The 916,064-nt window shown below is 58.2% G+C and carries 833 protein-coding genes, 20 tRNA genes, 1 other RNA gene, 4 pseudogenes and 2 riboswitches (1 of these 860 running past the window's edge); of the genes and pseudogenes, 478 read left to right on the forward strand and 380 right to left on the reverse strand.

The window, feature by feature from the left end; genetic code table 11:
• Nucleotides 1–351, forward strand: partial view of a glutamate 5-kinase gene (gene proB, locus B195_RS03540; protein WP_003443907.1) — the 3' end only. 768 nt of this gene lie to the left of the window's left edge; only the last 351 of its 1,119 coding nucleotides appear in the window; its start codon lies beyond the left edge, outside the window; the stop codon is at nucleotides 349–351.
• Nucleotides 352–365: 14 nt separating this feature from the next.
• Nucleotides 366–827, forward strand: a complete 462-nt coding sequence (locus B195_RS03545; RefSeq protein WP_003443905.1) for a CreA family protein — start codon at nucleotides 366–368, stop codon at nucleotides 825–827.
• A 238-nt stretch (nucleotides 828–1,065) separates the two neighbouring features.
• Here B195_RS03545 and rpsT read toward each other — a convergent pair whose 3' ends face one another.
• A complete protein-coding gene (gene rpsT, locus B195_RS03550) occupies nucleotides 1,066–1,344 on the reverse strand; it encodes a 30S ribosomal protein S20 (protein WP_003443902.1) in 279 nt (92 codons plus the stop codon).
• Nucleotides 1,345–1,594: 250 nt separating this feature from the next.
• Between rpsT and murJ the strand changes: the two genes are divergently transcribed.
• The 6 genes from murJ (at nucleotide 1,595) to ispH (ending at nucleotide 8,981) form a co-directional block, all read left to right on the forward strand.
• Nucleotides 1,595–3,133, forward strand: a complete 1,539-nt coding sequence (gene murJ, locus B195_RS03555; protein ID WP_003443899.1) for a murein biosynthesis integral membrane protein MurJ — start codon at nucleotides 1,595–1,597, stop codon at nucleotides 3,131–3,133.
• Between the two features lie 118 nt (nucleotides 3,134–3,251).
• Nucleotides 3,252–4,202: a bifunctional riboflavin kinase/FAD synthetase gene (gene ribF / locus B195_RS03560; RefSeq protein ID WP_003443896.1), complete on the forward strand. Its 951-nt coding sequence runs from the start codon at nucleotides 3,252–3,254 to the stop codon at nucleotides 4,200–4,202.
• Nucleotides 4,199–7,030 (forward strand): isoleucine--tRNA ligase, encoded by a 2,832-nt coding sequence (gene ileS / locus B195_RS03565; protein ID WP_003443893.1) that lies wholly within the window; start codon nucleotides 4,199–4,201, stop codon nucleotides 7,028–7,030. Before ribF ends, ileS begins: the two co-directional genes overlap by 4 nt.
• Nucleotides 7,023–7,538, forward strand: coding sequence for a signal peptidase II (gene lspA, locus B195_RS03570; RefSeq protein WP_003443891.1), 516 nt, complete (start codon nucleotides 7,023–7,025; stop codon nucleotides 7,536–7,538). Before ileS ends, lspA begins: the two co-directional genes overlap by 8 nt.
• Nucleotides 7,531–7,968, forward strand: coding sequence for an FKBP-type peptidyl-prolyl cis-trans isomerase (gene fkpB / locus B195_RS03575; RefSeq protein WP_003443888.1), 438 nt, complete (start codon nucleotides 7,531–7,533; stop codon nucleotides 7,966–7,968). The genes lspA and fkpB overlap by 8 nt, the downstream gene beginning before the upstream one ends.
• A gap of 65 nt (nucleotides 7,969–8,033) precedes the next feature.
• Nucleotides 8,034–8,981 carry a 4-hydroxy-3-methylbut-2-enyl diphosphate reductase gene (gene ispH / locus B195_RS03580; RefSeq protein ID WP_003443885.1) on the forward strand — a complete coding sequence of 316 codons (948 nt, stop codon included), beginning with the start codon at nucleotides 8,034–8,036 and terminating at the stop codon, nucleotides 8,979–8,981.
• Here ispH and B195_RS03585 read toward each other — a convergent pair.
• Nucleotides 8,978–9,493 carry a GspH/FimT family protein gene (locus tag B195_RS03585; protein ID WP_029612193.1) on the reverse strand — a complete coding sequence of 172 codons (516 nt, stop codon included), beginning with the start codon at nucleotides 9,491–9,493 and terminating at the stop codon, nucleotides 8,978–8,980. The genes ispH and B195_RS03585 overlap by 4 nt on opposite strands.
• A 237-nt stretch (nucleotides 9,494–9,730) precedes the next feature.
• On the opposite strand from B195_RS03585, the gene pilV reads away from it, so the two are divergent.
• From pilV to thiO, 5 genes are read left to right on the forward strand one after another with little or no spacing between them, the layout of a single operon-like run.
• Nucleotides 9,731–10,204, forward strand: coding sequence for a type IV pilus modification protein PilV (pilV, locus tag B195_RS03590; protein ID WP_003443879.1), 474 nt, complete (start codon nucleotides 9,731–9,733; stop codon nucleotides 10,202–10,204).
• A complete protein-coding gene (locus B195_RS03595) occupies nucleotides 10,201–10,896 on the forward strand; it encodes a hypothetical protein (protein ID WP_003443878.1) in 696 nt (231 codons plus the stop codon). Before pilV ends, B195_RS03595 begins: the two co-directional genes overlap by 4 nt.
• Nucleotides 10,897–10,904: 8 nt before the next feature.
• The gene (locus B195_RS03600) at nucleotides 10,905–11,447 is read left to right on the forward strand and encodes a PilX N-terminal domain-containing pilus assembly protein (protein WP_003443876.1); all 543 of its coding nucleotides are present in this window, start codon (nucleotides 10,905–10,907) and stop codon (nucleotides 11,445–11,447) included.
• Between the two features lie 9 nt (nucleotides 11,448–11,456).
• The gene (locus B195_RS03605; RefSeq protein WP_003443874.1) at nucleotides 11,457–11,858 is read left to right on the forward strand and encodes a type IV pilin protein; all 402 of its coding nucleotides are present in this window, start codon (nucleotides 11,457–11,459) and stop codon (nucleotides 11,856–11,858) included.
• 32 nt (nucleotides 11,859–11,890) lie between these two features.
• Entirely contained in the window at nucleotides 11,891–13,003 is a 1,113-nt protein-coding gene (gene thiO, locus B195_RS03610) for a glycine oxidase ThiO (protein WP_003443872.1), read from the forward strand.
• Nucleotides 13,004–13,072: 69 nt separating this feature from the next.
• Here thiO and B195_RS03615 read toward each other — a convergent pair whose 3' ends face one another.
• Nucleotides 13,073–13,303 carry a PP0621 family protein gene (locus B195_RS03615; protein ID WP_003443869.1) on the reverse strand — a complete coding sequence of 77 codons (231 nt, stop codon included), beginning with the start codon at nucleotides 13,301–13,303 and terminating at the stop codon, nucleotides 13,073–13,075.
• A 118-nt stretch (nucleotides 13,304–13,421) separates the two neighbouring features.
• On the reverse strand, nucleotides 13,422–14,435 hold the full coding sequence (locus B195_RS03620; protein WP_003443867.1) for an outer membrane protein assembly factor BamD: 1,014 nt from the start codon (nucleotides 14,433–14,435) through the stop codon (nucleotides 13,422–13,424).
• Between the two features lie 148 nt (nucleotides 14,436–14,583).
• Here B195_RS03620 and rluD point away from each other — a divergent pair, with 148 nt between their 5' ends.
• From rluD to B195_RS03655, 7 genes are all read left to right on the forward strand, one after another.
• Complete coding sequence (gene rluD / locus B195_RS03625) at nucleotides 14,584–15,546, forward strand: 23S rRNA pseudouridine(1911/1915/1917) synthase RluD (protein WP_003443864.1); 963 nt, start codon at nucleotides 14,584–14,586, stop codon at nucleotides 15,544–15,546.
• Entirely contained in the window at nucleotides 15,543–16,274 is a 732-nt protein-coding gene (gene pgeF / locus B195_RS03630; RefSeq protein ID WP_003443861.1) for a peptidoglycan editing factor PgeF, read from the forward strand. The genes rluD and pgeF overlap by 4 nt, the downstream gene beginning before the upstream one ends.
• Nucleotides 16,275–16,398: 124 nt before the next feature.
• Entirely contained in the window at nucleotides 16,399–18,966 is a 2,568-nt protein-coding gene (gene clpB / locus B195_RS03635; RefSeq protein WP_003443858.1) for an ATP-dependent chaperone ClpB, read from the forward strand.
• 301 nt (nucleotides 18,967–19,267) lie between these two features.
• A tRNA-Asn gene (locus tag B195_RS03640) sits at nucleotides 19,268–19,343 on the forward strand.
• Between the two features lie 9 nt (nucleotides 19,344–19,352).
• Nucleotides 19,353–19,429: transfer RNA gene (locus B195_RS03645), tRNA-Pro, on the forward strand.
• Between the two features lie 5 nt (nucleotides 19,430–19,434).
• Nucleotides 19,435–19,510: transfer RNA gene (locus B195_RS03650), tRNA-Lys, on the forward strand.
• Between the two features lie 95 nt (nucleotides 19,511–19,605).
• Nucleotides 19,606–19,682 (forward strand) — tRNA-Pro (locus B195_RS03655).
• Nucleotides 19,683–20,003: 321 nt separating this feature from the next.
• Here the strand turns inward: B195_RS03655 and B195_RS03660 are convergent.
• From B195_RS03660 to B195_RS03675, 4 genes are all read right to left on the reverse strand, one after another.
• On the reverse strand, nucleotides 20,004–21,305 hold the full coding sequence (locus B195_RS03660; protein WP_003443854.1) for an NAD(P)/FAD-dependent oxidoreductase: 1,302 nt from the start codon (nucleotides 21,303–21,305) through the stop codon (nucleotides 20,004–20,006).
• A 63-nt stretch (nucleotides 21,306–21,368) separates the two neighbouring features.
• The gene (locus tag B195_RS03665; protein WP_003443851.1) at nucleotides 21,369–21,542 is read right to left on the reverse strand and encodes a DUF3094 family protein; all 174 of its coding nucleotides are present in this window, start codon (nucleotides 21,540–21,542) and stop codon (nucleotides 21,369–21,371) included.
• 55 nt (nucleotides 21,543–21,597) lie between these two features.
• Complete coding sequence (locus tag B195_RS03670; RefSeq protein ID WP_003443848.1) at nucleotides 21,598–22,125, reverse strand: MOSC domain-containing protein; 528 nt, start codon at nucleotides 22,123–22,125, stop codon at nucleotides 21,598–21,600.
• On the reverse strand, nucleotides 22,122–22,751 hold the full coding sequence (locus B195_RS03675) for a DUF1780 domain-containing protein (RefSeq protein WP_003443844.1): 630 nt from the start codon (nucleotides 22,749–22,751) through the stop codon (nucleotides 22,122–22,124). Before B195_RS03675 ends, B195_RS03670 begins: the two co-directional genes overlap by 4 nt.
• 125 nt (nucleotides 22,752–22,876) lie before the next feature.
• Between B195_RS03675 and B195_RS03680 the strand changes: the two genes are divergently transcribed.
• Entirely contained in the window at nucleotides 22,877–23,563 is a 687-nt protein-coding gene (locus B195_RS03680) for an energy-coupling factor ABC transporter permease (RefSeq protein ID WP_003443841.1), read from the forward strand.
• A 74-nt stretch (nucleotides 23,564–23,637) separates the two neighbouring features.
• Here the strand turns inward: B195_RS03680 and yacG are convergent, their stop codons facing one another.
• The 4 genes from yacG to B195_RS03700 are packed head-to-tail and all read right to left on the reverse strand — an operon-like array spanning nucleotide 23,638 to nucleotide 26,543.
• On the reverse strand, nucleotides 23,638–23,841 hold the full coding sequence (gene yacG, locus B195_RS03685) for a DNA gyrase inhibitor YacG (RefSeq protein WP_003443840.1): 204 nt from the start codon (nucleotides 23,839–23,841) through the stop codon (nucleotides 23,638–23,640).
• The gene (gene coaE, locus B195_RS03690) at nucleotides 23,838–24,461 is read right to left on the reverse strand and encodes a dephospho-CoA kinase (RefSeq protein WP_003443839.1); all 624 of its coding nucleotides are present in this window, start codon (nucleotides 24,459–24,461) and stop codon (nucleotides 23,838–23,840) included. The genes yacG and coaE overlap by 4 nt, the downstream gene beginning before the upstream one ends.
• A 13-nt stretch (nucleotides 24,462–24,474) precedes the next feature.
• A complete protein-coding gene (locus B195_RS03695) occupies nucleotides 24,475–25,323 on the reverse strand; it encodes an A24 family peptidase (protein WP_003443838.1) in 849 nt (282 codons plus the stop codon).
• A gap of 2 nt (nucleotides 25,324–25,325) precedes the next feature.
• Nucleotides 25,326–26,543, reverse strand: coding sequence for a type II secretion system F family protein (locus B195_RS03700; RefSeq protein WP_003443837.1), 1,218 nt, complete (start codon nucleotides 26,541–26,543; stop codon nucleotides 25,326–25,328).
• A 221-nt stretch (nucleotides 26,544–26,764) separates the two neighbouring features.
• Between B195_RS03700 and B195_RS03705 the strand changes: the two genes are divergently transcribed.
• From B195_RS03705 to B195_RS03715, 3 genes are all read left to right on the forward strand, one after another.
• Complete coding sequence (locus tag B195_RS03705) at nucleotides 26,765–27,166, forward strand: prepilin-type N-terminal cleavage/methylation domain-containing protein (RefSeq protein ID WP_003443834.1); 402 nt, start codon at nucleotides 26,765–26,767, stop codon at nucleotides 27,164–27,166.
• Nucleotides 27,167–27,408: 242 nt separating this feature from the next.
• Entirely contained in the window at nucleotides 27,409–28,905 is a 1,497-nt protein-coding gene (locus tag B195_RS03710; protein ID WP_003443832.1) for a DNA-3-methyladenine glycosylase 2, read from the forward strand.
• Nucleotides 28,902–29,399 (forward strand): methylated-DNA--[protein]-cysteine S-methyltransferase, encoded by a 498-nt coding sequence (locus B195_RS03715; RefSeq protein WP_003443830.1) that lies wholly within the window; start codon nucleotides 28,902–28,904, stop codon nucleotides 29,397–29,399. The genes B195_RS03710 and B195_RS03715 overlap by 4 nt, the downstream gene beginning before the upstream one ends.
• 108 nt (nucleotides 29,400–29,507) lie before the next feature.
• Here the strand turns inward: B195_RS03715 and nadC are convergent, their stop codons facing one another.
• Nucleotides 29,508–30,356, reverse strand: coding sequence for a carboxylating nicotinate-nucleotide diphosphorylase (gene nadC / locus B195_RS03720; RefSeq protein ID WP_003443828.1), 849 nt, complete (start codon nucleotides 30,354–30,356; stop codon nucleotides 29,508–29,510).
• A gap of 234 nt (nucleotides 30,357–30,590) precedes the next feature.
• Between nadC and B195_RS03725 the strand changes: the two genes are divergently transcribed.
• From B195_RS03725 to ampE, 3 genes are all read left to right on the forward strand, one after another.
• Nucleotides 30,591–32,093 carry a DUF1631 family protein gene (locus B195_RS03725; RefSeq protein WP_003443826.1) on the forward strand — a complete coding sequence of 501 codons (1,503 nt, stop codon included), beginning with the start codon at nucleotides 30,591–30,593 and terminating at the stop codon, nucleotides 32,091–32,093.
• Between the two features lie 83 nt (nucleotides 32,094–32,176).
• Complete coding sequence (ampD, locus tag B195_RS03730; protein WP_003443825.1) at nucleotides 32,177–32,740, forward strand: 1,6-anhydro-N-acetylmuramyl-L-alanine amidase AmpD; 564 nt, start codon at nucleotides 32,177–32,179, stop codon at nucleotides 32,738–32,740.
• Complete coding sequence (ampE, locus tag B195_RS03735) at nucleotides 32,737–33,573, forward strand: regulatory signaling modulator protein AmpE (RefSeq protein WP_003443823.1); 837 nt, start codon at nucleotides 32,737–32,739, stop codon at nucleotides 33,571–33,573. Before ampD ends, ampE begins: the two co-directional genes overlap by 4 nt.
• Nucleotides 33,574–33,607: 34 nt before the next feature.
• Here ampE and B195_RS03740 read toward each other — a convergent pair whose 3' ends face one another.
• Together B195_RS03740 and cra are read right to left on the reverse strand one after the other, a co-directional pair.
• The gene (locus tag B195_RS03740; protein ID WP_003443820.1) at nucleotides 33,608–34,396 is read right to left on the reverse strand and encodes a TatD family hydrolase; all 789 of its coding nucleotides are present in this window, start codon (nucleotides 34,394–34,396) and stop codon (nucleotides 33,608–33,610) included.
• 2 nt (nucleotides 34,397–34,398) lie between these two features.
• Nucleotides 34,399–35,394, reverse strand: a complete 996-nt coding sequence (gene cra / locus B195_RS03745) for a catabolite repressor/activator (RefSeq protein ID WP_003443818.1) — start codon at nucleotides 35,392–35,394, stop codon at nucleotides 34,399–34,401.
• A gap of 340 nt (nucleotides 35,395–35,734) precedes the next feature.
• On the opposite strand from cra, the gene ptsP reads away from it, so the two are divergent.
• From ptsP to B195_RS03760, 3 genes are read left to right on the forward strand one after another with little or no spacing between them, the layout of a single operon-like run.
• The gene (gene ptsP / locus B195_RS03750; RefSeq protein WP_003443816.1) at nucleotides 35,735–38,596 is read left to right on the forward strand and encodes a phosphoenolpyruvate--protein phosphotransferase; all 2,862 of its coding nucleotides are present in this window, start codon (nucleotides 35,735–35,737) and stop codon (nucleotides 38,594–38,596) included.
• A complete protein-coding gene (gene pfkB / locus B195_RS03755; RefSeq protein ID WP_003443814.1) occupies nucleotides 38,596–39,537 on the forward strand; it encodes a 1-phosphofructokinase in 942 nt (313 codons plus the stop codon). The genes ptsP and pfkB overlap by 1 nt, the downstream gene beginning before the upstream one ends.
• Nucleotides 39,538–39,548: 11 nt before the next feature.
• Nucleotides 39,549–41,285: a PTS fructose-like transporter subunit IIB gene (locus B195_RS03760; RefSeq protein WP_003443812.1), complete on the forward strand. Its 1,737-nt coding sequence runs from the start codon at nucleotides 39,549–39,551 to the stop codon at nucleotides 41,283–41,285.
• Nucleotides 41,286–41,362: 77 nt separating this feature from the next.
• On the opposite strand, the gene B195_RS03765 is transcribed toward B195_RS03760, so the two are convergent.
• Nucleotides 41,363–43,897, reverse strand: a complete 2,535-nt coding sequence (locus tag B195_RS03765; RefSeq protein WP_003443810.1) for a sulfite reductase flavoprotein subunit alpha — start codon at nucleotides 43,895–43,897, stop codon at nucleotides 41,363–41,365.
• A 231-nt stretch (nucleotides 43,898–44,128) separates the two neighbouring features.
• Nucleotides 44,129–46,432, reverse strand: coding sequence for a TonB-dependent siderophore receptor (locus B195_RS03770; RefSeq protein WP_003443808.1), 2,304 nt, complete (start codon nucleotides 46,430–46,432; stop codon nucleotides 44,129–44,131).
• A 217-nt stretch (nucleotides 46,433–46,649) separates the two neighbouring features.
• On the opposite strand from B195_RS03770, the gene B195_RS03775 reads away from it, so the two are divergent.
• Both B195_RS03775 and B195_RS03780 read left to right on the forward strand, forming a co-directional pair.
• Nucleotides 46,650–47,330: a Fe2+-dependent dioxygenase gene (locus B195_RS03775; protein ID WP_003443806.1), complete on the forward strand. Its 681-nt coding sequence runs from the start codon at nucleotides 46,650–46,652 to the stop codon at nucleotides 47,328–47,330.
• Between the two features lie 2 nt (nucleotides 47,331–47,332).
• A complete protein-coding gene (locus tag B195_RS03780; protein ID WP_003443804.1) occupies nucleotides 47,333–48,082 on the forward strand; it encodes a tetratricopeptide repeat protein in 750 nt (249 codons plus the stop codon).
• Between the two features lie 74 nt (nucleotides 48,083–48,156).
• Here the strand turns inward: B195_RS03780 and B195_RS03785 are convergent, their stop codons facing one another.
• From B195_RS03785 to B195_RS03805, 5 genes are all read right to left on the reverse strand, one after another.
• Nucleotides 48,157–49,320 carry a type III PLP-dependent enzyme gene (locus B195_RS03785; RefSeq protein ID WP_003443803.1) on the reverse strand — a complete coding sequence of 388 codons (1,164 nt, stop codon included), beginning with the start codon at nucleotides 49,318–49,320 and terminating at the stop codon, nucleotides 48,157–48,159.
• A 446-nt stretch (nucleotides 49,321–49,766) separates the two neighbouring features.
• A complete protein-coding gene (locus tag B195_RS03790; protein WP_003443800.1) occupies nucleotides 49,767–50,924 on the reverse strand; it encodes a betaine/proline/choline family ABC transporter ATP-binding protein in 1,158 nt (385 codons plus the stop codon).
• On the reverse strand, nucleotides 50,921–51,574 hold the full coding sequence (locus B195_RS03795) for an ABC transporter permease (protein ID WP_003443798.1): 654 nt from the start codon (nucleotides 51,572–51,574) through the stop codon (nucleotides 50,921–50,923). The genes B195_RS03790 and B195_RS03795 overlap by 4 nt, the downstream gene beginning before the upstream one ends.
• Before the next feature lie 15 nt (nucleotides 51,575–51,589).
• Nucleotides 51,590–52,492: a glycine betaine ABC transporter substrate-binding protein gene (locus tag B195_RS03800; protein ID WP_003443797.1), complete on the reverse strand. Its 903-nt coding sequence runs from the start codon at nucleotides 52,490–52,492 to the stop codon at nucleotides 51,590–51,592.
• Between the two features lie 25 nt (nucleotides 52,493–52,517).
• Nucleotides 52,518–53,234, reverse strand: a complete 717-nt coding sequence (locus B195_RS03805) for an ABC transporter permease (protein WP_029612199.1) — start codon at nucleotides 53,232–53,234, stop codon at nucleotides 52,518–52,520.
• A gap of 342 nt (nucleotides 53,235–53,576) precedes the next feature.
• On the opposite strand from B195_RS03805, the gene B195_RS03810 reads away from it, so the two are divergent.
• Both B195_RS03810 and B195_RS03815 read left to right on the forward strand, forming a co-directional pair.
• Entirely contained in the window at nucleotides 53,577–55,160 is a 1,584-nt protein-coding gene (locus B195_RS03810) for a peptide chain release factor 3 (RefSeq protein ID WP_003443795.1), read from the forward strand.
• Between the two features lie 210 nt (nucleotides 55,161–55,370).
• A complete protein-coding gene (locus B195_RS03815) occupies nucleotides 55,371–55,667 on the forward strand; it encodes a hypothetical protein (protein ID WP_003443794.1) in 297 nt (98 codons plus the stop codon).
• 206 nt (nucleotides 55,668–55,873) lie between these two features.
• Here B195_RS03815 and B195_RS03820 read toward each other — a convergent pair whose 3' ends face one another.
• The 9 genes from B195_RS03820 to B195_RS03860 all read right to left on the reverse strand — a co-directional run bounded on the left by B195_RS03820 (nucleotide 55,874) and on the right by B195_RS03860 (nucleotide 67,702).
• Nucleotides 55,874–56,848 carry a peptide ABC transporter ATP-binding protein gene (locus B195_RS03820; protein WP_003443793.1) on the reverse strand — a complete coding sequence of 325 codons (975 nt, stop codon included), beginning with the start codon at nucleotides 56,846–56,848 and terminating at the stop codon, nucleotides 55,874–55,876.
• Nucleotides 56,848–57,816: an ABC transporter ATP-binding protein gene (locus B195_RS03825; RefSeq protein WP_003443792.1), complete on the reverse strand. Its 969-nt coding sequence runs from the start codon at nucleotides 57,814–57,816 to the stop codon at nucleotides 56,848–56,850. Before B195_RS03825 ends, B195_RS03820 begins: the two co-directional genes overlap by 1 nt.
• Before the next feature lie 10 nt (nucleotides 57,817–57,826).
• Nucleotides 57,827–58,738 carry an ABC transporter permease subunit gene (locus tag B195_RS03830; protein WP_003443791.1) on the reverse strand — a complete coding sequence of 304 codons (912 nt, stop codon included), beginning with the start codon at nucleotides 58,736–58,738 and terminating at the stop codon, nucleotides 57,827–57,829.
• A gap of 10 nt (nucleotides 58,739–58,748) precedes the next feature.
• Complete coding sequence (locus tag B195_RS03835) at nucleotides 58,749–59,759, reverse strand: ABC transporter permease subunit (RefSeq protein WP_003443789.1); 1,011 nt, start codon at nucleotides 59,757–59,759, stop codon at nucleotides 58,749–58,751.
• A gap of 76 nt (nucleotides 59,760–59,835) precedes the next feature.
• Nucleotides 59,836–61,431, reverse strand: a complete 1,596-nt coding sequence (locus tag B195_RS03840; protein WP_003443787.1) for an ABC transporter substrate-binding protein — start codon at nucleotides 61,429–61,431, stop codon at nucleotides 59,836–59,838.
• Nucleotides 61,432–61,517: 86 nt separating this feature from the next.
• Nucleotides 61,518–62,885 carry an OprD family porin gene (locus B195_RS03845; protein WP_003443785.1) on the reverse strand — a complete coding sequence of 456 codons (1,368 nt, stop codon included), beginning with the start codon at nucleotides 62,883–62,885 and terminating at the stop codon, nucleotides 61,518–61,520.
• A gap of 164 nt (nucleotides 62,886–63,049) precedes the next feature.
• A complete protein-coding gene (locus tag B195_RS03850) occupies nucleotides 63,050–64,648 on the reverse strand; it encodes an ABC transporter substrate-binding protein (RefSeq protein ID WP_003443782.1) in 1,599 nt (532 codons plus the stop codon).
• 295 nt (nucleotides 64,649–64,943) lie between these two features.
• Complete coding sequence (locus B195_RS03855; protein WP_003443773.1) at nucleotides 64,944–66,569, reverse strand: ABC transporter substrate-binding protein; 1,626 nt, start codon at nucleotides 66,567–66,569, stop codon at nucleotides 64,944–64,946.
• 416 nt (nucleotides 66,570–66,985) lie between these two features.
• The gene (locus B195_RS03860; RefSeq protein WP_003443772.1) at nucleotides 66,986–67,702 is read right to left on the reverse strand and encodes an SIMPL domain-containing protein; all 717 of its coding nucleotides are present in this window, start codon (nucleotides 67,700–67,702) and stop codon (nucleotides 66,986–66,988) included.
• Between the two features lie 312 nt (nucleotides 67,703–68,014).
• Here B195_RS03860 and B195_RS03865 point away from each other — a divergent pair, with 312 nt between their 5' ends.
• The 5 genes from B195_RS03865 (at nucleotide 68,015) to B195_RS03885 (ending at nucleotide 72,604) form a co-directional block, all read left to right on the forward strand.
• Nucleotides 68,015–69,277, forward strand: a complete 1,263-nt coding sequence (locus tag B195_RS03865) for an ATP-binding protein (RefSeq protein WP_003443771.1) — start codon at nucleotides 68,015–68,017, stop codon at nucleotides 69,275–69,277.
• Nucleotides 69,270–69,830 (forward strand): response regulator transcription factor, encoded by a 561-nt coding sequence (locus B195_RS03870; protein ID WP_003443770.1) that lies wholly within the window; start codon nucleotides 69,270–69,272, stop codon nucleotides 69,828–69,830. The genes B195_RS03865 and B195_RS03870 overlap by 8 nt, the downstream gene beginning before the upstream one ends.
• Nucleotides 69,831–69,970: 140 nt before the next feature.
• Nucleotides 69,971–71,686 carry an ABC transporter ATP-binding protein/permease gene (locus B195_RS03875; protein ID WP_003443768.1) on the forward strand — a complete coding sequence of 572 codons (1,716 nt, stop codon included), beginning with the start codon at nucleotides 69,971–69,973 and terminating at the stop codon, nucleotides 71,684–71,686.
• 84 nt (nucleotides 71,687–71,770) lie between these two features.
• Nucleotides 71,771–72,265, forward strand: coding sequence for a hypothetical protein (locus tag B195_RS03880; RefSeq protein WP_003443766.1), 495 nt, complete (start codon nucleotides 71,771–71,773; stop codon nucleotides 72,263–72,265).
• A gap of 51 nt (nucleotides 72,266–72,316) precedes the next feature.
• The gene (locus B195_RS03885) at nucleotides 72,317–72,604 is read left to right on the forward strand and encodes a PA4642 family protein (protein ID WP_003443763.1); all 288 of its coding nucleotides are present in this window, start codon (nucleotides 72,317–72,319) and stop codon (nucleotides 72,602–72,604) included.
• A gap of 110 nt (nucleotides 72,605–72,714) precedes the next feature.
• Here B195_RS03885 and mqo read toward each other — a convergent pair whose 3' ends face one another.
• Together mqo and B195_RS03895 are read right to left on the reverse strand one after the other, a co-directional pair.
• A complete protein-coding gene (mqo, locus tag B195_RS03890) occupies nucleotides 72,715–74,217 on the reverse strand; it encodes a malate dehydrogenase (quinone) (protein WP_003443760.1) in 1,503 nt (500 codons plus the stop codon).
• A gap of 736 nt (nucleotides 74,218–74,953) precedes the next feature.
• Nucleotides 74,954–75,187, reverse strand: a complete 234-nt coding sequence (locus B195_RS03895) for a hypothetical protein (RefSeq protein ID WP_003443757.1) — start codon at nucleotides 75,185–75,187, stop codon at nucleotides 74,954–74,956.
• A 159-nt stretch (nucleotides 75,188–75,346) separates the two neighbouring features.
• Here B195_RS03895 and B195_RS03900 point away from each other — a divergent pair, with 159 nt between their 5' ends.
• The gene (locus B195_RS03900; RefSeq protein ID WP_003443754.1) at nucleotides 75,347–75,931 is read left to right on the forward strand and encodes a YajG family lipoprotein; all 585 of its coding nucleotides are present in this window, start codon (nucleotides 75,347–75,349) and stop codon (nucleotides 75,929–75,931) included.
• A gap of 59 nt (nucleotides 75,932–75,990) precedes the next feature.
• On the opposite strand, the gene B195_RS03905 is transcribed toward B195_RS03900, so the two are convergent.
• Nucleotides 75,991–76,197: a hypothetical protein gene (locus B195_RS03905; protein ID WP_003443751.1), complete on the reverse strand. Its 207-nt coding sequence runs from the start codon at nucleotides 76,195–76,197 to the stop codon at nucleotides 75,991–75,993.
• A 137-nt stretch (nucleotides 76,198–76,334) separates the two neighbouring features.
• Nucleotides 76,335–77,498 carry a 1-acyl-sn-glycerol-3-phosphate acyltransferase gene (locus B195_RS03910; RefSeq protein ID WP_029612200.1) on the reverse strand — a complete coding sequence of 388 codons (1,164 nt, stop codon included), beginning with the start codon at nucleotides 77,496–77,498 and terminating at the stop codon, nucleotides 76,335–76,337.
• 107 nt (nucleotides 77,499–77,605) lie between these two features.
• On the opposite strand from B195_RS03910, the gene B195_RS03915 reads away from it, so the two are divergent.
• The 4 genes from B195_RS03915 to B195_RS03930 are packed head-to-tail and all read left to right on the forward strand — an operon-like array spanning nucleotide 77,606 to nucleotide 79,582.
• Entirely contained in the window at nucleotides 77,606–77,788 is a 183-nt protein-coding gene (locus B195_RS03915; RefSeq protein ID WP_003443745.1) for a CPXCG motif-containing cysteine-rich protein, read from the forward strand.
• A gap of 5 nt (nucleotides 77,789–77,793) precedes the next feature.
• Complete coding sequence (locus tag B195_RS03920) at nucleotides 77,794–78,054, forward strand: putative signal transducing protein (RefSeq protein WP_003443742.1); 261 nt, start codon at nucleotides 77,794–77,796, stop codon at nucleotides 78,052–78,054.
• Nucleotides 78,055–78,099: 45 nt separating this feature from the next.
• Nucleotides 78,100–78,726 carry an SOS response-associated peptidase gene (locus tag B195_RS03925; protein WP_003443741.1) on the forward strand — a complete coding sequence of 209 codons (627 nt, stop codon included), beginning with the start codon at nucleotides 78,100–78,102 and terminating at the stop codon, nucleotides 78,724–78,726.
• Between the two features lie 34 nt (nucleotides 78,727–78,760).
• Entirely contained in the window at nucleotides 78,761–79,582 is an 822-nt protein-coding gene (locus tag B195_RS03930; protein WP_003443739.1) for a M48 family metallopeptidase, read from the forward strand.
• Nucleotides 79,583–79,709: 127 nt separating this feature from the next.
• On the opposite strand, the gene B195_RS03935 is transcribed toward B195_RS03930, so the two are convergent.
• The 3 genes from B195_RS03935 to B195_RS03945 form a co-directional block, all read right to left on the reverse strand.
• Nucleotides 79,710–80,294 (reverse strand): TMEM165/GDT1 family protein, encoded by a 585-nt coding sequence (locus tag B195_RS03935; RefSeq protein WP_003443736.1) that lies wholly within the window; start codon nucleotides 80,292–80,294, stop codon nucleotides 79,710–79,712.
• A 92-nt stretch (nucleotides 80,295–80,386) separates the two neighbouring features.
• Nucleotides 80,387–80,506: riboswitch (yybP-ykoY riboswitch) on the reverse strand.
• 50 nt (nucleotides 80,507–80,556) lie between these two features.
• Nucleotides 80,557–81,555: a class I SAM-dependent methyltransferase gene (locus B195_RS03940; RefSeq protein ID WP_003443734.1), complete on the reverse strand. Its 999-nt coding sequence runs from the start codon at nucleotides 81,553–81,555 to the stop codon at nucleotides 80,557–80,559.
• Between the two features lie 30 nt (nucleotides 81,556–81,585).
• Nucleotides 81,586–82,551: a 2-hydroxyacid dehydrogenase gene (locus B195_RS03945; RefSeq protein WP_003443731.1), complete on the reverse strand. Its 966-nt coding sequence runs from the start codon at nucleotides 82,549–82,551 to the stop codon at nucleotides 81,586–81,588.
• 80 nt (nucleotides 82,552–82,631) lie between these two features.
• Between B195_RS03945 and B195_RS03950 the strand changes: the two genes are divergently transcribed.
• From B195_RS03950 to B195_RS03990, 9 genes are all read left to right on the forward strand, one after another.
• Nucleotides 82,632–83,261 carry a LysE family translocator gene (locus tag B195_RS03950; RefSeq protein WP_003443728.1) on the forward strand — a complete coding sequence of 210 codons (630 nt, stop codon included), beginning with the start codon at nucleotides 82,632–82,634 and terminating at the stop codon, nucleotides 83,259–83,261.
• A gap of 179 nt (nucleotides 83,262–83,440) precedes the next feature.
• On the forward strand, nucleotides 83,441–85,201 hold the full coding sequence (locus B195_RS03955; RefSeq protein WP_003443726.1) for a DUF1302 domain-containing protein: 1,761 nt from the start codon (nucleotides 83,441–83,443) through the stop codon (nucleotides 85,199–85,201).
• Between the two features lie 185 nt (nucleotides 85,202–85,386).
• Nucleotides 85,387–86,166 carry an ABC transporter substrate-binding protein gene (locus B195_RS03960; RefSeq protein WP_003443724.1) on the forward strand — a complete coding sequence of 260 codons (780 nt, stop codon included), beginning with the start codon at nucleotides 85,387–85,389 and terminating at the stop codon, nucleotides 86,164–86,166.
• Between the two features lie 90 nt (nucleotides 86,167–86,256).
• Entirely contained in the window at nucleotides 86,257–86,946 is a 690-nt protein-coding gene (locus B195_RS03965) for an ABC transporter permease (protein ID WP_003443721.1), read from the forward strand.
• 13 nt (nucleotides 86,947–86,959) lie between these two features.
• Entirely contained in the window at nucleotides 86,960–87,658 is a 699-nt protein-coding gene (locus B195_RS03970; protein ID WP_003443719.1) for an ABC transporter permease, read from the forward strand.
• A gap of 10 nt (nucleotides 87,659–87,668) precedes the next feature.
• A complete protein-coding gene (locus tag B195_RS03975) occupies nucleotides 87,669–88,781 on the forward strand; it encodes a succinylglutamate desuccinylase/aspartoacylase family protein (RefSeq protein WP_003443717.1) in 1,113 nt (370 codons plus the stop codon).
• A gap of 17 nt (nucleotides 88,782–88,798) precedes the next feature.
• Nucleotides 88,799–89,563, forward strand: coding sequence for an ABC transporter ATP-binding protein (locus tag B195_RS03980; RefSeq protein WP_003443714.1), 765 nt, complete (start codon nucleotides 88,799–88,801; stop codon nucleotides 89,561–89,563).
• A 113-nt stretch (nucleotides 89,564–89,676) separates the two neighbouring features.
• Nucleotides 89,677–90,585: a MurR/RpiR family transcriptional regulator gene (locus B195_RS03985; protein ID WP_003443711.1), complete on the forward strand. Its 909-nt coding sequence runs from the start codon at nucleotides 89,677–89,679 to the stop codon at nucleotides 90,583–90,585.
• Nucleotides 90,586–90,764: 179 nt separating this feature from the next.
• Nucleotides 90,765–91,481, forward strand: a complete 717-nt coding sequence (locus B195_RS03990) for an OmpA family protein (protein ID WP_003443708.1) — start codon at nucleotides 90,765–90,767, stop codon at nucleotides 91,479–91,481.
• Between the two features lie 104 nt (nucleotides 91,482–91,585).
• Here the strand turns inward: B195_RS03990 and B195_RS03995 are convergent, their stop codons facing one another.
• Complete coding sequence (locus B195_RS03995) at nucleotides 91,586–92,020, reverse strand: YhcB family protein (protein ID WP_003443705.1); 435 nt, start codon at nucleotides 92,018–92,020, stop codon at nucleotides 91,586–91,588.
• A 139-nt stretch (nucleotides 92,021–92,159) separates the two neighbouring features.
• Between B195_RS03995 and B195_RS04000 the strand changes: the two genes are divergently transcribed.
• The 3 genes from B195_RS04000 to zapE all read left to right on the forward strand — a co-directional run bounded on the left by B195_RS04000 (nucleotide 92,160) and on the right by zapE (nucleotide 95,360).
• Nucleotides 92,160–92,795: an alpha/beta hydrolase gene (locus B195_RS04000; protein ID WP_003443703.1), complete on the forward strand. Its 636-nt coding sequence runs from the start codon at nucleotides 92,160–92,162 to the stop codon at nucleotides 92,793–92,795.
• Between the two features lie 24 nt (nucleotides 92,796–92,819).
• Nucleotides 92,820–94,175, forward strand: a complete 1,356-nt coding sequence (locus B195_RS04005; RefSeq protein WP_003443699.1) for a tryptophan--tRNA ligase — start codon at nucleotides 92,820–92,822, stop codon at nucleotides 94,173–94,175.
• A 90-nt stretch (nucleotides 94,176–94,265) separates the two neighbouring features.
• Nucleotides 94,266–95,360, forward strand: coding sequence for a cell division protein ZapE (gene zapE, locus B195_RS04010; RefSeq protein WP_003443696.1), 1,095 nt, complete (start codon nucleotides 94,266–94,268; stop codon nucleotides 95,358–95,360).
• 100 nt (nucleotides 95,361–95,460) lie between these two features.
• On the opposite strand, the gene B195_RS04015 is transcribed toward zapE, so the two are convergent.
• Nucleotides 95,461–96,381 carry a GlxA family transcriptional regulator gene (locus B195_RS04015; protein WP_177412996.1) on the reverse strand — a complete coding sequence of 307 codons (921 nt, stop codon included), beginning with the start codon at nucleotides 96,379–96,381 and terminating at the stop codon, nucleotides 95,461–95,463.
• A gap of 207 nt (nucleotides 96,382–96,588) precedes the next feature.
• Complete coding sequence (locus tag B195_RS04020; RefSeq protein WP_003443685.1) at nucleotides 96,589–97,629, reverse strand: NADP(H)-dependent aldo-keto reductase; 1,041 nt, start codon at nucleotides 97,627–97,629, stop codon at nucleotides 96,589–96,591.
• 246 nt (nucleotides 97,630–97,875) lie between these two features.
• Between B195_RS04020 and rplM the strand changes: the two genes are divergently transcribed.
• The 7 genes from rplM (at nucleotide 97,876) to B195_RS04055 (ending at nucleotide 102,789) form a co-directional block, all read left to right on the forward strand.
• Nucleotides 97,876–98,304 (forward strand): 50S ribosomal protein L13, encoded by a 429-nt coding sequence (gene rplM, locus B195_RS04025; protein ID WP_003443674.1) that lies wholly within the window; start codon nucleotides 97,876–97,878, stop codon nucleotides 98,302–98,304.
• Nucleotides 98,305–98,318: 14 nt separating this feature from the next.
• Complete coding sequence (rpsI, locus tag B195_RS04030; RefSeq protein WP_003216038.1) at nucleotides 98,319–98,711, forward strand: 30S ribosomal protein S9; 393 nt, start codon at nucleotides 98,319–98,321, stop codon at nucleotides 98,709–98,711.
• A 253-nt stretch (nucleotides 98,712–98,964) separates the two neighbouring features.
• Nucleotides 98,965–99,564: a ubiquinol-cytochrome c reductase iron-sulfur subunit gene (gene petA / locus B195_RS04035; protein ID WP_003443673.1), complete on the forward strand. Its 600-nt coding sequence runs from the start codon at nucleotides 98,965–98,967 to the stop codon at nucleotides 99,562–99,564.
• The gene (locus B195_RS04040) at nucleotides 99,564–100,775 is read left to right on the forward strand and encodes a cytochrome bc complex cytochrome b subunit (protein WP_003443672.1); all 1,212 of its coding nucleotides are present in this window, start codon (nucleotides 99,564–99,566) and stop codon (nucleotides 100,773–100,775) included. The genes petA and B195_RS04040 overlap by 1 nt, the downstream gene beginning before the upstream one ends.
• On the forward strand, nucleotides 100,775–101,554 hold the full coding sequence (locus B195_RS04045) for a cytochrome c1 (RefSeq protein WP_003443669.1): 780 nt from the start codon (nucleotides 100,775–100,777) through the stop codon (nucleotides 101,552–101,554). Before B195_RS04040 ends, B195_RS04045 begins: the two co-directional genes overlap by 1 nt.
• Before the next feature lie 186 nt (nucleotides 101,555–101,740).
• A complete protein-coding gene (locus tag B195_RS04050; protein ID WP_003443665.1) occupies nucleotides 101,741–102,358 on the forward strand; it encodes a glutathione S-transferase N-terminal domain-containing protein in 618 nt (205 codons plus the stop codon).
• 17 nt (nucleotides 102,359–102,375) lie between these two features.
• The gene (locus B195_RS04055; RefSeq protein WP_003443662.1) at nucleotides 102,376–102,789 is read left to right on the forward strand and encodes a ClpXP protease specificity-enhancing factor; all 414 of its coding nucleotides are present in this window, start codon (nucleotides 102,376–102,378) and stop codon (nucleotides 102,787–102,789) included.
• 60 nt (nucleotides 102,790–102,849) lie between these two features.
• Here the strand turns inward: B195_RS04055 and B195_RS04060 are convergent, their stop codons facing one another.
• The 4 genes from B195_RS04060 to B195_RS04075 all read right to left on the reverse strand — a co-directional run bounded on the left by B195_RS04060 (nucleotide 102,850) and on the right by B195_RS04075 (nucleotide 106,273).
• Nucleotides 102,850–103,431, reverse strand: coding sequence for a BON domain-containing protein (locus tag B195_RS04060; RefSeq protein ID WP_003443659.1), 582 nt, complete (start codon nucleotides 103,429–103,431; stop codon nucleotides 102,850–102,852).
• Nucleotides 103,428–104,021, reverse strand: coding sequence for a phosphoheptose isomerase (locus B195_RS04065; protein WP_029612203.1), 594 nt, complete (start codon nucleotides 104,019–104,021; stop codon nucleotides 103,428–103,430). Before B195_RS04065 ends, B195_RS04060 begins: the two co-directional genes overlap by 4 nt.
• 138 nt (nucleotides 104,022–104,159) lie before the next feature.
• On the reverse strand, nucleotides 104,160–104,522 hold the full coding sequence (locus B195_RS04070; protein ID WP_003443657.1) for a YraN family protein: 363 nt from the start codon (nucleotides 104,520–104,522) through the stop codon (nucleotides 104,160–104,162).
• A complete protein-coding gene (locus B195_RS04075; protein ID WP_003443655.1) occupies nucleotides 104,522–106,273 on the reverse strand; it encodes a penicillin-binding protein activator in 1,752 nt (583 codons plus the stop codon). The genes B195_RS04070 and B195_RS04075 overlap by 1 nt, the downstream gene beginning before the upstream one ends.
• 234 nt (nucleotides 106,274–106,507) lie before the next feature.
• Between B195_RS04075 and rsmI the strand changes: the two genes are divergently transcribed.
• The 18 genes from rsmI to lpxC all read left to right on the forward strand — a co-directional run bounded on the left by rsmI (nucleotide 106,508) and on the right by lpxC (nucleotide 126,031).
• Entirely contained in the window at nucleotides 106,508–107,362 is an 855-nt protein-coding gene (rsmI, locus tag B195_RS04080) for a 16S rRNA (cytidine(1402)-2'-O)-methyltransferase (protein ID WP_003443648.1), read from the forward strand.
• Nucleotides 107,363–107,503: 141 nt separating this feature from the next.
• Nucleotides 107,504–107,857: RNase P RNA component class A (gene rnpB / locus B195_RS04085), an RNA gene on the forward strand.
• Nucleotides 107,858–108,212: 355 nt separating this feature from the next.
• Nucleotides 108,213–108,668 (forward strand): division/cell wall cluster transcriptional repressor MraZ, encoded by a 456-nt coding sequence (gene mraZ / locus B195_RS04090; protein ID WP_003443645.1) that lies wholly within the window; start codon nucleotides 108,213–108,215, stop codon nucleotides 108,666–108,668.
• Entirely contained in the window at nucleotides 108,665–109,612 is a 948-nt protein-coding gene (gene rsmH / locus B195_RS04095; RefSeq protein WP_003443642.1) for a 16S rRNA (cytosine(1402)-N(4))-methyltransferase RsmH, read from the forward strand. Before mraZ ends, rsmH begins: the two co-directional genes overlap by 4 nt.
• Nucleotides 109,609–109,902, forward strand: coding sequence for a cell division protein FtsL (gene ftsL, locus B195_RS04100; protein WP_003443637.1), 294 nt, complete (start codon nucleotides 109,609–109,611; stop codon nucleotides 109,900–109,902). The genes rsmH and ftsL overlap by 4 nt, the downstream gene beginning before the upstream one ends.
• On the forward strand, nucleotides 109,899–111,641 hold the full coding sequence (locus tag B195_RS04105; RefSeq protein WP_003443632.1) for a penicillin-binding protein 2: 1,743 nt from the start codon (nucleotides 109,899–109,901) through the stop codon (nucleotides 111,639–111,641). The genes ftsL and B195_RS04105 overlap by 4 nt, the downstream gene beginning before the upstream one ends.
• Nucleotides 111,641–113,104 carry a UDP-N-acetylmuramoyl-L-alanyl-D-glutamate--2,6-diaminopimelate ligase gene (locus B195_RS04110; RefSeq protein ID WP_003443629.1) on the forward strand — a complete coding sequence of 488 codons (1,464 nt, stop codon included), beginning with the start codon at nucleotides 111,641–111,643 and terminating at the stop codon, nucleotides 113,102–113,104. The genes B195_RS04105 and B195_RS04110 overlap by 1 nt, the downstream gene beginning before the upstream one ends.
• Entirely contained in the window at nucleotides 113,097–114,464 is a 1,368-nt protein-coding gene (murF, locus tag B195_RS04115) for a UDP-N-acetylmuramoyl-tripeptide--D-alanyl-D-alanine ligase (RefSeq protein WP_003443626.1), read from the forward strand. Before B195_RS04110 ends, murF begins: the two co-directional genes overlap by 8 nt.
• Nucleotides 114,464–115,546 (forward strand): phospho-N-acetylmuramoyl-pentapeptide-transferase, encoded by a 1,083-nt coding sequence (mraY, locus tag B195_RS04120; protein WP_003443623.1) that lies wholly within the window; start codon nucleotides 114,464–114,466, stop codon nucleotides 115,544–115,546. Before murF ends, mraY begins: the two co-directional genes overlap by 1 nt.
• A 5-nt stretch (nucleotides 115,547–115,551) precedes the next feature.
• Entirely contained in the window at nucleotides 115,552–116,898 is a 1,347-nt protein-coding gene (gene murD, locus B195_RS04125; protein ID WP_003443619.1) for a UDP-N-acetylmuramoyl-L-alanine--D-glutamate ligase, read from the forward strand.
• The gene (ftsW, locus tag B195_RS04130; RefSeq protein ID WP_003443615.1) at nucleotides 116,895–118,109 is read left to right on the forward strand and encodes a putative lipid II flippase FtsW; all 1,215 of its coding nucleotides are present in this window, start codon (nucleotides 116,895–116,897) and stop codon (nucleotides 118,107–118,109) included. The genes murD and ftsW overlap by 4 nt, the downstream gene beginning before the upstream one ends.
• Nucleotides 118,099–119,169, forward strand: a complete 1,071-nt coding sequence (murG, locus tag B195_RS04135; protein WP_003443612.1) for an undecaprenyldiphospho-muramoylpentapeptide beta-N-acetylglucosaminyltransferase — start codon at nucleotides 118,099–118,101, stop codon at nucleotides 119,167–119,169. Before ftsW ends, murG begins: the two co-directional genes overlap by 11 nt.
• Entirely contained in the window at nucleotides 119,162–120,622 is a 1,461-nt protein-coding gene (gene murC / locus B195_RS04140) for a UDP-N-acetylmuramate--L-alanine ligase (protein WP_003443610.1), read from the forward strand. Before murG ends, murC begins: the two co-directional genes overlap by 8 nt.
• Nucleotides 120,619–121,575 (forward strand): D-alanine--D-alanine ligase, encoded by a 957-nt coding sequence (locus tag B195_RS04145; protein ID WP_003443607.1) that lies wholly within the window; start codon nucleotides 120,619–120,621, stop codon nucleotides 121,573–121,575. The genes murC and B195_RS04145 overlap by 4 nt, the downstream gene beginning before the upstream one ends.
• Nucleotides 121,576–121,579: 4 nt before the next feature.
• Nucleotides 121,580–122,446, forward strand: coding sequence for a cell division protein FtsQ/DivIB (locus B195_RS04150; RefSeq protein ID WP_037001571.1), 867 nt, complete (start codon nucleotides 121,580–121,582; stop codon nucleotides 122,444–122,446).
• Nucleotides 122,447–122,461: 15 nt separating this feature from the next.
• Entirely contained in the window at nucleotides 122,462–123,721 is a 1,260-nt protein-coding gene (gene ftsA / locus B195_RS04155) for a cell division protein FtsA (protein ID WP_003443600.1), read from the forward strand.
• Nucleotides 123,722–123,792: 71 nt separating this feature from the next.
• Entirely contained in the window at nucleotides 123,793–125,007 is a 1,215-nt protein-coding gene (ftsZ, locus tag B195_RS04160) for a cell division protein FtsZ (RefSeq protein ID WP_003443576.1), read from the forward strand.
• A 112-nt stretch (nucleotides 125,008–125,119) separates the two neighbouring features.
• Entirely contained in the window at nucleotides 125,120–126,031 is a 912-nt protein-coding gene (gene lpxC / locus B195_RS04165; RefSeq protein WP_003443572.1) for a UDP-3-O-acyl-N-acetylglucosamine deacetylase, read from the forward strand.
• 167 nt (nucleotides 126,032–126,198) lie between these two features.
• Here lpxC and B195_RS04170 read toward each other — a convergent pair whose 3' ends face one another.
• The 7 genes from B195_RS04170 to B195_RS04200 all read right to left on the reverse strand — a co-directional run bounded on the left by B195_RS04170 (nucleotide 126,199) and on the right by B195_RS04200 (nucleotide 136,412).
• Nucleotides 126,199–127,803, reverse strand: coding sequence for a sensor domain-containing diguanylate cyclase (locus B195_RS04170; protein WP_003443569.1), 1,605 nt, complete (start codon nucleotides 127,801–127,803; stop codon nucleotides 126,199–126,201).
• A 3-nt stretch (nucleotides 127,804–127,806) separates the two neighbouring features.
• Nucleotides 127,807–129,126: an OprD family porin gene (locus B195_RS04175; protein ID WP_003443567.1), complete on the reverse strand. Its 1,320-nt coding sequence runs from the start codon at nucleotides 129,124–129,126 to the stop codon at nucleotides 127,807–127,809.
• Between the two features lie 192 nt (nucleotides 129,127–129,318).
• Nucleotides 129,319–129,543, reverse strand: coding sequence for a hypothetical protein (locus tag B195_RS04180; RefSeq protein WP_083912791.1), 225 nt, complete (start codon nucleotides 129,541–129,543; stop codon nucleotides 129,319–129,321).
• A gap of 567 nt (nucleotides 129,544–130,110) precedes the next feature.
• On the reverse strand, nucleotides 130,111–131,490 hold the full coding sequence (locus B195_RS04185; protein WP_003443565.1) for a heavy metal sensor histidine kinase: 1,380 nt from the start codon (nucleotides 131,488–131,490) through the stop codon (nucleotides 130,111–130,113).
• A complete protein-coding gene (locus B195_RS04190; protein ID WP_003443564.1) occupies nucleotides 131,483–132,157 on the reverse strand; it encodes a heavy metal response regulator transcription factor in 675 nt (224 codons plus the stop codon). Before B195_RS04190 ends, B195_RS04185 begins: the two co-directional genes overlap by 8 nt.
• A gap of 8 nt (nucleotides 132,158–132,165) precedes the next feature.
• Nucleotides 132,166–135,261 carry a multidrug efflux RND transporter permease subunit gene (locus tag B195_RS04195; RefSeq protein ID WP_003443563.1) on the reverse strand — a complete coding sequence of 1,032 codons (3,096 nt, stop codon included), beginning with the start codon at nucleotides 135,259–135,261 and terminating at the stop codon, nucleotides 132,166–132,168.
• Entirely contained in the window at nucleotides 135,258–136,412 is a 1,155-nt protein-coding gene (locus B195_RS04200) for an efflux RND transporter periplasmic adaptor subunit (protein WP_003443562.1), read from the reverse strand. Before B195_RS04200 ends, B195_RS04195 begins: the two co-directional genes overlap by 4 nt.
• Nucleotides 136,413–136,607: 195 nt before the next feature.
• Here B195_RS04200 and B195_RS04205 point away from each other — a divergent pair, with 195 nt between their 5' ends.
• Nucleotides 136,608–136,949 (forward strand): hypothetical protein, encoded by a 342-nt coding sequence (locus B195_RS04205; RefSeq protein WP_003443561.1) that lies wholly within the window; start codon nucleotides 136,608–136,610, stop codon nucleotides 136,947–136,949.
• An 85-nt stretch (nucleotides 136,950–137,034) separates the two neighbouring features.
• Nucleotides 137,035–137,280 carry a hypothetical protein gene (locus B195_RS04210; RefSeq protein ID WP_029612219.1) on the forward strand — a complete coding sequence of 82 codons (246 nt, stop codon included), beginning with the start codon at nucleotides 137,035–137,037 and terminating at the stop codon, nucleotides 137,278–137,280.
• A gap of 9 nt (nucleotides 137,281–137,289) precedes the next feature.
• Here the strand turns inward: B195_RS04210 and B195_RS04215 are convergent, their stop codons facing one another.
• The 3 genes from B195_RS04215 to norR all read right to left on the reverse strand — a co-directional run bounded on the left by B195_RS04215 (nucleotide 137,290) and on the right by norR (nucleotide 140,306).
• On the reverse strand, nucleotides 137,290–137,763 hold the full coding sequence (locus B195_RS04215) for a GNAT family N-acetyltransferase (RefSeq protein WP_003443557.1): 474 nt from the start codon (nucleotides 137,761–137,763) through the stop codon (nucleotides 137,290–137,292).
• Between the two features lie 5 nt (nucleotides 137,764–137,768).
• Nucleotides 137,769–138,668, reverse strand: a complete 900-nt coding sequence (locus B195_RS04220) for a chemotaxis protein CheV (RefSeq protein ID WP_003443555.1) — start codon at nucleotides 138,666–138,668, stop codon at nucleotides 137,769–137,771.
• Between the two features lie 93 nt (nucleotides 138,669–138,761).
• Entirely contained in the window at nucleotides 138,762–140,306 is a 1,545-nt protein-coding gene (gene norR, locus B195_RS04225) for a nitric oxide reductase transcriptional regulator NorR (protein WP_003443553.1), read from the reverse strand.
• 152 nt (nucleotides 140,307–140,458) lie between these two features.
• On the opposite strand from norR, the gene hmpA reads away from it, so the two are divergent.
• The 7 genes from hmpA (at nucleotide 140,459) to cyoE (ending at nucleotide 147,956) form a co-directional block, all read left to right on the forward strand.
• Nucleotides 140,459–141,631, forward strand: a complete 1,173-nt coding sequence (gene hmpA / locus B195_RS04230; protein ID WP_003443551.1) for an NO-inducible flavohemoprotein — start codon at nucleotides 140,459–140,461, stop codon at nucleotides 141,629–141,631.
• A gap of 197 nt (nucleotides 141,632–141,828) precedes the next feature.
• The gene (locus B195_RS04235; protein WP_003443547.1) at nucleotides 141,829–142,338 is read left to right on the forward strand and encodes a disulfide bond formation protein B; all 510 of its coding nucleotides are present in this window, start codon (nucleotides 141,829–141,831) and stop codon (nucleotides 142,336–142,338) included.
• Between the two features lie 799 nt (nucleotides 142,339–143,137).
• On the forward strand, nucleotides 143,138–144,076 hold the full coding sequence (gene cyoA / locus B195_RS04245; protein WP_003443541.1) for a ubiquinol oxidase subunit II: 939 nt from the start codon (nucleotides 143,138–143,140) through the stop codon (nucleotides 144,074–144,076).
• A 3-nt stretch (nucleotides 144,077–144,079) separates the two neighbouring features.
• Nucleotides 144,080–146,104: a cytochrome o ubiquinol oxidase subunit I gene (gene cyoB, locus B195_RS04250; protein ID WP_003443538.1), complete on the forward strand. Its 2,025-nt coding sequence runs from the start codon at nucleotides 144,080–144,082 to the stop codon at nucleotides 146,102–146,104.
• Between the two features lie 3 nt (nucleotides 146,105–146,107).
• A complete protein-coding gene (locus tag B195_RS04255; protein ID WP_003443536.1) occupies nucleotides 146,108–146,731 on the forward strand; it encodes a cytochrome o ubiquinol oxidase subunit III in 624 nt (207 codons plus the stop codon).
• Nucleotides 146,731–147,057, forward strand: a complete 327-nt coding sequence (gene cyoD / locus B195_RS04260; protein WP_003443534.1) for a cytochrome o ubiquinol oxidase subunit IV — start codon at nucleotides 146,731–146,733, stop codon at nucleotides 147,055–147,057. Before B195_RS04255 ends, cyoD begins: the two co-directional genes overlap by 1 nt.
• Nucleotides 147,058–147,068: 11 nt before the next feature.
• Nucleotides 147,069–147,956: a heme o synthase gene (gene cyoE / locus B195_RS04265; RefSeq protein ID WP_003443531.1), complete on the forward strand. Its 888-nt coding sequence runs from the start codon at nucleotides 147,069–147,071 to the stop codon at nucleotides 147,954–147,956.
• 71 nt (nucleotides 147,957–148,027) lie between these two features.
• Here cyoE and B195_RS04270 read toward each other — a convergent pair whose 3' ends face one another.
• From B195_RS04270 to B195_RS04285, 4 genes are all read right to left on the reverse strand, one after another.
• A complete protein-coding gene (locus tag B195_RS04270) occupies nucleotides 148,028–149,341 on the reverse strand; it encodes an MFS transporter (protein ID WP_232286831.1) in 1,314 nt (437 codons plus the stop codon).
• A gap of 36 nt (nucleotides 149,342–149,377) precedes the next feature.
• Nucleotides 149,378–150,838, reverse strand: coding sequence for an amidase (locus B195_RS04275; protein WP_003443524.1), 1,461 nt, complete (start codon nucleotides 150,836–150,838; stop codon nucleotides 149,378–149,380).
• A gap of 78 nt (nucleotides 150,839–150,916) precedes the next feature.
• Nucleotides 150,917–152,212 (reverse strand): carbohydrate porin, encoded by a 1,296-nt coding sequence (locus B195_RS04280; protein WP_003443522.1) that lies wholly within the window; start codon nucleotides 152,210–152,212, stop codon nucleotides 150,917–150,919.
• Between the two features lie 274 nt (nucleotides 152,213–152,486).
• Nucleotides 152,487–153,998, reverse strand: a complete 1,512-nt coding sequence (locus tag B195_RS04285; protein WP_003443518.1) for a PLP-dependent aminotransferase family protein — start codon at nucleotides 153,996–153,998, stop codon at nucleotides 152,487–152,489.
• A 295-nt stretch (nucleotides 153,999–154,293) separates the two neighbouring features.
• Between B195_RS04285 and B195_RS04290 the strand changes: the two genes are divergently transcribed.
• Nucleotides 154,294–154,989 carry a CerR family C-terminal domain-containing protein gene (locus B195_RS04290; protein ID WP_003443517.1) on the forward strand — a complete coding sequence of 232 codons (696 nt, stop codon included), beginning with the start codon at nucleotides 154,294–154,296 and terminating at the stop codon, nucleotides 154,987–154,989.
• Nucleotides 154,990–155,125: 136 nt separating this feature from the next.
• Here the strand turns inward: B195_RS04290 and B195_RS04295 are convergent, their stop codons facing one another.
• The 3 genes from B195_RS04295 to tauA all read right to left on the reverse strand — a co-directional run bounded on the left by B195_RS04295 (nucleotide 155,126) and on the right by tauA (nucleotide 157,907).
• On the reverse strand, nucleotides 155,126–155,995 hold the full coding sequence (locus B195_RS04295; RefSeq protein ID WP_003443516.1) for an ABC transporter permease subunit: 870 nt from the start codon (nucleotides 155,993–155,995) through the stop codon (nucleotides 155,126–155,128).
• Entirely contained in the window at nucleotides 155,995–156,831 is an 837-nt protein-coding gene (locus B195_RS04300) for a taurine ABC transporter ATP-binding protein (protein WP_003443515.1), read from the reverse strand. Before B195_RS04300 ends, B195_RS04295 begins: the two co-directional genes overlap by 1 nt.
• 71 nt (nucleotides 156,832–156,902) lie before the next feature.
• On the reverse strand, nucleotides 156,903–157,907 hold the full coding sequence (tauA, locus tag B195_RS04305) for a taurine ABC transporter substrate-binding protein (protein WP_003443514.1): 1,005 nt from the start codon (nucleotides 157,905–157,907) through the stop codon (nucleotides 156,903–156,905).
• Nucleotides 157,908–158,090: 183 nt separating this feature from the next.
• On the opposite strand from tauA, the gene B195_RS04310 reads away from it, so the two are divergent.
• The gene (locus tag B195_RS04310) at nucleotides 158,091–159,590 is read left to right on the forward strand and encodes a PLP-dependent aminotransferase family protein (RefSeq protein WP_003443513.1); all 1,500 of its coding nucleotides are present in this window, start codon (nucleotides 158,091–158,093) and stop codon (nucleotides 159,588–159,590) included.
• Nucleotides 159,591–159,872: 282 nt separating this feature from the next.
• Here the strand turns inward: B195_RS04310 and B195_RS04315 are convergent, their stop codons facing one another.
• Nucleotides 159,873–161,183, reverse strand: coding sequence for an aminotransferase class III-fold pyridoxal phosphate-dependent enzyme (locus tag B195_RS04315; RefSeq protein ID WP_003443488.1), 1,311 nt, complete (start codon nucleotides 161,181–161,183; stop codon nucleotides 159,873–159,875).
• A gap of 191 nt (nucleotides 161,184–161,374) precedes the next feature.
• Here B195_RS04315 and B195_RS04320 point away from each other — a divergent pair, with 191 nt between their 5' ends.
• From B195_RS04320 to B195_RS22965, 3 genes are all read left to right on the forward strand, one after another.
• Nucleotides 161,375–162,112 carry a sulfite exporter TauE/SafE family protein gene (locus tag B195_RS04320; RefSeq protein WP_003443487.1) on the forward strand — a complete coding sequence of 246 codons (738 nt, stop codon included), beginning with the start codon at nucleotides 161,375–161,377 and terminating at the stop codon, nucleotides 162,110–162,112.
• 20 nt (nucleotides 162,113–162,132) lie between these two features.
• Nucleotides 162,133–162,900 carry an SDR family oxidoreductase gene (locus B195_RS04325; protein WP_003443486.1) on the forward strand — a complete coding sequence of 256 codons (768 nt, stop codon included), beginning with the start codon at nucleotides 162,133–162,135 and terminating at the stop codon, nucleotides 162,898–162,900.
• Nucleotides 162,901–163,225: 325 nt separating this feature from the next.
• The gene (locus tag B195_RS22965; RefSeq protein WP_177412964.1) at nucleotides 163,226–164,209 is read left to right on the forward strand and encodes a hypothetical protein; all 984 of its coding nucleotides are present in this window, start codon (nucleotides 163,226–163,228) and stop codon (nucleotides 164,207–164,209) included.
• A gap of 126 nt (nucleotides 164,210–164,335) precedes the next feature.
• On the opposite strand, the gene B195_RS04335 is transcribed toward B195_RS22965, so the two are convergent.
• From B195_RS04335 to B195_RS04360, 5 genes are all read right to left on the reverse strand, one after another.
• The gene (locus tag B195_RS04335) at nucleotides 164,336–166,273 is read right to left on the reverse strand and encodes an autotransporter domain-containing protein (protein ID WP_003443484.1); all 1,938 of its coding nucleotides are present in this window, start codon (nucleotides 166,271–166,273) and stop codon (nucleotides 164,336–164,338) included.
• A 1,113-nt stretch (nucleotides 166,274–167,386) separates the two neighbouring features.
• Nucleotides 167,387–169,813 carry a TonB-dependent receptor gene (locus B195_RS04345; protein WP_003443482.1) on the reverse strand — a complete coding sequence of 809 codons (2,427 nt, stop codon included), beginning with the start codon at nucleotides 169,811–169,813 and terminating at the stop codon, nucleotides 167,387–167,389.
• A 102-nt stretch (nucleotides 169,814–169,915) separates the two neighbouring features.
• Complete coding sequence (locus B195_RS04350) at nucleotides 169,916–170,884, reverse strand: FecR domain-containing protein (protein WP_003443481.1); 969 nt, start codon at nucleotides 170,882–170,884, stop codon at nucleotides 169,916–169,918.
• Entirely contained in the window at nucleotides 170,881–171,387 is a 507-nt protein-coding gene (locus tag B195_RS04355) for a sigma-70 family RNA polymerase sigma factor (protein ID WP_003443479.1), read from the reverse strand. The genes B195_RS04350 and B195_RS04355 overlap by 4 nt, the downstream gene beginning before the upstream one ends.
• Nucleotides 171,388–172,281: 894 nt before the next feature.
• Entirely contained in the window at nucleotides 172,282–173,169 is an 888-nt protein-coding gene (locus B195_RS04360) for an SDR family oxidoreductase (RefSeq protein WP_003443476.1), read from the reverse strand.
• 116 nt (nucleotides 173,170–173,285) lie between these two features.
• Between B195_RS04360 and B195_RS04365 the strand changes: the two genes are divergently transcribed.
• Nucleotides 173,286–174,203 carry a LysR family transcriptional regulator gene (locus B195_RS04365; protein ID WP_003443475.1) on the forward strand — a complete coding sequence of 306 codons (918 nt, stop codon included), beginning with the start codon at nucleotides 173,286–173,288 and terminating at the stop codon, nucleotides 174,201–174,203.
• Between the two features lie 26 nt (nucleotides 174,204–174,229).
• Here the strand turns inward: B195_RS04365 and B195_RS04370 are convergent, their stop codons facing one another.
• The gene (locus B195_RS04370; protein WP_029612224.1) at nucleotides 174,230–174,682 is read right to left on the reverse strand and encodes an Lrp/AsnC family transcriptional regulator; all 453 of its coding nucleotides are present in this window, start codon (nucleotides 174,680–174,682) and stop codon (nucleotides 174,230–174,232) included.
• Nucleotides 174,683–174,827: 145 nt separating this feature from the next.
• On the opposite strand from B195_RS04370, the gene B195_RS04375 reads away from it, so the two are divergent.
• Nucleotides 174,828–175,445, forward strand: coding sequence for a LysE family translocator (locus B195_RS04375; RefSeq protein WP_003443470.1), 618 nt, complete (start codon nucleotides 174,828–174,830; stop codon nucleotides 175,443–175,445).
• A 53-nt stretch (nucleotides 175,446–175,498) separates the two neighbouring features.
• Nucleotides 175,499–175,885, forward strand: a complete 387-nt coding sequence (locus tag B195_RS04380; RefSeq protein WP_003443457.1) for a cytochrome c family protein — start codon at nucleotides 175,499–175,501, stop codon at nucleotides 175,883–175,885.
• Here the strand turns inward: B195_RS04380 and B195_RS04385 are convergent, their stop codons facing one another.
• Together B195_RS04385 and B195_RS04390 are read right to left on the reverse strand one after the other, a co-directional pair.
• Nucleotides 175,886–176,215: a hypothetical protein gene (locus B195_RS04385; protein ID WP_003443445.1), complete on the reverse strand. Its 330-nt coding sequence runs from the start codon at nucleotides 176,213–176,215 to the stop codon at nucleotides 175,886–175,888. It abuts the gene before it with no gap.
• 99 nt (nucleotides 176,216–176,314) lie between these two features.
• Complete coding sequence (locus B195_RS04390; protein WP_003443444.1) at nucleotides 176,315–177,220, reverse strand: LysR family transcriptional regulator; 906 nt, start codon at nucleotides 177,218–177,220, stop codon at nucleotides 176,315–176,317.
• 114 nt (nucleotides 177,221–177,334) lie between these two features.
• Here B195_RS04390 and argC point away from each other — a divergent pair, with 114 nt between their 5' ends.
• Nucleotides 177,335–178,264: an N-acetyl-gamma-glutamyl-phosphate reductase gene (argC, locus tag B195_RS04395; RefSeq protein WP_003443443.1), complete on the forward strand. Its 930-nt coding sequence runs from the start codon at nucleotides 177,335–177,337 to the stop codon at nucleotides 178,262–178,264.
• A 55-nt stretch (nucleotides 178,265–178,319) separates the two neighbouring features.
• Here the strand turns inward: argC and B195_RS04400 are convergent, their stop codons facing one another.
• Nucleotides 178,320–178,763 (reverse strand): type VI secretion system amidase immunity protein Tai4, encoded by a 444-nt coding sequence (locus tag B195_RS04400; RefSeq protein ID WP_003443442.1) that lies wholly within the window; start codon nucleotides 178,761–178,763, stop codon nucleotides 178,320–178,322.
• Nucleotides 178,760–179,260: a type VI secretion system amidase effector protein Tae4 gene (locus B195_RS04405; protein ID WP_003443441.1), complete on the reverse strand. Its 501-nt coding sequence runs from the start codon at nucleotides 179,258–179,260 to the stop codon at nucleotides 178,760–178,762. Before B195_RS04405 ends, B195_RS04400 begins: the two co-directional genes overlap by 4 nt.
• Before the next feature lie 810 nt (nucleotides 179,261–180,070).
• Between B195_RS04405 and B195_RS04410 the strand changes: the two genes are divergently transcribed.
• The 5 genes from B195_RS04410 to B195_RS04430 all read left to right on the forward strand — a co-directional run bounded on the left by B195_RS04410 (nucleotide 180,071) and on the right by B195_RS04430 (nucleotide 186,156).
• The gene (locus B195_RS04410; protein WP_003443440.1) at nucleotides 180,071–181,081 is read left to right on the forward strand and encodes a zinc-binding alcohol dehydrogenase family protein; all 1,011 of its coding nucleotides are present in this window, start codon (nucleotides 180,071–180,073) and stop codon (nucleotides 181,079–181,081) included.
• A gap of 3 nt (nucleotides 181,082–181,084) precedes the next feature.
• Nucleotides 181,085–182,224: a D-mannonate oxidoreductase gene (locus B195_RS04415; protein WP_003443438.1), complete on the forward strand. Its 1,140-nt coding sequence runs from the start codon at nucleotides 181,085–181,087 to the stop codon at nucleotides 182,222–182,224.
• 30 nt (nucleotides 182,225–182,254) lie between these two features.
• A complete protein-coding gene (locus tag B195_RS04420; RefSeq protein ID WP_003443437.1) occupies nucleotides 182,255–183,784 on the forward strand; it encodes a UxaA family hydrolase in 1,530 nt (509 codons plus the stop codon).
• A 1-nt stretch (nucleotide 183,785) separates the two neighbouring features.
• Nucleotides 183,786–184,745, forward strand: coding sequence for a sugar kinase (locus B195_RS04425; protein WP_003443426.1), 960 nt, complete (start codon nucleotides 183,786–183,788; stop codon nucleotides 184,743–184,745).
• A 70-nt stretch (nucleotides 184,746–184,815) separates the two neighbouring features.
• Nucleotides 184,816–186,156: an MFS transporter gene (locus B195_RS04430; protein WP_003443425.1), complete on the forward strand. Its 1,341-nt coding sequence runs from the start codon at nucleotides 184,816–184,818 to the stop codon at nucleotides 186,154–186,156.
• On the opposite strand, the gene B195_RS04435 is transcribed toward B195_RS04430, so the two are convergent.
• Complete coding sequence (locus tag B195_RS04435; protein ID WP_003443411.1) at nucleotides 186,143–187,099, reverse strand: LysR family transcriptional regulator; 957 nt, start codon at nucleotides 187,097–187,099, stop codon at nucleotides 186,143–186,145. The two genes, B195_RS04430 and B195_RS04435, sit on opposite strands and share 14 nt — an antisense overlap.
• 152 nt (nucleotides 187,100–187,251) lie before the next feature.
• Here B195_RS04435 and B195_RS04440 point away from each other — a divergent pair, with 152 nt between their 5' ends.
• Together B195_RS04440 and B195_RS04445 are read left to right on the forward strand one after the other, a co-directional pair.
• Nucleotides 187,252–188,565 carry an L-fuconate dehydratase gene (locus tag B195_RS04440; RefSeq protein ID WP_003443409.1) on the forward strand — a complete coding sequence of 438 codons (1,314 nt, stop codon included), beginning with the start codon at nucleotides 187,252–187,254 and terminating at the stop codon, nucleotides 188,563–188,565.
• Nucleotides 188,566–188,673: 108 nt separating this feature from the next.
• The gene (locus B195_RS04445) at nucleotides 188,674–189,375 is read left to right on the forward strand and encodes a FadR/GntR family transcriptional regulator (protein WP_003443407.1); all 702 of its coding nucleotides are present in this window, start codon (nucleotides 188,674–188,676) and stop codon (nucleotides 189,373–189,375) included.
• A gap of 66 nt (nucleotides 189,376–189,441) precedes the next feature.
• Here B195_RS04445 and B195_RS04450 read toward each other — a convergent pair whose 3' ends face one another.
• From B195_RS04450 to B195_RS04475, 6 genes are all read right to left on the reverse strand, one after another.
• A complete protein-coding gene (locus B195_RS04450; protein ID WP_003443405.1) occupies nucleotides 189,442–189,888 on the reverse strand; it encodes a hypothetical protein in 447 nt (148 codons plus the stop codon).
• Nucleotides 189,889–190,229: 341 nt separating this feature from the next.
• Entirely contained in the window at nucleotides 190,230–191,270 is a 1,041-nt protein-coding gene (locus B195_RS04455) for a fimbrial protein (RefSeq protein WP_003443404.1), read from the reverse strand.
• A gap of 11 nt (nucleotides 191,271–191,281) precedes the next feature.
• Complete coding sequence (locus tag B195_RS04460) at nucleotides 191,282–193,819, reverse strand: fimbria/pilus outer membrane usher protein (protein WP_238143952.1); 2,538 nt, start codon at nucleotides 193,817–193,819, stop codon at nucleotides 191,282–191,284.
• A gap of 104 nt (nucleotides 193,820–193,923) precedes the next feature.
• Nucleotides 193,924–194,607: a molecular chaperone gene (locus tag B195_RS04465; protein ID WP_003443402.1), complete on the reverse strand. Its 684-nt coding sequence runs from the start codon at nucleotides 194,605–194,607 to the stop codon at nucleotides 193,924–193,926.
• Between the two features lie 59 nt (nucleotides 194,608–194,666).
• Nucleotides 194,667–195,194: a fimbrial protein gene (locus B195_RS04470; protein WP_003443401.1), complete on the reverse strand. Its 528-nt coding sequence runs from the start codon at nucleotides 195,192–195,194 to the stop codon at nucleotides 194,667–194,669.
• A 1,180-nt stretch (nucleotides 195,195–196,374) separates the two neighbouring features.
• Nucleotides 196,375–196,459, reverse strand: a tRNA-Leu gene (locus B195_RS04475).
• 106 nt (nucleotides 196,460–196,565) lie between these two features.
• On the opposite strand from B195_RS04475, the gene queA reads away from it, so the two are divergent.
• The 6 genes from queA (at nucleotide 196,566) to B195_RS04505 (ending at nucleotide 202,645) form a co-directional block, all read left to right on the forward strand.
• Entirely contained in the window at nucleotides 196,566–197,627 is a 1,062-nt protein-coding gene (queA, locus tag B195_RS04480) for a tRNA preQ1(34) S-adenosylmethionine ribosyltransferase-isomerase QueA (protein WP_003443400.1), read from the forward strand.
• Between the two features lie 11 nt (nucleotides 197,628–197,638).
• A complete protein-coding gene (gene tgt, locus B195_RS04485; RefSeq protein ID WP_003443399.1) occupies nucleotides 197,639–198,754 on the forward strand; it encodes a tRNA guanosine(34) transglycosylase Tgt in 1,116 nt (371 codons plus the stop codon).
• A 42-nt stretch (nucleotides 198,755–198,796) separates the two neighbouring features.
• Complete coding sequence (gene yajC / locus B195_RS04490) at nucleotides 198,797–199,135, forward strand: preprotein translocase subunit YajC (RefSeq protein WP_003443398.1); 339 nt, start codon at nucleotides 198,797–198,799, stop codon at nucleotides 199,133–199,135.
• 67 nt (nucleotides 199,136–199,202) lie between these two features.
• Nucleotides 199,203–201,071, forward strand: coding sequence for a protein translocase subunit SecD (gene secD, locus B195_RS04495; RefSeq protein ID WP_003443396.1), 1,869 nt, complete (start codon nucleotides 199,203–199,205; stop codon nucleotides 201,069–201,071).
• A 9-nt stretch (nucleotides 201,072–201,080) separates the two neighbouring features.
• Nucleotides 201,081–201,995, forward strand: coding sequence for a protein translocase subunit SecF (secF, locus tag B195_RS04500; RefSeq protein ID WP_003443393.1), 915 nt, complete (start codon nucleotides 201,081–201,083; stop codon nucleotides 201,993–201,995).
• A gap of 122 nt (nucleotides 201,996–202,117) precedes the next feature.
• Nucleotides 202,118–202,645: a glycine zipper 2TM domain-containing protein gene (locus tag B195_RS04505; RefSeq protein WP_003443390.1), complete on the forward strand. Its 528-nt coding sequence runs from the start codon at nucleotides 202,118–202,120 to the stop codon at nucleotides 202,643–202,645.
• 172 nt (nucleotides 202,646–202,817) lie between these two features.
• Here B195_RS04505 and suhB read toward each other — a convergent pair whose 3' ends face one another.
• The gene (gene suhB / locus B195_RS04510; protein WP_003443386.1) at nucleotides 202,818–203,633 is read right to left on the reverse strand and encodes an inositol-phosphate phosphatase; all 816 of its coding nucleotides are present in this window, start codon (nucleotides 203,631–203,633) and stop codon (nucleotides 202,818–202,820) included.
• Between the two features lie 143 nt (nucleotides 203,634–203,776).
• On the opposite strand from suhB, the gene trmJ reads away from it, so the two are divergent.
• The 21 genes from trmJ to B195_RS04615 all read left to right on the forward strand — a co-directional run bounded on the left by trmJ (nucleotide 203,777) and on the right by B195_RS04615 (nucleotide 222,533).
• On the forward strand, nucleotides 203,777–204,547 hold the full coding sequence (gene trmJ, locus B195_RS04515; protein WP_003443383.1) for a tRNA (cytosine(32)/uridine(32)-2'-O)-methyltransferase TrmJ: 771 nt from the start codon (nucleotides 203,777–203,779) through the stop codon (nucleotides 204,545–204,547).
• A 2-nt stretch (nucleotides 204,548–204,549) separates the two neighbouring features.
• Nucleotides 204,550–205,326 (forward strand): serine O-acetyltransferase, encoded by a 777-nt coding sequence (cysE, locus tag B195_RS04520; RefSeq protein ID WP_003443380.1) that lies wholly within the window; start codon nucleotides 204,550–204,552, stop codon nucleotides 205,324–205,326.
• A gap of 243 nt (nucleotides 205,327–205,569) precedes the next feature.
• Nucleotides 205,570–206,061, forward strand: a complete 492-nt coding sequence (gene iscR / locus B195_RS04525) for a Fe-S cluster assembly transcriptional regulator IscR (RefSeq protein WP_003443378.1) — start codon at nucleotides 205,570–205,572, stop codon at nucleotides 206,059–206,061.
• A gap of 49 nt (nucleotides 206,062–206,110) precedes the next feature.
• The gene (locus B195_RS04530) at nucleotides 206,111–207,325 is read left to right on the forward strand and encodes an IscS subfamily cysteine desulfurase (RefSeq protein WP_003443375.1); all 1,215 of its coding nucleotides are present in this window, start codon (nucleotides 206,111–206,113) and stop codon (nucleotides 207,323–207,325) included.
• A 95-nt stretch (nucleotides 207,326–207,420) separates the two neighbouring features.
• Nucleotides 207,421–207,807: a Fe-S cluster assembly scaffold IscU gene (gene iscU / locus B195_RS04535; protein ID WP_003443374.1), complete on the forward strand. Its 387-nt coding sequence runs from the start codon at nucleotides 207,421–207,423 to the stop codon at nucleotides 207,805–207,807.
• A gap of 67 nt (nucleotides 207,808–207,874) precedes the next feature.
• Nucleotides 207,875–208,198 carry an iron-sulfur cluster assembly protein IscA gene (gene iscA, locus B195_RS04540; RefSeq protein WP_003443371.1) on the forward strand — a complete coding sequence of 108 codons (324 nt, stop codon included), beginning with the start codon at nucleotides 207,875–207,877 and terminating at the stop codon, nucleotides 208,196–208,198.
• Between the two features lie 8 nt (nucleotides 208,199–208,206).
• Nucleotides 208,207–208,728 carry a co-chaperone HscB gene (gene hscB, locus B195_RS04545; RefSeq protein WP_003443369.1) on the forward strand — a complete coding sequence of 174 codons (522 nt, stop codon included), beginning with the start codon at nucleotides 208,207–208,209 and terminating at the stop codon, nucleotides 208,726–208,728.
• A 51-nt stretch (nucleotides 208,729–208,779) separates the two neighbouring features.
• Nucleotides 208,780–210,642, forward strand: a complete 1,863-nt coding sequence (gene hscA, locus B195_RS04550) for a Fe-S protein assembly chaperone HscA (protein WP_003443367.1) — start codon at nucleotides 208,780–208,782, stop codon at nucleotides 210,640–210,642.
• A gap of 3 nt (nucleotides 210,643–210,645) precedes the next feature.
• A complete protein-coding gene (fdx, locus tag B195_RS04555) occupies nucleotides 210,646–210,987 on the forward strand; it encodes an ISC system 2Fe-2S type ferredoxin (RefSeq protein ID WP_003443365.1) in 342 nt (113 codons plus the stop codon).
• 12 nt (nucleotides 210,988–210,999) lie between these two features.
• A complete protein-coding gene (iscX, locus tag B195_RS04560) occupies nucleotides 211,000–211,200 on the forward strand; it encodes a Fe-S cluster assembly protein IscX (protein ID WP_003443363.1) in 201 nt (66 codons plus the stop codon).
• A 94-nt stretch (nucleotides 211,201–211,294) separates the two neighbouring features.
• Complete coding sequence (gene ndk, locus B195_RS04565) at nucleotides 211,295–211,720, forward strand: nucleoside-diphosphate kinase (protein ID WP_003443361.1); 426 nt, start codon at nucleotides 211,295–211,297, stop codon at nucleotides 211,718–211,720.
• 28 nt (nucleotides 211,721–211,748) lie between these two features.
• Nucleotides 211,749–212,897, forward strand: a complete 1,149-nt coding sequence (gene rlmN / locus B195_RS04570; protein ID WP_003443359.1) for a 23S rRNA (adenine(2503)-C(2))-methyltransferase RlmN — start codon at nucleotides 211,749–211,751, stop codon at nucleotides 212,895–212,897.
• A 12-nt stretch (nucleotides 212,898–212,909) separates the two neighbouring features.
• Nucleotides 212,910–213,668 carry a type IV pilus biogenesis/stability protein PilW gene (gene pilW / locus B195_RS04575; protein WP_003443357.1) on the forward strand — a complete coding sequence of 253 codons (759 nt, stop codon included), beginning with the start codon at nucleotides 212,910–212,912 and terminating at the stop codon, nucleotides 213,666–213,668.
• Nucleotides 213,668–214,624 (forward strand): RodZ family helix-turn-helix domain-containing protein, encoded by a 957-nt coding sequence (locus tag B195_RS04580; protein ID WP_003443354.1) that lies wholly within the window; start codon nucleotides 213,668–213,670, stop codon nucleotides 214,622–214,624. The genes pilW and B195_RS04580 overlap by 1 nt, the downstream gene beginning before the upstream one ends.
• Before the next feature lie 3 nt (nucleotides 214,625–214,627).
• The gene (gene ispG / locus B195_RS04585; RefSeq protein ID WP_003443351.1) at nucleotides 214,628–215,737 is read left to right on the forward strand and encodes a flavodoxin-dependent (E)-4-hydroxy-3-methylbut-2-enyl-diphosphate synthase; all 1,110 of its coding nucleotides are present in this window, start codon (nucleotides 214,628–214,630) and stop codon (nucleotides 215,735–215,737) included.
• A 22-nt stretch (nucleotides 215,738–215,759) separates the two neighbouring features.
• Nucleotides 215,760–217,049, forward strand: coding sequence for a histidine--tRNA ligase (gene hisS / locus B195_RS04590; RefSeq protein ID WP_003443349.1), 1,290 nt, complete (start codon nucleotides 215,760–215,762; stop codon nucleotides 217,047–217,049).
• A 40-nt stretch (nucleotides 217,050–217,089) separates the two neighbouring features.
• The gene (locus B195_RS04595) at nucleotides 217,090–217,731 is read left to right on the forward strand and encodes a tetratricopeptide repeat protein (protein WP_003443347.1); all 642 of its coding nucleotides are present in this window, start codon (nucleotides 217,090–217,092) and stop codon (nucleotides 217,729–217,731) included.
• Nucleotides 217,724–218,875, forward strand: coding sequence for an outer membrane protein assembly factor BamB (gene bamB, locus B195_RS04600; protein WP_029612229.1), 1,152 nt, complete (start codon nucleotides 217,724–217,726; stop codon nucleotides 218,873–218,875). The genes B195_RS04595 and bamB overlap by 8 nt, the downstream gene beginning before the upstream one ends.
• A 138-nt stretch (nucleotides 218,876–219,013) precedes the next feature.
• Entirely contained in the window at nucleotides 219,014–220,483 is a 1,470-nt protein-coding gene (der, locus tag B195_RS04605; protein WP_003443342.1) for a ribosome biogenesis GTPase Der, read from the forward strand.
• Nucleotides 220,484–220,605: 122 nt separating this feature from the next.
• Nucleotides 220,606–221,754: a pyridoxal phosphate-dependent aminotransferase gene (locus B195_RS04610; RefSeq protein ID WP_003443340.1), complete on the forward strand. Its 1,149-nt coding sequence runs from the start codon at nucleotides 220,606–220,608 to the stop codon at nucleotides 221,752–221,754.
• On the forward strand, nucleotides 221,742–222,533 hold the full coding sequence (locus B195_RS04615; RefSeq protein WP_003443339.1) for an amidohydrolase: 792 nt from the start codon (nucleotides 221,742–221,744) through the stop codon (nucleotides 222,531–222,533). Before B195_RS04610 ends, B195_RS04615 begins: the two co-directional genes overlap by 13 nt.
• A gap of 126 nt (nucleotides 222,534–222,659) precedes the next feature.
• Here B195_RS04615 and leuA read toward each other — a convergent pair whose 3' ends face one another.
• From leuA to xseA, 3 genes are all read right to left on the reverse strand, one after another.
• On the reverse strand, nucleotides 222,660–224,339 hold the full coding sequence (gene leuA, locus B195_RS04620) for a 2-isopropylmalate synthase (RefSeq protein WP_003443338.1): 1,680 nt from the start codon (nucleotides 224,337–224,339) through the stop codon (nucleotides 222,660–222,662).
• A gap of 345 nt (nucleotides 224,340–224,684) precedes the next feature.
• Nucleotides 224,685–225,509 (reverse strand): peptidoglycan DD-metalloendopeptidase family protein, encoded by an 825-nt coding sequence (locus B195_RS04630; RefSeq protein ID WP_003443337.1) that lies wholly within the window; start codon nucleotides 225,507–225,509, stop codon nucleotides 224,685–224,687.
• A 3-nt stretch (nucleotides 225,510–225,512) separates the two neighbouring features.
• Entirely contained in the window at nucleotides 225,513–226,892 is a 1,380-nt protein-coding gene (gene xseA / locus B195_RS04635) for an exodeoxyribonuclease VII large subunit (protein ID WP_003443336.1), read from the reverse strand.
• 79 nt (nucleotides 226,893–226,971) lie between these two features.
• Between xseA and B195_RS04640 the strand changes: the two genes are divergently transcribed.
• The 5 genes from B195_RS04640 to B195_RS04660 all read left to right on the forward strand — a co-directional run bounded on the left by B195_RS04640 (nucleotide 226,972) and on the right by B195_RS04660 (nucleotide 233,360).
• Nucleotides 226,972–227,718: a sulfite exporter TauE/SafE family protein gene (locus B195_RS04640; protein ID WP_003443335.1), complete on the forward strand. Its 747-nt coding sequence runs from the start codon at nucleotides 226,972–226,974 to the stop codon at nucleotides 227,716–227,718.
• Between the two features lie 177 nt (nucleotides 227,719–227,895).
• Complete coding sequence (locus B195_RS04645) at nucleotides 227,896–228,444, forward strand: hypothetical protein (protein ID WP_003443334.1); 549 nt, start codon at nucleotides 227,896–227,898, stop codon at nucleotides 228,442–228,444.
• Between the two features lie 240 nt (nucleotides 228,445–228,684).
• The gene (gene guaB, locus B195_RS04650) at nucleotides 228,685–230,154 is read left to right on the forward strand and encodes an IMP dehydrogenase (RefSeq protein WP_003443333.1); all 1,470 of its coding nucleotides are present in this window, start codon (nucleotides 228,685–228,687) and stop codon (nucleotides 230,152–230,154) included.
• A gap of 103 nt (nucleotides 230,155–230,257) precedes the next feature.
• Nucleotides 230,258–231,835 carry a glutamine-hydrolyzing GMP synthase gene (guaA, locus tag B195_RS04655; RefSeq protein ID WP_003443331.1) on the forward strand — a complete coding sequence of 526 codons (1,578 nt, stop codon included), beginning with the start codon at nucleotides 230,258–230,260 and terminating at the stop codon, nucleotides 231,833–231,835.
• A 307-nt stretch (nucleotides 231,836–232,142) separates the two neighbouring features.
• Nucleotides 232,143–233,360 (forward strand): site-specific integrase, encoded by a 1,218-nt coding sequence (locus B195_RS04660; RefSeq protein WP_003443327.1) that lies wholly within the window; start codon nucleotides 232,143–232,145, stop codon nucleotides 233,358–233,360.
• A gap of 23 nt (nucleotides 233,361–233,383) precedes the next feature.
• On the opposite strand, the gene B195_RS04665 is transcribed toward B195_RS04660, so the two are convergent.
• Nucleotides 233,384–234,214, reverse strand: coding sequence for a helix-turn-helix domain-containing protein (locus tag B195_RS04665; protein WP_003443326.1), 831 nt, complete (start codon nucleotides 234,212–234,214; stop codon nucleotides 233,384–233,386).
• A gap of 109 nt (nucleotides 234,215–234,323) precedes the next feature.
• On the opposite strand from B195_RS04665, the gene B195_RS04670 reads away from it, so the two are divergent.
• On the forward strand, nucleotides 234,324–234,551 hold the full coding sequence (locus tag B195_RS04670; protein WP_003443325.1) for an AlpA family transcriptional regulator: 228 nt from the start codon (nucleotides 234,324–234,326) through the stop codon (nucleotides 234,549–234,551).
• 108 nt (nucleotides 234,552–234,659) lie between these two features.
• On the forward strand, nucleotides 234,660–235,772 hold the full coding sequence (locus B195_RS04675) for a replication initiator protein A (RefSeq protein ID WP_003443324.1): 1,113 nt from the start codon (nucleotides 234,660–234,662) through the stop codon (nucleotides 235,770–235,772).
• A gap of 964 nt (nucleotides 235,773–236,736) precedes the next feature.
• Here the strand turns inward: B195_RS04675 and trbL are convergent.
• The 3 genes from trbL to B195_RS23210 form a co-directional block, all read right to left on the reverse strand.
• Nucleotides 236,737–238,410, reverse strand: a complete 1,674-nt coding sequence (gene trbL / locus B195_RS04685) for a P-type conjugative transfer protein TrbL (RefSeq protein WP_003443313.1) — start codon at nucleotides 238,408–238,410, stop codon at nucleotides 236,737–236,739.
• A 195-nt stretch (nucleotides 238,411–238,605) separates the two neighbouring features.
• Nucleotides 238,606–239,346: a P-type conjugative transfer protein TrbJ gene (gene trbJ, locus B195_RS04695; RefSeq protein ID WP_003443308.1), complete on the reverse strand. Its 741-nt coding sequence runs from the start codon at nucleotides 239,344–239,346 to the stop codon at nucleotides 238,606–238,608.
• Complete coding sequence (locus B195_RS23210; protein WP_003443306.1) at nucleotides 239,343–239,576, reverse strand: TraK family protein; 234 nt, start codon at nucleotides 239,574–239,576, stop codon at nucleotides 239,343–239,345. The genes trbJ and B195_RS23210 overlap by 4 nt, the downstream gene beginning before the upstream one ends.
• Before the next feature lie 373 nt (nucleotides 239,577–239,949).
• On the opposite strand from B195_RS23210, the gene B195_RS04705 reads away from it, so the two are divergent.
• Together B195_RS04705 and B195_RS04710 are read left to right on the forward strand one after the other, a co-directional pair.
• Complete coding sequence (locus B195_RS04705) at nucleotides 239,950–240,324, forward strand: hypothetical protein (protein ID WP_003443304.1); 375 nt, start codon at nucleotides 239,950–239,952, stop codon at nucleotides 240,322–240,324.
• Nucleotides 240,325–240,425: 101 nt separating this feature from the next.
• A pseudogene (locus tag B195_RS04710) lies at nucleotides 240,426–241,022 on the forward strand (damage-inducible protein); the annotation flags it as partial.
• Nucleotides 241,023–241,371: 349 nt separating this feature from the next.
• Here the strand turns inward: B195_RS04710 and B195_RS04715 are convergent.
• Nucleotides 241,372–242,247, reverse strand: a complete 876-nt coding sequence (locus tag B195_RS04715) for a LysR family transcriptional regulator (protein ID WP_003443297.1) — start codon at nucleotides 242,245–242,247, stop codon at nucleotides 241,372–241,374.
• Between the two features lie 132 nt (nucleotides 242,248–242,379).
• Here B195_RS04715 and lldD point away from each other — a divergent pair, with 132 nt between their 5' ends.
• The 4 genes from lldD (at nucleotide 242,380) to tadA (ending at nucleotide 246,994) form a co-directional block, all read left to right on the forward strand.
• Nucleotides 242,380–243,519 carry an FMN-dependent L-lactate dehydrogenase LldD gene (gene lldD / locus B195_RS04720; protein ID WP_003443295.1) on the forward strand — a complete coding sequence of 380 codons (1,140 nt, stop codon included), beginning with the start codon at nucleotides 242,380–242,382 and terminating at the stop codon, nucleotides 243,517–243,519.
• A gap of 13 nt (nucleotides 243,520–243,532) precedes the next feature.
• Nucleotides 243,533–244,561 (forward strand): FUSC family protein, encoded by a 1,029-nt coding sequence (locus B195_RS04725; RefSeq protein ID WP_003443292.1) that lies wholly within the window; start codon nucleotides 243,533–243,535, stop codon nucleotides 244,559–244,561.
• A gap of 568 nt (nucleotides 244,562–245,129) precedes the next feature.
• Nucleotides 245,130–246,506 carry a multicopper oxidase family protein gene (locus B195_RS04735; protein ID WP_003443290.1) on the forward strand — a complete coding sequence of 459 codons (1,377 nt, stop codon included), beginning with the start codon at nucleotides 245,130–245,132 and terminating at the stop codon, nucleotides 246,504–246,506.
• A complete protein-coding gene (gene tadA, locus B195_RS04740; RefSeq protein WP_003443288.1) occupies nucleotides 246,506–246,994 on the forward strand; it encodes a tRNA adenosine(34) deaminase TadA in 489 nt (162 codons plus the stop codon). Before B195_RS04735 ends, tadA begins: the two co-directional genes overlap by 1 nt.
• A gap of 233 nt (nucleotides 246,995–247,227) precedes the next feature.
• Here tadA and cmoB read toward each other — a convergent pair whose 3' ends face one another.
• The 8 genes from cmoB to B195_RS04785 all read right to left on the reverse strand — a co-directional run bounded on the left by cmoB (nucleotide 247,228) and on the right by B195_RS04785 (nucleotide 260,126).
• Complete coding sequence (gene cmoB, locus B195_RS04745; protein WP_003443286.1) at nucleotides 247,228–248,184, reverse strand: tRNA 5-methoxyuridine(34)/uridine 5-oxyacetic acid(34) synthase CmoB; 957 nt, start codon at nucleotides 248,182–248,184, stop codon at nucleotides 247,228–247,230.
• Entirely contained in the window at nucleotides 248,181–248,924 is a 744-nt protein-coding gene (gene cmoA, locus B195_RS04750; RefSeq protein ID WP_003443285.1) for a carboxy-S-adenosyl-L-methionine synthase CmoA, read from the reverse strand. Before cmoA ends, cmoB begins: the two co-directional genes overlap by 4 nt.
• Before the next feature lie 113 nt (nucleotides 248,925–249,037).
• Nucleotides 249,038–249,679: a lysoplasmalogenase gene (locus B195_RS04755; protein WP_003443283.1), complete on the reverse strand. Its 642-nt coding sequence runs from the start codon at nucleotides 249,677–249,679 to the stop codon at nucleotides 249,038–249,040.
• 1 nt (nucleotide 249,680) lies between these two features.
• Entirely contained in the window at nucleotides 249,681–250,073 is a 393-nt protein-coding gene (locus tag B195_RS04760; RefSeq protein ID WP_003443281.1) for a protease inhibitor I42 family protein, read from the reverse strand.
• 235 nt (nucleotides 250,074–250,308) lie between these two features.
• Nucleotides 250,309–252,738: an endopeptidase La gene (gene lon, locus B195_RS04765; RefSeq protein WP_003443279.1), complete on the reverse strand. Its 2,430-nt coding sequence runs from the start codon at nucleotides 252,736–252,738 to the stop codon at nucleotides 250,309–250,311.
• Nucleotides 252,739–252,937: 199 nt separating this feature from the next.
• Complete coding sequence (locus tag B195_RS04770; protein ID WP_003443277.1) at nucleotides 252,938–255,355, reverse strand: glucose/quinate/shikimate family membrane-bound PQQ-dependent dehydrogenase; 2,418 nt, start codon at nucleotides 255,353–255,355, stop codon at nucleotides 252,938–252,940.
• A gap of 130 nt (nucleotides 255,356–255,485) precedes the next feature.
• Nucleotides 255,486–256,868 carry a carbohydrate porin gene (locus tag B195_RS04775; protein ID WP_167542001.1) on the reverse strand — a complete coding sequence of 461 codons (1,383 nt, stop codon included), beginning with the start codon at nucleotides 256,866–256,868 and terminating at the stop codon, nucleotides 255,486–255,488.
• 1,215 nt (nucleotides 256,869–258,083) lie between these two features.
• Entirely contained in the window at nucleotides 258,084–260,126 is a 2,043-nt protein-coding gene (locus B195_RS04785) for a TonB-dependent receptor (protein WP_003443275.1), read from the reverse strand.
• Nucleotides 260,127–260,347: 221 nt separating this feature from the next.
• On the opposite strand from B195_RS04785, the gene B195_RS04790 reads away from it, so the two are divergent.
• Nucleotides 260,348–260,578: a VF530 family DNA-binding protein gene (locus B195_RS04790; RefSeq protein ID WP_003443274.1), complete on the forward strand. Its 231-nt coding sequence runs from the start codon at nucleotides 260,348–260,350 to the stop codon at nucleotides 260,576–260,578.
• Between the two features lie 22 nt (nucleotides 260,579–260,600).
• The gene (locus B195_RS04795; protein ID WP_003443272.1) at nucleotides 260,601–261,254 is read left to right on the forward strand and encodes a Pr6Pr family membrane protein; all 654 of its coding nucleotides are present in this window, start codon (nucleotides 260,601–260,603) and stop codon (nucleotides 261,252–261,254) included.
• 50 nt (nucleotides 261,255–261,304) lie between these two features.
• Here the strand turns inward: B195_RS04795 and B195_RS04800 are convergent, their stop codons facing one another.
• From B195_RS04800 to B195_RS04810, 3 genes are all read right to left on the reverse strand, one after another.
• Nucleotides 261,305–262,087: a siderophore-interacting protein gene (locus tag B195_RS04800; protein ID WP_003443268.1), complete on the reverse strand. Its 783-nt coding sequence runs from the start codon at nucleotides 262,085–262,087 to the stop codon at nucleotides 261,305–261,307.
• Entirely contained in the window at nucleotides 262,084–262,653 is a 570-nt protein-coding gene (locus tag B195_RS04805; protein WP_003443267.1) for a PadR family transcriptional regulator, read from the reverse strand. The genes B195_RS04800 and B195_RS04805 overlap by 4 nt, the downstream gene beginning before the upstream one ends.
• Nucleotides 262,654–262,859: 206 nt before the next feature.
• Nucleotides 262,860–265,964 (reverse strand): transglycosylase domain-containing protein, encoded by a 3,105-nt coding sequence (locus B195_RS04810; RefSeq protein ID WP_037001601.1) that lies wholly within the window; start codon nucleotides 265,962–265,964, stop codon nucleotides 262,860–262,862.
• A 369-nt stretch (nucleotides 265,965–266,333) separates the two neighbouring features.
• Between B195_RS04810 and B195_RS04815 the strand changes: the two genes are divergently transcribed.
• Nucleotides 266,334–267,749, forward strand: a complete 1,416-nt coding sequence (locus tag B195_RS04815) for an amino acid permease (protein WP_003443263.1) — start codon at nucleotides 266,334–266,336, stop codon at nucleotides 267,747–267,749.
• 177 nt (nucleotides 267,750–267,926) lie between these two features.
• On the opposite strand, the gene B195_RS04820 is transcribed toward B195_RS04815, so the two are convergent.
• The 3 genes from B195_RS04820 to B195_RS04830 all read right to left on the reverse strand — a co-directional run bounded on the left by B195_RS04820 (nucleotide 267,927) and on the right by B195_RS04830 (nucleotide 271,107).
• On the reverse strand, nucleotides 267,927–269,036 hold the full coding sequence (locus B195_RS04820) for an OpgC family protein (RefSeq protein ID WP_003443261.1): 1,110 nt from the start codon (nucleotides 269,034–269,036) through the stop codon (nucleotides 267,927–267,929).
• A gap of 151 nt (nucleotides 269,037–269,187) precedes the next feature.
• Nucleotides 269,188–269,472 carry a putative quinol monooxygenase gene (locus B195_RS04825; RefSeq protein WP_003443259.1) on the reverse strand — a complete coding sequence of 95 codons (285 nt, stop codon included), beginning with the start codon at nucleotides 269,470–269,472 and terminating at the stop codon, nucleotides 269,188–269,190.
• A 15-nt stretch (nucleotides 269,473–269,487) separates the two neighbouring features.
• Complete coding sequence (locus B195_RS04830; RefSeq protein ID WP_003443257.1) at nucleotides 269,488–271,107, reverse strand: FMN-binding glutamate synthase family protein; 1,620 nt, start codon at nucleotides 271,105–271,107, stop codon at nucleotides 269,488–269,490.
• Between the two features lie 270 nt (nucleotides 271,108–271,377).
• Here B195_RS04830 and B195_RS04835 point away from each other — a divergent pair, with 270 nt between their 5' ends.
• Genes B195_RS04835 through B195_RS04845 form a run of 3 tightly spaced genes read left to right on the forward strand, consistent with a single transcriptional unit; the run spans nucleotide 271,378 to nucleotide 272,991 of the window.
• Complete coding sequence (locus B195_RS04835) at nucleotides 271,378–271,818, forward strand: NUDIX domain-containing protein (RefSeq protein WP_003443255.1); 441 nt, start codon at nucleotides 271,378–271,380, stop codon at nucleotides 271,816–271,818.
• Between the two features lie 24 nt (nucleotides 271,819–271,842).
• Nucleotides 271,843–272,481 (forward strand): LysE family translocator, encoded by a 639-nt coding sequence (locus B195_RS04840; protein WP_003443253.1) that lies wholly within the window; start codon nucleotides 271,843–271,845, stop codon nucleotides 272,479–272,481.
• 12 nt (nucleotides 272,482–272,493) lie between these two features.
• Complete coding sequence (locus B195_RS04845) at nucleotides 272,494–272,991, forward strand: GNAT family N-acetyltransferase (protein ID WP_037001562.1); 498 nt, start codon at nucleotides 272,494–272,496, stop codon at nucleotides 272,989–272,991.
• A gap of 48 nt (nucleotides 272,992–273,039) precedes the next feature.
• Here the strand turns inward: B195_RS04845 and metR are convergent, their stop codons facing one another.
• The gene (gene metR, locus B195_RS04850; RefSeq protein WP_003443249.1) at nucleotides 273,040–273,957 is read right to left on the reverse strand and encodes a transcriptional regulator MetR; all 918 of its coding nucleotides are present in this window, start codon (nucleotides 273,955–273,957) and stop codon (nucleotides 273,040–273,042) included.
• Between the two features lie 107 nt (nucleotides 273,958–274,064).
• Here metR and metE point away from each other — a divergent pair, with 107 nt between their 5' ends.
• Nucleotides 274,065–276,374 (forward strand): 5-methyltetrahydropteroyltriglutamate--homocysteine S-methyltransferase, encoded by a 2,310-nt coding sequence (gene metE, locus B195_RS04855; protein WP_003443246.1) that lies wholly within the window; start codon nucleotides 274,065–274,067, stop codon nucleotides 276,372–276,374.
• Nucleotides 276,375–276,464: 90 nt separating this feature from the next.
• Here the strand turns inward: metE and B195_RS04860 are convergent, their stop codons facing one another.
• From B195_RS04860 to B195_RS04885, 6 genes are read right to left on the reverse strand one after another with little or no spacing between them, the layout of a single operon-like run.
• A complete protein-coding gene (locus tag B195_RS04860) occupies nucleotides 276,465–277,856 on the reverse strand; it encodes a sigma-54 dependent transcriptional regulator (protein WP_003443244.1) in 1,392 nt (463 codons plus the stop codon).
• Nucleotides 277,853–279,616, reverse strand: coding sequence for a HAMP domain-containing sensor histidine kinase (locus B195_RS04865; protein WP_003443243.1), 1,764 nt, complete (start codon nucleotides 279,614–279,616; stop codon nucleotides 277,853–277,855). Before B195_RS04865 ends, B195_RS04860 begins: the two co-directional genes overlap by 4 nt.
• Nucleotides 279,616–280,740 carry a GNAT family N-acetyltransferase gene (locus B195_RS04870; RefSeq protein ID WP_003443241.1) on the reverse strand — a complete coding sequence of 375 codons (1,125 nt, stop codon included), beginning with the start codon at nucleotides 280,738–280,740 and terminating at the stop codon, nucleotides 279,616–279,618. Before B195_RS04870 ends, B195_RS04865 begins: the two co-directional genes overlap by 1 nt.
• Before the next feature lie 13 nt (nucleotides 280,741–280,753).
• A complete protein-coding gene (locus B195_RS04875) occupies nucleotides 280,754–281,620 on the reverse strand; it encodes a carboxylesterase (RefSeq protein ID WP_003443237.1) in 867 nt (288 codons plus the stop codon).
• Nucleotides 281,617–283,011, reverse strand: a complete 1,395-nt coding sequence (locus B195_RS04880; protein WP_003443236.1) for an aspartate aminotransferase family protein — start codon at nucleotides 283,009–283,011, stop codon at nucleotides 281,617–281,619. The genes B195_RS04875 and B195_RS04880 overlap by 4 nt, the downstream gene beginning before the upstream one ends.
• Complete coding sequence (locus B195_RS04885; protein ID WP_003443234.1) at nucleotides 283,004–283,699, reverse strand: MtnX-like HAD-IB family phosphatase; 696 nt, start codon at nucleotides 283,697–283,699, stop codon at nucleotides 283,004–283,006. The genes B195_RS04880 and B195_RS04885 overlap by 8 nt, the downstream gene beginning before the upstream one ends.
• A gap of 226 nt (nucleotides 283,700–283,925) precedes the next feature.
• On the opposite strand from B195_RS04885, the gene B195_RS04890 reads away from it, so the two are divergent.
• Complete coding sequence (locus B195_RS04890) at nucleotides 283,926–284,690, forward strand: MipA/OmpV family protein (RefSeq protein WP_003443232.1); 765 nt, start codon at nucleotides 283,926–283,928, stop codon at nucleotides 284,688–284,690.
• Between the two features lie 63 nt (nucleotides 284,691–284,753).
• Here the strand turns inward: B195_RS04890 and B195_RS04895 are convergent, their stop codons facing one another.
• The 14 genes from B195_RS04895 to B195_RS04960 all read right to left on the reverse strand — a co-directional run bounded on the left by B195_RS04895 (nucleotide 284,754) and on the right by B195_RS04960 (nucleotide 299,120).
• Nucleotides 284,754–285,173, reverse strand: a complete 420-nt coding sequence (locus B195_RS04895) for an EamA family transporter (protein ID WP_003443230.1) — start codon at nucleotides 285,171–285,173, stop codon at nucleotides 284,754–284,756.
• A 10-nt stretch (nucleotides 285,174–285,183) separates the two neighbouring features.
• A complete protein-coding gene (locus B195_RS04900) occupies nucleotides 285,184–285,558 on the reverse strand; it encodes a hypothetical protein (RefSeq protein WP_003443228.1) in 375 nt (124 codons plus the stop codon).
• Entirely contained in the window at nucleotides 285,555–286,475 is a 921-nt protein-coding gene (locus B195_RS04905; protein WP_003443225.1) for a hypothetical protein, read from the reverse strand. Before B195_RS04905 ends, B195_RS04900 begins: the two co-directional genes overlap by 4 nt.
• A 188-nt stretch (nucleotides 286,476–286,663) precedes the next feature.
• Entirely contained in the window at nucleotides 286,664–286,990 is a 327-nt protein-coding gene (locus B195_RS04910; protein WP_177412970.1) for a GlpM family protein, read from the reverse strand.
• A gap of 8 nt (nucleotides 286,991–286,998) precedes the next feature.
• Nucleotides 286,999–288,324 (reverse strand): sigma-54 dependent transcriptional regulator, encoded by a 1,326-nt coding sequence (locus B195_RS04915; RefSeq protein WP_003443222.1) that lies wholly within the window; start codon nucleotides 288,322–288,324, stop codon nucleotides 286,999–287,001.
• A complete protein-coding gene (locus tag B195_RS04920) occupies nucleotides 288,321–290,225 on the reverse strand; it encodes an ATP-binding protein (RefSeq protein WP_003443220.1) in 1,905 nt (634 codons plus the stop codon). The genes B195_RS04915 and B195_RS04920 overlap by 4 nt, the downstream gene beginning before the upstream one ends.
• Before the next feature lie 129 nt (nucleotides 290,226–290,354).
• On the reverse strand, nucleotides 290,355–291,089 hold the full coding sequence (locus tag B195_RS04925; RefSeq protein ID WP_003443218.1) for an amino acid ABC transporter ATP-binding protein: 735 nt from the start codon (nucleotides 291,087–291,089) through the stop codon (nucleotides 290,355–290,357).
• Entirely contained in the window at nucleotides 291,086–291,760 is a 675-nt protein-coding gene (locus B195_RS04930; protein ID WP_003443216.1) for an amino acid ABC transporter permease, read from the reverse strand. The genes B195_RS04925 and B195_RS04930 overlap by 4 nt, the downstream gene beginning before the upstream one ends.
• Nucleotides 291,760–292,506, reverse strand: coding sequence for an amino acid ABC transporter permease (locus B195_RS04935; protein WP_003443214.1), 747 nt, complete (start codon nucleotides 292,504–292,506; stop codon nucleotides 291,760–291,762). Before B195_RS04935 ends, B195_RS04930 begins: the two co-directional genes overlap by 1 nt.
• A 202-nt stretch (nucleotides 292,507–292,708) precedes the next feature.
• Nucleotides 292,709–293,629 carry a glutamate/aspartate ABC transporter substrate-binding protein gene (locus B195_RS04940; RefSeq protein ID WP_003443212.1) on the reverse strand — a complete coding sequence of 307 codons (921 nt, stop codon included), beginning with the start codon at nucleotides 293,627–293,629 and terminating at the stop codon, nucleotides 292,709–292,711.
• A 359-nt stretch (nucleotides 293,630–293,988) separates the two neighbouring features.
• Nucleotides 293,989–295,527: a glycerol-3-phosphate dehydrogenase gene (gene glpD / locus B195_RS04945; protein WP_003443204.1), complete on the reverse strand. Its 1,539-nt coding sequence runs from the start codon at nucleotides 295,525–295,527 to the stop codon at nucleotides 293,989–293,991.
• 255 nt (nucleotides 295,528–295,782) lie between these two features.
• Nucleotides 295,783–296,538, reverse strand: coding sequence for a DeoR family transcriptional regulator (locus B195_RS04950; protein WP_003443202.1), 756 nt, complete (start codon nucleotides 296,536–296,538; stop codon nucleotides 295,783–295,785).
• 136 nt (nucleotides 296,539–296,674) lie between these two features.
• The gene (glpK, locus tag B195_RS04955; RefSeq protein WP_003443190.1) at nucleotides 296,675–298,180 is read right to left on the reverse strand and encodes a glycerol kinase GlpK; all 1,506 of its coding nucleotides are present in this window, start codon (nucleotides 298,178–298,180) and stop codon (nucleotides 296,675–296,677) included.
• 88 nt (nucleotides 298,181–298,268) lie between these two features.
• Nucleotides 298,269–299,120, reverse strand: a complete 852-nt coding sequence (locus tag B195_RS04960; protein WP_003443188.1) for an MIP/aquaporin family protein — start codon at nucleotides 299,118–299,120, stop codon at nucleotides 298,269–298,271.
• A gap of 381 nt (nucleotides 299,121–299,501) precedes the next feature.
• Between B195_RS04960 and ybaK the strand changes: the two genes are divergently transcribed.
• Complete coding sequence (ybaK, locus tag B195_RS04965; protein ID WP_003443187.1) at nucleotides 299,502–299,972, forward strand: Cys-tRNA(Pro) deacylase; 471 nt, start codon at nucleotides 299,502–299,504, stop codon at nucleotides 299,970–299,972.
• 111 nt (nucleotides 299,973–300,083) lie between these two features.
• On the opposite strand, the gene B195_RS04970 is transcribed toward ybaK, so the two are convergent.
• Together B195_RS04970 and argF are read right to left on the reverse strand one after the other, a co-directional pair.
• Nucleotides 300,084–301,193: an ABC transporter ATP-binding protein gene (locus B195_RS04970; protein ID WP_003443186.1), complete on the reverse strand. Its 1,110-nt coding sequence runs from the start codon at nucleotides 301,191–301,193 to the stop codon at nucleotides 300,084–300,086.
• The gene (argF, locus tag B195_RS04975; RefSeq protein ID WP_003443185.1) at nucleotides 301,190–302,110 is read right to left on the reverse strand and encodes an ornithine carbamoyltransferase; all 921 of its coding nucleotides are present in this window, start codon (nucleotides 302,108–302,110) and stop codon (nucleotides 301,190–301,192) included. The genes B195_RS04970 and argF overlap by 4 nt, the downstream gene beginning before the upstream one ends.
• Before the next feature lie 409 nt (nucleotides 302,111–302,519).
• Between argF and grxD the strand changes: the two genes are divergently transcribed.
• On the forward strand, nucleotides 302,520–302,861 hold the full coding sequence (gene grxD, locus B195_RS04980) for a Grx4 family monothiol glutaredoxin (protein WP_003443184.1): 342 nt from the start codon (nucleotides 302,520–302,522) through the stop codon (nucleotides 302,859–302,861).
• A gap of 101 nt (nucleotides 302,862–302,962) precedes the next feature.
• Here the strand turns inward: grxD and bfr are convergent, their stop codons facing one another.
• On the reverse strand, nucleotides 302,963–303,433 hold the full coding sequence (gene bfr / locus B195_RS04985; protein WP_003443183.1) for a bacterioferritin: 471 nt from the start codon (nucleotides 303,431–303,433) through the stop codon (nucleotides 302,963–302,965).
• A 198-nt stretch (nucleotides 303,434–303,631) separates the two neighbouring features.
• Nucleotides 303,632–303,850 carry a bacterioferritin-associated ferredoxin gene (locus B195_RS04990; RefSeq protein WP_003443182.1) on the reverse strand — a complete coding sequence of 73 codons (219 nt, stop codon included), beginning with the start codon at nucleotides 303,848–303,850 and terminating at the stop codon, nucleotides 303,632–303,634.
• Between the two features lie 283 nt (nucleotides 303,851–304,133).
• On the opposite strand from B195_RS04990, the gene B195_RS04995 reads away from it, so the two are divergent.
• Entirely contained in the window at nucleotides 304,134–304,736 is a 603-nt protein-coding gene (locus B195_RS04995; RefSeq protein WP_003443181.1) for a peroxiredoxin, read from the forward strand.
• A 77-nt stretch (nucleotides 304,737–304,813) separates the two neighbouring features.
• Here the strand turns inward: B195_RS04995 and rnt are convergent, their stop codons facing one another.
• Nucleotides 304,814–305,488 carry a ribonuclease T gene (gene rnt / locus B195_RS05000; RefSeq protein ID WP_003443180.1) on the reverse strand — a complete coding sequence of 225 codons (675 nt, stop codon included), beginning with the start codon at nucleotides 305,486–305,488 and terminating at the stop codon, nucleotides 304,814–304,816.
• A complete protein-coding gene (gene pyrC, locus B195_RS05005) occupies nucleotides 305,485–306,531 on the reverse strand; it encodes a dihydroorotase (protein ID WP_003443179.1) in 1,047 nt (348 codons plus the stop codon). The genes rnt and pyrC overlap by 4 nt, the downstream gene beginning before the upstream one ends.
• A gap of 155 nt (nucleotides 306,532–306,686) precedes the next feature.
• Between pyrC and B195_RS05010 the strand changes: the two genes are divergently transcribed.
• The 3 genes from B195_RS05010 to B195_RS05020 all read left to right on the forward strand — a co-directional run bounded on the left by B195_RS05010 (nucleotide 306,687) and on the right by B195_RS05020 (nucleotide 310,112).
• A complete protein-coding gene (locus B195_RS05010; RefSeq protein WP_037001597.1) occupies nucleotides 306,687–307,592 on the forward strand; it encodes an OmpA family protein in 906 nt (301 codons plus the stop codon).
• Nucleotides 307,593–307,720: 128 nt separating this feature from the next.
• Nucleotides 307,721–308,938 (forward strand): argininosuccinate synthase, encoded by a 1,218-nt coding sequence (locus B195_RS05015; RefSeq protein WP_003443176.1) that lies wholly within the window; start codon nucleotides 307,721–307,723, stop codon nucleotides 308,936–308,938.
• A 547-nt stretch (nucleotides 308,939–309,485) separates the two neighbouring features.
• Nucleotides 309,486–310,112 (forward strand): response regulator transcription factor, encoded by a 627-nt coding sequence (locus tag B195_RS05020; protein ID WP_003443174.1) that lies wholly within the window; start codon nucleotides 309,486–309,488, stop codon nucleotides 310,110–310,112.
• A gap of 85 nt (nucleotides 310,113–310,197) precedes the next feature.
• On the opposite strand, the gene B195_RS05025 is transcribed toward B195_RS05020, so the two are convergent.
• The 4 genes and pseudogenes from B195_RS05025 to metG all read right to left on the reverse strand — a co-directional run bounded on the left by B195_RS05025 (nucleotide 310,198) and on the right by metG (nucleotide 314,394).
• On the reverse strand, nucleotides 310,198–310,380 hold the full coding sequence (locus B195_RS05025) for a PA3496 family putative envelope integrity protein (protein ID WP_003443171.1): 183 nt from the start codon (nucleotides 310,378–310,380) through the stop codon (nucleotides 310,198–310,200).
• A gap of 106 nt (nucleotides 310,381–310,486) precedes the next feature.
• A complete protein-coding gene (gene nth / locus B195_RS05030; protein ID WP_003443169.1) occupies nucleotides 310,487–311,125 on the reverse strand; it encodes an endonuclease III in 639 nt (212 codons plus the stop codon).
• Nucleotides 311,126–311,176: 51 nt separating this feature from the next.
• Nucleotides 311,177–312,187, reverse strand: a pseudogene (gene rsxB, locus B195_RS05035) (electron transport complex subunit RsxB); the annotation flags it as partial.
• Nucleotides 312,188–312,342: 155 nt separating this feature from the next.
• The gene (metG, locus tag B195_RS05040; RefSeq protein ID WP_003443166.1) at nucleotides 312,343–314,394 is read right to left on the reverse strand and encodes a methionine--tRNA ligase; all 2,052 of its coding nucleotides are present in this window, start codon (nucleotides 314,392–314,394) and stop codon (nucleotides 312,343–312,345) included.
• A 148-nt stretch (nucleotides 314,395–314,542) separates the two neighbouring features.
• Between metG and apbC the strand changes: the two genes are divergently transcribed.
• Nucleotides 314,543–315,637: an iron-sulfur cluster carrier protein ApbC gene (gene apbC / locus B195_RS05045; RefSeq protein ID WP_003443165.1), complete on the forward strand. Its 1,095-nt coding sequence runs from the start codon at nucleotides 314,543–314,545 to the stop codon at nucleotides 315,635–315,637.
• Between the two features lie 211 nt (nucleotides 315,638–315,848).
• Here the strand turns inward: apbC and B195_RS05050 are convergent, their stop codons facing one another.
• On the reverse strand, nucleotides 315,849–316,058 hold the full coding sequence (locus B195_RS05050; RefSeq protein WP_002554837.1) for a cold-shock protein: 210 nt from the start codon (nucleotides 316,056–316,058) through the stop codon (nucleotides 315,849–315,851).
• Between the two features lie 353 nt (nucleotides 316,059–316,411).
• Here B195_RS05050 and dcd point away from each other — a divergent pair, with 353 nt between their 5' ends.
• Both dcd and B195_RS05060 read left to right on the forward strand, forming a co-directional pair.
• Nucleotides 316,412–316,978, forward strand: coding sequence for a dCTP deaminase (gene dcd, locus B195_RS05055; protein WP_003443164.1), 567 nt, complete (start codon nucleotides 316,412–316,414; stop codon nucleotides 316,976–316,978).
• Between the two features lie 94 nt (nucleotides 316,979–317,072).
• The gene (locus tag B195_RS05060) at nucleotides 317,073–317,273 is read left to right on the forward strand and encodes a hypothetical protein (protein WP_003443163.1); all 201 of its coding nucleotides are present in this window, start codon (nucleotides 317,073–317,075) and stop codon (nucleotides 317,271–317,273) included.
• Nucleotides 317,274–317,372: 99 nt separating this feature from the next.
• On the opposite strand, the gene B195_RS05065 is transcribed toward B195_RS05060, so the two are convergent.
• The 10 genes from B195_RS05065 to B195_RS05110 form a co-directional block, all read right to left on the reverse strand.
• Nucleotides 317,373–318,137: an ABC transporter ATP-binding protein gene (locus B195_RS05065; protein ID WP_003443162.1), complete on the reverse strand. Its 765-nt coding sequence runs from the start codon at nucleotides 318,135–318,137 to the stop codon at nucleotides 317,373–317,375.
• A 7-nt stretch (nucleotides 318,138–318,144) separates the two neighbouring features.
• Nucleotides 318,145–319,266, reverse strand: a complete 1,122-nt coding sequence (locus B195_RS05070; protein WP_003443161.1) for a succinylglutamate desuccinylase/aspartoacylase family protein — start codon at nucleotides 319,264–319,266, stop codon at nucleotides 318,145–318,147.
• A 9-nt stretch (nucleotides 319,267–319,275) separates the two neighbouring features.
• The gene (locus B195_RS05075; protein ID WP_003443160.1) at nucleotides 319,276–319,986 is read right to left on the reverse strand and encodes an ABC transporter permease; all 711 of its coding nucleotides are present in this window, start codon (nucleotides 319,984–319,986) and stop codon (nucleotides 319,276–319,278) included.
• Nucleotides 319,983–320,711: an ABC transporter permease gene (locus B195_RS05080; protein WP_003443159.1), complete on the reverse strand. Its 729-nt coding sequence runs from the start codon at nucleotides 320,709–320,711 to the stop codon at nucleotides 319,983–319,985. Before B195_RS05080 ends, B195_RS05075 begins: the two co-directional genes overlap by 4 nt.
• A 57-nt stretch (nucleotides 320,712–320,768) precedes the next feature.
• Nucleotides 320,769–321,551 (reverse strand): transporter substrate-binding domain-containing protein, encoded by a 783-nt coding sequence (locus B195_RS05085; protein ID WP_003443157.1) that lies wholly within the window; start codon nucleotides 321,549–321,551, stop codon nucleotides 320,769–320,771.
• 299 nt (nucleotides 321,552–321,850) lie between these two features.
• The gene (locus B195_RS05090; protein ID WP_003443156.1) at nucleotides 321,851–324,313 is read right to left on the reverse strand and encodes a penicillin acylase family protein; all 2,463 of its coding nucleotides are present in this window, start codon (nucleotides 324,311–324,313) and stop codon (nucleotides 321,851–321,853) included.
• 230 nt (nucleotides 324,314–324,543) lie between these two features.
• Complete coding sequence (locus B195_RS05095; RefSeq protein ID WP_003443155.1) at nucleotides 324,544–324,759, reverse strand: SEC-C metal-binding domain-containing protein; 216 nt, start codon at nucleotides 324,757–324,759, stop codon at nucleotides 324,544–324,546.
• Between the two features lie 7 nt (nucleotides 324,760–324,766).
• Entirely contained in the window at nucleotides 324,767–325,252 is a 486-nt protein-coding gene (locus tag B195_RS05100) for an LEA type 2 family protein (RefSeq protein ID WP_029612260.1), read from the reverse strand.
• A 20-nt stretch (nucleotides 325,253–325,272) separates the two neighbouring features.
• Complete coding sequence (locus B195_RS05105) at nucleotides 325,273–325,749, reverse strand: YchJ family protein (RefSeq protein WP_003443153.1); 477 nt, start codon at nucleotides 325,747–325,749, stop codon at nucleotides 325,273–325,275.
• A gap of 4 nt (nucleotides 325,750–325,753) precedes the next feature.
• A complete protein-coding gene (locus tag B195_RS05110) occupies nucleotides 325,754–326,251 on the reverse strand; it encodes a DUF6231 family protein (protein ID WP_003443152.1) in 498 nt (165 codons plus the stop codon).
• Between the two features lie 154 nt (nucleotides 326,252–326,405).
• On the opposite strand from B195_RS05110, the gene B195_RS05115 reads away from it, so the two are divergent.
• The 3 genes from B195_RS05115 to B195_RS05125 all read left to right on the forward strand — a co-directional run bounded on the left by B195_RS05115 (nucleotide 326,406) and on the right by B195_RS05125 (nucleotide 328,305).
• A complete protein-coding gene (locus B195_RS05115; protein ID WP_003443151.1) occupies nucleotides 326,406–327,098 on the forward strand; it encodes an OmpA family protein in 693 nt (230 codons plus the stop codon).
• 177 nt (nucleotides 327,099–327,275) lie between these two features.
• Nucleotides 327,276–327,554: a DUF1145 domain-containing protein gene (locus B195_RS05120; protein WP_029612262.1), complete on the forward strand. Its 279-nt coding sequence runs from the start codon at nucleotides 327,276–327,278 to the stop codon at nucleotides 327,552–327,554.
• Nucleotides 327,547–328,305: a hypothetical protein gene (locus B195_RS05125; protein ID WP_003443149.1), complete on the forward strand. Its 759-nt coding sequence runs from the start codon at nucleotides 327,547–327,549 to the stop codon at nucleotides 328,303–328,305. Before B195_RS05120 ends, B195_RS05125 begins: the two co-directional genes overlap by 8 nt.
• Before the next feature lie 64 nt (nucleotides 328,306–328,369).
• Here the strand turns inward: B195_RS05125 and B195_RS05130 are convergent, their stop codons facing one another.
• Complete coding sequence (locus B195_RS05130; RefSeq protein ID WP_003443148.1) at nucleotides 328,370–328,834, reverse strand: CopD family protein; 465 nt, start codon at nucleotides 328,832–328,834, stop codon at nucleotides 328,370–328,372.
• Between the two features lie 98 nt (nucleotides 328,835–328,932).
• Between B195_RS05130 and dinG the strand changes: the two genes are divergently transcribed.
• The 6 genes from dinG (at nucleotide 328,933) to B195_RS05160 (ending at nucleotide 337,583) form a co-directional block, all read left to right on the forward strand.
• Nucleotides 328,933–331,077: an ATP-dependent DNA helicase DinG gene (gene dinG / locus B195_RS05135; protein ID WP_003443147.1), complete on the forward strand. Its 2,145-nt coding sequence runs from the start codon at nucleotides 328,933–328,935 to the stop codon at nucleotides 331,075–331,077.
• A gap of 93 nt (nucleotides 331,078–331,170) precedes the next feature.
• Nucleotides 331,171–333,522, forward strand: coding sequence for a beta-galactosidase (locus B195_RS05140; protein WP_003443146.1), 2,352 nt, complete (start codon nucleotides 331,171–331,173; stop codon nucleotides 333,520–333,522).
• 352 nt (nucleotides 333,523–333,874) lie between these two features.
• Nucleotides 333,875–335,020, forward strand: coding sequence for an EstA family serine hydrolase (locus tag B195_RS05145; protein ID WP_003443145.1), 1,146 nt, complete (start codon nucleotides 333,875–333,877; stop codon nucleotides 335,018–335,020).
• Nucleotides 335,021–335,129: 109 nt separating this feature from the next.
• Complete coding sequence (locus tag B195_RS05150; RefSeq protein ID WP_003443144.1) at nucleotides 335,130–336,260, forward strand: OmpA family protein; 1,131 nt, start codon at nucleotides 335,130–335,132, stop codon at nucleotides 336,258–336,260.
• Nucleotides 336,261–336,283: 23 nt separating this feature from the next.
• Entirely contained in the window at nucleotides 336,284–336,931 is a 648-nt protein-coding gene (gene pdxH, locus B195_RS05155) for a pyridoxamine 5'-phosphate oxidase (protein WP_003443143.1), read from the forward strand.
• Between the two features lie 187 nt (nucleotides 336,932–337,118).
• A complete protein-coding gene (locus B195_RS05160) occupies nucleotides 337,119–337,583 on the forward strand; it encodes a glycine zipper 2TM domain-containing protein (protein WP_003443142.1) in 465 nt (154 codons plus the stop codon).
• Between the two features lie 100 nt (nucleotides 337,584–337,683).
• Here the strand turns inward: B195_RS05160 and nhaA are convergent, their stop codons facing one another.
• From nhaA to B195_RS05180, 4 genes are all read right to left on the reverse strand, one after another.
• Nucleotides 337,684–338,865, reverse strand: coding sequence for a Na+/H+ antiporter NhaA (nhaA, locus tag B195_RS05165; RefSeq protein ID WP_003443141.1), 1,182 nt, complete (start codon nucleotides 338,863–338,865; stop codon nucleotides 337,684–337,686).
• A 263-nt stretch (nucleotides 338,866–339,128) separates the two neighbouring features.
• Nucleotides 339,129–340,739 (reverse strand): NAD(P)/FAD-dependent oxidoreductase, encoded by a 1,611-nt coding sequence (locus tag B195_RS05170; protein ID WP_003443140.1) that lies wholly within the window; start codon nucleotides 340,737–340,739, stop codon nucleotides 339,129–339,131.
• Between the two features lie 100 nt (nucleotides 340,740–340,839).
• Nucleotides 340,840–341,511: a COG3650 family protein gene (locus B195_RS05175; RefSeq protein WP_003443139.1), complete on the reverse strand. Its 672-nt coding sequence runs from the start codon at nucleotides 341,509–341,511 to the stop codon at nucleotides 340,840–340,842.
• Nucleotides 341,512–341,663: 152 nt separating this feature from the next.
• The gene (locus B195_RS05180) at nucleotides 341,664–342,263 is read right to left on the reverse strand and encodes a short chain dehydrogenase (RefSeq protein WP_003443138.1); all 600 of its coding nucleotides are present in this window, start codon (nucleotides 342,261–342,263) and stop codon (nucleotides 341,664–341,666) included.
• 105 nt (nucleotides 342,264–342,368) lie between these two features.
• Here B195_RS05180 and B195_RS05185 point away from each other — a divergent pair, with 105 nt between their 5' ends.
• A complete protein-coding gene (locus tag B195_RS05185; RefSeq protein WP_003443137.1) occupies nucleotides 342,369–343,283 on the forward strand; it encodes a LysR family transcriptional regulator in 915 nt (304 codons plus the stop codon).
• On the opposite strand, the gene B195_RS05190 is transcribed toward B195_RS05185, so the two are convergent.
• The 9 genes from B195_RS05190 to B195_RS05230 all read right to left on the reverse strand — a co-directional run bounded on the left by B195_RS05190 (nucleotide 343,274) and on the right by B195_RS05230 (nucleotide 350,965).
• Nucleotides 343,274–343,777: a DoxX family protein gene (locus B195_RS05190; protein ID WP_003443136.1), complete on the reverse strand. Its 504-nt coding sequence runs from the start codon at nucleotides 343,775–343,777 to the stop codon at nucleotides 343,274–343,276. The two genes, B195_RS05185 and B195_RS05190, sit on opposite strands and share 10 nt — an antisense overlap.
• Entirely contained in the window at nucleotides 343,774–344,547 is a 774-nt protein-coding gene (locus tag B195_RS05195) for a DNA-binding domain-containing protein (protein WP_003443135.1), read from the reverse strand. Before B195_RS05195 ends, B195_RS05190 begins: the two co-directional genes overlap by 4 nt.
• The gene (locus B195_RS05200) at nucleotides 344,544–345,422 is read right to left on the reverse strand and encodes a DUF692 domain-containing protein (protein WP_003443134.1); all 879 of its coding nucleotides are present in this window, start codon (nucleotides 345,420–345,422) and stop codon (nucleotides 344,544–344,546) included. Before B195_RS05200 ends, B195_RS05195 begins: the two co-directional genes overlap by 4 nt.
• A 22-nt stretch (nucleotides 345,423–345,444) precedes the next feature.
• Nucleotides 345,445–345,747, reverse strand: coding sequence for a DUF2282 domain-containing protein (locus B195_RS05205; RefSeq protein WP_003443123.1), 303 nt, complete (start codon nucleotides 345,745–345,747; stop codon nucleotides 345,445–345,447).
• Between the two features lie 186 nt (nucleotides 345,748–345,933).
• Entirely contained in the window at nucleotides 345,934–346,635 is a 702-nt protein-coding gene (locus tag B195_RS05210) for an ABC transporter ATP-binding protein (RefSeq protein WP_003443115.1), read from the reverse strand.
• Complete coding sequence (gene livG, locus B195_RS05215) at nucleotides 346,636–347,403, reverse strand: high-affinity branched-chain amino acid ABC transporter ATP-binding protein LivG (RefSeq protein WP_003443113.1); 768 nt, start codon at nucleotides 347,401–347,403, stop codon at nucleotides 346,636–346,638. It lies immediately after the preceding gene.
• On the reverse strand, nucleotides 347,400–348,656 hold the full coding sequence (locus B195_RS05220; protein WP_003443111.1) for a high-affinity branched-chain amino acid ABC transporter permease LivM: 1,257 nt from the start codon (nucleotides 348,654–348,656) through the stop codon (nucleotides 347,400–347,402). The genes livG and B195_RS05220 overlap by 4 nt, the downstream gene beginning before the upstream one ends.
• Nucleotides 348,653–349,576 (reverse strand): high-affinity branched-chain amino acid ABC transporter permease LivH, encoded by a 924-nt coding sequence (livH, locus tag B195_RS05225; RefSeq protein WP_003443109.1) that lies wholly within the window; start codon nucleotides 349,574–349,576, stop codon nucleotides 348,653–348,655. Before livH ends, B195_RS05220 begins: the two co-directional genes overlap by 4 nt.
• Nucleotides 349,577–349,825: 249 nt before the next feature.
• On the reverse strand, nucleotides 349,826–350,965 hold the full coding sequence (locus B195_RS05230) for a branched-chain amino acid ABC transporter substrate-binding protein (RefSeq protein ID WP_269465423.1): 1,140 nt from the start codon (nucleotides 350,963–350,965) through the stop codon (nucleotides 349,826–349,828).
• A gap of 355 nt (nucleotides 350,966–351,320) precedes the next feature.
• Here B195_RS05230 and B195_RS05235 point away from each other — a divergent pair, with 355 nt between their 5' ends.
• Nucleotides 351,321–351,626 (forward strand): DUF2288 domain-containing protein, encoded by a 306-nt coding sequence (locus B195_RS05235; protein WP_003443105.1) that lies wholly within the window; start codon nucleotides 351,321–351,323, stop codon nucleotides 351,624–351,626.
• Between the two features lie 155 nt (nucleotides 351,627–351,781).
• On the opposite strand, the gene B195_RS05240 is transcribed toward B195_RS05235, so the two are convergent.
• Both B195_RS05240 and rapA read right to left on the reverse strand, forming a co-directional pair.
• Complete coding sequence (locus B195_RS05240; RefSeq protein WP_003443103.1) at nucleotides 351,782–353,986, reverse strand: bifunctional diguanylate cyclase/phosphodiesterase; 2,205 nt, start codon at nucleotides 353,984–353,986, stop codon at nucleotides 351,782–351,784.
• 275 nt (nucleotides 353,987–354,261) lie between these two features.
• Nucleotides 354,262–357,108, reverse strand: a complete 2,847-nt coding sequence (rapA, locus tag B195_RS05245) for an RNA polymerase-associated protein RapA (protein ID WP_003443101.1) — start codon at nucleotides 357,106–357,108, stop codon at nucleotides 354,262–354,264.
• A 161-nt stretch (nucleotides 357,109–357,269) separates the two neighbouring features.
• Between rapA and B195_RS05250 the strand changes: the two genes are divergently transcribed.
• From B195_RS05250 to ccoM, 3 genes are all read left to right on the forward strand, one after another.
• Nucleotides 357,270–357,587, forward strand: a complete 318-nt coding sequence (locus B195_RS05250; protein ID WP_003443100.1) for a hypothetical protein — start codon at nucleotides 357,270–357,272, stop codon at nucleotides 357,585–357,587.
• A 112-nt stretch (nucleotides 357,588–357,699) separates the two neighbouring features.
• Nucleotides 357,700–357,861 (forward strand): hypothetical protein, encoded by a 162-nt coding sequence (locus B195_RS22970; protein ID WP_003443098.1) that lies wholly within the window; start codon nucleotides 357,700–357,702, stop codon nucleotides 357,859–357,861.
• A 142-nt stretch (nucleotides 357,862–358,003) separates the two neighbouring features.
• A complete protein-coding gene (gene ccoM / locus B195_RS23185; RefSeq protein ID WP_003443097.1) occupies nucleotides 358,004–358,114 on the forward strand; it encodes a cytochrome c oxidase subunit CcoM in 111 nt (36 codons plus the stop codon).
• 144 nt (nucleotides 358,115–358,258) lie between these two features.
• On the opposite strand, the gene B195_RS05255 is transcribed toward ccoM, so the two are convergent.
• Entirely contained in the window at nucleotides 358,259–359,731 is a 1,473-nt protein-coding gene (locus B195_RS05255) for an inorganic phosphate transporter (protein WP_003443096.1), read from the reverse strand.
• A gap of 352 nt (nucleotides 359,732–360,083) precedes the next feature.
• Nucleotides 360,084–360,284: a hypothetical protein gene (locus tag B195_RS05260; protein WP_003443094.1), complete on the reverse strand. Its 201-nt coding sequence runs from the start codon at nucleotides 360,282–360,284 to the stop codon at nucleotides 360,084–360,086.
• Nucleotides 360,285–361,056: 772 nt separating this feature from the next.
• Between B195_RS05260 and pcaR the strand changes: the two genes are divergently transcribed.
• From pcaR to pcaC, 7 genes are all read left to right on the forward strand, one after another.
• The gene (gene pcaR / locus B195_RS05265; protein WP_003443092.1) at nucleotides 361,057–361,899 is read left to right on the forward strand and encodes a pca regulon transcriptional regulator PcaR; all 843 of its coding nucleotides are present in this window, start codon (nucleotides 361,057–361,059) and stop codon (nucleotides 361,897–361,899) included.
• Between the two features lie 300 nt (nucleotides 361,900–362,199).
• Nucleotides 362,200–363,546 carry an MFS transporter gene (locus B195_RS05270; RefSeq protein WP_003443090.1) on the forward strand — a complete coding sequence of 449 codons (1,347 nt, stop codon included), beginning with the start codon at nucleotides 362,200–362,202 and terminating at the stop codon, nucleotides 363,544–363,546.
• 227 nt (nucleotides 363,547–363,773) lie between these two features.
• Entirely contained in the window at nucleotides 363,774–364,979 is a 1,206-nt protein-coding gene (pcaF, locus tag B195_RS05275; RefSeq protein ID WP_191985176.1) for a 3-oxoadipyl-CoA thiolase, read from the forward strand.
• A gap of 118 nt (nucleotides 364,980–365,097) precedes the next feature.
• A complete protein-coding gene (locus B195_RS05280) occupies nucleotides 365,098–366,390 on the forward strand; it encodes an MFS family transporter (RefSeq protein ID WP_003443087.1) in 1,293 nt (430 codons plus the stop codon).
• 47 nt (nucleotides 366,391–366,437) lie between these two features.
• Entirely contained in the window at nucleotides 366,438–367,802 is a 1,365-nt protein-coding gene (locus tag B195_RS05285; RefSeq protein ID WP_003443083.1) for a 3-carboxy-cis,cis-muconate cycloisomerase, read from the forward strand.
• Between the two features lie 12 nt (nucleotides 367,803–367,814).
• Nucleotides 367,815–368,600 (forward strand): 3-oxoadipate enol-lactonase, encoded by a 786-nt coding sequence (gene pcaD / locus B195_RS05290; protein WP_003443079.1) that lies wholly within the window; start codon nucleotides 367,815–367,817, stop codon nucleotides 368,598–368,600.
• Nucleotides 368,601–368,611: 11 nt separating this feature from the next.
• Entirely contained in the window at nucleotides 368,612–369,004 is a 393-nt protein-coding gene (gene pcaC / locus B195_RS05295) for a 4-carboxymuconolactone decarboxylase (protein WP_003443064.1), read from the forward strand.
• A 142-nt stretch (nucleotides 369,005–369,146) separates the two neighbouring features.
• On the opposite strand, the gene adeC is transcribed toward pcaC, so the two are convergent.
• The 3 genes from adeC to B195_RS05310 are packed head-to-tail and all read right to left on the reverse strand — an operon-like array spanning nucleotide 369,147 to nucleotide 374,905.
• Nucleotides 369,147–370,598, reverse strand: coding sequence for an AdeC/AdeK/OprM family multidrug efflux complex outer membrane factor (gene adeC / locus B195_RS05300; protein ID WP_003443061.1), 1,452 nt, complete (start codon nucleotides 370,596–370,598; stop codon nucleotides 369,147–369,149).
• Nucleotides 370,595–373,750: an efflux RND transporter permease subunit gene (locus B195_RS05305; protein WP_003443058.1), complete on the reverse strand. Its 3,156-nt coding sequence runs from the start codon at nucleotides 373,748–373,750 to the stop codon at nucleotides 370,595–370,597. Before B195_RS05305 ends, adeC begins: the two co-directional genes overlap by 4 nt.
• Nucleotides 373,751–373,753: 3 nt before the next feature.
• Entirely contained in the window at nucleotides 373,754–374,905 is a 1,152-nt protein-coding gene (locus B195_RS05310) for an efflux RND transporter periplasmic adaptor subunit (protein ID WP_003443055.1), read from the reverse strand.
• Nucleotides 374,906–375,170: 265 nt separating this feature from the next.
• Between B195_RS05310 and B195_RS05315 the strand changes: the two genes are divergently transcribed.
• The 3 genes from B195_RS05315 (at nucleotide 375,171) to B195_RS05325 (ending at nucleotide 377,551) form a co-directional block, all read left to right on the forward strand.
• Nucleotides 375,171–375,842, forward strand: a complete 672-nt coding sequence (locus B195_RS05315) for a TetR family transcriptional regulator (protein ID WP_003443052.1) — start codon at nucleotides 375,171–375,173, stop codon at nucleotides 375,840–375,842.
• A 378-nt stretch (nucleotides 375,843–376,220) separates the two neighbouring features.
• Nucleotides 376,221–376,919: a CoA transferase subunit A gene (locus tag B195_RS05320; protein WP_003443050.1), complete on the forward strand. Its 699-nt coding sequence runs from the start codon at nucleotides 376,221–376,223 to the stop codon at nucleotides 376,917–376,919.
• Between the two features lie 2 nt (nucleotides 376,920–376,921).
• Nucleotides 376,922–377,551, forward strand: coding sequence for a CoA transferase subunit B (locus tag B195_RS05325; RefSeq protein WP_003443048.1), 630 nt, complete (start codon nucleotides 376,922–376,924; stop codon nucleotides 377,549–377,551).
• 196 nt (nucleotides 377,552–377,747) lie between these two features.
• Here the strand turns inward: B195_RS05325 and fdxA are convergent, their stop codons facing one another.
• Nucleotides 377,748–378,071: a ferredoxin FdxA gene (gene fdxA / locus B195_RS05330; RefSeq protein WP_003443045.1), complete on the reverse strand. Its 324-nt coding sequence runs from the start codon at nucleotides 378,069–378,071 to the stop codon at nucleotides 377,748–377,750.
• 142 nt (nucleotides 378,072–378,213) lie between these two features.
• On the reverse strand, nucleotides 378,214–380,793 hold the full coding sequence (mutS, locus tag B195_RS05335; protein WP_003443042.1) for a DNA mismatch repair protein MutS: 2,580 nt from the start codon (nucleotides 380,791–380,793) through the stop codon (nucleotides 378,214–378,216).
• A gap of 178 nt (nucleotides 380,794–380,971) precedes the next feature.
• Between mutS and B195_RS05340 the strand changes: the two genes are divergently transcribed.
• The 5 genes from B195_RS05340 (at nucleotide 380,972) to recX (ending at nucleotide 384,582) form a co-directional block, all read left to right on the forward strand.
• The gene (locus B195_RS05340) at nucleotides 380,972–381,700 is read left to right on the forward strand and encodes an XRE family transcriptional regulator (protein ID WP_083912790.1); all 729 of its coding nucleotides are present in this window, start codon (nucleotides 380,972–380,974) and stop codon (nucleotides 381,698–381,700) included.
• A 264-nt stretch (nucleotides 381,701–381,964) separates the two neighbouring features.
• Nucleotides 381,965–382,306, forward strand: a complete 342-nt coding sequence (locus tag B195_RS05345) for a phage holin family protein (protein WP_003443035.1) — start codon at nucleotides 381,965–381,967, stop codon at nucleotides 382,304–382,306.
• A 109-nt stretch (nucleotides 382,307–382,415) separates the two neighbouring features.
• On the forward strand, nucleotides 382,416–382,916 hold the full coding sequence (locus B195_RS05350) for a CinA family protein (protein WP_003443032.1): 501 nt from the start codon (nucleotides 382,416–382,418) through the stop codon (nucleotides 382,914–382,916).
• 83 nt (nucleotides 382,917–382,999) lie between these two features.
• Nucleotides 383,000–384,106, forward strand: coding sequence for a recombinase RecA (recA, locus tag B195_RS05355; RefSeq protein ID WP_003443029.1), 1,107 nt, complete (start codon nucleotides 383,000–383,002; stop codon nucleotides 384,104–384,106).
• A gap of 8 nt (nucleotides 384,107–384,114) precedes the next feature.
• Nucleotides 384,115–384,582 (forward strand): recombination regulator RecX, encoded by a 468-nt coding sequence (gene recX / locus B195_RS05360; protein WP_003443026.1) that lies wholly within the window; start codon nucleotides 384,115–384,117, stop codon nucleotides 384,580–384,582.
• Between the two features lie 192 nt (nucleotides 384,583–384,774).
• On the opposite strand, the gene B195_RS05365 is transcribed toward recX, so the two are convergent.
• Nucleotides 384,775–385,887: a TIGR00730 family Rossman fold protein gene (locus B195_RS05365; RefSeq protein WP_003443023.1), complete on the reverse strand. Its 1,113-nt coding sequence runs from the start codon at nucleotides 385,885–385,887 to the stop codon at nucleotides 384,775–384,777.
• A 222-nt stretch (nucleotides 385,888–386,109) separates the two neighbouring features.
• Nucleotides 386,110–386,520 (reverse strand): PA3611 family quorum-sensing-regulated virulence factor, encoded by a 411-nt coding sequence (locus tag B195_RS05370; protein WP_003443021.1) that lies wholly within the window; start codon nucleotides 386,518–386,520, stop codon nucleotides 386,110–386,112.
• 229 nt (nucleotides 386,521–386,749) lie between these two features.
• Between B195_RS05370 and B195_RS05375 the strand changes: the two genes are divergently transcribed.
• From B195_RS05375 to B195_RS05385, 3 genes are all read left to right on the forward strand, one after another.
• Nucleotides 386,750–387,502, forward strand: a complete 753-nt coding sequence (locus B195_RS05375) for a tRNA-uridine aminocarboxypropyltransferase (RefSeq protein WP_029612271.1) — start codon at nucleotides 386,750–386,752, stop codon at nucleotides 387,500–387,502.
• A gap of 296 nt (nucleotides 387,503–387,798) precedes the next feature.
• The gene (erdR, locus tag B195_RS05380; RefSeq protein ID WP_003443017.1) at nucleotides 387,799–388,449 is read left to right on the forward strand and encodes a response regulator transcription factor ErdR; all 651 of its coding nucleotides are present in this window, start codon (nucleotides 387,799–387,801) and stop codon (nucleotides 388,447–388,449) included.
• 76 nt (nucleotides 388,450–388,525) lie between these two features.
• Entirely contained in the window at nucleotides 388,526–388,888 is a 363-nt protein-coding gene (locus B195_RS05385; protein WP_003443016.1) for a diacylglycerol kinase, read from the forward strand.
• Here the strand turns inward: B195_RS05385 and B195_RS05390 are convergent.
• Entirely contained in the window at nucleotides 388,885–389,811 is a 927-nt protein-coding gene (locus tag B195_RS05390; protein WP_003443015.1) for a LysR family transcriptional regulator, read from the reverse strand. The two genes, B195_RS05385 and B195_RS05390, sit on opposite strands and share 4 nt — an antisense overlap.
• Nucleotides 389,812–389,928: 117 nt before the next feature.
• Here B195_RS05390 and fpr point away from each other — a divergent pair, with 117 nt between their 5' ends.
• The gene (gene fpr, locus B195_RS05395) at nucleotides 389,929–390,708 is read left to right on the forward strand and encodes a ferredoxin-NADP reductase (RefSeq protein WP_003443014.1); all 780 of its coding nucleotides are present in this window, start codon (nucleotides 389,929–389,931) and stop codon (nucleotides 390,706–390,708) included.
• Between the two features lie 59 nt (nucleotides 390,709–390,767).
• On the opposite strand, the gene tsaA is transcribed toward fpr, so the two are convergent.
• The 5 genes from tsaA to rimO form a co-directional block, all read right to left on the reverse strand.
• On the reverse strand, nucleotides 390,768–391,463 hold the full coding sequence (tsaA, locus tag B195_RS05400) for a tRNA (N6-threonylcarbamoyladenosine(37)-N6)-methyltransferase TrmO (RefSeq protein WP_003443013.1): 696 nt from the start codon (nucleotides 391,461–391,463) through the stop codon (nucleotides 390,768–390,770).
• Between the two features lie 126 nt (nucleotides 391,464–391,589).
• Complete coding sequence (locus B195_RS05405; RefSeq protein WP_003443012.1) at nucleotides 391,590–392,051, reverse strand: DUF1456 family protein; 462 nt, start codon at nucleotides 392,049–392,051, stop codon at nucleotides 391,590–391,592.
• A 76-nt stretch (nucleotides 392,052–392,127) separates the two neighbouring features.
• Nucleotides 392,128–392,838 carry an rRNA pseudouridine synthase gene (locus B195_RS05410; RefSeq protein WP_003443011.1) on the reverse strand — a complete coding sequence of 237 codons (711 nt, stop codon included), beginning with the start codon at nucleotides 392,836–392,838 and terminating at the stop codon, nucleotides 392,128–392,130.
• Nucleotides 392,839–392,909: 71 nt separating this feature from the next.
• Nucleotides 392,910–393,374, reverse strand: a complete 465-nt coding sequence (locus B195_RS05415; RefSeq protein WP_003443010.1) for a GNAT family N-acetyltransferase — start codon at nucleotides 393,372–393,374, stop codon at nucleotides 392,910–392,912.
• Between the two features lie 98 nt (nucleotides 393,375–393,472).
• On the reverse strand, nucleotides 393,473–394,810 hold the full coding sequence (gene rimO, locus B195_RS05420) for a 30S ribosomal protein S12 methylthiotransferase RimO (protein ID WP_003443009.1): 1,338 nt from the start codon (nucleotides 394,808–394,810) through the stop codon (nucleotides 393,473–393,475).
• 291 nt (nucleotides 394,811–395,101) lie between these two features.
• Here rimO and B195_RS05425 point away from each other — a divergent pair, with 291 nt between their 5' ends.
• Complete coding sequence (locus tag B195_RS05425; protein WP_003443008.1) at nucleotides 395,102–397,003, forward strand: potassium transporter Kup; 1,902 nt, start codon at nucleotides 395,102–395,104, stop codon at nucleotides 397,001–397,003.
• An 82-nt stretch (nucleotides 397,004–397,085) separates the two neighbouring features.
• Here B195_RS05425 and B195_RS05430 read toward each other — a convergent pair whose 3' ends face one another.
• The 5 genes from B195_RS05430 to B195_RS05450 form a co-directional block, all read right to left on the reverse strand.
• Nucleotides 397,086–398,366, reverse strand: a complete 1,281-nt coding sequence (locus B195_RS05430; protein WP_003443006.1) for a virulence factor family protein — start codon at nucleotides 398,364–398,366, stop codon at nucleotides 397,086–397,088.
• A complete protein-coding gene (mprF, locus tag B195_RS05435) occupies nucleotides 398,366–401,008 on the reverse strand; it encodes a bifunctional lysylphosphatidylglycerol flippase/synthetase MprF (protein WP_003443005.1) in 2,643 nt (880 codons plus the stop codon). Before mprF ends, B195_RS05430 begins: the two co-directional genes overlap by 1 nt.
• Before the next feature lie 260 nt (nucleotides 401,009–401,268).
• A tRNA-Met gene (locus B195_RS05440) sits at nucleotides 401,269–401,345 on the reverse strand.
• Between the two features lie 160 nt (nucleotides 401,346–401,505).
• Nucleotides 401,506–401,582, reverse strand: a tRNA-Met gene (locus tag B195_RS05445).
• A gap of 261 nt (nucleotides 401,583–401,843) precedes the next feature.
• Nucleotides 401,844–401,920: transfer RNA gene (locus B195_RS05450), tRNA-Met, on the reverse strand.
• A 288-nt stretch (nucleotides 401,921–402,208) separates the two neighbouring features.
• On the opposite strand from B195_RS05450, the gene dinB reads away from it, so the two are divergent.
• Entirely contained in the window at nucleotides 402,209–403,270 is a 1,062-nt protein-coding gene (gene dinB / locus B195_RS05455) for a DNA polymerase IV (RefSeq protein WP_003443002.1), read from the forward strand.
• Here dinB and B195_RS05460 read toward each other — a convergent pair.
• The 4 genes from B195_RS05460 to B195_RS05475 all read right to left on the reverse strand — a co-directional run bounded on the left by B195_RS05460 (nucleotide 403,267) and on the right by B195_RS05475 (nucleotide 407,996).
• Complete coding sequence (locus tag B195_RS05460) at nucleotides 403,267–404,220, reverse strand: hypothetical protein (RefSeq protein WP_003442999.1); 954 nt, start codon at nucleotides 404,218–404,220, stop codon at nucleotides 403,267–403,269. The two genes, dinB and B195_RS05460, sit on opposite strands and share 4 nt — an antisense overlap.
• A 17-nt stretch (nucleotides 404,221–404,237) precedes the next feature.
• The gene (locus tag B195_RS05465) at nucleotides 404,238–405,953 is read right to left on the reverse strand and encodes a proline--tRNA ligase (protein WP_003442995.1); all 1,716 of its coding nucleotides are present in this window, start codon (nucleotides 405,951–405,953) and stop codon (nucleotides 404,238–404,240) included.
• Between the two features lie 102 nt (nucleotides 405,954–406,055).
• On the reverse strand, nucleotides 406,056–407,600 hold the full coding sequence (locus B195_RS05470) for an AmpG family muropeptide MFS transporter (protein ID WP_003442994.1): 1,545 nt from the start codon (nucleotides 407,598–407,600) through the stop codon (nucleotides 406,056–406,058).
• A gap of 42 nt (nucleotides 407,601–407,642) precedes the next feature.
• Nucleotides 407,643–407,996 (reverse strand): MGMT family protein, encoded by a 354-nt coding sequence (locus B195_RS05475; protein WP_003442993.1) that lies wholly within the window; start codon nucleotides 407,994–407,996, stop codon nucleotides 407,643–407,645.
• Between the two features lie 166 nt (nucleotides 407,997–408,162).
• Here B195_RS05475 and B195_RS05480 point away from each other — a divergent pair, with 166 nt between their 5' ends.
• Nucleotides 408,163–409,176, forward strand: coding sequence for a DUF481 domain-containing protein (locus tag B195_RS05480; protein WP_003442992.1), 1,014 nt, complete (start codon nucleotides 408,163–408,165; stop codon nucleotides 409,174–409,176).
• A gap of 111 nt (nucleotides 409,177–409,287) precedes the next feature.
• On the opposite strand, the gene B195_RS05485 is transcribed toward B195_RS05480, so the two are convergent.
• Nucleotides 409,288–410,046 carry an SDR family oxidoreductase gene (locus tag B195_RS05485; protein ID WP_003442989.1) on the reverse strand — a complete coding sequence of 253 codons (759 nt, stop codon included), beginning with the start codon at nucleotides 410,044–410,046 and terminating at the stop codon, nucleotides 409,288–409,290.
• Between the two features lie 100 nt (nucleotides 410,047–410,146).
• On the opposite strand from B195_RS05485, the gene B195_RS05490 reads away from it, so the two are divergent.
• The 4 genes from B195_RS05490 (at nucleotide 410,147) to groL (ending at nucleotide 413,646) form a co-directional block, all read left to right on the forward strand.
• Entirely contained in the window at nucleotides 410,147–410,872 is a 726-nt protein-coding gene (locus tag B195_RS05490; protein ID WP_003442987.1) for a HugZ family protein, read from the forward strand.
• Between the two features lie 71 nt (nucleotides 410,873–410,943).
• Nucleotides 410,944–411,417 (forward strand): FxsA family protein, encoded by a 474-nt coding sequence (locus tag B195_RS05495; RefSeq protein ID WP_003442984.1) that lies wholly within the window; start codon nucleotides 410,944–410,946, stop codon nucleotides 411,415–411,417.
• A 242-nt stretch (nucleotides 411,418–411,659) separates the two neighbouring features.
• A complete protein-coding gene (locus B195_RS05500; protein ID WP_003442977.1) occupies nucleotides 411,660–411,953 on the forward strand; it encodes a co-chaperone GroES in 294 nt (97 codons plus the stop codon).
• Nucleotides 411,954–412,002: 49 nt separating this feature from the next.
• Nucleotides 412,003–413,646, forward strand: a complete 1,644-nt coding sequence (gene groL / locus B195_RS05505; RefSeq protein WP_003442974.1) for a chaperonin GroEL — start codon at nucleotides 412,003–412,005, stop codon at nucleotides 413,644–413,646.
• Between the two features lie 123 nt (nucleotides 413,647–413,769).
• Here groL and B195_RS05510 read toward each other — a convergent pair whose 3' ends face one another.
• Nucleotides 413,770–415,719, reverse strand: a complete 1,950-nt coding sequence (locus tag B195_RS05510; protein ID WP_003442971.1) for an LTA synthase family protein — start codon at nucleotides 415,717–415,719, stop codon at nucleotides 413,770–413,772.
• A gap of 203 nt (nucleotides 415,720–415,922) precedes the next feature.
• On the opposite strand from B195_RS05510, the gene colR reads away from it, so the two are divergent.
• From colR to B195_RS05535, 5 genes are all read left to right on the forward strand, one after another.
• Nucleotides 415,923–416,606: a two-component system response regulator ColR gene (gene colR, locus B195_RS05515; RefSeq protein WP_003442961.1), complete on the forward strand. Its 684-nt coding sequence runs from the start codon at nucleotides 415,923–415,925 to the stop codon at nucleotides 416,604–416,606.
• The gene (locus B195_RS05520) at nucleotides 416,596–417,876 is read left to right on the forward strand and encodes a HAMP domain-containing sensor histidine kinase (RefSeq protein WP_003442958.1); all 1,281 of its coding nucleotides are present in this window, start codon (nucleotides 416,596–416,598) and stop codon (nucleotides 417,874–417,876) included. The genes colR and B195_RS05520 overlap by 11 nt, the downstream gene beginning before the upstream one ends.
• A gap of 200 nt (nucleotides 417,877–418,076) precedes the next feature.
• Nucleotides 418,077–418,757 carry a class I SAM-dependent methyltransferase gene (locus B195_RS05525; protein WP_003442955.1) on the forward strand — a complete coding sequence of 227 codons (681 nt, stop codon included), beginning with the start codon at nucleotides 418,077–418,079 and terminating at the stop codon, nucleotides 418,755–418,757.
• A 3-nt stretch (nucleotides 418,758–418,760) separates the two neighbouring features.
• Nucleotides 418,761–419,477, forward strand: a complete 717-nt coding sequence (locus B195_RS05530) for a lipopolysaccharide kinase InaA family protein (protein ID WP_003442953.1) — start codon at nucleotides 418,761–418,763, stop codon at nucleotides 419,475–419,477.
• Nucleotides 419,477–419,704 (forward strand): hypothetical protein, encoded by a 228-nt coding sequence (locus tag B195_RS05535; protein ID WP_003442952.1) that lies wholly within the window; start codon nucleotides 419,477–419,479, stop codon nucleotides 419,702–419,704. The genes B195_RS05530 and B195_RS05535 overlap by 1 nt, the downstream gene beginning before the upstream one ends.
• Nucleotides 419,705–419,756: 52 nt before the next feature.
• Here the strand turns inward: B195_RS05535 and B195_RS05540 are convergent, their stop codons facing one another.
• From B195_RS05540 to B195_RS05575, 8 genes are all read right to left on the reverse strand, one after another.
• Nucleotides 419,757–420,854, reverse strand: coding sequence for a DUF1513 domain-containing protein (locus B195_RS05540; RefSeq protein ID WP_003442951.1), 1,098 nt, complete (start codon nucleotides 420,852–420,854; stop codon nucleotides 419,757–419,759).
• Between the two features lie 14 nt (nucleotides 420,855–420,868).
• Complete coding sequence (locus B195_RS05545; protein WP_003442948.1) at nucleotides 420,869–421,933, reverse strand: imelysin family protein; 1,065 nt, start codon at nucleotides 421,931–421,933, stop codon at nucleotides 420,869–420,871.
• A 26-nt stretch (nucleotides 421,934–421,959) separates the two neighbouring features.
• Nucleotides 421,960–423,375, reverse strand: coding sequence for a di-heme oxidoredictase family protein (locus B195_RS05550; RefSeq protein WP_003442938.1), 1,416 nt, complete (start codon nucleotides 423,373–423,375; stop codon nucleotides 421,960–421,962).
• 301 nt (nucleotides 423,376–423,676) lie between these two features.
• Nucleotides 423,677–425,023 (reverse strand): imelysin family protein, encoded by a 1,347-nt coding sequence (locus tag B195_RS05555; RefSeq protein ID WP_003442937.1) that lies wholly within the window; start codon nucleotides 425,021–425,023, stop codon nucleotides 423,677–423,679.
• A gap of 145 nt (nucleotides 425,024–425,168) precedes the next feature.
• On the reverse strand, nucleotides 425,169–427,235 hold the full coding sequence (locus B195_RS05560) for a bifunctional diguanylate cyclase/phosphodiesterase (protein ID WP_003442936.1): 2,067 nt from the start codon (nucleotides 427,233–427,235) through the stop codon (nucleotides 425,169–425,171).
• A gap of 232 nt (nucleotides 427,236–427,467) precedes the next feature.
• Nucleotides 427,468–428,064: a superoxide dismutase gene (locus B195_RS05565; protein ID WP_003442934.1), complete on the reverse strand. Its 597-nt coding sequence runs from the start codon at nucleotides 428,062–428,064 to the stop codon at nucleotides 427,468–427,470.
• A 186-nt stretch (nucleotides 428,065–428,250) separates the two neighbouring features.
• The gene (locus tag B195_RS05570; protein WP_003442932.1) at nucleotides 428,251–428,853 is read right to left on the reverse strand and encodes a LysE/ArgO family amino acid transporter; all 603 of its coding nucleotides are present in this window, start codon (nucleotides 428,851–428,853) and stop codon (nucleotides 428,251–428,253) included.
• A 5-nt stretch (nucleotides 428,854–428,858) separates the two neighbouring features.
• Nucleotides 428,859–429,260 carry an ACT domain-containing protein gene (locus B195_RS05575; protein ID WP_003442927.1) on the reverse strand — a complete coding sequence of 134 codons (402 nt, stop codon included), beginning with the start codon at nucleotides 429,258–429,260 and terminating at the stop codon, nucleotides 428,859–428,861.
• 99 nt (nucleotides 429,261–429,359) lie between these two features.
• On the opposite strand from B195_RS05575, the gene B195_RS05580 reads away from it, so the two are divergent.
• The 3 genes from B195_RS05580 to B195_RS05590 all read left to right on the forward strand — a co-directional run bounded on the left by B195_RS05580 (nucleotide 429,360) and on the right by B195_RS05590 (nucleotide 432,187).
• The gene (locus tag B195_RS05580; protein WP_003442925.1) at nucleotides 429,360–430,253 is read left to right on the forward strand and encodes a LysR family transcriptional regulator ArgP; all 894 of its coding nucleotides are present in this window, start codon (nucleotides 429,360–429,362) and stop codon (nucleotides 430,251–430,253) included.
• Between the two features lie 52 nt (nucleotides 430,254–430,305).
• A complete protein-coding gene (locus tag B195_RS05585) occupies nucleotides 430,306–431,304 on the forward strand; it encodes an NAD(P)-dependent oxidoreductase (RefSeq protein WP_003442923.1) in 999 nt (332 codons plus the stop codon).
• A gap of 61 nt (nucleotides 431,305–431,365) precedes the next feature.
• Nucleotides 431,366–432,187, forward strand: coding sequence for a hypothetical protein (locus tag B195_RS05590; protein WP_003442921.1), 822 nt, complete (start codon nucleotides 431,366–431,368; stop codon nucleotides 432,185–432,187).
• Between the two features lie 81 nt (nucleotides 432,188–432,268).
• Here the strand turns inward: B195_RS05590 and B195_RS05595 are convergent, their stop codons facing one another.
• Nucleotides 432,269–433,786 (reverse strand): MDR family MFS transporter, encoded by a 1,518-nt coding sequence (locus tag B195_RS05595; protein WP_003442909.1) that lies wholly within the window; start codon nucleotides 433,784–433,786, stop codon nucleotides 432,269–432,271.
• Nucleotides 433,787–433,846: 60 nt separating this feature from the next.
• On the reverse strand, nucleotides 433,847–435,031 hold the full coding sequence (pobA, locus tag B195_RS05600; protein ID WP_003442898.1) for a 4-hydroxybenzoate 3-monooxygenase: 1,185 nt from the start codon (nucleotides 435,029–435,031) through the stop codon (nucleotides 433,847–433,849).
• Between the two features lie 174 nt (nucleotides 435,032–435,205).
• On the opposite strand from pobA, the gene B195_RS05605 reads away from it, so the two are divergent.
• A complete protein-coding gene (locus tag B195_RS05605) occupies nucleotides 435,206–436,099 on the forward strand; it encodes a helix-turn-helix domain-containing protein (RefSeq protein WP_003442896.1) in 894 nt (297 codons plus the stop codon).
• A gap of 324 nt (nucleotides 436,100–436,423) precedes the next feature.
• Here the strand turns inward: B195_RS05605 and B195_RS05610 are convergent, their stop codons facing one another.
• Entirely contained in the window at nucleotides 436,424–437,323 is a 900-nt protein-coding gene (locus tag B195_RS05610) for a LysR family transcriptional regulator (RefSeq protein WP_003442894.1), read from the reverse strand.
• A gap of 113 nt (nucleotides 437,324–437,436) precedes the next feature.
• Between B195_RS05610 and B195_RS05615 the strand changes: the two genes are divergently transcribed.
• Nucleotides 437,437–438,321: an MBL fold metallo-hydrolase gene (locus B195_RS05615; RefSeq protein ID WP_003442889.1), complete on the forward strand. Its 885-nt coding sequence runs from the start codon at nucleotides 437,437–437,439 to the stop codon at nucleotides 438,319–438,321.
• A 43-nt stretch (nucleotides 438,322–438,364) separates the two neighbouring features.
• Nucleotides 438,365–438,979, forward strand: a complete 615-nt coding sequence (locus tag B195_RS05620; protein ID WP_003442887.1) for an NAD(P)-dependent oxidoreductase — start codon at nucleotides 438,365–438,367, stop codon at nucleotides 438,977–438,979.
• Between the two features lie 62 nt (nucleotides 438,980–439,041).
• Here the strand turns inward: B195_RS05620 and B195_RS05625 are convergent, their stop codons facing one another.
• A complete protein-coding gene (locus B195_RS05625; protein ID WP_003442884.1) occupies nucleotides 439,042–439,926 on the reverse strand; it encodes a LysR substrate-binding domain-containing protein in 885 nt (294 codons plus the stop codon).
• A 111-nt stretch (nucleotides 439,927–440,037) separates the two neighbouring features.
• Between B195_RS05625 and B195_RS05630 the strand changes: the two genes are divergently transcribed.
• On the forward strand, nucleotides 440,038–441,669 hold the full coding sequence (locus B195_RS05630) for a 5-guanidino-2-oxopentanoate decarboxylase (RefSeq protein ID WP_003442882.1): 1,632 nt from the start codon (nucleotides 440,038–440,040) through the stop codon (nucleotides 441,667–441,669).
• On the opposite strand, the gene B195_RS05635 is transcribed toward B195_RS05630, so the two are convergent.
• Nucleotides 441,664–442,593, reverse strand: a complete 930-nt coding sequence (locus B195_RS05635) for an AraC family transcriptional regulator (protein ID WP_003442880.1) — start codon at nucleotides 442,591–442,593, stop codon at nucleotides 441,664–441,666. The two genes, B195_RS05630 and B195_RS05635, sit on opposite strands and share 6 nt — an antisense overlap.
• A 318-nt stretch (nucleotides 442,594–442,911) precedes the next feature.
• Here B195_RS05635 and B195_RS05640 point away from each other — a divergent pair, with 318 nt between their 5' ends.
• Nucleotides 442,912–443,226 (forward strand): putative quinol monooxygenase, encoded by a 315-nt coding sequence (locus B195_RS05640; protein WP_003442878.1) that lies wholly within the window; start codon nucleotides 442,912–442,914, stop codon nucleotides 443,224–443,226.
• Between the two features lie 32 nt (nucleotides 443,227–443,258).
• On the forward strand, nucleotides 443,259–443,492 hold the full coding sequence (locus B195_RS05645; protein WP_003442877.1) for a hypothetical protein: 234 nt from the start codon (nucleotides 443,259–443,261) through the stop codon (nucleotides 443,490–443,492).
• 3 nt (nucleotides 443,493–443,495) lie between these two features.
• Here the strand turns inward: B195_RS05645 and B195_RS05650 are convergent, their stop codons facing one another.
• Both B195_RS05650 and B195_RS05655 read right to left on the reverse strand, forming a co-directional pair.
• Nucleotides 443,496–444,116: a flavin reductase family protein gene (locus B195_RS05650; protein WP_003442875.1), complete on the reverse strand. Its 621-nt coding sequence runs from the start codon at nucleotides 444,114–444,116 to the stop codon at nucleotides 443,496–443,498.
• Nucleotides 444,117–444,337: 221 nt separating this feature from the next.
• Nucleotides 444,338–444,595, reverse strand: coding sequence for a hypothetical protein (locus B195_RS05655; RefSeq protein ID WP_003442858.1), 258 nt, complete (start codon nucleotides 444,593–444,595; stop codon nucleotides 444,338–444,340).
• Between the two features lie 392 nt (nucleotides 444,596–444,987).
• On the opposite strand from B195_RS05655, the gene B195_RS05665 reads away from it, so the two are divergent.
• A complete protein-coding gene (locus B195_RS05665; protein WP_003442855.1) occupies nucleotides 444,988–445,743 on the forward strand; it encodes a hypothetical protein in 756 nt (251 codons plus the stop codon).
• Nucleotides 445,744–445,813: 70 nt separating this feature from the next.
• Here the strand turns inward: B195_RS05665 and B195_RS05670 are convergent, their stop codons facing one another.
• The 4 genes from B195_RS05670 to B195_RS05685 all read right to left on the reverse strand — a co-directional run bounded on the left by B195_RS05670 (nucleotide 445,814) and on the right by B195_RS05685 (nucleotide 451,178).
• Nucleotides 445,814–447,133 (reverse strand): MFS transporter, encoded by a 1,320-nt coding sequence (locus B195_RS05670; RefSeq protein ID WP_003442854.1) that lies wholly within the window; start codon nucleotides 447,131–447,133, stop codon nucleotides 445,814–445,816.
• Between the two features lie 212 nt (nucleotides 447,134–447,345).
• Nucleotides 447,346–448,680, reverse strand: a complete 1,335-nt coding sequence (locus B195_RS05675) for a sigma-54 dependent transcriptional regulator (protein WP_003442853.1) — start codon at nucleotides 448,678–448,680, stop codon at nucleotides 447,346–447,348.
• A gap of 3 nt (nucleotides 448,681–448,683) precedes the next feature.
• A complete protein-coding gene (locus tag B195_RS05680; RefSeq protein ID WP_003442852.1) occupies nucleotides 448,684–450,438 on the reverse strand; it encodes an ATP-binding protein in 1,755 nt (584 codons plus the stop codon).
• On the reverse strand, nucleotides 450,429–451,178 hold the full coding sequence (locus B195_RS05685; RefSeq protein ID WP_003442849.1) for a 4'-phosphopantetheinyl transferase: 750 nt from the start codon (nucleotides 451,176–451,178) through the stop codon (nucleotides 450,429–450,431). Before B195_RS05685 ends, B195_RS05680 begins: the two co-directional genes overlap by 10 nt.
• A 135-nt stretch (nucleotides 451,179–451,313) precedes the next feature.
• Between B195_RS05685 and B195_RS05690 the strand changes: the two genes are divergently transcribed.
• The 3 genes from B195_RS05690 to B195_RS05700 all read left to right on the forward strand — a co-directional run bounded on the left by B195_RS05690 (nucleotide 451,314) and on the right by B195_RS05700 (nucleotide 454,978).
• On the forward strand, nucleotides 451,314–451,991 hold the full coding sequence (locus B195_RS05690; RefSeq protein ID WP_003442848.1) for a response regulator: 678 nt from the start codon (nucleotides 451,314–451,316) through the stop codon (nucleotides 451,989–451,991).
• Nucleotides 451,988–453,334 (forward strand): ATP-binding protein, encoded by a 1,347-nt coding sequence (locus B195_RS05695; protein ID WP_003442847.1) that lies wholly within the window; start codon nucleotides 451,988–451,990, stop codon nucleotides 453,332–453,334. The genes B195_RS05690 and B195_RS05695 overlap by 4 nt, the downstream gene beginning before the upstream one ends.
• Nucleotides 453,335–453,643: 309 nt before the next feature.
• Nucleotides 453,644–454,978, forward strand: a complete 1,335-nt coding sequence (locus B195_RS05700; protein WP_003442846.1) for a dicarboxylate/amino acid:cation symporter — start codon at nucleotides 453,644–453,646, stop codon at nucleotides 454,976–454,978.
• 49 nt (nucleotides 454,979–455,027) lie between these two features.
• Here B195_RS05700 and B195_RS05705 read toward each other — a convergent pair whose 3' ends face one another.
• Both B195_RS05705 and B195_RS05710 read right to left on the reverse strand, forming a co-directional pair.
• Complete coding sequence (locus B195_RS05705; RefSeq protein WP_003442845.1) at nucleotides 455,028–455,522, reverse strand: SprT family zinc-dependent metalloprotease; 495 nt, start codon at nucleotides 455,520–455,522, stop codon at nucleotides 455,028–455,030.
• A 155-nt stretch (nucleotides 455,523–455,677) separates the two neighbouring features.
• Complete coding sequence (locus tag B195_RS05710) at nucleotides 455,678–456,280, reverse strand: Yip1 family protein (RefSeq protein ID WP_003442844.1); 603 nt, start codon at nucleotides 456,278–456,280, stop codon at nucleotides 455,678–455,680.
• Between the two features lie 268 nt (nucleotides 456,281–456,548).
• Here B195_RS05710 and ttcA point away from each other — a divergent pair, with 268 nt between their 5' ends.
• Both ttcA and B195_RS05720 read left to right on the forward strand, forming a co-directional pair.
• Nucleotides 456,549–457,373 carry a tRNA 2-thiocytidine(32) synthetase TtcA gene (gene ttcA / locus B195_RS05715; RefSeq protein ID WP_003442843.1) on the forward strand — a complete coding sequence of 275 codons (825 nt, stop codon included), beginning with the start codon at nucleotides 456,549–456,551 and terminating at the stop codon, nucleotides 457,371–457,373.
• A gap of 24 nt (nucleotides 457,374–457,397) precedes the next feature.
• Nucleotides 457,398–458,069 carry a DNA-3-methyladenine glycosylase I gene (locus tag B195_RS05720; RefSeq protein WP_003442842.1) on the forward strand — a complete coding sequence of 224 codons (672 nt, stop codon included), beginning with the start codon at nucleotides 457,398–457,400 and terminating at the stop codon, nucleotides 458,067–458,069.
• A gap of 229 nt (nucleotides 458,070–458,298) precedes the next feature.
• On the opposite strand, the gene B195_RS05730 is transcribed toward B195_RS05720, so the two are convergent.
• Genes B195_RS05730 through arsC form a run of 3 tightly spaced genes read right to left on the reverse strand, consistent with a single transcriptional unit; the run spans nucleotide 458,299 to nucleotide 459,660 of the window.
• The gene (locus tag B195_RS05730; protein WP_003442841.1) at nucleotides 458,299–458,712 is read right to left on the reverse strand and encodes a DUF2069 domain-containing protein; all 414 of its coding nucleotides are present in this window, start codon (nucleotides 458,710–458,712) and stop codon (nucleotides 458,299–458,301) included.
• Nucleotides 458,705–459,310, reverse strand: a complete 606-nt coding sequence (wrbA, locus tag B195_RS05735; protein ID WP_003442838.1) for an NAD(P)H:quinone oxidoreductase — start codon at nucleotides 459,308–459,310, stop codon at nucleotides 458,705–458,707. The genes B195_RS05730 and wrbA overlap by 8 nt, the downstream gene beginning before the upstream one ends.
• The gene (gene arsC / locus B195_RS05740) at nucleotides 459,307–459,660 is read right to left on the reverse strand and encodes an arsenate reductase (glutaredoxin) (RefSeq protein ID WP_003442835.1); all 354 of its coding nucleotides are present in this window, start codon (nucleotides 459,658–459,660) and stop codon (nucleotides 459,307–459,309) included. Before arsC ends, wrbA begins: the two co-directional genes overlap by 4 nt.
• A 126-nt stretch (nucleotides 459,661–459,786) precedes the next feature.
• Here arsC and B195_RS05745 point away from each other — a divergent pair, with 126 nt between their 5' ends.
• Nucleotides 459,787–460,251, forward strand: a complete 465-nt coding sequence (locus B195_RS05745; RefSeq protein ID WP_003442832.1) for a TlpA disulfide reductase family protein — start codon at nucleotides 459,787–459,789, stop codon at nucleotides 460,249–460,251.
• 87 nt (nucleotides 460,252–460,338) lie between these two features.
• Here the strand turns inward: B195_RS05745 and B195_RS05750 are convergent, their stop codons facing one another.
• The 4 genes from B195_RS05750 to B195_RS05765 are packed head-to-tail and all read right to left on the reverse strand — an operon-like array spanning nucleotide 460,339 to nucleotide 465,027.
• Complete coding sequence (locus tag B195_RS05750) at nucleotides 460,339–460,743, reverse strand: META domain-containing protein (RefSeq protein ID WP_003442829.1); 405 nt, start codon at nucleotides 460,741–460,743, stop codon at nucleotides 460,339–460,341.
• A complete protein-coding gene (locus tag B195_RS05755; RefSeq protein ID WP_003442826.1) occupies nucleotides 460,740–461,177 on the reverse strand; it encodes a hypothetical protein in 438 nt (145 codons plus the stop codon). The genes B195_RS05750 and B195_RS05755 overlap by 4 nt, the downstream gene beginning before the upstream one ends.
• Nucleotides 461,178–461,227: 50 nt before the next feature.
• Complete coding sequence (locus B195_RS05760; RefSeq protein WP_003442823.1) at nucleotides 461,228–462,217, reverse strand: 2-hydroxyacid dehydrogenase; 990 nt, start codon at nucleotides 462,215–462,217, stop codon at nucleotides 461,228–461,230.
• A gap of 44 nt (nucleotides 462,218–462,261) precedes the next feature.
• Nucleotides 462,262–465,027, reverse strand: coding sequence for a response regulator (locus B195_RS05765; RefSeq protein WP_003442820.1), 2,766 nt, complete (start codon nucleotides 465,025–465,027; stop codon nucleotides 462,262–462,264).
• Between the two features lie 200 nt (nucleotides 465,028–465,227).
• Between B195_RS05765 and B195_RS05770 the strand changes: the two genes are divergently transcribed.
• From B195_RS05770 to B195_RS05800, 7 genes are all read left to right on the forward strand, one after another.
• Nucleotides 465,228–465,956 carry a response regulator transcription factor gene (locus tag B195_RS05770; RefSeq protein ID WP_010655749.1) on the forward strand — a complete coding sequence of 243 codons (729 nt, stop codon included), beginning with the start codon at nucleotides 465,228–465,230 and terminating at the stop codon, nucleotides 465,954–465,956.
• Complete coding sequence (locus tag B195_RS05775; RefSeq protein WP_003442814.1) at nucleotides 465,946–467,310, forward strand: cell wall metabolism sensor histidine kinase WalK; 1,365 nt, start codon at nucleotides 465,946–465,948, stop codon at nucleotides 467,308–467,310. The genes B195_RS05770 and B195_RS05775 overlap by 11 nt, the downstream gene beginning before the upstream one ends.
• Before the next feature lie 200 nt (nucleotides 467,311–467,510).
• Nucleotides 467,511–468,413, forward strand: a complete 903-nt coding sequence (gene cysM, locus B195_RS05780) for a cysteine synthase CysM (protein ID WP_029612294.1) — start codon at nucleotides 467,511–467,513, stop codon at nucleotides 468,411–468,413.
• Nucleotides 468,413–469,765 (forward strand): 23S rRNA (uracil(1939)-C(5))-methyltransferase RlmD, encoded by a 1,353-nt coding sequence (gene rlmD, locus B195_RS05785; protein WP_003442808.1) that lies wholly within the window; start codon nucleotides 468,413–468,415, stop codon nucleotides 469,763–469,765. Before cysM ends, rlmD begins: the two co-directional genes overlap by 1 nt.
• A 119-nt stretch (nucleotides 469,766–469,884) precedes the next feature.
• Nucleotides 469,885–472,137, forward strand: a complete 2,253-nt coding sequence (relA, locus tag B195_RS05790) for a GTP diphosphokinase (protein ID WP_003442805.1) — start codon at nucleotides 469,885–469,887, stop codon at nucleotides 472,135–472,137.
• 95 nt (nucleotides 472,138–472,232) lie between these two features.
• Nucleotides 472,233–473,066, forward strand: a complete 834-nt coding sequence (gene mazG, locus B195_RS05795) for a nucleoside triphosphate pyrophosphohydrolase (RefSeq protein WP_003442803.1) — start codon at nucleotides 472,233–472,235, stop codon at nucleotides 473,064–473,066.
• 22 nt (nucleotides 473,067–473,088) lie between these two features.
• Entirely contained in the window at nucleotides 473,089–473,634 is a 546-nt protein-coding gene (locus B195_RS05800; protein WP_003442800.1) for a DUF2058 domain-containing protein, read from the forward strand.
• A 102-nt stretch (nucleotides 473,635–473,736) separates the two neighbouring features.
• Here B195_RS05800 and B195_RS05805 read toward each other — a convergent pair whose 3' ends face one another.
• From B195_RS05805 to purM, 4 genes are all read right to left on the reverse strand, one after another.
• Nucleotides 473,737–473,919: a hypothetical protein gene (locus B195_RS05805; protein ID WP_003442797.1), complete on the reverse strand. Its 183-nt coding sequence runs from the start codon at nucleotides 473,917–473,919 to the stop codon at nucleotides 473,737–473,739.
• A gap of 332 nt (nucleotides 473,920–474,251) precedes the next feature.
• On the reverse strand, nucleotides 474,252–474,965 hold the full coding sequence (locus tag B195_RS05810) for a DUF3108 domain-containing protein (protein ID WP_003442792.1): 714 nt from the start codon (nucleotides 474,963–474,965) through the stop codon (nucleotides 474,252–474,254).
• An 8-nt stretch (nucleotides 474,966–474,973) separates the two neighbouring features.
• Nucleotides 474,974–475,624 (reverse strand): phosphoribosylglycinamide formyltransferase, encoded by a 651-nt coding sequence (gene purN, locus B195_RS05815; RefSeq protein ID WP_003442790.1) that lies wholly within the window; start codon nucleotides 475,622–475,624, stop codon nucleotides 474,974–474,976.
• Nucleotides 475,624–476,682 carry a phosphoribosylformylglycinamidine cyclo-ligase gene (gene purM / locus B195_RS05820; RefSeq protein ID WP_003442788.1) on the reverse strand — a complete coding sequence of 353 codons (1,059 nt, stop codon included), beginning with the start codon at nucleotides 476,680–476,682 and terminating at the stop codon, nucleotides 475,624–475,626. The genes purN and purM overlap by 1 nt, the downstream gene beginning before the upstream one ends.
• A 378-nt stretch (nucleotides 476,683–477,060) precedes the next feature.
• Between purM and B195_RS05825 the strand changes: the two genes are divergently transcribed.
• The 5 genes from B195_RS05825 to B195_RS05845 all read left to right on the forward strand — a co-directional run bounded on the left by B195_RS05825 (nucleotide 477,061) and on the right by B195_RS05845 (nucleotide 481,650).
• Nucleotides 477,061–478,068, forward strand: a complete 1,008-nt coding sequence (locus B195_RS05825; RefSeq protein ID WP_003442786.1) for a DUF2066 domain-containing protein — start codon at nucleotides 477,061–477,063, stop codon at nucleotides 478,066–478,068.
• 33 nt (nucleotides 478,069–478,101) lie between these two features.
• A complete protein-coding gene (locus B195_RS05830; protein ID WP_003442784.1) occupies nucleotides 478,102–479,175 on the forward strand; it encodes an AI-2E family transporter in 1,074 nt (357 codons plus the stop codon).
• A gap of 227 nt (nucleotides 479,176–479,402) precedes the next feature.
• Entirely contained in the window at nucleotides 479,403–480,107 is a 705-nt protein-coding gene (hda, locus tag B195_RS05835) for a DnaA regulatory inactivator Hda (RefSeq protein WP_003442781.1), read from the forward strand.
• Between the two features lie 235 nt (nucleotides 480,108–480,342).
• Nucleotides 480,343–480,966: a C40 family peptidase gene (locus B195_RS05840; protein WP_003442779.1), complete on the forward strand. Its 624-nt coding sequence runs from the start codon at nucleotides 480,343–480,345 to the stop codon at nucleotides 480,964–480,966.
• A 144-nt stretch (nucleotides 480,967–481,110) separates the two neighbouring features.
• Complete coding sequence (locus B195_RS05845; protein ID WP_003442777.1) at nucleotides 481,111–481,650, forward strand: C40 family peptidase; 540 nt, start codon at nucleotides 481,111–481,113, stop codon at nucleotides 481,648–481,650.
• Between the two features lie 51 nt (nucleotides 481,651–481,701).
• On the opposite strand, the gene B195_RS05850 is transcribed toward B195_RS05845, so the two are convergent.
• Nucleotides 481,702–483,009, reverse strand: a complete 1,308-nt coding sequence (locus B195_RS05850) for a sorbosone dehydrogenase family protein (protein WP_037001549.1) — start codon at nucleotides 483,007–483,009, stop codon at nucleotides 481,702–481,704.
• A 109-nt stretch (nucleotides 483,010–483,118) separates the two neighbouring features.
• Nucleotides 483,119–483,362, forward strand: a riboswitch (cobalamin riboswitch).
• A 79-nt stretch (nucleotides 483,363–483,441) separates the two neighbouring features.
• Here B195_RS05850 and cobO point away from each other — a divergent pair.
• The 14 genes from cobO (at nucleotide 483,442) to B195_RS05915 (ending at nucleotide 494,840) form a co-directional block, all read left to right on the forward strand.
• Complete coding sequence (gene cobO / locus B195_RS05855) at nucleotides 483,442–484,053, forward strand: cob(I)yrinic acid a,c-diamide adenosyltransferase (protein WP_003442773.1); 612 nt, start codon at nucleotides 483,442–483,444, stop codon at nucleotides 484,051–484,053.
• Between the two features lie 10 nt (nucleotides 484,054–484,063).
• Nucleotides 484,064–485,377: a cobyrinate a,c-diamide synthase gene (locus B195_RS05860; protein WP_010655756.1), complete on the forward strand. Its 1,314-nt coding sequence runs from the start codon at nucleotides 484,064–484,066 to the stop codon at nucleotides 485,375–485,377.
• Nucleotides 485,374–486,024: a 5,6-dimethylbenzimidazole synthase gene (gene bluB / locus B195_RS05865; RefSeq protein WP_003442766.1), complete on the forward strand. Its 651-nt coding sequence runs from the start codon at nucleotides 485,374–485,376 to the stop codon at nucleotides 486,022–486,024. Before B195_RS05860 ends, bluB begins: the two co-directional genes overlap by 4 nt.
• Nucleotides 486,021–486,929, forward strand: a complete 909-nt coding sequence (gene cbiB / locus B195_RS05870) for an adenosylcobinamide-phosphate synthase CbiB (protein ID WP_003442764.1) — start codon at nucleotides 486,021–486,023, stop codon at nucleotides 486,927–486,929. The genes bluB and cbiB overlap by 4 nt, the downstream gene beginning before the upstream one ends.
• Nucleotides 486,922–487,914, forward strand: coding sequence for a threonine-phosphate decarboxylase CobD (gene cobD, locus B195_RS05875; protein WP_003442763.1), 993 nt, complete (start codon nucleotides 486,922–486,924; stop codon nucleotides 487,912–487,914). Before cbiB ends, cobD begins: the two co-directional genes overlap by 8 nt.
• On the forward strand, nucleotides 487,911–489,362 hold the full coding sequence (locus B195_RS05880) for a cobyric acid synthase (protein WP_003442761.1): 1,452 nt from the start codon (nucleotides 487,911–487,913) through the stop codon (nucleotides 489,360–489,362). The genes cobD and B195_RS05880 overlap by 4 nt, the downstream gene beginning before the upstream one ends.
• Before the next feature lie 76 nt (nucleotides 489,363–489,438).
• Nucleotides 489,439–489,960 (forward strand): bifunctional adenosylcobinamide kinase/adenosylcobinamide-phosphate guanylyltransferase, encoded by a 522-nt coding sequence (gene cobU / locus B195_RS05885; RefSeq protein WP_003442759.1) that lies wholly within the window; start codon nucleotides 489,439–489,441, stop codon nucleotides 489,958–489,960.
• Nucleotides 489,957–491,012, forward strand: coding sequence for a nicotinate-nucleotide--dimethylbenzimidazole phosphoribosyltransferase (gene cobT / locus B195_RS05890; protein WP_003442757.1), 1,056 nt, complete (start codon nucleotides 489,957–489,959; stop codon nucleotides 491,010–491,012). Before cobU ends, cobT begins: the two co-directional genes overlap by 4 nt.
• On the forward strand, nucleotides 491,009–491,584 hold the full coding sequence (gene cobC / locus B195_RS05895; protein WP_003442755.1) for an alpha-ribazole phosphatase family protein: 576 nt from the start codon (nucleotides 491,009–491,011) through the stop codon (nucleotides 491,582–491,584). Before cobT ends, cobC begins: the two co-directional genes overlap by 4 nt.
• A 2-nt stretch (nucleotides 491,585–491,586) precedes the next feature.
• Nucleotides 491,587–492,324, forward strand: coding sequence for an adenosylcobinamide-GDP ribazoletransferase (locus tag B195_RS05900; protein ID WP_003442754.1), 738 nt, complete (start codon nucleotides 491,587–491,589; stop codon nucleotides 492,322–492,324).
• A 115-nt stretch (nucleotides 492,325–492,439) separates the two neighbouring features.
• Nucleotides 492,440–492,853, forward strand: coding sequence for a MarR family winged helix-turn-helix transcriptional regulator (locus tag B195_RS05905; protein ID WP_003442752.1), 414 nt, complete (start codon nucleotides 492,440–492,442; stop codon nucleotides 492,851–492,853).
• Nucleotides 492,854–492,905: 52 nt separating this feature from the next.
• Nucleotides 492,906–494,114, forward strand: coding sequence for an MFS transporter (locus B195_RS05910; protein WP_003442750.1), 1,209 nt, complete (start codon nucleotides 492,906–492,908; stop codon nucleotides 494,112–494,114).
• On the forward strand, nucleotides 494,111–494,233 hold the full coding sequence (locus B195_RS23160) for a hypothetical protein (RefSeq protein ID WP_003442738.1): 123 nt from the start codon (nucleotides 494,111–494,113) through the stop codon (nucleotides 494,231–494,233). The genes B195_RS05910 and B195_RS23160 overlap by 4 nt, the downstream gene beginning before the upstream one ends.
• 55 nt (nucleotides 494,234–494,288) lie before the next feature.
• On the forward strand, nucleotides 494,289–494,840 hold the full coding sequence (locus tag B195_RS05915) for a glutathione peroxidase (protein WP_003442723.1): 552 nt from the start codon (nucleotides 494,289–494,291) through the stop codon (nucleotides 494,838–494,840).
• Nucleotides 494,841–494,925: 85 nt separating this feature from the next.
• Here the strand turns inward: B195_RS05915 and B195_RS05920 are convergent, their stop codons facing one another.
• The 3 genes from B195_RS05920 to B195_RS05930 form a co-directional block, all read right to left on the reverse strand.
• On the reverse strand, nucleotides 494,926–496,194 hold the full coding sequence (locus B195_RS05920; RefSeq protein WP_003442715.1) for an OmpP1/FadL family transporter: 1,269 nt from the start codon (nucleotides 496,192–496,194) through the stop codon (nucleotides 494,926–494,928).
• A 146-nt stretch (nucleotides 496,195–496,340) separates the two neighbouring features.
• Nucleotides 496,341–496,820, reverse strand: a complete 480-nt coding sequence (locus tag B195_RS05925; protein ID WP_003442713.1) for a hypothetical protein — start codon at nucleotides 496,818–496,820, stop codon at nucleotides 496,341–496,343.
• Between the two features lie 266 nt (nucleotides 496,821–497,086).
• The gene (locus tag B195_RS05930) at nucleotides 497,087–497,311 is read right to left on the reverse strand and encodes a hypothetical protein (RefSeq protein ID WP_003442709.1); all 225 of its coding nucleotides are present in this window, start codon (nucleotides 497,309–497,311) and stop codon (nucleotides 497,087–497,089) included.
• Between the two features lie 971 nt (nucleotides 497,312–498,282).
• On the opposite strand from B195_RS05930, the gene B195_RS05935 reads away from it, so the two are divergent.
• Together B195_RS05935 and rmuC are read left to right on the forward strand one after the other, a co-directional pair.
• Nucleotides 498,283–498,606, forward strand: coding sequence for a hypothetical protein (locus B195_RS05935; protein WP_037001545.1), 324 nt, complete (start codon nucleotides 498,283–498,285; stop codon nucleotides 498,604–498,606).
• Between the two features lie 173 nt (nucleotides 498,607–498,779).
• The gene (gene rmuC, locus B195_RS05940) at nucleotides 498,780–500,144 is read left to right on the forward strand and encodes a DNA recombination protein RmuC (protein WP_177412972.1); all 1,365 of its coding nucleotides are present in this window, start codon (nucleotides 498,780–498,782) and stop codon (nucleotides 500,142–500,144) included.
• Between the two features lie 98 nt (nucleotides 500,145–500,242).
• On the opposite strand, the gene B195_RS05945 is transcribed toward rmuC, so the two are convergent.
• A complete protein-coding gene (locus tag B195_RS05945) occupies nucleotides 500,243–503,713 on the reverse strand; it encodes a PAS domain-containing hybrid sensor histidine kinase/response regulator (RefSeq protein WP_003442704.1) in 3,471 nt (1,156 codons plus the stop codon).
• Nucleotides 503,714–503,951: 238 nt separating this feature from the next.
• Between B195_RS05945 and B195_RS05950 the strand changes: the two genes are divergently transcribed.
• Nucleotides 503,952–505,103, forward strand: coding sequence for a TDT family transporter (locus tag B195_RS05950; RefSeq protein ID WP_003442701.1), 1,152 nt, complete (start codon nucleotides 503,952–503,954; stop codon nucleotides 505,101–505,103).
• A 133-nt stretch (nucleotides 505,104–505,236) separates the two neighbouring features.
• Nucleotides 505,237–507,111, forward strand: coding sequence for an MFS transporter (locus B195_RS05955; RefSeq protein ID WP_003442698.1), 1,875 nt, complete (start codon nucleotides 505,237–505,239; stop codon nucleotides 507,109–507,111).
• Between the two features lie 71 nt (nucleotides 507,112–507,182).
• On the opposite strand, the gene sugE is transcribed toward B195_RS05955, so the two are convergent.
• The 3 genes from sugE to rdgC all read right to left on the reverse strand — a co-directional run bounded on the left by sugE (nucleotide 507,183) and on the right by rdgC (nucleotide 509,574).
• Nucleotides 507,183–507,497 carry a quaternary ammonium compound efflux SMR transporter SugE gene (gene sugE, locus B195_RS05960; RefSeq protein WP_003442696.1) on the reverse strand — a complete coding sequence of 105 codons (315 nt, stop codon included), beginning with the start codon at nucleotides 507,495–507,497 and terminating at the stop codon, nucleotides 507,183–507,185.
• Between the two features lie 118 nt (nucleotides 507,498–507,615).
• The gene (locus B195_RS05965) at nucleotides 507,616–508,581 is read right to left on the reverse strand and encodes a bile acid:sodium symporter family protein (RefSeq protein ID WP_003442694.1); all 966 of its coding nucleotides are present in this window, start codon (nucleotides 508,579–508,581) and stop codon (nucleotides 507,616–507,618) included.
• Between the two features lie 72 nt (nucleotides 508,582–508,653).
• Complete coding sequence (gene rdgC / locus B195_RS05970; RefSeq protein ID WP_003442690.1) at nucleotides 508,654–509,574, reverse strand: recombination-associated protein RdgC; 921 nt, start codon at nucleotides 509,572–509,574, stop codon at nucleotides 508,654–508,656.
• Between the two features lie 160 nt (nucleotides 509,575–509,734).
• On the opposite strand from rdgC, the gene B195_RS05975 reads away from it, so the two are divergent.
• The 4 genes from B195_RS05975 (at nucleotide 509,735) to B195_RS05990 (ending at nucleotide 510,298) form a co-directional block, all read left to right on the forward strand.
• A tRNA-Val gene (locus tag B195_RS05975) sits at nucleotides 509,735–509,810 on the forward strand.
• 19 nt (nucleotides 509,811–509,829) lie between these two features.
• Nucleotides 509,830–509,906, forward strand: a tRNA-Asp gene (locus B195_RS05980).
• Between the two features lie 220 nt (nucleotides 509,907–510,126).
• Nucleotides 510,127–510,202 (forward strand) — tRNA-Val (locus B195_RS05985).
• A gap of 19 nt (nucleotides 510,203–510,221) precedes the next feature.
• Nucleotides 510,222–510,298 (forward strand) — tRNA-Asp (locus B195_RS05990).
• 196 nt (nucleotides 510,299–510,494) lie between these two features.
• On the opposite strand, the gene B195_RS05995 is transcribed toward B195_RS05990, so the two are convergent.
• From B195_RS05995 to B195_RS06030, 8 genes are all read right to left on the reverse strand, one after another.
• Complete coding sequence (locus B195_RS05995; protein WP_003442687.1) at nucleotides 510,495–512,933, reverse strand: TonB-dependent siderophore receptor; 2,439 nt, start codon at nucleotides 512,931–512,933, stop codon at nucleotides 510,495–510,497.
• A gap of 76 nt (nucleotides 512,934–513,009) precedes the next feature.
• Nucleotides 513,010–513,996 carry a FecR family protein gene (locus tag B195_RS06000; protein ID WP_003442684.1) on the reverse strand — a complete coding sequence of 329 codons (987 nt, stop codon included), beginning with the start codon at nucleotides 513,994–513,996 and terminating at the stop codon, nucleotides 513,010–513,012.
• A 7-nt stretch (nucleotides 513,997–514,003) separates the two neighbouring features.
• Nucleotides 514,004–514,522, reverse strand: a complete 519-nt coding sequence (locus B195_RS06005) for a sigma-70 family RNA polymerase sigma factor (RefSeq protein WP_003442682.1) — start codon at nucleotides 514,520–514,522, stop codon at nucleotides 514,004–514,006.
• Between the two features lie 144 nt (nucleotides 514,523–514,666).
• Nucleotides 514,667–515,401: a phosphoadenylyl-sulfate reductase gene (locus B195_RS06010; protein WP_003442671.1), complete on the reverse strand. Its 735-nt coding sequence runs from the start codon at nucleotides 515,399–515,401 to the stop codon at nucleotides 514,667–514,669.
• Nucleotides 515,402–515,469: 68 nt separating this feature from the next.
• Nucleotides 515,470–516,813: an aminodeoxychorismate synthase component I gene (gene pabB, locus B195_RS06015; RefSeq protein WP_003442667.1), complete on the reverse strand. Its 1,344-nt coding sequence runs from the start codon at nucleotides 516,811–516,813 to the stop codon at nucleotides 515,470–515,472.
• Between the two features lie 204 nt (nucleotides 516,814–517,017).
• Nucleotides 517,018–518,001 (reverse strand): alpha-L-glutamate ligase-like protein, encoded by a 984-nt coding sequence (locus B195_RS06020; protein WP_003442658.1) that lies wholly within the window; start codon nucleotides 517,999–518,001, stop codon nucleotides 517,018–517,020.
• Nucleotides 518,001–519,533 (reverse strand): inactive transglutaminase family protein, encoded by a 1,533-nt coding sequence (locus B195_RS06025; protein ID WP_003442656.1) that lies wholly within the window; start codon nucleotides 519,531–519,533, stop codon nucleotides 518,001–518,003. Before B195_RS06025 ends, B195_RS06020 begins: the two co-directional genes overlap by 1 nt.
• Nucleotides 519,534–519,538: 5 nt before the next feature.
• Nucleotides 519,539–520,075: an ATP-dependent zinc protease gene (locus B195_RS06030; protein WP_003442655.1), complete on the reverse strand. Its 537-nt coding sequence runs from the start codon at nucleotides 520,073–520,075 to the stop codon at nucleotides 519,539–519,541.
• A 279-nt stretch (nucleotides 520,076–520,354) separates the two neighbouring features.
• On the opposite strand from B195_RS06030, the gene B195_RS06035 reads away from it, so the two are divergent.
• From B195_RS06035 to prpF, 5 genes are all read left to right on the forward strand, one after another.
• Entirely contained in the window at nucleotides 520,355–521,077 is a 723-nt protein-coding gene (locus tag B195_RS06035) for a GntR family transcriptional regulator (protein WP_003442652.1), read from the forward strand.
• Nucleotides 521,074–521,961 (forward strand): methylisocitrate lyase, encoded by an 888-nt coding sequence (gene prpB / locus B195_RS06040; protein WP_003442649.1) that lies wholly within the window; start codon nucleotides 521,074–521,076, stop codon nucleotides 521,959–521,961. The genes B195_RS06035 and prpB overlap by 4 nt, the downstream gene beginning before the upstream one ends.
• Before the next feature lie 101 nt (nucleotides 521,962–522,062).
• Nucleotides 522,063–523,190, forward strand: coding sequence for a 2-methylcitrate synthase (prpC, locus tag B195_RS06045; RefSeq protein ID WP_003442646.1), 1,128 nt, complete (start codon nucleotides 522,063–522,065; stop codon nucleotides 523,188–523,190).
• A 134-nt stretch (nucleotides 523,191–523,324) separates the two neighbouring features.
• The gene (gene acnD / locus B195_RS06050; RefSeq protein ID WP_003442643.1) at nucleotides 523,325–525,916 is read left to right on the forward strand and encodes a Fe/S-dependent 2-methylisocitrate dehydratase AcnD; all 2,592 of its coding nucleotides are present in this window, start codon (nucleotides 523,325–523,327) and stop codon (nucleotides 525,914–525,916) included.
• Nucleotides 525,917–525,963: 47 nt separating this feature from the next.
• Nucleotides 525,964–527,154, forward strand: coding sequence for a 2-methylaconitate cis-trans isomerase PrpF (prpF, locus tag B195_RS06055; protein ID WP_003442640.1), 1,191 nt, complete (start codon nucleotides 525,964–525,966; stop codon nucleotides 527,152–527,154).
• A gap of 253 nt (nucleotides 527,155–527,407) precedes the next feature.
• Here the strand turns inward: prpF and pyk are convergent, their stop codons facing one another.
• Nucleotides 527,408–528,859 carry a pyruvate kinase gene (gene pyk / locus B195_RS06060; protein WP_003442637.1) on the reverse strand — a complete coding sequence of 484 codons (1,452 nt, stop codon included), beginning with the start codon at nucleotides 528,857–528,859 and terminating at the stop codon, nucleotides 527,408–527,410.
• A gap of 153 nt (nucleotides 528,860–529,012) precedes the next feature.
• On the opposite strand from pyk, the gene B195_RS06065 reads away from it, so the two are divergent.
• From B195_RS06065 to sbcB, 3 genes are all read left to right on the forward strand, one after another.
• The gene (locus tag B195_RS06065) at nucleotides 529,013–529,393 is read left to right on the forward strand and encodes a tol-pal system YbgF family protein (RefSeq protein WP_003442634.1); all 381 of its coding nucleotides are present in this window, start codon (nucleotides 529,013–529,015) and stop codon (nucleotides 529,391–529,393) included.
• A 176-nt stretch (nucleotides 529,394–529,569) separates the two neighbouring features.
• On the forward strand, nucleotides 529,570–529,929 hold the full coding sequence (locus B195_RS06070; RefSeq protein WP_003442630.1) for a PilZ domain-containing protein: 360 nt from the start codon (nucleotides 529,570–529,572) through the stop codon (nucleotides 529,927–529,929).
• A 61-nt stretch (nucleotides 529,930–529,990) separates the two neighbouring features.
• Complete coding sequence (sbcB, locus tag B195_RS06075; protein ID WP_003442627.1) at nucleotides 529,991–531,436, forward strand: exodeoxyribonuclease I; 1,446 nt, start codon at nucleotides 529,991–529,993, stop codon at nucleotides 531,434–531,436.
• An 80-nt stretch (nucleotides 531,437–531,516) separates the two neighbouring features.
• On the opposite strand, the gene mvaT is transcribed toward sbcB, so the two are convergent.
• Nucleotides 531,517–531,894, reverse strand: coding sequence for a histone-like nucleoid-structuring protein MvaT (gene mvaT, locus B195_RS06080; protein ID WP_003442624.1), 378 nt, complete (start codon nucleotides 531,892–531,894; stop codon nucleotides 531,517–531,519).
• 348 nt (nucleotides 531,895–532,242) lie between these two features.
• Here mvaT and purU point away from each other — a divergent pair, with 348 nt between their 5' ends.
• Both purU and B195_RS06090 read left to right on the forward strand, forming a co-directional pair.
• Nucleotides 532,243–533,091: a formyltetrahydrofolate deformylase gene (gene purU, locus B195_RS06085; protein ID WP_003442621.1), complete on the forward strand. Its 849-nt coding sequence runs from the start codon at nucleotides 532,243–532,245 to the stop codon at nucleotides 533,089–533,091.
• 115 nt (nucleotides 533,092–533,206) lie between these two features.
• Nucleotides 533,207–533,404 (forward strand): hypothetical protein, encoded by a 198-nt coding sequence (locus tag B195_RS06090; protein WP_003442618.1) that lies wholly within the window; start codon nucleotides 533,207–533,209, stop codon nucleotides 533,402–533,404.
• Nucleotides 533,405–533,411: 7 nt separating this feature from the next.
• Here B195_RS06090 and B195_RS06095 read toward each other — a convergent pair whose 3' ends face one another.
• The 4 genes and pseudogenes from B195_RS06095 to B195_RS23220 form a co-directional block, all read right to left on the reverse strand.
• A complete protein-coding gene (locus B195_RS06095) occupies nucleotides 533,412–534,179 on the reverse strand; it encodes a DUF2334 domain-containing protein (protein WP_003442615.1) in 768 nt (255 codons plus the stop codon).
• Complete coding sequence (locus tag B195_RS06100) at nucleotides 534,172–535,284, reverse strand: glycosyltransferase family 1 protein (RefSeq protein WP_003442612.1); 1,113 nt, start codon at nucleotides 535,282–535,284, stop codon at nucleotides 534,172–534,174. The genes B195_RS06095 and B195_RS06100 overlap by 8 nt, the downstream gene beginning before the upstream one ends.
• A 130-nt stretch (nucleotides 535,285–535,414) precedes the next feature.
• Nucleotides 535,415–536,254, reverse strand: a complete 840-nt coding sequence (locus B195_RS23215; protein ID WP_369826387.1) for a methyl-accepting chemotaxis protein — start codon at nucleotides 536,252–536,254, stop codon at nucleotides 535,415–535,417.
• Nucleotides 536,255–536,272: 18 nt separating this feature from the next.
• A pseudogene (locus B195_RS23220) lies at nucleotides 536,273–537,304 on the reverse strand (cache domain-containing protein); the annotation flags it as partial.
• A gap of 196 nt (nucleotides 537,305–537,500) precedes the next feature.
• On the opposite strand from B195_RS23220, the gene B195_RS06110 reads away from it, so the two are divergent.
• On the forward strand, nucleotides 537,501–538,973 hold the full coding sequence (locus B195_RS06110) for a helicase HerA-like domain-containing protein (RefSeq protein ID WP_003442606.1): 1,473 nt from the start codon (nucleotides 537,501–537,503) through the stop codon (nucleotides 538,971–538,973).
• Between the two features lie 96 nt (nucleotides 538,974–539,069).
• Here the strand turns inward: B195_RS06110 and B195_RS06115 are convergent, their stop codons facing one another.
• Nucleotides 539,070–539,528, reverse strand: coding sequence for a DUF721 domain-containing protein (locus tag B195_RS06115; protein WP_003442603.1), 459 nt, complete (start codon nucleotides 539,526–539,528; stop codon nucleotides 539,070–539,072).
• Nucleotides 539,529–539,836: 308 nt separating this feature from the next.
• Here B195_RS06115 and secA point away from each other — a divergent pair, with 308 nt between their 5' ends.
• The 4 genes from secA to B195_RS06135 all read left to right on the forward strand — a co-directional run bounded on the left by secA (nucleotide 539,837) and on the right by B195_RS06135 (nucleotide 545,547).
• Nucleotides 539,837–542,590, forward strand: coding sequence for a preprotein translocase subunit SecA (secA, locus tag B195_RS06120; RefSeq protein WP_003442600.1), 2,754 nt, complete (start codon nucleotides 539,837–539,839; stop codon nucleotides 542,588–542,590).
• A gap of 116 nt (nucleotides 542,591–542,706) precedes the next feature.
• Complete coding sequence (gene argJ / locus B195_RS06125) at nucleotides 542,707–543,924, forward strand: bifunctional glutamate N-acetyltransferase/amino-acid acetyltransferase ArgJ (protein WP_003442593.1); 1,218 nt, start codon at nucleotides 542,707–542,709, stop codon at nucleotides 543,922–543,924.
• Between the two features lie 49 nt (nucleotides 543,925–543,973).
• Nucleotides 543,974–544,606, forward strand: coding sequence for a glutathione S-transferase (locus B195_RS06130; RefSeq protein WP_003442582.1), 633 nt, complete (start codon nucleotides 543,974–543,976; stop codon nucleotides 544,604–544,606).
• Nucleotides 544,603–545,547: a Nudix family hydrolase gene (locus tag B195_RS06135; RefSeq protein ID WP_003442581.1), complete on the forward strand. Its 945-nt coding sequence runs from the start codon at nucleotides 544,603–544,605 to the stop codon at nucleotides 545,545–545,547. Before B195_RS06130 ends, B195_RS06135 begins: the two co-directional genes overlap by 4 nt.
• 115 nt (nucleotides 545,548–545,662) lie before the next feature.
• Here B195_RS06135 and B195_RS06140 read toward each other — a convergent pair whose 3' ends face one another.
• Nucleotides 545,663–546,418, reverse strand: a complete 756-nt coding sequence (locus B195_RS06140) for a hypothetical protein (RefSeq protein WP_178092365.1) — start codon at nucleotides 546,416–546,418, stop codon at nucleotides 545,663–545,665.
• A 307-nt stretch (nucleotides 546,419–546,725) separates the two neighbouring features.
• Here B195_RS06140 and B195_RS06145 point away from each other — a divergent pair.
• The 12 genes from B195_RS06145 (at nucleotide 546,726) to B195_RS06200 (ending at nucleotide 552,809) form a co-directional block, all read left to right on the forward strand.
• A tRNA-Glu gene (locus B195_RS06145) sits at nucleotides 546,726–546,801 on the forward strand.
• Nucleotides 546,802–546,803: 2 nt separating this feature from the next.
• Nucleotides 546,804–546,879 (forward strand) — tRNA-Gly (locus B195_RS06150).
• A gap of 103 nt (nucleotides 546,880–546,982) precedes the next feature.
• A tRNA-Glu gene (locus B195_RS06155) sits at nucleotides 546,983–547,058 on the forward strand.
• 5 nt (nucleotides 547,059–547,063) lie between these two features.
• A tRNA-Gly gene (locus B195_RS06160) sits at nucleotides 547,064–547,139 on the forward strand.
• A gap of 173 nt (nucleotides 547,140–547,312) precedes the next feature.
• A tRNA-Glu gene (locus B195_RS06165) sits at nucleotides 547,313–547,388 on the forward strand.
• 5 nt (nucleotides 547,389–547,393) lie between these two features.
• A tRNA-Gly gene (locus B195_RS06170) sits at nucleotides 547,394–547,469 on the forward strand.
• A 188-nt stretch (nucleotides 547,470–547,657) separates the two neighbouring features.
• Nucleotides 547,658–548,599, forward strand: coding sequence for a fatty acid desaturase (locus B195_RS06175; RefSeq protein WP_003442579.1), 942 nt, complete (start codon nucleotides 547,658–547,660; stop codon nucleotides 548,597–548,599).
• Nucleotides 548,600–548,617: 18 nt separating this feature from the next.
• Nucleotides 548,618–549,409 (forward strand): phosphate/phosphite/phosphonate ABC transporter substrate-binding protein, encoded by a 792-nt coding sequence (locus tag B195_RS06180; RefSeq protein WP_003442577.1) that lies wholly within the window; start codon nucleotides 548,618–548,620, stop codon nucleotides 549,407–549,409.
• Nucleotides 549,410–549,533: 124 nt separating this feature from the next.
• On the forward strand, nucleotides 549,534–550,082 hold the full coding sequence (locus B195_RS06185) for a sigma-70 family RNA polymerase sigma factor (RefSeq protein ID WP_003442573.1): 549 nt from the start codon (nucleotides 549,534–549,536) through the stop codon (nucleotides 550,080–550,082).
• Complete coding sequence (locus B195_RS06190) at nucleotides 550,079–551,101, forward strand: ABC transporter substrate-binding protein (RefSeq protein ID WP_003442572.1); 1,023 nt, start codon at nucleotides 550,079–550,081, stop codon at nucleotides 551,099–551,101. The genes B195_RS06185 and B195_RS06190 overlap by 4 nt, the downstream gene beginning before the upstream one ends.
• Before the next feature lie 26 nt (nucleotides 551,102–551,127).
• Nucleotides 551,128–551,979 (forward strand): proline/glycine betaine ABC transporter permease, encoded by an 852-nt coding sequence (locus tag B195_RS06195; RefSeq protein WP_003442571.1) that lies wholly within the window; start codon nucleotides 551,128–551,130, stop codon nucleotides 551,977–551,979.
• Nucleotides 551,976–552,809, forward strand: coding sequence for a glycine betaine/L-proline ABC transporter ATP-binding protein (locus B195_RS06200; protein WP_003442570.1), 834 nt, complete (start codon nucleotides 551,976–551,978; stop codon nucleotides 552,807–552,809). The genes B195_RS06195 and B195_RS06200 overlap by 4 nt, the downstream gene beginning before the upstream one ends.
• On the opposite strand, the gene B195_RS06205 is transcribed toward B195_RS06200, so the two are convergent.
• Nucleotides 552,802–553,428, reverse strand: coding sequence for a hypothetical protein (locus B195_RS06205; protein WP_003442569.1), 627 nt, complete (start codon nucleotides 553,426–553,428; stop codon nucleotides 552,802–552,804). The two genes, B195_RS06200 and B195_RS06205, sit on opposite strands and share 8 nt — an antisense overlap.
• Nucleotides 553,429–553,515: 87 nt before the next feature.
• Here B195_RS06205 and B195_RS06210 point away from each other — a divergent pair, with 87 nt between their 5' ends.
• The gene (locus B195_RS06210; protein WP_003442568.1) at nucleotides 553,516–554,442 is read left to right on the forward strand and encodes a LysR family transcriptional regulator; all 927 of its coding nucleotides are present in this window, start codon (nucleotides 553,516–553,518) and stop codon (nucleotides 554,440–554,442) included.
• Nucleotides 554,443–554,533: 91 nt separating this feature from the next.
• Here the strand turns inward: B195_RS06210 and B195_RS06215 are convergent, their stop codons facing one another.
• Nucleotides 554,534–554,950 (reverse strand): PA2817 family protein, encoded by a 417-nt coding sequence (locus B195_RS06215; protein ID WP_003442567.1) that lies wholly within the window; start codon nucleotides 554,948–554,950, stop codon nucleotides 554,534–554,536.
• Nucleotides 554,951–555,012: 62 nt separating this feature from the next.
• The gene (locus B195_RS06220; RefSeq protein ID WP_003442566.1) at nucleotides 555,013–557,460 is read right to left on the reverse strand and encodes an acyl-CoA dehydrogenase; all 2,448 of its coding nucleotides are present in this window, start codon (nucleotides 557,458–557,460) and stop codon (nucleotides 555,013–555,015) included.
• 149 nt (nucleotides 557,461–557,609) lie between these two features.
• Between B195_RS06220 and B195_RS06225 the strand changes: the two genes are divergently transcribed.
• From B195_RS06225 to B195_RS06235, 3 genes are all read left to right on the forward strand, one after another.
• Entirely contained in the window at nucleotides 557,610–558,233 is a 624-nt protein-coding gene (locus B195_RS06225) for a glutathione S-transferase family protein (protein WP_003442564.1), read from the forward strand.
• Between the two features lie 146 nt (nucleotides 558,234–558,379).
• Entirely contained in the window at nucleotides 558,380–559,312 is a 933-nt protein-coding gene (locus B195_RS06230; protein WP_003442562.1) for an ABC transporter ATP-binding protein, read from the forward strand.
• Complete coding sequence (locus B195_RS06235; protein ID WP_003442560.1) at nucleotides 559,309–560,088, forward strand: ABC transporter permease; 780 nt, start codon at nucleotides 559,309–559,311, stop codon at nucleotides 560,086–560,088. Before B195_RS06230 ends, B195_RS06235 begins: the two co-directional genes overlap by 4 nt.
• A 218-nt stretch (nucleotides 560,089–560,306) precedes the next feature.
• Here B195_RS06235 and B195_RS06240 read toward each other — a convergent pair whose 3' ends face one another.
• Nucleotides 560,307–560,822 (reverse strand): DUF2062 domain-containing protein, encoded by a 516-nt coding sequence (locus B195_RS06240; protein ID WP_003442559.1) that lies wholly within the window; start codon nucleotides 560,820–560,822, stop codon nucleotides 560,307–560,309.
• A gap of 133 nt (nucleotides 560,823–560,955) precedes the next feature.
• Here B195_RS06240 and B195_RS06245 point away from each other — a divergent pair, with 133 nt between their 5' ends.
• The 9 genes from B195_RS06245 to B195_RS06285 all read left to right on the forward strand — a co-directional run bounded on the left by B195_RS06245 (nucleotide 560,956) and on the right by B195_RS06285 (nucleotide 568,451).
• Nucleotides 560,956–563,172 (forward strand): DNA internalization-related competence protein ComEC/Rec2, encoded by a 2,217-nt coding sequence (locus B195_RS06245; protein ID WP_191985165.1) that lies wholly within the window; start codon nucleotides 560,956–560,958, stop codon nucleotides 563,170–563,172.
• 118 nt (nucleotides 563,173–563,290) lie between these two features.
• Complete coding sequence (locus tag B195_RS06250) at nucleotides 563,291–563,926, forward strand: MotA/TolQ/ExbB proton channel family protein (protein ID WP_003442555.1); 636 nt, start codon at nucleotides 563,291–563,293, stop codon at nucleotides 563,924–563,926.
• A complete protein-coding gene (locus B195_RS06255) occupies nucleotides 563,923–564,351 on the forward strand; it encodes a biopolymer transporter ExbD (RefSeq protein WP_003442553.1) in 429 nt (142 codons plus the stop codon). The genes B195_RS06250 and B195_RS06255 overlap by 4 nt, the downstream gene beginning before the upstream one ends.
• Nucleotides 564,351–565,361: a tetraacyldisaccharide 4'-kinase gene (lpxK, locus tag B195_RS06260; RefSeq protein ID WP_003442551.1), complete on the forward strand. Its 1,011-nt coding sequence runs from the start codon at nucleotides 564,351–564,353 to the stop codon at nucleotides 565,359–565,361. Before B195_RS06255 ends, lpxK begins: the two co-directional genes overlap by 1 nt.
• 26 nt (nucleotides 565,362–565,387) lie before the next feature.
• Nucleotides 565,388–565,573, forward strand: coding sequence for a Trm112 family protein (locus tag B195_RS06265; protein WP_003442540.1), 186 nt, complete (start codon nucleotides 565,388–565,390; stop codon nucleotides 565,571–565,573).
• Nucleotides 565,570–566,334 (forward strand): 3-deoxy-manno-octulosonate cytidylyltransferase, encoded by a 765-nt coding sequence (gene kdsB, locus B195_RS06270; RefSeq protein ID WP_003442538.1) that lies wholly within the window; start codon nucleotides 565,570–565,572, stop codon nucleotides 566,332–566,334. The genes B195_RS06265 and kdsB overlap by 4 nt, the downstream gene beginning before the upstream one ends.
• Nucleotides 566,334–566,798 (forward strand): low molecular weight protein-tyrosine-phosphatase, encoded by a 465-nt coding sequence (locus B195_RS06275; RefSeq protein ID WP_003442536.1) that lies wholly within the window; start codon nucleotides 566,334–566,336, stop codon nucleotides 566,796–566,798. The genes kdsB and B195_RS06275 overlap by 1 nt, the downstream gene beginning before the upstream one ends.
• Nucleotides 566,795–567,814, forward strand: coding sequence for a UDP-N-acetylmuramate dehydrogenase (gene murB / locus B195_RS06280; RefSeq protein ID WP_003442534.1), 1,020 nt, complete (start codon nucleotides 566,795–566,797; stop codon nucleotides 567,812–567,814). The genes B195_RS06275 and murB overlap by 4 nt, the downstream gene beginning before the upstream one ends.
• Before the next feature lie 25 nt (nucleotides 567,815–567,839).
• Entirely contained in the window at nucleotides 567,840–568,451 is a 612-nt protein-coding gene (locus B195_RS06285) for a hypothetical protein (RefSeq protein WP_029612302.1), read from the forward strand.
• Nucleotides 568,452–568,572: 121 nt separating this feature from the next.
• Here the strand turns inward: B195_RS06285 and rne are convergent, their stop codons facing one another.
• Complete coding sequence (rne, locus tag B195_RS06290; RefSeq protein ID WP_003442530.1) at nucleotides 568,573–571,791, reverse strand: ribonuclease E; 3,219 nt, start codon at nucleotides 571,789–571,791, stop codon at nucleotides 568,573–568,575.
• A 707-nt stretch (nucleotides 571,792–572,498) separates the two neighbouring features.
• Between rne and rluC the strand changes: the two genes are divergently transcribed.
• Genes rluC through B195_RS06310 form a run of 3 tightly spaced genes read left to right on the forward strand, consistent with a single transcriptional unit; the run spans nucleotide 572,499 to nucleotide 575,117 of the window.
• Nucleotides 572,499–573,458: a 23S rRNA pseudouridine(955/2504/2580) synthase RluC gene (rluC, locus tag B195_RS06300; RefSeq protein ID WP_003442528.1), complete on the forward strand. Its 960-nt coding sequence runs from the start codon at nucleotides 572,499–572,501 to the stop codon at nucleotides 573,456–573,458.
• The gene (locus B195_RS06305) at nucleotides 573,448–574,110 is read left to right on the forward strand and encodes an HAD-IA family hydrolase (protein WP_003442527.1); all 663 of its coding nucleotides are present in this window, start codon (nucleotides 573,448–573,450) and stop codon (nucleotides 574,108–574,110) included. The genes rluC and B195_RS06305 overlap by 11 nt, the downstream gene beginning before the upstream one ends.
• Nucleotides 574,111–574,130: 20 nt before the next feature.
• Complete coding sequence (locus B195_RS06310; RefSeq protein WP_003442525.1) at nucleotides 574,131–575,117, forward strand: S49 family peptidase; 987 nt, start codon at nucleotides 574,131–574,133, stop codon at nucleotides 575,115–575,117.
• Between the two features lie 49 nt (nucleotides 575,118–575,166).
• Here B195_RS06310 and B195_RS06315 read toward each other — a convergent pair whose 3' ends face one another.
• Nucleotides 575,167–575,745, reverse strand: a complete 579-nt coding sequence (locus B195_RS06315; protein WP_003442523.1) for a nucleoside triphosphate pyrophosphatase — start codon at nucleotides 575,743–575,745, stop codon at nucleotides 575,167–575,169.
• A gap of 105 nt (nucleotides 575,746–575,850) precedes the next feature.
• On the opposite strand from B195_RS06315, the gene B195_RS06320 reads away from it, so the two are divergent.
• The 25 genes from B195_RS06320 to B195_RS06440 all read left to right on the forward strand — a co-directional run bounded on the left by B195_RS06320 (nucleotide 575,851) and on the right by B195_RS06440 (nucleotide 599,049).
• A complete protein-coding gene (locus B195_RS06320) occupies nucleotides 575,851–576,378 on the forward strand; it encodes a YceD family protein (RefSeq protein WP_003442521.1) in 528 nt (175 codons plus the stop codon).
• 13 nt (nucleotides 576,379–576,391) lie between these two features.
• The gene (rpmF, locus tag B195_RS06325) at nucleotides 576,392–576,574 is read left to right on the forward strand and encodes a 50S ribosomal protein L32 (protein ID WP_003442519.1); all 183 of its coding nucleotides are present in this window, start codon (nucleotides 576,392–576,394) and stop codon (nucleotides 576,572–576,574) included.
• Nucleotides 576,575–576,578: 4 nt separating this feature from the next.
• Nucleotides 576,579–577,589 carry a phosphate acyltransferase PlsX gene (gene plsX / locus B195_RS06330; protein WP_037001539.1) on the forward strand — a complete coding sequence of 337 codons (1,011 nt, stop codon included), beginning with the start codon at nucleotides 576,579–576,581 and terminating at the stop codon, nucleotides 577,587–577,589.
• Nucleotides 577,590–577,715: 126 nt separating this feature from the next.
• Nucleotides 577,716–578,654 carry an ACP S-malonyltransferase gene (fabD, locus tag B195_RS06335; protein WP_083912789.1) on the forward strand — a complete coding sequence of 313 codons (939 nt, stop codon included), beginning with the start codon at nucleotides 577,716–577,718 and terminating at the stop codon, nucleotides 578,652–578,654.
• A gap of 16 nt (nucleotides 578,655–578,670) precedes the next feature.
• Nucleotides 578,671–579,414 carry a 3-oxoacyl-ACP reductase FabG gene (gene fabG, locus B195_RS06340; RefSeq protein WP_003442513.1) on the forward strand — a complete coding sequence of 248 codons (744 nt, stop codon included), beginning with the start codon at nucleotides 578,671–578,673 and terminating at the stop codon, nucleotides 579,412–579,414.
• Nucleotides 579,415–579,605: 191 nt separating this feature from the next.
• Nucleotides 579,606–579,842: an acyl carrier protein gene (acpP, locus tag B195_RS06345; RefSeq protein WP_003442511.1), complete on the forward strand. Its 237-nt coding sequence runs from the start codon at nucleotides 579,606–579,608 to the stop codon at nucleotides 579,840–579,842.
• Between the two features lie 111 nt (nucleotides 579,843–579,953).
• Complete coding sequence (fabF, locus tag B195_RS06350) at nucleotides 579,954–581,198, forward strand: beta-ketoacyl-ACP synthase II (protein WP_010655791.1); 1,245 nt, start codon at nucleotides 579,954–579,956, stop codon at nucleotides 581,196–581,198.
• On the forward strand, nucleotides 581,198–582,016 hold the full coding sequence (gene pabC / locus B195_RS06355) for an aminodeoxychorismate lyase (protein WP_003442484.1): 819 nt from the start codon (nucleotides 581,198–581,200) through the stop codon (nucleotides 582,014–582,016). Before fabF ends, pabC begins: the two co-directional genes overlap by 1 nt.
• A gap of 3 nt (nucleotides 582,017–582,019) precedes the next feature.
• Nucleotides 582,020–583,105, forward strand: a complete 1,086-nt coding sequence (gene mltG, locus B195_RS06360) for an endolytic transglycosylase MltG (protein WP_003442481.1) — start codon at nucleotides 582,020–582,022, stop codon at nucleotides 583,103–583,105.
• Between the two features lie 22 nt (nucleotides 583,106–583,127).
• Nucleotides 583,128–583,760 carry a dTMP kinase gene (gene tmk / locus B195_RS06365; RefSeq protein ID WP_003442480.1) on the forward strand — a complete coding sequence of 211 codons (633 nt, stop codon included), beginning with the start codon at nucleotides 583,128–583,130 and terminating at the stop codon, nucleotides 583,758–583,760.
• Nucleotides 583,753–584,739 carry a DNA polymerase III subunit delta' gene (locus tag B195_RS06370; RefSeq protein WP_003442478.1) on the forward strand — a complete coding sequence of 329 codons (987 nt, stop codon included), beginning with the start codon at nucleotides 583,753–583,755 and terminating at the stop codon, nucleotides 584,737–584,739. The genes tmk and B195_RS06370 overlap by 8 nt, the downstream gene beginning before the upstream one ends.
• Nucleotides 584,740–584,771: 32 nt before the next feature.
• Nucleotides 584,772–585,557, forward strand: coding sequence for a TatD family hydrolase (locus B195_RS06375; RefSeq protein WP_003442476.1), 786 nt, complete (start codon nucleotides 584,772–584,774; stop codon nucleotides 585,555–585,557).
• A 356-nt stretch (nucleotides 585,558–585,913) separates the two neighbouring features.
• Entirely contained in the window at nucleotides 585,914–586,555 is a 642-nt protein-coding gene (locus B195_RS06380; protein ID WP_003442473.1) for a TetR/AcrR family transcriptional regulator, read from the forward strand.
• Between the two features lie 95 nt (nucleotides 586,556–586,650).
• Entirely contained in the window at nucleotides 586,651–587,619 is a 969-nt protein-coding gene (locus tag B195_RS06385) for a GTP 3',8-cyclase MoaA (RefSeq protein WP_003442470.1), read from the forward strand.
• A gap of 297 nt (nucleotides 587,620–587,916) precedes the next feature.
• Nucleotides 587,917–588,735: an SDR family oxidoreductase gene (locus tag B195_RS06390; protein ID WP_003442468.1), complete on the forward strand. Its 819-nt coding sequence runs from the start codon at nucleotides 587,917–587,919 to the stop codon at nucleotides 588,733–588,735.
• A 60-nt stretch (nucleotides 588,736–588,795) separates the two neighbouring features.
• Nucleotides 588,796–589,800 carry a substrate-binding domain-containing protein gene (locus B195_RS06395; RefSeq protein ID WP_003442463.1) on the forward strand — a complete coding sequence of 335 codons (1,005 nt, stop codon included), beginning with the start codon at nucleotides 588,796–588,798 and terminating at the stop codon, nucleotides 589,798–589,800.
• Nucleotides 589,801–589,812: 12 nt separating this feature from the next.
• The gene (araG, locus tag B195_RS06400; protein ID WP_003442459.1) at nucleotides 589,813–591,345 is read left to right on the forward strand and encodes an L-arabinose ABC transporter ATP-binding protein AraG; all 1,533 of its coding nucleotides are present in this window, start codon (nucleotides 589,813–589,815) and stop codon (nucleotides 591,343–591,345) included.
• A gap of 25 nt (nucleotides 591,346–591,370) precedes the next feature.
• Nucleotides 591,371–592,339, forward strand: coding sequence for an L-arabinose ABC transporter permease AraH (araH, locus tag B195_RS06405; RefSeq protein ID WP_003442455.1), 969 nt, complete (start codon nucleotides 591,371–591,373; stop codon nucleotides 592,337–592,339).
• Between the two features lie 113 nt (nucleotides 592,340–592,452).
• Nucleotides 592,453–593,058 (forward strand): DUF4823 domain-containing protein, encoded by a 606-nt coding sequence (locus tag B195_RS06410; protein ID WP_003442451.1) that lies wholly within the window; start codon nucleotides 592,453–592,455, stop codon nucleotides 593,056–593,058.
• A 15-nt stretch (nucleotides 593,059–593,073) separates the two neighbouring features.
• Entirely contained in the window at nucleotides 593,074–593,640 is a 567-nt protein-coding gene (locus tag B195_RS06415; RefSeq protein ID WP_003442449.1) for a DUF1285 domain-containing protein, read from the forward strand.
• Between the two features lie 245 nt (nucleotides 593,641–593,885).
• Entirely contained in the window at nucleotides 593,886–594,875 is a 990-nt protein-coding gene (locus B195_RS06420; protein ID WP_003442448.1) for a 2-dehydro-3-deoxygalactonokinase, read from the forward strand.
• A 1-nt stretch (nucleotide 594,876) separates the two neighbouring features.
• Nucleotides 594,877–595,506 carry a 2-dehydro-3-deoxy-6-phosphogalactonate aldolase gene (locus B195_RS06425; RefSeq protein ID WP_003442445.1) on the forward strand — a complete coding sequence of 210 codons (630 nt, stop codon included), beginning with the start codon at nucleotides 594,877–594,879 and terminating at the stop codon, nucleotides 595,504–595,506.
• A gap of 38 nt (nucleotides 595,507–595,544) precedes the next feature.
• On the forward strand, nucleotides 595,545–596,693 hold the full coding sequence (gene dgoD / locus B195_RS06430; RefSeq protein ID WP_003442443.1) for a galactonate dehydratase: 1,149 nt from the start codon (nucleotides 595,545–595,547) through the stop codon (nucleotides 596,691–596,693).
• A 156-nt stretch (nucleotides 596,694–596,849) separates the two neighbouring features.
• On the forward strand, nucleotides 596,850–598,160 hold the full coding sequence (locus B195_RS06435; protein ID WP_003442438.1) for an MFS transporter: 1,311 nt from the start codon (nucleotides 596,850–596,852) through the stop codon (nucleotides 598,158–598,160).
• Nucleotides 598,161–598,257: 97 nt separating this feature from the next.
• Nucleotides 598,258–599,049, forward strand: a complete 792-nt coding sequence (locus B195_RS06440; protein ID WP_003442435.1) for an IclR family transcriptional regulator — start codon at nucleotides 598,258–598,260, stop codon at nucleotides 599,047–599,049.
• A gap of 70 nt (nucleotides 599,050–599,119) precedes the next feature.
• Here B195_RS06440 and calA read toward each other — a convergent pair whose 3' ends face one another.
• The gene (calA, locus tag B195_RS06445) at nucleotides 599,120–600,172 is read right to left on the reverse strand and encodes a vanillin reductase (RefSeq protein ID WP_003442432.1); all 1,053 of its coding nucleotides are present in this window, start codon (nucleotides 600,170–600,172) and stop codon (nucleotides 599,120–599,122) included.
• Nucleotides 600,173–600,351: 179 nt separating this feature from the next.
• Here calA and B195_RS06450 point away from each other — a divergent pair, with 179 nt between their 5' ends.
• Nucleotides 600,352–601,245: an AraC family transcriptional regulator gene (locus B195_RS06450; protein ID WP_003442430.1), complete on the forward strand. Its 894-nt coding sequence runs from the start codon at nucleotides 600,352–600,354 to the stop codon at nucleotides 601,243–601,245.
• A 595-nt stretch (nucleotides 601,246–601,840) separates the two neighbouring features.
• Here the strand turns inward: B195_RS06450 and B195_RS06455 are convergent.
• On the reverse strand, nucleotides 601,841–603,505 hold the full coding sequence (locus B195_RS06455) for an electron transfer flavoprotein-ubiquinone oxidoreductase (RefSeq protein WP_003442427.1): 1,665 nt from the start codon (nucleotides 603,503–603,505) through the stop codon (nucleotides 601,841–601,843).
• Between the two features lie 617 nt (nucleotides 603,506–604,122).
• Here B195_RS06455 and B195_RS06460 point away from each other — a divergent pair.
• The 10 genes from B195_RS06460 to B195_RS06505 all read left to right on the forward strand — a co-directional run bounded on the left by B195_RS06460 (nucleotide 604,123) and on the right by B195_RS06505 (nucleotide 611,916).
• Complete coding sequence (locus B195_RS06460; protein WP_060781735.1) at nucleotides 604,123–604,872, forward strand: electron transfer flavoprotein subunit beta/FixA family protein; 750 nt, start codon at nucleotides 604,123–604,125, stop codon at nucleotides 604,870–604,872.
• A 2-nt stretch (nucleotides 604,873–604,874) separates the two neighbouring features.
• On the forward strand, nucleotides 604,875–605,804 hold the full coding sequence (locus tag B195_RS06465; protein ID WP_003446494.1) for an electron transfer flavoprotein subunit alpha/FixB family protein: 930 nt from the start codon (nucleotides 604,875–604,877) through the stop codon (nucleotides 605,802–605,804).
• A 138-nt stretch (nucleotides 605,805–605,942) separates the two neighbouring features.
• Entirely contained in the window at nucleotides 605,943–606,761 is an 819-nt protein-coding gene (locus B195_RS06470) for an ABC transporter substrate-binding protein (protein ID WP_003446496.1), read from the forward strand.
• Between the two features lie 9 nt (nucleotides 606,762–606,770).
• Nucleotides 606,771–607,127 carry a DUF4398 domain-containing protein gene (locus tag B195_RS06475; RefSeq protein WP_003446498.1) on the forward strand — a complete coding sequence of 119 codons (357 nt, stop codon included), beginning with the start codon at nucleotides 606,771–606,773 and terminating at the stop codon, nucleotides 607,125–607,127.
• Nucleotides 607,124–607,939: an OmpA family protein gene (locus tag B195_RS06480; RefSeq protein WP_003446500.1), complete on the forward strand. Its 816-nt coding sequence runs from the start codon at nucleotides 607,124–607,126 to the stop codon at nucleotides 607,937–607,939. The genes B195_RS06475 and B195_RS06480 overlap by 4 nt, the downstream gene beginning before the upstream one ends.
• Before the next feature lie 281 nt (nucleotides 607,940–608,220).
• On the forward strand, nucleotides 608,221–609,660 hold the full coding sequence (locus B195_RS06485; RefSeq protein ID WP_003446502.1) for a PLP-dependent aminotransferase family protein: 1,440 nt from the start codon (nucleotides 608,221–608,223) through the stop codon (nucleotides 609,658–609,660).
• 102 nt (nucleotides 609,661–609,762) lie between these two features.
• Nucleotides 609,763–610,233, forward strand: a complete 471-nt coding sequence (locus B195_RS06490; protein ID WP_304528845.1) for a translation initiation factor 2 — start codon at nucleotides 609,763–609,765, stop codon at nucleotides 610,231–610,233.
• Between the two features lie 157 nt (nucleotides 610,234–610,390).
• The gene (locus B195_RS06495; protein ID WP_003446506.1) at nucleotides 610,391–610,645 is read left to right on the forward strand and encodes a YkgJ family cysteine cluster protein; all 255 of its coding nucleotides are present in this window, start codon (nucleotides 610,391–610,393) and stop codon (nucleotides 610,643–610,645) included.
• A gap of 47 nt (nucleotides 610,646–610,692) precedes the next feature.
• Nucleotides 610,693–611,298, forward strand: a complete 606-nt coding sequence (locus B195_RS06500; RefSeq protein ID WP_003446508.1) for an START domain-containing protein — start codon at nucleotides 610,693–610,695, stop codon at nucleotides 611,296–611,298.
• Nucleotides 611,299–611,574: 276 nt separating this feature from the next.
• Nucleotides 611,575–611,916 carry a ribonuclease E inhibitor RraB gene (locus tag B195_RS06505; protein WP_003446510.1) on the forward strand — a complete coding sequence of 114 codons (342 nt, stop codon included), beginning with the start codon at nucleotides 611,575–611,577 and terminating at the stop codon, nucleotides 611,914–611,916.
• A 71-nt stretch (nucleotides 611,917–611,987) separates the two neighbouring features.
• Here the strand turns inward: B195_RS06505 and B195_RS06510 are convergent, their stop codons facing one another.
• Complete coding sequence (locus B195_RS06510; RefSeq protein ID WP_003446512.1) at nucleotides 611,988–612,800, reverse strand: cytochrome c; 813 nt, start codon at nucleotides 612,798–612,800, stop codon at nucleotides 611,988–611,990.
• Between the two features lie 583 nt (nucleotides 612,801–613,383).
• Between B195_RS06510 and B195_RS06515 the strand changes: the two genes are divergently transcribed.
• The gene (locus tag B195_RS06515; RefSeq protein ID WP_003446514.1) at nucleotides 613,384–614,109 is read left to right on the forward strand and encodes an amidotransferase; all 726 of its coding nucleotides are present in this window, start codon (nucleotides 613,384–613,386) and stop codon (nucleotides 614,107–614,109) included.
• Between the two features lie 46 nt (nucleotides 614,110–614,155).
• Here B195_RS06515 and B195_RS06520 read toward each other — a convergent pair whose 3' ends face one another.
• From B195_RS06520 to B195_RS06530, 3 genes are all read right to left on the reverse strand, one after another.
• Nucleotides 614,156–615,127: a magnesium and cobalt transport protein CorA gene (locus B195_RS06520; protein WP_003446522.1), complete on the reverse strand. Its 972-nt coding sequence runs from the start codon at nucleotides 615,125–615,127 to the stop codon at nucleotides 614,156–614,158.
• A gap of 83 nt (nucleotides 615,128–615,210) precedes the next feature.
• Complete coding sequence (locus B195_RS06525; RefSeq protein WP_003446523.1) at nucleotides 615,211–615,993, reverse strand: 1-acyl-sn-glycerol-3-phosphate acyltransferase; 783 nt, start codon at nucleotides 615,991–615,993, stop codon at nucleotides 615,211–615,213.
• 207 nt (nucleotides 615,994–616,200) lie between these two features.
• Entirely contained in the window at nucleotides 616,201–616,890 is a 690-nt protein-coding gene (locus B195_RS06530) for a crotonase/enoyl-CoA hydratase family protein (RefSeq protein WP_003446524.1), read from the reverse strand.
• A 307-nt stretch (nucleotides 616,891–617,197) separates the two neighbouring features.
• Between B195_RS06530 and B195_RS06535 the strand changes: the two genes are divergently transcribed.
• Nucleotides 617,198–617,287: transfer RNA gene (locus B195_RS06535), tRNA-Ser, on the forward strand.
• Nucleotides 617,288–618,121: 834 nt separating this feature from the next.
• Nucleotides 618,122–619,057 (forward strand): site-specific DNA-methyltransferase, encoded by a 936-nt coding sequence (locus B195_RS06540; protein WP_003446526.1) that lies wholly within the window; start codon nucleotides 618,122–618,124, stop codon nucleotides 619,055–619,057.
• On the opposite strand, the gene B195_RS06545 is transcribed toward B195_RS06540, so the two are convergent.
• From B195_RS06545 to B195_RS06555, 4 genes are all read right to left on the reverse strand, one after another.
• On the reverse strand, nucleotides 619,054–619,284 hold the full coding sequence (locus B195_RS06545; protein ID WP_003446528.1) for a helix-turn-helix domain-containing protein: 231 nt from the start codon (nucleotides 619,282–619,284) through the stop codon (nucleotides 619,054–619,056). The genes B195_RS06540 and B195_RS06545 overlap by 4 nt on opposite strands.
• The gene (locus tag B195_RS22835; RefSeq protein ID WP_148666167.1) at nucleotides 619,274–620,293 is read right to left on the reverse strand and encodes a HindIII family type II restriction endonuclease; all 1,020 of its coding nucleotides are present in this window, start codon (nucleotides 620,291–620,293) and stop codon (nucleotides 619,274–619,276) included. The genes B195_RS06545 and B195_RS22835 overlap by 11 nt, the downstream gene beginning before the upstream one ends.
• A gap of 414 nt (nucleotides 620,294–620,707) precedes the next feature.
• Nucleotides 620,708–621,721, reverse strand: coding sequence for a replication initiation protein (locus B195_RS06550; protein WP_083912806.1), 1,014 nt, complete (start codon nucleotides 621,719–621,721; stop codon nucleotides 620,708–620,710).
• Nucleotides 621,722–622,048: 327 nt separating this feature from the next.
• Nucleotides 622,049–622,372, reverse strand: a complete 324-nt coding sequence (locus tag B195_RS06555) for a helix-turn-helix domain-containing protein (protein WP_037001920.1) — start codon at nucleotides 622,370–622,372, stop codon at nucleotides 622,049–622,051.
• A 164-nt stretch (nucleotides 622,373–622,536) separates the two neighbouring features.
• Between B195_RS06555 and B195_RS06560 the strand changes: the two genes are divergently transcribed.
• The 3 genes from B195_RS06560 to B195_RS06570 are packed head-to-tail and all read left to right on the forward strand — an operon-like array spanning nucleotide 622,537 to nucleotide 623,860.
• Nucleotides 622,537–622,839 carry a hypothetical protein gene (locus B195_RS06560; protein ID WP_003446535.1) on the forward strand — a complete coding sequence of 101 codons (303 nt, stop codon included), beginning with the start codon at nucleotides 622,537–622,539 and terminating at the stop codon, nucleotides 622,837–622,839.
• A 56-nt stretch (nucleotides 622,840–622,895) separates the two neighbouring features.
• Nucleotides 622,896–623,438: a hypothetical protein gene (locus B195_RS06565; protein WP_003446536.1), complete on the forward strand. Its 543-nt coding sequence runs from the start codon at nucleotides 622,896–622,898 to the stop codon at nucleotides 623,436–623,438.
• Nucleotides 623,435–623,860 carry a hypothetical protein gene (locus B195_RS06570; protein ID WP_003446537.1) on the forward strand — a complete coding sequence of 142 codons (426 nt, stop codon included), beginning with the start codon at nucleotides 623,435–623,437 and terminating at the stop codon, nucleotides 623,858–623,860. Before B195_RS06565 ends, B195_RS06570 begins: the two co-directional genes overlap by 4 nt.
• 160 nt (nucleotides 623,861–624,020) lie before the next feature.
• Here B195_RS06570 and B195_RS06575 read toward each other — a convergent pair whose 3' ends face one another.
• From B195_RS06575 to B195_RS06590, 4 genes are all read right to left on the reverse strand, one after another.
• Nucleotides 624,021–624,482, reverse strand: a complete 462-nt coding sequence (locus tag B195_RS06575; RefSeq protein ID WP_003446538.1) for a hypothetical protein — start codon at nucleotides 624,480–624,482, stop codon at nucleotides 624,021–624,023.
• Nucleotides 624,479–625,741, reverse strand: coding sequence for a hypothetical protein (locus B195_RS06580; RefSeq protein ID WP_003446539.1), 1,263 nt, complete (start codon nucleotides 625,739–625,741; stop codon nucleotides 624,479–624,481). Before B195_RS06580 ends, B195_RS06575 begins: the two co-directional genes overlap by 4 nt.
• A 285-nt stretch (nucleotides 625,742–626,026) precedes the next feature.
• Nucleotides 626,027–627,580 carry a DUF6538 domain-containing protein gene (locus B195_RS06585; RefSeq protein ID WP_003446540.1) on the reverse strand — a complete coding sequence of 518 codons (1,554 nt, stop codon included), beginning with the start codon at nucleotides 627,578–627,580 and terminating at the stop codon, nucleotides 626,027–626,029.
• Nucleotides 627,581–627,967: 387 nt separating this feature from the next.
• On the reverse strand, nucleotides 627,968–628,678 hold the full coding sequence (locus B195_RS06590) for a CatB-related O-acetyltransferase (RefSeq protein WP_158525117.1): 711 nt from the start codon (nucleotides 628,676–628,678) through the stop codon (nucleotides 627,968–627,970).
• Between the two features lie 296 nt (nucleotides 628,679–628,974).
• On the opposite strand from B195_RS06590, the gene B195_RS06595 reads away from it, so the two are divergent.
• Nucleotides 628,975–629,493: a DUF4142 domain-containing protein gene (locus B195_RS06595; RefSeq protein WP_003446544.1), complete on the forward strand. Its 519-nt coding sequence runs from the start codon at nucleotides 628,975–628,977 to the stop codon at nucleotides 629,491–629,493.
• Between the two features lie 140 nt (nucleotides 629,494–629,633).
• Here the strand turns inward: B195_RS06595 and B195_RS06600 are convergent, their stop codons facing one another.
• The 4 genes from B195_RS06600 to B195_RS06615 form a co-directional block, all read right to left on the reverse strand.
• Nucleotides 629,634–629,945, reverse strand: coding sequence for a hypothetical protein (locus B195_RS06600; protein ID WP_003446546.1), 312 nt, complete (start codon nucleotides 629,943–629,945; stop codon nucleotides 629,634–629,636).
• A 116-nt stretch (nucleotides 629,946–630,061) separates the two neighbouring features.
• Nucleotides 630,062–630,358 (reverse strand): DUF6388 family protein, encoded by a 297-nt coding sequence (locus B195_RS06605; RefSeq protein ID WP_003446549.1) that lies wholly within the window; start codon nucleotides 630,356–630,358, stop codon nucleotides 630,062–630,064.
• Between the two features lie 104 nt (nucleotides 630,359–630,462).
• Nucleotides 630,463–631,665: an MFS transporter gene (locus B195_RS06610; protein ID WP_003446551.1), complete on the reverse strand. Its 1,203-nt coding sequence runs from the start codon at nucleotides 631,663–631,665 to the stop codon at nucleotides 630,463–630,465.
• Between the two features lie 277 nt (nucleotides 631,666–631,942).
• Complete coding sequence (locus B195_RS06615; RefSeq protein WP_003446552.1) at nucleotides 631,943–632,263, reverse strand: YqjD family protein; 321 nt, start codon at nucleotides 632,261–632,263, stop codon at nucleotides 631,943–631,945.
• Between the two features lie 178 nt (nucleotides 632,264–632,441).
• Here B195_RS06615 and B195_RS06620 point away from each other — a divergent pair, with 178 nt between their 5' ends.
• Nucleotides 632,442–632,693, forward strand: coding sequence for a hypothetical protein (locus B195_RS06620; protein WP_003446553.1), 252 nt, complete (start codon nucleotides 632,442–632,444; stop codon nucleotides 632,691–632,693).
• 105 nt (nucleotides 632,694–632,798) lie between these two features.
• Here the strand turns inward: B195_RS06620 and B195_RS06625 are convergent, their stop codons facing one another.
• On the reverse strand, nucleotides 632,799–633,281 hold the full coding sequence (locus tag B195_RS06625) for a hypothetical protein (RefSeq protein WP_003446554.1): 483 nt from the start codon (nucleotides 633,279–633,281) through the stop codon (nucleotides 632,799–632,801).
• Between the two features lie 136 nt (nucleotides 633,282–633,417).
• Between B195_RS06625 and earP the strand changes: the two genes are divergently transcribed.
• From earP to B195_RS06640, 3 genes are all read left to right on the forward strand, one after another.
• Nucleotides 633,418–634,551, forward strand: coding sequence for an elongation factor P maturation arginine rhamnosyltransferase EarP (gene earP, locus B195_RS06630; protein ID WP_003446555.1), 1,134 nt, complete (start codon nucleotides 633,418–633,420; stop codon nucleotides 634,549–634,551).
• A gap of 49 nt (nucleotides 634,552–634,600) precedes the next feature.
• Entirely contained in the window at nucleotides 634,601–635,173 is a 573-nt protein-coding gene (locus B195_RS06635) for an elongation factor P (protein ID WP_003446557.1), read from the forward strand.
• A 134-nt stretch (nucleotides 635,174–635,307) separates the two neighbouring features.
• Nucleotides 635,308–636,060, forward strand: coding sequence for a sulfite exporter TauE/SafE family protein (locus tag B195_RS06640; protein ID WP_003446559.1), 753 nt, complete (start codon nucleotides 635,308–635,310; stop codon nucleotides 636,058–636,060).
• On the opposite strand, the gene B195_RS06645 is transcribed toward B195_RS06640, so the two are convergent.
• The gene (locus tag B195_RS06645) at nucleotides 636,050–636,907 is read right to left on the reverse strand and encodes a LysR substrate-binding domain-containing protein (RefSeq protein ID WP_003446564.1); all 858 of its coding nucleotides are present in this window, start codon (nucleotides 636,905–636,907) and stop codon (nucleotides 636,050–636,052) included. The two genes, B195_RS06640 and B195_RS06645, sit on opposite strands and share 11 nt — an antisense overlap.
• 96 nt (nucleotides 636,908–637,003) lie before the next feature.
• On the opposite strand from B195_RS06645, the gene B195_RS06650 reads away from it, so the two are divergent.
• A complete protein-coding gene (locus B195_RS06650; protein WP_003446567.1) occupies nucleotides 637,004–637,225 on the forward strand; it encodes a DUF1127 domain-containing protein in 222 nt (73 codons plus the stop codon).
• Nucleotides 637,226–637,301: 76 nt separating this feature from the next.
• Here B195_RS06650 and B195_RS06655 read toward each other — a convergent pair whose 3' ends face one another.
• The gene (locus B195_RS06655; protein WP_003446569.1) at nucleotides 637,302–638,648 is read right to left on the reverse strand and encodes a class II 3-deoxy-7-phosphoheptulonate synthase; all 1,347 of its coding nucleotides are present in this window, start codon (nucleotides 638,646–638,648) and stop codon (nucleotides 637,302–637,304) included.
• Nucleotides 638,649–638,808: 160 nt separating this feature from the next.
• Here B195_RS06655 and B195_RS06660 point away from each other — a divergent pair, with 160 nt between their 5' ends.
• Both B195_RS06660 and B195_RS06665 read left to right on the forward strand, forming a co-directional pair.
• Nucleotides 638,809–639,564 carry a spermidine synthase gene (locus B195_RS06660; RefSeq protein WP_003446571.1) on the forward strand — a complete coding sequence of 252 codons (756 nt, stop codon included), beginning with the start codon at nucleotides 638,809–638,811 and terminating at the stop codon, nucleotides 639,562–639,564.
• A 370-nt stretch (nucleotides 639,565–639,934) separates the two neighbouring features.
• On the forward strand, nucleotides 639,935–641,608 hold the full coding sequence (locus tag B195_RS06665) for a DEAD/DEAH box helicase (RefSeq protein WP_003446572.1): 1,674 nt from the start codon (nucleotides 639,935–639,937) through the stop codon (nucleotides 641,606–641,608).
• A 115-nt stretch (nucleotides 641,609–641,723) separates the two neighbouring features.
• Here B195_RS06665 and B195_RS06670 read toward each other — a convergent pair whose 3' ends face one another.
• A complete protein-coding gene (locus B195_RS06670) occupies nucleotides 641,724–642,491 on the reverse strand; it encodes a class III extradiol ring-cleavage dioxygenase (protein ID WP_003446573.1) in 768 nt (255 codons plus the stop codon).
• A gap of 100 nt (nucleotides 642,492–642,591) precedes the next feature.
• Here B195_RS06670 and B195_RS06675 point away from each other — a divergent pair, with 100 nt between their 5' ends.
• Entirely contained in the window at nucleotides 642,592–643,251 is a 660-nt protein-coding gene (locus B195_RS06675) for a thiopurine S-methyltransferase (RefSeq protein WP_003446574.1), read from the forward strand.
• Between the two features lie 55 nt (nucleotides 643,252–643,306).
• Here the strand turns inward: B195_RS06675 and htpX are convergent, their stop codons facing one another.
• Nucleotides 643,307–644,194: a protease HtpX gene (htpX, locus tag B195_RS06680; protein WP_003446575.1), complete on the reverse strand. Its 888-nt coding sequence runs from the start codon at nucleotides 644,192–644,194 to the stop codon at nucleotides 643,307–643,309.
• A gap of 315 nt (nucleotides 644,195–644,509) precedes the next feature.
• On the reverse strand, nucleotides 644,510–645,721 hold the full coding sequence (locus B195_RS06685; protein ID WP_003446576.1) for a pyridoxal phosphate-dependent aminotransferase: 1,212 nt from the start codon (nucleotides 645,719–645,721) through the stop codon (nucleotides 644,510–644,512).
• A 210-nt stretch (nucleotides 645,722–645,931) separates the two neighbouring features.
• Between B195_RS06685 and msrB the strand changes: the two genes are divergently transcribed.
• Both msrB and B195_RS06695 read left to right on the forward strand, forming a co-directional pair.
• Nucleotides 645,932–646,327 (forward strand): peptide-methionine (R)-S-oxide reductase MsrB, encoded by a 396-nt coding sequence (gene msrB, locus B195_RS06690; protein WP_003446577.1) that lies wholly within the window; start codon nucleotides 645,932–645,934, stop codon nucleotides 646,325–646,327.
• Nucleotides 646,328–646,349: 22 nt separating this feature from the next.
• Nucleotides 646,350–646,832, forward strand: coding sequence for a glutathione peroxidase (locus tag B195_RS06695; protein ID WP_003446578.1), 483 nt, complete (start codon nucleotides 646,350–646,352; stop codon nucleotides 646,830–646,832).
• A 64-nt stretch (nucleotides 646,833–646,896) separates the two neighbouring features.
• On the opposite strand, the gene B195_RS06700 is transcribed toward B195_RS06695, so the two are convergent.
• The gene (locus B195_RS06700) at nucleotides 646,897–649,212 is read right to left on the reverse strand and encodes a response regulator (RefSeq protein WP_003446580.1); all 2,316 of its coding nucleotides are present in this window, start codon (nucleotides 649,210–649,212) and stop codon (nucleotides 646,897–646,899) included.
• A 175-nt stretch (nucleotides 649,213–649,387) separates the two neighbouring features.
• Between B195_RS06700 and B195_RS06705 the strand changes: the two genes are divergently transcribed.
• The gene (locus B195_RS06705; protein ID WP_003446582.1) at nucleotides 649,388–650,281 is read left to right on the forward strand and encodes an ATP-binding protein; all 894 of its coding nucleotides are present in this window, start codon (nucleotides 649,388–649,390) and stop codon (nucleotides 650,279–650,281) included.
• Complete coding sequence (locus B195_RS06710) at nucleotides 650,274–650,756, forward strand: GAF domain-containing protein (protein WP_003446584.1); 483 nt, start codon at nucleotides 650,274–650,276, stop codon at nucleotides 650,754–650,756. The genes B195_RS06705 and B195_RS06710 overlap by 8 nt, the downstream gene beginning before the upstream one ends.
• A gap of 172 nt (nucleotides 650,757–650,928) precedes the next feature.
• Here the strand turns inward: B195_RS06710 and B195_RS06715 are convergent, their stop codons facing one another.
• The 7 genes from B195_RS06715 to B195_RS06745 all read right to left on the reverse strand — a co-directional run bounded on the left by B195_RS06715 (nucleotide 650,929) and on the right by B195_RS06745 (nucleotide 659,949).
• Entirely contained in the window at nucleotides 650,929–654,549 is a 3,621-nt protein-coding gene (locus tag B195_RS06715) for a transporter substrate-binding domain-containing protein (protein ID WP_003446586.1), read from the reverse strand.
• 8 nt (nucleotides 654,550–654,557) lie between these two features.
• Nucleotides 654,558–655,184 (reverse strand): response regulator transcription factor, encoded by a 627-nt coding sequence (locus tag B195_RS06720; RefSeq protein ID WP_003446589.1) that lies wholly within the window; start codon nucleotides 655,182–655,184, stop codon nucleotides 654,558–654,560.
• 371 nt (nucleotides 655,185–655,555) lie between these two features.
• Nucleotides 655,556–656,887: a deoxyguanosinetriphosphate triphosphohydrolase gene (locus tag B195_RS06725; protein ID WP_003446591.1), complete on the reverse strand. Its 1,332-nt coding sequence runs from the start codon at nucleotides 656,885–656,887 to the stop codon at nucleotides 655,556–655,558.
• Between the two features lie 149 nt (nucleotides 656,888–657,036).
• Nucleotides 657,037–657,381, reverse strand: a complete 345-nt coding sequence (locus tag B195_RS06730) for a hypothetical protein (RefSeq protein WP_003446593.1) — start codon at nucleotides 657,379–657,381, stop codon at nucleotides 657,037–657,039.
• Nucleotides 657,378–657,755, reverse strand: a complete 378-nt coding sequence (locus tag B195_RS06735; RefSeq protein WP_003446595.1) for a phage holin family protein — start codon at nucleotides 657,753–657,755, stop codon at nucleotides 657,378–657,380. Before B195_RS06735 ends, B195_RS06730 begins: the two co-directional genes overlap by 4 nt.
• A 1-nt stretch (nucleotide 657,756) precedes the next feature.
• Nucleotides 657,757–658,071: a YqjD family protein gene (locus B195_RS06740; protein ID WP_003446596.1), complete on the reverse strand. Its 315-nt coding sequence runs from the start codon at nucleotides 658,069–658,071 to the stop codon at nucleotides 657,757–657,759.
• 141 nt (nucleotides 658,072–658,212) lie between these two features.
• Nucleotides 658,213–659,949, reverse strand: a complete 1,737-nt coding sequence (locus B195_RS06745) for a monovalent cation:proton antiporter-2 (CPA2) family protein (protein WP_003446598.1) — start codon at nucleotides 659,947–659,949, stop codon at nucleotides 658,213–658,215.
• A 274-nt stretch (nucleotides 659,950–660,223) separates the two neighbouring features.
• Here B195_RS06745 and B195_RS06750 point away from each other — a divergent pair, with 274 nt between their 5' ends.
• A complete protein-coding gene (locus tag B195_RS06750; RefSeq protein ID WP_003446600.1) occupies nucleotides 660,224–660,460 on the forward strand; it encodes a glutaredoxin family protein in 237 nt (78 codons plus the stop codon).
• A gap of 57 nt (nucleotides 660,461–660,517) precedes the next feature.
• Nucleotides 660,518–661,408 (forward strand): pseudouridine synthase, encoded by an 891-nt coding sequence (locus B195_RS06755; protein ID WP_003446601.1) that lies wholly within the window; start codon nucleotides 660,518–660,520, stop codon nucleotides 661,406–661,408.
• A gap of 68 nt (nucleotides 661,409–661,476) precedes the next feature.
• Here the strand turns inward: B195_RS06755 and B195_RS06760 are convergent, their stop codons facing one another.
• Both B195_RS06760 and mobA read right to left on the reverse strand, forming a co-directional pair.
• Entirely contained in the window at nucleotides 661,477–661,698 is a 222-nt protein-coding gene (locus B195_RS06760) for a YgdI/YgdR family lipoprotein (protein ID WP_003446602.1), read from the reverse strand.
• Between the two features lie 106 nt (nucleotides 661,699–661,804).
• Nucleotides 661,805–662,374, reverse strand: a complete 570-nt coding sequence (gene mobA / locus B195_RS06765) for a molybdenum cofactor guanylyltransferase MobA (RefSeq protein WP_003446603.1) — start codon at nucleotides 662,372–662,374, stop codon at nucleotides 661,805–661,807.
• Nucleotides 662,375–662,453: 79 nt separating this feature from the next.
• Here mobA and moaB point away from each other — a divergent pair, with 79 nt between their 5' ends.
• Nucleotides 662,454–662,993 (forward strand): molybdenum cofactor biosynthesis protein B, encoded by a 540-nt coding sequence (gene moaB / locus B195_RS06770; protein WP_003446604.1) that lies wholly within the window; start codon nucleotides 662,454–662,456, stop codon nucleotides 662,991–662,993.
• The gene (gene glp, locus B195_RS06775) at nucleotides 662,977–664,203 is read left to right on the forward strand and encodes a gephyrin-like molybdotransferase Glp (protein WP_003446605.1); all 1,227 of its coding nucleotides are present in this window, start codon (nucleotides 662,977–662,979) and stop codon (nucleotides 664,201–664,203) included. The genes moaB and glp overlap by 17 nt, the downstream gene beginning before the upstream one ends.
• A 91-nt stretch (nucleotides 664,204–664,294) precedes the next feature.
• Here the strand turns inward: glp and B195_RS06780 are convergent, their stop codons facing one another.
• Nucleotides 664,295–665,743: a mannose-1-phosphate guanylyltransferase/mannose-6-phosphate isomerase gene (locus B195_RS06780; RefSeq protein WP_037001917.1), complete on the reverse strand. Its 1,449-nt coding sequence runs from the start codon at nucleotides 665,741–665,743 to the stop codon at nucleotides 664,295–664,297.
• Nucleotides 665,744–665,923: 180 nt separating this feature from the next.
• On the opposite strand from B195_RS06780, the gene yegS reads away from it, so the two are divergent.
• The 3 genes from yegS (at nucleotide 665,924) to B195_RS06795 (ending at nucleotide 668,742) form a co-directional block, all read left to right on the forward strand.
• Nucleotides 665,924–666,853 carry a lipid kinase YegS gene (gene yegS, locus B195_RS06785; RefSeq protein ID WP_003446607.1) on the forward strand — a complete coding sequence of 310 codons (930 nt, stop codon included), beginning with the start codon at nucleotides 665,924–665,926 and terminating at the stop codon, nucleotides 666,851–666,853.
• A gap of 82 nt (nucleotides 666,854–666,935) precedes the next feature.
• Complete coding sequence (locus tag B195_RS06790; RefSeq protein ID WP_003446608.1) at nucleotides 666,936–667,871, forward strand: chemotaxis protein CheV; 936 nt, start codon at nucleotides 666,936–666,938, stop codon at nucleotides 667,869–667,871.
• Nucleotides 667,872–667,935: 64 nt separating this feature from the next.
• Nucleotides 667,936–668,742, forward strand: a complete 807-nt coding sequence (locus tag B195_RS06795; RefSeq protein ID WP_003446609.1) for an MOSC domain-containing protein — start codon at nucleotides 667,936–667,938, stop codon at nucleotides 668,740–668,742.
• 82 nt (nucleotides 668,743–668,824) lie between these two features.
• Here the strand turns inward: B195_RS06795 and B195_RS06800 are convergent, their stop codons facing one another.
• On the reverse strand, nucleotides 668,825–670,753 hold the full coding sequence (locus B195_RS06800) for a transglycosylase SLT domain-containing protein (RefSeq protein ID WP_003446610.1): 1,929 nt from the start codon (nucleotides 670,751–670,753) through the stop codon (nucleotides 668,825–668,827).
• Between the two features lie 214 nt (nucleotides 670,754–670,967).
• On the opposite strand from B195_RS06800, the gene B195_RS06805 reads away from it, so the two are divergent.
• The gene (locus B195_RS06805; RefSeq protein WP_003446611.1) at nucleotides 670,968–672,884 is read left to right on the forward strand and encodes an ATP-binding cassette domain-containing protein; all 1,917 of its coding nucleotides are present in this window, start codon (nucleotides 670,968–670,970) and stop codon (nucleotides 672,882–672,884) included.
• Between the two features lie 74 nt (nucleotides 672,885–672,958).
• Here the strand turns inward: B195_RS06805 and B195_RS06810 are convergent, their stop codons facing one another.
• Entirely contained in the window at nucleotides 672,959–673,411 is a 453-nt protein-coding gene (locus tag B195_RS06810) for a universal stress protein (protein ID WP_003446612.1), read from the reverse strand.
• A 106-nt stretch (nucleotides 673,412–673,517) separates the two neighbouring features.
• On the opposite strand from B195_RS06810, the gene B195_RS06815 reads away from it, so the two are divergent.
• The 7 genes from B195_RS06815 (at nucleotide 673,518) to B195_RS06850 (ending at nucleotide 681,772) form a co-directional block, all read left to right on the forward strand.
• Nucleotides 673,518–673,955 (forward strand): hypothetical protein, encoded by a 438-nt coding sequence (locus tag B195_RS06815; protein WP_003446613.1) that lies wholly within the window; start codon nucleotides 673,518–673,520, stop codon nucleotides 673,953–673,955.
• 341 nt (nucleotides 673,956–674,296) lie between these two features.
• Nucleotides 674,297–676,444 (forward strand): fatty acid oxidation complex subunit alpha FadB, encoded by a 2,148-nt coding sequence (gene fadB / locus B195_RS06825; RefSeq protein ID WP_003446614.1) that lies wholly within the window; start codon nucleotides 674,297–674,299, stop codon nucleotides 676,442–676,444.
• A gap of 27 nt (nucleotides 676,445–676,471) precedes the next feature.
• Nucleotides 676,472–677,647, forward strand: coding sequence for an acetyl-CoA C-acyltransferase FadA (gene fadA / locus B195_RS06830; RefSeq protein WP_003446615.1), 1,176 nt, complete (start codon nucleotides 676,472–676,474; stop codon nucleotides 677,645–677,647).
• A gap of 86 nt (nucleotides 677,648–677,733) precedes the next feature.
• A complete protein-coding gene (locus tag B195_RS06835; protein ID WP_003446616.1) occupies nucleotides 677,734–677,970 on the forward strand; it encodes a DUF1653 domain-containing protein in 237 nt (78 codons plus the stop codon).
• Nucleotides 677,971–678,084: 114 nt separating this feature from the next.
• The gene (topA, locus tag B195_RS06840) at nucleotides 678,085–680,712 is read left to right on the forward strand and encodes a type I DNA topoisomerase (RefSeq protein ID WP_003446618.1); all 2,628 of its coding nucleotides are present in this window, start codon (nucleotides 678,085–678,087) and stop codon (nucleotides 680,710–680,712) included.
• A gap of 186 nt (nucleotides 680,713–680,898) precedes the next feature.
• Nucleotides 680,899–681,420: a DUF6586 family protein gene (locus B195_RS06845; RefSeq protein ID WP_003446619.1), complete on the forward strand. Its 522-nt coding sequence runs from the start codon at nucleotides 680,899–680,901 to the stop codon at nucleotides 681,418–681,420.
• A gap of 118 nt (nucleotides 681,421–681,538) precedes the next feature.
• Nucleotides 681,539–681,772, forward strand: coding sequence for a hypothetical protein (locus tag B195_RS06850; protein ID WP_003446620.1), 234 nt, complete (start codon nucleotides 681,539–681,541; stop codon nucleotides 681,770–681,772).
• Nucleotides 681,773–681,847: 75 nt separating this feature from the next.
• Here the strand turns inward: B195_RS06850 and sulA are convergent, their stop codons facing one another.
• Nucleotides 681,848–682,321, reverse strand: coding sequence for an SOS-induced cell division inhibitor SulA (sulA, locus tag B195_RS06855; protein ID WP_003446622.1), 474 nt, complete (start codon nucleotides 682,319–682,321; stop codon nucleotides 681,848–681,850).
• A 10-nt stretch (nucleotides 682,322–682,331) separates the two neighbouring features.
• The gene (gene lexA, locus B195_RS06860; RefSeq protein ID WP_003446624.1) at nucleotides 682,332–682,940 is read right to left on the reverse strand and encodes a transcriptional repressor LexA; all 609 of its coding nucleotides are present in this window, start codon (nucleotides 682,938–682,940) and stop codon (nucleotides 682,332–682,334) included.
• 254 nt (nucleotides 682,941–683,194) lie between these two features.
• Here lexA and B195_RS06865 point away from each other — a divergent pair, with 254 nt between their 5' ends.
• The gene (locus B195_RS06865) at nucleotides 683,195–683,902 is read left to right on the forward strand and encodes a TetR/AcrR family transcriptional regulator (protein WP_003446626.1); all 708 of its coding nucleotides are present in this window, start codon (nucleotides 683,195–683,197) and stop codon (nucleotides 683,900–683,902) included.
• Nucleotides 683,903–684,062: 160 nt separating this feature from the next.
• Nucleotides 684,063–685,061, forward strand: coding sequence for a beta-N-acetylhexosaminidase (gene nagZ, locus B195_RS06870; protein ID WP_177412936.1), 999 nt, complete (start codon nucleotides 684,063–684,065; stop codon nucleotides 685,059–685,061).
• 62 nt (nucleotides 685,062–685,123) lie between these two features.
• Here nagZ and B195_RS06875 read toward each other — a convergent pair whose 3' ends face one another.
• Nucleotides 685,124–687,826 (reverse strand): DEAD/DEAH box helicase, encoded by a 2,703-nt coding sequence (locus B195_RS06875; RefSeq protein WP_003446629.1) that lies wholly within the window; start codon nucleotides 687,824–687,826, stop codon nucleotides 685,124–685,126.
• Nucleotides 687,827–687,837: 11 nt separating this feature from the next.
• Entirely contained in the window at nucleotides 687,838–691,287 is a 3,450-nt protein-coding gene (mfd, locus tag B195_RS06880) for a transcription-repair coupling factor (protein ID WP_003446631.1), read from the reverse strand.
• 287 nt (nucleotides 691,288–691,574) lie between these two features.
• On the opposite strand from mfd, the gene B195_RS06885 reads away from it, so the two are divergent.
• On the forward strand, nucleotides 691,575–693,038 hold the full coding sequence (locus B195_RS06885) for a glyceraldehyde-3-phosphate dehydrogenase (protein ID WP_029612746.1): 1,464 nt from the start codon (nucleotides 691,575–691,577) through the stop codon (nucleotides 693,036–693,038).
• Nucleotides 693,039–693,315: 277 nt separating this feature from the next.
• Here the strand turns inward: B195_RS06885 and B195_RS06890 are convergent, their stop codons facing one another.
• Both B195_RS06890 and B195_RS06895 read right to left on the reverse strand, forming a co-directional pair.
• Nucleotides 693,316–694,614 carry an MFS transporter gene (locus B195_RS06890; RefSeq protein ID WP_003446635.1) on the reverse strand — a complete coding sequence of 433 codons (1,299 nt, stop codon included), beginning with the start codon at nucleotides 694,612–694,614 and terminating at the stop codon, nucleotides 693,316–693,318.
• 154 nt (nucleotides 694,615–694,768) lie between these two features.
• A complete protein-coding gene (locus tag B195_RS06895) occupies nucleotides 694,769–695,332 on the reverse strand; it encodes a chalcone isomerase family protein (protein ID WP_003446638.1) in 564 nt (187 codons plus the stop codon).
• Nucleotides 695,333–695,651: 319 nt separating this feature from the next.
• Here B195_RS06895 and sthA point away from each other — a divergent pair, with 319 nt between their 5' ends.
• Nucleotides 695,652–697,046 carry a Si-specific NAD(P)(+) transhydrogenase gene (gene sthA, locus B195_RS06900; RefSeq protein ID WP_003446640.1) on the forward strand — a complete coding sequence of 465 codons (1,395 nt, stop codon included), beginning with the start codon at nucleotides 695,652–695,654 and terminating at the stop codon, nucleotides 697,044–697,046.
• Between the two features lie 42 nt (nucleotides 697,047–697,088).
• Here sthA and B195_RS06905 read toward each other — a convergent pair whose 3' ends face one another.
• Both B195_RS06905 and B195_RS06910 read right to left on the reverse strand, forming a co-directional pair.
• Nucleotides 697,089–697,811 (reverse strand): glycerophosphodiester phosphodiesterase, encoded by a 723-nt coding sequence (locus B195_RS06905; RefSeq protein ID WP_003446642.1) that lies wholly within the window; start codon nucleotides 697,809–697,811, stop codon nucleotides 697,089–697,091.
• A gap of 31 nt (nucleotides 697,812–697,842) precedes the next feature.
• Complete coding sequence (locus B195_RS06910; protein ID WP_003446645.1) at nucleotides 697,843–698,427, reverse strand: PilZ domain-containing protein; 585 nt, start codon at nucleotides 698,425–698,427, stop codon at nucleotides 697,843–697,845.
• A gap of 94 nt (nucleotides 698,428–698,521) precedes the next feature.
• Here B195_RS06910 and B195_RS06915 point away from each other — a divergent pair, with 94 nt between their 5' ends.
• The 3 genes from B195_RS06915 to B195_RS06925 are packed head-to-tail and all read left to right on the forward strand — an operon-like array spanning nucleotide 698,522 to nucleotide 701,768.
• Nucleotides 698,522–699,772 (forward strand): lipoprotein-releasing ABC transporter permease subunit, encoded by a 1,251-nt coding sequence (locus B195_RS06915; RefSeq protein ID WP_003446647.1) that lies wholly within the window; start codon nucleotides 698,522–698,524, stop codon nucleotides 699,770–699,772.
• Between the two features lie 7 nt (nucleotides 699,773–699,779).
• Nucleotides 699,780–700,463 (forward strand): lipoprotein-releasing ABC transporter ATP-binding protein LolD, encoded by a 684-nt coding sequence (gene lolD / locus B195_RS06920; protein ID WP_165439647.1) that lies wholly within the window; start codon nucleotides 699,780–699,782, stop codon nucleotides 700,461–700,463.
• A 60-nt stretch (nucleotides 700,464–700,523) separates the two neighbouring features.
• A complete protein-coding gene (locus B195_RS06925; protein WP_003446651.1) occupies nucleotides 700,524–701,768 on the forward strand; it encodes a lipoprotein-releasing ABC transporter permease subunit in 1,245 nt (414 codons plus the stop codon).
• A gap of 659 nt (nucleotides 701,769–702,427) precedes the next feature.
• Here the strand turns inward: B195_RS06925 and B195_RS06930 are convergent.
• Complete coding sequence (locus B195_RS06930; protein ID WP_037001936.1) at nucleotides 702,428–703,795, reverse strand: heavy metal sensor histidine kinase; 1,368 nt, start codon at nucleotides 703,793–703,795, stop codon at nucleotides 702,428–702,430.
• On the reverse strand, nucleotides 703,795–704,475 hold the full coding sequence (locus tag B195_RS06935; RefSeq protein WP_003446663.1) for a heavy metal response regulator transcription factor: 681 nt from the start codon (nucleotides 704,473–704,475) through the stop codon (nucleotides 703,795–703,797). The genes B195_RS06930 and B195_RS06935 overlap by 1 nt, the downstream gene beginning before the upstream one ends.
• A 149-nt stretch (nucleotides 704,476–704,624) precedes the next feature.
• Here B195_RS06935 and B195_RS06940 point away from each other — a divergent pair, with 149 nt between their 5' ends.
• Both B195_RS06940 and queF read left to right on the forward strand, forming a co-directional pair.
• Complete coding sequence (locus B195_RS06940) at nucleotides 704,625–705,137, forward strand: plastocyanin/azurin family copper-binding protein (protein ID WP_003446665.1); 513 nt, start codon at nucleotides 704,625–704,627, stop codon at nucleotides 705,135–705,137.
• Between the two features lie 81 nt (nucleotides 705,138–705,218).
• On the forward strand, nucleotides 705,219–706,049 hold the full coding sequence (queF, locus tag B195_RS06945) for an NADPH-dependent 7-cyano-7-deazaguanine reductase QueF (protein WP_003446667.1): 831 nt from the start codon (nucleotides 705,219–705,221) through the stop codon (nucleotides 706,047–706,049).
• A 77-nt stretch (nucleotides 706,050–706,126) separates the two neighbouring features.
• Here queF and B195_RS06950 read toward each other — a convergent pair whose 3' ends face one another.
• Entirely contained in the window at nucleotides 706,127–706,600 is a 474-nt protein-coding gene (locus tag B195_RS06950) for a peroxiredoxin (RefSeq protein WP_003446668.1), read from the reverse strand.
• A gap of 13 nt (nucleotides 706,601–706,613) precedes the next feature.
• A complete protein-coding gene (locus B195_RS06955) occupies nucleotides 706,614–707,174 on the reverse strand; it encodes a glycine cleavage system protein R (protein WP_003446670.1) in 561 nt (186 codons plus the stop codon).
• 326 nt (nucleotides 707,175–707,500) lie between these two features.
• Between B195_RS06955 and dapA the strand changes: the two genes are divergently transcribed.
• The 32 genes from dapA (at nucleotide 707,501) to B195_RS07115 (ending at nucleotide 748,962) form a co-directional block, all read left to right on the forward strand.
• The gene (dapA, locus tag B195_RS06960) at nucleotides 707,501–708,379 is read left to right on the forward strand and encodes a 4-hydroxy-tetrahydrodipicolinate synthase (RefSeq protein ID WP_003446672.1); all 879 of its coding nucleotides are present in this window, start codon (nucleotides 707,501–707,503) and stop codon (nucleotides 708,377–708,379) included.
• 17 nt (nucleotides 708,380–708,396) lie between these two features.
• Nucleotides 708,397–709,512: an outer membrane protein assembly factor BamC gene (gene bamC / locus B195_RS06965; protein WP_003446674.1), complete on the forward strand. Its 1,116-nt coding sequence runs from the start codon at nucleotides 708,397–708,399 to the stop codon at nucleotides 709,510–709,512.
• A 4-nt stretch (nucleotides 709,513–709,516) separates the two neighbouring features.
• The gene (locus tag B195_RS06970; protein ID WP_003446676.1) at nucleotides 709,517–710,275 is read left to right on the forward strand and encodes an MBL fold metallo-hydrolase; all 759 of its coding nucleotides are present in this window, start codon (nucleotides 709,517–709,519) and stop codon (nucleotides 710,273–710,275) included.
• Between the two features lie 28 nt (nucleotides 710,276–710,303).
• The gene (purC, locus tag B195_RS06975) at nucleotides 710,304–711,017 is read left to right on the forward strand and encodes a phosphoribosylaminoimidazolesuccinocarboxamide synthase (RefSeq protein ID WP_003446678.1); all 714 of its coding nucleotides are present in this window, start codon (nucleotides 710,304–710,306) and stop codon (nucleotides 711,015–711,017) included.
• A 683-nt stretch (nucleotides 711,018–711,700) separates the two neighbouring features.
• A complete protein-coding gene (locus tag B195_RS06980) occupies nucleotides 711,701–712,186 on the forward strand; it encodes a CS1 type fimbrial major subunit (protein ID WP_003446680.1) in 486 nt (161 codons plus the stop codon).
• Between the two features lie 154 nt (nucleotides 712,187–712,340).
• Nucleotides 712,341–714,851, forward strand: a complete 2,511-nt coding sequence (locus B195_RS06985; protein ID WP_037001925.1) for a TcfC E-set like domain-containing protein — start codon at nucleotides 712,341–712,343, stop codon at nucleotides 714,849–714,851.
• Between the two features lie 146 nt (nucleotides 714,852–714,997).
• Nucleotides 714,998–715,741 (forward strand): molecular chaperone, encoded by a 744-nt coding sequence (locus B195_RS06990; RefSeq protein WP_191985178.1) that lies wholly within the window; start codon nucleotides 714,998–715,000, stop codon nucleotides 715,739–715,741.
• The gene (locus B195_RS06995; protein ID WP_003446687.1) at nucleotides 715,738–716,949 is read left to right on the forward strand and encodes a hypothetical protein; all 1,212 of its coding nucleotides are present in this window, start codon (nucleotides 715,738–715,740) and stop codon (nucleotides 716,947–716,949) included. Before B195_RS06990 ends, B195_RS06995 begins: the two co-directional genes overlap by 4 nt.
• 196 nt (nucleotides 716,950–717,145) lie before the next feature.
• Nucleotides 717,146–717,235, forward strand: a tRNA-Ser gene (locus B195_RS07000).
• Between the two features lie 1,180 nt (nucleotides 717,236–718,415).
• Nucleotides 718,416–719,165, forward strand: coding sequence for a pilus assembly protein (locus B195_RS07005; protein ID WP_037001927.1), 750 nt, complete (start codon nucleotides 718,416–718,418; stop codon nucleotides 719,163–719,165).
• A gap of 54 nt (nucleotides 719,166–719,219) precedes the next feature.
• Complete coding sequence (locus B195_RS07010; RefSeq protein ID WP_003446692.1) at nucleotides 719,220–719,708, forward strand: CS1 type fimbrial major subunit; 489 nt, start codon at nucleotides 719,220–719,222, stop codon at nucleotides 719,706–719,708.
• 170 nt (nucleotides 719,709–719,878) lie between these two features.
• Nucleotides 719,879–722,296 carry a TcfC E-set like domain-containing protein gene (locus B195_RS07015; protein ID WP_003446693.1) on the forward strand — a complete coding sequence of 806 codons (2,418 nt, stop codon included), beginning with the start codon at nucleotides 719,879–719,881 and terminating at the stop codon, nucleotides 722,294–722,296.
• Between the two features lie 11 nt (nucleotides 722,297–722,307).
• Nucleotides 722,308–723,546, forward strand: a complete 1,239-nt coding sequence (locus B195_RS22840) for a hypothetical protein (RefSeq protein ID WP_148666168.1) — start codon at nucleotides 722,308–722,310, stop codon at nucleotides 723,544–723,546.
• A gap of 583 nt (nucleotides 723,547–724,129) precedes the next feature.
• Nucleotides 724,130–725,158, forward strand: coding sequence for a type VI secretion system protein TssA (tssA, locus tag B195_RS07025; RefSeq protein ID WP_003446698.1), 1,029 nt, complete (start codon nucleotides 724,130–724,132; stop codon nucleotides 725,156–725,158).
• Between the two features lie 29 nt (nucleotides 725,159–725,187).
• Nucleotides 725,188–725,700, forward strand: coding sequence for a type VI secretion system contractile sheath small subunit (gene tssB / locus B195_RS07030; RefSeq protein WP_003446700.1), 513 nt, complete (start codon nucleotides 725,188–725,190; stop codon nucleotides 725,698–725,700).
• A gap of 10 nt (nucleotides 725,701–725,710) precedes the next feature.
• A complete protein-coding gene (tssC, locus tag B195_RS07035; RefSeq protein ID WP_003446702.1) occupies nucleotides 725,711–727,201 on the forward strand; it encodes a type VI secretion system contractile sheath large subunit in 1,491 nt (496 codons plus the stop codon).
• Between the two features lie 81 nt (nucleotides 727,202–727,282).
• Entirely contained in the window at nucleotides 727,283–727,753 is a 471-nt protein-coding gene (locus B195_RS07040) for a type VI secretion system tube protein Hcp (protein WP_003446705.1), read from the forward strand.
• A 105-nt stretch (nucleotides 727,754–727,858) separates the two neighbouring features.
• Nucleotides 727,859–728,347 carry a type VI secretion system baseplate subunit TssE gene (tssE, locus tag B195_RS07045; protein WP_148666169.1) on the forward strand — a complete coding sequence of 163 codons (489 nt, stop codon included), beginning with the start codon at nucleotides 727,859–727,861 and terminating at the stop codon, nucleotides 728,345–728,347.
• Nucleotides 728,340–730,220 (forward strand): type VI secretion system baseplate subunit TssF, encoded by a 1,881-nt coding sequence (gene tssF / locus B195_RS07050; RefSeq protein ID WP_003446709.1) that lies wholly within the window; start codon nucleotides 728,340–728,342, stop codon nucleotides 730,218–730,220. Before tssE ends, tssF begins: the two co-directional genes overlap by 8 nt.
• Nucleotides 730,205–731,191: a type VI secretion system baseplate subunit TssG gene (tssG, locus tag B195_RS07055; RefSeq protein WP_003446711.1), complete on the forward strand. Its 987-nt coding sequence runs from the start codon at nucleotides 730,205–730,207 to the stop codon at nucleotides 731,189–731,191. Before tssF ends, tssG begins: the two co-directional genes overlap by 16 nt.
• The gene (gene tssH / locus B195_RS07060; RefSeq protein ID WP_003446713.1) at nucleotides 731,184–733,796 is read left to right on the forward strand and encodes a type VI secretion system ATPase TssH; all 2,613 of its coding nucleotides are present in this window, start codon (nucleotides 731,184–731,186) and stop codon (nucleotides 733,794–733,796) included. The genes tssG and tssH overlap by 8 nt, the downstream gene beginning before the upstream one ends.
• Before the next feature lie 172 nt (nucleotides 733,797–733,968).
• Nucleotides 733,969–734,613, forward strand: a complete 645-nt coding sequence (locus tag B195_RS07065; RefSeq protein ID WP_003446715.1) for a hypothetical protein — start codon at nucleotides 733,969–733,971, stop codon at nucleotides 734,611–734,613.
• Nucleotides 734,614–734,874: 261 nt separating this feature from the next.
• Nucleotides 734,875–735,564 (forward strand): hypothetical protein, encoded by a 690-nt coding sequence (locus tag B195_RS07070; RefSeq protein ID WP_178092368.1) that lies wholly within the window; start codon nucleotides 734,875–734,877, stop codon nucleotides 735,562–735,564.
• A 352-nt stretch (nucleotides 735,565–735,916) separates the two neighbouring features.
• Nucleotides 735,917–736,288, forward strand: a complete 372-nt coding sequence (locus tag B195_RS07075) for a DUF4280 domain-containing protein (RefSeq protein ID WP_003446719.1) — start codon at nucleotides 735,917–735,919, stop codon at nucleotides 736,286–736,288.
• A gap of 14 nt (nucleotides 736,289–736,302) precedes the next feature.
• Nucleotides 736,303–738,387, forward strand: a complete 2,085-nt coding sequence (locus B195_RS07080; protein WP_003446721.1) for a type VI secretion system Vgr family protein — start codon at nucleotides 736,303–736,305, stop codon at nucleotides 738,385–738,387.
• The gene (gene tssJ, locus B195_RS07085; protein WP_003446723.1) at nucleotides 738,374–738,910 is read left to right on the forward strand and encodes a type VI secretion system lipoprotein TssJ; all 537 of its coding nucleotides are present in this window, start codon (nucleotides 738,374–738,376) and stop codon (nucleotides 738,908–738,910) included. The genes B195_RS07080 and tssJ overlap by 14 nt, the downstream gene beginning before the upstream one ends.
• A complete protein-coding gene (gene tssK / locus B195_RS07090; RefSeq protein WP_003446725.1) occupies nucleotides 738,897–740,237 on the forward strand; it encodes a type VI secretion system baseplate subunit TssK in 1,341 nt (446 codons plus the stop codon). Before tssJ ends, tssK begins: the two co-directional genes overlap by 14 nt.
• The gene (gene icmH / locus B195_RS07095) at nucleotides 740,234–741,439 is read left to right on the forward strand and encodes a type IVB secretion system protein IcmH/DotU (RefSeq protein WP_003446727.1); all 1,206 of its coding nucleotides are present in this window, start codon (nucleotides 740,234–740,236) and stop codon (nucleotides 741,437–741,439) included. The genes tssK and icmH overlap by 4 nt, the downstream gene beginning before the upstream one ends.
• Before the next feature lie 45 nt (nucleotides 741,440–741,484).
• Nucleotides 741,485–744,754, forward strand: coding sequence for a type VI secretion system membrane subunit TssM (gene tssM, locus B195_RS07100; protein ID WP_003446729.1), 3,270 nt, complete (start codon nucleotides 741,485–741,487; stop codon nucleotides 744,752–744,754).
• Between the two features lie 456 nt (nucleotides 744,755–745,210).
• On the forward strand, nucleotides 745,211–745,882 hold the full coding sequence (locus B195_RS07105) for a response regulator transcription factor (RefSeq protein ID WP_328823148.1): 672 nt from the start codon (nucleotides 745,211–745,213) through the stop codon (nucleotides 745,880–745,882).
• 218 nt (nucleotides 745,883–746,100) lie between these two features.
• Nucleotides 746,101–746,316 (forward strand): hypothetical protein, encoded by a 216-nt coding sequence (locus B195_RS07110; RefSeq protein WP_003446734.1) that lies wholly within the window; start codon nucleotides 746,101–746,103, stop codon nucleotides 746,314–746,316.
• Between the two features lie 405 nt (nucleotides 746,317–746,721).
• Nucleotides 746,722–748,962 carry a transporter substrate-binding domain-containing protein gene (locus tag B195_RS07115; protein ID WP_238143953.1) on the forward strand — a complete coding sequence of 747 codons (2,241 nt, stop codon included), beginning with the start codon at nucleotides 746,722–746,724 and terminating at the stop codon, nucleotides 748,960–748,962.
• Between the two features lie 50 nt (nucleotides 748,963–749,012).
• Here the strand turns inward: B195_RS07115 and B195_RS07120 are convergent, their stop codons facing one another.
• A complete protein-coding gene (locus B195_RS07120) occupies nucleotides 749,013–751,388 on the reverse strand; it encodes a transporter substrate-binding domain-containing protein (RefSeq protein WP_003446738.1) in 2,376 nt (791 codons plus the stop codon).
• 1 nt (nucleotide 751,389) lies between these two features.
• The gene (locus tag B195_RS07125; protein WP_003446740.1) at nucleotides 751,390–752,085 is read right to left on the reverse strand and encodes a response regulator transcription factor; all 696 of its coding nucleotides are present in this window, start codon (nucleotides 752,083–752,085) and stop codon (nucleotides 751,390–751,392) included.
• A gap of 521 nt (nucleotides 752,086–752,606) precedes the next feature.
• On the opposite strand from B195_RS07125, the gene B195_RS07135 reads away from it, so the two are divergent.
• A complete protein-coding gene (locus tag B195_RS07135) occupies nucleotides 752,607–753,302 on the forward strand; it encodes a response regulator transcription factor (RefSeq protein WP_003446742.1) in 696 nt (231 codons plus the stop codon).
• A gap of 42 nt (nucleotides 753,303–753,344) precedes the next feature.
• On the opposite strand, the gene map is transcribed toward B195_RS07135, so the two are convergent.
• Both map and B195_RS07145 read right to left on the reverse strand, forming a co-directional pair.
• Complete coding sequence (gene map, locus B195_RS07140; RefSeq protein ID WP_003446743.1) at nucleotides 753,345–754,133, reverse strand: type I methionyl aminopeptidase; 789 nt, start codon at nucleotides 754,131–754,133, stop codon at nucleotides 753,345–753,347.
• Nucleotides 754,130–754,372 carry a ParD-like family protein gene (locus tag B195_RS07145; protein WP_003446744.1) on the reverse strand — a complete coding sequence of 81 codons (243 nt, stop codon included), beginning with the start codon at nucleotides 754,370–754,372 and terminating at the stop codon, nucleotides 754,130–754,132. Before B195_RS07145 ends, map begins: the two co-directional genes overlap by 4 nt.
• Before the next feature lie 230 nt (nucleotides 754,373–754,602).
• On the opposite strand from B195_RS07145, the gene B195_RS07150 reads away from it, so the two are divergent.
• The 3 genes from B195_RS07150 to B195_RS07160 are packed head-to-tail and all read left to right on the forward strand — an operon-like array spanning nucleotide 754,603 to nucleotide 758,204.
• A complete protein-coding gene (locus B195_RS07150) occupies nucleotides 754,603–755,139 on the forward strand; it encodes a sugar dehydrogenase complex small subunit (RefSeq protein WP_191985166.1) in 537 nt (178 codons plus the stop codon).
• A gap of 14 nt (nucleotides 755,140–755,153) precedes the next feature.
• Nucleotides 755,154–756,743 carry a GMC family oxidoreductase gene (locus tag B195_RS07155; RefSeq protein WP_003446746.1) on the forward strand — a complete coding sequence of 530 codons (1,590 nt, stop codon included), beginning with the start codon at nucleotides 755,154–755,156 and terminating at the stop codon, nucleotides 756,741–756,743.
• A 3-nt stretch (nucleotides 756,744–756,746) separates the two neighbouring features.
• Nucleotides 756,747–758,204: a cytochrome c gene (locus B195_RS07160; RefSeq protein ID WP_003446748.1), complete on the forward strand. Its 1,458-nt coding sequence runs from the start codon at nucleotides 756,747–756,749 to the stop codon at nucleotides 758,202–758,204.
• A gap of 419 nt (nucleotides 758,205–758,623) precedes the next feature.
• Here B195_RS07160 and poxB read toward each other — a convergent pair whose 3' ends face one another.
• Nucleotides 758,624–760,345 (reverse strand): ubiquinone-dependent pyruvate dehydrogenase, encoded by a 1,722-nt coding sequence (gene poxB, locus B195_RS07165; RefSeq protein ID WP_003446750.1) that lies wholly within the window; start codon nucleotides 760,343–760,345, stop codon nucleotides 758,624–758,626.
• 194 nt (nucleotides 760,346–760,539) lie between these two features.
• On the opposite strand from poxB, the gene B195_RS07170 reads away from it, so the two are divergent.
• From B195_RS07170 to B195_RS07180, 3 genes are all read left to right on the forward strand, one after another.
• Entirely contained in the window at nucleotides 760,540–761,727 is a 1,188-nt protein-coding gene (locus B195_RS07170) for a low temperature requirement protein A (RefSeq protein WP_003446752.1), read from the forward strand.
• A gap of 348 nt (nucleotides 761,728–762,075) precedes the next feature.
• Nucleotides 762,076–763,455 (forward strand): glutamine synthetase family protein, encoded by a 1,380-nt coding sequence (locus B195_RS07175; protein ID WP_003446754.1) that lies wholly within the window; start codon nucleotides 762,076–762,078, stop codon nucleotides 763,453–763,455.
• 143 nt (nucleotides 763,456–763,598) lie between these two features.
• Nucleotides 763,599–764,246 carry a class I SAM-dependent methyltransferase gene (locus tag B195_RS07180; protein WP_003446756.1) on the forward strand — a complete coding sequence of 216 codons (648 nt, stop codon included), beginning with the start codon at nucleotides 763,599–763,601 and terminating at the stop codon, nucleotides 764,244–764,246.
• Here the strand turns inward: B195_RS07180 and ampC are convergent.
• Complete coding sequence (gene ampC / locus B195_RS07185) at nucleotides 764,243–765,403, reverse strand: class C beta-lactamase (RefSeq protein ID WP_003446758.1); 1,161 nt, start codon at nucleotides 765,401–765,403, stop codon at nucleotides 764,243–764,245. The two genes, B195_RS07180 and ampC, sit on opposite strands and share 4 nt — an antisense overlap.
• A gap of 223 nt (nucleotides 765,404–765,626) precedes the next feature.
• On the opposite strand from ampC, the gene rnd reads away from it, so the two are divergent.
• The 3 genes from rnd to B195_RS07200 all read left to right on the forward strand — a co-directional run bounded on the left by rnd (nucleotide 765,627) and on the right by B195_RS07200 (nucleotide 768,102).
• Complete coding sequence (gene rnd / locus B195_RS07190) at nucleotides 765,627–766,760, forward strand: ribonuclease D (RefSeq protein WP_003446760.1); 1,134 nt, start codon at nucleotides 765,627–765,629, stop codon at nucleotides 766,758–766,760.
• Nucleotides 766,757–767,050 carry a YcgL domain-containing protein gene (locus tag B195_RS07195; RefSeq protein ID WP_003446762.1) on the forward strand — a complete coding sequence of 98 codons (294 nt, stop codon included), beginning with the start codon at nucleotides 766,757–766,759 and terminating at the stop codon, nucleotides 767,048–767,050. The genes rnd and B195_RS07195 overlap by 4 nt, the downstream gene beginning before the upstream one ends.
• A gap of 119 nt (nucleotides 767,051–767,169) precedes the next feature.
• Nucleotides 767,170–768,102 (forward strand): D-2-hydroxyacid dehydrogenase, encoded by a 933-nt coding sequence (locus tag B195_RS07200; protein ID WP_003446764.1) that lies wholly within the window; start codon nucleotides 767,170–767,172, stop codon nucleotides 768,100–768,102.
• Between the two features lie 113 nt (nucleotides 768,103–768,215).
• Here B195_RS07200 and B195_RS07205 read toward each other — a convergent pair whose 3' ends face one another.
• Nucleotides 768,216–768,809 (reverse strand): nitroreductase family protein, encoded by a 594-nt coding sequence (locus tag B195_RS07205; RefSeq protein WP_003446766.1) that lies wholly within the window; start codon nucleotides 768,807–768,809, stop codon nucleotides 768,216–768,218.
• A gap of 155 nt (nucleotides 768,810–768,964) precedes the next feature.
• Between B195_RS07205 and B195_RS07210 the strand changes: the two genes are divergently transcribed.
• From B195_RS07210 to B195_RS07245, 8 genes are all read left to right on the forward strand, one after another.
• The gene (locus B195_RS07210) at nucleotides 768,965–769,414 is read left to right on the forward strand and encodes a YcgN family cysteine cluster protein (protein WP_003446767.1); all 450 of its coding nucleotides are present in this window, start codon (nucleotides 768,965–768,967) and stop codon (nucleotides 769,412–769,414) included.
• 27 nt (nucleotides 769,415–769,441) lie between these two features.
• Entirely contained in the window at nucleotides 769,442–770,671 is a 1,230-nt protein-coding gene (locus tag B195_RS07215; RefSeq protein ID WP_003446768.1) for a hypothetical protein, read from the forward strand.
• Between the two features lie 194 nt (nucleotides 770,672–770,865).
• Complete coding sequence (gene kdpF / locus B195_RS07220) at nucleotides 770,866–770,955, forward strand: K(+)-transporting ATPase subunit F (RefSeq protein ID WP_003446770.1); 90 nt, start codon at nucleotides 770,866–770,868, stop codon at nucleotides 770,953–770,955.
• An 8-nt stretch (nucleotides 770,956–770,963) separates the two neighbouring features.
• Nucleotides 770,964–772,658, forward strand: coding sequence for a potassium-transporting ATPase subunit KdpA (gene kdpA, locus B195_RS07225; protein WP_003446772.1), 1,695 nt, complete (start codon nucleotides 770,964–770,966; stop codon nucleotides 772,656–772,658).
• 10 nt (nucleotides 772,659–772,668) lie between these two features.
• On the forward strand, nucleotides 772,669–774,741 hold the full coding sequence (gene kdpB, locus B195_RS07230) for a potassium-transporting ATPase subunit KdpB (protein ID WP_037001931.1): 2,073 nt from the start codon (nucleotides 772,669–772,671) through the stop codon (nucleotides 774,739–774,741).
• Between the two features lie 21 nt (nucleotides 774,742–774,762).
• The gene (gene kdpC, locus B195_RS07235; RefSeq protein WP_003446776.1) at nucleotides 774,763–775,314 is read left to right on the forward strand and encodes a potassium-transporting ATPase subunit KdpC; all 552 of its coding nucleotides are present in this window, start codon (nucleotides 774,763–774,765) and stop codon (nucleotides 775,312–775,314) included.
• 75 nt (nucleotides 775,315–775,389) lie between these two features.
• A complete protein-coding gene (locus B195_RS07240) occupies nucleotides 775,390–778,056 on the forward strand; it encodes a sensor histidine kinase KdpD (protein ID WP_003446778.1) in 2,667 nt (888 codons plus the stop codon).
• A 36-nt stretch (nucleotides 778,057–778,092) separates the two neighbouring features.
• Nucleotides 778,093–778,785, forward strand: coding sequence for a response regulator (locus B195_RS07245; protein ID WP_003446780.1), 693 nt, complete (start codon nucleotides 778,093–778,095; stop codon nucleotides 778,783–778,785).
• Here B195_RS07245 and B195_RS07250 read toward each other — a convergent pair whose 3' ends face one another.
• On the reverse strand, nucleotides 778,786–779,814 hold the full coding sequence (locus B195_RS07250) for a patatin-like phospholipase family protein (RefSeq protein ID WP_003446782.1): 1,029 nt from the start codon (nucleotides 779,812–779,814) through the stop codon (nucleotides 778,786–778,788).
• 248 nt (nucleotides 779,815–780,062) lie between these two features.
• Between B195_RS07250 and B195_RS07255 the strand changes: the two genes are divergently transcribed.
• From B195_RS07255 to B195_RS07265, 3 genes are all read left to right on the forward strand, one after another.
• Nucleotides 780,063–780,344, forward strand: a complete 282-nt coding sequence (locus B195_RS07255) for a hypothetical protein (protein WP_003446784.1) — start codon at nucleotides 780,063–780,065, stop codon at nucleotides 780,342–780,344.
• A gap of 28 nt (nucleotides 780,345–780,372) precedes the next feature.
• Complete coding sequence (locus B195_RS07260) at nucleotides 780,373–781,137, forward strand: CHAD domain-containing protein (protein ID WP_003446785.1); 765 nt, start codon at nucleotides 780,373–780,375, stop codon at nucleotides 781,135–781,137.
• 92 nt (nucleotides 781,138–781,229) lie between these two features.
• Nucleotides 781,230–782,027, forward strand: coding sequence for an acyl-CoA thioesterase II (locus tag B195_RS07265; RefSeq protein WP_003446786.1), 798 nt, complete (start codon nucleotides 781,230–781,232; stop codon nucleotides 782,025–782,027).
• Here the strand turns inward: B195_RS07265 and B195_RS07270 are convergent, their stop codons facing one another.
• From B195_RS07270 to B195_RS07280, 3 genes are all read right to left on the reverse strand, one after another.
• Nucleotides 782,028–782,294 (reverse strand): hypothetical protein, encoded by a 267-nt coding sequence (locus B195_RS07270; RefSeq protein WP_003446787.1) that lies wholly within the window; start codon nucleotides 782,292–782,294, stop codon nucleotides 782,028–782,030.
• 118 nt (nucleotides 782,295–782,412) lie between these two features.
• Nucleotides 782,413–783,894, reverse strand: a complete 1,482-nt coding sequence (locus B195_RS07275; protein ID WP_003446788.1) for a methyl-accepting chemotaxis protein — start codon at nucleotides 783,892–783,894, stop codon at nucleotides 782,413–782,415.
• Between the two features lie 161 nt (nucleotides 783,895–784,055).
• Nucleotides 784,056–784,856, reverse strand: a complete 801-nt coding sequence (locus B195_RS07280; protein WP_003446789.1) for a TatD family hydrolase — start codon at nucleotides 784,854–784,856, stop codon at nucleotides 784,056–784,058.
• A 236-nt stretch (nucleotides 784,857–785,092) separates the two neighbouring features.
• On the opposite strand from B195_RS07280, the gene B195_RS07285 reads away from it, so the two are divergent.
• From B195_RS07285 to B195_RS07295, 3 genes are all read left to right on the forward strand, one after another.
• Entirely contained in the window at nucleotides 785,093–786,511 is a 1,419-nt protein-coding gene (locus B195_RS07285; RefSeq protein WP_037001933.1) for a transglycosylase SLT domain-containing protein, read from the forward strand.
• 103 nt (nucleotides 786,512–786,614) lie between these two features.
• Entirely contained in the window at nucleotides 786,615–787,049 is a 435-nt protein-coding gene (locus tag B195_RS07290; protein ID WP_003446793.1) for a DoxX family protein, read from the forward strand.
• Between the two features lie 380 nt (nucleotides 787,050–787,429).
• Nucleotides 787,430–787,738: a hypothetical protein gene (locus B195_RS07295; protein ID WP_003446797.1), complete on the forward strand. Its 309-nt coding sequence runs from the start codon at nucleotides 787,430–787,432 to the stop codon at nucleotides 787,736–787,738.
• 2 nt (nucleotides 787,739–787,740) lie between these two features.
• Here the strand turns inward: B195_RS07295 and greB are convergent, their stop codons facing one another.
• From greB to B195_RS07310, 3 genes are read right to left on the reverse strand one after another with little or no spacing between them, the layout of a single operon-like run.
• Complete coding sequence (gene greB / locus B195_RS07300) at nucleotides 787,741–788,238, reverse strand: transcription elongation factor GreB (RefSeq protein WP_003446799.1); 498 nt, start codon at nucleotides 788,236–788,238, stop codon at nucleotides 787,741–787,743.
• A 34-nt stretch (nucleotides 788,239–788,272) separates the two neighbouring features.
• Nucleotides 788,273–790,777, reverse strand: a complete 2,505-nt coding sequence (locus B195_RS07305) for an ABC transporter permease (protein WP_003446801.1) — start codon at nucleotides 790,775–790,777, stop codon at nucleotides 788,273–788,275.
• On the reverse strand, nucleotides 790,777–791,460 hold the full coding sequence (locus tag B195_RS07310) for an ABC transporter ATP-binding protein (protein ID WP_003446806.1): 684 nt from the start codon (nucleotides 791,458–791,460) through the stop codon (nucleotides 790,777–790,779). The genes B195_RS07305 and B195_RS07310 overlap by 1 nt, the downstream gene beginning before the upstream one ends.
• Nucleotides 791,461–791,470: 10 nt before the next feature.
• Here B195_RS07310 and B195_RS07315 point away from each other — a divergent pair, with 10 nt between their 5' ends.
• A complete protein-coding gene (locus B195_RS07315; protein ID WP_003446808.1) occupies nucleotides 791,471–792,076 on the forward strand; it encodes an arylesterase in 606 nt (201 codons plus the stop codon).
• 134 nt (nucleotides 792,077–792,210) lie between these two features.
• Here B195_RS07315 and hxsC read toward each other — a convergent pair whose 3' ends face one another.
• From hxsC to hxsA2, 4 genes are read right to left on the reverse strand one after another with little or no spacing between them, the layout of a single operon-like run.
• A complete protein-coding gene (gene hxsC / locus B195_RS07320; protein ID WP_003446810.1) occupies nucleotides 792,211–793,374 on the reverse strand; it encodes a His-Xaa-Ser system radical SAM maturase HxsC in 1,164 nt (387 codons plus the stop codon).
• The gene (gene hxsB, locus B195_RS07325) at nucleotides 793,368–794,825 is read right to left on the reverse strand and encodes a His-Xaa-Ser system radical SAM maturase HxsB (protein ID WP_003446812.1); all 1,458 of its coding nucleotides are present in this window, start codon (nucleotides 794,823–794,825) and stop codon (nucleotides 793,368–793,370) included. The genes hxsC and hxsB overlap by 7 nt, the downstream gene beginning before the upstream one ends.
• A complete protein-coding gene (locus tag B195_RS07330; protein ID WP_003446814.1) occupies nucleotides 794,818–795,120 on the reverse strand; it encodes a hypothetical protein in 303 nt (100 codons plus the stop codon). The genes hxsB and B195_RS07330 overlap by 8 nt, the downstream gene beginning before the upstream one ends.
• A complete protein-coding gene (gene hxsA2 / locus B195_RS23225; RefSeq protein ID WP_003446816.1) occupies nucleotides 795,120–795,404 on the reverse strand; it encodes a His-Xaa-Ser repeat protein HxsA2 in 285 nt (94 codons plus the stop codon). Before hxsA2 ends, B195_RS07330 begins: the two co-directional genes overlap by 1 nt.
• A 656-nt stretch (nucleotides 795,405–796,060) precedes the next feature.
• Between hxsA2 and B195_RS07340 the strand changes: the two are divergent.
• The 3 genes and pseudogenes from B195_RS07340 to B195_RS07350 all read left to right on the forward strand — a co-directional run.
• A pseudogene (locus tag B195_RS07340) lies at nucleotides 796,061–796,168 on the forward strand (arylesterase); the annotation flags it as partial.
• Between the two features lie 58 nt (nucleotides 796,169–796,226).
• Nucleotides 796,227–796,520 carry a hypothetical protein gene (locus B195_RS07345; RefSeq protein ID WP_003446817.1) on the forward strand — a complete coding sequence of 98 codons (294 nt, stop codon included), beginning with the start codon at nucleotides 796,227–796,229 and terminating at the stop codon, nucleotides 796,518–796,520.
• 96 nt (nucleotides 796,521–796,616) lie between these two features.
• Nucleotides 796,617–797,645 (forward strand): L,D-transpeptidase family protein, encoded by a 1,029-nt coding sequence (locus tag B195_RS07350; RefSeq protein ID WP_003446819.1) that lies wholly within the window; start codon nucleotides 796,617–796,619, stop codon nucleotides 797,643–797,645.
• Between the two features lie 122 nt (nucleotides 797,646–797,767).
• Here B195_RS07350 and oprI read toward each other — a convergent pair whose 3' ends face one another.
• Entirely contained in the window at nucleotides 797,768–798,019 is a 252-nt protein-coding gene (gene oprI, locus B195_RS07355) for an outer membrane lipoprotei OprI (RefSeq protein ID WP_003172710.1), read from the reverse strand.
• Between the two features lie 406 nt (nucleotides 798,020–798,425).
• Here oprI and B195_RS07360 point away from each other — a divergent pair, with 406 nt between their 5' ends.
• Entirely contained in the window at nucleotides 798,426–798,707 is a 282-nt protein-coding gene (locus B195_RS07360) for a GNAT family N-acetyltransferase (protein ID WP_003446831.1), read from the forward strand.
• Between the two features lie 83 nt (nucleotides 798,708–798,790).
• Here the strand turns inward: B195_RS07360 and B195_RS07365 are convergent, their stop codons facing one another.
• The 3 genes from B195_RS07365 to B195_RS07375 all read right to left on the reverse strand — a co-directional run bounded on the left by B195_RS07365 (nucleotide 798,791) and on the right by B195_RS07375 (nucleotide 801,731).
• The gene (locus tag B195_RS07365; RefSeq protein ID WP_003446832.1) at nucleotides 798,791–799,900 is read right to left on the reverse strand and encodes a DUF2817 domain-containing protein; all 1,110 of its coding nucleotides are present in this window, start codon (nucleotides 799,898–799,900) and stop codon (nucleotides 798,791–798,793) included.
• A 176-nt stretch (nucleotides 799,901–800,076) separates the two neighbouring features.
• A complete protein-coding gene (locus B195_RS07370; RefSeq protein WP_003446834.1) occupies nucleotides 800,077–801,153 on the reverse strand; it encodes a 3-deoxy-7-phosphoheptulonate synthase in 1,077 nt (358 codons plus the stop codon).
• A gap of 131 nt (nucleotides 801,154–801,284) precedes the next feature.
• Nucleotides 801,285–801,731: a PilZ domain-containing protein gene (locus B195_RS07375; RefSeq protein WP_029612824.1), complete on the reverse strand. Its 447-nt coding sequence runs from the start codon at nucleotides 801,729–801,731 to the stop codon at nucleotides 801,285–801,287.
• Between B195_RS07375 and B195_RS07380 the strand changes: the two genes are divergently transcribed.
• The 4 genes from B195_RS07380 to cysB all read left to right on the forward strand — a co-directional run bounded on the left by B195_RS07380 (nucleotide 801,730) and on the right by cysB (nucleotide 804,754).
• Nucleotides 801,730–802,116: a co-chaperone YbbN gene (locus B195_RS07380; RefSeq protein ID WP_003446838.1), complete on the forward strand. Its 387-nt coding sequence runs from the start codon at nucleotides 801,730–801,732 to the stop codon at nucleotides 802,114–802,116. The genes B195_RS07375 and B195_RS07380 overlap by 2 nt on opposite strands.
• A gap of 38 nt (nucleotides 802,117–802,154) precedes the next feature.
• The gene (locus B195_RS07385) at nucleotides 802,155–803,072 is read left to right on the forward strand and encodes a 5'-nucleotidase (RefSeq protein WP_003446840.1); all 918 of its coding nucleotides are present in this window, start codon (nucleotides 802,155–802,157) and stop codon (nucleotides 803,070–803,072) included.
• Between the two features lie 95 nt (nucleotides 803,073–803,167).
• Complete coding sequence (locus tag B195_RS07390) at nucleotides 803,168–803,668, forward strand: universal stress protein (RefSeq protein WP_003446842.1); 501 nt, start codon at nucleotides 803,168–803,170, stop codon at nucleotides 803,666–803,668.
• Between the two features lie 111 nt (nucleotides 803,669–803,779).
• Complete coding sequence (cysB, locus tag B195_RS07395; protein ID WP_003446844.1) at nucleotides 803,780–804,754, forward strand: HTH-type transcriptional regulator CysB; 975 nt, start codon at nucleotides 803,780–803,782, stop codon at nucleotides 804,752–804,754.
• 48 nt (nucleotides 804,755–804,802) lie between these two features.
• Here cysB and B195_RS07400 read toward each other — a convergent pair whose 3' ends face one another.
• Nucleotides 804,803–805,939: a catalase family protein gene (locus B195_RS07400; protein WP_003446846.1), complete on the reverse strand. Its 1,137-nt coding sequence runs from the start codon at nucleotides 805,937–805,939 to the stop codon at nucleotides 804,803–804,805.
• Between the two features lie 43 nt (nucleotides 805,940–805,982).
• The gene (locus B195_RS07405) at nucleotides 805,983–807,797 is read right to left on the reverse strand and encodes a di-heme-cytochrome C peroxidase (protein WP_003446847.1); all 1,815 of its coding nucleotides are present in this window, start codon (nucleotides 807,795–807,797) and stop codon (nucleotides 805,983–805,985) included.
• Between the two features lie 278 nt (nucleotides 807,798–808,075).
• Between B195_RS07405 and B195_RS07410 the strand changes: the two genes are divergently transcribed.
• The 4 genes from B195_RS07410 to B195_RS07425 all read left to right on the forward strand — a co-directional run bounded on the left by B195_RS07410 (nucleotide 808,076) and on the right by B195_RS07425 (nucleotide 810,382).
• On the forward strand, nucleotides 808,076–808,795 hold the full coding sequence (locus tag B195_RS07410; RefSeq protein WP_010656991.1) for an FKBP-type peptidyl-prolyl cis-trans isomerase: 720 nt from the start codon (nucleotides 808,076–808,078) through the stop codon (nucleotides 808,793–808,795).
• A 415-nt stretch (nucleotides 808,796–809,210) separates the two neighbouring features.
• Nucleotides 809,211–809,570: a helix-turn-helix transcriptional regulator gene (locus B195_RS07415; protein WP_003446850.1), complete on the forward strand. Its 360-nt coding sequence runs from the start codon at nucleotides 809,211–809,213 to the stop codon at nucleotides 809,568–809,570.
• Nucleotides 809,567–809,935 carry a hypothetical protein gene (locus tag B195_RS07420; protein WP_003446852.1) on the forward strand — a complete coding sequence of 123 codons (369 nt, stop codon included), beginning with the start codon at nucleotides 809,567–809,569 and terminating at the stop codon, nucleotides 809,933–809,935. Before B195_RS07415 ends, B195_RS07420 begins: the two co-directional genes overlap by 4 nt.
• Complete coding sequence (locus tag B195_RS07425) at nucleotides 809,936–810,382, forward strand: tetratricopeptide repeat protein (RefSeq protein WP_003446854.1); 447 nt, start codon at nucleotides 809,936–809,938, stop codon at nucleotides 810,380–810,382.
• Between the two features lie 107 nt (nucleotides 810,383–810,489).
• On the opposite strand, the gene B195_RS07430 is transcribed toward B195_RS07425, so the two are convergent.
• The gene (locus B195_RS07430) at nucleotides 810,490–812,571 is read right to left on the reverse strand and encodes a carboxy terminal-processing peptidase (protein WP_191985167.1); all 2,082 of its coding nucleotides are present in this window, start codon (nucleotides 812,569–812,571) and stop codon (nucleotides 810,490–810,492) included.
• Between the two features lie 139 nt (nucleotides 812,572–812,710).
• Between B195_RS07430 and B195_RS07435 the strand changes: the two genes are divergently transcribed.
• Complete coding sequence (locus B195_RS07435) at nucleotides 812,711–813,673, forward strand: NAD(P)H-quinone oxidoreductase (RefSeq protein WP_003446858.1); 963 nt, start codon at nucleotides 812,711–812,713, stop codon at nucleotides 813,671–813,673.
• An 85-nt stretch (nucleotides 813,674–813,758) separates the two neighbouring features.
• Here the strand turns inward: B195_RS07435 and B195_RS07440 are convergent, their stop codons facing one another.
• The 6 genes from B195_RS07440 to B195_RS07465 all read right to left on the reverse strand — a co-directional run bounded on the left by B195_RS07440 (nucleotide 813,759) and on the right by B195_RS07465 (nucleotide 819,047).
• Nucleotides 813,759–814,412, reverse strand: coding sequence for an HAD family phosphatase (locus tag B195_RS07440; RefSeq protein ID WP_003446860.1), 654 nt, complete (start codon nucleotides 814,410–814,412; stop codon nucleotides 813,759–813,761).
• A 34-nt stretch (nucleotides 814,413–814,446) separates the two neighbouring features.
• The gene (locus B195_RS07445; protein ID WP_003446861.1) at nucleotides 814,447–815,436 is read right to left on the reverse strand and encodes an ABC transporter ATP-binding protein; all 990 of its coding nucleotides are present in this window, start codon (nucleotides 815,434–815,436) and stop codon (nucleotides 814,447–814,449) included.
• Nucleotides 815,433–816,233, reverse strand: a complete 801-nt coding sequence (locus B195_RS07450) for an ABC transporter permease (RefSeq protein ID WP_003446863.1) — start codon at nucleotides 816,231–816,233, stop codon at nucleotides 815,433–815,435. Before B195_RS07450 ends, B195_RS07445 begins: the two co-directional genes overlap by 4 nt.
• Complete coding sequence (locus B195_RS07455) at nucleotides 816,220–817,056, reverse strand: ABC transporter permease subunit (protein WP_003446872.1); 837 nt, start codon at nucleotides 817,054–817,056, stop codon at nucleotides 816,220–816,222. The genes B195_RS07450 and B195_RS07455 overlap by 14 nt, the downstream gene beginning before the upstream one ends.
• Complete coding sequence (locus B195_RS07460) at nucleotides 817,053–817,868, reverse strand: alkaline phosphatase family protein (RefSeq protein ID WP_003446873.1); 816 nt, start codon at nucleotides 817,866–817,868, stop codon at nucleotides 817,053–817,055. The genes B195_RS07455 and B195_RS07460 overlap by 4 nt, the downstream gene beginning before the upstream one ends.
• Nucleotides 817,869–817,979: 111 nt before the next feature.
• A complete protein-coding gene (locus B195_RS07465) occupies nucleotides 817,980–819,047 on the reverse strand; it encodes an ABC transporter substrate-binding protein (protein WP_003446874.1) in 1,068 nt (355 codons plus the stop codon).
• Nucleotides 819,048–819,382: 335 nt separating this feature from the next.
• On the opposite strand from B195_RS07465, the gene B195_RS07470 reads away from it, so the two are divergent.
• Entirely contained in the window at nucleotides 819,383–820,102 is a 720-nt protein-coding gene (locus tag B195_RS07470) for a UTRA domain-containing protein (protein ID WP_003446875.1), read from the forward strand.
• A gap of 756 nt (nucleotides 820,103–820,858) precedes the next feature.
• Here B195_RS07470 and B195_RS07475 read toward each other — a convergent pair.
• From B195_RS07475 to minC, 7 genes are all read right to left on the reverse strand, one after another.
• Nucleotides 820,859–823,018 (reverse strand): mechanosensitive ion channel family protein, encoded by a 2,160-nt coding sequence (locus B195_RS07475; RefSeq protein WP_003446876.1) that lies wholly within the window; start codon nucleotides 823,016–823,018, stop codon nucleotides 820,859–820,861.
• A gap of 99 nt (nucleotides 823,019–823,117) precedes the next feature.
• A complete protein-coding gene (locus B195_RS07480; RefSeq protein ID WP_003446877.1) occupies nucleotides 823,118–823,309 on the reverse strand; it encodes a hypothetical protein in 192 nt (63 codons plus the stop codon).
• Between the two features lie 238 nt (nucleotides 823,310–823,547).
• The gene (locus B195_RS07485) at nucleotides 823,548–824,837 is read right to left on the reverse strand and encodes a M18 family aminopeptidase (protein ID WP_003446878.1); all 1,290 of its coding nucleotides are present in this window, start codon (nucleotides 824,835–824,837) and stop codon (nucleotides 823,548–823,550) included.
• 231 nt (nucleotides 824,838–825,068) lie between these two features.
• On the reverse strand, nucleotides 825,069–825,704 hold the full coding sequence (locus B195_RS07490; RefSeq protein ID WP_003446879.1) for an RluA family pseudouridine synthase: 636 nt from the start codon (nucleotides 825,702–825,704) through the stop codon (nucleotides 825,069–825,071).
• Between the two features lie 90 nt (nucleotides 825,705–825,794).
• Nucleotides 825,795–826,049, reverse strand: coding sequence for a cell division topological specificity factor MinE (gene minE, locus B195_RS07495; RefSeq protein ID WP_003446880.1), 255 nt, complete (start codon nucleotides 826,047–826,049; stop codon nucleotides 825,795–825,797).
• A gap of 3 nt (nucleotides 826,050–826,052) precedes the next feature.
• Nucleotides 826,053–826,865, reverse strand: coding sequence for a septum site-determining protein MinD (gene minD / locus B195_RS07500; RefSeq protein ID WP_003446882.1), 813 nt, complete (start codon nucleotides 826,863–826,865; stop codon nucleotides 826,053–826,055).
• 200 nt (nucleotides 826,866–827,065) lie between these two features.
• A complete protein-coding gene (gene minC / locus B195_RS07505; RefSeq protein WP_003446883.1) occupies nucleotides 827,066–827,803 on the reverse strand; it encodes a septum site-determining protein MinC in 738 nt (245 codons plus the stop codon).
• Nucleotides 827,804–827,922: 119 nt separating this feature from the next.
• Between minC and B195_RS07510 the strand changes: the two genes are divergently transcribed.
• Both B195_RS07510 and B195_RS07515 read left to right on the forward strand, forming a co-directional pair.
• Complete coding sequence (locus tag B195_RS07510; protein WP_003446885.1) at nucleotides 827,923–828,855, forward strand: lipid A biosynthesis lauroyl acyltransferase; 933 nt, start codon at nucleotides 827,923–827,925, stop codon at nucleotides 828,853–828,855.
• Nucleotides 828,856–828,882: 27 nt separating this feature from the next.
• Entirely contained in the window at nucleotides 828,883–830,028 is a 1,146-nt protein-coding gene (locus B195_RS07515) for a patatin-like phospholipase family protein (RefSeq protein WP_003446887.1), read from the forward strand.
• Nucleotides 830,029–830,071: 43 nt separating this feature from the next.
• Here the strand turns inward: B195_RS07515 and B195_RS07520 are convergent, their stop codons facing one another.
• Together B195_RS07520 and B195_RS07525 are read right to left on the reverse strand one after the other, a co-directional pair.
• Nucleotides 830,072–830,860 (reverse strand): VacJ family lipoprotein, encoded by a 789-nt coding sequence (locus B195_RS07520; protein ID WP_003446888.1) that lies wholly within the window; start codon nucleotides 830,858–830,860, stop codon nucleotides 830,072–830,074.
• Nucleotides 830,853–832,151 carry a hypothetical protein gene (locus B195_RS07525; protein WP_003446890.1) on the reverse strand — a complete coding sequence of 433 codons (1,299 nt, stop codon included), beginning with the start codon at nucleotides 832,149–832,151 and terminating at the stop codon, nucleotides 830,853–830,855. Before B195_RS07525 ends, B195_RS07520 begins: the two co-directional genes overlap by 8 nt.
• Nucleotides 832,152–832,381: 230 nt before the next feature.
• Between B195_RS07525 and B195_RS07530 the strand changes: the two genes are divergently transcribed.
• Nucleotides 832,382–832,741 (forward strand): hypothetical protein, encoded by a 360-nt coding sequence (locus B195_RS07530; protein WP_003446892.1) that lies wholly within the window; start codon nucleotides 832,382–832,384, stop codon nucleotides 832,739–832,741.
• A gap of 67 nt (nucleotides 832,742–832,808) precedes the next feature.
• On the opposite strand, the gene B195_RS07535 is transcribed toward B195_RS07530, so the two are convergent.
• On the reverse strand, nucleotides 832,809–834,356 hold the full coding sequence (locus B195_RS07535; RefSeq protein WP_037001947.1) for a beta-1,6-glucan synthase: 1,548 nt from the start codon (nucleotides 834,354–834,356) through the stop codon (nucleotides 832,809–832,811).
• Between the two features lie 293 nt (nucleotides 834,357–834,649).
• Between B195_RS07535 and B195_RS07540 the strand changes: the two genes are divergently transcribed.
• From B195_RS07540 to B195_RS07550, 3 genes are all read left to right on the forward strand, one after another.
• A complete protein-coding gene (locus B195_RS07540; protein ID WP_003446895.1) occupies nucleotides 834,650–835,504 on the forward strand; it encodes a glycine betaine ABC transporter substrate-binding protein in 855 nt (284 codons plus the stop codon).
• A gap of 223 nt (nucleotides 835,505–835,727) precedes the next feature.
• Entirely contained in the window at nucleotides 835,728–836,039 is a 312-nt protein-coding gene (locus tag B195_RS07545) for a DUF485 domain-containing protein (protein ID WP_003446897.1), read from the forward strand.
• Nucleotides 836,036–837,694: a cation acetate symporter gene (locus tag B195_RS07550; protein WP_003446898.1), complete on the forward strand. Its 1,659-nt coding sequence runs from the start codon at nucleotides 836,036–836,038 to the stop codon at nucleotides 837,692–837,694. Before B195_RS07545 ends, B195_RS07550 begins: the two co-directional genes overlap by 4 nt.
• 237 nt (nucleotides 837,695–837,931) lie before the next feature.
• Here B195_RS07550 and gltA read toward each other — a convergent pair whose 3' ends face one another.
• Entirely contained in the window at nucleotides 837,932–839,221 is a 1,290-nt protein-coding gene (gene gltA, locus B195_RS07555; RefSeq protein ID WP_003446901.1) for a citrate synthase, read from the reverse strand.
• 350 nt (nucleotides 839,222–839,571) lie between these two features.
• Between gltA and sdhC the strand changes: the two genes are divergently transcribed.
• The 10 genes from sdhC to brnQ all read left to right on the forward strand — a co-directional run bounded on the left by sdhC (nucleotide 839,572) and on the right by brnQ (nucleotide 852,719).
• Nucleotides 839,572–839,958 (forward strand): succinate dehydrogenase, cytochrome b556 subunit, encoded by a 387-nt coding sequence (gene sdhC, locus B195_RS07560; protein ID WP_085985560.1) that lies wholly within the window; start codon nucleotides 839,572–839,574, stop codon nucleotides 839,956–839,958.
• Nucleotides 839,952–840,320 (forward strand): succinate dehydrogenase, hydrophobic membrane anchor protein, encoded by a 369-nt coding sequence (sdhD, locus tag B195_RS07565; RefSeq protein WP_003446906.1) that lies wholly within the window; start codon nucleotides 839,952–839,954, stop codon nucleotides 840,318–840,320. Before sdhC ends, sdhD begins: the two co-directional genes overlap by 7 nt.
• Before the next feature lie 3 nt (nucleotides 840,321–840,323).
• Nucleotides 840,324–842,099, forward strand: coding sequence for a succinate dehydrogenase flavoprotein subunit (gene sdhA / locus B195_RS07570; RefSeq protein WP_003446909.1), 1,776 nt, complete (start codon nucleotides 840,324–840,326; stop codon nucleotides 842,097–842,099).
• An 11-nt stretch (nucleotides 842,100–842,110) separates the two neighbouring features.
• A complete protein-coding gene (locus B195_RS07575; RefSeq protein WP_003446911.1) occupies nucleotides 842,111–842,815 on the forward strand; it encodes a succinate dehydrogenase iron-sulfur subunit in 705 nt (234 codons plus the stop codon).
• A 260-nt stretch (nucleotides 842,816–843,075) separates the two neighbouring features.
• Nucleotides 843,076–845,907: a 2-oxoglutarate dehydrogenase E1 component gene (locus B195_RS07580; protein WP_003446913.1), complete on the forward strand. Its 2,832-nt coding sequence runs from the start codon at nucleotides 843,076–843,078 to the stop codon at nucleotides 845,905–845,907.
• A gap of 40 nt (nucleotides 845,908–845,947) precedes the next feature.
• The gene (odhB, locus tag B195_RS07585) at nucleotides 845,948–847,165 is read left to right on the forward strand and encodes a 2-oxoglutarate dehydrogenase complex dihydrolipoyllysine-residue succinyltransferase (RefSeq protein ID WP_003446915.1); all 1,218 of its coding nucleotides are present in this window, start codon (nucleotides 845,948–845,950) and stop codon (nucleotides 847,163–847,165) included.
• A gap of 103 nt (nucleotides 847,166–847,268) precedes the next feature.
• Entirely contained in the window at nucleotides 847,269–848,705 is a 1,437-nt protein-coding gene (lpdA, locus tag B195_RS07590) for a dihydrolipoyl dehydrogenase (RefSeq protein ID WP_003446917.1), read from the forward strand.
• Nucleotides 848,706–848,931: 226 nt separating this feature from the next.
• The gene (gene sucC / locus B195_RS07595) at nucleotides 848,932–850,098 is read left to right on the forward strand and encodes an ADP-forming succinate--CoA ligase subunit beta (RefSeq protein WP_003446919.1); all 1,167 of its coding nucleotides are present in this window, start codon (nucleotides 848,932–848,934) and stop codon (nucleotides 850,096–850,098) included.
• Complete coding sequence (sucD, locus tag B195_RS07600) at nucleotides 850,098–850,979, forward strand: succinate--CoA ligase subunit alpha (RefSeq protein WP_003446921.1); 882 nt, start codon at nucleotides 850,098–850,100, stop codon at nucleotides 850,977–850,979. Before sucC ends, sucD begins: the two co-directional genes overlap by 1 nt.
• Before the next feature lie 426 nt (nucleotides 850,980–851,405).
• Nucleotides 851,406–852,719, forward strand: coding sequence for a branched-chain amino acid transport system II carrier protein (gene brnQ, locus B195_RS07605; RefSeq protein WP_003446924.1), 1,314 nt, complete (start codon nucleotides 851,406–851,408; stop codon nucleotides 852,717–852,719).
• Nucleotides 852,720–852,903: 184 nt separating this feature from the next.
• On the opposite strand, the gene B195_RS07610 is transcribed toward brnQ, so the two are convergent.
• The gene (locus B195_RS07610; protein ID WP_003446926.1) at nucleotides 852,904–853,164 is read right to left on the reverse strand and encodes a hypothetical protein; all 261 of its coding nucleotides are present in this window, start codon (nucleotides 853,162–853,164) and stop codon (nucleotides 852,904–852,906) included.
• A gap of 234 nt (nucleotides 853,165–853,398) precedes the next feature.
• Here B195_RS07610 and htpG point away from each other — a divergent pair, with 234 nt between their 5' ends.
• A complete protein-coding gene (htpG, locus tag B195_RS07615; RefSeq protein ID WP_003446928.1) occupies nucleotides 853,399–855,303 on the forward strand; it encodes a molecular chaperone HtpG in 1,905 nt (634 codons plus the stop codon).
• Nucleotides 855,304–855,362: 59 nt separating this feature from the next.
• The gene (locus B195_RS07620) at nucleotides 855,363–856,091 is read left to right on the forward strand and encodes a dienelactone hydrolase family protein (protein ID WP_003446930.1); all 729 of its coding nucleotides are present in this window, start codon (nucleotides 855,363–855,365) and stop codon (nucleotides 856,089–856,091) included.
• A 1,148-nt stretch (nucleotides 856,092–857,239) separates the two neighbouring features.
• Here B195_RS07620 and yegQ read toward each other — a convergent pair.
• From yegQ to B195_RS07670, 9 genes are all read right to left on the reverse strand, one after another.
• Nucleotides 857,240–858,580: a tRNA 5-hydroxyuridine modification protein YegQ gene (yegQ, locus tag B195_RS07630; protein ID WP_003446937.1), complete on the reverse strand. Its 1,341-nt coding sequence runs from the start codon at nucleotides 858,578–858,580 to the stop codon at nucleotides 857,240–857,242.
• Nucleotides 858,581–858,645: 65 nt separating this feature from the next.
• Entirely contained in the window at nucleotides 858,646–859,527 is an 882-nt protein-coding gene (locus tag B195_RS07635; protein ID WP_003446939.1) for an aldose 1-epimerase, read from the reverse strand.
• Between the two features lie 22 nt (nucleotides 859,528–859,549).
• Nucleotides 859,550–860,461 carry a DMT family transporter gene (locus tag B195_RS07640; RefSeq protein ID WP_003446941.1) on the reverse strand — a complete coding sequence of 304 codons (912 nt, stop codon included), beginning with the start codon at nucleotides 860,459–860,461 and terminating at the stop codon, nucleotides 859,550–859,552.
• A gap of 96 nt (nucleotides 860,462–860,557) precedes the next feature.
• The gene (locus tag B195_RS07645; protein ID WP_003446942.1) at nucleotides 860,558–861,838 is read right to left on the reverse strand and encodes a TRAP transporter large permease; all 1,281 of its coding nucleotides are present in this window, start codon (nucleotides 861,836–861,838) and stop codon (nucleotides 860,558–860,560) included.
• On the reverse strand, nucleotides 861,839–862,366 hold the full coding sequence (locus tag B195_RS07650; protein ID WP_003446944.1) for a TRAP transporter small permease: 528 nt from the start codon (nucleotides 862,364–862,366) through the stop codon (nucleotides 861,839–861,841).
• 61 nt (nucleotides 862,367–862,427) lie between these two features.
• The gene (locus tag B195_RS07655) at nucleotides 862,428–863,411 is read right to left on the reverse strand and encodes a TRAP transporter substrate-binding protein (protein ID WP_003446953.1); all 984 of its coding nucleotides are present in this window, start codon (nucleotides 863,409–863,411) and stop codon (nucleotides 862,428–862,430) included.
• A gap of 62 nt (nucleotides 863,412–863,473) precedes the next feature.
• Nucleotides 863,474–864,361, reverse strand: coding sequence for an SMP-30/gluconolactonase/LRE family protein (locus tag B195_RS07660; protein ID WP_003446954.1), 888 nt, complete (start codon nucleotides 864,359–864,361; stop codon nucleotides 863,474–863,476).
• 41 nt (nucleotides 864,362–864,402) lie between these two features.
• Nucleotides 864,403–865,230, reverse strand: coding sequence for an NAD(P)-dependent oxidoreductase (locus B195_RS07665; protein WP_003446957.1), 828 nt, complete (start codon nucleotides 865,228–865,230; stop codon nucleotides 864,403–864,405).
• 497 nt (nucleotides 865,231–865,727) lie between these two features.
• Nucleotides 865,728–866,981 carry an OprD family porin gene (locus tag B195_RS07670; RefSeq protein WP_003446958.1) on the reverse strand — a complete coding sequence of 418 codons (1,254 nt, stop codon included), beginning with the start codon at nucleotides 866,979–866,981 and terminating at the stop codon, nucleotides 865,728–865,730.
• An 818-nt stretch (nucleotides 866,982–867,799) separates the two neighbouring features.
• Here B195_RS07670 and B195_RS07675 point away from each other — a divergent pair.
• Nucleotides 867,800–868,882, forward strand: a complete 1,083-nt coding sequence (locus tag B195_RS07675; protein WP_003446960.1) for an AI-2E family transporter — start codon at nucleotides 867,800–867,802, stop codon at nucleotides 868,880–868,882.
• On the opposite strand, the gene B195_RS07680 is transcribed toward B195_RS07675, so the two are convergent.
• The 24 genes from B195_RS07680 to B195_RS07795 all read right to left on the reverse strand — a co-directional run bounded on the left by B195_RS07680 (nucleotide 868,879) and on the right by B195_RS07795 (nucleotide 898,119).
• Complete coding sequence (locus B195_RS07680) at nucleotides 868,879–870,996, reverse strand: TonB-dependent receptor domain-containing protein (RefSeq protein ID WP_003446962.1); 2,118 nt, start codon at nucleotides 870,994–870,996, stop codon at nucleotides 868,879–868,881. The two genes, B195_RS07675 and B195_RS07680, sit on opposite strands and share 4 nt — an antisense overlap.
• 445 nt (nucleotides 870,997–871,441) lie before the next feature.
• Nucleotides 871,442–872,911, reverse strand: coding sequence for an NADH-quinone oxidoreductase subunit NuoN (gene nuoN / locus B195_RS07685; protein WP_003446964.1), 1,470 nt, complete (start codon nucleotides 872,909–872,911; stop codon nucleotides 871,442–871,444).
• 7 nt (nucleotides 872,912–872,918) lie between these two features.
• On the reverse strand, nucleotides 872,919–874,451 hold the full coding sequence (gene nuoM / locus B195_RS07690) for an NADH-quinone oxidoreductase subunit M (RefSeq protein WP_003446966.1): 1,533 nt from the start codon (nucleotides 874,449–874,451) through the stop codon (nucleotides 872,919–872,921).
• A 38-nt stretch (nucleotides 874,452–874,489) separates the two neighbouring features.
• Nucleotides 874,490–876,343: an NADH-quinone oxidoreductase subunit L gene (gene nuoL / locus B195_RS07695; RefSeq protein ID WP_003446968.1), complete on the reverse strand. Its 1,854-nt coding sequence runs from the start codon at nucleotides 876,341–876,343 to the stop codon at nucleotides 874,490–874,492.
• Nucleotides 876,340–876,648 carry an NADH-quinone oxidoreductase subunit NuoK gene (gene nuoK / locus B195_RS07700; RefSeq protein ID WP_003446970.1) on the reverse strand — a complete coding sequence of 103 codons (309 nt, stop codon included), beginning with the start codon at nucleotides 876,646–876,648 and terminating at the stop codon, nucleotides 876,340–876,342. Before nuoK ends, nuoL begins: the two co-directional genes overlap by 4 nt.
• Before the next feature lies 1 nt (nucleotide 876,649).
• A complete protein-coding gene (nuoJ, locus tag B195_RS07705; RefSeq protein WP_003446971.1) occupies nucleotides 876,650–877,153 on the reverse strand; it encodes an NADH-quinone oxidoreductase subunit J in 504 nt (167 codons plus the stop codon).
• Nucleotides 877,154–877,162: 9 nt separating this feature from the next.
• Nucleotides 877,163–877,711 carry an NADH-quinone oxidoreductase subunit NuoI gene (nuoI, locus tag B195_RS07710; protein ID WP_003446975.1) on the reverse strand — a complete coding sequence of 183 codons (549 nt, stop codon included), beginning with the start codon at nucleotides 877,709–877,711 and terminating at the stop codon, nucleotides 877,163–877,165.
• 12 nt (nucleotides 877,712–877,723) lie between these two features.
• Nucleotides 877,724–878,731 (reverse strand): NADH-quinone oxidoreductase subunit NuoH, encoded by a 1,008-nt coding sequence (nuoH, locus tag B195_RS07715; protein ID WP_003446978.1) that lies wholly within the window; start codon nucleotides 878,729–878,731, stop codon nucleotides 877,724–877,726.
• Nucleotides 878,728–881,442: an NADH-quinone oxidoreductase subunit NuoG gene (gene nuoG, locus B195_RS07720; RefSeq protein ID WP_003446979.1), complete on the reverse strand. Its 2,715-nt coding sequence runs from the start codon at nucleotides 881,440–881,442 to the stop codon at nucleotides 878,728–878,730. Before nuoG ends, nuoH begins: the two co-directional genes overlap by 4 nt.
• A gap of 132 nt (nucleotides 881,443–881,574) precedes the next feature.
• Complete coding sequence (nuoF, locus tag B195_RS07725) at nucleotides 881,575–882,930, reverse strand: NADH-quinone oxidoreductase subunit NuoF (protein WP_003446981.1); 1,356 nt, start codon at nucleotides 882,928–882,930, stop codon at nucleotides 881,575–881,577.
• A complete protein-coding gene (nuoE, locus tag B195_RS07730; protein ID WP_003446983.1) occupies nucleotides 882,927–883,424 on the reverse strand; it encodes an NADH-quinone oxidoreductase subunit NuoE in 498 nt (165 codons plus the stop codon). Before nuoE ends, nuoF begins: the two co-directional genes overlap by 4 nt.
• Before the next feature lie 2 nt (nucleotides 883,425–883,426).
• Nucleotides 883,427–885,211 (reverse strand): NADH-quinone oxidoreductase subunit C/D, encoded by a 1,785-nt coding sequence (nuoC, locus tag B195_RS07735; protein WP_003446985.1) that lies wholly within the window; start codon nucleotides 885,209–885,211, stop codon nucleotides 883,427–883,429.
• Nucleotides 885,212–885,284: 73 nt separating this feature from the next.
• Nucleotides 885,285–885,959, reverse strand: coding sequence for an NADH-quinone oxidoreductase subunit B family protein (locus tag B195_RS07740; RefSeq protein ID WP_003446989.1), 675 nt, complete (start codon nucleotides 885,957–885,959; stop codon nucleotides 885,285–885,287).
• Nucleotides 885,960–885,969: 10 nt separating this feature from the next.
• Nucleotides 885,970–886,383: an NADH-quinone oxidoreductase subunit A gene (locus tag B195_RS07745; RefSeq protein WP_003446990.1), complete on the reverse strand. Its 414-nt coding sequence runs from the start codon at nucleotides 886,381–886,383 to the stop codon at nucleotides 885,970–885,972.
• 629 nt (nucleotides 886,384–887,012) lie between these two features.
• Nucleotides 887,013–888,338, reverse strand: coding sequence for an isocitrate lyase (gene aceA, locus B195_RS07750; protein WP_003446991.1), 1,326 nt, complete (start codon nucleotides 888,336–888,338; stop codon nucleotides 887,013–887,015).
• A gap of 240 nt (nucleotides 888,339–888,578) precedes the next feature.
• Nucleotides 888,579–889,307, reverse strand: coding sequence for a secretin N-terminal domain-containing protein (locus tag B195_RS07755; RefSeq protein ID WP_003446993.1), 729 nt, complete (start codon nucleotides 889,305–889,307; stop codon nucleotides 888,579–888,581).
• A gap of 195 nt (nucleotides 889,308–889,502) precedes the next feature.
• Entirely contained in the window at nucleotides 889,503–889,925 is a 423-nt protein-coding gene (locus B195_RS07760) for a GNAT family N-acetyltransferase (RefSeq protein ID WP_003447004.1), read from the reverse strand.
• On the reverse strand, nucleotides 889,918–891,084 hold the full coding sequence (locus tag B195_RS07765) for a cupin domain-containing protein (protein ID WP_003447014.1): 1,167 nt from the start codon (nucleotides 891,082–891,084) through the stop codon (nucleotides 889,918–889,920). The genes B195_RS07760 and B195_RS07765 overlap by 8 nt, the downstream gene beginning before the upstream one ends.
• Before the next feature lie 83 nt (nucleotides 891,085–891,167).
• A complete protein-coding gene (purB, locus tag B195_RS07770; protein WP_003447016.1) occupies nucleotides 891,168–892,538 on the reverse strand; it encodes an adenylosuccinate lyase in 1,371 nt (456 codons plus the stop codon).
• A gap of 128 nt (nucleotides 892,539–892,666) precedes the next feature.
• Nucleotides 892,667–893,290, reverse strand: a complete 624-nt coding sequence (hflD, locus tag B195_RS07775) for a high frequency lysogenization protein HflD (RefSeq protein ID WP_003447017.1) — start codon at nucleotides 893,288–893,290, stop codon at nucleotides 892,667–892,669.
• A complete protein-coding gene (gene mnmA, locus B195_RS07780) occupies nucleotides 893,287–894,420 on the reverse strand; it encodes a tRNA 2-thiouridine(34) synthase MnmA (protein WP_003447019.1) in 1,134 nt (377 codons plus the stop codon). Before mnmA ends, hflD begins: the two co-directional genes overlap by 4 nt.
• 59 nt (nucleotides 894,421–894,479) lie before the next feature.
• Nucleotides 894,480–894,926: an NUDIX hydrolase gene (locus B195_RS07785; protein WP_003447021.1), complete on the reverse strand. Its 447-nt coding sequence runs from the start codon at nucleotides 894,924–894,926 to the stop codon at nucleotides 894,480–894,482.
• A gap of 195 nt (nucleotides 894,927–895,121) precedes the next feature.
• Nucleotides 895,122–897,344 carry an NADP-dependent isocitrate dehydrogenase gene (locus B195_RS07790; RefSeq protein WP_003447023.1) on the reverse strand — a complete coding sequence of 741 codons (2,223 nt, stop codon included), beginning with the start codon at nucleotides 897,342–897,344 and terminating at the stop codon, nucleotides 895,122–895,124.
• A 496-nt stretch (nucleotides 897,345–897,840) separates the two neighbouring features.
• A complete protein-coding gene (locus tag B195_RS07795) occupies nucleotides 897,841–898,119 on the reverse strand; it encodes a cold shock domain-containing protein (protein WP_003447025.1) in 279 nt (92 codons plus the stop codon).
• A gap of 225 nt (nucleotides 898,120–898,344) precedes the next feature.
• On the opposite strand from B195_RS07795, the gene clpS reads away from it, so the two are divergent.
• Both clpS and clpA read left to right on the forward strand, forming a co-directional pair.
• A complete protein-coding gene (clpS, locus tag B195_RS07800; RefSeq protein WP_003447027.1) occupies nucleotides 898,345–898,707 on the forward strand; it encodes an ATP-dependent Clp protease adapter ClpS in 363 nt (120 codons plus the stop codon).
• A gap of 29 nt (nucleotides 898,708–898,736) precedes the next feature.
• Entirely contained in the window at nucleotides 898,737–901,007 is a 2,271-nt protein-coding gene (gene clpA, locus B195_RS07805; RefSeq protein WP_003447030.1) for an ATP-dependent Clp protease ATP-binding subunit ClpA, read from the forward strand.
• 158 nt (nucleotides 901,008–901,165) lie between these two features.
• On the opposite strand, the gene infA is transcribed toward clpA, so the two are convergent.
• From infA to aat, 3 genes are all read right to left on the reverse strand, one after another.
• Nucleotides 901,166–901,384, reverse strand: coding sequence for a translation initiation factor IF-1 (gene infA, locus B195_RS07810; protein ID WP_002553999.1), 219 nt, complete (start codon nucleotides 901,382–901,384; stop codon nucleotides 901,166–901,168).
• 98 nt (nucleotides 901,385–901,482) lie between these two features.
• Nucleotides 901,483–902,190, reverse strand: a complete 708-nt coding sequence (locus B195_RS07815) for an arginyltransferase (protein ID WP_003447032.1) — start codon at nucleotides 902,188–902,190, stop codon at nucleotides 901,483–901,485.
• A gap of 96 nt (nucleotides 902,191–902,286) precedes the next feature.
• Nucleotides 902,287–902,973 carry a leucyl/phenylalanyl-tRNA--protein transferase gene (gene aat / locus B195_RS07820; protein WP_003447034.1) on the reverse strand — a complete coding sequence of 229 codons (687 nt, stop codon included), beginning with the start codon at nucleotides 902,971–902,973 and terminating at the stop codon, nucleotides 902,287–902,289.
• 372 nt (nucleotides 902,974–903,345) lie between these two features.
• Here aat and B195_RS07825 point away from each other — a divergent pair, with 372 nt between their 5' ends.
• From B195_RS07825 to cysG, 6 genes are read left to right on the forward strand one after another with little or no spacing between them, the layout of a single operon-like run.
• Nucleotides 903,346–905,793 (forward strand): DNA translocase FtsK, encoded by a 2,448-nt coding sequence (locus B195_RS07825; RefSeq protein ID WP_177412945.1) that lies wholly within the window; start codon nucleotides 903,346–903,348, stop codon nucleotides 905,791–905,793.
• A 51-nt stretch (nucleotides 905,794–905,844) separates the two neighbouring features.
• Nucleotides 905,845–906,468, forward strand: a complete 624-nt coding sequence (lolA, locus tag B195_RS07830) for an outer membrane lipoprotein chaperone LolA (protein ID WP_003447038.1) — start codon at nucleotides 905,845–905,847, stop codon at nucleotides 906,466–906,468.
• 30 nt (nucleotides 906,469–906,498) lie between these two features.
• Complete coding sequence (locus tag B195_RS07835; protein WP_003447040.1) at nucleotides 906,499–907,824, forward strand: replication-associated recombination protein A; 1,326 nt, start codon at nucleotides 906,499–906,501, stop codon at nucleotides 907,822–907,824.
• On the forward strand, nucleotides 907,821–908,195 hold the full coding sequence (gene crcB, locus B195_RS07840; protein WP_003447042.1) for a fluoride efflux transporter CrcB: 375 nt from the start codon (nucleotides 907,821–907,823) through the stop codon (nucleotides 908,193–908,195). The genes B195_RS07835 and crcB overlap by 4 nt, the downstream gene beginning before the upstream one ends.
• 16 nt (nucleotides 908,196–908,211) lie before the next feature.
• Nucleotides 908,212–909,492, forward strand: coding sequence for a serine--tRNA ligase (gene serS / locus B195_RS07845; RefSeq protein ID WP_003447044.1), 1,281 nt, complete (start codon nucleotides 908,212–908,214; stop codon nucleotides 909,490–909,492).
• Nucleotides 909,493–910,887 carry a siroheme synthase CysG gene (gene cysG / locus B195_RS07850; protein WP_003447046.1) on the forward strand — a complete coding sequence of 465 codons (1,395 nt, stop codon included), beginning with the start codon at nucleotides 909,493–909,495 and terminating at the stop codon, nucleotides 910,885–910,887. It begins immediately after the preceding gene.
• A gap of 207 nt (nucleotides 910,888–911,094) precedes the next feature.
• On the opposite strand, the gene B195_RS07855 is transcribed toward cysG, so the two are convergent.
• The 3 genes from B195_RS07855 to B195_RS07865 form a co-directional block, all read right to left on the reverse strand.
• Nucleotides 911,095–912,282, reverse strand: coding sequence for an osmoprotectant NAGGN system M42 family peptidase (locus B195_RS07855; protein ID WP_003447048.1), 1,188 nt, complete (start codon nucleotides 912,280–912,282; stop codon nucleotides 911,095–911,097).
• Nucleotides 912,283–912,355: 73 nt separating this feature from the next.
• Nucleotides 912,356–914,101: an N-acetylglutaminylglutamine synthetase gene (gene ngg, locus B195_RS07860; protein ID WP_003447050.1), complete on the reverse strand. Its 1,746-nt coding sequence runs from the start codon at nucleotides 914,099–914,101 to the stop codon at nucleotides 912,356–912,358.
• A gap of 3 nt (nucleotides 914,102–914,104) precedes the next feature.
• Nucleotides 914,105–915,877 (reverse strand): N-acetylglutaminylglutamine amidotransferase, encoded by a 1,773-nt coding sequence (locus B195_RS07865; RefSeq protein WP_003447052.1) that lies wholly within the window; start codon nucleotides 915,875–915,877, stop codon nucleotides 914,105–914,107.
• Nucleotides 915,878–916,064: the final 187 nt, after the last annotated feature.

A 916,064-nucleotide genomic window follows, 5' to 3' on the forward strand; every position in this document is an offset into this window, starting at 1 on the left:
ACATTGCTGTCTCCAGAGCGCGGCATGCTGGCTGCGCGCAAGCAGTGGCTGGCCGGGCATCTGCAGACCCGTGGCACGCTGGTGCTGGATGATGGCGCTGTGTCTGCGTTGTCCCAGGGTAATAAAAGCTTGCTCCCTGTGGGTGTCAAAGCGGTGCAGGGCGGCTTCCGTCGCGGCGAAATGGTGGTGTGCGTGGCGGCGGACGGTCGAGAGATTGCCCGTGGTCTGGCCAACTACAGTGCGGGCGAAGCGCAGAAAATAATCGGACAGTCGTCAGATGCGATTGTCGGTTTGTTGGGGTATATGGCGGAACCTGAACTGGTTCATCGCGATAATCTGATCCTGGTCTGATTTTGAGGTGTGGCATGCGCTTGATTAGCGGTTTGTTGGGGTTGATGTTGGCGATGCCGTTGCTGGCTTCTGCCGAAGAAATCGGCACGGTGTCGACGGTGTTCAAGTTTGTCGGGCCCAATGACCGGATTGTGGTCGAGGCTTTCGATGATCCCAAGGTTGACGGGGTTACCTGCTATCTGTCGCGTGCCAAGACCGGCGGCATGAAGGGCGGGCTGGGGCTGGCCGAGGATCGTGCCGAGGCCTCCATTGCGTGTCGTCAGACGGGCGCTATCAGCTTCAAGGGTGACTTGAAGGATGGCGAGGAGGTATTCAAGGAGCGTACATCGCTGGTGTTCAAGACCATGCAGGTGGTGCGATTCCTCGACAAAAAGCGCAATACACTGGTTTACCTGGTGTATAGCGACCGCCTGATCGAAGGCAGTCCGCAGAATGCGGTGACGGCGATCCCGATTTTGCCGTGGCCGCACGAGTAACGGCTCTTGATAAAAAAAGCTGCGACGGGGTAAAGCCTTTCGCGGCTTTTTTTGTGCCTGCGCAATGCTGGGGCTGTGGTGGTTCTGTAGGTGCTGACGAACGCAGCAGCCGTATATCTTGCGGGCGCTGTGCGCTCGATCGCAGTCTCGCGCAGATCCTGTAGGCCGGGTCGCTCTGGCATAAAACGCAGGCAATAAAAAACCGACCCGGAGGTCGGTTTTTTAAAAAGCTTATCGCTTAAGCGGCTGTCGCAAGGTTCAGTGCCTTGACGTGGCCATTCAGGCGGCTCTTATGGCGAGCAGCTTTGTTCTTGTGGATGATGCCTTTATCGGCCATACGGTCGATAACAGGGACAGCCAGAACATAAGCAGCTTGCGCTTTAGCAGCGTCTTTTGCGTCGATGGCCTTAACTACATTCTTGATGTAGGTACGAACCATGGAACGCAGGCTGGCGTTGTGGCTGCGACGCTTCTCAGCCTGTTTTGCACGTTTTTTGGCGGAAGGTGTGTTGGCCACCGTCGAGCTCCTCGAAAGACTTTTGGGAAATAACAAACAAAATAGGCCGCGAATCATGCCGATGACGACAACTCTTGTCAAGGGCGATTGATACGATCCGCTGAGTGGTGGATCGAGGGAGACGGGAGATTTATTTCCGGCGCTTGACCTGTAAACTCGCGAGCTTGGCTCTGTGCTGTTGCGGCGCGCAGTATCGCATAAGTGGGCGCTTTGTTCGCCTGCTCTTTCTCTATAGGCAAAAACTCTTTCAATGAATTTGCTCAAATCGTTAGCGGCCGTCAGCTCTATCACAATGATTTCAAGGGTTCTGGGCTTTGTTCGTGACACCATTATTGCGCGCACCTTTGGTGCCGGAATGGCCACGGATGCGTTCTTTATTGCCTTCAAATTGCCCAATCTGCTGCGCAGGATCTTCGCCGAGGGGGCTTTTTCCCAAGCCTTTGTGCCGATTCTGGCCGAATACAAAAGTCAGCAAGGCGAGGAGGCGACACGCACATTTGTTGCTTACGTGGCCGGACTGCTGACATTGGTGCTGGCGATCGTGACCATTTTGGGGATGATCGCCGCGCCTTGGGTGATCTGGGCTACGGCGCCGGGTTTTGCCACCACCCCGGAAAAGTTCGAGCTCACTTCCGATATGTTGCGGGTTACGTTCCCTTATATATTGCTGATCTCGTTGTCATCGCTGGCAGGGGCGATCCTCAACACCTGGAACCGGTTTTCGGTGCCGGCCTTCGTGCCGACTTTGCTTAACGTCAGCATGATTATTTTTGCCCTGTTTCTGACGCCATACTTCGATCCGCCGGTCATGGCCCTGGGGTGGGCGGTACTGGTCGGCGGTTTAGCCCAGCTGTTATTTCAGCTACCGCACCTGAAAAAAATCGGCATGCTGGTGCTTCCGCGGCTCAACCTGCGGGATACCGGGGTGTGGAGGGTCATGAAGCAGATGCTGCCGGCCATTCTGGGAGTCTCGGTCAGTCAGATTTCGCTGATTATCAACACGATTTTTGCCTCCTTTCTGGTCGCCGGATCGGTGTCCTGGATGTATTACGCAGACCGTTTGATGGAGTTGCCGTCTGGCGTACTGGGTGTGGCGTTGGGTACGATTCTGTTGCCGACGCTGTCAAAAACCTACGCCAACAAGGATCGCCATGAGTATTCGCGAATCCTCGATTGGGGGCTGCGCCTGTGCTTTGTGCTGGTATTGCCGTGTTCTCTGGCGCTGGCCATCCTCGCAGAGCCGTTGACCGTGTCGCTGTTTCAATACGGCCAGTTCACTGCGCTGGACTCGGCCATGACCCAGCGTGCCCTGATTGCCTACTCGTTCGGATTGCTCGGGATTATTTTGATCAAAGTCCTGGCGCCGGGGTTCTACGCCCAGCAGAACATACGCACGCCGGTAAAAATCGCAGTATTCACTCTGGTCATCACGCAATTGCTCAATCTGGTATTTATCGTGCCGTTGCAGCATGCAGGCCTGGCGCTGGCGATCAGTGTCGGTGCCTGTATCAATGCCGGCTTGCTGTTTTGGCAGATACGCAAACAGAAGTTGTTTGTCGCTCAGCCGGGCTGGGGCAAATACCTGTTCAAGCTGGTGCTGGCCGTGGCCGTGATGTGCGCTGTTCTGTTGGGGCTGATGCAACTGATGCCGGCCTGGGACCAGGGCCATATGCTGGAGCGCTTCATGCGTTTGGGCGGGTTGGTGGTTGCGGGTGTACTGGTTTATTTCGGCATGTTATTGCTGCTGGGCTTGCGTTTGAAAGATTTCGCCCGCAAGTCTCTTGTGTGAGGTAATTGCAGGTCAGACGTCTATTTTGTCGATTTGACCTGATTTGCCTTGCGCTGTTGCCTGTCGTACAGGGCTGGGTGTGGTTATAATCGGCCACTTTATGAGCAAGAAGCGCGTTATGCAGCTGGTTCGAGGCCTTCACAATCTGCGGCCCCAACATCGGGGCTGTGTCGCCACTATTGGCAACTTTGACGGTGTACACCGTGGTCACCAGGCTATCCTGGAGCGGCTGCGTGAACGTGCACTGGAGTTGGGCGTGCCCAGCTGCGTGGTGATTTTTGAGCCGCAGCCGCGCGAATTTTTTGCCCCTGAGACCGCTCCGGCGCGTCTGGCCCGGCTGCGCGACAAGCTGCAGCTATTGGCTGACGCCGGGGTAGATCGGGTGCTGTGCCTGGCGTTCAATCAACGTCTGTGCGAACTCAGTGCTGCCGAGTTCGTCGACACGATTCTTGTCGACGGTCTGGGTGTACAGCACCTGGAGGTCGGTGACGACTTCCGTTTTGGCTGTGACCGGGTCGGCGACTTTGATTTCCTGCAACAAGCGGGTGTCATGCAAAACTTTACCGTCGAAGCGGCGCAAACCGTTGAACTTGATGGTGTACGTATCAGCAGCACCAAGGTGCGTGATGCCCTGGCCGGTGCTGACTTCGGTCTCGCAGAGCGCTTGCTGGGCCGTCCGTTTCAAATTGCTGGCAGGGTATTGCACGGGCAGAAGCTGGCGCGCCAGCTGGGTACGCCGACTGCCAATATCCAGCTCAAGCGTCGTCGGGTTCCGTTGACCGGGGTTTATCTGGTGAGCGTTGAAGTCGACGGGAAAACCTGGCCGGGCGTCGCCAATATTGGCGTCAGGCCAACCGTTGCAGGGGATGGCAGCGCCCATCTTGAAGTACATCTGTTGGATTACGCCGGCGACTTGTATGGTCGGCGTTTGACCGTGGCATTCCACCACAAGCTGCGTGATGAGCAGCGTTTCGCCTCCCTTGAGGCGCTCAAGACGGCGATCAATGCGGACGTCGCCGCCGCCCGAGCCTATTGGCTGGGTCAACCGCTTAAAAAGAGCCTGAAATGACCGACTACAAAGCCACGCTAAACCTTCCGGACACAGCCTTCCCAATGAAGGCCGGCCTGCCACAGCGCGAACCGCAAATTTTGCAGCGCTGGGACAGCATTGGCCTGTACGGGAAGTTGCGCGAGATTGGCAAGGATCGTCCGAAGTTCGTACTTCACGACGGTCCTCCGTACGCCAACGGCACGATTCACATCGGTCATGCGCTGAACAAGATTCTGAAGGACATGATCATCCGCTCGAAAACCCTGTCGGGTTTCGATGCGCCGTACGTGCCGGGCTGGGACTGTCACGGACTGCCGATCGAGCACAAGGTGGAAGTGACCCACGGTAAAAACCTGAGCCCGGATAAAACCCGCGAGCTTTGCCGTGCCTATGCCACCGAGCAGATCGAAGGCCAGAAGTCCGAATTCATCCGTCTGGGTGTGCTGGGTGATTTTGCCAACCCGTACAAAACCATGGACTTCAAAAACGAAGCCGGTGAAATCCGTGCTTTGGCCGAAATCGTCAAAGGCGGTTTCGTGTTTAAAGGCCTCAAGCCTGTGAACTGGTGTTTCGACTGTGGTTCGGCCCTGGCTGAAGCGGAAGTCGAGTACCAGGACAAAAAATCCGCGGCCATCGATGTTGCATTCCCGATTGCCGACGAAGCCAGGCTGGCCGAGGCCTTTGGTCTGGCGACATTGAGCAAGCCGACATCGATCGTGATCTGGACCACCACTCCGTGGACCATCCCGGCCAACCAGGCGCTTAACGTGCACCCCGAGTTCACCTATGCGCTGGTCGACGTGGGCGACCGGTTACTGGTACTGGCTGAAGAGCTGGTCGAGTCGAGCCTGGCCCGCTACAACCTGCAAGGTTCGGTCATCGCCACCACCACCGGTACTGCGCTTGAACTGATCAACTTCCGTCACCCGTTCTACGACCGTCTGTCGCCAGTCTATCTGGCCGAGTACGTTGAGCTGGGCGCAGGCACCGGCGTGGTTCACTCCGCCCCGGCTTACGGCGTAGACGACTTCGTGACCTGCAAAGCCTATGGCATGGTCAACGATGAGATTATCAACCCGGTTCAAAGCAACGGCGTTTACGTACCGTCGCTGGAATTCTTTGGTGGCCAGTTCATCTGGAAGGCCAACCAGAACATCATCGACAAGCTGATCGAAGTCGGTTCGCTGATGTTCACTGAAACCATCAGCCACAGCTACATGCACTGCTGGCGCCACAAAACGCCGCTGATCTACCGCGCAACCGCGCAGTGGTTTATCGGTATGGACAAGGAGCCGGTTGTCGGCGACACCTTGCGCACCCGTGCGATCAAGGCCATCGAAGACACCCAGTTCGTTCCGGCCTGGGGCCAGGCCCGCCTGCATTCGATGATCGCCAACCGTCCGGACTGGTGCATCTCGCGTCAGCGCAACTGGGGCGTGCCGATACCGTTCTTCCTGAACAAGGAAAGCGGCGAGCTGCACCCGCGTACCGTCGAAATGATGGAAGAAGTGGCCAAGCGCGTCGAAGTCGAAGGCATTGAAGCCTGGTTCAAGATGGATGCTGCCGAGCTGCTGGGCGACGAAGCGCCGCTGTACGACAAGATCAGCGACACTCTGGACGTCTGGTTCGATTCGGGCACCACGCACTGGCATGTTCTGCGCGGCTCGCACCCTATGGGCCACGAGACAGGTCCGCGTGCCGACCTCTATCTTGAAGGTTCCGATCAGCATCGTGGCTGGTTCCACTCGTCGCTGCTGACCGGTTGCGCCATCGACAACCACGCGCCGTACCGCGAACTGCTGACCCACGGTTTCACCGTGGATGAGGCCGGGCGCAAAATGTCCAAGTCCCTGGGCAACGTGATTGCACCGCAAAAGGTCAACGACACCCTGGGTGCAGACATCATGCGTCTGTGGGTTGCTTCGACTGACTACTCGGGGGAAATCGCGGTTTCTGACCAGATCCTGCAGCGCAGTGCGGACGCCTACCGGCGTATCCGCAACACCGCTCGCTTCCTGCTCTCGAACCTGAGCGGCTTCAACCCGGCTACCGATATCCTGCCGGCCGAAGAAATGCTGGCCCTGGACCGTTGGGCGGTTGACCGCGCACTGCTGCTGCAGCGCGAGCTGGAGCTGCATTACGGCGAATACCGTTTCTGGAACGTGTACTCCAAGGTGCACAACTTCTGCGTGCAAGAGCTGGGCGGCTTCTACCTCGACATCATCAAGGACCGTCAGTACACCACTGGCGCCAACAGCAAGGCCCGTCGTTCGTGCCAGACCGCGCTGTTCCATATCAGCGAAGCGCTGGTGCGCTGGATCGCGCCGATCCTGTCGTTCACTGCTGACGAGCTGTGGCAATACCTGCCGGGCGAGCGCAACGAATCGGTGATGCTCAATACCTGGTACGAAGGCCTGAGCGAGATGCCGGAAGGCACCGAGATGGATCGCGCCTACTGGGAGCGAATCATGGCGGTCAAGGTTGCAGTCAACAAAGAAATGGAAAACCTGCGCGCGGCCAAGGCCATTGGCGGCAACCTGCAGGCGGAAGTTACCCTGTTTGCCGAAGATGATCTGGCTGCAGACCTGTCCATGTTGAGCAACGAACTGCGTTTCGTACTGATCACCTCTACCGCCAGCGTTGCGCCGTTTGTCCAGGCACCGGCGGATGCAGTAGTCACCGAAGTCGCGGGCCTCAAGCTCAAAGTGGTCAAGTCGGCACACGCCAAGTGCGCCCGTTGCTGGCATTGCCGCGAAGACGTCGGTGTGAATCCGGAGCATCCGGAAATCTGCGGTCGTTGTGTCGACAACATCAGCGGCGCCGGCGAGGTACGTCACTATGCCTAATACCAGCAATGCCGGGCGCTTCGGGCGCCTGGGCTGGCTCTGGTTGACGTTGCTGGTCCTGGTCATTGACCAGGCCAGCAAGACCTACTTCGATGGCGCCCTGCAGATGTATCAGCGAATCGTGGTGATCCCCGATTTCTTCAGCTGGACCCTGGCCTATAACTCGGGTGCTGCCTTCAGCTTTCTGGCTGACAGCTCCGGCTGGCAGCGTTGGCTGTTTGCCCTGATTGCCGTGGTCGTCAGTGGGGTCCTGCTGGTGTGGCTCAAGCGTCTTGGACGTAACGACACCTGGCTGGCCATCGGGCTTGCACTGATCCTGGGCGGTGCGCTGGGCAACCTGTATGACCGCATCGCCTACGGGCATGTGATCGATTTCATTCTGGTGCATTGGGAACATCGACTGTTCCCTGCGTTCAATGTCGCAGACAGTGCGATTTGTGTCGGAGCAGTAATGCTGGCACTGGATATGTTCAAAAGTAAGAAGTCCGGAGAGTCAGCTCATGACTGAGCAACGTATTGGCCAGAACACAGAAGTCACCCTGCATTTCGCTTTGCGTCTTGAAAATGGCGACACCGTCGACAGCACGTTCGACAAGTCGCCTGCCACTTTCAAGGTCGGTGATGGCAGCCTGTTGCCAGGTTTTGAAGCCGCTCTGTTCGGCTTCAAGGCCGGTGACAAACGCACTCTGGAGATCCTTCCGGAAAACGCCTTTGGCCAGCCAAACCCGCAAAATGTGCAGATAATTCCACGTTCGCAGTTCAAGGACATGGAGTTGTCGGAAGGCTTGCTGGTGATCTTCAACGACGCGGCCAACACCGAGCTTCCGGGTGTGGTCAAAGTTTTTGACGATGAGCAAGTGACTATCGATTTCAACCACCCGTTGTCAGGCAAGACCCTGACGTTCGACGTGGAAATCAAAGACGTAAAAGCGCTGTAATTCAGTGCCCGGCGCAAGCCGGGCCTGATTGGCATTATTTTTCTGCGCGTCCCACGAGGCCCAGCATGCATATCAAACTCGCCAACCCCCGTGGCTTCTGCGCCGGGGTGGACCGGGCGATTGAAATCGTCAATCGCGCTCTGGAAGTATTCGGTCCGCCTATCTATGTTCGCCACGAAGTGGTGCACAACAAATTTGTCGTCGAAGACCTGCGCTCCCGTGGCGCAATCTTTGTTGAAGAGCTGGACCAGGTGCCGGACGATGTAATCCTCATTTTCAGTGCCCACGGTGTTTCCCAGGCTGTGCGTACCGAGGCTGCAGGCCGTGGCCTTAAAGTGTTCGATGCCACCTGTCCGCTGGTTACCAAGGTGCATATCGAAGTAGCCCGCTACAGCCGTGACGGCCGCGAATGCATTCTGATCGGCCATGCCGGTCACCCGGAAGTCGAAGGCACCATGGGTCAGTACGATGCCAGGAATGGCGGCGCCATTTACCTGGTCGAAGATGAAAAAGATGTCGCCAACCTGAATGTGATCAACCCGGAAAAACTGGCGTTTGTTACTCAGACCACCTTGTCGATGGACGATACCAGCCGGGTGATCGACGCTCTTCGCGCGCGTTTTCCGGCAATTGGCGGTCCGCGCAAGAATGACATCTGCTACGCCACGCAAAACCGCCAGGACGCCGTCAAGCAACTGGCTGACGAGTGTGATGTGGTGTTGGTGGTGGGCAGCCCCAACAGCTCCAACTCCAACCGTCTGCGTGAGTTGGCCGAGCGCATGGCAACCCCGGCGTACCTGATTGATGGTGCCGAAGACCTGCAGCAAAGCTGGTTTGAAGGGGTCGAGTCGATTGGTATCACGGCGGGTGCTTCGGCGCCTGAAGTGCTGGTACGCGGCGTGATACGCCAATTGCATGCCTGGGGCGCAACGGGCGCTGATGAATTGGCCGGTCGCGAAGAGAACATTACATTCTCCATGCCTAAAGAGCTGCGCGTTCGCTCGCTGCTTTAAGCGCATAAATCTTGCGCCGCCTGATTGCGGCGCAAGCTGATACGCCCACTTTTTGCCAGTACCACTTGATAGTGACTCAGGGCTGTCTGTGCCTGGCAAACATGCAACGTCCCGGCCTGAAACGCTCCGCCGATCAGCAAAGGTTCACCCAGCGGGTTGAACCGGACGTAGCTCTTAACGGGCGTATTACCGGCAATCGGTACCTGAAAGCTGCCTTGCCTCTCGGCCAGCACCGGATTGTCCGGATCGAGATGGCCCTGGCCGCTCAGATCCAGAATGGTCTTCCAGCCTCGGCTCCAGTCTTGTTCCTGTGCCTGTACGATCACGTATTGATGGCGTACCAGCGCCTCGGTGCGGGCATTACGCAGGCTGCCGGCCAGTTGCTCCGCCATGCCCAGGCGCCGTTGCTGTTCTATAAGTGTGTTGTAGACCGGGCTCGCGAACTGGACGGTCAGCGCAACGATCAACAGCGTGAATGACAGTTGGATCAGGCTCATGCCTCGTTGCTTCATGATGTCCTCCGTGACCATGCGCAATCCTTGCGCCCTTTGATGTATAGATCAGAAAAAAGACGACCTGGCCGGGCAACGGTTTCATCATGTTTAAGCTGTATTGCCTGTCCCGTGGCGTACTTGATCAGACGAACTGTCCTCGCGCGTCTTAGGCGCACTCCTACATGTAGAACCATCTCGCCAGACTAGGCTCTGGTTATGGCGACGCAGGACGTGGCGCCAGGAAAATGCTCAGGGATGGCACACATGTTTCGATCTGAAAAAAACCGTCAAACCGGAATGACCCTGATCGAGGTTCTGGTCGCGACGTTGATTTTATCCGGGGGCCTGCTGGGGGGCGCCGTGGCTCAGCTCAATGCCCTCAAACACACTGACAGCGCAATGATGAGCACCCAGGCCAATTTTATTGCCTACGACATGCTCGATCGGATTCGTGCCAACGCTGGCGCGGACTACAGTTTTTCAGGGGCGGACCTGCAGCAGGGGGTTGCCGGCCCGGGGAGCGTGCTGGGGCAGGATCTGAATGATTTCAAACGCAATATTCTTCAGTTCGGCGGTGCAAGTGCCAAGGGAGCCATCGCGCTCAGTGGTCAGCAGGTGACCATCACCCTGGAGTGGGATGACTCGCGCGCCAGCAATAGCCCCGGTTCGCTTCGAACCTTTACGCTGACCAGTCGAGTGGCAGCAGATGCCATTGAGCGTGCGTCGTGAGGCGTCCTGAAGCGGGGTTTGGCCTGATTGAGCTGATGCTGTCGCTGGGGTTGGGTTTGCTGGTGGTGCTGGGGCTGACCGAAGTTTTTTTAAGCGCGCGCGAAACCTACGCCAGCCAGCGATCATCCGCGTCGCTACAAGAAGACGCGCGCTACGTGCTGAGCAAAATCGCTCAGGAAGTTCGTATGGTCGGCATGTTCGGTTGTCTGTCGACTGATCGCATCATTGATGCACCTTCCGCTTTTCAGAGACCTATCTCCTGGCAGGGGCCGAAGGGATCCAGGTCGTTACATATGATCAGCGCTGACATAGGCCTTCAGGGAGCAAAGCCCGACTGGACCGTCATATCCGACTGTACGACGTTCGCGCAGGCATACAGCGGGGCGCGACTGTCTCTGGCACCCGGTGAAATAGCCTTTGCCCTGCGTGAGCTGCATTACCGTTTTGAAAACGGGCAATTGAAGTCCGGGGCCAATAATGCCGTGTTGCTGGACAATGTGGCGGCGTTTGACGTGAGCTTTGGGGTGGCCGATTCCTCGAGCACGCAGTCAGTTTTGCGCTATGAAGACAGTCCTGCCGATGTGGCCGGTATCCGCAGCGTGCGTATCGCCCTGGTCTTGCGAGATCCCGGGGGGCGGGTAAAAGATCAGGGCTATAACGTGCTGGTGGCTCTACGTAATCGACTGGCGTAGGGCGCGTCATGTGTTTTTCTTCGAGCACGCAACGCGGCGTGGCGCTATTGGCCAGTATGGTTTTCTTGCTGTTACTCACTCTGCTTGGCCTGACCGCCATGGAGACTGCAGTGCAGCAGGAGAAAATGACCGGCAGCGTCCAGCATGCCAATCATTCATTTCAGGCTGCCGAAACTGCACTGCGCAGCGGTGAGTCCTGGGTGGCTCTGCAGTGGTCCGCAATCGCGGTCTGCAGCTCACCTGCAAGATGCGCCCCGCCAGCAGAGGTGCGCACTCAGCTATCACCCGGAATACACCCGGTATCCGCAGTTCACTGGATAGGAGCTGCGGATGGGCTCTACGGTCTCCAGAACCTTGGTTTGAGCATTGCCCCGGCAGATTTTCCTGCGACCACTTTGACCCGTTTGTACCGCGTCACGGGCATTGGCCTGTACGGGCAGTCACGTACCGTCCTGGAGAGTGTTTATGCGCATTATCAGGACGAGGATGCCGAAGAGGGTGGGGCAGGCTCCCGGCAATTGAGCAGGATCATGTGGCGGCAAATCCAGTAGGAGGGCGTGATGCGCAGGCATGGGGCAGGCTTTACCCTGATCGAACTCGTTATCGTGGTGGCAATCGTCGGTTTTCTTGGGGCAGTGGTTTATCCGGTTTACAGCGGCTCGGTCCAGCGTGCCTACCGCGCTCAAATAGTGGTCTTGTTGTCGGAGCAATCCCAAAGTCTGGAGCGTTTTTATACGAAAAAAGGTTTATACAGTGGGGCGGAAAATCTTGGTTCGGGCAACGAGCACTATCTGATTACCCACGACCTCGCTGATCATGCCTTCTTGCTGACGGCTACCCGCAGAGCGGGCTCGTCCATGGCGGACGATGCGTGTGGGAATTTCACCTTGGCCCATACCGGTTTGACCGCAATTACCCAGGCCGCTCCGGACCTGACAGTGCAGCAGTGTTGGGGGCGCTAACAATTTATTTTCATTTTGGGCTGAGTTGATTGATGGCTAAGCAACAACGCGTAGTGATTGTAGGGGGCGGCGTTATCGGGCTGCTGACAGCGTTCAATCTGGCAGCCGAAGTCGGGCAGGTAACGCTTCTTGACCAGAGTGCTGTCGGGCAGGAGTCCTCCTGGGCCGGTGGCGGGATCGTTTCTCCGCTTTATCCCTGGCGCTACAACCCGGCTGTTACAGCCCTGGCTCACTGGTCGCAGGACTTTTATCCACAGTTGGCAGAACGTTTGTTTGCCGCTACAGGTGTAGATCCTGAAGTTCACACCACCGGTTTGTACTGGCTTGACCTTGAAGACGAGGCGCAAGCCCTGGTGTGGGCCAAGCGTGAAGGCCGGCCCTTGAGTACGGTCGAAATCTCTGCGGTTGAAGGGGCTGTACCGGTATTGGGGGGCGGTTATTCAAGGGCCATTTACATGGCCGAAGTGGCCAATGTGCGTAATCCGCGGCTGGTTAAATCACTGAAGGCCGCGTTGCAAGCCATGCCCAATGTCACCATCCATGAGCAGTGCGAGGTTCTGGGATTTATCCGTGAGGGCGAGAATGTCTGCGGCGTGAGCACGGCTCAGGGGGACATTCGCGGCGATGAGGTGGTGCTGGCGGCAGGTGCCTGGAGCGGTGAACTGCTCAGTAGTCTGGGCCTTGAATTGCCGGTAGTGCCTGTCAAAGGGCAGATGATTCTTTACAAGTGCGCACCTGACTTCTTGTCCTGCATGGTGCTGGCCAAAGGACGCTACGCGATTCCGCGGCGTGACGGGCATGTCTTGATTGGTAGCACCCTCGAGCACGAAGGTTTCGATAAAACCCCGACCCGAACAGCCCTGGAAAGCCTGCAGGCGTCTGCGATCGAGCTGATTCCGGCTCTGGCCGGTGTGCAGCCGGTGGGGCATTGGGCGGGATTACGGCCGGGCTCGCCTGAGGGAATTCCATATATTGGCCGGGTCGCAGGTGTTGGCGGGTTGTGGCTGAACTGCGGGCACTATCGCAATGGGCTGGTACTGGCTCCGGCGTCCTGTCAGTTGTTCGCCGACTTGCTTCTGGGGCGTGAACCGATCATCGATCCGGCGCCCTATGCACCGCAAGGACGCATCCAGAATATTGCTTGAAGCCTGTGGGAGCCCGCAATTGGCGGCTATTGCCGGCAAGCCGGCTCCCGCAAGTCCGGGGTGCTGGCTTTAATCCCGGGGCTTTGGTCCTTGTTCCAGATGGTTTTGCGTGCAATACCACTCTTGCTGCTGGTGCAGGGCGCGATCGCGGGGCAGGTGAACTCCGCAGTGGGCGCAACGAACCATGGGTTGAGCACCCGGGTCGACCGGGTTCTTAGTGGTTGCCAGCCCGGCTTTGTACTTGCGCCAAAACCACACGCCAGCAGCAATCAAAGCAGCCCAGATCAGTAAACGAAGCATGGTTATTCGCTATTCGAGAAAAGATGCGCCAGTTTAGCCAAGCTATTGGCAGGCGCACAGGACCAAATCGAACATAAAAAAAGAGCCCCGCAGGGCTCTTTTTACATGGGCTGGACGATTAGTCGAACAGACCCAGGGTCATGTAGCTGAACCAGGAGCGGCTTGGACCTTCCGGCTCAGGCTCCGGAATGACATTGCCGTCAGCATCTTTAGGCTTCAGATCAGACGGGATCGCGTCTTTGGCATCCTGATACTGCTTCTTGATGTCCAGGTTGGCACGGGTTTCACCCGGTGGCAGCGGTGTGCTGGATTCGATCAGGCCCAGTGTGGCCTTGCTCAACCAGGAGCGGTTATCCGAGTCGGAAACCTGTGGCACAAACTGACCGTCAACCAGGCTTGGGTGGTTCGGGTAGTTGTCTTTCAGTACTTCGAGGCTGGTGTTGGCCAGTTGATCGAGGTGCATGCGCTGATAGGACTCAACCATCACCGCAAGCCCGTCGCCGACTGCAGGGGTTTCCTGGAAGTTTTCGACCACATAGCGACCACGGTTGGCAGCAGCTACATAGGCTTGGCGGGTCAGGTAGTAGTCGGCTACGTGGATTTCATACGCAGCCAGCAAGTTACGCAGATAGATCATGCGTTGCTTGGCGTCGGGAGCGTAGCGGCTATTCGGGAAGCGGCTGGTGAGCTGGGCAAACTCGTTGTAGGAGTCGCGTGCAGCTCCAGGGTCGCGCTTGGTCATGTCCAGCGGCAGAAAGCGGGCCAGCAGGCCTACGTCCTGGTCAAACGAAGTCAAACCTTTGAGGTAATAGGCGTAATCAACGTTTGGATGCTGTGGGTGCAGGCGAATGAATCGCTCGGCAGCGGACTTGGCAGCTTCCGGTTCGGAGTTCTTGTAGTAGGCGTAGATCAGTTCGAGCTGGGCCTGATCGGCATAGCGTCCGAACGGATAGCGCGACTCTAAAGCCTTCAGCTTGGCGGTAGCACTGGTATAGCTGTGGTTATCCAGGTCGGCCTGCGCCTGCTGGTACAGCTCGACTTCGCTCAGGTTGTCGTCCACGACTTCTTTTGTCGACGAGCAGGCGGCGGTCAGTGCGAGGATGGCGATCAGCAGCAGGTGTCTCACTTGCATGGCGGCTTGCGTCCCTATGACGGCCGCTGTCTTGGGCGGGTCCGTCCTGTTATGATGAGCGCCCCGTGAAAAGCCTCGGGGCAAAAGACGCCGTATTTAACCACAAGCGCGCAGCCGAAACCAAAGGCTTGGCGCGGTCCTGATGAGCATGTCCGAGAAAATTCAACTTCGCGAAGAGGTGCCGTCCGAACTGGGTGGCCAACGCCTCGATCAAGTCGCCGCACAATTATTCGCTGAGCACTCGCGCTCGCGCCTTTCCGCCTGGATCAAAGACGGCCGCCTCACTGTGGACGGAGCGGTCATCCGCCCCCGTGACATCGTGCATGGTGGCGCCATCCTGGAGTTGACTGCCGAGCAGGAAGCCCAGGGTGAGTGGGTCGCCCAAGACATTCCTCTGGATATCGTTTACGAAGACGATGACATCCTGGTTATCAACAAGCCTGCCGGCTTGGTGGTACACCCGGCTGCCGGGCATGCCGACGGTACTTTGCTCAATGCGTTGCTGCATCACGTACCGGACATTATTAATGTGCCGCGTGCGGGGATCGTGCACCGTCTGGACAAAGACACCACCGGTCTGATGGTGGTCGCCAAGACCATCCAGGCGCAGACGCAACTGGTTACACAGTTGCAGAGCCGCAGTGTCAGCCGAATCTATGAGTGCATTGTCATTGGTGTCGTTACTGCCGGGGGCAAGATCGATGCGCCCATCGGCCGTCACGGCCAGCAACGCCAGCGTATGGCGGTAATGGAAGGCGGCAAGCAGGCGGTGAGTCATTACCGTGTGCTTGAGCGTTTCCGTTCCCACACCCATGTGCGGGTCAAGCTGGAAACCGGTCGTACGCACCAGATTCGTGTGCATATGTCCCACATCAACTTCCCGTTGGTCGGAGACCCTGCCTATGGCGGTCGCTTCCGTATCCCGCCGGCAGCCAGTGTGACGATGGTCGAATCCCTGAAAAACTTCCCGCGTCAGGCTCTGCACGCGCGCTTCCTTGAGTTGGATCATCCGACGACCGGTAAGCGCATGAGCTGGGAATCGCCACTTCCGGACGATTTTGTCTGGCTGTTGACGTTGCTCAAGCAAGACCGAGAGGCATTTGTCGGGTGAATACCTTCCTGATTCCTGACTGGCCAGCGCCGGCAGGCATCAGGGCCTGTGTGACCACCCGTGCGGGCGGCGTCAGTCTGGCGCCGTTCGACAGCTTCAACCTGGGCGACCATGTCGACGACGATCCCGTAGCCGTTGCACATAACCGCCAGCGCCTGACCCATGTTTTCGACGTACAGCCCGCTTGGCTCAGCCAGGTTCACGGGGTTGTGGTCGTGCCTGCCAATCCTGAACGTATCGTCGAAGCGGACGGCAGCTGGACAGCCACGCCCGGTATTGCCTGTACGGCGATGACGGCAGATTGCTTGCCCGTGCTGTTCTGCGATCGCGCCGGAACCCGGGTTGCTGCCGCCCACGCCGGTTGGCGCGGGCTGGCAGCAGGCGTACTTGAAGCAGCAGCCCTGAGTCTCAATGTTGAGCCCCGGGAGATTCTGGTATGGCTGGGCCCGGCGATTGGCCCCAAGGCATTTGAAGTCGGTGCCGAGGTGCGGGAAGTCTTTATAAATGACCTGCCCGATGCTGATGCCGCCTTTGTGCCCAGCATCAATCAAGGTCGTTTTATGGCCGATATCTATGAGCTGGCGCGCCTGCGTCTGGCTCGCATTGGGATTGGCGCGGTCTACGGCGGTGGTTTTTGCACCGTGAGCGACCCGCGTTTTTATTCCTACCGGCGCAGTCCTCGTACTGGCCGTTTCGCATCTCTGGTCTGGATCGAAAAGACCGCCTAGCTGATCTACGTCACTTCCTTCAGGCTTGAAACTCCCGGAATTGCCCGCATCTACTATGGTATCTGGCAGGTTTCTTCATTCAGGAGTTTCCATCCCTCCGGCCTGCTCATAAGGAAGGTGACGAATGCGTATAGATAGATTAACCAGCAAGTTGCAATTGGCCTTGTCCGATGCTCAGTCATTGGCTGTAGGCCTTGACCATCCGGCCATTGAGCCGGCGCACTTGATGCAGGCATTGCTGGATCAGCAGGGCGGTTCGATCAAGCCGCTGCTGATGCAAGTCGGTTTTGATGTAAACAGCCTGCGTAAAGAGCTGACCAAAGAGCTCGATCAGTTGCCAAAAATCCAGAATCCTACTGGCGACGTGAATATGTCGCAGGATCTGGCTCGTCTGCTGAATCAGGCAGACCGTCTGGCCCAGCAAAAAGGCGACCAGTTCATCACCAGTGAAATGGTGTTGCTGGCGGCCATGGACGACAACAGCAAACTGAGCAAGTTGTTGCTGGGGCAGGGCGTGAGCAAGAAAGCTCTGGAAAACGCCATCAACAACTTGCGCGGCGGTGAAGCGGTCAACGACCCGAACGTCGAAGAGTCGCGTCAGGCGCTGGATAAATACACCATCGACCTGACCAAGCGTGCCGAAGAAGGCAAGCTCGATCCGGTGATCGGTCGTGACGATGAAATTCGCCGTACCATTCAGGTGTTGCAGCGCCGGACTAAAAACAATCCGGTCCTGATCGGTGAGCCTGGCGTGGGTAAAACTGCCATTGCCGAAGGCTTGGCGCAGCGGATCATCAATGGCGAAGTGCCTGATGGTCTCAAGGGCAAGCGCCTGCTGTCGCTGGACATCGGTGCATTGATTGCCGGTGCCAAGTTTCGCGGTGAGTTTGAAGAGCGTCTGAAAGCGCTGCTTAACGAACTGTCGAAGCAGGAAGGGCAGATCATCCTGTTTATCGACGAGCTGCACGTGATGGTCGGTGCCGGTAAGGGCGAAGGCGCAATGGATGCGGGCAACATGCTCAAGCCTGCGCTGGCCCGGGGCGAGTTGCATTGCGTGGGTGCGACCACGCTCAACGAATACCGCCAATATATCGAGAAGGACGCAGCTCTTGAGCGCCGCTTCCAGAAAGTGCTGGTTGAAGAGCCGAGTGAAGAAGACACCATCGCAATTTTGCGGGGTCTGAAAGAGCGCTATGAAGTTCACCACAAGGTGGCTATCACCGACGGTGCAATCATTGCCGCGGCCAAACTCAGCCATCGCTATATCACTGATCGCCAATTGCCGGACAAGGCGATTGACCTGATCGACGAGGCTGCCAGCCGTATCCGCATGGAGATCGACTCCAAGCCGGAAGTGCTGGACCGTCTGGAGCGTCGCTTGATTCAACTGAAAGTTGAAGCTCAGGCGCTGAAGAAAGAAGAGGATGAGGCGGCGAAAAAACGTCTCGAGAAATTGCAGGAAGAAATCGAGCGCCTTGAGCGCGAGTATTCCGACCTGGAAGAAATCTGGACCTCGGAAAAAGCCGAAGTGCAGGGTTCTGCCCAGATCCAGCAAAAGATCGAGCAAGCGCGTCAGGAACTCGAAGTGGCGCGTCGCAGCGGCAACCTCAACCGCATGGCCGAGTTGCAGTACGGGGTTATTCCCGATCTGGAGCGCAGCCTGCAGATGGTCGACGAGCACAGCAGCAAAACTGAGAATCAGTTGTTGCGCAGCAAAGTGACCGAAGAGGAGATCGCCGAGGTCGTGTCGAAGTGGACCGGTATTCCGGTATCCAAGATGCTCGAAGGTGAGCGCGACAAGCTGATGAAGATGGAAAGCTTGCTGCATGAGCGTGTAATTGGCCAGGACGAGGCTGTTGTGGCCGTGTCCAACGCGGTTCGCCGTTCCCGTGCCGGCTTGAGCGACCCGAACCGTCCAAGCGGCTCGTTCATGTTCCTGGGCCCGACCGGTGTGGGTAAAACCGAGTTGTGCAAGGCGCTGGCAGAGTTCCTCTTTGATACTGAAGAGGCGATGGTGCGGATCGACATGTCCGAGTTCATGGAGAAACATTCCGTGGCTCGATTGATTGGCGCGCCACCAGGCTATGTGGGCTACGAAGAAGGCGGATACTTGACCGAGGCTGTACGGCGCAAGCCTTACTCGGTAATCCTGCTGGATGAAGTCGAGAAGGCCCACCCGGATGTGTTCAACGTGCTGTTGCAAGTGCTTGAAGACGGTCGCCTGACTGACAGCCACGGTCGTACAGTGGACTTCCGCAACACGGTGATCGTGATGACCTCCAACCTGGGCTCTGCACAGATCCAGGAGCTGGTGGGTGATCGCGAAGCACAACGGGCTGCGGTAATGGATGCGGTGAGTACCCACTTCCGTCCGGAGTTTGTGAACCGGATCGACGAAGTGGTGATCTTCGAGCCTCTGGCCCGTGATCAGATCGCCGGCATTGCCGAGATCCAGTTGAGCCGTCTGCGCAGTCGTCTGGCAGAACGCGATCTGAGCCTGGAGCTGGACAAGGATGCTCTGGAAAAACTGATCGCAGTAGGTTACGACCCGGTATATGGCGCACGGCCACTGAAACGTGCGATCCAGCGCTGGATCGAAAACCCGCTGGCACAACTGATTCTTTCGGGTCAGTTCATGCCTGGCACCACTGTGACAGCGAGCGTAAAAGACGACGAAATCGTCTTCGCGTAAGCTCCGGCGCCAGTGTTTTAAGGAAGGCCTCGCATTGCGAGGCCTTTTTTTACTTAGGGTGTTGATCTGTAAGGAAAACGCTTGTAAGATGCGCCCCGCAGTAAGTCACCCGCAACGGCAACTTGGCCCAAACCAAGAAGCCCGCTAGAAGAGCTAAATCATTGTCTTCTAACGAAAAATAAGGGTTGACAAGGGTTTGAAAGGTTGTAGAATGGCCCGCCTCAGAGACGCCAACGTAGAGATACGCTGAAGTCAACGAGGGTTGCAAAGAGTCACAATGTTGTAGATTGAAATATGTAGTTCCGCGATAGCTCAGTTGGTAGAGCAAATGACTGTTAATCATTGGGTCCCTGGTTCGAGTCCAGGTCGTGGAGCCATTTTCAAGCCGGGGTATAGCGCAGTCCGGTAGCGCGCCTGCTTTGGGAGCAGGATGTCAGGAGTTCGAATCCCCTTACCCCGACCATTTTTGGGTCGTTAGCTCAGTTGGTAGAGCAGTTGGCTTTTAACCAATTGGTCGTAGGTTCGAATCCCACACGACCCACCATTTTTGGCTTCAGTTAGTTCTGGAGCTAGATCTTAAGATCAGAGGCCAAAAGCACTGATCGCAGAAGGCGCCTCTAGAAGGTGCCTTTTTTTTACCGGGGTATAGCGCAGTCCGGTAGCGCGCCTGCTTTGGGAGCAGGATGTCAGGAGTTCGAATCCCCTTACCCCGACCATTTTCAGCCCAGCAGTAGCGGGTGCGAAAATAAGGCACTGATGACATTCTCATCAGCGGCCAATAAAAAAAGCGACCTTCGGGTCGCTTTTTTTATGCCTGCGAAAAACTGGACGGGTTGGCATGGGGCTTTGTGGGAGCTGACTTGCCAGCGATGAAGACACCTGGTCAGGCCGGCTCCCACATATTCGGCGTGCAACAAGCCGGCGCAGTTTGTGGTGCGTAATTATGCTCTCTGAGCATCAGCCGCCCCTGTAGGAGCGAGCTTGCTCGCGAGCTGTTCGAAAATGCCCCGAGCAAGCGCCTGCAGGTTTAGTGGTGATCAGTGCAGTTTCAGTCGTGGCTCTGTACCGCGTCCGATCCTGCTGCCGAGCATCAGCATCAAGGTGCGGAACGTTCCGTACAGCGCCATTTGGTGCATGCGGTACAGCGAGATGTAAAACATCCGGGCCAGCCAGCCTTCCAGCATGACGCTTCCCATCAGGCTACCCATCAAGTTACCCACAGCCGAGAAGCTCGACAGTGAAATGAGCGAGCCGTAATCACGGTAGTGGTAATCAGGCAGTTGCGACTTGCCTTCAATCCGCAGTTTCAGCGACTTGGCCAGCAGCGAGGCTTGCTGGTGGGCAGCCTGGGCGCGAGGTGGGACCATCTTGTCGGTACCCGGCTGCGGGCAGGCAGCACAATCGCCAAAGGCAAAAATGTTGTCGTCGCGGGTGGTTTGCAGCGTAGGGCGAACCACCAGCTGGTTGATGCGATTGGTTTCCAGCCCTGCAATTTCTTGAAGAAACCCCGGTGCGCGGATCCCTGCCGCCCAAACCTTCAGGCTCGCAGGAATGACCTGACCGTCCTTGGTGATCAAGCTGTCAGCAGTCACTTCGCTCACCGCTGAGTTGGTCAGAACGGTGACCCCGAGCTTCTCCAGGGTTTTATGCACAGGGCCGCCAATGCGTTCCGGCAGCGCGGGCAAAACCCGTGGCCCGGCTTCAATCAGGGTGATGTGCATGTTTTCCGGCTTGATGCGGTCCAGGCCATATGCGGCCAGTTCATGTGCCGCGTTATGCAGTTCGGCGGCCAGCTCGACACCGGTCGCGCCGGCGCCGACGATGGCCACACTGATCTGCTCGACCACATCGGTTTGCCCGGCATGGGCGCGCAGATAATGGTTAAGCAATTGCTGATGAAAACGCTCGGCTTGCTTGCGGGTATCCAGAAACAGGCAATGCTCAGCCGCGCCCTTGGTCCCGAAGTCGTTGGTGGTGCTGCCCACCGCAATCACCAGCGTGTCGTAGCCCAGCTCGCGGGCGGGCACCAGTTCCTGACCATTTTCGTCGAGAGTTGCCGACAATGAGATCTTTTTCTGCTCACGATCCAGCCCGCTCATACGGCCCAGCTGAAATTCGAAATGGTTCCATTTGGCCTGGGCGACGTAGTTGAGCTCGTCTTCGGAGGAGTTCAGCGACCCTGCCGCAACTTCATGCAGCAGCGGTTTCCAGATGTGGGTCAGGTTGGCATCGACCAGCATCACGCTGGCTTTGCCGCGTTTGCCCAGGGTCTTGCCCAGGCGGGTAGCCAGCTCCAGACCGCCGGCACCGCCGCCGACGATAACAATACGATGGTTCATAGGTATCACTCACAAGGCTTGAAAAATTCTGTGTTGCAACGATCCGGGCGAGCGCAATGCAGCTCATAGCGCCAGATAACTCAGGAGGCGGCTCAAAAAGCCCATGCCAATGACCACGATCACCACCACACCAAGGAGCAGCAAGGGCCTGAAAGGCCGGCGCTCAACCTGGTTTTGTGGCAGTTGCAGGTACTCTTCGACATGCTTTTGATCATCTGGGTTCAGGCGGCTGGACATAATTGTGGCCTCGTCAGATAGACGTTGCGGGAGGTGTAAAAGCTACAGCGGTGATTCAACCGGGATTAAAAGGAGCATAGCCGCTGGGCTGCAATGGCTCGACCCGCAGTTCGTCGTCTAGACGAATGATCCCGCTTTCGATTACCCGGGCCGTGATTCCGCCATGGCCACGCACTGCCTGGAAAGTGCCAGGGCCCAGCCGCTGCTCCAGTCGGGCACAGGGCTGGCACCAGCCGGTGGTCTCAAAAATGGCCTGGCCAATCCTGAAGCGCCTGCCTTTAAGGCTGAACAGATTGATCCCGCTGATCACCAGATTGCGTCGCAAATCCGGGGCCAACAGCGGCTGATCTTGCGGGCGCCCCATCAGCGAGTTGATAACGGCCAGATGCTCCCATTGAATCAACGTCACTTGCCGGGCATTGCGGGGCCCCGGGCGCGCATGATCGCCAGTCAGCCCGGCTTCGCGGCGGGCTTCCACGGCGTCGAGTTCCAGCATGTCTGCACGGGACTCGGGGCGTACGCCGATCCAGCGCACGCGGCCGGTTTGCGGTACCTCGGCAAGCAGTTCCTGCAGCGGGCTCACAGGCTGATCCCGACATCGAAAATAATGCTGCGCCCCAGGTTATTGCGCAAAAAGTCCGGCGCATCCGGTTGCGCGAACAACACCCGGGCAAAGGTAGGGCCCACCAGTGACAGCGAGCGCCAACCCATGCGCAAATATTCGGTAGGGGGCGGGAAGTGGCTGTTAAGGTCCAGAACTTCGCGCTTGAGGCTGGAGAAGGCAATGATGTCCAATTGACTTAAATCGATATCGCGTTCGCGGTAGTTGGTGGCTTTTTTGTGCAGGGTAGGGCCCAGTCGTTGCAGTAGCTTGCTCGCCGGAATTCGTTTGGGTCGTGCCTCGCGACGTACCAGCTGGCTCAGCGAATAGGCGCTGCGGCGGCGCTGGAGCTCTTCACGCCATTCATCATTCAAGCGTCGACCTTCATCAAGTACAAAGAACACTTCAAAGCGGGCCTCGCCAAACAATACATCCGGAGGTTCCTGGCTGGCCTGGGTGAAGTCTTCGGAGTGATACGGAATATTCAGGCCCTGGAGCAGGCGCTGGCAGACCCAACGCTCACGCTCCCACTTGCGGGCATTGGATAAAAAGGCATTGGCCTGTTCGGCCTGAATGGTGAGCAGGCGCAGATAATCAGAGTCGTCCATGGACGCAGCTTAGCCTTGAAACAGGTGTTCCTGAAAGTCTGCGGTGTAGACTCGTGTGCATCACCAACAGGGGCATCAAACACGGAGGGTTGAGCGGTGTGCTTTAACAGGATGAGGACGCGAACATGATCAGTGCCGCAGTGTTGTCCACTGAAACGATGTTGACCGGCTGGATGCTCTATGTGCCCGTGGTGGTCTGGGCGATCTGGCGAGCGCCGTGGGTTGAGCTGTTTGCCGACCCGCGCCGCCAGCACTTGCTGTTCGGGACTGTATTCGGACTGTTCTTGCTGTGGCTGGTGCGACGTGATTTCGATACGGGTGTGTCGTATCACTTTATTGGCCTGACAGTGGTCACGTTACTGCTCGACTGGCCGCTGGCCGTTATCGGTGCGCTTATGGCGCAAGGAGGGCTGGTGCTGCTGGGGCGACAGGACCTGGCCGCGATGGGCGTCAATGGCATGCTGCTGATTGTGTTGCCCATTGCAGTGACGGAATGTTGCGCGCGACTGGTTGAGCGTGCGCAACCGCGTAATCCCTTCGTGTATATCTTTTGCTCAGGCTTCTTTGCGGCGGCGCTGGCGGCGTTGTTGTGTTTGCTGGCAGTGCTTGGCGTGTTGTGGCTGGACGGGATCTTCGTCATGGCGCAGTGGCTGGAAGACTTTATTGGCTATCTGTGGCTGATCATCTTTCCGGAAGCGTTCATCAACGGGATGCTGGTCACTGCACTGGTAGTGTTTTGTCCTGAATGGCTCGAGACCTTCAACCGTACCCGTTACCTGGCCGCCCCCTGGAAGGATGAAGACCCCAGGTGACGGTCAGGCGCTGGCCTGCCAGCGATACAAAGGGCGCTGTAATCGCTGACGAGCCGGCTGGCGCAGGGGGGATTTTAATGCAGGCGGTCTGGCAAGTCCTCGGAAAACAGGTCGTCTTCTGCATCCGGGCTTACCGGGATTTTGTGTTCTTCGCTGGCCCAGGCGCCCAAATCGATCAGTTTGCAGCGGTCCGAGCAGAATGGCCGGAACGCGTTGGTGGTTTTCCATTCCACGGCGGTGCCACAAGTCGGGCAGTCTACGGTCATAGGTTTGGTCATGGTTGGCCTCCACGCAAAGTTAAGTAAAAGTGATGCAGGCGCTCGACTTCAGTCTGGAGCGTCTTCAGGTCGCTATCGTTGACCAGGATGTCATCAGCGTGACTCAGGCGTTCTTCGCGGCTGGCTTGAGCCTTCAGAATGGCCTGTACTTGCTGTTCGCTGGTGTTGTCGCGCAATAACGTGCGCTCAATCTGCAAGGCTTGCGGGGCGTCGATCACCAGTACGCGCTGGGTGGTTGCGTACTGCCCGGACTCTATCAGCAGTGGCGAAACCAGAATGGCGTAGGGCGATTTTGCCTGGGCCAGGTTGAGCGCGATTTCTTCCCGAATCAATGGGTGCAGCAGGGCTTCGAGCCAGCGCCGAAGTTCAGGGTCGCTAAAGATCAGGCTGCGCAAGGCGCTGCGATCGAGCTGTCCATCGGCCTGCAGCACGGCATCGCCAAAGTGTTCGGCGATTTTCGCCAGCGCCGGGCGCCCGGGCTCTACCACCCAGCGTGCCGCATGGTCGGCGTCCACCACATGAACACCCAGGGCGGCGAAGTGCTCGGCAGCGGCGCTTTTACCACTGCCAATGCCGCCGGTCAGGCCGAGGATCCAGGGTCTGGAAGATGAGGTATTCATTTCAAACCGAAAGCTACCAATAGAAGGCGGTTATTTGACCACCCCAGAGCAATCCAATCCAGCCGGCAATTGCCAGATAGGGTGCAAAGGGAATCGGGGTGGAGGTTTTGGCCCGGCGTAATGCCAGCAGGCTCAGGCCTGCGATCGCACCCATCAGTGACGAGAGCACAATGGTCAAGGGTAATACTGCAATGCCGCCCCAGGCTCCGAGCATCGCCAGCAGCTTGAAATCACCATAGCCCATGCCGTCCTTGCCGGTGGCCAGCTTGAAGATCCAGAAGATCGACCACAGGCTTGCATAGCCCAGCGCTGCGCCCCATACCGCTTGTGACAGGCTGGTAAAAGTATCGAAGCTGTTGAGCAGCAAGCCCATCCAGAGCAGGGGCAGCACCAGAACATCGGGCACGATCTGGTGCTCGGCATCGATCAGGCAAATAGCCAGCAGCCCCCAGGTCAGCACCAGCATCCAGCCCGCCTGCAGGCTCAGGCCGAAATGCCAGGCTATAAACGCCGACAATAATCCGCAAGCCAGTTCGGTCAGGGGGTAGCGCGGGCTGATAACGGTCCTGCACCGGGAGCACTTGCCACCCAGTAGCAGGTAGCTGAGCAGCGGAATCTTTTCCCACAGGCGCAACGGGTGCTGGCATTGCGGGCAGTGGGAGCGGGGCAGCATCAAGTTATACACAGGCACTTTTTCGGCTGCGGGCAACTCCAGCAATTCCCTGGCCTGTGCTCGCCAGTCCTGCTCGAGCATCCTGGGCAAGCGCCAGGCCAGGACATTGATAAAGCTGCCCACCAACAAGCCGAGGATCAGGGCGCAGACGATAAAAGCGTCGGGGTGGCGGGTGAAAAATTCAATCATGCTCAAATCACTTGGCCCAATTTGAAAATCGGTAAATACATGGCGATCACCAGTCCGCCAACCATGACGCCGAGTACCACCATGATTGCCGGCTCCATCAATGCTGTCAGGTTATCGACCAGAGTGTCGACCTGGCTCTCATAATAGGTGGCTACGTGGTTGAGCATCTCGTCCAGTGTGCCGGACTCTTCGCCAATTGCTGTCATCTGGATCACCATGCCCGGGAATACTCCGACATCGCCCATGGCAACATGGATCTGACTGCCTGTTGCCACCCGCTGCCTGAGTTGCAGTACCGCGTCTTTGAACAGGCTGTTGCCCGTGGCTCCGGCGACTGCGTGCAGCGCTTCAAGCAATGGAACTCCGGCGGCAACGGTGGTGGACAGCGTGCGGGCAAAACGGGCGATGGCCGAAAAATGCAGCAGGTTGCCCAGCACCGGGAGTTTCAACAGCCAGCGATCAAGGCGCTGACGCAACGCCGCGCAGTGTTTGTAGCGATAGCCCAGAGCCGCACACCCCAGGCCGGCCCCGGCGAGCAGCCACAGGCCGAACTGTTGCAGCGCCTGGGAGACAGCGATTACCCAGAGCGTGAAGAGTGGCAGTTGGGCGTCAAAAGAGTCGAACACGCGCTGGAACTGCGGCACCACTTCAATCAATAAAATTGCGCAGACCCCTGATGCCACCACCAGCACGGCTATGGGGTAGGTCATGGCCTTTTTGATTTTGTTTTTCAGAGTTTCGGTTTTTTCCTTGTACGTCGCGATCCGCTCCAGCAACACATCCAGTGCCCCGGCCTGCTCGCCAGCCTCGATCAGATTGCAGAACAATGCATCGAACTGTGCCGGCCTTTTTCGCAACGCACTTGCCAGGCTGATACCTGCATTGATGTCCTGCTGCAGATCATTCACCAGCTTGCCCATGGCCTGATGTTCCAGGCCGTTGGCAATTACCTCCAGCGCTTGCAGCAGCGGGATGCCGGCTCTGATCAGCGTGGCCAACTGGCGAGTGAAAAGTGTGATCTGTACGGCTTTGACGGGTTTGCCTGCGGGGGTGTCGCGGTCTGTATGCCGGCGAATTTTACTAACGGTAATACCTTGTCGGCGTAACCGGGCCCGGATCATTGCCTGGCTGTGGCCAGTGCTTTCACCACTGGCCGGAGCGCCTTGGCGATCAGTGCCTTGCCACCGATAAACACTGGTTTTATCTGCCTGTGCTGGCATTTTTTCCATCCCTGAATAGTTGATTGCTTTGTTGTGCTCCTGGCCTCAAAGGCTAGATGGCCCAAAGTCGGGACGGCCATTGGAGCGTTTCCACAGATGTCAGCCATGTAGTTGTGGAGCAACCGCCCGCTAACCTTGATAGCCTGTGCGCACTTTTTGGGCGGCTCAGTACTGCTTTGGCGTTTGGCCACAGGGCCGCGTCCCACTTTTGGAGATTTCATGTGAAACAACAAAAAGGCTTCACCCTGATCGAGTTGATGATTGTGGTTGCGATCATTGGCCTGATCGCCTCTTTTGCATTGCCGGCTTACAACGAACACACCATGAAGGCCCGTTTTGCCGAGGTGAACTCAATCAGCAACAGCTACAAGACCGCCGTCGCCCTGTGTTACAGCGAGAGTAATGATTTGACTGTCTGCGATGCGGGCAGCCACGGCATTCCAGGCCCGGCCGCAGCCACTGACAACCTGGCAGCGGGCATGACAGTGGTAGATGGCGTGATCAGCATGACCGGCACCCAGGCAGCCGGTGGCTGGACCAGCGTGATGACGCCTGCCTTGAACGGCAGCACACTGGTGTGGACCCAAACCGGCACCTGTCTGCAAAGCGGTGCCTGTAAATAGTCAGGGTTCTGCAGGAGCCAGGCCGGCTCCTGCAATGTGAGATGCCGGAAAAAATGCCAGCCAGGGGCAATCTGATCAAACCCTCTGCCGGGCGCAGATGATTGCCGCTCATGCAGTACGGCCAGGGCGACGGTGCGGGCATTGGGGTGTGCAACCCCTCTCCAGAACCCGCTGATCGACGGCCGACATTGAGGTCCGAAAATGGCGAGAATCAGCCATGACCCAGTGCTATTGTGCGCTCCATGAACACACACAACAGCCTTCTTGCGCCCAGCACCGCCGCCTGCGAAATCGCCCGGTTAAGCCGTGATGCGCGTTTTGACGGGGTGTTTTTTACGGCGGTGCTCAGCACCCGGATCTACTGCCGGCCGGTATGCCCGGCGCGCCCGCCAAAGCCCGAAAACGTGGTGTATTACCCCAGCGCGGCGGCTGCTCAGGCCCAGGGTTTCAGACCCTGTTTGCGCTGTCGGCCAGAACTGGCGCCGGGCAATCTGCTGTGGCTGCATGGCGAGCATCTGGTGTCCCGTGGTTTGAAGTTGATCAATGAAGGTTTCCTGGCCGATCACTCGCTGGAGATGCTGGCCGATCGTCTGGATATCGGTGCCCGGCAATTGCGGCGCCTGTTCGTCAAGCACCTGGGCGCCCCCCCGATAGCGGTACACGCGACTCAGCGTTTGCTGTTTGCCAAGCAGCTCCTGAGCGAAACACACCTGTCGATCACCGAAGTAGCCATGGCCTCCGGCTTTGGCAGCTTGCGGCGCTTCAATGCCGCGTTTGCCGAGGCCAATCATGCGCAGCCCAGAGACTTCAGGCGCAGCCCGAAAGCCCGGGCCGACAAGGCATTGGTGCTGCGTCTGGGCTATCGCCCGCCTTACGATTTCAGCGCGTTACTGGGCTTTGTGCAGACTCGGGCCCTGCCAGGCATCGAACAGGTGGACGCCCACAGTTATCAGCGGGTATTTGGTGCCGGCGATGCCCCCGGCTGGTTGCGGGTCAGTGCCTGGCCGGGTGAGCAGCATGCGCTGCAACTTGAGCTGTTGAATGTGCCGCCGGGCCAGATGCTTGGTGTGGTCACCCGGATCCGGCGGATGTTTGATCTGGATGCCGATCCTCTGGCAATAGCTCAGACCTTGAGTAGCAGTGCGCTGCTGGCGCCGCTTGTCGAACGCTATCCGGGCCTGCGGTTGCCCGGTGGCTGGGATGGATTTGAAGTGGCGGTGCGGGCGGTACTGGGCCAGCAGGTCAGCGTGGCAGCTGCACGGACCCTGGCCAGCCGCATAGTGCACCGCTACGGCATTGCGATTGAGAGCCCGCCAGGGGCAGGGCTTGATCGTCTATTCCCGGGGCCCGAGCAACTGGCAGAGGCCGATCTGGGGCAGATGGGCATTACCCAGGCGCGGATAGACACAATCAAGGGTATCGCCCGCGCCCTGATCGAAGGCCGGGTGGATTTTGCCGTCGAGCAACCGTTGCACAGCTTTATCCAGCGCTGGGTACAGCTGCCGGGAATCGGCGAGTGGACCGCACATTACATCGCCATGCGGGTGCTCAAACACCCCGATGCATTCCCGGCGGCGGACCTGATACTGCGCCGCGAAGCCAATCCCCACGATACGCCGTTGAGTACCCGGGCCCTGCAAACCCTGGCCGAAAGCTGGCGTCCGTGGCGGGCCTATTCAGTAATGTACTTATGGCGTTCGGCCACTGACTCGGCCGCCGCCCGCAAGGAGCCAACATGACCCGGATTTACTACGATCAAATGCCGTCACCCATTGGCCCGCTGTTTCTGGTGGCCGATGACGAAGGGTTGCGCGAAGTGCGTTTTGAGCTGGATCGTCGGCCCCATACGCCACTGGCGGGCTGGGTGCATTCAGCGCCAAAACTGGCTGAAGCGCGGCGTCAGCTCGAGGAGTATTTTTCGGGTACAAGGCTGGTTTTCGATCTGTCGCTCAAGCCTGTGGGCACGGCGTTTCAACAGTCGGTTTGGGGGGCGCTGACCACCATTCCCTACGCGGCCACCACCAGCTACGGGCAGATCTCGCAACAAATTCTTCGGCCCAAGGCATCGCGGGCGGTGGGGGCGGCGAACGGGCGTAACCCGATCCCGATCATCATTCCGTGTCATCGCGTGATTGGCAGCAATGGCACGCTGACCGGCTTTGGCGGCGGCCTGGCGGCCAAGCAATGGCTACTGGAACATGAGGTGAAGTGTCAGGGCTTTGTATTGTCCTGACTGCAACCCTGAGGGAGCGAGCTTGCTCGCGATTCAGGCAACGTGCAGTTCCGGGCTGACTGCGCTGATGCCGTCGCGAGCAAGCTCGCTCCTGCAGGTGCGGGTTTTTTACAGGCTCAACCGCATCGACAGATCCACCGCTTTGACATCCTTGGTCATGGCGCCGATCGAGATGTAGTCAACGCCGGTTTCGGCGATCGGGCGCAAGGTGGCATGGTTGATGCCGCCACTGGCTTCCAGCTTGGCTTTGCCTGCATTCAGGCGCACCGCTTCACGCATGTCGTCCATGCTCAGTTCGTCGAGCATGATGATATCGGCCCCGGCTGCCAGCGCTTCCTTGAGTTCGGACAGGCTCTCGACTTCGATTTCCACCGGTTTTCCCGGAGCGATCTTGTGCGCGGCACTGATCGCCTGGGCAATGCCGCCGCAGGCCGCAATGTGGTTTTCCTTGATCAGGAATGCGTCGTACAGGCCTATGCGGTGGTTGTGGCAACCACCGCAGGTCACCGCGTATTTTTGCGCCATGCGCAGGCCCGGCAGGGTTTTGCGTGTGTCCAGCAACTTGACCCCGGTATCCGCCACTTGATCGGCCAATGACTGGGCGTGGGTGGTTACCCCCGATAACAGTTGCAGAAAATTCAGCGCGCTACGTTCACCACTGAGCAGTGAGCGGGCCGGCCCTTCGAGGTGAAACAGCACTTGATCGGGGCTCACGCGCTCGCCGTCGACCACTTGCCAGTGCACTGCAACGCGTGGATCAAGCTGGCGAAATACACAGTCGACCCAGGCCGTACCACTGATGACAGCGGCTTCGCGGGTAATGATTGAGGCAGTGGCCAGACGTTCGGCCGGGATCAGCCGTGCAGTGATGTCGCCACTGCCAATGTCCTCGGCTAACGCACGGCGTACGTTGGCTTCGATTTCGGCGGTGAGGTCGGCCAGGCATAAATTCGGCATAACGGGCTCCACAAACAAAGTGCGCCGATTATAGGGCCATGCTGGCGGTGAACCCAAGGAGCGTGCGGGGTAACTGCCGGTTCTCTGCAACTGTGCGGCTTTTGGCACTTTCGGGATTAATTTGCCGGCGCACAGACTGAAATGCAGAGTCTGCTGGCACAAGCGACAGCTTTTACAAGATAATCCGCCTTCTATTTGGCGTCATGAGTTTGACGTCCAGCGCTGGAGGCCGGGATGCACATTGACGGGAAAGCGGGGGCTGACAACAGGTCCTCAATCGAGCTGGCGATTCACTCGCCTCTCGCCCGCCTGCCTGTGATCCTGTTGCAGGTCCATGACAAGGCCGCACAGCAGCTCAAGTCCCACTTGCAAGTACTGTTCGATAACGCCGATGCAACCCTGTTCGAAATGGCCGACAAGGCCCGCAGCGACGCAGAACAGAGCCTGTTTTTTGAAGCCATGCGCGATGTACGGCTCAAGCGCAAAAACATCGAGCGCAGTTTTCTCGAGCGGTTGCTCTACGCATTTATCAAGTTGACCCAACCCGCTGTCAGTGACTCCACGCTGTTGATGGCAACCCCCGCACAGGGCGTGTTTTCGCTCTTGGGCAACGACCTTGAGCGCGCCCAGGTCATCAATGCCATGGTGGCGAAGGTGCTGGTACGCGATCAGTCGGCCCTGTGCCACTTGAGCACTCGCCTCAATACGTTGAGCCGGGTCGTGCTCAATGAGCAGAACAACCCGCTGGGGCCGGCCATGCTGTGCGAATACTTTTTGCAGGCCGAGCGTGATCAGGGCATCGAGATCAAGGTCAAGTTGATCATGCTGCAACTGTTTGAAAAGTATCTGCTCAGCCATACCGGGCAATTGTATGCCGATGCCAACCAGCTGCTGATCGCCACTGGCGCGCTGCCCGACCTGGTGTCCGCAACGTCCTGCTGCTCCGCACAACCGGCCGGGCACCCGCAGCAATCCCCTGAAACGGGTGAACATGCGGGCAACCTGGTGGAGTTGTTATTCGATTACATCCGCGGCGATCGCAACCTGTCGGCGCCGTTGCAAAACATCGTCGGCCAGTTACAGGCGCCGATGTTCAGAATTGCGCAGATGGATCAGAACTTTTTCAGCTGTGATAGCCACCCGGCGCGCCGTTTGCTCAATGCAATCGCCAGTGCTGCCATCGGTTGGGACTCCAGTGTCGATTGCCGTAGCCATCCGTTGCACCGGCAAATCAGTCACGTGGTTCAGCAACTGGCGAGTTACTCGGGGCACGATCCCGGTCTGCTCGAGTCCTGGTTGCACGACTTTTTGATGCTTACCCAGACCGAACATGACCGTGTTGAATTGCTTGAACAGCATATCCGCGACAACGAACTGGCGACACATCGCCAGCTGCAGGCAATCAGGCCGTGGCTGGTGTCGTCATTGCCTCTGCCCGTCCTCGACGAACAGGACCATTTAGGGCTGCTGCTGGTCAGCCAGTTGCGAATCGGTACCTGGATCGACCAGCAGGACGATCAGGGTTCGCACCTGCGCTGCAAGCTGATCGCGATAGTCGAACCCGAGGGCAGGTATGTTTTTGTTAATCGCAGTGGCATCAAAACCCTGGAAAAAAACCGTTCCGAATTAATTCGCCAACTGCGTTGCGGCACGATATTGCTGCTCGACGACAGCCTGCTGTTCGACCGGGCACTGGCCTCGGTGATTGAGAGCCTGGGCCAATCCGCCGCGCAGTAATACGCGGCGTTACAGATTGCTCCCCATCGGCCTGCGCATCGCGGCATACTGGGTCTTTCGTTTTTCCCGTTGAAGGAGCCTGTATGCAGCTGGACCCCGCGAGCGGTTGGTGCCAAGGCGTATGCCATTGTCCGTCACCCAACTTCAATGCGCGCCCGAACGGCGAAGTCTCCTTGCTGGTTATCCACAACATCAGCCTGCCACCGGGGCAATTCGCTACCGGCAAGGTTCAGGAATTTTTCCAGAATCGCCTGGATGTCACAGAACATCCCTACTTTGAAGGCATCAGTGAGTTACGGGTCAGCGCGCACTTTCTGATTGAACGTGACGGCAAAATCACTCAGTTTGTGTCTTGTCTGGATCGTGCCTGGCATGCAGGTGTCTCGAGCTTCGAGGGGCGTGAGACCTGCAATGACTTTTCGCTGGGGATCGAGCTTGAAGGCACCGACGACCTGCCGTTCAGCGATGCGCAGTATCAGGCGCTGATCGGGTTGACCCGGCAATTGCAAGCGGCTTTTCCCGCCATTACCCTGCACCGGATATGTGGCCACAGTGACGTGGCCCCCGGGCGCAAGACTGACCCTGGCCCGGCTTTTGACTGGACGCGCTTTCGCGGCGCGTTGCAGCACACAGGAGAGATGCAATGAGTTTTGTGGTGTTACTGCTGGCGATACTGATCGAGAAACTCTCGGGTTTGCGTCAGCGTCTTCAGTGCGATGGCGGCTGGCTGCGCGAGCTGCACAAGCTGGAGTCCAGCCCCGGGCTCGGGCGCAGGCCATGGTGGGTACTGGCGATCCTGATTCTGTTCCCGGTGGCTGTATTGGGGCTGCTGCTATGGGTGCTGGAACCTGTGGCCTATGGCTTGCTGGTGCTGCCGGTGCATTTGCTGGTGGTGATTTACAGCTTGGGGCGAGGCGACTTGCTGGCCGGGCTCGGACCGTTCCGGGATGCCTGGCGCCGTGGTGACTTGCAGGCCTGCGCCCATGTTGCCGAGCGCGATCTGGGCGAAACCGCCGACAGTGGCGAGCAATTGCTGGAAAGGGTGCAGAGCCATTTGTTATGGCAGGCGTATCAAAGTTTCTTCGCCGTGATTTTCTGGTACTTCCTGCTGGGGCCGGTCGCCGCCTTGAGCTATCGCCTGCTGGCGCTGGCTGCCGAGCATGGCAACAACCCGGAACTGGTCGAGCGTGCACAGCAGCTGCGTCACGCTTTTGACTGGTTGCCGGTTCGGTTGCTGGGGGCAAGTTTTGCACTGGTGGGCAACTTCGCGGCCGTCAGCCGGGTGATGTTGCATGAACTGCTGAGCTGGGACATCAGCGCCGAACAGTTGATCAACAAGGCTGGCTGTGCCGCCGCTGAAATCCCCGCCCCCCAGGCCGGCCCTGAAGGCGTCGCCAGCCTTGATACCCTGTGGGCGCTGCTGCTGCGGGCTGCCGTGCTGTGGTATGCAGGTTTTGCGGTATGGACATTGTTGCTCTGATGGCCATTTAAAACCCTTGCGAGCAGGCTCGCTCCTACACCGGCAGCGTCCAGCCAAACACTTCACAGGCATTGGCTGTTGAAGCCTTGGCCAGTTGCTCCGGGTGCAGGCCCATCACTTCGGCCAGTGCCCGGCAAATATCCGGCAAATGTTCGGGGCTATTGCGCTGGTTGGGGTACATGGCCGGGGCCATGTCGGGGGAGTCGGTTTCCAGCACTATTGTGTCCGGTGCCAGGTCGGCAAGCACTTTGCGCAGGCGCAATGCCTGTGGCCAGGTCGCCGCACCGCCCAGGCCCAGCTTGAACCCCAGCTTCAGGTATTCACGCGCCTCTTCCCGGCTACCCGCAAACGCATGAATGATCCCGCCGCGCTGGAGCCGGAAACGCTTGAGCGTGGCGATCACTTGCGCATGGCTGCGGCGAACGTGGAGCAGGGCCGGGAGCTGGAAGTCCGACGCCAGCTTCAGCTGCGCTTCAAACAGCTGTTGTTGAGCGTCGCGGTCAAGTTCGGGAAGGAAGAAGTCGAGGCCGATTTCGCCTACGGCGCATAGCTGCGGATGCCCGGCAAGACGGTTCAGCCATTGACCCAGTTCAGTCACATGCTCAGGTCGATGCCGGTCGAGGTACACCGGGTGCAAACCCAGGGCGGCATATAGCTGACTGTCTGTTTGCACCAGATCCCACAACCGCTGCCAGGTATTCTGCTCAACCCCCAGCACCACCATCTGCTCAACCCCCAGTGCTCTGCTGCGTGCCAGCAACGGCAGGCGGTCGGCGTCAAAGTCCGGGAAATCGAGATGGGTGTGGCTGTCGATCAGTTGCATGCTCAGGCCTGATGGATGCGCTGTTTGAACACTCGGGCAATGGCATGAATGCCGGGCTCATAGTGCTGCTCTTCAATCGCCGACAAGGCCAGGCTCAGGGCTTTTTCGGCAATCAGCCTGTGTTGCTGGCCCATGGCATTGACCGGCAATGGCAGGAAGTCCAGCAGTTGAGTGTCGCCAAAGGTGGCAAGACGCAACGGCGGACGCTGGCTCGGGTGCTCCAGCAGTGCATCAAACATCCCTTGCAGCAGAACGTATGAGGTCGTGATCAGCGCCTCGGGGAAGTGCCCCTGGCGAGCCAGCAGATCATCGATGATCCGGCGTCCGCATTCGCGGCTGAAGGCAGCACCATGCTCGATCAGGATTTCGCCTTCGAAATTTTCCAGGGCTTGCTTGAACCCCGCCGCCCGGGCCTGGCTGATACTCAGCTCGGGGCGCGCGCCGATCAATGCAATTTGCCGTGGCATCGGTTGTAGCAAACTGCGGGTCAATTGCAGACTGGCTTCGCAGTCATCGCTGATGACCGAGCAAAAGCGCGAAGGCTCCAGAGTCCGGTCAATCGCAATGATCGGCATGCCCAGGTCTTGCAGTTGACGGTAGCTGTCATCGTCCGCAGGCAAGCAACTGGCGACGAACAGGGCGTCACAGCGGCGGGCGCGAAACAGTTTGAGCAACTGGCGCTCACTGTCCGGCGCATCGTCCGAGCTGGCGATAAGCAATTGATAGCCGCGGGCCCGGGCCCCTTGTTCCAGTTGCTTGGCCAGGCGCGCATAGCTCGGGTTTTCGAGGTCCGGGAGGATAAAGCCCAGGGTGCGCGTGTGCCGGCTGCGCAGCCCTGCGGCTTGTGGGTTGGGGGTAAAACCATGCTCTTCGACCACCGCGCGGACACGCTCGACTGTGCTGCTGCTAATGCGCTGCTGTTCGGCCTTGCCATTGATGACGTAGCTGGCGGTGGTCACGGAAACACCTGCCAGTTGAGCGATATCACTGAGCTTCACGCCGGAAATTCCTTATTTTTTGTAGTACATGTCGACATTTTGGCCAATCCTAACCGATAAAGGCAGTCGATCTTCGTCTGCCTTGTCGGCATCTGGTTTTTTTGCAAGCCCGGCCGTTTTGCATTGATCAATACGACAAGTTGGGCTTCAAGCGCGGGCAATTATGCAGTAACGTGCCGGACATTCTTGATTAAACGTTTCAGCAGGCGTGTTTAATGGATCTTTACCCCGCAGAGCAATGTGCTTGCCACACATGACTCAGGCCTTCGGGGGGAGCTATCTACGCTGACTTAATTCAAAACAATACCTGGTGCCACGGAGCGCCGGAAAAGGAGAACGCATGCTCGAGCTCACCATAGAGCAGATTTCCATGGGCCAGACGGCTGTGGATAAGTCTGCGGCGCTGCATTTACTCGCCGATAAGCTGGTCGCCGATGGTTTGGTGGCCGAAGGTTATCTGAAAGGCTTGCAAGCGCGTGAGGCTCAGGGCTCGACCTTCTTGGGTCAGGGAATTGCCATTCCCCACGGCACTCCTGAAACCCGCGACCTGGTGTATGCCACGGGCGTGCGTTTATTGCAGTTTCCCGATGGAGTGGACTGGGGCGACGGTCAGATCGTGTACCTGGCGATCGGCATTGCGGCCAAGTCCGACGAGCATTTGCGCCTGCTGCAACTGCTGACCCGGGCTTTGGGTGAAACCGATCTGGGCCAGGCATTGCGTCGTGCCAGTTCCGCCGAAGCCTTGCTCAAATTGCTCCAGGGCGCGCCACAGGAACTGGCACTGGATGCGCAGATGATCGGCCTCGGTGTCTCCGCCGATGATTTCGAAGAACTGGTCTGGCGCGGTGCCCGCCTGCTGCGTCAGGCCGATTGTGTGAGCAACGGCTTTGCTGCGGTGTTGCAACAGGTGGACGCATTGCCCCTGGGCGATGGTTTGTGGTGGCTGCACAGCGAGCAAACAGTCAAGCGCCCGGGCCTGGCTTTCGTGACCCCGGACAAGCCGATGCGCTATCTGGGCCAGCCACTGAGCGGGCTGTTCTGCCTGGCAAGCCTGGGAGAAGCCCACCAGGCATTGCTTGAACGCTTGTGTGCGCTGCTGATCGAAGGTCGCGGGCATGAACTGGGACGCGCCACCAGCAGTCGCGCAGTACTTGAAGTGCTGGGCGGCGAATTACCGGCTGACTGGCCGAGTGCCCGTATCACCCTGGCCAACGCCCACGGCTTGCACGCCCGTCCGGCGAAAATACTCGCGCAACTGGCGAAGAGCTTTGATGGCGAGATCCGTGTACGAATTGTTGACGGCCAGGAGTCGGCAGTATCGGCCAAGAGCCTGAGCAAATTGCTCAGCCTGGGCGCACGTCGCGGCCAGGTGCTGGAGTTTGTCGCCGAACCCGCAATTGCCGGTGATGCATTGCCGGCGATACTGGCCGCCATTGAAGAAGGCCTGGGCGAAGAAGTCGAGCCGCTGCCGCTGCTGGCCGAGTCAGCAGCACCCGTGGCCGACATCGCCACGCTGCTCACAGCCCCGGCTGACGGCAGCGTGATCCAGGCCATCGCCGCCGCGCCCGGAATTGCCATCGGCCCGGCACACATTCAAGTGCTGCAAATTATTGATTACCCGCTGCGTGGCGAATCAGCGGCGATTGAGCGTGAACGTCTGAAAAAAGCTTTGGCCGAGGTGCGTCAGGACATTGAAGGCCTGATTCAGCGCAGCCAGTCCAAGGCCATTCGCGAGATTTTTATCACCCATCAGGAAATGCTCGATGACCCGGAGCTGACCGATGAGGTCGATACCCGGCTCAAGCAGGGCGAAAGCGCCGAGGCCGCGTGGATGTCGGTCATCGAGGCGGCTGCACGTCAGCAAGAGTCGTTGCAGGATGCATTGCTGGCCGAGCGCGCCGCGGATTTACGTGACATCGGGCGCCGTGTTCTGGCGCAGTTGTGTGGCGTGCAAACCCCGGCCGAACCTGATCAACCCTATGTGCTGGTGATGGACGAAGTGGGCCCGTCCGACGTGGCGCGTCTTGATCCGGCACGGGTTGCAGGCATTTTGACGCCCCGTGGTGGCGCCACCGCGCACAGTGCGATTGTCGCCCGGGCCTTGGGGATTCCTGCATTGGTCGGAGCTGGCGAAGCAGTATTGCTGCTGGCGCCCGGCACTCAACTATTGATTGATGGCCAGCGTGGCCGGCTGCATGTCGCACCGGATGCCGACGCCCTGCAGCGCGCCACTTCTGAGCGTGACAGCCGCGAACAGCGCTTATTGGCTGCCTCCGAGCAACGTCATGAACCGGCCGTTACTGTGGATGGGCACGGGGTCGAAGTGTTTGCCAATATCGGCGAGAGCAAGGGTGTGGCCAACGCGGTCGAGCAGGGCGCCGAAGGTATAGGCCTGCTGCGCACCGAGCTGATTTTCATGGCCCACAGCCAGGCGCCGGACGAAGCCACCCAGGAAGCCGAGTACCGTCGGGTGCTCGATGGCCTGGACGGGCGGCCTCTGGTGGTACGCACCCTGGACGTGGGCGGCGACAAGCCGCTGCCGTACTGGCCGATCGAGAAAGAGGAAAACCCGTTTCTTGGAGTACGGGGTATTCGTCTCACCTTGCAACGTCCGCACATCATGGAAAGCCAGTTGCGGGCGCTGTTGCGCTCAGCGGATAACCGCCCGCTGCGCATCATGTTCCCGATGGTTGGCAGCGTGGCCGAATGGCGCGCCGCCCGTGACATGACCGAACGTCTGCGCCTGGAAATCCCGGTGGCTGACTTACAGCTGGGGATCATGATTGAAGTGCCGTCCGCCGCCTTGCTGGCCCCGGTGCTGGCCAAGGAAGTCGATTTTTTCAGCGTCGGCACCAACGACCTGACCCAGTACACCCTGGCCATCGACCGGGGCCACCCGACCCTGTCGGCACAGGCCGACGGTTTGCATCCGGCGGTGTTGCAATTGATCGACATCACCGTGCGTGCCGCCCATGCCCATGGCAAATGGGTCGGCGTATGCGGCGAGCTGGCGGCCGATCCGCTGGCGGTGCCGGTGCTGGTTGGCCTGGGCGTGGATGAGTTGAGTGTGTCTGCGCGCAGCATTCCCGAGGTCAAGGCGCGGGTTCGCGAATTGAGCATGGAGCGTCTCAAGACCCTGGCTACCCAGGCCTTGAGCGTCGGTAGCCCGGAAGAAGTCCGGGCCTTGGTGGAGGCGCTCTGATGGCCAGAATCCTGACCGTAACCCTTAACCCGGCCCTGGACCTGACCGTGCGCCTGTCCCATCTGCAACCGGGGCAAGTCCACCGCAGCCAGGCTTTGCTGAGCCATGCCGCGGGCAAGGGGGTGAATGTCGCACAGGTGCTGGCCGATCTGGGTCACAGCGTCACCGTTAGCGGTTTTCTCGGTGAAAACAATCAAGCGCCGTTCAACGCCTTGTTTGCCAGCCGCGGTTTTGTCGACGCCTTTATCCGCGTGCCCGGTGACACCCGCAGCAACATCAAGCTGGCTGAAGACGATGGCCGCGTAACCGACCTCAACGGGCCGGGGCCACAGGTCAGTGAGCTGGCGCAACAGGCCTTGCTCGACAAGCTCGATCAGATTGCCGCCAGCCATGACGCGGTGGTGGTGGCTGGCAGCTTGCCCCAAGGCATCAGCGCGCAGTGGTTGTGTGAATTGCTGCGACGTCTGAAGTCCCTTGGCCTGAAAGTGGTGCTGGACACCAGCGGCGAAGCCTTGAAGCAAGGTTTGAGTGCGGGCCCCTGGTTGATCAAACCCAACACCGAAGAACTCAGCGCCGCGCTGGGGCACGACATTGCCAGCCTTGAGGCGCAGACCGCGGCTGCCGCGCAATTGCAGGCCCGGGGCGTTGAGCATGTGGTGATTTCCCACGGTGCTGAAGGGGTGAACTGGTTCAACCCGGCATTTGCCTTACAGGCGCGGCCGCCCAAGGTTCGCGTCGCCAGCACCGTGGGTGCCGGCGATTCACTGCTGGCGGGCATGCTGCATGGCCTGCTCAGCGGCCACACCCCCGAGCAGACCTTGCGCACTGCCACCGCCATCGGGGCGCTGGCGGTCACGCAAATCGGTTTTGGCATCAGCGATGCGGTGCACCTGGCGACGCTTGAAAGCGGTGTCAGCCTTTGCCCCCTGACACAAGAATAAGAGGACTGCACATGAAATTAGCCATTGTCACGGGCTGCCCCAACGGCATGGTCACCAGCGTGCTGTGCGCCCGATTGCTGGACGCAGCGGCGCAACGTCAGGGGTGGAGCACCAGTGTTGAAGTGCATGACCCCAAGCATCCGGAACGCCAGCTGTCCCAGGCAACCATCGATCAAGCGCAATGGGTTCTGGTGGTCAGCAGCACGCCTCTGGACATGCAACGCTTTGTTGGCAAACCCGTGTTCCAGAGCACCCCGGCCCAGGCCCTGCAGGATGTCGAAGCGATACTGCAGCGCGGCGCCCAGGAAGCCCGGGTGTATGTCGCTCCAGCAGTTACTACCGAGGCGGAGAGCCCGCAGCACGGGCCGAAAATCGTCGCCATCACCGCCTGTCCGACCGGGGTGGCGCACACCTTTATGGCCGCCGAAGCATTGCAGCAGGCGGCCAAGCGTCTGGGCTACGAGCTGCAGGTCGAAACCCAGGGCTCGGTCGGTGCGCGCAATCCGCTGAGCCCGCAGGCCATCAGAGAAGCCGATGTGGTGCTGCTGGCGGCTGATATCGAAGTGCCGACCGAGCGTTTTGCCGGCAAGAAGATTTACCGCTGCGGCACCGGCATCGCCCTCAAGCAAGCCGAAGCCACCCTGAACAAAGCCTTGAGCGAAGGCCGGGAAGAGACGGCAGCGGCTGATGGTTCAGCGCCGGCCAAGCAAGAGAAAACCGGGGTCTACAAACATCTGCTGACCGGCGTGTCGTTCATGTTGCCAATGGTGGTGGCGGGCGGCTTGCTGATTGCCCTGTCCTTCGTGTTCGGGATCACGGCCTATAAAGAGCCCGGCACGCTGGCGGCGGCACTGATGCAGATCGGTGGCGATGCGGCGTTCAAACTGATGGTGCCATTGCTGGCGGGCTATATCGCCTACTCGATTGCCGACCGCCCGGGCCTGGCGCCGGGGATGATTGGCGGGCTGCTGGCCAGTACCCTGGGTGCCGGGTTTATCGGCGGGATCATTGCCGGGTTTATCGCCGGTTACTGCGCCAAGGCGATCAATCGCTATGCGCGATTGCCGCAAAGTCTGGAAGCGCTGAAGCCGATTCTGATCATCCCGTTGTTTGCCAGCCTGTTTACCGGCCTGGTGATGATCTATGTGGTCGGCAAGCCAGTGGCCGGCATGCTCGAAGGCCTTACCCACTTCCTCGACAGCATGGGCACCACCAACGCCATTTTGTTGGGCGTTCTACTGGGCGGCATGATGTGTGTCGACTTGGGCGGGCCGATCAACAAGGCGGCCTACGCGTTTTCGGTGGGGCTGCTGGCTTCGCAGAGTTACGCGCCGATGGCCGCCACCATGGCTGCCGGCATGGTGCCGCCGATCGGCCTGGGGATTGCGACCTTTATTGCCCGGCGCAAATTTGCCCAGACCGAGCGCGAGGCGGGCAAAGCCGCGTTGGTGCTGGGACTGTGCTTTATCTCCGAAGGTGCGATTCCGTTCGCCGCCAAAGACCCGCTGCGGGTGATTCCGGCGAGCATTCTGGGGGGCGCCTTGACCGGTGCACTGTCGATGTACTTCGGCTGCAAGCTGATGGCACCGCACGGTGGCTTGTTCGTGCTGCTGATCCCGAATGCGATCAACCATGCGCTGCTGTACTTGCTGGCGATTGTCGCCGGTAGCCTGGTGACGGCAGTGGTGTATGCCGTGATCAAACGTGCGGAACCGGCGGAAATGGCGCTGGAGACTGCCAAGGCCTGAGGCCTTGACTCAAACCGCTCGCGAGCCCTTGAACCGCTCGCGGGCAAGCCCGCTCCTGCAGGGGGGCGGGCATCGGTTCAATACACATCCCGCCGATAACGCCCTTGTTCGATCAGTGCTTGCAGCGCTGGCTCGCCCAGCAGGTCGGTCAAGGCCTGATCCACACCCGCCGCCATCCCTTGCAGACTGCCGCAGATATAAATAGCGGCGCCGTCTGCCAGCCATCTGCGTATTTCATCAGCCGACTCGCGCAAGCGATCCTGTACATAAATCTTCTGTGCCTGATCCCGTGAAAACGCCAGATCCAGCCGCGCCAGATCACCACTGGCCAGCCAGCCCTGCAGTTCTTCGCGGCAGTGGAAGTCATGGGCGGCATTGCGTTCACCAAAGAACAGCCAGTTACGCTGCTGGCCCTTGGCAATGCGCGCTTTGAGCAGGCTGCGCAGCCCCGCCAGTCCGGTGCCATTGCCCAGCAAAATAAGCGGACAAGGTTCGGCGGGCAGATGGAAACCACTGTTGCGCCGTACCCTCAGGCTGATGGCAGAACCCACATTTGCGTGTTCCGTCAGCCAGCCCGAACCCAGGCCCAGGCTGCCATCGGCATGGCGCTCCTGACGCACGATCAGTTGCAGCAGGCCATCTTCGGGGATCGAGGCAATGGAGTATTCACGCATGTGCAGCGGGATCAAGGCGTCGACCAATGCCTGTGCATGCATGCCCACCAGATGCCCGCGATTGTCCGGCAGCTGACGCCCGCCCAGGGCCTGGGCCAGGGTTTCTTGCAGACCATCGAGCTGTACCGGGGTGTCTGCCGACAGACCCAGACCTTGCAGGAAATGCTCAATCGCTGCCGGGGACTGCCGTGGCATGACCTCAACCAGATCACCTGCCTGCCATGAATCGCTGGCATGGGGGGCCTTGAGCCCCAGCAGGTAAACCCCGGAGCCGCTGCTGCCAGGGTTGAGCAGTTGGCGTTGTTCAAGGGTCCAGTTGTTGTAACCCGGTGCCTGCCAGTTGGCCGCCGGCGCAGTACCGGTCAGTTGACCGAGCTGTTGCTGCCAGTGCTGCAGCGCCTCGGGGTCGCCGCTGTCGACCTGGACCGGAGTGAACAATGATTGTGCGCCACGCTCGTTCAGCCATTGCTGAACCCGGGTCGCAAAGCCGCAGAAGTGCGGGTATTGGCGATCGCCCAGGGCCAGCAACGAATACTTGAGACTGCTCAGGGCCAAAGGCTGGTTCAGGACTTTGCGTTCAAAGCCGCGGGCACTGTCGGGGGCTTCACCATCGCCAAAGGTACTGACGACAAACAGTGCATTGCTGGCCTGCTGCAAGTCCTGCTCGCTGAGCGCTGCCAGCGGTTGCACCCGCACTGCAAATCCGGCGGCCTGCAATTGTCCGGCGCTCTGCCAGGCCAGTTGTTCGGCCAGACCGCTCTGGCTGGCAAAGCCGATCAACCAGGGCGATGCATCGCTGTGCGCCGTGGACAAACCCTGGCGCGCCTGTTTGATCTGACGCTTTTTACGGCGCCGATCCAGGTACAGCAACCAGCCGGTAATAAAGAACAACGGCATGCTGAGGCTGGCGATGGTCACCAGGATGCGCCCGGGAAGGCCCCAGTAACTGCCCACGTGAAGCGCGTAAATGCTGGTCAGCAATTGCGCCTTGTAGCTTTTGTCTGCGTAGCGCTGGTGTTGTTTGATTACGCCAGTGACCGGGTCGAGCACGATCTGATTGAAGGCCCGCTCATGGGGCGAGTCGCTGCGCAGATAAAAAACCGTGGCCGGCTGCCCGGCCACCGGTGGCATCCGCACGTTGTACAGGCTCAGTTGCGGCCCTGCAGCCTGCTGGATAGTGGCCCAGATGGCATCGTAATCGGCTACAGGGGCCGGCCCCGCAGGGCCGGGCTGACCGCGACCGCCTTTGCGCTGCTGGCTGTTGGGGCTGTCCGAAAACAGTTTTTGCAGGCCTTTGTTGTACCACTCGTAGGACCACGACAAGCCGGTCAGGGCGGCCAGCAGGTAAAAAATCATGCACCAGGTACCCGCCACGGAATGCAGGTCCCAGTTGAAGCTGCGGCCTTTTTTTGCCCAGTCCAGGGTCAGCCAGGCACGCCAGTTCAGTGCCTGGCGCGGCCAGCGCAGGTAGAGGCCCGAGAGGCAGAAGAAAATCAGCATCAGGGTGCAGGCACCGGTGATCTGGCGACCGGTTTGGCCCATGGCCAGAAAGCGGTGCAGTTGCAGCATCAGATCGAAGAAGCCCTGGCCGCTGGCGTCGCCCTGATAGGTGCCGGTGTAAGGGTCGACATAGCGCAGTTGACCGCGGCGCTCCCCCGGCGGCGGGGTGAAGAAAATCCGTGCGGCACTGTCGCTGTCCACCCCGACCCAGAGCATGGACACCTGTTTGCCTTCAGTGGCCTCGACCCGGCGTACCAGTTCGGCGGGCGCCAGGGTGCCGCTGTCGAGTTTCTCGACCTTGAGCACCGAGGGGTTGAGCAAGTTCAGCAGTTCGTCCTGGAACGACACCGTCGCGCCGGTAATCCCCATGACGGCCAGGATCAGCCCTGCGGTGATCCCGAAAAACCAGTGCAGCTGAAAAAGGGTTTTCTTAAACACGACGACCGCCTTGCTCGCTCAATTGAATGCTTCACGGCGCAGTTTGCCGTGCAGGTTGTTTACACACAAAAGCCCCGACCATCGTTGGACAGGGCTTTGCGCTAAAGCTGTGGCATCTCTGTGTGGGAGGCTGGCTTGCCAGCGATTGCAGCTGCACGGTTTAACGGTAAAACCGTATCGCTTGCATCGCTGGCAAGCCAGCTCCCACCTGTGATCATTACCAGGTTGGCATCAGAAATGAACGCTGGTGGTCAACAAGGCTGTACGGCCCGCCGCCTGGTTGGCGAAGTGGGTCGAAAAGGCTTTGTCGTAGTAAGTCTTGTCGGTCAGGTTCTGTACGTTCAGTTGCAGATCAACGTTTTTGGTCAGCTTGTAGCTGGCCATTGCGTCGTAGCGGGTGTAAGCCGGAACGTAAGTCGAGTTGGCGACGTTACCGAATACTTCATCCACGTAGAATGCACCGCCGCCGATGGTCAGCTTGGGTGTGATCGCATAAGTGGTCCACAGGCTGGCGCTGTTTTTCGGGGTGTTGGGCAGCTGGTTGCCATCGGTAGCCTTGTTCAAAGGGCCGCCATCGCGCTGCTTGCCGTCCAGATAGGTGTAGCCCGCAAACACTTGCCATTGCTCGGTGATTTTACCGGAGGCAGACAGTTCGATGCCGTCGACGCGGGTTTTGCCGGCGTTCTCGTAGGTGTCAGCGTCTGTCTGGACCCGGGTGTTCTCTTTTTCGGTGCGGAAGATGGCTGCCGTCAGAGACAGGCGGTCGTTGAACACATCCCACTTGGTACCGAGTTCATAGTTGGTGGTTTCTTCCGGTTCCATGTCGCTGGCCAGAATCTTGCCGGTGCGATCCGGAGTACCGCTCAACGGGTTGGTTTCATTGCTGTCCAGCATCGAGCCCGGCGGGGTGGCCGAGGTGGCGTAAGACACGTAGACGCTGCCGTTAGGCTGGACTTTCCACACCAGGCCGAGCTGGCCGGAGAAGAAGTCACTAGTGTCAGATCCCTTGTAAGTGGTCGCTCCGGCGGCCGTGTACGATTTGTACTTGGTCTCGAAGTGGTCGTAACGCAGGCCCATGTTCAGCAGCCACTCAGGTGACAGTTCCAGCGTGTCCATCGCATAAATGGCGCGTGTGGTGTTGGCGCTGTCAGTACCGGCATAGTTGCGTGCGATCGAGCCGTTCCATGGATCATTGGCATTCGGGTTGCCCAGGGATGTGCAGTTCCAGTCGCTTGGGGCGCCGATCATGCCAGGAGTGCAGTTAGAGCCGCCAGCGGTACCCGGGGTGGTGCTGGTATTAACGGTATAGGACGACTTGCTGCTGGTCTCGCGGCTGAGTTCGATACCGGTGGAGTAGCTGTTTTTGAAGCCGGCGATATATACGTCACCAAACAGATCGGTCTGGTTGGTGGTGGTGGCGGTGTTGCTCACGCGGGTGTTGGCCCGGCGCCAGACGCTGCCGTTGTTGACGTTGCCTTTACTGTCGTCCGGCTGGGTCAGGATGTAATCCTGCAGGGTGTTGCCGTGGCGCAGGGTGTTCTTGACGTGCAGGTCTTCGCTGAAGTCGTGTTCAAACGAAAAAGTAGTGATATCGGCGCGGGTTTTGCGGAAATCACGATCTTTCAGGCCGTAGAAATTGCTGCTGTCGCCACCGTCGTTCGGCTTGTCCGGGCTGTCTGCGGTATGGGTTTTGCCCACCGAGAAACCGTAAGGAATACCCGAGTCCGGCAGGTCGTTACTTTCCATGTGGTAGTAATCGACGTTGACCCGGGTATCGGTGCCCAGGCCAAACGCCAGGGAAGGAGCAATACCCCAGCGGTCGTAATTGACATTGTCGCGACCGGCCACATTGCTTTCGTGGCTCATCAGGTTCAGACGACCGGCAACGGTATCGCTGAACTGATAGTTACCGTCCAGGGTATAGCGTTGGGTCTGATCCGAGCCCCAGGTGTAGCCGCCATCAAACGAATTACCCAGATGGGCTTTCTTGCTGACCATGTTGATGGTGCCGCCGGCTGCACCGCGACCGCCGAAGGCCGAGTTCGGGCCTTTGGCGACTTCAATCGATTCAACGGCGAAAATCTCGCGGGTCTGGGCGCCGGTATCGCGCACGCCGTCCAGATAGGTGTCGCCCTGGGCGTCAAAGCCGCGAATGAACGGCCGGTCGCCTTGCGGGTTACCGCCTTCACCTGCGCCGAAGGTAATGCCTGGAACGGTGCGCAATGCGTCTTGCAGGGAAGTTGCGGCCGTATCCTTGATCAGTTGTTGCGGGATCACGGTGATCGAGCGGGGCGTATCAATCAGGGGCGCTGTGTACTTCGGGGAGTCGGCTTTTTCAATCTGGTAGGACTGCTCGTTCTGCTCGCCTGAAACCGTGGTCGCGCCAAGGGAAATACTGTTGCCCTGTGCTTTGCTGTCCGTGCTTTCGGCAGCCTGAGCCATATGGGCTGCAGAGGTCGCGGTAATCGCGACACCGATAGCCGAAGCCAGTAAACGCGGTGAGCTGACAGGTATTTTTATAAGTTGGCGCGACATGTGAAGATCCCTTGCCCCAGAATTTGAGCCGCGAAATATAGTGCAAACAATTCCTTGTATCAATTGAGATCAATTACTATTAGCGCTAAATTTACAATCTTTACAATTTCCCTTTACGGTTTTTTCACACTCATTCGTCTCCGGTGTCCTAACAGGGTTTTACACGAACAATAAGAATCAATACCATTGCCGTCCCTTCGCTAACTGGTATCGCGCCATGCTGTTGCATATTCCCGGCTTGTTTTCCCGTGAAGAGGTGCAGCGCATTCGTGAGGCGCTGGAGCAGACCGAGTGGGCTGACGGCAAAATCACCGCCGGCTTTCAGTCCGCCAGGGCCAAGCACAACCTGCAGTTGCCTGAAGGGCACCCGTTGGCGAAGGAAATTGGCGCGGCAATGATTGACCGGCTGTGGCAAACCCCGTTGTTCATGTCGGCTGCCTTGCCGCACAAAGTCTTCCCGCCGCTGGTCAATTGCTACACCGGCGGTGGCAGTTTCGATTTTCATATCGACAACGCCGTGCGCCAGCCCAAGGGCAGTCCCGAGCGGGTGCGGACTGACTTGTCGGCCACCCTGTTTTTCAGCGACCCCGATGACTATGACGGTGGCGAGCTGGTGATTCAGGACACCTACGGTGTGCAGCAGGTCAAATTGCCTGCTGGCGACATGGTCCTGTACCCCGGTACCAGCCTGCACAAGGTCAATGCGGTCACCCGTGGCGCACGCTATGCCTCGTTCTTCTGGACCCAAAGCCTGGTGCGTGAAGACAGCCAGCGCACCTTGCTGTTTGAAATGGATAACGCCATTCAGCAGCTGACCCGCGACGTACCCGATCACCCCTCGTTGATCCGGCTCACGGGCACTTATCACAACCTGTTGCGGCGCTGGGTTGAGGTTTAGGGATGCCATTTCAACTGCGTCGTGAAGAAGTACTCGACGGCGAGCAGCTCAAAGCCATGCTCGCTGAAAACCCGGCGCGGGCAGCGCAGGCGATTTTGCTCGCGGCCCGCCAGGGCATCGTCGACGGTCAGGCCTTGCTGGGGCAGATTCTGCTGGACGGGCAGGGGATTGAGCGCGACCCGGCTCTGGCCAGACGCTGGTTTCAGATTGCCGCCAATGCTGATCACCTGATGGCGCGCAACATGTTGGGGCGCTGCTGGGAACTGGGCTGGGGCGGGCCTGTGGACTGGACCCTGGCCAGCCTGGAGTATCGCCAGGCGGCTGAAGCCGGGCTGGACTGGGCGATGTACAACTACGCCAACTTGCTGGCCACCGGGCGCGGCGTGGCTGAAGACCAGATCACGGCTCAGTTTTATTACCGTCGGGCGGCGCAGTTGGGGCACGCCAAATCCATGAACTTGCTGGGGCGTTATCTGGAGGAGGGTGTGCATTGCCCTGCCGATCAAGAGGCAGCATGCCTGTGGTACCGGCGCTCGGCTGAAGCGGGGGACTTTCGTGGGCAGTTCAGCCACGCCTCGGTGCTGGCCGAGTCGGGGGAAATCGATCAGGCGTTGATCTGGTTTGAGCGCGCGTTGGCGGGGGGCAATCTTAAATTTCTCAAGGTCGCGGCCCTGACCTTATTGAATGCCGGGCACCCGCAAATCCGGGCATTGGCCACGGCTTACCAGCAGCGGGCAGCCGAGATTCTGTAGGCGCGAGCTCGCGGCTACAGGCTGCGGGCATAAAAAAACCCATGACAGGTCATGGGTTTTTTTAGGGGCTGCGTTTACAGGTAGAAGGATTTCAGCGGCGGAAAGCCATTGAATTCAACTGCGCTGTAGCTGGTGGTGTAAGCACCGGTGGACAGCCAGTACAGGCGGTCCCCGATTGCCAGGTTCAGTGGCAGGCCGTATTTGTAGTTTTCATACATGATGTCGGCGCTGTCGCAGGTCGGGCCGGCGATGACCACTTCTTCCATCTCGCCTTTCTTCTCAGTCCAGATCGGAAACTTGATGGCTTCGTCCATGGTTTCGATCAGGCCCGAGAATTTGCCCACATCGGTGTAAACCCAGCGCTCGACAGCGGTACGGGATTTACGCGCAACCAGCACCACTTCACTGACCAGGATCCCGGCGTTGGCAATCAGCGAACGGCCAGGCTCAAGGATGATTTCCGGCAGTTCGTCACCGAAGTCTTCCTTGAGGAAACGGATGATCTCTTCAGCGTAGGTTTCCAGGCTGTTGGTGCGGGTGATGTAGTTGGCCGGGAAGCCGCCGCCCATGTTGATCAGCTTGAGAACAATGCCGTCTTCTTCCTTGAGGCGCTCGAAGATCACTTTGACCTTGGCAATCGCCGCGTCCCACACGCTGATGTCCCGTTGCTGCGAGCCCACGTGGAACGAAATGCCGTAAGGCACCAGGCCCAGGTCACGGGCAAGGATCAGCAGATCCATGGCCATATCGGTCTGGCAGCCGAATTTGCGCGACAGTGGCCAGTCAGCCGTAGTTGAGCCTTCGGTGAGGATACGCACGTAGATTTTCGAACCCGGGGCGGCCTTGGCGATGTTGCGCAGGTCAGCTTCGGAGTCGGTGGAAAACAGGCGCACGCCCTTCTCGTAGAAGTAGCGGATGTCCTTGGACTTCTTGATGGTGTTGCCGTAGCTGATGCGATCCGGGGAAACGCCCCGATCCATCACTTTGTCCAGTTCATAGATCGACGCGATGTCGAAGCTTGAGCCCTTGTCGCGCAGCAGGTCGATGATTTCGACTGCCGGGTTGGCCTTGACCGCGTAGTACACCTTGGCGAACTCGAAACCTGCGCGCAGGTCATCGTAAGCCTTGCTGATCATGGCGGTGTCGATCACCACGAACGGGGTTTCCTGGGTGTCGGCAAAAGCCTTCATTTTGTTGAAGGTTTCGCGCGCGTAATAGTCTTCGACCTGAATCGACATGAGGAGGGACTCCAAGTGGCAAACGTCATAGATAAATGGGTGCAACTGAACATCCTCCGTATCCCCACTTTGGTTCGCCTACTTCCCAAGGCATGTCCGCCGAAAGCAAAAAAGGTAAATGAACCTTGCTGTCTCGTCGTCAGTACTTGAGCCGGATGGATCGTTTCCAGCATGGATGTTCGGCGCGAACTTTAGGGCGTGATTGCCCTTTGATCAACTAAAAATGTCGCGTATTTGCACGAATTCGTCGGGGGTTCAATTTCGGCTATTTAAGTAACCGACCTTGATGACAGTGTGATGTTCCCGCAGAAGGGGATTTGAAGGGGAGCGATGAGTTGTGCCCTGCTGCGCGAGCCTGGCTTGCCAGCGATGGCATCTGCACGGTCTGTCAGTAAAACCGCGTTGTTTGCATCGCCGCCAAGCCAGGCTCCCGCAGGATCGGTTATCTAGGCAGTGGCCATATCAGCCGGTGAAACAATGCTGGTCTTGGCCCCGCGGGAGCGGCCGGAGCTCAAGTAGGCAGCGATGGATTCCTGGGTCACTTCACCGAGGAATACCCGTTCGGCATCCATTACCGGCAACCATGAGCGGTTGAACTCGTACATGCGCGACAGCAGGATGCGCAAGTGTTCGTCGGAGGCTGCAGTGGCGGTGAACTCGCGCAGGTACTGGCCGCAAGTGCCGGTCTGGCGATGCAGGTCGCGACGGCGCACATAGCCCAGGGCCTTGTTGTCGGCACAGGTGACGACGACGTAGCGACGGTCCAGCTCGTCCATCAGTTCCAGTGCTTCGGCCACCGGTGTCTCCGGGCTGACCGACGGCGCGTTGTCGGCCGCGTCTTCAGCCTTGACCAGCAACAGGCGCTTGAGGGTGCTGTCCTGACCGACAAAGTTGCTGACAAAGTCGTCGGCCGGGTGGGCGAGCAGAGTGTCCGGGTGATCCATCTGCAGCAGCTTGCCGCCGCGGAAGATGGCGATTTTGTCGCCCAGCTTGATCGCTTCGTCAATGTCGTGGCTGACCATGATCACGGTCTTGTTCAGCGCGCGCTGCATCTCGAAGAATTCGTTCTGGATCATTTCGCGGTTGATCGGGTCGACCGCGCCGAACGGCTCATCCATTAATAGCAGCGGTGCGTCGGCGGCCAGGGCGCGAATCACGCCGATGCGCTGTTGCTGGCCACCCGACAGTTCACGGGGGTAGCGGGTCAGGTACTGCTTGGGCTCGAGCTTGATCATGCTCATCAGTTCACGGGCACGGTCATGGCACTTTTGCTTGTCCCAGCCCAGCAGGCGCGGAACGATGGTGATGTTCTCCTCGATGGTCATGTTGGGGAACAGACCGATCTGCTGGATCACATAACCGATATTGCGGCGCAGGGTGACCGGGTCGAGGTCGGTGGTGTCTTCGCCGTTGATCAGGATCTTGCCGGAGGTTGGCTTGATCAGGCGGTTGATCATTTTCAGCGTGGTGCTTTTACCGCAACCCGAAGGCCCGAGGAACACGCAGATTTCGCCTTCGTTGACGGTCAGGCTTACCGAGTCCACGGCTTTTACATCTTTGCCGTTGCTTTGGAAGGTCTTGCTGAGGTTTTGAAGTTCGATCATTTGAGTAATCCTTTTGGAGTCAGCGTGCGTTGCAGCCATTGCAAAAGCAGGTCGGCGAAGATGGCCAGAAGACTGACCAGTACCGCGCCGACGATCAGCATCGACATGTCGCTACGGCTGATTGCAGCAAGAATAAGTACACCCAGACCGCCGGCACCGATGGTGGCGGCAATCGTCATTACACCAATGTTCATCACCACGGCGGTGCGCACACCGGCCAGGATCACCGGTACCGCGATCGGCAGTTCAACCATGCGCAGGCGCTGGGCGAAGGTCATGCCGATACCGCGGGCGGCTTCACGTATGCCCGGTTCCACGCCGGTCAGGGCAAGGAAGGTGTTACGCATGATCGGCAGCAATGAGTACAGGAACACTGCGGTGATGGCGGGCATCGGGCCCAGGCCCTGGCCGAACTTGGAATAGAACGGCAGCAGCAGGCCGAACAGGGCAATCGAGGGGATGGTCAGCAACACGGTGGCGCTGGCCTGCATGGGGCCGGCCAGTGACGGGAAGCGTGTCATCAGTACGCCCAGCGGTACGCCAACCACAATGGCCAGGGTCACGGCGATCCCGACCAGAGCAATGTGTTGCAGGGTCAGGTGCATGACCTGATTCCAGTCCATGTTGGAAAAGGCGTTTAGAAATTCCATGTCTTTTCCTCCGGGTCAGTTAGCTAAAAGCTGTGGGTGCTGGCGCAGGAAGTCTGCGGCCACCTTGGACGGGCTTTCGTGGTCGACGTCGACCCGGGCGTTGAGTTGGCGCATGGTTTCGTCGTCAAACAGGTCCGCCAGTGGCTTGAGCAGGTCAGCCAGATCCGGGTGCTGGTCCAGGTAGGCTTTGCGTACTACGGGAGCGGCGGTGTAATCCGGGAAGTAATGCTTGTCGTCGTCGAGCAACTTGAGGTTGAAAGCGCTCAGGCGACCGTCAGTGGTGTAGACCAGCCCTGCAAACACCTGGCCGTTTTTCAGCGAGGTATAGACCAGGCCAGCGTCCATTTGCCGGATGTTTTTGCGGGTCAGGTCCATGTCATACAGCTCGGCCATGCCGATCAACCCGTCGGAGCGATTGGCGAACTCGGTATCCAGTGAGACCAGGGCGCCTTTATTCGCCGGGTCGCGCAGGGCCTTGTTCAGATCGCTGATGCTGTTGATTTCCGGGTGTTCCTTGGCCACGTTTTCTGGCAGCGCCAGGGCATAGGTGTTGCTGAACTTGGACGGGTGCAGCCAGACCAGGCCTTTTTTACCGTCGAGCTCTTTGACCCGCTCGAAGGATTGCTCGCTGTCGAGTTTTTCGGTCACGTGGTTATAGGCCACCAGTGACACGCCGGTGTATTCCCAGATCAGGTCCAGCTGCCCGGACTCCTGGGCGCTGCGCGCCAGGCTGCTGCCCAGCCCGCCGGTTACCTGAGCGTTGTAGCCCTTGCTCTTGAGGTATTGCGAGGTGATTTCAGCGAGCAGGGTTTGCTCGGTAAAAACCCGCGCCCCAATCCGGACCAGGGGTTTTTCTGCGGCCTGGGCAATTCCTGCGAACAGCAGGATGCAGCCTAAAAACAAGCTTAATTTTTTCATGCGTATTCCTTTGCTCAGCCAGACCTTATGCAGGTCGTAGACCGCGTTCCAGCCAGCGGCGGCTGATGAAGATCACCAGGCCGTCAAGCAGCAATGCCAGCAGCGCGGTACAGGCTGCGCCGAGGATGAGTTGCGGCTGATTATTGAGGGCGATACCAGGGAAAATCAGGCTGCCCAGGCTGTTGGCGCCAATCAGGAACGCCAAAGGGGCGGTGCCGACGTTGATCGCCAGTGCGACCCTTACGCCACCCATGATGATGGGCACGGCGTTGGGCATTTCGACTCGCCACAGCACTTGGCGCGGGGTCATGCCGATGCCGACGGCGGCTTCTTTGAGTGAACCCTGAACGTTTTTCAGGCCCTCATAGGTGTTGCGCACAATGGGCAGCAACGAGGCGAGAAACAGGGCGAAGATGGCAGGGCCGCTACCGATCCCCAGAAAGCCAAGCGCAATGGCCAGTACGGCCAGCGGTGGCACGGTGTTGCCGATGTTGAAGACTTGCATGAAGCGTTCCGCACGTCCGGCCATACTTGGTCGGCTGAGGAAAATGCCCGCGGGGATCCCTACAAGGAGGGCGGCAAACATTGAAACGAGTACGAGGTACAGATGGGCTTGCAGGTAGAACAACAGATCATCTTGATAGTGTTCGATAGTGCTGATGCCGATCCAGTGGACCAACAGGGCCAGGAGTGCGAGAACAATCACACCTCCTATAAGCCCTTTTCCATAGCGATTAGCCACAGGCGGACTCCTTTTTTTTCTTGGTCGGCGAACACATTGTCGTGTGGCAATGCCATTCCTGGCTGCCGACGATGAGTTCGCGAAGAGCAACGGGTGGGGGGCGAAAAAGCGCCGCCATCACCTGTCATTAGCGCAGCCTCGTCAGGCTAACTTGCTGATATTTCAGCACCTGACGGTTTGTCGTATCAGGAGAGTGGACGCCTCCACTGCACAAAAGGTTCACATTTTTTACGGCAGATTGCCACCCTTGTCCGACGAGCCATGGCACCAACGGTGGCTGCATGGGCCTAATTTGAGCTATAATCCGCGCCCTTTTTTGAATCAATCGTCAGGCGATTTCCCATGACCAACCAGGCCGCCGAAGTCGCGAAACGCCGCACTTTCGCCATTATTTCCCACCCCGATGCGGGTAAGACCACCATCACCGAAAAGCTGTTGCTGATGGGTAAGGCGATTGCGATCGCCGGTACGGTGAAATCGCGAAAGTCCGACCGCCATGCCACCTCCGACTGGATGGAAATGGAGAAGCAACGGGGTATTTCGATTACCACGTCGGTCATGCAGTTCCCGTATCGCGACCACATGATCAACCTGCTCGACACCCCGGGCCACGAAGACTTCTCGGAAGATACTTACCGCACCCTGACCGCGGTCGACTCGGCCTTGATGGTGCTCGATGGCGGTAAAGGTGTTGAGCCCCGGACCATCGCCCTGATGGACGTTTGTCGTCTGCGGGACACGCCAATCGTCAGCTTTATCAACAAACTCGACCGCGATATCCGCGACCCGATCGAGTTGCTGGACGAGATTGAAGCTGTCCTCAAGATCAAGGCCGCGCCGATCACCTGGCCGATTGGTTGCTACCGCGATTTCAAGGGTGTTTACCACCTGGCCGATGACTACATCATTGTCTACACCGCCGGTCATGGCCATGAGCGCACTGAAACCAAAATCATCGAGAAGCTCGATTCCGATGAGGCCCGTGCGCACCTGGGTGACGAGTACCAGCGCTTTGTTGACCAGCTGGAGCTGGTCCAGGGTGCCTGCCATGAATTCAACCAGCAGGAGTTCCTCGACGGCCAGCTGACACCGGTGTTCTTCGGTACGGCACTGGGCAACTTTGGTGTCGATCACGTGCTCGACGCGGTGGTCAACTGGACTCCGGAGCCGTTGCCCCGGGTGGCCAACGAGCGCACGGTGGAGCCGACTGAAGAGAAGTTCAGTGGCTTCGTGTTCAAGATCCAGGCGAACATGGACCCCAAGCACCGTGACCGTATCGCTTTTATGCGTATCTGCTCGGGCAAATACGAAAAGGGCATGAAAATGCGCCACGTGCGCACCGGCAAAGACATCCGTATCGGCGACGCCCTGACGTTCTTCTCTTCCGAGCGTGAACAGCTGGAAGAGGCGTTTGCCGGGGACATCATCGGCTTGCACAACCACGGCACGATCCAGATCGGTGACACCTTCACCGAAGGTGAGAGCCTGAGCTTTACCGGTATTCCGCACTTCGCCCCGGAGCTGTTCCGTCGCGTCCGTCTGCGCGATCCGCTCAAATCCAAGCAGCTGCGTCAGGGTTTGCAGCAACTGGCCGAAGAGGGCGCCACCCAGGTGTTCTTCCCGGAGCGCAGCAATGACATCATTCTGGGTGCCGTTGGTGTGCTGCAGTTCGACGTGGTCGCCAGCCGCCTGAAAGGCGAATACAAGGTGGAATGCTCCTATGAGCCGATCACCGTGTACTCGGCGCGCTGGATTGATTGCGACGATAAGAAGAAGCTTGAGGAGTTCAAGATCAAGGCAGTGGAAAACCTGGCGATTGACGGCGGTGGTCACCTGACCTACCTGGCGCCGACCCGGGTTAACCTGGCGTTGATGGAAGAGCGCTGGCCAGATGTGAAATTCCGCGCCACCCGTGAGCATCACTAAGAGCTACGGGGTTCTGGTTAAAAAAGCGAAGCCTGCGGGCTTCGCTTTTTTTTGCCCGTAAATCCTCGAACCTCGGGTTACAAAAGCCCATAACAATTTCGGTCGGGTAAGTCCAAATAGATCTATTGCGGGCAAAAGCTTTTCGGGAAAAAGCGCCGCAGGCGGACTAGGTTTAAATCGTATCTTTCCTACGACAAGGTGGAGTTCGCGATGAGGCTTTTTCAACGCATGGTGTTGTTGCTCAAAGTATTGGTCTTGCTGACGGTGAGTGCTTCAGCCGCATGGGCGAGCAATCCGCTGACGCTTCCGGGAGTCGGGGCTTCGGCCACTGGTGTCGCTGGCCCCACGGTGCATGCCATCTACAAGTCTGACTCTGAACCTGGTGATCAGGGGCAGGGCGGCAGTTCGGGGGATGATGATCAAACGGACGGTGATGGCGGCGCGGATGGCGGTGGCGACAACGGCGACAACGGTGATGAAGGCGACGAGGGGGACAGCCAGTCCTGACAGTCAGAATCCGGCTTTGTCCCTGCTCCCCGGCCCGGTGACGCGGTGACATGATGTAGGAGCGAGCTTGCTCGCGAGCTTTTTATCGAGCGCTGTATTGTTGAGAGGCTCGCTCCTGCAGGGTTATGAGCTGGATGTTACATGGCCCGTGGGAGCTGGCTTGCCAGCGATAAGGGTGCCCGGCTCCCACAGGTTGTTTGTCGGTGTTAAACGCTCAAGAACTGCTCCGCGTGATGGCAGGCAACCTGGCGGTTGTCCAGCAGGCGCAGGGCCGGTTCCTCTGTACTGCACAGCTCGGTCGCATAGGGGCAGCGCTTGTGGAAGGCGCAGCCCGACGGCGGGTTCAACGGGTTGGGCAACTCGCCGACGATTTTGATTTTCGGCTTGTTCGGGTCCGGGTGGATGGTCGGTGTGGCCGACAGCAGCGCCTGGGTATAGGGGTGCAACGGGCGGGTGTAGATCTCCTCCTTGGGCCCCATTTCTACCGGGCGGCCGAGGTACATCACCAGGACCTGATCGGCGACATGCCTGACCACCGCCAGGTTGTGGGAGATGAACACGTAGGCGGTGTTGAACTCCTGCTGCAAATCCATGAACAGGTTGAGCACCTGCGCCTGAATCGATACGTCGAGGGCGGAGGTCGGTTCGTCGGCCACCAGCACCTTGGGTTGCAGCATCATGGCGCGCGCCAGGGCGATCCGCTGGCGCTGGCCACCCGAGAACATGTGCGGGTAGCGATGGTAATGCTCAGGGCGCAAACCCACTTGCTTCATCATCGCCTGCACTTTATCGCGGCGTTCGCTGGCGCTCAGGCTGGTGTTGATCAGTAACGGCTCGGCCAACTGATCACCGACCTTTTGCCGCGGGTTGAGCGAGGCGTAAGGGCTCTGGAACACCATCTGAACGTCTTTGCGCAGTTGCTTGCGTTCAGCCTTGTTGGCCCCGGCGACTTCCTGGCCGGCGATTTTCAGCGAACCTGAAGACGGCTCTTCGATCAGGGTCAGGGCGCGGGCCAGGGTGGATTTTCCGCACCCGGACTCGCCAACCACGGCGAGGGTTTTGCCTGCCTCCAGTTCAAAGGATACGCCGTTGAGGGCGCGTACCAGGGCGTGGCCCTTGAACATGCCGCGGGACACTTCGTAGTGACGGGTGAGGTCACGGGCGGTAAGAACGACAGTCATTACGCCACCTCCTGGTTCAAGGGGAAGAAGCAGCGTACCTGGCTGTGAGCTCTGGGCTCCAGCGCCGGACGTTGCTGGCGGCAGGTGTCTTGTACATAAGGGCAGCGCGGCGACAGCAGGCAGCCCTGGGGACGGTCGTAACGCCCCGGCACGATGCCGGGCAAGGTCGCCAGACGGGAAGCCCCCATGCTGTGTTCCGGGATCGCCGCCAGCAGGGCTTCGCTGTAAGGGTGAGCCGGTACGTCAAACAACCCTGGCACGCTACCGACTTCGACCGCCTGGCCGGCGTACATCACGCACACCCGTTGCGCGGTTTCGGCAACCACCGCCAGGTCGTGAGTGATCAGCACCAGGCCCATGTTTTGCTCACGTTGCAGATTGAGCAGCAAGTCCATGATCTGGGCTTGAATGGTCACGTCCAGCGCAGTGGTCGGTTCGTCGGCGATCAGCAGTTTCGGTTCGCCGGCAATCGCCATGGCGATGGCTACGCGCTGGCTCATGCCGCCCGAAAGCTGATGCGGGTAGGCTTCCATGCGGCTGGCCGCGCCGGGAATTTCGACCTTTTCCAGCAGCTCGATGGCGCGTTTGCGTGCTTCTTTCTTCGACATCTTCAGGTGCAGGCGCAGGACTTCTTCGATCTGGAAACCCACGGTGTAGCTGGGATTGAGCGCGGTCATCGGGTCCTGGAAGACCATGGCCATGTCCTTGCCGACGATTTTCCGGCGTTGACGGGCGCTGAGGGTCAGCATGTTTTTGCCGTCGAAATTCAGCGCGTCGGCAGTGACGATACCCGGATGCTCGATCAGGCCCATCAGCGCCATCATGGTCACGGATTTACCGGAACCGGATTCGCCGACAATGGCCAGAACTTCGCCTTTATCCACAGACAGGCTCAAACCGTCGACCACAGGCACAGCCTTGGCGTCGCCAAAGCGGACGTTGAGATTCTTGATTTCTAAAAGTGACATGGGAATCTCCTCAGGCGGCGTTCTTGAGTTTCGGGTCCAGCGCATCGCGCAGACCGTCGCCCATCAAGTTGATTGCCAGCACGCTGAGCAAAATGGTCAAACCGGGCAGACTGACGACCCACCAGGCGCGTTCGATGTAGTCACGGGCCGAGGCCAGCATGGTGCCCCATTCAGGGGTTGGCGGTTGTACGCCCAAACCGAGGAAGCCCAGAGCCGCAGCGTCGAGAATCGCCGAGGAGAAGCTCAGGGTGGCCTGTACGATCAGGGGAGCCATGCAGTTGGGCAGTACGGTGACGAACATCAGGCGCGGCAAGCTGGCACCGGCCAGGCGGGCAGCGGTCACGTAGTCGCGGTTCAGTTCGCCCATCACCGCAGCACGGGTCAGACGCACATAGGACGGCAATGAAACCACGGCAATTGCGATCACGGTGTTGATCAGGCCAGGGCCGAGGATGGCGACGATTGCCACCGCCAGCAGCAAGGACGGCAGGGCCAGCATGATGTCCATCAGACGCATGATGCCCGGGCCGAGGATGCGCGGGAAGAACCCGGCAAACAGGCCCAGAATCACGCCGGGGATCAGGGAAATGACCACCGAGGACAAGCCGATCAGCAGTGACAGGCGCGAACCTTCGATCAGGCGTGACAGCAGGTCGCGGCCCAGTTCGTCGGTGCCCAGCAGAAATTGCCATTGGCCGCCTTCCAGCCACACCGGCGGGGTCAGCAGGAAGTCGCGGTATTGCTCACTCGGGTTATGGGGTGCGACCCAGGGGGCAAACAGGGCGCAAAACACAATCAGGCACATGAACATCAGGCCGGCAACGGCCCCTTTGTTCCTGGAAAAGGCGTGCCAGAATTCTTTGTAAGGCGAGGGATAAAGCAGGCTTTGATCCACTTCGGTAGCGTTGGTCGATGTACTCATGGTCAGAATCTCAGCGCTGGTGGCGAATGCGTGGGTTGGCAAAGCCGTAGAGGATGTCCACTACGAAGTTGACCAGAATCACCAGGCAGGCGATTAACAGGATGCCGTTTTGCACCACGGGATAGTCCCGGGCACCAATGGCTTCGATCAGCCACTTGCCGATGCCGGGCCAGGAGAAGATGGTTTCGGTCAGGACGGCGCCGGCCAGCAGGGTGCCGACTTGCAGACCCACGACGGTCAGTACCGGGATCAGCGCATTGCGCAGGCCGTGCACGAATACGACCCGGGCAGGTGACAAGCCTTTGGCGCGGGCCGTGCGGATGTAGTCTTCGCGCAGCACTTCGAGCATGGATGAACGGGTCATCCGGGCGATCACGGCCAATGGAATGGTGCCGAGCACGATGGCCGGCAGAATCATGTGGTGCAGCGCGTCCCAGAAAGCTTCTGGCTCGTCGCTGAGCAGTGTGTCGATCAACATGAAACCGGTTCTCGGCTCAATGTCGTAAAGCAGGTCGATGCGTCCGGAAACCGGGGTCCAGCCCAGGGTTACCGAGAAGAACATGATCAGAATCAGGCCCCACCAGAAGATGGGCATCGAATATCCCGCGAGGGAGATGCCCATCACCCCGTGGTCAAATAGCGAGCCTCGTTTGAGTGCTGCAATGACCCCTGCCAGAAGCCCGAGGATGCCGGCGAACAACAGCGCGGCCATCGACAGTTCAAGGGTGGCCGGGAACAGCGCTGAAAACTCGGTCCATACGCTTTCACGGGTTCTCAGTGATTCACCCAGGTCACCGTGGGCGAGCTTGCCGATGTAGTCGAAATACTGCTCATAGAGCGGCTTGTTCAGGCCAAGCCGTTCCATGGCCTGGGCGTGCATCTCAGGGTCAACCCGACGTTCACCCATCATGACTTCGACCGGGTCGCCCGGAATCATGCGGATCAGGGCAAAAGTCAGCAAGGTAATGCCGAAGAAAGTGGGTATCAACAACCCCACTCGGCGGGCAATAAAACTAAACATCGTGTGGTGTACCTCATCAGCCGGTTAGGCAGGTCCGCCAGAGCCCGGGTGGGCAATGGCGGGTGTTTTTATTGTTCTACTTCACCCGGGTGGTGGCGAAGTTGTTGTTGGTCAGGGGGCTAAGGATGTAGCCCTCGACGTTTTTGCGCATGGCGGTAAAGAGCATTGGGTGTACTACGTTAATCCAGGGTTGATCCTGATGGAATATCACCTGTGCCTGCTCATAGAGTGCAGCGCGCTGCTCGGGTTCAGTGATGTTGCGGGCCCTGGTGATCAGTGATTCGAAGTCCTTGCTGCACCAGCGGGCGTAGTTTTCGCCGTTTTTGGCCGCCTCGCAACTGAGCAGTGGAGTCAGGAAGTTGTCCGGGTCGCCGTTATCTCCGCCCCAACCGGTGGAGACCAGATCATGCTCGCCACTTTTTGCACGCTTGAGCATTTCGCCCCATTCCATGACCCGGATGTCGAGTTTGATCCCGATCTTCTGCAGGTCGGACTGTAACAGCTGCGCTCCGAGCATCGGGTTGGGATTGGTCGGACCGCCACCATTGCGGGTGAAGAGGGTGAGTACCGTACCTTCGGGAACGCCTGCTTCCTTGAGCAGCGCCCGGGCCTTGTCCAGATCCCGGGGCGGGCTTTGCATGTCCTTGTTGAAGCCAAGCATGGTCGGCGGGTAGGGGTTGATGGCAACCAGAGCATTGCCTTCACCGTGCACGGTGTTGAGGTAGGTCTGTTTGTCGAAGGCCATGTCTATGGCTTTGCGCACCCGCACATCGCTGAGGTATTTGTGGCTGGAGTTCATGGCGATGTAACTGGTCATCAGTGCGGCCAGTTCATCCACCTTGAGGTTCGGGTCCTTGCGGATGTTTTTGACTTCATCGGGCTTGGGGTACAGCGCGATCTGGCACTCGTTGGCCTTGAGTTTCTGCAGGCGCACGTTGCTGTCGGTGGTGACGGCGAAGATCAGTACGTCGCTGGGCGGCTTGCCACGGAAGTAATCCGGGTTGGCCTTGAAGCGCACCTGTGCGTCCTTGTTGTAGCGCACAAAAATGAACGGCCCGGTGCCGATCGGCTTGCTGTTCAGCTCTGCGGTTTTACCGGCCTTGAGCAACTGGTCGGCGTACTCGGCAGAGTAGATAGAGTTGAACGGCATGGCGATGTCCCGCAGAAACGGCGACTCGGCGTGGTTGAGGGTGATCTTGACGGTCATGTCGTCAACTTTGTCGACGCTCTTGAGCAGGTCTTTAAAGCCCATGCTTTCAAAGTAGGGGTAGCCGACCAGGGAAAGTTTGTGCCACGGGTGATTCGGGTCCAGCTGGCGCTGAAAGCTCCAGAGCACATCATCGGCATTGAGGGTGCGGGTCGGTTTGAAATAGTCGGTGCTGTGGAACTTCACGCCGGGGCGCAGATAGAAGGTGTATTCGAGTCCGTCGGGGCTGATGTCCCAGCGTTCGGCCAGGGCCGGTTCTACATCGGTGGTTCCGGGGGCGAAGTCGACCAGGCGGTTGAGCACGGTTTCCGCAGAGGCGTCGGCCGTCACGGCAGTGGTGTACTGAACGATATCAAACCCTTCCGGGCTGGCTTCGGTGCAGACCACCAGGTTTTTCGCCGAAACACTGACCGCTGTACTGAGCAGTGCCACAGCAAGAGCGGTGCGTAGTGGAAGTCTTTTCATGGCAACCCTTCTCCAATCGCTTGAACCAGCTAGAGGGTTACGGCTGATGCCCGGATCAGCCGTAACCTTGTTTTTTAATCGGGTGATTAAAGGATGTTGAATGGAATGGTTGTTACCAGACGGAACTCGTTGATGTTGCCGTCAGACTGGTTTTTGCTGGCGCGGTGCGTGGTATAGGTCGCGCGGATCGCGGTGGCCTTGAGTGGTCCGCTCTGGATAGCATAAGACGTGCCAACGCTGTACTCGTAGTGGGTTTCGCCGTCCATGTTCTTGACGTCATAGGCGGTGCCCTTGTAATGGGTACCGTCAATGTCCCAGCCACGGGCGTGGTAGGCGTTGAACTTCAGGCCCGGGATGCCGTACTGCGCCATGTTGATGCTGTAGGCCAGTTGCAGCGATTTCTCGTTCGGGCCGTTGAAGTCCGAGAGCAAGGAGTTGGCCAGGTAAATGCCGTTGGTTTCGTGCAGGTAGTCGAAGTACTCGTCACCGACGATTTGCTGGAATGACAGCGACAGGGTATGAGCCTGGTGGCTCAGGGCGAAGGCCAGGCTGTAGGCGTCGTTGTTGATGTTGCCCAGGGCCTTGCTGCCGGTGTCGAGGGTCTTGTAGTAGTTGAAGTTGGTGTTCAGGCCCAGTACGGCGCTGTCACCGATATCGTGCACGGCGCCGAAGTAGTACTGGTTCCAGAAATCTTCAACGTGGGTGGCATACAGCGTGGTTTTCAGATTTTTGAACGGTTGGTAGTTAAGGCCGGCCACACTGGCGCGATCGGTTTCTACGCCGGTGGCGCCGTATTCACTGCGGAACTTGCTCAGGCTTTGCTCGGTCCGTGGCGATACACGATCGAAGGAGCCGGCGTCGAAGGACAGGTTGTTGAACTCTTCACTGTGCAATCCCACGCCCTGGAAGCTGGAAGGCAATGCGCGGTTGCCGATCACGTCGATGGTCGGGCTGCTGAAGTTCTGTCGGCCTACGGTCAGCGTGGTGTTGGAGATGCGGGCGCTGAGGTTGGCCAGGCCCAGCTTGCTCCATTGACCGACAGCATCACCATCGCTGTGGGTCAGGGTGCGGTTGTTCGGTCCGGCGATGTCCTTGGCGTCGCGGTCAAGGGCAACGGCGTTGTAAGCCGCGACCTGGGTGCTGAAACCGACGGTACCCTCAGTGAACCCCGACCGGTAGTCGATGATGGTGCCCTGTACCCAGTTGATCCGGCGCGGAGTGGTTTCCCGGGTGCCGTTGTGGTTGTAGGTAAAGCGGTCATCACGGCGTTTGAGCTCGTTGGCGTACCAGTTACGCGTGGTACCGCCCAGTGTCTGCTCTTCAACAAAACCCTTGGTTTCACTTTGCGCGCTGGCGCCGGTTTTAAGTTCAGTCGCGATGAATTCTTCAGCAACTGCCATCGAGGCAAGGCCGCTGATGGATAAAGCTAACAATGCGCTGCTTGTGACTTTCATGGTTGAGGCTCCTTGGCTTTCTTTTTTTATTGCCGTTCTTTTTTGTTTGAATCGGCTGTTGTGGAACGTTTTGAAGCATTGCAAACGTTTGCGCTGCGCACGATCGGCGACACTTCAGCGGGCCACTGGAGGTGGCCTGCCGAGGTTGTAGCGAATCGGAGCAGTTAGTCGTTGAGGCTCACGCCGGAGAAGGCGTTACGACCAAACGGGCTGACCTGGAAGCCTTCCACCTTGGCGCTGAGCGGCTGGTTGACCGTCGAGTGCGCTATCGGAGTCATCGGCACCTGTTGCTTGATCAATTGCTGGGCCTGTTTGTAGAGCACTGTGCGCTGGTCGCGATCGGTAACGATCTTGGCGTTCTTGACCAGGGTGTCGTACTCCTTGTTGCACCACATGGAGTAGTTGTTGCCGCCGATCGCATCGCAGCTGTACAGGGTGCCGAGCCAGTTGTCCGGGTCACCGTTGTCACCGGTCCAGCCAATCAGACTGATGTCATGCTCGCCATTTTTGGTGCGCTTGATGTACTCGCCCCATTCATAGCTGACGATCTTGACCTTGAGCCCGATCTTGCCCCAGTCCGACTGCAGCATTTCAGCCATGAGTTTGGCGTTCGGGTTGTACGGGCGCTGTACGGGCATGGCCCACAGGGTGATTTCGGTGCCTTCCTTGACGCCTGCGGCCTTCAGCAGCTCTTTGGCTTTTTCGGGGTTATAAGGTGCGTCGACAATGGTTTCGTCATAGGACCACTGCGTTGGCGGCATGGCGTTGACCGCTTTTTGCCCGGCGCCCTGGTAAACCGCCTTGAGGATGGCGTCCTTGTTGACCGCCATGTCCAGCGCCTGACGCACTTGCAGTTGGTCGAAGGGTTTGTGTTGCACGTTGTAGGCGATGTAGCCCAGGTTGAAGCCCGGCTTTTCGATGACTTGCAGCTTGGGGTCGGCCTTGAGGGCTGCCACGTCCGCAGGGCGCGGGCTAAGGGAAACCTGACATTCGTTTTTACGCAGTTTTTGCATGCGCGCAGACGCGTCGACGTTGATCGAGAAAATCAGGTTGTCGAGTTTGACCTGGTCCGGCTTCCAGTAATCCTTGTTGGCCGCGTAGCGAATGTTCGAGTCTTTTTGATAGCGCTGAAATACGTACGGCCCGGTGCCCACAGGTTTCTGGTTGATGTCGCTGGGCTTGCCGGTCTTGAGCAACTGGTCGGCGTATTCGGCCGACAGGATCGAGGCAAAGCTCATGGCCAGGTTCTGGATGAACGCCGCGTCCACCGAGTTGAGTTTCATGACCACGGTCATCGGGTCGGTCTTTTCGACGCTGGCGATGTTCTTGTCCAGGCTCATCCCGGTGAAATACGGGAATTCGGTCGGGTAGGCCTTACGGAAGGGATGGTCGGCGCTGAGCATGCGGTTGAAGGTGAACAGCACGTCATCGGCATTGAAATCACGGGTCGGGGTGAACCATTTGGTGGTGTGAAACTTGACCCCGTCGCGCAGATGGAAGGTGTAGGTCAGGCCGTCTTCGGAAATATCCCAGCGGGTGGCCAGCGCCGGACCGGCAGCAGTGCCGCCTTTTTCAAATTCGGCCAGGCGGTTGTAAATGGGTTCGGCCGCGTCGTTGTCGGTGGCGGTGGTGTATTGCGCAGTATCAAAACCGGCCGGGCTGCCTTCGGAGCAGAACACCAGGCTGTTGGCGGCGTTCGCGAGCGGGCTGCCGGCAAGTACGCCGGCGCTCAATAGCACAGATAAAACCAGTGGGTTGCGCATGGCGTTCCCAATCCTTTTTTTTGTTTTTGGTCCCTGAACGCGCGCCGTGGGCTGGGCTGTTCAGTGGTTCGGTAGCATCAGCCAGAGAGCCGCACCCTGCGCAATAAACTTGCTGTACCTCGACGTTAGGACGTCGGCGTGCAGCCGTAAATGCGCCAGGCCTGACAATCACGTAGGAAACGTCTCGACGTCCTATAGCCTCTGCGTCAGTACGCAGCAGCTTCAAGATGAGGGGGATTTCCGTTGTTCTGGCAGGCAAGCGAGTGCGCCATTCAGGCCGCACTCGCCAGTGCTTTTATTTGCTGATGCCTACGCCGTAGAAGGACGTCAGGCCAAGGGGGCTGATTTTGAAGTCCTGGACGGTGCTGCGCATCGGTTGATACACCGTCGAGTGGGCGATAGGTGTCATCGGAACCTGCTCTTTGAGAAGGTGCTGCGCCTGTTTGTACAGCTTGGTGCGCTCAGCCACGTCGGTGGTGGCCTTGGCAGTCTTGATCAGCTTGTCGAACTCTGGATTGCACCACTTGGAGAAGTTGTTGCCTTCAATGGCATCGCAACCGAACAGCGTACCGAGCCAGTTGTCCGGGTCACCGTTGTCGCCGCTCCAGCCAATCAGCATCGCACCGTTTTCACCGCCCTTGGAACGCTTGATGTACTCGCCCCATTCGTAGGTCATGATCTTGGCCTTGATGCCAATCTTGCTCCAGTCCGACTGCAGCATTTCAGCCATCAGCTTGGCGTTGGGGTTGTAGGGGCGTTGAACCGGCATGGCCCACAGGGTGATTTCGGTGCCCTCCTTGATGCCTGCTTCCTTGAGCAGCTCTTTGGCTTTCTCAGGGTTGTAGGGCGCGTCCTTGATCGTGTCGTCATAAGACCACTGGGTGGGCGGCATTCCGTTAACCGCCAATTGCCCCGCCCCCTGATATACCGAATCAATGATTTGCTGTTTGTTTACCGCCATGTCCAGTGCCTGTCGCACCTTGAGCAGGGCCATCGGGTTGGGTTCGTTGCTGCCCTTGATCTTGTCCATGACGTTGTAAGCGATATAGCCGACGTTGAACCCAGGCTTTTCGGGCATCTGCAGGTCTTTGTCGGCTTTAAGTGCCGCGAGGTCAGCCGGGCGCGGGTAAATGGTGACCTGGCATTCGTTCTTTTTCAGCTTCTGGATGCGCACTGACGGGTCAGTGGTGATGGCGAAGATCAGGTTGTCGATTTTGACGTCTTCAGGCTTCCAGTAATCCTTGTTGCCGGTGTAGCGGATGTTGGAGTCTTTCTGGTAGCTCTTGAATACAAAAGGCCCGGTGCCGATCGGCTTTTGATTGATATCGGAAGGCTTGCCTTCCTTGAGCAGTTTGTCGGCGTACTCGGCAGAGCCTATGGATGCAAAGTGCATCGCCATGTTCTGGATAAACGCAGCATCAACCGTGTTCAGCGTGAACTTGACGGTCTTGTCATCGATTTTTTCCACCTTGGCGATGTTTTTATCCATGCCCATGTCGGTGAAATAAGGGAATTCGGTGGGGTAGGCCTTACGGAACGGCATGTCTTTATCGAGCATGCGGTTGAAGGTGAAGAGCACGTCATCGGCGTTGAAATCGCGCGTAGGCTTGAAATAAGGGGTGGTGTGAAACTTGACCCCATCGCGCAGGTGGAAGGTGTAGGTCAGGTTGTCCGGCGAAATGTCCCAGCTGGTGGCCAGACCGGGCTCAACGTTGGTGCCTCCACGTTCGAACTGGCTCAGGCGGTTATAGATGGTTTCTGCTGATGCATCGAAGTCAGTACCAGTGGTGTACTGACCCGGGTCAAAACCGGCCGGGCTGCCTTCGGAGCAAAACACCAGATTGGTCGCCGCCTGGGCGAAAGGTGCACTGGCGAGCAGGCTGGCGCCCACTAGAAACGGAATGACCGCGTGTTTGAACATGGTGACCTCATGATTTTTGTCATTTTTGGTTTGAGGGCGACCTTGTGAGTCGACCCGGCGATACTTATGCACAGCCCATACCCAATGCAATATGCGTAGGCCAACGAACTGATAAAACGTGGAACGATCGTACAAGAATGTCGCTTATGTATAACTTCTGGCGCATTTGATCGTTTGCGTGGCGTTTTTCGACTCATTTAGTTACACGTATGCGACATTTCGGGTGCTGCTCTGCACTGGTATGGAGCGGGCTGTTACTTATCTGGATTTCAGTCGGGAAAAGATGTCAGCCAGTGCTGATTGGGGATGTAGGATTTATCCGATTGTTCATCCGAATGTTTCAGGTGCGGCTTCTGAAAACGCAAAAGCCCTTGCGGCGTGAGCACGGCAAGGGCTTTTGGTGTCGCGTCGGGGACTTATTGCATCTGGACTTCAATCACGCCATCGGCGCTCATGCTGACTTCGCTGGTGCCGGCTTCGACATCGGGAGTCGGTGCGGAGTCCATCGCCGGTGCGGCGGCTTTCATCATCATCGCGCTGCGCATGTAGGGTTGCGGATAACCGTTGGTGTTGAGGTTCAGGTTGACGATCTTGTAACCCTTGCCGCCCAGTGCGTCGGTGGCCAGTTGAGCACGGGCCTTGAATGCGTTGACGGCATCCTTGAGCAATGCGTCTTCACTGGTTTTGCGGGTGGCGTTGGCGACGGTGAACTGCATGTTGCCCATTTTCAGGGTTTGCATCAGATCGCCGGTGAGCTTGGACAGTACGGCAAAATCTGTACTCTCCAGGCGTAGCTCGGCGCGCTCGCGCCAGCCGGTGATCTTCTGGGTCTTGTTGTCATAGATGGGGTAGCTGCTGCGATTGCCCTGGCGCAGGGTCACGGCCTTGACTTGCTTGGCCTCGCCAATGGCCTTGTTCATCGCGGTGGTGATTTCTGCGGCCAGCTTGGCCGAGTCGGTGTTCTGGGCTTCGGTGTACAGGGTCACGATCATCAAGTCGCGCGGCACTTCCTGACTGGCTTCGGCACGCAAGGAAACCTGATTGTAATGAACCTCTTCAGCCAGGGCTGGCAAGCTGGCAAGTGCGCCGAGGCTCAGGGTCAAAAGGGCAGCGGTGGGCTGGAAAGTAGACATAAAGGCTCCTGGGGTGGGGAACGCAGTCCAGTCGTGCCAGCTGCGTCAGATCCTTAAGACTGTAGAGAGTGGCCATCAGTTCGCCCAGTTACATTTTCAATACATCTTCCAGCCGTATGCAGGAGCGAGCTTGCTCGCGAGTTCTTCGCTGCTGGATCCAGGCTCGCGAGCAAGCTCGCTCCTGCGGGTTGAGGGGCTGTTAGCCTGTTTTCTGACAAATACACTGTGGCCGTTTGCCGCACTTCTGTCTGTCAGGTCGCCTGCTTGGTTATACTCCCGGCGATTCGCCTGCAGCGCTCATCAGGAGAGCTCATGCTCGCCCCCGTACAGTTATTGTCAGAAACACGCCAAAACCTCTGGCGTCTTACCCTTATCCGCACTCTGGTGCTGGCCGCGCAGGCAGGTTCCGTCGGTATTGCCTACGCATTCGATCTGCTGCCGCTGCCCTGGTTCCAGCTGAGTGTGACCCTCGGGTTTTCCATGCTGTTGTGTGCGTTTACCGCTATCCGGCTGCGTACCACATGGCCGGTGACTGAACTGGAGTACGCGTTGCAACTGGCGTGCGACCTGTTTATCCACAGTGCATTGCTGTATTTCTCGGGCGGCTCGACCAATCCGTTTGTCTCGTACTATCTGGTGCCCCTGACCATTGCCGCAGTGACGCTGCCCTGGCGTTTTTCCGTGGTGCTCTCCGGCATCGCCCTGGCGCTGTACACCCTATTGATGATGCAGTCCTACCCGCTGGATGCGGGCGCCTTCTTCCGCGAAAAGCTGCAGATTTACGGCATGTGGCTGAGCTTTGCGTTATCAGCGGCAGTGATCACTTTTTTTGCCACGAAAATGGCCCATGAGCTGCGCCGTCAGGAAGAACTGCGCGCCCTGCGCCGTGAAGAAGGTTTGCGCGACCAGCAATTGCTTGCGGTCGCCACCCAGGCGGCAGGTGCGGCCCATGAGTTGGGGACGCCCTTGTCGACCATGAGCGTGCTGATCAAAGAGATGCGCCGCGATCACCTCGATCCGGAGCTGCAGGATGATCTGAGCGTGCTGCAGGACCAGGTCAAATTATGCAAAGAGACGTTGCAGCAGTTGGTACGTGCCGCCGAAGCCAATCGCCGCCTGGCCATTGAAGAGCAGGATGTTACCGACTGGCTGAACGAAGCCTTGAATCGCTGGCACTTGATGCGCCCGGAAGCGACCTATCGTTTTCAATGCCTGGGACACGCGCCGGTTCCGCGTATGGCACCGCCCCCCGATCTGACCCAGGCATTGCTCAACTTGTTGAACAATGCAGCGGATGCCTGCCCTGAAGGGCTGGAGGTTTGCCTGGACTGGGATGCCGTGGATTTGACGATCAGTATTCGCGACCACGGTCCGGGTGTACCGTTGGCCATCGCCGAGCAAATCGGCAAACCTTTTTTTACCACCAAGGGCAAAGGTTTCGGCCTGGGCCTATTCTTGAGCAAAGCCAGCGTGACACGCGCCGGCGGCTCGGTAAAACTCTACAGTCACGAGGATGGCGGCACGCTCACCGAGCTGCGCCTGCCACGTGTCGCCCGAGGAAACGAAAATGAGTGAAGAAATCCAGGTCGAAGGCGAAGAGCTGCCACATTTGCTGCTGGTGGATGACGACGCCACATTTACCCGCGTCATGGCACGGGCCATGGGCCGCCGCGGATTTCGCGTCAGCACCGCAGGGTCGGCTGAAGAAGGCCTGATCCTGGCACAGCAGGACCTGCCTGATTATGCTGCGCTGGATCTGAAAATGGAGGGTGACTCGGGGTTGGTATTGCTGCCCAAGCTGCTCGAACTTGACCCGGAAATGCGGGTGGTGATCCTCACCGGTTATTCGAGCATCGCCACTGCTGTCGAGGCGATCAAGCGCGGCGCCTGCAATTATCTGTGCAAGCCGGCCGATGCTGACGATGTGCTGGCAGCCTTGCTCTCCCAGCATGCCGACCTTGAAACCCTGGTGCCGGACAATCCGATGTCGGTTGACCGCTTGCAGTGGGAACACATCCAGCGCGTTCTGGGTGAGCATGAAGGCAATATCTCCGCTACGGCCCGCGCCCTGGGCATGCACCGCCGCACGTTGCAGCGCAAATTGCAGAAGCGTCCGGTTCGACGCTGAACCGCAGCTGTAGCCATGGTGTTGCGGCTTGCAACCAAATGGCTGCAGCCCCTAATCTGTATCGAAACGTGTCATGGCGTTACAGGCCGGTTGTCCTGACCGGCCTGCAGAGTGCTCTTTACTCCAACCGAGGCTGAACGATGAATCAGAACGCTGAGGCTTCTGTGGTGAATGATGCTGTGCGTGGAGATTTCATACCTCGGGTCTGGGGCCTCATAACACCCTACTGGCGCAGTGAAGAGCGGGCCAAGGCCTGGCTGTTGTTGATCGCGGTGATTGCCCTGTCGTTGGTCAGCGTGGGCATCTCGGTGTGGATCAACCACTGGTACAAGGACTTCTATAACGCGCTGGAGAAAAAGGACGGCGAGGCGTTCTGGAGCCTGATCGGTTACTTCGGGATCATCGCTGCGGTGGGGATTGTCGGTGCGGTGTACCGGCTGTATCTGACCCAGATGCTGACTATCCGCTGGCGACGCTGGCTGACCGAGCAGCATTTTTCACGCTGGCTCGCCCACAAAAATTATTACCAGCTGGAGCAGGGCGGTTATACCGACAACCCTGACCAACGTATCAGTGAAGACCTCAACTCGTTCACCGACAGCACCCTGACCCTGGGACTGGGCTTGATCCGCACCGTGGTCAGTCTGGTTTCGTTCTCGATTATTTTGTGGGGCGTTTCCGGCAGCATCGAAGTCTTCGGCATCACTATTCCCGGTTACATGTTCTGGTGTGCGTTGCTGTATGCCGCTGTCGGCAGTTGGCTGGCGCACTTGATCGGTCGACGTCTGATCGGTCTGAACAACCAACAGCAACGCTTTGAAGCTGACCTGCGTTTCTCGATGGTCCGGGTACGTGAAAACGCCGAAAGTATTGCTCTGTACAACGGCGAACCCAATGAACATGAGCGCCTCAGCACCCGCTTCGACAAGGTCTGGAAAAACTTCTGGACCCAGATGAAGGTGCAAAAACGCCTGACGTTCTTCACCGCGGGCTACTCGCAAATCGCCATTATTTTTCCGTTTATCGTTGCGGCACCGCGGTACTTCGCCGGCAAGATCGAGCTGGGCGAGCTGATGCAAATCAACTCGGCCTTTGGCAACGTACAAGAGAACTTCAGCTGGTTTATCGATGCCTACGTCACCCTGGCCGCATGGCGCGCCACCTGCGACCGTCTGCTGAGTTTCCGGCAGGCCATGACCGACAACGAACAGCGTCCGCCGGCGATTGACCTCGAGACCCGGGGGCATGCCTTGAAGATTGATGATCTGAGCCTGGACCTGGCCGATGGCCGGCATTTGCTGCATGAGGCCAGCCTGCAAGTGGCGCCGGGGGAACGATTGATGCTCAGTGGTCGTTCCGGCAGCGGTAAAAGTACCTTGCTGCGGGCAATGGGAGGCCTCTGGCCGCAAGGCGGCGGGGCTATTCGCCTGCCAGAGGAGCGCGGGCTGTTTTTGCCGCAGAAACCTTATTTGCCCATAGGCACTTTGCGTGACGCATTGAGTTATCCACAGACCGGCGACAGCTATCCGTCCGAGCGTTATGAGCAAGTGTTGCGTACCTGTCGCCTGGAGCATCTGATTCCCAAGCTGGATGAGCCCAACCACTGGCAGCGCCTGCTTTCCGGGGGCGAGCAACAGCGGCTGGCCTTTGCCCGTGTGCTGCTGTATCGCCCGCAGTGGCTGTATATGGACGAGTCGACCTCGGCGATGGATGAGGAAGATGAGGCCATGCTGTATCAAGCCCTGATTGATCAGTTGCCGGGGCTGAGCATTGTCAGTGTGGGGCATCGCAGTAGTCTGACGCGCTTCCATCCACGGCATGTGCGGATTCAGGACGGGCAGTTGATTGCCCGCTAGGGAGGCGGGCGGGAGGCTGCGAGGGTCTCCCGATGCCCGCAGCCCGCATGCTAGAGTGCGGCTCCCTGCGTTCTGGAGCCCGACATGAGTCTTTTACTTCGCTGTGCTGCTCTGAGCCTGATGCTGGCCAGCCTGCCTCTGGTGGCGGCACCCGCCGCTACACCGCCCCTGCATGGGCAGTTCTTGCCTGCCGATGATCTTCAGCTGCGGGCCGGACAGCCCGAGCAACAGCAGTTGATGCTGGTGACCTCGTATTCCGTGGTGCTGGGCAGTCAGCGCCAGTCCAATCAGCAGCCGATTCCCGTAACGTCTCCCTTGTCGGTGCGATTGAAGGGCAAGCCGATGAGTCAGGGGGCGACCGTGCGCCAGGTGCTGATATCGTTCGATGGCGAAAGCAAAAGCCTGAAAAAGCCTGTGTTTGACAGTAAAACCCGGACCTTGAGCCTTTCCTATCCGCAGTCCCAATACCGGGTGGTGATGGATCTGCTGCGCAACGACACGGTCTACTGTCAGTTTTTGACCTACGCCAATGGCCATGTTTGGGCCGACTTGCACACCGGCAGCGTGCGCGCGCGTTGAGCCTTGGGTAAACTGCGGGCCCCGTGAAGTATCAGCAGGCTGGAGTCGGACATGCGTAAAGATAAGAAACAGTTGATTGGTGACGAGATCGGCGATGAGCAGATCAAATTGTTCCTGGACTTCGAGCCCGTGGACGCCACTTCGCCGTCGCTGCACAAACTGATCAAAGCCTATCGTGGTCTGCGCATCGACGATTTCGAGCGTTTCCTGACCTTCTTCAAGGAAGCCGGGTATGACCTGGATGGCAAGGATGAACAGGGCCAGACGTTCGTCGAAATCATCAAGGATCAGCGCCACGCTGCCGATTACATCGAGCTCATCGACAACGCCCGCGGTTAACCAGACGCGCCGCTGACGAGGTACGAGGCGGCGACCAGGGTGCAGCATTGTCGAAGCAACAAAAAAGCCCGTCCCCCAAAAGGGGACGGGCTTTTTTTCAGGCGCAGAGGTTACGCGATGCTGGTGGTGGTCGGTTCAACCAGTTCCAGCAACTCGGAGTTGCGGGTGCTGACTTCACGGTACAGCTGAGCATCGGTTTCGAGGACCTTCTCCCGGGCCGGGAAAATTTCCTTGAGCTTGGTCGCCCATTCGCCAGCAGCCTTTTGAGGGAAGCAACGTTCGATCAGGTCGAGCATGATCGAGACAGTTACCGAAGCACCTGGAGACGCGCCCAGCAGAGCGGCCAGCGAGCCGTCCCTTGCTGCAACCAGTTCGGTGCCGAACTGCAGCACGCCACCTTTTTTCGGGTCTTTCTTGATGATCTGTACCCGTTGTCCGGCCACTTCAAGACGCCAGTCTTCGGCTTTGGCCTGCGGGTAGAAGCGACGCAGGGAGTCCAGGCGTTGTTCCATCGACTGACGCACTTCGCTGACCAGGTATTTGGTCAGGTCCATGTTGTCCCGTGCCACAGCGAGCATTGGCCCGATGTTGCCCGGACGAATCGACATCGGCAGATCAAGGAATGAACCGTGTTTGAGGAACTTGGTGGTGAAGCCGGCATAGGGTCCGAACAGCAACGATTTCTTGCCATCCACCACCCGGGTGTCCAGGTGCGGTACTGACATCGGTGGCGAGCCCACTGCCGCCTGGCTGTAAACCTTGGCCTGGTGCAGTTTGACCACTTCAGGGTTATCGCAACGCAACCACTGGCCACTTACCGGGAAGCCACCGTAGCCTTTGCTCTCTTCGATGCCTGAAGCCTGCAGCAACGGCAATGCCGCGCCACCAGCGCCCAGGAATACGAACTTGGCATCGATGTGCCGGGTAGTGCCGCTATTGGTGTCCTTGATGCTCACCGTCCAGCCGCTGCCGTTGCGCTTGAGGCCGGTGACCTTTTTGCTGTACTTGATCTGCGTGTCCGGTGCGCTGCCCAGGTGTTTGAGCAGTTGCTGGGTCAGGGCCCCGAAGTTGACGTCGGTACCCTGCATCACGCGGGTCGCCGAGATGGCCTGGTCCGCAGGGCGGCCCTGCATCATCAACGGCATCCATTCGGCCATTTTGCCTTTGTCTTCGGTGTATTCCATGTCTGAAAACGCGTGGTGCCGGCTCAGCACTTCAAAGCGTTTTTTCAGGAAGGACACGCCTTTTTCGCCTTCGACATAGCTCAGGTGAGGCACCGGGCTAATAAAGGATTTGCAGGAGCCGAAGGTCCCTTTTTGCGCCAGATAGGCCCAAAACTGCTTCGATACCTCGAACTGGGCATTGATATGCACAGCCTTTTTGATATCGATCGAACCATCTGCCGCCTGCGGCGTGTAGTTCAATTCACAAAGGCCAGCGTGACCGGTGCCTGCGTTGTTCCACGGGTTGGAACTTTCCGCGGCACCCGAGTCCATCTGCTCAACAACTTCCAGCTTGAGGCCGGGGTCGAGCTCTTTGAGCAGTACGGCGAGGGTGGCACTCATGATGCCCGCTCCAACCAGTACTACGTCGACTGCTTCGTTATGCGCCATTAACGCGTCTCCAAAATCTACGGCACCAAATTGACGGCATAGCTGCCAGGTCACCCGGGGCATGTTTGAGTCAGGGCCCCGGGTCACTCATGGCCAGGATCGCCATGTCCGATTATTCGCAATTTCTTGCAGCTTCAGCGCACGCTCAGACCAGGGCCTTCAGGGTTCATATGAACGCATTTCAGTACCCGTGAGGCAATTCGACTTAAGGTCTAGAGCGTCCGTTTGTGCAACCAAATCCGTAAGCGGACAGGCTTTCAGTCGTGTGCGCAGTAGCCCGCGACTGTCCTGCTTGGTGAGACTGTTTCAGACGCTAATGGTGCATGTTCAGACGCAAAACTTTTCATTTGCTCGCCACACTCTTGTGAAGTTGTGAAACCCGTTTTTTTTTCACGCTCTTTTGAAGACGTGAACCTCAAAAAAGGGCTGCCGCAAGCCTGGTACCTGACCCGTGAATGGCATGCCGCAAACGGCATAACGGGAAAAAAGCAGTGGCCTGGCCAATGGCAGCTCTGGCAGATCGAGTAAAGGCGGTGGTTTGCGCAGTGAACAGCAAGCTCGCCAGCTTCACATGATCTGTGTGGGCGACTCTCTGTGGGCGGTGCCGGGGAGCTAATACAAGCGCATTAGCGGTGCTGCGAGGCCCGATCAGGAGACGTCCTTATAATCGGGGGGAGATTGTAACGAAGAAACGCGGGCAATTGATCCTGTTAAATGACTTTTATTGGTTCGCCAGTCAAAGACCTAACAGCGGTAGCACCGCCGAACGCGTTGCACGCGAGGGGATACGGGCGCTGGCGGGTAGTACCTGGTGTAACCAGTTGAGGCGGATTTCTTCGATTTCGACCCAGGCATCGCCGACGGGCGGTTGTTTGCATTGCTTGAATGCCTGGCAGCGGCCTGCGCTGTCCAGTCGGGCGAAGCAGCGACGGGGGCGGGTAAAGCTGAGCAGCGACCATAGACTGTTCATGGGCGGGCACCTCGGGAGTCAGTAACGCAAACACTACCGGCATGAGGTGACAGCCCCATGTATCGGTCATGACAAGGGGGTGACAGCAAGCGGCTAGTTAGCAAGTGCAGTGCACCGCTATACTGGCGGCCTGTTTTACCCAGTCCTGGAGAGATGAGCATGTTGCAACGCCTGTTGTTCGGTTTGATTACTGTGACCAGTTTGACCCTGGTCGGCTGTGCCCACAGCCCGCAACAACTCAGCCCGCAACCCAAGCTGACCGCGCAACTGGCGCCAGTGGGACGTGGTCAACCGGTGGTGGTGCGTGTGGTGGACGGTCGTCCGGGGCCGACTCTGGGCACCCGTGGCGGCATGTATCCGGAGACCAGCGCGATCAGCGTCAGCAGCGCAGATCTGATCCCCAAGCTGCAAGCCCAGGCCGAAGCGGCTGTGCGTCTGTTGGGCTACACGCCGACGTCCAATGCGATGAATGCGCCAACCCTGACCGTGACCCTGGCCGAACTGAAATATCAGTCGCCCAAGGACACCATGTACGTGACCGAAGCGACCATCGGCGCAACCTTTCGCTCTGATGTGAAAAACGGCGGCCGTACCTATAGTGGCCGTTACGGCGCGTCGCTGGACCAGCGCTTTGGCATGGCACCGAACCAGGAAACCAACACCAAACTGGTGAGTGACGTACTGAGTGATGCCCTGACCCGAGTGTTTAAAGACCCGGCTATTGGTCGTTTGCTCGGCGAGTAATGCCAGTAAGACAAAAAGCCCGGACTCTGTGAGTTCGGGCTTTTTTATGGGCAAAGGTTTCAGGCGGCTTCGGCATACAGTTCAAGCCGGCTGACGCCGGTCAGCAGGTCCAGCTCGGGCAAGTCGGCATGGGTGTGGCCGCTGAGTGCGCAATAGACCAGCCAATGGTGATCCTGGACGTTGAATGCCAGACCTTCGATCAACGCCTGCTGTTCATCGCTGGGAGTGATGAGGTAGAGGCGGTCCTGGTTTTCTGCGTGCAGCATGACAAGCTCCGTGTCGGTGTCGAGGGGCCATAGAGTGACCTCTCTACATGACGATACGGTGACAGCTGAAATTACCCTGTGCCTGCAGGCGCGAGCTCTTGAAATCTCGCGAGCCCGCGCCTGCAGCAGAGAAGGGGTTACAGAGGCAGGCCGGCCTTGACCCGATACTGGTTACGCACCGGCATTGCATACTGCAACACCAGATACGGCCGGTGTTCGACAGGGCAGGCGTCCAGGCGGCGTTGCCATTCTTCCTGGGCCTTGGCCAGTTCTTCGGCAGGGAACACTTGCGCAGCCAGTGGAACCTGCAGTTGCGGGTCGGCATCACTCCATTGTGCGTACGCCAGGTAGTGCGCCGGGAACAGGCGATAGCCGCTCAGAATGTGCCGGTCCATTTCGCTGGCCAGCAATTTGCTGTCCTCGAATGGCTCGCTGACAGGTGTCGAAAAGTTAACGTGCACACGGCCCTTGTAGCCGGTAATGCCGTTGGCAATGCTGGTGTCGTCTTCGCCCGCAGCCTTGCTGTAAGTGCCCGTGGTGGCGCGTATGTACAGCTCGCGAGCCTTGGCCTGGTCACAGGGGTCGTATTCGTAGCTGATGGACACCGGAGTCAGGTTCAGTGACTGAATAACCTCGGCAAACGGCTCGTTTTTACGGCTCATATGGAACATTTTCAGAATCGCCGAATCAGTACGGTCATCACCGTCCTTGGCGCGGCCTTCAGCCTGTGCAATCCAGATCGACTGGCAGTCGTTGCGAATCGAATGGTTGATATAGGCCGACAGCAACTGATACGCCGCCAGCTTTTCACGGCGGCCGGTGATCGAGCGATGCACGATGAAGCTCTTGTTGAGGCGCATCAGATCGCTGACAAAGGGTTTTTGCAGCAGGTTGTCGCCAATGGCGATCCGCGGTGTTGGCAGGCCAGCGTGATAAACCGCGTAGTTGACGAAGGCCGGGTCCATCACGATATCGCGGTGGTTGGCCAGAAACAGATAGGCATTGCCGGCCTTCAACTGCTCGACGCCGGTGTAGGTTACACCGTCGGTTGCGTTTTCGATGGTGCGGTCGACATAGACTTCGACCTTGTCCTGTAAGGTGGCGACAGAAGTAACGCTGGCGAACTCTTTACGCAGACGATGCGCTATAAGGGGTTTTAACAACCAGCCGAAAGCGCCGGCCAGGCGCGGAAAGCGAAAGTGGGTCAGGATATCTAGAAACGCCTTGTCGCCGAGCAGCCGGGCCAGCACTGCTGGGACTTCTGCGTCGTCGTAAGGTCGGATGGTATCGAATTCGCCCATCATGCTCTCTTGTTGGAAACGGCTAGGGTTAGTACACAGGGCAGGACAAAAATAATAGCCCTGCAAATAGACGGCGATTATACGCACAAGTCACTCTGGAGACCGCGATGCTTGAGACTGAACACTACGATTGCCCGTATTGCGGTGAGGTGGCTGAAGCCGTGCTCGACCTCTCGGGTGGCGATCAGACCTACGTTGAAGATTGCCCCGTGTGTTGCCGGCCGATTGTGTTCCATCTTCAAACCGACGGTCAGGAGTGGATGCTTGATGTGCGTAGCGAGAACGAGTGATCACCATGCGCCGTATCTACGAGCCCCAGAATCTGATGGAAGCCGAGCTATTGCTGGGCATGCTTGCCAGTGAAGGGGTCGAGGCCCGACTGGACGGGGCTGATCTGGTCGGGGGGACCGGCGAGTTGCCGGCGCTCGGGTTGCTGGGGTTGACGGTGGCCGATGATCAGGCGCAATACGCGCGCCAGTTGATCGATGCGTACAATGCGGCGTCACCCGTGGCGGGCGATGAGCCTGAAAGCTTCCCGGATGTGCTGATCTGCTGATCAGTGAATATTTTTTGCATCTATATAGAAGAGTTGTGCTGCCCCATGTGTGGACGTTTTGCCCTGTTTCGCTGGAACCCTGCATTTGCAGCCTTGCCCGGTTTTCCGGCGGATCAGCAGGCCCAGTGGAACATTTCACCCAATGACTCGGTATTGATCCTGCGTGCCGGTGCCGAACCCGGCCAGCGTGAACTGGCGCGGGCACGCTGGGGGCTGACTCCGCCGTGGCTGACTGACCTGTCGCGCACCCCGGCCCATGCCCGGGCCGAAACCGTGGCCGAGCAACCGATGTTTCGCGATGCCCTGCGCCAGCGCCGCTGCCTGATCCCGGCCAACGGTTTTTACGAATGGCGTGGGACCACGCGTAAAAGACCCTACTGGCTGACGCCGGGTGAGGGCGCTTCGCTGTTTTTTGCCGGCATCTGGGAGGCCTATCCGGTCGAGGGGCATGTGTGGCTCAGTACTGCGGTGATTACTCAGGCCGCCGCCAGTCAGCGTCGACCGCTGATTCTGGATGAGGCCGGGCAGCAGGCCTGGCTCGACCCTGAAACCCCGCTGCAGGACCTTCAGGCATTGCTCGCCAGCCCGCAAACGCCATTGCGCGAACGGCCGCTGGCCAATCTGGTCAATGATCCAAAACTTAATGCGCCCGAGTGTCTGACACCGGGTTGAGATACGATGCGCGCCATGTTTATGGAGAGTCATGATGGGTAAGTTAGCGGTAGTGTGCGCGGTGGGCGCCGGGGTATTGCTCGCAGGTTGCCAAGCGGTGAACACCACCAGTGGCGGCGCGGTAGGGGTTGAGCGCAAGCAGTACATGTTCAGCATGCTGTCGAGTCAGCAAGTGGATCAGATGTATGCGCAGTCGTACCAGCAGACTGTCACCGAGGCCAGCAGCAAAGGCGCACTGGACAAAACCAGCGCCAACGCCAAGCGTTTGCAAGCCATTGCCAACCGCCTGGTTGCCCAGGCGCCGTTTTTTCGTCCGGATGCCGCGCAATGGAACTGGGAGGTCAATCTGATCAAGAGCGACGAGCTCAACGCCAACTGCGGCCCGGGCGGCAAGATCATTTTCTATAGCGGGATCATTGATCAGCTCAAGCTCAGCGACGACGAAATCGCCGCCATCATGGGCCATGAAATTGCCCACGCCTTGCGCGAGCACGGGCGTGAATCCATGTCCAAAGCCTATGGCATCGAGATCGCCAAACAGGGCGCGGGTGCGTTGTTGGGCCTGGGCCAGGACAGCCTGCAGCTGGCCGATACCGTGGTCAACTACAGCCTGACGCTGCCCAACAGCCGCAGCAACGAAAACGAAGCCGACCTGATCGGCCTTGAGCTGGCTGCCCGGGCGGGTTACAACCCGAATGCAGCGATTACCCTGTGGCAGAAAATGGCCGCGCAAGCGCAAGATGCGCCGCCGGAATTCATGAGCACCCACCCGGCTTCCAGCAGCCGGATTGCGGCATTGCAAGCGGCGATCCCCAAGGTGATGCCGCTGTATGAGCAAGCGCCGAAGACCCAGTAGGGTTAAGACCGCAGTGATCCCATAGCCGGCAAGCCAGCTCCCACAATTCAGACCGCCTGGTGGGAGCCTGGCTTGCCGGCGATTGCATTGGCCTGCATCGCAGAGCGCCTGCAGGGATCAGTGGCCGTTACAGCCAGCCGCTGATCACCATCGCCTTGTACACCGCCACTATGGCCAGCACGAAGAACGCGGTCGCGGCCAGTCGGCGAATCAGGGTCAATGGCAGTTTGTCGGCCGCAAAGTTACCCGCCAGCACCACCGGCACGTTGGCAATCAGCATGCCCAGGGTGGTACCGATAATCACCAGCCACAAATCCGGGTATTGCGCCGCCAGCATCACGGTCGCAACCTGGGTCTTGTCACCCATTTCAGCGATGAAGAATGTAATCAGCGTGGTGATGAAGGGGCCGTATTTGCGGGCTGTACTGGCCTCGTCGTCGTCCATTTTGTCCGGGACCAGAGTCCACAGGGCCGTGGCGGCAAAGCTCGCGGCGAGCACCCAGTGCAACATCACATCGGTGAAGAAGGTGCTGAACCAGGCGCCCACGGCACCGGCTGCCGCATGGTTGGCGAGGGTTGCCACCACGATGCCGGCGATGATCGGCCAGGGTTTGCGAAAGCGTGCGGCGAGAATCAGCGCGAGCAGTTGCGTCTTGTCACCGATTTCGGCCAAGGCAACGATTGCTGTAGGAACGAGTAAGGAATCGAGCATCATCAGGTAGTTTTCCAGGGGCGGGTCGACACGGCTATGACACGTACAGCCTTCCCGCCCCGGGTAAGGTGTTCGTGTCATAGGTCTTGTCAAACCCCGGTCCGTCTGTGCGGACACCTGGGTCGCATGCACCATGGTCTGTTGACCAAGTATGTTGACGCATGCCGGACGAGCGCGAGGCTCGTGGGAGACTACTCCCCTAGGACGGAGCGGATTCTGCCTAGGCAAATCCGATCCGGCAAGCCCTTATTGCGCTTTTCTGTCAGCGGCGTTTGGCGCTGTAAATCCGGAAACCCTGACCTTGCGCCTTGACTGTGCAGTGGCCGAACTGCTCTTCGATCAGCGGCTGGTAGCGCAGGAAGCTATTGGCTACAAGACGAAGTTCGCCACCTGTTTTCAGATGTTTGACTGCTTTTTGCAGCAAGTTTTCTGTGGCGTGGTAATCGGTATGAACCCCGACGTGAAACGGCGGATTGCTCAAAATCGAGTTCAGGCCCATGGGCGCCGCATCAATGCCATCGCCGGTAATGACCTCGGCTTCCAGACCGTTTGCGGCAAGGGTCAGACGACTGCTGGCGGTGGCAAAGGCATCGACATCGAGCAGGGTGACGTTGTTATGCGGGTAGCGGCGCTTGACCGCGGCTCCCAGCACCCCGGCACCGCAGCCGAAGTCCAGCACGTGGCCGCTGGGCAGTTTGTCCAGGTGCTCCAGCAACAGGGCGCTGCCCCGATCCAGGCGGCCATGGCTGAACACACCCGGCAGGCTGACGACTTTCAACGGGCCTTCGGCCAGCGGCAGTTCGTAATGCTGGGCGAGGTCGGCGAGCACCGGTGCGGCCGGGGCGTTGACCACAGTGACTTGCCACAGCTGGCAATGACGCGCGCTGTCGAGCTTGCGCGGCTTGCCAAACGGAACCAGTTGCTTGGATGCGCCTTCGATTCCGCCCTTCTTTTCGCCCACCAGAAATACGTCCGCACCGGGCAGGCGAGCCGCCACGGCGTTGAGCAGATAATCAGCCAGTTCCTTGGACTTGGGCAGAAACACCACGGCGGTGTCGAAGCTGCGCTCAGGCAGCTCGATGCCGAAATGCACCCGTCCTTCAAAGCGCGCATCCAGGGTGGCCTGGTCGCCGGCGTGCCAGCACCAGCCGTGGGCATTTGGCAGTTCGCCGAGCAATTCGTCAGCCGGTAAACCTACCAACAGCAACGAGCCCTGAAAGTATTCAGGCTGACGAAGCAGTACTTCACTGCGCGGATCCATAATCTGCTCCTCAAAAAGGGCCGCAGTCTATCAACTGACGACCCGCAGCGCTGTACCGTTAAAGAATGCTTCGGCGTTTTGCGTCAGTTGGCCGACGATCCGCTGGCGCGCTTCACGACTGCCCCAGGCGCTGTGCGGAGTAATGATCAGGCGCGGGATGTCATGGGCCAGCAGCGGGTTGCCGTCGCGCGGCGGTTCGACGCTCAGTACGTCGGTGGCCGCGCCGCCCAGATGGCCGCTGCGCAGCGCATTGGCCAGGGCCAGTTCATCAATCATGCCGCCGCGGGCAGTGTTGACCACAAAGGCCCCCGGCTTGAGCAGTGCCAGTTCACGGGCGCCGATAAAATTGCGAGTGTGTTCATTGAGCGGGCAGTGAAAGGTCAGGGCGTCGACCTGTGGCAGCAACTCATCCAGTGGCAGCCGGTCGGCTCGGGCCGGACGGCCGGGGATCTGGCCCAGCAAGACGCGCATGCCAAAGGCTTCGGCCAGCCGGGCCACGGCGCTGCCCAGTTCACCGTGACCGAACAGGCCCAGGGTCTTGCCTTCGAGTTCGACAATCGGGAAGTCCAGCAAGCAGAACTGCCTGGCCTGTTGCCACTGGCCCGCAGTCACGGCTTTGTTGTAGTCGACAAGGCGGGTGGCCAGTGCCAGCAACAGCCCCAGAGTGTGCTGGGCCACCGAGGGGGTGCCGTAGCCCTGGCAGTTGGCGACGGTAATGCCGCGGGCGCGTGCGGCTTCAAGGTCAACGTTATTGGTGCCGGTGGCCGCCACCAGAATCAGCTTCAGCTCGGGGCAGGCCGCGAGGGTTCGGGCATTGAGCTGGATTTTATTGCTGATGGCCACGCTGGCGCCTTGCAGACGTTCGATCAGGTTATCGGCGTCGGTGTCCGACCACAGCTGCAACTCGCTGAAACACTGGCGCAGAGGGGCAAGGTCGAGGTCGCCCAGATCCAGTGAGGTGTGATCCAGGAATACTGCGCGCTGAGTGTTCGTCATCAACTGTACCTTTTGTGCTGTCGAGTGAAGGCGTAATGTGGCGAGCCTAACAGAAGAAACAATTTGTAATGGAGCCGTGCATGTACTGGACAGAATTTTTGACCGTTGCCCTGATTCACTTGCTGGCCGTGGCCAGCCCCGGTCCCGACTTTGCTGTGGTGGTGCGTGAAAGCGTGACTCACGGCCGTCGCGCCGGGATGTTTACCGCCTTCGGCGTGGGCACGGCAATTTTCGTCCATGTCGGCTATTCGCTGCTGGGGATCGGGATCATTGTCTCGCAGTCGATTGTGTTGTTTAACGCCCTCAAATGGCTGGCAGCTGCCTACCTGCTGTACATCGGGATCAAGGCATTGCGCGCCAGGCCTGCTGATCCGGCAGCCGTGGCTGCTTCTTTGCCGGTTGGCGAGCGCACTGCGCGCGGAGCCTTCACTTCGGGCTTTGTAACCAATGGCCTGAACCCTAAAGCCACGCTGTTTTTCCTGTCGTTGTTTACCGTGGTCATCAATCCGCATACGCCATTGTCCATTCAGGCCGGGTATGGCGTGTACCTGGCGGTCGCGACGGGGCTGTGGTTTTGCATGGTTGCGATGTTGTTCAGCCATCAGCGCGTACGCACCGGCTTTGCACGCATGGGCCACTGGTTTGATCGCACCATGGGCGCGGTGCTGGTCGCCCTGGGTGTGAAGCTTGCGTTCACTGAGATGAATTGATTTTTCGTATCGCTCCATGGGCCCACCCCGGCTAGCGGGAACGCTGCAGGGGCTGGCTTGCCCGCAACGCGAGCCAGCCAGTTGGCCACAGGTTTGGCGTTGCGCCACCGGCGATCTTGTCAATTTCTGGTTTTCCTTCATCCTTGCGGCTCATTGTGCGTGCCCTCGGAGAAGTATCGATGTCCTCAGTCAACCGGTTCTGGCGCCAGGTCAAACTGCCACTGGCAGTCAGCCTTGTCTCGACGCTCGCCGGGCCCGCCTGGGGCGTGAGCTTTAACATAGGCGAGATCGAAGGCCAGATCGATTCCGAACTGTCCATTGGCGCCAGCTGGTCCACGGCCAAGGCCGATCGCAAGCTGATCGGCGCCAACAACGGCGGCAAGGGGCAATCGCAAATCTCGGATGATGGCCGTCTCAATTTCAAGCGCGGCGAAACCTTCTCCAAGATTTTTACCGGCATCCACGGGCTGGAGCTCAAGTACGGCGACAGCGGTGTGTATGTCCGGGGCAAGTATTGGTACGACTTTGAACTGCAGGATGACAGTCGTCCCTTCAAACCAGTCAGCGACAGTGGGCGCAAAGCCTCGGCCCAGTCTGCCGGAGCCCAGTGGCTGGATGCCTACGCCTATCACAACTACGCCATTGCCGATCAGCCCGGGGCCGTGCGCTTGGGCAAACAGGTGGTCAACTGGGGTGAGAGCAGCTTTATCGGTGGCGGGATCAATGCCATCAACCCGACAGATGTCGCGGCGTATCGGCGACCGGGCACTGAGTACAAAGACGGACTGGTGCCGGTCAACCTGTTCTACATTTCGCAAAACCTCACCGACAACCTCTCGGCCCAAGCCTTTTATCAACTGGACTGGGAGCAGTCAGAAACCGATAACTGCGGAACATTTTTCTCCCAGTCCGATGTAACCGCCGACGGTTGTGACGGCAATTATCGAGTGATGAGCAAGCGTTCGGCACTGAATGTGGCGGACCTTTCAGCCCTGACGTCGGCGGGTGTCGATGTGAACGGCGAGGGCGTGCTGGTGCGTCGTGGTGCTGATCGCGATGCGCGCAACAGCGGGCAGTTCGGCGTGGCCATGCACTACGTGTTTGAGCCGCTGGACACCGATTTCGGCGCCTACTTCATGAACTACCACAGCCGCGATCCGATCCTCAGCGGGCGTGCGGCATCGCAGTCGGCCTACGACTCGGCCTCGGCTGCAGGCGCTCTGGCGCCGATGATCGTCGCCGGTAACTCCAGTTACTACGTCGAGTATCCCGAGGATATCCGCCTGTACGGCCTGAGTTTCGCCACCACCTTGTCCACAGGCTCGGCATGGAAAGGTGAACTGAGTTATCGGCCCAATGCGCCGGTACAGCTCAACAGCAATGATCTGCTGTACGCCAATGTGACCCTGTTGCCGGGACTGGCCGCTGCATCGCCGCTGAGCGTTACTCCGGGTGCCGATTCCCAGGGCTATCGGCGCAAGGAGATCACTCAGTTTCAGACCTCTCTGACCCATGTCTTCGACAATGCCATGGGAGCTGACCGGCTGACCTTGATCGGTGAGGTTGGCGTGAGCCACGTGGCCGGTCTCGGCGGCAGTTTGCGCTACGGGCGTGATCCGGTATTTGGTAGCGACGGCAACGACGGCTTCACCACGGCTAATTCATGGGGCTATCGCGCACGTGCCGTGTGGGCCTACAACAACGTGTTTAACAGCCTCAACCTGAAGCCGAATCTGGCCTGGTCCCACGATGTCAGCGGCTATTCGCCGGGCCCCGACAATACCTTTGCCGAAGGGCGCAAGGCAGTGAGCATGGGCATTGATGCCGAGTACCAGAACACCTATACCAGCAGCCTTTCGTACACCAATTTCTTTGGTGGGCGTTACAGCACGGTCAGCGACCGGGACTTTATGACGCTGACGGTGGGGGTAAAGTTTTAAGCCGCAGCTCAGAGCCCGTGGAGAAGGGGGTGGCTGGCGCTTTTTGATATAAATATTTTCACTTTGTTGATTTATGAAATAATACGTGTCATCTATAGCCGCACACAGTCGACGGACTGATCCTGCGCGCCAGCTTGGATGGCAAGTGTTTCTTCACCCCCGAACGCCCTTCAGGAGTCAATAATTTGAACAAGACAGTACTTCTAGGTGCACTGGCCCTGTGCGCTTTCAGCTTTGTGGCCCGCGCCGATGACGCGCCTCTGCGTATTGGTATCGAAGCGGCCTACCCACCGTTTTCGATGAAAACCCCTGAAGGTGAGATCAGCGGTTTTGACTACGACATTGGCAACGCGCTGTGCGAGGAGATGAAAATCAAATGCACCTGGGTGGTCCAGGAGTTCGACGGCATGATTCCTTCGCTCAAAGTGCGCAAGGTTGATGCGGTGCTGTCTTCCATGTCGATTACCGAAGACCGGCTCAAGTCCGTCGATTTCAGCAAAAAGTACTACCACACCCCCGGCAAGTTCGCGATGAAGGCGGGCACTGTGATCAACGATCCGCTGGTGGATCTCAAGGGCAAACGTGTCGGGGTGCAGCGCTCTTCGACCTATGACCGCTTTGCCACCCAAAAGCTTGAGACGGCCGGGGTCGTGGTGGTGCGCTACTCGACCCAGAGTGAAGCCTTCCTCGATCTGGTCTCGGGCCGTCTGGATGCCACGCTCGCCGACATCATCTACACCGATGAAAGCTTTATCAAAACCCCGCTGGGCCAGGGATACGCCCTGGTCGGACCGGATATCAACGACCCTGCCTTCTTCGGCCGGGGCGCAGGCATCGCTGTGCGTAAAGGCGACACGGCCAACGCCGAACGCCTGAATGCCGCCATTGATGCAATCCGCGCCAACGGCAAGTACGAACAAGTGATGACCAAGTACTTCACGTACGACATCTACGGTCAAAGGTAAGTCAACCCGTATCCCTGATGCGGCTCCCCCGGAGGGAGTCGCCGGGGCTTGTCTCGCGCGTTTTTTGGCGCTCGCTTGAGGAACTTCATCATGCTCCACGGCTACGGATCGAGCATTCTCGAGGGTGCCTGGCTGACCGTAAATCTGGCTCTGACCGCCATGGCCCTGGCCATTGTCCTGGGACTGATTGGCGCGACGCTGCGCTTGTCACCGATCAAGTGGCTGGCACGGCTGGGAGAGGTCTATACCACCCTGATTCGCGGTATTCCGGATCTGGTACTGATTCTGCTGATTTTCTATGGCGGTCAGGATCTGGTGAACCGCATCGCTATGGCCCTGGGCTCCACGGACTATATCGATATCAACCCCTTTGTCGCGGGGGTCTGCACCATGGGCTTCATCTTTGGTGCCTATCTCTCGGAAACCTTTCGCGGTGCATTTATGGCCATCCCCAAAGGCCAGATCGAGGCGGGGCTGGCGTATGGCATGGGCAGCGCCCAGGTGTTCTGGCGAATTCTGGTGCCGCAGATGGTCCGTTTCGCACTGCCGGGGTTCACCAATAACTGGCTGGTGCTGACCAAGTCCACTGCGCTGATCTCGGTCATTGGCTTGCAGGACATGATGTTCAAGGCCAAAAGCGCAGCAGATGCGACCCATGAACCCTTTACGTTTTTTCTCGCCGTGGCGGGGCTGTATCTGATGCTGACCAGCGTGTCATTGCTGGTGCTGCGCTTTCTGGGACGACACTACTCGGTCGGCATAAAAGCCGCTGAGTTGTGATTGGGAGCACCTCATGATTCTTGATTACAACCTGATCTGGGAAAACCTGCCGCTGTATTTCGGTGGCGCGCTGATAACCCTCAAGGTACTGCTGATTTCCCTGTTCTTTGGCCTGGTGCTGGCGATTCCGCTGGCGCTGATGCGAGTCTCGCGATCGCCTTTGATCAACTTTCCGGCCTGGCTCTACACCTATGTCATTCGTGGCACGCCGATGCTGGTGCAGCTGTTTCTGATCTATTTCGGGCTGGCGCAGTTTGAAGCCGTGCGCCAGAGCGTGTTTTGGCCATACCTGTCCAGCGCCACCTTTTGTGCGTGCATGGCGTTTGCGATCAATACCAGTGCCTACAGCGCGGAACTGCTGGCGGGCAGTCTGAAGTCCATCCCCTATGGCGAGATCGAAGCGGCCAAAGCCATGGGCATGTCGCGAGTGACTTTGTATCGGCGGATTCTCCTGCCTTCGGCCCTGCGCCGGGTGTTGCCGCAGTACAGCAACGAAGTGCTGATGATGATGCAGACCACGAGCCTGGCGTCGATTGTCACCCTCGTCGATATCACCGGGGCCGCCCGTACGGTCAGTGCACGTTATTACCTGCCGTTTGAAGCGTTCATTACCGCGGCGGTTTTCTATCTGGTGCTGACCTTTATTTTGACCCGTCTGTTCAAGCTGGCCGAGCGCCGCTGGCTGGCGTATCTGGCACCGCGCAAATACTGAGGGGCGTGTTATGGAACACATTAAATACCTGTTGCCGTGGAGTGCCTCGGGCACTGAGCGCCACCTGTCCCTGTTTCGTTTTGGCCAGGGCACGCGCAAGGCCTACATCCAGGCCTCGCTGCACGCGGACGAGCTGCCGGGGATGCGCGTTGCGGTGGAGCTCAAGCGTCGCCTGCTGGAGCTTGAGGGGCAAGGCCGGTTGAACGGGGTGATCGAGCTGGTGCCGATGGCCAACCCCATCGGCATTGCCCAGATGTTTCAGGCGACCCACCAGGGGCGCTTTGAGTTTTCCAGCGGCAAGAATTTCAATCGCGACTTCCCAGTGCTGGCAGACGGCGTGGCTGCGCGGGTGGCCGGCCAGTTGGGTGGCGATGCCGAGGCCAACACACTGCTCATCCGCCGGGCCATGCTCGATGTGCTGAGTGAGCAGCCAGCCCCGGCCTCGGAGCTCGATGGCTTGCGTTGCCTGTTGCTGCGCCATGCCTGTGACGCCGATGTGGTACTGGATCTGCACTGTGATTTCGAGTCGATCATGCTGCTGTACGCCTTGCCGCAAAACTGGCCGCGCTTGCGCTCGCTGGCCGCGCGTTTGCGCGCCGGGGTGGCCCTGTTGGCAGAGGATGCGGGGGGCAGTGCGTTTGATGAAGCCTGTGCGCTGCCCTGGTTGCACCTGGCCGAGCGCTTTCCCGAGGCTGAGATTGCCCTGGGCTGTATCGCCACCACCATTGAACTGCGCGGCATGGCGGATACCGAGTCGGGGCCATGCGTGGAGAGTGCGGAGGCGATTCTCGGCTATCTCGCCGAGCAAGGGCTGATCAGCGGTGCATGGCCGGACGCGCCGGTTCACAGCTGTGAGGCCATGCCGTTTGCGGGTGCCCAGTACGCCTATGCACCGCATCCGGGGGTTGTGAGCTTTATCCAGCCGCTGGGGGCGCGGGTCAAGGCGGGCGATCCGCTGTTTGAAGTGATGGACCCGCTGACTGATCGCCACAGTGTGGTGCGCGCCAGTACCGACGGCATCCTCTATGCCCGTGAACGCCTGCGCTTTGCCCAGCCCGGTTTGTGGCTGGCCAAAGTTGCCGGCAATACCCTTATTCGCCAAGGTCGCTTGCTTAGCGACTGATCCCGAGAGTGGATGTCATGTACAAACTTGAAGTTCAGGATTTGCACAAAAGCTACGGCTCCCATGAAGTGCTCAAGGGCGTTTCGTTGCAGGCGAAGGCCGGGGATGTGACCAGTATCATCGGTTCCAGTGGTTCCGGGAAAAGTACGTTCTTGCGGTGCATCAACCTGCTGGAGCAACCCAGCGGCGGCAGTATCGTGCTCGACGGCGAACCGCTCAAACTGATCAGTAGCAGGCGGGGAGGGCTTGAGGCGGCAGATCCGAAACAGTTGCAGCGCATGCGGTCGCGACTGTCGATGGTGTTTCAACATTTCAATCTGTGGTCCCACATGAATGCTCTGGAAAACGTCATGGAGGCCCCGGTGCACGTGCTCGGCATGGGCAAGGGCGAAGCGCGGGACAGGGCCGAGCATTACTTGAACAAGGTAGGCGTGGCGCACCGCATGCGCGCCTGGCCGGCCCATATGTCCGGCGGTGAACAGCAGCGTGTGGCGATTGCCCGGGCCCTGGCCATGGAGCCGGAAGTGATGCTGTTCGACGAGCCGACTTCGGCCCTGGATCCTGAGTTGGTGGGGGACGTGCTCAAAGTGATGCAGGATCTGGCGCAGGAGGGGCGGACCATGGTGGTGGTCACTCACGAAATGGGCTTTGCCCGTGAGGTTTCCAACCAGCTTGTGTTCCTTCATCAGGGTGTGGTTGAAGAGCGTGGCGACCCGCGCAAGGTGCTGGCCAATCCTCAGTCTGAACGCCTGCAGCAGTTTCTTTGCGGCAGTTTGAAATAGCCGGCGACCGCTTCGGATACACTTCGGGGCGTCACAAGCCGACGCAGTGTCTACTGCACGGACCGGCTTTGGGCGCCGCCCCTTTTTTATCCACAGGGAATGTTGAGCCGGATATGCCAAGCCCATCCAAAGACACCACGATTTATGCCGCCGCGGTCATGCGCAAGCTGGCAGAGATCGTGCCTGAGTTGCAGCCTTCATTGCGCAAGGTCGCCGATTTTATCCTGCGTCATCCGCTGCGTGCCGCGACCCTGACGATTGAGGAAATGGCCCACGAGACCAGCACCTCGCCAGCGGCGGTCAATCGCCTGGCCAAAGCCCTGAATCTGGGCGGGTACAGCGGCATGAAGGCCGAGCTGGTGGCAACACTGCAACAAGTGGTGTCTCCGGTGGACAAGCTGCGTAACGAACTGGCCCATCGTCCGGACGGGGCGTTTGGCCTGCATGAACAAATTCAAAGTGCCAGCAGCAACCTGGCCACGGCCGCGACCAGCAATCATCCGGACACCTTTGAAGCCTTTGTGAATCACCTGGTCAAGGCGCGCAAGATTTACATCCTGGGCTTCGGTAACAGTGTCTATTTCGCGGGCCTGGCGGCCTCGACCCTGATTCCGTTTTGTGCCGATGCCACGGCTATCAGCATGGAAGGCGGTAACGAAAACGCCGCCTATCGACTGGCTGCGATCACTGATCAGGACGTTTTACTGGCGATCTCTCTGCCGCGGTATTCCATCGACACCCTGCAACTTTCCCGCTTCGCCAGCGAGCGCGGCGCCACGGTGCTGGCCATTACCGACTCACCTGCCTCGCCTCTGAGCAGCATTGCCCGGCATGTGCTGTTTGCCCCGGCCGACCATCCGGTGCTGACCAGCTCCAGCATCGCAGTACTTGCCTTGATCGAAGGACTGGTGGCGGGCGTCATGGCGCGGAACAAGGAGGCGGTCAAACTGGCGACAGAACTGACAGAGAGCGTCATGTCTTACCTGCATATTCCTGTGGGCAGTAAATTGACTAAAAAGTAATCAGCGATGCCGGTGTGGGCAGGGCATATCTATTTGTGGGCAGGCGATCGGACGACTATCGTTTATGGAACACGAATATTGGCGGCCTGAGGAATTTTTACCGCTGGTCGCGTTCCAACGCCCACAGAGGTCTAATGCCAACGACCTTTGCCTCCAGAAAGACTGACAGGAGCTTCACCATGTTCACCTCGCGTCGTTTGATTATTGCCGCAAGTGCTATCGCCTTGCTGGCAGGCTGCGCCTCGCCCAACCCATATGACAATCAAGGCCAGGCCTCTTCGGGCATGAGCAAAACCGCTACCTATGGTGGTCTTGGGGCGTTGGCCGGTGCCGTTGCCGGTGCTGCCATCGACCATAACAACCGTGGCAAGGGTGCATTGATCGGTGCCGCAGTGGCAGGTCTGGGGGCCGCAGGTTACGGCTACTACGCAGACAAGCAGGAAGCTGCGTTGCGCGCGAGTACGGCCAACACCGGGATTGAAGTTCAGCGTCAGGGCGACAACATCACCCTGGTGATGCCGGGCAACATTACGTTTGCCACCAGCTCGGCGAACATTGCTCCCAGCTTCTATCAGCCGTTGAACAACCTGGCGAACTCGCTGAAGCAGTTCAACAACCAGAACCTGATTCAGATCGTCGGCTATACGGACAGCACCGGGAACTACAACTACAACATGCAGTTGTCCCAGCAGCGTGCGCAAAGCGTGGCGACCTATCTGACGTCCCAGGGTGTCAGTGGTCAGTACCTGTCGGTCAGCGGTAAAGGCCCGGCCGACCCGATTGCCAGTAACGCCACGCCTGATGGCCGTGCTCAGAACCGCCGCGTGCAGATCACCCTGGCACCGATTCCGGGCGTGAACTACCAGCAGCAGGGGCAAGTTCAGCAGTACCCGTAAGACCCAGGTCTTGCAGGTGCCGCAGGCATTTGCTGGCAGCATAAAAAAAGCCCCGTGATCCTTACCGATCACGGGGCTTTTTGTTGAGCGCTTTACCGGATGAATTACTTCTTCAGGCCGTAATGCTCATCGAGCATGCCGGGGGCGTTCGGGGTTTTTGGCGCGTAGTCCAATGGTGGCTCAGTGCTGTGCGGCGGGGTGATGCGCTCGCGATGCGGTTGAGGGACATCAGAGTGCAGAGCGGCCAGCAGACGTTGGCGAGTTTGCTCGTCCAGGGCCAAACGGTTGGCGCCCTCGGCGAGGTGGTCTTGTACGTCCTGGTAGCTCTGAGTGAGTTTTTTCACCAGATTGGCGGTGCTGTTGAAGTGGGTAACCACTTCACTTTGATAACTGTCAAAACGTTTCTGAATGTCGTCCAGCTGACGCTGCGTGCTGTTAGGCGCGGCATTAGGCAGCAGACGCGCGATCAGAAAACCAATGGCGACACCTGCAACCAGGGCTAGAGTCGGCAATAACCAAATCAAGAGCGAGTGTTCCACGAGTCCTTCCTCTATAAACGGCTTTGCTTTACGTTAACGGCTCGGACCTGCGCTGTATACCGCGATGCACTCGCAAATATGCCAGACAGAATCTATCAGCTAGACGAGTCGACCCAGTTTGAGGTCACGGAGTTCCTTCTTGCTTACCCGCGAAACCCCTGTAGTAATTGATGGCCCTGTGGGCCAACTGGAAGCCTTGTACCTCGATTTGCCTGAGCCAAAAGGCCTGGCGCTACTGTGTCACCCCAACCCGGTTCAGGGTGGGACGATGATGAATAAAGTGGTTTCGACCCTGCAACGTACCGCCCGTGATGCTGGCCTGATTACATTGCGATTTAATTATCGCGGTACGGGAGCCAGCGAAGGCAGCCATGACATGGGCAGCGGCGAAGTCGACGATGCGCTGGCGGCTGCCCTCTGGTTGCGCGCCCGGCACCCGGAACTGCCGATCACCTTGCTCGGTTTTTCGTTTGGCGGTTTTGTGGCAGCCAGCCTGGGCGGTCGCCTTGAAGCCCGGGGCGAGAAACTTTCGCGCCTGTTCATGGTGGCCCCGGCGGTGATGCGTTTGCGCGCCGAAGACGATTTGCCCCAAGCCTGTGCGGTGACCGTAATTCAGCCCGAAACCGATGAAGTGATCGACCCGCAACTGGTCTATGACTGGTCAAACGCGCTGTCACGCCCCCATGAGCTGCTTAAAGTGGCAGAATGCGGGCACTTTTTTCACGGCAAGCTGCCTGAGCTCAAAGAGTTGGTAGCGCCACGCCTTTCGAATTGATTGCAGCCTGATAAGCGATTACCCATGACCACTCGTACCCGTATTCTCACCGGTATCACCACCACCGGCACGCCGCACCTGGGCAACTATGCCGGGGCTATTCGCCCTGCAATCGTGGCCAGCCTGGACAGTAATGCCGACTCGTTTTACTTCCTGGCTGACTACCATGCCCTGATCAAATGCGATGACCCGCAGCGCATTCAGCGCTCGCGTCAGGAAATCGCTGCGACCTGGCTGGCGGCAGGGCTGGATGTCGAGCGTGTGACCTTCTATCGCCAGTCAGATATCCCGGAAATCCCGGAGCTGACCTGGTTGCTGACCTGCGTAGCGTCCAAGGGCTTGCTCAACCGTGCTCACGCCTACAAGGCTTCGGTCGACAAGAACCTGGAAAACGGCGAGGACCCGGATGCGGGCATCACCATGGGGCTGTTCAGCTACCCGGTGCTGATGGCTGCAGACATCCTGATGTTCAACGCCAACAAGGTGCCGGTCGGTCGCGACCAGATCCAGCACGTTGAAATGGCCCGTGATATTGGCCAGCGCTTCAATCACCTGTTCGGCCATGGCAAAGATTTTTTCGCCATGCCGGAAGCGATAATTGAAGAAAGCGTTGCCACCTTGCCGGGTCTTGACGGGCGCAAGATGTCGAAAAGCTATGACAACACCATTCCGTTGTTCAGTAGCGCCAAAGACATGAAAAGCGCGATTTCGCGGATCGTCACCGACTCCCGTGCGCCGGGCGAAGCCAAGGATCCGGACAATTCGCACCTGTTCACTCTGTATCAAGCCTTCTCTACGCCTGAGCAGTGCGCAGAGTTCCGTGGCGAGTTGTTGCAGGGCCTGGGCTGGGGCGAAGCCAAAGAGCGTCTGTTCAAGCTGCTGGATGCCGACCTGGGCGAGTCCCGCGAGCGTTATCACGAACTGATGTCGCGCCCGTCCGATATGGAAGACATCCTTCTGGCCGGAGCCCAGAAAGCCCGCAAAACCGCGACCCCGTTTCTGGCGCAGTTGCGTGAAGCGGTTGGCCTGCGCTCGTTTGTCGGCGCTGCCCAGACGGCCACGACCAGCAAGAAGAAAGCCACCAAGGGCCCGCGCTTCGTCAGCTTCCGCGATGAAGACGGCAGCTTCCGTTTCCGCCTGCTGGCAGCCGATGGCGAGCAACTGCTGTTGTCGCGCAACTTTGCGGATGGCAAAACCGCAGGTCAGGTGAGCAAACAGCTGCAGGCGGGGGGCGTGCTTGATATTCGTCCTCAGGACCTGAGCTTCAGCGTCTGGGTGGATGACGGGTGCGTCGCCGACAGCCCGGCATTCGCCGATAGTGCGACCCGTGACGCGGCAATCGAAGCCTTGCGTGTGGCGCTGGTGCCTGCGCAGGATTAAAAAGTGCGGCGTTTCGACTCAGGGTTGATTGCCATTCCCAAGGGCCGTCGCTACAGTGGCGGCCCGTTTTTGTTGCCTTGCTAACGAATTATGACGCCTCTAGAACGATATCAAGCTGATCTGAAACGCCCGGACTTCTTCCACGATGCCGCGCAGGAAAACGCTGTGCGCCATCTGCAGCGTCTGTATGACGACCTGGTTGCCTCTTCGCAGAGCAAGCCAGGCCTGTTCGGCAAGCTGTTCGGCAAAAAAGAACAGGCTCCGGTCAAGGGGCTGTATTTCTGGGGCGGTGTGGGCCGGGGTAAAACTTACCTGGTCGATACGTTCTTTGATGCGCTGCCGTTCAAACAGAAGGTGCGTACCCACTTTCACCGTTTCATGAAGCGTGTGCATGAAGAAATGCGCACCCTCAATGGTGAAAAGAACCCGCTGACCATCATCGCCAGGCGGTTCGCCGATGAAGCGCGGGTGATCTGCTTTGACGAGTTTTTTGTATCGGACATTACCGATGCCATGATCCTCGGCACCCTGATGGAAGAGTTGTTCAAAAATGGCGTGACCCTGGTCGCGACCTCGAACATCGTGCCGGACGGTCTGTACAAGGACGGTCTGCAGCGGGCGCGCTTCCTGCCGGCGATTGCGCTGATCAAGCAGAACACCGATATCGTCAACGTCGACAGCGGCGTCGATTATCGTCTGCGCCACCTGGAGCAGGCCGAGCTTTACCATTTCCCGCTGGATGAGGCTTCCGAGAAGTGCCTGCGCGAGAGTTTTAAAGCGTTGACGCATAACTCTTCCAAGGTGATCGAGAATGACGATCTGGTGATCGAGAACCGGACCATTCGCGCGCTGCGTACCTGTGATGATGTGGCCTGGTTTGATTTCCGCGAGCTGTGCGATGGCCCGCGTAGCCAGAACGATTACATCGAACTGGGCAAGATTTTCAATGCGGTGATCATCAGCGGTGTGGAGCAGATGGACGTCAAGACTGACGACATCGCGCGACGCTTTATCAACATGGTCGATGAGTTCTATGACCGGGGCGTAAAGCTGATCATCTCGGCTGAAGTCGAGCTTAAAGATCTGTACAAGGGCGGGCGCCTGAACTTCGAGTTCCAGCGCACCCTGAGCCGCCTGCTTGAGATGCAGTCCCATGAATACCTGACGCGGGCGCACAAGCCATAGTCGAGCGCTGTATCAAAAAAGGCCTGCATTGCAGGCCTTTTTTATATCTCGCGATCCATGCAGGAGTCGGACTCGCTGCCACAGAGCGCCTGGTTGAAGGTCAGGCGGCCTGCTGGAACTGCTGGCGGTATTGATTGGGCGACAGTTCGGTGTGCTGCCTGAACAGCCGTGCAAAGAAGCTGGCGTCGTCGTAACCCACGTCGTAGCTTATGGTCTTGATGCTCTTGCGGGAGGCCGAGAGCAGGCCCTTGGCGGTCTCTATGCGCAGGCGTTGCAGGTAGTGCAAGGGTTTGTCGCCTGTTGCCATCTGAAAGCGGCGCATAAAGTTGCGGATGCTCATGCCGTGTTCACGGGCTACGTCTTCAAAGCGGAACTTGTCCGCAAAATGCTCTTCGAGCCAGTGCTGGATTTGCAGGATTATCACGTCCTGATGCAGCTTTTGCCCGCCAAAACCGATACGCCCGGGGGTGTAGTTGCGCTGCACTTCGTAGAGGATGTCGCGGGCCACGGCCTGGGCGATGTTGGCGCCGCAGAAGCGCTCGATCAGATAAATATAGAGGTCGCAGGCAGAGGTCGGGCCGCCGGTGCAGTAGAGGTTGTCGGCATCGGTCAGGTGTTTGTCCTGGTTCAGGTGCACCCGTGGGAAACGTTCGGCGAAGGTGCTGAAAAAACGCCAGTAGGTGGTGGCTTCCTTGCCGTCCAGCAGCCCGGCTTCGGCCAGCCAGAACGCGCCATTGGCTTCTGCGCAGAGAACGGCACCGCGGGCATGTTGTGCGCGTAGCCAGGGCAGGATCTGCGGGTAGCGTTGGCACAGAGTGTCAAAGTCGTCCCAGAAGGCCGGGAGGATGATGATGTCAGTGTCTTCCAGTGCGCCATCGACCGGCAGTACCACGTCGCTGAAGCTGGTGACAGGTTTGCCGTCGGGACTGACCAGTCGGGTTTCGAAGCTGGCGTTGAGGCCCTGGCCCAGTTGTTTGCCATGGCGCAGGCTGGCGAGGTGAAAGAAATCCTTGGCTTGCATCAGGGTCGAGGCAAATACCCGATCGATGGCCAAAATGCTGACGCGCCGCAGGGGCGTGGAGAGATGGTTAGACATGATTTGATTATTCTTATAGGTGAAATTGGTCAACTTACGGCTGGATCGTCTTATTTTTTATCCTGTATGTCTAGGGGGAAGGGGTAGAGGCCAATTCCGTAGCAGCCAAAGGCTGCTACGGAAGCGGGACAGCTAGGGTGCCGGGTTCGGCTGGTCCCTGTGGATGGCTTCAATGCCGGCGAGCACTTCATCCGACAGTTTCAGGTCGAAGCTGCCAATGTTGCTGGCAAGTTGCTCCATCGTCGTCGCGCCGATGATGTTGCTGGTGACGAAGGGCTGTTGCGTGACATAGGCCAGCGCCATTTGCGCCGGGTCCAGGCCGTGTTCGCGAGCCAGGGCCACGTAACGTTCGCTGGCAGCCACTGCCTGCGGGTTTGAATAGCGCGAGAAGCGGCTGTAGAGGGTCAGGCGGCCTTTTGCAGGTTGGGCGCCGCCGTTGTACTTGCCAGAGAGCATGCCGAACGCCAGGGGCGAATAGGCGAGCAGGCCGCATTGTTCGCGAATGGCAATTTCAGCCAGGCCGACTTCAAAACTGCGGTTAAGCAGGTTGTAGGGGTTCTGGATCGAAACGGCGCGCGGCCAGCCACGGCTTTCAGCCAGTTGCAGGAATTTCATGGTGGCCCAGGGTGTTTCGTTGGACAGGCCGATATGGCGAATTTTGCCGGCCCTGACTTGTTCGTCCAGGGCTTCGAGGGTTTCTTCGAGGGGGGTAAAGTCTTCATCGGCGTTGTGCTTGTAGCCCAGTTGCCCGAAAAAGTTGGTACTGCGCTCTGGCCAGTGCAGCTGGTAGAGGTCGATCCAGTCGGTTTGCAGGCGTTCAAGGCTGGCATCCAGTGCCTGGACGATATGATTGCGGTTGTGTTTGAGCTGGCCGTCGCGAATGTAGTCGATGCCATTGCCGGGGCCGGCGATCTTGCTGGCCAGGATCCAGTCGGCCCGATCACCCCGGCTTTTGAACCAGTTGCCGATGTAACGCTCGGTGCTGGCGTAGGTTTCTGCTTTGGGTGGCACCGGATACATTTCGGCGGTGTCGATGAAATTGATCCCGGCGTTTTTCGCGTAATCGATTTGTGCGAAGGCTTCATCCTGGGTGTTTTGCTCGCCCCAGGTCATGGTTCCGAGGGCAATGGCGCTGACTTGCAGATTGGTGCGGCCTAGCTGGCGATAGTCCATCAGTGACTCCTTCGGGTAAAGAATCATAAAAGCAGGTTGTATTTTTTTTCGCAATCTGGATAATTGCCGACCTCTTTCTGCGGTGGAAGTGATGCGCCGCCTGCCGAAGAATCTTGCCGTTGAACGGACGCGCTGACCCGAGCCCCCGATAGCGTCTGTATCCGGCTGCCTTTGACTTGTCAAAGTACGCACTATTCAGTAAGATCCGCCGTCTAATTTACAGGGCGGCCCCTGAGGCTATAAAGAATGAAAACTTTTACTGCTAAACCGGAAACAGTTACGCGCGACTGGTTTGTCGTCGACGCTGCTGGCCAGACACTGGGTCGTCTGGCCACCGAAATCGCGAGCCGTCTGCGTGGCAAGCACAAGCCTGAATACACTCCGCACGTTGACACCGGTGACTACATCGTTGTTATCAATGCCGAGCAGATTCGTGTCACTGGTGCTAAAACCACTGACAAAATGTACTACTCTCACTCCGGTTTCCCGGGCGGGATTAAGTCGATCAACTTCGAAAAGCTGATCGCCAAAGCTCCTGAACGCGTGATCGAGACCGCGGTTAAAGGCATGCTGCCTAAAAACCCGCTGGGTCGCGACATGTACCGTAAGCTGAAAGTATATGCGGGCGCTGCTCACCCTCATACTGCTCAGCAGCCCCAAGAACTGAAGTTTTAACGGAATAGTTCATTATGTCGGCGACTCAAAACTACGGCACTGGCCGTCGTAAAACCGCAACTGCACGCGTTTTCCTGCGTCCAGGTACCGGTAACATCTCGATCAACAACCGCACTCTGGAGAATTTCTTCGGTCGCGAAACTGCCCGCATGGTAGTTCGTCAGCCGTTGGAACTGACTGAGACTGTCGAGAAATTCGATATCTACGTCACCGTGATCGGTGGTGGTGTAAGTGGTCAGGCTGGCGCAATCCGCCACGGTATCACTCGCGCACTGATGCAGTACGACGAAACTCTGCGTGGCGCTCTGCGCAAAGCAGGCTTCGTAACTCGCGATGCTCGTGAAGTTGAACGTAAGAAAGTCGGTCTGCGTAAAGCGCGTAAGCGTCCGCAGTACTCGAAGCGTTAATTCGCAGCTTCGTTCAAAAAAGCCCAGTCTCCTTAGGAGCTGGGCTTTTTTTATGGGTGATGAATTGTTGGTGTGACAACTTGCCACATTCAGCAAATGCCTATACTACAAGGCCTGTAGCCGACCCAGAGCGGTAATTACCTTGTCAGAGTAGGGGCTTTTCATTACCATTCTGCAAAATTTTTATAAGTTCAGATTTTTACTTAGTAGATGCCTGATTTAACAGGCCACAAAGCTGATGGGAGAGGACTGAATGAGCAATGACGGCGTAAATGTCGGCCGGCGTCGCTTCCTCGTAGCAGCCACATCCGTGGTGGGTGCTGCAGGAGCGGTGGGGGCGGCGGTCCCGTTCGTGGGGTCGTGGTTTCCCAGTGCCAAGGCGAAAGCCGCAGGCGCACCGGTGAAAGTGAATATTGCAAAGATTGAGCCAGGGCAGCAGATGATTGCTGAATGGCGTGGTCAGCCAGTATTCATTGTCCGCCGCACTGAGGAGATCCTGGCAAATCTCAAGAAGATTGAAGGGCAGCTCGCTGATCCCGAATCCAATCAATCCGATCAACCTGAAAACTCAAAAAACGAGTGGCGATCCATCAAGCCAGAAGTTTTGGTGTTGATCGGAATTTGCACTCACTTGGGTTGTTCGCCGACTTTCCGCCCCGAGGTCGCTCCTGCTGACCTGGGCAAGGATTGGGTAGGGGGGTATTTCTGCCCTTGCCATGGTTCCCACTATGACCTGGCCGGCCGCGTCTACAAGTCGCAACCTGCTCCATTGAACCTGCCAGTACCGCCTTACTACTATGTTGAGGGCAGTGACAATGTGATTGTCGTTGGCCTTGAAGGGGAGAGCGCGTAATGAGCAAGTTCATGGACTGGATTGATGCCCGCTTCCCCGCGACTAAAATGTGGGAAGACCATCTCAGCAAGTACTACGCCCCGAAGAACTTCAACTTCTTCTATTTCTTCGGTTCTCTCGCATTGCTCGTTCTGGTTAATCAGATTGTCACCGGTGTGTGGCTGACGATGAGCTACACGCCGTCGGCAGAAGAAGCTTTTGCTTCTGTCGAATACATCATGCGTGACGTCGAATACGGTTCCATCCTGCGCTATCTGCACTCAACGGGTGCGTCGGCGTTCTTTGTGGTGGTCTACCTGCACATGTTCCGTGGCCTGCTCTACGGCTCCTATCAGAAGCCGCGGGAACTGGTCTGGCTGTTCGGTATGATGATCTATCTGGCCCTGATGGCAGAGGCCTTCATGGGCTATCTGTTGCCTTGGGGGCAGATGTCCTACTGGGGTGCCCAGGTGATCATCTCGCTGTTCGGTGCGATTCCGGTTATCGGTAACGACCTGACACAGTGGATTCGCGGTGACTACCTGATCTCCGGCATTACCCTGAACCGCTTCTTTGCCTTGCACGTTGTGGCCTTGCCTATCGTGATTCTGGGGCTGGTGGTGCTGCACGTTCTGGCCTTGCATGAAGTCGGCTCGAACAACCCTGACGGCGTGGACATCAAAAAGCATAAAGACGAAAACGGCGTACCGCTGGATGGCATTCCCTTCCATCCGTACTACACCGTGAAAGATATCGTCGGCGTAGTGGTGTTCCTGTTTATCTTCTGTTCGATTGTGTTCTTCTTCCCGGAAATGGGTGGCTACTTCCTGGAAAAACCGAACTTTGAACAGGCTAACGCCTTTAAAACGCCGGAGCACATTGCGCCTGTCTGGTACTTCACGCCGTTCTACGCGATCTTGCGTGCAATCCCGGACAAGTTGCTTGGCGTCATCGCCATGGGGGCTGCTATTGCCATGCTGTTCGTATTGCCATGGCTTGACCGTAGCCCGGTCAAATCCATGCGCTACAAGGGCTGGCTGAGCAAAATCTGGCTCTGGGTGTTTTGCATCTCGTTCGTGATTCTGGGCGTGCTGGGTGTATTGGCGCCGACCCCGGGTCGTACGTTGCTGTCGCAGGTCTGTACGTTCCTGTACTTCGCCTACTTCATTCTGATGCCGTTCTACACCAGGCTTGAGAAGACCAAACCGGTTCCGGAAAGGGTGACTGGCTGATGAAAAAGCTATTTGCTGTATTGATGCTTGCGGTGATGCCTGTGCTGTCCTTTGCGGCGGAGCAGGGCGTTCAGCTCGACAAGGTCGACATCGATGTTTCTGACAAGGCAGCCATGCAGGACGGCGCACGTACGTTCGCCAACTACTGCATGGGTTGTCACAGTGCCAAGTTCCAGCGTTACGAGCGTGTAGCCGATGACCTGGGGATTCCCCATGAGCTCATGCTCGAGAATCTGGTGTTCACCGGGGCCAAAATCGGCGACCACATGAACATCGGCATGCAGCCGGAAGACGCCAAGGCCTGGTTCGGTGCTGCACCGCCAGACTTGACCCTGGTGGCGCGTGTGCGTGGTACTGACTGGCTGTATAGCTACCTGCGGTCTTTCTATGAAGACCCGTCACGGCCATGGGGTGTAAACAACAAAGTCTTCCCGAATGTGGGGATGCCGAACGTTCTGGCACCGTTGCAAGGTCGTCAGGTGGTAGGCTGCAAGCAAGTTCAGATCGTCGAAGACGGCAAGAAGCAGTATGATCCGCTCACTGGCACGCCTTTGACACATGAAGCATGCGACCAGCTGACAGTTTTGCCTAAAACCGGCACGCTGACTGAAGAGCAGTTCGATGAGAAGATCAAGAACCTTGTGACCTTCCTGGCCTATTCGGCCAACCCGGTGAAGCTGGAGCATCAGCGCATCGGTACCTACGTACTGCTCTATCTGGCCTTCTTCTTCGTATTCGCTTATCTGCTCAAGCGCGAATACTGGAAAGATGTGCACTGATATCGTTACACGCATCGCTGTTAATCGTGCGCGCCCGAGGGTGTCTCTGAAAAGGTAACAGTGCAGGATGAGTGGCGGGCAAGGTCGCAAGGCCTTGCCCGCCCGGGTTCTGCGGTTGCCGGAGACGTTCCTTGGGCGCGTTCGTTTTTCCGCTCCTGATAATTTCAACAAGCGAGGAGGACCGCCATGGGCGTGACCAATCGGTTGGCCTGTTACTCCGACCCCGCCGACCACTATTCCCATCGAGTACGTATCGTGCTCGCCGAGAAAGGTGTCAGCGCCGAGATCATCAGTGTGGAGGCGGGCCGTCAGCCGCCGAAGCTGATCGAAGTGAACCCCTACGGCAGCCTGCCAACCCTGGTCGATCGTGACCTGGCGTTGTGGGAGTCGACTGTGGTGATGGAATATCTGGATGAGCGTTATCCGCATCCGCCGCTGTTGCCGGTTTATCCGGTGGCGCGGGCCAATAGCCGTCTGCTGATTCATCGCATCCAGCGCGACTGGTGTGTGCTGGTGGACCTGATTCTCGATTCGCGTACCAAGGAGTCGGCTCGGGTCCAGGCGCGTAAAGAGCTGCGTGAGAGTCTGACAGGCGTGTCTGCATTGTTTGCAGACAAACCTTTTTTCCTCAGTACAGAGCTAAGTCTGGTCGACTGCTGTCTATTGCCGATACTCTGGCGCTTGCCCATTTTGGGTATTGAATTGCCGCGGCCGGCCAAGCCGCTGCTTGACTATATGGAGCGCCAGTTTGCGCGTGAGACCTTCCGGGCAAGTTTGTCTGGTGTCGAACGCGACATGCGCTAAGGCTTTAGGAGCCCTTGATGAATTCAAGTCGACCTTATCTGGTGCGTGCGCTCTATGAGTGGATTGTTGATAACGATTGCACTCCGCACATGCTGGTTAACTCTGACTACCCGAAGGTGCAAGTGCCCCAGGGTTTTGCCAGTGACGGGCAGATTGTCCTGAATGTTTCGCCAACCGCCGTGCGTCAATTGCACATGGACAACGAAGCAGTGAGCTTTGAAGGGCGTTTTGGTGGTGTGCCGCACACGTTGTACGTGCCTATTGCGGCCATTCTGGGGGTTTACGCCCGTGAGAATGGTCAGGGTATGGTGTTTGACCTGGAAGAGCCTATGGACGGTGATGACGAGGTTGAGCCGGATGACGATGGGCCGCCGCCAGGTACTGAGCCGCCAAGACCTACGGGTCGGCCTAGCCTGAAAGTGGTCAAGTAACAAAAAAAGGCGACCTGCAAGGGTCGCCTTTTTTGTGTCCGGGCTGCAGGAGCGAGCTTGTCAGTCGATGTACTCAAACAGCTTCACGATTTTCTGTACGCCGGAAACACTTTGCACCAGATTGGTTGCGCGGGTGGCTTCCTGTTTGGTCACCAGGCCCAGCATGTAGACAATGCCGTTCTCGGTAACGATTTTGATCCGTGAGCCCGGGATCTGGCTGTCGGTCAGCATCTGGGTCTTGATCTTGGTGGTCAGCCAGGCGTCGTTGTTGCGGGCGAGGATCGAGGACGGAGCCATGACCTGCAACTCATTGTTGACCTTCTTCACCCGTTGAACCGCGGCGGCAGCCTGCTCGGCCTGGGCCTTGAGCTCGGCGCGGGGAGTCTGGCCGGCCAGCAATACGATACCGTTGTAGCTGGTGACGACGATATGCGAGCCGGTGTCCAGGTCAGGGCTGGCTTTGGCCACGTTCACGGCGACCTTGGTTTCAATCAGCGAGTCATCGATCTTGCTGCCGAAAGTGCGGGTGCCGCGATCATCTTCAATAGGCGTATCGCGGGTAGCTGTCAGCACCGAGCTGCAGCCGGCAGTCAGGCCCAGGCACAGAGTCAGTGCCACAAGGCTAAGGCGTTTAAAGGTCATTCTTCACTCCCGAACAGTTGGCTGTCGATCAGGTCGCACAAGCAGTGGATCGCCAGCAGATGGACTTCTTGAATACGTGCAGTGACATTGGACGGGACGCGAATCTCCACGTCCTCAGGCAGCAGCAGCGAGGCCATGCCGCCGCCGTCGCGGCCGGTCATGGCAACCACGATCATTTCGCGGTCGTGGGCCGCCTGGATTGCCTGGATGATGTTGGCCGAGTTGCCGCTGGTGGAAATGGCCAGCAATACATCCCCGGGCTGGCCAAGGGCGCGGATCTGCTTGGAGAAAATCTCGTTGAAGCTGTAGTCATTGGCGATCGAGGTGATCGTCGAGGTGTCGGTGGTGAGTGCAATGGCGGGCAAGCTGGGGCGCTCGCGCTCAAAGCGATTGAGCAGCTCGGATGAAAAGTGCTGGGCATCGCCTGCCGAGCCACCGTTACCGCACGAAAGCATTTTTCCTTCATTGAGCAAGGCATTGACCATCACTTGGCTGGCTTGCTCGATGTGGGGTGCAAGAACGTCCATCGCCTGCTGCTTGGTGTCGATGCTGGCCTGAAAAAGCTGGCGAATCCGGGATTGCATGTCCATCTATGTGACCTTAAGTAGGGCGGCTGGTCGAGCGTGATCCAGGTGTTCCTGGGTGACTTCCCGGCACAAGAATGTGCAGCCCGCAAAGCAAAGCAAAATCGTTTAATAAAAGGGTGCTGGAATCGGCCTGACAGCGGGTCAGCTGTCAAAGGCATTCCGTAGCCAGTTCAAGTGAGGTGTTGCGCTGTCCATTGTTACGACATCAAAGCGGCAGGGATGATTGGCCCAGCGCGACTCGCGTTGCAAAAAGTACTGAGCTGCAAGTATCAGCTTTTGCTGCTTGCGTGCGTCAATGCTGGCCAGTGCGCCACCCCATTGCGCGTGTTGCCGGTAACGAACTTCGACGAATACTACTGTATCGCCGTCAAGCATGACCAGATCCAGCTCGCCGCGCTTGCAAAGCCAGTTCTGTGCCAGCAAGCGTAAACCCTGTTGCTCAAGATGCCGCAGCGCCAGGCGCTCGGCATCCTTGCCTGTTTGCAGGCTTGAGCGGTCGGGCATCAGTTGGGAGTATCGGGCAGACGTTGAATCTGGCCGTTAACGAACTCGGCCCACGGCAGCTGACGCTCGACATGTTGTGTCGGGCTCATGCTGAGGCTGCCCGACAAGCCGTCGATCCGGCTGTCTGGCAGAGCCTTGAGCTGGCCCAGGCGCGATGCCAGGGTGTAAGCGTCAACGCCCATGGCGTACAGGCGGCCCATGCTGCTTGAAGCCTGTGGCCATTGTGCAGCCACTTGCTGGCGTAGCGGGTTGCCGGGCTCCAGCAGCCATGGGGTCTCGCAGAAGCGCACGCCATTCATGTCTTTGTACTGGTCCTGATTGCCGCTGGCACTGAAGACGTGGGACGTGGCGTAAACCGGCAGATCGCCTGCGTATTGGTAGTTCAGGGTCGGCTTGATCTGCTGGGCTTGCTGGGGCGTGGCGGCGAGGAACAGGAACTGCAGCGGCTCGGCGGCGTTTTTACGCAGTTGCACCAGATCGCCGACCTGCTGGGCCAGGGCTACGGGTTTGTCGATGTACTCGATACCCACGATGGAGCCGCCGTGGGCGACCCATTCCTGACGGAATGCATTGAGTACGCGCTCGCCCCATTCGCCTTTCGGAACCATGGCGCCGGCGTGGGTCAGGCCGTCGGCGCGTGCGCGGCGAGCCACTTCACGGGCTTCGTCTTCAGCGGCGAGGCCAAACTGAAACAGTTGGGCCGGGCCATGTGCGCTTTCGCTGTAATTGAGGGCCAGTGTAGTGATGGGCAGCTGCGGGCGAGCACTCAGCTGCTTGACCAGTGATTTCTCCAGCGGGCCGATCACCAGTTGCACGCCATCGGCTTGTGCCTTGTTGTAGAAGTCGTCCAGGGATACCAGGCGCGAGCTGTCATAAAACTGGATGCTTGGCGGGTTTTGCCCGGCCTGCTGAGCTTGATAGTGAGCAGCCATGAAGCCGTCGCGCAATGCCTTGCTCACAGAGGCCAGCTGGCCGTCCTGAGGCAGTAGCAGGGCGATTTTGGTCAAAGGCTGGCTGGCCAGCTCCTTGAGTTTGATCAGTGGAGCGGGTAGCTGGATGGCAGCGGGGTGATTCGGGTTTTGCGCACGCCATTGGTCTATGGCGTTTTGCTGGTCCTGAACGGTGCCGGCGCTCTTCACGGCCAGGGCCAGGGACATCCATCCGCCCAGAACATCGTTGCTTTGTGCCTGCAGTTGCTCCACTGGCAATGCGGCAACCAATGTCCAGATGGCGTCATTGTTGCTGTTGGCAGCATCGCCGGTCAGGATCGGGCTCATCGCTACACGTTCGCGTGCTGCGGCCAGTGTTTGCCCGTCTGCTTCAAGGGCACGGGCGTGCACGGTATGGGTGCGTACTTGCAAATCGTTCGGTAGCTCGCCGATGCGCGACACGCTTGGATGATTCAGGGCGGCCACGGCAGCCTTGGGATCATTGCGCTTCATTGCCAGTTCGGCTGTCAGCGTGCTGGCAAAGACTTGCTGTGCTGGCTTGAGCTGATCCAGCGGGACCTGGGCCAAAATCTGCGCGGCGCGCTGATCATTGTTCTGGCCCATGGCCAGATCAGCCGCGGACAGGCGCAGCAAGGCGGCCTTCTCCGGATTTTTGGTTTCGGAGGCCTGCTGCAGCAACTGCTCAAGGCTGGCATCCGGGGTTCGGGGGAGTTCGCCAAGGCTGGACGAGGGCGAGCTGGCGCAAGCCGCCAACAGGGCAGCAAGGCAGAGGGCAGTGAACAGCCGCAGGCAAGCGATCATGTAGTGTTCCTGTTACTCGAACAAAAGAGCGGGAATTGTACCCAAGCACTGGCCGGGGCGCGATGTTACAGGCGATAAAGCCTGAATTTAGATGAGTTCTGCGGGTTGTGGCGGTGAAATTTTTGCGAATAAGCACTCTGCAGTCTGACTGGAAGGTGCGTTCAGGAGGGGTCTACGCGCTACAATGGCGCCTTTAACTCTCATGAGGTGTGCGTTTTGACTGCTCCAGGTGCTATGAATTCCGTTGTCGGGTCGCTTTATGTGGTGGCGACGCCCATCGGGAACCTGGACGACATCAGTGCGCGTGCGCTCAAAGTGCTGCGTGACGTGTCGCTGATTGCGGCCGAAGACACGCGTCACTCCCTGCGTTTGATGCAGCATTTTGGCATCACCACTCCCCTGGGTGCCTGTCACGAACATAACGAACGTGATGAGGGTAGTCGCTTTATTCAGCGCTTGCTGGCTGGCGAAGATGTCGCCCTGATCTCCGATGCCGGGACGCCGTTGATCTCCGATCCGGGGTATCACCTGGTACGCCAGGCACGCGCGGCCGGGGTCAAGGTGGTGCCTGTGCCGGGTGCCTGCGCCCTGATTGCGGCGTTGTCAGCTGCGGGCTTGCCTTCCGACCGATTTATCTTCGAGGGATTTCTTCCGGCTAAGGCTGTTGGGCGCCGTACGCGCCTTGAGTTGCTGAAGGAAGAGCCGCGCACTCTGATTTTTTACGAGGCACCACATCGTATCCTTGAGTGCCTGCAAGATCTGGAGCTGGTATTTGGTCCGGACCGCCCGGCCTTGCTGGCGCGGGAACTGACCAAGACCTTCGAAACCCTCAAGGGTTTGCCATTGTCCGAGTTGCGCGCCTTTGTCGAGGGCGACAGTAACCAGCAGCGTGGCGAGTGCGTGGTGCTGGTTGCAGGGTGGACTGCGCCTGAAACAGACGAAGCAGTCAGCAGTGAAGCGATGCGCATTCTCGACTTGCTGCTAAAAGAAATGCCGCTAAAACGCGCGGCCGCACTTGCAGCTGAAATAACCGGCGAGCGAAAGAATGTGTTGTATCAAGTGGCGCTGGAAAAACAAAAAGTTGATTAAGGCCTCTGTTTAAGTAGTGGCCTTTTGCTATTTCTTTGTTGTCCGGGCTGACAGGCAAAGGCTTTGCGCAGGGTGAATGAAACTGCCATCTGGCTTTTAACGCTTGTTCTATACGCTCTGTACAGTTAATCTTCGCGCCGGAGAGTCGATTGGACAGTCGCTGCCCTCTATGAAAATTAGGGGGGGGAGGAAAGTCCGGGCTCCATAGGGCGAAGTGCCAGGTAATGCCTGGGAGGCGTGAGCCTACGGAAAGTGCCACAGAAAATAACCGCCTAAGCGCTTCGGCGCCGGTAAGGGTGAAAAGGTGCGGTAAGAGCGCACCGCACGACTGGCAACAGTTCGTGGCTAGGTAAACCCCACTTGGAGCAAGACCAAATAGGGTTCCAAGGCGTGGCCCGCGCTGGAACCGGGTAGGTTGCTAAAGATGTCCAGTGATGGCCATCGTAGACGAATGACTGTTCACGACAGAACCCGGCTTACAGATCGACTCTCCACCTTTTTTCTTCTGCTTGCGCTGCAGGCAGATTGCCACAAGAAACAAGCGCTCCATCTCCCCCGATGTATTCGCAAGAAAATCTGCCGAGTAATGCCAAAAAGTTCTTACTCTTAACAAACTACTTTAAGTTTGAAGTCCAGGGCTTTGAGTTTGTTGCACTTCGCGAGTCAAAAAATCCCTCCGGTTATTGCTGCACGTCTGTTTACCCTCCTAAATCTCAGTTATGTAAGGATTTTCCTTCGGGCCGCTCCTTGACGGTGTGGTGGGCGCATTCCTATAGTGTGCGCAAGTGGCGAAAAGTGGCATAAAGTGGGTTTTTTAGACGTAAAACGCTAATTTTGGGAGTGACGCCTCGTGTTTCGCGGAGCTAACGCAATCAGTCTCGATGCCAAGGGCCGTCTCGCAATGCCGAGCCGGTACCGTGACGAGTTGATTTCGAGAAGTTCCGGGCAACTGATCGTGACCATTGATGCGGTAGATCCCTGCTTGTGTGTGTACCCCCTCGACGAGTGGGAGCTGATTGAAACCAAGCTTCGGGCGTTGCCTTCGTTGCGTGAAGAGAACCGCCGTTTGCAACGTCTGTTGATTGGTAACGCCGTCGACCTAGAGCTCGATGGCAGTGGTCGTTTTCTGGTGCCACCGCGTTTGCGTGAATATGCCAGGTTGGATAAGCGCGCGATGTTGGTAGGCCAGTTAAACAAGTTTCAACTGTGGGACGAGGATGCCTGGGAAGCTGTTTCTGCCGCTGACCTTGCAGCCATTCAACAACCGGGCGCGATGCCTGAAGAACTGCGTGATTTAATCCTGTGACTATAGATAGCGACTTCAACCACATCACCGTACTGCTCGACGAAGCCGTAGAGGCTCTCGCCGTACGTCCTGATGGATGCTATCTGGATGGCACCTTCGGTCGCGGCGGACATAGCCGCCTGATACTCCAGAAGCTTGGCCCTGAGGGCCGTTTGCTCGGGTTTGATAAAGATCCCCAGGCGATTGCCACCGGGCAAGCGCTAGCGGCCGAAGACGGCCGCTTTGTCATTGTGCAACGCAGCTTTGCCGAGATGGGCTCCGAGATCGCCGCCCGCGGCCTGGCCGGAAAGGTCAGCGGTGTTCTCCTCGATCTGGGGGTTTCTTCGCCACAGCTCGACGATCCTGAGCGCGGCTTCAGTTTCATGAACGACGGCCCGCTGGACATGCGCATGAACCCGGATGAAGGGATCAGCGCGGCTGAGTTTGTAAACACCGCATCCCAGGACGAAATTGCCCGCGTATTCAAAGAATATGGCGAAGAGCGTTTTTCCGGGCGTATGGCCCGCGCGGTGGTTGAGCGCCGGGCAATTACCCCGTTTGAACGCACGGGCGATCTGGCTGAAGTGCTGAAAGTGGCCAACCCGGCCTGGGAAAAGGGCAAGCACCCTGCAACCCGCACCTTCCAGGGCCTGCGCATCCACGTCAATAACGAGCTGGGTGATCTCAAGGCCGGCCTCGAAGCGGCACTTGAATCCCTGGAAGTCGGCGGTCGCCTGGTGGTGATCAGCTTCCACTCCCTGGAAGACCGCATCGTCAAATTGTTCATGCGTGACCTGGTCAAAGGTGAACCCGACAACCTGCCCCGCGGCCTGCCGGTTCAGCACACCAGTTTCGATCCCATTATAAAAATCCATGGCAAGGCCCAGTTCGCATCTGAAGCGGAGCTCAAAGCCAATCCGCGCTCGCGCAGCGCTGTCATGCGCGTCGCGGAGAAGCTTCGTTGAACAAGCTCTTCGCCAAACCACTTCCCGGCGGAAGTTTTTTCATGCTGCTGCTGTTTATTGCCGTATTGGTTTCGGCAGTGGGCGTTTCCTATAGCGCCCACTGGAACCGCCAGCTGCTCAACACCCTGTACGGGGAGCTGAGTGTGCGTGACAAGGCCCAGGCCGAGTGGGGGCGTCTGATCCTCGAACAAAGCACCTGGACCGCCCATAGCCGTATCGAAACCCTGGCCAGCGAACAACTGAAAATGCGCATCCCGGGCGCAGCAGAAGTTCGGATGGTGGCGCCATGATCAAACTCGAAGGCGCACTCTATCCGTGGCGTTTTCGTGTAGTGCTGGCATTGCTGGCACTGCTGGTAGGTGCGATTGCCTGTCAAATTGTCTACCTGCAGGTGATCGACCATGACTTCCTCAAGGGGCAGGGCGATGCCCGCAGTCTGCGGCACATCCAGATCCCGGCACACCGCGGCCTGATTACTGACCGTAATGGCGAGCCGCTGGCCGTCAGTACCCCGGTGACCACGTTGTGGGCCAACGCCAAGGAAATGCAGGTGGCCAAGGATCGCTGGCCGGCCCTGGCCCACGCGCTTGGGCAAGATCCCAAGGTGCTGACGGCGCGTCTTGAACAGCAAGCCAATAAAGAATTCATCTATCTGGTCCGCGGCTTGACACCCGAGCAGGGCCAGCTGGTGCTCGACCTTAAAGTGCCGGGTGTATATGGCATCGAAGAGTTCCGTCGTTTTTACCCGGCGGGTGAAGTGACTGCGCACATGGTCGGCTTTACCGATATCGACGATAAAGGCCGCGAAGGTGTTGAGCTGGCCTATGACGAGTGGCTGGCCGGCGTGCCGGGCAAGCGACAGGTAATCAAGGATCGGCGCGGTCGTCTGATCAAAGACATTCAGGTTACAAAAAACGCCAAGGCAGGGAAGACCTTGGCGTTATCGATTGACCTGCGCCTGCAGTATCTGGCCAACCGCGAACTGCGCAATGCGCTGGTCGAAAACGGTGCCAAGGCCGGCAGCCTGGTAATTATGGATGTGAAGACCGGCGAGATTCTGGCCATGGTCAACCAGCCGACCTACAACCCGAACAACCGTCGCAACCTGCAGCCGGCGATGATGCGTAACCGCGCCATGATCGACGTGTTCGAGCCGGGCTCAACGGTAAAGCCGATTTCGATGAGTGCTGCGCTGGAAACCGGACGCTGGAAACCCACCGATAAGGTCGAGGTGTATCCGGGCACGCTGCAACTGGGCAAATACACCATTCGCGACGTATCGCGCACTGAAGGCCCGATCCTTGATCTGACGGGCATTCTGATCAACTCCAGTAACGTCGGCATGAGTAAGGTTGCCTTCGATATCGGTGGTGAAGCGATTTTCCGCCAGATGGCGAAAATGGGTCTGGGTCAGGACACGGGCCTGGGCTTCCCGGGTGAGCGCGTCGGCAACCTGCCGAACTACCGCGAGTGGCGCAAGGCTGAAACCGCGACCCTGTCTTATGGCTACGGCGTTTCGGTGACGGCGATCCAGCTGGTACACGCATTTTCGGCGCTGGCCAACAACGGCAAGCTCGCCCCGCTGACCCTGCTCAAGGCCGACAAGCCGGCGCAGGCCGCGCAAGTCATGCCCGAGCAGGTCGCCAAGACTGTTCAGGGGATGCTCCAGGAAGTTATCGAGAACCCGCGCGGCGTCTGGCGGGCCAAGGTGCCGGCCTATCACGTGGGCGGCAAGTCCGGTACTGCGCGTAAAACATCCTCGGGTGGCGTCAAGGGTTATGCCGTCAACTCGTACCGCTCCCTGTTTGCCGGGTTTGGCCCGATGAGCGATCCGCGTTACGCAATCGTTGTGGTCATCGATGAGCCAAGCAAGGCGGGCTACTTCGGTGGTCTGGTTTCGGCTCCAGTATTCAGCAAAGTAATGTCCGGCACCCTGCGCCTGATGAACGTGACGCCGGATAACTTGCCGACGGCCGCGGAGCAACAAGCAGCCGCGACCGCTGCAGCAGCCAAAGGAGGGCGCGGCTAATGTCCCTGAGCCTGAACAAGATTTTCCCTCACGCAGGTCACGATCTGTTGATCCGTGAGCTGACCCTCGACAGCCGCAATGTGCGAGCCGGGGATCTGTTCCTCGCGGTACCGGGTGGCAAGCTCGATGGTCGTGAACATATCGCTGACGCCCTGCAACGTGGCGCAGCGGCCGTGGCCTATGAAGTAGAAGGCGCGGACGTATTGCCGATCACCGCCGTACCGCTGATCCCGGTCAAGGGGCTGGCGGCGCAACTGTCGTCTATCGCCGGGCGTTTTTATGGTGACCCGAGCCATCACGTGAACCTGGTGGGCGTTACCGGTACCAACGGCAAAACCAGCGTTACCCAGCTGGTTGCGCAAGCGCTGGACCTGCTGGGGCAGCATTGCGGCATTGTTGGCACCCTGGGCACGGGCTTTTATGGCGCACTGCAAAGCGGTCGCCATACCACCCCGGACCCGATTGCCGTACAGGCCATGCTGGCTGACCTGAAGAAAGCCGGTGCCAAGGCCGTGGCGATGGAAGTGTCGTCCCACGGGCTGGATCAAGGCCGGGTCAGTGCTCTGGCGTTTGATGTTGCCGTCCTGACCAACCTGTCCCGCGACCATCTGGATTATCACGGCACCATGCAGGCGTATGCCGAGGCCAAGGCCAAGCTGTTTGCCTGGCCTGACCTGGGTTGCCGCGTGCTTAACCTTGACGATGACTTCGGTCGCCAGCTGGCGGCAGAAAAACATGATTCGCGCCTGATCAGCTACAGCCTCGAAGACAGCAGCGCCTACCTTTACTGCCGCGAAGCGACCTTCGACGACGATGGCGTGCGCGCCACACTGGTCACGCCACAGGGCGAGCACCATTTGCGCAGCAGCCTGCTGGGTCGTTTCAACCTGAGCAACGTACTGGCTGCGGTCGGCGCCTTGCTCGGCCTGGACTACGCGCTGGATGAAATCCTCGCCGTGTTGCCAAAGCTTGAAGGCCCTGTGGGGCGCATGCAGCGTCTGGGCGGCGGCACCAGGCCGCTGGTAGTCGTTGATTACGCCCACACCCCGGATGCCCTGGAAAAAGTCTTGCTGGCCCTGCGTCCTCACGCCAAAGGCCAACTGCTGTGCCTGTTCGGTTGCGGCGGCGATCGCGATCGCGGCAAGCGCCCGTTGATGGCCGAAGTGGTTGAACGCTTGGCCGACGGGGTTTTGGTTACGGACGATAACCCCCGTTCGGAAGCACCTGGACAAATTTTCGACGACATCCGCGCAGGCTTTGTTACGCCCCAGAGCGTCACCTTCGTCGCCGGTCGCGGTGAGGCCATTGCCCGATTGATTGCAGGTGCCAACGCCGAAGACGTCATTGTGCTGGCCGGTAAAGGTCACGAGGACTATCAGGAAATCAATGGCGAGCGTCATGACTTCTCTGATCTGGTGCAAGCCGAGAAAGCCCTGAATGCCTGGGAGGCCGCCCATGCTTAAGCCTCTGTTGCTGAGCGAAGTTGCCGCTGCCCTGGGTGGTCGGCTGGTCGCTGCCGACAGCCTTTTCAACGGTGTCAGCATCGACAGCCGCGGGATCACCAAGGGCCAGCTGTTTATTGCCCTGACCGGCCCGCGTTTCGATGGCCATGATTATTTGAATGAAGTGGCGGCCAAAGGTGCGGTTGCGGCACTGGTCGAACGCGAAGTGCCCGAGTCGGCATTGCCGCAGCTGGTGGTCAAGAATGCCCGGGTGGCATTGGGTCAGCTGGGTGCGCTCAATCGTGCCGGCTACCACAAGCCGGTTGCCGCGATTACCGGTTCCAGTGGCAAAACCACAGTTAAAGAAATGCTCGCCTGCATCCTGCGCACCCGTGGTCCGGTGCTGGCGACCAAAGGCAACTTGAACAATGACCTGGGCGTGCCGCTGACGTTGCTCGAACTGACCCAGGAACACACGGCGGCAGTGATTGAGCTGGGTGCTTCGCGCCTGGGTGAAATTGCTTATACCGTCGGCATGACCAAGCCCCATGTTGCCGTGCTCAACAATGCCGGAACCGCCCATGTTGGCGAATTCGGCGGGCCGGAAAAAATCGTCGAGGCCAAGGGCGAAATTCTCGAAGGGCTGGACGCTGATGGCGTCGCGGTTCTGAACCTGGATGACAAGGCTTTTGGCATCTGGCAGGCCCGGGCTGCTGGCCGCAAGGTACTCAGCTTTGCCCTGACAAACCCAGAAGCAGACTTTTACGCCAGCAATCTGGCCCGCGATGCACGGGGTTGCCCCGGGTTCGATTTGCACTGCCCGTTGGGTGTTTCCCGCGTTCAGCTCAACCTGCTGGGTACGCATAACGTCGCCAATGCCCTGGCCGCAGCAGCTGCTGCCCATGCTCTGGGCATCTCGCTGTTTGGCATAACCAGCGGCTTGCAAGCCGTGCTTGCGGTCAAAGGTCGCGCAGTGGCGCAACTGACCGCTGGCGGCCTGCGAATTATTGATGACACTTACAACGCAAACCCCACCTCAATGTGCGCTGCCGTTGATATACTCGCCGCCTTTTCCGGCCGCACCGTCCTGGTGCTCGGAGATATTGGCGAGTTAGGTGAGTGGGCGGAGCAAGGACATCGTGAAGTAGGCGCTTATGCCGCCGACAAAGTTTCAGCGCTCTATGCGGTGGGACCCATGATGGCTCATGCCGTCACTGCATTTGGACACCATGCTCGTCACTTCGCCAATCAGGCTGACCTGATCCAGGCGCTTCGTGCTGAGCACGAAACAAACACCACTATTTTGATCAAGGGCTCGCGCAGCGCAGCGATGGAAAACGTCGTTGCGGCTTTGTGCGGTTCCAGCGGGGAGAAACATTAATGCTGCTGCTTCTAGCGGAGTATCTACAACAGTTCTACAAGGGCTTCGCAGTCTTCCAGTACCTGTCCCTGCGCGGGATTCTTGGGGTGCTCACCGCGTTGACCTTGTCCCTGTGCCTGGGGCCGTGGATGATCCGCACCCTGCAAAACCGTCAGATCGGCCAGTCGGTGCGTAACGATGGTCCGCAATCGCATTTGTCCAAGTCCGGTACGCCAACCATGGGCGGCGCGCTGATCCTGTCGGCGATCACCATCAGCACCCTGCTTTGGGCTGACCTGAGCAACCGCTATGTGTGGGTCGTGATGATTGTGACTCTGCTGTTCGGTGCAATTGGCTGGGTCGATGACTACCGCAAGGTGATCGAAAAAAACTCTCGCGGTCTTCCTAGCCGCTGGAAGTATTTCTGGCAGTCGGTGTTCGGTCTGGGCGCGGCGATCTTTCTATATATGACGGCACCCAGCGCAGTCGAAACCACGCTGATTCTGCCCATACTCAAAGACGCCAGCATTCCGCTGGGTATCGGCTTTGTGGTGCTGACCTACTTCGTGATCGTAGGCTCGAGCAACGCAGTCAACCTTACTGATGGCCTGGACGGTCTGGCGATCATGCCGACCGTTATGGTTGGTGGTGCCCTGGGTATCTTCTGCTACCTGTCGGGTAACGTGAAATTTGCCGACTACCTGTTGATCCCGTATGTCCCGGGCGCAGGCGAACTGATTGTGTTCTGCGGCGCACTGATCGGTGCCGGTCTCGGATTCCTGTGGTTCAACACCTACCCCGCACAAGTCTTCATGGGCGACGTTGGCGCACTGGCGCTGGGCGCAGCCCTGGGCACCATTGCCGTGATCGTGCGTCAGGAAATCGTGCTGTTCATCATGGGCGGTGTGTTCGTGATGGAAACCCTGTCTGTGGTGATCCAGGTAGCGTCTTTCAAGTTGACCGGCAAGCGGGTGTTCCGCATGGCGCCGATCCATCACCACTTTGAACTCAAGGGCTGGCCTGAGCCACGCGTGATTGTCCGTTTCTGGATCATCACCGTGATTCTGGTACTGGTCGGCCTTGCCACGCTGAAGCTGAGGTAGAACCTGTGTCTCTGATCGCTTCTGACCACTTCCGCATCGTTGTCGGCCTCGGCAAGAGCGGCATGTCCCTGGTGCGCTTTCTGGCGCAGCAGGGCGTGTCCTTTGCTGTGGCGGATACGCGGGAAAATCCGCCGGAGCTGGCCACGCTGCGCCGTGACTACCCCCAGGTGGAGGTGCGTTGTGGCGAACTGGATGTCGAGTTCCTGTGCCGCGCCGATGAGCTCTACGTGAGCCCCGGCCTGGCATTGGCAACTCCGGCACTGCAGGCAGCGGCTGCCCGTGGCGTGAAGTTGTCCGGTGATATCGATCTGTTCGCGCGTAACGCAAAGGCACCGATCGTGGCAATCAGCGGTTCCAACGCCAAGAGCACCGTGACCACCCTGGTGGGTGAAATGGCCCTGGCTGCCGGCAAGCGTGTTGCCGTCGGCGGCAACCTGGGCACGCCGGCGCTGGATCTGCTCAGTGATGACATCGAGCTGTACGTCATGGAGCTGTCGAGCTTCCAGCTGGAAACCACCAACCAGCTGGGCGCAGAAGTGGCCACCGTGCTCAATGTCAGCGAAGACCACATGGACCGTTACAGCGGTCTGCCGGCCTACCACCTGGCCAAGCACCGGATTTTCCGCGGTGCCAGGCAGGTGGTGGTCAACCGTCAGGACGCCTTGACCCGGCCGCTGATGAGCGAAGGGCTGCCGTGCTGGACCTTCGGTTTGAGCGCGCCCGACTTCAAGGCTTTCGGCCTGCGTGAAGAAAACGGCGAAAAATATCTCGCCTTCGAATTTGAAAACCTGATGCCGGTCCGCGAGCTGAAAGTGCGCGGCGCCCACAATCAGGCCAATGCCCTGGCGGCACTGGCGCTGGGGCATGCCGTGGGCCTGCCGTTCGACGCCATGCTGAGCGGCCTGCGCAGCTTCACCGGTCTTGAACATCGCTGCCAGTGGGTACGCGAGTTTGAGGGTGTGAGCTACTACAACGACTCCAAGGCCACCAACGTGGGGGCCGCACTGGCCGCCATCGAAGGCCTGGGAGCGGACATGGACGGCAAGCTGGTACTGATCGCCGGCGGTGACGGCAAGGGTGCAGACTTCAGTGGCCTGCACGACTCCGTGGCCAGGTACTGCCGCGCAGTGGTCCTGATGGGCCGCGATGCCGGCCTGATCGCCGACGCCTTGGGCGATAGCGTGCCCCAGGTGCGCGTCAGCTCCCTGGACGAAGCCATTGCCCAAAGCCGTTCGCTGGCCCGCCCGGGTGACGCGGTATTGCTGTCGCCGGCCTGCGCCAGTTTCGACATGTTCAAAAATTACGAAGAGCGTGGCCATCTGTTTGCGCGTGCAGTGGAGGCCCAGGCATGATTTTCGGCATTCTCAAACCTTACCCTTCGCCGTTGATCACGGGCCGTGGCATTGACCTCGACTTCCCGTTTCTGGCCGGTTGCATGGCCTTGCTCGGCCTGGGCCTGGTGATGATCACCTCGGCATCGTCTGAAGTGGCCGCCCTGCAGTCGGGCAACACCCTTTATCACATGATCCGCCACCTGTTTTATATCGTGCTTGGCCTTGTTGCATGCGTGCTGACCATGATGGTGCCGATTGCCACCTGGCAGCGCCTGGGCTGGTTATTGCTGATCGGTGCGTTCGGCTTGCTGGTGATGGTGCTGCTGCCGGGCATTGGCCGTGAAGTGAACGGCTCGATGCGCTGGATCGGCTTCAGCTTCTTTAACGTACAGCCCTCGGAAATCGCCAAGGTTTTCGTGGTGATCTACCTCGCCGGTTATCTGGTCCGTCAGCAGAAGGAAGTCCGCGAAAGCTGGATGGGCTTCTTCAAGCCTTTCATCGTGTTGCTGCCGATGGCCGGTCTGTTGCTGATGGAGCCTGACTTCGGTGCCACCGTCGTAATGATGGGGGCAGCGGCAGCGATGTTGTTCCTGGGCGGTGTTGGCCTGTTCCGTTTCGCCCTGATGGTGGCGCTGGCAGTCGGTGCGGTCTTCGTGCTGGTGCAGGCGCAACCTTATCGTATGGCCCGCTTGATCACCTTTACCGACCCGTGGTCCGACCAGTTCGGCTCCGGTTATCAGCTGACCCAGGCCCTGATCGCATTCGGTCGTGGCGAGTGGTTCGGGGTCGGTCTGGGCAACAGCGTACAGAAGCAGTTCTACCTGCCGGAAGCGCACACCGACTTCGTATTCTCGGTACTGGCTGAAGAGCTGGGTGTGGTCGGCTCCTTGCTGACCGTGGCCCTGTTCGTTTTCGTCTGCGTACGCGGCATGTACATCGGCATGTGGGCCGAGCGGGCCAAACAGTATTTCGCCGCCTACATGGCGTACGGCTTGTCGTTCCTGTGGATCGGCCAGTTCCTGATCAATATCGGGGTGAACGTCGGCCTGTTGCCAACCAAGGGTCTGACCTTGCCATTCCTCAGTTATGGCGGCAGTTCCCTGGTGATTTGCTGCGTATGTATGGGTCTGCTGCTGCGAATCGAGTGGGAGAGTCGAACCCACCTGGGCAGCGAAGAGACTGATTTCAAAGAAAGTGATTTCGCAGAGGAGCCGAACAATGGGCGCTAATGTGCTGATCATGGCGGGCGGTACTGGCGGACACGTGTTCCCTGCGCTGGCCTGCGCCCGTGAGTTTGAAGCACGCGGCTACAGCGTGCACTGGCTTGGAACCCCGCGCGGGATCGAGAACGAACTGGTTGAACCTGCCGGTTTTACCCTGCACCGGATCAACGTCACCGGCCTGCGTGGCAAGAGCAAGCTGTCGCTGTTCAAGGCGCCGTTTGTATTGCTCAAGGCCATGTTTCAGGCGCGCAAAATCATTCGCCAGCTCAAGCCGGTCTGCGTGCTCGGGTTTGGTGGCTATTTGACCGGGCCTGGTGGTCTGGCAGCCAAAACCTGCGGTGTACCGGTGATCATTCACGAGCAAAACGCCGTGGCCGGTACTGCCAACCGCTTGCTGGTGCCGATGTCGAGCCGTGTGTGCGAAGCCTTCCCCGGAACCTTCGCGGTATCGGACAAGCTGCGCAGTACCGGTAACCCGGTTCGCCCTGAATTGTTCAGCCTGGCGCCACGGGCCGCACTCGAAGGCCGCAAGGCGCGCCTGCTGGTGCTGGGCGGCAGTCTGGGTGCCGAGCCGTTGAACAAGTTGTTGCCTGAAGCACTGGCCAAAGTACCGGTTGAGGTGCGTCCTGAAGTGTTTCACCAGGCCGGCAAACAGCACGACCAAATTACCGCCGAGCGCTATGGCGCGGTCGGCGTCGAGGCTCAAGTGCAGCCTTTTATCAAAGACATGGCCCAAGCCTATGGCTGGGCCGACCTGGTGGTTTGTCGCGCAGGCGCGCTGACCGTCAGTGAACTGGCTGCGGCCGGTCTGCCATCGCTGCTGGTGCCATTGCCCCACGCGATTGATGACCATCAGAGCCGTAATGCCGACTTTCTGGCTCGCGAAGGTGCTGCCTTCCTGATGCCGCAAGCGACAACTGGCGCAGCCGAACTGGCCGCACGCCTGACAGAGGTTTTGATGCAACCGGAACGACTGAACAGCATGGCGACCAATGCTCGCCGCCTGGCCAAACCTGATGCAACCCGCAACGTTGTAGATATCTGCCTGGAGGTGGCCAATGGTTGAGAATCAGAAAGCCATGCCGCAACCGGAAATGCGCCGTATTCGTCGCATCCACTTCGTCGGCATCGGCGGCGTGGGCATGTGCGGTATTGCCGAGGTGCTGCTGAACCTGGGTTATGAAGTGTCGGGTTCCGACCTGAACGCATCGCCAGTTACCGAGCGTCTTGAGTCGTTCGGTGCGCACATCTTTATCGGTCACCGCGCCGAGAACGCTGCCACTGCCGATGTATTGGTCGTGTCGAGTGCGGTCAACACCTCCAACCCTGAAGTCGCGACTGCCCTGGAACGCCGTATTCCGGTGGTGCCGCGGGCTGAAATGCTGGCCGAGCTGATGCGTTATCGCCACGGCATCGCCGTAGCCGGTACCCACGGCAAGACCACCACCACCAGCCTGCTGGCCTCGGTGTTCGCAGCCGGTGGCCTCGATCCGACGTTCGTGATCGGTGGCCGACTGAATGCAGCGGGCACCAATGCACAACTGGGCACCAGCCGTTACCTGATTGCCGAAGCTGACGAAAGCGATGCCAGCTTCCTGCACCTGCAGCCGATGGTTGCGGTGGTGACCAACATCGACGCCGACCACATGGCGACCTATGAGGGTGACTTCAACAAGCTGAAGAAAACCTTCGTCGAGTTTCTGCACAACCTGCCGTTCTACGGCCTGGCCGTGCTGTGCCTGGATGATCCGGTGGTGCGTGAAATCCTGCCCCTGGTCAAGCGTCCCACCGTCACCTACGGCTTCAGCGAAGCCGCCGATGTGCGTGCGATCAATGTTCGTCAGCAAGGCATGCAGACCTTCTTCACGGTGCTGCGCCCCGATCGCGAGCCGCTGGATGTGTCGGTGAACATGCCGGGTAACCACAACGTGCTGAACGCTCTGGCGACCATCTGCATCGCATCTGATGAAGGCATCAGCGATGAGGCCATTGTCCAGGGTCTGTCTGGCTTCGAGGGTGTAGGCCGACGCTTCCAGGTCTACGGCGAGCTGCCGGTTGAAGGCGGTCACGTGATGCTGGTTGACGATTACGGTCACCACCCGACCGAAGTTGCGGCCGTGATTAAAGCAGTGCGCGGTGGCTGGCCGGACCGTCGTCTGGTCATGGTTTACCAGCCCCATCGCTTCAGCCGTACCCGCGATCTGTACGACGATTTCGTGCAGGTGCTGGCCGACGCCAACGTACTGCTGTTGATGGAAGTCTACCCGGCCGGCGAAGAGCCGATTCCGGGCGCCGACAGCCGCCAGCTGTGCCACAGCATCCGCCAGCGTGGCCAGCTGGACCCGATCTACATCGAGCGTGGCGTTGAGCTGGCGCCGATCGTCAAGCCGCTGCTGCGTGCCGGCGACATCCTGTTGTGCCAAGGGGCGGGCGATATCGGCCGTCTGGCACCGCAACTTATTAACAGTCCACTATTCGCCGGTGCCGTTGTCGCAGCCAGCGGGGGGAAGTTGAAATGACCGCTGCCTACGCCAATCTGTTCTCCACCATTGCCCCTGCCGACTTCGGTCGCGTTGCCGTGTTGTTCGGCGGCAAAAGCGCTGAGCGCGCAGTGTCTCTGAAGTCGGGCAATGCCGTGCTTGAAGCACTGCAAAGTGCCGGCGTGAATGCCTTCGGGATCGATGTCGGCGACGATTTCATCGCCCGCATCACGCACGAAAAAATCGACCGTGCCTTCATCATTCTCCACGGTCGTGGCGGTGAAGACGGCAGCATCCAGGGCCTGCTCGAATACATGGGCATCCCTTACACCGGCAGCGGCATCCTTGCCTCGGCGCTGGCAATGGACAAATTGCGCACCAAGCAGGTGTGGCACAGCCTGGGTATTCCAACCCCGCGTCATGCCGTGCTGACCAGCGAAGCCGATTGTATTTCTGCGGCGAAGGAACTGAGCTTCCCTTTGATCGTCAAACCGGCACATGAAGGTTCAAGTATCGGTATGGCCAAAGTGAACAGCGCTGACGAGTTGATCGTTGCGTGGACAGAGGCCAGTAAGTACGACTCGCAAGTGTTGGTTGAGCAATGGATCACCGGTCCCGAGTTCACCGTCGCCACCCTGCGTGACCAAGTGCTGCCACCTATTGCACTGGGCACCCCGCATTCGTTCTACGACTACGACGCCAAGTACCTGTCCTCGGATACTCAGTATCGGATCCCGTGCGGGCTCGATAGCACCAAGGAGCAAGAACTCATGGACCTCACGGCTAAAGCCTGTGAGGCGATAGGTATCGCCGGTTGGGGCCGTCTGGACGTGATGCAGGACACCGATGGCCAGTTCTGGCTGCTCGAAGTCAACACCGCTCCGGGCATGACCGATCACAGCCTGGTGCCGATGGCGGCCCGTGCTGCCGGTCTGGATTTTCAACAGCTGGTGCTGTCGATTCTGGCAGCCAGCGTCGAGGCTCGAGGTTAAAAACATGCAAGGCGCATCGCTTCGTCATCAGCAACCCGTTCCCGGCCGCAAGCCGGTGCCTCGGGGCGCAAGCCGGATGGTGGCTAAAGAGCCGATGTCAGTGCGTCTGCCGAAAGCCAATTTTGGCTTCCTGAAAGTCTTGTTCTGGCCCGTGTTGCTGGTGGTGCTGGGGTACGGCACGTACGAAGGTGCGCAGCGCCTGATGCCGTACGCCGACCGGCCGATCACCAACATCAACGTGCAGGGTGATTTGACCTACATCAGCCAGCAGGCCGTGCAGCAGCGCATTGCCCCTTACATGGCGGCGAGCTTCTTCACCGTCGACCTGGAAGGCATGCGTACCGAGCTGGAACAGATGCCCTGGATTGCCCACGCCGAAGTCCGGCGCGTATGGCCTGACCAGGTGGTGATCCGTCTCGAAGAACAGTTGCCGGTAGCCCGCTGGGGTGATGAAGCGCTGTTGAACAACCAGGGCCAGGCATTCACCCCGCGTGAGCTGGCCAATTACGAACACTTGCCGCAGCTGTTCGGCCCACAACGGGCTCAGCAGCAAGTGATGCAGCAGTATCAGGTGTTGAGCCAGATGCTGCGTCCGATGGGCTTCTCCATTGCCCGGCTGGAATTGCGTGAACGCGGTAGCTGGTTCCTGACCACCGGAGCCGGCAGTGCAGGGCCCGGGATCGAGTTGCTGTTGGGGCGCGATCACCTGGTAGAAAAAATGCGTCGCTTCATAGCCATCTATGAAAAAACGCTGAAAGAACAGATTACAAACATAGCGCGCATCGATTTGCGTTATGCCAACGGATTGGCCGTCGGCTGGCGGGAACCTGTGGCACCGACGATAGCCCAACCCGCTGTCGCGAAGAATTAAGAAGAGGCAGGACCCATGGCAAACGTGCAAAGCGGAAAAATGATCGTCGGTCTCGATATCGGCACCTCCAAGGTGGTGGCGCTGGTGGGCGAGGTCGGGGAAGACGGCACCATCGAAATCGTCGGTATTGGCACGCATCCGTCCCGTGGCCTGAAGAAAGGCGTGGTGGTGAATATCGAGTCCACCGTGCAATCGATCCAGCGCGCCATCGAAGAAGCGCAGCTGATGGCCGGTTGCCGGATTCACTCGGCGTTTGTCGGTGTTGCCGGCAACCACATCCGCAGCCTGAACTCCCACGGCATCGTGGCAATTCGGGACCGTGAGGTCAGCTCCGCCGACCTTGAGCGCGTGCTTGACGCTGCTCAGGCCGTTGCGATTCCGGCAGACCAGCGCGTGCTGCACACTTTGCCCCAGGACTACGTGATCGATAACCAGGAAGGCGTTCGTGAGCCACTGGGGATGTCGGGCGTACGTCTGGAAGCCAAGGTGCACGTAGTAACGTGCGCAGTGAATGCAGCACAGAATATCGAGAAATGTGTGCGCCGCTGTGGCCTTGAGGTGGACGACATCATCCTCGAGCAACTGGCGTCGGCTTACTCGGTGTTGACCGATGACGAGAAAGAACTGGGTGTGTGCCTGGTCGACATCGGCGGCGGTACCACCGATATCGCGATCTTCACCGAAGGCGCCATTCGCCACACGGCGGTGATCCCGATTGCCGGTGACCAGGTGACCAACGACATCGCGATGGCGTTGCGCACACCGACCCAGTACGCCGAAGAAATCAAGATCCGTTACGCCTGCGCCCTGGCCAAACTGGCCGGCGCCGGTGAAACCATCAAAGTCCCGAGCGTAGGCGACCGTCCACCGCGCGAACTGTCCCGTCAGGCCCTGGCCGAAGTGGTCGAGCCGCGTTACGACGAGCTGTTCACCCTGATTCAGGCCGAGTTGCGTCGCAGCGGCTACGAAGACCTGATCCCGGCCGGCATCGTGCTGACCGGCGGTACTTCGAAAATGGAAGGTGCGGTCGAACTGGCCGAAGAAATCTTCCATATGCCGGTTCGTCTGGGCGTGCCGCACAGCTTCAAGGGCTTGTCCGATGTTGTGCGCAATCCGATTTACTCCACCGCTGTGGGCTTGTTGCTGTACGGGCTGCAAAAGCAGTCAGACGGCATCTCCATGTCGGGTATCAGCAACCGCGACAACTACAGCAGTGATGAACAAAAAGCCCCTGTGCTTGAGCGCCTGAAGCGCTGGGTCCAGGGCAACTTTTAAAGCTTGAGCAGTAAAAGATTCAAAGCAGTAGAAGTAGGCGAAAAAACTAGAGAAATGAAAGGAGAGGGAAAATGTTCGAACTCGTAGACAACATCCCGCAAAGCCCGGTAATCAAGGTTATCGGTGTTGGTGGTGGCGGTGGCAATGCTGTTAATCATATGGTTAAGAGCAACATCGAAGGCGTGGAATTCATCTGCGCCAACACTGACGCGCAAGCGCTGAAAAGCATCGGCGCCCGAACCATCCTGCAATTGGGCACCGGTGTGACCAAAGGCCTGGGTGCGGGTGCAAATCCTGAGGTCGGTCGTCAGGCCGCTCTGGAAGACCGAGAGCGCATCGCTGAAGTGCTGCAGGGCACCAATATGGTGTTCATCACCACGGGCATGGGCGGAGGTACCGGTACCGGTGCAGCGCCGATCATTGCCGAAGTGGCCAAGGAAATGGGGATCCTCACCGTTGCGGTGGTGACCCGTCCGTTCCCGTTTGAAGGCCGCAAGCGCATGCAGATCGCTGACGAAGGTATTCGTCTGCTGTCCGAAAGCGTTGACTCGTTGATTACGATTCCGAACGAAAAACTGCTCACCATCCTGGGCAAGGACGCCAGCTTGCTGTCGGCTTTCGCCAAGGCCGATGACGTACTGGCCGGTGCCGTTCGCGGTATCTCCGACATCATCAAGCGTCCGGGCATGATCAACGTCGACTTTGCCGACGTACGTACCGTGATGAGCGAAATGGGCATGGCGATGATGGGCACTGGCTGCGCCAGCGGTCCGAACCGTGCACGTGAAGCAACCGAAGCGGCGATCCGCAACCCGTTGCTCGAAGACGTGAACCTGGAAGGTGCACGCGGCATCCTGGTGAACATCACCGCCGGTCCTGACCTGTCCCTGGGTGAGTACTCCGACGTGGGTAGCATCATCGAAGCCTTCGCTTCCGAGCACGCCATGGTCAAGGTCGGTACCGTTATCGATCCGGACATGCGCGACGAACTGCATGTGACCGTGGTTGCGACCGGTCTGGGCGCGAAAATCGAGAAGCCGGTCAAGGTTATCGACAACAGCGTTCAAGCCTCTTACGCAGCCTCTTCGGCACACGCAGCTTCTACTCGTCAGGAAGCACGTACCGAGCGTCAGGAACAGCCAGTGGTTAACTACCGTGATCTGGACCGCCCGACCGTGATGCGTAATCAGGCCCAGCAAGGCGCGACTACCGCTGCCAAGCTCAACCCGCAAGACGATTTGGATTATCTGGATATCCCGGCTTTCCTGCGTCGACAGGCTGATTAATGAAATCAATCAGGGGGATTAAGGTGATTGGTATTCAGCAAAGGTTCGGTCTGCTATTATCGCCAGCCTTTGTTGATACCAGTTCGCAATTTGCGCTGAAGCGGCCAATGCCATGATTAAACAACGCACCCTGAAAAATATTATCCGTGCCACAGGTGTCGGCCTGCACTCCGGTGAGAAGGTCTACCTGACCCTCAAGCCTGCGCCTGTGGATACCGGCATCGTGTTTTGTCGTGCAGACCTTGACCCTGTTGTGCAGATTCCTGCCCGCGCGGAAAACGTCGGCGAGACAACGATGTCGACCACGTTGGTCAACGGCGATACCAAAGTAGACACGGTAGAGCACTTGCTCTCGGCCATGGCTGGCCTGGGGATCGATAACGCCTACGTCGAACTCTCCGCGTCTGAAGTCCCGATTATGGACGGTAGCGCCGGACCTTTCGTGTTTCTGATTCAATCTGCCGGCCTGGAAGAACAGGACGCGCCGAAGAAGTTCATCCGTATCCTGCGTGAAGTGACAGTGGAAGATGGCGACAAGCGCGCCACTTTCGTCCCTTTCGAAGGCTTCAAAGTGAGCTTTGAGATCGATTTCGATCACCCGGTTTTCCGTAACCGTACCCAAAGCGCAACCGTGGATTTTTCCAGCACTTCGTTTGTAAAAGAAGTCAGCCGCGCGCGTACTTTCGGTTTCATGAGTGACATCGAGTACCTGCGCAAGCACAACCTCGCACTCGGCGGTAGCGTTGAAAACGCGATCGTGGTCGACGCCAATGGTGTACTGAACGAAGACGGCCTTCGCTACGAAGACGAATTCGTGAAGCACAAGATTCTCGACGCTATTGGTGACCTCTACCTGCTGGGCAATAGCCTGATTGGTGAGTTCAAGGGCTTCAAGTCTGGCCATGCACTGAACAACCAGCTGCTTCGCAAGCTGATTGAACAGAAAGATGCGTGGGAAGTCGTGACCTTTGAAGACGCCAGCACAGCACCGATTTCGTACATGCGTCCGGTTGCAGCAGTTTAAGTAAAACTTCTTTCTCTAGTTTTTGAAGGCCACCCCCGGGTGGCTTTTTTTTGCCCTGAAATTGGTGGGGGCTGAACAAGTTCTGTCGGAGCGAGCTCTTGGCGGCCTGGTTGAAAAGATCGCGATCAAGCCAGTTCCTGCAAAATCTGCTGCCGCTGGGGAAGTCTTCAAGCCTCTGGCTTCGGCTGCAGCGCGTTCAATCCCGTTTCATTGATGCAAACCACCCGGTTGCGCCCGCCTTTTTTGGCCTGGTAAAGCGCCTTGTCGGCCGTGCTGATCAGGGCTTGCTGGTCATCCCCGGGTTTTGCGTAGCGGCTGCAGGCGCCCAGGCTGATGGTCAGTTTCCTGTGCTCGGCAACAGGCTCCAGCTGCTCCACTGCGCAGCGAATCTTCTCGGCCAGCAGGCGTGTACCTGTTGCCTCGGTCTCGGTCAGTATCACGGCGAACTCTTCACCGCCATAGCGGGCGGCCAGGTCGGCGGGGCGACGGGTGTGGGACTTGATCACCTGGGCAACCCGCCGTATGGCTTCATCCCCGGCTTGATGGCCGTAGCAGTCATTGAAAGCCTTGAAATTATCTATATCAATCATGACCAGGGATACAGGATTGCCCGAGCGCTGCGCCCGGCGCCATTCCAGATCCAGGGTTGTGTCCAGGGTACGGCGATTGGCCAGTCCGGTCAGGGGGTCGGTTGCAGCGAGCTCGGCCAGCACCCGCTCGGCCTTGTGCCGCAAGCGCAGCTCCCGCGTCAGCAGCCAGGTGAGCCACAGCAAGCCCAGGCAGAGCAGGAGGGTGGCACTGCCGATCAACAGGGCGGTATGCCACCAGTTGTCGAAAATACTCGAGGTGGAGATGGCGACCACCACCACCAGCGGCAACTCGCCCACCTGAGCGAAGTTGTACAGACGCTCCTGATGATAGACCCCGGACATGGCAGTAAAGCTGCCATGTCGTTCTTCCAGGAAGCGAATGAAGTTAGGGGTCCGGCTAAGGTCCTGGCCGATACTGACGCGGTTTGTCCCGGGATATTGGGTCAACAGAATTCCGTCAGCGCTGACCAGACTGATGTTGCCGGTAGGCCCTATGTCCAGACCGCGGAACATGCTCTGGAAGTAGCTCAATTTTATCTGGCCCACCGCAACCCCCCGGAAATCGCCTTCCGGGCCTGAGACTCTGCGGCTAAGAATAATATTCCAGTCATTGGCGCCCTGGCCGGCGAGAAATGGGCGGCTGATGAAGATTTTGTCGTCTGCCGCACCGAGGTGGGCCTTGAACCAAGGCTGCTGGCTGGCCTGGTCTGGCACGGGCATACCCGGTGCAGAGCTGGCAATCAGTTGGCCCGCGGCATCCAGAACGAAGAATCCGGCATTGGACGGGGCTTCATTGGCCCTGGCAAAGAGCAGCGACTGTCGGGTTGCAGAGGGAAGGGTGGAGAGCTCCCGGCTTTGCAGAAAATCGATCAGGCTGGTGAGCGCGGAGTCATAAATCGAAAAGGTGTTACGAATGTCGCGATTGATCAGTTGCACCAGGTTCAGGGCTGAACGCGTGGCATCCTGCTCGGTATTGCGATACTCCCTGACCAGCAAATAGCCAACGATGCCGAGGATGGCAACCACTGACAGCGTTGTTGCCCTGATCAGCATGCGCCGGGTAATGAAGGATGTGCGGCGGGAATGTGGAATGGCCTTGACCTCACTGATGCGTTTGGTGCCCAGACCTAAGGTTACGCCATATTGGCATAAGGCCAGCTGGGATGCTGGCCTTATGGTCATTGTTTAGAACACATCGATAGGATAGTCGATGATCACGCGGTATTCGTCTACATCGTTGTCCACCGTCCGGTAGGCATCGTTGCCGCGGTTGGTTGCCCAGCGCAGGCTAACCGCCAGATCCTTGGCCTTGCCATCCTGAACCACATACTTCAGAGCCATGTCGCGCTCCCAGTGATGGGCATTCTTGCCCTGGGGGTTGTACCAGTTACCGTAACCGATACTGTTGGTGCTCGCCTTGGTCAGGTCCAGTTCGCCGCGCGAATACGAGATGCTGGAAGTCAGACCGGCGATACCCAGACCGGCAAAGTCGTATTCATATTGCAGCTTCCAGGAGCGCTCGTTAGGCCCGTTGAAGTCCGAATATTGCTGCGAGTTGTCGAGGTAAACGCTGTCGCCCTGATTGATGTAGTCAAACGGCGTGTTGCCATTGACCTTTTGCAGCACGGTGGTGAACTTGTGGCCGGCCATGGCAAGCGCAAGGTGCAGGCTGAAGGTGTTGTTGTTGATATCCCCCAGCAGTGCTTTGCCGCTGTCGCGGGTGTGATAGTAATGCAGCCCCGGGTTCAGGCTGATGCTGTCAGACAGGGCGTAGGTGTAATCCAGATCGTAGTAGTACTGATCCCACACATCCTTGAGCTGGGCGGCATACAGGTTGCTGGTGATCTCGGGAATGGCGCTCCACGACGCGCCGGCCCAGGTCAGGTGTTTGCTGGTCTGGTCGTCAAGGTTGCCGTAGGTGGTCGTCAGGCGACGCATACCGCTCTGGTTGTAGGGTTTGTTGAAGCTGGCCTGGCCGCCCTCGAACATCCAGCCGTCGAAACTGTGGTTGGTCAGGCTGACGCCACGGAAGGTCTGGGGCAGCATGCGGGTTTCGCCGCCGGCGATGACCGGGTTGGTCAAGAACAGATCACCGGCTTTGAGCTCGGTATCAAAGGCGCGCATTTTCAGCGCTGCACCGGCTGATGAAAAGGCAGTAGGCGCTTTGCCATTGCCATCACTGACCGGCAGGATGCTGCTGCCATCGGTGCCGCCACCGCCGTCCAGTTTCAGGCCGAGCATGCCGTAGGCATCCAGGCCAAAGCCGACTACACCCTGGGTGAAGCCCGACTCAAATTTCCCCACAAAGCCCTGACCCCATTCCTTGCTGTCATCGGCATGGGGGCTACGGATATCGTGGTTCATGTAATAGTTGCGGGTATGAATCTTGAGGCTCGAGCCTTCAATAAAACCGTCTTTGGACGCTTCGTCGTCTGCGTGGGCGAAAGCGGGGATCGTTGCAGCCAGGGCAATGAATAAAGGACTGAGTTTGAGTGAATGCTTCACCGGTTTTGAGCTCCTTTTTAGTGCTGAAAATTGTTGTAATTCTCGATGAATCCGGTGCCCGGCATAGGGCGCCAAAGGAGCAGGCGCCTTAATTAAAGACCAAAAAAAAGCCGCTATGATAGCGGCTTTTGAAACAGTTAGTCACATCTGTAACGAGTGACCAACTGGGTCGGGAAGTTTTCAGGTGTCTGTTCAGCTGTCTTCAGACTCATCAGAAATGCTGTGTTTTGCCTGTGTTTGCTGGGGCTTGGCGTCGTTGTCGGGACGTGTTGCCAACTCTGTTCGAGCCTGATCAAAAGAAGCTGCGCGGGCTGCATTTTGTGCGACAAACGCGGGTGACTCTTCCGCCATGGCCATAGGCGACAACAACAAAGACGACAAAACGAAAACGCTGGCCATACCCATACTGCTGGACATTTCAAAGACCTTCTTGCTGAGCAAGTTCTGTGTGGTGTCAGCAATTTATAGCGATCCTGACCAGTGAAAAAGCCCTGTTTCATACAAGGACTTTTGCGTTTGGGGTAACAAACCCGGGGAGGTGCCGGGTAGGCACATTGAGTGTTCAGGCACTGCTGAGTCTTGTGGGAGCAAGGGGCTGCTGAGTCTTGTGAGAGCTAAGAGGCTGCTGAGTCTTGTAGGAGCTGGCTTGCCAGCGATGGGATCAAGTCAGTGACACCAATGTGCCTGTATTCAGGCACTGCTGAGTCATGTGAGAGCTAAGGGGCTGCTGAGTCTTGTAGGAGCTGGCTTGCCAGCGATGGCATCAAGTCAGTGACACCGATGTGCCTGTATCGCCAGCAAGCTGGCTCCTACAACAGGCCTCTGCTGAGTCTTGTGGGAGCTGGCTTGCCAGCGATGGGATCAAGTCAGTGACACCGAGGTGCCTGAGTCTTGTAGGAGCTGGCTTGCCAGCGATGGCATCAAGTCAGTGACACCCATGTGCCTGTATCCCCAGCAGACTGGCTCCCACAACAGGCCCGGGCCTCAAGCCGGTAAAAACAGGCCAAAGGTATTGCGCCCTTCGGCGCTGCGCACAAAGACATCCCCGCCATGCATCTGCGCAATGGCTTTGACGATGGCCAGCCCCAGACCATGATTGGCTCCGCTGTTGTGACGCGAGGCATCCACGCGATAAAAACGCTCGAACAGCCGCGGCAGGTGCTCGTCGGCAATTGGCTCGCCCGGGTTGCTGATGCCGATGGTCACGCCCCCGGCGCTTTGATCGATCTGCACCTCAATCCGTTGCCCGGCTTCGGTGTGCTGTACGGCATTGCTCAGCAAGTTGATCAACGCCCGGCGCAGGTGGGGCTTTTCGATATTGACCTGGGCATCGCCGTTGACCTGCACCTCGACCCGTGCGTCTTCAAGAATGAACTCCAGATACTCCAGGGTCGTCGCCACTTCATCCGCCAGTGAGGCACGGGTCAGCTTGCTGGCCTTGCTGCCTTGATCGGCGCTGGCCAGAAACAGCATGTCGTTGATGATGCTGCGCAAGCGCTCCAGCTCCTCCAGGTTGGACTGCAGCACCTCAAAGTAGTGTTCGGCAGAGCGCCCCCGGGTCAGCGCCACCTGAGTCTGGCCAATCAGATTGGTCAGCGGCGAACGCAGTTCATGGGCCACGTCGGCATTGAACGACTCCAGTCGCGTATAAGCCTGCTCGACCCGCTCCAGGGTTGAATTGAAAGCGCTCACCAGTTGATCCAGTTCCGGCGGCAGTGGCGACAAGTGCAAGCGCCCGGACAGGCGTGGCGGGGCCAGTTTCAGCGCTTCTTCAGAGAGCTTGATCAAGGGCTTAAGGCCGATTCTGGCCACCCAGTAACCCAGCAGTGAGGCCAGGACCACACCAATAGATGCCAGGCTGATCAACGCCACCAGCAAGTGGTGCTGGGTCTGGCGGAAGGTTTCGGTATCGATGGCGGTCAGGAAGCGCAGGGCCGGTCGTTGTTCCTTGGCCGGGATCTGGCTGATCAACACCTTGAGCGGGTAGGTCTGGCCGGGCAGATACAGGTCGCGGATCCCGGTCGGGCCCCTGGCAAACTCACGTACCGGCGCCTCGGGATTGCCGTACTCATACTCCGGGTCGCCACTGATGGCCCAAAACCGCAGGCGCTTGTCTTCTTCACTGAGCAGCTTGAGTTTGGCGCTGATCTTGGCCCAGTGCTCGGGGGTTCCATAGCGATTGATCGAGGACTCAAGCACGCTGAAGCGCGCATCCAGTTCGGCCTCGGGCAGACGGCCGATACCCTTGTCGACCTGCTGGTACAGCGCCCAGCCGATCAGCACGAACACCAGCAGCGCCACCAGGGTGAACATCGCGCTCAAGCGCAGGGCGATGGAGTTCAGGCGACCGGGCCGCTTAAACACTGCGCCGCTCCAGTACGTATCCCATGCCGCGAATGGTGTGCAGCAGCTTGTGCTCAAAGGGGCCGTCGAGCTTGGCGCGCAGGCGTTTGATCGCGACTTCGACCACGTTGGCGTCGCTGTCGAAGTTAATGTCCCAGACCATTTCGGCGATGGAGGTTTTGGACAGAATCTCCCCCTGACGCCGCGCCAGTACGCTGAGCAGCGAGAACTCCTTGGCGGTCAGGTCCAGGCGGCTGCCGGCGCGGGTAGCCTTGCGGCTGATCAAATCTATCCACAGGTCGTCGACCGTTACCTGCACCGGTTCGTGGCCGCCGCTGCGCCGGGTCAGGGCCTGCAGACGGGCTACCAGTTCCAGAAATGAAAACGGCTTGCCCAGATAATCGTCGGCGCCTTCGCGCAAGCCGCGAATCCGGTCTTCGACCCGCTCGCGGGCCGTCAGCATGATCACCGGCGTCTGCTTGCGCGCGCGCAGTGCCCGCAGCACGCCGAAGCCATCCAGGCCGGGCAGCATCACATCGAGCACGATCACGGCGTAATCGCTCTCCAGCGCCAGGTGCAAACCCTCGATCCCCTCCCGCGCAACATCCACCGTGTAGCCTTGCTCGGTCAGGCCGCGATGCAGGTAATCGGCGGTTTTTTCTTCATCTTCAATTATCAGGACTCGCATAACCCGCCTCAGTGATTCGTCGCCAGCAAGCTGACGGGTTTGGAACGCTGGAACAGTCGTTCCAGCCACAAGTATATGACCGGCGTGGTGAACAGCGTCAGCGCCTGGCTCACCAGCAACCCGCCGACCACGGCGATCCCCAGCGGCTGGCGCAGTTCGGCACCGGTGCCATAGCCGAGCATCAGCGGCAGGGCGCCGAGCAAGGCGGCGAGGGTGGTCATGATGATCGGCCGGAACCGCGTCAGGCAGGCTTCATAGATCGCCTCTTCCGGGCTTAGCCCGCGAGTGCGTTGTGCGTCGAGGGCGAAGTCGATCATCAGGATGCCGTTTTTCTTGACGATGCCGATCAGCAGTACCAGCCCGATCAGCGCCATGATCGAAAAGTCCTGGCCGCAGATCCATAGCATCACCAGCGCCCCCAGGCCTGCGGAGGGCAGGGTGGAAATGATTGTCAGCGGATGCACGAAGCTTTCGTACAGCACCCCGAGAATGATGTAGACCGCCACCAGCGCCGCCAGAATCAGCCACGGCTGGCTGGCCAGCGAGCTCTGGAAGGCTTGCGCCGCGCCCTGGAAGTTGCCGCTGATGGTGCTTGGCATGCCGATTTCATTTTTCGCCTGATTGAGCATCAGTACGGCATCGCCCAGGGCTACGCCGGGGGCAAGGTTGAATGACAGGTTGGCCGCCGGGAACATGCCGTCATGGCTGATCGACAGCGGACCACTGACTGGCGCATCGACTTTGGCCACGGCCGACAGCGGCACCATCTCGCCCGTCAGCGGCGAGCGCAGGTAGAAATAATTCAGGCTTTCGGCCTTGCCACGCTGCTGCGCGTCGACCTCCAGAATCACGTTGTACTGGTTGGTCTCGGTCTGGAACTCATTGACCTGACGCTGACCAAAGGCGTCATACAGGGCTTCGTCGACATCGGTGGCGGTCAGGCCGAAGCGGGCGGCGGCGTTCCGGTCGATGCTGATATGGGTGATGCTGCCGCCCAGTTGCAGATCGTTGGACAGGTCGCGGAATGCCGGATTGGTGCGCAGTTTTTCGGTCAGACGCTGGGTCCAGGTATTGAGCGTTGGCCCGTCATTGCTCTTGAGCACGTACTGATACTGGCTGCGGCTGGGGCCCGAGCTGAGGTTGATGTCCTGGCCGGCGCGCAGGTACAGGACGATGCCCGGGACTTTGGCCAGCTGCGGGCGAATCCGGTCGATAAATTCACTGGCCGACACATCGCGGTCGCTACGGTCCTTGAGGGCAATCCAGAAGCGACCGTTGGCGATAGTCTGGTTGCTGCCGGTCACCCCCACCGAATGGGAGAACGCCTGCACCGCCGGGTCGGCACTGATGATGTTGGCCAGTTGCAGATGTTTTTTGCGCATGTCGGCAAATGAAATATCCGACGCCGCTTCGCTGGTACCCAGCACGAAACCTGTGTCTTGCACCGGGAAGAAGCCCTTGGGGATCAGCACGTAGCCGGCAATGGCCATCGCCAGCGTCACCGCGAAAACCCCCAGCATCAGCCGTTGGTGGGCCAGTGCCCGCTTCAGGCCCTTGTCATACAGCGCCAGCAGGCGTTCACCAAAACCGGGGCGGGCATCGGCGTGGTGCACTGGCGAGCGCATGAACAGCGCCGCCAGGGTGGGCGCCAGGGTCAGGGATACCAGCACCGAAATCAAAATGGTCGAGGTCGCGGTCAGGGCGAACTCCTTGAACAGCCGACCCACCACTCCGCCCATGAACAGCAGCGGAATAAAGGCGGCCACCAGCGACAGGCTGATCGAGACCACGGTGAAGCCAATCTCGCTGGAGCCCTTGATCGCCGCATCGCGCATGCTCTGGCCCGCTTCGAGATGACGGTGGATGTTCTCCACCACCACAATCGCATCGTCGACCACAAACCCCACGGCCACCACAATCGCCACCAGCGTCAGGTTGTTGAGGCTGAAGCCGAGCACATACATCAGGGCAAAACTGGCAATCAGCGACACCCCCAGTACCGCCGAAACGATCAGGGTTGCCGACCACTGGCGCAAAAACAGCGCCATCACTGCGATCACCAGCAGCACCGCAATCAGCAGGGTAATTTCCACTTCGTGCAGCGAGGCCCGAATGGTTTTGGTCCGGTCGCTGAGGACCGTGACTTGCACCGAAGCCGGGAGCATGGCCTGCAGGGCGGGGAGGGCGGCCTGGATGCGGTCCACCGTTTCAACAATATTGGCCCCCGGCTGGCGCGAGATCACCAGGTTCAGCCCCGGCTGATGCCCAGACCATGCCTGCACGTAGTCGTTCTCGGAGCCGTTGATCACCCGCGCCACGTCGCGCAACTGCACCGGGGCGCCGTCCTTGTACGAGACGATCAGCTGGCCGTACTCGTCGGCATCGAACAACTGGTCGTTGGTCGACAGGGTGGAAATGCTCGAGGGGCCGTACAGCGCACCTTTGGCCAGGTTGAGGCTGGTTTGCTGAATCGCCAGGCGGATATCGGCCAGGGTCAGGCCGATGGCCGCCAGCTTGTCGGCTGAGGCCTGGACCCGGATCGCCGGACGTTGCTGGCCGGTGATATTGATCAGGCCTACACCGTCGATCTGGCTGATCTGGCGTGCCAGCAGGGTTTCGACGTAATCGCTGAGTTCGGTGCCGGGCATCTGCATCGAGCTGATGCTCAGAATCAATACCGGGCTGTCCGCCGGGTTGACCTTCCTCCAGGTCGGCAGAGTGGGCATGTCTTTGGGCAATTTGCCGGACGCGGTATTGATTGCCGCCTGTACCTCCTGGGCAGCGGTATCGATGCTTTTATCGAGGGTGAACTGCAAGGTCAGGGTAGTGGAGCCCAACGCGCTGCTGGAGGTCATTTGGGTCATGCCGGGGATGGCGCTGAATTGCACCTCCAGCGGTGTGGCCACCGACGATGCCATGGTGTCGGGGCTGGCGCCGGGCAGTTGCGCCGACACTTGAATGGTCGGGAACTCCGCTTCGGGCAAGGGGGCGACGGGCAGCCGCGGGAAGGCGATCAGCCCCAGCAGCACCAGGGCAAAGGTCAGCAACACCGTGGCGATCGGGTGATCGACACACCAGGCTGACAGTGAACGACCGTTATTCATGGTTGCACCGCTTGAGCGCTGGTCAGCGCTGGCTCGCTCAAGACTTCAACCCGTGATCCCGGTTTGAGACGCGACTGACCATCGCTGACCAGGGTGTCCCCCGGGTTGACGCCGCTGATGATGTTGAGTCCGCTGTCCTGATACAGCATCTGTACCGGCACGGTTTCGACCTTGTCGCCCACGATGCGATACACAAAATAATTATCCAGGCCGCGCTGCACCACCTGGGGCGGTACCACCAGTGCGTTTTGCGAAACACCGGTCTGAATCTCGACATTAACCAACTGGCCGGGCCACAGGTTGTGCTCGGGGTTGTCGAACCGGGCTTTGACCTTGATCGTACCGGTGCTGGCCGACACCTGATTGTCGATCAGGCTCAGCCGGCCTTCCCCCAGTGCCGTGCCGCTGTGGCTTGAGTCGCCAAGGAAGGCTTTGACCAGGGCCGGGTCTTTGGCGCCGAGCAACTTATGCAAAGTGGGCAGGAGCTGCTGGGGGAGTGAGAACTCCACGGCAATCGGATCGATCTGGGTGACGGAAAACAGCCCCTGGGTATCACTGACCCGCAGGAAATTGCCCGGGTCGACAGCGCGAATCCCTACTCTGCCGCTTACCGGCGAGTGAATCCGGGTGTACGACAATTGCACCTGCGCCGCTGCAATCGAAGCCTGATTACCTTGTGCGGTGGCTTTGAGCTGATTGACCAGGGCCTGTTGCTGGTCGAGGGTTTGTTTGGACACGCCGTTGTCGACACTCAGCAACTGATAGCGTTTGAGGTCGATCAGGGCGACTTGCAGCTGGGCCTGGTTTTGCCCCAATTGGGCCTTGGCCTGATCGAGGCTGGCCTGGATCGAGCGGTCATCCAGGGTTGCCAGCAGGTCACCGGCCTTGACGGTCTGGCCTTCCTTGACCAGCAGTTGGGTGAGGATGCCGTCGATTTGCGGACGAATCATCACACTGTGCAGCGACAGCACAGCGCCTATGCCGCTGACATAGTGCGGCACATCTTGCCGGGCCACCTGAACCACCCGGACCGGAACCGCCACACCGGCGGTCGATTTAACGGGGGTCGGGCGAGTCGCCCACCAGGCGCCGCAACCAATCAGGGCTACCATAAGCATGCCCAGCAGGATTTTTTTTGTTTGAGTGCGCATGCCGGGTAAACGCCGTGTACGTGGAATTAGGGGACGCTAAGGTTATAGCCGGTCAACCGGGTCAATAAAGTGACCGCAAACTGACATTACCGACAGGCAGATAAAAATAGTGTTCTGGTGGTCAAGTAAACCGCCCCGGCGTCGATAGTTCTTTAAAGGGAGCACTTACGCGTTCCCATTCAAGGGGCGGTCATTATGAAAAACCTGGCGTTGGGTTTTGCAGCTTGCTCGATTTTCCTCCTTTGTCAGCCGACTCAGGCTCAGACCCTGATCGGCAGTGGCCAGATTCAGTTCCATGGCGCTATTGTCGAGCCGGCCTACGAGCTGGGGCTGGCCAGTAATGTGGACTACGGCGAGTCCGGCCAACTGATTGAAGTCGCGCCGGGTGTGGTCATCGCCATGAATATGGCCTTGCGCAAAGGCCGTGGCAGCGAGCCTCTGTATTCCATGTCTTTCACCGAGCTGAAAAATCCGCCAAACCCCGGCGCAAACCTGTCGTCGGGGAAAAAAGGCGTGGTGACTATTTCCTACCGCTGATTGCTCCGCGGGGAAGGTCAGGCAGGTATACTGCGCGGTCTTGCGCCACCCGGCCTGATCATTTCCCCCGTATTACGGAGCTTTCATGACTACTCCTACACCAACGACCGCTCCTGATGCCGTGGGCACTGAGCAGGTTGACAGCGAAACCGGCCTCGACACCCCGAAAAAACCGGTCATTCCAGCCTTCACCTTTCCGTTCAAGCCTTCGGAGTTTGCCAAGGCCAAGGCCGAAGGTCAGGCCTACTACCAGAAAAGCGGTCTGGGCGGTCACGATAAAACCCCGGGCGCTCCACCCCACGGTACCCGTCGCACCATGGGCAAGCGCTGATTTCAGGTTCTACAGTGCCAGCCGTTGAACCTGGCGCATGCCGTGTTTGTGGTACAGGCGCAAGGCCCGCTGATTGTGCTCCATGACTTTAAGGTCAACCCAGGCTTCATTGCGTTGCCGGAACACTGCAAACACATGGCGCAATAGCGTGCCGCCCAATCCTCGGCCCTGCTGCCGGGGATGCACCACCAAATCCTTGAGGTAGGCGCTGGTCCAGGCCTGGGCAACCGCCACCACCTCGCCTTCGAGCAGCACCACAAAGCACAGTTGCGCATCGTATTCGGCGTCATGCTGCAGGCAGTCTTGCCACTCTTGCAGCGACGGGACACTGCCCTCGCCCTGCCCGTAGCCCTGTACCAGCAAGTCATGGGCGGGTTGCAGCAGCGCTTCGTTGAGCGTCACCAGAGTTACTCCCCGGGGCCACTGTACAGGCTCCGGCGGCTGGTTCAGGTCTTTGCGCAACAGCAGGCAATACTCGCTCATTGAATTCAGTAACCCTGCTCGGCAACCGTGCGCGCGGCCTTGATCAGGCACTGGGTCAGCTCCGGCGACGAGAACTTGGTCAGCACTGCGTTGGCTCCGGCCAGGCGTGCTTTTTCGCTGTTCATGGCACTGTTCAGCGAGGTGTGCAGCAGCACATAAAGATGAGCAAAGTCCGGGGTTTCGCGCACGGTGCGGGTGAAGGCATAGCCATCCATCTCGGACATTTCGATGTCTGACACCAGCACATTGATTTGCTCCGGCGTTCCCTGCAGCTCCAGAAGTCGCTCGATGGCCTCCTTGGCGCTGCGGGCCGTGTGGCAATGCAGCCCCAGGTTGCGCAAAGTAATCACCGACTGTTGCAGCGCGACCTGACTGTCATCCACCACCAGAATCCGGGCCCCGGCCAGCAGTTTGCTGTCTTCGCGGCTGAGGGCCTCGGGGAGGTCTTCGATCCGGGCGGGGGCGATGCCATGAATCACTTTTTCGATATCCAGCACCTGCACCAGCGCCCCGTCGACCTGGGTCACCCCGGTGATATAAGAGCGCTTGCCCGAACCGTAGGGTGGCGGGCGAATGTCGGTGCTCAGGCAGTGCACGATTTTGCTTACCGCCTGTACGTGAAGCCCCTGTTTGGAGCGACTGACGTCGGTGACGATCAGGCAGCCGCCGTCAGGATCAAGCAGCGGTTGTTCGCCGATGGCGCGACTGAGGTCGATCACCGCCAGGGATGCGCCGCGCAATACCGCCACCCCTTTCACGTGGGGGTGCGACTCGGGCATTTTGGTCAGCGCCGGGCAGGGAATGATTTCACTGACCTTCAGCAGATTGATTGCCATCAGCTTGCCGCTGCGCAAAGTGAACAGCAGAAGCGAAAGTGAATCTGCGCGAGCGTTGTTCGATGACATAAAAACCTTCTGGAGGGGCAGTGATACAGGGTTATCGACCTGGAACCGGAATTCTGTAATCGCCGCAGCCCCGTTCCTCGTCAGCGACTACGTTTATTTCAACCCCAGCCGCCTGGCCATCCGCCCGAGGTTGGCCCGGTCCAGCCCCAGCTCCCGGGCCGCACTGGCCCAGTTATGTTGATGGCGTTCAAGGCAGGCACTGATGAGCTGGCGCTGATAATTTTCGGTGGCCAGGCGCAAGTCACCCACGGCGTCCGGTACGGCCTCAGGCTTGGCCATTGCCGGAACAATAGTGGTTGTGGGCAACTGCAGATCGGCCGCGGTCAATGTCAGGATCCGTGGCCGCGGATGGCAGCGGCCCAAGGCCTTGAGCGCGCTGCGACCAATCAGGTGCTCCAGTTCGCGCACGTTGCCCGGCCAGTCGTAATGCAGCAGGGCGGCCTGGGCGTCCGCGCTCAGACGCAAGCTGCCAAGCCCCATACGTGAACGGTTCTGCTCCAGAAAAAAACCGCTTAACAGCAGCACATCACGGCCACGCTCACGCAGGGCGGGGACCTTGAGCGGGTAAACGCTCAGGCGATGATAAAAGTCGGCGCGGTAACGGCCGGCGCGCACTTCTTCTGCAAGATCACGGTTGGTGGCTGCGATCAGCCGCACATCAACCTGATGCTCCTGATCCGAGCCCAGGCGCTGCAACTGTCCGCTTTGCAGCACCCGCAGCAGCTTGGCCTGCACCGTCAGGGACAGCTCGCCCACCTCATCCAGAAACAGGGTGCCACCATTGGCCAGCTCGAACTTGCCCCGTCGATCATGGGTTGCGCCGGTAAAGGCACCACGCACATGGCCGAACAGCTCGCTCTCCACCAGGGTGTCGGGCAGGGCGGCGCAATTGAGGCTGATCAGCGGTTTTTCAGCCCGGGGCGAAGCGGCATGAATCGCCTGGGCCACCAGCTCCTTGCCGACCCCGGTTTCACCGGTGATCAGCACGGTCAGATCGCTGCCGCCCACCAGAGCGATTTCTTCGAGCAGGTGTTTGTGGGCTTTGCTTTGCCCTATCAGTTCTTTATTCGGGGTGCCGTGGGCCTGTCGATAGAGCTCGGCTTTTTGCTGCTCGTCTTCAACCCGTAACGCCAGACGCTCGATACGCCGGGCCACGTTGACCGTGGCGGCGGCCAGGCTGGCAAAGGCTTGCAGGTCGTCCAGATCGATGGGTTCGAAGCGCTTGGGGTCAAGTGCATCGAGGGTCAGCAACCCCCACGGCCGCTCTTCGACAAACAGCGGGCAGCCCATGCAGTCGTGCACTTCGAGGTGCTCGGCCAGTCCGTCGACCAGGCCGTCATAGGGGTCGGGCAGCTCGCAGTTGCCGGGAAAGCGCGTTGGCCCCGGACTGCTGAGCAGCGCTTCAAAGCGCGGGTGTTCACTGATTCGGAAACGTCGGCCCAGGGTGTCGAGACTCAAGCCGTCAACGGCCAGCGGCACCAGCCATTCGCCGTCCAGCCGCAACAGGGCCGCAGCGTCGCAGGGCAACACGGCGCGCAGCGCTTGCAGCAGGCGGCGAAAGCGTTCGCTGTCTGGCAGATCCCGGGACAGGTCGGCCACCAGCGGCAGCAGGGCAGTGAGTAAGGGTTTTGCAGTCATTTTGACCTCATCTAGTCGATATGACTCTAAATCAGGGTGAGTCAAAATGACAATAATGTTTTTATCTTATTGATTTTAAAGGTTTTTATACTTGGCACGAATACTGATAAGTAAAGGGTAATAGTCAAGTCTATGTACTCAGGAGTCACCCTATGCTTACTGCCCAGGACCGTGCCATCGTCAAATCCACCGTGCCATTGCTTGAAAGCGGCGGTGAGGCCTTGATCACCCACTTCTACCGCATGATGCTCGCGGAACATCCCGAAGTCCGCTCGATGTTCAATCAGGCCAACCAGGCCAGTGGTGACCAGCCGCGGGCGCTGGCCACCGGGGTTTTGATGTATGCACGGCACATCGATCAGCTAGACCAGCTGGGCGATCTGGTGGCCCGCATCATCAACAAGCATGTTGCTCTGCAAATCCTCCCCGAGCATTACCCGATCGTCGGCAGCTGCCTGCTGCGGGCAATCGAAGAAGTACTGGGCAGCGACATTGCTACTGCCCAGGTTCTGGCGGCCTGGGGCGCAGCCTACAACCAGCTGGCCGATATCCTGATCGGTGCCGAGGCTGCAATTTACGACGAAAAGGCCGCTGCGCCCGGCGGCTGGAGAGGCGGGCGTGAGTTCAAGCTGGTGTCCCGGGTTGAAGAGAGTTCGGAAATCACCTCGTTCTACTTCCGTCCGGTGGATCAACAGGCGATTCTGGATTGCGCCCCCGGCCAGTACATAGGCCTCAAGCTGATCATCGATGGTGAGGAAGTGCGTCGCAACTACTCACTGTCGGCCCTGGCCCGGGTCGGACGCTATCGCATCAGCGTCAAACGCGAGGCCGGTGGTGTGGTCTCGAACTTCCTGCATGACCGGCTGCAAGTCGGTGACACCCTGGAACTGTTCCCGCCGGCAGGCGAGTTCACCCTGACCCACAGCGAAAAACCGCTGGTATTGATCAGTGGCGGCGTGGGTATTACCCCGACCCTGCCGATGCTGGAAGCCGCGCTGGCCACCCGGCGCCCGATCCACTTTATCCACTGCGCGCGCAATGCCGATGTGCATGCATTCCGTACCTGGGTCGACGAGCTGGCAGCGCAGCACCCGCAGTTGCAGCGCTTCTACTGTTACGCCGAGCAGCATGCTGCGGCGGATCATGTCGGCCTGTTGACCGAAGACGTGCTGGCCCAGTGGTTGCCTGCCGATCGCGACGTGGATGCCTACTTCCTGGGGCCTAAAGGTTTCATGGGCGCGGTCAAACGTCAGCTCAAGGCCCTGGGCGTGCCCCAGAGCCAAAGCCGCTACGAGTTCTTTGGCCCGGCAGCTGACCTGCAATAACCCTGGAATCGCGAAAATCTGCGGGAGCGAGCATTTGCTCTTGAAACAGCTCGCTCCTGCAGGGTGGCAGGGTGGGGCGGGGGTTTAACACTGGATTAATCTGCCTGCGCCACCGTCGCCGCTCCGTTCAGATACCTCCAGGCCGCAGGTCTGGGTGTAAACTGCGGGTTTTACACACTCAGGCTAAGGGAAGCGGGATGACGGAAGACATGATGCGATTGGGCCCGGAAAAGCGCTTTCTGGTCTTGTTGGGGCTGATCTGCCTGGCACTGATCGGCGGCGCGCTGTACATGCAAATCGTGCTCGGTGAGGCCCCTTGCCCACTGTGCATCCTGCAACGCTATGCGTTGCTGCTGATCGCGATCTTTGCCTTTATTGGCGCGGCGATGCCCACCCGGCGCAGCATGACGGTGTTTGAAGTGCTGGTGGTGCTCAGTGCCATTGGCGGAATCGTCGCTGCTGCACGCCACGTCTTTATTCTGGCCAACCCGGCGGTGAGCTGCGGGCTTGATGTGCTGCAACCGATCGTCGATGGCCTGCCCCTGGCGAGCATTTTCCCGCTGGGCTTTCAGGTCGACGGGTTCTGCTCCACGCCATACCCGCCGGTGCTGGGCCTGTCCCTGGCGCAATGGGCGCTGGTGGCCTTTGTGCTGACCGCGGTTCTGGTACCCCTGGGGATTTATCGCAATCGCAACAAGGCCGTTTGAATTAAACCTGCGCCGCCCCGTACTTCGGTCTTGAAGTGCGGGGCGTTTTTTGTCGCCGCTCAAATGTCAACAGCCTGTGATGAAGCCCCGCAAACAGGGGGTGCGACACTGCGACATATTGTCACGGATAAGTGGTCGCAGCCTGTGGCCGGAACTGATTCAGCGCTGAAAAAACCCTGCGCCGGGTACAACTGGCAACCGTCGATTTTCTGAGCGCGGGGGGGCTTGAAAAGGTCCCTTGGTGGCTCCATGAAAATCGCCTGTAGCCCTTTTTATTTGGGCGTTCAGGCGGGTTGGCAGTCATGGGGGCATGCGCTAAAAAGGGGCGCGTATCGACTGCGGCAATGACGTGCTACATGCCGCCGCAAAGGAGGTTTTCCGGCTCGCAGCGTAACAATAAGTAGGGATTGTTACCGTAGCCGAGAAGAATTATTTCTGGATGAGACATGGTTTATAGGGAGCTACCTAACTACAATCGCCCGCACTGAACGTCCAGCCTGCTCGTCCCTGAGCCCAAGCGGGAAGTTGAAGGGCGACTGGGCAGTTCATGACAGGCGTCCCATGCGACTCCCAGGTACTGGCAACCCTTCTAAGTTCCGCACCAAATGGAATTGGTCTGTAACAAGGCCATTGACCACGTATCGAATAAGAAACCACTGCTAACCCGGAATTTGCCTATCTGCCTGATGGTGATAGAGCAGGGCGACATGCAATTCCGGAAAAGAGCCAACCCTTGGCAGGGCGAAGTGTTGGCGAAAAAAACCAACTGCATTGTGCAAGCTGTTTTAGAGGTCGTGAGATGACTAAAAAAAGGTACCCCAGACTCCTTGGCTTATTGCCACTTTTCGGCACGTTGCTGCTGGGAGGTTGCAATTGGACATTGCTCAATCCGGTGGGGCAGGTCGGGATCGAAGAGAAAAATCTGATCATCACCGCAACACTGCTGATGCTTCTGGTCGTGGTTCCGGTCATTGCGATGACTTTTATCTTCGCCTGGAAATACCGTGCGTCGAACACCAAGGCGACCTACGCACCAAAATGGTCTCACTCCACCAAGATCGAAGTCGTGATCTGGACTGTACCTATCCTGATCATCATCGCCCTGGGCATCCTGACCTACAAGTCGACCCACGCGCTGGATCCATATCGTCCGCTCGAATCTGACGTCAAGCCGATTACCATCGAAGTGGTGGCAATGGACTGGAAGTGGCTGTTCATCTACCCGGAACAGGGTATCGCCACTGTCAACAAGATCGTGTTCCCGGCTAACACTCCGGTTAACTTCCGCGTCACTTCCGACACGGTCATGAACTCGTTCTTCATTCCAGGCCTGGGCGGTCAGATCTACGCCATGGCCGGTATGACCACCAAGCTGCACTTGATTGCCAACCACAACGCTGAGCTGGAGGGCATTTCTGCCAACTACAGCGGCGCTGGTTTCACGGGCATGAAATTCAAAGCGATCGCGACTTCTCAGGCTGACTTTGATGCCTGGGTAAGTGAAGTCAAAGCATCACCTAAACAGCTTGAACAAGCTGAATACGAAGCTCTGTCCAAGCCAAGTCAGAACAACCCCGTTGAGCTCTACTCCTCGTTCACCCCGAACCTGTTTCAGAAAATCGTCGACAAGTACGAAGGTATGAATCCAGGCAAGCCGGTGAAACACGAGAAGAAAGAAGTGGCCGGGACCGATGGGTTGGACACGAGTTCGAATTCAGCTGCCGGGGCAGAGGAGTAAACGATGTTTGGTAAATTAAGTTGGGAAGCGGTCCCGTTCCACGAGCCGATTGTCATGGTCACTATTGCCATGATCGCGCTCGGTGGTCTGGCACTGTTTGCAGCAATCACCTATTTCAAGAAGTGGACCTACCTGTGGACCGAATGGCTAACGTCAGTCGACCACAAGAAAATCGGCGTGATGTACATCATCGTCGCCATGATCATGCTTCTGCGCGGCTTTGCCGACGCCATCATGATGCGTACCCAGCTGGCCATGGCCACCGAGGGTTCGCCTGGCTACCTGCCGCCTGAACACTATGACCAGATCTTCACCGCTCACGGTGTGATCATGATCATCTTCATGGCGATGCCATTCTTCACCGGCCTGATGAACCTTGCAGTGCCGCTGCAGATCGGCGCGCGTGACGTGGCCTATCCGTTCCTTAACTCCCTGAGCTTCTGGCTGCTGGTGTCCGGCGTTGTGCTGGTCAACCTGTCGCTGGGCGTCGGCGAGTTCGCCAAAACCGGTTGGGTTGCCTATCCGCCACTGTCGGGCCTGCAGTACAGCCCTGGCGTGGGGATGGACTACTACATCTGGGCGCTACAGCTATCGGGGCTAGGTACGACGTTAACCGGGGTTAACTTCCTGGCGACCGTGCTGAAAATGCGTGCTCCTGGCATGAAGCTGATGGACATGCCGATCTTCACCTGGACCTGCACCTGGGCCAACGTCCTGATCGTGGCTTCGTTCCCGATCCTGACCGCTACCCTGGCACTGCTGACACTTGACCGTTACATGGATTTCCACATTTTCACCAGTGAACTTGGTGGCAATCCGATGATGTACGTCAACCTGTTCTGGGCGTGGGGTCACCCTGAGGTATACATCCTCATTCTGCCGGCATTCGGGATCTTCTCTGAAGTCATCTCGACCTTCACCGGCAAGCGTCTGTTCGGTCACCACTCGATGGTCTACGCCAGCGGCGCGATCTCGATCCTGGGCTTCATGGTCTGGCTGCACCACTTCTTCACTATGGGTTCGGGGGCCAGCGTCAACGCCTTCTTCGGCCTGGCGACGATGCTGATTTCGATCCCGACGGGGGTGAAGCTATTCAACTGGCTGTTCACCATCTATCAAGGTCGTCTGCGTTTCACCAGCCAGGTTCTGTGGACCCTGGGCTTCATGGTGACCTTCGCCATCGGCGGCATGACCGGCGTACTGCTGGCCATTCCGGGTGCTGACTTCGTACTGCACAACAGCCTGTTCGTAATTGCTCACTTCCATAACGTGATCATCGGCGGCGCAGTATTCGGCTACATCGCAGGCTTCAGCTTCTACTTCCCTAAAGCGTTCGGCTTCAAGTTGAACGAATCCTGGGGCAAGGCAGCATTCTGGTTCTGGATCTCGGGCTTCTTCGTCGCGTTCATGCCGCTCTATGCACTGGGCTTCATGGGCATGACCCGTCGTCTGAACGCCAGCACCAACCCTGAGTGGGTGCCTTACCTGTACGTGGCTCTGTTCGGCGCTGTACTGATCGCTATCGGTATCGCTTGCCAGCTGATCCAGCTGTACGTCAGCGTGCGTGACCGCAAGCTGCCACAGAACGCCTGCGAACACGGCGATCCATGGAATGGCCACACCCTGGAATGGTCGACTTCGTCGCCACCTCCTTTCTACAACTTTGCTGTCGTGCCACGCGTTGACACTATCGATGCGTTCACCGAAGCCAAGGAAAACGGCACTGCTTACCAGGCTCCGGCCAAGTACTCGCCGATCCACATGCCTAACAACACTGCTACCGGTGTGTACATGGGTGCTTTGCTGACCGTGTTCGGTTTCGCAATGATCTGGCACATCTGGTGGTTGGCCATCGTTGGTCTGGTTGGCACTGTCGTGGTCTTCGTTGCCCACGCTGCCCGTGACGACCAGGGCTATATGGTGCCGGTTGAGACCATCGAGCGTATCGAGGCCGAGCAGCACAAGCGTCTGGTAGCCGCCAAAGCAATCCCGGCTACCCGTGTTGAAACCAAGTTGGAACAGGCTTAAACCATGTCGAACTTAGCGACCACTGCTGGACACGCTCATGGTCACGACCATGAGCACGAGGAACACCACGACGCGGGCGAGACCACCGTATTCGGTTTCTGGCTCTACCTGATGACCGACTGCATTTTGTTCGCGTCGATCTTCGCGGTATATGCAGTTCTGGTTAACAACGTAGCGGGTGGCCCGTCGGGCCACGACATCTTCGAGCTGCCTTACGTACTGGGTGAAACCGCCCTGTTGCTGTTCAGCTCGATCACCTACGGCTTCGCCATGCTGGCGTTGTTCAAGGGCAAGAAACAGCAGGTATTGTTCTGGCTAGCCATGACGTTCCTGCTGGGCGCCGGCTTTATCGCCATGGAAATCAACGAATTCCATCTGTTGATCTCCGAAGGCTACGGCCCTAGCCGTTCAGGCTTCCTGTCCGGGTTCTTCACCCTGGTCGGTACCCACGGTCTGCACGTGACCAGCGGTCTGATCTGGATGGCGATCATGATGTATCAGGTGCAGAAGAATGGCCTGACGTCGACCAACAAGACCCGTCTGAGCTGCCTGAGCCTGTTCTGGCACTTCCTGGACGTGGTCTGGATCTGCGTATTCACCGTTGTTTACCTGATGGGGACTTTGTAATGGCTAACGCACATTCCGACGGCGCCAACCACGGCAGCGTGAAGTCCTACGCAATTGGCTTCATCCTGTCTGTAATCCTGACTGTCATTCCGTTCGGCCTGGTGATGTACCCAAGCCTGCCGAAAATGACCACCCTGGCGATCGTGCTGTTGTTCGCCGTGGTGCAAGTAGTTGTTCACCTGGTGTACTTCCTGCACCTGGACCGCTCGGCGGCACAACGCAACAACGTCACGGCGCTGGTATTTGCCGCGATGGTTATCGTTCTGCTGGTGGGCTTGTCCCTGTGGATCATGTTCAGTATCCACACCGAAATGATGGCGAAGTGAGGTAAAACCCGATGTCCTTCAAGCACTTTATCCAAATCACCAAACCGGGGATCATTTTCGGTAACGTGCTTTCTGTGGCAGGCGGGTTTTTCCTGGCCTCGAAGGGGCATTTCGATCTTGCCCTCTTCCTGGCCGCGGTAATCGGCACCTCCCTGGTGGTTGCGTCCGGTTGCGTGTTCAACAACTGCATCGACCGCGACATCGACATCAAGATGGACCGCACCAAGAACCGGGTACTGGTACAAGGTTTGATCTCCCTCAAGGTGGCATTGATCTACGCCACCTTGCTGGGGGTTGCCGGCCTGGTACTGCTGTATCGCGTGGCCAACCCGCTGGCGGCATTGTTCGCCGCGATCGGCTTCGTGATCTACGTCGGTCTGTACAGCCTGTACTTCAAGCGCAAGTCGGTTCACGGCACGCTCATAGGCAGTCTGTCGGGTGCAATGCCGCCGGTTATCGGCTACGTCGCAGTCAGCAATAACTTCGACATGGCCGCGCTGACCTTGTTGGTGATGTTCAGCCTGTGGCAGATGCCGCATTCCTACGCCATCGCGATCTTCCGCTTCAACGATTACCTGGCCGCATCGATTCCGGTGTTGCCAGTGAAGCGCGGGATCAAGGTTGCCAAGAAGCACATCCTGCTCTACATCCTCGCGTTCCTGATCGCGACCCTGATGCTCACCCTTGGCGGTTACGCCGGCATGAGCTACATGGCCGTGGCAGCTGCGATGGGCATGTACTGGCTGTACATGGCGTGGACCGGTTACAAGGCGGTCGACGACAAGGTCTGGGCACGCAAGCTGTTCGTGTTCTCGATCTTCACCATTACCGCCCTGAGCGTCATGATGTCCCTGGACTTCAAAGTGCCTGCTGAGTTGTTACTGACTTACGCGCACTGAGTTAGCCAGATCAAAAAAGCCCCGCCTTCGAAAGAAGAGCGGGGCTTTTTTTTGCCGCCGATTCCTGTGGCTCAGGGGTTTAACCGGGTTGCCGCATTATCGGCATAAGGCCGCAGCACGCTCAGCAGCAACCCGCTGGCCAGCAGGTAGCTGCTGGCACAGATCACCAGCGACCAGCGCAGCGCATCCACCCCCAGGGCGGGCGTCAGATGGTCGCTCAGTACCCCCACCGCCAAGGGCCCGAAACCCGCACCCAGGGCCATGATCCCGAAGTTATACAGGGCAATCATGGTCGCCCGGCGCTCAGGGGCGACCAGCTGGGCGATGGCGGTGTAGCTCGGTGCCATCCACCACATGCCGAACACTGACATGCCGAACATGAAGACAGCGGCTTGCGGTACTTGCAGCGCCCCCAGCGACCAGGGATTGCCCGCCGGGTAAAGGGCAAACGCAATGGCCATAGGGCAGGCGATCAACGCCCCGACAATGGGCACACCCAGTTGCCAGCGGCTGTCATGCCGGGCCAGGCCTGCGCTCAGCCAACCGCTGGAAAGTGAACCGATAATGGCCCCCGGCCCGGCAGCGAGGCCCATGATGATCCCGGCGTCCTTGAGGCTCAGGCCGTGGCTGCGCACCAGAAAGGCAGTGCTCCAGATGCTGAAGGCGTAACTGGCAAAGGCCAGCAGGGCTCCGGCCATGGCAATCCGGACAAAGGTTGTGCACTGCCAGGCGGCTCGCATCACCTGCATCAGGCTTTCATGGGGTAAGTCGGGGCGTGACTGGCTGGCTTTTTCCCAGAGTCCGCGCAACGGCTCGGTCGCCGTAAAGCGCAGCAGCACGGCGGCAATGATCCCCGGAACGGCCATCCAGATAAACGCTTCGCGCCAGCCGTGGTAATACGCAATCCAGGCTCCCAGGCTCATGCCCAGCAGGGCGCCGATGGGAGCACCGAGCATGAACACGCTGATGGCCTTGGATCGCTGCTGCGGTGGATACAGATCCACGATCATCGACATCGACGCGGCACCGCTGCCGGACTCGCCTACAGCGACACCGATGCGGGCCAGTGCCAGGCTCAGGAAGTTCCCGGAAAACCCGCAGAGCATGGCCATGACGCTCCAGAAAGCACAGCACCAGCCAATCAGATTGCGTCGGTTGCCACGGTCGGCGTAGCGTCCCAGGGGGATCGCAAACACACAGTAGATCAACGCAAAAGCCAGGCCGGTGAGCAGACCGATCTGGGTGTCGGAAACCTGAAACTCGGCCTTGACCGGTTCAATCACCACGCCCATGACCTGGCGATCAATCAGGCTGACAGCCGAAATCAGGAACAGCACAAACAAGGTGTAATGACGGCGAAATCCGCTGACCTGGGTGTTCATCATTTCAATCCTGTGCGGCAGTGTTGATGGTTGAGGGTGTTACAGCTGCGGGCGCCGAGCGGCCCAGGGGCTGGCCAGTTCGAGTTGCCCGGCCAGTTGCAGCAACAGGTCTTCGCGGCACAGGCCAGCGGTAAACATCATGCCCACGGGCAAGCCCTCAGGGCTGGTGCCCAGCGGCACCGACATCGAAGGCTGGCCACTGACATTGGCCAGCACGGTGTAGCCGATGCTGGCGACGACACCCTGAATATAATCCCCATAGTCCTGGTCCAGGCTGGCGAGCCCCAGCTCGGGGGTGACACTGCTGGTGACCGGGCTGAGCAACAGATCGTAGTCGTTGAATACATGCTCCATGCCACTGCCGATCAGTTCAAAGGCGCGTCGCGCACGGTACAGGCTTTCAGCGCTGAGGGCGGTGGCGTCCGTCAGTAAATGACGACTGATACGCTCCAGCTCATGGGGGTGAAAGCTGCGGCCCAGCACCGCTTCGCGATCACGTACGGCGGCCAGCAGGGTTGCCGCACCGACAGTCCCGTGGGCGCTGTATAGCTGTTGTGGATCAATCGGCAGCGTCAAAGGCGTAACCCGGTGTCCGAGGCTCAACAGCAATTCAACAGTACTGTGCAGAATCGAGCGGATATCGGGGGCCAGTTCAATGCCGGTCATGGCCTGATCAACCACGCCAATGCGCAACGAACCGGGGGCTCGCCCCACGGCTTCGCTGAAACTCCCGGTCTGCGGTGCCAGCCAGTACGGGCTGCCATATTCGTGACCGTGGCTGGCATCCAGCAACAGCGCCGAATCGCGCACGCTGCGTGACACCACATGCCCGCAACTGGCACCGAACCAGCCTTCAAAGGCCTGTGGCCCCTGGGGGTTGCGGTAGCGGGTGGGCTTGAGGCCAAACACCCCGCAATAGGACGCCGGGATGCGGATCGAACCGCCGCCGTCGGTGGCGTGGGCCACCGGCACTATGCCTGCCGCCACGGCCGCTGCCGCCCCTCCCGACGAGCCACCGGCACTGTGGGCCAGGTTCCACGGGTTACGGGTCTGGCCCCACAGCGACGACTCGGTGGTGGTGCTCAGGCCAAATTCGGGGCTGGCGGTTTTGCCGAAAATCAGCATGCCTGCGTCCTGATAGCGCTGGACGATGGTGCTGTCAAAGGTGGCAGGCGGCGCGTCTGCCAGTAGCCGCGAGCCATTGCTGGTCACGGTGCCCCGCAGGTGGGTGTTCAGATCCTTGAGCAGCATCGGCACCCCGGCCAGAAGCCCCGAGCGTTCTGTACCGGTGGCACGGCGTGCCTGCAGGATCGTCGCAGCATGGTCGTCATGGCGCATGTTCACGGCGTTGATCTGCGGGTTGACTGCATCGCAGCGGGCTTGCGCCCCATGGAGCAGTGCCTGGCCCGAGAGTTCGCCGCAGCGGACCGCTTCGGCCATGGCCGTGGCGTCCAGCGACAAGTAGTCAGCGGCGGATAATTGATTCACTTCAGTGCTCATGTTTTCTGGCCTCGCGAAAGGATTTCGCCCTGCAGGTGACGGGGCGAAATCAGGCTGCTATGGGCTGCGGTCCGGGTCTTAAAACAGGAAGTTCAGCGATTCCTGCCACAACAGGGCATCGGAATGAATCGGGGTAAATACCGGGTTTTTGGTGTAGGTCAGGCCGCTGATCAAGTACACCCCGGGGATCAGCCGGGCGGCATAGGAGGCGGTCACGGCCAGGGTATAGGGTGCGCTTTCCTGGCCGTAGGCCCGGGTGGCTTTGCGTAAATCGTCGCTGTAGTAACTTTTGGTCAGGCCCACGGCGGCCATGTCGGCGGGGCGGCTGGCGAACGGGCCGATGTTGAAGGCGCTGATCTGGAATGCCTTGTTGATGGCGTTGACCGAGTCGGGGGAGTAATCGATTTTGCTGTCCAGGTACCAGCCCCGTGCATCGCCGTAGGGCTTGCTGACCTGCACCGTTTCGGCCAGATACCCCCCGTAGTTGTTGTCCGACTTCCTGGTGCTCAAAAACTCGGTGTACTCACTGCTGTTGTACATCGCTCCGGCCCGCAGCCACATGCCGTTGGTGGTCGGGGAGGCGGCCTGTTTGTAGCCGGCCTCGTTGATGAACAGGGCGCGGGCATCCTGCACGCTCAGGCGAAAGCCGCTGGGGTTGAGATCGATGTCTTTTTGAATGCCTTCGGGGCTGACGCTGCGGGTCACGGCGGTGCTGTTGTAAAAGTGCAGCGACGGGTCGCGGACGATGACGTTGAAGGTGGGCGTCGGCTCGGTGGCGGACATCCCGACCTGGAACGGCACCACACTGCTGGGCCCCAGAGCGGCGGTGGACGCACTGCCACCCAGGGCCATGCCGTAGAACAACCGCACACCGGGGATAAAGCCGTATTCCAGCTCCAGCTGGTGGTCGAAAAAGGACTGGTTGATGGCAAACACCGACATGGTTTTGACCCGCGGGTTGGCCGGGGTGTAAGTCGAGTCCACCCAGTTGCCCGACAGCGTCAGCTGGGCATCGTTGGCAAAACCGATGCGGGTCAGGTCGTAGGTCAGGTACAGATTGACCGAGGTGTTGTAGCTGGGGTTCTGGCCGTTGTACACCTGGGGTTTTCCATTGTGGCCCAGCACGTCATAGGTGTAGCCGTTGTACGAGGTGGCGGTGAAGCCGATGCCGTGCTCGGCCAGTTCCTTGCGCAGCCCCCACAGTTCGGGGTTGATGCGTGCACAAACCGGCACGTTCTTGAATGACAGTTCGGCGCGGGTCAGGGTTTTTTCGTATTGCGCGCACGCTGGCGCTGCTGGAGTGTCAGCGGCCAGCGCGTGATGAGCAAAGGCTGTCGCGGCAACGCAGACGGCTAACGAAGACTTGGAGCACATAGTGTGAGGTTCCCATCCTTAAAATGTTTTCAGGACGACGCCAGGTGTGTGGTGGTCAGCATTAGTACTGCATTTTCACAACCAGCGGATGGGGCCAACGGTGAGTATCGATGAGGCCAGCAGCCAAGGCAAAATCTGTAGTCGCTGACCAGGCACGAGCCTGCGATAAGGGCCGCAGGCCCGGCAAAATTTCAGGGTCGCTGCGTAACCCATCGCAGCCTTGTGCCTCGTCAGCGATCAGCGCTGGGGAAAGTGTTGTTGTGGTGCAAGTCCCTCAGGAGCGCACAACCCCGGGGCGCCGGGCGTGGCTGTTGATGACCTGGCCCAATAGCTGGATCCCGGGCGCAATCAACTCCTGGGCAATGGAGCCAAATCCCAGGCGAATGCTCGGCCGGGTCAGGGTGTCGGGATCAAGGCAGAACGCATTGCCCGGATCAAACAGCACGCCTTTGGCCACGCCTGCGTAGTACAGGCTCAGCAGGTCATGCCGGCCCGCCAGTTTCAGCCACAGGGTAGCGCCGCCACTGGGCATGGCGAACTCGGCGTCGGGCAATGCTTCACGCAGTGCCCGGGTTACCGCGAGGGCGCGCAGCTGCAGGTTCTCCCTGGCCTGCTGCAACAGACGGTCGTAGTGGCCTTGCTGAATAAACAGCGCTGCGGTGATCTGATTGTTGCCGGGGATTTGCCGAATCATCAGGCGTTGCAACTGACGCAACTGCTCGATGACGGGGGCGGGTGCCACGATGTAGCCGATGCCCAGCCCCGGTGACAGCAGTTTGGACAAACTGCTGAGATAGATCACCCGCTGCGCCGGGTCGATGGCCTTGAGGGCCGGCAAGGCGTGGCCGTCATATTCGGTTTCGGGGTCGTCATCGTCCTCGAACAGCACCTGGTCATGCCGTTGCGCATGTTCGAGCAGGGCCAGCCGCCGGGCCTGGCTCATGGTCACCCCGGTGGGGCACTGGTAGGCCGGCGTGCAGTACAGGTAGTCGCACTGTGCCAGGGCCGGGGAAATTTGCAGCCCCTGCTCGTCGACGGGCAAGGGCAGCACCTGGGCGCCATCGTGGGCAAAGGCATTGCGCGGATCGCGATAGCCGGGTTCTTCAACCCCGATGACGCTGCCCGGTCGGGCAAATAATCGCGCCAGCAAGTAAAAGCTCTGCTGACGGCCCAGGGTCAGCAGAACTTGATCGTGGGTCGCAGCGATTCCGCGGCGGGGCAACACGCGACGAATCAACTGGTCGATCAACTGGCTTTCACCAACGTTCTCGCCTTCTTGCCACCAGCGATCCACCGCTTTGACCTCCAGGGCCTGACGGCTGCACTGGCGCCACTGCGAGAGCGGAAACTGCTTGGGATCGAACTGGCCGTAGATGAAGGGGTAGCGCACTTCGCGCCAGATCGGCGGGCGATCTGCCCACACTATTTCAGGCCCGGCGCGGTGCATGCGGGCAGACCAGTCCGGCGGCTGCGCTATCGGGGCGGGCGAGGCCCGGGCCTGTTGCGTCGGGGTAATGGCCCCGCAAACAAAGAACCCGTCGCGGGGGCGTGAATCCACATACCCCTCGGCCACCAGTCGCTCATACACCAGCACCGCGGTGTTGCGCGAAACCCCGGTCAGCAGCGCCAGATCCCGACTCGACGGCAGGCGTGTACCGGCGGGCAAACGTCCCTCCAGCATGGCTGTGACAAAGGCGGTGCACAGTTGAACCTGCAGCGGTTCATCATGCTTGCGCACTTTGGGCAGCAACTGGCGCCACATCAAATCATGCTGGCTGGAGCGCATGGGTAACCCTGGATCATTCGGCGGAACGCCACCCTAACCCAAGACTCTTTTGCAGCGCTATGGAGTCTTTGATCAGTTGCCCGTCACTGTGCACCCGGTCCAGCTCCGCGCGGTACCGGGTACGGTTTTCAGCGGCTTGCGCGAGTGATGCCGTTGAGTTGGTCGGTCAGCCGGCTGATGTACGGTCATGGTGGCCTGAATTGTTAGCCGTTGAATAATTACTGCGATCGGTAAAGTTATTTCTATCGATATAAATTGAGGCACACTCGTCTTCTCATCGATCAAGGAGAAACCCATGAGCACCATTCACCGGCGCCGATCAGCCAGCGAAGGCGGTTACCCCTGTGGGGATGAAACCAGTGCGCGGATTATCGAAGCAGCGTTGAAGCTGTTCGGCGAGCAGGGTTACGAGGGTGCATCGACACGGGAAATTGCCGAGTTGGCAGGGGCCAATGCGCCTGCGCTCAATTACTATTTCAAAAGCAAGGAAGGGGTCTATAACGCCTGCATCGAACATATGGTCGAGCACATCTGGGACTTCCTGGCGCCGACCATCGAAGAGGCGCAGGCGCAACTGGGTGGCCGGCCCGACACTGAGCAGCTGATTGAAACCTTCTGCTCGATCCAGAGCAGAATTGCCGAGTTCATGCTGGTTTCCAACCGCACCAGCAGCTGGCGCAAGTTTTATGCGCGCGAGCAGTCCGGGTTGGGGCCGAATGCAGGTGAAGAGGTGATCAACCAGCGCATTGGCCAGCGCATTATCGGTGTGACCAGTGGCATCATCTCGCGGTTGATGGGGCCGCAGGCGAGTCAGGAGGAGTGCATCCTGCGCTCCATGACCCTGACCGGGCAGTTGCTGCCATTCCACCTGACCCGTGCCAGCTCGCTCAGGGCGCTGGACTGGGATGTGCTGACGCCGAAGCGCTACGCCCTGTTGATGAAGATAGTGCACGAGCAGACCGTGGCCCTGTTGCGCGGCCTGGCGCGATAAAACCGCTGCAAACAAACGGGCATGCCCGCGCCGTCCTCTGCAGGAGCGAGCTTTTATCGAACCGATATTGATTGGCAAAAGAATGCAGTCTTCTTGAGACGCTCGCTTGAGCAGGGTTACAGGAATGATGTTGCATTTACCCCCGGCCTTTCCACGGCACCAGTCTGCGCTCTAGCCAGCGCATCCCCAGGTCGAACAGCAGCGCCAGTACGCCGATCATCAGGATGCCCATGATCACCACGTCGGTGGCCATGAACTTGGACGCTGTGAGTACCATGAACCCCAGCCCTGCGGTGGCTGCGACCATTTCCGCCGCCACCAGGGTGGTCCAGCCAAAACCTATGGCGATGCGCATTCCGGTGAGTATTTCGGGCAACGCGGCGGGCAGGATCACGTACTTGAGCACCTGCCCCCGGCTGGCGCCCATCGAGTACGCCGCATGGATTTGCTCGATGGCCACCGACTTGACGCCGGCCCGGGCACTCAGCGCCAACGGGGCGAACATTGCGAGGTAGATCAACAGCACTTTCGAGCCTTCGCCGATGCCCATCCAGATCACCACCAGCGGCAGGTAGGCCAGCGGCGGCAAGGGTCGATAAAACTCCACCAGCGGGTCGAACACCCCGCGGGCGACCCGATTGACGCCCATCAAAATACCCACCGGAATCGCCGTCAACGCGGCCAGTGCAAAGGCGCCAAATACCCGCAAGGCACTCCAGCCTATGTGGGTCAGCAGGCTGGCATCGGCAAAACCGTCGCGACTGACATCCACGATTTGCGCCCATACCGCTTGCGGTGAGGGCAGAAACAACGGTTTGATCCAGCCGTTACGGGTGGCCAAGAACCACAGGGCGACTATCACGCAGACGGTGCCGAAGCTGAGCAGCAGACTTGAGCCGTTACCCGGGGCACCGTATTGCTCGCCCGGTCTGGCGGGAGCTGCGCGGCGCAGTTCGTTCAGGGTGCGCAGTACGGCATTGCGTTGTTTTTCATCTAGCAGGCTCATTACGCCGCCTCCTCATCACCGTGGATGATGCTCAGGATCTGCTCGCGCAGGGCAATAAAGTCAGGGCTGGATTTCACCGCGCGGGCATCCCGGCATTCGAGAAAACGCTGGCCGAAATCCACCGCGAATTCATGGGTGATACGCCCCGGACGCGGTGACATGATGATCAGGCGGGTGGCCATGAACAGCGCTTCTTCCACATCGTGGGTGATGAAAAACATCATCTTTTGCGTGCGCTGCCAGATCTCCAGAATCAGCTCCTGCAAGCGTTCCCGGGTCAGGGCATCCAGCGCCCCCAGGGGCTCGTCCAGCAACAGCATTTTCGGATCGTTGGTCAGGGCCCGGGCGATCCCGACCCTTTGCTGCATGCCGCCCGACAGTTGATACGTGGCGTGGTCGCGAAACTCCGCGAGCCCGGTCAATTGCAAAAAATGCATGGCCCGCTCATAGCGCTCGGCGCGGGCAATACCGCGCAACTTGAGGCCGAAGGCGACGTTGTCGATCACATTCAGCCACGGCAACAGCGCGTGCTTCTGGAACACCACGCCGCGCTCGGCACCGGGGCCGGTGACTTGATCGCGCAACTCGGCGCCATGGATCCGTGCCGGCACCAGGCCGTGATAATCGCCCAAAGTAATCACGCCGCTGCTGGGTTGAATAAACCCGGCCATCAAATTCAGCAGCGTGGTCTTACCGCAACCCGAGGCGCCCAGGGCGACCACAAAATCTCCGGCGGCGATGTCCAGGTTGACCCCGGACAAGGCACGCACCGGCTGACCCTTTTGCTGTCCCGGATAGAGCACCGAAACATCATGGATTTTAAGGCTGAGGCTCATGGTGGATTCCTCTTTTGTTCGCTGAGTCATGTGGGAGCCGGCAAGCGCGCTCCCACAATCGGGTGACTGGTTTATTTGATGTTTTGCACAAATGCCGGGTTGATCGCCACGCTGTAGTCGGGCAACAGCGCCGGGATCTTCTTTTGCGCCTTGAGGAAGTCCGCGGTGGCTCCCAGGGCCTTGGCGGCCCCGCCGCCCAGCCACGCGGTACCTGCCTGTTCGCTGGCCAGCGGGAACCGGTACAGCGCCAGTACCTGCGGCACTTCATCAGGTTTGGCCCCGGATTGTCTGGCCACGTTGATCACCTGCGGCGAATCGGCGGTCCAGGTTTTTGGCGCGTTGACGTAACTGGCGGTACTGTCTTGCAACACCTGGGTAAAGGCCTGCATGCCCGGGCCGTTTTCGGCAGCGAATTTTTTGTCCACCACCAGCCCGTCAAACGTGGCCTTGCCCCAGTGGGTCAACTGGCCGGACGTCAGCAGTACATGACCGCTCTGTTTGAGGCGGCCCAGTGCCGGGTCCCAGATAAACGCCGCATCGATATCCCCACGTTCCCACGCGGCCGGAATGTCCGAGGGTTGCAGGTTGATGACCTTGACCTTGCCGGTCAGGCCGAACTGCTCAAGGGCAAACAAGGCGTGAAAGTGGGTGGTCGAGACGAACGGCACCGCCAGGGTTTTGCCCGCCAGATCCTGGGGCGCGACGATGCCGCTGCCATTGCGCACCACCAGCGCCTCGGCGTCGGCGATGTTGTCGAGAATCCAGAACAGTTGCGCGTCCACGCCGCGACTCAGCGCCGCGGCAATCGGGCTGCTGCCGGCCACCCCGATCTGCACATCGCCCGAGGCCATGGCCAGCATCACGTCGCCGCCGCTGTCGAAGTTGCGCCACTTGATGTCCCAGCCGGTGGCCTTTTCGAAAGCTTGCCGGGCGATGGCGTCCTTCCATGGCGCAAACATGCTTTGCACGCCGATGGTGACGGTTTGCGCCTGGGCATTGACCGCCAGACCCAGGGTCAGGGCGGTGAGCGGCAGCAACACCGCGCGACGAATCCATTTATTCAGGGGCTTGAGCATGGTGAGGCTCCGGGAAGGGGAAGGCGTTGTTTGAGTCAGCCCGATCTTAGGCGGCGGCCCGAAGCTTGCTTTAGATCCAGTTGCTGCAACCTGTGGTGCCAGAGGTCGTTGCAGGCCTTGCGGGGCAAGGGCTGTAGCGTATCGGGTGCGTCATAAGGGTGCGCCGGGGCAGGAGCTTGAGCCATGTTGGAGCGTTATTTCCGGCCCTTTGAAACCGGGCGCGGGTTACAGGAGCAACTGCGTGAGAGTCTGGTCAGCGCGATTCTGGACGGCGCCATGCCCCCCAGTGAGCCGATGCCGTCGTCGCGCAAACTGTGTGAACTGCTCAAGGTGTCGCGCAACACCGTGGTGCTGGTCTACGAACAGTTGGTACAGGACGGTTACCTGATCCCCTCGGATCGGCGCGGCTACTTCATTAACGAGAAGTACCTGCGTCAGCAACTCAACCTCAGCCTCAAGCCGGCCACCCGCAAGATTTTCGAGCGCCCCGATCACGCGCCGGACTGGGAGGCCCGCCTGCAAAGCAGCTCGTCGCGTTTGCGGGCCATTGTCAAACCGCGCAACTGGCGCGAGTACCGTTACCCGTTTATTTATGGCCAGGTCGAGGCCGACGAACAAACGGCTGCCCGCTGGCGTGACTGTTCGCGTATCGCCAGCACCGGCGCGCATATGCGCAGCTGGGTCGATGATCAGGTGATGCTCGACGATCCATTGCTGGTGGAACAAATCATCCAGCGGGTACTGCCCAGGCGCGGCATCAGCGTCTCGGCGCAAGAAATACTGGTGACCATCGGCACCCAGAATTCGCTGTACATGCTGGGACAACTGCTTGGCCGCCCGGGGTTGGTGATGGGGCTGGAAGAGCCGGGCTATGTCGATGCACGCAATATTTTCGGCCTTAGCGGCTGTGAACTGAAACCGCTGTGCATTGACCGTCAGGGATTGGTGGTCGATGCACAGCTGGATGGCTGCGAGATGCTGTTCTGTACCCCCAGCCATCAATCGCCCACCGGGGTGACCATGCCGCTGTATCGGCGCCTGGAGCTGATGGCCTGCGCCCGGGAGCGGGACTTTTTGATCATCGAAGACGACTACGAAAGCGAGCAGAATTTTTTGGGCAGTAACCATCCGGCGCTCAAGAGTTTTGATGACAGTGGCCGGGTGATCTATCTGGGCAGCCTCACCAAAAGCCTGTTGCCGGGGCTACGTTTGGGGTTTATTGCGGCCGATGCGGAGTTGATCCATGAGCTGCGTGCGCTGCGCCGCTACATCTACCGGCATCCGCCGTCGAATAACCAGCGTGCGCTGGCGCTGTTCCTGTCCATGGGCCATTACGATGCCCATGGGCGGCGCTTGCGTGACCGGCTGGCGCGTAAATGGCGGGTAATCAGCCGGGCGATGGCCGAACACCTGCCCGAGTTCAATGCCACCGGCATGGCGGGCGGGTCATCGTTGTGGGTTCGTTGCCCGCCGGGTGTCGATGCCTGGGTCCTGCAACGGCTGGCGGCCAGGCGCGGGGTATTGATCGAGCCGGGGGATATCCACTACCTGAGCGAACATCGCCCGCGCAATTGTTTCCGGCTGGGGTTTGGCGCGATTGCCCAAGAGCTGATCGAACCCGGGATTACCGCGCTGGGCGCGGCATGGCGGGAGATGAGTAAGAGCGAGCTTGCCTCGCGATGACGGCGGCGCGGTTTTGCAGAGGCAACGAGGTGATTGCATCGCGAGCTCTTCGTTGCCGGCCTGAAAGGCTCGCGAGGCAAGCTCGCTCCTACAGGAGGGGGTTACAACTGCTCGCGGCCCAGCGTGTCTTTGAGCACCGCGAACATCGCATCCAGATCCACCCGCGGAGTTACGGCCGGCGTCATACAGCGCGCCCTAATTGTAGGAGCGAGCTTGCCTCGCGAGCTCTTCGTTGCCGGCCTGAAAGGCTCGCGAGCAAGCTCGCTCCTACAGGATTTAGGGTTACAACTGTTCGCGGCCGAGGGTGTCTTTGAGCACCGCGAACATCGCATCCAGATCCACCCGCGAGGTCACCAGCGCCGGGGCGAAGATGATTGCATCACCGGTGGTTTTGACGTGCAGGCCGGCGTCATACAGCGCACGCTGGACCCGCGCGCCCTTGGCCCCTGGGGCTTCGCCAGGGGTCAGCTGAATCCCGCTGAGCAACCCGTAACCACGCAAATCGCTGACCTGGGGCAAGCCGCGCAAAGCGCTCAATGACTCCAGGAAATAAGGCGTCAGCTGCGCGCCTTTATTGAACAAGTCCTCATCACGGTAAATATCCAGCGCCGCCAATGCCGCCGCACAGGCCACCGGGTGCCCTGAGTAGGTATAACCGTGAAACAGCTCCGGCCCGGCGCCTTTGCTGGCGTTGATCACGGTGTCGTAGACCTGCTCGTCGACCGCCACTGCGCCCATCGGGATCGCGCCGTTGGTCAAGGCCTTGGCCATGGTGATGAGGTCGGGCCTGACCTCGAAACTCTGCGCCGCAAACCCTTGCCCGGTACGGCCGAAGCCGGTGATGACTTCATCGAATACCAGCAGGATTGCGTGCTTGTCGCAAATCTCGCGCAGGCGCTTGAGGTAGCCGGCAGGCGGCACATACACGCCGATGGAACCGGCAATCGGCTCAACGAAACACGCGGCTATGCTGTCGCCGCCATGCATGGCGATGATCCGTTCCAGATCGTCTGCCAGGTCTGCACCATGCTGCGGCTCGCCCAATTGATAGCGCTGATTTTCTTGCCAGGTATGACGCATATGACTGACGTGGGGCAGCCCGCCCGCCGCGAATGCCTGACGGTTGCGCATCATCCCGGACAGCGCCACGCCACCGAAATTTACCCCGTGATATGCCCATTCGCGGGACACAAATCGCGTGCGCTGGGCCTCGCCGCGAGCACGGTGATACGCCAGGGCGATTTTCATCGCGCTGTCCACCGACTCGGAGCCGGAGTTGGTGAAAAACACTTTGTTCAGGCCTTCAGGCAGCAGTTCGCTCAAGCGTTCGGCCAGTTCAAAGGACAACGGCGAAGCGCGCTGAAAGTGCGGGGTGAAGTCCAGGGTCAGCAACTGTTTGCAAACGGCTTCGGCGATCTCGCTGCGGCCATGGCCGGCGGCACTGCAGAACAGCCCCGAGCTGCCATCGAGCAACGCGCGACCTTCGCTATTCCAGTAGTGCACACCCTCGGCGCGGACAAACAATTGCGGGGCCCGCTGGAACTCGCGGTTATCGGTAAAAGGCAGCCATTGGTGATTCAGATTCATCGTCATGCGTATCACTCCTGAGGGGCAGTCCGGGTGTTCCAGTTGCTCGCAGACTAGGCACCGCAACAGCCGGTGACTTAGATCCAGACGGGCTTTTCGATGGAGCCAGTTCTGGCACCATCGAAAGCGCCGGCTGGCTCTAAGCCTGTGGGGGCGTGCTGACTACAGTGGCGCCATCGAGCACCCCGGAGCGGCGCATGAACCCTGAAACGAGTTGGGCCTTGAGCGCTCTCTGTGTGTTGGTGGCAGCGGTGGTACGCGGGCTGACCGGCTTCGGCTTTGCCGCCATCGCGGTGGTCGGGCTGGCGATGCTTGGATCGTTGCAGCAGGCGGTGCCACTGGTGTTGTTCCTGGAGGTCGCATCCAGCTTGATGCTGTTACGCAGTGCCTGGCGCGGGGCCAATTACCCCTTGCTCAGGCGTCTATTGCTGGCGGCGGCCTGCGGTGTGCCTTGCGGGATTTTGCTGTTGACCGGCAGCGACAGCCGCGGGCTGACGCTGGGGGTTTACGGGCTGGTGGGGTTGCTGGCGGTTCTGGGGCTGGCGCGGGTTCGCCTGCCAATGGGCGAGGGGCGGGCGGGGGCCTGGCTGGTGGGTGGCAGCAGCGGCGCGTTGATTGCCGCGTTCAGCATTGGCGGCCCACTGGTGGTGGCGTGGCTCAGCCATTGCGGGCTGCGGGCACAGGTGCTGCGGGCGACGCTGATCATGTTCTTTTTCGCTGTGGATATTGCTGCACTGGTGGGGCTGGCGATGGCCTCGGCTATCCCTTCGGATACAGGCTGGCAAGCGCTGCAGATGTTGCCCGCATTACTGCTCGGGCTGTGGCTGGGCCAGCAATTGTTTTTGCGTATCGAGGCCGAACAGGCTGCCCGTTTTACTCAATGGCTATTGCTGTTACTGGCAGGCACAGGCCTGTTGGGGCGGGCGTGGTCCTGATTTTTTCCAGGGGGAAACTTATGCGATCGAGTGTTTTTATCACGGGTGCCACTTCCGGTTTTGGCGAAGCCTGCGCCAGGCGTTTTGCTGCCGCTGGCTGGGCGCTGGTGCTGACCGGGCGCCGCGCCGAGCGATTACAGGAGCTGGCGGATGAACTGGGGGCGCAGACCGAAGTCCTGGCACTGGTGCTCGATGTCCGCGATCGCGACGCCATGCAACAGGCCATCGAGCAACTGCCCCCGGCCTTCAGCACCTTGCGCGGTCTGATCAACAACGCCGGTCTGGCCTTGGGCACCACCCCGGCCCAGCAATGTTCGCTGGATGACTGGGACACCATGGTCGACACCAATATCAAGGGCCTGCTGTACAGCACGCGCTTGCTGTTGCCGCGTCTGATTGCCCACGGCGCCGGAGCGGGAGTCGTTAATCTGGGTTCGATCGCGGGTAACTGGCCATACCCCGGCAGCCATGTGTATGGCGCGAGCAAAGCCTTTGTCCGGCAGTTTTCCCTGAGCCTGCGTTGTGACCTGCAAGGCACTGGTGTGCGGGTGACCAATCTGGAGCCGGGGTTGTGCGAGAGCGAGTTTTCCCAAGTGCGCTTTGCCGGCGACCAGGCCCGGTATGACGCGTTATACACCGGCGCCCAGGCCATTCAGCCAGCAGATATTGCCGAGACGATTTTCTGGCTGCTCAACCAGCCGGCGCACATCAACATCAATAGCCTTGAACTGATGCCCGTCAGCCAGTCGTGGAGCAACTTTGCAATTGAGCGCGCTCAGGGCACGTGACGCTGGCCCCGGGGGCCATACAGCACTATGCCCAAGAGCCGTTTTGCTACCTGTCCGGCATCAGGAGTTCAACTAGGAAATATCCTAAAGACAGCCAGGAGTCCTTGCCATAGTGTGCCCGCAGGCTGGTTTCATTCAAAAAGCGGCACAGGTGGCAAACCACTCTGGAAGAGTGTTTGCAAACTTACCAGCCCGTCCCGTCAAGGAGGTACTTGCTTCAGTCAGCAGGTGCCGCTGTTGGTTTTTTTATCAATAAACAGCAAAGACATTGACGGATTAATTGCCTGTGAAGTCCTGTCTTATTCCTGGTCGTGGAGATAAAAAAATGTACGGATCCCTGGCAGAACAAGTACGTGAAACAGCGCAAACAGAACAATCAAAAGAGGACATGTTATTTGCCATTCTTGCTGGAATGACCGGTGTACATCCGGGAATGTCGGCCATAAACCTTGCACGAAGCTATATGAAAGTCTGTGCCGTCAGCGGGTTGAAGCTCAACCCTTACTTTGTCAAAGACGGCAATTCCCGACCCTCCCCTAAAACCGCAAGAATGCTTGCCAATCGCAATTTCAAGGGGTTGGGCGTTACGTCTACCAGTCTTGGACTGGCTGCATTGGCTCCTGCCATCTCGCCCGTTCCGGCTCCCTTCGCGGCCATCCGTCACGCGTCTGCAACCGCCTCGACCACCCTGCATCTACACCGGCTTTCAAGATTGCTGGCGTCCTGCCAACCATTTGCCGTTGGCGACGAACAGGTCGCCCATGCAATCAAATGGCTGCAACTGGCCATAGAAGTAAAATTGGTAAAACTGGCATTTCGGGGAACAGAAACCGCATTGTCCACCACCTCGACTCTGCTCTCGTTTACCGGCATCGGGCTGGCTGGAAAGATCCCGATGATCATGATCAGCGTGCAACTTGAACTGGCCAGACAAGGGGTCAGTAATAAATATGCCGCCCTGTGCAAGATCGCGGCAATGGAACTGCAATGGGCCGCATTTCTCGAACAAAACAACAGTAACGCCGGTCTGCCGGAATTCAATTTCAACGCATCATCCCCGGCGGCCATGATCGAAAAACTCGAGCAGAGAAAAATGCTGCTGGGTGCGGCAATAACCGGCCAGGTGCGCAGCAGTGCGCTGGACGCCCGTACCGGCAACACCGGGTTAGGACCGGCAACTCTGATCATTAAAGAAATCATGGCCAAATACACCCTGCAAGGGCAGTTCTGCTCGGGGCACGACTATATGGCCATGATCAATGAACCCGCAGGCTGGAATGCCATTGCGGCAAAGCTCATGAACATTTAAGACCGGCTATCCAGGGTGTGTATTCAATCCCCTTGAACGTGCTGGTCATGCCTTGGGTGTCAGGGGTGAAACCCGGCATAGGCCTGCAGGCGCGCAACGCGTTCCTGCAGGCAGTGCGGTGGTGAATCAGAACAGCCATTGAGCGCCGAGGGAGTAGCCGGTCTGGCTGCCCTCATCATTGCCAAGGCGGCCATTGATTTCGGCGTAAAGCCCCAGTTGCGGGGTGATCGCCAACTGGCTGCCGACCTGGGCCCGACCAAAGCTCTTGTCGACGCCGCCCAGTTTTGCCTCTCGGGCTTTTCCGTCCGCGAGGCTGGTCAACAGGATGTCGTCCAGACTTCCGTCACCCATTTCCCTGACCCAGGCAATGTCGCCGTACGGCTGCAGGCTCATGCCGGCCGGCAGGTCGAAACTGCCCCGTACACGCCAGCCGAGGCTGGCCTGCAGGGAGTCGAAACTTTGCTCCTCATAGGTAAGGGCAGTACGCAACTGCTGTTTTTCGTGAAACTTGTCGATCCGGTAATGGCTGTAATCAAGCCCGGCGAAAGGACCGCTTTTGATTGGGCCGACGTCGAAGTCATAGCCGCCGATCACCCGCGCACCGAGGCTGAGGGCATCGGTTTCACCGGTCTGCTTCTGACTCAGCAGCACCGGGCCACCGTTGGCCTGGATCAGCAGATTGCGCTTGCTGTCGAAGCTGCTCTGCCCGGCGCTCAGGTCGCCTGCCAGCCATGCTGGGCCGCCGTCATTGAGCAAGGCATAGAGCGCCGCCTGCCAGCTGTCATTGTCGAGCTTGCCGCCATGTTCCAGCTTGTCGCGGCCATTGAGGTAACTGAGGCTGGCGCCCAGGGTCAGGCTCGGGGTCAATTGATAATCTCCCAGAGCATGCAGGCCCAGTCGACGGCCTTCGTGGAAGGGGCCACTGTCTGCGGTGTACTCACCATCAATGCCTATTTCGCCATCAAAGGTGCCCGCCTCACGACTGGCCGACTGCAAGGTCAGCCAGCGCCGGTCCAGCAGGTTTACCTGAGCCTGGTGCTGACGTTGCAGGCTGTCCTGCATCGCGCGGGCGACGGCCCCGCCAGACGCCGTTGACGCCATGAGGTCGGCATTGGTCAGCTCCAGCACCAGACGGCTGAGCAGGCGCGAATAGTCGCGCAGGCGCTGCTCGATACGTTCCTGGCCAAAGGCATCGGTGAGCACGGTTTCATTGTCTTTTTGGGGATCATGCCAGGTCGCTCCGCCCGGGATTGCCGGGTTGTCGGTCTGGGTGTAGCCGTCCATGTCCCCCAGTTCCCAGTTGGTGGCTTCGACGTAGAGCACCGGAATATTCAGTTTTTCAAAGGATTCGCCATCACTGCAGCAACCGGTGCCGGCAGGATAGGCCGCGTCCAGACCGGGGTTGGTGTGCAGGTCGATATTGAGCTCTTTGGCCAGCTTGAACGCATGTTCGCGCAGTGCCGCCAGCCCCGGGTTGGTCGCACTGTTCTTGCCGGAGTGGGCATACATCATGTCGCCGGTGATCAGGCTGTCGAGGTTGATCATGGCCAGCATGTTGTTCTTCTGGCTGGTACTCAGGCTGTTCACAAAGGCCTTGGATCCTTGCAGGCCTTCTTCTTCGGCGCCAAAGCCGATCACCTGCAGCCCGTACTCCAGCGGCAGGCCATTGAGATTGCGGGCGATTTCGGTGAGCACGCTGGCGCCCGAACCGTTGTCGTCGACCCCTTGCAGGGCAGGGCGACCGAAGTAGGTATCAAAGTGGGCGCCGACCACCACGTATTGCGGCAGTGTGCCCGGGGCATAAGCCACGACGTTTTGCGAGCTGCGACTGTTGTCGGCGCCCCAGGAAAAATCCTGGCGGGAGATGCTGTAGGCGTCGCCCATCCGGCTTTGCATCCAGTCGGCCGCCCCGGCGAAATTGGCCGTGCCCCGATAGCGGCCCGGGTAGTCATGAATCAGCGTGTCGAGGGTGTCACCAGCGTATTCGCCGTAGTCATGGGCCTGGCCTGATGTTGACAGCAGGGCGCCGGCAACGCTGACAGCGAGTGCGAGAGGTTTGATCACAACGTCTTCCTTGAGTTTTTCTTTTTGGATTGAGGCAATACGTCTAGACCATTTGCATGATGTGCGCCCCTTTATCGACTTCTTGAACAATTGACGCCCAGCGTTAAGGGTTCGTCGCCAATATGTAAAAGAGAACCGGTTTTGAATTGAAACCCAGCGCTGCGGCGGGCCGCGAATGCCCCGCAAGCGGGCAGGCCCTGGTGCAAGTGCTGCGAAAAGTAGCACGTAGATATCGATGCTTATCTGAAGGAGCTGCCTTGAAGACAGCAGCGCCGCCATCGCGGGCAAGCCCGCTCCCACAGGAGGAGGGGGCAGATTGCGATGCCTTTCTGTAGGAGCTGGCTTGCCAGCGAGCTCTGGCTTGAAGACCGCGGCGCTGCCATCGCGGGCAAGCCCGCTCCCACAGGGAGATGGGCAGATTACGATGCCTTTCTGTAGGAGCTGGCTTGCCAGCGAGCACTGGCTTGAAACCAGCGGCGCTGCCATCGCTGGCAAGCCCGCTCCCACAGAAGGAGGGGGCAGATTGCGATGCTGCTTTTCTGTAGGAGCTGGCTTGCCAGCGAGCTCTGCCTTGAAGTCAGCAGCGCTGCCATCGCGGGCAAGCCCGCTCCCACAGAAGGAGGGGGCAGATTGCGATGCTGCTTTTCTGTAGGAGCTGGCTTGCCAGCGAGCTCTGCCTGAAGTCAGCGGCGCCGCCATCGCGGGCAAGCCCGCTCCCACAGAAGGAGGGGCGGGTTACTGTGCTTGTCTGTAGGAGCTGGCTTGCCAGCGAGCACTGCCTTGAAGTCAGCAGCGCTGCCATCGCGGGCAAGCCCGCTCCCACAGGGGGGTGGGCGGATTGCGATGCTTTTCTGTAGGAGCTGGCTTGCCAGCGAGCTCTGCCTGAAGTCAGCGGCGCCGCCATCGCGGGCAAGCCCGCTCCCACAGAAGGAGGGGGCGGATTGCGATGCTGCTTTTCTGTAGGAGCTGGCTTGCCAGCGAGCTCTGGCTTGAAGTCAGCGGCGCTGCCATCGCGGGCAAGCCCGCTCCCACAGTGGGAGGGGGCAGATTGCGATGCTTCTCTGTAGGAGCTGGCTTGCCAGTAATTCAGGCTGCGAGGCCTGGGATCTGCACTCAGAAATCTGCCTTGAGCGACATCACGAAGTTGCGCGGCTCGCCGTAGAAGTTGCCGAAGCCTTCGGTGCCGACGGTGGCGTAGTAGCGCTTGTCGAACAGGTTGTTGCCGTTAAGTGCCACGGACCAGGTGTCATCGATGCGGTAGCCGATGCGGCTGTTCCAGATCGCATAACCGGCCTGGCTGATGTCGATGCCGCTGATGGGCGAGACCCGGTAGTTGCTGCTCTGGGCATTGACTCCGGCGCCGACAGTGATGCGGTCCAGTGAGCCGTCCAGGGCATAGTCGGCCCACACGCGCAGCAGGTGGCGCGGCACATAGGTGTTGTAGGCCAGACCATCCTGATCGTCATTGGCATCTTCCAGAACCTTGGTCTGGGTGTAGGTGTAGCCGGCCAGCACTTGCAGGCGCTCAATGACTTCGCCACTGACTTCAGCTTCGAAACCTTGAGCCTGCACCTTGCCGGAGTTCTGTGAGCAAGTACTGTCCGGGCACAGCGGATTGTCCTGGGCCGCGTCTTTCTGAATGGTGCGGAACAGGTTGAAGGAACTGTTCAGGCGCCCGTCGAACCATTCGCCCTTGATCCCCACTTCATAGCTGGTGCCGATCAATGGCTTGAGGGTTTCGCCGTTGAGGGTTTTGTAGCCGCCCTGCGGGGTGAAGATGTCCGTGTAGCTGGCATAGGTGGTCAGGTTGTCGTTGAGGTCGAACAGTACGGCCGCGAACGGGGTGACCTGGCCGGTTTCGGTCGCTCTGGAACTGACTGGCGTGCTTTCGCCCTGGTACCAGGACTCGCTATCGCTGTCGGACTTGTACCAGCTCACGCGGCTACCCAGCACGAAGGTCAGCGGCTCGGCCAGCTTCAGGCGGGCCGTGGAGTAAAGACCGTATTGTTTGATCCTCATGTCCATCGGCCCGCCACGTGAGGCATTACTCAGGTAGTAGCTGTCATCAGGTTTGGGCAGGTGATGATCGGGGTTGAGTACATTCTGGCGCTGGGGCAGGACTGCCACGGCGTAAAAGTCATCCTTGTGCGAACGGCTGGCGTTGGCGCCGATGGTCAATTCCTGCTCCAGGCCAAGTGCGTCGAATTTGCCGTTCAGGTAAGCGTCGAAGCCATAGTCGGTCTGGTCATAGTCATAGATGCTGCCCAGCATCAGGGTTTTGGTACTGGTAGCGCCGACCGGTACCGAACCGCTGGGGAACGCGTATTCCATGTCCTGGGTGTTTTTTGAATAGACCCCCGCGACCTTCAGTGACCAGTCGTCATTGAGTTGCTGCTTGAGGTCGCCGAACCAGGTGGTGCGCTTGCTGCGCTGGTTGTTCCAGGCGGTGTTCAGGCAGGTTGAACGTTTGAGTTTCAGGTCGCTGCCATCGGCGTAGCGCGGCAGCCCGCCCCAGCAGGGGGTGGCGTCCACATCTTCATAAGCCAGGCCCACACCGAGGGTGGTATCGGGGCTCAGGTCAAAATCCAGGGCGCCATAGTAGATCTGGTCTTTGCGTGCGCCGATGTCATAGAAGTACTGCCGGGTCTGTTGGGTGAGCACCGCCCGGCCGCGCAGGGTGCCGGAATCATTTAAAGGGCCGCCGGTATCAACCTGACCCCGATAGTTGTCCCAGGTGCCTGCAGACAGTGACAGCTGGGTGTGAGGGGTGGATTCGCCGCGTTTGCGGATGAAGTTCACCGCCCCGGCCGTGCCGCCCGCGCCTTTCATCATGCCTGCGGCACCGCGCAGTACCTCGACCCGGTCGTAGATCGCCATGTCGCTGTTGAAGCTGTCGGCCTGGACGTAGCTGCTGCCGATGTCCAGCGGCACGCCGTCGTACTGGTACTGGCCGGTCATGCGAAAGCCCCGGGAGTAGAAGTACTTGCCACCCATGGGCGAGTCATAAACGGTAATGCCCGGAGTCTTTTCCATGACCTGTTCAATGGTGTTCAGGTTCTGGTCATCGAGCATTTTGCGGGTAATGACGGTAACCGATTGCGGGGTCTCTTTAAGGCTGTGTGAACCCTTGCCGATGGTCACCGCCTGTGCGGTGTAGGAGCCAGAGCCTTCGGTGGTGGCGTCGGTGCTGCGCTCGGTGATGCTGGTGACCCCCAGTTGCAATGCTTCGCCGGTTTGCGGTGCCGGTTCGACACTGAAGTTGCCTTGCCCGGTGATACGCAATTGCAAACCGCTGCCCCGCAGGGCGGCCTCCATGGCCTGTTCGGGCGACATGTGGCCGATCACCGCTGGCGCCTGTTTGCCCTGCACCAGCGCGGGTTCCAGCGACACGATCTGGCCGCTCTGACTGGCGATGGTGTTAAGGGTACTGGCCAGGTTGCCGGCCGGCAGATTGAAGCTCAGGTCTTGCGCCAGGGCAGGACTGGCCATGGTTGCCAGAGCAACGGCGAGGCAAAGGGTGTGGGGCCACGGGTTGAGCACGGCATTCTCCTGATCGTGTGAAAGTCTCAGGAGATAGGTGCGCCGAGAAAACAAAACCGGACACCGATGCGAACAATTATCAAAAAAAACTTTCCACGGCCGTTATACCGCCCCGATCAGAGTCAGCCATGGACTGTAACGATCCACACGAATTGGCAGGGTTTCAGCCAGTGCGGTGAAGGCCCGGTCGGGATCGTTGAGCGGGTACACACCCTGCACCCGCAGGCCGCGAACCTGGGGAGCAACCCGCACCAAACCACGGGTGTAAGGGCGCAGGGCCGCGACCACTTGCTCCAGAGGATCGTCCAGCACGTTCAGTTTGCCGTTAAGCCAGTCAGCGCGACGGCGCTGGTCACCCTCCACAGGGACGATTTGCCTGGCATACAGCAGGGCCGACTGACCTTCGTCCAGATTCAGGGACATGCCGTTGAACAGCTGTGCCTGCACGGCGTGTTGCAGCACCACCACCCGGCTTGCTGCAGGTTCCTGAGCCACCAGGAAGCGACTTGCCGAAGCGCGGATTTCACCTTCTGCGGTGCGTACGCAAAAGGGCCGGCCCGCATCCGCGGCCACCTCAATCACCAGCTCGCCGTGACGCAGAATCAGCAGCCGTTGCCGGTTATCGAACCTCAGGTCCACGGCACTGTTGGCGTTCAGGCGCAGGCGGCTGCCGTCAGCCAGGTTGAAGTCCTGGCGCTGACCACGGCCGGTGGACAGATCGGCCAGCAGCGAATTACCCATCGGGCTGCGCGCGCCTAGCCACAAACCGCCACCGAGCAGGCCCAGACCGGCAATAGCGCGCAGCGTGTCGCGCCGGGTTGTGTGGGGTTGCAAGAGCAACTGACGGGCTTCACCGGCTTGTCCGGGCAGCCGATCATCCAGTGAACGCAGAGGGCTGAAGGAGCCGCTGAGGCGCTGCTGCAATTTGTCCCAGGCCTGAGCATGTGCGGGGTCTTTGGCCAGCCAGGCGTTGAAGCGCTCTTGCAGCATTACGTCGGGAGTGCCGGCGCGCAGTTGCACCATCCAGTCGATGGTCTGTTCGCTCACCGGGTCCAGCCGCTGCTTGCTCACAGGCCGGCCTCGCTCAGGTAACACTGGCGCAATGCCTGTTTCATGTAGCGGCTGACCGTGCGTTCGGACAGCCCCAGTTTTTGCGCAATTGCCACGTAACTCAGGCCATCCAGCTGGCTGTAAAGAAAGGTGGCTTTGACGATCATCGGCAAACCGTCGATCGCCCTGTCGATGGCAACCAGAGCTTCGATCAACTGCAACTGTTCTTCGGGGGACGGCGCCACGGCCTCGGGCAGCAAGGCCAGGCGATCGAGATAGGCGGTTTCCAGTTTGCGCCGACGGTGGCGGTCGAAAATCAGGCGCCGGGCAATGGTGGACAGGTAGGCCCGGGGCTGCTCAATGCTGTCCGGATCTACCCGCGCCGCCAGCATCTGGCAAAAGGTATCGGCGGCGGTGTCCTCTGCGTCGGCGTGATTACGCAGGCGGCGCTGAATATGTTGCAGCAGCCAGCGATGGTGGCTGCTGAAAAAGAAGCCCAGTTTTTGGGTCGCAAGAGGGTGCACCGGTCGGGTTTCCAGATGTGAGTGCGAATAGTTCTCAATATTAGCGGCCACATGATGGCCACTGCAATCGCAGACTTCTGTCAGGCAATCCAGAAATGGGTTTGAGGGGGCGATTCAGGCTGCGATGCTTTTCTGTAGGAGCTGGCTTGCCAGCGAGCTCGGCCTTGAAGACAGCGGCGCTGCCATCGCGGGCAAGCCCGCTCCCACAGGAGGAGGGGACAGATTGCGATGCTTCTCTGTAGGAGCTGGCTTGCCAGCGAGCTCTGCCTTGAAACCAGCGGCGCTGCCATCGCGGGCAAGCCCGCTCCCACAGAAGGAGGGGGCAGATTGCGATGCTGCTTTTCTGTAGGAGCTGGCTTGCCAGCGAGCTCTGCCTGAAGCCCGCAGCGCTGCCATCGCGGGCAAGCCCGCTCCCACAGGGGGATGGGCGGATTGCGGTGCTTTTCTGTAGGAGCTGGCTTGCCAGCGAGCACTGCCTTGAAGACAGCGGCGACGCCATCGCGGGCAAGCCCGCTCCCACAAGGGGAGGGGGCAGATTGCGGTGCTTTTCTGTAGGAGCTGGCTTGCCAGCGAGCTTTGCTTTGAAACCAGCAGCGCCGCCATCGCGGGCAAGCCCGCTCCCACAGGGGGAGCGGGCAGATTGCGATGCTTTTCTGTAGGAGCTGGCTTGCCAGCGAGCTCTGGCTTGAAGTCAGCGGCGCTGCCATCGCGGGCAAGCCCGCTCCCACAGGAGGAGCGGGCAGATTGCGAGGCTTTTCTGTAGGAGCTGGCTTGCCAGCGAGCTCTGCCATGAAACCAGCAGCGCCGCCATCGCGGGCAGGCCCGCTCCCACAGGGGGGAGGGGCAGATTGCGGTGCCAGCGAGCTTCGCGCTGAATTCAGGGGGGCGAGGTGCTCAATAGGCAAAAGCGCTGCGGTGCTTTTGCACGAAATCTTCCCAGGTCACGGGCTGGCGGCCGGTGATGGCGGGGAAGTTGTCGAAGGTCTCTTCAACCCCGGGAATCTGCCGGGCCGCCATGCGCGTGAAGTTGTCGTGCACGCAGGTCATGTAGGCCATTTCGGCTCCGGCCGCGCGCATGTTTTCCAGAAATACGTCAGGTGACTTCGCGTCGTAACGGAACGGCTGGCCCAGGACTCTGGTCATGATGGCGGCGATGTCGCCGTAGGACTGCACGTCGTAGCCCAGGCGGTAGGTCTTGCCGGCATGTTTGTGCGGGTGCAGCAAGGTTTGTGCGGCGACGCGGGCGACGTCTTCGCCATCCACCCAGCTGAAACGTGCATCGCCGGTGTATTGCTCGATAACCCCCGCTTTCACTGCCTGGGTGCCGTCGTAGCTGAGCAGGTTCTGCATGAAGCATTCAGGGCGCAGGTGGGTGAACGAAAAGCCTGACCACTCGATGTAGCGCTCCACGAACTGGTGCCAGGCCCAGTGTCCGATGGTGGTGTCGTCCCGTCCGCAGGCACCCAGGTGAACGATGTGTTGCACGCCGGCTTTTTTTGCCTGGTCCACGAAGGCTTTGCTCTGGCGCAGCATGTCCACGGTGTAGCCCGTCACCAGAAACGCGCGATCGATACCTTGCAGGGCAGGGGCCAGGGTGTGTTCCTTGTCGAAATCCATAATCACCGTGCGAATGCCTTGGGCCTCGAAAGGTTTGGCCTTGGCCGGTGAACGGACGGCGGCCACCAGGGTGATGCTGTCGTCGGCCAGCAGGTTGCGCAGGGTGTCGCCGCCGATCTGGCCGGTGGCACCGGTGATCAGCACCGTTGGTTTTTGCGGGGTCATGGGAGCGCCTGTAGGTTGAGGAGTGGCATGGGCTCCAGTTTACTGGGGAAAAACGGTCTTATTTACGATACCTTTTACCGAATGACATGAATTCAGTTCACGAATACGAGGCGGGTATGTTTACTTCCGAGCGCCTGAAGGGCATCGATGTGTTTGTCTGCGTGACCGAAGCCGGCAGCTTCAAAGCTGCTGCCGAGCGCCTGAACCTGAGCCCTTCGGCCATCAGCAAAGGCATCGCCCGACTGGAGAGCCGGCTGGAGGTGCGCCTGTTCAATCGCACCACCCGGCGTTTGTCGTTGACCGATGCCGGGGCCGCGTTCTATCGGACCTGTACCGGGGTGCTGGCCGAACTGGAAGAGGCCGAGTTGTCCATGCAGGCGGAAAATACCGAGCCGCGGGGCCGGCTGCGAATTGACCTGCCGGCAGCGTTCGGGCGTCTGCAGGCGTTGCCGGTGGTGCTGAAATTTGTGCAGCAACATGCGCTGTTGCTGCCGCACATTTCGTTTTCGGACCGCTTTATCGACCCGGTTGAAGAGGGGGTTGATATCGTCGTCCGGGTCGGCGGTTCGGATGTCTGGCCCGGTGCACTGGGGCATCGTTACCTGGGACGTGAGCGGCATGTGTTCTGCGCCGCCCCGGCTTACCTGAAGATTCACGGTACGCCGGTGACGGACCGCGACCTGGAGCATCATCAGTGTGTTGCCTATGGCCGGGCCGATGGCACGGTCAGCCCCTGGAGTTTTTCCGGCAATCGGCCCGGTGAGACCGAGCGCCGGGTGATGCCGGCCAAATACATCGTCGGTGATGGCGAAGGGCAGGTCATGACGGTGCTGGCGGGTTGCGGCATTGCGCAATTACCGACCTGGCTGATCAAGCAACAGCTGGCCGACGGGTCTTTGGTGCAGGTGCTGCCGCATCTGGCCAGCGACGGCCTGGCGATCAATCTGGTGTGGCCGAAAAGCCGCCAGGCTTTGCCCAAAGTCAGCGCTTTGCTGGATGCCCTGGCGGCCGGGCTGATGCCCCTCGACCGGTAATGGCGGCAGCGACTACCGGTTTTCGGCTACAGCGGCAGCACCCTGTCGTGGATCACGCTTTTCATCACCAGGGTCGAGACCAGCCGTTGTACGTTGGGCAGCGAGGTCAGGCGCTCGTCGTACAGTTGCTGAAAGGCCTGCAGGTCTTTGGCAATCACTTGCAGCAGGTAGTCCGGATCGCCGAACAGTCTTTGCGCTTCGATAATCTGTGGAATCTGCGGCAAGGCCGCCTCGAAGTCGGCGACGGCCTGGCGGGTCACTTCGCGCAACGTCACAAACACAATCGCAGAAAAGCCCAGGCCCAGTTCTTTCGGCGCCAGCAGGGCCCGATAGCCCAAAATCACCCCCGACTCTTCCAGAGCCCGCACCCGCCGATGACAGGGCGAGAGGCTCAGCCCGACCCGGTCCGCCAGTTCGGTGAGAGAAAGACGGCCGTCCCCATGCAGCTCCGCGAGAATCTTTCGATCAATTCGATCCACCTGGAAGAACCTTCTAATCTGGTCATTAATGATTGGGATAAACGAAAGATAATCCTATCAGCAAATCTCTAATCTTCTACTGAGCGCATTCGCTTCATTCGGCGCATTGCACAATCCCCCCGGCTTCGTAGAAGGCAGACACTCCGTGACTCTCAGCATCCTGGCCGCCTTTTGGGCGGTGTCGTTCCTGTTCATCATCACCCCCGGCGCCGACTGGGCTTACGCGATTTCAGCCGGTATTCGCGGCCGTCGGGTTGCGCCTGCGGTCGCGGGCCTGCTCTCGGGCCACTTGCTGGCGACCCTGGTTGTGGCTGCAGGGGTCGGCGCGTTACTGGTCAGGAGTCCGTTGATCATGTCGCTGCTCACCCTCGGCGGGGCCCTGTATTTGCTGTGGCTGGGCATCAGCATGATTCGCCAGCCGTCCACCCCCGAGGCCGGGCAGATGCAGGTGGCGGATTCATGGTTTCGCTGGGCCTGGAAGGGCACGTGCGTCAGTGGCATGAACCCCAAGGTATTTCTGCTGTTTCTGGCCCTGTTGCCGCAATTCACCGACCCGTTATCGACGTGGCCGATCCCGGCGCAAATCATCGCCCTGGGTTCATTGCATGCGGTGAGTTGCGCAGTGGTTTATCTGCTGGTGGGGTTCAGCGCCCAGGCGGTATTGCAGACCCGGCCGGGGGCGGCGAAAAAGGTCAGCCGGGTGTCCGGGACGGTGATGATCCTTATCGCGCTGGGACTGCTGGCGGAGCAGGTTTTGCGTTGAGCCTGTAAGATTGCCGGCGAGCCCGACCCTGACCACGGAGTGTGGAACCGCCCATGAAACAAACAGCATTACTGAGCCTGGCCCTGATCCTCGCAACCGGATTCACCGGCACCGCTGTGGCGGCCGGGGATGCCGAGGCGGGAGCCAGACTGTTCAGCAAAACCTGTGGCGGCTGTCACAGCATTGGCGAAAACGCCCGGGGCGGGTTCGGGCCGCAGCTCAACGGCATAATCGGCCGGCCAGCCGGGACCACGGCGGACTACCAGTACTCCGAGGCGATGAAAAACTCGGGTGTGGTGTGGACGCGGGACAAACTGGCCGCGTACATCGAAGCCCCGAAGAAAGTGGTGAGCGGTACGCGGATGATTTTCTGGGGCATCAGTGACCCCGAGAAGATCGACAATTTGCTGGCGTACCTTGAGACCTTTCAGGGGCAGTGATCACTGAATATCTTTGAGATAGTCCCTGAGGGTCAGCAGCGGGGCGTCGAGTTGTTCCAGCGTGCGGGCGTTTTTCACATCCAGGGACAGGCGCTCGAGCTCGCGGCCCATGGGCTTGTCGGTGCCGCCCAGGGCGTTCAGGGCCAGGCCCAGGCAGGCATCGAGCTTGGCTTGAATGGCGCCGATATCGCCCTTGCGCACCAGCAGGGCAAAGACCTCGCGCTCGTAGTCCGCCATGACCAGGTCGTCACGCAATATCGGGCTTGAGCCTTCGGTCTCGTAGGCCAGTTTCAGCGCGAAAAGGGCGACTGTTTCCAGTGGCAATTCCATGAAGCGGGTTCCTGTGCTGTGGAGCGGGGCGGCGATCATCGCTGTTCTGCCGGCGAAAAAAAAGCCTTGGCCCTGCGCACCCCTGAATCGGGCAGGCCCTCAGGGTGCGCCAGCCTCGGCCGGCTGCGAGCTTAGCCCCCACAACACATCCAGCACATGTTGCGTGGCCCGCTCCACATCGCCGTCACGGTGGGCAATCCCCAGTTGGCGCCACAACAGGGGCTGTAACGGGCGCATGGCGATCCGGCTGTCAGGCAGCGGGGTGCAGGCTTCATGGGGCAACAACGTGGCCCCATAACCGGCCGCCACCAGGCTTTTGATTGCATCGTTGTAGTTCAGTTGAATACGCGCTGCGGGCTGGTGCCCATCGCTGGCGAACCACTCCGCGGTGAGGCGTGAAAGCCGGGTGGTGTTGTCATTCAGGATCAAGGGCTGCGCTGCCAGCCAGGCGGGGGTCACTACCTGCGGGCATTCCCCGCGCGCCGGCAGGAAGGCCATGACCGGGTCGCGCCGCCAGGGCTTGATCCGCAATTGTTTGACCGGGGTCTGTGGCAGCGCCACCAGGCCGATTTCCAGAGAGCCTTCGGCCAGCCTGTGCAAGGTTTCCCGGGAGGTGAGCACGGCGACCTGCACATCGATAGCGGGATGATGTTGGCTCAAGGTCTCCAGCGCTTGCGGCAGCAACTGGGCGATGGCCCCGGTGGAGGCCCCCAGCCGCACGCGTCCGGCCAGCCCCTGCACCTGTCGCTGCACGTCCTCAAGGGCCTGCTGCGCATCTGCCAGCAGACGCCGCGCGCGTTCCACCAGGGTGTCGCCAATCGCCGATGGCTGGACCCGGCCCCGGCTGCGGGATAACAGCCTGGCGCCTACTCGCGATTCCAGGTCGGCGATATGCAAACTGACCGTGGGCGGGGCCAGGTTCAGCACCCGGGCCGCCTCGGCAAACGAGCCCAGGTCGGCAATAGCCACCAGCGTGCGCAGCCGGTCCAGGCTGATTTCGCGCATGGATCATTCCTTGTTCAGAAAAACTGAAGTTAATCGTTTGGAAATTCAACTTTTCCTATCTTAGCCCCTCGCTGAAGATTGCCGCTCCTGATTTCCTGAGTTCGAGAGCATTCCATGGCAAGTCCTCTGATCTTCATCGACGGCGACCAAGGCACCACCGGGTTGCAAATTCATCAACGGCTACGGGATCGCCCCGACCTGCGTTTGATCAAGCTCGATCCCGAGCATCGCAAGGATGCCCGGCGTCGCGCCGAAATCATCAACGCCTGCGACATCGCGATTCTGTGCTTGCCCGATGACGCGGCACGGGACGCTGTAGCCAGCATCGAAAACCCTGGCGTACGGGTAATCGACGCAAGCTCGGCGCACCGTACCGATCCGCACTGGACCTATGGTTTCGCCGAGATGAACCCGCAACAGGCCCGGCGTATTGCCACGGCGCGGCGGGTCAGTAACCCGGGTTGTTATCCCACCGGGGCAATAGGGCTGCTGCGTCCGCTACTGGAGGCCGGTTTACTGCCTGGGGACTACCCGCTGACCATTAATGCCGTGTCGGGTTATTCCGGAAAGGGGCGGGCCGCAGTAGAGGAGTTTGAAGGGGAGGGTGCCATCGGAGGGGCAGCATTCCAGGTGTATGGCCTGGGGCTGGCGCACAAACATGTGGCGGAGATCCAGCAGCAAAGCGGCCTGCTGCAGCGGCCGGTATTTATCCCGGCCTATGGTGCTTTTCGCCAGGGCATCGTGCTGACCATACCTTTGCAACTGCGCTTGCTGGCGCCGGGGGTGGACGGGTTGCGGTTGCACGAATGCCTTGTGCAGCACTACGCCGCTGCGGCCCATGTTCAGGTGATGGCGCTGCAGGAGGCCAAAGCCTTGACCGGCCTTGATCCGCAGTCGCTGAACGGGACTGATGATTTGCAATTGGTGGTGTGTGAAAACCAGCAGACCGGCCAGGTACTGCTGGCTGCCGTATTCGACAACCTAGGCAAGGGGGCTGCCGGAGCGGCGGTGCAGAACCTGGATTTGATGATGGCGGGGGACTAACGGAGGTTACCTGCAACTATTTTACGAGAGCGGAATGATCAACCCGGTGTCTGGATCACAGATTATCCTTCCTGTATTTATGCCCGGGATTGATTACCAGGTCTTTCGTCTGTTCGTCCAGTTCGCTGCTGTGATAGAGGTCCAGACATTTCAGAAAGTCGAAACGTACATCCTTGATTTCCGGTTCGACTAACGGGTTGTGGTAATTGCGCGCCAAATAACTATCGACCAGGGACTTGATAGCATCTGGCGCCCTTTCCAAATCGTATTCGGTCCAGTCGCGTAATGCACTCACACTACTGCCGGCATCAATAGCAGCACTCTTGTCATTTTGGTAGGCGTTCGCGACACAGGTGGCCAGGATCATGTCTTTATAGTTCTGGGCATGGGGACGTGCCCCAGCGCCAGGAAAGCTAAACTGGCTGTTCTGTGCATGGCAAACTGACAGATAGAGGGCCAGGGCCGAAACAGTCAGGCCACCTCTCCAGATTATGTTCATGGCAAATTCCAAAAGTTAGCGCGGTCGGTGCTGTATCTCGCTTCTGGTTCATTGAAGTAACACTGGTCGTAGCAGATATTGCCATCGAATAGTGTTGCGTGGCCTTGAGCATCTGACCAGCCTGTAACTTCAAACAGGATCAGCCCCTTTCTACCGGCAAGGGATCCTCCACCAGTGGGCGGGTATTCCATGATATCAGGTTGCCCCCAACGCTCCTCGAGGAATGCAACAAGATTCCTTACCCGGAAAAAATATTGGCGATTGTCCGCTCCTGATACTGTCTGTCCTGGAGTTTTTGAAATGTTCATGCCAGATTGATTCAAAATATAACTAATTCGAACGGCACAGGTATTACTCCAGCGCTGCTGGGGTATGGGGTTGTTGATATTCTTTTCAACATATCCACCAATTATTTGTGCAACTTTTGCGCCGGAGTTGACAGGGTCGTAAATTCGCTGTGAAGCAGCCCAGGCAACAGAGAAAAAAGGTCGAGTCATTTGTTATCCTTGGTTTTTATTTGGTCAAGCCATGCGCAATGGCAATAGCTTTGTTCATTGAGGAAGAACCCTGTGTCGGCCGCTATTTATTGTTATGTAATCAGTAGATTCGGAGTCTAAATCAGCGGGATTTAACTTTATGTCGGTCCTTGTTTTCAACACTTATGGTGGCGATGTATTTAAAGTTAAAGTCCATAGCGCTACTTGGCTTTCTGTCGGGTAAAGACATCCGCTGCGAATAACTCACTCTCTGCGCAATATGTAGAACAGCATTTCCAGGTGTGAATAAGCCATACATCAGGCTGATCCTATCTTTGGCTCGCTGTCGCTTTGTGCAGGGCGAATTGTCAAGTGTGCGCAGAGTTTCAGGGGCGAGTGGGTGGGGATAAAGCGCGGGCAGCGATCCATTCATGTTGTTGCTCTAGGGGTGTCAGCAGCGCTGCACCTTGATGCCGTAACCTTCGAAAATAAATCAGAGCCCTCTGAAAAATAGTCGTCCATTAAAAATTGCCACTGCGCTCCTCCAAGCCCTGATCAAAGCCATGTTCCAAGAGCATCAAGCGCTCTCGGCGATCACTCGCACCTGATTGCAATCTGGTAAGGCCAATTCATATTTTTTATAAATTGGTCTTGCCAATGTATTTTGCCGCGTGTAGTTTTCGAGCCGTGATCATCCAGGCGGCACTCACGCTGCACACAATAAGAGGAGATCCCCATGCCCTGTCTCCATCTCCCGTTGCTGCCGTTCCCCGCCCCCTGTCTCGCCTTGCCCATACCCCGTAGCCCGCGTGCTATTGCCGGAGAATAAAAATGCTGACTGTGATTTGTAACGAGCCGCGCTCGCTCACTGCTGTCCAGAGCCCGATACCCGCCCGCCAGCCCGGCGAAACCCTGATCCGGGTCAAACGGGTGGGGGTGTGTGGCACCGACCTGCATATCTTCACCGGCAATCAGCCCTTCCTTGAATACCCGCGGGTCATGGGCCATGAGTTTTCCGGCATCGTTGAAGCCAGCGATGAAGGCAGTGGCCTGGTGGCCGGCGACGTGGTCTACGTGATGCCGTATATCTCGTGCGGCACCTGCATCGCCTGCAGCAAAGGCAAGACCAACTGCTGCACCCGGATCCAGGTACTGGGCGTGCACTGCGATGGCGCCTTTACCGAATACCTGAGCGTTGCCCATCAGTTCATCCACAAGGCTGACGGGGTGTCGCTGGATCAGGCGGCAATGATCGAGTTCCTGTCCATCGGGGCCCATGCCGTGCGTCGCTCGAACCTGCAGGCCGGGCAGCGGGTGCTGGTGGTCGGCACCGGGCCCATTGGCATGGCGGCGGCGATTTTTGCCGGGTTGCGCGGGGCCAGAGTCACGGTGCTCGACACCCGCGACGATCGTCTGGATTTTTGCCGCCAGCACCTGGGCATTCACGCCGCGGTGAAAATCGGTGAGGGCGACAAGGACGCTCTGGCCGACCTCACCGAAGGCGATTTTTATGACGTGGTATTCGACGCCACCGGTAACGCCCGGGCCATGGAGCGCGGCTTCGAATTTATCGCCCACGGCGGCACCTACGTGATGATCTCGGTGGTGCGTGACTCGATCACCTTTTCCGACCCCGAGTTCCACAAGCGCGAAGCCACCCTGATGGGCAGCCGCAACGCCACCGTCGAAGACTTCCGCTATGTCGAGCAATGCCTGCGCGACGGCTTGATTCCCGACCGGGCCCTGAACACCCATCGCATTGCACTCAGCGAGGTGGTCAATCTGTTCCCCACTTTGCTGGACCCGCAGCAAGGCGTGGTCAAAGCCATTATCGAGTGCTAGGCGATGAGCGATAACCAATTTCCGCCGATCCTGCAGTTTGGCACCAGCCGCTTTCTTCAGGCCCATGTCGATCTTTTCGTGTCCCAGGCGCTGGAGCGTGGCGCAGCCCTGGGCCGTATTGCCGTGGTGCAGACCACCGACAGCCCGGCCAGTACTGCCCGCACCGCGGCGCTGGCCAGCGGCAAGCCGTACCGGGTGCTGATCCAGGGCATCGACCGGGGTCAGGTAGTCGAACAAAACCTCCAGGCTTCGGCGATCAGCCGCGCAGTACATGCCGCCCAGCAGTGGCCGGCGCTGCGCCAGTGCTTTATCGAACAGGTCCGGGTGGTGATTTCCAATACCGGTGACCGCGGTTATCTGCTGGACCCGCGGGACACTCCCGTGCTGCTCGGCGCCCAGGCCCCGGCGCCGATCAGCTTCCCGGCCAAACTTCTGGTTTTGCTCCACGATCGCTGGCAACACAACCCGCACTCCACGCTGTCGCTGTTCCCCTGTGAACTGGTGGCGCGCAATGGCGATGTGTTGCGTGATCTGCTGGTGGGCCTGGCCCGCAGCTGGGCACTGGGCGACGCATTCGAGAGCTACCTGACGCAGAACTGCCGCTGGGCCAACTCGCTGGTGGACCGCATCGTTTCCCAGGCCCTTGAGCCGGTGGGCGCGGTGGCTGAACCCTATGCGCTGTGGGCGATCGAGCGTCAGGAGGGGCTGACGCTGCCCTGCAGCCACGAAGCCATTGTGCTGACCGATGACCTCGATCATTACGAGCGGCTAAAACTGTTCACCCTGAATCTGGGCCACAGCTATCTGGCCGAGCGCTGGCTCAGTGACGGGCGCCCCGAGCACGAGACTGTGTACCAGGCCATGCATAGCCCGGCACTGCGCGCCGATCTGGAAGCACTGTGGGCCAGCGAAGTGCTCCCGGTATTCGCCGCCCTCGGTCAGCTGGATGCCGCCCGGCGCTATGTCGACAGCGTGCGCGAGCGCTTCGCCAACCCGTTCTTGCAACATCGTCTGGCTGACATCGCCGCTAACCATAAAGACAAGAAACAGCGCCGCCTTCTGCCCCTGATCGAGCTCGCTGAGCAGGTTGCGCCAGGCCTTGAGCAACCGATATTACGGGCCGTCCTGCTCAGCCAGCACTGAGCGGCGCACCAGAACCGTTGAGGATCCACCATGAACCTTGCAAGCTCATCCTTACTTGTACTGACCCCGGGAGATGACGTCGCCGTTGCCCGCGGCGACATCGCCAAGGGCCAGGAACTGTTCGCCGACGGCCTGGGCGTGACGGCGCTGGCCGATATTGCCTCGGGGCATAAAATCGCCCTGCGCGGTGTCGCCCAGGGGCAGCCGGTGCGCAAGTACGGGCAAATCATCGGCCAGGCCAGCGCTGCCTTGCGACCTGGCGACTACGTCCATGTGCACAACCTGCAGATGCCTGCGGCCAGTTCCACCCAGGCGCTGGCCAATGTCTATCAACCCACGGTTTATCACGCCGACGAGGCCCGGTTTGCCGGCTATGTACGTGCAGATGGCCGGGTCGGCACGCGCAACTACATCGGGGTGATTTCCAGCGTCAATTGCTCGGCCACGGTGTGTAAACAGATCGCTGCGACATTCGACGCCGGGCGTCTGCGCGATTACCCCAATGTTGACGGCGTGGTCGCCTTCACCCATGGCAGCGGTTGCGGCATGGGCGCCAAGGGCGAGGGCATCGAGATCCTCCAGCGCACCCTGCGCGGCTATGCCGACCACGTCAATTTCGCCGGGGTACTGGTGATCGGCCTGGGCTGTGAAGTCAATCAACTGGCCCCGCTCATGGAGCAACTGGCCGATCGCCCGGCGTTGCTCAAGGCCAGCCTGGTGATCCAGGACGCCGGTGGCACCCGGGAAACGGTGCAGCGCGGGATAGCGCTGGTAGAGGCGATGCTCGACGGAGTCAACCGCCAGCAGCGCAGCAGCGTGTCGGCAAGACACCTCACCGTGGGCCTGCAATGCGGTGGCTCAGACGGATATTCGGGGATCAGTGCCAACCCGGCGCTGGGTGCGGCGGTCGACCTGGTGGTGGGCCATGGCGGCACCGCGATCCTCTCGGAAACCCCGGAAATTTATGGCGCCGAGCACCTGCTGACCGCCCGTGCTGCATCTGCGCAGGTTGCCGACAAGTTGATGAGCCGCATTCATTGGTGGGAAGACTATGTACGTCAGCATGACGGCGACATGAACAACAATCCGTCCCCGGGCAACAAGGCCGGGGGCATTACCACCATTCTCGAAAAGTCTCTTGGGGCGGTGGCCAAGGCCGGCGCGACGGGGCTGATGGCGGTGTATCAGTACGGCGAGGCGATTGAACAAAACGGCCTGGTGTTCATGGACACCCCGGGCTACGACCCGGTGTCGGCCACCGGTCAGGTGGCGGGCGGGGCGAACCTGATTTGCTTTACCACCGGACGCGGCTCGACTTACGGCTGCAAGCCGACACCGTCGCTGAAAATCGCCACCAATACCCGGCTGTTTCAACGCATGTCGCTGGACATGGATTTCAATGCCGGGGCGATTGTCGACGCTCAAGAGTCGGTGGCCGAGGCGGGGGCGCGTCTGTTCGAGCTGATGCTGGCAACGGCCTCTGGTCGCAAAACCTGCAGTGAAGAAAACGGGCTGGGCGACAACGAGTTTCTGCCCTGGCAAATCGGCGCGGTGATGTGACATGGGCCAACTCACCGAATCGATTGCAGTCGTTACCTGCGGCGAAGCCATGGGTCTGTTCAGCGCCCGGGATGACGGCAGCCTGCGCGAGGCCAAAGATTATGTGCGCGGCGCTGCCGGCGCCGAGTTGAATGTGGCCACCGGCCTGGCACGTCTGGGTTTTGGTGTCGGTTATATCAGCCGTCTTGGCAATGACACCCTTGGCCACTGGCTGGGCGATGTCATGGCCCGCGACGGCATTGATCACCGTTACACAGTGCTGGACCCCGCGCATCCCACCGGCCTGATGTTCAAGTCACGCCGTTCGGACGGCGGCGACCCCGACATCGAATATCACCGCAAAGGCTCGGCGGCCAGTCATCTGAGCCTGGCCGATTACCCCGGCGATTACTGCCGTGGCGCCAGGCATCTGCACATCACCGGCATCAGCCCGGCGCTGAGCGACAGCGTGCGCGAACTGATTTTTCATATGGCCGGCGATATGCGCGCGGCGGGCCGCAGTGTGTCGTTCGACCCGAATTTGCGCCCGCGGTTATGGCAATCCCAAGCCAGCATGGTGGCGTGCCTGAACGATCTGGCCGGTCTGGCTGACTGGGTCTTCCCCGGCCTGGCGGAGGGCCGGCTGCTGAGCGGCCTTGAACACCCGGCCGATATCGCCGGCTTCTACCTGGCCAAGGGCTGCTCGCTGGTGGTGCTCAAGCTGGGTGCCGAAGGTGCCTATTACGCAACCGCCAATGAGAGCGGCTACTGCCCCGGGTACCCGGTGACCCGGGTGGTGGACACCGTGGGCGCGGGTGACGGTTTCGCCGTGGGCGTGATCAGCGCCTTGCTCGAAGGTCTCGGCGTCGCCGGGGCTGTGGCCCGGGGCAATCTCATCGGCGCCCGGGTGCTGGGCTTCCCGGGTGACAGCGATGGTTTACCCACTCGCGCTGAACTCGAGAGGTTTGCAGAACAGTTCTGACACCCGCAGTAAAGATGCCTGCAGGCATCCTGGATAACACCTACTCCAACAATAAGAAGAGGTACGCTCCATGAGTTATCAAGACCTGTATGACTCGCCCGCGCTGGCGAGTGGTGTAAAGAAAGCCGCTATCCGGCTCTTGCCGTTTCTCGCACTGATGTACGCACTGGCATTTATCGACCGGGCCAACGTCGGCTTTGCCAAGATTGCCTATCAGGCCGACACCGGTATCGGCGACGCGGCCTTTGCCCTGGGGGCGGGGATCTTTTTTATCGGCTATGCGCTGTTTGAAGTGCCCAGCAACCTGATCCTGCAGCGCGTTGGCGCGCGAGTGTGGATGGCGCGAATCATGGTCACCTGGGGGCTGGTCTCGGCGTCGATGATGTTCGCCAACAGCGAAACTTCGTTCTACGTGATCCGCTTTTTGCTGGGGGTTTCTGAAGCCGGGTTCATGCCCGGGATCATCCTGTACCTGACCTACTGGTTCCCGGCCAAACAACGCTCGCGGGCCATTGGCCTGTTCTACTTCGGGGTGCCGGTAGCGATGTTGATCGGCAGTCCGCTATCGGGCTTTATCCTCGATACCCACAACCCGTTCGGTCTGGCCAACTGGCAGTGGATGTTCGTGGTTGAAGGCCTGGCCGCCTCGGTGGTCGGGGTGATTGCGTTCTTCTATCTGGCGAGCCGTCCCGGCGATGCCAAATGGCTCAGCGCCGAAGAGAAGCACGCCATGAACACCGTCATCGAAGCCGAGGAAAAGGAGAAAGGCTGCAGCAGCCACAGCTCGATTTTTGGTGTACTCAAAGACAAGCGCGTGCTGATGTTTATCGCCATCTACTTCTGCGTGCAGATCGGCAACGCCCCCCTGGCGTTCTACCTGCCGGCCAAACTGGCCTCGACCCTGGACGGTCACGTCAACACCTCGGTCGGGCTGCTACTGATGATTCCCTGGCTGTGCACCATTGTCGCCATGCGCATTGCCACGGTGTACGCCGACAAGCACAACAACCACCGGCTGGTTGCCACCTGCATGCTTGCCGTAGGCACGCTGGCCTTCGCGTCGATTTCGGTGATCAATACGCCGGTGCTGACCCTGCTGGCGTTCTGTATCGCCATTCCCGGGCTGGTGGCCAGCCAGCCGGTGTTCTGGAGTCTGCCGACCCGCCATCTGGGCGGCACCAGTGCGGCCACCGGGATCGCCTTTATCATTTCCATCGGCAATCTGGGCGGCTTTGTTTCGCCGCAGATCAAGGCCTATGCCGATAGCGTGACGGGGACCAGCAGCACCGGCTTCCAGGTGGTGGCGGCGCTGTGTTTTGTCAGCGTGTTGTTGCTGATGTTGTTGAAGCGCACCCCGTCCCGGGTAGCGACTTATCCGGCGCCGGCGGATCTGACGTCTAGTCGCTCGTAATCACGCCTTGACCTTCAAGGCCGGCCTGCACCCGCAGTTCGGCCTTGACCACCTCCATGGCCGCAGTGGGTATCCGGCCCTTGCGGCTGATCAGGCCGAATGGCATCAGGCGCGCCGAAACCGCGACCGGCAGCGCTGCCAGCACCCCCAGCTTGCTGTAGTACTCGACCAGCGACAGCGGCATCAAGGTAATCATGTCGGTCTGCTGGAGCAGCGCCACGGTCAGCATCGTCGAGGCTGTTTCGAGCTGGCTGGCGGGTGCCTGCAACTGGGCCTGGCGGAAAATCTGCTGGTAGATTTCCCGCAGCGGTGCCGGCTGCGATTGCACGATCCAGGGATAGCGGGCGAGTGTCTCCAGGTTCAGCCCGGTGCTGTGCTGCAACGGATGGCCGGTGCGCGCGACGATCTGAATCAGCTCCTCATCGAACTCCTCGAAGTTCAGTTCGTCGGTGGGCCGGCCCTGGGCGACACGGGCCACGACCAGGTCCAGCTGGTCGAGACTCAGGGCCTGCAGCAGTACGTCGCTGGTATCGATCACCACTGTGATGTTCAGCTTGGGGTGACGCCGGGTCAATTGCGCCAGGGCCCTTGGCAGCAGGTCGCCCGCCAGCGAGCCCATGGCGCCCAGGCGCAGGGTTCCGAGGTTGCCCGATTGCAGTGCGCTCATTTCTTCGTGCAGGCCGCTGAGATCGGCGAACACCAGTTGAGCATAACGAATCGCCGCCTCCCCCAGCTTGTTTGGCAGCAAGCCCTGATGGGTGCGGGTAAACAATGCCTCGCCCACCAGGTTCTCGAGTTCGTGCAGTGCCTTGGTCACCGCTGGCTGGGTCAGCGCCATGATTTGCGCGGTCTTGCGCAATGAGCCTTGTTCAGACACCACAAACAGCAACTGCAAATGGCGCATTCGCAGGCGGCTGCGCAACTGCTCGAGGGAGTTGATCATGGGGCTATTACCTGAGGTGATCGGTGTAGTCGAAACATTCAATTTCGCGTACTGGCAGCGCAGGACAGACTGCGCCCGCGGCACGAAAATAACATGAATAAGCCTGCTGCCAGCGGCAACGGCGCAGCCGGCTTCAATTTCAGGATAACCCCATGTCTACCCTCATTACCCAGGTCGCTGTACGTGACATTCGCTTCCCCACCTCCAAGAGCATGGACGGCTCGGATGCGATGAACTCGACGTCCGACTACTCCGCGACCTATGTCACGTTGCACACGGATTCGGACGATGGCCTGCAAGGCCACGGGCTGACCTTCACCATCGGTCGCGGCAACGATTTGTGCGTCGAAGCGGTCAAGGCCCTGGCCAAATTGTTTGTCACCGGCCGCACCCTGGAAAGCATCACCGACAACTTTGGCGCCTACTGGCATGAAATCGTTGCCGGTGACTGCCAGCTGCGCTGGGTCGGCCCGGAAAAGGGCGTGGTGCATCTGGCGACCGCGGCCATCATCAACGCGCTGTGGGACCTGTGGGCGAAGAAGGAGGGCAAGCCGGTCTGGAAACTGCTGGTGGACATGAGTCCCGAAGAGCTGGTGCGCTGTGTCGACTTCACCTTTATTACCGACGCGCTGACGCCCCAGGAAGCCATCGCAATGTTGCGTCGGGCGGCGCCGGGCAAGGCCGCGCGCGAACAGCAAATGCTGGATGAGGGCTACCCCGGTTACACCACCGCCGCCGGTTGGCTCGGTTACTCCGAAGAGAAAATGCGCCGCCTGGCCCGTGAAGCGGTCGAGGCCGGCTGGACGCATCTCAAGCAAAAGGTCGGGGCCGATATCGAGCAGGACATGCGCCGCGCGCAAATCCTGCGTGAAGAGCTGGGCTGGGATCGCAAGTTGATGATGGACGCCAACCAGACGTGGGACGTGGATCAGGCGGTGACCAACATGCGGCGGCTGGCCGAATTCGATCCCTGGTGGATTGAAGAACCCACCAGCCCGGACGATGTGCTTGGCCACGCAGCGATTCGCCAGCGTATCCATCCGATCGGTGTCGCCACCGGCGAGCACGCGCACAACCGGGTGATGTTCAAGCAGTTCTTCCAGGCCGCTGCCATGGATTTTTGCCAGCTCGATCCGGCGCGTCTGGGGGGCCTGAACGAAGTGCTGGCGGTGGTGCTGATGGCGGCCAAATTCGGCGTGCCGGTATGCCCCCATGGCGGCGGCGTCGGCCTGTGCCAGTACTCGCAGAACATTGTGCTGTTCGATTACATAGCGGTGTCGGCGTCCCTGGAAAAACGGGTACTGGAGTATGTCGACCACCTGCACGAAAACTTTCTCGAGCCGATCGTGATCCGCCGCGGGCGCTACATGCCGCCACAACAGCCGGGGTACAGCGTGACCATGAAGGAGTCCACGCTGGAGCACTTTGAATACCCCAATGGTCCGCAGTGGCAAGACCAGCAATAGGCTCTGTACCCAATGCCGGGAAATGACTGTCAGGCTGGCGGCGAGGTTTCTGCTGCCCGCAGCGGGCTGTGTGATAGCCTTTGGCATCATTTCCCGGACTCTGCCTCGATGGTCTCCTCGTATCCTCCTTCAGAGCGCAAGCTCTATCAGAAAATCGCCGACCGGCTGCGTGAATACATCGTCCAGGGCGACTTCAAGGTCGGCTCGCGCTTGCCTCCCGAGCGCGATCTGACCCAGTTGCTGGGGGTGTCGCGGCCGTCGCTGCGCGAGGCGCTGATTGCCCTGGAAATCGAAGGCAGTATCGAAATCAGGATGGGTTCCGGGGTCTATGTGGCTGCGCGCCTGCAAGAGGGTGGCACACGCACCGTAACCCTCGGCGAGAGCCCCAACGAGTTGATGCAGGCCCGGGCGCTGATCGAAGGCGAAGCCGTGGTGCTGGCGTGCCTGCACGGGAAAAAAAGCGATTATCGCTACCTGCAGGACTGCATCGATGCCATGCGCGCGAGCATCGAAGCCAATCGTCCGCCCCTGGCTGACGACCGCAAGTTTCACCATCGGCTGGCAAAAATGACCGGCAACTCGGCGCTGGTGCGGATCATCACCTCGCTGTTCGATGAGCGCCACAGCCCGATCTCATCGCACCTCAGCGAGCATCTGGAAAATCCTGGCACCTGGGACGCCGCGGTGATCGAACACCAGGCGATCCTGCGGGCACTGGAATGCAAAGACGTGATCGCAGCCCAGACAGCCATGCGCCAGCATCTGCTGCGCTCCGAAGCGCGCTGGCTGGTGGCGCTGGAGGCGGAGTAAGCAGGTATTTCCAGGGTTTGCCCGGTGGTTACTTGAGTCCCCCATGCTGGTTGTGAGCGTTCCTCGTTACCAGCACGGATAGGGTTGGGAACCGGACCCTGCGCCAGCATTCAGCCGATCGACCTGTCTCCAGGTATTAACCCACCATGCCAATGCCTTCAGAATGACTGAGTTCATGGACACCCTTAAAATATTGGCTTGTTCATTTATTTGATGGACTTGTCCTTTTTTAAACTTGCAGGGCAGATGTTTGATGTTGTCGGGCGGGGTGCGCAGATCAATACGAGTGACCTCGGCTTTATGTTCATTGCCATAACGGGATGTTAAAAGTGCCAGTATCACCTTGAGGTCAGACAACTGGTCGGTCCATTGCACCCAGGCTTGTTTGATTTCGCCGTTGATACTGCGGTCATGGCGGGCGGCCAGAAAAGCCAGCGATTCATAGAGGTTCTGCGGAATACTCAATTCGAGTTTGTCAGCAGGTTCAACGTTAAATGCAGGGCTGGTATTCATGGTGCTTCTTCCTCCTTGAGTGTGGGGTATATTCCTAAGGCAACATTGTTTTTATTGGCGTCGCGGGTTAGAAAAGTCCGTTGCTAAAGCCGATAAGCAGCCGTCACCAACCCTTAAACTATCGAGTTTAATGGTCGGTTTAAAATATAGTTAAATCAGTGTTATCGGTGTCGCCCATGCCCGTGCAAAGGAGGCTGATTTTAGTTCTATTTTTATAACGCTTGTCCGGTTTTAGACTTGACTACTATAACTTAAGCCAAATAGTTAATCCAAACCTATCCATTTTTCTTGAACGGGTCGAGTCACTGTAGTTACCTGTCTGAGGCGCAGGGTTCAATGGCTTATTTAAAGGTGACATCAATATTCGCAGAGGCTCGAAAGGGGCCGACTTTCGGATTGGTATTAAGCCATTTCAAGCTCGCCAGAAAGTTTTTCCTGACGCTGGAGCCATTCACCAGTCCCATTTCCACGGGGGTATTCATCGGGATGAAGGTCATCGGCGTGTCTTGTTGTGACAGTAAAATTCCGAAGCCGCTGTCGCTGGTCGGCAGAATGGTCGTGGTGTCCTGCACGGGGTAAGTCGAACTGAAACTGGCGTTCAATACCTGGCCCTGGCAGTCCTGGCCACTCTCCGGGCCCGAGGTGTCGGCAGTCACGGAAAAAGGCACCTGTTTCTCTATAAAACCGACCCGCGCATTCTGCCGCGGGATGCTGCCAAAGTTTACCGCCGAGCCATTATTGGCACTGACCGTTATTTTCGGATTGCAGGAGATGAAACGGATATTGCCCAACCCGGAAATATAAGCGTTGAAGTTACTGTCGGCGACATTATTAAGCCCGCCTACACCGTCGACCTGAAACAAGGAATAAGCACCGGTGTTGGTGATCTTGCCGCCCGCAGGCGGCGGTGCTCCCGTGGCCTTGATATAGATTGAATACGACACGGTAATACTGAGCGACTGTGCCGGGGATAAACATCGGCTGCCCTGTTTGCGGCAGCGGGTTCCGGGGCCGACATCCTGTCTCGCGGAATTGACCAGTTTGTAATCGATGCTGTTGTAGTTGACCCCGACTTCAATTGAATTATGAATATTCTTCAAATTCATTTTAGGGTCCCAATACAGATAGGCATTTTCCCCGGCGGGTTTGTTTCGGTCATCCGTACACTGGAAAGTTGAAGTGAATGTCGGGGAACGCCACAACAAGGCGCCCGCTGCTGTATTGGCAGTCGAGACCCTGATTAACTGGGCCAGCACAATATCCTGGCGAATATTACCGTTTTCTTTACATGACAAGGCATGGCTGCTCTGCGAGAACAGTCCCAACATGATCATCAATCCGGCAGCGAGCCCCGGACGGTTATGCTTCAACAAGAAAAACATGGACTTTCCTTTTATGGTGTTACGCAGACCAGCGAAAGTTCTTGATAGCCCGTGGCCTTTTCGCCCATGGGTTTCAACTCAGGCACCTGTAACGAGCAACTTTCGCTTGGGTCTTCTCCCCACTTGACCATCAACCGGTCACCTGCAGAGGCACCCGAGATGTAAATATCTCCGTTGGTGCCCACGGTGCCGCTGTTCTTGCCTGACGCGCTGAAAATACTGGCGCCCAGGGGCGGGGAGTCAGCGTCATTGATCTTGCTGTGTACCAGCAGGCTTTGGCCGGTATGTGTTTCAAACTTCACATGGGAAATGGCGCCACGTGTGGGCACTACATCTTTGGAGGCCAGGGGAATATCCAGGCCACTGCCAATGTCTTCGGTACGCAGCGCAACACGGTTGTGGCGATACGGGGTGGCAGAGGTCATGACCGCATACCCGGAGCCGTCGATCGCCACGCCGGGCTGGTTTTCCAGACGCACGCCCTTGGCATCTTCGGCTTCAATCAACACGAAGGTGTTCTGCAGCGGTTGGGTCAGCGTGATCCCTCCCGGGTGGGCGACGATGCCGCCGGACACACCCAGCGAAGTTTGCTGATATTCGTTGCTGTAGCTGTAACCCGCGTTGATCAGGCCCTTGCTCCCCTGATAGCCGATGTTGGCCGAGGACGTCTGCCCGGAATATTCGTCGTGTCCGGTCTGCACCACGTAATTGAGCCGGTTGTCGTCCAGTGCAGAACCACTCAGGCCAGTGCTGTAGGTGTTACCCGACTGCTTGCTGTGACCGACACTGAAACTGGCATTCATGTCGGACGATTCCTTGCGCAAAAAGCTGAACGGAATCGAGACGGTCAGGTTGAGGCTGCGGTCCTTGTAGCCATAGTTACTGCGGCTGTCCTGATAAAAAACCCCATAGCTGGTGTTTTTGTAGCTGCTGTTAAAGCCCGCTTGCAGGGTTCGATCCTCACCGCTGCCGCCCCAGTAAGACTGGTTGCTCAGGTTGGCATACAGGGTCGAACTGCCCCCAAGGCGCTGATTGACCGACAGTTCCACACGCTGGCGTTTATTGCCGAAGGTATCGGTGTAATAGGTGCGGCGACGGGACTCGGCCCAACCCGGAACGCCCAAGTTGTCATTGTCGTTTTCGTCGTAGTACTCGTTGCGGTAAGCCCCGTTTTCATAACGGTCGCGTTCGGCAACGGCATCAGTGAAATCGTAATAACCCGAGGTCGAGTAACGGTAGCCGGCTATGCGAAACTCAGTGCCCAGGTTGTTCAGCGACTTGGAGTACAGGAAGCGCACGCTCTGCCCCTGCTTGCTGTCACCACTGGCCAGGTCGGTATCGGAAAAAGACGCGTCGACCGACACGGCGCCCCAGTTACCCAGGTTTTTACCCAGGCCGGCGACGGCCGAGCGATAGTTCTGCGCCATCATCAGGCCGCCGTAGGGCGTGATGTCGTACGCCATCCCGGCGGACAAGGTGCCTTGTACAAAGTTGGGCTTATAGCGGGTGGTGCCATCGTGATACTTGCCCGCTGTTAGCTGATAGTCCCAGATCCCCTCACGCAACATATTGGGTACTGAAGAAAAGGGCAGGCTGAAACTGCTTCTGGAGCCATTGGCTTCAATGACCGTGACATCCAGATTGCCGCTCAAAGTGCTCGGGTAAATATCGGTCAGGGCAAAGGGCCCAGGAGGCACATTGGTGCTGTAGATGGTGTAACCGTTCTGCCGGACTTCAACCCGGGCACTGGTCAGCGCTACGCCATGTACCACCGGGGCATATCCGCGCAGGCTCTCGGGCAACATGTCATTGGCGCTGGACAGCTGCACGCCACGGAATTGAACACTGTCAAAAACGTTATTGTCGGTGTTGGTCTGACCGATCACCAGGCGGCTGCGCAAGGACACAATATCCGTTTGTGCCCAGGTCGAAATGTTATCGAAACTGGAGCCCGCACCCGATTGCTGGCTGAGCGTCGAGTTGTTGCGCAAACGCCAGTTGCCGAGATTGACCCCGCTGTTGAGGCTCAGGAACGAGTAGTCAGAGGTTTTGTCTGCCTGATTATTGCCATAGCGGTTGTGGCTGCCGTTGAAGTTGTAGTTAACAAAACCGGCATTGATGCCGCGGTCATACACCTTGGGTGAAATGGAGCCTTGTGCCCGTGGCGCCAGATACAGCTGCGGCACATCGATATCCAGGTGCTGCAGTGCCGCGTCATAGTTCAGCTTTGTGCCCGGAACTTGCTGGTTCAAGGCAAAGCAATCGCTGGCATCCTGCACTTGGCGGTCGCTGAGCTTGATGCCATAGCCCTGGTAGTCCTGTGCTGACAGGCACGGCACTATGGGCTGGTCCGGGGCCGCTTTCCTGAATTCGACATCGCGATGGTCAACACGCTGGCCATTCAAATAAATATCGAACGGATAGTGTCCGGGAAGGATGTCATCGCTGCCGGATAAAGCGCTGACCTGGGCGATAGAGTCGTTGCCACGGATAAAGGAGGTATTGAACTGTTCGGTGGCCATGGCAACAGGAGAAAGCAAAAATGGCACAATAAAAAAATAACCTGCGCTGTGACCCATATTGGTGTTGCGTGCCAGCGTGGACGTTGCTGTTTTGTTGTGTACCACTTTGTGTATCCCCTGAATAACCTGACTCAATTTAACGAGACATTTTTAATCTCGGTATGGCCACCATAATTATTGATATAGGTAAACGACAGGCCATTGGCGGACTGAGCATCGGGTGGCAGTGTTATATTCAAACTGTCGTAAGGTTTCACCATGTCGGCATTGACTTTCCAGGTCTTGTCACCCTGGTTAAGTGTCAATACACCCAGGGTCACGTGCAGGGGGCCGTTATTAGTCACGATTAACTTCTGCCCTTGATGCTGCCACTTCAAGGCTTGCGCCTCAGCCTGCAAGTTGGTTTTTAACACCTCAGGGCGATAAAACAATTTAATCCGGGTGCGAATTGCAACTTGCAGCACGTTCTCCTGTTTCGGCGCCGGCGGAATTTCCTGTACGTTGATCCAGAACAACGATTCGCGATCCTGCGGTAATCCTTCGCCTGAATAGATAAAGCGCAAAATGGCGTCTTTATCCGGGGCCAGCTTTAAAATAGGGGGTGTCACAATGATCGGTATATTCTGCGGTATGCGACTCGCATCCCCCGTATCCAGCCAGCTTTGAACCATATAGGTCGCGTCGCTGTCATTATGGATAGAGAGTGATGTCGATTGATTTTCACTGTTATAAATAACCCGCGTTGCGTCCACCTGAATGCCAGCAAACGTGTTCGCGGAACAGGCGAGCAAAGCACACAAGAGTACTTTTTTCATAAAGGTTTCAGCGCTCGGAAATAGGCCGTCCTTGGCCAGTAATGCTCCAGCGGGTTTAATTACTTGTATTCGATAGAGAAGGTAGCGGTCGAGTTCGCCTGGCCGGCAGTCACCACGTCCTGGTAGGACTTGTAGCGGGCGCGCAGGTTGAATGTGGCAGAACCCGGGTTGGCGCCGTCAGCGGCAACAGTGACCAGCGCCGGGCTGGTAACATCCTGGCTGATTGGCAGCGTGGCGCCATTGTGGTCCAGGACTTCAATACCTACACCGGCTGCACCGCCGGTAACGGCCAGCAACTCAGGGTGACCGGCTGGAGTGTTGCCATCAAAGCGCAAGGTGTAATCACCGGCTTCACACTTTTCCAGATTGATATCGAACGCTTTGGCACCGCTGGTGGAGCCTGAAGTCGGGAATGCTGTAGTCGGGTACTTGCCCAGGTAAACTTGCTTGTTTTGGTCGCGATCTGAAACTTTACAGGTGGACTGTACGATTTCACCGGTAAAGGCAACATTGCCACTTGCAGCCACTGCAGTGTAAGCAGTAACGGACAGGCTCAGTGCAGCCAGGGACACTAGAATTTTTTTCATGTTTTATTACTCATCAAATAGAGAATCAAGTAAACAGCCAGCAGAACTGCCCGGAACAAACTCGTAACTAAGCGGTGATTGAATTCACAGAAAACCAATAATCACCATGCGAGCGCGTTCAGCAATGGCAAGGGCCATTGCTTCCAGGAACTATCGATTACGCTGTGTGAGGTCGTTTAATGTCGAATAACACACTTCTGTGTGCTGATGGCATCAACATGTTTTATGACCGGGGAAGATTATTACCGGGGGCAAACTGTCGTGTCAATACAATGGCAGAGTTGCGGATTGTTTGAGGGGTTGTCGTTTTTTTGACGTTATATGTAATGCTGGATAATAATTTTTATCGGGAAGTTGTAATTAAGACTCTTTTAAATCCCACATTGCATGAGCGTGATAAACAGAAAATCGTATGCTGGATAAGGCATTAGCTGCGGTGTTGGAACGATAGTGCAATTTGCCTGCAAGGTGCCGGATCGCCAAAAAATGGGCAGCTTTGAAAATTTGTTTGAGTGATTAATCGCTTTCAGGAGCGGTAATGGACAGCAATATTTTTTTCGCGGCCCGACAATAAACCCTCCAGGCATGCAGTGCTGGATGATTAACCCTAGGTGCATTTGCGCGGATTTTCACGGGGCTTGCAGAAATACGCCAAGTGGCGCGGGATCAATCCTGGCCTGCATCGTAGAAGGTGGCGTTATCAATGCCATTCAGGGGTGAGGCTCATTGAGCCGCTGTGCATCTTCTTTTTTTCCGCAGGTACAGTCCACAAGCTTTTATCACGGTCGTCATATATTGATTCTATCCCGCTCCGATCTAACAGCATTAAGCGTGCGCAACGCCCGTGACTTGTGCGAACTGAAACGCCTCGATGCCCGGGTCCGCGGATACCTGAGTTCAGCTTCATCCCGGTGGTCAGCGATGAACAGGCAGCATAGGCCCCCGATGGTGGAGTCGATCAAAGACTCGCTACAGGGCGCAGGCGCAGAGCTCGGTGCCGCTGCACAGCAGTGTGAGTCCTGCTTGAACTTGATTGGCGGATTCAGCTGGGGATATAGGGAGGAGGGGGGTACAGCGGATAGGGGCAGGCAGGGGTAGATCGTCAGGCACAAAAAAACCGGCTCGGGGGCCGGTTTCTCTGTGCTGCAAGTCCTGTAAGAGACTTGCAGTTGCTGCTGTTTGGTGCCCCGAGGGAGACTCGAACTCCCACTTCTTGCGAAAACGGATTTTGAATCCGCCGCGTCTACCAATTCCGCCATCAGGGCTCAATGGCGGCGAAGTATAGAGATGAGGTTTAGGTCGGTCAACAACTTATTGGTCTATTTTTACTAAGTCCGTTAAACTTCCCGGCCCTGCTAGACGAAACCTATCATGCGCGTTGCTGACTTTACTTTCGAGCTCCCTGATTCACTCATCGCACGCCATCCTTTGGCGGAGCGCCGCAACAGTCGCCTGCTGACCCTGGATGGGGAGAGCGGGGCACTGGCACATCGTCAATTCACTGATTTGCTTGAGCATTTACGCCCGGGCGATCTGATGGTGTTTAACAATACCCGGGTAATTCCTGCTCGCTTGTTCGGCCAGAAGGCCTCGGGCGGCAAGCTGGAAATTCTGGTTGAACGGGTGCTCGACAGTCATCGGGTACTGGCGCATGTGCGCTCCAGCAAGTCGCCGAAACCAGGGTCGAAAATCCTGATTGATGGCGGCGGCGAAGCCGAGATGCTGGCGCGCCACGATGCGTTGTTCGAGCTGGGCTTTGCCGAGGAGGTTTTGCCTCTGCTGGACCGCGTCGGGCATATGCCGTTGCCACCTTATATCGACCGTCCGGATGAAGGTTCGGACCGCGAGCGCTATCAGACGGTGTACGCCGAGCGCCTCGGTGCGGTCGCGGCACCGACGGCGGGGCTGCACTTCGATGAGCCGTTGATGCAGGCGATTGCCGCCAAGGGCGTCGAGACTGCGTTCGTGACCCTGCACGTAGGTGCCGGTACGTTCCAGCCGGTGCGGGTCGAGCGTCTTGAAGATCACCATATGCACACTGAATGGCTGGAAGTCGGCCAGGATGTGGTGGATGCCGTGGCGGCGTGCCGTGCACGGGGCGGGCGGGTGATTGCGGTGGGTACGACCAGCGTCCGTTCGCTGGAGAGTGCTGCCCGCGATGGCGTGCTCAAGCCGTTCAGTGGCGATACCGATATCTTTATCTTCCCGGGCCGGCCGTTCCATGTGGTCGATGCCCTGGTGACCAATTTCCATTTGCCTGAATCCACGCTGCTGATGCTGGTTTCGGCGTTCGCCGGTTATCCCGAAACCATGGCGGCCTATAAGGCTGCGGTTGAGCATGGGTACCGCTTCTTTAGTTACGGTGATGCAATGTTCATCACCCGCAATCCTGCGCCGACGGCTCCTGCCCCGGCCCCTGAGGATCAAGCATGAGCAACTGTCGTATGTCTTTCGAGCTGCTTGCCACTGATGGCAAGGCTCGTCGCGGTCGTCTGACCTTTCCCCGCGGTGTGGTCGAGACCCCGGCCTTCATGCCGGTCGGTACCTACGGCACGGTCAAGGGGATGCTGCCGCGCGATATCGTCGATACCGGCGCGCAGATGATTCTGGGCAACACCTTTCACCTGTGGTTGCGTCCTGGCACTGAAGTGATCAAGAAGCACGGCGACCTGCACGATTTCATGAAGTGGCAAGGTCCGATCCTGACCGATTCGGGTGGTTTCCAGGTGTTCAGCCTGGGCGCCATGCGCAAGATCAAGGAAGAGGGCGTGACCTTTGCTTCGCCGGTTGATGGCGCCAAGGTGTTCATGGGGCCGGAAGAGTCGATGCAGGTCCAGCGCGATCTGGGCTCCGACGTGGTGATGATTTTTGACGAGTGCACGCCGTACCCGGCCGATGAAGACGTGGCGCGGGTTTCCATGGAGCTGTCGTTGCGCTGGGCCCAGCGTTCCAAGATTGCCCATGGTGACAACACGGCGGCCTTGTTCGGCATCGTTCAGGGCGGCATGCACCAGAACCTGCGCGAGCGTTCGCTCGAAGGCCTGAACAAGATCGGTTTTGATGGCCTGGCCATCGGCGGTCTGTCGGTGGGCGAGCCCAAGCACGAAATGATCAAGGTGCTGGATTACCTGCCCGGGATGATGCCTGCTGACAAACCTCGTTACCTTATGGGAGTTGGCAAGCCGGAAGATCTGGTTGAGGGTGTGCGCCGCGGTGTGGACATGTTCGATTGCGTGATGCCAACCCGCAATGCCCGCAACGGGCATCTGTTTATTGATACCGGTGTAATCAAGATCCGTAACGCGTTTCATCGCCATGATGATTCGCCGCTGGATCCGACCTGTGACTGCTATACGTGCCAGAACTTCTCCCGCGCTTATCTGCATCATCTGGACAAGTGCGGCGAAATGCTGGGGAGCATGCTCAATACCATCCATAATTTGCGGCACTATCAGGTGCTCATGGCTGGTTTGCGCGAGTCTATTCAACAGGGTACATTGGCCACCTTTGTCGACGCCTTCTATGCCAAGCGCGGGCTGCCTGTGCCGCCCTTGGACTGAGTTTCGGACCTTTAAGAAACAACATTGCAACTGGAGTGCTTAATGAGCTTTTTCATCTCTTCCGCTTTCGCGGACGCTGCTGCACCTGCCGCTGCTGGCCCTATGGGTGGCGGTTTTGAATGGATTTTCCTGGTCGGCTTCCTGGTCATCTTCTATCTGATGATCTGGCGTCCACAGGCCAAGCGCGCCAAAGAGCAGAAAGCCCTGTTGGGTAACCTGCAAAAAGGTGACGAGATCGTAACTACTGGCGGTATCGCCGGCAAAATCGTCAAAGTTTCCGATGCGTTCGTTGTGATTGAAGTGTCGGACACTGTTGAACTGAAAATTCAGAAAGGCTCTGTTGCAGCCACGTTGCCTAAAGGCACGCTGAAAGCGATCTAAAGTTTCAACTTTTAACAATCGACGGGGCGCGCAAGGCGCCCCGCGTTTTAAGCGGGCGGCGTGATTGATGCTGAACAAATACCCTCTGTGGAAATACATTCTGATCCTGGCTGTGCTGGCGATCGGTTTTATTTATTCCGCTCCCAATCTGTACCCTGATGACCCGGCAATCCAGATTTCGGGTGCGAGCACGGCTTTGCAGGTCAGCCAGGCTGATCTGGATCGTGCAAGCAAGGCACTGACCGATGCAGGCATTGAAGTCAAGGCAGCCTCTTTGGCCCAGGGCGGCAAAGGTGGTTTGCTGCGTCTGGTCAAGAAAGACGACCAGCTACCCGCCAAGGATGTGGTGCGCAAGGCTTTGGGTGACGACTATGTCGTAGCGCTCAACCTGGCACAGACCACGCCGCAATGGTTGCGTAGTCTGGGTGCTCACCCGATGAAACTGGGTCTGGACTTGTCTGGTGGTGTGCACTTCCTGCTGGAAGTGGACATGGATAAAGCCGTCGATGCACGTATGAAAGTGTACGAAGGCGATGTCAAAAGTCTGCTGCGTAAAGAGAAGGTGCGTTATCGCAGCCTGCCGCAACTCAATGGCGCCATTCAGTTGGGTTTCACTGATGAAGCGGTCCGTGAGCAAGCGCGTAGTCTGATCCGCAAGAACTTCAATGACTTTGACGTAACCACAGCCGATCTCAACGGTCAGCCGGTTCTGCGTCTGGCGATGACCCCGGCCAAGCTGGCGGAAATCCGTGAGTATTCCATCAAGCAAAACCTGACAACGGTCCGTAACCGGGTCAACGAGTTGGGTGTTGCCGAGCCTCTGGTTCAGCGTCAGGGTGCCAACCGCATCGTGGTTGAACTGCCGGGCGTGCAAGACACCGCCGAAGCCAAGCGTATTCTGGGCAAGACGGCCAACCTTGAGTTCCGTCTGGCAGCAGAGCCGGGCGCTTCCAAAGCCACTTCCGAGACGTTCGAATTCCGCGAAGGCAATCGTCCTGGCGCGCAAATCGAGCGCGGTCTGATCATCACCGGTGACCAGGTGACAGACGCTCAGGCAGGCTTTGACGAGCACGGTCGTCCACAGGTGAACATCAAGCTTGATGGTCACGGTGGCGAGCTGATGAGTCGTTCGACCCGCAGCAACGTGGGCCGCAGCATGGCGGTAATCTTCATCGAGCAGCGCCCGGTGACGACTTACACCAAGCAAGTGGTCGACGGTGTCGAGAAGGACGTGCCGACCCAGACGTTCAAGGAAGACAAGAAGATCATCAGCCTGGCGACCATCCAGTCGCCACTGGGCAGCCAGTTCCGGATTACCGGTCTGAATGGCCAGGGTGAGGCTTCCGAGCTTGCCTTGCTGTTGCGTGCCGGTGGTCTGGCAGCGCCAATGTACTTCGCTGAAGAGCGCACCATTGGTCCGAGCCTGGGTGCTGACAACATCACCAAGGGTATCGATGCATCGCTGTGGGGCATGCTGTTCGTGTCGATCTTCATCATTGCCATCTACCGTTTCTTCGGTGTGATTGCGACGGTGGCACTGGCGGGTAACATGGTCTTGCTGCTGGCTCTGATGTCGGTGCTGGGTGCAACCCTGACCCTGCCGGGGATTGCCGGTATCGTCTTGACCATGGGTATGGCGGTCGATGCCAACGTGCTGATCTTCTCGCGGATTCGTGAAGAGATCGCCAATGGCATGACGGTGCAGCGAGCGATCAATGAAGGCTTCAGTCGTGCATTTACGGCGATTGTCGACTCCAACCTGACAACTCTGCTGGTTGGCGGGATTCTCTTTGCCATGGGTACCGGGCCGGTCAAAGGCTTTGCGGTGACCATGTCCCTCGGGATCTTTACCTCGATGTTCACGGCCATTATGGTGACCCGCGCAATGGTCAACCTTGTGTACGGCGGTCGGGACTTCAAGAAGTTGTGGATTTAAGGGGCTGCCATGTTACGTACAATCAACTTCATGGGCGTTCGCAACGTTGCGTTCGGCGTCACTGTAGTACTCACCGTGCTGGCTTTGTTCAGCATGTTCCACAAGGGCATGAACTACGGCCTGGACTTCACTGGCGGTACGCTCATCGAGCTGACCTACGAGAAGCCGGCAGATCTGACCAAGGTGCGTACCGAGCTTGCCTCGGCAGGCTTCCATGACGCTGTAGTACAGAGCTTTGGTGCTACCACCGACCTGCTGGTGCGTATGCCTGGCGATGATCCGTTGCTGGGCAACAAGGTTGCAGCGGCTCTGGGGCAGGCCGATACGGCTAACCCTGCGGTCATCAAGCGCGTTGAGTTCGTGGGCCCGCAAGTGGGTGAAGAACTGCGCGACCAGGGCGGCCTCGGCATGCTGATGGCGCTGGGCGGCATCATGCTGTACCTGGCCTTCCGCTTTCAGTGGAAGTTCGCGGTGGGCGCGATCGTGTCTCTGGTTCACGACGTGATCGTGACCATGGGCGTGCTGTCGTTCTTCCAGATTACCTTCGACCTGACGGTGCTGGCGGCGGTGCTGGCCATTATTGGCTACTCGCTCAACGACACCATCGTGGTATTCGACCGGGTACGGGAGAACTTCCGGGTGCTGCGCAAGGCCAGCCTGATCGATAACATCAACATCTCGACCACGCAAACCCTGTTGCGCACCATGGCGACCTCGATCTCCACCCTGTTGGCGATCGCGGCACTGCTGATCTTCGGTGGCGATAACCTGTGGGGCTTCTCGATCGCGCTGTTCGTGGGCGTATTGGCGGGTACTTACTCGTCGATCTACATCGCCAACGTGGTGCTGATCTGGTTGAACCTGAGTGCCGAGGATTTGATTCCTCCTGTTGTGACCGACAAGGAGATCGATGACCGTCCATAACGGTTAATCATCTTCGAGTTGTTACCTAAAAAGGCGCGAGTATTGAACTCGCGCCTTTTTTTGTGCTCCAAGGCTGGGATTAGCGTGGGATTTTTCCCATCTGTGATGGTTTGGAGGTTCAAGTGAACAAGTCTTTGCTGGTAGGTGCTGTTTTAGGTGCGGTGGCTGTGACCGCCGGGGGCGCTTTTGCCACCTACACCCTGGTTAAAGGCCCTGAGTCTGCGCAGGTATTGGCTGTTCAGCCGGTCACGCAACAGATCAAGACACCGCGTGAGGTGTGCAAGGATGTGACTGTGACGCGTCAGGCGCCGGTCAAGGATCAGCATCAGATCGTCGGTAGCGTACTGGGTGCAGTCGCTGGTGGTTTGCTGGGTAATCAGGTGGGCGGTGGTAACGGCAAGAAGATCGCCACGGTGGCTGGTGCGGTCGGTGGTGGCTATGCCGGTAACAAGGTTCAGGAAGGCATGCAGAACCGCGATACCTATACCACGACGCAAACGCGCTGCAACACGGTCAACGACATCAGCGACAAGGTTGTCGGTTATGACGTGCGTTACTCGCTGGATGGCAAGGAAGGCAAGGTGCGGATGGATCATGAGCCGGGCAATGAAATTGCCGTCGACAAGCAGGGCAAGTTGATCCTGAATTAATGCCACTGTCGGGGCGGGCTGTTCAGCGGAGCATTGCGGATATCGAGTCTGCTGGTATGTAGCTCGCTCCTGCAGGTATCCGGAGTCCGGTCAAAGGTTGGCCAGGTCTTTGTTGGAATGGCAGTCAAAAAAAAGCACCCCGAAGGGTGCTTTTTTTATGCGCGGAGTTCGCTTAGCGTTTCAGCGAGGCCGGCAGGTGTGGCTGGATTGCGGTCAGTACAGCTTTGAAGCACTTTGTGTTGCCGGCAACGATGTGGCCTTTTTCAAGGAAATCGTGGCCGCCGGTGAAGTCGCTGACGAGACCGCCGGCTTCCTGGATCAGCAGGGCGCCTGCTGCCATGTCCCACTCGGACAGGCCCGACTCCCAGAATGCGTCATAACGGCCGGCTGCAACGTAAGCCAGGTCCAGGCTGGCAGCACCGGCGCGGCGGATGCCGGCAGTCTGGCCAACCAGGCTGCGGAACATGCCCAGGTAGTTATCCAGGTTGTCCATCTGGTTGTCGCGGAACGGGAAGCCGGTACCCAGCAGGGCGCCATCAAGGCTGGTGCGACCGCTGACACGCAGGCGGCGACCATTGAGCTGGGCGCCACGGCCACGGCTGGCGGTGAATTCTTCCTGGCGAACCGGGTCGAGAACCACTGCGTGCTCAAGGCGGCCACGGTATTTGCAGGCGATGCTTACGGCGAAGTGTGGAACGCCGCGCAGGAAGTTGGTGGTGCCATCCAGCGGATCGATGATCCACAGGTAGTCTTCACCTTCACCGCTGCCTGGGTGCATGCCGGTTTCTTCACCGCGGATGCCGTGTGTCGGGTAGGCCTTGCGCAAGGCGTCGATGATTTTCTGTTCAGCAGCACGATCGACTTCAGAGACGTAATCCTTGGCGTCTTTTTCGTCGACCTTGATGGTATCCAGGCGCTCGATGGAGCGGAAAATCAATTCACTGGCGCTGCGGGCGGCGCGCAGCGCGATATTCAGCATGGGCTGCATGGACGTTTCACCTAGGTCGTTAAAGAAAGCCGAATATTCTATCAGAAAAGTTCAGTAGATGAAGGTTTGCATTAGCTTTCGTAGCTTATGGCGTTTCGCTTAGGTAAGATTTGCTCCCTTTTGTTGGCCTGTGAGCGCTTCCTTTGCTGCCTAATATTCGTGTCGTTCTGGTCAATACCAGTCATCCCGGGAACATCGGCGGTGCTGCGCGTGCCATGAAAAACATGGGATTGTCGCGGCTGGTTCTGGTGGAGCCCAGGTTGTTTCCACACCATGAGGCTGATGCCCGGGCGTCGGGGGCGGGTGACATTCTTGAAAATGCACAAGTCGTTGCCACCCTGGAAGATGCCCTGGTGGGTTGTAATCTGGTGCTGGGCACCAGTGCCCGTGATCGTCGTATCCCCTGGCCGCTGCTGGACCCGCGCGAGTGCGGGCAGAAAGTGGTGGAAGAAGCGGGGCAGGGGGCTGAAATCGCCCTGGTGTTCGGTCGTGAAGATTCCGGCCTGACCAATGAAGAGCTGCAGCGTTGCCACTTTCATGTGCATATCCCTTCGGACCCCGAATTCAGCTCTCTGAATCTGGGTGCTGCCGTGCAGGTCTTGAGCTACGAGATCCGCATGTCATGGCTGGCGGCTCAGGGTCAGCCGAGCAAAATCGAAAAAGAGGAAGTGGCTTCCACTAAAAGTGGCGAGCTGGCGACCATGGATGAGCTGGAGCGCTTCTATGAGCATCTGGAGCAGACCCTGGTGGCCATCGAGTTCATGGATCCGGAAAAACCGCGTCACCTCATGGCGCGCTTGCGCCGACTGTACGGGCGCAGCTCGGTCAGTCGTGCAGAAATGAACATTTTGCGTGGCATTCTCACCGAAACCCAAAAAGCAGCTCGTGGCGAGTTGCTCAAGCGCAAGGATTAATGATGTTCGAGCGTCTGCGTGAAGATATCCAGAGTGTGTTTCATCGTGATCCTGCTGCGCGTAATGCTTTTGAGGTGTTGACCTGCTACCCGGGCATGCATGCCATCTGGATTCACCGCTTGTCCGCTTTGCTGTGGGGGGCTGGCTGGAAATGGCTGGCTCGGCTGGTGTCGAACTTCGGGCGCTGGCTGACCGGGATCGAGATTCACCCGGGGGCCAAGGTGGGGCGTCGGTTTTTCATCGACCACGGCATGGGTATCGTCATTGGTGAGACGGCTGAAATCGGCGACGACGTGACCCTTTATCAGGGTGTGACGCTGGGCGGCACGAGCTGGAACAAGGGCAAGCGCCATCCGACTCTGGAAAACGGGGTTGTGGTGGGGGCGGGGGCCAAGGTTCTTGGTCCGTTTACCGTGGGTGCCGGAGCCAAGGTTGGCTCCAATGCCGTGGTGACCAAAGAGGTGCCTGCCGGGGCGACAGTTGTCGGGATCCCGGGGCGCATCATCATCAAGAGCGACGATGAGGCACAAGCCAAGCGCAAGGCCATGGCCGAGAAGATTGGCTTTGATGCTTACGGTGTCGGCGAGGACATGCCGGATCCGGTGGCGCGGGCCATTGGTCAGTTGCTGGATCATCTGCAGGCGGTCGACGGCAAGCTTGATGGTATGTGCGGGGCGCTCAAGGATCTGGGCAGCACTTATTGCGCTCAGGACCTGCCGCAGCTGCGCGAAGAGGACTTCGCCTGCGTCAAGGACAAGGATCAAGGCAAGGCGGTCTAGGTCTTGCTTTGACCCTGGGGGAGCTGGTCTGGTGACGCTGCGCTGAGCAGTCGCCGGCCTCTGGGGGCCCTGGGGTCTTGCGCATCAGGCCTTGATGCCTCATGTGCCATTACGCCGCATACCCTGCTACAATGCGCGCGCTGTTTTGCGGGTAATCCCGACTAAAGTACTAGGTCTAATACTTGACTTAAATAGTCGGGAATAGCATACTCGCCTCCATTCCGAATTCCGTGGTACCTGTCCATGAGACTGACTACAAAAGGCCGTTACGCCGTTACTGCAATGCTTGATTTGGCGTTGCACGCACAGCACGGGCCGGTGTCCCTGGCTGATATTTCCGAACGCCAGGGCATTTCCCTATCCTACCTTGAGCAACTGTTTGCCAAGTTGCGCCGCAGCAGTCTGGTTTCCAGTGTGCGTGGCCCGGGCGGCGGCTATCAGCTGTCGCGCGACATGCAGGGTATTCAGGTAGCCCAGGTTATCGATGCAGTGAACGAGTCCGTCGATGCCACGCGTTGCCAGGGGCTTGGCGATTGCCATGCCGGCGACACGTGCCTGACCCACCATTTGTGGTGCGACCTGAGCCTGCAGATCCACGATTTTCTCAGCGGTATCAGCTTGGCTGATCTTGTCACTCGCCGTGAGGTACAAGAGGTAGCCCAGCGTCAGGATCAACGCCGCTGTAATGGCAAGGCGCCACACCTGGATAAGATCGAAGCGTCCGCCGTCGAGTGATTGCATAAAAACGACGGTGCGCCAGCCAGCCTGATTTAGGAGATAGTCCATGAAATTGCCAATTTACCTCGATTATTCAGCCACTACCCCGGTTGATCCGCGTGTTGCTCAAAAAATGAGCGACTGCCTGCTGGTTGACGGCAACTTCGGTAACCCGGCGTCGCGCTCCCACGTATTTGGCTGGAAGGCTGAAGAAGCGGTGGAGAATGGCCGTCGTCAGGTCGCCGATCTGGTTAACGCCGACCCGCGTGAAATTGTCTGGACCTCCGGTGCAACCGAGGCCAACAACCTGGCGATCAAGGGTGCTGCGCATTTCTATGCCACCAAAGGCAAGCACCTGATCACCGACAAGATTGAACACAAAGCCGTCCTCGATACCATGCGTCAGCTGGAGCGCGAAGGCTTTGAAGTGACCTATATCGAACCGGGTACCGACGGTCTGGTAACGCCGGCCATGGTTGAAGCGGCCATGCGTGATGACACCATCCTGGTTTCGATCATGCACGTTAACAACGAAATCGGCACCGTCAACGATATCGCCGCCATTGGTGAGCTGACTCGCTCGCGCGGCGTGTTGTTCCATGTCGATGCGGCCCAGTCCACCGGCAAGGTAGAAATCGACCTGGCAAAACTGAAAGTCGACATGATGTCCTTCTCGGCTCACAAGACTTACGGTCCTAAAGGTATCGGCGCACTTTATGTAAGCCGCAAGCCTCGCGTACGTATCGAAGCTGCCATGCACGGCGGCGGTCATGAGCGCGGCATGCGTTCGGGCACCCTGGCTACCCACCAAATCGTGGGCATGGGCGAAGCGTTCCAGATCGCCAAAGAAGAAATGGCCGCCGAGAACATCCGGATCAAAGCCCTGAGCGACCGTTTCTTCAAGCAGGTTGAACACCTTGAAGAGCTGTACGTCAACGGCAGCATGACCGCCCGCGTACCGCACAACCTGAACCTGAGCTTCAACTATGTTGAAGGCGAGTCGCTGATCATGGCGCTCAAGGATCTGGCCGTGTCGTCCGGTTCGGCCTGTACCTCTGCTTCCCTTGAGCCGTCCTACGTGTTGCGCGCCCTGGGCCGTAACGACGAACTGGCACACAGCTCGATCCGCTTCACCTTCGGTCGTTTCACCACTGAAGAAGAAATTGATTACGCCGCGCAGAAGGTTTGCGAGGCTGTTACCAAGCTGCGCGCACTGTCGCCGCTGTGGGACATGTACAAAGACGGCATCGACATTTCGAAAATCGAATGGGCGGCGCACTAACAATTTAAGTCGCCACAGGCAGGCGCTGTAAACGCAGCGAACAGCAGCATTGCAGCGTCTCAAGAGCGACTCTCTGATGAGTGAGGATTAGTACCATGGCTTACAGCGAAAAGGTCATCGACCACTACGAAAACCCGCGCAACGTCGGCAAGATGGACGCGGAAGACCCGGATGTCGGCACCGGCATGGTGGGTGCACCGGCGTGCGGCGACGTGATGCGTTTGCAGATCAAGGTCAACGAGCAGGGCATCATTGAAGATGCCAAGTTCAAGACCTATGGTTGCGGTTCGGCAATCGCTTCCAGCTCCCTGGCAACCGAGTGGATGAAGGGCAAGACTCTGGATGAAGCAGAGACCATCAAAAACACTCAGCTGGCTGAAGAGCTGGCCTTGCCACCGGTAAAAATTCACTGCTCGGTACTCGCAGAAGACGCCATCAAGGCAGCTGTTCGCGATTACAAGCAGAAGAAAGGTTTGATCTGATCCGTTTGCCCGCTGCCAGCAATGGCGCGGGCAGGGTGATGATACTGGCGATTCGTAAGGAGTCCTGATGGCTATCAGCATGACAGAAGCGGCGGCCCGGCATATTCGTCGTTCCCTTGACGGGCGCGGCAAGGGTGAGGGGATTCGTCTGGGTGTTCGCACTACGGGCTGTTCCGGTCTCGCCTATGTGATGGAGTTCGTTGATGAGGTCGGCAGTGAGGACCAGGTGTTTGAGAGTCATGGCGAAAAGGTGATCATCGATCCCAAGAGCCTGACCTATCTCGACGGTACCGAACTCGATTTCACCAAGGAAGGGTTGAACGAAGGCTTCAAGTTCAACAATCCCAACGTGCGCGGTGAATGTGGCTGCGGCGAAAGCTTCAACATCTGAGGCTACTCGTGGGCACTCCTTGTCATTTCGCATTATTTGAACTGCAGCCGAGCTTCACGCTGGATCTCGAGCAGTTGGCCACGCGCTACCGTGAGTTGGCGCGTGGTGTGCATCCGGATCGATTTGCTGATGCTTCCGAGCGTGAGCAACGACTGGCGCTGGAGCAATCCGCCAGCCTCAACGAGGCCTACCAGACGCTCAAAAGCCCACCCAAGCGCGCGCGATACCTGCTTGCGATGAATGGGCGTGAGATGCCGCTGGAAGTCACGGTGCATGATCCCGAGTTTCTGATGCAGCAGATGCATTGGCGCGAAGAGCTTGAAGACTTGCAGGACAGCGCCGATATGGCAGGTATTGCTGCATTCAAGCGTCGGCTCAAAGCCGCTCAGGATCAGTTGAACGACAGCTTCGCTGCTTGCTGGAATGATGCAGCGCAGCGCGAACAGGCCGAGCGCCTGATGCGCCGCATGCAGTTCCTCGACAAGCTCACTTACGAAGTGCGCCAGTTAGAAGAGCGCCTCGACGATTAACCCAGTGCCGCCACGGTTGCACGCCTGATATACAGATAAGTCCTGATTACGATGGCCCTACTGCAGATCGCCGAACCCGGCCAAAGTCCTCAACCGCACCAGCGACGTCTGGCTGTGGGGATCGACTTGGGCACTACCAATTCGCTGGTCGCTGCTTTGCGCAGCGGTCTTTCCGAGCCGCTGGCCGATGCTGACGGCAAAGTCATCCTGCCGTCTGCGGTGCGTTATCACGCCGATCGCATCGAGGTGGGCGAGTCTGCCCGTCTGGCGGCTTCCAGTGATCCTTTCAATACCGTGCTGTCGGTCAAGCGCTTGATGGGTCGTGGTCTGTCCGACGTCAAGCAATTGGGCGAGCAGCTGCCTTATCGCTTTGTGGGCGGTGAGTCGCACATGCCGTTCATTGACACCGTGCAGGGCCCGAAAAGCCCGGTAGAGGTGTCAGCCGACATTTTGAAAGTGCTGCGCGAGCGTGCTGAAAAAACCTTGGGCGGAGAATTGGTAGGGGCGGTGATCACCGTGCCGGCTTATTTCGATGACGCTCAGCGTCAGGCCACCAAGGATGCGGCGCGACTGGCCGGGCTCAATGTCTTGCGCCTGCTCAACGAGCCGACTGCTGCTGCCGTGGCGTACGGTCTTGACCAGCACGCTGAAGGCGTGGTCGCCATCTATGACCTGGGTGGCGGTACTTTCGATATCTCGATCCTGCGTTTGACCGGCGGTGTGTTTGAAGTCCTGGCCACTGGCGGCGACAGCGCCCTGGGCGGCGACGACTTTGACCATGCGATTGCCAGCTGGATTGTCGAGCAGGCAGGTTTGTCGGCGGATCTCGATCCGGGCACCCAGCGCCAATTGCTGCAAATTGCCTGCGCTGCCAAAGAAGGTCTGACCGATGCTTCGTCCGTATCTGTCGCTTATGGCGACTGGCAGGCCGAGCTGACCCGTGAAGCTTTCGATGCCCTGATCGAGCCGATGATAGCCCGCAGTCTGAAGGCTTGTCGCCGTGCTGTACGTGACTCCAATATTGAGCTTGATGAAGTTCAGGCGGTGGTGATGGTCGGTGGTTCGACCCGCGTGCCGCGTGTGCGCGAAGCGGTTGCCGAAATGTTTGGTCGTCAGCCATTGACCGATATCGACCCCGATCAGGTGGTCGCCATTGGTGCTGCGATTCAGGCCGACACCCTGGCCGGTAACAAGCGTGATGGTGGCGAACTGTTATTGCTGGACGTGATTCCGCTGTCGCTCGGTCTTGAGACCATGGGCGGCCTGATGGAGAAGGTCATTCCGCGCAACACCACAATCCCGGTGGCTCGTGCGCAAGACTTCACCACCTATAAAGACGGCCAGACGGCCATGATGATTCATGTGCTGCAGGGCGAGCGCGAGCTGATCAGTGATTGCCGCTCCCTGGCGCGTTTTGAATTGCGTGGCATTCCGCCCATGGTGGCCGGTGCCGCCAAAATCCGCGTCACCTTTCAGGTCGATGCTGATGGTTTGCTCAATGTGACGGCCCGCGAGCTGGGGTCGGGTGTCGAGGCAACCATTCAGGTCAAGCCGTCCTACGGTCTGACCGATGGTGAAATCGCCAAAATGCTCAAGGATTCGTTCCAGTACGCCAGTGACGACAAGGTCGCACGGGTGTTGCGTGAGCAGCAGGTCGATGCTCAGCGTCTGATCGAGGCGGTACAGGCGGCGCTGGATGTTGATGGCGATCGTTTGCTGGACGCCGAAGAGCGGATGGTCATCGAACTGCAAATGCAGGAACTGGCCCAATTGTTGAAAGGCACCGATGGTTATGCCATCGAGCAGCAGACCAAGCGTCTGTCGCAAGTGACCGATGCCTTCGCTGCCCGGCGCATGGACTTGACGGTTAAAGCCGCCCTGTCGGGACGCAACTTGAATGAAATCGAGGAATAACTGATGCCGCAGATCATTTTTCTGCCACACGCCGAGCATTGCCCGGACGGTATGGTTGTTGAGGCTGAGACCGGCAAAACCATTCTCGAAGTGGCCCACGACAATCACATCGAAATCGAAAGCGCTTGCGGCGGTGTTTGCGCCTGCACCACTTGTCACTGTGTGATTCGTGAAGGCTTCGACTCCCTCAATGAGGCTGACGAGCTGGAAGAAGATTACCTCGATCGGGCCTGGGGTCTGGAAGCGACCTCGCGCCTGAGCTGTCAGGCCCGGGTTGGCACTGAAGACATCACGGTCGAAATTCCGAAATACTCGCTCAACCACGCCGCCGAAGCGCCGCACTGATAAGGAATTGTCATGAGCCTTAAATGGGTTGATGTGCAGGAAATCGCGATACAACTGGCCGAAGCCCACCCGGATGTCGATCCGCTGACGGTGAATTTCGTCAAGCTGCGCAACCTGGTCATGGCGTTGCCTGAGTTCGATGACATCCCTGATCGTGGCGGCGAGAAGGTCCTCGAAGCCATTCAGGGCTTGTGGATCGAAGAAGCTGACTAAACTTGCAACGCGCGTAATTATGAAATACCCAAGAACCCGCGTATAATTCGCGGGTTTAATTTTTCGCTTAAATCACTGTTTCTGGAGTTACACCATGGCTGTTCAACGCACTTTCTCCATCATCAAGCCTGACGCTGTTGCAAAAAACGTTATCGGCGAGATCACCACCCGTTTTGAAAAAGCCGGCCTGAAGGTTGTAGCTTCCAAACTGAAGCAACTGTCCAAAGCTGAAGCTGAAGGCTTCTACGCTGAGCACAGCGCTCGTGGCTTCTTCGGCGACCTGGTTGCTTTCATGATCTCCGGTCCGGTTGTTGTTCAGGTTCTGGAAGGCGAAAACGCCATCGCTCTGAACCGCGAACTGATGGGCGCTACCAACCCTAAAGAAGCAGCTGCCGGCACTATCCGTGCTGATTTCGCTGAATCCATCGACGCTAACGCTGTTCACGGTTCCGACTCTGAAGCAGCTGCTGCTCGCGAAATCTCCTACTTTTTCGCAGCTACTGAAGTAACCACTCGCTAAGTATTGGCTCGTGAGTGAGGGTGAAGACATGATTGCAACGACTGGCAAAACAAACCTGCTGGGCCTGACTCAGCCCCAAATGGAGAAATTCTTCGACTCAATCGGGGAGAAGCGTTTCCGTGCCGGTCAGGTCATGAAGTGGATTCACCACTTTGGCGTCGATGATTTCGACGCCATGACTAACGTCAGCAAGGCCTTGCGCGACAAGCTCAAGGCCATTGCTGAGGTTCGTGGACCTGAAGTCGTCAGCGAGGACATCTCCACCGATGGCACCCGTAAATGGGTGGTTCGTGTCGAGTCCGGCAGCTGCGTCGAAACCGTTTACATTCCCCAGGGCAAACGTGGCACTTTGTGCGTTTCGTCCCAGGCAGGCTGTGCCCTGGATTGCAGTTTCTGCTCCACCGGCAAGCAAGGTTTCAATAGCAACCTCACCGCCGCCGAAGTAATCGGCCAGGTGTGGATTGCCAACAAATCCTTTGGCAGCGTCCCGGCAACCGCCGACCGTGCCATCACCAACGTGGTGATGATGGGCATGGGTGAGCCGCTGCTGAACTTTGACAACGTGATTGCCGCCATGCATCTGATGATGGATGACCTGGGCTACGGCATCTCCAAGCGCCGGGTGACACTGTCTACCTCGGGCGTGGTGCCGATGATCGATGAGCTGGCCAAGCACATCGACGTTTCCCTGGCGTTGTCGCTGCATGCACCCAACGATGCATTGCGCAGCCAGTTGGTGCCGATCAACAAAAAGTACCCGCTCAAAATGCTGCTTGAGTCCTGCCGTCGCTATATGTCGACCCTGGGCGAGAAGCGTGTCTTGACCGTTGAGTACACCATGCTCAAAGACATCAACGACCACGTCGAACATGCCGTGGAAATGATCGAGTTGCTCAAGGACACCCCTTGCAAGATCAACCTGATCCCGTTTAACCCGTTCCCGCATTCGGGCTATGAGCGTCCAAGCAATAACGCCATTCGCCGTTTCCAGGATCTGCTGCATCAAGCCGGTTATAACGTGACAGTGCGTACCACTCGCGGTGAAGACATCGACGCTGCTTGCGGCCAGTTGGTCGGTCAGGTCAATGACCGTACCCGTCGTAGCGAGCGCTGGGTTGCCGGGCACGAGCAGAGCGGCGAAGGCGATGTAACGCAAAATGCTTCGCCGGCTCCCTGAGAGAGGACATCCATGATCCTGCGCGCCGCGCTTTCTTTTGGCTTGCTCAGCTTTTTGGCTGGCTGTGTGTCATCGGGCGGCTCAAACCCGATGACCACTGACAAGGGGCGTAACGCGGCGCGCGAGGTATATGTTCAACTGGGACTGGGTTATCTTCAGCAGGGGATGACCGAGCAGGCCAGGATCCCCTTGAGTAAAGCCCTGGAACTCGACAAGACTGATCCGGACACCAATGCTGCCCTGGCATTGGTGTTTCAGTCCGAGCAGGAGTTCGAACTGGCCGGGCAGGCCTTTCGCACAGCACTGCGTGCGCGGCCGGACGATGCCCGGATCCTGAATAACTATGGCAGCCTGCTTTTCGGGCAGCAGCGTTATCAGGAGGCCCATGATCAATTCCACAAAGCCCTGGCCGACAACCTTTATCCCGAGCGTTCGCGCATCTACGAGAACCTGGGGGTCGCTTCACTCAGGCTGGGGCAACGGGATGCAGGTCGCCAGCAGCTCGAAAAAGCCTTGCGCCTGAACCGTCAACAACCCCGTGCACTGCTCGAAATGGCTGAGTTGTCTTACGAAGACAGGCATTATGTGCCCGCACGTGACTATTACGATCGTTTTAGCCTGCTTAGCGGGCAAAATGCACGTAGTCTATTGCTCGGTGCGCGACTGGCGAGTGTTTTCGACGAGCGCACCCCAACTGCCAATTATGGCCAGCAACTAAAACGACTCTATCCCGGCACGCCGGAATATCAGCAATACCTGTCGGAGCAATGATGAAAGCGGCGCAACCCGAAGTTCTAGCAGCGACTCGTGTCAATCCCGGTGAGACTCTGCGTCAGGCCCGTGAAAACAATGGATGGACGTTGGCTGAAGTCGCCTTGAAACTCAATCTCACGGCCAGTTCCCTGAGCAACCTTGAGACCGGGGCGTTCGACAAGCTGCCAGGCCATACTTTTGCGCGCGGTTACATCCGTGCCTATGCCAAATTGCTTGGCATGGATCAGACCAGCCTGGTCCATGAGTTTGATTTGTACACAGGGACTGATGCCAATGGCAGCAACGTGCACAGTCTTGGCCGGATTGAAGAGCCTGTGCGGGTTTCCCACACCATTTTGCGTATTGTCAGCCTGCTGTTGCTGATCGCCGTGATAGGTGGCGGTTTCATCTGGTGGCAGGACCAGACGTCCATGCGCGCCAAGGACCTGATCGGTCTGGCTCCGGAACATGTCGAAGTTGAAGGTGCTGACGGTACGACCCGGATTCACCCGCTCGACGAGCCGGAAGACCAGGCAGTGGCAGAAGCCAAGGTCGAAGGCGAGACGCCTGTGGCGACTGATCCTGCTGCGCAGCAGGCCGGGACAGATGCGCCGGCATTGCCGGTTACGCCTGTAACGCCTGCCGCTACGCCAGCCCCTGTTGCCCCGACCCCGGTTGTGCCGGCACCTGTTGCAGCCCCTGATGCGGCGGCGCCCGCGGCACCGGTTGCAGGCACTGGCAAGGTCAATCTGCAATACACCGCCGATTGCTGGACTCAAGTCACCGATGGCACCGGCAAAGTGCTGTTTGGTGGTCTGAAGCGCAAGGGCGAGAATCTTGAAGTGAGCGGCAAGCCTCCACTGACCCTGCGTCTGGGCTATGCCCGTGGCGCACAGGTGACCTACAACGGTCAGGCTGTGGATGTGGCTCCTTTCACCAGTGGCGAGACTGCTCGCCTGAAGTTAGGTCAATAAGTCATGCACGGCGAATCACCAATCAAACGTCGCGAATCGCGAAAAATCTGGGTTGGCTCGGTGCCAGTAGGTGGCGATGCCCCTATTGCCGTACAGAGCATGACCAACAGTGACACCAATGACGTGGCTGCGACTGTTGCCCAGATCAACCGGCTGGAAGCCGCAGGCGTCGATATCGTGCGCATTTCCGTGCCCGATATGGATGCAGCCGAAGCTTTTGGTCGCATCAAGCAACTGGTCAAGGTGCCCCTGGTTGCCGATATCCACTTCGATTACCGGATCGCCTTGCGCGTGGCCGAACTGGGTGTGGACTGCCTGCGGATCAACCCGGGCAACATCGGTCGCGAAGACCGTGTGCGTGCAGTGGTTGATGCTGCCCGTGATCGCGGTATTCCGATCCGTATCGGGGTCAACGCCGGTTCGCTGGAAAAAGACCTGCAAAAGAAATACGGCGAGCCGACGCCTGCTGCTCTGGTTGAGTCGGCACTGCGTCACGTTGAGCACCTCGAACGCCTGAATTTCAGGGACTTCAAGGTCAGCGTAAAGGCCTCGGACGTATTCATGGCGGTTGAGGCCTATCGTTTGCTGGCCAAGGAAATCGTCCAGCCACTGCATTTGGGTATCACCGAAGCCGGCGGTTTGCGTTCAGGCACAGTGAAATCTGCCGTGGGCCTAGGTATGCTGCTCGCCGAAGGGATTGGCGATACTATTCGCATCTCTCTGGCGGCAGACCCGGTCGAGGAAGTAAAAGTCGGTTACGACATCCTCAAGTCCCTGCACCTGCGCTCGCGTGGCATCAACTTTATTGCCTGTCCAAGCTGCTCGCGGCAGAACTTCGACGTGGTGAAAACCATGAACGAACTCGAAGTGCGGCTTGAAGACCTGCTGGTACCGCTGGATGTGGCGGTGATCGGTTGTGTGGTCAACGGCCCCGGCGAGGCGAAAGAAGCCCATGTGGGCTTGACCGGCGGTACACCGAACCTGATTTACATCGACGGCAAGCCGTCGCAGAAGTTGACGAATGAAAATCTGGTGGATGAGCTCGAAAGGCTGATCCGGCAGAAAGCGGCCGAAAAGGTCGAAGCTGACGCAGCAGTTATCGCGCGCGGCTAATCAAACGAATAAAGGATTTTCTGTGAGCAAGTCTTTGCAAGCCATTCGTGGCATGAACGACATCCTGCCTGAGCAGACGCCTCTATGGCGCTACTTTGAGAGCACGGTCTCGCGTTTGCTGGATAACTACGGTTACAAGCAAATCCGCATGCCTATCGTTGAATTCACCGAGCTGTTCAAGCGCTCGATCGGTGAAGTGACCGATATCGTCGAAAAAGAGATGTACACCTTCGAAGACCGCAACGGCGATTCGCTGACTTTGCGTCCCGAAGGTACGGCTGCCTGCGTACGTGCGGTGCTGGAACACGGCATTACCGGTGGTGGCCAGGTTCAAAAGCTGTGGTACATCGGCCCCATGTTCCGCCACGAGCGCCCGCAAAAAGGCCGCTATCGCCAGTTCCATCAAATCGGGGTTGAAGTATTCAACCTGGATGGTCCGGATATCGATGCCGAACTGATCGTGCTCACCTGGCGCCTGTGGGGCGAACTGGGTATCCGCGATGCGGTCACGCTTGAGCTCAACAGCCTGGGCACCAGCGAAGCCCGTGCACGTTATCGTGCCGCGCTGGTCGAATACCTGTCCTCGCGTCTGAGCGAGCTTGACGAAGACAGCCAGCGTCGCTTGAAATCCAACCCGCTGCGGGTGCTCGACAGCAAGAACGCCGATACCCAGGCGGTTCTGGTTGATGCCCCGAAGCTGGTGGATTACCTGGACGAAGAGTCCCGTGTGCACTTTGAGGGCCTCAAGGCGCGCCTGGATGCTGCCGGGATTCCTTACGTGATCAACCCCAAGCTGGTTCGCGGGCTCGATTACTACAGCAAAACCGTATTTGAGTGGGTCACTGACAAACTCGGTGCCCAGGGCACCGTGTGTGCCGGTGGTCGTTATGACGGTCTGGTCGAACAGATGGGTGGCAAGCCCACCACGGGCGTCGGTTTTGCAATGGGTATCGAGCGCTTGATCCTGCTGCTCGAAACCCTTGAGCAAGTCCCGGCAGAAATCGCACGTCAGGTTGATGTTTACCTGTGTGCTTTCGGTGAGGCTGCTGAACTGGCTGCCCTGACGTTGAGCGAAGGTGTTCGTGATCAACTGCCAAACCTGCGCTTGCAGATCAATGCCGGCGCTGGCAGCTTCAAAAGCCAGTTCAAGAAGGCCGACAAGAGCGGTGCGCTGTATGCACTGATCCTGGGTGACGACGAATTGGCCCAGCAAGTAGTAGGCGTCAAACCCCTGCGTGGCCAGGGCGAACAACAAACGATTGCCTGGGATGCTCTTGCCGAGCACTTGGCCACCTGCATCGTGCAGGGTTGAAGCTGTAAAACAGCCGAATTAGCGAATAAGGAGTGTTGGGGTGTCGAGTAACGATGATGATCAGCTGGGCGAGTTGAAAGACTGGTGGCAGCGTAACGGCAAACCCCTGGTTACTGGCGCCCTGCTGGCACTGGTGGTAGTGGCTGGCTGGCAGCTTTGGCACAAATATCAGAGCAATCAGTCGCAAGGCGCGTCGATGCTCTACCAGCAATTGCTTGAGGCCACCCTCACGCCTGACGGTCAGCCCGATGTGGCCCGTGTGGCGGATCTGGCCAGCAAGTTGAAAAACGAATACGCAGGTACGGCCTACGCACAGTTTGGCGGTCTTTTTGTGGCCAAGGTTGCAGTGGACAACGGCAAGCTTGATGACGCCGCCACCGAGCTGAAAATCATTGTCGACAAACCGGCGAATTCGACCCTGGGTGAAGTGGCGCGTCAGCGTCTGGCTCAGGTTCTGGCAGCCCAGGGCAAAGTTGACGATGCCCTGAAGTTGCTCGAAGTCGATTCCGACAAGGCATTCCTGGCCAGCCGTGAAGAGCTGAAGGGCGACTTGCTGGTTCAGCAGGGTCGCACTGACGACGCACGCAGCGCCTACGAAAAAGCCAAAGCAGCGCTCTCCGATGAAGCGGCTGTCGGTGGCTTACAAATCAAGCTCGACGACCTGGCCAAAGGAGATGCGTGAAGTGATGCGTTGGAAACATGCGGCATTGCTGGCTCTGGTCATTTTGGCCGCGGGTTGCAGCAGCAACAGCAAAAAAGAACTTCCGCCAGCCGAGCTGACTGACTTCAAAGAAGAAGTCGTTCTGCAAAAGCAGTGGGATCGCTCGATCGGTGACGGTCAGGGTAAGACCTACAACATGCTGGTTCCGGCTGTTGAAGGTAATACCATCTACGCGGCTGACGTGACCGGTGTAGTGATGTCCTTGGACCGCATGAACGGCGACGTTCAGTGGAAGAAAGACCTCGAACTGCCTGTTTCTGGCGCCGTAGGTGTTGGCTATGGCCTGGTGATGCTCGGTACCTTGCAAGGTGACGTAGTAGCCCTGGACGCCAGCACGGGTGAAGAAAAATGGCGCTCTCGTGTTAACAGCGAAGTGCTTGCTCCACCACAGACCAACGGTGACATCGTCGTGGTGCAAACCCAGGACGACCATCTGGTAGGTCTGGATGCTTCAACCGGTGACCAGCGCTGGATCTACGACAGCACGCCGGGTGTTCTGACCTTGCGTGGTACCGGTGCACCGCTGGTAACCAACCACCTGGCAATTGCCGGTCTTTCGACCGGTAAAATCGTTGCCCTTGATACTCGAAACGGCGTGCCGGTGTGGGAGCAACGTGTTGCCATCCCGCAAGGCCGTTCGGAACTCGAGCGTATCGTCGATATCGACGGTGGTCTGCTGCTGTCCGGTGGCACGCTGTATGTTGCCAGCTACCAGGGCCGCATGGCAGCACTGGAGATGGAATCCGGCCGCGTGCTCTGGCAGCGTGATGCTTCCAGTTATGCAGGTGTCGCACAAGGTTTTGGTAACGTCTACGTCAGTCTGGCGTCCGGTACTGTTGAAGCCATCGATGAACGTTCGACCACTGCACTATGGAGCAACGACGCTCTGGCCCGCCGTCAATTGTCGGCTCCGGAAGTCTTCTCCAGCTATGTGGCAGTCGGTGACATGGAAGGCTATCTGCACCTGCTAAGCCAGGTCGATGGTCGTTTCGTGGGCCGTACCCGCATAGACAGTGATGGTCTTCGGGCGCGTCCGCTGGTGGTCGGTGACATGATTTACGTGTTTGGTAACAGCGGCAAACTGGAAGCCCTGACCATTCGCTAAGGCGTCTATGCTTGAGGCTCTAGGGTCTCAGGCAGCCTTGCCCTGGCAAGGCTTGCGGCACATTTGTGCTGTTCCGAACTCTGGCCGCTGCCTTGCAGCGGCTTTTGTATTTTCTGAAATAACGAAGTGGAGAGCCGCATGGTTCCCGTAATCGCCCTGGTGGGCCGACCTAACGTCGGCAAGTCCACCTTGTTCAACCGCCTGACCAGGACTCGCGACGCCATCGTCGGCGACTTGTCCGGTCTGACCCGTGATCGCCAATACGGTGAGGCCAAGTGGCAAGGGCGTTCCTACATTCTGGTCGACACCGGCGGTATCTCCGGTGACGAGCACGGTATGGACGAAAAGATGGCCGAGCAGTCGCTGCTGGCTATCGAAGAAGCTGACGTCGTTCTGTTCCTGGTAGATGCAAAAGCGGGTTTCACAGCCGCTGACCAGATGATTGGCGAACACCTTCGCAAACGTAACAAGCGCTCGTATGTTGTCGCCAACAAGGTCGACAACATCGATCCTGAATTGGCGCGTGCAGAATTTGCCCCCTTGGGTATGGGCCATGCGATTCCGATCGCCGGTGCCCATGGTCGTGGTATCACCCAGATGCTGGAAATCGCCCTGAGCGACTTCCCGAAAGATCCGGAAGAGGAAGAAGAAGGCGAAGCCGAAGTCGTTCTTGAAGGTCAGGAAGCCAAGCGCATCCCGGGCCCGAGCGAAAAAGACGGGATCAAGATCGCCATCATCGGTCGGCCTAACGTTGGTAAATCAACGCTGGTCAACCGCATGCTGGGTGAAGACCGGGTTATCGTTTATGACGAGCCGGGCACCACGCGCGACAGTATCTACATCCCGTTCGAGCGTAACGACGAGAAGTACACGCTGATCGACACCGCGGGTGTGCGCAAGCGCGGCAAGATCCACGAAGAAGTAGAAAAATTCTCCGTGGTCAAAACCCTGCAGGCCATCAAAGACGCCAACGTGGTGATCTTTGTGATGGATGCCCGCGAAGGCGTGGTCGACCACGACCTCAACCTGTTGGGCTTTGCGCTGGAGGCCGGTCGGGCTCTGGTCATCGCGATCAACAAGTGGGACGGCATGACGCCGAGCGAGCGCGAGTTCGTCAAGGTCGAATTGACCCGTCGCCTGTTCTTTGTCGACTTCGCCGACATCCACTTCATCTCGGCGCTGCACGGCACGGGCGTAGGTAACCTGTACCAGTCGGTGCAGAACTCCTTCAAGTCAGCGGTTACCCGCTGGCCGACCAACCGTCTGACCCAGATCCTGGAAGACGCAGTTGGCGAGCACGCGCCGCCGATGGTCAACAACCGCCGCATCAAGTTGCGCTATGCCCACCTGGGTGGTGCCAACCCGCCGATTATTGTGATCCACGGTAACCAGGTCGAGAAGGTTCCAAAGTCTTACGTCCGTTATCTCGAAAACACCTACCGTCGTGTCTTGAAGCTGGTCGGTACGCCGATCCGCATCGAGTTCAAAGGTGGCGAGAACCCGTACGAAGCCAACAAGAACTCGCTGACCGACCGTCAGGTCAACAAGAAGCGCCGCATGATGTCGCACCACAAGAAAGCCGAGAAGAAGCGCAAAGACAAGCGCTGATCCGCAACCTCTTGTCGCAACGAAAAAGGGCCTTGATCGGCCCTTTTTCGTGTCTGGGGTTTGGGCTATCCTCGATGGGTCCTGTGCCGTAGTCAGAGCCGGGAACATCACAGGGAACGGCCATGATTACCAGCAAGTTGCCGAATGTCGGCACCACTATTTTCACGCGCATGTCGCAGCTCGCGACTGAAACCGGCGCGCTCAACCTGTCTCAGGGGTTTCCTGACTTCGATGGCCCGCAAGCCTTGCGCGATGCGGTGGGACATCACATCGCCAGTGGCCACAATCAATACTCGCCCATGACCGGCTTGCCTGCCTTGCGGGTGCAGGTCGCGGCGAAAATTGCCCGTAGTTACGCTGTGCAAGTCGATGCCGACAGCGAGGTAACCATCACCCCCGGTGCCACCCAGGCCATCTTCTGTGCGATTCAGGCGGTGATTCACCCCGGTGACGAGGTCATTGTGTTTGACCCGTGCTACGACAGCTACGAGCCTTCGGTCGAGCTGGCCGGTGGCCGTTGTGTGCATGTGCAACTGGGGCTGGCTGATTTCTCCATCGACTGGCAGAAGCTCGAAGACGCACTGACGCCCCGCACTCGCATGATCATCCTCAACAGCCCGCATAATCCTAGCGGCGCCCTGATCAGCCGGGCCGAGCTGGACCAGTTGGCTGCGCTGATTGCGGACCGCGATATCTACATCATCAGCGATGAGGTGTATGAGCATCTGGTGTTCGATGGCGTGCCCCATGTCAGTGTTTTGTCCCATCCCGAGCTGTACCATCGGGCCTTCGTTGTCAGTTCCTTCGGCAAGACCTATCACGTCACCGGCTGGAAAACTGGCTACGTGGTGGCGCCAGCGGCCCTGACGGCAGAGCTGCGCAAGGTCCATCAGTACGTCAGCTTCTGCGGAGTCACCCCTTTGCAGTACGCACTGGCCGACTTCATGGCGGCCCACCCCGAGCATGTTGAAGAACTGCCGGCGTTTTACCAGGCAAAGCGCGACCTGTTTTGTGATCTGTTAAGCCCGTCGCGCTTTACCTTTAAGCCGGTGGCCGGGACCTATTTCCAGTTGGTGGACTATTCCCTTATTCGTCCGGATCTCAATGACGTCGACATGGCCCTATGGCTGACCCGTGAACACGGGGTGGCGTCAATTCCGGTTTCGGTGTTCTACCAGACCCCGCCCCCAGGGCAGCGTCTGGTCCGCCTGTGTTTTGCCAAACGCGAGGAGACGCTGCGTGCAGCAGCAGAAAAACTATGCGTGATCTAAGTGGGTTACCCGATTTAACCGTTGCCCTGGTGCAGACCACATTGGCCTGGCACGATCGCGAGGCCAATTTTGCGCACTTTGACGAGTTGCTCGAACAGGCGCGGGGGGCAGACCTGGTGGTCTTGCCCGAGATGTTCACAACCGGCTTCAGCATGGAGTCCAAAACCCTGGCGGAGCCCGAGCACGGTCCCACCAGCAAGTGGTTGCAGGCCCGGGCCAAGGATCTCGATGCGGTGGTCACAGGCAGCGTGATTGTGCGGGCCGCTGACGGCAGCCATCGCAATCGGCTGTTGTGGGCACGCCCGGATGGCGAGGTGCTGCACTACGACAAGCGTCACTTGTTTCGCATGGCCGGTGAGCACGAGCACTTCACGCCGGGTGAGCGTCAGGTTCAATTCGAAGTGAAGGGCTGGCGTGTTCGCCCGCTGATTTGTTACGACCTGCGCTTTCCGGTGTGGAGTTGCGACCCCCACGATACCGATCTGCTGCTGTATACAGCCAGTTGGCCGGGTGCGCGACGGCTGCACTGGAACCGGTTACTGCCAGCGCGTGCCATCGAGAACCTGTGTTATGTGGCGGCGGTTAACCGGGTGGGGACAGACGGCAAGGGCATGGTTTATACCGGTGACAGCCATGTCTTTGACTTTCAGGGCGAGTCGCTGCTCAGTGCCGGCGAAGCGGACGGGGTATTTCAGGTATGCCTGACGGCGGGTGAGCTGGCGGCCTACCGCGAGCGCTTCCCGGCCTATCTGGATGCGGATACCTTCGACCTGCACTAAACGGCACCTGCAGGAGCGAGCTCTGCGCATGGAAAAGCTCGCGCCTGCAGAGGGTTGAACATCCGGCACAAAAAAGCCCCCAAGGTCTTTACACCTTGGGGGCTTTTGCGTTTCAGGCCGGCGGCTTTAAGCAGCCTTGGCTTCTGCTTCACTCAGCGAGCGGTTCAGGGCGCTGAACAGGGCCTTGAAGCTGGCGGTGGTGATGTTTTCATCAATGCCCACACCGTGCACGGCACGCTCACCATTGACTCGCAACTCGATATAGGCCGCTGCCTTGGCATTGGTGCCAGCGCCGATAGCGTGCTCGTTGTAGTCCATGATCTCGGCTTTCACCGGCAGCCCTGCCACCAGCGCTTCCAGCGCGCCGTTGCCTTTGCCGCTCCAGCGCAGGTTGGTCTCGCCAGCGCCCTTGGCAGAGATTTCAACTTCTACCGCGCTATGGCCGTTCTCTTCCTGCAGCTTGTGGCTGACCAGTGCGTAAGGGGTGTTGGCCTGCAGATATTCGCTGTGCAACAAGCTGTGGATCTGCTGGGCAGTCATCTCCAGACCCAGGCGGTCGGTTTCGCGCTGAACCACCTGGCTGAACTCGATCTGCATCCGGCGCGGCAAGCTGATGCCGTATTCCTGCTCCAGCAGGTAAGCAATACCGCCTTTGCCTGACTGGCTGTTAACCCGGATCACGGCTTCGTAGCTGCGGCCAATGTCAGCCGGATCGATCGGCAGGTATGGAACTTCCCACAAGGCATCCGGTTTTTGCTGAGAGAAGCCTTTGCGAATCGCATCCTGGTGCGAGCCGGAGAACGCGGTGTGCACCAGATCGCCCACATAGGGGTGACGCGGGTGGACCGGGATCTGGTTGCACTCTTCGACGACCTTGCGCACGCCATCGATGTCCGAGAAGTCCAGCCCGGGGTTCAGACCCTGGGTGTACATGTTCAGGGCCACAGTCACCAGGTCGACGTTACCGGTACGTTCGCCATTGCCGAACAGGCAGCCTTCAACCCGATCAGCCCCGGCCATCAAGCCCAGCTCGGTAGCGGCAACGCCGGTGCCGCGGTCATTGTGGGTGTGCAGGCTGATCAGCACGCTGTCACGGCGATTGATATGACGACCGAACCATTCGATCTGGTCGGCATAGATGTTCGGAGTGGCGCACTCAACGGTGGCAGGCAAGTTGAGGATCATCTTGTGCTCGGGCGTCGGGTTCCAGACCTCGATCACTGCGTCACAGACTTCCTTGGCGAACTCCAGTTCGGTGGCGCTGAAGGTTTCGGGCGAGTACTCGAACGTCCAGTGGGTTTCAGGCTGCTGAGCGGCATATTTGACGAACAGCTTGGCAGCGCTGACGGCGATCTCTTTGATGCCTTCCTTGTCCTGGTTGAACACGATGCGGCGGAATGCCGGGCAAGTCGCGTTGTACAAATGAACGATGGCCTTTTTCGCCCCGCGCAGGGATTCAAAGGTGCGGGCAATCAAGTCTTCACGGCCCTGGGTCAGCACCTGAATAGTGGTGTCGTCCGGGATGTGGCCGTCTTCGATCAAGCTGCGCACGAAGTCGAAGTCGGTCTGGGATGCGGCCGGGAACGAAGCCTCAATCTCTTTAACGCCAACACTGACCAGGGTCTTCCAGAAGCGCAGCTTCTTTACCGCATCCATCGGCTCGATCAGCGACTGGTTGCCGTCGCGCAGGTCGGAGCTGCACCAGATTGGCGCGCTGGTGATGGTTTTCGATGGCCAGGTACGGTCAGGCAAATCAATGACCGGGAAGGCGCGGTACTTGGAAGAAGGGTCTTTGAGCATGGTCATCAGGCAATCCTTATTTTGCTTGCCGACTATCAAGAGGCGGCCAGCCGAAGAAATACAAAGCACAAGGGCGAGGCACCGCGATTAGCTTTGCAGTCGTGCGCTGACGAGGCAAAGGCTGCGGTGTTGACGAAGCAGAATGAGGGTGTGAGAGGTTTTCATGACTTCAACCCTAACCATTGGGCTGGAAGATGGCAAGCGACGAAAAAACATTGAGAGAACTGCTCGAATATGGTCAATATTCGAGCATTTATTGCGGTTACTTATCGCTGTGGTAATTATTATTGCGCGGGTTGGCGGCTGTAAGGCGTCTGATGCTGCGAGCAGCCGCCTCTTGCAAGGGCCGGATCAGGGTTGGAACGCACCAATGAAAATCGCCGGATCGACCCGGGCATCGTTCAGGCTGACATTCCAGTGCATGTGCGGACCGGTAGCGCGTCCGGTCGATCCCACTTTGCCCACCACATCACCCCGTGCCAATTGCTGGCCAACCTTGGTGTCGATCTTCGACATATGGCAGAACATGCTGATAAACCCCTGGCCATGGTCAACAAAGACGGTGTTGCCGTTGAAGAAGTAATTGCCGATCAGAATCACTTTGCCAGCGGCAGGGGTCTTGATCGGGGTGCCCGCGGGCACAGCGAAGTCCAGTCCCGCATGGGGATTGCGTTCTTCGCCGTTGAAGAAGCGACGCACGCCGAACTTGCTCGACAGCGGCCCGTTGACCGGTTTGTCCAGCAACAGGTTGCTCGGCGTATTGGGGCTGAACGTGCGGTACGCCTTGAGCTGCACTGCCAGTTCGTTGTCGATACGCTTGATGTCATCCGGGTTCGGATTGACCTGGCGCTTGTTCTTCAGGGTAATGCGCTGTTCAGGGTATTTCTTGCTGCCGACCGTGAAACTCAGGTCACGTCCGGCGGAGCTGATCTGCTGGGGGCCGGGCTTTACGGTCAAGGGGATACCGACGATCGCTCGCCATGTGTCTTGCTCCTTGACCACCAGCACCGGCTTGCCTTGATAGCTGGCCTTGGGGGGCTGGGCGCCGGTGCCCAGTTCAATGACGGCAACTCCGCCCGGTACCGGCTTGTTCAGCAAGCGGGTGATGTAGCTGTCGGCTGCGTGAGCGTTACAGGTCAGACACAGCAGCAATAGTGCAGAGAGAAAACGCGGCATCGATCAATCCAGTAATGAAAGGGTGACAGGCGTGAGGTGGTTGTCCTCCACGCGTACAAGCAACTGGCCTTCGCCCAGCCTGGCCTGCAAGCGCTGGCCGGGACGGGTTTGTGTGGCGCTGCGGATGGCGTTGCCGCGTTCATCCAGCAAGATGCTGTAACCCCGGCCCAGGGTGGCCAGCGGGCTCACCACATGCAAGGTCTGGATCTGGCTTTGCAGTTGCAGGCGCCGGCTTTTGAGGCCTTCACCCATGGCCCGCTGCAAGCGCTCGGCCAGGCTGTCCAGGCGCTGGCGCAACAGGGCCAGTTGCCGGCCCGGATGCTGCGCTGCCAGCCGCGTTTCGAGCCGGATCAAGCGTTCGCGACGGGTATTGAGGCTGCGCTCAAAGGCGCGGCGCATGCGCATGTCCAGGTCATCCAGGCGCTGGGCCTGCTGGCGCAGCCGCTCGCCCGGGTGGCGCAGGCGGCGGGCCAGACCATCCAGGCGCAGGCGGTCACGCATCAAGCGGTCGCGGATACGCATCACCAGACGTCGATGCAGGCTGTCGATACGCCGTTGCAGGTCGCTGGAGTCCGGGGCCAGCAACTCCGCGGCAGCCGATGGCGTTGGCGCGCGCACGTCGGCGACAAAGTCGCTGATCGAAACATCGGTTTCGTGCCCGATCGCACTGACGATAGGGGTGACACAGGCATCCACGGCGCGGGCCACGGCTTCTTCGTTAAAACACCACAGGTCTTCCAGCGAGCCGCCGCCACGGGCCAGGATCAGCGCGTCGAACCCCCGGGCATCGGCTAACTTGAGTGCCCGGACAATTTGCGCCGTGGCTTCTCGGCCCTGTACCGCGGTGGGAATCAGGGTCAGCTCAACTTGCGGCGCGCGGCGGCGGAACACGCTGATGATGTCGCGAATCACCGCTCCGGTAGGTGAGCTGATAATTCCGATCCGTTGCGGATGAGCCGGCAAGGGCACCTTGCGCTCGGCACTGAACAGGCCTTCGGCGCCGAGTTTTTCTTTCAGTGCATCGAAGGCCAGTCGCAGCGCGCCATCGCCAGCCGGCTCAACCGTATCGAGGATCAACTGGTAATCACCGCGGCCTTCAAACAGCGAAACCTTGCCGCGCACCTTTACTGCCAGGCCATCCTTGAGTGCCTGGCGCACCCGGGCTGCGTTATTGCGAAACAGTGCACAGCGCACTTGGGCGCCGCTGTCTTTGAGGGTGAAGTAAACATGGCCGGAGGCCGGGCGGGCGAGGTTGGAGATTTCGCCCTCTACCCAGATGTTGCTGAACACGTCTTCGAGCAAGACCCGCGCCCGGCCATTGAGCTGGCTGACAGTCAGGACTTCTCGGTCGAGGTTGAGTCGTGCAAAAGGATCTTTAATCATGCGCGCCATCATAAGGGTGGATTGTTATCACTGCACCTGTCTGGTTAAAGTCGCGCCACTAAAACAAGGATGAAAAGCCATGGACTTGCCTTTTACCGGTGCCGAGTGGGTGTTGATCGAACTGGGCATTGCTCTGGCCTATATCGTGTTCGGAGTCGCGGGGTTTGGCACGGCGTTGGTGGCCGGACCGATTTTGATCCTGTGCCTGCCGTTATCGAAAATCATCCCGTTGCTGGTACTGCTGGATTTTGTCGCGGCCTTTGGCAACTGGCTGCCCGCGCGACGTGATGTAGCCCGCCCCGAATTGTTGCGATTGTTGCCGTGCATGGCGCTGGGCTGCACGGTCGGGGTAGTGTTTTTGCTCAATCTGAAGTCAGATCTGTTGTTGCTGTTGATGGGCATTTTCATTACCGCCTATGCGATTTATAGCCTGGCAGTGACGGTGCGCCCGGGTCGGGTAGCTGCAGGCTGGGCGATTCCCACCGGTATTACGGGAGGTCTGTTTGGTGCGTTGTTTGGCAGTGGCGGCTTTCTATACGCGCTGTATCTGAATGCGCGCTTGCCCAAGGATGCTGCGCGGGCAACGCAAAGTGCGTTGATCAGTTGCAGCACAATGGTGCGCCTGGGCCTGTTTGTAATTGCTGGCGTCTATGCCGATGGTGCGCTGCTGTTGCTTGCCGCTTGTCTGTTGCCGGCGATGGCGCTGGGCTTGTGGATCGGTCGCCGATTGACCCGCAAATTGTCTCGCGAAGCCTTTGTGCGGCTGGTCACATGGCTGGTACTGGCCAGCGGGATTGCGTTGATTGCGCGTTATCTGAGTGCTTGACCTGCCACGGTGAGGCATTAAGCTGCGCACCAAACGCTATCTCCTGTGGGGGCTGGCTTGCCGGCGATGCAAAAAATTGCCCGGTTTATGGCTTGAGCGCGATGGTGCCATCGCGGGCTAGCCCGGCTCCCGCAGGTTATGTGTGCTGCTTCCATCTCACGTACATGTGCCGTACCCATGAATTCGCAAAGCATCATCGTTCCCAGAATATCCACCTTGCCGGTTCACGAACCCCGGGCCCGGGCCATCGTGCGCTGGCTGGTGCGCAAGAACATCATTGAGCAAGAGCTGAGCACCTGTGGCCGCGGCGGCAGCCGTATGGCCTACGCCATCGCGCCGGGCGCCGCCAGTGTGGTGCTGCACCCTGAAGCGCTGCCGTTCGGTCAGCCGGTCAATGGTCTGGAAATCATCACCAAGCGCTGCATCTACACCCCGGCCAAGGGGTTTCTCGAAGAGGCAGGCTGTGCCGAATGCCGCAAGGAAGTCGGTGAAGCGCTGTTCGAAAGCCTGGAAGAGTGGATGCCGGGCCGAACCGACAACTTCATTTGTCCGCTGTGCGCCCATGAAGATGACATCAACGGTTTTCTGTTCCTGCAGCCGTGCGCATTCTCCAATCTGGGCTTCATTTTCAACAACTGGGCCGAGGCGGGCTTCAAACAGAGCTTCCTCGACGAATTCGCCGACTGGCTCGACCAGCCGGTGGCGTGGGTCAAGGTCGAGCTCTGAAGCTGTGGGAGCTGACTTGCCAGCGATAGCATCGCTGAGCTGGCTCTGCCCGCCGGGCCGTCTGAATCGCCGGCAAGCCGGCTCCTGCAGGAATCAAGGCCGCACTATCATCTGGAATCTGCCCTGGGAGTCAATAAATCATGGCCTTTAGCGCAAAACTCTCTAAAGGTTTCCGTTGAGAGATGAAGGTGTTTTGAGTACAATAACGCGCTTCCATTTTCCCGCTCGGGAGCCCCAGCGATGCTGCGTATCAGCCAAGAAGCACTCACATTCGATGACATCCTTCTCGTCCCCGGTTATTCCGAGGTTCTCCCGAACGAAGTCAGCCTTAAGACTCGTTTGACCCGTGGCATTGAACTGAATATTCCTCTGGTTTCCGCTGCAATGGACACCGTGACTGAAGCCCGTCTGGCAATCGCCATGGCTCAGGAAGGCGGTATCGGCATCATCCACAAGAACATGACCATCGAGCAGCAAGCTCACGAAGTGCGCAAAGTGAAGCGCTACGAAGCCGGTGTGGTTAAAGAACCCATCACTATCGAAGCCGATGCCACTGTTCGCGAACTGTTCGAACTGACCCGCCTGCACAACATCTCCGGCGTTCCTGTACTGCACAATGGCGACCTGGTCGGCATCGTGACGTCCCGTGACGTGCGTTTCGAAAACCGTCTGGAAGCCACCGTTCGTGAAGTGATGACGCCTAAAGAGCGTCTGGTCACGGTCAAGGAAGGCGCCGACAAGAACGAAGCCCGCGAGCTGTTGCACAAGCACCGCATCGAGCGCGTACTGATCGTCGACGACAAATTTGCCCTTAAAGGCATGATGACCGTCAACGACATCGAAAAAGCCAAGGCTTACCCGCTGGCCAGCAAGGACGACCAGGGTCGTCTGCGTGTAGGCGCGGCAGTGGGAACCGGCAAAGACACCGCCGACCGTGTTGCCGCCCTCGTGGCTGCAGGCGTTGACGTGGTGGTTGTCGATACCGCGCACGGCCACTCCAAAGGCGTGATCGACCGTGTTCGCTGGGTCAAGCAAACCTTTCCTGAAGTACAGGTAATTGGCGGCAACATCGCCACTGGCGCTGCTGCCCTGGCCCTGGCTGAAGCCGGTGCCGATGCGGTCAAGGTCGGTATCGGCCCTGGTTCGATCTGCACCACCCGTATCGTTGCCGGTGTCGGCGTGCCGCAAATCAGTGCCATTGCCAATGTAGCCGCAGCCCTTGAAGGCAGCGGTGTACCATTGATCGCCGACGGCGGCATCCGCTTCTCGGGTGACCTGTCCAAGGCCATCGTCGCCGGTGCATCCTGCGTGATGATGGGTTCGATGTTTGCCGGTACTGAAGAAGCACCGGGCGAAATCGAGCTGTACCAGGGCCGTTCGTACAAGGCCTACCGCGGTATGGGTTCGCTGGGTGCGATGTCGCAATCCCAGGGTTCCTCCGACCGTTACTTCCAGGACTCCTCTGCGGGTGCCGAGAAGCTGGTGCCGGAAGGCATCGAAGGTCGCGTGGCGTACAAAGGTTCTTTGACCGCAATCGTGCACCAACTGATGGGCGGTCTGCGTTCTTCGATGGGTTACACCGGCTGTGCCGACATCGAACAAATGCGCACCAAGCCCGAGTTTGTACGCATCACCGGCGCCGGTATGGCTGAATCCCACGTCCACGACGTGCAGATCACCAAGGAAGCGCCAAACTATCGCGTAAGTTGATAGTGATCGCATCCGGGTCAAAACCCGGGTGCGATACGAATTAAGTCACCGGGGCTGTTTGATTCAGCCCCGTGTCGTTTCTGAAATTAATCGAGATTTTGTCATGGCCCTCGACATTCACGCTCACCGTATCCTGATTCTGGACTTCGGTTCCCAGTACACCCAGCTGATCGCCCGTCGCGTGCGCGAAATCGGCGTTTACTGCGAACTGCACCCGTTCGACATGGATGACGCAGCGATCCGCGAATTCGCACCTAAAGGCATCATCCTTGCCGGTGGCCCGGAATCCGTGCACGAAGCCGACAGCCCGCGCGCGCCACAAGCCGTGTTTGACCTGGGCGTACCGGTTTTCGGTATCTGCTACGGCATGCAGACCATGGCCGAGCAACTGGGCGGCAAGGTTGAAGGTTCCGAGCTGCGCGAGTTCGGTTATGCCCGCGTAGACGTAGTCGGCAAAAGCCGCCTGCTCGACGGCATTGAAGACCACATCGACGCTGACGGCCTGTTCGGTCTGGATGTGTGGATGAGCCACGGTGACAAGGTCACCAGAATGCCATCCGACTTCCACATTCTGGCCAGCACCCCGAGCTGCCCGATTGCCGGCATGTTCAACGATGCCCGCGGCTACTACGGCGTGCAGTTCCACCCGGAAGTGACCCACACCAAGCAAGGCGGCCGCATCCTGTCGCGCTTTATCCTCGACATCTGCGGCTGCGAAGCCCTGTGGACGCCGTCGAAAATCGCTGAAGACGCAATCGCCAACATCCGCGCCCAGGTCGGCACTGACAACGTATTGCTCGGCCTGTCCGGCGGCGTTGACTCTTCGGTGGTGGCGGCATTGCTGCACAAGGCGATCGGCGATCAGCTGACCTGCGTATTCGTGGACAACGGCTTGCTGCGTTTGCACGAAGGTGAGCAGGTAATGGCCATGTTCGCCGAGAACATGGGCGTTAAAGTGATCCGCGCCAACGCGGCGGACCAGTTCCTGAACAACCTGGCTGGCGAAAGCGATCCGGAGAAAAAGCGCAAGATCATCGGCCGTACCTTCATCGACGTGTTCGATGCCGAATCCTGCAAGCTGGACAACATCAAGTACCTGGCCCAGGGCACCATCTACCCGGACGTGATCGAGTCGGCTGGCGCCAAAAGCGGCAAGGCTCACGTCATCAAGTCGCACCACAACGTGGGCGGCCTGCCGGACGAGATGAACCTCAAGCTGGTCGAGCCTCTGCGCGAACTGTTCAAGGACGAAGTCCGCCGTCTGGGTCTGGAACTCGGCCTGCCGTACGACATGGTCTACCGTCACCCGTTCCCGGGCCCGGGTCTGGGCGTGCGCATCCTGGGTGAAGTGAAGAAGGAATACGCCGACATTCTGCGTCGTGCTGACCACATCTTCATCGAAGAGCTGCGCAAGGCCGACTGGTATCACAAAGTCAGCCAGGCATTCGTGGTGTTCCAGCCGGTGAAATCGGTTGGCGTGGTAGGTGATGGCCGTCGTTACGCCTGGGTTGTAGCCCTGCGTGCCGTTGAAACCATCGACTTCATGACCGCGCGTTGGGCACACCTGCCTTACGAGCTGCTTGAAACCGTCAGCGGTCGAATCATCAACGAAATCGAAGGCATCTCCCGCGTTACTTACGACGTGTCGAGCAAGCCGCCGGCAACGATTGAGTGGGAATGATTGGACGTCCGGCACTGACCGGCACCAACTAGCAAGAAACACCCTGAAGCCCGCGTAATTGCGGGCTTTTGGTTTTTTGGGTCTGGCAAGTTCTGGCAGCTTTGTGCATCGCCAAGCACCGTGTTTATGTGGCATGGTACGGGGCATTGACTGAGCCAAATGCCATGCTCGGTGTTCGATACCATGTCGCCTTTGTGGGTAAGGGCATGGTATCAAGACTCATAATCCACCCGGTTTTATTGGGTTTTCTCGCGGTTTTGGGTGTGTTTCTGAGCATGGTATTTTTTGAACGGAATTCGCGAGCCTCATGCTGACCGATACCAAGCTACGTAATCTCAAACCGAAAGAAAAACTCTACAAAGTGAACGACCGTGATGGACTTTACGTAGCTGTCACGGCTGCGGGCGCAATCTCGTTTCGCTACAACTACTCCATCAATGGACGACAGGAGACGATCACGTTTGGTCGCTATGGTGTAGGTGGAATCACGCTTGCAGAAGCGCGAGAGCGGCTTGGTGAAGCCAAAAAGATGGTTGCGGCTGGCAAGTCACCTGCCAAGGAGAAAGCCCGTGACAAGGCACGTAGCAAGGGAGCAGAAACGTTTGATGCCTGGGCCGAGAAATGGCTTCGCGGGTATCAGATGGCTGACTCGACCCGTGATATGCGGCGCTCTGTTTATGAGCGTGAGCTGAAACCGAAGTTTGGTAATCAGAAGCTGGTGGAAATCAACCATGAGGACCTGCGAGCGCTGACCGATGCAATCGTGGAGCGAGGTGCTCCAGCAACGGCGGTGCACTCCCGTGAGATCGTAATGCAGGTTTTCCGATGGGCGATTGAGCGTGGCCAGAAGGTCGAGAACCCGGCCGATCTGGTACGTTCTGCGAGCATCGCTAAATTTGAGCCTCGTGACCGCGCTTTGGGTCCAGACGAAATCGCGTTGATGTACCAGTACTTGGACCGTATCGGCACCGCCTCCTCCGTGAGAGCGGCGGCTAAACTGCTGTTGCTCACCATGGTTCGAAAAAGTGAGCTGACCAACGCCACCTGGGATGAGATCAATTTTAGTGAAGCCCTGTGGACCATTCCGAAAGAGCGGATGAAGCGACGCAACCCCCATTTGGTGTTCTTGTCTCGGCAGGTGCTGGATTTCTTCATCGCGTTGAAGACGTTTGCCGGTGGTTCAGAATACGTCTTTCCTTCCCGGTACGATTCTGATCTGCCAATGAGTACCGCAACCATCAATCAGGTACTGACGCTGAGCTATCGGCTCGCGCAGAAAGAAGGGAAGCCGCTGAGTAAGTTCGGACCGCATGATTTGAGACGGACAGCTAGCACGCTGCTGCACGAGGCGGGCTACAACTCAGACTGGATTGAGAAATGTCTTGCACACGAGCAGAAGGGTGTTAGGGCTGTCTATAACAAGGCCGAGTATCGAGAGCAGCGTACTGCGATGTTACAGGACTGGGCCGATATGATTGATGAGTGGACAGCCAATCGGCCCCGTTCGGGCGACGGTTACAGATAATCAAGTTAGAGCTTCGGTCGTTTTTATCTCATTGCCTGTTTTCGCCCCCGTCGCTTGATGGCGGCAGAAACTGCTTGGCGTGATACGCCAAGTTGGCGGGCGATTTCCGCTTGATTCGTAATGCCTTGGTTTAACAAATCATCCATTGAGCTTGTTGGTGACTTGAGTGCCTGGAGCTGGTTATAGGCATTTTTCCTGACTTCTGCCCATGTCTCGATATCCCACCTAGGGAGGACGGCAGCTCCTTGGGACCAGATTTTTTCAATTAAATCCTCATACTCTAGTGTGAACCTCCGGTCGCGCTGGTAAGCGCGGCGAGCTTCATCGCTACGCCGCGGATTGTGAACTTCACAGTAGAGTTTACTCGGTCTCGCTGCGCCCTCGGGATGGGCCGGTAGGGCTGAAGGCCGCAGTAATTCGCCGTGGCGTGCCCAAGTAGAAACTAGCATTCGGCGCTCCACATGCTCACGGAATGCTGCGACCGAAAAGTCCCCGCGCAACTCCTGCATGTCGCAGTATCTCCCCAGCATGCGCGGGGGTTCGTACTTGCCGAACTCTCCCTTCAATGCTCGTTCATAGCGAGCCACCAAGGTATCGGTTTTTTTCCGGGCTTCTGTACGAATAGATTCTGTTAGCGGCACTGCTTTGATATTTCCGCGTTTTAGACGCTTGAAGACCTTTGGCGCCGCCATGCTGATCGCATATTCGGTAGATCGCCAGCATAGCTCGCAGAAGCACCACTCGTAGTGGTTGCTCAACTTCGCACGGATGCGATCAGACGATGTATCGCTTTCTCTAACCAGCACTTTCAGAAGCGGATCGTATGTGCTCGACGCTTTTTCATATTTTCCCATCGCCCGATGATAGCTCTGGATGACAACTAAATTCTAACTTTTTTGCGTCCTGATTCTGGCGTTAGAAGGCATTGTCAAGCATCTGATAACTCTGAAGGAAAGTGACCTCATGGAGAACAAGCCAAAGAGTAAGACGCTCATCAACCGCAAGAAATTGCACGCGATGATCCCGCTTGCTGAGCGCACCATCTACAACATGGAGCAGCGGGGCGAGTTCCCGCGCCGTATCGCACTAACCAGTCGGAACGTTGCGTGGGATCTGACTGAAATCGAAGAATGGATTGACGCGCGCAAATCGTCGGGCACTCACGCTATTCGCCCAGGAATGGGGGTTTAGCCGTGGCGAGTGATGTACTGGCGGTGTCCGGGAATGAACCGCTTGTGCTGAGTTTTATGCTGCCGGTTGTAGATGGATCTGAACTTGATTGCGGGATGAGCTGTTGGCATGCATCGCGTCATATGCTGGGCCAATCCCTTGACTAGCGGCGGCCATGGGCAACTTCTAGTTGGCAGTCTGTTGTCACGGATCGAAGAAAATCACGCCGCGTACCGCAAGAAGCTGGAGGCCGCAGCACTTCCGGGCGAGTCGATTAGGGAAATAGAGGAGCGACTGCGTACCGAAGAAAAAAAGAGGCCTCCACGCCAGGATCTGCCAACGCCAAGGTCGCCAGTTGCAGCTAAAAAGGCGATACCTTGCCCGCGTGAACACGAAAGGCAGGCTGATTCCGTTGTACCTTCGCGGTACGAAGTAAGCGCCCGCGATAGCCGCAGCATGATGGATGTGGCTGTGTTCCGAATATCCAAGCAGAAAAAACGGGCGGGAGAAATCAGCCGCTACAACCTTTCAGACGGTTACGTCGAGGTCACAGCTGGCCCATATGGCATGGCGTCAATTTGGGATTATGACATCGTGCTAATGCTGATTTCTTATCTAACAGAGGCTATGAATCGCTACCGAGAAGGGAAGGGTGAGAAGCCGTGTCGTGTGTTCAAATCGCACGTGTCTGACATTTTGAAATTCTGCCGGAAGGGCGACGGAAGCCGCCAATTTAAAGAAGTAGAGGGTGCTCTAGATCGCCTCAAAGGTACGACTATCAAAAGCGTGCGGGAAAGCTCCCCACGAAACGGTAAGCGCAGCATGCGGGAGGTAGAGTCCGAGGGATTGATTAGCCACTATCGCGTAATTTCGCGTACTGACACCGGCAAGGTGGCCAGTGTCGAGATTGAGGCACCTAACTGGATATATCGGGAAGTCACTTCGGGGGCAAAGCCGGACATTCTGACAGTGCACCCTGATTATTTCCTGATCGAATCGGGAATAGGGCGTTTTGTCTACCGATTGGCGCGCCGTGCCGCAGGTAAAGACGATGCAAAGTGGGCATTTAAAACTCTATATGCGCGTAGCGGCAGCACCGGGACGCTCAAAAAGTTCTCGGAGAACCTGCGCAAGGTCATCGCAACAGATGATTTACCCGAGTACGGCTTGGTGGAAGAAGTTGGCCTGAGTGGGCCGCAGCTTGTAATGATGCGTCGATCAGATAAGAAAATACTGAAATAAGGTCCCTAATAGACGGTACTCCAGAACACTAAAGGCCCGGAGATGGCCATTTTTCCGTTTGAATGTGTACTCCTGTGGATAGACCGTCTATTGGGGGCCATTCACCGTCCATTAGGGGCTGATCCACCGTCTATTAGGGGGCGCATCACCGTCTATCAGGGACTGCATATTGTTGTAAGTGATTGAAATCAATGGGTAATAAAACCGTTTTTCTTCCTAAATCTTTATTTAAATCTATTAAATCTCTTAAAGCCTATTTTGCTTTGGCAGTGTCCGTCCTCTAAGCACCTGCCCTCTCTGATATGAAAAAGCGTTCCCTACGCTCACAAACTGTTGCTTGAGATCGACTGCGGCCGTCGTAGCGCACATCCATATCATCGAACCAGATTCCGGCAGGTCTGCCACCAGACAGATCGTAGAGAGCAACGACGGACACCAAAAAGAGAGCATGTGAGCGATTTCAGGTAATTTGGCAGCCAAGCAGCCAGCACCGACTATTACGTAACACACTGGACGAGCTCTCGATCTATTCAGTGATTTCATTGGCAATGCAAGGGCGCACTTTCTGGCTCGGGCTTCGCACAAGATGGTCTAGAGAGTCTTGGTGGTGTGTAATAGACGGGAATAAAAAGCCCCGCAAAGCGGGGCATGTCATCAATGCTTGGATTCGTTGAGCCTCTGCTGTTCAGCAAGCAGGTCCAGCCGGATTTCGTCGAGGTGCTTGCGTTGACGTCTGGAACCAAAGAATGGCAACAGATGAAGATCGCCCAAGTCGGAAAATGTCTTTATCCCACAGGTACCATCCCCAGTTGCACCTCCGCGTGTAGGCGGATGTAACGTCCGTCAAGCGTATCTAGTAAAGGGCCATGCCCTTTGGCTCGCAGAAGTCGTCCAAGCGCCCAGAAACCTACACCAAGAACGAAGAAGCTACCCAGCATGAAAAAGCCAAACAGAATGTCTGCAATCATGATTGTTCACCCGGTGATTGAGTCTTAGGCGACGGAGCCGCTTCTTTGGTGCCGCTTTCAGTTTCTGCAGCTGTGGCCAAGTCAGCTCCATGTATTACGTTTGCAGGCTCCCTTCCTTCTCCGTTGTCCACGTTGTCACCACCTGAGTTAGGAACAGCTTGTGGAGTACCGGCGCCCAGCGAAATTCCTGCGGTCCCCTCCATACCGGGCACAGACATAGCGGCCATGAGTCCAACTGCTCGGGTTGCGGCTGATGCCACGTTATGGGCAGACAACCCTCCACCATTGTCTTGCGCACCTCCTGCGTACTGCTGAGAGGCTTGCAAGGTCGATTGCAAACTACTGCCGCCCTGATCCTCTTGTGGATTCGTCTGCGGCTGCGCGGCGGCTTTGCCCTTGGAATCGTCGCCGTTGCCTAGCGCAGCTTTCGCCGCCTTTTTGGCTGCCTGCTGCACGCCTTGGCTTGGCTGCGTCAGTGGGCTGCCGCCGCTAGGGCCACTAGAGGCGCTACCGCCGATTTTAGCTCCGGCTGATTTAGCGGCAGAACTACCGCCAGTGCTGGACCCGAGGCCCGAGCTAATAGCGCCAGTGCTGGCTGTGCCACCACCACCGGCAAAGCTGGAGTTGATTGCGCTGGCCAGACCTCCGGTGCCAATACCCCCGGGCGCGGCCGCTACACTTGCGCCACTACCACTACCACTCGCACCGATTGCCCTGGCCGCTGCCGGAGCTAATGCGCCTGCCGTGGCAATGGTAGCCGCCGCGGCTGCTGCACCAGCTACACCAGCCGCGGCCATGCCGCCAATCGCACCGCCGCCACCCGAAGAAACGCCGCTAATCATGCCCGCGATCAGTTCGGGAATGGTCTTGGTCAGGTAGGCGCATACCAGCGATAACCCCACCAAGGTCATCAGAGAGGCTTCGTCATTGGTATAAGCAACCTGCCACTTCTTCGCGACAGTCAGAATCAAGCCGACTATCAACGTCACCATAAATAGCTTGGCACCCACGGAAACTGCGTAGCGAATAACAGCCATCGTGTATTCCCGTGTCCACTGCGATGCGCCGAAAGCCATGAATAGAACAGAGGCGTTGATAACGACATAAGCCTCGACCAATGTCACAAAAATGAATGCCGCGATGAAAGCAAAAGCCATCAGAACGAGGATGGCAGCCAAGGCAACGACGATACTCTGCGAAGGGTTGAAAACGCTCATTCCGGTCAGGATGGCACGAGAAAACTCGACCGCCGTCGCAAACATATCTCCTGGCATTAGCTCAGGGCTTGGCAAGCCTGCTGCATGTGCCCCAGCTTGTCGGAAACTGTTCACAACCGCGCTTGCCCACTCCGTTGAGTGATCGAGCAGTATCAGGAAAAAACCGATGACCATGATGAAGCGGATTAGCTCGCCAACTAGCTCGCCGAAGTCGACTTGTTTGAATACCATCGGGAAGAATGTCCACACAAACTGGATGAGTGCCAGACTCCAAAATAGGTTCACCGCATAGCCATGAAGGCGAGGGGCCCATTCGTTAGAAGCCTCAAGAATCATGTCCAGCAAGCCCTGCATTGAGGTGTCGCTTTGGGCTAGATCGACTCCTGCAGCTGCACTCCCTGCAAGCAGCATTAGAAATAGTCCGCTGCAGCCAGCAATCATAGGTACGCGCATGTCAGTACCCCTTGGCGCCACCGCGACTGTTCGGGCGCTCATTGAATTGTTTGTCGGCGGCATGAGACTGGTTGATCTTTTCGGTAACCACTATGCGGTCATTAGAGATGGAACATATGATGCCGACCAGAGCTGCCCCTCCAAGTCCAGATGCTACACACAGCACAATAAGAAGCCATTTAGAGAACTTCATAGTCAGTACCCCTTCGCGCCGCCGCGAGTATTTGGGCGCTTGTTGAATTGCTCGGAGGCGGCGTCGCCGACCGACTGACGCGCGGTTTCTTGGGCTATGTAATTGCCCTGCAGGGTAATTTGAGTCGCCACCAAGTCGCGCAGTTTCTGAAGCTGCTGCACGTTTGAAGCGGCAATCTCGTTCCCAGCTTGGATGGCCTGCATCCGACCCGATGATGACTGCGAACGGTTCACCAGTTGTTCCAAGTGTGCATCTTCCGTCTCAAATGTGCTGGTATTCATGCCTGCTGCCTGCATAGCTCTTTTTGCGTTATCAAAGCCTTGCGCCGACCATTTTTCGTAGCGATCCGGCATTACGTCAGTCGCCTTACTGCTCGACTGGAGAAATTTCTGCAAATACGCCTCATACCCGGGAAACTGCGTATTGAATTGCGAATCGAGATTCGCCACATTGCGGCCTAATGACTGCGCCCTGTTGTAGATGCTTGTTACACGCTGCATGTCTTGGGTGATCCGGCCAAACATGCTGTTTGGCAACGGAGTCCCCTGCGTGACCATATTGTTGTATTGCTGAACTTGTGTCGAAAGCTGCTCTGCAGTGTTCAACGCCGTATTGACTGCTTCTGCGTACTCGAACATCTGTTGATAGAATGTAGAGCAGTTTGTGCAGTAGATAGCAAAGGCGTTCTGCCATGTAAAAAGCAAAGTAAAAACTGTTATTAATAATCTCCATCCATTTATCATTTTTGTCTCCAATGCGAGCCTGTCATGATAAATGAACGCGATTGCTTGCAATAGCGAGCGACGTAACGTGTGAACTGCACATATCCAAAGCTAAATCGATCAGCGTATTCGGTGTAGAGCCGAGTAAGGGGGTGGCCGAGCAGTATTTTCGTTTCTAACTCCTTCCTGATCGAGAAGAACTCAGCACGGCCAGCTCTTCTTTTGATAGGCTTTAGACTATTACTTTGCATCGACTTTCTCCGTTTGTTCCTATTGGTTTTAGCACGGATAAAAGCCTAGGGAAACATACAATAACTGCGCAGCTAAAATTAATGAAATTTAGCGTGATTGTATGCAGCTCAAGGAAGTTTAAGGCAACTCTAGGCAATTCAATGCGACTGTATGCGATTTAGCGAAATTCAAAGCGATTGATGAGTTTTTAGTTTTAAATCGCATTAAATCGCTTACAACAGTATGGCAAGATGTGTGTTGTACGGGTACGGGCAAGCCCGAACCCATCCAACACCGCCCCTTATTCGCCTGCGGCTCAACGGTATCTTGCTCTGCGAGGCCCGCCGCCGCTGCCTCGTCTAAGAGCGAAAAGCAACAACAGGAGCAGAAGCAATGACAGAGGACACCAAAGGAAAAGCCCAGCCTCGACGGCGCGGAAAGCCGATAGAGGTGTGGGTTACAGATGAGGAAAAGGCGACCATCACTGAGCGTGCCGAAGAGGCTGGTATGTCCCGCTCCGGTTACCTCCGAGCATTGGGTCTGAATACACCCATTCGCTCGGTCGTCGATCTGAAAGCGGTGGCTGATCTTTGCAGAATTAACGGCGACTTGGGGCGGGTTGCCGGTTTGTTGAAGCTGTGGCTTTTGGAGAAAAACGGGCAGGGAGCAAGCTCGGTCGAGATCGAGCGGATGATGGTCGAGTTTCGAGAGCTGCAGGCGGGTGTTCGGGAAAAGATGAGCGCTGTCGTTTTTGTTAGAAAAGCGTAGGGCTTGACGCCGAAACTCTTTGGATTGTGCAATCCAATTCAGTGCTGACAGTTGCTAGAATTGCGCATTTTTCCCGTTAGCCGCTTTGAAAGGAAATGCACATGTCGGCTCTTGCTGCGCTTTTGGATTCTTATCGTTCTGCCTCTGTCACCGAGCGCGAGAAGGGCACCTACTTTGAGGAACTGATCTGCGTTTACTTGCGCAATGAAGCGACCTACCGCGATCTGTACGATCAAGTATGGACGTATGCCGACTGGGCCAAGGAGCAGGGCTTGAGTGGTAAGGATGCATGCATTGATCTTGTGGCTCGTACCCAGGGCACCGGCGAGTATCACGCCATCCAGTGCAAGCTGTTCGCCGAGGACTACAAAGTCCAGAAGAAGGACATCGACAGTTTCTTCACCGCCTCGGGCAAAGCGCCGTTCTCGCACCGCATCATCGTTACCACCACCAACAACTGGAGCGAGCACGCCGAGGATGCCTTGCAGGGCCAACAGCCTCCGGTCAGCAAGATCGATCTGCAAGCCTTGGAAGACAGCCAGATTGACTGGGCCAAGTACCAGTCCAGCAAAGCGGTCGCACTCAAATCCAAGAAGCAACTGCGTGAGCACCAGCAGACAGCATTAAATGCTGTATCTGCGAATGCGCAAGTAGTACTGCCTCCATCACAGTCCGGTATTTTACGCACTGGAACAGGCCTCTAGTGATATCGGGGACCGAAGAGATTGAGAGGGGGTTGTGTGCTACGAAATCCTTTAATTTCTTATGGTGCTCGCTTTCACCTCCTCCGGCGATTTGACAAGCCAACTCAAGAGCGTGCGAGAAATCGGTTTCGGTCAGTTCAAGGTCTAAAGTTTTTAGGACCTTGTCCCATTGTGGAAACGTAAAAACGTGATTGAGTTCGGCTTTGACAATTACCTGCTTCTGATGGCGGGGCAGAGTAGCGAACTCTTCTTCCTTAACTAAAAACCACCCGACCCCTTCACCAGGTAGGCCGGTGTTTTTATTGACTACCAGCGCTTGGATATCCGAGCAAAAGCCATTGCACTATCTCAGCTCTTTGGCCAGATCTAACCAAGCCATTGCAGCCGGAGGCAAATGCGCACCGGCACGCCAAGCGAGTGCAATATTCCAATCCGTGTGTGGCTCTTCAAGAGGTACTAGAGCGATGCCCGCATGTTTATGTTTTTGCGCAAGCATTCGCGGTAAAAATGCCACCCCTAAACCTGCAGCTACCAGGTCGGCGATGAAATCAATCTGCCCGCTGCGGGCCGTCACCCGGGGCACAATCCCTCTTCGATCACAAGCGGCCATAATTAATGCGTTAAGCGCAAACCCCTCATCAAAGAGGATGAATGGCGAATCCGCCAGATCACTGAAGTTCATTCGCTTGCGTCGCGAAAGCGAATGGGCGCTAGGCAGCACAACCACTAAAGGCTCGTTGCGCACTTCCTGATAAGCGAAAGTTTCATCGATCGGAATCAGTAGTGCTGCCAAGTCCACCTCTCCGGCCTCCAGGCACTCACACAGTTTCTTACTACCGTGCTCTATCAGTTCTATATTCACCATCGGATAGCGGCTGCGATAAGTAGCAAACATCTCAGCGAACAATACCCCGGAGCCTACAGGCGGCAAGCCGATCCGCAGCGTACCGCCCTTCAGGTCGCGCAGTTCATTGATCTCTGCGATCAGATCGTTCCGATCTGCGAGTAATACCAGTGCGCGCCGATAGGCAATCTCACCTGCGGCCGTCAACTCGCTTTTATGGCCGATACGGTTCAGCAGTGGCGTACCTAGCTCATCCTCGAGCGTCCTGACTGCCTTGCTGACTGAGGACTGAGTCAAAGACACAACCTCCGCAGCTTGGGAGAAACCTCCCTGGCGCACCACTTCTACAAACACCCGCAGCGTTCTGAGATTCATGTGTATTCCAATAGCGACTCAATTCGAGTAGAAAAAGTTGTTTTTATCATACTCAACAATCCCTTATCGTGAAATTCACTCAGCAACGTCCTACGTCGCTGAAATTTTCTAGAGACCTAGGAGTTGTAGATAATGATTATTTCATCGGCATCCGACTATCGCGAAGCCGCGAGACGCAAATTGCCGCGATTTCTGTTCGACTACATCGACGGCGGCGCCTATGCCGAACACACAATGCGTGCCAATAGCGCTGACCTCGCCAGCATCAGCTTGCGTCAACGCATCTTGAGAAATGTTGACAGTTTGAGTCTCAAGACGACGCTCTTTGGAAAGGAACAGAGTCTGCCGATCATCCTCAGCCCCGTCGGACTGACCGGTATGTATGCCCGTCGTGGTGAAGTACAAGCGGCCAAGGCTGCGGCCACGAAAGGCATTCCCTTTTGCCTGTCCACAGTATCGGTCTGCTCGATTGAAGAGGTTAGTTCCCAGAGTTCGCAATCGATCTGGTTTCAACTCTATGTGCTCAAGGATCGCGGATTTATGCGTAATGCCCTAGAGCGTGCTCAAGCAGCCGGCGTTACCACGCTGGTGTTCACCGTAGACATGCCGACGCCAGGCGCTCGTTACCGTGATGCCCACTCGGGCATGTCTGGGCCACTCGCAGCTTCACGGCGCATCCTGCAAGCCACCACTAGGCCGGATTGGGCGTTTAATGTCGGTATCCTCGGTCGTCCGCATGATTTGGGCAACATCTCCAAGTACCTGGGCAAAGCCACCACCCTGGAAGATTATGTTGGCTGGTTAGGCAATAACTTCGACCCCTCTATCAGCTGGAAGGACCTGGAATGGATCCGCGAGTTTTGGAAGGGCCCGATGATTATCAAGGGCATCCTTGATCCACAGGACGCCAAGGACGCAGTAAGTTTCGGCGCTGATGGCATCGTGGTCTCCAACCACGGCGGTCGCCAATTGGACGGTGTGCTGTCCACCGCTAGGGCTTTGCCTCCCATCGCCGAAGTAGTGGGTGATGACCTGACGGTGCTGGTGGACTCTGGCATTCGTTCCGGGCTGGATGTTGTGCGCATGCTCGCCTTAGGCGCCAAGGCATGCCTGCTGGGGCGCTCGACGGTTTACGCTCTGGCCGCCGACGGACAGCACGGGGTAGAGAATATGCTGGATATCTTCTCGCAAGAAATGCGCGTGGCAATGACGCTCACTGGTGTTACCTCGATTGACAAGATCGATCGAACCGCATTGGTTCCAGTTGAGTAATGAAGGTTCGATCATGTCGCAATCACTGACCGTTAAGATGTTGGAAGCGGTACGCAATGTACCGATTGGCTACGTAGTGTGTGGTGGTGTTGTCTGTACTGTGCCGGCGCTCCTCGCGGCTCGCTTACACAACCCCTTGTTCTGTTGGTCAGCGATTGCCGCATTCTGGAGCTATCTGTCGATTCCGAGCGATAAGTCCCCAAAGGGTTGTATCTTCGGCCTGGTTTTCGGCATCACCGGCGCCGTGGCGTCAGGGCTAGGTGCTTGGACGATGGTATGGCCGCAACTGGCTATAGCACTGTCGGCCCTCTTTGCGTTTGCTGGCGCTTACGCCCAGGTTTGCGGCGCGCGCATTAGCATTCCCGCTTTGCTGACAGCGACGGCATTTGCGGTATCCACTGCATTCCCGGCAAAGGACTTTGCCCAGGGATTTGCTTATGCACGTTACTTTCTATATGGCAGCCTATGGGCTACAGGCTCCGCATTGCTGTTCCAATGGTGTCAGTACGACCAGCCTGATGCTGCAAAGCGGCCAGTTTTATGGTCGGCACTCAGAACAAATTTCACACCGAAATCTAACTTCTTTCTGCATGGGCTTCGCGTTGCGCTGTCGGGAGCACTGTCAGTTTGGTTGGTTCAATTGTGGTCGTTGCATTACGGATACTGGATGACCCTTACGGTGTTTCTGATCATGCAGCCCTACATGCATTCAACGTTGAGGATGTCTCTGGAGCGAGTCGGCGGCACCTTCTTAGGGGGAGCCATTGCTGCCGTTCTTGGTTACGCAATCCATGATCCGTTTTTGTTGGCTGCACTGATACTGCCTGTTTCTATTGGCACCCTGGCAGGGCGCTCTGTGAGCCACATCAGCTATTTGATGTTCCTCACTCCACATTTCATACTGGTCGCGCAGGTTGGCCAGTCAGGAGGATCGGAGCTGGATTTGGTATTTCTACGAATGCTCTACAGCACCGGTGGTGCACTTTTAGCGATCATCGCTTCGCTTGTGATTTTTCCTCGCTGGCAAACGGCTGAGCCGTAGAGGACTAGGGGAGTGTTTCCTAGACCGCCGGTTTGAAAGCCCCTTCCCGTGCAGCCAACCAGTAACACCGCGCAAAAACTCAGTAATAGGCTCCGCGTGAACATGGCGTTCTTCCTCATGGTTTGACTCGGATGTTTGTAGGCCCTGATCGTGCCGTAGTCACGTGCGCCCTATCAAAGAGCGCTATACCCCCTCTACAGGTGCTTGTCATGCGATGAGAGGCGGGAGGGCTGAGCATCTAGAGCGTCGTTCGGGAATGGTTCTTTTCATGGTATGCCTTTTGTTTTGTTTGATAGTTATCTGCTTTTAAAGGTTTTATTGCGCTTGTTGATAATAGAGTGGGAATAAGTCCGGCCGGGTAACCGGTCTGATTTGAAAAGGGCGGTCAACACTGGGTGTTGACCGCCCTTTTTTTATTTCTGTACCCCCAACCTGTCGGCGCGAGCTTTTCAACAGCTCTCTCCGACAGAAGCAGGATGCAGCCCTTACTGTTTCGCAATTGCAGGTGTATCGTATTCGCCTTTTGCGGGCTGCACGCCCGCGCCGGATACGAGAGGTAGTTGAATCAATGTCCTTTACCCGTCGACAAATACTCGGTGGTCTGGCCGGCCTGGTAGTGGTGGGTGTTGGCGCAGGAGGCGCTTCGCGTTACTGGCTGGGCAAGATGGCCGATGCCGAGGCTGGCCACGACTATGAGCTGATTGCCGCGCCGCTGGATGTGGAACTGGTGCCCGGTCATCAAACCGAAGCCTGGGCCTTCGGTCCGTCGGCGCCCGGCACCGAGCTGCGGGTGCGACAGGGGGAGTGGCTGCGGGTGCGCTTTATCAACCACCTTCCGGTAGCCACTACCATTCACTGGCACGGTATCCGACTGCCGCTGGAAATGGACGGTGTGCCTTATGTTTCGCAATTGCCGGTATTGCCCGGTGAATACTTCGACTACAAGTTCCGTGTGCCGGATGCCGGCAGTTTCTGGTACCACCCCCACGTCAACAGCAGCGAAGAACTGGGCCGTGGTCTGGTCGGGCCGCTGATTGTCGAGGAGCGCGAGCCCACCGGTTTCCAGCACGAGCGTACCCTGAGCATTAAAAACTGGCACGTGGATGAAGAGGGCGGTTTTCTGCCGTTCAGCATTACCCGTGAAGCCGCCCGTGGCGGCACCCCGGGACGCCTGTCGACGATTAATGGCAGCCACGTGCCGACCATTGATTTGCCAGCCGGACAGATCACCCGGGTGCGCATCCTCAACCTCGACAATACCCTGACCTATCGTCTGAACATCCCGGGCATCGAAGCCAGAATTTATGCCCTGGATGGCAACCCCGTCGAGCCACGGCCTTTGGGCAAGGAATACTGGCTGGGCCCCGGCATGCGTATTTGCCTGGCGATCAAGGCTCCGGCGGCAGGGCAAGAGTTGTCACTGCGAGACGGTCCCGTACGTTTGGGCACGCTGCGCTCGGTTGCCAGCAACGCTGCGGCGGTGGAATGGCCACCGGCGTTGCCCGCCAACCCGATTGCCGAGCCCGATGTGGCGAACGCTGAAAAGATCAACTTCAACTTTGAATGGGTCGGCTCGGTTTCCGAGAACCTGGGCCCTGACCAGCCGCCCAGCCTGTGGCAGATCAACGGCGTGGCCTGGGACATCAAGGACAAGACCTGCGCCGATCGGCCGATAGCCAAACTCAAGCTGGGTCAGAGCTATATCTTCGAATTGAAGAACATGACCCAGTACCAGCACCCGATCCATCTGCACGGCATGAGCTTCAAGGTGCTGGCGTCCAATCGCAAAAAAATCATTCCCTACTTCACCGATACCTACCTGCTGGGTAAAAACGAACGTGCCCGCGTGGCCCTGGTGGCGGATAATCCCGGCGTGTGGATGTTCCACTGCCATGTGATTGACCACATGGAAACCGGCCTTATGGCCGCAATTGAGGTTTCCTGATGCGACAAGGGCGTCAACCGCAAATCATCGATCGCAGCCGCGATCAGGACTACATGCGTGAAGCGCTGGCGCTGGCGGCTCAGGGCGCGGCCCTGGGCGAAGTGCCGGTGGGCGCGGTGCTGGTGCAAAACGGTGAAATTATCGGCCGCGGGTTTAACTGCCCGATCAGCGGCAGCGACCCCAGCGCCCATGCTGAGATGGTTGCCATCCGTGCAGCCGCAGCGGCGGCCAGCAACTACCGGCTGCCCGGTAGCACCCTGTACGTGACCCTGGAGCCGTGCAGCATGTGCGCGGGCCTGATCGTCCACTCCCGGGTGGCTCGGGTGGTCTACGGCGCGCTGGAGCCCAAGGCGGGAATTGTGCAAAGTCAGGGGCAGTTCTTCAGCCAGGGCTTTCTGAATCACCGGGTGCTGTTCGAAGGCGGGGTCTTGGCCGAAGAGTGCGGAGCTATCCTCAGCGAATTCTTCAAGGCCCGTCGGGCCAAATAACGCCCCTCTGCCTTTGTAGGAGCGAGCTTGCCTCGCGACAGGCTCAACGCAGATTCATGGAGGGACCGCGTAGCCTGCATCGCGAGGCAAGCTCGCTCCTACGGGGGCGTGGGCTTTGCGCTTCAGCTGCCGGGCACATGAATTAACTGTAGGAGCGAGCTTGCTCGCGAGCTGTTCGTGGTGCATCGGAAAAGCTCGCGAGGCAAGCTCGCTCCTACAGCGTCTCTGGTTTCTTATTTCCTGGCGATGATCACTGCGCGCATCGGCGCCGGCAGGCCTTCGACGGTTTTGCCGGGGTCGTTCGGGTCCAGGTAGTCGCTCAGGGACTGGAACTTCATCCACTCAGTCGCCCGTTGTTCTTCTACGGTGGTGGTGCTTACGTCCACGCAGCGTACGTCGCTGAAACCGGCACGGCGCAGCCAGCGCTCCAGCGCCGGGATCGACGGCAGGAACCACACGTTGCGCATTTGCGCATAGCGGTCTTCAGGCACCAGCACCTGATTGACGTCGCCTTCAATGACCAGGGTTTCCAGCACCAGTTCGCCACCCTTGACCAGGCAATCCTTGAGGGCCAGCAAGTGTTCGATCGGCGAGCGGCGGTGGTAAAACACGCCCATGGAAAACACGGTGTCGAAACCTTCCAGGTTCGGCGGCAGGTCTTCAAACGGGAAGGGCAGGTGCCAGGCAGCTTCTTGTTGCAGGAAGCGCTGCACGGCCTGGAACTGGCAGAAGAACAACCAGTTCGGATCAACCCCGATCACGCTATGGGCGCCGGCGCCGAGCATGCGCCACATGTAGTAACCGTTGCCGCAACCGACATCGAGGATGCGTTTGTGCTTGAGGTTGATATGCGGTGCGACCCGTGACCACTTCCAGTCCGAGTGCCATTCGGTGTCGACGTGTACGCCGAACAGGTCGAACGGTCCTTTGCGCCACGGCGACAGGCCCATCAGTGCCTGACGCATTTGCGTGCGGGTTGCATCGTCGCAGTCGGTGTCCAGGGTCAGGCCGTTGAGCAGGTCGATCTCGGTCGGCTTCACGTCGGGCAAGGCATCCAGCGCGCTTTGCCAGCGCTCCAGGTCGCCGTGGCCTTTCTCCATTTTGACATCGAGCTGCGCTTGCAGAGTGTTGGCCCATGCAGCCAGTGGAGTGCCGGCCAGACGCCGGGCGAGGGGGGAAAGATCAATCATGGCAAGGCAATCAACGAGGCAAAGTTAAGACACTGGAACCACGGCACGACTTTCGAGAACCCGGCCGCCAGCAGGCGCTCGCGGTGTTCTTCGAGGCTGTCGGGCTTCATGACGTTTTCGATGGCGCTGCGCTTTTGCGCGATTTCCAGATCGCTGTAGCCATTGGCACGCTTGAAGGCAACGTGCAAATCGGTGAGCAGGGCGTGTTCCTCGGGATCATTGAAGCGCAGCTTCTCCGAGAGGATCAGTGCGCCGCCGGGCAGCAATGACTGGCGAATCCGTGCGAGCAGGGCCAGGCGCTGTTCGGGGGCGATAAATTGCAGGGTGAAGTTCAATGCCACCACCGAGGCGGGCTTGAACTCCAGCGCCAGGATGTCGCCTTCAATCACATCAACCGGCAGCAACTCCTGGAACATCGAGTTCTGGGCGTTGAGGTATTCGCGGCAACGCTCGACCATGGCTGGCGAGTTATCCACCGCAATCACCTGGCAACCTTCACTGCGTACATGTCGGCGCAGGGCCTGGGTGACGGCACCCAACGAGCAGCCCAGGTCGTACAGGACACTGTCGGGCTGAGCGAACTGGGCAGCAAGCACACCAAGGTTTTCGACAATGGTCGGGTAGCCCGGCACCGAGCGCTTGATCATGTCCGGGAACACCCGCACCACGTCCTCGTTAAAGGCGAAGTCCGGCACCTGGGCCAGGGGCTGGGCGAAAATACGGTCAGGTTCTTTGCTCACGACGGTTCCGGCGCTGGAATATTTGAAGGGCGCGCATTTTAGCCAAGTTGGCGCCGGGATGCGCGGTCTGTCTGATAAACCGCGCATCTTCAACGCGCCGGGGCGCCAGCCTGTCAGTGATCGCGTTTGCTCTGGCTAAACGCCGAGGCGGCAATACCCCATTGCCCGAGCCAGTAAGTGAGAATGATCAGGTAGGGCGCAGCATCGAACGACAGCACAAAACGGTTGATTCCGATCATGCTGTCGGAGGCGACGAATGCCAGCGCCCCGGCCGCTGCCAGCCACGCCGAGCGCCCGGGTACGCCACTGCCCAGCCGGGCCAGCGCGCGCCAGAGCATGGCGCTGATGGTCAGGGCGTAAATGCAGACCGGGATCAACAAGTCCCCCAATCCCTTGGCTGCCATCACGCTCAGCAGACTGATGCCTGCCAGTAACGCCAATGCCAGTGCCGGCAGCGCCGGGCGGCGGCAGTCCACCAGGTAGGCCTTGAGGTAAGCCAGGTGGGCAAACAAAAACGCGCCCAGGCCATATACAAACAGGTCCACCGGCCAGGCCAGCAGTATGTCGCCGAGCAGGGAAAACATCAGGCCGATGCTGATCCAGCGCCGATAGGCACTGGGCGGTGCATCCTGCAGCCAGCCGAGCAGGGCCAGCACCGGGACGGCTTTGCTGATCAGACACAGGAGCGTGGCGTGCATGCTCAGGCCGTACAGGTACGCGCCGGCACCCATGACCGCGAGAATCAGCCATGGCATGTCAGTTCACCGTGATCTGGCAATCGAATGTTTGCGCGGGTTCGGCTTCTGGCTCCCAGGGCTGCTGAGAGGTCAGGCGCAGGCGCCCGTTGCCGGTGGCAAATGCCTGAAAGCGCCAGGTCGATTGCCCGCCGCTTCCCAGTAACTGGCCGTTGTCGGTGCTGCTGTAAACCTCAGGGCTCAGGCTGCGCAGAATGCCCCCGGCAGAGTCCTGAATCGCCCAGCGGTAACCCGTGGTGGGATTGCTTGGCAGCGACAGGGTCAAATTTTGCCCGTTGTGCAGTTGTATCGGACAGTCGCTTTGATCTTCAACGGTGAGGTTGTTCGCAGGCGGGTGCGCACAGGCTGTCAGCAGGCTGAGGCTGAGCAGTGAGAGGATACGTGCATGGGGCATTGATGGCTCCGGTCAGACGAATACAAGGGCGCAGCATAACCCATGATTCCCGTAGCTTCCTGTAGTCGCTGACGAGGCACGGGGCTTCAGTCAGGGGGGGCTTGCTGCGCCGTCTATCGCAGCCCCGTACCTCGTCAGCGACGCCACGGCGTTCGGGTGTGGTAACGACCCGATTGCCGTAGCCGCTGGCGAGTGAAATGAGCCTGCAGTAAGGGCCGGAAAATTCTCCCTTGTTTCAGAACAGTACTTTGGCCACATCGGCAAAGCGCTTGGCGAAATGCACGGTGATGCCCTCTTTCAGGTAGTCCGGCAGCTCCTCAAAGTTGCCCCGGTTAGGTTCGGGCAGAATCAACTCGTGAATTTTCTGCCTGCGTGCCGCAATCACTTTTTCACGCACGCCGCCAATCGGTAACACGTACCCGGTCAGCGTCAGCTCGCCGGTCATGGCGATGCCTTTTTTCGGTGCCTGATTGCGGGCCAGCGATAACAGGGCACTGGCCATGGTCACACCGGCACTCGGACCGTCCTTGGGCGTCGCACCTTCCGGCACGTGCAAGTGCACAAAGGCTTCATCGAAGAAGCGCGGGTCGCCGCCAAATTTCTGCAGATTGGCGCTGATGTAGCTGTAGGCAATTTCGGCCGACTCTTTCATCACATCCCCCAGCTGTCCGGTCAGCTTGAAGCCGCGATTGAGGGTGTGGATGCGGGTTGCCTCGATCGGCAGGGTGGCGCCGCCCATGCTGGTCCAGGCCAGACCGGTAATGACTCCGGTGCCGCTGATGACCTGCTCGTTACGAAACGGCGGCATACCCAGCGAAGCTTCGAGATCCCTGGGCCCGATCTTGATCACAGCCTCGGGATCATCCAGCAACTTGACCACCGCTTTGCGTACCAGCTTGCCCAGCTGTTTTTCCAGCTGGCGCACCCCGGCTTCACGGGCGTAGCCGTCGATCACGGCACGCAGGGCACTGTCGCTGATGCTCAGGCTGTTTTTTGATACCCCGGCTTTCTCCAGTTGCTTGGGCCACAGGTGGCGCTTGGCAATGGCGATCTTTTCTTCGGTGATGTAACCGGAGAGGCGAATCACTTCCATACGGTCGAGCAATGGCCCGGGGATCGAGTCCAGGGTGTTGGCGGTACACACGAACAGCACTTTGGACAGGTCCAGGCGCAGGTCCAGATAGTGGTCGAGGAAATCGACGTTTTGCTCCGGATCAAGGGTTTCGAGCAACGCCGAGGCCGGGTCGCCCTGGAAGCTCTGGCCCATCTTGTCGATCTCGTCGAGCATGATCACCGGGTTCATCACTTCGACGTCTTTCAGTGCCTGTACCAGCTTGCCCGGCTGGGCGCCGATGTAGGTGCGCCGGTGGCCCTTGATCTCGGCTTCATCGCGCATGCCGCCAACGCTGAAGCGATAGAACGGGCGCCCCAGGGATTCGGCAATGGATTTGCCGACGCTGGTTTTACCCACCCCGGGAGGGCCGACCAACAGCACGATCGAGCCGCTGACCGAGCCTTTGTAGGCACCTACGGCCAGAAACTCGAGGATACGGTTTTTAATATCATCGAGCCCGGCATGGTGGGCATCGAGCACTTTTCGCGCGTGCTTGAGGTCGAGCTTGTCCTGACCGAACACGCCCCACGGCACCGCTGTCGCCCAGTCCAGATAATTGCGGGTCACCGCGTATTCGGGCGATCCGGTTTCCAGAATCGACAGCTTGTTCATTTCTTCGTCGATGCGTTTTTGTGCCTGGGGGGGCAGGGTCTTGCCCTCAAGACGTTGCTTGAACTGCTCGATATCGGCGCTGCGATCATCCTTGGTCAGTCCCAGTTCCTGCTGGATCACCTTGAGCTGTTCCTTGAGGAAGAACTCGCGTTGATGCTCGCCGATCTTGAGATTGACCTCGGCCGAAATTTCTTTTTGCAGCCGCGCGACTTCGACTTCCTTGCGCAGCATCGGCAGGACTTTTTCCATGCGCTTGAGTATCGGTACGCAATCGAGCACTTCTTGCAGCTCGTTGCCGGTGGCCGAGGTCAATGCCGCGGCAAAGTCGGTAAGCGGCGACGGGTCATTCGGACTGAAGCGATTGAGATAGTTTTTCAGCTCTTCGCTGTACAGCGGGTTGAGCGGTAGCAACTCCTTGATCGCGTTGATCAGCGCCATGCCGTACGCCTTCACCTCGTCGGTGGGGGCGGTATTTTCTTTCGGGTATTCAACCTCCACCAGATACGGTGGACGGTGGTGCTTGAGCCACATGCTGATGCGTACGCGGGTCAGGCCCTGGGCCACGAACTGCAGTTTGCCGTTTTCGCGGCTGGCGTGATGCACCTTCACCAGCGTGCCGTATTCCGGGAGGCTGGAGGTGTCGAAGTGGCGGGGATCATCGGGAGGGGTGTCGACAAAAAACAGCGCCAGCGAATGATGCGGCGACTTGCTGACCAGCTCCAGGGTTTCGGCCCAGGGCTCTTCATTGACGATGACCGGCAACACTTGCGCCGGGAAGAACGGCCGATTGTGAATCGGGATGATGTAAACCTTGTCCGGCAGATTCTGCCCCGGCAAGGCCAGCTCAGTACCTGCAGCGTGTTCGGTTGATTCGGTCTCGGTGTGCTCTACATCGGTGTACTCAGTTGTATTGTCCGGGAATTCTTGCTGGTCGCTCATGGGGCACCTGCGCAATTGGGTATGTGTCTTAGATGGGGCGTATTGCCAGTGGTTTCAAGGTGAAGGGTTTTTCATCATCAGGGGCATGGGCCGGTGGCAGCCCCGGGCCCCGGGATTGTCATGGTTCCAGGCGGATTCGCAGGCACAAAAAAAGGCGGCCATCTCGCGATGGCCGCCTTTCCCGGAACCGGCTGTAAGCTTACTCAGACAGTTTAAACGCTACCACGTAGTCACCTTGCTTGGTGCCCAGCGAGCCGTGGCCGCCAGCGACAACGAGCACATACTGGGTGCCGTCCTTGCCGGTGTAGGTCATCGGTGTGGCTTGACCGCCAGCAGGCAGGCGACCTTCCCACAGCAGCTTGCCGTTGCTTACATCGTAAGCGCGCAAGTACTGGTCAAGGGTACCGCTGAGGAAGGCTACACCACCGGCAGTGGTGAAGGTCCCGCCCAGGCTTGGAACACCCATTGGCAGTGGCAGTGGAACCGGCGAGCTGTCACGCACGGTGCCGTTTTTGTGTTTCCAGATCAGCTGGTTGTTGGTCAGGTCGACTGCAGCCACATAACCCCAGGACGGAGCCTGGCAAGGCAAGCCCAGTGGCGACAGCAGCGGCTCGAGGATGACCCCGTACGGAGCGCCCTCGTTAGGTTGCACGCCTTCGGTTTCACTGACACGCGGACCCAGTGCAGCAATTTCTTCACGGGGGATCAGCTTGGAAGTGAACGCCATGTAGCTCGGGTTCAGGAAGGCGATCTGGCGAACCGGATCAACCGAGATGCCGCCCCAGTCAAACACGCCGAAGTTGCCTGGATACACGATGGAACCTTGCAGCGATGGCGGGGTGTACATGCCGTCATAACGCAGGGATTTGAAGTTGATCCGGCACAGCATCTGGTCGAACGGGGTAACGCCCCACATGTCGCGCTCGGTCAGATCCGGCGGGCTCAGGTTCAGGTCCGAGCGAGGCTGGGTTGGCGAGGTGTGGTCACCCTTGACCGCATCGCCAGGTGCTGGCACTTCATGGATCGGTACGATGTCTTCGCCAGTGCGACGGTCCAGCACGTAGATGCTGCCTTGCTTGGTCGAAGCCAGCAGTGCCGGTTTCACGCCATCGGCTGTTTTCATGTCCATCAGGGTCGGTTGACCACCAACGTCCATGTCCCACAGGTCATGGTGAGTGAACTGACGGGTCCAGCGAACTTTACCGGTATTGATGTCCAGAGCAGTCACGCCTGCGCTGTACTTCTCGGAGTCCTCGGTACGGTCGCCGCCATATTGGTCAGGCATCTGGTTGCCCATCGGCAGGTAAAGCATGCCGAGGTTTTCGTCCACTGCGAACATCGACCACATGTTGGGCGAGTTGCGAGTGTAGGTTTTGCCTTCGGCAATCGGCGTGGTGTCGTCCGGGTTGCCGCTGTCCCAGTTCCATACCAGTTTGCCGGTACGTACGTCGTACGCGCGGATCACGCCGGATGGCTCGTTGGTGGACAGGTTATCGGTTACGTGACCACCAATCACAACCAGGTCTTTGGTCACGGCAGGTGGCGAGGTGGAGTAGTAGCCACCCGGAGTGAAGTCACCGATGTTGTGGCGCAGGTCAACCTGGCCATGGTCACCGAAGTCTTCACACATTTTACCGGTGTCGGCATTGATGGCGATCAGACGGGTGTCGGCAGTCGGCACGAACAGACGACGCGGGCACGAGTTGCTCGCAGTAGCGGCCGCAGGCTCGGCAGGGCTTTGTTCACTGCCGGCTTTGGCGTAGGCCGCTTCGTCGTGATAGCTCACGCCACGGCAAGTCATGTGCGCCCAACCTTTGAAGTTGGCCTCGTTCATGGTGCTGATCTTCGGATCGAAGCGCCAGATTTCCTTGCCGGTATCCGGGTCAAGGGCAATCACCTGGCTGTGTGGGGTACACACGTACAGCATGCCGTTGACTTTCAGCGGAGTGTTTTCGGCAGTGGTTTCGCCGGGATCGCCAGCGCCAGGAATGTCACCGGTGCGGTATGTCCAGGCTGGAACCAGCTTGTGGGCATTCTGCGGGGTGATTTCTTTCAGCGGCGAGTAGCGGTCGCCATGGGCAGTACGACCGTAGGACTGCCAGTCACCATCGGGCATGGCCGGAGCGGTGTTGGTCATGCCAGGTACGGCATCACGGTCCAGCTGGCCTTTGATTTCACCCGGGCTGGTGAACTGGCTGGCCAGTGCAGCGGCACCGGCAAGCACTACGGCAACGCCCAGCGCGCCGGTAGCAACCGGAGCTGGCTGACCGCGCAGCAGTGGACGACGAAACCATGGCAGCAGCAACACGATGCCGATGGCAAACCACAGCGCCAGACGCGGCACTAACTGCCACCAGTCCAGACCGACTTCCATCAGCGCCCAGACGGTGCTTGCAAACAGCACCAGCGCGTACAGACCCAGCGCCGCGCGGCGCCCGGCAATCAGCAGCGCGCCGGACAAGCCAAAGCCGATACCGGCCAGCAGGTAATAACTCGACCCGCTGAGCGTCAACAGCTTGATACCCCCGACCAACATGGCCAGGCCCATTAGCAGCAGCAAGATACCGAGTAGGCTTGGTAGCAAGCGGCCTCGACTGAAAGCACCATCAGTGCTCATAGTGTGGTTCTCCGTTACGTTAGAGGTGTTCCCGCGCAGGCTGCCTTTGAAGGACGATTCGAGGCGGGGATGATTCATCGAAATAGGTTCTTTGTTGCTCGTTTCAAACACGGGACTTGCAGCTCGTTCCTCAGAACGAGCTTTGAATTTTCAAACCGCCGATCAGGGCGTCATCTACCTTGCTGACGCCGCCGGGGTGGCGGATGTACTGCAGGTTCGGTCGAACGGTCAGCCAATTGGTGACATGCACGCCGTAATAAAGCTCGGCGCTGTACTCGGTATCCTGGGGCGGCAGGTAGTCCGGGTTATCGAAATCGTAGAGGGCGCGGGCCTGATTGGTGGCCTGGGCATTTTTGCGGTAGGCCGGGTTGACATGCACCCGGGCCATGGCGAAACCGATGTCGTCTTTGGGGCGCGCATCGAACACGCCTTTGTAGATGAGACCTGCCTGAACATAGTTGTCCACGGCGTTGGTTTTCTTGTCGTGAGCGGTGGCATTGGCAAAAACACTCAACCCCCTTGACTGGTCGCTGGCGCGGGAAGTGAGCTGTTGTTGCACGCCCAGCCACATCCCGTTTTTGCTTGAACTGCTGCGATATGCTTCGCCGGTTAACGCGGCCGGTTGGCCATTTACATCTTTGTAAACATTTGTTGCCTTGGCATTACTGTAGTAGTAACCCGCCCGATATTCCCCTGGCAGGCCATTAATTTTTGGCGTCCACACCAGTTCGATCGGCAGCACCGCGCCTTGTGTACCGCTGCCGCTGAGCTTGAAGCCATTGCCGCGATCCAGGTTCGAAGGGTTCTGCTCATAGGCGCCGACCTGTGCATACAACTCGGGCGTCAGGTGGTATTTGACCCGCAGCGCCCACTGGCTGACCGGCCAGTTGTACCAGATGCTGCCGGCCCAGTTGCCGACCTGGGAGCCGCAGAAAGCCAGGTTCTGGAAGTCGCAGGGGAAGGTGTTGAAGTCTTCGCCTTGACCGAAACGACCGACCTTGATGTCGAGTTTCTGATCGAAAAATTTCTGCTGGTACCACATCTGCGTCAGGCGGGTGGTCTGGCCACGGCCCCAGACTTCCTGGGCCGAAGTGAAGCCGCCCACACGCGGATCGTTGATCCGGTCATTACTGATGTTGTTACCGCTGCGTTGGGTAATGGTCAGCTGAAATTCAGCGTCGTTCCAGCCCAGAATCTTCTGCAAGTCCAGATGCGTGCCCAGGCCGAACTGATCGCTGTAGCGCGCAGTGCGGTCATGGTCATAGCCGCCATGCAGGTTCGAACCCACTTCGCCGACATAGTCCAGGGAGAACGCATAGCCCTGTTTTTCAAGCTCGCTTCGCGTGCCGCCCCAGTCGCCGAGCATCCATTTGGAGTCGCTGTCGAAAGCCGGGGCCGCCTGCACGCTGGAGGCAAGGCCCAAAACAGCCAGGGAACCGAGCAGGCTCAGGGCCTTTTGCCCGGCAATAGGGCGTCGTGCGCCGGGTTTGCGCAAAATCTGAAATGTAGACATGGTCGAGATGTAGGTCTTTATAAATACGGCTATGGCAGTGGGTAGCGCTGTCTTTGGAGGCAGGATTAGCACTTGGAGATTTGAAGGCAGAGTGAATCGATTCAGCCTTCGATGGGGAAATGATAAAGCCCCGAAACGTTTAGAAACAGCACTTTAAGTGACATGGATCATTTCTGATTCGGTAACAGTGTGCTGCGACCGTTCGTCCCAGAGGCTTTTTGCCTCATGTTTGAGGCGGATAGCGGTATATGCGGACCAGATTTTTATTGAGAAGCGTCGAAATAATAAGGCCCCGGGCGGGGCGCAAATGGATATTTAAGGGTGGGAGCTGGCTTGGGCACTGGTGACATGGATCATTTCTGATTCAGTAACAGTGCGCTGCAATCGTTCGGCCCAGAGGCTTTTTGCCTCATGTTTGAATGTGGGAGCTGGCTTGCCAGCGATGCAGGCGACCCTGTTTCCCTGCGCAAGCGCGGTGCAGCCATCGCCGGCAAGCCGGCTCCCACAGGAGATTGGGCATTAAGTGGCATGGGTCATTTTCGGTAACAGTGCGCTGCGCCCGCTCGGCCCAGGGGCTTTTTGCCTCATGTTTGAGTGGTGGGAGCTGGCTTGCCAGCGATGCAGGCGACGCTGTTTTCCTGCGCAAGCGCAGTACAGCCATCGCCGGCAAGCCGGCTCCCACAGGAGATTGGGCATTAAGTGGCATGGATCATTTTCGGTAACAGTGCGCAGCGCCCGTTCGTACCAGGGGTTTTTGGCCTCATGTTTGAATGGTGGGAGCTGGCTTGCCAGCGATGCAGGCGACCCTGTTTGCCTGCGCAAGCGCAGTGCAGCCATCGCCGGCAAGCCGGCTCCCAAAGGATTGGGCACTAAGTGGCATGGATCATTTTCGGTATCAGTGCGCAGCGCCCGTTCGGCCCAGGGGCTTTTTGCCTCATGTTTGAATGGTGGGAGCTGGCTTGCCAGCGATGCAGGGAATGCTGTTTCCCTGCACAGGTGCAGTGCAGTCATCGCCGGCAAGCCGGCTCCCACAGGAGATTGGGCACTAAGTGGCATGGATTATTTTCGGTAACAGTGCGCTTCGCCCGTTCGGCCCAGGGGCTTTTTGCCTCATGTTTGAATGGTGGGAGCTGGCTTGCCAGCGATGCAGGTGACCCTAGTACAGCCATCGCCGGCAAGCCGGCTCCCACAAGATTGGGTACAGAGGCGAGAGCGCTAGAAGGTGGTACGCAGGCCGACCTCTATCCCTCGCCCCGGAGCAGGGGCAATATCACGCAAAATCGAGCTGGCATAACGCACTGTCTGGTTGGTTAGGTTGTCGCCTTTGACGAACGCCAGCCATTGGCTGCTGCCCACATCAAAGTGATAGCCGGCACTGGCGCCCAGGGTGGTGTAGCCGTCGGTACCGGACTCATTGGCCGGAACTCGCCCCTGATTGCTGGCATGTTCGACATCGATCCGTGCCTGCCAGCGATCCAGCTCCCACAGCAGGCCACTGCTCAGGCGCAGCGGGGCGATTCGTGGCAAGGCTTCACCGGTGTCGAGGTTGGTGGCGCGGGTGTAGTCACCCGACAGTTCAAGTGCGAACTTGCCGTAGGCACTTTCCCCGAGCGTCCAATGATCCTTGGCTTCGAAACCTGTGAAACGAGCCCGTACTCCGGAGTAGGTGTACTCCGGTATGCCGTCCGCATCGGGCTGACCTTCGTCGTTCAGGGTGCGACCTGTACCCAGCAGGCCGATGTAATTGGAGAAGTGGCTGTAAAACACGCCGAAGCTGCCTTTGTGGGTGCCGTTGTCAAAGCGCAGGGCCAGGTCGCTGGACACGGCTTTTTCTTTGGACAGACTGGCGTTGCCCACCTCATAGGTGCCGGTGGCAACGTGGGCACCGTTGGCGTAAAGCTCGTAGAAGGTCGGTGCGCGTTCGGTGTAGCCGAGGGTGGCGGCCAGCGACCAAATGGGGGTGAGGGTAAACACGGCGCCTGACGACAGGCTGGCGGCGGTGAAGCTTTTGGAACTGTCAGCGGCAGAAAAACGCTCGTTACCCTTGGCATCCGGGTCCACCACGGTATGTTCCAGGCGCCCGCCGAGGCTGAGTTTCAGCCTGTCAGTGGCCTGCAGTTCTTCGAGAATAAACAGCGCGCCGCTGTTGGTGTCGGTCTGCGGCACGAAAGCTTCCTCGCCCAGCGCCGAGAATTCGTTGCGATTGGCCTGCGCGCCGATCACCCCGTTCAACGGCCCGAGCGGCAGGTGACGGGCTTCGACCCGGGCTTCGTAGCCCTTGTTCTTGAAGGTGGTACCCACTTCACCCCCTTCGATTTCGCGATGCTCGTAATCGGTGTACCCGGCATTCAGTTTCAGGGCGCTGAACGGCCCTTGCAGGTTGCGTATTTCCGAGGCGAAAGCGTAATGGTCCTGCTTCATGCGGATGCGTACGTCCTGCTCTGCAGGCGAGCCGTAATTGGCGTCGTAAGTGCTGTAGGACAACCCGGCGTAACCGTCATCCCAGGTGTAGGAACCGCCCAAGGCACCGCCATCCTGACGGCCGTTACTGTTACCCAGGCGGCCCCTTTTATTATCGTCGTCGTCACTTTGCGGGGCGTGCCGGCTGCGGGCCTCGCCCGGAATTTTCAGGTCATTGAACTCGCGGGCGTTGGCATCCAGGTGCAAGGCGAAAGTGCCATCGCCAGCTTCCAGTTTGCCTGCACTGCTGCGGGTGGTTGCGGCGCCGCCATAACGCAGTTCACCGGCGCCATGAATTCCGTCGATGGCTTCAGTCGGGATGCGGTTGTCGAAGGTGTTGACCACGCCGCCGATGGCATTGCCGCCATAGAGTAGAGCCGCCGGGCCACGGACGATTTCGATCCGCTCAACATTGACCGGGTCCAGTGGCACCGCGTGGTCGTATGACAGCGACGAGGCATCCAGCGCGCCGACACCATTGCGCAGGATGCGGATCCGGTCGCCATCCAGTCCGCGAATGATTGGTCGGCTGGCGCCCGGGCCGAAGTAGGACGAAGACACGCCGGGCTGTTTGTTCAGGGTTTCCCCCAGGCTGCCTTGCTGTTGCAGGGTCAGGTCGTCGCCCTCCAGCACCGTGGTCGGCGAGGCCAGCTGGCTGCTGCCCAGAGGATTGCCGGTAATCACTTGGGGTTGCAGTTCGAGGGCATAGGCCGGGGAGGCGATGAGCAGTGCGGTGGCCAGCGGCGTCAGGCGCAGGCGCAGGCGTCGCAGGTTACGTGGGAAAGCAGGGGCGGACATTGCAGGTTCCTTGGCAAGGGGCAGGGGAGGACAGGGGGCGCTGAGCGCTCTTTGAGTGGCAAGTTATAGTTACAATATAACATTGCTTTAATGGTCGCCAAGCGGAACTTTCATTTGGCCGTCAGGTCACCGCTAGACTGGCTGCATAGCGAATGCTCTTCCCCCTGAGCAGGTGCTCGGCTAAGGTGCGCGACTTTCCTCTATTGCTTAAAAGGCTCGGCATGACTGAACCCAACAACAACCCATTGCACGGCGTGACGCTGGAACAGATCCTCACTGCGCTGGTGGCGCATTACGAGTGGGAAGGGCTGGCCGAGCGCATTGATATTCGCTGCTTCAAGAGCGACCCGAGCATCAAGTCGAGTCTGACCTTCTTGCGTAAAACGCCCTGGGCGCGGGAAAAGGTCGAAAAGCTGTATGTGAAATACGCCCGTACCAAACGCGAACTTTGACAGACCCATGAACGCAACCGCGATGGGATTGAGCGAAGCCCGGCAGCGCATGCTATGCAGACTGGTGGCGATACTGGGATGGATCGGGCTGGCCATTCAGCTTGATCTGGTGCTGTTTGCGCGCTGGACATCGGGAGCGAGTCTGGTGGGGGGGCTGGTGGCCTACTTCAGTTTTTTCACCATCCTCAGCAACACCCTGGCCGCGACAGTGTTGACCTTTGCCGCTGGCACGCGAAATGCCACAGGCAAGGGGTTTTTCCTGCAGCCCTGGGTCAGCAGCGGCATTGCCGTGAGCATTATCGTGGTGGGTGTGGCGTATAGCCTGCTGCTGCGCCAGCTCTGGCAACCGCAGGGCCTGCAATGGCTGGCCAATGAAGTGCTGCACGACGTAATGCCGGTGCTGTTCACGTTGTACTGGTGGTTCTGCGTACCCAAAGGGTCGCTGCGCCTGAGCCATATCGGGCTATGGGTTTTGTACCCCGCGCTGTATTTCGCCTACATCCTGTTGCGCGGTCACTTGCTGGGCACGTACCCGTATCCGTTTGTTGACGTTGAAACCCTTGGTTATGCACAGGTGTTCGTAAATGCCTGCGGGATTCTGGCGGGGTTTGTGCTGGTGGCGCTGGTTGTCGTGGGGCTGGATCGCTGGCGCGGCCGAACAACCCTGTTGTTGTAGGAGCGAGCTGATGGTGCCTGGAAGCGCTCGCTCCTGCAGGTCAGGCAGGGCTATTCTTCTGAACTGCTGTCCAGCCGCCAGTAGCCTGCAGCCTTGACGAATTCTTCATCCAGCCCGTGGCTATCCAGCAACACTCTGCGCACTTTGCGCGACAACGCTGTTTCGGTAGCGACCCAGGCATAGAGCTTGCCTTGTGGAACGCTCAGTCCTTCGACGATCTCCAGCAAGTTGTTTGAGCCGTCGCGGTGAACCCAGATCACTTCCACTGAGGCTGCGCTGTTCAAAGCCTGCTCTTCAGCGGCGTTCTCCACCTCGACCACCACCAGGGCGCGACGATTGGCGGGCAGTTCTTCCAGGCGCCTGGCAATTGCTGGCAACGCGGTTTCGTCGCCGATCAGCAAGTAGCTGTCGAACATGTCCGGTACTACCATCGAGCCCCGCGGACCCCCGATATACAACGATTGCCCCGGGCTGGCCTGAGCCGCCCAGGTGGCTGCCGGGCCGTCACCGTGCAAAACAAAATCGATGTCCAGCTCAAGTGTGTCCAGGTCATAGCGACGCGGGGTGTAGTCGCGCATCGGTGGCATGGTCTTGCTCTTCATGCCTGCACTCAATTCCAGATTTTCCAGGGTCGCCAGTTCCTCGGCGGTCTGCGGGAAAAACAGTTTGACGTGGTCGTCGCTGCCCAGGCTGATAAAGCCTGTGAGCTCAGGGCCACCCAGGGTGATGCGGCGCATGCGCGGGGTCAGGTCGACCACCCGCAGCACTTCAAGTTTACGACGTTTGATTTCGTGGGTGACCCGGTGAATGGTCCGGGTATCAGCGGTATTCATTGAGCATCCTCCTGTGCGGTAACAGGGCCGTCGACTATGGCTTTGGCAGTGTTGTTGAGCAAATCGCGGACCCGCACAATTTCTGCCGGGCTCCAGCGACCGTGATGCATTTGCAGGGCGTGGCGCAGGTTGTGCACCGCTTCGTGGATTTCTGCCGGACGATCATGGCCGCGCAGTGAGCGCTTGCTGACCTCGATGCGCATACGCACGCCATCCAGGGCAATGGCCTGATCCGTCAGGGACTGGCGACCCAGGTCGGTCACGCAATAGCGTTTTTTCCCGCCCTCAGCATCGCCCTGGATCATTTCGCTTTCTTCAAGGAAGGTCAGGGTCGGGTAGATCACACCGGGGCTGGGGCTATAGGCGCCGTCGAACATGGTTTCGATCTGGCGGATCAGGTCGTAGCCGTGGCAAGGCTGCTCGGCAATCAGGGCCAGCAGCAGCAATTTCAAATCGCCAGGTGCAAATACCCGTGGGCCGCGGCCACCGCGTTCGCGGCCTGAGCGTTTTTCGAAACTGTCCGGGCCCGCGCCATGGTCGCGGTGATGGGGATGATGTTCTCTCATTTCTCTTAGTCCTCTCTGCAAGTTAGATACAACTTAAGATATATCTTAAGAAGAGCGCAAGTGCAGTAGACGAACGGTAATGATTCTCAACACTCGCGTCCCGGTGGCGAGCCGGCTACGAATTGATGATGAACTGCAGGAGCGAGCTTTGCGCGATCTTGCAGAAGAGCTCGCGAGCAAGCTCGCTCCTACAGGAGAAGAGGGGGTCAGAGGGTTTGTGCGGGTTTCGGGATCTGGCACAGGGTGTGGGTGCCGGGTTGCAGGTAAGGGGTGAGAATGGGCGCCATGCCCTTGAGCACTTGCACCGGCAATGCCGAGGTGAACTTGAAGGCTTCGGCCGAGCGCCCGGGTACGAAGGCGGTCAAGGTGCCGAAATGATGGTCGCCGATGTAAAACACGAAAGTGGCGGTGCGGTTGATTGATTTGGAACTGAGGATTCGTCCGCCAGCCCCCATGCTTTCGATCCGGTTGTCACCGGTACCGGTTTTGCCGCCCATGGCCAGCGGGGTGCCATTGTCCAGTTTGAAGCTGCCCGATACGCGTCGCGCCGTACCTGCATCCACCACTTGGGACAGGGCATCGCGCAGTGCGCTGGCAACTTCGCTGGGCATCACCCGGACCCCTTTGTCGGGATCGTTTACCAGGCGGGTTTCGTACGGCGTATCTGCGGCGAAATGCAGGGTATCAATGCGCAACACCGGCAAACGGACGCCATCGTTAAGGATGATCCCCATCAGCTCCGAGAGCGCTGCCGGACGGTCACCGGAACTGCCCAGTGCTGTGGCGAGGGACGGTACCAGATGGTCGAACGGGTAGCCCACCTGTTGCCAGCGCTGGTGAATATCAAGGAAGGCTTCGATTTCCAGCATGGTGCGAATCCGGCTGTCCCGGGCGCTTCTGTGCTTGCTTTTAAACAGCCAGCTGTAGACTTCCTGACGCTCGAATTCACTGGCGGCTATTGCTTGCTGGAAGGTGGCCTGGGGATTGTTCAGCAGATAGCCCAGCAGCCACAGATCCAGTGGATGGACTTTGGCAATGTAGCCCTGGTCCGGCAGGTCGTAGGTGCCGGGGCCATAGCCTTGGTAAAGCCTGGCCAGACGTTCGTCGGTGATCTTGTCGCTGCTGAGGTGCGAACGTACGAACCTGTTGAACGTGGCCTGCTCAGCATGGGGGAACAGATAGCGGTGCACCGCGGACATGCGAATGGCGGTGGGGTGCATGCTGTCGAGAAAGGTCTCCAGGCGCGCCTTGGAATCCTTGCCTTTGTATTTTTTCCAGAACTTGAGCATGTAGGTCGTACCTTCGCGGTCGGCGAAGCGGCTCAGGTATTCCTGCCGGCGCGGGTTCTGGTCATCGCGAAGCAATTCGGCATTGTTGCTGGGTGCCTGGTAAGAGGTGTAGCGCACCACATCGCGCATAAGGCGCACGAACGGCAGGTTGATCGATTCCCGTATCGCGTCCCGCAGGGAGGGGCTGCGGTTGTTGTCCTGATTGCGGAAGTTGTGGAAGTGATGCATGCCGCCCCCGGTAAAGAAACCTTCCCCGGGGTTGGCTGAATACTGCCGGTCCAGAGCCGCATCGAGCATTTTGGCGAGGCTGGCGCCGGGGTTCTGGATCATGTAGGCCAGGGCCCAGCGAGTCAGAGGGTCTTGATCGGTAATCTGGATTTTTTTCAGGTCGGCGCTCGACTGGCTGGCATAACGCTCATGCAGCTCGGAAATGATTTGCAGGTAGGTGGTCATGACCCGCAGTTTGGCGGTTGAACCCAGCTCCAGCTTGCTGCCTTCATTGATATCAAAGGGTTGGTCGGTGCTGTCGGTCTGCACCCGCGCGCGCGCGCCATCGGGGGTGAGTTCAAACAGAGTGAAGCTGTAACGCACTTGCGCGGTACTGGTTGGCGTCAGCAAGCTCGGGCCCAACAGACCCAGCTTGCCGGCAAACACGGGGTCAGCCAGTTTGCGCAGGTAGTCACTGGCCTGCTGCTGCAAATCACCCTGCAAGGTGCTGGTGGCTGACAGGTCAAGGCGATCGAGATCATAGAGCGGGCGCTTGAGCAGGACCGATAGCCGACTGCGGGCGAGGCTGATGCCCTTGTTGGTTTCGACGGGTTGAATCGTCGGCGCCTGTTGCCAGTCGCGGTAGGTCACGCGGCTGGCCAGGGCGGCGGTTGTCAGTGCGGGATCGATCACATTGCTCTGCGCAAGCAATCGTATGTGGCTGTCGGTCAGTTGCGCCAGTTCATCGCGGCCCTTGGTCAAATAATGTGACGGGCGACGCTGGGCAATCATCAGCGACAGCACCTCGCGCAGCGCCAGGCCTTTATCTGCCAGGCTTTTTGGGTCAGTAGCGGGGCTGCTCAACTGTTGATTGACCTGATTGAAGTCGGCGCCGTACCACACGCGCAGACCCTCAGCCATACCATGCACTTCGCCGTGGCCGGGTACCGCGGAAAGCGGCACGCTGTTGAGGTAGTCGCGTACCACTTTCTGGCGTGCTTCCAGTGTTTGCGGACCACCCTGATAAGCCCGCACGCTGGCTGAAATCATTTGCCGCAGCTTTTCGCCACCGGACAACGTCAAACCATCCGGAGAGTGGCGGTATTTTTCGAGTTGTGTGGCCAGGGTGCTGCCCCCTGCCGACTGGCCGGGCAAGTGCAACAGTTTGGCCACTTGAGAGTATGCCGCCATGGCGAAACGCGGCCAGTCGACCGCAGGGTTGGCCATTGGCAGTTTTGGGTCCAGCAGGTCGCGGTTTTCAATAAACAGCAGGCTGTGAACCATCAGTGGCGGAATACTCGCAAAGCTGGAGTACAGATGCTGCGGGTAATCGTACTGGTACAGGGGGCTGCCGGCACAGTCGGTGATAGACAGCCCGGCCTGGATTTTTTCGGCGTAGGGCACGAAAAATCCTTTCTCGCTGTAGCTGAGGAGCTCAGGGGAGAAGCGGGTTTGCTCAGCGATTATGTAGTCACGCTTTAACAGACGCGGCAGGAAATCACCCAGGGCGCTGTAGCCCAGGCGCTGGTCGAAAGGGCCTGTTCCGGGATAGCGGATCGAGTCTGTGGGACCTGCATGCATCGAGTAGCTCAGGGACGCAGCAAAACGGCTGAACTCCCGGGCCTGGAGTTTTGAAGTGCGCACTTCGTTGGCAATGGCAAACCCGCAGACGATCAGTGTGATTAACACCAGGAGCCAGAATAAACCCCAGCCATAGCGCCCCGATTTGCCCTTTTCTGGTTGGGGCACAGGTTCCGCCATTGTCGTTGATGGCTCTGCGGTTTTATTGGAATTGGAATGCCACAGTACGCCCATAGTTTGCAGATCCAGATGCGCATATTGGCTGCGCTTGAATGAAGCGTAGACGCTGACGCAAGCAGGCGAAAAGATTTGTGCCGTGGAAGTGAACAGAATTTTGCGACCCTGGCCGTTACCCAAGTGTTAAGTGGTATTAGTCCTAAAGTGCAGGACTAGAGCCTTCAAGCAGCAAAACAGGTCTTGGAACGGGGCATGACTGTGCACCAGCCCTATGCAATACTCGCCGCCGATCTCAACAGGGCATTTCCCTTTTGGTCCATCGACCTACAAGGTCAGGGCCGATCAAGAGGCAAGCCAGGTCACTCACCCGGTTTGGTCGAGCGCTCAGTTGATGCACATCCAAAAACAATACGAGGTTGTACTTTTATGCCAGTCGGCAACCACCAGCCCCACGGTGAAACCGCACAAGGCGGTCCGCTCAAGCGCGAGCTGGGCGAACGCCACATTCGCCTGATGGCCCTTGGCGCCTGCATCGGTGTCGGCCTGTTTCTGGGCTCGGCCAAAGCAATTGAAATGGCCGGCCCGGCCATCATGCTGTCTTACATCATCGGTGGCCTGGCCATTCTGGTGATCATGCGCGCACTCGGCGAAATGGCCGTGCACAACCCGGTAGCCGGCTCGTTCAGTCGCTACGCCCAGGATTACCTGGGGCCATTGGCCGGATTTCTGACCGGCTGGAACTACTGGTTCCTGTGGCTGGTGACCTGCGTTGCCGAAATCACCGCGGTGGCGGTGTACATGGGTGTCTGGTTTCCCGATGTCCCGCGCTGGATCTGGGCGCTGGCTGCGCTGATCAGCATGGGCTCGATCAACCTGATTGCAGTCAAAGCCTTCGGCGAGTTTGAATTCTGGTTTGCTCTGATCAAGATCGTCACCATCATTGCGATGGTGATCGGCGGCATCGGCATTATCGCGTTCGGCTTTGGCAACAATGGCGTAGCGTTGGGTATTTCCAATCTCTGGACCCATGGCGGCTTCTTGCCCAATGGCATCCAGGGCGTGCTGATGTCCCTGCAAATGGTGATGTTCGCCTACCTTGGTGTGGAAATGATCGGCCTGACTGCCGGTGAAGCCAAGAACCCGCAAAAGACTATCCCGAGCGCGATCGGTTCGGTGTTCTGGCGCATTTTGCTGTTCTACGTCGGCGCGCTGTTTGTGATTCTGTCGATCTACCCGTGGAACGAAATCGGCACCTCGGGCAGCCCGTTTGTGATGACCTTCGAGCGTCTGGGTATCAAGACAGCGGCAGGCATCATCAACTTCGTGGTGATTACGGCAGCACTGTCATCGTGCAACGGCGGTATTTTCAGCACGGGCCGCATGCTCTACAGCCTCGCGCAAAACGGTCAGGCCCCGGCCAACTTCGGCACCACCTCGAAAAATGGTGTGCCGCGTCAGGCATTGCTGTTGTCGATTGCGGTGTTGCTGATGGGCGTATTGCTTAACTACCTGGCGCCCGGACAAGTGTTCGTGTGGGTGACTGCGATTGCGACCTTTGGTGCGATCTGGACCTGGCTGATGATCCTGCTGGCTCAACTGCGCTTCCGTAAAAGTCTGAGCCCTGAAGAAGCCGCCGGCCTGAAGTACCGCATGTGGCTGTACCCTTACAGTTCATACGCCGCTTTGGGATTCTTGCTGATGGTTGTAGGGCTGATGGCCTACTTCGAGGAAACCCGGATCGCCCTGTTCGTGGGCCCGGCGTTCCTGATTCTGCTGACGGTGCTGTTCTACGTGTTCAAGCTGCAGCCGACCCAGACAACATCGCCAGCGGTCCGTAGTTAACTCCCCCTGCACCGCTCATTCTGCAGTAGCGAGCTTGCTCGCGCTGCAATCACCTCGGTCAATCCGTTAAACCGAAGTGATTGCATCGCTGGCAAGCCAGCTCCCACAGTGCTGCTTATCTGCCAAGCCAGCTCCCACAGTGCTGCTTACCTGGCAAGCCAGCTCCCACAGTGCTGCTTACTTGGCAGGTCGGGCCAGGCGCTTGTTCCAGTCCAGCCATGCGGCCAGCACGGCCATGATTCCCACGCCCATCAGGGCGCTAAAAATCTGCATCACCATGACGTCCCCCCCCAGTGCATTCAGCATGTCGGCCAGCGGCGCCAGAATCACCCCCAGACAAAACACTTCCAGAGAGTAGCGACCCATGCGGCAGGTTTGCCGGGCGAACCAGTTGTTCAGCCAGCCACTGTGGGGCACCAACCTGGCAACCACGTAAGCCAGCGCCAGAAAGTGCAGCAAGCGAACCGGCGAGAGATTGGTCTTGCTGATCGGATACAGGTATTCCCCCAGCCATGGCGGCATGACTGCGTCGTGCAACTGAGGCCACTTCCATGACAACGCCAGCAGACCTGTGAGCAACAGGTACACCACAGCCGTCATAAACAGGGGTTGATGCGACAACGCTCGAGTTTCAGGCGCCTTGCCTTGTTGTCCGTGAAGCGCAGCCGCGCCCCCCAGAATGAACAGGAATTGCCAGGCCATCGGGTTAAAGAACCACACGCCGCCTTCCTGGGCCGCGAAGTTCCACACCGGTGCCAGCAAGTACAGCGCGAACGACACGGCCAACACGTATCGGGCTTTGCGCAGCAACATCGGCAGCACCAGCGGCAAGCCCAGCAACAGCACGATATACAGCGGCAGCGGGTCCATCAGGTTGGGTTTGAAACGCAGGAGCAGCTCGTCGGTCAGTGCCTGTTGCGGGTTGCTCAGGAAATACTGCAAGCCCATCTCTTGCACCAGATCCCGGGTCTCTACATGGCTGTTGGCAAAGAACACGATGCCCATCAGCACCGCGAGCAAGAAAATATGCACCACATACAGCACCCAGGCGCGGCGCAGGATTTTTACTCCGGCGATCAGCAGGCCGTCACGCTGTGCGATTTTTCCGTAGGCCAGTACCGCGGCATAACCGGCCAGGAAGACAAAGATTTCTGCGGCATCACTGAGGCCGAAATTACGCACGGTCAGTTCGGCCAACGGGTTGTGCGGGATGTGATCCCAGAAGATAAAGATCAGCGCCAGCCCGCGAAAGAAATCGATGCGGTGGTCGCGTCCGTTAATCGTCACGGTGAGTACTCAAACGAAAGGTTGAATTAAGACCGGCGCGCGTAACAGATGATGCGCGCCGTACATCGGCGGCGCGCAGGGTGCGGGTATTGGTAGCTAATTGCAAAGGTTGGATATTGCAGAATATCTCAAGGGCCACAGGTTGGTGTCGTCAAAAGGCATTCATGAACATAAACCTGCATTCCTGCGACTGGCATGCATTGATCTGCGGCACCAACCGCCTGAAATGCTCACTTTGGCAGTGAGCATTCAGAGCGGCCTGATCGGGCCATTGCTCGACAAAAATAAAATGCCCCGGATCCTGGTGATCCACATACAAGTCGTAAGCGATGCAGTCAGGCTCCAGGCGGGTTTTTTCCACCAGCTCGGCGTACCACGGGCGCACAGTTTCAAGGTGTTCGTGCTTGATGAAGTCTTCGGCAATCACTTTCAACATGTTGATCAGTCCTGGTCAGGCTGCGGCAATTTCATTGGGTTCAAAGCTGTCGGCCCGGGCCATTTGCCACATGCGCGAATAGAACTCGCCATTGATCTCGCCGGTCAGCAACTCGCCGGGTTTGAGGAACACGTGCAGTTGCGAGAACAGTTTGATTTCGGTGGCCGAGACACGGCGCACCAGGTGTTTGGCCGAGAGTTGTGCCGGGTGTTCCAGGCCTGCTGCCGCGAGCATTTCGGCCAGTGCCTTGAGGGTGTTGGTGTGGAACTGCAACACCCGCTGCGCCTTGTCCGGTACCACCAGCGCACGCTGGCGCAGAGGGTCTTGAGTGGCGACGCCGGTCGGGCATTTGTTGGTGTGGCACGATTGCGACTGAATGCAGCCGACGGCAAACATGAAGCCCCGGGCCGAGTTGGCCCAGTCGGCGCCAATGGCCAGCACGCTGGCAATGTCGAAGGCGCTGACAATCTTGCCGCTGGCTCCCAGCTTGATTTTGTCCCGCAGGTTCAAGCCCACCAAGGTGTTGTGGACGAACAGCAAGCCTTCGCGCATCGGCGCGCCGATGTGGTCGGTGAACTCCACCGGGGCGGCGCCGGTACCGCCTTCCTTGCCATCGATGACGATAAAGTCGGGGAGGATGCCGGTTTCGAGCATGGCCTTGGCAATCCCCATGAACTCCCACGGATGGCCCAGGCAGAACTTGAAGCCGACAGGCTTGCCACCGGATAGCTCACGTAACTGGGCGATGAATTGCATCAGTTCCAGTGGTGTTGAAAATGCACTGTGGCGCGAAGGCGAGATGCAATCTTCGCCCATGGGGACGCCGCGGGTTTCGGCAATTTCCGGGGTGACCTTGTGCTTGGGCAGAATACCGCCATGGCCCGGTTTGGCACCCTGGCTCATTTTGATTTCGATCATCCGTACTTGCGGGGTGCGGGCCTGTTCGGCAAAGCGCTCGGGATCGAATCGACCGTCAGAGGTACGGCAGCCGAAGTAGCCGCTGCCCAGTTCCCAGGTCAGGTCACCGCCGTTTTCACGGTGGTAGGAACTGATGCTGCCTTCGCCGGTATCGTGGGCAAAGTTACCGAGCTTGGCGCCCTGGTTCAGCGCGCGAATGGCATTGGCACTCAGCGAGCCAAAACTCATCGCCGAAATATTGAAGATGGAGGCCGAGTACGGCTGGGTGCATTGCGGGCCACCGATGATGATGCGGAAGCTGGCGGGGTCGGTGAGCGGTGCCGGGCGCATGGAGTGGCCGATAAATTCGAAGCCGGGCTGGTACACGTCAACCAGGGTGCCAAAAGGTTTGTCGGCGCTTTCGTTCTTGGCGCGGGAATAGACCAGGGAGCGTTGCGCCCGCGAGAAGGGCAGTGCGTCGCTGTCGGACTCCAGCAGGTACTGGCGGATCTCCGGGCGGATAGCCTCCACCAGATAGCGGATATTGCCCAGGATCGGATAGTTACGGCGCACCGCGTGGGGGCTTTGCAGCAGGTCGAAAATCCCCAGCACGCTCAAGATAAGGGTCACGGTGGTGAATGGCCATAACCACTCGTAGTGCATAAATGGCAGGCTGGCGAGAGTGAAAATCACGCAGAAGGCAAAAAACGCATAGCGGCTTAGCAGTGACAGGCTCATAGGGTTTCCTGTTTCAGGCTTGTCTGTTCAGGCGGGCGTCGAACAGAAAAAACGGGGCGGTAAACCCCCGGCGATACAGCTGTAGCAGTCGGCTCCCTCTCTGGACTGGAGGTTTGCTGACAAGGCATCTTACCCATTGAACGGGGCTTAGTGTCTTAAAGACGGCAAATGTCCATACAGAGGGTTCGGTTATGCGCGGCATCTGTGTCTTTGCATGGGCGCCAAGCCATGTGATCCTTCGCGCTCTTTCTACGCTGCTGGCCGATTCTTGTGACGTCTTCTGAACGCTGCACCGCAACCCCTGACATCATCCGTATTGCTGCTGCTCTGCTGATCGGTCCCGATGGCCGAACCCTGCTGGTGCGCAAGCGCGGCACCCTGGCGTTTATGCAGCCGGGTGGCAAGATCGAACCCCACGAGCAGCCGATCGCTGCCCTGGCCCGTGAACTGGAAGAAGAGCTGGCATTAAAGATTGATCCGGCCAATGCCACCTACCTGGGCCACTTTTCGGCACCGGCGGTCAATGAGCCGGGATTTGAAGTGCAGGCCGAGCTGTTTCTGCTGCATATCCAGCAGTCAGTGGCGCCCGCCGCCGAGATTGAAGAAGTGCAGTGGATCGATCCGCAGGGTGATGGCGGGCTGATATTGGCTCCCTTGACCCGAGACCTGATCCTGCCGTTTTATCGCGACACCATGCTGACCTCAGCCTGATTCCTTTTCTGACAAGGACTGACCATGATTCCTGCTCAAGACCTGCTGATTTTCGCTGCGGCGTGTTTGCTGATGGTTTTGACGCCGGGGCCAAACATGATTTACCTGATTTCGCGCTCGATCTGTCAGGGGCGAAAAGCGGGGGTGACCTCATTGGTCGGTGTGGTCGCAGGTTTTTTGGTGCACATGTTTGCCGCCGCAGCCGGGCTGACAGCGGTATTTTTAGCAGTACCAATGGCCTATGAGGTCTTGAAGTGGGCGGGGGCCCTGTATCTGCTGTGGATGGCGTGGCAGGCGCTCAAGCCGGGTGCCCGCTCGCCTTTTGAAGCGCAGGAGCTGGCGCCGGACTCATCGCCCAAACTGGTGCTGATGGGGTTTATGACCAGCGTCCTGAACCCCAAGGTCGCGGTGTTTTACCTGTCGGTGTTCCCGCAATTCATCAGCCCCGAGCATGGTTCGATGTTTACCCAGAGCCTGCTGTTGGGCCTGACCCAGATCAGCGTCAGTTTCACCGTGAACCTGTTGATTGCGCTGTTTGCTTCAGGCATTGCCTTCTGGTTTGTGCGTAATCCGCTGTGGCTGGCTGTCCAGCGTTATGTCATGGGCTTTGTACTGGCCGGTCTGGCGGTAAAATTGATGCTGGAACAACGTAAAACCCTATGATTGGGCCCCGATATGGCTATAGAACTGCTTGATCCCTCACACGCCAGTGCGTATCGCCAGTTACTGCTGGAGGCCTACGCGCTGCACCCCGAGGCTTTTGTTTCCAGCCTGTCAAACCGTGAAAAGTTGCCACTGAGTTGGTGGCAAGCACAGCTGGATGATGAATTGAGCGCGCTGTTCGGCGCCTTTGTCGATGACCGGCTGGTGGGGGTAGTGGGTCTGGCTTTCGAGCCGTGGGAAGACGCCCGGCATCAGGCCACGCTGTTTGGCTTGTACGTATCCGGGGGCTTTCGCGGGCAGGGGCTGGGCGAGCACCTGGTGCAGGCAGTGTTGTCCATGGCAGAGCAGGAGCCCGAAATAAAAGTGCTGCAACTGAGCGTGAGCGCCAACAGTCCAGCGGCGCTGGCCTTGTATCACCGCTGCGGGTTTGAACAGTCGGGGCTTGAAGATTGCGCGATCCGGGTGGGGGAGGAGTATTACGACCGGGTGCATATGCGCCGGCTGGTATAAGCGACCCGCCCCTGCAGGAGCGAGCTTGCTCCCGCAGGTTGTACAGGTTCAGCGAACGGCACTCACCCCGTCCAGGGTCGAGAAGGATGTGTCTTTGGCCGTCAGCAAAAAGTCGCGCATATAAGGGGCGTCGAGCATATCGGCACGTACCGCCGCGTAGAGCGTGGCAAACAACCCTTTCTCACCGAGGCGCTTGGCTTTCACGTAGCCGCGCGAGCTGTATTCATGCAAGGCCCAGTGCGGCATCCCGCATACACCACGGCCACTGGCTACGAGCTGCATCATCATGACGGTCAACTCGGAGGTGCGCACTTGTGCCGGTTCAACGTCTGCCGGCTCTAAAAAGCGGGTGAAAATATCGAGCCGGTCGCGCTCCACCGGGTAGGTAATCAGAGTCTCAGTGCTCAAATCTTCCGGTACGATAAACGGCTTGCTGGCCAGAGCATGCTGATTGGCAACGGCCAACATGGCTTCGTAGGTAAACAGCGGCACATACGTCAGCCCTGCAATCTCTTGCGGGTCAGAAGTAACCACCAGATCCAGATCGCCCCGGGCCAGTGCAGGCAAGGGGGCGAAGGCAAAGCCCGAAGCCAGGTCCAGTTCGACCTCGGGCCAGGCGTCGCGGAACTGATCGATGGTGGGCATCAGCCACTGGAAGCAACTGTGGCACTCAATCGCCATGTGCAAACGTCCGGCCGTACCGCCGACCAAACGGGCGATATCGCGCTCGGCGCCGCGCAGCAGCGGGAGCATGGCATCGGCCAGTTGCAGCAGGCGCAACCCGCCGCTGGTGAAACGGACCGGTTTGGTTTTGCGCACAAACAGCGGCATGCCCATGCGTTCTTCCAGCTCTTTGAACTGGTGGGACAAAGCAGATTGTGTCAGGTGCAGCCGTTCAGCCGCTTCGACCAGGCTGTCGGACTCGCGTAATGCGTGCAGGGTTTTGAGGTGACGAATTTCCAGCACGGTGACTCCATGAGTAAATTTGATGATCAACACGAAAACGTTGAGTTTGTCTCATGTTGCAGTGCGTGTCGATAATTGTGCCATTACTTACACGAAGGAATGTCGTTATGGCCCTGGCACACAATCTTGGTTTCCCGCGTATCGGTGCGGATCGTGAACTGAAAAAAGCACTCGAAGCGTACTGGAAGGGCGATATTGACCAGGCTGCCCTGCAAGCTGTGGGGCGTGAACTGCGCGCCAGCCACTGGCAACTGCAAAAAGACGCCGGGATCGACTTACTGCCGGTGGGTGACTTTGCCTGGTACGACCAGGTGCTGACCCACTCGCTGACCTTCGGTGCCATTCCCGAGCGGTTCGCCAGTACCCTGGACGCCCAGGGCCGTCCAACCCTGAATACCCTGTTCGGCATGGCCCGTGGTGCGAGCCAGAGTTGCTGCGGCGAACACGGCAAAGGCCAGTACGCTCAAGAACTGACCAAATGGTTTGATACCAACTATCACTACCTGGTGCCGGAGTTCAGTCAGGATCAGCGTTTTGAGCTGAGCTGGAATCAGCTGTTTGAAGAAACTGCCGAGGCCCTGGCCCTGGGTCACAAGGTCAAGCCGGTGATCATAGGACCGCTGACTTTCCTGTGGCTGGGCAAGACCAAGGGCAATGAGTTCAACAAACTCGATCTGCTGGAAAACCTGTTGCCGATATACGCCGCTATTCTTTCCCGTCTGGCTGAACAAGGTGTGGAATGGGTGCAGATTGACGAACCGATTCTGTCGCTTGACCTGCCCCAGGAGTGGAAAAACGCCTTTGAGCGTGCTTACCACATCCTTCAGTACTCACCTCTGAAGAAGCTGGTAGCCACTTACTTCAGCGGTCTGGAAGACAATCTGGGGCTGGCTGTCAGCCTGCCGGTGGAAGGTTTGCACGTTGACCTGGTGCGTGCCCCTGACCAGTTGCATGCCATTCTGGATCGCCTGCCGACCTATAAAGTGTTGTCGCTGGGTCTGGTGAACGGTCGCAACGTCTGGCGCTGTGATCTGGAAAACGCCCTGGCCCAATTGCAGGAAGCCGAAGAACGCTTTGGTGACAATCTGTGGGTTGCCGGCTCTTGCTCGCTGTTGCATAGCCCGGTTGATCTGGACCGCGAAACCCGGCTGGATGCCGAGCTTAAAAGCTGGCTGGCCTTTGCCCGGCAAAAGTGCGACGAAATTGCCGTACTGCGCGATGCGCTGAATATCCCCCAGGATGCCAAAGTGCAGCAGGCGCTGGCCCAAAGCCGTGCGGTGCAGGCCAGCCGCGCCAACTCGCCACGAATTCACAAGCCTGCGGTGCAAGCACGTACCGCAGCGATCACCGCTGCGGACAGCCAGCGTCAGTCACCGTTTGCCACCCGTATCCAGTTGCAGCGCGCGCGCCTGAATCTGCCGGCATTTCCTACGACCACTATTGGATCGTTTCCGCAGACAGCATCGATTCGGCTGGCGCGGCAGTCTTACAAACAGGGCAAATTGTCGGTCAGTGAGTACACCGACGCCATGCACAGCGAAATTCGCAACGCCGTACAAACCCAGGAGCGTTTGGGGCTGGACGTGTTGGTCCACGGCGAAGCCGAACGTAACGATATGGTCGAGTACTTTGCCGAACAGCTGGATGGCTACGTGTTTACGCAATATGGCTGGGTGCAGAGCTACGGTTCGCGCTGTGTGAAGCCGGCGATCATTTTCGGCGACCTGAGCCGTCTTCAAGCCATGACCGTGGACTGGATCAAATACGCTCAGGGCCTGACCGACAAGGTAATGAAGGGCATGTTGACCGGCCCGGTGACCATGCTGATGTGGTCATTCCCCCGCGAAGATGTATCGCGCAAAGTGCAGGCGCAGCAACTGGCGCTGGCGATTCGTGACGAGGTGATCGATCTGGAAAAAGCCGGGATCAAGATTGTGCAGATTGACGAAGCGGCTTTGCGTGAAGGCCTGCCGTTGCGTCGGGCGCAGTGGCAGGAATACCTGGACTGGGCAGTGGAGGCTTTTCGCCTGTGTGCTTCGGGAGTCGGGGACGAAACACAGATTCATACCCACATGTGCTACAGCGAGTTCAACGATGTGATCAAGTCGATTGCCGAGATGGACGCTGACGTCATCACCATCGAAACCTCGCGTTCGGATATGGAACTGCTGGATGCGTTTGAAGCATTCGATTACCCGAACGACATTGGCCCGGGGGTGTATGACATCCACTCGCCACGGGTTCCGGACACGGCCGAGATGGTCAAGTTGCTGAGCAAGGCGGCCCAACGTATTCCGGCTGAGCGGTTGTGGGTAAACCCCGACTGCGGCCTCAAAACCCGCGCCTGGGCCGAGACCGAAGCGGCACTGATCAACATGGTGGCGGCGGCGCGGCAGTTGCGGGCGCAGGTTGCCTGAACCCGGCGCAGCACCTGTAGGAGCGAGCTTGCTCGCGAGCATTGGAGCTTGAAAGCTCGCGAGCATTTGATGTTGAAACTGGGGTTGGCTTTATCTGATGATTTTGTCGACGTGTATATCGAGCTTTTTCAGGCGGTACCAGAAGCTGCGTTCTGATATGCCAATCAACTGCGCTGCAGCAGCCTGGACTCCGTGGGCTTGTTGCAGGGCCGCCAGGATGTAGGCTTTTTCCACTTCAGCCAGCGCCGCTTCCAGATCGGGCGGTACGCTCGGGCCCGGGCTCGGCAGGGCGCTGGTCTGGCTCGGCTGGGCACTGAACAGGTACGGCGGCAGGTCACTGTCCTGGATTGTGCTGCTGGTGGCCACAATGGTGGCGCGCTCGACGCAGTTCTGCAGTTCGCGAATGTTGCCGGGCCAGCTGTATTCGGCCATTGCCCGCAAGGCACTGGGGCTGAAACCGCTGATCCGTTTGCCAGCAGTAGCCCCCAGATTGTGGGCGAAGTGCCGCGCCAGCGCAGCGATGTCTTCAACCCGCTCGCGCAAGGCAGGCAGGGGAATCGGGAATACATTCAGGCGGTAGTACAGATCCTCGCGAAACTCTTTGTTGGCCACGGCTTCCAGCAGGTTTTTATTGGTGGCTGCAATGACCCGGACATCGACCTTGCGCTCGCGGGGATCTCCAACGGGCTCAATGACTCGCTCTTGCAGCGCGCGCAAGATCTTGGCCTGCAGGGCCAGGGGCATATCACCCACTTCATCGAGAAACAAAGTGCCTTTGTCCGCTTGCATGAAGCGCCCGACACGATCAGCGACGGCACCGGTAAAGGCGCCTTTGCGATGACCGAACATCTCGCTTTCCAGCAGCCCTTCAGGAATCGCCGCACAATTGACCGCGACAAAGGGTTTGTCGGCCCGGCTACCGTGGTTGTGGATGGCACGGGCGACCATCTCTTTGCCGGTACCGCTTTCACCGGTCAGCAGGATGGTGGCGTTGCTGTCACGCACCGAGTCGATGGCCTGCAACACCCGGCGAAAACTCGGGCTGTCACCTATCAGGCTCTCGATATGCCAGTGCTCGTCGAGTTCGGCGCGCATGCGTGCGTTATCGCGCAGGATGTCGCGAAACTGCAGGGCTTTGCTGACGGTGATGTCCAGTTCGTCGATATCGAAGGGTTTGGCAATGTAGTCGTAGGCGCCATCGCGCATCGACTGTACGGCGTTTTTCACCGTGCTGTAGGCCGTCATCACAATGACTGGCAGATGCGGATAACGCACCTTGACCTCGGCCAGTAACTGCGAGCCGTCCATGCCGGGCATGCGCCAGTCGCTGATGATCAGGTCGATGTCTTCCTGTTCCAGAATGGCCAGTGCGTGCAGGCCGTTGCCTGCGGTAAATACCTGCACCTCGTTCTGGCTCAGCGCGGAACTGAGCAGGTCGCAAAGTTTCGGCTCGTCGTCGACCACCAGGATGTTGTGACTCATGACTCATCCCCTCCGTGGGCCGGAATATACAGGTTGAAGGTGGTTCCGGCGTTTTTCTCGCTGATGCATTCAATCCGGCCGTCGTGGTTTTCCATAATGGAGAACACTTTGGGCAGACCCAGGCCCGTACCCGATGCCTTGGTGGTGACAAAAGGCGTGAAAATTCGCTCGATCATGTCAGGTTCAATACCTTGGCCGTTATCGATAATGCTGATCACGGTGTCATTGTTGGTGTCACGGGCAATGCGCAATGTCAGGTGCCCTCCGTCAGGCATTGCGTCTATGGCATTGATGATCAGGTTCAGGCAAGCCTGTTTCAGTTGCCGGGTGTCTGCATAAATGGTTGCCCCGGGGGCTTTGTCGTCTATTTCGGTTCTGATGTTGTGGCTGTCCAGCTCGGGCTTGCAGAAGCCCAGAATATCTTCGACCAGAAGTCGTGCCGGCTGAACTGAACGCACCGGTGCACTGGGTTTGGCAAAGTCCAGAAAGTCGGTAATGAGCTCGTTGATTCGAGATACCTCGCTGACCACGTACTCCAGATGGCGCTTGTCGGTTTCGTCCAGATTGGCCCGCCGGTGCAGCAGTTGGGTGGCGGTTTTGATAATGCCCAGCGGATTGCGGATTTCGTGGGCCAGGCCCATGGCGACCTCGCCCAGGGCATGCAGGCGATCACGCCGGCGCAACTGGGCCTCTAGATGATGCAACTGGGCCAGGCGTACGGTCATGTGGTTGAAGGTGCTGCTCAACTCAGCCAGTTCGTCCCGGCCAGACACCGCGACCAGTTGCGTGTAATCCCCGGCAATCACTGCCCGTACACCTTCAGACAGACCGCGCAGTGGCCGGGTCAGGCGCTCGGAAACCAGCCAGCCAACGCTTAGCGAAAGTATCGAGCCGACCAGGAAAATCAGTGCAAACAGGTTGCTCTGATTGACCAGGCCGACAAGGCTGGTATGGCGTAGCAAACCACTGTAAATCACGCCTTGCAGTTCACCGGTACCGTTGAGGATTGGCCAGTACAGTCCGCTGTAGCGAGTGGTGAATTGCTCGCTGGGCTGTTTGGTCTCGCGCAGTATTTGCTCGATGGCAGTCGGCACCTGAAGCTCACGGTCATCAAAGTGCTGACTGGAGAAAATTTCGGAATAGCCATTACCACTGGCCAGGTACAGGCGCAGGTCCAGGGAGTGGACGTCAGCGACGCTGGTCAAAAAGCTGTTGTCCATGTAAGTGGCAACCAGTAATTGATACGCCTCGCCATCCTGGGTGGTAGGAAAGGTCGAAACCACTGTGCCGGTGGGCACGCCGCCCACGTCGATGGTTTGCAGCACGGCATTGGGCGCCATGCTGATCTGGTCAACGATGGCTTCACTGGCCGTGCTGAATACCACTTTGTGGTCACTGCTGCGAATCAGCGCCACCACGTTAATGTCCATTGCACTGGCAATGTCGGCGGTCAACTTGTCGTGGCGCAGGGCTGTATGGGAGGTAGGCGGGTGGGTATAGCGCAGGAACAATTGCGCCGCGCGGGCATTGTCTTGAACGATTTCGCCGATTTCGTCTTTGACGATTTCGGTCGATTCCTGCAGCCAGACGCGCACGTTGTTGTCGAAAATATGCGACAGCGTGGTGGCGGCCAGTTCGGCGGCGATCATGGTGGGGATGACGCTGACCAGCCAGAAGGCCAGTACCAGTTTGCGCTGAACCGTCCAGCGCGAGACCTTGAACGCTGGAGCATTGCGCTTTGATTCAGAGGTGATTGGCATTAATGCTCGCTTATCGCTGCCGCAAGGGCGGGGTCATGACGGTCTGGGCGGACGAATAGTTTTACTAACTTGAGCATGTTATTGACCAACCCGTTGCGATGGCGGAAGAACAGCGTATTGCTCTGGAAGGTGCAGCCCAGGCGAACTTTGCTGGCGTATCCGGCCTGGCCACATTCGTATAGCGCAATTCTGTTACGGATGCAGTAGTCGACGTTCTCCATCCAGCTTCTGAAATACAAGCTGTACTCACGTGTCAGTTCAAGGTCGTGACCGAAAAATTTGTCCACCAGCCGATGTTCGTCGATCAGTAGCAGATTGAACGCTACCAGTTGATCATCGAGCCAATACAGCACGCAGAGCGCCCTGTCTCCCAGTTGCTGGAGGATACCCGTGAAATAAGCGGGCGGTAAGCGTTCGAATTGCAGGTCGCTGCGGCCCAGGCTGGCTTCGTACAAACGCATGATGTCGGGCAGGACATCGTCAATGCTGCTGCGCCATTCCACCCTGGGTCCGGGTGAGCGCAATTTGCGGCGCATGTCTTTGCGGGTGGATTTACCCAGGGAGCCGAGGTAGCAGTCAACCGAGCCAAAAGGTACGGGCAGCACGGCCCTGGGCAGGCTGGGCATGGACTGATAGCCCGCCGCCTTGCAGCTATGGGACCAGTCATCGTCATGGCTGGGGACGTCCTTGACCGCTATCAGGCCGATATCCAGCTGGCGGGCGTCGTGCTGCGCCAGAAGCAGCAGGCGTGCCAGCAGGGCCGGGCGCTGGTCAGGCGGAATATGGCTGGCGGTGCCCGCGTTGCATTGTTCGGTTACCGGGGAGCCGATGGCGTATAGAGGTAACTGCACCAGCCCCGGCAAAATATGGTTCAGCTTTTCGGTAAATCGTTTACCGATCCCCTGAACCGTGGTGTCGAGGCGATAAGAGGTGGTGAATGCGGTGGCGGCGGCAATCAGGGTCGAGCCTCTGTACAGCGTCAGGTAACGCCACTCGAAGCCCTCAATGCCGGCGTTTTCCACTGCCACGATGTAGTCCCAATCCTCCAGAGAATCTGGGAAGCAGTCATTCCAGGCCTCGCGTTCGATGGCCTGGATTGATGAAAAGGCTTGGGCTGTAATCATGGATCTTCCTTGGTCAGGCTTGCTGCAGGTACTCGACAGAGCCCTGGGCAACGGTGCTGTGGTGCTTGATGAAAGCGTCACTCAGTTCAATCACGCGGCGGTATTGCAGGTCGACGGTGATCATGTGGTAACAGTTATCGAGCAGCACTTTGGTCACCGGGCCGCCCAGATGGCGCTCTACGTAATCGGCATTCCAGCGGCTGGTGATGTCGTCTTCGATGGAGTGCAGTACCAGTGCCGGGGTGGTGATCGACGGCATGCGCTTTTTCACCACGGCGTTCATCCGGTGCAGCTCGCGCACGGTGATGCCTTCCATTGTCAGTAACCCGGCATTGCTGCTTTCACCGGCTTTCATCTGTCGTTCAACGATCGCTCGCAGGCGCTCGTTCTTGATCCCGTAGGGCGGTTTCTCCTCGAAACTGCACAGGTGCACGCCGAACGGAATGGCCATCAGCAAGGGTGTCAGGAACGCCAGTTTATGAATGCTCCAGCCGTCGTAGCGCAAGGTGGTGGAGTACATCAACAGGCCCGCCACTTGCCCCGGGTGTTCGGAGGCCAGGTACATCGACATCACTGCACCCATCGACAGACCGCCGACGAAAACCCGGGCATGGCGCTGGCGGACATCGACGAAGGTTTTACGCACCCCTTCGTACCAGTCTTGCCAGCCGGTGGCCTGCAGGTCGCTGTTGTCACCGCAGTGGCCGGCCAGGGTGGGTACGTACACTGTGCATGTACCGTCCTTGGCCAGCCCCTGGGCCACCCGCCGCAACTCCGTCGGGGTGCCGGTGAGGCCGTGGATCAACAGGATCCCGACCTCACCCGTGCCGAGAACGAAACCGGCGTCGCCTTCGCCCAGGTCGATCTCTGACCGCTTCACCGCTTCATGGCCCGATGCAACAGGCGGTCGAGCAGGGCGATGCCAAGGTCGATTTCGGCGTAGCTGATTTCCAGCGATGGAGCCAGGGTGATGACGTTTTTGTAGTAGCCGCCGACGTCCAGAATCAGACCCAGACGCTTGCCGTCGATTTCGATATCGCCCTTCATGCCTTCTTCAACCATGTAGTCCAGGGTTGCCTTGTCCGGGGTAAAGCCGTCCGGACCGCAGATTTCGCAGCGCAGGGCCAGGCCCAGGCCGTCGACATCGCCGATGATCGGGTAGCGTTTTTGCAGGTCCTGCAGGCCTGCCAGAAAGTATTTGCCTTTCTCCATGACCATCGCGCCGTAGTCGATTTCGCTGGTCATTTTGAACATTTCCAGACCCACCGCAGTGCCTAGCGGGTTGGAGGCGAAGGTGGAGTGGGTCGAGCCTGGCGGGAAGATTTTCGGGTTGATCAGCTCTTCACGGGCCCAGATGCCGCCCAGCGGGTTGAGGCCGTTGGTCAGCGCCTTGCCGAACACGATCACGTCGGGTTTGACGTCGAAGTGCTCGATCGACCATAGCTTGCCGGTGCGCCAGAAGCCCATCTGGATTTCATCGACCACCATCAAAATGCCGTGTTGATCCAGAACCTGCTTGAGTTCGCTGTAGAAGTTCATGGGGGGAATCACATAGCCGCCGGTGCCCTGGATCGGCTCGACGTAAAACGCGGCATATTCGCTCTGGCCGACTTTAGGGTCCCATACACCGTTGTATTCAGTTTCAAACAAACGGGCGAATTGCTGTACGCAGTGGCTGCCATATTCTTCTTTGGTCATGCCTTTTGGACCGCGGAAGTGATACGGAAACGGGATGAAATTGGCGCGCTCACCGAAGTGGCCATAGCGACGGCGGTAGCGGTAGCTGGAGGTGATCGACGAAGCACCTAGCGTACGACCGTGGTAACCGCCTTCGAAGGCAAACATCAGGCTTTTGCCGTTGGTGGCGTTACGGACCACTTTCAACGAGTCTTCGATGGACTGTGAACCGCCAACGTTGAAGTGCACGCGTCCGTCGAGACCGAACTTGTTTTTGGCGTCGACCGCGATGCGCTCCGACAACTCGATCTTGCCTTTGTGCAGGTATTGGCTGGCAATCTGCGGCAGGGTATCAATCTGTTGTTTCAGGGCGTTGTTCAAGCGCGGATTGGAGTAACCGAAGTTAACCGCCGAGTACCACATTTGCAGATCGAGATAAGCCTGGTCACTGGTGTCCCATACATAAGAGCCTTCGCAGCGGCTGAAAATGCGCGGTGGTTCGATGTAGTGGACAGTGTCGCCGTACGAGCAGTACTTGGCTTCTTTTTCCAGAAGAATCTGGTCTTCAGGTGAGGCGATCCGGATATCAGACATGATTGAAAAGCTCCTGTTGTTCACGAGAATAGTGGGGGGCGTTGGCGGCGTTGCTTGGCAATTTGGCCAGCAGGGCCGCAAGTTCAGAGAATGTGTCGAAGCGTGCGTACGGGATGCCGTTGCGCTCGCAGTGTTCAGCCAGACTGTCTTTGGCGAATACGAAGTCGGCGCTTGCGGCCACACACATGTCGGAGCGCCCGTCGCCAATCACCAGCACGCGTTTGCCGCCAGGCGTGGATTTGCATTTGCAGTTGCCTGAAGCCGCATGGCAGGCGTCGCTGGCATGGGGGAAGTCGATGCGCCAACGGTTGTGGTCGACCTGGCGCAGGCGGTTGGCGAGGATCGGCAACAGGCTCACATAGTTGCGGGCCAGGATGCGCGCGATGCCCTGTTCGATGCCGTCACTGACCACTTCGATAGAAGCACCGAGGCCGATGACGTGATCAACGAAATCCGGAAAGTCCGGGTCAATCTCAACGGTATCGAAATAGGCCAGCAGTTCGGCTGGGGAGGCTTTAACCAGCGACAGCTGGCGGCTGAGGCATTCACGCGAACCAATCTCACCTTGCACCCATTGTTCTTCGATCGCTTCCCAGCTGGGGTCGGCGAAACGTTGAAGAATGTTGTCGATGACGTCGGTGCGGGTGATGGTTCCGTCGAAATCACACACGATATGCCATTGCATCATCTGCATTGTCCTGTTGTGGAGACGCGCACTTTGCGCATGTACAGGACAGAGCACGGACTGTGCCAAGTTGCCAAAGCCCCATGGGCCGGGGCTTTGGCCGTTGCCCGCGGTGAGAATCCCCGAGCAGGCTACAATTTTTGTAGCTTGCTACAAACAACATCAGTGCTTGCGTCGAATTCTCAAAAAAGCGACTTATGCGCGCATGAATTCATATGGAACCTCTGTCATGAAAACCTGCGCTCCTGTTTTTTTGCTGCTCTCATTGTTGGGTGTCGGGGTCGTGGCGCGTGCTGCCGACGGCCCCAGTGGCGAAGTGGGGGGCGGGATTGGCTATCAGCCTTACGACCCCAGTGGCAGCCGCTATCAGACAGTACCGCTGCCGTACTTCGATGTGGACTGGGGCGATGTCAGTCTGGATACCGACAATGGCTTGACCTGGAGCAGCTTCAAAGCTGATGGCTGGAGCGCCGGGCCATTTATCAATTACTTGTCGGGGCGTAACGCCAACGGTTCGCTGCGCGGGCTGCGGGATGTTTCGGACATGGCGCAGCTGGGCGGCTTCGTGCAATACAGTCCGGCCGAGTTCTGGCGCGTGTATGCGCAACTGGGCCAGGCGGTGGGCGGTGCCGGCGGGCAGGGAGGGTTATTGGGGCAAGTGGGCGGTGAGCTGGGTTATCCGCTGGGCCTGGGAATTATCGGCAGCAGCCAGTTGGCGGTGAACTTTGCCGATGCCCGGCAAATGTCGACTTTCTTTGGTGTAAGCGCCAGTGAAGCCCTAGCTTCGGGTTTTTCTGCGTACAAGGCCGGCGGTGGTTTTCAGAACGTGACATTGACCCAGAACTTCGAGTTTGCGCTGGCACAACATTGGTCACTGGTGGCCAGTGCCAGCTGGGTTCGTCTGGTGGGTACAGCGGCAGACAGCAGCATCGTCAAGGATGTGGGCGACGTGAATCAGGGCACAGTGCAGACCGCGATCAGCTATAAATTCTAGAGTGCTGTCTGACTCTGCGGGAGCTGGATAGCCGGCTCCCGCAGTTGCTCATCAGTCGATCTTTCAGTGCTCCGGCTCGCCGTCAGCCAGCAAGGCAATCCCGCCAATGATCACCGCCACGCCCGCCCAGTGCAGCGCGCTGATGTGCTCACCCAGGCCCAGCCACGACCCCAGCAGCACCCCCACGAATACCAGCGAACTCAGCGGAAACGCCAACGACAGGCTGCTGCGGCGCAATATCAGCATCCACACGAAAAATGCGCCGATATAGCAGGCAATGGCTGCCCATACCCCGGGATTGAGCAGCATGTCGTGCAGCCATTGCAGGGTGAAATCCGTATTGCCCAACTGATCGCCGCCGACTTTGGTCGCGATTTGCCCTGCGCTTTCCAGGATGATCAGCAATGCCCACAGTACAACCGTACCCAGCCGCCCATGCAGCCATCCACTTTGTGGCGGATTCATCGGTTCAGAGTTTTGCATGATTAATCTCCTAAGCTCCGGCGATGCTGACCAGCAACACGCCGAGGGTAATCACCAGAGTGCCCATCCAGCGGCGACGGCTGACGTGTTCACCAAGAAACACCTTGCCGGCGAAGACCACGCCGCAATAGGCCAGCGCTGCGGCCGGAAACAACAAACTCAGCGGCGCCCGGGACAAGGCTTCAAGCCAGATGAAAAATTCGATCACGTAGGCAGCGATACCCGCCCACAGCATGGGAGCCTGGAACACCTGGCCCCAGAACGCGTTGAGGCGAAAGCCGCCTTCGAGTTCGGGTAACCGGTCGAGGCCGATTTTGAAACACAGTTGGCCGATCACATCGAGAACGATGGAAAACGCCACTAGCGCAATAACAGTCAAAGTCACGGAAACAGCTCCTCAAACAACGAAATCAGGGCTTTGTTGGTGGTTGAGTTGCGTAACAAATCGCTTTCGCTCCAGCGTTCTGGTGGCGGCTGATCTGACTTGGCCTCCCAGCGTTTGAACAGGTTGCTGTGTGGGGCCCTGGCGAAGTCGCCGCAGACGTCGATCCCCAGTACGCGCTTGCTGGTGGCCAGGGCGCGTATGGCGTGGAGCAGGTGGGTAAGACGCATACCGCCCTGATCCCAGTTGGTGGCGGCGTCTTCGCTGGCCAGCACGTCTTTGTCGATGCTGATCCACACCCCTGTGGTGGGCAGGTTCTTGATTAGATTGTCGATAAAGGTGGGCCAGTCCTGATCGGCCAGGTTGCGCCAGTACAGGAGATTTTCGTGTTGCTCATGGCCTGCGCCATCGCCGATGCGGCCCCAGACTTTGGTGGGCGCATGGCGCCATGGAAAGAGTTGCAGAGCCCCGCTGCGCAGGGCCCCCAGGTTGGCGCCTTTGAACTGCGGGCTTTTCAGGTCATCGCTGCAGGGGCCAAGGGTGACGATACGCTTGATATTGTGCAGTCTGAGCGCCCGGTTGATCCATGAACCGCAATGCCGGCGGGGAGCAAAGCGCACCCAGTCGGGGTGGTTGTCGAAATGGATCAGGGTGACAGGCTCGTGCAGGTCTGCCAGCAGGGCCGGGGTCAGGTGATGATAATCACCGGAGCCGACGAAGAATATTTCAGGCCTGTGGGCCGCCCGCCTGGGACGTTCCTGCAGTAATTTGGCGAAGCGCTGGTAATTGCGTTCGGTGGACCACAGGCGCAATTTCGGTCCCAGGGCCAGTAAATCCATACGGATCGCGCGACCATCGGCCAGCCGCAGCGCAATGGGCGCCTGGTGGGTCAGGCTGTGATCCAGATCGAGAATGTTCATGTGCTATGTACCCCCGTTTGTTCACCGCCGGGTCAGACCAGGCGGGCGTCAGGGGGTAAATGCAAGGGGCGGGCCAGAATTTCGGCGGGTGTGGATCTCTGCTGGAACGAGACAGCTTGCGATCCAGGCCCCCGGGTATTTCAAGTGCAGCGCGACGTTGCTACCGCCAGCAAGCTCGCTCCTAGCGATCAGTGCAAGCGCACCCAGACACTGACCAGTACGGTTGCGGCGATCAGCCAGGCCACGGCGGCCAGTGCCAAAGAGGCTTCAAGGCGCATGCGATCCACCAGTACGTAAAGTGCTGCGAGGTAGACGAAGTAGGGAATGATCGACCACATGCCGAAGACGATGGTGGTTTTCAGGTCGTCCAGTGAGCGCCCTTTGCCGACGATGTAGTGGGCAATCAGGGCAAAAGTCGGAAACAGCGGGACCAGACCTGCGATGTAGTAGTTTTTGGTTTTTGCCAGCATCGCCAGGATGATTACCACGGCGGCGCCCAGTGCAGCTTTCAGAATTAAATCCATCAGTGAGCCAGCCCGTATTTTTTGACCTTGTCGAAGAGTGTGGTTTTGGCCATGCCCAACTCCTGGCTGGCCTGGGTCAGGTTGCCGCCACTGCGTTGTAGTGCATCGCTGAGCAGATTGCGCTCGAACGCCTCCACCGCTTCCGAAAAGCCCAGGCCCTGGGCGACGTTGCTGCCCGATTTCTTGAAGGCCGGCAGGCCCAAAGCAAAACGCTCGGCCACGTTGCGCAGCTCTCGCACGTTGCCCGGCCAGTCATGGCTCATCAGGTTGGACAGGGTCTGGTTATCCAGTTCAGGCGCCGTGCGGTCGAAACGCAGAGACGATTGCTGCAGGAAGTACTCGAACAGTTGCAGGATGTCTTCGCGGCGCTCGCGCAGAGGCGGCAGCTCGAGTGTCACCACATTCAACCGGTAATAGAGGTCGCTGCGAAACTGGCTGACTTTGCTCAGCTGATCGAGGTCGGACTTGGTGGCGGCAATCACCCGGCAATCGACATCGATGCTCTGGTTGGAGCCCAGGCGCTCCAGTGAGCGCTCCTGCAGCACCCGCAGCAGTTTGATCTGCAGGTTGAGCGGCATGCTTTCTACTTCGTCGAGAAACAGGGTGCCGCCGTCGGCATGTTCGATCTTGCCGATCCGACGCTTGCCGGCACCGGTAAAGGCATTGGCTTCGTGACCGAATATCTCGCTTTCGAACAGGTTTTCCGGCAGCCCGCCGCAGTTGAGCGCGACGAATTGCCGGGGCTGGCGACGGCTGAAGTCGTGCAGGCAGCGGGCGACCAGTTCCTTGCCGGTACCGGTTTCGCCCTCAATCAGCACGTTGGCCGAGGTATCGGCGACGTTGGCGATCAATTCGCGTAATTGCTGCATGGCGGGCGAGCGGCCGATGATCCGGCCCTCAAGGGAATCACGCTCGGCCAGCTGCCGGCGCAGTGACCACACTTCCCGGGCCAGGCCGCGTTGCTCAAGAGCCCGGCGTGCGATGTCGACCAGGCGTTCAGGAGAAAAAGGTTTCTCCATGAAGTCATAGGCGCCATCGCGCATGGCGCCCACGGCCATGGAAATATCGCCATGCCCGGTAATCAGTACCACCGGCAGGCTGCGATCACGGGCCTTGAGCCGTTTCAGCAGCTCCAGACCATCGATCCCGGGCAGGCGGATGTCACTGATGACAATGCCGGGGAAGTTGTCCCCGACCATTGCCAGGGCTTGTTCAGCACTGCTCACGCCTTCGCTGCGAATATCTTCGAGCGCGAGCGCCTGCTGGCATCCGAGCAGGACATGGGGGTCGTCTTCGACAATCAGGACGGTCAGCTCGTTATTCATATCGGCTCGGCCTTAGCGGGTTGCAACAGCGGTAATAAGAGGACAAACGCAGCACCACCAGTGGCTGGGAACTCGACGCTGAGGCTGCCGCCGGCAGCGGCGGCCAGGCTGGCCGACAGGGTCAGGCCCAGGCCCAGACCCTGCTCGCCGGGTTTGGTGGTGAAGAAGGGTTCAAACAGGTGTTTTCGGCTTTCAGGGTCGATGCCGGGACCGTTGTCACGTACTCGCAGGCGGTACTTGCCGTCGCCGGGTTCGCCTTCCAGCCACAGCTTTTTGGGGGCTGCCTGGTCCTGCATGGCGTCCAGAGCGTTGCCAATCAGGTTGACGAGGATCTGTTCCAGCCGGGTCTGGTCGATCTTGAGCTGGACGTCGCTGAAATCGCGCTGCAGTTCAACTCCGGCTGCTTCCAGGCGAAGCGCGAGCAGTTGCAGGGTCGCCTCCACTGCCTTGCCCAGGCTGGCCTGGCCCTGGTCATCGCCGCGTCGGGCAAAGGAGCGCAGGTTGGCAGTGATGCGGCCCATGCGGTCCACCAGATTGTTGATGGTGTTGAGATTGTCCGCCGCTACCTTCAGGTCGCCGCGCTGGAGAAACCTTATGGTGTTGCCCGACAGTGTGCGCAAGGCGGCCAATGGCTGATTCAGTTCATGGGCAATGCTGGTGGACATTTGACCGATGGCGGCCAGTTTGCCGGCCTGGACCAGTTCATCCTGGGCCCGGCGCAGGGTGTCTTCGGCCTGACGGCGCTCGCGAATCTGGCCCTTGAGCCGTTCGTTGCTGGCACGCAGGTGGGCGGTGCGTTCCGTGATTTTGCGTTCGAGCTGGTTATTGGCTTCTTGCAGGGCTTCGCGGGCCGCAAGCCTGGTTGCTATCACTTTGCGCCGCTCATTCCAGGCAATCAGCAAGAAGGCCAGCAGGGCAAAGGCCACGGCCACCAGCATGCCCTGATTGGCAGCTTCGCGGCGCAAGTCTTGTAATGGGGTGAGCAGGGTTATTTCCCAGGGCGTGTCGTTGAGCTTGCGGGTCTGGGCCAGATAGCTGACTTCCTTTTCATCCTTGGCCAGTCCGCTACTGGCGGCAAAGGTGACGGTTTCTACGCCTTCGGCCAGATGCTCACGTTCCACAGGTTGCAGCTCATTAAGCGGCCACCAGTAATACTGCAGGCTGCGCGCCAGCTGCTCTTTGGTGTCGGCGGTCAGGGGGCGGACCGATTTCAGGCGGCGGGTCGGATCACTCGACAGAATGATGATGCCGTTTTCATCGCTCACATAGGCTTCGAGCCGGGCGCGTTGCCAGCGCTCCTCAAGGGCTTCGAGGCGTACTTTGATCACCGCAACGCCAATGATTTTGCCTTGTTCTTCCAGACCGTGGGCCAGGTAGTAGCCCGGCTCGCCGGAGGTGCTGCCAATGCCGTAAAAACGTCCCGGCTGACCGCGCACTGCGTCTTGAAAGTAGGCCCGGAAAGACAGGTCTTCGCCCAGGTAGCTGTCGGCGTCGCGCCAGTTACTGGTGGCCATTACCCGGCCCGTGGTGTCCAGTACATAAATGGCACGGCTGCGGCTGCGGCGGTTCAGGCCTTCGAGGTATTGATTGACGGTAACCCGGTTCTGCGCGGTCGGATCTGCCAGCAAATGCGAAACACTGGACTCCAGCTCCAGCAGGCTGGGCAGGTAGGTGTATTTGCCGAGCTCACTCTCGACAGTGCGTGCATGGAGTTCAAGTTGACGCTCACCGTTCTCGCTGAGACTGCGGATGCCAAAGTGTTCGCTGACGCGATAGCCCGCGTAGCCCAGCCCGATGGTTAGCAGCAGGATGAGCGGGGGTAACAGCAAATGGCGGAGCAGACGAGGTTTCACGGCAAGTGAGGGCGGGGCACCGCGATAAATAGTGGGGTCGCATTTCATCACAGATGCCTTGGGTCAACCACTGCGCAAGAGCAGCCGATTAACAGAAATCTCCTGTAGCAGCGAGCTGGTCTCGCGATCTTTTGGAAGATCGCGAGACCAGCTCGCTCCTGCAAGGAATGGTGCTGCTTAGTGCTGCAGGATTTTGGCGAGGAAGTGTTGCGCACGCTCGGAACGGGCCGTTACATCACCGAAGAACTCTTCTTTCTCACAGTCTTCGACGATTTTGCCCTGGTCCATGAAGATCACCCGGTTGGCGACCTTGCGCGCAAAGCCCATTTCATGGGTGACGCACATCATGGTCATGCCTTCGTGGGCCAGTTGCACCATCACGTCCAGTACTTCGTTAACCATTTCCGGGTCGAGGGCCGAGGTCGGTTCGTCAAACAGCATGACGATCGGGTCCATGGCCAGTGCGCGGGCAATGGCTACGCGCTGTTGCTGGCCGCCGGAGAGTTGTCCCGGGTGCTTGTGGGCATGTGCCGAGAGGCCAACGCGTTCCAGCAGTTCGAGGCCCTTTTTGGTGGCTTCTTCCTTGCTGCGCCCCAATACCTTGATCTGCGCGATCGTCAGGTTTTCGGTGATGGTCATGTGCGGGAACAGTTCGAAATGCTGGAACACCATGCCCACCCGCGAGCGCAGTTTTGGCAGATCGGTCTTCGGGTCGGCAATCGAAGTGCCATCGACCACGATGTCGCCTTTCTGGAACGGTTCCAGGGCGTTGACGCACTTGATCAGGGTCGATTTACCGGAGCCGGACGGGCCGCAGACTACAACCACTTCGCCTTTTTTGACTTCAGTACTGCAGTCGGTCAGTACCTGGAAGTCCCCGTACCACTTGTTGATGTTCTTGATCGAGATCATACGGCAAACCTTTTTTGCAGACGCTTGACCAGCAGCGAGGCGGAAAAGCTGATGATGAAATACACCAGACCGGCGAAGATCAGGAACTCATTGGAGCGGCCGATGATGTCGCCACTGGAGCGCGAGGCATTGAGGAAGTCCACAAGGCCAACCGTGTAAACCAGCGAGGTGTCCTGGAACAAAATGATGCTCTGTTGCAACAGCAGCGGGGTCATTTTGCGAAAGGCCTGGGGCAGGATGATCAGGCGCATGGCCTGGCCGTAACTCATGCCCAGCGCTTTGGCTGCGCCCATCTGGCCCTTGGGAATGGCCTGTACGCCGGCCCGCACGATTTCGCAGAAGTAGGCGGCTTCGAACATGACGAATGCCACCATGCATGATTCGAATGCACCGATCGGGGTGTCTTTGCCGGTGATCCAGCGCAGTACGAACGGGACCGCCAGGTAGAACCAGGTAATGACCAGCAGTAGCGGGATGGAGCGGAAGTAGTTCACGTAAGCGCCGGCCAGGTTGGCCAGCCACTTGCTGGACGACAAACGCATCAACGCCAGCACGGTGCCCAGGGCAATACCGCCGATAACGCCCAGGACCATGAGTTTCAAGGTCATGAGCATGCCGTTCCACAGGCCCGGCAGGGCAGGAACAATCCCGCTGAAATCGAAGAAGTCCATTATTTGCCCCCCAATGACATCAGGCCGGGCACCGCGACTTTCTTCTCGATCAGGCGCATCAGCAACATCAGGCTCATGTTCAGGGTGAAGTAAATCAGCGTGGCCAGGGTGAAGGCTTCAAACAGGTTGGCGGAAAACTCTGCCGTCTGTTTGGTTTGCGCCAGCAACTCCATCAAACCGATCAGCGATGCCACAGACGAGTTCTTGAACACGTTCAGGAATTCGGAGGTGAGCGGTGGAATGATGATTCGGTAGGCTTGTGGCAGCAGCACGTTCCAGTAGATCTGCGACAGGCTGAAGCCCATGGCGCGCGCGGCGGCTTCTTGCCCGTGGGGCAGGGCCTGAATACCGGTACGTACTTGTTCGCAGACACGGGCGGCGGTGAACAGACCCAGACACACGACAACGCTCAGGTAGGCCGAGGTGGTCGGGTTGAGGTCTTGCTTGTACCAGTCCTGCAGGTTCTGCGGCAGCAGGTCGGGTACCAGGAAGTACCAGATAAACAGCTGAACCAGCAGTGGTACGTTGCGGAAGATTTCCACGTACACCCCGGCGATGCCGGCTACCAGGCGGTTTGGCATGGTGCGCATGACGCCCAGCATCGAACCCAGTATCAGTGCAACAATCCAGGCGACAACAGCGATCGCAATGGTCCAGCCCAGACCGGAGATAAACCAGTCGAGATATGTCTCGCTGCCTATGCCGGTGGACTTGAAGAACACGCTCCAGTCCCAGTTGTAATTCATGCAGGGTCTCCCCTCAGATGGGTCTATAAAAAAGCACTTGCTTCAGGGAATCCGTTCTCACCCGACAGGGTCCGTCAGGCACACCGAGCCCGCTCGATCATCAGGGGTTCGAGTGTTCTCTAATGCAGTAAGAAGCAGTACAGCCGGTGAACAAGACTTGTGAGCGCGTTCAATCGCGCTCACAAGTCGCCACAGCCAGGGATCAGGCCGCTGGTTTTTCTTCAGGTGCCGGCTTGTCGTTCGGGTTGGCGATCAGCTCTTTGAGCTCTTTGCTCATCGGGAAGTCGAGGTTCAGACCTTTTGGCGGGATAGGGGACTGGAACCATTTGGCGTAGGATTTATTGACGTCGCCAGACTTGTAGTAAGTGATGATGGCGTCATCCACGGCTTTCTTGAAGTCAGGATCACCTTTACGCAGCATGCAGCCATAAATTTCGTACGACTGTGGCGTGCCGGTCACGGCCCAGTCTGTTGGCTTCTTGGCCTTGGCCATTTCACCGGCCAGCAGTGCGTCATCCATCATGAAGGCTACAGCGCGGCCCGACTCAAGCATGTTGAAGGCTTCGCCGTGGTCTTTTGCCGAGATCACGTTCATGCCCATCTGCTTGTCGGCGTTCATCGCCTTGAGGATGCGCTCCGAAGTCGTGCCCGCGGTGGTGACCACGTTTTTGCCTTTCAGGTCAGCGAAGTCCTTGTAAGGCGAGTCCTTTTTGGACAGCAGACGAGTACCGATTTCGAAGATGCCGACCGAAAAGTCTACTTGCTGGGCGCGTTCCGCGTTGTTGGTGGTGGAACCACACTCAACGTCAACGGTGCCGTTCTGCACCAGCGGGATGCGGGTCTGGGAAGTGACCAGGTTGTACTTGACCTTGAGGTCGGGCATGTCGAGTTGCTTTTTCAGCCCTTCGACGATTGCCAGTTGCACATCGTGGGAGTAGCCAACCGGCTTGCCGGAGCCATCAGCGATGTAAGAGAACGGGATGGAGGAGTCACGATGCCCGAGGGTGATGGTGCCGGATTCTTTGATTTTCTTCAGTGTGCCGGTCAATTCGGCTGCAAAAACTGGAGTGCTAATCAGAGCTGCAGCAATAGCTGCGCTCAAAAGTTGCGGAACGATGCGCATCGATGTTTCCTCGACATTGTTTTTTTTATTGAGCCCGTTTGCGGACCCTTTTTGTACTAGGAATAGCCCAACAGGCTTGAGCACTGTTTAAGCATTCGGCTCAGAGTGTAGAGCATGAGTCGTGCCAAACGCGTGAATAATGCTCATCTATATGATTTGTAAGGATTTTTTAATATTTCAAGAATGGCTGTCGATAGGGAATGCCCGGAAAGCCGAATCAATGTGGGGCTTGCCGTTCGGAAAACCGAATGAAACCGGGCTGTAGCAGCGAGCCTGTTCGCGATGAAGGCAATCCGGTTGTCAGAAAACCGGGGAGGGTACCTTCGCGAGCAGGCTCGTTCATGCCGCGCGTCATGCCATCAAGCGGCTGCTACCTTGCGATGCTTCAAGTCCAGTGTGGCCATGTATTGCGCCAGGTGTTCCTGCTCTTGGGCCGTGGTGAACAAGCCGAGCTTGGTCCGGCGCCACAGGATGTCCTGTGCATCCAGTGCCCATTCCTGTGTGCACAGGTAGTCGACTTCACGACTGTAGAGACCGCTGCCGATATGCTCACCCATATCGTCCAGACCTTGCGCACCGTCCAGCAGGTTCCATGAGCGGCTGCCATAGGTGATTGCCCAGCGCTTGGCAATGGCAGCATCCAGCCAGTTGTATTTGCTGGTCAGGGCAGCGCTCAGGGCTTGCGGGGTAGTCATGTTTTCGCCACCCGGCAGGGTGGCCTTGGCGGTCCAGCTTGGCTTGATCTGAGTAAAGTACGGCGTCAGTTGGGCCATGGCCGATTCAGCCAGCTTGCGGTAAGTGGTCAGCTTGCCACCAAACACCGACAGCAAAGGTGCTTCGCCCGGCACGCCGGACAGTGCCAGGGTGTAGTCACGGGTGACCGCCGACGGGTTGTCCGACTCGTCATTGCACAGCGGGCGTACGCCGGAGTAAGTGCGCAGAATGTCGGCACGGCTCACTTGCTGTTTGAAGTGGGCGTTGACCACGTTCAGCAGATAGTCGGTTTCCTGTTCGGTGATGCTGACTTTGGCCGGGTCGCCGGTGTATTCGCGGTCAGTAGTACCGATGATGGTGAACTGGTCCATGTACGGAATGGTGAACACTATCCGTTGGTCTTCGTTCTGCAGGATGAAGGCGTTGGGTGCGTCATACAGCTTCGGAACGATCAGGTGGCTGCCTTGAATCAGGCGAATGCCGTATGGCGAGTCCAGCTTGAGATCGTCTTTGATGAACTTGGCCACCCAGGGCCCGGCAGCGTTGACCAAAGCCTTGGCGCGAATCGAAAACAGGCTGCCGTCAGCGCGCTCAAGATTCAGCTCCCACAAGCCTTTGCTGCGACGAGCTCCGACGCATCGGGTCTGGGTATGTACATGCGCACCTTTTTCCCGCGCAGCCATGGCGTTGAGTACTACAAGGCGTGCGTCATCCACCCAGCAGTCCGAGTATTCGAAGCCTTTGGTGATTTCTGCTTTTAACGGGCTGTCGGTACCGAACTTGAGGCTGGTAGAACCGGCGAGCTTTTCACGCTTGCCCAGGTGGTCATACAGGAACAGACCGGCACGGATCATCCATGCCGGGCGCAAGTGCGGGCGATGGGGCAAGACAAAGCGCATGGGCTTGACGATATGCGGGGCTTTTGCCAGCAACACTTCGCGCTCGGCCAGGGCTTCGCGCACCAGGCGGAACTCGTAATGCTCCAGGTAGCGCAGGCCACCATGAATCAGCTTGCTGCTGGCGGACGAGGTGTGACTGGCCAGATCGTCTTTTTCGCAAAGGAACACAGACAAGCCTCGACCGGCAGCGTCTGCCGCGATCCCTACCCCGTTGATTCCACCGCCAATGACGGCGACATCGTAAACCTCGGCGAGGGGAGTGGCAGGCAAGGTGGTCAGGGACATATGTAGGCCTCGCGTTCTTTACGCATATTTGAATTCGAACATTAATGTTCATTTTCGAAAATGGTAGCGGATAAAGGCCGACAGAGCCAGCGCGCTTCGATTGAAAAAACTCATCGAAGGAGGGGGAAAGGAAGAATTTCGAACATTTTAGCGCGTGGGCCAGTTGCCTCGCGATTCACGCGAGGCATGCATGGGCCTGGCCGTGCTGTCATCGCGAGGCACACTCGCTCCTGCAGGAGTTTGTGCGGTGTGGTGTTAAACCACTTCCAGGCGGATTTTGTACTGGGCGAGCAGTTGCGCAAGTTCCGGGACCGGCGGCTGGTCGGTGACCAGACAATCGATCAGGCTGATAGGCCCGAGGCGGACCATCGCGTTGCGCCCGAATTTACTGGAGTCAGCGGCGAGAATGGTCTGTCGGGCATTGGCGATGATGGCCTGGGAAACACGCACTTCCTGATAATCGAAATCCAGCAGGCTGCCGTCTGAATCGATGCCGCTGATACCGACCAGTGCAAAGTCGAACTTGAACTGGTTGATAAAGTCGACGCTGGCCTGGCCCACGATGCCGCCATCGCGGCGCACGTTACCGCCGGCTATCAGGACTTCAAAATCATCCTTGGCGCTCAGGATTGAAGCGACATGCAGGTTGTTAGTGATGATTTTCAGGTGATTGTGGTTGAGCAGCGCCCGGGCAATGGATTCGGTAGTGGTACCGATATTGATGAAAATCGAGGCGTGATCGGGAATCTGGGCGGCGATGGCTTCGCCAATACGGCGTTTTTCATCGCGCATCTGGTCGGCGCGCATGGCGTAGGCGGTGTTTTCAACGCTGGAGTCATAGGCGGCGCCACCGTGATAGCGACGCAACAGGTCGGCTTCTGCCAACTGATTGATGTCGCGACGGATGGTCTGCGGTGTAACGACGAACAACTGAGCCATTTCCTCGATGCTGACATAGCCACGTTCGCGAACGAGTTCGAGGATCTGCTGTTGGCGTGGAGGCAGATTCATGGAGTTTCCTTTGGGCGGCGAAGCAAATTCGCCCATCATGCCGCAGGAAAGCGCCGCCTGCTACTCGCAGGTGCCATGAACCATAGGCGTAGCAGCGAATACCAAAGGTATCCGCTGCTCGCTTATCAGAGCGTGTTTAGTTGCTTTCTTCGTGGGGTTCCCAGTCACGAGTACGGCTCACGGCCTTTTTCCAGCCCGCGTAGAGCTTCTCTTTGCAAGCATCCTCAAGTGCAGGTTCGAACTCGCGTTCAATCACCGCCTTGCCGCGCAACTCTTCCAGGCTGCTCCAGAAGCCGCAGGCCAGACCGGCCAGGTAGGCCGCGCCCAAGGCAGTGGTTTCACGCATTTGCGGACGTTCAACCATGGTGCCGAGAATGTCTGCCTGAAATTGCATCAGGAAGTTGTTGGCGACAGCGCCGCCATCTACGCGCAAGGCCTTGAGGCGTTCGCCCGAGTCTTGCTGCATGGCATCCAGTACATCGCGTGTCTGGTAGGCAATCGACTCCAGCGCGGCACGGATGATGTGATCCACGCGGACACCACGGGTCAGACCGAACAGTGCGCCACGGGCATACGGGTCCCAGTAAGGAGCCCCCAGGCCGGTGAACGCAGGTACCAGGTACACGCCATTGCTGTCTTTGACCTTGTTGGCGAAGTATTCGGTGTCATGGGCGTCGTTGATGATTTTCAATTCATCACGCAGCCACTGCACTGTGGAGCCGCCGTTGAACACAGCGCCTTCCAGTGCGTAGGCCACTTCGCCTCGTGGGCCGCAGGCAATGGTAGTCAGCATGCCGTGAGTCGACTTGACGGCCTTGGAGCCGGTGTTCATCAACAGGAAGCAGCCAGTGCCGTAGGTGTTTTTGGCCTGGCCCGGCTCAACGCACATCTGACCGAACAGCGCGGCCTGTTGGTCTCCGGCAATACCGCCAATGGCGATGCCGCTTTTGGTGCGCCCGTAGATCTCTGAAGACGATTTCACTTCAGGCAGCATTTCGCGAGGGATATCCAGCACCTCAAGCATCCTGGCATCCCAGTCCAGGGTGTGGATGTTGAAGAGCATGGTGCGCGAAGCATTGGTGTAGTCGGTGACGTGGGTTTTGCCGCCGGTAAATTTCCAGATCAGCCAGCTGTCGATGGTGCCGAACAGCAGTTCGCCATTACGTGCGCGCTCGCGGCTGCCTTCGACGTTGTCGAGGATCCACTTCAGCTTGGTGCCGGAGAAGTACGGGTCGGTCACCAGGCCGGTGGTGTCGCTGATGTATTGCTCGTGACCGTCGCGCTTGAGCTGCTCGCAGATCTCGGTGCTGCGCCGGCACTGCCAGACAATGGCGTTGTAGATCGGACGCCCGCTGATTTTGTCCCAGACAACCGTGGTTTCCCGCTGGTTGGTGATGCCGATCGCCGCAACCTGATCATGATGCAGGCCGGCTTGAGCCAGGGCTTCGACCATGACCGCGCTTTGGGTGGCAAAAATTTCCATCGGGTCATGTTCGACCCAGCCTGGCTGCGGATAGTGCTGTTGAAACTCGCGTTGCGCGGTGCAGACCACGTTTGCGTCACGATCGAAGATGATCGCTCGCGAACTGGTGGTGCCTTGGTCCAGCGCAATGATGTAGTTCTTATTCTGAATGTCGGTCATTTGATTGCCTTGCAGAATGAAGTAATGGGTTCAGGGCGCGAGAAAGTTATGGGCAGTAGTCTCGTGCGCCCCGTTTCATAAGTCGATATCAGGAAGCCTGGGTTTTTACCTCTGCGATGGCTTGGGCGTCCGTTGCCACGGGTTCGTCAGCAGGCAAGTGGCGGGCAATCATCCCGCGATATATGGCTGCGCCGAGGCAGGCACCCACGATCGGGGCAAAGATTGGAATCAGGAAATAAGGAATGTCGCGCCCGCCAGTAAGCGAAATGTCACCCCAGCCAGCCAAGAAAGTCATCAGCTTGGGCCCGAAATCACGCGCAGGGTTCATTGCAAAACCTGTCAGCGGACCCATCGAGCTGCCGATTACCGCAATCAACAAGCCAATCAGCAACGGCGCCAATGGGCCGCGAGGCAAACCGTTCTTGTCATCGGTCAGGGCCATGATCACGCCCATGAGGATTGCGGTAATGACCATTTCGACGAGGAAAGCTTGCAAGGTCGAGAGTGCAGGGTGTGGATAGGTCGAGAACACCGAGGCCAGTTCCAGGCTTGCCTGGCTGCCGCGAACCATTTGATGGGTTTGTTCGTAATCGAAAAATAAATTGCTGTAGAGCGTGTATACCAAAGCCGCTGCGCAAAAGGCTCCCGCGACCTGGGCGATGATGTAGAAGGGAAGTTTGCGCTTGTCGAAATCGGTAAACAGACAGAGTGCGATGCTGACGGCGGGGTTCAGGTGCGCACCGGACACGCCCGCAGTCAGGTAGATCGCCATGCTTACCCCAACCCCCCAGATGATGCTGATTTCCCACAGGCCCAGGCTGGCACCGCCTACCTTGAGGGCTGCAACACAACCTGTGCCGAAGAAGATTAGCAGCGCGGTGCCGAGAAACTCGGCCATGCACTGGCCTGAAAGTGTGGGGTGCCGGGTAGCAGTCGTCATTTTAAACCTCGTTTTTGTTGTTTTTTTACGTTGTCAGTCCGGGTTGCCAATGGGGCTGTATTAAAACCGGAGCGTCTCGATCCGGGTTTTTCAGGCCTGGGTAACAGAATGGCTGAAATGCTCGGGTATATTCATATTCGAAAAAATATAGACAAGAAACACTGCTGTCAAAGGTCGAAAGTGAACGCTCAGCCACATTCTGACTTTTTACCGCAGGTTTGGTACTTATTTTTGTGTAAGCAAAGAACACAAATTGGTAGGTTCGAGTTTAACGTTTCAGCTTGATGGGGCGCTGAAAGGCCTGCTCCAGCGCCTTTTTGCCGTGCAATAGCCTAATATTCGGGCTTGGTTTACTTCGTCCGATTCCTGACTGGAGCTGTCATGACGCCTGCACTGGACCTGCTGAAAAAAGTTCGCGCCGAACACCGGGTACACAGCTACGAACACGACCCCAAGGCCGCGTCCTATGGGTTGGAGGCCGCGGAAAAGCTTGGTCTCACGCCGGCGCAGGTGTTCAAGACACTGTTGGCCAGCAGTGAAAAGGGTGAGCTGCTGGTGGCCGTTGTACCGGTCGTCGGAAGTCTCGATTTAAAAGCGCTGGCCCAGGCGGCTGCGGTCAAGAAAGTCGAAATGGCGGACCCTGCGGCAGCACAGCGTGCGACGGGGTATCTATTGGGCGGCATCAGTCCGCTGGGGCAGAAGAAACGCCTGCGCACCTTTATTGATCAAAGTGCACAGGGTTTTGCGACGATTTTTGTCAGCGCCGGTCGACGCGGACTGGAAGTGGAACTGGCGCCTGCGGTACTGGCAGAGCACACCCAGGCAATCTTTGCGCCTATGGGCCGTATCTGAGGGGGTTGCAGGAACCTGCTTGCCCCGCGAGCTCTTCGTTATTGCGTTGAAAGCTCGCTCCTGCGGGGTTTTGCAGTTCAAAAATGTGGGATCTGGTCTGGCAGCGACCGCCTAACCAGTTGTACTGAAACGTCTTACGCCAGACTCGGTGTGTTGAATTTGCGCAGCCGTGCTGCCGCTGGTCTGGAACATCACCAGATGTTCGGCTGCAACGCGAATACCGACTTCTGCTCCCGGCAAGTGATCGGCATGGCTCGGGAAAATCGACTCCAGCTGGCTGCCGGTAGGCAGTTGCAGGCGGTACAGGGTCGATGCGCCCAAAAAGGTTTTGCCGATAATTCGCGCCTTCAGCTCACTGTCCGGGGCGTAGACGATATCGTCCGGACGCAGTAGCACATCAACTGCACCTCCGGTCGGCCAGGTGTAGGCACGATTGCCTCGTAATACGCCCAGCTCGGTTTGTACCGACTCCGGGCTCAGCAACTGCCCGCGAATGAAGTAACCCTGACCTATAAAACTCGCAACAAACGGCGTCAGAGGCTCGTGGTAAAGGTTGTAGGGGGTATCCCACTGTTCAAGGCGGCCTTCCTTGAAGACGCCGACATGGTCGCTGACAGCGAAGGCTTCTTCCTGATCGTGGGTTACCAGAATTGCGCTGGTGCCACGGGCTTTCAGGATGTCGCGCACCTCATGGCTGAGCTTGCGCCGCAGTTCGCCATCGAGGTTGGAGAAGGGCTCGTCAAGCAGTAACAGCTGTGGCTCGGGGGCCAGAGCACGGGCCAGAGCGACCCGTTGCTGCTGGCCGCCGGAAAGCTCGTGGGGGAAGCGTTTGCCAAGGTTCTTGAGGTTGACCAGTTCAAGCAGCTCTTGGGTTACGCGCTCTTTGTCAGGGTGTTTGCGGATGCCGAACGCGATGTTGTCGGCCACGCTTAGATGCGGAAAAAGAGCGTAGTCCTGAAACACCATGCCGATGCGACGTTTCTCGGGTGCCAGTGTGAAACCGGCACTGGAGATGACTTCGCCGGCCAGCTGGATTTCACCCTGGTGTACGGGTTCGAAGCCGGCAATAGCGCGCAACGTAGTGGTTTTCCCGCACCCCGAGGAGCCAAGCAGGCAGCCAATGTCCCCTGCATTGAGATGCAGGTTGAGGTTTTGCACCACGCTCTGGCCCTGGTATCCACAGGCCAGGTCGCGCAGGTTGAGCAATAGCGGCTGGCTCATACGGGTTGGTACGCCGGTTGAACGAGAAATTCGAGCAGTGCTTTCTGCGCGTGCAGGCGGTTTTCGGCCTGATCCCACGCGACAGAGCGCTGGTCGTCCAGCAGGTCGAGGCTGATTTCTTCACCCCGGTGCGCAGGCAGGCAGTGCATGAACAGCACATCTTCGGCGGCAAGGTCGAGCAGGGCGCGGTTAACCTGATACGGTGCAAACAGCTTTAAACGCTTGGCCGTTTCTTCTTCCTGACCCATCGAGGTCCAGACGTCAGTACTCACCAGATGGGCGCCCGCTACAGCCTCACGGGGATCGCGGACGATGGTTACGCGATCCCCTGCCAGGGCCACGAACCCGGGGTTGGGCTCATAGCCTTCAGGGCAGGCCACACGCAGCTGGAAGTCGAACTGGATTGCCGCTTCTATATAGCTGTTGCACATGTTGTTGCCATCGCCGATCCAGGCCACGGTTTTGCCTTTGATCGAGCCGCGATGTTCCAGGTAGGTCTGCATGTCGGCCAGCAGTTGGCAGGGGTGCAGATCGTCCGAGAGGCCGTTGATGACCGGTACCCGGGAATTGGCTGCGAATTCGGTCAAGGTGCTGTGGGCAAAGGTGCGGATCATGACAGCGTCAAGCATGCGTGACATGACAATGGCGCAGTCGCCGATCGGCTCGCCACGACCCAACTGGGTATCGCGTGGGGACAGGAAGATGGCCTGACCGCCAAGTTGAATCATGCCGGCCTCAAAAGACAGTCGGGTACGGGTCGATGATTTTTCGAAAATCATTCCCAGAACGCGGTTCTTCAGGGGTTCGAAGAGTACGCCGCGCTCGCGCAGGTCCTTGAGCTCGATACCGCGACGAATCACGCTGAGTAGTTCTTCGGGCGTGCAATCCATCAGGGAGAGAAAGTGCCTTGCGCTCATCATAAACTACCTTTTTTGCAACGATCGCAGATGCTCAAAGCCGGGTTTTTCGGAAAAACGGGCGAGACCTGCGGCGAAAGCCGCACGGGGCGACGGAAATAGGGGAAGGCGCGATCTTATAAGGAAATGTCGCGTCTTGCCAATAAGGGTCGTGCGTTTAGAGGTTCGAGCGAGACTTGCGCTATATGAGCACCAGGCTTGAACCACCATTGAGTGGTTTGCCTCACCTCAGCGGCCCATTTGTACACTGCCCTCAGGCTGCTTGGCAATTGTGTGCCATGTTGGCGCTGCTCCGCAGGTGGGAATTCGGACTATTGTCTGTCGGGGAGACCGAGCGTCAGGCCCGGCTTTCCGTTACAATGCGCCACCGTGCCGACAACTGAGTCGGAAAGTTCAGCCGAGGTGCTCCATGGATATCATCGAAACTATTAAAGAACAGATTGCTAACAACACCATTCTGCTCTACATGAAAGGCTCCCCGAACGCCCCGCAGTGCGGCTTTTCGGCTAAAGCTGCGCAAGCTGTCATGGCCTGCGGTGAGAAATTCGCTTACGTGGATATCCTTCAGAATCCTGAAATTCGCGCCAACCTGCCGAAATACGCCAACTGGCCAACTTTCCCGCAGCTGTGGGTAGGTGGTGAATTGATCGGCGGTAGCGACATCATGACCGAGATGGCAGCAGACGGTTCTTTGCAGTCGACGATCAAAGCCGCTGTAGAAAAAGCCGCAGCGAGCAAGACTGAAGCGTGAAGACAATCGCCACGGTCACTTTTAGTTAAGTGACCGTGCATAAAAAGCCCCGCTCCTGATTAAACAGGGCGGGGCTTTTTTATTGAGCCGTGGCGTGTTGGTTATTCACCCATTTGCGACTGCAGGTAATTCTCAATCCCTACTTTGTCGATCAGGCCCAGCTGTGTTTCCAGCCAGTCGATATGCTCTTCTTCAGATTCAAGAATATCTTCCAGAAGTTCACGGCTGCCAAAGTCACCTACAACTTCGCAGTGTGCGATCGCGGTCTTGAGATCGGCGTGGCCGGTCCTTTCGATGCGCAGGTCGCACTCCAGCATTTCTTTTGTGTGCTCGCCGATGTGCAGCTTGCCCAGGTCTTGTACGTTTGGCAGGCCTTCAAGGAACAGGATGCGCTTGATCAGTTTGTCCGCGTGTTTCATCTCGTCGATGGACTCGTGGTACTCGTGTGCACCCAACTTCTCCAGGCCCCAATCCTGATACATGCGTGCATGCAGGAAGTATTGGTTGATAGCGACCAGTTCGTTGCCGAGAATTTTGTTGAGGTGCTGGATGACTGAAATGTCGCCTTTCATGGCTAGGGCCTGCCTTAAGTAACCGTATATAAGGCAGAGTTTGATCCGCGTACTTACGACTGTCAAACCTAAGTGTTTGAATAATAAATGAAAATTAATCGGAATAAGAATGTTTGTGTTCCGCGTCTTGGTCCTAAGCGCTTGAATTTTAGACATAAAAAAACCGGACATTAAGTCCGGCTCTTCAAAATTCTCGATTCAGGCGACTGAAAATTCCGCCGGATAACTCATCACAGACTGGCTGGCTTGCAACGAGGACAGGGTTTCACGAACCACTTGCTTGGCCAGGCAGGCACATTTGCCACATTGGCTTGCGACACCCGTCGCTTCACGCACTTCACGGTAGCTGCAGCAACCGTCGTAGATTGCGTCGCGGATTTTTCCATCGGTGACGCCAGTGCAAAGGCAAACGTACATAAATAAGAACCATCGCTGGTTGGGATTCAATGCGAAGGATCTTAATGTTAACGAGAATGATTGTCAAAGTACCTTGAGTCTCAATCAGGCCTTGGCGGTCCTGTAGTGACGAACGGTACGAGTCGAGAGTTTTTCGGGTGGTGAAAAAGGGTTAAGGCCGGTTCGGACGAGCGGTGTATGATGGACGGTCATTTTTTCCGCGAGAGCTGGTTTCAAGGCTGTTGTTTCACGATGGCAGCCTGGCCGGGTCCCGTTTTTCACGTTGCACACCAGGAGATATCCAATGAGCGTACTCGTAGGCAAACAAGCCCCTGACTTCACCGTCGCAGCCGTACTCGGCAATGGCGAAATCGTTGACAGCTTCTCGCTGTCCACTGCCATCAAAGGTAAATATGGCCTGGTGTTCTTCTACCCGCTGGACTTCACTTTCGTTTGCCCGTCCGAGCTGATTGCTCTGGATCACCGCATTCCTGAGTTCCAGGCGCGTAACGTTGAAGTGGTGGCCGTGTCCATCGACTCCCATTTCACTCACAACGCATGGCGCAACACGCCAGTGAACAATGGCGGCATCGGCCAGGTGAAATACACCATGGCAGCCGACATCAATCACGCAATCTGCAAGGCCTATGATGTTGAAACCGAAGGCGGCGTTGCTCTGCGTGGCGCATTCCTGATCGATGACAAAGGCGTTGTTCGCTCCCAGATCGTTAACGACCTGCCACTGGGCCGTAACATGGATGAGCTGCTGCGTCTGGTTGACGCTCTGCAATTCCACGAAGAGCACGGCGAAGTTTGCCCTGCCAACTGGAAGAAAGGCGACAAAGGCATGACTGCTTCGACTGCAGGCGTTGCTGCTTACCTGACCGAGAATGCTGACCAGCTGTAAGGGTCTGCTTCAGGCATAAAAAAACCGGACCCTGGGTCCGGTTTTTTTATGGGGTGAAGTAAGCCTTGACCACAGGATCAGTCGTTGAAGTCTTTCCAGCCACCCATTTGTTTCCAGCGGTTAACAATGCCGCAGAACAGCTCGGCGGTCTTTTCAGTGTCATAGCGTGCCGAGTGAGCTTCACGGCCGTCAAAGTCGATATCGGCTGTTTGACAGGCTTTGGCCAATACCGTCTGGCCGTATGCCAGGCCTGCCAGGGTGGCGGTGTCGAAGCTGGAGAACGGGTGAAACGGGTTGCGTTTCATGTCCAGACGCGCGACAGCTGCGTTGAGGAAACCCAGGTCAAAGCTGCTGTTGTGACCCACCAGAATGGCGCGTTTGCAGCCGTTGGCTTTCAGGGCTTTACGCACGCCACGGAAGATGTCGGTCAGGGCCGTTTCTTCGCTGACAGCCATGCGCAACGGGTGATCAAGCTTGATACCGGTAAATTCCAGTGCCGCAGCTTCGATGTTCGCGCCTTCAAAGGGTTCAACACGGTGGAAATAGGTGTGTTCGGGATACACAAAGCCTCTTTCATCCATGCCGATGGTGACCGCTGCAATTTCCAGCAAGGCATCAGTGGCGCTGTTGAAACCGCCGGTTTCAACATCGATTACGACCGGCAGATAGCCGCGAAAACGCTCGGCCATCGGGTGGCGTGAGCCGCCGCCATGACCGCCTTCGTGTTCGTCATCATAATGGTCGTCACTCACAGCTGTTCCTCCAGCAGGCGCCAGCGCAGTTTTTCACCGGCGCGCAGCGGAATTACGGTCAGCTCGCCGAATGGCAGACTGGTTGGGGCGGTCCACTCCTGGCGAACCAGGGTGATGTGTTCGGTACTGGTGGCCAGTCCGTAGAAACGGGGGCCGTTCAAGCTGGCAAAGGCTTCCAGTTTGTCCAGCGCGTTACGCTGTTCAAATGCTTCGGCATACATCTCGATGGCTGCGTAGGCGGTGTAGCACCCGGCACATCCGCACGCGGCTTCTTTGGCATGCTGGGCATGGGGCGCCGAGTCTGTGCCCAGGAAGAACTTCTCGCTGCCGCTCGTGGCCGCATCCAGCAGGGCTTCCTGATGGGTGTTGCGCTTGAGGATCGGCAGGCAATAGAAGTGCGGGCGAATGCCGCCAACCAGCATGTGGTTGCGGTTGTAAAGCAGGTGGTGAGCCGTAATGGTTGCGCCTACGTTAGCCGAAGCTTCATTGACGAACTGCACTGCATCTGCGGTGGTGATGTGCTCGAACACGACTTTGAGGGTCGGAAAGCGATCAACAACGCGGCGCATATGCTCGTCGATAAAGATTTTTTCGCGGTCAAACACGTCGACGTTGGCGCGGGTAACTTCGCCGTGTATCAGCAAGGGCATGCCGACTTCGGCCATGACTTCAAGGACCGGGAAGATCGCATCGATGCTGGTCACGCCAGAATCGGAGTTGGTCGTGGCGCCAGCCGGATACAGCTTGGCGGCGTGCACGAAGCCACAGGCCTTGGCCGTGCGGATGTCTTCAGGCTGGGTACGGTCAGTGAGGTAAAGCACCATCAGCGGCTCGAAACGGCTACCAGCCGGGCGAGCAGCCAAAATGCGCTGGCGGTAGGCATCTGCTTCGGCGGCATTACGCACCGGAGGTACCAGGTTTGGCATGATGATGGCGCGGCCAAAAGTGCGCGCCACATCTGCGACAGTGTGGGGCAACACAGCACCATCGCGAAGATGTATATGCCAGTCGTCGGGACGCAGCAGGGTCAGGCGGTCAGACATTGGGAATTCCAGGCGGGTCAAACTGATGCGAATGCTACCGGAAAAGACTCTCTCAGGCACTCGCTATCAAGTTTTGTCGCGGCTAACCGATATACGAAGGGTCTGCGGTAAACCGACGGACTGTTTTTTTGCAGTACAAGGCTGTGGAGGCTGCGGTGCGCCAGTGTTATTTCATTCTGCTCGGCATGTTTGCCAGCCTGCCAGCCATGGCCCTGACTTTTCAGACTCGACTGGAGAATATTGAGTGGAAGGTCGAGGGCGACAAATTTGAATGCCGGCTGATCCAGCCGATTACCGATTTCGGTTCGGGAGCCTTCGTGCGCCGGGCTGGTGAGCAGGCCGTATTTCGCCTCAATGCCTACAACTCAATGCTGGGTGAAGGTTCTGCAACCTTGCTGGCAGCCGCTGCGCCTTGGCAGCCGGGTCGGGGTGACATTGATCTGGGGCCGGTGCGCATCGGGCGCGGCCACGTACTTTTCAACAGTTCGCAGGCCCAGGCAGGGCGCTTGTTTCGTGGCCTGCTGGAAGGCCGTAGCCCCCTGGTGAGGCATTACTCGCCTGCGGGCGGTTTGTCGGAGGTTCGTTTATTGCCGGTCAAGTTTCGTCAGGCCTACGGCGATTATGAGGCCTGTACTACAAAGCTGTTGGCCAAAAACTTCGAGCAGGTGCGCCAAAGCCAGATCGGATTTCCAGACGGTGGCATCGAGCTGGACATCAAGGCCCGGACCAATTTGCAAGTCATGCTCGACTACTTAAAGGCAGACCCTACGGTCAATCACCTCATCCTTGACGGCTATTCAGACAATAGCGGCAATCGTTTGACCAATCGTGAGTTGTCGCGGCGCCGGGCCCTGGCGGTGATGAACTATTTCAAGGAAAACGGCATGCAAGAATCGCAGATGACGTTGCGCTTCCATGGCGAACAATACCCCTTGGTGCCTAATACCAGTGCCAGCAACCGCGCTAAAAACCGTCGTGTCAGCGTGCGCATGGAGCGTGTGCCCGAGCCCGGAAAAGCCGCCCCGTCAGCCAGTGTGGCGAGTTTGGGTACGCCGTCCTGAGTAGCGACGACTGGTCGCCTTGTTGAAACTTACTGTCGCTTTGTCGTCTTAACGTGTCGCGCCTCTGTAATTTCTCGCACTTGAGCGGTAGACTGTTCGGCTTTTCGAACAACCCGTGGAGTGATGGCATGGCGGACGTAAACAAGGTCGTTCTGGCTTATTCGGGCGGCCTGGACACTTCGGTGATCCTCAAGTGGCTGCAGGATACTTATAACTGTGAAGTCGTAACCTTCACCGCTGACCTGGGTCAGGGGGAAGAGGTCGAGCCTGCACGCGCCAAGGCGCAAGCCATGGGCGTCAAGGAAATCTATATTGATGACCTGCGCGAAGAGTTTGTTCGAGACTTCGTGTTCCCTATGTTCCGCGCCAACACCGTTTACGAAGGCGAGTACCTGCTGGGTACTTCCATCGCACGTCCGCTGATTGCCAAGCGCCTGATCGAAATCGCCAACGAAACCGGTGCAGATGCCATCTCCCATGGCGCGACAGGCAAGGGTAACGATCAGGTTCGTTTCGAACTGGGTGCCTACGCACTGAAGCCTGGTGTGAAGGTAATTGCGCCATGGCGTGAGTGGGATCTGCTCTCCCGTGAAAAGCTGATGGATTATGCTGAAAAGCACTCGATCCCGATCGAACGTCACGGCAAGAAAAAATCGCCGTACTCGATGGACGCCAACTTGCTGCACATCTCTTACGAGGGCGGCGTGCTGGAAGACACCTGGACCGAGCACGAAGAAGACATGTGGCGTTGGACCGTCTCCCCGGAGAAAGCGCCTGACACCCCGCAGTACCTGGAACTGACCTACCGCAACGGTGATATCGTCGCGCTGGACGGCGTTGAAATGACCCCGGCTACAGTCCTGGCGACCTTGAACCGTATCGGCGGCGAGCACGGCATTGGCCGTCTCGACATCGTTGAAAACCGTTATGTCGGCATGAAGTCCCGTGGCTGCTACGAAACTCCGGGCGGCACCATTATGCTGCGCGCTCACCGTGCCATTGAGTCGATTACTCTGGATCGTGAAGTTGCACACCTGAAAGACGAGTTGATGCCCAAGTACGCCAGCCTGATCTACACCGGCTACTGGTGGAGCCCTGAGCGCATCATGCTGCAACAAATGATTGATGCTTCCCAGGCTCACGTTAACGGTGTAGTTCGCCTCAAGCTGTACAAAGGCAACGTGATCGTTACCGGTCGCAAATCTGATGAATCGTTGTTTGATGCAAATATTGCAACATTCGAAGAAGACGGCGGCGCTTACAACCAGGCTGATGCCGCTGGATTCATCAAGTTGAACGCCTTGCGCATGCGTATTGCTGCGAATAAAGGCCGTAAACTGTTCTGATATATGCACACATGAAAAAACCCGGCCTTCAGGCCGGGTTTTTTTTGCTCTGCCTGAAGTGTCGTTGTCAACATTAGAGGTATACACACACATGTCTTTGCGGGTAAAAAACTTGCGGCATAGTTTGAATTAATCAGAAACAGATTAATGTTTTCTGATGTTATATTTTGATACGGATCAATTTGAAAAATTCAATGCCAGGGCTATTGTCGGCATGATCATGGGCTTGATTTCGGGTTGGCGCAGCGTGCGCACTTCAAGTCGCCAGGTGAATCTGATGGAACTTACTACAGTTTGTAGTAATGCCTGTGAGTCGCAATGAAGATTGAATATACAATCTGAGGTCTTTCTTGTGCGGCACACAGTGCCCACAGGTTTTGCGAGAGGGAGTAATAATCGTTTAGTGTTGTTTTTTAGGATAAATCTTTATTTCTTGTAGGATTTTTCTTTGAATGTTGGTACCTGGCAAGGAGGTATGCCCAGGCTGTTATGACTAGGTTATTGTATTGGCTCTAAAATTTAGAACGGCGAAAAATGGAATTGTCCCATGAATAAAGTAATGATCGTGGATGATCACCCGGTAGTTCGTCTTGCTGTGCGCGTGCTCATGGAGCGACATGGATACGAAGTCATAGCAGAGACGGACAATGGTGTGGATGCTTTGCAACTTGCTCGCGAGCACACACCCGATATTGTGATTCTGGATATCGGAATCCCCCGGCTTGACGGCCTTGAAGTTATAGCTCGCTTGTCAACAACTGTAATGCCTATAAAGATATTGGTGTTGACCTCGCAAGTGCCCGGTCATTTTTCCATGCGTTGCATGCAGGCGGGGGCCGCGGGTTACGTTTGCAAGCAGCAAGGTTTGACTGAGCTGTTGAGTGCGATCAAGGCAGTGCTTTCAGGGTATAGCTATTTTCCGAGCCAGGCCTTGCACTCCACGCGTTCCAATTTTGGTAGTACCAGTGAAACAGATATGATCAATCGTCTGTCGGGGCGGGAAATGATGGTGCTGCAACAACTGGCAAGGGGTAAGAGCAACAAGGAAATAGCCGACAGCATATTTTTGAGTAACAAGACCGTGAGTACTTACAAAACGCGTCTTCTATTGAAACTCAATGCCCGCTCGCTGGTTGATCTTATTGAATTGGCGCAGCGTAATGGTCTGGAATGAATAGGATGTGAGCCGTTGCTCTTCGACAGCTCCTGAAAACAAAAAGCCTCCGTTAATGGAGGCTTTTGATCTCGCGAGCTAAAAGTCAAAGATCGTAAGGATAATCTTCCAGCTCTTTTTTCAGGCGCTTTTCAGCTAAAAGCGCATCAATCGTCCGGCGTTTGGCCAAATTGGTTTTAGCTACCTCAACCACAGGTTCCACTATCTCTTCCGGATCTGAGACAGGAAAATCTTCTTCCACTTCCAGTTGTTCTTTGCCAGTGCTCATTCAGTTCACTCCAGGCTAAGACATTCAATGGCGCCCCTTATAGCGATAATCGCTGCGCGGGTAAAAAAGATTTTCTCAATCGATCAGCACATAAACGCTCTATCGCTCAATCGTCAGAGGTCTTTTGCTTGAATTCACACAGGTCTTCTATGCGGCAGCTCCCGCAGCGCGGCTTGCGCGCCTGGCAAACGTAACGACCATGCAGGATGAGCCAGTGGTGGGCGTCGAGCAGATAAGGCTTGGGTACGAATTTCATTAATTGCTTTTCAACCTCGACCACATTTTTGCCTGGTGCAATACCGGTTCGGTTACTGACCCTGAAAATATGGGTATCTACGGCCATGGTCAGCTGTCTGAAGGCGGTGTTAAGCACGACGTTTGCTGTTTTACGACCTACACCGGGAAGCGCTTCAAGCTCCTCGCGGGTTTGTGGAACCTGGCCGGCATGCCGTTCAATCAGTAAACGACAGGTTTCGATAACGTTCTTGGCCTTGCTGTTATACAGGCCGATGGTTTTGATGTACTGCGACAGCCCTTCCACTCCCAGAGCGTAGATGGCTTCTGGGGTATTTGCGACTGGAAACAATTTGGCCATTGCCTTGTTCACGCTTACGTCGGTGGCTTGCGCAGACAAGATAACGGCAATCAATAATTCGAAGGGAGACGTGTAGGCCAGTTCGGTTTTGGGCTCGGGATTGTCTTCGTGAAACCGGCGAAATATTTCAAGGCGCTTTGCGGCGTTCATGGGTAAACACAATTCCTGGAGAGCGGTCAGTTATTTCATGGCTAAATTCCATCAGGCTTTGGGTGACTCCAAAGCGCTGATTGCCAATTCTGCCTGTGTAACCGCGTCATTCAAAAGCGCCAGTTGCGCACTGGGCTGTTCTTGGGTGGTGGCTTTTTTAAGTTCTGCCCGGCGCATGGCGAGCTGGATTTTTGCACGTTTAAGTTCCGCGTTGTTTATGGCCGGTGCGCTAATTGAGGCTTCAGGGGCAGGTTCAAATTGCGCCAGTGCCTGTTCGGCGGCCTCAAATTGTTGTTGCAGGAGCACCAGCTGGGATTGCTGTTGCGCAGTAGGAGGATGACCAAAGGCTTTAAGCGATTTGTTTAACTGTGCGCGTGCCATTGCCAGTGTGACCTTGGCTTTTTTCAGCGCCATTTCGTCGGCACTGGAAGACCCGGTTGTCGGCTCTTTGAGTTGCCCGGTGCCGTCGACGGCTGACGAACGCTGGGCGCGTGCCAGGCGTTCTGCCTGTTTGTGTTGCTCCTCACGGAGCAGGCGTTCGGTACGTCGCTCAAAGCGGCTGCGTGCGTGATCGCGCTTTTGGTGACGAGCCTTGTACTGTTCGGGCTCGTGGGCAAGTCCGGCAACAATCGGGATTACATTGGCCGGCAGAGGGCGCATCTCTATGCAATCGACAGGGCAGGGCGCAACACAGAGGTCGCAACCGGTGCATTCATCAATGATTACAGTGTGCATGAGCTTGGCTGCGCCGAGGATCGCGTCGACAGGGCAGGCCTGGATGCACTTGGTACAGCCAATACACTCAGCTTCGCGAATGTAGGCTACCTGTGCCGGCGCGGTACCACGCCCGGTGTCCAGGGCCACCACGGGAATGGCAAGCAAATCAGCCAGTGCGGCGATGGTCTCGGTCCCGCCGGGCGGGCATTTATTGATGGGCTCGCCCTGGGCAATACCTTGCGCATAGGGTTTGCAGCCGGGGTGGCCGCATTTTCCGCACTGGGTTTGCGGCAATAAGGCATCAATACGTTGAATCAGGCTCATGGTGTGATCAGTCCAGCGACGGCGGGCCGCACCCGGGCGACACTCATCATGCGCAGTGAATAAGAGGGTGTGAGGCGGTTAAACGAGCGGCGCTGATTATCCGGCAAGACAAGAAGGGCGGCTAGGGATCACATCCGCTAACGGCTAGTTGGCCGTTAGCGGATGGGGAGGACATGTTACTTGATGCGCTGGCCTGGCTTGGCGCCGCTGTCCGGGCTAAGCAGGTAAATTTCTTCACCGCCGGGGCCGGCAGCCATCACCATGCCTTCAGACATCCCGAAGCGCATTTTTCGCGGTTTCAGGTTGGCAATCATCATGGTCAGGCGACCTTCAAGTTCAGCTGGGTTCGGATAAGCGCTTTTGATCCCCGAGAACACATTGCGTTGTTCGTCGCCGATATCCAGGGTCAGGCGCAGCAGTTTGTCTGCGCCTTCAACCGCTTCGGCCTTGAGGATCAGGGCTACCCGCAGATCCACCGCGGCAAAAGCATCGAAGTCGATCTCGGCTGCAAGCGGTTCTTTTACCAGTTCGCCGTTGCCTTGAGGAGCGGCTGTGCCGGTATCTGTCTGGCTGGCAACCAGGTCTTCTTTAGATGCATCACTCATGGCTTGTACTTTTACCGGATCGATGCGCGTCATCAGCGGTTTGAACGCATTGAGCTGATGGTTGGCCAGCAGGGTGCTGTGATCTGCCCAGGTCAGTGGCGCAACGTTCAGAAAGGCTTCGGCGTCAGCGGCAAGCACTGGCAGAACCGGTTTGAGGAAGATCACCAGTTGACGGAACAGGTTGATGCCCAATGCGCAGACCGCTTGAACTTCGTCCTGCTTGCCCTCCTGTTTGGCCATTGCCCATGGCGCTTTCTCGGCAATCCAGGCGTTGGCCCGATCGGCCAGGCCCATGATTTCACGCATGGCACGAGCGAAGTCGCGGGCTTCATAAGCCTCGGCGATGCTCGGTGCCGCAGTCAGGAACGCATCGGTGAGCTCGGGAGCCGCATTGCCTTCGACCATTACCCCGGCGTTACCCTTGTGAATGAAGCCTGCGCAACGGCTGGCAATGTTCACAACTTTACCCACCAGATCCGAGTTGACCTTCTGTACGAAGTCTTCCAGGTTCAGGTCAAGGTCATCGACGCCACGGCCCAGTTTGGATGCGTAGTAGTAGCGCAGGTATTCCGGCGACAGGTGATCAAGGTAAGTACGGGCCTTGATGAAGGTGCCGCGGGATTTGGACATTTTCTGACCGTTGACGGTCAGGTAGCCATGGACGTTGATCGCTGTCGGCTTGCGATAGCCAGCGCCTTCGAGCATGGCAGGCCAGAACAGGGCGTGGAAATTCACGATGTCCTTGCCGATGAAATGATAAAGCTCGGTGGTGGAGTCCTTGGCCCAGTACGCATCGAAGTCCAGTTCCGGACGGCGAGCACACAGGTTCTTGAAGCTGGCCATGTAGCCGATTGGCGCATCCAGCCAGACATAGAAGTACTTGCCCGGCTCGTCCGGAATCTCGAACCCGAAGTAGGGCGCATCACGGGAAATGTCCCACTGCTGCAGTCCTGCATCCAGCCATTCGGCGATTTTGTTTGCGACTGCATCTTGCAGTGCGCCGCTTCGGGTCCAGCTTTTGAGCATGGCGTCGAAGTCTGGCAGCTTGAAGAAGAAGTGCTGGGAGTCCTTGAGTACCGGGGTTGCCCCCGAGATCGCTGACTTTGGATTTTTCAGGTCGGTTGGTGCATAGGTCGCACCACATTTTTCGCAGTTGTCGCCGTACTGATCATCCGTGCCGCATTTAGGGCAAGTGCCCTTGATGAAGCGGTCGGCCAGGAACATTTTCTTTTCCGGGTCGAAATACTGGGTGATCGAGCGGGTGGCGATATGCCCTGCTTCGCGCAACTTGATGTAAATCGCACTCGACAGCTCACGGTTCTCTTCGGAGTGGGTCGAATGGAAGTTATCGAAATCGACGAGGAACTCGGAAAAATCGGCGCTGTGTTCAGCCTGGACGTTGGCGATCAGTTGTTCTGGCGTGATGCCTTCTTTCTCGGCGCGCAACATGATTGCCGAGCCGTGGGCGTCGTCTGCGCAGACGTAAGTGCATTGATTGCCGCGATGCTTCTGGAAGCGCACCCACATATCGGTCTGGATGTACTCAAGCATATGGCCAAGGTGAATTGAACCATTGGCATAGGGCAGGGCGCTGGTGACGAGGATCTTGCGTGGCTCGGACATGGGGCTCGGCTACTTGATGAGACGGTGGTCGGCCACTATAAAGCGCCGGGCAATTTATTTCACCCCGTCGACGTGTATCTGATCGTTTACGGTGTTTTTGTAGGTACGATAGCGGGCTGTATTACTCAGTCTTTTTCGGGAGTTGCCCATGAGCGCAGTCAATCGCGCAGCGGTGGAGGCCGTCCTTCGCCAATACACCGACCCTTATTTGAATCAGGATCCGGTCAGTGCCGGGTGCGTACGTAACATTGAAGTCCAGGGTGAGCACGTCAGCGTTCGGCTGGAGCTGGGTTATGCCGCCGGTCTGTTCAAGAGTGGCTGGGGGCAAATGTTGCAAATGGCTATCAGCAACATGGACGGGGTGTCCTCGGCCAAGGTTGAGGTCAGCTGCGTGATTGCTGCGCATAAGGCCCAGGCTCAGATCCCGGGCCTGGCCAATGTGAAAAACATTGTGGCCGTGGCTTCCGGGAAAGGTGGTGTAGGCAAGTCGACTACCGCTGCCAACCTAGCGCTGGCGCTGGCGCGTGAAGGCGCGCGGGTGGGGATTCTGGATGCGGATATCTATGGTCCGAGCCAGGGGGTGATGTTTGGTATTGCTGAAGGCACCCGTCCGAAAATTCGTGATCAGAAGTGGTTTGTGCCGATTGAGGCCCATGGTGTCGAAGTGATGTCGATGGCGTTTCTGACCGACGACAACACGCCAATGGTATGGCGCGGTCCGATGGTGTCGGGCGCATTACTGCAATTGGTTACGCAAACGGCATGGAATGATCTGGATTATCTGGTCATCGATATGCCGCCCGGCACGGGTGATATTCAGCTGACCCTGGCGCAAAAAGTCCCGGTGACCGGGTCGGTGATAGTGACGACCCCGCAGGATCTGGCGTTGCTGGATGCGCGTAAAGGTGTCGAGATGTTCCGCAAGGTGAATATCCCGGTACTGGGTGTTGTGGAAAACATGGCGGTGCACATTTGCTCGAACTGCGGTCATGCCGAGCATCTGTTCGGCGAAGGCGGTGGCGAGAAGCTGGCCACTCAGTACGGCGTTGAAGTGCTTGCGTCACTGCCGCTGTCGATGGCGATTCGTGAGCAGGCCGATAATGGCAAGCCAACTGCGATTGAAGATCCGGACAGCCCTGTTGCGTTGATCTATCAGGAACTGGCCCGGCATGTCGGGGCGCGCATAGTTATGTCTGAGGCTGCCTCGCAGGCCATGCCTACAATCACCAGCAGCGACGACTGACGGTTGGCAGCAGGGGGTGCAGTTTGGCGCAAGCGCTGAGTAACTGTGGGAGCTGGCTCGCCAGCGATTACATCTACATGGTCTGAAGTCGAACCGCATCCCCTGCATCGCTGGCAAGCCAGGGGATTACAAAGGGTTGCCGGGTGCATTTATTGCGGGCATAAAAAAACCCCGCTTTTAAGGGCGGGGTTTTTTACTGGATCAGTACAAGTTAGATAACTTGAACTTCCTCAGCTTGCATGCCTTTCTGACCGCGGGTAGCGATGAAAGAAACCTGTTGGCCTTCTTTCAGGCTTTTGAAGCCGTCGGATTGGATTGCTTTGAAGTGAACAAACAGGTCGTCACCGGATTGTGGAGTGATGAAGCCGAAGCCTTTTTCATCGTTGAACCACTTAACGGTACCAGTTTGGCGATTAGACATGGTGTAACTCCTTGAACAAAGAAAACTGCGACGCAGGAAAAGCCCTGGCCGAGACTGAGTGCAAAGAGCAGGAAAAATTCTTGGAGATGGTTGGATCGAAATTCAACATATCGTGTAGAGATTCTCAGTGACACAAGCAGCACAGTGGCGCCACCTTAACCCTTTTTGCCGAACGTGCAAAGGGTCTTTGCAAAGGTTTCTCTAAAAACGTGACTGGCGGTTGTCCGTGCAGCCTGTATTCAGGGGTTGTGCAGCTATTTTCGATATTTTTGTCCCAGACTTTTGAACCGGGCCTTGGGGGGCGGTAAGATGCCCGACAGAATTTTTCTACCTCGCTATTCAGGACTCCCGCCATGAGCATCAAACCAGACAAGTGGATTCGCCGCATGGCGCAAGAACACGGCATGATCGAACCTTTCGTCGAGCGTCAGGTGCGTGGCGAAGGCGAAAACCGCCTGATTTCCTACGGTGTGTCGAGCTACGGCTACGACGTTCGTTGCGCAAACGAATTCAAGGTGTTCACCAACATCAATTCGGCCACCGTTGATCCAAAGAACTTCGATGAAGGCAGCTTTGTCGATGTCACCAGCGATGTGTGCATCATTCCGCCGAACTCCTTTGCCCTTGCCCGTACGGTTGAATACTTCCGTATCCCGCGCAACGTGCTGACCATCTGCCTGGGTAAAAGCACCTACGCCCGTTGCGGGATCATCGTTAACGTGACGCCGCTTGAGCCGGAGTGGGAAGGCCACGTCACGCTGGAGTTCTCCAACACCACCACGCTGCCCGCCAAAATCTACGCCAACGAAGGCGTGGCGCAGATGCTGTTCTTCGAGTCGGATGAAGAGTGTGAAGTGTCGTACAAGGACCGTGGCGGCAAATATCAGGGTCAGCGCGGCGTAACCTTGCCCCGCACCTGACGAGCTGAGGGAATTCCTGGGCGAATTGATACTCTATTGAGTGTATTTCCGGTCACGCACCCAGCGGGCCGGTTTATCGCTCAGGAGTTGCCCTATGAAGATCGATCCGAGTATCCGCGCCCAGCTGGCCAGTCTTGAGCCTAACCAGGTGGGCTTGCTGGCCTGGTCGCTGCTGGCTCAGCCCCAGGTGCAGGCAGGTGGCATTCCCGGTCAGCCTGACCCTGATACCCCGCTACCGACCGAGCCGGGCGTACCTACCATTCCGGATGAGCCTCCACCCGCGCCAGTAGCCTGATCGCGCGCAGGTTACCTTGCGCCCCCGCTAGCCCTTTGCCGTGCAATGGCCAGGCGCAGAGCCTGGCTGGCAGGGCATGAATGCCAATCAAGGGATGGCCTATTTCAGATTTCCGCTGAGGAACTGACGCAAGCGCTCGCTTTTGGGATTATCCAGCACCTCCTGTGGTGTGCCCTGTTCTTCCACCAGGCCTTGATGCAAGAACATCACCTGGCTCGCCACTTTGCGTGCGAAGTTCATCTCGTGGGTCACCATGATCATGGTGCGGCCTTCCTCGGCCAGGCCCTGAATCACCCGCAAGACTTCCCCAACCAGCTCAGGATCCAGCGCCGAAGTGGGTTCGTCGAACAGCATGACTTCCGGTTCCATCGCCAGTGCCCGGGCAATAGCCACGCGCTGTTGCTGGCCGCCGGACAGAAATGCAGGGTATTGATCGGCAACACGGGCAGGCAGGCCGACCTTGTCCAGATAGCGGTGAGCCCGCTCTTCAGCGTCTTTTTTGCTGACCCCCAGCACCCGGCGCGGTGCGAGGGTGATGTTTTCCAGCACCGTCATGTGGCTCCACAGGTTGAAGTGCTGAAACACCATGGCCAGGCGGGTGCGCAAGCGTTGCAGCTGGTCATCATCGGCCACTCGCATACCTTGTTTGTCGCTGACCATACGAATCAACTGACCATCAAGGGTCATGGTTCCGTCGTTGGGGGTTTCAAGAAAGTTGATACAGCGCAAAAAGGTGCTTTTGCCGGAGCCGCTGGCCCCGATCAGGCAGATGACATCCCCGGTTTTGGCCTTGAGTGACACGCCCTTGAGCACTTCGTTGGTGCCATATTTTTTATGCAGGCCTTCGACGGTAAGTTTGAACATGCTGACCTCAAGGGGAAAGAAGATAGCCGCTGCGATAGGCTTGCTGCCCGGCAACATGGGCGATGACCATCCCGGCGGTGGCCATGCGCCGCAATGAGCGGGCATAGAGCAGGCCTGCAGTGGTGCAATAAACCGGGGTCAGCCGGTCGCTGACAGGGTCAATGACCTCGGCAATCAATTGGCCCGCCTGCAGGTAATCTCCGGGGCTGGCACAAAACACCAGAATTCCCCCGGCCGGCGTCATGACGGGTTCGACACCTGCCAGCGGGGTCGCGGGGTAGAGCAGCGGGGGAAGCACTCCGGTGGTTCCCTCGATGGCGCCAAACCCGATCAGATAATCGAGCAGGGCCTGGCAGTCCTGCTCGGCCAGGGCATGGCTGACATCGCCCTGGCCGCGCAATTCGACGGTGACGGAAACACTGCCCTGTGGCATGGCGAAGTCATGTCCAAAGCGTTGTTGTAACTGCCACCACAGCAGCGTGAAACACTCATCGAATGACAAACCGCCGGAATCGGTCGCCAGCAGGCTGGCCTGGGCGCCGAGATAGCGTGCCAGCGGCTCGACCTGTGGCCAGGCCTCGGGCGTGGTGTACAGGTGCGCCACGGCCTCGAAATCACAGTGCAGGTCCAGCACCAGATCGGCGTCGCAGGCCAGTGTCTGGAGGGTCAGCCGTTGCGACTGCAGTTGCGTTGTCGCGGTTTGTGACCCCAGGGCTTCGCGCAGGTGACGACGGATCAGTTGCCGGTTGTACAAGGGGTCCTGGTTTAACAAACCCTCAAGTTCATCACCGATCTGTGTACTTAGATCCAGAAAGTTGCGATTGAAATTTTGCCCGCTTTCCAGTTCATACCGGCCCAGCGGGATGTCCATCAAGACTTGCTCCAGTCCCGCCGGATTGGCCACTGGCACCAGCACGATTTCGCTGCGCAACCGGCCAGCACTTTCCAGGGCCGCCAGATGTTGCTTCAGGTGCCAGGCCACCAGCATGCCGGGCAACTCGTCGGCATGCAGCGAGGCCTGAATGTAGACCTTGCCCTGTGGCTTCGAGGGGCCGTAGTGGAAGCTGTGAATATGCCGTTCGGTGCCCGGGACGGGGGCCAGCAAGGGATGGGTTTGATGTCGCTGCATGGAAAAATCCTAGTGTGCAGGGCCGAGAAAGGCTAACCAGCGGCGCTCCGCCAGGCGGAATAAACCGACCAACAAAAAGGTAACGCACAAGTAGATGATGGCCGCGATCCCGAAGGACTGGAACGTCAGAAAGGTCGCCGAGTTTGCGTCCCGCGCAACTTTCAGTACATCGGGGATAGTTGCGGTAAAGGCCACGGTGGTCGAGTGCAACATCAGAATCACCTCATTGCTGTAATACGGCAATGAGCGGCGCAAGGCCGAAGGCAGAATGATGTAGGCATAGAGTTTCCAGCCGTCAAGACCATAGGCCTTGGCCGCTTCCACTTCGCCATGGGCCATGCTGCGAATGGAACCGGCAAAGATTTCCGTGGTGTAGGCACAGGTATTGAGGGCAAACGCCAGAATCGTGCAGTTCATGGCGTCCCGAAAGAATGCATTGAGTTCGGGCTGAGCACGGACTGCCTCGATGCTGTAGATCCCGGTGTAACAAATAAGCAACTGGATATACAGCGGGGTGCCACGAAACAGCCAGGTGTAGAACTGCACCGGCCAGCGCACCCAGCGTCTGGATGAAACCCGTGCCACGGACAGCGGAATAGACAGTACAAAGCCAATCACCAGGGATGCGCTCAGTAGCCACAATGTCATCGCCAGGCCGGTGATGTGGTAGCCGTCGCTGTAGAGGAACGGTCGCCAGTACTCTTGTAGTAACTCAATCATCGCACTGCCTCTCGGGCGCCCGCGCCGTAGTGGCGTTCAAGGCGGCGTAAAACAAAGTTCGAGGCGCTGGTGATCGCCAGATAAATAAGTGCGGCGATGACCAGAAACAGAAACAACTGGTAGGTACTTTTGCCCGCATCCTGAGCCGCCTTGACCAGGTCGGCCAGCCCGATGATCGACACCAGCGCAGTGGCCTTGAGCATCACCATCCAGTTGTTGCCAATGCCCGGAAGGGCGAAGCGCATCATCTGCGGGAAAACCACAAATCGGAACCGCTGGCCGCGTTTGAGGCCATAGGCGGTAGCTGCTTCGATCTGGCCGCGGGGGACGGAGAGGATCGCGCCGCGAAAGGTTTCTGTGAAATAAGCGCCGTAGATAAAACCCAGGGTTATGACACCAGCACTGAACGGATTGATTTCGATGTATTCCCAGTCCATCGCATCCGTAAAGTTGGTGAGCCAGGTTTGCAGGCTGTAAAAAATCAGCAGCATCAGTACCAGGTCAGGTACCCCGCGAATCAGGGTGGTGTAGAGCTGGGCAGGCACACGCAGCAGCCTGTGGCTGGAGAGTTTGGCGCTGGCGCCGAGCAGTCCGAGCAGTACGCTCACTGCCAGTGACAGCACTGCCAATTTGAGAGTCATCCACGTGCCTTGCAGCAGCAGCGGACCGAAACCCTGCAGGCTGAAATTCGCAAGCCCAAGGTTCTGTAAAAGGTTTTCAAACATCTGAATTGAACCTATGGCAGTCAAAAAAGCGCCCACCCAAGTGTGGGCGCCAGGGCGTTATTTGCCGCTGTACAGATTCAAATCGCCAAAGTGTTTTTTCTGGATCGTGGCGTAGCTGCCATCGTCGTGTAACGCTTTGATACCTTTGTTCAAAAGGTCTTGTAGATCTTTGTTACCTTTTTTCAGGCCGATCGCAGTTTTGGCCGGTAGCAACTCGCTGTCCACGGGCTTGCTGACTTCGTAATCAGCGCCTTGCGGGGTTTTCAAAAAGCCCAGTTCGGCTTGCAGCATGTCCTGGATCGATGCATCCAGACGGCCTGAAGTCAGGTCGGCATACACTTGATCCTGGTTGGCATAGGCCTGAGTGGTAACCCCGGCCTTGTCCAGCACTGCCTTGGCATAGGCCTCCTGGATGGTGCCTTGCTCATAACCGACCTTTTTGCCCTTCAGCGATTCAGGTGTGGCGTCCAGCCCCGCGCCCTTTTTGAACACCAGCGCGGTTGGGCCGGAGAACAGTTCGTTAGAGAAATCGATGACCTTTTCCCGGGCCGGGGTCACGGTCATGGACGAGATCACACCATCGAATTTGTTGGCTTTAAGCCCGGGAATGGTGCCGTCGAAATCGGTTTCGACCCATTTGCATTTCACTTTCAGCTCGGCGCAGATGGCATTCCCCAGATCGATATCGAAGCCCACCAGGCTGCCATCGGCGGCCTTGGATTCAAACGGTGCATATGACGGATCGACCCCGAAACGCAGCTCTTTATAGTCTTTGGCCAATGCGGTGCCTGCTGCCATGGATAAAGTCAGTGCAGAGAGGACCAGAAATGCTTTTTTCATTATTCAATCCCTAAAACCAATGGGCGCTTGTGGCGCGTGATGACTGCTACTGGAGTGCTACGTCAGGTCAGAAGTAGCAAGTTCCGAACCACAGTGGGACAGGGGGTGGATTTAAGGGTGAGGCAGGCCAGTCAAGCGACGGCCAGTGCCCGAAAAAAGCGCGTGATAAAACGTGCGCACACAAACAGTGCGCGGCCAGTTTTATCTGTGGGAGTTGGCAGGTTTGCTCCCACAGACCGGATTGTGCGGTGGCACTCAGTCTGTGGGAGCCGGCAATGGCATTAACCGCTTACAGCGTTTTATTTGCCGGGAACCAGGGTCAAGCGGGTCTTGCCGTACACCTTGTCGAAGTTCTGCGGTTGCATCGGGAAGCTGATGTACTGGCCCTTGAGCCAGGGATCGATGCCATCGGTGTAATATGGACTGGCGGGGTTGCTGGACTGTCCGGTGCTGTTTTGGCCCATCATCGGTTCAATCTGACCGAAGTCGACGATCATGCGCATGGCCGGGATCAGCGTGGTCTCGAAGCTGCTACCGCCAACGTTGTAAGCCGCGATATTCAGGGTGCTCTGGTCGCCGCCAGCCGCAACGGGGCCACGCACAGTCTGGCCATCGGCATTGCGCCACAGGTAGTAATGCAATTTTCCCCACTGCCAGGCCTTGTGATCAGCGCCCATCAAGCTGTCGCCGGCGTTGATGGCGGCTGCCAGGCTGCGGGCCAGAATGGTTGGTTTATCTTCTTTTTGCGGGGTGCGAATGTCGTCCCAGAACGGGCTGTCCTCGCGCCCAAGCAAGTGATCGGCCTGTGCCGAGTACGACAGCCCGCCGTTGGCGATAAAGGCCTTCCAGCTGGCACTGGTTTCTGGCCCGAGCTCATCCAGGAAGATCTGCCTGGTGCTTTCTTGCAAGAACAGCTCGTACAGCGCGGCATCCGCCGAGGCCGGGCCGAGTTTGCCGTCAAACGCCATTAACCGGCCAAGGGCCTCGCGGGCCTTGCCCTGATCAGCCGCAGGCAAGGCGGCGATCGCCTGCTTCAGCGGCTGCGCCATGCCGGGAGCAGTAAACATGGTTTTTAATTTGGCAGCGAACAGGGTGGTCTGGTCGTACTGCATCGCGATCATGCTGCGAGCGTCCTGTTTGCCACTGCCGGCCAGCTGCGCAAGGCGCTCGCTGCGCTCCGGGGATAACCACGAGTTGGACAGCTGCATGCCGTAGCCATAGGCAGCGGTGCGCTGGTTGGCCGTCCCCAGCCAGCCTTGTGCCGGGTCCTGATCGTAGGGATGCAGCATCGGATCGGCGTAGCCGTCCCAGTCGTAGCGGCCGTCCCAGCCCGGCGAGGGGAACAGGCCAAGGCCTTCACGGCGGTTGGGGTACAGCCCGGTCACTTGCCAGCCAATGTGGTTCGCGTCTGCGTACAACAAATTCAGCGCCACAGCGCGGATCTCGCGGCTGGCATCAGAGGCTTTCTCACTGTCCTGGGCGCGGGACAGGTCGAAAAAGGCATCAAGGGTTTTGTCGCCCTTCAAGTCGGGGGTTTGTAACGCTAGGCCCAGGCTGGCGTTTAAATCGGCCGCAGTGCTCCAGGAACTGTTGAGCAACGGTCCGTGGCGCGTTTCGTAAATGGTTTGACGAATCGGGCGCTGACCTTTGACGAAAAAGGTCTCGTTACGCACGGTTGCGGGCAGCCATTTGCCGTCAGCCAGGTAATACAGGCTGTTGCCCTGATGCTTGAGTTTTTCCAGGAATACATCCTGGTTATCACCCATGGCCATGCTCATGCCCCAGGCTACCTTGCCGTTGAACCCGGAAAACAGGGTTGGCAAGCCGGCGATGGAAGCACCTGCGGCCTGATATTTAGGTGCGCGTATTTGCACATAGCTCCAGGCCGAAGGCACACCGATGGGCTGGTGGATGTCGTTGGCCAGCAGGCTTTTGCCGCTGCGGCTGCGCTGCGGGCCAATCGCCCAGTCGCTCGACGCCGTGACTCCGGGCAGACTCAAGCGAGTGACTTGTTCAAGGGCCTGGGTCACAGCGCTTAATCCAGGCAACTGGCTGCCCGGGATCAATCCTTTGAGTTTGTCTGCTTCGCCTGTGGCCAGGGCTTCATTGGGGTAGGTCGGCGTCAGCCAGGGCAGCTTGGCGGTACCGGCTTTTTGCGCCAGGACCAACGAATTGAGCTCTTCCTGCAAATTGACCGACATGGAGAAGTTCAGCAGGCTGAAAATCAGCGCTGAATCTTCAGGCTTCCAGTACTCGATTTTATAGCCGGCTTGCGCCAGATCGGCCGGGAGCTTGTCGCGATAACGGAACAGGTAGGCGTTGACCCCGCGGGCGTACACCTCAAAGAATTTCTTTAGCCGTGGCGAAGCGCTTTTATAGAGCTCGCCAGCGTTCTTTTTCAGGTTAACGCTGCGCATCAACCGGTCGCTGTCCAGTGCATCGACGCCGTTCAACTCAGCCAGCCGGCCCTGGGCCAGCAAGCGTAAACGGACCATCTGGCTGATGCGGTCGCTGGCGTGCACGTAACCAAGGGTGAACAGGGCGTCATGAAAGCTGCTGCTTTCGATCAGCGGCATGCCCTGACTGTTACGGCGTACAGACACATTCTGCGCCAGGCCTTTAAGCGGCTGTACACCGGAGGTCGGGACCAGGCTTTCTGAGGAGTGGTTGTTTATCTGGCAACCAGTCAGGCCCAGCAGGCCGACCACTGCCGCGGCAACGCCGAACCGGGGTAAGAAATGTGTAAGGGCTGGCGAGGCCATGGCAAAGCTCCTGCGGGGGGAATGTCATCGAAAGGCGCTACGTTAGTGAGGCCGATGACGCCGCGCAAGCGCTATCTCAAAGGGTTCCAGAGGGGCTGTGTTCAGTGCGCCCGGCCAGTTTTACCTGCGGATGAAAGTTTTGCCGGGACAGGGCAACTTTGCAGGGCCACAAACAAACACGCCGCACGTGCCCAAGGCAGGTGCGGCGTGTACAAGCTGCCTGGAAACTATCAGGCGCCGTGGCACTTCTTGAATTTTTTGCTGCTGCCGCATGGGCACGGATCGTTGCGGCCAACGTCTTTCAGTTCGTTGCGCACGGGCTCTTGGGGCGCGTGGCCGCAATGAGGGCCATGTACGTGACCGTGGTCGTGGTGGTCATGGGCGTGATCATGCTGCTCATGATCGTGGTTGCAGTCCGGGCCATGAACGTGGGGTTGTTGGGTCATTACTCAATCACTCTGGAATAAAATCGGCAGGGATTATCTCGCCTTTGCGGGTCAGGTGCACGTCGTTACCGTAGAAAAGGCCGGTCTCCAATGTGCCATCCAGCCGATAGGGGATGGGTTGGTCAGGAGATTCAAGCAATTTGATCAGCGGGCGCACCTGCGGCCACAGGTTGGTGCGCACCGGCACCACGAGCACGGCGTGGCTTTTTGCCTCGACGCTGAACCACTGGCTGTACTCCCCCTCGGCCAGTTTTATGGCGTCCAGCTGAATCCTGTAGGTCAGGCCGCGTACGGTCAGCGTCGAGTCGTTGGGGTTGTCGATCCGAAAGTACAGTTTGAAGCGCTGCTCCAGCATTTTGGCCTTGACCAGCTCTACGCGCATCAGATGTACGTCCGGGTCTTTTTCACCCGAGTCAAACCAGGAGGCGCAACCCGACAGCGCCAGAATCATCATCAGGGCAATTGTTCTTGTTATTCGAGCCCGAGAATCCATTCCTTAATTCCTCTTTTGTCTCAGTTGCCCAGATAGCTGGCGCAGCACTTTTTGAACTTGAAGCCGCTGGCGCAAGGGCAGGCATCATTTCGCCCGACCTTAAGCGGCACTGTGGGATCAATGAAGTACCAGCGTCCAGCACTTTGTACAAATGATGACTGCTCGCGATGACTATGTTCGCCGTTGGCATCGTGCCAGCGTGCGGTAAAGGTCACAAAGGCATGTTCGGGTTGACCGCCGAAAACTTCGCTGCTTTCAACTTCCAGTCCCAGCCAGGTGCTTTGCGCGCTCCAGTCGCCAATGGACTGACAATCGAGGCCGGCCTGCTGTATTGGCAGCGTGGTACTGACCAGATAATCAATCAAGCCCAGGACATAGGCGCTGTAACGCGAACGCATCAGCGTTTCTGCGCTTGGGGCCGGGTGTCCGGCGTGATAGTGCCCGCAGCAGGCGTCGAGCAAGTTGCCGCTGCCACAAGGGCAAATGGATGTACTCATCGGCTTACCACCAATATTTGCCAAAATTTTCCGGATTGGCCCAGAATCTGGCATTCAGCCAGTCGGGTACTTGTTTGTACTCGCGCAAATCGTAAGTGAACAGGGTCAGTACCTGTTCATCGCGCTGAAAACGCTCACTGCTTTGCAGGGCAAGCGAAAAGAAATCGGTGTCCTTCCAGTTACAGGCACTCAGATCTGCCAGCACTGCAATGCGGCTGGCGTTCAGGTTGCGAATTCCGCCCAGTAGTTCCAGCCCTTCGCGCTTGGGCAGATGTTCCAGACAGTCGATCACCAGGGCCAGGTCAAAGCGCTGTGCGGCCAGTTCTGCCGGTAAAGCACCGGGGGCCGCGTGAGCGACAACAACTTCGGGGTGAGTCTGTGCAAAAGCTGCCAGCGCCGGAAACTGGCTGGCGCCGACCACGAGCAGGCGTTGAGGCGCAGAACGCTCAAGCAGCGCCGCCAGTGCTTGCTGGGGTGTACGGGTAGAAATACCAGACGTCATCGAAAGTCCTCAATCAGAGCCCCAAGACTAGCGTGCTGAAGCCCCGGGGCCTAGTGGGCACTTGTCCGTGCATTGCCTTTGCTGGCGCATAACCCCGGCGCGGTCTTTACTTTCGGGGCATCGGCCCAATGCCGACCCCCAGGAGAGACCCCATATGAGCATCATCAGGACAGCCGTACCTTTGATTGTTCTCACCAGTGTATTAACGGGTTGCGCCGGTTTGCAAAAAACCGACTGGCCTACCTGTGCTGCTGTAGGTGGCGTTGGCGGAGCGGCGCTGGGGGCGATAAACAGTACCGCCTGGGCGGGCGGCGGTGCGGTATTCGGTGCCGGCATGGCCGCGGCTTACTGCTGGGTGCACGGCGATGGCGACGCGGATGGCGACGGAGTTCCGGACAGCCGTGACCAATGTCCGAACACTCCGAAAGGGGTGAAGGTCGATGCCGCAGGCTGCCCGATAGTGGCGGTTGTGGTGGTTGAAGAGGTGGTGATAGTTAAAGAAGAAACCATCGTGGTACGTGATGTTCACTTCGAGTTCAATTCGGCCAGGCTGACGGCCGCCGATAAGGAAAAACTCAATGTGATTGCGACGCGGCTGAAAAAAGACGCGGCCAATGCTCAGCTTAAAGTCACAGGCTATACCGACAGCGTGGGCAAGGAAGCTTACAACCTCAAACTGTCCAAAGAGCGCGCGCACTCTGTGGTCGAGTACCTGATCAGCAGCGGTATACCACGCAGCCAGTTCGTATCCGTGGCCGGCGCCGGAGAGTCGAATCCGGTGGCCAGTAATCAAACCCCGGAGGGCCGTGCCCTGAACCGTCGTACCGAGATAAAAATCATTCGTTAAACCTGCCTCGGCGCTCTGGCGAAAGCCTCAGGCCAGAACGATATCTTCAAGGTCCGCAGGGCGCCCGGATTTGATCAGACCAATCAACCCCGGGCTGTTTTTTTGCAAGGTTCACTGGCGCCGGCCTCCTGCAAGCCGTTAATGTGCGCTCAAAGAAAAACATAAAAGGGCAGGGGTATGCAGGTACTTAGGGGGCTGGGGAAAGTGTTGATGCTGTTGTTCTGGGGGATTGCGCTGAGCAACATTTACAAGCCGCTGATCAACCCGCTCGATTTACTGATTAATCTGGCTGGCAGTCTGCTACTGCTGACCCATGTACTTGAATTGCTGTTGTTCAACAGCAGTCTGAGGGACCGTCCGCACCCTTGGCGTGATCGCCTTTACATCCTTCTGGTTGGAATCCTTCACGTGCAAACCCTTGGTACTTCTTCAAAGCGAGACGACAGCCATGCGTAAACTTTGTCTGTTGGCCGCCTTGTGCAGCCCTTTTGCCCATGCCGACGTGGTCATGGTGCAAGCCAACTCTCTGATGCGCCTGCCGGGTAACGCCAGTGTGTTGCAGCTGGAAAAACTCGAAGTGGCGGACTACGGCACGCTGCTGATTCCCGCTGGCGTCACCCGGGTCGACATCGACCAGTTGCACCTGGGGCGCGAGGCGCGCATCACCCTGGTGCCTGCCGAGCCTGGCATCGAGCTGCGGGTTGGCCGGGCCGAGTTTGACGAAGGCAGTCAAATCAATGCCCGAGGGGCTCCGGGCACCTTTGAAAAGCCTGCCCGAGCGGCACGGGATCTGAGTGTACGGATTGAATCGCTGCAAGCACCGCAATTGCTCATTGATGCCCGTGGCGGCACGGGTGCGCCGGGTTTTTCCGGGCTTGATGGTGGTAATGGCCAGGCGCCGGGTTGTACCTGGGGTGCGGCGGGTGCCGGGGCCAATGGCGACGACGGAGGTAATGGTCAGGCGGGTGCTGCGGGTGCACGGGTACGGGTTGAACTGCCGCGCGACTACCCGGCGGAGCTGATCAGCGTGCGTGTGGATGGCGGGGCAGGGGGCAAGCCGGGCGAAGCCGGGCGTGCGGGCGCTGGTGGCAAATCCAAGGGTTGCATTGTGTACCGTACCGACGGCGGAAAATCCGGTCGCCCGGGGCTGGCCGGACAACCGGGCGATGCTGGAGCCGCCGGCATGGTGACCATTGAGCGTTTGTAACGGTAATACGCCACCTTTGATCTAGAGCCCTGCCGGGAAGCCCGGCCTCCCGGCAGGGCAGCCCTTAAAACATGGGGCGGGCCGCCGCAATGGCTACCAGCACCAGCCCTACGATCAAGTTACATCCCACCAGGCGCCTGATCCGGCCCATGACCGCCGCACCTGCGGCCCACTGCTGGTCCTGCACGGCTTTGCGCAACTCCGGCAGTTGCAGAGACTGAATCCGGATAAACAGCGCCACCATCACAATGTACAAGCCCATCATTATCTGGACATAACGCGGGGCGGTTTCGAAACCGCTGAAGCGCATCTGCAGCAGCCCTACACCGCTTATCGGCAAAATCACCACCGCCAGCCATACCCAGACAAAAAACCGTTGAAACACTTCTACCCATAGTTTTAACCGCACAGGGCCTTCAAGGGCCGTCACAGCTGCCGGGCGCAGGATCATCCAGGCAAAAAACATTCCTCCCACCCAGATCAGGGCGGCCAGTAAATGCAGGCTGTAGGCGAGGCTAAAGGCGGTCATTGGGGTACTCCGTGCGGCGCAGGATGAATTAGCGGGGTATGATAGCGGCCATTCGAACCACTGAAAATTTATCCAGCGTTTCTCGCGCCCGAAGAACCATGATTAGTAACGAACTAAAATCCCAGATCCAGGGCGCTTACTCGCGTTTTCTCGAAGCCAAGAGCCTCAAACCACGCTACGGCCAGCGTTTGATGATCGCCGAAGTGGCCAAAGTGCTGGGCGATATCGATACCGATGAAGAAGGCCACCGCAGTGGCGAACCGGCTGTGGTCGCCGTCGAGGCCGGCACCGGTACCGGCAAGACTGTCGCCTATAGCCTGGCCGCCATCCCTACGGCCAAGGCCGCCGGCAAGCGTCTGGTTATCGCCACGGCGACCGTGGCCCTGCAAGAGCAGATCGTCTATAAAGACCTCCCCGACCTTATGCGTAACAGCGGGCTGAATTTCAGCTTTGCGCTGGCCAAAGGCCGCGGGCGTTATATGTGTCTGTCCAAACTCGACATGCTGCTGCAAGAAGGCCACGCGCAAACCGCGACGGCGCAGCTGTTCGAGGAAGAAGGCTTCAAGATCGAAGTGGATGAGGCCAGTCAGAAGCTGTTCACCAGCATGATCGAGAAGCTTGCCGGTAATAAATGGGACGGTGATCGCGACAGCTGGCCCCAAGCCCTGGAAGACCAGGACTGGGCGCGCCTGACCACCGACCACAGCCAGTGCACCAACCGGCATTGCCCCAACTTCGGCCAGTGCGCCTTTTACAAGGCTCGCGAAGGCATGAGCAAGGTGGACGTGATTGTCACCAACCACGACATGGTTCTGGCGGATCTTGCGCTGGGCGGCGGTGCAGTGCTGCCTGACCCCCGTGACACGCTGTACGTGTTCGACGAAGGTCACCATTTACCGGACAAGGCCATCGGCCATTTCGCCCACTACACCCGTTTGCGCTCAACGGCCGACTGGCTTGAGCAAACGGCCAAAAATCTCACCAAACTGCTTGCCCAGCATCCGCTGCCGGGTGACCTGGGGCGTTTGCTGGAGCAGGTGCCGGAGCTGGCGAAAGAGATCAAGGCCCAGCAGCAGTTCATGTTCACTGCCTGTGAGCAGGTGGCCGACTTCAAAGTGGGCGAAGAGCCTGAAGGTCGTGAGCGCCCGCGTCATCGCTTTATCGGCGGCGTGATCCCCGATCACATGCGTGAAATGGGGATCGAGCTGAAGAAAGGCTTTTCGCGTCTGACCGACCTGTTCACCCGTCTGACAGAAATTCTCAAGGACGGCATGGACGGCGAGGTCAATATTGGCATCACCAGCAACCAGGCCGAAGAATGGTATCCGCTGTTTGGCAGCCTGCTGTCCCGCGCCCAGGGCAACTGGGAGTTATGGACCGCTTTTACCACCGAAGACCCCGAGGACAACCCGCCCATGGCGCGCTGGATGACCCTGGCTGAAAGTGGTTCGCTGTTTGATATCGAGGTCAATGCCAGCCCCATCCTTGCCGCGGAAATGCTCCGTCGCAACTTGTGGAACGTGGCCTACGGAGCCCTGGTCACATCGGCCACCCTGACCGCGCTGGGCACCTTTGACCGTTTCCGCATGCGTGCCGGGCTGCCCAAAGCCGCCGTCACGGCAGTGGTGCCGAGTCCGTTTCATCATGCCGACGCCGGTGTCCTGCGGGTGCCGGACCTCAAGGCTGACCCGCGGGATGCCGTGGCCCATACCGCGGCGATCATTCGCGACTTGCCCGCTCTGGTAGAAGGCTCGCGGGGTACGCTGGTGCTGTTTTCCTCGCGCAAGCAAATGCAGGACGTGTTTGACGGTCTGGAGCGCGACTGGCGCAAGCAGGTGTTTATCCAGGGCAACCTGTCGAAACAGGAAACCCTCAACAAGCACAAGGCACGGGTGGATGGCGGGGACTCGAGCGTGCTGTTCGGCCTGGCCAGTTTTGCCGAAGGGGTCGATTTGCCCGGCGCCTATTGCGAGCACGTGGTAATCGCCAAAATTCCGTTTTCGGTGCCTGATGATCCTGTGGAAGCGGCGCTGGCCGAGTGGATCGAAGCGCGGGGCGGTAATCCGTTCATGGAGATTTCGGTGCCGGATGCTTCGCTCAAACTGGTTCAGGCCTGCGGCCGTCTGCTGCGTACCGAACAGGACCGCGGCACCATTACATTGCTCGACCGGCGGCTGGTCACCCAGCGCTATGGCAAGGCCATCCTCAACGCCTTGCCGCCTTTCCGTCGCGAAATTTCTTAAGCCCGGGCCGGCGTCTTTGCCGGCTTTGCTGTCTATGCTGTTTCTTCAACACCTCACAGGCTGTTTTCGGCCGTTTGGGAGAACCTGATCCATATGATTCGCCGTTCGCTGTCTGCTGTTTTTGCGTTGCTGGTCACGACCCCGCTATTGGCGGCACCTGCCGGTCAACAAACCTTGTTCAACTTCGTTCGTCCTGCCGATGTGGTGCAAGTGGCGACCGTGGATGCGAGCTTGCCGCAATACAACGCGGAGCAAACGGCGGAAGGTGAAGTGCTGCGCCGCGTGACCTTTAACCCGGCTGCTGCGCCAAGCCTGCGTCTCACGCCGCAAACCGGCGCATGGGACTGGTCGCAGTCGGGGATGATGACCCTGCGTATCCAGAATGCGATGAACTGGGCGCTCACCCTCGATGTGACCGTGCAAAGCAATAACGGCAAGACCCTCACCAGCCGGGTCGACTTACCTGCGGGACCGGCGCAAACCCTGTTACTGCCGTTGCAGGCTAATTCGCCGTACAGCCAGGGTATGCGCGCGGGACCGCCGATGCCGATGACTGTCGACGGGCAACGTATCTTGCTGGCCAGCACCCAAGGTGCGATTGATCTCAGCCAGGTGGTATCGGTCACCTTGTCCATCCCGCAACCCAATGCCGCGCAAAGCATTTTGCTCGAACGCTTTGGCGTGCAGGATGATGCCGGTGTGATCAAGGCCGTATACGGCTCGATCGTGGATGGCTACGGCCAGTCGACCCGGGCCAAGTGGCCGGAGCGAGTGGCCAATGATGAACAGCTCAAAGCCGCCGCTGCCAAAGAACAGCAGTTGCTCAAGGGCTGGCTGGCCAAACGGGGGGATCAGGACAAGTTTGGCGGTTCGCTCAAAGGTCCGGGGTTCAAGGCTACCGGCTTTTTTTACACCGAAAAACGCAATGGACGCTGGAATCTGGTGACCCCGCAAGGCCATCCGTTTTATTCCTTGGGCCTGAATGCCGTGACGGCCAACGATAGCCAGACCTACGTTGCCGGGCGTGAGTGGATGTTCACCGATCTGCCCGAGCAGGGGGCGCCTCTGGCCGGTTATTACGGTTCATCGAACAGCAACAACGGTAACGGTTCCGCGCAGGGGCGAGGTTACAACGTTGGCCGCTGGTACAACTTCTATGGCGCCAACCTGCAACGGATTTACGCGCAGCCTTGCGACGCCGGCAAAACAGTCCCCGGGGCCGAGCCTGTTATTCCATGTGCGCCACAAGTTATTGATGCCAAGCGCTGGCAGGAACACGCCCTGGATCGCCTGCAAGCCTGGGGCTTTAACACCATCGGCAACTGGAGCGATCCCGAACTGGGGCTCAATGATCGGGTGCCTTACACCTTGCCGCTGTCGATAGTCGGTGACTACGCCAGCATCAGCACGGGTGCCGACTGGTGGGGCGGCATGCCCGATCCGTTTGACCCGCGCTTTGCCATGGCCACCGAGCGCGCAGTGGCGATTGCTGCCCGCGACCATCGGGATGACCCATGGCTGATCGGTTATTTCGCGGACAACGAACTGGCCTGGGCCGGCCCCGGTAATGATCCGGCATCACGCTATGCACTGGCCCTGGGCACCTTGCGGCTGACCACGGACGTACCGGCCAAACGTGCATTTCTGAAGCAGTTGCGCGACAAGTACCGTAACCAGCAAGGCCTGTCCAAAGCCTGGGGTGTCGATATCCCGGCGTGGGAGCTGATGGAAGACCCGGGTTTCGAGGCGCCGCTGCCCAACGCCGAGCACCCGGAAATTGAAGCGGATTATCAGTATTTCCAAAAGGTCTTCGCCGATACCTATTTCAAGACCATTTCCGACTCGCTGAAGTGGCATGCCCCGAATCACTTGCTGCTGGGCGGCCGCTTTGCCGTGAGCACACCAGAAGCCGTGGCCTCGTGCGCCAAGTATTGCGACGTACTGAGTTTCAACTTCTATACCCTGCAGCCGCAGGACGGTTATGACTTCGCCAAACTGCGCGAACTGGACAAGCCGGTGATGATCACTGAATTCAACTTTGGCTCCCGCGACCGCGGCCCGTTCTGGGGCGGCATGACCGAAGTGGCCAGCGAAGAAGCCCGCGGTCCGGCCTATGCCAGGTTTCTCAAGCAGGCAGTGGCTGAGCCGTCGATTGTCGGCGTGCACTGGTTCCAGTACCTGGATCAGCCGGTTACCGGCCGTTTACTCGATGGCGAGAATGGTCACTTCGGCATGATCGGTATCACCGACCTGCCGTTTACCGGCTTTGTCGACAGCGTGCGTAAAACCAACCTGCTGGTCCTCGATCAACTCGGCCAAGAGGCCGCCAAGGCCCAGGTCGATGCTGACCAGGCCGCCAAAGCCCCGGTGCATACACCTCAGGATGGCAGCGCTGGAAGCTCTGGCCCGGGCCATGCCGGCGGTCATTCAGGTAAAGGTCACTGATCTGCGAAACCGGGCGGCGAGTCACTGCGTCGCTTCAGGGGGCCTGCGCCCTTCTAGATAGCATTTGAAAACCTGGAGCTTCCATTCAACTGAATGGAGGCTTCGAAATGGATGCAAAAGGGAGGTGGGCAAGTGGGGTCGAAGCCGTTCAGCGTGCACGCATGCGATTCGGGCCCGCTACGACTGTTCGGCAGGGATTTCACAAAAAATCCACTCTCACGCTGATACCTTCTGCGCCGACTGCGTAATGCACAAAAATTGTGCGTTGGTAGCGGTTTGCTCTGTTTCAAAATCTCACAGGGACTGGAACAATGCATGCCTTGTAGAGCCATGCTTGATTCAGGAGGTGCGGGTGCAGATTCAGGGTTTTCACGACCTTAAGTTCGAAGCAGTACGTGAGGCGTTTGCCGATCTGTTCAATGATCCGCAAGAACGCGGCGCGGCACTGTGCATCCGGATCGGCGGCGAAACGGTGCTCGATTTGTGGGCCGGCACCTCTGACAAGGACGCAGAGCAACCTTGGCACACCGACACCATTGCCAATCTGTTTTCCTGTACCAAGACCTTTACCGCAGTCACTGCGTTGCAGTTGGTAGAAGAGGGCAAGCTGGAGCTCGATGTGCCTGTTGCCCGGTATTGGCCTGAGTTCGCTGCTGCGGGCAAAGAGTCGATCACGTTGCGCCAGTTGCTCAGCCATCGCGCCGGCTTGCCGGCAATACGTGAATCAATGCCGGCGGCTGCCTTGTATGAATGGCAGACCATGGTAGATGCGCTGGCCGCGCAAGCGCCCTGGTGGACCCCCGGTGAAGGGCATGGTTACGCCGCAATCACTTATGGCTGGTTGGTAGGCGAGTTGATTCGTCGGGCCGACGGGCGCAGTGCGGGCCAATCGATAATGGCGCGTACCGCCAGGCCTTTGGGGCTGGATTTCCATATCGGGCTGGCGGATGAAGAGTTTTACCGGGTGGCCCATATTGCTCGCAGCAAAGGCACGATGGGCGATGCGGCAGCGCAACGCCTGTTGAAAGCGATGATGAATGAGCCGGCTTCGATCAGCACTCGGGCATTCACCAACCCGCCGTCTATCATGACCAGCACCAATAAGCCGGAATGGCGGCGGATGGAGCAGCCGGCGGCCAACGGCCACGGCAATGCCCGAAGCCTGGCCGGTTTCTACAGCGGTTTGCTGGATGGCAGTTTGCTTGAAGCCGAAATGCTCGGGCAATTGACCCGTGAGCACAGCATCGGTCCGGATAAAACCTTGCTGACGCAGACTCGCTTCGGGCTGGGCTGCATGCTGGATCAACCGGATGTAGCCAACGCTACCTTCGGCTTGGGCCCCAAGGCGTTTGGTCATCCCGGGGCAGGAGGGTCGATAGGCTTTGCCGATCCGGAGCGGGATGTGGCTTTTGGCTTTGTTACTAATACACTTGGGCCTTATGTATTGATGGACCCACGGGCGCAAAAGCTGGTTAAAGTCTTGGCGAGGTGTCTATAACCGGGTATTTGTAGGCCGTAGGTCGGAACCCTGTAGCTTTTATGCGTTTAATACGTTTTTTTATGTAGGCATAGCGCCTTTTATTCTTAATTCATTGTGTGGATATTCAATGTCATCTAATAAGACCCTCGCTCTGGCTCTTTGCCTGGCAATTACCGGTTGTGCACAAACTCCACAGAATGACGCCGCAGGTGGCCACAAATGGTGGCAGCTGGGCTCTTCCGACCAAGCGTCGACGCCTTCCGATAAAAGCGCCAGCGCACCTTCCAAGCCTGCAGACACTAAAGTAACTGCGCCGGTCGCCAAAACTGCCGCAGCGCCTGCGACTCCTGCTGTAGCCGAAGCCAAAGAAAGCGCTTTCAGCTGGTGGCCATTTGGTTCCGACTCGGCCAAAAAAGATGCCCCGGCGGAGAAAGAAAAGGTAGTGGTTGGCGCCGCAGCTCCTGCAACAACATCGACCAAGAATTGGTGGTGGCCGTTTGATAGCGCTGCCAAAGACAGCAAGCCCGCAACGGTTGGCGTGATTCCAATGCCAGATCCGAAAATCACTCAGGCCTGGCTGGACGAGTACGAGCCTCGCTTGCGTGCAGCAATCAAAGACACCAACCTGCAACTGGAGCGTCGCGAAAGCTTGCTGGTGATCGTGGCCTCGGCTGATAGCTCGTTCAAGGCTACACGCCCGGATTTGTTGATGCCGTCCATGCTTGGCCCGTTCACACGTGTGGCCAAAGTGGTTGAAGGCGATCCCAAAACTGCAGTACTGGTGCTTGGCCATGCGGACGCCACAGGCGCCATGGCAGCCAACACCCGACTGAGCCTGGATCGTGCCAAATCAGTGGCGGCTATCTTCCGCATGAGCGGCCTGCAGAGCAATCGTCTGACCCTGCGTGGCATGGGCTCGGTAATGCCTCGTGCAGCCAACGACAGTAATGAAGGTCGTGCACTGAACCGCCGGGTTGAAATCCTCATGACTCCGCAAGCGACCATGGTCGCGCTGGTCAGCAAATACAGCCAGCCTGCCTTGTCGCCATCTGATCTGGTTGCAGTGCAGCCGGCTGTTGCGCCGTCGATTGCGAAAAAAGCGGCTGCTCCTGCCAAGAAAGCGGTGGTTGCCAAAAAAGGCGCCCCGGCTAAAGCCCCGGCTAAAAAGGCAGTGAAAGCTGCTCCAGCCAAAAAGCCGGTAGTGGCTAAAGCCGACACCAGTAAAAAGGTTGCTGCTAACGATCAGGCCAAGAACTGATTGATTCAGGAAAGGATTGGCTCATGACTCAATCGCTGGCAGATATGCGCCGTGATTACACCCGTGACGGGCTGACCGAGGCTCAGGCTCCGGATGAGCCTTTCGCGCTGTTTCATCAGTGGTTCAGTGACGCGGTCAAAACCGAGCAGCCACCGGTCGAAGCCAACGCCATGACCCTGGCCACGGTCGATGCACAGGGTCGCCCGCATTGTCGGGTGCTCCTGCTTAAAGGTCTGGATGATCAGGGTTTTACCTTTTTCACCAACTACACCAGCGCCAAGGGCCAGCAATTGGCTGCATGTCCCTTTGCGGCGATGACCTTTTTCTGGCCTACCCTGGAGCGCCAGGTGCGTATCGAAGGTCAGGTGATCAAGGTGTCGGCGAAAGAGTCCGATGCCTACTATCAGGTTCGCCCGTTGGGTAGCCGGATCGGGGCCTGGGCTTCGCCACAAAGCCAGGTGATTGCGGGTCGCGAAGAGTTGATCGGGCTGCTTGAAGCCACAGAGGCGCGTTTCAGCGAGACCCAGCCGCACTGTCCTGAACACTGGGGCGGTTATCGGTTATTGCCCGAGCGCATCGAGTTCTGGCAGGGGCGTCCAAGCCGTCTGCATGACCGGCTGAACTATCGTTTTGACGGAGCTCGCTGGACCCTTGAGCGGCTGGCGCCCTGAAGTCGCTACCGGGAAGCTGCGTAATGCAAAACGGTAATTACGCGCTACCCTTACACGAGTTTTTAGAGAGTTGTCAGGCCTGACGAGACTGTACAGGCGCTGAATAAAGGCTGTTTATCTGCGCCGCGCGGTGACATGTACCCGGCTGCAGAGTTTAATGTATCCCTGATCTTTTGGAGTTGATCCTATGCGTAAGTCCGTACTGTTAGTTGCTGCTTTTTCGACCATGACAGTTTTGTTGGGCGGCTGCACCTCGAGCTTGACCGGCGACACCTACTCGCGCGATGAAGCGCGCCGCGTGCAAACTGTTCGCATGGGCACCATCGTTGCCCTGCGTCCGGTACAGATTGAAGGCACCAAAACCCCGATCGGCGCTGCAACAGGTGCTGTCATCGGCGGCGTTGGTGGCAGTGCTATCGGTGGTGGCCGTGGCAGCATCGTGACCGCCGTTATCGGTGCAGTAGCTGGTGGCCTGCTGGGCTCGGCAGCCGAGTCGGGCCTGACCAAGACCCAGGGTGTAGAAATCACCGTACGTGAAGACGACGGCAGCACCCGTGCCTACGTGCAGCAGGTTGAGCCGAACCAGGTGTTCCGTACCGGTGAGCGTGTACGCATCATGACTGTTGACGGTACCAGCCGCGTTACCCAGTAACGCCCAGGCGACACCGCTAAAAACAAAACCCCGGCCAGTGCGAACTGGCCGGGGTTTTTGTTTGTCTATGACCCTTATCCGGGAGCGGGCTCGCGCAAGGTCAGGCGACCTGTTGTTTACGGCTAAAGAACGCCGTAACCCCGTAGCCAATCAGCGCCGCCAGAATTGAGCCGGTCAGGATGCCCATGCGGTCCATTCCCACGTAATCACTGCTTCCCGCCACAAACGCCAGGGAGCCTACAAACAGGCTCATGGTGAATCCGATACCGCACAGAATCGCTACGCCAAACACCTGACCCCAGTTAGCACCGGCCGGCAGCGCTGCACAGCCGGTTTTAATCACGATCCAGGTCAAGCCAAACACGCCCAGGGTTTTACCGAGCAGCAAGCCTGTGGCGATCCCCATCGGCACGTGGTGGGTAAAGCTGTGCAGGTTGACGCCTGTCAGCGAGACGCCGGCATTGGCGAAAGCAAACAATGGCAAAATCCCGTAAGCCACCCAGGGGTGCAGCGCATGTTCGATGCCCATCAGTGGTGACGGTTCGGAGTTCCTGGTCCGCAGCGGGATGCAGAATGCCAGGGTCACACCCGCCAGCGTGGCATGCACGCCGCTTTTAAGCACGCATACCCAGAGGATCAGTCCGATGATCATGTAAGGGGCGATCTTGACCACGCCCATGCGGTTCATCGCGATCAAAAGCACCAGGCACGCCGCAGCCAGCATCAGGGATACCCCTGACAGCTCGGTGGTGTAGAACACCGCAATCACAATGATTGCGCCCAGATCATCAATGATCGCCAGGGTCATCAAGAACAGTTTGAGTGACGCCGGGACACGTTTGCCGAGCAGGGCCAGCACCCCAAGGGCGAAGGCAATATCAGTGGCCATCGGGATTGCCCAGCCGCCATGGGCGTCCGGGAAATCTTTGTTGATGTACCAGTAAATCAGTGCCGGCACTACCATGCCGCCAACTGCGGCTGCACCGGGCAATACTACCTGGGATGGTCTGGACAGTTGTCCGTCGAGCAGTTCGCGTTTGACCTCCAGGCCAATCAGCAGAAAGAACAAAGCCATCAGGCCATCGTTGATCCACAGCAGCGAGGGCTTGGCGATTTGCAAGGCACCGATCTGCACGGCCACCGGTACGTCAAGAAAGGCTGTGTAGTAGTGGGAAAGCGGTGAATTGTTGATGATCAAAGCCAGAGCCGCAGCTGCAATCAACAACAGACCGCTGGCAGCTTCCAACTGAAAGAAACGAGTGAAAGTGCTACGCAGAGGCAAGGTGGCTCTCCATCGGATAGTTATGGGGTGCGAGACCCGGACTTGTGAACCCGCTGGTTAAAACAAAAACCGGGTTGGCTTTCGTTTCAAACAACGCGTTGATCTCACTTCGACAAAGAGCCTAGCAGTTGAGTGCCCAATGGAGCCGCGTTGAGTTTGAGCAGACTGCAGGAACTGTCCTGTGGATCAAACTGTACCGCTGCCTGGAGCTGAAAAGGGCTGCGTAACAGCCCTTGTCGAAGCCTGGCGGCAGCGGTACAGGGTCAGGCTTCGATACCGAGAATATCCCGGGCAACGGCTTCGGCAATCCGGATGCCATCCACGCCCGCCGACAGAATTCCGCCGGCGTATCCTGCGCCTTCGCCAGCCGGGAACAGGCCTTTGACATTGAGACTCTGCATCGACCCGTCGCGGGTCATGCGCAATGGCGATGAGGTGCGAGTTTCGATCCCGGTCAGGATCGCGTCATGCATCGAGAAACCTTTGATCTGCTTCTCGAATGCCGGCAAGGCTTCGCGGATGGCTTCAATGGCGTAGGCCGGCAAAGCCAGTGCCAAATCACCCAGGGATACGCCCGGCTTGTAGGACGGTTCAACACTGCCCAGTGCGGTGGACGGCTTGCCCGCAATAAAGTCGCCAACCAATTGCGCCGGCGCTTCGTAGTTGCTGCCGCCCAACACATAGGCGTGGGCCTCCAGACGCTCTTGCAACTCGATACCGGCCAGAGGTCCACCCGGGTAGTCCTCGGGGGTAATGCCGACCACGATGCCTGAGTTGGCATTGCGTTCATTACGCGAGTACTGGCTCATGCCATTGGTCACGACGCGGCCGGGTTCGCTGGTGGCTGCAACCACTGTACCGCCGGGGCACATGCAGAAGCTGTAGACCGAGCGGCCGTTTTTGGCGTGGTGAACCAGCTTGTAATCAGCGGCGCCCAGCTTCGGGTGACCGGCGTACTTGCCAAGGCGCGCGCTGTCGATCAACGACTGCGGGTGCTCGATACGGAAGCCCACCGAGAACGGCTTGGCCTCCATATACACACCGCGCTCATGGAGCATGCGGAAGGTGTCTCGGGCGCTGTGGCCCAGGGCCATGATCACGTGCCGCGAGTTCAGTTGCTCGCCATCGGCCAGGACCACACCGGTCAAGTGTCCGTCATCGATCAATACGTCGGTAACGCGTTGCTGGAAGCGTACCTCGCCGCCCAGCGCCTCGATTTGCTGGCGCATGTTTTCGACTACGCCGGTCAGACGGAACGTACCGATGTGCGGTTTGCTGACATAGAGGATTTCGTCCGGCGCACCGGCTTTGACAAACTCGTGCAGCACTTTGCGACCGTGGTGTTTCGGGTCTTTGATCTGGCTGTAGAGCTTGCCGTCCGAGAAGGTCCCGGCGCCGCCTTCGCCAAACTGCACGTTCGATTCGGGGTTCAGGACGTTTTTGCGCCACAGGCCCCAAGTGTCTTTGGTGCGCTGGCGCACTTCAGTGCCGCGCTCAAGAATGATCGGCTTGAAGCCCATTTGTGCCAGCAGCAAGCCAGCGAAAATACCGCATGGGCCAAAACCCACCACAATCGGGCGTTCGCGTAAATCCTGGGGCGCGTGGCCGACAACTTTGTAGCTGACGTCCGGAGCAGGATTGACGTTGCGGTCATCCGCGAACCGCAGCAACAGCGGGGCTTCATCGCGCACGCTCAGGTCGATGGTGTAGATGAAGCACAATTCGGAGGTTTTTTTGCGCGCATCGTAGCTGCGCTTGAACAAGGTGAAATCGAGCAGGTCATCGCTGGCGATGCCCAGGCGCTGCACGATGGCAGGGCGCAGGTCTTCTTCGGGATGGTCGATCGGCAACTTGAGTTCGGTAATTCGTAACATGACAGTGTCCAATAGAGGGGCCAGGCAAACCCCGGCAGCCTTAACGCGAACCGGCGATTATAAGCTGCCTGGAGGTCAGACCGTCAGCAACATTTGTCGTTTAGTCGTTACGTGCGCCACCGAAGTAGCCACAACCACGCTGTACCTGACCGTTGACCCGCAGTTCAGCGCCCAGATGCTGAATGCTGCCGTTGACACTGTCCGTGCAGCGTTGCGGGGCGACCCAGAGTTCGATGTGTTGGTTGTTGGCTTCTGTGGACAGGGAGAAGCGACCGTCGCCGACCTGTTCCTCAACAAAAGGCAGTGCCAGTTGTGGCTGGCCTTCGCGTTTTAGCACCATGCCCTTGGCGCCTGCCTGGACTTCCCACGCCGGGCCATTGCCGTTGGCATGCACGGTGATTTGTTTGAAGTTGGGGTCTTTGCAGGCGGAACTGTTGCGCTCCAGGCGATACAGTTGTTGCAGCTGAACTTCGCCGTCAGTGCCGGGGACTTTACCGGTGACAAAGCTGCCGCGAATGTCGGCGAACAACTTGCCGGGCTTGTCAGGCATGTCCGTGGCGTCTTGCACCAGGGTGGTACTGGCACTGTCACGCACCACATAGCGCTGTTGCCCGACGCATGGCTGGAAAATTAACTGGCCATTGGCCGAAACCAGCTCACCTTGCAGACGGGTCATGCCGGCATTGCTGTCAGCGGGTTTACTGTTGAACATTTGGCAGCCCGCAAAAAGGGGCAACAGGGCGAACAAAACCAAGGAACGAGCAGCACGCATCATTGAGACTCCTGACTAGTGCTGCCACGTTACTTAGGCGCGAAGTGCTGCACAAGGGGCGATCTTTTTTTCCGCCGGGCAGGCCCTGCGCGAGCATGCCCGTTCGAGATTTTTTGATCCGCAAAGCCCGCCCCTGCAAAGGGACTGGTCGATTAGCCGACCTGATAGGTTTGCCCGGTGTGCAGGCCTTCTACGCTTTTGGCGTAGGCCAACGCCACGTCAGCTGCTGCGACCGACTTGAATCCGCGGAAGTATGCGGCATATTTGCCCATGGCTTCGGTCAGCACGGTAGGGCTCACCGAGTTCACCCGCAGGCCGCGGGGCAGTTCGATCGCCGCGGCTTTTACGAAGCCATCCAGTGCGGCGTTTACCAGGGCTGCGCTGCTGCCGGTACGAATCGGCTCACGGTTGATTACACCGCTGGTGAACGTAAACGAGGCGCCGTCGTTAGCAAATTCACGACCGATCAGCAGCAGATTGACCTGCCCCATCAGTTTGTCCTGCAAGCCCAGGGTGAAGTCTTTTTCACTCATCTCGGCCAATGGCACGAAATTGACGTTGCCTGCAGCGCACACCAGGGCGTCGAAGCGACCGGTCTTTTCAAACAGTTGCCGAATCGAAGGGCTGTTGCTGATATCAACCTGGAAATCGCCACTGCTGCGACCAATGCGCACGACTTCATGGCGGGGCGACAACTCGCGGTCAATGGCTGAACCTATGGTGCCCGTAGCGCCGATCAACAGAATCTTCATTGCCATGTTCCTTCAGTGATGGGGTGTGGGTTGAGTCTAATGCTGGTGTTTTAAGGTGATAAGCGCACTAATGGGCAACCTTTGGTTTTCATATGGAAACAATCAATGAGCGAAGTGGATGACCTGGCGGCGTTCGCGGTGTTGATCGATGCCGGCAGTTTTACCCTGGCGTCCCAGCAGCTGGGGTGCAGCAAAGGGCAGTTGTCCAAGCGCATCAGCCACCTTGAAGCGCAGTTCTCGGTGGTGTTGCTGCACCGCACTACCAGGCGCCTGAGTCTGACTGCAGCCGGCGCTGCATTGCTGCCTCAGGCTCAGGCGCTGGTAGTACAAGTGGAGCGTGCGCGTCAGGCATTGGCACGGCTAAAGGACGACATGGCAGGTCCGGTGCGTATGACTGTGCCCGTGTCACTGGGTGAAACCTTCTTTGATGCACTGCTGCTGGAGTTCTCCCGGGATTACCCGCAGGTGCAGATTGAGCTGGAGCTCAACAACAGTTATCGCGATTTGGCGCGGGACGGTTTTGATCTGGCGATCCGCTCGCAAGTGAGCAGTCACGAGCGGTTAGTGGCCAGGCCCGTGCTGACCTGGCATGAAGTCACTTGCGCCAGCCCGGCCTATCTTGAGCAACACGGCGAGCCGGATACCCCGCAACAACTGGTGGAGCATCAGTGCTTGCTGAACAGTCACTACAGTGGGCGTGAGGAGTGGCAGTACCACCAGCAGCATGAGTTGCATCGGGTTCGGGTATCGGGGGTGTTCGCCAGTAATCACTACAGTTTGCTGAAAAAAGCCGCCCTGATCGGTTCGGGAATCGCCCGTTTGCCGTCTTACATGCTCCAGGCTGAGCTGGCGGACGGACGCTTGCGCGGCTTGTTGCGTGATTATCAGACCCGCAGCAATCCCATGTATCTGGTGCATCCCTATCAGGGGGGCTTGCCCAGGCGCACCCAGGTGCTGGCGGACTACCTGACGGGCTGGTTTCAGCGTAGCGGTGAGGCATTAGCCCGGCTTCAGCCATAGCGGCGCGCAATCAGCCGGTCAATTGAACAGGCGCCCGGACCTCTTGCCATCAGGTACAACAGAATTGCGATCCAGGTGCCGTGGGTCGGGTAAGCATCAGGGTAGACGAACAACTGAATGGTCAGGGTCATGCCCAGCAGGGCCAGCGCCGAAAAGCGGGTAGCGAAACCCAGCAGGATCAACACCGGGAACAGGTGCTCACTGAGGGTCGCCGCGTATGCAGCTACATCAGGGGGCAGCAGTGGCACCTGGTAATCGGTGCTGAACAGGTAGGTGGTGGACGCGGCCAGGTGCGGTACGCCGAGCTGGAACGTACCGTTAACCAGGTCGATGGCAAAACCTTCGACTTTGGTCTGGCCTGACTTCCAGAACACGGCGGCAATGGAAAAGCGTGCGATCAAAGCGATCAAACTGTGGGGGATGCGCTGCATGAGTGCAATTGCGTACTCGATCCAACGGCGTAACAGGCAGGAGGTTGCGACAGGCGTGTTCATGGCGAAATCTCGGGAGCAGGGGACAAATCAGTGATGGCGTCATGGGTAATCAGCAGCGCCAGGGCCTGGCTCAAGTCAAAGTAAGGATCAACCTGCAGCGCATGTTCCGCGGCGGGCCCCAGGGCATGGCCGCTCTGCAGATGCCTGATAAAGGCCGTGTAACCGGGTCTGACGGCGAATACCTCGACAGATAATCCATAACGCAGCACCACGGTGCTTTGTGGCAGGCTCAGGTCAAGTCCCTGGCTTAGCTCCTCGTTTTGATGTGCGGCCCATAAATCGGCTACGGCGTAAGGCGAGTCCAGGGTTGCAACGCCGGGGTGCAGCTGCAGGTGCAACTGACCGAGACTTTCTGGCACCTTGAGCATCCGGGCCAGTACCTGCGGATCCACCGCGCAGGCGTCTGCTGCGTGATAGGCCGCTACACACAAGCGCTCAAGACGTGCGGTATCGGCCAGGTAGGGCAGGCTCCTGGCGGGCTCGAAATCGCCAATGAAGTCAGCAAAACGGACGCCATAGGTGCTCATTATCGGGCTGTCAGGCGGGCTTTTTTTAATGAATAGCCGTGCCATTTCCTGAAAAAAATACTCGCCCACCAACCTGGCCACTACGGGATAACTGAATGCCAGCGCATTGATCAACCCTCTCTGGACATTGTTGCGATACACCGCGAAACGGCTCTCGATGTGCCCGTTGCGCGATACCAAACCTCGCGGGCATGGCTGTTGGGAGTCAAGCACGGCTGCGCTGAACGCTTCTTGTAGTCTCATGTTCGCTCCCGGGTCGTTAGCAGGTAACAGTCAGCGAGTTCGGCCTGGGCGAGCAGTTCGCTGAAAACAGGCAATTGGTTGTCGCGCTCGATCAGCGTGGCCACCGGGCCAACGCATTCCAGTACCTGCTGGTACAACGCCCAGACAGCCTGGTCGACGGGGGCGCCATGGCTATCGATCAGCAAGCGCTGCCCTGACTGGTCGATATCTTCTGCAAAGCCTGCCAGATGAAGTTCGCCCACCGCGTGCAAGGGCAGTGCGTTGATATAGGCCAGGGGATCGCGGTCATGGTTGACGCAGGACACGTACACATTGTTCACGTCCAGTAACAGGCCGCAGCCGCTACGGGTGATGACTTCATGAATGAAGCTCGCTTCGTCGAAATGTGTCTGGTCGAACTCCACATAGGTCGCGGGATTTTCCAGCAGTATCTGGCGCTGCAAGGTGTTTTGAACCTGATCTATATGTGCGCAGACCCGCTGCAGGGTGCTCAGGTCATAGCGCAAAGGCAGCAAGTCGTTGAGAAAATGCGGTCCGTGGCTGGACCAGGCCAGATGTTCTGAAAACACCCGGGGCCGGTAGCGGGCAAGCAAAGTTTGTAAACGTTGCAGATGCTCGATATTGAGTGGGGTGTCGCTGCCAATCGACAGGCCGACCCCATGAATCGACAACGGGTAGCGTTCTCTGATCAGACCCAGGTAATGATGGAAGGGGCCGCCTGCCACCATGTAGTTTTCTGCATGTACTTCAAAGAACCCGACATCAGGCAGGGATTCCAGTACATCCTTGAAGTGTTCGGCCTTGAGCCCCAGGCCCGCACGCGGCGGGAGCTGGGAGATACGAGGCGCGATGAGCGAAGCAGTTGAACTGTGCATCATCAGGACCCATGGCTGGATATCAGGATTTGGCAGTGAAAGCGGCAAGTTGGCCAAAGCCGGTGGATGAGGTGTGGCTGGCCGTTTTATCGCAGGTACCTTTAGGCACGAGTTTCCAGGCATCGCCCTGGTAGTCGGTTTTGGAGGTGCCTGCGCAGGTGGTGCCCGCGCCTGCGGCACAATCGTTTTGGCCTTTCAAGGCAACCCCGAAGCACTTCTCCATATCGCCGGCCGCCTGGGCTGGCAAAGCGGCAACGGTCAAAGCAGAGCCCAGGGCAAGAGCCAGGGCTGCAGCGGAAAAAGTGCGGGTGGTTTTGTTGTTCATGGTGAGTCTCCAGGGGTGATATTTACTACGCCGGCCACTGAATGCTGCCGGCTTACCCCACTAGAGAGAGAGCAGCCCGGGATTTGTTACAGGCGACTGAAAAGAAGTTAGGGTTCCGGTCGGCGCAACCTTTTCCGGCGCCCATGAAAAACGGCCCCGAAGGGCCGTTTTGTGTCGCAGGCAGCGTCAGCCGCCCAGATAGGCATCACGCACTTTTGGATCGTTGAGCAATTGCTCTCCAGTGCCTTGCATCACCACCCGGCCGTTTTCCAGCACGTAGGCGCGGTCAGCAATTTTTAGCGCCTGGTTGGCGTTCTGTTCCACCAGAAACACCGTCACGCCCTCATCCCGCAGTTGTTCAATAATGTCGAAAATCTGCTGAATGATGATCGGAGCCAGCCCAAGTGATGGTTCGTCGAGCAACAGCAACTTGGGTTTACTCATCAGCGCCCGGCCGATCGCAAGCATTTGCTGCTCGCCACCGGACATGGTGCCGCCCCGTTGATTGAAACGCTCTTTCAGGCGCGGGAACAGGTGCAGAACCTTGTCCATTTGCTCCTGGTATTCGTGCTTCTCAGTAAAGAACCCGCCCATGGCAAGGTTCTCTTCCACGGTCAGGCGGGCAAATACCCGCCGGCCTTCCGGTACCACGGCAATGCTCTTGCGCATGATCTGCGCCGAAGTCAGCCCCACCAGCTCTTCGCCCAGATAGCGAATGCTGCCGCTTTGGGCCTGGGGCGAGCCGCACAGGGTCATCATCAAGGTCGACTTGCCAGCGCCGTTAGCGCCGATCAGGGTCACGATCTCGCCCTGACGTACCTCGACATTCACCCCGTGCAGTGCCTGGATCTTGCCGTAAAAGGTAGAGACGTTTTCAAATTGCAGCATTTACGCTTCCCCCAGATAGGCTTTGATCACTTCAGGGTTATCGCGGATCTGCTCCGGAGTCCCGTCGGCCAAAGGTGTGCCCTGATTGATCACTACGATATGGTCGGAAATGCTCATGACCAGTTTCATGTCATGTTCAATCAACAGCACCGTAGCGTTGTGCTCGTTGCGTAAAACGCTGATCAGCGCCTTGAGGTCTTCGGTTTCCTTGGGGTTGAGACCGGCTGCCGGTTCGTCGAGCATGAGGATGCGCGGGCGCGTCATCATGCAGCGAGCGATTTCCAGGCGCCGTTGCTGGCCGTAGGCCAGGGTGCCCGCCGGGCGGTTGGCGAACTCGGTCAGGTTGACCTTGTCCAGCCAGTACGCGGCGTAGTCCATGGCATCGCGCTCGCTTTTACGGAACGCCGGGGTTTTGAACAGCCCCGCGAGGAAGTTGGTGTTGAGATGGCGATGTTGAGCAATCAACAGGTTCTCAACGGCTGTCATGTCCTTGAACAGGCGCACGTTCTGGAAGGTACGCACCACGCCCTTGCGGGCAATTTCATGGCCTGCCAGGCCTTCAATGGGTTCGCCATCCAGCAGGATGCTGCCCGACGATGGCTTGTAGAAGCCGGTCAGGCAGTTGAACACCGTGGTTTTGCCGGCGCCGTTAGGGCCGATCATTGACACTACCTGTTTTTCCTTGACGGTCAGCGCGACGCCATTCACCGCCAGCAAGCCGCCAAAGCGCATGCACAGGCCACTGACTTTCAGTATCTCGCGGCTCATTTTCGCAGCTCCAGATGAGGACGTTGCATTGGCAGCAGACCTTGCGGACGCCAGATCATCATCAGCACCATCAGGGCGCCGAACAGCAGCATCCGGTACTCACTGAAATCACGCATCATTTCCGGCAGCAGGATCATCACCACGGCTGCCAGAATCACGCCCAGTTGCGAGCCCATGCCACCCAGTACCACGATGGCCAGAATGATCGCCGACTCGAGGAAGGTGAACGACTCCGGGGTCACCAGGCCCTGGCGGGCGGCAAAGAAGCTGCCGGCAAAGCCTGCAAAGGTGGCACCCAGGGTGAAGGCCGACAGCTTGATGATGGTCGGATTCAAGCCCAGTGCACGGCAGGCAATTTCGTCTTCACGCAGGGCTTCCCACGCGCGACCGATAGGCATGCGCAGCAGGCGGTTGATCACGAACAGTACGATAAGCACCAGCACCAGCGCGATCAGGTACAGGAAAATCACCTTGTTGATCGAGTTGTACGCGATGCCAAAGTATTCGTGGAACGTCTGCATGCCCTCGGCTGCGGTTCTGTCGAAGCTCAGGCCGAAGAGGGTCGGTTTCGGGATGTTGCTGATGCCGTTCGGCCCGCCGGTGATGTCCGTCAGGTTACGCAGGAACAGGCGGATGATTTCACCAAAGCCCAGGGTCACGATGGCCAGATAGTCACCGCGTAAACGCAAGACCGGGAAACCCAGCAGGAAACCAAAGGTGGCTGCCATCAAACCGGCCAGCGGCAAGCAGATCCAGAAGCTCAGGCCGAAGTAGTGCGCCAGCAATGCATAGGTGTAGGCACCCACTGCATAGAAGCCCACGTAACCCAGGTCGAGCAGTCCGGCCAGGCCGACCACGATGTTCAGGCCAAGGCCCAGCATCACGTAGATCAGGATCAGGGTGGCGATGTCCACGGCACCGCGGGAACCATAGAACGGCCAGATCAGGGCCACGATCACCAGACCCAGAATGATCCAGCGCTGGGTGCTGGGCAGGGTCAGGAAGTCAGTGGCTTTGGACGGCACTTTTGGCATGTTGGGCGAAGCCTTCCAGGCCGCGCTCAGTTGCTGGTTGAACAACACGCGCACAAACATCAGCAGCGAGCAGATCGCAATCACGCTCAGGGTAAAGGTGCTGGTGTTGTGAACTTCGATGTTGATTCCGACGATAGTCAGTTTCAGACCGAGTACCGGGTAGGCGACGGCCCATACCAGCAGGGCGCTGAAGAACGCCGATTTAAGATTCCTAGTCATACTTTTTCAATCTCCGGACGTCCCAGAATGCCGGTCGGACGGAACAGCAGTACCAATACGAGCAGGCCGAAAGCCACTACGTCTTTGTACTGGTCGCCAAAGATATCGGCACCAAAGGCTTCAGCCACACCAAGCACCAGACCACCAAGCATTGCGCCGGGGATACTGCCGATCCCGCCCAATACTGCAGCAGTGAAGGCTTTAAGCCCCACGAGGAAACCGGAGCCGGGGTTGATCACGCCGTATTGCACGCTGATCAGAACGGCGGCAACGGCTGCCAGAGCGGCGCCGATCACAAACGTCAGGGCAATCACGTTGTTGGTGTTGATGCCCAGCAGGTTGGCCATCTTCATGTCTTCGGCGCAGGCGCGGCAGGCGCGGCCAAGGCGTGAACGGGAGATGAACAGGGTCAGGCCGAGCATGGCCAGGAGGGTGACCACGAAGACTACGATTTGCATGTAGGAGACAACGACTTCGCTAGCCCCGCCCGGACCGAAGGTGAAGCCGCCGGGGATCAGGTTAGGGATCGATTTGTCTTTCGAGTCCTGGGACAACAGCACCATGTTTTGCAGGAAAATCGACATGCCGATGGCAGAAATCAAGGGGATCAGGCGGTTACTGCCACGCAGAGGACGGTAAGCCACCCGTTCAATGCTGTAGCCATAAGCACTGGTGACCACGATGCTGGCGATAAACGCCCCGGTCAGCAGTAATGGCACGCTGTCCAGACCCATCATGGTCAGGCCGGCGATGGCGATAAACGCAATGTAGGAACCAATCATGTACACCTCGCCGTGGGCGAAGTTGATCATTCCAATAATGCCGTAAACCATCGTATAGCCGATGGCGATCAGGGCATAGGTGCTGCCAACGTTGAGGCCGTTAACCAGCATTTGGAAGAAGTGATAGATGTCAGGCATTACAAAGCTCCTAAAAACCTGAGACGCATTTCACTGGTGGAGTCATTTTCCGGCCTGGGTCATGGGGGTTTTCACCCACTTTGAGCGCAGGTCTTCTGCCAGCGAACCGCTGGTGACGGTTTTAAAGATTTTCAGGTGGGCAGACTTCCGGATCACGAAAGCGCGGCCCCTTTTCTGTGAATCCAGGGTTCGTAAAACAAAACCCACTGCTCGCGCAGTGGGCTTCGTTGTCAGATCAGGAACCGGGACTTACTGAGGGCTAACCTCTGTTTTAGGTTTGCCGAAGTGCCATTCGTAGACCACGAACTTGAAGTTCTTCAGGTCGCCTTTGTCATCAAAGCTCAGGTCGCCCATCGGGGTCTTGAATGTCCCGTCATGGATGGCTTTGGCCACTTTTGCAGTGTCTTCGCTTTTGGCTTGTTCAATACCCTGGGCAATGACTTCAACTGCGGTGTAGGCAGGGAATACAAACGGACCGGTCGGGTCTTTTTTGTCTGCGACGAACTTCGCTACCAGTGCCTTGTTTTCAGGCTGTTGGTCGAATGCTTGTGGCAGGGTCACCAGCAAACCTTCGGAAGCGCCCTGGGCGATTTGCGAGATGGAGTCGTTACCCACGCCTTCCGGGCCCATGAACTTGGCGTTCAGGCCTTTTTCCTTGGCCTGGCGCAGGATCAGGCCCAGCTCAGGGTGGTAGCCGCCGTAGTAAACGAAGTCGACATTGGCTTGCTTGAGCTTGGCAATGACCGCCGCGAAGTCTTTATCGCCAGCGTTGACGCCTTCAAAGACTGCGACTTTGACGCCTTTGTTTTCCAGAGTCTGTTTGACCGCGGTGGCGATACCTTCACCGTACTGCTGCTTGTCGTGCAGCACAGCGACGACTTTCGGTTTGACGTGATCGGCGATGTAGTTACCGGCCGCAGGGCCTTGAGCGCTGTCCAGACCGATGGTGCGGAAGATGTTCTTGTAACCACGGGCGGTGATTTCCGGCGCGGTGGCGGCGGGGGTAATCATGATGATGCCTTCGTCTTCGTAGATGTCCGAAGGAGGCTGGGTGGAGCTGGAGCACAGGTGACCGACTACAAACTTGACGCCGTCGTTGACGATTTTGTTGGCTACTGCAACGGCTTGTTTTGGATCGCAGGCGTCGTCGTATTCCTTGGCTTCAAGCAGGAGCTTTTTGCCGTCGACGTCAACTCCGCCTTTGGCGTTGATGTCTGCAATAGCCTGTTTGGCGCCAGTGAACTGCATGTCGCCATACTGAGTAACAGGGCCTGTTTTAGGACCCGCAATACCGATCTTGATGGTGTCTGCTGCAAACGAATGGCTGGCAACCCCGGCCAAAACCATCGCGGCAAACAATTTGGTAATTTGCTTAGTAGCCATCTCTATTGGTGCTCCACTCTTCTGTTGTAATTTTTATAGTCCTGGAAGCCAAGGCAGCCGGACCGGGTCTTTTCTAGCGAAATTCCCGGCCAATCCCCCCTGCAACTGTACCGGTACAGTGTAGAGCGCCGGTTTAGCGCTTGAATAGCGTGTATCCGAGGGAAAAAGCAGGAAATGTCGCTTAAACGAAAGAAAGAGACAGAATGGCGGCGGAATATGCTGATGTTTTTTATCTGAATGTTGCCAGATCAGCCTTGCCGTCCTTAGCCCTTACTCTTTCTTGGCGTCTCCACCTTTATTCGGGTTTTTCTACCCGGTGAGCGGCGCTATCATTACGCCGATTTTTTACCAGGTGAAACCCATGAACCAAGAACCTAGCACCCTCTATGCCAAGCTGCTTGGCGAGACCTCAACTATTGAATGGGATGCCTTGCAGCCGTTCTTCGCCAAAGGCGATCTGTTGTGGGTTGATCCTGCACTGGACCTGATCGAAGCGGCGCAGGCCGTGACTCAGGATGATGCAGAGAAAGTGGCCGCCTGGATGGCGTCCGGAGTGCTTGGAAAGATGACCGAAGCGCAGGCGCTAGACGTTCTTGAGCGTAACCCGCAGTTGTGGGCAGTGGTGGTTTCCCCCTGGGTTATGGTCCAGGAAAGGGCAGAGAAATAATATAAAGCACCAAGTTAGAGCGTTTTTTGCCGTAGGCATTTCAGGTCGTGAGTGTGTAGGGCAGTAACTGGTTTCGCCGTAGTGGCCAGTTGCCGTAGAGAAACGCCACAGTCCCGACTGTGGCGTTTTTTTGTGCCTGCCAGATGGCTTCGGGCTTACTGGCTCGAGAGTTGAAAGGCTGTGTGCCCGGGCTCGGCCAGGGAGCGTTTATTCAGTTCATCGAGCAACTCATGCAGAGCCTCAAAAGGTACCGGGCGGCTTAGCAGAAAGCCCTGGACATAGTCGCAGCCGTATTGCCTGAGGAACTCGAATTGCTGATTGGTTTCAACGCCTTCGGTGACCACCTGCAAGTGCAGGGTGTGGGCCATGACGATAATGGCCTGGACGATTTCCATGTCCTGGCTGGAGGCCGGGATTTCCTGAATGAATGAACGGTCAATTTTTAACGTGTTCAGAGGCAGGCGCTTTAAATAGGCGAGGGAGGAATACCCGGTGCCGAAGTCATCAATCGACAGTGACACGCCGAGGGCGCGAATCTGCCGAAGCAGTTGCGAGGTGCTGTTGATATTTCCCATCAAGGCGTTTTCTGTGACTTCCAGCTCCAGTCGATGGGGGGCTATGCCGGATGTTCGCAGGGCATTTTCAATCTCGTCGGCCAGCTCTACCCGTACCAGATTCAGTGCCGAGCAATTAACCGCGACCCCCAGTTGCTGCCAGCCCATGCGTGATAGGGCAGCCAGGTCCTGACAGGCCTTGCGCAACACCCAGTGGTCCAGTTCGGCGATCAGACCGTTGGCTTCGGCAATGCTGATGAAACGGTCCGGGGCGAGCAAGCCATGCTCAGGGTGCTGCCAGCGCACCAGGGCCTCGAGTTTGGCGACACGGCCTGTCTTAAGGTCAAAGATGGGTTGGTAATGCACCAGTAATCCGCTGCCATCGATCAGTGCATTGCGCAGTTCTTCTTCTATCTGCAGTTCCAGCGACGCGCGGGCTTTCAGGTTCGAGCTGAAGAAGGTCAGGCTATTGCGACCATTGCCTTTGGACTGGTAGAGCGCCAGATCTGCGTGTTTGAGCAACTCGGTACTGGTGGTGCCGTCATCCGGAAACACACTGATGCCGATGCTGGTGGTCATCACCATGCGTCTGCCGGCCAACTCGATGGGCTCTTTGAGTTTAAGCATGATGCGCTGGGCCATGCTTTGAGCTTCATCGCGGTGGTTGAGGCTGACTAAAATGCAGAATTCATCGCCGCCAAAACGCGCGACCACATCATCATGGCTGCGGGTGGCACTTTTGATTTGGGTGGCGATGGTCTTGAGCAACTGGTCCCCGGCATCATGGCCCAGGCTGTCGTTGATGCGCTTGAAGTGATCAATGTCGAGAAACATCACCGCCAGCTTGCCGTTGTGTGCCGTGCGCTCGATCAGCTTTTCGGCAAAAATCTGGTTGAACCCGCGCCGGTTGATCAGATTGGTCAGCGGGTCGTAAAGCGCCACCTGCTGCAAGGACACGCGGGCGAGGTCAAGTTGGCTGAGCAGGGCGTTGACCCGTTTCAGGTCATGCTCTTTGTGCTGCAGTTTCTTGTCGACCAAGGCTGCGCTGATGCTGCAGCCAATCAGCAACAAGCTGATCAGGGCCACCATCAAGGCCAGTTGCCAGTGGTTGTTTTCAATGAATGCCTGACCGGTGTCGCCAGAAGGCGAGTAGGTGTGCATCGCCCACATGCCGATGAAGTGCACGCTGAGCAGGGCTGCTCCGGCAGCGAGGCTGATGGCGTATTTGAAAAGCTGATGGGGCAAACCGCTGGTGGAGAGCAGGCAAGAGGTCATCAGCAGCGCGCCATAGCTTGCTGCGACGGCCGTGAACAAGGAGAGAGCGATCAGCTGCGGTTGATAATGGGTCAGGTTGTTGGAGTGCATGGCTGACATGCCGACATAGTGCATGCAGCAAACAGCCACCCCAAAAACCAGCGCCGCCAGCTGTAGCCGGGCACGACTGGGGGCAGGGCTATTGAGGATTTGCATGGCGATGAGGGTGCCAATCCATGCAATGAACAGCGAGACGCTGGTGATGCCAAGGTCGTAGTGGGTTTCGGACCGGGATTCAAATGCCAGCATGCTGATGAAATGCATGGCCCAAATACCGCCTGCCAGGCAGCTGGCGCCAAGCCATCGCCACACGGTTTTTGCCATGGTTTTTTCGCTGTTGGTAGTACGTTCCACCATGTGCAGCACAGCTAAAGCAGCCGCACAGGCCACCAGATAGGCGAGAAATACCAGATAAGGGTTATGGCTGCTGTAAAGCAGTTGTTGCCCGTTATCCATGTGCGGACCAAAAAACTGCAAGTCCAGCCATTCCATAGCGTGCCTCGGCACTGATTGCAGATTTGCTAGTCGTCAGGCGCTAGCTCGGTCTCAAGTATAGAGGCTGGAATTTTGGCTGCAGCAATGATGGCAAGATGATGTCTATCATTATGTTATGAGAATTAGGATCGCTATTCCTCTTAGCGCTAAGGCGGCAAGGGGCAAGCCTCGCGCTGTTGATCACGAGGCTTGAAGCCTGCTGCGTGAGCAGGTTGGGCTCCTGCTCAGGGGGAATCAATAAACCCGCTTGCCTTGCGCAAGCGGGTTTTCAATCAGCCTGCGACCAATACGCGAATGGCTTCAAGACGCAGGGCGGCTTTCTCAAGCATGGCCAGGCTTTGTTCCCGTTGCTTGCGCAAGGCAACCAGTTCGCTGTCACGCACGCTCGGGTTAACCGCTTGCAATGCTGTCAGGCGTGCCAACTCTTCTTCAGTATCGGCGGCCAGGCGACGCTGTGCTTCGGCAACACGTTCTGCGTGGCGTGGCGCGATCTTGGCTTCACCGGCGTTGATCTTCGGCGTGAGGTTGTCACGCTGGGCCTGAATGAACTTGTTGGCGCTGGCACGGGGCACGCTTTCCAGTTGTTCGTTCAAGGTTTCGAAGGCCACGCGTGATGACAGGTCATTGCCGTTGGCGTCCAGCAGGCAGCGCAGAGCGGCAGGTGGCAGGTAACGGCCCAGCTGCAGCGAGCGCGGGGCAACCACTTCGCTGACGTAAATCAGTTCAAGCAGTACGGTTCCGGGCTTGAGAGCCTTGTTTTTGATCAGTGCGACAGCGGTGTTGCCCATCGAACCGGACAATACGAGGTCCATGCCGCCCTGCACCATCGGGTGTTCCCAGGTGATGAACTGCATGTCTTCGCGCGACAGGGCCTGGTTGCGGTCGTAGGTGATGGTCACGCCTTCGTCGTCGCCAAGGGGGAAGCTGGCGTCGAGCATTTTTTCGCTTGGCTTGAGGATCAGGGCGTTTTCCGAGTGGTCTTCACTGTCGATGCCAAAGGCGTTGAACAGGGTTTCCATGTAGATCGGCAGGGTGAATTGATCGTCTTGTTCAAGGATCGCTTCAACCAGCGCTTCGCCTTCGCCCGAGCCGCCGGAGTTCAACTCCAGCAGGCGGTCGCGACCGGTGTGCAGTTCTTGCTCCAGACGCTCGCGTTCGGCGCGGGCTTCGTCGATCAATGCCTGCCACTCTTCATCGTCAGCAGCTTCAAGCAACGGCAGCAGGCGCGGGCCAAACGTGTGTTGCAGTGCGTTGCCGGTAGGGCAGGTATTGAGGAAGGCGTTCAGCGCTTCGTGGTACCACTGGAACAGGCGCTGTTGCGGGCTGGTCTCAAGGTACGGCACGTGGACTTCGATAATGTGTTTCTGGCCGATCCGGTCCAGACGACCAATTCGTTGTTCCAGCAGGTCCGGGTGGGACGGCAGATCGAACAGCACCAAATGATGAGCAAACTGGAAGTTACGACCTTCACTGCCGATTTCCGAGCAGATCAGTACCTGGGCGCCGAACTCCTCGTCTGCGAAGTAGGCCGCTGCGCGGTCGCGCTCAAGAATGTTCATGCCTTCGTGGAAGACCGTTGCAGGGATGCCGGAGCGCACGCGCAGGGCGTCTTCCAGATCCATTGCGGTCTCGGCGTGGGCACAGATCACCAGCACTTTTGTGCGTTTGAGCATCTTCAGCGTGTCGGTGAGCCACTCGACCCGAGGGTCAAAGCGCCACCAGCGTTCTTCTTCACTGGCGTCCGGCTGGGACTGGAAGCTGACTTCGGGGTAGAGCTCGGCATGTTCGCCCAGCGGCAGTTCCAGGTATTCGTCCGGGCATGGCAGCGGATAAGCATGCAGCTTGCGCTCCGGGAAGCCCTGAATGGCTGCGCGGGTGTTACGGAACAGGACGCGGCCGGTGCCGTGACGGTCGAGCAGTTCGCGTACCAGACGTGCGCTGGCTTCGGCATCGCCATCGTTAACGGCGGCCAGCAAGGTATCACCCTCGGCGCCGAGGAAGCCGTGAATGGTTTTGTGGGCCTCAGGCGACAGGCGGCCTTTGTCCAGCAGCTCCTGCACGGCCTGGGCGACCGGGCGATAGTTCTCGCTCTCGGCACGGAAGGCGGCCAGATCGTGGAAGCGGTTGGGGTCGAGCAGGCGCAAGCGGGCGAAGTGGCTGTCCTGGCCCAGTTGTTCCGGGGTAGCGGTCAGCAGCAATACGCCCGGGATCACTTCTGCCAGTTGTTCAATCAAGGCGTATTCCGGGCTGACCTGGTCTTCGTGCCACACCAGGTGATGGGCCTCGTCGACCACCAGCAAATCCCAGTCCGCTGCAAACAAAGCGTCTTGAGCCTTGGGGTCGTCGACCAGCCATTCCAGTGCAACCAGCGCCAGCTGGGTATCTTCAAACGGGTTGCTGGCATCGCTTTCGATGAAGCGCTCTTCGTCAAACAGCGCGACTTCAAGGTTGAAGCGCCGGCGCATCTCCACCAGCCATTGGTGCTGCAGGTTTTCCGGCACCACGATCAGCACGCGGCTGGCGCGGCCACTGAGCAGCTGGCGGTGGATGACCAGACCGGCTTCGATGGTTTTACCCAGGCCTACTTCGTCAGCCAGCAGGACCCTTGGTGCTATCCGGTCGGCAACTTCGCGGGCGATGTGCAACTGGTGGGCAATAGGTTGTGCACGCACACCGCCCAGGCCCCACAGTGGCGACTGCAACTGGCGGCTGGTGTGTTCAAGGGTGTGATAACGCAGGGAGAACCAGGACAGCGGATCGATCTGGCCGGCGAACAAGCGGTCGCTGGCCAGACGGAACTGGATGAAGTTCGACAGTTGGGTTTCTGGCAGGGTAACAGGCTCGTTTTGCTCGTTGAGCCCGTGATAGACCATCAGCCCGTCGACATCGTCGACTTCGCGCACGGTCATCTTCCAGCCTTCGAAGTGGATGATGGTGTCACCCGGCGAGAACCGTACGCGCGTGAGCGGTGCGTTGCGCAGCGAATATTGGCGGGTTTCGCCAGTGGCCGGATAGAGCACGGTCAACAAGCGACCGTCCTGTGCCAGAACGGTGCCTAAACCTAGCTCTGCTTCGCTGTCACTAATCCAGCGTTGCCCCGGTTGATACTGCTGCGCCATGCTGCCTGACTCCCGCTTCGAAAAAGCCGAGTATATTAACGGATCAGGGGCCTCAGTCCAAAGGACTCTCATAAAAAGCTGTTCGGCTTTACTTGGGCCGGTAGCGGTTTTCGATGAGTGGCTCACGTTGATCGAGCATCAGGAATAGGAGAACAATCGCCATGTTGCCGCCCATCCTGCCTCTGAGTGTAGTCCCCGTGACGTCTCAACAAGATCCGGTGCGCCCACGGCCGGACATTCCACCGGTGGTGCCCGCCCAGGCAGCTGCGGGTGAAAGCGCGATCAACCTGAGCGATCATGACAGCGAGCAGGCCACGCTGTTGCTGCGCGAGGAGCAGCAGCGTCAACAGCAAAAGCGTCGCAGTGAAGCAGAGGAACAGGAGACTCAAAGCCCCTCTGATGCTGAAGATGCAGGGCCGCAATTGCCAGCGGTCGATGGCACACAGCGCTTGGGTTTGTGGGTTGATATAAAGGTCTGAGGCGATTTTTTCTGGTCAGGGGTGGCGCGGCGTCGCATTATTGGCCCATTGCCTGAGACCTTTGCGGTCTGCGGTGCACCGACTCAAACACTGACAGTGACCTGATTGCGCTATGAGCCAAGACAACAAGCTGGTCGACCTGGGTGCCGAACGCGCCAAACGGGTGCACGACCTTAAAGAAAAGAAGCTGAATGAAGTACGGCAAGCCTTCGAGCAAGCAATGCCGTTGGCAAAACCCGCAAAAAAGCCGAAGAAAAAACCTAAAAAGCGCTGAACAGCGGCGTTTTAGATGATCTGTGTCAAATATCCCGTCCAAGTCCCTGTCGCCGTGGATCACTATTGATCCTGGTCAAGTTCTGCGCCTGCGCGTCTGGTTAATCTAGCTGCAACACACAACAGACCCGCAGGAGGCCGTCATGTTTCTCGATAATGTGGTTATCGCTGGAGTATTTACCGTCGGCCTCATGGTCTTGTTTTTCGCGGGACTGGGCATTTTTATCTGGAAAGACTCCCGCAAGCGCAAATAGCGCAGGTCTTTTCGGGGTATGAGCACGCAAGGCATTTTGGGCGACTTCGGTCGCCTATTTTTTTGCGTGGGTTTTTTGCCCGTACCCCAGGCATAAAAAAAGGTACGACCCGTGAGGGGCGTACCTTTTTTGTTCGACGCTAAATCAGGCGAGCATTTTCGATGCCAGCCAGAACAGCCCCGCAGACAGTGCGATGGTGGCCGGTAAGGTCAGCACCCACGCCATCAGGATGGTTTTGATCGTACTGCTTTGCAGGCCGCTCTTGTTGGCGACCATGGTGCCGGCAACACCCGATGACAGGATGTGTGTCGTCGATACCGGCAGGGCGAAGACATTGGCCAGGCCAATGGCAAAGGCCGTGGTGATCTGGGCCGCCATGCCTTGTGCATAGGTCATGCCTTGCTTGCCGATCTTCTCGCCGATGGTTTTCACCACGCGCTTCCAGCCAACCATGGTGCCCAGCCCGAGAGCCAGAGCAACTGCCAGAATCACCCAGAATGGCGCGTATTCAGTGGTGGCGGTCAGATCTTTGCGCAGTTTTTCGAGGTCCGCTTTTTCACGGGCTTCAAGTGCTGGCAATTTGCTGACTTTCTTCGCGGTGTCGTCCAGGCAAAGCAGGTAGCGACGGATCTCGATACGCTTTTCAGACGGGAGCGAGTGGTAGTCTGCTACGCCTTTCAGCGAGCTCAGTAGCGCGGCGATGGTCGGCTCGGTTTGCTGCGGGTTGCAGCTGAACTGATCCGGCAAGTCGTCTTTTACGCTTTTGCCCAGTGCCAGGAACTCGCTCAGGGAGGCGTTGTTACGCTGATAGAACTGGCTCAGGTGCAGGGTTGCATCGCGAGTCCGCTCGATCTGATAGGTGGTGCTGTTGAGGTCCAGAACGAACGCACTTGGCACGATGCCGATCAGAACCAGCATGATCAGGCCGATGCCTTTCTGGCCATCGTTGGAGCCGTGAACGAAACTCACCGCCATGGCCGAGATCACCAGAACCAGACGGTTCCAGAACGGCGGATGCTTTTTGTCGTCCAGTTTGCGGCGTTGCTCCGGGGTCTTGTGCATCTTGGAGTTAGGACGCCACCACTTGAGACCAACCAGCAACAGTCCCGCAATCACGAATCCGGCCATTGGCGAGAACACCAGCGAGGCGCCAATGTCGATGGCCTTCTGCCAGTTAACACCTTCACTCACCGGAATTCCGTTGATCAGGGCATTGGCCAGGCCGACACCGAGGATAGAGCCGATCAGGGTGTGTGAACTCGACGCGGGAATCCCGAAATACCAGGTTCCCAGGTTCCAGGTGATGGCAGCGGCAAGCAGCGAGAACACCATGGCCAGGCCATGTCCGGTGTTTACATTGACCAGGAGCTCTACCGGAAGCAGGTGGACGATGGCATATGCCACACCGACCCCGCCCAGCAGAACGCCGAGAAAATTGAACACACCGGAAAAGAACACCGCCAGATGAGGCGGCATGGCTTTGGTGTAGATGACTGTTGCTACCGCATTCGCGGTGTCATGAAAGCCGTTTATGAACTCAAATGCGAGAACAAAGGCTAGGGCGAAGAAGAGGCTGATAAGAACCCAGGCGTCCAATCCGCTTAATAGATCGATCATGAAGGTTTTCTGACACGGTCATAAAGGGGTGCGGATTATGCCAGAAAACCCCGCTAATCGATGCACTAGCTGTCCGTTGGTAACATCTATAAATGAAAAAACCAGTGAGGGCTATTCCCGGCAGAGAACCTGAACTCCTCTCCAAGCCGCTGATATCAAAGGCTGTACGCGTTCTTGCGGGGCTGATACCTGCCCTTGTGAAGGCTACGACTGAAGGATGAAATTTCTTCAATCCGGCCCGTGAGAAGGGGTAGTTTCAGCCTCGGCGTCACAAACCACTGCAATGCGCGCGTGAATGGCCAGTCGTCAGGGACCTCCAGCCGCGCTCAATAGCTGCATTCAGGCCAAAGGTTCAGGGTTCCTCTGGCTTGAGCTCTTGTTCAATTTTTTGAATTTCCTGGGAGAATGCCTGATCCAGCAGGCTGGCCCGTTTGCGCCAGGGTTTGCGCTCCGGTTCTGGCTGGGCAGCGTAGATAGTCACTTCGCCACCGTAAACATCCTTGTAACGTTGCTCCTGACGCTCAAGTTCTGCGCGCAGTTCGTCTTTCGTCACAGTATTACCTAATTGAGTTGAGATTAAATCCGGTGAACCATCGTGTACGAGAGGGCGTTCGATTTAACGTGTGTGCTCGCCTTGTGCACGGCCTGTAAGCAATGACAAGGTTAAACAAGCCGTTCTTTGCACGCCGCATGTCATCAACTAAAAATGCAGATCGCCACGGTAAGTGTTCACCCTCGAGGGGGACAACATGCAGTGCACTTGAATGTTAAGCCGCGGGGCTTGTTGAATTCACTCGGCGACTTGGATCCAATAACTGAGGGTGCTTGATTCTGTGCACTCACTTACTTAGGAAGCATGCTGGCCCAAGTAATGTTGCTACTATCGCCCAATAACTTCGGGCGCGTCAACTTTCGGGTGATCGGCGAGTCACGGCACTAAAGGCTTAACTAGATATGATACGAACCTTATCTATTAGTTGAGGGGGCGGGGAGTTGGCTGCACAAGTTTCAAGTCGGCGCCCGGGTTTAATCTGTGCGCTTTATACAGACGGTTTCTATCTGTGTCGGGCGCTTGGCACATGAAATGTGAAAGGGCTGGTTTTTTAATAAAGACCGCAGGCGTTGATTAAGTGCGCTGATTGAAGATCATCGATCGGCATGTAAATGATCCCTCCATTACCCGCGCGGGCAAAGGCAGGGCAATGCCGAGTCGATTGCGATTATCGCCCGACAGTTCGATAATCGCCCTCTGTTGTGTGGGTCAAACGCGTTCTGCGGGTTGGACAGGTGGTTAATAACAATAAATTCAAGCAGGGGGATTGAAGATGAATGATGTATTGCGCAATGCCGCTACCTGTATCGCGCCTCCGATTGTGGCGTCGCCCGCCAAGCGTATCCAGGCGTTCACCGGCGATCCCGATTTTATGGCGTCATTGGCCCGGGGGCTGGCGGTGGTGCAGGCCTTTCAGGAGCGCAAGCGCCATCTGACCATTGCCCAGATCAGCCATCGCACCGAGATTCCACGGGCCGCAGTGCGCCGCTGCCTGTACACCCTGATCAAGCTCGGTTATGCCACTACTGATGGCCGTACTTATTCGTTACTGCCCAAAGTACTGACTCTCGGTCATGCCTACCTGTCATCGACACCTTTGGCGGTGTCGGCCCAGCCGTATCTGGACCGTATGAGCGAGCAGCTGCATGAGGCCTGCAACATGGCGACCCTCGAGGGTGACGACATTCTGTACATTGCCCGTTCGGCTACCACTCAGCGCCTGATTTCGGTAGATCTTTCCGTGGGCGGGCGGTTGCCGGCGTATTGCACCTCCATGGGCCGCATCCTCCTGGCGGCACTGGATGATGTGACATTGCACGAGTACCTGGCCCATGCTGAGTTTCAGGCCAAGACCAGCCGTACTCTGCATACGCCCGAAGCGTTGCTTGAGTGTTTGCAGCAGGTGCGGGAACAAGGCTGGTGTGTGGTTGATCAAGAACTGGAGCAGGGCCTGCGTTCCATTGCAGTTCCGGTATATGACGCTTCCGGGCAAGTGCTCGCAGCCTTGAACGTCAGTACCCATGCCGCAAGAGTGAGCCGTACCGAACTGGAGCAGCGCTTTCTGCCGATCATGCTGAGCTCCAGTCGCGACCTGAGTGCCCAGCTGTTCAGCTGAGGTGGGCGCACTAAGCGTTCGATAAACGCACAGTTAAGCGTTTATCGAATTGCATGCCGGCGGCGGGCTGATTATTGTCCGGGAGCGCCCTGGAATGCAGTCTGCCCAAGCATTCAACCAGGGTTCGCCCACTATAATAAAGAAGAGGCCGAACGCCATGAACACCCCCCACTTCCTGATCTGGAAGCAGTCTTCGACGGTCCTCCCAAGACCGGTTTGACATCCTCTTTTAGGTTTCTTGTGTGAGCAGCCGCTCCTTGGCAGGCTTTCGTTCACCTGCGTTTTCCCGGAATAAAAATAATGAATTCGTCTCAGTCTGCAGCAGGAAACTGCCTTGATGTGCAGTCCTTTATCAATACTCAGCCGCTCTCGCGTTACCAGTGGCGAGTAGTCATTCTGTGTTTTCTGATTGTCTTTCTGGATGGTCTGGACACCGCAGCCATGGGCTTCATCGCTCCGGCCCTGTCGCAGGACTGGGGGATAGACCGCGCCAGCCTTGGCCCGGTCATGAGCGCGGCGCTGATAGGCATGGTATTCGGAGCCTTGGGTTCGGGGCCGCTGGCTGACCGTTTCGGGCGAAAAGTGGTGCTGGTGGGGGCCGTGCTGGTGTTTGGCGGGTTTAGCCTGGCCTCGGCCTACAGCACTAATGTCGATCAACTTCTGGTCTTGCGCTTTTTAACCGGCCTGGGCCTTGGCGCCGGGATGCCGAACGCCACCACCTTGCTGTCTGAGTACACACCGGAGCGCCACAAGTCGCTGTTGGTGACCAGCATGTTCTGCGGTTTCAATCTGGGCATGGCAGGCGGAGGTTTCATCTCGGCCAAATTGATCCCGATGTACGGCTGGCACAGCCTGTTGCTGATCGGCGGGATCTTGCCGTTGCTGCTGACATTGGTTCTGGTGGTGTGGCTGCCGGAATCTGCGCGTTTTCTGGTGGTACGCAATCGAAGTATTGAGCTGATTCGTAAAACCCTGGCACCCATTGCTCCGGCCATTGTTGCCGGCGCCACCCGCTTCAGCGTGCCCGAGCAGCAGACCGTCAAGGCGCGCAATGTATTTGCCGTGATCTTCTCCGGGACCTATAGCGCCGGCACCTTGTTGCTGTGGCTCACCTACTTCATGGGGCTGGTGATTGTGTATCTGCTCACCAGCTGGCTGCCGACCCTGATGCGTGACAGCGGGGCCAGCATGGAGCAGGCCGCGTTTATTGGTGCGCTTTTCCAGTTCGGCGGAGTCTTGAGTGCCGTGGGTGTGGGATGGGCGATGGATCGATTCAATCCGCACAAGGTAATAGGTGTGTTCTACCTGCTGGCTGGGGTGTTTGCCTACGCAGTAGGGCAGAGCCTGGGCAATATCACGATCCTGGCCACTCTGGTTCTGGTGGCCGGTATGTGTGTAAACGGCGCGCAATCTGCGATGCCGTCCCTGGCGGCGCGTTTTTACCCGACCCAAGGGCGGGCCACGGGCGTTTCGTGGATGCTCGGGATTGGTCGCTTCGGCGCCATTCTGGGGGCCTGGATGGGCGCAACCCTGCTGGGCTTGGGCTGGAACTTCGAGCAAGTGCTGACGGCGCTGGTGATTCCGGCAGCTCTGGCGACCACCGCGGTACTGATCAAAGGCATGGTCAGTCACGCCGATGCAACCTGATTGCGGGTTGATTAGTCAGCAAGCTAACTATGTGTTCGATTAGCGCACACATAGTCGATTATCGGATTGTTCAGGTTGAGTCGGCGGCTTAACCTGCCAGACATCATTTCGTTGCACTACGCCGTCAAGCATGTAATTGCCGCTCACCGCGGGCCGCTCGATGTTGAACTCAGCGGCTTGCGTGACCGCGCCTACAGCGCTGGCCCGTGGCCAACACCAGGAGAAGCCTGATGCGTGAAGTTTTTATCTGTGATGCGATTCGCACCCCCATTGGCCGTTTTGGCGCAGGTCTGGCCGCAGTGCGTGCCGATGATCTGGCGGCAGTGCCGATCAAGGCGCTGATCGAGCGTAATCCCGGGGTTAACTGGAACGAAGTTGATGAAGTATTTTTCGGTTGTGCCAACCAGGCCGGCGAAGACAATCGCAACGTGGCACGCATGGCTGCTCTGCTGGCCGGGCTGCCGGAAACCATTCCGGGCGTGACCCTTAACCGGCTGTGTGCCTCGGGTATGGATGCCATTGGTACAGCCTTCCGGGCGATTGCCAGCGGCGAGATGGAGCTGGCGATTGCTGGCGGCGTCGAGTCGATGTCCCGCGCGCCCTTTGTGATGGGCAAGGCGGACGCTGCCTTCTCGCGCAACATGAAGCTCGAAGACACCACCATCGGCTGGCGTTTTATCAACCCGCTGATGAAAGCTCAGTACGGTGTCGACCCGATGCCGCAAACCGCCGATAACGTTGCCGATGACTATCACATCTCCCGCGCCGATCAGGACGCCTTCGCCCTGCGCAGCCAGCAACGCACAGCCGCAGCCCGGGCTGCCGGCTACTTTGCTGAAGAGATAGTGCCGGTGCGTGTTGCGCACAAAAAGGGTGAAACCGTCGTTGAACACGATGAGCATCCGCGCGCCGATACCACCCTTGAAACCTTGAGCAAGCTCAAGCCGGTCAATGGTCCGGACAAAACCGTGACTGCCGGCAATGCTTCAGGGGTGAACGATGGCGCCGCGGCACTGATTCTGGCCTCGGCTGATGCCGTCAAACGTCACGGCCTGACCGCCCGTGCCCGGGTACTGGGCATGGCCAGCGCCGCAGTGGCACCGCGGGTAATGGGTATCGGTCCGGTACCTGCAGTGCGCAAGCTGGTTGAACGCCTGGGCCTGGCCGTCAGCGATTTTGACGTGATTGAACTCAATGAAGCCTTCGCCAGCCAGGGCCTGGCGGTTCTGCGCGAGCTGGGGCTGGCGGACGATGCGCCACAGGTCAATCCCAATGGCGGAGCAATTGCCCTGGGCCATCCGTTGGGCATGAGCGGTGCGCGAATTGTACTGACCGCATTGCATCATCTTGAAAAAACCGGTGGCAAAAAAGGGCTTGCCACCATGTGTGTCGGTGTCGGGCAAGGTCTGGCACTGGCCATCGAGCGGGTTTGACAGTCAGGCATTGAACACAGGGCCGAACCACTGTCTCAGTCGTTCGGCTTACTTGTGGTTGCGGTGATAGTTGTTGCAAGGTATGTCTAACTGCAACTAAACCTGATGAGTAAAAAACATGACAACAGAAGCTCACTACACGGGAGAGGAACGTAGAAAAAGGATTTTTGCGATTGTCGGTGCCTCCTCCGGCAACCTGGTCGAATGGTTCGACTTCTACGTTTATGCCTTTTGCGCAATCTACTTCGCCCCGGCTTTTTTCCCCTCCGATGACCCGACCGTGCAGTTGCTCAACACTGCCGGCGTGTTTGCGGCAGGCTTTTTGATGCGTCCCATCGGTGGTTGGCTGTTTGGCCGGGTTGCCGACAAGCACGGGCGCAAGAACTCGATGATGATTGCGGTACTGATGATGTGCGCCGGCTCGCTGGTGATCACCTTCATGCCGACCTATGACACGATCGGTGCTTGGGCTCCGGCTTTGTTGCTGGTGGCCCGACTCTTTCAGGGCTTGTCAGTGGGCGGGGAGTACGGCACCACCGCCACTTACATGAGTGAAGTGGCGCCCAAGGGCGAGCGCGGTTTTTTCGCCTCCTTCCAGTACGTGACCCTGATCGGCGGGCAACTGCTGGCAGTGTTGGTAGTGGTCGTGCTTCAGCAACTGCTGTCAGAGGACGAACTGCGGGCCTGGGGCTGGCGCATTCCGTTCTTCATTGGCGCCGTGGCGGCGCTGATTTCGCTATTGCTGCGTCGTACCCTTAAAGAAACCACGAGCGAGGAGTCGCGCAAGAACAAGGACGCCGGGAGCGTTGGCGCTTTGTTTCGTGATCACAAAGCGGCATTTATTACCGTGCTGGGCTACACCGCCGGTGGCTCGCTGATTTTCTACACCTTCACCACTTATATGCAGAAATTCCTGGTGAACACAGCCGGCATGCAAGTCAAAACTGCCAGCTACATCATGACCGGCGCGCTGTTCTTTTATATGTGCATGCAGCCGCTGTTTGGCATGCTGGCCGACAGAATCGGTCGGCGTAACTCGATGTTGTGGTTCGGTGCGCTGGGTACCTTGTGCACGGTACCGATTTTGCTGACATTGAAAACCATCACCAGTCCATTTCTGGCCTTTGTGCTGATTACCCTGGCCCTGGCTATCGTCAGTTTTTACACATCCATCAGCGGGTTGGTGAAAGCTGAAATGTTCCCTCCGCACATCCGCGCGCTGGGTGTCGGTATGGCCTATGCCGTGGCCAACGCCCTGTTTGGCGGTACGGCCGAGGTGCTGGCTTTCGCGCTGAAAGCCAAAGGTATGGAAAACACCTTCTACTGGTATGTGACAGTCATGATGGCTATCGCCTTCCTGTTCAGCTTGCGTCTGCCGAGGCAGCCCAAGTATCTGCACCACGATCTGTGATGTACCGCGCGCGTCCATAACCGGCGCGCGCCTTCAAAGGAAGGCTTATGAGTGACCGAAGGAGCAATCAACTGTTCGATGCCTACTTCACGGCCAAGTCCATGGGTGAGGTGTTTTCTGATCATGGCCGGGTGCAGGCCATGCTCGACTTTGAGGCGGCGCTGGCCCGGGCGCAGGCGCGGGTTGGCCTGATCCCCCAGGCAGCCGTTGCGCCGATTGACCGGGCGTGTTGCGCTGAACTGTATGACTTTGCGGCGTTGGGCCAGGCGATCGCCAGCGCCGGCAACTCGGCAATTCCATTGGTCAAGGCGCTGGGCAAACAGATTGCCAGCGCCGCACCTGAGGCCGAGCGTTATGTGCATCTGGGTGCCACCAGCCAGGATGTGATGGACAGTGGCCTGGTGCTGCAATTGCGCTCAGCCCTGGGCTTGATTGAGCAGGATCTGGCGCAATTGGGAGCCGTGCTTGCGCAACAGGCTTTGCGCTATGCGACCACGCCTCTGGCGGGTCGAACCTGGTTGCAGCAGGCGACTCCGGTCACCCTCGGCATGAAAATCGCTGGCTGGCTGGGTGCGGTTACTCGCAGCCGTCAGCGCCTCAAGGAATTAAAGCCGCGCTTGCTGTGCCTGCAATTTGGCGGTGCTTCGGGAACCCTGGCCGCCTTGGGCGATCAGGCGATGCCGGTGGCGCAGGCGTTGGCCGAGGAACTGGGGCTGAGCCTGCCGGATCAGCCGTGGCACACCCAGCGTGATCGGCTGGTGGAGTTTGGCGCGGTACTGGGGTTGATTGCCGGCAGCCTGGGTAAGGTGGGGCGTGATCTCAGCTTGCTGATGCAGACCGAAGCAGGGGAGGTGTTTGAGCCCGCGGCACCGGGCAAGGGCGGCTCTTCGACCATGCCGCACAAGCGCAACCCCGTGGGCTCGGCGGTGTTGATCAGCGCCGCCACCCGGGTTCCGGGCTTGCTGAGTACCTTGTTCAGCGCCATGCCCCAGGAGCACGAACGTAGCCTGGGCTTGTGGCACGCCGAATGGGAAACCCTGCCCGAGATTTGCTGTTTGGTCTCGGGGGCACTGGTGCAGGCGTTGAATATTGCCCAGGGACTGGAAGTGGATGCCGAACGCATGCTGCACAACCTTGATTTGACCCATGGGCTGGTGCTGGCCGAAGCGGTCAGTATCGTGCTGGCACAGAGGGTAGGGCGTGAAACCGCGCACCATCTGCTGGAGCAATGCTGCAAGCGTGCGGTGGCCGAGCAGCGTCATCTGCGCTCAGTGCTGGACGACGAGCCGCAAATAAGCGCGCAGTTGAGCGCACAAGATCTGGATCGCTTGCTTGATCCGGCCAATTACCTCGGCCAGGCGGTGACATGGGTGGAGCGTGCCCGGGCTGAACATTTTGCATTGACGCCATAAAAGGAGAAGTTCGTGGGACCTATACAAGAAGGTGAACTGAACTACCGGCTTGACGGCCCGCAAGGCGCGCCGGTGCTGGTTCTATCTAACTCGCTGGGCACCGACCTGGGGATGTGGGACGCGCAAATCCCGGCGTTTACCGAGCATTTTCAGGTGCTGCGTTATGACACCCGTGGTCATGGCCAGTCACTGGTCAGCGAGGGCCCCTACAGTATTGAACAGCTGGGGCGTGACGTACTGGCGCTGCTGGATGCGCTGCATATCGAGCGTGCGCACTTTTGCGGGCTGTCGATGGGCGGGTTGATTGGTCAGTGGCTGGGCATCCATGCCGGCGAGCGCCTGAACAAGCTGGTGGTGTGCAACACCGCGGCCAAAATAGGCGAGCCGTCGGTGTGGAACCCGCGAATCGAAATGGTACTGCGCGACGGTCCTGCGGCGATGGCCGGTCTGCGCGATGCCTCGATTGCCCGCTGGTTCACCGCCGATTACGCCCAGGCACATCCCGAGCAGGTCAAGCGCATCACCGACATGCTGGCTGCGACCTCGCCCCAAGGCTACGCCGCCAACTGTGCAGCGGTTCGCGATGCTGATTTTCGTGATCAACTGGCGGCCATCAAGGTGCCTACCCTGGTTATTGCCGGTACCGAGGACGCAGTAACGCCGCCTTCCGGCAGTCACTTTATTCAAGAACAGGTAGCGGGCGCCCAGTACGCCGAGTTCCATGCCGCGCACCTGTCCAACGTGCAGGCGGGTGATGCCTTCAGCCAAAGAGTGCTGGCCTTCCTGTCAGCCGTTTAAGGAGCTGTTTTGTGGACGAGAAACAACGTTACGACGCAGGTCTGAGCGTACGCCGTGAAGTGCTGGGTGATGCCCATGTCGATCGCAGCCTCAATGCCCTGACCGAGTTCAATAGCGAATTTCAGGAAATGATCACCCGCCACGCCTGGGGTGATATCTGGACCCGCCCCGGCCTGACGCGTCACACCCGTAGCCTGATCACTATTGCGATGCTGATCGGCATGAACCGCAGCGAAGAGCTCAAATTGCATTTGCGTGCGGCGGCCAGTAACGGCGTGACCCGTGCCGAGATCAAGGAAGTGCTGATGCAGAGCGCTATCTATTGCGGTATCCCGGCGGCCAATGCCACCTTCCATCTGGCGGAGTCAGTGTGGGACGAGCTGGGAGTCGAATCGCGGGAATAGCAGCGCCTTCCTGCATTTCTGCAGGAGCGAGCTTGCTCGCGAGCTTTTAACAGCTCGCGAGCAAGCTCGTTCCTACAGGGGCAGCACTACTCAGAAACAACAAACCCGCCAATTGGCGGGTTTGTTGTTTAACCAGAGTGCATCAGGCCTTCGGTGGCTGATCCGAAACAGGCCGGTTTTGCCCGGTTTGTTCGAACCAGCCGCCACCCAGAGCCTTGTACAGCGTGACTTCACTGGTCAGCTGTGACAGGCGGTCGGTGATCAACGATTGCTGCGCGCTGAACAATGAACGCTGGGCATCGAGGAAGGTCAGGTTGCTGTCGATGCCAATCCGGTAGCGACGCTCAGCCAACCGGTAGTAATCCTGGTTGGCGTTCACGAAGTCGGTTTGTGCCTGCAACTGCTGGTTGTAGGTCTGACGTGCTGCCAGGCCGTCAGAGACTTCCTGGAAGGCCGTCTGGATGGTTTTTTCGTACTGTGAAACGGTGATTTCTTTCTGGATTTTCGAGTAGTCCAGGCTGGCGCGCAAAGCCCCTGCGTTAAAGATCGGCAGGTTGATTTGCGGCGAGAACAACCAGGTACCCGAACCGCCTTTGAACAGGCCCGACAGATCCGGACTCAAGGTCCCGGCATTGGCCGTGAGGCTGATGCTCGGGAAGAACGCTGCACGCGCCGCGCCGATGTTGGCGTTGGCGGCCAACAGCTTGTGCTCGGCCTCGAGGATGTCCGGGCGACGTTGCAGCAGGTCGGATGGCAGGCCGGCCGGTACTTCGCTCAACAGATCAGCTGCCAGTGGCTGGCTGGCCGGCAAGTTGTCCGGGATGGTGGTGCCGAGCAGCAGCGCGAGGCTGTTCTGATCCTGAGCGACCTGGCGGGTGTAGCGCGCCAGTTGCACCCGGGCATTCTCGACCGAGGTGCGCGACTGACTGACATCCAGTGCAGAGGCAACCCCTACTTCATTGCTGCGCAGGGTGAGCTTGTAGCTCTGATCGAACGCCTTGAGGGTGTCTTCGGTCAGCTTCAGCAGCTCTTTGTCAGCCTGCCAGGTCAGGTAGGCATTGGCGACACTGGCCACCAGACTGATCTGGGTGGTGCGTCGGGCTTCTTCGGTTGCAAAGTAGTTCTGCAACGCCTGGTCGCTCAGGCTGCGTATCCGGCCGAACAGGTCCAGCTCGTACGCGCTGACCCCGAGGGTCGCCGAATACTGGCTGGTGATACCGGCTTCGCCGGTTTGCGACAGGTTCGCCGGGGTCCGTTGACGGCTGCCGCTGCCATTGGCGCTAACCGCCGGAAACAGGTCGGCACGCTGGATACGGTACTGCGCGGCATACGCGTCGATGTTCAACGCGGCGACCCGAAGGTCGCGGTTGTTGACCAGGGCCGTTTGAATCAGCTGCTGCAGGGCCGGGTCATGGAAAAACTGACGCCAGCCTTGTTCTGCAGCGGCCTGGTTGGCCGCCTCGTTTGGCGAGTAGGCCGGGCCCTGCGGGTATTGCGCCGCTACCGGCGCCTCAGGGCGCTGGTAGTCCGGGATCAGCGAGCAGCCGCCCAGGGTAAATGCGGCGACAGCGAGGGCTAGAAGGGACTTGCTCATTGGCCAGCCTCGTTGTTTGGTGTTTTAGTCAGGTCCACTTTCTTCTCGGAATCTTTTTTGCTGCCAAAGGACGATACGGCGACAAAGAACAGCGGCACCCAGAACACGGCCAGTACTGTGGCGGTGATCATGCCACCGATTACGCCGGTACCAATAGCGTGCTGGCTGCCCGAGCCTGCGCCCGTGGAGATGGCCAGCGGGATCACACCCAGGACAAACGCCAGCGAGGTCATGATGATTGGCCGCAGACGCATGCGGCAGGCCTCAATGGCCGCCTCGGTCAGTGTTCGTCCCTGTTCATGCAGTTCCTTGGCAAACTCGACGATCAGAATGGCGTTTTTCGATGCCAGACCGATGGTCGTCAGCAGGCCTACCTGGAAGTACACGTCGTTGGACAACCCCCGCAGGCTGGTAGCCATAAGTGCACCGATAATCCCCAGCGGAACAACCAGCATTACCGCAATCGGGATCGACCAGCTTTCATACAGGGCTGCAAGGCACAGGAATACCATCAGCAAGGAAATTGCGTACAAGGCAGGTGCTTGCGAACCTGACAGACGTTCCTCGTAAGACAGACCTGTCCAGGAAATACCTACACCGGGCGGCAGCTTCTTGGCCAGGGCTTCGACTTCAGCCATGGCTTGACCGCTACTGTAGCCCGGGGCCGGAGCACCGAGTATTTCCATTGCTTCCACGCCGTTATAACGCGACAGCTTGGGCGGACCGTAGATCCATTCGCCCTTGGCGAAGGCCGAGAAAGGCACCATGGTTCCCTGGTCGTTGCGCACATACCACTTCTTCAGGTCTTCGGGGTTCATCCGCGAGTCAGCTTCGCCTTGCAGGAATACCTTCTTGACCCGACCGTGGTCGATGAAGTCGTTGACATAACTAGCACCCAGACCGATGGACAGGGTGTTGTTGATGTCCGAAAGACTCAGGCCCAGGGCGCGAGCGGCTTCATCGTCGATCAGCAGTTTGTATTGCGGCTCATCGTTCAAGCCGTTTGGACGCACACCGGCCAGAATCTTGCTTTGAGATGCCATGCCCAGGAACTGGTTGCGGGCCTCCATCAGCTTCTCGTGACCGATACCGGAACGGTCTTGCAGGTAAACGTCAAAACCTGTGGCGTTACCCAGCTCCATTACAGCTGGCGGGGCAAAGGCGAAGACCATTGCATCGCGGTAGCTGGAGAACACTTTCTGCGCCCGTGCGGCCAGCGCAAACACGCTGTTGTCCGCATCTCGTTCGCCCCATGGCTTGAGCATGATGAACGCCAGACCAGAGCTCTGGCCACGGCCGGCAAAGTTGAAGCCGTTCACGGTAAACACCGAAGACACAGCGCCCGATTCATCGGTCAGCAGGTATTCGCGCATCCGGTCTACCACCTGCTGAGTGCGCTCTGCAGTGGTGCCCGCGGGAGTTTGAACCTGTGCAAACAATACGCCCTGGTCTTCTTCCGGGAGGAAGGAGGTAGGGATACGGGTGAACAGGAACACCATACCAACCACAATCAGGACATAAGCCAGGAAGTACGGAGCCTTGTGACGCAGAATGCTGCCGACACCTTTCTCGTAGCGTTTCACGCCACTGTCGAAAGTACGGTTGAACCAGCCGAAGAAACCGCGCTTGTTCTCGCCGTGATCTCCCTTCTGGATCGGCTTGAGCATGGTGGCGCACAGGGCCGGGGTGAAGATCAGTGCAACCAGTACCGACAGGCCCATCGCCGAAACGATGGTGATCGAGAATTGGCGATAGATCACACCGGTGGAACCGCTGAAGAAGGCCATCGGCAGCAGTACCGCCGACAGTACCAGGGCAATACCCACCAGGGCGCCCTGGATCTGCTCCATGGATTTCTTGGTGGCTTCCTTGGGCGGTAGTCCTTCTTCGGACATTACCCGCTCAACGTTTTCAACTACCACAATCGCATCGTCCACCAGCAAGCCGATGGCCAATACCATGCCGAACATGGTCAGGGTGTTGATGCTGAAACCTGCAGCGGCCAGGATCCCGAAGGTACCCAGCAATACAACCGGTACTGTCATCGTGGTGATGATGGTGGCACGGAAGTTCTGCAGGAACAGGAACATCACCAGGAACACCAGGGCGACAGCTTCGACCAGGGTTTCGAGAACCCCTTCGATCGATGCCGAAACCACTGGCGTGGTGTCATACGGATAAACGACTTTCATGCCTTCCGGGAAGAAGGGTTCCAGACCGTTGATGGTTTCACGCAATGCCTTTGCCGTGTCCAGGGCGTTCGAACCCGGAGCCAGCTTGATCGCGATACCCGATGCCGGTTTGCCGTTGAATTGCGCGCTGACGCTGTAGTTTTCACCACCCAGGGCAACATCGGCGACATCGCTCAGGCGTACCTGGGAACCGTCGGTGTTGACCTTGAGCAGGATCTTCTTGAACTCATCTGCAGTCTGCAGACGGGTTTTACCGATGATGGTCGCGTTCAGCTCCTGACCTTTTACCGCAGGCAGGCCGCCCAGTTGCCCGGAGGACACCTGTACGTTCTGTGCGCTGATGGCCGATTTAACGTCCACCGGAGTCAGGTTGTACTTGTTCAGCTTGAGCGGGTCGAGCCAGATACGCATGGCGTACTGGGCACCGAACACCTGGAAGTCGCCCACACCTTCGGTACGGGAGATCGGGTCCTGCATGTTGGAAACGATGTAGTTGGACAGGTCGTCCTTGTTCATGCTGCCGTCTTCAGACACCACACCGATAACCATCAGGAAGTTTTTCACTGCCTTGGTTACACGGATACCTTGCTGCTGAACCTCTTGAGGCAGCAGGGGCGTTGCCAGGTTGAGCTTGTTCTGCACCTGAACCTGAGCGGTGTCAGGGTCGGTACCTTGCTCGAACGTAGCGGTGATGCTCATGCTGCCGTCGGAGTTGCTTTCCGAGGACACATAACGCAAGTGGTCAATACCGTTAAGCTGTTGCTCGATTACCTGAACCACGGTGTCCTGCACAGTTTGCGCCGAAGCGCCCGGGTAGGTCACAGCGATCGAAATGGCAGGCGGTGCAATGCTCGGGTACTGGTTGATCGGTAGTTTGAGGATCGATAGAGCCCCGACCAGCATGATCACCAGGGCAATTACCCAAGCGAAAATCGGACGGTCGATAAAAAATTTCGACATGGTTTACTCCCCTTTACTGCCTGCAGCTTTTTCTGTTGCCGGGGCAGATGCCGGGGTTTCGCCTTGTGGTTTTTCCATGATTTTCACTTCAGCACCAGGCTTGATGAATTGCAGACCGTCGACGATCAGGCGATCACCAGCGTTCAGGCCTTTTTCTACCAGCCAGTTGCTGCCCACGGTGCGCGAAGCTTGCAGCACGCGCAGTTCTACCTTGTTGTCCGGCCCAACGATCAAAGCTGTCGGTTGGCCCTTGAGGTTGTGGGTCACGCCGATTTGAGGCGCGAGAATCGCATCGCTGTTGATGCCAGCTTCCAGTTGCGCGTGGACAAACATGCCCGGCAACAGAGTGTCATCAGGGTTCGGGAACACCGCGCGCAGGGTTACGGAACCGGTGGTTTCGTCAACCGATACTTCGGTGAACTCAAGGCGACCTTCTTGCTGGTACTCACTGCCGTCCGGAAGGGTCAGCTTGACCTTGGCGGCGTTATCTCCGGCCCTCTTCAAGCGGCCACTGGCCAGATCGCGGCGCAGCTCGAGCATTTCGACCGAGGATTGGGTCACGTCAACATAGATCGGGTCCAGTTGGGTGATCACTGCCAATGCGTCTGCCTGGCCACTGGTCACCAGTGCGCCCTCAGTAAACAGCGAGCGTCCGATACGGCCGGACAGCGGTGCCAAAACCTTGGTGTAGCGCAGGTTGACCTGGGCGGTATTCAAAGTCGCTTCGGCTTCGAGGCGGGCGGACTCGGCGTTGTCGTATTCCTGACGGCTTACGGCTTGTTCTGCAACCAGCTGCTTGTAGCGCTCAGCCAGGGACTTGGCCGACTGCAAAGTGGCCTTGGCGCTCAGGACGTTGCTTTCGTAGATGGCTGGATCGATCTGATACAGCTGCTGGCCGACTTTAACGTCACTGCCTTCTTTGAACAGGCGCTTGAGAATAATCCCGTTCACCTGGGGGCGAACTTCTGCCGAGCGATAGGACGTAGTCCGGCCTGGCAGGTCATTGGTCAGGGTAAAAGGTTGGGTTTTCAGCGTCACGACGCCGACCTGAGGGATTTGTGGGGCAGGTGCCGCCTCTTCCTTTTTACATCCGCTGAGCAGCGAAGCTAGGGCGATGGCAGCAACCAGAGCGGTAACAGCTGGCTTGAATTGCATGAAAATCCTCGGGTCAGGCACGCGAAAGCGCACAAGAATAGTGGAAGGGTAAAGAAAGCTGTTCCGGGTGGATAAGTAGCTTGCTAAGGAATATACTTACATTCACGTCTGTTTGTAAATAGCGGCGGCGTGCCGCAGCATGCGTCACAAGGCCCTTTTCTATTTTTGAAGTAGTCCGGGATAAGGCATAACAAACGCCACCCGATGTTGGTTTGGACGAGCGGCCGCAATTGTCCAGATCCTCCTGATTGAGGTTTGTATTGCCATGGTCCGTCGTACCAAAGAAGAAGCTCAGGAAACCCGGAGCAAAATCCTCGAAGCTGCCGAGCAGGCCTTTTATGAGCGGGGTGTTGCGCGTACCACGCTGGCTGATATTGCAGCACTGGCGGGTGTAACCCGTGGCGCGATTTACTGGCATTTCAGTAACAAGGCCGACCTGGTGCAGGCCATGCTGGACAGCTTGCATGAGCCACTGGATGAACTGGCCAAAGCCAGTGAAAGTCAGGACGAACTTGATCCGCTCGGGTGCATGCGCAAGCTGCTGGTTCATTTGTTTCGCCAGGTTGCCATCGATCCTCAAACCCGGCGTATCAATGAGATTTTGTTTCATAAGTGCGAATTCACTGACGAAATGTGTGACCTGCGCCGTCAACGCCAAGTGGCGAGTGTCGACTGTAACAGTCGAATCGAGCTTGCCCTGAATAATGCCATCCATCGCGAGCAACTCCCGAAGACCCTTGATGCCCGCCGCGCGGCTATCTGTCTGCACGCCTATATCGACGGTATTCTCGGCCAATGGCTGCTGGTCCCCGATAGTTTTGAGCTGCACAAGGAAGCTGAGACCTGGGTCGACACAGGGATAGAGATGCTGAGCCTGAGCCCAAGCTTGCGCAGCCGAGAGCAAATTGGTGAAGAGTCTAGTCCGATCGAACGATAAGGCGAGGGAAGATTCAACTCTACTTTCGGTATGGCTTCGAGATGCCTTTATATACGTCTAGGGCGCGGCTTTAAAGGTAGCGAGCTATGTATTTTGTAATGCAATTGTTAAGCCCCCCGTCGATCCTGGGTCAAGTCGGCTCAGTCTGTACGTCAGTGCTGACAAACTGGGGGCTGCGGGTATTTATTTCTGCGCCTCTGTCACTCATCCCTAGAGTTCGCGCATCTGCTTCCCCTACACTCGAAGAGCGCTTGGGTCGGTGGCCGGAGCAGCCAAAATCGCAGAGCGGGCGACTGCCAGCATGTTTGTGCGCTCTGGACGAAAGCAAAGATGCTGCGACCGGGATGCAGGCGTCGTGGCCAATTCGAGGAATAACCAGTGAACAAGATCTACTCGAGTGCCGAATCCGCCTTGCAGGGGATCGTCGAAGACGGGATGACCCTGGCAGTGGGTGGTTTTGGGTTGTGCGGCATCCCGGAGGCCCTGATTGCAGCCTTGCGTGACACGGGCAAGCGTGAGTTGACGGTTATTAGTAACAATGCGGGCGTGGACGGGTTCGGACTTGGCCAACTGCTGACGACCCGTCAGATCCGCAAAATGATTTCTTCTTATGTAGGCGAGAACAAAGAGTTTGAGCGCCAATACCTGGCCGGCGAGCTTGAACTGGAGTTTACCCCCCAAGGTACTCTGGCCGAGAAGTTGCGTGCAGGCGGCGCGGGTATCCCGGCGTTTTACACCAAAACCGGTTACGGCACCCTGGTGGCAGAAGGCAAGGAAACGCGTGAGTTCGATGGCGAGTGGTTTGTCATGGAGCGTTCACTGCGTGCCGACGTAGCGCTGGTCAAAGCCTGGAAGGCCGATAAATCCGGCAATCTGTTATTCAACAAAACCGCGCGCAATTTCAACCCGCTGGCTGCAATGGCGGCCAAGGTCTGTGTGGTTGAAGTAGAAGAAATCGTCGAAACAGGTGAGATCGAACCTGATCAGGTGCATTTACCGGGGATTTACGTACAGCGTCTGGTACTTAATCCCACTCCGGAAAAACGCATCGAACAACGCACTGTGCGGAGCGCCTGAACATGGCCTGGACTCGTGAAGAAATGGCGCATCGCGCCGCCCAAGAATTGCAGGACGGTTTTTACGTCAACCTTGGTATCGGTTTGCCGACTTTGGTAGCCAACTATATACCCGAGGGCATGGATGTCTGGCTGCAAAGTGAAAACGGCCTGCTGGGCATTGGCCCGTTTCCTGGTGAAGACGAAGTGGACGCGGACCTGATCAACGCCGGCAAGCAAACCATCACCACGTTGCCTGGCAGCAGTTTTTTCAACAGCGCCGACTCGTTCGCGATGATTCGCGGCGGGCATATCAACCTGTCGATTCTGGGGGCGATGCAGGTCTCCGAAAAAGGCGACCTGGCGAACTGGATGATTCCGGGCAAGATGGTGAAAGGCATGGGCGGTGCCATGGACCTGGTCGCTGGAGTCAAACGTGTGGTGGTGCTTATGGAACACACCGCCAAGGGTGGCACGCACAAGCTGCTCAAGCAGTGCGATCTGCCGCTGACAGGGGTGGGGGTGGTTGACCGTATCATCACCGATCTGGCCGTGCTTGATGTGACCGATCAAGGGCTAAAGCTGGTTGAGCTGGCCTCAGGCGTGACGCTGGAACAGCTCAAAGAGGCGACCGGCTGCGCAATTAATGGCTAACCGGATGACTGGCGGGCGGCGGTCGCATCGCCGGCAAGCCGGCTCCCGCACTGGAGCTGTGGCGGGCTGAGGGATTGATATCCCGCCCGCTGCTTGTGGGAGCCGGCTTGCCGGCGATACAGGCGGTGCGATAGCTGTGCCAAAAACGCCAAAAGCCCCGGCTCGCAGGAGACGGGGCTTTTTGCTGCAGCGTGAATCAGCGTTCCAGATCTTTGATCTTGCCTTTCACACCATCAAACTCTTCCGCGTCCGGCAGAGCGTCTTTCTTCTCAGTGATGTTTGGCCAGATTTCAGCCAGCTCAACATTCAACTGAATGAATTCTTGCATGTCAGCGGGCACTTCATCTTCAGAGAAGATGGCTTGCGCCGGGCATTCAGGCTCACAAAGCGCGCAGTCGATGCACTCATCCGGGTGAATCACCAGGAAGTTCGGGCCTTCGTAAAAGCAGTCCACCGGACAGACTTCTACGCAGTCGGTGTACTTGCACTTGATGCAGTTGTCGGTGACGACGAAGGTCATTTCTAATTTTCTCCTCAGGCGGCGGCAGCGAATCCCTTCCAGGACGGGTTCGCCGGGCTCGGGAGTGATATCTACAGACCAGGCTAAAAGGTCAGTAGCATCCCGAACCGCGCGCGATTCTATCAGCTTGAACGCATCAGCGTTAGATGCGTGTCTTTAATGTGTAGAGCAAATCAAGTGCTTTACGTGGCGTCATGTTGTCCAGATCGACCTTGGACAGGTCGTCCAGCACCGGATGCGGCAGGCTGGCAAACATGTCGCTTTGCTGTGGCGGCGATTTTTTACCGGGCGTCGGACGGGGTGCTTCATGGGGCAGACTGGTGGTCTCCAGACGGCTCAAGTGCTCGCGGGCCCGGGTGATGACTTCGGGCGGCACGCCGGCCAGCTGGGCTACCGCCAGGCCATAGCTCTGACTCGCCGGGCCCGGCAATACATGGTGCAGGAACACGATTCGCTCATTGTGCTCGGTTGCGCTCAAGTGCACGTTGGCCACCAGCGGCTCATTTTCGGGCAGTACGGTCAGCTCGAAATAGTGCGTGGCAAACAGGGTGTAGGCGCGCAATTGGGCGAGACGTTCTGCCGCAGCCCAGGCCAGTGACAGGCCGTCGAAAGTACTGGTGCCGCGTCCAACTTCATCCATCAGCACCAGGCTGCGCTCGGTGGCGTTATGCAGGATGTTGGCGGTTTCGCTCATTTCAACCATAAAGGTCGAACGCCCGCCCGCCAGGTCATCGCTGGAACCGATTCGGGTGAAGATCCGGTCCACCAGCGACAGCTCGCAACTGGCAGCAGGAACGAAGCTGCCTATGTGCGCCAGCAGTACGATCAATGCGGTCTGGCGCATGTAGGTCGATTTACCGCCCATGTTAGGACCGGTAATCACCAGCATGCGGGTGTTGTCATCCAGCGCCAGGTCGTTGGCCACGAACGGCGTAGTCAACACTTGCTCTACCACCGGATGGCGGCCCTGGTTGATGCGCATGCAGGGTTCGTCAACAAAGCGCGGGCAGTTCAAATCGAGGTTCAGCGCGCGTTCGGCCAGGTTGCTCAGGACATCCAGCTCAGCCAGGGCAGCGGCGGTGTCCTGCAGCGGCGGCAGCTCACCGATCAGGGTTTCGAGCAATGCTTCGTAGAGCATTTTCTCCCGGGCCAGTGCACGGCTTTTCGCCGACAGGGCTTTGTCTTCGAAAGCTTTGAGTTCCGGGGTGATAAAACGCTCGGCGCCTTTTAGCGTCTGGCGGCGGATGTAATCAGCCGGGGCTTGCTCGGCCTGCTTGCTTGGCAGCTCGATAAAGTAGCCATGTACCCGGTTGTAACCGACCTTGAGGTTGGCCAGCCCGGTTCGGGCTTTTTCCCGGGCTTCCAGATCGATCAAAAACTGTCCGGCGTTTTCGCTCAGTGATTGCAGCTCATCCAGCTCGGCGTCATAACCGGTTTTCAATACCCCGCCATCGCGGATCACCGCCGGCGGGTTGTCGTTAATTGCTTTTTCCAGCAATGCCGCCAGCTCGGGATAGGTACCGGTGCTGGTGGTCAATTGCTGCAGGTGTGGTGCTTCGAGCCCGATCATCGCGTCTTGCAGTTCGGGCAGGGCACCCAAGGCATCGCGCAAGCGCGCCAGATCTCGCGGGCGCGCATTACGCAGGCCGATACGGGCCAGAATGCGCTCCAGATCGCCAATCTCTTTAAGCTGCGGCTGCAGTTTTTCGAAACGGTAGCCATCCAGCAAGCAGGTAATCGACGACTGGCGGGCCAGCAGCACAGGCAAATCGCGCAATGGGCGGTTCAGCCAGCGGGTTAGCAAACGGCTACCCATTGACGTCTGGCAGCGGTCCACCACGGACTGCAATGTATTGTCGCGACCACCGGCCAGGTTGGTGTCCAGCTCCAGGTTGCGTCGACTGGCACCGTCGAGCACCACGGTATCGTCGAGGCGTTCATGACGCAGGCTGCGTAAATGGGGCAGGGCGGTACGCTGGGTTTCCTTGGCGTAACTGAGCAAGCAACCGGCAGCGCCAATGGCCAGGGTCAGGTTCTCGCAACCGAAGCCTTTAAGGTCCTGGGTTGAAAACTGTTGGCACAGACTTTTCAGCGCCGAGTCGCGCTCAAAGTCCCAGGGTGCACGGCGTCGAACGCCACGGCGTTTTTCCGCAGGCAGGCCTTGGGGCCAATCGTCCGGGATCATCAATTCAACCGGGTTGATGCGCTCCAGCTCGGCCAGCAGGTTTTCCCAGCCTTTGATTTCCAGTACCGAGAAATTGCCACTGGTGATGTCCAGTACCGCCAGACCAAACAAGCGTTCGTCGCCCAGCACCGCTGCAATCAGGTTGTCACGACGCTCATCAAGCAGCGCCTCATCGCTGACCGTACCCGGGGTGATGATGCGCACCACCTGGCGGTCAACCGGGCCCTTGCTGGTCGCCGGATCGCCGACCTGTTCACAAATCACCACCGACTCGCCGAGTTTTACCAGCTTGGCCAAATACCCTTCGGCGGCATGGTAAGGAATCCCGCACATCGGAATCGCCTGTCCGGCCGACTGCCCGCGCGCCGTGAGGGTGATGTCCAGCAACTTGGCGGCTTTCTTCGCGTCTTCATAGAAGATCTCGTAGAAGTCGCCCATGCGATAGAACATCAACTGATCAGGGTGCTGGTTTTTCAGGCGCCAGTACTGCTGCATCATCGGTGTGTGGCTGGAGAGGTCGGAGCTGTTTTTACTCATGAGAGGCTTAGGCGGATTCGTTTTGAAAGTGGGGAAAGGCAGGCGCGCAGCCTGAGATTTTCATAATGGTCGCAAGGTTAACATGTCAGCTACCCGCATCTACAGGGGGACTCCGGGCTGCTATTAATAGAAGAAATTGCGTTTGCCATCTGCAAACAGCGCCAGCACTATTCCCGTCATGTCTAAACGAACTGTTTCAACTGTCCTCAACGAACTGCTGGTTCGTCACCGGATCAGCGCCATGGCGCTGCACCGCAGTACCGGTGTGCCGCAGTCCACGCTGTCGAGAATTTTGAGCGGCAAGATTGCCGATCCCTCTGATCGGCACATCTCCAGAATTGCCGAATACTTCCGCATCAGTACGGATCGGCTGCGGGGTCGGGACGATAGTCATCTGCTTGTCCCGAGCGAGCACCTGCACCCGGAGTTGCATGATATCTGTCTGTGGGATGACGACACCCCGGTGGCGGATGACGAAGTCTCCATTGCGTTCCTGCGTCAGGTGGAGCTGGCAGCCGGGACGGGGCGCTTTGCCATTGAAGAGAGCGAGCGTGCCCGGCTGCGTTTTGGCAAGCGCAGCCTACGCCACAATGGCGTGGAGTTTGACCAGGCAAAGTGCGTGACAGTGCGCGGCGACAGCATGCTGCCGGTGTTGCGCGATGGTGCAACGGTTGGCGTCAATGCAGGCAAGCGCATGCTCGATGAGGTCGTCGACGGTGATCTGTATGCGATCAATCACAACGGTGAGCTGCGGGTAAAGCAGCTCTATCGTCTGGCAGGCGGGATTCGTTTGCGCAGCTTCAACCGGGATGAATACCCGGATGAAGACTATGCCTACAACGATCTGGAGGATGAACAACTGGTGATCCTCGGACATGTGTTCTGGTGGGGGATGTACGCTCGCTAGCGCAAATTTCAAAAAAAAGCCCACATGAACGTGGGCTTTTTTTTGTCTTTTTAAAGACCAATCCTACGGTCTGCGCCCTCTTTGTTGGCTTGTACAGGTGCGCTGAAAAATATATGCACTGATGCATTGACTGTATATCCATACATGCATAGTCTTTGCTTCATGGCAGTTTTCAAGTGCAGGGAGGCGACGTAACCGATAGCGCCCGCTTTCAGTCCAGGCCAGAAACTGGCGCTTATCAATTAAGGAATCAGGAGTGATGACATGCTGAATGAACCGCAACTACTGCTGGAGATGCCGGTTTTGCTGGTCATTCTTCTCGCCCTGGTGGGTGGCATTTTTGGTGAAATGTGGCGGGCCGACAAAGACGGCGCCAGCGGATGGTTGCTGGTGCGGCGCCTGGCCCTGCGTTCGGGGGCCTGCATGGTGTGCGGTGTCTCGACTTTCATGCTGCTGTACGCGGCAGGGATGTCTATCCTGGCGGCCGGTGCTTTTGGTTGCCTGACCGCTTTGGCCGGAGCGGATGCAGCCATCAGTCTGTACCAGCGCTGGGCGGCCAAGCGGCTTGGGGTCGATGGTTCTGCCGATTCTCGGATTGAACCGTAAGAGCGGGAGCTTTTTCCTGTGGGATGTCTGTCATGACAGTGGAGCCGTCTTGCAACACCCGGCTGCTCGTGTAGGTTATGGCGCTTACTGACCCCATCGGGAGAGAACCATGGACCCAATATCTCGACTCGCAGCTGAACTTGGGCACCAGTTACAAACTCTGAACGCTCAAGTAACGACCGCCGAGTCCTGCACCGGGGGGGGCATTGCAGAAGCCATCACCCGAATTGCCGGCAGTTCCGCCTGGTTTGAGGCGGGTTTTGTAACCTACTCCAATCAGCAAAAGACCCGGCAGCTGAATGTCCCGCAACCTTTGTTTACCCAGGTAGGCGCAGTCAGTCGCGAGGTCGTCGAGGCGATGGTGCGTGGCGCGCAGGTGCAAAGTGCTGCGCGGTTTGCCGTAGCGGTAAGTGGTGTTGCCGGGCCGGGCGGCGGTTCGCTGGACAAGCCGGTTGGTACTGTCTGGCTGGCGTGGGGGGTTGGCAATGAGGTTTCGGCCGAGCGCAGGCACTTTGCCGGGAATCGCGATGAAGTACGTCGGCAAACGGTGATTGCCGCTCTGGAAGGGCTAATACGCCGAACGGTACGAGAAATAAAAAATCAGGGGTAGGCGATCGTTTATCGCTGTGGAATAATACTGGCTACTTATACAGTTATCGGCCGTCAGGCCTTATTGATTACGAGAGGACTTTAATGGACGACAACAAGAAGAAAGCCTTGGCTGCGGCCTTGGGTCAGATCGAACGTCAATTCGGCAAGGGCGCCGTGATGCTCATGGGCGATCAGGAACGCCAGGCAGTTCCGGCGATCTCTACCGGTTCGCTGGGTCTGGACATCGCACTGGGCATTGGCGGTCTGCCTAAAGGCCGTATTGTTGAAATCTACGGTCCTGAGTCTTCGGGTAAAACCACGCTCACCCTGTCGGTGATTGCCCAGGCGCAAAAAGCCGGTGCAACTTGCGCCTTCGTTGATGCCGAGCACGCTCTTGATCCTGAATACGCAGCCAAGCTGGGTGTGAACGTTGATGACCTGCTGGTCTCCCAGCCGGACACCGGTGAGCAGGCTCTGGAAATCACCGACATGCTGGTGCGTTCCAATGCAGTAGACGTGATCATTATCGACTCCGTTGCTGCACTGACGCCCAAAGCTGAAATTGAAGGCGACATGGGTGACATGCACGTCGGCCTGCAAGCCCGTCTGATGTCGCAAGCGCTGCGTAAAATCACCGGTAACATCAAGAACGCAAACTGCCTGGTGATCTTCATCAACCAGATCCGGATGAAAATCGGCGTGATGTTCGGTAGCCCGGAAACCACCACGGGTGGTAACGCGCTGAAGTTCTACGCTTCGGTTCGTCTGGATATCCGCCGCACCGGCGCGGTGAAAGAAGGCGACGTGGTTGTCGGTAGCGAAACCCGTGTCAAAGTGGTCAAGAACAAGGTTGCCCCGCCATTCCGTCAGGCTGAGTTCCAGATTCTTTACGGCAAGGGCATCTACCTCAATGGCGAGATGATCGACCTGGGCGTTTTGCACGGCTTCGTCGAGAAAGCGGGCGCCTGGTACAGCTATAACGGCAGCAAGATCGGCCAGGGCAAGGCCAACTCCGCCAAGTTCCTGGACGACAATCCTGATATCAAGGACACCCTTGAGAAGCAGCTGCGTGAAAAACTGCTGGGTCCAAAGACCGATAGTGAGCTTGCAGAAATAAAGAGCATGCCAAAGATGAGCAAGGCTGCCAAAGAAGCTGCAGCGCTGGCTGAAGCCGAAGAAATGGAAAACGCTACCGACAGCGATAACTGATAGATACCATGACGGCTGTTCTGGATAACCTCGTCGCGGTACGACGAACTGCAATGGACCTGCTCGCGCGACGTGAGCACGGTCGAGTCGAGCTGACGCGCAAGCTGCGTCAGCGAGGCGCTTGCCCCGACATGATCGATATCGCCCTCGACCGTTTAACGGAAGAGGGGCTGTTATCGGAGTCGCGCTACCTCGAAAGTTATATTTCCTACCGTGCCGGTTCTGGTTATGGCCCTTTGCGTATTCGCGAAGAGCTTAACCAGCGTGGCTTGCCCCGTGGGGATGTCGAGGAAGCGTTGCGCGAATGCGGCTTCAACTGGCAAGAAAAGCTGGAAGATACCTGGCGGCGCAAGTTTTCCGGGCAGATGCCGGACGATGCAAAAGAGCGTGCTCGCCAGGGGCGCTTCTTGAGTTACCGGGGTTATCCGCTTGAAATGATCGGCCGTCTGCTAAGTGGCCGAGAGTTCGATGACTGATAGCACTCAGTGTTGCTCTGTCATATAGCCTTCTGCTGCATTCCGGGCACAAAGGTGCTACTTGTCGGCGCGAACTTGTTGCAGGAGCGAGTTTGCTCTGCGAGCTGATCCTGAGTTGAAACACTCGGATCAGCTCGCAGAGCAAACTCTGTTCCTGCAGGACGTTTGAAGTGTTTGACGAACGCTCACCTTTTACCGAGTTACTGACTCACTCAGTACTGGCCCGGGTCCATTATCTACTTCAGCCCAGTTCTGCGGCAGGTTGATAAAATCGATCAACTCTCGCAGTCGCCCTTGATTACGGCCACTAAATGCAAAGCTCAGGCAGGTGAGGTGGCTGAACTTGGGATCTTCATGTTCAAAGCCTTCATAGCCCTGTTGCACGTAACTGCCGCTCAGGCAGATATCGGCAAATGTCTGCTGTATATGTTGCAGAGCCGAAATGCTCACGGGGCGCTTCATGCGTATCACAAAGTCTTTGGTCAACCAGCGGCTTGAATGGAAGTTGCTGTAGAACTGATTGATCTCGGCCACGGCCTCCTCGGCTGTATGGACCAGGCGCATCAACTTCAAATCATTGGGCAGAATGTACTGGTGGGCCTCCAGTTGATTGCGAATGAAGTCCAGTGCGCTTTGCCAGAATGTTCCACCGGGCATATCCAGTAACACCACGGGTACCAAGGGCGTTTTGCCGGTTTGCATCAATGTCAGTACTTCCAGCACTTCATCCAGGGTGCCAAAGCCGCCCGGGCACATGACCAGCGCATCTGCTTCTTTTATGAAAAACAGCTTGCGGGTAAAGAAGAAGTGAAATGCCAGCAGGTTGGCCGTGCCGTTGATGGTGGGGTTGGCCCGTTGCTCAAACGGCAGGGTGATATTGAAGCCCAGGCTGTGTTCCAGCCCTGCGCCCTCATGGGCCGCCGCCATGATGCCGGCGCCGCCTCCGGTAATCACCATGAAATCTGACTTTGCCAGGGTTGCGCCCACCTGGCGGGCCAGTGCATACAGCGGGTGCTCAACGGGTGTGCGAGCCGAGCCGAAGACTGTCACTTTACGCTGGCCCTTGAACTGCTCCAGCACGCGGAAGGTTTTTTCGAGTTCGCGAATGGCTTGCAGGGTGATCTTGGCATTCCAGCGATCAAAGTCGTCGTGGGCCATGCGCAATATGGTCAGGATCATCTCGCGATAAAGCGGGCGATTCGGACTATTTGACGCAATCTGCTGCAATTGTTCATCGACCTGTCGCGCAAGGTCCAGGCCCTGGCTTTCGAGAAGCGCGAGTGGCTCATTGGGTTGATCAGGCATGTACTTCTCCTTGTGTACAACATCCAGGATGGCGCCGCAAACGGGGCTGGCGCGCAGACACTTAGTGTCCAGCTGATGGCTTGATCATGGTCTTGCCGCATCCTGACTGGCAATAGCTAATTGCCTGATGTGCATGAAGAATGGTCGCTGCAGTGCAAGGGGGAGGAGGCAGGGTTCACACGCCGTATGGAGTTACGGCGTGTTGACGCAATGAAGAGAAAATCAGTTTTTCCGCTGGCAATTGTCAGCGCCGATGTCCTGGACCAAGACCGACTTGCCGGTTTTATATTCCGTGATAGCGAAGCGCATTGTGGCGCCCTTGGCCATCAGTTTGCGGAAGTTCGGGTTGCTGCACACGCTGCGGCCCAGTTGTGGCACTGCGGCTTCCGGGGCGGAACGCATTTGTGCAGCCAGGGTCGGGCTGGCTTCAAGATTATTGATCAATACCGTGCCATCGACGGTAAAACCTTTATCCAGAAGGTCGGCATTGATTGCGCGCGGCTTTCCTTCATTACTTTTTTCAGCCACCTGCTGCAGGTTTTTATTCAGATTGAATTCTGCAAGAGAGGCCGCTTGTGCGCCCAATGGCAGTGCAAGCAATAGAGCTACGGCTGGAATAATGGTGCGCAACATGAATCTCTCCTGATTGACGTGACGCAGGGTTTGACCCGTCATAGATCTGTGCGTTCAGTGGCGCAGGAGTATAAGGCCAGCATGAGCTGACAGGAAATGCCAAAGGTCATGGGGGCGAGTGCCGGCGCTCTGCCTCTGTTAGACTTCGCGCCTTTCTATTGTTTATCTGCTTGTGCGCCACTCATGGCGAATAAGCGGTTGGCGCCTTAAGTAAAAAACCATGACCCAGATGACCTTTTCCCCTAATGCAGTGGCCCGTTTACGAGACGAGCGTGAAGAGGAGAGCACCAAACCCTATTTGTCGCGGGGGTCACGGGCACCGCGTTGCCATACCTGTCGCGTTATAGAAAGCCATTGCCTGTGCAGTTGGCGGCCCAGGGTTAACGCGCGCTCGGGTGTGTGCCTGATCATGACCAAAAAGGAAGTGTTCAAGCCCAGCAATACAGGCTGGCTGATCGCTGATGTGGTGAGTGACAACTTCGCCTTTATCTGGTCGCGAACCGAGACCGATGAGGCGTTGCTCGCTTTGTTGTCTGATCCGCAGTGGCAACCCTATCTGGTATTCCCCGGAGAATATGTCGAGCCAGGACGTGTGACCCACACAGTGGATATCGACAGCAGCAAGCGCCCCCTGTTTATCTTGCTCGACGCTACCTGGACTGAAGCGCGCAAGATATTTCGCAAGAGTCCGTACTTCGATGCCTTGCCTATTTTAAGCCTGCTGCCGGAGAAACTCTCACGCTACCGTTTGCGCAGATCCACCCGCAGTGAGCACCTGTGTACCGCCGAAGTGGCCAGTTTGTGCCTCGATCTTGCGGGCGATAGCGACGCATCCACGGCGCTGGACGCGTATTTCGATGTCTTCAGCCAGCATTATCTGGATGCCCGGAATCAACTGCCGATGAATGAGTCCAGCGCGGCGCATCTGGAACTGGGTACTTTTTGTAAAAGACCTTCCCAGGAATCGGTCTCAATAGACTAAAGAAGTAGCGCTACAATTTTCGCGCAAATGCAGTTGAGTGCCCGAGAGGGTGAGGATGATAGCGCCGTGATGGCTTCAGTTTGGATCGGGACCTCAAGTTTTCAACTTGACCACCCCAGTCGTGCTGGGCATGCTTGGCGCCGATTCGGCTGCAACTGCTGCTAAAGCGCCCATATTTTCCGACGTTTAGCGTAAATCGCGCCCTTTGATGCACAGTATTTGCGCTGTTGCTCGAATTGCCTTAGCGAGTACTGGAATACATCAGGGCTCGCCTGAAAAACAGGATCATTTAAAAAATGGCCACATACGAAATCCTGATAGCCGACGACCATCCACTGTTTCGCAGTGCATTGCATCAAGCCGTGACTATGGGGCTGGGTTCTGATGTTCGTCTGGTTGAAGTCGCCAGTATTGCCGAGCTTGAAACACAGCTGGCAGTAAAGGCCGATTGGGATCTGGTACTGCTCGACTTGAACATGCCCGGCGCCTATGGTTTTTCCGGGCTGGTATTGCTGCGTGGCCAGTACCCGCAAATTCCGGTGGTAATGGTTTCAGCCCAGGAGGAAGCCTCGATCATGGTGCGCTCCCGTGAGTTTGGAGCCAGTGGCTTTATCCCCAAGTCCAGCTCGCTGGAAGACATTCAGAAGTCGGTACGGGCTGTGCTGGATGGCGATGTGTGCTGGCCGCCCCAGGCGTTTGAGGATGTACAGGTGTCAGCCGAGGCCAAGGCTGCCAGTGAGGGCCTTGCCAGTCTCACGCCCCAGCAGTTCCGGGTGCTGACCATGGTCTGCGAGGGTCTGCTGAACAAGCAGATCGCCTATGAGCTGAGTGTTTCCGAAGCGACCATCAAGGCGCACGTAACCGCCATTTTCCGTAAACTGGGGGTTCGTACCCGGACCCAGGCCGCGTTACTCTTGCAGCAACTTGAATCAATTTCGAGCCATTAAACTTGCCGCTCTTCACGTTTTTTTGACAAAGCGTGAACTAGCGTTCCCCTCTCATTTTTTACGCAGTTGCCTCTCTATGTCGCCTTTTAAAGGTAAAACCGGATTTAAACGGATTTTGAATGCCGGCGGCTACTCGCTGGACGGTTTGCGCGCGGCCTTTACCGGTGAAGCCGCTTTTCGCCAGTTGGTACTGCTCAATGTCGTGTTGATCCCGCTGAGCTTCTTTCTGAATGTCAGCCGGGTAGAGCGCGCCTTGTTGATCGCGGTATGCCTGCTGGCACTGATCGTTGAATTGCTGAACTCGGCGATCGAAGCGGCCATCGACCGCATCTCGCTCGATCTGCACCCGCTGTCCAAAAACGCCAAGGACATGGGCAGCGCCGCCCAGTTTGTGGTGCTGACCATGATTGCTGTGGTGTGGGCAGTGATTCTGCTTTAAGCGATTGTAGGCAATACGATCTCGTCGCTGCGCTGCACCCCCGCGGTGAAAGCGCGGCACAGTTCCAGAAATTCGCGCATGGCCGAGGTCTGATACTTCTTCTTGTGCCAGATAAAGAAGAACTGCCGGGCCAGATCTAGGTCGGGGGTCTCTACAGCGACCAGACTGCCGCGTCGAAAGGCGTCACGCAATGCCAGGCGAGAGATGCAGCCTATCCCCAGGCCTGACTCCACGGCGCGTTTGATTGCTTCGGTATGTTCCAGTTCGAGACGGATATTGAGCGTGCTTTGGTGATGGCGCATCGCCTGATCAAATGTCAGGCGGGTGCCGGAGCCTTGCTCGCGCAGAATCCAGGCTTCATGGGCCAGCTCTTGCAGGGAGGCATGGCCGCGCGCAGCCAGTGGATGTTGTGGGGCGCAAAACACCACCAGTTCATCTTCAACCCAACTCTGGACTTCGATGTCGGGGTGGCTGCAATCGCCTTCAATCAGACCCAGATCAATTTCATAATGCGCAACTTGCTGCACGATATGCGCAGTGTTTTGCACAATCAGTTTCACCTGGCTTTCCGGGTGAGCCTGCATGAAGCTGCCGATCAGCAAGGTGGCTAGGTAATTGCCAATGGTCAGGGTCGCGCCCACGGTCAATGAACCAAAGCCGGACTTGCCGTTGAGCAGGTCTTCGATTTCCTTGGCCTGATCCAGCAGGGCGACTGCCTGTGGCAGCAGTTGGCGGCCCAGCGCGTTGAGGCTTAAGCGTTTGCCTGCGCGATCGAACAACTGGCAGCTGGTCTGGCGCTCGAGTTCGGTGATTGAAGTACTGGCAGCAGATTGAGATAGGGCCAACAAGCCGGCAGCGCGAGACACGCTCTCCTGCTGGGCGACGGCAACGAATACCTGGAGTTGTCTGAGAGTAAATCGCATATCGATATAACCGATAACCCTTATCTTAATAATTCAGTTAACAGATATTGTCGTCGCCATTAGAATGTTATGCAATCGCGCCCATAGTCAGCGCTGGCGAATTTAGGAGCCCCGTACATGAGCAACATGAACCACGAACGTGTCCTCAGTGTTCATCACTGGAACGACACCCTGTTCAGCTTCAAGTGCACCCGCGACCCGGGCCTGCGCTTTGAGAACGGTCAGTTCGTGATGATCGGCCTGCAACAGCCCAATGGCCGTCCGCTTATGCGTGCCTATTCGATTGCCAGCCCGAACTGGGAAGAGCATCTGGAGTTCTTCAGCATCAAGGTGCCGGATGGCCCGCTGACTTCCCAGTTGCAGCACTTGAAGGAAGGCGACGAGATCATCATCAGCAAAAAACCGACAGGCACCCTGGTGCTTGACGATTTGAAGCCGGGCAAGCATTTGTATCTGCTGAGCACCGGTACGGGCCTGGCGCCATTCATGAGCGTCATCCAGGATCCGGAAACCTACGAGCGTTTCGAAAAAGTGATCCTGTGCCACGGTGTCCGTTACGTCAACGAAGTTGCTTATCGCGAGTTCATCACCGAGCACTTGCCACAGAACGAGTTCTTCGGCGAAGCGCTGCGTGACAAGTTGATCTACTACCCGACTGTGACCCGTGAGCCATTCGAAAACGAAGGCCGCCTGACCGATCTGATGCGCAGCGGCAAGCTGTTCAGCGATATTGGTTTGCCACCGATCAACCCGCAGGACGACCGCGCCATGTTGTGCGGCAGCCCGAGCATGCTTGATGAAACCAGCGAAGTGCTCAACAGCTTCGGGCTGAAAGTTTCGCCGCGTATGCGCGAGCCGGGTGACTACCTGATCGAGCGCGCCTTCGTCGAGAAGTAAGCGTCTCCGATTGAAAAATGTGGGAGCTGGCTTGCCAGACTCCCACATTTTGTTTGCGGCTATTGCTTCGGGATCACTTCCAGCACACGTATCACATCCGGCTGCGGGTAATGCCAGCGTACGTCCAGATCCCAAAAGCGGGCACCGTATTCGCGCTCTGGAGCAGGAATCTGGTAGGCCGGGCGTGGGTCCTGGGCCAGGCATTGCTCAATCAGCTCCACCAGCGGCTCTTGCAGGCGCAGGGCCTGGCTGTGTGCCTGTTGCAGGGCAGAGTCAGTCCAGTGCACGGGAATCAGCACCGGCGCGGCGCTGGCCATGCTGTTGCTGGCACTATCGATGATATCGGCGTAGGGCACGTACGGTTTGATGTCGAGAATCGGCGTCCCGTCCAGCAAGTCAATTCCCGAGATAAACAGCCGACCGGCTTCAACCCTGTCCAGCTTCACCACGGACTGGCCTATGCCATTGGGGCGATGGGTGGCGCGGGTGGCAAACACCCCCAGCGACTTGTTGCCCCCCAGGCGCGGCGGACGCACCTTGAGCCGGGGTTTGTCTTCCAGTGCCTGATGGAACACAAACAGCAGCCAGACATGGCTGACCTGCTCCAGGCCCTGCACGGCATCGCCTTGATCGAAGGGCGCGACCAGCTCCAGCACGCCACGGGCGGCCGGGGCCAGTTGCGGCTGGCGCGGAATGGCGAATTTCTCTTTGAAGCAAGAGCGCACAAAACCGATCGGGGAGACGCTGTAGGTCAAAAGTCATGCCTCTGTAGGAGCGAGCTTGCTCGCGATCGCATCACTGCGGTTATCCAGAACAATCGGGTTGTCTGCATTGCAGGCAAGCCAGTTCCTACAGGATTTATGGCGCCTGAAGGCCGAGTATCAGCCGCGAATGCGCAGGGTCAGACCCTTGAGGAAGTTGCGCAGCAACTGGTCGCCACAGGTGCGGTAGTTGGTGTGGCCGAATTTACGGAACAGGGCGCTCAGCTCGGGCTTGGAGACTGGAAACTCCGAAGCCTTGAGGATGGCGTGCATGTCGTCTTCCTTGAGTTCAAAAGCGACGCGCAGTTTTTTCAGGATCACGTTGTTGGTCACCGGCACTTCAATCTTGACCGCTGGACGGCTGTCATCCTTGCCGCGCTTGAAAATCACCAGACCATCAAGGAAGTGCGCCATCACTTCGTCAGGGCAGCGCACAAAACCTTCTTCTTCGTCTTTTTTCAGGTAGGTCAGGACGTCTTCTTTAGTGACGTCCAGGCCACCCAGTTTGATGATTTCAACGACCTTGTTGTCGCTGATGTCGAGCATGTAGCGCACGCTGCGCAGTACGTCGTTATGAATCATTTGGTCAATCCTGATATTCAGCAGTGAGCACCGCAGGCGTTGCTGCGGTGTCGAAATGTTCGGGGCGGTGCGCTATTTAGAACTTTTCTTTGGTCGTCATGTAGCGCCATTGGCCTGTAGGCAGCTTGCCCATCGAGACCCCGCCAATGCGAATCCGGCGCATGGAAATGACGGTAAGGCCTACAGCCTGACAGAACAGTGCAATAACGCCCGGCTGAGGGTTTTTCATTGCAAAGCGTAGGCGGTTTTCACTCTGCCAGCTGGCTTTAACCGCAGGCAGCTCGCGCCCTTTGTAGGTCATGCCGTGATTGAGCCGGTTCAAACCGTGGGGAGCCATCTCGCCAGAGACTTCGACCACGTATTCCTGCTCGATTTTGTTGGCGTCGGCGGTCAGCTTGCGGACGATTTTCCAGTCCTGGGTAAACACCAGCAGGCCGCTGGCGTTGGCCTGGAGTTCGTTGCCAACGCTCAGGCGCAGAAAGTGGCCCTTGAGCGGACGCTTGCCGTAGCGGTGTTCTTCGCTCAGTGACTCGGGGCCGATCAGGGCCATGGCGCTGTCAGTATCCAGGCCTGGCGGAGCGTTCAGCAAAATGGTCACAGGCTCGGGGGCCGTGGCCTTGGCTTGCGGGTCCAGCTCGACTTTTTGGTTGTCGACCTTGAATTGCGGCTCGTCGATGACTTCGCCATCTACCGTGACCCAGCCACCTTCAATGAACAGTTCGGCCTCACGGCGGGAGCAGCCGACGAGTTCGATGAGGCGTTTGGAGAGACGTATCGGTTCAGACATGACAGGGGCCGTAAAGGAATTGGGCGGCTATTGTACCCGCCTGGCGCCGGTTAAGCCCGGCAACATTTGCCTTATGCGCGTGTTGGGCGCTTATACCGCAGGTGCAGTAGCGGATAAGGCTGGCCCATGCCGTCTTTTTCGCTGCGTCCGGCCACCTCAAAGCCCTGCTTGAGGTAAAAGCCGATGGCTTGCGGGTTTTGCTGATTGACGTCCAGTGCCTGTGCATTCAGTTCGTCGATGGCGAATTTGAGCAGGCACTTGCCAATGCCCTGGCCCCGGAAGTGCGGGTGGATGAAGAGCATTTCAACCTTGCCCGCAGCTACTCCGGCAAAACCGCTGATGCGTTTGCTGACAGGATCCTTGCAGCAGATCAGCATCACGGCGTCCAGATACTGGTCTTTGACCAGTTGGCGCAGTTGTTGAATATAACTGTCGGGCAAAAAGTCATGGGTGGCGCGAACCGAGGCTTCCCACACGTCGGTCAATTCTTCGAAGTCCGTAAGGCGGGGTGTATGGATAGCCCATTTCTGTTGCATCGTGCATGTCTCCTGACGATGGAAGCGACAGGTTTACGATAGCCGTAAAAAAAGCCCTGACGCCAGGGCGGCAGGGCTTTTTGAGACGCGGTCGCTGTTTAGATGACTTCAGCCCACAAGTCATACTCGTCAGCATCGGTCACACGGCACATGATCTTGTCGCCGGGCTTGATGTCTTTTTCGGTGGCGATAAATACGTTGCCGTCGATTTCCGGAGCGTCGAAGAAGCAACGGCCAACAGCGCCTTGCTCGTCTACTTCGTCAATCAGGACTTCGATTTCCTTGCCGATTTTCATCTGCAGGCGGGCCGCGCTGATGGCCTGCTGGTGGGCCATGAAGCGGTCCCAGCGGTCCTGCTTGATGTCATCCGGCACGATGGCCGCGTCCAGCAAATTGGCCGGAGCACCTTCCACAGGGGAGTACTGGAAGCAGCCTACGCGATCCAGTTGCGCTTCTGTCAGCCAGTCGAGCAGGTACTGGAAGTCCTCTTCGGTCTCGCCCGGGAAGCCGACAATGAAGGTCGAGCGGATGATCAGGTCCGGGCAGATGACGCGCCAGTTCTTGATGCGGGCCAGGGTCTTGTCTTCAAATGCCGGGCGCTTCATGGCCTTGAGCACTTTCGGGCTGGCGTGCTGGAACGGGATGTCCAGGTACGGCAGGATCTTGCCGGCGGCCATCAGCGGAATCAGCTCGTCAACGTGCGGGTACGGGTAAACGTAGTGCAGGCGTACCCAGACACCCAGCGAGCTCAGTGCTTCGCAGAGTTCGGTCATGCGGGTCTTGACCGGCGCGCCGTTCCAGAAACCGGTACGGTATTTCACGTCTACGCCATAGGCGCTGGTGTCCTGGGAAATCACCAGCAGCTCTTTGACGCCGGCCTTGACCAGGCGCTGGGCTTCGTCGAGGACGTCGCCTACCGGGCGGCTGACCAGTTTGCCGCGCATCGACGGGATGATGCAGAAGCTGCAGCTGTGGTTGCAGCCTTCGGATATCTTCAGGTACGCGTAGTGACGCGGCGTCAGTTTGACACCTTGAGGCGGCACCAGGTCGATCAGCGGGTTGTGGTTCAGGTTGGGGGGCACGGCGTCGTGCACGGCGTTGACCACTTGCTCGTACTGCTGCGGGCCGGTGACGGCCAGCACGCTCGGGTGAACATTGCGGATGGCGCTTTCTTCCACGCCCATGCAGCCGGTCACGATAACCTTGCCGTTTTCCTTGATGGCTTCACCAATCACTTCCAGTGATTCAGCCTTGGCGCTGTCGATGAAACCGCAGGTGTTGACCACCACGACATCGGCGTCCTGGTAGGTAGAGACGACATCGTAGCCTTCCATACGCAGCTGCGTGAGGATGCGTTCGGAGTCGACCAGGGCTTTGGGGCAACCCAGGGAGACGAAGCCGACCTTGGGGGCGGCTGGCGTGGTAACGGTGGACATGGCGAACCTCGGTATGTAGTGACGTTACATGCCCGTAAAGGCTGCACGACGAACGGGCGCTTGATGCGCCTCTGATCAAAAAAAGTGCGCAATTTTAGCTATGGTCAACGCAGTTGACCAGCGTTATACAGGGATTTACGACGAGTGCTGCGCTATGCTGCGCGCCGTTGCGAAAATAGGGTTTTTAAACAGCGCAATTTCGTCAATGTGAGTCGGAAAATCAGCGCATGCTGCTGATCAAAAGTGGCGCAAACCATTAAGAAGCACGGTCCGTGATCGTAGGAGTGGTTGATGGGGCAGGTAAGTAGTCAGGCTGCAGAAGACGGTCACGCAAAGGTAAAGCCCATCGGGATGCTGGTTGCTGCAGTTGGCGTGGTGTACGGCGATATCGGCACCAGTCCGCTGTACACCCTTAAAGAGGTGTTTTCGGGCGGCTACGGAGTACAGGTCAGCCACGATGGCGTGTTCGGCATTTTGGCGTTGATCCTGTGGTCGCTGATCTGGGTCGTGTCGATCAAGTACGTTCTGTTTATCCTGCGGGCCGACAACGAGGGCGAGGGCGGGATCATGGCCCTTACCGCGTTGGCGCGACGGGCTGCTGCGCCTTATCCCAGGCTGCGCTCGGTGCTGGTCATTCTGGGGTTGATCGGGGCTTCGCTGTTTTACGGCGACAGCATGATCACTCCGGCGATCTCGGTACTGTCTGCCGTCGAAGGGCTTGAGCTGGCGTTCACCGGGCTGGAGCGCTGGGTGGTGCCCCTGTCCCTGGTCATCCTGATTGCGCTGTTTTTGATCCAGCGCCGGGGTACCGCCATGCTGGGCAAGCTGTTTGGCCCGATCATGGTGCTGTGGTTTGTGGTGCTGGGCGGACTCGGGATACACGGTATCTTGCAGCATCCTGAAGTGTTGAACGCGCTGAACCCGGTATGGGGTGTACGTTTCTTTGTCTCTCACCCGGGCATGGGCGTTGCCATTCTGGGCGCCGTGGTGCTGGCTTTGACGGGGGCCGAAGCGCTGTATGCCGACATGGGGCACTTCGGGCGCAAGCCGATTGCCCGGGCCTGGTTCATTCTGGTATTGCCGGCGCTGGTGCTGAACTACTTCGGCCAGGGGGCCTTGTTGCTGGAAAACCCGGAGGCGGCCCGCAACCCTTTCTATCTGTTGGCACCCAGCTGGGCACTGATCCCGCTGGTGGGCCTGGCTACGCTGGCGACCGTGATTGCATCCCAGGCCGTGATTTCCGGTGCGTTCTCCTTGACCCATCAGGCCATTCAGCTGGGTTATGTACCGCGTATGCATATCCAGCACACCTCCAGTGCCGAGCAGGGGCAGATTTATATCGGAGCAGTGAACTGGTCCTTGATGGTCGGGGTTATTTTGCTGGTGCTGGGCTTTGAGTCCTCCGGCGCTCTGGCTTCGGCCTATGGTGTGGCCGTGACCGGGACCATGCTGATCACCAGTATTCTGGTATCGGCGGTGATGCTGCTGCTGTGGAAGTGGCCGCCAGTTCTGGCGGTCCCGGTGTTGATCGGCTTTCTCCTGGTGGACGGCCTGTTCTTTGCCGCCAACGTGCCGAAAATTGTCCAGGGCGGTGCATTCCCGGTACTGGCGGGGATTGTGCTGTTCATCCTGATGACCACCTGGCGGCGCGGTAAACAGCTATTGGTCGACCGTCTTGATGAAAGCGCGTTGCCGCTACCGCTGTTCATCAGCAGCATTCGGGTGCAGCCGCCGCATCGGGTACAGGGTACGGCCGTGTTTCTGACCGCCCGGCCAGATGCCGTGCCCCACGCGCTGCTGCACAACCTGTTGCACAACCAGGTGCTGCATGAGCAGGTGGTGTTGCTGACCGTGGTCAACGAAGATTCGCCGCGGGTGCCTGCCCAGAGGCGTTTCGAGGTGGACTCCTATGGCGACGGCTTCTTCCGGGTGATCCTGCACTTCGGCTTTATGGATGAGCCGGATGTGCCTGAGGCGTTGAAACTGTGCCATCTCGACGAGCTGGATTTCAGTCCGATGCGCACCACCTACTTCCTGAGCCGGGAAACGGTGATTGCCTCCAAGATTGTGGGCATGGCGCGTTGGCGCGAGACGCTGTTTGCCTTCATGCTGAAGAACGCCAACGGCAACCTGCGATTCTTCAGGCTACCCGTCAACCGGGTAATTGAGCTGGGAACCCAGGTCGAGATGTAGCCCTGTCGAGATGACCAAAAAAAGCCCCGGTTCGTGAGAACCGGGGCTTTTTTGTTGCTGACTGCTGCAGGGTTGCGGGGGATTACGGTGCGGTTGCCTGATGCTTCTTGATGACGTCTACCAGGCGCTGGGCCAGAGCCGGGTAGTTCTCGTCAAAGTGATGACCCCCTGGCAGCTTCATGCTTTCACCGACGGCGGTCTTGGCAGTGCAGCCGCTTTCATCGACTTCTTCCGCGCCATAAATGCACACCACTTTGGCGGCAGGCAGCCTGGACATCTCTTCGCCGGTATCGGCTTCTGCGCCGGCTTTGCCAAGCCAGCCGTCGACGTGGATTTCAAAGCTGCCGCTACGGGCAAAAGCCAGCAGGATGATGGCGTCAACGCGCTTTTGCTCGGCTTCAGGCAGGCGGTTGAAGGTGGCAGGCAACACGTCGGCACCAAATGAATAGCCGACCAGTACAAAGCGCTGGGTACCCCACTTTTGCCGATAGTGCTGCATCAGCTCGGTCAGATCGGTAGCGCTTTGCTCCGGGGTCTTGTGCTGCCAGTAGTAGCGCAGCATGTCGATGCCGACCACCGGGTAGCCGATCTTCGCCATCTCGCCGGCCACGTCGCGATCCAGGTCGCGCCAGCCGCCGTCACCGGACAGGAACAGGGTCACGGTGCTGTTTTGCTGGCCGGCCGGTACTTCGACCACAGGCATGTTCAGCCCGCCGTTTTCATCCCCCACCAGTATTTTGCGCAGCTCATTGCTGAGTACTTGGGGGTAGTGAATGTCGTAGTCGCTGATGCTGGTCTGAGCATTCGGCTGATCGCGTACGAAGGCGGCGCTCGGGTCGTCAGGGTTGTCGTTCCAGGCCACCAGCCAATTGCCGTGTGCCGCCGACTTGGGCAAGGGCAGGGTGCAGCCGGGTTGTTCGAGCATGAAACCGACTGACACGGCTTGCGCCTTGTCATCGGTTTGCCCGGCCAGCCAGCGCCAGGCCAGGGTTGCGCCAGGACCTATGCCACTGACCAGCGTGGCAGGGCCGTCAAGCTCTTGCAGTGCGTTCTGCAGGGCCTGTTGCTGCAGGGTGCAATCTTCCTTGGGCAGGATCACCTGCACCAGTTGTGCTTTGCCGCCACGGCTCAAGGCCATCAGCTGGGTGTCGCTCAGTGCTTCTTCGACCGGAGTGGCTATTACGATCCGGGCCCTGGCTTTCTGGCCGGGTATCACTTTGGTCAGGGTCGAGCCGTCGGTTTGGCTCAGGTGTTCTATCGTCGGTTCCGGGGCAGGACGATTCCAGAACCAGTAGCCGCCTGCTGCAAGCGCGACCAGAACTATCAAGGTAAGCAATAAAAACCGCCAGGAACGATGTTTCATTAACGTTTCACCAATCCAGTCAAGCCGCCTGCAATCAGGGCGGCGGTATCAGCCAGTGCCACCAGCGGATCAAGTCCTGCGGGCACGGCCATATAACGAGGTTCCCAGTCAGGCTGGAATTTGTCTTTAAAGCGACGCAAACCCTGGAAGTTGTACAGGTGCTCGCCGCGCTGGAACAACATCGACCCCAGACGCTGGGTCAAAGGCGCTCCGCGACGCGGTTGCAGACCGGACAGGGGTACCATTCCCAGGCTGAAACGTGCGTATCCATGCTTTTTATAATGTTGAATCAGGCCGACCATCATGAATTCCATGGTCAGTTTTGGGGCCTCCGGGTGGGCGCGCATCAGGTCGAGGCTCGACAGTTCATGACTGTGGGTCTCAAGCAGGTTGGCGAAAGCCACCGGTTTGCCTTCAAAGCGGATAATGGCCACGCGAAAGTGCTTGATGTACTCGGTGCTGAATCTTCCGAGGGAAAAGCCTTTTTCGCGCACGTTCTTGCCCGTCAGCCAGGCATCGGAAATCACCTTGAGCTCATCCATCGGCGCCTCTCCCGGCTCATGGATTTCCAGTGACAGGCCATCACGTGTGCCGCGATTCCAGGTGTAGCGCAGGTCTTTCATCTCTTTGCCTTTGGCTTCGAGATCAAAACGGTGCAAGTCGACCCGGGCTTCTTCGCCGAGTTTGATCGCGGTCAGGCCAATGTCCATATAGAACGGCAGGTTCTCGGCGCGCACTTGATAAAACACCGGCCGGGCGTGGTAGATATCGCACAGGTCACGGAACTGCCAGATCAGCTCGGCCCGGGGCTGGTTAGGCCCGATGGGGTCATACAGAGCTACCAGGCTGCGGCCTCGGCGGGCGTACATCAGGAAGGCGTTGTCGTCCGGATGGAACAGCAGGGCCTTGTCGCCGGTCAGGGCCAGGCCGCCATCGGGCTGATCGGAGGCCAGGAGGATTTTCTCGGCCCTTTCCAGCTCCCCGGCGTCCGGCAAGTGGATTACCGGGCGCGCGGTGCGCAGCAGCCAGGTCAGCGAAACAATCACCAGCAGCACTGCCGCGCCCATCAGTGAGCGCAGGCCCCGCGGGGCGTCAGAATCAAGGGTGAACTGCCACCACAGCTGATGGCTATAAGGAACGTCTTGATAGGCGAACAGCAGCAGCCAGATCGAGGCACCCAGGACGCAAATGCTGGCCACCAGATACAGTGGCGAAAAGGGTAGTTCGGTCAGGCGGCTCGGGCGGTAGAACGAGCGGCGAAACAGTCCCAGCAGGCTGGCGGTGAGAACCAGAATGGAGGCTTCCTCCCAGTCAAAGCCTTTGAGCAGGGAAAGCACGGCGCCCACCAGCAGCAAAATGGTGGTCAGCATCCAGGCTGCCGACAAGCGCCGGCGCAGGCCCTGGGCCAGTAGCAGGCACAGAACCCCGATCAGGCTGGCGCCGAAGTGCGAGGCGTCAATCAGGCGATGGGGGATCAGGAAGCCGATGTGTTCCAGGCGGGTGTCGATCTCGGGAGTGGCGCCCGAGAACAGCAAAACCACCCCGGACATAAACACCAGAACAGCCAGGACCGGTGCCGCGAGGCCTGAGGCCACCCGCAGGCTTTGGCGGGTATGAATCAGTCGTTGGGCTTCGTTGATCAGCAGCATCAGGCATGCGACCAGCAGCGGCATGATCACATAGATCATGCGATACAGCAGCAGGGCCGCAGCCAGGGGTGCGGCACCCAGCTGGTTGGCAAAGGCGGCAAGCAAGATGGCTTCAAAGACCCCGACGCCGCCCGGCACATGGCTGAGTACGCCGGCAGCCAGCGCCAGCAGATAAACCAGCAGGAATGGACCAAAAGGCGGTGCTTCAGGCAGCAATAAATACAGGACTGTGGCCGCAGCGGCGACATCCAGTGCCGTAATGACCAGCTGCAACAGGGTCAGGCGCGGGCTTGGCAGACGCAGCGTGCGGCGTCCGGCCTTTACCAGCAGGTTGTCGGGGATCGGCTGCTCGGGCAGGCGACGTCGATAAATACCCAGCGCCAACAAACCGAATAACGCCAGAACCGCAAAAGCGATCGCCCCCAATAGATAGGCGGGAATATGCAAGGCGGCGGAGGCCGCAGGCAGGTTGCTCAGGGTTGCCAGCGCCGCGAGGGGCGGTAGTGCGCAGCCCAGGGACAGGCTGGCAAACAGCGTCATATGGGCGACTTCGGAGGCGCCAACACCATGTCGTGCATACAGGCGATAACGCACAGAGCCGCCGGACAACAGTGACAGGCCGATGGCGTTGCCAATGGCAAAGGCGGTAAAGCCCCCCAGGGCCAGGGTTTTGGGGGGTAGCTTGACCCCTGCATAACGACTGGCGGACCACTCGTAGCCGAGCAAAATCACGAACCCTACGGCCGTCGCAGCCAGGGCGCCGAGGAGGGCGGGCTTGGGGACTTCCAGAATTGAGTCTTGCAGGGCATATAGATCAAGCTCGCTGAGCAGATGCCGGCACGCGATCAGCGCAATCGCAAACAACAGTAAAGTGAGTGCAAGGCCAATGGGTTGACGGTATTTGCTCAACAAATCCAGCCAGCGCAAACGAGTTGCGGCAATCGGGTGGGCTGCTGTAACGGCTTCTTTAAGTTCTGGCGAGTTATCGGGCATCAATCACCTCGTGGATCGTGCGCGACAGGATGGGGGCATAAACTCAAGTTACCAATCCTTTTGGCTAAAGTTTTTCAAAATATTGCCAGTTGTTTGTCTGAGGTTCAGGTTTGGCGTTTGAAAAAAAGGTAATTGCCGGCCCACAGCATAGTCGAACGGATTTTCAGAAATATGATGTTTATTTTTCGCTGGTCGTCTATTGCAGACTTTTCGAGCACGCACAAAAAAGGCCACTCTTTCGAGTAGCCTTTTTTGATGTTTGGTTGCGGGAGCCGGATTTGAACCGACGACCTTCGGGTTATGAGCCCGACGAGCTACCAGACTGCTCCATCCCGCGTCTGTGGGGTGGATTCTACAGCGAATCGCCGGGCTGTCAACCCCTGAATCTCGTAAGCGATTGAAATGTCCGGATTTAATCCTGCTCCTCCGGTCGGGGAGGGGGAGCAAAAACACCCGGGCACAAAAAAGGCCACTCTTTCGAGCAGCCTTTTTATGTTTGGTTGCGGGAGCCGGATTTGAACCGACGACCTTCGGGTTATGAGCCCGACGAGCTACCAGACTGCTCCATCCCGCGTCTGTGGAGCGCACTCTACAGTGATGCGGTGGGGAGTCAACCTTTAATGCGAAAATGTACTAAATAAGATCAATGCAGCTGGTTTTCAGGCGACGGCCTGATCCTGATCGGCTCGATCCTGCAGGAGAGCTCCCCGGTCTTCAAGATTGTTCCGCTGTACAAGGGGAGAGGTTGTTGCGAGCAGATCGCTCTTTGTGCGGCGGGTCATAAAACAGGCACGCACAAAAAAGGCCACTCTTTCGAGTGGCCTTTTTCGATGTTTGGTTGCGGGAGCCGGATTTGAACCGACGACCTTCGGGTTATGAGCCCGACGAGCTACCAGACTGCTCCATCCCGCGTCTGTGGGGTGGATTCTACAGCGATACGCCGGGCTGTCAAACCTTAATTTAGAAAAAAGTGTTCTGGTTCAATCGCTTAGATAAAAGTGCGGGTTATAAAAACGGCGACAGGGCAGGTAGCGTATGGGGTCCAGCTCTATTAGAGGGTGTAATTCGATTAGAAAAACAAATTCATGAGCGGTATTTCCCACGCCTGTCGGGGAGAATCCACACTACTGGTGCTATATACAGTTCCCGGTGACATACTGATCTTCTGTATTGCCTACCCTATAAAGAACACCGCCCTACATGACTCAGCGCAAAATCATCCATGTCGACTGTGACTGTTTCTACGCCGCTATTGAAATGCGTGATGATCCGAGTCTGGCGAACAAGCCCATGGCAGTCGGGGGCTCGGCTGACCATCGTGGGGTTATTTCTACCTGTAACTATGAAGCGCGGGCTTTTGGCGTGCGTTCGGCGATGGCATCCAGACATGCACTGAAATTGTGTCCGGATCTGGTCATCGTCAATGGCAGGATGGATGCCTATAAAGAAGCCTCCAGAGAGATACACGGCATCCTGCGTGATTACACCGAGCTGATTGAGCCGCTGTCGCTGGATGAGGCCTATCTGGATGTGTCTGACAGTCCGCATTTTGCCGGCAGCGCTACGCGTATCGCCCAGGATATCCGGCGCCGTGTGTCCAACCAGTTGCACATCACCGTGTCTGCCGGTGTGGCGCCCAATAAATTCCTGGCCAAGATCGCCAGTGACTGGAAGAAACCCAACGGACTATTCGTGATCACTCCGGATCAGGTCGAGGATTTTGTCTCGGCGTTGCCGGTCAATAAGCTGCATGGGGTGGGCAAAGTCACGGCCGACAAGCTTGGACGGCTGGGGATTGAAACCTGCCTGCAATTGCGGGACTGGAACAAGCTGGCGCTGGTGCGTGAATTCGGTAGTTTCGGTGAACGATTGTGGGGTTTGGCACGCGGGATAGATGAGCGTCTGGTGCAGAGCGACAGCCGACGTCAGTCGGTCAGTGTTGAAAATACCTACGATACGGATTTGCCTGATCTGGCCAGCTGTCTAAGCAAACTCCCCGAGCTGCTCGCGACCCTTAATGGACGCATTGCCCGCATCGACAGCAGTTATCGTCCCGGCAAGCCGTTCGTTAAAGTGAAATTTCACGATTTCACCCAGACCACACTGGAGCAGTCCGGTGCGGGGCTTGATCTTGAGAGTTACCAGGATTTATTGAGTCAGGCATTTGCACGCGGTTCCAAGCCCGTTCGATTGCTCGGGCTTGGTGTGCGTTTGCAGGACTTGAACAACGGGTTTGAACAGCTGGAGCTGTTCAGGCGTTAGCTGATCCCGGGATCAGCCACCAGCCGACCGGCATTTTTGGTCAAGGATTGAAGGAATTCACGTTGTAACTCGGGATCGTTACGGGTGAGTTCGATCAGGCTTTGTTCCAGTTCGCTGGCTTCTTCTTCCAGACCCAGTTCCGACAGGCGCTTGACCCGATGCACCCATTGGTTGACGTCGTCACCCTCAAGGTCGTCGTAGATCAGGTTGTGCGCTTCCAGCAGCTTTCCGCGCAGGCCACTGCTGATCGACAGGGTCGAGTCCGAGTGGGTCTCGTCCTGGGCATCCTCAACCATGATGGTCAATTTGCCGATGTGATTCAGGTCCTGCTCGGCAAAAGGGCTGTCCAGCAGGTTGAGGCGCAACACGCCATTGCGGTCGGTGGTGAGTTCGTGGGTCTGTTTGCCGGCTTTTACCACCACCGGACGCTCAGCCCATGGCAGGCTTGAATACTCCAGGCGCTTGTCGCGCTGAACATCCTCGATCCCTGCCAGGTTCTGCTCGGCGCGACCGTGGGACTGTACGTTCATGGCCGGGTTCACGCCGGCGAAACCGTAGTTGATCCAGTCTTTGGTCACGCTGTCAGGCAGTTGCCCAAACATGAACACGTTCAGCACATTGGCGCCCACCCCGGCGACAATCGCCACCGCACCCAGTGGCACTTCATAGATCTCGCGCCAGGGCTGATAGGGCGTGTAGCGGTCGTAATGACGGGTGACATCGAACTCAGTGACTTCAAAAGTCTTTTGTTCGTTGATGCGCACACGGCGTTGCGGCAGCTCCAGCACCGAAGGTGAACCGACATCAATCTGCAGGCTGTGGGCCAGTAGTTTGCGCTCGATGCGCTCCTCGTGTTCGCTGCGTTGCGACATGTGATTGGCACAGCCGCTCAGCAGCAGGGCGCCGCACATGGCGGCGCCCCCGAGGGTCAGGGTGTTTCGATTGAACATGACGTCTCTATCTGGATTCAGCGGCTGATGCGCGCCTGAAGGAATGCAAGGACATCGGCAACGGGCAGGGCTTGCGCTTCTGCTTCGGTACGGCTCTTGTATTCCAGGTTGCCTTCGGCCAGGCCACGGTCACTGACGACGATCCGGTGCGGAATACCGATCAGTTCCATGTCGGCGAACTTGATGCCAGGGCTGGTTTTCTTGTCGCGGTCGTCCAGCAGAACTTCAAAACCGGCGGCCGTGAGTTGGGCGTAAAGGTTGTCAGTCGCTTCGCGAACGGCTTCGGTTTCATAGCGCAGTGGTACCAGTGCCACCTGGAAAGGTGCCAGGGCATCGCTCCAGATAATGCCGCGCTCGTCGTTGTTCTGCTCGATGGCAGCAGCGACCACACGGGAAACCCCAATGCCGTAGCAGCCCATTGCCAATGTCACGGGCTTGCCGTTCTCGCCCAGTACCTGGCACTTCATCGCTTCGCTGTACTTGGTGCCCAGCTGGAAGATATGACCGACTTCGATACCGCGTTTGATTTCCAGCGTGCCTTTGCCGTCCGGGCTCGGGTCGCCAGCCACCACGTTGCGCAGGTCGGCAACGGTAGGTACAGGCAGATCGCGCTCCCAGTTCACGCCGAAGTAGTGCTTGTCATCGATGTTGGCACCGACGCCGAAGTCGCTCATCAGCTCGACTGAACGATCAATGATGCATGGCAGTGGCAGGTTCAGCGGGCCCAGGGAGCCTGCGCCTGCGCCAATGGCGTCACGCAATTCTGCGTCCGAAGCCATGGTCAGCGGGCTGGCCACCAGCGGATGGTTTCCGGCCTTGATTTCGTTCAGCTCGTGATCGCCGCGAATGACCAGTGCGATCAGTTTGCCTTCTTCGGCAGCGTGAACGATCAGGGTCTTGACGGTTTTCTCGATCGCCAGGTTGTAGCCTTCAACCAGTTGAGCAATGGTCTTGGCGTCAGGCGTGTCGACCAGGCGCAGTTCTTCGGTGGCTGCCGCGCGCGAGGTTTCAGTCGGGATGGCTTCGGCTTTTTCGATGTTGGCCGCGTAGTCCGAAGCATTGCTGAACACGATGTCATCTTCGCCAGACTCGGCCAGCACGTGGAATTCGTGGGAGCCGGCACCGCCGATGGAGCCGTTGTCAGCTTCTACCGGGCGGAAGTTCAGGCCCAGACGGGTGAATACATTGCAGTAGGCCTGGTGCATGCGGTCATAGGTGACCTGCAGCGAAGCGTTGTCGGCATGGAACGAGTAGGCGTCCTTCATGATGAATTCGCGGCCGCGCATCAAACCGAAGCGCGGACGGATTTCGTCACGGAACTTGGTCTGGATCTGGTACAGGTTGATCGGCAACTGTTTATAGCTGTTCAGCTCGTTGCGGCACAGATCGGTGATGACTTCTTCGTGGGTCGGGCCCACGCAGAATTCGCGGCCGTGGCGATCCTTGAGGCGCAGCAACTCGGGACCGTACTCTTCCCAGCGGCCGGATTCCTGCCACAACTCAGCCGGTTGAATGCTCGGCATCAGCACTTCGAGAGCGCCGGCTGCGTTCATTTCTTCGCGAACAATGGCTTCGGCCTTGCGCATGATCCGCAGGCCCATGGGCAGCCAGGTGTACAGGCCGGAAGCAAGTTTGCGAATCATGCCGGCGCGCAGCATCAGCTGATGGCTGATAACGACCGCGTCGGAAGGCGTTTCTTTCTGTGTGGCGAGCAAATATTGACTGGTGCGCATGGTTAGTCGTTGCCGTGCTGATGACTAGAAATGACTGGGCATTGTACGGCCGAGATGGGTTGGCGTACAGGGCGGACGGGGGAGCTGGAATCCCCCGGGCTGTTATGGGACTTTTTCGAGATTTACCGGGGGGTTGAGGCGTGCCCGGCGGCTTTCCTGATACCAGTGCAGACTGATCAGCAGCAGGGTGGGGACCCCCATGACGGCAGTGATGATGAAGAAGTTGTGATAACCGAACTTTTCCACCAGGACCCCTGAATAACCGCCCATCAGGCGCGGTAGCAGCAGCATGATTGAGCTGAGCAGGGCGTATTGGGTGGCGGAAAACTTGAGGTTGGTCAGGCTCGACAGGTACGCCACGAACGCCGAAGTCGCCAGGCCGGAGCTGAAGTTGTCCAGTGAAATGGTGACAACCAGCATCTGCAGGTTGGGGCCCATGTCGGCCAGCAGCATAAACAGCAGGTTGGTGCCTGCCGAAGCCGCACCGCCAATCAGCAGGATCGGCAAGATGCCGAACCGCACGATCAGCAAGCCGCCCATGCCGGCGCCAACCAGGGTCATGATCAGGCCGAAAATCTTGCTCACGCCTGCGATCTGATCCTTGGTGAACCCTTGGTCGATGTAGAAAACGTTGGCCATGACCCCCATGACGGTGTCCGACATGCGATAGGTGGCGATCAGCCCAAGCAGCAGAAAGGCTTGCCAGCGATACCGCAGGATAAAGTCGTTGACCGGTGTCAGCACCGGCGCGAGTCCGCGACGGCCTATGGACGACAGGCAGAGCACAGTGAGCAGGGTGTAGAGGATGGCGCGCAGGAAAGCCCGGTCTTCGAGTACCAGGTTGACCGGGCTCACGCCTTCAAACAATACCCCGGCAAAGTCGGTGTTATAGAGCTGGGTGAACATCGCCGGAACCGAGACCAGGAGCACGATCAGGACAAAAACCGACGCCAGCTGGTGACCAAAGCTATAACGTCCTGCCTGCAGCTGGGTGCGTAGTGGTACCGGTGGTTCGCGCATGAAAAAGGTGGTCAGCAGCGCCGGAACCATCAGCAGGCCGAAGAGCACATAGGTGCCGGTCCAGGCGGAGTGCTTATAGTTGAAGCCCGTTGAACCGAAACCTTCGGCAAAAAACAGGGCGCCAGCAGTGGCCAGCAAGGCCGCCACCCGGTAACCGGACATGTAGCTGGCTGCCAGCGCGGCCTGACGGCTGTCGTCGGCAATTTCCAGGCGGTAGGCGTCCACGGCAATGTCTTGGGTGGCAGACGCGAACGACACGACAACAGCAATGGCAATCAGCCAGGAAAGATGTTTTTGCGGGTCGCAAAAGCCCATGCCGATCAGGCCGAGGATCACCAGGGTCTGGGACAACACCAGCCATGAGCGGCGTCGGCCAAGTTTTCCGAGGAGCGGCAGGCGCCATTGATCGAGCAGCGGCGACCACACCCATTTAAAGGCGTATGCCAGACCGATCAGGCTTGCATAGCCAATAGTTTCCCGAGCCACACCGGCTTCGCGCAACCAGACAGAAAGCGTTGAAAACACCAGCATGTACGGTAAACCGGCGGCAAAACCGAGCAGCAACAGTACAAGGGTTGAGGGGCTGGAATAGGCAGCTAGCGCTTCGCGCCAGGTTTTACGGGGCATGGACTCGAGTCTGCCTCTGATTGCGGAATCAAAGGGCGCACTCTAACCGTAGTGCTCTATCGGGCGCCAGCCATGGCGTTGTAAATCCACCCGACTATTCACAATCATCAGGCCTTCGCTGCGCAAACGCGCCCGCTGCTCATCACCTGAGGGGCTACCTGCTGGCAAACTGATGCGCCCCCCGGCGGCCAGTACCCGGTGCCAGGGCAGGCGGGAACCTTCGGGCAGCTGGCTGAGCGTGCGCCCCACCCAGCGTGCCGCCCGGCCCAGGCCCGCCAGTTCGGCGAGCTGGCCATAGGTCACCACATAACCCGGGGGAACCTGCATGAGTGTCGAATACAACGCCGTACGGCGGATTTCGGCGGGGGATGGCTGGTGGCTGGTGGCTGTACTCATAGGTGAACCGGATTCAGTGACAGGACCTTAAAAAATAAAGCAGATGCTTTGTTCATCGATCCCGGGAAATGAACTACAGGGGATACATCCGGTCTTTCTTTGCCTGGGGTGTGTCCATCAGGATAATGCCGGCACTTTTTCGCAAATCTGAGTTTCGCATCTGCTTATGTTGTCCAGAACCCTGTTATGCCTTGCTGTCTTGAATGTGTCTACGCCTTTGCTTGCCGATACAGTGTGGTTGAAAAATGGTGACCGCCTGAGCGGCAAGATCAAAGTGTTTGATGGTGGCAAGTTGCTCATTCAGACCGAATACGCAGGGACTATTCCCGTTGACTGGAAGCAAGTCAAAACCCTGGAAAGCGATCAGGAATTGCTGGTCAAGCAGGATGCTTATGTTGGCGAGAAGGCCAAGTCGCTAACGGCGGCAGGGGACGGCAAGGTCACCCTGGCCAACGGAGAAGCACCGAAAACGGTAGAACTGTCCAGCATCGAGCAGATCATCAAGCCCAAGCCAGTGATTGAAGATCTGGTCTGGAAGGGTAACGTCGATGTCGCGCTGGACTACAAGCGTGCCGAGAAAAAGACCGACGACTACGACATCGACTTCAAGACCACTGCCCGCCATGGGGCCTGGCGTCACCATGCCGAAGGTGAGTACAACCGCGAGTTCCAGAACGACGTGGTGACCACCGATAACTGGAGCGCCGAATATGCCCTTGACCATTTCATTGACGAAAAATGGTACTGGCAAGGCCGGCTGACCTACAAAAGAGACAAAGTGGAAGACATTTCCCGCCAGCGCACTGTGGGTACTGGCCCGGGCTACCAGTTCTGGGATGACGAGCTGGGGTCTTTCTCCCTGGGTTCACTGTTGAACCGCACTGACTATGAATACTCCGACGGCCAAAAGGACAACTTCTACTCATTGGCCATGAAGTGGGACTACAACCGCTTTCTGTTGGGCAAAACGGTTTCGCTCTTCACCAACGGAGAGCTGGGCAAGCCTCTGGAAGGCGCTTCGGATTACAGCCTGGATGCCGAAATCGGCCTGCGTTACAAAGTCACCGAGTGGGCTTCGTTAAACCTCAAGGCTGAAAAAGATCTGATCGGCAGCGGTGGGGGCAATGACAATACGCTCAACAAAACCCGCTACAGCGCGGGTTTTGGCGTGACCTGGTGATTGTCTGAGCGCTGGGCCAGGCAGTGGGCGCCGGCTTGCCGGCGATACGGATAACCCGCTTGCTCTAATGCCTGAGCGAGCAAGCGGGCCTCCTGCAGCAGGCGCAGCAGGTTAGATGCGCAGACCGCCATCGAGCTCCAGAATCCGCCCGCTGTAGTAGTCGTTCTCAAAGATGTAGGCCGCCGAATGGGCGATTTCTTCGACTTTGCCCATGCGCTTGAGGGGAATGCCGGCAGTCATTTTTTCCAGGGCTTCGGGTTTCATGCCCAGGGTCATTTCGGTTTCGATGAAGCCGGGGGCAATTCCGGCAACGCGAATGCCGTACCGCGCCAGTTCCTTGGCCCAGGTGACTGTCGCAGCCGCTACCCCGGCCTTGGCCGCAGAGTAGTTGGTTTGCCCGACGTTACCTGCGCGCGAGATCGACGAGATATTGATGATCGCGCCGGGCTGGTTCAGCTCGATCATTTTTGCCGCCACCTCACGGGTGCACAGGAAAACCCCGGTCAGGTTGACGTCGATTACCGCCTGCCATTGCGCCAGACTCATCTTGGTCATGACGCCGTCCTTGACCTTCAGCAACAGGCCGTCGCGCAAGATCCCGGCGTTATTGATCAGGCCGTTGATCGCACCAAAGTCTTCTGCAATCTGGGTAACGGTCCGGGTAACCTGCTCTTCGTCCGCGACATTGCACAGATAGGCCCGGGCCTCGACCCCCTGAGCCTGGCAAGCTGCCACGGCCAGTTCGAGTTTTTCCGGGTTCAGGTCAACCAGCGCCAGTCTGGCGCCCTTGGCCGCCAGATACTCGGCCATGGCACGACCAAGTCCTTGGCAACCGCCAGTGATAATGATTACTTTGTCTTTCAGTTGCATAACAGCCCTCGGCAGCAAATCAGAGTGAGTCCTCGCAGGCCTTTGAAATGCGCCCTGAACTCGTCCGTTTTCGGCGGATTTTTTATTAAGGAGTCACAAGTTGAGCGTTGAAGCTGCCAAGCATGCCCGAGAATTACTGCTCAAGGAATACCGTGGCGCCTTGTCCACCCTCTCCAAAGCCATGCCGGGATTTCCCTTCGGGTCAGTGGTGCCCTACTGCCTGGACGAACAGGGCCGGCCGCTGATCCTGATCAGCCGGATTGCCCAGCACACCCACAACTTGCGCAAGGATCCCAAGTGCTCGCTGATGGTGGGCGAGCGGGGCGCTGAAGACGTTCAGGCGGTCGGTCGACTGACCTGTCTGGCCGAAGCCGAGCAATTGACCGGGGCCGAGGCCATTGAAGCCGCCGCCGAGCGTTACTACCGCTACTTCCCCGAGTCGCGCAGCTATGACACCGCTCACGCTTTCGACTTTTGGGTGTTGAACCCGGTACGCCACCGTTATATCGGCGGTTTTGGCGCCATTCACTGGCTCGACCAGGTGACTTTGCCCAACCCCTTTGCCGGAGCCGCCGAGCAACGGATGATTGAGCATATGAACAGTGACCATGCCAGTGCCATTGCGCATTACGTCGAACTGGCAGGGCTGCCCCGCACCGAACCGGCGCAGATGGTCGGTATCGACAGCGAAGGCATGCACTTGCGTATTGGTGACGGCCTTTACTGGCTGGGCTTTGCAGAAACCTGCAATACTTCGACACAAGTACGCGAAGCCTTGGTTTTTCTGGCCCGCGCGCAGGAGTGGCCGAAAAAACAGACGGCATAGCCTTGAATTCAGGAAGGCGCGCCGTCATCTAAGCTGGGTTGGAAGATATTCTTCCGGAGAGGAATCATTCGATGCGCGCTTTTCTATTGCTCTTTCTGTTGTTTCCAGTGCTAGAGCTGTACGTCTTTTTCAAGGTCAGCACCGCTATAGGGTTTTTCCCGGCGTTGTTGCTGATCATTGCCGGCTCCATGCTGGGTGTTCTGGTGGTACGCGTTGCAGGTTTGGCCACAGCCCTGAGGGCCCGTGAAAGCCTGAGTCGTGGCGAGTTGCCGGCCCAGCAAATGCTGGAAGGCCTGATGCTGGCTCTGGGTGGCGGCCTGATGGTGCTCCCGGGCTTCATCAGTGACATCGCGGGTCTGTTGCTGCTGTTCCCGCCGGTGCGTCGTTTTCTGGTTAACCGTCTGCGCAAGCGTGCAGAGGAACAGGCCATCCGTCAGCGTGCATTTGCCGATGAATTTGCAGCGCAGAGCCGACCCGGTACACACCAGCCCCTGGGCCGTGAGCCGAACGTGATTGAAGGCGAGTTCGAACATCGCGACAAGTAAGGTTTTGACGTTTTCCACACGGCACCCTGGGTGCCGTGTTTGTTTTCAGGGATTACACAGGGCTAAAAATTTCATTGGCGTGCCCTTGTAATCAGTTGATACGCCCTTATGTAACGGACACCGCAGGGTTTTGCTGGCAACAGCAGGCACCTTTGAGCGAATCGCACCCGGCATTTCCGGACTTGCAAACCCCGCCGGTTTTAACATCGGCCGATGAACACCACAATTAGGAGAGATCGACAATGAAGCTTCGTCCTCTGCATGACCGCGTCGTAATCCGTCGCAGCGAAGAAGAAAAGAAAACCGCTGGCGGTATCGTTCTGCCGGGTTCAGCTGCCGAAAAAGCCAACAGCGGTGAAATCATTGCCGTGGGTACTGGTCGCGTTCTGGACAACGGTGAAGTACGTGCGCTGGCTGTGAAAGTGGGTGACAAGGTTGTGTTCGGCCCTTACTCCGGCAGCAACACTGTAAAAGTCGACGGCGAAGACCTGCTGGTTATGGCTGAGAACGAGATTCTCGCTGTAATCGAAGGCTGATCTCCCGCTCCTTTTCCCGTTACTACAAAGTATTTAAGGAAGAACGAACATGGCTGCTAAAGAAGTTAAATTTGGTGATTCCGCCCGCAAAAAAATGCTCGCCGGTGTAAACGTCCTGGCTGACGCAGTAAAAGCGACCCTGGGTCCTAAAGGCCGTAACGTGATCATCGAGAAGAGCTTCGGCGCTCCGACCATCACCAAGGACGGCGTTTCTGTTGCCAAAGAAATCGAACTCAAAGACCGTTTCGAAAACATGGGCGCGCAGCTGGTTAAAGACGTTGCTTCCCGTGCTAACGATGACGCAGGCGACGGTACTACCACTGCAACCGTTCTGGCTCAGTCGATCGTCAACGAAGGCCTGAAAGCCGTCGCTGCCGGCATGAACCCGATGGACCTGAAACGCGGCATCGACAAGGCGACCATCGCCATTGTCAAAGAGCTGAAAACCCTGGCCAAGCCATGCGCTGACAGCAAGGCAATCGCTCAGGTAGGTACCATCTCTGCCAACTCCGACAGCTCCATCGGCGACATCATTGCCGAAGCCATGGAAAAAGTCGGTAAAGAAGGCGTGATCACTGTTGAAGAAGGCTCGGGCCTGGAAAACGAACTGTCTGTAGTTGAAGGCATGCAGTTTGACCGTGGCTACCTGTCCCCGTACTTCGTCAACAAACCAGAAACCATGACTGCCGAGCTCGACGGTCCGCTGATCCTTCTGGTCGACAAAAAAATCTCCAACATCCGTGAACTGCTGCCAGTTCTGGAAGCTGTTGCCAAAGCCGGCCGTCCGCTGCTGATCGTTTCCGAAGACGTTGAAGGCGAAGCCCTGGCGACTCTGGTTGTGAACAACATGCGCGGTATCGTTAAAGTCGTTGCTGTTAAAGCACCTGGCTTTGGTGACCGTCGCAAGGCAATGCTGCAGGACATCGCTGTTCTGACTGGCGGTACCGTTATCTCCGAAGAGATCGGTCTGAGCCTGGAAAGCGCTACCCTGGAACACCTGGGTAATGCCAAGCGCGTAACCGTAACCAAAGAAAACACCACCGTTATCGACGGTGCTGGCGTTGAAGCAGACATCCAGGCTCGCGTGACTCAGATCCGTGCCCAGGTAGCTGACACTTCGTCCGACTACGACCGTGAAAAACTGCAAGAGCGTCTGGCCAAGCTGTCCGGCGGCGTTGCAGTGATCAAGGTTGGCGCTGGTTCCGAAGTAGAAATGAAAGAGAAGAAAGCCCGCGTTGAAGACGCCCTGCACGCTACCCGTGCAGCCGTTGAAGAAGGCGTGGTACCTGGCGGTGGCGTGGCACTGGTTCGCGCTCTGCAAGCAATCGCTGACCTGAAAGGCGACAACGCTGATCAGAACGTAGGTATCGCTCTGCTGCGTCGTGCTGTTGAAGCACCTCTGCGCCAGATCGTTGCCAACTCCGGCGACGAGCCAAGCGTAGTTGTCGACAAAGTGAAGCAGGGTTCGGGTAACTACGGTTACAACGCAGCCACTGGCGAATACGGCGACATGATCGAAATGGGTATCCTTGACCCGGCCAAAGTGACTCGTTCGGCTCTGCAGGCAGCTTCTTCGATTGCCAGCCTGATGATCACCACCGAGGCGATGATCGCTGAGATCCAGGACGACAAGGCAGCTGGCGGCGGTATGCCAGACATGGGCGGCATGGGTGGTATGGGCGGCATGATGTAAGCCGGCTTTACCCCGAAACGCAAAAGCCCCGCCTGAGTAATCAGGCGGGGCTTTTTTGTGTCTGAAGAAACAGTTGAACCTTGCAGGAGCGAGCTTTAAAAGCTCGCTCCTGCAGGGAAATGGTTACTTCTGCGAGATCTGCAACGGTGCTGCGAACACCGGTTTCCAGCTCAGCAACTGCTGCTTGTAGCCGTAGCTGGCGACCTGGTAGTAGGTGATCGCACGCTCAATCAACGGATCGGTGGCCGGAACCCGGGATTCAATACTGGCAGTCAGTGCTTCGTCGTGACGGCGCAGGCCCTGGCGCGGGCTGAGAATCGCCAGGTCCTTGCCGTCGAACAAGCCCAGATGCTGGTAATTACCCACTACCACGCGGGGTGGCAGAGGGTTTTCCTGCAGCAGGTTGCGGCCAAAGAAGGTCGACTGATAGTCCATGTTCAGCAAGCCGAGCAAGGTCGGAGCCAGGTCGATCTGGCTGGCCAGTTGTGCGCTCTCGCGGGCTTCTATGAATTTTGGCCCATAGATGAACAGCGGGATCTGGTAGTTGGTAATGGGCAAGTCTTCCTTGCCGGCGCTGCCTGCCGTGTGGTCAGCCACGAAAATGAAGATCGTGTTGTCGAACCACGGCTTTTGGCGGGCATCCTTGAGGAACTGGCCGATGGCGTAATCGGTGTATTTCACCGCACCGTCGCGACCGTTACCCGACTTGATGTCGATACGGCCTTCTGGATAGGTATAAGGACGATGGTTGGAGGTGGTCATCAACTGCAGTAAAAACGGCTTTTGCCGGGCGTAATCGGCATCGGCCAGCTTCAGGGTTTCGCGGTACAGGTCTTCGTCAGCCATGCCCCACGCATTTTTGAAGTGGATATCGGCTTCATTGACGCTGCTTTGGTCAACCACGCGGTAACCGTTGCCGCTGAAAAATGCGTTCATGTTGTCGAAATACCCGCGGCCGCCATAGACGAACACGCTGTCATAGCCCACGGCATTGAGTTGCTGGCCAAGGCTGGCAAAGCCGCTTTCACGACCGATACGCTTGACGATCGAGCGGCCCGGGGTAGGAGGAATGGCCAGGGTAATGGCTTCCAGGCCCCGATCGGTACGGGTACCGGTGGCATAGAAGTTATTGAAGTACAGGCTCTCTTTGCGCAACTGATCCAGGTTCGGGGTCAGGTTGCGGCCGTCACCATTGCTGCCCAGGTACTTGGCGCTCAGGCTTTCGATGGTCACCAGCACAATGTTTGGCTGGCGCGCAGTCCCCGGGTTGTCGATGTTGCGCCGGATATCCAGCGGGTCCTTGCCGACAAACGTGGCATTGGGTTCCGTGAGCTCGGTGCGCAGCTGTCTGGCGACCACGTCGGCAGGCAGGCTGGCGTAGAACTGCTGGTAGTCCAGTTCGTTGTTACGGAATGCGGCGAAGAACTGGTACGGGCCGTTGCTCGCCAGTTCGTGCTGATAGGCGTTGCCGCCCTGGCCGCGCGGGCCGTCCTGATCAAGCAACTGCAGGCTCAAGCCTGCCACCAGCAGCAAACCGGCGAAGGTTGCCAGGCGAGCGCGAAAGGTGGGCAGCGGGGCATTCATGGCGGCATTGAACGGTTTGCGCAAGGCAACACTCAGAACAATGGCCGCGACGCCGATGGCACTGAGCAGCAGGCCGATCGGATACGACTCCAGCACGTTATTCAGCACTTCATCGGAGTAAACCAGGTAATCCACGGCGATAAAGTTAAAGCGCACACCGAACTCGTCCCAGAACAGGAATTCGGCCACTGCGGTGAACAGCATGGCGAACAGGCTCACGGTCAGCAGGCCTTGCAGGAACCAGCGATGACCACGACGGCGCCACAGGGCGGGCGGGCACAGCAGCAAATACAGACCCAGCGGCAAGGCGGCGTAGGTCAAAAATCCCAGATCGTAGAGCAGGCCAATGCCAAACACCGGCAACCAGCTATTACCAGCCTCGCCCAAATGGGTGAACAGCAAGACGCCTCGGGTGATTAAAAAGGTCGCCAGCCAACAGCCTGTCAACAGAAGCAGATAGCGCATTGGCGCGGTGGACAGCAGACGCATTAGTGTTTTTCCTTAAACCCGTGGGGGGCGTGAGTGTGCGGGCGCCACTGTATTGGCTTTGTGAACCGTGAGTAAAAAAAATGTCAGATTTGGGCGTTCTTCAACTAAATAGAGTGATGGTCTTGCAGCGCTGGCTCTCGGTCGTGCTAAGACTTAAGCTGCGCGGGCCAAGACGGTCGTAACTGCGTACGGAGAAAGTGCCCATGAGAGTTCTACTGGTTGAAGACAACCGCGATATCCTTGCCAATCTGGCGGACTACCTGGGGCTTAAGGGCTATACCGTTGACTGCGCGCAGGACGGTTTGTCAGGTCTGCATCTGGCGGCCACCGAGCATTACGACCTTATCGTGCTCGACATCATGTTGCCCGGGATCGACGGTTACACCTTGTGCAAGCGCTTGCGTGAAGATGCGCGACGCGATACTCCGGTGATCATGCTCACCGCCCGCGACCAGCTCGACGACCGCCTGCAGGGCTTCAAGTCCGGCGCCGATGACTACCTGCTCAAACCCTTTGCCTTGTCGGAACTGGCGGCACGCATTGAAGCAGTATTGCGCCGGGCTCAGGGTGGCGGGCGACGCGAGCTGCAAGTGGGCGATCTGAAATACGACCTCGATACCCTTGAAGTAACCCGCGAAGGGCGCCTGCTCAAGCTCAACCCGGTGGGGCTCAAGTTGCTGGCCGTATTAATGCAGAAAAGCCCCCACGTGTTGCGCCGTGAAGTGCTGGAGGAGGCCTTGTGGGGCGATGACTGCCCTGACAGCGACAGCCTGCGCAGCCACGTGCACCAGTTGCGTCAGGTGATCGACAAGCCGTTCGACAAGCCGTTATTGCAAACCGTACATGGTGTCGGCTACCGCCTCGCCGAGAGTCGTGATGGAGTTTAAGCAAAGCCTTGCCCAGCGGATCATCATTGCCTTCGCACTCATGAGTGCGCTGGTGGCAGGTACATTCGCCCTGGGCATTGTTGCCACCGTTCACCTGGTCGAAGAAAAACTCATTTCAGCGGGCCTGGGCGGCGACCTGCAACGCCTGTTGTTGATGGACAACATTGCCGACTGGAACCATCGACCGGAGCCTGACCAGCTGTTTTATTACAGTGGCGGGCGCGGCGATTTCGCTTTGCCCAAAGACCTGCGTCATCTTGATCCGGGTTTTCATGAAGTGTTCCGCGACCAGCTGTCGTACCACGCCATGGTCGAAGTGGTTGACGGTCGGCGCTATGTATTGCTGCAGGACCAAAGTGATTTCGAAGAACGTGAGCGCGTGTTGTTTGCCGTGGTCGTGGTCGGTTTTGTACTGGCATTGGCCCTGGCGGTCTTTTTAGGCTGGATTCTGGCCCGCAGGGTCATGGCCCCCGTGGTGCGTCTGGCGCGCCAGGTGCGTCATCGTGATCAGTTGCTGGGCCTGGCTCCGCCTTTGGCGCCGGACTATGCGGCCGATGAAGTGGGCGAGTTGGCGGTGGCGTTCGACGCTACCCTGGGGCGCCTGCGCGACACCCTGACCCGTGAGCGGCTGTTCACCAGCGATGTCAGCCATGAGTTGCGTACCCCGCTGATGGTACTGGCCAGTTCATGCGAGCTTTTGCTGGAAAATCCGGCGCTGGACCCGCGCAGCCGCTCGCAAGTCGAGCGAATCTCGCGCGCCTGTGAAGAAATGCGCGAGCTGGTACAGACCTTCCTGATGCTGGCCAGGGCACAGCACGAAGATGCCAGCATGTCGCCGAAAGTGACCCTCACTACCGTGGCCGAAGGCCTGATCAGTTTGTGGCGCGGCCCCATTGAAGCCAAGGGCCTGACCCTGATCTACGATCCGGGGCAGCCACTGGATACCCGTTATAACGCGACCTTCCTGCACGCCGTCATGGGCAACTTGCTACGAAATGCCCTGCATTACACCGACACCGGTTTCATCCGGTTGAGCCTCGAGCCCACCGGATTTGTGGTGGAAGACAGCGGTGTGGGGATTCCCGAAGAAAAACGCCAGGCCATGTTCCAGCCTTTTGTAAGGGGCAGTGAAAAACGCGGGGAAGGGCTGGGGTTGGGGCTGTCGCTGGTGCAACGGATCTGTGACAGCCAGGGCTGGCGGGTAACGCTGACCACCATGGAGCCCAACGGGTGCCGCTTTCACGTTGAATTGAACCCGGTTGATGTCTGATATGTCCTGCCATGGCCAGCGTCCTGCTGGCCATTCCCCTTTCAGGGTTTAGTTTTTGAAGTGGCCCAGAGCCATTATTGGTGGTCTGTAAAACCCTGTAACGTCTGATCGGGCCAAGGCACGAAATTTTCACCCGGTGATGACCTGATGCATACGTTCTCCTGATTAAGGTAGCGCTTACACGCTTCAGGAGAGCCGTCATGAGCTCCACAATCAAACTCAAGTTTTCTGAAAAGTACGATCAAAAGCACGCCGCCGAGTACCTGGAAAAACATCAGGACGGGCTCGCCCGACGCCTTTCGCACAAGCGTGATGAGCAGTTGGCGCGCAAGGCCCTGGCATTGGCCGGCGAGCCGGGCCTGGTACTGGATCTTCCTTGTGGCGCAGGGCGTTTCTGGCCGTTGCTGGCCGAAAAGACCAACCGCGAAATCATTGGTGCGGATTACTCTGCATCCATGCTGGAAGTGGCATCGAAGGCACAGCCTGCGCAAGTGGTCAAACGGGTACGGCGTTTGCAGACATCTGCATTTGATATCGATCTGCCAGATAACGCGGTCGACAGTATTTTCAGCATGCGCCTGCTGCACCACATTGGTGATGCAAGTCACCGGATGGCTCTGTTACGGGAGTTTCACCGTGTCAGCCGGGACAGTGTGATCATTTCGCTGTGGGTCGATGGCAATTTCAAAGCCTGGAAACGCAACCGCCTGCAACGTCAGCGTGAAGCCGATGGCGGGTCGGACGGGTATCAGAATCGTTTTGTGTTACCGGCGGTGACTGTTGAAGCCGAGTTTAAAAAAGCCGGGTTCGTTGTTCAGAATCATTTGGATTTTATCCCGCTGTATGCGATGTGGCGGGTTTACATATTACGCAAGAGGTAACCCATGGCCGTTGAATTTGTATCTCCACCCCAAGCTGCAACTGAAGACCGCTTCGAGTACTACTGGCAGCAGCAAGGCGAGTGGGTCGAGGAGCCGAATCAGCGTCGCGGCGGTGAGAGTGGTGTGCAGCGAATTCGCGATGCCGGTGGACGATTGCTTTATGCCAAACGCCAGGTCGGTCATACCTACCGTAGCTGGCGTTACCCGCTGGGCCGACCGACGGTATTGCGTGAGCGTGATGCACTGCTGGCTATGCAGGGTTTGGCGGTGGGGGTACCCGAGTTGGTGTACTGCGGGGCAAAACAGGGTGCAGACCGTCAATGGCGCGCACTGCTGGTGACCGCAGCCCTTGACGGCTTTATCGAAATTGACAACTGGTACGCCGCCGGTGGGCGTGAACGCCATGGTGAAGCGATCCATGAGCGGGTGCTGGAAGCCATTGCCCATACCCTGGCGCGCATGCATCTGGGACGTTGGCAGCATGGTTGCCTGTACCCCAAGCACGTCTTCGTACGGGTCACCGCAGACGGTGAAAGTGCCGTGGTCGACATCGCCCTGCTGGACCTTGAAAAAAGCCGGCAACGCCTGACTCCGCACAAAGCTGCCTCCCATGATCTCAAGCAACTGCGTCGCCACTCGTCGTGGAATGCCGCCGACTGGAACAAATTGATCTACTTTTACGAGAAGGTGTTTGGCAGCGCCATCAAAGGTTTACGGTGATGAAGAGAGAAATAGCACGAGGTTTGTTTCTACTGGTCGCTCTGGCCATTGCTTCTGTGGCGCTGGCCGCCTGGGAGCAGCCCAAGCCCCAGGTATTCAGCGGTGCAGTCAGCGGGGCCAGTTGCCCGCTACCGCGAGTTGCGAAAGTGGCGAGCGTAGCGACGCCAGATCACGACCTGTTGCTGTTCATGTTTGGCATGGCCCAGGGCATGAAATCCCAGGGCTGAAGCCGCAGGCTGTGCCAGGGGCCCCGGGACCTTGAGTCATGGGGCTCTGGATTTACATCACATGCAAATGGTTGTCCCACAGCCCCGATGGCAAATCCAGCGGTTTGGCTGTCAGCTCACTCTGGCGGCAGTCATAGAAACGGCAACGACCCTGACCGGATGTAACCACAAAGCCATCCTCTACCGCAGCCACCCCGGCGCAATCGGGTAACGGCGCATCGAGGCGCAAGTCACCGCTGTCCAGATCCCAGACAAAGAACCGGTTGCCCCGCGGAGCGGTCAATGCAACCAGCCGCAACCCGCTGTGTACCGCCACACTGGCCGTGTAATGGCCCATGGCACGCAGTTGCTGCTCTGCCACCGGGAAGGGTTCGAAGGGCTGACCAGGACGCTTGATCGCCAGCAATTCGGACAATGTGTGGGCCTCGCCCATGAATTGCTGACACGCAACGATGGTGCCGTCAGTTGCAATTGCAAGATGGCGCACGCTGTTCATCTGCTGGCTCAAGGTCTCTTTGCTCAGCAACGTCCCGTCGCGCTGCATCAGGACCAGGCTGGGCTCCATCGCATTCAGATTCATCTCGATCCGGCTTTCGGCCTCGGTACGAATCCCGCCGTTGGCCACCACCAGCGTCTCGCCGTCGGGCATCCACGACACCTGATGCGGGCCAACGCCGTGGGTCGGTATTTCGCCACTGTGAACCAGGCGCCCGTCTGCAAAGCGATAAACCCCCAGCAAGCCACGTCCCGGGTCGGTGGTGTCATTTTCAGTGGTGTAGAGCCATTCGCCGTCTTTATGGATCACCGCATGGCCGTAGAAATGTCGATCGGGCAGCGATGTCAGGGTTTGTAGCAACTGCCCGTCTGCAAGGTTGATCAGGTAGCTCTCGGTGCCGGGGCGCCGCGCGACAAACAGCGCAACGGGCAGCGAAGGGTGATTGATGATGTCATGGCAGCGCTGGCCGACCCGGGTGCTGAACACCTGGGTGCCGTCCAGCCGATAGCCGACGGCAAAGTGATTGCCGTCCACATCGTCACGGGCACTCAACAGCAGCGGGCTCTGGCCTTTTTGTTTAAACAGTGACCAGCCGCCCAACGTGACGGCGCTCAGTAGTAAACCACCGAGCTTGAGAGCTTGCCTGCGCATCATCGACCCCTCTTTCATCAGTCGCCGTCGTTGGCGTTAAAGCCCAGCTGAATGCCCAGGGCCTTGGCCAGTTCGCCTTCGTGCAGGCGGTGAACCACGTTCAGGCTGTCGTAGATGGCGTCCAGCTGGGCGCGACCTGCGTCGTCAGCCAGCAATTCATTGAGCGAACGCTGGTTGTCATTGAACAGCTTGAGCGAAGCGGCATAGGCAGCGTCGATCTTGTCAGCCAACGGCTTTTGATCAGCAGGCAACAAGCCACGCAAGCCTTGGTTGTCGACCCCGACCCAGACGGTCTGGGCGGCAGCGAGGCTGGCAGCCAGGCTTTGCAGCGATGACTGGCTGCGCCATGCGTCGGCCTGGAATGGCTGGGCGATGCCCTTGCTCTGGCGGCCCATCGGGGTGCCGAGCTTTTTCTTCAGGGTATCGAGTGCCGTGACCTGTACCCGCAACAGATCAGCAATGGCCTCGTGGGAGTCGGCATAGCGCTGGTTAGGGAACTTGGTCATTTGCGCGAGCATGCCGTCGGTGCTGTTCCAACTGGCCAGAATCTCTTCGGCCAGTTGTTTCTGGCGTTCGCCAATGGCACTCAACAACGGGCAGTAACGGGCTTTTTGTGCAGCATCAGCCAGGTCGATATTGCTGTCGAACAGAATGTATTCGTAGGCTGACAGGCCTTGCACCACAACGCTGGACTTGGCCAGGGCATCGGCATCGATCTGGGGCTGGGCTACCACCAGTTGCTCAACCTGACGTCCGACCAGGTTTTTCTTGTCCGGCCAGAACTGGACCTGCCACGAGCGATTACCTTCGGCCAGCGGACCGATCAGCAAGGGTTGCAGCTCGGCCCAGGCTTTTTGCGCGTGCAAGAAGTCAGCCCTGGCGGTTTCCAGTGTTTCTTTGCCCTGGCAGAAGGCCAGGGCACTGACCGCCAGTTGGCGGTCGGCATCGACCCAGCGGCTGTAGGTCGGCAAAATCACCTGTTTGGCAATCGCCGCCGAGGTGACGGCTTGCGGGTCTTGTGGCGAGCATGCGGCCAGAGCGATCGCGGCAAGGCTGGTGAACAAAAGCTTGGGTCGAAACATGTCGGGGTCCCCGATCTTGTAAGGCGTTAAAGAGAGTTCAGGAACGCCAGCAACGCTGCGCGCTGCCCGGCATCGAATTGCAGCACCTGCTGTCTGGCCGGTTCGGCCTCACCACCGTGCCAGAGCACGGCTTCGAGCAGGTTGCGTGCACGTCCATCGTGCAAAAACCGGGTGTGTCCACTGACTGTCCGGGTCAGACCTATACCCCACAGTGGCGCGGTGCGCCAGTCGCGCCCGGAGGCGGCGAACTCTGTGCGGTTGTCGGCCAGACCGTCGCCCATATCGTGGAGCAACAGGTCGCTGTAAGGGTGAATCACCTGGTTGGCCAGTTCGGGTTCAGCGGCGTTGGCCGAGGTGGTGAACGTCGGCGTATGGCACGACGCACAGCCTGCCTGGTAAAACAGGTTTTTGCCGGCCAGCACCTGGGGCGAGCCGACATCCCGTCGTGCAGGCACGGCGAGGTTGCGGGTATAGAACTCGACGAGCCGCAGAATGTTGTCACTGACCTCTGGCTCGCCATCCGGGCCATTGCCGTTGGGGGCTTGAAGACAGTCAGTTTGGGCCGGGGTGCAGTCATCAACGGGTCTCAGGGACGTGGTGAGCCCCATATCACCAGAAAAGGCGTGAACGTTTTGTTGATTGAGGTTCGGTTGACCGGCTTTCCAGCCAAAGCGCCCCAGAACAGTCTTTTGTTGCGCATCATCCCAGACCCGGTTCGGACGTCCGGCAACCCCGTCACCTGTGTTGGCATTGGCCAGAATCGCCTCTTCGGGGATGGCCTCAAGCAAACCCAGGCCAATCATCGGCGGTGCAACGCGTGCCGAGAAACGGGTGTCCGGGTGCATCGGGCCATAACCGAGCTGGGTGATTTGCAGTGTCGGTTTTTGCAGCTCGACTGCCGTGCCGTCCTTGAAATGTACCAGCACCGGCTGGTATTCGACCCGCACCTTGCCTTCGGGGGCAACGCCGGGCACGGCCATGTCCTGCAACTGAGCGCCATAAACCGGTTCCGGCACTACGCCGGTCTGCTCGATCAACCTGGCATAGGCGGGTTGATCGGGAATCGACAGGCGTACCAGCATGGACACCGAGTTGACGGCGTCCGGCGCAGGAGGGTGGCCGCGGCCGTCCTTGATATGGCAGTTCTGACAGGCATTGGTATTGAACAGCGGGCCCAGGCCGTCACGGGCGGTGGTGGTGGAGGGGGCTATGACCCAGGGGCTGCGAAAGAAACTGTTGCCGACACTGAAATCCAGACGCCGGCTTGGCGAAAGGTTGGCGGAGGGCATGGAGAACGCATTTCGATCGGCTTTACCCACTGTCGTATCCCCGCCGGAGCGGGCTTCACCGGGCTCGGGTTGGGTAAAACGCGGGGCATCATCACAGCCGCCAAGGCCCAGGGCCAATAGCAGCAGAGACAGGCGAAGAGGCAGCGAAGGCATCAAGCGTCCAGATCAGCGAGCAAAATCGAGGGCGCAAAGTTTATCAGGGAAGGTGAATTGAAATAAGAGGGATTAGCATTTGGTTTGATCAGGGGCAGGCTTTCGTTCCTGTGCACGGAGGGAATTGCTCACCTTGCAAGCTGCTCCGACCCGGCACTGCAGGAGCGAGCTTCCCGGGAATGTCGCGTTCACTCGCCCATCAACATGGGCTCGATAAAAAGCTCGCTTGTGCAGAGCCAGGTGGCGTCGAATAAAAAAGGCGGCCCGAAGGCCGCCTCATCATTCACTCAAACCCTGCGGATCAAAACTCGTGGTCGGCAGTGTCCGGGTTCAGATCGTTAATGCCCAGCTTGCCGGCTGCCTGCTCGATGGCCGCGGTCTGTTTGACCAGGGCGGCGATGGCGTCACGTACAACCTGATTGCCCGCCTCATTACCCGCGGCGATCAGTTGGTCGTAGTGCTCGCCCTTGTTGGCAAGATCAACCATGACCTGGATCTTGGCTTCGGTGTCTGCCAGATCGGATTTCAGCGTGGCGTCTGTGGCCGGATCAACCGCCACAACCAGCGACGACAGGCTCGGGCCGGTCATTTTAGTGCCGTCAGTACGCAGGTACTCACCCAGGTACACGTTACGAATGCCTTTGGCATCGTAGAAGTGCGAGTTGTGGGTGTTGTCGCTGAAGCAGTCTTGCTCGTCTTCCGGAGAGTTGGCTTCCAGCGACACTTTCATGCGTTCGCCTGCCAGTTCACCCAACGACAGGCTGCCCATGCCGAACAGCATTTTGCGCAGGCCGTTCTGCGGGGTATCAGCTTGCAGTGTGGCGCGGTAGTTGTCGGTTACATCCGGTGCCCAGTTACCGACCATTTCGTCCAGGTCGTTGACCAGCAGTTGGGTAACCGCTTTGAGGTACGCGCGACGACGGTCATTGTGGCCGCCGGTGGCGCCTTCGCCTTCAAGGTAGTCGGACGCCGGACGGTTGCCCGCGCCAGGGCCGGTACCGTTGAGGTCCTGGCCCCAGAGCAGGAATTCGATTGCATGGTAGCCGGTCGCCACGTTGGCTTCGGAGCCGCCCAGTTCGTTCAGGCTGGCGAGGGTCTCGGGGGTGATTTCGGTGACGTCGACCTTGTCTTCGCCGACCTGGATCTGGGTGTTGGCAATAATGTTGGCGTTGGCACCCGGGTTGCCCAGTGCACCGGCGTAGCTGGTGTCAACGTAGTCGATCAGGCCTTCGTCCAGTGGCCAGGCATTAACCTGACCTTCCCAGTCATCAATGATGGTGTTGCCGAAACGGAATACTTCGCTTTGCAGGTAAGGTACGCGCGCCTCAACCCAGGCCGCGCGGGCGGCTTTGAGGGTGTCATCGTTGGGCTTGGCGAGGAAGGCGTCGATAGCCGTTTGCAGTTTTTTCGCACCCGACTCGGCGTCGCTGAATACTGCGTGAACCATGTCGGCGTAATGCGCGACAACGGCTTTGGCGGCAGCTTCATCAATTTTCACCGCGCTGACATCGGTCGCTGGCGTTGCGGTGCTGGTGGCTGCTGCCGGCGTAGGGGCCGCCGCAGTTTTTTCCTTGTCCTTGTCGCCACAACCGGCGAGTGAGATAGCAATGGCCAGCAGACTGGCGGTAGCCAGGGGCATACGAATCATGGCGAAAATCCTGCTTCGAGAGGTGGGACAAGCGTGCGGCTGCACGCAAAACTGCGACATGATGCGAAAGATATGCATTTTGTGTAAAGGGTTAGCGTTGTAAATATTTCTTATTTACCTTCAGGCAACCCCGATTCAGGGGCAATCACGAAACACCGGGTTGCAGCTTCAGTAGTCGATTACGCCGGGCCTGCTCCAGGTAAGCGCTCAACTCCCGTGCTCCCAGGGGTTTGCTGTACAGATAGCCCTGGCCTTCGTGACACCCTTCCTTGATCACATAGGCTTCCTGTTCGGCGGTTTCGACGCCTTCGGCTATTACCTGCATGCCCAGGCTTTTGCCGAGCTGAATAATGGCCCGCACGATGGTCGCATCGTCGTCATCGTCAATCAGGTCCTGCACAAAACTTTTATCGATCTTGATTTTGTCCAGCGGCAGTCGCTTGAGGTAGCTCAGGGATGAGTAGCCGGTGCCAAAGTCATCAATCGCGATCAAGGCGCCGGAGCGACGCAGGCTCAGCAGGTGCTGGGCGGCAGTGCCGATGTCTTCCATGAGGCTGGTTTCTGTGACCTCCAGCTCCAGGCTGCGGGGTGCCAGGTGGTAGTTGTGAAACAGCTCGTTGACCATCCGTGGCAGTTCGGCGTGATGCAGTTGCACGGTCGAAAGGTTGACTGCCATGCGCAGCTCGCTGAAGCCCTGATCATGCCATTCGCGCAGTTGGCGGCAGGACTGGTGCAGTACCCACTCACCGATGGCAATGATGCTGCCGTTTTTTTCGGCCAGCGGAATAAACAGATCCGCAGGGACCAGGCCGTGCTCGGGGTGCTGCCATCGCAGCAACGCTTCGACCCCGACCACCCGATGGTCGCTGTAACGGATCTGCGGCTGGTAGACCAGGTGCAACTGGTTATTGAGCAGTGCTTCGCGCAAGTCTTTTTCCAGCTGGCGCAGGCGCCGCATCTCGCGGTCGACGCTGGCGATATAAAACTGATAACGGCCGCGCGACCGGCTTTTGGCCAGGGTCATGGTCTGCTCGGCTTTTTGCAGCAGCTGCTCAGATGTGTCGCCATCTTCGGGAAACAAGGTGATGCCAATGGTGGCGCGTAATCGGATGTTGTGCTGGTCCAGACTGAAGGGGATTTCGAGATCATCAATGATCTTCTGGGCCAGCTCGGCGGCCTCGTAGGGCTGCTCGATATGGGCCTGGACCAGCGCGAACTGGTCGCCGCCCAGGCGTGCCAGAGTGCCCTGGCATGCGCTGTGGGCACGAATCCGGTCAGTCAGGGCTTGTAACAGCCGGTCACCGGTCTGATAGCCAAACTGTTCGTTGATGCCTTTGAAATCGTCCAGCCCCACACACAGCACCGCGACACGACGTTGCGAGCGTCCAGCCTCCACCAGGGTTTTGCCCAGTTGGGCCTGCAGTTGCTGTCGATTTGGCAAACCGGTCAAAAAGTCATACCGGGCCATGCGCAACAAGGAGTTTTCCGCTTCGCGGCGCAAATCGGTATTGCGCTCAATTGAGCTCAGCAGCTGATTGGCGGTGTTGACCCACATCCCCAGTTCATTGTTTTCATGCCCCTTGAGTGGCGGCATCCAGTGCTCGCCGGGGCGATCGGGGTTGATACTGGTCAAGTGGCGGAGAATTTTTGACAAGGGTTTGGTCAGTAGCCAGTGATACACCAGGTACAGCACCAGCCCCAACAGCAGCGCGCGCAGCACGCCGGAGATCAGAATGATCACGGCGTTGGTTAAGAAATCTTTGCCAAAAGGGGCGGTGTCGAGGGTTATGTTCAGGTCGCCGTAATACTCGCGGTCCGGTTCACGGCCCGTCAGCGCAATGCTGTCGGTGTGTTGCCGGCCCAAAATAAGGTCGGTCAGCCAACGGCTTGAGGACGTGTGCAAGGGCCGTGACTTTTGCGCAAGGCTGGCTTCATCGGGGTGACCAATGGACGCCTGACGCACGGCATCATCCTGAAACAGGCCTTCGATGACCTGCATCGCCATATCGCGGTCCAGGCTATATAGCGCCTGAGTCGAGGGGTCGCGAAACATGCCGAGGATACGCCCCGCATCATTGTTGACGGTCTGCCGTGTTTCGTAGGCGTAGAACACAATTTGCCCGCAACCAAGCACTGCTCCAACGCCCAGTGCCGACAGCAACACGATCTGCAGCAACTTGAACGACAAGCTGTTTTTGAGTTCCGGCTTCAAAGCGCTATTCCTTGTTTCTGCCACTAATGCTTTTGGCCAGGTGCCTGAGTGCCGCTGCAGATATCCACGGCAGCTAATGTGTCGGTCTGCGGCTTCTTTAACTTGAGGGGCTGAATGAAAAATATCGGGTGTCTTGATACGGCTGGCCCGAAACCGGGCAGGGGCGGGGCAGACACTTTCAGGCAGACAAAAAAAACCCGGCATGCCGGGTTTTTTTTACCTGGAGTCAGGCTTAAGCAGTAAAGGTTTTGCCTTCGAACTGCTCAGCAACGAACTTCCAGTTAACGAGGTTCCAGAACGCTTCAACATACTTCGGACGCACGTTGCGGTAGTCGATGTAGTAAGCGTGTTCCCAAACGTCGCAGGTCAGCAGCGGGGTGTCGCCGCTGGTCAGCGGGTTGCCGGCGCCAATGGTGCTGGCCAGGGCCAGGGAACCGTCAGCTTTCTTCACCAGCCAGCCCCAGCCGGAGCCGAAGGTGCCGATGGAAGTCTTGCTGAACTCTTCCTTGAACTTGTCGAACGAACCGAAGGCTGCGTTGATGGCATCAGCCAGCGCGCCAGTAGGTGCGCCGCCGCCGTTTGGCGTCATGCAGTTCCAGTAAAAAGTGTGGTTCCAGACCTGAGCGGCGTTGTTGAAGATACCGCCCGAAGAGGTTTTAACGATCTCTTCCAGGGTTTTGCCTTCGAACTCGGTGCCTGGCACCAGGTTGTTCAGGTTCACGACGTAGGTGTTGTGGTGCTTGTCGTGGTGAAACTCCAGGGTTTCTTTGGAGATGTGCGGCTGCAGGGCATCGTGTGCGTAGGGCAGCGGCGGCAATTCGAAAGCCATGATGATTCTCCTAATCAGGTCAGTTGCGATGAGCGCAAGGCCGATCACGGGCGGCCAAACACGCGCCGATGAGTTTTTACTCTTCGCGGCGCAGGGGCTGGATCATAGCACCGGGGGTGCGGCAAAACCACGCAACAACTGTGTGGAATAGAGGTTCCAAAGATTTTGCAAACGCTCTGGCCCGCATCAGCCGGCACTTATTAATTGATACGCCACGCTGAACATCATCACCGCCACCAGCAGGTCCAGCCAGCGCCAGGTTGCCGGGCGTGCCAGCCACGGGGCCAACCAGGCGGCACCCAGGGCCAGGGCGGAAAACCACAGCAGCGAGGCACTGGCGGCACCTGCGACATAAGCGCCGGGTTCAGTTTGCTGGGCGCCCAGGGAGCCGATCAGCAACACGGTGTCCAGATACACATGGGGGTTGAGCAGGGTCACCGCCAGGGCACTGAGCATCACCGCGCGTAATGAACGCACCTTATGGTTTTCACCTTGCCCAAGGCTTTGTTTCGAACAGGCCCGGCGCAGGGCCAGGGTGCCGTACCACAGCAGGAAGGCTGCGCCGCCCCAGCGGGCGATGGCCAGCAACAAAGGGTTTTGCGCCAGCACTGTGGCCAGGCCAAACACACCGGCAGCCACCAGCAGGGCGTCACATACCACGCACAGGGCCGCCACCGGCAGGTGATGTTCCCGGCGCAGGCTTTGCGCCAGCACAAAGGCATTCTGGGTACCAATGGCCATGATCAAACCCAGGGCCACCAGCAAGCCGTTCACATAACTTTGCCACATGGTTCTTACTCCGCGCTGGCTGCCAATTGACTCAGTACTGTCATGGCGCGATCTGCATCGCTGCGGCCGACAAACAGATGGTCGTGGTAATAACCGGCAATCACGTTGCAACTGATTCCGGCCTGGCCCAGGGCAGTGGCGAAGGCTGCTGTCAGGCCGACTGCCTGCAGCGCCGAGTGCACATTGAGGGTGATCCAGGCGGCGATGTAGTCATAGGCAAGCCCGGCCTGTTCGGCCTGTTGGCGCTCGACAATCAGTGTCAGGCCTTCTTGTTCACGAAAGCTGCCGATCACCTCGCAACTGTCCGGGATGCGGTGGTCGGGCAGGGTGCAAAACACGTAGTCACCCTGGTTGAGGTGCGGGCTCATGCTGCGCAACAGAGTTGCCAGGGCGGTTTCGCCGGCCATGGAGTAAGTCCTTGAAGAGTGAAAAGTGATGCTGGCTATTCTCGGGGCTGAAGCTGTATAAGAAAAACCAATATTGCTGATCGCTCATTAGGAAAACTGATGTTCGACTATAAATTACTCTCTGCCCTTGCCGCAGTCGTAGAACAGGCCGGTTTTGAACGGGCGGCCCAGGTCCTGGGCCTTTCGCAATCGGCCATCTCCCAGCGGATCAAGCTGCTGGAGGCACGCATCGGCCAGCCGGTGCTGATTCGCGCCACACCGCCGAGCCCGACCGAGATTGGTCGGCGTTTGCTCAACCACGTCCAGCAAGTGCGTCTGCTTGAGCGTGACTTGCAGAGTGCGGTCCCGGCCCTGGACGATGAAGGTCTGCCCGAACGGCTGCGCATTGCCTTGAACGCCGACAGTCTGGCCACCTGGTGGGCCGTGGCGGTGGGGGACTTTTGTGCCGACCAGCACCTGTTGCTGGACCTGGTGGTTGAAGATCAAACCGTGGGCCTCAAACGGATGCGGGCCGGTGAAGTGGCCGCCTGCCTGTGCGCCAGTGAGCGTCCGGTGGCCGGGGCCCGTAGCGTATTGCTGGGCGCCATGCGCTACCGCGCACTGGCCAGCCCGGCGTTCATTGCCCGGCATTTTCCCGAGGGGGTGAGTGCCGGGTTGTTGCCAAAAACCCCCGCGCTGGTATTCGGCCCGGATGACTTTTTGCAACATCGCTACCTGGCATCCCTTGGGGTCGACGGCGGCTTCGAGCACCATTTGTGTCCGTCCTCCGAAGGTTTTATTCGCCTCACCGAAGCCGGCCTGGGCTGGGGGCTGGTACCTGAATTGCAGGTGCGCGAGCAGCTTGCAAGCGGGGCTTTGGTGGAGCTTTTGGCAGATAAACCGATCGACGTGCCACTGTACTGGCATCATTGGCGCAACGGTGGGCAACTGCTGGGGCAACTGACCGAGCATTTAACGCGCTCGGCACCCCGCTGGTTAGTGCCTTTGGCCTGACAACCAGCGTTTAAACAGCAGGCAACAAGAATTACAGCATTTGGAGTGATTGATGAAGATTCTGGTCACCGGCGCGAGCGGCTTTATTGGCGGACGCTTTGCGCGTTCTGCCCTGGAGCAGGGCTTTGACGTACGGGTCAGCGGGCGACGGGCCGAAGGTGTTGAACACCTGGTGCGGCGCGGGGCTGAATTTATCCCGGGTGATTTGACCGATGGCTTGCTGGTGCGCGATTTGTGTGTCGATGTCGATGCCGTGGTGCATTGCGCCGGTCACGTGGGCGCCTGGGGTCGCTATCAGGACTTCCACCGCGACAACGTGCTGGTCACCGAGAATGTGGTGGAAGCCTGTCTGAAGCAGAGAGTACGGCGCCTGGTGCATTTGTCTTCGGCATCGCTGTACTTCGATGGCCGCTCCCATACCGATTTGACTGAAGAACAGTTGCCCCGGCGTTTCCGGCATCCCTGTGCCGCGACCAAAAACCTGGCGGAACAAAAAGTCTTCGGTGCCCAGGAGTTCGGCCTTGAGGTGATTGCCCTGCGTCCGCGATTCGTCACCGGGGCGGGGGACATGAGCCTGTTCCCGCGCCTGCTCAAGCTGCAACGCAAAGGTCGGCTGGCCATCGTCGGCAATGGCCTGAACAAGGTCGATTTCACCAGCATCCAGAATCTCAACGAAGCCTTGATGAGCAGCCTGCTGACCACGGGTTCGGCCCTGGGCAAGGCCTACAACATCAGTAATGGCGCACCCATTCCGCTGTGGGATGTGATCAATTACGTGATGCGCCAGATGAACGTGCCGCAAGTTACCCGCTACCGAGGCTATGGTCTGGCCTACAGCCAGGGAGCGCTCAACGAGGCCGCCTGCAAACTGTGGCCGGGTCAGCCTGAGCCGACCCTGTCGCGCCTGGGCGTGCAGATCATGGACAAGGATTTTACTCTCGACATCAGCCGCGCCCGGCACTATCTGGACTACGACCCTAAAGTCAGTCTGTGGGCGGCGCTTGACGAGTTTTGCGGCTGGTGGAAAGCCCAGGAATCGCCTTACCGTTAACCCTCTGGTGTCCGAAGCTTGTACCTTGACCCCATTTTCAGGATTCAAAAAAGGTTTAGCCATGCGTAATGATGCCCGCGACGACTTTCACGATGTACCGCTCCTGCGCGCCACGGCGGCTGATCAGGACCCGCTGGAGCCGGCTGGCGGTGCCCGTGAACGCACCACGGTGTACTCGCGCAACACGCCGGTGATCAAGGTCAAGGGGCCGAGTACCGGACCTTTGTGGGTGCTTGTCGGTGCATTGATGCTGGCGGTTGCGGGGCTGGGGTGGTGGAGCTTTCAGCAGATTTCGCTGATGGAGCAGCAACTGGTGGCGACCCAGGAAAGCTTTGCCCGTATCAGCGAGGATGCGGCGGGACGCTTGCAGGCCATATCGGGCAAGGTGGTGGCCAGCGAGTCGAACATCAATAACGGCAGCGAAGCCCTGAAGTTGCAGATCAAGCAGATTGAAGAGCAGCTGCAGGAGCAGAGCACGCGCCAGCAAGGCATGGTGGCGGGGCAGCAGGGCGAACTGGACAACCGTTTTGAGCAGATCAATGCCGCGATGTTGCTGCAGGTGACGGCCCAGAAAGAAAGCCAGACCAGACTCGAAGCCGATATCAAAAGCCTGGGCAGTGAACTGACCACACTCAAAGCCAGCGTCGCGCAACAAGCGGTGGACGTGGCGGCCCTGAAAAAACAGGGCAACCCGGGTGCAGCGGTAGAGCGTCTGGAGCAGGACTTGATGGTGCTCAAAAGTGAACTGGAGAACCGCCCGGCACCCGCCCAGGGCACCAATACCGCTGAGTTTGACGCCTTCCGTGGCCAGGTGACGCGCAACATCAACACCCTGCAAAGCCAGATTCAAAACTTGCAGAAGCAGATCAGCGCCCGGCCTTGATGGGGTGCAACACCTCTAGCCGCGAGCTTGCTGGCGATGGCATCGGTGCAGTGTTCACGACTGCACCGATGGCCCAATAATTTACTGCGCCTTGTCTTCGCGCCCGCGCAGCACCTGATTGGGCATGGCTATCGCGGCGCTCAACCCCAGCAGCGAGATTGCCGCACTGATCAGTAACAGGTGACGGAAGGTCTGCAGCAATTCTGCGCGAAGGCTCGCCAGTGCAGGGCCTTGCACTGTATTCAGGCTGTCGAGCAACAGGTTGCCCGAGCTGCCTTCAACCAGCATCCCTGTGCCGCCGGCAGGGGCCAGCAAGGAACCGTGCAGCAGCGCCAGCAACAAGGCCGACATCAACGCCACACCCACTGCGCCGCCCAGTGAGCGGAACAGATTGGTGGTGCTGGTGGCCACGCCAATGTCGTGCTGCTGTACCGAATTTTGTGCACCCACCAGCGAGGTCGGAAACTGCAGCCCGGCGGCAATCCCGGCGAACAACATAAAGACGCCGCTCAATACCTCCGAACCTGGCGGGCTGAATGCCATGCCGGAAATGGCCAGGGGCATCAGCACCGCGCCCGCCAGAATCATCGGTTTGTAATAGCCGGTAACCGAGGTCATGCGTCCCGCAAAGTAAGCGCCCATCGGCAGGCCCATGGCCAGTGGCAACAGGTGCATGGCGGCGCTGTCAGCGCCCGCGCCGGTGATGCTCTGATAACGCAGCGGCATCAGCACGATCAGCGAAATTGCCTGAAAACTGGTGAAGAAAATCGTGCACCAGCACAGCACCGCGTTGCGGTTGGCAAACAGGTGCATTGGCAGCAACGGCTCCAGGGTGCGGCGCTCATGCCGTACGAACAGGCCAAGGGCAATCAGCGCAGCCAGCAGCAGCCCCAGCACCTGAGTATCCCGCCAGCTATGGCCCTGACCGATAAAGGTGATGCTCAGCAGCAATGACGTGAGCCCGACAATCATCAATACCGTACCTAGGTAATCAATGATCGGTTTGCGTTGCGGCACGGGCAGCCCGACCAGTGTGCGGTACGAGATCCACCACGCTGCCAGGCCCAGGGGCAAATTGATCAAAAATACCCAGCGCCATGACAGGTATTGGGTCATATAGCCGCCCAGAACCGGCCCGGCAACGCTGGCAATGGCGTACATGCCGCTGAAATAGCCCTGATAACGCCCGCGCTCGCGGGGTGGCACGATGTCGCCAATGATTGCCTGGCTTACCGAAATCATCCCGCCCGCGCCGATCCCCTGAATGATGCGCGCCAGCACCAGTTGCTCCATGTTCTGCGCCAGCCCGCAAAACAGCGAGGCCAGGGTGAACAGGCCCATGCCGAACAGCATCAGGCGTCGGCGCCCGTACAGGTCGCCGAGTTTGCCGTAGATGGGAACGGCCACGGTCATGGCCACCATGTAGCCCGAAATCACCCAGGCCAGCTGGCTGACGTCCTTGAACTGGGCGGAGATGGCAGGGATGGAGACGGCTACGATGGTCTGGTCCAGCGCGCCGAGGAAAATCGCCAGCATCAGGGCAACCAGAATGCTGCGAATGGCGGGTCTGGATTGGGGGGGCTGATTCAGATTGGTCACTACAACACCTGTGCGCGGCATGCCTGTGGTGGAATGCCGCCCAGTCTACTCGATAGCTTGCTATTCGATAGCCTCGTAAGGAAGGCCCACGTAATTTTCTGCAATGGTCGTGCGCCCTGCCACAGAGTCGACGAAATATGCCAGCTCACTGTCGGTAATCCGCTGGCTAAAGCTGTCGCTGTCAGGGAAACGGTGCAGCATCGAGGTCATCCACCACGAAAAGCGTTCGGCCTTCCATACTCGGCGCAGGCACACCTCGGAGTAGCGCTCCAGCAAATCGGTGCGACCTTGTGTGTATACCTTGAGCAGAATATTGAACAGGGTGCTGACATCACTGGCGGCCAGGTTCAAGCCTTTGGCCCCGGTGGGCGGCACGATGTGTGCGGCGTCCCCCACCAGAAACATCCGCCCGTACTGCATGGGCTCGACCACGAAGCTGCGTAGCGGCGCGATGCTTTTCTCGATTGACGGCCCGGTCACCAGACGTTCGGCCAGGGGCTGCGGCAGGCGGGCCTTGAGTTCGTCCCAGAAGCGCTGGTCGGACCAGTCCTCGACCTGCTCATCGGCCGGCACTTGCAGGTAATAACGGCTACGGGTTGCCGAGCGCTGACTGCACAGGGCAAAACCGCGCTCATGTTTGGCGTAAACCAGTTCGTCGTTGACGGGCGGGGTATCTGAAAGCACCCCGAGCCAGCCGAAGGGGTAAACGCGCTCGAAGATTTTCAGTACGTCGCCGGGAATCGACTGGCGCGCCACTCCGTGAAAGCCATCGCAGCCGGCAATGTAGTCGCAATCCAGGCGCCAGCTTTCGCCGTCTTTCTCAAAGGTCAGGTAGGGCGCATCGGTTTTCATGTCGTGGGGCTGGACGTTGCTGGCGCTGTACAGGGTTTGCGCGCCTGCTTGCGTACGTGCAGCCATCAGGTCGCGGGTCACTTCGGTCTGGCCGTAGACCATCACCGTTTTTCCGCCGGTCAGACCCTTGAGATCGATATGGACCTGGCGGCCATCCAGTGCCAGTTCAAAACCGTCGTGCACCAGGCCTTCAGCGTCCATGCGCTGGCTGACTCCGGCCTGTCGCAGCAGGTCGACCATACCTTGCTCAAGCACCCCGGCGCGGATTCGCCCCAGGACGTAATCGGCAGTCTGGCGTTCGATAATGATGTTATCGATGCCCGCTCCATGCAGCAGTTGACCGAGCAACAGGCCTGAAGGGCCGGCACCGATAATGGCGACTTGAGTTCTCATCGTGGTGGTCTCTCGCAAGCCCCGGCCGTTAAGGGCGAGGTGGTTCTTATTAGTTTGTGCTTGTATTTTTCGCTTGCGAAGCGGGCAATAGAAGGTGATAACCACGTCATTACCGGTACTTTTCGCTAATCGGTGCGGTTATCGGCCCTTGACCCATCTTTAGACACTGGCGCTATGAATCTTTCCTCTTATCCGTCGATCCCGGTCTTCAAGCTTTATGGTGAGCAGCAGGACTGGCTCAGTCCCGACCTGCTGCACTGCGAAACCATTTCGTTGCGCAGCCGCGTCCACGACTGGGAGATTCGCCCCCATCGGCATGCAGATCTGTGCCAGTTGCTGTACGTGCACAAGGGGCGGGCGCAGGTTGAAATCGAAGGCCAGCAGCATGTGCTGGAGCAATCTGCGATTCAGGTAATCCCGCCGTTATGCGTCCACGGTTTTCAGTTTTCCCCTGACGTTGACGGCTATGTCCTGACGCTGGCCGCGCCGTTGGTGGCGCAGTTGCAAGCCCAGCTGGGCGGTTCGCTGAGTGCTTTGCAAAGGGCGGCCAGTTACCCGGCGGGCAAGGATCGGCATTACCTGAATAATCTGTTCAGTGTGCTGCAAAGCGAATATGCGGGCGACCGGCCGGCCCGGGACATGCTCCTGCAATCGCTCATCAGCGTGCTGTTGGTGTGGGTCACGCGCCAGGTCATCGCACGGCGTGAAGCGCGGCAATTGCCACAACGTGGCCGGGAGTATTTGAGCCTGTTCAATCAACGGGTCGAGATCCTGTTTCGCCAACAACCCGCCGTGGAGCAGTTAGCGCATCAGGTAGGCATTTCGGTGGCGCATCTAAACAGCATCTGCCGTGAACTGGCGGGGCAGTCAGCGTTGCAGATCATTCATCAGCGCCTGTTGCTGGAGGCCAAACGGCATTTGATTTACACACCGATGACCATCAGCGAAGTGGCCGATAGCCTGGGTTTTGCCGACCCGGCGTATTTTGCGCGTTTTTTCCGGCGCCTGACCGGGACTTCGCCCAGCGCGTTTCGTACAGACCGGACTGACAACAGCAGTCCGGTCTGACTCCGGGGCATCCTTACCTCAGAGCGCTAAACGCAGAATTACAGTGCCCGCCATTGCAACTGACGGTATATCCGACTGCTTGCCGGGTTTGTTCGGCGCGGTAGCAAGCGCCAGCAAAGATGACAGCGGCAGCAAAAATGAGAAACAAGGTCATGCATCTGGTTTTTGTTTTAGTGGTCATGGCATTCATCTCCTAGACGTCACACCATTGAGGCTAGTTCAGACCTAAGGACTTGCCATGCTAGTTGTACGAGTGGAGTTGCAGCGCTTCATCCTCCAAATGGACTATTCGCAAGATTATGTGGCCGCGCTCTAGATGTTTTTTCAGGCATCCCACGCCGGTTTTTCGGTAAAGCGCCCGGCGAGAAAGTCGAGCATGCTGCGCAACGTGGCGGGCATGTGCTTGCGCGAGGCATACACCGCGTAAATGTTCATCACCCGGGGTTCGGCATCTGGCAGCAGACGGACCAGTGTGCCCTGGCGCACATGTATCCCGGCCTGATAGGTGGGCAGCAATGAAACTCCGGCCCCTGCCAGTGTGGCGCTCAACAGGGTGCTGGCTTCATTGGCGCTGATGTTGCCTTGCACCGGCACCGCTATTTCTTCGCCGCGCCGGGTGAAATGCCACAGGCTTTTGCCGTAGTAGGAGTGAGTCAGGCAGTTGTGCCGGCTGAGGTCATCGACCTGTTGCGGTGCCGGGTGCTCGCGCAGATAGGCCGGTGCTGCGCATAACACCGAACGACAGACCGTCAGCTTGCGGGCAATCAGGTTCGGGTCCAGGTCATTGCTGGTGCGAATTGCCAGATCAATCCGTTCATCCACCAGATTCACTGTGCGGTCGAGCATTTGCAGATCGACGCTGACCTGCGGGTTGAGCCGCACATAGTCAGCAACGGCAGCGGCCAGTTGGGCCTGGCCGAATGAGGTGCTGACGCTGATCCGCAGCAAACCCCGCGGCGCATCACCGGGAACACTGACTGTGGCCTGCAGGTCATCTGCCAGTTCCAGTAATTGCCGGCAGCGGGGCAGCGTTTCGAAACCGGCGGCGGTCAGGCTCAGTTTGCGGGTGGTGCGGTGCATCAAGCGGGCGCCCACCCACTCTTCGAGTTCAGCCAGGTACCGCGACACCACAGGCCGCGACAGGTCCAGATGATCGGCCGCCGCTGACTGGCTGCCAAGGTCGACGACGGTGGTGAACACCCGCATTGCAGTAAGACGATCCATGATTTGCCCGATATCCGAAACAGACTATGTTCAAGCATCGCATTTTTAGTTGGCTGGGGTGCTACTAAGCTCTGTCCATCACCTGCATCGTCCCACGACTCTGGATACCTCCCATGCCTGGATTTTCCACCCTGCGCCGTTTCATTCTCGGTGCTGCCGTACTGGGCTTTGCTGCCCACGCGGCGGCGGCCCCGGCCCCCTTGACCCTGGACGTCTACAACCCCGGTGCTGCGGCCATTTTCCCGGTGTCCTCAGTGCTGGTCAGCGGTGAAAAAGACGCGATTCTGATTGATGCCCAGTTTGCCGCCGCCCAGGCCCGGCAAGTGGTCGACAAGATCCGCGCCAGCGGCAAACACTTGACCACCATCTACATCAGCCATGGCGACCCGGATTACTACTTCGGCCTGGAAACCCTGACCCGGGCCTTCCCGGACGCCAAAGTGCTGGCCTCGGGGCCGACTGTCGAGCACATCAATAAAACCAAGGACGCCAAGCTGGCGTACTGGGGACCGCAGATGGGCCAGGATGTATCGGGCCGGTTGATCGTGCCGCAGGTGTTGAAGGGCAACACCCTGGAGCTTGAAGGGCGTGAGCTGGATATCGTAGGTCTGGGCGGCAGACAGCCGGATCGCACCTTCGTCTGGATTCCCTCGCTCAAGGCGGTGGTCGGCGGCGTGGTAGTGGCCGACAACCTGCACGTGTGGATGGCCGATACCCAGACCCCGCAGTCCCACCGCCAGTGGCTGGCCACTCTCAAACGTATCGACAGCCTGCAACCGCAAGTGGTCGTGCCCGGTCATTACCTGGGGCAGAACGACCGCTCCCTGAACGCCGTACATTTCACCCGCGACTACATCAAGGCCTTTGACGAAGAAGCCCTCAAGGCCCGCAATTCGGGAGAACTGATCGCCGCGATGAAAAAACGCTACCCGGATCTGGGCGAAGAATCTTCGCTGGAACTGAGCGCCAAAGTAGCCAAAGACGAAGTGCAGTGGTGAGGCAGGATTTACCTGCCACCCATCAATCCAGCTGGAGAATGTCATGAGCAAGATTGCAATTATCGGCGCTACCGGTCGTGCGGGTAGTCAATTGTTGGAAGAAGCCCTGCGTCGCGGTCACAGCGTTACGGCCATTGCCCGCCATGCTTCGAAAATCGGCGCCCGTGACGCAGTTGTGACCAAGGATGTGGACATCAACGACGCAGCCGCGCTGCAAGAGGCGGTGGCAGGTAACGATGTGGTGTTGAGTGCTGCGCACTTCTCGACCCTGCCGGCTGCGGCCATCATCGACCCGGTAAAAAAAGCCGGTGTCAGGCGCCTGCTGTTTGTCGGTGGTGCGGGTTCGCTGTTGCTGCCCGACAATACCAAGGTCATCGAAAGCCCGGGTTTCCCTGCCGAGTACAAGCCGGAAGCCACAGCCGGAGGCGTTTATCTGGATACCCTGCGCGCCGAGAAGGACCTGGACTGGACCTTTATTTCCCCGTCTGCCGAGTTTGTAGAAGGCCCGCGCACCGGTAAATTCCGTTTGGGCAAAGATCATTTGCTGGTCAGTGCCGAAGGCAAAAGCTGGATCACCTTCGCCGACTTCGCCATCGCCATGCTCGATGAAGTGGAGCACCCCAAGCATTCGCGTCAGCGGTTTACGGTCGGTTACTGATTACCGGCTGTGACAGGGGCGAGCAGGTCTGGTGACAGTATTGTCGCGAGGCGAGCTCGCCCCTACGGCGTTGTTGTTGCCTGCTTGACCAGCCATTCCATTAATTCGCGCAGCGGCGCCGAAGCTTCTGCGCGCGGCGAGCAGACAAGCTGATACACCGCTCCGGTGCGTACTTTCAAATCAAATGGCAGGGCCAGGCGGCCACTCTTCAGGTCGTCGCCGATCAGTGACCAGTCACCGATCGCGACACCGTTGCCCTGGGCTGCCACCGTCATGGCCAGGTCCAGGGTGTCGAAGTACTGACTTTTGCAGATGCTCGCGACATCGCCTCCGACAGCATTCAGCCAATTGCTCCAGTCCCGTTGATCGCGGCTGGGGTGCAGTAGCGTGTGGTGCTTAAGGTCGTCCAGGCTATTGATGGCTTCGCTGCCCTCCAGTAACTGCGGGGCGCATACGGGGGTCAGTTGCTCATCCAGCAGGTGTTGCCCCAGGCGCTTTGGTCCCGGGGTGGCGCTGTAAATCACCGCGGCATCGAAGGTCTCACGGCGAAAATCCACCCCGTGCTCCATGCTGCTGGTCAGTTCTACCGGCACGTCCGGGCGCAGCTTTTGCCATTCCATCAATTTGGGCAACAGCCAGCGCAACATGCAGGTCGGAGCTTTTATCTGCAGCGGGGTACGGCGCACGCTGGCCTGCTCGACCGCTTCACCGATCAGATCGAAGGCCTGCTCGATCCTCGGGTACAGCGCCTGGCCTTGCTCGGTCAGGCTCAAGCCCCGTGCCTGGCGGTGGAACAGGGCATAGCCCAGGTGATCTTCAAGCCCGGCAATCTGCCGGCTCACGGCACCCTGGGAGATATGCAACTGCTCTCCGGCCCGGGTGAAGTTGCAGCATTGGGCAGTGATTAAAAAAGTATGCAGCGCAGGGAGTGGCGGAAGGCGTTTCATCAGGAGTCAGCCATGAGCACAGGACATGGCTAGTATGAGCAGGTTTGCGTTGTGCGCGCCACACTCGCCCGCTTCAATGGTTCATTTAGAACAACAAGAGGGGCAGGACAGATGGCGACGTGCGGCGAAGTATTGGTCAAGTTGCTGGAGGCCTACGGGGTTGAGCAGGTATTCGGCATTCCCGGCGTGCATACCGTTGAGTTGTATCGCGGGCTGGCGGGCTCGTCGATCAATCACGTGACCCCGCGTCACGAACAGGGTGCCGGCTTCATGGCTGATGGCTATGCCCGTACCAGTGGCAAACCCGGGGTGTGCTTCATCATTACCGGCCCGGGCATGACCAATATCACCACGGCAATGGGCCAGGCCTATGGCGATTCGATTCCGATGCTGGTGATCTCCAGTGTGCAGTCGCGCAGTCAGTTGGGCGGTGGCCGCGGCAAGCTGCACGAGTTGCCGAACCAGAGTGCGATGGTGGCTGGAGTGGCGGCGTTTTCCCACACCCTGATGTCGGCGGCTGAACTGCCGGCCGTACTGGCCCGCGCTTTTGCCGTGTTCCAGGCGGGACGACCACGGCCGGTACATATCGAAATTCCGCTGGATGTGCTGGTGGAAAATGCTGATGCGCTGCTTGCCAGCCAACCGGTCAGCATTGCTCGTGCTGGCGCGGCGCCCGCTGCTATCGAACAGATGGGCCAGCGTCTGGCCCAGGCCAAACGGCCATTGATTCTGGCCGGTGGCGGTGCAATTGACGCGGCCCCGGCGCTGCAACAACTGGCCGAACGGCTGGGTGCGCCCGTGGCCTTGACCATCAACGCCAAGGGCATGCTGCCTGCCGCCCATCCGCTGCTGATCGGCTCCACCCAGTCCCTGGTGGCCACCCGCGCTTTGGTCGCCGAAGCGGACGTAGTCCTGGCCATTGGCACCGAGCTGGCCGAAACCGATTACGACATCACCTTTGCCGGTGGCTTTGAAATTCCCGGGGTCTTGCTGCGGATCGATATCGACCCGGATCAGACGGTTCGCAACTATGCACCCGCGCTGGCCCTGGTGGCAGACGCCAGAGTGGCGGCTGAAGCCTTGCTGGCTGAACTTGGCGTCTTGCCGGCACGCGGTGCCGAATGGGGCGCGGCGCGGGTCAGCCGCTTGCAGGCGCAACTGGCAAGTGACTGGGATGCGCCGACCCGGGCGCAAACGCACTTTTTGCAGACCCTGTTCGATGTATTGCCGGATGCAGTATGTGTCGGCGACTCGACCCAGCCGGTATACACCGGCAACCTGACCTTCAATCCCGATCAGCCGCGGCGCTGGTTCAACTCTTCCACCGGCTACGGCACCCTGGGGTATGCCTTGCCGGCGGCCGTTGGTGCCTGGCTGGGGCGTCGTAGTGGCGGCCAGGCGGGTGGTCCGGTGTTATGCCTGATCGGCGATGGCGGCTTGCAATTTACCCTGTCCGAACTGGCCAGCGCGGTTGAAGCTCGCACGCCGATTATCCTGTTGCTGTGGAACAACCAGGGTTACGGCGAAATCAAGAAGTACATGCTCAATCGTGCCATCGAGCCGGTGGGCGTCGATATCTACACTCCGGACTTTATCGGTGTGGCTAAAGCCATGGGCTGTGCCGCACTGGCGGTGGAGGGCGAAGGGCAACTGCGCGCAGCGCTGGCCAGTGCCGCCGACCGTCAGGGGCCGACCCTGATCGAAATCGACGAGCTGCACTGGCAACAGTCTCTGGCGCTATAGGCTCATTCGCAGGCGCGCCAGATCCCGTACCGGTGGCGCACCAAACAGGCGGCTGTACTCGCGGCTGAATTGCGAAGGGCTTTCGTAGCCCACACGGTAGCCGGCGGCCGATGCATCCAGCCCCTCGCTGAGCATCAACCGCCGCGCTTCGTTGAGGCGCAGCTGTTTTTGGTACTGCAACGGGCTCATGGCTGTCATCGCCTTGAAGCGGTGGTGCAAGGTCGACACGCTGAGATTGGCCTCCCGGGCCAGGCTGTCGATGCGCAGCGGCTGTTCGAAGTTACCGTTGAGCCAGGAAATCGCCCGGCTAACACGATGCGTCTGACTGTTCTCGCTGGCTATTTCATACAGCCGGTAGCCCTGCGGGCTGCGCAACAGGCGGTACAAAATCTCGCGGCGGATCAAGGGCGCAAGCATGGCGATATCTTTCGGCGTGTCGAGCAGGCGGGTCAGGCGCAGCAAGGCGTCGAGCATCGGCTGGTCGATGGGTTCGACATACAGGCCCCGCCCCGCAGGCCGTGACGGTACGCCCATGGGCCCGGCGTCGCTGATCAAGGTAGTGATGTCTACCGGATCAATATCCAAGCGCAGGGCCAGTACCGGCTGTTCGGGATCACTCTCCAGAACCCGGCCGCTGATGGGCATCGACACCGAAACCACCAGGTAATTGAGCGGATCGTAGGCAAAGTACTCATCGGCTAACCGCACCTCCTTGCGGCCCTGGGCCATGATGCACAGGGCCGGTTTGGGGTGGCTGGGGGAAAAGTCACTGGGCCGGCTGTAGCGCGAAACGAACAGCGCCTCGACGGGAGTAGTGAACGTGCCGTCTTCACGGGCGTGACGGTGGATCAGGTCAGCCAGTTCCACCCGCTGCTTTTCTAGCGCGGGGTCGAGCGCGGGGCGCGGCGGTTCCAGCAGTGACATGGGAGCATCCTCGTTAAAGCGGCAGAGTGGGCACAGCTTAAATTTGTGCAAGGCGCAGGGGTAGTCGATTCCTGTCGAAGGCTTGCCTGATTCTGTCGCTGTCCGGGGTTGGCTGTCCGGCGAGGCCGTGGCAGAGGTCGATGATTGCTTGAAAGCATAGCGCCCAGTCAGTCTGGTGAGTACCTGGGCAGAGGAGGGGGACGTGCAAGGTTTTGCAGAATTGTGCAAGCCAGGGGCAGGAATCGACTAACGGCCAGGAGCGCCGGGCTATAAGCTTTGAACCTCTCACCCATGCCACTTTCTTTTGTGGAGGCCACCATGCCCCAGTCCAGTGCCGTCAGTCATATGACCTTGGTCCGCGCTCGCGTAGGGTGCTCGGCCCAAGTGCAGACCTGCCTCAACCAACTGCTCGAGCCCACCCGTAAAGCCGCCGGTTGTATGCACTTTGCCTTGCAGCATTGCGACACTGACCCGCTGTTGTGGCACGTCGTGGGCCATTGGCAGGATGAACCCTCGATGCAAGCCTACTTCAACTCCCCGGTGATGGAGGTTTACAGCGTGCTGGTGCACCAACAGGTGGTTGAAAGCATCGATTTTAAAACCTTCAGCGATGCAGGCGGGTTGAACAGGTAGAATGCCGGTTTTTTGTGGCCGGAGTTTTCAGCATGGCGCGTAAAGAGTTTGCACATTTTGAAGCGGTATCAGCGGTTGTTCCGGTAGAGCCCGGTACTTACCATGCGGCGATTGCAGTCAAAGCCTTGTACGAAGGCGGCGCGCCGCGCTTTCACAAAGTGTTGATCGATCAGACTTTTAAAACAGCGACCGAAGCCGATGCGGCCGCCGCTCAAAAGCTTGAAGACCTGCAGGGCGTTACTGAAGACGCCGAACTGGTCTGGTAACGACTAGCGGGGGCGGTGCATTTTGAACAGCGCCTCAGGCCCCAGCTGGAAGTAATCCGCCGGGCCGCCGCCGCGCAAAATAGGTTCAGCGGCGGCAGTGTCGTAAATCCCGTCTTTAAGCAGATGCCTGGCGATATGTACCGCCACCACTTCCCCCAGAATCAGCCAGCTTGGCACCAGTTCCTGGTCTGCCCTTTGCAGCTGAATGATCTGCGTCACCTTGCACTCGAACGACACCGGGGTTTCGGCCACCCGGGGCACGCTTACTACCCGTGAGGCCACGGTCGTCAGCCCGGCCAATTCGAATTCATTGATCTCTGGCGCGACCATCGCACAGCTCTGGTTCATCGCCTCGGCCAAAGGCCGGGTAGCCAGGTTCCAGACGAACTCGCCGGTTTGCTCGATGTTATTGAGGCTGTCTTTGCGGCCCACACTGCAAAACCCGATGATTGGCGGGATGTAGTTGAACGCATTGAAAAAGCTGTAGGGCGCAAGGTTCAGCCGGCCCTGGGCATCCTGCGACGAAATCCAGCCGATCGGCCGCGGCCCGACGATGGCGTTGAATGGATCATGGGGTAAACCGTGGCCCTTGGCGGGCTCATAGAAATGGATGTCGTCATGCATGGCAGGAGTCCGCAAACGGCTGGGATAGAGGGGCTATATAGTGCAAGCCATTTTGTTGAATGACAAAACAAGATTGGCTTTTTGAGATTTTGGGCGTGATTGAGCCCCTTTCTACCTGCAGCAGCAAGCTCGCGCCTACAAGTAGGAGGCCATTGCCTTTTACCTTGCTCCAGAAACGACTAAGCCCGGCCGAAGCCGGGCTGGAGTGGCAACTTCAGGTGTTAGCTGAAGCGGGCGCCGTGGGTACGATCATAGCCATCGGCGGCGAAGGTGGCCGACTGGGTGCGGCTGTAACCGTCTTCGGCAAAGGTGGCAGAACCGGTGCGGTCATAACCGTCGGCAGCGACTGCGGCAGAACCTGTGCGGCTGTAGCCATCTTCAGCAAAGGTTGCTGATTGGGTGCGATCAAATCCGTCGCCTGCAAAAGCGTTGAAGGCCAGGACTGAGAGGGCGGCGGCGAGGATAAATTTGGTTTTCATGGTCGTGCTCCTTGTTGCGGACTCTTGTGAAGAGCGGGATGTTTCGTTGCTATGGGTTTAAGACTACGCCGATTAAATTGATTAAAAAGCGCAAAAATTAGCACTAAGTAATCAGTTTATTCGATGTATTGGCGCGCTCAATCATGTGATCTGCAGGCTGCTCAGCTTGTTGGCCGAGGGCGCTGCGAATCATCCATGAACTGATGTTTCGCTGAGATTGATAGTGGGCTATCAGCATTAACTGACTATTAATCTTGAAAAAAACTGCACCCGCGGACGGACTTTTCATTTTCGCGTTACCTATTTTTCACCGGGCGGGCAGCAGTCTTCTGCGGGCAAAAAAGCCGACAACTGCAACGGCTTTGCACCCTGCCACCTGGAGCCTTTACCCGATGAATAAACTTCCCCAAATCACCCTTGCGTTCTGGGTGATGAAAATCTGCGCCACGACCCTGGGAGAAACCGCCGGCGATTTGCTGTCCATGACCCTCAATGTGGGTTATGCCGTTAGCTCGATGATCCTTATCAGCGTGTTCGTTCTGACCTTGCTGACTCAGTTGTTCTCGAAAACCTACAACCCGGTGCTGTACTGGTTGGTGATTCTGTCCACCAGTACGGCCGGCACCACCATGTCGGACTTTATGGACCGCACACTGGGCCTGGGTTACGCCACGGGCTCATTGATTCTGGTATCGATACTGGTGGCGATTTTTGCGCTGTGGAAATGGAGCGGCGAGTCACTCAACGTCAGCAAGGTGCAGACCCCGCGCGGCGAGATGTTCTATTGGGTGGCGATTCTGTTTTCCAACACCCTGGGTACCGCCCTGGGCGATTACCTGGCGGATGATTCGGGGCTGGGTTTTGCGGGAGGTGCCTTGTTCATCGGGGCAACCATTGCGGTTGTGGTGCTGGCACGTTACTTGAGCAACATCTCGTCGGTGGTGTTGTTCTGGGTGGCGTTCGTGCTGACGCGACCCTTTGGCGCGACCCTGGGCGACTTCCTGACCAAGCCCCATGACAAGGGTGGACTGGATTTCGGCACTGTCGGCTCGTCGCTGGTACTGGCAGGGATACTGGTGGCGATGATCGCCGGCGCCGCCTATGTCAAAAACAAACAAACCCGGCCTGCGGTGGCCGGGTTGTCTTAAACGATGAACTTGCAGGAGCGAGCTTGTCTGGCGCTCTGTTAAAAGCTCGCTCCTGCAGAGCCCGGGACGTTTAGTCGGTCTCGATCCGCGAATGTTTGCGGGTGTCTTTCATCGTGATGTACACCAGCAGCGAACAGGCGATACACGCCGTCACGTACCAGTAATAGCCGGTTTCCATACCTGCACTTTTGAACCACAGGGCGATGTATTCAGCAGTGCCGCCGAAGATCGATACCGTCAGTGCGTAAGGCAGGCCTACACCCAGAGCGCGGATTTCGGTCGGGAACAGTTCGGCTTTCACCACGGCGTTGATCGAGGTGTAACCGCTGACAATGATCAGCGCCGCCATGATCAGGAAAAACGCACCCCACCAGGTGGTGATGGTATGCAGTGTGGTCAGGATCGGCACGGTGAACAGGGTACCCAGTACACCGAAGGCGATGAGGATCGGACGTCGTCCAACCTTGTCGGACAGCCCGCCCACCAGGGGCTGGATGCACATGAAGAGGAACAGCGTGGCGGCCGAAATGGTGGTGGAGTCGGAGATGCTCATCCCGACCGTGTTCACCAGGTATTTCTGCATATAAGTGGTGTAGGTATAGAACGCCAGTGTGCCGCCCATGGTCAGGCCGACTACGGTCATCAACTCTTTTGGATGACGCATCAGCGTGCGCATGGCGCTTTCTTTAGGCTCGGCTTTGACCTTCTTGAAGGACTCGGTCTCTTCCATTCCGCGACGCAGATACAGGGCAACCACTGCACACAGGGCACCGATCACGAACGGAATCCGCCAGCCCCAGCTATACAGCTGCTCTTCGGTCAGGGTCTGTTGCAGCACGATCAACACGCCCAGCGCGATGAGCTGGCCCGAGATCAGGGTGACGTACTGGAAACTGGAGAAGAAACCGCGACGTTCTTTAGTCGCCATTTCGCTGAGATAGGTCGCCGAGGTACCGTACTCGCCACCCACCGACAAGCCTTGCAGCAAGCGGGCGAAGACCAGCAGGACCGGCGCCCATACGCCGATGGTTTCGTAACCTGGGGACAGGGCAATCAGCAGCGAGCCGAAGCACATGAGCAGTACCGAAGCCATGAGCGCGGCTTTACGGCCTTTGCGGTCAGCGTACAGGCCCATCAGCCAGCCGCCGATCGGGCGCATCAAAAAGCCGACGGCGAAGATCGCGGCGGTATTGAGCAATTGGGCAGTGGTGTCGCCTTTCGGGAAAAAGGCTTTGGCGAAGTACAGCGAGAACGCGGCATAAACATACCAGTCGTACCATTCGACCATGTTGCCGACGGAACCGCTGAAAATGGATTTGATGCGGCTGGAGGTGGTTCTTTCTTTCGGGGTTGCAGCAGACCCGGCAGACAGGGAGCTTGAGTTATCCATTAAATGGATCCTTCTTTTATTTGTTTTTTTATAGCGCGTCAAAACGCGAGCTTGCAGGGCTATAGCAGGAGTTGTGCCAAGGCTTGAACCCCCGGTTTATAAGGGGGAACGATAGGAAATGAGCGGGTATCCGCCGGGCTGGATGTTTGGATGAGCGGAAATCCGCCTATATGGCGCGCAAACTGTTCGCGGCCGCTCTGAAGAGCTCGGGCCTACAGAGGTTGTGTGAATGCCTCACGTACCAGTCCATGACGCTGCATTTTTTCATTCAGGGTGCGGCGCGGCAGTTGCAGCTCCTTGAGCACGGCCTTGATATCGCCTTTATGCCGGCTAAGGGCGGCCCGCAGGCATTGCGCTTCAAAGGCTTCCTGTTGCGCCACGAGGGACTGGCCAGGATTGAGGTCTTCAAACTGGGGTTCGCTCAGGCCCAGGACGTCACGTTCTGCAACGTTGGCCAGTTCGCGTACGTTGCCGGGCCAGTCGTGGCTCAGCAGACGCGATAGCTGCGGCCCGCTGAGTGGCCGCGCGCTACGGCCCAGACGCTCGGCCGCGGTGTGGGAAAAGTACTGATACAACAACGGAATGTCTTCACGGCGTTCGCGCAGAGGTGCCAGGCGCAGTTCGGCCACCGTCAGGCGATAGGCCAGGTCTTCGCGAAAGCGTCCGGCGCGGGCTTCTTCGAGCAAGTCGGGTTTGGTTGCGGCGATCACCCGCAAATCTACCGCGATGCTCTGGTTCGAGCCCAGGCGCTCGAGTTTTTGCTCCTGCAGCACCCTCAGTAATTTGGCTTGCTGGGCCAGTGGCATGCTTTCGATTTCATCCAGAAACAAGGTGCCGCCATCGGCATATTCCAGTTTGCCTATGCGCTTGCCCTGGGCGCCGGTGAACGCGCCGCTTTCGTGACCGAACAATTCGGCTTCAAACAATTGTTCGGGGATCGCCGCGCAATTGAGCGCGACAAAAGGTTTGTCGGCCCGCGGGCCAAAGTCATGCAGGCTGCGGGCGACCAGTTCTTTGCCGCTGCCGGTTTCGCCGCGAATCAGCACATTGACCGGCAGCGGCGCCAGTTCCATCACCTGGCGGCGCAAGGTCTGCAAGCTGCGGGACATGCCGAGCAGGCGCCCGTCGATCTGCTGGCGCAGGTCTGCCTGTTCGTGCAAACGACGGTTCTCCAGTACCAGCCGGCGCTTTTCCAGCGCGCGCCGAAGGCTGCTCAGTAGCGCTTCGGGGCTAAAAGGCTTCTCCAGAAAGTCGTAAGCGCCATCGCGCATGGCTTCGACCGCCATCGGGACATCGCCATGGCCCGTCAGAAGAATGACCGGCAGATCCGGGTCCAGCTGCTGTAAGCGGTTCAGCAGGGCCAGGCCCCCCATCCCCGGCATGCGCACATCACTGACAATCACACCGGCGAAATGTGCGGGTAACTGGCTCAGGCAATCTTCAGCGCAACTGAACAACTGCACGTCAAAACCGCTGAGGCTCAGCCATTGCTCAACGGCATTGCGAATACTGGCCTCGTCATCGACCACGATAACCGAATTGAGCATGTTTCAAGATTCCTGTGCGATGGGCAACGTCAGCGTGAAGAGCGCGCCGTCAACCTGATTGCAGGCTGTCAGACGTCCACCGATTTCATGAACAATGGCGTAAGACACCGCCAGCCCCAAGCCTAAACCTTCACCCACGGGTTTGGTGGTGAAGAAAGGGTCGAACACTTTACCCAAGTGCTCCTCGGCGATTCCGCCACCGCTGTCGCTGACGCTCAATTTCCAGAGTTGCTGATCGGCTTCGATGCGGATTTGCAATTGCTTGCGCGGTTTGTCCGCCATGGCATCCAGCGCGTTGTGCAACAGGTTGATCAACACCTGTTCCAGGCGAATGGCATCGCCCCGTACCCATGCCGGGCGTACCAGTTCAACCTGCAGGTCTATCTCTTCTTCCTTCAGTCGTGGTTCGAGCAATTGCAGGGATTGATCCACAACGCTGGCCAGATCCAGTCGTTCGCGCAAGCCGCTCGGGCTTTGCCGGGCGTAGGTTTTGAGGTGGCCCGTGAGGGCCGCCATGCGCGTCAACATCTGCTCCAGTGGTACCAGGGCTTTATAGGCATCGTCGACCCGGCCGTGATCGAGCAACAGGCGCAAGGTTGCCAGTTGCATGCGCTGAGCCGTTAACGGTTGATTGATTTCATGGGCCAGCGCTGCCGACATTTGCCCCAGCGCCGCGAGCTTGGCCGATTGCACCAGGCCATCTTGAGCGGTACGCAGATCCCGGGTGCGGGCTTCTACCAGTTGCTCCAGTTCTTCACGATTACGCTGGCGCAAACGGCCCAGTCGCCAGCGCTGGAGGAGAAACAATCCTGAAAAGACCAGCGTCAGCCACAGGCCGATCGCCGCCAATGCGGCATTGCGGCTGTCTTCGGCTGCGACCACGGGGTGGCGTAACAGATGCAAGGTCCAGCCTTCAGCCGTTAGCGGTAAAGATTCCCACAAATAATCTGCCGCTCCAGTGGGGGCGTCGACCCGGGTCAGAAAGCTGTTTTCGGCAAAGCTGCGCAAAGTATGGGTTTTGAGCAAGGTCAGAGGTTGGTTGTGATACTGGCGTGTGAGGGTGATTTCGCTGCGGTCACTGTCACTCAACGGCCGTAAAAGGCGGTAACGCCAGCCTGGCTGGTTGGCGATAAATACGATGCCCCGCGCATCGCTGACCAGCAGTATGTCGTTGCCATGATTCCATTCCCGCTCCAGCTGCGGAAACTCCAGTTTAACCACCATTGCCCCCGAAAATTGCCCCTGGGCATCGAGTACCGCGCTGGACAAAAAATACCCCGGAATGCCGCTGGTCACGCCCACTGCATAAAAACGCCCGGAGCCCTGGCTGCGGGTCTGGCTGAAGTAAGGCCGAAAGCCATAGTTATGGCCTACATAGCTGTTGGAGGTGTTCCAGTTGCTGGCAGCCACCGCCAGCCCGGTTCTGTCCAGCAGCTCCAGGGTTGAGGACTGTGCCGCGCCATTGATGCGCTCAAGTTTTTGATTGAGTGACGCCTGGACCTCAGGGGTGATGTGAGCACTCAGGGCGGCGACCAGTTCAGAGTCCAGCGCCAGCACTGCGGGCAAAGCCCGATAACGCTCAATCAGGGTGTGCAGTGAGTTGGCATACAAACTCAGTTGCTCGGGACCACGGCGGGCACTTTCTTCCAGTGCATGCTGCTCGGCCTGGCGCACGGCCCAGCCGCCGGCAATCACTGCGCCGGCCAGAATCAACAGGCAATACAGCGTCAGTCGCAGGGCTCGGGAGGTTAGCGGCATGCGGGGAAGTCGCTTGCAGCGCTGATCGCTACCAGGCTCAGCAATTGCCCGTGGTACAGCGCAAATTGCGCGTCCAGCTCCTGGCCCTGCTGCCATTCAGGCGACAGGTCAGTGAGCAGGCGCAGGCGGACATGGCCTTCGCGGGACCAGCTCAGCACCTGCGCATGCTCAAAGTAAAAGCGTTTTTTCACCAGCGGGAAGAGGGCCTTGAACAGGCTTTCCTTGACGGAAAAGGTCAGCGTCACCAGCAGCGCAATGTCTTGGGCTGCACCGGCGGCCATGGCCCGCAGTTCATCGGGGGTGAGGATTTCCTTGGCCAGGCGTTCGGCCCGCTCGGTACTGAGCATGTTTTCGAGGTCCATGCCCAGCCCTTGCCACTGGCTTTTAAGGCCGACGATGGCCGCAGCGGTGCCATTGCTGTGGGTGATTGCCCCGCTGATGTGGGCGGGCCACACGGGGGCGCGATCTTCACCAATGGCCGGGATGGCCCGGGTGCCGTCCAGTTGCAGCATGGCGGCGCGAGCGCAGACCCGGCCGGCGAGAAATTCGGTTTGGCGTTTGGCCACAGAGCGTTGAATACTTGCAGGCATCTCAATGGCACTGCTCGCAAAATCGTCAGCCGTGAGCCGGGCAGGGGTGAAACCGGTGCTGAACCATACGCTGCCCGGCAACGCTTGGGGCAAGGGCCATTCGTCACGCAGCGGGGTGCAACAGGCAGGCAGTGCGGGGAGTCGATTCATGTCGGGCATTTTGCAGGCTGGCGGCCATGCTGTGCAATTGTTCAGAGTATGTTCAGGGCACACGACATACTGTGTGTGGCTAAGCTATATAGGACGCACGTCCTTCAAGACGCGGTTTTTGCCTGGGAGAGCGCAATGAAATTGCTGGTGGTTGAAGATGAGGCGTTATTGCGCCATCACTTGCAAACCCGTCTGACCGAAAATGGCCATGTGGTCGAGTCGGTGGCCAATGCCGAAGAGGCTTTGTACCAGACCGGGCAGTTCAATCATGATTTGGCGATGATTGATCTGGGATTGCCGGGTTTGGGCGGTCTCGAGCTGATTCGCGAACTGCGCAAGCGCGGCAAGACTTTCCCGATCCTGATCCTCACGGCTCGTGGCAACTGGCAGGACAAGGTCGAAGGGCTGGCAGCAGGGGCCGACGATTATGTGGTCAAGCCGTTCCAGTTCGAAGAACTGGAAGCACGTCTGAATGCATTGCTGCGTCGTTCCAGTGGTTTCACCCATTCAACCATTGTCGCTGGCGAACTGGTGCTGGACATCAATCGCAAGCAGGCAGTACTTGAGGGCGAACCCCTGGCGTTGACCGCCTATGAATACCGGATACTTGAATACCTGATGCGCCATCACCAGCAGGTGGTGGCCAAGGACCGACTGATGGAACAGCTGTACCCGGATGACGAGGAACGTGATCCGAATGTGATCGAGGTGCTGGTCGGGCGCCTGCGACGCAAGCTTGAGGGGGCAAACGGCTTTAAGCCAATCGATACGGTACGCGGTTTGGGGTACCTGTTTACTGAGCGCTGTCGTTGATCCGTTCGCTTCGCGTTCGATTGATGCTGGCGGCCACACTGTTGGCCGTGCTCTTTATGCTTGCGCTGTTACCGGCGATGCAGGGGGCGTTCAGCCTGGCGCTCAAGGATGCGATCGAGCAACGCTTGGCATCCGATGTGAGTACGCTGATCTCGGCGGCCAGGGTTGAAAGAAATCATTTGAAAATGCCGGCATTGCTGCCGGACGAAGAGCTGAATCTGCCTGACAGCCGGATGCTCGGCTATATCTATGACCGCGAGGGGCGTCAGGTCTGGCGCTCGCGGGCGACTCAAGAAGAATCCATCAACTACAAACCTCGCTACGACGGGCGCGGTAACGAGTTTGCGAGTATTCGTGAAGACAATGGCGAAGAGTTCTTTGTCTACGATGTCGAGGTCAAACTGCTGGGCGGCAAAAGTGCAGCGTTCAGCTTTGTCGCCCTGCAACCAATGCGAGAGTACAACCTGACCCTCGAGGGGCTGCGTGAAAACCTCTATCTGGGGTTCGGTGCGGCCCTGGGTGTACTGCTGGCTTTGCTGTGGATCGGTTTGACTTGGGGGTTACGTGCCTTGCGACGTTTGAGCCAGGAGCTGGACCAGATTGAATCCGGTGAGCGCGAAAGCCTCAGCGAACAGCATCCTCGTGAGTTGCTGCGTTTGACCGGCTCATTGAACCGTCTGCTGCAAAGTGAGCGCGAGCAACGTACGCGTTATCGTGATTCCCTCGACGATCTGGCCCACAGCTTGAAAACCCCGTTAGCGGTGCTGCAAGGCGTCAGTGAAAGCATGGCCCAGCGTCCGCAAGATCGTGAACAGGCCTGGGTGCTGCAAAGTCAGATTGAACGCATGAATCAGCAAATCAGCTATCAGTTGCAGCGCGCCAGCTTGCGCAAGAGCGGTCTGGTACGCCACCAGGTGGAGCTGATTCCGGTGGTTGAAAGCCTGTGTAACACGCTGGACAAGGTCTACCGCGACAAACGGGTCAAGGTCAGTTGTGACATCCCGCCATTGAGTCATGTGCCCATTGAACAAAATGCGTTGCTGGAGTTACTGGGCAACCTGCTGGAAAACGCCTATCGACTGTGTCTTGGACAAGTGCGCATCAGCTTGCATCGCAATGCTTATGGGGTTGAAGTCTGCGTGGAAGACGATGGTCCCGGCGTACCGGCTGATCAGCGCGCTCGGATCTTGCGCCGCGGCGAACGTCTGGATCGCCAGCACCCGGGGCAGGGTATCGGGCTGGCAGTGGTCAAGGACATCATTGAAAGTTATGACGCCAAACTCACCCTGGATGACTCATCCCTGGGCGGGGCGGCATTTCGAATTCATTTCCCGGCATTGTAATCCCCAGCAGGGGCGGTCTGTTTAAGGCGGATATCCGCCATCTGCGCCGCCTCTCCCCTTCGAAAAGGCGGAAACCCGCCAACTATTGTCCGACAAGATCCCTGCGCTATTTCCCTCCAGGCGAGTCGCCTGCGCTATTGCGAGGCTTTTGTTCAATGTGGCCCGCGCCTTGCAAAGTGTGTTGTGAGAGGTCTGCCGCTAGAGCAGCTCAACACAACAAATCCCTCCAAGTACAGGAGGGTTCGCGCTTTGGGTATCACCGGTCTCAGATGGAATGACGACTGAGTGATGCACTTGAGGAACTTTGCAATGACGACTCGTCAGCCACTGTACAAATCCCTGTATTTGCAAGTGATCGTAGCGATTGCTATCGGTATTTTGCTGGGCCATTACTACCCGGAAACCGGGGTTGCACTCAAACCCCTGGGTGATGGCTTTATCAAACTGATCAAGATGGTAATCGCGCCCATTATTTTCTGTACGGTGGTGAGCGGTATCGCCGGCATGCAAAGCATGAAGTCGGTCGGCAAGACCGGTGGTTATGCGTTGCTCTACTTTGAAGTAGTGTCGACCATCGCCCTGCTGATCGGGCTGGTTGTGGTGAACGTGGTTCAACCGGGCGCGGGCATGCACATTGATGTGGCCACCCTGGACGCCTCCAAAGTAGCGGCCTACGTGACTGCCGGTGCGGACCAGAGCATCGTTGGTTTCATCCTTAACGTGATCCCTTCGACCATCGTCGGCGCGTTTGCCAATGGCGACATCCTGCAAGTGCTGATGTTCTCGGTGATCTTCGGTTTCGCCCTGCATCGACTGGGTGCTTACGGCAAGCCGGTGCTGGACTTTATCGATCGCTTCGCCCACGTGATGTTCAACATCATCAACATGATCATGAAGCTGGCGCCACTGGGTGCGCTGGGTGCCATGGCGTTCACCATCGGTGCCTACGGTGTGGGTTCGCTGGTGCAGCTGGGTCAGTTGATGATCTGCTTCTACATCACTTGCGTGTTGTTCGTACTGGTCGTACTGGGCGGCATCGCTCGCGCTCACGGCTTCAGCATCCTCAAGCTGATTCGCTACATCCGTGAAGAGCTGCTGATCGTTCTGGGCACCTCCTCGTCGGAATCGGCCCTGCCACGCATGCTGGTGAAGATGGAGCGTCTGGGGGCGAAGAAGTCGGTAGTGGGGCTGGTCATTCCGACCGGCTACTCGTTCAACCTCGATGGCACTTCGATCTACCTGACCATGGCTGCCGTGTTCATTGCGCAAGCGACTGACACCCACATGGACATCACTCACCAGATCACTCTGTTGCTGGTGCTGCTGTTGTCGTCCAAAGGCGCTGCAGGCGTGACCGGCAGTGGCTTTATCGTACTGGCCGCGACCTTGTCGGCTGTAGGCCACTTGCCGGTTGCCGGTCTGGCGCTGATTCTGGGTATCGACCGTTTCATGTCCGAAGCCCGTGCCCTGACCAACCTGATTGGTAACGCTGTCGCCACGCTGGTGGTTGCCAAGTGGGTCAAGGAACTGGACGAAGACAAGCTGCAGGTGGAGCTCAGCTCCGGTGGCAGCCCGTTGAATGACATGCGTCCTGTGGACGACCTGGGCGTAGCTGAAGGCGCGGCCCCGGTACTGTCGAAGTAAGCTCAGGCGGATAAAAAACCCATCTTCGGATGGGTTTTTTTATGCCTGTTCATTCGACGCGGGTTTCACCACTGAACACCAGCGTGTTGCGGCAGCGCCGGCACAGGTAGCCACGACCTTGCTTGACCAGGCCGTGGCGCTGGGCGGAAAACGCAAAATCGCTGTCCGGGCAAGGACAGCGGTAGATATAGCGCATGGCGCTGCGGCGTTTGATGGCGTAGGTGTGGCAGCGGTTGGGCGGCAGTTCATAGACCCCGCGCATGATCAACTGCCACTCTTCGCCATGGGGCGTGATGCGGTCGCCAAACAATTGGTGGGCAATCAGGTGAGCGACCTCGTGAGCGACTGTTTGCTTGATGAAGTCTTCACTGTTTTCGCGGTACAGCTGTGGATTGAAACGCAGCAGGTTTTCGTGCAAATGCGCGACACCGGCCTTTTGCCCACGTAGCTTGAGGCTGACCACGGGGCGTTTGAAAGGGCGTTTGAAAAATTTTTCGGCCTGTTGAAAACAGTCTTCGACGCGGGTATTGAGCAACTCGGGCATGCGGTTCGGTTCTCCAGAGCTGGCGATTATGCCGCAAGCGGCAGGAGTTCCGAAGCTGATCACGCCCAATGGTCATACAACCATTCTGTACCTGCAGGAGCGAGCGTGCTCGCGAGGTTTTTCAACCCCAACCCTCGCGCCTGCAGGGTTTGCGCTCAGTTGGTATAGACCGGACCTACCCCCAGGCCCCAGATGATCACGGTAAACGCCATGATCGCGACGAGCACCACCAGGCCGACTGCCAGCACTGAACTGGAAAACAAAAACCCTTCGTCCGGGTCGATGTTCATAAAGGTCGGCAGGCCGACATAAAGCAGGTACACGGTGTAACAAATGGCCGCGGTGCCGACCATCATGCCCAGCCACATATGCGGATACAGAGCGGCCAGTCCCCCGATAAACAGGGGCGTAGCAGTGTAAGTGGCGAAGGCGATGCAACGGGCCATGCTTGGTTGCGCATCATAAGTACGCGCCATCCAGTGAATAAAGGCTCCCATCACGCCTACGCCCGCCAGCATCGCGATATAGGACATCAGGGTCATCCACAAGGCGCTGTCGGTGGTCAGCATCACTGCTGCCCGGCTGCCGATGGACCAGCCGACCTGTGTGGTGCCGATAAACGCCGAAATGGCCGGTATGGCAGCCAAAATCAGGGTGTGGGTGAAGTACATGTGGCCGATGCTTTCCTCTGCATCGCCACGGATTTCGCGCCACTCTTGATCGGGATGGGTGAAAAGCCCCACTACGTGATGGATCATGGCTATCGCTCCTGTAAAAAACGCATCGCCCCCAGAGGGACACGTGCCGGTCGCGCAGCCAGATGGTGGGTTCAGATACATGGGCATGCGGCCTTAGTCGCAGTATAGGAAAACTGATGCCCAATGAACCCGGGCCCTTAGAGCATATTGCGCTGTCAGGCGCCGGCTTATCGCGTTGCTGTCTTTAACCTTTGCAGGGGCTTCGTACAGCGGGTTTTTTTAAGTAAAATCCCCGGTTTTTGGTCTTAACTCGCGGATTTGAAGCGCTATGGGCACTCTTTCGGTCTCTCAAAATAAACTCCAGAAACGCTTGCGCCGACTGACCGGTGAGGCTGTGGCCGACTTCAACATGATTGAGCACGGCGACAAGGTGATGGTCTGCCTGTCGGGTGGTAAAGACAGCTACACGCTGCTGGATGTGCTGCTGCACCTGCAAAAGGTCGCGCCCATCCAGTTCGAAATCGTCGCCGTGAACATGGACCAGAAACAGCCGGGCTTTCCCGAGGACGTGTTGCCGGCCTATCTGAAGTCATTGGGTGTGGAATATCACATCGTTGAAAAAGACACCTACTCGCTGGTCAAGGAACTGATTCCTGAAGGCAAAACCACCTGCTCGCTGTGCTCGCGCTTGCGGCGCGGCACGCTGTACACCTTTGCCGATGAGATAGGTGCGACCAAGATGGCCCTGGGGCATCATCGCGATGACATCGTTGAAACCTTCTTCCTCAACATGTTCTTCAATGGCAACCTCAAGGCGATGCCGCCCAAGCTGCGCTCCGATGACGGTCGCAACGTGGTCATCCGGCCGTTGGCCTACTGCAACGAGAAAGACATCCAGGCCTACTCCGATTGGCAGCAGTTCCCGATTATTCCGTGCAATTTGTGCGGCTCCCAGGAGAACCTGCAGCGTCAGGTGGTTAAAGACATGCTGGTGGAATGGGAGCGCAAGACGCCGGGCCGCACCGAGAGTATCTTTCGCAGCCTGCAAAACGTGATGCCGTCGCAACTGGCGGACCGTAACCTGTACGACTTCAAGAGCCTGAAGATTGACCAAAACGCCGCACCGCGGTTCGTCAATCTGCTCAATCTGTAAGTCTGATAGCCAAGAGGAGAGGGCATGCGCGACTACAAATGGCTGCATGAATATTGTTTGAATCGCTTTGGTTCGTCAGCCGCCCTGGAAGCCGAGTTGCCCGTCCCCAAAACTGCTGAGCAGTTGCGCCGGATCAGTGACGATCGCTACCTGTCGACCCTGGCCTTGCGGGTGTTTCGCGCGGGGCTCAAGCACAGTGTGGTGGATGCCAAGTGGCCGGTATTTGAGCAGGTTTTTTTCGGTTTCGACCCTGAAAAAGTGGTGCTGATGGGGGCCGAGCATCTGGAGCGTCTGATGCAGGATGCGCGGATCATCCGTCACCTGGGCAAGCTCAAAAGCGTGCCGCGCAACGCGCAGATGGTGCTCGACATTGCCAGGGAACACGGCAGTTTCGGCGCCTTTATTGCCGACTGGCCGGTGACCGATATTGTTGGGCTGTGGAAATACCTGGCCAAGCACGGTCACCAGTTGGGCGGGCTGTCGGCGCCGCGCTTTTTACGCATGGTCGGCAAGGACACTTTTGTGCCGAGCTATGACGTGGTGGCGGCGCTGAATGCGCAGCAACTGGTGGACAAGGCACCGACCAGCTTGCGCGACCTGGCGATAGTGCAGAACGCTTTCAATCAATGGCATGCCGAAAGCGGCCGGCCCATGTGTCAGTTGTCACAGATGCTGGCGTTCACGGTTAATCACTGACATTAGGGCGTTTTTATCGCTGGCAAGCCAGCTCCCACAGAGTATGCATATAACTTATGGGAGCTGGCTTGCCAGCGATGGATTCAAGCGCCTTCACCCGCCAGCCGGCGGTCCAGTTGATAGCGCCAGCGCACATGCTGCATGGCGCTGCCAAACGCTGCCACGCTGGCAAGCCAGCTCCCACAGAGCGTGCATTTAACTTGTGGGAGCTGGCTTGCCAGCGATGGGTTCAAGCGCCTTCACCCGCCAGCCGGCGGTCCAGTTGATAGCGCCAGCGCACATACAGCATGGCACTGCAAAACACTGCCACGCTGGCTGCGATTTCCAGCAAACCGAACACCTGCCGGTTCGGGTCGAATGCGGCCAGTGCACCTTTGATCAAGTACAGGTTGACCACATAGCAGGTGAACGAGTGCCCGCGTGCGCTGCCCATCAGCATGCCCGGCACCAGAAACATCAGCGGCACCAGTTCGATCAGCAAGATCACCCAGGGGCGCGCGCCATGCAGGTTGGCGAACCCCAGGTAATAGACGCAGAGCAGGCCGACCAGCCCGAAGAAGCTCACCAGGCTCAGTACCCGCATCAGCTTTACCCGGGGTGCCAGCCACTCGATGGAGGGCAACACTTTTGGCTTTTTAGCCACGGGTGTTCTCCAGTTTCAGGGCGGTGGTCGCCAGGCGCTGCCCCAGTGCCCGGCACAGGGCTACTTCGTGCTCGTCCAGCTTGCGCTTGCCATCCGCTCCGGCATGGTGGCTGGGACCGTAGGGAGTGCCGCCGCCCGTGGTATTGAGCAGCGATGTCTCACTGTAAGGCAGGCCGGTGATCAGCATGCCGTGATGCAGCAAGGGCATCATCATCGACAGCAGGGTGGTTTCCTGGCCGCCGTGCAGGCTGGCGGTGGAGGTGAACACGCCGGCAGGCTTGCCGACCAGGGCACCGGTCAGCCACAGGTTGCTGGTGCCATCCAGAAAGTACTTGAGCGGGGCGGCCATGTTGCCGAAACGGGTCGGGCTGCCGAGCGCCAGACCGGCGCAGTTTTTCAGGTCGTCAAGGCTGGCATACAGCGCGCCCTCGGCCGGAATGTCCGCAGCCACGGCTTCGCATTCGCTGGAGACGGCCGGCACGGTGCGCAAGCGCGCTTCAAGGCCGCCCTGCTCGATGCCCCTGGCGATTTGCCGGGCCATTTCATTGGTCGAGCCATTGCGGCTGTAATACAGCACCAGAATGTAGGGTGTGCTCACGGCAGGATCTCCAGGACTTTTTCAGGCGGACGGCCAATGACCGCTTTATCACCTGCCACCAGAATCGGACGTTCGATCAATTTGGGGTGTGCGGCCATCGCGGCGATCAAATCCTCGTCACTGAGGCCGGCATCGCCCAGGTTGAGGGTTTTGTATTCCTCTTCGCCGGTGCGCAGCAACTGGCGCGGGCTGATGTCGAGTTTGCCCAGCAGGCTGTGCAATTGCGCAGCGTCCAGAGGGGTATCGAGGTAGCGCACCACGGTCGGGGTGAGGCCGCGGGCTTCAAGGATTTCCAGCGCACCGCGGGATTTCGAGCAGCGCGGATTGTGATAAAGCGTCAGATCGGTCATGTGCGGGTCGCATCTTGCGTAAGGTGGCGGCTATTCTACCCGTCTGGCGAGCGTGTCTGAACCGCATGCGGTGATTGGCCGCCGTACAAAGACTTTTTGACTGTATTTACCCACAAGGATCAACACATGTTTAAGCGGCTTTTGGCGGTAGTTACCGTCGCCACCACGTTACTGCTGAGCGGTTGCGGTATTGATTACGGGGTCGATCAACATGGACAGAAGGTCGCATCCGAGCGTCTGGACAAGCAATGGAAGGTCATTAATTACTGGGCCGAGTGGTGTGGCCCGTGCCGCATTGAAATCCCGGAACTCAATGAGCTGGAGAAGCAGTTGCAGGGGCAGTCGGTGGGCGTGTTCGGGGTGAACTACGATGGCTTGCAGGGCAAGGAACTGAGCGATGCCAGTTCTGCGATGGGCATCACCTTCACCGTGCTGGCGCAAGATCCGGCCGAGCATTTTGATCTGCCGCGCAGCGAAGCATTGCCGGTGACCTACATCATTGATGAGAAGGGCAAGGTCATGGCGCAGATGATGGGCGAGCAGACCGCCGCCGGGGTATTGGCCAAGATCAAGGAACTACGCGGTAATTAAGCCCGCTGCCCTGTAGAAGCGAGCGTGCTCGTGATCTTTTAATCTTCAAAGATCACGAACCGGCCCGCTGCTGCAGTGGCGCGGCAATCAGCCTTCTTCAGGCCACAGCCGCAACGGCTTGCCTTCGGCAGGCCAGAAACGCACCTGTTCGATCGGGGAGATGTCCCAGCGCTGTACGGTTTGCAGGGCTTCGAAGAATCGTTGCTCCTGCTCCATCAACGCCGGAGCACAGGCTTTGCGAGTGCTGCCGACGCCACCAAAGGTCAGTTTGTCGCCGTCCAGAGTGTAGGGCGCAAACCAATGATTACAACCACCGTTGCCATAGGCCCGGCCGCCTTCATCGAAGGTCACGGTCAGATGGCTGTAATCCATCAGTGGCCGCTCGCCAATCCATTCCACGACGTAGGCACGGTTGTGCTGCAATTGCACCGGATCGCCTGCGCAGCCTGCCAGGCTTGCGCCCAGCAATGCCAACAGGGTCAGGTGTTTCATAGCGCGGCCTTTTGGCATTGCGGGCACTGGTGCTTGCTGCCTTCAGTGCTCCAGCCCAGCTCGGCAATGCGCAGGCTGGCGGCAGGTTTCTGCGCTTTGGTACCGAGCTTGGCGTCTACCGCGAACTCGAACTTCAGTTCTTTGCCACAGGCATCGCAATTGACTTGCCATTGATGAATCGCCAACTCACCGAAAACCGGTCCTTTGGTGACGGCAACCCACTGGCCGCGCGGGTTGATCAGGTGGCGCACTTTGTCGACGGTCAGGCGCATGGACAAGTCCTTGCTGCCTTTGAGCGTCACGATCAGTACGTCACCGGTCTGGATCGAGCCACCGTTGCCGGTGACTTGATACAGGCCTGGCGCCAGGGCGCGGCATTCAATCAGGGTGTGCTGCGGGTTAAGCAGGCTGTAGCGAAAATCGTGTTCGACCATGGGTCCTCCAAATAGGCCGCTATGCTAGCACGCAGCCGAGGTCTGGCCTTTCAACCTTCGATCAGGTTTTGTGGCGTGCCGTTGCTCCAGGCCGCAATGTTGTCCAGTGTGGTGCCGGCAATCGCGCTGAGTGCCTCGCGGGTGAGAAAGGCCTGGTGCGCAGTAATGATCACGTTGGGGAAGGTCAGCAGCCGCGCCAGCACGTCATCCTGCAACGGTAAATCGGAGCGGTCCTCAAAGAACAGCTGGGCTTCCTCCTCGTACACATCCAGTCCCAGGTAGCCCAACTGACCACTTTTCAGCGCCTCGATCAGTGCCGGTGTGTTGACCAGTGCACCGCGCCCGGTATTGATCAGCATGGCGCCATGTTTGAGGGTCGCCAGCGACTGGCTGTTGATCAGGTGCTTGTTATCCGCAGTCAGCGGGCAGTGCAGGCTGATGATATGCGAGCCTGCCAGCAGCTCGGGCAAGCTTACATACTGCGCACCCAGTGCCAGCAGTTGTGCATTTGGATACGGGTCAAAGCACAGCAGCTTGCAGCCGAAGCCGGCCATGATTTTGCCGAAGGTCGCGCCGATCTGGCCGGTTCCGACCACGCCGACGGTCTTGCCGACCAGGTCAAAGCCGGTCAGCCCGTGCAGAGTGAAGTCGCCTTCGCGGGTTCGGTTGTAGGCGCGGTGCAGGCGGCGGTTAAGCGCCAGGATCAGGGCCACGGCATGTTCTGCCACAGCATGGGGCGAGTAGGCGGGAACCCGCACAACGCTCAAACCCAGGCGCTTGGCGGCGGCAAGATCGACATGGTTGTAGCCGGCCGAGCGCAGGGCGATCAGGCGGGTTCCTCCAGCGGCCAGTTGCTCCAGTACCGGGGCACTCAAATCGTCGTTGATAAACGGGCAGACCACCTCGTAATCATGGGCAATGGCCGCAGTATCGAGGCTCAGGCGCGCCGGTTGAAAGTGCAGTTCAAGACCCTCGGGTTGCGCGGCGGCAGTAAAACTGTCGCGGTCGTAGGTCTGGCTGCTGAACAGGATCGTGCGCATGAGATCTTCCTTGGGGTGTGTGGGGTGGTGACGGTCTTGCCTGGTTACGCGGTACTGCGTGCCTCTTTGGCCAGGCGGATAATGGCCTCGTCCAGTTCGTTGAGGGCGGCGTAGGCGTGCGGGCTTTCTTGCTTGAGCAGGGTTTCGCTGCGCTGGCAGGCGGCACGCAATTGCGGTACCCCGCAGTAACGTGTTGCACCGTGCAGACGGTGTACGCGTTCGATCAGTGCATTGTTGTCCTGGTCCTTGCGCGCCAACAGGATCGCTTCACGATCTGCCTCCAGCGAGGCCAGAAGCATGGCCAGCATGTCGATAGCCAGATCGGCTTTGCCAGCGGCCAGTCGCAGGCCTTCTTCGTGATCAAGAATCGGTAGTTTGGCGTTGGGGCGGGCAGGCTCGTAGCCGCTGTCCTGGACTTGATTGCGCAACGCCAGCCCGGTCCACTTCAGCACCACTTGCGCCAACTGCCGTTCGCTGATGGGTTTGGTCAGGTAGTCGTCCATGCCGCTCTGCAGCAGGGCGCGTTTTTCGTTGGCCATGGCGTGGGCCGTCAGCGCGACAATGGGCAGCGGCGCATTGTGCTGCCCGGTTTCCCACTGGCGCACCACTTCGGTGGTTTCCCGCCCGTCCATGCCGGGCATCTGGACGTCCATCAGCACCAGGTCGAAGGCTTCATTCTTGACCGCTTCAATGGCTGCATAGCCGCTGTCCACGGCCGTTACCTTGGACCCCATGTCTTCCAGAAGGGTTTGCACCAGCAACAGGTTGGCCGGGTTGTCATCGACGCACAAAATCCGCGGTGCACGGCTGGCCAGCAGTTCGCCGGGCTCGGTGCGGGCCTGTCGCGGGTTGATCAGGTCGGCCAGGGTGCGCCGCAGTTTCCGGGTGCAGGCAGGTTTGGATTGCAACTGGCTGTGGGGATTGGGCACCGCCGTATTGAACAGGACCTGCTCGGTGGTCGGGCACAGCACCAGGACTTTGCAGCCCATATGTTCGAGGTCCCAAATATGCTGGTTGAGGCGCTCGGGCGGCATGTCTTTGGCCGTGACCCCAAGGACCGCCAGATCAATGGCCTGAGGCGTCTGATGGGCACCGGTCACGCAATTGGTGAGCTTCTCCAGGGTGGTAAACGGCGTGACTTCAAGTCCGCAGTCTTCCAGTTGATGCTGCAATGCCTGGCGTGCCAGATCGTGTTTCTCCAGCAAGGCTACGCGCCGGCCCGGCAGCGGGGCGGCGGGCAAATCTTCAGCATCGTCGCGGGCTTTGGGCAGCTTGACGCTGATCCAGAACACCGAGCCTTCGCCGGGGGTGCTCTCAACGCCAATTTCGCCGCCCATCTGTTCCACCAGACGCTTGGAAATGACCAGTCCCAGGCCAGTACCGCCGGGTTGGCGTGACAGGGAATTGTCGGCCTGGCTAAAGGCCTGGAACAGTGCCCGTACATCCTGGCTGGTCAGGCCGATACCTGTGTCTTGCACGCTGATGCGCAACTGCACGCAGCCGTCGGCATTATTGTCATCTTCATCTTCGAGCATGGCCCGCACCGCAATCGTGCCCTCGCGGGTGAACTTGATGGCGTTGTTGACCAGGTTGGTGAGGATTTGCTTGAGCCGTAACGGATCGCCAATCAGCGACAGGGGGGTGTCGCGGTAGACCAGACTGACCAGCTCCAGGCTTTTTTCGTGGGCTGACGGGGCAAGGATGGTCAAGGTGTCCTGCAACAGGTCGCGCAGGTTGAACGGGGTACTGTCCAGTACCAGCTTGCCGGCTTCGATTTTCGAGAAGTCCAGAATCTCGTTGATGATGCCCAGCAGGCTGTCGGCAGATTTCTCTATGGTGCTCAGGTAATCGTACTGGCGGGGTGTCAGCTCGCTTTTTTGCAGCAAGTGGGTGAAGCCCAGGATGCCATTGAGCGGGGTGCGGATTTCGTGGCTCATGTTGGCCAGAAATTCGGACTTGATGCGGCTGGCCTCAAGCGCTTCCTTGCGGGCCAGATCGAGCTCCAGGTTCTGGATCTCGATGGTTTCGAGGTTTTGACGCACGTCCTCGGTGGCTTGGTCGACGCTGTGTTGCAGTTCTTCCTGGGCATTTTGCAGGGTTTCGGCCATGCGGTTGATGCCGGAGGCCAGTTCGTCCAGCTCGTGGCTGCCCAGGGGTGGCAAGCGGGTTTGCAACTTGCCGTCCTTGAGCTGGGACACGGCATGTTTGATCCGGTCCAGGGGAGCATTGATCGTGCGACTCAAACGCAATGCCAGCAGCGTGGTAAACACCAGTCCGCTGACAATCAGCATCAAGCTGGCAAACAGGCTGCGGTAGCCGCGCAGCAGCATGTTGTTATGGGACAGTTCAAGCTCGACCCAGCCCAGCAGGCGATGGGCTTCGTTAGGTATTACATCGCCCGCCAGGTTGCGATGACGACCAAATACGGGCAACAGATAGCGTGTGGCATCGTTGTCGGAGCGCTGCTGTAGTTGGGTGCCGTAACCCAGTGGCGGCTGGTTGATCATGGTCGGGCCGGCATGCACCAGGGGTTCGTGGTTGGCATCAAGGAATGCCACGGACCTTACATCTTGTTGTTCCAGGGCTTCGTTGGCGATGCGGGTCAGCAGGGCAATGTCATTGCGGCCCATTGCGGGGGCAGCCAGGGGGGCGAGCTGTTCGGCGATCATTTCGCCGCGTTGCAACAGTTGCGCTTGCAGCTCTGACTGCTGCAACCACGTGAAGTAGCCACCCAGTACCATCGCCATCAGCGTGACGGGCAATAACGTGAGCAACAACACACGACCTTTGATACCCAGGTTCTTAAGCACGCAACTCTCCAGCCCTACATTCTTATAAGTGTTTCCTGAGCGTCCGGCGCAGGCCAGGTGCCAGTGTAGCCATTTGAAGCATGGCAAATCCGTGAAAATTTGTCGTCAAGGCCTGGATCAGGCTTTGTAGACCCTGTGCCGGTTGCTCGTGGTGGCCCAATATTGAATAATCGATGATTGAGAATTACTTGCAGACGCTAATGAATCCCGTAGCTGTTAGCCCGTCCCGCCTGTTGGCGATTGAAGACGACCCTGTACTGGGCGCCTACCTGCATGAGCAGTTGCTGCGCTGCGGGTTTGAGGTCGTTTGGTGTCAAAACGGTCAGGAGGGGCTGGCACGTGCCCGGCAAGAACCGTTTGACGTGGTGCTGATGGATATCCTGCTGCCGGGCATGAATGGCCTGCAGGTGCTCACGCAATTGCGCCAGACCCATGCACTGCCAGTGATTCTGATGTCTGCCCTGGGGGCCGAGGCGGATCGTATCAGCGGCTTTCAGCTGGGAGCCGATGACTACTTGCCCAAACCGTTCAGCATGGCCGAATTGCGGGTGCGGATTCAGGCCATCCTGCGCCGGGTCGCGCTGGACCGCATGCCGCGCCAGGCACCGGTGGCGGATGGGGCCCCGGGCGAGTGCGAGCTGTTTGTCGATGAAGAAACTGCCGATGTGCGCTATGGCCAGCAATGGGCCGGCCTGACCCGCAGTGAATACCGTTTGCTCGACACGCTGCAGCGCAATCCTGATGAAGTACTGAGCAAGGCATTCCTCTATCAACAGGTGCTGCAGCGTGGCTATGCGGCCCACGACCGCAGCCTGGACATGCATATCAGCCAGATCCGGCGAAAACTCAAAACCATCGGCTACCACACACGGGAAGTGCGTACCGTGTGGGGCAAGGGGTACGTCTTGAGTGCCAGCGATGCGCTGTAAGGTGCCCGGCAAGCATTCGGTGTTCTGGAAACTGGCGTGTTTGCTGGTGGCTTTTTGTTTGTTGATGATCTGGCTCAGTTGGTCATGGGGCCGCTACATGGACAAGCGCACCGGCTATTTAACCGAGCTGGCACAGAGCACCCTGGTGCGCTATGCGGGGGAGGCCGAACGCGCCTGGGAGACCGGCCAGCAAGCGGGTGTCGACCAGTGGTTGCAGAAGATGGGGCGCAAGGAACCGGGCTGGATCGGTGTGGTGGGGCAGGACCTGCAAGTACTCAGCAGTTATCCGTTGAGCGAGACCGAAAGTCAGCGAATGACCTTTCTGCGCGGTCTGGACTGGCCCATCAGCCACGTCAGAACGGCCCGGCCGTGGATCAAGGTGCCGTTCCCCAAGGATAGTTCTGCGGGGTACCTGATTATTGAACTGCCCCAGCGCTTTATGCCGGGCCATTCGCAACTGATCTGGCGCATTCTCACCAACGGTGTGATTCCGGGCCTGTTCACGTTGCTGCTGTGTGTGGGGCTGTACCGCTTACTGATCGTGCCGCTGAACCATTTGCGCGAGCAGGCCAGCGCCTGGCGGGCCGATCAGCTGGGTACAAGGCTGTCGAGCCAGACCACCAGCCGTCAGGACGAGCTGGGGGACCTGGGGCGGGCATTCGATCAAATGTCCGAGCGCCTGCAAAGTACCGTCAACCAGCAGCAACAACTGCTGCGCGACTTGTCCCATGAGCTGCGAACGCCTTTGAGTCGGCTGCGGGTGGCCTGTGACAGCGAGCAGGACCTTGAGGCCCTGCGCGAACGTCTGGGCCGTGAAGTTGATGGCATGCAGCGGCTGGTCGAAGACACCCTGCAACTGGCCTGGCTGGATGCCGAACGCGGGCCGTTGCCGGTGGAAGACATTCAGATCCAGGCGCTGTGGGAGATGCTCACTGAAAACGCCGGCTTTGAAAGTGGCTGGCCGCAATCGCGGTTGCCCTGCTTTGTTGAAGCTGATTGTTGGGTGCGAGGGCATTTGAACAGCCTGGCCCAGGCCCTGGAGAACATCCTGCGTAATGCCATTCGTCACTCTCCGGCCGAAGGTACTGTCAGTCTGAACGGGCAGCGCGAGGGCGAGATGTGGCATTTGTGGCTCGATGATCAGGGCGGCGGGGTGGCGCCTGAAGAGCTGGAACGGATCTTCGCCCCCTTTACCCGGCTCGATGGTTCACGTCCGGGTGATGGTGGCTTTGGTCTGGGCCTGAGCATTGCGCGCAATGCGCTGCGGCTGCAGGGCGGCAGTTTGTGGGCGGAAAATGTCGGGCCGGGCTTGCGGGTGCATATCCGGTTACCGGCCAGTTCCGGGCAGCCCTGATTACTTGTGGGGGCTTGCCGGCGCTGGGGTTTTTTCACCCCGGTTGTTCACCTCACAGGCAAGCCGTCTGCCACCGGGTTTGCAGTGTTTGCCCGGGAGGCTTATAGCCTTTCGCCATAAGCACCGTACTTTGCGTGATATGGGCTGTGGGCGTTTGTCGGTATGATGTGCGGCCCCGCGGTCTGGATTGCGAATACGCCATGATATTGCAGTACCCAACTATCGCCGATTGCGTCGGCAACACCCCGCTGGTGCGCTTGCAGCGCCTGGCGGGAGACACCACCAATACCTTGTTGCTCAAGCTCGAAGGGAATAACCCTGCGGGTTCGGTCAAGGATCGCCCGGCTCTGTCGATGATCAGCCGCGCCGAAAACCGCGGCCAGATCCAGGCCGGCGATACCTTGATTGAAGCCACCTCGGGCAATACCGGGATTGCGCTGGCGATGGCTGCCGCGATCAAGGGCTACAAGATGATCCTGATCATGCCCGACAATTCCAGTGCCGAGCGCAAGGCCGCCATGACCGCCTATGGCGCCGAGCTGATTCTGGTCAGCCAGGAAGAGGGCATGGAAGGGGCCCGCGACCTGGCCGACAAGATGCAGGCCGAAGGCCGTGGCAAGGTGCTCGATCAGTTCGCCAACGGTGATAACCCCGAGGCGCATTACACCAGCACCGGCCCGGAAATCTGGCGCCAGACCCAGGGTACGATCACCCACTTCATCAGTTCGATGGGTACCACCGGCACCATCATGGGCGTTTCGCGCTATCTCAAAGAGCAAAACCCGAACGTGCAGATCGTCGGTTTGCAGCCGATGGAGGGCGCCGCCATTCCGGGCATCCGTCGTTGGCCACATGAGTATCTGCCCAAGATTTATCAGGCCGACCGGGTTGACCGGATCGTCGACATGGCCCAGCGCGAAGCCGAAGACGTGACGCGTCGCCTGGCCCGGGAAGAAGGCATTTTCTGCGGTGTGTCTTCAGGCGGGGCAGTGGCAGCGATGCTGCGCTTGTCCCAGGAGGTCGAAAATGCGGTGATGGTCGCGATCATTTGCGACCGGGGCGATCGTTATCTGTCGACCGGCATTTACGATGAGCCGAACTGATGGCTAAGCAAGAAAGAGGGCTGCGCTTCCAGCCAGCTGGCGGTACCAAGGCTGCGCAAGTGCCTGTGGGCAAAAAACAGCGTTTGAACATCGAGCGTCTGGCCAACGATGGCCGTGGCATAGCCTTTGTAGAAGGGCGTACCTGGTTTGTCTCGGGCGCCCTGGCCGCAGAGGAAGTAGAAGCACGGGTTCTGGGGGCGCACGGTAAAGTCGTCGAAGCGCGCACCGAGCGCGTGTTCAAGGCCAGCGACGTACGACGCGTGGCCCCTTGTGCCCATGCAGGTAAATGCGGTGGTTGCAGCCTGCAACATTTGCCCCATGAAGAGCAGCTTGCACTTAAACAGCGCATGCTCGCCGAGCAACTGTCCCGCGTGGCCGGTGTCGAACCTCAGGAGTGGGCGCCGCCGCTGACCGGCCCCGAGTTTGGCTATCGCCGCCGGGCACGCATTGCCGTGCGCTGGGATGCGCGGGCCAAGCACCTGGAGGTCGGTTTCCGCGCTGCCGGCAGTCAGGACATCGTGGCCATCGATCACTGTTTGGTGTTGGTACAGGCATTGCAACCTATCATGGCCGGGTTGCCTGCCATGTTGCGTCAACTGAGCAATCCCAAGTCTTTGGGGCATGTCGAACTGTTCAGCGGTTCGGCGATTGCCGTGTTGCTGCGTCATATGGCACCGCTTAACGATGCCGACATGCAGGTTTTACAAGCATTTTGCCGTACCCATGACGCCCAGCTGTGGCTGCATGGCGACGCCGGGCCACAGCCGGTCGATGTGAACCAGAACCTGGGCTACCGTTTGCAGACGTGGAATCTGGAGTTGGCCTATCGCCCGGGCGATTTTGTTCAGGTCAACGCCGGCGTCAACGAAGCGATGGTGTCTCAAGCATTAGCGTGGCTTGCTCCGCAAGCTGATGAACGGGTTCTTGACTTGTTCTGTGGGCTGGGTAACTTCGCATTACCGCTGGCGAGCCAGGTGCGCGAGGTGGTGGCTGTCGAAGGTGTTGCGACCATGGTCGAACGCGCCGCGCAAAACGCGGTCAGTAACAAGCTGAATAATGCAGCGTTTTTCCAGGCGGACTTGTCGCAGCCGCTGGACGACGCAGCCTGGGCCAAAGAGGGCTTTGCCGCCGTACTGCTCGACCCGCCGCGTGACGGGGCTTATGAAGTGGTGCGCAAACTGGCGGGGCTGGGTGCCAAACGTTTGGTGTATGTGTCGTGCAACCCGGCAACGCTGGCGCGCGACACCCTTGAGTTGATGAAGCAGGGTTATCGGTTAAAACGTGCCGCAATCCTCGATATGTTCCCGCAAACAGCGCATGTCGAGGCGATGGCGTTATTTGAAGCAGACTAGGACGTCTGTCTATTTCAACTGGCCCGCAACCCCGTGCTGCTGAGCCCTGCAGCGCGTGGTTGGTATTAGGGGCGGTGATTTTGACACATTGAATCTGTGTCGTAGGGAAGGTAAGCAAGATGGTACAGGTCAGAGCACACCAGCCGATCAACACCGACGGCAGTCTCAACCTCGAGGCATGGCTTGATCACGCGGTGAGTGTCGATGCGGCGCTGGACCGTGAAGCCTTGAAGGAAGCGTGCGAGTTTGCGCGTGAGGCGGAACAGCAGGCCAATGCGGCTAAAAACCTGTGGGCCGAAGGTATGTCGAGCTTTCGCACCGGTTTGGAAATCGCCGAGATTCTCGCTGATCTCAAGCTGGATCAAGACTCTCTGGTGGCAGCGATTCTTTACCGCTGTGTTCGCGAAGGGCAGGTGCAGTTGCCTGCCGTCAGTCAGCGCTTTGGTCCGGTGGTGGCCAAACTGATTGATGGCGTGCTGCGCATGGCGGCCATCAGCGCCAGTCTCAGTCCCCGTCAGTCCATGGTGCTGGGCACCCAGGGCCAGGTCGAAAACCTGCGCAAGATGCTGGTCGCCATGGTCGATGACGTGCGTGTGGCACTGATCAAGCTGGCCGAGCGCACCTGCGCCATTCGTGCGGTCAAGAATGCGCCGGATGAAAAGCGCAACCGGGTTGCCCGCGAAGTGTTCGATATTTACGCGCCGCTGGCACACCGTCTGGGTATCGGCCATATCAAGTGGGAACTGGAGGACTTGTCCTTCCGCTACCTCGAGCCTGAACAGTACAAACAGATTGCCACTTTGCTGCATGAGCGCCGGCTTGATCGCGAGCGCTTTATCAGTGACGTGATGAACCAGTTGCGCACTGAACTGGTGGCCACCGGGGTTGACGCCGATATCAGCGGCCGGGCCAAACATATCTATTCCATCTGGCGCAAAATGCAGCGCAAGGGCCTGGCCTTCAGCCAGATCTATGACGTGCGTGCGGTCCGGGTTCTGGTCCCGGAGATGCGCGACTGCTATACCGCGCTGGGTATCGTCCACACGTTGTGGCGACACATTCCCAAAGAATTCGACGATTACATCGCCAACCCCAAAGAAAACGGCTACCGCTCGCTGCACACTGCGGTGATCGGGCCTGAAGGCAAGGTGCTGGAAGTGCAGATCCGCACCCACGCCATGCACGAAGAAGCGGAGCTGGGGGTTTGCGCACACTGGCGTTACAAGGGCACTGACGTTAAAGCCGGGTCCAACCAGTACGAAGAGAAAATCTCGTGGTTGCGCCAGGTGCTGGAATGGCACGAAGAGCTGGGAGACATTGGCGGCCTTGCCGAGCAGCTGCGGGTCGATATCGAGCCGGACCGGGTTTATATCTTCACCCCTGACGGTCATGCGATCGACTTGCCCAAAGGCTCCACCCCGCTGGACTTCGCTTATCGGGTGCATACCGAGATCGGCCACAACTGCCGTGGCGCCAAGATCAACGGGCGCATCGTGCCGCTCAACTACACCCTGCAAACGGGTGAGCAAGTCGAGATCATCACCAGCAAGCACGGCACGCCGAGCCGCGACTGGCTGAACCCGAACCTGGGCTACATCACCACGTCCCGGGCGCGGGCCAAGATCGTTCACTGGTACAAGTTGCAGGCCCGCGACCAGAACGTTGCCGCCGGTAAAACCTTGCTCGAGCGCGAGCTGAGCCGTTTGGGCTTGCCGGGTGTGGACTACGAGAAGCTCGCTGACAAAGCCAACATGCGAACCGCCGAGGACATGTACGCGGCCCTTGGTGCCGGCGATCTGCGGTTGGCGCAACTGATCAACCTGGCGCAACAGCTGGTGGAGCCGGAGCGCGGCAACGAGCAGATGGAGCTCATTCCCCGCAAGGCCACCGGCTACAAGCCGGGCAAGCGTGGAGATATCCAGATCGAGGGCGTGGGCAACCTGCTGACCCAAATGGCCGGATGCTGCCAGCCACTGCCGGGCGATGCGATTGTCGGCTACATCACCCAGGGTCGTGGTGTGAGCATTCACCGTCAGGACTGCGCCTCGGTGCTGCAACTGGGTAGTCGTGAGCCAGAGCGGATCATTCAGGTCAATTGGGGGCCGATCCCGGTCTCGACCTATCCGGTCGATATCGAGATCCGTGCCTACGACCGTTCGGGATTGTTGCGTGACGTGTCCCAGGTGCTGCTCAATGAGCGGATCAACGTGCTGGCGGTCAATACCCGCTCGAACAAGGAGAACAACACGGCGTTGATGTCCTTGACCATCGAGATCCCGGGGCTGGATGCATTGGGGCGTTTGCTGGGGCGGATTTCGCAGCTGCCGAACATCATCGAAACCCGCCGCATAGGGCGCAGCGAGCCACGCTAGCGGCGAGCTTTGAGCAGCAAGCAGCAAGTTAAAGCCGGGCGCGGTCTGTCTTGGTTTTCTCTTGCAGCTTGCCGCTAAAAAACTGAAGGATCCTGATGCATACCTTGGACGATTTGCTGTTTTTGATGACCCGACTGCGGGATCCGCAGTACGGCTGCCCGTGGGATATCAAGCAAACCTACGCCACGATCGTGCCCTATACCCTCGAAGAAGCCTACGAAGTGGCTGATGCCATTGAGCGCAGCGACTTCGAGCATTTACAGGGCGAACTGGGCGATCTGCTGTTTCAGGTGGTGTATTACAGCCAGCTGGCCCGCGAAGAAGGGCGGTTTGAATTCGCCGGGGTGATCGACAGCATTACCCGCAAGCTGATTCGTCGTCATCCCCATGTATTCCCGACTGGCGATCTGTATGCGCCGCTGGATGTGCCGCGCCTGAGCGAAGAGCAGGTCAAGGTGCGCTGGGATGAGATCAAGGCCCAGGAGCGAGCAGAAAAGTCTGCGGCACCCGAGCAGTTGTCGTTGCTCGATGACGTGCCTGTGGCCTTGCCGGCCTTGTCCCGGGCCGCCAAGTTACAAAAGCGCGCGGCTCAGGTCGGGTTTGACTGGCCTGCTGCTTTGCCGGTACTGGACAAGGTTCGTGAAGAGCTGGACGAAGTGCTGGAGGCCATGGCGGATAACGATTCGGTGGCGATCCATGATGAGATTGGAGACCTGCTGTTTTCAGTGGTAAACCTCGCCCGGCACCTTAAAGTTGATCCCGAAACAGCCTTGCGCGGTGCCAATGCTAAATTTGACCGACGTTTCCGGTTTATTGAGCAGGCATTGCGCGATACCCTGCGTCCCATTGAAGATTGCACCCTTGAAGACCTGGACGCCCTGTGGGGCGAAGCCAAGCGTCAGGAAAAGAATTTACCCAGCTGCGGCTGAGTTTGCCTAAGTGAGTAAGTAGATGAGCATTTCCCTACGCGACCAGTTGCTCAAAGCCGGACTGGTCAACGAGAAGCAGGCCAAACAGGCCGGCAAAGAAAAGCAAAAGCAGCAACGCCTGGTACACAAAGGCCAGATTGAGCAGGACGATACTCAGCAGCGTCTGGCTGCCGAAGCCAAGGCCGAAAAGGTCAAGCGCGACCAGGAGCTCAATCGTCAGCAACAGGAAAAGGTCGAGCAAAAGGCCCGCGCGGCGCAGATCAAGCAACTGATCGAAGTATCGCGTCTGCCCAAGCTGACCACCGAGGACTATTACAACTTCGTTGACGACAAGAAGGTCAAGCGCCTGTCGGTCAACACCTTGATGCGCAACAAGCTGGCCAATGGTTCGCTGGCAATTGTGCAGCACCAGGGTGGTTACGAAGTGATTCCCCGTGAGGCCGCACTGAAGATCCAGGAGCGCGACCCGCGCCGTATTGTCCAGCTCAACATCCTGGTGGAGTCGAAGACGCCGGAAGAAGACGATCCGTACGCGGCTTATCAGATTCCGGACGACCTGATGTGGTAACCCCGCAGGAGCGAGCTCGCTCCTGCAGGTGTTGATTGCCCCGGATACGACAAACCCCGCTTCGGCGGGGTTTGTGTTTTTCAAGTCTGTGGTCTTAGTGACTCATGCCTGATGTTTCTGCGCTTCCAGCTTTTCCAGCTCAGCCTTGTAGCTTTGAGCGTCGCTTTCGCGGTGGAACATACCAACCAGTACGTCTTCCTGATGCACGTCCCACAGGTGAATACCGTGGGCCACAAGCTGGTGGAACATACGTGAATCGTCGCGTTCAGTTACTTTGATAGTCATCTGCTTGCTCCAAATTCTGATGGGGATCTGCGGCAAGGCGTCGCAGGTCTTCTTTATAGAATTTGTTAGCTTCCTAAGTAAATAGCCAATTGTCATGCTGTCATGTTGTTAAAAACGTCATATCGCTGCAGCCCTTTAACTACGGGGTGTTTACGAAATGATCCAATAGTTTTATGACAAATGTTTCATGTTGGAAGGCTTTCTGATGGCAGGAGAGACCGCTCCTGCGGGGATAGCGCTTTGCACTCAGATATGAGGTTCAGAAACGAAAAAACCTCGCCGAAGCGAGGTTTTGTCTTACAGCTTACAGCTTGCAGCTCAGGGCTTGCCGCTTAGTTGCCCTTGACTGTTTTGCCATTCACCGTGCCGTCCAGCAGCATGATGTTGTATTCCTTGCCGTCTTTTTCGACCTGACGCAGTTTTACCAGCAGACCATCCCAGTTCTTGGCGAACCACATTTCAGTGATGCGCTTGTTCTGGGACGGGTCGCGAACACGTTCGACCTTGATCGCGTCTACCTTGCCGGCTTTGGTCTCGACCACTTCCGGGCCGATGACGCGGAAGTCATAGGTATCCACATCGTTGCCATCGACCACCTGATAGCTCATCGACTTTTTGCCCGCAGCCACATCGCGCTGCAGGGCCAGTTGGTAGGTGGACTTGTCGAGCATGCCGGTCAGCAACTTCACGTTCACCGGCTCTTTATTGTCGGTGCCGGTGACGGTCATGTCGGACCAGTCGAAATTGAGATCGATGTTCTTGGCCTTGCCCAGACCGCCACGTTCGAAGTGGTAGGTCAGCGGAACCGGCTTGTCTTTTTCCAGCTTGAGGGTGCTTTCTTCGTTCAGGCTGGCCACCAGCATCGAGGCCTTGAAGTTCAAGGTCCAGTTGCCGTCGCTGTTTTTAGTCAGGCTACGCTCGGCAGAACCGCTCATCGGCAACTGTTTCCAGTCTGCGGTGTAGCTGGCGTTGAAAGGCTGAAGATCGGCCGCCTGCACTGCTGGAATAGTCAGCAGGCTGAGGGCGAGGAGCAGGGCACGACGCATAATGTCTCCTAGGTTCGTATCAAGTGGCCGCTGGCCGCAAGTAATTGACCGTCTAATAATGCGCCTTGCTCGTCAAGTGCCAAACGACCTTCGGCAAACCAGCGCACTGCAAGCGGATAAATCCGGTGTTCCTGGGTATGAACCCGTTGCGCCAGACTGTGTGGCGAGTCGTCGGACTTTACCGGCACTACTGCCTGTACGACCAGAGGCCCGCCATCGAGTTCCTCGGTTACAAAGTGCACGCTGCAGCCATGCTCGCGATCACCCGCCTCCAGCGCGCGCTGATGGGTATGCAAGCCTTTGTATTTGGGCAGCAACGAGGGGTGGATATTGAGCAGGCGACCCTGATAGTGGCGTACGAAGTCTGCGCTGAGAATGCGCATGAATCCGGCCAGAACCACCAGTTGCGGTTTGAAAGTGTCAATGACTTCGATCAGTGCAGCATCGAAGGCCTCTCGGCCCTCGAATGCTTTGTGATCCAGTACGCAGGTATCGATACCTGCGTCTTTGGCGCGTTGCAGGCCGTAGGCATCTGCGCGGTTGGAAATCACCGCGCGAATTTTAGCCGGGCTGTCCTTGATGTCATTGCTGTCGATCAAGGCCTGCAAGTTGCTGCCGGTGCCGGAAAGCAGCACCACTACATCACAGGTGTCAGGCATTAGTGCGCCTTGAGGTTTTGCAGCTCAACTTGTGGCGCGCCTTCGGCGGCCGTTTCGATATGGCCGATCACCCATGGCTGCTCGCCAGCTTCACGCAGTACGTTCAGGGCGGTCTCTACGTCGGCCTGGGCTACGCAGATCACCATGCCTACGCCGCAGTTCAGCACGCGATGCATTTCGGTTTCGGCCACGTTGCCTTTTTCCTGCAACCAGTCGAATACCGCCGGGCGCTGCCAGCTGGCAACATCAACTACCGCCTGAGCGCCTTTTGGCAGAACGCGCGGGATGTTGTCGAGCAGGCCGCCACCGGTGATGTGGGCCATGGCTTTGACAACGCCGGTGTCTTTGATCAGCTTGAGCAGCGGCTTGACGTAGATGCGGGTCGGAGCCATCAGCAGATCGGTCAGCGGCTTGCCGTCGAGCTGGATATTTTCGATGTCGGCACCGGACACTTCGATGATCTTGCGGATCAGCGAGTAACCGTTGGAGTGCGGGCCCGAAGATGGCAGGGCGAGCAGGGCATCACCGGCAGCAACCCGGGAGCCGTCGATGATTTCGGACTTCTCTACAACGCCAACGCAGAAACCGGCCAGGTCGTAGTCTTCGCCTTCGTACATGCCCGGCATTTCAGCGGTTTCGCCGCCTACCAGCGAGCAGCCGGACAGTTCACAGCCAGCGCCGATACCGGTAACCACTTGGGTCGCGGTTTCTACGTTGAGCTTGCCGGTGGCGTAGTAATCGAGGAAGAACAGTGGCTCTGCGCCGCACACGATCAGGTCGTTAACGCACATTGCAACCAGGTCGATGCCGATGCTGTCGTGTTTGTTCAGGTTCAGTGCCAGGCGCAGCTTGGTACCTACACCGTCGGTGCCGGAAACCAGAACAGGCTGCTTGTAGCCAGCCGGAATTTCGCAGAGGGCGCCAAAACCGCCGAGGCCGCCCATCACTTCCGGGCGTGCAGTGCGCTTGGCCACGCTCTTGATGCGTTCGACCAATGCTTCACCGGCGTCGATGTCTACACCGGCGTCTTTGTAGCTCAGGGATGGTTGCTTGCTCATAATCCAGGCCTTTAGGGGGGATTCGGGGGTATCGACCGAGTTCAGAGGGCTGGCTTGCACGTGCTCAGGTATTGAACGGAGCATTTACATGGCGCCCGGCTGTTGCCGGTCTGCGAAGGCGCGCGATTTTATCAGGCTTGAAGGGCAGCGGCCATCCTCGGGCCGACAGGCAGGGTTATATCTGTCGAAAAAAACCTTTTTTAGTCGTATTAGGGTCTGTGCCCGGGCCTGTATAAGGTATAGATGTCTGGTTTCTATTTGTTATACCGAATGAAAACTGCTGGGTTGGGGTGAATGATTCGGCTGCGGCCCTGTCTGAAGCCTTGTCGAGTGTTTTTATACGGCTTTTATAGTGTCTTTTGCCGTCGGGAATTTTTCATGCGCTTTCATCAATTTTTAGCTGTGGGCTGTTTGTCATTTTTTAGCCTGGCCAGTCACGCCGAAATTCTGACCGGTCTGTATCAAGTTCGGGAACCGGTCTCCAGTCAAACGCCAGAAGAGCGTACCCAAGCCACGCAAAAAGCCCTGGAAACCCTGGTTTTGCGCCTCACGGGCGATGCCAAGGCTGTACAGAACCCGGCGCTGGAAGCGATTCGCAAAGACCCGCAGCAAATCATCAGCCAATACGGCTATGACGCAGGCCCGCCCGAAAGCCTGCAAGTTGACTTCGATCCTGTAAGCACTGACCGGGCTCTGCGCCAGGCCGGATTGTCGCTATGGGGCACCAACCGTCCGGCGCTGCTCGGCTGGTGGTTGAATGATTCGGTTGACGGATCGAGCCTGGTCGGTGATGGCCAGTCGGCTGCCGGACCTTTGCGGCTCGCGGCGCAACACCGCGGTCTGCCGCTGCGCCTGCCGTTGGCGGACTTGAGTGAGCAACTGGTCGGAACTGCGGAAAATCTCGAGGGCAGTAACCCGGCCCCCTTGAAGGATGCTTCCGAGCGTTACGGCGCAGATGCGTTGCTGGCCGTGCATGCCCGTGAGGATGACGGCAAGTGGAGCGCCAAGTGGCGTCTATGGGTTGGCGATCAGCAAGAACAAGGCACTGCTGAGGCGTCCGATCAGGCCGCTCTGGCTGATGCGGTGATGCTGGCCGTGAGTCAGCGGCTGGCCCCGCGCTATGCAGTCAAGCCCGGTATTTCCACTGAGCAGTTGCTGCAGGTGCAGGGCATGACGCTGGAGCGTTACGCGCAGTTGGGGCGTTTGCTCGAGCCGTTTGGTGGTCAGCTCAAAAGCGTCGAGGGTGACCGCATTGTTTATCAGGTCAACGGTAGTGCCGAACAGTTGCGCTCACAGCTGGGCCTGGCCCAGTTGCATGAAGTGACTGCTGATCAGGCGCAGGGCGCAACTGATGCGTCGGGCGTGCAGTTACGGTTTCGCTGGTAGGTTTTTTTCTTCTATATAAAGGATGGGTAGTTCATGGCAGATTCGCGGCGTTGGGTATGGTGGGGCGTAGCGTTTGCAGCGGCCTTGTTCGTGTATTTTTTGCATCCAATACTCACGCCGTTTCTGGTCGCGATCGTTCTGGCCTACATGTTCGACCCTGTGGTTGATCGTCTTGAAAAGTACGGTTTTTCAAGAACCTGGGGCGTCGTCACGGTTTTCGCTCTGTTCACCGTCATTTTCATGACTCTGCTCCTGGTGTTGGTGCCGTTGCTGGCCAAGCAGTTGCTGAAACTCTATCAATTGGCACCTCTGGTGCTGGATTGGCTGCAGCACACGGCCATGCCCTGGGTACAGGCCAAGTTCGGGTTGAGTGACGGTTTCTGGCAGTTTGACAAGATCAAGGCGGCGATCACCGAGCACGTGGGGCAGGCCGGCGACATCGTCGGGGTGGTGTTGTCCAAGGCGACCGCTTCAAGTCTGGCGCTGGTAGGCTTTCTGGCGAATCTGGTGCTGATTCCGGTGGTGGCGTTTTACCTGTTGCGGGACTGGAACATCTTGCTGGAAAAAATCCGCAATTTGCTGCCGCGTGACAGTGAAGAGCGGATTGTGTCCCTGGCCAAAGAATGTCACGACGTACTCGGTGCGTTTGTTCGCGGTCAGTTGCTGGTGATGCTGGCCCTGGGGGTTATCTACTCGGCCGGGCTGATGCTGGTCGGGCTTGAGCTGGGGCTGTTGATTGGACTGATGGCAGGTCTGGCGGCCATCGTGCCCTACATGGGCTTTATCATCGGGATCGGCGCGGCGTTGACCGCAGGCCTGTTCCAGTTCGGCGGTGACCTTTACCCGATGCTCGGCATCGTTGCGGTGTTCATGGTCGGGCAGGCGCTGGAAGGCATGGTGCTCACGCCATTGCTGGTGGGGGACCGGATCGGCCTGCACCCGGTAGCGGTGATCTTTGCCATTCTGGCCGGTGGCGAGCTGTTCGGTTTTACCGGGGTGTTGCTGGCGCTGCCGGTGGCGGCCGTGATCATGGTGCTGGTGCGCCATGTGCAGGATGCGTACAAGGACTCCCAGGTATACAAAGGCGATGAGGACCCTCAGCTGTAACGGTGTGAGGGTTTGACGAAGGCCGGTTCATTCTGCAATGAACCGGCCTTTTTTCTTGCCCCGTGATTTTGCCGATCCATGAGATAAAGCTCATTCAATCCAAGACCTTAACGCAAACCTTTGATTTTGTTCGTGGTCTGTTACATTGTGCGCCCGGCTACACGGGTATAAACTTTGCAAACTTTACACAGAGGCCACTAACGGTTCGTTTGAACTGTTCAGTCAGCATGAAACCGATTCAGCTGCCCCTAGGTGTGCGTCTGCGTGATGACGCTACCTTCATAAACTACTATCCAGGCGCCAATGCCGCTGCACTAGGCTATGTCGAGCGTCTGTGCGAAGCCGACGCCGGCTGGACAGAAAGCCTGATCTATCTTTGGGGCAAGCAGGGCGTAGGCCGTACGCACTTGCTACAGGCTGCATGCCTGCGCTTTGAACAGATGGGGGAGCCGGCAGTCTATCTGCCGCTGGCCGAGTTGCAGGATCGCGGGATTGAAATCCTCGATAACCTTGAACAGTACGAGCTGGTCTGCCTGGACGACCTGCAGGCGGTGGCCGGGCGTGCTGATTGGGAAGAAGCGCTGTTTCACCTGTTCAATCGTCTGCGCGACAGCGGGCGCCGCCTGTTGATTGCAGCTTCGGCATCGCCCCGTGAGTTGCCGATCAAGCTGGCCGACCTCAAGTCACGCCTGACCATGGCTCTGGTTTTCCAGATGCGCCCCCTGTCCGATGAAGACAAATTGCGCGCCTTGCAATTGCGTGCATCCCGTCGCGGCCTGCACCTGACCGACGAGGTGGGGCATTTTATCCTCACCCGCGGTACCCGCAGCATGAGCGCGCTGTTTGATCTGCTGGAGCGGCTTGATCAGGCGTCCCTGCAAGCGCAGCGCAAGCTGACCATCCCCTTCCTGAAAGAAACCCTCGGCTGGTAACTCGCCCTCGTTCGTCCACGCCTTGTCATGTGTGCCTGCGGGGCTGCTGACAATATCCAGGCGTCAGAAAACCTGCGTGGCAGAGGGCTGCGCGCACAAAATCGATTGTCAGGGGTGTAAAGCCTTAGATGTCATGACAAAACGCTCAGGTCACATTTAGATCGATTGAATTTGCAAATGAGGATCATAGAAGGCATAGTCGCGGCTACTTTTCTTTCAAGCCACGGTCGTGCCCATGCTAAAGCGCTTCGCACCCCTCGTGCCCCTCGCACTCGTTACCCTGTTGTTCGGCTGCGCTGCACACACACCAGTGTCACAGCAAGTTGTGGAACAACAGGTTCAAAAGCCATCAGCGTCCCAGGCTTCCGCTGTTTATCAGGAAGAACTGGCGACTGAAAAAGAACTGGCCCAATTTTCCGCCAACAGCAAGCCTTATGAACTGCCAGCCCTGGCTGACAGCATTCTTGAGCGTGGCATGTCCTTGATCGGTACCCGTTACCGTTTTGGCGGCACCTCTGAGGCAGGCTTTGATTGCAGCGGGTTCATCGGCTACCTGTTCAAAGAAGAAGCGGGCATGCAACTGCCCCGTTCAACGCGGGAAATGATCAACGTAAAAGCACCGTTGGTCGCGCGAAACAACCTCAAGCCGGGTGACTTGCTGTTCTTCAGCACCAATGGTCGCGGCCGTGTCAGCCATGCCGGGATTTACCTGGGCGATGACCAGTTTATTCACTCCAGCAGCCGCCGTAGCGGTGGTGTGCGGATCGACAGCCTGGGCGATACCTACTGGAACAAGACCTTTATGGAAGCCAAGCGTGCATTGGCGATGGCGCCTACAAACGTTGTAGCGCGCAAGTAAAGTTAAAGTCTTACTTGAAGTTTGGCCTCTAAGGTCTAGAATTCAGTCGCATAGTTAATTCCTGAAGCCGCGAAGGTGCCCCCTGTCGCGGTTTCGGGTTTCGCGGCCCCAGTAGCCGTATCCAGAATCAGGAACATTCTGTTTATGTCGACCATGGCCCGCGTTGCCCTTCTGACTCTAGCAGCACTGCTCAGTGCCTGCGCCAGCCACCCCCCGCCAGCCCCCGTGGTGCAAAAGCAGGTGGTGTTTTCCAACTCCCCTGAAGACGCTTCGCCGATTGCTGCGGATGTGCTGTTCCGTGCCCTGGGGCTGGTCGGTACGCCTTATCGCTGGGGCGGTAATACCCCGGATTCCGGTTTTGATTGCAGTGGTTTGATCAAGTACGTCTACAACGATGCCGCAGGTATTTCCTTGCCCCGTACCACTCGCGAGATGATCGTGATGCGGGTGCAGAGTGTTGGCAAAGACAAGCTGCAAACCGGTGACTTGCTGTTTTTCGCTACCAGTGGTGGTTCCCGGGTCAGTCATGCCGGGATTTATGTCGGTGAGGGCCGCTTCGTGCATGCGCCTGCAACAGGTGGCACGGTCAAGCTGGACAGCCTGAACAAGGCCTACTGGCAGAAAGCCTATCTGGAGGCCAAGCGTGTACTGCCGACCGAGCAGCATCTGGCCCACAACCCGTAAGCCAAAGCCGAACCAGTAGGAGCGAGCCCTTGAGCGGCTCGCTCCTGCAGTTTATTTCCCGGACACCCGCCAGATCTTGTTGCCAACATCATCGGCAACCAGCAGATCCCCCTGTTTATCAATCACTACCCCTACCGGGCGGCCCATGGCTTTCTCATCGGCATTGAGAAAACCGGTCAGCACGTCCACCGGCATGCCGGCAGGTTTGCCTTCAGTGAACGGCACGAAAATCACTTTATAGCCACTGTGGGGTTTGCGGTTCCAGGAGCCGTGCTGGCCAATAAATGCGCCCTCGGTAAAGTTGGGCAGCTTGCTGTTTGTCGCAAAACTGAGCCCCAGGGATGCCGTATGCGGGCCCACGGCATAGTCCGGCGCGATGGCTTTGGCTACTAGCTCCGGGTTTTGTGGATTAACCCGTGTATCCACGTGTTGCCCGTAGTAGCTGAAAGGCCAGCCATAGAAGCCGCCATCCTGTACCGAGGTGATGTAGTCAGGCACCAGATCGCTGCCGATTTCGTCGCGTTCGTTAACCGCAGTCCAGAGTTTTCCTGATTTTGGCTCCCAGTCCATGCCGTTGGGGTTGCGCAGGCCCGAAGCGAAAATACGGTGGCTGCCAGTAGCCGGGTCCACTTCCCAGATCGCGGCGCGGCCTTGCTCTTTGTCCAGGCCGTTTTCGCCCACGTTGCTGTTGGAACCCACGCTGACATAGAGTTTTTTGCCATCCGGGCTGGCGATGACGTTTTTGGTCCAGTGGTGGTTCAACGGGCCGCCGGGCAGGTCGACGACCTTGGTCGGCGGGGCGCTGATGGATTGCTCGCCGGCCTGATAGGGGAAGCGCAGCAGTTTGTCGGCGTCTGCGACATACAGATCATTGCCCACCAGGGTCATGCCGAACGGGGAGTTGAGCTTGTCGATAAAAACCGTGCGGGTTTCTGCCACGCCGTCATGGTTGCTGTCGCGCAGCAGCGTGATCCTGTTGGCGCTGGGGACTGCGGCCCCGGCCCGGCCCATGACTTTCTCCATCACCCAGCCGCGGATGCCCTTGCTGTCATCCGGCTTGGGCGGTGCATTGGTTTCTGCCACCAGTACATCACCATTGGGTAGCACGTAGAGCCAGCGGGGGTGGTCGAGGCCTTCGGCGAAGGCTGCCACTTTCAGTCCCTGGGCGGCAGTCGGCGTAGTGCCCTCGGGCCAGCCTATGGCCGGTGCGATGTTGACTGTCGGAATCAGCGTCTTGTTCGGTTCCGGCAGCTTGGGTGAAGGGCCGGTGCCATCCACCACTTGCAGGGTCGAACTCTCGCCACAGGCGGCCAACCCTGCTGCAAGTACGATGACAATGGCGTGCTGGCGCTTGAGCATGAAGATCTCCATCAGTTCTTGGGCTTGTCAGTCATAGAGGAGCGTAGCTGCTCAAAGGTTCAAGTCGTTGCTGCCGGCTTTAATTGACGCTCCACCCCCAACCCTCTAACCTTCGCGGCTTGTTTCAGGTGCTCTGTGGCCAAAGGTCGACAGGGTGAAACAGGGAAGCCGGTGAGGGCGTGTTTGATCCACACAACCGCTTTGATCCCGGCGCTGCCCCCGCAACGGTAAATGAGTAAAGGCTGCGCTCGATGTCACTGTGTTTTTGCACGGGAAGACGCGTGGTCAGGGTTGCTCCGTCTGGAGTATCCCGCTTGTGAGCCCGGAGACCGGCCTGATCCATCCAACACCTCGCGGCGGGCGATGGTGTGCTTTTTGTTGCAATGTCCCCCGCCTCCCGTTTGCATGATTGAGCCCCAACGGAGAGCTGCCATGAACGAATCCCCCGAACGCGACGAACGTCACCAGGCGCGCATGCTGCGCAAAAAAGCCGTAATGGATGAGCGCATTGCCAGCGCCCCTAACGAGTGCGGGCTGCTGCTGGTACTGACCGGCAACGGTAAAGGCAAAAGCAGTTCGGCCTTTGGCATGCTGGCACGGGCCATGGGCCACGGCATGCAGTGCGGTGTGGTGCAATTCATCAAGGGTCGCAACAGCACCGGCGAAGAGATTTTCTTCCGCCGTTTCCCGGAACAGGTGCGTTACCACGTGATGGGTGAAGGCTTTACCTGGGAAACCCAGGATCGCCAGCGTGATATCGCCGCGGCCGAGGCTGCGTGGGAAGTATCCCGCGAGATGCTGCGCGACCCCTCCATCGGTCTGGTGGTGCTGGATGAACTGAATATTGCGCTCAAGCACGGCTATCTCGACCTCGAGCAAGTGTTGAGCGACCTGCAAGCCCGTCCGCCGATGCAGCATGTATTGGTCACCGGACGCGGCGCTAAACCTGAACTGATAGACCTGGCCGATACCGTGACCGAAATGGGTGTGATCAAACATGCCTTCCAGTCCGGGATCAAAGCCCAGAAAGGCATCGAATTGTGAGTGTTCAAGCATGAGAGAGTCGCGTCATTGCCCGGCGGTATTGATCGCCGCACCGGCCTCGGGCCAGGGCAAGACCACCGTCACCGCCGCCCTGGCCCGATTGCATCGCAATCAAGGGCGCAAGGTGCGGGTATTCAAGTGTGGCCCGGATTTTCTCGATCCCATGATCCTCGAGCGCGCCAGCGGGGCGCCGGTGTATCAGGTGGATTTGTGGATGGTGGGCGCCGATGAAAGCCGCCGCCTGTTGTGGGAAGCCGCAGGTGAAGCGGACCTGATTCTGATTGAAGGGGTGATGGGCTTGTTCGACGGCACGCCGTCCAGCGCTGATCTGGCGCGTCATTTTGGCGTGCCGGTGTTGGGCGTGATTGATGGCACTGCCATGGCCCAGACCTTTGGTGCGCTGGCGTTGGGCCTGGCGCGGTATCAGCCGGACTTGCCGTTTGCCGGGGTGCTGGCCAACCGCGTCGGTACCGTGCGCCATGCGCAGTTGCTGGAGGGAAGCCTGACTGAAGGTCTGCGCTGGTATGGCGCGCTGTCCCGTGAAACCGCAATCGAACTGCCAAGCCGTCACCTGGGCCTGGTCCAGGCCAGCGAGTTGAATGATCTGGATGCACGCCTTGATGCGGCAGCCGCAGCCCTGGCCAGCACCTGTGAGGTAGCGCTGCCACCGGCGGTGGAGTTCGCTGCACCGCAGTTGGTACCTGCCGAGCCATTATTGGCCGGAGTGCGTATTGCCGTGGCCCGGGATGAAGCCTTCGCCTTCACCTATGGCGCGAGCCTGGCGCTGTTGCGGGACATGGGCGCCGAATTGCTGTTCTTCTCGCCGATTCACGATGCCCGCTTGCCCGAGGCTGACAGTCTGTATTTGCCGGGCGGTTATCCTGAACTGCATCACCTTGAGCTGTCGCGTAATACGCCGATGCTGCAGGCCATTCGCGCGCACCATGCTGCGGGCAAACCCTTGCTTGCGGAATGCGGTGGCATGCTCTATCTGCTGGATGCCCTGACCGACGTCGACGGCCAGCGTGCCGAGCTGGTGGGGCTGCTGGCCGGTGAAGCGACCATGCAAAAGCGCCTGGCGGCACTGGCGTTGCAGGCGGTCGAGATGCCCGAAGGGCTGCTGCGCGGTCACACCTACCATCACTCGTTGACCACTACTGAGCTTGAGCCCATTGCCCGGGGCCTGAGCCCCAATGGCGGGCGTGGTGCTGAAGCGGTGTATCGTGACGGGCGGATGACAGCGTCTTATGTGCACTTTTACTTTCCGTCCAATCCCCAGGCCATTGCTGCGTTGTTCGCGCCCTGTGCCGTGAAGGTGTCATGAGCGACAACGCATTCAGTCCTGACGAGCGAGCCGCTGTCTATCGCGCCATCGCCGAACGCCGCGACATGCGGCACTTCAGCGGTGGCACGGTGGCTCCTCAACTGTTATCACGGCTGCTTGAAGCCGCGCATCAGGCCCCCAGTGTGGGCCTGATGCAGCCGTGGCGGTTCATCCGCATCAGCGATCGCCAGTTGCGCAGCAAGGTGCAAGCCCTGGTGGAAGAAGAGCGGGTACGCACTGCTGAAGCGTTGGGTGAGCGCTCCGATGACTTCATGACCCTCAAAGTAGAGGGGATCAACGATTGCGCCGAAGTGTTGGTGGCTGCGTTGATGGATGACCGTGAGAAGCACATTTTCGGTCGCCGGACCTTGCCGGAGATGGACATGGCATCCTTGTCCTGTGCGATCCAGAACCTGTGGCTGGCCGCCCGGGTCGAGGGCTTGGGCATGGGCTGGGTGTCGCTGTTCGAACCCCGGGCGCTGGCAGAGCTGCTGGGTTTGCCTGCGGGCGCCAAGCCGTTGGCTGTACTGTGCCTGGGCCCGGTCGAGAGCTTTTATCCAGCACCTATGCTGATACTCGAAGGATGGGCCAAAGCGCGTCCCTTGAGTGAACTGGTCTATGAGAATTATTGGGGGGTGAGCCCATGAGTGTGGCGTTGCTGTGCGTCGCCGGAGTGGCACTGGACGCGCTGTTCGGTGAGCCCAAGCGCAGGCATCCACTGGTTGCGTTTGGCCGGATGGCTGAGCGTATCGAACAACGTTTCAATTCCGGTGGCCGGGGCTGGCGCAGCCATGGCGTGACAGCCTGGGTGCTGGCGGTTGTGCCATTTACGATCCTGGCCACAGCCTTGTCGTGGCTGCCTTACATCGGCTGGCTGGTGGACATTCTGGCGCTGTATTGCGCGCTGGGCATGCGCAGTCTGGGCGAGCATGTGCAGCCGGTGGCACAAGCCCTGCGCAGCAATGATCTGGACGAAGCCCGTACCCGGGTCGGCTACCTGGTCAGTCGCCAGACCAGCGAACTGGATGCGACTGAAGTGGCCCGCGCCGCCACTGAATCGGTACTGGAGAACGGCAGCGATGCAGTGTTCGCCGCCTTGTTCTGGTTTGCCGTGGCCGGTGCGCCGGGTGTAGTGCTCTATCGTTTGAGTAATACCCTGGATGCCATGTGGGGCTATCGCAACGAACGCTTCGAGCGTTTTGGCTGGGCGGCTGCGCGGATCGATGATGTGCTGAACTACATTCCTGCGCGTCTGGTTGCCTTGACCTACGCCGTACTGGGTAAAACCCGACTGGCCCTTAAGTGCTGGCGCAAACAGGCGCCGCAATGGGACAGCCCTAATGCGGGGCCGGTGATGGCGGCGGGCGCAGGTGCCCTGGAGGTCGAGTTGGGCGGCCCGGCGATTTACCACGGTGAACTGCACGAGCGCGGGCAATTGGGCGAAGGTGCGCCGGCGGATGCCGATTCGATCAATCGCGGCTGGCAGTTGGTGCAACGCGGGGTGTGGTTGTGGTTATTGATCCTGTGCGTGGGGAGTGAATTCTATGCTTGAGCACGGCGGACGTTTACGCCAGGCAGTCCTGCACTACGGCATTGCCGAGGCCGACTGGCTGGACCTGTCCAGTGGCCTGGCGCCCTGGCCATTCGCAATTCCCGAGATTGATCAGCGTGCCTGGGCGCGCTTGCCGGAAACCGACGACGGGCTTGAGCATGCGGCCTGTGCCTATTACGGCGCACCCAATGTGTTGCCGGTGCCGGGTTCGCAGTGCGCCATTCAGTTACTGCCGCGCCTGCGTCGGGGGGGCAAGGTCGGAGTGCTGTCGCCCTGTTATGCCGAGCACGCTGAGGCATGGCGGCGCAGCGGGCACATCGTGCGCGAAATCATGGAACAGGAAGTCGATTTCTACCTCGATACCCTGGATGTACTGGTGGTGGTTAACCCCAATAACCCCACAGGCTTGAGCCTGTCCGCCGAGCGCCTGCTGGAATGGCACGCCAGGCTGGCCCAGCGCGGAGGCTGGCTGGTGGTGGACGAGGCCTTTATGGACAACACGCCGGATTTGAGTCTGTCGGCCCAGAGCTGGCGTACCGGACTGATTGTGTTGCGCTCCTTCGGCAAGTTCTTTGGCCTGGCCGGCATACGCCTGGGCTTTGTTCTGGCGGAACTCAAATTGCTCAAATTGCTGGCCGAACAAGTCGGGCCATGGGCCGTCAGCGGGCCGACCCGGATTGTCGGTCAGTCCTGCCTGCTAGACACCGCAGCCCAGGCGCTGCAGCGCGAGCGCAGCGTACTGGCCAGCGGGCGTCTGGCGCGATTGCTTGGCGTACATGATTTGCCGCCCCAGGGCGGATGCGCGCTGTTTCAGTGGCTGATTACGCCCCATGCCGACCGTCTTTACGAATTCATGGCCCAGCGCGGCATTTTGCTGCGTCTGTTTGCCCATAACAGCAGCGTACGTTTCGGTCTGCCGGCCACCGAGGCTGACTGGTTGCGGCTGGAGCAGACGTTGCTGGCCTACACCAAGGAAGTTGCATGAGTACTTTGATGGTGCAGGGCACCACCTCCGATGCCGGTAAAAGTACCCTGGTCACGGCCTTGTGCCGCTGGCTGACCCGTGAGGGTGTGCGTGTGGTGCCGTTCAAGCCGCAGAACATGGCACTCAACAGTGCCGTAACCGCTGAGGGCGGCGAGATCGGCCGGGCTCAGGCAGTTCAGGCGCAGGCGGCCGGCCTGGCGCCGCACACGGATATGAATCCGGTGCTGCTCAAGCCCAACAGTGACACCGGCGCGCAAGTGATTATCCATGGTCGTGCGGTGACCAGCATGAACGCGGTGGCCTACCACGACTACAAGGCCATTGCCATGCAGGCGGTGCTGGCCTCGCATCGACGTTTGAGTGCCGAGTACCCGGTGGTGATGGTCGAGGGCGCGGGTTCGCCTGCCGAGATCAACCTGCGTGCCGGTGACATCGCCAACATGGGCTTTGCCGAAGCCGTGGATTGCCCGGTGATCCTGATCGCCGATATCAACCGCGGCGGCGTGTTCGCGCATCTGGTCGGCACTCTGGAGTTGCTCAGCGAAACCGAGCAGGCACGGGTCAAGGGCTTCATCATCAACCGTTTTCGTGGCGACATTGCCTTGCTCCAGCCCGGTCTTGACTGGCTCGAGCAGCGCACGGGCAAGCCGGTGATCGGGGTCTTGCCCTATGTGATGGATTTGCACCTCGAGGCCGAAGACGGCATTGATCAGCGTCAGACCGACAAGGCGGATCAAGTGCTCAGGGTGGTAGTGCCGGTGCTGCCGCGTATCAGTAACCACACCGACTTCGACCCGCTGCGTTTACACCCGCAGGTGGACTTGCAGTTTGTCGGGCCGGGCCAGCCCATCCCGGCTGCAGACTTGATCATTCTGCCGGGCTCCAAGAGCGTGCGCAGCGATCTGGCCTATTTGCGGGCCAATGGCTGGGACACTGCCATCAACCGTCACTTGCGCTATGGCGGCAAGTTGCTGGGGATTTGCGGCGGTTTACAGATGCTCGGCGAGCAGGTTCACGACCCGTTGGGCCTGGAAGGAACTGCGGGTTCAAGCGCGGGGCTGGGGTTGCTGGGATTCAGCACCGAGCTCGCCGCCGAGAAGCAGCTGCGCAATGTGCGCGGGCATCTGGCTCTGGAGAACGCTGAAGTCTGTGGTTACGAAATCCATGCGGGGGTGACTACCGGCGTGGCGCTGGAGCGGCCGGCGGTGCAACTGGAAGATGGCCGCTGTGACGGCGCGCAAAGCGCCGACGGGCAAATTTTCGGCACCTATTTGCATGGCTTGTTCGAGTCGCCTGCGGCCTGCAGTGCCTTGCTGCGCTGGGCCGGCTTGCAAGACGTGCAATCGGTGGATTACCACGCCCTGCGTGAGCGGGATATCGAACGCCTGGCGGACCTGGTGCAAAACCATCTGGATACCGGGCTGCTTCGTCAATTATGCGGGCTCTGATATCCCTGCGGGGGCCCGGCTTGCCTGCGTTAGCGTCAGTGGCCAGAGCGCCTTCTTCTGCTAGAGGTTCCAAAACATGCTGCAACTGATTCTGGGCGGAGCCCGCTCGGGGAAAAGTCGCCTGGCCGAGAAGCTCGCGGCCGGGTCCGGTCTGGCCGTCACCTATATTGCCACCAGCCAGCCGCTGGACGGTGAGATGAACGAGCGCGTGCGTCACCATCGTGAGCGCCGCCCCGGGCATTGGGCGCTGGTTGAAGAGCCGGTGGAGCTGGCCCGGGTACTGCGCGACAACGCCCGGGCAGATTCTTTTCTGCTGGTGGATTGCCTGACGCTATGGCTGACCAACCTGTTGCTGCTTGAAGATCCACAGCGCCTGAGCGCCGAGCGTGATGCGCTGCTGGAGTGCCTGGCTGAACTGCCGGGTGAAATCGTGTTGGTCAGCAACGAAACCGGAATGGGTGTCGTACCGCTGGGCGAATTGACTCGCCGCTATGTCGATGAAGCCGGTTGGTTGCATCAAGCCTTGGCCGAGCGCTGTCAGCGAGTAGTGCTGACGGTGGCGGGCCTGCCCCTGACGTTGAAAGGAACTGCACTATGAATACCCCGTGGTGGCTGACCCCGTGCAAGCCGGTTGATCATGCAATGTCGATGGCAGCGGCCGAGCGTCAGCAGCAATTGACCAAGCCGGCAGGTTCTTTGGGCCAGCTGGAAGCTTTGGCAGTGCAGCTGGCCGGGTTGCAGGGGCAGTTGAAACCCCGTGCCGATCAAATATGGGTTGCGATTTTTGCAGGTGATCACGGCGTGGTGGCGGAGGGTGTATCGGCTTATCCGCAAGCGGTGACCGGGCAAATGCTGCACAACTTTGTCAGCGGCGGCGCGGCAATCAGCGTGCTGGCCCGTCAGTTGGGCGCGCAACTGGATGTGGTGGATCTGGGCACTGTTACCCCGATGCTCAATCTGGCGGGGGTCCGGCATTTGCAGCTGGGGGCCGGCACGGCCAACTTTGCCACGGGCGCGGCGATGACCGACAGTCAGGGCTTGAAAGCTCTGCAGGCGGGTCGTGACAGCGTATTGCGTGCACTGGCAGCGGGCAGTGAGTTGTTTATCGGCGGTGAAATGGGTATCGGCAATACGGCGTCGGCCAGTGCCGTGGCCTGTGCGCTGCTCGATTGCCCGGCTGCGCATTTGACCGGGCCGGGTACCGGTCTGGATGCGGCGGGTGTGAGCCATAAAGCCCGGGTGATCGATCAGGCGCTGGCGTTTCACGACGGGCTGCTGGATGACCCGTTGCAGACTCTGTTTCGCTTGGGCGGCTTTGAAATTGCAGCCTTGGCCGGGGCCTATGTGGCGTGTGCGCAAGAAGGCCTGGTGGCGCTGGTCGATGGCTTTATTTGCACGGTTGCGGCCATGGTCGCCGTACGCTTGAATCCCGAATGCCGAGAGTGGCTGATCTTCGCCCATCGCGGCGCCGAGCAGGGGCATCGCCATGTGCTGGAAAGCCTGCAGGCACAACCGTTGCTCGACCTCGGCTTGCGCCTGGGCGAGGGCAGCGGTGCTGCGCTGGCGGTCCCCTTGGTGCGTCTTGCCTGCGACCTGCACGGGCAGATGGCAACCTTTGCCGAGGCCTCCGTGGCGGACCGCCCGGCATGAGTGTGCAGCTGGATCTGTTGCGCCATGGTGAAACCGAACTGGGCGGCGGTCTGCGTGGCAGTCTCGATGACGCGCTGACGGCCCTGGGCTGGGAGCAGATGCGGGAGGCGGTCAAAGGCCGCGGGCCGTGGGATCGTATTGTCAGCTCGCCATTGCAGCGTTGTGCCTTGTTCGCGCGGGAATTGAGCCAGCAGCTGGCGTTACCGGTGTCTTTCGACAAGGACCTGCAGGAGCTGCATTTTGGTGCATGGGAGGGCTGTAGTCCTGCCGCGCTGATGGAGACCGATGCCGAGGCGCTGGGCTTGTTCTGGACAGACCCCTACGGCTTTACTCCGCCGCAAGGCGAGCCAGTGCTGGCGTTCTCGGCGCGGGTGCTGTCAGCGGTCAGCCGTTTGCAGCAACAGTTTGCCGGCGAGCGGGTGCTGGTGGTGTGCCACGGCGGGGTGATGAAACTGCTGCTGGCCCGGGCCCGGGGTCTGCCCCGTGAGCATTTGTTGCAGGTGCAGGTGGTCAATGGTGCGCTGTTCGGCCTGCGTGTCACAGCGAGCGGCGTATTGAGCGAAGAGGGTTGAGCATGCTGCCATTCTGGATCGCTCTGCAGTTTTTAAGCAGTTTGCCGATTCGCCTGCCCGGCATGCCTGCGCCGCAGGAGCTGGGGCGTTCGCTGCTGTTCTATCCGCTGGTGGGTTTGTTGTTCGGCCTGTTGCTTTGGGGGCTCAATGGCTTGCTGGCCGGTGCACCGTTAATGCTGCACGGGGCCTTGCTGCTGACGGTGTGGGTGCTGCTCAGCGGCGGGCTGCACCTGGACGGTCTGGCTGACAGTGCAGATGCCTGGCTGGGCGGTTTTGGTGATCGCGAGCGCACCCTGAGTATCATGAAAGATCCGCGCAGCGGACCGATTGCCGTGGTCACCCTGGTGTTGCTGTTATTGCTCAAGTTTTGCGCGCTGCTGGCACTGATAGAGCAACAACAGACGGCGGTCTTGCTGATTGTGCCGTTGATCGGCCGCAGCGCTTTGCTGGGAGTGTTCCTTACCACGCCCTATGTTCGTGCCGGTGGCCTGGGGCAGGCGCTGGCTGATCACTTGCCACGCAAGGCGGGATGGCAGGTGCTGGGGCTCAGTGCTGTGGCGTGTGTGGTGATAGCCGGTTATGCAGGGTTGTACGCGCTGGTGCTGGCTGCGCTTGGGTTTGTTTGGCTGCGCAAGGTGATGCTGCGTCGTTTGGCCGGCACCACGGGTGATACCGCCGGCGCTTTGCTTGAATTGCTTGAGGTTTTGCTGTTGGTGGGGCTGGCGCTTATTCAAGTGTGACCCTGCTATGCGTCAGCCTGGATATCCTGAGAAGCTGTGTCGCTGGCAAACCGGCTCCCTCAAGGGTGTGTTTATAAATCTTGATTCTGTTTAATTGCGGGTATATACATACAAAATGTTACCGACCCAGTGTTTATGCACCAATCTGCGTCGCGCTTCCCGCGGCATCAGCAGGCATTACGACGGCGCTCTTGATGGCTTCGGGATCAACGTTGCCCAGTATTCCTTGTTGTGCAATCTCAAGCGTCTCGATCAGCCGAGTATTTCCACTCTGGCCGAAGCCATGGGGCTGGATCGCAGTACCTTGGGCCGTAATTTGCGGGTGCTCGAAGCTGCAGGCCTGGTGAAGCTGGCCGAGGGCGAAGACCATCGCAATCGACTGGTGTGTCTGACCAAGGCCGGTGAAGAGCGGCTCGAGGCTGCCCTGCCTGCCTGGGAGGCTGCACAACAGCGTCTGATTGATCGTTTGGGTGAAGACCGGCGTGAACAACTGTTGCAGCTGCTGGATGAGTTGGCGGGCGCGGACTGAGCGCCTGTTTCACGAATAAAAATGGGTATATACCCGCATTAGGAGAATAATAATGACATCGGTGTGGCGTACCAGCGGCTGGGTGCTTTTGGGCAGTGCATTGATTCTGGCGCTGTCCCTGGGGGTAAGGCATGGTTTCGGGCTGTTTCTGCCGCCCATGAGTGCGCAGTTTGGCTGGGGCCGTGAGGTTTTTGCGTTTGCCATCGCCCTGCAAAACCTGATCTGGGGCCTGGCACAACCGTTCACCGGTGCTCTGGCTGACCGTTTCGGTGCAGCCAGGGTGGTGATCATTGGGGGCATTTTGTATGCCGCCGGTTTGATTCTGATGGGCATGTCGGACTCATTGATGACCTTGTCACTGAGTGCGGGGTTGTTGATCGGTATCGGTCTGTCCGGTACTTCTTTTTCGGTGATTCTGGGGGTGGTGGGGCGCGCCTTGCCCCCGGAAAAACGCAGCATGGGCATGGGGATTGCCAGTGCGGCGGGGTCGTTCGGTCAGTTCGCCATGCTGCCAGGCACCCTGGGTTTGATCGGCTGGCTCGGCTGGTCGTCGGCTTTGCTGGTTCTGGGCTTGCTGGTGGCGCTGATCGTGCCCCTGGTGAGCATGCTCAAGGATCGCCCGCTGCCGAGTCTGGGTGGCGAGCAAACCCTCAAGGAAGCCCTGGGTGAGGCCTGCTCGTACTCCGGCTTCTGGTTGTTGTCCTTCGGTTTTTTTGTCTGCGGGTTTCAGGTGGTGTTTATCGGCATCCACCTGCCGGCCTATCTGGTAGATCAGCATCTGCCAGCGACCGTTGGTACGACTGTGCTGGCGCTGATTGGGCTGTTCAATATTTTCGGCACCTACACGGCGGGCTGGCTCGGCGGACGCATGTCCAAGCCGCGTTTGCTGACCGCCCTGTATCTGGCGCGAGCGGTAGTGATTGTGCTGTTTTTGTGGGCACCGGTGACGCAATTCAGTGCCTATCTGTTTGGTATGACCATGGGTTTCTTGTGGCTGTCGACGGTGCCGTTGACCAATGGCACGGTCGCCACTCTGTTTGGTGTGCGTAACCTGTCAATGCTGGGAGGCATCGTGTTCCTGTTCCATCAGTTGGGCGCGTTCCTTGGCGGCTGGCTGGGCGGTGTGGTCTATGATCGAACCGGTAGTTACGATCTGATCTGGCAGGTCTCGATATTCTTGAGTCTATTGGCTGCAGCCTTGAACTGGCCGGTGCGTGAGCGTCCTGTTGCCCGTTTGCAGGCGCAGGGGAGTATGGCGTGAGCTCGATGTGGTTGTGGGTCGCGGGCCTGGGCGGCGGTTCATTGCTGCTGGCTCTGGCGTGGTGGGGCTGGCATCAAGGCGGGCTGGCGCTGATGCAGTTGGGCATGGGTGCTTGCTAGTATGTTGTCGGGGCGAGTAAGTTCAGGGTCTGCCTCTATTTAAAGGACTTTCATAATGCTCAAGCGCTGGATTGCGATGCCCGTACTGTTATTGGCGTGCGCCGGTTCGGTATGGGCGACAGATTGCCCACCGTTACTGGAGGGCTCGTTGCCCAAGTTGCGGGCCAAGGAGTCTATCGATCTGTGCCAGCGTTTTGCCGGTAAACCGCTGTTGATCGTCAATACCGCGAGCTTTTGTGGCTTTGCTCCACAGTTCAAAGGGCTTGAGGCGTTGAATCAGCGCTTTAAGGGGCAAGGGCTGGAGTTGATAGGGGTGCCGTCCGATGACTTTAAACAAGAAGCCAAGAGTGGCGAGGAAACAGCCAAGGTCTGCTACGTTAATTACGGCGTCACGTTCACCATGATTGATCCGCAACATGTACGTGGCCCTGACGCCGCACACATGTTTAAAGTGCTGGCTGAACAGAGCAGTGCTCCGAAGTGGAATTTCTATAAATACGTTGTTGATCGCAAAGGTAACGTAGTTGCCAACTTTTCGAGTCTGACCAAACCCGACAGTCCCGAGTTGATTGACGCGATAGAAAAAGCCATTGCTTCAAAACCCTGACTTCCGTTCATTAAAAATCCCCGCCTCGGTAACGAGAGCGGGGATTTTTTAATTCAGTTGGCGAGGGGTCAAGTCTCCCGCTGAATTAGAACTTGTAGGTTGCACCTACACCAAACCCGTTTGCACTGTTGTGGTAAGAGGATTTGTAGTTGCCTTTGGCTGGCAGGTTGACGCTAACCGACTCTTCCTTGAGGTAGGAATAAGCGGCATCAATAGTCAGATCATCAGTTGGGCTCCAGCCGACGCCAAAGCTGATTGCTTTACGGTCGCCAGTCGGGATGCGAACCGAACGGTCAGTATTGTTGGTAGGTGACTGATCAACCGACAAGCCGGTACGCAGTGTCCATTGCTTGTTGATCTTATAGGCAGCACCAATGGCCGAAGCCCAGGTGTCATGCCAGTTCTGATCTTCTTTAATGGTCCCGATCGGGCCGGCACTGCCGCCTAGCGCAGGTGGAACACCATTGTTTTCAACGGTGATGTCTTTCAGGCGGCTCCAGCGAGTCCAGGTACTACCTGCATAGATGGTCCACTGGTCATTCAGCTCATGGGTAACCGAGAAGTCAACAGATTCGGGCGTAGTGATATCCAGGCCGGCATCGTATTTAGTGCCATTGAAAGGCCCGAAACCTATGCCCGAGATTTTGGTGTTTCCATCCAGGCTGTATTTGACTTTAGAGTGATAAGTCAGACCCAGGCGCGTCCTGTCAGTGGCCTGAACCAGGATGCCGGCGTTGAAACCAAGTGCAGTATCGTCACCCTTGATTTTAACTTCACCGTCGCTGGCGGGGCCGCGTGGACCAGGCGTAGCGGAAGTCAGGGTGCCGTCAATGCGGTTGATGGTAGGACCAAAACCGATCGAAACTACATCGTTGAAGGCGTAGCTGACAGTAGGCTGGAAGGTAATAACCTGAACCTTGCTCTCTTTACCAGCATAGCGACCGGCAAAGCTGCTTTCGTAGTCAGTGACCAGGCCGAAAGGAGCATACAGGCCTACACCAAATGCCCAGTGCTCATCAATTGGCTTCACGTAGAAGCCCATTGGCACGGCGGTGAAAGGAACCATGTCGCCTTTGTTGGTGCCGCCTGGAGCGCCGCCACTTGCGTGCTTGATATCGGTGCTTGCGTCGATGGCAGCAACACCACCGGTAACTTGTTCGCGCTTGATGCGGGACATGCCTGCCGGGTTGCCGAAAACGGTGCTCGCATCTTCAGCAGAAGACGAACGCCCTGCGAAGCCGGTCCCCATACCGCTAATGCTTTGTTCGTTGAGGGCGAAGCCACTTGCGAAAATATGGCTGGAAGCCAAAGTGACGGCGAGGCTAAGTGTGGTCTTGAGCATTACTTTTTTCATTATTAGAACTCCTTTTGATCACCGGACGAAAACTACCAACATTTTTGTTTAAGCGCTATAGGCTAAATCGCAGAAGTTAGCGTTGTTTTGTAGGACAATCCGACCGGTTTCCGATCATTTAAATATTATTGTAGGTGGGTGAAATCTCAGGCGACATGGCCAAGAGGAGAAACAAAGTTGTTCCATGCGTGAGTGAAATCACGCAAACGTCCTTGTGGTTCAAAGGCTTGGCGCCAAACTCTGGCCATACCGAGCAGGTCATCTGCAGCGGGTATGGTTAGTTGCTGCTGTTCTATCAGCAACCACGCTATGGCCGTTGCGTAACGTAAATTAACCGTGAGTTCCAAATGCGGGCTGCACAAGAATGCATGCTGACTGGCCAGTCCGCGAACCAGGCTCGCTAGTTCGGGGTCTTGCGCCAGGTACTGATCCCACAAGGCGGCGTGACGGGGTTCGCGAATGCAGTACAGGCCATGGCCGCGCCGATCATGCAGGGCTGAGCCCAAACTTGACTGGCTGGCTGCAATACCCAGCAACAATGCTTCTGCATCCGGGTTGTTCTGGCCCAGATACATCAGCGTTGGCCGAATTACATAAAGGCTCAACTCCCTGGCAGCGATACCCATATCGTCCTCGACGCCTGAAAATGGCCGGCGGTCCCAAGAGCTTGGCAGCAGTGGGTCGTAAGGGATCGCCGGAAGCGGATTATGCCGCTTGAGTTGAAGTGTAGTCTCATATCTTTGTTCTAAAGTTCTGTTTTTAAAACATTTATAGCTTCGAGTTGTTAGCTATATATCCGCAAGTAATTAAACGATGCCGGATATTTCTTAAATTTTTAGCAACAAAAAGCCCTGCGGATCAGGCAGGGCTTGTTGGGTTACCGCTTATCAGATCAGGCAATAAGTGCCTGACGAGTACGCTCGATCACAGCTTGCAGAGGTGCTGCGCTGGAATATTGATCGGGGTACAGGCGTTCGCTGTGACGAGCGATGCCGTGTTCGTTGACCAGGGTGAAGCTGAAGCATCCTTTGCGAGCGGCCATAATCAGGCAGTTCATTGGAGCAAAGGCGTTGGTTAGGGTGCGAATGGCATCCTGAGTATGGATTTGAGTAGACATAGTTATTAGGTGTTCCTACAAATGACACGGATTAGAACCGTGCAACGTTAAAACGTTCCAGTGACGTCGAGCCATCTTTGGCTGGACGAAGAACCTGACTGGAACAAAGCCGCCAGTTGGAGCGCATTAAGTATGTGGCGCTTGGGCTGGCAGGTAGGTACTTAGGAGGGCAGGCAATCACAACAGGAGCTAAGGTTCCGTGCTCCGGGTGAAGATCCTGATCAATTTGCAGGCTGGTTCGGTCAGAGTAAGAGCTTCGCGATACCCTTTGCTTTTCAAAGGCAGTATCGTCGCAAGATTTACCTGGAAACCATCGAGGGGGTCGATCCCGTTTTATCAGCGTGTCTTCAATTTATTGAAGAGTGCTTGAGGGATTTGTTCGGCCCGAATTGACTTTCAGCTTGGTACTAACGCTGCGGATACTAACGGGTTGAAAAATTAAACGCAAGTGTGCTAGCGAAAAATACCTCATAAAGCCCTTGGGTATGGGCTTGTCGCGGCTGCCGATGGGCGCTTTTAGCCCATTTTTACCGGTGAGCCAGCCCCGTCCGGCAAGCAATGGCCGCTTGAACCTGCGTTGGAGGCTGCTCATTACCAGTGCGCAGGCCTACAGGTTCTGCCCTGCATTTGTCCTGTTTACTGGGGTGAGTGTGAACTTGTGCACATTTAAGGTGCTGCGTACAAAATGCCGGCAGGGGCTGGATTTGCCCCGCTCATAGCCTGTTCGCCAAATTTAAGTCAATGAAAAACATCGTTTTTTTTAATTGGTGAAAAAATCGTCAGTTTGACCTGAGGCCCCGTAGGGTGGGCGTTTGCGGCGGTTAAATGCAGGTTGTCCACTGACTTATCCACAGGATCTGTGGATTGTCCCGTGGGCTTGCTCTAGATCGCGGGTGTAGTACTTTTTCGACTTTACCCAAACGAAAAAAGGAGTAGAGTTGCGCGCCTTCTGTTCTGCCCTACAGTGTCATATGAAGTTTCGCACAGCTGCTTCCTCCGTTACCCGTCCTGCTACTCCAGCAGAAGCCCCAAAACGCTTTTCTCTGCGGGTGGCAATCTGGTTACTGGATAATCCTCGATTGGGCACTAACCCCAGCGTCAAGCACGTTGCCGGGCATTTGCTGAAACAACCCGCGCGACAAGGCGTAGTACTGGCCCAGAGTCGTCTGGGGCAATTGATGTGCCGTGATTGCGGGAGTGCCCGGGATCAACGAATCGGTCATGAACTCTTGCGCCAGGCAGCCCGTGCCGGTGACCGCGCCGCACAACAGGAACTGAGCAAAACCGAAGACTGAGCTGTCTTCAGGCCTGTTGCTTGGTTAACCTTGCTCTTTTATCTCGTGCGGAGGGGGCTATGGCCCTGGACTTGAGCAGCATTTTGCTGGGCCTGGCGTTGGCAGGTGTGCCGCTGCTGGCAGTTTTATGGCAGGTGCAGCGTCGCGCCAGTAGCCTTGATGCAGAGCTGGCGATGTTCAGCGAGCGCCTGAGTACGGCGCAGTTGGCCCAGGAAGGCCTGAGCGCCCAACTGGATGCCAGTCGCGATGAAATCAGTGATCTGGGCCAGGCCAATGCGGCCAAGCAGGCAGAGCTCGCGGCATTGCGGCGAGAGGTCGAGTTGTTGCAGCTGGAGCGTGACAATACCCGCGATGCAGCCCATGCCTGGAGCCTGGAGCGCAGCCAGAAAGAAACCGAGTTAAGGCGTCTGGACGCGCATGGGGCCGCCCTGGCCGCTGAACTGCGGGAGCAGCAAGACAGCCATCAACAACGATTGAACGATCTGCAAGGCTCCCGTGATGAGTTGCGGGCTCAATTTGCGGAACTGGCCGGCAAGATTTTCGATGAGCGCGAGCAGCGTTTCGCCGACACCAGCAGTGAACGCCTGGGGCAGTTGCTCGACCCCCTCAAAGAGCGCATCCAGTCGTTTGAAAAGCGGGTCGAAGAAAGCTATCAGCAAGAAGCCCGGGAACGATTTTCCTTGGGTAAAGAGCTGGAGCGTCTGCAGCAGCTCAACCTGCGCCTGAGTGATGAAGCCACCAACCTGACCCGGGCCCTGAAAGGTCAGAAAACCCAGGGCAACTGGGGGGAGCTGATTCTGGAACGGGTGCTTGAACATGCCGGGCTTGAGAAAGGCCGCGAGTACCAGACCCAGGTCAGCCTCAAGGGACCGGACGGCGAGCGTTTTCAGCCCGATGTCCTGATCATGCTGCCGGGTGACAAGCAGGTGGTGGTCGACTCCAAGGTCAGCCTCACGGCGTATCAGCAATATGTAGGGGCAGATGACGAGGTCATCGGCCAGGCGGCACTCAAACAGCATGTACTGTCGTTGCGCAATCATGTGAAGGGGCTGGCCGGTAAGGACTACAAGCGACTCGAGGGGCTGCACAGTCTGGACTTCGTGTTGCTGTTTGTACCGATCGAAGCGGCCTTTTCCGCCGCGTTGCAAGCCGAGCCCAATCTGTTTCAGGAAGCATTCGATCGCAATATCGTGATTGTCAGCCCGACCACCTTGCTCGCGACCTTGCGGGTCATTGACAGCCTGTGGAAGCAGGAGCGGCAAAGTCAGAACGCGCGGGAAATTGCCGAGCGGGCAGGCTGGCTATATGACAAATTCGTGCTGTTTATTCAGGATCTGGATGAGGTCGGCAATCGACTGCAGCAACTGGATAAAGCCTATGCCGCCGCGCGTAACAAGCTGACAGAAGGTCGGGGCAACCTCGTCAGTCGCAGCGAACAGCTCAAACTGCTGGGCGCAAGGGCCAGTAAAAGCCTGCCGGCAGACCTGCTGGAACGGGCGATGACCGATGTGGATGGCGTGGCGCACCCAGCTGAGTGAGCGGGGATGGTATCTCTGTAGTCGCTGCCTGGGCCCCGTTGCAAAACCCAAGGCCCTTCGGTCCTTTCGGCAGCGACTACAGATTTAATACGGCGTGATCACAGCGGCACATGCCGACTCAGCAGGGCCCGCAATACTGCGGGTTTTACCGGCTTGGGCAGATACTCCAGACCTGCGGCATGCACTTCGGCAATCATCTCCGGGCGTCCATCAGCGCTGATCACCACCCCTGGCACCGGCTCCCCCAACTGGGCCCGCAGCCAGCGCATCAGGTCGGTTCCCACTTCGCCGTCATCCAGATGGTAATCAACCAGCACCAGCTGTGGACGTACGCCCTCATTGAGCAGGGCCGCGCATTCGTCGCGATTGCGTGCGGTCCAGACCCGGCAGCCCCAGCGTGTCAGCAAGCTCTGCATGCCGATCAGAATGCTGTCTTCGTTATCGATGCACAGCACTTGGGCGCCATTGACCGGCTGACCATTTTGCTCCGCAGCCACGGGCTGTGGCGCAGCCTGGGTCCTGGCCAGCGGCACCCTGACACTGAACACGCTGCCTTTTCCCTGCCATGAACGCACTTGCAAACTGTGCCCCAGCACGTGGCACAAGCCGTCGGCAATCGCCAGGCCCAGGCCCAGGCCTTTTTCGGCGCGGGTCTGGTGGCTGTCCAGGCGTTTGAACTCTTCAAAAATGACTTGCAGCTTGTCGGCAGGAATACCCGGTCCGCGATCCCACACTTCAAGGCACAGCTCTCCCCCGCGGCGGCGTACGCCCAGCAACACCGGACCCTTGGCGTAGCGGAAGGCATTGGTCAGGAAGTTCTGCAAGATGCGCCGCAGCAGCTTGATATCGCTACTGACGCGCAAACGACTGCTGCGAACCCTGAAACTCAGGCCTTGTTCCTGCGCTTGGGCGGTGAATTCATTGCCCAGGGTCTCAAACAGGTCATTCAGTGCAAAAGGCTTGATGTCCGGAGTTATTTTTCCGTTTTCCAGGCGCGAAATATCCAGCAGGTCGCTGATCAGGTCTTCGGCGGAACGCAAGGAACTGTCCAGATGCTGCACCAGTTTCTGCGCTTCCGGACTCAGCCCTTCATCCTGGTGGGACAGCGCGGAGGAGAACAGGCGTGCCGCATTCATGGGCTGCATCAGGTCATGGCTGACGGCTGCCAGAAAACGGGTCTTGGACTGGTTGGCCGCTTCGGCCACGCCTTTGGCGTCGGTCAGCTCCTGATTAAGCTGCGACAACTCATGGGTGCGCTCGGCCACCCGTTGCTCAAGACCTTCGTTGGCCTCGGTCAGCGCCTGCTCGGCTTCGCGGAACGCCGTAATGTCGGTGAAGCTCATGACAAAGCCGCCGCCCGGCATGGGGTTGCCAATCAGTTCGATCACCCGGCCATTGGGGAACAGACGTTCGGATGTATGTGCCCGGCCTTGACGCATCCAGTGCAGGCGGCGGGCCACATGCACTTCGGCTTCACCGGGGCCGCACAGGCCGCGCTCAGCATTGTGGCGAATGATGTCGGCAATCGGCCGTCCTACGCTGATCAGCCCGTCCGGATAGTTGAACAATTCCAGATAGCGACGATTCCAGGCCACCAGCTTGAGCGACTGGTCGACCACGCTAATCCCCTGGGTGATGTTTTCAATGGCGCCCTGCAGTAATGCGCGGTTGAACTGCAGCACTTCCGATGCTTCGTCGGCAATGCGTACCACGTCTTCGAGCTGCATCTCCCGGCCTTCAATGGCCGCTTTGACCACCGCCCGGGTAGAAGAGGCGCCGAGTACCCCGGCCAGCAGGCGTTCGGTGTGGGCGATCCATTCGCCGTTGGCATTCTGGTTCGGATTAAAGCCTTTGCCCTGGCGATAGGCGAAACGGATGAAGCTTTGGTGGGCACGTTCCTCGCCGACAAAACGCGCCGCGAGGGCCAGCAAGTCGTTGATCTGCACCGCGAGCATGGAGCGTCCGCTAGGGTGACTGCTCAGCTCCTGGCCGATAAAGCGTCCGGCTTGCCAGTGCTCCGAAACCCGGGTGCGCGACAGCACCGAAACCCAGGCAAACAGAGTGAAGTTACCGGCCAGCGACAACACCACGCCTTGGGTCAATGGTGTGATCGACAGCCCCAGCGGGTTGCTGTGCAGCCAGGTCAGACCCGGGAAAAGGCTCAAAGGCCAGCCGGCACTGTGGGCGATGAGCGGCAGCACCAGGGTGTAGAACCAAATGAATGTACCGGTGGCGAGGCCGGCAAATACGCCCCGGCGGTTGGCTTGCTTCCAGTACAGGGCGCCGAGCATGGCAGGGGCCAGCTGGGTGACTGCGGCGAAGGCAATCTGGCCGATGGTGGCCAGGCTCGCCGTGGAGCCCAGCAGGCGGTAACTCACATACGCCAGCAGCAAGATCACCACAATCGTTACGCGGCGTACCGATAGCATCCAGTGGCGGAACACCTCGAACGGGCGCTCGGCGTTTTTGTGGCGCAGCAGCCAGGGCAGCAGCATGTCGTTGGAGACCATGGTCGACAATGCCACGCTGGCGACGATCACCATGCCGGTGGCCGCCGATGCGCCGCCAATAAATGCCAGCAATGCCAGTGCCGGGTGAGCCTGGGCCAGTGGCAGGCTGATCACGAACGAATCCGGCAGCACCGAGCTGGGCAGCAGCATTTGCCCGGCCAGTGCAATCGGCACCACGAACAGGCCGGCCAGAATCAAATAGGCCGGAAACACCCATTTGGCCAGTTGCAGGTCCTGCGGCTCGATATTCTCGACCACGGTTACGTGAAACTGTCGGGGCAGGCAGATGATTGCCATCATTGCCACGCCGGTTTGTACCACCATCGACGGCCAGTTGATGGTTTCCTTCCAGTACTGCTCAAGGCGCGGTGCAAGCATGGCCTGGTTGAAAAGATCGTCGAAACCGTCATACAGGCCGTAGGTCACAAAGGCACCTACGGCAAGAAAGGCGAACAGTTTGACCAGCGACTCGAAGGCAATTGCCAGCACCATGCCGCGGTGGTGTTCGGTGGCATCGAGGTTGCGCGTGCCGAATACAATAGTGAACAGCGCCAGAATCAGGGTCACAATCAGGGCCGTGTCCTGGGCGCGGGTCCCCGTGGCGTCAGCTCCGGCACCGATCAGCAGGTTCACGCCGAGCACAATGCCCTTGAGCTGCAGGGCGATGTAGGGCAGCACGCCCACCAGACAGATCAGTGCCACCACAATCGCCAGAGATTGGGACTTCCCGTAGCGCGCGGCAATAAAGTCGGCAATCGAGGTGATGTTCTCCTGCTTGCTGATCAGCACCATCTTTTGCAGGACCCAGGGCGCGCACACCAGCAGCAGCACCGGCCCCAGGTAAATCGGTAAAAAGGCCCAAAGCTGCTCGGCGGCCTGGCCGACGGCGCCGAAGAATGTCCAGCTGGTGCAGTACACCGCCAACGACAAGCTATACACCCACGCGCGGACCCGCGGCGGCAGCGGTTTGCTGCGCCGGTCACCATAAAAGGCAATGGCAAACATAATGGCCATATAGGCCAGGGCGACGGCGGCAATGAGCCCGCTGGACAGCGACATGGTGACTCCTGGAGGTGTAAGGCCACAGCAATCCGGCTGTGGCGGGCTAGTCTCGCATGATGTTTATGCGCCGTCAGTGTCGACCATGGTCTGATCGCGGCCAAGGGTCGCAGGGTTTGCAGCGGGATGCAGTGACGAATATCTGCAAAATAGATAAGTGTTAGAGAAATTACCCGTTATATAGATATTCGATTTGGTTCTACTCTAATTTCACCTCATGAGAGGAAAGGAGGAACCCATGACTTGCCCAAACAAAGCCCAGCCCGGATTTCGGCCATTCAGCCAGTTGCAGCACCCCCGTGAAGTGATTCGCCAGTTCACCCCGAACTGGTTTGCAGCCACCATGGGGACGGGGGTTCTGGCGTTGGCGTTGGCCCAGTTGCCGGTGCATATCCCCGGCATGCATGTCTTTGCCGAAGGGTTGTGGCTGTTCAATATCGGTTTGTTCATTCTGTTCAGCGTGCTCTATGGCGCGCGCTGGGTGCTGTACTTCGACGAAGCGCGGCGGATTTTCGGGCACTCCACCGTGTCGATGTTTTTCGGCACCATTCCCATGGGGCTGGCGACCATCATCAATGGTTTTCTGGTGTTTGGAGTCCCGCGTTGGGGCAGCGACATGGTGAAGGTGGCCGAGTTTTTGTGGTGGATAGATGTAGCCATGGCCCTGGGTTTCGGGGTGATCATCCCGTACCTGATGTTCACCCGGCAGGACCACAGCATTGATCAAATGACCGCGGTCTGGTTGCTGCCAGTGGTGGCGGCGGAGGTAGCCGCGGCCAGCGGCGGGCTGTTGGCACCGCATTTGAGCGACACTCTCGCGCAGTTTCATGTGTTGATTACCAGCTATGTACTGTGGGCGTTCTCGGTACCGGTGGCGTTCAGCATTCTGACTATCCTGATTTTGCGCATGGCACTGCATAAATTGCCCCACGAAAGCATGGCCGCTTCAAGCTGGCTGGCTTTGGGGCCGATCGGCACTGGCGCCCTGGGTTTGCTGCTGCTGGGTAGCGATGCTCCGGCGATTTTCGCGGCCAATGGCCTGGGCCGGGTCGGTGAAATTGTCGAGGGCCTGGGCCTTATCTCTGGCGTGATCCTGTGGGGCGTGGGCTTGTGGTGGATTGTGATGGCTTTGATGATCACGGTTCGCTACTTCCGGGCGGGTATCCCGTTCAATCTTGGCTGGTGGGGCTTTACCTTCCCGCTGGGCGTGTACTCATTGGCCACTTTGCGTCTGGGCAGCGTTCTGCATCTGGCATTTTTTGATATTGCCGGCTGCGTACTGGTGGTGATGCTGGTGCTGATGTGGTTGATCGTTGGCACGCGAACCGTGAAGGGTGCCTACCGTGGCGAGTTGTTTGTGTCGCCCTGCATCGCCGGGTTGAAGAAGTAGATACGGCGCTCAGGTTCTGTGCGAAATGGCAGAACAGGCTGATTTAGTACAGAACCTGAGCAAGCTTGTGCCCTGAGTGATACAACGGCCCTCCAATGAGAAAGCCGTTCGGCGCAACGTGAGTACATGGATGATGAGTCACCCCTCGCAGTTCAGTTTGCTGAGGAAGCGCCGCTTCCTGCCCTTCTTCGTGACCCAGTCCCTGGGCGCACTCAATGACAACCTGTTTAAACAGTCGCTGATTCTGGCCATCCTTTACAAATTGAACATCGAAGGTGATCGCGGGATCTGGATCAACCTGTGTGCGCTGCTCTTTATAGTGCCGTTCTTTTTGTTTTCGGCACTGGCCGGGCAGTTTGGCGAAAAGTACCCGAAGGATCGTTTGATCCGTCTGATTAAACTGGGCGAGATTGCGATCATGGTGGTGGGTGCCATCGGCTTTGCCTTCGATCACCTGGCGTTGATGCTGGTGGCGCTGTTCGCGATGGGGACCCACTCGGCACTGTTTGGGCCGGTGAAGTATTCGATACTGCCGCAGACCTTGCATGAAGACGAGTTGGTGGGCGGCAATGGCCTGGTCGAGATGGGCACTTTTCTGTCGATTCTGGCCGGCACCATTGGTGCCGGGATCATGCTCTCATCCAGCAACTACACGGCGATTGTGTCCGTGGTGATAGTGTCGGTCGCAGTGCTCGGCTATCTGGCCAGTCGCGCAATTCCGCGGGCGGCGGCGGACACCCCGGACCTGAAGTTGAACTGGAATATCTTCAGCGAGTCCTGGGCCACCTTACGGATGGGGTTGAACCAGACGCCTGCGGTGTCGCGTTCTGTAGTCGGAAACTCATGGTTCTGGTTTGTCGGCGCGATTTACCTGACGCAGATCCCGGCCTACGCCAAAGAGTGGCTGTATGGCGATGAAACCGTGGTCACCCTGATTCTTACGGTGTTTTCGGTGGGGATTGCGCTGGGCTCGATGCTCTGTGAAAAGCTCTCGGGACATAAGGTCGAGATTGGTCTGGTGCCCTTTGGCTCGTTTGGTCTGACCCTGTTTGGCTTGTTGCTGTGGTGGCATTCGGGGCACATGCCACAAAACATTCAAGCCAATGACTGGCTGGGCGTGCTGGGCTTCAGTCAGGCCTGGTGGGTACTGTTGGATATTCTCGGCCTGGGCGTGTTCGGCGGCTTCTACATTGTGCCGCTGTATGCGCTGATTCAGTCGCGCACGGCCGAAAACGAGCGGGCCCGGGTGATTGCGGCCAACAACATCCTCAATGCGCTATTCATGGTGGTGTCGGCAATTGTCACCATCCTGCTGCTGAGCGTGGCCAAGCTGACGATTCCCGAGCTGTTCCTCGTGGTCTCGTTGATGAATATCGCGGTCAACACTTATATCTTCAAAATCGTCCCTGAATTCAGCATGCGTTTCATGATCTGGCTGCTCGGCCATTCCATGTACCGGGTGGAGCACAAGAATCTGCAGCTGATTCCGGATGAAGGCGCCGCGTTGCTGGTGTGTAACCACGTTTCGTTTGTCGATGCGCTCTTGATTGGTGGTGCTGTACGTCGGCCGATTCGCTTTGTGATGTATTACAAAATCTACAACTTGCCGGTACTCAACTTTATCTTTCGCACTGCGGGCACGATTCCGATTGCCGGGCGGGCTGAAGATGAAGCGATTTATGAGAAAGCCTTCAGCCGCATTGCCAGGTATCTGGAAGATGGCGAATTAGTGTGCATCTTTCCCGAGGGCAAGTTGACCACCGATGGCGAGATTGGCGAGTTCAAGGCCGGGGTGACGCGGATTCTGGAGCACACGCCGGTGCCGGTGATTCCGCTGGCGCTGCAGGGGTTGTGGGGCAGCTTCTTCAGCCGGGATCCGCACAAGGGGGTTTTCCATCGACTCTGGTCGCGGGTGACATTGGTTGCAGGTGCACCGATACCGGCCAGTGAGGCCAGTCAAAAGCTGTTGCGCGAAAGGGTCTGTGAGCTGCGGGCGCAGAAGAGGTAGATAGTGCTGGCGGGGCGGGAAGCGGTTTGCCGGCGATGGCGTCGATGCCATCGCCGGCAAATTGTGCCGGATCAAGTGCTTATTTTGAGACCGACCAGGCCGGCAATGATCAGCGCAACACTGGCCAGTCGGAACAGCGCCATGGATTCGCCAAACAGGATGATCCCGGCGATCACGGTACCGACTGCACCTACCCCGGTCCATATGGCGTAGGCAGTGCCCAGCGGCAGGTCTTTCATGGCCAGCCCGAGCAAGCCGAGGCTGATAATCATGGCGCCGACCGTCAGGGCTGTCGGCAGCGGGCGACTGAAGCCGTCGGTGTATTTGAGGCCTACGGCCCAGCCAACTTCAAACAGGCCGGCGAAAAACAGAATAATCCAGGGCATTGCAATCTCCATCAACGGATGGGGCCGTCCCCAGAAAAATCACTCGATGAGTCGCGAGGTCGTCCTCGCAGTGCGCAGTATATTGCACATGATTGATCTGATAGACAACCCCGAAGCGTTAGTCGGTAACAGTTTTTTCTGCCGCGAGGCGGTCTTCTTTCTCGCTCATGCGTCGGAAGTACGTCGAAAGCAGTGCCCCTGAGATGTTGTGCCAAACGCTGAACAGTGCACTGGGTACCGCCGCCAGAGGCGAAAAGTGCGCGCTGGCCAGGGCGGCTCCCAGGCCGGAGTTCTGCATGCCGACTTCCAGAGCCAGGGATTTACGCTGGGCCAGGGGCAGTTTGAACAGGCGGCCGGTAAAGTAGCCAAGCAAATAGCCGAAGCTGTTGTGCAGTATGACCACGGCCATGATCAGCAAACCGGACTTGGCGATCTGGGCCTGACTGGCCGCCACCACGGCCGCCACGATAATCACGATGCTGATCACCGAAACCAGCGGCAGTACGTCCACCGCGAAGCGTACGCGGGCGCCAAGCAGTCGCTGGGCCACAACCCCCAGTACGATCGGCAGCAAAACCACCTGCAGAATCGACCAGAACAGTTCCATGAACGAAACCGGAAGCCATGCCGAAGCCAGCAACCAGATCAGCGCCGGCGTCAGTAGCGGAGCGAGCAGGGTGGTGACGGCAGCAATGGCAACGGACAGGGCCAGGTCGCCCCGGGCCAGCCAGGTCATGACATTGGACGAGGTGCCGCTCGGGCAGCAGCCGACGAGAATCACGCCAACGGCAATTTCGGGCGGCAGGTGGAAAACCTGGCACAGCAACCACGCCACACCGGGCATGATCACGAAATGAGCAACCACGCCCAGTGCCACGCGCCACGGGTGGCGGGCAACTTCGGCGAAGTCTTCGAGTTTGAGGGTCAGGCCCATGCCGAACATCACCAGGCCCAGCAGCGGCACGATGAAGCCTTTAAGGCCGACAAACCAGGCGGGTTCAAGAAACGCCAGTACGGCGAATATCAGTACCCAATAAGCAAAGGTATTACCGACAAAGCGGCTTAAAGCAGCAAGTGCGCGCATGGTGTTCCTTTATTGTGATTATTGGATATCCCCTGCAGTAGCACGCTCGCTCCTGCAGGGGATATGGGTGGGTCAGATTCCCTGGGGAATCTCTTCGCCACCCAGTGCTTCAAACAGCTGCGGCAAGAACTCGCCGAATGTCAGCATCATCAGGGTGAAACTGGCGTCCTGCTGGCCCAGGTCGTCGTCACCGCCGTCCTGTTCAGCCTGGTCTTGCAGCAGATCTTCAAACTTGAGGCGTTTGACCACCAGTTTGTCGTCCAGTACGAATGACAGCTTGTCCTGCCAGGCCAGTGACAGTTGAGTCACGACTTTTCCGGTGCTCAGATGCAGCTGGATTTCGTCGCTGGTCAGGTCCTGACGTTTGCAGCGAATGATGCCGCCATCTTCGTGGGTATCGCGCAACTCGCATTCATCAAGGACAAAGAAGTTGTCGGCAGCTTTTTGGGTTTTGACCCATTCGGTCATGACCGCGCTTGGAGCCATTTTCACCGCCAGCGGGCGAACCGGTAATGAACCGATGACTTCCCGCAGGGTGGAGAGCAAGTCTTCGGCACGTTTAGGGCTCGAAGCATTAACCAGGATCAGGCCCTGTTTAGGGGCAATGGCAGCAAAGGTTGCCGAGCGACGAATAAAGGCGCGGGGCAAGAAGGCCTGGATGATTTCATCCTTGAGCTGATCGCGCTCCTTCTTATAGACCTTGCGCATTTGTTCGGCTTCGATCTCTTCGACCTTGTCCTTTAATGCATCGCGAACAACGCTGCCCGGCAGGATGCGTTCTTCTTTACGGGCCGCGATCAGCAGGAAGTCCTGGCTGACGTGAACCAGCGGTGCGTCCTCACCTTTACCGAAAGGGGCAACGAAACCGTAGGTGGCTAATTCCTGGCTTGAACACGAGCGGGCCGGTTTGGTGGCCAGTGCAGTTTCCAGCACCTGCGCATCAAAAGGCAGATCTTGGGTCAGGCGATAGATAAGCAGGTTTTTGAACCACATGGGGTGAATCACTCCTATATACAAAGCAGGCATTATTCGCTTCATGGAGCCATAGGCCAACCCTGCGCTAACCCTTTGGCAGGCTTAGAAAAATTATTTTAAAAAGTGCTTGCCAGACTATAGGTCGCTCCGTAGAATGCGCGCCACACCGAGAGTGAAAGGGTGATTAGCTCAGCTGGGAGAGCATCTGCCTTACAAGCAGAGGGTCGGCGGTTCGATCCCGTCATCACCCACCATTCGCTCACAGTGTTACGCGCAGCGGTAGTTCAGTCGGTTAGAATACCGGCCTGTCACGCCGGGGGTCGCGGGTTCGAGTCCCGTCCGCTGCGCCATATTTTTACCACAAGCCCCTTGAACGCTTGTGGTTGGGGAAAGCCCGCTGAATGCGGGTTTTTTCTTGAAAGTCTTCGGTTCTGCAGTTCGCTGCCGGATCAAAGTGCAGGACGCAGGAAACGGAAGTTTTTACCGGGTTTTGAAAAAAAACTTGAATAAAAACAACCACTTACACGAAAAGTGTGAGAGAATGCGCCCCGCAACGAGAGTGAAGTGAAAGGGTGATTAGCTCAGCTGGGAGAGCATCTGCCTTACAAGCAGAGGGTCGGCGGTTCGATCCCGTCATCACCCACCATTCGCTCACAGTGTTACGCGCAGCGGTAGTTCAGTCGGTTAGAATACCGGCCTGTCACGCCGGGGGTCGCGGGTTCGAGTCCCGTCCGCTGCGCCATATTAGAGTCACAAGCCCCTTGAACGCTTGTGACACGCGAAAAAGCCTGCCTTGTGCAGGCTTTTTTGTGCGCCCGGGTTTTGTAGATCCTGTAGGAGCGAGCTTGCTCGCGAGCATTTCAACGCAGCAACGAAGAGCTCGCGAGCAAGCTCGCTCCTACAGGGGGGTTATTGCAAAAAATTCAGTTCAGCCTGTTTTAGAAATCCCAGCGGGTACTGACCATCACATTGCGCGGGTCACCGTAGTACGACGAGTTATAGAAACCGATGTTGGTGTAGTACGACTTGTCGAACAGGTTGTTCAGGTTGACGCTGGCCGAGAGGTTTTTCGTAAACTGGTAGCGAGCCATCAGGTCAACCAGCCAGTACGGATCCTGTGAAAACTTCTCCTCGACCCCGCCTTTATTCCAGTTGGTCAGCATTTGCCAGCCCGTACCCTGCCAGCGAACCCCGCCACCCAGGGTCAGTTTGTCGAGGTCGCCGGTCAGCTTGTAGCTGGTGTACAGATTGATTTGATCCTCGGGCTCCCAGGTCGATACCTTTTTACCGCTCTGATCACGGCTGATCTTGTGCGTATAACCCGCCTGCAACTGCCAGCCGGGCATGAGCTCGCCAGAAATTTCCGCTTCGTAGCCTCTGGTTTTGGCTTTGATGCCTTTATAGGCGTATTCAATGTCCGGATTGGTCGGATGGGCGTTGTAGGCAGTGTCTGCTTCAGGCCGGTTGTCCTGATGGACCTCGAAGTAGGCCAGACTTGAATTGAGGCGACCATCAAAGAACTCGCCCTTCAAACCCAGTTCATAGTTGGTGCCTTCATCGGGCTCAAGCATCTTGTTGTCGCGATCGCGGTAATACGACTGCGGCAAAAAGATTTCGGTATAGCTGGCATAGGCAGAAATATTTTCGTTGAGGTCGTAGATCACCCCGGCGTAGGGCAGTACCTTGCCGGTGTCTTTTGCATGGCTGGTGCCCGTCAGGGTGTAATCGGCCACCCGTGTACCGAGCATTAGCGTCAGATCATCGGTGAGGCTCAAGCGTGCGGTCATGTAAGTGCCGGTCTGGCGCGTTGTTTCATCGTTGTAGGAGGTTACGTTGCCCCAGTCCGGTTCCAGGCTGTCGCCATCCCAGTTGTAGTAGTCATAGGCGTTGTCGACCATTTTGGCGTTGGTGTAGTCCTTGCCGGTCCAGTGCGATTTAGCTACCGAGCCGCCGACCACCAATTGATGTTCGCGCCCCAGCAAGCTGAATGGACCGCTGGCAAACAGGTCGCCACTGTCGCTGACGTATTCGCCGGTGTACTTGCGGGCCAGCATTGGCGCCAGTCCGGTGCTTGCGTCCGGGTCCAGCAATGCGCCGAGCGGTGCGTTGTAGCCGTTGACCTGGTGGTTGTACTGGCCTTTGACTACCCAGCCGTTATCAAAGCTGTGCTCCAGGGTTGAAAAAACCGTGCGTGTGTATTGCTCCCAACTGCTCCATTTGGCGCCGTTGTTGAACGAACGAGGGGTGCTGATGCGCTCGCCGGCGGAGTTGAACAGCGAGGCACTGCCCGACCAGCTGGAGCCTTTTGGATGGTTGTTCTGATAATCGGCGCCGAGAGTCAGCAGGGTGTCCGGGGTCAGGTCCACTTCCACAATGCCGTAGTAAACCTCGCTGTCGCGCTGGTAGTGGTCCATGAACGAGTGCTTGTCCTGATAGGCCGCAACGGCCCGGCCACGCACATTGCCGCTTTCGGTCAGCGGGCCGCTGACGTCGATCTCGGAACGGTAGTTGTCCCAGGACCCTGCGCCCACATCCACGTGGGCCTTGAACTCGCTTGTCGGTTTTTTGCGCACCATATTGATGGTGCCGCCGGGGCCGCCTGCGCCGGTGAGCAACCCGGTTGCACCCTTGAGAACTTCGACCCGGTCGTAAATTGCCGTGTCGGTAAGGGTGTGCCCGGCAGAGTACTGCGGGTCTTGCAGGATCGGGATGCCGTCGTACTGAAAGTTCTTGATCGCAAAACCGCGGGAATAGTAGCTGGTGCGGTCACTGTCATAGGTCGCAACGGTGATGCCGGGGGTGTGGCGCATCACGTCATCGATCGAGTTGAGACCGAAATCGTCCATCGCCTGGCGTGTTACCACAGAGATCGACTGTGGGGTTTCGCGCGGTGTCAGCACCATGCGCGTAGCAGTCGCAATGCTGCCGGGGGTGTAGGAGCCCGAACCTTCAGTGATGGTGCCCAATTGGTTGGCGCTGACTTGGGTGGCGCCCAGTTCCAGGCTGCCGCCCGCCGCAGGCAGTGCCTCGAGCATGTAGCCATTGGCACTTTTTACTGCGGTATAGCCACTGCCACGCAACAAGGCTTCGAATCCGGAAGGCTCGTTGTAGGTGCCGTGCAGGCCGGGAGTCGTCAGCCCCTCAAGGTTGGCGGGCTGAAAAATAATCGCTACCCCGGCCTGTTGTGCAAAACGGTTCAGGGCACTGCTCAGCGGGCCGGATGGAATGTCATAGGTCTGTACCGATGCCGACTGCGCCTGGGCGACGGTGCTGCACAGCACGCCAGTCGCCGAAGCGACAATCAAGTGAATGGCCAGGGCCAGCGGGGTGCAGGCCCGCGGGCTAAAACGCCCGCGAGGGTGGGAGGAAGTCAGCATGGAGAGCGCAGTCCTTTAGGGTTCTATGTATCTACCTTGACGGCTGGCTAGAAAAAAGCGGAACTAATGCGAATAATTATTCTTTAGATTGTTGCGCCTGGCTGATCACCACCAGCCACGGGGTATAGGTTTTTATCGTCAGCGGCAGGGTTTCAGCGATCAATTGCAGCGCCCGATCGGTGTTATCCAGCGGCAATACAGCCGATACGCGCAAATTGGCCAGGGCCTGACGGTCAAACTGAATATGGCCGCGCCGATGTCGGGAAATTTCATCGAGCACCCGGGTCAGGGGCTGGTTATCCACCACCAGTTGGTGATCTCGCCATGCCTGATCAATGCTGGCGGGGTCGAGCGTACCGGACAGTTCGACCGAGTCGCGGCGGATCAGCGCCCGGGAGCCAGTGTCGACCTCCAGGGTCTGTCGTTCGTCAGCGCTCTGTGCGGCGACGCGCGACTGCAGCATGCTCAAAACAGTGGTGTCGTGCAGATGTTTGACCACGAAGCGGGTGCCCAGCGCGCGCATGCTGCCCTCGTCGGTCTGCACAATAAAGGGCCGGGCGCTGTCGTGAGCAACCTCCACCAGGACTTCGCCTAGCAGTACCTCGATACGCCGTTCCTGGCCGTTGAAGTGCACATTCACTGCACTGGTACCGCTAAGAGTGAGTGTTGAGTTGTCGGCCAGACGCAGGGTTTTCCAGTCATTGGGGCCGGTCCTGATGTCTGCCATCCATTGCTTTGGATACTGGCTTTGCAATAGCAGTGCGCCGGGTAGGCCCAGGCAGCCGGCAATCAGTAATGCGCGTAATACCCGCTTGCCTCGGGCTGCAGGTTTGCGCCCGCCAAAGGCGGCAGTGAGTGCGGCCTTGGCCGGGGCGGATTGCCCGCGCAACGCTTGCAGGCGGCTGATCACCTCTTGCATGCGCAGGGCGGCGGCTGCGTGTTGCGCACTTTGTTGTTTCCAGCACTCGAACTGCAGGCGCAGCGCATCGTTGGCGGCCTCTTCATGCAGTTGAAGAATCCACTCGGCGGCTTGCTCGTCAATGGTCGGGTGGGGCTCGGGCATGGCTTTATCAGGTATCCAGGCTATGGCTGCAGTGCAGCAAGGCCTGGATCAGGTACTTGCGCACCGTGCGATCAGACAGTGCCAGTTGCCGGGCGATCTCGCTCTGTTTCAGGCCATCGAGGTAGTACAGGACAAAGGCCTGGCGAACCTTGTCCTGCATGCCTTCCAGAATGAACGCGATGTGTTCGAGAGCTTCCAGAGTGGTGAGGATCTGCTCGGGGGATTGAAAGCCTTCAAGGGCTTGTGCGGTAAGCGCAAGTTCTTGCAGATAGGCGTTTTCGATTTGTTTGCGGCGCACCTGATCAATGATCAGGCGTCGTGCCGTGGTGCTCAAAAACGCCCGGGGCTCACGCAGGGTGGCTACCGACTCGCGGGCGTTGAGGATTCGGGTAAAGGTGTCTTGTGCCAGGTCTGCGGCATTCTGGGCGCAGCCGAGTTTTCTGCGCAGCCAGCCAAACAGCCAGCCGTGATGCTCGCTGTACAGATTGGAAATCGCGGCCTGGAACGCGGGTTCACCCGTTGACATAGGTCGTGGCTCAGACGTTATTGAGAATTATTACTAATTCTGAATGCAAGTCCGGGGTAAACGCAACTGAGAATGAATGCAGGAGCAAGCTTGTTTGCAGGCGCGAGCTGTTCAAGAGCTCGCACCTACAGGGGGAGGGGGGGATCAGTTTTTGGCGATCAGGTTGCCGGCATGCAGGCCGCACTCTTTTTGCGTGGCTTCTTCCCACCACCAGCGACCTTCGCGCTCGTGCTGATTTGGCAGCACCGGGCGGGTGCAGGGTTCGCAGCCGATGCTGATAAAACCGCGCTCGTGCAGGCTGTTGTACGGCAACTCCAGCATGCGGATGTAGCCCCAGACTTCCTCGCTGGTCATTTGTGCCAGCGGGTTGAATTTGTACAACGCACGTTCGGGGGTGGAGAACGCACCGTCAATTTCCAGTGCTGCCACCTGGCTGCGGGTGCCCGGGCTCTGGTCGCGACGCTGGCCGGTGGCCCAGGCCTTTACGGTCGACAGTTTGCGGCGTAGCGGCTCGATTTTGCGCACGCCACAGCACTCGCCGTGGCCGTCCTTATAGAAGCTGAACAGGCCTTTTTCTTTAACGAACGGCTCAAGTTTGCTTTGATCCGGCGAAATCAGCTCGATCTGGATCTGGTAGTGCTCGCGCACCTGCTCGATAAACCTGTAGGTCTCGGGGTGCAGCCGGCCGGTGTCGAGGCTGAAGACTTTGACGTTCTTGTTCAGCTTCCAGGCCATGTCCACCAGCACCACATCTTCGGCGCCGCTGAAGGAAATCCAGAGCTCGTCGCCAAAATGTTCAAAGGCGAGTTTGAGAATGTCCTGGGGGGACTTGCTGGCGTATGTCGCGGCGAGTTCGGCGACGTTGAACGTATGGCTCATCAGGCGGCTTCCTACAGTGAATGGCGCTTGGCGCTCTCTAGTGCGGCGATGTTAGCAAAAACCGCGGGCTACAGGGTTTGCAGCGTATCGAGCAGCACTTTGACCTTGGTGATCGATTCCTGGTATTCGTCCTGCCAGTGCGAGTCGGCGACGATACCGCCGCCGCCCCAGCAGCTCACTTGCCCGTCCTTGATCAGCAGGCTGCGAATCGCAATGGAACTGTCCATCTCGCCGCGTACGTCCAGATACATGAGCGAACCGCAGTAAATGCTGCGTCTTGTCGGTTCCAGCTGATCAATGATTTGCATCGCGCGGATTTTCGGGGCGCCGGTAATCGAGCCGCCAGGGAAGCTGTCGCCGATCAGGTCGAGGGCGTCTTTGCCTTCAGCCAGTTGCCCGGTCACGCTGCTCACCAGGTGGTGAACATTGGGATAGCTTTCGAGGCTAAACAGCTGCGGGACGCTGACCGAGCCAGTACGGCAGGTACGCCCCAGGTCATTGCGCAGTAAATCGACAATCATCAGGTTTTCAGCGCGGTCCTTGGGGCTGGCCAGCAGTTCGGCGGCGTTCGCCGCATCTTCGCTGCTGTCTTTGCCCCGCGGGCGGGTGCCTTTGATCGGGCGGGTTTCCACCTGATTGTTGCTGACCCGCACAAAGCGCTCCGGTGACAGGCTCAAAATCGCGTTGCTGTCCGTCAGGCGCATAAATCCTGAAAAGGGTGTCGGGCAGGCGGCCCGCAGTGCGCAATAGGCGGTCCAGCTATCGCCCTGGCAAGGGGCGCTGAAGCGCTGGGTGTAGTTGACCTGGTAGCAGTCGCCGGCCTGGATGTAGCGCTGAATCTGCTCCAGTGCCTGCTCATACTGGCTGGCGCTGATATCCGGCTGCATGGGCCGCTTGAGCGAGAACCCCGGGTTCGCCGCCGGCGCCGGCTGGCTGAACAGCGCAATCAGGCGTTCGCGTTCGCCGTCAGCCAGGCGCGGGTGAAACACCAGTTGGCTGGTGAGTTGCTGGTGATCGCTGATCAATGCCCAGGCGTACAGACCCAGTTGCGCGTCGGGCAATTGCAGGTCATCCCGTGACCGGGCAGGGAGCTGCTCAAGCCGACGGCCGAAGTCGTAGCTCAGGTAGCCGATCAGGCCGCCGGCAAACGGCAGTTCATAGTTGGCCGGAAGGCTGGCGTTGCCGAGCTGGTTCAGGTTTTCCCGCAGGCGCTGTAAAAATTCGCGCCCCGACTCGCTTGGCCCCACAGTCAGCTCTTGCAGTGGCCAGGCGCTCAGCAGGTCATAACGGCCGCGCTCGGCTGCAGGGCGGCCGCTGTCGAGCAGTACGGCACCGGGCGCATGGCGTATCGCCGCAAAATACTCGGCGGGATTGGCGTGGTAGGGCAGGGGGTGTACAGAGCAGGTCAACATGCGAAGCCAATCAGCCATCGGAGCGGGGTGGCGATTGTAATCCTGTGCAGGGCAGCAACCAAGCCTTGAGGGTGCGGTGGCAAGAGTCTGTGGGAGCCGGCTTGCCAGCGATGCCTGTAATGCGGTTGTCTGTCGGGCCGCATTGAGGCCATCGCCGGCAAGCCGGCCCCCGCCGGGCTTGTCAGCGTCTTGTGGGGGCCGGCTTTATTCGGCGGAGTGAATATGCCCGAACAATTCCTGGGCAAAGCGCATGCGCTCTTCCGGGGTTTCCTTGATGCCTTTGGCGGCCAGCTCTTCGAGGTGTGCTTCTACTGCGTGGGTACGCAGCGTCAGGCCACAGTCGTTGGCAATCTGGATATTCAGGCCCGGGCGGGCATTGAGCTCCAGAATCAGCGGGCCTTTTTCCTGGTCGAGCACCATGTCGACCCCGATATAGCCCAGCCCGCACAATTCATAGCAGCCGGCAGCCAGCTTCATGAAGCCGTCCCAGTTGGGCAGTTGCACGCCGTCCACCGCATTGGTGGTGTCGGGGTGTTTGCTGATGATGTTGTTCAGCCAGGTGCCCCGCAGGGTCAGGCCGGTCGCCAGATCGACACCGACCCCGATCGCGCCCTGGTGCAGGTTGGCCTTGCCCCCCGATTGTCGGGTCGGCAGGCGCAACATGGCCATCACCGGGTAGCCCATCAAGACAATGATGCGAATATCCGGCACGCCTTCGTAGCTGATGCTTTTGAATATCTGGTCCGGGATCACCCGGTACTCGATCAGTGCCCGGTCGCGGTGGCCGCCCAGCGAGTAAAGGCCGGTCAGAATGCTCGAAACCTGATGCTCGATTTCTTCGTGGCTGATGATCTTGCCCGAGACCGTGCGAAAACGGTCTTCGAAACGGTCAGCTATCACCAGAATGCCGTCGCCGCCCGCACCCTGGGCGGGCTTGATCACAAAGTCGTTACGGCCACCGATGATCTCGTCGAGTTTTTCGATTTCTTTTTCGGTGGAAATCACGCCATACATTTCCGGTACATGAATGCCGGCTGCAATGGCGCGTTCCTTGGTGATGATCTTGTCATCCACAATCGGATACAGGCTGCGCTTGTTGTACTTGAGTACATAGTCCGCGTTGCGCCGATTGATGCCCATGATGCCTCGGGCTTCCAGGGCCTTCCAGGTTTTCCAGAAGCCAAACATCAGGAGTCAGCCTTCAGGAAGGCCTTGAAACGCACCAGTTCGGTCAGGCGGTAGCCGCGATAGCGACCCATGGCCAGCATGAAGCCCACCAGAATCAGCAGCACTGCCGGGAAGGTGAAGATGAAGTACACCAGCTCCGGAATGCTCATGATCAGGTACGCCAGCGTAGCGGCAAACAGGGTTCCGACTGCGACTTTCATCGCATGGCCGCCGCCACGTTCTTCCCAGGTAATCGACAGGCGCTCGATGGTCATGGTCAGAATCACCATCGGGAACAGTGCCACCGACAGTCCGCGTTCCAGGCCCAGTTTGTGACTGAACAGACTGATGGCAGCGATCAGTATCACCACGAAGGTCAGTACCACGGACAGTCGCGGCAGCATTTGCAGCTTCAGGTGCTCCAGATAGGAGCGCAACATTAATCCGAGTGCCGTTATCACCGTAAACAGGATGATGCCGAACTCCAGCTGGGTTTCGCGGAACGCCAGGGCTATCAGTACCGGGGTGAAGGTACCCAGGGTTTGCAGGCCGATCAGGTTGCGCAGTACCAGAATCACCAGCACGCCAATCGGGATCATCACCATGATCATGAAGGTTTGCTGGGTTTGCAGTGGCAAGCCGTACAGCGAGTACTCAAGGAAGTTGGCGTCGGTGTTCTCGTCCGTCAGCTTGGCCAGGCGAATGGCGTTCATTTCGCTGTTGTTCAGGCTGAAGGTCACGTTGGGCTTCTTGCCGCCATCGACGGTGACCATTGGCTCATCGCCGATCCACCACAGCAGGCGGTCGGAGGGCAGGCCCTGCTCACCGGTTTCCGGGTTGAAATACAGCCAGTCGTTACCGTTGAAGCTGCGCAGCCACAGTTCAGGGTTCTGTGGTTGATCGGCCACCAGGCGGATGGTGTGGACTTTTTCCATCGGCACGTGGGCTATCGACAACAGCAGCTCGATGACCTGGGCTTTGTGCGGGGTGGAGGGGTCACCCGCCAGCAGCAGTTTCACGTTGTCATCGTTAGGGTTGTTCACCCGTTTGATGGTTTCGCTGATAAAGGTTTCGACGTCGGCAGAGTGCTGGCGAATGGGCGCCAGCAGTGCTTCGGCGGCAATTTTTTCCGGGCCTTCAACGGCAATGCTGTCACGGAAGACCGGGCCTTTGAGCTTGGTCTTGTCACCCGAATAGCGCTTGGTCAGCACCAGACGGTAATAAAGGGTCTGCTTGCCGCTGACCCGGCGTGCGGACCAGGTCACCTTGCGGTTGCCATCCACCCGGTTGACGCTGACACCGTAGTTATTGGAGATAAAGCTTTCGTTCAGGCTGACGTAGTCGCGGTTGAGCGGCGGTACGAACATCTGGATCTTGACCGGGTCTTTAGAGCTGGCGACGAACTCGACTTTGGCATCGATGTTCCACAGGTCGTCGGTCGCGTCTTCGGTCACAGGAATGCCGAGAGCAAAAATCTGATAGGCAGTAATCGAAATGCCCAGCACCACGAGGACGGTGATCAGGATTTTCAGGTGAAGGGTAAGCGCGCGCATTTCAATTACTCTGCGGTTTGAGCGTTAGCGACGCAGGCAGGTTTGCCAGCAGCGTATTTAAGACTTGGGTCGACCAGCGCATCAAAGCGCTTGAGTGCTTCGGAGCCGATCAGCAGCGGGTATTGGAACGCACTTCTATCAGTCAAGTTCACTTCGATTGTGCGTAAAGCTTTGCCCATGCAGATTTCCAGGGCAATGACCGGGCGCGAGGTGTAGTTCTTGTCGGACTGGGGATCATAGTCACCCGAGCGGCGTTTGATCTTGCTGACCCGGGCCAGCGGGCGTTCGATGGGGTGCGAGTGGGCGTCATCGATGGCCAGATAAAAGCGGACCCAGCTCTCTCCATCGCGTTTGAAACGCTTTATGTCGCGTGCGCTGAGGGATGCGGTTTTGGCTCCGGTATCGAGTTTGGCGGCCACTTGCAGATCGATGCCGGCCAGTTCGGCATATTCATTGAGGCCGTACACGGTTTTCTCGGCACCAAGGCTCAAGCCCGGTACGCACAGCAGACAAAGAAGGGTGTAGAGGGGGAAAAATTTCATAAATCGGGGCACGTCTCTTGCAATCTTCAGTTCAAGGCACTGGCAGTACAGAGCAAGTTTCCTCGTGCGGCTGCCCGTGGACGGGGCAGGGCGGATGCGGCCGGCATTCTAACATGAAGGTTTTATGGCGCCAGCGTTGCGGCGCTTTTATGGGGGGGAACTGGCTGTCGATTAAACTAAGGTCGTATCGGGATATTGTCGACAATACCTATTTATAATTTGACTATTTGGCGTTGAATCGCTAGTTTTGGCGTCATTGATTTGAAAGGTGTCGACAATATGCTGCAAGCACTAGAGCCCGCCGCTATCGCCCAGGACGATTCTGAAACCCTGTCGGAGAACGTGTTTCGGCGTATTCAGGCGGCTATTGTCAAAGGTGAAATCGCCCCCGGCAGCAAGATATCCGAGCCCGAACTGGCCCGCACCTACGGCATCAGCCGTGGGCCATTGCGTGAAGCCATTCACCGTCTCGAAGGTCAGCGCCTGCTGGTGCGCATCCCCCATGTCGGGGCCCGGGTGGTGTCGCTGAACCACGCCGAACTGATCGAACTCTACGAAATTCGCGAGTCCCTCGAAGGTATGGCCTGCCGCCTGGCCGCCGAGCGCATGAGTGATGAAGACATCGCCGAGTTGCGTCGGGTGCTCGAAACCCATGAGCGCGATGAGGCGTTCCAGGCGGGTGTCGGTTACTACCAGCAGGAAGGCGACTTCGATTTTCATTACAAGATCATTCAAGGCAGCGGTAATCGCACCCTGACCCAGATGCTGTGCGGCGAGCTGTACCAGCTGGTGCGTATGTACCGAATCCAGTTTTCCACCACCCCCAATCGCCCGCACCAGGCATTCGCCGAGCACCACCGGATTCTTGATGCCATTGCCGATCGCGACGGCGAACTGGCCGAGTTATTGATGCGCCGCCATATCGGCGCGTCGAAACGCAATATTGCGCGTCACTACCAAGACAGCGCCCAGCAGACAGCCACTCCACGAGGTGAGTCATGAGCAATAAAAACAGTCCAGGCCAGCGTTTCCGTGACGCAGTCGCCAGTGAACATCCGCTGCAGGTTGTGGGTGCGATCAACGCCAACCATGCACTGCTGGCCAAGCGTGCCGGCTTCAAGGCAATTTATCTGTCGGGTGGCGGTGTTGCAGCGGGATCTTTGGGGGTGCCGGACCTGGGCATTACCGGCCTGGACGATGTGCTGACCGACGTCCGTCGCATTACCGACGTCTGCGACCTGCCGCTGCTGGTGGACGTGGATACCGGCTTTGGCTCCTCGTTCTTCAACGTGTCGCGCACCGTCAAGTCGATGATCAAGTTTGGCGCGGCGGCGATTCATATCGAAGACCAGGTCGGTGCCAAGCGTTGCGGTCATCGCCCGAACAAGGAAATCGTCTCGCTGCAAGAGATGGTCGACCGCATCAAAGCAGCAGTTGACGCCCGTACCGATGACAGCTTCGTGATCATGGCACGCACCGATGCGCTGGCGGTCGAGGGCCTGGAGTCGGCGCTGGAACGTGCGGCAGCCTGTGTTGAAGCCGGTGCCGACATGGTCTTCCCGGAAGCCATTACCGAACTCGAGATGTACAAACTGTTCGCCAATCGGGTGAAGGCGCCGATTCTGGCCAACATCACCGAGTTTGGCTCGACACCGCTGTACACCACCGAGCAACTGGCCGGTGCCGATGTATCGCTGGTGCTGTACCCGCTCTCGGCTTTCCGGGCGATGAACAAGGCTGCTGAAAACGTCTACGGCGCCATCCGCCGTGACGGCACCCAGCAGAACGTGATCGACACCATGCAAACCCGCATGGAACTGTACGACGCCATCAACTACCACAGCTTCGAGCAAAAGCTCGACGCCGTGTTTGCCGCCAAGAAGTAACACAATTCCATGATCCTGCAGGAGCGAGCTTGCTCCTGCAGGGATAGGTATAGAACCCTGTAGTTGCCGAATCCCTAACAAATTCAAGATTGGAGAGCGCAATGGCCGAAGCAAAAGTATTGAGTGGCGCCGGATTACGCGGCCAGGTGGCCGGGCAAACAGCCTTGTCGACCGTTGGCCAGGAAGGCGCAGGTCTCACTTATCGTGGTTATGACGTCCGTGAACTGGCCGCCGAAGCCCGCTTTGAAGAAGTAGCCTATCTGCTGCTGTACGGTGAACTGCCGAACAAAACCGAGCTGGCGGCCTATATGGCCAAACTCAAAACCCTGCGTGATTTGCCGCAGGCCCTCAAGGAAGTGCTGGAGCGCATCCCCGCCGACGCCCATCCGATGGATGTGATGCGTACCGGCTGCTCGTTCCTGGGCAACCTTGAGCCCGAGCTGGATTTTGCCCGTGAGCGCGATGTAACCGATCGCCTGCTGGCCGCTTTCCCGGCAATCATGTGCTACTGGTATCGCTTCAGCCATGACGGTCTGCGCATCAATTGCGTGACCGATGAAGAGTCCATTGGCGGGCACTTCCTGCACCTGCTGCACGACAAGAAGCCGAGCGAACTGCACGTCAAAGTGATGAACGTGTCGCTGATTCTGTATGCCGAGCACGAATTCAACGCCTCGACATTCACCGCCCGGGTCTGTGCTTCGACCCTGTCCGACCTGTACTCGTGCGTCACGGCCGCCATCGGCACGTTGCGCGGGCCACTGCACGGTGGCGCCAACGAAGCGGCAATGGAAATGATCGAGCGTTTCGGCTCGGCAGAAGAGGCGGTCAAGGGCACTCTCGAAATGCTGGCGCGCAAAGACAAGATCATGGGCTTTGGCCACGCGATCTATAAAGACAGCGATCCGCGTAACGAAGTGATCAAGGGCTGGTCGAAAAAACTCGCTGACGAAGTGGGTGACACCACGTTGTTCCCGGTTTCCGAAGCCATCGACCAAACCATGTGGGAACAAAAGAAGCTGTTCCCCAACGCCGACTTCTACCATGCCTCGGCGTATCACTTCATGGGCATTCCAACCAAGCTGTTCACCCCGATCTTTGTCTGCTCACGCCTGACCGGCTGGGCTGCGCACGTGTTCGAACAGCGCGCCAACAACCGCATCATCCGCCCGAGTGCCGAGTACATCGGCGTCGAACAGCGCAAGTTCGTGCCAATCGAACGCCGCTGACCAGCAGGCGGCTTGAACCTGTCCAGCCTGCAGGAGCGAGCTTGCCCGTGAGCTCTTTGAAAAGCTCGCGAGCAAGCCCGCTTCTGCAGGAGGGGTGAGCCGCCTCAGACCTAACCGTGATCGAGTCCCACGCCATGAATACTGAATTTCGCAAAACACTACCGGGCACCCGGCTGGATTATTTCGACACCCGCGCGGCAGTCGATGCGATCAAACCCGGTGCTTATGACACCCTGCCATACACCTCCCGGGTACTGGCCGAAAACCTGGTGCGTCGCTGTGATCCTGCGACCCTGAACGCCTCATTGAGCCAGTTGATTGAACGCAAACGCGATCTCGACTTTCCGTGGTTCCCGGCGCGAGTGGTGTGCCACGACATTCTCGGGCAGACCGCGCTGGTCGACCTCGCCGGTTTGCGCGACGCCATTGCCCTGCAAGGGGGCGACCCGGCGCAAGTGAACCCGGTGGTCCCGACCCAGCTGATTGTCGATCACTCGTTGGCGGTTGAGCGCGACGGCACCGATCCCGAGGCGTTTGAAAAGAACCGCGCCATCGAGGATCGCCGTAACGAAGACCGGTTCCACTTTATTGAGTGGACCAAAAAAGCCTTCAAAAACGTCGATGTGATCCCGCCAGGCAACGGCATCATGCACCAGATCAACCTGGAGAAAATGTCTCCGGTGATTCAGGTGCGTGACGGTGTGGCATTCCCCGATACCTGCGTCGGCACCGACAGCCACACCCCCCACGTTGATTCGCTGGGCGTCATTGCCATTGGCGTCGGCGGTCTTGAAGCCGAGAGCGTGATGCTCGGTCGTGCCTCCTGGATGCGCCTGCCGGAAATCGTCGGCGTCGAGCTGACCGGCAAGCTGCAGCCGGGCATTACCGCTACCGATATGGTGCTGGCGCTGACCGAGTATCTGCGCAAGCAAAAAGTCGTCGGTGCCTGGCTGGAGTTCTTCGGCGAAGGTGCTGCGGCGCTGACCCTGGGGGACCGCGCCACCATCTCCAACATGGCCCCGGAATACGGCGCCACGGCTGCGATGTTCTACATCGACCAACAAACCATCGACTACCTCAAGCTGACCGGTCGTGAAGACCAGCAAGTGCAGTTGGTCGAAAACTACGCCAGGCTCACCGGGCTGTGGGGCGACAGTCTCAAGCATGCTGAGTATGAGCGTGGCTTGAGCTTTGACCTGTCCAGTGTCGTGCGCAACATGGCCGGCCCGAGCAACCCCCACGCCCGCGTCGCCACCAGCGACCTCGCGGCCAAGGGCATTGCCGGTCAGTGGGACGACGTGCCGGGGCAAATGCCTGACGGCGCGGTAATTATTGCGGCCATCACCAGCTGCACCAACACGAGCAACCCGCGTAACGTGATTGCGGCAGGCCTGATCGCCCGCAACGCCAACAAACTGGGGCTGACCCGCAAGCCTTGGGTCAAGTCGTCGTTGGCACCGGGTTCGAAAACCGTCGCGCTGTATCTGGACGAAGCCGGTCTGACCGATGAGCTTGAGCAACTGGGCTTTGGTGTGGTCGCTTTTGCCTGTACCACCTGCAATGGCATGTCCGGTGCGCTGGATCCGCAAGTGCAGCAGGAGATCATCGATCGCGATCTCTACGCGACGGCCGTGCTCTCGGGCAACCGCAACTTTGACGGGCGGATTCACCCGTACGCCAAGCAGGCATTTCTGGCTTCGCCGCCTTTGGTAGTGGCTTATGCAATTGCCGGGACCATCCGTTTCGATATCGAAAAAGATGTGTTGGGCCTGGATGCCAGCGGCAACGAAGTGCGTCTGAAAGATATCTGGCCAAGCGACGAAGAAATCGATGCCGTGGTCAAGCGCTCGGTCAAGCCGGAGCAGTTCCGCCAGGTTTATATTCCGATGTTCGCCATTCACGAAGACACCGGCCCGAAAGTCGAGCCGCTCTACGACTGGCGCCCGCAAAGCACTTACATTCGTCGTCCGCCGTATTGGGAAGGGGCACTGGCCGGTGCACGTCCGCTCAAGGGCATGCGCCCGCTGGCAGTGCTGCCGGACAACATCACCACCGATCACCTGTCGCCGTCCAACGCGATCATGCTCGACAGTGCCGCAGGTGAGTATCTGGCGAAAATGGGCCTGCCGGAAGTCGACTTCAACTCCTATGCAACCCACCGTGGCGACCACCTGACCGCGCAACGTGCCACCTTTGCCAACCCCAAACTGTTCAACGAAATGGTGATCGAGGACGGCAAGGTCAAGCAGGGCTCATTGACCCGTCTTGAGCCTGAAGGCCAGGTGATGCGCATGTGGGAAGCGATTGAAACCTACATGGATCGCAAGCAGCCGTTGATCATCATTGCCGGCGCCGACTACGGTCAGGGCTCGTCCCGTGACTGGGCGGCCAAGGGCGTGCGTCTGGCCGGGGTCGAAGCCATTGCGGCAGAGGGCTTTGAGCGGATTCACCGTACCAACCTGGTCGGCATGGGCGTGTTGCCGCTGGAGTTCATGCCGGGCACCAATCGTAAAACCCTGCAGATTGACGGCAGCGAGACTTACGACGTGATCGGCGAGCGCACCCCGCGTGCCACGCTGACCCTGGTGATTACCCGCAACAACGGCGAGCGCGTCGAGGTGCCGGTGATGTGCCGTCTGGACACCGCTGAAGAAGTCTCGATCTACGAAGCGGGCGGCGTGTTGCAGCGCTTTGCCCAGGACTTCCTGGAATCGGCCACGGCTTAATAGCAGTGCCGGGGCCTGGCGCCCCGGCCCTAACAGGAATCAGTTTTATGGCCTATGCAGCGCAAATCAAAATCCCTGCGACTTATATGCGCGGCGGTACCAGTAAAGGGGTGTTTTTCAGTCTGCTTGACTTGCCCGCCGTGGCCCAGGTTCCGGGCGCGGCCCGTGATGCCCTGTTGTTGCGGGTAATCGGCAGCCCGGACCCGTACGAAAAGCAAATTGACGGCATGGGCGCGGCGACCTCCAGTACCAGCAAAACCGTGATCGTCAGCCAAAGCCTGCAAGCCGATCATGATGTCGACTATCTGTTTGGCCAGGTGTCGATCGACAAGCCGTTCGTGGACTGGAGCGGCAACTGCGGCAACCTGTCGGCGGCCGTCGGTTCGTTTGCCATCAGCAGCGGCCTGGTGGATGCGGCCCGTATCCCGCAAAACGGCACGGCCGTGGTGCGTATCTGGCAAGCCAATATTGGCAAAACCATTATTGCCCATGTACCGATCACCGATGGCGCAGTCCAGGAAACCGGTGATTTCGAGCTCGACGGGGTGACCTTTCCTGCCGCCGAGGTGCAGCTGGAGTTCATTAATCCGGCGGCTGACGAGGAGGGTGCAGGGGGTTCGATGTTCCCTACCGGCAACCTGGTTGACGACCTTGAAGTGCCAGGGCTCGGCACCTTGAAAGTCACCATGATCAACGCCGGTATCCCGACCATTTTCGTCAATGCCCAAGCCATCGGTTACACCGGTGCCGAGCTGCAAAACGACATCAACGGCGATCCGAAAGCCCTGGCCATGTTCGAAACCATTCGTGCCCATGGTGCGTTGCGCATGGGCCTGATTGAAAGGCTCGAAGATGCGGCCAAGCGTCAGCACACGCCCAAGGTGGCCTTTGTTGCCGGGCCGACCGATTACCTGTCATCAAGCGGCAAGCCGGTGCCTGCACAGAGTGTGGACTTGCTGGTGCGGGCATTGTCGATGGGCAAGTTGCACCACGCGATGATGGGGACGGCGGCGGTGGCGATTGGCACTGCGGCAGCCATTCCGGGCACCCTGGTCAACCTTGCCGCGGGCGGCGAGTTGCGCAGCGCCGTGCGTTTTGGTCATCCCTCGGGCACCTTGCGGGTGGGCGCGCAGGCGCAGCAGGTTGATGGCGAATGGACAGTTACCAAAGCCATCATGAGCCGCAGCGCGCGGGTTTTGATGGAAGGTTGGGTGCGGGTACCGGGCGATGCCTTTTAACCCTGATTGCTGAATCCGACGCATAAAAAAGCCCCGCATCGCTGCGCAATGCTGTTCGCCTAAACGACTGCTATCTCAACTGTAGGAGCGAGCTTGCCTCGCGATGGTCTCGAAATGCCGTGTTTAATCTGTAAACACGGCGTTTTCGTTAACAATCATCGCGAGACAAGCTCGCTCCTACCACGGCAGGGTTTAGTTCTGTGAACAGCTTTGCTCATCGTTGCGGGGCTTTTTAGTTCAAGTCCTGTGGGACTTAAACCATTTTGTCGCCGACATGCAGAATCTTCATGCCGTTGGTGCCACCGATGGTGTGGTAGCTGTCGCCCTTGGTCAGGATGACCCAGTCGCCATTTTCTACGACGCCACGCTTGAGCAGTTCGTCGATGGCAGCCTGGCTGACTTGTTCTGGCGGCAGCGATGCCGGGTCGAACGGCACGGTGTAAACGCCACGGAACATGGCAGCACGGGCCTGGGTTTCACGGTGCGGGGAGAACGCGTAGATCGGCACCGAAGAACGGATGCGCGACATGATCAACGGCGTGTAACCACTTTCGGTCAGAGCGATGATCGCTTTGACACCAGGGAAATGGTTGGCGGTGTACATGGCCGCCAGCGCAATGCTCTGGTCGCAGCTTTCGAAAACCTTGCCGATACGGTGGCTGGAGGTTTTGCTGGTCGGATGCTTTTCAGCGCCGACACAGATCCGCGCCATGGCCTGTACCGCTTCCAGCGGGTAAGCGCCGGCAGCACTTTCAGCCGAGAGCATCACGGCGTCGGTGTAGTCGAGAACGGCGTTGGCTACGTCGGACACTTCGGCGCGAGTCGGCATCGGGTTCTGGATCATCGACTCCATCATCTGGGTCGCAACGATCACCGCTTTATTGTGGCGGCGTGCATGCAGAATGATTTTCTTCTGAATGCCCACCAGCTCGGCATCGCCGATTTCCACGCCCAGGTCGCCACGGGCAACCATTACTGCGTCACTGGCCTTGATCAGCCCGTCGAGGGTTTCGTCATCCGCTACGGCTTCAGCGCGTTCAATCTTCGCGACCAGCCAGGCAGTACCGCCGGCTTCGTCACGCAGTTGACGGGCGTATTCCATGTCGGCGGCGTCCCGCGGGAACGACACGGCCAGGTAGTCGACTTGCATTTCGGCAGCCAGCTTGATGTCAGCCTTGTCTTTTTCAGTCAGGGCCGGCGCGGTCAGACCACCGCCGCGACGGTTGATGCCCTTGTGGTCAGACAGTGGGCCGCCGATCAGCACGGTGCAGTGCAGGGCGTCATCGGTGGCGGTGTCTACACGCATTACGACACGGCCGTCATCGAGCAGCAGCTCGTCGCCGACGCCGCAGTCCTTGACCAGATCCGGGTAGTCGATGCCGACTACTTGCTGGGTGCCTTCGGTCAACGGATGGCTGGTGGAGAAGGTGAATTGATCACCGACCTTCAGCTCGATCTTCTTGTTGGCGAATTTGGCGATACGAATTTTCGGGCCTTGCAGGTCACCCAAGAGGGCAACGAAACGGCCATGTTTGGCAGCGATTTCACGCACCAGCTTGGCACGAGCCTTATGCTCATCCGGGGTTCCGTGGGAAAAGTTCAGACGGGCGACGTCCAGGCCAGCGAGGATCAGCTGTTCCAGCATCTCCGGTGAATTGCTGGCAGGGCCAAGTGTGGCAACGATTTTAGTTCGACGAACGGACATGCAAAGACTCCTGAGTTCAAGCGCAGCCAAAGGCTACTATGGTCTTTGGCTGTAGTCATTGTTCCTCTGCACTACTTTCGACTTAAGTTGTGGTGCCGCAGCTTGAAGAATTTTCCCGTGGGGTCGATACAGTGTTAAGAACAGGAGATCCCCATGCGTTTTTTGCTCATTCTATTGATGGCCGGCAGTGTCGTCGGTTGTACCCGCTGGTCGATGAATCATCACCTGAACAGTGCCTACCGTGCCTATGACCGGGGTAATTGCGAAGCGGTGATGCTGGAGTTGTCCGAGGTGGATCGCGAGAGCCGCAGTCGCCCGTATATCTGGCCGCAGACTGCAATGTTGCGCGGACTATGCCTGGAACGAACCAAGTTCTATCTGGACGCTGCCCAGACCTATCAATACATCATCAATGAGTTCCCGAAGAGCGAGTATGCCTATCGCGCCAAGGCGAGGATCGAGACGTTGAGAATTCTTAAATTCATTCCGGGCCCCGGTGCAGGAGCGACTCCGGCACTGCCTGCTACCATTTGATGAAGTATCAACTGGCTAGTGGCTATATGATATCGCTGTGCTGCTGTTAGAGTATTCCGGGCTTTTTATGGATTAATAAAGGTATCGATGTCTGCTGGTTGGCCTGAGAGCGAGCTGCGGAACATTTCAGGCAGTAGCGCGGTCATGCTTAATGGCCTTTCAAAGTGATATTCGCCATGGTTATAGATCGCCGTATCCAGCGTCATCAACTGACAGGCTTCCTGGGCGTGCTCAACCGGTTCACAGGCAAACCCATCGGGTATCTGGGCAATGTGTCCGAGGGTGGGCTGATGCTGATCAGCCAGTTGCCGCTGCTGGTGGGGGCTGATTTTGAACTCAGGCTGCAAGTGCCCGGGCCTGATGGGGAGCTGCAGCTGGTGGATCTGACGGCACGATGCCTGTGGTGCATTGAAGACGTCAGCCCACAGTGCTACGACTCCGGTTTTATGCTGTATCAGCCTCCTGCGCAATACCTCGTGCTGATCGACAGCTTGCGCGAGTATTTCAGTTTCCTGCCGTTACAGGCCTCGGCTTAGGTCTGGCCTTGCACCGGTTTGAGCGCCTAGACTGACGGGGTCTACAGCTCAGGAACACCCCGTGACCTCTATTTTTTGGTACGACTATGAAACCACCGGCATCAACCCGCGCTGCGATCGGGCTGTGCAGGTTGCCGGTATCCGCACCGATGTCGACCTCAATGAGATTGATCAGCCGCTCAATCTGTATTGCCAGCCCAGTGACGATATTCTTCCTCACCCCATGGCTTGCCTGATCACCGGTATTACCCCCGGGCGCCTGGAAGACAAGGGCCTGGGGGAGGCCGAGTTCATGACCCGCACCCACGCGCAACTGGCATTGCCCGGCACCTGTGGCGCAGGCTACAACTCCTTGCGTTTCGATGACGAAGTCACGCGCTACAGCCTGTACCGGAATTTCTTCGATCCTTATGCCCGCGAGTGGCAGGGCGGCAACAGTCGCTGGGATTTGATTGATGTAGTGCGAACCGCGTATGCCCTGCGTCCGGAAGGAATTGTCTGGCCTGAAGACGAGGGGCGAGTGACCCTCAAGCTCGAGCGTTTGACGGCTGCCAACGGGATTGATCATGGCCAGGCCCATGATGCCTTGTCCGATGTGAGGGCCACCATCGCGTTGGCGCGGCTGATTCGTGACAAGCAACCCAAGTTGTATGAGTGGTTATTCAAGCTGCGCACGAAACAGCGGGTGCTTGATCAAGTTCGGTTATTGCAACCCATGCTGCATATTTCAGGGCGCTTCTCTGCGGCCAGGCATTATGCGGGGGTGGTATTGCCGCTGGCCTGGCATCCAAAAAACCGCAATGCACTGATTGTGTACGATCTGCATTTTGATCCTCAGCCATTACTGGACATGGATGCAGAGTCCTTGCGCCAGATGCTCTATACCCGGCGCGAAGACTTGGCTGAAGGCCAGCAGCCGGTTGCGCTGAAGCTGATACATGTTAACCGTTGTCCGGTGGTGGCCCCCTTGAATGTAGTGCGGGCCCAGGATCAACAGCGTTTGCAACTGGACATGGCGCTTTATCAAGCGCGTGCGGCGACGCTTATTGAGGCTCAGCAAGTTTGGCAGGACAAGTTATCGGCTATTTATGCCAGCGAAGATTTCGTCCCCGCTGCCGATCCCGAGCAACAGTTGTATGACGGTTTTCTCGGTGAGCGTGATCGTCGATTGTGTGAGCAAGTCAGGCTCAGTGATCCGGAGCAATTAGCAGGTACTACTTGGCCTTTTGATGACGAGCGTTTACCTGAATTATTGTTTCGCTACCGTGCGCGAAACTTCCCCCATACCTTGAGCGCGGAAGAACTTGAGCGTTGGCAATTGTTCTGTCGGCAGCGCTTGACCGACCCGGCCATGGGCGCGCCCCTGACCCTGGATGATTTCACCCGCGCAGCGCTGGAGTTGTCACGCAGTGCCAAGCCCGCCCAACTGAAGCTGTTGAGTGAATGGCAGCGCTATGCGCAAGGTCTTGGCCGCCGTCTGGGGATGAACTCGCAGGCGCAGGACTGACACTAAAAGGCAGGCAATAAAAAACGCCAGCAAGCTGGCGTTTTTTATTAGCGGTGCATAACGCAGCGCGAAGGGGGCACTTAGTCCAGCAGAGTTGCCCAGCCTTCAACTACGTCGCCGCCCCACTTGGCTTTCCACTCTTTCAGGGTCTTGTGGTTGCCACCTTTGGTTTCAATCACTTCACCGTTATGCGGGTTTTTGTATTGTTTAACCTTGCGGGCACGTTTGGTGCCGGTGGTTTTAACAACACCGCGTGGTGCTTTGCTTACTTTGGCTTCCGGATCCAGAAGGGCGATAATATCGCGCAGCGATTTTTGGTATTCGCCCATCAGCGTGCGCAGTTTGCCTTCGAATTCCAGCTCGGTTTGAAGTTTGTCGTCTTCCGACAGGTTTTTCAGGCGAGCTTGCAGTTCTTTGATCGCTTCTTCAGTTGCACGGTATTCGTTGATCAGGGACATGAGGATAACCTTATGTTGGAAAGGGTTTACAGGGAGACAGTGATGCAATAATAGTCAGACAGTTACTGCAAGTAAATATGCAAGGCTCGATTAATTCTAAAATTTAATTATTAACATTTTCCCATTCCTATATCAGCGCTATTAAATAAGCCGTTGTCAGGTGAATGTTAAGAAAGATTAATAAATGTCCTGGTTCACCAATAAAAACCCTGAAGGCCCCGCTCCCGAAGGCGTAGCAGGTGGGTGATGCGACCCTGGGGCGCACGCAATAAGCCTCAAGGAAGACTGTAGTTTTGCTGCGCACTCGCTAGAATGGCGGCCTTAGTAAAGTTTTGGAGTTTTTCCCTGATGCGCACTTTTCGGTTGGTGATCGCCTGCCCCGACGGCGTTGGTATTGTTGCCAAGGTCAGTAATTTCCTGGCCTCACACAATGGCTGGATCACTGAAGCGAGCCACCACTCGGATGATCAAAGCGGCTGGTTCTTTATGCGTCACGAAATTCGTGCCGACTCCCTGCCATTTGGACTTGACGCTTTTCGCGAGGCGTTTGCCCCGATCGCCGAAGAGTTTTCGATGGAGTGGCGCATTACCGATACCGCACAAAAAAAACGCGTGGTCTTGATGGCCAGCCGCGAATCCCACTGTCTGGCAGATTTGTTGCACCGCTGGCACAGCGATGAACTGGACTGTGATATCTCGTGCGTGATTTCCAACCACAATGACTTGCGCAGCATGGTCGAGTGGCACGGCATTCCTTTTTACCATGTGCCGGTTGACCCGAAAGACAAAGAGCCGGCCTTCGCCGAAGTCTCGCGTCTGGTTAAGCATCATGCTGCCGAGGTCGTGGTTCTGGCGCGCTACATGCAAATTCTGCCGCCGGATCTGTGTCGCGAATATGCCGGCCAGGTCATCAACATTCACCACAGCTTCCTGCCGTCATTTGTCGGGGCCAAGCCTTATCACCAGGCTTCGATGCGCGGTGTAAAGTTGATTGGTGCAACCTGCCACTATGTGACCGAAGAACTGGACGCCGGTCCCATCATCGAGCAGGACGTCGTACGCGTCAGCCATAGCGACAGTATTGAAGACATGGTGCGTTTCGGGCGTGATGTCGAGAAGATGGTGCTGGCCCGTGGCCTGCGCTATCACCTCGAAGACCGTGTACTGGTGCACGGCAATAAAACCGTAGTGTTCTGATGCCGCAATCGATTACAGGGGCCGGCTGACCGGCTCCTGTATCGCCGCCTTCGTTGCTCTGCAGCGACTACAGCCAGGGTTAGTGCAACATAAAATCTTTCAAAGGATTTGTGTCATGACCGATCCGTTCGATAAAGCCACTTCCACGGCACCGGCAACCCTGGGTGAGGGCTGTCTAAGCCGTTACGACCCGCAAGCATTAAGCCCGCAGGACGGCACAGAGTTTTCAGATGCCCGGGCCTTGTGGCTGGCGTTACACCCGCAACTTCCCGACGATCAACCCCCGGATACGCTGTCACCGGCCGCTGACTGAGATGAACTCATGCCGGCGACGAGCCTGTGGGCGCACTTAAAGAGTCGAGCCATGCGCTTTTGGTGACGGGCCTGCGGCCGCTGTCGATCAGACGCTTGAGGGTTTCAAGCCAGTAATCGCGGGAGAATCCATGGCGCATATCCACAGGATGCAGGCCCAGTCGTATCAAGGGTGCATTTTGCCACTGGCGTTCACGCAGATCGCACACCACTTTTGACACCCCTCGACGCCATGCACTGCCAGCACTCCAGACCAGCCCCGGCGCATCAATGGCTGAAAAATCGGGCAGACGATAAAGGTGCTGTTGATCGCTGGTATAACTCAAGGGCAGTTGGCGCAAGGCCAGGCGTGTGCCTTCGCTCATCAACCACGCCGGGGCAACAAAGCCGCGAACTGGCCATTGATAGCGCTCAAATACTTCAAGCCCACGCTCCAGCCGGCTCAGTGCCCGGGTTTCGGACAACTTGTAGAACTCCCCCTCCCAGGTATACACCCGGCGCATGAACCAATCGCGCGGGGTGCGCGGTGCAGGCATGTCATCGGCATGGAAGTAACCATGCAGTACCAGTTCGTCGCCCCTGGCCACGCGGCTGTCGAGCATGTTGCGCAATTGGTCGGCACCGGCCAAAGAGCCGCCATGGTGAAAGTCCGGAACCACCAGCCAGGTGATCGGGATTGCGCCCATGGCATCGACAGCTTCGACAAACGGTTGATAATCGGCCCAGGTTTGCGGGGCGACATCGTGCAGCACCAGCGCCACCACCGGATCAGACATGGACAGGTACCGCCTGATGGGTGCCGGTCAATGCGTGATAATGAACCAGCAGGTCCTGCACCACGCGATCCCAGGAGTAATGCAGTTCGGCCCGTTGGCGGGCCTGCCGGCCAAGTTGCGCCGGATTGTTGGCGAACAGTTCACGGACGGCGTTGGCCATCGCCTCAGGGTTGTTCGGTTGGCACAGCAGACCCACCTCATCGTGCACGATTTCCCTGAAGGCCCCGGCGTCAACGGCCACCACCGGAATGCCGCTGGCCATGGCCTCGAGAATGACCAGGCCAAAGGTTTCCTGGTCTCCGGCATGTACCAGAGCATCGGCACTGGCCATGAGGCGGGCCAGTTGAGCGGGGGGGCAGAAGTCGTCAATGACTGTCACGTTATCCGGCACCAGGGATGGCATCTGTGAGCCCACCAGCAGCAGGTGCCAGTTCTGGCCCAAGTCGCGCATGCAGTCGAGCAGAACCGGGAGATTTTTTTCCTTGGCGCCGCGCCCGGCAAAAATCAGCAAATGGGCGTCAGGGCTTATCTGCAGCTCTGCACGCAGATCGGGGTCGCGGTGCTGAGGATTGAATGTCTGCAAGTCGACGCCCAGGGGTTGCACGAACACATTGTCGACCCCCAGGCCGATCAGTTTGTTGGCCATGACCTGGCTCGGGGCCAGGACCCGGTCGAAATGCCGGTACAGCCTTCTGACATAGGCTTCTACATTGGGTGTCAGCCAGTTGCCCATGCGGTTGCGCACCAGCAGCGGCAGATCCGAGTGATAAAAGCCAATGACCGGTATGTCCAGCTGCCGCCGGGCATCGAGTGCGGCCCAGGCGGTGAGGTAGGGGTCGCCGACTTCGATCAGGTCCGGCTGCAGGTCTTGCAAAATATTGCACCAGGGCGCCAGGCGGATCGGGAACCGAAAACCGTTGCCAAATGGCAGGGCCGGGGAGGGGACCTGGTATATGCCGTCGTGCACTGTCCGGTTGCTGCCCGGCACCAGCAGGCTGTGACGGGTGCCCGGCAAACGGCTCAGGCGTCGGTGCTTGGCGTCCAGATAAGTGCGCACGCCGCCACTGGCGGGCGCATAGAACATGGTGATGTCAGCAATATGCACGGCCTTGAGCCCTTTAAATGTCTATCGTCCATGGGGTTGACCTTAATGGATGATAGATGTTCGCAGGAATTGAGCCGGGTAAAAAACGCGTAACCGCCAAGTGCGGGGCTACGCGTTGAGTGCAGGGCGATCAGATGCGGAAACTGCCCACCAGTTGCTTGAGGCGTGCGGCCTGTTGTTCAAGGTCCGTACAGGCTCGCAGGGTGGATTGCAGGTTCTCGACGCCCTCCTGGTTCAGGGTGTTGATCTCGGTGATGTCCATATTGATCGACTCAACCACCGAGGTTTGCTCTTCCGTGGCGGTAGCGACGGACTGGTTCATGCCGTCAATTTCGCCAATGCGCTCGGTGACGCTGACCAGACGTTCGCCTGCACGGTTGGCGATTTCCACACTGTCCTGACTGTGGCGCTGACTTTCCTCCATGGTGCTCACCGATGCGCGCGCGCTGACTTGCAGCTCCTCGATCATGGTTTGTACTTGCTGCGCCGACTCCTGGGTGCGGTGCGCCAGGTTGCGCACCTCGTCAGCGACCACGGCAAAGCCGCGTCCGGCTTCACCGGCGCGGGCGGCTTCAATCGCGGCATTGAGCGCCAACAGGTTGGTTTGCCGGGAAATGCTGGTAATCACTTCAAGGATCTGGCCGATGTTCACTGTCTTGTCATTCAGTGATTCGATGTGGCTACTGGAGGTGCCCAGCATTTGCGACAGTTGCTGCATCGAACCGATGCTGCGCTCAACCACTTGCTGACCTTCTTCTGCCAGGCCGCGGGCGTCGCTGGCTTGATGCGAGGCCAGGGCAGCGTTGCGGGCGATTTCCTGGGCAGCTGCGCCCAGCTCGTTGATCGCTGCTGCAACACTGTTAGTGCGGCTTGCCTGTTCGTCAGAGTTGAGCATCGATGAGTTGGAAGCACTGACCACCCGCAGGGCGACTTCGTTTACCTGTTCGGTAGCCGATGATACTTCGCTCATGGAGGTATGAATGCGCTCGACAAAGCGGTTGAAAGCGCTGCCCAGGGTGCCGAACTCGTCGTTGGATTCAACCACCAGGCGCCGGGTCAAATCACCTTCACCTTCAGCGATGTCTTGCATCGCGCGGGTCATCACATGCAAAGGTTGCAACAACAGGCGAATCAACAGGCCGAGCAGGGCGATGATCGAGACCAGGGCAATGCTGGTGGCAATGATCGCTGATGTGCGAAATGTGCTGAGCATTGCGAAGGCTTGTTCTTTATCTATAGACAGCCCGACATACCAGTTGACCGAACCCAGCCCTTTGACCGGGCTAAAGGTCACGATCCGTGTTTTGCCATTGGCCTCGGTTTCGCTGATAACCGGACTGATCGATGGTGTGTTTTGCGGGTAAATATCCTTCAGGTTCTTCGACACCAGATCCTTGTCCGGGTGAACCAGGATTTTGCCGTCGGCACTCACCAGGAAGGCAAAGCCCATGCCATCGAAATCCAGGGTGTTGATACTGTCAGCGATGGTTTTCAGGGTCAGGTCCGAGCCGACCACGCCCAGGGTTTGCCCGGCCTTTTTCACCGCGGTACCGATGGAGATAATCATCTGCCCGGTTACAGCATCTATATAAGGTTCGGTCAGGCTTGCGCTGCTGCTGTTGAGCGCGTCCTTGTACCAGGGCCGCGTGCGGGCGTCGAAGCCCTCGGGCATCTTGCTGTTGGGGCGAATGGTAAAGTCGCCCTGGCTGTCGCCAAAGTAGACTGCCATAAAGGTGCTGCCCAGGGCTTTTTGTTCCAGCAGGCTGGCCACTTGCGCTGGGTCTGAAGCAATGGCTATGGATTCTGCAAGATTTTCCGTGAGCAGAATCCGCCCTCCCATCCAGGTTTGAATGTTATTGGCTGTGATGTTGCCCATCTCGTGCAGATAGTTATCCAGATCATTGCGAATGGCATTGCGTTGCAGGTAATCGTTGTACAGCGTAAATAGCGAGAAGGCGGCTATTACGATCAGGGACGCGGCAAGCAGGATTTTATGGCTGAAACGCAGGTTTTTATTCATGGCTTGAAGGGTCCGCTAAGGTCTAAAAGTTTGAGGCCTACTCTGTGGAAACATGCCCATGCGACAAATCACTGTCAGAACCTGAATGGGCTCTATATTTGTCAGTACTGTTTCCTACGCTAAATCCGGTTTTATCTGATCTAGCATTAAGGATGTATCGACTCGCGATCGCGAAAGATTAATCAAAGGTGGAAAAATGCCGGACTTATCTGCTCTTGTTCTTGGTGCTGACCTTGCGGGTCAGCCCGTAGCCCAGTCTTTGCGCCTGGCAAACCGTCATGGCCTGGTGGCGGGCGCCACGGGGACAGGTAAAACCGTGACCCTTCAGCGCCTGGCTGAACAGTTCAGCGATGCTGGCGTGGCTGTATTTGCCGCTGACATCAAGGGCGATCTTTGTGGGCTGGGTGCGGCCGGCAACCCTCAGGGCAAAATTGCCGAGCGGATTGCCGGCATGCCATGGCTCGATTATCAGCCGAAGGCGTATCCGGTTACGTTGTGGGACATACAAGGCAAGACCGGTCATCCATTACGCACAACATTGAGTGAAATGGGACCGCTGCTACTGGGCAGTCTGCTGGAGTTGACGGACAGCCAGCAGTCGGCCCTGTATGCCGCGTTCAAAGTGGCAGATCGCGAGGGTTTGCTGCTGCTTGATCTAAAAGACCTGAAAGCCTTGCTTAATCATCTGCGCGACAACCCCCAGGTGCTGGGCGATGACGCGGCTTTGATGACCACCGGTTCCAGCCAGGCCCTGCTGCGGCGCCTGGCAACACTTGAACAGCAGGGCGCCGAGGCCTTGTTCGGCGAGCCGGCGCTGCAACTGGAAGACATTCTGCAGCCGACCAGTGACGGTCGCGGCCGGATTCATCTGCTCGATGCCAGTCGCCTGGTGCATGAAGCGCCCAAGGTTTACGCCACGTTCCTGTTGTGGCTGTTGGCGGAGCTTTTTGAACAGTTGCCGGAGCGCGGGGATGCCGACAAGCCTTTGCTGGCGCTGTTTTTCGATGAGGCCCATTTGCTGTTTGCCGGGACGCCCAAAGCATTGCAGGACCGCCTTGAGCAAGTGGTACGTCTGATTCGTTCCAAAGGTGTTGGTGTGTACTTTGTAACGCAATCGCCAGCGGACTTGCCGGACACTGTGCTCGCGCAACTGGGTTTGCGGATTCAGCATGGACTGCGGGCTTTTACCTCTAAAGAGCAGAGATCGTTACGGGCTGTAGCCGACGGATTTCGGCCTAACCCGGCTTTCGATGCGCTGGCGGTGCTGACCGAGTTGGGCACCGGCGAAGCGTTGGTGGGCATGCTTGAAGAAAAAGGCACGCCGGCCATGGTTCAGCGAGTATTGATTGCACCGCCGCAATCGCGGATCGGCCCGCTGACCGAGGCTGAGCGGGCGGCCTTGATTGTCGGTTCGCCGTTGCAAGGGCGCTATGACAAACCGATTGACCGGGAGTCGGCCTACGAAGTGTTGTTGGCCCGCAAGGGCGTAGCACCGCAGGAGCAAGTCAAGCCACAGGAACCGGGTCTTCTGGATCAGGCCGGGGACTTCCTGGGCTCAACGGCCGGCAAAGCATTGCAATCCATGGCGCGTCAGGCGGCGGGCCAGATGGGGCGGCAGTTGGTTCGCGGGTTGCTGGGCTCATTGCTGGGTGGCAGCAAACGCAAGTAGTGGCTGGCGTAGGCTCGGAAGGGTTGCGCAGCAGCCCGACTCAGCTGATGGGCCGGGCATTTTCATCGCTGGCAAGCCAGCTCCGGCACGTATCGGTTACTGAGGCTTGGGCTTGGCGTGACTGGCCAGCCGCTCAAGGGCGGCGCGCAGGGCCGGGTCGCTGATACCATCGGCCGTTGCCTGGATGGTCTGGGCGGCATTGACCGAAAGGTCGAGCGTATGTCCGGCAACTTTGGCCTGCACCGTCGGTGGCTGCACTTTAAACAGGATCCGGGTCAGGCTGGCGAACTCGTCAAATGCCTGCAACTGACGCTGCAGGCGCTTTTGCTGATAACGCAGGCGAGTGGCCCAGTGGCCATCGGTCACAATCAGCAACAGGCTGCCTTCACGCCATGAAGCGACGTGGCAATGTTCGCGGGCGGCCGGCTGGAGCTGGCTTTCAAGAAGGCGTTGCAAGTGTGCCAGACGTTTGGCGTGGCCAAAAATGGCCTTCAGGGGCTTGGCCTCGCGGAGCAGAACGGAGGGTGCCCGTGCTGGGTGTGGGCGAAATGCCATGTTCAGACACCTGAGGAAACAGAGCCGCAATCTTAGCAGAAACCGCCTGTTTCACTCGATATGATCCTGATTTCAAAAACTTTATTTGTGGAATCAATGAGTAACTTCTGCTCTCCATGGGTTGAAGTTCAGCAAAAAGCCCTTATTTTAGTGAGGCCCCGTCACAACGCTGCACCAGTATCGTGGAATAACGCCACTTTCCTCACCGACGTTTCCGGGTAGAATGCTCGCTCGCATGCGGCCATCAGGGCTGCTCGGGCGACTCTCGGGGCCGCCCTCCATCCCTATGTGTGGAAGATCCTGCCGATATGTTTGCGCCTTTGTTAAAGAAACTTTTTGGAAGCAAGAACGAGCGCGAAGTCAAACGCATGCTCAAGACAGTACAGGTCGTCAATTCCTTCGAAGAGCAGATGGTTGCCCTGACCGATGAGCAATTGCGCGCCAAGACCGAAGAGTTCAAGGCCCGCATAGCCAAAGGTGAGACCCTCGACCAGTTGTTGCCAGAAGCCTTTGCGGTGTGCCGCGAAGCGGGTAAGCGGGTCATGGGCATGCGCCACTTTGATGTCCAGCTGATCGGCGGCATGACCTTGCACGAAGGCATGATCGCAGAAATGCGCACCGGTGAAGGCAAGACCCTGGTAGCAACCCTGGGTGTTTATCTCAACGCATTGTCGGGCAAGGGCGTACACGTTGTAACCGTGAACGACTACCTGGCTCGTCGAGATGCCAACTGGATGCGTCCGCTCTATGAATTCCTGGGCCTGACGGTCGGTGTTGTCACGCCGTTCCAGCCGCCTCAGGAAAAGCGTGAAGCCTATGCTGCCGACATCACTTACGGCACCAACAACGAATTCGGTTTCGATTACCTGCGCGACAACATGGCTTTCAGCATGGAAGAGAAATTCCAGCGCGAGCTCAATTTTGCCGTAATCGACGAAGTCGACTCGATCCTGATCGACGAAGCCCGTACTCCGCTGATCATCTCCGGCCAGGCCGAAGACAGCTCCAAGCTGTACACCGAAATCAACAAGCTGATCCCGCGCCTTGAGTGGCATGTCGAGGAAGTCGAGGGCGAAGTGACCAAAGCCGGTCATTTCACTATCGATGAAAAGACCCGTCAGGTTGAGTTGAACGAAGCCGGTCACCAGTTCGTTGAAGACATGCTGACCCAGATCGGTCTGCTGGCAGAGGGCGAGAGCCTGTACTCCGCACACAATCTGGGCCTGCTGACCCACGTCTATGCCGCATTGCGCGCCCACAAGCTGTTCAACCGCAACGTTGAATACATTGTTGAAGACGGTCAGGTATTGCTGGTCGACGAACACACCGGCCGTACCATGCCGGGCCGTCGTCTGTCCGAAGGCTTGCACCAGGCTATCGAGGCCAAAGAAGGCCTGAACATTCAGGCTGAAAGCCAGACCCTGGCATCGACCACCTTCCAGAACTACTTCCGTCTGTATAACAAGCTGTCCGGCATGACCGGTACGGCTGATACCGAAGCGTTCGAATTCCACCAGATCTACGGTCTGTCGGTGATGGTCATTCCGCCGAACAAGCCCCTGGCACGTAAAGACTTCAACGACCTGGTGTTCCTCACCGCTGACGAGAAGTACGCGGCGATTGTGGCTGACATCAAGGACTGCATGGCCAAGGGCCGTCCGGTGCTGGTAGGTACGGCCACCATCGAAACCTCCGAGCACATGTCCAACCTGTTGAAGCAGGAAGGTATCGAGCACAAGGTTCTGAACGCCAAGTTCCACGAAAAAGAAGCTGAAATCATTGCCCAGGCCGGTAGTCCTGGGGCACTGACCATCGCTACCAACATGGCCGGTCGTGGTACTGACATCCTGTTGGGCGGCAACTGGGAAGTGGAAGTGGCTTCCCTTGAGAACCCGACTCCGGAGCAGATCGCACAGATCAAGGCCGACTGGCAGAAACGTCACCAGCAAGTGCTGGAATCGGGCGGCCTGCATGTGATCGCTTCCGAGCGTCATGAGTCGCGCCGTATCGACAACCAATTGCGCGGTCGTGCCGGTCGTCAGGGTGATGCGGGTTCCAGCCGTTTCTACCTGTCCCTTGAAGACAGCCTGATGCGCATCTTCGCCTCTGACCGGGTGAAGAACTTCATGAAGGCCCTGGGCATGCAGTCCGGCGAAGCGATTGAGCACCGTATGGTGACCAACGCGATCGAAAAGGCGCAGCGCAAGGTTGAGGGCCGCAACTTCGACATCCGCAAGCAATTGCTGGAGTTCGATGACGTCAACAACGAACAGCGTAAAGTGATTTATCACATGCGTAACACGTTGCTTGCTGCGGACAATATCGGTGAAACCATCGCCGACTTCCGCAAGGACGTTCTTGAAAGCACTGTCAGCGCGCATATTCCACCGCAGTCGTTGCCGGAACAATGGGACGTCAAAGGTCTGGAGTCGGCTATCGAAACCGGTTTCGGGGTGAAGCTGCCGATCCAGCAATGGCTCGATGAAGACGACCACCTGTACGAAGAAACCCTGCGTGAGAAGCTGCTGAACGAGTTGCTGGCGGCTTATAACGAGAAAGAAGAGCAGGCGAGCCCGGAAGCGCTGCGCACCTTCGAGAAACAAATTGTGCTGCGTGTACTGGATGACTTGTGGAAAGACCACCTGTCGACCATGGATCACCTGCGCCACGGTATCCATTTGCGCGGCTATGCGCAGAAGAACCCGAAGCAGGAGTACAAGCGCGAGTCGTTCAACCTGTTCTCCGAGCTGCTTGATTCGATCAAGCGCGATTCGATCCGTGTGCTGTCCCATGTACAGGTTCGTCGCGAAGACCCGGAAGCAGAAGAGGCTCGTCTGCGTCAGGAAGCGGAAGACCTGGCTTCGCGCATGCAGTTCCAGCATGCCGAAGCACCGGGCCTCGATCAGCCCGAAGCGCTGGCTGAAGTGCTGCAGGGTGCCGATGTTGAAGACGTCGTACCGGCTACCGAGCCTGTTCGTAATGAGCCGAAGCTGGGTCGCAATGAGCTGTGCTACTGCGGCTCGGGCAAGAAATACAAGCATTGCCACGGGCAAATCAATTAAAACCCGTTCCAACTGCTGAAGTACCTGCGCCGCGACCGGCATTAGCCGTCGCGGCGTTTTACCATTGAATTTGCGTGCTTTCGCGGCGGCGCACAGAACTTATTTAGGAGCGCGTCATGGCTGTTGGTCTTGGTCCTTTGCCTACTTTGCACCCGGTTGCCGGTTTTGAACTGGGTATTGCTTCTGCCGGTATCAAGCGTGTGGGGCGCAAGGATGTCGTGGTAATGCGCTGCGCCGAAGGCTCCAGCGTTGCAGGCGTATTCACTTTGAATGCGTTTTGCGCTGCGCCGGTGATCCTGGCCAAGCAACGTTTTCAGGGCGCGATCCGCTACCTGCTGACCAACACCGGCAATGCCAATGCGGGCACCGGTACCCCGGGTCTGATCGCGGCTGCCCGTACCTGCGACAAGCTCGCTGAACTGGCAGGGGTTGATGCCAATTCGGTTCTGCCGTATTCCACGGGGGTAATCGGTGAGCCGCTGCCGGTCGAGAAAATCGAAGGCGCACTGCAAGCCGCGCTGGACGACCTTTCCGAGGACAACTGGGCACAAGCGGCCACCGGTATCATGACTACTGACACTTTGCCCAAAGGTGCCAGCCGCCAGTTCGAGCACGAGGGTGTAACCATCACCGTCACCGGTATCAGCAAAGGCGCGGGGATGATTCGTCCCAACATGGCCACCATGCTCGGGTACATCGCGACCGACGCCAAGGTTTCCCGTGAAGTGCTGCAAAACCTGCTGCTTGACGGCGCCAACAAGTCGTTCAACCGCATCACCATCGATGGTGATACGTCGACCAACGATTGCTGCATGTTGATTGCTACCGGCAAAGCCGACCTGCCTGAGATCACCGAAGCCAACGGCCCGCTGTTCGCTGCCCTGAAGCAGGCAGTGTTAGAGGTCTGCATGGAAGTGGCGCAAGCCATTGTGCGTGACGGTGAAGGTGCAACCAAGTTCGTCACTGTTGAAGTGAATGGCGGCGCTAACCATCAGGAATGCCTGGACGTGGGTTACACCGTTGCCCATTCGCCACTGATCAAAACGGCACTCTTTGCATCTGATCCGAACTGGGGTCGCATCCTGGCCGCTGTAGGCCGTGCTGGCGTACCTGATCTGGACGTGAGCAAAATCGACGTGTACCTGGGTGAGGTATGTATCGCCAGCGGTGGTGCGCGTTCGGTCAGTTATACCGAAGAGCAGGGCTCGGCAGTGATGGCCCGGGAAGAAATCACCATTCGTATCGAACTGGGTCGCGGTGTGTGCAGTGAAACCATCTGGACCACCGACCTGTCCCACGAGTACGTGAAAATCAACGCCGAATACCGCACTTAAATCCGGTTCTGCAACAAGTACCCTGTATTCGTCAAAAGGACGGCCCACCATGAGCTTGCATCTGATCATTGGCGACAAGTTGTACTCATCCTGGTCCTTGCGTGCCGCTCTGGCGCTGGAACTTGCAGGTGTTTCGTATAGCGAACAGATGATCAAGCTGGGTCAGCCCGATACCCGGGCTTTGATCCTGCAGTACTCGGCAACGGGCAAAGTACCCTTGTTGCAGACCGAACACGGCACCATTGCCGATTCTCTGGCAATTGCCGAATACCTGAATGAGCAATTCCCGGCCGCTCAATTGTGGCCGGCAGATATCGCCGCGCGGGCCCAGGCCCGATCGGCATGTGCGCAAATGCACAGCGGCTTTTTTGGCTTGCGGGCAAACTTGCCCTTTGATTTGAGCCACGATCAGGCGTTGGCGTCCATGCCTGCCGAAGCTCGGGCCGATATCGAAAGAATCAGTGCGTTGTGGGCAGAGTGCCGCGCACTGGCAATCGAAAGCGGGCCGTATCTGTTCGGGCCTCCGAGCCTGGTGGACGCTTTTTTCGCACCGGTGGCAGTCCGTCTTCATACCTATCGTGTAGCTCTGTCGGCTGAAGATGCCGCCTATGTTGAAGCCATTTACCAATGGCCCGCGTTCAAAGCCTGGCAACAGGCCGGATTAGAGGAAGTACAAGGGTGAAACGAGTTCATGTGGCTGCGGCCGTTATTCGAGGTACAGACGGTAAAATCCTGATCGCACGTCGTGCAGATTCCCAGCATCAAGGCGGGCTTTGGGAGTTTCCTGGCGGCAAGGTTGAGGCTGGTGAGTCGGTTGAGGCTGCTCTGGGTCGTGAACTGCAAGAAGAGTTGGGGATCAGGGTTGAATCGGCTCGACCCTTGATCAAGGTGCAGCATGATTACCCTGACAAACAGGTCTTGCTGGATGTCTGGGAAGTCTCGGCCTTTGCAGGTGAGCCACATGGGGTAGAAGGCCAGCCAGTGGCCTGGGTCTCTGCGCGCGAATTGGCTGATTACCAGTTTCCAGCGGCTAACGAGCCGATCGTGGCCGCTGCCCGCTTGTCTGATCAGTACCTGATTACTCCGGACGGGCTGGAAACGCCGGAACTGCTACGGGGGCTGAAGAAGGCCGTTGCTGGCGGCATCAAACTGGTTCAGCTGCGAGCCCCCAATGGTTATGACCCCAAGTACCGTGATCTGGCTGTAGATGCTACGGGGTTGTGTGCAGGCAAGGCGCAACTGATGCTCAAGGGGCCACTGGAGTGGCTGGGGGATTTTCCTTCGGCGGGCTGGCATTTAACTGCTGCGCAACTGCGCAAGTACGCGTCCAAGGGGCGGCCTCTGGCGAAAGATCGCTGGCTGGCAGCCTCATGTCACAACGCAGAAGAGTTGGCGTTGGCTGAGCAAATGGATGTGGATTTCGTGACCCTGTCACCGGTTCTGCCCACTCAGACCCACCCTGATGCGCAACCTTTGGGTTGGGAGCAGGCTCAGCAACTGGTTGCCGGCTTCAGCAAGCCGGTATTTTTGCTGGGCGGCCTGGGGCCGGATGATCTTCAACAGGCATGGGCGATTGGTGCGCAAGGTGTTGCCGGGATTCGCGCACTCTGGCCTGAGGCTTGATACGCAATCTGCAGGGGTTCTGGCAGTCGAGTGATTGCGCCCTGATTTAAAACGCTGTGCCTGAATAACCAAACCCGGCGCCTGCCGGGTTTTGCTATGCAGGGCGCGTCGGCCTTCAGTCGTAAATGGCTTTTTTCTTCCAGTCGCCGTCGGTCTCATCTGTTCTGAGTCCCTCGGTCAGTTCATTGACCTCGTCCGTGGACGGCTCAAGCCCGTTCTGCAACATTGCGTTGGCGCGGGCCAGCTGAGCTTCAAACGCCTTGAGCTGGGCGCTGTACTGCGCGTCAGGCTGTTTACGCAGGTATTGCACGCCACGCTCAAAGGCCAGGCGCGCCTGGCCCGGCTGATTCTGCTGCAGGGCCAGCTGGCCAAGGTTGTTGAAAAATTCGATATGCAAGATCACCAGCAGGTGACGGATTTCTTTGAGCCACTGCTTGGCTTCGTTGGTCGCCAGCACTCGATCCTTGGTGGCACGGGTGATCTGGCCGTGCAGTGTTTCCAGCTGGAAACGCACATCCTTGGCTTTGGCTTCGGTGAGAATCGGGCGCGGAGGGTTGTTGACCGGTATCGACTCGCCTTGCGCGAGCAGGGCATTGAGCTCGGCAACCCGGGCTTTCAATGCAGCACTGGATTTGTTCAGGAGTAACAGTCGCTGGGTGGCGTTGAGCTCGAGCCGAGTCAGTAGAAGTTTCAGGGCAGGGGACATCATTTGCCCTGGAAACGTTTCGTTCACTTCACTCAGGCGACGGATGCGGTCGTTGAGCTCGACCTTGAGGCGGGCCTTTTCCAGGTTTTTGTTTTCCACCACATGGTTCATGTAACCGATGGCGATCAGAAGTGCGATCCCGCCTATGACAAGCAGGGCGATCATGGAAGGAGTCAACGTTAGAACCTCTTCAGGGTGGTCTGCCGGCTCTATAAAAAGAAGCTGGGAATCGATAGGTACAAATTGCCATCACCTAATGCTGTCAATCATAACGCCTTGGGAGATGACGGAATATAGACGTCAGGAGTTCGGCGACATACTGCGCATGAAAAAGCCTAAAGGAGAGGGAAGTCATTGATTTCAATATATTTTAAGAATGGGGTTGACGACTTCCCAATCCATCCCTAGAATGCGCGCCAATTGCAGCGTAAAGCGAACAGCCAAACGCATGTAACCAGTGAAGTTGTAGCGTGTCCCCTTCGTCTAGTGGCCTAGGACACCGCCCTTTCACGGCGGTAACAGGGGTTCGAGTCCCCTAGGGGACGCCATTGCGGGAATAGCTCAGTTGGTAGAGCACGACCTTGCCAAGGTCGGGGTCGCGAGTTCGAGTCTCGTTTCCCGCTCCATTTTTAAGCAATCACGCTCTCGGGCGGGGTTGAGTGAAAGCCAAAGCATTAACTTCGGTAAATGCGGTTGGCACTGAAATATACAGTGTATGTTTCGGGCAACGTCCCCTTCGTCTAGTGGCCTAGGACACCGCCCTTTCACGGCGGTAACAGGGGTTCGAGTCCCCTAGGGGACGCCATTATTGCGGGAATAGCTCAGTTGGTAGAGCACGACCTTGCCAAGGTCGGGGTCGCGAGTTCGAGTCTCGTTTCCCGCTCCAAATTTTGTTTTTTGGAGCTACGCATAGTCCAGGAAACATGAAAAATCAGCCATTGGCTGTTTTTTTTTGCTTCACCCAGCAACTTTGTTTCGACAAGGTTGAGTGAAAAGTCAGAGCGTTAACTGCGGTTAATGCGGCTGACACTGAAATGTACAGTGTACGTTTCGGGCAACGTCCCCTTCGTCTAGTGGCCTAGGACACCGCCCTTTCACGGCGGTAACAGGGGTTCGAGTCCCCTAGGGGACGCCATTATTGCGGGAATAGCTCAGTTGGTAGAGCACGACCTTGCCAAGGTCGGGGTCGCGAGTTCGAGTCTCGTTTCCCGCTCCAAATTTTGTTTTTTGGAGCTACGCAGTTGCAAAAAACACCAGAAAGCAGCCTTCGGGCTGCTTTTTGCGTTTCAGCGTTTTAATCCCCCCGGTACCCCCGCCAAACGCTCTAAGCCCATAACCAAACGATCTGCAAGAAAAGTACGACTCGCGCCACAGATGGATTCAAACCTGTGTTGAGTTCCGCAGATGTCGCATTATTTCGATAGCGCCCAGCGCCGGGACATCCTGGCCTTGACCCGCACATTCACCGGCCGTACCCAATGGCCCACATGGTTGTTGTTGATTGCCGTGCCCGGCGCATGGTTTGCCTTGCTGCTCGGCAGTTCGCTGATTGGCAGTTGGTGGGCCAGCGGATTGCTGATTCCGGTTGTAGTGTTGTGGATGTCGCTGCAGCACGAGTTGCTGCACGGTCATCCCACCCGCGTTGAGTGGTTCAACAAGCTGCTGGGCTATGCCCCTTTTGCCGTGTGGTATCCATACACCCTGTACCGCGACAGCCATTTGTTGCATCACCGCGACCATGACCTGACTGTGCCGGGGGTTGATCCGGAAAGCCGCTATTTGAGCCAGGCGCGCTGGCAAGGCAGCTCTAGAATGCTGCGCGGCGTGCACTGGTTGAACAAAACCGTGCTTGGACGACTGCTGCTGGGGGCGCCTCTGTCGTTGGCCGGCCTGGCTGGACAAGAACTGCAGCGCTTGCTCAGTGGTGATGCCCGAGCCTGGCGCATGTGGCTGACCCACGGTTGTCTGACGCTGCTGATGTTTGCTTTTATTGCCCGCTACAGTGAAGTGACAGTTTGCCAGTATGTATTTTTTGTCAGCGTGCCGGCGCTGTCGGTGGGCGCCATTCGCTCCTTTTATGAACATCGGCCCGCTGTACGTCCCGAGCAGCGCACGGTGCTTAACGAAGCGGGCTGGCCCTGGACCTGGCTGTTCCTGAATCTGAACCTGCATCTGGTGCACCATGATCTGCCTGGTGTGCCATGGTTCTACTTGCCCGCAATCTATCAGGCGCGGCGTGCCCAATGGCAACAACGCAGTGGCGGCTTTCTGGTACGGGGGTATGGCGAATTGATTCGTGGTCACGGCCTGCAGCCGATTGATAGCCCGCAGCACCCGTTCAATTGAACCCACAGGGAGCACCCGATGCCGGGACGTTATGCAGAACTCGTGATGTACGTTGCGCCGCAACCGGTGAAGGTTGCCAGTGAGCAGTGGCTGACTCGAATTGTGGAGCTACTGGATGTACCTCGTCGTGATGGCCGGGGGCTGGAGTTGCTTGAGTTGTTCAGGTCCCCGGATCTGTTGCTGACCCAGACCTGTGGTTACCCGCTGATGACCCTGTTGCGCGGTCAGGTGCAGCTGGTGGGTCGCCCGCGCTATGAACTGAATGACAGCAGCGCGGGCAACCACTGCAGTTTGATCCTCAGCCGCGCCACCGACCCGCGTACCGATCTGGCTGACTTCAAGGGCAGTCGCGGGGTGATCAACGACCTGCACTCCAACAGCGGCATGAACCTGTTTCGTCACCGTCTGGCGCCGTTGCAGCAGGGTGGACGATTCTTTGCCAGCGTGGCCATCAGCGGTGCCCATCAACAAAGCCTGCGCCATGTGCGTGAAGGATGGGCTGACCTGGCTTGCATCGACAGTGTCACCTTTGACTGTCTGGCCCGTTACGCCCCGGCAGAGGTCGCGGGCTTACGCACTGTGGCGCGTACCGCAAACAGCCCCACCTTGCCTTACATCACCGCGCTCGGCACCGGGCGCGGTGGTGCAGAGCAGATTCGCCGGGCAATGAATCAGGCTTTGCAGCAATTGCCGCAGGTCAGGGCTGTATTGGGTGTGCAGGAGGTATTGCCGGTCAGCGAAGTGGATTATCAACCTGTGCTCGATCTTCAGCGAGTCGCCACCGAATGTGGGTATGCAGTACTGGCTTAGATGTTTTTTAGTCAAATAACGAATAACTAAATGTGTTTTTAGTATTTAAATTGAATAAAGGCCTTTGATAGGATCGCCGCACCGGATCACCGGACATACCGTTTTTACTTCTTTTGGAGCCTTTATGTCCGGCGCCGACACCTCTCACCGAGACTATGTGGGACTGCTTTATCGCACCCATCATGGCTGGCTGCAGGCGCGTTTGCGCCGCTACCCCGGTTCCAGCAGCTACGCTGAAGACATTGCGGCCGAAACCTTTACCCAGCTTTTGAGCGTCGGGCAGGGGATGTCGATCCGCGAACCCCGTGCCCTTTTGACCACCATTGCCCGACGCTTGATTTACCAGCGCTGGCGCCGCCGAGACGTGGAGCAGGCGTATCTGATGAAGATGCAGCATGAACTTGCGCTTTGTTCGCCATCACCCGAGGCGCTGGCCCAGGCTCATCAAGCCTTGCAGATGATTGACGCGCTGCTCGACGGTTTGCCGCAAAAGGTTCGGAACACTTTTCTGCTCTCAAGGGTCAATGGTCTTACGTATCCAGAAATAGCGGCGCAGTTGGGTATTTCCCGGCGCTCTGTCAGCGATTACATGAGCCTTGCCCTTGGCCGCTGCTTGATAAGCGACGCTGCACTGCCGAAACAAAGCCCCTTCATAACAAGAGACTCGCTATGAACAACCTTAAACAATGGCTCGGCGGCACGCTGCTGGCACTGGGGATCGCAACGCAACCGGTATTGGCCGCGCCTGCGGCTGCACCCGTGCACTTCGGTGATATCACTTGGGAAAGCGGCAGCCTGATCACTGAAGTACTGCGTTTAATTACCGAAAAAGGCTACGGCGTTGCGACGGATACCTTGCCCGGCAGTACCGTCAGCCTCGAAGCGGCGCTGGCCAAAAATGACATCCAGGTGATTGGCGAAGAATGGGCAGGGCGCAGCCCGGTGTGGGTCAAGGCCGAGGCTGAAGGCAAGGTGTTCGGTCTGGGTGACATCGTCAAAAACGCCAGTGAGGGTTGGTGGGTGCCGGAGTACGTGGTCAAGGGCGACCCTGAAAAAGGCATCAAGGCCGTGGCCCCCGACTTGAAGTCGGTAAAGGATCTGGCGCGCTATAAAGAAGTATTCCGCGATCAGGAAGACCCGAGCCGCGGGCGTTTTCTCAATAGTCCGACCGGCTGGACCTCTGAAATTGTAAACAGTCAAAAGCTCAAGGCTTATGGCCTGGACAAGGATTTTGTAAATTTCCGCACCGGCTCGGGCGCTGCGCTGGACGCAGAAGTCAGTTCTTCGATTCGCCGTGGCAAGCCCGTGTTGTTTTACTACTGGTCGCCAACCCCGCTGATCGGGCGCTATAAGCTGATCAAGCTGGAAGAACCGGCGTTTGATGCCGAGGCCTGGAAAACCCTGGCTGATGCCAGCAACCCCAACCCCAAAGGTACGAGCTCATTACCGGCAAAACTGGCCATTGGCGTATCGGCCCCCTTTAAAGCTCAATACCCGCAGTTAGTGGAGTTCTATGAAAAAGTCGATTTCCCTATCGACCTGTTGAACACCACCCTGGCCCGGATGAGCGAAAAACGTACCGAGCCACGCAAGGCGGCAGAAGCCTTTTTACGTGAACAGCCGCAGATCTGGCATGCCTGGGTCACCCCCGATGCCGCGGCCAAGGTCGATGCGGCCCTCAAAGCCGATTAACGCTTTCAATCAAGCAAGAGCACGGCATGTTCCCTGAAAATTTGACGTTTTCCATCGCCGGTTGGGTCAATGATGGAGTTGATGCACTGGTGAGCAATTACGGGGATGTGTTCCGGCACATCTCCGACACTTTGCTTTGGGCCATTATCAACCTCGAAACCCTGCTGCGCCTGACACCCTGGTGGTTGATGCTGGCCATTGTCGGTGCCATAGGCTGGCACGCCACACGTAAAATCCTCAGTACCCTGTTGATTGTCGGCCTGTTGTTTTTAGTGGGGGCGGTCGGCCTGTGGGACAAACTCATGCAAACCCTGGCATTGATGATGGTGGCCACGGTTATTTCGGTGTTGCTGGGGATTCCGCTGGGGATTCTGGCGGCCCGCAGCAATCGCTTGCGTGCGGTGATGATGCCGTTGCTGGACATCATGCAAACCATGCCCAGTTTTGTGTACCTGATTCCGGTGCTGATGCTGTTCGGCCTGGGCAAGGTTCCGGCGATCTTTGCCACGGTGATCTATGCCGTGCCGCCACTGATCCGTCTGACTGATCTGGGCTTGCGCCAGGTCGACCGGGAGGTGATGGAAGCGATCAACGCTTTTGGTGCCAATCCATGGCAGCAACTGTTCGGTGTGCAATTGCCGCTGGCCATGCCCAGCATCATGGCCGGGATTAACCAGACCACCATGATGGCGCTGTCGATGGTAGTCATCGCCTCAATGATCGGTGCCCGGGGGCTGGGTGAGGATGTGCTGGTGGGTATTCAGACACTCAACGTCGGCAAAGGCCTTGAAGCGGGGCTGGCGATTGTGATTCTGGCCGTGGTTATCGACCGGATCACCCAGGCCTATGGCCGTACTCGGCACGGGGAGCAAAAATGACCCCGGTGGCCCTCGACAAGATCGAAGTACGCAACGTTTTCAAGGTGTTTGGCAGCCGCGAAAAAGAAGTCATGACCCTGCTGCGGGAGGGCCTGAAAAAGGAACAGGTACTGGCGCAAACCGGTTGTGTGGTGGGGGTCAATGATCTGTCCTTGTCGATTCGCGCGGGTGAGGTGTTCGTCATCATGGGGTTGTCCGGCTCGGGCAAGTCGACGCTGGTGCGCCACCTCAACCGTCTGATCGACCCCACCAGCGGCCAGATCCTGGTGGATGGTGAAAACATCCTGGATTACGACATGCCTGCCTTGCGCCAGTTTCGACGGCACAAAATCAGCATGGTGTTTCAGGGCTTTGGCTTGCTGCCCCATCGCAACGTGCTGGAAAACGTGGCCTACGGCCTCAAGGTGCGCGGCGAGAGTAAAGGTCAGTGCAATGAGCGGGCGCGGCACTGGATATCGATGGTAGGGCTGCAGGGCTATGAACAGGCTTACGTGCAGCAACTGTCGGGAGGCATGCGCCAGCGAGTAGGGCTGGCGCGGGCTCTGGCGACTGACACCGACATTATTCTGATGGATGAAGCCTTCAGCGCGCTGGACCCGTTAATCCGTGCAGAAATGCAGGATCAGCTGTTGGAGCTACAGCGAACCCTGGAAAAAACCATTGTTTTTATCACCCACGACCTGGATGAAGCGCTGCGTATTGGTAATCGCATCGCCATGCTCAAGGACGGGCAGCTGATTCAGGTGGGGACGCCGCAGGAAATCCTGCTGAGCCCCGCGGACGATTACGTGGAGCGTTTTGTACAACGTCACCGGGCCAGGCTTATTTGACCTCATAGCGCACGGACAGCACGCCCTTTTTCTGGCCAACCGACAGCACGCTGACGGCATGTAACGCGGCCAATGAGCGGACATGGGTGCCGCCACAGGGATAACCCGGCAAGTCGCCAAAGCGGATAACCCGTTGCCCGGAGTCGTGCTGCATGTGCCTTGGCAAGTCGGCTCTGATCCATTGCTCAAGATGCTGTTCGATGGTTTCGGGCTCCAGCTCTTGCGGATTATCGCCGGGGGTGAAGCTTACCCGGCATTCGCCCGGCCAGTGGTGGGCCTTGGCGGGAATCCAGCCTGCCTGCTCACCCAGCACGCCAATCAAGTGCCCGGCCGAGTGCAGGCGCGCATTTAGATGGCGGCGTGTCGCGTCAACTTCTGCCCGTGTCGGGCCTGGCAAAACCGGCTGTTTGAGGTAATGCACGATGGCGTCCTGTTCTTGCAGTACTTTCACCACTTCACTGTCTGCAATCCAGCCAGTATCAGATGGCTGCCCGCCGCCCTGAGGGTGGAAGGGCGTGGCATTGAGGACCACTGCAAAGCCGTCTTCGTGGGGCGTACAGCGCAGAACCTCGACCTCTGCGGTCAGTGCGTCATCGGTAAAAAACAGGCGTTGGGTCATGGTTCTATCCTGGAGGGTTTCTTTTTCCAGTATAGGGGCGGCCCTTGAGTGTGATAATCCATCCAAATTTCAATGGACCTGTGCGTTGTGAGCATAAATCTCCCGCTGTCGTTATTGGCTGAAATGGTGATTTTCGTAAAGGTGGTCGAGGCCGGAAGTTTTTCCGCAGCTTCGCGTCAGCTTTCAATGTCGCCTTCAGCGGTCAGTCGCAGTATTTCGCGGCTGGAAAAAGCTCTGGCCATCCGTTTGCTGCAACGGACTACGCGCAAGTTGCGCCTCAGCGATGCCGGAGAAGAGGTTTTCAAGCGCTGCCTTGAGGTAACGGGCGCGGCGCAGTCGGTGATGGATTTAAGCGGGCGCTTTACCCTGGAGGCCGAAGGGCTGATCCGGGTCAGCGTGCCCAAAGCCGTGGGGCGCTATGTGATACACCCGCATATGCCCGAGTTCTTACGGCGCTATCCCGGGGTTGATGTGCAATTAATTCTTGAAGATCGCTATGTCGACCTGATCGATGACAACGTTGACCTGAGCATCCGCATTACCGATCAGCCGCCACCGGGCCTGGTGGGACGCCAGCTGTTTGTGATTGAGCATTTGCTGTGTGCCACGCCGGGTTATCTGGCAGAGCACGGGGTGCCGCAACAGCCCGAGGACCTGCGTGATCACAGCTGTATTTATCTGGGGGAGACCCCGGCGGATGCGCGCTGGAAGTTCAGGCAGGGCGCCAAGTCAGTGACAGTCGGGGTACGTGGCCGTTATGCGGCCAACCACACGGGCGTAAGGCTGGACGCGGTGTTGCAGCATATCGGGATTGGCAGTCTGCCGTACTTCACGGCGTGTCAGGCGCTGGAGCAGGGGCTGATTGTGCAAGTGCTGCCGGCGTGGAATTTTATCGCCTCCTACCACGGAGCTGCGTGGTTGTTGCATGCCCCTTCGCGCTATATGCCACCCAAATTGCGGGTGTTTATCGATTATCTGGTGGAGCGTCTGGGGCAAGAACCGCTGCGGCCCTGACAGTGGCATGGGGGGCATCAGTACCGGAGGCACAAAAAAGCCCGCCAGGTAAACCGGGCGGGCTTTTAGAATCGGGCGCCTGGCGCGTCAATCAGTGCTGCGGGCTGTCTTCGTTGGTCGGCAGCGCCATAAATTGCTTTTCCTGGTTCCAGTCGAATGGTTCGCCGTTTTGTTCGGCTTCAAAGCGACGTTCTTCCAGGGCTTCGTACATGTCCAGCTCTTCATCGGACAAGAAGTTAAAGCACGCGCCGCCGAAGAACCACAGCAAATCGCGAGGTACCAGGTGGGCGATTTGCGGATAGCGTTCGATCACCTGACACAGGATGTCCTGGCCCAGATACTGGCTGCTGTCAAAGTCGGTCAGCAGGCCGCTTTTCATTTCATCGAAGCGTTCCAGGAACAGGGCATGGCTTTCTTCCGGGATCTGTTCGGCATCACCGACAGCAACCAGGATACTGCGCAACATATCGAGCAGGGCTAGGTTATGGTTGAGATCGTTGGTGGCCATTGCGGTGTCCTCTAGAGCAAAACGGGCGCCGGAGTATAAAGCCCCCGGCGCCTGCTGTCCTGCTAGCGAATCTTTCCTTCGCTGTGGGTGAGCTGCTCTTTGCTGAAGTCATCCACGTCGATCACCTTGCGCCGGGCGGCTTCTGCGGTGCGTAAAGTCTCGGCTTCGGCCGGTTGCAGTACACCTGCCTGCAATGCCGAATCGATAGGCGGTTCGCCCGCAGCCGGTTTGACCTGGCCGCTTTTCAATCCGTCGTGGAGTTTTTTGTGCAGTGGATGTGCGGCTTTGAGCAGGTCGCAGGCGTGTTGCAGGGCGCCTACCGCATCGTCCGGTGACTGCGGGCGATAGCAGCCGGCAAGCACGGCTTCCAGGGCCGGATCGCCTTTGGTGCGACCCAGTACGGCGGCCACTTCAGCATCCAGTGCATCCGACGGTCCGGTATGGCGACGGCCGAACGGGAACACCACGACCCGCAACGCACAGCCCAGCGCACGGCTCGGGAAGTTTTTCAGCAGTTCGTCCAGGGCACGTTCGGCGTGGCCCAGGCTTTCTTCCATGGCCCATCGGAACAGCGGGTTGAGGTACTCGGGGGAGTCCAGATCGTGATAGCGCTTCAGGGCGGCCGAGGCCAGATACATGTGGCTGAGCACATCACCCAGGCGCGCCGACAAGCGCTCGCGACGTTTAAGTTCACCACCGAGCAGCATCATGCTCAAGTCTGCGAGCATCGCAAAGGCCGCTGCCTGACGGTTCAGGGCGCGGAAGTAACCCTGGCTCAGGGCATTGCCGGGGGCGTGTTCGAAACGGCCAAGGCCCAGGTTCAGCACCAGGGTGCTGGCCGCATTACTCACGGCAAAGCCGATGTGCTTGAGCAGCAGGCCATCAAACTCCAGCAGGGCCTGGTCTTTGTCTTCACGCCCGGCCAGGGCCATTTCCTTGAGTACAAAAGGATGGCAACGAATCGCGCCCTGACCAAAGATCATCAGGTTGCGCGACAGAATGTTCGCACCTTCCACGGTGATGAAAATCGGCGCCCCTTGCCAGTTGCGCCCCAGGTAATTGTTGGGCCCCATGATGATGCCCTTGCCGCCATGCACGTCCATGGCGTGGCCGATGCATTCACGGCCGCGCTCGGTGAGGTGGTACTTGAGGATGGCCGACAGCACTGAAGGTTTTTCGCCCAGGTCCACGGCATTGGCAGTCAGCATGCGCGCGCTGTCCATCAGCCAGGCATTGCCGCCAATCCGTGCCAGGGCTTCCTGGATGCCTTCAAAAGCGGCCAGGGGCACGTTGAACTGTTCACGTACTTGCGCGTACTGGCCGGTCACCAGGCTGGTGAACTTGGCAGCCCCGGTGCCGACCGCGGGCAGTGATATGGAGCGCCCGACCGACAGGCAGTTCATCAACATCATCCAGCCTTTGCCGAGCATTTCCTGGCCACCGATCAGGTAGTCCAGCGGGATAAACACGTCTTTGCCCGAGTTCGGGCCATTCATGAATGCCGCGCCCAGCGGCAAGTGCCGGCGCCCGATCTCAACCCCCGGGGTATCTGTGGGGATCAGTGCCAGGCTGATGCCCAGGTCTTCTTTGTCGCCCAGCAGGTGGTCCGGGTCGTGGGCCTTGAACGCCAGGCCCAGCAGGGTGGCAACGGGGCCGAGGGTGATATAGCGCTTTTCCCAGTTCAGGCGCAGGCCGAGTACTTCTTCGCCTTGCCACTGGCCTTTGCAAATGATCCCGGTGTCGGGCATGGCACCCGCATCGGAGCCCGCCAGTGGACCGGTCAGGGCAAAACAGGGGATATCATCGCCGCGGGCCAGTCGTGGCAGATAATGGTTGCGCTGCTCGTCGGTGCCGTAATGCAGCAGCAGTTCCGCCGGGCCCAGGGAGTTGGGGACCATTACCGTAGAGGCCAGATCACCGCTGCGGGTAGCCAGTTTCATGGCGACCTGGGAGTGGGCGTAGGCCGAGAAACCCTTACCGCCGAACTCCTTGGGAATGATCAGGGCAAAAAAACCGTGGGTTTTGATATGGGCCCAGGCCTCGGGTGGCAAATCCATGGCCTGACCGATTTCCCAGTCGCTGACCATTGCACACAGTTCTTCGGTCGGGCCATCGATGAAGGCTTGCTCTTCTTCGGTCAACTGCACCTTGGGGTAGGCCAGCAACTGTTCCCAGTCGGGACGGCCACTGAACAGCTGGCCATCCCACCATACGGTCCCGGCATCTATGGCATCGCGTTCGGTTTGCGACATGGGCGGCAGGGTTTTCTGAAACCAGCTGAACAGGGGCGCGGTGAACAGTTTGCGGCGCAGGTCGGGCAGCAGAAGCAGGGCAGCGGGAACCGCCAGTAATACCCACAAAATAACCAGTAGCCAGCCTGGTACATGGCCGATGATGCCCATGGCCAGCAGATAAACCGCCACCACGGCCATGGACGTCAGGGGCGCGATGCGGCGGTGGGCCAACCAGGCTACACCCACGATCAAAACCAGAATCCACAACAACAGCATATTCAATCCTCCGTGAGGCCATTCAGGCACCCTTGTGAGCTTAGTCGCAAGTCCATATCAAGGTAGTTGCAATAGTGACCTCATGCGGGAGACGGAGTTCGACGTCCCGGCGTAGACTCCTGTGGCGTCTATCAATCAGGAGTTGAGTCATGCTGAAAGTGTGGGGTCGCAAGAATTCGTCAAATGTCAGAAAGGCCTTGTGGTGTATTGAAGAGCTGGCACTGCCCTACAGTCGGGAAGAGGCAGGTGGTGCGTTCGGCGTGGTAAACAGCCCGCAATACCGGGCGTTGAACCCGAATGGACAAGTGCCGACGATCGAGGATGACGGCTTCGTGCTGTGGGAATCCAACGTCATCGTGCGTTATCTGACCGCCCAATATGGCGCGGACACGTCCTGGTATCCCACCGATCCCAAGGTGCGGGCCCAGGCGGACAAATGGATGGACTGGACCAGCACTTCCTTTGCCGCAGCCTTCCGCCCGCTATTTTGGGGTGTCTTGCGTACTCCGGCCGAGCAGCAGGACTGGGTGGCGATCAATGCCGCCATCCAGGCTTGCGGGCAGTTGCTGGAAATCGTGGATCAGGCCCTGTCTGAAAAACCTTACTTGTCGGGTGATGAAATCGGTATGGGTGACATCCCGCTTGGCTCGTTCATCTACGCCTGGTTTGAAATGCCCATCGAACGTCCGTCCCTGCCGCATCTCAATGCCTGGTATGAGCGTTTGAAACTGCGTCCGGCCTACCGCAGTGCGGTCATGACTGCGTTGACTTAATACCTACTATTAATACGGGCGACTGTACTTGTGCGGCCGGGCCAAGCACCATACGAGGTGTTTAAAGGCCTTGCCGGACTTGTCATGCAGACAGTTCGTCCTTACTTGGGTCTCTCCCTTTCCTTCATCTTGGTGCGTAATCCGATATGAGTTCCGCTCTGTCCATACGGCAGCTAACCAAAACCTACGGCAACGGTTTCCAGGCCCTGAGTGGTATCGATCTGGATGTTGCTGAAGGTGACTTTTTTGCCTTGCTGGGCCCCAACGGCGCCGGCAAATCCACCACCATCGGCATTCTCTCTACCCTGGTCAACAAGACCAGCGGCACAGTGAATATCTTCGGCCATGATCTCGATCGTGACCCTGCGGCACTCAAACGCTGTATTGGCGTGGTGCCGCAGGAGTTCAACTTCAATCAGTTTGAAAAGACCTTCGATATCGTGGTGACCCAGGCCGGGTATTACGGTATCCCGCCGAAAATCGCCAAGGAACGCGCCGAGAAGTACCTGACGCAACTGGGGCTCTGGGACAAGCGCGAAACCCCTTCGCGTTCGTTGTCGGGCGGCATGAAGCGGCGCCTGATGATTGCCCGGGCACTGGTGCACGAGCCGCGGCTGTTGATTCTCGACGAGCCCACTGCAGGCGTGGACATTGAGCTGCGTCGTTCAATGTGGACCTTCCTCACCGAATTGAATGAGCAGGGCACCACCATCATCCTCACCACGCATTACCTGGAAGAGGCTGAGCAGCTGTGCCGCAACATCGGGATCATCGATCACGGCACCATTGTCGAGAACACCAGCATGCGTCAATTGCTGGGTCAGCTGCATGTCGAGACCTTCTTGCTTGACCTGAAGAAGCCGCAGGCGGTGCCGGTGCAACTGATCGGTTATCCGAGCCAGTTGCTCGACGATCACACCCTGGAAGTGCAGGTGGATAAAGCGGTGGGCATTACCGGTCTGTTCACTCAGTTGGCCGCTCAAAACGTTGAAGTGGTCAGCCTGCGTAATAAAACCAATCGTCTTGAGGAGTTATTCGTGTCGCTGGTCGAGAAAAACCTGGCAAAGGTGGCGATATGAGCTCGGAGCTGCGCCCCAACCTGATTGCGTTGAACACCATTATTTATCGTGAGGTACGGCGTTTTACCCGCATCTGGCCGCAAACCCTGCTGCCGCCTGCGATTACCATGGTTTTGTATTTTGTAATTTTCGGTAACCTGATCGGTCGGCAAATCGGTGATATGGGTGGCTTCACCTATATGGAGTACATCGTACCGGGTCTGATCATGATGTCGGTGATCACCAACTCCTACGGCAACGTGGTGTCGAGCTTCTTTGGCGCCAAGTTCCAGCGCTCGATTGAAGAGCTGATGGTATCGCCGGTATCGCCCCACACTATTTTGATCGGCTTCACGGTCGGCGGGATTCTGCGCGGGTTGATGGTGGGCGTGATCGTGACCCTGCTGTCACTGTTCTTCACCCATTTGCAGGTGCATCACCTGGGCCTGACCATAGTTGTGGTGGTGCTGACGGCAACGATCTTCTCTCTGCTGGGGTTTATCAACGCCGTATTTGCGCGCAACTTCGACGATATCTCGATCATCCCGACGTTCGTGCTGACGCCGCTGACGTACCTGGGCGGGGTGTTTTATTCAATTACACTGCTGCCGCCGTTCTGGCAGACCGTATCGCTGGCCAACCCGGTGCTGCACATGGTCAACGCCTTCCGCTACGGCATTCTTGGGGTTTCGGACATCAAGATCAGCGTGGCCCTGACCTTTATGGTGGTGGCAACGATCGTGCTGTACATCGCTTGCGCACGCTTGCTGGTCAGTGGTCGCGGGATGCGCCAGTAGTCTTTCATCAGCATGCAAAAGGCCCCGTAGCGGCTAATGCTGTTCACATGAATAAACCCTGCCTTGGCAGGAGCGAGCTTGTCTCGCGATGATTGTTAACAAGAATGCGTGTTTACAGGTTGAACACGGCGCTCTGGAGACCATCGCGAAACAAGCTTGCTCCTGCAGTTGAGACAGCAGGCGTTTAAGTGAGCAGCATTACCCTTACGGGGCCTTTTTTATGGGCGCTTGTTATGTCGGCGTTTCCATTGGCGGCTGACCCACCAGCGCCAGTACAACTGGGTCAGGCAATAGGCCAGCGCCCCGAGTACGACGCCACACACCACTGACCCAAGCAAAAATGGCTGCCACAGGGTGGACAACTGGCTGCTGATCCATTCCCAGGTCAGTTCGTCGGGCAGTGAGCGGGCCGGGACATTCATCAGCCATGCCCCCATTTGGTAAGTGCAATAGAACACGGGGGGCATGGTGATCGGGTTGGTCAGCCAGACCAGACTCACCGAAATGGGCATGTTGCTGCGCACCGTGATCGCCAGAAAGGCGGCCAGCAGCATCTGGAAAGGCATGGGAATAAACGCGGCGAAGATCCCCACCGCCATTGCACGGGAAACGGAGTGCCGATTGAGGTGCCAGAGGTTGGGATCATGCAGCAAAGTGCCCAGGAAACGTAAGGACTTGTGTTCCCTGATGCTGGCCGGATCCGGCATGTAGCGTTTGAAAATCCGCCGTGGCATAGGCTTCTCGCTCGGAGTAAGAGTGCAGTATGCCCAAGTTAAGCTAGCCGCTTGTTCAGACTTTGTGACAATTCTTAAAACCTGGAGCGCAGCTTCCGACTAATCCGATAAAACGGCTTTATTGGATCGGGTTATGCATACGGGAATGTTGGCACTGGCGTCGGGTTTGATGGCGTTGCGGTTTTTACCCGGGTTGCCACCGGGCGGGTGGTTGTTGTCAATGCTGGTTGCGGGACTGTTGCTGCTCATCTTTCGTTTCTATCCGTTTGGGCTGTTCCTGATCGGGCTGACATGGGCCTGTTTTCAGGGGCAGAGTGCACTGGATGATCGATTGCCCGGCGCACTGGATGGTCGAACGCTGTGGGTTGAAGGGCGTGTAGTCGGGTTGCCCCGGCAGACTGATAGCACCGTGCGCTTTGAATTGCGCGATGCCCGCTCGCGGCACACTGCTTTGCCCGGGACTATCCGGCTGGGCTGGTTCGGCGGGCCGCCGGTCAACAGTGGCGAGCGCTGGCGGCTGGCGGTGAAACTCAAGCAGCCCCGGGGTCTGCTTAACCCCCAGGGCTTTGATTATCAGGCCTGGTTGCTGGCGCAGCGGATTGGCGCGACTGGAACTGTCAAGGCGGGTCAACTGCTCGAACCGGCCAGTCATGCCTGGCGCGACGATTTGCGCAAGCGTGTGCTGCACACCGATGCCAATGGGCGAGCGCCGTGGCTCGCCGCGCTGGTCATGGGCGACAGCTCGGGCCTGAGCGGTGACGACTGGAGGCTGCTGCAGGCAACCGGAACCGTGCACTTGCTGGTGATCTCGGGTCAGCACATTGGGCTGTGTGCCGGACTGATTTACGGCCTGGTCGCCTGGTTGGCACGCCGTGGCTGGTGGCCGCGGCGTCTGCCATGGCTGCCATGGGCCTGTGGCCTGGGGTTTGCCGGCGCGCTGGGTTACGGCTTGCTGGCAGGCTTTGAAGTACCGGTTCAGCGGGCATGCGTCATGCTGGGGCTGGTGCTGATATGGCGTCTGCGGTTTCGTCATCTGGGGGTTTGGCTACCGTTTTTGCTGGCGCTCAACGGGGTGTTGATCATTGAGCCGCTGGCCAGTCTGATGCCGGGATTCTGGCTGTCCTTCGCCGCCGTGGCGGTGCTGATTTTCACCTTCAGTGGACGTCTGGGGCCCTGGGACTGGCACGTGGCATGGGCCCGGCCCCAAGCAATGATTGCCCTGGGGCTGTTTCCGATGCTCTGGATCCTGGGCTTGCCCATCAGCCTGAGCGGCCCGCTGGCCAATCTGGTGGCTGTGCCGTGGATCAGTCTGCTGGTATTGCCCACGGCACTTCTGGGCACGTTGCTGTTACCGGTGCCCTGGCTTGGCGAAACCCTGCTTTGGGTGTCAGGCGGTTTGCTTGATGGGTTGATCAGGGGGCTGACCTTGCTGGCCGGGTATTTTTCCCCCTGGTTGCCTGTAACAGTTCCCTTGGCAGTGTGGCTGTTGAGTGCTTTCGGGGCGCTGCTGTTGATGCTGCCGGCAGGCGTGATACTGCGGCCGCTGGGGTGGCCGCTGGTGCTGCTCGCAGTTTTCAGCCCGCGTGAGCAAATCCCTCGCGGTCAGGTTGAAGTGTGGCAGCTGGATGTGGGGCAGGGGCTGGCCATTGTGCTGCGCACCCGCAATCACGCCGTGCTTTATGACGCGGGACCGAAAGTCAGGGATTTTGACCAGGGCGAGCGGGTGGTGGTGCCGGTGTTGCGTTCCCTGGGGATAGCCAGGCTGGACCTGATGCTGATCAGTCACGCGCACGCCGATCACGCCGGCGGGGCCCTGGCGGTACAGCAGGAAGTCGGTGCCCTGCGGGTCATCGGCGGTGAGTTGCCGGGGTTGGCGGAGCCATTGCGGGCGCAGCCTTGTACCAGCGGCGAGAGTTGGGAGTGGGATGGCGTGAAGTTTTCGCTCTGGCAGTGGTCAGGGGCGAGTGACAGCAATCAGAGGTCCTGTGTGATGCAGGTTGAAGCCGGCGGCGAGCGGCTTCTGCTGACGGGGGATATTGACGCCCGGGCCGAACGGGCCTTGTTGCAAACTTCGTTGGGCGTCCCCACCCGCTGGCTGCAAGCCCCGCACCACGGCAGTCGCACGTCATCCTCGGTGGATTTGCTCAAGGCCCTGGCACCCCGGGTGGTGCTGATCTCCCGGGGCCACGGCAACAGCTTTGGCCATCCGCACCCTCAAGTGCTGGCGCGCTATCAGGGGTTGGGGGTGCAGATACTGGACAGTGCCGAGCAGGGAGCGCTGCGGTTTCGCTTGGGCACCTTCGGCAAGGCTGAGAGTCTGCGCGATCAACCCCGTTTCTGGCGTGATTGATGCTTGAAGCCGGCTGCTGTGCGTTGCATGCCCAAGCGGCGAGACAGGCATGGCTGCTACAAGAGGGAGAGTTCAATCATGTGGTAAAGTGGCGCACTTTTTCGAGGGGATTTTCACTGTGTGGGAACTGGTCAAATCCGGCGGCTGGATGATGCTGCCGATCATTCTGAGCTCTGTTGCCGCGCTGGGCATTATTGTCGAGCGCCTGTGGACCCTGCGTGCCAGCCGCGTGACTCCGCCCCATCTGCTCGGGCAGGTCTGGGTCTGGATCAAGGACAAGCAGCTGGACAAGGAAAAACTCAAGCAATTGCGCGCCGATTCGCCATTGGGTGAAATCCTGGCTGCCGGCCTGGCCAACTCCAAGCATGGTCGCGAGATCATGAAAGAATGCATCGAAGAGGCCGCCGCCCGGGTCATTCACGAACTTGAACGTTACCTCAATGCATTGGGCACCATTGCCGCCATGGCGCCGTTGCTGGGACTGCTGGGCACGGTTCTGGGCATGATCGATATTTTCAGTTCGTTCATGGGCTCGGGCATGACCACCAACGCTGCGATACTCGCGGGCGGTATTTCCAAAGCGCTGATTACCACTGCTGCGGGACTGATGGTCGGTATTCCGGCGGTGTTCTTCCATCGCTTCCTGCAGCGCCGGGTCGATGAACTGGTGGTTGGCATGGAGCAGGAAGCGATCAAACTGGTCGAAGTGGTGCAAGGCGACCGCGAAGTCGACATGGTCGGGAGCAAAGTGTGAAGTTTCGCCGCAAACCACGGGAAACGGTCGATATCAACCTCGCGTCGTTGATTGACGTGGTGTTTATCCTGTTGCTGTTCTTTGTCGTAACCACCACCTTTACCCGCGAAACCCAGTTGCGGGTGGATCTGCCGGAAGCCGTCACCGGCTCGCCCAGTGACGAGCAGAACACCAGGCAGCTGGATATCGCCATAAGCGCAGACGGGGTGTTTTCGGTGAACGACCAATTGCTGCCAAAAAACGATCTGGCGAGCCTGATCGAGGCCCTGCAGAGGGAGTCCGGTGGCGATACCAGCTTGCCATTGTCGATCAGTGCCGATGGCAAGACCCAGCATCAGGCGGTCATTATTGCGATGGATGCGGCCGGCAAGCTCGGCTTCAGCCATTTGCGCATGACCACCGTTGAGGCGCAGGCGCCTCACTGATGGCCATGTCAGATCGTTTGCTGCGTGCCTGGTATGCCGGGCATCCGCTGCTCAAGCTGTTGAGCCCGCTGGAATGCCTGTACCGCAAAGTGGTAGAGCGCAAGCGCGCGCGTTTTATCGCGGGAGAGGGCGAGATCTATCGTGCGCCCGTACCGCTGGTGGTGGTAGGCAATATCACCGTCGGCGGTACCGGTAAAACACCGCTGATTTTGTGGCTGATCGAGCATTGCCAGCGCAATGGTCTGCGGGTTGGGGTGGTGAGCCGTGGATATGGCGCCAGGCCGCCTCAATTGCCGTGGCGTGTCAGCGCCGAACACAGCGCCAGAATAGCGGGGGACGAGCCCTTGCTGATCGTGCAGCGAACCGGCGTACCATTGATGATCGACCCCGATCGCAGTCGTGCGGTTCAAGCCTTGCTGGCCAGCGAGCCACTGGACCTGATTCTTTCGGACGACGGTTTGCAGCATTACCGCTTGGCCCGGGATCTGGAGTTGGTGCTGATCGATAACGCCCGGGGCCTGGGCAATGGTCATTGCCTGCCGGCGGGGCCGTTGCGGGAACCGGCGGAGCGATTACTGAGTGTGGATGCGGTGCTGTATAACGGCGCTGCCAGCGACCCGCAAGGTGGATTTGCGTTTCAGTTGCAGCCGACTGCGCTGATCAACCTGCTCAGTGGCGAGCGCAAGGCGCTGGACTTTTTCCCGCCTGAACAGGCCTTGCATGCCGTGGCCGGGATCGGTAATCCGCAGCGTTTCTTCACCACCCTCGAAACGCTACACTGGCGGCCAATCGCCCATGCTTTTGCAGACCATGCGCCCTATAGTGCCGAGGTCTTGAATTTCATGCCGCCATTGCCTCTGGTCATGACCGAAAAGGACGCGGTGAAGTGCCGCGACTTTGCGTCACCTGACTGGTGGTACCTGGCGGTTGACGCTGTTCCGTCCGAAGCCTTCGTGCTGTGGTTTGACCGGCAGTTATTGCGTCTTTTACCCAATCGTCTTTTGCCCTAACCGATCTTTATTCAGGGGAACATTTTATGGACACCAAGCTGCTCGATATCCTCGCGTGCCCAGTTTGCAAAGGCCCGCTCAAGCTCAGCGCCGATAAAACCGAGCTGATCAGCAAGGGTGCAGGCCTGGCTTACCCGATCCGCGACGGGATTCCGGTGATGCTTGAAACCGAAGCCCGCACCCTCAGCACTGATGAGCGTCTGGATAAATGATTCCGGTTTTTACCGTCGTAATTCCCTCGCGCTTCGCGTCGACCCGTTTGCCCGGCAAACCGCTGCTGACGATTGCCGGCAAGCCGATGGTTCAACACGTCTGGGAACAGGCCTGTAAAAGCAGTGCGCAGCGGGTGGTAGTGGCCACTGACGATGCGCGCATTGTCGAGGCTTGCAAGGGGTTTGGTGCCGAAGTATTGCTGACCCGTGCCGATCACGAGTCCGGTACCGATCGCCTGGCCGAAGTGGCCACCCAGCTGGGGCTGGCCAGCGATGCCATAGTGGTCAATGTGCAGGGCGACGAGCCGCTGATTCCACCGCAACTGATTGATCAGGTCGCGATCAACCTGGCGGCCCACAGCGAAGCAAGCATGGCGACGCTGGCCGAGCCGATCACAGACGTCGAGACCCTGTTCAACCCGAATGTGGTCAAGGTGGTCAGTGATATCAACGGGCTGGCGCTGACATTCAGCCGGGCTACCTTGCCCTGGGCCCGTGATGATTTCGCTTCGCACCCGGAGCAGTTGCCTGCCGGCGTGCCCTATCGTCGCCATATCGGGATCTACGCCTATCGCGCCGGTTTCCTGCATGACTTCGTCAGCTGGGGCCCTTGCTGGCTCGAAAACACCGAGCGTCTGGAGCAGCTGCGGGCACTTTGGCATGGTGTACGAATCCATGTGGCCGACGTGCTCGAGTCGCCTGCGGCCGGTGTCGATACCATTGAAGACCTCGAGCGCGTTCGGCGTTTGCTGGAGGCTTGATGCGCGTCCTGTTCGTTTGTCTGGGTAATATCTGTCGCTCTCCTACGGCCGAAGGCGTACTGCGCCACAAGTTGCAGGTAGCGGGTCTGGCCGGGCGTGTTGAAGTGGCTTCTGCAGGAACGGGCAACTGGCACGTAGGCGGGGCACCGGACAAGCGTACCCAGCGCGCAGCCATGCGGCGGGGTTACGATTTGTCGGCGCAGCGTGCGCAACAGGTGGTCGCGGCCGACTTCAATCACTATGACCTGATTCTGGCCATGGACCTGAGCAACCTGCGCGACCTTAAAGCCTTGCAGCCTGCCAACGGCAAGGCCGGGCTTGACCTGTTCCTGCGTCGTTTCGATGGCGTTAAAGACGAGGTGCCCGACCCTTATTACGACGGTGAGGCAGGCTTTGAAGAGGTGCTGGATCTGGTTGAGTCTGCATGCGATTTGCTGGTGATTGAACTGAAGGGGCGTTTATGAGTTTGCTGTTGCAGGTTGATGAGTCGCTCAAGCCGTTCAATAGCTTTGGTGTGGATGTGCGCGCGAGCCTGTATGCCGAGGCCTGTAGCGATGACGACGTGCGCGAGGCATTGCAGTGCTCGGCGCAGCGCAATTTGCCTTTGCTGGTGATCGGCGGCGGTAGCAACTTGCTGCTGACCAGGGATGTCCCTGCGCTGGTGCTGCGCATGGCTAGCCGTGGCATTCGCCAGGTTGAAGACGATGGTCGGGAAGTGGTGGTCGAGGCCGAAGCGGGCGAGGTGTGGCATGCCTTTGTGTTGTGGACCCTGGAGCAAGGCCTGTCGGGGTTGGAAAACCTCAGTTTGATTCCTGGAACCGTGGGTGCCGCGCCGGTACAGAACATCGGCGCTTACGGCGTTGAGATCAAGGACGTTTTTGCGGGGCTGACCGCACTTGACCGGCAAACCGGCGAGCTGCGCGATTTCACCCTGGCGGACTGCGACTTTGGCTACCGTGACAGCGTGTTCAAACAACAGCCGGGGCGCTGGGTGATTCTGCGGGTCCGGTTTACCCTGAGCCGTGCCGCAAGGCTGCATCTGGAGTACGGACCTGTACGCCAGCGCCTGAGTGAGCAGGGTATCGAACAGCCGACGGCGACCGACGTGAGCCGTGCCATCAGCAGTATCCGCAGTGAGAAGCTGCCGGACCCGGCGGTACTGGGTAACGCAGGCAGCTTCTTTAAAAATCCGCTGGTGTCAGCTGCGCTGGCCGCTGAGCTGAAACTGGCGCATCCCGGCATTATCGGTTACCCACAAGCTGATGGCCGAGTGAAGCTGGCCGCCGGCTGGTTGATCGAAGCCGCGGGGTGGAAAGGCTTTCGTGAGGCTGACGCCGGAGTGCATCGTTTGCAGTCGCTGGTATTGGTCAACTACGGCTCGGCCAGCGGCTTGCAGTTGCTGGCCCTGGCCCGACGCATTCAGGAAGATATCGAGCGGCGCTTTGCGGTGCAGCTGGAGATGGAACCGAACCTGTATTAACGGCTTCTCCCGATCTGGATAATAAATGAAGCAAATACCGGCATGGGCGTTAGCGCTGACCCTGGTGACATTAACCGGGTGTACGACAGCTCCGCCCAAAGACCAGGGCAATCTATGCAGTATCTATCGTCAGTATCCTGCCTGGTACAAGGACTCGGTCGCGATGCAGAGCCGCTGGGGAACGCCTCCCCATGTGGCGATGGCGATCATGAAACAGGAAAGCAGTTTTGTCGCTGATGCGCTTCCTCCCCGCGCTTATCTGTTGTGGGTAATCCCGTGGGGCAGGGTCAGCCCGTCATACGGCTACGCGCAAGCTCAACCGCCGGCCTGGAAGGATTTCGAGCGAAGCATGGGCAGTGGCGGTTCTCGCGATAACTTTGCCGATGCCATCATGTTTATCGGATGGTATGCCGCAGGTACCCAGCAGCAGTTGGGGATTTCCAAATGGGATACCTACAACCAGTATCTGGCGTATCACGAGGGCAGGGGAGGTTACAGTCGCAATACATACCGTGCCAAACCCTGGCTGATGCAGGTGGCCCGTAAAGTTGAGCAGCAGTCGAAAACCTATGGTGCGCAGCTTAACCAGTGCCGCGGCGAGCTGGAGCGTAACAGGCGTTCGTTCTGGTTCTTCTAGCTCCCCCGCAATTCATTGTAGGAGCGAGCTTGCTCGCTCCTACAGTTGATGAGGTAGACAACGGAAATAAAAAAAGCCCCGCCAGTTCAGAACTGGCGGGGCTTTTTAGTGGCCTGCAGGTTTAGACGAGTGGTTTAGACTCGTGTTCCTTGCCTTCGGCTACGGTTTCGCCAGCAGCTGCCTGAGCGGCAGCAGCGGCGGCTGCTTCACGCTTGCGGCGACGTACTTCGCGCGGGTCGTTAGGAGCGCGACCGTTGCTTGGTGCGGTGCTGGCAACCGGAGCTGCAACCACTACTTCAGTCACTTCAGTCGCGACAACAACTTCTGCCGGAGCAGGTTGTTCAACTACAGCTGTCTCGATCACGGCGGCTTCAGCCACTACGACTTCGACAGCCACAGGTTCAGCCACAGGAGCCGGAGCTGCCTCGACAATAGCCGGCTCGGCAATCGGCTCGCGTACAAAACGGGCTTCCTTGACGTGCTCTGGCGCTTTTTCGATAGCTGGTGCCTCAACAACCGGTGCTTCCACGCTTGGCGCTTCTACTGCCGGTGCTTCGACTACCGCTTCAACCACTGGCTCTGGCGCAGCTACAACAGGCGCTTCGACTGCCGGGGCAGGCTCGGCAACTACCTGAGCTTCAGGCTGTGCTTGCGGTGCTGCAGGCACTTCAACTTCTGGTGCCTTGACTGCTTCGACCGGGGTGACCGCTTCAACAGCTGGCGCTTCAACTACGGGGGCTTCAACCACAGGGGCTTCTACAACCGGTGTTGGCACAATGGCTACTTCAGTTGTTTGAACCTTTTCAGCAACCACGGTTTCTGCCGGAGCCGATTCCTGGACGGTCTGGGTCGCACGCTCGGCCTGTTGATTGGCCTGGGCTTCAGCAGGAGCGCTGATGACCGAGCTGGCAACGGCTTCAGTGACGGCCAGACCGGCAGCCAGTTCAGTGGTGGAAGGAGCGTTTTCGGCAGTGCCTTCTTCGCTGTTTTCTTCCGAGCCTTCAATCACGTTGCCATTGGCATCGCGTTGACGCTCACGACGGTTGCTGCGACGACGCTGGCCACGGGAGCGGCGGCGTGGACGATCGCCTTCGGCGTTGTCCTGCGACTCGTCCTGGGATTGCTCTTCGTTCGACAGAGCTTCTTCGTCTTCTGCGGCTACTGGCTGTACTTCGCGTGGTGCACGTTCTTCGCGGGGAGCACGCGGCTGGCGTTCTTCCCGTGGAGGGCGCGGTGCGCGCTCTTCTTCGACGACGACGGCTGCAACGGCTGCGGCAGGAACGGCATCCAGAGGCTCGCGCAATTCGCGAACGCGCTCTTCACGGGCTTCGCCGCGCGGTTTGCGTTCTTCACGAGGTGCGCGTGGAGCACGTTCTTCACGAGGTGGACGCGGTGCGCGTTCTTCACGGGCAACAGCAGCTACCGGAGTTTCTTCGCGCGGCTCGCGGACTTCGCGTGGTGCGCGTTCTTCTCGCGGTGCACGCTCTTCGCGTGGCTTGCGCTCTTCATCGCGACGGCCATTGCGATTGCGGCTTTGCTGGCGACCATTGCGGCGCTCTTCATTGCGCGCAGGACGCTCTGTCGTTGCCGGCTTCTCAACCACGGTCGGAGCAGCAGGCTCTTCCTTGGAGGCGAACAGGCTTACCAGCGATTTGACCAGGCCTTTGAACAGGCTTGGCTCGGCGATGGTAGCGGCAGGTGCAGCAGCAGGAGCCGGTGCAGCAGCTTCGGTCGGAACCGGTGCCGAGGTGCGCGGCGGTGCTGTTTTGACTGCAGCTTCCTGGCGAACCAGAGTGCGAGTGGCGGCAGCCGGCTGAACTTCTTCCACTTCCGCAGCAGCGGCAGCGATTTCGTAGCTGGACTGGTTGGTGTGGGCTTCCGGGCTGTCATCACGCAGGCGCTGAACTTCGAAGTGCGGCGTCTCGAGGTGATCGTTCGGCAGAATGATGATGCGTGCACGGGTCCGCAGTTCGATTTTGGTAATCGAGTTGCGCTTCTCGTTGAGCAGGAATGCAGCAACCGGGATTGGCACCTGGGCGCGCACTTCGGCAGTGCGGTCTTTCAGGGCTTCTTCTTCGATCAGGCGCAGAATGGCCAGCGACAGCGATTCAACGTCACGGATGATGCCGGTGCCATTGCAGCGTGGGCAAACGATGCCGCTGCTTTCGCCCAGGGATGGACGCAGGCGCTGACGGGACATTTCCAGCAAGCCAAAGCGCGAGATACGGCCCACTTGTACGCGGGCACGGTCTGCTTCCAGGCACTCGCGGACTTTTTCTTCCACGGCGCGCTGGTTTTTGGCAGGGGTCATGTCGATGAAGTCGATGACGATCAGGCCGCCGATGTCGCGCAGGCGCAACTGACGGGCGATTTCTTCAGCCGCTTCAAGGTTGGTTTGCAGTGCGGTTTCTTCGATATCGCTGCCTTTGGTGGCGCGCGCCGAGTTGATGTCGATGGACACCAGGGCTTCGGTCGGGTCGATAACGATGGAGCCGCCGGAAGGCAGTTCAACGACACGCTGGAAGGCGGTCTCGATCTGGCTTTCGATCTGGAAACGATTGAACAGCGGAACGCTGTCTTCGTAGAGTTTGATTTTGCTGGCGTACTGCGGCATCACCTGGCGGATGAAGGTCAGGGCTTCGTCCTGTGCTTCAACGCTGTCGATCAGTACTTCGCCGATGTCCTGGCGCAAGTAGTCGCGGATGGCGCGGATGATCACGTTGCTTTCCTGATAGATCAGGAATGGCGCGGAGCGGTCCAGGGAGGCTTCTTTAATGGCGGTCCAGAGTTGCAGCAGGTAATCGAGGTCCCACTGCATTTCTTCGCTGCTGCGGCCCAGGCCTGCAGTGCGCACGATCAGACCCATGTCGGCCGGAGCGATCAGGCCGTTCAGGGCTTCGCGCAGCTCGTTGCGTTCTTCACCTTCGATGCGACGGGAGATACCGCCGGCACGCGGGTTATTAGGCATCAGAACCAGATAACGGCCGGCGAGGCTGATGAAGGTGGTCAGGGCTGCGCCCTTGTTGCCACGCTCTTCTTTCTCGACCTGCACGATAACTTCCTGGCCTTCGCTCAGGACGTCCTTGATGTTGACGCGGCCTTCAGGAGCTTTCTTGAAGTACTCGCGGGAGATTTCCTTAAGTGGCAGGAAGCCGTGGCGCTCAGAGCCAAAATCGACAAAGGCAGCCTCAAGGCTTGGTTCGATGCGAGTAATACGGCCTTTATAGATATTGGCTTTCTTCTGCTCGCGCGCGCCTGACTCGATGTCCAGGTCGTAGAGGCGTTGGCCATCTACCAGTGCAACACGCAACTCTTCAGGTTGAGTTGCGTTAATCAGCATTCTTTTCATGTTGTACCGTCGGTTTCCGGGCTACCGGAAACGGCGTTCGGCACACACGACTTCTCATGGTCGGTGTCAGGTGCGTCAGGAGCAGTTGGCCACTCCTGTGTCCAGCGAGGTTCGACCAATGGGGGCGAAGTCGCGACTTACGCTTCCTGCTTGCTGTGGTGACTTAAGCACTCAGTCAGGAGGAGGAATCAACCAGCGGCTGTGGACGAGATGAAGCGTCTTGATAAAGCCTATTGCTACACAGTCCGGCGGTTGTGCATCTCCACCCTACACGTATCCCTGATAATTCGGGTGCTGCCGCGCGCAGAATCCGCAGCGGGTTGGCATTTACCGTGTTCTCCAAAAGGGGAGTTCACGCATCATGGCTAATAAAGGCGATGTTTCCGAAGCATTCGCTTGATATGCCCGAAGCTGACTGCACTTTGTGAACTGGCCGTGAATATCGGCGTAAAAGGCGAGTTTGCACTCTGCTTTCCAGGCTCGCTTCAGGCCTCATGTCACCTGCGCTTGTTACAACTCCAGGTGTTCCGTATCCAGCAAAAGCCCCGTAGGACGGCCTCGCGTCCTGATTAAGAGCGTTGGGCAGGGCCGGTTATTCACCGTTAATCCGCTGTCCAGGCCGCTTTTGGCGGCGTTCGCGACTATAGCAGCAATGATTAAGTGCTTCAATTCCATAAAAAATTGTTATCATTCGCGGCATGACGACCACTACCCCCCCGACCCCCAGCGTCCAGCTGCTTGAGGTCTCGCCGGAATATGCCGGCCAACGCATCGACAACTTTTTACTTGCACGGCTCAAGGGTGTTCCCAAGACCTTGATTTACCGCATTTTGCGTAAAGGCGAAGTGCGTGTGAACAAGGGGCGGATCAAGCCCGAGTACAAGCTGCAGGCGGGCGATATCGTGCGCGTGCCGCCGGTTCGCGTGCCGGAACGCGATGAGCCGGTGCCGGTGGCTCAAGGTTTGTTGCAGCGACTCGAAGCCGCCATTGTCTACGAAGACAAGGCGCTGATAGTGCTGAACAAACCGGCCGGTATCGCTGTTCATGGCGGTAGCGGTCTGACTTTTGGCGTAATTGAAGCCTTTCGTCAGATGCGCCCCGATGCCAAGGAACTGGAGCTGGTGCATCGCCTGGACCGGGACACTTCCGGCCTGTTGATGATTGCCAAAAAGCGCAGCATGTTGCGTCACTTGCATGCCGCATTGCGCGGTGATGGTGTCGACAAGCGCTACATGGCGTTGGTGCGCGGTAACTGGGCGGCGTCCATCAAGCAGGTGCGAGCACCGCTGATGAAGAGCAACCTGCGTTCCGGCGAACGTATGGTTGAAGTCAACGAAGAGGGCAAGGAGTCGGTCACCGTGTTCAAGGTGCTGCGTCGCTTCGGTGATTTTGCAACCATGATCGAGGCCAAGCCGATTACCGGTCGTACCCACCAGATTCGAGTGCACACATTGCATGCCGGTCACTGTATTGCCGGTGACACCAAGTATGGCGATGAAGGGTTTTCTAAAGAAATTCGCGATCTGGGTGGCAAGCGGCTGTTCTTGCACGCTTACATGCTGACGGTGCCTCTGCCTGAGGGTGGCGAGTTGAAGCTGCAGGCTCCGGTTGACGAAATGTGGGCCAAGACCGTGGAGCGCCTGCTGAGTGCGCCATGAGTACAAGCTGCTGATCTTCGACTGGGACGGTACGCTGGCCGACTCCATCGGTCGGATTGTCGCCGCGATGAAGGTCGCGGCACATCGCGCAGGCCGTCCTGAGCGTGATGAAGAGGCGATCAAGGGAATTATCGGCCTTGGTTTGCCTGAGGCCATCCTGTCGCTTTATCCCGATATGTCGGACGCCCAGGTGATTGCCTTTCGCCAGCACTATGCGGATGTCTACATGGCTATGGATACCGAGCCGTCACCGTTGTTTGCGGGGGTGGCTGAGTCGCTCGAGGCCTTTCGTGCCGAGGGTTACCGTTTGGCCGTAGCGACGGGCAAGGCGCGCCGGGGGCTTGACCGGGTGCTCAGGGCTCATGGCTGGGAAGATTTTTTCGATATCACCCGCGCTGCCGATGAGACCGCCAGCAAGCCTGATCCATTGATGCTGAATCAAATCCTGGCCCATTGCGACATGCAGCCCGGACAGGCCTTGATGGTGGGGGATGCGTCGTTTGATTTGCTGATGGCCCGCAACGCCGGTATTGATTCAGTTGCAGTGAGCTATGGTGCTCAGTCAATGGAGCGCTTGCTTGCATTTGAGCCGCGGTTGGCGATCGACAGTTTTCCCGAATTGCGTACCTGGCTCAATTGTCAGGTTAATTAAAGTCTTTGCTGGGGTAGAGCATGGTTGATCAATGGAAGGCGCCTTCAGAGTCTGAGCCGGCTGCCGGCGATGACAAAAGCTGGAAGCTGCTGGAAAAAACCCTGTTGGCAGGTATTCAGGAGCAGCGTCGGGCGCGTCGCTGGGGCATTTTTTTCAAGGTGCTGACCTTTTGTTATCTGATTACGGTGCTGATCCTGTTTTCTCCGTTGGTGGATATGGAACGCAGTGCCACCAGCAGCGGGTATACCGCTTTGATCGATGTGCGCGGCGTGATTGCGGACAAAGAGGCTGCCAGTGCTGACAATATTGTCACCAGCCTGCAGGCTGCGTTCGCCGATCCCAAGGTCAAGGGTGTGGTGTTGCGTATCAACAGTCCGGGCGGCAGTCCGGTGCAGTCGGGCTATGTCTACGATGAGATTCGCCGTCTGCGCGGCTTGCACCCTGATATCAAGGTGTATGCGGTGATTTCCGATCTGGGTGCCTCGGGTGCCTATTACATTGCCAGTGCGGCAGATGAAATTTACGCCGATAAAGCCAGCCTGGTGGGCTCGATCGGGGTGACGGCTGCGGGCTTTGGTTTTGTCGGTGCAATGGACAAGCTGGGCATTCAGCGCCGCGCTTACACCTCTGGCGAACACAAAGCCTTTCTTGATCCGTTCGAGCCTGAAAAACCGGACGAGACCAAGTTCTGGCAGGGCGTGTTGAATGTCACCCATGAGCAGTTCATTGCCAGCGTCAAGCAGGGGCGTGGTGATCGCCTTAAAGACAAGGATCATCCCGAGCTGTTTTCGGGGCTGGTCTGGACCGGGCAGCAGGCATTGCCTCTCGGCTTGATCGACGGGTTGGGTAATGCCAGTTCGGTTGCCCGTGATGTGATCGGTGAAAAAGAACTGATCGACTTCACTGTGCAAGAGTCGGCGTTTGACCGCTTCTCGAAAAAGCTGGGCGCCAGTGTGGCTGAACAGTTGGCGATGTGGATGGGGTTCCAGGGGCCGACCCTGCGCTGATCCATGGATGATTTAAAAAAACCGGCCTTTTCAGGCCGGTTTTTTTGTTTTACGGAATCGCCACGCCTTGCGCGAGCAGCATGTCGACCAGGCGGATAAGTGGCAGGCCGACCAGGCTGGTGGCGTCATCGCCTTCGGTGCGCCTGAACAGGCTCACACCCAGACCTTCCGCTTTGAAGCTGCCTGCGCAGTCATAGGGTTCTTCGGCAAGCAGGTAGCGTTCGACCTGTTCCGGGGTGAGGGTGCGCATGTGCACGGTGAAGGGCACGCAGTCGGTCTGATAGTGGCCTGTCTGGCTGTTGAGCAGGGTCAGTCCGGTGAGGAAGGTTACGCTGGCGCCGCTGGCGTCCAGAAGTTGCTGGCGGGCCTTGTCAAACGTGTGGGGTTTGCCGATGATTCGTCCGTTGAGCGCTGCAACCTGATCGGAGCCGATAATCAAGTGGTCGGGGTGACGGGTGGCAAGTGCTTCGGCTTTTTGCCGGGACAGGCGTTTCACCAGTTCAATGGCTGATTCGCCGGGGCGGTGGCTTTCGTCTATATCGGGGGAGCTGCAGCTGAAAGGCAGGCGCAGGCGAGCCAGCAGATCACGGCGATAAGCCGAGCTTGAAGCGAGTAATAAAGGCAGCATGCGCGTCTCCTGTGGGCGGTCAGGGATTCTAACGATCGTACAGGATGTCGCACAGGCACAATTTCCTTTGACAGGTGAAGGGGTCGTCCCTAGAATGCTGCGCCTATGTTGAATGACCCGATTCCACCTCACGTTGACCCGCGCAAATTAGCTGATCGTGGCACTACCCTCCAAGGTGAAGTGTTGCTGGCTGATTTGGAGAGGCTCTGCGACCCGCTTTCCGATACTCTCGGAACGGTCCAGGCGAAATTTGTTTTTGAACGAGATGAACGTAGGTCTGTGGTCATCCACAGCTCTATCGACGCCGAAGTCAAAATGGTTTGCCAGCGTTGTCTTGAGCTGGTCACCCTGCCGATCCACAGCGAGTGCAGTTATGCTGTGGTGAAAGAGGGTGCGAACACCCAGTCGTTACCGCAAGGTTATGACGTGCTGGAGCTGGGCGAGGATCCTTTGGATCTGCTGGCACTGATCGAGGAAGAGCTTCTGCTCGCCTTGCCCATTGTGCCTGCTCATCATCCGGAAGAATGCCAGCAGCCGGCGGGTCTCGATGAGCCCGATCCAGGCGAGGACGAGGTAACGCGGTCCAACCCGTTCAGTGTATTGGCGCAGTTAAAGCGTGACCCAAACGTTTAGGAGTTAATTAATTATGGCTGTTCAGCAGAACAAAAAATCCCGCTCTGCCCGTGACATGCGTCGTTCGCACGATGCTCTTTCGGCTAGCACTCTGTCTGTAGAAAAAACCACCGGTGAAATTCACCTGCGTCACCACGTATCGCCAGAAGGCGTATACCGTGGTCGTAAAGTGATCGACAAGGGCGCTGACGAGTAATCACTTGTCCGTTCAGGTCATCGCGATCGACGCAATGGGCGGGGACTTCGGTCCCCGCAGCATTGTTCAGGCCAGTATTGCTTGCCTGTCTGCTACTCCCTCGTTACACCTGACCCTCGTCGGTCAACCCTCCGAACTTGAAAATCTGATTGCCAGCTATCCGGCTGTGGATCGCACGCGCCTGACTATTACCCCTGCTTCAGAAGTGATCGCCATGAATGAGCGGCCTTCGCAAGCTTTGCGCAGCAAGCCGGACTCTTCTATGCGTGTGGCGCTGGAGTTGTTGCGTGACGGCAAGGTGCAGGCATGCGTGAGCTCAGGTAATACCGGGGCGCTGATGGCGCTGTCGCGGCATGTGCTTAAAACCTTGCCGGGGATTGATCGTCCGGCAATGGTGGCAGCGGTGCCGACCCAAGCCGGCTACTGTCAGTTGCTGGATCTGGGGGCCAATGTTGATTGCACTGCCGGGCAGTTGTTTCAGTTTGCCGTGATGGGTTCGGTGGCGGCGCAGGCGCTGGGTATTCTGCGTCCGCGGGTCGCCTTGCTCAATATAGGCACCGAGGACGTCAAGGGTAATCAGCAGGTCAAGGAAGCGGCGGTATTGTTGCAGTCGGCGCCTGGCCTCAATTACATCGGCTTTATTGAGGGTGACGGGGTGTACCGGGGTGAGGCCGATGTGGTGGTGTGCGATGGATTTGTCGGCAATATCTTGCTCAAATCCAGCGAAGGTCTGGCGACGATGATTTCGAGCAGGATCCGGGCGGTATTCAAGCGTACGCTGTTCGGCCGGTTTGTCGGTGCGCTGGCGTTACCGTTAATGCGGCGTTTGCAGGCTGATCTGGCGCCCGCCCGGCATAATGGTGCGAGTTTTCTCGGTTTGCAGGGCATTGTTATCAAGAGTCACGGTTCGGCAGGTGCTCAGGGCTTTCAGAGTGCAATAGAGCGCGCACTGATTGAAATCCATGAAGACCTGCCAAAGCGTTTGTATGGACGCCTTGAAGGGTTGTTGCCGTAGGCGTTTTGCCGGCCGGGTACTGAAATGTGACCGCCCGGTCTAATCAGCCATCCAACTGTCAGTTTCTTGCGTCCGCCACGGCAGGACGTCAATTCTCCGACGACAAGATCATTAGGGGCTTGTTACATGTCTACATCCCTCGCATTCGTCTTTCCAGGGCAGGGTTCGCAGTCCCTCGGCATGTTGGCCGAGCTGGGCGCGGCTCATCCGCTGGTCATTGATACCTTCAAAGAAGCTTCTGATGCTCTGGGTTACGACCTGTGGGCCGTGACCCAGGAAGGGCCGGCAGAAAAACTCAATCAAACTGATGTTACCCAGCCAGCCATTCTGACTGCCTCGATTGCCCTTTGGCGTCTGTGGCTGGCCGAAGGCGGCAAGCGTCCGGATTATGTTGCCGGTCACAGCCTGGGTGAATACAGCGCCTTGGTGGCTGCCGGCTGTCTGAGCTTGGCGGATGCGGTCAGGCTGGTTGAGCGTCGCGGGCAACTGATGCAGGAAGCTGTTCCGGCCGGTCAGGGCGCCATGGCGGCGATTCTGGGGCTCGAAGACGCCGTTGTGCTGCAAGCCTGTGCTGAAGCTGCCCAGGGTGAAGTGGTCAGCGCGGTTAACTTCAACTCGCCGGGTCAGGTTGTAATTGCCGGTTCCAAGGCTGCCGTCGAGCGTGCCATGGAGCTGTGCAAGGCCGCCGGAGCCAAGCGTGCGCTGCCATTGCCGGTCAGCGTACCTTCGCATTGTGAGTTGATGCGTCCTGCCGCAGAGCGCTTCGCCGAGTCGATTCAAGCGATTGATTGGCAGGCGCCACAGATTCCTCTGGTGCAGAACGTCAGTGCGGCCATTGTGCAAGATCTGGAAACCCTCAAGCGCGATCTGCTCGAGCAGCTGTACAAGCCGGTGCGCTGGGTTGAATCGGTACAGGCGCTTGCAGCCAGCGGTCCGGTTGACTTGGTTGAGTGCGGTCCGGGCAAAGTCCTGGTAGGCATCAGCAAACGTTGCGCAGAAGGCGTAACCACTCACAACTTGAATACCCCAGATGCCTTCGCCGCTGCGCGTACGGCACTGACTTGAATTAGGAGAAGCCTGCATGAGCTTGCAAGGTAAAGTTGCACTGGTAACCGGCGCCAGCCGTGGTATTGGCCAGGCTATTGCCCTGGAATTGGGTCGCCAGGGCGCCGTTGTAATCGGCACTGCTACGTCGCAAGCCGGTGCCGAGCGCATTGCTGCCACCCTGAAAGAACACGGTGTTCAGGGTACCGGCATGGAACTTAATGTTACCAGCGATGAATCAGTTGCCGCGGTGCTGAACAGCATTCAGGAACGGTTCGGTGCGCCGGCGATCCTGGTCAATAATGCCGGCATCACCCGCGATAACCTGATGATGCGGATGAAAAATGACGAATGGCATGACGTCGTCGATACCAACTTGAACAGTCTGTTTCGCCTGTCCAAGGGTGTTTTGCGCGGCATGACCAAGGCCCGTTGGGGACGAATTATCAGTATTGGCTCTGTTGTGGGTGCCATGGGCAACGCAGGCCAAGTAAACTATGCCGCCGCCAAGGCTGGCCTGGAAGGTTTCAGCCGTGCGCTGGCACGTGAAGTGGGCTCGCGCTCGATCACTGTGAACTCGGTAGCACCAGGGTTTATCGATACCGATATGACCCGCGAGTTGCCGCAGGCACAGCGTGAAGCCTTGCTGACACAGATTCCGCTGGGCCGTTTGGGGCAGGCACAAGAGATCGCAAACGTGGTTTCTTTTCTGGCCTCTGACGGTGCAGCCTACGTGACCGGAGCTACAATCCCGGTCAACGGCGGGATGTACATGAGTTAAATGTGACGGATTGCTTCAAAAAAATGTCATACGAGCTGTCTAAAATCCGTTATAAAGCTGCAATCTATTTATAGGCAGAGGGCCGTTGAGGGATGAGTGCAAAGCTTTCAGTTGAAAAACTGAAAAGTCTTTCGATACACTTGCCCGCTAGCCAGCTGCCTGAATTTGTCCATTAGGAGTGAAAACAAGGTATGAGCACCATCGAAGAGCGCGTCAAGAAAATCGTAGCCGAGCAACTGGGCGTTAAAGAAGAAGAAGTAGTAAACACTGCTTCCTTCGTTGAAGACCTGGGTGCCGACTCCCTTGACACCGTTGAGCTTGTGATGGCTCTTGAAGAGGAATTCGAGACTGAAATTCCTGACGAAGAAGCTGAAAAGATCACGACCGTACAAGCTGCTATCGATTACGTGACTAACCACCAGGCTTAATTGCTTGTAATCGTTGCTCGCTGTTATGGAAAAACCGCACTGCCGCTCTGGCGTGCGGTTTTTTCTTTAGGTGTGATGCAAAGTGTCGTCAATAGAATAAAGGAGAGTGCTGTGTCGCGTAGACGCGTCGTAGTCACCGGTATGGGGATGTTGTCGCCGCTGGGTGCAGATGTACCAAGCTCCTGGCAAGGCATTCTGGCAGGCCGAAGTGGCATTGGTCTGATCGAACACACGGATCTTTCTGCCTATTCCACCCGTTTTGGCGGCTCGGTACAGGGTTTTAACGTTGAGGATTACCTCTCCGTCAAAGAGTCCCGAAAACTTGACCTGTTTATTCAATACGGATTGGCAGCCGGATTTCAAGCTGTGCGTAATTCCGGCCTTGAAGTCACAGATGCCAATCGTGAGCGCATCGGTGTAGCAATGGGCTCCGGTATTGGTGGTCTGACCAATATCGAAGAAACCAGCCGTACCCTGCATGAGCAAGGCCCGCGACGGATCTCTCCGTTTTTCGTGCCTGGCTCGATCATCAATATGATTTCCGGCTTTCTGTCTATCCACCTGGGTACGCAGGGTCCGAACTACGCCATTGCCACAGCCTGTACCACGGGTACGCACTGCATCGGCATGGCGGCACGCAACATTGCTTACGGCGAAGCCGACGTAATGATTGCCGGCGGCGCCGAGATGGCCGCGTGCGGTCTGGGCATGGGCGGCTTTGGTGCCTCGCGTGCGTTGTCGACCCGTAACGACGACCCGACGCGTGCCAGCCGTCCCTGGGACAAAGGCCGTGACGGTTTTGTGCTTTCTGATGGTGCCGGTGCGCTGGTGCTTGAAGAGCTTGAGCATGCCAAGGCCCGTGGTGCGACCATCTATGCCGAACTGATAGGTTTTGGCATGAGCGGTGATGCTTATCACATGACCTCGCCTCCGGCTGACGGTGCGGGCGCTGCACGCTGCATCACCAACGCCCTGCGCGACGCCAGAATAAACGGCGATCAAGTGCAGTACATCAACGCCCATGGCACGTCGACGCCTGCGGGTGACCTGGCGGAAGTGTCGGCGATCAAGTCGGTGTTTGGCGAGCACGCCTACAACCTGGCGGTGAGTTCGACCAAATCCATGACCGGTCACTTGCTGGGTGCTGCAGGCGCGGTAGAGGCAATCTTCAGCGTGCTGGCGATCAACAGCCAGATAGCTCCGCCGACCATCAACCTCGATGAGCCGGATGAAGGCTGCGACCTCGACTTCGTGCCGCACAAGGCGCGGGAAATGCCGATCGATGTAGTGCTGTCCAACTCATTCGGTTTTGGCGGCACCAACGGCTCGTTGGTGTTCCGCCGGTTCACCGACTGATGCAAAGCTGGGTCGACGGCCAGCCAGCGAACGCCTTGGCGTCGCTTAAAGACCGTGGGCTGGCCTACGGTGATGGTCTGTTCGAGACCATTGCCGTCAAGGCCGGCAAACCGCAGCTGCTGGACCTGCACTTGCAGCGTCTGGCACTCGGTTGTACCCGACTGGCGATTGTTGCGGATCAGGCATTGATCCGCAGCGAATTGCTGGCGTATGCGCAGGCCATGGGGGAGGGCGTTCTCAAGCTCATCCTGACCCGTGGCGACAGTCTGCGCGGTTACAGCGCCAACCCCGAGGCGCAACCTCGAAGAATTCTTCAAGCCGGTCCGGCTGCTACTTACCCGCAGGCCCATGCCGAGAAGGGCATCCAGCTGTTTGACTGCGCCACCCGTCTGGCCGAGCAGCCGCTGTTGGCGGGGCTCAAGCACCTTAATCGCCTGGAGCAGGTGATCGCCCGTTCTGAATGGCAAGACCCGGCCTACGCCGAGGGCTTGATGCGCGACACCTCGGGCCGGATCATCGAAGGCGTGTTCAGCAATCTGTTTCTGGTCCGCGACGGTGCCTTGCTCACCCCCGACCTGCAGCGTTGCGGTGTGGCCGGCGTGATGCGCGCAGCGCTACTGGCCGAGGCCGGACAGCTGGGCATCCCTTGTCATGTTTCTGACATCAGCCTGAAGCAATTGCAGCAGGCCGATGAACTCTTTCTCTGCAACAGCGTATATGGCATCTGGCCTGTTCGCGGGTTTGCAGAGCTGAGCTGGCCGGTGGGGCCGCTCACCCGTAAACTGCAAGGCATTGCTCGCACCCTATTGGATGTTTGATTCGTGAAACGTAAATTCTTGGTGCTGCTGGAGACAGGTCTGGTGCTGGCGGGATTGTTGCTGGGCGCTAGCGCCTGGAAGCTCAACTCGGCGCTGGAACAACCGCTTAACCTGACACAAGAGCAACTGCTCGACGTACCGGCTGGCGCCACGCCGACCGGCACCTTCAATCGGCTAGAGGCCGACGGCACGCTGGATGACGCTTTCTGGCTACGCCTGTACTGGCGTTTCAATCTCGAGGGCCAGCCCCTGCACAGCGGTGAGTACCGCATGACTCCCGGCATGAGCGCCCAGGACCTGATTGGCCTGTGGAAGCGTGGTGAAGTGGTGCAGTACAGCTTGACCCTGGTCGAAGGCTGGAACTTCCGGCAGGTACGCAGCGCCCTGGCAAAACACGAAAAAATCGAGCAGACCCTAGACGGTTTGAGCGACAGCGAAGTCATGGCCAAACTCGGTCATCCCGGAGAATTCCCGGAAGGCCGGTTCTTTCCGGACACCTATCGCTTCGTGCGGGGCATGACTGACGCTCAATTGCTCGAAAAATCCTACAACCGTCTGGAGAAAGTGCTGGCCGAAGAATGGGAGCAACGAGACTCGGACGTACCCTATGCCGACCCTTACCAGGCGCTGATCATGGCCTCTCTGGTAGAGAAAGAAACCGGTGTGCCCCAGGAACGCGGGCAGATTGCCGGGGTATTCGTGCGCCGCATGAAAATCGGTATGCCGCTGCAAACCGATCCCACCGTGATCTACGGGCTGGGCGAGCGCTACAACGGCAAGCTCACCCGTAGCCATCTGCGTGAACCCACGCCGTACAACACCTACACCATTGCGGGTTTACCGCCGACACCGATTGCCATGGTCGGGCGTGAAGCGATTCATGCCGCCTTGCACCCGGTCAGTGGCAGCAGCCTGTATTTTGTTGCCAAGGGCGATGGCAGCCACACCTTTTCCGATGATCTGGATGCGCACAACAATGCCGTGCGCGAGTTCCAGATCAAGCGTCGTGCCGACTACCGTTCAAGTCCGGCGCCGACCCCGGCAGCGGAGCCGGTGAGCCCTGCGGCCGAGCCGCAAAGCCCGCAATGACATTGATTAAGGATTGCTGCCTGTGACTGGCTTGTTTATTACCCTGGAAGGCCCCGAAGGCGCGGGCAAAAGCACCAATCGCGAATACCTGGCCGAGCGCCTGCGCAGCGCCGGTATCGACGTGGTTCTGACCCGCGAGCCCGGCGGCACGCCATTGGCCGAGCGAATTCGCGAGCTGTTGCTGGCACCCAGCGATGAAGCCATGTGCGCCGACACCGAGCTGCTGCTGGTGTTTGCCGCCCGTGCCCAGCATCTGGCCGAGGTGATTCGTCCGGCACTGGCCCGTGGCGCCGTGGTGTTGTGCGATCGCTTCACCGACGCCACTTATGCCTATCAAGGTGGCGGCCGCGGTTTGTCGCAAGAGCGTATCGCCAGCCTTGAAACCTTCGTGCAAGGTTCATTGCGCCCGGACCTGACCCTGGTGTTTGATCTGCCGATTGAAGTCGGCATGGCCCGGGCCAGCGCCCGTGGGCGGCTTGACCGCTTCGAGCAGGAAGGCCGGACATTCTTTGATGCGGTGCGCAGCACCTACCTCAAGCGTGCCGGGGCTGAGCCCGGGCGTTATCGTCTGGTGGATGCCGCCCAGTCACTGGAAAACGTACAAGTGCAGCTGGATGCCTTGTTGCCAGAACTGCTGGAACTGCACCGTGGCTGAGGCTTATCCGTGGCAGGACGGCCTGTGGCAGCAAATGGCCGGGCGTGCCCAGCATGCTCACGCCTATCTGTTGCACGGGCCGGCGGGCATCGGCAAGCGCGCGCTGGCCGAACGCCTGATGGCCAGCCTGTTGTGCAGGCAGCCGGTCGGGCTGGAGGCCTGCGGGGCGTGCAAGTCCTGCTCGTTACTGGCTGCGGGCAGTCATCCCGACAACTACATCCTGGAACCCGAAGAAGCCGACAAGGCGATCAAGGTTGACCAGGTACGGGATCTGGTCAGCTTTGTGGTGCAAACCGCGCAGCTGGGCGGGCGCAAGGTGGTGCTGGTCGAGCCGGTTGAATCGATGAACATCAACGCTGCCAACGCCCTGCTCAAAAGCCTTGAAGAACCGTCCGGCAATACCATTTTGTTGTTGGTCAGCCACCAGTCCAGTCGCCTGCTGCCGACCATCCGCAGTCGTTGTGTGCAACAAGCCTGCCCACTGCCGGGCGAGGCCCTGAGCCTGGAGTGGCTGGCCGGGGCATTGCCGGAGTGCAGCAGCGAAGAGCGGGCTGAATTGCTGACGCTGGCAGCGGGCTCGCCCCTGGCCGCGGTCAAGCTGCAGGCCCAGGGTGTGCGTGAACAGCGGGCTGCGGTAGTGGCCGGGGTAAAAAAACTGTTGAAGCGCGAGCTGTCAGCGACGCAACTGGCGGAAAGCTGGAATGCCATACCATTGCTGCTGCTGTTTGACTGGTTTTGCGACTGGTCGAGTTTGATCCTGCGTTATCAGTTGACCCAGGACGAGTCCGGTCTTGGTCTGGAAGACATGCGCAAAGTACTGCAGTACCTGGCGCAGAAAACCCCGCAGGACAAAGTCCTGAATATTCAGGACTGGATTCTCGCCCAACGGCAAAAAGTGCTGAGCAAAGCCAACCTCAACCGGGTGTTGTTGCTTGAGGCACTCTTGGTGCAGTGGGCGGGTCTGCCCGGCCAGCGCTGATTTGATTGAATTGTGAAACAGGTGATTTTTGTATGCTCGTAGATTCCCATTGCCACCTCGATCGCCTTGATCTGAGTGCCCATGACGGTTCGCTGGACGCCGCCCTTGAAGCGGCACGCCAGCGCGGTGTCGGGCACTTTCTGTGCATTGGCGTGAGTGCCGACAATGCGGGCGATGTCAAAGCCCTGGCGGATCGCTATGCCGATGTCGATTGCTCGGTGGGTGTCCACCCGCTGGATGTTCAGCCAGGGGCCGCGCCAGCGCTGGACTGGTTGCTGAACGAGTTGAATCACCCGCGGGTGGTGGCCATTGGCGAGACGGGTCTGGACTATCACTACGAGCCGGAAGCCGCCGAGTTACAGCAACTGTCGTTTCGGGTTCACCTGGAGGCGGCGCAGCAGACCGGCAAACCTGTGGTGATCCATACCCGTGGAGCTCGCGCCGATACCCTGGCCATGCTGCGTGAAGCGGCGCTGCCCAATGCCGGCGTGTTGCATTGCTTCACCGAAGACTGGGACATGGCCAGGGCTGCGCTGGACATGGGCTATTACATTTCGTTGTCGGGCATTGTCACCTTCCGTAATGCCGACGCCCTGCGCGATGTGGCCAGCAAAGTCCCGGCGGATCGCCTGCTGGTTGAGACCGACTCGCCGTATCTGGCGCCGATTCCCTATCGTGGCAAGCCGAACCTGCCGCAATACGTGCGCGAAGTCGCCGAATTTCTGGCCATGTTGCGCGGCGAGTCCTACGAGCGTTTTGCCGAGCAGACCACCGAAAACTTCAAACGCCTGTTCCCCCTGGCCCGGGTTCAGGGCTAGCCCCCAACGCCTTGCGGGAGCGAGTGGGTGAGTGGCAAAAAAAACCCGGACTCTGGGGAATCCGGGTTAAGACCATTAGGAGTAAAACAAAGGCCTACATTCCATTGTCGCCTTGATCGGCGAAACACTTGGGGGGGATGCTGCGCCGACTCCTTAAGTATTGGTCAGCTTTGTTGAACGTCCAGTCTCTGTTGGTCATTTTTTAAACAGATTTGGAATACGCGTGATTCGTTTGAGTGCTCATAGTGTTTATATGAAATTCTCGGTAAACGTCTATACGCAGGATGGTCCGTGCAATTTAGCGTGACTAATGCATAATACTCCGCTTCGATTTTGACCCGAACAGACCTTTTCTTATGCACAAAGAACCCCGTAAGGTCCGTGAGTTTCGTCGCCGCGAGCAAGAAATTCTCGATACCGCGCTCAAGCTGTTCCTCGAACTTGGTGAAGACAGCGTCACCGTCGAGATGATTGCTGATGCCGTAGGTATCGGCAAAGGCACGATTTACAAGCACTTCAAGTCCAAGGCCGAGATCTATTTGCGCCTGATGCTCGACTACGAGCGCGATTTGAATGAATTGCTGCAATCCGCTGACGTTGATAAAGACAAAGAGGCGCTCTCGCGCGCCTACTTCGAATTTCGCATGCGTGATCCCCAGCGCTACCGCTTGTTTGACCGCCTCGAAGAAAAGGTCGTCAAAGGTAATCAGGTGCCTGAGCTGGTTGAAGAGCTGCACAAGATCCGTGCTTCCAACTTCGAACGCCTGACCCTGCTGATCAAGGGTCGCATCAGCGAAGGCAAGCTCGAAGACGTGCCACCTTACTTCCACTATTGCGCGGCCTGGGCGCTGGTGCACGGCGCTGTAGCGCTGTACCACTCGCCGTTCTGGAGCAACGTGCTGGAAGACCAGGAAGGGTTCTTCCAGTTCCTGATGGACATCGGCGTGCGCATGGGCAACAAGCGCAAGCGTGATACGGACACCCCGGCTGTCGAGTAAGGCTGCAAGGCATATACTTGGATCTGGGTCTTGCCAAAACTTGATTTCTAAGTCAAGTTTTGGCGCGCTCTATATTCCCCGTGCCGGAGTCATCCATGATTGTTGATCGCCAAGGCAGACGTTTTCGCAATTTGCGTATCAGTCTGACCTCTGCCTGCAACTACGCCTGTACCTACTGCGTGCCCAACGGCAAGCGACTGGTCGCAGCGCAGGATGAACTGTCGGCCGAGGCCATGGTGCGCGGGGTGGCCTACCTGATCGAAGCCGCAGGCATCGAGCGCTTGCGTATTACCGGCGGCGAACCGCTGGTCAGTCCCAAGCTCGAAACCTTTATGCGTGAAGTTGGCCAGTTGGGCCTGAGTGATATCAGCCTGACCACCAACGGCCAACTGCTTGCGCGAAAATTGCCGCTGCTGGTGGACGCCGGTATTCGCCGCCTCAACGTATCTCTCGATACCCTTGATCCTGTTGCGTTTCGCACCATTGCCCGGGGCGGCGATCTGCCGACCGTCCTCGACGGCATGCAACAGGCCAGCGCAGCGGGGATGAAAATCAAGGTCAACATGGTGCCGTTGCGCGGGCAGAACCTGGATCAGGTCATGCCGCTGCTGGAGTACTGCCTTGAGCGCGGCTATGAGCTGCGCTTTATCGAACTGATGCGCATGGGGCATCTGGCCAGTGATGGCAACGCCTTCCTGCAACAGTTCGTCAGCCTGCAACAACTGTTGTCGCTGATTGGCGAGCGCTATGAATACCTGCAGGCCGATGCACCGGTGGATGCCACTGCGGTGCGCTACCAGATCCCGGGGTTTGGTCACTTCGGTGTGATCGCCAACGAAAGCGTCCCGTTCTGCCGTACCTGCTCGCGGTTGCGGCTGTCGTCCACGGGCTGGCTGCATGGCTGTCTTTCGTCGAGCAATCGCCACTATGTCGGCGACCTCCTGAACAAACCCCGCCACCAGGCCCTGCCAGCCCTGCAAAGCTTGTTGATGAAAGCCCTGGGCGACAAGCAGGACGTTGCCTTCTCGGGCGGCGCCACTGTGATGAAAATCATCGGCGGCTAAGCCCCCTGTGTATCAATGCCCGCAGGAGCGAGCCCTTGACCGGCCCGTGAGCCAGCTTTTACATCTGATCCCTGTATATGGGATACAAAATTATATATTGAGACTTTTCCGTTTCCGGGTTTATAGTCGGCAGCAGCTCCACGCACTCACACTAAAAAAATAAAACAGGTGAAGTGATGCCCAGATATCCCAGGATTCCCCTGCGCGCCCGTGCGACTCCCCCATTCCCCAGATTTCTCGGCCGGCCATCGACAGATGTCCGGTTTTCGTCGTGCTTTCTTTTTGGAGTCCTGATCCATGGCTGAAGCCCTTTCACTGCCGCCGGCAGTCGAGCCGCCCCGTGGCGAGCGCCTTAAAAACAAGGTGGTGCTACTGACCGGCGCCGCTCAGGGTATCGGCGAGGCCATCGTTGCCAGCTTCGTCTCGCAACAGGCGAAAATGGTCATCAGCGATATCCAGGCCGAGAAGGTCGAGAAAGTCGCAGCCCATTGGCGTGAGCAAGGGGGCGACGTGCAGGCCATCAAGGCCGACGTGTCCTGCCAGGCCGACCTGTATGCCATGGTCGCGCTGGCCATGGAACTGCATGGCCGGGTCGATGTGCTGGTCAATTGCGCCGGGGTCAACGTGTTCCGCGATCCGCTGGAAATGACCGAGCAAGACTGGCGTCGCTGTTTCGCCATCGATCTGGACGGCGCCTGGTATGGCTGCAAGGCGGTATTGCCGCAAATGATTGCGCAGGGCATCGGCAGCATCATCAACATTGCCTCCACCCATTCGAGCCACATTATTCCGGGCTGCTTTCCGTACCCCGTGGCCAAGCATGGCCTGCTGGGGCTCACCCGCGCGCTGGGCATCGAGTACGCCGCCAAAGGCATCCGCGTCAATGCCATCGCCCCCGGTTACATCGAGACCCAGTTGAACGTCGATTACTGGAACGGTTTCGCCGACCCCCATGCCGAGCGCCAGCGCGCCCTTGATCTGCATCCGCCGCGACGTATCGGCCAGCCGCTGGAAGTGGCAATGACGGCTGTATTCCTGGCCAGCGATGAGGCGCCGTTCATCAACGCCTCCTGCATCACCATCGATGGCGGGCGCTCGGTGCTTTACCACGACTGATCCCGCATCCGGACCTGTCAGGCTTTCAAACACCTCAAAAATAACAACAAGGAGTTTGCCATGTACCGTCGTCCCTTCATTCGTACCCTGTGCTGCGCGGCCCTGGCGGCCAGCGCATTGAGTCTGAGCAGTGTCTTGCTGGCTGGCGATCCGGTAAAGATCGGTTTTCTGGTCAAACAGGCGGAAGAACCCTGGTTCCAGACCGAATGGGTGTTCGCAGAAAAGGCCGCCAAGGACAAAGGCTTCGAGCTGATCAAAATTGCTGTGCCGGATGGTGAAAAGACCCTGTCGGCCATCGACAGCCTGGCAGCCAACGGCGCCCAGGGCTTTGTCATCTGCCCGCCGGATGTCGGTCTGGGCCCGGCGATCATGGCCAAGGCCAAGGCCAACGGTTTGAAAGTCATCGCTGTCGATGACCGCTTTGTCGATGCCAACGGCAAGTTTATGGAAGAGGTGCCGTACCTGGGAATGGCAGCCTTCGAAGTCGGCCAGAAACAGGGCAATGCGATGGTCGCCGAAGCAAAAAAACGCAACTGGGACTGGAACGACACCTACGCCGTAATCAACACCTTCAATGAACTGGACACCGGTAAGAAACGCACCGACGGCTCGGTCAAATCCCTCAAGGACGCGGGCCTTGCCGATGATCATATCCTGTACTCGGCGCTTAAAACCCTCGATGTCCCCGGCAGCATGGATGCCACCAACTCGGCACTGGTCAAACTGCCCGGCGGCGCGAAAAACCTGATTATTGGCGGCATGAACGACAGCACCGTGCTCGGCGGGGTACGGGCCACGGAAAGCGCCGGTTTCGCCGCCGCCAACGTCATCGGGATCGGCATCAACGGTACCGACGCCATTGGCGAACTGAAAAAGGCCAACAGCGGTTTCTACGGCTCCATGCTGCCGAGCCCACATATCGAAGGCTACAAGACCGCAACCATGATGTTTGAGTGGATCACCGAAGGCAAAGAGCCGCCTCTGTACACCGCCATGGACGAAGTAACGCTGATCACCCGGGACAACTTCCAGGAAGAGCTGACCAAGATCGGTTTGTGGAATTGAGTCGAGGTCACTATGCCGCAGCCATTAGCCACTCAAGCACTGACAAGCAATACCGACAGCCTGCGCTTCAACGGCATCGGCAAGCATTTCCCCGGGGTCCAGGCGCTGGCCAATATCAGCTTTGTCGCCCATCCCGGCCAGGTGCATGCACTGATGGGCGAGAACGGTGCCGGTAAATCCACCCTGCTGAAAATCCTTGGCGGTGCCTACGCGCCAAGCAGCGGCAACCTGCAGATCGGTGAGCAGTCGCTGGTCTTCAGATCCACCGCTGAAAGCATCGCCAACCGGGTCGCGGTGATCCATCAGGAGCTGCATCTGGTACCGGAAATGAGCGTGGCCGAGAACCTGTTTCTCGGCCATCTGCCGGCGCGCTTTGGTCTGATCAAGCGCGGCGAATTGCGGCACCAGGCCCTGCAGTTGCTCAAGGGGCTGGCCGATGAAATCGATCCGCAAGAGAAGGTTGCCCGCTTGTCCCTGGGCCAGCGGCAACTGGTGGAAATCGCCAAGGCGCTGTCCCGCGGGGCTCATGTCATTGCCTTCGATGAGCCCACCAGCAGCCTCTCGGCGCGGGAAATCGACCGCCTGATGACCATCATCGGGCGCCTGCGGGATGAGGGCAAAGTGGTGCTCTACGTGTCCCACCGCATGGAAGAAGTATTCCGCATCTGCAACGCGGTCACGGTGTTCAAGGATGGCCGCTATGTTCGCACCTTCGAGCAGATGAGCGAGCTGAGCCACGACCAGCTGGTGACCTGCATGGTCGGCCGTGACATTCAGGACATCTATGACTACCGCCCCCGTGAGTGTGGCGAAGTGGTGCTCAAGGTCGACCGCCTGCTTGGGCCGGGGTTGCGCGAGCCGGTGAGTTTTGCAGTGCGCAAGGGCGAGATTCTCGGCCTGTTCGGGCTGGTGGGCGCCGGGCGTACCGAGCTGTTGCGCCTGCTCGGCGGGCTGGCCCGTCACAGTGGCGGCCAGGTAGAACTGCAAGGCGTTGCGCTCAAGCTGCGCTCGCCCCGGGATGCGATTGCTGCCGGGGTGCTGCTGTGCCCGGAGGATCGGAAAAAGGAAGGCATCATTCCTTTGGCCAGCGTCGCGGAGAACATCAACATCAGTGCCCGCGGCGCCCATTCCACCCTGGGTTGCCTGTTGCGCGGGGTATGGGAGCGCGACAACGCCGACCGGCAGATCCATGCCCTGAATGTGAAGACTCCGACGGCGTCGCAGAAAATCATGTTCCTGTCCGGCGGCAATCAGCAAAAAGCCATTCTCGGGCGCTGGCTGTCGATGCCGATGAAAGTGCTGCTGCTTGACGAGCCGACCCGGGGCATCGATATCGGCGCCAAGGCCGAGATCTACCAGATCATCCATCGTCTGGCCGCCAGCGGAATTGCGGTGATAGTGGTGTCCAGCGACCTGATGGAAGTGCTGGGGATCAGCGACCGCATTCTGGTTTTGTGCGAAGGCGTGGTCAGCGGTGAGCTGCCAAGAGCCCAGGCCAATGAATCGAACCTGTTGCAAATGGCCTTGCCCCGCCAGCGCGGCTAACGGCGTGACCCACTGAGAGGTTTGTATGACAACCCAAGATTCGACACTGGCGACACCCCGTAAAAAACTCGACATGCGCCGCTTCCTCGACGATTGGGTCATGTTGCTGGCAGCGTTTACGATTTTCCTCCTCTGCACCTTGCTGATCGACAACTTCCTGTCGCCGCTCAACATGCGCGGCCTGGGCCTGGCCATCTCCACCACCGGGATTGCTGCCTGCACCATGCTCTATTGCCTGGCGTCGGGGCATTTCGATCTGTCCGTGGGATCGGTGATTGCCTGCTCCGGAGTCGTTGCCGCCGTGGTCATGCGTGACACCGACAGTGTGTTCCTGGGTGTCTGCGCGGCGCTGGGCATGGGCCTGATTGTCGGTCTGATCAACGGCATCGTTATCGCCAAGTTGCGGGTCAACGCGCTGATTACCACCCTGGCCACCATGCAGATCGTGCGCGGACTGGCGTATATCTTTGCCAATGGCAAGGCGGTGGGGGTGTCCCAGGAAGCGTTTTACGTCTTTGGTAACGGCCAGGTGTTCGGCGTGCCGGTGCCGATCCTGATCACCATCGTCTGCTTCCTGTTCTTTGGCTGGCTGCTCAACTACACCACCTATGGCCGCAACACCATGGCCATAGGCGGCAATCAGGAAGCGGCGCTGCTGGCCGGGGTCAATGTCGACCGCACCAAAATCATCATCTTCGCCGTACACGGGCTGATTGGCGCGCTGGCCGGGGTGATCCTGGCTTCGCGCATGACCTCGGGCCAGCCCATGATCGGGCAGGGCTTCGAGCTGACCGTGATCTCGGCCTGTGTACTGGGCGGGGTGTCGTTGAGCGGCGGGGTGGGGATGATCCGGCATGTGATCGCCGGGGTGCTGATTCTGGCGATTATCGAGAATGCGATGAACCTGAAGAACATCGACACGTTCTACCAGTACGTGATTCGCGGTTCGATCCTGTTGCTGGCGGTGGTGATCGACCGCTTGAAGCAGCGCTGACTCTGAATACCGGCTGCCACAGGTTTTGCGCCAAGGCATGCAGCAAACTGGCGCGCAAACTGCATTACGCGACTATTCGCCGGTTTTCTGTCACCGGCCATCGGGAGATCAGGATGCGTAGTCTGTTTGTGGTGCTGTCGGCGCTGGCGCTGGGTGGCTGTATGACGGTCAGCGATCTGGGGGAGGGTGCACGTTATCAAATGAGCGACGCCGGTCTGCTCGATCACAGCAATACCCGGCGCAGCAATTCACTGCGCATCCAGCCGGACTCCTATATCTACATTGCCCAAGGGCCATTCGCTCCCGTAGGCGATCCTTATGTACGGCCCAATGTGGTGGCTGAAGAAGCCTATAACGGCTTTATCGAATACTTCCCCATGGTGCGCCGCGCCAAAGCGCCGCTGGGGCTTGACCAGGCCATGACTGAAGCCCGTGGCTATGGAGCGCATTACTTGCTCTACACTCGCTTTGCACGGGCCGACGACCGTATCGGCAACAGTGACGAATGGCTGGATCAGGAAGAAATCAGCCGCCTGGGGGTTGATGGCGGCGTGATCCAGGTGATGTTGATCGAGACCAGCACCCAGTACCTGATCGATACCGCGACCATTCGCAGCCGTGGCGGCTTGCTGACGTTCCATGAGCAAAAGCCGGCGGACCTGATCGGGCCGCCACTCGCCAAGTACGCGCGCAGCTTGATAGGCTTGAGCGACCAATAAGACCAGGAGAGCAGCATGAGTGAGCCGGTAGACGTCAGTAACCTGTTGGCGCAAATTCCCAAAGCCGACAAAGGCCTGCCTCCGGTTCATCTATGGGATACGGCATTCTGCGGTGATATCGACATGCGTATCGCCCGTGACGGCACCTGGTACTACATGGGCACGCCGATTGGCCGCAAGCCCATGGTCAAACTGTTCTCGACCATCATTCGCCGCGACGGCGATGATTATTTCCTGATCACCCCGGTGGAAAAGGTCGGAATCAAGGTCGATGACGCGCCGTTTGTGGCGGTCACGCTTGAGGTTCAAGGGCAGGGCGAGCAGCAGGTACTGCGCTTTACCACCAATGTTGAAGAACAGATCACCGCCGGCAGCGAACATCCGCTGCGCATCGTGATTGACCCCGACACCCAGGAACCCGCGCCCTACCTGCTGGTGCGGCGCAACCTTGAAGCGCTGATCCACCGCAATGTGTTCTACCAACTGATCGAGCTGGCGGTTGCCCGGCCCATCGACGGCCAGAGCTGGCTGGGGGTCTGGAGCAGCGGCGTGTTCTTCCCTATAGGCCCCGAGCCGGTCTGAATCCCTGCGCCACACCTGTAACAACCTGTGGGAGCCGGCTTGCCGGCGATTGCCTGTGCGCGGTGAACCAGACCTGCGCACTGTTTGCATCGTCGGCAAGCCGGCTCCCACAAGGATTTTACGGATACATTGTTATCCCTATATGTGGGAGTACAATTTATATATTGAGATTTGGCCGCCCCAAGGTTTATAGTCGCCTGCACTGATTCACAGCATTCACTGCTAAAAACAAAACAGGTGAAGCGATGCAGGCGCAATTGATCGCCCTCGATTGGGGGACAACTTCCCTTCGTGCGTATTTACTCGGATCCACCGGCCAGGTGCTGAAAGTGCGCACCCTGGCCTGCGGCATCATGCAGTTGCCCGGCACTGCCCGGCTGGTCGCAGGCCAGTGGTGCGCTGACGGCTTTGAGCTGGCGTTCGACGATGCCTGCGGCGACTGGCTGGACGCCAACCCGGGAGTGCCGGTGATTGCCTGTGGCATGGTCGGCAGTGCCCAGGGCTGGTGCGAAGCGCCTTACCGGGAAACCCCGGCCAGCCTCAATGCCCTGGGCACGGCCTTGCAGAGAGTACGCAGCGTGCGCGGTGTCGACCTGCATATCGTGCCGGGTGTCATCCAGCGTTCAGCCTTGCCCAATGTGATGCGCGGCGAAGAAACCCAGGTGCTGGGGGTAGTGCAAAGTTTCCCGCAACTCAACGACTGCTTGATCGGCTTGCCCGGCAGCCACTCCAAATGGGTGCAGGTGCAGGACGGCAATCTTGTGCACTTCGATACCTTCATGACCGGCGAGCTTTATGCCGCCGTCTGTGAACACACAATTCTGGGGCGCACCCAACAGCGCTCCGAGCAGTTTGATCCAGCAGCCTTTGATCGCGGCGTACAGGTGGCCTTGTCACCCGACGGCAGGCTCGGGCCGCTGTCGACCCTGTTCAGCGCCCGTACTCTGGGGCTGACCGGGCAGTTGAGCCCCACCCAGCAACCCGACTATGTGTCCGGCCTGTTGATTGGCCACGAGCTGTCAGCGTTGGGCGGCGCGGTACGTGAGCGCCGAGGCGCAGCGCCGATGCCCGCGATCATCCTGATTGGCAATTCCCGACTCTGTGAACGCTACCAGCGGGCCCTGGCCGCCTGCGGGTTCGCGGATGTGCGCCTGGCTGAACAGGCCACCGAGCAAGGTTTATGGCACCTGGCCCAAGCCGCCGGGTTACTCCGTCACACGCAACTGGAGGGCTGAGATGCTCAAGCAAGCACTGGCAAAAAACGGACTGATCGCCATTCTTCGTGGGCTGCGTCCACAAGAGGCGCAGGCCATCGGCAAGGTGCTGTATGACGCGGGTTTTCGTACCCTCGAAGTGCCACTTAATTCCCCCGAGCCGTACGAAAGTATCCGCATTTTGCGCAGTACCCTGCCTGCCGACTGCCTGGTCGGTGCCGGCACGGTGCTGACCCCGGCCCAGGTCGAGCTGGTCAAGGCGGCGGGCGGGCAGGTGATTGTGATGCCCCACAGTGACCCGCAAGTGTTGCGTGCGGCCAAGGCGGCCGGTCTGTACCTGTCACCGGGAGTTGCGACACCGACCGAAGCCTTTGCTGCACTGGCCGAAGGTGCTGATGTACTGAAAATGTTCCCGGCCGAGCAAATGGGCCCGGCCGTGGTCAAGGCCTGGCTGGCGGTGTTGCCTGCAGGAACTTTGCTGATCCCGGTCGGCGGGATTACCCCGGACAACATGCAGGTATTCCTTGATGCCGGGGTGTCCGGTTTCGGGCTGGGTTCGGGGCTGTTCAAGCCCGGCATGAGTGCCGAGGACGTGGCGGTTACCGCCAAAGCTTATGTGCAGGCCTGGAATGCCCGGCGCAAGGCTGACTGAAAGGCGCTTGCGCCCCATCGAACAAGAGAGACAAGACGATGAAAATTACCAAACTGACTACCTATCTGGTCCCGCCGCGCTGGCTGTTCCTGAAAATCGAGACCGACGAAGGCGTCACCGGCTGGGGCGAGCCCGTAGTCGAAGGCCGGGCCCACACCGTGGCGACTGCGGTGGATGAGTTGTCGGATTACCTGATCGGCAAAGACCCGCGCAATATCGAAGACATCTGGACCGTGCTCTATCGCGGCGGTTTTTACCGTGGCGGCGCGGTGCACATGAGCGCACTGGCCGGTATCGACCAGGCGCTGTGGGACATCAAGGGCAAGGCGCTGGGGGTGTCGGTCAGCGACCTGCTGGGCGGCCAGGTGCGGGACAAGATCCGTGTGTATTCGTGGATCGGCGGTGACCGTCCGGCCGACACGGCCAGGGCCGCCAAAGAAGCGGTCAGCCGCGGCTTTACGGCGATAAAGATGAACGGCACCGAAGAGCTGCAGTTTGTCGACAGCTTTGAAAAGGTCGATCTGGCGCTGGCCAACGTGGCCGCGGTGCGGGATGCCGTGGGCCCTAACGTGGGGATCGGCGTGGACTTCCATGGCCGGGTGCACAAGCCCATGGCCAAGGTGCTGATGAAGGAACTGGACCCGTACAAGCTGATGTTTATCGAAGAGCCGGTGCTCAGCGAAAATTACGAGGCCCTCAAAGAGCTGGCGCCGTTGACCAGCACCCCGATTGCCCTGGGCGAGCGGCTGTTCTCGCGCTGGGACTTCAAGCGCGTGCTCAGTGAAGGCTATGTCGACATCATTCAGCCCGATGCTTCCCACGCCGGCGGTATTACCGAAACCCGCAAAATCGCCAACATGGCGGAAGCCTACGATGTAGCGCTGGCCTTGCACTGCCCGCTGGGGCCGATTGCGCTGGCCGCGTGCCTGCAGCTGGATGCGGTTTGCTACAACGCGTTTATCCAGGAGCAAAGCCTGGGCATCCACTACAACGAAAGCAACGACCTGCTGGATTACGTCAAGGATCCGGCGGTGTTCGACTACGACAAAGGCTTCGTCAAAATCCCCAATGGGCCGGGCCTGGGTATCGAGATCAACGAAGAGTACGTGCGCGAGCGCGCGCTGGTTGGCCACCGCTGGCGCAACCCTATCTGGCGCCATGCCGATGGCAGCTTTGCCGAGTGGTAAGTCCCTGATCTGATGCAATACCTGTGGGAGCCGGCTTGCCGGCGATGGGGTCAATGCGCTTCGGGTTGAGACGCATCGCTGGCAAGCCAGCTCCCACAGGGGTGTCGGACCCTGTATTTGAAACGACCTCAATAACCATAAAAAAGAGGCATGCCCATGTCATCTTCAAGCACTGTCGCGCCTGCGTCTTTGGTGACGCCGAGCCGCAAGCGTTTTTTCATCATGGTCCTGCTGTTCATTACCGTGGTGATCAACTATCTGGACCGCAGCAACCTGTCGATTGCCGCGCCGGCACTGACCACCGATCTGGGGCTGGATCCGGTACATGTCGGGCTGATTTTTTCGGCCTTCGGCTGGACCTATGCGGCCATGCAAATCCCCGGTGGCTGGCTGGTAGACCGGGTGCCGCCGCGCATCCTGTACAGCGTGGCGCTGCTGCTGTGGTCGGTGGCCACGGTGATGCTCGGTTTCGCTGCCAGTTTTATCGCACTGTTTGTATTGCGCATGGCGGTGGGCGCCCTGGAAGCGCCGGCGTATCCGATCAACAGCCGGGTGGTGACCACCTGGTTCCCCGAGCGCGAGCGCGCCACGGCCATCGGTTTCTACACCTCGGGGCAGTTTGTCGGGCTGGCGTTCCTGACTCCGGTACTGGCCTGGCTGCAGCATCAGTGGGGTTGGCACATGGTGTTTGTCAGCACCGGTGTGGTGGGGATTATCTGGGCCGTGATCTGGTACGCGGTGTACCGCGAGCCGCGGGATTTCAAGGGTGTCAATCAGGCTGAGATCGAGCTGATCAGTGAGGGTGGCGGGCTGGTGGATATCCAGAGCCAGACCGCCAAGCGCAAGGCACCGTTCAGTTGGCTGGACCTGGGCATCGTGCTCAGCAAGCGCAAGCTGTGGGGGATTTATCTGGGGCAGTTTTGCCTGAACTCGACGCTGTGGTTTTTCCTGACCTGGTTTCCCACTTACCTGGTGAAATATCGCGGCATGGACTTTATCAAGTCCGGTTTGCTGGCTTCCTTGCCGTTTCTGGCAGCGTTTGTGGGCGTGCTGTGTTCAGGGTTCTTCTCCGACTGGCTGATTCGTCGCGGCTACTCCGTGGGCTTTGCCCGCAAGCTGCCGATCATTGGCGGGCTGCTGATTTCAACGTCAATCATCGGGGCCAACTTTGTCGACTCGACGCCGCTGGTGATTGCGTTTCTGGCGCTGGCGTTTTTCGGTAACGGCCTGGCATCGATTACCTGGTCGCTGGTTTCGACCCTGGCCCCGGCCCGCCTGCTGGGACTGACCGGCGGGGTGTTCAATTTCATCGGCAACCTGTCGGCCATCACCACCCCGATCGTGATCGGTTTTCTGGCCACCGGCGACTCGTTTGCCCCGGCCATCACCTACATTTCGGTGCTGGCGTTGCTGGGTGCTCTGTCCTACATCCTGCTGGTAGGCAAAGTCGAGCGGATCGAACTGTAGGGGCGGGGCCACAGGCAAACCTCAACGGACCCTAGCCGTCAGACAACCGGGCGACCATAATGCCGCCCGGTTCTTCTCCTTAAAGCAAAGGCTGGCTATGCAGGACGACTCCCCGAAAGTTGCACCCACCGGCACGCAAACCCTACTTCGCGGTCTGGCGGTGGTACACGCCGTGGCCAATGGTGCGCGCGACCTCAAAGACATCGCCCGGGCGATTGGCACGACGCGCAGCACGACCCATCGCCTGGCCAGTTGCCTGGTGGACGAGCGTTACCTGCGGGTGTTGCCGCAAGTGGGTTATCTGCTCGGGCCCAAGTTGATCGAACTGGGGTTTCAGGCGCGGGAAGAGGTACCGCTGGTGACGCTGGCCGGGCCGTACCTGGATGAGTTGTCGTTGCTGACCGGCGATACCATCCATTTGGCGGTGCGCGAAGGCGACGAGGTGCTGTACCTGCATAAAAATCCGGGGCGCAATGGCCCGGAGATGCGTTCGCGGGTAGGGCACCGCATGCCACTGGCACGTACCGGGATCGGCAAGGCGATGTTGCTGGATGCGCCGTTGGGAGAGTGGCGACGCCTGTACGAAGCCAGCCATCCTGCCGATGGCAAAAACCCGTTGTGGCCGGAACATCAGGAAGTGTCGTGGGAACAGTTTGAACAGCGCATGCGCAGTTATGTGGCGGGGGGCTATGCGTTTGACCTGGAAGACAACGAGCCTTCGATCCGTTGTGTAGCTGCACCGATACGCGATGCCAGCCGCAAAATCGTGGCTGCCATCAGTATCGCCAGCACTGTGCCGTATATGTCACTGGAGAAAATGACCGGCTTGATCCCGGTCGTTACCCAGGCCGCGCAGCAGATATCGGCGGAGCTCGGGGCTGTCGGCTGACCCGATCCCCACTGCAGCAACCGGCTTGCCAGCGATGGCAAGCCGGTTTTCTACAGACAGAAGGTGAGTCTTAAGCCTTCAGGGTTTTCATGTCGATCACGAAACGGTATTTCACGTCGCCTTTAACCACGCGTTCAAAGGCTTCGTTGATGTTTTTGATATCGAGCATTTCGATGTCGCAGGTGATGCCGTGTTCGGCACTGAAATCGAGCATTTCCTGGGTTTCAGCAATGCCGCCGATCAGGGAGCCGGCCAGTACGCGGCGCTTGAACACCAGGTTGAACGCATTCAGGGCTGGCTCAACAGGTTCGATCAGACCGACCAGAATGTGTACCCCGTCAAAGCGCAGGGTTTCCAGGTACGGGTTCAGATCGTGTGGCACCGGAATGGTGTCCAGCAGGAAGTCGAAGCTGTCAGCCGCCGCTTTCATCTGCTGCGGGTCGGTGGACACGATCACGTGGTCGGCACCTTGACGGTAGGCCTCTGCAGCCTTGGCTTCAGAACGGGTGAACAGGGTGACTTCGGCGCCCATGGCTTTGGCGAACTTGATGCCCATGTGGCCCAGGCCGCCCATGCCCAGAATGCCGACTTTATCGCCAGCTTCGACACCGTAGTGCTGCAGCGGCGAATAGGTGGTGATACCGGCGCACAACAGTGGGGCCGCGCTGGCCAGGTCGAGTTTTTCCGGGATGCGCACCACGAAGTGTTCGCTGACCACGATGCTGTCGGAGTAGCCGCCCATGGTGTTGCTGCCATCCACCCGATCGGGGGTGCAGTAGGTCATGGTCGCGCCTTCAAGGCAGTATTGTTCCAGGTCTTCTTTGCACGCGGAACACTCGCGGCACGAATCAACCATGCAGCCCACGCCGACCAGATCGCCGACCTTGTGTTTGGTGACCTTGTCGCCGACAGCCGTAACTTTGCCGACAATTTCATGGCCCGGCATTACCGGGTAAACAGCAAAGCCCCAGTCGTTGCGTGCCTGGTGAATGTCGGAGTGACAAACACCGCAATACAGGATTTCGATGGCCACATCATCCGGCCGCGGATCGCGGCGGGTGAACTTCATGGGGGTCAGGGGAGCGGTAGGTGTCTGTGTGGCATAACCGATGGCGTTGTACATGGGGAACCTCGAAAAGCGTTAACGGTGAACAGGGGGCAATTTTGCGCTTACAAATCTTGCAGGACTATGACGATTCCTCCGTCTGTCATGCCTATTCCTCCGGCGACGCGGATGAACTGTCGCTTTAATGACCAGTTCTGCGAAGATGCGGCTGTCTATTCCTCTTGTGAACTTATTTCATGTTTCTGACTCGTCACCGCGATGAGAACGCCGTGCTGGTATCGCTTATCAAGCCTCTGGCGACCCGGCTGGGTTTTGTCCATACCTTGATGCCTGAGGTGAGGGTGGTCTCGGCGTGTAATACCGTGGCCCGGATGCCGCAGATCTATGAGCCTAGTCTAATGGTGATCGCCCAAGGCAGTAAGTTGGCCTATCTGGGGCAACGCACCCTGGAGTACGGTGCCGGCCACTACCTGGTACAGGCGCTGTCGGTGCCTTTCGAGTGTGAAACCTTCGCCTCCGAGGACATGCCATTGCTGGGGGTGGCGATCAGTATTGATCGTGCGGTATTGGGCGAACTGGTGCTGGCCATGGGCCTGGACCCTGAGCGCAGTTCGGTGGCGCAGACTCCGGAGTCCATGACCTCGGCAGTGCTGGATGAGGAAATGCGCCAGGCTGTGGAGCGCTTGTTGCGGTGTCTGCATGACCCGCTTGAGTGCCGGATCATGGGTCGTGCGCGATTGCGCGAGGTGCTGTTTGCCGCCTTGCGCGGTCCCCAGGCCGGAGTGTTGCGGGCGCTGGTCGAGCAACAGGGGCAATTCGCCCGGGTGGCCGCCTCGCTGAGCCACTTGCACGAGCACTTTGCCGAACCGTTGAATGTCGAGACGCTGGCCCGCTGCGCCAATATGAGCGCGTCCACCTTTCATGAGCATTTCAAGCGCAGTACCTTGCTGTCGCCGGTGCAGTACCTCAAGCGCCTGCGCCTGTTGCGGGCCCAGCAGTTGCTGCTGAGCGAAGGGCTGGGAGTGGCACAGGTAGCAGAGAGGGTTGGCTATCAAAGCACCTCGCAGTTCAGTCGCGAGTACAAACGCTACTTCGAGCGCAGTCCGGGGCATGAAGGCGCGGGCTGCTGAAGCGCAACTGCACATTCCTCGGTAGGAGCGAGTTTGCTCGCGAGCTCTTCCACGCCTTCAAAGCTCGCGAGACAAGCTGTTGTGTCGGTTTTGATTTGTATGGTGCTGCAGGTGGTCGAGCGGGCACGAAGATGTGGGGAGCTAAAGCGCATCTGCACATTCCTCTGTAGGAGCGAGCTTGTCTCGCGAGCTCTTCCACGCCTTCAAAGCTCGCTCCTACAGGGGTTGTGTCGGTTTTGATTTGTGTGGTGTTGCAGGTGGTCGACCGGGCATGAAGATGCGGGGAGCTAAAGCGCATCTGCATATTCCTCTGTAGGAGCGAGCTTGTCTCGCGAGCTCTTCAGCGCCTTCAAAGCTCGCGAGACAAGCTCGCTCCTACAAGGGGGGGGCGTCGATTTTGATTTGTGTGGTGTTGCAGGTGGTCGAGCGGGCATGAAGATGTGGGGAGCTAAAGCGCATCTGCACATTCCTCTGTAGGAGCGAGCTTGCTCGCGAGCTCTTCGGCGCCCTCAAAGCTCGCTCCTGCAGGGTTTTTGCTGTTTATCGCCCACTAAAAAGGCTCCCGGGGGAGCCTTTTTAGTGGGCGATAAACGACTTACATGTTCGGGTAAGTCGGGCCGCCGCCACCTTCCGGGGTGACCCAGGTGATGTTCTGCGAGGGGTCTTTGATGTCGCAGGTTTTACAGTGCACACAGTTTTGCGCGTTGATCTGAAAACGCTTCTCGCCGCTTTCCTGAGTGATCACTTCATACACCCCGGCCGGGCAGTAACGCTGGGCAGGCTCGTCGTAGAGCGGCAGGTTGACGTTGATCGGAATGCTCGCATCGCGCAACTTGAGGTGGCACGGCTGCTCTTCCTCATGGTTGGTGCTGGAGATAAACACCGAGCTGAGTTTGTCGAAGCTGAGTTTGCCGTCCGGTTTCGGGTATGCGATCTGCTTGCAGTCTTTGGCCAGCTTCAGGCAGGCATAGTCCGGCTTGGTGTCGTGCAGGGTAAACGGCAGTTTGCCGCCGAAGATGTTCTGGTCGAGCCAGTTGAAACCACCCCCCACAATAGGGCCGAACTTGTGCAGTGCCGGGCCAAAGTTACGGCTGGCGAACAGTTCGTCGAACAACCAGCTGGCTTTGAAGGCTTCAACATAAGTGTTGAGTGCATCACCGCCCTCGGAGCCACCGAGCAGGGAGTCAGCCACCGCCTCGGCTGCGAGCATGCCGGACTTCATTGCGGTGTGGCTGCCCTTGATCTTGGAGAAGTTCAGGGTGCCCAGATCGCAACCAATCAGTGCGCCACCGTCAAAGACCATTTTTGGCAGAGAGTTCAGGCCGCCCTTGCAGATGGCGCGGGCGCCGTAGCTGATGCGCTTGCCGCCTTCCAGATACTGCTTGAGTACCGGGTGATGCTTGAGGCGCTGGAACTCATCGAACGGCGACAGGAAGGTGTTGCTGTAGGACAGGTCTACGATCAGACCCACCACTACCTGGTTGTTTTCCAGGTGGTACAGGAACGAACCCCCGGTGTTTTCGCTGCTAATGATGTCCAGCGGCCAGCCGGCAGTGTGAACCACCAGGCCTGGCTGGTGCTTGGCCGGGTCGATTTCCCAGATTTCCTTGAGGCCGATGCCGTAGTGCTGGGTATCGGCTTCGCTGTCGAGCTTGTAGCGCTCGATCAGTTGCTTGCCCAGGTGGCCGCGGCAGCCTTCCGCGAACAGGGTGTACTTGCCGCGCAGTTCCATGCCGGGGGTGTACAGGCCTTCTTTCGGGTTGCCTTCACGGTCAACACCCAGGTCACCGGTGATAATCCCGCGAACTACGTTGTTCTCATCGAACAGGACTTCCTGGGCAGCGAAGCCCGGGTAGATTTCCACACCCAGGTTCTCGGCTTGTTGTGCCATCCAGCGGCACAGGTTGCCCAGGGAAATAATGTAGTTGCCTTCGTTGTGCATGGTTTTAGGCACAAACAGGTCAGGCACCTTGGTTGCGGTGCTGTCACTGCGCAGTACATAAATATCGTCGCGGGTGACCGCGGTGTTGAGAGGAGCACCCAGTTCTTTCCAGTCCGGGAACAATTCGTTCAGGGCACGGGGTTCGAACACTGCACCGGACAGAATGTGAGCACCGACTTCGGAGCCTTTTTCAACCACGCAGACGCTTATTTCTTTACCGGCTTCGGCGGCCTTCTGCTTTAAACGGCAGGCGGCGGACAAACCGGCAGGGCCGGCGCCGACGATGACCACGTCGAATTCCATGTATTCGCGTTCCACAGGTTCTCTCCTACTCAAGGCTCAACGGTATTTTTCTAATTGGAGGTTTGGCACTTCATCCATTATTCCCTGCGCCGCGTGCGGAAGAAGCAATGGATGACGCGCCGCTCTCTCTAGGGGCGGCATTATATCTACACCACTAGCAGGGTCCAATACAAACGTTTGTTTGAATCTGCTGCAGGCCAGACAAATCAAAGAAGCACGGCTCAAAAGTGGCGGATTTGCTGTATTGACCGCAAAAGGCGTTCCGGTCAAGATACGGTCGGTTTTGCGCTCGCCGTAGGCTGATTATTGGTTTCAAGAGCACCTCTAAAGACAGGGCCAGGCACGAGCCTGTAGGAGCCTGCCATTTTTTGAGCGGAGTTTACACGTCCTTTTGGTGGATGACTTGCTAGTCACCCCGCAGAGACGCTCGCAAGGGAAGAATTTGGCGCTCGTCATTCTTTCTATAAGAAGGGCACAGCAACGATCTTTGGAGGTGCCCCAGGGTCTGTTGACGCTTCGTTGTGAACTATCGTCGTGGCCACAACGAAGCTTCAGCAGAACCTATGCGATGAGCATCAACCGCCAGGTTCGCCTAGGCGACTTTCTTTTCACCGGAGAGTAACGAGGAATCCATGAAGGTTCTTGTAGCTGTCAAACGAGTGGTCGATTACAACGTCAAGGTTCGCGTCAAAGCGGACAACTCCGGCGTTGACCTCGCCAACGTCAAGATGTCGATGAACCCCTTCTGCGAAATCGCTGTGGAAGAAGCCGTGCGCCTGAAAGAGAAAGGCGTTGCGACTGAAATCGTCGTCGTCTCCATCGGCCCGACCACGGCTCAGGAACAGCTGCGTACAGCGCTGGCTCTGGGTGCCGATCGCGCCATCCTCGTCGAATCTGCCGAAGACCTGACCTCGCTGGCCGTGGCCAAGTTGCTCAAGGCCGTGGTCGACAAGGAACAGCCGCAACTGGTGATCCTGGGCAAACAGGCCATCGACAGCGACAACAACCAGACCGGCCAGATGCTGGCTGCGTTGACCGGCTACGGTCAGGGCACCTTCGCTTCCAAAGTTGAAGTGGCGGGCGACAAGGTTGCCGTTACCCGTGAAGTTGACGGCGGCGCGCAAACTGTTTCGCTGAGCTTGCCGGCCATCGTCACCACCGACCTGCGTTTGAACGAGCCGCGTTATGCGTCCCTGCCAAACATCATGAAGGCCAAGAAGAAGCCGCTTGAAGTGCTGACGCCAGAGGCGTTGGGCGTTTCGACCGCTTCGACCAACAAGACCCTGAAAGTTGAAGCGCCGGCGGCACGCAGCGCCGGCATCAAGGTCAAGTCGGTGGCTGAACTGGTCGAGAAACTGAAAAACGAAGCGAAGGTAATCTAATCATGACTATCTTGGTAATCGCAGAACATGATGGCAAGGCGCTGGCTCCGGCCACGCTGAACACCGTAGCCGCTGCCGCAAAAATCGGTGGCGAGATCAACGTTCTGGTTGCAGGCCAGGGCATTGGTGCTGTGGCTGAAGCTGCTGCGCAAATTGCCGGTGTGGCTAAAGTGCTGGTGGCTGACAACGCGGCTTACGCCCATCAGTTGCCGGAAAACGTTGCTCCGCTGGTAGCCGAGCTGGGCAAGGGCTACAGCCACATCCTGGCTGCCGCTACTTCCAACGGTAAAAACATCCTGCCGCGTGTTGCTGCGCAGCTGGACGTTGACCAGATCTCCGAGATCATCTCGGTTGTAAGCGCTGACACCTTCACCCGTCCGATCTATGCCGGTAACGCCATTGCCACCGTGCAGTCCACTGCGCCAGTCAAGGTGATCACCGTGCGTGCCACCGGTTTCGACCCGGTTGCGGCCCAGGGTGGTTCGGCAGCCGTTGAAGCGGTTGCAGCAGTGCACGATGCAGGCATTTCGTCGTTCGTTGGTGAAGAGCTTGCCAAGTCGGATCGTCCGGAACTGACAGCTGCCAAAATCGTCGTTTCCGGCGGTCGTGGCATGCAGAACGGCGACAACTTCAAACTGCTGTACACCCTGGCTGACAAGCTGGGCGCTGCAGTGGGCGCTTCCCGCGCGGCAGTTGACGCAGGTTTCGTACCGAACGACATGCAGGTCGGCCAGACCGGCAAAATCGTTGCGCCACAGCTGTACATCGCAGTTGGTATCTCCGGCGCGATCCAGCATCTGGCCGGTATGAAAGACTCCAAAGTGATCGTTGCGATCAACAAGGACGAAGAAGCGCCGATCTTCCAGGTGGCCGATTACGGTCTGGTTGCGGACTTGTTCGAAGCAGTACCTGAGCTGGAGAAGCTGGTTTAATCCAGTTGCTTCACTTATAAAGAGCCCGGTCACGCGGGCTGCGGGGAAGGGCCAAGCACGCTGTGTTTGCCTGTTCTTTGCAGTCCGTGTGATCGGGTTTTTTTATGCGTCAGAATTGAGTGCGTGGAGTGCAGGGTTATGGATGTGCGTCAGATCCGCAGGTTGTTGCTCGGGTTGGTATTGTTGCCCCTGCTGTCTGAGGCCGCGGGCAAGTGTGAACGCCTGATCGTGACCGGCAGCCCGGATGCGCCGCCTTATCTGTGGCGTGATCCTGGCAACCCGGCGCACTTGATCGGTGCCAGTGCCGACCTGATGGTGCAAGCGGGCCAGGAGCTGGGGATCAAGGTTGAAGTGCTGTATGGCGGCAAGCGTTCCCAGGCTCAGGACGAAGTCAAAACCGGGCGTATGGACATGCTGCTGGATGCGCCGCTGACAGTGGCCGGGCTCTCTTCACTCGACTACATCCACCCGCCACTGATGCGTAACGATTATTTGGTCTGGACCCGTAAAGATTCGGCGCTGGCCTACGAAACGCCGGCAGACCTGAGCGGACATGCAGGGGCCATTTCGGAAAAAGCCCGCACCACAGAGGCCTTTGATACATTTGCCCTGCACCAGTTAACCCTCAAGCCCGAGCCCGGACTGACGGCGGCTTTCCAGAAGCTGCTGCTCGGGCAGGTCGAGTATGTGCTGGCCGGTCGCTATGCCGGTATGGCTACGGCTCAAACCCTGGGCATTGCCGATGACGTGATGGCGCACCCACAGCCGATCGATCAGCCGGGACTGTTTTTGGCGATATCCCATGACTCTGCCTGCAATGACCCATGGTTGCGCGGACAGCTCGCCAAAAAGATGACAGAATTGCCCGCCTCCGGCCTGGCCGAGGCTGCACTGCAACGCAATCTGGAGCGGTGGAAAGCCCAGCTGCAACAACCGCTTAGCGCCCCAAAACAGTAGGAATTCTTAGTGACATTGCGACCTTTTTTCGTCGCCCTGGCCGTTACGGCTTTGGCGGGTTGTGCAGCCGATCCGGTGCCGAATGAACAATTGCGTCTGACCGAGCAAGCCCTTGAACAAGCCAGGGCAGTGGGGGTCAGCGCCGACGATACAGCTGAACTCAAACAGGCCGAAAGCAAGTTGGCTCAGGCCCGGGCAGACATGCTCGATGGGTCCTACAAAGATGCGCGCATGCAGGCAGAACAGGCCGAGCTTGATGCGCGATTGGCCGAAGCCCGCGTTCTGACGCAAAAAAGCCAGGAGCAGTTGAACGTGCTCAACACCCGTATCGCGCGTTTACGCAAGCAACTGGCGGAGGCCCAATGAGTCTCAAGTCCGCAGTTTTCAGTGGTGTGTTGTTGTCGGGTAGCATGGCTCTGGCCGGTTGCGCCGGGCATCACAACAGTGATCAGGCCCTGCAACAGGCCGCCAGCGATTTTCAGACAGTCAAAGAAGACAGCAACGTGCTGCGCATTGCACCCAAAGATGTGATTCGGGCCGGCGAGTCCCTGGCGCGGGCGGATCGTTTGTCTTCTTACTGGGGCAGTGGTGACGATGTGGAGCATTACGCCTACCTGAGCCAGCGTTACAGTGAAATCGCCCGCGAGCATACCCAGCAAGTACTCAACGAAGAGCGGGCTGCCAAGCTGGAACTGGAACGCCAGCGTCTGCAACTGGCACTGCGTGAGGCCAAGCTGTTGAGTGTCCAGCAGCAGGGGCAGTGGCTGGAAGAACAGATCATCAGCCTGGCCACGACTCAGACTGACCGGGGGTTGGTGATGACCCTGGGCGACGTGTTGTTCGATACCGGCGAAGCCGACCTGAAAAATTCGGCGAACCGTACAGTGCTCAAACTGGTGCAGTTTCTGCAACTGAACCCCAAGCGCGTCGTACGTATCGAGGGCTACACCGACAGCACGGGCGGCCGGGACGATAATCTCAAATTGTCCCTGGCACGGGCACAGGCGGTGGCGGATGTATTGATCGACCTGGGGATCGACGACAAACGTATCCAGGTGGAAGGCTACGGCGATCAGTATCCGGTGGACGTGAACGCCACAGAACGTGGTCGTGCACAAAATCGTCGGGTTGAAATCGTCTTTTCTGACGAAAAAGGTCAACTTGGCGCTGCCCGCTAATTCCCCGCATACCCGCTAGCCGTTGCCGCAGGCTGCGACGGCCTGCGTGGCAGCCCTGATCCTGAGGGGCCGCGGGCCCTGTCGCAGTCCACTGCAGTGGCGAGCAATGCGCTCGCACCTCCTTTCCCTTCGCCAACCTGTACCCATACAGTTAAGCCTTTAGCCCACTGTACTGTTGAGGTGGGTGACAACTGTGCCCGTACACTTCTAAACTGTTTCGGTTATTGCTCTCAAGAACATGCTCTTCATAAAAATAATGCCTGAACATCGAGTGCTGCGACATGACCAACCTTTTGCTCTATCAACGTATCGCTCAGCAGTTGGCTGAAGATATTCGGCGCGGCGTGTATCAGCCGGGCGAACGAGTACCTTCGGTGCGCAAGATGAGTTCGCAGCTCAATGTCAGTCACGCGACGGTGTTGCAGGCTTATGCCAACCTTGAAGATCAGGGCTTGATCAGAGCGCGTCCGCAATCCGGCTATTACGTACACCAGACTCCCGCCTTGACGGCGCCTACCCCCGATATAGCCCGGGTCGAACGTCCGGGGCTGGTGACGCGCAGCAGCATCATTCAGCAAGTGCTGGTCGAATCACGTCGCGAAGGGGTGTTTCCACTGGGGGCCGCGGTACCGAGTGTCGACTACTTGCCGGTGCGGGCATTGCATCAGCAACTGGCCAAGGTCACGCGTTTCCACAGCCCTCGGGCGTTCAGCTACATGTTCAGTCCGGGCTTTGAGCCGCTGCGCCGCCAGGTCGCGATCCGCATGCGCGACGCCGGGGTGGTGGTTGACCCCTCGGAGGTGATCATCACCCACGGTTGTGTCGATGCCCTGCAAATGTCGCTGCGCACGCTGACCCGCCCGGGGGACCTGATTGCGGCCGAGTCACCGACCTATTACGGCTTGCTGCAGCTTGCCGATCTTCTGGGTCTGAAGGTTATCGAAATACCCAGCGATCCGGCCACCGGCATGAGCCTCGAAGCTCTGCAGCTGGCGGCCAATCAATGGTCGATCAAGGCTCTGGTCCTGACCACGCGCCTGAGCAACCCGCTGGGTGGCACCATGCCCGAAGAGCGGCAGAAGCAGTTGCTGCGCCTGGCCTCGGATTTTGATATTCAGATTGTTGAAGATGATATTTATGGCGAACTGATGTTTGAAGTCGGTCGCACCAAAGCCTTGAAGGCCTACGACCGTCTGGATCGGGTGATTTACTGCTCCAGTTTCTCTAAAACCCTGTCGCCGGGTGTGAGAATCGGCTGGATGATCGCCGGCAAATATCAACAGGAAATCCAGCGCCTGCAAACCTTCACCACTCATTCGGCGTGCAGTGTCACGCAGATGGGGGTAGCGGCCTATCTTGAAAACGGCGGTTACGATCGCCATTTGCGGTTTATCCGCCAGGAATACCGTAAGAACCTCAGCGCGTTCCAGCTGGCCGTTCAGCAGCACTTTCCGGAAGGAACACAAATGTCGCGCCCCAGTGGCGGCTTCATTTTGTGGGTCAGCTTGCCGGGCCGGGTCAATACCCAGGAGCTGCATGTCCGGGCGTTGCAACAGGGCATCAGTATTGCCCCGGGGCTGATATTCAGTAATACCGAGCAGTTCAATCACTGCATACGTCTGAACTGCGCCATACCCTGGAACCGCGAGGCCGAGCGGGCGCTGATGACCCTGGGCATGCTTGCCAGCCAGCTTTGCCTGGAAACGGCAAGCCTCTACTGAGGAGCTGAGCGACGGCGGATACAACCATTGGGATACTTTGGACTTGTCACTCTGGTGCTAAAGCGCCAGCATATGCGCCTAAACCGTTAAAGCTGTGGAGTTATGAAAGCGACATTCTGTGTGGGGCTTATATTGATGGGTGTGCTGACGGCGTTCAATGCTGGCGCTGCTACAGCCGTTCAGTCGCAGCCAGAAACAGTCACTGCCAAGTCGCACACTGCCAGTTCCAGGGAAAAACCTGTGGCTGCCAGGCAAGCACCGGCAAAGAAACGCGCGCCCATCGCGAGCAAATCCAGCTCTGCCCACGAGATTGCGAAAAAGCCTCTGCCCTCTGCCAAACTTGACTTGAGCTTGCCTCCCGACATGGTCCGCCAGCTACGGCCTCTGGGTACCATTGCAATGCCTGCGCACAAGCCGCTGCTGCCGAACATGTTTGGCGAAAAGCCGGAACAGGAAAGCCCTTTTCAATTGAACGGGCGCTTGCTCAGCAATGAAATGGGTCTGCAATTGCGCAACGAAGCGCGGCAGAGCGAGATTGAGGGCGCGGCGCTGGATTTTGAATTCAAACAATAAGTGCCTGCAGCTCAACCTTCCATTCCATTGCGGCCGGCTTGCAAACTGACTGCCCGGTCACAGCCATTTCTGCTGAACGGTCAATTTCAAACGCCCGTTCCAGCGAGTAATATCCCTTGTCATCAACACACTTTGCCCCGAATCAGGAGCTACTGTCATGAACTGCCGTGAAGGCTGTGGCGCTTGCTGCATCGCCCCCTCCATCAGTACTCCGCTGCCCGGCATGCCCCATGGCAAACCTGCGGGGGAACGCTGTCTGCATCTTTCTGTCGACTACTTGTGCGGTTTGTTCGGCCAGCCCGAACGTCCGGCCGTATGTGGCGCTTTTCAGGCCGACATCGAGGTGTGTGGCAGCAATCGGGAAGAAGCGATCAAGCTGATAGGTTGGTGGGAGCGCATGACAGCGGCTTAGTGTGTTTTTGTTCAGTGAACAGACCTTCAACAATAAGGAATAAGACAATGGGTTCGTTGCATAGAGTGGCATTGGCATGCGGTTTGACTGTTTTGCTGGCGGGCGTGGCCCAGGCAGAAGACTGGAAGGTGGCGAAAAATGAAGACGGGATCAAGGTCTCGCTGAGTGAAGTTCCCGGGTCTCAATACAAGGCCTACCAAGGGGTAACCACCATCAAGGCGCCACTTGCCAAAATCAGTGCTTTGCAAGAAGACGTGGCCAGTGCCTGTGCCTGGATTCACGAGTGCAAAACGCAAAAGCTGCTCAAGCATGAGGGCGATCAGAGCTGGACCTATACCCAGTTCAATACCCCCTGGCCCGTGACCCCCCGTGACTCGGTACTGCTGGTGACCACGAATGTGGCAGCGGATGGCACCTTGACCCGCACCCTGAAGGGCTTGCCGAAGTACATTCCTGAAGAAAAGGGCTTTGTTCGGGTCGCTCAGGTCGACGGTTTCTGGAAATTGGTACCCAAAGGCGACAATCTGACAGAAGTCACCTATCAGGTGCACACCGAGCCGGGCGGCAGCGTGCCTTCATGGCTGGCCAACAAGTTTGTGGTCGATGCCCCGTTCAATACCCTCAAGGCGCTGCGTGAGCGTGCAGAGAAGTAATCAGCACTCTGATATCTGTTTGGCCCGGCATCTGGACAGCGCATCTGTCCAGCTACCGGGCCAGGTCACGCAAGTCTTTGGCAGACAAAAAAAATCTCCGATTTCACGGCTTCCCTCTTGGCAGTCATTGCGCGCTGGGGCTACTCTGCATCCAGACCAGCGAAGTAATCGACTGGCTCTGATCTTGTTCGCTACATGCTTAACACTCTCTGTCATGGCCAACCTGTTGCCGGTCAGGGAGCGCTGAATGTCTATCCATTGCGAGGAGGACGTTTCATGAGCACAGCCCATCAAGAAGACCTCAGCAGCTATGTGCTGCGCCGCATGAAAGAAGGCGGTTTTGATTTTTCCCGCATCCATCCCATCGAGTTCTACGCCATTTTCCCGGACGAGGAGCGGGCGCGCAGAGCGGCAGGCAAATTTTGTGGTGAATCCCTGAATGCCCAGATCAACGTGCGGGATGACGGTGCCTGGCATCTGGAATTGAGCAAAGTGATGTACGCCACCTATGGTGGCATTGGTGATTTTGAGCAGGACTTCGAAGCAGTGGTTGTCCCCCTGGGCGGGATCATTGAAGGCTGGGGCGTCAAGCAGGAGGTGCGTGGCCTGCTCAATTGAATCAAGTTGAAAGAGTCAACGGCTGGCCTCAGGGCTGGCCGTTCTGGTTTTTGCAGACTGTATATTCCCGCTCAGGCCTGGCCATTCACCTTGCGCGTAGCCATATGCTGCAAATAGCGGATCAACATGTCCAGCTCACTGTCGGGTAACACACTGGCCGAAAATCCGTGCATGCGTGCCTGTGGCCAGTGCCGCAGGCTTTGCGGGTCGCGGATGTAGCGCTTGAGAAATCCTGCTGCGAAGTACTCGGTGGGGTTGTACGGAATGTTCAGGTCGGGGCCGAATTGGGCATCGCCCGCACCATTTAGACGATGGCACGCCAGGCAGTTTTTTTGAAACAGTGCAAACCCCTGATTGATCGGAGAGTCCGTGGGCAGTGCCGGGTCTGGCAGCAGGGCCGCAAAGCGTTCGGCAACCGGCGGTTGGCGTTTGAAACTGGCCACTTGAAAAGGCCATTGTTCGGGGCTGATATGGCTGGCCTGAGGGTCGGTCCATACCAGATAGAACGGTCCCGCACTCGGTTTGTCCTTACCCAGCGGTGGCCAGGGCTGAGCCGGATCTTCAATTGCCAGCCAGGCTCTGGCGCCGCTGCGGCTTAGCAGCGGTCCGGCGGCCAGCTCCGCAGCAAACCCGTCCAGAGCGATCGCTTGCAGGTGGTCGTCAGGCTTGATGCCCTGGAGCAGGGTGGCCAGGGGAATAGCGCGATAGGTCATGTTGCGTCTGTATGCAACATCATCAGTGATATGCAGGGTTTGCGTCGCCGGATGCTGCAACAGCTCGGCGGTTTGCCAGCTGCGGCTGGCGTTGCCCAGGTCGAGTGTGAGTTGGGCAGCGCCAGCCGGCAGGCTGAGTAAGTAAACCAGGAAGAGAGTCAGTAATTTCAATGGGGATGCTGGTCTGTTGTGATCGATGGCCTGGGTGCCACTGGCCCGAACTGAGGGCGATACCTTAGCCGATTACCCTGGTGAGATTGGGTAAAATCAAGAGTAAGGTCGTGGCAAAGAGAATAAGTCCGGCCTGACGTACTTTCGTATATTTAAACATGGCGGTCTGCCTTTTTTTGTTATTCCTGAGCGGCAATGTTGAAAGACCACGGCGCAAGTGCTGAACAAGGCGCCGTATCCCTCGACTGAGTTAACCTTAGAGTCCACATAACATATGGCTTAGAACCCTTTCACATCATCCAAGTGCATTAGGTTTCTAAAACGCTATTAGGCTTGCCGTACCCTCTCTGTCAGCCCATGGCTAGACGCAATGGCCCATTGAGGCCCACTAATTATTAGTGCCCTACCGTTCGTCAGGGAGGTTGTCGGTGGCCATATCGCTGCGCAGATTCGGCTCCGGTTTGCAGGGCGGCAGCTTTCTGGTAGTTAGCCCGCGTTCAGGGCTTGCCTTGAAATACCCTTTCAAGGCAGGCTCTATCGAGTTGCCATCACCTCTATTGCCTTTATCGTGCCAGGTACTTTTATGTCGCTACGCATCTGCATTCTGGAAACCGACATTCTGCGTCCAGAGTTTGTTGATCAATATCAAGGCTATGGGCAGATGTTCAAACACCTGTTCTCGCAACAGCCCATTGCTGCGCAATTCAGTATTTTTAACGTGATGAATGGCCAATATCCGTCTGACGATCAAAGCTTTGATGCCTATCTGGTTACCGGCAGCAAGGCGGATTCATTCGGCACCGATCCCTGGATCCAGACACTGAAAAGCTATTTGCTGAGCCGTTATGAGCGTGGCGATAAATTGCTCGGCGTCTGCTTCGGTCACCAGCTGCTGGCGTTGCTGCTGGGCGGCAAGAGTGAGCGGGCCACCCAGGGCTGGGGAGTTGGCACCCATCAGTACAAGCTGGCGGCCAAAGCACCGTGGATGAGCCCGGTTGTCGAAGACCTCACATTGCTGATCAGCCATCAGGATCAGGTCACGGCCTTGCCGGAGAACGCCACGGTAATCGCCTCCAGCGATTTTTGCCCGTTTGCCGCCTATCACATCAACGATCAGGTGTTGTGCTTCCAGGGGCATCCCGAGTTCATACATGACTACTCGCGGGCATTGCTCAACTTGCGCCAGGAGAGCCTGGGCGAGCAGATCTACAGCAGCGGAATCAGCAGCCTGGAACAAGAGCATCATGGGCGAACGGTTGCCGAGTGGATGATGCGATTTGTTTCGCACAACTCTCAGACCCAGGTGTGAAGACTTGCAGGGGCGAGCCTCTCTCGCTCCTGCAGTTCAGCTCGTCTTACAGCCAGCCAGAACGCTTGAAGCTCGTCCACAGCCCTGCAACGCCCAGGGTGATAAACCCCAACACGCCGAAATAACCGTAGTGCCAGCTCAGCTCCGGCATGTTCTGGAAGTTCATCCCGTAGATACCTGCCACTGCTGTCGGGAAGGCCAGAATGGCTGCCCAGGCGGCAAATTTGCGCTGCACGATACTTTGCCGTGAAGACTCCAGCAGTACGACAATTTCAATGGTTTGTGTGGCGATGTCGTGCAGGGTGGTCAGGTCTTCCATTTGCCGGGTAACGTGGATCTGCACATCGCGAAAGTACGGACGCATGTTCTTGTCGATAAACGGAAAGGTCAGGCGCTGTAGCTCTTCACTGATTTCGACCATGGGCGCCACATAGCGGCGTAAGCGCAGAACATCGCGGCGCAGTGCATGCAAATGCAGGATATCGGCTTCGTTGAGTGCATTGCCCAGGATGTTGCGTTCGAGCTGATCGATTTCAGCGTGAATGGCTTCACTGACGGGCTGATAGCTTTCAGTAACGAAATCGAGCAGGGCATACAACACAAAATCTTCGCCATGATCCAGCAGCAGCGGGCGGGCCTCACAGCGCTGGCGTACCGCCCGATAAGACGCGGAGTGACCATTGCGGCAGGTAATGATGTAGCCATTGCCGGCAAAGATATGGGTTTCGACGAAGTCCAGTTTGCCTTCATGGCGAATCGGCGAGTAGATGACGATGAACAGCGCATCGCCAAAGGTCTCTAGCTTGGGCCGACTGTGTTGTTCCAGGGCGTCTTCAATGGCCAGTTCATGCAGATGAAACTGGCGCTGCAAGTTACTCAGCTCTTGCGCGTCCGGTTGCTCAAGGCCGATCCAGACGAAGTGACCGGGCTTTTCAGCCCAGCCGCTGCCTTCGTCCAGAGTGATGTCGGTGACTTTTTTGCCTGCGCTGTAAACCGCGGCAGCAACAACTCTCCCCATAGTTCTTATCGCTTCTTCTTCAAAGGGTTATGGCACGAAAATGCAGCTTAGCGTGCAATGCCCTGCTTTGAGGCCAGAAACGTTCAGAGGTTCGGGTTGGATGCCGGTGTTTTACCCCCGGCCATGGGTGGCAGGCGGTGGTTTTGCTGTGCCAGCAGTTCACGGTCCATCGCTTCAATGCACTCGCGCATTTGTTCGCGGCACTGTTCCATCAGGGCCGGCATGTCTTCCAGGGTCAGCCCGGCAGTTGGAATCGGGGGCAATGAACGGATCTCAATATCGGCACTGTGCCAGCGATTGAGCTTCAAGTGCTGGCTATAAGTGCTGACGCACACCGGCACAATTGGCACGCCGGCACTGATCGCCATCTGGAACGCGCCTTTTTTGAAGGGCAGCAGGGCTTTGCCGAAGTTGCGCGTACCCTCTGCAAAGACCCAGATCGAAGTGTCTTTTTCTTGCAGGGTGCGGGTGGTGGTGAGCATGGACTGACGGGCTTTTTGTGCATTGCCCCGATCAATCAATACATTGCCCGCCAGCCAGAACAACTGGCCGAACAGAGGCACCCATTTCAGATTTTTTTTACCGATGCACACAGTACGCTTCGGCACCACATTGCCGAACACGAACAAGTCATAGTTGGACTGGTGGTTGGCCACTATCACGCAGCTCTGGGGCTTGTCCATCAATGGACCAACCTCGGCCTTGAGCCTGTAGCCCAGGATCCATTTCGAAGGCCACGCATAAAGACGCGCGCACAACCGACTGTTGTCCGGGTTGAACGGGCGACAGATTCCGAGCAATACACCGAGCACGCCAGCGATCATAAAATGCAGGCTCATCAACAACATACGTATCGAAAGTAGCATTTACAGGCTCGCTAAAACAAAATTTGGCGCAGTGTACGGATGTGCACTGTATTCGGCAATTACCCCGATACACCTGGGAGATTGCTGATGTTTAAGTATTTGTTTCAGCGAGAGGGCTCAGGCGCGGGCCAGAGGTGTTGACGGGTTTTAGCGGGGGGAGCCATCCCGACTGCTGGCTGCAATCGGGACCGGATTACCGGGGAAGGGTCAGAGGGGGTGAAGCTGATCTTCTTCGATCGCCTTGTCCAGAGTCTCCAGCAGTTCTTTGCGCACTTTGAGCTTGGTGTTCTTGTGCGCCTTCATGTTGATCTTCTTCAGCTGGCGCGCCATTTCCAGGGCGGCGGTCCTCAGTTCTTCGGGCTTGACTACCTGATCGAGGAAGCCTGCGTCTACCGCACTGTGGGGATTGAACATCTCACCGTTGATCACCGAACGATGGAATGCCGATTTGCGCAACCGGTCGCGTGCCAGTTCAATGCCGGCGTGGTGCATGGTCATGCCGATTTGCACTTCATTCAGGCCAATGCTGAACGGGCCTTCGACGCCGATCCGGTAATCAACCGACAACAACAGAAATGCGCCTTTGGCCACCGCATGGCCCGGGCAGGCAGCAATGACCGGGAAGGGATGCGCCAGTAAGCGGCGAGCCAGGGTCGAGCCCTGTCTAACCAGCTCAATCGCCTGCTCGGGGCTGGCGGTCATGACCTTCAAGTCATAGCCGGCCGACAGAATGCCCGGCTGCCCGGTAATAATCACCACTGCGCGATCCAGTTCGGCCTGATCCAGTGCCGCATTGAACGCAGTGATCACGTCCGGGGAAATAGCATTCACCTTGCCATTGCTCAAGGTCAGGGTGGCGATACCGTCTTCCAGGTGATACGAGATCAAGTCACTCATGGCGCAATTCCTTTTATAGAAGTTGGCAGACGTTACCCAGCCCCAAGGCGCAGGTAAAGCCTTGTGACTGACTGGTGAGTCAGGCAAATGGTGTGCGCCTTCTATATAGAGGGCGGCGCGCCTGTCGAACAGCCGTGGCCTGGCAAAGCTCCGGGGCCGGAATTTGCCAGATGCAACCGGTCTGCCCGGACCTGAAAAACAGCGAATCCCGTAAGCGCATGAAAATTCTGAAAAAAACATTTGTCATATCGAAAGCTTTCGACTACATTAGCGCGCCTCGACAGACAGAACTTGTTTGAAGAGATACGGTGAAGTGTCCGAGTGGCTTAAGGAGCACGCCTGGAAAGTGTGTATACAAGAAATTGTATCGAGAGTTCGAATCTCTCCTTCACCGCCACATTCTAAAAATCCTTATAAATCAATGATTTAAAGGGATTTAAAAATAGCGATTTGTAGCAGGGCTTTGTAGCAAAATTTGTCTCATCAAATTTTGTCCCTGCTGTAAGTCGCTATTTTTTTGCGCTGAAAAAAATGAATAGTTTCGATTTCTTCCCTATCAGGAATAATCGGTCCACGTGACCGTTTTTTACGCGTTCCGTTGACGGATTATAGGTAGGTAAAATTAAGTGGGTGGTTCAAAGCAAGGCAGAGTCTTAATGCTGCTTTAAGCGTGGTTCTTACAGAGATGATTTTCCAGGCAGAAACCGGCTGTTCAAGGTGAGATACACGAAAAAGCAAAAAGTATTTTGGAAAAAAAACCAGCAAAAAAGTGCTGAGTATTTGTTTTCTAATAATCCAATCTCATTAGAGGTTTATGTTTTTTATGCTTTGGCAATGAATGAGCTGGGAATACAGCCTGCCGTAATAGGTTTTTCTTCCTGTAATGCGTTCTACGGCACATATTAATTTTTTTCAAAAGCTTATATTGGGCTTCTGTCGGGCGTTCTGTATCGACATTGTTTTATTTTCTATAAGTAAGTTTAGGAGTGTTTTTCCTTTCCGAGGTTTACCATTTATCTATGTTTACGGATATCTTTTGTCTTGATGGCCAGTCTCCGTCGCTCTTCAGCTCATTGCGTCATGTTTATGTATCAGTGTTCTCCGGTCTACTATTTTAGAAAAAAGTGTCATGGGTTTAGGTGAGATTAAAGGTTATATGCATGCTATAAGTGGCGTGATTGAAAAAGAAATGATAAAATAAACCTATTCAAATTTAAAAAGCGGAGCGCTAATGAGCATTGCTATTGATCCACACGGTTTTGTAGATGTTCCACACAACACAATACAGTGTGGTGATAGCATTGAGCTAATAAAACGCCTGCCATCTAATTCAGTTCATCTGATTTTAAGTGATATTCCTTACGGAATAGGGTTAGATGACTGGGATGTTCTACATGCTAATTCAAATAGTGCTTACGGAGGAGCAAGCCCGGCTCAAGGAAAAGCCGGCGCTGTTTTTAAAAAACGGGGCAAACCTATAAATGGTTGGTCTGAAGCAGACAAAAGAATTCCCTATGAGTATCAGGAATGGTGTGCAACATGGGCTGCTGAATGGTTGCGGGTCTTGAAGCCCGGTGGCTCAGTTATGATATTTGCAGGTCGTAGGTTTTCTCATCGAGCTATCTCTGCTTTAGAGGATGCAGGTTTCAATTTTAGAGACCTTCTTGGATGGACTCGACCAAGAGCTGTCCATCGTGCGCAGCGTCTTAGCATTGTATTTGATCGCAGGAGTAATAACGAGTCTTCAGAGTTTTGGGAGGGTTGGCGCGTTGGGAACTTGAAGCCAACTTTCGAACCTATTATATGGGCGTTCAAACCTTATCGGATAACGATTGCGGATAACGTATTGGAGCATCAATTAGGTGCATACAATCAAGACAAGTTTGAGCAATATTTCGGCACTAAAGATAATGTTTTTGAATGTGGAATGGCGCCGGGCGAAGGTGGTCTTCACCCAGCTCAAAAGCCAGTCAGATTGATGGAAGCGCTTATTGATTTGGTTACAATTCCAGGGCAGACAGTAATTGATCCGTTCGCTGGAAGTGGTACTACAGGTGTTGCTGCAAATAAACTGGGACGCAATTTTATTTTGATGGAAAGTAACCCAGAGCTTTGCGAAGTGGCACGTAAGAGAATTATTCAGCCGAAACAACAACAGCTAATTTAATAAGTTTCGTCATCAAAAAAAGTCTTTAAACTGATATGAAGGTGATTGCAGATGACCGATAAGTTAATAATTGTAATGTTTTTTTCGCCGCGTTCACATGCCCCTATATATGTTCTGTGAAGCCCGGAGTATTCCGCAAGTTGCTCTTGTGTAATTCCGCGATAGCTGCGAAATAGTTTTATTCTCTTTCCAATCCATGCGGATAGCGCCGGGTTATCATTCTTCATGATAGCCCTTAGCTACTGTCCTAAATCCATTGATTCTACTGTGCTGCTTAGATAAATTTCGAGTTGCCTGTTGGAACTCGGACTCAATAACTTTTCTTCTAAGTATTTCAATATCTGTTTCATTCAAATATCGCTCTTCGATGTCCTTTCTAATAAAAACAATAAGGCTTTCTAAGCTGTGTGCGCAATGATAAACTTTTTCGGCGATTATTTTTTTTGCAGTTGGCAGATACTGCCCCCACAAATCAGCTTGACCTGAAAGCAATTTATCTTCTACAGATGTGTAATAGATGGCACGATTATTTTCTGTTTTTGTAATTTTTCTTGGGAAAATTTCTGAGTAGCTTTCGTATAAGTCAATTAAATTTCCAGACCGCATACCGGATATAAGAAAAAATGCCAAGTGCTCATAGTAAAGGCAGGCAGTTGGAGAAGATTTATCTGTAGTATATTGATAGAAATCGCTGCCACTTTTCCAGTCATGCTGAGATGGAAGTACAACTAATCCGCCAAGTCTGTTTTTGTTTGTGTAAACACTCAACCATTTATCAATATCTGCATGCTTGAGTACATCTTTTACATTAGGGGCCGCTTGACTTCGACCTAAACGGAAAGACTTTGCGTCGCAGACAATGACATTGGTATCATCAAGGATTGACACATCTTCCATGCTGGATTTTTGCGTCGGAAGAACGCTATTTGAAAATCCTATTCGCTTTGCCCACTCCATCACAACAGCCTCAATCAGCTTTGAGTAGAGAGTCTCTGCGCTTGAATCGGCCTCATAGCGTTCTGGTATATATCCAGAATGAACAACAAGGAAAGCCAGGTCTTGCAAAGTTAGTTCTGAGATTGCTTTTAAAAAATCTCTTAAAATTAACGATGTAATAGGTGGTCTGGACCAATCGGTGTGAGCGGCAGCAATGAAATTTTCAATGAAGTCGTAACTGGCGATACGTTTTTCTTGGTTTCGGTATGCATCACCAAAAAAATGAGCGATTTGATCCATGTTAGCCCTGCCTGTCAAAACATCATCCTGCCCTTATGACTTCTATAAGTCGACACTCTATAAGTAGCTTTTATTGCTTCGGCAATTACCAGTCGGGCTTGGAACTAAAATTTAGATAGCTGCGCTTTATTATGAAAGTTACAACTTATGATTGCTGGCTATTCTTATTGATTTTAAAAATTAGCAAAATATGATATGAATGAAGCGATTTTATTTTTAACTCTTAACAGTGACTGATATGCCAAAAGCACCCTCATTTCGATTATTTCTAAGTTTTAGTTATTATAGATAAATGCCCCCGAAAGAGTGTTTTTTTGTTTTCGAGATTTTATGCTTTTGTTGTGAAAATCCTCCGCCGAGTTATCCCCCCTACGGGGCTATTATCCTTGATATAGTAGAAGTGCAACTTTTGTCTCAATCCACCTTAATTATCCCCTTCTTTACTTTCCTGTAAAACGTAGCACGGCTCATCTTTAGTTTTTCCCAAGGCTTCTCCTTGGAGATATTTTGACGGTCTACATCAACATTATTTTCTTTCCTATAATAGTAGGTTCGTTTCGGTATTCCTTCTTCATCCCAAGGCTTTTCGCTGTTGTAAATAACATTCGTGCTGCTTTTCGCTCTTGAAGCCTTCGCTCTCTCGCTTTTTAGCTCGTTTAGCCTCTCTGTGGAGAAATGAAGATTAATAAAGCGATATACGCTGCCTGCTATGGTTTCAACTTCTCTCGTGCTTAACTGACACTCAAATGTATTTAATAACATTGCTTGCTCAAAAATATTTGAACTTAGTTCTGTTGGGTGGCAACTATGCCAGTTTGAATATGCCCACAAGCGAAGGTTTTCAAATAACATACAGTTTCTACCCGAAGCGAATCCATCCTCAATTTTATTTTTCCTCTTTTCGTCTCTCTGTTTTTTTACAAGGTCTTTATCTACAAATTCATTGAGATAATCGAGATCGTAAGGAGTCGACTCATAAGAAAGGACTTTGTAGGCGGATGACTTGAATGGGTTTTTTGTTAAAAGCCCATTGAAATTCATATCCGCGCCTATCCTCACTGCAAGCCCGTGTTCAACATCGGAAAAGTATCTAATAGGCTTTTGGAATCCGTGGACGTCATTTTTGACGGATGTTTTTAGGATGTAGGTCATATGAGAGCGACCATTATCTAAATTTCTGACAATCAGATGTGGTGCTGGTAATCCTTTGTCTGCCCAGTCCAATACGCTTAAATCACCATCTAAGTCGAATATCATAAAATATTTATGAGTTAATGAGTTTGGTTGGATATGATTTGATTTTAGGGCTGAATCTAATGCGCCTATCTTCTTTCCGAAATAATAATCGTTTGTGTGATAGGGCTTTGGGGGAAGTTTTGACTTGTATAATTTTAGCGTGTTTTCAAGTCTCGATGCTGCACTGGACATATTCTCCTCTAATTATTTTAGTTAATTAGGAGCAGAATTACGTGCTTGCTCTTGCGGCTTAATATTTAAATGGTATTATAATTAAGAGAGATAATGTAGAAATTAAATAGGCTTGGTCGCTTCCCGTAATTCCTACTCCTTTAAACACGATAACATTTACCCCTTAAAGTGCAAATTTTAAGGGTTTTGTTTTTGGAGTGAAGTATGGGAGTTTAAAATGTTAAGATAAGTATGAGGCTGGGAATGCTCATTGAAAATATCTTGAGCCCCTGAATTCTAATAAAGAATTCAGGGGTTTTATTATTTCAAACTCTATTAGTTACGCTTTTATTGGTCGCCAAGGGCTTTATCAACAGCCGCTTTCAGTTTCAAAAGCTTGGTCTTATCTGCCTTGCATATCGCATTCAGTAGGTAGGCGCGTAGCTCATCCTCGGTCGGTTCCGCCTTGGCCTCCACGAAAAAGTCACGGACCTGGATTTTCAGGACACAGGCAAAGGTATCAAGCGCGTCAAGACTTGGTGTGCGGTCGCCAGTCTCTAACCGGCTAATCGTCTTCGGGTCAAAGCCCGTCATCTCTCCGAACTGGGCTTGTGTAAGCCCTGCCTGCCTTCTGTGGTGGCGCAATGCTTTGCCAATCTCTGTACGTGTCATGAGGAATCCTGCGAAGAATAAATCACTTAACGACATTGAAGTCCTTCATGGAACCTCCTTAAACGTCACCTAATCATTATTCTTCTTTTAATAAAGTGACCTTTTAGGTAGATTTATGAGCGCTCGTCGGTCGGCGACGGACTTCATGAATTGGAGAAAAGCCTATGAAACAGGCAGTTATGGCAGTGGTGCTGGGATTTGGCGTGGCAGGAATGACTGGTTGCGCAGAGCTTCAACAGCAAGCAGGGGCGTTCCTTCCTCAACAGCAGCAAGCAGTCGGTACGGAAGGTCGTCAGACCGTCAAAACGCTGGGGGCGCCGCAATCGAACCAAGGGTCGGCGCAGAACACTGTTGCGCAAGAAGGTTCGTCTGTTGTTTCAGACATGACCAAAGAAGCATCAAGCACGCTGAAAAATGAGGTCAGTTCGTCCATTCGCTCCGCTATTCGTGGCGCGTTCAGCCGATAAACGAATGGCAATGAGAAGCCCCTTGCGGGGCTTTTTACCAGTGCAGGGTGTGGAACATGAACCGAAATATATTTTTGGCGGCAGTCAGCTTGTTACTTATGGAGCAGGTAAATGCAGCGTGTAACGACAGATATTACTACTACCGTCCGACGCTGACTGTAACGTCTGTTGAGAAATGGCAGATTTACGAAGATAGAGGTCTTATTGGTAGTAAAGAACTAGCTGATATACGACAAATGGTGAAATCTTGCGGGCCACCTATCGGAGATAGAAAATATAATATCCTTACGCAGGTCAATATTATTGTTCCCGCAAATTTTTATAAGTTAAGCAAGCCGTTGTACAGTCAAGCCAATATCCGCTTGCCTAACGGCGTGGACGGAGGGAAAGGCGCTTATATTGACATTCCTAAAGCTTCTGCGTCTGCAAGCGAACAGGCTCAATATACGGGTGAAATATCAGTCGATGGAAACGTCGGGTTAGTTCTTGTTTATCTGGTCAGAGATGGCTTGGACGAATTGAGGACGCCAGAGCGGCATTATAAGAAAAATCAATATCTCCAACGCGACGGTTATTCGTATACCGAGTATAAGAAATGAGAAAAGTCAAAAAAACGGAAAGCATGGTCGAACCGTATTATCAAGATGATGAAAAAAAATGGAAAGATACGGCAGGAAATAGTAGCTATACAGAGAAAGACGCAAAGCTTGCAATCGAACGTGAAGTTATAGAGCGTGAAGGTAGAGGGATAAATACTCTCCGACCTGCTGATGGGGTTGCGATTATTATCGCGATATTTGGATTGTTTGTTCTTGGTGGCATGGCTACTCTCGGCTTGAATAGGCAGCCATTATTAGCTATCGCATGTGGAATAGGGTTTATTATTGGTGTGTATGTATTTTTCAAATTCTTCATGCATACCATGCCTTCTTTCCGAACCAAGGTTTATCTCGCACTTATCGCACTTCTGCTGATTTCTAATTTCGTACTCTCCGAATACTTCGGGATTCACATTTTATAAGGTGTTGTGAAATTTACTATGCTTTTGTTGTCAGCGCCCCAGTTTCCTGAGTGGCGCTTTTTTATTGGTATTTCGCACGGGGTAAATGCAAGAGGAATGTTGTGATGTGAGGATTCAATATTGTATTGTTATTTAAATAAGCCACCTTCCGGTTGTCTATTCATGGCTTGATGATTCTGCGTCTGACTTCCTTCGCCTCGGGCAGGTCAGGAAAAGTATCATTATACTTGTCTAAAATTTCCAACTGTTGGTCTACTTCTGATTCTGCTTTTCTAGTATAAGATTTATTTGCTGTCCTATCGTTCTCTCTAACCCGTTCAAACGCTTGTCTCGCCTGCTCTAAAAATTTATCCTGAATATCTTGGCGTCTTGCGGAGAAAACCTCATCTATCCAACTAATTATGCCATCTAGTAAGTTGGACAGATTTGTCTTGTATAGTTTTAACTCTGCTCGTGATGATACTATCTCTGCCTGAATCTTATCGTGTTCGACGGCTCTGCTTGCAATGGTCAGCTGATATGAGTCAGCGCTACGGCGGTATAAGGCTGCTTGTTCGTGTTCATCCGCTGTGGCTTCCTCTGCAATCCTCTGGCGCTCTATTGCGTCCTCTGCCTTGGTCATCTGCGCTTTAACGTATCGTTTAGCCAGCTGGGTGTATGCTTGTGCTTTATGGGCGTTTTGTTCTGCCCCTGCGCCGCACTCAACTGTGCAAACTCGGCTTTTCTATCCGCCTCGTCCCGTTTGTCCTTGGCAAGCGTATAGAGATTAAAGGCACGTTCTGATTTTGGCTTTTTAGCTTCTCCATTGATGTAGCGGAGCGTGTTCATGTGGCCTTCGGTCTTTTCGTGTTTCTTGGCAAAATAGGGCGTATTTTTTAGTAGCCTGTTGTTTGTATAGGCGTAAAACATATCCTGTAAATACCCGAACAATAATTGAGACTCCAAAAAATCAGGTGTTTCACCGATTAGTTCTGTTACAGGGCGATGCTTTTTCAGGTAGGAATTAATTTTATTGATCTGCGTTTTACGCAGGTCATAACGCCCGGTTTTACTGTTCTTTGTTGAAATGAATAAGTGCGGATGGTCGCTATGGTCTTTTAGGTCAACGTCTTCATCACCATGCAAAACAATGAAGTGAATAGGGTATTCAGGAAACACCTGCTGGTAAAAACCTTTGATTAGGTCAATTCGATCTTCTGCGCTAACCCCTGAAACTTCATTTTTAGATGGGAATTTGAAAAACGCTTCTTGGATGACTGCTTGGTTTTTTCTTATGAGAGGCTTTGGACCATTTTCAATCTCGTTATGACACTCAAGAAATTTTCGTGCTGTATTGAGTTTCTGGTTTTTTCGTTGTATGTCGAACAAAGCAAGGTCAGATAAAAGCTGTTTAATATCGGCAATGCCTTTGACGTTGAGTATGTTTTGAAAAGCGAGGATACTTCCATCATCAGTTTCTTTTTTGCTTGCGTTTTTAACTTTGTTTTTTAGTTTTGTACGTTCTTCTAGTAGTTCAGCTCTGTTGTTCTTAACGACAGTTGGCGCTTCTGCCTCATCGATAATTTTTGCAAGTAGTGCTTCTCTCTGTTCTTTCGGGTAATCGTCAAGCCTAGTTGTGTCAGTTCCAAGAAGCCAGATTAGGTTAAGATGAGATTGCTCATCGAACCATTCCAGTTTTTTTGGCTGACTTGCTGGTATGCGAAGTGAGTGACGCAGACTCTTGAATAACTGACGGCGACCACCCTGTCCATTTGTTGATTTTTTCTTAATCTCATTTGTATAGTTCAATGTCTTGAATATCATTGACGTTATTTTTTTACCATTCATTTTGTCCTCATGTTGATTGTTATATTGGAGCAGAGCGCTTTTTGCTTCTGCCATTCCGGCAAGGAACCCGTGCTTACTACCACAAGCGAAGCGTCTTTGCGTAAGCAAAGTGTGGTGGTAAGCCCAACGGGTTAATAATCTCACACACAATGATAGAGTAGCATTTATGGATCAATGCTTTTGCTTTTAAGCTGGACTTGTCCAGCTTGCCCATACTTGTATGGGGCTCTATTTTTGGCTGGACTTGTTCAGCCTGCTTGTAATGCTTTGAGGCGAAGCCCTAAAAGGTGCCTAATCTTGATTGGGTGCGTTTTAGGGCTGGACATTCAGATTTGAGGATTAGGGTAAATTGAATTTTAATCGCTCGAGTGCTTTTTGTTTTTGCTTGAGACTGGGACCTTCGGAGTAAATATCGAAAGTAATGGTGCCTGTCTCATGCCCTACAATTGAAGCAATGGTGATGCCCTCAACTCCGGCTCTTTGGAGTTGAGTAATCACAGTTTTTCTTATACTATGAAATACATAATTCTTCTCATAGCCTAACTCTAATTTAAAGCGCCCAAAAGCCTTGGAGTAGAGGTCGGACAGAATGCCATATTTATTTTTACTTTTACTTGGTATAAGCATTCCGTTAGTGGATTCCTTTTTTAACCTGTCGATTGTTGGAAGAAGACAGGTGTGGATTGGTATTTTTCTGATGCCTGCTGGGCTTTTAGCATCTTCAATGGAGAAGCATAAAATGTTATATTCTTTGATGATGCTTTTTTCTATGATTAATTGGCAAATCTCTTCTATTCGACAGCCTGTATAGGCTGCGATGCATATCAAGTCTTTTAGGTGTTTGTTTTTATGCTCTAACGCTCCGATATAGAGTTTTGAAATGTCTTCCGGGCTGAATGCTTTGCGGCTATCGTCTCGTTTGCCCTTTTTATTGATAGGGAATTCATGGTTGAGGAAGGGGCAAGGTGTGTTTTTATAAGTCTCTTTGAATTTCGAGTCGTATTTGTTGGCCCATTTCCAAAAGGCATTACCAGCGAATAAATATTGCTTTTTGGTCAGCGGATGGGTGGCTTTTAGGCTATCCATGTATTTTGCTACTGAATCGAATTCAAGTTCTAGGCGGTATTCTTCAAGGTAGTCTCTCAAACGTTTAAGTCGAGATATTTGCATGTCCACGCTTTTTGGTATTACCCCACGAGTAACCTTCTGATGGCTTTCAAAGGTTTCCAATCGACCATTAGTTATAGGCGTTTTTGGTCTGTACAAGGTAGGATCTTTCAGTAGCGCAATTGCTTCTTCATGACCATTCTTGCTTATAATCTGTTTTGTGGTCAGTTGATGATATGCAAAATTCCTATGGAAGTCGGTTAGCTCGGAATAGCATTGGATTTTTTGTTCAAGTGTTAAGGAGAGGGTATTAGGCTCTGAATTGTAGATGGCTGACCATTTGTTATGCCACTGGTCAAGGATGTTTTCCATATCCTCCATTTGAGTTCTGTCAAACAGCCCTTTTTTCTGACGTGAGGCAAGAAAATTTATCATTTGCTCATAAAAAGCTGTAATTCCTTTCTGGCTGACCTTTTCCAAAAAGTCAGCTTCGTTCAGCGCCAATCCTGTAACCCCATCTCGGAATTTTTCTGTTATGGAAAGCGAGCGTCGCCAAGTCTTTTCCTTCCAGTCCTCTCCGTTGCCAGCAATTTTGGACCTTGCTTCGTCTATCTGGTCCTGCCAAGTGAAAAGGACAGGAACTTTTTTCCGCTGGGCCTCGGTCTTGTTTCCGGTTTTAAGCGATGCTGTGAACTCTCGTCTATTGAGGATGTGTCGAACGTCAGACGGGATGACCATTCGTGCGTGCCAAGTGCCGCCACGGAGAACAAGATTGTCGCTTGCCATTAGGGATGGTTTTCCAGAATGTTCCAGCCGATGAGACTACCCTTTTTTTCGCCATTTTGTAGCAGTATTTTGTAGCAAAATGGTGGTTGATAGCCTGTAACCCCCGTGTTTATTGGCTTTAATGTTGCTCTGTGGAAAGTCTCTCCTTCACCGCCACATTAAGTAAACACAAATCCCTGATTTTCCTAGAGAAAGTCGGGGGGTTGTGGTTTCTTGCGTCTGCAAAAAGGCGATATGGAAACGAGATGGAAAGGGTAGGGGGGGTTCTGTTTTTTGCGGCTGCGTGAGCACCGTCACCGGCAAGGGGGTCTACAAAGCCCGGGATATGGCCCGGGCCGAGGTCTAGGGTAGACGGGTAGTCCAAAAAACTTGACGCCGTGTCCGGAGTTAGTTGGCCACTACACAGCAACCTCTGCGCGTTACCTGAATCTCTTGATATCGAGCCGGCTTTTCTTTACGCAGCTCCTCCAGCATTGGCAGGGCTGCAGTGGGGTCATTCAACGGCAAGTCTCGCAGAGAGTCGATCTCACAATCCCACCACTTGCTATTCAGCAATTGCGAAATCATTTCTGGTGTATGCCTGTATTTGACTACTTTCGCAGGTAAACCTGCGACTACTGCATAGGGCGGGACATCATGAGCAACCACTGACCGGGTGGCAATTATCGCTCCGGTGCCAACTGTTACGCCTTCCATGATCATCGCACTGTGACCAATCCAGACATCATGGCCAATGGTCACGTCGGATATTTCAGGATCGTAGGTCAATCCTGTGTTGGTGTACTGGAAAGGATGAGAGCTGAGCCAGGTGGAAGGATGCCCGCCCTTTTCTTGCCCGATGACACACCCCGTTCCGATAGAGCAGAACCGGCCGATTGAGGAAACCGCGGTAAGGACACAATCACTTCGGATATAGGTGTGGGCGCCGATCTTCAGGTTTTTAGGCTCAATGATCATATGCCCCAGAGATACGCCTTCCTCCAGACGCAAGGTGCTTCTTTTGTGCAGTGAATGCAGACCGCCAGAAACTTTGCATTTGTGCTTGCGAATCCAGTTCTTCCAATATCGGTTTCTGATGTAATTAATAATTATTTTCATGGCAGTGATCGCTGGCTTCTAATGCAGGACGTGTCTCACTGTGCATTTGTTTCAATGTGTTACGCAATGGAGGTAGTGATTTTTTGTCCCCGTCACGGGGCATTCAACCTCTAGGTCGGTGAAGGTATCGAATATCTGGGCAGTGTCATTGATGGGTGGCAAAAGGGGGCGTAGTTGATCCTGCGCGATGCCAGTAGTGCCCGTCGGTCAGAAAAAAAGCCTTTATCTAAACCTTTGTGGTCATGGGCCTTCAGATTCAGTGCAGGGAATAAACCTGCCTTTTTCTGGAGGACGTTATGAAACACCTGATTGGCCCTAAACGCTTCGTCGCAGGCTGTGCCCTTGCATGTGCCCTGGTGGTGGCGGGTACCGCTGTAGCAGCCAGTCCGGCCAACTTCGTGGATGAGGCATCTGCGGCCGGGATAGCCGAGATTGAAACCAGCCGTATGGCGATTGGCAAAACGTCTTCAACGGATATAGAGAGCTACGCCGTGGAGATGATCAAGGACCATACGGATGCCAACCGGGACTTGAAAGAACTCGCGCAAAAGCACGATCTGCAAGTCTCGACCGACGAGCAAATCCTGGGTAAGGCCAAGAAGCTGATGCTGCAAATACAGGAAGGCGACTCATTTGATGCCGCCTATGCCGCCAATCAGGTCAAGGCCCATGAAGAGGCCATTGAGTTGTTCGAGCAGCAGATCAAGAACCCTGACTCTCCCGAATTGAAGGCTTTCGCCGAAAAATACCTGCCCAAACTCGAGATGCACCTGGTGATGGCCAAGAAGCTGGTGGACGCCCATCACAAATCTTGAGCCGCACTCCCTGAATCTTGCAAAACCCTGTGGGAGTCTGGCTTTGCAGCGATGCGGGCAACAGGTTTTGCCTGAGCCCGCGGGGTAAACCCGTCGCGGGAAAGCCAGCTCCTACAAGACCTGCTGCTGGCAATGGAGGTTCAGGGTTTTGGTGTGGTTGGCGGCGCAACCGGGTCACTGCCAATCGGGCCATTGCCATCAGTATTCATCCCGCCCTGACGTCCGGGGTCATCGCCCTGCACCCGTGGGTCAACTGATGGATGGTTAGGCACGTCGGCGTCGTTATGGATCTTGGAGTCGAGATTGATGGTGGGCTTGACGTCCTGGCCTGAGGGCGGCTCGGTCGGTTGTATCGGCACGGTCGGGCCAGTGGAGGAGTCGGCCAGGCTGGTGGCGGATACCACACAGAGTGCTGCGGCCAGCGACAGGATTTTGATCGATGAGCTAATCATGGTTGCGTCTCCAGACAGTTGGGAGTCGTACCTGATATTGGTGTGCTGGCGCGGGGGATTAGTGCGATGCAAGCGACGAGCGGTGACGGGTTGACCCTGCACCGCTGGCGAGGCTCTCAGACTGCGATGTCATTCAAGCCGCAGTATTCTTCCCAGCTCATCTCCAGGGCTTCGGCCACTTCTTGATGGACTTCAAGGCGCATGGCTTCGAGCTCCTGCGGCGAGCGGGCGATCAGTTGCAGTGCCAGCTCCCAGGCTTCAATACCCAGATCGTCGGCGGCGCTCTCGAATGCCCAGAGAATTTGTTGCTGTCGATCTTCAGCGCTGAGTTCTTTCATCTCCTCGAGCAGCTCGGGGTGCGCTTTGATGAAAGTGTCCAGGGCCAGTTCGTTACGGGATTCTTTAGGGATCATGCGGCGTCTCGAAGCAGTAAGACGGCCCGCGTGGGCGGACCGTTTTCAGGTGGGATACGCATCCTAGCGAGTTCGCCCGGTGATGAAAAGTGCCGCAACCACCCTTAGGCGACGGGCTGCAGCCTGCTTTCCTGCTGCAAGGCATAGCCCCATACCGCCAGTGCCAGAGTTGCCACCGCCGCGCCGACGATCACAATGCCGTTCCAGCCATAGACCGGATAGGTCTGCGCGCCTACCAGAGAGCCCAGTGCGCCACCAATGAAATAGCAGGTGATGTAGCCGGCGTTGAGGCGATTGCGGGCGGCCGGGCGGACTTTAAACACCGCATTCTGGTTGCTGACGTGCACCAGTTGCACGGCAAAATCGAGCACCAGTACACCAATCAGCAGTGCAAGCAATGAGTGGCCGGCAAACGCCATGGGCAACCAGCACGCCAGCAGGGCCAGCAAGCCGACGGTGGTGGCCAGCTGGCCTTTGCCGCGATCGGCCATGCGCCCGGCCCAGTTGGCGGCCACCGCCCCGACAGCGCCTGCCAGGCCGAACAGGCCAATGATCGCGTCCGAGTAGCTGTAGGGCGGCACGGCCAGCAAAAAGGCCAGCGGAGTCCAGAACAGGGCGAACAGCGAGAAGGTCAACAGGCCCAGGATCGAGCGCAGGCGCAGCACCGGTTCTTCGACAAACAGCTTGAACACCGACCCCAGCAGTTTCGGGTAGCTCAGGCCTGCGCTCTGGTGATGGTTGGGCAGCGCGCAAAACAGGGCGATGGCGCTGACTGTCATCAAGGCTGCAGCCACCAGATAAATGGTCCGCCAGTCACCCGCCGAAGACAGCGCCCCCGCTACGGTTCGGGCCAGCAATATCCCCAGCAGCAGGCCGCTCATCAAAGTACCCACTACACGGCCCCGGCTCTGCGGGTCTGTCAGGCTGGCGGCCATTGGCACCAGCACCTGGGCGGAAACCGAAAACAGGCCGGTCATCGCCGTGCCGACCAGAAGCCAGGGCAGCGAAGGTGCGAATGCACTCAATAAAAGGCCCAGGGCGCTGAGCACGGTCATGCTGACGATCAGCCGGCGTTGTTCGAACAGGTCGCCCAGCGGCACCAGCAACAACAGGCCGGCACCGTAGCTAAGTTGCGCGGTGATCACCACGGTGCCGGCGCTGCTCATGCTCAAGCCCAGTTGCTGGGCGATGGTGTGCAGCAAGGGCTGGGCGTAATAGTTACTGGCGACAGCCAGGCCGGTGGCGGTTGCCATCAACAGGATCAGGGCAGTGCTTAAGGGTTTGGTAGCAGCAGAAGAAGCGGACATTGACTGTCTCGTTGGCATGGGAAGACGATCAAGTATCGGGACTGCCTGTCATGGATGTCACTGAATATGTCCAGGATTTTGATTTTTAAACGACAAGGCACCTCTGTGAGGCAATGCTGTTCACTTCAAAAGCTGCTCTCTCAACTGCAGAAGCGAGCTTGCCTCGCGATGGTCTCGAAAGCGCCGTGCTTAACCGCTAAACACGCATTCCCGTTAACAATCATCGCGAGACAAGCTCGCTCCTGCACAGACAGGCGCCCCCTGAGGGGCTTGGTAGTTAGTTGCGACGGCCCAGCAGCAGGCCGACCACCAGCCCGAAGCCGGCCGAGATGGCCACGGTCTGCCACGGATGGCCGCCAATGTAATTTTCGGTGGCATCGACCACAGGTTTGGTGCGTTCACGCACGTTGCTCACCGAGTCGAGCGCCTGCTTGAGCTTGAGACCTACCTGGGCACGCAGGGTTTCGCCCTCCTCGCCGAGCAGGGACGCACTGTCCTTGAGCAGCTTTTCAGATTCGGTAATCAACAGTTGCAGCTCACTGAATGCCTGATCCTTGATTTGATCTTCAGCGGCTTGTACGGCGTTTTTTCGAGCCATTGCGGTACTCCTTGCAGGTGAAAAGAGAGATGAATAATGGAGTCAACCCAATGCTAAAAAGTTGCATCTGTTTTGGGGCCGATTGTGTGTCCGAGGTGAGAGCGTAGTCAAAAACCGGAGTAAGGCACTGCTTTGGAGGGTGTAAGATGTCGTCTAATTTACGCCGCAGGAAATTCCCATGAGCTTCAACCTCGCCAACAAACCCCTCGCTGAGCGTGCTGCGCTTGAAGATGAAAAGTCCCGTCTGTATGACCTTTGGCAGAGCAATCTGGGCAAGGCCAAAGGGGATGCGGCGCGTTTGTTCGGCGAGCGCGCCAAGCGCAAGGGCAAATGGGCTGAGTGGGTGCGTTCGGAGCTGGACGCGATGTCCCCGCCGGAATACGCCAACATGGTGCGCAGCGAAGTCAATCGCCTGATGGCCGCCAAGTAACGCCCGGCCGGGCTTTTGATCTTGATCTGCCGGCACCGCCACCCGGCCTCCCGTGACGGGCACCCGCGTCTCTGCGGATATCGAGTGGCAACAGTGCGGCGCTGCCTACTCGACCTCGCAGACAGTAAAGCCCTGGCTGACGCCGGCTATGTTGATGAGCACCTCATCCTCCGGCTGCTTGCCCAGTAACGCCGCGCCCAGCGGCGAGCGCGGGGTGATGACGGTAACGGTTTGCCCGTCCTGGACAAGCTTGAGCCCCGCGGCATCCGGAGCGAGAAATAGCCATTGCCCGCTGCCGTTCCCGGCCTCCAGATTGACCAGCGCCCCCACTTCAATCCCTTGTGCGGGATTGAATGGCGCGAGCACCATCGCCTGGCAGTTTTTCAACGCCTGGCGGATTTCTTCAACCCGGCGCGCCTGGCCTGTCGCCAGATAGGACGCTTCAAGCCCCAGGGTGTCGTACTTGTTCTCGGCGATATTCTCCGCGTGGGTGGCGGCTTCATAGGCGGTTTGCGCTGCCCGCTGGAGCACATCAAGATCGATTTCGAGCTTTTCCAGCATCAACAGGTACACAGCGTTCTTGTTCATAAGGGGCGGTTTTTCACGGGGGTCATGACGGCAATCGGCGATTGTCGCACGAGTACCCGGCAGATTAATCCGCCTTAAGCCTTCTGTACGCGTCGAATAATGCGGACAATCAGCCCTTTGAATGTTGGAGCCCGGAATGAAAGCCTCCTGGGATATTTTTTGCAGTGTGGTCGATAACTACGGCGACATTGGGGTGACTTGGCGTCTGGCCCGGCAATTGGTGGCCGAACATCAGCAGTCGGTGCGGCTGTGGGTCGATGATCTGTCGGCATTCGTGCCGCTGTGCCCCGAGGCCGACGCCACGGCGGCGCAACAGATGCAGCAGGGGGTCGAGGTGCTTCAGTGGCCCGCGCAATGGCAGTCGGTGGACGTCGCCGATGTGGTGGTGGAGGCCTTTGCCTGCAAGCTGCCTGAAGACTATTTGCAGGCCATGAAAGCGCGGAAAAAGCCGGCGTTGTGGATCAATCTGGAGTATTTGAGCGCGGAAGACTGGGTCAGCGGCTGTCACGGTTTACCCTCCCTGCGCCCGGATGGCTTGAAACGGATGTTCTTTTTCCCCGGGTTTGGTGAAGGTACCGGTGGTCTGTTGCGTGAGGCCGATTTGCTCGCCCGCCGGCGCGCCTTTGAGCAGGACCCCCAGGCCAGACGGGCATTTTTGCAAGGGCTGGGGGTGTTTCCTGAAAGTAGCGCGCGGCTGGTTTCTTTGTTCGCCTATGAAAATGCCGGGCTGGCCAGTTGGCTGGACGCCATGGCCGCGGGCAGTGTGCCGACCCACCTGCTGGTGCCCCAGGGGCGAATCATGGGGGATTTGCTGCGCTGGCTCGAGGTCAATGAGCTGGCACCGGGCAGGGTCGAGCAGCGGGGAGCACTGAAAGTCCAGAGCTTGCCGTTCGTACGCCAGCAGGATTACGACCACCTGTTATGGAGTTGTGATTTCAATGCGGTGCGCGGTGAAGACTCGTTCGTCCGCGCGCAATGGGCCGGGCGGCCGCTGCTTTGGCATATCTATGAACAGGAAGAAGACGCGCACTGGGTCAAGCTCAATGCCTTTCTGGACCTGTATGTAAAAGATCTTTCTGCGCCCGCCGCTCAAGCCTTTACCGGCTTGTGGCACGCCTGGAATGCCGGTTCAGACATGGCGCAAAGCTGGAATTTGCTGCTTGAACACTGGCCCGAGATCACTGCGCACGCTGAACGATGGTGTCTGCAACAGTCATTGCAAGCAGATCTTGCGCAAGCGCTAGTACTGTTTTATAGAAATTGGATATGATACGCGGCCTAGATTTTTGTAAATCTCATTCCAAATTCGGATACTCGCAATGAAAACTGGTAAAGAGCTTAAACCCGGTACAGTCATCAAGCTCGAAAACGACCCTTGGTTGGTTCAGAAAGCTGAATTCACCAAGTCCGGTCGTAACAGCGCAATCATGAAGACCAAGCTGAAAAACCTGCTGACCGGCTACAAGACTGAAATCGTATACAGCGCTGACGACAAGCTCGAAGACGTGATCCTGGATCGCAAAGAAGCGACCCTGTCCTTCATCAGCGGCGACACCTACACGTTCATGGACACCACTGACTACACCATGTACGAGCTGAACGCTGAAGACATCGAAGCCGTTCTGCCGTTCATCGAAGAAGGCATGACCGACGTTTGCGAAGCGATCTTCTTCGAAGAGCGTCTGGTTTCCGTAGAGCTGCCGACCACTATCGTGCGTCAGGTTGACTACACCGAAGGTTCCGCTCGCGGCGACACTTCGGGCAAGGTGATGAAGCCTGCCAAACTGAAAAACGGTACCGAACTGAGCGTTGCAGATTTCGTTGAAATCGGCGACTGGATCGAGATCGACACCCGTGACGGTGGCTCCTACAAGGGCCGCGCCAAGGTTTAAACCTGGCGTCAACCGTACGATGATAAAGCCCGGCCCCATGGCCGGGTTTTTTTTGGCCGGTCAAAAGCCCCGGTTTAGAGCTTTGCCGCGTGCAGGGGACTGGTTAGCATGGGCGCTTCTGAAGAGGGACCATAATGCTGACCGATTTTGCAATGTATACAGCCCTGGGTATTGCTCTGGGGGCGATGGGCGGGTTGTTCGGAATTGGCGGCGGCCTGATCGCAATTCCGGTTCTGGGCTTGTGGTTCGGCCTGGATCAGCAGATCGCGCAAGGCACCGCTTTGGTCATGTCGGTGCCCAATGTGTTTCTCGCGCTGTACCGCTATCACCAGCGCAATAAAATCGATCTGCGCCAGGCGTTGCCGTTGGTGTTGATGAGTTTTTGCTTCGCCTGGCTGGGCGCCATGCTCGCCGTTGGAGTGGATGCGCGGGTTATTCGCTGGGGGTTTATCGCCTTCTTGCTGGCAATTACCCTCTACAACCTGATCAAGCTGTATCGCTTGCCTGTAAAGCCGGTTGCCCGCTCAGGCCGTGGCTGGCCCTGGTTCGGAGTGCTGGGTGCGGTGGCGGGCACTACCGGGGGCTTGTTTGGGGTTGGCGGCGCAGTGGTGGCTGCGCCGGTTCTGACCAGCGTCTTTGGCACATCGCAAGTGGTGGCCCAGGGCTTGTCGCTGGCCCTGGCAGCGCCAAGTACCGCCGTTACGCTGTTGACCTACGCGGTGCATGACGAGGTCAACTGGATCATGGGTCTGCCGATGGCTGTGGGCGGGCTGTTGAGTATCAGCTGGGGAGTCAGGCTGGCTCACGCTCTGCCGGAACGCATGCTGCGCGGTTTGTACTGCGCCTTTTTGCTGCTGTGCGCGGGGCTGCTGGCTATTAAAGCTTAAAGCCTTCGACGATGTATTCGGCAAAGCACTCGATGATGGGCGAGGTCACGCTGTTGGGTTTGCGCAACAGCACAATGCTGGCTGAGGGCAATAGCGGCAGGTTTTCGGCCTCGCCAATAATCCGCAGATCGGGGGTCAGCAGGCTTTGCAACTGGGCGGTCACCGCCAGTCCGGTACTGACCACCGCGTTGATCGCTGCCAGGCTGGCGCTGGTATAGGCCACCCGGTATTCACGCTGCATGATATCCAGCGCATTGCAGGCCCAGGTCCGGCAGAAGCAGTCGGTATTGAACATTGCCAGTGGCAGCGGCGTTTGCTCGTGGGGCGAGAAGCCCTGGGCCACCATCCATACGAAGCGCTCCTGCCGCAGGATCTGGCCCACTTCGGTGCCGGGTTCGCGGGTCACGATAGTCAGGTCCAGATCATTGCGTTGCAGCAGTTGCACTGAGGGTTCGCAATGCACCTCGACGTTGATCAGCGGGTAATCCTGGGCAAAGCGAGACAGCACGCCGGGCAGAAAGCGCATGACGTAATCATCGGGTGAACCGATTTTGACCGTGCCCACCATATGCGGCTGACGCAGGGTATTGAATACCTCGCTGTGCAGTTTAAGGATGCGCCGTGCATAGCCGAGCAGTACATGGCCTTCGGGAGTGAGGCTGACATTGCGCCCGTCGCGCTGGAACAACGCGCATTTGAGCACGTCGTCTTCGAGCCGTTTCATCTGCATGCTGACCGCCGACTGCGTGCGATTGACCACTTCGGCGGCGCGAGTAAAACCGCCGTGATCGGCAATGGCGGCAAAGGTGCGCAACAGGTCGGTATCGATACTGGGGAATTCGGCCATTGATCAATCTCGCAGATGTATCGCATAAGAAACATTCGTTGGATTGATCTTAAGCTCGGGCAGAAACTTGAGCCATCCCTACGGAGGTCTCAAGTGATGAAAGGTCAAAAAGGTTTTGTCTGGATCGCCCGGCCAGTCAGTCAGAAGTCCTGGGCGCAAACGGTGATGGCTGTGATTGCCCGCTGGTACCAGCTGTCGCGCCAAAGGGCGCATCTGCGGCGGATCAGTGATGCGACGCTTAAAGATCTGGGGCTGAGCCGGGCGGATATAGAATCCGAAAGTCATCGGGCTTTTTGGGATGACCCGTTCAACAAATAAGCTTGCCGGTACAGGTGCAGAGCCCCTGTGGGAGCTGGCAAGCCGGCTCCCGCAGTTCGCGCACAAGTCAGGCGGTTCAGCGTTTGACCTGTTTCAGCGTCTCGGCAATCAGGAACGCCAGTTCCAGCGACTGGTCGGCGTTCATGCGCGGGTCGCAGTGGGTGTGGTAGCGGTCCGACAAACCGTCTTCGGTGATGGGCTTGGCTCCGCCAATGCACTCGGTGACGTTTTGCCCGGTCATCTCGATATGAATCCCGCCGGCATAGCTGCCTTCGGCCTCATGGACCTGGAAGAACTGCTTCACTTCGCCAAGAATCTGCGCAAAGTCGCGGGTCTTGTAGCCGCTGCTGGCCTTGATGGTGTTGGCGTGCATCGGGTCGCAACTCCACAGCACTTTCTTGCCTTCGCCTTCAACCGCACGGATCAGCTGCGGCAGGTGGTCGCCAACCTTGTTGGCGCCCATGCGCACGATCAGGTTGAGGCGGCCCGGGTCGTTGTCGGGGTTGAGGATGTCGATCAGGCGCAGCAGTTCTTCGGTATTCATGCTCGGGCCGACCTTGACCCCGATCGGGTTGTTGACCCCGCGCAGGAACTCGACGTGGGCACCGTCGAGCTGGCGCGTGCGGTCGCCGATCCACAGCATGTGCGCCGAGCAGTCGTAGTAATCGTTGGTCAGGCTGTCGCGCCGCACGAAGGCTTCTTCGTAGTTCAGCAACAGTGCTTCGTGGGCCGTAAAGAAGCTGGTTTCGCGCAGTTGCGGCGAACTGTCCATGCCGCAGGCGCGCATAAAGGCCAGGGTTTCGTCGATGCGGTTGGCCAACTGGCTGTATTTCTCCGCCAGTGCCGAGTTGGCGATGAAGTCCAGGTTCCACTTGTGGACCTGATGCAGATCGGCAAACCCGCCCTGGGCAAAGGCGCGCAGCAGGTTCAGGGTGGCCGTGGACTGGTGGTAGGACTGCAGCAGGCGCTCCGGGTCGGGTACGCGGCTTTTTTCATCGAAGCCGATGCCGTTGACGATGTCGCCGCGATAGGCCGGCAGGGTCACGCCATTGATCGTTTCATCGTTGGCCGAGCGCGGTTTGGCGAATTGCCCTGCCATGCGCCCGACCTTGACCACCGGGCAGCCAGCAGCGAAGGTCATGACGATGGCCATCTGCAGCAGCACTTTGAAGGTGTCGCGAATCTTGGCCGCCGAAAACTCGGCAAAGCTTTCTGCGCAATCGCCACCCTGTAACAGGAACGCCCGACCTTCAGTGACCTCGGCAAACTGGCGGCGCAGTTCACGGGCTTCACCGGCAAACACCAGTGGCGGATAACTCGCCAGGCTTTGCTCCACGCGCAGCAGGTGAGCGGCGTCAGGGTAGCGGGGTTGTTGCTGGATCGGCAGGGCGCGCCAGCTGTCAGGGCTCCAGGGTTGGCTCATTGCAGACTCTAGTATTGGAAGGGGATGGCCCATGTTAGCAGCAATTAGTGCGTGACCTGTTGCGCCGCAATGGCCGACAATCGGCGCTTTCTGCTCGGCGCCGAGTGGTTGTTTTTTAGAGCGATGCCCGGGTTGTGCCGGGACGCGGCAAGGAGAGGAAATGTCTGAGGAGCGCGTTGAGCGTCTGCTCGCTGAAGTTCATGATGACTTCGGCATGATTCGGGTACTGGAGGTAGCCGACTACCGCTTCCTCGAGTTTGGCGATGCGATCGAGCAAAGCTGTGTTTTTACCGCTGACCCCAGCTGGCTGGAATACGACTACACCCGCGCCATGCTGATCGGCGCGCTGTGTCATGAGGCGCCTGAAAGCGCGCTGTTTCTGGGGCTTGGCGCCGGAACCCTGACCCAGGCCTGTCTCAAGTTTTTGCCCCTTGAAGATGTTGAAGCCATCGAGCTACGACCGGATGTACCGCGCCTGGCCATTGAATACCTGGGGCTGGACGATGACCCGCGGCTGTATATCCGCATCGGAGATGCCCTGGAGCTGCTGGACAGCGCGGAGCCTGCGGACCTGGTTTTCGTCGACCTCTACAACGATCTGGGGCCGGCTACCGGTCACCTGGCCTGGAAGTTTCTTGAAGACTGTCAGAAAAAACTGTCCGCCAATGGCTGGCTGGTGATCAATCAATGGGCGACCGATGACGGCAAGCCACTGGGGGCCGCCTTGCTGCGCGGTTTGTATCACCGCCATTATTGGGAGCTGCCGGTGAAGGAGGGCAACGTCATCCTGCTGGTGCCGTCCGATCTGGATCAGACTCTGGATATCGAGGCGCTCACCGCCCGGGCCCAGGCCCTGGCTCCGCGTCTGGGCTACTCGCTGGACTCGCTGATCAAGGCGATTCGCCCGGCCACCTGAGGCCCGGCGATGAAACGTTTTAGCGTTTGCCCCAGAAGGGGCAGGCGCCAGGGGATTTCACAAAGGCGAAAATATTGCCAAAGCCCGGTATGCAGAGGCATACAGACGAGTTGGTCTTAAAAAAACACTTCTTTTTTTTGATAAATCCGGTATAGTGCGCGCCGGCCTTTAGCCGGGCCACGTTTAGGTGTCGCATTTCCCGAAGCACGCTTCGGCTGCTCGTCCGTTTCGCGGACAACCCTGAACGCTCCATTCATTTAACGTTTTCGCAAATCCCCGCCGACAAAGCAGCCAGGGCGACTCTTGAGTCTTACACGGCATGCGCAGCTTTGGAGCATGGGTCTTTGCGGATGCACTTAGAGGCAGACCCATGACCCAGGAAACCGGCGGCTTCGCCGCTTTTAATCTTAATCCGAACATTCTTGCAGCTGTCATTGCGACTGGCTACGAAGAACCTTCGGCTATTCAGCAGCAATCGATCCCGATCATTATGGCCGGTCACGACATGATTGGTCAGGCGCAAACCGGTACGGGTAAAACCGCCGCGTTCGCCCTGCCGATCCTGCATCGCATCGATCCTGCTAAGCGCGAGCCGCAAGCCCTGATCCTGGCGCCAACCCGTGAGTTGGCGCTGCAAGTAGCAACCGCTTTCGAAACTTATGCCAAGCAAATGCCTGGCGTTACCGTTGTGGCCGTTTACGGCGGCGCCCCTATGGGTCCACAACTGAAAGCAATCCGTAATGGCGCACAGATTGTTGTCGCCACTCCGGGCCGTCTGTGCGACCACTTGCGTCGTGACGAAAAAGTATTGGCAACCGTGAACCATCTGGTTCTCGACGAAGCTGACGAAATGCTCAAGCTGGGCTTCATGGATGACCTTGAAGCGATCTTCAAGGCTTTGCCTGCTACCCGTCAGACCGTATTGTTCTCGGCTACCCTGCCGCAGTCGATCCGTGCCATTGCCGAACGCCATCTGCGCGATCCGCAACACGTAAAAATCCAGACCAAGACTCAGACCGTTACCGCGATCGAACAGGCTCACCTGTTGGTTCACGCTGACCAGAAGACCTCGGCTGTATTGAGCCTGCTGGAAGTCGAAGATTTCGACGCCCTGATCATGTTCGTACGTACCAAGCAAGCGACCCTGGATCTGGCAAGTGCCCTGGAAGCCAAAGGCTATAAAGCTGCTGCGCTGAACGGTGACATTGCTCAGAACCAACGTGAGCGCGTTATCGAATCCCTCAAGGATGGCCGTCTGGACATCGTTGTAGCGACCGACGTAGCGGCTCGTGGTCTTGATGTTCCACGTATCACTCACGTGTTCAACGTTGACATGCCTTACGATCCAGAGTCCTACGTTCACCGTATCGGCCGTACTGGCCGTGCAGGTCGCGAAGGTCGCGCGCTGTTGCTGGTAACTCCGCGTGAGCGCCGCATGCTGCAAGTGATCGAGCGTGTAACCGGTCAAAAGGTTGCTGAAGTCCGCCTGCCGGATGCTCAAGCTGTTCTCGATGCCCGCATCAAGAAGTTGACCAACAGCCTGACGCCACTGGTTGCTGACGCTGAATCGACCCACGGTGATCTGCTGGATCGCCTGATTGCCGATATCGGTTGCAGCCCGCGTGCTCTGGCCGCTGCCCTGTTGCGCAAAGCTACCAACGGTCAGGCTCTGACTTTGGCTGCGATCGAGCGCGACCGTCCACTGGTGCCGAACAGCGCACCGCGTGAGCGTTCGTCCGAGCGTACTGGCGACCGTCCGGATCGTGGTGATCGTGAGCGTCGTGCTCCGGTTCCATTGGCCGAAGGTCGTGCCCGTTGCCGTACTGCGCTGGGTGCGCGTGACGGTATCGCTGCCAAGAACCTGCTGGGCGCTATCCTCAACGAGGGTGGTCTGGCACGTGAAGCAATCGGTCGCATCCAGGTGCGTGACAGCTTCAGCCTGGTAGAACTGCCGGAAGTTGGTCTGGAAAGCTTGCTGGCCAAGCTCAAAGACACCCGCGTTGCCGGCAAGCAGCTCAAGCTGCGTCGCTACCGCGAAGATTAATCACTGCCTGGCTGTGATTGATCGCTAAAAAAATCCCCGACTGGTTCGGGGATTTTTTTTGCCTGCAAATTGAGGCGCGGGCGACATAAAACTCTATGGGCGGGTGTGCGTGGCCTCACCCGAACCGGTAAATATCCATCCCCAGTGCGCCCAGCGTCCAGCCCTGGTGGGCAATGCTGAAGGAGCCGCCTGCGCCGCGGGCGAAGTACAGCGGCAGAAGATGTTCGTCACTGGGATGATTTTTGGCGGCAAAAGGCGCCAGTTGCCGGTACTGGTGCAGGGCCGGTTGGTCATCGGCGGCAAGTTTTTCGATCATCCAGTCGCGAAAGGATTTGGCCCAGGGCTTTATGCTTTCCGGGCCCGCGTGCCAGTCCAGCTCGCGCAGGTTGTGGGTGATGCTGCCCGAGCCAATGATCAGGATGCCTTCGCTGCGCAAGGTTGCCAGTGCGCGGCCGATTTCAGTCAGGCCCCCAGGCCCGGGCTGACCGGGCAATGAAATCTGAACCACGGGAATATCGGCCTGCGGGTACATCAACGACAGCGGCACCCAGGCGCCATGGTCAAAGGGCCGCTGGGCGTCCAGCCGGGCAGGCAGGCCGTGCCCGGCGAGCAGTTCAACAATGCGTGCGGCCAGGGCGGGGTCGCCGGGGGCCGGGTATTGCACGGCATACAGTTCAGGCGGGAAACCACCGAAGTCATGCCATGTTTCGGGCGCAGGGTGGCTGGCTACCCTCAGGTCGCTGGTTTCCCAGTGTGCAGACACCAGAACAATGGCTTTGGGGCGGGGGAGTCCGGCTGCCAGACGTTTGAGTGCCGGGCCACTGGCACCAGGCTCGAGTGCCAGCATGGGAGAGCCGTGGGAGATAAACAGGCTGGGCAGCATGGCAGGGGTCCTCAGGGTTAAGATGAACCATCTTCAACCTGGTATTGATCTAAATCCAATATAAGTTTTAGTGCTTATTGATCGAATTTAAAGGTGAATCATGCAGCCCGAATTTTGGCACGACCGCTGGCAGCGTAATCAGATCGGTTTCCATCAGGAGCAAGTCAATTCCTACCTGCAGCGGCTGTGGCCCCGGCTTGAATTGCCCCGGGGCGCCCGGGTGCTGGTGCCTTTGTGCGGTAAAAGCCTGGATTTGAGCTGGCTGGCGGCCAGTGGTTTCGAGGTTCTGGGTGTAGAGCTGTCGCAAACGGCCGTGGAGCAGTTTTTCAGCGAACAGAGGGTCACGCCACAGATCAGGCAGCAAGGCGGCTTCAAGGTGTACGAGGCTGGTCCGGTGAGCCTCTGGTGTGGCGACTTCTTTGCCTTGAATGCGGCAGACGTGGCTGAGTGTGCGGGGTTGTATGACCGTGCGGCGATCATTGCCTTGCCGGCTGAAATGCGTGAGGCCTATGCCCGGCATCTGACGCAAATCCTGCCCCGGGGCTGCGAGGGACTGCTGATCAGCCTCGATTACCCCCAGGGAGAAATGCAGGGGCCGCCGTTCTCGGTGCCGGATGTCGAGATTCAGCAATTGCTGGTGCCTGCCTGGGATTTGCAGATTATCGAACAGTCCGATGCTCTGGAGCAGAACGGCAAGTTTCTCAAGGCCGGTGTTAGCCGTCTGGTGGAGCGGGTCTACCGGCTACGCAAGAACGCTTGAATGGCGGGCACAAAAAAGGGCGACTCAAGTCGCCCTTTTTCGTATTGCCGTGCTGTCAGCCGCGACGACGCAGAGCATCGATACGTTCTTCCAGTGGCGGGTGGCTCATGAACATCCGCGCCAGGCCTTGCTTGAGGCCGCCGTTAATGCCAAAAGCCGCCATGGTGTCAGGCATGTGTACCGGCAGTCCCTGCTCGGAGCGAAGGCGCTGCAGGGCACTGATCATGGCCGCCGTGCCTGCCAGTTGTGCACCGGCTTCGTCTGCCCGGAATTCACGCTTGCGCGAGAACCACATGACGATGGCGCTGGCAAGGAAGCCCAGTACCAGTTCAGCGAAGATGGTCGCGACGTAGTAAGCAATGCCGCGGCCTTCGTCGTTCTTGAATACCACTTTGTCGACAAAGTTACCGATGATACGGGCGAAGAACATGACGAAGGTGTTCACCACGCCCTGCACCAATGCCAGGGTCACCATGTCGCCATTGGCGACGTGGCCGATTTCGTGGGCCAGTACGGCTTTTACTTCATCGGGTGAAAAGCGTTCCAGCAAACCCTGGCTGACCGCGACCAGCGCGTCGTTTTTATTCCAGCCAGTGGCAAAGGCGTTGGCCTCGTATGCCGGGAAAATACCCACTTCAGGCATCTTGATCCCTGCTTCGCGGGACAGTTGCTCAACGGTTTGCATCAGCCATTGTTCATGGCGGGTACGAGGCTGGGTAATCACCTGGGTGCTGGTGCTCATCTTCGCCATCCATTTGGAGATGAAGAGCGAGAACAAGGACCCTGCAAAACCAAAGACCGCACAGAATACCAACAGCTGACTGAGGTTCAGATCAACCCCGTTGGCCGCCATGAACCCGTCAAAGCCGAACAGGCTCAAGGTAATGCTGGCAATCAGCACGACCGCCAGGTTAGTGGCCAAAAACAGCAGAATGCGCATCATGGTTTAAAGAATCTCCTCGACTTAAAGGTATTGCCGTATGCGGGTATATAAGGTGCTGCCACAGGCTATTCAACCGGGCGACTATTTCAAACTGTGTCCTACGGCTTGATTTTAGTAACCAACCAGTCATTTCCTGATCCGGAATGACTTTTTTTAAGCGCACAAATTCGATCAGAGCCCAGCAAACCTTGGGTGCAAGCATTTTTTTGAAGTGAAAAAGGCTGCGTAGAAGGGCAGCAGGGAAGAGTAGGTGAAGAAAGTTTTACTCGACACATGCTGTGCGATATTTCCTTGATCGCACAGCATGTGAAGGGGTTACTGACGGTAGGTCTTCAAGAAATTACCGATTCGACCAATAGCCATATCCAGTTCATCGACCCGCGGCAAGGTCACGACGCGGAAATGGTCCGGCCAGGGCCAGTTGAATGCGGTGCCTTGAACCACCAGCAATTTTTCCGAGAGCAGCAGATCCAGGACGAATTTTTCGTCGTTCAGGATCGGGCATACTTTTGGATCGATGCGGGGGAATGCATACAGCGCGCCCATAGGTTTCACGCAGCTGACGCCGGGGATGTCATTGAGCAGTTCCCAGGTGCGGTTACGTTGCTCCAGCAAGCGGCCGTTGGGCAAGACCAGATCATTGATGCTCTGGTAGCCGCCCAGTGCGGTCTGGATCGCATGCTGGCTGGGCACGTTGGCGCACAGGCGCATGTTGGCCAGCATGTCGATGCCTTCGATGTAGCTTTGTGCATTGTGCTTGGGGCCGGAGATGGCGATCCAGCCTGAGCGGAAGCCCGCCACCCGGTACGACTTGGACAAGCCGTTGAAGGTCAGGCACAGCAGGTCCGGTGCCAGCGAAGCGGTACAAATGTGCACGGCATCGTCGTACAGGATCTTGTCGTAAATCTCATCCGAGAACACCACCAGGTTGTGCTGGCGGGCCAGTTCCAGCATGCCCAGCAGTACTTCCTTGGAATACACCGCGCCCGTCGGGTTGTTCGGGTTGATGATGACCATGGCTTTGGTGTTGGGGGTGATCTTGGCTTTGATGTCAGCCAGGTCAGGCCACCAGTTGGCTTGCTCGTCACACAGGTAATGCACCGGGTGACCGCCGGCAAGGGTTACGGCAGCGGTCCACAGCGGGTAGTCGGGTGCCGGCACCAGAACTTCGTCGCCGTTGTTGAGCAGCGCTTGCAGCGACATCACGATCAGCTCGGATACGCCGTTGCCCAGATAGACGTCTTCAATGCCGACGCCTTCTACCTGTTTCTGCTGGTAGTACTGCATTACCGCCTTGCGCGCGCTGAACAGGCCTTTGGAGTCGCTATAACCTTGCGCGGTCGGCAGATTGCGGATCACGTCCTGAAGGATTTCGTCCGGCGCTTCAAAACCAAAGGGCGCCGGGTTGCCGATATTCAGCTTGAGGATGCGATGGCCTTCCTCTTCCAGTCGTTTGGCGTGCTTGAGCACTGGGCCGCGAATGTCATAGCAGACGTTGGCGAGCTTGTTTGATTTGCTGACCTGCATGGCGATGTGATCCTGAAAATGAACGATCCAGGCCGTGTGAAATCCCGGCCCTGGCTAATCCTGCCTTGCAAACACCGCATTGCTTCAAGAATCCGTTTGAATGCAGATAGAGCGGGTGCCAGACTGGCGCATTACGAGGCGCAATCATACGTGCCACCCGACCCCTGGAAAAGCCACCGGGCAGGGTTTTTCAGCGACAGAGGCAGAACCATGGAAAAGTTGAACAAAACACTGGACGAATGGAAGGCCATGCTCGACCCCGAGCAATACAACGTATGCCGTCTCAAAGGCACCGAACGGCCATTTTCGGGCAAATACAACGCCACCAAAACCGATGGCGTCTATCACTGTGTTTGCTGCAATCAGCCGCTGTTCGATTCCAGCGCCAAGTTCGATTCGGGTTGCGGCTGGCCAAGCTTTTATCAACCGATTGGCGACAGCGCGATGATCGAGATCCGTGATGCGAGTCACGGCATGGTGCGCACCGAAGTGGTCTGCTCCAAGTGCGAGGCCCACCTGGGGCATGTTTTTCCGGATGGCCCGCCGCCGACCGGACTGCGTTATTGCATCAACTCGGTATGCCTGGACCTGGTTCCTCGCGCCTGACCTTTGCTGGAGAGACGCCGTCATGACTGGCAACCTGCTCAATATTCCCTGCACCACCCTCAGTGGCGAGCAAAAGACTCTGACGGACTTCCCGGGCAAGGCAGTGCTGGTGGTCAATACCGCCAGCAAGTGCGGATTCACCCCGCAGTACAAAGGGCTTGAAGCCTTGTGGCAGCAATACAGGGATCAAGGGTTGGTGATTCTCGGCTTCCCCTGTAATCAGTTCGGCAAGCAGGAACCCGGTGACGCCGCCGCCATCGCCGAGTTTTGTGAACTGAACTTCGGGGTGACCTTCCCGCTGTTCAAGAAGATCGAGGTCAATGGCAGTCAGGCGCACCCATTGTTTGCAGCGCTTAAAAAAACGGCGCCAGGACTGCTGGGGACCGAAAGGATCAAGTGGAACTTCACCAAGTTCTTGATTGGCCCGGACGGCAGCGTCAAGCGTTACGCCCCGACCACCAAACCCGAGGCACTCAGGGCGGATATTGAAGCGCTGCTGCAATAAGCCGCCACAGCCTCACGCCCGCGACTCTTGCCACGGTTCAGCGCGGCGCCTGCTTGTGCATTGCTCAGGTTTTCAGCGGCACCCAGGTGTCGAGCAGGGCTTCGAGCTCTTCGCGGCGGAAGGGTTTGGCCAGGTAGTCGTTCATCCCCGCCGCGCGGCAGCGCTCACGCTCTTCGGGCATGGCATTGGCAGTCAGGGCGACAATTGGCAGCTCTGGCCAGCGGCCACTCTGACGAATTTGCCGGGTGGCTTCGTAACCATCCATGACGGGCATGTTGCAGTCCATCAGTACCAGATCGAAGTTGTTGCGCTCCAGCTGGCTCAGCGCCTCACCACCATGGGCCGCAATCACCACGTCACAGCCAAGTTTGCCGAGCATACCCTTGGCCACCAGTTGGTTGACCGGGTTGTCCTCAACCAGCAGCACTTGAGCGCGGTGCAGAACGAAGGATCTCCTGGAGTGAGTGCTCGGGTGGTTGCCGCCTTCTTTTTGCAGCAACTGCTGCAAGGTCTGATACAGCGCGTGCCGTGATAAAGGCCGGGCTTTTTGTTGCAGGGGAGCCAGGGCGTTGACCTGGTCGCCGGGCATGAAGTTGCCGTAGGCGGTGACCAGTAAAATCGGGGTGCTGATGGTGGGGCGCAGGCCGAACAGGCACTCTGGGCAGTCCGTAATCAGCAGGTCCGGATTAGCGCCCGCCAGTGAGTCGTCGAGCGAGTAACGCTGGTAATCCAGGCCCCATAAAGGCAAAAAACTGCTCAATAGTTCAGTCAGACCGCTGCCCGCAGGGCTCACGGCAATTACCCGGCCAGACAAGGGCATGGGCTTGATGGCGGGAGTGTGGCAGGGCAGAGGCAGCTCGGCACAGAACTGGCTGCCGAAACCGATTTGCGAGCTGATGGTCAGTCGGCCGTGCATGACTTCACACAGGCTGCGGGTCAATGCCAGGCCCAGGCCGGTACCGCCAAACTGGCGGGTAATACCGGCCCCGGCCTGGGTAAAGGGTTTGAATATGCGTGTCTGCGCTTCGTGGGCGATGCCGATGCCCGTGTCACGCACCTCGATCCGTACCTGGTCGTTGTGCGCGCTAAGGCGTACATCAACGCGCCCGAACCGGGTGAACTTGAGGGCATTGGACAGCAGGTTGCTGACAATCTGCCGCACCCGGGTTGGATCCCCCATCACCAATGCCGGGAAGTGCGGATCAATCAGGCAGGTCAGCTCTACGCTGGGCGCCGCGTTCTGAGACAGCAGGTTGGCGGTGTCTTCGGTCAGGGTGCCGAGATCGAAAGCAATATGTTCAAGTTCCAGTTTCCCGGCGTCGAATTTTGACAGGTCGAGAATGTCGTTCAGCAGTTCGACCAGAACCTTGCCCGAGTCGTGGGCTATTGAAAGCTGCTGCAGTTGCTCGGCGTTCAGTGGGCTGTCCAGACACAGTTCCAGCATGCCCAGCAGGCCATTGAGGGGCGTGCGTATTTCGTGGCTCATGTTGGCCAGAAACGCCGACCGCGCCTGAGCCATTTTCAGTGCCGTGCTGCGGGCTGCCTCCAGTTCTTGATTGGATTGACTGAGGCGCGAATTGATTGCTTCAAGTTCCCGGGTGCGGGCCTTGACCATGTCTTCAAGCTGGGACGAATACTCGGTCAGGCGATTTTCTGCATTGCGCCGCTGCTCGATTTCCCGGGCTACGGCGTCAAATTGCTGATTGGCAGCGTTGACCAATACACCGATTTCGTCGTCTTCATGTCCGCGCGGGCACTCGATGCGCGATGGCTTGGGATTACCGGGTTTGCTTCTGCTGAGCTCGCCAATAACCCGTACCAGCGGCTTGGTCAGCATCACATAAAACAGTCCCAGCAGAATAAAGGTCAGCAGCAGGCTTCTGGCAAAACCACTGAGCAGTGTGAGCTCGGCACGGTGCAGGAATCGACTGCCAAACGGGTAGGTATCCACCTCAAGGTGAAGCACCCCCACGCTTTGCTCGGGCAAGTGGTTGAAGTACAGACGATCGTCGAAGGTGCGCATGGAGCCGAACAGGAAATCACTCAATGCCCGGTAGCGGCCGTTATCGGGCTGCTCGCGGCCATTGGCCAGCATATTTTTGTCGTTATCGCTGATTTGCACCCCGGTAATGGCCGGCGCGCGCATCAGGCCCATCACTAGCTCTTGTGCGAGTTCTGAGTCCAGGTTGTAGGCAATACGTGAGGCCGGGTTATGGCTGATATCCAGGAGGGATTCGATTTCACGATTGATGGCTGCGTTTTCACTGGCATAATCCATACCGATTTGCAGCAGACTGAGCATTGTCCCCAGGACAAAGCCGACCAGCACTGTCAGCCTGGCCTGTTTATAAGACAGGCGATGGGTAAGTTTTATGTCCATGGGTGCAGCACCTGATTCCATTTCCCTTCGGCGGGCAAGAATAATCGATTAGTCGGTTAACAGGCAGGTATAGCTGCAGTATTTACAGGCAGGTTGTATCAATCACCTCATGGACGGGCGCTGCCCGCGGTCCATGTCAATGCGCTATCACTGTGTATCAGTCTGAGGAGATGTTGTGGATTCTAAACTGTATGCCTTTCTAGAGCGGGCCGAAGCGGTCCTGGCGCGTCTTGAGCCGTTGCTGCCTGCGCAGCGCGAGCCGATTGAGTGGGGCGACTGCCTGGCAGCCCGCTGGCAACGCGAAGGCCGTTCGGGTTATCTGATGCCGCTGCAAGTCAGTCTTGAGATGCGTCTTACGGATCTGATCGGAGTTGATACCCAGCGCGATCAACTGGGCCGCAATACTAAACAATTCCTCGATGGCTTTCCGGCCAACCATGCGTTGCTGTGGGGCTCGCGCGGCACGGGCAAGTCTTCGATCATTCGGGCCTTGCTGGCCGAGTACGCGCAGTCCGGGTTGCGCTTGATTGAAATCGAACGTGATCACCTGGCCGATCTGCCACGAGTGGTGGAGCAGCTACAGGGCCAAAAGCAGCGTTTTATCCTGTTTTGCGATGACCTGTCTTTCGACGCCGGTGAAGGCGATTTCCGGGTTCTGAAAAGTGTGCTCGACGGCTCGCTGGAGCAAGCCCCGGACAACGTCTTGCTGTATGCCACCTCGAACCGCCGGCATTTGGTGTCCGAAAAAGAAAGCGACAACGAAAACTGGAAGAACGTCGACGGTGAGCTTCATCCCAGCGAAGCGGTGGAGGACAAGATTGCATTGTCTGATCGCTTCGGCCTGTGGTTGTCGTTCTACCCGTTTACCCAGGAGCACTTCCTCAACGTGGTCGAGCACTGGATTGAGGTACTGGCCGGCAAGGCCGGTCTGAAGTGGCAGCGTGACGAAGCGCTGGATATTCTGGCCGTGCGCTGGGCGACCGGGCGTGGCAACCGTAATGGCCGGTGTGCTTATCAATTTGCACGTTACTGGGTTGGATTGAAATTGCTGGAGCAAAACAATGATTGATTTGAATGCCACAGGCGCCGGTCTGGATGGCTATGGTTTGCTGCGGGCCCAGTTGGAGTCCTTGCTGGCGGATGAGCGCGATTTTATTGCCAACGCCGCGCAGTTTTCGGCTTTTTTGTACCATCAATTAGATGACCTGAACTGGGCCGGTTTTTACCTTAATCGTAATGAAGAGCTGGTGCTGGGGCCTTTTCAGGGGCAGATCGCGTGTGTCCGCATTCCTTTTGGCCGGGGCGTCTGTGGCGCCGCTGCGGCTAGCAGACAGACCCAGCGGGTTGAGGATGTACATGCTTTCCCGGGGCATATTGCCTGTGACAGTGCTTCCAACAGCGAATTGGTGGTGCCTTTGATCAAGGACGGGCGCCTGATCGGCGTGCTGGATCTGGACAGCCCGAGCATCGGCAGGTTTTCCGAGCAGGATCAGCAAGGTATTGAGGCACTGGCTGCGATCTTCCTGCGTTTGAGTGAGTGCTGATAGCTCCTGATTGTTAGGGGCCGTGGTGCTTCGACTCGGGCTGGTCAGGCTGTAGCGGCTCCAGGCACGGCCGGGCGTATAGCAACATGCTCGCGCCCAAACCGCGGGCCCACTGGTGATTCACGTGGGGCCGCGGTGACGTTCGGCTCAGGTGCCGGCAGGGTGGGTGCATTCAGGCGTGTTTGGCCAGTTCGTTGATCAATGTTACCTCCAGTGCTTCCATGGCCTGCTGCACGGCACTACGGCGAGACTCCAGAGTTGCAAGGCTGGCTTGCTCCAGCGCATCGCAGCGTTTGATCAGGATGTCGGCACTCACAATGCGCGCTGCGCCCTTGATCCGGTGTGCTATGACGAAAAAAGGTTGCAGGCCGTTGTCGACGCGCAGTTCAAGCAGTGTCTTGAGATCCTGCCGATTGCTGCGCAGCAGCTCTTCGAGCAGCATTCTGATTCGCGCGTTGTCCTGTCCTGACAGTGCGTAAAAGCTCTCAATATTGAGATTGGGTGCCCTCGCGGATGGGGCTGCGGGTTCGATCGCGGCCAGGCGTTGACCCAACAGTCTCAGGCTGATGGGTTTGAACAAACAATCGTCCATCCCGGCCTGCTTGCAACGCAGTCGCTCTTCGGGCTGGGCATTGGCGGTGAAGCCCAGAACCGTACAGCGGCTGTGTCGGGATGCCTGCTCATGCTGACGAATCGCCCGGGTCAAATCGTAGCCGTTCATGACCGGCATGTTGCAGTCAGCGATAACCAGATCAAACCTCGATTGTTTCCAGGCTTTTAACCCGTCAGCTCCGTTTTTTTCACTGGTAAAGCGATGCCCCAGAAATCCCAGTTGCTGGCACAGCAACAGGCGATTGGCAGGGTGGTCGTCCACCACCAGTACATTGAGCTGGGTGGTCGCGGGGTGGATTTGCGATTCTTCGGCGGTGGGCGGCGTACAGGGCTCCAGCGCAGGCAATCTGAGGGTTATTTGAATTTGCGTGCCTACGTTGGGCTGACTGCTCAGGCTCAGGGTACCGCCCATCATTTCGCACAAACTACGACAGATCACCAGACCCAGGCCGGTGCCGTTGATCGCCAGTTTTGCGCTGTTTTGCCCCTGGGCGAAGGGCTCGAACAGGCGCTCCTGATCCTGTTGGCTGATACCTATGCCGGTGTCCCGGACCCGCAACTGCAGATCAACATGGTGCGGGGTGTCGCTCGCCAGCAAGTGCAGTTCGAGGTTTACCTGGCCGCGCTCGGTGAACTTGATGGCGTTGCTGATCAGATTGGTCATGATTTGCTTGAAGCGCAGCGGATCGATCATGACATCAGGCGCCCGGCCTTCGGGTTTGAAAGTCAGTGAGAGGTGCAGGGATTTCTGTCTGGCCAGGCCGTCAAATACCCGGATCACCGAGCTGGCCAGATCCCGCAGATTGACCCGCTCTGGAGTCAGGCTCATTCGACCGGATTCGATGCGGGCGATATCGAGAATGTCGCCGATCAACTCCAGCAGGTCTTTGGCCGAATGATAGGCGACCTCTATTGAGGGGCGGTCGAGATGACCCTGGTCAGCGCGTTTCAAGGTCAGCTCAAGCATGCCGATGACTGCATTCATCGGGGTGCGGATCTCATGGCTCATGGTTGCCAGAAATGTGCTTTTGGCCCGGTTGGCGTCTTCGGCCAGGTCTTTGGCGGTGCGCAGTTCCTCCAGCAGCTGGCGGCGATCGCTGATGTCGATCCAGCCGCCGATGATGCCCTGCACTTCGCCCAGGGCATCGCGATAGGGAAGAATCCAGTGGTAGATGGTGAGGGTTTTATCGCCTGCCTGCAGTGGCCGGTCGACGATAAGCGGGGTGCCTTCCGTCATGACCCGCAGACAGTCGGCCTGATAATCATGGGCTTCGTGTTCATCACGCATAAGGCTGCAGGTTTGCATCAGCGTCTGTCCGATGGCCTCTTCGCGCCGGGTTGAAAAAGCGTCCAGGTAGCTGTCATTGCAGGTTCGCAGAACCCCGTCGCGATCTTGCATATAAATCGGATGTGGCGTGCCATTGACCAGAACCCGCAGGAACTCGAACTGATCACTGAGTGCCTGCTCGGTCATTTTCCGTTGCCGGATCTGCCGGCGCATGCAGGCGTTCCAGATCAGCAACAGCAACAGCAAAAGGCTGGCGCCAATGATGATCTGGTAAATCAGGCGATGGTAAGGGTGCCAGTAGCTCTCCGGCGCCGGGGCATGCCCAGCCCAGCGGCTGTGGATAATGCCCAGTTCTTCGGGCGCAATGCCGAGCAATGCCTTGTTGAGGATAGAGCCCAGTTCTGTGGCATCCCTGGAGGTGGCCAGGGAAAACGTGGCGGGCCGGGTTCCCAGGGAGGCGCTGATCTGCAACCGGTTGTGGAGCAATTTTGAAGACAGCCAGTAGTTGGCAATGGCCAGCGAGTTGACCGCCCCCTGTACTTTTCCCGCGGCCAGGAGTTCGGTTGCCTGATAAATGTCATCGGTGTTGACCAGAACTATTTGCGGATGCTCGGTACGCAAATAGTCAGTCAGGGGGTTGCCCAGGGGCAGGGCCAGTTTTTTGCCTGCCAGTTGATCAAGACTTGCAGGTTTGCCGGAACCCTTTGCGGTGAGCAACACGAATGAGTTCTCAAAATAGGGCCGACTGAAACTCAGCGAGCTTTCTCGGGAAGCAGAGGGACTGATGGCGGCAATGATGTCGGTTTCATGCCTGTTGATCATCTGGATCATGGTCCCGAAGCTGCGTGCACGCTGTATCTCGAAAGTCAGCCCGGTACGCAGGCGAACGATCTCCAGCAAGTCGGCAGTAATGCCTCTGAAGTTTCCGTCCGGGTCAAAAAATGTCAGCGGCGCCAGGGTTTCATTGACCACCACTTTGACTACCGGGTGCTGGCTCAGCCACTGCTCTTCGCGCTCGGTCAGTTGCAGTTTTTGACTGGCCAGCAAACTATTGCTGCCGGCGTTCCAGCGCCTGGCAATACTATCGCGCTCACTGCCGGGCACGGCTTGCAGGGTAGTGTTGATCATCTCCAGCAGTTGCCGATTGTCCCGGTGTACGGCAAAGCTGAAGCCATGGGGTTGCGGCTTGCCGAAGTTGGCCATTTTAATGTTCTTCAGATGACCCTTGCTGATCATGTAATGCGCCGAGACCGTGTCCCCCAGAAATACATCTGTCTGCCCGAAAGCCACCGAGTTGATGGCGTTCTGAGTGGACGGGTAGGAATGGATGATGGCCTTGGGGTAGAGCGCCTTGACCTCATCCAGAGGCAGGTAGTGGTGCACCAGGCTCAGGCGCAAACCGGCAAGGTCCCGGGGCAGAGAGCGGCTGTCTCCCTCGCGGGTCACCAGGACCGGCTGGTCAATTGCATAGGGAGTGGACAGCAGCAGTTGCGGGTTGTCGGCTTCAAAGCCGTTTGAAGTACCAAGCAGGTCGATGCTGCCTTCTTCAAGTGCCTTGATGGCTGCGAGTCTGGAGTGGAATCGCTGGACTTTGATGGGGAGGTCAAGGGCACTGGCCAGAATTCCCAGGTAATCGGCGGTCAGGCCTTCATAGTCCCGGGCACTGGCGGTGAGGTCGAACGGTGGATAGTCAGGGGCCGAACTGCCGACCCGTAACTCGCGCTTGCCCTGGAGCCAGGAGCGCTGCTGTTGATCCAGAGCAACCACCATGGGGTAGGTTCCGGAACGGCTGAGCAGCACATGGCTCTCTGCCCGGGCTGTGGCGCTGAACAGGAGGGAATCCAGGAGCAGGCCTGCGATCAATGACAGGTACTTGTTTAACCATGAGGGCATTGAGTTCTTCATACCAAAGCGTTGCGTTTAGCCATTTCGATAAGGTTGATCATTGAGCTGACTTGCAGTTTTTGCATGAGCCGTTTTTTGTAAGTGCTCACGGTCTTGTTACTAAGAAACATGTCTGTGGCTATTTGCTTGTTTGTTTTTCCCTGGGCAAAAAGTTTCAGGACCATGAGTTCGCGGTCGTTGACAAGTTTGAACAGTTGCATTTCGGATGAGTCACCGTTTTCGTACTTTTCTGAACTCAATGCCTGGCCGGGGAAGTAGTGGTAGCCGGAAAATACAGCTTTGATGGCACTGACAAGTTCGCTCAGGTCTTCTTGTTTGCATACATACCCGGCTGCACCTGAATGCATGCAGCGCATGGCAAAAAGTGCAGGGGGCTGGGCCGTCAAAACCAGGGTTTTAACCCGTGTGTTCATTGTGTTGAAGCGCGCCAGCACTTCAAGACCATCGAGCTTTGGAATGCTGATATCGAGAATGACCAGGTCCGGCATGGACTCACGGATCATCTGCATTGCATCTACACCATTATCGGTTTCCCCGACTATTTCATAACCCTCATGCTCTAACAGCATGCGGATGGCAAGTCGGATCACAGGATGGTCGTCAACAATGAATACGGTGTTCATAAGAAATCCCACAAAGTACGGTATAGAATAGGCGCACCTTAGCTTAGTTATATGGAGTGATATACGATTGGGTAGGCCAGTAAGGGTAGTATGGGAATAGTCCTACATTAAATAAGGCAGGGGTTAAGGGGTTACTTGGAAAGTTGGAGAAGGTGAGCGAGGCAGTCAAAGGTTTACTTGAAATAACGCCTGGGTTTTATCGAATTTTCTTTTGTGTAAAGTGAATTTTCCTACAGTTTTTTTCTGTTTTTATACAGGGGTAGTTGAAGGGGGGTGGGAGTTCCGGGTGGCGACAAGTGTCCGCGTTTGATTCAGCTCGGCACAGGCCGGAAACACGGCGCCCCGCCCTTTTTACAAGGGCGGGGCCGTTGTCAGGTCGGGCTGGAGCGCCCGGTCATTTCCCGGGCCATCTCGGTGGCATAGCTATCGGTCATCCCGGCAATAAAGTCGATGATCCGCATAAACGCACGATGCAACGGCCATTGCGGATGGGGGGCGTTATTCCCCAGCAGGTCGAGGATCCGGCGACTCTTGAACGACGGGGTTCGTCCGCCATACTGCTCCAGTGCTGCGCCACAAAAGGCGTTCAGCAGAATTTCGAGCGTGGTGTAGGCGCCGATTTCATGCAGGGTTTTGCGTTTGTCCTGGAAGATCTTCTTGCGCGCCATGTCCTTGGCATCCAGTACACAGCGCTTGGCCGGACCGTGCATGTGCTCCACCAGATCCCCGGGCAGGGTGCCGGCCAGCAGTTGCTCTTGCTGCTCAACGAATGCCAGTGCAGCAGCGTTGGTCAGGTGCTCGATGGCTTTACCGCGCAGAATCGCCAGCTTGCGCCGTTGGGAGTCCTGGGGGCCGAGCAGGCGATAGGTTTGCGGCAGGTCATCGCCCACCAGCCCCAGTAACAAGGATTCAACTTCGTCATACTGCAGAAGATCCATCTCCAGGCCATCTTCAAGGTCGATCAGTGCGTAGCAGATGTCATCGGCCGCCTCCATCAGGTACACCAGCGGATGCCGCGCCCAGCGCTGGTCTTCGATTTGTGGCAGGCCAAGCTTGTGGGCAATGTTTTCGAGCAGGTGCAGTTCACTTTGATAGCAGCCGAACTTGTGCTTCTTGTAGCCCAAAGCGTCCGCATGGCGTGCGGTCCAGGGGTATTTGAGGAAGGTGCCAAGGGTGGCGTAGGTCAGGCGGGTACCGCCATCGAACTGGTGGTATTCAAGTTGCGTAAGCACCCTGAAGCCTTGCGCATTACCTTCAAAACTCAGGAAATCATTGCGCTCGGCATCGCTCATGTCGTTCAGCCAGCCCCGGTCTGCTGCCTGTTGAAACCAGTTGCGAATGGCGTCTTCACCCGAGTGGCCAAAGGGCGGGTTACCAATGTCATGGGCCAGACAGGCGGACTGAACGACCATGCCCAGGTCGGCCGGATCGCACCATTCGGGCAGCGCGCTACGGATCGTTTCACCAACCCGCATACCCAGTGAGCGTCCCACGCAACTGACTTCAAGTGAGTGGGTGAGGCGGGTATGGATATGATCGTTACTGTTGACCGGATGGACCTGGGTTTTGCGTCCCAAACGACGGAATGCGCCAGAAAATATGATCCGGTCATGGTCTTTATGGAAAGGGCTGCGCCCGAGTTCTTCGGGGCTGTGGTGGGGTTTTCCGAGGCGTTCGCGGTTAAGCAGGGTTTGCCAATCCAAGGCGCAGTGCTCCGTCAGTGACTGAGGCCCCAGCTTCTCGCTTCACACAGGATGGTGCAAGCCGCAGATGGTTCCATGCATGTCCAGGGCATTATCGGTGTTGCCCCCATGTGCAGGAACGAGGCAAGCCCGCTCCTGCACATGGCCCGTCAAGGCTTGCGCGACGAGGCTGCCTGGATGACCATTTTGATCAGTGGCAACAGGCCTGTGGTCAGACCGATCCAGCGTGATGTTCCATCGCTGCCTTTGCTTTTTGCACTTCTGCCCGTCAGAAAGCCGAGTACGCTGACAAGCCCCACGGCCCACAGCGAACCGTGCTTTATCCCCAGGTTTTCTTGCCAGTTGCTGGCCATGCCGCGCACTTTTTGCAGTGGTTGCAGCAGTTGTTGCGATTCGTGACGAATCTCCTGGCGGTGCATTTCCATGCGCAGACGGATCAACAGTTTGCGCATCTCGCGCCGTGAGGCGTTTTGTGGCATTTCAGGATGGCTCATGGCATCAATCGCTCACGGTCTTTGGCCAGCTCTTCCAGCGTGGCGTTGAAAGGAGAAGACTCATCGAACACCGCCGCTTTAAGGCGCACGCCGCAGAACGCCGCCGCCAGCGCATAAAACACGCAGAGCCCGATAATGCCGCTCAGGCGATAACTGTCCCAGAGCAATATCAACACCAGCGCCGACAGACCGATCAGCAACAACAGGGCGAACACCAGTGCCAGCCCGGCAAATAACAACAGGCTGACCGTGCGCGCTTTCTGCTCTTGCAGTTCGATGCCCAGCAACTCGACATGGCTATGCAACAGACCCAGAACCGCGGCACCCAGGCGCCGCGGTGTGGAACGGGAGGAGCCGGATTCTTCAGTTGTCATATCAGCGCCGGGTGGCCAGCAGGCCAATCAGAAAGCCCACGCCCGCCGCGATGCCAACGGACTGCCAAGGGTTGGACTGAACATAATCTTCGGTGGCCACTACGGCAGCCTGGCCACGCTCCTGTAACGACTCCTTGGTATCAGCAAGCGATTCGCGGGCCTTGAGCAGGCTGTCCTGGATTTTGGCGCGTACTTCCTCAGCGCCGTCGCCGGCCAGAGTCGCAGAGTGCTCCAGCAATCTTTCCGTGTCGTTGACCAGGGCCTGGAAATCGGCCAACAGGATTTCTTGAGCATTCTTTGCTTTTATGCGGGCCATGGGTAACTCCGTTAGTGGCTTGTTGATGGTTCGAGTGTAGGCATTCGGTGAAGGTTCACTGCATTTCTCTGACACCTTGTGGGATTGCCCGCCCTGAATGCCAGAGATATCCCGCTGAGCGATTTAAAACCTTACCTCAATTTATTCATTTTCGCGGGGGAAACCAGACCCTTCCCGCGGCTCTGTACTTTCAAAGCAGCCTTCAAGCAAGTGATAGCGGTTATGCCGCACTTCATCCACCCGGCGCTGTACGGTTTTTTCTGAGAGCCCCAGCATGATCAGGGCATGGGAGGCGAGCATCAGGCTCGACTCCAGCAGTTCAGGTACCACTTCAGTTGCCCCGGCGGCCTTGAGCTCGGCGAGCTTACTGTCGTCGCGGGTTCTGACCAGAATGGGCACGTCCAGGGTAATGAGCCGGGCCTCCTCGAGCACGCTCATGGCCACGTCCGTGCTATCCACCGCGATAACCAGCAGGCGTGCCCGGTCCAGGCCGATAGCGCGCAGCAAATCACCCCGACGGGCATCGCCGTAGTGCACGCTGCTGTTTCCTTTGGCCGCTTCCTGAATCCGCTCCGGGTCGTAGTCCAGAGCCACGAAATGTTTGTTCTCGTTGCGCAGAAAACGCCCGATGGACTGGCCAACACGACCGTAACCGCACATCACCACATGGCCATGCAGCTCGGCACTTTGCGCGGCGATTTGTTCCAGCTCGGCTTCTTCATTGGACTTGCGGTGCAGGGCCGCGGCAATTTTAGGTGCGGCCCGCAGCAGCAGGGGAGTCAGCAGCATCGAACAGAAAGTGGCGGCCAGCAGGTAAGCGGCGATATCTGGCGGGATCAGCGAGTTGAGTTGCATCTGGGCCATCAGGGCAAAGCAGAACTCACCGCCCTGGGCCAGCGCCAGGCCACTGCGCCAGGCCGTTTCGCCATCGCTGCCGCGCAGCTTGACCAGGGTCGCGACGACAATGCCTTTGATCAGCATCAAGGCCAGGGTCAGGCCGAGAATCAGAAAGCCGTCGTGAACGAACAGTTGCAGATCGATCAGCATGCCGATACTGACAAAGAACAGCCCCAGCAAGATGTCGCGGAATGGCCGGATGTCGGCTTCAATCTGATGCCGGTAGTGGCTTTCCCCCAGCAACATGCCGGCCAGGAAGGCCCCCAGCGCAGGCGACAAACCGAGCAGGTGGGTCAGCCAGGCGGTCAGTAATACGATCACCAGTGCCAGCAGCACGAACAGTTCGGCCGATCGGGAAGCAGCAACTTCGTGAAACAGGCGTGGCAGCACGAAGCGACTGGCAAACAGCAGGCCAACAAACAAAATAACGGTTTTGCCCAAGGTGACCGGCAATGCCCAATACCAGGCCTGGTCGCTGCTGCCGGCAAATACCGGTACCAAGGTCAACAACAGCACCGCGACCACATCCTGAAACAGCAGCACGCCAATGGCGTTTTGCCCGTGGCGACTGAAAATTTCGCCCAGGCTGGTCAGTTCCTTGCTCACGATGGCCGTGGATGACAGAGAGAGGCCTGCGCCCAGCAAGAATGCTGTGTTGGCGCTCATCCCGAACGCATACAGCAAGCCGCCCAGAGCCGCGGTGCTCACCAGTACCTGCAGGCTGCCCAGGCCAAACACCACGCGGCGCAACTTGAGCATCTTGGGCAGTGAGAACTCCAGCCCCAGCGAGAACAATAAAAACACCACCCCCAACTCTGCCAGATCAGGCAGGTCCGGGCTGTCATTGACCCAGTCCAGTGCCGTCGGGCCCACCAGCAGGCCGACAGATAAATAACCCAGCACGGGGGGTAGTTGCAGGCGCCGGAACAGCGCGATCACCACCAGGGATGAGGCAAGGATGATTAACAAATTGGCGAACACGAAAGTCTTCCTTGTCAGTTCGAGTAAAAAAGTCGCGAGCATCCAGCAAACGAGCAGTGCCGGCGCTGATGTACATCATTCTTTGCTGCCAACCCCGCAAGGGGCCAGGTTCTTTGCCAGTGCTGGTCTAGGGTAGTCGCAAGCAGCGGTATAGAGCGATTGTATTCTTCTGCCCGGAGGGGGGCGGCCCGCAAACCCAGCGCGCCAGCAAGCGCCTCGACGTCTTGGGGCAAGGCTCTTAAACTGGACGCTTACTCAAACAAGGTCATTATTTATGCCTCCCGAATGTCAACTGTTCGGCACCCTTGGCTGCCACTTGTGTGAACTGGCCGAGGCTGAACTGATGCCTTTGGTCGAACATGGATTGCTGGTGGAGCTGGTGGATATCGCAGAAAGTGAAGCGCTGTTTGAGGCCTATGGCTTGCGCATTCCGGTACTGCGTCGGGTCGATACGGGCGAAGAGTTGAGTTGGCCATTTGATACGGCCCAAGTGGTGAATTTTCTCCAATAGCCCTGGGCGGTTGCTGTGCGCGATAATCACCGGCTGCATTTACCGTCCGAGTTATCTATGTCGACCCAGCCTTTCAACGCCGCCGAGCACCAAGCCAGCACTTTGTACCTGCCTGCCGGTAGCTGGCTGACCGTGCTCGATTGTTTGTGCGAGCATTTTCGCGCCATCAGACGCGAGCAATGGCTTGATCGCATCGCCCGCGGCCGGGTGCTGGATGCTGACGGTGCGCCGATCAGTGCGCAGTTGCGCTACAAGGAAGGTCTGCGCATTCACTACTTTCGCGAAGTGCCCAACGAGACTCCGATCCCGGTGCAGGAAACCATCCTGTATGCCGACGAGCATTTGGTGGTGGCGGACAAACCGCATTTCCTGCCGGTCACGCCGGCGGGCGAATACGTTGAGCAAACCTTGCTGCGGCGCTTGATTCGTACCCTGGGCAATCCGCACCTGGTCCCGCTGCACCGCATCGACCGGCACACGGCTGGCCTGGTGCTGTTCTCGGCCAATCCAGAAAGCCGGTCTGCTTATCAATCGTTATTTCCCACGCGCAAGATCGAAAAACGCTACGAAGCGATTGCCAAAGCCCTGCCTGACCTTGAGTTGCCACTGGTGCACAAAAGCCGGTTGGTGGCGGGCGAGCCGTTTTTCCGCATGCAAGAAGGCCCGGGTGCCAGCAACACCGAGACCCGGGTCGAGGTGTGTGAGAAAAACGCCGATTTGTGGCGATATGCGCTGTATCCGGTGACGGGCAAGAAGCATCAGTTACGGGTGCATATGGCGGCGCTGGGGGCGGGGATATGCAATGACCCGTTCTATCCGGACGTGCTCAAGGATGCACTTGATGACTATGCCAACCCGTTGAAGTTACTGGCCCACAGCCTGCGTTTCGCTGACCCGTTGACGGGGCAGGAGCGCTACTTTGAAAGCCGGATTCACCTGGACTGGTAAACCTCCCCCGCAGGCAGCCCCAGAAACAACAAAACCCGCACCAGGCGGGTTTTGTTTTGATGCGAGGCTTACAACTCTTTAACGGTACGAATCTGGTCTTTGTTGATGCGGGTTTCTTTACCGTCCAATTGTTTGAACTGGTAGAAGCCTGAATCTTCATCGTACTTTGGCGTGTCGATTGCCTGGATTTCACGACCGTCGTTGAGCGTGATCACTGTTGGCGAGGCGCAGCCGGCAAGGGCGGCCATGCCAGCAGCGAGCATGAGGGCGGCGAGAGTCCGATGAGTCATTGTGGTTCTCCAACAAATTAAAGTGCTGTTATAGATCTATCTGTCCCTGAGACGTATACAACGTCCGCAAGTTCCCTGGCTAGGGGCACAAGTGCAGCATGCCCGGTCAATCCAGTAGGTCAGGGGTGTTGAAATTGCTAAGCCGGGGGTCATTCTCTGCGCATTGCCAGGCACGGGCATTGAGCTGGAGCATGATTTTACGCGGGCTGCGCTCACCCGCGAGCCATGCCTGCTCGAAAGCCTCAGCCAGTGCCGTCGGGATCACACAGAACAGCGGCTCCCAGTGTTCGCCGTGGTGCACCATACAGGGTTGCTCCGGATATTGGCGGGCGGCGTTGAGCAGGGCGCAGAGCAAGTCACTGTCGACCCTGGGGGCGTCACAGGGCAACACCAGCAGGTGCGAGTGCCGGGCAACAGCCAGCCCGGCGCGGATACCCGCCAATGGCCCGGCAAAATCCTCATTGCCGTCACTGACCAGCACGTCTGCATAGTCTGCATACAGTTCGCGGTTGCGGTTGCAGGAAATGATCAGGTCATCGGTCAGCGGCCGCGCCACGCGCTGGGCGTGGGCGATCAGCGGCAGGCCCTGCCACATGACCAGGCCTTTGTCCTGCCCGCCCATACGCTGGCCACGGCCCCCCGCCAGCAACAGAATGGAGCATTGAAACTCGCTCATGGATGGACTCCGCGCAACCAGGCAAAAGAAGCGCTGTGATATAACACCGGGCTGTTTCTCCTACAACTGGACCTCGTCTATGAAAGCCAAGGTTGATGTGCCTTTCGTGCCTTTGAACATCGCTGTTCTGACTGTCAGTGATACCCGTACTCTCGAAACCGACACCTCGGGCCAGGTCTTTGTCGACCGCCTGAGCGAGGCCGGGCATCAACTGGCGGCCCGGGTGCTGCTTAAGGATGACCTGTATAAAATCCGTGCCCAGGTCGCGACCTGGATTGCCGATGACAGCGTGCAAGTGGTGCTGATTACCGGGGGCACCGGTTTTACTGCCCGTGACAGCACGCCAGAAGCGGTGAGCTGTTTGCTGGACAAGCAAGTCGATGGTTTCGGCGAGTTGTTCCGGCAGATCTCGGTGGCCGATATCGGCACCTCGACCGTGCAGTCCCGGGCCCTGGCCGGCCTGGCCAATGGCACGCTGGTGTGCTGCCTGCCGGGCTCGACCAACGCAGTGCGCACCGGTTGGGACGGGATTCTGGCCGAGCAACTGGACTCGCGTCACCGCCCATGTAACTTCGTGGCCCATTTAAAGCAGGCGCCGGCCTGTGAAACCCGTGGATAAGCCGGGTCGCACCGGCGAGCTGATGCCCGTCGAAATCGCCCTGGCGCGATTGCTGGCGTTGGCCGAAGCAGCTCCGATCCGCGACACTGAATCGCTCGCGCTAGCGGCCTGCGAAGGCCGGGTGCTGGCCCAGGATCTGATCTCCACCCTGGATCTGCCGCCATGGCCCAACAGTGCCATGGACGGTTACGCGCTGAACCTGGCCGACTGGTCCGGCATGCCGCTGCCGGTCAGCCAGCGAATTTTTGCCGGTCAGGCCCCCGAACCTTTGGCGGCGGGTACCTGTGCGCGGATCTTCACCGGTGCACCCGTGCCCGCAGGTGCCGATTGCGTCGAAATGCAGGAAAACGCTCAGGTCCAGGCTGATGGCCGGGTAGTGTTCACTGAAGCTTTGCACGCGGGTCAGAATATTCGCCCCCAGGGGCAGGAAACCACTGTCGGGGAGACCGTGCTTGCCGCGGGCACCCGTTTGGGCCCGATCGAACAGGGGCTGGCGGCGTCTTTGGGGTGTGCCGCGCTGGATGTGATCAGGCGGGTCAGGGTTGCGGTGTTGTCCACCGGCGATGAACTGATCGAGCCGGGCCAGGCATTGGGCCCGGGGCAAATCTACAACAGCAATCGCGTATTGCTGTGCAGCTGGCTGACGCGCCTGGGGTGTGAAGTGTTCGATGCCGGGATCTTGCCCGACGACTTGCCGGCAACCCGTCAGCGCCTGGCAGAACTGGGGGCGGTGGACCTGATTCTGTCCACCGGAGGCGTATCCGTCGGCGAGGCTGACTTCCTGGGTATTGCGCTGCGCGAAGAAGGTGAACTGGCGTTGTGGAAGCTGGCAATCAAGCCGGGGAAGCCTCTGACCTGCGGGCATTTTCGGGGTGTACCGGTGATTGGCCTGCCGGGCAATCCGGCATCGACCCTGGTGACCTTTGCACTGCTGGCGCGGCCTTACATCCTGCGCCGCCAGGGCGTACAGGCCGTCGAGCCGTTAAAGTTCCAGGTGCCGGCCGGGTTCGTCTGGCCCAAGGCGGGTAATCGCCGTGAGTACCTGCGTGGCCGGCTGGAGCAGGGGCGGGCGGTGATCTACAAAAACCAGAGTTCGGGTGTTTTGCGCAGTGCAGCCTGGGCCGAAGGGCTGGTGGAAGTGCTTGAAGGGCGGACCCTGGTGGAAGGTGACCTGGCAGGCTTCATCCCGTTAAGCGAAGTGTTGGGTTAAATCCCCGAAGACCTGCAGGCGCGAGCTTTTTATCGAGCTTATATTGAGTAGTGAGCTCGGTATTCTTCAGAAGCTCGCTCCTGCAAAACGCTTACCGTGCCACAGGCACCCGGCCATAAATGTCGCTCAGGCGCACTATGTCGTCTTCCCCCACGTACTCACCGCTCTGCACCTCAATCATCACCAGATCAACCGCCCCGGGGTTGACCAGGCGGTGGGCTCTGCCAGGTTTGATAAAGGTCGATTCGTTACTGTTGAGCTCAAACTGACGGTCGCCATTGGTGACCTGGGCGATGCCGCTCACCACAATCCAGTGTTCGCTGCGTAGCCGATGCATTTGCAGGGACAGCGCACCTTGCGGTTTGACCACGATACGTTTGATTTTCAGCCCCGGTCCTTCTTCGAGCACCGTATAGGTGCCCCAGGGGCGGGTGACGGTGCGGTGCAGGCGATAGGCATCGTGGCCCTGAAACTTGAGCGCCTGGGCGATGTATTTAACATCCTGGCTACGCTTGGCATCAGCGACCAGCAAGGCGTCAGGGGTATCAATGATGATCAGGTCGTTGAGCCCGACCCCGCCGACCAGACGTGTGGGCGAGTTGATATAGCAGTTGTGCACATCGTGCAGAACGCTTTCACCATTGCACTGGTTGCCGTTGGCATCCGCCGGGCTCAGCTCACGCACCGCCTGCCATGAGCCGATATCGCTCCAGCCCAATTGACAGGGAACCACCGCCACTTTTGTTGAACGTTCCATCAGCGCGTAGTCGATGGAAATATCGGGTGCCAGGGCGAAGGTGCGACTGTCCAGCTCAAGGTGCAGATCCTGTTGCCCCTCAAACGCCTGACTGTGTTCAAGGCAGTGGCTCACTGCCGTCAGCACCTGTGGCGCGTACTCCTGGAGTTCACGCAGCAGGCTGTCGACCCGCATGCAGAACATGCCGCTATTCCACAGGTGCTGGCCGCCGTCCAGAAATTGCCGGGCCGTGATGGCATCGGGCTTCTCAACAAATTGCGCCACCTGGAACCCGTCACCGTTCAGCGCCGGGCCTTTTTCTATATAGCCAAAGCCGGTTTCTGCCTTGCTCGGGCGGATGCCGAAAGTCACCAGCCAGCCCTGGTCGGCCAATCGCCGTGCGCTGTCGACGGCGTCGGCAAAGGCGGCCAGATCGGTGATCAGGTGGTCGGCCGGCAACACCAGCAGTTGCGCGTCCTCGCCGTAGCGTCGAGCTACGTGTAATGCGGCAGCAGCAATGGCCGGGGCGGTATTGCGTCCCTCGGGCTCAAGAATGAAATCCAGAGCCACGGCGCCATCGTTCAGTGGGCGATAGTCATCAAGGGTGCGGAAAAACACCTCGCGACTGGTCACCGTCAGCAAGCGGTTGACGTCTGCCAGGCCAGTTGCCCGATGGAAGGTCTTTTGCAGCAGGCTCTCGCCGTCGGGCAGGCGCATAAAGGGTTTGGGCATGGACTCACGGGACACTGGCCAAAGCCGGGTGCCAGCGCCTCCGGCGATGATGCAGGGAATGAGTGTGCTCATTCAGAAGGCCTCTGGCGTCAATGGGCTGCTTTGGGCGGTGGAGTTTGACCGGTTCTGCGCGATTGATCGACTGGTTGACGACAATAGTGCGGTATCGGGCAAATAAGTCGTGGCAGCATGGGTCTTTTCGGTTCGGCTGCTGTCCAAAAAATCAGACCGCTTTTGTCGAGGGAGATAGAGATGAGTGCAGGTAAGGCATTTTTGATTTTGCACGGTAAGCAAGCGCTCAACGAAGACGTGCGGGCTGCGGTGGAGCAACGGCGCGCCATGGGCTGGGAGCTGACAGTACGCCTGACATGGGAGGCCGGGGATGCCCAGCGGCTTGTGCACGAGGCTCTGGAGGCGGGCTATGACCAGATCATCGCGGGCGGTGGCGATGGCACCTTGCGCGATATTTGCGAGGCCCTGGCATTGGCCGATACCGAGGCCGGTCTGGTGCTGTTGCCGTTGGGCACTGCCAATGACTTTGCCCGGGCTGCCGGTATCCCGCTGCAACCCGATGAAGCCCTGGCCTTGCTGGACGTCCCCGCCCAAGCCATCGATCTGGGGGAAGTGGGTGGCCAGATATTCTTGAACATGGCCACGGGCGGCTTTGGCAGCCAGGTTACGGCCAATACCTCGGAAGACCTGAAAAAGGTGCTGGGCGGGGCGGCCTATCTGTTTACCGGGCTGACGCGTTTCACCGAACTGCACGCCGCTTATGCCGAGCTGCAAGGGCCGGACTTTCACTGGCAGGGTAATTTGCTGGCGCTGGGGATCGGCAACGGTCGCCAGGCCGGTGGCGGGCAGGAGCTGTGCCCACAGGCTCTGGTCGATGACGGTTTGCTGGATATCAGCATTCTGCCTGCACCCCAGGAAGTGGTCAGCACCCTGAAAGAGTTGATGGCCGGCGGCTGGAGCCTGGATAACCTGTTTGTCCGGGCGCGTGTGCCCTGGGTTGAAATCAAGGCGGCCGAGGGGCTTTCAATGAATCTGGATGGCGAGCCGCTGGAGGGTGATGCCATGCGCTTTGAAGTACGCAAGGGCGCGTTGAAGGTGCATTTGCCAGAAAACTCTCCACTGCTCAGCACGTCGACCCCAATTGATCCCGCGCAACTGCAGGAGGGATGACAGCAGCAACTGCCAGTCATAAAGAATCAGCCAGGCCGGCCGATAACCCCGGGCATCAAGCCCTTACGCCCAGGAGTTATTCATGGCCGGCATTCTCGACACGGTAGACCAGCGGACTCAGTTAGTGGGTGAAAACCGGCTGGAACTTCTCATGTTTCGCCTGGCAGGCCGGCAACTGTTCGCGATCAACGTGTTCAAGGTGCAAGAAGTCCTCCAACTGCCCAGATTGACCCTCATGCCGCACCGTCATCCTCATGTGTGCGGTGTGGTCAACCTGCGCGGCAAAACCCTGCCGGTGATCGATCTGTCTCGGGCGATCGGCATGCGCCCGGTGGTGCCGGGCCCCGACAGCACGATCATCGTCACCGAGTACAACCGTTCAGTTCAGGCGTTCCTGGTGGGCAGCGTGGACCGTATCGTCAATATGAACTGGGAGGCCATTCTGCCGCCGCCGGGCAGTGCCGGGCGCCAGCATTACCTGACCGCGATCAGCAAAGTCGATGAACAGCTGGTGGAGATTATCGACGTGGAAAAAGTGTTGGCCGAGATCGTCCCGTACAACGCCCGGGTCTCGCGCGAAAAACTGGCAGATCCGCTGCTGGAGCAGGCCCGTGGCCGTGAAGTGCTGCTGGTGGATGACTCCAGTGTGGCGGTGGCGCAATTGCGTGAAACGCTGTCGCAGTTGGGGCTCAAGATGCATGTTGCCAGCGATGGCCTCAAGGCCTTGAGCATGCTCAAGGCATGGGCGGACACAGGCCAGGTCATGACGGACAAGTTGCTGATGATTTTTACCGATGCCGAAATGCCGGAAATGGACGGTTATCGCCTGACCACCGAAATTCGTAACGACCCGCGTTTGCGCAGCCTGTACGTGGTGTTGCACACCTCGTTGTCGGGGAGCTTCAACGAGTCGATGGTGAAGAAGGTCGGCTGCGACAACTTTCTCTCCAAGTTCCAGCCGGACAAGCTGGTGGATGTGGTGCGTCAACGCTTGATGCTGGATCAAGTGCCGGCGTAACTTCGGGGGAAAAACTGATTTTTGCTCGTATACTTTGGCTTTTTAACTCTCTCGAGGCAGGCCAATGTTGCGTCTAAGCGCGCTTTATCGTTTTCCGCTGAAATCCGCCAAGGGCGAAAGCCTGCCCCAGGCCCGTCTGGACCGGCTGGGCCTGGTTGGTGATCGACGCTGGATGCTGGTCGATGAAGCGAGCGGCAGGTTCCTGACCCAGCGTGCCGACCCTGTAATGAGCCAGCTGTCGGCACTGTGGAACGCCGCCGGCGGTTTGACCCTGAGTGCCCGGGGTTTTGACCCGCTGGACGTGAAGGTGCCGGATGCCGAGTCGAATCTGCGGGGTGTCACCATCTGGCGTGACACTTTGCGAGTACCGGATGCGGGCGACGCTGCCGCTGACTGGCTAAGCCGCTTTGTCGAGAAGCCGGTACGGCTGGTGCATGTTCCGCTGGAGCGTGCGCGCACCACTGAAGCGGGCTATGGCCGTGATGATGACAAAGTGGCGTTTGCCGATGGCTACCCGCTGTTGCTGATAGGTCAGGCGTCGCTGGATGATCTTGGCGCCAGGGTCGGTCGCGAACTGGACATGCTGCGTTTTCGGCCAAACCTGGTGATTGAGGGCAGCGAAGCCTTTGCCGAAGACGGCTGGAAGCGCATCCGCATTGGTGATACCGAGTTTCGTGTGGTCAAGTCCTGCTCGCGTTGCATCCTCACGACGGTTGATCCGCACACCGGTGTGCGTGATGAACAGCGCGAGCCGCTGGCCACCTTGATGACTTATCGCAAGCAGGCAGAAGGGACTATGTTCGGTCAGAACCTGGTGAATGACGGTAACGGTGTGCTCGAAGTCGGCATGCCGGTAACCATTCTGGAGTAAACCCTTACCCTGTAGGAGCGAGCTTGCTCGCGAGCTGTTAAAAGCTCGCGAGCAAGCTCGCTCCTACAGCACATTGGTGTGTTTACTGGTCGTCAAAATAACGTTCGTGCCAGTCCACCAGCGGCTGCGGTACGTTGAGCTTTTGGCCGTAGATCACCGAATAAGACAGTACGTTCTGCACATACTGGCGTGTTTCGTCGAACGGGATGCTTTCGATCCAGACATCAAAGCCCAGGTGGTTTGCACCCTTGAGCCATTGGCGAACGCGGCCGGGGCCGGCGTTGTAGGCCGCGGAAGCCAGCACCCGGTTGCCGTTGAACTGGCCATGGACCTGACTCAGGTAGGCAGCACCCAGCTGGATGTTTTTGTCCGGGTTGAGTACTTGCTGTGGCGAGGCCAGCGGAATGCTGAATTTGCGTGCGGTTTCTTTGGCGGTGGCCGGCATCAACTGCATCAAGCCGCTGGCGCCCACACCCGAGCGGGCGTCATCCATAAAGGCACTTTCCTGACGGGTAATGGCAAATACCCAGCTCGAATGCAGCCCACGAACTTTGGCTTCTCGTACCAGCGTGTCGCGGTGTGCCATCGGGAAGCGAACATCCAGGTCATCCCAATACTGAGCTTGCGCCATGGTACGAATGGCGGGGAAGTACCACTTCAGGTCGTAGGCCAGTTTGGCCTGGGCGACCATTTCATCGCGGCTGAACAAGCGGCTGACGTAATACCACTCGCGTCGGCCATCGACGATTTGTCCGCGCTCGTGAAACTCCAGTGCGCGCTGCACGCCGGGCGTGTTGCGTACTTTATTGATCAGCTGCGGGCTGAGCATCAGCGGCTTGTTATTGAGCTGATACGGGGTCTGGGCCCGGTCGGCGGCCAGAAAGCCGTAAAAATCCCGCTCACCGGCGACTTTTTTGAACAGCGCCAGCGCTTGCGGGTTTTTAGGCTCGGCCAGTTCAAGGCTGCGGGCTTGCCAGTAACGCCAGCGGCTGGTGGTTGCCAGGTCCTGGGGCAGTTTGGTGGTCAACTGGTAGGCGTCTTGCCAGCGTGCCAGGCGTAACAGCAGGCGCAGACGCCATTCGGTGACCGTGTTGTCCCGCAGTTCCGGGTCGTACTTGGTCATGATGTCCAGGCCGCGACTGTCGTAGCGACGGGCGAACGTCAGACCGATTTCCCGGGCTATGGCGACTTTTTCGTCCCGCGAGAAATGCATGCTGCTGGCGTAGCTATCGAGCAGGGATGCGGCTTTTTCCGGATCCTGGCGTGCCAGACGGCGCAGGCCAAGGCCAACGGCATCAGACATGGCTTCGCTGGCGGGGGCGAAGCGCGACGGCTGGCTGAGCATGTCGGGCTTCTGGGCCACATCAATCATCAGCCTGGCTTGTGGGCCCAGCGTGTTGAGGCCGTTGGCCAGGGAGGTGGCAAGCCCGTAGTTGCGCGCTTCAGCTGCCAGCTTGACCCGCTTCCAGCGTTTTTGCTCGGTCAACTGGCCTTCGGCGGCCCACTGGCTGAACAGCGCGTCGCAGGCGGCAGGCTGTGCCTTGCCGACCATCCACAGTTTTTCGGCGTTGGCATAGCCTTCGGCCTTGAGGTTGTGCTTGAGCTGATACTGGCCGTTGAGGCAATCGAGTTCGGTGAAATTGAGCTTGGGGTCGTAATACTTTTCAAAAGTCGCCCAGTCGCCGCGCTCTGCCAGCCAGCGCAGCCAGCGCAACTTCATCCAGTTGGCCTGGGGCAGGTCGCCGTGTTGGGCCAGGAACTGCTCGATTTCAGGGTTGCTGGCCGACTTCAGACGTGCGGTCAGCTCGTCGTAGGCCAGATAGGGGGTCAGGGGATAACTGCGCAGCGCGGCGGCATTTTGAAAGTAAGGGCCGGAATCACCCTTGGCCAGGGCGCGCTTGGCATCATCGTAGAGCTGACGTTGTTGAGTGAGATCTGCAGCGTGGGCGGTTTGCACGGCGCAGGTAGTGAGAAGCAGGCAGGATAAAAAGTTGAAAAGACGACTGCGCATGTGGCTTCCGTACAAATGAAAAACGCGACAAGCGCAGGGCGACCCGCGCTGATTGTGCCGTAGCTTAGCCTTTTGCCAGCGCCCCGTGAAAGCCTTGCCGGCCAACCGGTGCTACTTGGCACTAAATGAAGGGTAGACGGGGCCGTACAAGAAATACCCGGCCGCCTGGGGGCTCAAATCAGGTAGAATGCGCGCCCAGTTTTTGGAGAAGCTCATGACCCTGCTCAAATTCAGCGATGTGTCCCTTGCTTTCGGCTCTATGCCGTTGTTGGACAAGGTGTCCTGGCAGATCGCCCGTGGAGAGCGGGTGTGCATCATCGGCCGCAACGGCACCGGAAAGTCCAGCATGATGAAGCTGGTAAAAGGTGATCAAAAACCCGATGACGGCTCTGTTTGGCGCGCGCCCGGCCTCAAGATTGGCGAATTGCCGCAAGAGTTGCCTGCGGCCGACGAACGGACCGTGTTCGACGTGGTTGCCGAAGGTCTGGACGGTGTTGGTGAACTGCTCGCGCAGTACCACCACCTGAGCCAGAACATCGTTACCGATGCTGACCTGGACAAGCTGATGCACGTCCAGCAAGACCTCGAAGCCCGCGACGGCTGGCGCTTGCAGCAATTGGTAGACAGCACCCTGAGCCGTCTGCAGTTGCCGGCTGACAAAACCCTCGCCGAATTGTCCGGCGGCTGGCGTCGTCGCGTCCTGCTGGCACAGGCTCTGGTTTCCGAACCGGATCTGCTGCTGCTCGACGAACCGACCAACCACCTGGACATCGGCGCTATTGCCTGGCTCGAAGAGGCCTTGATGGGCTTCCAGGGCGCGGTTCTGTTTATTACCCACGACCGTTCCTTCCTGCAGAATCTGGCCACCCGGATTCTGGAACTGGACCGTGGCGGCCTGATCGACTGGAACGGCGACTACGCCAGCTTCCTGGTGCACAAAGAAGCCACCCTGGCAGCTGAAGAAACGGCTAACGCCCTGTTCGACAAGCGTCTGGCCCAGGAAGAAGTGTGGATCCGCCAGGGCATCAAGGCGCGCCGCACCCGTAACGAAGGCCGTGTTCGCGCCCTTAAAGAGCTGCGCGTTGAGCGCAGTGAGCGTCGCGAACGCACCGGCAAGGCCAATATCCAGCTTGATACTGCCGACAAGTCCGGCAAGCAAGTGATGGTGCTGGAAAACGTCAGCTTTGCTCACCCGGGTGGTCCGTTCCTGCTCAAGGACTTCTCCATGGTGCTGCAGCGTGGCGACCGTATCGGTCTGCTGGGCGCTAACGGTACCGGTAAAACTACCCTGCTGAAGTTGATGCTGGGCGGCCTGGTGCCTACCGAAGGCACGGTTGAAGAGGGGACGCGCATCGACGTGGCTTACTTCGACCAGTTGCGCCATCAGCTGGATCTGGAAAAAACCGTGATCGATAACGTGGCCGAAGGCCGCGACTTTATCGATATCGACGGTCAGAGCCGCCACGTGCTCAGCTACTTGGGTGACTTCCTGTTCAGCCCTCAGCGTGCCCGCACGCCGGTCAAGGCGCTGTCAGGTGGTGAACGTGCCCGTCTGTTGCTGGCCAAGCTGTTCAGCAAGCCAGCCAACCTGCTGGTGCTCGATGAGCCGACCAACGACCTGGACGTTGAGACCCTGGAGCTGCTTGAAGAGGTCTTGCTGACCTTCAAGGGCACCGTGCTGATGGTCAGTCACGACCGGGCATTCCTCGACAACGTGGTGACCAGCACCCTGGTATTCCAGGGCGAAGGCAAGGTCCGTGAATACGTCGGTGGTTATCAGGACTGGTTGCGTCAGGGCGGCTCGCCGCGCCTGTTGGGTGTTACCGAGAGCAAATCCGGTAAGGCCGACCTTACTTCGGCAGTGGTCACCGCAGCACCGGCTCCGGCCGCCGCTGCACCTGCACCGGCAGCGAAAAAGAAGCTGAGCTACAAGCTGCAGCGCGAGCTGGAAGCCTTGCCAGGCGATATCGATGCGAAAGAGCAGGCAATTGCCGCCGTTGAAGCCGAAATGGCTGATGCGGGCTTCTATCAGCTGCCAGCCGCCAAAACGGCTGAAGTCATCGCCCGGCTTGAGAAGTTGCAAGCCGAGCTTGAGCAGCTGGTTGAGCGTTGGGCCGAGCTGGATGCCTGATTGAGCACCTGCTGAACTGAAAAAGCCCGGCCCTTTGAACAAGGGGGCCGGGCTTTTTTACTGTAGCGGGAGGCTTAATCAGGTTTTTTCAGGCTGACCGCCAGCACATCGCACGGAGCACCATGCAGCACATCGTTGGCAGTGGAACCCAGCAGCAGTGCCAGGCCGTGACGGCCATGGCTGCCGACCACGATCAGGTCGCAGTTTTCGGCTTTCGCGAAGCCATGGATTTCCTGGCGCGGCTGGCCATAGGCGAGTTTGCAGTTGTCTTTGGACAGTTGCGGGTAGATATCGATCAGGCGTTCAAGGCGTTCCTTGGCCTGATCAAACTGTTGTTGTTGCAGTTGCGACAGGTCCATCGGAACATCGCCGCCAAAGGCCATGGCCATAGGCTCGACGATGTGGATCAGCGACAGTTTGGCACCGTTGGCCTCGGCGCTGGCGCTGGCGCGATAGATCACCGGATCGCATTCTTCGGTCAGATCGACGGCGACTAGAATGTGGGTGTAGGGCTTTGGCGTGGACATGTGCGGCGCTCCTGTAAATGGTGAATTGTTATGAGTATGGCCCTTTTTGTAGAGCCTTGGTTCAAGTCAGGGTCAACTCGTTTAGTCAGGTAATGAGAGTACAGATATGACGGTATGGATAGTGGTGTCAATCCTGGCGCTGGTTCTTAGCCCCCTGGCATGGTTGCGGCCTTCACGTAATCAGAGTGGCCGGATGGATCTGCGCATGGAGGCGCGGCGCATGGGGCTGGCCATGCAACTGGCGCCCCAGGAGTGGCCGCACTGGCTTGAGCCGGAGCCGCCGAGTTCCTGTGCGCAATACCATCGCCCGCGCCGCAGTACTAAGCCTGATGTATGGTGCTATTGGCAATCGGCTCCGGGGAAATGGCTCAATCGCTGGCAGGAAGAATGTGTGGATGAGCGCTTGCTGGCGCAGTTTGAAAAGTTGCCGGCCAACGTCTACAAAGTTGAGGCCGATGCGCAAATGATCGTGCTGGTATGGGGCGAACGAGGCGATCCTGCGGTCTTGAAGGCCATTGATCAAGTGCTCCGGGCGCTGGCGTAGCGCTTGTGGAGCGAGCTTGCCTCGCGATGCAGGCACCGCGTTTTGCTTGAAACACCGCGGTGATGCAATGGCGGGGCAAGCCCGCTCCTGCAGGGTGGTTTTGTCATCGTTGTTTTGGACAATTGACAATCGCGGGCTTTTCCCTGAAGGTGTCGACACCCAAATCAAACGGGCGTATGAATTGAGCGTTTGTCTTCCTCGACGGCGCTCACAGAACCCCGACTATCGCGTTGGCGGGTGTGCCTGGCGGCCTGGCATCAACATTGACGCAAAGGTCAGTGACAGCCAGACGCTAGCGTCCGACGTATACTGTTCAGCTTCCATATCGTGGAGATCAGTTGATGATTTACGAAGGTAAAGCCATCACGGTTACGGCTCTTGAAAGTGGCATCGTCGAACTCAAGTTCGATCTCAAGGGTGAGTCCGTCAACAAGTTCAACCGTCTAACCCTGAACGAATTGCGTCAGGCAGTGGATGCGATCAAGGCAGATGCTTCGGTCAAGGGTGTTATCGTTTCCAGTGGCAAAGACGTGTTTATCGTCGGCGCAGACATCACCGAATTCGTCGAAAATTTCAAGTTGCCGGATGCTGAGCTGATCGCGGGTAACCTCGAAGCCAACAAAATCTTCAGTGCTTTCGAAGACCTCAATGTACCTACCGTTGCGGCCATCAATGGCATCGCGTTGGGTGGCGGTCTGGAAATGTGCCTGGCAGCGGACTTCCGCGTCATGGCCGACAGCGCCAAGATTGGCCTGCCTGAAGTAAAACTGGGCATCTACCCGGGCTTCGGCGGCACCGTACGTTTGCCGCGTCTGATCGGCGTTGATAACGCTGTTGAATGGATTGCTTCCGGTAAAGAAAACCGCGCTGAAGACGCCCTGAAAGTCGGCGCCGTTGATGCTGTTGTCACCCTGGACAAACTGGGTGCAGCTGCGCTGGACGTGATCAAGCGCGCCATCAGTGGCGAGCTGGACTACAAGGCCAAGCGCCAGCCAAAGCTTGAAAAACTCAAGCTGAACGCAATTGAACAAATGATGGCTTTCGAAACCGCCAAAGGTTTCGTCGCCGGCCAGGCCGGACCAAACTACCCGGCCCCGGTTGAAGCGATCAAGACTATCCAGAAAGCCGCGAACTTCGGTCGTGACAAGGCGCTGGAAGTTGAAGCCGCAGGTTTCGCCAAACTTGCAAAAACATCGGCTTCACAATGCCTGATCGGGTTGTTCCTCAACGACCAGGAATTGAAGAAAAAGGCCAAGGCCTACGACAAGATCGCCAAAGACGTGAAGCAGGCAGCCGTACTCGGCGCTGGCATCATGGGCGGCGGTATTGCCTATCAGTCGGCTTCCAAAGGCACGCCGATCCTGATGAAAGACATCAACGAACACGGCATCGAGCAAGGTCTGGCAGAAGCCGCCAAGCTGCTGGTAGGTCGCGTTGATAAAGGTCGCATGACCCCGGCGAAAATGGCCGAAGTGCTCAACGGTATTCGTCCGACCCTGTCTTACGGTGATTTCGGCAACGTCGACCTGGTGGTCGAAGCTGTAGTCGAGAGCCCGAAGGTCAAGCAGGCCGTACTGGCTGAAGTGGAAAACCACGTCCGCGAAGACGCGATTCTGGCGTCCAACACTTCGACTATCTCCATCAGTTTGCTGGCCAAGGCCCTCAAGCGTCCGGAGAACTTTGTCGGCATGCACTTCTTCAACCCGGTGCACATGATGCCGCTGGTTGAAGTCATTCGTGGCGAGAAATCCAGCGACCTGGCTGTAGCAACCACCGTTGCCTACGCCAAGAAAATGGGTAAAAACCCGATCGTGGTCAACGACTGCCCGGGCTTCCTGGTCAACCGTGTGCTGTTCCCGTACTTCGGCGGTTTCGCCAGGCTGGTCAGCGCCGGTGTCGACTTTGTGCGCATCGACAAAGTGATGGAAAAATTCGGCTGGCCGATGGGCCCGGCGTACCTGATGGACGTGGTCGGCATCGACACCGGTCACCACGGTCGTGACGTGATGGCTGAAGGCTTCCCTGATCGCATGAAAGACGATCGCCGCTCGGCGATTGACGCTCTGTACGAAGCCAAGCGCCTGGGCCAGAAGAACGGCAAGGGCTTCTACGCCTACGAAGAAGACAAGCGCGGCAAGCAGAAGAAAGTCGTTGATTCCAGCGTACTTGAAGTGCTCAAGCCGATTGTCTACGAGCAGCGCGACGTGACTGACGAAGACATCATCAACTGGATGATGATCCCGCTGTGTCTGGAAACCGTACGCTGCCTGGAAGACGGCATCGTTGAAACTGCGGCCGAGGCCGATATGGGTCTGGTTTACGGCATTGGCTTCCCGCTGTTCCGTGGCGGCGCATTGCGCTACATCGACTCGATCGGTGTTGCACAGTTCGTGGCCCTGGCTGATCAGTACGCTGAACTGGGCGCGCTGTACCACCCGACTGCGAAGCTGCGCGAGATGGCCAAGAACGGTCAGAGCTTCTTCGGTTAAGCGCCCCATTAGAGTGAGAGTGAAATTATGAGCTTGAATCCTAGAGACGTGGTGATTGTTGACTTCGGTCGCACCCCGATGGGCCGCTCCAAGGGTGGCATGCACCGCAACACCCGTGCTGAAGACATGTCTGCGCACCTGATCAGCAAAGTGCTGGAGCGCAACAACAAGGTTGACCCGAACGAAGTGGAAGACGTGATCTGGGGCTGCGTAAACCAGACCCTGGAGCAGGGCTGGAACATCGCACGCATGGCGTCGCTGATGACCCAGATCCCACATACTTCGGCCGCGCAAACCGTGAGCCGGCTGTGCGGTTCGTCCATGAGCGCCCTGCACACTGCTGCCCAGGCGATCATGACCGGTAACGGTGACGTTTTCGTGGTCGGTGGCGTCGAGCATATGGGTCACGTGAGCATGATGCACGGCGTTGATCCTAACCCGCACATGTCGCTGTACGCGGCGAAAGCCTCGGGCATGATGGGTCTGACCGCTGAAATGCTGGGCAAGATGCATGGCATCACCCGCGAGCAGCAGGATGCCTTTGCCGTGCGTTCTCACCAGTTGGCCCACAAGGCGACCATTGAAGGCAAGTTCAAAGACGAAATCATCCCGATGCAGGGATATGACGAAAATGGCTTCCTGAAAATGTTCGACTACGACGAGACCATTCGTCCGGATACGAGCATGGAAAGCCTGGCTGCGTTGAAGCCGGCCTTCAACCCCAAGGGCGGGACAGTGACTGCGGGCACTTCGTCGCAGATTACCGATGGTGCCTCGTGCATGATCGTAATGTCGGCCCAGCGTGCAAAAGACTTGGGTCTTGAGCCGCTGGCAGTGATCCGCTCGATGGCTGTTGCCGGTGTGGATCCTGCGATCATGGGCTATGGTCCTGTACCGGCCACGCAAAAAGCATTGAAGCGCGCAGGCTTGAATATGGCCGATATCGACTTCATCGAGCTCAACGAAGCTTTCGCTGCACAGGCCCTGCCGGTGCTGAAAGATTTGAAAGTGCTCGACAAGATGAATGAGAAGGTTAACCTGCACGGCGGTGCCATCGCCCTGGGCCATCCATTTGGATGTTCGGGTGCTCGCATCTCCGGCACTTTGCTCAATGTAATGAAGCAAAATGGCGGCACTTTCGGGTTGTCCACCATGTGCATTGGTCTTGGCCAGGGCATTGCCACTGTCTTCGAACGCGTCTAAAGCGTTGCGTTGATGGAAGCCGGGGCCATGTGCCCCGGTTTTTGTTTTTTGGATGTTTTGAATTTTTTTCTTTTAGGGAGCGCAACATGTCGGTACAACTTGGGCTCTACCAACACTACAAAGGCCCGCAATATCGGGTGTTCAATGTGGCGCGTCACTCCGAGACCGAAGAGGAGGTCGTGTTTTACCAGGCCTTGCATGGTGAATTCGGCTATTGGGTGCGTCCGCTGAAAATGTTTATTGAAACGGTCGAATATGAGGGCAAAACAGTCCCCCGATTCGCTCTGGTAAAGGCTGAACCGAGTATTTTTCCCAAGCCATGAGGCGAGGTCGCGCAGAACCCTGTGCTTGACCTCACCTTGTAGCCACTATATATAGCGGTGCCGCGTCAGGCGCGAACCGCCTTTCACTTCTAGAATTCAGGAATTTTCTGATCCATGGGCAAATCGCTGGTCATTGTGGAATCCCCGGCTAAGGCCAAGACCATCAACAAGTACTTGGGTAACGAGTACGTGGTGAAGTCGAGTATCGGCCATATCCGAGACCTGCCCACCAGCGGTTCGGCTAGCGCCAGCAAAGAACCTGCTGCCAAGCGCGGCAAGGCGGCGGCTGGTGAAGTGCCGGCCCTGTCGCCAAAAGAGAAGGCTCAAAAGCAGCTGATCTCGCGCATGGGTGTCGATCCGGAACATGGCTGGAAAGCCAAGTACGAGATCCTCCCGGGCAAGGAAAAGGTCATCGAAGAGCTGCGCCGGCTCGCCAAGGATGCTGACACCATCTATCTCGCAACCGACTTGGATCGCGAGGGGGAAGCCATTGCCTGGCACCTGCGCGAAGCCATCGGTGGTGATGACAGCCGCTACAAGCGCGTGGTGTTCAACGAAATCACCAAGAAGGCGATTCAGGAAGCCTTCTCCAGGCCGGGCGAGCTGGACATCAACCGTGTCAACGCCCAGCAGGCGCGTCGTTTCCTCGACCGCGTGGTGGGTTACATGGTTTCGCCGCTGCTGTGGGCGAAAATCGCCCGTGGCCTGTCGGCCGGTCGGGTGCAGTCGGTTGCCGTGAAGCTGGTGGTTGAGCGTGAGCGTGAGATCCGTGCCTTCAACCCTGAAGAATACTGGGAAATCCACGCCGATCTGGGCACTGCCAAGGGCGCGAAAGTGCGCTTCGACGTTGCCCGTGAAAAAGGCGAAGCCTTCAAGCCGCTGAACGAAACTCAGGCCATGGCGGCGCTGGAGAAGCTAAAAGCCTCCAGCTACACCATCTCCAAGCGTGAAGACAAGCCGACCAGCAGCAAGCCTTCTGCGCCATTCATTACTTCCACCCTGCAACAGGCTGCGAGTAACCGCCTGGGCTTCGGGGTGAAGAAAACCATGATGATGGCCCAGCGTCTGTATGAAGCCGGCTACATCACGTATATGCGTACCGACTCCACCAACCTTTCGGCTGATGCCGTGGAAATGGCGCGCACTTACATCGAGGGTGAGTTCGGTGCTGCCTACCTGCCGCCGGCCCCCAACGTATATAGCAGCAAGGAAGGCGCGCAGGAGGCTCACGAAGCCATTCGTCCTTCTGACGTAAACACCGATCCAAGCAAGCTGTCGGGCATGGAACGTGATGCTGAGCGGCTCTACGAGCTTATCTGGCGCCAGTTTGTTGCTTGCCAGATGCTGCCGGCCAAATACCTGTCGACCACCGTCAGCGTCGCTGCTGGTGACTTTGAGCTGCGTGCCAAGGGCCGTATCCTGAAGTTCGACGGCTACACCCGGGTCATGCCGCAAATTGCCAAGCCTGGCGACGACGATGTACTGCCGGACATGGCCCAGGGCGACGTGCTGAAACTGATCGAACTCGATCCGAGCCAGCACTTTACCAAGCCGCCTGCGCGTTACTCCGAAGCCAGCCTGGTAAAAGAGATGGAAAAACGCGGTATCGGTCGTCCTTCGACCTACGCCGCGATCATCGGCACCATCCAGGATCGTGGTTACGTGGCGCTGCATAACCGCCGCTTCTACTCCGAAAAAATGGGCGACATCGTTACCGAGCGTTTGTCCGAGAGCTTCTCTGACCTGATGGACTACGGCTTTACCGCCGGGATGGAAGAAAATCTCGATGATGTGGCGCACGGTGAGCGCGACTGGAAAAACGTGCTGGACGAGTTCTATGGCGACTTCAAAAAGAAACTTGAAGTAGCGGCCGCGCCGGAAGGCGGGATGCGTGCCAACCAGCCGGTAATGACCGACATCCCGTGCAAAGAGTGCGGGCGTCCGATGCAGATTCGTACCGCGTCGACCGGTGTATTTCTGGGTTGCTCGGGCTACAGCTTGCCGCCTAAAGAGCGCTGCAAGGCCACGGTCAACCTGGTGCCTGGCGACGAAATTGCTGCCGACGACGAGGGTGAGTCCGAATCGTTGGTGCTGTTGGGCAAGCACCGCTGCCCGATTTGCAGCACCGCGATGGATGCGTACCTGCTGGATGAGAAGCACAAGCTGCACATCTGCGGTAACAACCCGGATTGCACCGGCTACGAAATCGAAGAAGGCAGCTACCGCATCAAGGGCTACGAAGGGCCAAGCCTGGAGTGCGACAAGTGCGGCAGCGAGATGCAGCTCAAGACCGGTCGTTTCGGCAAGTTCTTCGGTTGCACCAACGCCGAATGCAAAAACACCCGCAAACTGCTGAAAAGTGGTGAAGCTGCGCCGCCGAAAATGGACCCGGTAAAAATGCCGGAGCTCAAGTGCGAGAAGGTCAACGACACGTATATTTTGCGTGACGGTGCTTCGGGGTTGTTCCTGGCGGCCAGCCAGTTCCCGAAAAACCGCGAGACCCGTGCGCCGCTGGTGATTGAAATCGTGCCGCACAAGGACGAGATCGATCCCAAGTACCACTTCCTGTGTGAAGCGCCGAAGAAGGACCCGGATGGTCGTCCAGCGGTGATTCGCTACAGCCGCAAAACCAAGGAGCAGTACGTGCAGACTGAAGTTGAAGGCAAGCCGACAGGCTGGCGTGCCTTCTACGACGGCAAAAGCTGGAAGGTTGAAGACAAGCGTAAAGAGAAAGACGCTTGATTTAGCGTGACGGCTTAACAAAAAACCGCGCAAGGGCTGCATGCCTTGCGCGGTTTTTTTGTGATTGTCCTGTACGGGCCTGTGGCAACTGCACCAAAAGCGCAGGATTGGCGCTTGCTCCCGTAGCCCCTGATCCCTGAGACTGCTCAGTCTGCACTTATCCAATTCGCTGTGGAGCGCGCCCGCATGGCTCATGAACTCTATACCCGCACCAATCAGAAAATTTACTTCGCCGGTCTGGCCCTGGATGCCATGAACAAGGCCGGCGAAGGTCGGGCCATGAATGCTCAGGCGCTGGTACAGGCCGAACGCGAATCAGCGGTGTTCCATTTGTATGGTGCATTGCTCGGGCTGTGCCATGAAATCGCGGGTTTCTACCGTCTGCCTCAGGCCGGCGCGCCCAGGGTTGAACTGTTGCTCACTCAGGAGGTGCTGGAGGCAATAGCCATCCCCGAACTGGCAGAAATGGTCGAGCTGGCGCGTGCGCCGCAAACCTGGCTGGCCCAATTGATCGCCGCCCATGGGGCGTTGTACCAGCCGTTGCAGGCTCCGAAAAAGGTCAAGGCGGATGTCTTCCAGCCCTTGATCGTAGCGGTCAATCTGGAGGACGAGACACCCGGGGAGTTAGGCCGGGAAACCCTGGAAGAGTGGCGCCAGAACTTGAAATCCCTGGCTGTCCGCTTTCGCGACGGGCTCAATGAGTGCTGATGGTCGAAGGCAAAACTGTACAGTCATTCATCAGTCTGTAATGAAACCAGCACAGTTCCTGGCAAATTCCCAGTGGATGACTGATATAATCCCGCGCTTTCGTGGAGAACAAACTTTTATGCCAACGTCCTTTCTTGAAATTGTCGAATTGCCAGACGGCCGTATCGAGTTGCGTCGGGCTGAAGACGAGGGGTCTTTGGTGACGCTGAACTTCTCTGAAGATGCCAAGGCTTTTCTTCAGGGTCAGCACGTAGAGGTGGCCAAGGCCATGCTTAGCGTGGGTGTGCAGATGGCGGGCCGACTGGCCGAAGGCGAACTCGAAAAGGATGACGGACCGCGTATTCTTCATTAAGACGCGATCCATGCCCCAGGCGTGTCACGGACCGGCTTTTGTATTCAGCAAAAGCCCTGTGACAACGTCCGCTGTTTAGCCCAGACGAATATTTAAACTTTGCCCGTGACCGGTGCGTGCTGCGCCAATCAGCTGTTGGCGGGCTGCGGCATTCAGTGGATTGATCCAGCTGACCACCGTGTGGCTTCGGCCCAGGCGCAGGGCTTCGCAGGTGAGTTGCAGCGTGCTTTTATTGCCGTTGGGCTGCAGCAGCAAAATACGTTCACGGTTGAGGCCGGCATCCCGTAGCCAGCTTTGAGTCAGGCTGGCGGGTGGCGCTATCAGTGTCAGCCAGCGGTCGTCCGGTTGTTCGCTCAGTTCGCGCAGCATAGGCGCAAGCAGGTTCAGGCAGTTTCCGGCAGCACCGCGCAGCGACAGTTCACTGAATGCTTCGGGTTCGACGCTCCAGGGTGAATCGAGCACGTCTTTGATCGCGGGGGTCATTGGTTTTGCCATGAACGCCTCGAAAAGATTGAGTTGTGCTGGCAGCGGTGTGTGTGGGAACTGCATGAAGCCTCCTTTAGCGGCGAATGACGCCGACACTCAAGCCTTCAATGACCAGTTCCTGGTCCTTGAGGTTGACTTCAATCGGGGCGAAGTCAGGGTTCTCGGCGATTAGCCAGACCTTGTTACCTTCACGCTTGAAGCGCTTTACCGTCACTTCGTCGTCGATGCGGGCCACGACAATCTGGCCGTTACGGGCTTCGCGACAGGTATGAACGGCAAGCAGGTCGCCATCAAAGATGCCGACGTCCTTCATGCTCATGCCTTGCACCCGCAGCAAATAGTCAGCGCGCGGATGGAAGAAGGTCGGGTTGATATTGCATGACTCTTCGACGTGCTCCTGCGCCAGGATCGGGGCGCCGGCAGCAACCCGGCCGATGATGGGCAGGGTGGATTCGTCGGACTTGGCTTCGAAACCGGGGATGCGAATGCCCCGCGATGCTCCCGGAGTCATCTCGATGGCACCCTTGCGGGCAAGGGCCTTGAGGTGTTCTTCGGCGGCGTTCGGCGACTTGAAGCCCAGCTCCTGTGCGATCTCGGCACGGGTGGGCGGGTATCCGTTGTCATCCAGGCATCGCTTGATGAAGGCCAGGATCTCAGCTTGGCGTGGCGTCAGTTTTAGCATGTTGATCGCTCTGTCTTTTTATACAGTGACTGGGATTATATACAGTGATAGCTGATTGGCAATCACCCATTTTCAGGAGTCCGCCGGACGGTCGCCTGTCAGGCTGCGCACTTTATCAGCTGCGACCCGGCGGGCCGAGGCTGTGGTTAAATGCGAAACCGCCCGGTCGCAATGTGAATACGTCACCTTGACTTTTTACAAGCTGAAACGTATGTTTCAAACAACTGTTTAAATGTTTGTCAGGCGGAGTAGCCATGGCCCAGTCGGAAACCGTTGAACGTATCCTTGATGCTGCCGAGCAGCTGTTCGCGGAAAAAGGGTTTGCCGAAACCTCATTGCGGCTGATTACCAGCAAGGCCGGGGTTAATCTTGCGGCTGTCAATTACCATTTCGGTTCAAAAAAAGCGCTGATCCAGGCAGTTTTTTCGCGGTTTCTGGGGCCTTTCTGCGCCAACCTCGATCGAGAGCTGGAGCGCCGTCAGGCCAGGCCGGAGAATCGGCCCACCCTTGAAGAACTGCTGGAAATGCTGGTGGAGCAGGCGCTGGTAATCCAGCCCCGCAGCGGCAATGACCTGTCTATCTTCATGCGCTTGCTGGGGCTGGCATTCAGTCAGAGCCAGGGGCATTTGCGGCGCTACCTTGAAGACATGTATGGCAAGGTTTTCCGCCGCTACATGTTGCTGGTCAATGAGGCCGCCCCGCAAATCCCCCCGATCGAACTGTTCTGGCGCGTGCATTTCATGCTCGGCGCGGCGGCTTTCAGCATGTCCGGAATCAAGGCATTGCGCGCCATTGCCGAAACCGACTTCGGGGTAAACACCTCGATCGAACAGGTGATGCGTCTGATGGTGCCTTTCCTCGCCGCAGGCATGCGTGCTGAAAGCGGCGTGGTTGATCCGGCAATGGCCGCCGCACAGCTTCGTCCCCGCAGCAAAACCCCGCAGGTCAGCGTCAAGGTTTGACCTGCTGCGGGTGGGCGTGGCAGCTGAGTTCCGCTAAGCTAGCTGCCATGTTCGTTCCTGATCCATTTCCTGTTGCCGACTCGCTGCTGTCTCATTCAGGTGAGGCCCGTAGCCCTGTGTCCGCTATTTTTTATTCAAAGGATTATCCATGAGTTCTGCCCTGCAAGGCTCCTTGATGGTGGACGTCGCCGGTACCTGGCTGACGGCCGAAGATCGGCAATTGTTGCGCCAGCCTGAAGTGGGCGGGTTGATCATTTTTGCCCGTAACATCGAGCACCCGCGCCAGGTGCGTGAGCTCAGTGCGTCGATTCGCGCCATTCGTCCTGACTTGCTGCTGGCGGTCGACCAGGAAGGCGGGCGGGTTCAGCGTCTGCGTCAGGGCTTCGTGCGTCTGCCGGCCATGCGCGCAATTGCCGATAACCCCAATGCCGAGTACCTGGCCGAACAGTGTGGCTGGATCATGGCCACCGAAGTGCTGGCTGTCGGGCTGGACCTGAGCTTCGCCCCGGTACTGGATCTGGATTACCAGCGCAGCGCTGTGGTCGGTAGCCGTTCATTTGAGGGTGACCCGCAGCGTGCAGCAGTGTTGGCCGGGGCGTTCATTCGCGGGATGAATGATGCGGGCATGGCTGCAACCGGCAAGCATTTCCCCGGTCACGGCTGGGCCGAGGCCGATTCCCATGTAGCGATTCCCGTAGACGAACGCAGTCTTGAGCAGATCCGCAGCCATGACCTGGTGCCATTTGCCCTGTTGAGCAAGCACCTGGCGGCAGTCATGCCGGCCCATGTGATCTATCCACAAGTGGACAGCCAGCCAGCCGGATTTTCCCGTCGCTGGTTGCAGGATATTTTGCGCGGCGAGCTTGAGTTTGACGGCGTGATCTTCAGTGACGATCTGTCGATGGCCGGCGCCCATGTGGTCGGCGATGCTGCCAGCCGTATCGAAGCGGCGCTGTCGGCCGGTTGCGACATGGGCCTGGTGTGCAACGACCGGGCAGCGGCCGAGCTGGCACTCAGTGCAGCGCAGCGTCTGAAGGTGACCCCTTCACCGCGGATTGCCCGCATGCGTGGCCAGGCATGGGCCAGCACCGACTATCGCGAGAGCCCGCGCTGGCTGGTGGCGATGGGTGCGCTTAGAGATGCCCAGCTGATTGATTGAAGGGCCAATGCAATAAAACTGCAGGAGCGTCGACCGGCTGCTCCTGCAGCATTCACGTTGTTTCAGCGCTTTTCGATTTTCGGCGGCAACGGTGCAAACAGCGCATCGATGTCGTCGTCCTGCAGTTTCCAGTCTCCGGCTATGCGGCCATCCAGAACCCCTGCGGCCAAATCCGATTTTTCCTGCTGCAAGTGCTGGATTTTCTCCTCCACGGTGCCGCGGGCAATCATCTTGTACACAAACACCGGTTTTTCCTGGCCGATGCGGTAGGCGCGGTCGGTCGCCTGGTTTTCCGCCGCCGGGTTCCACCACGGGTCGTAGTGGATCACGGTGTCAGCCTCGGTCAGGTTCAAGCCCACGCCGCCAGCCTTCAGGCTGATCAGAAAGATTTGCAGGGTGCCGCTCTGGAAGTCCTTCACCGGTGCGCGACGGTCACGGGTTTGCCCGGTGAGGATGGCGTAGCGCACCTTGCGTTTCTGCAGTTCGGCTTCGATCAGCCCGAGCATCGAAGTGAACTGCGAAAACAGCAGGATGCGCCGGCCTTCGGCGAACAGTTCTTCAAGCATCAGCATCAGGCTGTCGAGCTTGCCGGAGGTGCTGCCTTTTTTCGGCGGGGTGTCACTGACCAGTCGCAGGTCGCAGCACACCTGACGCAGTTTGAGCAGGGCTTCAAGAATGATGATCTGGCTGCGACCCACACCTTTGCGGGTGATTTCGTCGCGGACCTTTTTGTCCATGGCCAGGCGCATGGTCTCGTACACATCGCGCTGGGCTTCGTTGAGATCCACCCAGTGGATGATCTCGGTCTTGGGCGGCAGTTCGGTCGCCACCTGCTCCTTGGTGCGGCGCAACAGAAAAGGCTTGATCCGTGCATTGAGGTGCTGCAAACGCTCGTCGCTGCCCTGGCGCTCGATGGGCACCCGGTAATCGCGGTTGAAGGTTTTGACATCGCCCAGCCAGCCGGGCAGCAAGAAGTGGAACAGTGACCACAGCTCGCCCAGGTGGTTTTCCAGCGGTGTGCCGCTCAGGCACAGGCGCTGACGTGCATTCAGTTCGCAGGCCGCCTGTGAGGCCTTGCTGCCGGGGTTCTTGATGTACTGCGCCTCGTCCAGCACCAGTACATGCAGCGGCAGTTTTGCCAGCTGTTCAATGTCTTTGGGCAGCAGCGCATAGGTGGTCAGGATCACGTCATAGTCGTTGAGGTGCTCAAAGTGCTTTTTACGCGTCGCGCCATACAGCGCCAGCACCTTGAGCTGCGGGGTGAAATGCGCCGCCTCGTCGAGCCAGTTGGGGATCAGGCTGGTGGGCATGACCACCATGGCCGGGCGATCCAGGCGCCCGGCATTTTTCTCGCAGAGGATATGCGCCAGGGTTTGCAGGGTTTTACCCAGCCCCATGTCATCGGCAAGAATCCCCCCGACCTCCAGTTGACGCAGTGACTGCATCCAGCTCAGGCCTTCCAGCTGGTAGGGGCGCAGGTTGGCGTTGAGGCCCTCGGGAGCTTCGACGCTGAAGTCCTTGATATCCCGCAGGCGCTGGGCAAAGCCGCGGATGTGCTCGCCGCCTTCCCAGCGCAGGGGCAATGCATCCAGGGCGTTAAGCCGCGGTGCGTCGGCACTTTTGATCCGCAGGCTGGTGGCGCCCGGCTCTCCCAGATAAAACTCGTCCAGGGTCGCCAGCACCGGTTTCAGGCGGCCATAGGGCAGAGCCACTTGCAGCGGGCCGTGGCCACTGTTGGGAGTGGTGGGGATGTTCACCAGAATCAGTTCGTCGTCCCGGCGCCTGGCCAGTTTTTCCGGGCTCAGCAGATCGGTATGGGAGCGCATCAGGTTCAACAGGATCGGCAGCAAACTCAGGCGCTGGCCGTTGACGATGATCCCCAGTTCCAGGTCGAACCAGTCGTGCTCCGGGGCCTCGTCGACGTTGGCGTACCAGTCTTGCACCGGGCTCAGGTCAAAACCGAAGTCTTCATCGATCTGCAGTTCCCAGCCCTGTTCGCGCAGGCCGGGCATTTGATTGAGGGTGAAGTTGAGCCAGGCACTGTCGTTGACCATTTCAAACAGCTCGCCGGCGCTTTCAGGCAGCGCCTTGCTCTGGCGGGTGGCGATTTTGAAACCCAGGGTGCGCAGTTGCTCGCGAAAGGCGTTTTCCGCCTCCGGCTGGCGTTTGATGCGCAGGGTCTGGTGTTCCTGGCGAATCAGGATGTCGGCGTTTTTTTGCCCGCTGGCGTATTGCTCGAGGTAATTGAACGACAGCGCGGCGCGGTGCTGGATATAACGCTGCATCTTGCCGTTGCGCGGTTCAAAGGCGCTGAACTCGGCACTGGCCAGCCATAGGCGCGGCACCGGTTGCACGTCATCGATCAGCACTTCGGGCAGGTTGGCAGGGCGACGCGAGTCGAGTACGGCCTGGAGTTTTTCCAGAAGCTCGGCGTCCTGGGCGGCGGCAGGGTAGTTCAAGGTTTCTTCAATCTTCAGTAATACGGCAGCAGTGTGCTTGCAATTGGCCCGCACCGGGCAGGTGCAGTTGGCGCTCACCAGCAGCAATGTGCCTTTGGCCGAGTCGCGCAATTCAATGGTCTGGCGGTAGGTGTTTTCGCCCGAACCCTGACAGCTGGCAGTAATCAGGCTGTCACCGATCTGCACAATCCTGACGCGGTTTTGCCTGGCGTAGCTGCGGCCACGTTCCAGGCTTTGCTCTTTGAAGCGACTGACCCAGGTCGGTGCGAGCGGCTTGGTCAGTTGCGGGGTCAGGCTCACGGACATGGGTACTTCATTCAGGGCGACTTCGGTGTCAGGCGCTCAAACAGCGCCTCAATAGTGTTGAAGCGTTCTTCGGCACGTTCCATCGGCACCATGAATTTGAACACGGTGGCGCCTTCGAATTTGTAACGGTTGGGCTGGCCTTGAATCAGCTTGATCAGCACCAGCGGGTCAACCGGGGTGTCCGCGGCAAACTCGATGCGTCCGCCCTGGGGGCCGGCATCGACTTTTTTGATACCCAATTGTTCGGCCTGCAATTTGAGCAGGGTAATGCGCACCAGATTTTTGCTTGGCTCGGGCAGCAGGCCAAAGCGGTCGATCATCTCGACCTGCAAATCCTTGAGACCGTCTTCGTCGCTGGCATTGGCAATGCGTTTGTAGAGGATCAGCCGGGTGTGCACATCCGGGAGATAGGCTTCAGGAATCAGCGCCGGTACCCGCAGGTTGATTTCCGGCCCGCCGCCCAGGGGCTGGTCGAGGTTGGGCTGTTCGCCCTTGCGGATCGACTTCACCGCGCGCTCGAGCATTTCCATGTACAGGGTAAAGCCGACGGCCTGGATCTGGCCGCTTTGGCCGTCACCGAGCAGTTCGCCTGCACCACGGATTTCCAGGTCATTGGTGGCCAGCACAAAGCCGGCCCCCAGGTCCTGGGTATTGGCGATGGCTTCCAGACGCTTTTGCGCGTCGCCGGTAATTTGCTGGCGCGGGGGTGTCAGCAGGTAGGCGTAAGCCTGGTGGTGGCTGCGTCCAACCCGGCCGCGCAACTGGTGCAACTGAGCCAGGCCGAACTTGTCGGCGCGCTCGATGATGATGGTGTTGGCGCTCGGCACGTCGATGCCGGTCTCGATGATGGTCGAGGCGATCAGCACGTTGAAACGTTTGTGATAGAAGTCGCTCATCACCTGTTCGAGTTCGCGCTCGCGCATTTGCCCGTGGCCGATACCGATCCGTGCTTCTGGCACCAGCTCTGCCAGTTCGGCGGCGCATTTCTCGATGGTTTTGACATCGTTGTGCAGGTAGTAAACCTGGCCACCGCGTAACAGTTCACGCAACAACGCCTCTTTGACGGTGCTGTTGTTCTGCTCCATGACAAAGGTGCGCACCGACAGGCGGCGGGCAGGCGGGGTGGCAATGATCGACAGGTCGCGCATGCCGGACACGGCCATGTTCAAGGTGCGCGGGATTGGCGTTGCGGTGAGGGTCAGAATGTCGACCTCGCTGCGCAGGGCCTTGAGCTGTTCTTTCTGGCGTACCCCGAAGCGGTGCTCTTCGTCGATGATCACCAGGCCGAGGTTTTTGATTTTGACGTCGTCCTGCAGCAGCTTGTGGGTGCCGATCACGATGTCGATCTTGCCTTCGGCCAGTTGGGCCACGGCGGCGTTGATTTCTTTGGCCGATTTGAAGCGGCTCATTACCTCTACCGTTACCGGCCAGTCGGCGAAGCGGTCGCGGAAGCTGTTGTAGTGCTGCTGGGCGAGCAGGGTGGTGGGCACCAGAATCGCCACCTGACGGCCGCCATGCACGGCAATGAAGGCGGCGCGCATGGCCACTTCGGTTTTGCCGAAGCCCACATCGCCACACACCAGCCGGTCCATTGGCTTGGGCGACAACATGTCGGCACGCACGGCTTCGATGGTGGTTTGCTGGTCCGGGGTTTCCTCGAACGGGAAGCCGGCGCTGAAAGTTGCGTAATCGGCCTTCGGATCGGCAAACGCATGGCCTTCACGGGCAGCCCGGCGGGCATAGATGTCCAGCAGCTCGGCAGCCACGTCACGGACCTGCTCGGCGGCTTTGCGCTTGGCTTTTTGCCAGGTTTCCGAGCCCAGACGATGCAGCGGTGCCAGTTCATCGTCGCTGCCGGTGTAGCGGGCGATCAGGTGCAGGTTGGCAACAGGCACGTAGAGCTTGGCGCCCTCGGCGTATTCCAGGGTCAGAAACTCGGCCACCTGATTGTCGACTTCCAGCGTCGCCAGCCCTTGATAGCGGCCGACCCCGTGGTCGATATGCACCACCGGTGCGCCTTCGCGCAGTTCGGTGAGGTTTTTGATCACTGCATCGTTGTTGGCGTCGGCGCGTTTTTCCCGACGGCGACGCTGCATCACCCGTTGCCCGAACAATGGACTTTCGGCGATCAGGGCCAGGGCCGGGTCGTCCAGCAGCAGGCCTTCATCCAGCGGCGCAATGGTAATGGCCAGGCGGTGTTTGCTGGCGACGAAGTCGGGCCAGTTTTCGACGGTTTTCGGGCGAAGTTTCAGACGTTCCAGCAGTTCGAGCAGCACTTCGCGGCGACCGGCAGATTCGGCGGTAAACAGCACGCGGCCATCAAACTGCTCTAGAAAGCCGGACAATGCCGCCAGTGGCTGATTGGCCTTGGCTTCTATCGCCAGATTCGGCAACGGCCGGGCCGGGAAGCGCTCGCGGCTGCTGCCGGTATCTACGTCGTCCTGGCTGGCGACTACCCGTGGCCAGTTTTTCAGCCGGGCGAAGCAGTCGTCCACCGGCAGGAACAGCTCGGCAGGGGGCAGCAACGGGCGGGACGGGTCGATGCGGCGTTCTTCGTAGCGGTTGCGCACGTCAGACCAGAAATTCTCCGCGGCCTGCTCGATACCGGGCAGCGAGAACACTTGCGTATCCCCCGGCAAGTAGTCGAACAGGGTCGAGGTTTCATCGAAAAACAGCGGCAGGTAGTACTCGATACCGGCCGGGGTGATCCCGCTGCTCAGGTCCTGAAAGATCGGGCAACGGCGGAAATCCACATCGAAGCGTTCGCGAAAGCGCGCCTTGAACCGGGTTACAGCATCTTTTTGCAGCGGAAACTCCCGGGCCGGCAGCAAGCGTACCGATTCGACCTTGTCGATGGAGCGCTGGGTTTCCGGATCGAAAGTGCGCAGGGTTTCGATTTCGTCGTCGAACAGGTCAATCCGGTAGGGCAGTTTGCTGCCCATCGGGAACAGGTCGATCAAGGCACCACGTACCGCGAACTCGCCGTGTTCGTACACCGTGTCGACGCAGCGATAACCGCTGGCCTCAAGCCGGGTGCGCATTTGCTCGACGTCCAGCTTCTGGCCAATATCCAGCACCAGGCTGCTACCCAGCAAAAACCGGGTCGGAGCCAGGCGATGTAGGGCGGTGGTGATCGGCACTACCAAAACGCCATGACTCAGTTCCGGCAGCCGGTACAGGCTGGCGATGCGCTGGGAAATGATGTCCTGGTGCGGCGAGAACAGATCGTAGGGCAGGGTTTCCCAGTCGGGAAAATGCAGCACCGGCAACTCGGGCGCGAAAAACCTCAATTCCTGCTCCAGGCGTTCGGCGCTTTGGCTGTCGGCGGTCAGGAGCAGGGTGAAGCGCTGGGCGGCGCTGGCAGCTTCGGCGATTGCGAGGCTCAGGGCGGCACCGGGCAGATTGCCCCAGTGCTGTTTACCTGCAGTGGCAGGGAGTTTCGGTAGACGCAGGACGGGCACGGAAGGTTGAGCTCCAAGCGTTGCGACAAAGTCGGCAATTGTAACGGGCCAAGGGGCTGGCTGTCAGTTGCAGTCTTTAAAGGGGGGGTGAATTCTGTACGTGATACCGGACATGGGGCTGTCACGGGGGAGGATCAAGGGCTGAAAACCCATGAAAACCAGGGTGTTATAAATTTTTTTACCTTTATTTGCTGGGGCTTAAACGTTTCAGTTCGGGCGTGTGACAGGCGTGCATTGCCCAGGCAGGGGCGCAACTGCATAATGTAGCCCCTTTTTTCAGCCCCTACATGTGGAAGGTTCCCGTGACTCAGAAGCCCGACCAGTGTCTTGGTGAATGGATCGACCGTGAAGCACTCGCAGAAGCGATGATCCCGCTAATCGGTCAGCTCTACCGCAATAACAATGTGGTGAGTTCGATCTATGGCCGCAGCCTGATCAACCGTTCAGTCATCGCGATTCTCAAAGCTCATCGCTTTGCCCGTCATCGCCAGTCCGATGACAGCGAATTGTCCGTACACGAAACTTTCCCTCTGCTTAAAGCAATGAGCGAGCTCAAGCTCGGTGCTGCTTCGGTAGACCTGGGCAAGCTGGCCGTTAAATTCAAGGCCGAAGCCAATGGCCGTACTGCCGAGCAGTTCGTGCGCGAAGAACTGGCCGATGTAGTGGGTCAGCAAAATGCTTCTGCCCGCAAAGGCACTGACGTTGTGCTGTACGGCTTCGGTCGTATCGGCCGTCTGCTGGCGCGCATCCTGATCGAAAAAACCGGTGGTGGCGACGGTCTGCGTCTGCGTGCCATCGTTGTGCGCAAAGGCGCCGAAAACGATCTGGTCAAGCGTGCAAGCTTGCTGCGTCGTGACTCGGTACATGGTCCGTTCGATGGCACCATCGTTATTGATGAAGTCAACAACACCATCACCGCCAACGGCAACCTGATCCAGGTGATCTACGCGAAGAACCCGACTGAAGTGGACTACACCCAGTACGGCATTCAGAACGCATTGCTGGTGGACAACACCGGTGTATGGCGTGACGCCGAAGGCCTTGGCCAGCACCTGGCTTGCCCTGGCATTGACCGTGTGGTGTTGACCGCACCGGGCAAAGGCAAGCTGAAAAACATCGTTCACGGTATCAACCACGGCGAAATCACCGCAGACGACAAGATCGTTTCGGCGGCATCCTGCACCACCAACGCCATCGTGCCGGTGCTCAAGGCTGTCAACGACAAGTTCGGCATCGTCAACGGTCACGTTGAAACGGTTCACTCGTACACCAACGACCAGAACCTGATCGACAACTTCCACAAGGGCGACCGCCGTGGCCGTAGCGCCGCGCTGAACATGGTTATCACCGAAACCGGCGCTGCCACCGCTGCTGCCAAGGCTCTGCCCGAGCTGGCCGGCAAGCTGACCGGTAACGCGATCCGCGTTCCGACGCCAAACGTTTCGATGGCCATCCTCAACCTGAACCTTGAGAAGCCGGCTACCCGTGAAGAAATGAACGAGTACCTGCGCTACATGGCGCTGCACTCCGATCTGCACAAGCAAATCGACTACGTGAACTCCCAGGAAGTGGTTTCCACTGACTTCGTAGGTTCGCGTCACGCCGGTGTGGTCGATGCTGAAGCGACTATCTGCAATGACAACCGCGTTGTTCTGTACGTGTGGTACGACAACGAATTCGGTTACAGCTGCCAGGTAGTTCGCGTGATGGAAGACATGGCCGGGGTCAACCCGCCAGCGTTCCCGCGCTAAGCAACCGCCGCAACTGAAAACGCCCCGACTGGTTCGGGGCGTTTTTGTGTGCGCTGTAAAATTGTCAAAAACATCGCGAGGCGAGCTCGCTCCTACATGGTTTTAGCTGTTAGCCGGGATTGCGGCTTGAGCGGTGCGCAGTTCGTGTTTATTGCCGCGGAACAGCACTACGGTGGCAATCAGGCCCGGTGCAGTCGCCAGGCCAGTAGGAGCGAGCTTGTCTCGCGATCTTTTAGAAGATCAAAACATCGCGAGGCGAGTTCGCTCCTACATGGTTTTAGCTGTTAGCCGGGATTGCGGCTTGAGCGGTGCGCAGTTCGTGTTTATTGCCGCGGAACAGCACTACGGTGGCAATCAGGCCCAGTACCGCTGCGCCTGTCAGCCACAGGCCCGGTGCTGCCTTGTTGTCCAACACGTGGATCAGGTAGGTGCAAGCCGCCGGAGTAAAGCCGCCAAAGGTCGCAGTGGCCAGGCTATAAGCCAGGGAGAAGCCTGTGGTGCGCACCTCGACCGGCATTATTTCGGTAAGGGCCACCACCATGGCGCCGTTGTACGAGCCATACAGGAACGACAACCACAACTCGACGATCAGCAGATGGCTGAAGCTCGGGTTGGCCACCAGCCAGGACAGCGCCGGATAAGCAGTCAGGATCGCCAGGAGGGTCGCGCCCAGCAGCAGCGGTTTACGTCCTACCTTGTCGGACAGTGCGCCCATCACCGGCAGCCAGAAGAAGTTCGACAGGCCAATGCACACCGTCACCAACAGGGCATCGAAATCCGACAGGTGCAGTTCTGACTTGCCGAAGGTCGGGGTGTAGGCGGTGATCAGGTAGAACGACACGGTGGTCATCACCACCAGGGCCATGCCGCCCAGCACCAGTCCGAAGTTCTGACCGATGGAACGAACTATTTCACGCAGGGTAGGGTGATGCGTTCGGGCTTCGAACTCAGGGGTTTCTTCCATCGATTTACGGATGACAAAGATCACCGGCACGATCATGCAGCCGATCAGGAACGGGATGCGCCAGCCCCAGTCACCCATGTCTTCCGGGCTCAGCCAGTGGTTGAGGCCAACTCCGAGCAGGCCGGCGAACACCACTGCCGCTTGCTGGCTAGCCGATTGCCAGCTAACGAAGAAGCCTTTGCGACCCGGGGTAGCGATTTCCGCCAGGTACACCGAAACGCCGCCCAGTTCCACGCCCGCTGAAAAACCTTGCAGCAAGCGCCCCAGCAACACCAGTAACGGGGCTGCGACACCCAGGGTGGCATAACCCGGCACACAGGCAATCAGCACTGTGCCCATGGCCATCAGGGCGAGGGTAATGATCAGGCCTTTGCGTCGACCGTGACGGTCGATGTAGGCGCCGAGAAAGATTGCACCCAGCGGGCGCATCAGGAAGCCTGCGCCAAAAGTAGCCAGGGCAAGCATTAATGAAGCGAAGGCGCTGTCGGACGGAAAGAAGGTTTTGGCAATGGCCGTGGCGTAGAAGCCAAAGACCATGAAGTCGAACATCTCGAGAAAGTTACCGCTGACAACGCGAAAAATCGCCTTGCCTTTGCCCGTACTGGAGCCCATCAGAAATCACCCGCTGTTATCTGTTTTATGCGTAATCCATGTTTTTTACTCGTCCACACTGCAAGATCAAGGCTTGTGCCGTTGTGCAAAACAGTTTTGTAACGATATGTGTATCCGTTGCTGTAGGCAACTGCAGTTGCAACTACAGGATGGCTCAGGGGGTATGCGCCAGCAGGGTCTGGCGCAGCTTTTCAGGAAGTCCGTCCGGGCCGAGCCAGATGCCGAGATAGACCTTGGCCAGCTCCGGGTCAGGGCTGTTGAAGATGACTTTGCCATTGCGTTCAAGGTTCAGGCCGCGTTGCGGGTCATAGTCCAGGGCGTAGCGATCGCCCCGTTTGATATGGCCAAAGCTGGCCTGCAGTTGTTTCAGCGGTTGTTCCAGGCGGGCGAGGGTGGCTGCCGGCTGCTGGCGTTTGAGAATGGCTGCAGAAGCCCGGGTTACATCGCTGTGATCGAGGTCGCGCAGATAGAACAGTTCCAGGCGCATGGCGCGCTGTTCATCGAACGCTTGTTGCGGGGTGAGGCCGGGCCGGGTGAACAGTGCTGCGGCATAGATGTCGGCCCACAGATACGTCAGTACGATCTGGCCCCTGCGCTCCATGGGCTGCGAGCCTCCCTGCCACTGTGCGGCAAAGCCGGCTTGTTTGAGCTGCGCGGATTCATCGGCGAGGGCTGCGGCGCTAAAAGTCAGCACCAGGGCGATCAACAGCTGGCGCATGGACGCAATCCTGATCGATGGGTGGTTAAAGGTTATGCCAGTTTTGTGAAAGCATGACGAAGATCTGTGCAGGAGCGAGCTTGCTCGCGAGCATTTGATCTTGAAGAGCCCGCCAGCAGGCTAGCTCCTGCAGGGGGGCGCGCGTCTGAACGATGCGCCGCGGACAAAAATAGTTTTCGACCAGACCAAGGGTTAATGTTCGTGGCCTTCAGGCTTCTATAGACTGTGCCCCACGTTTTGATCCTTCATGCCGCTGGCCGCGACATGATTTAGCCGCAGGTGCCCAAATGGGGGCCGCGGCCTGTTCTGAGGAGTACGCATGGCTGTCTACAACTACGACGTAGTGGTACTGGGTTCCGGCCCGGCGGGAGAAGGTGCGGCAATGAACGCCGCAAAAGCGGGACGCAAAGTGGCGATGGTCGATAGCCGGCGCCAGGTGGGCGGCAACTGCACGCACTTGGGCACTATCCCTTCCAAAGCCTTGCGTCACTCGGTTCGCCAGATCATGCAGTTCAACACCAACCCGATGTTCCGGGCCATTGGTGAGCCGCGCTGGTTCTCGTTTCCGGACGTACTGAAAAGCGCCGAAAAAGTCATCTCCAAACAAGTGGCATCGCGTACCGGCTTCTATGCGCGCAATCGCGTAGACCTGTTCTTCGGTACCGGCAGCTTCACCGATGAGCAAACCATTGAAGTGGTGTGCAGCAACGGTGTCGTCGAAACCCTGATGGCCAAGCAAATCATTATCGCCACCGGCTCGCGTCCGTATCGCCCGGCCGATATCGATTTCTCTCACTCGCGTATCTACGATAGCGACACCATCCTCAGCCTGGGACATACCCCGCGTAAGCTGATTGTTTACGGCGCCGGGGTGATCGGCTGCGAATACGCGTCGATCTTCAGCGGTCTGGGGGTATTGATCGAGCTGGTGGACAACCGTGAGCAATTGCTCAGTTTCCTCGACTCCGAGATCTCGCAGGCGCTGAGCTACCACTTCAGCAACAACAACATCACGGTTCGCCACAACGAAGAATACGAGCGGGTTGAAGGCGTCGAAAACGGCGTGATTCTGCACCTCAAGTCCGGCAAAAAGATCAAGGCAGATGCCTTGCTCTGGTGCAACGGGCGTACCGGCAACACCGATCAGCTGGGTCTGGAAAACATCGGGATCAAGGTCAATGGCCGCGGCCAGATCAGTGTCGATGAAAACTATCGCACCACAGTGCCCAATATCTATGGTGCCGGTGACGTGATTGGCTGGCCAAGCCTGGCCAGTGCTGCCCATGACCAGGGCCGCTCCGCCGCTGGCAGTATTGTGGATAACGGCAGCTGGCGTTTCGTGAACGACGTGCCAACCGGTATTTACACGATTCCGGAGATCAGCTCGATCGGCAAGAACGAGCAGGAGCTGACCCAGGCCAAAGTGCCGTATGAAGTGGGCAAGGCGTTCTTCAAGAGCATGGCGCGGGCACAGATTGCCGGCGAGCCCCAGGGCATGCTGAAAATCCTGTTCCACCGTGAAACCCTGCAAGTGCTGGGCGTTCACTGCTTTGGCTACCAGGCATCAGAGATCGTGCACATCGGTCAGGCGATCATGAACCAGCCGGGCGAGCTCAATACCCTGAAGTATTTCGTCAATACCACGTTCAACTACCCGACCATGGCCGAAGCCTATCGGGTAGCCGCTTACGATGGCCTTAACCGGCTTTTTTGAGCGGCTCCGGCCGGTGGCCTGAGCCGGCCGGGGAGACCGATTTCAGCTTTTCCCGAGGGTGGCAGTGGCCAAACCGGGAAAGTCTGTAATCAGGCTATCTACGCCGAAGTCGGCGAGCCTGCGCATTAGTGCAGGCTCGTTGACCGTCCACACCGATACATGCAAACCCTGCTGTTGTGCTTTCTCAAGGCGCTCGGGGGTGCATAGCGTCCAGTTCAGCGCCAGCATGTCACAGCCATAACCTTGCGCGACCTTGATCGGGTCGAGCCAGGCGTATTCGGCTACCAGTCCGCGGGACAGGTCCGGGGTCAGCTCCAGCGCGGCCTTGAGCACCTCACGGGAGCTTGAGGTGACGGTGACCTTGTCCATGATGCCGTGGCGCACCGCCATTTCACGAATGGCCAGTACCGTGCTTGCAGCCCGGGTGCGGGATGCGCTTTTGACTTCCAGCTGCCAGTGCTCGAAGTTGCATTTCTCGAACAGCTCTTCAAGACGCGGGATCGGGCATGGCTGCATCCAGCCGGGGCCGCCTTTGCGCGCGTCATAGGTCGCCAGATCCGCTGCGGTATGTTCACTGACCTTGCCGCGGCGGTCGGTGGTGCGCTTGAGGGTCGAGTCGTGGATCACCATCAGCTCGCCGTCTTTGGACAGGTGCAGATCAAGTTCGCAGCGACGTACGCCGTGTTTGAGACATTGCTCAAAGCTGGCAAGAGTGTTTTCAGGTGCTTCGCCTTTGGCGCCGCGATGGCCGTAAATCAGAGTCACAATTGCTCCTTGGTAGGTAGCGCCTGAGTATTCATTCGGGCGCGGATTCGTGTTGTTCGCGGGCCAGGCGGCGTGCTTGTGCCTGTTTTTGCAAAATGTGGCGCGCTAACAACTGACGTTGGGTGTCGTTAAGGGATTCAAATTCGGTGTCGATGCTGTAGCCGCCGTCCTGCGCCAGGCATCGCACGACGCGGGCCCGCAGCAGCAGCCCCAGGGCTTGTGGCATCAGTACCAGTTTGACTGCAAGGTGGCTGTCGGTCGGGTAGGGGTGCGGGTGATGAAACTCGATTCCGCCTTCGGACAGCGTCACCGGCTGTAGCTCGCCGATTTGGCCCAGCACGGTTTGCGCCACGATCTGGCTCAGCAGATCGACGCGTTTGTTAAGGGTTTTCAGGTAGCTGGAAACAGTGCGGTCGCGCTCGCTGATCTGGCGCAGCAGGTGCTGGGACTCGAATTCGCTAAGGTGCAGCTCACTGAGTAAATTGAACAGTGGAGACGCATCTTGCAACACTTCGCTGGTAGCGGCTTCGGAGGCCCTTAACGGGGTTATTTCCAGTGCGATCAGATCTTCGATACGGTAGTATTCGCGGCGATCTGCGTCATTTAATGTCGACATGGCGAACCCGTGATGGCGGCTGTGGTCTGAGTGTAAAGCTGCTTATCAGGCCCCGCCACAAGGACGTCTTCTTTTCCCTCGAACAAGCCCCGACATGTTCAGACCTCTCTTCGTATTTATCGGCACGCGTTATACCCGTGCAAAGCGCCGCAATCATTTTGTGTCGTTCATTTCTCTGACTTCAATGATCGGACTCGCCCTCGGCGTGGTCGTAATGATTGTGGTGCTCTCGGTGATGAACGGCTTCGATCATGAGATGCGCACCCGCGTGCTGGGCATGGTGCCCCACGCGACCATCGTTGGTGATCAACCGATCAGCGACTGGCAAAGCCTGGCCGCCAAAGTCCGGCAGAACCCCAAGGTGGAGGCGGTAGCGCCGTTCACCCAGATGCAGGGGCTGCTGACCCATGACGGCAATGTGCAGAAAGTAATGCTCAATGCCATCGATCCGGTGCAGGAACGCAAGGTATCGATCATTGACAAGTTCATGCTCGAAGGACAGCTCGACTCGCTGACCCCGGGCAGCTTCGGCATCATCATTGGTGACAAGGCGGCCAGGAAGCTCGGGGTTGCCATCGGTGACAAGCTGACCTTTGTTGCGCCGGAAGTCACCGTGACCCCGGCCGGGATGTTTCCACGCATGAAGCGTTTCACCGTGCAGGGCATTTTCCATGTCGGCGCGGGTGAAATTGACGGCTACCTGGGCGTGACCAACCTGCAGGATCTGGCGCGTTTGCAACGCTGGAAGCCTGATCAGGTACAGGGGTTGCGTCTCAAGTTTGACGACCTGTTCCAGGCGCCGCGTACGGCATGGGAAATCGCCCAGCAGCTGGGCGAGAGCCAGTATTACGCCCGCGACTGGACCCGCACCCATGGCAATCTGTATCAGGCAATCCGCATGGAAAAAGCCATGATCGGTTTGCTGTTGCTGCTGATTGTCGCCGTGGCCGCCTTCAACATCATTTCCACCCTGGTGATGGTGGTCAATGACAAGAAAGGCGACATCGCTATTTTGCGCACCCTGGGCGCCACGCCCGGCACCATCATGGCCATCTTTATGGTCCAGGGCACCGTTATCGGTGTGGTCGGGACCGCCATCGGCGCCGTGCTCGGCATGTTGGCGGCACTCAATGTGAGTGCTGCGATCTCGGCCCTTGAAGGCTTGATCGGGCACAAGTTTCTCAACGCCGACGTGTACTTTATCGACTACCTGCCGTCGCAATTGCAGGCGCAGGATGTGTTGATGGTGTGTGGCGCGGCATTGGTTCTGAGTTTCCTCGCGACCTTGTACCCGGCCTGGCGTGCTGCGCGCACCCAGCCTGCGCAGGCGCTTCGTTATGAGTGAGTTGGGCATGAAAGAACAAGCAGTGTTGAGTTGCCGCGACCTGGGCAAGAGCTACGAGGAAGGCCCGGAGTCGGTGGTGGTGTTGTCCGGCCTGCAGCTGGAGCTGCACCCGGGCGAGCGCGTGGCGATTGTCGGGACCTCGGGTTCGGGCAAAAGTACCTTGCTCAATTTGCTCGGCGGCCTCGATACCCCGTCTTCGGGCAGCGTGTGGCTGGCAGGCGAAGAGCTGTCGGCACTGGGCGAAAAGGCCCGCGGCCTGTTGCGTAACCGCTCGCTGGGCTTCGTTTACCAGTTTCACCACCTGCTGGCCGAATTCACCGCGCTGGAAAACGTCTGCATGCCATTGCTGATCGGTAAAACCCCGATCCCCGAGGCGCGTGAGCGTGCAACTGCGTTGCTGACCCGGGTTGGCCTGGGCCATCGCCTGGAGCACAAGCCGGCAGAACTGTCGGGTGGCGAGCGCCAGCGCGTGGCGATTGCCCGTGCACTGGTGAACAACCCGGGGCTGGTGATGCTCGACGAGCCCACCGGCAACCTCGATTCGCACACCGCCCAGGGCATTCAGGACTTGATGCTGGAGCTCAGCACCTCGATGCGCACAGCGTTCCTGGTGGTGACCCATGACATGAACCTGGCCCGCCAGATGGATCGCGTATTGCACCTTCAGGAAGGTCGTCTGAGCGCGATGTAATCGCCAAGCCCGGCGCCGTATTCCGGCGCCGGGTCTTTTATTTTTATACGGTGCCCGCGAATGTTCAGACCGTTATCGATTTTTATCGGCACGCGCTATACCCGTGCCAAGCGCCGCAACCGATTTGTTTCGTTTATCTCCATGACTTCGATGATCGGTCTCGCCCTGGGCGTACTGGCGATGATTGTGGTGTTGTCGGTGATGAACGGTTTTCAGCGTGAAATGAGCAACCGCATTCTCGGTATGGTGCCCCACGCGACCATCGTCGGCGTAAAGCCCATTGATGACTGGCGCCCGGTGGCCGAAGCGGCGATGAAGAATCCCGAGGTCACGGCCGCTGTGCCGTTTACCGAGATGGATGGCATGTTGTCCTACAAGGGCTCGATGCAGCCGATTCAGGTCAGCGGGGTTGATCCGGCGCTGGAAGGCCAGGTTTCGATCGTTGCCCAGCACATCGTGCAGGGCCGGCTAGAAGACCTGAAGCCCGGCGAGTTTGGCGTGGTGCTGGGTGACATTACCGCACGACGGTTTCGCCTGGGTATCGGTGACAGAATCACCTTGATCGTCCCCGAGGCCAGCACCGCACCGGGGGGAATTACCCCGCGCCTCCAGCGCTTGAATGTGGTCGGTATCTTCAAGGTCGGGGCCGAGCTGGATGGCTCCATGGGCCTGATCCACGTTGCCGATGCCGCTGCCATGCAGCACTGGCAGCCGAATCAGGTGCAAAGCGTGCGCCTGGCGGTGAAGGATCTGTACGCGGCGCCCCAGGTGTCGAAGCAGGTGGCGGGCAGCCTGGGCGACGGTTACCGGGCGGATGACTGGACCCACACCCAGGGCAGCCTGTTCAGCGCCATGAAGATGGAAAAAACCATGATCGGCCTGTTGTTGCTGATGATCGTGGCCGTGGCTGCGTTCAACATCATCGCCACCTTGATCATGGTGGTGAACGACAAGGGGGCCGATATCGCCATCTTGCGCACCATCGGCGCCACCCCGCGTCAGATCATGGCCATTTTCATGGTCCAGGGCACGGTGATCGGTATTGTCGGTACCTTGATTGGCGGCGTATTGGGTGTGATTGCGGCGCTGAATGTCAGCGAGCTGGTGGGCTGGATGGAACGGGTTTCCGGGCAGCACATATTCAGCTCCGACGTGTACTTCGTCAGCAACCTGCCATCAGAGCTGCAAGGTGGCGATGTGGCGTTGATCTGCGGTGCAGGCTTTTTGCTGAGTTTTCTGGCGACGCTGTACCCTGCGTATCGCGCAGCGAAAATCCAGCCGGCCCACGCGCTGCGCTACTCCTGACCGCCCTTAGCCTGACCTGTAGGAGCGAGCTTGCTCGCGAGCTCTTTCTGCGTATTGAAAAGCTCGCGAGACAAGCTCGCTCCTACAGTACGTACGGCCGTTCAATTTCCAGCCGTATCGCGCGGCGAAAATCCAGCTGGCCCATGGGCTGCGCTACTCCTGGCCGCCCTTAACCTGACCTGTAGGAGCGAGCTTCCTACAGTACGTACGGCCGTTCAATTTCCAGCCGTATCGCGCGGCGAAAATCCAGCTGGCCCATGGGCTGCGCTACTCCTGGCCGCCCTTGACCTGACCTGTAGGAGCGAGCTTTTTCTGAGTGCTGAAAAGCTCGCGAGCAAGCTCGCTCCTACAGTACGTACGAGCGTTCAATTTCCAGCCGTATCGCGCGGCGAAAATCCAGCCGGCCCACGCGCTGCGCTGCTCCTGACCGCCCTTGACCTGACCTGTAGGAGCGAGCTTGTCTCGCGAGCTCTTCCTGAGTGCTGAAAAGCTCGCTCCTACAGTACATACGGCCGCTCAATTCCCAGCCGTATCGCGCGGCGAAAATCCAGCCGGCCCATGGGCTGCGCTACTCCTGACCGCCCTTACCCTGACCTGTAGGAGCGAGCTTGCTCGCGAGCTCTTCCTGCGTGTTGAAAAGCTCGCTCCTACAGGAGGCGTCAGGTGCTCACGGCCTTGATAGCGGGCAGTTCAAGCACGAACCGTGTCACGCCTTCCTGGGCTTCACACCTGATCTGCCCGCCATGGGCGCGAATGATTGACTGGGTGATGGCCAGCCCCAGCCCCGCATGCTCGCTGCTGCCTTCGCGCCGTGCCGGATCGACCCGGTAGAAGCGATCAAACAGGCGTGGCAGCAACTCGGCAGCGATCCCAGCTCCGGTGTTTTCGATGCTGATGCGCACGTGGCTCGCCGTTTCTTCGATTAGCACCTTGATGGCTCCACCCCCCGGCGTGTAACGCAAGGCGTTATCCAGCAGGTTGGACAGCGCGCGGCGCAACATGCTGCGATCGCCTGCAATCTGTCCGTTTCCTTCGCGGGTCAAGGCTATTTGCGAGTCCTCGGCCAGCAGTGCATAAAACTCCAGTAAAGCGTCCACCTCGCGGCCCAGATCCAGCGGCTCGCGGCGCGGAGTGAGCAGGCCATGGTCAGCCTTGGCCAGATACAGCATGTCGTTGACCAGTTGTGCCATCCACTGCAGTTCTTCGAGGTTGCTGTGCAGGGCCTCGCGGTACTCATCGATGCCCCGGGGCCGGGTCAGGGTGACCTGGGTATGGGTCAGCAGGTTCGACAGCGGGGTCCGCAGTTCATGGGCAATATCGGCGGAGAACGCAGACAGTCGCTGAAATGAATCATCCAGCCGTTCCAGCATGGCGTTGAAGGCGCTGGCCAGTTCTGCCAGCTCGGCGGGCATCTGCTGCTGGGGCAGCCGTGCGTTGAGGGAGTCGGCCGAGACGCTGGCTGCAATCGCGCTCATGCGCCGCAACGGGCGCAGGCCGCTACGGGCAGCCCAGGCCCCCAGAATGGCGGTAGCCAGCGCCGAGAGGCCGACCGTCATCCAGATCAGGTGCTGCATGCGCTGCAGGAAGTGTTGATGGTGGGTGATGTCCAGCAGCAGTGTCAGGCGCGGTGCGTTTTGTGTGTCAGGAATCGGGTTCAGAACCCGGTAATCAATGCCGTTGATTTGCAGGCTGCCAAGCCCGGGGCGCACAGCAAGCTGTTCCGGCAAACTTGGCGCGCTGTCAAACCACAGGTGCCCGTCCGGGCCGCGCACCCGCACCGTCAGGTCTGGTTGCTGGTTGAGGTGCAGGAGCAGGGCGGGCAGGCGCCGGGTGAAACCTTCCAGGGTGTCGGCGCCTTGCAGGGTGTCGCGCAGCACGGTGAGGCGGCTTTCCATCAGCTGTTGGTCGAGTTCGACGAAATGTACCTCGCTGGCGCGCCCGAACAGCACCCCGGCAAACAGTGAAACCACCGCCGTGCAGCCGGCAAACAGCAGGGCCAGGCGGCTGCTCAGGGACAGGCGACGGATCACGGAGCACGCTCTTCCAGCACGTAACCCATGCCGCGCACGGTGTGGATCAGTTTGTGTTCATGGCTGTCATCGATTTTCAGGCGCAGGCGGCGTATCGCGACTTCGATAACGTTGGTGTCGCTGTCGAAATTCATGTCCCACACTTGTGAGGCGATCAGGGACTTGGGCAGTACTTCTCCCTGGCGTCGCATCAGCAACTCCAGCAGGGCGAACTCTTTGGCGGTGAGGTCGATGCGCTGGCCATTGCGCTCAACCCGGCGCCGGATCAGGTCCAGGCGCAGGTCGGCCAGTTGCAGGTGGGTCTCTTGCGTGGTGCTGCTGCCGCGGCGCAGCAAGCTGCGCACCCGGGCCAGCAGCTCGGAAAAGGCGAAGGGCTTGACCAGATAATCGTCTGCCCCCAGTTCCAGACCGTGCACGCGGTCTTCGACGGCGTCGCGGGCGGTCAGGAACAGCACCGGCATGTCCAACCCCGCACTGCGCACCGCTTGCAGTATTTGCCAGCCGTCACGGCCCGGGAGCATTACATCGAGAATCAGCAATGAGTAATCGCCGGTCAGGGCCAGGTGCTGGCCGGTGATGCCGTCAGCGGCCAGTTCGGTGGTAAACCCGGCTTCGCTCAAGCCCTGGCGCAGGTACTGGCCGGTTTTGGCCTGGTCTTCGACTATCAGCAATTTCATCGGTGGCTCATCACAAAAATATCCTCAGCCTTATACATTGGCCTTGGGCGGGCAGGGGCAAGCTGACAAAGTTGTAATCTTACGGTCAGTTGAATGCCAGCGGCGCAGTTCTAAAGTCGTTGAAAATTTGTACATTCCCGGGAGTCAGTATGACTGCGCGTAACCGTTTGGCCCTCGCGGGTTGTTTATTGATGTTGAGCGTGCCGGTGCTGGCAGCGCCTGCCGGCCATTTTGATTTTGGTCAGCCGGCCCCGGCCGCCAGTGCCACGCGCACCGTGCAAGTGGATATGACCGATATTGCCTTCACTCCCACATCACTGGACGTGAAAGCAGGGGAGACCGTGCGTTTTGTACTGGTCAATAAAGGGCAGTTGTTGCACGAATTCAACCTGGGCAATGCAGCCATGCACGGGGCGCACCAGAAAGAAATGCTCGCAATGCAGCAAAGCGGCATGCTCACGCCGACCGGGATGAGTCACGCCGGCATGGACCACGGCGCCATGGGCATGCAGCACGACGACCCCAACAGTGTGCTGGTCGGGCCGGGTAAAACTGCCGAGCTGACCTGGACCTTCAGTCGCGCCGACAACCTGGAGTTTGCCTGCAATGTGCCCGGTCACTACCAGGCCGGAATGGTCGGCAAGGTCAAAGTTGAGCCTTAATCAGCCCTGATCGTCTGCTGGCGCTGAAAGCCTGGCGTAAACCCGATAGAATTGCCGGGTTTTTCTAGCCAGGTTTTTGTCATGCATCCCGCAGCCGAACATTCGCCGCTGGGCAAGTCCAGTGAATACATCAGTACCTACACCCCGTCCTTGCTGTTCCCTATCCCGCGTGCGGCGAAATGGGCCGAGCTGGGGCTCAGCGCCGAGACCCTGCCGTATGTCGGGGTGGACTTCTGGAATTGCTTCGAGCTCTCATGGTTGTTGCCGTCAGGCAAGCCGGTGGTGGCCATTGGCGAGTTCTGCTTTGCCGCCGATTCGCCGAACATCGTCGAGTCCAAGTCTTTCAAGCTGTACCTGAACTCGCTCAATCAGAGCGTTTTCGCCGATACACCAAGCCTGGTGCAGACGTTGCAGGCAGATTTGTCAGCCGCATCCGGCAAGCCCGTCGGCGTGCGCGTGCGTAGCCTGGATGAGGTTCAGGCAGATGGCACCGGGGTTTTGCCCGGTCTGTGTATCGATGATCTGGACATCAGTGTCAGCGATTACCAGCAGCCGCGACCTGAATTGCTCAAGTGCGATGAGACGCGGGTGATCGAAGAAAGCGTCTACAGCCACCTGCTCAAATCCAACTGCCCGGTCACCAGTCAGCCTGACTGGGGCACAGTGGTGGTGGAGTACCGTGGAGCGGCACTGGATCACGCCAGTTTGCTGGCGTATCTGGTGAGCTTCCGTCAGCACTCGGATTTCCATGAGCAATGCGTGGAGCGGATTTTTCTCGACCTGCAGCGTTTGCTCAAGCCGGAAAAATTGACCGTCTATGCGCGCTATGTGCGTCGTGGCGGGCTGGATATCAACCCGTACCGCAGTACCGAAGCGGTCGAATTCCAGAACCTGCGGCTGGTACGTCAGTAAGGTCCTGTGACCCTGCAGGGGCGAGCTTTTGATCTTTTAAAAGATCGCGAGGCAAGCTCGCTCCTGCTGCGGGAGTATCAGGCCTGGTTCAGCGCCCTGGCCTGTTCCAGCACTGCTTCAACATGGCCGGGCACTTTCACGCCGCGCCATTCGTGACGCAACACGCCGTTCTTGTCGATCAGGAACGTGCTGCGGTCCACGCCCAGGTATTCCTTGCCGTACAGCTTCTTCAGCTTGATCACGTCAAACAGCTGGCACAGGGCTTCGTCCTTGTCGCTCAGCAATTCGAACGGAAAACCCTGCTTGGCCTTGAAGTTCTCATGGGACTTGAGGCTGTCGCGCGACACGCCAAACACTTCGGTGTTGGCCGCCTGGAATTCGGCGTAGTGGTCACGAAAGCCCTGGCCTTCAGTGGTGCAGCCCGGCGTGCTGTCCTTGGGGTAAAAGTAAATCACCACCTGCTTGCCCTTGAGTGCCGCCAGACTGACGGTTTGCTCACTGGTAGCCGGGATCTGGAAGTCGCCTACGGGTTGGTCAATTGCAACGGCCATGGGGGGAGCTTCCTTACATTGGGTTTTGTGGGCGCCAGGGTTCGATCAGCGCATCGAGGTTCAGCGCGTCGGCGAAGTCCAGGAACTGATCGCGCAACCAGCTGATCTGGATACCGGCCGGCAAGGTCACGGTGAAAGTTGCGTTGAGCATGGTGCCGCCGGTTTGCGGCGCCTGATAGGTGTCGCAGGTCAGGTTTTCAAGTTCGACGTTGTGGTCCATGAAGAACTGGCACAGCTCGTTGATGATGTCCGAGCGGTAGGCCGAGCTGACATAGGCCACGTACGGCAGCGCCTGCGGGCGGGTCTCAAGGGCGGCACTGCGCACCACATTGACGCTGAACGCGTGTTTTTTGGCCAGTGCGGGCAAGCCGGCTTCAAGGCGGGCCAGGGCATCCCAGCTGCCAGTGATTTCCAGAACCAGTGCGCTGCATTCGCCGTGGCGAGTGAGGCGGGAGGTCACGACGGCGCAGCGATTTTCATGGCTGGCGCGGCACAGGACGTTAGTCAGCTCCATTGGGTTGGCGCCAAGGGCACTGATGACAAGGAATTGTTCGCGGACTGTGGGGGTGGACATGCAACCTTCCTAAAGCGATGAGCGGTCAGTACGGTGGATGAATGCGTCGCGACTAGCAGGCTCTCAACAAATGCCTGAACCCTGCCAATACGCCGTCGTAGACAGTCTGCAGGCTCTGCAAACCGCTCCTGGCGGTGTTTGGGGCGGGCTTTTGGCGGTGGATAAAGACCTGTGAAACAGCCTTGCGCACTCATCAGTACCAATCAAAGGCTGAAGGGTAGCGAAAAGCAGCGCCAAGGGGAATGCTCATCGGGCGCGCTGTTGCTTGTGCAAGGGTCATGGCGCCAGTACCATTACGGCTCTCTTTTTCCGGCAGGAGCGGTTGCATGATTGCGGGCAGTATGGTGGCACTGGTCACACCTATGGATGCACAAGGCCGTCTGGACTGGGACGCACTGCGCAAACTGGTGGACTTTCACCTGCAAGAGGGCACCAACGCCATTGTTGCCGTTGGCACTACAGGTGAATCGGCAACGCTCGATGTGAACGAACACATTGAAGTGATTCGTCACGTGGTCAAACAGGTGGCAGGACGTATCCCGGTCATTGCCGGCACGGGCGCCAACTCGACGCGTGAAGCGATCGAGCTGACCACCAATGCCAAGGCTGCCGGCGCCGATGCGTGCCTGCTGGTCACACCGTATTACAACAAGCCGACCCAGGAAGGGCTGTACCAGCACTTCAAGGCCATCGCCGAAGCGGTCGACATCCCGCAGATCCTCTACAACGTGCCGGGCCGTACCGCCTGCGACATGCTGCCGGCCACGGTTGTGCGCCTGTCGAGCGTGCCGAACATCATCGGCATCAAGGAAGCCACCGGCGACCTGTCGCGCGTCACTGCCATCCTGGCCGGTGTCAGCGATGACTTCCTGGTGTACTCCGGTGATGACGCCACCGCAGTCGAGCTGATCCTGCTCGGCGGCAAGGGCAATATCTCGGTGACCGCCAACGTCGCCCCGCGTGCCATGAGCGAACTGTGCGCCGCTGCGATGCGTGGTGACGCCGTCACCGCCCGCGCGATTCACGAAAAGCTGATGCCGCTCAATAAAACCCTGTTTATCGAATCCAACCCTATCCCCGTGAAATGGGCGCTGCATGAAATGGGCTTGATGCCGGACGGTATCCGTCTGCCGCTCACCTGGCTCAGCGCACCCTGCCACGAACCGCTGCGTCAGGCCCTGCGCCAGTCCGGTGTTTTGGTTTAATTGAGGAAGCATTACGCATGAAGCGATTGGCCGGACTTTCCGCACTAGCCGTGATTATTTCGAGCACCAGCGGCTGCGGTTGGCTGTGGGGTCCAGACGGGTACTTCCGGGACCGTGGCAGCGACTATCTGGAGGCGCAACAAACCGCTCCAATGAAACTGCCGCCAGGTGTAGTGACTGACAAGCGCCTTGTGCCGCTGTTGCCGATCCCGAGCAACGTGCCCGATGACACCGTCAAGGGCGAGTTCGAGGTTCCGCGGCCATTGCCGCTGGCGACAGTTGCCGGTGCCAGCGACTACACCCTGCAAAGAAGCGGCGACAGCCGTTGGGTGATGGCGCAGCACGTACCGTCAGAAGTCTGGCCGGTAGCGATGCAGTTCTTCCAGGACAACGGCTTCCGTATCGATGAGCAGCGCCCGCAAACCGGCGAGTTCACCACCACCTGGCAGCGCGCTGACGAACTGTCCGCGCCAATGGCTCGCCACCTCGGCACCAGTGGCCTGGCAGCTGACAGCGAAACCCGCGTGCGGGTCCGTATCGAGCCGGGCGTACAGCGCAACACCAGCGAAATTTATGTGGTGAGCGCCAATCGTCCAGCCGGCAGCACCGCCAACGTCGATTTCGGCCAGCGTTCGGTCAATACCGGCCTGGACGCGGCACTGGTGGACGAAATGCTCATCAGCATGAGCCGCAGCGCCGAGAAGGGCGGTTCGGTTTCGTTGCTCGCAGCACGTGATTTTGACACCCCGACCCGCGTCAGCCTGAGCGAAGACGGCAGTGGCAACCCGGTATTGAGCCTGACCGAAGACCTCGATCGTGCCTGGTCCGGCGTAGGTCGCGCACTTGAACAGGGCGAGTGGCGGGTTGAAGATATCAACCGCACCTTGGGCCTGTACTACATCAACCTGGCCGAAAAAGCCGAGAAGAAGGACGAGAAACCCGGTTTCTTCTCCAGCCTTTTCGGCAGCAAACCTGCCAAGGAAGAAGTGGAAGCCCGCGCCCAGCGCTATCAGGTTCGCCTGAGCAAGGTCGGGGACAGCGTGCAGGTGACTGTCGAAGAAAACATCAACAAGGTTGCACCGCCAGAAGTGGCGCGCAAAGTGTTGGGCGTTATTCAAGACAACCTGGGCTGATCCTGTGCGTTTTGCCGTTCTCGGTAGTGGTAGCCAAGGGAATGGCACGCTGGTAGCCAGCGACAGCACCTGTGTACTGGTGGATTGCGGTTTCTCGTTGCGGGAAACCGAACGCCGCCTGGTGCGTCTGGGTATCAGCCCGCACCAGCTGAGCGCGATTCTGGTCACCCACGAACATGCTGATCATGTGCATGGCGTGGGGATGCTGTCCCGGCGCTACAATGTGCCGGTGTACATGAGTCGTGGTACCCAGCGCGGGATGCGCAAGCCGCTTGAACCTGCCGGCTTCGTGGCAGGTGGCGAAACGTTGCAGATCGGTGCCTTGACCATCAGCGTGACCCTGGTTGCCCATGATGCCCAGGAACCCACCCAATACGTATTCAGTGACGGCAAGCGGCGTTTCGGCCTGCTGACCGACCTGGGTTCGTACTGCGATGGCGTACTGGACAGCTATCGCGGCCTGGACGCGTTGATGATCGAGGCCAACCATTGCCGCGACCTGCTCGCCCGTGGTCACTACCCCTGGTTTCTCAAACAACGGGTAGGTGGTCAGGAAGGACATTTGAACAACCACCAGGCCGCAAGCCTGGTGGCCGAGTTGGGCTGGAAACACCTGCAACACCTGGTACTGGCCCACCTCAGCAGCAAGAACAACCTGCCGCAGCTGGCCCGGCAATGTTTTGTCGACACCCTCGGGTGCGACCCGGACTGGCTGCAACTGGCCGATCAAGATTCAGGGCTCGACTGGCGCACAATCGCCTAGCCCACCTACTTAGCATGCGGAGCCCATCATGGAAAAACGTGAAGAACTCTATCGCGGTAAAGCGAAATCGGTTTACACAACTGACGACGCCAACCGCTTGATCCTGTTGTTTCGCAACGACACCTCAGCGTTCGACGGCAAGCGCATCGAACAGCTGGACCGCAAAGGCATGGTGAACAACAAGTTCAACGCCTTCATCATGCAGAAACTCGAAGAAGCCGGCGTGCCGACCCAATTCGACAAACTGCTGGGCGATAACGAATGCCTGGTGAAAAAACTCGACATGATTCCGGTCGAGTGCGTTGTGCGTAACTACGCGGCCGGCAGTCTGGTCAAGCGTCTGGGTGTGGAAGAGGGCATGAAGCTCAACCCTTACACCTTTGAGCTGTTCCTCAAGGACGACGCCAAGGGCGACCCGTTCATCAACGAATCCCACGTCGTGGCGTTCGGTTGGGGCACTGCCGAGCAACTGGTGCGCATGAAAGAACTGTCGCTCAAGGTCAATGAAGTGCTGAACAAGCTGTTCGATGACGCCGGCCTGCTGCTGGTGGACTTCAAGCTCGAGTTCGGCGTATTCCACGACGGCAGCATCGTGCTGGGTGACGAATTCAGTCCGGACGGCTGCCGTCTGTGGGACAAGGCCACCGGCAAGAAGATGGACAAGGACCGCTTCCGTCAGGGTCTGGGCGACGTGATCGAAGCCTACGAAGAAGTTGCACAGCGCCTCGGCGTCCCGCTTTAAGCGGTCATGAAGCGCCTGGAGGCGGGTTCGCGCAACCGCCTCTGCCAGAGCCTCACGCCGACAGTGCAAGCTGTCGGTTAGAGGCGCGGCGTACGCCAGGTACGCCGTCGCCTGGCAATGCAATCCAACCGCTGTTCCGGACACAAATCGCAACCGCAATCACAAGCCAAAAGGCAGTGCAGGCTACAGGCGAATCATCCGCGCCAGGCACAGGCTGGTTTGCCTCCGTACTTCCTGTCGTGGAGCGCAAACCTTCAATGCGCATCAATCTGACGACCCGATATCTCTCTTCAGTGACTCGCCGAGCTCTGCTCTCAGGCGTCGAAGTCCTCCCCTTGCTGTGTCTTCCTGCGTTCGCATAAAGGCTGTCTGTCGATACGCCGAGACGTGCTGCCCCATCAGCGATCTGCTGCGCGCAGGTATATCCTGCAATAACTTCTGGCTTCCCGCGTTTTATCAAAACGCAGGTTTATTTTTACACCAGAAGAAGTATCAATACTTTTAGGTGGACTAAAGGCATCAGGAATATCAGGGGTATTCGGAGTATTCCGATATAACGATTAGGAATGTTTCGTTAAGGTTACTGCTCGTTGCGCGACATGCTTGGTTGGGCCGGTCGGGGCACGAATATTAAGTATTTTTAAGTAATCTAAGGCGTAATACGTCTCGGCTCGGAAGTCTCTATGTCCCTTTTCAAAAAAACTATTCTGACGCCCTTTGTACTTGCTGTCGGGGTATTGAGTGTTCAGGCCCATGCTGCACCGATCAATCATACGGTTCAGTTGTCTTCCTTCGTTCCGACAGCAGATTTTTATGTATTGCCAAGTGACAGCAGCTGGATCGGCGAGACTCAGGCGCTTTCTTACAATATAAACACTCAAGAAATGGCTTCATTGGTTAAAACATTTGACGCTGTTCATTCTGCAGGCTCAATCAGTGCACAACTGTTGGCCCCGGCTTACTTGGCTGCGGGTGCCAATAGTGTTGTTCTGGATGTCAAGTTCAACGGCAAGTCGTTGACCACTACCGCCCAGACGGTACTCACCGCAGCCGAAGCAGCTACTGTAAAAGTAGTGAATCTGGAAATTATACCGACCAGGCCGGCAACCGGCTATGAGTCGGGTAGCTATCTGGGCAATGTCCAATTGTCTTTTGATGCCGTCATCTAAGTTCAAGTTGTTGAGCATCGGTTGTATGGCTTGTTGCGCGATCACGTAATCGGTCAGTACCGGTGCGGGCAGTAAGCGACTGATTGACTCTCTCCGACATCGTGTGCAGCGCATGTCGGAGTTTTTTTTGCCGCTATAAGCAAGGTGTTACGGAGTGAGTCGGTATACTGATTTGTCATTGGCTATTGCCTTTGCAAGTGCTGCAAGTTTTTGCCAGGCTTCCATCGCAGCAACACCTAGTTATACCACTTTGCTGGTTCAGGCAGACGGGTTGCCTAAAGAGTTTCACGAGCATTTCTTTGACGTGCCATTGGCCGTACGGGTAATGCTTGATAATCAAGTTCTGGGTGAGGCCATGGTGGTTCTAAACCGGGACGAGCGCATGACGCTTATCGAGTTTACGGATACCCGTGACAGCGACATTAGTCCGGCCGAACGTGAAGTCTGGCAACTGCTGTTACAGCAAGGTGTCGTACTGGGTCCCTGTGCAAGTCAGTGTGCAGAAGATCTGTTGGCTGTGCATTACAGCCTCAACAACTCAGAAGTCTCGATACTTACCGGCAAAACCGAGCGCAAAACCATCGAATCCGAACACTACGCCCAACCCCAGGGCGGTAGCAGGGGGTTGATGCTGAGTAATCAATTGAACCTGTCTGGCGGGCAGGGCCAGGATCTCGCTGCGCACCTGGGACTAGGGGCCGTCTCAAGCCTGGGCAACTGGACCCAGACTGTCAGAGGCCAGCTTAGCAAGATGGGGGGGGACGAAAACCAGCTGATGCACTCAGTGTACGAACTGCATAGCCAAAGGGAGTGGCGCGACAACTTTCTGCGCCTGGGGTACTTCACCCCGGAGTCGGTGGGTCTCAGCCGTCAGCCGCGTACATTTGGTAACAGCCCCGACACAACCCTGGGCGTCATGCTGGGCAGTTCCGACAGTCTGGCCAAAGGTGGACTGCAACCTTCTGTCTACCCGGTTTTTGTGACTGCCAATCGTGAAGCAACCGTAGAAATTTACCGTAATGGCGTTCTGATCAACAGTCAGCAAGTTGCGCCAGGTCTGCAGGCCCTTGATACGCGCCCTCTGCCAGGTGGCATCTACGATATTGAAGTCAGACTTATCGAAGACGGCATAGTCACCTCCACGAGCGATGAGTTGGTGTACAAGCCCAGCAATTGGAGCAATACCAGCCAGCGCTGGCGCTATAACGTGTTTTTTGGTCGAGAGACCAGCCTGCTGAGCAACTGGGACAAGCAGGAAGATGGCGACACCACCGTCGGTACTGCGGTCAACTATCTGTTACACCCTCGGGCAGTGGTCGGTGTTTCGGCACGCCAGACCAAAGGGCAGAATCAACTCGGCACTTCTCTGGATCTCGGCCTGGCAAGCCGCACGAGTCTGTACACCAGTGTGTATCGCAGCCAGGACCACGGCACGGGAATGGAGGTGCAAGCGCTGCACAGTTACAGTTCGGGCAGTGTCGTTGCCAGCCACAATCGTAGCTGGCTGGACACGCGCAACACGTGGGAAACCCTCCTTGACGGCAGCCGGGTACGTCAACGCTCCCCCTATAACGGCAACGTCAGCAATTCGGCGCTGAGTATCAGCCACCGCCTGCAAGGGCATAACAGTGTTAACGCCCGAATATCCCATAGCGAAGGCCAGATAAGCGGCATTAGCCTGGACCTGGGATGGATGCGTACGACTCAATTGTTCGCCAATGACATTAACTGGCGGTTCTCTGTATTTGACCGGGCTGCTGCTGTCAGTAGCGGCAATCAGCGTAATCGCGGTTTCGATCTGAGCTTCAACATGGCGCTTGGAGAAGCCAGCAAGCGTATGACCGCCAGTGTCGGCTCCCGCGCTTCGCGTAGCGGTGATACAGATCGCAATGCCTCCCTCGGCTATCAGCAAAACTTTGAAACGGGCACGGTGCGCAGTGTCCGCGGCTCCGTGCAGACTGACACTTATGGTGTCGGGCTGGCCGGCAGTGCGCAGTTTGAAGGTCGCTATGCCTCTGGCGATGTGCAAGTGCAGCGCTCGTCTTACAGCCGGGGAGTGTCGGGCAGCCTGAACCTGACGAGCAGCCTGGTAGTGGGGGCCGGCAACATTGCCTTGAGCGGCCAGCAGGCGGGCAATCAGGCCAGCATGATTATCGATGTGGAGTCGGATATTGACGATCTGGAGCTGCGGGCTGACGACCTGAGTGGCAGCGGTACGATTCTGCGCCCGGGCCGCAACGTGATTCCTGTCAGTGCTTATCGCGACGGCGTAGTCCAGCTCGACTTCCTTGGCGTCGACGCGCCAGCGGCAACCATTCGGCCTGCCCGCGCCCGCTATCACTTGAACAAAGGCGGCGTGGCTTACCAGCGCGTCAGCGTCATCAATACCCTGACCCTGTTAGGCCGTGTGGTGGATGCTGATGGCCTGCCACTGAAAGGACATCACGTAATCAACCACGCCAGCCGTGGCGTAACCGAGGTAGACGGGTTCTTCTCCATGGAGCTCAGTGCTGACACCCCGACCCTTGAAATCGTTCGTGGCGAGCGTGTGCTGTGCCGGTTTGATCTTGACCCCAAGGTTCTGAAGCTCGAAGGCGATGTTCTGATGGCTGGCGACCTGCGCTGTGTCGAGGGCTCGATGGCCGGAAAACTGGCGCACAACTGACGCCAAAACCACTGGACCAGACCTCATAAATCCAAGGCCGCTGCCACAGTCTTAAGCGGCTTCACATTCAAATGTTGAACGCCGGCGGTGACATTTTGTTTATCAAAGCGCTGATGGTCGCCGGCTTTTTACCGAGGATCTCCTTCGTGCATAAATTTTTATACCTGCTGGGCCTGGGCCTGTTTGCGTCGACGGTCCAGGCAGGGCCCAGTATCAACATCGGCACCATCTATGACTATATGGCCTCCGACAAGAGCTCGTATCTCAAGCGCATCAATAACGTCGGTGACAGCACGGCCTTTGTGCGAGTCAATATTTACGAAATGACCTTTGATGCCGACGGCAAGGCGACTGAAACCGCGCTGGACAACCAGGGGCCCTTGAGCGCAGAGCGCAAAGGTTTGGTGGCGAGCCCGGCGCGACTGATTATCCCTGGCAAGGGGATGCAAGGTACCCGGCTGCTCTATCTGGGGAATCGGGATGTGGAGCGTTACTATCGTGTGCGATTTGTTCCGGTCGTTCCTGAAAAGGAAGACCAGTTTGCGGTGCCCGAGGAGGAGCGCAAAGCCTATAAAAACTCGATGTCGGCCGGCGTTAATATACTGACCGGTTACGGCTCTGTGTTTTTCGTCAGGCCGGAAAATACCCGGTTCACTACCCGGGTCCACAACAGCGCTATTGAATACCGCGTTGAGAATGCGGGAAACAGCACCATAGAACTGGATGGGTTCAAAGACTGCTCGATGAGCCAGGCCACTGACTGCAAGGCCACCCGCAAGATTCATCTGCGGCCCGGGAAAGACTTTGCGTTCAACAAAGAGCCCGGGCGAACATATTCGTATAACTTGATAGAGGGTGGTGCCTCGAAAAAAGTGGATGTGAAGCCATGAAGATGCTCGCGATAGCCAGGTTTTCCTGCGCGCTGGCGCTGGTGCTGAATTCCACTTTCAGTTGGGCAGAATCGATCGATATTACGGCAGTCTTCACCCCGGACCCAAGGAATCCGGGTAACACTAAATTCATTAATACAACACCGGACACGGGGCATTGTTTAAATATTGCATGTGCTGCCGGGCGTCATAGTCTTGCCCCGAAAATTAAAACCCTGCCCGCTGACATAAAGGCCAATGCCGCGGATTTGCGCCAATCAGCCTTGTTTAAAATGCCAACAGAGATCAAGAATGTAACCATTGTATCTACGGATGGCCAAACCCAGCAGCTGGGATTCCAGATAGTCGGGGCTGGAGCGCGCCTCCAGTTCAATAAAAGTGTTGGTGCCATAAGCGGGGGCGGGCACGCTGACATTTGGGTGGGCGGCTCGTGGTTGTATGCGGGTGCTGGAGGATGCTCGGGTACTGGCTATTCCAGGCTGTCGACTACCTTCTATAGCTTTTTCTGGGGCGTTGGCCCGCCAGCCAACTGCGGGAGAATATCCAGGTTTGATCTGGAAGATTTCCGCTACGAAAATTTCACCTTAATATATCAGCTCATCACCCCAAACCCTCTTTCAATGAAGTCAGGGGTATATCGGGGGCAACTTGATCTTTCGGTAGGTCCCGGAGGTGATTTGGACTTCGGTGACGTCATGTTGCCTGATGATGACCGCCTGACCTTGAATTTTATACTTGAAGTTTCTCATGTACTGCAGGTGGCATTTCCTGCGGGCTCGCAACATTTAGCATTGGTACCTCAAGGTGGTTGGCAGCAATGGTTGGAGCGTGGTCGGCGCCCGGAGAAATTGTCGGCAGTGCAAAATTTTTCACTCTGGTCATCCATGCCATTCAAAATGCTGCTCCAGTGTCAATATTCCGTTGGTAATCAGTGCGCACTGGAAAATGAAGTGGGTCATCAAGTGGCGGTAGACACTCGGGTTACGTTGCCCCCGGGTTTTTCCACCTATATGGCCGGGGGGCCTGTTAAAGACCTTCCACTGAGCAGCAGCACACCGACTGTCATTGATGTCACCCAGTACATGGATAACGCCAGGGGCAGTCTTGATTTTGCAATTGATCGCGACGGGGTGGAGAAGATGATCGTACATGCCGGGAGCCGGTACAAAGGCGATGTAACAGTGATCTGGGATGGTGACATCCCTTAGGTTCTGGCAAGGCTGCTGCCAGTAAAATCAACAAAGAACGCTTCCATCAGGGGTTGGGCGACTTTATCCAGGCCCGTGAAGAAATTGCGTGGCGCAGGGTTTTGAGCTCCAAAGGCGTGCAAGTAATTGATAGCAGGCATTTTTTTGAAATAAGGCTTTGCCAGAAAGATAAACCGCTGTTATGATGCGCGCCGTTGGAGAGATGCCAGAGTGGCCGAATGGGACGGATTCGAAATCCGTTGTACTGGCGACAGTACCTAGGGTTCGAATCCCTATCTCTCCGCCATTATTGAACAAGACGAAGCCCCTGAAATGGTCAAGCATTTCAGGGGCTTTTTCGTTGTGCCCGGGAATCGCCGGCAAGCCGGCTCCCACAGTAGGGGCAAGCGTGCTGGCGGTGCCTGAACCCAGCCCCTGGCCCTTATCTGTAGGAGCCAGCTTGCTGGCGATGGCAGCGCTGCAACCCCGTGGCCCTTGCGGTCAATCAGACAAAGCCCGACCTGAACTCGCCCCCCCCCGTACCTGTAGGAGCCAGCTTGCTGGCGATGGCAACACTACGTTCCGCCAAGCAACCCCGTGACCCCTGCGGTCAATCAGACAAAGCCCGACCTGAACCCGCCCCCCATACCTGTAGGAGCCAGCTTGCTGGCGATGGCAACACTGCGGTTCGCCAAGCACCCCCGTGGCCCCTGCGGTCAAACAGACAAAGCCCGACCTGAACCCGCTCCGCTTACCTGTAGGAGCCAGCTTGCTGGCGATGGCAACACTGCGATCCGCCAAGCAACCCCGTGGTCCCTGCGGTCAAACAGACAAACCCCGAACTGAACCCGACCCCCTACCTGTAGGAGCCAGCTTGCTGGCGATGGCAACACTGCGGTTCGCCAAGCACCCCCGTGGCCCCTGCGGTCAAACAGACAAAGCCCGACCTGAACCCGCTCCGCTTACCTGTAGGAGCCAGCTTGCTGGCGATGGCAACACTGCGATCCGCCAAGCAACACCGTCGCCCCTGCGGTCAAGCAGGCAAAGTCCTAAATGAACCCTGCTCTCTGTAGGAGCCAGCTTGCTGGCGATGTGTGTCTTGTCATGCGTAGCCCGGGCAATGAGGCGTCTACTACGGCGCTGCAGGCTGGTCTAGAGGTGTTGGCAGGATGAACTGTTTCAGCATCCTATTTTATTGGGTTTTTTTCAGATTTTAGGAGTTTTCCGATTTTTCGGAGTGGTGGGCGTCTATAAGATTCGCCCTCGTCAACAGCGCAGTTACAACAGGTAACACTCACGGGCTGCTGATTGAATGTTTAACGCGACTTGTCAGTTTTAGTGATTCTCAAACTAATAATAAAAAAACGACAACCTGGGGCGGCCTGATTTTTATTCGGCCAAGAGTTGCTGTCGTATAACGATGTTGATTAATTGAGTCGGGCATATACCCGGGTTGTTTAGTTGGTGAGTTAATTAGTGAGAAATCGATGAAAAAGGTAATGCTGGCTTTTGCATGTTGTGTAGGGTTTTCATTGTCGTCGGTACAGGCGGCAGCCCCTAAAATTAGTGTCGGTTCAATGTTTGATTATATTGATTCCGATAAAGGCACTTTGCTCAAGCGTATTCGTAACAGTGGTGACGCCACGGCGTTTGTCCGGGTAGAGATCAGTGAGATTGTCTACGGCGCAGATAACAAGCCGGTTGAGCGAGCCGTTGAAAATGTGCGTTTGGGTGAGGATAAAGATGGTCTGGTAGCCAGTCCGGCGCGCTTGATTATTCCGGCGAACGGTCAGCAGGCAGCACGACTGCTTTATTCCGGTGATCGCACCCGGGAAAGGTATTACCGGGTGCGCTATGTGCCGGCAATGCCAGAGAAGTCGGATGACTTCGCGTTGTCAGCTGAAGAGCGTATTAAGTATGAAAAAGAGTTGTCTGCGGGTGTAAGTATCATGACCGGCTTCGGCACGATCATCATCGTGCATCCGTCCGCTGCGCAGTATGCAACGGACATTGAAGAAACGGCGGATAGCTATGTCGTGCGTAATAACGGCAATAGTACTGTTGTGCTGGATGACTTCAAGGCGTGTGGTGCCAAAGGCAAGGATTGCCAGTTGGGGCGACAAATACATTTGCTGCCACAGCGCAGTGAAACATTGAGCCGGTCAGAGCAACATACCTACGAATTCAAACTTATCGAAGGGAGCCTGGATAAACCGGTTCGCTTGGGTTTTAAATAAATGCAATACCCCTTTGTTCCGAGCAGGAACTTTACTAACGAGAGAAATGTGACGATGAAAATCCGTTCGCTGTTTGCTGCTGTTGCTGTAATTGTGTCTTCCAGTGCTGCCATTGCCGCGCCTGTTTCGTTTGATCTGGATGTGTACGCTACTGTTCCTTCGTCTACCGCTCTTGATGTTTGGGATCCGACCGGTTGGTCTGCTTCCAAGTCGGAGATGGTCTACGAGCGTGGTCCGAAAACCTTCAAGCCAGTTAAGGGTCCGCTGGAAATTAAAGGTGGCGTGGGTTCAGTTGAAGCGTATTTGACCTTTGCTCCGCAATTGTTGGATGGTTCCAAGTCTATTGATATGAATGTTACCGTTGGTACTGTGGCTTTGGCTGTAGGTGCTGGGGCTGCTGTTGAAGTAGTTAGCGCGTCTGATGCTGTGGCTGGTGTACGTCGTGAACTTTCTATCACTGCAGCTGCCGCACCAACCGGTGGCTACTTGGTGGGTAACTATGAAGGTCCGGTGCACATGGTATTTGACACTAAAGCGCCTTGATTTTCGAAAGTTACAACTGTACTTGATGTAAAGCTCCTTAAACGGGGCTTCATTCCCCTCACCCGTTTTAAGGAGCTGTTGTTTTGTTTAAATTGCATGCCCTCAGTGTTGCAGTTGCGTTGTGTTGCGCCTCTGTTCAGGCGTCGGCAGCAGCCCCTGAAGCAGTACCCATGAAAATGAAGTCCTCCCTGAGTTTGCTTGAGCAGACTCAGGGTCTTCCGAAAGACTTCCTTGAACATTTTTTCGATCTGCCCCTGGCGGTGCGGATTGAGCAGGACGGCAAGTTCCTCGGCGATGGTCGCGTGGTCTTGTCCCGTAATAACACCCTTCAATTGCTGGAGATGAGCGAGTTTCACGACAGCAAGCTCAGCGCCGCGGATCGCCAGCGCTGGACGGATTACCTCAGCCAGCCGCGCCCGCTCGGCGAATGCACTGCCAGCTGTGACAATGGCCTGGTGGCCATGCATTACAGTCTGGAAAGCTCGCAGTTGTCGCTAGTAACCCGTGGTGCCGAGGTCAACCCTGAAGAAGTGCGCTATCACCAGCTGCCCGAAGGTGGCAGTCACGGCCTGGTGCTGCGTAACCAGCTCAATGTGTTTGGTGGCAGCGGCACGGATACCAATGGCCGTTACTCGGTGGATGCCCAGGGCAGTATCGGTAACTGGACCACGGTCGGCAATTACCAGGTGGACCGCAGTACTTATGAAGGCGCCGAAACCCGGCAGTCGATCCAGAGCCTGTACGGCCAGCGCGAGCACGAGAATCAATTTGTGCGCGCCGGTTTTTTCCAGCCCAACTTCCAGGGCGTGGCGCGTCAGCCCAGCGCCCCGGGGGCGGTGCCCAGTACCATTGTCGGGCTAATGCTCGGTACCTCTGACATCCTGGCCATCGATAGTGCCAGCCCGAGCATTTATCCGGTCTATGTCACGGCCAATCGCCAGGGCACGGTTGAAATCTATCGCAATGGCAGCCTTATCTACACCCAGCCGGTAGAGCCCGGTTTGCAACTGATCGATACCCGGCGCCTGCCTGGTGGTATTTACGAGGTTGAGGTGCGTCTGGTTGAAGACGGCAATGTCACGTCCAGCGAGACCGAGCTGATCAATAAACCTGCGCACTGGAGCAATGCCCAGGAGCGCTGGCGCTACAGTTCGTTTGTCGGCCAGCAGCGTAACCTGCTGAACAGCTACAGCACCGACGATGCCAATGAGCTGGCGGTGGGCGGGGTGGTCAACTATCTGGCTCACCCGCGCGCAGTATTGGGCGCCATGGTGCAGCAGGTGGGTAAAGAGCGGTCCGTGGGTGGCTCGCTGAACTGGCACGCCAGCGATAGCGCCAATCTCTACGCCAACGTTTTTCACTCCAGTGAGTACGGAATGGGGCTGGATGTGCAGGCGATCCGCAACTATGCCACCGGTAGCATAATGTTCAACCACAGCCTGAACTGGCAGAACGCCGACAAGTACCTCAAGACCCAGGCCGGCCCCCAGCAGAACTCGGCCATCGCCCTCAATCACCGGCTGGACGACATCAACAGCCTGACGGCCCGTGCTTCATACAGCAACGGTGTGACCAATGGTGTGGGGCTGGACCTGTCGTTCAATCGGCGCTCCAAATTGCTGGGCAGCAATGCCAGCTGGCGCACCTCGGTGTTTGACCGACCGGCCACCGCCAGCAGCGGCAACCAGCGCAATCGCGGGGTCGATGTAACCCTGACCATGGCCCTGGGCGGTGAAGGCCGGCGCTACAACGTCGGTGCCGGTACCCGCACCGGGAGTACGGGCGGGCGTGACCAGTATGTCAATGCCGGGGTGTCCCAGGACCTGCAAGGCGGCTTGTTCAGCAGTGTCAACGGCAATGTGTCGAGTGATCGTTATGGCGTAGGCCTGAACGGTGCAGCTTCCTTTGACACCGACCTGGTGCGCGGCGATGTGTTTGCCCAGCGTTCCTCCCTAGAAGGCGGGCTGAGCGGCGGGGTCAACCTGCAAAGCACCGTGGCCATGGGTGGCGGCAAGCTGGTCACCGCCGGCAATGGCGTCAGCAGTGGCGCCCATACCGGGATGATTATTGATGTCGAGTCCGACTTGCCGGACCTGGGGTTGATGGCGCAAGACACCAATGGTGCCACCACTGAGCTCAAGCCCGGGCGCAACTTTGTGCCGGTGACCGCCTACAAACCCGGCAACCTGCAGCTGGACTTTTCCGGCCGCGAAGCACCGGCAGCCTCGATTCACCCGTCAATGACCAGCTACCACCTGAACAAAGGAGGCGTGGCCTATCGCCAGGTCAAGGTCATGCAGACCCTGACCGTAATGGGTCAGGTACAGGATGCCGCCGGCAAGCCGCTGCGTGGAGCCCAGGTGCGCAACCACGCCGGGCGCAGCGTTGCCGAAGCGGATGGTTTTTTCACCCTGGAAATGAGTGCTCGCCAGCCGATGCTGGAAGTGTCCCACCCCAGTATCAAGGGCTGCACTTTCCATCTGGACGACAAGCGCTACCCGCGCGAAGGCGATGTGGTGATGGTGGGTAAACTCAAGTGCGACGATCTGAACACCAGCAAACCGTTGCTTAGTGCTAACGCCGAGTAACAAGGATAAACATGAATATTATAGTTTTGATCAAACAGAGTCGTAGCGCCTTTCTGTTATTGGTGTTGCTGGTATTTGGGCAGTTACTGTGGCTGGCGCCGGCACAGGCTCATGTTGCCCATGTAACTGCAGAGTTTACCCCGAATCAGAACAATCCTAATAACCGGACCTTTACCAATACATCGCCTATTACCGGGGTTTGCGGTGGTGCCCACAGGCAATGGTGCATTGATAATAAGATTGCCAGTATTGCGTCAGGTTTTTCCACTGCGGACGCGAGAAAACAAGGTAGCGGAGTTGTGGATCATGGTCGTGGGTCACTATATTTGGGCCTTCCTGAACAGCGGTCCATTACTGTAGTTTCCGACACCGGAGAAACTGCCGAATTGTTTTTGCGTATTACGGGTTTTGCGTTCAGGTACAGTCAGCCGGACCCTAACCTGTTTAGCAGTACGCGGGATCTAAGGGGGTGTCGAGAGCTGTACGGTAACTTGAATTATTCTGATAGTATTTTCCGGATTCTTGGACGTAATGATAATGGTGCTGGCGGGCGCAGTAGTTGTGCTTATGAGATGCTGGCCGCTACAGAGTTCTCGTTTGTAGGTACAGATATTCTCTATGAGCTTGAAACCCCTGAGCCCTTGAATATGAAAAACGGTATTTATCGCGCAAGCACCGATTACAGCATGGGGGGCTTGGGTAGCGATATTGATTTTGGCGATGGTGTGTCGGGTGGGGATCCGAACCTGCGTCTGGAGTTTACCCTTACCGTAAACCACATGTTCGCGCTCGACTTCCCGCCAGGTTCCGAAACGGTCAATCTGCAACCCCTGGGTGGCTGGAACCAGTGGCAGGAGCATGGCAAGGTGCCGGCGACATTGCGCAGGGATGTGCGGTTCCGGGTCAGTGGCTCAACACCCTTTTCGGTGAATCTCAATTGTGAGCACACGATGGCGGATGGTCGCTGTGGTATCTCCAATGGCCCCTCAACCGTACCCCTGGATGTGTCCATCAATATGCCGGGGTTTGTTGGGCGAACCGATTTTTCGATCGCCGAGGCATTGAATTTTTCGTTGAAGCAAGAATCAGGCCCCTTGCCGCACTTCTCTTCTCCACGGGAAGGCGCCGTGTTCCAGCGATCATCCTATCTGCGCTTTGAGGTCAGTGGCGATCCGGTCAAGGAAATGGTCCTTCATCCGAACACCCAGTACAAAGGCCGGGTAACCGTGATATTCGACGCCAATATGTAGCCTTGCCTGTTGTCATCTGACTGGCCGGCCACAGTGCCGGCAGGGTTCACCCGCTGAACCCTGTGGCGCTGGCCGGTCATTCGCCTATCCGCTCTGTGGGTATAGCTCTGCTCTCTGCCGCCATGCGGCCTCCTCGAATACCTCCCATTCTCCCGCCAGTGTCTGGCTTTCGTGCCGCGCTTATCCTTCTGATAACGTCACTCAATACACAGCCTTGATACTTTCCATGCCGGTATAAGCCGGCTCGCAAGTGCATGGGCCAAGCTTGATCCCGTGTCTATCCCTCAATACCAGGCCCCCGGATTCTTGTCCTGGCAGGCTTGCGTCTGTTACTACCCACGCATCATTTACCCGTCATTCATTAATCCTCAATGCCGCGCTCAAACCTGTGCGGGTAAATAACTTAGGATGAGTCCTAAGTTAATTGATTGTTGGCGGTTTTTACTTCTGTTTTGGCCCATGACTCTTAGGAATAGCCATTTCTTTAAGACTATTCTTAATGTGTGCAGGTGTGTTTTTGTCATACTGCCCCACACAATTAAAGCGCTCGGCCTGAGTGGAATAATTTTGGAGTAGAACTTTTATGTGGCGCAGCGGGGCGATGAATATCGATGACTTTATCGTCGTTCTTTCCAGTCAGGAAGTGGGTGAAAACCTGGAATATGATTCCGAATTTCTGGCACTTATGGATGAAGTGTCCAGCAAGGAAGAGTCGCAGTACGGCGACTATCTACATATTCCGGAGCCCATAGACTGGGCCTCTGTTGAAACACGCTGCATGGGTTTGTTCGGTCGTACGCTTGATCTGCGGGTCGCCGTATATTTGACCCTGGCCTGGCTTGAGCGAGAAGGGCTGGCGGGTTTGGCCAGGGGCTTGGCGGTGCTCGATTATCTGGTGCGAGAGCGTTGGGAGCAGACCTACCCGCGCTTGAGTGATGAAGATCAATTCGACCCTCTGGTGCGGATCAATATTCTCGCGGAACTGGCGGTGCCCTCGGTGGTGGTGGCGACACTTCGCAAAGAAGTGTTGGCCAGGCTGCCCGGTGGCGAGTCCCTGTGCTGTGCCGATCTGGCGTTGATCGCCAGCGGTCAAGAGTCGCCCGAGCGCGACGCCTGTCTGCTGCGGCTGGAGAGCCAGATCGAGCCGCAATGCTCCACTGAGCTGATGCGCGGGCTGGGCGCGCTGAACCGGGTCAAGGGCTTGCTGGACAGCATCGGTCAGGGGCTGGATGAGAAAACCGGGCTCTGTGAAAGCTCGCCGCTGCAGCCGGTTTCGCGGTTGCTGGGGCAATGGATCCAGGTGGTGGACAGCCGTTTGCGCCGTACCTTGCACAGCGTTGCCCCGGAAGCTGAAGTGGCCGTGTCTGCGTCTTCGCCCGCCGCTGTTGTTTCTGCCGGGGGCGTGCGGGAGTGCCGCTCGCGGGAAGAGGTGCTGCTGGCCCTGGATGCCATTGCCGGCTATTACCAGCGCCATGAACCGAGCAGTCCCATCCCCATGCTGGTGCAAAGAGTGCGTCGCCTCGCCGGTATGGATTTTCTCGAAATCATGGCTGAACTGGCACCGTCCAGCGTCAGTGACATGCGGGCGCTGGCCGGTATTCAAGAAGAATAAATGTTGTTAATCGTGATTGAGGGTCAAGTATGTCCAGCACTGCAAGCAGTCAAAAATTTATAAATCGCAATCGTGCTCCGCGGGTCCAGATTGAATATGACGTCGAACTCTATGGCGCCGAAAAGAAAGTTGAAATCCCTTTTGTCAATGGCGTGTTTGCCGATCTTTCCGGTTCCAATACCCAGGGGTTGCCCTCGGTGGCCGATCGCAAGTTTCTGGACATTGACGTCGACAACTTTGATGAGCGCATGAGTGCCATTGCGCCGGCGTTAAAGTTCAGCGTGAATAATGAACTGACCGGTGAAGGGCAACTGCCGGTCCAGCTGGATATTCAGCGCATGGATGATTTCAGCCCGGGTTCCATCGCCCGCAATATCGAGCCGTTGCGCAAGTTGCTGGAGGCCCGTAATCAACTTTCCAACTTGCTGACCTATATGGACGGCAAAAGTGGTGCCGAGCAACTGGTCGCCCAACTGCTCGACGATCCGGCATTGATGAACTCATTGCTGCAACAGGCCAAACCCGCCGTCCCCGCTGAATAAGGTTCCAATCATGCCTGCAACTGAACAGCTTCAAAGTCAAGATAGCCAGGCCACCACCCTGGAGGCCGACAGTTTTAGCAGCTTGCTGCAACGGGAGTTCAAACCCCGCAGCGAACAGGCCAGTGACGCCCTGCACACCGCGGTGCAAACCCTGGCCGAGCAGGCACTGGGTTCTGTGCACCTGATTGCCGATGACACCCTGAGCACCATTGAAGCGCTCATCGCCGCCATCGACAGTAAACTTTCAAGCCAGGTCAATGCGATCCTGCACCATGAAGCCTTTCAAAAGCTGGAGTCGGCGTGGCGCGGTCTGCATCACCTGGTGAGCAATACCGAGACCGATGAAAAGCTCAAGATCCGCTTTATCAACATCTCCAAGGCCGAGGTGGCCCGTGAACTGAAGAAGTTCAAAGGCGCGGCCTGGGATCAGAGCCCGCTGTTCAAGAAGATTTATGAGCATGAATACGGGCAGTTTGGCGGCGAGCCCTTCGGTGCCTTGATCGCAGACTACTACTTCGATAACAGCCCGCCCGATGTCGAGCTGCTGGCCTCCATGGCCAAAATTGCCGCTGCGGCCCATGCGCCGTTGATCAGTGCGGCCGACCCTGGCGCCCTGTTGATGGACTCCTGGCAAGAGCTGGCCAACCCGCGGGACCTGGGCAAAATCTTCCATACCCCGGAGCATGCCGCCTGGCGCAACTTCCGCAGCTCGGAAGACTCGCGCTATGTGGGCCTGACCCTGCCGCGTTTCCTGGGGCGAATTCCCTACGGCGCCAAAACCGCACCGGTGGAAGATTTCAACTTTGAAGAAGTGACCCGGGGCGATTCGGCCAACTACCTGTGGGTTAACTCCGCCTATGCCATGGGCCTTAACATCAACCAGTCCTTCAAGCAGTTTGGCTGGTGTTCACAGATCCGCGGTATCGAGTCCGGCGGCGCCATCAGCGGCCTGCCGGTGCACACTTACCCCAGTGAAGACGGCGGGGTGGACATGACCTGCCCGACCGAAATCGCCATCAGCGACCGCCGTGAACTGGAGCTGGCCAATAACGGTTTCATGCCGCTGGTGCACTGCAAGAACAGCTCTGTGGCCGCCTTTATCGGTGCCCAGTCACTGCATAGCCCGCAGCAATACGACGACCCGGATGCCACGGCCAACGCCCGACTGGCCGCGCGCCTGCCTTATCTGTTCGCCACGTGCCGTTTTGCCCACTATCTGAAATGCATCGTGCGCGACAAGATCGGCTCGTTTAAAGAGCGCGCGGAAATTGAAAACTGGCTCAACGGCTGGATCAATCAATACGTTGACCTTAATCCGGCCACTGCCACCGATGCCGACAAGGCGCGTAAACCCCTGGCGGCAGCCGAGGTGGTGGTGGAAGAAGATGAAGCCAATCCAGGGTTTTACCGGGCCAAATTCTTCTTGCGGCCCCACTACCAACTGGAAGGTTTGACTGTTTCATTGCGACTGGTTTCCAAGTTGCCTTCGGTTAAAGCATAACGTTTAACAGCATTGTTAGCACAACAGGGCTTTCCCTGATGTGGTTCTTCACCCTGTGGTGATTATTCCTGGGAGTACATTATGATACTGGTAAAGTTTGATAAAGAAATCAAAGGCACCTCGACCGTTGAAAAGTATAAGGAGTGGATTGAGTTTGAATCCTACTCATTGAATGTATCGCGCCATGTTCAAGTGCAAGGCAATGACCGTGATGTGGGGCAGGCGTTTATCTCTGAATTCTTGTTGACCAAAGGTGCCGATAAAACCTCGCCGGAGTTCTTTATCCAGTCGTTGGTGGGCACTGCATTTGATTCGGCCACTATTGTTGTGCTGCATGCGGCCGGCTCGTCGAAAACGTCGCAAGAGTTGCTGCAAATTACACTGACCAAGCCTGTTGTCAGCTCTTTTTCTACGCAATGCACCGCGAACAATCGTCCTACCGAACACCTGTCATTGAACTTTATCAACATCAAGTATAAGTACGTCCACTTTGACGGTGATGTGAATAAAGGCTCCGTTGAAAAGTCTTATGACGTGTTTGCCAAGGCTTAACCCTTTGGCTTCAGGGTGCCCGCCCCGGTTGTAACAGGGCACCCTGGATTTAAAAGTTGTGCCATGTCAGTCAGTTTATGTGCGACACGCGATCAGGGTATTGGTATGAACAGCAGGGCCTGTACATTACTGGAACGCTTGAGTCTTGGTCTTCATCCCCACGTTCCGTCAATCCACTCTTTCAATAGAGAAACGCTTTTGTCGCGGCTGCGCTCCGACCTGAGCACGCTGCTCAACACCAGCGGGCTGGCGGGTGGCCAGGACCTGAGTGCCAGTCCTTATGCGGCGACCTCGGTGATTAATTACGGTATCGGCAATGTGGCGGGGCAAACCCTGTCCGGTCTTGCCCCGCACCTCCTGGAGCGACGTATTCGGCAGGCCATCTTTACTTACGAGCCGAGAATCATTCGCCATAGTCTGCAGGTGTCGTGGGTTGCCAATGGCAGTGAGCCCATGGCCGACATGCAATTTCTGATTCAAGGGCAGCTGCGTTGCGCAATGCAGGTGTACCCCTTCACGTTTCGTTCTTTGTGGAATACCCAAAGCGGTGCGGTGCATATCGACACCCCTGACGGTGTGCAACACCATGGATGAGCGCCTGTTGCGCCTGTATGAGCGCGAACTGGAGTTTTTGCGCGAGGGGGCGGGTGAATTCGCCCGCATCTACCCCAAGGTCGCCAGTCACCTCAACCTGGACTCCCGGCACGACCCCGATCCCGGCGTCGAGCGCCTGCTGGAGGGCCTGGGGTTTCTGACGGCGCGTATTCAATTGCAAATGGAATCCGAGTTTCCACACTTCACCAGGAATTTGCTGGAACGGGTTCAACCCCACTCTTTAGCGCCACTGCCGTCCATGGCGGTGGTGCAGTTAACCCCGGATCTGCATCAGGGCAGCCTGCTCAAGGGTTTCTCTCTGGCGGCCGACAGCGCTTTGAATGCCTTCGCCGATGTTGAGGGCCAGAGTGCCCGTTGCGAATGGCGCAGCCTGCAGCCCGTGACCCTATGGCCATTGCAGATCGAGTCGGCAGAGTACCTGCCCAGTGCCAACCTGCTTTCGGGTGTGCCCGCCGGGCTCGCCGTGGAGGCCCATTCGGCCATCAGGCTGCGCTTGAAAACCACTGCCGGCACCCTGTTCAATCAATTGGCCCTGGAACACTTATGCCTGTACCTGGGGCGCCCCGGAGCGCCGACGCTGGCGGTGCATGAAGCGTTGCTGTCGCGCACCCTAGGCATTATCGCCAGGCCGTCGGGCAGTGATGATGACGGGTGCGAGGTGATCGAACCCGGGCACATCAGCCAGGTTGACCTGGAGCCCGGGCAGGATGCGCAGCTCAAGCCGCGCGCTGGCGAAGGGGCCGACGCTTTTGCCCTGTTGAGGCGCTTTCTGGCGTTTCCCGAAAGCCAGCGTTTCATCCGCCTGTGCGGCCTGGGACCTGCGGTTCGCCGCTGTGGCACCGACTCGCTGGAACTGGTGTTCTTGTTGGCACCCTTGTCAAATCCGCTGCCGGCGGATCTTGACCCTTCGTTTTTCAGCCTGTTCTGTGTGCCGGTGCAGAACCTGTTCAAAAAGCGCACCGACCGGATCAATCTGCAGCAGCACCGCACCGATATCGATGTGGTGGTCGATCAGGCCAACCCTTTGCATCATGAAATACATCAGGTGCTGCAGGTGCAGGGTTACTTTCGCGGCGGTCGCGAGCACCAGCGTTTCGTCCCTCTGTATTCGCCCCTGGCCGGCCAGGCCGAGGCCCGGGGCACGGGCTTTTTCCAGTCCCAGCGCAGGCCTTCACGGCCCATGGCGACGGGGTTCAATGGCCAGCCGCCCTACGCGGGCTGTGACCTGTCCATCACCCTGGTGGACCCCGAGCATCCGCCGTACCGCCCGGACCTGCATCAATTGGCGGCCGATGTCATCTGTTCCAACCGGCACCTGGTGCAGCACATCCGTTTTGGCAAGGGCAACACCGATTTCGTCCTTGAAGTCAGTGCGCCGGTGATCTCCATTCGGCGCCTGGCCGGGCCGTCGGCGCCGCTGTCCCTGCCGGTCTCGGGCGCAGGTCCGTGGAGCGCGATCCAGCATTTGTCGCGTAACTTTCTGCCGCTGGCAGATGCGGACGGTCAGGCGGGAGCCGCTGCCCTGCGCGAGATGTTGTCGCTCTACATCGCGTCCGATGATGCCGTGCTGCAACGTCTGCTCCAAAGCATCCTCTCGTTACGCGCCAGCGTCCTCACCCGGCGTCTGCCCGGGCCGGGGCCGGTGGTGTTCGGGCGCGGGCTGCAGTTTGAACTGACCCTCGACGATGCGGCGTGCGAAGGCATCGGTGCCTTTGTTTTTGGGGGCGTGCTGGAAGGGTTTTTCGCCCGTTACGCGGCCATCAATTCCTTTACCTGCACGGTGTTGTACACCCGGGGCCGGGGGCTGATTCACCGGTGGCCGGTCAGGGGTGGCCAATGCATGGTCCTGTAGATTTCTGGGCGCAACTGCAGAGCGCTGCCTGGCGCTTCGATTTTTTCAGTGCCTTGCGCTGCGTCGATGCCCTGGACCCGCGCACGCCAAGATTGGGCACCAGCGAACACTTGCAGCAGGACCCGCTGCGTCTCGGGCAGGCAGTGTCGCTGGGCTTCGAGCCGGGGATGCTGCGCAACCTGCAACTGCGCGAGGGGCGGGCGGCCCGGCTGGCGGTTACGTTTTTTGGCCTGACCGGGGTCAACGGCCCGATGCCGCTGGCGTTCAGCGAGGACGTTTTGTCCCGGCAAATCAATCACAACGATTTCCTGCTGGCGGACTTTCTCGACATCTTCCATCACCGCCTGTTGTGCCTGCTGTATCGCAGCTGGGCGGTAACCCGGCCGGCGGTGTCAGCCGACCGTCCCGGGCAGGACCGTTTTGCGGATTATGTACAGGCCTTCACGCCCCGTGGTGAGCGCTATTACGCCGCTCAGTATGTCGACCAGCGGCGTAGCGCCGAAGGGCTGCTGGCGGTGTTGCGCGACCATCTGCAAATGCCGGTGCGGTTGCAGCAATGGTTCGGCCGCTGGAGCGAACAGACCGCCCTGCAGCAACCCCGGCTTGGCGGCGCCGGTGCCGCACAACTGGGGCACAGCGCGTTGCTGGGGCACCGGGTATGGAATGCCCAGCACAGCGTTCGCCTGGTGCTGGGGCCCCTGACGATTGCCCGACTGGAGCAATTTTTGTCCGCAGCTGCGCTGTTACAAAGCCTGACCCGTTTGGTCGATGACTACCTGGGCAGCTGTTTTGAGTGGGATGTGCAACTGCTGATCGCCGATGAGGCTGAGCCGGCAGTGCGCCTGGGAGCCAACCAGGCATTGGGCCTGGCTTCATGGTTGCCCGGCACATCGCGTTCGCTTCATTCACGGGCTTGCGTCTTGAGCAGGGCCCGTCTTCACCGACTTCAACAGGAATTGAGCCATGACTGATATCAGCCGCGCCAAGCTATTTGGCAAACTTGACCACCTGGCGTTCCAGGCCATGGAGTCTGCCACCAGCCTGTGCCGTCTGCGCGGTAACCCCTACGTTGAGCTGGTGCACTGGTTTCAACAAATGTTGCAGGAGCCCGACTCCGATCTGCGCCGGATCAACGAACGGTTCGGGCTGAACAACGCCCGGCTGGTGACCGACCTGATCAACGCCCTCGAGCGTTTGCCTGCCCGCTCCGGGTCGGTGATTGACCTGTCAGGGCAACTGGACGAAGCCATGGAGCGCAGCTGGATATACGGTGCGTTGCAGCTCGATGCGGTGAAGATTCGCAGCGGCCATATATTGCTCGGTGTGCTGGGCACCAGTAATTTGCGCCATACCTTGTTCGCCATGTCGCGGGAGTTCGAAAAGATCAACCGCGAACTGCTGATGGAGCAGTTCAGCGAGATCGTGCAGCGTTCACCGGAACAACCGGCGACCTTTGTCGAGGGCGATATAACCAATGTCCCGGGTCAGTCTTGCAGTGCCTTGCAGCGCTACACCAGCGATCTGACCGAGCAAGCCCGGCGCGGCGAGCTGGACCCGGTGGTGGGGCGTAATGATGAAGTGCGCCAGTTGATCGATATCCTCATGCGCCGGCGCCAGAACAACCCCTTGCTGGCAGGCGAGGCGGGGGTGGGCAAGACCGCCGTGGTCGAAGGGTTTGCCCAGCGTATCGTTGCCGGTGATGTGCCCCAGGCGTTTCGCCAGGCACGGGTGCTGGCGCTGGATATCGGCCTGTTGCAAGCGGGCGCCGGGGTCAAGGGCGAGTTTGAGCAGCGCTTGCGCCAGGTGGTCGATGAGGTTCAGGCCGCGGCAGTGCCGACCCTGTTGTTTATCGATGAAGTCCATACCCTGGTGGGGGCCGGGGGGCAGGCGGGTACCGGTGATGCGGCCAATTTGCTCAAGCCGATGCTGGCCCGGGGTCAGCTGCGCACCATTGGTGCCACCACCTGGGACGAATACAAAAAGCACATCGAAAAAGATCCGGCCCTGAAAAGACGTTTCCAGGTGCTGCGGGTGGATGAGCCCAGCCCCGAAGTGGCGATCAATATGTTGCGCAGCGTACTGCCCACCTTGCAGGCACACCATCAGGTGCAAATTCTCGACGAAGCGCTGCATGCGGCGGTGAACCTGTCCAACCGTTACTTGCCTGAGCGTCAGCTACCGGATAAAGCCATCAGCCTGCTGGACACCGCCTGTGCCCGGGTGCGCATCAGTCAGCAGGCATTGCCGGGGGAGCTGGCAGACCATCGCGAGCGCTTGGCCTACCTGCACGCAGAAAAATCCATGGTGCAGCGCGAACAGGCCATCGGCCTGGGGGATCCCCAGCGTTTGCTCAACCTTGAGCAACAGCTGCGCGAAGAGCTGCATGACGGGCGAGGGCTGGAAGCGCGCTGGCAGATCGAAGCGGCATGGGTCGAGGAAATCCAGCAGCTGCGCGAACGCCTGCAGGCCGAGGATGAAGGCGAGTTTCCCGAGCGGGCAGCCCTGCTGGAGCGTGCCGATGCATTGCAGCAGCGCCTGCAGGCCGCCCACGCCAGGACCGCGGCCCTGGTGCTGCCCGATGTCGACGCCCAGGCCGTGGCGGATGTGTTGCAGGGCTGGACCGGGATTCCGCTGGGCACGTTGCAGCGCGATGAGCTGGACACCATCCTCGATCTGGCCGCCAGCCTTGAGCACCGCATCATCGGCCAGCCCCATGCCCTGCAGGCGATTGCCAGCCGCATCCAGACCTCCCGCGCCGGCCTCGACCACCCCGGCAAGCCTGTGGGTGTGTTCATGCTGGCCGGTCCCTCCGGGGTCGGCAAGACCGAGACCGCGCTGGCCCTGGCCGAGCTGTTGTATGGCGGTGAACACAACCTGGTGACCATCAACATGAGCGAGTACCAGGAACCCCACAGCGTGGCCTCGCTCAAGGGCGCGCCGCCCGGCTATGTCGGTTACGGCGAAGGCGGCGTGTTGACCGAAGCGGTTCGCCGCCGCCCGCACTGCGTGATCCTGCTGGACGAAATGGAAAAGGCGCACCGCGACGTACATGAAGTGTTCTTCCAGGTTTTTGACAAGGGCTGGATGGAAGACGGCGAAGGGCAGGTCATCGATTTTCGCAACACCCTGATCCTGATGACCACCAACGTCGGCACCGAGGCGCTGTTCAACCTGCGCGGCGGCGAAACAGCCCAGGACCTTGAGCAGTTGCTGCGCCCGCAACTGCTCAACGTATTCCCCCCGGCACTGCTGGGGCGGCTGGTGGCCATCCCGTACTTCCCCCTGAACGACGAGATGCTGGGCAGCATTGTTGAAATGCAGTTGCAGCGCGTGGTGCAACGGGTGCAGAGCCGTTATCAGGTGCCCTTGCACTACGACGCGGGTCTGGTGGCGCATATCGTCGGCCAGTGCACCGACCGCCAGAGCGGCGGCCGTATGGTCGACACCATCCTCACCCGCGAGTTGTTGCCACAGATGAGCCGGGTGTTTTTGCAATGGACCAAGGATCAGAAAGCTCCTAAGAGTCTGAGTTTGAAAATCGCAGAGGGCGGGGTAGGGCTGGAAGTTGAGATGTAAAGATAGCCGCAATGTTTTGGAGCTGGTCAATAGCCGCTCCACTCTATTTTCAGGCAGGTTTGTTGAGCCTTGTGCAGGTTAGACACTACATTTTTGGATTTTGAAGTGCTTTGGGGGATGCTTCTCGAAGCGGCTGGGTTGATGGTTTTAAATACTAAGGTAAGTTCAGAGTATGAGTTTTAAGCGGCTACACAAAGCAATTAATTATCACGAGCACTTGGAAGCAACTAATAGTGCAGGGCTTTGTTTGGGTCAGACATGGTTGTGGATGTCTGAAATTATAACGGGGATGTCAGGCACCTTGTCGCCACCCAATTTTTTTATGGGGGGAAAGATACAGGCTGAGTACGAAGCTTATGATGATGCGGGTGGTAGCTCATTGGCTTTTATGAATAACAAAGTGTCTGAATTGCAGTTGAAAGTGCCCGATAAGTGCTTGGTGCGACGCAGTGTCAATGATTATGATTCCTCGGTTGCATTGGTGAATGAATTTTCGCTGCCGTCGGGTGAGAATGCGGTTGTTTATATGTCCTGGAAGATAGGTGCTGATAAAAGTCCGTTGCTCAAAGTAATGCGTAAATATGATAGTTTTCATGCAGTGGCATTGCTCAAGTTGAAGAGTGATGGAAAAATTTATCTGTTTGATGCTAATTTCGGAGTCTTTGAGTGGATACGGGAGCCGGGCGTTAAATTAAAAACAGATATCAAGAGGTATGTGCTTCAAAAGTACCATAGGCCTGTAGCGGCTATGCGAGGTGCCCTGATGCTGTCCACCAATAGTGATATACCGCTAAACTTTGAGCATGTCATTGTGTAGTGTCGACAGGACGTGGTTTGGCGTCAGCGTAAGTTCAGAAGTGCGCTTCAAGACGATAAAACTTTTTTCGCCATTTAGCGCTGGTTGCGTCCGCAATGGCTTGACGTGTTTCCTGAGCAACTCCAGGCGTACGCCAGCGCTACGTCACTCAACGTTAGCGGTTTGACACTCTGGGTGGTGTGTAGTCGCCCCTCAGTGTGTTGATTGGCTGAACGAAAAAGATTGTTGTGTTTTTAAGTCTGGATGTAAAAGGTGGATGTTGTGAATAAGGTCAGTATTCTGAAAGAGTGGAGCCCGGAGAAGTTGGGCCCGTCTCGGGCATTGGTTCATACGTTGCGTTACAAATATTTAATGGGCGTGGGTACGGACCTGAGCCCGTTATTATCCAGGCCGGCTGAGGAGGTGTTTAAAACCTGGGATGTGATCAGCGCATCGCTGGTTGATTTGGGTCGTATGCAAGGAGCCAGTGCGGATTCAGACGCAGAAACCATGGCCTTTGGAGAATTGGCCCTGGTGCTGGATGTGCCGATTCAAAATATCTTGGGCACCCATGCCTATGATGTAAGTTTTCCTAATCATATCGGGACACAGCCTGGAAGAAACGGCAGCACCCAGGTCACCAATTCTTATGCCTTGGTGGATGCTATTTATTCCGGGGTGACGAAAAACCCGGGCAAGAAAGTGGCGGGCGGGTTTAATCAACTTTGTACGCCGATGGAATTGCTTGGGCGTACCGCCAGAGTAATGAGCAATCATAATGAGGTGCTGCTTGTTGGGCGTCCGCATATCAATATATATCAGGGCTTGGGGGTGACGAGCCCGATCAAGGTTCGTGAGGTGTGGGTGTTGTCCAAGACTCAGGACCTCAACAGAAAAGCGTTTCTGGTGTCGAAGGCGCAACAGATAATGGCCATCAATAAAATAGCCGGCTCGCCAAAAATCATCTTGTGACGCTGTGGAACATTAGCCTTTTACCAACGAGGTGCTCACAGCGTCTTGAGGGGGGCGACTGTATAAACCTTAAGTCCTTGCTGTTTTCAAAGTGCCATGGATTTAATTTGAAAGCGCCAGGGCTTAAGGTTGCTCTCGCTGAACTTGATAAGAAAGTTTACGTGGCAGATAAGCGCTTAAGCGGATTTTCTGTTTGCGGGTATCGTCTGAAAAAACTTATCAAGTTTAGGATTATTCCTATGTGATGGTGCCTGCTTTTCTTTAGGCTGCGCCCATCAGTTATTAGCTACCGGTTGTTACCTAAAGCCATGAATCATTACGCGGAGGGCTACCTGTGCCACAACAAGTTGTAATGGGTGCGCTGTTAAGTTGCTCATTTGGCGCAGCGCCCGCCAAGTTGGCGGTGTTGCCGGTCAACCGGGTCACCGCTGAAGGCCAGCCCGCGGCCACGATCATGGATCACAAACCGATGGTCAATATCGCGCCGTTCGGTGTCTGCAAGTCGATGGCCAACCCGGCGGTGTCTGCTGCCACGTCTGCGGCGATGGGGGTATTGACGCCCATGCCTTGCATACCGGCTACCAGCTCGCCCTGGACCCCCGGGGCGATAAAAACCTTTATCGCCGGGCAACCGGCGTTACACGGCAAATGTACCTGTATGTGCAACTGGGCCGGGGTGATCAAGATCGATCACCCCGGCACCGGTAAAACCCTGGTCAGTTGAGGAGCTGTTGTGCAATGAGTGATTCTTTGCTGCCACGTTGTGGTTTTACCGGGCCACCGGGCTCAAGTGCCTTGTTGTTTGCCGGGCTGCACGGTCATGAAGGCCTGAGCGAGCTGTTTGAGTACCGGGTGAAGGTGTTGAGCCCGGAAGGGGAGCTGAACGCGGACGACTGGCTGGGCAAGGCCCTTGGGCTTGAACTTCATCATTCGGCACAAAACAGCCCCTCATCGCGCAAGGTGCATGGCCATGTCTGTGGCTTTCGGCGTCTTGGCGATGAGGGGCGATTCCCCTGTTACGAGTTTTTGCTGCGGCCCTGGCTGTGGTTTGCAAGCTGTGCCAGCAACTGCCGGATTTTTCAGAACCAGAGCGTGCTGGAGGTGCTCAAGGCTGTGCTGGCGCCTTACCCCGGCGAGGTGGAGTGGGCGGCGACGGAAAGCTATGCGGCACTGGAATATTGCGTGCAATTTGCCGAGACCGATGCCGCCTTTGTCAGTCGCCTGATGGAGGAAGCCGGTCTCTATTACTTCTTCCGCCATAGCGGCGAAGGGCACAGTCTGGTGGTGACCGACTCGATGAGTGAACACCGGAGTCTGGAGGCTGGTGACACCCTGTACTGGCGGATGGGCAGCGACGACAACTTCCACAGCCTTTGGGACTGGGTGCCGCAACAGGCCCTGTGCAGCGGTCGGGTGAGTGCCGCTGATTTTGATTTCAGCAAAGCCAATACCCGTGAGGCCAGCGTGCTTGCGGCGGCGGCCTCGATCGCCGCGGGCCATGATCAGGCCGGGTTTGAGCACTACCGCTACCCCGGTCATTTTAACAACAGCGCCAGCGGTGAGGCCGCGACCAAGGTCCGGGTGCAGGCTTTGCACGCGCTGCGGCAACGGGTCGGGGCCACGGGTTGTGCGCCTTATCTGTTGCCCGGTGGCACGTTCAAGTTGTCCGGGCATGCCGACCCTGGGCAGAACGCCGAATACTTGATTACCCGGGCCACGCTGACCGCCACTTGCAGGGTTTCGTCTACCGGGGTCAGCGCGCCGAGCTTCAGTTGTGATATCGAGGCCATAGGCAGCAATGCCCGCTATCGCGCCCCGGTCCAGACCCCGCGCCCCAGAATGCCCGGCCCGCAGACCGCCTTTGTGGTGGGCAAGGCCGGCGAGCAGCTGTGGGTTGATGAATTCGGCCGGGTCAAGGTGCAGTTCCATTGGGACCGTGGCGAACAGACCGACGAAAACTGTTCCTGCTGGGTGCGCGTCGCCCAACCGCTGGCAGGGCAACGCTGGGGCGCGATTTTTCTGCCGCGCATCGGTCAGGAAGTGATTGTCGAGTTTCTTGACGGCAACCCGGACCGCCCTCTGATCACCGGCAGCCTGTACAACGGTGGCATGCGCCCGCCCCATGAATTGCCGGCACAGGTGGCGCGCAGCGGGATTAAAAGCCAGTCGCTGGGGGCCCGGGATGTTTACAACGAACTGCGTTTTGAAGACAGGGACGGCGCCGAACAACTGTTGTTCCATGCCGGGCGCAATCAGGACGTCACGGTGCGCAATGATGCCTTGGAGCATGTGGGCAACGACCGCCACGTGAAGGTGGGGGGCAATTCCTTCCAGCAGGTGCTCAAGGATGCCCATCAGCATCTGGGTGGCGAATTCAATGTGTACGTTGCGGGCGGCCATTCGCTGGAGGTGGTGGGTGACCGCAGCATCAAAGTCGGTGCCGGTTACTCGATGGAAACCGGCGCCGATCACCGGTTCAAAGTAGCAGGCGGCCATTCGCTGGAGGTTGCTGGCGACAGCGATACCAAGGTCGGCGGCAAGTTCCGGCTCGGCGCCACCAGCGTCGACCTCAAGGGCTCGCAGACCCTGACCCTCGAGGCAGGGCAGACCCTGACCCTCAAAGCCGGCTCCAGCACCCTGGTCCTGGGGCCCAAGGGGGTGGCGATCAACGGCGCACTGGTGACCATCGACGCCAAGGGCAAGGTGGACATCAACGGCGGGGGCGACAGCAGCGCCGATCCGGCCGAGGCACCGCAGCCCATCCCCACCCAGAAACCACAAATGCCCAAGCAACCCGAGGAAGCCGACCATGGTCGTGACTGACGCCCTTAGGCAGGTGCGCCGGCTGGCGCTCTGCGGCGCATCGGTGCTGGTACTTGGCGGGATGCAGGGCTGCCAGATGTTCGGCTGGTTCCAGGACCCGCCACCCGATCCGTACCGAAGCCTGCAGGTCGAGGCTGCCCTCGATGTGAATCCGGATATCCATGGGCGGCCATCGCCCGTGATTCTGACGATCTACCAACTGAGTGATGCCAAGGCATTTCTCGCGGCTGACCCGGCCAGTCTGCTGGAACCGGGCGCAGAGCCGGCCAGCCCCGCCTGGTTGAAGCGCGAGACGTTCCAGTTAAGACCGGGCGAGGAGCTCACCCGGCGTTTTGTGCCCGAACCTGCTGTGCAGTTGTTCGGCGCAGTGGCGGAATACCGCGACCTGGAAAATGCCCAGTGGCGCACCGTGGAGGTGTTTCATGGGCAAACCCCCGAGTCGCTGCAGATCAATCTGCAACGGACCCGGGTTTCGATCCGCCTGATTCCATTACAAGGAGAAGCATCCAGTGTTCAGCAATGACCGGGTGCTGTGGTCGGAAGGGATGTTCCTCCAGCCGCAGCATTTTCAACAGCAACAACGCCACCAGCAGGCGCAACTGGTGCAGGGCCTGCTGGCTTTGCAAAGCCATGCCTGGGGCTTTACCGCGCTGAAGGTCGATGCGGCCCAACTGGCCCTGGGCTATGTGCAGTTACTGGAGTGCGCCGGCATCTTGCCCGACGGCACACTCTTCAATCTGGACACCGAGCAGCTGGCCCGCACCCGCTTTGTGGTGCCCGAGGGCGCACGGGAACTGGAGGTGGTCCTGGCCTTGCCCGCGCCGGGCATCTCGACTGTCGAAGTAAGCCGTGACAGCGGCCCCGACAGCCTGGCGCGCTACCGTCTGGTGGAAGCGCCGGCCCTGGATAGTTCGGCCCCCGACACGGGCGAGGCGACCCTGCAACTGGCGCGGCTGAACCTGAGGCTGGCGGGCAAGCGCGACGTTGCACGGTCCCATGTCTATCTGGACGTGCTGCGCATCGCCGAGCGCAGCCCCGGTGGCCAGGTCAGTCTGGATGAGGGCTTTATCGCGCCGGTGTTGAACTGGCGTCTGGCCCGGCCCCTGGTCAGCTTTGTTGACGACTTTCTGAGCCGGGTCAAGCAGCGTGGCTACATGCTGGCGACCAATATGGGGGTGCCGGGGCTGGGCGGCGTGGCGGAGGTCCAGCATTTTCTGATGCTGCAAACCATCAACCGGGCCGAGTCCATGCTGGGTCATCTGGCGAGCTATCCGGGCTTGCACCCTGAGGTGCTCTACCGCGAGTTGCTGGGGCTGGCCGGGGAGCTGGCGATATTTTCTGAAAGCAGTAAACGGCCCAAATCCTATCCTGTCTATCGCCACGACCGGCTTGGCGAATGCTTCGCCCCGATCATGGACGATCTGGCCTATACCCTCAGCGCCCAGGCCGGTACCGATGTCATTCCTCTGGTTTTGCACGAGCGCGAACATGGTATCCGCTTTGCCGCCGTGCTCGACTCAAGCCTGTACGCCAGCGCCCGCTTTGTGCTCGCGGTGCGCGCCCAGGTGCCGGACGATGAACTGCGCAAGGTGTTCCCGACCCGCCTGAAAATTGGCCCTGCAGAGCGGGTCGCCGACCTGGTGGACCTGCAGTTGCCCGGGCTTGGCGTCAGTGTCTTGCCGGCCGCTCCGCGGGAACTGCCCTATTACGCGGGCTTCAGCTATTTCGAGCTGCAAAGCGATCATCCGCTGTGGCAGGAACTCAACACCGGTGCCGGTTTCGGACTCCATCTGGCCGGTGACTTCCCCGGCTTGCAACTGGCCTTCTGGGCGATCAAGGACCCTCAATGATTCGTCGTTTTGTCTCTCCGTTAGCCCGTATCAGGGCGCGTTTGCGTGCCTCTGCACAACCCGCCGGCCCGGCTGAAGCATTGCCCCCGCTGAGCAGCGACGGGCTTGGCCAGCGCGCCAGTGACCTGTTGTATGAAGTGGTACTGCTGCGCGGTCTGGAACGTGCGCCGGATCTGGATGAGCTGCGGGCCCGACTGGTCACCAAGGTGCGCACCTTTCATCGTCAGGCCATGGCTGACGGGGCTTCGCTGGATACGGTGGAACGGGCCCAGTACGCCATCTGTACCTTGCTCGATGAAATTATTTCGGGCTCCGAATGGGGGCGCGGCGGTTGGTCCAGACACAGTCTGTTGATGATCTTTCATGGCCAGACCTCCGGTGGTGACGGTTTTTTCGCCTACCTCGACGCCGCGGAACTCAAGCCCCAGGAAAACCTTGCCCTGCTGGAAGTGATGTACCTGTGCCTGGCCCTGGGGCTGGAAGGCCGCTATCGCATCCAGAGCGAGGGGCGCGCGGCACTGGCGCTGCGCCGCAACCAGCTGTTCGAAACCATCCGCCTGCAACGCGGCTACCTGCCCAAGGCCCGCCTGGACGAGCATTTGCGTTCGTGGAGTCGCGGCTACTTCAGCCGACGCCAGCGCTATGTCTGGTGGGGCTGTGGCGCCCTGTTGCTGGTGCTGGCCGCGGGCCTGACCTGGCACCTGGAAAATCGCGCCTATCAGACCCTTTTACGTTTGCAGGCACTGGAGCAGGCCCCGCTGATCAGCTTGACCCAGTCCCTGGCCGAGACGCTGTCGGCAGATTTGCGTGCGGGGCGTCTGAACCTGCTCGAAGACGGGCAGGGGGTGCGCATCATCATCAGTTCCTCGGGCCTGTTCGCCACCGGCGGCAGTGAAGTGGCGGCGCCCTATGAGCCAGTGTTGTCGCGCATTGCGGCGGCCCTGGAGCAGTGGCCGGTGCAGATCAAGGTGATCGGGCATAGCGATGACACGCCGGTGGCCAGAGGCCTGGGCTCCAATCAGGCCTTGTCGCTGGCCCGTGCCGAGGCGGTATTGCACAGGTTGCAGGGCAATCAGATCGACCCGGCGCGGTTTACCGCTGAAGGACGTGGCGAATTCGAACCCTTGTTCGCCAATGACAGCCCGGACAACCGGGCCCGTAACCGTCGGGTCGAAATCTTTGTGTACCCCGCCGAGCTGTAAGCCGGGCGCCTTCCCTCAACCTTCTACCTTGCGGATGTTGCTGCCATGCTCCTGCGTGTTTTGAAAACCCTGCTGCGGGCCTCGCCCTGGCTGCTGGGGCTGCTATTTACGATGTATCTGATCCTGATCCATGGCCCGCGCCTGGCGGTTGACGGTCATGTACCGCTGGCCGCTCTGGTGGTGCGCCTGCTGCTGTGTGGCGCGCTGCTGCTGGTGGCTGTGCTGCTGGTCTGGCTCGGGCGGCGTGGCAAGCAGCAGGCCGAGCCGCAAGCGGTCGCCACGGCAGCGGTGCTCGACGAGTTGACGGAGCGCGAACTGGCATTGCGCGAAAGGCTGTGTGCATGGCGCCAGCGCACCGGGGGCAAATTGCCGGGGTTGCTGGTGATCGGGCCGGCCGGGGTCGAGAAGGGGCCCTTGCTCGGGTTGCCGGCCAATGCCGATGAAGACTTGCGCTGCAGTGCCGTTGACGGCTATGGGCTGTTTGAAATCGGCGGCCACCTGGTGAGCCAGCGCCACCCGCAGGAAGTGCGGCTGTGGCGTCGCTTGCTGGATGACCTGGGGCAGTCGGGCGCCTCGGGCCAGCATCCGCGTGGAGTGATCCTGGTGCTATCGGCCGCCCGGCTGCAGGGCGCGACAGAGGTGGAGCGGGACCAGATTGCATTGAGCCTGCGCGCGCGTCTGGAGGAGCTGGCCAGCCGCTTCGGCAAAGGGCTGACGCTGCAGTTGATCATCAGTGAATGCGAGCAGTTGCCCGGCTATGGCGAATCACTGGCCTGGCTACCGGCGGACCGCCGCGAGTTGAGCGTGGAATTCGCCCCGGCCACCCGCAACCGGCACTTGCTCACCACCCTCGAACAGCGCATGGCTGCCCTGATCGAGGGCCTCGACAGCAGTGAGTTCGAGCGTCTGCAGCGCGAGCCGGATGTTCAGGTTCGCGCCCGGCTGTATGGCTTCATACCGATGTGGCGAGGGTTTGCACTGACATTGAACGGGCTGCTGAACACAGCGCTGGCCCAGGAGCCGGGCATTGCCCAGGTCGCCTTGCAATCCATACGTTTCAGCGCCCGGGCAGCCACCCCGGAGTCGCCGGCGCCGGCCCTGCTGCGGGCCTTGCAGACCTGCCGCCGGCCGGGCCGGATACGCACCCCGTTGCGTCAGGCCGGCGCCTGGTGGCGACCGCGGGCGCACTATCTGATGCTGGTCGCCAGCCTGCTCGCCGGGTTGTTGTTACTCAATCTGTACCGTGATCAGGACCGGCGCCTGGAGCAGGTTGATCAACACATCGCGGCATTGCAGCAGGCGCTGCCCCATGGAGCACCCGTCGCGCTGGGGGCCGGGGCACTGCTGCGGCTGGACCGGCTCGCCGGCATAGCCCGGCTTCTCGATCGGCGCTGGAGGGTCTGGGCCACCGATCGCCAGTTACGTCAGTTGTCCGGGCAGTTGTATGCCCGGGATCTGCAGCAGGTTTTGCTGGTGGATCTGTTGCAGCGCTTGCATGGCAGTTTGCATGGCACCACTGACGAGGGGCTGCGCGAGAGCCTGGGGCTGTATTTAATGCTCGGTGGCGAGGCGCCCATGGATGCCCGCTCATTGCGTGACTGGTATGCCCGGGCTGCGGGCGGCCCCGGTGAAGCCTACCGCCTGCGGCTGGATCAGCATCTGCAAGGCCTGCTCAAGGGGTTGGCGCAGGCCGGTCCGGTGCCGCTGGATCGCGGCCTGATCGAGCAGGTGCGCAACCGGCTGGCGGCGCAACCGCTGGCCCAGCGTTTATACGAACAACTGCTTGAGGGGATGCGGGGTCAGGCCCTGGCCGAGTTCAGCATTGCCTCGGTGCTGGGGGCCGAGGGCATGCTGCTGTTCGCCCGGCGCAGCGGCGAAAGCCTGGTGGAGGGTGTGCCGGGGTTGTATACCCGGGAGGGTTATCGGCGTTTCGAGACATTGCTCGAGCCCTTGCTGACGGTCGGGTTGCTGCAAGAACGTCGACTGCTGGGGCGCTCCGAAGTGCTGGCTCTGGAGCCTGTCAAACGCGAGATTCTGGCGCTCTATCATCAGGACTACATTGCCCACTGGGAGGGTTTTTTCGACGATCTGCAAATCGCCGGCCTGGACCAGCATGAACACCTGCCGCGGCGGTTGATGCAATTGGCCCGGACCGATTCGCCGCTGCTGGTATTACTGCAGGCCGTCGCCGGGCATACCGAACTGACCCCCGCAGCATCCCCCGAGGGCTGGCTGGATATGGCGCAAAAGCAGGCGCAGCGTCTTCAGCCTGTGGCCGAACCGGGCGAGACCGCTGCCGCGCCCCCGGAGCATCCGGTGACCCGGCACTTCCAGCCTTTGCATCGCTGGCTCGCTGCTTCGGCACCCGAGCCGCCGGCCCTGGCAGTGCGCGCAGCAGTCAAAGGTGCCGCTTTATTGATGCAGGCCAATCAGAAAGCGCCTTCCCTGAAAGTCACGGTGCCGCCCAATGAGGTGTTGCAGCGTTTGAATGAGGAAATCGAGCAGTTGCCCGGTCTGCTGCAGCCGGTTTTCCTCGACATTGCCGAGATTGGCCAGCAGCAGGTACAGCAGCAGGGCCGACGCTCGCTGGCCACTGCCTGGGCCGCTGAAGTGGCGCCATTGTGCGAGCGCGGACTGAGCGGGCGTTACCCGTTTGCGGGTGACTCGGCCAATGACGTCAGCCTCGAAGACTTCAACCGGATGTTTGCCGCTGACGGGGCATTGCAAGGCTTTGTCCAGCAGCATCTGGCGGGTTTGCTGGATACCCGTTCGCGTCCGTGGCGCCTGGGTGACAGCCTTGGGGGCGAGTCCCTCGGGGGGCCATTACTGCTCGCCCTGGAACAGGCCGGGCAGGTACGGGCGGGTTTTTTTCCGGCAGGCGGGACCCAGGCAGGCTTCGAATTTGAGCTCAGCCCGCTGACCATGAGCGAGCGCATCGCCAGCTTCACCCTGCACATCGATGACAAGCGCCTGGACTATCGGCACGGACCGTTGCGCGGGGTGACTTTCGGTTTTCCGGGCAAGGCCCTGGGGACGCAGATTCGCCTCTCGGCCACCTTGCTCGATGGCCGCACCCTTACCCGGCGCACCGAAGGGGCATGGGCCTGGTTTCGTTTGCTTGATCAGGCCCGGCAGATACCGACCGACAATCCCCAGGTCCGGCAACTGGTTCTGGACTTCGAAGGGGAGGAAGTGCGCTTGCAGCTGCGGGCAGGGCGCCAGGGCATGGCTTTGGGTCGTGAAGCACTGAATGGCTTCCGCTGCCCGTCGATTGGTACTTCAGCTGAACCGCTTCAGCTTTCAGAGCTTTCCTAAATACAGTAACCCGTTGTTCATATAGCTTTCTCTGCGTCATCGGACCTGACCGTCATCTGGACGGTTTCAAACCTTGAGGCGGGTGAAATAATCATTCCGTTGCGATTGCTGCCACTCCTTTAAACGGGGCGCGCCTGTAATCCGTCTCCCGCGATGTGCGTCTTGAAACCCGGATCAACAGCCGTGAGTGGACGTTAAGCTGTGCACAACATCGCCAACTCGGCTTTTACGCAGCAACAGCCGAATTGCGCAGGCTTGTGCGGTGCCAATACTGCTTTGAGTTGGTTCAAGGTGCTGGCCGAACAAGGTGTCGTCGAATGATGCCGAGGGGGGATTTGATAGGCAAGAGTATTTCTGCTTTTTAACTAAAAGCACCCGGCCTGCAAAAGGTATTTGCAACAGTCAATGCTTATAAAGGAGTTTCTGATGGCTTCATTATTACGGCCGGCCCGGCTGATGCTGCTGGATGATCACGACCTGGTCTTGCAGGGTATGTTGCAACTGTTGAGGCAAGAGCAGGATATGGAAGTCGTCGGGCACTTCATCCGCAGCCGGGAATTGATTGATGCGTTGAGCCAGCCCGGCATGGAAGTTGACATAATCATCATGGATTACACCCTGAGTCCGGGGGAAATTGACGGCTTGAATTTGATTCGCGGTTTGCGGCTTCGCTTTCCGGATATTCATTTACTGATTATTTCGGCATCCCACACTCCTGCAACTGTGGCGCTGGCCCTGCGTTGCGGAGCCAAGGGGTTTATCGGTAAAGACATGTGCTCCAGTCAACTGGCAGTTGCCGTACGCAGACTGGTGGGCGGGCGCGGTTACCTGCATCCGCAGATGGAGTCGAATCTGCAATACAACGGGGTTTCCATTGCTCAGGGGCAGCGCAATGGCCTGGCCAAACCCACCGGTGTGGACATGCTGGTCAGAACCAGTGAGTTGTCATTTCGTGAACGTGAAGTATTGCGTTGTTGTCTGGATGGCATGTCGGTCACGCAAATCGCGTTGAAATTCGAGCGCAGTGTCAAAACCATTAGTACTCAAAAGCAGGCCGCTTTTAAAAAGCTCGGGCTGCGCAGTGATAATGAATTGTTTAAGATTCGCTCGCAGTTTGAAGGTGATTAAGTGGTGGCCGCTGTTAGTGGGTCGGACACTATTGGGTTCTAATAATGGCCTGATTTTTGCCGGGTTATTATAAGAATGTTCTTATTTTTGATTTTTAGAGTGCTGCTATATTTTTTTAAATGCCGTCTGCTGATTCAGAAGTATGTCTGTTGCTCAAGCAGTACTGCGTTGGAGGGGATGGATTCCCCGTAGAGTCTACTTACTTATAAGGATATTCGATGGACAGTGTTGTGGCTTTATCACAGGCAATTCTCCGGATCAGTGAAAATCAGACGGTGCTGAGTATCATGATTCGTGAACTTACGGATGGTGTCGATTTACCGGTAAATTGCGTGAATGCGCAACTCCTGGCCTGTTATGTCGACATGCTGGATAAAAACCATTTGTTGCTGTTGGACGCTTTATGTCAGCTCAACTCCCAGGAAGTACTTTAGCGGGTTGCAAATGGCTGGCCTGATGGTGAATTCAAAATTTGTCTGGCAACGATGCCGGGCGATGGTACGGGCTCGGGCCCCGAGGATCTGCCAGTGTCGGGTCGGTTGTTTGCTCAGGGTCGGCGCCCGCTATGCACCCGCATGCACTCTGCGAGCAGTGATACCCACCCATGATCCGGTATCCCGTAGTCCTGCGCGCCCATCGGGTGCCGGGTGATTGCCTCGGCAGCCGGCCGGGCAATGGGGTACGCCAAGAAAGTTTTCAGGCGCGATCGCAGCGGCCGCAGGTTTGTCTGGGGCCTGTTGCTGGCCTCTGCCTGTTTTCGGAGCATGGCCCAAGGGCAGGCTGAACAGCTTTTCACTGCACAGGAAAGAGCCTGGATTAGCGCCAATCCTGTGGTCCATGTGGCTGTGGATCCCGACTGGCGCCCATTGGAATACGTTGAAGATGGTGTTTATAAAGGGCTCAGCGCTGAGTACCTGAAAGCCATTGCCAGGGTTTCCGGCCTGGAGTTTCGCTGGAAGCAAGGCCTGGGCTGGCCCTCCGCCAGGGCTGCACTGGCGGAGCGCAGTATCGACTTGCTTGCGGCCACTTCACAGCAGATGGCTGCGCCGCAATCCCGTGAGCATATCGCCTACAGCAAACCTTACTTTGTAGGTTCTACGCTTATTGTGACCCGAGCCAGTTCGCCGGTGATGTTCGATCCTCGTCAACTGGAGGGCAAGAAGGTCGCCGTCAAGGCCGGAGGCGGCTATGAGCGCAGTTTGCGTTTACGTTACCCCGCAATCCTGCTGGTCGCGGTCGAAACTGCAACAGAGGCATTGGAGCGTGTCGCGAGCGGTGAGCTGTATGCCGCCATCGATGTTGATGCGGTGTTGATCCCGATTTTGCAACACCGCTATTTCGATACGCTGCACGTCGCGGGTTCGATTGCCGAATTGCCCGCAGTGGTCAGCATCGGCATACGAATGGACCAGCCGTTACTGGTCTCGATCATCAACAAATCCCTGGCCACGCTGACCGCCCGCGAGACCGACCACATGCTGGCGCGCTGGGTTGATGCCGCCAGTTACGGGCCGCCGTCGTGGTCCGAACTGCTGAAATACTATTGCCGCGAAATGCTCGTGGTGGTCCTGTTTCTCGCCATCTTCATGTATCTGTTGTGCAACGCCCATCTGGCGCAACGCCAGGCCCGGCGTAGCGAGCGGGACAAGGCCATGTTGCTGGCGGTCATGAGTCATGAAATTCGTACGCCCATGAATGCGATTCTTTCCAGTGTCGAGCTGCTGGGGCGAGCCCGGCTCGCGCCGGAAGATGCCGAGTTGGCGAAAATTGCAGTGACCAGTGCCAATACGCTGTTGGGGCTGCTCGATTGTGCGCTGGATTTTTCCAAGCTGGAGGCCGAGCGCATGGTGCTCGAGTACAGGCCCACCAATATCGGCGGGTTGATCGAGGAGGCGCTCAGCATCTCGGAGTTGCGGGCGCAGGAGAAAGGCCTGCCGATGAAGATGAGCCTGCAGTGGGACTCGCCGCTGTGGTTGAGTGTTGATGCCCTGCGCCTGCGGCAAGTACTGATCAACCTGCTCTGCAATGCAATCAAGTTTACCGAGGCCGGTGAGGTCAAGGTGGTAGCCGGTTTTGAGATCGACCCTGAGGATTCAGCCAGGGGGCTGTTGCACCTGAGCATTATTGACACCGGCATCGGCATTTCCTGGCGTGATCAGCGGCGCCTGTTTCAGGCGTTTACCCAGGCCGACGACTCGATTACCCGAAAGTTTGGCGGCACCGGTCTGGGGCTGACCATCTGCCGCCGTCTTTTGGGGTTGATGGGCGGCACTATTGTGTTGCACAGCGAACTCGGCAAGGGCACAACCTTCGTGGTCCGGGTGCCCGCGCTGCTGGCAGAGCCGCAGGTGCACCTCCAGCAGACAAATTCCTCAGCTTCAACCGCGGCGGCGGGTAGCGGGATGCCGGCGCTGAAAGTACTGGTGGTTGAGGATCATCCGCAAAACCAGTTTGTGATCAGGCGCCAGTTACAGACCATGGGCCATGAAAACGTCCAGGCGCTGACGGGGCAGGCGGGTCTGGATTGCTTTGCCGGGGAACGCTTCGATGTGGTGCTGCTGGACTGCAATTTGCCGGATATAGATGGCTATAGCGTCGCCCGCCGTATACGTGTCATGGAGGTCGGGCGCCAGATCCGTACACCGATCATTGCCATTTCGGCAATGGTTGGGGCGGAGCATGCCGAGTCGTGTTTTGACGCCGGTATCGATGGCTTGCTGACCAAGCCGTTACGGGTTGACCAGTTGCGGGAAATAATCGATCTGTGGTGTGACAGATGCACGCCAGCCCCGGAGCATCCCATGCTGCCGGAGCCGGCCGACGGCGATCTGCTAAGTGCTTTTTTTGCAACCTGCCACCTGGACTTCGAGCCTCTGCCTGGCTTTGCGCAAGCCTGTGACTGGCCCCAGGTGGCGCATCGGGCGCATCGCATTGCAGGTGCCGCCATGATGCTGGGTCAGCCCCGGGTCGTCGAGGCTGCCCGCAGACTTGAGGCGCTTTGCCAGGAGCCAGTTGAAATTGCGACTGTTCACATGGCCATCGAGCATTTGCAACATGCCCTGGAATCCGCTTGTCGCTGACGCGCAACGCGGCTGCGACGGGGGCTCGCAGCCGCGTGCCCGGTCAGCGACTACGGGCCCGTTTTTCTGCTCAGGTAAAAGCTCTTCAACGCTTCTTCCATGCCGGCCAGCATGGCGCTCCAGTCGTACTCCTGACCGGCAGTATCACGCAGGGCCTGTTCCATGTCCCTGGCCCGTTTCGCCAGTTCGTTCGCCTGCATCGCTAGCGCTGCACCGTGAAGACGATGGCTGTAGTGCAGGGCCAGCACCAGGTTGTGCTTGTCGAACGCATCATGCAGACAGGCGAAATCTTCGCCACAGGAGGTATTGAACAGATCCTCGATGGAGGCGCTGCTCAGTGAGCTGGCCACAAGCTGGGGCGGGGTGTCGGGGCCGGGCAGCCACAGGCCCAGGATCTGCCGCAAGGCCGACAAAGTCAGGGGTTTTGACAGATTGCCGTCAATCTCGCTTTCGATGCATTTGAGCTGATGTTGCTCGTCGGTGGAGGCGGAGATCGCAATGATCGGCATGTGGGCCAGGCCTTGCTCTTGTTCCTGCTGGCGAATCCTGCGGGCCACTTCGTAACCGTCGATGCCGGGCAAGTGACAGTCCAGCAGGATCAGGCAAATGCCCTCGCGGTGCTGCTCCATGGTCGCCATGGCCGCTATGCCGTCCTCGACAATCAGCGCGTGATACCCCAGCTCAGTGAGTTGTAGCTGGATGGTCTGGCGGTTGATCGGATGATCTTCGACCACCAGTACCTGCTGCCAGGTTTTCGCTGGTGCGTCCGGCAGCGGCTCTTCGGCAGCCCGGGCAGGCAGGGCAGGGTATTTGTGCCGGAAACTCACCGGCAAGCTGACGCGTACACGGGTGCCCTGGCCGGGTTCGCTTTCGAGGTCGATCTGGCCGCCCATCAACTCCACCAGCTGTTTGCAGATGGACAGCCCCAGTCCGCTGCCGCCGTAACGCCGGGTGATCGAGTTGTCGGCCTGGACGAACGCCTGGAATAAATGCCGTTGTTGTTGCGCGTCGACTCCGATCCCCGTATCGCTGACCAGTATCTCCAGGTGTCCGGAGTCGGAGGAAGTGGCTTCAAAGTGCAGGCTCAGCAGCACCTCGCCGTGCTCGGTAAATTTCACCGCATTGGACAGCAGGTTGGCGATGACCTGACGGATACGGACCGGGTCGAGGATCAGTAACACCTCATCCAGGCCGGTAACCGCCAGGGATATCTCGGTATGGCGCTGGCGGGCAGCCAGTTGGTGGATGTCGGCCAGGCCCCGGGCCAGTTGCTGCAGGTCGGTGGGGACGGATTCCAGCTGGATCTTGTCGGCTTCCAGCTTGGAAACATCCAGCACGTCGTCGAGCAATTCCAGAAGGTTGCGCGCCGAAACGTTGGCCAGGGTGGCCAGTTCCTGTTGCGCCGGCGTCAGCGGTGAACCCTTGAGCAGTTCGATGGACGACAGCACGCCATTCATCGGGGTGCGGATTTCATGGCTCATCATTGCCAGGAAACTCGATTTGGCCGCTTCGCTTTTCTGCGCGGCCTTTTTCGCCAGCATGGCACGTCGGGTCATGAAGGCCAGTGCCGACAGCAGCAGGGCAAAACAAATCAGCTCGATCTGGTAGTAGCGGAAAACCGTCGCCCAGGAGGGGGCGCCGTAGTCGGTCCGTTCCAGCCAGCGTTCAAAGATGGCATCGATGGTTGATGGCGGTAGCTGTGCCAGTGATTTGTTGATGATGGACAACAGTTCAGGGTACTTGGGGCTGATACCCATGCTGCTGACGATCGGCATGTCTGACAGCACGCCGGCCAGGTGCAGGGTGCCGAAAAACTTGCGGGATATGATCAACTGCAAAACGCTGTCCATGCCAATCACAGCGTCGGCTTTGCCCTCGGCCAAAGCCATCAGGGCGTCCTCCGGGTCATTGATCAGTAGCAGTTCGACGTCGGGGAACTCTTTTCGCAGGTACTGCTCATAGCCGCCGCCGCCTTTGACCGCTACCACTTTGCCGTTGAGTTTGTGGGTCGAAAACAGTACCGGTTCACCACTGCGGGTGACGACGACGGTGGAACCGACGAAAAAAACGTCGGACAGCAGTAGTTTTCCGGCCTGGTCCTTGTCGATCAAGGCTTTGGAGACGGCAGTGGTCAGGTCGATTTTGCCAGCGTCGATGAGGGCGAGGGTTTCACTCCAGTTTTTTGTCGGAACCAGTTCGAATTGCAGTCCGCTGATGCGCGAGATTTGCTGCAGATAATCGCGGGTCAGGCCTTTGTGTTCGCCATTTTCGATGTATTCCAGCGGCCAGTAGGAGTCGATGGCATAGCGCACCACCGGGTGCTCCTGGATCCATTGCTTCTCTGCCGGGGTGAAGGCGTAAGGGGAATCGGCGTACACCTGGCAACTGATCAACAGCGCAATCCCCAGCAGCATCAGCCTGCGCATATCACTGGCCTTCCAGCAGGTAGCGGACCTTGTTCAGCTCGTTGTCATTGTTCAACCCGAGCTTTTTGTAGGCGGCTTGTTTCTGGGTACTGATGGTCTTGATGCTGCGGGAAAACTTATTGGCAATTTGCGTCACCGACATGCCGTCCAGGAGGCAACGCATCACTTCGTGCTCGCGCCCGGTCAGCGCCGCATTCGTGGCAAGGATGGCCAGGCTGTCAGTGTCATCGTTGGTGGCTGCGGTCGACGGATCGCCGGAAGAGATCTCCTGTTCACGAAACTGCTCGCTCATGGTTTCGGCCAGGTAGGTCTTGCCGGATACCACGCGGCGAATGGCAATAGGCAGTTGGGACGGGTCCACTTCTTTGCCGATAAATCCGTCGGCGCCGCTGCGCATGACCATGGCCACGGTGGCGGGGTTATGCAGTGCCGACAGCACCAGCAAACGCATGCCCGGAAAGCGTTTTTTCAGGCCGCGCACCAGGTTCAGGCCGTCGATTTCGTCCGGCCCCAGTGAATAGTCCAGCAGCACCAGGTCGACGCTCTGTCGTTGCAGTGCCTCAAGCAGTGCCTGACTGCTGCTGAAACTGCCGGCAATCTCAATGTCGGCCTGGGTTTTCAGGCTCAGTTCCAGGCCTTGGAGCATGAATAGATGATCATCCAGAAGCATGACCCGAATCATTTTGCGAATGGACATGACCAGCCTCGAAGAACTTTGTCCTCATCTCGCGCCACAGTAGGCGCGAGGTCGACAAATAAGTGTTGAGTGTGATCTGCACGGCTCCAGGGGCCGCAGGCCAGAGCTTCAGAGTAATAGATTATGAACAACATGTGCAGCGGCTGAAGTCGCTACCCGGAATCAATAGTAGCCCGTGGTTCATCCTGACTTGAATCAGCACCCATTTCGCTCTGCACAGTCTGTGCAGTAGATGCCTCTAAACTGGATCAAGACGGGTTTTCAGAGATTGTGCTGCTTTCTGGCGCGGCTGACTTCATGTTGGCTGAGGCTGGTGGGGGTAAGACACTTTTGCTTTTTGAGACGATTCTTATTTTTGTGGCGGGAAGCGGGCATATCATAACGCGCGATTCTTTGCCCTTAGTGTTGGTGCGGGTTTTGGCTTTGACTCTGGTTGAAGTGCTGGTACGAACGCCCCTGATAAAGGGTCATATGGAGTAATACCTGGTTCAGCAACGCTGAGAGGTAAAGAGGAAGTTGCCATGGCATCCATGTTGAACCCGATTCGCTTGATGTTGCTTGATGATCATGCGCTGATTCTGCAAGGGTTTTCTCGGTTACTCACCCCCCATAAAGATATGCAGATTGTCGGCTGTTTCACCCGCAGCCGGCAGTTGATGGACGCGTTGAGAACGCAAAGTGTGGACGTGGTGGTGATGGACTACTCCCTGAGCCCCGGCGAAGTTGACGGCCTGAATCTGATTCGCGGTCTGCGGCTCCGGTATCCGGGGGCGCGCCTGCTGGTGGTTTCGGCCCTGCATACGCCGGCAACGGTAGCCCTGGCGATGCGCTGCGGCGCGAGTGGGTTTCTGGGCAAGGATACAAGCTCTGATGAAGTCGTACTCGCCATCAGAAAAGTCGCCGCCGGCCAGATTTATTTGCATTCTGCGATGGCGCTGGAGCTCAAACATAACGAAATTTCGACCCGCAGCAGCCTGGAAACCTCTGCCGACAGCGGGTCAGACCAGGGGGAACTGACCGGTTTGAGTACCCTTTCCATTCGTGAGCGCGAAGTGCTGCGCTGCTGTCTTGAGGGCATGTCGGTGACGAAAATCGCCGGGAAGTTTTCCCGCAGCATCAAGACCATCAGCACCCAGAAGCAATCGGCCTACAAAAAGCTGGGTGTGACCAGCGACAATGAATTGTTCAAGATCCGCTCGCAGTTCGAGAACGGCTGATGGCAGTCATTGATGGTTGTGGGAGCCCGGCTCCCACACACATTAGATGGCGGGGTATTCGTCACTGGCGTCGGGCCAGGGGCTGAGCACTTCGAAACCGTCATCCGTCACGGCAACCATGTGTTCCCACTGGGCCGACAGCGACTGATCCTTGGTCACTACGGTCCACTGGTCCGCCAGGGTTTTGACATGGCGTTTGCCCGCATTGAGCATGGGCTCAATGGTGAAGATCATGCCGGTTTTAAGCTTCATGCCCTGGCCCGGGTAGCCGTAGTGCAGGACCTGCGGCTCATCATGGTAGACCTTGCCGATGCCATGACCGCAGTACTCGCGGACCACACTGAACCCTTCCTTTTCGGCCAGCGACTGGATGGCATGGCCAATGTCGCCCAGGGTTGCGCCCGGGCGAACCACACGAATCCCGGCACACATGGCGTCGTAGGTGGTTTTCACCAGGTGACGGGTTTGCGGATCGACATCGCCGACCAGGTACATGCGGCTGGTATCGCCGTACCAGCCATCCTTGACCACGGCGATATCGATATTGACGATATCCCCGTCCTTGAGCGGCACTGCGTTCGGGATGCCGTGGCAGACGACTTGATTGACCGAGGTACAGACCGTTTTCGGGAAACCGTGATAGCCCACGTTACCGGGAATGGCCTTCTGCACATTGACGATGTAGTCGTGGCAGATCTGGTCCAGCTGGTCGGTAGTGACGCCCGCTTTGACGTGGGCGCCGATCATGGCCAGCACTTCGGCGGCCAGCTTGCCGGCAATCTTTGACTGGGCGATCTGCGCCGGGCTGTTGATCACGACACCGGCTCTCATTGATCGACTCCTGCAGTGGCTTGGGTGGCGGCGCACAACTGTTTCAAATCGAGGCCTCCGTCCAGTTCGGCGGCAATCAGCAGGCGGCAGATCTGGTTGTGATCCAGGCCTGGATGCAATTCGGTCAGCATGCCGATACGCATCCAGTGCTCCGCTTGTGCGTTGATCGAGCGGCTCAGAGCGTTGCTGGCCAGCCGCAGGTTCTCGTGCATGGCGTCCGAGATTTTTACAATGCCCATCTAAATGCTCAATATGAAATGTATATGAAACGTATATTAGGCGATGGCGGGGCCACATCGCAACCTTGCCGGGTCAAGCGCCCAGCTCCTGCATCGGGTAGGGGGTATTAGCCGGTATTCATGAAGCTCCATCACTAATCTCTGTAGGATGTTTGATCATTCTTTGTAACAACCTGATTTATCGAAGGTCTAGGTGTCAGCCTTTATTTTTGATGATCAAGGAGATTTATGTGATATCCCGCAGAAAGTTACTGTCTTCTGGCGCTGCCATAACCGGTGCCGGACTTCTTTCTTCATCCTGGGCGGGTTCGGTTCTGGCGCAAGGCATCAGTAATGCCGCCACTGATGATGTCGAACTTTTGCACCAGCTTTCACTGTTCCTCACCGAGCGCGATGCGCTGGACCCGAGCCTCACGCTGCGCGTGCTGGCACGCTGTACCGAGGCCGATCCATTGTTCCCGGAAAAGGTCAGGGGGCTGTGGGGCAGCATCCGCCAGCATGGTTTGAGCCGGGTCTCGATGTTGAGCGCCAGCCCGGTTTATCAGAACCCGCAGTACAAGGACACGGTGCAAAAAATCGTCCGCGCCTGGTACCTGGGCTATACCGGCACTCCGGTCAGCATGCGGGCCGTGGACGACACCCGGCTGGTGACCTTCACCGGTGCGCTGGCGTACACGCCGACCCTGGATGCCACCGTGATCCCCACCTACTCCCGGGGGCACACCAACTATTGGGTTGATCCGCCGTCTACCGTCGCTAACGATTAAAACAAGGGGTACCCATGAGTCAGGTCTTTGATGCTGATGTCATTGTTGTTGGGTCCGGAGCCTTGGGCAGCAACGCAGCTTTTGAATTGGCCAAACAAGGCAAGTCAGTGATTATTCTGGAAGCAGGTGAGTCCATTCCCCGCTGGAAAATCGTTGAAAACTTTCGCAACTCTTCGAACAAGAGTAACTACAACTCGCCGTATCCGAATGAGCCATGGGCGCGTCATTCCTACGATGAGCAGTACATAGAAAATATCGGCTCGTTCGAGTTTCGTCCGGGCATGTTGAAACTGGTCGGCGGCACCACCTGGCATTGGGCGGCAGCCTGCTGGCGTTACCTGCCCAACGACATGAAGCTCAACACCCTGTACGGGGTTGGCCGCGACTGGCCGATGGAGTACAGCGAGCTGGAACCCTATTACGCACGGGCCGAAGTGGCGCTGGGCGTATGCGGCAGTGATACCCAGGATCAAAGCGGGCATGACGGCGAGGCCTTTCCGCCGCGTTCGACGCCGTACCCCATGCCGCCAGAAGGCGATACCTACCTGTTCCAGCGCCTTCGCGCGCGTCTGGCCCCGGCCGGCTATGTGTTCCTGCATGAGCCCAACGGTCGTGCCACCACGCCCTATGACGATCGCCCTGCGTGCAGCGGCAACAACAACTGCATGCCGGTATGCCCCATTGGCGCCATGTACAGCGGTGATGTGCATGCCCGGCACGCGCAGCAGGCGGGGGCCAGACTGCTGACCGACGCCACGGCATACAAGCTGGAGAAAGGCGAAGGCGGCAAGATCGTGGCCGTGCATTACCGCAGCTCCAAGGGCGATAACGTGCGGCTCACCGCCAAGTACTTTGTGGTGGCCGCCAATGGCCTGGAAACCCCCAAGCTGCTGTTGATTTCCGAGGTGGCCAACTCCTCGGACCAGGTGGGGCGCAACCTGATGGACCACACTGGTCAGGGGCTGCAGTTTCTGGCCGACGAGCCGGTATGGCCGGGGCGCGGAGCGGTGCAGCAAGGCGGGATTTTCAACCGTCGCGATGGCGCGTTCCGCAAGGAACGGGCGTCGGTCAAACATGCCTTTGCCAACAACGTGCCGAACATGGCCGTGGCCAATCGTCTGATCGAGCAGGGCATTTTCGGCAAGGAACTGGACGAGCGAATTCGTCACGATTCGGCACGCTGGGTGGATGTGTCGACGGTGTACGAAACCTTGCCGCTGGCGAGCAACACCATTCGCCCGAGCACCACCCGCACCGATGCCCTGGGCATCCCGATGATGGTGATCAATTACGAAGTGGGTGATTACGTCAAAGCCGCCAAGCCCGGGGTGGACGCCGACTATGCCGACTTCGTGAAAGTCATGGGCGGTACCGTGGTTGAGGACAACACCGGCTGGCAGAACCGCGACCACCTGATGGGCACCGTAATCATGGGTACTGATGCCAAGGACTCGGTGGTCAACCACGAGTGCCGCACCTTCGATCATCCGAACCTGTTTTTGGCCACCACCGGGGTGATTCCGGCATCGGGCACCATCAATCCGACGCTGACCGGGGTTGCCTTGAGCATTCGTGTGGCCGACATCATTGCGCGGGAGGTCTGAGCCATGAATCCCTATCTCTGCGCGCTACGCCCCCTGGTTGCCCTGTGCAGCCTGTTTGCTTCGCTGTCCGTATGGGCGGTCGAAGATACTGCCGCGCTGATCAAGCAAGGCGAATACGTGGCCCGGGCTGCCGACTGCGGGGCCTGTCACCGTACGGTGGAAAAAGACGGCCCGGCGCTGGCCGGTGGTTATGCCATCGACTCGCCCATGGGCAAGATCATTGCCAGCAACATCACACCGTCCAAGACCCACGGCATTGGTGATTACACCGAGCAGCAACTGGCCGATTCCTTGCGCAAAGGGGTCAACGCCAAGGGCCAGCAGTTGTATCCGGCCATGCCCTATACCTCCTATCAGGGCATGAGCGATGAAGACATTCACGCGCTGTATGTGTACCTGCAACAGGGGGTTAAACCGGTAGACGCAGCCGTGGCGCCGACCCGACTGGCATTCCCGTTCAATATCCGGCCGTTGATGTTTGGCTGGAACCTGCTGTTTCTCGACAACCAGGGTTTTGTTGCCAAAAAACCGGACGATGCACAGCTGACCCGCGGGCAATACCTGGTCGATAGCCTGGCCCACTGCGGTGCCTGCCATACCCCGCGTAATGCTCTGATGGCGGAAGACTCCGAGCGCTATTTGTCGGGCGCTGCACTGGGCGGCTGGATCGCGCCTAACATCACCCCGGACAAAGCCACCGGCCTGGGCGGCTGGAGCAATGACGAGGTGGTGGCGTTCCTGAAAAACGGCCACGTCACCAACAAGGCACAAGCGGCGGGCGGCATGGCTGAAGCGGTGCAAAACAGCCTGCGGTTTTTGACCGATGATGACCTGTACGCCATGGCCGGCTACCTGAAAACCGTCCCGGCGATTGCCACCGGAAACCATGTCGCCAGCACCCCGCGGGTGGTGACGCCGATCGACATGACCACCCTCGAAACCGGTCAGCTCGATCAGGCAACTCTGGCCGATGCCAGCGAAACCGATGGCGCCCGACTCTACAACTCGGCGTGCGCCAGTTGCCACGGGCGTGACGGGCAGGGCACCGGCGACGGGTTCTATCCTTCCTTGAGCCAGAACAGCGCCTTGACCGGGTTGCATCCGAATAATCTGGTGATGGCGATAATTGAAGGGGTGGAGCGTAAAGGGGCCGACCTGCAAGTCAGCATGCCGGCATTGGGTGGTGACCTGAATGATCAGCAAGTGGCGGCGATTGCCAACTACAGCCTGCAACGTTTCGGCAACCCGTTGCTCAGTGTTGATCAACAGACCGTGGCCAGCCTGCGTCGTGGTGGTGATGCGCCGCTGTTGGTGGTGGCAATGCCTTACGTGATCTGGGGTGGCGGCGGGTTGTTGCTGTGCCTGATTGTCTGGGGCCTGGTGGTACGCAGCCAGCGCAAGCGGGAGCGCGAGATCCTGGCCAAAAGAATGGCGCTTAACCGGCGCTTTCATTCGCGCTAATACCGCAACGACGTAATCCTGTAGGAGCGAGCTTGCTCGCGAGCATTTGGTTGATTGGCTGAAAAGCTCGCGAGCAAGCTCGCTCCTACAGGTGTCGGGGTTGTTTTCAGCGCAATAAATTGACCTTGGGCAAGTCGATCCGTCCATCGCGGTTATACCGCCACGTTGTAATTCTGTAGGAGCGAGCTAGTCTCGCGAGCATTTGGTTGTGTGGCTAAAAAGCTCGCGAGCAAGCTCGCTCCTACAGGTGTCGGGGTTGTTTTCAGCGGAATAAATTGACCTTGGGCAAGTCGATCCGTCCATCGCGGTTATACCGCCACGTTGTAATTCTGTAGGAGCGGGCTTGTCTCGCGAGCTTTTGGTTGTTTGGTTGAAAAGCTCGCGAGGCAAGCTCGCTCCTACAGGTGTCGGGGTTGTTTTCAGCGGAATAAATTGACCTTGGCCAGGTCGATCAGCTCCCGGGCACGACCGTCCATTACGGTCTTGAGCATGAACAGGCTAAACCCCTTGGCTTGTTCGAAGGTTTTGCTCGGTGGCATCACCAGCTCCTGACGGGCACTGACCACGTCGACCAGTACCGGGCCGTCATGGCTCAGGGCTTCACGCAGGGCCGCTTCCAGCTCGTCTGGATGCTCGACACGAATTCCCTTGACCCCCATCGCTTCGGCCATGGCGGCGAAGTTCGGGTTGTTCAGTTCGCAGCCCACATCCGGGAACCCCGCCGCTTTCATTTCCATTTCTACAAAGCCCAGGGTGCCGTTGTTCAGCACTATGACTTTTACCGGCAAGCCGACCTGATTCAGGGTCAGAAAATCTCCCATCATCATGGTGAAACCACCATCGCCAGACATGGAAATTACCTGGCGGTCGGGGAAGGTCGCTTGTGCGCCGATGGCCTGCAACATCGCATTGGCCATGGAACCGTGGTTGAACGAGCCGATCAGACGACGCTTGCCGTTCATTTTCAGGTAGCGCGCAGCCCATGCAGTGGGCGTGCCCACATCGCAGGTGAAGATCGCGTCTTCATCCGCCAGCTCGTTGACCAGACGATTGAGGTACTGCGGATGGATGATTGAGCTGCCAGGGCCGCTTTCAGCCAGGGCGTCGAGGTCTTCGCGGGCTTTTTTGTAGTCCTTGAGGGCGGTATCCAGATGCTCGCGCTCAGGGTTTTGCAGCACTTTTGGCAGCACCGCCTGCAAGGTCAGCTGAACATCGCCGATCAGACCCAGCTCCAGCGGGCAGCGATTGCCCAGGGCTTCGGAGCGCAGGTCGATTTGCGCGATATAGCCATGCTCCGGGTAAAACTGGCGGTATGGAAAATTGGTGCCCAGCATCAGCAAGGTGTCACAGTTGGCCATCGCCTTGTAACCTGATGCAAAACCGATCAACCCGGTCATGCCGACGTCATAGGGGTTGTCGTATTCGACATGCTCCTTGCCGCGCAGCGCATGCACGATCGGTGCATTCAGGCGTTCGGCCAGGGCCAGGATTTCGCTGTGGGCACCGGCGCAGCCTGCGCCGCAGAGCAAGGTGACTTTTTTGCCGGCATTGAGAAATGAGGCCAGCCGGTCGATGTCGGTATCGTGCGGACGAATCATCGGCAGGCTCGGCTTGAGCCAGTTGGGCACTTTGGCGTCGCAGGCCTGCAGCGCCACGTCCCCCGGAATCACCACTACCGCCACCCCGCGCTTGGCGATGGCCATGCGCATGGCGCGCTCCAGCACTTGCGGCAGCTGCTCGGCCCGCGACACCAGCTCGACGTAATGGCTGCATTCCTGGAACAGGCTTTCCGGATGGGTGGCCTGGAAGTAATCAATGCCGATTTCGCTGCCGGGAATATGCGCGGCCAGCGCCAGCACCGGTACACCGCTGCGATGGGCGTCGAACAGGCCATTGATCAAATGCAGATTGCCCGGGCCGCAACTGCCGGCGCAGACTGCCAGTTCGCCAGTCAGATGCGCCTGGGCCCCGGCGGCAAAGGCTGCGGACTCTTCGTTGCGCATGTGAATCCACTGGATTTGTTCCTGGCGCCGCAGCGAATCGGTGAACGCATTCAAGGAGTCTCCCACTACTCCGAATACACGTTTGACACCTGCCTGCTGCAGGGTTTCAGTGATGAAGTCGGCAACCGTTCTGGTCATGGGAGGTTCCTTGAAGTAAGAATGCGGAGGAAAACAGAGTAGACGCAGCATCCGACCCTGCAGGTTTTTAAAACGTTCGATGAACAAGTGTTCATCTGCATAATGCGCGCTGCTGTTGTGGCTGCAGGCTTGCCTGCGATCCGGGCAGCGGGGTTGATCAGCTGCCACAGCCATTGCTTCCCGGAGGATCAAATATGACCCGCACTCTTTCTGTGCTGCGCGGCCGAGGCAGTCATGACAGTGGCAAGGTCGGCATGGTCGAGCTGTTTTTCGACCTGGTGTTTGTGTTTGCCGTGACCCAGCTGTCCCATTCTCTGCTGGCCAATTTAACGGCTCAGGGTGCGGTGCATGTGGGCTTGCTGCTGGTTGCCGTGTGGTGGGTGTGGATCTTTACTTCGTGGGTGACCAACTGGCTCGACCCCGAGCGCATCCCGATCCGTATTGGCTTGTTTGTGCTGATGGTGGCCGGGTTGCTGCTGTCGGTGTCTATCCCCCACGCCTTCACGGATCGCGGACTGCTGTTCGCCGGGGCCTTCGTATTTATGCAGGTGGCACGCTCGGCGTTTGCCATGTGGGTGGTGCGCGCCGAGTCGCCCGGGCTGGCGCGAAACTTTCAGCGCATTTTGATCTGGATGCTGTTGTCAGGGGTGTTCTGGATCAGCGGTGGTTTGCTCGAAGGCAATCAGCGACTGGCCTGCTGGGCCGTGGCGCTGGCCATCGAACTGGTGTCGCCGTCGTTGTTCTTTTGGGTGCCGGGGCTGGGGGCTTCGACCCTGGACGACTGGAACGTTGAAGCTAATCACATGGCTGAGCGCTGCGGGCTATTCGTGATCATTGCCCTTGGCGAGTCCTTGCTGGTGACGGGGGCCACTTTTGCCCGGTTGAGCTGGAGCCTTGCTGGCTTTGCGGCCTTTGTGGTGGCGGTGCTGGGCAGCATCGCCATGTGGTGGATCTATTTTGACAGCGGCGCCGAGCGGGCCCATGAACGCATTGCCCACGCCCGTGACCCGGGGCGTCATGCGCGTCTGGCCTACACCTACATTCATGTGCTGATGATTGCCGGGGTGATCGTCAGCGCGGTGGCCGACGAGTTGGTGTTGATGCACCCCGGGCACGCAACGACTGGGGCGGTGATCACCATGATTGCCGGACCATTCCTGTTTTTGCTGGGGTGTGCATTGTTCAAATGGGTGATGTCGGACCGCCCGCTGCCGCCGTTTTCCCATATGGGGGGCATGTTGCTGCTGTTGATTCTGCTGCCGGCTGCCCTGGAACAGGTATTTTCAGGACTGATCCTGGGGGCGCTGACCACCCTGATCCTGCTCATCGTCGCGGGATGGGAGGCGGTGTCCTTGGGTCGCGGTCCGATGCCCAATGTTTAGTCGCAGTGCAACCAAAGGTATAAATGTCTGTATTTGACCTGCCCGGGCTGGCGTGTGAGGCTGGGTGTTCTTTGTAGGCAATGGTTTTGGCGATGAGGCTTGGCCCGATCAGGATTGGCGACCACTGGCTGTCGGACGTTTTAACGTCAAGCGCTGTGCCTTGCCCTGATTTTTTTGCCTGTGCATCGGCCTCTGCCTGCGGCCTCCCTTCAAAACTGGCCTTTTGGGCCTTGTTCCACTGCCGGCATGCCCGCCCGCCGGATGCTCGTATCTAACGTTGAGTCTGTGGGTTTACGCCCGAAATGGCGTGCCTGTACGCCTGTCTTATACGAATTTACGAGAATTGCCATGAGTGCCACCCCTGCGTTTGCCCCGCTGCAAGAAGCCCTGGATTTTCTGGAACTGAACCCGGATGTCGAGATGTTCGAGTTGTTCATCCTCGACAATAACGGCGTGCCCCGGGGCAAGTTGTTGCACCGCGATGAGTTGCTGGAGGTCTACAAAAACGGCCGCCCGCTGCCGAGCACGATTCTGGGCCTGAGCATCAATGGCGATGACGTTGAAAATACCGGTCTGGTGTGGGATGTGGGCGATATCGACTGCCGTGCCTTCCCGATCAGTGGCAGCCTGCAGCGCATGCCGTGGCGCCTGATTCCCATGGCGGCGGTGCAAGTGAGCATGCACCCGCAATCGGGGATGCCGGCGACGGTGGCCGACCCCCGGCACTTGTTGTCCAAAGTGATCGATGGCTTGAAAGCCGATGGCTACTACCCGGTGATGGCGGCGGAGCTGGAGTTTTATTTGCTCGATCAGCAACGGGACAGCAACGATCGCCCGCAACCGGCACGGGATGCCGACGGTCAGCGTCCGCGTGCAACCCAGGTCTACGGGCTGCGGGAACTGGAACAGATCGAGCCGTTTCTGGCTGACCTGTATAGCGCCTGCAAGCTGCAGGGGATTCCGGCGCGCACGGCGATTTCCGAATACGCACCGGGGCAGGTTGAAATCACCCTGGAGCATCGCAACGACGCGTTGCAGGCGATGGATGAGGCCGTGCGCTACAAGCGCTTGGTCAAAGGTGTGGCGCACAAACACGGGATGGTCGCCTGTTTTATGGCCAAGCCGTTTGATGACCTGGCCGGTACCGGCATGCATATGCACGTAAGCCTGGCCGATCAGGAGGGCAACAACCTGTTCGCCAGTGAAGCGCCGGACGGCACGCCGCTGCTCAGGCACGCCGTGGGCGGGATGCTCGACACCTTGCTCGATTCGTTGTTGATGTTTTGCCCGAACGCCAATTCCTATCGTCGGTTTCAGAGCAACAGCTATGCCCCCCTGGCCGCGACCTGGGGCGTGGATAACCGCACCGTCAGCTTGCGCGTGCCAGGCGGGCCCGCGTATTCGCGCCATATCGAACACCGTATCTGTGGCGCTGATGCCAACCCCTATCTGGCTGCCGCCGCGATTCTGGCCGGTATTCATCGCGGGATTCGTGAACAGCGCGATCCGGGGGCTCCGGTTGAGGGCAACGGTTATGCCCAGGCCACTGAGATGCTGCCGACCGACTGGCTGACCACATTGCGTGCGCTTGAAGGCTCATCCTGGGCCAAAGAGGCGTTCGGGCCGGAGTTTTTGAAGGTCTATCTGGCAGTCAAAAACGCCGAGTACCGCCAGTTCATGGGCGAAGTCGGCGAGCAGGACTGGCGCTGGTATCTGCAGCAGGCGTGATTCGGTGTTGCGGGATCGAGCAAGCTCGCTCCCGCAGAATTGATCAATTTTCTATCCGGGTTTTATGGTTTTCTGACAATTTTTTCACTGGTGCCCCGCTAGTCTCTGTGTCGAACATAACCAAACACTAGAGTTCGCGGGCCATGTCATCGCAGCTACCTTCCACCGTTGAGCTTGAATTCGCCGAACGCTACGACCGCGAGCATGCGCAAGTGTGCCGCGAAGTGCGGCCGCAGGGCATTGTCCGGAGGCTGGCGTTATGGCGTGAAAAACGGCTGGTTCGCCGGGCGCTCAAGGTGGCGGGCGAGCCGGGGCTGGTGCTGGATCTGGCGTGCGGTGCCGGGCGTTTCTGGCCCGTGCTGGCAGAGCACGGTAACCGGGTAATCCTCGCCGCCGATTCTTCCCAGGGCATGCTCGATCATGCCCAGACCCACCATCCGCTCAGCTTGCTGGCGCGCATCAAACTGTTCAAGAGCTCGGTGTTTTCCATCGACATGTCCGAAAACGCGGTGGACAGCATCTTCTGCATGCAGCTGTTTCACCATGTTCGCGACAGCGAACATCGCCTGGCCATCCTGCGCGAACTGCATCGCGTGAGCCGCGACAGCCTGATCCTGTCGGTATGTGTGGGGCGCTCTGTGGATCAGTGCAGGGACTCGCAACGGATTGTCGTGCGCAAGGAAGAAATTGAATCCCAGTTTGCCCTGGCAGGTTTCAGCATCCTCAAGCATTACGATGTGCTGCCCGGTTATGCACTGGGCAGCATCTACATCGTGCGCAAAGAGGCTTAGTCGAGGGCGTTGAGGATTTTATACGCCAGTTCGATGCGGGCACTGTTGGGGTAGTTCTTGTTGGCCAGTATGACCACCGCCTGTTTTTTCACGGGTATCAGCGCCACATAGCCGCCAAAGCCACCGGTGGAGCCTGTCTTGTTGATCCACACCGCCTCCTGTGGTGCCAATGGCGGGTGCAGGGCGATGGCGTCATTGTTCTCGTAGGCCATTTTGTCCGAATTGCCGAGCAGCAGATTCTTCAGCGTGACCGGGTAGGCGTATTGCTCCCAGATCAAATCCTGGGTCATGGGCCCGATCCGGAAGTAGCCGGTGTGAGTGTCGCCAATGGCCTGCTGGATTTTTGTCGACGGCTTGCCCGGCAAGGCATTCAATTGTGCAAAGTGAATCAGGTCACGGCTACTGGTTTTGACTCCGTAGGCTTCGTTGCCCAGCATGCCGGAATTAAGCCTGACCGGTTGATCCTGCTTGTCATAGCCTTGGGCATAGAGGGCCATCTTGCTCTTCGGCACATCGATATAGGTGCTGTGCAGGCCCAGTGCGGGGAACAAGGTGTTTTCCATGGCTTGGGCAAAAGGCTGGTTCATGCTCCTGGCGGTAATCAGGCCCAGCATGCCGATGCTCGGGTTGGCGTAGCTTCTTTGGGTACCTGCGGGGTAGACCGGTTTCCAGGCCTTCAAGTAGTCCATTAACTGTTGTTCATTCTGTACGGCGTCTGGCACCTGCAACGGGAAACCGCCAGCGGTGTGGGTGGCCAGATGGGTCAGTTGCACCTTGCCAAAAGCCGTGCCTTGAAGTTCGGGAACGTATCGGGAAACCGGGGCGTCGAGTGACAGCTGACCATTGATCTGAGCATAGGTGGCCAGGGTGGCGGTCAGGGTTTTACTGATCGAACCGACCTCAAACAGGGTGTCGGAACTGATGGGCACCCGGGTGTCCCTGGAGGCTACGCCGAAGTTGTAGAAGTGCTGCTTGCCATTGACGCTGACGGCGATGCTCAGACCCGGAACACCATAGGTCTGCATCAACTGTGTGGCACCTTCGGTCACGGCGGCATCGAGTCCGGGAACAAGGTCTTGCGCCAGTGCTGCAGTGCTGAAGGCGCAAAGGCCCACCAGCACCAAAGTAAGACCGGACAGCTTGCGGGGGACAGGCATGGGGTTAATCCTCGACTCTTGTTTGCGTGGACACTGATGGGTGTTCTTGCGGTTTCAAAGCACCGTACCCTGCAGGTTTGGGAAATCACCCGGCTCAGGAATAAAAATTGTGACGGTAGTTGCCTGAAATTGTGTAGGTTTTTCGTCGCTTAGAGTGTCAGTCAATGCCCGGAACTCCCTGGCGGCGATATATACTGCGCGCCATTCTTCAAGGGAGAGCCGTGTGGCCATCGATATTCACTGGATTCGCGACAACGATAGCCTCGGCCAGCATTGCGCCGAATGGCAGAGCCTGCCATTCGTAGCCCTCGACACCGAATTCATGCGGGTCGACACCTTTTACCCGATTGCCGGTCTGATCCAGATTGGCGACGGTGAGCGCGCTTACCTGATCGACCCCCTGACCATCGACAACTGGCAACCTTTGTCCGACCTGCTGGAAAACCCGGCAGTGGTCAAAGTGCTGCACGCCTGCAGCGAAGACCTCGAGGTTTTGTTACGCCTGACCGGCAGCCTGCCGGCGCCTCTGTTTGACACGCAACTGGCCGCGGCCTACCTGAACCTGGGCTTCTCCATGGGCTACTCGCGCCTGGTCAAGGAAGTCCTTGACCTCGACCTGCCCAAAGGTGAAACCCGTTCTGACTGGTTGCAGCGTCCGCTGTCGGAAACCCAGATCAGCTATGCCGCCGAAGATGCCCTGCATCTGGCCGAGGTGTATGTGTTGCTGCGTCCGCGCCTGTCGGATGAAAAGTACGCCTGGGTGCTGGAGGACGGCGCCGAACTGGTGGCCAATCTGCGCCGTGAAGTGGACCCTTACGAGGTGTACCGTGAGGCCAAGCTGGCCTGGAAGCTGTCACCTGCGCAACTGGCAGTACTGCGTGAAATTTGCGCCTGGCGCGAACAGCAGGCACGGGCCCGTGATCTGCCGCGCAATCGTGTAGTGCGTGAGCATGCGTTGTGGCCATTGGCGAAAACCCAGCCCGACAATCTGGTGGCCCTGGCGCGTATTGAAGATATGCACCCGCGCACCGTGCGTCAGGATGGCGAGTTTTTGCTGGACATGATCAAGCGCGCTGCCAGTCTGCCGCCAGAGCAATGGCCGCCGGCTGTGCCTGAGCCGTTGCCGGTCGAAGCCGCCGCGTTGATCAAGCGTCTGCGGGCCATCGGTCAGGCAGAAGCTGAACGTCTGAACATTGCGCCGGAACTGATGCTGCGCAAGAAAACCCTGGAAGCCCTGCTTAAAAGCGGCTTTCCCAATGGCCCTTATCACTTGCCGGACTCACTGCGCGGATGGCGCCGTGAGCTGATGGGCCAGGCTTTGCTCGATAGCCTGGCCACTGCTGGAGAACCGTCTTGAAACGTATTTGCTCTATCTACCGCAGCCTCAAACGCAACGAAATGTACCTGTACGTGCTTAAGGCCGATGCTCTGGAACGTGTGCCCGAGTCCCTGATGAGTGCCTTTGGCAAGCCGCACCACGCGTTCGATCTGGTGCTGAGCCCCGAGCGCGCCCTGTCCCGTGAAGACATCCACAAGGTGCTGGAAAACCTGGATACCCAGGGCTATCACCTGCAGATGCCGCCGGCCGAGGACGAATATATCGAGCACTTGCCCGAAGAGCTGTTGCGTCGTAACGACCCGATGTAAATGCCCGGCGCCCGGTTCCGGGCGCCTGTCGCAAAAGGCTCATTTTGATTGGCGGTGGCCGAACGCTACGGGGGCGATCCCGGCGGCGGGCGCTGCAGTGTTTTAGGAAGGTTACAAGCATGCGCGTCCTGATTGCCGAGCACGATTACCCGCTTTACGCCCAACTCTTGCAGCAGGCTGCACCCGAACTGGAAGTGCAGACCAGCGGCGATTCGGCGCAATTGGCGAAGATGGCTGCAGATTGCCCGGTGTGGCTGGGGCAGCCGGACCTGATGGCGACCCTGTTGCGTCAAGGGCACAAACCACAGTGGGTGCAATCAACCTGGGCCGGCATCACCCCCTTGCTGGCCGACGGCCTGCAACGCGATTACCGGCTAAGCCGGGCAGTCGGCATCTTTGGCCAGGTGATGGCCGAGTATGTGCTGACCTATATGCTCGGCCATGAGCGTGAAGTCATAGCGCGCCTGCTGAGCCAGGTTGAACGCAAGTGGGACAACCGAACCGGCCGCAGCCTGGTAGGGCGCAAGGTGTTGATTGTCGGGGCAGGGGACATTGGCCAGAGCGTGGCACAGTTTCTTGTACCCTTCGGGGTTGAGCTGTACGCCATTGCCAGCACTGCCCGGGAACAGGCGCCGTTCCGGGAAGTTGCCACATTGAGCGATTTGCCGCGGCTGGTGGGGCAGATGGATTACGTGGTCAACCTGTTGCCCAACACGCCGCAAACCCACGACCTGTACGACGCCGAACTCTTTGCACTGTTCAACCCCGAGGCTGTGTTCATCAATGCCGGGCGCGGTGTGGCCGTGGTGGATGCAGACCTGGTTGAAGCCTTGCGTGTGGGGCATCTGGCGGGCGCGATCATTGATGTCTGCCGTCAGGAGCCGTTACCGGCCAAGCATCCATTCTGGACGGCCTGGGGTTTGCTGCTGACCGGTCATAGCTCGGCGCCGACATCGCCGTCGTTGATGGTGCAGCTGTTTGTCGACAACCTGCGGGCGTTCCAGGCGGGTGAGGCACTGCGCGGCGAAGTGGATTTCGCACGCGGGTATTAAAGAAATGGTCAGCTTTGTGGGAGCTGGCTTGCCAGCGATGCCGTTGACGGGACTCGGCAGATACAGCGCACCGCTACCATCGCCAGCAAGCTGGCTCCCACAGGGTTGGGGCGTTACAGGCTGAAGTCACCCTCGGCTACCAGCTTGCTCAGCGGCTCACGCTGGCTCGGGACTTCCTTGGCCTGCAGGTAATCCACCAGGCTGGCCTTGTCGCCCAGTTTGCCGATGGCCACCATCGCCTGAATGGCATAGCCCTCAGGGATTTTCAGTTCCTGACGTGCGCGCTCGTAATCCAGGCCGCTCATGCCGTGGGTGTGCCAGCCGCTCAAGTGCGCTTGCAGCGCCAGATGGCCCCAGGCAGCGCCGGTATCGAAGGCGTTGGTCGGAGCCGGCTTTTCTTCTGTAGTACCCGGCGCGGCGAATGTGGTTTTCGACACAATCACCACCAGCGCCGCAGCGTGTTTGGCCCAGCCCTGGTTGAACTCCACCAGCAGGCTCAGGTAACGCTCGAAATCCGGGGTGCCACGCAGGGCGAACAGAAAGCGCCAGGGCTGCGAGTTGTAGGCCGAAGGTGCCCAGCGGGCGGCTTCGAAAAAGCTCAGCAGGGTGGCCTTGTCGATGCTTTCGTCAGTGAAGGCTCGGGGCGACCAGCGTTGGGTGAACTGCTCATGGATCTGGTGTTCGGCAATGCGATTGGAAGCAGGCATTCGATTTTCCTGAGTTGATTTGGCGGGTACAAAGCTACTGTTACGCCTTGAACGTGACAAGTCCAGTGACACCGTCAGTCACCAGTGCTTGGCCCGGGGAGCGCGGGGCACTAGACTGGCGGCCTTTTCCACTCCCTGATGTTGATGTTTGAGCCATGGCCGCAATAGTTGAACCGTTCTGGATCCGCAAAACCCTCGATCAACTCGATCAAGAGGAATGGGAGTCGCTGTGCGACGGATGCGGCCTGTGCTGCTTGCAGAAGCTCGAGGATGAAGACGATAACAGCGTCTACTACACGCGCATTGCCTGCAAATTGCTCGACCTGAAAACCTGTCAATGCACCGATTACGCCAAGCGTCGCGACAGTGTTCCGGACTGCATTCAGTTGTCGCCGGGCAAGGCCGAAGAGTTCAAGTGGTTGCCGCCGACCTGTGGCTACCGCCTTGTCAGTGAACGCAAGGACCTGCCGCTCTGGCACCATCTGGTGTGTGGCGACCCTGACGCGGTGCACCACGAACGCATTTCGCAATCCGGACGCATGCTCGCCGAGGGCAGCGTGCCGGAAGACGACTGGGAAGATCATCTGATTTTTCGCGCCGGTTAAGTGCCGGAGCGGTGCCATGGAGTGTGTATGCCGCTGCGATACCAATGGCCTCTGGGGCTGCTGCTACTGATAGTCAGCAGCCCGCTGTGGGCCGCCAAGAAAGTCGACTTTGACTACCATGTCCGCCTGTTGCCGCAAAGCGATCAGGCTGAGGTGCGCTTGACCCTGGCCGAAGGAACGGCAGTGCGCAGCCTGGATTTCGACCTTGGGCCACCGGGCAGTTACAGCGATTTCAAGGCTGACGGCCAGTGGCAGCTGACCCCCGATGCACATCACAGCCGTGGCCTGTGGCACCCGGCGCCGGGCAAGGCCAACCTGAGCTACCGCGTGCACTTGAACCATCAGCGCAAGAACGGCAGCTTTGACACGCGGATCACCCCGCAGTGGGCGTTGTTTCGCGGCGAAGACCTGGTCCCTGCGGCCAGTCTCGATCAGCAGGACGGCAGCGAGCTGGTGTCGCGTCTGGCGTTCGAGTTGCCACCGGGCTGGAAAAGCATCGAAACACCATGGCCGCGGATCGGCAAAAACCGTTTTCGCATCGACGATGTCTCCCGTGTGTTTGACCGGCCGACCGGCTGGATGCTCGCCGGTACGCTGGGCAGTCGCCGCACCATGCTGGGGGAAACCGAAGTGACTGTCTCCGCGCCCAAGGGGCAGGGCATGCGGCGTATGGATGTGCTGACCCTGCTGACGTTCGTCTGGCCCCAGGTGCAAGCCGTATTCCCGCGTAACCCGGCCAAACTGCTGATCGTCGGTGCGGGCAGTCCGATGTGGAAAGGCAGTGCCGCGGCGCGCAACTCGATTTACCTCTCCAGTAGCCTGCCTCTGGTCAATGAAGCAGGGAGCAGTCCGTTGTTGCGCGAACTGGTGCAGCTGTTCAGCGCGATCAATGTCGAGCCGGAGCATGCCTGGATTGGCGAAGGGCTGAGTGAGTATTACGCCATTGAGTTGATGCGCCGTGCCGGTGGCATGAGTGACGAGCGTTACCAGGCCCTGCAGCACCGGCTCAATGCTGCCGGCAAGGGCGTGACCCGCCTGCGTGGCCCGGCCAGCCCGGCGATGGTGGCGCGGGCTGTCACGCTGCTGCAGGCGCTGGACCGCGAGATCCGTTTGCAAACCCGCAACAAGCGTTCACTGGATGACGTCAGCCAGGCCTTGATGCGTCTGGACAAGGTCAATACCCAGGTGTTTGTCCAGCTGAGCGAAAGCGTGCTGGGCGGGCAGTCCGAGGTGCTGGACACACCGCTGCTGCATTAAACCATTACGGGGCATGCCTCGCGGGCTCTTGAATCTGGCCGCGAAGAGCTCGCGAGGCAAGCTCGCTCCTACAGGCAAGCGCGGTTTTTTACGCCTTCTTTACGCCCCCGCATCCCCCTCGATCTCGATCCTTTACGCCCATGTTGCGCACACTCTTCCTACACGCGGCAATTGCCGTTACGGGGAGATTTGTCATGGGCGTTCTGGATGGGGTGTCGCTGCTGTTGGCAGTGGGGCTGTTCGTTTATCTGCTGGTTGCGCTGTTGCGCGCAGATCGGAACTAGGAGCGGGTATGCACAGTTATGACTATGCGCTGATTCTTGCATTCTTCGCGTTGGTGCTGCTGCCGGCGCCCTTTCTCGGGCGTTTTTATTATCGGGTGATGGAAGGCCAGCGCACCTGGTTGACTCCGGTATTGGGGCCGGTGGAGAAGGTCTGCTACCGCGTCGCCGGGGTTGACCCGGGCACCGAGCAAAGCTGGCAGAAATACACCCTGGCCCTGCTGGCATTCAACCTGGCGGGTTTTGTGCTGTTGTTCGCCATTTTGTTGCTGCAACAGTATTTACCCCTTAACCCGCAGCAGTTGCCGGGGCAAGAGTGGACCCAGGCATTCAATACCGCTGTGAGTTTTGTCACCAACACCAACTGGCAGAGCTACAGCGGTGAAGCGACCCTCAGTTACTTCAGCCAGATGGCCGGTCTGACCGTGCAGAACTTCGTCAGCGCGGCCACCGGTCTGGCGGTGCTGGTTGCGCTGTGCCGAGGTATCAGCCGCCGCTCGGCGCAAACCCTGGGCAACTTCTGGGTCGACATGACCCGCGCTACGCTCTACGGCCTGTTGCCGCTGTGTCTGGTGCTGGCGCTGTTTCTGGTCTGGCAGGGGGTGCCACAAACCTTCGCCCACTACGTCAATGCGCTGACCCTGCAAGGCGCGGATCAGGTCATTCCTCTGGGCCCGGCGGCCAGCCAGATTGCGATCAAGCAACTGGGTACCAACGGCGGCGGCTTTTTCGGCGTCAACTCGGCGCACCCGTTCGAGAACCCGAGCGCCTGGAGCAACCTGTTCGAGATGGCTTCGATCATCCTGATTCCGGTGGCGCTGGTGTTCACCTTTGGCCATTACGTCAAGGATCTGCGTCAGAGCCGGGCCATCATCGCCTGCATGCTGGCATTGTTCCTGATCGGCGGCGGTACGGCGCTGTACGCCGAATACCAGCCCAACCCGACCTTGAACAGCCCGCTGGTGGAGCAAACCGCGCCGCTGGAAGGCAAGGAAGTGCGCTTCGGCACCACGGGCACCGTGCTCTGGACCGAAACCACCACCGCCGCCTCCAACGGTTCGGTGAACGGTATGCACGACAGCCTCAACCCGCTTGGCGGAATGGTGGCGCTGGTCAACATGATGGTCGGCGAAGTGATCTTCGGCGGCGTCGGTGCCGGGCTCTACGGCATGTTGCTCAACGTGTTGATCGCCGTGTTCCTGGCCGGCCTGATGATTGGCCGCACCCCGGAATACCTCGGTAAAAAACTGCAGGCCAAAGAGGTCCAGTTGCTGGTGGTGACCTTGCTGGTGATGCCGGTGGGGGTGCTGGTGCTGGGGGCTATCGCTGCCGTATTGCCAAGTGCCGTGGCTTCGGTGAGCAACCCCGGGCCCCATGGTTTCAGCCAGATCCTCTATGCCTTCACCTCGGCCAGTGCCAACAACGGTTCGGCATTTGCCGGGCTCAGCGCCAACACGCCGTTCTACAACCTGATGCTGGGCCTGGGGATGTTGATCGGGCGCTTCGGTTACATCCTCCCGGTACTGGCCCTGGCCGGCAGCCTGGCGATGAAGAAAACCGCGCCCATTGGCCAGGACAGTTTCCCCACCCACGGCCCGCTGTTTGTGGCGCTGTTGACTGTGACCATTTTACTGGTGGGCGGCCTGACATTCTTGCCGACCCTGGCCCTTGGCCCAATCGCTGAACAACTGACCCTGGGCTTTTAAGGAGACGATGATGACTATGCCTGCTCCTGTTTCCAAGTTGACTCCTGCGCCTGAAACCAGGGCGCTCGAATCACCCAAAACATCCTTTGCCGATATCTGGCGTCCGGCCTTGCTGCAAGCCTTCGTCAAACTCGATCCGCGTCAGCTCAAGCGCTCACCGGTGATGCTGGTGGTGGAACTGACTGCCATTTTCACCACCGTGCTGTGCTTTATGCCCGAGCCTGCGGTGCCCACCGGGGTGGCGGTGCAGATCGCCCTGTGGCTGTGGTTTACCGTGCTGTTTGCCAACTTTGCCGAAGCCCTGGCCGAGGGTCGCGGTAAAGCCCGCGCCGATAGCCTCAAGGCCGGCAGCGTCGGTTTGAGCGCGCGGCGGCGTACGGCCACGGGCGGTTTTGAAGTGGTACCTGCGACCCGCCTGCGCAAGGGCGATGTGGTGCGCGTCGAAGCCGGGGAGATGATCCCCGGTGACGGTGAGGTGATTGAAGGGATTGCCGCAGTCAACGAAGCGGCCATCACCGGCGAATCGGCACCGGTGATTCGTGAGTCTGGTGGTGACCGCTCGGCGGTGACCGGCAACACCCGGCTGGTGTCGGACTGGCTGCTGGTGCAAATCAGCGCCAACCCCGGCGAGTCGACCCTGGACCGCATGATCGCACTGGTGGAAGGCGCCAAACGCCAGAAAACCCCTAACGAAGTGGCGCTGGATATCCTGCTGATCGGGTTGACCCTGATCTTCCTGATTGTCGTCGTGACCTTGCAGCCGTTCGCCTATTACGCCGGTGGCAGCTTGCCGCTGGTGTTTCTGGTGGCATTGCTGGTGACTCTGATTCCCACCACCATTGGCGGCTTGCTGTCGGCCATCGGGATTGCCGGCATGGACCGGCTGGTGCGGCTCAATGTCATCGCCAAATCCGGGCGTGCGGTGGAAGCTGCGGGCGACGTGCATGTGTTGATGCTGGATAAAACCGGCACCATCACTTTCGGTAACCGTCGCTGCACGGCGTTGTATGCATCCCCCGGCGTGACTGCCAAAGAGCTGGCTGAAGGTGCATTGCTGGCCTCCCTGGCGGACGAAACGGCGGAGGGCAAGTCCATCGTCGAGTTCATTCGCGGCCTGCATAGCTTGCCAGAGCCTGCGGCCTCTGATTTCACCGCCGTGCCCTTTACCGCTGAAACTCGCTTGTCGGGCATCGACTGCAACGGGCGGATTTATCGCAAGGGTGCAGTGGATTCGGTACTGGCCTTTGTCGGCCTCAAACGCAGCGAAGTACTGCCGGCGTTGTCGCGGGAGATCGACAAGATCGCCCAGAGCGGCGGCACCCCGTTGCTGGTGTGCGCCCAGGGCCGGTTGCTGGGTGCAATTCACCTCAAGGACGTGGTCAAGCCCGGGATCCGCGAACGCTTTGCCGAATTGCGCAAGCTGGGGATTCGCACCGTGATGGTCACCGGTGACAACCCGCTGACCGCTGCGGCGATAGCGGCCGAAGCCGGTGTGGATGACGTGCTGGCCGAAGCCACGCCGGAGAAGAAGCTGGCGCGCATTCGCCACGAGCAAAATGACGGGCGGCTGGTGGCCATGTGTGGCGACGGGGCCAACGATGCACCGGCGCTGGCCCAGGCTGACGTCGGCATGGCGATGAACGATGGCACTCAGGCTGCGCGGGAAGCCGCGAACATGGTCGATCTGGACAGCGACCCGACCAAGTTGCTGGATGTGGTGCAAATCGGCAAGGAACTGCTGGTGACCCGTGGCGCCCTGACGACGTTCTCGATTGCCAACGATGTGGCCAAGTACTTCGCGATCCTGCCGGCGCTGTTTGCCACCATCTACCCGCAGCTGGGTGTGCTCAACATCATGGGTCTGAGCAGCCCGCAGAGCGCCATTCTTTCGGCCATCGTGTTTAACGCACTGATCATCGTGGTGCTGATCCCGCTGGCCTTGCGTGGCGTGCGGGTCCAGGCGGCAAGTGCCGCGCATTTGCTGCGCCGCAACTTGCTGATCTATGGCGTGGGCGGGCTGGTGGTGCCCTTTGCAGGCATCAAGCTGATCGACATGCTGCTCACGGCGCTGCACCTGGTTTAAGAACTTTTAGAGGACTCAATCATGGCGACTCTTTTACGTCCGGCCCTGAGCCTGATGGTGTTGATGACGGCGATCACCGGGGTGATCTACCCGCTGACCGTTACCGGGATCGCGCAGCTGGCGTTCCCACAACAGGCCAATGGCAGCCTGGTGCGCGACAGTGCGGGCCAGGTCCTGGGTTCGGCGCTGATCGCGCAGGACTTCACAGGGGCTGGCTGGTTCCACCCGCGCCCGTCAGCGGGGGCGTTTGCCACGGTGTCCAGTGCCGCGAGCAACCTGGCGCCGAGCAACCCGGCGCTGGCCACGCGGGTCAAGGACAGTGCTGCGCAGCTGGTGGTAGCCGATCAGGGCCCGGTGCCCCTGGCGCTGCTGACCACCTCGGGCAGTGGCCTGGACCCGCACTTGCCTCCTGAGGCAATACGCTATCAACTGGTGCGTGTGGCTGCGGCGCGTAATTTGCCGGTGCAGACGGTAGAGCAGCTGCTGCAACAACATATCGAGCAGCCGCTGGTGGGGCCGCCGGTGGTGAACGTATTGCTGCTGAACCAGGCGTTGGCTCAGCTTAAAAACTGACTGCACCCCGCAGGAGCGAGTTTGCTCGCGAGCAAGCTCGCTCCTGCGGGGTTTATGTATTCAATAGGTAATTCCATGACAGATTCCGGTCGCGCCGATGCGCTGTTAGCTGATTTGCCACGGGCAGGCCGTGGCCGGCTCAAGGTGTTCCTTGGCGCAGCCCCCGGCGTGGGCAAGACCTACGCCATGCTGCAAGCGGCTCATACCCAGGTCCGTCAGGGCGTAACGGTGCTGGCGGGGGTGGTCGAGACCCATGGCCGGGCCGAAACCCAGGCATTGCTCAATGGGCTGCCTCAGCAACCGATGCTGCGTTCGGAGTATCGCGGCGTGCAGCTCGAAGAAATGGACCTCGACGGTTTGCTGGCGGCCAGACCCGGGCTGGTGCTGGTGGACGAACTGGCCCACAGCAACGCCCCGGGCAGCCGTCATGCCAAGCGCTGGCAGGATGTCCAGGAGCTGCTGGCAGCGGGCATCGATGTGTATACCACGGTCAACGTCCAGCATTTGGAAAGCCTCAATGATCGGGTGCGCGGCATTACCGGGGTACAGGTGCGTGAAACCCTGCCCGACTGGATCATCCAGGAAGCCTACGAACTGCTGTTGATCGACCTGCCGCCGCGGGAGCTGCTGGAGCGTCTGCGCGAGGGCAAGGTGTACGTGCCCGAGCAGGCACGGGCAGCGATCGACGCCTTTTTCTCCCAGACCAACCTCAACGCCCTGCGTGAACTGGCGATGCAGACGGCAGCGGTCTACGTCGACGATGAGCTGGACAAAGGTTATCGCCAGCAGGGGCAATCGGCTCCGGCGCTGCGTGGTCGCCTGCTGGTGGGAATTGATGGCGACGTGCATGCCGAACGCCTGGTACGTCACGCCAGCCGCGTCGCAGAGCGCAGGCATCTGCCCTGGAGTCTGGTGCATGTGGACAACGGCACGGTGCGTGACGAGCAGTCACGGCTGCGTCTGCAAAACGCGCAACAGCTGGCTGAGCGCCTGGGGGGCGAAGTGGTGCTGCTGCGCGCCGGTGAAGTGGCCAGGACGCTGATCCAGCACGCCAGCGAGCGGCGTGCCAGCCTGTTGCTGGTGGGCCAGTCGCGCCTGACCTGGCGCCGCCGGGTCTTTGGCGGCGGGCTGGCTTCGCGGCTGCTGCGCGATGCCCACGGTCTGGAAATCAACGTGCTCGACAATGAGCAGTCGCCCACTGCGGCTTCAAGCCGGGGAGTGCCCACCCTGGTGTGGTTCGATTATGGCCTGGCGCTGGTGGCGACCATCCTGGCCAGTGCCCTGGCCTGGGGCGTTTCCAGTGTGCTGGCGCTGCCCAATATTTCGCTGGTGTTTCTGGCGGCGGTGTTGCTGGTGGCCGTGCGCAGCAGTCTGGGGCCCTCGCTGGCCTGCGCTGCGCTGTCGTTTCTGGCCTATGACTTTCTGTTCATCCCGCCCAACTTCTCGTTCAGCATCCAGCGCGAAGAAGACGTGCTGACCTTGTTGTTCTTTTTGCTCATGGCAGCCCTCACCGGCAATCTGGCGGCCCGGCAACGACGGCAGTTGCAGGCGCTGCGTGAGACTCAGGAGGAAACCACGCAATTGCTCGACCTGTCGCGCAAGCTGACTGCGGCTACCGATCGCCAGGCGGTGATCAATGCCGCGGCCCAGCATTTGAGCAGCTGGAAGGAGCTCGATGTGTGTTTGCTCAAGCGGGACCCCGACGCTGGCTGGCAGGTCGAGACTGGCGGCCCCCTGCAGCTCAGCGAGGCCGAGCGCGCGGCTGCGGATTGGGCCTGGGCCCACGACCAGCCCTCCGGCAAGGGCACCGGCACACTGCCCATGGGGCGTTGGTGGTGGTGGCCATTAAGCGCTGAAGAAGGGCCGCTGGCCTTGCTTGGGGTGTGCCCCAAGGGAAATCTGGCGCTCAGCGGTCAACATCGTCGCCTGTTGATGGCGCTGAGCCAGCCTCTGGCCCAGGCACTGGCCCGGGCCCGTTTGGCCCAGGATCTGGAAGCGGCGCGTTTGCACGGCGAGACCGAGCAGCTGCGCAGTGCCTTGCTGGCCTCCGTGTCCCATGATCTGCGCACGCCCCTGACCACGATGCAGGGCAGTATCGATACCTTGCTGGCACTGGGCGAATCGATACCGGTACAGGATCGACGCGAACTGCTGGAAGCCACCCGCGATGAAGCCGAGCGTCTGGACCGCTACATTCAGAACCTGCTGGACATGACCCGGCTGGGGCACGGCGCGTTGAAGCTGGCCCGTGACTGGGTGTCACCGGCCGATATTGTGGGCAGTGCCCTGAATCGGCTGCGGGCGGTGCTGGCACCGTTGCAGGTAAAGGTAGAGGTGCCGGCGCAACTGCCGTTGCTGCACATCCACGCGGCGTTGATCGAGCAGGCACTGATCAATGTGCTGGAGAACGCTGCACGCTTCTCACCGCCTGCCGGGCAATTGGTGCTGCAAGCGGGTGCTGATGAGCAGGAGCTGTGGTTTGCGGTCAGCGATCAGGGCCCGGGCATCCCGGAGGACGAGCGGGCGAAGATTTTCGACATGTTCTACACCGCCGCCCGTGGCGATCGGGGCGGGCAGGGGACCGGGCTCGGGCTGGCTATCTGTCAGGGCATGGTCGGTGCCCACGGTGGGCGAATTACTGTCGGTGACGGTATTGATGGCAGCGGTACCTGTATCACGCTGTACCTGCCCTTGCCCGAGCAGCCCGCCTTCGATCAGGAAGAGTCCGGCCTTGAACACTGATATTCTTCGGCCATTCCTTTACTGCGATGTGATGCCATGAGCCAGGGCGCGACTATTTTGGTCATCGACGATGAACCGCAGATTCGCAAGTTTTTGCGCATCAGTCTGGTCTCCCAGGGCTACAACGTGCTGGAAGCTGCCACTGGGGCTGATGGCTTGAGCCAGGCGGCGTTAAAGCAGCCGGACATGCTGGTACTGGATCTGGGCCTGCCCGACATGGACGGCCAGCAGGTGCTGCGTGAATTTCGCGAATGGTCGAACGTGCCGGTGCTGGTGCTTTCGGTGCGCGCCAGTGAAGTGCAAAAGGTCCAGGCGCTGGACGCCGGGGCCAATGACTATGTGACCAAGCCTTTCGGTATCCAGGAATTTCTGGCCCGGGTCCGGGCTCTGTTGCGCCAGGCCCCCGCAGGCGAGACGCAAGAAGCGGCGATTGAGCTTGGCCCTCTGGTGGTTGACCTGGCCTATCGCCGGGTGTTGCTTGATGGGGTCGAAGTGGCCCTGACCCGCAAGGAGTACGCGGTGCTGGCGCAACTGGCACGGCATCCGGGACGGGTGATCACCCAGCAGCAATTGCTCAAGGACATTTGGGGCCCGACCCATATCGAAAACAGTCATTACCTGCGCATCGTGATCGGCCATCTGCGGCAAAAGCTGGCGGATGATCCGACGCATCCGCGATTTATTGCCACTGAAGCGGGCGTCGGTTATCGGCTGCTGACCCGGGTTTGACTAGTGCTCTTCACTTTCGTAGCGGTCCAGCGTGTCTTTGGCGATTTGCCGGCCCAGAGCGATGAGTTCCGGGGCTTTGTAGAACTCAAAGAAGCGGCACACGCGTTTGGGCACATTGATCAGGATATCCGGCGGGTAACCGGCAATCTTGTATTGGGCCAGGGAGGTCTGCATCACCTCGAAGCTCTGGTTGATCAAGTCCAGCAGCGAAGCGGGGCCGACGTTGTCGATGATGAACGAGCCGGTGGCTGACTTGGGGGCGCCCTGGTCGCCAGTATGCCGGGCTTTTGGTGCGGCCGATTCGAGCCAGGGATCGGGCAGCTGTTCGGTCAGGGGGTTGAGCATTTCCTGTTCCAGGTTCAACAGGTGCTCGGCCTGTTTGGTGCGAAACGGAATGTGCGACCCCAGTGAGCTCATCAAACTGTCGAAGCGGCCCTTGAATGCTGCAGGGCGCTCGATGACGGGCAGTTGATAGTTATTGTGGTGGGTGGAGTTCAGGTTGACGGCGATGATCAGGTCGCAATGGCTGGAGACCACCGGGACTATGGGTAAAGGGTTGAGCAGGCCACCGTCGACCAGCATGCGGTTGCCCTGCATCACCGGGGTGAACAGGCTGGGAATTGCCGCCGAAGCCCGCATGGCCTGGTGCAGGCAGCCCTCCTGAAACCAGATTTCCTGCTGGTGAGTGAGGTCGGTAGCGACTGCGGTGTAAGGGATGCGCAAGTCTTCGATGTTGATCTCGCCAACGATATTGCGGATCTGGCCGAAGACTTTTTCGCCGCGGATGGCTCCCAGCCGGAAGCTGACATCGACCAGGCGCAATACATCCAGGTAGTCCAGGCTTTGAATCCAGTCGCGATACTGGTCAAGTTTACCGGCGGCGTAGATGCCGCCCACGACCGCGCCCATTGAGCAGCCTGCAACGCAGGCAATGTCGTAACCGCGACGCTCAAGTTCTTCAATGACGCCGATATGGGTATAACCCCGGGCACCCCCGGAGCCTAATACCAGTGCAATACGTTTTTTCATGAACCGAACCTTCGTCTGACAGGTGTCCACAATGCCTTTTTGTGCCCTGTAGTGACAGCTGTGGCATAAATCGGCGCCGGCCAGCTAGGATGTAAGGGCAATCGCTCGCCGTTACACGGACGCGCTTTTCAGTCGGCGTGGGCCGATTGAAAAGCCTGTCGCAGCAACAGTCACACACCGGTCAAGGCACTTTTACGGCACTTGCCCGTCTGAGTTTGCACTGAACATTAATTTTTGAGGGAAACATTATGAAAGCTTGGCTTTGTGTACCGTTGATTGCATTGGCTCTGGCGGGTTGTGCGGGCAATAAAGCGGCTTATCGAGACAGTTGCGCTACCCAGCTGGACGCTGCCTGGCATGAGCTGGATCTGGCCAAGGCGGAAGGTTTTGCAGGGACTGTCAGTTATTCCAAAGCCTTGTCGTTACTGACCGGGGCGAAAACCCAGCAACAATTCGAAGCCTTTGAAGGCTGCACCACAAAAGCCGAAAAAGCGCGTTTCTATATTCGTGAATCCCGCGCAGGACGTTGAGCCGTTGCGGTGATGGGGGAGGGTAAGGATGTCTCAATTGGTAGACCGGATAATCGGCAAAATTGTGCGCCTGGAGGTCAGGTTGCTGGCCTGCCAGGCGCGTTTGCAGGCTGACACCGATCCCGAGGCACTGCACGATTTGCGTACTACGGTACGTCGTTTGCGCAGCCTGTTGCGCCCGTTGCGCGGTTTGCCGGGCGTGGTGCAACTGGAAATGTCCGCCTCCCAGGTAGGTCTCCTGACGACGCCGCTGCGCGATCTTGAAGTGCTGGCTGCGCACTTGCAGCAGCAAGGCTATCGGGCGCAGGCAGAGCGGCGTCTGGAGCAGCTCTCAGGCAGTTATGCGGCGGTGGCCGACAGTGCCCAACTGGCACAGTTGCTGATGATCCTCGATGTCTTCCCGCGCTTTATCCGCGCGGCTCAGCGTGAAGGGTTGCTGCAAGGCTTGCGCAAGCGGATCGGGACGGTTCTGGATAAACAGTGGCAGACCCTGGAAAAGGCCCTGAATGATCCGGGGCATGACCGGCATCGGGTGCGGCTGCTGATCAAGCGCGTGCGTTACGCCGCCGAAGCCTATCCACAGCTGGATCGCTTGCCTGTGTTGGTACTGGCCCGGTTGAAGGAGGCGCAAAAGGCCCTGGGGGAATGGCATGACGCCTGGCAGTGGCTGGTTCAGGCCGAGCAGCAGCCCGATCTGCAGCCTTGTGTGGAGCAATGGCAGGCCGCGCTGGCTCGCGGCGAGAAGCGCGCAGACCGGGCACTGGTCAAATTGAGCGCGGCCAGTTTTCGCTAGGCCCTTTCGGCTGGCTATTTGGCGGATACAACGCTGTGCAGTGGCGGATGGATGAGTAGTATCGCTGCATATTTTTCTGTATCGAGGTGCTCATGCAGTTTTGCGAATTGGTCGAAGCGGTTCGCCGCAATCCACTGGACGTCACCATTACCCCGGACTGGGGTCAGGGACGTGCCAGCTTCGGCGGCCTGATGGTTGCCTTGCAGTACGAAGCCATGCGCGCGCAGGTCCCCGCCGGGCGTGCCTTGCGTTCGCTGGCGGTGACCTTTGTCGGCCCTGCCGAGCCGGATGTGTCGATCAGTTTTGAAGTCGAAGTACTGCGTGAAGGCAAGGCGGTCAGCCAGGTCCTGGGGCGGGCGGTGCAGAATGGTCAGGTCGTGACCCTGGTGCAAGGCAGTTTTGGTGCCCCGCGCGAGTCGGTCATCAACCTCGAAGGAGTGCCCGCGCCGCAGATCAAGGCGCCTGAAGACAGCCCGTTACTGCCCTATATCAAGGGCGTGACCCCGGAGTTCATGCGGCACATGTCCATGGCCTGGGCCGTGGGTGCGCTGCCTTTCACCGGGCGTGGCACACGGGAGATGGGTGGTTGGGTGCGTTTTGCCGGTGATATCAAGGACGAGCTGCTGACTGAAACCCATTTGCTGGCCCTGGTCGATACCTGGCCACCTGCATTGCTGCCGTTATTGAACAAACCTACAGCGGGCAGCACGCTGACCTGGACCATCGAGTTTGTGCAGCCCCTGCCGCAAGTCAGCACGCTTGAATGGTGTCAGTACCTGGCAGTGATTGAGCATGCCCGTGACGGCTACGGTCATGTGGCGGCCAATCTGTGGGCGCCCAATGGCGAACTGGTTGCGATCAGCCGCCAGACGGTAGCGGTGTTCGGTTAGTCAAAATGTCTGGCTGCGTTGCGCATTCCCGGCCCTGGCTTCGAGCTTGCGCCCCTGGTGTTGCAACGCCATGCCTGCGAACAAGGCCAGCAGCCCGATGCTGGCACTCACGGCGTTTTCACTGAATACGCCGGATACCAGCAACAGAAAAGCCAGCACCATCATGGGTATTGCGATCAGGTTGAGTGCCTGATGCGCGGTGCTTTGATGGCTCTGCGGGTTGGAGCGCCATTGCCAGGCCGGCAGGTTGGGGTGACGTTTGCCCATGATTGCTCTCCTTGTTTTATTCAGAGGTTCAGCCTTGGCTGAACCCTATGAACAAAGCATAAGCCCGGGTTACGGGCGGGGCGAATCAACTGTGGCTATTGGCCCGATAGGGTCTTTTCTATAGTTTCAACTGCCCGATGGCCCGATTCAGCTCACCTGCCAGAGTCGCCAGCTGATTGCTGGTGGTGGCGGAATCTACGGTTTGCTGCACGGTGTTTTCGGTAACGTCGCGGATGCTGACCACGGCCCGATTCATTTCTTCTGCGACCTGGCTCTGTTGCTCCGCGGCAACGGCGATCTGGGTGTTGCTTTCGCGCATTTGCGCCACTGCGCGGGTGATCTCGGCCAGGGCTGCCCCGGCTTCCTGGGCTTGCTGTACACAGTCATCGGCCTTGAATGAGCTTTCCTGCATAAAGTCCACCGCGTCCCGGGTGCCTGCCTGCAGGGCCGATACCATTGCGGTGATTTCGTCAGTGGAGGTCTGGACGCGCTTGGCCAGATGTCGCACTTCATCGGCGACCACTGCAAACCCCCGGCCCATTTCTCCGGCGCGGGCAGCTTCAATTGCGGCGTTTAGCGCCAACAGGTTGGTTTGTTCGGCAATGCTGTGAATCACGCCGACCACACTGTTGATTTTCTGGCTGTCCTGGGCGAGTTGCCGAATCATCTCGGCGGTTGTTTGCACCCCGGTGGACAGGCTGGCGATGGATTGCTGCACGCGACTGACTACCTGTTGCCCGCTACCGGCCAGGTCATCGGCGGTTTGAGACAGGTCGCGGGTAGCGCCGGCGTGCTGCGCGATGTGGAAAACGGTGGCTGACATCTGGTTGATTGCAGTGGCCGCCTGATCGGTTTCGCTCTGCTGGCCGAGCATGCCCTGGCGTACCTCATCCATGCTGCTGGCCAGGCGCTCGGCGCCGGCGTCCAGTTGCGCGGCAGTGTCGGCGACGGTATGCACCACGCGCTGGTAGCCGGCCTGCATGGCATTAAAGGCGCTGGCCATTTGTCCGACTTCATCGGTACAGGCCATGGGTACGCGGGCAGACAAGTCGCCCGTTTGCTCGACATGCAGCATCACATCCTTGAGGGTATTGAGCTGGCTGAGCAAAAAGCGGATCAGCAATTGCGAGGCGCCGAGCATCGCCAGCATCAGAATCAGCACAGCCCCTGCATAGTTGGGCAGGCGCTCCATGAATACCTGCGCCAGGCTGGGGGCATAGGCCAGCACCGCGATTTTCTGGTTGTCGCCGCGGGTCACCACCTCGGCGCCCAGCAACGGATTTTGCCCGAACAGTGGCATGGCATTTATAGAAACCCAGCCATTGCCATTGTTCAGTTGCCCGAGTGAGCGCGGATCAAGATTGGGGGCCTTATCGGTTGGTAACAGCAAGACATGACTGGCTACAGGCAGCGCCTGACCGGCGGGCCATGCAGCCAGCAGATGGGCCTGGGCCCGGGCGCTGGCCTGAGCAGCTTCACCGCGCGATTGCTGCTCAAGCTGTACGGCGTACAGCACCAGCAGCAACGTAGTGATGAAAGCCACCGCATTGACGGCCCAGAATTTGTATTTGAGCGAGATGTTGCTAAGCCAGGTACCCATGGAAGGTCTTCTCTGATTTTGCGGAAACAATATTGGCAAGGTGCCATCATTGTGCCGCTGCTCGAGGAAGACCTGCTGATATGGGTCAAGGATGCTGTTGTTTTGTTGTTGATCTAACTGCCCGTATGGGAGGCTGCAAGCTACAGGTTTGAGGCTTGCTGCTAACCCGGCAATCCAAAAAACGCCCGCGCGCATGCCGTCGTATGTTCGGCCAGATCCTGTTCGCTCTCTTCCCGATGCACCGCCACTTCCCGCAGAACTTCTGTTAAATAAGCCGGTTCATTACGACCATTTTTCGGTTTTGGTCGCAAGGTCCGCGGCAGCAAGTACGGCGCATCACTTTCAAGCATCAGGCGACCCCGGGGAATATCCCGCACCAGCGGGTGCAAATGGGTACCGCGGCGCTCGTCGCAAATCCAGCCCGTGATACCGATGTGCAAGTCCAGGTCCAGGTAGCTGAACAGCGCCTTCTTTTCTCCGGTAAAGCAGTGCACCACGGCAGCGGGCAAGTGGTCGCGATAGTTGCGCAGGATTTCCAGCAGACGCTGACTGGCATCACGTTCGTGCAGGAACACCGGTAACTGCAGCTCTACCGCCAGCGCCAGATGTTCTTCCAGCACTTTCTCCTGTTGCGGGCGCGGTGAGAAATCGCGGTTGAAGTCCAGCCCGCATTCACCCACGGCACGCACGTTGGGGTCTTTGAGCAGGGCCAGTAAACGCTGGGCACTGTCGCTGTTCCAGTCACTGGCCGAGTGCGGGTGAATCCCCGCCGTGGCGAACAGTCGCTGACCGCTCTGGTCAAGCTCGCGGCACAGTTGCAAGGCCAGTTCACTGCCTTCAATGCTGGTGCCCGTGAGGATCAGTTGCGCCACGCCAGCGGCGTAAGCACGGTCTAAAACCGCCTGGTGTTTGCCGTCGAAGCTAGGGTTGGTCAGGTTGACGCCGATATCGATGAGTTGCATGGTGCTACCTCAGGCCACAGGCCGAGAAGCATATCAGAGCTGTAGATTTATAAGAAAAACCAAGAACTACAGACAGTTATGGTTGTCTTTGAATGCCGCAACAACGCAATGCCCGGTTTTCTACAGGACGCATTGACTGTATTGCGCGCTGTTCCCAGCGCTTAAATCCCCCAAAAGGGGCACCGGTTGTCGGGTAATCCGACACGGCGCCGGGCTGTATTCTTTCCGGAGAACGGATGACAAGACCAACACTATTGATTGCGCTGTGCCTGATGCTGCTGCCACTACCGGTACTGGCGCGCCTGGCCGGACCGTTACAGGTCGGGCAGCCCAGTCAGGTCCGCGATCTGGCGCAAATCCGCAGCAGTCAGGTGTTACGGGTGCTGGTCAACCAAAGCCGCAATAGCTCGGGAGAGGTGCAAGGCCAGGCGATCGGTGTTGAATATCATCGGTTGCACGCATTCGAGCGCTACCTCAATGGCCACGCCCGCGATGGCCAGGAAATCACCCTCAAAATCATCCCCAAAGCCAAGGATCAACTGCTGGGCGCCTTGTCCCGTGGTGAAGGTGATCTGGTAGCCCCGGGCGAGTTGCTCGACTTTAAAGCCAACCATGCCATCAGCCCCAGCGACCCGATCGTCGATGACGTGCCTTTGCTGCTGGTGGGGGTCAAGGGTGAGCGCAGGTTCAGCCGTTTCGAACAGCTGTCAGGCCGGACTGTGACATTGACCACCGGCAGCGCAGCCGGAGCGGCGGTCAACATGATCAATCAGAAGCTGGCCCTGCGAAAACTGCCGGCGGTAAAAATCGAATGGGTGGACCCCAGCCTGGCCGTCGAAGATGTGCTGGAGATGGTTCAGGCCGGTATTTTTCATCTGACCATTGTTGAGCGACCTATTGCCGAACGCTGGGCGACCTTGATGCCAAAGCTGCGTTTTGACCGCAAGGTACTGGTCAGCGAGCCTGCTGCCATGCGCTGGTATGTGCGCCGTGATGCATCGATGTTGCGTGCCAGCATTGACCGCTTTGTGCTGAGCTACAAGGCCCCGTCCGATCAGGACGTAGCCTTCGAGCGAGTGTACCGACGCTTGTATCGGGTGCATTACCCGTTGGCCCGGGCCGATCGCCAGAAGCTTGAAAAGCTGCGGCCGATTCTGCAAAAGCATGCGCGCCAGCAGGGGATGGACTGGTTGAACCTGGCGGCGCTGGCGTTCAAGGAGTCAACCCTTGACCCTGATGCCCGGGGCTCTGGCGGGGCTACGGGGTTGCTGCAAATTACCCCTTCGGCTGCCCAGAGAGTGGGGGTCAGCAACATTCAGAATGTAGATAACAATGTGCAAGCAGGGGCCAAGTATCTGGCGATGATCCGCCGCAAGTTCTTTGCCAGCCCCAAGCTCAATGAGCGTGAGCGCATGGCTTTTGTGCTGGCGGCCTACAACATGGGCCCGGAACGGGTGCAGGGCATGCGGGCCGAGGCCAGGCGGCGTGGTTTGAACCCTGATCAATGGTTCTTCCAGGTCGAGCGGATTGCCATGGAGCAGGTTGGAATGGGTGCGGTCAGCTATGTTAATAGTGTGAATAAATACTATTTGGCCTTCGACCGGGAGCGTGACTCGCTGGAGCCAGTAAAGCCTGAGCTGGTCTCCCGGAAATGATCGGATAATTTGATTGTTATGTCGGGTTTATTCGACTTTTAACATGATGAAAACTGATTAGTATGGCGAGCATTCCCCACCTGATGATCTAAAGGACTACAGCATGAGCAAATTGATCCAAACCGTTTTGGGCACCCGTGCAGGCTATGGCCTGACAGTGTTGCGGATTTTCGTGGGCATTATTTTTGCTGCCCATGGCTCACAAAAACTCTTCGGCTGGTTCGGTGGTGGTGGACTTGCCGGTACTGCGCAATGGATGGAAAGCATTGGCCTGACGCCGGGCACCTTGATGGCACTGCTGTCTGGCGGCACCGAGTTTTTTGGCGGCCTGGCCCTGATTGTCGGTTTGCTGGCCCGTCCGGCAGCCCTGGGCCTGTCATTCACCTTGCTGGTGGCGATTTTCTCGGTGCATATCCATAACGGTTTGTTCATGGCCAACAATGGCTATGAGTTTGCCCTGGCGCTGTTGGGCGGTACGGTGGCCGTGCTGCTGGAAGGCGCGGGCAAGTTGTCCATCGATGGTGCTATCGCCAAATAAAGTGCAACGTTCACTAAAAGGCCCGCCGCAAGCGCAATGCTGTTCACTTGAACCACTGCTGTCTCAACTGTAGGAGCGAGCTTGTCTCGCGATGTTCTCGAGAACATCGCGAGACAAGGTTGCTCCGGCAAGACAGGGTTTACTTGTGTGAACAGCATTGCGCCGCAAGCGGGCCTTTTTCGTTGTACGGGATTGTTGACAGTTACAAGCCGGTTTATCTAGGATGTTTTCTTGCGCCGATTTAAACAGCTACTTGCGGGGCGCCAGAGGGTTGCAAGACCTTCTAAGAGGCTTGAAGCAGGCCTCGAAATACCGCTAAAGCGCTGGTTCGGTGTTGCCTCTCACCTGCCACGCAGAACCTTGAGGCGGAGAACCGAAACATGAGTCAGACGCGTCCCCTTGTACGTCTTGAGCCGATCACGGCCAATCTGAACCTGCGCAATCCAAAAATCCTTCTGAGCGGTAAACATCAGCCTACGCTGCTGCGTTATCTGGACGGCTGGCCGCGTCGCAAAGGCCGGGCTTCGGCGTTTCTGATTCAGTTTGTCGAAGAAGGTGACAGCCTGGCACGCTTTGCCAGCAACAGCTTCGATCTGGCAGTGATTCAATCCCCCAGTGCCGAGAACGCCGAGCTGGTGATTGGCAACCTTACCCGTGTGTCGCGTCAGGGCCTGATCACTCTGCGCTGAACTCAGGGATATTCAATCGCCACGATGTACACCCACTGTTCACCGGTGGGTGTTTTCACCTGTACTTCAGCATCCAGCGATTTTCCGATCAGCGCCCGGGCCAGGGGCGAGTCGATACTGATCAGGCCCTGTTTGAGGTCCAGCTCGTCGGGGCCGACGATGCGGTAGCGCGACTGCTTTGCGTCTTCATCTTCAATCGTGACCCATGCCCCGAAGTAAACCTTGTTCGGGTCACTGGGCTTTTCGCTGACGACCTTGAGGCTTTCCAGACGCTTGGTCAGAAAGCGCACGCGACTGTCGATTTCGCGCAGCATTTTTTTGCCGTAAGTGTATTCGGCGTTTTCCGAACGATCGCCCTGGGCCGCAGCCTCGCTGACCGACTGTGTGACTTGCGGTCTGCGCACGTGCCACAACTCGTGCAGCTCGGCACGCATTCGCGCTTCACCTTCGGGGGTGATCAGCGCGGTGCCGGCAGGGCGGGGAGGGCGATAGCGGCTCATGGGCATCCGTTGGCATATGAAAAACGCGAGTCTATCAGCCCTCGCGCAACACGGTTAGCGGGCTGGCATTAAGTGCCCGGCGGGTGCCAAACACCCCGGCACCACCGACCATCAATGCCCCTAGTACAGGCAGCAGCAGCAACCACGGGTGTGGATGCCATGGCAGGTCGAAGGCGAAGCGATACAGCGCCAGGCTCACCAGCTCGGTGCCCAGGGCGGCCAGTAAACCGCTGGTAGCACCCAGCAGGCCGAACTCTATGCGCCGGGTTTTGATCAACAGTTGCCGTTCTGCCCCCAGGGCCCGCAGCAAGGCGCCTTGGCGGATACGCTCGTCCAGGGTGGACTGCAAACCGGAGAACAGCACTGCCATACCGGCAGCCAGGACAAACAGCAGCACGTATTCCACGGCGATGGTGACTTGCGCAAGGATGCTGCGCAGCTGCGCCAGCAGGGCTTCGATAGGCAGAATGGTCACGGCCGGAAAGCTGCGCGACAGATCGATGATTTCCCGGTCATGGCCCGGGGCCAGATAAAAGCTGGTGAGATAGGTGGCGGGCAAGTCCTGCAAGGTGCCCGGCTGGAAGATCATGAAGAAGTTCGGCTGGAAATTGTCCCAGTTGATGCTGCGCAAACTGCTGACCTGGGCCTCGCGATTTACCCCGGCAACGGTAAAGACCAGGTGATCGCCCAGTTTGAGTTTCAGGCTTTCGGCTACTTTTGCCTCCACTGACACACCGGGTACATCGCCCCCCGGCTGAGCTGTCCACCATGTGCCCGCAGTCAGCTGGTTGCCGGCAGGCAGGTCGGCGGCCCAGGTCAGGCTCAGGTCGCGCTGGATCGCTTTGTCGCCAGGGGAGTCTTTGCTGACGAGTTCCTGCACGGGCTCGCCATTGATACTGATCAAGCGTCCGGGCACCACCGGGTACAGTGGCGCAGCCTGCGCTTGCAGTTCGTGCAGGCGCTTGCTGAACGCGTCTTTATCCGCTGGCAGGATGTTCAGGGCGAAGTAGTTGGGGGCATCTTTGGGCAACTGGTTTTGCCAGGTGTCGAGCAGCTCGCCACGCAGCAGGGCAATCAACGCCATCGACAGCAGAATCAGGCCAAAGGCCAGGGCCTGGCCGGCAGCGGCCAGTGGATGGCGCAGTAACTGGCCCAGCCCCAGACGCCACGGCAACGAGGCCCCGGCCAGCAGGCGGCGAAGGCTTTGCAGGCCCAGCAGCAATAGACCGCCGAGCACCAGCGCGGCAATTATGCCACCGCCGAGCAGGGCAAACGTCAGCACCAGATCGAGGCTCATGCGCCACATGATCAGCCCGAGTGCCAGCAAGGCGGCGCCGTAAACCGTCCAGGTACTGGCCGGGATCGGCAATATGTCACGGCGCAATACCCGTAACGGCGGGACGCGTCCCAGCGCAGCCAGTGGCGGCAAGGCGAAACCGGCCAGTGCTACCAGCCCGGTACCCATCCCGGCAATAGCCGGCATCAGGCCGCCGGCCGGCACATCGGCAGGCAATAAATCATGCAACAGTGCAAACAAACCAAGCTGCGCCACCCAGCCGAGCAGAGCCCCCGCAAGGCTGGCCAGCAAGCCGAGTACCGTTAGTTGCAGGGTAAACAGCCAGAGGGTTTCGCGCCGGGACAGGCCCAGACAGCGCAGCAGGGCGCTGGCATCAAAACGGCGATTGGCAAAGCGGGTTGCAGACAACGCCACTGCGACGCCAGAGAGCAGCACCGCCACCAGACTGGCCATATTCAGATAACGTTCGGCCTTGCCGAGCGCGCCGCCAATCTGCTGGTTGCCATCACGCCCGTCCAGCAGGCGCTGGTTGGCGTCGAGGCCGGGTTTGATGACCTGGCGATAGGATTCAAGAGCCGGGGCGTCACCTCGCCACAGTTCGCGAAAGCTGACCCGGCTGCCGGGCTGTACGATACCGGTGGCGGCGAGGTCGTCCAGGTTGATCAGTACCCGTGGGGTGAGGCTGTAGAAGTTGCCGGCGCGGTCTGGCTCGTAGGTCAGGACGCGGGTGATACGCACAGTTTTGGAGCCGACATCGATGGGGTCGCCGACTTTCAGGTCCAGGGCCGTCAGCAGTCTGGCTTCTGCCCAGGCTTCCCCGGGCGCGGGGCCACCGCCGGGTTGTTCCTCGGCGTAGGGTTGCGCTGCGCTTTTCAGCTCGCCCCGCAAGGGGTAAGCACTGTCAGCCGCCTTGATGCTGGACAGCTGAATGCCGTTGTCAGTGGCGATGACACTGGAAAACTCCACGACCCGGGCGTGCTGCAGGCCCAATTCCCTGCCCACCCTGATTTGCTCTTCACGTGCCGGTGAGCTGCCATCGAGCACCAGGTCGGCGCCCAGAAACTCGGTGGCACGCAGTAACATCGCGCCATTGAGGCGGGCACCGAAATAGCCGATGGCCGTGCTGGCGGCGACGGCGACCAGCAGCGCAAAAAACAGCACGCGTAACTCCCCGGCGCGGGCATCGCGCAGGAGCTGGCGCACAGCGAGGCTGAACAGGCGCAACAGCGGCAAGCGTGCCATCAAGGCTCCAGGGGGCCGACCAAATGGCCGGCTTCAAGACGGATCAGGCGCCGGCAACGATGGGCCAGGCGTTCATCGTGGGTCACCAGCACCAGGGTGGTGCCACGCTCCTTGTTCAATTCGAAGAGCAGCTCGGTAATGCGCTCACCGGTGTGACTGTCCAGATTGCCGGTGGGCTCGTCGGCAAACAGTACGTCCGGGTTGGCGGCAAATGCCCGGGCTATGGCTACCCGTTGCTGTTCGCCACCGGAAAGCTGGCGCGGCGAATGGCTCAGGCGTTGCCCCAGGCCGACCCGTTCCAGCAGGTGGCGGGCGTGCTCGCGAGCATCTCTACGGCCCTCGAGCTCCAGCGGCAACATGACGTTCTCCAGCGCATTGAGGCTGTCGAGCAACTGGAATGACTGGAACACAAACCCGACGTGTTCGGCTCTGACGCGTGCGCGCTGATCTTCGTCCAGACTGCTGAGGGCACGTCCGGCCAGAATCACTTCGCCCTGGCTTGGCAGGTCGAGGCCGGCCAGCAGGCCCAGGAGGGTGGATTTTCCGGAGCCCGATGCGCCCACGATCGCCAGACTGTCGCCCTTGTTCAGCTCAAGGCTCAAAGGGTGCAGGATGGTTAGTTCGCCTTCCGCGCTGGGGACCACTTTGCTAAGGTTCTGCGCGGTGAGAATACTTTCGCCCATGGAGAATCCAATGCGTGTGTGGTTTTTAAGTGCTGCCCTGGCCCTGATGTGTATGGCACAGAATGCAGCGGCAGGAACAATCTTGATTGTTGGCGATAGTATCAGCGCGGCTTTCGGCCTGGATACCCGTCTGGGGTGGGTGTCGTTGCTGGAGCAGCGGCTCAGGCAGCAAGGCTACGATGACCAGGTGATCAATGCCTCGGTCAGCGGTGACACCAGTGCAGGAGGGCTCGCGCGGCTGCCGGCACTGCTTGCAGAGCATAAACCCGATGTGGTGATTGTCGAATTGGGCGGTAATGATGGCCTGCGCGGCCAGTTACCGGCGCAATTGAAACAAAATCTTGCCGGCATGATTGATCAGTCCCTGGAGGCGGGGGCCAAAGTGCTGCTGTTGGGCATGCAGCTGCCGCCTAATTATGGTGCGCGCTATACGACGGCGTTTGCCCGGGTCTACAGCGAGTTGGGGGAGGAGAAAAAGGTCGAGCTGTTGCCTTTTTTCCTCGAGGGTATCGGTGGTCATCCTGAGCTGATGCAGGCCGATGGCATACATCCGGCGGTCGGAGCGCAGGGCCGTTTGCTGGATAATGTGTGGCCGGTGCTAAAACCGCTGCTTTGATGTAATCGCTGAGAGGATTAGGAAGATCTGGTTGTGGGGAGGTATCTGAATAGCCCCGGGTTTTCTAGATACTCTCCAAACATAGGCTGGAGATGTCTACGGTGCCGGGGGCAGTCCAAGATTTGAAGCCAAAGTCAGAATGGAATTAGGCTCTTGCTGTAGCCGAATTTAACACCTGATGCGAAAAAGCCCCCGCACTCTCGCTGTTTTGTGCAGCTCTGGCACTCAGGCGCGTACTCATTCTTCCAGTCGCTTATTGATTTGCGGTAGTAGGGCTGGATGTCTGGATTCACCAAGCACAGCTGATGGTTATAAACCGAGATATTCATGCCGTAATTGGCCAGAATGCTAACCGATTTGCTGAGCGTATCTTTGTACTCGACTGGGTCAATCCATAGCTCATCGAGATTGGCCCTGGTGAAGCCCATCATCTCAAGGCCCATCAGCGCTACATGGTCAACAAATAGCAGATTACGCGCGATGAACTCACACAGTTCAGGCAGACGCTGCACCGATAGCTTGTGAATCACGACTCGGATCTCAACTTTCTGGCCCAAGCGCTTCAGATTGAGGATGCCCTGAATGGTTTCATCGAATGCGCCTTGGGCCTGGACGATGTAGTCATGCAGCGTCGGATCGTCTGAGTAGACAGGGATCCCGATCATCGCGTCGGGCAATTCAATCTGCGCATACTTTTCAGCGAACGTTAGGTCTTTGAAGCTGCGCCCGTTCGAGAGAATATGGATTGCTGTTCTCGGCAAATAACTTTTTGTCAGGCTGATGATCTTAAGGAAGCGCTCCCGGTTGGTTGTCGGCTCGCCCCCAGTAAACCCAAGTTCGCGGGTATCTTTTGGAATTAGTGGAATCAGGCTCTCGATTTCGTCAAGTATCCACGAGTCATCCACTGCCTTAGGAGGTTGTGAACACATAAGGCAGTAATGATTACACTGCTCGGTAACCAAGATGCTGTTGTGAGGCGACGACGCTCGAAATAGCACGCTAATGCTCTGTCGATCTGCTGAAAGCCGGATAATGTCACCGTCACTGATGTAGCTGTAGTCATTCGGTAGGATCGAGTAATCAGAGTCGGAAGGCAGTACCTCAACCAACTGGCGATGTTTCTCAAGCAGAAGGTAGTGTGCGAATCCTCGCGGGATCTCCTGATCGGAAACCAAGTAGGCTATTTCCCGTCGCAAGACTTCAGGCAAATTCCGGCTGGTCGACACCTTGACCAGAGTGAGGTGCTTATGAACATCAACCGCATGGATGCGGATAATCTTTCCGCCGAGTTTCAGCATCGGTTGGCCCAACCCATAAAAATCCGTTTTGTTTGCTCATCATTTTCCATTAGCTCAATAAGGTGCTTGAAAATCGCCATATTTCGCTTGCAGAAAGAGGACTCAGGTTTTCTTGCTACCACGTCCTTGTGAATGGCGTGATGGTAGACGGGCTCTGCTCCACAGTAAGGTTCAAATGCACAGTCAGAGCACATTGGAGCGCTTAAGGTGAAAGAATTTTCCAGTGCATCCAGAAGCTGATCAGAGAGAATGACCTCCTCATACGAGTGTTCAAGAATGTTGCCCAGACGGAACGTATGATCACCCATTTCGGCAAGCATACGGCTTTCATCTGAGGCATAGACCGATCCGTCGTAGTTGAACACGATGGCTGCGATACCAGCGCCGGCGGGGTTCATCAAATCAACAAACCCAGGGTCCCCTGATGTCAGCATTTTTGTCAGCACGAGCGAAGAATACTGCTCTACAAATCGTATGCCGGACTTGTTTAACTCAATAATGTACTCAAGGCCTTCCTTGTAAAACTCCAGCCAGCGCTCCGTATCATACGACATGAATTTTTTGGTCTTGATCGCAAAGCCGTAAGGGGAGAGGGTGCGTAGGAAGATGCCATCAAAGCCCAGACGCAAGTATTCATCAATGATGTCGCGTGCTCGTGGCAGGCTTATATCTGTGGTTGTCATCAGGGCTGACACTTGGTCATAGCCTAGTGCTGCACGGGCTTTCTTCAAACCTTCCTCGAAGCGCTGATGACTATCTCGGCCTGGTCGTGGGCGATTTGCATTGTGCAGATCCATTGGCCCGTCGAGTGAAGAGGAAAGCACGATGTTGTGCTGCTTACAGAAGCCGAGCACGTCATCGGTCAGTAGCGAAAGCGTGGTCGCAATGACGAACTGTAGGTCACGTCCTTCCTTGAAATTACGTTTTTTTGCCTCAAGAACAACGTACCTCACCATCTCGAAGTTCAGCAGTGGCTCGCCACCCTGAAATTCAATTTTGATGGCTGGATTGGGAGATCTAAAGACGAAATCCAGAGATTTGTCTGCCATCTCTGTGGTCATATCGAATTCGCCTTTGCTCTCGGACTGCCTTGAAACCTGGCAGTATGGACAGCTATGGTCGCACCGAAGCGTCACTACAAAGATATGCAGATTGGTGAACTCGGCCAGCCTGGCCAATCGCGTGCGAATCTTGAGTGCCAGGAGCTGGAGTGGTGCCTGCTCATTGGTGAAGCGAATGAACTGTTTGGACCGAAGCGTAGGGATTAGCTCTGAAGAGAGCGGAAGCGTCTTGCGAATGATCGGTTCCAGCATCGGCACCGGTATGACATGAAATTCGCCAGCCATGTTGGTAATGACATACTCGTCGTCATTCAGACGGTCGAACTTAAAGGGTAGCAACTCGTAGGGACGTTGCTCCGCGTAGAACTCCAGCTTTTGGAATTTACTCACTAATAAGTCCGGTTTTTGAAAAGGCGAGTCCGAGGATCAGGTTTTTGATCGGTTGCGTCTCAATTGCCAATCGGTGGCGCAGATGATAATCGAGTACATCCTTCTTGAATTCTTGGATGGCAGACAGAAAGGACGGCTCGTCCACGCCGATATTCGATGACAAAGCGCAGAAAAACTGCCCCTCTTCGGGTGTGATATCAACCGTCAGGGCATTGATAGATCGATAAGCAGCTTTCTGCAAAACCAGTGCGTCATAAAGCCGCTCATCAAACACGAGCGTATGAGAGAAAGTCATTATCGACCCGAGTAGTGGGAGCTATGGGAACTGTGCGAAGAGTGGGAGCTATGGGAACTGTGGTAAGCCATCAGTTGCCCCTGATCCCCGCGCTTGAGAACGAAGGCGAATAGATCATTGCCACCGCGAACAGAAAGATTCTCGCTTCGAGCTTCAGCTTGAAATGTATTCTTGGCTTTTGAGCTGGGCTCTACAACGTCATGAGAGGTTAGGGCTGAAGCCTGTTCTGTAGCTATGGCTGCGGCCAGAGTGGCCAAGGGAACTAGGAAGGAGCGCTTTTTCATTGCGGGATATCCCTATCACTGTGAGGGTTATTGGGTTCGTCTCGGTGACGTGTATCTATGATATCAATATGCAATCAATTAATGGTGTTTTTCGCGGTGATAATCCGGCGGTTACCCTCCGCGTGGGTAGCTTGTAGTAAAGCCTTATGCAGCGTTTTGCTGAGCTCAGCTGATTATTGGCGCCACTTTTCCTAATGCTCCCGCAGGGTCGATGCCTTGAGCACCTTCTTGGGTTCCTTACCGAGCTTCCCTACAGGGATTTCAGCGCCATAGGTCCCGAAGTGATGGTGCGCGATGAGTGCCCGGTGATGGCTTGAGGGAACGCAACGGGAGCCCCTTCAGCTTGCAGGGCGGACTGTAAGATATGTCTCTGCATGTGAAGCGTCTGGGTTGTCTCATGGATCTCCCCATGGATTTTCTTCATCAACAGACCGAGGCTCTTGCTGGCCTCACTGGATAGTCGCCATTATCAGAAGGTAGGGCGCCCGCTTCGACAGCCTTGAGGAGCTCTTTCAACGCAAACGTCTTGAATGAGCCGTCACTCAGGGGAAAGGTTCGGTCGCTGTGCTTGTTCTTGATTGACTTGTTAGAGCCATTTCCATTGATATGAAAGCACCAGAGGCCATCGACCTGCTTGATGCCCTCCTTGCTCAGTTATCGGTGGTCATCCTGAGCTGATGCAGGCCGATGGCATACATCCGGCGGTCGGAGCGCAGGGCCGTTTGCTGGATAATGTGTGGCCGGTGCTAAAACCGCTGCTTTGATGCTTTTCTAGTTGCAGTGTTTCGGCTAAGGTGGCGCCCCCCCGATTTGGAGCCCCTGATGTCGCGTCCTGCCTGGTCTTTATATGCCTATCAACTGATCGAGCCCGATGAGCAGCTCGATTTGTTCGCCTGCCAGGAGGTACGGGTGCATCTGGTGACGCGCCAACTGGAGCTGGGAGGCACCATTGACCGCACGTTATGCGGCTCGTTGCTGCCTGCGCAGCCACGTTGGTCAGATGTCACGCGCAAGGTCTTCCAGGACCACCGGCTGTGCCCGTTGTGCCGGGCAATCATCGAGTCGCAACGCCGCGGCACCGAGCCGATCTGGCCTGAATTGCGCTTTGAACTATGATCTAACTTGTCTGGCACCTGAACCGGCCCACGATCACCGTGGGCGCGGTGTACACTCCCTTTTTTATCCCCGTTGATTATGCGAAGGATGTTCCGGATGTTGTCGCGCCTACCTGCAGTCACCCGCTACCTGTCAGTTGCCGCATTGTGTGTTGCGGGTCCCGTTTCTGCGCTTGAATTCCCGCTGCCACCGCCGGGTGAAGATGTGGTGGGTGAGGTGCAGGTGATCAAGGGCAAGTACGAGGACTCCTTTGCCGATCTGGGCAACCAGTACGAACTTGGGTACTCGGAAATGATCGCGGCCAACCCGGGGGTGGACGCCTGGTTGCCGGTCAAAAAGAATCCGGATGGCACGCTTGTCGATACCAATATCGTGTTGCCGACCCAGTTCATCCTGCCGCCGGGCAAGCGTGAAGGGATTGTGATCAACCTGGCAGAGTACCGGCTGTACTACTTCCCCAAGGACCAGGACAAGGTTTACACCTTTCCGCTGGGGATCGGACGCGAAGGTTGGGGTTCGCCTCTGGGGTTCACCAAGGTCACTGCCAAGACGCCTAACCCGACCTGGACGCCGCCGGCTTCGATCAAGGCCGAGCACGCCAGGAACGGCGACCCGCTGCCCAACGTGGTGCCTGCAGGGCCGGATAACCCGCTGGGGCCCTTCAAGTTCACGCTCGGCATGCCGGGTTACCTGATCCACGGCTCGAACGCAAAGTTTGGCATTGGCACGGGTACCAGCCATGGCTGTTTCCGCATGCTTAACAAGAACGTGCTGGAAATGGCGCAAATGGTGCCGGTGGGAACCCCGGTCAGAATCATCAACGAACCCTACAAGCTGGGTTTGAGTGGTGGCAAGGTCTACCTCGAGGTTCATGAGCCGCTGAATGTCAAAGATGGCTCTCTGGTGGCCGTCAGCGACAAGTCGCATTTGACCCCTGAAGACTTGCAGAACAAGTACGCGGGGTTTATCAACTTTTTGCTCAAGCACAAAGACCTGGAGAACAGCATTCAGATCGACAAGGACAAAGCCTTCCCTGTTGTGGGTGCCGAGACCGGTATCCCGGAAGAAATAGGCGTTGCTAATTCAGCTGAGCCAGTTGGCCAGTCGCTGGATTACGTGCAGTAAATTCACGTTAAAAAAAACCGCCACGGTTAATGCCCTGGCGGTTTTTTATTGCCCGCTTAGTTGCGGGCAATAAAAAAGCCGACCCATAAATGGGTCGGCTTGATAATAACCCCGAAGGATTATTACTTGCGGCTTGCTTTTTCAAGCATGCGCAGAGCACGTTCGTTAGCTTCATCAGCAGTCTGCTGTGCTTTTTGAGCAGCAGCCAGAGCTTCGTCAGCTTTACGGTATGCTTCGTCAGCACGAGCCTGGGAGCGAGCTGCTGCGTCTTCAGTTGCAGTCAGGCGGGCTTCAGTTTCTTTAGATACGCTGCTGCAACCGGTAGCCAGAACTGCGGCCAATGCCAGAGCAGAGAATTTCAGAACGTTGTTCATCGTGTTCCCCTTCAAGGACTTTCTATTTGAAGCTGCTCCTTCAAAGCGAGGAAACAGCCGGCGTACATACTACCCATTACTTGTAGTAAGTAAACTGACCTAGCGCAAGAACCAAAAAAAATATTTGGCAATCAATGCGGATGGACTAGCTTTAACAGATTGTGCTTGAAAAACAGCCAGTTTAAAGCCCTGGCCGCGGGTCGAGCCCGCCGCTTGATGGCGTGACTTTAAGTTCGGTTGTGCGTCATAGGCTTAACTTTCAGAAAAATGTTAAGGGTGCTGGCAAGTTATCGGGCTGGCCACAGGTTTGGTGTCCATAGCGTACCCCTGATGGCGAAGTGGTTCCCTCGGCACAAAAACAACAGTAATGTAGAGGTCACGGTTCAAGACCCGCTAAGGAGCAATGATGAGCGAGGCGTTGTCTATCCACCATGACCAGGCAGGTCACCAGTTTGAGACCACTGTCGACGGTCATCGTGCTTACCTGACCTACATGGATCTGGGCAAGCAGACTCTGGATATCTATCGCACCTTTGTACCCAATGCCTTGCGTGGCCGGGGTATTGCGGCAGCATTGACGGAGCAGGCGCTCGATTACGCCGAAAAGATGGGATACGAAGTGATTCCCTCTTGCTCTTATGTAGAGCGTTATATGGAACGTCACAAGCGTGCCCAGGCGAAAACCTGAAACCAGACTCACAGAAACGCCGGGCCAACAGCCCGGCGTTTTTTTGTGGGCCGCAAAACCCTGATCGAACCCCGGCGGCCTCCTCAGTCCGCCATCTTGATCAATGCCCCCAGCGCCCGCTCCCAGATCTGGCGCGTGCGTACCCACACCAGTTCTTGCCAGTCGCTGTCGGCCGGACAGAACTGTTCAAGTAATTGCAGCTTGATCTGACGCGCCTGCGGGCTGTCCAGGTCGCCGTGCAGATGCAGCCACTGGTCATCGCGCAGAACACTGTGAACCTGCTCGCCAGGATAGGTGCCGCATTCAATTACAAAGGGCATCAGGCGCACCCGGGGCAGGGCGTCGATGATTGCTTGCGAGGCATATCCGGTGGCCGTCGCGGCAACCCCGGTAGCGCTTTGGCTGTCGGCGCCGGTGATCAGGGTGAATAACCATGGACCAAACAGCTGCCGGGCATCGGCAAGCGCCGGATAGGCAGCCTGGGCGATGGTCAGCAGCATTGGATGACCATAATCACCCGCGCCGGTATGCAGGTCGAAGCACATGGCGACGCTGGCGCTGGCAAGGTGCTCGCGCAAAATTTCGTGCAGCGTCCGGTTAGACCAACTGGCATTGTTGCCGCCATAAAACAGTCCGTCGGGATGGCGGTACTGGCCAGCCTCGACAATCGACATTACGGCCGGCCAGCCCTCACCCTGCACCCGCTCATTGAGCCGGGCGTCGGCCTGTTCCCGGTGCGGGCCGCGTAATTGATCGCAGGTGTAGATGGCATGCAGCGCCTCATACGCCTGGTTGTCCGGCGGTGCCTGGCTGAAATCCAGAAAATTGCGGTTCAGGTCGATATTGTCTTCATTGACCCGGCGTATCCACGCGGTGCCCCACGGGTTGATCAGGTGAATCATCAACACCGCCACGTCGTCAGGCAGGGTTTGCGGGTTGAATGTCTGCAGCCACCGGCTTTGGCAATCCGAGCCATAAAAGCCTTCGACCCCATGGGTGCCGCTCAGGGCGATCAACAGGTGTTTTGCCTGGGGGTTGCCGATCAGTGCGACATCGGTGCCCAGGGCTTCGCCAAACGGACCGCACAGGGGGTGAGGATAGTGGTACAGGCGTGCGCCTGCCGCAGTGGCGGCGGCCAAAAACTGTTCACGTTGGCGGGTAAAGCTGCGGTGTGACGGGAAACCTGTGCTCATGCTGCTCTCCTGTCTATGAACGCGCCGTGGCATTCAGGCGTCCGCAAAGAAACGGGGGCAGGCGGTGGCCGGGGTGAAGCAAGCAGATGGCTGGTGCCGGCGAGTGCCGGCTCCGGTGTTACGCGTCCATCCCTTGACGGGGTGAGCAGGCCCGCCCCGCCAAGAGATGTTATCGATCAGCCGCGAGTACGCTTGGGCAGTACATCCTTGAGCTTGGCGTGCATGCTGCGCAAGGTGGTTTCAGTGCTGGCCCAGTCGATGCAGGCATCGGTAATGGAGACACCGTACTGCAAGTCTTCGAGGTTTTTAGGAATGGCCTGGCAGCCCCAGTTCAGATTGCTTTCGACCATCAGGCCGATAATCGACTGGTTGCCTTCGACGATCTGGTTGGCCACGTTGTCCATCACCAGCGGTTGCAGGGCCGGATCCTTGTTGGAGTTGGCGTGGCTGCAGTCGACCATGATGTTCGGGGTGATTTTTGCCTTGTTCAGTGCTTGTTCGCACAAGGCCACGCTGACCGAATCATAGTTCGGCTTGCCGTTGCCGCCGCGCAAGACGACGTGCCCGTAAGCGTTGCCCTTGGTGGTAACGATCGACACGCCACCTTCCTGGTTGATACCCAGGAAGCGGTGGGGGCTGGAAACCGACTGCAGCGCGTTGATGGCAACTGTCAGGCCGCCATCGGTGCCGTTCTTGAAGCCCACGGCCGAGGACAGGCCGGAAGCCATTTCGCGGTGAGTCTGCGACTCGGTGGTACGCGCGCCGATGGCTGACCAGCTGATGAGGTCCTGCAGGTACTGCGGTGAAATCGGATCAAGGGCTTCGGTTGCGGTTGGCAGGCCCATTTCGGCCAGGTCCAGCAGCAATTTGCGACCGATATGCAGGCCGTCTTCGATCTTGAACGAGTCATCCAGATACGGGTCGTTGATCAGGCCTTTCCAGCCGACCGTTGTCCGTGGTTTTTCGAAATAGACGCGCATCACCAGATACAGGGTGTCGCTGACTTCTGCGGCCAGCACCTTGAGGCGCTCGGCATACTCGTGGGCAGCCTTGATATCGTGAATCGAGCAAGGCCCGATGACAACAAACAGTCGATGGTCTGTGCCATCCAGGATGTTGCGAATTACCTCACGCCCTTTGGTCACAGTCTGCAGCGCCGTTGCACGCAAAGGCATCTCGCGCTTGAGCTGTTCAGGTGTGATCAGGGTTTCGTTGGAGGCAACGTTTAGGTCGTCAATCGGTAAATCAGCCATCGTGTTACTCGTCAGGTCACGGGTGCCGGCCGCCAGCGATCCCCGAGCGGCGGAGCACAGCATGATTGAGCGCACCGGGGAGCCGAACCTTAACGCGTTATCCGCTTATTCGACAATGGGCATCCGCAGCTTTAATCCTGTGCTGTGCGGGCAAGCGCGCGATCGAGTGTGGCTTGGGAGAACTCCACGGCGTGCCGGCTGACCCACTCCAGGGCCAGGGTCTCGATATTTTCAAGGGGCAGGCTCTGTGGATGCTGGAGGCGGTAATAGTGCTCGATCTGGCACACCTGTTCGCCCATGCGCGCACCAAACAGTGTCTGCTCATCGGTAAAAACGACGCCGACCCGATAACCTGCAGGCTGTTTCTCGCACCAGGCTATATAGCCCGGGTAGCGTGCGGTTTCACCGAGGGTAGGCATGCACATGTCTACGGCCGTGCCCCGGCGCCAGCCTCTGTCGCTATTGCATGACACGCCGCCGAGGCTGATAGAGTGCAGCTTCTGGCGTGAAAGAGAAGGTTGTTCGCGGGGTGTTATCTCAACAGGAACATCATCCGGGTGAGGTAAGAAACGACCCATGTATGCACACTCCCAGTGCCAGCACTTTGATATTGTTTTCGTGAGTATAGTGATTGAAATGGAACTGACTGACTTTGATGCGGATCAGCGTCTACTGGCGCTGCCCGGGACCTCGCTGGTGGTGTTTACCGGCGCCGGATGCTCGGCGTGTCGCACGGCGCGCAAAATGTTGCCCGAGATGCAGTTACCCATCGATCGACTGTGCTGGATTGACGCAGGTGACAATGGCGGTCTGGTCCAGCGGTACGGGATTTTTCATCTGCCGAGCCTGTTCGTTGTGTGTGACGGGGCGTTTTATGGTGAATTGAAATCGCGTTTGAGCGAGGGTGAGCTGGCGCACCACATTCGCCTGGCTTTGCTGCTTGAGCCTGACGAGCTACCTTGAATCGGTGTTTCAAGCCGGACTGAACCTGTGGAGGCGACATGAGCAAAGGCTTAAAGGGCAAGCTGGTGCTGGCCATATCTTCCAGGGCGCTGTTCGATCTGAGCGTTAGCCACCAGGTGTATCTGGCGCAAGGCATCGAGGCTTACCGTCAGTATCAGATCGAGCATGAAGATGAGGTGCTGGAGCCGGGCGATGCATTCGCGCTGGTCAAAAAACTCCTCAGTTTCAACGCCAGCCTCGGCCATGAGCGGGTCGAGGTGGTACTGGTGTCGCGCAACAGTGCAGACACCGGGCTGCGGGTATTCAATTCTATCCAGCACTATGGCCTGGGTATCTCCCGGGCGGCATTTTCCGGTGGCCGCAACCCCCATGCGTATCTCAGTGCGTTTGGTTGTGACCTGTTTCTGTCGACCCATGCCCAGGATGTGCGCAGCGCGCTGGACGCCGGCTTTGCGGCGGCAACGATCCTTTCCGGAGGCGCGCGACGTGCCGAGAGCAACGAATTGCGTATCGCCTTCGACGGTGATGCGGTTTTGTTTTCCGATGAATCCGAGCGGGTTTTCCAGTCCGGGGGCCTTGAGGCGTTTCAATCCCTGGAGCGTGAAGCGGCTCGCAGCCCGTTGCGTGGCGGACCGTTCAAGGGCTTCCTGGAGGCCTTGAACCTGTTGCAGCGCGAGTTCCCTGACGATACCTGCCCGATCCGTACCGCGCTGGTGACTGCGCGCTCGGCGCCCGCCCACGAGCGGGTGATCCGTACATTGCGCGATTGGGACATTCGTCTGGACGAATCCCTGTTTCTCGGTGGTCTGGATAAATCCGCGTTTCTCGAGGCCTTTGCTGCCGATGTGTTTTTTGATGATCAGGCGGGTCATTGTGAAAGGGCGCGTCAAGTTGTCGCCACCGGCCATGTACCCCACGGCATAAGCAATGAGTCCAGGGACCTGGCCCCTGAGTAGGGGCAAGGTGTAAGTCATCGTGTGGCTCATCGTACTTGTCCGGGCGCTGCTAAGCTGACTCCATCTCGGCCCATTCAGGCAGTCGGGGAGGTCGCATGATTCGCTCGATACTGTATGCCACGGACCTCGGAATTTACGCTCCGGTTGTAATGCAGCATGCATTGGGGCTGGCCCACAGCTTCAATGCCGATTTGTATGTGGTGCATGTGGTTGAGCCCATGGGGCTGTTTGCCGAGTCGGTATTGCAAAGCTATCTCGATGAACAGGCTCTGAACGCACTGCACCAGCAGGGTATCAGCACCATGCTTGGCAATATTGAACACCGGATAGTTGATAGCTTGCGTGACGAATTGGCCGAGAGGCAGCAGGAGCTGGCCTTGATTCGCTCGGTCAAGGTGATTCAGGGGGAGCCTTCGCAAGTCATTCTGGAACAGTCGCAAATGCTTGCAGTGGATCTGCTGATTCTCGGCAGTCATGGCCAGCCATCGGGGGACATTACCCATCTAGGGCGCACAGCTGCCCGGGTTGTCGAGTTGGCGCAGATGCCGGTGTATCTGGTACCGCTGTTGCAGCGTCGCCGTCCCACAGACGGGTGAAGGTGTAGAGCAGAAAATTGATAAAAAAGTTCTAGATTTATTGTTCTTACCTTCCATATAGTTATATATCGCCGCCGATACCCTGGCGCCTATTTGCTTTGAGGGATGCATATGAAGCTTCAACAATTGCGCTACATCTGGGAAGTGGCGCACCACGACCTCAACGTTTCGGCCACCGCGCAGAGCCTTTACACCTCACAGCCGGGTATCAGCAAACAGATCCGCTTGCTTGAAGACGAGTTGGGCGTGGAGGTGTTTGCCCGCAGCGGTAAGCACCTGACCCGCGTGACGCCTGCTGGTGAACGCATCATCACCACCGCCGGCGAGATTTTGCGCAAGGTCGAAAGCATCAAGCAAATTGCCCAGGAATTTTCCAACGAGAAAAAAGGCACCCTGTCGATTGCCACAACCCACACTCAGGCGCGCTATGCATTGCCGCCGGTGATCAGCAATTTCATCAAGCAGTACCCGGATGTTGCCCTGCATATGCATCAGGGTTCGCCAATGCAAATTGCCGAGATGGCCGCCGACGGTACCGTCGACTTTGCAATTGCCACTGAGGCCCTGGAACTGTTCGGCGATCTGGTGATGATGCCTTGCTATCGCTGGAACCGCTGCGTAGTGGTGCCTCAGGGTCACCCGCTGGCCAAGTTGCCAAAGCTGACACTCGAAGCCCTGGCTGAATACCCGATCGTGACCTACGTATTTGGCTTCACCGGTCGTTCCAAACTCGACGAAGCATTCAGCCATCGCGGTTTGACTCCGAAAGTGGTGTTTACCGCCGCGGATGCTGACGTGATCAAAACCTACGTGCGTCTGGGCCTGGGTGTAGGCATCGTGGCCAAAATGGCCGTGGATGCCAATCTCGACAAGGATCTGGTGGTACTGGATGCCAGCGAACTGTTTGAGTCCAGCATCACCAAAATCGGCTTCCGCCGTGGTACGTTCCTGCGCGGTTTCATGTGCGACTTTATTGAAAAATTCGCGCCGCACCTGACCCGCGAAGTGATGGCCAAAGCCATCCAGTGCCACAACAAACAGGAACTGGAAGACCTGTTTGAAGGCGTTGAACTGCCGGTGCACTAAGACTGGCTGTAGCCGCTGCCCTGGCAGCGGCTACAGGCCCCCCCGATTTTATTGCTCTGCGTTGCGCGTGTGCCGGTACTGGCTCACGGCGTCATAGACCGCCTTGCGCAGGCGGTTGATGCCGCCAATCGGCCGATGTTCTTCAATGCCATGCCAGGGGCTGAAGGACAGGTTGTCACAGGCCAGATTCTGCGCTGGCGTGTCGAAGTCCTGGGCAGGCACCTTGATCCTGGCCACCGTTTCGAAAGGTGCGTCTGACTCTTTCCATTCAATGCTGGTGTCTTCGATCGGCATGAAGCGGTTGGCATTCTGGCGCTGGATTTGCAGCACGAAACACGCCGGCACCCGGTCTGTGGACAACTGCTGGCTCAAGGCATTGCGCAGGAAGTTGGGCAGCTTCTGATTTTGCTCCGCCAGGGTGTAGGCCGGGCAGCTGTCAGGATCAGGTGCCACGCGGTATTTGGCATTGGCGCTGCCGAACTTGTAAGGCGAAACCGAAAAGTAGGTTGTTTGCGTCGGGCTGGCCGGGGCAGGCGCCAGGGTGGCCAGCGCGATAAACAAGTGACGGACTTGCCAGCTGCGCGGGTCCCATGAAGGGAAGAATGCCATAGCCTTCTGACCATCGGCCTGGGCAGCTATGTTCTGACGATACTCGGCGACGTCGCTGACGAAGAAATTGGCATGGTTAAACATCACAAAGTCTTGTTCGGCCCGACCCTGCTGGCCGGGTAATAACTGAGCCCCCGGAACGTCCTGCAACTTGATCGCCATGCCCCGCGCATCGCGGATGCTGTCGAATTGCGGGTAAGCGTTGCCGTTGGACAGACGCATTACGGCTTGCCAGGTATGACCCGGGGTGGCAAATACCCCTTGGCGCAATGCCGGCTCCAGGTCATCCAGTACCTGTACTTGCGCCTTGACGCAGCCATGGGCCTTGGCGTGGGCATCACGCAAATACCGGGTGTTCTCGCGGTGCTGGTCGACGATCTTGATCGCCGTGCGGATGGTGTCCTGAGTCATCGCCGCTTCACCAGCCGGGATCTGCTCCTGGGCCGCCACCGGGCCACGGTGCTGCCAGGCAAACCAGCCGGTGGCCAATGCCCAGCCGAGCAGTCCCAGGGTTATTACAATCAGCAGCAGCTTGCCCAGCCAGGAGCCGAGGCGAAGCCAGAGTGCGGTCAACATGCAGATATCCTTTTAGCAAAATCCTGGGGGCGTTGAAGGCCCTTCATTCGTTGGGTAACTGTTGTTCGAGCGGGCCACCGAGTACTTTCAGGTACTCCAGCAATGCCCAGCGCTCCTGGGGTTGCAGCAGGCGGCCGATCACCCCGTTACCACGGGGGCCGGCGCGGAACTCGTGACCGCTGTTGTGGTTGCCACTGATGCGGGTATCGAGCACAAATCCGCCGTCAAAGGCTTCCGTGCGATAGCCCAGGTGGCGGGGGTCGTACTCGAAACTGCCGCGATAGAAGGTTTCGGCGCGCTCTGACTGTGGCGAAAGCAACTGATACACCGTAGGCACCGAGCCATTGTGCAGGAACGGCGCCGTGGCCCAGATCCCGTCCAGCGGCCGTGCCTTGTAGGCGCGCAGTTCCATCACCCCGATCGGCAGGCCAAAGCCATTCAGACGGTCCTGTTCCTGCGGGCCGATGCCGGCCTCTTGGTAGGCATGTTTTTCAACAAAGGCGGTGACATAGGCCAGGCCTTTGGCCACCGACAGTTTGCCCAGGTCCAGAGGCGCATCGCTCTTGGGATACAGGTCCACATTCATGCTGGCCAGCTCGGCCGGGTCCCATTGCAGGGCGCGCAGGTCGTAACGATTGTCGGCGATGTTGTTGGCGGTATTGGGGTCGGTACCTATCACTTCTACAGGCAGCATTTTCAGTTGCTTGACCAGCCGGCCGTTCTCTTCAACTACGGCAGGCACATGGCAGCCGGCGCAATTTTCAGTGAACAGCGCACGCCCTTTGGCCGCCAGGGGGCGATCAATGGCGCCGAACAGTTCTTCGGGCCAGACCGGGGGCTTGAGCCTTTGCAGGGTTTGTTCGATCAGGTGCAAGTCTTGAACCCGCACACTCGATGGATAACGCGCATCGCCCTGCAGGGATTGGCCGTGGTCATCAAAGAAGTTCAGGGTCGCGCCGACCCCCAGCGCTTCGCCGATATTACGTGCCATCGGTTGCTTGGCCGAGCCGTTCCACTGTACCCAGTCGAACGTCCACATGTCCCACAGGTGCGGGTAGTCCACTGGGGCGTTGGCCACCCGGTAGTTGTCGGGTGAAATCGCATCGCCGAAGCTGGCATTGGCAATCCGGCCGAAGGCATCGGTACGGCCCGGCCCCTCCAGGGTTGGATAGAGTCCGCGATGGGTGTCATTCCAGGCCACGGCCAGGAAGTTATCCAGCGACACCTTGAAGTCTTTGCGCAGTTGTTGGTGCTGCGCTGGGTACTGATCGCCCAGAACCTTGCGGGCGAAGCGCTCGAATTTCCATGGGTTGTAGTAGGTGGCTGCGAGGCTGGCGACCAGCGCCTGGCCGAAGCTGCCGCCACGCAGGGTCGGAACGCTGGAGGGCAATACGTGTTGTGCGGGGGCACCATCGATGCGCAGGGCCTGGCCTTTGAAGCGCAGTTCACCGGTATGGCAGGCGGCGCAGGTGATATCCAGATATTGCACCTTGCTGCCCGGGTTTTGATGGCGGGTGAAACCCACTGGCAAGTTGCCGGGATTGGCGGCACTGGCTTGCTGTTGGGGATCGATCAAAAATCCGAAGCGGGCCAGATATTCGGGCGCGGCGAACGATTGTTTGGAAAAGGGCAGTTCAAGGGCGCTGAACCAGTCGTAATGCAGGCCTTTAACTTGCGTGCCCTGGGGCGTGTAGTAATAGGCTTGCCGGTCAGCCGGGCTCCATTGATCGAGGAAATGCAGCTGCTGCGGGGCTTGGTAGGCAGGTAGTTTCGGGTTGGCGATGAAGTAAAGCACCAGGCCCAGACACAGCGCCAGTGCCACGAACAGCACTAGCAGAACACGGTAAAACAAACGCACAGTAACGCTCCTTGTAAAATTTTTCACAGTCTTATGCCTGAGCTGCTGTCTGGCAGCAAGCAGCCATGTAATCTCATGCCTATGATATGAGCGAGGTTTACAGCTCCTCTGATATGTAAGTAAAAGATACGGGAAATATGAATTGTGCCCGGACAGAGCTCAGGCCGTGAACTTATCCACGATTAGGCCCTCTCATGCCGGTAGCCATTGGTCGCGGCCGCCTGATAAGCTCGCGGCTTTACTCGATTGCCCATTTGGCGCATGAACAAGGAAAAAGCATGAAACAGCATAGGTTGGCGGCAGCTGTGGCCCTGGTAAGCCTGGTACTGGCGGGTTGTGATTCGCAGACCAGCGTAGAGCTGAAAACCCCGGCGCAAAAAGCCTCTTACGGCATCGGCCTGAACATGGGCAAAAGCCTGGCTCAAGAAGGCATGGACGATCTGGATTCCAAGGCAGTAGCCCTGGGTATCGAAGACGCCGTCGGCAAGAAAGATCAAAAGCTTAAAGATGACGAACTGATCGAAGCGTTTGCAGCCCTGCAAAAACGTGCGGAAGAACGTCTGACCAAAATGAGTGAAGAAGCCTCTACTGCAGGCAAAAAATTCCTGGAAGAAAATGGCAAGAAAGCCGGTGTTGTAACTACCGCTTCGGGCCTGCAATACGAAGTGATCAAAAAAGCCGACGGCCCACAGCCTAAAGCTACCGACGTAGTGACTGTTCACTACGAAGGCAAGCTGATCGACGGCAAGGTTTTCGACAGCTCGGTTGAGCGTGGCAGCCCGATTGATCTGCCAGTGAGTGGCGTGATTCCGGGTTGGGTTGAAGGTCTGCAACTGATGCATGTTGGCGAGAAGTACAAGCTGTACATTCCTAGCGAGCTGGCTTACGGCGCGCAAAGCCCGAGCCCGGCGATCCCGGCCAACTCGGTGCTGGTATTCGATCTGGAACTGCTGGGTATCAAAGACCCTGCAAAGCCTGAGCAAAACGCAGCCCAGTAATCTGCTTTTGCCCGCACAACGCCCCGTCTCGACGGGGCGTTGTCGTTTCTGCAGTGCCATTGGCGATCCATGCCGGCCTGATCAGTCAGCGACAAAATGTCCCAGATGCTTGCTGGCTAGTGGTTGCTGACCGCCAAGTCAATGAATTTATGGGATTTTTTATGTGTGTAAAAAATGCCCGATCTGAGCGCAGCCCTTATAGAACGTGGCTTTCAGCCGTGAAAATCAGCTCTGTTCACAAGGTTATCCACAATTTGTGTGGATAACATTTGCCGGCTATCCCCAGGTTTGCGCCTGTCTTGCATGAATTCGCTCCTCCAGATCAAAAACCCCAGAGACCTTGGCGGCTGTTAGGATTAAGCTTCTAAGGAAAGTTCCGACTCGATTTACAAAGAAGTCTGACGGGGTTTGGTAAATGGATGTCCAAGTAATCAAGCTTAATGGCGAACCTGAATACGCAGTCCTGCCATGGGCAAGCTATCAGGCGCTACTCAAAGCCGCAGGTCTCGATGATCAGGCGGCCCCCCCTACGGCACTACAAACACCTGAGACTGAATCACAGCCACCTGAACCTGATCAGGTGTTGCCCGGGCTCGATCAGTTGCGTGGTCTTCGCGAAAGCAAGGGCCTGGCCCTTGAAGTCCTGGCCCGCACTGTAGGCATTAGCCCTTCCTATCTGGTAATGATTGAAACCGGTGAGCGTCTGCCTGATCTCGCCATTCGTCGCAGCTTGGCCTGGGAGATGGGTGTTCCGGGCTGGAGGGAAACATCATGAATGTACGCATCAGTCGTCAACACTGGGATGGGTTACTGGCTGAGCTTGATAAAGCACGTCAACAACGCCACTTGCTGACTTACCGTGCATTGCTGGAGCGTTTGCAGTTACCGAGCCCGGCGATGTTGACGCTGACTGCCGCCCTTGAACATCTGGCGGCAATGGATGCCAAGGCTGATCAGCCGTTACGCAGTTCACTGGTGATCAGCCAGGGTGCCAGTCGTTTGCCCCGCACCGGTTTTTTTGAGTGCGTGGAGCGCCTGGGTCGCTTTGCCGGGCCGCCGGATGGTGTTGCTGCCGCGTCGTGGCACGCGTCTGAAGTGGTTCGAGTGTTTGAATACACTTACGAACATGAGGAGGCCTGAGTGCTAGGTCGGCTCAAGGCACGTCTGGGCTACGGGGTTGCCCGCAAGTTGTTCCACCAGTCCTGGTGTGTGCGTCAGCCGCGCATCTGGGGCTGGATGGAGGGGCAGTTTGCACGGATGTCCAACCTGGGGGATACCGGGGCTCAAAGCTTCTATGGCCATATCCTGGCTTTTCGCGGCCAGGGGCTGGGGGCTCGAGAGGAGGGCGTGCGCTTGTTGCGCCTGGCGGCTCAGGGCGGTGATGCCAAGGCGGCGTACCAGTTAGGGGTGTTCAGCCTGGCGGGTACCACCGTTAACCGCCCGGATGCATCAGAAGCGGCGCGCTGGTGGGCGATGGCGGCCAAGGCCGGGCATCCACTGGCCACCCTTAAACTGGCTGAGTTGTATCAGCGGGGTGGGCCTGGTTTGTTGCCTGATCCGCAACTGGCCAGGCACTACCAGCCTTAGGGTATATTTTTGCCAATAAAAAGGGCGGGCCGTGTTATGCGGTCCGCCCTTTTTACATCGTTGTCCCCGCCCTGCAGGAGCTCGCTCCTGCAGGTGTGTGGCGGGTTTTATTTCTTGGCTACCTGCGAGCTGAGCTTGAGGTAGTCCAGCAGAATCCGCCCGGTCTCACTCAGGTAGGCGTCGTCTTCCGGTTTGGTCTTTTCAGGTTCAACCGGCAGTGCATCTTCGTCTTCTTTCTTCATTTCCTTGAGTGGCGCTTCGCCTTTGGCCTTGCGACGGGCGTTCTCCATCACCAGCTGCTTGGCATCGATATCGGCGTGCTGGGCACGACGTTCGGCTTCGTTCAGGCTGACGGTTTTCTCGGCCATCAATTTATCGGCCAGAGCCAGCTTGTCGCGAATGAAGATGAACTCGGCATCTTTGGCCACCCGTGCATCGTGCTCGGCTTTGAGCTGATCAATGTAGGGTTTGAACGGGTCAACAGCCGGCTTGATGGCAGGACGAATGGTGTCCCACGGCATCGCTTCAGGCAGAGCGCTTTCGCCAATTTCCTTGGTGTCGATTATCGACGGGAAGGCCACGTCAGGCAGTACCCCCTGATGCTGGGTGCTCTGGCCGGAAACCCGGTAGAACTTGGCCAGGGTCAGTTTCAGCTCGCCATGGTTCAGCGGCTGGATGGTTTGCACCGTCCCTTTGCCGAACGTTTGACCGCCGATAATCAGCGCACGATGGTAGTCCTGCATGGCACCGGCGAAAATCTCCGAGGCCGAAGCCGACAGGCGATTGACCAGCAACGCCATCGGGCCTTTGTAGAAGGCGCCCGGATTTTCGTCTTCAAGGACGTCCACCTTGCCGTCGGCATTACGCACCAGCACCGTTGGCCCTTTGTCGATAAACAGGCTGGTCAGCTCGGTAGCTTCCTGCAGCGAACCACCGCCGTTGTTGCGCAGGTCGATGATCACGCCATCGACTTTTTCTTTCTGCAACTCGGTCAGCAGTTTTTTAACGTCGCGGGTGGTGCTCTTGTAGTTCGGGTCGCCCGCACGGAAGGCTTTGAAGTCCAGGTAGAAGGCTGGAATTTCAATGACCCCCAGCTTGTAGTTCTTGCCATCCTGCTTGAGGTTCAGGATCGACTTTTTCGCCGCCTGCTCTTCAAGTTTCACCGCTTCACGGGTAATGGACACAATCTTGCTGGTCTGGTCATTTGGCGCGTTGCTCGCCGGAATCACTTCCAGGCGGACCACGGAGCCTTTAGGGCCACGAATCAGTTTGACCACTTCGTCCAGGCGCCAGCCAATGACGTCGACCATCTCTTTATCGCCTTGGGCGACACCGATGATCTTGTCGGCCGGAGCCACCTGCTTGGTTTTGTCGGCAGGGCCCGCGGGCACCAGACGCACGATTTTCACCTGGTCGTTATCGCTCTGCAACACGGCGCCAATGCCTTCCAGCGACAGGCTCATGTTGATGTCGAAGTTTTCCGCGTTATCCGGTGACAGATAGTTGGTGTGCGGATCGTAAGACATGGCGAAGGTGTTGATGTAGGCCTGGAAGATGTCTTCACTGCGGGTCTGATCCAGGCGCGACAGCTGGTTCTTGTAGCGCTTGGTCAGCAGTTCCTGAATTTTCGCAGGCTCTTTGCCGGCGATCTTCAGGCGCAGGACTTCGTCCTTGATGCGTTTGCGCCACAGGTCATCGAGCTCGGCTTCGGTCTTGAGCCATGGAGCGTCCTTGCGGTCGATCTGCAAGGTTTCCTTGGCGTTGAAGTCGAACGAATCAACACCCTTGTTCAGCTCGGCAAGTGCGAAGTCCAGACGCGATTTAACACGATCCAGGTAGCGCTTGTAGATGATGAAGCCGGGGTTCAGGTCGCCGCTTTTGAGGAAGTCGTCAAACTGGAATTTCCATTTGTCGAACTCGGTAATATCGCTGGCCAGGAAGTAACTGCGTGAAAGGTCGAGCAGTTTCAGATAGCTGTCATAGATAATCGCGGAACGCGCATCATCCAGAGGCGGCTTGCTGTAATGATGGCGTTTGAGCAGCTCAACGACGTTAAGACTGGCAATTACCTCATCACGATCGGGCTGAAGGTTATCCCAACTGTTAGCGGCGAACGTATTGGCCGAAAACGGCAATACGCCCAGGCCAATGAATAGGGCAAGTGCGGTGCTAGGGAATAAATGCTTCATGCTGATTCGACGCGGGGGCAATTGATAACGCATATTAGGCCGTCTTTGAAGTCGCCGGTTCCGTTAAGGACCGGCCGCATAATGCAAGAAGCCCGGTGCAACAGCGCCGGGCTCAGTCCAGACTCACTATGGAGGCACTGTGAAAGCATTGCAAGGCGTTGAAGGTCAAGTGAAGTGGGTTGAAGAGCCAAGCCCCACCTGTGATGTAGGGCAAATTCGGATTCGCGTGGCGGCAGCGGGCCTCAATCGGGCCGACTTGCTGCAAAGCGCGGGGATGTATCCGCCGCCGCCTGGCGCCAGTCAGTTTCTGGGCCTTGAGTGTTCGGGGGTGGTCAGTGAAGTTGGCCCCGGTTCTTCGTGGCAAGTCGGTGACCGGGTTTGTGCCCTGTTGGCCGGCGGCGGCATGGCCCAGGAAGTGGTCGTGGATGCCCGTCACGCCCTGCCGGTGCCTGAAGGATTGTCACTGGCGCAGGCGGCAGCATTGCCTGAGGTGTACAGCACTGCGTGGCTGAACCTGTTTCAACTGGCGGGTCTCAAGCCGGGAGAGAAAGTGTTATTGCACGCCGGTGCGAGTGGTGTTGGTTCAGCGGCCATTCAGCTGTGCAAGGCGTTTGGCAGCCCGTGCTGGGTGAGCGTCGGTTCCGCTGAGCGACTGGCCTACTGCGAGGCGCTGGGAGCCCAGGGCGGTGTGCTTCGGGCCGATGGGCTTGAGGGGTTGAAAGCCTTTGGGCCGTTCGATGTGGTACTGGACCCGGTGGGTGCCAACTACGCCGAATCCAACCTCAAACTGCTGGCCCTGGACGGACGCTGGGTGCTGATCGGTTTGATGGGCGGTCGCAAGGCCGAGCTGGATCTGGCCCTGGTGCTGGGCAAACGTATCCAGTTGCTGGGTTCGACCCTGCGCACTCGAGACGATCAGTTCAAGGCTGACTTGCTCAGCGATCTGAACCAGCAGGTATGGCCATTGTTTAGCGAAGGTCGTCTAAGCCCGCAATTGGCCAGGGCTTACCCGATGGAAGAGGCCCAGCAGGCGTATGCCGAATTGGCCAGCAATCAGGTATCGGGCAAACTGGTGGTGGTCATTGACCCGAGTCTGATCTAAACCGCCTTTTCTTCTCTGCAGGAGCGAGCTGCTCAAAACGCCCACGAAGAGCTCGTGGGCACGCTCGCTCCGGCAGGAGGGAAGGTTATTTCCAGTGATGGACCGGCCACCCGGCCTCTTCTGCATGTGCCCGTAGCACCGGGTCGGGGTTGACCGCGTGCGGGTGATCGACCTTGAGCAACAGCGGCAAGTCGTTGCGTGAATCGGAGTAGAAGCTCGCGCCTTCGAGGTTTTCTTCTTCGGCGTCCAGCCATTCAAGCAAGCGGGTGATCTTGCCTTCGCGGTAAGTCAGGGTGCCCAGGGTTTTGCCCGTATAGATGCCACCCTTTACTTCAAGCTCGATCCCGAGCACTTCATCGATTCCCAGCCGCTCGGCAATGGGTTTGACCAGGTGTGTGCCCGAGGCCGAGATCACCAGAATCCGGTCACCGGCCTTGCGATGTGCAGCAATGGTTTTAGTTGCGTCGCTGAAGATGATCGGCTCGATGTAGTCCTCAACCCAGGGCCCGACCAAGTGCGCGACTTCTTCGGGAGTGCGACCTATCAACGGCTCCAGGCTAAAGTCCATGAAGTCCTCCATCGCCAGTTTGCCCTGGCCATAGGCCTCCATCAGTTGGTTGTTGCGCTGCATGAACGACTGCGGATCGACCCATCCCAGGCGGCCCATCTGCTCGCTCCACAAGGTGGCGCAGTCGCCGTGAATCAGGGTTTCGTCCAGATCAAAAATTGCCAGGGCCATCAGCGCAACTCTCTCTTCAAAGTGTTTAAAGGCATCAGGCTACCTCACAAAGGGTGCTGCTATCGATGGACAATGCCACGCGCTGACCATCCGGATACAGATCTGCGGGAGAGCGGTTGAGCACGTCAACGATCAATTCCACGCCGCGGACCTCTACGCGATAGCGAATCACATTGCCCAACAGGCTGTGGTTGCGGATAAGGGTGTCTGCCTCGCCTTGCAGGCTCAGGCCCAGGGTTTCCGGGCGTATGGCGATGCGGCTGTTGACCGGACGCTGCAGCAGGCGGCTGGCAGTGTCGGCGTCCAGCAGGTTGTAGTTGCCGATAAACCCGGCGGCGAATACATCCACCGGCGCGGCGTACAGGGTTTGCGCATTGCCGCTCTGCACAATGCGCCCCTGGTTCATCAAAAAGATGCGGTCACTCATGACCAGCGCTTCTTCCTGGTCGTGGGTGACGAAAATGGTGGTCAGTCCCAGCTCGCGCTGAATGTTGCGGATCTGCTCACGCAGGTGCTTGCGAATACGTGCGTCCAGCGCCGACAGCGGCTCATCCAGCAGCAATAGGCGAGGGCGGGTGACCAGCGAGCGGGCCAGGGCCACACGCTGGCACTGGCCGCCTGACAGCTGATGGGGATAGCGCTTGGCGAAGTCATTGAGCTCCACCAGTTGCAACACCTCGGCCACGCGTTTGTGGCTGTCATCGGGTTTGACTTTTTGCATGCGCAAGCCAAACGCCACGTTTTGCTCGACGGTCATGTTGGGGAACAGGGCATAACTCTGGAACACCATGCCGATCCCGCGCTTTTGCGGGCTCAGCGGCACAATGTCCTCGCCATCGAGGAGGATCCGGCCGCCGTCCACCGGGGTAAGCCCGGCGATGCAGCGCAGCAGCGTGGACTTGCCGCAGCCCGAGGGGCCGAGCAGGGTGACGAACTCGCCTTTGGCGATGCTGCAATTGATATCGCTGAAGACCGGGGTGCCGGAATAGGATTTCTGCAGGTGTTCAACGCTGACGAAGCTCATTGGCTTTTGTCCTTGTTCAGGAAGGTGGCAACCCAGGTCAGCACCAGTACAAAGAGGAAGTAGGAGATCACCAGCGCACTGGTGAAGTGACCACTGCTGTTACGCATGTTGTTCAGGAACACCTGCAGGGTTTCGTAGCGGGTGCCCACCAGAATATTGGCAAACACAAACTCGCCGAACAGGAACGAGAACGACAGCAGCAGGGCCACCATCAGGCCTTTACGCAAGTTGGGCAGAACCACCAGGAAGGCGGCCTGCCAGGTGCTGGCGCCGAGCAGTTGGGCGGCATCCATCAGGTCGCGCAGATTAATCGCCTGCAGGTTGTTGGTGATTGCCCGGTACATGAACGGCAGCGCCACGGTGAAGTAGCAGCCAATCAGAATCCACGGCGTACCGACCATGGCGAGCGGGCCCGAGCCATAGAGTTGCAGCAGGCCCACCGATGACACCACCGGTGGTACGGCGAAGGGCAGCAGGATCAGGATGTTCATCAGCGCGTCGAGTTTGGGGAAGTGGTAATGCACCACAAACAGCAACGGCAAAATCAGGATCACCGACAGCACCAGCGCTGCCACGCATACCAGCAGTGACTGGCCGAAGGCCGCCAGAAAACGCGGATCGCCCCATAGCTGGTTGTACCACTTGAAGGTGAAACCGCTGGGCAATACGGTCGCCGACCAACTGCTGGCGATGGAGTAAATCAGGGTGCCGGCCAGCGGCAGGATCAGAATGAGCAGCAGCACATACACCACGCTGCGGTGGTAAAGGCTGGCCGGGGCGGATTCAGCGCGCGACATGGTAGCTCCTCTTTAACAGCCACTGATGCACCAGGGTTACCAGAGTCATCAACCCCACCAGAATCACCGCCAGGGCGCTGGCCATGTTGGGATCAAGGCTGATGTCGCCCGAGACCATTGCCGCAATCCGGATTGGCAATACGTTGAAGTTGCCGGTGGTCAGGGCGTAGACCGTGGCATAGGCGCCAAGGGCGTTGGCCAGCAGAATGACAAAGGTGCCGAGCAGGGCCGGAGTCAGTACCGGCAGGCCGATATGCCGCCAGAATTGCCAGCTGCTGGCGCCCAGCAATGAAGCCGATTCGCGCCAGTCTTCGCGCAGGGCATCAAACGCCGGATACAGCAGCAATACGCCGAGGGGGATCTGGAAATAGGTGTACAGAATGATCAGGCCGGTTTTGGAATAGAGGTTGAAATCCTCGATGATCCCCGCCTGTTTGAGCATGATCGTTATGCTGCCGTTGAAGCCCAGCAAAATGATGAATGCGAAAGCCAGCGGCACCCCTGAAAAGTTGCTGGTCATGTTGGCGAATGCGTTGACGAAGTTGCGCAGCCGCGAGTCCACCTTGCGCAGCGAGTAACTGCCCAGAACGGCGATCACGATGCCGAACAGGCTGGACCAGAAACTGATTTCCAGACTGTGCTGGATGGCTTGCAAGTAGAACTTCGAGTTGAAAATCTTGTTGAAGTTGGCCAGGCCCCAGCCGCTGTCCTGCGATTGCACGCTGTGAATCAGTACCCACAGCAGCGGAGCGATTTGAAATACGAAAAAAAATACTGCGAAGGGTACCAAGCACAACAGCGCCAGCCATTTACCCCGGCTCATGTTGTGGGCCTCAGCAAGTCGCGGCAGACCGGTTTGTCATGGGCAACCCCCAGCAGTTCGCAGATGGTGCCGCACAGCTCTGTCTGCCCGGGCGTGACATCCGGGTTCAGGCTGAACGCCTCGCCGAGCACGAACAGCGGTACCTCCCGCTCTTCGGGCAAGATACCGTTGTGCGAGCGGTCGTTGTTCATGCCATGGTCGGCGGTGACCAGTACCTGATAGCCGGCCTCAAGCCAGTCTTGCAGGTAGTCGGCCAGAATGATGTCGGCCGAGCGGGCACTGTTGCGGTATTGCGGGGTGTCGAGACCGTGCTTGTGCCCGGCGTCGTCGATATTCATGGGGTGGACCAGCAGAAAATTCGGTGAACACTCAAGACGCAGGCTTTCAGCGTCGGCGAACAGGTGGGAGTCGGGGTAATGGTCGCTCCAGTAGAAATGCCCGTGCTGGATCGGCAAATCGGCGCCCCGGGTATGACGGTCGCGCGCGATCACGAAGGGCGAGCGGTTATACAGTTCACTGACCCAGTGATAGGCCGCCGCTGCGGTGGTCAGTCCGCCTTCACGGGCGTAATGGAACACGCTGCGTTGACTGGACAGGCGCGACACATTGTTGTGCACGATGCCGCTTGCAATGGGTGGCACCCCGGTGAGGATGCACTCATAGAGCGGCCGCGACAGAGCAGGAAGTTCGCAGGTGAGTTTATAAAGGGCGGCGCGTCCTGCCCCGACATAGGCCTGTAAATGCCCCATGGCCAGGCGGGCGACCTCATAGTTCAGGCCGTCGAGTACAACCAGGATGACGTTGTGCTTCATGTACGACGACTCCACAAAACCTGTAGGAGCGAGCTTGCTCGCGAGCTTTACGTTGTTGCGTTGAAAGAGCTCGTGAGCAAGCTCGCTCCTGCACAGATCAAAGCTGCAGGGTTACTGCATATTGATAATGACTTCTTCCTGCCACTGCTGTGGCAGCGCCTTGGAGGTTTTTTCCCATGCGGCGGGGTCTTTGATCGGAGTCACGGTTTTGTACTGCTCGTTAGGCAGCAACTTGGCCTGGACCTCAGCCGGCAGCTTCAGGTGCTCGGCGCGAATCGGCCGTGCATTGCCCCGCGCCAGATTGGTCTGGCCGGCATCGCTGAAAATGAATTCCCGGGTCAGCTTGGCGGCATTCGGATGCTTGGCGTACTTGTTGATGATGGTGGTGTAGCCGGAAATCACCGAGCCATCAGAAGGGATCAGCACAATGTAGTCATCCGGCTTGACCATCTTGTCGCGGTAGCTCAGGCCGTTGAAGTCCCAGACCACGCCCACTTCCACTTCGCCTTTTTCCATGGTGGCGATGGTCGGGTTGGCCAGCGACAGGCGACCTTGCTTGGCAATGTCGGCAAACATCAGCAAGGCAGGCTGAATGTTTTTTTCATCCCCGCCGTTGGCCAGGGCTGCCGCCAGTACACCGTTTGCCGCCTGGGCTGCGGTGCTGACGTCACCGATGGAGACTTTGTATTTGCCGGTCTTCAGGTCGGACCACTTGGTGGGGGCTTCGGAGCCATGCAGCAGTTTTTTGTTGATGATGAACGCGATGGTGCCGGTATACGCCAGGGCCCAGTTGCCGTCCTTGTCCTTGGCCCACTCGGGGATCTGCTCCCAGGTAGTCGGCTTGTACGGCTGGGTCACGCCCTTGGCCACGGCAATGGGGCCGAAGGCAGCACCGACGTCACCGATATCGGCGCTGGCATTGTCTTTTTCAGCATCGAACTTGGCCACTTCCTGGGCCGAACTCATGTCGGTGTCGATGTGCTTGAGGCCATACAGCTTGTTCAGGTCAGCCCAAGTGCCTTTCCAGTTGGCCCAGTCATCGGGCATGCCGACACTGTTGACTGCCCCTTCGGCCCTGGCAGCGGCTTCGAGGGTTTTCAAGTCCACATCGCCAGCCATGGCCGAAGTGCATAGGGCGATGCTGGTGCCTAACAGTGATGCCAGGAAAAACTGTTTCATCCGAAGCTCCTTGGGCGTTTTCAACGCTGGGTTTTATTGCTCTTTTGCGGTGGGTTGGTCTAGGTCAGCAATACCTGAGCCAAGTTAAGGGGCAGTCATGACACTTTGATGTCGGCATTGATTGTGCAACTCGATTTAATGACCCTTCCTGAGGCACCGGCTTAGCGTAGACCATGGCTAAAGCCCCGGATGGTATGGCCTTGGCGGATAAACTGAAGGTGAGTGTCATCCAACAGTCATCTGCACTGCCTAGGCTGCTAGCTTCAAGAGTTGATGGTTTCGCAGGCCAAGCCTGCCCACATTTGGTGCTGGACTAGTCCAGATAGGTAACATTGATGCGAGAGGGTGCACCCAAAGCGGTGACAGCGATCGGCCGCGCGCTGCAAGAGCAAATTGAACACGGCCTGCTGGCGTGTGGCAGCCAGCTGCCGGCGGAGCGCAAACTCAGTGAGTTGTTTGCCACCACCCGGGTCACCGTGCGCGAGGCGTTGTTACAGCTCGAATCCCAGGGCCTGGTCTATCGTGAGGAACGGCGTGGCTGGTTTGTGTCGCCGCCGCGCCTGGCCTACAACCTTATGCAGCGCAGTCACTTTCACGCCATGGTCAGTGCCCAGGGCAGGGTGCCGACCACCGAGGTGATTTCGGCGCGTTTGCAGCCGGCTTCTGCTGCGGTGTGTGAGCGCCTGCAACTGCCGGCGCTGTCCAGCGTGATCCGCATATGTCGGGGGCGGCGGATTGATGGTCGCCTGGTGCTGTATGTAGAGCACTACCTGAACCCGCAATACTTCCCGCAGATCCTGGCGTATGACCTCACGCAGTCGATCACCGAGCTGTATGCCCGGCACTACGACTTGCATTACGGTCGGGTGCGATTTGAGATAGTGCCCACCGCATTGCCGCTGGAAGCTGCGGCCACGCTCAAAGTATCTGCGGGCAGTCCGGGCCTGAGAATTGCCCGGATCAATTACGACCAGCACGAGCGTCTGATCGACTGCGATCTGGAGTACTGGCGACATGATGCAATTCATATCGGAGTGGACGTCGCCGAACGTTGAACCCCGAATGAGCTTGCCTTGCGATGGCAACCGCTGAATCCCATCGCTGGCAAGCCAGCTCCCACAGGATCTGCAAGCGACACCCCGCACTCTGCAGGAGCGAGCGTGCCTCGCGATGGCATTCGCTGGATTTCATCGCTGGCAAGCCAGCTCCCACAGGATCTGCAAGCGACGCCCCGCACTCTGTAGGAGCGAGCTTGTCTCGCGATGGCATTCGCTGAATCCCATCCCTGGCAAGCCAGCTCCCACAGGAGCTACAAGCGACACCCCGCACTCTGCAGGAGCGAGCTTGTCTCGCGATGGCATTCGCTGGATTCCATCGCTGGCAAGCCAGCTCCCACAGGATCTGCAAGCGACGCCCCGCACTTTGTAGGAGCGAGCTTGCCTTGCGATGGCAACCGCTGAATCCCATCGCTGGCAAGCCTGCTCCCACAGGCGTCTGCAAGCGACGCCCCGCACTCTGCAGGAGCGAGCTTGCCTCGCGATGGCATTCGCTGGATTCCATCGCTGGCAAGCCAGCTCCCACAGGATCTGCAAGCGACGCCCCGCACTTTGTAGGAGCGAGCTTGCCTTGCGATGGCATCTGCTGAATCCCATCGCTGGCAAGCCAGCTCCCACAGGAGTTACAAGCGACACCCCGCACTTTGTAGGAGCGAGCTTGCCTCGCGATGGCAACCGCTGGATTCCATCGCTGGCAAGCCAGCTCCTACAGGGTCTACAAGCGAGCGTCGACCGGTTACCGGGTTGGTGTATGGATCAATCCTTCTGCAATATGCCGCTGCCGGCCGTCACCACCTGTACGCTCAGGCGCGGTGTGGCCAGGTCCAGTCCGGCTTCGTCCAGATGGCGTTTGAGTGACAGGTTGAACGCCCGCGACACTTCCCATTGCTTGATCGGCGCAGTCTTGAAGCGGGCGCGCAAAATCGCGCTGCCCGATTCAAAACTTTCAACCCCCTGAATCTCAAGCGGCGACCAGATGTTGCGGCGCTGCAGCGGATCGGTGCGCATCTTTTGCCCGACCTCGCGCATCAGCTTGATCGCATCGTCGATTTCCATGTTGTAGGGGATCGCCACACGGAAGATCGCGTAGCCGAATTCACGGGAGTAGTTCTTGATGCTTTTGATTTCGCTGAACGGAATGGTGTGCACGATGCCGTCGATGTCCCGCAGGCGCACGGTACGGATCGTCAGGCCTTCAACCGTACCCAGATGCCCGCCGACATCCACGTAATCGTCGATGGCCAGCGAGTCCTCGATGATGATGAACAGACCGGTAATCAGGTCGGCTACCAGTGACTGTGCACCGAAACCAATGGCCAGACCGATCACACCCGCACCAGCCAGCAGGGGGGTGACGTTCATGCCCATGTTGGCCAGGGCGACGATCAGGGCAATGATGGCAATTGTCGCAAACAGAACGTTGCGGATCAGCGGCATCATGGTTTGCGCACGCGCATTGGCCAGGCCTTTGCGTGAGCGGGTCAGGGCATGGTGGATCGCGGTGTCGGAGAGAATCCAGATCAGCCAGGCAAACAGTAACGTGCCGGCAAGGCCGAACAGTTTGACGCTGATCTCATGTCCTTCACCTTCGGTAAAGCTGATCAGTGACAAACCCCACACCCGCAGTCCCAGCTCGATGAAGACCAGCCACACCACCAGATGCGCCAGGGTGTAGATGAAGCTTTTCAGGCGCTCGGAATACAGTGCGTGGCGTTTGTGCCCGCGCTGGGGCCTTTGCGAATGCCGTCGTACCAGCCCGTTGATGACCATGCACAACACCACCAGCACCGTGCAGATCAGTGACTGGCGCAGTGCGGTACTGGTATCGCCTGCTGACAGAAAGGTCGCGAACAGAGAAATGCCTACCAGGATCAGCGCCGCGATATACCAGTAAGTACCGAGTATCTCGATGCTGTCGCTCAAGGCGCGCCGGGTCAGGCGCCGGGACAATGGCTGATTGCGGATCAAGTGGGCAATGGGCCGGCGGAAACGGATGATGAACAAACCGGTGGACAGTGCCGCCATCACATTGGCAAAGGTGGCGGCCGTGTGGGCCAGGTGCACGCCGAGGGTGGCCACCAGTCGCGGGTCGCTCAGGGCTTCGCCAAAGGCCGCGAAGCTGCCGATCCACCACAGCGGGCGAAAGGCCTGATGCCGCAGAATATGCAAGGCGCGATGGCGGTGCGGTCCGTCCAGCAGCGAGAAGGCGATGACGCAAATGGCCGAGAAGCAGGTGCCGATCACCAGTGCGTAGGCCAGCACCATGGCCAGGTCTTTACCCAGCGAAGACGGCAGGGCGTAACTGCCGTAAACCGTGATCACCAGCGCCACCAGCCACGGCCCCAGTTTGCGCAGGGCAAAGCGCAGCATGTCCACAGCCTTGGGATGTTGCGGCAGTTCTTCGCTCAGGCCAAAACGCAGGCGTACGCGGTGGCTGACCCAGATCAGCAGGGCTGCCAGCAGGCTCCAGACCATGATGATCAAGGCGAAGGCAAAAATGATCGGCAGCCACTGACTTGCCGGCAGCATCAAGGCCACCAGTTCGTCCTTGGCCAGGCCAATTTCCCTGGACCAGCGAGAGGTGGGGCTGTCTGCGCCCGAGAACTGTTTTTCAAGGTCGGAAAGGGTGCTGCCGATCAGGCCCAGAACGCCGATTTCAGCTTCGGGCTGGGCTTTTTTTGTGGCGTCGCGCAGTTTTTTCAGGTCAGTCAGCAACTTGCTGCGCTGCTGGTCGTTTTCGAGATTTTTGATCACCTCGTCCAGCGACTGGCCCAGCGGCTCGGTCGGTTGCGCCTGGGTTTTATCTGAACTGCCGAGCAGGCTGGTGATGCCGGCGGCCTGGGCCGAAGACATGGGCAGCAGGGTCAGCAAGCAGACAAGCAGGCAATAGGGCAGGGCTAAAAGACGAAGAAACACTGGGCGATCAACCTCGAGGGGTGCGGATTTGCCGAGTGTACGCTAGGGCCCGCAATCATTCATTTGTATAAATCAGTGATCGCGGATCCAGGGTGAAAGTCAGAGCGAGGATTCGTTGAGCTTGGCCACAATCTTGAAGATGATAGTGCCGAAAATCAGCAGCATGCCGCACCAGATCATCAATACGCCGACGCCGCTGGGCCGGTCACGGAGGGTGAAGCCAATGGTCAGCAACAGCATGCCGCAGACAATTGGAATCATCATGGAGTGAAACGCGGACAGCTCAATCATGGGTAATGACCTGAAGGAATTAATGCCCATGAGTCTAGGTCGCTTTCCCGGAAAGTGCGGTGACATATATCAAAAATGAATCAACTGCCCCAGGGTGCATGATGCTCACATCAGTAAACCCTGCCTTTGTAGGCGCGAGCTTGTCTGGCGATGATGGTTTACGAGAATACGTGCTTACAGGTTAAACACGTCGCTCTCGAGATCATCGCCAGACAAGCCCGCTCCTGCGGGGCAGTTCTTATGGCAGTTGGTTGCTGGCGTAAAACGCGCTCAACACTTTGACCAGGTGTGCCAGGTCATGGCTGCCCGCCAGTTCGCGAATGGAGTGCATGGCGAATGTCGGCAGGCCGATGTCCACGGTGCGAACACCCAAATGGCTGGCGGTAATCGGGCCAATGGTCGAGCCGCAGCCCATGTCGCTGCGCACTACGAAACTTTGTACCGGCACTTCTTCGGCCATGCACAGATGACGGAAGAACCCGGCTGTCTCGCTGTTGGTGGCGTAGCGCTGGTTGCTGTTGACCTTGATCACCGGTCCGGCATTCAGTTTCGGGCCGTGGTTGGCATCGTGTTTGTCGGCGTAGTTCGGGTGCACGCCGTGGGCGTTGTCAGCCGAAACCAGCAGCGATTTCTGAATGGTGCGTACGTACTCGTCACCTTCAGGCAGCAGGCGCTGGAGGATTTGTTCCAGCATCGGACCGTCGGCACCGCAGGCCGAACACGAGCCGACTTCTTCGTGGTCGTTGGCCACAAACAGGCAGCTTTCTTCGGTTTCGGTGTTGAGCAGGGCTTGCAGGCCTGCGTAGCACGACAGCAGGTTGTCCAGGCGTGCACCGGCAATGAAATCGCCGTTGAGGCCGATGACTGCAGCACTTTGGGTGTCGTAGAAACTCAGCTCGTAATCCAGCACCACGTCAGCGTTCAGGCCGTGCTCGCGGGCCAGTTGATCAGTGAGCAGGGCGCGGAAGTCTGCGCGCTCATCCCCTGCAACCTGGGCCAGAATCGGCGGCAGTTCGGTCTGCGGGTTGATCGCCCAGCCTTCGTTGGCGGTGCGATTAAGATGGATGGCCAGGTTGGGGATGGTGGCGATAGGCGCGCGGAAGTCGATCAGCTGGCTTTCGACCTTGCCATCGCGGCGGAAGGTGACGCGCCCGGCCAACGACAGGTCGCGGTCGAACCAGGGGGCCAGCAAGGCACCGCCGTAGACTTCGACGCCCAGTTGCCAGAAGCCCTGGCGCTGTAATTCCGGTTGTGGCTTGACCCGCAGGCACGGGCTGTCTGTGTGTGCACCCACCATGCGGATGCCACCTTGCAGGGGCGAGTGGCGACCCAGCTTGAAAGCAACAATGGAAGAGTCATTGCGGGTGACGTAATAGCGACCGTTGGCTTCGGTGAACCAGGTTTCGCGTTCGTCGAGGCGCTGATAACCGGCGGCCTCCAGACGCTGAACAAGACTGGCAGTGGCATGGAACGGGGTAGGGGAGGCCTTCAGAAAGTCGATCAGGCCTTGGTTCAACTCTTCGCGCATAAGTTACTCCAGACAGCAAGGCCGCGAGTTTAGCGCATTGATCAGAAGATTTGTTGCTGTGTAAAAACCTGCGCGGGGCTCTTTGGGCGCAGGCCTGGGTGTGATGGCGTTACCTTGTTTTTAGGCAGGACGCGCCGCCTGAATCGCTGGCAAGCCAGCTCCCGCAATGAGTTGCTTTTGGTAGGCCGACACCACCTGTGGGAGCCGGCTTGCCGGCGATTGCATCATCGGTCAGAAAGGTGCCGGGCACTCAAAGCGCAGGCGCTCGCCCGTTTGCGGGTGGGTGAAGCTGAGCATGCTGGCGTGCAGACACAGGCGCGGCCAGGCTGCCAGCGCCTGGGGGTGGGCGTACAGTCCGTCGCCCAGCAACGGGTGGCCGATAGACAGCATATGCACGCGCAACTGGTGCGAGCGACCGGTGATCGGCGTCAGTTCAACCCGGCAGTAGTCGCCGCATCGCTCCAGCACTTTCCAGAAAGTCAGGGCGTTTTTGCCGAACTCGTGGTCGACCACATGCCGGGGTTTGGTCGGCGGGTCGTAACGCAATGGCAAGTCAATGCTGCCGCTGTCCAGTTCGGGCTGACCCCAGGCCAGCGCGGTGTAGGCTTTTTCGGTTTCGCGGTCGTGAAACTGTCGCGACAACTCGCGATGGGTATCGGCATCACGGGCCAGCAAAATGATCCCCGAGGTTTCCCAGTCCAGGCGATGGACGATGCGCGCCTCGGGATAGCCGTTCTCTTGCAGGCGGGTGATCAGACAGTCTTTGTTGTCTTCAGCCCGGCCTGGCACGGAAAGCAGCAGGGTCGGCTTGTTGACGACCAGAACGCCAGCGTCCTGATGGATAATGTGGATGTTCGACAACGGCATTAAAACAGCCTCTTAACAAACGCCAACGGCGACCTGGATGTTTCCCTTTGCAGAGAAACTTCCAGGTCGCCGTGGTTTCAGCCGGATTGATTAACGATCTGGCAGCGTGATGTTGAGTTCCAGAATCGAGCAGCTGCCCTGGTTTTCCAGCGCAACCTGTACTTGATCGGACTCGATATTGACGTACTTGCGGATTACTTCCACCAGCTCTTTTTGCAGAGCCGGCAAGTAGTCCGGGGTGCTGCGTTGGCCGCGTTCGTGCGCCACGATGATCTGTAGACGCTCTTTCGCGACCGACGCGGTACTTACCTTTTTGTTGGCACGAAAGAAGTCAAAAATATTCATTGCTTAGTTGCCTCCAAACAGGCGCTCGAAGAATCCCTTCTTCTGTGCATCGAGGAACCGATGCTCCACGGTTTTGCCCAGCAAGCGATCAACTGCGTCGCCGTAGGCCTGTCCGGCGTCACTCTGATCATCGAGGATCACGGGCACGCCCTGGTTGGATGCCTTGAGTACTGCCTGGGATTCGGGAATGACACCGAGCAGGGTCACGGCCAGAATTTCTTTGACGTCTTCAACACCGAGCATTTCGCCTTTGCTTACACGCTCAGGGTTGTAGCGGGTCAGCAGCAGGTGTTCCTTGATCGGCTCTTCGCCCAGTTCGGCGCGGCGCGACTTGCTCGCCAGAAGGCCCAGCATGCGGTCGGAGTCACGCACCGAGGATACTTCCGGGTTAGTCACGACAATCGCTTCATCGGCGAAGTACATGGCCAGGTGAGCACCGGTTTCGATACCTGCAGGTGAGTCGCAGACCACGTACTCGAAGGTCTCTTTAAGTTCCATAAGAACTTTTTCGACGCCTTCCTTGGTCAGGGCATCCTTGTCGCGTGTCTGGCTGGCAGCCAGCACGTACAGGTTTTCCAGACGCTTGTCTTTGATCAGGGCCTGTTGCAGGTTGGCTTCGCCGTTGACTACGTTAACGAAGTCATACACCACGCGGCGCTCACAACCCATGATCAGGTCGAGGTTACGCAGGCCGACGTCGAAGTCGACGATCACTGTTTTGTGGCCGCGCAGAGCGAGGCCGGTACCGATAGCGGCGCTGGTGGTGGTCTTACCCACACCACCCTTGCCGGATGTAACCACTAGAATCTTGGCCAAGGTGTTTCACCCCTAAGGAAAAAGGACTTTTTAGCCCCTGAATAACATCTCTGTACACGACGGCAGGTGAGCAGCCCTGGTGGGTCATCTTTGCGGGTCAGGCTTACACAGCATAAGCACTGCCTGAGTATTGATTTCCTACAAGGTTGAGTCTGAGTTCCTACGCTTTGGAGATGCTTGGAAAATGGCGAGAGTATCCGTTAAAGACGGGTGATGTTCAACATGTCACTTGACAGACTGATTTGCACCCCTGAACCCCACAAAGGGTCGCGACGCAAATCTTCCGAAACCTTGTACTTGCCGGCAATGGACACCAGCTCGGCGCTCAGTTGCTGGCAAAAAATCCGTGCCTTGGTGTTGCCTTTATGTCCGGCCAGCGCACGACCGCGCATTGGCCCGTAAACATGGATGTTGCCATCGGCCATAAGTTCCGCACCGGGGCTGACTGAAGCGATGACTACCAGGTCACAGCCTTCTGCATAAACGGTCTGGCCGCCGCGTACCGGGCTGGTGATGATCTTGGTCGGCTTGATCACGGGTTCAGGCGGTTTTTCGGGTTTCTTCGGCTCTACGACTTCGACCGGGTCGATCGGTCGCTCACGGGCGCCTGAAGGCGGCAAGACCGGCAGGTCGATGGCGATGGCTGCGGCAATGTCTTCGATGCGGCTGGCCCGAATGGCCAGGGTGCGCAGGCCATGCTGGCGACACACGCGCATCAGCCCGGGCAAATCGATCGCACCTTCACCGGCTGGCAGTTTGTCCAGGGCCAGCACCAGTGGGGTGTTGCTGAAAAAATTCGGCGCTTGAGCCACTTTGGCTGCCAGTTGGCGATCAAGGGCTTCAAGGTTGTTCTTGGCCAGTTCCAGCACCGTAATGGCGAGCATACTGCCCTTTAGCTGGAACACAGGGGCTTGGTCTAGCGATTCGGTTGGGCTCATGGTCTGTTTAACGCGGCTTGTAACTTAAAGTGCTGAGACTTATAACGAGATCGCCCGCGGGCCGCAAGCGGGGTCGAACGATGTAGAATGGTCGGCCATGTGTCTGTCCGGAATCATTAATGGATCGCCCGCAATTTCGTGCTGCTTTTTTTCATCCGCGTTTCTGGCTGCTGTGGCTGGGTTTAGGCGTGCTGTGGCTGGTGGTGCAACTGCCCTATAAAGCGCAGTTGTGCATCGGCCGGGTGCTGGGTGCCCTGATGTATCGGGTAGCCGGTGAGCGTCGGCGCATTGCCGCGCGTAACCTTGAGCTGTGTTTCCCTGAGAAATCTGCCGCCGAGCGCGAGCAGTTGCTCAAAGACAATTTTGCCTCGACCGGTATCGCTTTCTTTGAAATGGCCATGAGCTGGTGGTGGTCCAGGCCGCGCCTGGCCAGGCTGGCCCATATTGAAGGCCTGGAGCACCTCAAGCAGGCGCAACGGGATGGCAAGGGCGTTATTTTAATGGCGTTCCACTTCACCACACTGGAAATCGGTGCCGCCTTGCTCGGCCAGCAACACACCATTGATGGCATGTACCGCGAACACAAAAACCCGCTCTTCGATTTTATCCAGCGCCGCGGGCGTGAGCGACATAACCTCGACTCGCTGGCAGTGGAGCGCGACGATGTGCGCGGCATGCTCAAGCTGCTGCGCTCAGGAAGGGCTATCTGGTACGCACCTGACCAGGACTACGGCGCCAAGCAAAGTATCTTTGTGCCGCTGTTCGGGATTCAGGCCGCAACTGTGACCGCTACCAGCAAGTTCGCCAAACTGGGCAAAGCGCAGGTTGTGCCCTTTACTCAGCAGAGACTGGCGGATGGCAGTGGTTATAAATTGGTGATTCATCCGCCCCTGAGCAATTTCCCCGGAGAAAGCGATGAGGCTGATTGCCTGCGAATCAATCAATGGGTCGAGCGCGCGATACGCGAATGTCCGGAACAATACCTGTGGGCCCATAGACGCTTCAAAACCCGTCCGCCGGGCGAGCCCAAGCTCTACGACAAGCGCCGTTGAGCCTGTCTGCTGCAAGGGCGAGCTGCCTTGAGGCCGCTGGCTCCGGTTACGGGCCTGATCCTGTCCGGAGGTGGTGCGCGGGCGGCTTATCAGGTTGGCGTACTGGCAGCGATTGCCGAGTTGCTGCCTGCCGGTTGCGCTAATCCGTTCCCGGTCATTGTCGGCACTTCGGCCGGGGCAATAAATGCGGTCAGTCTGGCGAGCGGGGCGCTGGACTTTGCCAGGGCGGTCGAGCACTTGACTGAGTTCTGGCAGGGCTTCGAGAGCCATCTGGTGTTGCGCAGCGACTGGCCGGGGGTGATCCACCAGGCTGCCCGCTTTCTGAGTCACAGCCTGCTCGGGCTGGGCTCCCATGTTCCCGTGGCCTTGCTCAACAGTTCACCCTTGCGCAGTTTGCTTGCCGATAAAATCAATTTCGCCGGGATTGATCAGGCAATTGCCGAGCAGCAGTTGCGGGCTGTGGCGGTGACGGCGTTTGGTTATACCTCGGGTCAGGCGGTGACCTTCTATCAAGGGCAGGTGGCAATCGATGGCTGGTTGCGCCACCGGCGTATTGGTTTGCCTACGGCATTGACGGTGGATCATCTGCTGGCCAGCTCCGCCATCCCGCTATTGTTTGCCCCGGTCAAGGTCGGGCAGGAGTACTTCGGTGACGGCGCGGTGCGTCAATCTGCGCCCATCAGTCCCGCCCTGCACCTGGGGGCCAGTCGTGTACTGGTGGTGGGGGTGAGCGGCAATCCGCGCGGGCCTGACCCGCAAGTCGACCAGCAACTCTACTCCAACGCTCAGCAACCCACGCTGGCGCAGATTGGCGGGCACATGCTCAACAGTACCTTCATTGACAGCCTCGAGAGTGATATTGAACTGCTCGAGCGCATGAACCACTTCGCCCGCCTGTTGCCGCATCAGTCAGACAATCTGGGGCTGGCGCCGGTAGAGGTGCTGATCATCGCCCCGAGTCAGCCGATCGACGAAATAGCGGCCCGCCACCGGCATGAACTGCCGTCGGCGTTGCGCATGTTTTTGCGCGGTCCGGGCGCCACCCAAACCAGCGGCGCAGGGGTGCTGAGCTACTTGCTGTTTGAGTCAGGCTATTGTCGGGAATTGATTGAGCTTGGGCGGCGTGATGCGATGGCCAAGCGCGAAGCGCTATGCCGATTTTTGCGGGTTTAACCTCAGGGCAGGGCTGCACTGGCATGCAGCCCTGTGAACCTGATTATTCAGCGATCTGCAGTTTGCGGGCTTCGGTATAGATGTAGCGCAACTTGTCGTACTCAAACGGCGAGTCGAATTGCCCATAGCGGAAGCTGGTGTTGTAGCGCTTGTCGACAGCGCCCAGTACCCAGATTTCCGGATGCCGGGTGCTTTCGTGAGGCACGTTGAGGAAGTTGATTTCCTGATTCACGCCGTAGTCGACCACCAGACCCGTGGTGTCACGCAGGTTTGAAGGGCCGAGGATTGGCAGCATCAAGTAAGCACCACCGGGTACACCATAAAAGCCCAGGGTTTGCCCGAAGTCTTCGCTTTGGCGTGGCAGGCCCATGGCAGTTGCCGGGTCCCACAAGCCGCCCACGCCCAGCGTGGTGTTCAGCAGCAAGCGTCCTGTGGTCTCCAGGGAGCGATGTCCCTTGAGTTGCAGCAGGCTGTTGAACAGGTTGGGTACATCACCCAGGTTGTTGAAAAAGTTGCTCACCCCGGTACGCAGGAAACTCGGGGTGACATAGCGGTAACCATCAACCACTGGCAGGAAGACCCATTGGTCGAAGCGGTAGTTGAAGTGGTAAATCCGGCGGTTGATGGACTCCAGCGGGTCATACACGCTCAGGGCGTTCATGGTCGCGCGTTCAAATTCACGCTGATCAAGACCGGGATTGAACTGCAGCATCTTCAACGGCTGGGTAAAGCCGTCGATGTCCTGAGTGCGTTCGGTCTGGGTCTTGCCGTTGTCTGCCTGGGCATAGCCGGCGCTGAGCAGGGCGGCGAGAAGCAAAATATGTTTAGCCACGGAAGAACTCCAGCATAGCGTCAGCGTTGACACGGTAGTTGAGGTTGCCGCAATGGCCACCATACGGGTAGACCGTCAGGCGATTGCCGAAGGTTTTACGCAAAAATCCAAGATCGCCAGGCCCCAGGATGATGTCGTCAGCGTTATGCATGACGGAGATCTTCGGGCTGTTTTGCAGATAATCCTTGAGCGCGTACAGACTGACCTGATCGATCAGTTGCAACAGGCTGCCGCCATCAGTCCTGGCGCGCCACATCGGGATCACCTGCTCTGTGAGATAGCAGTCGAAGTCGCATTGCAGCGAGCGCTTGAGGAACGGTGTGAGGCTGGTGCCTTCGGTGATCGGATAGTTCGGCGGGGTAATCAGTCCGCGGCGGTTGATCAGGTCCGAGGTGAACACGATGTCGGCCGATGCGAAGCGGAACATAGTGCCGATCAGCATTGCCATCTGTTCGTTGGTCAGGCGTTCCTTGGAGTTCTGCAGGTCGTAGACCAGGGCGGCATTTATATCGACATAGCCTTTTTGCTGGAAGTAGCGGGTCAGTTTGTTCAGCAGCAATTCATAGAAAGTGGTGCTGTTGTTGATGCCTTTAACCTCGGTCTGCACCAGCTTGTCGAGGTTGCTGATGGAGGTGTAGAGATTGACCGGCGGGTTAAGCAGCAACACTTTTTTGAAGTTGAAGGTTTTTCGGGTCTCATCCAGATGGCTGACGAACGCTGCATCCAGCGCTCCCAGGCTGTAGCCGGCCAGGTAGTAGTCGGTGACCGGGACGTTAGCCTGCTGCGCACGCACGGCCTGCATTACCCGATACAAATCTTCGGCATCGTACTGGCTGATGCCCGGGGTGGCATAGCGTGAGGCGGCGCTCATAAAGTCATAGCTGGTCGGCGATGACAGTTGCACCACATGGTAGCCGGCCTTGTAGAAGAGCTTTTTCAGGAACTCGTTGAGGCTGCTGTCATAGGGCGCGCCGGTGCCTGCAATCAGAAACATCAGCGGGGCCGGATGATCCTGTTTGGCCATGCGGTAGGAGAGCTTTTTTACTGCCCAGAAGTTGGCGGGCAAGGTGAACTCGCGTTCAGGGCGCAGCTTGAGGCTGTAATCCGACTGGTTGATATCGTCATCGTCCGGAAGCAGCGGACGCATTTCCGGAGGTGTAGTCGCAATTGTGGCTTCGAATGGGTTGGTCAGGGGGTAGCCATAGGTGGCGGGGTCAACATCGACCGCCTGTGCGGACGCACTCAATAAAAGGCCGCAGAGCAAGGCGGCGAAAGGCAGAGAACGAAGCATGGAGACTATCCCTAAGAAGGTGCGCAGAAGATTCGCAGGCTATGACCACAGGGCTACCGTCAAAGTGCCATGGAGCAGCACGATTAAATCCCCGATTCCGTTTAGAGCAGGCAAAAAGCTAGCAGACGATACACGTTGAATGACTTTAGTGAACAGATATCTGATTGCAAGGCTTGCATACAGAAGAGGGGAGATTAAGCTGGGCGCCGTTTTGCCTCTTGGAGTTTTTTATGCGTGCTCGTATGCCGTTGATCTTGCTGCTTCCCGTCCTGGCTCTTTGGCTGGCTGCCAGTTATGGCCTGCGCTATGGCTTTATGGAAGACTCGCAATGGGTCGGGACCTGTGTTGCAGAGGCGGCGCGCTGGGAGTGCCAGTTGCGGGCGAATATGGGTTGGCTGATTCATTTCCGGGTGCTGGGCTGGGTAGCTGTGGCCACCTCGGTGATCGCATTTTTTGTTCGCGGGCGGGTTGGCAGTGCGCTGGCAGTTTTGGCCTTGCTGTTCGGGTTTCCTGCGCTGGCGCTGTATAACGCCAGCCTGGCGGTGTTCGCCGTGGTGATCGCGGGGTTGCGCCTGGTCAGGGCGCGCTAGGCGCCTGAACTGTCGCGGGCAAGCACACTTTGTAGAAGCTTGCCTGCCCGCGATCCGTTGCATATTTTCAGCGAATCCTGAGACTGCGCCACAGCGCCGCTACCATCAGTACGCAGACCAGTGCCCAGACCCAGGCCTGTTGATTATCAAGCCCTTCGCGATATAGCTGTATCGGTATCCCGGCGCCAATGATAAATGCCAGCAGGCCCAGCTCCCGGCGCGGGCCCCGTACCGGACGCAACAGGTAAACCAGTGCAGGCAGCAGCAGCGCAGCACTCGGGAAGCTGCGATAGCGCGGTTCGAAAACCAGCCCCAGCATCATCACGGCTCCGGCGAAGCCCGCGGCGGCAAGCCACCATCCGGCCCGGCGTTCCAGCACATTGAACAGGCGCTCGCGCCAGCCATCCTTTTGACCCAGGGCCAAAGCGCCATGGGTCAATACGATGAGATTCAAGCCGAGCAGAATGCCTGCCCATAGCCATTCTCCGGCGTAACGGCTGGTGACCGAAGCCAGTTCGGCCCATGCCACGACGCTGCAACCCGCAATAGCGCCCAGGGCCGGCAGCAGCAGGGCAGAGCGAGTACTGCGAGCCCGCCCGCCAACCACCAGGGTGCTTAAGAACAGTGCCACACCAAGTCCCAGCCAGACGGGCCAGTGCGGAAGGTTGGACACAGGTCCGGCCAGAATGCCCTTGTCCTGGCGATCGGCATCAAACAAGCCCCAGTAGCCGCCGACAGCGCCTTCGCTGCCACGCTTCCAGGGCTGGTCGAAGGCTTCGATAAGGTTGTACTTCCAGCCATTCTGTTCCGCTTGATTGACGAAGCCACGGATGAACTTGGCCTCGTTGACCCGGCTCGGCAGGGCGGTCTCACGCTGGCGTCCTTCGCTTGGCCAGCCGGTTTCGCCAATCAGGATATCTTTGGGCGCGAACTTGTTGCCGAACACCTGGCGAATCTGCGCCACATGCTTCACTGCCTGGTCGATGCCCGCAGGGTCATCTTCCCAATAAGGCAGTAGATGGATAGTCAGGAAGTCCACGGCCGGGGCAATTTCCGGATGTTGCAGCCAGAACTCCCAGACATCGGCGTAGGTAACGGGTTGCTTGATCTGGCTTTTGACCTGATTGATCAGCTTGACCAGTTGTGGCGCGGTGACTTCTTTGCGCAGCAAGGCTTCGTTGCCGACGATCACAGACGTGACCACGTCCGGGTTGGCATTGGCCGAGGCAATCAGTGCCTTCACTTCTTCGGCGGTCGCTTGCGCATTGCTGCTCACCCACGCCCCCATCATCAGCTTCAAGCCGTGCTTGCGTGCCAGTTCGGGCAGTTGTTCAAGGCCTGTCTGGGAGTAGGTGCGAAGGCATTCGAAGCGGGTGGCCAGCAATGCCAGATCCGCGTCCATCCGCTCAACCCGTGGCACGAAGGGCTGGTCGAACGGCGACTGATCCTTGTCAAACGGGGTGTAAGACGCACATTGCAGTTTGTGGGTCGGGGTGGCGGCATCGGGCAAGATCACCGGTTGGCCAAGGCCGTACCAGAAACCGGCAATGGCAAACACGCCCAGTACACAGGCGAACAGATAAGGCAGGACGGGGGAGCGGGCAGTCGCGGACATGGTCAGGCCGTATGGGAGCAAAGCCGCGCATCTTACCTGCAATTGGAGGGCGTAGCGCGCCCGGTAAAGTTTGGACATGTAACCCTTGATGGCATCCCGCTATTCAATGGGGGTTCCTGTTGCCGCAGTGCGGTCGATGTCGTTAGCGGGTGCCTGGGGGTCGTCGTCAGAGCAGGCCGGCGAACGGGCGGGGTTGATTATCGAGGGGCATATTGGGTCGGGGTGCAGGGCGGGCCCTGAAATAGTTGATGTGGCCCGGCACTCGTCGGGCCCTGCACTGCGGGGAATCACTAATGAAGATGCGACGAATTTTGAGCGCGGGAGCTGCCTTGGTGCTGGCGATGAGTGCGGGGCTGGCGAACGCCCAGAGCAAGCCGACGCTCAATATTGGCTATGTTGACGGCTGGTCCGACAGCGTGGCGACCACCCATGTAGCGGCTGAAGTGATCAAGCAGAAGCTGGGCTATGACGTGAAGCTGATGCCGGTCGCCACCGGGATCATGTGGCAGGGCGTAGCGACGGGCAAGCTGGATGCCATGCTGTCGGCCTGGTTGCCGGTTACCCACGGCGAGTACTGGGCCAAGAACAAGGACAAGGTTGTCGATTACGGGCCTAATTTTAAAGACGCAAAAATTGGTCTGATCGTGCCTGAATATGTGGCAGCCAAGTCCATTGCCGACCTCAAGGACGATGCCGGTTATAAAAAGAAAATCGTCGGTATTGATGCAGGATCCGGCGTCATGCTCAAAACCGACGAGGCGATCAAGGACTACGGGCTGGACTATAAACTGCAGGCCAGTTCCGGGGCGGCCATGACCTCGGAGCTGGGTCGCGCTTACGCTAAAAACGAGCCGATCGTCGTCACTGGCTGGGTACCGCACTGGATGTTTGCCAAGTGGAAACTGCGCTTCCTGGATGATCCGAAAGGTGTGTATGGCGCTGCGGAAACGGTCAACAGCATCGGCAGCAAAGAGCTGGACAACAAAGCCCCTGAAGTTGCGGCCTTTTTGAAAAAATTTGCCTGGAACTCCAAAGACGAGATTGGCGAGGTAATGCTGGCCATTCAGGAGGGCGCAAAACCTGAAGCAGCGGCAAAAGAGTGGGTCGCCAAGCACCCTGAGCGGGTTGCCGAATGGACCGCTAAATAAACACGAGGTGTCTAGCTCGCAGCACACAAGACCGTTTGGTGTTTACACCAAGCGGTTTTTGCATATCCGGGGTTCGGCGCGGTTGCACATCGTCCTTGCAGACTAGAGAAACCGGGGCCTTGAGCGAATCTGGCGCTCTACTACTAAAGTCGTCTGGAATTGAATTTGAAGCCCCCTAATAGTGAAAACGTTCCATCTCATCTGTGCTGCGAGGACAAAAATAATGAACGACAGCATTTACCTCTCTATTCAAAACAGTCCGCTCTTCAAGGAGCTGGTTAGAAAAAGAGAACGCTTCGCCTGGATACTCTCGGCAATCATGCTCGGGTTGTACGCCATCTTTATCCTGTTGATTGCTTATGGGTCACACATCATGGGGGCCAAACTAAGCCCCGGTTCGTCCATCACCTGGGGGATACCTATCGGTGTGGGGCTGATTGTTTCGGCTTTTATTCTGACTGGCATCTATGTGCACCGGGCCAATGGCGAATTTGATGACCTGAACAATGCAATTCTCAAGGAGGCGGGGCAATGATCGGGCGTCTACTGGCAACACTGGGCGTTGCTGCCCTGGCCCCTGGCGTCTGGGCAGCCGAAGCCTTGACCGGGGAAGTTCAAAAACAGCCGCTGAATATTTCGGCGATCATTATGTTTGTCCTGTTTGTCGGGGCAACGCTATGCATTACTTATTGGGCTTCCAAGCGCAATAAATCGGCAGCGGACTATTATGCTGCCGGTGGCAAAATCACCGGTTTCCAGAACGGCCTGGCGATTGCAGGCGACTATATGTCTGCGGCCTCCTTTCTGGGTATTTCCGCGCTGGTTTACACCTCTGGCTACGACGGTCTGATCTATTCCATCGGCTTCCTTGTGGGTTGGCCAATCATTCTGTTCCTGATTGCGGAGCGTCTGCGTAACCTGGGCAAATACACCTTTGCCGATGTGGCCTCCTATCGATTGGGCCAGGCCCAGATTCGCTCCCTGTCGGCCTGTGGCTCGCTGGTGGTGGTGGCGTTTTATCTGATTGCGCAAATGGTGGGGGCGGGCAAGCTGATTCAGTTGCTGTTCGGTCTGGACTACCACGTTGCGGTGATTCTGGTTGGCATCCTGATGTGCCTGTACGTGTTGTTCGGCGGCATGCTGGCGACCACCTGGGTACAGATCATCAAGGCAGTTCTGCTGTTGTCGGGTGCAACGTTCATGGCCGTAATGGTGATGAAGCACGTTAACTTTGACTTCAACTCGCTGTTTGCCGAAGCCGTCAAGGTTCACCCTAAAGGCGAGGCGATCATGAGCCCCGGTGGCTTGGTGACGGATCCGATTTCGGCATTCTCCCTCGGGTTGGCGCTGATGTTCGGTACTGCAGGTCTGCCCCATATCCTGATGCGCTTCTTCACCGTCAGTGATGCGAAGGAAGCCCGTAAAAGCGTGCTCTACGCGACCGGCTTTATCGGCTACTTCTATATCCTGACGTTCATTATCGGCTTCGGCGCGATTCTGCTGGTGAGCACCAACCCTGCCTTCAAGGACGCGGCCGGTGCCTTGCTGGGCGGCAACAACATGGCGGCCGTGCATCTGGCCGATGCAGTGGGCGGCAGTATCTTCCTGGGCTTTATCTCGGCAGTGGCCTTTGCCACCATCCTGGCTGTGGTTGCGGGCTTGACCCTGGCAGGTGCTTCGGCGGTGTCCCATGACCTGTATGCCAGTGTGATCAAGAAAGGCAAAGCCAACGACAAGGATGAAATCCGCGTTTCGAAAATCACTACCGTAATCCTCGGCGTGCTGGCGATTGGCTTGGGTATTTTGTTCGAAAGCCAGAACATCGCGTTCATGGTGGGCCTGGCATTCTCCATCGCTGCCAGTTGTAACTTCCCGGTACTGCTGCTTTCCATGTACTGGAAAAACCTGACCACCCGCGGTGCAATGATTGGCGGCTGGATGGGGCTGGTCAGTGCTGTTGGCCTGATGATTCTGGGTCCGACCATTTGGGTGCAGATCCTGCATCATGAAAAAGCCATCTTCCCTTACGAGTACCCGGCGTTGTTCTCGATGATCATCGCGTTCGCGGGTATCTGGTTCTTCTCCATCACCGACAAGTCCAAGGCGGCAGAGAAGGAGCGTGCACTGTTCTTCCCGCAATTTGTACGGTCTCAGACCGGTCTGGGGGCGAGCGGGGCGGTGGATCATTGATCCGCTATAAACGGCAGATGTAAAAAATCCCCCTGTCGCAAGACCGGGGGATTTTTGTTTGTGTCGCTGTTCAGTGATGCGTAGGCGAGGGCTGTTGGTCGGCGCTTCAAGAGCTCGCGAGCAAGCTCGCTCCTGCAGGCAGGCAGTTACATTCGGCCCAAACTAATACGGCCCCTGCTCTTATCAAGAGGCAGGGGCCGTATTGGCTGCAATCAGGACGCTATCGTGGGACAGGCCTTACTTGCGGTCTTCCAGCTTGGTGAGGTCACGCTGCTCGTAGCCGGTGTACAGCTGGCGCGGGCGGCCAATCTTGTACGGGCTGGAGAGCATTTCTTTCCAGTGCGAGATCCAGCCAACTGTACGCGACAGGGCGAAGATCACGGTGAACATGCTGGTTGGAATGCCGATCGCCTTGAGGATGATCCCCGAGTAGAAGTCGACGTTCGGGTACAGCGAGCGTTCGATGAAGTACGGGTCGGTCAGGGCGATCTCTTCCAGGCGCATGGCCAGTTCGAGTTGCGGATCGTTCTTGATGCCCAGCTCTTTGAGTACTTCGTCGCAGGTCTTTTTCATGACCGTGGCGCGCGGGTCGCGGTTTTTGTAAACCCGGTGACCGAAGCCCATCAGTTTGAACGGATCGTTCTTGTCCTTGGCCTTGGCGATGAATTTGTCGATGTTGGACACATCGCCAATTTCGTCGAGCATGGTCAGCACGGCTTCGTTGGCGCCGCCGTGGGCAGGGCCCCACAGTGCAGCGATACCGGCAGCGATACAGGCGAACGGGTTGGCACCCGAAGAACCTGCCAGGCGTACGGTGGAGGTCGAAGCATTCTGTTCGTGGTCAGCGTGCAGGATAAAGATCTTATCCATTGCCTTGGCCAGTACCGGGCTGATCGGTTTGATCTCGCACGGCGTGTTGAACATCATGTGCAGGAAGTTTTCGGCGTAGGTCAGGTCGTTACGCGGGTACATCATGGGTTGACCCATGGAGTACTTGTAAACCATCGCTGCCAGGGTAGGCATCTTGGCAACCAGACGGATCGCGGAGATTTCACGATGCTGCGGGTTATTGATGTCCAGGGAGTCGTGGTAGAAGGCCGAGAGGGCGCCGACTACACCGCACATGACCGCCATCGGGTGGGCGTCACGACGGAAGCCGTTGAAGAAGGTCTTCAACTGCTCGTGAACCATGGTGTGGTTCTTCACGGTGCTGACAAATTGAGCCTTCTGCTCTGCGGTCGGCAGTTCGCCGTTCAGCAGCAGGTAAGCGGTTTCAAGATAGTCAGAGTGTTCGGCCAGCTGTTCAATCGGGTAGCCGCGGTGCAGCAGGATACCGTTGTCACCATCAATATAGGTGATCTTCGACTCGCAAGATGCGGTCGACATAAAGCCAGGGTCAAATGTGAACCGGCCCGTGGCCGTAAGGCCTCGCACATCGATTACATCGGGACCCACGGTGCCAGTTAAAATGGGCAGCTCGACGGGGGCTGCGCCCTCGATGATCAACTGCGCTTTTTTGTCAGCCATGTGGCCTCCTATTTATGCTTGAAATCATCAGACAGACCCCCCACGCAGGGCCCGCACCACTATAGTGAGATAAATTCGAATGTCAATTTGCCTAAAGTCTTGCTGTGCAAGGCTTTGAACCGCGATTTTTAGCGAATATCCCTGCCGTTTACGCCTTTTATGCCCGAAGCGCAATGCGCTATTAGGGGAAGGTGATTGCGTTGTCATTAGTGACCTAACTGTCTATACTCGGCAGCCGACCGCCAGGGGCTTTTGGGCCTGTTTAGATGGGGGTCGTCACTCCCGGGTGGTGGGTACCTGACCAGTGCACATCCCAACAAACTTGCCCTGATTGTTAGGGGCTCTTCAGTGTGAAAAAAGCCGTGAATAGCCAACGACCTGTAAACCTAGACCTAAGGACCATCAAACTCCCCATCACCGGCGTTACGTCATTTCTGCACCGTGTATCGGGCATCATTCTTTTTCTCGGCCTGGGCTTCATGCTTTATGCATTGAGCAAATCCCTGGGTTCCGAAGAAGGTTTTGCCGAGGTGAAGGCATGCTTGACCAGCCCGCTGGCCAAATTCGTTGCGTGGGGCCTGCTCTCTGCCTTGCTGTATCACCTGGTTGCCGGTGTGCGCCACTTGATCATGGACATGGGCATCGGTGAGACGCTTGAAGGCGGCCGACTGGGCTCGAAAATCGTAATCGTCATTTCTGTAGTGATGATTGTTCTGGCGGGAGTTTGGATATGGTAACCAGCGTTACGAACCTGTCGCGTTCGGGCCTCTATGACTGGATGGCACAGCGTGTGTCTGCGGTTGTTCTAGCGGCTTATTTCATCTTCCTGATCGGATACCTCGTTGCGAACCCTGGCATTGGCTACGCCCAATGGCATGAGCTGTTCGCAAGCAACTGGATGCGTATCTTCAGCCTGCTGGCCCTTGTTGCACTGGGCGCACACGCCTGGGTAGGCATGTGGACCATCGCGACCGACTACCTGACGCCAATGGCACTGGGCAAGTCCGCGACAGCAGTACGTTTCCTCTTCCAGGCAGTCTGCGGCGTTGCAATGTTCGCTTACTTCGTCTGGGGTGTGCAGATTCTTTGGGGTATCTGATTCATGGCTAACACAGTTAATACACTCTCGTTCGACGCCATTATCATTGGCGGCGGCGGTGCAGGCATGCGCGCTGCTCTGCAGCTGGCGCAAGGCGGTCACAAGACTGCCGTAATCACCAAGGTTTTCCCGACTCGTTCCCACACCGTATCGGCACAGGGTGGCATTACCTGCGCGATCGCGTCTGCGGATCCAAACGATGACTGGCGCTGGCACATGTACGATACCGTCAAGGGCTCCGACTATATCGGTGACCAGGACGCTATCGAGTACATGTGTTCCGTAGGCCCGGAAGCCGTTTTCGAGCTGGAACACATGGGTCTGCCGTTCTCCCGTACCGAACAGGGCCGTATCTATCAGCGTCCTTTCGGCGGTCAGTCCAAGGACTTCGGTAAAGGCGGCCAGGCTGCCCGTACCTGCGCTGCAGCCGACCGTACCGGTCACGCGCTGTTGCACACCCTGTACCAGGCCAACCTGAAGGCCGGCACTGTATTCCTTAACGAATACTACGGTGTCGATCTGGTCAAGAACGAAGATGGTGCCTTTGTAGGCATGATCGTGATCTGCATCGAAACTGGTGAAACCTCTTACGTCCGCGCTAACGCGACCGTATTGGCCACTGGCGGTGCAGGCCGTATCTACTCCTCTACTACCAACGCCCTGATCAACACTGGTGACGGTATCGGCATGGCGCTGCGTGCAGGCGTACCGGTACAGGACATCGAAATGTGGCAGTTCCACCCGACCGGCATTGCCGGCGCCGGTGTACTGGTTACAGAAGGTTGCCGTGGTGAAGGTGGATACCTGATCAACAAGCACGGTGAGCGTTTCATGGAGCGTTATGCTCCGAACGCCAAAGACCTTGCAGGTCGTGACGTTGTAGCACGCTCGATGGTTAAGGAAATCATCGCGGGCAACGGTTGCGGTCCGGATGGCGACCACGTAATGCTGAAACTCGATCACCTGGGTGAGGAAGTTCTGCACAGCCGTCTGCCAGGCATCATGGAGCTGTCCAAGACCTTCGCTCACGTCGATCCTGCCGTAGCGCCGATCCCGGTAGTTCCTACCTGCCACTATATGATGGGCGGCGTTGCCACCAACATTCATGGTCAGGCTATTACCCAGGACGCTGAAGGCGTCGACCAGATCATCCCTGGCCTGTTTGCAGTGGGTGAAGTGGCTTGCGTATCGGTTCACGGTGCCAACCGTCTGGGCGGCAACTCGTTGCTCGACCTGGTGGTATTCGGTCGTGCTGCCGGCCTGTTCCTTGAGCAGACCCTGAAAGAAGGCGTTGATTACGCCCGTCCGCGTCAGTCCGACATCGATGCTGCCCTGGCACGTCTGGATGGCCTGAACTCGCGTACCGACGGCGAAGACGTCGCTACCCTGCGTAAAGAACTGCAAAGCTGCATGCAGAACTACTTCGGTGTATTCCGTACTGGCGAATACATGCAGAAGGGTATTGCCCAGCTGGCTGATCTGCGCGCGCGTATTGCCAACGTGAAAATCAACGATAAGAGCCAGGCGTTCAACACTGCTCGTATCGAAGCCCTTGAGCTGCAAAACCTGCTCGAAGTGGCTGAAGCGACTGCAATCGCTGCTGAAGTTCGTAAAGAGTCGCGCGGTGCTCACGCCCGTGAAGATTTCGAAGATCGTGACGACGTTAACTGGCTGTGCCACACCCTGTACTTCCCGGGTGAAAAGCGCGTAGCCAAACGTGCGGTGAACTTCTCGCCGAAAACCGTTCCGACCTTTGAACCTATGATTCGGACTTACTAAGGGTGGCCGATATGTTGAAAGTCAGTGTTTATCGCTACAACCCGGATCAAGACGCCGCGCCGTTCATGCAGGAATTCCAGGTCAATACCAACGGTAAAGACCTGATGGTGCTGGACGTGCTGGCCTTGATCAAAGAGCAGGACGAAGGTTTTTCCTATCGTCGCTCGTGCCGTGAGGGCGTTTGCGGCTCCGACGGCATGAACATCAACGGCAAAAACGCACTGGCTTGCGTTACGCCGCTGTCTGCTGTCGTAAAAGGTAACAAGTTGATCGTTCGTCCTCTGCCAGGTTTGCCGGTTATCCGTGACCTGGTCGTCGATATGAGCATCTTCTACAAGCAATACGAGAAGGTGAAGCCGTTCCTGCAGAACGATACTCCGGCCCCGGCCATTGAGCGTCTGCAGTCTCCGGAAGAGCGCGAGAAGCTCGACGGTCTGTACGAGTGCATCCTGTGCGCTTGCTGCTCGACTTCGTGCCCGTCCTTCTGGTGGAACCCGGACAAGTTCCTGGGCCCTGCTGCACTGCTGCAAGCCTACCGTTTCCTGGCTGACAGCCGTGACACCAAGACCAGCGAGCGTCTGGCTTCACTGGATGACCCGTTCAGCGTATTCCGCTGCCGCGGGATCATGAACTGCGTAAACGTGTGTCCGAAGGGCCTGAACCCGACTAAGGCCATTGGTCACGTGCGTAGCATGCTGCTGCAGAGCGGCGTGTGATTCAAAGCTGTACTGCAGGATCGCTGTAACCGTAGATGCTACGGCGCAGGCTTCAACCGGCGCCGTAGTTTTAACCTGAGCAACAGCTCAAAAAGCTGCGGCTCTTATTTTGAAGAAATGAGACCAGCAGGGGCATCCGGGCTGGTACCCGGACTATCAGCGTGATCCTAAGTGGCTTGTTTTAGTCGCTGTATTCGGACTTTCTCAAGCGTGCTCTGGTGTTCTCGTCGATGGTGTCCCCTAACCGAGGGTGACCAAGCATGCAAGAAAGCGTGATGCAGCGCATGTGGAACAGCGGCTATCTTTCAGGTGGTAACGCTGCCTATGTGGAAGAGCTCTATGAGCTCTACCTGCACGACCCTAACGCTGTGCCAGAAGAATGGCGCACCTACTTTCAGACGTTGCCCAATGACGGCAACTCTGCCAACGATGTTTCGCACTCTACAATCCGCGACCATTTCGTGCTGCTGGCAAAGAACCAGCGCCGCGCCCAACCGGTTTCTGCCGGGAGCGTGAGCAGTGAGCATGAGAAGAAGCAAGTTGAAGTGCTGCGATTGATCCAGGCCTATCGGATGCGCGGCCACCAGGCAGCCCAGCTTGATCCGCTGGGGCTGTGGCAGCGTCCTGCACCTGCAGACCTGTCGATCAATCATTACGGCTTGACCAATGCCGATCTTGATACGACCTTCCGTGCCGGCGACCTGTATATCGGCAAAGAGGAAGCGAGCCTACGCGAAATTCTCGAAGCTTTGCAGCAGACATATTGCCGCACCATTGGCGCCGAGTTCACGCACATCGTCGATTCCGAGCAGCGCCACTGGTTTGAACAGCGCCTCGAAAGCGTACGTGGCCGTCCAACCTACTCGGCAGAGATCAAGGGCCATTTGCTTGAGCGCGTGACTGCTGCTGAAGGCCTGGAAAAGTACCTGGGCACCAAGTACCCGGGCACCAAGCGTTTTGGCCTGGAAGGCGGCGAGAGCCTGATTCCTTTGCTGGACGAGCTGATCCAGCGTTCGGGCAACTACGGCACCAAAGAAATCGTTATCGGCATGGCCCACCGTGGCCGTCTGAACGTTCTGGTCAACACCTTCGGTAAAAACCCGCGCGACCTGTTCGACGAGTTTGAAGGCAAGAAGAAAATCGAGCTGGGTTCCGGTGACGTTAAATACCACCAGGGCTTCTCCTCCAACGTCATGACCTCCGGTGGCGAAGTCCACCTGGCGATGGCGTTCAACCCTTCCCACCTGGAAATCGTTTCTCCAGTGGTTGAAGGTTCGGTACGTGCACGCCAGGATCGTCGTAACGACAAGACCGGCGAAAAAGTGCTGCCGATTTCCATCCACGGTGATGCTGCATTCGCAGGTCAGGGCGTGGTCATGGAAACCTTCCAGATGTCGCAGACCCGCGGCTTCAAGACTGGCGGTACGGTTCACCTGGTGATCAACAACCAGGTTGGCTTCACCATCAGCAACCCTGAAGACTCGCGCTCTACCGAGTACTGCACTGACGTCGCGAAAATGATCCAGGCGCCGATCCTCCATGTAAATGGTGATGATCCGGAAGCCGTATTGTTCGTGACCCAGCTGGCAATCGACTACCGCATGCAGTTCAAGCGTGACGTCGTGATCGACCTGTTCTGCTACCGCCGTCGCGGTCACAACGAGGCCGACGAGCCAAACGGCACTCAGCCGTTGATGTATCAGCAGATCGCCAAGCAGCGCACTACCCGTGAACTGTATGCCGAGCGTCTGACTCAGGAAAACGTGGTTGACGCAGAGCGCGTTCAGTCCAAGATCGACGAATATCGCAACGCGCTGGACAACGGTCTGCATGTTGTGAAAAGTCTGGTCAAAGAGCCGAACAAAGAGCTGTTCGTTGACTGGCGTCCGTACCTGGGCCACGCCTGGACTGCGCGTCACGACACGCGTTTTGATCTGAAAACCCTGCAAGAACTGTCGGCCAAGCTGCTGGAAATCCCAGAAGGCTTCGTGGTTCAGCGTCAGGTGTCGAAGATCTACGAAGATCGTCAAAAAATGCAAGCCGGCGGCCTGCCGATCAACTGGGGTTATGCCGAAACCATGGCATACGCGACCCTGGCGTTCGAAGGTCACCCGATTCGCATGACCGGTCAGGACATCGGCCGCGGTACGTTCTCGCACCGTCACGCCGTGTTGCACAACCAGAAAGATGCTGGCACCTACATCCCGCTGCAGCACCTGTACCAGGGTCAGCCACGTTTTGACCTGTACGACTCGTTGCTGTCTGAAGAGGCTGTACTGGCGTTCGAATACGGTTATTCGACCACCACGCCGGATGCTCTGGTTATCTGGGAAGCCCAGTTCGGCGATTTCGCCAACGGCGCCCAGGTTGTAATTGACCAGTTCATCACCAGCGGTGAGCACAAGTGGGGCCGTCTGTGCGGTCTGACCATGTTGCTGCCACACGGTTACGAAGGTCAGGGCCCGGAGCACTCCTCCGCACGTCTTGAGCGTTACCTGCAATTGTGTGCCGAGCACAACATTCAGGTGTGCGTACCAACGACTCCAGCGCAGATTTACCACCTGCTGCGCCGTCAGGTTATCCGTCCGCTGCGCAAGCCGCTGATCGTCCTGACACCCAAGTCGTTGCTGCGTCACAAATTGGCAGTCTCGACCCTGGAAGATCTGGCCGAAGGTTCGTTCCAGACCGTTATTCCGGAGATCGATGCACAGGATCCGGCGAAAGTCGGTCGCATCGTGCTGTGTAGCGGCAAGGTCTACTACGACCTGTTGGAAAAACGCCGTGCCGAAGGTCGTGATGACATCGCCATCGTGCGTCTTGAGCAGCTGTACCCGTTCCCTGAGGACGACTTGATTGAAGTCCTGGCTCCGTACAAAAACGCCAAACACATTGTCTGGTGTCAGGAAGAGCCGATGAACCAGGGTGCCTGGTACTGCAGCCAGCATCACATGCGCCGCATCATTGGCGGTCACGATAAATCTCTCGTACTTGAGTACGCGGGCCGTGACGCTTCTGCTGCACCTGCTTGTGGTTATGCATCGATGCACGCCGAGCAACAGGCAAAACTGTTGCAAGACGCGTTTACTGTTTAACGCCTTCGCGCACTGAAACCGAATTTAAGGAACCACGAACATGGCTATCGAGATTAAAGCCCCTACTTTTCCGGAATCGGTTGCCGATGGCACCGTTGCCACCTGGCACAAACAACCAGGCGACGCTGTAAAGCGCGACGACCTGATTGTTGACATCGAAACTGACAAGGTTGTGCTGGAAGTACTGGCTACAGCTGACGGCGTTCTGGGCGCCATCGTCAAGAACGAAGGCGACACCGTTCTGTCCGACGAAGTCCTGGGCTCCATCGTTGAAGGCGGCGCTGCTGCTGCCGCGCCAGCCGCTGCTGCTGCACCTGCCGCTCAGGCTGCTGCTCCTGCCGGCGAAGGCGAAGACGATCCTGTTGCAGCTCCGGCTGCTCGCAAGATCGCTGAAGAAAACGGCATCAACATCGCTTCCGTTGCCGGTACTGGCAAAGGCGGTCGTGTGACCAAGGAAGACGTGGTAGCTGCTGTTGCTGCCAAGAAGGCCGCTCCGGCTGCTGCTCCGGCCAAAGCCGCTGCTGCACCGGCTGCTCCTGTTCTGGCTGCGGGCGACCGTGTCGAGAAGCGTGTTCCGATGACCCGCGTTCGCGCTACCGTGGCCAAGCGCCTGGTAGAAGCGCAATCGAACATGGCGATGCTGACTACTTTCAACGAAGTGGACATGACCGAAGTCATGGCACTGCGTTCGAAGTACAAGGACCTGTTCGAGAAGTCCCACAACGGCGTACGCCTGGGCTTCATGTCGTTCTTCGTGAAAGCAACCACCGAAGCGCTGAAACGCTTCCCGGCTGTTAACGCTTCGATCGACGGCTCCGACATCGTTTACCACGGCTACGCCGACATCGGTGTTGCTGTTTCCAGCGACCGTGGTCTGGTGGTACCGGTTCTGCGTAACGCCGAACTGATGAGCCTGGCCGAAATCGAAGGCGGCATCGCCGCTTACGGTAAAAAAGCCCGTGACGGCAAGCTGTCGATGGACGAAATGACCGGTGGTACTTTCACCATCACCAACGGTGGTACTTTCGGTTCGATGATGTCGACCCCGATCGTTAACCCGCCGCAAGCCGCAATCCTGGGCATGCACAACATCCTTCAGCGTCCAATGGCAATCAACGGTCAGGTTGTAATCCGCCCGATGATGTATTTGGCTCTGTCCTACGATCACCGCTTGATCGATGGCAAAGAAGCTGTAAGTTTCCTGGTAGCAATCAAAAACCTGCTGGAAGATCCAGCGCGTCTGCTGCTGGATATCTAAATAGCAGCGGCAAGCTGCAAGCGCCAAGCCTCAAGCTTAATAGCTGACGGGCTTCAAACTTGCAGCTTGCGGCTTGTAGCTTGTTGCTAAAAGGGAACCTTTTATGACACAGAAATTTGACGTTGTAGTGATTGGTGCGGGCCCCGGCGGCTACGTTGCCGCCATCAAGGCCGCGCAACTGGGTCTTTCGACTGCTTGCATCGAAAAGTACACCGACAAGGAAGGCAAACTGGCACTGGGCGGTACTTGCCTGAACGTCGGTTGCATTCCATCCAAGGCGCTGCTGGACAGCACCTGGAAGTATCACGAAGCCAAGGATGCTTTTGCCATCCACGGCATCACCACCGGTGAAGTGAAGATGGACGTTGCAGCGATGATCGGCCGCAAGGCCAACATCGTTAAAGGTCTGACTTCCGGCGTTGCTACCTTGTTCAAGGCCAACGGTGTGACTTCCCTGCAAGGCCACGGCAAACTGCTGGCCGGCAAGAAAGTTGAACTGACCAAGCCGGACGGCAGCGTTGAAATCATCGAAGCCGAGAACGTGATTCTGGCTTCGGGTTCGCGTCCGATCGACATTCCGCCGGCACCGGTAGACAACAACATCATCGTTGATTCCACCGGCGCACTGGAATTCCAGTCCGTACCCAAGCGTCTTGGCGTTATCGGCGCTGGCGTAATCGGTCTGGAGCTGGGTTCGGTATGGTCCCGTCTGGGCGCTCAGGTAACTGTTCTGGAAGCCCTGGACACGTTCCTGATGGCTGCCGACGCTGCCGTGTCCAAAGAAGCCTACAAAACCCTGACCAAACAAGGTCTGGACATCAAGCTGGGCGCTCGCGTTACCGGTTCCAAGGTTAACGGCGAAGAAGTCGTTGTGACCTACACCGACGCCAACGGCGAACAGACCATCACCTTCGACAAGCTGATCGTAGCCGTTGGTCGCCGTCCGGTGACCACCGAGTTGCTGGCAGCTGACAGCGGTGTGACCATTGACGAGCGCGGTTTCGTGTTTGTTGACGATCATTGCGCCACCAGCGTTCCGGGCGTATTCGCCATCGGTGACGTGGTTCGCGGCATGATGCTGGCACACAAGGCTTCTGAAGAAGGCATCATGGTTGTCGAGCGCATCAAGGGTCACAAGACCGAGATGAACTACGACCTGATTCCATCGGTTATTTACACTCACCCGGAGATCGCGTGGGTCGGTAAAACCGAACAGGCCTTGAAAGCTGAAGGCGTTGAAGTTAACGTCGGCACCTTCCCGTTCGCAGCCAGTGGCCGTGCCATGGCAGCAAACGACACCGGTGGCTTTGTCAAAGTCATTGCTGATGCCAAAACTGACCGCGTACTGGGCGTCCACGTGATTGGCCCGAGCGCTGCAGAACTGGTTCAGCAGGGCGCGATCGGTATGGAATTCGGCACCAGCGCCGAGGACCTGGGCATGATGGTTTTCTCCCATCCGACCCTGTCCGAAGCGTTGCACGAAGCAGCACTGGCAGTGAATGGCGGCGCCATCCACATTGCCAACCGCAAAAAACGTTAATACCAGACAATAAGAAACCACGGCGGTTTGCCCGTCGTGAGCCTTGCACGCAAGCCTCACCGCGGAACTTCCGCCGGACGCAGTCTTATGTCGCTTGAGCCAGATCCGACCTCGCCCACGCGGGAGTCGGGCTGGTCCGGGCAGCACAAGCAGCAGTCACAGGTGGTGCGGCACTAATCCAAGTGCAGCGCCGAATGCGCAGTACCTAACGAAGACGGTAAAAAGCATGAATCTTCACGAGTATCAGGGTAAGCAGCTGTTCGCTGAATACGGCCTGCCAGTATCCAAGGGTTATGCAGTAGATACCCCGGAAGCAGCCGCAGAAGCTTGCGATAAAATCGGCGGGACTGAATGGGTTGTCAAAGCCCAGGTTCACGCAGGTGGTCGCGGTAAAGCGGGCGGCGTTAAGCTGGTTCGCAGCAAAGAAGACGCTAAAGCATTCGCACAACAGTGGTTGGGCAAGCGTCTGGTGACTTACCAGACTGATGCCAATGGTCAGCCGGTCACCAAGATCCTGGTTGAATCGTGCACTGATATCGCTAAAGAGCTGTACCTGGGCGCTGTCGTTGACCGTTCGAGCCGCCGCATCGTGTTCATGGCTTCCACCGAAGGTGGCGTGGACATCGAGAAAATCGCTCACGACACTCCAGAAAAAATTCTGAAAGCTACTATCGATCCACTGGTTGGCGCACAGCCATTCCAGGGTCGCGAGTTGGCATTCCAGCTGGGTCTGGAAGGCAAGCAAGTTGCTCAGTTCGCCAAGATCTTCGTAGGTCTGGCCAAGCTGTTCAAGGATCACGATCTGGCCCTGCTGGAAGTGAACCCGCTGGTAATCAAGACTGACGGCGATCTGCACTGCCTCGATGCGAAAATCAACATCGACGCCAACGCCATGTATCGTCAGCCTAAGCTGAAAACTTTCCACGATCCGTCGCAAGACGATCCGCGCGAAGCGCACGCTGCCAAGTTCGAACTGAACTACGTGGCACTGGAAGGCAACATCGGTTGCATGGTCAACGGTGCTGGCCTGGCCATGGGTACCATGGACATCGTCAACCTGCATGGCGGCAAGCCAGCCAACTTCCTTGACGTTGGTGGCGGCGCAACCAAAGAACGCGTAACTGAAGCGTTCAAGATCATCCTGTCCGACAGCAATGTCGCTGCAGTACTGGTCAACATCTTCGGCGGCATCGTTCGTTGCGACATGATTGCCGAAGGCATCATCGGTGCAGTGAAAGAAGTCGGCGTGAAAATCCCGGTGGTTGTTCGCCTTGAAGGCAACAACGCTGAACTGGGCGCTAAAGTACTGGCAGAAAGCGGCTTGAACATCATCGCTGCTACCAGCTTGACCGACGCTGCTCAACAAGTTGTTAAAGCTGCGGAGGGCAAGTAATGAGCGTCCTGATCAATAAAGACACCAAAGTTATCTGCCAGGGTATTACCGGTTCGCAAGGTAGCTTCCACACCCAGCAAGCCATCGAATACGGCACCAAGATGGTTGGTGGCGTAACTCCTGGTAAAGGCGGCACCGAGCACCTGGGTCTGCCAGTGTTCAACACCGTGAAAGAAGCTGTAGCAGCCACTGGCGCAACCGCCAGCGTGATCTACGTTCCGGCTCCTTTCTGCAAGGATTCCATCCTTGAAGCAGCGTTCGGCGGCATCAAGCTGATCGTTTGCATCACTGAAGGCATTCCTACCCTGGACATGCTTGACGCTAAAGTTAAGTGCGACGAACTGGGCGTAGTCCTGATCGGCCCTAACTGCCCTGGCGTTATCACTCCAGGCGAATGCAAGATCGGCATCATGCCAGGTCACATTCACTTGCCAGGCAAAGTAGGCATCGTGTCGCGTTCCGGCACCCTGACTTACGAAGCTGTCAAGCAAACTACTGACGCCGGTTTCGGTCAGTCGACTTGCGTTGGTATCGGTGGTGACCCGATCCCGGGCTCCAACTTCATCGACATCCTGAAGTTGTTCCAGGAAGACCCGAAGACCGAAGCGATCGTAATGATCGGTGAGATCGGCGGTTCGGCTGAAGAAGAAGCGGCTGCCTACATCAAGGCACACGTGACCAAGCCGGTTGTTTCCTACATCGCTGGTGTGACTGCCCCTGCTGGCAAGCGCATGGGCCATGCTGGTGCAATCATCTCTGGCGGCAAGGGTACTGCAGACGAGAAGTTTGCTGCTCTGGAAGACGCAGGCGTTAAAACCGTGCGTTCGCTGGCAGACATCGGCAAGGCTCTGTCCGAGCTGACTGGCTGGGCAATCAAGTAAGCCTCGCGCTTAACTGATAGTTACACCAGGCAAAGGCCACCTTCGGGTGGCCTTTGTGCGTTTGGGGAATTAAACAGCGAGTGGTGCTGCAAGCTGGCTTGATGCCGGGTGCGCGCGAGCAAACTTGCTCCAATAGTTATAATAACTTTAGGAGAAATCCTATTTACGAATAAGAAAATCACATCAAAACGATTTTCGATGTCATTTAAGCGACAACTGCGTTCGTTCATCGGACAGTGCGCCCTGTAACAGTGCGCGCCATGGAAAAAATCGGTAACCTTGCCGCCAACTCTGCATTTCTGCGTATGCATCCCAAAAGGAAGCCGCGCGCTAGACGGGTCGGCCTTATTCAGGCTGACAGCATTTCCCACATCCGCACGGGAAATTCCCCTCTAAATTCCGATTCAGTAGTGTGGTATTTCCGTAATGAAAGTTTTGAAAGGCCAGGACATTCTGGCACTTGGGTTTATGACATTTGCCCTGTTTGTCGGGGCTGGCAATATCATTTTTCCACCTATCGTTGGCCTGCAGTCCGGACCTCACGTCTGGATGGCTGCACTGGGTTTCCTGATTACTGCTGTCGGCCTGCCGGTGGTTACCGTCATTGCGCTGGCTAAAGTCGGCGGCGGCATGGATGCACTGAGCAGCCCGATCGGCAAACTGGCTGGCGGCATACTTGCAGCTGTTTGCTACCTGGCTGTCGGTCCGCTGTTCGCCACCCCGCGTACAGCCACCGTATCCTTTGAGGTCGGCCTGGCCCCTTTGACCGGTGAAAGCCCGCTGGCGCTGTTTTTGTACAGCTCGGTGTACTTCCTGATCGTGTTCTTCGTGTCGTTGTATCCGGGCCGCTTGCTGGATACCGTTGGCCGCTTCCTGGCGCCGCTGAAAATCATTGCCCTGGCGATCCTCGGCATTGCAGCCTTTGCCTTGCCTGCCGGTGATATTGGCGTTGCGACCCCGGAATACGTGGCAGCACCGTTCTCCCAGGGCTTTATCAATGGCTACCTGACCATGGATACCCTCGGCGCACTGGTGTTCGGCATCGTGATCGTCAACGCAATCCGTTCCCGCGGTGTCGAATCGCCAAAACTGATTACCCGGTACGCAATCATTGCCGGCCTGATCGCCGGTGTCGGTCTGGCGCTGGTATACGTCAGCCTGTTCCGTCTGGGTGCGGGCAGCCATGAAGTGGCCGCCGGTGCAACCAACGGCGCAGCCGTACTGCACGCCTATGTTCAGCACACCTTCGGTTCGCTGGGCAGCGGTTTCCTGGCCGTATTGATTGCCCTGGCGTGCCTGGTTACTGCCGTTGGCCTGACCTGTGCCTGCGCGGAATACTTCAGCAAGATACTGCCGCTGTCCTACAAGACACTGGTGGTCATCCTCGCCGTATTCTCGCTGTTCGTCTCCAACCTTGGTCTGACCAAGTTGATCGCCTTCTCGATCCCGCTGCTGACGGCAATCTACCCGCCATGCATCGTCCTTGTGGCCTTGAGCTTCTGCAAAGGCTTGTGGCATGCGCAGGCACGGATTGTTGGCCCGGTGATGCTGGTGTCGTTTATCTTCGGCACTATCGATGCGCTGAAAGGCGCAGGTCTGGGTGAGTGGATTCCTGCCCAGCTGGCCAACATGCCATTCAGCAATCAGGGGCTGGCGTGGTTGGTGCCGAGCCTGGTGATCTTGCTGGCTGCAGTGATTTGCGACCGTATGCTGGGTAAGCGTCAAGAAGCTATCGCGTAATGACCGGGCACGCCAAAAGCGCGCTTTGAGTCAATCAAAAAGCCCTGCATCCAATGGATGCAGGGCTTTTTTTATGGTCGAACTTTTAAACCCTGAGTTGAACATTGCCGGTTTGATTTGTTGATCTCCAGATGCAACAAAGCCTGCACTAGGCAGGCTTTGTGGTGCCGCTCACAAAAGCAGATTACTTGCTTTCTGGAGTTGCTACAGGTGCAGCCGGAGCAGCTTCTTTGGCAGCCGCTTCATTGGACTCGGCCTGAGCTTTAGCCGCTTCAGCGTTCTCTTTGGCTGCATCGTTCACTTTGTCTTGGGCTTCGTTCATTTTTTCCTGGGATTGCTCGGTGTGCTGAGCCGCCTCTTGGGCTTTATCTTCGGATTTCTTGTCGCAGGCCGCGAGACCGAGGGTGGCAGCCAGCATCAAAGCAACAGCGAAAGTATTACGCATGGGGTGTTTCTCCTTATGAGTAGATCTACTGGGCGTTTGAGCACGTGCTGTGCGCTTAAGTTCCATGGCGGTTCATATATATAAACGACGGCTTAAACACAGCCTGCGCGCGGTAAAAGCGAGGCATTGAGAGTACAGGCCTTGAAATTTAAACCTTAGCCCCCAACTTTCATGACATCCCGCCGCCAACCCTCTCGGGCGTGGCTCATGCCATCTAATCGGAGTTTGATAACAATGAGCGTGGAAACTCAAAAAGAAACCCTGGGCTTCCAGACCGAGGTCAAGCAACTGCTACACCTCATGATCCATTCGCTGTACTCCAACAAGGAAATTTTCCTTCGCGAATTGATCTCGAACGCCTCTGATGCTGTCGACAAATTACGTTTTGAAGCGCTTTCCAAGCCTGAACTGCTGGAAGGCGGTACTGATCTGAAAATCCGTGTCAGCTTCGACAAGGACGCTAATACCGTCACTCTCGAAGACAACGGTATTGGCATGAACCGCGATGACGTGATCACCCATCTGGGTACGATCGCCAAGTCCGGCACCGCCGATTTCATGAAAAACCTGTCGGGCGACCAGAAAAAAGATTCGCATCTGATCGGTCAATTCGGTGTGGGCTTCTATTCGGCCTTTATCGTGGCTGACAAGGTCGATGTCTTCAGCCGCCGTGCCGGCACTCCTGCAAGCGAAGGCGTGCATTGGTCCTCCAAAGGCGAGGGCGAGTTTGAAGTAGCAACCGTCGAGAAAGCCGATCGCGGTACCAAAATCGTGCTGCACCTGAAGAAAGGCGAAGAAGAGTTCGCTGACGGCTGGCGCCTGCGCAACATCATCAAAAAGTATTCCGACCATATCGCCCTGCCAATCGAGCTGCCTAAAGAGCAGACCGTCGCAGAAGGCGAAGAAGCACCGGCACTGGAATGGGAAACCGTCAACCGCGCCAGCGCTCTGTGGACCCGTCCTCGTACTGAAGTCAAGGACGAGGAATACCAGGAGTTCTACAAGCACATTGCCCACGACTACGAGAACCCGCTGGCCTGGAGCCACAACAAGGTTGAAGGCAAGCTGGAATACAGCTCGCTGCTCTACGTGCCGGCCCGTGCTCCGTTCGACCTGTATCAGCGTGAAGCCCCGAAAGGCCTGAAGCTGTACGTACAGCGTGTGTTCGTGATGGATCAGGCAGAGTCGTTCCTGCCGTTGTACCTGCGCTTCATCAAAGGTGTGATCGATTCCAATGACCTGTCGCTGAACGTGTCGCGGGAAATCCTGCAGAAAGACCCGATCATCGACTCCATGAAATCGGCGCTTACCAAGCGTGTGCTCGACATGCTGGAAAAACTGGCGAAGAACGAGCCTGAGAAATATCAGGGCTTCTGGAAAAACTTTGGCCAGGTGATGAAAGAAGGCCCGGCTGAAGATTCCGCCAACAAGGAAAAAATCGCCGGTCTGTTGCGCTTTGCTTCGACCCACGGTGACGACGGCGAACAGAATGTTGCTCTGGCCGACTACCTGGCCCGTGCCAAAGAAGGTCAGGACAAGATTTACTACCTGACCGGCGACACTTACGCCCAGGTCAAAAACAGCCCGCACCTTGAAGTCTTCCGCAAGAAAGGCATCGAAGTGCTGCTGTTGACCGATCGTATCGACGAGTGGCTGATGAGCTACCTCAGCGATTTCGACGGCAAGAGCTTTGTCGACGTGGCACGCGGTGATCTCGATCTGGGCAACCTGGACTCGGAAGAGGACAAGAAAGCCGCAGAAGAAGTCGCCAAGTCCAAAGAAGGCCTGGTTGAGCGCATCAAGGCAGCGCTGGGCGAAAGCGTCAGCGAAGTGCGGGTATCGCACCGTCTGACCGATTCACCTGCCATTCTGGCCATCGGTGAGCAGGACCTGGGCATGCAAATGCGCCAGATCCTGGAAGCCAGCGGGCAGAAAGTGCCGGAATCGAAGCCGATCTTCGAGTTCAACCCGGCTCACCCGCTGATCGAGAAACTCGATGCGGAGCCGAGCGAAGAGCGTTTTGGCGACCTGTCGCACATCCTCTTCGATCAGGCAGCCCTGGCGGCCGGTGACAGTTTGAAAGACCCGGCAGCTTATGTCCGTCGTCTAAACAAACTGTTAGTAGAGTTGTCGGTGTAACTGAGCTATAAAAAACCCGCTTCGGCGGGTTTTTTTTGTTTCGAATTCAGGAGTTTTTAATGAAATCTATTTCGGTCAGTTCCGTTGCCTATCAAATCGACGGCCTGCCATACGAAGGCCGCCTGGCCTTTGACCCGAGTCGAGAAGACCCGCTGCCGGGGTTGTTGATGGCACCGAACTGGATGGGCATCAGCGAGGGCGCCGAAGAGATCGCCAAGTCGGTGGCAGAGCAGGGCTATGTGGTGTTGATCGCCGACCTCTACGGCCAGGCTACACGCCCCGCCAATGGCGACGAGGCGGGCGCGGCGATGATGCCGCTCAAGAACGACCGCGCCTTGTTGCGCAAGCGCATGTGGGCAGCCTATGACGTGCTGAAAAACCAGGGCCTGGCAGTGGTCGACAGCAGCAAGCTGGCGACCTTTGGCTTCTGTTTCGGTGGTTGCTGCTCGCTGGAACTGGCGCGCAGTGGTGCGCCGTTGAAAGCGGCCGTATCTTTTCACGGGACCCTGGATACGCCCAACCCGATCGATGCCAGAAGCATTACCGGATCAGTGCTGGTCCTGCATGGCGCTTCCGACCCGCTGGTACCCCGGGAGCAACTGCCGGCTTTCGAAGCCGAGATGAACGCTGCCGGCATCGACTGGCAATTGACCAGCTATGGCGGCGCCGTGCACTCCTTTACTGATCCCCATGCCAACGTGCCGGGCAAAATGATGTACGACGCCAAAACCGCGCACCGGGCGTTCACCGCCATGCACAACCTGCTGGATGATGTGTTCAGGGACTGACACCACACTGTGGGAGCCAGCTTGCTGGCGATGATTTCGGCTCAATCCTGCAGATACAGCCGGTTGCCTGCATCGCTGGCAAGCCAGCTCCCACAAGGGTGTAAGGGCCCTGTGGGAGCCAGCTTGCTGGCGATGGTTTCGGTTCAATCCTGCAGATACAGCCAGTTGTCTGCATCGCTGGCAAGCCAGCTCCCACAAGGGTGTATGGGCCCTGTGGGAGCCAGCTTGCTGGCGATGGCTTCGGCTCAATCCTGCAGATACAGTCGGTTGCCTGCATCGCTGGCAAGCCAGCTCCCACAAGGGTGTATGGGGCCTGTGGGAGCCAGCTTACTGGCGATGGTTTCGGTTTAATCCTGCAGATACAGCCGGTTGCCTGCATCGCTGGCAAGCCAGCTCCCACAAGGGTGTATGGGCCCTGTGGGAGCCAGCTTGCTGGCGATGGCTTCGGCCCAATGCTGCAGATACAGTCGGTTGCCTGCATCGCTGGCAAGCCAGCTCCCACAAGGGTGTATGGGCCCTGTGGGAGCCAGCTTGCTGGCGATGGCTTCGGCCCAATCCTGCAGATACAGTCGGTTGCCTGCATCGCTGGCAAGCCAGCTCCCACAATTGTGTATGGGCCCTGTGGGAGCCAGCTTGCTGGCGATGGTTTCGGCCCAATCCTGCAGATACAGTCGGTTGCCTGCATCGCTGGCAAGCCAGCTCTCACAATGGTGTATGGGCTCTGTGGGAGCCAGCTTGCTGGCGATGGCTTCGGCTCAATCCTGCAGATACAGTCGGTTGCCTGCATCGCTGGCAAGCCAGCTCCCACAAGGGTGTATGGGCCCTGTGGGAGCCAGCTTGCTGGCGATGGCTTCGGCTCAATCCTTCAGATACAACCGGTTGCCTGCATCGCTGGCAAGCCAGCTCCCACAATGGTTTAAGTGTCAGGTCCGGGCTCTGTGGGAGCCAGCTTGCTGGCGATGGCTTCGGCCCAATCCTGCAGATACAGTCGGTTGCGGGCATCGCTGGCAAGCCAGCTCCCACAAGGGTGTATGGGTTCTGTGGGAGCCAGCTTGCTGGCGATGGTTTCGGCTCAATCCTGCAGATACAGCCGGTTGCCTGCATCGCTGGCAAGCCAGCCCCCTCAAGTTTGTAAGTCATCGGTGGGGCTATGCCGTGCGCTCTATGGTTTCGCTTACGGTCAAATCCCGCATCAACAACCCGTAGTTCAAATCCACCTGCTCCGGAATCGGCAGGTATACGGTGTGGCCGTCACCCGGTGCCACCTGAATCGGCAACCCGGCGCTGTTGTGTAGATGGTCAAGATCGAAGTGATAGTTGCCCCGGGGCGTCATCAATTCCAGATGATCACCCAAAGCGAAGCGGTTTTTGACTTTTACTTCTGCCAGCCCGTTGCGCCGCTCGCCCGTGAGCTCGCCCACAAACTGTTGGCGATGGGACAGCGAGCTGCCATGCAGGTAGTTCTGATACTCGTCGTGCACATGGCGGCGCAAAAAGCCCTCGGTGTAACCGCGTTGCGCCAGTGACTCCAGATCGGTCATCAGGCTGTGGTCAAATTCACGACCGGCCACCGCATCATCAATCGCCTTGCGATACACCTGGGTCGCCCGTGCGCAGTAGAAATGCGATTTGGTACGGCCTTCGATCTTCAGCGAGTGCACCCCCATCGCGGTCAGGCGCGCAACGTGTTGCACCGCACGCAAGTCCTTGGAGTTCATGATGTAGGTGCCGTGTTCATCCTCGAACGCCGACATCGGTTCGTCCGGGCGACTGGCTTCGTGCAGGACGAACACTTCATCGCTGGGGGCTCCCACGCCCAGGGTTGGCTCAACGATGTTGACCACATTGCCCAGCTCGTTTTCCGTTGCCGGCTTTGCCTCGTACTTCCAGCGACAGGCATTGGTGCAACTGCCCTGGTTGGCATCACGCTTGTTCATGTACCCCGACAGCAGGCAACGGCCGGAGTAGGCCATGCACAGCGCGCCATGCACGAAAATTTCCAGTTCCATGGCGGGTACTTTCTGGCGGATTTCCTCGATTTCTTCCAGCGACAGTTCCCGCGACAGAATGATCCGGCTCAAACCCTGCTGGTGCCAGAATTCGACACTGGCCCAGTTCACGGTATTGGCTTGTACCGACAAATGAATCGGCATGTGCGGGAAGTGTTTGCGCACCAGCATGATCAAGCCCGGATCGGACATGATCAGCGCATCCGGGCCCATGGCAATCACCGGCTCCAGGTCTTTGAGGAAGGTGCGCAGCTTGGCATTGTGCGGGGCGATGTTGACCACCACGTAAAAGCGCTTGCCCTGAGCCTGGGCTTCGGCGATACCGATGGCCAGATTGTCGTGGTCGAATTCGTTGTTGCGCACCCGCAGGCTATAACGTGGCTGACCGGCATACACCGCGTCGGCGCCATAGGCGAAGGCGTAGCGCATGTTTTTCAGGGTGCCGGCAGGGGCAAGGAGTTCGGGCGGTGCAAGTGGCATGGTCAGGTCATTCGCAAAAGGGCGCGATGGTAGACCAGGCCGAATGCCGCACTATTGATCTGGGTCTACAAAACGCCTCGGAGCGGCCGGTAACCCAGGCTCAAAGCCAGCCCCGCCGATTGCCCCTTGTGCAATAAATGCAAGCCCGGGCGACCTGGCAGGTGATGGGCATTGACCGGGTGGCTGACCGGCTCGAAGCAGAAAAAATCCTCTCCGGCAGGGCAGTACACCAGGCAGTACGGGGCACCCGTGGCCCGGCACTCCAGCTCGTAGCCCAGGTCTGGCTGGCTGATCAGCCCATGGCCATCCCAGCCGGTAAAACAGTTGTCGAGTCTTGTCTCGGGCAGGCTGGCGAGCTGGTTGAAATCCCGTTCGGCCGTCAAGGGCGCAAGGTGTGTGGGCAGCCCGTCGGTATCGCACAGCCAGATCTGTGCAGTGCGGGCCTGTAAGCGGGTGCGGGGAGTGCGGGGGAAATAGGGATGCAGCCCCAGGCCATGCCAGGCGGCACGCTCGTCCTGATGGGTAACGCTCAGTTCGATGCGCAATTGACCTTCGCTCAGGCGGTAACGCAGCTGCGCGTGGTAGGCGAAGGGCACAGTGCTATCGAGTCGCAGGCAGGCATGCTGCGCGGTGTGCTCAATCACACTCCAGGGTTGTTGCCAGCCACTGCCATGGATGGGCAGGGCTGAGGTGGGGCTGTTGGGCTGCAGCACAAACCAGTGCTGCGGGCCGTCAAAACCGCCACCGCCGATGCGGTTCGACCAGGGCACCAGTGGATAGCACGCTAGGCGTCCCGGCAAACCGCTGTTCAATGCCGTGTCGGCACTGGGGCGCAACAGCGGCTGGCCGCTGGCGATGACACTCCAGTTGACAATGCTGGCACCGATCATCGGCGCCAGTGTCAGCCGGGTCAGGCCGTCTTCCAGGATCAACGTCTCGGGCCGCATGGCCGCTACCTCCACTGAGCAATCACGCGGCACGCCGCCACGTCAGCATTACAATACCGGCGACCACGATCAGGCCACCGATCACCTGACTGCTGCTGAGCAACTGGTCCAGAATCAGCCAGCCAAACAGCAGGCTGGCCACCGGTTCAACGTTCATGACCGGGGCATTACGCGCCATGTCCAGGCGGGTCAGGCAAATAAACAGCAGGCAGAACCCTAGCCCATAAAGAGCCACCAGGCAGGCAAGGGCGGTCCAGCCGGTTGACGAGCCGGGCAGTGAAACGCCTCCCGGCAATACACCGCTGACCCCGGCGACTGCCGCGACGCTGAATACAATCAGCATCGTCAGCATGCTGCGCACCGTGCCGCGCACGCTCGACAGCTTGTGGTCAGTGATCCACAGCGCGCAGGCAAAGACAGAAGCTGCGGCGAACCCGAAGGCAATGCCTTCCAGCCATTGTGCTTCGGTTGTGCCTTGATTCGACAGGCGCTCGGGGACGTCCAGGGCAAACGCCAGCCCGAACATGATCACGCCCATCAATACCGCTGCCCGCCGGGTCGGGGCCGAGCCGCCCAGGGCCCAGGTCAGCAGCACCAGCAGGATCGGCGCCACGTTGGCGATCAGCAATGCCAGGGCCACGGGGATGCGGGCCACGGCGGAATAGATAAAGAAGCTTTGCGCCGCGATCAGCACCCCCAGCAGCACTTGCCAGCGCCAGTGGGCGGGGGTTAACCGGGGGCGTTCACGTTGCCACAGCACCAGGCCGGTCAGTACCAGCAGGGTCACGCCGGCGCGGCACAGAATCGCCAGCAGCAGGCCGGTGTCATGGTCAAAGGCGATCCGCGCGGCGATGTGATTACCGGCAAATGCACAGGCCAGCAACACCAGCAGCAACACCGCGACATGACGGGGAAACAAAGCAGGAGCAGACATGAGTAACCAGCCTCCTTGGCTGGAAATAAAGCTGAAAACCCGTAGGAACGAGCTTTTAAACCGCTCGCGAGCAAGCTCGCTCCTACAGAGGGGGGGTTACAGCACCACGCTTGGCAGCCACAGCGAGATGGCCGGAACGTAGGTCACCAGCATCAGCACCAGCAGCAGGGCCGCATAGAACGGCAGCAGGGCTTTGACGGTGTTTTCGATCGTGACCTTGCCCACGGCGGCACCGACGAACAGGACCGCACCCACCGGCGGGGTAATCAGCCCGATCCCCAGATTGACCAGCATGATCATGCCGAAGTGCACCGGGTCGACACCGATCCCGATAATCACCGGCAGCAGGATCGGGGTCAGGATCAGAATCAGCGGCGCCATGTCCATCACCGTGCCCAACAGCAGCAACATGACGTTGATGCACATCAGGATCACGTAGCGGTTATCCGACAGCGTCAGGAACGCTGTGGTGATCTTCATCGGGATCTCCATCAGCGTCAGGATGTAGCCGAAGCTGGCAGCAAAACCGATCAGGATCATCACGATGGAAATAGTGCGCACCGCCCGGTGCATCAGCTTGGGCAGGTCGCGCCATTTGTAGTCGCGATAAATGAACATGGTGACGAAGAACGACCAGAGCACGGCGATGGCCGCGGACTCGGTGGCGGTGAAAATACCCGACAGAATGCCGCCGAGGATGATGACCATGGCCATCAGGCCCCAGAGCGCATCGCCGGCGATTTTCAGCGCCTGGCGCAGCGGAATCACTTCACCCTTGGGGTAGTTGCGCTTGCGCGCAAAGATCATGCACAGCCCCATCATCACGGCACTAAGCAGCAGCCCCGGAAAGATCCCGGCCATGAACAGCGAGGCGATCGACACCGTGCCACCCGCAGCCAGCGAGTACAGCACCGAGTTGTGGCTCGGCGGTGTAAGCAAAGCCTGGACCGAACCGCTGACGGTGACCGCCGTGGAGAACTCCCGGGGATAACCGGCACGTTCCATTTCCGGAATCAGCACTGAGCCCACCGAGGCGGTGTCGGCCACCGAAGAGCCGGAAATCGCCCCGAAGAAGGTCGAGGCCACGATATTGACCAGTGACAGGCCACCGCGTACGAAACCTACCAGCACCCCGGCAAACGCCACCAGCCTGCGGGACATGCCGCCCTCGGCCATGATCGCACCCGCCAGAACGAAGAACGGAATCGCCAGCAGGGAGAATTTGTTCACGCCGCCGGCAACCTGAATCATCAGCGCGTCGAACGGAATATCAATCCACCATGCGCCAATCAGCGCCGAAAGGCCCAGGGCGTACGCCACCGGCATACCGAGAAGGATCAGCGCAATAAAACTGCCCAACAATACCAAAGCATCCATTTAGACGGCCTCTTCGCTGGCTTCTACGATGTCGAACCGCACCGCGCGGCGATGGCTCTGGTCACCCAGAAAGAGTTTTTCCAGGACAAAAACCAGGGTCACCAGCCCGCCAATGGGAATCGGCAAATAGGAAATCCCGACCCGCAAGGACGGCATCTCGCCGAGGAATTGATTCCAGGTGGTGGCGCACAGCTTGAAGCCCTTGACGGCCATGAACAGGCAGACCACCACCATCAGCAGCTGCACCAGCAAGGCGGCCTGTTTGCGCACCATTGGCGGCATCCGTTCGACCGCCATCGACACCGCCATGTGCGCGCCGGCACGGTAACTGGCGGCCGCGCCAAAGAAGGTAAAAACCACCATCAACAAGATGGCGACGGGCTCTGGCCAGCTGGAGCCCGAGCCCAGTACATAGCGGGCAAAAATGCCCCAGGGAATGATCAGGGTCATGGTCAGCACCGATAAACCGGCGATCCCGATACAGACCCGATACAGCATGTCGTTCAAGCGCAGTACGGTATTTTTCATGGGGCTCACCACTGCGGCGGTGACGGGGCGGGGCCCGTCACTGCGGCATAATCGGACAGGCTTATTGGACCGCTTCAATACGCGAGATCAGGTCTTTGTAGTCCGCCCCGTATTTGTCACGAACAGGCTGAGTGGCGTCGTAAAAGGCTTTTTTCTGTTCCGGGGTCAGGGTGATGAACTCCACCCCGGAAGCCTTGAGTTTTGCTTCAGCGTCAGAAGACTTTTTGTCCCACAGAACGCGCTCTTCCATCTGTGCTTCACGGGCTACCTTCTGCACCAGTGCCTGTTGCTCCGGGCTGAGCTTGAGCCAGGTGGTTTTGGCAATCACGATCGGCTCGGGCAGGATCAGGTGATCAGTCCAGGTGAAGTACTTGGCGTTCTGGTAGTGGTTGTGTTCGAGGAAGGTCGGCGTATTGTTTTCTGCACCGTCGATCACCCCGGTCTGCAGGGCGCTGAAGATCTCGCCCGTGGCCATGGCGATGCCATTGCCGCCCATGTCGTTGATGGTGTCGATAAATACCGGGTTGCCCTGGACCCGGATTTTCATGCCCTTGAGGTCTGCGATCTGACGTACAGGCTTCTTGGTGTAGAGGTTGCGGGTGCCGCCATCCATCCACGCCAGGGCGACCATGTTGAAGTCGGAGTTGGTGATCTTGTCGAGCATCTCCTGGCCGATTTCACCGTCGATGATTTTGCGCATGTGTGCCTGGTCGCGGAACACAAAGGGCAGGTTGAACGCATTGGTCTCGGGGACCACCGGCCCGAGGATCCCTAGGCTGACCCGGGTCATTTGCACCGCGCCGGACTGCAACTGCTCGACCACTTCTTTCTCGGAGCCCAGCACGCCGCCGGCAAACATCTTGAAGCTGATATCGCCGTTACTTTGATCCTGCAGCTTCTTGCCCATGTCCTGTTCGGCCACTACCGGTGGATAGCCAGCCGGGTGAACTTCGGCGAATTTGATTTTGATTTCGGCCTGGGCAGCGCCCGAAAGGCAGAAAGCCAGCGGTAGAGCAGCAATAAGCAAGGTGCGTTTGAAATCCATGGGTCACTCCAAGTATTGTTTTTTTTATATCAAGGTGTCGGATCAGCAATGTCGGTAAACAGTCAGTTGTTGAAGGCGGGCTCCACCAGCCCCTTGATCCCCGGCCTGAGGGCGAACACGCCGCCCGCCAGGGGTTGATCGCTGATATCGCCTGCCGGACGAATCGAGGTGACGAACAGGGTGTCCATGTCTGCACCTCCGAAGGCGCACATCGCAGGCTTCTTCACCGGTACGGCAAGGGAGCGGTCGAGTTTGCCTGCGGGGGTAAAACGGTGGATCAGGCCGGCATCATTGCCGCAGATCCAGTAGCAGCCATCGGCATCGACGGCAGCGCCATCAGGGCGTCCCGGATGCTCCAGCATGTCTACGAACAGGCGACGGTTGTACGGCGTTGCGCTGTCGATGGCGTAATCGAAGGCCCAGATTTTTTGCACCTTGGGGTGTGAGTCCGAGAGGTACATGGTTTTGCCGTCGGGGCTGAAAGCCAGGCCATTGGGGACGATAAAACCGTCCAGCTGAGCCGTTAGCGGTTCTGTCTGACCTGCGCTATAGCGATACATCGCCCCGCACTGCGCACCTGCGGCCATGTCCAGCAGCATGGTCCCGGCCCAGAAGCGGCCCTGGCGGTCACAGCGGCCATCGTTAAAGCGCATGCCGGGTTGAGCATGGTCAACGCCTGCCAGCAGGCGGGTGTCGAGACCGCCGTCGGCCCGGGGCTTGAGGCTGAACAGCCCGCTTTGCATGCCGGCGATCCAGCTGCCGTCGCTGCTGCGGGCGATGCAGGCAAGCATTTGCGGGGCATCCCAGCTCTGGCTGCGACCGTCGATCAGGCTCCAGCGGTGCAAGCGTGCGGCGGGAATATCCACCCAATACAGCGCCTGTTCTGCTGCGCTCCAGACCGGGCTTTCGCCCGTGGCATTGCGTGCATCGAGAATGAGTTCGGCGGTCATGGGGCTACCCCTGTCGGTCGTGTTCTTGTCAGCGGCTGTGTTCAGTCGTCGCCGAAGGGGCCGGCTGCGACGAAGGCTCCGCCCTGGTAAATCATGCTCGGGTCATTGGCCGCCGGCATTGGCTGGGCTTCAACCTTGGCGCGAAACACCTCTGAACTGTCCTTGGGGGCAAAGCCCAGATGGGCCGCGTAGCGGTTGTCCCACCACAGATTCGGATTGTTTGACGCGCCGTAGACCACCGTGTGCCCGACGTCCGGTGTGTACAGTGCGCGTTCGAGCAATTGGGTCAGATCGGCAAAACTCAGCCAGGTGCTGAGCATCCGGCGGTTTTGCGGTTCGGGGAAGGATGAGCCGATGCGGATGCTGACGGTTTCGATGCCATAGCGATCGAAGTAGAAGGTGGCCATGTCTTCGCCATAGGACTTGGACAGACCGTAATAACCATCGGGGCGGCGCGGGGAGCGGGCATCGAGGGTCTGGTCCTGTTTGTAAAAACCGATCACATGGTTGGAGCTGGCGAAAATCACCCGTTTGACGCCATGGCGTCGAGCCGCTTCATAGATATGGAACACCCCGGAGATGTTCGGCCCGAGGATTTCTTCGAACGGGCGCTCAACCGAGACTCCACCGAAATGCAGGATGGCATCTACGCCTTCAACCAGTTGCTGAACGGCGTTTTTGTCGGTGAGGTCGCAGGGGTGTATTTCCTCGCTGCTGTCGACAGCGGGAGCCATAGGCGCAATATCAGAGAGTCGTAAAACCCTGGCGTAGGGCTTTATGCTTTCACGCAGTACCTTCCCCAGGCCGCCGGCCGCGCCGGTGAGAAGAAGGCGATTGAAGGGATTTTGGACAGTGTGCGAGGTTGCCATCAAGAGACCCTTTTTTATTATTGATGTCATCTGTTGTCGTATGACATGGCCGGGATTATTCGCAGTCCTTTAGGGTGTTGTCAATGCACCGAGGGTCAAAACATAGTGTGGCGCTATCATTTTGTCATCATGACGGCGAGCGTATGGGCGTGGGAGCGGGCAGCAACGATGGGCGTGGGAGCTGGCTTGCCAGCGATTAAGACGCTGCGGTTTGTCAGCGACAGCCCGGTGCGCCCCCCGCAGACAAACCCACTCCCATAGGGGAAGCGGGCAGCAACGATGCGATGGGTGTGGGAGCTGGCTAGCCAGCGATTCAGACGCTGCGGTTTGTCAGCGACAGCCCGGTGCGCCCACCGCAGACGAGCCCGCTCCCAGAGGGGGAGCGGGCAGCAACGATGCGCTAGGTGTGGGAGCTGGCTTGCCGGCGATTCAGGCACTGCGGTTTGTCAGTGACAGCCCGTTGATCCGATCGTGAGCAAACCCGCTCCCACAGGGGGTTACAGCAGCGACAACGGATAGCTGATGAAGATGCGGTTTTCATCATATTCGTTAGTGCTGTAGTCACGACGCATGGTCGAGTTGCGCCAGCGCATGTTCAGGTCTTTGAAGGTACCGGTCTGGATGGTGTAGGCCAGTTCCGATTCGCGACCCCATTCCTTGCCGTCAGTGATGGCGCCGGTGTGGATGTTATCGCCGCTCAGGTAGCGGTTCATCATCGTCAGGCCGGGTACGCCGAACACTGCGAAGTCAAGGTCGTGACGCAGCTGCCAGGAACGCTCCTTGGCAAGGTCGTAGCTGGAGTTGTAGCTGTCGTTGGCCAGGGTGCCGCCGCTGGTGCCGTTGACGCGCATCCAGCCATCATCGCCGCTGACTTTCTGCAGGCCGACATACAAGGTGTTGCCTTTGTATTTGGCCGAAAGCAGGGCGTATGCGGTTCTGTTGTTCAGGTCGCCGGCCAGTTTGCTGCCGTCGTCCTTGCCCCAGAAATAGCCGAGGTTGGCGCCCAGGGTCACATCACCAACAGGCTGGGTGTGCAGGACGTTAAGGAATTGCTGCTGGTAAATATCTTCCAGCTGCGCGTACCACAGGCCGACCTGGGTGTGCTTGTCGTTGAAGCTGTAATCGCCACCGGCAAAGTTGAAACGGTCGGACGTGAACGCGCCTTTTCCGTTAAGCGACATATCTTCCATGCTCGCATCGTTACGCGGGCTGTTGCCCCGGAACTGGCCGCCATAGAGGTTGAGACCGGCGATCTCTTTGGAGGTGATCTGGCCGCCACGGAAGGTTTGTGGCAGTGAGCGTCCGTCGTCCGAGCGCAAGATCGGCAGTACCGGCATCCACTCACCGATTTTCAGTTCGGTGTTGGAGATCCTGGCCTTGGCTGCAACACCCAGACGGCCGAAGTTGTCGGCCGGTTCGCCATCGCCATGGGTCGGCAGCAACTGTGTGCCGACCGTGCCTTTACCGCCATCGAGCTTCTGCGAGTACAGGCCCAGGACATCAATCCCGAAACCGACGGTACCCTGGGTAAACCCGGACTTGACGTCGAGAATGAAGTTTTGCGTCCACTCTTCAGCCTTGCTCTGCGGATAGTCCGGGTTGGTGAAGTTGCGGTTGATGTAGGCATTACGCAAGGTAAGGGTGGCCTTGGTGTCTTCCACAAAGCCTTCAGCCAGGCCGGTCAGCGGTAAAGCCAGGCTCATGCTGCCAAGACCGAACAAGACCAGTGACCGAGTGTTTTGATGTTTCATTATTGTTACGCTCCCATTTTTTGGCATAGCACTTCCCGTGACCGTCAGAAGAGCGGTCAGCGATTCAAAGGACGTGCGTGGTGCCCTGAAGTCAGGGCGGCGACTCAAGTCGCTGAAGCGAGAGAGTCTTTTGCTTGCGCACTAGGCGTCAGCAAATTCTGCAGGTGATCGTTGCGTGGAGGATCGTGCTGGAAACACGACCGGCATGCGGCCAGCGCGGATTAACGGCGCGCCATGGCGGGGAGCGGACACGAAGGGGCTCATACGAAAGATTCCTTGATTATTTTTATTTTTGTTATCTGTTGTCGTACAACATCCATCGGATTATTTACAGCTTGGGTCAGATTTGTCAATGCAGGTTCAGCCAAACAATTAAAGTAAAAATGTGATCGGTGCAGCAGCCCGGGACCCTCGGCTCGGCAGGTGAGCCTGAAACCCGACCGGGCATGATACAGACCTGATTCCAATGCAGCCGAGAAATATGCGCCCATGCTGGCCAACCACTGTGAACGGCTAGCCCTGCAGGCTTTTTTTCATCAGTCTTATTCCCGGCCCCTGGCCTACCACCCGCTCGCTGGCCCTCGACGCCCATGGCAAATCCCTAGGTGCCGCCTTGCTGGATATGGTGCTTGAAACCTTGCAGGAGCGAGCTTGCTCGCGAGATTTTGCTTGCCGCGTTGCAAAAAATTGCGAGCAAGCTCACGCCTGCAGACATGGGACATGCCGTCTTTATCCCGTAATGTGCCTGCGCGCCTGTATATTTGCCGTCTAAACTGCGCCTACCCAATGCGCTTGCGGCCCACTGACACGGATGGCACATGAACGAAACCAGTCTTCAACGTAAAACCCTGCTCTTGCTGCTGGCTTTGGTCACCATCGCGTTCATCTGGATTCTGCTGCCGTTCTATGGCGCGATTTTCTGGGCCGTTGCCCTGGGCATTCTGTTCGCTCCATTGCAGCGCAAGATGGTGCTCAAGTTGAAAGGGCGCCGAAACCTCGCGACCTTCTCCACCCTGGGGGTGTGCACGCTGATCGCGATTTTGCCGGTGATCGTTACCACCGTGCTGCTCGTGCAAGAAGTAGCCATGCTTTACAAGGATGTCGAGAGCGGAAAGATCAATGTCGCCAGCTATGTCATGCAGATCAAGGACGTCCTGCCGCCGACGGTCCAGGACTGGCTGGACCGGTTCGGGGTCGGCAACATTGACGGCCTGAGTGAGAAAATTGCCAAAGGCGCTCTGGAGGGCAGTCAGTTCTTTGCGACCCAGGTGTTCAGTTTCGGGCAGAGTACCTTCGAGCTGGTGGTGAGTTTTTTCATCATGCTCTACCTGCTGTATTTCTTTATCCGTGACGGGCAGCAAATGGTGCGCTTGATCCGTAATACGGTGCCGATGGCCGAGCAGCACAAGCGTTTGTTGCAGCTCAAGTTGCGCCGTGTGGTCAGGGCCTCGGTCAAGGGCAACCTGGCAGTGGCCGTGACCCAGGGGGCCCTGGGCGGGTTGATTTTCTGGCTGCTGGGGATCCATAGCTCGCTGTTCTGGGCCGTGCTGATGATGTTCCTGTCGCTGCTGCCAGCGGTGGGCGCAGGCATTGTCTGGGCACCGGTGGCGGTGTACTTCCTGGCTTCGGGGATGATTTGGGAAGGGGTGGTGCTGGCGTTGTACGGGGTGTTTGTGATCGGGATGGTGGATAACGTGCTGCGTCCGATCATGGTGGGCAAAGACACCAAAATGCCGGACTTCCTGATTCTGATTTCGACCCTGGGCGGCATGGCGATCTTCGGCCTCAATGGCTTTGTGATCGGGCCATTGATTGCCGCCCTGTTCTTGTCCAGCTGGGGCCTGTTCAGTGGTACCCGGCGCAAAGTGCGACTACCTGCCGATATCCCTCGCAACGATTAGCGAAAACTCCAGGAAACCCCGACGTAGGCGCCCCTGCCTTCGCCGGGAGTGGAGCGCGCGGCATCCAGCCCTTTGTCGTCATACCCTGGAGTCACAGTGGCGGCATAGCGTTCGCCGGTCAGGTTGCGCAGGTCGAGCCAGGTTTGCCAGTCCTGTTTGGGTGAGGCATAGCCCAGGGTCGCTCCCCAGAGCATGTAGGACGATGCGTAATATGAGTTGGCGTAATCCACCGCCATGCGTGAGGCAACCTGGGTGTTCAGCCCTGTATAGAACCCCTGCGGGTGGTCGTAGCGTATTTCAGCCTGATAGTAATGTTGCGGGATGCCCGGTAGCCGGTTGGCGCCAAACCGCGGGTCATCGCGAAAATGGAAGTCGCTGAAGGTGTAAGCCTGACGCAGCGAGACTTTACCCACCGCCTGGCGCTCCCACAGCAGGCTGTGGAGTCCGGCTTCGAAGCCCTGGTGCACCGTGGGGCTGGCGTTGGCTTCGCCGACAATGGCCACCTGTCCTGCGGTCGCGGCCCGGGTTTCGACACTCAGCAATTCATGGCGGATTGCCGAGTAGTACCAGGCCAGATCCCATTGTCCGATCAAGGAATCGCCCCGGGTACCCAGCTCAAGGGTGGTGGCTGTCTGGTTGTCCAGCGCTACCGGCGTACTTTGTTGACCGGTAGCCGGGCCGCTGCCAACCGGGAATCGGTAGGGCGAGCCCCAGATCATCGACCAGGGGTGAGGTGGTTCTACTGAGCGGCTGAGGTTGGCATACACCTGCAGATCGGGGTTGAATTCGTAGCGCAGGCCGACCCGGGGCGCGTAATCCCAATCGTGCTGGCTGACCTTGCCGCCGCTGTCGGGGTAGCTGACGTCACTTTCGCGGCGGGTATAGATCAGTGCCATGCCGGTGGTCAGCCACAGGTCAGGGACCAGTTCCAGATCATTGCTGGCGTGCAGCACCGTGTCTGAGCCCTGGTAACTGAAATCGCGAATTTTTGTTCCGGGCGCGTAACCGGCGGTATTGCCAATCGGCAGGCGCACGTATTCCGAGGCGCCGCTGTTGGGCAGGTGTTTGGTGTTGCGCAAGCCCAGGGTGGTGTTGCTTTCGAGTCCGAACAAGGTGTCGCGGCGCTTGTAGTTGAGGGTGCCGCTGATATCGCTGTAGGCGACTTTCAGCCGGTTCGGACCTTCGTGCAGATCCATCGGGTAGTCGTGATAGACCAGTCCCACCTCCAGCTGCGAGTCGTCATCCAGGTACATCGTGGTTTTGTTGCCCAGCCAGGTGCTGCCGGGCTGTGGGCGGGTGTAATCACCGTTCACATAAACCGGGTTGGCCGAGCGTGGATGATGCTTGATCTGGTCCTTGGTAACGCGGCCGGCCAGTTGGTTGTCGGTCTCGCGATAGCGCAGGTAAAAGCGGGTTTCGAGCTGCGGGCTGAAGCGATAACCGATGTTGGCCGCTATGCCTTTACTGCTGCCGCGGGTGTGATCCTGATAACCATCGGTGTCGGAGTCGGTCAGTGCCACGTAGTAATCGAGATCCCCCAGTACTTGTCCGGAACTGATCTGACGTTTCTGATAACCATAACTGCCGGTTTCATAGCGGACTTGCAGGGGGGCGGCGTCATGGCCGGTGCGGGTCACGTAATTGATCGAGCCGCCGAGGGCCAGTGCGCCGCTCTCAAAGCCGTTGGCGCCACGCAGCACTTCAGCCCGGCTCAGCCACAAGGGCTCGAACAGCTCGTATGGGGTGCCGCCGGGACCGGTCAATGGCAGGCCGTCGAGCATCACGTACAGACCCGAGCCATGGGCCCCAGGGGCGCGATTGATGCCGGAGCCGCGAACGGAGACCTTGGCCCCGTCATTACCGGAAGATTGCGCGTAGATACCGGGTTGATAGGCCAGCACATCGGTGTTGCTGGCGGTGCGGCCATTTTCGACGCGGTTCAGGTCGATCAGGTTGCTGGCCCCGGGTACGTCATGCAGTCGGGCCTGGGCCAGTTCCAGTTCACTGCTTTCATCGCCGCGGACCTGAACCTCGCCCAACTCCAGTGACTCGGCGCAGACGGGTGTAGCGCAGACGAGCGCCAGGGGCAGCAATGAGTAAAGGGCGGATCGCATGAACAGGAATCTCGGTCGATGGGCGGGCGGCGCGCCAGCCTATACAAGCCGAGAATGACTCGCAACTTTCATGGGGCATCAATGGTGTGCGGGTTGAAAAGCTCGCGAGCAAGCTCGCTCCTACGGAGGGCGGGTGATTGCGGGTATCGGGAACAGGAACTGTTGGTGGCGGGTTGAAAAGCTCGCGAGCAAGCTCGCTCCTACGGAGGGCGGGTGATCGCGGGTATCGGGAACAGGAGCTGTTGGCGGCGGGTTGAAAAGCTCGCGAGCAAGCTCGCTCCTACGGAGGGCGGGTGATTGCGGGTATCGGGAACAGGAGCTGTTGGCGGCGGTTTGAAAAGCTCGCGAGCAAGCTCGCTCCTACAGGGGAGGGTATTTGAGCGGGCAAAAAAATGCCCCGTAAAAGCCGGGCTTCTACGGGGCATGGGGTGCAACGTTTCAAGGCTTAGCCAACAAGGCTCAGCGTTGCGTGTTGCACCAGTTCAAGCATTGGCTGCGGGTATACACCCAGGATGAATACCAGTGCCGAAATAGCCAGCAGCATGACGCCACCCGCCTTTTGCTCCCAGTTCAGCGGAGCATCGTGACGATGCAGTTTTGGCTCGACCAGGTACAGGGTCACCATCACGCGCAGGTAGTAGAACACGCCGATGGCACTGCCCAGCACCAGGGACCCGACCAGCCACCATTGGTGGGCTTCAACGCCGGTAGCAACGATGTAGAACTTGCCGATAAAGCCGGCAGTCAGCGGGATACCCGCCAGCGACAGCATCATCACGGTCATGACCGCAGTCAGGTACGGACGACGCCAGAACAGGCCGCGGTACTCGTACAGCGCGTCAGCATCACGACCCTTGTACGGCGAGGACATCAGGGTAATCACACCGAATGCACCCAGGCTGGTCAGCACGTAGGTGATCAGGTACACGCCGATGGCTTCCATCGCCATGCCTTTGCTCGCCACCAGGGCGATCAGCAGATAGCCGAAGTGGGCGATGGACGAGTAACCCAGCAGACGCTTGAGGTTGTTCTGGGTCAGGGCCAGCAGGTTACCGAACAGGATCGAAGCAATCGCGATCACGGTCAGTACATCGCTCATCACCCCGGTAGTTGCCGACGGGGTGATCTGGAACAAACGCACCATCACTGCAAACACGGCCACTTTGGAAGCGGTAGCCAGGAAAGCGGCGACCGGAGCCGGAGCACCTTCGTAGACGTCCGGAGTCCAGAGATGGAAAGGCACCAGCGACAGTTTGAACGCCAGGCCGACCAGCATCATGCCCAGACCCAGCTGGGCCAGCGGTGCAGGTACGCCGGAAGCTGCCAGGGCGTGACCGATACCGCTGAAGCTCAGGCTGCCGGCTTCGGCGTAGAGCAAGGCCATACCGAACAACAGGAACGCAGAACCGGCCGCCGACAGCACCATGTATTTGATGCCGGCTTCCAGTGAACGCTTGTTGAAGAAGGCATACGCCACCAGGCCGTACACCGGTACCGATAGCAGCTCCAGACCGATAAACAAGCCGGCCAGGTGTTGCGCGCTGACCAGAACGATGCCGCCGGTAGCGGCCAGCAGCATCAGCAGGTACAGCTCTTCGCGGTTGCCCGGATAGCCGGTGCCTCCTTCGCCCAGATAAGCATGGGCGAGGGTGACGCAGGCCAGGGTGGCGACCAGAATCAGCCCGATGTAGAGATAGGCAAAGTTGTCCATCATCAACAGCGGGGTGACAGCCAGCGGAGCCACTTTCAACGCAGGGAAGATCGACAGCAAGGCCAGGTTAAGACCGGCCACCGAAAGCAGGAAGGTCTGTGAATGGTTGCGCCGCCATGCGATTGCCAGCATCACCACTACAACGGTGAGACTGGTAATCAGCAGCGGCGCAAGCGCGATAAAGTGTTGGATCGTGAATTCCATAGCGCTCTTACCGGGCCGAAGCGAGTTGAGTGAAGGCGGTGCCGATCCACTGCTGCACGCCATGCATGGTCGCAGCCGAGGTATCGAGGAACGGTTGTGGGTATACGCCGATGAACACCAGCAATACCGCCAGACCGAGCACCATGATCAGTTCACGTGCATCCATGCCGGCCAGTACTGCATCCGACTTGGAAGGGCCGAAATAGGCGCGGTGAATCATGATCAGCGAGTAGACCGAACCAAACACCAGACCGGTTGTGGCAATGGCCGTGATCCATGGGAAGCTGGCGAACGAGCCAATCAGGATCAGGAATTCGCCGACGAAGTTACCGGTACCCGGCAGGCCCAGCGACGCCGCAGCGAAGAACAGGCTGATGGCCGGCAGGTAGGCGATCTTGGACCACAAGCCGCCCATTTCCCGCATGTCGCGAGTGTGCAGACGCTCGTACAGTTGACCGCTGAGGATAAACAGCGCGGCTGCCGAAACACCGTGGGCCAGCATCTGGATGACGGCACCTTGCAGTGCCAGCTGGCTGCCGGAGTAGATCCCGATCAGTACGAAGCCCATGTGCGAAACACTGGAGAACGCGATCAGACGCTTGATGTCGGTTTGTGCGAAGGCCAGGAACGCGCCGTAGAAAATCCCGATCAGACCCAGGGCCATGGCAATCGGCGCAAACTCGGCCGAAGCATTCGGGAACAGCGGCAGGGCGAATCGCAGCAGACCATAGGCAGCGGTCTTCAGCAGGATACCGGCCAGGTCCACAGAACCGGCAGTCGGTGCCTGGGCGTGAGCGTCAGGCAACCAGGAGTGGAACGGTACGACTGGCAGTTTCACGGCAAACGCAATGAAGAAGCCAAGCATCAGGATGTACTCGGTAGTGAGTGACATCTTGGTTTTCAGCAACTCGGCGTAGCTGAAGGTAATCACGCCGGTGTTGTTGAAGTTGACCAGCACCAGACCCAGGATCGCCACCAGCATGATCAGGCCGGAAGCCTGAGTGAAGATGAAGAACTTGGTGGCGGCGTAGATACGGGTTTTCTTGCCGTCCGAAGAACTGTGACCCCAGAGCGCGATGAGGAAGTACATCGGCACCAGCATCATTTCCCAGAAGAAGAAGAACATGAACAGGTCGATGGCGAGGAACACGCCAACCACACCGCCCAGGATCCACATCAGGTTCAGGTGGAAGAAGCCCACATGACGCTGAATCTCTTTCCAGGAGCACAGAACGGACAGCACGCCGAGCAAGCCGGTGAGCAGGATCATCAGCAGCGACAGGCCGTCCAGCGCCAGGTGCACGCTGATACCGAAGCGTGCGATCCAGATGTGCTGGAACTCCAGGGCCCAGGTCGGATCGGCGCCGGGCGCCGGTGCAAATGAATAGTTACCCTGGGACCACAGCCAAAGGCCGAGTGCAAGCTCAAGGGACATGGTCAGCAACGCAATCCAGCGTGGCAGGGTAGGGCCGAAGCGCTCACCCAGCCAGCACAGCAGGCCGCCGATAAAGGGGATCAGGATTAGCCAAGGCAGAATCATGACGGGCTCAATTCCTTTCGCAATGTCGAAGGTTCATATCAGACCGCTACCAAAACGATGGCGCCCATGACCAGTACAGCACCGGCGGCCATAGAAGCAGCGTACCAACGCAGTTGTCCGGTTTCGCTACGGCTCAGGGCGTTATGCCCGGCTTTGGCCATCTTCGGGATCAAACCAATGGTCTGGTCCAGAGGATCTTTGCGCAGCAAGCGGCAGATCAACAGGTAAGGTTTGACGAACAGTTTGTCGTACAGCCAGTCGAAGCCCCACGCGGCGAACCACCAGGCCGTGAGGAAGCGGCCAATGGCGCTGTTGGCAACGTAGGTGACGAAGCGGCGCTTGCCCAGGTACAGCAAGCCGGCCAGCAGGATACCGGCCAGGGCGATGGCGCCCGAAGCGATTTCCAGGCTGTGCTTGGCTTCGCCGCCGGCATGGCCGACGCTTTGTGGCAGAACACCGGCCAGTGGCGGAGTGATCATGGCGCCGATGAAGGTCGACAGTACGATCAGTACCCCCAGCGGCAGCCAGTAGGAAACGCCATGCCCCGGGTGGGCTTCAGTCTTGGCTTCACCGTGGAACGTGATGAAGATCAGGCGGAAGGTGTACAGCGAGGTCATGAACGCGCCGACCAGGCCGGCATACAGCAGTTCGTTGTTGCCGCTGGCGAAGGCCTCCCAAAGAATTTCGTCCTTGGAGTAGAAGCCGGCCGTCAGCAGTGGCAAGGCAGAGAGTGCCGCGCCGCCGACGATGAAGCTGGCGTAGGCCAGTGGCAGTTTTTTCCACAGGCCGCCCATCTTGAAGATGTTCTGCTCGTGGTGGCAGGCAACGATCACCGCACCGGAAGCAAGGAACAGCAGGGCCTTGAAGAAGGCGTGGGTCATCAGGTGGAAGATCGCACCGTCCCATGCACCAACGCCCAGCGCCAGGAACATGTAGCCGATCTGGCTCATGGTCGAGTAGGCGAGGATACGTTTGATGTCGGTTTGTACCAGTGCGGCGAAACCGGCCAGTACCAGGGTCACGCCGCCGACGATACCCACCAGGTGCAGGATGTCCGGAGCGAGGGTGAACAGACCGTGGGTACGGGCAATCAGGTAAACGCCCGCGGTTACCATGGTTGCGGCGTGGATCAGTGCCGAAACCGGGGTAGGACCGGCCATCGCATCTGCCAGCCAGGTTTGCAGTGGCAGTTGTGCCGATTTGCCGACCGCGCCGCCCAGCAGCATCAGGGTCGCCAATACGATCCAGAAGTCACCGGCCTGGAACTTCAGCGGCGCTTGAACCAGCAGCTCCTGAATGTTCAGTGTGCCCAGTTGCTGGAACAGGATGAACAGGCCGATGGCCATGAACACGTCGCCGATACGGGTCACGATAAAGGCTTTGAGTGCGGCATTACCGTTGTTGCGGTTGCTGTAGTAGAAACCGATCAACAGGTACGAGCACAGGCCTACACCTTCCCAGCCGAAGTACAGGAACAACAGGTTATCGCCCAGGATCAGGAACAGCATGCTGGCGATAAACAGGTTGGTGTACGCGAAGAAGCGCGAGTAGCCCTCTTCACCACGCATGTACCAGGAGGCGAACAGGTGGATCAGGAAGCCGACGCCGACCACCACGCCGAGCATGGTCACCGACAGGCCGTCCAGGTAGAGGGCGAAGTTGGGCTTGAAGCCTTCCACCGACATCCACTGCCACAGCACTTGTGTGTAGTGACCGCCTTCAGGCGGTGCAACGTTGAATTGCCAGATCACATAGGCAGCCACGATGGCCGAGAGGCCAATGGAGCCGACGCCGATCAGGGCCGAGAGGTTTTCGCTGAAGCGTCCACGGGAGAACGACAGCAGCAAAAAGCCGATCAGGGGGAATACGAAAGTCAGAAAGAGAAGGTTCATCCGCGCATCTCACTGGCAGCATCGATATCAAGCGTGTGGAAACGGCGATACAGCTGCAGCAGGATCGCCAGGCCAATGCTGGCCTCGGCTGCTGCAAGGGTGATCACCAGGATGAACATCACTTGTCCATCCGGCTGCGCCCAGCGTGCACCGGCAACGATGAACGCCAGTGCAGCGGCGTTCATCATGATTTCCAGACTCATCAATACGAAGAGAATGTTGCGACGTACCATCAGGCCGACCAGACCGAGGCAGAACAGGACACCGGCAACGGCCAGACCATGTTCGAGAGGTATTCCTGGCATGTTATTGCTCCTTCGCCTCGTTACGGCCCAAGTGGAACGCCGTCACTGCTGCTGCAAGCAACAGAAACGAGGCGAGTTCGACTACCAGCAGATACGGGCCGAACAGGCTGATGCCCACGGCTTTTGCATCGATGGTGGTTTGACCGATTGCAGCACCGCTCTGATGGGCGAACAGCACGTACAGCAGTTCGGCCAGCAGCAGGGCGGACAAAATGGTCGGTCCGATCCAGATATTGGGCTTGAGCCAGATGCGTTCCTGCTGAACCGAGGCCGGGCCCTGGTTGAGCATCATCACCACAAACACGAACAGCACCATGATGGCGCCGGCGTAGGCGATCACTTCCAGCACACCGGCAAACGGTGCGCCAAGGCTGAAGAACGTCATCGCCACGGCAATCAGCGAAATAATCAGGTAGAGCAGGGCATGCACGGGGTTGGTGTTGGTGATCACACGTAACGTGGACACTACAGCGATACCCGATGCGAAATAGAAAGCGAATTCCATCGTTCTTCCTTAAGGCAGCAAGCTCTTCACGTTGATCGGCTCGGCTTCGTTCTGGGCAGCGCCTTTCGGCTTGCCCTCAACGGCCATACCCGCAACACGATAGAAGTTGTAATCAGGGTTCTTGCCGGGGCCGGAGATCAGCAGATCTTCTTTCTCGTACACCAGGTCCTGACGTTTGAACTCGGCCATCTCGAAATCCGGAGTCAGCTGGATTGCGGTGGTCGGGCAGGCTTCCTCACACAGGCCGCAAAAAATGCAGCGTGAGAAGTTGATGCGGAAAAACTCCGGGTACCAACGGCCATCTTCGGTTTCGGCTTTTTGCAGCGAAATGCAGCCCACCGGGCACGCTACGGCGCACAGGTTGCAGGCTACACAGCGCTCTTCGCCGTCCGGGTCGCGGGTCAGGACGATCCGCCCGCGATAACGCGGTGGCAGATAGACCGCTTCTTCCGGGTATTGCAGCGTGTCACGCTTGCGGAAGGCATGGCCAAACACCATCACCAGGCTGCGAAGCTGGGTGTAGGTGCCATGCACGATGTCAAACAGATACTTGAACATGGGTCTCTATCCTCACTGAACCGCGCCGGCGGGCGTGTTCAACAACACGACTGCGGCGGTTACCAGCAAATTGATCAGGGTCAGCGGCAGGCAGAACTTCCAGCTGAAATCCATCACCTGGTCATACCGTGGGCGCGGAATGGAAGCGCGCAGCAGGATGAAGATCATGATGAAAAACGCGGTCTTCAGGGCGAACCAGATAAACGGAATCTGCGGCAGGATGCCGAAAGGCCCGTGCCAGCCACCGAAGAACAAAGTCACCAGCAACGCCGAGATCAACACGATCCCGATGTACTCACCAACGAAGAACATGCCCCATTTCATGCCGGCATATTCAATGTGGTAACCATCGGCCAGTTCCTGCTCGGCTTCGGGCTGGTCGAAGGGGTGACGGTGAGTCACGGCGACGCCAGCGATGAAGAAGGTCAGGAAACCGAAGATCTGCGGAATGATGAACCACATGTTCTGCGCTTGATATTCAACGATGTCGCGCATGTTGAACGAGCCAACCTGGACCACGATGCCCATCAGCGCCAGGCCCATGAACACTTCGTAGGACACGGTCTGGGCCGAGGCGCGCAAGGCGCCCAGCAAGGCGAACTTGTTGTTGCTGGACCAGCCGGCGAACAACACCGCGTACACCGACAGACCGGCCATGGCGAAGAAGAACAGGATGCCGATGTTCAGGTCCGCCACGCCCCAGGTCGGGGTGATCGGGATGATCGCAAAGGCGACCAGCAAGGCGCTCATGGCTACCACCGGTGCCAGGGTGAAAATCACCTTGTCGGCAAACGGCGGGGTCCAGTCTTCCTTGAAGAACATCTTGATCATGTCGGCAGCAATCTGAAACGCGCCGAACGGGCCAACCCGGTTCGGACCGTAACGGTCCTGCCAGAGGGCGAGCAAACGACGCTCGACCCAGCTCAACAGCGCGCCGCAGACCACCACGGCAAGCAGGATGACCACTGCTTTGAGTACCGAGATAATTACGTCGATCACTTCAGGCGTAAACCAGGTCATTGGGCTGCCTCCTGCAAACCGTCAACGGTAAGACCAAAGATCGCAGGCGGGATGCCGGCAAGACCTGCAGGCAATGCCACCAGACCAGAACCCAGCTCTTCATTGATCCGCAGCGGCAGACGCAGGGTCACACCGGCAACGTTCAGGCTGAGCAGAGCGCCGTCATTGACACCCAGACGATCGGCTTCGGCCTTGGCCAGCGCGATGTAAGCCGCCGGAATGCGTTCTTGAACCGGCGCGGCCTTGGAAGAGTTCTCTTCGCTGCCCAGCAGGTGGAAGAACGGCACTACTTGCCAGGTGCCGCGTGCCGGGTTGAATGCGCCCGGAATGCCGGCGAACCAGTTCAGCGAATCACCCTTGCTTTCGATCAGGCGGGTGCCCGGGTCGCCAGCACGGATATGACCACCCACTTCGTCCTGGAACTTGTTCCACGCTTGTGGCGAGTTCCAGCCCGGCGACCATGCGAACGGCACCTGTTGGCGCGGTTCGACGGAGCCCGAGTAACCTTCCATCGAGAAGGCGAACGCGGTGTCCGGGTCTTGTGGGGTGCGAGGCTCATGCACGCTGATATTGGCGCGCATGGCGGTACGGCCGCTGTAACGCAGCGGTTCGCGGGCCAGTTTCATACCTTTGATACGGAACGCAGCAGAAGGTGCGGCATCAACGATGCGCGCCAACTCTGGAGTGCTCGCAGCAGTGGCCTGAGTCACGTGGTCCAGCAGGGTCCAGTCAACCGGCTTGTTCAGCAGGGTGCTGCGCAGGGCGTGCAACCAGCGCCAGCCTTCGTGAACCAGAATGCTGGCGTCCAGGTAAGTCGGGTCGAACACCTGGAAGAAGCGCTGGGCACGGCCTTCCTGGCTGACCAGCGTACCGTCGCCTTCAGCGAAGCTGGCGGCAGGCAGCACCAGGTCGGCACGGTCGGTGGTCGCGGTCTTTTGATGATCGGCAACGATCAGCACTTTGGCCGCATCCAGCGCAGCATTGACCTTGACTGCATCAACCCGGGTGAACAGGTCGTTTTCCAGCACTACGATGGCGTCGGCTTTACCGTCAGTCACTGCTTGCAGGGCCGCGTCCAGCGATTCGCCACCGAGCATGGCCAGGCCAAGGCTGTTGGCTTCCGGAACGATCAGGCTGATGGAACCGGCCTTTTCCCGCAGGTGCAAGGCTTTGGCGATGTTGCCTGCGGCTTCGATCAGGGCTTTGCAGCCCAGGGAAGTACCGGCAATGATCAGTGGGCGTTTGGCTGCCAGCAGGGCGTTGGCGATGCGTTGTGCCAGCTCCAGGGCTTCTGCATCCAGACCGGCGACGGCAGGCGCGCTGGCGTCGATGGCATGGGCCACGGCGAAACCGATACGGGCCAGGTCATCCGGTGCTGCGTGTACGCATTCTTCGGCAACGTCGTCGAGCTTGGTTTCAGCCAGGCTGGCGATGAACAACGGGTACAGGGCGTGTTGGCCGATGTTTTTGACTGCAGCATCGAGCCATGGCTGTACGCGCATGCCGTCGGCCATTTCTTCGGCCTTGCCCTTGACCGATTGACGCAGCGACAGCGCCATACGGGCGGCGGTCTGGGTCAGGTCTTCGCCAAGGACGAAAATGGCGTCGTGATCTTCGATCTCGCGCATGTTCGGCACTGGCAACGGGCTGTCTTTCAGAACTTGCAGCACCAGACGGATGCGCTCCAGCTCACCGGCTTCGATGCCCGAGTAGAAGTGCTCGGCGCCGACCAGTTCGCGCAACGCGTAGTTGCTTTCGAGGCTGGCACGTGGCGAACCGATACCGACGATGTTGCGACCGCGCAGCAGGTCGGCAGCCTTGTCCAGTGCCGCGTCGAGGCTCAGTTTGCTGCCATCGGCCAGCAATGGCTGGCGCGGGCGGTCTGTGCGGTTGACGTAGCCATAGCCGAAACGGCCACGGTCACACAGGAAGTACTGGTTGACCGAACCGTTGAAGCGGTTTTCGATGCGGCGCAATTCGCCATAACGCTCACCCGGGCTGATGTTGCAGCCGCTGGAGCAACCGTGGCAGATGCTGGGTGAAAACTGCATGTCCCACTTGCGGTTGTAGCGCTCGGAGTGGGTTTTGTCAGTGAACACGCCGGTCGGGCAGACTTCGGTGAGGTTGCCCGAGAATTCGCTTTCGAGCACGCCGTCTTCAACGCGACCGAAGTACACGTTGTCGTGGGCGCCGAATACGCCGAGGTCGGTGCCGCCGGCGTAGTCTTTATAGAAGCGCACGCAGCGATAGCAGGCGATGCAGCGGTTCATTTCGTGGGAAATGAACGGGCCCAGTTGCTGGTTCTGGTGAGTACGCTTGGTGAAGCGATAACGGCGCTCGTTGTGGCCGGTCATCACGGTCATGTCTTGCAGATGACAGTGACCGCCTTCTTCGCACACAGGGCAGTCGTGCGGGTGGTTGGTCATCAGCCATTCAACAACGCTGGCGCGAAACACTTTCGCCTCTTCGTCGTCGATGGAGATCCAGCTACCGTCGGTGGCCGGGGTCATGCATGACATGACGATACGACCACGCTTGTCGTTCTCGTCGGTGTACTGCTTGACGGCGCATTGGCGGCAAGCGCCAACACTGCCCAGGGCAGGGTGCCAGCAGAAATACGGGATATCGAGGCCTAGCGACAGACACGCCTGTAACAGGTTGTCTGCCCCATCGACTTCGAGATCTTTGCCGTCTACGTGGATAGTGGCCATGGTTCAAAGGTCTTCGTTGGCCCGGTGTCAGCGGGCGTGGCTAATGGAATCTTGTTATGCGTTCGAAGCAACTCAGCCTTACGGCGTTATCGAACGATCAGAGAGCGGCACGGACCGCTCTCCTTCAGAGCGTTACGCGCCGATAACAATCGGGCGTGCCAGAGGCGGAACTCCGGGTTTTGCTTGCGCAATACCGGCTTCGAACTCTGGACGGAAGTACTTGATCGCGCTGCCCAATGGCTCCACGGCACCCGGTGCGTGAGCACAGAACGTCTTGCCAGGGCCGAGGAAGCCGACCAGACCCAGCAGGGTCTCGATATCGCCGGGCTGACCTTCACCGTTCTCGATGGCCATCAGCAGCTTGACGCTCCATGGCAGGCCATCACGGCACGGGGTGCAGAAACCGCAGGATTCGCGAGAGAAGAACTGTTCCATGTTGCGCAGCAGGGACACCATGTTGACGCTGTCGTCGACGGCCATGGCCAGACCGGTACCCATACGGGTGCCGACCTTGGCGATGCCACCGGCGTACATTTGTGCGTCCAGGTGCTCCGGCAGCAGGAAGCCGGTACCGGCACCACCTGGCTGCCAGCACTTGAGCTTGAAGCCGTCGCGCATGCCGCCGGCATAGTCTTCGAACAGCTCGCGGGCGGTCACGCCAAACGGCAGTTCCCACAGGCCGGGGTTCTTGACCTTGCCGGAGAAGCCCATGAGCTTGGTGCCCATGTCTTCGCTGCCTTCGCGGGCAATGGATTTGTACCAGTCAACGCCGTTGCCGATGATGGCTGGCACGTTGCACAGGGTTTCAACGTTGTTCACGCAAGTCGGCTTGCCCCATACGCCCACGGCTGCCGGGAACGGCGGCTTGGAGCGCGGGTTGGCGCGACGGCCTTCGAGGGAGTTGATCAGTGCGGTTTCTTCACCGCAGATGTAACGCCCGGCGCCGGTGTGAACGAACAGTTCGAAGTCAAACCCCGAGCCCAGGATGTTCTTGCCCAGCAGGCCCGCAGCCTTGGCTTCTTCGACCGCACGGTTGAGATGCTTGGCGGCGGTGGTGTATTCGCCACGCAGGAAGATATAGCCACGGTAGGTTTTCAGTGCGCGGGCACTGATCAGCATGCCTTCGATCAGCAGATGGGGCAGTTGCTCCATCAGCATGCGGTCTTTCCAGGTGTTGGGTTCCATCTCATCGGCGTTACACAGCAGGTAACGGATGTTCATGGATTCGTCTTTGGGCATCAGCCCCCACTTCACCCCGGTAGGGAAGCCGGCGCCGCCTCGACCCTTGAGGCCGGCGTCTTTAACGGTCTGGACGATGTCGTCCGTGGCCATGTCGGCGAATGCCTTGCGGGCTGCAGCGTAACCGTCCTTGGCCTGGTACTCGTCAAGCCATACCGGCTCGCCGTCGTCACGCAGACGCCAGGTCAGAGGATGGGTTTCCGGCGACCGCGCGATACGGTTGGCAGGGCCGAAAGAAGTCAGGGTCATGGGTAGCCCTCCAACAACGTGGCGACGCCCGCAGGCTGTACGTCACCGAATGTGTCGTCGTCGATCATCAACGCCGGCGCCTTGTCGCAGTTGCCCAGGCAGCACACTGGCAGCAGCGTGAAGCGGCCGTCTGCAGTGGTCTGGCCCAGGCCGATGCCCAGCTTGTTCTGGATTTCGCTGACTACGGATTCGTGGCCACCGATGTAGCAGACCATGCTGTCGCATACGCGAATGATGTGACGGCCCACTGGCTGACGGAAGATCTGGCTGTAGAACGTGGCCACGCCTTCAACGTCGCTGGCGGGGATGCCGAGCATTTCACCGATGGCGTAAAGCGCGCCATCGGGCACCCAGCCGCGTTCCTTCTGAACGATCTTCAGGGCTTCGATCGACGCTGCGCGCGGATCTTCGTAGTGATGCAGCTCGTGCTCGATGGCCGAGCGCTCGGTTTCGCTCAGGGCGAAACGGTCTGTCTGGATAAGCGTGCTGTTCATGCTTAGCGGTCCACGTCGGCCATAACGAAATCGATACTACCCAGGTACGCAATCAAGTCCGCGACCATTTCGCCTTTGATCACCGAAGGGATCTGCTGCAGGTGCGGGAAGCTTGGGGTGCGAATCCGGGTGCGGTAGCTCATGGTGCCGCCATCGCTCGTCAGGTAATAACTGTTGATGCCCTTGGTCGCTTCGATCATCTGGAAGGATTCGTTGGCCGGCATTACCGGGCCCCACGAAACTTGCAGGAAGTGCGTGATCAAGGTCTCGATGTGCTGCAGCGTGCGCTCTTTAGGCGGCGGCGTGGTCAGCGGGTGATCCGCCTTGTACGGCCCGGCCGGCATGTTGCGCATGCACTGCTCGATGATTTTCAGGCTCTGGCGCATTTCTTCGACGCGCACGATGCAGCGGTCGTAGGCATCGCCGTTGGCCGCCAGCGGGACTTCAAACTCGAAGTTCTCGTAGCCGGAGTACGGACGCGCCTTGCGCAGGTCGAAGTCGCAACCGGTCGAACGCAGGCCGGCACCGGTGACGCCCCATTCCAGGGCCTCTTTGGTGTTGTAGGCGGCGACGCCGATCGTACGGCCACGCAGGATGCTGTTGTCCAGAGCGGCTTTCTGGTACTCGTCCAGACGCTTGGGCATCCAGTCGATGAATTCCTTGACCAGGCGTTCCCAGCCGTTCGGCAGGTCGTGGGCAACACCGCCGATGCGGTACCAGGCCGGGTGCAGACGGAAGCCGGTGATGGCTTCGATCACCTTGTATGCGCGCTGACGGTCGGTAAACGTGAAGAACACCGGGGTCATTGCGCCTACGTCCTGGATGTATGTCCCCAGGAACAGCAGGTGGCTGGTGATACGGAAGAACTCGGCCATCATGATGCGGATGGTGTCTACCCGATCCGGTACCTTGATGCCCGCCAGCTTCTCGACCGACAGCACGTACGGCAGGTTGTTCATCACGCCGCCGAGGTAGTCGATACGGTCGGTGTACGGGATGAAGCTGTGCCAGGACTGGCGCTCGGCCATTTTTTCGGCACCACGGTGGTGGTAGCCGACGTCTGGCACGCAGTCGACGATCTCTTCACCGTCCAGCTGCAGAATGATGCGGAAGGCACCGTGAGCAGAAGGGTGGTTGGGGCCGAGGTTGAGGAACATGTAGTCCTCGTTTTCCCCGGAACGTTTCATGCCCCAGTCTTCGGGTTTGAAACGGGCGGCTTCTTCTTCCAGCTGAACCTTGGCCAGGGTCAGGCTGTACGGATCGAACTCAGTGGCCCGGGCCGGGAAGTCCTTGCGCAGCGGGTGACCTTCCCAGGTCGGCGGCATCATGATGCGCGACAGGTGCGGGTGGCCTTTGAAGTCGATACCGAACATGTCCCAGACTTCACGCTCGTACCAGTTGGCGTTCGGCCAGATACCGGTGATGGTCGGCACGCTCAGGTCACTTTCGGACAGCGCCACCTTGATCATGACGTCGCTGTTACGTTCAAGCGACATCAGGTGATAGAAGACGGTGAAGTCGGCACCCGATGGCAGGCCCTGACGCTTGGTGCGCAGACGTTCGTCCACACCATGCAAGTCGTAGAGCATGACGTAAGGTTTTGGCAGGTTGCGCAGGAAGGTCAGTACTTCAACCAGTTTTGCGCGGGTAACCCAAAGCACCGGCATGCCGGTGCGCGTGGCCTGGGCAGTGAATGCCTCGGGGCCAAAACGGGTGTTCAGTTCGACAACCACATCTTGGTCGTCAGCCTTATAAGGCGGGATGTACAGAGCGGAGCCTGTAGTCATGGTTTTTTTATCGCTTTCGGTCAACGTAAAGAATGAAGCCAGTGTCTCGTTCTATTAAAGAAGCAGAGCTGGATCAGACTTCGTCGGGGCTGCGCAGGTTGGTCACCTGAATACGCTGTTCACGGCGCTGTTCCTTTTGTGACGGCATCTCGGCGCGATAAACGCCTTGTTCGCCGACAACCCAGGAAAGTGGGCGACGCTCCTGGCCAATCGACTCTTGCAAGAGCATCAAGCCCTGCAGAAAAGCCTCTGGGCGGGGTGGGCAGCCAGGCACGTAAACGTCCACGGGCAGGAACTTGTCGACCCCTTGAACCACGGAGTAAATGTCGTACATGCCACCGGAGTTGGCGCAAGAACCCATGGAAATAACCCATTTAGGCTCAAGCATTTGCTCATAGAGACGCTGAATGATCGGCGCCATCTTGATGAAGCAGGTACCGGCAATAACCATGAAATCCGCCTGACGCGGCGATGCCCGGATAACTTCGGCGCCAAAGCGCGCGATGTCGTGGGGCGCCGTGAAGGCGGTGGTCATCTCCACGTAGCAGCAGGACAGACCGAAGTTGTACGGCCACAGGGAGTTCTTACGTCCCCAATTGACCGTATTGTTCAGTACGTCCTCAAGCTTGCCCATGAAGATGTTTTTGTGGACTTGATCTTCTAACGGATCGGAAACGGTTTCCCGTTTGCCGATCGGGTACTGCTCGTTAGGAGCATCCGGGTCGATCCTGGTGAGTTCGTATTGCATCGCCAAAGCCTCATTGTTTCAGCTTGGCCTGCCGCTTACGACGAGCTTCCGGTGCCCAATCAAGAGCACCCACCCGAAATAGGTAGACAAGGCCTGCCAACAGAATTGCTATGAAAACGAGAGCTTCGACGAATCCGGTCCAGCCGCTTTCGCGAACAGACACAGACCAGGCAAAGAGAAAAAGGGCTTCGATATCGAAGATCACGAACAGCATCGCGACCAGATAGAATTTGGCTGAGAGCCGCAAGCGGGCGCCACCGGTAGGTAGCATGCCCGACTCGAACGGTTCGTTTTTGCTGCGACCCCAGGCTTTTGACCCGAGGAGGCTGGAGACGCCGAGCATGAAGGCACAAAGGCCGACAACACCGAGAAGGAAAATGGCAAAGCCCCAGTTGTGGGCTATGAGTCCTGTCGCTTCGGGCATGCTGGTAATCCTTAACAGAGAGCAAAGGTCTCTGAGCTTAAAAAAGAAATAAAGCAGTGACGATATGTCGCAGCGCTATTGATGGCCGGGATTTTATGGCTAAACACCCGGCAAGTAAATTTTCTAAGATGAATTAATTCAATCCTTTAGTGGTAGAGACATCCATAAAGACTGTCCAGGCCACGTTGTACGGGCATTGCAGCGTGTTTTGGTGATTATGTTTGGTGGGCCAACCAATCAACAAAAGCAACTCTAAATGATAATTAATATCGTTTAAGCGCTTGTCTGTCAGGACTCCGCTGCGGGGGTGTGTGGAAGTTGGCTTATATATGTACCGGATGCAAGTTCCGGACTTGGCTTTTTACCCGATTCTTGTTTCCGGGTATGGACCTGGATCAGTTTTTCGTCGATTCAAAAGGTGTCGCTGCATGGGCTCGGTGCGGGTGCTGGCTTGCCAGTGACGCTGTCGTGCCGCAAGGAGGCATGGAAGCTGTCCCCGGCCAGCCAGCTTCTGCGGATCAATGGTCAGCAAAAAAAAGCCCCGAACCAGTCGGGGCGTCATGTTCAAGGCATTGCGTGTTTTTCTCGGCAGGTCAGGCAATGTCCCGGTTTTGGTTTTCGGCTGGCAATCAGTGGAACTGTTCTTCTTCAGTAGACCCGGTCAGGGCGGTTACTGAGGACGAGCCGCCTTGAATCACGGTGGTCATGTCGTCGAAGTAGCCAGTGCCCACTTCCTGCTGGTGCGCCACAAAGGTGTAGCCTTTGGCGGCGTCAGCGAACTCCTGCTCCTGCAGCTTCACGTAGGCGGTCATGTCGTTGCGGGCATAGTCGTGTGCCAGGTTGAACATGCTGTGCCACATGTTGTGGATGCCGGCCAGGGTGATGAACTGGTGCTTGTAGCCCATGGCTGACAGTTCGCGCTGGAACTTGGCGATGGTCGCGTCGTCCAGGTTCTTCTTCCAGTTGAAGGACGGCGAGCAGTTGTACGACAGCAGCTGGTCCGGGTATTCCTTTTTGATCGCTTCGGCAAAGCGACGGGCTTCGTCCAGATCCGGTTTGGCAGTCTCGCACCAGATCAGATCGGCATACGGTGCGTAAGCCAGACCGCGGGCGATAGCCTGGTCCAGGCCGGCACGTACTTTGTAGAAGCCTTCCTTGGTCCGCTCGCCGGTGACGAATGGCTGGTCGTACGGGTCGCAGTCAGAGGTCAGCAGATCTGCTGCGTTGGCGTCGGTGCGGGCCAGGATGATGGTCGGTGTGCCGGCAACGTCTGCAGCCAGACGGGCTGCGGTCAGTTTTTGCACGGCTTCCTGGGTAGGCACCAGAACCTTGCCGCCCATGTGTCCGCATTTTTTAACCGAAGCCAGCTGGTCTTCGAAGTGAACGCCGGCGGCGCCTGCTTCGATCATGCTCTTCATCAGTTCGTAAGCGTTCAGCACGCCGCCGAAACCGGCTTCGGCGTCAGCCACGATCGGTGCGAAGTAGTCGATGTAACCCTGGTCGCCCGGGTTTTTGCCGGCTTTCCACTGGATCTGGTCGGCGCGACGGAATGAGTTGTTGATGCGCTTGACCACGGTTGGGACCGAGTCCACCGGGTACAGCGACTGATCGGGGTACATGGATTCAGCAGAGTTGTTGTCTGCTGCCACTTGCCAGCCCGACAGGTAGATAGCCTGGATGCCGGCCTTGACCTGTTGTACTGCCTGGCCCCCGGTCAGGGCGCCCATGCAGTTGACGAAATCTTTCTCGGGACGGAAGGACGGGTGTGCGCCCTGTGTCACCAGTTTCCACAGCTTGTCAGCGCCCATTTTTGCGAAGGTGTGCTCGGGTTGAACCGAGCCGCGCAGGCGGACCACGTCAGCAGCGGAGTAATCGCGAGTCACGCCTTTCCAGCGTGGATTTTCGGCCCAGTCTTTTTCAAGGGCTGCAATTTGCTGTTCGCGTGTCAGTGCCATGGAGATAAACCTCGTCGCATAGGTCTGGGTTGAAAAGTAGTTGCTCCACCAGGCACACAACAATGTTGTTAAGCGTGAATGGCTACTCGCTACAGACTCAGAACCATTTGGGGGCCTCTGATTAGCGGGAGCGGGGCCATCATGCCTCTGCATTTTTACGTCGTCAAATGTTTTGTAGTGCTTTTTTCAAGGCACTACATAATTGCCGAAAAAACGACTTGCCGGTCAGTTTCGGGCCTTTTAGTCGAGAGCGTCTACTTTGACCCGCAAGGTCATGTCATCCGTTCCTTGGGTAGAGTAGGTGCGGGTTCCAGCCTGCTGGCCGGCCATATTCCGGCTATTGCTGCCGGCGAGGGTGATCCACTGACCCAGCGGGCCGCTGACTTGTGTGTCGGTATTTTGAATGTTCACTACATCCGGCTGTTCCTGGCTCATGCGGTCGCGGTTGGCGTTGATCGCCAGGTGTACCGTTTCACCTGTGACAGTGGCGGTCACGTAGAAACCCCGGGTGACATCCCGGTATTCGGTTTGCGTCAGCAGTCGTCCATACGCGTCTGTCTGAGTGCTGGTGAGTGGCACGCTCTGGCCGCTCTGGATAAACGCAGGCACCCCTTCGGTGGCCTGGATCTGCTGGGTGCCGCCATTGCGACTGGCCGTGCTGATTACCCGTGTTGAGCTGCTGGCGTCAGGCAGGTTGTTGTCGCTGGTATCCACGGTGATCAGCAGGCGCCTGGCTGGCTTGTCGAGTTGCGCAAGCAGGTCTTCGAGGTTTTTGATTTTTGAGGCAGAGGCCTCGACGATCAATTGATTGCCGTAGGCGCTGACTTTGCCGTTTTTACCGATAAAGTTCTGTGCGATGGGCAGCAGGTCGGTGCTGGTGCGGTTCTGCAGGGTGATGACCTGGGTATCGGCCAGGGCGCTGATGCTGCACAACAGTGCCAGGCTGGCGATGATGGCGCGTAGGGACATGTCCGTTATCTCCGCAATGCTGAAAAGGCATGGAGCGAGTGTGCCAGATAGCAAAACGCCCTGCGATCCGAAGATGGCAGGGCGTTTGGCTGGATCTTTTGCGGGAGCCGGCTTGCCGGCGATTGGGATGGCCCGTTCCATGGCTCGGAACGAGGCGCTGCTATCGCGGGCAAGCCCGCCCCCACAGGGCGAGCATCAGCCCGCGCGCACCATATCAACGTGGGGAATACCTGCTTCCAGGAACTCCTCGCTGACGATCTTGAAGCCCAGTCGCTCGTAGAACGGCGTGGCGTGCACCTGGGCACTGAGCATTTGTTGCTTCAGGCCGCGCTTTTCAGCTTCGTTGATGGTTGCCTGCATCAGCGCATCACCGACTTTCAGACCGCGCCAGTCCTTGAGCACTGAAACCCGGCCGATATGGCCGTCAGGCAAGAGCCTGGCGGTACCAATCGGAAAGTCGCCTTCATAGGCCAGAAAATGCACTGCGTCGGCATCGTCTGCGTCCCACTCCAGCTCGGGCGGTACATGTTGTTCGGCAATAAACACCGCTTCACGAATGCGTCGAAGTTCGGCGTTGTCCTTTTGCCAGTTGGCGACACGTACGTGAATCTTATTCATCGGCGAACCCCAGGCTTCCTTGTTTAACCAGCTCGCAGAGCAGGTTGCGTCCGTCTTCATCGGCCAGCCATGGGCCGAGGTTGTCACTGTGCAGTGCATCGGCGGCACAGATCATTTTCAGCAGTTCGCGCAGCTTGCCCGGCAGCAGGCGGCTTTGACCGCTGGCGAACAGCAGCAGGTCTTCATCGACTTCGGACCAGGCCAGGCGGGCGCTCGGGTTGCGGATCAGGACCGCGCCCTGTTCCAGGCTGCCCAGCAGGTCTTCTTCTTCGAGCTCCGGCCCGGTAACGAGTTCCGGATAGCGCGGTTCGGTCATGAACTGGCCGAACCAGGTCAACAGCATGCGCTCATCGCTCATGTGCTCGGCCAGCAAGCCCTTCAGGCGATCCAGTGCATCGTGCTGGATCTGGTGCGGATCGCTGACCGGCTGCGCGTCGGCATCGGTATAGCGTTCTTCGTCCGGCAGGTACTGGCTGAGGAAGTCGGTGAAGTGGGTCAGCACTTCAGCTGCGCTTGGGGCGCGGAAACCTACCGAATAGGTCAGGCAGTCATCCACGGCCACGCCGCAATGGGCCAGGCGCGGAGGCAGGTACAGCATGTCGCCCGGCTCCAGGGTCCACTCGTCGGTGGCCTGGAAATCGGCCAGGATGCGCAGGTCGGCGTGTTCCAGCAGTTTGCTTTCGGAATCGCACATCTGGCCGATCTGCCAGTGGCGCTTGCCGTGGCCTTGCAGCAAGAACACGTCGTAGTTGTCGAAATGCGGACCAACGCTGCCACCCGGGGCGGCATAGCTGATCATCACGTCGTCGATACGCCAGCTTGGCAGGAAGCGGAAGTTTTCCAGCAGTTCGCCGACTTCAGGCACGAACTGATCGACCGCCTGCACCAGCAAGGTCCACTCACGTTCTGGCAGTTTGCCGAACTCGTCCTCGGCGAACGGGCCGCGGCGCAATTCCCATGGGCGCTCGCCGTGTTCGATGACCAGGCGTGATTCGACTTCTTCTTCAAGTGCCAGGCCGGCCAGTTCGTCGGCGTCGATCGGGCTTTCGAAGTCAGGTATGGCCTGGCGGATCAGCAAGGGTTTCTTCTGCCAGTAGTCGCGCAGGAATTCCCGCGCAGTGATGCCGCCCAGAAGTTGAAGAGGAATATCAGGATTCATGTGTAACCTATTGAAAAATTGCGCTTTGTAATCGGGAATAAAAACGCCCGGCACGGCCGGGCGTTAGTAGGTCGTTGCAGCGGTCAGATGCGCTTGGCCTGTTCGATCGCGTTGCCAATGTAGTTGGCTGGCGTCAGCAGTTTCAGCTCGGCTTTGGCTGCTTGCGGCATTTCAAGGCCGTCGATGAAGGTTTGCAGTGCTTCTGGGCTGATGCCCTTGCCGCGGGTCAGCTCTTTGAGCTTCTCGTACGGGTTTTCAATGTTGTAGCGGCGCATTACGGTCTGGATCGGCTCGGCCAGGACTTCCCAGCAGGCGTCCAGGTCGGCAGCGATTTTCTGAGCGTTAAGCTCAAGCTTGCTGATGCCTTTGAGGCTGGCTTCGTACGCGATCACGCTGTGAGCAAAGCCCACGCCGAGGTTGCGCAGTACGGTGGAGTCGGTCAGGTCGCGCTGCCAGCGGGAAATTGGCAATTTGCTGGCCAGGTGCTGGAACAGCGCGTTGGCGATACCCAGGTTGCCTTCGGAGTTTTCGAAGTCGATCGGGTTGACCTTGTGCGGCATGGTCGAGGAACCGATTTCGCCGGCGATGGTGCGCTGCTTGAAGTAGCCCAGGGAGATGTAGCCCCAGATATCGCGATCGAAGTCGATCAGGATGGTGTTGAAGCGAGCGATGGCGTCGAACAGCTCGGCGATGTAGTCGTGCGGCTCGATCTGCGTGGTGTACGGGTTGAAGCCCAGGCCCAGTTCGTCTTCGATGAAGGCGCGGGCATTGGCTTCCCAGTCGATCTGCGGGTAGGCCGACAGGTGGGCGTTGTAGTTGCCCACGGCGCCGTTGATTTTGCCCAGCAGCGGGACTGCGGCCACCTGGGCGATTTGACGCTCCAGACGGTAAACCACGTTGGCCAGCTCTTTGCCCAGAGTGGTCGGCGAAGCCGGTTGGCCGTGGGTGCGCGACAGCATCGGCACGTCGGCGAACTTGATTGCCAGTTCGCGGATGGCTTCTGCGGTCTGGCGCATCAGCGGCAGCATCACGTCATCACGACCTTCGCGCAGCATCAGTGCGTGGGACAGGTTGTTGATGTCCTCGCTGGTGCAGGCAAAGTGGATGAATTCACTGACGTTGGCCAGCTCTGGCAGCTTGGCAGCCTGTTCCTTGAGCAGGTACTCAATGGCTTTGACGTCGTGGTTGGTGGTGCGCTCGATCTCTTTGACGCGCTCGGCGTGTTCCAGAGAGAAGTTTTCGGCCAGTTCATTCAGAACGGCGTTGGCTTCGGCGGAGAACGCCGGGACTTCAGGGATGGCGGCGTGAGCAGCCAGGCGCTGGAGCCAGCGGACTTCAACCAGAACGCGAGCACGGATCAAGCCGTATTCGCTGAAAATTGGGCGCAGGGCCTGGGTTTTGCCGGCGTAGCGGCCGTCAACAGGGGAAACCGCAGTGAGCGAAGAAAGCTGCATGGGGTGTTCTCGGACAGTCGGGCAACGAAATGGGGCGCGTATCATACATGAAAAAAACGGCCGGTCCGTTGCCAACTGACCGGCGTCATACGCATATCGACGTTACAAAGTGTGCCTGCTGGCGTGTTTCAGTTTCCGCGCAGCATCGGGTAAAGCTCTTTGAGCAGCTTGCGACGGCTGATTACCAGCTGCCAGCGATGGCCACCCAATTGACGCCAAAGCCGCGCTGAACGGATACCGGCCAGCAGCAGGGCGCGAATTTTTGCGGCGTTGTTCGGTTGTTGCAGATTGCGCATGTCACCGTGCACCTGAATGCGCTGGCGCAGCGTGCTCAGGGTGTCCTGGTACAGCGCGCCGCAGGCGGCCACCACGTTTTCGTGGGCCGGGCCGAAGTGTTCGACCTGTGACTGGATCTGCGGCAGACGTTTGCCGATCAGTTCCAGCATGTCTTCACGCTTGGCCAGTTGTCGCTCCAGGCCGAGCATCGACAGGGCATAGCGCAAGGGCTCGCGCTGCAGTGTGTTGGGGTCGCGTTCAAGGGCGCCGATCAGGGCCCGGTAGCCTTCACGCAGATTGATGTCGTCACCACCGTAGACTTCGAGCGTGTCCTTGGGGTCGCGAATCAACAGGCTGCCAAGCATGCAGCTCAAGTCAGCTTCGCTGACCTGGCCGGTTTTGGCGATTTTGTCCACCAGTACTGCAGCGAGGAACACACCGCCCAAGGCTATCAGTTGCTCCTGAGTGGGGTTCATGCGCGGCTGTCCTTGCTGGTCCAGGGTTCGGCAACTTCAATTACGCCACCGCCCAGGCATACTTCGCCGTCGTAAAACACCACGGACTGGCCGGGGGTGACGGCGCGTTGCGGATCATCGAAGGTGGCGCGATAGCCGGTAGCGGTCTTTTCCAGCGTGCAAGGCTGGTCGCTCTGGCGATAGCGGACCTTGGCGGTCAGGCGCAACGGGCTGCTCAGGTCGATCGGGTTGACCCAGTAAATTTCGGAGGCGAGCAGGGCGCGGGAAAACAGCCACGGGTGATCGTTGCCCTGGCCGACGATCAGCTCGTTATGCTCAAGGTCTTTGATCAGCACGTACCACGGCTCGTCACTGGCGTCTTTGAGGCCGCCGATGCCCAGGCCCTGGCGCTGGCCGATGGTGTGGTACATCAGGCCGTGGTGGCGGCCTATGACTTCACCTTCGGTATTTTTGATCTCGCCCGGTTGTGCCGGCAGGTATTGCTTGAGGAAGTCGCTGAAGCGGCGCTCGCCGATAAAGCAGATCCCGGTGGAGTCCTTTTTCTTCGCGGTGGCCAGATCGTGCTTTTCAGCAATCTTGCGCACTTCGGGCTTTTCCAGTTCGCCGACCGGGAACAGGGTCTTGGCGATTTGTTCGCCGCCGACGGCATGCAGGAAGTAGCTCTGGTCCTTGTTCGGGTCCAGGCCCTTGAGCAGCTCGGTGCGGCCGTCAATATCGCGACGGCGCACATAGTGGCCGGTAGCGATCAGATCGGCACCCAGCATCACGGCGTAGTCGAGGAACGCCTTGAACTTGATTTCACGGTTGCACAGGATGTCCGGGTTCGGCGTGCGTCCGGCCTTGTATTCGGCCAGGAAGTGCTCGAACACGTTGTCCCAGTACTCGGCGGCAAAGTTGGCGGTGTGCAGCTTGATGCCGATTTTGTCGCACACGGCCTGGGCGTCAGCCAGGTCATCCATGGCGGTGCAGTAATCCGTTCCGTCGTCTTCCTCCCAGTTCTTCATGAACAGGCCTTCCACCTGGTAGCCCTGCTCCATGAGCAGAACGGCGGAAACGGAAGAATCGACACCGCCGGACATGCCGACGATGACGCGCTGTTTTTCGGGGGCGACTAAGGCTGGATCACGCATAAGGTTTCAATGAGTGTCTTGAAAAAGGACGCGATTCTAGCAGGCCCGAGCGCTCAAGGCTAAACCGAAGGGCGGATTAACGTCAGGTCGAACAGTTTACCGTCCAGATAATCGTCGATGCACTGCAGACTCAGCTCGCTGCGCCAGCGATGGCGTTGCTCTATCAGCTCGTCGCGGGTCATCCATAGCGGGCCGATGATGCCGGTATCCAGCTGGTAGTCGGGGTGGTGTTTAACCGCTTTGCCGGCAAAGCACACGCGCTGGTAGGTCACGCCATTGCTGGGGGCGGTGTACAAATAAATGCCGATCACGCCGGTAAGTTCGACGTCGTAGCCGGTTTCTTCGAGGGTTTCGCGGATTGCAGCGTCGATCAGGCTTTCGTTCGGATCAAGATGGCCTGCGGGTTGGTTGAGCACGGCGCGTTCGCCTTTGAGCTCTTCGACCATCAGAAAACGGCCATTGTCTTCAACGACAGTGGCGACGGTGATGTGGGGTTTCCATTCCATGTGTAGGCCCTATGGGGTGCGGGGAGGGGCAGGATATATCCTGTGGGAGCTTGCAAGCCAGCGCTCAGCTGGTGCGGCAGGTCAGATGCTGTGTGGTGAGCGTCGCCGCCAAGCCAGCTGCCATGGGGTTTGTATTGGCCCAAAAACACAAACCCCGGCGTCGTGGGCCGGGGTTTGTGTTGTTGCCTGTTGCCCTTACGCGGAAGCGATGATCGCGTTCAGCGTGGCGCTAGGGCGCATTACTTTGCTCACCTTGTCGGCGTCGGCGTGGTAGTAGCCACCGATGTCGACCGGCTTGCCCTGTACGGCGTTGAGTTCGGCAACAATTTTTGCCTCGTTCTCGGCCAGGGCTTTTGCCACAGGGGCGAACTGCGCTTGCAGTTCTTTGTCTTCAGTCTGGGCGGCCAGGGCTTGAGCCCAGTACAGCGCCAGGTAGAAGTGGCTACCGCGGTTGTCGATATTGCCGACTTTGCGCGATGGCGACTTGTTGTTGTCGAGGAACTGGCCGGTGGCCTGATCCAGGGTCTTGGCCAACACCAACGCTTTCGGGTTGTTGTAGGTTGTGCCCAGGTGCTCCAGGGAGGCAGCCAGTGCCAGGAACTCACCCAGCGAGTCCCAACGCAGGAAGTTTTCTTCCAGCAATTGTTGCACGTGCTTGGGAGCCGAACCGCCTGCGCCGGTTTCAAACAGACCGCCGCCATTCATCAGCGGTACGATCGAGAGCATTTTGGCGCTGGTGCCCAGTTCCATGATCGGGAACAGGTCGGTCAGGTAGTCGCGCAGTACGTTGCCGGTCACCGAAATGGTGTCCAGACCCGCACGGGTGCGTTCCAGGGTGAACTTCATGGCATCTACCGGCGCCATGATGCGAATGTCCAGGCCGCTGGTGTCGTGATCCTTCAGGTAGGTTTCAACCTTTTTGATCATTTCGGCGTCGTGGCTACGCTTTGGATCGAGCCAGAACACGGCCGGAGTGTTGCTGGCACGAGCACGGTTCACGGCCAGTTTCACCCAGTCACGGATCGGCGCGTCTTTGGCCTGGCACATGCGCCAGATATCGCCTTCTTCAACCTTTTGTTCCATCAGCACGTTGCCGTTGCTGTCGGTTACCCGAACTACACCAGGGGTCTTGATCTGGAAGGTTTTGTCGTGGGAGCCGTACTCTTCGGCTTTTTGCGCCATCAGGCCAACGTTTGGCACGCTGCCCATGGTGGTTGGATCGAAGGCGCCGTGCTTCTGGCAGTCTTCGATGGTCGCCTGGTAGATGGTGGCGTAGCAGCGATCCGGGATCACGGCTTTGGTGTCTTGCAACTGGCCTTCTGTGTTCCACATTTTGCCGGAATCACGAATCATGGCCGGCATCGAGGCGTCAACGATGACGTCGCTCGGTACGTGCAGGTTGGTGATGCCTTTGTCGGAGTTCACCATCGCCAGCGCAGGGCGATCAGCGTACACCGCCTGGATATCAGCTTCGATTTCAGCTTGCTTCTCGGCCGGCAGGGCCTTGATGCGAGCGTACAGGTCGCCGATGCCGTTGTTCAGGTTGAAGCCGATTTCTTTCAGGGTGTCAGCGTGTTTATCCAGCGCATCTTTGTAGAACTCAGCCACGATCTGACCAAACATGATCGGGTCGGAGACCTTCATCATGGTGGCTTTCAAGTGAACCGAGAACAGTACGCCCTTTTTCTTGGCGTCTTCGATTTCGGCCGCGATGAACTCGCGCAATGCCTTTTTGCTCATTACGGAGCAATCGATGATCTCGCCGGCCTGAACCGCGGTTTTCTCTTTCAGGACGGTGGTGGTGCCGTCTTGAGCGATCAATTCGATTTTAACGCTGCCCGGGGCTTCGATCAGGGCAGACTTTTCGCTGCCATAGAAGTCGCCTTCGCTCATGTGAGCGACGTGGGATTTGGAGTCGGTACTCCATGCGCCCATTTTATGCGGGTGCTTGCGGGCATAGTTCTTGACCGACAGCGGTGCGCGGCGGTCGGAGTTGCCTTCGCGCAGTACCGGGTTTACGGCGCTGCCCATGACTTTGCTGTAACGCGCTTTGATTTCTTTTTCAGCGTCAGTAGTCACGGTCTCCGGGTAATCCGGAATGTCAAAGCCCTGCGCTTGCAGTTCTTTGATCGCGGCCTGCAATTGCGGGACCGAGGCGCTGATGTTAGGCAGCTTGATGATGTTGGCTTCAGGTGTAACGGCCAGGGCGCCCAGTTCGGCGAGGTGGTCTGCTACAGCCTTGGCACCCAATTGCTCGGGGAAGCTGGCAAGGATACGGCCTGCCAGAGAGATGTCGCGCGTCTCAACGGCGATATCAGCGCTAGCGGTAAAGGCTTCGATGATAGGCAGCAGTGAATAGGTGGCGAGCGCCGGAGCTTCGTCGGTGAAGGTATAGATGATCTTCGAACGGTTGGGCATTTCGGATTAACTCTCTTCTTTGCTGAGCGTGCTCAGATACTCGAGATGCGCAGGGTAGGCGCTTTCGTTCACAGTGAACAATGAGCCGAAAGTCGAGGTTCTTCGCGGTGATGTGAATGCATCAGTAGAGCGTCAAGCGGTCGAGCCGGGGTAACGACTCAGCCTTTCTAGGCCTGAAAGACTCATTCCAGTAGGTGTATCTGAGTGACTCCGTGGTCACCGGCGCAGTATACATAGGTCACTAATGTTCCTGCGAGGGCTGCGCAATATCGGAGATCATCCATTGGTCTAAGAATGGATTGTACGATGTGCCGGTAGCTGGTGCCTGGTCCTTTGTTTCCGGGCTTGTCCGGACAATGTCACACCGAGGGTATTAATGTGGAGCATCGGTTTTGCGCGCTGATTTAACCTGATTGTGCCCGGCCATAAAAAAAACCGGCCGGTTCGGGTAGGCGAACAGGCCGGTTTTTTATGTGGCAGGTTGTGTGCTGGCAGGTCAGGCCGGAAGGCTGCTGGCCTCTGGTTCGGTCACTGGCGAAAGCGCAATGGCTTTGGCGTCGGTAATCGCCACGGCATGCAGGCCTTTAGGGCCTTGGGTAATTTCGAAGCTTACGGGTTGGCCGGCCTTGAGTGTCTTGTAGCCGTCCATCTGAATGGCGGAAAAGTGGGCAAAAAAGTCGATTTCGTTACCGTCGTCATCTTTGCCTTCCTTGGCCTCTGTGTTGATAAAGCCGAAGCCTTTGGCATTGTTGAACCACTTGACCTTGCCTTGCATACTCATATCCCTCTGCTGCAAACGACTCCATCACTGGAGTATCATCCAGTTCTCTCGCACATGAACCACTAAATATGGTTGACTGCGCGGACCTTTATTCCCCACTGTGGGTTGCATTGGTTGTAACACCGTTTTACCGATAGTCAAGGTCACGCGGCGGCGCTGTTGAAATTTGACACGTTTGCCTCCATCACTGTAATCGATCAACGACGAACCTTTCTTTCCATGCATGCAATCAGCCAGACTCGACTAACATTCAATCAGGATCAGCCCGATTTTGATGGCGAAGACTCCGCTGGCTTGGCTGTGCAAGAGGCTAAGCCTGCGCTCCAGGCGCCGCCGATGTACAAGGTGGTTTTGTTTAACGATGACTACACACCCATGGATTTCGTTGTAGAAATACTTGAGGTGTTCTTTAACTTGAATCGCGAATTGGCGACCAAGGTCATGCTGGCCGTCCATACAGAAGGACGGGCTGTGTGCGGCATCTATACCCGCGACATTGCCGAGACCAAGGCGGCGCAGGTAAACCAGTACGCACGCGAAAGTCAGCATCCGCTACTCTGTGAAATCGAGAAGGACGGTTAACGCCGACCACTTGGGTATGAGGTGAAGCCATGTTAAATCGCGAGCTCGAAGTCACCCTCAATCTGGCCTTCAAGGAAGCCCGCTCCAAACGTCATGAATTCATGACGGTTGAGCACCTCCTTCTTGCGCTTTTGGATAATGAGGCGGCCGCAACCGTTCTACGCGCCTGTGGCGCAAACCTCGACAAACTCAAGCATGACCTGCAAGAGTTTATTGATTCCACGACTCCCCTTATCCCTGCCCACGATGAAGATCGCGAAACCCAGCCAACCCTGGGCTTCCAGCGCGTCTTGCAGCGTGCCGTATTCCATGTACAAAGCTCTGGCAAACGTGAGGTCACGGGTGCCAATGTACTGGTCGCGATTTTTAGCGAACAAGAAAGCCAGGCAGTGTTTCTGCTCAAGCAGCAGAGCGTTGCGCGTATTGATGTGGTCAACTTCATTGCCCATGGCATTTCCAAGGTCCCGGGGCAGGGCGATCACTCCGACGGCGAAAATGACATGCAGGATGAAGAGGGTGGCGAATCGTCGTCCTCAAGCAATCCGCTGGACGCCTATGCCAGTAATTTGAATGAGCTGGCTCGCCAAGGTCGCATCGATCCTCTGGTGGGCCGCGAAATGGAAGTTGAGCGTGTCGCCCAGATCCTGGCGCGTCGTCGCAAAAACAACCCATTGCTGGTCGGTGAGGCCGGCGTGGGTAAAACCGCAATTGCCGAAGGTCTGGCCAAGCGTATCGTCGACAATCAAGTGCCGGACTTGCTGGCTAACAGCATCGTCTATTCCCTTGATCTCGGCGCCTTGCTGGCTGGTACCAAGTACCGTGGTGATTTCGAGAAGCGTTTCAAGGCGTTGCTCGGTGAACTGAAAAAACGGCCGCATGCGATTTTGTTTATCGACGAAATCCACACCATCATTGGTGCGGGCGCGGCCTCTGGTGGCGTTATGGACGCCTCCAACCTGCTTAAGCCGCTATTGTCCTCGGGTGATATCCGCTGTATCGGTTCGACGACGTTCCAGGAGTTTCGCGGGATCTTCGAAAAAGACCGGGCACTGGCGCGGCGCTTCCAGAAAGTCGATGTGTCCGAGCCTTCGGTTGAAGACACCATCGGTATCCTGCGTGGCCTCAAGGGCCGTTTCGAGCAGCATCACGGTATCGAATACAGTGATGAGGCCTTGCGCGCGGCGGCTGAGCTGGCTTCGCGCTACATCAACGATCGGCACATGCCGGACAAGGCGATTGATGTGATCGACGAAGCAGGGGCATATCAGCGCCTGCAGCCGGTGGAGAAGCGTGTAAAGCGCATCGAAGTGGAGCAGGTCGAAGATATCGTTGCGAAAATCGCCCGTATTCCTCCTAAGCACGTATCCAGTTCAGACAAGGAACTGCTGCGTAACCTGGAGCGGGATCTGAGAATGACCGTATTCGGTCAGGAAGCCGCTATTGATTCGTTGTCGACGGCGATCAAGCTGTCCCGTGCCGGCCTCAAGTCCCCTGACAAGCCTGTCGGCTCGTTCCTGTTCGCAGGTCCGACCGGGGTTGGTAAAACCGAAGCTGCCCGCCAGCTGGCCAAGGCTTTGGGGATCGAACTGGTACGTTTCGACATGTCCGAGTATATGGAGCGTCACACCGTGTCGCGCCTGATCGGTGCGCCTCCAGGGTATGTCGGTTTCGATCAGGGCGGCTTGCTGACGGAAGCCATCACCAAGCAGCCGCATTGCGTGCTGCTGCTCGATGAGATCGAGAAGGCTCACCCTGAGGTCTTTAACCTGCTGCTGCAGGTCATGGACCACGGTACGCTGACCGATAACAACGGGCGCAAGGCCGACTTCCGCAACGTGATCGTGATCATGACCACCAATGCGGGCGCCGAGACGGCTTCGCGGGCTTCCATCGGGTTCACGATTCAGGATCATGCTTCCGATGCAATGGAAGCGATCAAGAAGAGCTTTACTCCGGAGTTCCGTAACCGTCTGGACACCATTATTCAATTTGGTCGCCTCAGTCATGAGGTTATCAAGCATGTGGTGGACAAGTTCCTCACCGAGTTGCAGGCGCAGCTGGATGACAAGCACGTGCAACTGGTGGTGTCGGACGAGGCTCGTGGCTGGTTGGCTGCAGGGGGCTACGATGCGTTGATGGGTGCGCGCCCTATGGCGCGTTTGATCCAGGACAAGATCAAGCGTCCGCTGGCTGAAGAGATTCTCTTTGGTGAACTGGCCGATCATGGCGGTGTGGTACATATCGACCTGAAAGACGGCGAGCTGACCTTTGAGTTTGAAACTGCGGTAGAAATGGCTTGATGTGACATTGCTGCAAAAAAAAAGCGCCGAAAGGCGCTTTTTTTATGGGTGGACTGTTTATGGAGGCTGCGGCGCGAGGCCAGCTCGCTCCGGCAGGGGGGGCAAATCGCGGACACACAAAAACGCCCGGCAGAACCGGGCGTTTTGTATTGACTTGATTAACGAGCGCGGTAAGTGATGCGCCCTTTGCTCAAGTCATAGGGCGTCAGCTCGACGCGCACTTTGTCGCCGGTAAGAATACGAATGTAGTTCTTGCGCATCTTGCCGGAAATATGCGCGGTTACGACGTGCCCATTTTCCAACTCCACACGAAACATGGTGTTGGGCAGGGTGTCGACGACAGTGCCTTCCATTTCGAAGCTGTCTTCTTTCGACATGCAGTAAAGCCCTCGGTGTCCAATGAATGGCCCGGTGCAACTGCGCCAGGCAAAAGCGGCGTGCATTGTGCCCGAAAAATGGGGTTTAAGCCAAGGGTTCAGTTAACAGTGCTCCATCGCTGATTTATCAGCAGCTCTATCGGCCGATATTCCGTCTTGTAATTCATCTTTTTGCAGTTCTTGATCCAGTACCCCAAATACAGTGCATCCAGCCCCAGGCGCCTGGCTTCGGCGATCTGCCAGAGAATCCCGTATCGCCCCAGACTGCGGCGCTCTTCGGCAGGTTCGTAGAAGGTATAGACCGCCGATAAACCGTTGGGCAGTACGTCGGTCACGGCGACCGCCAACAGGCGTCCATCAAGGCGGAATTCGTAGAATGTAGAGAACGGCAGGTCGCGTACCAAAAAAGTCGAAAACTGGTCGCGGCTCGGTGGATACATGTCGCCATCGGCATGCCGCTGCTCGATATAGCGCTGATACAGACCAAAGTTCTCTTCGCTGAAGCCGGGTTTTACCGCTTGCACCTGCAGGTCGGCATTACGCTTGAAAATACGTTTTTGCTGGCGGTTGGGCATAAAGCGCGCGACAGGAATCCGCGCCGGGGTGCACGCATCGCACTTCAGGCAATGGGGACGATAGAGGTGATCACCACTGCGCCGGAAACCCATTTCGGACAAGTCGGCATAGACCTGCACATCCATCGGCTGGCTGGGGTCGAGGAACAGCGTGGTGGCTTGTTCATCGGGCAGGTAGCTGCAAACGTGAGGTTGAGTGGCATAAAACTTCAAACGCGCCAGCTCGGTCATGATGGGCCCTCGGGAAATCTTTTGAATTAAGTGTAAGCCAGTGCGCAAAACTCGCCTATAAAACCCTGCCTGCAATAACTGCAGCCAGCGACGAGGCTACAGAGGTGTGGCCCACGCCGCGGTTGAGGGTTGGTCCAGATGCTGGCGCAGGTAGTCGGCAAACTGTTGGCGCGGGATTGAGCGTGCACCCAGGCTTTCCAGATGATTGGTCGGCATTTGGCAATCAATCAGCACGAAACCCCAGGCCTGGAGTTGCCTGACCAGTGTGGCAAAGCCGAATTTTGAAGCGTTATCGGCCCGGCTGAACATGGACTCGCCAAAAAATAGCTGGCCCATTGCCAGGCCGTACAGGCCGCCGACCAGTGTGCCGTTATCCCAGACCTCCACCGAATGGGCGTGCCCGCGGGCGTGAAGTTCGGTGTAGGCGTTTTGCATGTCGTCGGTGATCCAGGTGCCATCCGCGTAACTGCGGGGTGCGGCGCAGGCCTGGATGACACTTGCGAAGTCACGATCAAAGCTCACCTGGTAGCGCTGCTGGCGCAAGAGTTTCCCCAGGCTGCGGGATACATGCAGTTCCTCGGGGAACAGCACTGTGCGCGGATCGGGCGACCACCAAAGAATGGGCTGGCCTTCGGAAAACCACGGAAAGCAGCCATGGCGGTAGGCCTGGATCAGGCGGTCGGCTGATAGATCGCCGCCCGCGGCCAAAAGCCCGTTGGGCTCGCGCATGGCTTTGGTAAGCGGCGGGAATGTCAGGGTGTCGCGTTTTAACCAGGTCAGCATGGCAATCCGTCTTGCGGGAGAAGGGGAGGGCGGTTGCAACTCTGTCGCGCAAATGCGGTCTCAGTCGATCTGCCAGTTAAATGTAAGCTCTGTTTTGACGGTGGTATAAGTCTTTGTCACAAAAGGTAATACATGCTCAAATTGGCGCTTCTCAGCCAGTCGCGCGCCGATTTTGCCCGCGCCTTGAGGCCACGTGGCATCAGCGGCTTAAACCCGTACAATGGCCCGCCTGTTTGAGCTGATCTAGACTGCACGGATGTCACTGCAGACTACTGCGGGTAATAGTACAAGGCTGTGTACAGCGCTGGTCAGTTTCATGTCGGAACTTGTCACCTGCTCAATATGGGCAGTACTTTGCAGTCAATTTAGTCAATTAATAGTTGGGCGCGCCAAAGGCGCAGGAAAAGACCCGTTTTGAAGAAATCCACAGCAGCAGCACCCAAAGCCGTTCCTCTCTGGCGTCAGCAATTGCACTACCGGCTCAAGGAAGGTGCATTGATCGCTATTGGCGCCCTATGCCTGTTCATGATCATGGCCTTGCTGACCTACGGCAAGGACGATCCCGGCTGGAGCCATAACAGCCGCGTAGTCGATGTGCAGAACTTCGGCGGACCTGCTGGCTCCTACAGCGCTGACATCCTGTTTATGGTGCTCGGTTACTTTGCCTACATCTTTCCGTTGCTGCTGGCGATCAAGGCCTGGCAGATCTTCCGTGAGCGGCATCAGCCCTGGCAGTGGAGCGGCCTGTTGTTCTCGTGGCGCCTGGTAGGTCTGATATTTCTGGTGCTATCGGGCGCAGCCCTGGCCCATATCCACTTCCATTCGGCCGCAGGTTTGCCGGCTGGCGCGGGCGGTGCACTGGGCGAAAGCCTGGGTGATCTGGCCAAGAACGCACTGAACATCCAGGGCAGTACCTTGCTGCTGATTGCGTTGTTCCTGTTCGGGCTGACGGTGTTCACCGACCTGTCATGGTTCAAGGTCATGGACGTCACCGGTAAAATCACCCTCGATCTGTTTGAGCTGATCCAGGGCGCAGCCAATCGCTGGTGGTCGGACCGCAACGAGCGCAAACAGCTTGTTGCCCAGTTGCGTGAAGTCGACACCCGGGTCAGTGAAGTGGTCGCCCCAAGCGTGTCCGACAAGCGTGAACAGGCCAAGGCCAAGGAGCGCCTGATCGAGCGCGAACAGGCATTGACCAAGCACATGTCCGAGCGTGAAAAACACGTGCCGGCCGTCATCGCTCCGGCGCCGGCCAAAGTGCCCGAGCCGAGCAAGCGGGTCCAAAAAGAGAAGCAGGCACCGTTGTTTGTAGACAGCGCGGTTGAAGGCACCTTGCCGCCGATCTCTATTCTTGACCCGGCCGAGAAGAAACAGCTCAATTACTCCCCTGAGTCCCTGGCGGCTGTAGGCCATCTGCTTGAAATCAAACTCAAGGAATTCGGGGTCGAAGTGTCGGTGGATTCGATCCACCCGGGCCCGGTGATCACCCGTTACGAAATTCAACCGGCGGCCGGGGTCAAGGTCAGCCGCATTGCCAACCTGGCCAAGGACCTGGCGCGCTCGCTGGCGGTGACCAGCGTACGGGTGGTTGAAGTCATTCCGGGCAAAACCACCGTGGGTATCGAAATCCCCAACGAAGACCGCCAGATCGTGCGGTTCTCTGAAGTGCTGTCGACCCCCGAGTTTGATGACGCCAAGTCTCCAGTCACCCTGGCGTTGGGCCACGATATTGGTGGCAAACCGGTGATTACCGACCTGGCCAAGATGCCGCACTTGCTGGTGGCCGGTACCACCGGTTCCGGTAAGTCCGTAGGCGTGAACGCCATGATTTTGTCGATTTTGTTCAAGTCGGGCCCGGAAGACGCCAAGCTGATCATGATCGACCCGAAAATGCTTGAACTGTCGATCTATGAAGGCATTCCGCATTTGCTGTGCCCTGTGGTCACGGACATGAAAGATGCGGCTAACGCCCTGCGCTGGAGCGTTGCCGAGATGGAGCGGCGCTACAAGTTGATGGCCAAGATGGGGGTACGAAACCTCGCGGGCTTCAACCAGAAGATCAAGGATGCCGAGGCTGCCGGCGAGCCGCTGACCGATCCGCTGTACAAGCGCGAAAGCATCCATGACGAAGCGCCGCTGCTGGTCAAGTTGCCCACCATCGTGGTGGTGGTCGACGAATTTGCCGACATGATGATGATCGTCGGTAAGAAGGTCGAAGAACTGATTGCCCGTATCGCCCAGAAAGCGCGGGCTGCTGGTATTCACCTGATCCTCGCCACCCAGCGTCCGTCGGTGGATGTGATCACCGGTCTGATCAAGGCCAACATTCCGACCCGTATGGCGTTCCAGGTGTCGAGCAAGATCGACTCGCGCACCATTATCGACCAGGGTGGTGCCGAACAACTGCTGGGCCATGGCGACATGCTCTACATGCCGCCCGGCACCAGCCTGCCGATTCGTGTGCACGGCGCTTTCGTTTCGGACGAAGAAGTGCACCGTGTGGTTGAAGCCTGGAAGCTGCGTGGCAGCCCTGATTACAACGATGACATCCTGGCCGGCGTTGAAGAGCCGGGTAGCGGCTTTGATGGCGGCAGCAGTGAGGGCAGTGACGACGCTGAAACCGATGCCTTGTATGACGAGGCGGTTCAGTTTGTACTCGAAAGCCGTCGTGCCTCGATCTCTGCAGTGCAGCGCAAGCTGAAAATTGGATATAACCGGGCCGCTCGCATGATCGAGTCCATGGAAATGGCCGGGGTTGTCACGTCAATGAATACCAATGGCTCGCGTGAAGTGCTGGCGCCGGCCCCAATGCGCGACTGATTTGCCTGCGGGCATTCGCGAGCAGCGTTCAATTAATCAATGAGGATTTCCATGCGTTTTGTCAGCATGCTTTTGCTGCCGGTATTGGCCTTTACTGCATTTTCGGCCAGTGCTGCCCAGCCTGATGTTCAGAGTTTGACCAACCTTCTGGAAAAGTCGAAAACCCTGACCGCCCGTTTTTCGCAGATGACCCTCGATGGCAGCGGCACGCAGTTGCAGGAGACCGCAGGTGAAATGGCGCTGCAACGCCCGGGCCTGTTCTACTGGCATACCGATGCGCCTCAAGAACAGACCATGATTTCCGATGGTCAGAAAGTGACCCTGTGGGACCCGGACCTGGAGCAGGTAACGATCAAGAAGCTTGATCAGCGTCTGACCCAGACCCCGGCCTTGCTGCTCTCGGGCGATGTGTCGAAAATCAGCGAAAGCTTTGATATTTCCTCCAGGCAAGCCGGAGAAGTCATCGACTTCGTGCTCAAGCCGAAGACCAAGGACACGTTGTTCGACTCGCTGAGCCTGTCCTTCCGCAAGGGCGTGATCAACAACATGCGCCTGGTCGACAGCGTGGGTCAGCGTACCGACATCCTGTTCAACGGTGTCAAGGCCAACGAACCGATCCCGGCCTCCAAATTCAAGTTCGATATCCCGAAAGGGGCTGATGTCATCCAGGAGTAATCCCGGACCAAGAGGTTTCAAACGCTGCCCATGGATTTGTTTCGTAGTGCTCCCATCGCTCAACCCCTGGCTGCCCGCCTGCGTGCAGCCAATCTGGATGAGTACGTCGGTCAGGAACACCTGCTGGCGCGCGGCAAGCCCCTGCGCGAAGCGCTGGAGCAGGGGGCACTGCATTCGATGATTTTCTGGGGGCCGCCGGGGGTGGGTAAAACCACCCTGGCGCGCTTGCTGGCGGAAGTGTCCGATGCGCATTTTGAAACGGTTTCGGCAGTACTGGCGGGGGTAAAGGAAATTCGCCAGGCGGTTGAGATCGCCAGGCAGCAAGCCGGCCAGTACGGGCGGCGGACCATCCTGTTTGTCGACGAAGTACATCGCTTCAACAAGTCGCAGCAGGATGCGTTTTTACCTTATGTCGAAGATGGCACCTTGATCTTCATTGGCGCCACCACAGAAAACCCCTCCTTTGAATTGAACAACGCACTGCTGTCGCGGGCGCGTGTATACGTACTCAAAAGTCTCGATGAAGCGGCCATGCTCAAGCTGGTGCAGCGCGCATTGACTGAAGACAAGGGCCTGGGCAAGCGTGGTCTGACCCTCAGTGATGAAGGCTTCCAGACATTGCTGCGGGCCGCCGATGGCGATGGCCGACGCTTGCTCAACCTGCTTGAAAACGCTTCGGACCTGGCTGAAGACCACAGCGAAATCGGCATCGATTTGCTGCACAGCCTGCTGGGCGACACTCAGCGCCGTTTCGACAAGGGCGGCGAGGCGTTTTACGACCAGATCTCGGCATTGCATAAATCGGTACGCGGCTCCAACCCGGATGCCTCGCTGTACTGGTTTGCGCGAATGATCGATGGCGGCTGCGATCCGCTGTACATCGCCCGACGCGTGGTGCGCATGGCCAGTGAAGATATCGGTAATGCCGACCCGCGGGCCTTGAACCTGTGTCTGGCGGCCTGGGACGTGCAAGAACGTCTGGGGAGTCCGGAAGGCGAACTGGCAGTGGCCCAGGCCATCACTTATCTGGCCTGTGCGCCCAAGAGCAACGCGGTGTACATGGCCTTCAAGGCCGCACGGCGTGCCGTTGCCGAAGACGGTTCCCGTGAAGTGCCGCTGCATTTGCGCAACGCGCCGACCAAGTTGATGAAACAACTGGGCTATGGCGACGAGTACCGTTATGCCCATGACGAGCCGGACGCCTATGCCGCCGGCGAAGATTACTTTCCGGACGAGCTGGAGCCATTGCAGCTTTATCAGCCGGTACCCCGCGGGCTGGAGCTTAAAATCGGCGAAAAGCTCAGGCACCTGGCAGCGCTTGATCAGGCGAGCCCGATACGGCGGAGAAAACCTTGATTCCACTGATTGTTGCCGTCTCTGTGGGCGGTATTGCGGGAACCTTGTTGCGTTTCGCCACGGGTAACTGGATTAATGCCAATTGGCCCAGGCACTTCTATACCGCGACATTGGCCGTTAATATCGTGGGCTGCCTGCTGATTGGCGTCCTGTACGGACTTTTTTTGATACGCCCTGAAGTGCCGATTGAAGTCCGAGCCGGACTGATGGTGGGTTTTCTGGGCGGTTTGACCACATTTTCATCCTTTTCACTGGACACGGTGCGCCTGCTTGAAAGCGGGCAAGTGCCACTGGCACTGGGCTATGCGGCCCTCAGCGTGTTCGGCGGGCTGCTCGCCACCTGGGCTGGCCTGTCCTTGACCAAACTTTGATAAACGAGAAACCGACATGCTCGATTCCAAACTGTTACGTACCAACCTGCAGGACGTAGCGGATCGCCTGGCATCCCGTGGCTACAAGCTGGACGTGGCGCGCATCGACGCGCTGGAAGCCAAGCGTAAAGAAGTCCAGACCCTGACCGAGAAGCTTCAGGCAGAGCGCAATGCCATTTCCAAAAGCATTGGCCAGGCCAAGGCTCGCGGTGAAGATATCGCGCCACTGATGGCCAGTGTTGAAACCATGGGCAGCGATCTGGCCAGTGGCAAGGTCGAGCTGGACGCCATCCAGACCGAGCTGGACTCGATCCTGCTGAGCCTGCCGAACCTGCCGGACGCCTCCGTGCCGGTCGGTGCCGATGAAGACGACAATGTCGAAATCCGCCGCTGGGGAACGCCGACTGCCTTCGATTTTGAAATCAAGGACCACGTCGCCCTTGGCGAGCAGTACGGCTGGCTGGATTTCGAAACCGCCGCCAAATTGTCCGGTGCCCGCTTTGCCTTGCTGCGCGGGCCTATCGCTCGCCTGCACCGCGCACTGGCGCAGTTCATGATCAACCTGCACACCGGCGAGCACGGCTACGAAGAGGCTTACACGCCTTATCTGGTCCAGGCCCCGGCGCTGCAAGGCACTGGCCAGCTGCCCAAGTTCGAAGAAGAGCTGTTCAAGATCAGCCGCGAAGGCGAAGCCGATTTTTATCTGATCCCGACCGCTGAAGTGACCTTGACCAACATCGTTGCCGGCGAAATCGTCGAGCACAAATCCCTGCCGATCAAGTTTGTGGCGCACACCCCGTGCTTCCGCAGCGAGGCCGGGGCTTCGGGTCGTGATACCCGCGGCATGATCCGTCAGCACCAGTTCGACAAGGTTGAAATGGTCCAGATCGTTGAGCCTTCGACCTCGATGGACGCGCTGGAAGGTCTGGTTGGCAACGCTGAAAAAGTGCTGCAACTGCTGGAACTGCCATACCGCACGCTGGCGCTGTGCACCGGCGACATGGGCTTCAGCGCAATTAAAACCTACGATCTGGAAGTGTGGATCCCGAGCCAGGACAAGTACCGCGAAATTTCGTCGTGTTCCAACTGTGGCGATTTCCAGGCCCGCCGTATGCAAGCGCGTTTCCGTAATCCGGAAACCGGCAAGCCGGAACTGGTCCACACCCTCAACGGTTCGGGTCTGGCTGTAGGCCGCACCCTGGTAGCGGTGCTGGAAAACTACCAGCAGGCAGACGGCTCGATCCGTGTGCCAGAAGTGCTCAAGCCCTACATGGGCGGCATCGAGGTCATCGGCTAAATGGAGTTTCTGCCGCTGTTTCATAACCTGCGTGGCAGCCGTGTACTGGTGGTCGGCGGCGGGGAGATTGCCCTGCGCAAATCCCGGCTGCTGGCCGATGCCGGTGCGCTACTGCGGGTTGTCGCACCCGCCATCGAGCCCCAGTTGTGCGAATTGATTAACAGCAGCGGCGGCGAACAGGTGTTGCGTGGCTATGTTGAGGCGGACCTTGAAGGGTGTGTCCTGATCATTGCCGCAACCGACGATGAGCCGCTCAATGCGCAAGTTTCCGCTGATGCCCACCGCCGCTGTGTGCCGGTCAATGTGGTGGATGCACCTGCCTTGTGCAGCGTGATCTTCCCCGCCATTGTCGACCGCTCCCCGCTGGTGATTGCCGTTTCCAGTGGTGGCGACGCGCCGGTGCTGGCGCGCTTGATTCGCGCCAAGATTGAAACCTGGATTCCCTCGACCTACGGTCAACTGGCCGGCCTTGCAGCGCGTTTTCGCACCCAGGTCAAAGGCTTGTTTCCTGATGTGCAGCAGCGTCGCGGGTTCTGGGAAGATGTTTTCCAGGGCCCGATTGCTGACCGGCAACTGGCCGGGCAGGGCGCTGAAGCAGAGCGTTTGCTGCTGGCCAAGATCAATGGCGAAGCGGCCATCACTACCGGTGAGGTTTACCTGGTGGGTGCCGGCCCGGGCGATCCGGACCTGCTGACCTTTCGCGCGTTGCGTCTGATGCAGCAAGCAGATGTGGTGCTCTACGACCGATTGGTAGCTCCTGCGATTCTTGAACTGTGCCGTCGCGATGCCGAGCGTATTTATGTCGGCAAGCGCCGCGCCGATCACGCCGTGCCGCAAGACCAGATCAACCGCCAATTGGTGGATCTGGCCAGACAGGGCAAGCGTGTGGTCCGGCTCAAGGGTGGCGATCCGTTCATCTTTGGTCGTGGTGGTGAAGAGATCGAAGAGCTGGCGGCCCATGGCATTGCGTTCCAGGTGGTACCGGGTATCACGGCAGCCAGCGGTTGTTCAGCCTATGCCGGCATCCCCCTGACCCATCGCGACTACGCGCAGTCCGTGCGTTTTGTGACGGGGCACCTGAAGGACGGCACCAGCAATTTGCCCTGGAGTGACCTGGTCGCTCCGGCGCAAACACTGGTGTTCTACATGGGGCTGGTCGGTTTGCCGATCATCTGCGAACAGCTGATCGCCCATGGCCGTTCCCCAGACACTCCGGCTGCGCTGATCCAGCAAGGCACCACGGCCAATCAGCGGGTGTTTACCGGCACGCTCAGTGACTTGCCCAAGCTGGTGGCCGATCACGAAGTCCATGCACCTACCCTGGTGATTGTGGGCGAAGTGGTATTGCTGCGTAAGAAGCTTGCATGGTTCGAAGGCGCACAGTCTCAGGTATAAACGCCAATTTCCTGTAGGAGCGAGCTTTTGCGCGTGTTAACGAACAGCTCGCGAGCAAGCTCGCTCCTACGGTGACTTGCGTTTGGCGCCGGTTATCTCCACCGCTTTGTGTATGTGCATCAGAAGCTGGCATGGTTTGAAAACTGTAGGAGCGCGCTGTCCAGCGCTGTCACATACAGCTCGCTCCTGCAGGGGGTCTGCGTTTATTCAGCTGCGGTTATCTCCCACCAGACTCTCTACCGACGGCACCCGGGTATCGCTTTCCATTTGCGCGTCATGCTCGATCTGGTGGCTGAAGCGATCCAGTGAACCCTGGGCAGGCTGCGCGTCACTGGCAAATACCGGCGGGCTCAGGATGTAAGCACCGAGCAATCGGCTCAACGCCGCCAGGCTGTCGATATGGGTTCGCTCATAACCGTGGGTCGCGTCACAACCGAATGCCAGCAAGGCGCAACGGATGTCATGCCCGGCGGTCACCGCCGAATGCGCATCGCTGAAGTAGTAACGGAACATATCGCGGCGTACCGGCAGCTCGTTTTCGGCGGCCAGGCCCAGCAAGTGCCGCGACAAGTGATAGTCGTACGGCCCCCCCGAATCCTGCATCGCCACACTCACGGCGTGTTCGCTGGAATGCTGACCCGGTGCCACCGGGGCAATATCAATCCCGACGAATTCGCTAACATCCCATGGCAAAGCCGCAGCCGCACCGCTACCGGTTTCTTCGGTGATGGTGAACAGTGGATGGCAGTCAATCAACGGTTGTACACCGCTGTCGACAATGGCCTTCAAGGCCGCGAGCAAGGCCGCTACACCCGCCTTGTCGTCCAGATGCCGGGCACTGATATGGCCGCTTTCGGTGAATTCCGGCAGCGGGTCAAACGCGACATAGTCGCCAATATTCACCCCCAGTGAGTCGCAATCTGCGCGAGTCGCGCAGTAGGCATCCAGGCGTAACTCAATGTGGTCCCAACTGATCGGCAGTTCATCCACCCCGGTGTTGAATGCATGTCCTGAAGCCATCAGAGGCAGGACACTGCCGCGAATGACTCCGTTGTCGGTAAACAGACTGACACGGCTGCCCTCGGCAAAGCGGCTGGACCAGCAACCCACAGGCGCCAGGATCAACCGTCCGTTGTCCTTGATCGCCCGTACGCTGGCGCCGATGGTGTCCAGATGCGCCGAAACGGCGCGATCCGGGCTGTTTTTCTGACCTTTGAGGGTCGCGCGCAACGTGCCGCGACGGGTCAGTTCAAAAGGAATGCCCAGCTCATCCAGGCGTTCGGCCACATAGCGCACGATGGTGTCGGTAAAACCGGTGGGGCTGGGAATGGCGAGCATTTCCAGGAGTACCCGTTGCAGGTAGTCGAGATCGGGTTCAGGGATGGTGCGATTCATAATGACTCCTGAGGTGAGGCCCGCCGCATCGCTGCGATGCGGCGGGTTCCGGGTGACGTTCAGCGACGGTACTTCAGGGTGCCGGCTGACTGTGCGGGAACAACAAATCGATGAAGCGTTCGGCGGTGGGTTGTGGCTCGTGATTGGCAAGACCGGCCCGTTCGTTGGCTTCGATAAACACGTACTCGGGCTGATCGGCAGCCACCACCATCAAGTCCAGCCCGACCACCGGAATATCCAGCGCCCGTGCTGCACGGACTGCAGCGTCGGCCAGCACCGGGTGCAGAATGTCGGTCACGTCTTCAAGGCAGCCACCGGTGTGCAGGTTGGCCGTTCGGCGCACGTTCACTATCTGGCCAGTTGGCACAATACTGTCGTACTCGAAGCCCGCCGCCTGTACTGCGCGCAGCGTTTCGCCATCCAGCGGGATACGGCTTTCACCCTGGGTTGCGGCCTGGCGCCGTCGGCTTTGCGCTTCGATCAACTGGTCAACGCGGTGCAGGCCGTCACCAATAACCTGAGCAGGTCGGCGGATGGCGGCGGCGACCACTTCAAAGCCGATCACCACAATGCGCAGATCGAGGCCTTCGTGGAAGCTTTCGAGCAAGACCCGGCTATCAAACCCGCGGGCCGTTTCGATGGCCTGCTGCACCTGTTCGATTGTTTCCAGATCCACCGCCACCCCATTGCCCTGTTCGCCATCCACAGGTTTGACCACCACCCGCGAGTGCTGCTCGAGAAACGCCAGATTGTCATCGGCATCGCTCGCCAGTTGCTGGCTCGGCACGTTCAGTCCCGTTTGGCTCAATACCTTGTGGGTCAGGCATTTGTCCTGACACAGGCTCATGCTGATAGCGCTGGTCAAATCACTGAGTGATTCGCGGCAACGAATCCGCCGGCCGCCGTGGCTGAGGGTGAAAAGCCCGGCGCCAGCGTCATCGATCTGGACATCGATCCCGCGTTTGTAGGCCTCTTCAACCAGGATCCGCGCGTAAGGGTTGAGGCCGGCTTCGGGCCCCGGCCCCAGAAACAGCGGTTGGTTGATGCCGTTTTTGCGTTTGATGGTGAAGGTCGACAGGTTGCGAAAGCCCAGCTTGCTGTAGAGGCTCTTGGCCTGGGCGTTGTCGTGCAGCACGGACAAGTCGAGATAGCTCAGACCCCGGCTCATGAAGTGCTCGATCAAATGGCGCACCAGCACTTCACCCACCCCGGGACGAGAGCACTGTGGATCGACTGCCAGGCACCACAGGCTGCTGCCGTTTTCAGGGTCATGAAACGCTGTGTGGTGGTTCAAGCCCATCACACTGCCAATCACCGTGCCCGTGGCTTCATCTTCGGCGATCCAGTACACCGGCCCGCCCTGGTGGCGTGCGGTCAGCAGCTGCGGGTCGATGGGCAGCATATTGCGCGCCTGATACAGCGTATTGACCGCATTCCAGTCAGCCTCACTTTGCACCCGGCGGATGCGGAACCCGCGGAACACCCTTGTGGCCGGGCGGTAGTCGGTAAACCACAGGCGCAAGGTGTCTGAGGGGTCGAGAAACAGCTGCTGCGGTGATTGCGCCAACACTTGCTGGGGCGCTGCAACGTAGAGCGCGATATCACGTTCGCCGGTTTGCTCGTTCAGCAACTCGTTGGCCAGGCTGGCAGGATCAGGGAAGGTATGCCCGATCAGCAGTCGCCCCCAGCCGCAATGGATGGCCATGGGCTCTGCGCCCGGTTCACTGCCATCTTCGGCAAAACGGGCCTGCAGGCGTTCATAAGACGGCGCCTGGCCGCGTAACAAACGCTGGCTGTAGGCCGTAGCGAGGGGTTTCATTGATTAGATTCCTTGTTCGCTCAACCACAGGTTCAAAGCAGCCAGTTGCCACAGCTTGGAACCATTGAGGGGTGTCAGTTGACCTTGCGGGTTGGTCAGTAGCTGATCGAGCATGGCGGGTTGAAACAGCCCTCGATCCTGGCTCGGGTCCAGCAGCAGGTCGCGTACCCAATCAAGGGTATTGCCTTGCAGATGCTTGAGACCAGGCACCGGAAAGTAACCTTTTTTGCGGTCGATCACTTCACTGGGGATAACCAGTCGTGCGGCTTCCTTGAGCACCTGCTTGCCGCCATCGGGCAGCTTGAAGCGTGCGGGAATTCGCGCCGAAAGTTCGGCCAGCCGGTAGTCGAGAAATGGCGTGCGGGCTTCAAGGCCCCAGGCCATGGTCATGTTGTCGACCCGTTTGACCGGGTCATCCACCAGCATCACCGTGCTGTCCAGGCGCAAGGCCTTGTCCACTCCGGCATTCGCCCCCGGCTGGGCGAAATGCTCGCGTACATAGTCGCCGGCCGCGTCATTGGCCGTCAGCCAGCGGGGCTGCACTGTGGCTTTGTATTCGTCATAACTGCGGTCGAAGAAGGCTTCACGGTAAGCGGCGTATGGATCGCTGGCGCCGTCGACTTGCGGGTACCAGTGATAACCGGCGAACAGCTCGTCAGCACCCTGACCGCTCTGCACCACCTTGCAATGTTTGGCCACTTCACGAGACAGCAAATAAAAGGCGATGCAGTCGTGGCTGACCATCGGCTCGCTCATGGCGCGGAAGGCCGCCGGCAGTTGCTCGATGATTTCATGTTCGCCAATGCGCAGTTGGTGATGGCGAGTGCCGTAATGCCTGGCGATCAAGTCCGAATACTGGAATTCGTCCCCGCGTTCGCCGCCTGCGTCCTCAAAGCCGATGGAAAAAGTCGACAGGTCCTGTACCCCAACATCCCGCAGCAAGCCCACCAGCAAGCTGGAGTCGACGCCGCCCGAGAGCAGCACGCCAACATCCACGGCAGCGCGCTGGCGAATGGCTACGGCCTCGCGGGTGCTGTCCAGAACGCGGTCGCGCCAGTCTTCCAGGGTCAGATTTTGCTCATCGGCGTGGGGCCCGTAGGGCAGGGTCCACCAGGTTTTTTGCTCGGTCTGCCCATTGGCCTTGATCCGCATCCAAGTGGCCGGCGGCAGTTTTTCGATACCGGCAATCAGGGTACGCGGTGCAGGCACCACGGCATGGAAATTCAGGTAGTGATTGAGTGCGACCGGGTCGAGCATCGGGCTGATATCACCGCCCTTGAGCAGTGCCGGCAGAGTCGAGGCAAAGCGCAGGCGTTCGCCGGTCCGCGACAAGTACAGCGGCTTTACGCCCAGGCGGTCGCGGGCTATGAACAGCGACTGGCTGTCACGCTCCCAGATGGCAAAGGCAAACATGCCATTGAGCTTGGGCAGTAAGGCTTCGCCCCAGGCGTGATAGCCCTTGAGCAGCACTTCGGTGTCACCGTCGGAGTAAAACCCGTAGCCGAGGCTTTCGAGCTCGGCCCGCAGTTCGGGGAAGTTATAAATGGCGCCGTTGAACGCCAGGGACAAACCCAGTTGGCTGTCGACCATCGGCTGCGCCGAGCCGTCTGACAGGTCCATGATTTTCAGCCTGCGGTGGCCGAGGGCTATCGGTCCCTGACTGTGAAAACCCCAGGCGTCGGGCCCACGGGGTGCCAGGTGATGGGTGATGCGTTCGATGGCTGCCAGGTCGGCAGGTTGATGATCAAAACGTAACTCTCCAGCTAATCCGCACATGTTGCTTTAACCCTTTCAAAGCCGGGCCTGTCGCGCTACTGCTGCTGTTCAAGCAGGTTTTTTCTACGCTTTCGCAGCATGTCAGGCGTCTCAACTTCTCTCCGTTGATCGGGAAAGGTGATCCACCTGGCATCGGTTGCAAGCAGTATCGGAACGCTATGCCCTGGCATTGCAAAATGCTGGTAAC

Origin of the sequence: Pseudomonas sp. Lz4W (genome assembly GCF_000346225.2) — a bacterium.
Classification (GTDB): domain Bacteria; phylum Pseudomonadota; class Gammaproteobacteria; order Pseudomonadales; family Pseudomonadaceae; genus Aquipseudomonas; species Aquipseudomonas paraversuta.

Coding starts and splice junctions, on each gene's coding strand:
- B195_RS03545 (WP_003443905.1), top strand. CDS start 366: ATGCGCTTGATTAGCGGTTTGTTGGGGTTGATGTTGGCGATGCCGTTG.
- murJ (WP_003443899.1), top strand. CDS start 1,595: ATGAATTTGCTCAAATCGTTAGCGGCCGTCAGCTCTATCACAATGATT.
- ribF (WP_003443896.1), top strand. CDS start 3,252: ATGCAGCTGGTTCGAGGCCTTCACAATCTGCGGCCCCAACATCGGGGC.
- ileS (WP_003443893.1), top strand. CDS start 4,199: ATGACCGACTACAAAGCCACGCTAAACCTTCCGGACACAGCCTTCCCA.
- lspA (WP_003443891.1), top strand. CDS start 7,023: ATGCCTAATACCAGCAATGCCGGGCGCTTCGGGCGCCTGGGCTGGCTC.
- fkpB (WP_003443888.1), top strand. CDS start 7,531: ATGACTGAGCAACGTATTGGCCAGAACACAGAAGTCACCCTGCATTTC.
- ispH (WP_003443885.1), top strand. CDS start 8,034: ATGCATATCAAACTCGCCAACCCCCGTGGCTTCTGCGCCGGGGTGGAC.
- B195_RS03585 (WP_029612193.1), bottom strand. CDS start 9,493: ATGAAGCAACGAGGCATGAGCCTGATCCAACTGTCATTCACGCTGTTG.
- pilV (WP_003443879.1), top strand. CDS start 9,731: ATGGCACACATGTTTCGATCTGAAAAAAACCGTCAAACCGGAATGACC.
- B195_RS03600 (WP_003443876.1), top strand. CDS start 10,905: ATGTGTTTTTCTTCGAGCACGCAACGCGGCGTGGCGCTATTGGCCAGT.
- B195_RS03605 (WP_003443874.1), top strand. CDS start 11,457: ATGCGCAGGCATGGGGCAGGCTTTACCCTGATCGAACTCGTTATCGTG.
- thiO (WP_003443872.1), top strand. CDS start 11,891: ATGGCTAAGCAACAACGCGTAGTGATTGTAGGGGGCGGCGTTATCGGG.
- B195_RS03615 (WP_003443869.1), bottom strand. CDS start 13,303: ATGCTTCGTTTACTGATCTGGGCTGCTTTGATTGCTGCTGGCGTGTGG.
- B195_RS03620 (WP_003443867.1), bottom strand. CDS start 14,435: ATGCAAGTGAGACACCTGCTGCTGATCGCCATCCTCGCACTGACCGCC.
- rluD (WP_003443864.1), top strand. CDS start 14,584: ATGTCCGAGAAAATTCAACTTCGCGAAGAGGTGCCGTCCGAACTGGGT.
- clpB (WP_003443858.1), top strand. CDS start 16,399: ATGCGTATAGATAGATTAACCAGCAAGTTGCAATTGGCCTTGTCCGAT.
- B195_RS03660 (WP_003443854.1), bottom strand. CDS start 21,305: ATGAACCATCGTATTGTTATCGTCGGCGGCGGTGCCGGCGGTCTGGAG.
- B195_RS03665 (WP_003443851.1), bottom strand. CDS start 21,542: ATGTCCAGCCGCCTGAACCCAGATGATCAAAAGCATGTCGAAGAGTAC.
- B195_RS03675 (WP_003443844.1), bottom strand. CDS start 22,751: ATGGACGACTCTGATTATCTGCGCCTGCTCACCATTCAGGCCGAACAG.
- B195_RS03680 (WP_003443841.1), top strand. CDS start 22,877: ATGATCAGTGCCGCAGTGTTGTCCACTGAAACGATGTTGACCGGCTGG.
- yacG (WP_003443840.1), bottom strand. CDS start 23,841: ATGACCAAACCTATGACCGTAGACTGCCCGACTTGTGGCACCGCCGTG.
- coaE (WP_003443839.1), bottom strand. CDS start 24,461: ATGAATACCTCATCTTCCAGACCCTGGATCCTCGGCCTGACCGGCGGC.
- B195_RS03695 (WP_003443838.1), bottom strand. CDS start 25,323: ATGATTGAATTTTTCACCCGCCACCCCGACGCTTTTATCGTCTGCGCC.
- B195_RS03700 (WP_003443837.1), bottom strand. CDS start 26,543: ATGCCAGCACAGGCAGATAAAACCAGTGTTTATCGGTGGCAAGGCACT.
- B195_RS03710 (WP_003443832.1), top strand. CDS start 27,409: ATGAACACACACAACAGCCTTCTTGCGCCCAGCACCGCCGCCTGCGAA.
- B195_RS03715 (WP_003443830.1), top strand. CDS start 28,902: ATGACCCGGATTTACTACGATCAAATGCCGTCACCCATTGGCCCGCTG.
- nadC (WP_003443828.1), bottom strand. CDS start 30,356: ATGCCGAATTTATGCCTGGCCGACCTCACCGCCGAAATCGAAGCCAAC.
- B195_RS03725 (WP_003443826.1), top strand. CDS start 30,591: ATGCACATTGACGGGAAAGCGGGGGCTGACAACAGGTCCTCAATCGAG.
- ampD (WP_003443825.1), top strand. CDS start 32,177: ATGCAGCTGGACCCCGCGAGCGGTTGGTGCCAAGGCGTATGCCATTGT.
- ampE (WP_003443823.1), top strand. CDS start 32,737: ATGAGTTTTGTGGTGTTACTGCTGGCGATACTGATCGAGAAACTCTCG.
- B195_RS03740 (WP_003443820.1), bottom strand. CDS start 34,396: ATGCAACTGATCGACAGCCACACCCATCTCGATTTCCCGGACTTTGAC.
- ptsP (WP_003443816.1), top strand. CDS start 35,735: ATGCTCGAGCTCACCATAGAGCAGATTTCCATGGGCCAGACGGCTGTG.
- pfkB (WP_003443814.1), top strand. CDS start 38,596: ATGGCCAGAATCCTGACCGTAACCCTTAACCCGGCCCTGGACCTGACC.
- B195_RS03760 (WP_003443812.1), top strand. CDS start 39,549: ATGAAATTAGCCATTGTCACGGGCTGCCCCAACGGCATGGTCACCAGC.
- B195_RS03770 (WP_003443808.1), bottom strand. CDS start 46,432: ATGTCGCGCCAACTTATAAAAATACCTGTCAGCTCACCGCGTTTACTG.
- B195_RS03775 (WP_003443806.1), top strand. CDS start 46,650: ATGCTGTTGCATATTCCCGGCTTGTTTTCCCGTGAAGAGGTGCAGCGC.
- B195_RS03780 (WP_003443804.1), top strand. CDS start 47,333: ATGCCATTTCAACTGCGTCGTGAAGAAGTACTCGACGGCGAGCAGCTC.
- B195_RS03785 (WP_003443803.1), bottom strand. CDS start 49,320: ATGTCGATTCAGGTCGAAGACTATTACGCGCGCGAAACCTTCAACAAA.
- B195_RS03790 (WP_003443800.1), bottom strand. CDS start 50,924: ATGATCGAACTTCAAAACCTCAGCAAGACCTTCCAAAGCAACGGCAAA.
- B195_RS03795 (WP_003443798.1), bottom strand. CDS start 51,574: ATGGAATTTCTAAACGCCTTTTCCAACATGGACTGGAATCAGGTCATG.
- B195_RS03800 (WP_003443797.1), bottom strand. CDS start 52,492: ATGAAAAAATTAAGCTTGTTTTTAGGCTGCATCCTGCTGTTCGCAGGA.
- B195_RS03810 (WP_003443795.1), top strand. CDS start 53,577: ATGACCAACCAGGCCGCCGAAGTCGCGAAACGCCGCACTTTCGCCATT.
- B195_RS03815 (WP_003443794.1), top strand. CDS start 55,371: ATGAGGCTTTTTCAACGCATGGTGTTGTTGCTCAAAGTATTGGTCTTG.
- B195_RS03820 (WP_003443793.1), bottom strand. CDS start 56,848: ATGACTGTCGTTCTTACCGCCCGTGACCTCACCCGTCACTACGAAGTG.
- B195_RS03825 (WP_003443792.1), bottom strand. CDS start 57,816: ATGTCACTTTTAGAAATCAAGAATCTCAACGTCCGCTTTGGCGACGCC.
- B195_RS03830 (WP_003443791.1), bottom strand. CDS start 58,738: ATGAGTACATCGACCAACGCTACCGAAGTGGATCAAAGCCTGCTTTAT.
- B195_RS03835 (WP_003443789.1), bottom strand. CDS start 59,759: ATGTTTAGTTTTATTGCCCGCCGAGTGGGGTTGTTGATACCCACTTTC.
- B195_RS03840 (WP_003443787.1), bottom strand. CDS start 61,431: ATGAAAAGACTTCCACTACGCACCGCTCTTGCTGTGGCACTGCTCAGT.
- B195_RS03845 (WP_003443785.1), bottom strand. CDS start 62,885: ATGAAAGTCACAAGCAGCGCATTGTTAGCTTTATCCATCAGCGGCCTT.
- B195_RS03850 (WP_003443782.1), bottom strand. CDS start 64,648: ATGCGCAACCCACTGGTTTTATCTGTGCTATTGAGCGCCGGCGTACTT.
- B195_RS03855 (WP_003443773.1), bottom strand. CDS start 66,569: ATGTTCAAACACGCGGTCATTCCGTTTCTAGTGGGCGCCAGCCTGCTC.
- B195_RS03860 (WP_003443772.1), bottom strand. CDS start 67,702: ATGTCTACTTTCCAGCCCACCGCTGCCCTTTTGACCCTGAGCCTCGGC.
- B195_RS03865 (WP_003443771.1), top strand. CDS start 68,015: ATGCTCGCCCCCGTACAGTTATTGTCAGAAACACGCCAAAACCTCTGG.
- B195_RS03870 (WP_003443770.1), top strand. CDS start 69,270: ATGAGTGAAGAAATCCAGGTCGAAGGCGAAGAGCTGCCACATTTGCTG.
- B195_RS03875 (WP_003443768.1), top strand. CDS start 69,971: ATGAATCAGAACGCTGAGGCTTCTGTGGTGAATGATGCTGTGCGTGGA.
- B195_RS03880 (WP_003443766.1), top strand. CDS start 71,771: ATGAGTCTTTTACTTCGCTGTGCTGCTCTGAGCCTGATGCTGGCCAGC.
- B195_RS03885 (WP_003443763.1), top strand. CDS start 72,317: ATGCGTAAAGATAAGAAACAGTTGATTGGTGACGAGATCGGCGATGAG.
- mqo (WP_003443760.1), bottom strand. CDS start 74,217: ATGGCGCATAACGAAGCAGTCGACGTAGTACTGGTTGGAGCGGGCATC.
- B195_RS03895 (WP_003443757.1), bottom strand. CDS start 75,187: ATGAACAGTCTATGGTCGCTGCTCAGCTTTACCCGCCCCCGTCGCTGC.
- B195_RS03900 (WP_003443754.1), top strand. CDS start 75,347: ATGTTGCAACGCCTGTTGTTCGGTTTGATTACTGTGACCAGTTTGACC.
- B195_RS03905 (WP_003443751.1), bottom strand. CDS start 76,197: ATGCTGCACGCAGAAAACCAGGACCGCCTCTACCTCATCACTCCCAGC.
- B195_RS03910 (WP_029612200.1), bottom strand. CDS start 77,498: ATGGGCGAATTCGATACCATCCGACCTTACGACGACGCAGAAGTCCCA.
- B195_RS03915 (WP_003443745.1), top strand. CDS start 77,606: ATGCTTGAGACTGAACACTACGATTGCCCGTATTGCGGTGAGGTGGCT.
- B195_RS03920 (WP_003443742.1), top strand. CDS start 77,794: ATGCGCCGTATCTACGAGCCCCAGAATCTGATGGAAGCCGAGCTATTG.
- B195_RS03925 (WP_003443741.1), top strand. CDS start 78,100: ATGTGTGGACGTTTTGCCCTGTTTCGCTGGAACCCTGCATTTGCAGCC.
- B195_RS03930 (WP_003443739.1), top strand. CDS start 78,761: ATGGGTAAGTTAGCGGTAGTGTGCGCGGTGGGCGCCGGGGTATTGCTC.
- B195_RS03935 (WP_003443736.1), bottom strand. CDS start 80,294: ATGCTCGATTCCTTACTCGTTCCTACAGCAATCGTTGCCTTGGCCGAA.
- B195_RS03940 (WP_003443734.1), bottom strand. CDS start 81,555: ATGGATCCGCGCAGTGAAGTACTGCTTCGTCAGCCTGAATACTTTCAG.
- B195_RS03945 (WP_003443731.1), bottom strand. CDS start 82,551: ATGACGAACACTCAGCGCGCAGTATTCCTGGATCACACCTCACTGGAT.
- B195_RS03950 (WP_003443728.1), top strand. CDS start 82,632: ATGTACTGGACAGAATTTTTGACCGTTGCCCTGATTCACTTGCTGGCC.
- B195_RS03955 (WP_003443726.1), top strand. CDS start 83,441: ATGTCCTCAGTCAACCGGTTCTGGCGCCAGGTCAAACTGCCACTGGCA.
- B195_RS03965 (WP_003443721.1), top strand. CDS start 86,257: ATGCTCCACGGCTACGGATCGAGCATTCTCGAGGGTGCCTGGCTGACC.
- B195_RS03970 (WP_003443719.1), top strand. CDS start 86,960: ATGATTCTTGATTACAACCTGATCTGGGAAAACCTGCCGCTGTATTTC.
- B195_RS03975 (WP_003443717.1), top strand. CDS start 87,669: ATGGAACACATTAAATACCTGTTGCCGTGGAGTGCCTCGGGCACTGAG.
- B195_RS03980 (WP_003443714.1), top strand. CDS start 88,799: ATGTACAAACTTGAAGTTCAGGATTTGCACAAAAGCTACGGCTCCCAT.
- B195_RS03985 (WP_003443711.1), top strand. CDS start 89,677: ATGCCAAGCCCATCCAAAGACACCACGATTTATGCCGCCGCGGTCATG.
- B195_RS03990 (WP_003443708.1), top strand. CDS start 90,765: ATGTTCACCTCGCGTCGTTTGATTATTGCCGCAAGTGCTATCGCCTTG.
- B195_RS04005 (WP_003443699.1), top strand. CDS start 92,820: ATGACCACTCGTACCCGTATTCTCACCGGTATCACCACCACCGGCACG.
- zapE (WP_003443696.1), top strand. CDS start 94,266: ATGACGCCTCTAGAACGATATCAAGCTGATCTGAAACGCCCGGACTTC.
- B195_RS04015 (WP_177412996.1), bottom strand. CDS start 96,381: ATGCAAGCCAAGGATTTCTTTCACCTCGCCAGCCTGCGCCATGGCAAA.
- B195_RS04020 (WP_003443685.1), bottom strand. CDS start 97,629: ATGGACTATCGCCAGCTAGGCCGCACCAATCTGCAAGTCAGCGCCATT.
- rplM (WP_003443674.1), top strand. CDS start 97,876: ATGAAAACTTTTACTGCTAAACCGGAAACAGTTACGCGCGACTGGTTT.
- rpsI (WP_003216038.1), top strand. CDS start 98,319: ATGTCGGCGACTCAAAACTACGGCACTGGCCGTCGTAAAACCGCAACT.
- petA (WP_003443673.1), top strand. CDS start 98,965: ATGAGCAATGACGGCGTAAATGTCGGCCGGCGTCGCTTCCTCGTAGCA.
- B195_RS04040 (WP_003443672.1), top strand. CDS start 99,564: ATGAGCAAGTTCATGGACTGGATTGATGCCCGCTTCCCCGCGACTAAA.
- B195_RS04045 (WP_003443669.1), top strand. CDS start 100,775: ATGAAAAAGCTATTTGCTGTATTGATGCTTGCGGTGATGCCTGTGCTG.
- B195_RS04050 (WP_003443665.1), top strand. CDS start 101,741: ATGGGCGTGACCAATCGGTTGGCCTGTTACTCCGACCCCGCCGACCAC.
- B195_RS04055 (WP_003443662.1), top strand. CDS start 102,376: ATGAATTCAAGTCGACCTTATCTGGTGCGTGCGCTCTATGAGTGGATT.
- B195_RS04060 (WP_003443659.1), bottom strand. CDS start 103,431: ATGACCTTTAAACGCCTTAGCCTTGTGGCACTGACTCTGTGCCTGGGC.
- B195_RS04065 (WP_029612203.1), bottom strand. CDS start 104,021: ATGGACATGCAATCCCGGATTCGCCAGCTTTTTCAGGCCAGCATCGAC.
- B195_RS04070 (WP_003443657.1), bottom strand. CDS start 104,522: ATGCCCGACCGCTCAAGCCTGCAAACAGGCAAGGATGCCGAGCGCCTG.
- B195_RS04075 (WP_003443655.1), bottom strand. CDS start 106,273: ATGATCGCTTGCCTGCGGCTGTTCACTGCCCTCTGCCTTGCTGCCCTG.
- rsmI (WP_003443648.1), top strand. CDS start 106,508: ATGAATTCCGTTGTCGGGTCGCTTTATGTGGTGGCGACGCCCATCGGG.
- B195_RS04105 (WP_003443632.1), top strand. CDS start 109,899: ATGATCAAACTCGAAGGCGCACTCTATCCGTGGCGTTTTCGTGTAGTG.
- B195_RS04110 (WP_003443629.1), top strand. CDS start 111,641: ATGTCCCTGAGCCTGAACAAGATTTTCCCTCACGCAGGTCACGATCTG.
- murF (WP_003443626.1), top strand. CDS start 113,097: ATGCTTAAGCCTCTGTTGCTGAGCGAAGTTGCCGCTGCCCTGGGTGGT.
- mraY (WP_003443623.1), top strand. CDS start 114,464: ATGCTGCTGCTTCTAGCGGAGTATCTACAACAGTTCTACAAGGGCTTC.
- ftsW (WP_003443615.1), top strand. CDS start 116,895: ATGATTTTCGGCATTCTCAAACCTTACCCTTCGCCGTTGATCACGGGC.
- murG (WP_003443612.1), top strand. CDS start 118,099: ATGGGCGCTAATGTGCTGATCATGGCGGGCGGTACTGGCGGACACGTG.
- murC (WP_003443610.1), top strand. CDS start 119,162: ATGGTTGAGAATCAGAAAGCCATGCCGCAACCGGAAATGCGCCGTATT.
- B195_RS04145 (WP_003443607.1), top strand. CDS start 120,619: ATGACCGCTGCCTACGCCAATCTGTTCTCCACCATTGCCCCTGCCGAC.
- B195_RS04150 (WP_037001571.1), top strand. CDS start 121,580: ATGCAAGGCGCATCGCTTCGTCATCAGCAACCCGTTCCCGGCCGCAAG.
- ftsA (WP_003443600.1), top strand. CDS start 122,462: ATGGCAAACGTGCAAAGCGGAAAAATGATCGTCGGTCTCGATATCGGC.
- ftsZ (WP_003443576.1), top strand. CDS start 123,793: ATGTTCGAACTCGTAGACAACATCCCGCAAAGCCCGGTAATCAAGGTT.
- lpxC (WP_003443572.1), top strand. CDS start 125,120: ATGATTAAACAACGCACCCTGAAAAATATTATCCGTGCCACAGGTGTC.
- B195_RS04170 (WP_003443569.1), bottom strand. CDS start 127,803: ATGACCATAAGGCCAGCATCCCAGCTGGCCTTATGCCAATATGGCGTA.
- B195_RS04180 (WP_083912791.1), bottom strand. CDS start 129,543: ATGTCCAGCAGTATGGGTATGGCCAGCGTTTTCGTTTTGTCGTCTTTG.
- B195_RS04190 (WP_003443564.1), bottom strand. CDS start 132,157: ATGCGAGTCCTGATAATTGAAGATGAAGAAAAAACCGCCGATTACCTG.
- B195_RS04195 (WP_003443563.1), bottom strand. CDS start 135,261: ATGAATAACGGTCGTTCACTGTCAGCCTGGTGTGTCGATCACCCGATC.
- B195_RS04200 (WP_003443562.1), bottom strand. CDS start 136,412: ATGCGCACTCAAACAAAAAAAATCCTGCTGGGCATGCTTATGGTAGCC.
- B195_RS04205 (WP_003443561.1), top strand. CDS start 136,608: ATGAAAAACCTGGCGTTGGGTTTTGCAGCTTGCTCGATTTTCCTCCTT.
- B195_RS04210 (WP_029612219.1), top strand. CDS start 137,035: ATGACTACTCCTACACCAACGACCGCTCCTGATGCCGTGGGCACTGAG.
- B195_RS04215 (WP_003443557.1), bottom strand. CDS start 137,763: ATGAGCGAGTATTGCCTGCTGTTGCGCAAAGACCTGAACCAGCCGCCG.
- B195_RS04220 (WP_003443555.1), bottom strand. CDS start 138,668: ATGTCATCGAACAACGCTCGCGCAGATTCACTTTCGCTTCTGCTGTTC.
- norR (WP_003443553.1), bottom strand. CDS start 140,306: ATGACTGCAAAACCCTTACTCACTGCCCTGCTGCCGCTGGTGGCCGAC.
- hmpA (WP_003443551.1), top strand. CDS start 140,459: ATGCTTACTGCCCAGGACCGTGCCATCGTCAAATCCACCGTGCCATTG.
- B195_RS04235 (WP_003443547.1), top strand. CDS start 141,829: ATGACGGAAGACATGATGCGATTGGGCCCGGAAAAGCGCTTTCTGGTC.
- cyoA (WP_003443541.1), top strand. CDS start 143,138: ATGACTAAAAAAAGGTACCCCAGACTCCTTGGCTTATTGCCACTTTTC.
- cyoB (WP_003443538.1), top strand. CDS start 144,080: ATGTTTGGTAAATTAAGTTGGGAAGCGGTCCCGTTCCACGAGCCGATT.
- B195_RS04255 (WP_003443536.1), top strand. CDS start 146,108: ATGTCGAACTTAGCGACCACTGCTGGACACGCTCATGGTCACGACCAT.
- cyoD (WP_003443534.1), top strand. CDS start 146,731: ATGGCTAACGCACATTCCGACGGCGCCAACCACGGCAGCGTGAAGTCC.
- cyoE (WP_003443531.1), top strand. CDS start 147,069: ATGTCCTTCAAGCACTTTATCCAAATCACCAAACCGGGGATCATTTTC.
- B195_RS04270 (WP_232286831.1), bottom strand. CDS start 149,341: ATGATGAACACCCAGGTCAGCGGATTTCGCCGTCATTACACCTTGTTT.
- B195_RS04275 (WP_003443524.1), bottom strand. CDS start 150,838: ATGAGCACTGAAGTGAATCAATTATCCGCCGCTGACTACTTGTCGCTG.
- B195_RS04280 (WP_003443522.1), bottom strand. CDS start 152,212: ATGTGCTCCAAGTCTTCGTTAGCCGTCTGCGTTGCCGCGACAGCCTTT.
- B195_RS04285 (WP_003443518.1), bottom strand. CDS start 153,998: ATGCGCTCCAGCCAGCATGATTTGATGTGGCGCCAGTTGCTGCCCAAA.
- B195_RS04290 (WP_003443517.1), top strand. CDS start 154,294: ATGAGCACCATTCACCGGCGCCGATCAGCCAGCGAAGGCGGTTACCCC.
- B195_RS04295 (WP_003443516.1), bottom strand. CDS start 155,995: ATGAGCCTGCTAGATGAAAAACAACGCAATGCCGTACTGCGCACCCTG.
- B195_RS04300 (WP_003443515.1), bottom strand. CDS start 156,831: ATGAGCCTCAGCCTTAAAATCCATGATGTTTCGGTGCTCTATCCGGGA.
- tauA (WP_003443514.1), bottom strand. CDS start 157,907: ATGCTCAAGCCCCTGAATAAATGGATTCGTCGCGCGGTGTTGCTGCCG.
- B195_RS04310 (WP_003443513.1), top strand. CDS start 158,091: ATGTTGGAGCGTTATTTCCGGCCCTTTGAAACCGGGCGCGGGTTACAG.
- B195_RS04315 (WP_003443488.1), bottom strand. CDS start 161,183: ATGACGATGAATCTGAATCACCAATGGCTGCCTTTTACCGATAACCGC.
- B195_RS04320 (WP_003443487.1), top strand. CDS start 161,375: ATGAACCCTGAAACGAGTTGGGCCTTGAGCGCTCTCTGTGTGTTGGTG.
- B195_RS04325 (WP_003443486.1), top strand. CDS start 162,133: ATGCGATCGAGTGTTTTTATCACGGGTGCCACTTCCGGTTTTGGCGAA.
- B195_RS22965 (WP_177412964.1), top strand. CDS start 163,226: ATGTACGGATCCCTGGCAGAACAAGTACGTGAAACAGCGCAAACAGAA.
- B195_RS04360 (WP_003443476.1), bottom strand. CDS start 173,169: ATGACCCCGCAAAAACCAACGGTGCTGATCACCGGTGCCACCGGCCAG.
- B195_RS04365 (WP_003443475.1), top strand. CDS start 173,286: ATGTTTACTTCCGAGCGCCTGAAGGGCATCGATGTGTTTGTCTGCGTG.
- B195_RS04380 (WP_003443457.1), top strand. CDS start 175,499: ATGAAACAAACAGCATTACTGAGCCTGGCCCTGATCCTCGCAACCGGA.
- B195_RS04385 (WP_003443445.1), bottom strand. CDS start 176,215: ATGGAATTGCCACTGGAAACAGTCGCCCTTTTCGCGCTGAAACTGGCC.
- B195_RS04390 (WP_003443444.1), bottom strand. CDS start 177,220: ATGCGCGAAATCAGCCTGGACCGGCTGCGCACGCTGGTGGCTATTGCC.
- argC (WP_003443443.1), top strand. CDS start 177,335: ATGGCAAGTCCTCTGATCTTCATCGACGGCGACCAAGGCACCACCGGG.
- B195_RS04400 (WP_003443442.1), bottom strand. CDS start 178,763: ATGAACATAATCTGGAGAGGTGGCCTGACTGTTTCGGCCCTGGCCCTC.
- B195_RS04405 (WP_003443441.1), bottom strand. CDS start 179,260: ATGACTCGACCTTTTTTCTCTGTTGCCTGGGCTGCTTCACAGCGAATT.
- B195_RS04410 (WP_003443440.1), top strand. CDS start 180,071: ATGCTGACTGTGATTTGTAACGAGCCGCGCTCGCTCACTGCTGTCCAG.
- B195_RS04415 (WP_003443438.1), top strand. CDS start 181,085: ATGAGCGATAACCAATTTCCGCCGATCCTGCAGTTTGGCACCAGCCGC.
- B195_RS04420 (WP_003443437.1), top strand. CDS start 182,255: ATGAACCTTGCAAGCTCATCCTTACTTGTACTGACCCCGGGAGATGAC.
- B195_RS04425 (WP_003443426.1), top strand. CDS start 183,786: ATGGGCCAACTCACCGAATCGATTGCAGTCGTTACCTGCGGCGAAGCC.
- B195_RS04430 (WP_003443425.1), top strand. CDS start 184,816: ATGAGTTATCAAGACCTGTATGACTCGCCCGCGCTGGCGAGTGGTGTA.
- B195_RS04435 (WP_003443411.1), bottom strand. CDS start 187,099: ATGATCAACTCCCTCGAGCAGTTGCGCAGCCGCCTGCGAATGCGCCAT.
- B195_RS04440 (WP_003443409.1), top strand. CDS start 187,252: ATGTCTACCCTCATTACCCAGGTCGCTGTACGTGACATTCGCTTCCCC.
- B195_RS04445 (WP_003443407.1), top strand. CDS start 188,674: ATGGTCTCCTCGTATCCTCCTTCAGAGCGCAAGCTCTATCAGAAAATC.
- B195_RS04450 (WP_003443405.1), bottom strand. CDS start 189,888: ATGAATACCAGCCCTGCATTTAACGTTGAACCTGCTGACAAACTCGAA.
- B195_RS04455 (WP_003443404.1), bottom strand. CDS start 191,270: ATGTTTTTCTTGTTGAAGCATAACCGTCCGGGGCTCGCTGCCGGATTG.
- B195_RS04465 (WP_003443402.1), bottom strand. CDS start 194,607: ATGAAAAAAGTACTCTTGTGTGCTTTGCTCGCCTGTTCCGCGAACACG.
- B195_RS04470 (WP_003443401.1), bottom strand. CDS start 195,194: ATGAAAAAAATTCTAGTGTCCCTGGCTGCACTGAGCCTGTCCGTTACT.
- queA (WP_003443400.1), top strand. CDS start 196,566: ATGCGCGTTGCTGACTTTACTTTCGAGCTCCCTGATTCACTCATCGCA.
- tgt (WP_003443399.1), top strand. CDS start 197,639: ATGTCTTTCGAGCTGCTTGCCACTGATGGCAAGGCTCGTCGCGGTCGT.
- yajC (WP_003443398.1), top strand. CDS start 198,797: ATGAGCTTTTTCATCTCTTCCGCTTTCGCGGACGCTGCTGCACCTGCC.
- secD (WP_003443396.1), top strand. CDS start 199,203: ATGCTGAACAAATACCCTCTGTGGAAATACATTCTGATCCTGGCTGTG.
- secF (WP_003443393.1), top strand. CDS start 201,081: ATGTTACGTACAATCAACTTCATGGGCGTTCGCAACGTTGCGTTCGGC.
- suhB (WP_003443386.1), bottom strand. CDS start 203,633: ATGCAGCCCATGCTGAATATCGCGCTGCGCGCCGCCCGCAGCGCCAGT.
- cysE (WP_003443380.1), top strand. CDS start 204,550: ATGTTCGAGCGTCTGCGTGAAGATATCCAGAGTGTGTTTCATCGTGAT.
- iscR (WP_003443378.1), top strand. CDS start 205,570: ATGAGACTGACTACAAAAGGCCGTTACGCCGTTACTGCAATGCTTGAT.
- B195_RS04530 (WP_003443375.1), top strand. CDS start 206,111: ATGAAATTGCCAATTTACCTCGATTATTCAGCCACTACCCCGGTTGAT.
- iscU (WP_003443374.1), top strand. CDS start 207,421: ATGGCTTACAGCGAAAAGGTCATCGACCACTACGAAAACCCGCGCAAC.
- iscA (WP_003443371.1), top strand. CDS start 207,875: ATGGCTATCAGCATGACAGAAGCGGCGGCCCGGCATATTCGTCGTTCC.
- hscA (WP_003443367.1), top strand. CDS start 208,780: ATGGCCCTACTGCAGATCGCCGAACCCGGCCAAAGTCCTCAACCGCAC.
- fdx (WP_003443365.1), top strand. CDS start 210,646: ATGCCGCAGATCATTTTTCTGCCACACGCCGAGCATTGCCCGGACGGT.
- iscX (WP_003443363.1), top strand. CDS start 211,000: ATGAGCCTTAAATGGGTTGATGTGCAGGAAATCGCGATACAACTGGCC.
- ndk (WP_003443361.1), top strand. CDS start 211,295: ATGGCTGTTCAACGCACTTTCTCCATCATCAAGCCTGACGCTGTTGCA.
- rlmN (WP_003443359.1), top strand. CDS start 211,749: ATGATTGCAACGACTGGCAAAACAAACCTGCTGGGCCTGACTCAGCCC.
- pilW (WP_003443357.1), top strand. CDS start 212,910: ATGATCCTGCGCGCCGCGCTTTCTTTTGGCTTGCTCAGCTTTTTGGCT.
- B195_RS04580 (WP_003443354.1), top strand. CDS start 213,668: ATGAAAGCGGCGCAACCCGAAGTTCTAGCAGCGACTCGTGTCAATCCC.
- ispG (WP_003443351.1), top strand. CDS start 214,628: ATGCACGGCGAATCACCAATCAAACGTCGCGAATCGCGAAAAATCTGG.
- bamB (WP_029612229.1), top strand. CDS start 217,724: ATGCGTGAAGTGATGCGTTGGAAACATGCGGCATTGCTGGCTCTGGTC.
- der (WP_003443342.1), top strand. CDS start 219,014: ATGGTTCCCGTAATCGCCCTGGTGGGCCGACCTAACGTCGGCAAGTCC.
- B195_RS04610 (WP_003443340.1), top strand. CDS start 220,606: ATGATTACCAGCAAGTTGCCGAATGTCGGCACCACTATTTTCACGCGC.
- B195_RS04615 (WP_003443339.1), top strand. CDS start 221,742: ATGCGTGATCTAAGTGGGTTACCCGATTTAACCGTTGCCCTGGTGCAG.
- leuA (WP_003443338.1), bottom strand. CDS start 224,339: ATGACCATGCTCAAAGACCCTTCTTCCAAGTACCGCGCCTTCCCGGTC.
- B195_RS04630 (WP_003443337.1), bottom strand. CDS start 225,509: ATGCCGCGTTTTCTCTCTGCACTATTGCTGCTGTGTCTGACCTGTAAC.
- xseA (WP_003443336.1), bottom strand. CDS start 226,892: ATGATTAAAGATCCTTTTGCACGACTCAACCTCGACCGAGAAGTCCTG.
- B195_RS04640 (WP_003443335.1), top strand. CDS start 226,972: ATGGACTTGCCTTTTACCGGTGCCGAGTGGGTGTTGATCGAACTGGGC.
- B195_RS04645 (WP_003443334.1), top strand. CDS start 227,896: ATGAATTCGCAAAGCATCATCGTTCCCAGAATATCCACCTTGCCGGTT.
- guaB (WP_003443333.1), top strand. CDS start 228,685: ATGCTGCGTATCAGCCAAGAAGCACTCACATTCGATGACATCCTTCTC.
- guaA (WP_003443331.1), top strand. CDS start 230,258: ATGGCCCTCGACATTCACGCTCACCGTATCCTGATTCTGGACTTCGGT.
- B195_RS04660 (WP_003443327.1), top strand. CDS start 232,143: ATGCTGACCGATACCAAGCTACGTAATCTCAAACCGAAAGAAAAACTC.
- B195_RS04665 (WP_003443326.1), bottom strand. CDS start 234,214: ATGGGAAAATATGAAAAAGCGTCGAGCACATACGATCCGCTTCTGAAA.
- B195_RS04670 (WP_003443325.1), top strand. CDS start 234,324: ATGGAGAACAAGCCAAAGAGTAAGACGCTCATCAACCGCAAGAAATTG.
- B195_RS04675 (WP_003443324.1), top strand. CDS start 234,660: ATGCATCGCGTCATATGCTGGGCCAATCCCTTGACTAGCGGCGGCCAT.
- trbL (WP_003443313.1), bottom strand. CDS start 238,410: ATGCGCGTACCTATGATTGCTGGCTGCAGCGGACTATTTCTAATGCTG.
- trbJ (WP_003443308.1), bottom strand. CDS start 239,346: ATGATAAATGGATGGAGATTATTAATAACAGTTTTTACTTTGCTTTTT.
- B195_RS23210 (WP_003443306.1), bottom strand. CDS start 239,576: ATGCAAAGTAATAGTCTAAAGCCTATCAAAAGAAGAGCTGGCCGTGCT.
- B195_RS04705 (WP_003443304.1), top strand. CDS start 239,950: ATGACAGAGGACACCAAAGGAAAAGCCCAGCCTCGACGGCGCGGAAAG.
- B195_RS04715 (WP_003443297.1), bottom strand. CDS start 242,247: ATGAATCTCAGAACGCTGCGGGTGTTTGTAGAAGTGGTGCGCCAGGGA.
- lldD (WP_003443295.1), top strand. CDS start 242,380: ATGATTATTTCATCGGCATCCGACTATCGCGAAGCCGCGAGACGCAAA.
- B195_RS04725 (WP_003443292.1), top strand. CDS start 243,533: ATGTCGCAATCACTGACCGTTAAGATGTTGGAAGCGGTACGCAATGTA.
- B195_RS04735 (WP_003443290.1), top strand. CDS start 245,130: ATGTCCTTTACCCGTCGACAAATACTCGGTGGTCTGGCCGGCCTGGTA.
- tadA (WP_003443288.1), top strand. CDS start 246,506: ATGCGACAAGGGCGTCAACCGCAAATCATCGATCGCAGCCGCGATCAG.
- cmoB (WP_003443286.1), bottom strand. CDS start 248,184: ATGATTGATCTTTCCCCCCTCGCCCGGCGTCTGGCCGGCACTCCACTG.
- B195_RS04755 (WP_003443283.1), bottom strand. CDS start 249,679: ATGCCATGGCTGATTCTCGCGGTCATGGGTGCCGGCGCGTACCTGTAC.
- B195_RS04760 (WP_003443281.1), bottom strand. CDS start 250,073: ATGCCCCATGCACGTATCCTCTCACTGCTCAGCCTCAGCCTGCTGACA.
- lon (WP_003443279.1), bottom strand. CDS start 252,738: ATGAGCGACCAGCAAGAATTCCCGGACAATACAACTGAGTACACCGAT.
- B195_RS04770 (WP_003443277.1), bottom strand. CDS start 255,355: ATGAGCACTGATGGTGCTTTCAGTCGAGGCCGCTTGCTACCAAGCCTA.
- B195_RS04775 (WP_167542001.1), bottom strand. CDS start 256,868: ATGTCTACATTTCAGATTTTGCGCAAACCCGGCGCACGACGCCCTATT.
- B195_RS04785 (WP_003443275.1), bottom strand. CDS start 260,126: ATGTCCGCCCCTGCTTTCCCACGTAACCTGCGACGCCTGCGCCTGCGC.
- B195_RS04790 (WP_003443274.1), top strand. CDS start 260,348: ATGACTGAACCCAACAACAACCCATTGCACGGCGTGACGCTGGAACAG.
- B195_RS04795 (WP_003443272.1), top strand. CDS start 260,601: ATGGGATTGAGCGAAGCCCGGCAGCGCATGCTATGCAGACTGGTGGCG.
- B195_RS04800 (WP_003443268.1), bottom strand. CDS start 262,087: ATGAATACCGCTGATACCCGGACCATTCACCGGGTCACCCACGAAATC.
- B195_RS04805 (WP_003443267.1), bottom strand. CDS start 262,653: ATGAGAGAACATCATCCCCATCACCGCGACCATGGCGCGGGCCCGGAC.
- B195_RS04810 (WP_037001601.1), bottom strand. CDS start 265,964: ATGGGCGTACTGTGGCATTCCAATTCCAATAAAACCGCAGAGCCATCA.
- B195_RS04815 (WP_003443263.1), top strand. CDS start 266,334: ATGCCAGTCGGCAACCACCAGCCCCACGGTGAAACCGCACAAGGCGGT.
- B195_RS04825 (WP_003443259.1), bottom strand. CDS start 269,472: ATGTTGAAAGTGATTGCCGAAGACTTCATCAAGCACGAACACCTTGAA.
- B195_RS04830 (WP_003443257.1), bottom strand. CDS start 271,107: ATGAGCCTGTCACTGCTAAGCCGCTATGCGTTTTTTGCCTTCTGCGTG.
- B195_RS04840 (WP_003443253.1), top strand. CDS start 271,843: ATGATTCCTGCTCAAGACCTGCTGATTTTCGCTGCGGCGTGTTTGCTG.
- B195_RS04845 (WP_037001562.1), top strand. CDS start 272,494: ATGGCTATAGAACTGCTTGATCCCTCACACGCCAGTGCGTATCGCCAG.
- metE (WP_003443246.1), top strand. CDS start 274,065: ATGGCCCTGGCACACAATCTTGGTTTCCCGCGTATCGGTGCGGATCGT.
- B195_RS04860 (WP_003443244.1), bottom strand. CDS start 277,856: ATGAGTCACAACATCCTGGTGGTCGACGACGAGCCGAAACTTTGCGAC.
- B195_RS04865 (WP_003443243.1), bottom strand. CDS start 279,616: ATGCCAATCACCTCTGAATCAAAGCGCAATGCTCCAGCGTTCAAGGTC.
- B195_RS04870 (WP_003443241.1), bottom strand. CDS start 280,740: ATGATTACAGCCCAAGCCTTTTCATCAATCCAGGCCATCGAACGCGAG.
- B195_RS04880 (WP_003443236.1), bottom strand. CDS start 283,011: ATGTCTGATATCCGGATCGCCTCACCTGAAGACCAGATTCTTCTGGAA.
- B195_RS04885 (WP_003443234.1), bottom strand. CDS start 283,699: ATGATGCAATGGCATATCGTGTGTGATTTCGACGGAACCATCACCCGC.
- B195_RS04890 (WP_003443232.1), top strand. CDS start 283,926: ATGAAAACCTGCGCTCCTGTTTTTTTGCTGCTCTCATTGTTGGGTGTC.
- B195_RS04895 (WP_003443230.1), bottom strand. CDS start 285,173: ATGCAAAACTCTGAACCGATGAATCCGCCACAAAGTGGATGGCTGCAT.
- B195_RS04905 (WP_003443225.1), bottom strand. CDS start 286,475: ATGAACATTCTCGATCTGGATCACAGCCTGACCCACCAGGCGCCCATT.
- B195_RS04915 (WP_003443222.1), bottom strand. CDS start 288,324: ATGAATAACGAGCTGACCGTCCTGATTGTCGAAGACGACCCCCATGTC.
- B195_RS04920 (WP_003443220.1), bottom strand. CDS start 290,225: ATGAAATGCGACCCCACTATTTATCGCGGTGCCCCGCCCTCACTTGCC.
- B195_RS04925 (WP_003443218.1), bottom strand. CDS start 291,089: ATGATCTCGATCAAGAACATCAACAAGTGGTACGGGGACTTCCAGGTA.
- B195_RS04930 (WP_003443216.1), bottom strand. CDS start 291,760: ATGGACTTCTTCGATTTCAGCGGGATTGTTCCTGCCCTGCCGGGCCTG.
- B195_RS04935 (WP_003443214.1), bottom strand. CDS start 292,506: ATGAATTACAACTGGGACTGGAGCGTGTTCTTCAAGTCCACCGGCATA.
- B195_RS04940 (WP_003443212.1), bottom strand. CDS start 293,629: ATGCGCATCGTTCCGCAACTTTTGAGCGCAGCTATTGCTGCAGCTCTG.
- glpD (WP_003443204.1), bottom strand. CDS start 295,527: ATGTCCCTGACCACCTTGCCTGCCACTCCCCTCGCCGAGGTTTACGAT.
- B195_RS04950 (WP_003443202.1), bottom strand. CDS start 296,538: ATGAATCTGCCTCCACGCCAACAGCAGATCCTCGAACTCGTTCGCGAA.
- glpK (WP_003443190.1), bottom strand. CDS start 298,180: ATGACCGACATTCAGAATAAGAACTACATCATTGCGCTGGACCAAGGC.
- B195_RS04960 (WP_003443188.1), bottom strand. CDS start 299,120: ATGACGACTGCTACCCGGCACCCCACACTTTCAGGCCAGTGCATGGCC.
- ybaK (WP_003443187.1), top strand. CDS start 299,502: ATGACGCCTGCACTGGACCTGCTGAAAAAAGTTCGCGCCGAACACCGG.
- B195_RS04970 (WP_003443186.1), bottom strand. CDS start 301,193: ATGAGCCAGCCGCTATTGCTCAACCTGCGCGACCTGGCCTGTGGATAC.
- argF (WP_003443185.1), bottom strand. CDS start 302,110: ATGAGCGCAAGGCACTTTCTCTCCCTGATGGATTGCACGCCCGAAGAA.
- grxD (WP_003443184.1), top strand. CDS start 302,520: ATGGATATCATCGAAACTATTAAAGAACAGATTGCTAACAACACCATT.
- bfr (WP_003443183.1), bottom strand. CDS start 303,433: ATGAAAGGCGACATTTCAGTCATCCAGCACCTCAACAAAATTCTCGGC.
- B195_RS04990 (WP_003443182.1), bottom strand. CDS start 303,850: ATGTACGTTTGCCTTTGCACTGGCGTCACCGATGGAAAAATCCGCGAC.
- B195_RS04995 (WP_003443181.1), top strand. CDS start 304,134: ATGAGCGTACTCGTAGGCAAACAAGCCCCTGACTTCACCGTCGCAGCC.
- pyrC (WP_003443179.1), bottom strand. CDS start 306,531: ATGTCTGACCGCCTGACCCTGCTGCGTCCCGACGACTGGCATATACAT.
- B195_RS05015 (WP_003443176.1), top strand. CDS start 307,721: ATGGCGGACGTAAACAAGGTCGTTCTGGCTTATTCGGGCGGCCTGGAC.
- B195_RS05020 (WP_003443174.1), top strand. CDS start 309,486: ATGAATAAAGTAATGATCGTGGATGATCACCCGGTAGTTCGTCTTGCT.
- B195_RS05025 (WP_003443171.1), bottom strand. CDS start 310,380: ATGAGCACTGGCAAAGAACAACTGGAAGTGGAAGAAGATTTTCCTGTC.
- nth (WP_003443169.1), bottom strand. CDS start 311,125: ATGAACGCCGCAAAGCGCCTTGAAATATTTCGCCGGTTTCACGAAGAC.
- metG (WP_003443166.1), bottom strand. CDS start 314,394: ATGTCCGAGCCACGCAAGATCCTCGTCACCAGCGCCCTGCCCTATGCC.
- apbC (WP_003443165.1), top strand. CDS start 314,543: ATGAGCGCAGTCAATCGCGCAGCGGTGGAGGCCGTCCTTCGCCAATAC.
- B195_RS05050 (WP_002554837.1), bottom strand. CDS start 316,058: ATGTCTAATCGCCAAACTGGTACCGTTAAGTGGTTCAACGATGAAAAA.
- dcd (WP_003443164.1), top strand. CDS start 316,412: ATGAGCATCAAACCAGACAAGTGGATTCGCCGCATGGCGCAAGAACAC.
- B195_RS05060 (WP_003443163.1), top strand. CDS start 317,073: ATGAAGATCGATCCGAGTATCCGCGCCCAGCTGGCCAGTCTTGAGCCT.
- B195_RS05065 (WP_003443162.1), bottom strand. CDS start 318,137: ATGTTCAAACTTACCGTCGAAGGCCTGCATAAAAAATATGGCACCAAC.
- B195_RS05070 (WP_003443161.1), bottom strand. CDS start 319,266: ATGCAGCGACATCAAACCCATCCCTTGCTGGCCCCCGTCCCGGGCACC.
- B195_RS05075 (WP_003443160.1), bottom strand. CDS start 319,986: ATGATTGAGTTACTACAAGAGTACTGGCGACCGTTCCTCTACAGCGAC.
- B195_RS05080 (WP_003443159.1), bottom strand. CDS start 320,711: ATGTTTGAAAACCTTTTACAGAACCTTGGGCTTGCGAATTTCAGCCTG.
- B195_RS05085 (WP_003443157.1), bottom strand. CDS start 321,551: ATGAAAAAAGCATTTCTGGTCCTCTCTGCACTGACTTTATCCATGGCA.
- B195_RS05090 (WP_003443156.1), bottom strand. CDS start 324,313: ATGGCCTCGCCAGCCCTTACACATTTCTTACCCCGGTTCGGCGTTGCC.
- B195_RS05095 (WP_003443155.1), bottom strand. CDS start 324,759: ATGACCCAACAACCCCACGTTCATGGCCCGGACTGCAACCACGATCAT.
- B195_RS05100 (WP_029612260.1), bottom strand. CDS start 325,252: ATGGATTCTCGGGCTCGAATAACAAGAACAATTGCCCTGATGATGATT.
- B195_RS05105 (WP_003443153.1), bottom strand. CDS start 325,749: ATGAGTACATCCATTTGCCCTTGTGGCAGCGGCAACTTGCTCGACGCC.
- B195_RS05110 (WP_003443152.1), bottom strand. CDS start 326,251: ATGACGTCTGGTATTTCTACCCGTACACCCCAGCAAGCACTGGCGGCG.
- B195_RS05115 (WP_003443151.1), top strand. CDS start 326,406: ATGAGCATCATCAGGACAGCCGTACCTTTGATTGTTCTCACCAGTGTA.
- B195_RS05120 (WP_029612262.1), top strand. CDS start 327,276: ATGCAGGTACTTAGGGGGCTGGGGAAAGTGTTGATGCTGTTGTTCTGG.
- B195_RS05125 (WP_003443149.1), top strand. CDS start 327,547: ATGCGTAAACTTTGTCTGTTGGCCGCCTTGTGCAGCCCTTTTGCCCAT.
- B195_RS05130 (WP_003443148.1), bottom strand. CDS start 328,834: ATGACCGCCTTTAGCCTCGCCTACAGCCTGCATTTACTGGCCGCCCTG.
- dinG (WP_003443147.1), top strand. CDS start 328,933: ATGATTAGTAACGAACTAAAATCCCAGATCCAGGGCGCTTACTCGCGT.
- B195_RS05140 (WP_003443146.1), top strand. CDS start 331,171: ATGATTCGCCGTTCGCTGTCTGCTGTTTTTGCGTTGCTGGTCACGACC.
- B195_RS05150 (WP_003443144.1), top strand. CDS start 335,130: ATGTCATCTAATAAGACCCTCGCTCTGGCTCTTTGCCTGGCAATTACC.
- pdxH (WP_003443143.1), top strand. CDS start 336,284: ATGACTCAATCGCTGGCAGATATGCGCCGTGATTACACCCGTGACGGG.
- B195_RS05160 (WP_003443142.1), top strand. CDS start 337,119: ATGCGTAAGTCCGTACTGTTAGTTGCTGCTTTTTCGACCATGACAGTT.
- B195_RS05170 (WP_003443140.1), bottom strand. CDS start 340,739: ATGTTACGAATTACCGAACTCAAGTTGCCGATCGACCATCCCGAAGAA.
- B195_RS05175 (WP_003443139.1), bottom strand. CDS start 341,511: ATGCGTGCTGCTCGTTCCTTGGTTTTGTTCGCCCTGTTGCCCCTTTTT.
- B195_RS05180 (WP_003443138.1), bottom strand. CDS start 342,263: ATGAAGATTCTGTTGATCGGCGCTACGGGCACCATAGGTTCAGCCATT.
- B195_RS05185 (WP_003443137.1), top strand. CDS start 342,369: ATGAGCGAAGTGGATGACCTGGCGGCGTTCGCGGTGTTGATCGATGCC.
- B195_RS05190 (WP_003443136.1), bottom strand. CDS start 343,777: ATGAACACGCCTGTCGCAACCTCCTGCCTGTTACGCCGTTGGATCGAG.
- B195_RS05195 (WP_003443135.1), bottom strand. CDS start 344,547: ATGAGACTACAAGAAGCGTTCAGCGCAGCCGTGCTTGACTCCCAACAG.
- B195_RS05200 (WP_003443134.1), bottom strand. CDS start 345,422: ATGCACAGTTCAACTGCTTCGCTCATCGCGCCTCGTATCTCCCAGCTC.
- B195_RS05205 (WP_003443123.1), bottom strand. CDS start 345,747: ATGAACAACAAAACCACCCGCACTTTTTCCGCTGCAGCCCTGGCTCTT.
- B195_RS05210 (WP_003443115.1), bottom strand. CDS start 346,635: ATGCTGCAATTTGAAAACGTCTCTACCTTTTACGGCAAGATCCAGGCA.
- livG (WP_003443113.1), bottom strand. CDS start 347,403: ATGAGCCGCGAGATACTGAAAGTCAGTGGCCTGTGCATGCGCTTTGGC.
- B195_RS05220 (WP_003443111.1), bottom strand. CDS start 348,656: ATGACTAGGAATCTTAAATCGGCGTTCTTCAGCGCCCTGCTGGTATGG.
- livH (WP_003443109.1), bottom strand. CDS start 349,576: ATGCCTGACATCTATCACTTCTTCCAAATGCTGGTTAACGGCCTCAAC.
- B195_RS05235 (WP_003443105.1), top strand. CDS start 351,321: ATGAACCAAGAACCTAGCACCCTCTATGCCAAGCTGCTTGGCGAGACC.
- B195_RS05240 (WP_003443103.1), bottom strand. CDS start 353,986: ATGGAATGGCTGGACTTGCAGTTTTTTGGTCCGCACATGGATAACGGG.
- rapA (WP_003443101.1), bottom strand. CDS start 357,108: ATGGCGCAGCAGTATCAACCGGGGCAACGCTGGATTAGTGACAGCGAA.
- B195_RS05250 (WP_003443100.1), top strand. CDS start 357,270: ATGTTGCCGCCCATCCTGCCTCTGAGTGTAGTCCCCGTGACGTCTCAA.
- B195_RS22970 (WP_003443098.1), top strand. CDS start 357,700: ATGAGCCAAGACAACAAGCTGGTCGACCTGGGTGCCGAACGCGCCAAA.
- ccoM (WP_003443097.1), top strand. CDS start 358,004: ATGTTTCTCGATAATGTGGTTATCGCTGGAGTATTTACCGTCGGCCTC.
- B195_RS05255 (WP_003443096.1), bottom strand. CDS start 359,731: ATGATCGATCTATTAAGCGGATTGGACGCCTGGGTTCTTATCAGCCTC.
- pcaR (WP_003443092.1), top strand. CDS start 361,057: ATGAATGATGTATTGCGCAATGCCGCTACCTGTATCGCGCCTCCGATT.
- B195_RS05270 (WP_003443090.1), top strand. CDS start 362,200: ATGAATTCGTCTCAGTCTGCAGCAGGAAACTGCCTTGATGTGCAGTCC.
- B195_RS05280 (WP_003443087.1), top strand. CDS start 365,098: ATGACAACAGAAGCTCACTACACGGGAGAGGAACGTAGAAAAAGGATT.
- B195_RS05285 (WP_003443083.1), top strand. CDS start 366,438: ATGAGTGACCGAAGGAGCAATCAACTGTTCGATGCCTACTTCACGGCC.
- adeC (WP_003443061.1), bottom strand. CDS start 370,598: ATGAGCAAGTCCCTTCTAGCCCTCGCTGTCGCCGCATTTACCCTGGGC.
- B195_RS05305 (WP_003443058.1), bottom strand. CDS start 373,750: ATGTCGAAATTTTTTATCGACCGTCCGATTTTCGCTTGGGTAATTGCC.
- B195_RS05310 (WP_003443055.1), bottom strand. CDS start 374,905: ATGCAATTCAAGCCAGCTGTTACCGCTCTGGTTGCTGCCATCGCCCTA.
- B195_RS05315 (WP_003443052.1), top strand. CDS start 375,171: ATGGTCCGTCGTACCAAAGAAGAAGCTCAGGAAACCCGGAGCAAAATC.
- B195_RS05325 (WP_003443048.1), top strand. CDS start 376,922: ATGGCCTGGACTCGTGAAGAAATGGCGCATCGCGCCGCCCAAGAATTG.
- fdxA (WP_003443045.1), bottom strand. CDS start 378,071: ATGACCTTCGTCGTCACCGACAACTGCATCAAGTGCAAGTACACCGAC.
- mutS (WP_003443042.1), bottom strand. CDS start 380,793: ATGAGTAAAAACAGCTCCGACCTCTCCAGCCACACACCGATGATGCAG.
- B195_RS05340 (WP_083912790.1), top strand. CDS start 380,972: ATGTCTAAACGAACTGTTTCAACTGTCCTCAACGAACTGCTGGTTCGT.
- B195_RS05345 (WP_003443035.1), top strand. CDS start 381,965: ATGCTGAATGAACCGCAACTACTGCTGGAGATGCCGGTTTTGCTGGTC.
- B195_RS05350 (WP_003443032.1), top strand. CDS start 382,416: ATGGACCCAATATCTCGACTCGCAGCTGAACTTGGGCACCAGTTACAA.
- recA (WP_003443029.1), top strand. CDS start 383,000: ATGGACGACAACAAGAAGAAAGCCTTGGCTGCGGCCTTGGGTCAGATC.
- recX (WP_003443026.1), top strand. CDS start 384,115: ATGACGGCTGTTCTGGATAACCTCGTCGCGGTACGACGAACTGCAATG.
- B195_RS05365 (WP_003443023.1), bottom strand. CDS start 385,887: ATGCCTGATCAACCCAATGAGCCACTCGCGCTTCTCGAAAGCCAGGGC.
- B195_RS05370 (WP_003443021.1), bottom strand. CDS start 386,520: ATGTTGCGCACCATTATTCCAGCCGTAGCTCTATTGCTTGCACTGCCA.
- B195_RS05375 (WP_029612271.1), top strand. CDS start 386,750: ATGACCTTTTCCCCTAATGCAGTGGCCCGTTTACGAGACGAGCGTGAA.
- erdR (WP_003443017.1), top strand. CDS start 387,799: ATGGCCACATACGAAATCCTGATAGCCGACGACCATCCACTGTTTCGC.
- B195_RS05385 (WP_003443016.1), top strand. CDS start 388,526: ATGTCGCCTTTTAAAGGTAAAACCGGATTTAAACGGATTTTGAATGCC.
- B195_RS05390 (WP_003443015.1), bottom strand. CDS start 389,811: ATGCGATTTACTCTCAGACAACTCCAGGTATTCGTTGCCGTCGCCCAG.
- fpr (WP_003443014.1), top strand. CDS start 389,929: ATGAGCAACATGAACCACGAACGTGTCCTCAGTGTTCATCACTGGAAC.
- B195_RS05405 (WP_003443012.1), bottom strand. CDS start 392,051: ATGATTCATAACGACGTACTGCGCAGCGTGCGCTACATGCTCGACATC.
- B195_RS05410 (WP_003443011.1), bottom strand. CDS start 392,838: ATGTCTGAACCGATACGTCTCTCCAAACGCCTCATCGAACTCGTCGGC.
- B195_RS05415 (WP_003443010.1), bottom strand. CDS start 393,374: ATGCAACAGAAATGGGCTATCCATACACCCCGCCTTACGGACTTCGAA.
- rimO (WP_003443009.1), bottom strand. CDS start 394,810: ATGTCCACCGTTACCACGCCAGCCGCCCCCAAGGTCGGCTTCGTCTCC.
- B195_RS05425 (WP_003443008.1), top strand. CDS start 395,102: ATGGGGCAGGTAAGTAGTCAGGCTGCAGAAGACGGTCACGCAAAGGTA.
- B195_RS05430 (WP_003443006.1), bottom strand. CDS start 398,366: ATGAAACATCGTTCCTGGCGGTTTTTATTGCTTACCTTGATAGTTCTG.
- mprF (WP_003443005.1), bottom strand. CDS start 401,008: ATGCCCGATAACTCGCCAGAACTTAAAGAAGCCGTTACAGCAGCCCAC.
- dinB (WP_003443002.1), top strand. CDS start 402,209: ATGACTCAGCGCAAAATCATCCATGTCGACTGTGACTGTTTCTACGCC.
- B195_RS05460 (WP_003442999.1), bottom strand. CDS start 404,220: ATGTTCAATCGAAACACCCTGACCCTCGGGGGCGCCGCCATGTGCGGC.
- B195_RS05465 (WP_003442995.1), bottom strand. CDS start 405,953: ATGCGCACCAGTCAATATTTGCTCGCCACACAGAAAGAAACGCCTTCC.
- B195_RS05470 (WP_003442994.1), bottom strand. CDS start 407,600: ATGCCCCGTAAAACCTGGCGCGAAGCGCTAGCTGCCTATTCCAGCCCC.
- B195_RS05475 (WP_003442993.1), bottom strand. CDS start 407,996: ATGAGTACAGCCACCAGCCACCAGCCATCCCCCGCCGAAATCCGCCGT.
- B195_RS05480 (WP_003442992.1), top strand. CDS start 408,163: ATGTTGTCCAGAACCCTGTTATGCCTTGCTGTCTTGAATGTGTCTACG.
- B195_RS05485 (WP_003442989.1), bottom strand. CDS start 410,046: ATGCAACTGAAAGACAAAGTAATCATTATCACTGGCGGTTGCCAAGGA.
- B195_RS05495 (WP_003442984.1), top strand. CDS start 410,944: ATGCGCGCTTTTCTATTGCTCTTTCTGTTGTTTCCAGTGCTAGAGCTG.
- B195_RS05500 (WP_003442977.1), top strand. CDS start 411,660: ATGAAGCTTCGTCCTCTGCATGACCGCGTCGTAATCCGTCGCAGCGAA.
- groL (WP_003442974.1), top strand. CDS start 412,003: ATGGCTGCTAAAGAAGTTAAATTTGGTGATTCCGCCCGCAAAAAAATG.
- B195_RS05510 (WP_003442971.1), bottom strand. CDS start 415,719: ATGCGTCTGCTGTCCACCGCGCCAATGCGCTATCTGCTTCTGTTGACA.
- colR (WP_003442961.1), top strand. CDS start 415,923: ATGAGAGTTCTACTGGTTGAAGACAACCGCGATATCCTTGCCAATCTG.
- B195_RS05520 (WP_003442958.1), top strand. CDS start 416,596: ATGGAGTTTAAGCAAAGCCTTGCCCAGCGGATCATCATTGCCTTCGCA.
- B195_RS05525 (WP_003442955.1), top strand. CDS start 418,077: ATGAGCTCCACAATCAAACTCAAGTTTTCTGAAAAGTACGATCAAAAG.
- B195_RS05530 (WP_003442953.1), top strand. CDS start 418,761: ATGGCCGTTGAATTTGTATCTCCACCCCAAGCTGCAACTGAAGACCGC.
- B195_RS05535 (WP_003442952.1), top strand. CDS start 419,477: ATGAAGAGAGAAATAGCACGAGGTTTGTTTCTACTGGTCGCTCTGGCC.
- B195_RS05540 (WP_003442951.1), bottom strand. CDS start 420,854: ATGATGCGCAGGCAAGCTCTCAAGCTCGGTGGTTTACTACTGAGCGCC.
- B195_RS05545 (WP_003442948.1), bottom strand. CDS start 421,933: ATGTTTCGACCCAAGCTTTTGTTCACCAGCCTTGCCGCGATCGCTCTG.
- B195_RS05550 (WP_003442938.1), bottom strand. CDS start 423,375: ATGCCTTCGCTGCCTCTTCGCCTGTCTCTGCTGCTATTGGCCCTGGGC.
- B195_RS05555 (WP_003442937.1), bottom strand. CDS start 425,023: ATGATTCGTATGCCCCTGGCTACCGCCAGTCTGCTGGCCATTGCTATC.
- B195_RS05565 (WP_003442934.1), bottom strand. CDS start 428,064: ATGGCTTTCGAATTGCCGCCGCTGCCCTACGCACACGATGCCCTGCAG.
- B195_RS05570 (WP_003442932.1), bottom strand. CDS start 428,853: ATGTGGCAAAGTTATGTGAACGGCTTGCTGGTGGCCCTGGGTTTGATC.
- B195_RS05575 (WP_003442927.1), bottom strand. CDS start 429,260: ATGGCCGGCGAAACCGCCCTGGCAACTCTGTTGCGCAGCATGAGCCCG.
- B195_RS05580 (WP_003442925.1), top strand. CDS start 429,360: ATGTTCGACTATAAATTACTCTCTGCCCTTGCCGCAGTCGTAGAACAG.
- B195_RS05585 (WP_003442923.1), top strand. CDS start 430,306: ATGAAGATTCTGGTCACCGGCGCGAGCGGCTTTATTGGCGGACGCTTT.
- B195_RS05590 (WP_003442921.1), top strand. CDS start 431,366: ATGCGTAATGATGCCCGCGACGACTTTCACGATGTACCGCTCCTGCGC.
- pobA (WP_003442898.1), bottom strand. CDS start 435,031: ATGAGAACTCAAGTCGCCATTATCGGTGCCGGCCCTTCAGGCCTGTTG.
- B195_RS05605 (WP_003442896.1), top strand. CDS start 435,206: ATGAATCTTTCCTCTTATCCGTCGATCCCGGTCTTCAAGCTTTATGGT.
- B195_RS05610 (WP_003442894.1), bottom strand. CDS start 437,323: ATGGATCGTCTTACTGCAATGCGGGTGTTCACCACCGTCGTCGACCTT.
- B195_RS05615 (WP_003442889.1), top strand. CDS start 437,437: ATGCCTGGATTTTCCACCCTGCGCCGTTTCATTCTCGGTGCTGCCGTA.
- B195_RS05620 (WP_003442887.1), top strand. CDS start 438,365: ATGAGCAAGATTGCAATTATCGGCGCTACCGGTCGTGCGGGTAGTCAA.
- B195_RS05625 (WP_003442884.1), bottom strand. CDS start 439,926: ATGAAACGCCTTCCGCCACTCCCTGCGCTGCATACTTTTTTAATCACT.
- B195_RS05630 (WP_003442882.1), top strand. CDS start 440,038: ATGGCGACGTGCGGCGAAGTATTGGTCAAGTTGCTGGAGGCCTACGGG.
- B195_RS05635 (WP_003442880.1), bottom strand. CDS start 442,593: ATGTCACTGCTGGAACCGCCGCGCCCCGCGCTCGACCCCGCGCTAGAA.
- B195_RS05640 (WP_003442878.1), top strand. CDS start 442,912: ATGCCCCAGTCCAGTGCCGTCAGTCATATGACCTTGGTCCGCGCTCGC.
- B195_RS05645 (WP_003442877.1), top strand. CDS start 443,259: ATGGCGCGTAAAGAGTTTGCACATTTTGAAGCGGTATCAGCGGTTGTT.
- B195_RS05650 (WP_003442875.1), bottom strand. CDS start 444,116: ATGCATGACGACATCCATTTCTATGAGCCCGCCAAGGGCCACGGTTTA.
- B195_RS05655 (WP_003442858.1), bottom strand. CDS start 444,595: ATGAAAACCAAATTTATCCTCGCCGCCGCCCTCTCAGTCCTGGCCTTC.
- B195_RS05665 (WP_003442855.1), top strand. CDS start 444,988: ATGAATAAACTTCCCCAAATCACCCTTGCGTTCTGGGTGATGAAAATC.
- B195_RS05670 (WP_003442854.1), bottom strand. CDS start 447,133: ATGGATAACTCAAGCTCCCTGTCTGCCGGGTCTGCTGCAACCCCGAAA.
- B195_RS05675 (WP_003442853.1), bottom strand. CDS start 448,680: ATGCTCAATTCGGTTATCGTGGTCGATGACGAGGCCAGTATTCGCAAT.
- B195_RS05680 (WP_003442852.1), bottom strand. CDS start 450,438: ATGCCGCTAACCTCCCGAGCCCTGCGACTGACGCTGTATTGCCTGTTG.
- B195_RS05685 (WP_003442849.1), bottom strand. CDS start 451,178: ATGAATCGACTCCCCGCACTGCCTGCCTGTTGCACCCCGCTGCGTGAC.
- B195_RS05690 (WP_003442848.1), top strand. CDS start 451,314: ATGAAATTGCTGGTGGTTGAAGATGAGGCGTTATTGCGCCATCACTTG.
- B195_RS05700 (WP_003442846.1), top strand. CDS start 453,644: ATGACGACTCGTCAGCCACTGTACAAATCCCTGTATTTGCAAGTGATC.
- B195_RS05705 (WP_003442845.1), bottom strand. CDS start 455,522: ATGCCCGAGTTGCTCAATACCCGCGTCGAAGACTGTTTTCAACAGGCC.
- B195_RS05710 (WP_003442844.1), bottom strand. CDS start 456,280: ATGATCCATCACGTAGTGGGGCTTTTCACCCATCCCGATCAAGAGTGG.
- ttcA (WP_003442843.1), top strand. CDS start 456,549: ATGGGCACTCTTTCGGTCTCTCAAAATAAACTCCAGAAACGCTTGCGC.
- B195_RS05720 (WP_003442842.1), top strand. CDS start 457,398: ATGCGCGACTACAAATGGCTGCATGAATATTGTTTGAATCGCTTTGGT.
- arsC (WP_003442835.1), bottom strand. CDS start 459,660: ATGACCGATCTGACGCTTTATCACAATCCGCGCTGCTCGAAATCCCGC.
- B195_RS05745 (WP_003442832.1), top strand. CDS start 459,787: ATGTTTAAGCGGCTTTTGGCGGTAGTTACCGTCGCCACCACGTTACTG.
- B195_RS05750 (WP_003442829.1), bottom strand. CDS start 460,743: ATGAAACACCTGACCCTGTTGGCATTGCTGGGCGCAAGCCTGGCAGGC.
- B195_RS05755 (WP_003442826.1), bottom strand. CDS start 461,177: ATGGTCGAACACGATTTTCGCTACAGCCTGCTTAACCCGCAGCACACC.
- B195_RS05760 (WP_003442823.1), bottom strand. CDS start 462,217: ATGCGCACGATCCTGTTCAGCAGCCAGACCTACGACCGCGACAGTTTT.
- B195_RS05770 (WP_010655749.1), top strand. CDS start 465,228: ATGAATCCCGTAGCTGTTAGCCCGTCCCGCCTGTTGGCGATTGAAGAC.
- B195_RS05775 (WP_003442814.1), top strand. CDS start 465,946: ATGCGCTGTAAGGTGCCCGGCAAGCATTCGGTGTTCTGGAAACTGGCG.
- cysM (WP_029612294.1), top strand. CDS start 467,511: ATGATATTGCAGTACCCAACTATCGCCGATTGCGTCGGCAACACCCCG.
- rlmD (WP_003442808.1), top strand. CDS start 468,413: ATGGCTAAGCAAGAAAGAGGGCTGCGCTTCCAGCCAGCTGGCGGTACC.
- relA (WP_003442805.1), top strand. CDS start 469,885: ATGGTACAGGTCAGAGCACACCAGCCGATCAACACCGACGGCAGTCTC.
- mazG (WP_003442803.1), top strand. CDS start 472,233: ATGCATACCTTGGACGATTTGCTGTTTTTGATGACCCGACTGCGGGAT.
- B195_RS05800 (WP_003442800.1), top strand. CDS start 473,089: ATGAGCATTTCCCTACGCGACCAGTTGCTCAAAGCCGGACTGGTCAAC.
- B195_RS05805 (WP_003442797.1), bottom strand. CDS start 473,919: ATGACTATCAAAGTAACTGAACGCGACGATTCACGTATGTTCCACCAG.
- B195_RS05810 (WP_003442792.1), bottom strand. CDS start 474,965: ATGCGTCGTGCCCTGCTCCTCGCCCTCAGCCTGCTGACTATTCCAGCA.
- purN (WP_003442790.1), bottom strand. CDS start 475,624: ATGCCTGACACCTGTGATGTAGTGGTGCTGCTTTCCGGCACCGGCAGC.
- purM (WP_003442788.1), bottom strand. CDS start 476,682: ATGAGCAAGCAACCATCCCTGAGCTACAAAGACGCCGGTGTAGACATC.
- B195_RS05825 (WP_003442786.1), top strand. CDS start 477,061: ATGCGCTTTCATCAATTTTTAGCTGTGGGCTGTTTGTCATTTTTTAGC.
- B195_RS05830 (WP_003442784.1), top strand. CDS start 478,102: ATGGCAGATTCGCGGCGTTGGGTATGGTGGGGCGTAGCGTTTGCAGCG.
- hda (WP_003442781.1), top strand. CDS start 479,403: ATGAAACCGATTCAGCTGCCCCTAGGTGTGCGTCTGCGTGATGACGCT.
- B195_RS05840 (WP_003442779.1), top strand. CDS start 480,343: ATGCTAAAGCGCTTCGCACCCCTCGTGCCCCTCGCACTCGTTACCCTG.
- B195_RS05845 (WP_003442777.1), top strand. CDS start 481,111: ATGTCGACCATGGCCCGCGTTGCCCTTCTGACTCTAGCAGCACTGCTC.
- B195_RS05850 (WP_037001549.1), bottom strand. CDS start 483,009: ATGCTCAAGCGCCAGCACGCCATTGTCATCGTACTTGCAGCAGGGTTG.
- cobO (WP_003442773.1), top strand. CDS start 483,442: ATGAACGAATCCCCCGAACGCGACGAACGTCACCAGGCGCGCATGCTG.
- B195_RS05860 (WP_010655756.1), top strand. CDS start 484,064: ATGAGAGAGTCGCGTCATTGCCCGGCGGTATTGATCGCCGCACCGGCC.
- bluB (WP_003442766.1), top strand. CDS start 485,374: ATGAGCGACAACGCATTCAGTCCTGACGAGCGAGCCGCTGTCTATCGC.
- cbiB (WP_003442764.1), top strand. CDS start 486,021: ATGAGTGTGGCGTTGCTGTGCGTCGCCGGAGTGGCACTGGACGCGCTG.
- cobD (WP_003442763.1), top strand. CDS start 486,922: ATGCTTGAGCACGGCGGACGTTTACGCCAGGCAGTCCTGCACTACGGC.
- B195_RS05880 (WP_003442761.1), top strand. CDS start 487,911: ATGAGTACTTTGATGGTGCAGGGCACCACCTCCGATGCCGGTAAAAGT.
- cobU (WP_003442759.1), top strand. CDS start 489,439: ATGCTGCAACTGATTCTGGGCGGAGCCCGCTCGGGGAAAAGTCGCCTG.
- cobT (WP_003442757.1), top strand. CDS start 489,957: ATGAATACCCCGTGGTGGCTGACCCCGTGCAAGCCGGTTGATCATGCA.
- cobC (WP_003442755.1), top strand. CDS start 491,009: ATGAGTGTGCAGCTGGATCTGTTGCGCCATGGTGAAACCGAACTGGGC.
- B195_RS05900 (WP_003442754.1), top strand. CDS start 491,587: ATGCTGCCATTCTGGATCGCTCTGCAGTTTTTAAGCAGTTTGCCGATT.
- B195_RS05905 (WP_003442752.1), top strand. CDS start 492,440: ATGTTACCGACCCAGTGTTTATGCACCAATCTGCGTCGCGCTTCCCGC.
- B195_RS05910 (WP_003442750.1), top strand. CDS start 492,906: ATGACATCGGTGTGGCGTACCAGCGGCTGGGTGCTTTTGGGCAGTGCA.
- B195_RS05915 (WP_003442723.1), top strand. CDS start 494,289: ATGCTCAAGCGCTGGATTGCGATGCCCGTACTGTTATTGGCGTGCGCC.
- B195_RS05920 (WP_003442715.1), bottom strand. CDS start 496,194: ATGAAAAAAGTAATGCTCAAGACCACACTTAGCCTCGCCGTCACTTTG.
- B195_RS05925 (WP_003442713.1), bottom strand. CDS start 496,820: ATGGGTATCGCTGCCAGGGAGTTGAGCCTTTATGTAATTCGGCCAACG.
- B195_RS05930 (WP_003442709.1), bottom strand. CDS start 497,311: ATGTCTACTCAAATCCATACTCAGGATGCCATTCGCACCCTAACCAAC.
- B195_RS05935 (WP_037001545.1), top strand. CDS start 498,283: ATGAAGTTTCGCACAGCTGCTTCCTCCGTTACCCGTCCTGCTACTCCA.
- rmuC (WP_177412972.1), top strand. CDS start 498,780: ATGTTCAGCGAGCGCCTGAGTACGGCGCAGTTGGCCCAGGAAGGCCTG.
- B195_RS05945 (WP_003442704.1), bottom strand. CDS start 503,713: ATGTCGCTGTCCAGCGGGCTCATTGCCGCCGTCGCCCTGGCCTATATG.
- B195_RS05950 (WP_003442701.1), top strand. CDS start 503,952: ATGACTTGCCCAAACAAAGCCCAGCCCGGATTTCGGCCATTCAGCCAG.
- B195_RS05955 (WP_003442698.1), top strand. CDS start 505,237: ATGAGTCACCCCTCGCAGTTCAGTTTGCTGAGGAAGCGCCGCTTCCTG.
- sugE (WP_003442696.1), bottom strand. CDS start 507,497: ATGCCCTGGATTATTCTGTTTTTCGCCGGCCTGTTTGAAGTTGGCTGG.
- B195_RS05965 (WP_003442694.1), bottom strand. CDS start 508,581: ATGCGCGCACTTGCTGCTTTAAGCCGCTTTGTCGGTAATACCTTTGCT.
- rdgC (WP_003442690.1), bottom strand. CDS start 509,574: ATGTGGTTCAAAAACCTGCTTATCTATCGCCTGACCCAAGATCTGCCT.
- B195_RS05995 (WP_003442687.1), bottom strand. CDS start 512,933: ATGCTGACTTCCTCCCACCCTCGCGGGCGTTTTAGCCCGCGGGCCTGC.
- B195_RS06000 (WP_003442684.1), bottom strand. CDS start 513,996: ATGCCCGAGCCCCACCCGACCATTGACGAGCAAGCCGCCGAGTGGATT.
- B195_RS06005 (WP_003442682.1), bottom strand. CDS start 514,522: ATGTCAACGGGTGAACCCGCGTTCCAGGCCGCGATTTCCAATCTGTAC.
- B195_RS06010 (WP_003442671.1), bottom strand. CDS start 515,401: ATGAGCCATACGTTCAACGTCGCCGAACTCGCCGCGACATACGCCAGC.
- pabB (WP_003442667.1), bottom strand. CDS start 516,813: ATGTTGACCTGCTCTGTACACCCCCTGCCCTACCACGCCAATCCCGCC.
- B195_RS06020 (WP_003442658.1), bottom strand. CDS start 518,001: ATGTTTGGCTTCTGGAAAACCTGGAAGGCCCTGGAAGCCCGAGGCATC.
- B195_RS06025 (WP_003442656.1), bottom strand. CDS start 519,533: ATGCGCGCGCTTACCCTTCACCTGAAAATCCTGATCACCGTCCTCGTG.
- B195_RS06030 (WP_003442655.1), bottom strand. CDS start 520,075: ATGAAATTTTTCCCCCTCTACACCCTTCTTTGTCTGCTGTGCGTACCG.
- B195_RS06035 (WP_003442652.1), top strand. CDS start 520,355: ATGCTGCAAGCACTAGAGCCCGCCGCTATCGCCCAGGACGATTCTGAA.
- prpB (WP_003442649.1), top strand. CDS start 521,074: ATGAGCAATAAAAACAGTCCAGGCCAGCGTTTCCGTGACGCAGTCGCC.
- prpC (WP_003442646.1), top strand. CDS start 522,063: ATGGCCGAAGCAAAAGTATTGAGTGGCGCCGGATTACGCGGCCAGGTG.
- acnD (WP_003442643.1), top strand. CDS start 523,325: ATGAATACTGAATTTCGCAAAACACTACCGGGCACCCGGCTGGATTAT.
- prpF (WP_003442640.1), top strand. CDS start 525,964: ATGGCCTATGCAGCGCAAATCAAAATCCCTGCGACTTATATGCGCGGC.
- pyk (WP_003442637.1), bottom strand. CDS start 528,859: ATGTCCGTTCGTCGAACTAAAATCGTTGCCACACTTGGCCCTGCCAGC.
- B195_RS06065 (WP_003442634.1), top strand. CDS start 529,013: ATGCGTTTTTTGCTCATTCTATTGATGGCCGGCAGTGTCGTCGGTTGT.
- B195_RS06070 (WP_003442630.1), top strand. CDS start 529,570: ATGGTTATAGATCGCCGTATCCAGCGTCATCAACTGACAGGCTTCCTG.
- mvaT (WP_003442624.1), bottom strand. CDS start 531,894: ATGTCCCTGATCAACGAATACCGTGCAACTGAAGAAGCGATCAAAGAA.
- purU (WP_003442621.1), top strand. CDS start 532,243: ATGCGCACTTTTCGGTTGGTGATCGCCTGCCCCGACGGCGTTGGTATT.
- B195_RS06090 (WP_003442618.1), top strand. CDS start 533,207: ATGACCGATCCGTTCGATAAAGCCACTTCCACGGCACCGGCAACCCTG.
- B195_RS06095 (WP_003442615.1), bottom strand. CDS start 534,179: ATGTCTGATCCGGTGGTGGCGCTGGTGCTGCACGATGTCGCCCCGCAA.
- B195_RS23215 (WP_369826387.1), bottom strand. CDS start 536,254: ATGAGCGAAGTATCATCGGCTACCGAACAGGTAAACGAAGTCGCCCTG.
- B195_RS06110 (WP_003442606.1), top strand. CDS start 537,501: ATGCCGGACTTATCTGCTCTTGTTCTTGGTGCTGACCTTGCGGGTCAG.
- B195_RS06115 (WP_003442603.1), bottom strand. CDS start 539,528: ATGGCATTTCGCCCACACCCAGCACGGGCACCCTCCGTTCTGCTCCGC.
- secA (WP_003442600.1), top strand. CDS start 539,837: ATGTTTGCGCCTTTGTTAAAGAAACTTTTTGGAAGCAAGAACGAGCGC.
- argJ (WP_003442593.1), top strand. CDS start 542,707: ATGGCTGTTGGTCTTGGTCCTTTGCCTACTTTGCACCCGGTTGCCGGT.
- B195_RS06130 (WP_003442582.1), top strand. CDS start 543,974: ATGAGCTTGCATCTGATCATTGGCGACAAGTTGTACTCATCCTGGTCC.
- B195_RS06140 (WP_178092365.1), bottom strand. CDS start 546,418: ATGATCGCCCTGCTTGTCATAGGCGGGATCGCACTTCTGATCGCCATC.
- B195_RS06175 (WP_003442579.1), top strand. CDS start 547,658: ATGTCGCATTATTTCGATAGCGCCCAGCGCCGGGACATCCTGGCCTTG.
- B195_RS06180 (WP_003442577.1), top strand. CDS start 548,618: ATGCCGGGACGTTATGCAGAACTCGTGATGTACGTTGCGCCGCAACCG.
- B195_RS06185 (WP_003442573.1), top strand. CDS start 549,534: ATGTCCGGCGCCGACACCTCTCACCGAGACTATGTGGGACTGCTTTAT.
- B195_RS06190 (WP_003442572.1), top strand. CDS start 550,079: ATGAACAACCTTAAACAATGGCTCGGCGGCACGCTGCTGGCACTGGGG.
- B195_RS06195 (WP_003442571.1), top strand. CDS start 551,128: ATGTTCCCTGAAAATTTGACGTTTTCCATCGCCGGTTGGGTCAATGAT.
- B195_RS06200 (WP_003442570.1), top strand. CDS start 551,976: ATGACCCCGGTGGCCCTCGACAAGATCGAAGTACGCAACGTTTTCAAG.
- B195_RS06205 (WP_003442569.1), bottom strand. CDS start 553,428: ATGACCCAACGCCTGTTTTTTACCGATGACGCACTGACCGCAGAGGTC.
- B195_RS06215 (WP_003442567.1), bottom strand. CDS start 554,950: ATGGCCACCAACGATCTCAACCATAACCTAGCCCTGCTCGATATGTTG.
- B195_RS06220 (WP_003442566.1), bottom strand. CDS start 557,460: ATGCTGTTGTTGTGGATTCTGGTTTTGATCGTGGGTGTAGCCTGGTTG.
- B195_RS06225 (WP_003442564.1), top strand. CDS start 557,610: ATGCTGAAAGTGTGGGGTCGCAAGAATTCGTCAAATGTCAGAAAGGCC.
- B195_RS06230 (WP_003442562.1), top strand. CDS start 558,380: ATGAGTTCCGCTCTGTCCATACGGCAGCTAACCAAAACCTACGGCAAC.
- B195_RS06235 (WP_003442560.1), top strand. CDS start 559,309: ATGAGCTCGGAGCTGCGCCCCAACCTGATTGCGTTGAACACCATTATT.
- B195_RS06240 (WP_003442559.1), bottom strand. CDS start 560,822: ATGCCACGGCGGATTTTCAAACGCTACATGCCGGATCCGGCCAGCATC.
- B195_RS06245 (WP_191985165.1), top strand. CDS start 560,956: ATGCATACGGGAATGTTGGCACTGGCGTCGGGTTTGATGGCGTTGCGG.
- lpxK (WP_003442551.1), top strand. CDS start 564,351: ATGGCCATGTCAGATCGTTTGCTGCGTGCCTGGTATGCCGGGCATCCG.
- B195_RS06265 (WP_003442540.1), top strand. CDS start 565,388: ATGGACACCAAGCTGCTCGATATCCTCGCGTGCCCAGTTTGCAAAGGC.
- kdsB (WP_003442538.1), top strand. CDS start 565,570: ATGATTCCGGTTTTTACCGTCGTAATTCCCTCGCGCTTCGCGTCGACC.
- B195_RS06275 (WP_003442536.1), top strand. CDS start 566,334: ATGCGCGTCCTGTTCGTTTGTCTGGGTAATATCTGTCGCTCTCCTACG.
- murB (WP_003442534.1), top strand. CDS start 566,795: ATGAGTTTGCTGTTGCAGGTTGATGAGTCGCTCAAGCCGTTCAATAGC.
- B195_RS06285 (WP_029612302.1), top strand. CDS start 567,840: ATGAAGCAAATACCGGCATGGGCGTTAGCGCTGACCCTGGTGACATTA.
- rne (WP_003442530.1), bottom strand. CDS start 571,791: ATGCTGATTAACGCAACTCAACCTGAAGAGTTGCGTGTTGCACTGGTA.
- rluC (WP_003442528.1), top strand. CDS start 572,499: ATGACGACCACTACCCCCCCGACCCCCAGCGTCCAGCTGCTTGAGGTC.
- B195_RS06310 (WP_003442525.1), top strand. CDS start 574,131: ATGGTTGATCAATGGAAGGCGCCTTCAGAGTCTGAGCCGGCTGCCGGC.
- B195_RS06315 (WP_003442523.1), bottom strand. CDS start 575,745: ATGCTGCCTTTATTACTCGCTTCAAGCTCGGCTTATCGCCGTGATCTG.
- B195_RS06320 (WP_003442521.1), top strand. CDS start 575,851: ATGTTGAATGACCCGATTCCACCTCACGTTGACCCGCGCAAATTAGCT.
- rpmF (WP_003442519.1), top strand. CDS start 576,392: ATGGCTGTTCAGCAGAACAAAAAATCCCGCTCTGCCCGTGACATGCGT.
- fabD (WP_083912789.1), top strand. CDS start 577,716: ATGTCTACATCCCTCGCATTCGTCTTTCCAGGGCAGGGTTCGCAGTCC.
- fabG (WP_003442513.1), top strand. CDS start 578,671: ATGAGCTTGCAAGGTAAAGTTGCACTGGTAACCGGCGCCAGCCGTGGT.
- acpP (WP_003442511.1), top strand. CDS start 579,606: ATGAGCACCATCGAAGAGCGCGTCAAGAAAATCGTAGCCGAGCAACTG.
- pabC (WP_003442484.1), top strand. CDS start 581,198: ATGCAAAGCTGGGTCGACGGCCAGCCAGCGAACGCCTTGGCGTCGCTT.
- B195_RS06375 (WP_003442476.1), top strand. CDS start 584,772: ATGCTCGTAGATTCCCATTGCCACCTCGATCGCCTTGATCTGAGTGCC.
- B195_RS06380 (WP_003442473.1), top strand. CDS start 585,914: ATGCACAAAGAACCCCGTAAGGTCCGTGAGTTTCGTCGCCGCGAGCAA.
- B195_RS06385 (WP_003442470.1), top strand. CDS start 586,651: ATGATTGTTGATCGCCAAGGCAGACGTTTTCGCAATTTGCGTATCAGT.
- B195_RS06390 (WP_003442468.1), top strand. CDS start 587,917: ATGGCTGAAGCCCTTTCACTGCCGCCGGCAGTCGAGCCGCCCCGTGGC.
- B195_RS06395 (WP_003442463.1), top strand. CDS start 588,796: ATGTACCGTCGTCCCTTCATTCGTACCCTGTGCTGCGCGGCCCTGGCG.
- araG (WP_003442459.1), top strand. CDS start 589,813: ATGCCGCAGCCATTAGCCACTCAAGCACTGACAAGCAATACCGACAGC.
- araH (WP_003442455.1), top strand. CDS start 591,371: ATGACAACCCAAGATTCGACACTGGCGACACCCCGTAAAAAACTCGAC.
- B195_RS06410 (WP_003442451.1), top strand. CDS start 592,453: ATGCGTAGTCTGTTTGTGGTGCTGTCGGCGCTGGCGCTGGGTGGCTGT.
- B195_RS06415 (WP_003442449.1), top strand. CDS start 593,074: ATGAGTGAGCCGGTAGACGTCAGTAACCTGTTGGCGCAAATTCCCAAA.
- B195_RS06420 (WP_003442448.1), top strand. CDS start 593,886: ATGCAGGCGCAATTGATCGCCCTCGATTGGGGGACAACTTCCCTTCGT.
- B195_RS06425 (WP_003442445.1), top strand. CDS start 594,877: ATGCTCAAGCAAGCACTGGCAAAAAACGGACTGATCGCCATTCTTCGT.
- dgoD (WP_003442443.1), top strand. CDS start 595,545: ATGAAAATTACCAAACTGACTACCTATCTGGTCCCGCCGCGCTGGCTG.
- B195_RS06435 (WP_003442438.1), top strand. CDS start 596,850: ATGTCATCTTCAAGCACTGTCGCGCCTGCGTCTTTGGTGACGCCGAGC.
- B195_RS06440 (WP_003442435.1), top strand. CDS start 598,258: ATGCAGGACGACTCCCCGAAAGTTGCACCCACCGGCACGCAAACCCTA.
- calA (WP_003442432.1), bottom strand. CDS start 600,172: ATGTACAACGCCATCGGTTATGCCACACAGACACCTACCGCTCCCCTG.
- B195_RS06450 (WP_003442430.1), top strand. CDS start 600,352: ATGTTTCTGACTCGTCACCGCGATGAGAACGCCGTGCTGGTATCGCTT.
- B195_RS06460 (WP_060781735.1), top strand. CDS start 604,123: ATGAAGGTTCTTGTAGCTGTCAAACGAGTGGTCGATTACAACGTCAAG.
- B195_RS06465 (WP_003446494.1), top strand. CDS start 604,875: ATGACTATCTTGGTAATCGCAGAACATGATGGCAAGGCGCTGGCTCCG.
- B195_RS06470 (WP_003446496.1), top strand. CDS start 605,943: ATGGATGTGCGTCAGATCCGCAGGTTGTTGCTCGGGTTGGTATTGTTG.
- B195_RS06480 (WP_003446500.1), top strand. CDS start 607,124: ATGAGTCTCAAGTCCGCAGTTTTCAGTGGTGTGTTGTTGTCGGGTAGC.
- B195_RS06485 (WP_003446502.1), top strand. CDS start 608,221: ATGACCAACCTTTTGCTCTATCAACGTATCGCTCAGCAGTTGGCTGAA.
- B195_RS06490 (WP_304528845.1), top strand. CDS start 609,763: ATGAAAGCGACATTCTGTGTGGGGCTTATATTGATGGGTGTGCTGACG.
- B195_RS06495 (WP_003446506.1), top strand. CDS start 610,391: ATGAACTGCCGTGAAGGCTGTGGCGCTTGCTGCATCGCCCCCTCCATC.
- B195_RS06500 (WP_003446508.1), top strand. CDS start 610,693: ATGGGTTCGTTGCATAGAGTGGCATTGGCATGCGGTTTGACTGTTTTG.
- B195_RS06505 (WP_003446510.1), top strand. CDS start 611,575: ATGAGCACAGCCCATCAAGAAGACCTCAGCAGCTATGTGCTGCGCCGC.
- B195_RS06515 (WP_003446514.1), top strand. CDS start 613,384: ATGTCGCTACGCATCTGCATTCTGGAAACCGACATTCTGCGTCCAGAG.
- B195_RS06520 (WP_003446522.1), bottom strand. CDS start 615,127: ATGGGGAGAGTTGTTGCTGCCGCGGTTTACAGCGCAGGCAAAAAAGTC.
- B195_RS06525 (WP_003446523.1), bottom strand. CDS start 615,993: ATGCTACTTTCGATACGTATGTTGTTGATGAGCCTGCATTTTATGATC.
- B195_RS06530 (WP_003446524.1), bottom strand. CDS start 616,890: ATGAGTGACTTGATCTCGTATCACCTGGAAGACGGTATCGCCACCCTG.
- B195_RS06540 (WP_003446526.1), top strand. CDS start 618,122: ATGAGCATTGCTATTGATCCACACGGTTTTGTAGATGTTCCACACAAC.
- B195_RS06545 (WP_003446528.1), bottom strand. CDS start 619,284: ATGAAGAATGATAACCCGGCGCTATCCGCATGGATTGGAAAGAGAATA.
- B195_RS22835 (WP_148666167.1), bottom strand. CDS start 620,293: ATGGATCAAATCGCTCATTTTTTTGGTGATGCATACCGAAACCAAGAA.
- B195_RS06550 (WP_083912806.1), bottom strand. CDS start 621,721: ATGTCCAGTGCAGCATCGAGACTTGAAAACACGCTAAAATTATACAAG.
- B195_RS06555 (WP_037001920.1), bottom strand. CDS start 622,372: ATGACACGTACAGAGATTGGCAAAGCATTGCGCCACCACAGAAGGCAG.
- B195_RS06560 (WP_003446535.1), top strand. CDS start 622,537: ATGAAACAGGCAGTTATGGCAGTGGTGCTGGGATTTGGCGTGGCAGGA.
- B195_RS06565 (WP_003446536.1), top strand. CDS start 622,896: ATGAACCGAAATATATTTTTGGCGGCAGTCAGCTTGTTACTTATGGAG.
- B195_RS06570 (WP_003446537.1), top strand. CDS start 623,435: ATGAGAAAAGTCAAAAAAACGGAAAGCATGGTCGAACCGTATTATCAA.
- B195_RS06575 (WP_003446538.1), bottom strand. CDS start 624,482: ATGACCAAGGCAGAGGACGCAATAGAGCGCCAGAGGATTGCAGAGGAA.
- B195_RS06580 (WP_003446539.1), bottom strand. CDS start 625,741: ATGGCAGAAGCAAAAAGCGCTCTGCTCCAATATAACAATCAACATGAG.
- B195_RS06585 (WP_003446540.1), bottom strand. CDS start 627,580: ATGGCAAGCGACAATCTTGTTCTCCGTGGCGGCACTTGGCACGCACGA.
- B195_RS06590 (WP_158525117.1), bottom strand. CDS start 628,678: ATGAAAATAATTATTAATTACATCAGAAACCGATATTGGAAGAACTGG.
- B195_RS06595 (WP_003446544.1), top strand. CDS start 628,975: ATGAAACACCTGATTGGCCCTAAACGCTTCGTCGCAGGCTGTGCCCTT.
- B195_RS06600 (WP_003446546.1), bottom strand. CDS start 629,945: ATGATTAGCTCATCGATCAAAATCCTGTCGCTGGCCGCAGCACTCTGT.
- B195_RS06605 (WP_003446549.1), bottom strand. CDS start 630,358: ATGATCCCTAAAGAATCCCGTAACGAACTGGCCCTGGACACTTTCATC.
- B195_RS06610 (WP_003446551.1), bottom strand. CDS start 631,665: ATGTCCGCTTCTTCTGCTGCTACCAAACCCTTAAGCACTGCCCTGATC.
- B195_RS06615 (WP_003446552.1), bottom strand. CDS start 632,263: ATGGCTCGAAAAAACGCCGTACAAGCCGCTGAAGATCAAATCAAGGAT.
- B195_RS06620 (WP_003446553.1), top strand. CDS start 632,442: ATGAGCTTCAACCTCGCCAACAAACCCCTCGCTGAGCGTGCTGCGCTT.
- B195_RS06625 (WP_003446554.1), bottom strand. CDS start 633,281: ATGAACAAGAACGCTGTGTACCTGTTGATGCTGGAAAAGCTCGAAATC.
- earP (WP_003446555.1), top strand. CDS start 633,418: ATGAAAGCCTCCTGGGATATTTTTTGCAGTGTGGTCGATAACTACGGC.
- B195_RS06635 (WP_003446557.1), top strand. CDS start 634,601: ATGAAAACTGGTAAAGAGCTTAAACCCGGTACAGTCATCAAGCTCGAA.
- B195_RS06640 (WP_003446559.1), top strand. CDS start 635,308: ATGCTGACCGATTTTGCAATGTATACAGCCCTGGGTATTGCTCTGGGG.
- B195_RS06645 (WP_003446564.1), bottom strand. CDS start 636,907: ATGGCCGAATTCCCCAGTATCGATACCGACCTGTTGCGCACCTTTGCC.
- B195_RS06650 (WP_003446567.1), top strand. CDS start 637,004: ATGAAAGGTCAAAAAGGTTTTGTCTGGATCGCCCGGCCAGTCAGTCAG.
- B195_RS06655 (WP_003446569.1), bottom strand. CDS start 638,648: ATGAGCCAACCCTGGAGCCCTGACAGCTGGCGCGCCCTGCCGATCCAG.
- B195_RS06660 (WP_003446571.1), top strand. CDS start 638,809: ATGTCTGAGGAGCGCGTTGAGCGTCTGCTCGCTGAAGTTCATGATGAC.
- B195_RS06665 (WP_003446572.1), top strand. CDS start 639,935: ATGACCCAGGAAACCGGCGGCTTCGCCGCTTTTAATCTTAATCCGAAC.
- B195_RS06670 (WP_003446573.1), bottom strand. CDS start 642,491: ATGCTGCCCAGCCTGTTTATCTCCCACGGCTCTCCCATGCTGGCACTC.
- B195_RS06675 (WP_003446574.1), top strand. CDS start 642,592: ATGCAGCCCGAATTTTGGCACGACCGCTGGCAGCGTAATCAGATCGGT.
- htpX (WP_003446575.1), bottom strand. CDS start 644,194: ATGATGCGCATTCTGCTGTTTTTGGCCACTAACCTGGCGGTCGTGCTG.
- B195_RS06685 (WP_003446576.1), bottom strand. CDS start 645,721: ATGCAGGTCAGCAAATCAAACAAGCTCGCCAACGTCTGCTATGACATT.
- msrB (WP_003446577.1), top strand. CDS start 645,932: ATGGAAAAGTTGAACAAAACACTGGACGAATGGAAGGCCATGCTCGAC.
- B195_RS06695 (WP_003446578.1), top strand. CDS start 646,350: ATGACTGGCAACCTGCTCAATATTCCCTGCACCACCCTCAGTGGCGAG.
- B195_RS06700 (WP_003446580.1), bottom strand. CDS start 649,212: ATGGACATAAAACTTACCCATCGCCTGTCTTATAAACAGGCCAGGCTG.
- B195_RS06710 (WP_003446584.1), top strand. CDS start 650,274: ATGATTGATTTGAATGCCACAGGCGCCGGTCTGGATGGCTATGGTTTG.
- B195_RS06715 (WP_003446586.1), bottom strand. CDS start 654,549: ATGCCCTCATGGTTAAACAAGTACCTGTCATTGATCGCAGGCCTGCTC.
- B195_RS06720 (WP_003446589.1), bottom strand. CDS start 655,184: ATGAACACCGTATTCATTGTTGACGACCATCCTGTGATCCGACTTGCC.
- B195_RS06730 (WP_003446593.1), bottom strand. CDS start 657,381: ATGAGCCATCCTGAAATGCCACAAAACGCCTCACGGCGCGAGATGCGC.
- B195_RS06735 (WP_003446595.1), bottom strand. CDS start 657,755: ATGACAACTGAAGAATCCGGCTCCTCCCGTTCCACACCGCGGCGCCTG.
- B195_RS06740 (WP_003446596.1), bottom strand. CDS start 658,071: ATGGCCCGCATAAAAGCAAAGAATGCTCAAGAAATCCTGTTGGCCGAT.
- B195_RS06750 (WP_003446600.1), top strand. CDS start 660,224: ATGCCTCCCGAATGTCAACTGTTCGGCACCCTTGGCTGCCACTTGTGT.
- B195_RS06755 (WP_003446601.1), top strand. CDS start 660,518: ATGTCGACCCAGCCTTTCAACGCCGCCGAGCACCAAGCCAGCACTTTG.
- B195_RS06760 (WP_003446602.1), bottom strand. CDS start 661,698: ATGACTCATCGGACTCTCGCCGCCCTCATGCTCGCTGCTGGCATGGCC.
- mobA (WP_003446603.1), bottom strand. CDS start 662,374: ATGAGCGAGTTTCAATGCTCCATTCTGTTGCTGGCGGGGGGCCGTGGC.
- moaB (WP_003446604.1), top strand. CDS start 662,454: ATGAAAGCCAAGGTTGATGTGCCTTTCGTGCCTTTGAACATCGCTGTT.
- B195_RS06780 (WP_037001917.1), bottom strand. CDS start 665,743: ATGAGCACACTCATTCCCTGCATCATCGCCGGAGGCGCTGGCACCCGG.
- yegS (WP_003446607.1), top strand. CDS start 665,924: ATGAGTGCAGGTAAGGCATTTTTGATTTTGCACGGTAAGCAAGCGCTC.
- B195_RS06790 (WP_003446608.1), top strand. CDS start 666,936: ATGGCCGGCATTCTCGACACGGTAGACCAGCGGACTCAGTTAGTGGGT.
- B195_RS06795 (WP_003446609.1), top strand. CDS start 667,936: ATGTTGCGTCTAAGCGCGCTTTATCGTTTTCCGCTGAAATCCGCCAAG.
- B195_RS06800 (WP_003446610.1), bottom strand. CDS start 670,753: ATGCGCAGTCGTCTTTTCAACTTTTTATCCTGCCTGCTTCTCACTACC.
- B195_RS06805 (WP_003446611.1), top strand. CDS start 670,968: ATGACCCTGCTCAAATTCAGCGATGTGTCCCTTGCTTTCGGCTCTATG.
- B195_RS06810 (WP_003446612.1), bottom strand. CDS start 673,411: ATGTCCACGCCAAAGCCCTACACCCACATTCTAGTCGCCGTCGATCTG.
- B195_RS06815 (WP_003446613.1), top strand. CDS start 673,518: ATGACGGTATGGATAGTGGTGTCAATCCTGGCGCTGGTTCTTAGCCCC.
- fadB (WP_003446614.1), top strand. CDS start 674,297: ATGATTTACGAAGGTAAAGCCATCACGGTTACGGCTCTTGAAAGTGGC.
- fadA (WP_003446615.1), top strand. CDS start 676,472: ATGAGCTTGAATCCTAGAGACGTGGTGATTGTTGACTTCGGTCGCACC.
- B195_RS06835 (WP_003446616.1), top strand. CDS start 677,734: ATGTCGGTACAACTTGGGCTCTACCAACACTACAAAGGCCCGCAATAT.
- topA (WP_003446618.1), top strand. CDS start 678,085: ATGGGCAAATCGCTGGTCATTGTGGAATCCCCGGCTAAGGCCAAGACC.
- B195_RS06845 (WP_003446619.1), top strand. CDS start 680,899: ATGGCTCATGAACTCTATACCCGCACCAATCAGAAAATTTACTTCGCC.
- B195_RS06850 (WP_003446620.1), top strand. CDS start 681,539: ATGCCAACGTCCTTTCTTGAAATTGTCGAATTGCCAGACGGCCGTATC.
- sulA (WP_003446622.1), bottom strand. CDS start 682,321: ATGCAGTTCCCACACACACCGCTGCCAGCACAACTCAATCTTTTCGAG.
- lexA (WP_003446624.1), bottom strand. CDS start 682,940: ATGCTAAAACTGACGCCACGCCAAGCTGAGATCCTGGCCTTCATCAAG.
- B195_RS06865 (WP_003446626.1), top strand. CDS start 683,195: ATGGCCCAGTCGGAAACCGTTGAACGTATCCTTGATGCTGCCGAGCAG.
- B195_RS06875 (WP_003446629.1), bottom strand. CDS start 687,826: ATGTCCGTGAGCCTGACCCCGCAACTGACCAAGCCGCTCGCACCGACC.
- B195_RS06885 (WP_029612746.1), top strand. CDS start 691,575: ATGTGGAAGGTTCCCGTGACTCAGAAGCCCGACCAGTGTCTTGGTGAA.
- B195_RS06890 (WP_003446635.1), bottom strand. CDS start 694,614: ATGGGCTCCAGTACGGGCAAAGGCAAGGCGATTTTTCGCGTTGTCAGC.
- B195_RS06895 (WP_003446638.1), bottom strand. CDS start 695,332: ATGCGCCAGCTGTTGATCGCCCTGGTGCTGACTTTTAGCGCCGCAGCC.
- sthA (WP_003446640.1), top strand. CDS start 695,652: ATGGCTGTCTACAACTACGACGTAGTGGTACTGGGTTCCGGCCCGGCG.
- B195_RS06910 (WP_003446645.1), bottom strand. CDS start 698,427: ATGTCGACATTAAATGACGCAGATCGCCGCGAATACTACCGTATCGAA.
- B195_RS06915 (WP_003446647.1), top strand. CDS start 698,522: ATGTTCAGACCTCTCTTCGTATTTATCGGCACGCGTTATACCCGTGCA.
- lolD (WP_165439647.1), top strand. CDS start 699,780: ATGAAAGAACAAGCAGTGTTGAGTTGCCGCGACCTGGGCAAGAGCTAC.
- B195_RS06925 (WP_003446651.1), top strand. CDS start 700,524: ATGTTCAGACCGTTATCGATTTTTATCGGCACGCGCTATACCCGTGCC.
- B195_RS06935 (WP_003446663.1), bottom strand. CDS start 704,475: ATGAAATTGCTGATAGTCGAAGACCAGGCCAAAACCGGCCAGTACCTG.
- B195_RS06940 (WP_003446665.1), top strand. CDS start 704,625: ATGACTGCGCGTAACCGTTTGGCCCTCGCGGGTTGTTTATTGATGTTG.
- queF (WP_003446667.1), top strand. CDS start 705,219: ATGCATCCCGCAGCCGAACATTCGCCGCTGGGCAAGTCCAGTGAATAC.
- B195_RS06950 (WP_003446668.1), bottom strand. CDS start 706,600: ATGGCCGTTGCAATTGACCAACCCGTAGGCGACTTCCAGATCCCGGCT.
- B195_RS06955 (WP_003446670.1), bottom strand. CDS start 707,174: ATGTCCACCCCCACAGTCCGCGAACAATTCCTTGTCATCAGTGCCCTT.
- dapA (WP_003446672.1), top strand. CDS start 707,501: ATGATTGCGGGCAGTATGGTGGCACTGGTCACACCTATGGATGCACAA.
- bamC (WP_003446674.1), top strand. CDS start 708,397: ATGAAGCGATTGGCCGGACTTTCCGCACTAGCCGTGATTATTTCGAGC.
- purC (WP_003446678.1), top strand. CDS start 710,304: ATGGAAAAACGTGAAGAACTCTATCGCGGTAAAGCGAAATCGGTTTAC.
- B195_RS06980 (WP_003446680.1), top strand. CDS start 711,701: ATGTCCCTTTTCAAAAAAACTATTCTGACGCCCTTTGTACTTGCTGTC.
- B195_RS06995 (WP_003446687.1), top strand. CDS start 715,738: ATGAAGATGCTCGCGATAGCCAGGTTTTCCTGCGCGCTGGCGCTGGTG.
- B195_RS07005 (WP_037001927.1), top strand. CDS start 718,416: ATGAAAAAGGTAATGCTGGCTTTTGCATGTTGTGTAGGGTTTTCATTG.
- B195_RS07010 (WP_003446692.1), top strand. CDS start 719,220: ATGAAAATCCGTTCGCTGTTTGCTGCTGTTGCTGTAATTGTGTCTTCC.
- B195_RS07015 (WP_003446693.1), top strand. CDS start 719,879: ATGAAAATGAAGTCCTCCCTGAGTTTGCTTGAGCAGACTCAGGGTCTT.
- B195_RS22840 (WP_148666168.1), top strand. CDS start 722,308: ATGAATATTATAGTTTTGATCAAACAGAGTCGTAGCGCCTTTCTGTTA.
- tssA (WP_003446698.1), top strand. CDS start 724,130: ATGTGGCGCAGCGGGGCGATGAATATCGATGACTTTATCGTCGTTCTT.
- tssB (WP_003446700.1), top strand. CDS start 725,188: ATGTCCAGCACTGCAAGCAGTCAAAAATTTATAAATCGCAATCGTGCT.
- tssC (WP_003446702.1), top strand. CDS start 725,711: ATGCCTGCAACTGAACAGCTTCAAAGTCAAGATAGCCAGGCCACCACC.
- B195_RS07040 (WP_003446705.1), top strand. CDS start 727,283: ATGATACTGGTAAAGTTTGATAAAGAAATCAAAGGCACCTCGACCGTT.
- tssE (WP_148666169.1), top strand. CDS start 727,859: ATGAACAGCAGGGCCTGTACATTACTGGAACGCTTGAGTCTTGGTCTT.
- tssF (WP_003446709.1), top strand. CDS start 728,340: ATGGATGAGCGCCTGTTGCGCCTGTATGAGCGCGAACTGGAGTTTTTG.
- tssG (WP_003446711.1), top strand. CDS start 730,205: ATGCATGGTCCTGTAGATTTCTGGGCGCAACTGCAGAGCGCTGCCTGG.
- tssH (WP_003446713.1), top strand. CDS start 731,184: ATGACTGATATCAGCCGCGCCAAGCTATTTGGCAAACTTGACCACCTG.
- B195_RS07065 (WP_003446715.1), top strand. CDS start 733,969: ATGAGTTTTAAGCGGCTACACAAAGCAATTAATTATCACGAGCACTTG.
- B195_RS07075 (WP_003446719.1), top strand. CDS start 735,917: ATGGGTGCGCTGTTAAGTTGCTCATTTGGCGCAGCGCCCGCCAAGTTG.
- B195_RS07080 (WP_003446721.1), top strand. CDS start 736,303: ATGAGTGATTCTTTGCTGCCACGTTGTGGTTTTACCGGGCCACCGGGC.
- tssJ (WP_003446723.1), top strand. CDS start 738,374: ATGGTCGTGACTGACGCCCTTAGGCAGGTGCGCCGGCTGGCGCTCTGC.
- icmH (WP_003446727.1), top strand. CDS start 740,234: ATGATTCGTCGTTTTGTCTCTCCGTTAGCCCGTATCAGGGCGCGTTTG.
- tssM (WP_003446729.1), top strand. CDS start 741,485: ATGCTCCTGCGTGTTTTGAAAACCCTGCTGCGGGCCTCGCCCTGGCTG.
- B195_RS07105 (WP_328823148.1), top strand. CDS start 745,211: ATGCTGCTGGATGATCACGACCTGGTCTTGCAGGGTATGTTGCAACTG.
- B195_RS07110 (WP_003446734.1), top strand. CDS start 746,101: ATGGACAGTGTTGTGGCTTTATCACAGGCAATTCTCCGGATCAGTGAA.
- B195_RS07120 (WP_003446738.1), bottom strand. CDS start 751,388: ATGCGCAGGCTGATGCTGCTGGGGATTGCGCTGTTGATCAGTTGCCAG.
- B195_RS07125 (WP_003446740.1), bottom strand. CDS start 752,085: ATGTCCATTCGCAAAATGATTCGGGTCATGCTTCTGGATGATCATCTA.
- B195_RS07135 (WP_003446742.1), top strand. CDS start 752,607: ATGGCATCCATGTTGAACCCGATTCGCTTGATGTTGCTTGATGATCAT.
- map (WP_003446743.1), bottom strand. CDS start 754,133: ATGAGAGCCGGTGTCGTGATCAACAGCCCGGCGCAGATCGCCCAGTCA.
- B195_RS07145 (WP_003446744.1), bottom strand. CDS start 754,372: ATGGGCATTGTAAAAATCTCGGACGCCATGCACGAGAACCTGCGGCTG.
- B195_RS07155 (WP_003446746.1), top strand. CDS start 755,154: ATGAGTCAGGTCTTTGATGCTGATGTCATTGTTGTTGGGTCCGGAGCC.
- B195_RS07160 (WP_003446748.1), top strand. CDS start 756,747: ATGAATCCCTATCTCTGCGCGCTACGCCCCCTGGTTGCCCTGTGCAGC.
- poxB (WP_003446750.1), bottom strand. CDS start 760,345: ATGACCAGAACGGTTGCCGACTTCATCACTGAAACCCTGCAGCAGGCA.
- B195_RS07170 (WP_003446752.1), top strand. CDS start 760,540: ATGACCCGCACTCTTTCTGTGCTGCGCGGCCGAGGCAGTCATGACAGT.
- B195_RS07175 (WP_003446754.1), top strand. CDS start 762,076: ATGAGTGCCACCCCTGCGTTTGCCCCGCTGCAAGAAGCCCTGGATTTT.
- B195_RS07180 (WP_003446756.1), top strand. CDS start 763,599: ATGTCATCGCAGCTACCTTCCACCGTTGAGCTTGAATTCGCCGAACGC.
- ampC (WP_003446758.1), bottom strand. CDS start 765,403: ATGCCTGTCCCCCGCAAGCTGTCCGGTCTTACTTTGGTGCTGGTGGGC.
- B195_RS07200 (WP_003446764.1), top strand. CDS start 767,170: ATGCGCGTCCTGATTGCCGAGCACGATTACCCGCTTTACGCCCAACTC.
- B195_RS07205 (WP_003446766.1), bottom strand. CDS start 768,809: ATGCCTGCTTCCAATCGCATTGCCGAACACCAGATCCATGAGCAGTTC.
- B195_RS07210 (WP_003446767.1), top strand. CDS start 768,965: ATGGCCGCAATAGTTGAACCGTTCTGGATCCGCAAAACCCTCGATCAA.
- B195_RS07215 (WP_003446768.1), top strand. CDS start 769,442: ATGCCGCTGCGATACCAATGGCCTCTGGGGCTGCTGCTACTGATAGTC.
- kdpF (WP_003446770.1), top strand. CDS start 770,866: ATGGGCGTTCTGGATGGGGTGTCGCTGCTGTTGGCAGTGGGGCTGTTC.
- kdpA (WP_003446772.1), top strand. CDS start 770,964: ATGCACAGTTATGACTATGCGCTGATTCTTGCATTCTTCGCGTTGGTG.
- kdpB (WP_037001931.1), top strand. CDS start 772,669: ATGACTATGCCTGCTCCTGTTTCCAAGTTGACTCCTGCGCCTGAAACC.
- kdpC (WP_003446776.1), top strand. CDS start 774,763: ATGGCGACTCTTTTACGTCCGGCCCTGAGCCTGATGGTGTTGATGACG.
- B195_RS07240 (WP_003446778.1), top strand. CDS start 775,390: ATGACAGATTCCGGTCGCGCCGATGCGCTGTTAGCTGATTTGCCACGG.
- B195_RS07245 (WP_003446780.1), top strand. CDS start 778,093: ATGAGCCAGGGCGCGACTATTTTGGTCATCGACGATGAACCGCAGATT.
- B195_RS07250 (WP_003446782.1), bottom strand. CDS start 779,814: ATGAAAAAACGTATTGCACTGGTATTAGGCTCCGGGGGTGCCCGGGGT.
- B195_RS07255 (WP_003446784.1), top strand. CDS start 780,063: ATGAAAGCTTGGCTTTGTGTACCGTTGATTGCATTGGCTCTGGCGGGT.
- B195_RS07260 (WP_003446785.1), top strand. CDS start 780,373: ATGTCTCAATTGGTAGACCGGATAATCGGCAAAATTGTGCGCCTGGAG.
- B195_RS07265 (WP_003446786.1), top strand. CDS start 781,230: ATGCAGTTTTGCGAATTGGTCGAAGCGGTTCGCCGCAATCCACTGGAC.
- B195_RS07270 (WP_003446787.1), bottom strand. CDS start 782,294: ATGGGCAAACGTCACCCCAACCTGCCGGCCTGGCAATGGCGCTCCAAC.
- B195_RS07275 (WP_003446788.1), bottom strand. CDS start 783,894: ATGGGTACCTGGCTTAGCAACATCTCGCTCAAATACAAATTCTGGGCC.
- B195_RS07280 (WP_003446789.1), bottom strand. CDS start 784,856: ATGCAACTCATCGATATCGGCGTCAACCTGACCAACCCTAGCTTCGAC.
- B195_RS07285 (WP_037001933.1), top strand. CDS start 785,093: ATGACAAGACCAACACTATTGATTGCGCTGTGCCTGATGCTGCTGCCA.
- B195_RS07290 (WP_003446793.1), top strand. CDS start 786,615: ATGAGCAAATTGATCCAAACCGTTTTGGGCACCCGTGCAGGCTATGGC.
- B195_RS07295 (WP_003446797.1), top strand. CDS start 787,430: ATGAGTCAGACGCGTCCCCTTGTACGTCTTGAGCCGATCACGGCCAAT.
- greB (WP_003446799.1), bottom strand. CDS start 788,238: ATGAGCCGCTATCGCCCTCCCCGCCCTGCCGGCACCGCGCTGATCACC.
- B195_RS07305 (WP_003446801.1), bottom strand. CDS start 790,777: ATGGCACGCTTGCCGCTGTTGCGCCTGTTCAGCCTCGCTGTGCGCCAG.
- B195_RS07310 (WP_003446806.1), bottom strand. CDS start 791,460: ATGGGCGAAAGTATTCTCACCGCGCAGAACCTTAGCAAAGTGGTCCCC.
- B195_RS07315 (WP_003446808.1), top strand. CDS start 791,471: ATGCGTGTGTGGTTTTTAAGTGCTGCCCTGGCCCTGATGTGTATGGCA.
- hxsC (WP_003446810.1), bottom strand. CDS start 793,374: ATGCTGAAACTCGGCGGAAAGATTATCCGCATCCATGCGGTTGATGTT.
- B195_RS07330 (WP_003446814.1), bottom strand. CDS start 795,120: ATGACTTTCTCTCATACGCTCGTGTTTGATGAGCGGCTTTATGACGCA.
- hxsA2 (WP_003446816.1), bottom strand. CDS start 795,404: ATGAAAAAGCGCTCCTTCCTAGTTCCCTTGGCCACTCTGGCCGCAGCC.
- B195_RS07345 (WP_003446817.1), top strand. CDS start 796,227: ATGTCGCGTCCTGCCTGGTCTTTATATGCCTATCAACTGATCGAGCCC.
- B195_RS07350 (WP_003446819.1), top strand. CDS start 796,617: ATGTTGTCGCGCCTACCTGCAGTCACCCGCTACCTGTCAGTTGCCGCA.
- oprI (WP_003172710.1), bottom strand. CDS start 798,019: ATGAACAACGTTCTGAAATTCTCTGCTCTGGCATTGGCCGCAGTTCTG.
- B195_RS07360 (WP_003446831.1), top strand. CDS start 798,426: ATGAGCGAGGCGTTGTCTATCCACCATGACCAGGCAGGTCACCAGTTT.
- B195_RS07365 (WP_003446832.1), bottom strand. CDS start 799,900: ATGAGCACAGGTTTCCCGTCACACCGCAGCTTTACCCGCCAACGTGAA.
- B195_RS07370 (WP_003446834.1), bottom strand. CDS start 801,153: ATGGCTGATTTACCGATTGACGACCTAAACGTTGCCTCCAACGAAACC.
- B195_RS07380 (WP_003446838.1), top strand. CDS start 801,730: ATGTATGCACACTCCCAGTGCCAGCACTTTGATATTGTTTTCGTGAGT.
- B195_RS07375 (WP_029612824.1), bottom strand. CDS start 801,731: ATGGGTCGTTTCTTACCTCACCCGGATGATGTTCCTGTTGAGATAACA.
- B195_RS07385 (WP_003446840.1), top strand. CDS start 802,155: ATGAGCAAAGGCTTAAAGGGCAAGCTGGTGCTGGCCATATCTTCCAGG.
- B195_RS07390 (WP_003446842.1), top strand. CDS start 803,168: ATGATTCGCTCGATACTGTATGCCACGGACCTCGGAATTTACGCTCCG.
- cysB (WP_003446844.1), top strand. CDS start 803,780: ATGAAGCTTCAACAATTGCGCTACATCTGGGAAGTGGCGCACCACGAC.
- B195_RS07400 (WP_003446846.1), bottom strand. CDS start 805,939: ATGTTGACCGCACTCTGGCTTCGCCTCGGCTCCTGGCTGGGCAAGCTG.
- B195_RS07410 (WP_010656991.1), top strand. CDS start 808,076: ATGAAACAGCATAGGTTGGCGGCAGCTGTGGCCCTGGTAAGCCTGGTA.
- B195_RS07415 (WP_003446850.1), top strand. CDS start 809,211: ATGGATGTCCAAGTAATCAAGCTTAATGGCGAACCTGAATACGCAGTC.
- B195_RS07420 (WP_003446852.1), top strand. CDS start 809,567: ATGAATGTACGCATCAGTCGTCAACACTGGGATGGGTTACTGGCTGAG.
- B195_RS07430 (WP_191985167.1), bottom strand. CDS start 812,571: ATGAAGCATTTATTCCCTAGCACCGCACTTGCCCTATTCATTGGCCTG.
- B195_RS07440 (WP_003446860.1), bottom strand. CDS start 814,412: ATGGCCCTGGCAATTTTTGATCTGGACGAAACCCTGATTCACGGCGAC.
- B195_RS07445 (WP_003446861.1), bottom strand. CDS start 815,436: ATGAGCTTCGTCAGCGTTGAACACCTGCAGAAATCCTATTCCGGCACC.
- B195_RS07450 (WP_003446863.1), bottom strand. CDS start 816,233: ATGTCGCGCGCTGAATCCGCCCCGGCCAGCCTTTACCACCGCAGCGTG.
- B195_RS07455 (WP_003446872.1), bottom strand. CDS start 817,056: ATGAGCCGGGGTAAATGGCTGGCGCTGTTGTGCTTGGTACCCTTCGCA.
- B195_RS07460 (WP_003446873.1), bottom strand. CDS start 817,868: ATGAAGCACAACGTCATCCTGGTTGTACTCGACGGCCTGAACTATGAG.
- B195_RS07465 (WP_003446874.1), bottom strand. CDS start 819,047: ATGAAACAGTTTTTCCTGGCATCACTGTTAGGCACCAGCATCGCCCTA.
- B195_RS07470 (WP_003446875.1), top strand. CDS start 819,383: ATGCGAGAGGGTGCACCCAAAGCGGTGACAGCGATCGGCCGCGCGCTG.
- B195_RS07480 (WP_003446877.1), bottom strand. CDS start 823,309: ATGATTGAGCTGTCCGCGTTTCACTCCATGATGATTCCAATTGTCTGC.
- B195_RS07485 (WP_003446878.1), bottom strand. CDS start 824,837: ATGCGCGAAGAGTTGAACCAAGGCCTGATCGACTTTCTGAAGGCCTCC.
- B195_RS07490 (WP_003446879.1), bottom strand. CDS start 825,704: ATGCCGTTGTCGAACATCCACATTATCCATCAGGACGCTGGCGTTCTG.
- minE (WP_003446880.1), bottom strand. CDS start 826,049: ATGAATATTTTTGACTTCTTTCGTGCCAACAAAAAGGTAAGTACCGCG.
- minC (WP_003446883.1), bottom strand. CDS start 827,803: ATGAGCCCAACCGAATCGCTAGACCAAGCCCCTGTGTTCCAGCTAAAG.
- B195_RS07510 (WP_003446885.1), top strand. CDS start 827,923: ATGGATCGCCCGCAATTTCGTGCTGCTTTTTTTCATCCGCGTTTCTGG.
- B195_RS07525 (WP_003446890.1), bottom strand. CDS start 832,151: ATGCTTCGTTCTCTGCCTTTCGCCGCCTTGCTCTGCGGCCTTTTATTG.
- B195_RS07530 (WP_003446892.1), top strand. CDS start 832,382: ATGCGTGCTCGTATGCCGTTGATCTTGCTGCTTCCCGTCCTGGCTCTT.
- B195_RS07535 (WP_037001947.1), bottom strand. CDS start 834,356: ATGTCCGCGACTGCCCGCTCCCCCGTCCTGCCTTATCTGTTCGCCTGT.
- B195_RS07540 (WP_003446895.1), top strand. CDS start 834,650: ATGAAGATGCGACGAATTTTGAGCGCGGGAGCTGCCTTGGTGCTGGCG.
- B195_RS07545 (WP_003446897.1), top strand. CDS start 835,728: ATGAACGACAGCATTTACCTCTCTATTCAAAACAGTCCGCTCTTCAAG.
- B195_RS07550 (WP_003446898.1), top strand. CDS start 836,036: ATGATCGGGCGTCTACTGGCAACACTGGGCGTTGCTGCCCTGGCCCCT.
- gltA (WP_003446901.1), bottom strand. CDS start 839,221: ATGGCTGACAAAAAAGCGCAGTTGATCATCGAGGGCGCAGCCCCCGTC.
- sdhD (WP_003446906.1), top strand. CDS start 839,952: ATGGTAACCAGCGTTACGAACCTGTCGCGTTCGGGCCTCTATGACTGG.
- sdhA (WP_003446909.1), top strand. CDS start 840,324: ATGGCTAACACAGTTAATACACTCTCGTTCGACGCCATTATCATTGGC.
- B195_RS07575 (WP_003446911.1), top strand. CDS start 842,111: ATGTTGAAAGTCAGTGTTTATCGCTACAACCCGGATCAAGACGCCGCG.
- B195_RS07580 (WP_003446913.1), top strand. CDS start 843,076: ATGCAAGAAAGCGTGATGCAGCGCATGTGGAACAGCGGCTATCTTTCA.
- odhB (WP_003446915.1), top strand. CDS start 845,948: ATGGCTATCGAGATTAAAGCCCCTACTTTTCCGGAATCGGTTGCCGAT.
- lpdA (WP_003446917.1), top strand. CDS start 847,269: ATGACACAGAAATTTGACGTTGTAGTGATTGGTGCGGGCCCCGGCGGC.
- sucC (WP_003446919.1), top strand. CDS start 848,932: ATGAATCTTCACGAGTATCAGGGTAAGCAGCTGTTCGCTGAATACGGC.
- sucD (WP_003446921.1), top strand. CDS start 850,098: ATGAGCGTCCTGATCAATAAAGACACCAAAGTTATCTGCCAGGGTATT.
- brnQ (WP_003446924.1), top strand. CDS start 851,406: ATGAAAGTTTTGAAAGGCCAGGACATTCTGGCACTTGGGTTTATGACA.
- B195_RS07610 (WP_003446926.1), bottom strand. CDS start 853,164: ATGCGTAATACTTTCGCTGTTGCTTTGATGCTGGCTGCCACCCTCGGT.
- htpG (WP_003446928.1), top strand. CDS start 853,399: ATGAGCGTGGAAACTCAAAAAGAAACCCTGGGCTTCCAGACCGAGGTC.
- B195_RS07620 (WP_003446930.1), top strand. CDS start 855,363: ATGAAATCTATTTCGGTCAGTTCCGTTGCCTATCAAATCGACGGCCTG.
- yegQ (WP_003446937.1), bottom strand. CDS start 858,580: ATGCCACTTGCACCGCCCGAACTCCTTGCCCCTGCCGGCACCCTGAAA.
- B195_RS07635 (WP_003446939.1), bottom strand. CDS start 859,527: ATGCGGCCCGAGACGTTGATCCTGGAAGACGGCCTGACCCGGCTGACA.
- B195_RS07640 (WP_003446941.1), bottom strand. CDS start 860,461: ATGTCTGCTCCTGCTTTGTTTCCCCGTCATGTCGCGGTGTTGCTGCTG.
- B195_RS07645 (WP_003446942.1), bottom strand. CDS start 861,838: ATGGATGCTTTGGTATTGTTGGGCAGTTTTATTGCGCTGATCCTTCTC.
- B195_RS07650 (WP_003446944.1), bottom strand. CDS start 862,366: ATGAAAAATACCGTACTGCGCTTGAACGACATGCTGTATCGGGTCTGT.
- B195_RS07655 (WP_003446953.1), bottom strand. CDS start 863,411: ATGGATTTCAAACGCACCTTGCTTATTGCTGCTCTACCGCTGGCTTTC.
- B195_RS07660 (WP_003446954.1), bottom strand. CDS start 864,361: ATGACCGCCGAACTCATTCTCGATGCACGCAATGCCACGGGCGAAAGC.
- B195_RS07665 (WP_003446957.1), bottom strand. CDS start 865,230: ATGGCAACCTCGCACACTGTCCAAAATCCCTTCAATCGCCTTCTTCTC.
- B195_RS07670 (WP_003446958.1), bottom strand. CDS start 866,981: ATGAAACATCAAAACACTCGGTCACTGGTCTTGTTCGGTCTTGGCAGC.
- B195_RS07675 (WP_003446960.1), top strand. CDS start 867,800: ATGAACGAAACCAGTCTTCAACGTAAAACCCTGCTCTTGCTGCTGGCT.
- B195_RS07680 (WP_003446962.1), bottom strand. CDS start 870,996: ATGCGATCCGCCCTTTACTCATTGCTGCCCCTGGCGCTCGTCTGCGCT.
- nuoN (WP_003446964.1), bottom strand. CDS start 872,911: ATGGAATTCACGATCCAACACTTTATCGCGCTTGCGCCGCTGCTGATT.
- nuoM (WP_003446966.1), bottom strand. CDS start 874,451: ATGATTCTGCCTTGGCTAATCCTGATCCCCTTTATCGGCGGCCTGCTG.
- nuoL (WP_003446968.1), bottom strand. CDS start 876,343: ATGAACCTTCTCTTTCTGACTTTCGTATTCCCCCTGATCGGCTTTTTG.
- nuoK (WP_003446970.1), bottom strand. CDS start 876,648: ATGCCAGGAATACCTCTCGAACATGGTCTGGCCGTTGCCGGTGTCCTG.
- nuoJ (WP_003446971.1), bottom strand. CDS start 877,153: ATGGAATTCGCTTTCTATTTCGCATCGGGTATCGCTGTAGTGTCCACG.
- nuoI (WP_003446975.1), bottom strand. CDS start 877,711: ATGTTCAAGTATCTGTTTGACATCGTGCATGGCACCTACACCCAGCTT.
- nuoH (WP_003446978.1), bottom strand. CDS start 878,731: ATGACCTGGTTTACGCCTGAAGTGATCGACGTAATTATCTCGGTACTC.
- nuoG (WP_003446979.1), bottom strand. CDS start 881,442: ATGGCCACTATCCACGTAGACGGCAAAGATCTCGAAGTCGATGGGGCA.
- nuoF (WP_003446981.1), bottom strand. CDS start 882,930: ATGACCCTGACTTCTTTCGGCCCTGCCAACCGTATCGCGCGGTCGCCG.
- nuoE (WP_003446983.1), bottom strand. CDS start 883,424: ATGAACAGCACGCTTATCCAGACAGACCGTTTCGCCCTGAGCGAAACC.
- nuoC (WP_003446985.1), bottom strand. CDS start 885,211: ATGACTACAGGCTCCGCTCTGTACATCCCGCCTTATAAGGCTGACGAC.
- B195_RS07740 (WP_003446989.1), bottom strand. CDS start 885,959: ATGCAATACGAACTCACCAGGATCGACCCGGATGCTCCTAACGAGCAG.
- B195_RS07745 (WP_003446990.1), bottom strand. CDS start 886,383: ATGCCCGAAGCGACAGGACTCATAGCCCACAACTGGGGCTTTGCCATT.
- aceA (WP_003446991.1), bottom strand. CDS start 888,338: ATGGCACTGACACGCGAACAGCAAATTGCAGCCCTTGAAAAAGACTGG.
- B195_RS07755 (WP_003446993.1), bottom strand. CDS start 889,307: ATGTCCCTACGCGCCATCATCGCCAGCCTGGCACTGTTGTGCAGCATC.
- B195_RS07760 (WP_003447004.1), bottom strand. CDS start 889,925: ATGAATAAGATTCACGTACGTGTCGCCAACTGGCAAAAGGACAACGCC.
- B195_RS07765 (WP_003447014.1), bottom strand. CDS start 891,084: ATGAATCCTGATATTCCTCTTCAACTTCTGGGCGGCATCACTGCGCGG.
- purB (WP_003447016.1), bottom strand. CDS start 892,538: ATGCAGCTTTCTTCGCTCACTGCGGTTTCCCCTGTTGACGGCCGCTAC.
- hflD (WP_003447017.1), bottom strand. CDS start 893,290: ATGAACCCCACTCAGGAGCAACTGATAGCCTTGGGCGGTGTGTTCCTC.
- mnmA (WP_003447019.1), bottom strand. CDS start 894,420: ATGCGTGATCCAGCCTTAGTCGCCCCCGAAAAACAGCGCGTCATCGTC.
- B195_RS07785 (WP_003447021.1), bottom strand. CDS start 894,926: ATGGAATGGAAACCCCACATCACCGTCGCCACTGTCGTTGAAGACAAT.
- B195_RS07790 (WP_003447023.1), bottom strand. CDS start 897,344: ATGCCCAACCGTTCGAAGATCATCTATACCTTCACCGACGAAGCTCCG.
- B195_RS07795 (WP_003447025.1), bottom strand. CDS start 898,119: ATGCAAGGCAAGGTCAAGTGGTTCAACAATGCCAAAGGCTTCGGCTTT.
- clpS (WP_003447027.1), top strand. CDS start 898,345: ATGCATGCAATCAGCCAGACTCGACTAACATTCAATCAGGATCAGCCC.
- clpA (WP_003447030.1), top strand. CDS start 898,737: ATGTTAAATCGCGAGCTCGAAGTCACCCTCAATCTGGCCTTCAAGGAA.
- infA (WP_002553999.1), bottom strand. CDS start 901,384: ATGTCGAAAGAAGACAGCTTCGAAATGGAAGGCACTGTCGTCGACACC.
- B195_RS07815 (WP_003447032.1), bottom strand. CDS start 902,190: ATGACCGAGCTGGCGCGTTTGAAGTTTTATGCCACTCAACCTCACGTT.
- aat (WP_003447034.1), bottom strand. CDS start 902,973: ATGCTGACCTGGTTAAAACGCGACACCCTGACATTCCCGCCGCTTACC.
- lolA (WP_003447038.1), top strand. CDS start 905,845: ATGCGTTTTGTCAGCATGCTTTTGCTGCCGGTATTGGCCTTTACTGCA.
- B195_RS07835 (WP_003447040.1), top strand. CDS start 906,499: ATGGATTTGTTTCGTAGTGCTCCCATCGCTCAACCCCTGGCTGCCCGC.
- serS (WP_003447044.1), top strand. CDS start 908,212: ATGCTCGATTCCAAACTGTTACGTACCAACCTGCAGGACGTAGCGGAT.
- cysG (WP_003447046.1), top strand. CDS start 909,493: ATGGAGTTTCTGCCGCTGTTTCATAACCTGCGTGGCAGCCGTGTACTG.
- B195_RS07855 (WP_003447048.1), bottom strand. CDS start 912,282: ATGAATCGCACCATCCCTGAACCCGATCTCGACTACCTGCAACGGGTA.
- ngg (WP_003447050.1), bottom strand. CDS start 914,101: ATGAAACCCCTCGCTACGGCCTACAGCCAGCGTTTGTTACGCGGCCAG.
- B195_RS07865 (WP_003447052.1), bottom strand. CDS start 915,877: ATGTGCGGATTAGCTGGAGAGTTACGTTTTGATCATCAACCTGCCGAC.